Below are 712208 nucleotides of genomic sequence, written 5' to 3' on the forward strand. Positions count from 1 at the left end.
GACTATATACAATAAGAAAGGAGTTCGCCGAATGGCAGACAAAAGCATCGTTCTCCAAAAGCCCACTGATACTCCAAGTCCTGCGCACGGAGAGGGAAATCAGGCTACCGTATATAAAATTCTAATCGCCATCAGTTTCGTTCATTTGTTTAATGATTCGATTCAGTCCGTGATCCCTGCTATCTTTCCTATATTAAAGGATAACCTGCTGCTTACCTTTACGCAGATCGGTTGGATCTCCTTTGCCATTAATTTTACTTCATCCATTATTCAGCCGGTTATCGGGTATGCTGCGGATCGAAGGCCAACACCGATTCTGCTACCGATCGGTATGTGTTTCACGTTTGCAGGCGTATTCATTCTTGCATATGCACATACATATATCCTTGTTCTGTTCGCGGTCGTTCTGATCGGATTAGGCTCGGCGACCTTTCACCCTGAGGGAATGCGAGTTGCTCATATGGCTGCAGGTATGCGAAAAGGGTTATCCCAATCGATCTTTCAAGTAGGAGGCAATGCCGGGCAATCACTTGCTCCGCTCCTGACACGATACATCTTCGTACCGTTCGGACAGTTCGGCGCGATCGGTTTCACCTTCGTTGCCGCGGCTGGTATCCTCGTGCAATCCTATGTTGCCCATTGGTATCATGGCATGCTGAAAGCTGGCTACACGTTTAAAAAGAAAGCTGCCGGACGTACGCTTGATCCCGCCCGCCGCAAAAGCGTACGCCATGCAACGCTGGTTCTCGTCATTCTCGTATTTATCCGCTCCTGGTATGGCGCAGCCATTAGCAGCTATTATGCGTTCTACCTCATGGATACGTACAAGATCACGATTGATAACGCTCAGATTTATATTTTTCTATTTCTCGCATCCGGAGCTGTGGGTACCTTCTTCGGCGGTCCGCTGGCCGACCGCTTTGGCCGCCGCAACATGATCATGCTCTCCATGATCGGCACAGCACCCATTGCGTTGATTCTGCCGTTCGCCTCCCCGTTCTGGGCGGCTGTATTGCTCCTTATTGGGGGATTTGTTCTATTGTCCAGTTTTTCAGTTACCGTCGTCTATGCCCAAATGCTGCATCCGGGCAATATCGGTACGGTATCCGGGCTGATTACCGGGTTTGCTTTTGGCATGGGCGGGGTCGGTTCGCTTGTGCTCGGCAATCTCGGGGATGCTTGGGGAATCGGCAATGTTATGATCGCCATCGGCTTCTTGCCGCTGCTTGGTCTGCTTGCCCTGCTTCTTCCCGGTGATGATAAGCTGGACCAGTGGGCAAGAGATTAACAGTTTCCGCTAAGTCTCTGTAACCGTTCAGATTGCTTGCTTTAAATAACATAGTTATGGTCCTTATAAGACAGACGCCCAGATCATCCGCGCCGATACGGATCGACTGGGTGTCTGTCATTTATATTGACATAAAAAGGATATCTGTGCCTGTATCGCTAATCTTCCCTTCCTTTAGCGCTTTGTTTTTGATAATCCCAGTCAATAGACATGGTATACTAAACAAAATACAAGCCATAGTATGACCAGGCTAGACCAAAGGAATGTGCGATATGTTGAAAATCCCAGGATATACGATCATCGGCATCGTCTATGAGGATTCATATATAACGGTGGCGTATGCCCGTTCCGAGCGAACCCGGAGAACGATGCTCCTGAAAATTGTAAAAGAAGGTACCCGTACAACGATCGAGAACGCGAAGCTCATCCACGAATATCATTTCCTCAGTGACTTGGATGTGGACGGGCTGTTCAAGCCAGTATCCTACCTATCATTCAAGACAATGATCGTGTTGGAGTTTGAACCCATCCACGCTATTACCTTAAGGGAATATGTGCGAATTCACGGCTCCTCACCCTCAGTATTAATACCAATGCTTGAGCGTGCTGCCCGCAGGCTGCAGGAACTGCATATCCACGACGTTCTTCATTTAAACATCAGGCCAGATACGCTCCTTGTTCAAGAAAGTTCCCAGGACGTTTATTTAACAGGCTTCGGATACGCCGTTCGCAGGGATCAAATGAATATAGAGGGACATGGCAGTCTGGAAGCCAATCCAATCTATATGTCTCCGGAACAAACCGGGAGGATAGGCCATCGACTGGACAGCAGAGCCGATATCTACTCACTTGGCGTAACATTCTACGAGCTATTCGCTCATAGACTTCCCTTTACCGCGAACGGCGCGCTTCCTTGGGCTCACGCCCATCTTACCATAAGGCCTGAGCCCTTCCATGATATTCATCTGCCTCAATGGATATCCGAACTTATCCTGAACATGCTGGAAAAAGACCCAGCTAACCGCTACTTCGACATGCAGAGCATTACTGAGGAAATAGCCCAGCATCGATTAGCGGCTATAAAAGAGTCAGATTCGGATGCCAAGCGCTGCAAGCATGAAATCAGGCAGAATCCTTTCGCTTCCAATTCAATTCCGACTCAGCAGCATCATGAAGTACCCAATGCTAAGAACGAGGAGGATAAGTCCTTCCAAGAAACGATCCCCTCCATCTCGCTTTCAGGCCATATCGTCAACTATCCACAAGTGTTGGATTTGGCCGCCATCATGCAGGCATCACATATTTTTAACTCGGAGATCGTAACGGAACGAGTAGCTGAACGTTTCTTGCAGCTCCTGATTATGAACGCTGGTGCCCATCGCGGACTGATACTGACACTTCAGGAAGGCATGTGGTATGTAGAAGCTGAGGCAAAGCAAGACGGGAGACTTATGACGGCTTCTTCTCGGCGAACGCTCCTTGGGGATGCCCATAGAGTCAGTCGGCGTTTGCTCATTCAGACAGCGGAATCCAAAGCTGCCCTTTGCGGCTCGGCTGCCACATTAGGGATGGACGAGTTGAATTCCCCTTCTTCCGCTCATTCGGCAAAAGGTTCCGTGCTTTATTTTCCTGTCGTTGTACAGGATCAGTTGCTAGGAGTATTGTTTTTGCAAAATGATGTGATCACGAAAGCGTTTGCCCCCGAACGATTTCACGTGTTGAGTACCATTGCCTCCCAAGCTTTATTCGCCATTCATGCGAGAGTCCGCTCCCATGCCGAGCTGCAGCTTTCCGAACATGGCCTCCAAACAGTAAGAAAGCATACGGGAGAAGTGCATGATTTAACGGGACGGGAGAAGGAAGTGCTTCGCCTGATCTCAAAGGGGCTCTCGAATAAAGAAATCGCTGCGGCACTTACCATTACCCATGAGACAGTAAAGACCCACATCAAGAAAATCTTCGAAAAACTGAAGGTTGACCGAAGGGGAAAAGCCGCAGCCATCGCTAATACGCTCGGTTTGCTTCACGAAGACCATCAATCTCCTGAATAGCTCCTACCTTCTGAATGAACTAAACGCCAGTTATAAGCTGCTATCCCGTCGCCTCTGTTCTTCTGTTCCACGAATCAGTTATGCTGGGCAGCAAGGGAAAGCTCTTATAATAGATCTAAAAAGCTTACTTAAGGAAGAGTCCTTAAGTAAGCTTTTCTTTTATACGCTCTGTTCAATTGCTGTTATAAAACGGTGTATAACCGCTGTTACCTCTGCTCGTGTTGCTAAGCCACGAGGCAAAAAGCGTCCCCCGGGGTATCCGTTCATCAACTCGTTCTCGACCACGTTGGATACATGCTGCTTCGCCCAGATAGAAATAGAGCTTTGATCTTTGAAGGACAGCATATCTTTGCTGGATTCACCGGAGGAAAGACTCGCAAGCCGGCTTGACTTAGACAGCATAACAGCCATTTGCTCACGTGTGATCGGATCATCAGGGCCAAAAGCACGGCTGCTGTAACCACCAATAATCCCATGGGCTAGAGCCGTGCGAATCGCATCGCCAGCCCAGTGATTTTTAATATCCTCGAATGCAGCGCTGTATTGCCCTTCTAAACCCAGGCTCCGTACCAGCAGCGCGACAAATTCGGCCCGGGTCACCGGACGGTCTGGTTTGTAGCTTCCGTCAGGATAACCTTTTGCCAGCTTCAGATCATATAGTGCCTGGATTTCCGACTCCGCCCAGTGGCCGGAAATATCCGCAAAGGCAGGAGTTTGTTTGCTAGGGGGCGGCTGAGTAGCAGACGAGTCGCCGTCATTTCCCTGAGCTGGTGTTGTTGGGGGTGGTGCTGGGGTTGAAATCGATCCTGAAAGTCCTTCGTTCTGATCCCCCTTATCTACCGGAGCGGGATTCGGCTTACTCCCGCCGCTTCCCGGAGTAGGATCAGTCGGTCCTGTATCTCCACCACCCGGCCAAGGCGTAACGTTAACCGTTCGAACAACCTCTTCCGCCTCATTGCCGGCACGATCGGCTACCGAATAACGGAGCGTGTATTGTCCCGGTCTGGAAGTATCGACTTTACCTTCAACCTCGATGCGATCCGTTAGATCCCCGTCCAGATTGTCAATGGCCGTGGCCCCCGGGTCCGTATAGTCAGAACCTTGCATCAAAGAGATTCGAGAATCACCAAGCAGGGTAATCACCGGCTTCTCCCGATCGATATTCGTGATTTCGACCTGTTTTACCGACTCATTGCCTGCATGATCGCGGACATAATAAGTAATCCAGCCGTTCTCATGGACCTCCAGCTTATCGCTCCAAGGCTCACCACCTCCAACTCCGAAATAGGCAGCATCCTGTTGTCCGAAGACAAACTTGCGATCAACTAAAGGGCTCGGGGCATAGACCGAAGCGGTGACTGTTACTTCCTTTTTTGTTGGCACGGTTGGGGACACCGTAACCTGAATGACAGGCACGCTTTTAAAAATATTCGTAATTTCAATGGTCTCAATCCTCTTGTTGCCCGCGGCACTCTCGGCGTATACCGTGTACCATCCGTTCAGCTCCGCTTCGAAGGTTCCGTTAAAGTCGTTCCCTTCCGCGTCAAAATAGGACAACGGCTGGATTCCCGGCGCCCACTTCGTAACCATGATCGGACTTAACGTACCGTATACATCAGCCGTCACGGCCACGTTCTGGTTCGTCGGATCCTTGATAGAAGGCTGCAGGCGGATGATCGGTTCTTCTTTATCGATGTTGCTTACATGCAAGGACTTAACATTCCCGTTACCGGCAGCGTCTTTCGCATATACCGTGTATTCTCCGTTCGCGTCCACCATAAATACATTCTGGAACACGGTGCCCCATCCCTGCTCGAAGTAGGCTTCATCCTGCACACCGGCGCTCCATTTCATAAGTGAGATCACGCCGGAGTTGTCCATGCCGGATACCCATATTTCGACATCCTGACTCGTCCACGCTTCGGGCGTCAGCCTCAGCTCCGATATGATCGGTTTTTCGTTATCCATTCGGGTAACCTCAATGACGGCCACGGCCTCGTAACCAGCATTGTCTTTGATATAAACGGTATACATTCCATTGCTGTCAACGGCAAAGCTGTTACCGGTAAACGGAGTGCCTTCATTCATGAAATAATCGGGATCATGATGTCCGGCTGCCCATTTCTGCAATGCCATACCGCTGCCATTGTCCGTTACATCGAGCTGTATTCGTACGGAGCTGTTCGTCCAATTCGCGTTGTCGAGTGACAGACGAAGGCTTGGGCCGCTTTTATAAATATTAGTAATTTCTACAGTCTCGATCTGTTCATTCCCGGCCTTGTCCTTGGCATAGACCGTGTATAGACCATTCTCCGAAACCGTAAAGCCTGTCCCTCGCAAGGCGCTCCCCTCTCCCGCAAAATAGGAATACGGCTGCTTGCCCGCTGCCCATTTGACGATCTCGATGCCGCTTTCCTGATCAGAGGCGTCTACAGTAATAGCGATATCCGTCTGCGTCGGCTCCGTCGTGGATGGCGCCAACGAAATTACAGGAGGGATGGCGTCCAGATTGTCAATCGTGATCTGCTCTGTTACCGCATTCCCCGCTTGATCCTCTGCATAGACGGTGTAACCCCCGTTATCTGTCACTGTAAAAGAATCGCTGAACATGGTTCCGGCGCCATTCTTGAAAAATGCCAAAGGCTGGCTGCCGGCGGCCCACTTCGTGAGCTTAATCCCGCTGAGATCATCTGCGGTTGATGCGGTGATTTGGACAGACCCAACTGCCCACCCCGTCGGCGATGACGTCAGGCTAAGCGTAGGTGATGCTCGATCAATGTTCCCGATCTCAATGTACTGCACCGTCTCATTTCCCGCTCGATCGCTGGCGTACCAGGTATACCATCCGTTATTAAACGCGGTAAATGTGCCGCCTTGCGGCAAATGACCGTTATTATGGAAGAAGGACTCCGTTTGGCGGCCTTCCACCCATTTCTCAATCTGGACCCCGCTCCCCGTATCATAAGCTCGTCCGTTAACAATGACGTTGCCCTGTGTCCATTCTGACGTAGATTGCGTCAGAGATATCGACGGCGGGCTATTGTCGAAAAATACGGAGCTTCCATCCGTGGTTGCCGATACGGTCATTGGAATCCCTTCGTCTTGGTATGCAATGCTGAAATCTATTTGCCCTTCAGGATGGCTAGCGTCCAGCGTCACAGATGCCCTCCATTCGTTTAAGGCAGCGTTTGGTATAGCGGTTGCTTGTACTTGCTGTCCGGCTAGCATGACACTCGGAGATTGCAGTGCTGGAAGCGAAGTAAAGGACAGGGTAACGTTATCGCCTGCCAGTGCATATCCCGTATCTGCCCCATGGGACTCAATCGAAACACTCCGGATGAGGTCCGTCTTCAGGTTGTAACTTGCCTGGGAACGACTGTAGTTTAAGGCCTTGTTTTCGCCGCTCCAGGTGGTCGTATAATAACTTATTGTGGCCCATAGCGCGTTAGCCGGCACCTCAGGACCACTTAAAACATTGACGCCGTCCACACTGTACGTATACTGCTGATTATCGATGGGTTGATTCTCAAAGAACGATCCATCAAAGTTGCTTAATGTCAGCCACTTCACATCGGCAGGAATGTCGTTCAATTGTCCAGTGGTAAGCATTCTCTTCTCCGTTGTAATCCCATCCCGGCTATAATAAAGCTCCATGCCGTCAAAATTGATCGGCACAAACGTGGCCCACTTTGCGCTTGATGGGACTTCCGATAAATTGGTCGACCTGATGGTCGTCCCGTCGCTGTAAATATGAAGGACTCCGGCAAATCCCCTTGGATCATAAACGATGTCACCGAGCGTCTCGGCCTGTACCTGTAATGCAAAAGCTCGATCTCTCACCGGAATGGCCAGGCTGCCTAATAGAAGCGGTACGATCATGGCCATCACAATGAATGTTTGTGCTACACTGCGCTTAATGGCTCTAATCCTCCTTTTTTCGTTTTTTAAACATACAACCTTAGTGAAATAGGAATGTATACCTATATAAAATAGTAGCTTTTGCCTGGGTAGATATACATCCCCCGTATGAGGGATCTTTGGAGAAAATGAAAAAGACTCGGCTGCTGCCAGCCGAGTCTTTCATAGTTAAAAATCCGCCTCTGCCTATCCTAGATTAGATTTTGTTCAGATAATCCAGCAAACGGTACACAATCACGGATACCTGAGCCCGAGTGGAAGTCTCACCCGGTCCGAAGCGGTTGCCATTCACTCCCTTCACCAGACCTTCCTTCACTGCAAAAGCTACGGCCGCACGCGCATCCTCCGAAATCAGATTCGTATCATTAAATGACAAGGAGCCTGCTTCGGAATCAATCTTCAGCGCTTCCGCAATCATGACCACCATATCCTCACGGGTCAGCGGATTCTTCGCTCCCGCTTCTTTGCTGCGTGTTTCCCAATCGATGCCTGTTTCGAAAATACGATCAAGCAGTGTCGCAAATTCGGCACGGGTCACCGCATTGTTCGGAGAGAAGCGGCCTGCACCTGTACCGTTCGTGATATGCTGCGAGGCAGCAACCTCGATCTCATCCTTAGCCCAGTGGCTGACGATGTCGGTAAAGGTTACGTTATTCTCGGCAGCCATATATGAACCTGGACCGTTAACACGGAACGTGATCGATCCACGCTCAGCCGATTGCAGCAATCCAGCGGATTGCAGGTCCCCTTTTTCCGATTGCACGTAGGCACCTACCTTGCGCGCATCCTTCACTTTTGTTGGGTCATAGTTCAATGTCAACAGAAGCGGATGTTTGAACTTGTCTCCGTGTTTGATCGAAACGATCGGGGATACAGCGTTCAATGTGTTTTCGGATCCCGCTTTGCTTGCAGCTACGGAAACCGCTAAGCTGAATCCGCTGTTCGTAGTGAAATCATCCAAGGCATCGGCAGGCACCGTCAAGGTAAAACCGTTACCTGTAATAACAAGCGGCTTGCCGGATGCCTTCAGCTTATCCGCGGCAGCCTTACCGAGGGTAAGGGCTACATCGCTATATTTGCTGAAATCCAGCTTCGATACGTCCAGCTTCACTTCTTTGCCGTCTCCGGTAATTCCTGCCGCAACCGCTGCTTCAGATAGAGCGGCCGTTGCAGACTCGGTACCATCCGCATTTTTCTTCGTGGTTACTTTGGCATCCCCCGTTAATTCAGGTGCTGGAGTGGTTGGAGTTCCTGTGGAACCCCCACCGGAGGACGAGCCTCCACCGCCTCCTCCAGATCCGCCACCTGGGTTACCTGGATCCGGGTTGCCTGGTCCAGGCGCGCCCGTCAACTGCAAAGATACGGAAGCCGTTCCATGAAGTCCTTGACGGTCCTTGACGGAAAGCTCAACGGTATAGTTGCCTGAAGATAACCCGTCTAGGGCAATGTTAAATGCACCATCCTGTCCAACATCAAAGGTGCCTTGCTTGGCGACCGTTTTGTTAGCTCTTTTAATAACGTAATTGGCATCTAACCATTCGCTTACATCAAAATCAATTGCCCATTCATCCCACAGAGCCGGAACAGCCGTTACATAGAGGTCATCGATCGTACCGGTTAGTGCAGGATTACTCTTGCCGGATATTTTGACATCCAGCTCGGTTTGGATCGATGGTGCTGATCTCTTCACGAAGAAAGGAATCGTGGCATAATCGGAATAAACGATTCCATCCGTACCAAGGGATAAAAGCTCGATCGAATATAATCCGTCCTGAACCTCTACCTCTTTCTCGGTTTCATAATCGGCATACTTCCCGTTCCAGCCGATCGTAAACGAGGTGTTTGCATCAAAATAGGCTTCCCCTCCAAATATTTGGCCAATAATACCGTCGCCGTCAACACCCGCTCCTGGATTAAGACTGTCATACAAGTCCACAATGACGATCTGCATCGGATTGTAGAATTCAAAAGCCAGGTTGAGTTTGCCCAATTCACCAGTCTTGGTCAACGGAACATGCGGTAAATAGTTCTCTTTGTCACTGTAAGCTTTTGTATATTTCACGCCTGTGATCTCAAGGTTAAAGTACGCCACGTAAGGAACCGAATAGGTGCGGGTTCCATTCGTAAAGGTAATATACCCTTGTTGTTCCGATACGCCCTCTATCCCTTCCGGCACTTGAAGGGTTACTGTAACCTCTTCTTGACCGTTTAGGGCGAAGGTGCTTTTATCGGTTGTGACGCTTACCCCCGGCGTGACCTGCGTGTTATTGATTTCCACGTTAAAAGTCCCGCCCGCATTTCCAATACTCTCTACCTTTATTTTTTTCTGAACGGTCTTGGCAGCTTTACCGGTAAAATTACCGAAGTTGATGCTTCCCGTAATGTTATCCTGCTCTTTACTTGTTCCGTTCTCCTGATACGATGTCTTGTCTAGGACCTTCACCAGAGCCTCTGCCTGGATGGTATTGAGTGCTTGTACGCGTCCGGCTCCTTGATCCGTTACATCGTAGGATTCGGTATTCAGCACTTTGGCGTTATTCATCATTGCGACTTTGACGTCGAATGGAGTCCAGTCGTTGTGCTTCTCCAATATGAGAGCTGCAAGCCCTGCCACATGCGGGGATGCCATACTGGTGCCCGTGAAGCGATCATAGGATTGACTGTAATCTGCATCGGCAATGTCCCTACCGTACGCCGGAATGGATGACAATATGCTGGTTCCCGGTGCAACCACGTCAGGCTTGATGTCCAGCGTCTTTTTAGCCGGGCCGCGGGAGCTGGAATCATTGATTTCATCGCCTGCGGTTCGGTTCTTGATAAAATCCGTAAAATTCACTTTCATATTCGGGCTGGCATCGAGCAGCGATTTGATATAATCACCGTCTTCTTTGCTCATACTAAAGGTTGGAATGAAGGCAAAACTGTCCCCAAGCAACACACCGATAGGTCCAGGGTTCTGGTTGAACACAATAACACCCTTCGCGTCTGCCGCCTTAGCATTGGCAATTTTTTCGACGAAGGCAATTTCGCCGCGTTTAATCAATGCGATTTTGCCTGCAACATCTTTATCTGCGAAATCCTCTGGCTTACCCAGATCCGCATAAACCAGTTCGAAATCGCCATCCAGGGCAACTTCAGGATCTTCGGCCAGATTCCATGCCATTAATTCAAGCTTATACGTTGCATCTGTCACCGTGATCGGAGCGGCATCGTCTGCTAAAGGCAGTTCCTTGTCCTTGACAGGTTCAACAGTCTCTTCTTCCGTAACCGGCTCCTCTCCGGCTCCTTCAGTCGGTTGAGCCTGCTCTAGATCTTGCTCCGTATCGACGGAAGGCTCCGTCTCACCCATAGCAGCGGTGTCATCAGTCGATGTTGGCCCAGCGGCTTCATCTGCCTGCGCTCCTACATCCGTCTGCTCTTCAGGCGTAACGGGATGTGTCGGCTCAGCTCCAAGCTCCAACGGACCCTCATTGTTATCAATCGGCTCACCCGGCAATTCCGAATTCGTGAAAAAGTGCGCTGTTGCCGCAATTTCGTCACTTGGACCCGTTGAGTTTCCTACCGTAATCGGAAAAGCGGCCGCCCCCGGCGATCCAACCGTCCAGCGGTTAGGCCCCGAATTGCCGCTTGCAACGACTGGGGTGACACCAGCCAGCGCAGCATTGTTGAGTGCTACGGACGTCACATAGTCCGGATCATTTCGGGAGTTGCCAAGGGAGAGATTGATTATATCCATTCCGTCTTGAACGGAACGGTCAATACCACCCAGTACCCAGCTGGAATAGCCGCTTCCGTATGGCCCAAGAACACGGTAAGCATAGATATCCGCTTCCGGCGCAATGCCCACGACTCCATATTCGCCGGCATCACGGGCCCCGATGGTACCCGCTACATGCGTTCCGTGATCCGTCCAATACGTACTCCCCCTGTCATCGACCTGTGGGGGATTGGAAGGGTCATTCTCCCAGTCGAGCGGAGTCGTCTCATAGGGATCGTTATCATTGTCTACGAAATCATATCCACCCTTATAAGCATCCTTCAAAACAGGGTGTACATAATCAATACCCGTATCGATAACGCCTACTTTAATGCCTTTACCTGTATAACCGAGATCCCATACTTCCGGAGCACCGATGAACGGCCCCGTATCTTTCATGTATGGATTCACTTCGCCCTTCGGTCCAACCGTTACCTCCAGATCGGGATATACGCCTAGAACGCCAGGGAGATCAAGCAGCGCTTCAACCTTGCTGCCGTCGATCTCCATGGACACTCCGTTGAATGCGTAACTATATTGCTCCGAAATTTCGTGCGTTATATTCTTCGTGCTCAGGCTGCGTATAAAAGTCTGCTGCTCCAATTGCACTTGTGCCTCAACCTTCGCTTCTGCGGAAGAACTAAAGGATTGACCCTGAATAGAAGAAAGCCCTTTGGCTAAGGCCACTGGCTCAGTAGACAGCTCTACAATGACTCTTGTAGGACCCCCGGCAGATCTCTGCAGACTTTGATCAAGCACCGGAAACTCGGCAAGCTTAGCTCGCTGTTTCAGAATATCCTTTATCTGACCAGCTTCATCGGCACTGAGCTGATTGTCCAGCTCGATCTGCCGTTCTGACGGAGCGGCCCCAGCCGCTGGTGCAACGAGTGATAGCGTTAATACAAAAATTAGTAGTGCGGACCATAACTTTTTACTCAAGGCTTTGCCCCTCCCATAAGATAGATTTCCCAATCACATTAGGGTCTGGGATGTCATCAGCATATCTGCGCTGCCTAACGATGGTATCCACTCCTTTCCGCATAAGACTGACCCGTGGTAAATTATTCTAGAACTCAAAATTAGATTCCTTCATCCTTTTCTGTATGCTTTTGTTAAATTCAGTCGATTGTATAGGAGGTTTTGACGAATGATCAAAAATGTCAGAGATTCATAGAAAATATGGCTTACATTGCAAGTAAGGAAGAAGTCAGGGAATCGGGGAAAAAGAAAACCGAGGCTATCGATAGCCTCGGTTCACATGGAGTCGCAACTGATTCTGCAAGATATATTCCCGGTTGTATTATGATTCGTCTAGCAACCGTACGAACTCTTCTTCATCCTCCAGGATGTCGATGCCGAGCTGCTGGGCTTTGGCCAGTTTGCTGCCGGCTTTCTCGCCTGCAATGAGGAGATCGGTTTTCTTGGACACGCTGCCGGTGACTTTGGCGCCGAGCGCTTCCAAGCGTTCGGTTGCCTCTTCGCGGGTCAGCAGATGGAGGGTGCCTGTCAGCACGACCGTTTTACCGCTGAAGTAGGAATCGGTGCTGACCGGCTTCGGTGCTTCCGGAGCTTTTGCTTGGACACCCAGCGAGAGCATCTTCTGAATGCTTGCTTGGGCAAACGGGTCCGCAAAGTATCCAGCGATGCTTTCGGCCACGATGCTGCCAACGTCCGGCAGCTCGACCAATTCCTCTGCGGTCGCCGCCATCACGCGATGCAGATCGCGATAGTGATCGGCCAGCATTTTGGTTGTGGATTTGCCGGTATTCGGAATCCCCAGCGCAAAGAGGAAGGATGCAAGATCCCGCTCCTTACTCTTCTCGATGGCATCCAGCAGATTCTGGGCTTTTTTCTCGCCGAAGCGCTCCAGCTTCAGCAAGCTATCAAAAGATAACGTGTAAAGGTCAGCCGGTTCTCTTACACCCAGTTCGTCGTATAACTGGATCGCGGTTTTGTCGCTGAATGTTTCAATGTCCATGGCATCCCTGGAAGCAAAATGCGTGATCCGGGCCACGATTTGCGGTTTGCACCCCGTCTTGTTGTTGCAGAAGAGATGAGCGCCGCGCTGCTCCAGCGGGAATCCGCAGGATGGACACTGTTCCGGATACAGGATCTCTTCTCCGTCCTGCTCCTCCGTTACTTTGCCGAGGATCTCGGGAATAACGTCATTCGAACGGCGAATGAAGACTCGGGAGCCCAGTGCGAACTTGAGGTTCTTGCGCTCAATATCCCCGATATTGTTCAGCGTACAATTTTGCACCGTGACCCCAGCAAGCTCAACTGGCTCTACACGCGCTAACGGCGTGATTTTTCCGGTCCGCCCCACATTCCAGGTTACCGACTGCAGCACGGTCGTGGTTTCTTCCGCTTCGAATTTATAAGCGACTGCCCAGCGGGGGAACTTATCGGTATATCCGAGCGCCTCGCGGATGCGGAAATCGGTCACCTTCACCACCGCTCCGTCAATGAGATAATCGAGCTCGGAACGACGTTTCTCGATATCGGCCAATTGCTCCATTACATCGTCAAACTGCTCAAAATAGAAAATGTACGGATTGACCTTGAGCCGGTTCTCGCGCAGGAAATCCATCATTTCCTTGTGATCGGCAAAAGTGATTCCATCCGAATAACCTACATTATAGAAGTAAGCGTTCAGTTTACGCTCGGCCGTTACCTTCGGATTGAGATTGCGGAGCGCCCCTGCGGCGGCATTACGCGCGTTCTTGAGCGGCTCGGCCGCGGTTTGATTGTATTTGTCCAGCACGGACAGGTTCATGATGCCTTCGCCCTGTACTTCAATCGTACCTGCCGTGTACGGGATCGTCATCGGCACCGACTTGATGGTTTTCACCTGAGCCAAAATACCTTCGCCAACTGCACCGTTGCCCCGTGTCGACGCCTGAACCAGCTTACCGTTCTGATAGGTCAGATTCAGCGTGAGCCCGTCAAACTTCAGTTCCAGTGCATAACAAGGTGCCTTGAGAGGATTGCCGGGATTCTTCGTATTATAGTCATTGACCAGCCTGACCACGCGATCATGCCAGGTACGGAGCTGCTCGATGTTCTGAGCCTTATCGAGACTCCATAACGGAGCCAAATGGCGGTGCGGGGCAAAACCCTTCAGAATCTCCCCGCCCACCCGCTGGGTCGGAGAATCCGGAAGCGTCACTCCAGTCTCGGCCTCCAACGCTACCAGCTGGTCGTACAGGGCGTCATATTCCTTGTCGCTTACAAGCGGCTGATCCAGCGTGTAGTAATGGTAATTGTAATTGTTCAGCTCCGCAATGAGCTTCTCCATCTTTTCCTTGAAATCCATGCAGGGGCAATCCTCCTTCAATAATATAAGGCCATTATAGGTTACGTTGTGACTTATGTGGACTGTTGTTCAACCATTGTATTACATTGTTGTCCAAACATCCTGCTCTTAACATGCAGCAACCACCATCGTCCTCGGTTATTCCACCTTCGTAATCGGCGCGAAGCCGGCAAGCAGACGTTTCACGCCCACAGGCGCCGGGAATGCAATCTGCAATTCCATGTCGTTGCCACTGCCTTTTACCGCTACGATCGTACCGGTTCCCCATTTGCCATGTGCCACTTTGTCGCCGGCTTTAAATTCCCCACTGCCCGACGCAGCAGCCGGACGGGATGACCCACCGGTTGTCATCGTCACCCGGCCCTTCGGCGCGGCTTGCGCGGAAGCGGTCGATCCGCTGAGGGAGAGGTCCACGCTGCGACCGCCGCCAAAGTTGCTGCCTCCACCGCCTCCGAAGCCGCGTCCTGCGTAAGATCCGCCCACATTGCTACCGCCGCCGCGGCGGTATCGGTCATGCGCCATCTGGGTGTCTTCCTTCAATTCTTCCGGGATCTCCTCCAGGAATCGCGATGGCATGTTCGCCGTCGTGCGGCCAAATAAGGTGCGCATACGTGCACAGGATAAGAACAACTGCTTCTCGGCGCGCGTGATGCCTACATAAGCTAGTCGGCGTTCCTCTTCCAGCTCCTCGTTATCCATAAAGGCACGGCTATGCGGGAATACCCCCTCCTCCATGCCGATGATGAACACCACCGGGAACTCCAGGCCTTTGGCACTGTGCATCGTCATGAGCACGACAGCGTCGTCACGATCTTCTTCGTCATCGTTCATCGAATCGATGTCCGCGATCAGCGCAAGATCCGTGAGGAAGGAGATGAGCGATTTATCCTCGTTGTTCTTCTCGAACTCTTGCGTCACCGACAGGAACTCGTCAATGTTCTCGAGGCGGGATCTGGATTCGATCGTATTCTCGTTTTGCAGCTCGAGCCGGTACTCGGACATTTCCAGTATTTTTTCCGTAAGCTCGGTGACCGACAGAAATTCGACCATTCGGCTAAGCGCGGCAATCATGTCGTAGAAGCCCACCAGCGCATTGCGTGTTCGTCCGGCAAAGCCGAGATCGTCCACGATTTCCAGCACGCGGAAAATCGAGATGCCCCGCTCTGCGGCTGCAGCAGCCAGCTTCGCAACGGTTGTGTCGCCGATGCTTCTTTTTGGCACGTTAATGATCCGCGTTAAACTGATATCGTCGTCCGGGTTGGAGATCAGGCGTAGGTAGGCGAGCAGGTCCTTAATCTCTTTGCGATCGTAGAACTTGATGCCCCCGACGATCTGGTACGGAATATCCGACTTGATCAGAATTTCCTCGATCACCCGTGACTGCGCATTGGTCCGATACAGAATCGCATGATCCTGATAGCGTTTGCCGGCGGTAACGCTCTTACTGATTTCCGAGGTAACAAAATACCCCTCATCATGCTCCGTATCCCCGCGGAACACCTTGATCTTCGGTCCTTCACCTTGCTCGGTCCACAGATTCTTCGGTTTGCGGCCTGTGTTCAGGCCGATCACATTGTTGGCAGCATTCAAAATATTCGCTGTAGAACGGTAATTCTGCTCCAGCAGAATCGTCCGCGCCTCGGGATAATCCTGCTCAAAATTCAGGATGTTCGTGATATCCGCGCCACGCCAGCGGTAGATCGACTGATCGCTGTCCCCGACAACGCAGATGCGGTGATGGCTGTCTGCCAACATGCGGCAAAGCATGTACTGCGCCCGGTTGGTATCCTGATACTCATCCACGTGAATGTACTGGAACTTCCGCTGGTAGAAGTCGAGGACCTCCGGCACTTCCTTAAACAGCTGGATCGTGGTCATGATCAGATCGTCAAAATCGAGCGAGTTGTTGCTCTTTAAGCGCTTCTGATATTCCGTATATACCTTGGCAACAAGGGTTTCAAAATAGTCTCCGGCCTTCTGTTCATACTGCTGCGGGGAGATCAGCTCATTCTTAGCCGCGCTCATAGCTGCCTGAATTGCCTTCGGCTCGAATTTCTTCGGATCGATGTTGTGCTGCTTCATCACGTTCCGAATAACGGACAGCTGATCCGTCGAGTCTAGAATACTGAAATTCGATGTAAAGCCAATCCGTTCAATGTCTCTACGCAAAATCCGCACGCACATCGAGTGGAACGTCGATACCCAGATGTCCTGGCCTTCCCGGCCGACCAGCTTGGATACCCGCTCCTGCATCTCACGGGCTGCTTTATTCGTAAACGTAATCGCCAGGATGCTCCAAGGTGCAGCTTTGCGCGTGGCGATCAGGTACGCGATTCGGTGTGTCAGTACCCGCGTCTTACCGGAGCCGGCACCTGCCATAATGAGCAGCGGTCCGTCGGTTGCTTCAACGGCTTGGCGCTGCTGCGGATTCAGCCGTCTGACGGCGTCGTGTATATCAATGGAATGCATAGTATTGCCTCCTAATAAGTGTAGATTTGGTAAGGGAGAAACTTGGTTAAAGATGACAAGCGAAAAAAATGAAATAGGGTCTGGCAGATAGATAAAAAATTCAAAGTGAATGAATATGAATATAGAATACTGTCTGTCTAAGACACGGTGCGTTCTGCTAGCTTGGTTAAATGGATTATAAAATTAATTATTATATAAATGTATACTTAACCGTCACAAGGCGGATGGAGAAAACACATTATTATAGAGCCTGAACTGGCTTAACGCGCCTCTATATTTTTGGGCAGATCTTATTAATATCTTATAACAGAGACAAGTCAGCCCTTCACGGCCTTGACCGTTTCTAGCGCCTGCTCCAGATGATCATACACAACGTTGCCAACAACGATCGTATCAGCGATAGCAGCTGCCTCCGACGCTTGCTGGGCGCTCGTTATTCCGCCTCCGTAGAACAAACGGGCGTTATCCAGCGATCTGCGCACTGTACGAACAGTCTCCATATCCCCATATGCGCCGCTATATTCCAGGTACACGATCGGAAGATTCATCAGCTTGTCCGCAATCTGGGCATAAGCGGTGGCAGCGCCCGCTTCAATTGAAGTCTCAGCTCCAGTCAGCTTCGCCACCGCGGCATTCTCGTTCAACACGATATACCCCTCGGTCACAACCAGATCCCACGGGATCATGTACCCGTAGCGTTCGATTCCTTCGCGATGCCGGCCCATAATCCAGGTCGGATCCTGCGTATTCAAAACCATCGGGACCATATATAGATCAAATCCGGGTACAACGGCTTCCAGATCGGATACTTCCTGCACGCACGGCAGCTCGTAACGCCGAACTCGGGACAGCAGATCCACGGTATTTTCATAAGTGACTCCGGTTGAGCCTCCGACCATAATGGCATCGGTTCCTGACAAACATACCGCATCAAGGGTCTCGTCATCGATCTCCTTGTCGGGGTCCAGCTTAAACACATGCCTCCAGGATTGTATCATCTCTTTCAAGCGTCATTCCTCCACGTCCACGGGTTACTATTATACTAAAATAAGTCTATGCTAGCACGGTAAGCAAGTCAATTTATGTTCGCATAAAATACGAACATTTTTTTGGTAATTGCGGTTTATCGGTTTAGCCGATATACGAACCGAACCTCTGGAACGGGATTGGTGCTGATACTTCGCTAAGAAAAACGTCAATCGATGTACATTCCCAGACCGTATGACGCACGATCCCAGACATATAGATGGTGGTTTTTCTGTGATATCAAATAGGCCATGCTTCGAATTTATATCTTCTGATATCAAAAAATAGCCCGCGTCTCTTTGGGAGACAACGGACTTCGATGTTCGGCATCACTGTATATGAAATTAGCCTTTTCAATTGACGGGCGATACAACATGGGGGCAAACCATGAAAAGCACCCTCTATGCGAGTCACTTTTTAAAAGTATATCTCAAGCTATTCTGCTCCAGCTCCGGCTCTGTCAGCAGGTCCGAGTAAACGCCGTACACGCCCCATTTTTCATAATTGTTCACGGTCGTGGTGTCATTGATGGTGTGGACATAAGTCACAGCACCCGCTTCCTTCAGCTTCGCTACGAAATTCGGGCTGACCTTGTACTCCGGCATGGTAACCGCGTCAATGTGGTTCTCCTGTACGAAGGCGGTGATCTCAGCAGGTGAGTCCTGCGTGGCATACAGCGTATAGATAATCGATTGAAACGGGTAGATGTCCTGAACCATATCAAGCATCGGCTCATTGTAAATTTGGACGACAACCCGATCCAAAAGCTTCGGATTCCGTTCTTTAGCAGCGTTTACAATCTCCGCGAACAGGTGCTGTATATCCCGGTCCTTCTGCTCCTTCGTATCCGTCACGATGTAGATATCGGGATGACGCTCCATCATATCCATAATCCCCTCAATATCCATCGGCTGGTATTGTTCCAAAATCGGTGTATTAATGAATTCCTCATGGCTCAGGCGCGCTGCCTGCTTATCATCGGGGAGTTTCTCCTTCTGACCCAGCTGCTGTGTCATGCTCTCCGTCCACTCGTGCCTGGCCACAACTTTGCGATCCTCCGTCAGCATTAAATCAATCTCAAATACCCGGGTGCCTTTCTCGTAGTTAATGACCATGGCTTCATAGGCGTTCGTGTAGGACTTGTCCCCTATGCTCCCCATGGCATGGGCGATCAGCCGATAGGCCGTGAAGCCTTGCGGTGCTTCCTCTTCCAACTCCAGATGAGTCAGAAGCAGTATCATAATGGCGGAAAATAATAGAAGGACAGCTGCGATCCGTTTCATGGTATCCCCACCCTTTGTTTCGTTCATCGCTGTTGCTAGGTAAATACCCGGTTGAAGGGTCGGCCAAACAAAAAACGCCACTTGGCGGCTGCCAAATGACGTCTACATCCATTACAATCAGTATGCGTTCTTGAATCCGTTGCGGATCGTGCGCAGAATGATTTTGATATCAAAAAGAATGGACCAATTCTCGATGTAGAAAATATCGTGTTTGATCCGTTCCTCAATCGAAGTGTCTCCGCGCAGACCATTGCTCTGCGCCCATCCCGTGATGCCCGGGCGTACGTGGTGTTTCACCATGTACTTCGGAATCTCCTCTTTGAACTGTTCAACGTAATAAGGACGCTCCGGCCTAGGGCCAACCACGCTCATATGACCAAACAGGACATTGAAGAATTGTGGCAGCTCATCCAGACTGGTCTTCCGAAGAAACGAGCCGAACTTGGTGCGGCGCGGATCATTTTCCACGGTCCAGCCCGTATCCGGTGCCCCCTCCGGCAGCGGCTTCATGGAGCGGAATTTATACATATAAAAGTTCCTGCGGTTAAGCCCGACCCGCTCCTGCTTGAAAATGACGGGTCCCCGGGAAGTCAAACGAATACCCAGGTAAATCCCGATCATCACCGGCAGGGTGAGGATAATCGCCACTAACGAGAATACAATATCGAATGCTCGCTTAAACAGTCGGTTTGCCGCTAGATCCAGCGGGATATCGCGCACGTTGATCATCGGCATCCCCGCGAAGTTATCAAACACCGGCCGTGCTGGGAGGTAATCGAAAAAGTCCGGAATAATCAGCGTTCGAACACCAGCTTTTTCACACGCGGCAATGATCTCCGGGTATTTGTGGTGCGCATCTAGTGGAAGTGCTAGTACGACCTCATCGACAAGCTTTTCGTTTAGCACCTTACGCAGATCACTGACCGAACCCAGAATGGGTTTAAGTCGTCTCGCCTCGATGTCGTCCCACTGCTGGTAATCATCCAGAAAACCGATAACTTCATATCCCAGCTCCGGGTATTGCTTCAGATTTTTGAAGAAGCGCTTGCCCAGCGTACCAGCACCCACGATGAGCACGAATTGGCGGTTGTAGCCTTTTTCCCGAAAATGCTTGAGGGATTTCTTGAGGAAATAACGGTATAGGATAATGAATGCTACGTTAAGAATCATGTAGATGGCGAGATACCAACGGGAGATATTCACCTCTTTAACAAAAAACATAATACTGAGGAGGATGAACATCCCGATGAAATGCATCTGGAAGATTTTCAAAAATTCCTCGGCAAAGCGCTTTTTCCGCTTCGGCGAGTACAAGGTAATCATGATGCCGACAGCCACGGCAACCGCACCGTAGATCAAGCTCCACATTCCGTAAGATTCGATGGGCAGCGGTTTTTCGTACGGAAACCAACCGCTTTCGAATTTCATCCACCAAGCGAGCAGAAACGCCAACTGGATAAAGGCAAAATCGGTCAACATATACAATTTGGTCAGAAAGCCCTGATTCTGGCGGATCATGATTTCACCTCCATTCCACCTGAAGATTGCGTTATCGTTGCTGGACGAATAGGCTTAAGCCGGTTCATAAGCAAGGATAAGAGCAATTTTAAACCAACGCCTACATAGACGGCTCCATTAACGAATATGTTGTATTTCTGCCGGTAATGCTTCCGATGAAAAAGAATCATAGCCCGATGGAACTCATATATGATCTTGAATGGCCTACGTCGGGCGCTGCCGCCTTTATAATGGATAATCGTGGTCCGAGGATAATAGTGAATGCCCCATCCCGCCTGCTTGATGCGGTAACACCAGTCAATATCTTCCCCGTACATAAAAAACGTCTCATCCAGCCCGCCTACCTGCTCAATCGTCTCGCGACGTACCAGCATGAACGCACCAACCAAACAATCCACCGGATACTCGACGTCCGGATTCAAATACCCCAATTGATACTGGTTAAACTCCGGCTTGTTCGGGAACAGCTTGCTGAGCCCGAAGGCATAGTAAAAGGAAGCCGAAGGCGTCGGGAACCCTCTTTTGCAGGCCTTATCCAGCGAACCGTCCGGGAGGACGATTTTACATCCAGAGGCCCCAACGATCGGATTGTAGTCCATAAAAGCGACCATCGTCTGGATCGTATCCTGCTGGATAATCGTGTCGGAATTCAGCAGCAGCATATAGCGACCTTGCGCCATTTCCATCCCCTGATTGTTCGCTTTGGCAAAGCCGGTATTCTCCGTGTTCTCGATCAGCTTGACCTGCGGGAATAACTCTCGGATGGTCTGAACCGACTCGTCCTTCGAGTTGTTATCAATCAAAATGACTTCATATGTATATTCCGTCTCTGATGCAAACACGGATCGCAAACAGTCCACCGTCAGCTGACAGGTATTGTAGTTCACGATTAAAATGCTTAAATCCATTGCATAACGTCTCCTGACAAATATAGTAATCTATCGACATTATAGCATAGTTCGCGGGGAAATAAGGAATATCAAGGAATAAGTTTGCTCTGTCCTCTTCCATTCAACTCTCATATAAACCCGATCAAAATAAAAAACTTGAACAACAAACTCTCTGCCTTGGATTGTCTGTACAATTTGCTCTTGCGCGCATAATGTAATCTATCGATGAATTTTGTGCGAGATGCGAGAAATAACTCCAGCTGTTCTTTCAGTTCTCCAGTCAATCGCGATCCATAGATTCGATGAAACTCGCTCGCTTGTTTATGCAGCAAGTCTTTGCCTGTATGCCTCTTAAAACTGGCCCATTTGCTCTTCAACTTACCCACGATGGAGTTACTGCCTCCTACCACATTATTATTGTGCTGACGGTATAACATGGACGGCGTGTTATCGTAGATTACGGTTCCAAATGCGGATACGAGCAGGTAGAACCACCAATCGTGCATAAGAACCTTTTGGCTGTCCACCGATTTACTATTTATAAACAGGTTTCTTGTTGATCGATTCATCGTAATCGTTGCGCCAATGGCAATATTCTCGTATAACGCATTGAAGAAAGAAGGCTCCTGAGCAGGAGGTTTAGGCCATGCACCTTTCTGGTTTAACTCGTCATCCGCAAGGTAGGTCGATGTAAATACCATCGCCGGTACTTCTGTATATATAGATGAATTCAAACGTGCTATAGCATGCTCTACCTTATGATCAAGCCACACATCATCCTGGTCACAAAAACAGTAGTAATCAACTTCGGCGTCTGCAGCACGCAGCAATTCAAAGAAGCTGGACACAACGCCAACATTTGATCCTTTTATGAGCTTGATCTTATCGGGGTGTGTTGTCACCCAATGGTCGAGAAGCTCTATCGTTTTATCAGTCGATCCATCGTCTCTTATCAGGATGGAGACAGCACCATGCGACTGATTGAGAATACTCTGGATTTGCTCGGATATATATTGTTCGCCGTTATAGGCGGATAACAATACTTGCACTTTTTTCATACGGGAACCTCCGAAAAAAACACTTGATATCAATAATCTCGTAGACAAAATTCAACTGAGAGGTCTATAGAGAAGGGAGTTAGCTAAAAAGGCCAGATCATACAGATCAGGCCTTTCGAGTCGCTGTATTCATTTTAAGTATAGTTCAGGGTGCTGCTTCATATCCAGCATAAACTGCTTCAGTCCTTCGCGCCAGTGTGGCAAATCCTCAAATTGGTTTAGTCTGATAGCTAAATGATCCATGAACGAATTGGCCGGACGTGGAGCGGGTCTGGGAAACTCTTCAGTAGTACAAGGGTGCAATTCAGCGGTTATGGTAAGTCCCAATTGTGCACGAGCCTCTTCGAAAATGGCGCTAGTAAACTCATACCAAGTACAAGAACCACTGTTGGAGGCATGATATATCCCGTATTTTTCAGTGGAGATTAAGTTTATCAAGAACTGAGCCAGATTTACGGTGTAGGTAGGCGAACCTTTTTGGTCGTTAACCACTTTTAACAGCGGTTTTTCTTGTCCTAGACGAAGCATCGTTTTTACAAAGTTGTTGCCGTGAAGCCCGAAAACCCAAGATGTTCTTACGATAAACCACTTAGAGCAGAAATCCCGAATCATCTGCTCTCCCGCAAGCTTGCTTCTGCCGTAAACCGTTTGCGGATCGGTGTCGTCGTACTCAACATAAGCCGTCTCACTAGTCCCGTTAAAAACATAATCCGTGCTGATATAAACTACGGTGGCACCGATTTTTTCGGCGGATACTGCGATATTTCTCGTACCTATTGCATTCACAAGATACGCACCATCCGTATCACTTTCGGCCTCATCCACGGCCGTATAAGCTGCGCAATGGATGATAATATCCGGATTATCAGCAGAAATAATCTGTCCGCATTGCTCCATGCTCGTAATATCCAGCTCTGCTCTCCCGCAGCCGATAACCTCATGTCCAGCATCAGTTAGCACGCGCGACACATCTTGCCCTAACTGACCGTTTGCCCCGGTTACGAGTACCTTCATTCAACTTCACCTAACCGCTTGCCGTACTGCTGGGCCATATAGTTCCGATAAGCACCAGACTGGATACGTGTCCACCAATCCTTATGGTTCAAATACCATTGAATCGTTTCCTTAATGCCTGTCTCGAAGTTATGCTTTGGCTTCCAGCCCAGCTCATTCGCCATTTTCGCAGGATCAATGCCATAGCGGCGATCATGACCTGGTCGATCTGCTACATATGTGATCAAGGATTCCGGCTTCCCGAGCTCCTTCAAAATCGTTTGTACGATATGCAGATTGGTTCGCTCATTGTTGCCACCGATGTTATAGACATCACCTATTTTCCCCTGATGGATAACAAGATCGATCGCACTACAATGATCCTCAACATACAGCCAGTCCCTTATATTCAAACCATCCCCATATACAGGCAGGGATTCATCATTTAGAGCCCGAGAAATAATAAGGGGGATCAGCTTCTCAGGGAATTGGTATGGACCGTAGTTATTTGAGCAACGGGTAATGTTGACCGGCAGACCAAAGGTCTCATGATAAGCTCTTACTAACAAATCCCCACCTGCCTTGCTGGCTGAATAAGGACTGTTAGGAGCAAGTGGCGTCGTTTCAGAGAACAAACCGGTTTCGCCCAAGGACCCATATACTTCATCCGTGGATACTTGGACAAACTTAGTCACGCCATATTTTTGGGCTGCATCCAGAAGAACCTGTGTCCCCATGACATTGGTGTTCACAAAGATTTCCGGTTCCAGAATACTGCGATCCACGTGTGATTCTGCCGCAAAATTAACAACCACATCGATACCCTGTTGGAAAATCGCGTCCACTGCTGGTTTGTCAGCTATATCTGCTTGCACAAAAGAGTAGTTAGGGTGGTCTTGAACGGATTTTAAATTTTCAAGGTTGCCCGCATACGTAAGTGCATCCATGTTGATGATCTGGTAATCGGGATGCTGCTGAATCATATATAAAATAAAGTTACTACCGATAAAACCGGCACCGCCGGTAACAAGAAGTTTCATCCTCACTGCCCCCTACTCAAAATTCATCTCTGCGTCTTTCAGCAGCGGGTGCCGCTGGTCTTTATCCGATAATATCGGTTTCGACGTTGGCCAATCAATCCCCAAGGCCGGATCATTCCATAATATGCCCCGGTCATTCTCAGGGGAATAATATTCGTCCACTTTATAGAGGACCTGGGTATTGGGTACAAGCGTACAAAAACCATGAGCAAAGCCTTTAGGCACCAGCAGCTGACGATGATTATGTTCGCTCAAAATAACACCAACCCACTGACCAAAAGTAGGGGAGCTTTTTCTAATATCTACGATCACATCGTAAACAGCGCCTGTTAAGACACGTATGAGTTTGGTTTGAGCCTTAGGGTTGAGTTGATAATGAAGACCACGCAGAACCCCGGCTTCGACGGACAAAGATTGGTTGTCTTGGATGAAGTTATAGGTAATGCCATGCTGCTTAAAAAGTGAATCATTGTAACTCTCCATAAAAAAACCCCGGTGATCGCCGTGGACCACCGGTTCAAGTACAAAAGCGTCTGTGAGTTTTAAAGGAGTTACGTTCATCGTTCAATTCCTCCCTAACTACAGTTTAAGTTTTCCGAAATCATCACCGAATCGGACATCTCTAGCCAATTCATTGGCCCGAGCGAGCGACGTATGCGTACCAGCATCCGTCCACCATCCTTGAAGAACATCAAAGGTAAGCTTTCCTTGTTTAATATATGCATTGTTGACGTCTGTGATTTCCAATTCGCCACGAGCTGAAGGTTTCAATGTCTTAATGATATCAAAAACTGTGTGATCGTACATATATATTCCCGTTACGGCATAGCTGGACTTGGGATGCTCCGGTTTTTCTTCAATAGAAATGATCTGGCTGCCTTGTATTTCCGGAACACCAAAACGGTTTGGATCAGGAACTTCCTTGATTAGGATCTTGGCACCGGATCTTTGACTTTGGAAGTTGGCCACATAGGTGGAGATGTCATCCTCAAACACGTTATCGCCGAGGATGACAGCGATTGGTTCACCACCTGCAAATTGCTCTGCGAGGTTTAACGCTTGAGCAATGCCTCCTGCTTCATCCTGCACTTTGTAAGTGAAGGAAACCCCCATTTCACTACCACTGCCCAATAAGTTTACGACATCCCCCATGTGGTCCTTCCCCGTCACAATGAGTATGTCTGTAAGGCCAGCTTGACGGAGTTTATATACAGGGTGGAAGATCATCGGATATGCTCCCACTGGCAGCAGGTGTTTATTGGTGACTTTGGTTAAGGGGTAGAGACGTGAGCCTGTTCCGCCTGCTAAAATAATCGCTTTCATTCGGAGTGTCTCCTCATATTTCTTTCTTCATAACCGCCTAAATTAAGAAAATTCAGTATGCAAATGAACTTATCCTGTAGAATGATCCTCTGAACAATAAGATATTAGAACAGAGGATTGTTTTTTATTCATCAGGAATTCTCTTTCCCTCATTTTAAATTATCTAAAATGGAATTTATCTATGATTCATCACCAACAATTCAAGACATAAAACATTACTTAAGAAATCAAACATGAACTCAACTAGCAGACAATTTACACCCTCTGCTAGCCTACTAAGAAACAATAGTCGAAGTTTTACCTTACCCTAAAAAAGAGACAGCTAGAACTTCCTCAATTACAACTGTTTGTCTAACGAACTACTGTTAATAATCATATTTATAAGACATTACATACGAGCTGAAACAAGAGTGCGTTATCTACCGGTTGAATAACAATTCGACACAGATATAGCCTTTTTTAGCCTCAGTCCTTGTCTATGCGCTCATTAAGCCATCCCATTTTGAGCCGCCGGGAAGGCACTTTATCCATATTGCTTGTTAGTGGTACAGTGAATATGCAGATCTTTGGCTGTATTTCCAATAGTTGATTCTCCAGACATGATACGCAGTACAACGTGTACTATAAATGCATAATCATATTTCTTCTTCAGCCACATGTAAACCATACCTTTGTTTATTATAGAGATTTTTTCTACCTGTCCACCTATTCAAAACCATGAGCCTGTTAAATTACAAATCGTACAGTTAAAAGGATTCGCCGATACCTTTCGGCACTTAACAGAAACCTTTGGTTATCCGCCTTCCTTATTCTTTTCACCAAATGTCCATAGCTGATTCATAACAAAATTACTTATGGCAACAAAAATAGTGGAGATCCCCATACCATAGAAATAACTCCAATTAAATAAATTCACAGTCGAATATAGTATAATTAAATTAATTACTAGTCCAGTTAAAGAAACTATCAAGTATTTAAAAAAGTAAATTGTATTTTTTCCTTTTACTCGAAAAGTCCAACTCTTGTTCAGAAAAAAAGAAATAGCTAAAACTATTATAAATCCCAGAAAAGAGCCAATTATAGGTGACAAGTCCATTATTTCAACAAAAAAGATAGTCAATATTATGTGGACTATCGCCCCAATCAATCCTACAATACCATATTTGATTAATTTATAAAGGCTATTCTTATATAACAGCAGTGACTTTTTTATCTTCATCTTCGAATGATTCAACATTATGTTTTCTCTTTCCTATTACTTGAAGTTCTTCAGAAACAATATAGCGCGGCCTTTGTTTAACCTCATTATAAATTGCAGCAATGTATTCACCAATAATCCCTAAGCAAATCATAAGTATACTTCCAGTAAATAATATTAACAAAATTACAGTGGTAAATCCTGTTACTGAATTCCCAACTATTTTATTGTATAGCGTTTGTCCACCTAATACTAATGCTAATCCTAAAAAAAGCGCCCCGAAAACGGTTACCAATCTTAGAGGAATTGAGGAAAAGGAAACGATCGCGCTAATCGCCAGTTTTATTAGGGAAATAATCGACCACGTTGATTTTCCAGCAGCACGCTTTGGTACTTCAAAAGAAAGTGTAGTTTTTTTAAAGCCTAACCAGGATGTCATTCCTCTGAAAAATACATTTCTTTCTCTCATCTTTCCCCATTCATTTATCACTTTTCTATCCAAAAGTTTGAAATCAGAAGCCCCGTTTAGCTCATAACCTGCTAATTTGTCAATAATATTATAAAATACTTTTGCACCAAATTTATTAATAAAGGGCTCATTTCCACGATTTGTTTTAACACATTCAACAACTTCATAATCTTCATTAATCCATTTCTCAATCATTGTGTGGATGAGGTATGGAGGATGTTGCAGATCAGAATCCATTATTATTGCTGCATGACCTTTTGAGTTATCTAAGCCAGCACATAGGGCTGATTCTTTGCCAAAATTGCGACTAAATTTCAAAGCGCGGATCTGGGGGATCTGAGACTTCAGGTTATTTATTCTCAGCCAAGTATGATCTATTGAACCATCATCAATAATAATTATTTCATAATTAAATCCCGTCTTTAACATTTCTTGGTTAATATTACTAATACTTCTTTCGATATGTTCTTGCTCATTATAAACTGGTATAACGACTGATATTAATTTATCCATATTATAATCACCTATTTAATATTTTGGTTTCAATGATGGATTATCAAGCCCAATACAAAATCAAAGGCCTGATTCTGGCGAAAAGGCAAGCTGCTTTAGTCAAGTCATTAATTGTCAAAATGAAGCCAGTAATTCAAATTAGCGTTTACCTGTGTCTATTACAGCTGGAGACAAGGTACAACATTCAGAGATCTAGAAAATCGACTCTTTACTCTGTAATGTCTGTAATGTGCTCATATGTGGAATATCAGCGATCACTTTCGGCCCATGGTGAAGGGCATAACATCATAAGATGACTCCGCAGAAGTTAGCTAAGAGTTCTAAGGAAGTAGTGGCCGTAATTCTGTATTTAAATTCGTTCATTGCATCGGATCTTACCAGTGCTGGCCTGTCTCCAACACAGCCCTTAAGTGTCACCTTTACTTACACAATAGTCTAAAAATCAAGGCTCCCGAGTTATATGAATTTGAGCTCCTAGTTCCCTTGTATCTTGATTAATACCTAATTTAATAGGGCTAAAGGTTTTATCTATCCTAAATCTTAATATAGTTTCCCCCTTTTTAATCGGAAGACTATAATTATAAACGCCTTGATTATTTAGTTTTAAACTTTCTATAATCCTATTGTTAGAATCAATAAATTTTATTTCATTCGTAGTAACATAACCTGGATAGTTTACTACTATGTTTAGCACTCCATTTTCAGGAGATTCAACTTTATATACCGCCTCTTTCCCTATCCAACCGTCTGAGTATTTCCCCTCCCAGCTAGTTCTTTCTCCTATAGATTTCACTTGAAACAACTCATAACTCAGTTCCATCTTTCCGAACCCTAGTTTTTTGTTTTTATCAACATATAGTGATTTCGCTGAGAAGGCATCACTAGATTTTAAATTAAGTATCCAATTGGATTCTTCGAAATAGTTAGATTTATTCTCAAAAAAACCAAATCCTCTAACTTGCCAAATAGACTGAGTGTTACCTTTAAAAACTAATACATAATCATTTTCTTTAGGATAACTCTCAGTATCCTCAGAATTGTCATCTATTGAATACAAAGATTTAATTTCAGGTGTTATTTCAACAGAGGGATCAATAAGACTTCTTATGCCATTAACATTTAAGTTGCTTGATAGCTCCAGATTTTTGAGTAACAAATTCGTCTGATACACCGGCTCCTCATAGAAGTTCCAATTAGTAACAAATAAATTTTCGTTTGGTTTAGCTAGTTTTGTATATTCTTTAATAGCTTCACTATAATTTGATTCCATAGCTTTTTGTGTCATAGCTATATAAATCCCGTAATTAAGTGAGTGAGCTTTTGCTAAGACTAATACTATTACAATTGAAAAAACTAAAAACTTACTAGTACTTCTCTGCTTTGTTTTGGAATCTACAATATAAGAGTAAACGTATATTAGCAAGGAAGTATTTGTGAATGCAGAGACTACGTAAAGATAATATCCAAAAGGCCATCTCCAGATTAAAAGTCCCGACAAGTACCCAAAAGACATTACGACCAAAGAAAAAACAACTCCATTCTGTATAGAGAATTTTCCTTTGATCAGATCACAAATAACATAGTATAAAGAAAAAAATAAACACAGCCCAGTAATTATTATTGTCTCTGGAGTTTGGGCTAAATAATAGATGAGATTACTTTTGATTAAAGTAAAGTTAATATCATATTGGGAAGTATATGTACCACTATCTGATGAATTTATCACGCTATAAATCAACCTGTTACTAATTACACCAACAAATATAGATATTAATATAATTGTTACCCTGCTAAGCCTATTTTTCTTGATTTCCTGCTTATTTCTGAACCAAAACAATAATGAGTATATAAGCAAAGCAAACCCAAATGCTAATAATACAAGAGCTGTTTCCTTAACCCACATAGCTATCAAAGTGAGTGAAATAAGAAGAATAGAGAGTAAAGTAACCTTTAAAAAACTCGAAGCTTGAATTATGCTTAATATAATGTGTAAAATCAGGAGAATAAACAATAGTAATAAATGTTCTGATTTCCCAAGAGAATAAACATTCTCATAGAATGGAGAGCTTAGCAGAAAAAAAAGAACTGATAATAAACCTATGAGTTGCTTTTTAAGAAGCCGACATACCAGCAGATACATTAATAAAAGTGAGGTTAGTACAATAACACTCTGTGCAAAATAAAAACCAAAGGGGGAATCCCCGAAAATATAATTTATTATACCATAATAAAAGTACACAACAGGGAAATATCTCCCAGTCCCATCAGGGATCAACCAAGCTTTATCAATAAACACCTCTTTAGACATTTTGATAACAGTCGGTGTATCCAGATAAAACCAATTACTTTTATAGAATGAATAGCCCGTGAATATTGTCCAAAAGATTATTATCACTATGAAATAAAACAAGTGCCTTCTCTTTGAATTAATAAGCTTCATAAGTTTCCTTTCTTCTTTCTCATACTTACCTTGTGCAATTTTTATCAAACGAGTCAGCTTCAAGACTCTATCAAGCTATTAATTATAATTATTGAAGCGATATTTCAGGAATAATTTTAATGCAAAGAAATTGATTTGTATTTTCGACAATATCCCCTTTTCTCTTCCCTCTTTACTGAAAATCATGATTGCGTAACTTTTAACCCAGCCCCATGGCACATACCCCAAATACTTTTTTAATAGATTAAAGGCCTCACTAAAATGAAGTTCTTGATTGTTTCTAGTTTTAGTGTTTTTATGATCTCTTGAAAATGCAGTATACTTCCTAAGATATCCCAACTTACCCTGTTCTGATATCCTCCACCATAAATCATAGTCCATGCACATATGAAAAGAGGGATTCACCCCTTCTACTTTTTCCCAAACTTCTCTTCTAATTAGCGTGGCAGGCTGACAAATTATACAGTTATTTGATAGAGCTAAAATTGAAAAATCTTCTGTTGGATATGATTGTATAATAGTGTTGTTCATATCGGTTATATATGCTTGTGCATATACCATGACAAGATTTTTATGTTTCTCTAAGAATTGAACCATATCGCTCAGTCCATGTTCCATAAAAACATCATCTGCATTAAGCCAGCAGACATAATCTGTTTTTGGGAGATTGAATACACCTTCGTTTATAGCAGCAGCTTGGCCATCGTCCTGATGAGATCTCCAATAATGTATATACTTCTCGTATTTGTTGATAATACTTCTTGAGTTGTCACTTGAACCGGCATCTAATACTGCTAAATAAATATCTATCCCATCTTGAGATATAATACTAACTAATGCCTCTTCTAGATAACTTCCTTGATTTAGGTTTGGTACCACTACGGCAACAGTTGGTTTCGAATCAGTTAATCTTTCAACCATCGTTCAGTACTCATCACCTTTTCATATATTCCTATCATTTGTTCACTTGCACGTGTCCAAGAAAACTTATCAGCTTGAATTAATGATTTCTGAATTAATTCTTCACGAATTTCTTCATTATTCATCTTAATCATCGCTTCAACCAAACTATTGACGTCTCTAGAATCAATTGTAAAACCCGCCTTACCTACTACCTCAGGTAAACTTGAATTGTTACTTGTTATAACTGGAGCACCACAACTCATTGCCTCTAACACAGGAAGACCAAACCCCTCATAAAGAGATGGATAAATAAACGAGTGGCAATTAGTGTATAAAACAGATAACTCATCATCAGTTACATATCCCAAGAATTTTGTTTTATCAGCAATCCCTAACTTTTTGATTTTTTCCTGGATATCATTTTCAAGCCACCCTTTACCACCAGCAATATATAAAGGTCTCGTCTCATTATGATTCTTCACCATTTCTGAGTACGCCTCTAACAAAAAGCTATAATTTTTTCTTGGCTCAATGGTTCCAACACCAAGCCAAAATGAAGACTCTCCCAAACTAAACTTATTCTTAACTTTTTTTATGATCAATTCATCTTCTACTTTATTTAAGGTAGGACGGTTCCCTAAATATACAACTGATACTCTATCTTCCGGATAATGCGGAAAGAACTTAAGAAATGATTTTTTGGAAAACTCAGAAATTGTCACAATATGATCTGCATAAATGCTGGCTTCAAAGGCACCGTTTGAACAAACAATTCTGTTTTCCTCTGTTGTAAATTCAGGGCAATCCATGTATCCCATGTCGTAAATTGTCATTATTCTCTTGCAATTTAACTCTAGTGGAAAACTAAAGTTATTAGAATGCACTATATCAGGATAGTCGAGGAGCTCCATCTTATCTCTAGCACTATCCCATAATTTATTTACTTGACTCCATGATAGTTGTAAAAATAAACTTTTAACATTCTTATCATTGCTTGAATATGCATGTCTATAGTTAGGATGTCTATAACCATAAAAGACAGGATAGAGAACATATTCATTTTTTTTATCCTGCTCTAATATGTGAGATATCATTTGTTTCGAGAAAAATCCGCAACCGGCCATATCTTCTGCTGTTTGGCTAACATCAAAACCTATTTTCATCGAGCTTCCTCCGAGGCCATTCTTTTAGCATGCCTTAACCAAGACATCATTTCTTTAAACTGTCTAATAGGAATGTGTTTTTGATAAATAAAGAAAAGAAATGCTGACTTTTTAACCATTGTCCTTACAAACTTGTAATTTTCAGTGCCATTCGTACGAGTTAAACCTTCTTCTTCAGCTAGCACATGTGCTAAATTATAAATCCATCTCTCTGGAACTGTCTTGAATTTTTCTTTAATCATAGAAATTATTTCTTTATGAACCGCAACCCTATTTCCTAATGTTTTATTTTCTACATACAGTCTAGAACCTGCCAATTTTTGTTCCAAGTAGTAAAAAGGTTTGTCCTTTCCAATCCTAAGCCAAAACTCATAGTCCATACAGTAATTTAGATCCTTATTAAGTCCCCCGTATTGTTCAATAACACTTTTCCTAAAGAAAACAGCCGGTTGGCAGATATAGCACACTTCTTTAAGCCTTTCATAATCCCATTTTTCAGTATAATAGTCCTCCATGTATTTATCTGATTCATCGATATGGTCAGCCTTACCGTATATCACATCAACTTCAGGATATTTTTCAAACACTTCCAAAACAGAGTTTAAAGCGTTAGGATAATAAATATCATCTGAATTCAACCAACCTATAATTTCCCCACTGGCTCTCGTAAAACCCTTATTAACTGCATCCGATTGACCCTCATCTTTTTCTGAAGTATAAAACAGCTTATCGCCATAACTCTCTAAAATTTCAACCGAATCGTCCGTACTGCCACCATCAAATACAATTAACTCCAATCCTTCTACATTTTGCTCTATAATACTATCCAAAGTTCTTCTTAGAAAATGCCCCTGATTATAAGATGGAGTCACAATAGATATTTTAGTTTTCATATTCTCCAACCTTCTTTAATTTTAACTACTAATAATTCATATAAAGGATTTGATCACATGTCCGTCTTCATTCCCCTGGATATCCATTTTAGATATTAAAACCCCTAACTCCCGATCATCTGGGAGTCCAATTTCAGAAGGAATAAAGGTAGCACTTACTTCAAGCGAGATTTCCTTCGCTTCTTTTGATATACTTTCCTTTATTACAATATTTTCACCTGAAAAGATATTGATCTTTTTAATCTTATTATTATTCTTAATTATAAGTTTGACTTTTTTATTCGGGCTAAAGGGTGGTAAATTTACTTCTACATTCAAAACTCTACTTTTTTCGGTATTACTTTTTAAATATATATCGATCTTTTTACCTGACCATCCATCCGCGTATAAACCCTGGATAGTATACTTATTGTTAGACTTGCCATTGGCTGTCTTTTTTATTAAATTGTGATATTGTGTTATCATTTGAGTATTATCAAATTTCATCACTTGTAAAAGGCCCTTTTCTCTCATTCTGTTTTGCGTCTCTGCATCAGCCATTACTTCATAGATTCTCTCAGCAATTTCTTCAGGTTTCCTTGGATCGAAATAAAGAACAGCATCTCCACCGACTTCAGGTAAACTCGTTTTATTGCTACAAAGAACTGGAACACCCGAAGACATGGCTTCAGCTATTGGGATTCCAAACCCTTCAAATAAACTTGGGAACACTAGCGCACTGGAACCGGCCATTAAAGCAGCAACTTCTTTATCAGTAATATATCCACAATGATGTACACAATCTTTCAAGTTCATTTGCCTAAGAATATCTTCAAATTCCTCTTCCTTACCTAAAAGATTTCCTGTTAGACACAGGTGTAGCTCCAACTCTGGACGCTTATGCTTCAGAATTGCCATAGCCATTAACAAAATTCTATGGTTTTTATGCTGCCAAAAATTCGCAGGGTAATAGAGATATTTCCGTTCAGAAAATCCAAATTTATTTATAATTTCTTTAATTTCATTTTCATCTAAATTATTGGCACGATTTTGTATGCTGATATGAATTACCTCCGCCTTATCGGGAGGGAAATCCAACTTATCAACAAAAGAATTTTTAGTGAACTCAGAAATACACGCCACATAGTCAACTTTCTCTGCGATATCAATGTAAAATTGTTTTCGATGATTTAATTCTTCCGAACTAAAAAATTGAGGGTAATATTCATGCTGTAAATCATAAATCAAACTTAAAATGGGGATCCCTGGTTCAGAATAATTAATGGCACTCATAGGACAGAACAGAACATCGATAGACCGGGACTTAAGTATATAATTCTTATTATCAAAATAATTTATTTTTTTAAATAATTTAGAGGTTTTGCTTTTTATTTTGGACAACAATCTACTTTGGCTTTTCCGCCCATTATTAGGGGAACTACTAAGAAGTATGCGTTCAATTCCCATCTTTTCAAAAGGTTCAAAAAAGTCATGATTCCATTCAGCAGTAATTAAATAATATTTATCTGCTTCCTTAAGCATCGCTAACCCTTTTATTAATTCTACAACCGTCTGGAAAGCTCCACCCATTTCCCCTGTGTTTCTTATTGGAATTACATCAATGGCAATGTTCATCTTTTCCCCCAACCTAGTCCCTAATATATCTTTTAAATAATATTCTCCCAAGCCAATGTTCACTAACTGCATGCATTAGTTTATCGTATTTATTCTGAATCACTTCATTTTCTTGTTTTTTAGTCTCAAGTTCATTTTCAACAATTTTCAAATTTTCCTTTATCTTATAAATTTCTTTATTTCCCAATTCTATACTATTCTTCATTTGCATAGATAACTCTGAATTCAACGTCTCAAGAGTTCGTATTAAGCTCAATCTTTCATCTCTATCTTTTTCTGACTCCTGACATCGAACCTGAAGTTCATTAATTAAATTCAACCTATTCTTTCGATCAACTTCGGACTCAACGAGCTTCTTCTCTAACTCCACTATTGAGTCTAATCTGTCTTTCCTATCTTTTTCACTTTCCTGCAGCCAAGACTCTAATTTCTGAATTGATTGCAATCTTAAAACAGCCTGTTCCTCCATGGCCAATTGCTTATTGTACACTTCAATAAGTGCTAAAATGATTCTTCCTTCTCTTGAACCTTCTAATATCTCTTCAACTTTTTGATAATCATTTCTTACGATCGATTTTTTTGAGGCGACTAAAAACATATCGTACTCAAATAAAGGTTGTTCCATGTGAAAATACTCAAAACCAAATTTTCTCAATAGTGCTTTCAAACTACTTTCAGTATATAGATATAAATGCTCCTGATCGATCATCATTGATAAAAAAGGATCATTTTTAGAAACTAATTCATTCATGGAATAATCATTATTTCTGAAACATGGAGTCTGAATAAACAAGTATCCTTCATCTGTTATTAATTCACTGATATGCTGTATTGTAGATAAGGGATCCGGTAAATGTTCCATTACATCAAATAACATTATGGAATCAAATTTTTTAGGTTCCCCTTCATAATCATCAATACTACCTTGTTTAACATTAATCCTATAGATATTTTTAACATAGTCTACTAACCATTCACTTAACTCTAATCCCATACTCTTATATCCAAGAGTATCTAATAAAGCTATTAAGCCCCCAGATCCGAACCCTAATTCTAGTGTTACATCTTTTGGAGAAAGATAGTTCAACACACATTTAAGCCAGTGTATGCATCGCCCAGAAAGGTCTAATCGTGTTCTATCCATAACGGAGTGTAACCCTAGATCTTCTAGTTGATGTTCTAGCCAATATTTTTTCCCATAATAAGATTCTTCTTCATCGGTTACTTTAAAAAAACTATTATCGTACCTTGGACTATTGATTAATGTACTACATGATCTACACCGCACATATTCTGAAGAATAATACTCTAAGTCTGACGAGCCACACCAACAAGACATTACATCTATTTTATCCGCCATAGCTTTACTCCTCCATCGAGTTGCTCTCAATATAGAATTTCGAATTCATATACGCGACTCCATGAAATGTTCTCCATGCCGGCCTCATAATTTCTAAGGTGGTACATCCCTCAACCCAATCATAAATAATATTCCCAACCTCAGTTTGACAATCAGAGGCGCCAACCATTACAGTATATAAACCTTGGAATAGGTTCATTTCTATTTCAAACGAAGCCTTAATAATTTGACCTTTTATGGCTTTTAATTTTCTTTTATCTAACATGTAAGAGTTCTGTCCAAAAACCACTGTATTATGTCGATCGGAAAATTGAAATGTAAAAGTTAAATCCGAAATGTCTTTCATTACTTCAGCATATATATTTAGCGTGATTAAATCTCCTGTGTCCGCGGTTCTGATTTCATTATTATCTGTATCAACAATGTTAGCACCTAGTATTTTGACGTCCTGATTACCACGGCGGATTCCCATAGCATTCTCTATATTCACTCTACTTTGCAAAGGAATATGAATCTGTGGGGAATTAGTAGTTTCTATTTGGTACGAATAAGTATTGTCGGTGTTCTGAACAGTCTTTGATTTTTTATCCATTGTATAAAATAGATTTACCATGTCTAGAGGAGTTCCTTCATCAACTACTTCGCCGTCACTTAAAATAATAACTCTATCACAGAATTTTTTTACAGTCTGCATATCATGTGTGACCAGAAGTATAGCAGTTCCATCCTCTTTAAGTTTCCTCAAAAATTCAAAACATTTTTGTTGAAAAAAAATGTCACCTACAGAGAGTGCTTCATCCACTATATAAATATCTGGCTCCAAATTCGCGAAAAGTGAAAAAGCTAACCGAACATACATCCCCGATGAATACGATTTAACAGGTTGATGTATAAAATCGCCTAGCTCCGAAAATTCAATTATTGATTGCAGTTTCCCTTTTAAATAGTCCTCAGAAAAACCCAGTAACTTCCCACTGGTATAAATATTCTGCAATCCACTTAATTCAGGATGGAATCCTGTTCCCAACTCTAACAAAGACACCACATTTCCGTGAGTGACAATAGATCCACTAGTTGGCCAAAGAGATTTCGAAAGAACTTTAAGTATGGTGCTTTTTCCAGCACCATTGTGTCCTATTATACCTAGACACTCTCCTTTACTTACCGAAAAACTTACATCTTTTAGTGCCCAAAAGTCTTCGTGTTTTTTTATCGACCCTGCACTCATCCATTCTGCTAATCTGTGCATAGGATTAGAGTAGCGTTTATATTTTTTAGTGATATTTTTAACTTCTATAGCCTTTTCCATTACACAACATCCCTTATTTCAGAGCGTAATTTTTTTAGAGTCAATAACCCTATAATCATAGTAATACTTGAAAACAAACTCATTTGCATCCAAGAATAGACAGTTGGAAATTCAGAAAACACAATGATTTTATGCAAAGAATCTATATAAACATATAGAGGGTTATACACGACAAATTGAGAGAAGAATTCCGGAAGCATGTCCTTAACATAAACAATAGGAGTTAACCACATCCATAGTTGAATCAATGTATTTAGCAGCTGCCCAAAATCTTTAAAAAATACATTTATACATGCGAATGAAAAAGTTAATCCAAGCCCCATTAGTGCTAGTAAGATTAATACAATTGGAACAAGCAACCACAAATAAGTAATGGTCCCTCCCAAAAAAAATACAACTACAAATAAAATAGACATGGAAATAAACAATACTATAGTTGATGTTAAAGCAACTTTTAATAAAAATATAAATTCTGGAATATCCAACTTTTTAAGATACGTTGAGTTTTCAATAAAAGCATTACTACCACGCATAATAATTTCTGAAAACGAAAACCAAGGAATAAGTCCTGCACATAGATAGATTGTGAACGCAGTAGTTGACTCAGTACCTGGTAATTTGGCTGCCATAACTTGAGAAAAAACAAATGTATACACAAGTATCTGGAGCAGAGGTTGGATTATATTCCACAATGATCCTAGAGAAGAACCCGCATATCGATTACGTAGTTCCAGAATAGAATTATCCCATAAATATTTTCTGTATTTCCAGATACTCATGCTTGTTCCCACCTAATTATTTGATCTATACCAATCAATAGTTTTTCTTAACCCTTCATCGAAGCTAGTCTGAGCTTTGAAACCAAATTCGGTGTATGCTCTAGTCGTATCTAAACATCTTCTAGGTTGGCCATCGGGTTTAGTATCGTCCCAGATAATATTCCCTTTGAAACCAGTCATTTCAGCGATTTTCCCAACTAGTTCCATAATAGAAATTTCATGTCCAGCTCCTAAATTAACTGGCTGACTTCCATTGTATAACTCCGTTGCTTTCACAATACCTTCTGCCGCATCTTCAACATACAGAAACTCTCTAGTTGCTTGACCAGTTCCCCATACTGTTATAGTATTTTCACCACTATTAATGGCATCAACACACTTCTTAATCAATGCCGGAATTACATGTGAAGTACTAGGATCAAAATTATCTCTCGGGCCATACAAATTAACAGGAAGAAGATAGATCGAGTTGAGTCCATATTGCTCTCTATATGCTTGGGACTGAACTAACATCATTTTTTTTGCTAGCCCATAAGGAGCGTTTGTTTCTTCAGGATACCCCATCCAGAGATCATCCTCTTTAAATGGGACAGGTGTGAATTTCGGATATGCACATATTGTGCCTACACCTATAAATTTTTTAATATTATAGATCCTTGACTGTTCAATAAGCTGAGTGCCCATCATTAGATTATCGTAAAAATACTTTCCAGGATTCAGACGATTAGCACCAATTCCTCCAACTACAGCTGCTAAATGAATAATATAATCAGGTTTTAGATCTTCAAACATTTTTTTGATTCCACTTTCAGTAACTAAATCATACTCTTTACTACGAGTTATGAATATATTTTGACATCCCATCAGTTCCAACTTCTTTACAACATGGTAACCTAAGAAGCCTGCTCCTCCAGTGACAATAATGCGATCATTTTTCAATGTAACTGCTCCTTCCAATATCGGTACAAATCTTCGATCGTTTCATTGAGTACATATACGGGCTTCCATCCCGTGTGCTGAAATATCTTCGTTCTATCCCCAATTCTAATAGGCACATCATTACTTCTTACTTTTTGAGGGTCCGTAACTATTTCGTACTTTGTTATCCCAGCATGATTAAAGAGCATTGTTATTATCTCTCGTATCGAAGAAGCTCGACCCGAACTCACATTATATATTTCGCCGCTTTGGCCATAAGTCAGTAACTTATAATAGGCATCAACGACATCCCTCACGTCCATGAAATCTCTTTTTACTTCTATGTTTCCTGTGAATATTTTTTTCTCACTATTTTCAGTCATAGAGGCAATCTGATAAGCAAAATCCGAACATACAAAGTCAGGTGATTGATATGGACCGGTATGATTGAATGGACGTGCAATAACCACATCAATTCCATATGAATGAAAATATTGTTGGCACATTAATTCTGCACATGCTTTTGCAGAGGAATATGGATTAATAGGTTTACATGAGTCTAATTCAGACAATACCGGATTTAGCGAGTTACCATATACATCAGCAGAACTTACATAAAGTATTTTTGTATTTAATTCCAACTTCCTTACACACTCTAATAAATTTAGAGTACCAAGAAATACTAGGTCATAGGTTTGTTTAGGTAGTTTTAAAGAGGTTGGAATAAACGCAGGGGCAGCCAGATGTATTATATAATCTGGCTGAAATGATTGTAGTATGTTTTCTAATCCATCTGCATTCAGTATATCGCACCGATACTTGATATTCTTCTCTTTATTTAAGAAACCCTCTGATCTTGATATTCCTAAAACATCCAATCCCTTACCTATTAAGAATTCCGTTAAAAAACCACCAACAAATCCGCTCGCACCGGTTATTAATGCTTTCAGTATAATCACACCTTATATAATCACTATCAACTATTTATTAATTAGCACTTACAGCTTTGATTTTCGCAAGATCGCTATCCACCATCATTTTTACCAGTTCTTCAAAACCAACTTCCAACTTCCAACCAAGCTTTTTCTGAGCATTTGTACTATCTCCCAACAACAAATCAACCTCAGCTGGCCGAACAAATTTTTGATCAATTACGACATACTCTTCCCAATTCAGTCCTGCATGTCCAAATGCAATTTCAACAAGCTCCTGAACAGTATGTGTTTCGCCTGTTGAAATAACATAATCGTCCGGCTTATCTTGCTGTAACATCAGCCACATCGCTTTGACATAGTCACCTGCAAAGCCCCAGTCACGTTTAGCGTCTAGATTGCCCATTCGTAATTCGTTTTGGAGACCCATTTTAATTCTAGCTACTGCATCTGTTACTTTCCGAGTAACAAACTCAACACCACGACGAGGTGATTCATGATTAAACAAGATCCCTGAACATGCATACATGTCGTAGCTTTCCCGATAATTAACAGTAATCCAGTGACCATAAACCTTTGCAACTCCGTAAGGACTTCTTGGATAAAATGGAGTGCTTTCCTTTTGAGGGGTTTCAACAACTTTACCAAACATCTCACTACTTGAAGCTTGATAGAACCTTGCCTCAGGTTTTGTCAACCGAACTGCCTCTAACATATTAGTGACACCTATCGCTGTGGCTTGACCAGTCAAGACAGGTTGCTCCCAAGATGTAGCTACAAATGACTGCGCCGCGAGGTTATATACCTCATCTGGATTAGATTTACGAACGGCATTCATTAAGGAACCCTGATCCAACAAATCTCCTTCGATAAATTCTATTTCATTTTTGATATGCTCTATGTTTTCCATCATAGGTATACTGGTCCGACGACGTAATCCATAAACTTTGTACCCTTTATCAAGCAGAAGCTCAGCCAAGTAAGATCCGTCTTGCCCTGTAATTCCAGTAATCAATACGTTTTTAGTCATTATAGTTGAATCTCCTTATTAGTTAAAATAAATTATAAATATTGTTCTAATTTCTGCATTCTTAACTCTTTTAACAGCATCTTAACTTCCTGTGCCTTGTCTTTGGTGCATATAAGAGTAACGTCTTCTGTGTCCACTACGATTAGATCTTCAATACCTAATGTTGCAATCAATTTTCCATTACTTTCAATGATACATCTCTTTGTGTCCAAATTTAAAATATTGCCTTTAATAACATTTCCATTTTCATCCAAATCATTTATTCTTTCAAGCGCAGTCCAACTTCCGACATCATCCCATCCGAATACACACGGAATGACAAAAATATCATTCACTTTTTCCATGATACCATAGTCAATAGATTGGTCAGGCATCTTAACAAATTCACTTTCTATAATTTCAGTCCTATTAGTAAATTTAAATGCAGATCTCATTGTTTCTAATATATCATGAACATCTGGCATTAAAACTCTGAAATAGTTTCTAATTACTTTTGTTCTCCAAATAAATATCCCACTGTTCCAGTAAAAATTCCCTGATTCCAAATATCCTTGGGCTGTTTCAAAGTCAGGCTTCTCAACAAACTTATTTACTTTATAAACCTCAAGTCCATTAATTAATGCTTTTTTTTCAGTGCTCTCGATGTACCCATACCCTGTTTCGGGGTATGATGGTTTTATCCCTAAAGTCACTAAACTTTTATCATCCTGAGCTACCTCTATACCCGCCTTCAATATCTTTATAAATCCCTCTTCGTTTTCAATAATGTGATCGGAAGGCAGGACTATCATGGTACTTTCTAGGAATCTCTCCTCAATAATAATAGATGCTAATCCTATACACGGTGCAGTATTTCTACCCACAGGTTCAATAATTATATTATCATGCGGCAGGTGAGGAACTTGCGCCTTAATTAACTCAGCATAAAGTCCATTCGTAACAACAAACACCTGAGAGATATCAACTAGCCTTTCTAAACGTTCTATTGACTGCTGAATCATTGATTTATTACCTGAAATATTTAGAAATTGTTTAGGAAGATTAGTGCGGCTTTTTGGCCAAAACCTCTCACCTTTTCCACCAGCCATCAATACACAAGTAATTGTCATGTTACCCTCCGAATTTCCATTTATAAATATAGTCAAGACGTCTATTGATTAATTGTCCGACTTCTTCGGGAGAATAGTTGGTTCTTATATATTCTCTACCTTTTTCAGCAATATGATTGTAATAGCTAGTATCTGTAACAAGCTTCTTCATAAAAAAAGCTGCATGTGTTAGATCCGGATCTGCCCATGATTGATAAGCCTTATAAGGCCCATAATCCTTTCCTACCTGAACTATGTGATAATCAACTAGACACGAATTGCTGGTATTCATAAAATCAGTGTTTGAAGACCAATTGGTTCCAATTACCGGTTTGCCCAAAAACATTGCTTCAGCAAGTCCTAATCCAAATCCCTCGCTTCGATGAAGTGATATAAAACAATCTATAATTGAAATCAAAGCATTTATATCATTGCGGCTAATAGTATCCTTTATAAGATAAATATTTTGATAATTACTAATAAGTTCATCAAGCTCGTCTAGTTCAGTTTTGCTGCTATTATAAGAGTTCACCTTCAAAACCAATCCAACAGAGCTATCTTCAGGCTTAAACGCTTTTTTAAATGCTTCGATCGAGGCCTTGGGGTTCTTCCGTTCTTGATAACTCTTCACATCATACATAGATAAAAACAGAAAGACTCCATCGGGTAGACCAAAGAACTCCCTATTACGAACTTCATTTATGCTAACCTGAATGGAATGCGGTATTTTCACCACAGGAACAGGACTTTTCATGGCTATTGAATCTGCCACAAATGTAGAGGGAGCCCAGATTTCATCAACAAGATCAAAAGCCTCTAACCATTCATCTGGAAAATCCGGTAACTCCCAATGCCAAAAGCCGATATTATATCGATTTTGGAACAACGAATTTCCATATTGAGCGTAGACCTCCATCATTTGTTCAGCATTAATATGAAATAAGTTAATGTTGTATTTAGGTTCTCCAATTTCCTTCGACGACCATGTAAGGTCAGACATTCTAGCACTATTCGTGCCCTTGAAATTAATAATTCCAAAAGGGATACCCGCGGAATTCATACTATTAGCAGCTATTCGACATGATTCTCCAATCCCCATCTCCGCTCGTGAATAGCCCAGTAGATTAACACCCTTTTCCAGGTTATTGCTGTAACTTTGATCTTGACTCTTTTCTAGAGGATAAGCTTTCTTCAAAAGCGCCCTTTTCACCCTTTGCCTAAAGCCGGGAGATAACAAGCGAGTTATAAGAGGCTTTGTTAATACTGCTAACTTATATGTAAACTGATATATTACCTTTTTAATATACAACACCACCGGATAACAAATATACGTAGAACAGGAATCTAGCTCCATTCCTCTCATTATGCTAGAATATTGTCGTATCTACAAGAAAAGGAGCTAAATACGTTGTCGAATCCAGTATACGGTAAAAAAGCCGCCACGTCGAGAAAAGGTGAGACGAGATCGGTTTTGTTTTGGGTGTTAATATCAGGAATAATTCTGTTTCTAGCCTGGACGCCATTCCAGACGGCTCTATTTAACGGACAAATGTTAGTATTTGAGAAACCGATTTTCTGGGCTGCTATCTTGGCTTGTCTACTACTATTTCTCTGGATTGCTCATTCCTATAAAAGCATCCGATTCAAAGATCAAAAAGATTGGCTGGCCGTGGGTGTATTTTTACTCCCCCTAACTTACATACTCTCACTCATTAGCGCCGCCTCCCATGTTCTTGCCATGAATATGGTCATCATCAATTGTATCTACGCCATAATGTTTATCATCGGATTATATGTGTTACGCGAGAATTTGGGGAATCGAATGATTCAAATCACGATTATGACGGTTTCTTATCTGATCGTGGGATTCGGCTTACTCAACTGGTTTGGCCAAGGCAAGACAGCGGGCGCCATTGCGAAATGGTTTTCCAATACCGTTTTAAACGGCACGTATACCCACGCCGTCATGACTGACTCTAACGGTCTGCGTCTGACTTCGGTGTTCCAGTACGCGAATACTTATGCCGCTTTTCTCATGGCATTCCTTTTCGCAGCGGTCTTTTTCATTACGACATCTCGAAAATGGTACGGTCAAGCCTTTCATAGCTTCATGCTGGTACCCATCATTGTATCGCTGCTCTTGACGTTGTCCCGGGGCGGTCTGGTGATGTTACCTGTTGTGTTTGTTCTGTTACTCCTATTCCTGAAGCCAGCTAAACAATTATTGTGGATCCTGTACTGTGGTATAGCAGGGTTGACTTCACTGATCATTTCCAAACCGGTAACAGAGCTGGGGTTAAAGTTAAATGAGGCCTTTAGCAGCAGTGATGCCCTTAAGGGCTGGGGAATTTTGCTTGGTGCGTCCGCTATTGTAGGACTGCTTGGATGGGTTATACAAAGTTTTATTACTCCCAAACTTGAACGGTCTTTAGACAATTGGTCGGTTAAAAAAACCTCCACCTTATGGATTCCACTAGGTTCCGTTGCCATTGGAGGCTTGCTGATCTTCCTATTCATCGGTACCGGATTGAAAAATATACTACCGCAAAACATCAGCGTCCGACTCGAAAATATTAACTTTAATCAGCATAGTGTTCTGGAACGTTTTACATTCTATAAAGACGCCATGAAGGTGCTGTCTGACTATCCGATCATCGGAGCCGGAGGCGGAGCATGGGCTTCACTCTATGAGCAATATCAGAACAACCCATATACAAGCCGTCAAGCGCATAACTTCTTTTTGCAGTACTTGATCGAAGTTGGAATTGTCGGATTTGTGATATTCATGTCGTTTATCCTGTATATTTTCTACAAGTATATTCGAGGTTATATCAAAGGAAATGAAGACGAACGTAACAGTCACTTTCTTTATCTCATCATCGTCCTTTCCATTTTGATTCATAGTATTTTGGACTTTAACATGAGTTACGTGTTCATGGGAATCCTAGTATTTCTGGGACTTGGCGGAATGGCAGCCGTAATGGATAATAAGCCAGTGAAAAATTGGAGCCTCAAAGATTCAACGGCCAGAGGTGCATATAGTGCAATCGTTGGGCTTTGCGCTATTCTTGTTATGATTACATCTATCCGGTATGTACAAGCCGCCGACTCGGGAATGGAAGCAAGCAGAATCGTTCAGGTCAGCTCTTCATTTGAGGAAATTAAGGCTCCCCTTGATAAAGACCTGAGCATACGCCCGAGCCATCCCGATTCGGTACTGTTAACCGCATCACTCTATCAGACTATATATAAGCAAAATCAAGATGAAAATTTTTATAACGCATCTGTTGATTTACTTAATAAAGCGTTAAAATCTGAACCATATAACAAATCTATGCTTAGTCGATTAATTGAAAGTTACGAAATGAAACAGCAACCGGAGCAAGCTTATGAAGTACTTATCAATAATGCCTATAAATTTAAATGGGACATTAGCTGGTCCGAACAGATTATCAATAAAGGTTATGATCTAGGGATGAAGGCACTTGGGGCTGGAGACGCAGCAACGAAAGACAAGTACTTCAAGCAAGCAACTGAAACATTTGCCAAGGTTCAGACAGGTATTCAGCATTTGGCTACATTACCGGAAGGTCAATTGCAAGGGCGCTCATTTGAAAACACACCCGACATGATCCTCCATACAGGCAAAATGTACTACATGATGAATCAACCAGAGCAAGCATCAGAAACTCTTAAGCTTGGCATACAAGAAGATCTCTCACAGACAACCCAGCAGGAGATTGTACGTTGGTATCTGGCAGCATTACAAAAACAAAACTTGAGTGATGATGCCCTTATGGGGAAACTAACCCAAGTTGATCCGAATGCGAAGGAAAGTGTTCAGCAGCTTGCTGATCTTCAATTCTAATTAAAAAGGGGGCAGTTGTGGTAGAAATTCTCTACCCAACGGCCCCCCCTTTCTATTGTGTCAAATTTGCTTCTACCGAACTTTCGTCAAAACCCCACTTAAATATGCAATCAAATCTTCTCTCAAATCTTCCCGCTGCAATGCATAATGAATGCTGGTTTCAATAAATCCCAACTTTTCGCCGACATCATGACGTATTCCGTCAAAGTGATACGCATAGATCGGGCTGTGATGAGCTAAGGTGGAGAGCGCATCGGTCAGTTGTATCTCACCGTTCTTCCCTACCTCCTGATTCTCCAGCATGTCGAAAATATCCGGCGGCAAAATGTAACGGCCCATGATGGCCAGGTTGGATGGTGCCTCCGCACGAGACGGTTTCTCTACTAATCTCGATGTTTCATAGATTCGATCTGCTTTCTGAAGTCCATCTACGATCCCGTAACGATCGACTTCATTCCAATCGACGGGCTGAACGCCCACAATGGCAGATTGGTAAGTGTCGTAGACCTTCATCATCTGTTTTAGGCAGGGTACTTCCGACTCCACGATGTCGTCGCCGAGAAGCACCGCAAACGGCTCGTCCCCGATGAATTTGCGTGCGCACCAAATGGCATGACCTAGTCCCTTGGGCTCTTTTTGCCGAATATAGTGGATATCTGCCATGTTGGAGGGCTTGCGCACTTCTTCGAGGAGGTTCCATTTCCCTTTCTCAGCTAGGTTATGTTCCAGCTCAAATGAAGAATCAAAATGATCCTCAATCGCCCGCTTCCCCTTACCCGTCACAATAATAATGTCCTCAATGCCGGAAGCGACCGCTTCTTCGATGATGTATTGTATGGTCGGCTTGTCCACAATGGGTAGCATCTCTTTCGGCATCGCTTTCGTGGCTGGCAGGAACCGCGTACCAAGTCCAGCGGCGGGTATGATCGCTTTACGAATGTTCATCCTATCTTCTCCATTCCTGTAAGTCTCCCAATATATTGATGCCATTGTACCATGAGTACCAACCAACCTTCGATTAAAATCGGTTATTGTCAAAATCAGACGACTTATGAATCGTGACTTTCCGCCGGACATCGGCCGCTTGTGTCCTCCGAAATTCCTCTTCCACCTTAAGTCGTATTTCCAACAGCGTAGAATGACTTCCTCGGTCTTTTATCGGTTGTCAGCACTACTTTCACAAACTGAATCCGATAACCCAGATTATAAAATCCAGTTTTATCCATAGAAATGACCAAGCCCCCTCCGATATACTAGTACGAAACTTCGATGGACCAAAAAGCCAAAGGAGCTGGTTACCTGATGAAAGAGAGAGACGCCTATTTTGATAACCTCAAATTCATACTGATCCTGTTAGTGGTCGTGGGGCATCTCATCGAGCCGTTTAATGGCGAACCAACGATGGGAACGATCTATCAGTTCATTTACTCGTTTCATATGCCACTATTTATTTTCACCGCCGGTTATTTCGCCAAACGAGTTCAATCCCCCAAACAATACGTCGGCCTGCTGTCGGGACTGGTCGTACCGTATTTCATATTCGAGACGCTCTATACCCTGTTCGACTATTACATGCAAGGCTTGGATCGGCTCGATTTCACGTACTTTTACCCCAACTGGATCCTGTGGTTCCTGTTCAGCATGATGCTGTGGAAAATGCTTCTGCCGTACCTGCTGATGCTCAAATACCCGCTCGTCTTCTGTTTCGCGATGTCCATCATGCTCGGGTACTCGATTGATGTCGACTATTACGCGAGCATTTCACGCACGCTGTACTTCCTGCCTTTTTTTCTCATCGGATATGTTTTCAAAAGGGAATGGCTGGATGCCATCAAGATCCGGTCCTTCCAGCTGCTATCGATCATCCTGCTCGCCGCCGGATTTGTCTTGCTGTACGTCATATCGCCTATCCTGCCAACTAACTGGTTCTACGGGGCGATGCCTTACCTGGAGTTTGGCTTGGATTCGTGGTATGCAGGCTTCTACCGTATGATCACCTACGCCTTCACCGTCATCATGGGACTGTGCATCCTCTCCCTCATTCCGAAGTCGGATACTCCCTTCACCGACCGGGGGGTCAATACCATGTACGTCTTTTTGCTTCACGGGTTCATCGTCAAAACGATGCAGCATCTGAGCTGGTTTGAAGCATTCCGGTCTACCGGAGGCAAGCTGCTGCTAATCCTGTTCGGCACCCTCTTGACTTGGCTGCTATCCTCGTCTTGGATCAAACGCGGCTTCGGGTGGATCGTCGAGCCGAACGTTGGATTTCTATTCCATTATCGATCCAAGCACCGCCATGAACGAGCTGAAACGAAGCGTTCCGACGCAAAAAGGAGTGATGCCTAACTTGGCATCACTCCTTTTTATTCATATTAATTAGTGACATTTTCAACGTCATATTTAAGAATAGTGACATTCACTCATTACAACTGATAAAATGTTATAATATTATCAATTATAATGGAAGGATATACCTTATTTTATGAATAGAATAAACTCATTAGATGGCTTAAGAGGACTTGCAGCAATCGGAGTCGCTTTTTTTTGGCATTATCAGCATTTCAATCCTGAAACTTTTCCTTTTAGCCGTAAAGCATACTGGTTCTATCAATACGGTTATAGTTTAGTTGATCTTTTTTTCATTTTATCTGGATTCATTTTTTGTTACGTTTATAAGGCTAGATTAACAAGCAAATCACTTGGAATTAAAGAGTATAGTGTTCTCAGATTCAGCAGATTATATCCGTTACACCTACTAACATTATTATTAGTTGCATTAGTTCAATCAATAAGACAGTATTACATCGGAGATTATTTCGTCTATCAACACAATGATACATATCACTTCATTTTAAATTTATTCTTTATTCAAAATGGTTGGTTCGAGCACAATTTTTCATTTAATGCTCCAACGTGGTCGCTTTCTGTTGAGATTATTGCTTATCTCTTATTTTTTTAATTATTTTTTTCCTAGGAAGCAAAAAATACTACTTAGTGCTGTATATAGCCTTTGTAATTTTAGGAATAGTTATAAAGCTCACTGGTCTAAATACCTTTTTACTTAATCAAGAAACTAGTCGGGTATTTATGGGTTTTTTCGTAGGTTGCCTAGTATATGAATTATATAACTATATAAGGAAAATGAATACACGACATGTGTTTATTTCCATTTATAGTGCTGTATTTTTATTTCTCTCAATAAGCGCAATAACATTTGGTCATGGCGTGTTACGAGACTGGCAACTAGTATATACTCTTATAATTTTCCCACTCGGAATATTAATAATTCTTGAGATAAAATTATTTAATAAAATCTTATCAGTAAAGCCCCTTACATATCTCGGGGAAATATCCTTTTCAATCTATTTGCTCCATTACCCAATGCAACTCGTTTTAAAGACACTAAAAGATATTTATTCCTTTGAAATTAACTTCTCCTCAAGATTAACTTTTGTTACTTTCTGCATTTCAGTTATTTTTGTTTCGATTTTATCTCACGAATTTTTCGAGAAGCCATCTCAAAAGTATTTACGAAAAGTTCTATTGGACAGAAAGAATGTGCGAGACAAGCGAATCTTGTATAGTAAAAGCTGAAAATGTATTTGGAAGCTTTTATCCTGGGAACAATTCTAGGAATAATAAATAGAGCACGCCCCATTTTATTGCTAAGGCGTACTCTTCGATAATAATTTATTCGAGGCAAGTTAACTGGGAAGTTACCCTTCCCCTTACTTCACCAACTGCCCCCGCGTAACGCCAAGCTGGTTGGTCGCCTTCAGCTTCTTCCACACCTGGGTGCCGCTGATCTCACCGCGCAGGGCGCGGTTGTAGAGATCGATGACCTCGTGGACCTGCTCCGGTGTTTCCTCGAGGAACTCCACGCGGTAGCTGGATACGCCCAGCTCCATGAAGTTGGCCAAGTACTCGGCGCCGGATTGCTCGATGGCATTGTACACGGTGTTACGGCAGCCTTCGTCGACCCGTACCGGGTGGGACATGCCGATCCGGTCCTGCAGGGACACGCGACTCTCTTCGCACGGACGACCGCAGTTCGTGAAGTCTGTTCCTTCGCTGAGGAACGTACAGTACACGCAGTGCTCCGTATGGAACATCGGCAGATGCTGATGGATGACGATCTCCATCTTGGACGTGTCGGCCTTGCCAAGAAGATCCACCATCTGCTGGATGTTCAGATCATAGGAAGGCGTGACGGTGTCGCATCCGGCTTCGAGGAACAGGTCAACCGCCTTGTGGTTGGCAATGTTCAGGGAGAAGTCGCCGATCAACCGGGGATGCTTCGCCCCCGGGTTCTCCATCCGGTGGCGCAGGTAGAAATACAGCGCACCGGTGTTGCGCACCAGCACGGCGTCCGGCTGGAGGCGCAGGATGTTGTTGTGATAGCCGTTCTCGCCCGGCATATGAATGCGCGGCGTTGCCAGCGCAATCTGCTTGCCGGCTGCACGCACGGCTTCCACCGCTGCCGGGAACTGCTTGATGAACTCGAAGTCGGCGTAGATCATCTCGACGCCGGCCTCAAGCGCAGCCTCAACCTGCGGGAGGCTGCGGCACAGCGCGGTGAGCTTCGCCTCACCGCGGGCCACGGGCGCTGCGGGCACAGCCGCATCGCCATACACCGACACCGCCCGTTTCACGTACACAGGCGGCTTCGGCCGCTCGCCAGCGAGCAGCTCCACCGCACGGCGGCGGATGCTGTTGAGCTCGCGAATCGGCACGATGACGTCGCCGTACAGGTCGACGTCGAGTGCCTCGAGCTGGAACACCGTTCCGCCCAGGCGGCCAAGCTGCTCCTCCAGGATCTCCTGGCTGAGCGGCCGCTTCTGGGCTATCTCCAGTTCCAGCTCCGAATCCACCTGGACCGTCGTGCCCTTCTGCACATCGGTCCACCAGGTCGACAGCGGCTGTCCGGGACGTCCGCTGATACGCACATGTACCGGGAATACCCGGTACGGCTTCTCCGTCTCGTACGTCTGACGGAGGCGCTTATCCAGCGCCGGATCGTTCGTCTTCCAGATCCGGTCGCCCACATGCAGCTTGCGCAGGTCCACGTCGCTCCGGCCGGGAACGATATCGACGATCCAGCCTTCCTGCGCTTCGCCCTCCAGCTTGACGCCTTTGCGGCGCACGTCGTAGACGCGTCCGCCTTCTTCTTTTTTCGTTGGGTCGCCGGCATCGAACACAATACCATCTCCACGCTTCAGCGGCGCATCCAGCTTGCAGACGACACCGTCACGCAGAATTTGTTCCACCCGGCCGAGGTACACACCGCGGCTTTTCGGGAACGTACCCTCGACCAGCTTTTTATTGTTCGTTCCATCCAGGAAGCCATGCGTGAAGCCGCGGGAGAAGCTCTGCTGCAGCTCGCGCACCTCTTCCTTGCTCGGTCTCGCATCTTCGCCGTCAAAATACCGGTCGATCGCCTTCCGATACTTGCTCACAACGTTAGCCACGTACTCTGGAGTCTTCAACCGGCCCTCAATCTTGAACGAGGTCACGCCCGCTTCAATCAGCTCCGGCATCAGATCGATCGCAGCCAGATCTTTTGGTGAGAGCAAGTAGGCGACGTCACCCATCGGCTTCTGCTCGCCATCCACGATCAGATCGTACGGCAGACGACAGGCCTGCGCGCACTCTCCGCGGTTGGCGGAACGACCGCCCCACATTTCGGAAGTCAGGCATTGGCCCGAATAGGATACGCATAGCGCACCATGCACGAATACTTCCATTGGAAGCTTCGCCTGCTCCCCGATCTTCTGGATTTGCTTCAGATTGTTCTCGCGTCCCAGTACGACACGTTCCATATTGAACGGTTTCGTGAACTCAACGGCCTCCGGCGACGTAATCGTCATTTGCGTAGAACCATGGATCGGGAAGTCCGGGGAAATCTCGCGAATCATTTTTACCAGACCCAAATCCTGCACAATCACCGCATCCACGCCTGCATCTACGCACGCATCGATCAGTTCCTTGGCATCCTCCAGTTCGTTCTCGAACACCAGAATATTGAAGGTCAGGAACCCCTTAACCCCATAACTGTGCAAGAAGGCCATAATCTCGGACAGCTCGTCCATCCGGAAATTGTTCGCCCGTGCGCGCGCATTAAATTTCTCGACCCCAAAAAAGATCGCGTCCGCCCCATTCGCCACCGCGGCCCGCATGCAATCCCAATCCCCTGCCGGTGCCAGCAGCTCCACGTCTTCTCTTCGTAGTGCTTTCGTGTCCATCTATATCCTCCCAGGCCGGTTCAAGCCGGCGTGCTGTGTACTACTATTCTTTCATTGAAACCTGCAAGCCATACTCTATGTTCATAGAACAGGGCATCCGACATCTATATCAATTGATTTTGTAAATACTTTGAAAGCTTTTCAACTTATCTAGTTTACCAAAAGTCCGGCTTCTCTTCTACCTGCTAACTTGATTTCCACACTTTTGATAGTGTTGCCATAATCCGCATAGCACACTCGGTTTCGCTTGCCTGCGGTTCATTATCTAGTTTGGTGGGGACACGGACGTTAAAACTCCCTGTGATGATCTGACTCCCTGTTATCTTCATAGCCATAACATCTTTAAAAGAAAAATAAACAAGCCCTCCCATCGGAAGGCTTGCCTCACATCATCCGCAGCGACTGCTACTAAACAGATGATTATCCGTGCGGGGCTAGTGTTATCTCTTTTCTTTTACATATGGAGATTACTTCCCCCTACCTTTATCAGGGAGCTGGGATACAGCATGTTGATCTCCGTATCCGTCAGAACCTCCTTAACATCTCAGCGGTCGATAGCCATCCAAGCATGCCGCGAAGCACGCACCGTGCGCACGATGTACACAACGTTGGAACGGAATCGCCCCAACCGTCAACTGGTTCCTGGATTCCTTCATCACAGGTTTGCCAGTGCACGACCTGCCTTCAAGTTTGCCAGTACATCGTCCTGCACCATGCCCCCTACTCTTACTCCGCACCCTCCAGCACAAAATCCATGCTCGCCAACCGCTTGCCGTTCACAACAATATGAAGACGGTGATCACCGGAGTAGAAACGACGCGTGGAGATCGGTTTAAATGACTGCTTCTTCTCCACCTTCCAGGTTCCCGGCGCATAGATCTTGTCCGAGCATTTATAGCGTTTCGGCGCAAGCTTGCCGTTTGCCTTCATATAATCGATCTCATAATCGATGCGGAGCGCCATCGGATAGCCGGTTTCGTTGACCACCTGAAAAGCGAATTCCAGATCATTGCCCATTGCGATCACGGAACGTTTGATCCGCAGCTCGCGCACCTCAAGTCCCTCCAGCTCTTCAAGCTCCTCATATCCGAAAATGGCCAGTGCCCGGATATCCCCCTTCCGCAGCAGCGAACGCAGCGCATGCCGTACGATCCAATCCGTTAACGGATGTTTGCCATACCATTTAGCGGCGATCTCAAGCACAAGCTCCGGGTGATCCTTGGAGATATCGTTCAAGTGATTGGCAACGCTTTTTCTAACATATAAGGAAGGATCCTCTTTCAACTGCTCCAGGATCGGGAGCGCCGGACGCGGATCCTTAATCAGGGCCGGCAGCTGCGGTGCCCAAGGCAGGCGTGGTCTGCAGCCTTCACTCGCCAACCGGCGCAAATGCTCGTCATCGGACTGTGCCCATGTCATCATCTGAGCCAGCATCCGTTCCTGATCCTGGATGATAAAAGGCCGAACCGCAAACTCCGCCGTGGAAGAACGCGTGAATACCGCCAAAGCCTCCATCGAGGTCTCCAGATCCTCCATCCCGTTCACCTCGACATAGTCAGGGAAGAACACATATTCCACGCCTCTAAAATGCGGGGCTACTTGTTTTAGAATCTGAACAGCTTCCGGGTAAGAAGCAGGCAGCGTGTCCGTTAAGGCCAGCGTAATATGCCGGATGCGCTGCTTGAACTCCTCCTGTCCCCAGGCTTCATTATGAATCAGCTCCATGAACCGGTTCGAATCGAATGCCGGATAAACCTCCTTCAACCGATCGGTCACTTGCTGGAACAACGTATTTGAATATAGATCCTTCAGCGTTTCTCTCATATAAGATCTCCCTAAAAAAATAATTTTTACGATATTGCATCCACGTCTTATGGAATCCTGAAAGCCCTTTATTTATGCGATAAGCCGGCGGTTCCAACCCATCTCCAAAAGAGCCGTCAACCGCTCCAACCCCATTCCCCGCCTCTTCCCAATCCAAAACATGTGGTGTAGGATGAAGTTGCACGCCTTTCGCTTTAGCGCGGCAGTCTGGTTCATTCCAGTTTGCCAAATTAGTGGGGCGTTTTGCTTTATCCATATCCGGCCTCCCGCTGCTGGGATGTCACAATGTATATATGAACAACTTTCTTATCTCTCAAGAAAAACGTCTATCGACGTACCTTCACAGATGACAGACCGCATGTAGAGGAAGTTTTTCTTTCGAGATAAGCGCAGCGCCTTCTCCAGGACGGTAAACCTACGGATTCTCCTGCAGGAACTCCTGCAGCTTCTCGGCGAACAAGGACTCAAGTCTCGAAGTTCATACTTTTGCTATCTCTAAAAATGTAATACATACATCATTATCCCATTTCAAAAGACAGGAGGCGAAGCTCGAAGGATTACAACAAATCGCACACCAGGAGATGAAGAAGACATGGAAAGCTGGAAAAAGAATTTATGGATACTATGGTTCGGCTCATTTATCGTTTCATCAAGCTTCTCGATGGTCATACCATTTCTCCCGCTTTTTCTGATTGAGCTCGGCGTTACCAAGCATACGGAAATGTGGTCGGGACTGCTGTTCAGTTCCGCTTTTTTTGCGGGCGCCTTGTCCTCTCCCTTCTGGGGAGCCGTCGGGGATAAATATGGACGCAAACCGATGATTATCCGCGCGGGGCTGGTGCTCTTTGTCATCTATATTCTGATGGCGTTCGTCACGAATGAGTATCAGGTGCTGATTCTCCGCCTGCTCCAAGGCCTTCTCTCCGGCTTTATCCCGGGTGCAATCGCCATTGTAGGCACCAATACCCCCGAGAAAAAGGTCGGCTACGCACTCTCCATGATGTCCACCGCAACCGCAACCGGCGGCATCATGGGCCCGATGATCGGAGGCACCCTGGCCTCCCTGTTCAGCAACCGAATGGCATTCGGATTGGCAGGGATGCTGTGCTTCGCAGCCACGCTGCTTGTCATATTCTGGGTCAAGGAAGAGAAATTCGTACCCAGCAAAGAGCGCGTCTCCGTCATAAACACGTTTAAGGTCGCCGGACATAACAAGGCGCTGATGACCGTGCTCATGCTTACGGTGCTGACTCAGTTCTCCGTCATGACGATCGAGCCCGTACTGCCGCTGTATATCGCTCAAATCGGCGGCTCTTCATCACATACCTCGATGATTGCCGGCTTTGTGTTCTCCATCGTCGGGATCGCCAGCATCCTGTTTGCGGCCCGCTGGGGACGCTTATCCGACAAAATCGGATTCCAAAAGGTGCTGCTGATCGGTCTGCTTGCCGGCGGAATCGGATCGCTCGCCCAAATCCTGTTCAGCAACATTTGGGCATTCTCGGCCATCCGCTTTGCTTACGGCGCCTTCTTCTGTGCCGTATTCCCGGCACTCAACGGCCTTGTTGTCAAACATACGCCAAGCGAATTCCGCGGGCGGGCGTTCAGCCTCAACCAGACAGCCAACCAAATTGGCGGGATGGCCGGACCTCTCGCGGGCGGCATGATCAGCGGCATCTTTAACATTCATTCGGTATTCTTGATGACTGGTGTGTTAATGCTGATTACGACCGCCATTACTTATTGGACAATGCGGCCAACGCGACAGCAGCCTGTTGAAAAAGGATCGCTCTCTTCATAAAACCTCTTTACGATGCGCACGCGGGATGATTTCATATCTCGCGTGTGCATTTCATTACGGATTTAAATTGAATCATCGGGTGTGCTTATATAGTCCAACATCGTTAACATAATCGCTCGATTGTCTATATACTCCATTACATAATTAATGTCATTGATATTTAATCCTGCTAATAACGGCTTCGCTTACGCATGATTACCTTTCACAGCAGCATTCTGCCTCGCTACACATCATTCAATTCATTGCTGCACCATTCACTTGTCACGAGCAATATGAAATCGGCGAATATTCCACTAGCGCGCACATCTTGCCTGCACGCCTATTCTCCTTCGCCACTTTACACATGCATATGACGGTCCGCTTCATCCCACGGCACCGCATATCCGCTTCCCTTCGCACAAAATATCGAGGAGGAGCTGTATTCCGGGTCCGCATTTTTATCGTATCCTTTACGTTCAATGACCTCGGCCTCGTTATGGCACCGGCCATATCCGCCGTAAACCAAGGATATCGCACCTCTTCCCTTCGTGTAGGCGGCTAATTCCATGCTGTAATTCATCATGGTCGATACGGGAGCCGATCCTGTGACCGACACTTTGTTTCCCGCCGTTTCCGGCGGCTCGAAGCTTGCCTTCGCCTGGGTCAGATCCGACATCAACCGTCCGATATACTCGGCATCCACCTTTACCTTGAAGTGATAGTAAGGCTCCAGGAGCATATTGACTGCCTTCTCCAGGCCTTGGCGTAACGCACGGTAGGTGGCTTCCCTGAAATCCCCGCCGTGCGTATGCTTGTTGTGCGCCCGCCCCTTCAGCAGGGTAATCTTGATGTCCGTGACGGGTGAGCCTGTAAGCAGCCCGTGATGATCCCTCTCGCCGACATGCTGGGCGACCAGATGCTGATAATTGACCGGGAGCACATCGGGATGACAAGCATTGGCGAACACGATGCCGCTGTTCCGCTCCCCAGGCTCCAGCCGGAGGTGCACCTCCGCATAATGCTTCAACGGTTCAAAATGACCACAGCCCACAACCGGCTCCGTTATGGTCTCTTTATACAAAATCTCCGGTTCACCGAAGGTGATCCGGTAACCGAACCGCTCGAACACGATGCGTTCCAGCACTTCAAGCTGAATGATCCCCATCACATGGATATGGATCGCCTGAGCATGCTCATCCCACTGCACAGACAGGGAAGGATCCTCCGCATCGAGCAGACGGAATTCGCGCAGCATATCCTTGGGATGAATCGAGGGCTCGAATAGCACCTTCGACTTCAGTGTCGGTACAAGCTCATATACCGTCCGGCCACCCCCCAGAGTCCCAAGGCCATCCCCTGCCGCAGCTGAAGAAATACCCGTAACGACAAACAGATCACCCGCATGCACCTGATCGACATTCGTCACGCGACCCCCATTGATCAAACGGATATGCGTCACCTTCTCCGTGATCGTCTCCGTTCCGGAAAAATAAGTCATTTCGTCGCGCACCCGCAGCGTTCCGCCCGTGGCCTTGATATAGGTCAATCTTGCGCCCTGTTCGTCATGGCGAATCTTATATACTCTTCCGGTAAAATCAGCCCCGGGATCATAGTCCGTAACCGTTAGCAGATCCAGCTGCTGCAAGAAATGGGACACGCCCACGTTTTGCAGAGCTGATCCGCTGAAACAGGGGAATAGCTGCCCTTTCCTAATCATCGCGGTCATCGTATCCAGCCACCGTGAAACCTCATATCCCTGTTCCATATATTGCTCCAGCAGCTTCTCGTCTCGCTCCGCGATAGCCTCAATGACCGAGGACTTCATTACGCCTTCGTGCAGCACATCCTCCTCTGTGATCATACAGACGTCTTCGGTAAGCTCACTCCGAATCTCTGCAAACACACGCGCCACATCCGCGCCTTCCCGGTCGATTTTATTAATAAACAAGAACGTAGGGACGCCATGTTTGCGCAATAACTGCCATACCGTCTCCGTATGCCCTTCGACACCTTCCACGGCACTTATAACAACGACGGCGGCGTCCATGACTTGAATCGCCCGCTCCATCTCCGGCGAGAAGTCGACGTGACCCGGCGTATCGATTAAATAATAAGTGGATCCGTTAAAATGCATGGTGGCCTGATCGGCAAATACCGTGATGCCCCGTTCCCTTTCAATGTCATGTCGATCAAGAAAAGCACTCTGATGATCCACGCGGCCGCGCTCCTGAATCGTATCGGTCATATATAACAACTGCTCCGCCAACGTGGTTTTTCCTGCATCCACATGGGCGAACATGCCTATCGTTTTTTTCATCCGCTTATTCCCTCTTCTGTAAGCCGGTTTAATTACATATCCATTGCTCTCACAGATTTAATTTTACCATATCAGATCGCATGAACGGCACATATGTTCTATCATTTCGGATGAGAATCGCTCCTTTTCTCTATATGTGCGTGTTCAAAAGGTCGATTTTCAGCACCGAGAAGGTTTTGAACAACCTCTATAAACCAAAATAGCTGCCTGCGGCACCCCTATGGATGCAGCAGGACAGCTATCCGCGTTATCAAAAATATGATTGCTCACTAAAATGTGGTATGCGTTTTATATTCCATCCTTCGGACTACTTCACCAGCTCGAACGAGGACAGCGCACGCTCCAAAGCGGCTTGCTGCATGTCCGTCGCATTGGCATCATTCAACGTCGTCGTAATCGTGTACGCGATATTTCCGCTTTCAAAGACGATCTCCTGGGTGGTAAAGCCAACGCCGTTCTTCACCTGATGCACCTTGAACGACACGGCAGGCACACCGGCAAACGTGATGTTATCCACGCCAAGTAATTTCACCGTCGTCCCTGAAGCCGTGCTGGCTTCATTATAATAACGCTTCAGGTTGCTGACGATGAAGTCTGCGGATGTATCCTTCTGTGCATTAATTTCAAACCCGCCTCCGGCAAATCCATATTCGACCGTTCCCTGCTCGAACTGATCATTCAGCGGTTCCCAGTATTTTGGAATGTCGATATGATAGCGGTACGTTTCGGAGTTTTTGCTCCGCATCTTGGTTTTATCGGTCAGATAGCCCTCTTCGCCAATGCGGCCGAAGTTCTGCGGTACCACATCATAGTCAATCTCGATCGATTCCAGCACCTTCTTCCAGTAGGCAGCCGTCTTCTCTTGGCCATCCGGTACCGCATATTCCAGATAATAACGGTAGCCGTTCTTCTGGATCATCACTTCATATTCCGTCACCCATTTATCTCCGAAGTTGTACCGCACCTCTTGAATTTGCCCCTTAACGCCCGAGATCTCCACCGGCGTAAGTCCGACGTATTCGTATGAATCCTGGACGAAGGATTCCGACAGCCAGTCTTTAAGCCGCTGCCCCCAAGCTGCGAGCGTGCCCTCAACCCCTGTCGGCACGGATGTCACCGAGACGGACAGATAACCTTCCCCTTCGCTGCCGTACAACATATCCTTGTTGTTGATCTCCCAGCCTGCAGGAATGCCAAACCATATGCCGTATTCTTCATTTCCTGCTTCGCGGAGCCCACCTACGATGGAAGAGACGTCTTTTAATGATTTGTCCCCCGCCTGATAGGTCGTTCTGAAAGAACCCAGCAAGCTCGCGTGCTTGTCCATATCTTTATAGTGAACCGCTTCCGCATCGGCAAAATACAGCTCATAGACGCGGTCATTGGCATAATACTGCCGGCCTTCCCATAGGACGCCGTCGATATCGCGGGAAATGACTCTGGCATACGGCACAGCTCCGCTTGCGACCGTCTCTTGGTGAAGCACAACATCTCCGGAATCGCTCAGTTCATTCAGGAGCCGTTCTAACAGATCGTCAGGACTCAGCTTTACTTTCTGGGAGGAGGCATGAACCTCAAGATAATAGCGGCCCGTAGCATCGTTGAAAGCAGCACCGCTCTCGTCGTCCGTTCCTCTCCCAACGATCATCCAGGAAGGATAATTCATACTCCATTCATAATAGCTATTTCCGATTCGAGTCTTCCCGGTCGTATTGTTGATCTCGCCCTCGTCATGCTTCTCTTCCTTATCCGTGACCATGAGGCTGATGGATAGCTTGCCTTGGGAGGAGCTTACCTTGGCTCCAATCCCCGTGGCAACCGGACGCAGCGGTACCATCAGCGTTCCGGACACCATCGTCGGTTCTGCCGGCAGCTGGACCTTTTTCCCGTCAATCCAGGCAGTCTTGTTGTCGATAACGAGCACAACCGTATGCGGTCCTTGCAGCAGTCGAACCCGGTTCTCGCCCTCCAGCTTGATCTCGCTGCCAAACGCTTTTTTAAACACGCCCAGCGGCACCATCAATACGCCCTGCTTCAGCTGCGGCTTGGCTATCGTATAGGAGGTGCCATTGACCGAAGCTGTGCTGCTGCCGCTTTGCACGGTCAGGATACGCTTCTCCGGCACAACGTCATCTCCCCATACGGGAAGGGATAATGACGTGAATAGCATCAAAGCCGATAAGGTTCCAGCTGTCATCTGCCGCAAACGCCGGCTTGACTTCGTTCTTTCTCTCTTCACCATCACTCGGCCTCCCCAGCGCTTGACGAAGCAGCTCGATTATCATCCTGGCTGAGCGTCAGTTTTACATTTACAATATCTCCATCCCGCTGCATCAGCAGCTGGACCTGCTGGCCTGGAATGAAGGGCTTTAACCGTTCGTTGATATCAACGACGGAATAGATGCGCTTTCCGTTAATTGCATATAACACGTCATCTTCTTGGATTCCAGCTTTTCGGGCTTGCTCGGACAGCACCTTCGTAACGGTCAATGGATCGTCTGAAGGCAGACCCACAATGGCGGACCAGCTTTCTTCCAGTTCCAACCCTAGGCCGGCTCTTCGAACCTCTCCATATTCCAATAAGTGATCCACAATATAATGGACCGTTTCCGCAGGAATGGAAAAGCCCATATTCTCGATGCCAACAGCGGCAAACTTCTTGCTGTTGATGCCAATGACCTCGCCTTTCAGATTGACGAGCGGCCCTCCGCTGTTGCCCGGGTTAATGGCGGTATCGGTTTGAATCAGGCGATAAGAGCCGTCGACGCTCCGGTTCAGGCCGCTAACCACACCCACGGATGCCGAGTTTCGTAACGAGAAAGAGATTGGCGTACCTATGGCGACCACCGTTTCTCCAACCAGCGCATTTTGCGCGGATGCGGCAAATTTAGCCGGCTTCAGAGACTTGGCGTTTATTTTGACTAATGCAATATCACTCATAGGATCGCTGTATACGCCCTTGGCTTTATAGGATTTGCCGTCTGACGTCACGACCGTGATTCCGGTAAGCCCGTCCACTACATGAGCGTTGGTGACAATCCAGCCGTCTGACTTCCAGATCACCCCCGTACCGTGCGCCAGGTTGTATCTGTCATCCACTTCGCTGCTTCCTTGTGCGGCCTTTCCGATAATGCCAACAACCGATGGCGACATCCGGCTGATAACCTGAGGCACCGCATGTTGTTCATATGTATTCTTGGGTTTAGCGCTTGCTGCAGCCGCAATGTCTGTATGCATAACCGCATCGCCGCTTCCCGCCATAATGATGGCCCCCAGCAGTACAGCCGCCGATCGTTTTTGCCATTGTATATTCTTCAATTCGTTTGTTCCTCCCCCGGTTCCATCCTCTACCCAGCCAACCTGTACTCCTCAATTTATCATGTTTTTCCATTTGTAGCCATTGCTTCTAGACCTATTTCTTTTACGTTTTTCCTGCGGACCGTGTAACTTTTCCCCGAAGAAACAAAAAGACGCCTCCACACTGCGAACAGCGGACGGGCGTCTTGTTTGTATGTAACTCATTACATTCGTCATATGAAGCCGCTTTACATAAGGTGCCTAGGCCAACCTAATTGTTAAACCATCCTGTAATCATGGCATAGTCAGAGTACAAGAACACAAATAAGCTGACGAGACCGAAAGCGATTGCGAATTTATTTTTTTGGCGGGCCATCAACAAGCGAACCACACCAACAAAGATCAGAATCGTAAACAGGATCATGAAAATATCAAATGTCTTAAATGTCGCGCTCGCATCCGATGCTGCTGCAAGGATCATGAAACGTACCTCCTCGTGGGTTTCTTCTCGGGCAAATTTACATATCTTCTTCTATGTTATCCATGTGCCCGTCCAGATGCAAGCCCTCCGCCCCTAAAAATCAAAAAAAGTCATAGAATTTTCTCATTTTTAACCAAATTTTCAGATATTAGCATGACTTTCATCACGGCAGAGGTTAAATCAAGCTTGCGTTATGGATTCAGGCATAGGCTGCTTCGTATATCCAAGTGACTGCGGTCAGGATCGAGAAAACGTTCACTCCTGTGACTCATACTCCTCAGGAGTCGATTCCTGCTCTACTGCCTCTTCCTCCTCCAAGTCTTCACTTGGCAATGCCACGGAAGGATCTGTGATCGTAATCCGATCCTCTGGGTCCTTCTTGACCTCCAGCGCAACCTCATTGGACGGTTCACTGCTTACATTCAATTCGTTTACAGCAACGACATGGATCGCATACCGGCCGGACGGACCTACTAACATATTACGGTTCGGAATAAGATATGCACGGCTCACTAACGGTTCCTCATTCAAACGATACAGTACTCCGTCAGGTCCTATGTAGTATACATGATAGATTACGCCTTCCTGCACATCTGTCCAGGTTAAACCAATGGATTCATCTTCCTCATTTAGGATGGCCTGAAGACCGGATATTTTATTCGGACGGCTCGAAACTTCGTTAGAATAACCACTCTTGCCGAAACTGTTCACTGCCTCGACTACATAGTAGGCCGTCTCCTGAAAACGCACGTCGGATGTTGCGTAACTGCCTGACTTCACATTCGCTCCGTCTGACAATAATGTATAACCCGTCCCGGACTTCTCGCTGTAATAGATATTGTAGGTTTCCCCTTGTTTCGCTGTCCAGGTTAATTGAATCTGCCCCTTCTCATATCGGAATTTCAGATCCGTCGGAGCAGTTGGTGCCGTTGTCGGCAAATCCGGCTGAGATGCCAAGTTCTCTGTCCCCGTATGGGACTGTGCTGTTCCAGGAACGGAAGGAGTTGTGGATGTTGATCCCGATGATGAGGTTACGATACCATGGATGACCGGGTGAGGACTTTCTGGTGGTGTCTCTACCTCATCCTCCGAAGTATTGGAGACGATGTGCCCCACGGCTTTCAACCACTTCGCTGTAACCAAAGCTGCTTCTTCCTGGGTAACGATACCCTTGGGATTCCAAGCCTCGGCTGCGGATTCCTGAAAGAGACCTAACTCCATGGCCAGTTCGATAGCTTCCTTAGCATAAGGGCTGAAGGAGCCCTTATATAACTCCAGCTGCTTGGCTTCCCCGTCCGAGTTTTCTTTATCAGTAATCCCTTGCAGAGCTCTTTGATACAGCACAGCCATATCCTGACGTGTCAGCGATTGTCCAAGTCCAAACCTACCGTTCCCTACCCCTTTCACCAGCCCTGCATGAACCGCACCTTCGATTGCGGAGAAAGCATAGTGATCGTTCGGTACATCCTTGAAGGTAGCGACTTCCGGACGTTCAGCCGTGCTAAGGTTTAGAGCTTTGACAATCATTATGACAAAATCCTGCCGGGTGATGGCCGCGTTCGAATGGAGATCCCCACTACCGTCACCGGGATGGAGTCCTTCCTCGGTTAACCGGAGAGTGGCTTCCTGTGCATCGAAGCGCCCCCTATCTGAGACGGGTACGGGTACAACATCATCTGCTTGAACGCTATCGGATGAGTTTATGTATAAAGCACTTGCTGCCAGAGCTATCAGAACGGAACAGGTGATCCTCTTCATACAATCCCTCCAATTTGTCGCAATCATCAAGATCATACCATATCCTGGAATGCGAAGATATTGGAGGATGATATGAAAATAAAAAAAGAGCCCCCGTTAATAAAACCAGGGACTCTGTTATTACGCTAACCTTGTTCATCTGCTGAAATATGAAATGCAATAAGCTGTGTACCCACAGTTCACTCCAGCATGGAGCAGATTCGTTTAAGATACTGCCAATTCATCCGGTCTCCCTAGCAGAAGCGAGGGAGCAGCTGTTAACGTGCCGCTTCCACCTTGTTCAATTCCTTAGTTCGCTTCGTATCGCGTTCCAGGATTGGCTTCAGGTACTTCCCTGTATAAGACTCGGGTACCTTCACCAAATCCTCAGGCGTTCCGGTAGCGATGATAGTACCACCGCCGCTGCCGCCCTCTGGACCCAGGTCGATCAGATAGTCTGCTGTCTTGATGACATCGAGATTGTGCTCAATGACAAGGACGGATTCCCCGGATTCCACCAGACGATGAAGGACAACGAGCAGACGGTCGATATCGTCCACATGCAGGCCGGTGGTCGGTTCATCCAGAATATACATCGTTTTGCCCGTGCTGCGGCGGTACAGCTCGGAAGCCAGCTTCACGCGCTGGGCTTCACCACCGGACAACGTGGTGGCAGGCTGACCCAAAGTAATATAACCCAGACCGACATCCATCAGCGTCTGCATCTTCCGGTGTATCTTCGGAATGTTCTGGAAGAAATCCGTTGCATTCTCAACGGTCATCTCCAGTACCTCAGCGATGTTCTTGCCTTTATATTTAACTTCCAGCGTTTCGCGGTTGTAGCGTTTGCCCTTGCACACTTCGCAAGGCACGTAGATATCCGGCAGGAAGTGCATCTCAATCTTGATGATACCGTCCCCGCGGCAGGCCTCACAGCGTCCGCCCTTCACGTTGAAGCTGAAGCGGCCCTTCTTGTATCCGCGAATCTTCGCTTCATTCGTCTGGGAATAGATATCCCGGATATCGTCGAAGACGCCCGTGTAGGTCGCCGGATTGGAGCGAGGCGTACGGCCAATCGGTGACTGGTCGATGTCAATAACCTTCTCGATATGCTCCAGACCCTTCATCTCGCGGTATTGCCCCGGACGGACTTTGGCTCTGTTCAAGTCACGAGCGAGCGTCTTGTACAGGATCTCGTTGACCAATGTAGACTTGCCTGAACCGGACACGCCGGTTACCGCCGTGAAGACGCCAATCGGAATTTTCACGTTGATATTCTTCAGATTGTTCTCTTTCGCGCCTTTAATCTCGAGCCAGCGTCCATCGGTCTTACGGCGCTTGCTGCTGACCGGAATGAACTTGCGGCCGCTCAGGTACTGGCCCGTCAGAGAGTTAGGGTCGTTCATAATCTCCTTCGGCGTTCCCTCCGCGATGACCTGGCCGCCATGAATGCCTGCGCCCGGGCCGATGTCGATGATATAATCTGCGGCCATCATCGTGTCCTCGTCATGCTCGACCACAATGAGCGTATTGCCCAGATTCCGCATATGCTCCAGCGTTGAAATCAGGCGATCATTATCCCGTTGATGCAGCCCGATGCTGGGCTCGTCCAGAATGTACAGCACGCCCATCAGGCTGGAGCCGATCTGCGTAGCTAACCGGATCCGCTGCGCTTCCCCGCCCGACAGCGTTCCCGCCGAACGGCTGAGTGTCAGGTAATCCAAGCCCACATTGACAAGGAAGCCCAAACGGCTGTGAATCTCCTTCAGAATGAGATTGGCAATCTGTTTTTCTTTCTCGCTAAGCTCCAGGTGATCGAAGAACTTCAGGGATTCTCCGATCGACAGGCTGGTCACATAAGCCATGTTACGGTCATTGATCGTAACCGCCAGGCTTTCCTTCCGGAGACGATGACCTTTACAAACATCGCACGGCTTGCTGCTCATATAACCTTCGATGTATTCGCGAATACCCTCGGAATTGGTATCGCGGTAGCGACGTTCCAGGTTCGGAATGATGCCTTCGAAGGTCACATGCGCTTCCTTGCGCTGACCGAAGTCATTCTCATAACGGAAGTGAACCTTCTCATTGCCTGTACCGTACAACAGTTTATTCATCTGTTCCTGGCTAAAGGTACTGACCGGCTTGTCCAGCGGAATGCCGAAATGTGCGCAGACCGATTTCAGAAACTGCGGATAATAAGTCGACGTGCCCCCGCTCCATGCAGCGAAGGCGCCTTCCTCCACGCTTTTGCTCGTATCCGGTACAAGCAGCTCCGGATCCACGATCATCTCGACGCCAAGTCCGTCGCAATCCGGACAAGCTCCGAAAGGAGTATTGAAGGAGAACATCCTCGGCGTCAGTTCCTCCATGCTGAAACCGCAGATCGGGCAAGCAAAGTTGGAGCTGAACCGAAGCTCCTCCTGACCCATGATATCGACCAGAAGCTGGCCGCCTGACAGGTTCAGCGCGGTCTCGATCGAATCGGCCAGACGTGCCTCTATATCTTCCTTAACTACGATCCGGTCCACAACGACCTCAATCGTATGCTTTTTGTTCTTCTCCAGCTCGATGCTTTCCGACAGATCGCGCAGCTCTCCGTCGACGCGCACCCGAACGAAGCCCTGTTTCGCAATATCGGCAAACAGATTCTTATGCTCGCCCTTGCGCCCGGAAATGACAGGCGCGAGAATTTGCAGTCTCGTCTTCTCGGGATACTGCATAATGCGGTCTACCATTTGCTCGACCGTCTGGGAGGTAATCTCCACGCCATGCTCCGGACAGTGCGGATGTCCCACCCGGGCAAACAGCAGACGCAGATAATCATAGATTTCCGTTACGGTACCTACCGTAGAGCGCGGGTTGCGGCTCGTCGTTTTCTGGTCAATTGATATCGCCGGCGATAGGCCTTCAATGGAATCGACATCCGGTTTCTCCATCTGTCCGAGGAACTGGCGTGCATAAGCGGACAAGGATTCCACGTAACGTCGCTGACCCTCGGCATAAATCGTATCGAATGCGAGAGAGGATTTGCCCGAGCCGCTAAGCCCCGTAAGAACGACGAACTTGTCACGCGGTATCGTGACGTCGATATTTTTCAGATTGTGTGCACGTGCGCCTTTGATCACAATATTTTCACTTGCCAAACGATATCATCTCCTACTCCATATGGCATGCATGTTGGTGCTTATATTTTCACAAAGAGAACGACCGCATAGGCCGTCCCCCCTGTCATTCATCTCTCCAGATTTATTCGGCTTGTAGCTCCAGCAGCGCATCACGAAGCTCGGCCGCACGCTCGAATTGCAAATTCTTCGCTGCTTCCTTCATTTCGGCCTCGAGACGCTGGATCAGTTTCTGACGATCCTTCTTCGACATCTTCTGTCCTTCGCCCACCAGATAATCCGCCTTGCCCTCCGCAACCTTCGTTGCTTCGATGACATCGCGGATCTTCTTGCGGATCGTTTGCGGCGTTATGCCGTGCTTCTCGTTGTAGGCAACCTGGATGCTGCGGCGGCGCTCGGTTTCCTTGATCGCTCGATCCATCGAGTCGGTGATCTTATCGCCGTACATGATAACTTTACCTTCCGAGTTCCGGGCTGCCCGGCCGATCGTCTGAATGAGCGAGCGATCCGAACGGAGGAAGCCTTCCTTGTCGGCATCGAGAATCGCTACCAAGGAAACCTCCGGAAGGTCAAGCCCCTCCCGTAGAAGGTTAATACCCACCAGCACGTGGAATGTACCAAGCCGCAGATCCCGTAGAATCTGCATCCGTTCCAGCGTCTTGATATCGGAGTGCATGTAACGAACCTTGATGCCGATTTCCTTCAGGTAATCGGTCAGATCCTCGGCCATTTTCTTCGTGAGGGTCGTCACGAGCACACGCTCGTCACGATCCACGCGGTCATGGATCTCGCTAATCAGGTCATCGATCTGCCCTTCAGTCGGACGCACATCGATGATCGGATCGAGCAGGCCTGTCGGCCGGATGATCTGTTCAACCATCGTATCGCAGTGCTCCATCTCATACGGTCCCGGCGTGGCCGACACATAGATGATCTGGTTCACTTTCTCCTCGAATTCCTCAAACTTCAGCGGCCGGTTATCCAACGCGGACGGCAGGCGGAAGCCGTGATCGACCAGCACGGTTTTCCGTGCCCGGTCACCGTTGTACATCGCTCGGATTTGCGGGAGCGTAACATGCGATTCATCAATGACAAACAGCATATCGTCCGGGAAGTAGTCAAGGAGCGTATATGGCGTAGCCCCAGGCTCCCTGAAGGTCAGAGGGCCGGAATAGTTCTCGATGCCGGAGCAGAATCCGACTTCCTTCATCATCTCGATGTCATAACGGGTACGCTGCTCCAGGCGCTGCGCTTCCAGCAGCTTGCCTTCCGAGCGCAGCAGCTCAAGGCGCTCTTCCAATTCGCGTTCGATGTTCACGAGCGCCACCCGCATCGTCTCTTCACGGGTAACGAAGTGAGACGCCGGGAAGATAGCGATATGCTCGCGTTCTCCAACCAGCTCGCCCGTCAAGACGTCGATCTCCGTGATCCGCTCAATCTCGTCGCCGAACAGCTCGACGCGAACGGCATGCTCCCCCTTCGAGGCAGGGAAAATCTCGATAACATCCCCACGAACGCGGAAGGTACCGCGAACGAAGTTGATATCGTTGCGCTGATACTGGATATCAACCAGCCGCGACAGAATCTCATTCCGCGGCTTCTCCATCCCTACACGGAGCGACAGCAGCATTTCGCCGTATTCATGCGGCGAACCCAAGCCATATATGCAGGATACGCTCGCCACAATGATGACATCGCGCCGTTCAAACAGCGAACTCGTTGCAGAGTGGCGGAGCTTATCAATCTCTTCATTAATGCTGGAGTCCTTCTCGATATACGTATCGGAGGAAGGGATATAAGCTTCCGGCTGATAGTAATCGTAATAACTCACGAAATAATCCACGGAGTTGTTCGGGAAGAATTCCTTAAACTCGCTGGCCAGCTGTGCAGCCAGCGTCTTGTTATGCGCAATGACGAGTGTGGGACGGTTTACTTTGGCGATTGTCTGCGCGATCGTAAACGTCTTCCCCGTTCCTGTTGCACCTAGCAGCGTCTGATGTTTTTTCCCTTGGCGGAGTCCTTCGACCAACGCATCAATAGCCGTGGGCTGATCGCCCTGCGGCTGGAATTCAGACTGGATCTCAAAGGATTTGGTACTGACAACTAAATCGCTCATTGCCCTTCATCACCCTCATACTCTAAAATGAAATTCATGCTAAAAGATATGTCGAAACTTCCCGATGATATACTATGGGAAATTAGTGGTGTCTACATAAGGAATAAGAATATTTGTTCCCGTCTCATTATACCCTTTACGTTTTTTTGATGCAAACAGTTTAATTAAATTTTAATAAGTTCCAGCACGAATGTTCCAAGCCTCAGCTTCCTCCGGTTCGCTGCTCCGGAATCCATGTCGGACAAGCTTGAGGCGAACCGATGATTGTTAATTAACTTCCTTAAGGAGATGATACAGCGTTATGGATATTACGATTATTCTTGGCATTCTCGCCGGCTTGGCCGCGTTGATCGGAGGGTTTTTATGGGAAGGCGGGCATCTGAGCGGCCTGCTGCAAGGTGCGGCGGCGCTAATCGTATTCGGCGGCACCATCGCCGCCGTCATCGTCAGTTTCCCTGCTACCCGGCTCCGCACCATCCCGGCTGCGCTCAAGCTGGCCTTCGGCCGCAGCAACCGTTCGTCGGACGATCTGATTGACGCCATTGTCGATATGTCGGTTACAGCCAGAAGAGACGGGGTGCTGGCGCTGGAGCGAATCTCGGCCGATCACGAGGACCCGTTCCTGCGGGAAGGCATGCAGATGGTCGTGGACGGCAACGACCCGGAAGTGGTTCGTCAAATCCTGGAGCTCGATATCAATGCCGCCGAGCAGAAGCACGAAGGATATGCCAAAATCTTTGAGTCCGCCGGGGGATATGCTCCTACCATGGGGATCATCGGTACCGTCATGGGATTGATCCACGTGCTGGGCAGTCTGCAAGACCCAACCGGTCTCGGACCTTCGATCGCGGTCGCTTTTACCGCCACTTTATACGGCGTCGCGAGTGCCAATATTATCTTTTTGCCCATTGCGTCGAAGATTAAAGCACGTTCCGAAGAAGAAATTGCAAATATGGAGCTGCTGCTCGAAGGAATTATGGCTGTTCAGAACGGAGAGCACCCGCTATTGGTTCGTAAAAAGCTAGCCTCCTTCGCTTCCGCAGGCACCACGGACATTCCGTCCTCAAGGGGGATCGCGCATGAGACAGCCGAATAGACGGCGCCGTCATCGCAAGCAGGCGGAAGGCGACCAGCGCGAACGCTGGATGATCACCTATGCCGACCTGATTACGCTGCTCCTGATCTTTTTTGTGGTGATGTATGCCATGAGCCGGCTCGATACGGAAAAATACAAACTCGTCACCCAATCCCTGCAGGCCACCTTCCAGAGCGGAGACAGCATCCTGGAGATGGGCTCCGGCATTACCGGCACAGCCGATACGGAGAACCATAAGAATCCTCCGCCGAAGCCTGCTGCCGAAGATGAGGGCGGCCAAGAGAAAGATGCAGATACGGCGGCGGAGCCGCTAACCGAGCGGGAGCTCGCTTTCCGTGCCCAGGAGGAGGAGCTGGCGAACTTTATGGGGCTTATTCAGCAATACGTGAAGGACAACCAGCTCGAAGAGGATATCTTCATCGCGGACGAGCCGCAAGGGATTGCCATTACGCTAAGCGACCGCTTCCTGTTCGATGTCGGCAAAGCCGAGCTTAAACCCGGAGCCGCTCCGGTTCTGGGCAAATTAGCCAGCCTGTTCAGCGATTTAAACACCACGGTGAGCATCGAGGGGCATACGGACAATGTGCCGATCGGCCGCTACTCCAGCTACAAGGACAACTGGGAGCTCTCCGGTGCCCGGGCGATGTCGGTGCTGCGGTTCTTCCTCGATAACAGCAAGCTGGACCCGGAAGGCTTCCAATACGCAGGCTATGCCGATACAAGACCAGCCGCGGATAATGCGACTGCCGAAGGCAAGCAGAAGAATCGGCGGGTTGAAATTACCGTTCTACGACAGCTTAAGGAGTAGGAAGAGGCGTCATGCGGCTAAACCCGCTCCCCTGCCTTGCCTTAAGAAAACTTTTAACCCATCGTCACCTATAGTAAATAAGCGCCCGGCAGACTGAATGGACATGCATTCAGATCTGGTCGGGCGCTTTTGTTTTATCAAAAAATGATCGATCACTGACAACGTTCCTAAGAGCCACGAGATATCCAGCATACTCGTTTATGCGCCGTGCCCAACTCCGCTCTCGCTTGGCCGCAGGATAGCAGAACCGACGGCGAGCAGAATGACCGCCATCAAGCCGAGAACAGCCAGAGGCAGTGCGATATCGGATAGCGTACCACCGGTGGCCGCTATCTCAACCGCTTCAATGGCCCATTTTTGCGGGATGAAGTTGGCGATTTTCTGCATGAACTCCGGCATGATGGCAAGCGGCCAGAAGCACCCGCCCAGCATGCAGGTCGGAGTGACGATCATGGAATTGATCATGGCCGCATTCTGCCCGTTCCGGATCAACCCGGCGACCGTACTTGCCACGCCTAACGATACCAGCATAAAGGCCGTCAGAATAAGGAAATGCAGTAATAACGGCACTCCGTAATCGTAACGGAGCACATACCGGCTCAGCACAAGCACGATGATCACCTGCAGCGAGCCGACCACCAAGCTGCCCAGAAAATTGCCTATAGCGATCTGATAGGCACGCACTGGTGCCGTGTACATGCGGGACAGCGTTCGCTGCCTGCGGTCATCGATCATCATCGAGACCACGCTGGAGATGAGGGTCATCATGAACATCAGGGTAAAACCCGTTACGTTGGATAGGCCTGGCTTGGCGTACAGATTCATATCCGTGACCTCCGTATCCACCCGATTCATTGCGGACTGCTTGAGCACATCTTGCAGCATCAGCATTCGGTCAACATCCGGCTCCGAGGTTTCCCGGATCAAAGCAGCTGTGCCGCTCAGACGCGTGACCGCAGAGTCTGCCGTCATTCGTATCATCACCGAAGCCTCCGAGGTTGAGACCTCGTATATCTGAACCAGCGGCTGCTGTCCTTCAATCAACCCATCGCTGAAGCCCTCCGGTATATAAACGCCTACGGTACTTTTATTCTCCACCAAGTCTTCTCTCAGCGTATTCTCGGATTCGGACTCCTTGAGTACGTATTGGCCGCTGCGCTCCAGCTCATTCATCAGATACTGACCTGCCGGGCCTTCGTCTTCATTCACATATGAGACCAGGATGCTTGCAGCCGAGGTCTGCCCCAAGAGAAACACCGTCAAGGTAACGACCACGCAAGGAACCAGCAGGTAGACGATCCAGCCTCTTTTTCGCCCCAGCGTGCGCCGCACCATATGCCAGGCAATGGTTAGGCTATGCATGGTATCCCACCTTTCTGTACGTAATCATGGCTGCAGCTGACAGAGCTGCGGTAATCGCCGCCAGCATGCCGAGGCAGGTGACGATCAAATGCACGTCGCTGTTCAGCATCATACGCAGCATGCTCTGCATGGCCCAATGATTGACGGTGAAGGAAGCGATCTTTTGGAAAAATTCCACGGGAAGCGGCATGAATCCCCCGCTCACAAATGTCATGGCGATAATGATCGCCTGCATCAGCCCCCTGGCTCCTGCCGCCGTTGAGGAGACCAGGGTGATGAACGTGGCAATGGTCATGGACGATAATGTGATTAATACGCAGACCACGATAAGCAGCAGAGGGTGGGGCCCCCATTTCACGCCGTACAGCCACATGGAACCAAGTACGATGGCTGCTGCCTGTACAAGCGTGATCAGACTGCAGCCGATAATTTTACCGGCAAATACGGTTCCGGGGGTGACGGGTGCGCTTTGCAGGCGATACAGGGTCCGGCCTTCCCGCTCTCCCAGCAGACTGCTGCTTGCCATCAGACCCGAATACAAAAGAAACATAATCAGCATGGAGGCAGCGTAGTATTGGGCTGCTGAATACGTGGCTCCTTTCTCGCCCAGTTTCCCGATGGTTACGTTCGGTCCAGACGAGGTTTCCACAGGTGCTGCCGCTTGAGCCGCAAGAACTTGATCTCCGCCCATAACGATAACCTCAGCCTGTTTGTGATTGACATCTGCGATAAAGGTCTTAAAGATCGTGTCTGCCACCAGGTTGAGATTACGGTCTCTTCCGGGCAGCAATTCAAGCTTCACGTCCGCTCCCTGACCCATCCGTTCATCAAAGGAAGCGGGAACCACTACCGCGTAATCGACCTCGCCCCTGCGCAGCTTTCCTTCAACCTCTTCACGGCTGGCTGCCATCTCATGAACGAGAATTTCCTGGATCTCCGGCGAGCCGGTTAGAGCCTGAATACTCCCCGGCAGCTGGCCTCCATCTGCAGCATCCAACACAAACCCCACCCTGACCGATGACTGTTTAAATTCCTGATCATTGCCGAACCAGCCCGAGAGCGCGTTTCCCAATATAAAAATAAGGATGAGCGGCAGCAAAAACTGGTTGATCAGCACCGTTCGGCTGGTAGCCATCCGCTTCAGCTCAAACCAGGCGATAATCATCATATTCATCTTCGGTATTCCTCCTTCATGGATTCCTCTGCACGTGTCCCTTATGATCAATCGCGAAGCGTGCGCCCGGTCAGGCTGAGAAACAGCGTTTCAAGCCCCGGCTCCTCGCACTGCAGGGAACGAAGCGTCGTACGGTGTTTACTGCAGATGAACAAAATATCCTGCAGCTCATCCTGAGCTGACGGTACATAAACTTCGATCTCGTTATCATTCTGCGTGACGCTCCGAATGCGCGGGTGAATGGTCAGCTCCTCTACCAGTTCCGGTGTGATTCCATCAGCGGTAAGAATGATTTTTTCCTCATGCGCAACGCGTGCCCGAAGCTCCTGCTGCGTCCCGCAGGCGATAACATGACCTTGATCCATAATGGCCACCCGATCACTGATCGCAGCAACTTCCTCCATGTAATGACTAGTATAAATAACGGTAGAACCCATGCGGTTTAGCGTCTTCACGGATTCCAGGATATGATTCCGGGACTGCGGATCAATCCCTACCGTAGGCTCATCCATAATGATCAGCTTCGGACGGTGCGTGATCGAGCATGCAATATTCAATCTTCGTTTCATCCCCCCGGAGAAGGTGGACGGCTTTTCCTTCGCCCGATCCTGCAGGCCGACAAACTCCAGCGCCTCTTCCACTCGTTCCTTTAACAAAGGGCCGCGCAGTCCATATAATTTTGCAAAAAAAGCAACATTGTCCCAAGCCGACATCTCTTCGTACAGAGCCAGATCCTGCGGCACCAACCCGATTCTCCGCTTCACTTCCAGCGGCTGCTCTTCAATCGAGATGCCGTCCACCTTAATGCTGCCCTGATCCTTGGGAAGAAGTCCGCAGATCATATTGATGGACGTGCTTTTGCCCGCCCCGTTCGGTCCCAGAAGCCCAAAGATTTCCCCTTCGTTCACTTCCAGGTTCATATGATCCACCGACAGCTTGTTTCCATATCGTTTCACGACATCCTTCATCTGCAGAAAGACCGCCATCTTCACCATCTCCATTTCTCCAATCTCTCGTATCCATTTGTTGATTTTATTCTATCTGGAATCGCCGAATTTTTAAGGTAGAAGAAGTCACTTTATAGGGTGACGAAAGTCATCTCCTTACTGAAAACAACCATGTGATATAATGAAGCCAATGTTTTGAACGGTTTGATTTCACTAAGGAAAAGGGTTTGATCGCACGTGACATCCCCACTCACCTATCTAAGGTATGGCTTCATTCTCCTTCCGGCCGCCGCGGACATCTTTTTGCAGCAGCTCGATGATTACGGGGCATACATGGTGTACATATTGCTGTTTCTGGCGATTACGGTGCTAAGCCGCTTTTTGCCATCGCCTGCTTATCTGAAGGCAGCCGCTCTGCTGGAAATTCCACTATCTCTGTGGCTATGTCATCAATTCGGCTTCATGATGGTGTTCCTGTCCATCTCCACCCTATGTGTTTATTTGCCCTTGTTCGAGCGGCCAGGCAGGCTATGGGGGGCGTTCGGTCACCTTCTGCTGCTCAACATGGCTATTATCGATTACGATGCGCTGCTGCTGACGACCGCCAATCTACTGTTTCTGTTCATGGCGGTAACGTTCAACCACATCCATGAAATGAAGCAGAAGGAAGCGGATCATATTCAGTTATACGACGAGCTGAAAAGACTGCATTTCCAGCAGGACGAGGCCGGCAGACAATTGCTGCAATTCGCCCATCAGGTAGAGAGTGCGGCGCAGGCCGAGGAGCGCAACCGCATCTCCCGCCAGCTGCATGACGACATCGGCCACCGGCTGATTCGAGTTAAAATGATGATGGAAGCAGCCCTCCTCACCGTTCCGCATGATTCCGCGCGCGGCATGGATATGCTCCGTCAAATCCGTGACCAGCTGGGAGAGAGCATGGAGCAGATGCGAACGGCCGTGAAACAGATGAATCCGGCGCGGCGGATTACAGACGACTATTCCCTCGATCGGCTCCTGGAGGAGACAGGCAGACAGACCGGGATCGAGACAGAGCTAATATTGCAAGGAATTCCCTATCCGCTCTATCCCAGTCAACAGGTGGTGTTATACAAAAATGCCCGTGAAGCTATCACGAACGCCATCCGCCATGGCGAGGCTAAACGGGTCCAGATCATCCTGCATTACGGGGAACAGGACGTCCGGATGGAGGTTTCCAACGATGGTGCAGTCCATGAGCCGGCTGGCGGCGAAGCTTCATCAAACCGTCAAGGTATCGGAATGAGCGGCATGCTCGAACGAACCCAAGTGGTGGGCGGGACGCTGGAGGTACGGAGAACCGTGCCTTTTACCGTCATCACCCGGCTGCCTGTCTACCGGAAGCGTGAGATTATGTAATATAACAAGACGCAGTATCTTATTTTATCGAAAAGGTCGTGGACATCCATGATATCTGTTTTAATTGTAGATGATGATCCGTTCATTCGGGAAAGCTTGAAATTGCTGGTGGGGATGGATCCGGATATCGAAGTATCAGCTGTCGCAGAACACGGAGAGGAAGCGTTGGCTTTGTTGGAGGAGGGACTTCCTGTCGATGTCGTGCTCATGGACATTCGCATGCCGGTATGCGACGGCGTAGAGGGATCGCGGCGGATTCGTGAACGTCACTCGGATGTGCGAGTGCTTATGCTGACCACCTTCGATGATGATGAATATATTGTCGAAGCTCTGCGGAACGGGGCCAGCGGTTATCTGCTGAAGAACATTCCGCCGGACCGGATCATCCAGGGGATTAAAACCGTGCATGACGGAAACATGCTGATTCATCCCGATATCGCACGCAAGCTGTCCGGCATGCTTCGTCCAACGGCGCAGCCCGCCCCTAAATCCGCTGAGCTGGAACAATTCGGGCTGACCCCGACCGAGAAGAAGGTCGTCGTCCTTATTGCGGAGGGCCTGTCCAATAAGGAAATTGCCGGACAGCTTTATTTAAGTGAAGGTACCGTCAAAAACTATGTCACCGAAATCTTGGGAAAGCTCAATCTTCGGGACCGAACGCAAATCGCCATTTTTTATTTAAAAAAAGTGCAGGGCTAACTCCATATACAGCATTTTGCAACCAAAAAAGCGGGTCACTGTCCGATATAGGACAAAGGCCCGCTTTCCAGTATCATGATGAATGGAAACCTGTTTCTTCGGAGCCGCCGGTCGTTGCGCTGCCGGAAGAACCCCGCTTGCTGCGAATATGAAGTTTATTCGCCAGCAGCGTGATCAAGCTTACCGGCTTCAATCTCACCGCTATGCCATCTCTCGGATCAGGCGCCACGATAGCTCCCAGCTGATGATGATCCCCCGCGTAAATTGCACGCTGCAGGAACTTGCTCTCCCCTTGATGATTCTGAACCTCCAGCTTACAGAAGGCCGAATTCTGACGAAGGGCGCTATGCAGCTGTTCCTTGCTATGGATCAGTTTACCGTTCACCTTCAGAATCGTCTCTCCAGCCAGAATGCCTAGTTCGCTTGCCGGACTATTCGGAAGCACCGCGAGGACGCGTAGTCCACGAATCGGATGAACAAAGATCGGACTGCGCTGCTGCTCTTCATAACGGCTGTACCACACCAAGCCTTCGTGCAGCAATAATGCCGCTAATGCAGCCACGATAGTAAGCGGTGTCCACCACTCGGCAAGCAGGCTCAATGCCAGCACAATCGCTCCGTAGAATATGAGCCGCTTCGATGTGATTCCTGCCTTCTCCTGTGGAAGCATGCTCTGCGTCATTTCCCCGAAGCCGATTACGACCGGGAGCGCCATCATCGTAAAGCCTGCGCTCCAGGCATCACCGCCGAAAAATGGCGTCCAGGGCAGCACGCTGCCTCCGCTTACCGCCGGAACAAGCAGGAACAAGGGCAAGGGCCAGAAACTCTGCATATGATAGCCGCCAACGAGCTTGCCACGCTTCCCCTCAAGGAACAGCGGTGTAGCAAAACCCGAACCCTGTATCCTGACAAGCAAGGCTTCGGCAAAATGCAGGACGGCGGATAAAGCCAGCAGCGCGGGAATGTCCAATCCAACAATCGTTGTGGTTACTTGACTGATCCACCCATCCGGCTGCCAATTCGGAAACCAGCTTAATCCAAACTGAATGATCCCAAGAAGGCCGATGGAATAGGCAAAGCATAAGTACCGGATATGAAACAGCATCAGGATCAGGGATGTCACCCATATGCATATAATGGCTTCCAGGCTTAAGGATATCCCGAGGAAGGCCACAACGACGGACACGCCGATTCCTGCCAGCAGCCCGCCTAGAAACGTTCGCCATGTCTGCAACCCCCAGGAATGCAGCTTCACATGGAACAGCTTGCGCTCCACCAGCACCTGCCTTCGGTAAAACAGCATCACAAACAAAATCGAAATATAATAAAAGGGCTGCGTCAGCAGTTGTATGCCTGCATCTATCCCATACATAAGCAGTTGTTTCAATGTCTCCAACAGCTTGCCACGCTCCTTTCAGCTTCAAGACGCTTCAAAGCTTATACTTTCTGATATCTTAAAAGAAAAAAAAGAAGGCTAACGTTCAGCCTTCTTACTTGTTCGACGCCTGAGCGGCGATTTCCTTCCGAACCTCGGCAATTCCGCGATTCATTTGATTATCCTCTTTCGGATCCTGAATCTTCTCGATCAATGCGGCTTCCAACGCCTCGGCTGTGGCGCCGTTAAGAATACCGTCCGCTTTCAGCTTGTGCTTGCTCTGGAAGCTCTTGATCGCCTTCTCCGTGTTCCGGTCGAAATAGCCATCGGTACGCCCAGTCTTATAGCCAACGGCTTCAAGCATGATCTGCGCGTTCTTCACATCCGTGCTATTGGTGTCGTACGTATAGGTTTTCTTCTTATCGATCGGTGCAACGGTAAAGTATTCCGGCTGTGACACCTGAATATCCGGCTCAATTCCCTTCTCATGGATCCAGGTACCGTTTGGTGTCAACCATTTGGCAATCGTAACTTTGAGCAGGCTTCCATCGCCAAATTGCTTATCGAAGCTCGTTTGCACGGTTCCTTTACCGAAGGAATGCTCACCCATCAAGGTAGCTCCCGCCGACTGCTGCAGTGCGCCCGCCAAAATTTCGGAAGCGCTGGCGCTGCCCTTGTTCATCAGCACCGTAATCGGATAGGATTTCGCCTCACCGTTCGACGGATGCTTCTCCCGCTTCTTATTCTTATCCTCTACCTGAACGATCAACTCGCCTTTAGGTACGAACTGCTCTGCAATGTCAATGACAACGGACAGCACGCCGCCTGGATTGTTCCGGACGTCGATCAGCAGTCCCTTCATGCCCTGGCTTTCCAGTTTCTCGAGTTCTTCCTTAAAGCGTTCGCCTGTGTTCAGCGAGAATTGGGAGATCTCAATAACGCCGATTCCGCCCTTCTCCATCCGTGCCGATACGGTTTCCAGATCGACGTCATCACGAACGATAACATACTCGATCGGCTGTTCGGAGCCAGCACGCTTGATCTGAAGGACGGCCTTGGAGCCCTTCGGACCGCGAATCTTATTGACGGCCGCGTTCAGCTCAAGGCCCTGCAAGGATTCGCCATTGACTGAAAGGATGGTGTCCTTCGCCCGAATGCCGGCTTTATCCGCAGGAGATCCCTTGATCGGAGACACAACGACCACACTGCCATCTACAGAGGACACCTCCGCGCCAATCCCCGAGAAGGAGCCCTCGATGCTCTCTTCAAACTGGGCTGCCGTTTCTTTTCCCATATAGTTGGAATATGGATCTTCCAGCGCTTCCATCATCCCGTTGATGGCGCCGTCGATCAGTTTCGACCGATCGATATCCTTGTAATAATTGCTTTCGATGAGGTCAATTGCTGTCCCCAGTTTTTTCGCTTCAGACTGCTCCAGTCCATTCCTGTTCGCTATACTGGCCAGCAGCCCCTCACCGTCTCCAGTCTGGCTGGGAGCGGGCAGCTGGGTCAAAGCCATCGTTAACAGCACGCCGCATAGCATGGCAGCTATGACCAGAAAGACAGCCGTTCGTTTTTTCAGCAAGTACTTCACCGCCTTTGTACGTTTCAACTGCTACACACACGGGGAATCCCGTCCACCTAGTATATGATTGGCTTGCCGGGAATATTTATACAGCGGTCTGAAGGTTATATGGTATAAGTCATGAAATTCTGTTACAGATAAGGCGAAGGATTCACCGGCGATCCATTGACCCGAACCTCAAAATGAAGATGCGGTCCTGTGCTCTGACCCGTGGAGCCTACTTCGGCAATCTTCTGCCCTCTGGACACCTTATCGCCTTCGCTGACTTTAATGCCGCCGTTGCGGATATGTCCATACAATGTCCATACGCCGCCCCCATGATCAACAATAACACAGTTTCCGTAACCGCTCCACCATTCGGCCAAGATCACCGTGCCGCTCTCGGCTGCACGGATCTCCGTCCCTTGCGGAGCCGCAAAATCCTGGCCCGTATGCATCTTGCCAACCTCACCCGTTACCGGATGGACTCGCGGCCCATAACCGGAAGACAGTCTGGCTCCGGAGACCGGAAGGGCGAATGGTCCGCCGTTACCTGTATATCCGTCGCCGCCGCTACTACCGCCGAGGGTGGTCGCCTTGGCTCTTTTCGCCGCAGCCGCTCTTTTTGCCGCAGCCGCTTTGGCAGCCGCTGCTTTACGGGCAGCTTCCTCGGCCGCAAGCTTATTCTTTTCCTTCTGCAGATCCGAACGTTTGCTTGCCAGGGCAACCAGCATTCTATCCTGCTCTTCGGTCAAGATTTCCGCATCCTCAATTTCCTGATCATACTGGGCCAGTAGTACGCGCTTCTCCTGTTCCTTCTCGTTCAAGATGCTCTTACGGTCCTCCATTTGGCCATACAGGTCCTTGGCGGTTGCATACTGTCCTTCAAGTTCCTTCTTCTTGTCAATGACCAGCAGCTTGTCCTGCTTATGCTCCACCAGCAAATCCTGGTCCTGGTTAACGATCGTCTTCAAGGAATCCGCACGCTCAATAAAATCGCTGAAGCTGGTCGAGGAGAGCAGCACATCCAGATACGATACTTGCCCATCCATATAGATGAGGCGAATTCGGGATTCCAACAGCTTCTCACGGGAGGCGATACGCTCCTCCGCCGCTTCAAGTTCCTTGGTCGTTTTTCTTAGCAGATCCTCTGTCTCCTCGATCTTCATGGAGATTTTGGTCAATTCATTGCTGACGATGCTGATCTGCTCCATCACATATTTCAGATTCTTCGTTGTTTTCTTCTTGTAATGCTGAGCTTCTTGTTTATTTTCCGCTGCTTTGTTCTTCTGCGCCCGAGCTTTCTTGACCTGCTCCTGAAGCACTCTCAGCTCTCGATCTACATCGGCTGAAGTCTTCTTCTCGGCTTGTCCGACGGTCGGTTGGATCATAACAGTGGCCAGTAATAAGGCTGCTACTCCTGCGGCGATCTTCTTCAAGTTTCGCTCCCCATCCTTTACCTTGTTTTATACTTTCAAAAATTTACGTATCGACATGGTGCTTCCCCAGATGCCAATGACAATGCCCAGCCCAACAACAATGGTGCCGATCGGCAGCCACAAATCGCCTAGAGGGATTAAACTTTGGGCTAACGTCAAATCCGTTTGCGATGCGGCGTACAGGCGGTTGTAGCCTACAAACAATAGCGTGACCGTCACAATGGAGCCCATCAGGCCGATCATGGCGCCCTCCACGAAGAACGGCCAGCGAATGAAGTTGTTGGTCGCGCCGACAAGCTTCATAATGCCGATCTCGCGGCGACGGGCCAAAATCGTAACCCGAATGGTGTTCGAGATCAAGAACATGGACATCAAGCCGAGTCCCGCTACGAAAATAAAGCCGATATTCCGTACCGTCTTCGTAATCTTGAACAGGGTTTCTACCGTGCCTTCCCCATACTTGACACGCAGGATCGGCTCCTCCGTATACTTCTTGTTCAGGGCCGTAATCTTGTCGGCAACAAAACTGACCGTGGTCGGTTCAATAACGGAAACTTCGAATGCATCCGGTAGGGGATTCTGGTCCGCCTCGCTGAAGCCTTCCACCCATTCGGAGCCCAGGCTTTCCTCAAGCTCCTTCATGCCCTCTTCCTTGGACACGAACTTGATGGCGCTGACCTCCGGCATGGCCTCGAGTTCACCCTTAATGGTCTCGCGCAGCTTCTCATCCACGTTGAGATTTAAGTACGTATTGATTTGCACATTGCTATCTGCTTTATCGGCTAAAGCGTTCACATTCATGACTAACAGCATGAAAACGCCGAGTATAAACAAAGACACCACGATGGAAGTGACGGATGCGACCGACATCCATCCGTTCCGGAAAACGCTCTTCGCCCCTTCCCGCAAGTGCCGCAAGAAGGTTCTAAAATTCATACCCGTAATCTCCTCTCTGCTGGTCACGGACGATCTGTCCGTGCTCAATCGCAAGAACGCGTTTGCGCATGGTGTTCACGATATCCCTGTTGTGGGTAGCCATTACGATAGTGGTTCCCCTGAAATTGATCTCATCCAGCAGCTGCATGATGCCCCACGAGGTTTCCGGATCCAGATTACCTGTAGGCTCGTCCGCAATAATGACGGCGGGGTTGTTCACAATCGCTCTGGCGATTGCGATCCGCTGCTGCTCCCCGCCGGAGAGCTGGGAAGGTTCGCGGTTCGCCTTGGCTTTCAGACCCACAAGCTCCAGCACCTCCATGACCCGTCTCTTGATGAGACGCGGCGGCGCTTCAATAACCTCCATGGCAAAAGCTACATTTTCGTAAGCAGTCAGCTTGGGCAGCAGACGATAGTCTTGAAAAATAACCCCGATATTTCGGCGAACATAGGGGATTTTGCGCTGTTGCAGCTTCCCGATATTAAATCCGTTAACGGAAATTTGACCCTTGGTAGGAACTTCTTCTCTATAGATAAGTTTCATAAACGTCGATTTGCCCGCACCTGATGGTCCGACAACATAGACGAATTCATTTCGATTGATTTTGACGGAAACTCCCTGAAGCGCATGAGCGCCGTTCGGATAGGTCTTCCATACGTCCTGCATTTCGATCACTTCATCACTTCCCAATCCTTAATTAGCCATTATACTTTCGACAGTTTCCATCGAATTCCTTTAAAATCCATGAAAAATCCTCACGACATCGTCTATTGTAACAAATTTGTTACCTTTTGAGTACCCGAAAGTTTAAGCCCACCGTGACATATACATGAACAAGTGCATGAACTGCGGCCAATACGAAGTTAAGAAGGTGGTTTCGAATGAAAAAAATTCATCTTGGTCTCATCATTGTCATCAGTTTCGGTCTTCTCCTCTCCGTCGGCTTCGGTCTATTGACGATGTACGTGAACCAGAAGGAACTCCCGAAGGGGGTTGTTCTCTCCGGTTGGCAGGTAGGCGGTAAACCATCAGACGAGGTGCTGTCAGAGCTGGATCAACGGCTGCAGGCGATAACAGCGCTGAAGGTGGAGCTGCAATCGGACGCGCTTAAGGGACACACGGAAAGCTTCACTCTCCGAGAGGCCGGAGTTCAATTCAACGCAGCCGATTTTCAGGAGGCTATCGCCAGGTTGTCCGAAGGATCACTATGGGATCAAGTTCTATACCGGCGTAACTTTCAGCTGGAATGGCATATATCCACGGACTGGGATCGCGATGTGTTAAAAGAGAGGCTGAGCGAAGAGTGGCAAAAGGAACGCTTCGGGGAACCCGTCAATGCGGTACGGAGCATATCCGAAGATGATGTTGTCCGGTACACTCCGGAGAAAACGGCATACCGTATTGATTGGCCCGCATTCTATGAAGGGTTCAGCGCTGTGCTTCCGAATGAGTCTCACTTCACCGAGCCGAATCCCGATAAGATCATTACGGTTTCGCTGCCTCTCATCCGTCAAAAGCCCCCCGTTACCGTAAAATCGCTGCAGGATGAAGGGATTGAGCGCAAAATCGTTGAATTCTCCACCAGTCTCGGATCCAGCGGGCCTGGACGCGTTCATAACGTGACCGCTGCTGCCAAATCCGTAGACGGCATGATTCTGAAGCCCGGCGATGAATTCAATTATGCTCATATTATTGATACCGCGAAAAAGGAATACGGTTTTGAAGAAGCTCCTGTCATCGTGAACGGCAAGCTGGTCCCCGGCATCGGCGGCGGAATCTGCCAGGTATCCAGCACGGTGTATCGTGCCGCCCTACTGATCGGTCTGGAGATCACCGAAAGGCGGAATCATTCCCTTCCGGTCAGCTACCTGCCCAAGGGGCAGGATGCCACCTTCGCGGAAGGGGCGATCAATTTCCGTTTCCGAAACAACACAGGCAAGCATCTGCTTATTTTATCGGAAGTATCGCACGGTAATTTAACGTTGAAGATGTTTGGCACCTTCCCGGAAAACACGGAATATGAGCTTGTGTCCACCACCGTTGAAACCTTGCCGTCACCAGAGAAGGTCATTCACAATAACTCGCTGCCGCCAGGACTCAAGCAGGTGGTTCAGAACGGGAAGCCAGGCTATGTGGTTGAAACCTACCGAACCAAGAAAGTAAACGGCAAGGTTGTAGAGAAGGTTAAAATATCCAAGGATACCTATCGCCCCCAGAACAGCATCGTTGCCATCAATCCGACAAGCGAGGTCCAACTGCCGGAAGCGAATGACACACCGAAAGAGGAAGTGGTTGAGGACGGTATCAGCGCACCCTAAACCTGGAGATAGCATTGAAAACATCGACGTCTACTCTATCGGTTCCGTTCTGCGGCGAAAGCCCTTGAGGATTTCCCATTGGTCATACCGAACATAGTAGAAACATGGAACAGCCCGGATTCGCGAATAGAACCGCGAATCCGGGCTGTTTGCCTTGCCGCTATTTAGTGTAAGACATCGATTTTATAAAAGGTCCCGACTTCTGCCATGGCATCTGCGCTGAAGGCCTCGGTATATTCCACCTGTTCGGCCTAAGGCCTGAACGCGGGGATGGTTTCCACCCTTAAAACCGCCTGGACGCTCTGACCTCGGCTTCCGGATGCTGTGACAGTTCATCTCTGTACTCCACTTGCCGAATCTCGCAACCTTTGCCTAGGATCACCCGATTACCGCGGACGATATCAGCTTCGACATACTCGAGATCAAGGACGTCGCCTTCAATAATACGCGCCTCCAGGCGCGTTCCCCTTAAAGACAAGGACAGCATTTCCCAGAGCCGCTTCCCTTTTTTGCGAATCGTGATCCGGTCTCCAACGATTTCCTGTGCAAGGCAGCGACCCAATACTCGGATATCCGCTGTTCCAACATGCAGGCGGCCATCGATCTTAAAGCCTCCCTGGAACGTGGCGGATTCACTCCGCACATCACCATGGCTTCTCAAGTTTCCGGTAACCTCAAGCTTCTTCGATTCGGAATCTCCGTGAACGCTGCAATGCCCCCCGATGTAGATGGATCTGCTGCGCAATCCTTCTTTCAAGCTCAGGCTGCCGGCAACATTCAGCTCCTCAGACTCCACGGCCCCCTTAATGGTTCCCGAACCGTTCACGCGAATCGTACGCGCAGCGACGGCGCCATTGACGCTCATCGTTCCATTGCCTATCAATTCCCGGCACTCCAGATCTCCATTTATTTGCCCGGCACCGTCAATGCGTACCTTGTCGTATTGGCCGCCGCTTGAACTTCCGGTGCCCGTAATCTTCAGATCGGATAGCTTGTCGTCACGTGGTATCATGAGTATCCTCCATATCACAAAGTAATCACTATCTATATCTAAACTACTTCATCACAACAATTACCTTAAATAAAAGTCCATCCTCCACCAGGGTGGAGCCATAATCTCCCTCTAAGATACCACAACCCCGCTAATCATAGAACAGCCCGATGGCTGAACTTCGCTTCGGTCTCAAGACCGAGATGAAGTATGCAGCTTATCCTATCCATTTCGATTCCGGCCCAAGCCGCCTTTATATCCCCGAGGATTAGCTCGGTGGCCAAACGCAGCAGACTGTAAATCCGTTCATGCCCGCAGAAGCTGGTTCAGATTTGCTTGGAGGAAGGGAGATTGATTGTGATATGATTTAAATAGACTCGTCTTTTCGATCTCACATTTACAAAAGTGAAAGGGGATACATAACATGGCTCTTATGCAATGTCACTTCTACTCGGAGGTACTCGGTCTCAGCACGTCCATGACCGTTATTCTCCCTCAGCAAACCTCTTCGCAGATCGGTATGACCAATCATGCCAAAAAAGGGCTGCATCCGACGCTCTTCCTGCTGCACGGCCTGTCCGACGACGATTCCATCTGGCTGCGCAGAACCTCCATCGAACGCTATGTCGCCGAGATGGGCATTGCCGTCGTTATGCCGCAGGTACACCGCAGCTTCTATACGGACATGGAATACGGCGGCAAATACTGGACCTTCATCAGCCAGGAGCTGCCGGCCATTGCCCGTTCCTTCTTCCCGTTATCCCACGCGCGAGAAGATAACTTCGTCGCTGGCTTGTCCATGGGCGGGTACGGGGCATTCAAGCTGGCCCTTCGCTGTCCCGAAGCCTTTGCCGCAGCTGCCAGTTTGTCGGGCGCGCTCGATATGGCGGGTCATGTCCGGAGGAATGAGGCCTTGTTTGAACATCAATTAGTCTACGGAGATCAAGATATTACCGGCACCGACAACGACCTGCTGTGGCTGCTTCAGGAAGTCGATCGATCAGAGGGGCCTAAGCCGCTGCTGTATCAATGCTGCGGAACCGAAGACTTCCTCTATGAAGACAATCAAGCATTCCGCAAAGCCTGGGAAGAAACCTCCCTCGACCTCACCTATCTGGAAGGCCCAGGCGGTCATGATTGGGGATATTGGGATACTCACATTCAGGATGTGCTGAAGTGGCTTCCGTTGAAAGCCTGATGAATCCAAATATGCATGCCCATCCTACGGCCAGCAGTTGTCCCGCTGTTCGGTTTATCCGCATGCAATGGAGGACACCGCCCCTGTGATTCGTTCATACTTTTTTGATATCTTAAAAAAGGTGGATCGGCAAATGTAGCGTTTGCCGGTCCACCTCTATTTTTTCACGCTTGCGATTTCTGTATCGTTACTCTACATTCCCTTGACGGAGACCCAGCCATTCTTCCGTAACCTGAAGCGTCCGCACGCTGCGGTCAATGGCCGCCTTCACCTGCTCGGTTGCCGTGCCGCCGTAAACGTTACGCGCATTGACCACCGTCTCGGGTTGAAGCACGCCATAAATGGAGTCGTCGAACAACTCCGAGAACTGCTTGAACTCATCCAGCGTCAGGTCCAGCAGATACTTGTTGTTCTGGATGCAGTACAATACGGTCTTGCCGATCACTTCATGCGCTTGACGGAAAGGAAGCCCTTTGCCCACTAGGAAGTCCGCGATGTCGGTTGCGTTGGAGAAGTCGGTATTCACCGCTTCGCGCATGCGGCCTTTGTTGACCTTCATCGTGGCAATCATCGGTGCAAACAGCTGCAATGCGCCTTCCAGCGTAGCCACCGTATCGAACATGCCCTCTTTATCTTCCTGCATATCCTTGTTATAAGCAAGCGGCAGCGACTTCAGCACGGTGAGCAGACCCATCAGGTTGCCGTATACCCGTCCGGTTTTGCCGCGGACCAGCTCAGGTACATCCGGATTCTTCTTCTGCGGCATTATGCTGCTGCCCGTACAGAACGCATCATCCAGCTCGATGAAGTTGAACTCCGTGCTGCTCCAGAGCACCAGCTCCTCGCTCAAGCGGGACAAGTGCATCATGATGATGGAAGCATCCGAGAGGAATTCCAGAATGAAGTCGCGGTCGCTGACCGCATCCAGACTGTTCTCGTAAACGCCGTCAAACCCAAGCTGCTCCGCCACGAAATGGCGGTCGATCGGGAACGTCGTCCCCGCAAGCGCGCCTGCCCCGAGCGGCAACACATTAATGCGCTTATAGCTGTCGATCAGACGGTCGATATCCCGCTGGAACATGGACACGTAAGCCATCAGATGATGCGCAAACAGAATCGGCTGAGCACGCTGCAGATGCGTATACCCCGGAATAATTGTATCCAGATTATCCTTGGCTTGCCCGATTAATGCGGTTTGCAGCTCATGCAGCATGCCGGTCAGCGCCACCACGCGGTTACGCAAATACAGATGCATATCCGTAGCCACTTGATCGTTACGGCTGCGTCCTGTGTGGAGCTTGCCGCCGACAGGTCCGATTTCCTCGATCAGATTCTTCTCGATGTTCATATGGATATCCTCATCCGAAACGGAGAACTCGATGCTGCCCTCACGGATGCGCTCCAGCACCTTGTTCAAGCCAGCCTTGATCGTCTCCACGTCTTCGGCCGGCACGATGCCGCATTTGCCCAGCATGGACACATGCGCAAGGCTTCCCTGGATATCCTCCTCAGCCAGCTGCTTATCAAAACCGATGGATGCCGTATATTCCTCTACCAATGCGTTGGTCTGCTTCGTAAAGCGTCCGCCCCATAACTTGCTCACAACACTTGCCCCTCTCTGTTTAAGGCAGAGGGCCGCTTCCCGCTTAAGAAGTCCCATTGATCCCGGTTACGCGAGAATCAACGGAGCTCCCTTGCATGAAAACGGCCTTCAGCCTGTTCATTATTGTAAACTTATTGATTCTGGTTCACGCCGGTTGCCACTTTCAAACGCAGTGCGTTCAAGCGGATAAAGCCGGTCGCATCGCCCTGATCATAAGCTTGCGTTGGATCGGCTTCCATCGTAGCGATATCCGGGTTGTACAGACTAACCGGACTCTTTACGCCTGCGCCGATAATGTTGCCTTTATACAGCTTCACGCGCACCGTACCGGATACGTTCTTCTGGCTCTCGGTTACCAGGGCCTGCAGTGCCAGACGTTCCGGCGCAAACCAGAAACCGTTATAAACCAAGGTGCTGTAACGGGTAATCAGGCTGTCGCGCAGGTTCATCACTTCGCGGTCCATCGTGATGGATTCCATTTTGCGATGAGCGGTGAACAGGATCGTTCCACCCGGCGTCTCGTAGACACCGCGGCTCTTCATGCCTACGAAACGGTTCTCCACCATATCCACGCGACCGATGCCGTGCTTGCCGCCCAGCTCGTTCAGCTTCTCCATCACTTGCAGCGGGCTCATCGTTTCGCCGTTCAGCGCAACAACATTCCCTTGCTCAAACGTAAGCTCGAGGTATTCCGCCTCGTCCGGCGCATCCTCAGGCGATACGCTGAGCAGGTACATATCCTTGCTGTCCTCTGCGCTTGCATCGAACCAAGGATCCTCCAGCACGCCGCTCTCATAACTAATATGGAGCAGGTTGCGGTCCATGGAGTAGGATTTCGCCGCGGATGCCGTCACCGGAATGCCATGGGCTTCCGCGTAAGCGATCATCTCTGCGCGACCCGGGAAGGAGTTACGGAACTCCTCGATGCGCCAAGGCGCGATTACTTCAATGTCCGGTGCCAAGCCGGCTACGCCAAGCTCAAAACGGACCTGGTCGTTCCCTTTGCCCGTAGCGCCGTGCGCAATCGCCGTCGCGCCTTCGGCACGAGCGATATCCACCATGCGCTTGGCAATCAACGGACGCGCAATGCTGGTCCCGAGCAGGTACTGCCCTTCGTACATGGCACCCGCCTGGAACATCGGATAGATGAAATCTGTTGCAAATTCGTCGCGCAGATCATCGATGTATACTTTGGAGGCGCCGGTCGCCAGCGCTTTTTCCTCAAGTCCGTCCAGCTCTTCCTTCTGGCCGATATCGGCCGTGAAAGCAATGATCTCCGCATCGTAAGTTTCTTTCAGCCATTTCAGAATAACGGACGTATCCAGGCCACCGGAATACGCCAGCACGATTTTTTGTTTTGCCATCGTTAAACTCCCTCTCTTTGTTACTAACAACCCTGTCGTTCATTATACTAAAGATAACGTCCATTGACGCATTTTCATAGAGAATGTTCGCTGCAATCGAGTTGCACTAAGCCATCAAAGCAACCATCAAAGCCTTCTGGGCATGGAGACGGTTCTCGGCCTGATCAAAAATGACGGAGTTGGCACCGTCGATCACGCCTTCACTGACCTCTTCGCCCCGATGGGCCGGGAGGCAATGCAGGAACAAGTAATCCGGCTTCGCCGCCTTCACAAGCTCCTCATTCACCTGGTAGTCCGCAAACGCAGCCTCCCGCTGTGCCTGCTCCTCTTCAAAGCCCATGCTTGCCCATACATCCGTATAGATCACGTCCGCATCCTTCGCGGCTTCGATCGGGTCTTGCGTAATCGTAATTTTGCCACCCGTTTGCGCCGCGATTTCCTCGCTCAGCTTCACGATGCTGGCATCCGCCTCATAGCCCTTCGGACTGGCTACGGCCACATGCATGCCCATCTTAGCGCCGCCAATCAGGAGCGAATGCGCCATATTGTTGCCATCGCCGATAAAGGCCATTTTGAGACCTTTCAGCTTACCCTTGTGCTCCAGCACGGTCTGCAAATCGGCCAGCACCTGACATGGATGCGCCATGTCGCTCAGGCCGTTGATTACCGGAATGGAGGCATATTTCGCCAGGTTGACCACGTTGTCGTGCCCGAAGGTACGGATCATTAAGCCGTCCAAATAACGGGACATCACCTGAGCCGTATCGCTGATCGGCTCGCCGCGTCCGAGCTGAATATCGTTTTTACTTAAAAAGAGTGCATGTCCGCCCAGCTGGAACATCCCAGCCTCGAATGAAACCCGCGTCCGCGTGGACGACTTCTCAAAAATCAATCCGATCGTCTTGCCTTTCAGCGGCTGATAGACTTCGCCGTTCTTCTGCTTGCGTTTGATCTCAATTGCCGAATCAAGCAAGAACTGAATCTCTTCCGTCGAGTATTCGTCCAGCTCGATCATATCCCGCCCTTTCAGGCTTAATTCCTTCACTTGTCCGCTAGTGGCCATATTCTCCAGTCCTCCTTAACCATGCTGTTATTGTCCAAAATGTCACTGCACGATTCTTCTATGCTTGGCTAACCGCCGTATGCTCATGTATAAGTTCCGTAACAATCGATACCGCCTGGTCGATCTCTTGTGTAGTGACGTACAGATTCGGAAGCAGCCGGATCACATTCGGTCCTGCCGTTACGAACAGCAGCCCGCGGCTCTGCCCTTTCAGCACCAGCTCGCCAACCGGCTCAACGCATTCGATGCCGATCAGCAGACCTTTACCCCGGATCGCCTTCACAAAGGGATGACTACCGAGGCTCTCATTCAGCTTCGTCATCAAATATTCTCCGGCTTCGGCCGCACGCTGCGGCACATTGTCCTCCAGCATCGTTTCGATAGTGGCCTGGATAACGGCGCTCGCAATCGGTGTGCCGCCAAACGTTGTCGCATGGCTTCCTGCCGTGAAGGCTTCGCGCAAGTAAGCTTTACCCAGCATCGCGCCGACCGGGAACCCGGAGCCGAGCCCTTTGGCCACGGTAAAGATATCCGGCTCAATGCCGTAATGCTCATGCGCAAACAGCTTCCCGGTCCGGCCCATGCCCGTCTGCACCTCGTCCACGATCAGCAGCAGTCCATGCTTCTTGCACAGCTCGGTGACGGCTTGAAGGAACTCCGGCTCTACCGGATGCACACCGCCCTCCGCCTGCACCATTTCGATCATGATCGCAGCAGTGTTGTCGTTAACAGCCGCTTCCAGTGCCGGAAGGTCATGCAGCGGAACGCTTTTGAAGCCTGCCGGAAGCGGAAGGAACCCTTCCTTTACCTTATCCTGGCCTGTGGCCGTCAGCGTAGCCAGCGTCCGTCCATGGAAGGACTGCGTAAACGTAATGACCTCGTAGCGCCCCGTTCCCTTCACCTTCTGATGGTAGCGGCGCGCCAGCTTAATGGCCGCTTCGTTCGCTTCCGCCCCACTGTTGCAGAAGAAAACCGCATCCGCGCAGGTGTTCGCTGTCAGCAGCTCGGCTGCTTTTTCCTGACCCGGAATGTGGAACAGGTTCGAGACATGCCACAATTCATCCAGCTGGGACTTCAGCTTCTCTTTCACTTTTACCGGGGCATGGCCGAGATTCGTTACCGCCAGGCCCGCCATAAAATCAAGATATTTGTTGCCTTGAGCGTCCCATAACCAGCTTCCTTCCCCTTTGACCAGGGCGATTGGATATCTGGCGTACGTCTGGAACAACGAGCTTTCATTCGCTGCTTTAACACCGCCTGCTGCTGTTTCTTTTCCCATAACCTTCACACACTCCTTTGCATTTGGCATAGCTTCGTGTTTCACGTTTGAACCGTCGTACGATATGAACATCCATTAAGCTTAACCAGCACTGCGCATGTGGATTGTTCTTCCGATCGCTGTTGCCCCCAGATTGTTATTGAAATGATTGCAGCGGTTAAAATCCGGGGGCAAAGGCGACCGCGCTACTTCTCCAGAACAATTCCACCTTCTCCGTTGAAGCCGCTCTGTCTATAATCTCTAATCTCAATTTACATCCGCACGATGCGCGTACCCAGCACTTCTCCGCCAAGCACGCGGCTCAGTACATTCGGCTCGCTTCCGTCCACGATGACAACCTCGCTCACCTTGCCGTGAATGCAGCTGATGGCCGCTCTGACCTTCGGTATCATGCCGCCGTAGATTTCGCCTGTCCCGATCATATCCTCGATCTCCTGAACCGTCACGGTTGGAAGCACCCGCTTCTCGCCGCCCGATCCTTTCATAATTCCAGGTACGTCAGTGACAACGATCATCCGGTTTACGCCCAGATGAGAAGCCACGGCACCCGCCGCCGTATCGGCATTAATGTTGTAGCGCTGACCGGACAGATCCACCCCAATCGGCGCAACCACCGGCATGTAGCCCATCTCCAGCACGCCGCTCAGGATGGATGACTTCACAAACGTAACGTCGCCTACCCAGCCGACCTCCGCGTGGTTCGTCACCGGTTTGGCCACGATCAGCCCACCGTCCGAGCCGGATAAACCGATGGCAGAGCCGCCTACGCTTTGAATCCTTCGTACGATCTGCTTATTGATGGTGCCCGCAAGCACCATCTCCACAACGTCCAGCACATCCTCCGTCGTCTTGCGCAGCCCGTTCACGAACTCGGTCTCGATGCCAAGCTTCTCCAGATTGCCGGAGATCGCGGGTCCGCCACCATGAACGATAACGGGATTAACTCCCTTTTGCTGCAGATTCTTCAAATCCTCGAAGAAGCTGTCAGGAAGGGCCGCGAGCGTACTGCCGCCGCATTTCATCACGAACGTATCCGCACCTGATCTTTGAACCGGCAGCGTAACCTTTTGATCGATCGTGCTCTTCATATCCGTCTCCTCCGTCCTACTGAATGTTTATCTACGTACGATAAGCCGCATTAATGCGGACATAGTCATAAGTTAAATCACAACCCCAGGCCGTAGCCGAGCCATTTCCGATATGCAGCTTCACGTCAATATCCACGGTGTCTCCCTGAAGGTAAACCAGAGCCGCATCCTCGTCAAAAGCAACGGGTCTTGACTGCTCCAGCACCGAAATCGGGCCTATGGCAATATCGACCGTCTCCGGATTAACCGGGCGGCCCGCACGGCCGACAGCCGCAATAATGCGTCCCCAGTTGGCATCTGCGCCGAATACGGCGGATTTGACCAGGCTGGAGCCAATAATCGTCTTGGCAATCGCTTGCGCGTCATCATCGCTTTCAGCACCGTCCACGCGAACCTCGATCAGGCGGGAAGCTCCCTCTCCGTCACGCGCGATCGCCTTCGCCAGCTGCTGGCAAACATAATGGAAGCCAGCTGCGAATGCATCCCAATCCGGGTGCTCCGGCGAAAGCATGTCGTGCCCCGCCATGCCGCTAGCCATCGCGACAAGCATATCGTTGGTGCTCGTATCGCCATCCACCGTAATCATATTAAAGGTCAGATTGGTCGTTTCGCGCAGCAGCAGCTGCAACGCTTCCTGACCAATGACCGCATCTGTCGTCATAAATCCGAGCATGGTCGCCATGTTCGGATGAATCATCCCCGACCCCTTCGCTGTTCCGGCGATAGTCACCTTCGTACCGTTAACTTGAACGGTCACGCAGGCTTCTTTTTTCACGAGATCGGTTGTCAAAATCGCTTGGCTGAAGCTCTCAGCTCCTTCGCTTCCGCCGCTAAGTCGTGCAGGCAGGCCAGCAATCCCCGAGGAAACGCGGTCCATCTTCAGCAGTTCCCCGATGACTCCCGTTGAGGCGACGGCCACATCGATCTCGTCCAGGCCGAATTGCGCAGCCGTATTGGCACGCATCGTGTAAGCATCCTCTTCACCCTGCTTACCCGTACAGGCATTGGCATTCCCGCTGTTCACGACAATCGCGCGAAGCTTGCCGTCCTGCAGGCTTTCACGCGTTACCTTCAGCGGTGCCGCTTGAAACAGATTCGTCGTATATACAGCTGCCGCCACGGCAGGCACGTCACATACAATGACACCCAGATCGTTACGGTCGGTCTTCTTAAGTCCACAGTGGAGTCCGGCAGCCTTGAAGCCTTGCGGCGTTACGATGCTGCCCCCATCAATAATCGCAAACATATTCTCTCCCATGTCTGTATCCCCAGCCGCTTACGGATAAATCGGCGTAAACGTAAGTCCGAGGCTCTCCTCCCATCCCATCATCAAATTCAGGTTCTGGATTGCCTGACCGGCCGCACCCTTCACCACGTTGTCAATGACCGATATAATGGTCACTCTGTTCGTACGCGCATCTACCGCGAATCCGATGTCGCAGTAATTGGACCCGCTGACTTCTTTTGTCGCAGGCCATACGCCCAAGTCCCGGATTCTCACAAACTTGCGATCCTTGAAATACTGGCGATACAGTTCAATAAAATCCTCTTCCGTGTATGGACCATTCAGCGTGGCATACATGGTGGTCATGATTCCCCGCGTCATCGGCACCAAATGGGTGGTAAAGGTAACAGTAATGGGTTCGCCCGCTACCTGAGTCAATACCTGCTCAACCTCGGGAATATGCTGGTGCTTATTCACCTTATAGGCTTTGAAGTTCTCATTGATCTCGGCATAATGCGTCATCAAACTCGTTCCCCGGCCTGCACCGGATACGCCGGATTTGGCATCGATAATAAGGGAAGAGGCATCAATCCATCCCGCGCTGATGGCCGGAATCAGCCCGAGCAGCGTCGCTGTCGGATAGCAGCCCGGATTGGAGATGAAATCGACATCGCGGACCTCTTCGCCAAACACTTCGCATAGACCGTATACGGCTTTCTCCAATAGTTCCGCACTCGGAGCCGTATGCTTATACCACTGTTCATACACTGCCTCGTCTTTTAAGCGAAAATCTCCCGACAGATCAATGACCTTCAGGCCTGCATCCAGCAGCTCCGGCACCAGCTTGGCACTGACGCCCGAAGGCGTGGCCGCGAACACCAGGTCTGCCACCTCAGCGATTTCCGCCGGGTTAACGCCATCCAGGTTCTGGGTCATGATATTTGTCAAATGCGGAAAACCGTCCGATATCGGTACGCCTGCAGTTGAAGACGAGATTACCGATGTAATCTCAACGCGCGGGTGTGCTTGCAGCAGCCGGATCAGTTCCACGCCACCGTAGCCGGTAGATCCTACAATAGCTACTTTTACTATGTTTGTGTCTGTCATTTCTCCTCATCCCTCTCCCCAAGGAACAGCTGAAGGACCTTATGCAAGGTCCCATTCATCCATCCTTCATCTCTACGTCATACTCATCCGTTTCCTTCATCCGATCGATCACGCTGCCGCTGATGCTATCCTCATCATATGATGGGTTATCAAAAACCACGCGTGTCTACTGGTGCTTCTTGATATCATTTTTACTTCAAGAAGCAGTCAAGCTGGTAATGGTCTTCTTCGGAGTTTTTGTCTCCTGCGTTAGCACACGCTTTATTCCTAGGTATTCATTGACTTTATCCGTCTCATAAATATGTATTATTATACGACTGTATTCATATAAATACAATGGATTATTCAAATTTGATCCCATTGCACATGAATTCCAATCGCCTACAAATGCTAAAGAGTTTCATATTCATCTTTTAAAATGGAGTATAATTTGAGGTCCCAATGTCGCCCTTTGGCCTTTATCCCCTTCCTCAACGTCCCCTCATAGGACATGCCGATCTTCTCCATCACACGCTGAGAGCCGATATTCCCTTCTATGCAACGCGCTTGGATGCGCACAAGATCCATTTCACCAAAACCGAGTTTCAGTAGAGCAGAAGCAGCTTCCGTCATGAGACCTTGTCCCCAACAATCCCGCGCGAGTACATATCCAATCTCGGCACTCTGCTGTTCGGGCTTCCACCATACGAAATCCACCGTCCCGACCAGACGTTCGCTTTCCTTCAGCTCGATTCCCCAAGGGGCAATATCATGCTTGGCATACTGGACAAGTATAAACTGGATGAATTTCTTACTGTCGTTGATCGAGCGGTGAGTTTCCCATGTTACGTACTTGGCAACCTCATCATCAGAGGCATAGGCATACATCTGGTCCGCATCCTGCATCGATATTCTGCGAAGTCTCAGGCGTTCGGTTTCCAGCACCGGCAAATTAGCAAAGATCCGTTCGATTTCCATAATCTCCTACCCCCTGAACAATATTAGATACCATTATATGCTCTTTGCTAGAAAAATAAAGGAAAATTCAAGGCATATCGGCTTGGCTCCCACCGGACAGTAGATCCCAATCGGAAAAACGACTATCGACGCACTTCACAGAGGACAGACCACGTTTAGAGGAAGCTTTGCTTGCAACTCAACGAACGGTTCAGCTTCGCTGAAAACTTATACATTCTATAGTCCACAAAAAAAAGAGACGGTGATATACACCGCCTCTTCAAGTGCCGAGAACCTCTCGACACAGCTTTTATTGTTTTACGCCTTAATATTGCGGAAGCCCTCACCCAATACCTCATGGGCATTGCTAATGATGACAAACGCATTCGGATCCACTGATTGTACCACCGTCTTCAGACGTGGAATTTCACTCTGTCCGACCACAACCATCAGAACCGTCCGGTGTTCACCCGTATAGCCTCCCTCTGCGGTCAGCTTGGTTAATCCACGGTCGAGGTCCTCGAGGATGGCCTTGGTTATCGGCTCCGTATGATCGGATATAATGTAAGCCACCTTGGTGAAGCTAAAGCCCAGCTCAATCGCATCAATCACTTTGCCTGTCACGTACAGTCCAATGAGTGCGTACAACGCCTGCTCCAGCGACAGCACGAGGGCTGCCGAAGAGATCACAATCGCATCCAAGAGCACGACGCAAAGGGAGAAGCTGAGGCCGCTGTATTTTTGCAGGAGCTGAGCCACGATGGTCAATCCACCGGTTGAACCCCTGCCGCGATAGACCAGCCCCATGCCGATCCCGACGCCGATCCCGCCATAGATGGAAGCCAAGAGGGGATTGGAGGTTGGAATCGGCCAGTCCTTGGTCAAAAATACGAACAATGGCAAAACCACGCTTCCCAAAAGGGAACGAATGCCATAGTCACGTCCTAGCAGCCAGAAGCCGAGCACAAACAAGGGGATATTGAGCGCCCACTGCGTAAAGGCCGGTTCAATACCGAGCCAGGCTTGCGCGAGAACCGACAATCCGGACACACCGCCTGAGGCGATGTGGTTGGGCAAGAAAAACAGATTAAATGACAGCGCCATAATAAAGGAGCCGATGATGATAAAAACGGTGTCCACCGTCTGTCGAAGGGGACCGTTGATCGGAATCAGGGGTTCTCTTTTTCTTTTGTTAATCGATGGATTGCCAGCGGATTGCGCCATAGTTCTTCAAATCTCTCCTCAACGTCCTACTCGACTTCCTGCTTGATCTGGCTGCGCAAATATCCATCGATAAAAGCATCCAGATCCCCGTCCATGACGGCTCCTATATTTCCGGTCTCCACCTGTGTACGATGGTCTTTCACCATGCTGTACGGATGGAAAACATACGAGCGGATCTGGCTGCCCCATGCGATGTCGGACTGCTCGCCGCGGATTTCCGCCAATTCCTTCTGCTGCTCTTCAATCTTGCGCTCGTAGAGCTTGGAACGAAGCATGGTCATCGCACGCTCACGGTTCTTAATCTGGGACCGTTCATTCTGACAGGTTACGACCACACCCGTTGGCAAGTGAGTGATCCGTACGGCCGAGTCCGTCGTATTGATATGCTGACCACCGGCACCGCTCGCACGGTAAGTATCAATCTTCAGGTCCTCCGTGCGGATGTCCAGTTCAATCTCATCGTTAATCTCCGGAACGACGTCACAGGACACAAATGAGGTATGGCGACGGCCGGAAGAATCGAACGGGGAGATCCGAACCAGGCGATGCACGCCTTTTTCGGCCTTCAAATACCCATAAGCATTGTAGCCCTTAATGAGCAGCGTCACACTTTTGATTCCCGCTTCATCCCCAGGCAAATAATCCAGCGTCTCTACCTTGAAGCCGCGTTTTTCCGCCCAACGCGTATACATGCGATGCAGCATTTGGCCCCAGTCCTGCGACTCGGTACCCCCCGCGCCCGGATGCAGCTCAAGGATGGCATTCATTTTATCGTAAGGCTGGTTCAACAGCAGTTGGAGTTCAAACTCTTCTACACGCCCAACCAGGTCCTTGATCGTCTCTCCAATTTCTCCCGCAAGAGAGTCATCGCCTTCTTCATCCGCCAGCTCGATCATCACGACGGCATCGTCGTAATCCGCTTGCAGCTTCAGATATTGATCCACGGATGACTTCACGGCATTCATCTCGGCAATGAGCGCCTGAGCTTTCTCATTGTCGTCCCAGAAATCCGGGGCCGCCATCTTCTCTTCAAAGTTCTCAATCATCTCCTGCTTTAAATCTAAGTCAAAGAGACCCCCTAAGATTGGTTAGTTTCTTGCTAATTTCACGCAGGTCCTGCTTCACACTTGGATCGATCATGAGTCCTCGCCCTTTCTTATCTTCATGTAATAATTTCAGTATACCCTCTCCTGTATGAAAAACGTTCCATTTCAAGAGAAAATCCATGTCACATCGCTTCACAACAGGTTTCGCTGTTTATTCAGATAAACTCCCTTAAGCGCAACAGTGATTCCGGATCACGGTGGAATAGACCACAATCACCCGGTTCATCTGCCGCTCTTAAGGGAGTTGAAAAGTTCCCGCCCATATTCTGGACGGGCTTATAAGAATCACCGAATTCGTCGGTTTTAGCGAAACTGAACAAATTCGATCATCGCAAGAAAATGATCCTCTACACGCGATCCGACTGCTGTAAAAGCGCGTCGATGGATGCTTTTCTTATATTATATTCATCGCCAATAGGCCGTATCGCTTATGCGTTCTGTCCATGGCAGTGCTTATATTTCTTGCCGCTGCCGCAAGGGCATGCATCATTCCGGCCAATCTGTTCAGCCACTTGGACCGGACGCTTCTCGGCAGGTTCGCTGCTGCTGTTCGTGGAGACTTTGTTCTCGTCCACAACGGCTTGACGCTCCTGATTCGTCGCGATTTGGGCCTTCATGATGTACGTCGCCACTTCTTCCTGGATCGTCGCGATCATGGCATTAAACATTTCGAAGCCTTCGAATTGGTATTCGCGAAGCGGATCGGTACCGCCGTAAGCACGAAGGTGAATACCTTGACGCAATTGGTCCATTGCATCGATATGATCCATCCACTTACTGTCTACCGCACGCAGCACGATAACCTTCTCGAACTCGCGAACCATTTCTTCGCCGATGGCTTGCTCACGCTCTTCGTACTTCTTCATCACGCGATCGAAGATGTACTCGGTAAGCTCTTCTGCTTCTTTACCCCACAGATCTTCGCGGGTAACGGCACCCTCGTCCAGCAGCTTGCTGTTGACGTAGTCTGCCACTTCTTGCAGTTCCCAGTTCTCCGGAATGTCATCGCTGCAGTGAGCCTGAACGACACGATCAATGACCGGCTTAATCATCTCTACAACGATTTGCTTAATGTCTTGGGACTCCAAGATCTCGCGGCGCTGTTTGTAGATGATCTCACGCTGCTGGTTCATGACGTCATCATATTGGAGAACGACTTTACGCATGTCGAAGTTATTGCCTTCTACCCGCTTCTGCGCGGATTCAACCGCACGGGTAATCATTTTGCTCTCAATCGGCTGGTCTTCTTCGAAACCAAGACGCTCCATCATGTTCAGCACGTTGTCCGTACCAAAACGTTTCATCAGCTCATCGCCGAGGGACAGATAGAACTGAGTCGACCCCGGGTCACCCTGACGACCGGCACGACCACGCAGCTGGTTATCGATCCGGCGCGATTCGTGGCGTTCCGTACCGATAATGTGAAGCCCGCCAATATCCTGTACGCCTTCACCAAGCAAAATATCCGTACCGCGTCCCGCCATGTTCGTCGCGATCGTTACCGATCCCGGCTGACCGGCGCGGGAAATGATTTCCGCTTCCTCCGCATGGTACTTCGCATTCAGAACTTTATGCTGGACGCCTTTGCGCTTCAGCATTTCCGATAAACGCTCGGAGTTCTCGATGGAAACCGTACCCACCAGAATCGGCTGGTTCTTTTTGTGACGCTCCACGATCTCAGCTACAACCGCCTTAAACTTGCCCTCTTCGCTCTTGTAAACCACATCCGGCATGTCGATGCGCTGATTCGGTTTGTTCGTAGGAATTTGCAGCACTTCAAGACCATAAATCTTCTTGAATTCTTCTTCCTCGGTTTTCGCCGTACCGGTCATACCTGCCAGCTTGCGATACATCCGGAAGTAGTTCTGGAAGGTGATCGTTGCAAGGGTCATGCTCTCATTCTGAACCTCGATGCCTTCCTTCGCTTCAATCGCCTGGTGGAGTCCGTCGCTGTAGCGGCGTCCAGCCATCAGACGTCCCGTGAATTCATCAACGATAACCACTTCATCATCGGTAACAACGTAATCCACATCGCGGCGCATGATCACGTTCGCTTTCAGCGCTTGTACAATGTGGTGGTTCAAGGTTACGTGGTTATGGTCATACAGGTTGTCAATACCGAAGGAACGCTCCGCCAGCGCTACGCCTTTTTCCGTTAAGGCCACGGATTTGACTTTAATGTCTACCGTATAATCCTCTTCCGCCGTCAGACGCTTCACGAAACGGTCAGCGGCAAAATACAGCTCGGTCGATTTCTGAGCTTGACCCGAGATGATGAGCGGCGTACGCGCTTCGTCAACCAGGATGGAGTCCACTTCATCAATGATACAGAAATAGAGTGGACGCTGAACCATCTGCTCTTTGTAGAGGACCATGTTGTCCCGCAGATAGTCAAAGCCGAACTCATTGTTCGTACCGTACGTAATATCGCAAGCATAAGCCTGCTGTTTATCCGGGTGTTCCATGCCGCTCAGGTTAACCCCGACCGTCATTCCCAGGAAATTATATATTTGCGCCATCTCTTGGCTGTCACGCTGTGCCAGATAATCATTGACCGTTACAACGTGAACACCTTTGCCAAGCAGGGCATTTAAGTAAACCGGCAGCGTACCTACAAGGGTCTTACCTTCACCGGTCTTCATCTCTGCAATTCTGCCTTCGTGGAGGGCCATTCCTCCGATCAGCTGCACGTCATAGTGACGCTTGCCGAGTGTCCGTCTGGAAGCTTCACGAACTGTCGCAAACGCTTCAGGAAGCAATTCCTCCAGCGTCTCACCTTTCTCGATCCGCGCACGGAACTCTTCGGTTTTGGATTGCAGCTGCTCATCGGAGAGCTTCTCAAAATCCGGTTCCAGTTTGTTGATTACATCGACCGTCTTCATGAGACGTTTGACATCACGCTCGTTGGTGTCGCCGAATATCTTTTTGACAAGTCCTAGCATGGTTAACCCCTTTCGTGCAAAACAAGTGATAGAATCAACTTCATTAAATGCCAAAGGGTTAAATGATGAAATCGATTCATTGATTCCTTATGATGGTCCCATTTCATGCAGGCTAAAAAGCCCGTCCCATAAAATGAGGGTTTGCATAAATTGTAACAGTTTGTAAGGGATGCCGCAACAATATGTGCTATCACAAGAGATGTCTGTTACGTGAAGCCCTTACTCTATGAGACGCGGGAAGGCTCAAAAAAGTTGCGTGGAGCATTTACCCAGTCATAACCAATGGAAGTATATTCATTTCATAAATGAAACTCTACATCTAAGTGGGTGCCAAATATTCATCTCTCATTGTCCGAAAACAACAAAGACTCCGCCCTAGAACTATCGCTGAATCGTGGCTAACCGAACGTTAATCCTCTTATATAGGAAGTCCTTAAGACGTTGTACCTGAAGCTGTTAAAGAAACGGCCCCGAAGTCCCCTAAGAGCCACCTCATTGAAAAAAATGATTGCACTATTCAGCACACTCCGATGGGCTTACCATCATATGCCAGCGTCTTTACGATGCCTATCGCATCGAAAACGTATATATCCAAATAAAGAGCCCCACCCGCTTACACGGATGAAGGCTCATCTTACATTTCAATTTCATTTCAACGTTTAAAATTTAAAATTCGATCAGGTCCAACTGCCTCTGCATTCCGTTTGGAATACCGTTTAAAAACTTAGTCCCGCTCGATCAATCCGTACTTGCCGTCATCACGCTTGTAAACGACATTTACTTCTTGTGTGTCAATGTTGGAAAATACGAAGAAATTATGGCCTACCATGTTCATCTGCAGGATCGCTTCTTCCACGTCCATCGGCTTCATGGTAAAACGTTTCGTACGGACAACTTCGTAATTGTCCTCGTCATACTCGACTTGCTCTGCATCCATCTGACTGGTTGCCGCTGCTCCGTTCGCCGCAATAAGCGTCTTCAGTCCGCCCTCTTGCTTGATCTTACGGTTCAGCTTGGTTTTGTGCTTGCGAATCTGACGTTCCAACTTGTCCACAACAGCGTCAATGGAAGCGTACATATCATCGCTTCGGTCTTCCGCACGCAGTACCACGCCTGTGAGCGGAATGGTCACTTCCACTGTGTGCAATCCTCGAATGACATTCAGGGTGACATATCCTTCGGAGGTGGGGGGTGCATCAAAATACTTATCTAGCCTGCTGAGTTTCTTGTCAACATAGTCTTTCAAAGCATCGGTCACTTCAATTTGTTGACCTCGGATAGTGAATTGCATTGGGCACTCCTCCTTTGCACCTTCATTATAGCATTTTGTTAAGGCTATGTAAAAAGTCAGAATTATGAATTTTAGCACAATATTTTAAAGGGGTCGGCGCACAGAAAAAAGACTCCGGACGAACCGGAGTCTTGGGCTAGCGAATCTCGAACTGTTAATCATCTATACCGTTTATGTAGGTCGGCTGTGCCGGGATGATTATAATTTGATTACGTTAGCTGCTTGCGGGCCACGAGCGCCTTCAACGATCTCGAATTCTACGGATTGTCCTTCTTCCAGAGTCTTGAAGCCCTCGGATTGGATCGCGGAGAAATGTACGAATACGTCGCCGCCGTCCTCAGTCTCGATGAAGCCATAACCTTTCTCTGCGTTGAACCATTTCACTTTACCTTGCATGCACTAACATTCCCTTCATTGTCAAATAAAGTGTGACACTAATTGTCCACATTTCCGACTATAGCACCCGACTTATCCAGTGTCAATTACCAAGGAAAAGGTTTTCTTTTGCAAAAAAACCGGAAAAATGTCGACTTGGCTTCAGGCCTGAGTTGGCGGGCAAAAATAGTTTGCGGACAAAATAGGTTTATGGTTATTTACCCGGGGAGAGAGGGGGTGAAACAAGTGGCATATTTTTATTTGACGATGGATGTCACAGCTATATTGATATCATATTCTTTATAAAAGATTAAATAGTAACGGGTACTTTTCGATATAAAATATATGACTATTTACATGAGGAGACATCTATATGTGGCAAAGCGGTGAGGCAAATAATGAGACTATAATCTTTATTCACGGGGTAATTGGAAACCACGCAGCTTTCAAAAAAGAGTTTCAAATATTATCAAAGTCTTACAGAGTAATATCATTCGACTTAATAGGTTATGGACCTGGAGACGTTGGAAGAAGTATTCCTATTGATCTTAATTCATTTGTTAATCAACTGAATAATATATATGATCATTTCGGGATTGATTCAGCTCACTTATGTTCGTTAAGCTACGGTAGTTATATATCAAATTTATATACATCTATATATCCTGAAAAAGTGCTTTCTCTTTGTCATGTTGGAGGTTATTATAATAATCCATCTGAGCTGAGAAGTGTACTTCGGCAACTTTGGGAAGCTAGAAATGATGAATATTTAACATGGGCAAAACGGTATTCCGATAGTTTTAACCCAATTAGAAATAACGCTTCTTTTGAATTCATTAAGAGGGGCAGAAATCAGTGCTTTGATTTTGCCAGTAAACTACATCCCAGTGTTTTAATTAAGTCTGTAGATATACAATTAAACTTTGATATAAAGTCAATCATCCAAAATATTAAACACCCAATTCTATGGATTATGGGGGAGGATGACGTTCTCTTTAAAAGTCCCTTGTATGATTTATCATTTATCTTACCGAATGTTAAGTTTTTTGAGATAGAAAAAGCCGGACATGTAGCTCATAAGGAGAACCCTGAAAAGTTTATGAACTTATACCTAAACTTTTTAAGAGAGTTATAGTTATATATTATTCTTTAGGAGGTGAGTCGTGTGAAAATAAACGTATTAGTGTTTCCATGCGGGTCTCAAGCAGCCATCGAAATAAACAATTGTTTAAAAGAATCTTTACGTTTTGAAATATTCGGAGCTTCAAGTGTAGATGATCATGGAAAGCATATTTATAAAAACTATATAGGGGACTTGCCCAATATATCAGCTCACAATTTCATACAAAAACTCAACGAGGCTATCAATAATGACAATATAAAATATATTATTCCCACACATGACAGTGTAGCTCTTTATTTAATGGAGAATCGATTACACATTGGCGCGACTATCGTAGCATCTGACTTGGAAACTGCAAAAGTTTGCCGCTATAAGTCAATGTTATATGAGCGCTTTAAGAAGTATGATTTTAATCCAATCACTTATAATAATATTTATGATATTTTAACGTTTCCTATATTTTTGAAACCCGATAATGGGCAAGGGGGAAACGGGACTCATATTGCTTATAATAAAGACGAACTGCAATATATCATTACTAAATTTCCTAATTTATTATTGTGTGAGTACCTACCCGGGCAGGAACTCACAATTGATTGTTTTACCGATCGCAAAGGTAACCTTAGATTAGTAAGTCCGAGAACAAGAGAACGAACGTTAAGTGGAATAAGCGTAAAAAGCCGTTTATTAGAACCAAGTCAAGAAATAACAAATATAGCAGTTCAAATAAACAAAGAACTTAGCTTTCGGGGATACTGGTTTTTTCAACTCAAAGAAGATCATTCAGGGAAATTCAAGTTAATGGAGGTATCTACCAGGTTCGCTAGCTCTGCCTCTTTGACATTCAGTAAGGATATAAATTTGCCACTTTTAACTCTTCTAGATTTTGAAGATCTGGATATCGATATTTTACCGAACAACTATGATGTAGAAATGGATAGGTCATTCATAAATAGATATCATTTAGGGATCGACTATGAACGAGTCTATGTAGATTTAGATGATACTCTAATTCTTAGGAATGAGTATTGTAATGAACAACTACTAGCTTTTTTATATCAATGCCTTAGAAAAAAACGAGAAATGGTATTAATTACTAAGCATATCTCAAATGTAACCGACACGCTTAACAAGTTCAAAATACATCCAGGTCTCTTTACCGACGTTATACACATTAAGCCTGAGGAGCATAAACATCTATTTATTTCTGAAGACAAGAAATCTATTTTTATAGACAATTCATTCGCTGAAAGAAAAAAGGTAAAAGAAATAATCGGAATCCCAACTTTTGACCTAAGTAACGTAGAGTGTTTATTAGACTGGAGAGGATAATTACATGTTAACCATTGAAGATAAAAGATGTACCATATTGTCACAAAAAGCTGAAATATTCGAAATGCTTTTTAGTTCTCTCTACCCCATTTATATTTTTGGAATTAATCACGAAAGCAACCACCTATTAGACGTTTTACCAAGAAATAAAATTAACATTAATGGTATTATTGATGATTATACTGAGCATAAGATGTACAGAAATTATACTATCAAAAAATCAAATGAAATAGAAAAGTCAGCAATTGTCATTTCTTGCGTGATAGATGGAAAAATGATTACCGTTCTAGATAAACTAAAAAAACTTGGTGTCGAGCGCGTACTAACTTACTTTGACCTTCGCCTAAAGTTTCCCAACATTATTAAAGAAGTCAGATTTTGTAATAATAATGTAATTGATATTGAAACATCAAGAAAAGAATATGATTGGGTTTATTCCATACTAAATGATAATCTGTCTAGAGAAACCCTGCAACAATTAACTGATTTTAGATACAATTATAATACGGAAGCGATGCGATTCTTTCCCTTTAGGCTAGAACAACAGTATTTTGAGGATTTCATTAAATTTAATGCAAATGAGGTCTTTGTTGACTGTGGGGGGTTTGATGGAGTAACGACCCAGACATTTATCAAACGAGTGCCTAATTACAAAAAAATATTCTATTTTGAACCATCTATTAGACAAATGGAGCTTTCGTCAGAAAGATTACGCAGTTATGATAATATCTCTTTTTTCAATTTTGCCACCTTTAATAAAAATGCAACTTTGAAATTTGATGATAGCCAAGGGTCGTCAAGTTCAATTTCCGACAATGGTGATGTTATCGTTGAAGCCGTAACACTCGATAGGATCATTAATGAAGCAGTAACTTTTATGAAGCTCGATGTTGAAGGAGCTGAATATGAAACCCTTCAAGGAGCCGAGAATATAATTAGAACCTATAAACCCAAATTAGCAGTTTGTGTTTATCATAATCAGAGCGATTTTTGGAGAATCCCGAAGTTACTAAAACAATATAATCCAGACTATAAGATATACTTAAGACATTATACGGAAGGTTTATTAGAAACTGTTATGTTTTTTGTCTAACAAAAAGAGAGGTGTCCCCCTCTCTTTTTCATTTGTCAGCATTTTAGTTCGTATTGCTTCAAAAGTGAGACTGCATCTTCTCTAGAGTTAAACATTAAGACATCAATGATTGATAGAAAAGGCACAAAAGTTTCCCGCTTAAATTGTTGATATTGGATTTCTTTTGATTCTAAAAAGAAGAGTTCAATATTATTTTCACAAAATTTATCTTTCGAATACAATTCAATTCCACCAATTGGATTTATATATTCCCGACCTTCTAATCGTTTTACGATGTCAATTATTGCATCTTCCCCTCGAAGTGTCCGATCCCTATTTGTTTCTGAAGACAAAATAATTGAAGTATCAATTTCCAAGTAAGCGCAAATTTTTTTTAGCTGATTTGTTAAAAATTGTGCAATATTAAGGTTGTTATAACTAAATATTTCTTGGATTAAGCTGATGGTTTCCTCATAATACGGAGCTTTCGAATAAAAGTAACTTAAACTCTTCAAAAACTTCTCCTTTTCCTTTTCAAACTCACTTGAAAAACAACGTTCATTGATAGCTAATAACGAAGAATCTTTTCTCAAACTCATGGTAAACAAAAAAGGCTGCCCATTATTAAGGACTCTGTTCCGGTTTACCCAACCTCTATTAATATATTGGACATCATCATAGATTACAAAAACATCTGCATATTTCATCAATTGAAAATACCCGATATAAGGGAAAAGGTATGGTTGCATTATGGCTATTTTCATAAAAGTGCCTCTTTTACTGTTTGAATGATTCGCTTTTGATCGTTAACTTCTAAGGAGTCATACATAGGGAGACAGAGAATCCTGCTAGATATAGAATTAGATACGGGCATGAATTCAGAATCAATATAATTTAATTGGTCTAATGACGGATAAAAGTATCTTCGAGGCATAATATCCTCTCTACGTAATAATTCTCTAACTTTTAGCATGGATTCCTCATCTTCTAAGATGATGGGAAAATAACTGTAATTGTAACTGCATTTATTATTATGACTTTGCAAAATTATTCGTGCTTCTAACCTAAATGCATCTACGTATCGATTATAAATTTTTTGACGAGAAGATTGGATTTTTTCAATGTCATCTAATATGCATAATCCCATCGCGGCTTGGAACTCATTCATTTTTGCATTAATTCCGAGATAAGATATATGATCTGGGCCGTCAATTCCAAAGTCGATCACTTTCCTTGCTTTGTCATACAGTTTCTTATTGTTTATTATTAATGCGCCGCCTTCAATAGTATGAAATACTTTAGTTGCATGAAAGCTAAGGGTTGAAATATCTCCATAGTTTAGTATGCTTCTACCTTCATAACTAACACCGAATGCGTGGGCTGCATCATAGATAACCTTTAAGGCATAGGATTTTGCTAGCTTTTCAATTTCTTCAACATTACAACCATTACCAAAGACATGCACAGGGACAATTGCGCTTGTTGATTTAGTTATTTTCTTCTCAATTTCTCCAGTATCTATGTTTAATGTATTTTTATCTATATCTGCAAAAACCGGTTTTAAACCTCCCCACACCAAACTGCTTGTTGTTGCAACAAATGAAAAGGGAGTTGTTATTACTTCACCTGAAAGTTCTAACAGCTTATAAGCAACATTCAATGCAAGGGTCCCATTATTTACAAGAAGTACATTCTCTACATCTAAATATTTTGCTAATCTCCTCTCTAACTCTTGCAAAAGTTCACCATTATTGGTCAACCATTTTGATTTGAAGATATGAGAGACATAAGAATTATATTTTGCTTCATCAGGAAGATACGGTTTCGTCACATTTATCATTATAGGCTCTTCCTTTTCTATTTATTAAATAACTGTATACTTGCTGCAATTGAATTAAATACATTTTCATATTTTTCCGAAACTTCCAGCAAAATCTTCAAGGCATATTTCTTGTTTACTGACCACAGAACCGCCAATCTCCATCGCATATAACTTAATACCCTGATCTGCAGCCAAACATCCAATTTAGCTTTATTCAATTCCATAGCTGCAGCGAATGAATACAACCTTTCAAACTCCCTGATTGTTAACATCTCGTTACCTACTGGCATATTGCGAGTCAAACTTTTATCATGAACCCTGTATACTCCTACATGATCTTTGATAAAAGCTACATCACCAAGCAACATAAGTTTCAAATATAAAAAAGTGTCCTGGCTGTATACTTCTTCTAATAGACACCCCATTTTTATAGCGTCCCGACGTCGGTACACTGAGGATAGTGTACTTGGTATCGGTGGGTATTCCGATGTTTGATAATTATAAAAATACTCAATACCATTTATTGGATCCTTGATATCTAGATCGGTCCCCTTGCCCTCCTGCCCTGTCTGCATATTCTTATAATTTACATTAGCAAAAACTAATGTCACATTTGGATTAGCTTCAAGAATTGAAACAGCATTTCTTATATAGTCCGTTTGAATTAAATAATCATCATGGTTAATACCTAGCACATATTTTCCTTTTGCATGCTCATATAATAGTTTCCTTGAATTCTCGCTTGGACCTAAGTTCCTATCATTTCTTATATACCTAATCTTTTTATTATATTTATATTGTTCCATCAAAATATCAGTTCCATCCATGGACCCATCATCACCTATGACAACCTCTAAATCCTCAAAATCTTGTGCAAGAACACTATCGATAGTTTCCTTCAAATATTCTTTCATGTTATAGGTCGGAATCAGTATGCTCACTAGTGGCTCTCTTAAAGATTCGTTTTCTTCTGCGTTTATTTTGTATTGACCCTGGGCATTTAGTAAATTCTCTAATATATTATCAATTTGTTTTTTTAGTTCGGAATCAGCCTTACTCTTGGCTTCTTTGTAGCATTCAACAGCCTCGTCAGTTCGGCCTTTCAATTCATTTAAATAGCCAAAATTAAACCATATATCTGGATCCTCTTTGTTTAATACCAATCCCATTCGAATAACCTGTTCAGCACTAGTCAGATTTCCTGCCATAAGATCTACAACGGCTTCAATTGAAAAAAGTTCTTTGTCTGTTGGATTAATCAACCTGTACTGTTGAACCATTTCCTTTGCCTCATGTAAATGGCCGCTCTCAACAAGTCGTTGTATTTCTCCCTTTATTTTTCCACTCATTTCATTGTTACTAGACATTTATCCTCAATCCCTCTCCAGGTTTTTCAACATCCACTTTTCTGTTCATTGTAGTTAAAGTATATATCGGTAAAACAAGAGTATAAGTCAATAGATGTTTTTTGTTGGGAGAAGGAAAGTAACAAAAATATTGTACTCATTAAACAAAGGAACTAGCCCCTTAAAGAGCCAGTTCCTATTGAATACATTAACATAATGATGATGAATTGTAAGAATCAGTTTTATTTGGAGAAGTGATTACGCAATAATGGATTGTTATACTTTTCATTTAACAATTGCATTCTCTGGTACGCCTTCTGGGTTCCCCCGCTTTCGATAATACTATTAAGAATATCAAAGGCATCCTCATATTTAGAATGCAATATGAAAAGGTCAACTAATGAATAAAGTACTGTTTGACTTACTTTCTTGTTATTGGACAATTCAATCAATATATCCTGTGCAATCTCTGTAAAGCCAAATTCAACTAAAATAAGTGCAACTTCATACTTAGTATTAGAGCATGAATTAACATTCTTCAGAACTTTTTCAAATACTTCGTATTCTCTCAAAGATAATAATATAGTAACTGCTTGTTTAATAATCTTTTCTAAAAATGTGGATAATTTATCCGTTTTTAGAGGCAAGCCATCTACAAGGCTATGCATTATCTCCATTTCATTACGATTAAAGTACCCTTTAACAATTGGTAAATCTAGCAGTGTTTTATCTTCTAAAATCAAGGAAGTCGTAAAAAGATCCGCAAGATTATCTTCATCTAACTTTTTCAACTGCCTCCACTGACTACTTGCCAAAGTGTATTCCTTACGAAGCAATAAAGTAACTAAGCGTATATTATCAGGTAAAGATTCTTGATCAATATTCTCCAACACTTCTGCCAACAAAGTACTTCTTAACATATATAAAGATTTAACTAGCAAGAATATATCATTCTCATTCTCAGGTTTCCAAAATTGATAAAAGGTTTTGATCGTTTCATTCGGATTCGCTGAACGAATGCTTTTGAAGAATAAAGTTATTGCAGGAGAAAAACGCATATTAAATTGTAAAGAAGAAACAGCATGCTTAAGCGCTTGAGCAAAATCCAAGCGTTCAAGAGACAATTCACCCAGTTTATATGAGGCTAAATAAGTGCCTACACCTTCATTAGAGATATAATTAGATTTCTTTACTTCTCCCATGGATAACGCTTTATTATAATACAATTCTGCATCCTTAAAGGATCCAATAGATTTATAAATATTCCCTAACTCATAATAAAAATCTGTATAGAAGGGATGGACTTCGATTGCATCATTCAATACTTTTATGGCTTCATCATTTCGATTAAGAGCAACCAAACACTCGGCCATGCTTAATAACAACTTCGTTACGAAAGTGAAGTTTGTACTAATTGGATAGGCTTTCTTATAACTTTCTATAGCTTTATTGTATTTATGAACAGACTTATAGTGCGTCCCTAAATTAAAATAATTATAACCAGTCGGATTGTCTTTAATTTCTGTTATCAACAGTTCATAATTTCTTGAGTCTTTTTTCTTTTCACTTACAATTTTCTTTTGATATCCAGTATGACATATTAGAAATTCATCAAAAATTGGGGTAGTCGAATTCACCAGTACATCCAGATGTTCATGGATTCTTCCCTTATAGTTAAATTCACCGTTATTTTGAAAAAGCCTGATCGCTTGATGATTCACTATGCTGCCATCACCAATGTTTTGTATTTTTAATACATAAACTGGTTCTGTAAGATTCCACATAATTTCGTTTTTAATAGAAACATACTCATCGGCATCAAGAATTAAAATATATTCACCCGTTGCTTGACTAATAGAAAAATTACGAGCCGCTGCAAAGTTATTATCCCATTTATATTCAAATACCTTTGAATTAAATTTTTTTGCAATTTCAATCGTATTATCTGTAGAACCGGTATCAACAATTACAATTTCATCTACATACGATGAAACACTTTCCAAACACCGTGAAAGCAACTTCTCTTCATCTTTTACAATCATGCACAACGATATGGTGGCCATTATATCTCCTTACCGCCCGACATCAGATTAAGTCTATCACAAGCTTTAGGCTCATTTCCTGATGCGCAAGCATTTGAATAGTGTTTAATTGCATTAAATTTATCGCCTACTAGCTCGTAATATATCCCTAGATTATAATGGGCTTTAAAAGAGCCAACTCCGTAAACTGTTTCGTATTTCCCTGTATTTGGGTTGCCTAAATCCAGGCATTTCTCAAATAAACTTTTTACTTGTCCCAATTTAGAAATGTCTCCTTGATAAACTATACCCAGCCCTTTCAAAAAATATAAATCCGTATAATCAGGGTACATTTCGATAGCATACAACAGTAATTGTTCTAATAATCTGTAGTTTTTCGAATATAGCAAACTATATCCATATTGAAGATAGGCAGTTGAAAGGAAATCAAAATCATCCTTTCTTACTTTTGAGAAAAGCTTGCTAAACACTTCATTTGCTTTGGGATAATCCTTAGACACATAATATGTTCTAGCTAACTGATATAAGTAATACGGGTTTTCCCCGTTTATATCCAATTCCAATAAAAGCAAGTTAATATTCCGTTCTATCTTTTTTTTGCTATTCATGACATCAGTCAGGTATCCTCTGTGGTCTAGTGTAACTTTTGTGGAAATTGATTCTGGTACTTCCCCATTAATTCTTAGTTGTTCATGTATTCGACCAACATAATGATATCCATAATTATTTGGAAATAATCTTGTGATTTCGCTTACCGTATAATTCTCACCATTACCCGTTAGATTATGAACAAATATTCTTCCAGCCTGATAACTAGATAACGCACAGTATTCCTCAAGATCCCCTAATGAATCATTTATAAATAACTCATCTGCATCAATTACAAATATAAATTTTTGTGTAGCTTTTGCTATAGCAAAATTTCTGGCCTCACTAAAATTATCACTCCATTTATATTCTGCAACTACTGCGCCCAAGGAAGCAGCTATACTAGCTGTACTGTCATCAGAACAACAATCAACAACGATACACTCCTGAACATATGGAGAAATAGATTTTAAGCACATTTCTATGTTATTTTCTTCATTTCGCGCAATAATGCATGCACTTATTGGGAGTAAAGACATTTTGATCATCCTAACTCTTGTGTTAGTAGGGAGAAAGAGGATGTCATCAGACATCCTCTCAGTCAAGCAGATTTCCCTTATCTATATTCGTACAATACGGCATTGCTCTCTTTTCCGTCAGGATTGATGACTTTAATTTCAACATTCCCTGCAGTCCCACCTGGTGCCGGAGGGGTTCTGAATTCAACCCTTATTGATGAATAATACCTAGATGGGGATACTAATACACCACCAATTGAAATATTCATTCCTGGATTAAAGCCAGTTCCATCGATTGTAACATATTTCCCCCCGCTGACTGGCCCATTAGTCAAGCTAATTTTAGTAATTACAGGAGCTGGTGCTTCTGGAGGAGCATTGTAAGTATAAGTAGTCTGTGCTAAATGTCCTGATGGGTTGGTAACAACAACATCTACAGTACCTGCATTATTCGAAGCTGGCACTTTAAACTCGATTCGTCCACTATGAAAATAAGTGCTCAGTGGAACCACTTGACCATTTACCGTAATTATCAGATTTCGGTCAAAGTTAGTTCCATCTATAGTTACAAAACCTCCGCCGCTTAATGGTCCGTTATTAGGATTAATTTTAGTTATTGTAGGAATAGGTTCAGAATACGTATACCCTGATTGTACTAAAGTTGATTGGTCATCCGGATTTGTTAAAATAACATCAACTGGTCCCTCATATCCCGACGATGAAGGAACTTTTACAGTGATCTTTCTTGTATCAAAATATACTGTATCCGTGGCCAATACTCCTCCAAATGTTACTGTAGCACCCTGTTGAATATTTGTCCCGACAATAGTTACCACATTTCCGCCTGCTGGTACCCCTACATTAGGATTAATACTAGTTATACTCGGTGCCGGTGGAGGTGGCGGAGCAAGATATGTGTACGCTTGTGGTGCTACTGCCTCTTTCTCGTCAGGGTTTACAACTCTCAAATCTACCGCTCCATGCACATCTGCTGCAGGAATTCTGATTTCCATTCTGTACTCTGAATACAGCCTGTTGACCGTTGCCTCTTTTTCACCAAGATAAACTCTTGCCCCTGTTTGGAATCCTGTTCCATCAACAGCTGCGTAACCACCGCCACTCATAGGACCTTGGTTAGGGGATATTTTCGTTATAGTTGGTGCGGGCAAAGGCAGGGGTGCAAGGTAAGTATATGCTTGTGCCGCTGTCCCTGTTAATCCATCCGGATTTTCTACCGTAACATCAACTGTTCCATAATTCGATGCCGGTGGAACTCTAACTTCTATTCTCGTTGAAGAGTAAAATGAAGTTACGGTTCCTTCAGTATCACCAAAAAATATTTTTAATCCTTTAACAAAGTTCTTTCCATCAATTGAGACAAAGTTTCCTCCGGCCTGTGGACCAGAGTTACTAGAGAGTTTAATTATTTCTGGGTTCATCTTGGGAGGTTCATCATATGTGTACCCAGAAGGTATTAACAATTGAGTTCCATCTGGATTCTCCAGCAACAGATCAACCGGCCCAGCTTGAGAACCTGCTGGTGCATAAACATAAAAACTTGTCGGATTATCAAAGTTCACTGCTGCAGGTACGCCATTGAAACTTACTTTTATGCCTCTGATAAAGTAATTTCCGTTAAATGTAACTAAATCTCCGCCAATTAATGGACCATGGCTGGGTTTAATCTCATTTACGATTGGATCAGTTTTATATACAAACGGTGCGGATGCAGACTGGGCATCATCGTTTGTTACTACAACTGTTACTGGGCCCTGTGCACGAGCCGGTGTAACTACGGTTATTTCTTGTGGGCTGATTAATTGAACGTTAGTGGCTGGAGCACCCCCAAATTTCACACTAAGCCCTGGTCTAAACTTATCTCCTGTAATAGTGACTACTTCACCGCCTGCGGGATGACCGTAGTCTTTTTCAATGGATGTAATAATTGGAGCAGGATGTTTTACAGTTATATAAGGACTATAAATCACTTTACTTCTATTGGCTCCAGCATAATCCTTATATGTAACTGTTGAGCTGCTTGTTGAAACTGGTAAATTCCCCGTTTTTTGATTATTTACCGGTCTAATTTTATATGAAAAAACAAGCTCGCTGTTCTTCAGCTCCAAAAAACTCCAGATCAATTTATTTCCCTGAATTGTTGGCTTAGGAATGTTATGATCGTAAGAACCAGGAACAATTTCAAAGTCTGGGGATACTTCATCCGTAACCACAATATCATATGCGCTTGCTATACCTATCTCTTGAACAATTGCTGCATAAATCTGCTCAAGACCGTTTGAACCAAGTACAAAATGATGGTGACTCGATGTTGTAGCCATCTCTTTTAACAAAATATTTGGACCGCTGGTGGCAGGGTTATCACTTGCCTTTAAGAGAGCAATGGTATAGAAAACGATACCTGCATTCTTTGCTTCCTCTGCCTTATTTATTGCATATTGATATGCATCAGGGACCTGGTCACTACCAACTGTAGCGTCACCGTCAGTCATAATGACAATGACCGGCTGTGCATCTGTACGATGGTCTGCTAATAATTCGATTGCTTTATCAATAGAGTATCCAGTAGCAGTACTACCATTTGCCTGAATACCGTTAATGTAATTTTTAACAACAGTTGTGTCAGTTGTTAATGGCAGAGTTCCAGTCATTGATTCTGAACTGAAATCTACAATCCCTACTCTATGCTTCGACATATCCATAAGATCGACAAAACCTTTAGCTGCCTCCTTTGCAGCTTTCATCTTGTCTTCCCCGTTATTATTACCTGGAAGCATACTTCCTGACTTATCTATAATCAAAATTACATCATTGGGTTTTACAACATCTACAGGTGGGGTTCCTTGAATTCTCAGACTAACTTCTGCTTCTTCCTCGGTTGTGATTGTTGAAGGGTTAACAGTCTTAGTGACCTTGACATAATCAGCAGGTGCAGCATTTACTTGCCCCCCTAATATGGGCACCAATAAACTAAATATTAGAATTAAGGATAGTACTACTCTAAGCACTCGGCTTAATGACAACATATTCATCTCCTTACTTATAAATTTATTAAAGCTATCTCTTTTCATCAAAAAAAGCCGCATCTAAAACAGGGCTCGACGAGTATGCAGAAAGCCTTGCTACCGAAGAATTTACTCGCATCTTTTCCATCAATAATTCCATTTGTCCCTGAAACAATTCCTCGACCCTCGTATGCTGCTTATATACTTCTTCAAGCAACTTAAAAAGTTCAACATCCTCTTTCTCTGATAAATACACAATGAAGTTTTCAGAGTAAAGATACTCGAAGGATTGTTCTAATTCATCAGAGTGTTTTAGGTATAATTCTACATCCATGAGTGATAGTACAGCTGAGTAGATCCCTTCAATCCTTTGAATATGTTTCAGGCAATTGTCTCGATTATACACGGCTAACACCACTTTTTAAAATTGCTAAAGCTTGCTTCCACGTCTCCGTGATCTCACGCGCAAAGGTTATTACTTCTTCTAATATTAAAAGATCCTTTTTTAATAAAAAATCAGCCAATCGCCGGTTATGATAATGATACAGTTGATATAACTGGTGAGATATTTCATGCTCCATATCAAGAGTAATAATCAATTCATTAATTATGCGTTGAGCTTTGTAGATTGGCTCTCTCATTTCCTGATACTTCTCCCTACTGAATAAATCCTTAGCATTAAGTAAGCTCTTTATAATTTCCTGGTACAGCAAAAGAGTAAGTTCACCTGGACTTGCCGTCTCAACCTGCATTTTTTGGTATTGTTGTTGATAGTTTCTCTGTAGCATGTTTATCTCCTCAGTTACTCATTTTTATCAATTATCAACCTTGACCTAACTGTTGCGAGAGCCACGACCCCCGACTATTCATTTCTTGAATTGCTTTTTCCATTGCTGTGAATTGCTTGTAGTAACGATTTTCCACAGTTCTAATTTTATCATTGAGACGATCGATTTTAGAGTTATATTCTTTCATCTGCATCCCAATTAAACTTCCATCGACAGCCTCCGAGGATCCAATAGTAGCTGACCCTGCTTTTTTAGTAAGCTTACTTATTTGATTTTTCAGATCATCATATAATCGTTCCGCCAGCCCATACTCTTCCTTCTTTGTCACATCACTGGGAACGGCACTAAACAAATTGATTACACCTTCGGGATTTGTTGTAAGAGCTTCTTGAAGCTTAACTTCATCAATTTTTAGTTTTCCAAATTCTCTCCAGTCGCTCATAACGCTTATCCCGATATCAGATAAAGAATCAAATTCGCCCGCATTTAAGACACGCTTATTCATAGTATTTCTGAAAGTTCTAAGCGCTTCCGAAAGCAGATCATCACTAGAGAGCAGTCCAACTTTTGCTTTTGTTTCCCAAAGTTCAATTTGCTTTTCGCTCATTGATTCTTTTTGCTCTGCAGTTAATGGGCTGTAACTTCGATCAGGTCGTGCATTAATCTTTCCCATGAACGTATCAATAATCTCATTATATTTTGAAACGAAATCTTTAATGTTTTGCATAGCTGCATCTGTACTTCGTCCGACACTTACATTTACCATTGAGTCAGTAGCAGACTGTGTCGATTTAAAAGTAAATGTCACTCCGTTTAATGAGAAATTATTGGTACTAGATTCGAGACCTTGGGCGTCATTCAAATCAAATACAGCATTCGTACCAGTTTTTTTGAACACTCCCGAAGTTGGATCTTTTAGGCTGTTATCCAGATTAAAAAGATTATTCGAATCGCTAATCTCGATCGATGAATCTTTCCCCGATTTAGTGGATGTAAAAAACACTCGATTCGTAGCTGAATCAAAGTTAGCTCGCACACCCGTAACTGAACTTTTCGCATTGATTTCACTGATGATCGATTCTCTGCTAGATGTTCCGCTAATAACATTCACTTCAACAGATTCACCTGATGGCCCTTTTACTTTGATTGTATAATCGGCTACATTCAAAGTAGCTTTCATATCAATTTTTGTTGAATCTGGATTTACCATTGCTGAACTTGTAATACTTGGGGAGGTAGCAAGCGTATGGACTTTTACATTATAGCTACTTTCTGCAGCAGAAGAATTGACTTTTACATCAACCACTGAACTATTTGACGAAGTTGCCAATCTTGACTGGAAGCTAGATTCAAAGCGAAGGTTATTAATAGCACTCTGCAAGCTCAGTAATTGTTTATTAGCTTCACGGTACTCTTCCCTTTTCCAAATTAGAGATTGCTTTTGCTGCTGAACTTTCGTAAGAGGAGCTCGTTCTAGTTTCATTAAATCTTTAATTATTTGTTCAGTGTCCAAACCTGATGCTATCCCACTAAACCGTATTGGATTAATACTCACTATCAATTCACCTCCAAAGATTACTCTTTCCTATCAAACAGCAAACCCGCTGTCTCCACAATACTGCATAGAATATCCACTAGTTTTTCAGGTGGAATCTCACGAATTACCTCATTCGTATTAATATCAATTAACTTCACCAATACTTGATTGCTTTTCTCATGTACTGAATATTGCAGCCGCGTACTTGTTTCTTGTAACGCCTTATTACCCCGTTCAATTATATTGATAAGTTCACGCTCACCTAAACTTAATGTGTTGTCATTCTGGGTTGTTGGGTTAGGCAGACCAGTATCAGGAACTTTCCAGACCCTGGTTTCATAGGAACTAGAGTAAGGTAAATTACTACCGTCGACCCTCATATGCCCTTAATCCCCTTTTATTGTAATATAGAAAAAAAGCCAGCCGGATTAACCGGCCGGCTTACCAGCGATATATTAACGAAGAAGTTGAAGTACACCTTGTGGTTGCTGGTTTGCTTGAGCCAGCATTGCTGTAGCTGCTTGTTGAAGAATATTGTTTTTCGTGAAGGTCATCATTTCTTGTGCCATGTCTACATCACGGATACGGGATTCAGCTGCTTGCAGGTTCTCCGCAGTCGTTCCCAGATTGTTAATCGTATGTTCCAGACGATTTTGAACAGCACCAAGATTGGCACGAACTTCAGACACTGTATTAATAGCTGCTTGAACTGAAGAAAGGTTGTTGGTTGCATCTCCATTAATGTCTGCAGAGTTCGTCAAGTCTGTCAGGTTTTCGATACCGAGGTCTTGAGCTCTTGCAGCAGACAGATTCAACGTAATAGTTTCACCTTTGTTAGCACCAACTTGGAAGACGATATCACTGATTGAGTTATCGAGAAGCTTTTTAGTATTGAATTGGGTTTGATCGGCAATATTACCGATTTGCTCAACCAGCTGACTTACTTCAGCAGTAATTTTGGCAGTTTCAGAAGTAGTCAAAACTTCGTTCGATGCTTGAGTAAAGAGTTCAGCCATCCGTTGCAGCATTGCATGTGTTTCATTCAATGCACCCTCTGCAGTTTGAATCAAAGAAACGCCGTCCAATGCGTTCTTACTAGCTTGTTCCAACCCGCGAATTTGGTTGCGCATTTTTTCAGAAATAGCCAACCCAGCTGCATCATCCGCCGCGCGGTTGATACGGTATCCAGAGGATAATTTCTCCAATGATTTACCTTGTTGAGTGTTGTTAAAGCTTAATTGACGATGAGTGTTGTAAGCACTAATGTTGTGGTTAATACGCATAATAAATTTCCTCCTTGGAATGTATTGGTGATTCGCATCCTTGCTTCACCCATTTGTGATCACGACATAGCGTTCGGCCGTCACTGCCATGTATTTCGGCTCACACTATATTTATCGGCGGTTCTACCCTAATGTTTATAGCTGTTTTGATATTTTTATAGATTTTTAATTCTTTTTTTGATTGGCTACATGAGCAACATGATTCAAAATATACTGAATATCAGCGTTAAATTCGACGGCATGCTGATTCTGCTGTTTAATCGCCTCATAGATTTCTTCGCGGTAAATCGTAACATTCGAAGGGGCTTCAATGCCGATCCTAACCTGATCTCCGTTAATTTCAAGAACGGAGAAGATAATATTATCGTTGATCATAATCTTCTGCCCCTTATTTCTAGATAAGATCAGCATCAGAATCCTCCCCTTTCTTTCCTCCCAGCAACGGTTGTTTTGTAGCATAGTTTCCTTGATCCAAAACGATTTGGGATGCCAATTTTTTAACTCTGTTTAATACAATGGGTGCTCTTAGATTGCAGGTGATATCTTCAGCAGAACGGACCGTGACGATCATCAGCACCTGCAGATCCTCCTCGCCCTGCACGTCAAGAGCGTCAATCCAATGGGATCCCAATTCAAATTCATACTCCTTGAAAAAAGCAAACGGATCCGCCACGATAAACGTCAAATTTTCATCCTCTATGGATTGCAAAAACTCGAAAGATCCTTGATCGTCATCGGATTGAATGAATACATACTTTTGCAGCTCGCCAAAGCCTAGTATAGGCCCTATAAACGTGATAACTTGGTTTGGGTCGATTTCGATCGGCCCGAATCTTTTAGTATTTATAATCATGGCGGAAATTCCTCCCTTTCTAACAACAATAGCTATAATGGCACAAGTCATTATAGCTATTGTATACCTGTCGCTAGACAACTGCATCCAGTTGCTCTCCCGTTACAGATATAAATATATAGTTTTTTTGGATTAAATACGGATTCACCTTGCCGGGATAATAATCAACGACCGGCTTATGGGTTTCAGGGTTAAAGCTAACGCTGCCTGGCGTGTAATTCATATGCACTTGCCCTGGAATAAATGTGACTTCCACATTATCGTAATCCGGCTCTCCGGTCAACTCAACCCTTGGCCGGTCCTTAAACACATTATCTCGTGCGATTTCAGAGAATACGTTGCCGCCTTCTTGAAAAGCCATCATCCGATCCCCATTACGTGCGATCTCTGCAATGTTATGCATAGAGATCTGAAGGGATGACTGGGCAATCCGGTCGGTCATTTCCTCAAAACGAGCCTTACCAATAGCGGACCATGCTTTCCTTGAATCTATCTCGAGAACAGGCCTTGTCTGTTCCATCTCAAGTACACCGTACTGTTGTTTCATATTAAGTGAAGGTCTGGGTTGCTCTATGTTCTGCTGTTCTTTAGTTATTTCAAGACCCACTCGCGAATACCCTTGTTGAATCTGAATATGGGGTATATTCATTCACAGCCCCCCCTTATCTTAGAAAATCCAACAAGCTTGGCCGTATAATTCGGGCCATGGTGTCCAGTGAAGCCTGATAAACACTCTCAGAAGTTTTGAGATCAATAATCACTTTGGAAATATCCGCATCTTCGACCTTGGATTGCAAATCCATATAATTTAGATTTAGATCACCAAGCCTGCTAAGCGTAAATTCCAGACGATTTTGTTTACCACCCATCTCAGCCTGAGCGGTAATTGTTGTCTCGAGATTCTTCTGCAGTGAAGGTATGGCACTTTGGATACCTGCTGTATCGTCAGCAAGCAGTGCCTTCTTAAGATTGTCTACCACAGCAAATATGCCCGAAGTGTCTCCATATGCTCCAAACACTTGCTCTCCCAAGGTGTTCACAGACACCGTAATCCCAGCACCAACTTGGTATCTCACTTCGCCATCATCCAAAGCATATGCGGTTTGGGTTGGATCCTCAGGGAATGGCTTCTCATCGGTTCTCTCACCATTAAAAATATACTTCCCTTTAAATTGTGAGTTTCCTAAAGATACAAGCTGTTGGTACAGCTGATCTACTTCAGCTGCGATGTTTTCTCTGGCATCCTTCGGTACCGTGTCCGTTCCGCCCTGCACCGCCAGCTCCGATAGCTTTTGGATAATCTGTGTAACTTCGGTCATGACCGTATCCCCATACTTTAGCCACGCATCCGCATCATCCGCATTTTGCTCAAACTGCGTTGTAGCCGTGATTTGACCACGGTATTGGAGAGCACTGGCTACACCCACCGGATCGTCGGAAGGACGATTAATCCGGCGCTGGGTCATCATTTGCTCCTGATATTTATCCAGTCTGCGATAGTTGCCTTGCAAGCCGCTCATCATGGAGCTAGTCATCATGGATTGGGTTATGCGCATGACTTATTCCTCCTATCTGCCGACGACGCCGGTACCGTTAATTAATTTATCCAGCATCTCATCAATGGTAGTAACCACACGTGATGAGGCGCTGTAAGCATGCTGGAAGCGGATCAGATCCGACATTTCTTCATCAAGGGATACACTGCTAATCGACAGACGGAGTGTATCTGCATGTTCAACCAACAACGTGCCGTTCTCCACCATCTTGATGGCGTTGCTGCTGTCCGTACCTAATTTGGAGATAACAGACTGCAGGTATCCTTCAAAGTTCGTAATATCGCTTACCGCACCGTTGCTATTGTTCGGATTAAAACTAAACGTACGTTCTGACAGTTGCGCAATCAGAAGCGCCATGCCGCCATTACCTTTCAAAACGACCTCGGAGGTCGTACCATTCGGATCCGTCTTCATTTCGGTCCGCAGGGAAGCGCCGATGTTCTTCAGATCGGATTGGATCGTCTGGCTTAATCTCATATTCCCAGCGGTAATTGGCCCGCCGTTAGCAGATACAAAGAAGTCGCCACCGGTTGTGGCCGGTTCATTAAGGGTATAACCCAACTTATGTAATCCGTTAAGGCCATCAACCGTATGCTTCACATCCTCAGCAAGCTTGCGAGGATTATTCGCATCCATCACGGCATTCGGGATATTCACGCCTGGAGGTAAGATCGTTCCAGCTGGCAGGGTCACTTCCACTTTGCCTGTAGCCAGTGTGTTCGCCATAATGTTCAGCTGGGTGATATATCCTTGAACATGCACATCACGAGAGGTCACATAACCGGCAATCTCCCCGCCGGTCAATGCGCCGGCAATCGCATTCGTAATCGGGGTGAACGCCATATCGTCAACCACGACCTGGTTGCCAAACGTCACTTGATAAACGTCCCCGGTCTCCGTTACATTTACGTTCCCTAGCAATGATAACTGATCAACGAGCAAATCTCGCTTATCCCGCAGATCGTTTGCATTATCGCCAAGACCCTCGATCCGTTTAATACTCTGCGTCAATTCCGCCACTTGCTCGATATAGTTGTTAGCTTCCGCTACCTTGGTGTCGATGCGGGAAGTCAAGTTATTACTGAGGGTATCCAATTGGGAGTAAATATGGTTAAACGTCTCCGTCAAAGCGATCGCTTTCTGCTGAACCGCCATACGAGCGGACAAGTCGGTGTCACTAGGATTCTTGCTCAGCGTCTGCCAAGCCGTCCAGAACTCGGCAATGCTCGCGCTCAAGCTGCTGTCCGAAGGCTCGTTAAAAATCCCCTCAATATTCGAAAGCGTCTCTTGCTGAACACTCCATGTCGACAAATTCGTGTTCTGATTGCGGTATTCGATATCCAATAGAAAGTCCCGTACCCGCTGGATGCTCTCCGCTTCTACACCCATTCCAAGCTGACCTGCAGCTTGGGATCGCTGCATCCCTGGGAATGCAATCGGATTCGATGCAACCAGGCGGGTAGTCTGACGAGAGTAACCTGGCGTATTGGCGTTCGTAACGTTATGACCAGCTGTGTTAATTGCAGCTTGCTGGGCAATCAAGCCCCTCTTTCCGATTTCGAGCAAATGAAATGTGGATCTCATCTACATTTTCCTTTCTGCTTATGCCCTGGTATCAAACATGCTTCGGCCCTTGCCGGCAGGATTCTGATGCTTCGGATGCTGATAGAGCAAATCATCCTCCGGACGACTAACTAACAAATTCAAACTGTAATCAATGAACGCTAGGGATTGCTCAATGAGCTCTCGGTTAATCGCATTCAGCTCTTTGAGTTCCATGAGCCTGTCCATTAATTGCTGCTGCACATCCTGCAGCTCAGTTTTTTCCTCCGGGTTAAATACAAGACGAGTCATTTCAGTAACCGTCAGCTGAAGCTGGGAGCGGATGCCCTTCTCACGCAAAAAATCATCTACGGCACCTTGACGCAGCGCTTCCGTTTCCGCCACCTGCTTCAGCAGGCGGTTCTCCTTGGTCATGACCGCTGTAAGACGTTCCACATCATTATCCAGAATGGCTTGCCTTTTATCTTTCCCTGCCTCTATGAGCTGCTGATGCAGCTCATCCTGACGCTTCATATAATCGATTATGGACCTAGCACTCACTTGGACTCACCTGATTTATTGTAGGATTGAAAATACGGGAGCAATTTGTCTGCCAAACGATCAACTGGCACTTCATATGTGCCGTTGGTTACAGCTTCCTTCAAACGCTGAATTTTCTCCGCGCGTTCCGGATCCTGTACTTTACTCTGTGCACTCAGTTCCATCGCCTCCGGGGAGATTGATACTTCATCCTTACGGCGTTTCCTCTTATCGATATGCTGCATCTCCCGAGATTCAATATTCCGTTGATACGAATTGATGCCGTTCACACGTCCCGATTCGTTAATCTTCACGCCCTATTCACCTCACTTAAAATAAAAGACCGATAAGCTTTACTAAGTTTATCGGCCGGATATGAAACATTGTTAATAGTTCAAAAGTTAGTATTTGCGCAGTTTATCGACTGCACTGTAAGTCTCTCTGTCTTTGCGGGACCCAGGCTGATGTTCCTGGTCGCCAGCAGCCGCCTGTCTTAGCTCCCTCGTTAATCGCGTCCGGCAGGACTCGCACATATTGCTCTCGCGAATCAACGTTCCGCACACTTCGCAAGGATACGCCAGGTTCGGCGCGTTCGCAATCGAGATCCGGCCCTCCTTGATAAACTTCGTAATCTGCCGCACGGATACCTCCGTAGCCTCAGATACCTCATGGATGGTTGCGCCTTTTTGCTCACGCAGGAAGGTTGCGCATTTCTCGTATTCCTTCTCAATCACTTTCAAGCATTCAGGACACAATTCCCGAATATTCACCGTATATAACTTGCCGCACCGAGGGCAATTCCCCAGATTCATGCTCAACAACCTCCATGCCACATAGAACCTTTGATACCCCTAGATTACATTATCTTAGGCCATACGTCTATCATTCGGTAACAGAATCCACACATTTTTCCTATTTTAATCATTTACGAACGAGCCCAGGTTAAACTATAGATCTCGACGGGCATTTCCATAAGGGATTCGCATCTCCGCAAAACCTGCGCACAAGCATTAATCGTACTTCCGGTTGTATAGATATCATCAATCAAAAGTATACGGAATGGTCCTTTGAACAGAGATGCTCCCACTTGAGAACGAGTATGCTCTGCTGCCTGATTACTTATGGACAAAAGCATATCGGGTCCATCCTGCAATGCACCGAATACACCCTCCATATCCTTCAACCGATCCATCCGGTTTTTGAAGCTCTGTTTGTCCGTGTGACGTCTACGTTCCAACATCCGTACATAAGGCACCTTAATTCGAAGCGCAAGCCCCTGTGCAAGTACCTCCGCTTGATTGAAGCCCCTCTCCTGAAGCCTTTCCTCACTGACCGGAACCGAAGTGACAGCATGTACAGTCCATGGCATGTTACTAGATTTCCATGACCCCTTATTGCCCAAATGGATGTTTGCTTCCCGATGGAGCATTGCGTATGCCCGCAGCATCATCTCTATCAAAAGAGGAGCATAACGTTCATTCCCCCTATATTTGTACTGAGCCAACCACTCTCTCATCTGTGTATCGTAGGTTACCGCACTTCGGTTCAAAACAAAACTTCGATCGTTCATTCCTAAACGAGTACAGTCGGGGCAGCCGATTCCTCTCCCGCAACGCCAACATTTAGGTTTCATAATCCAGGGGATATTCCGATAACAGGCACGGCATATGCCCGGAAGTTCCCGAGTGAATGAACCTGTTTTTCCACAAGCGAGACAGGTTTCGTCAATCGGTTTGAGCAAACGATGCATATGCCCGATTAGATGGCTAAAGACGTTTGAAATCAATTATGCTCCTTCCTTTCTAAGAGAGCTAGAATAAAAACAAAATCACTGAACGGACAAAAAACTACAAAACAACAATGCGAATATATTGTCAACACTATTGCGGGACCGCCGATATCAGCTCAGTAGATTTTTTTCACTATAGAGTTGGAAACTTAAAGGACTCCCGATTCAATATTCACATCCACTACAAACTCATGTTCGACTCAATCCCCTAGTCATTCACCAGTTCCTGAACAGATCGTAAATACCCTCCCTTACGGGCAATTCTGTTCATCGCTTTGATTTGCCGGACTGCCGAGCTCTGACTCCGAGTCCATTGAGGCGCACCAAATACTACTCGTCCCGCCGGGTCATCCTTCGATCGGCCCGCGCGGCCAGCCATTTGAATCAATGCAGCTTCGTCAAAAAGCTCACTGTCCGCATCCAAAATGAACACGTCACTCTTCGGAACCGTTACCCCGCGCTCGAGTATGGTCGTTGTCACGAGCAAGCGAATCTCCCGGTTACGAAAGGCCATTACTTTGCTTGCCCGTTCCGGATCGATGGATGAAGTCCCTTCAATCGGCACGTTGGCGATCGCCTTGCGAAGCAGCTCCAGAATCGGAGCAATATGCTTGATCCGGGAAACGAACAGGAACACTTGAGCACCACGGGAAAGAGATGCGCTCAGACTGCGAATCAGGAGTGGGGGAAGCTTTTTTTCTTGTAGACAACGGTTCACCGCAAACATTTTCAGCTTCTGAGGAACGGGTAACGGATGACCATGGAAGCGTGCGGGAACTTTCGCGTGTGGCAATCTGCCTGCAGCCGCCTCACGCTGTAATGACGTTGGCGGAGTGGCTGATAGGTAGATATACTTCCCTCTTATTTTGCAAGCGCCTTTGGCAGCGTAATCCAGCATCGGATCATTATGATACGGGAAGGCATCAATCTCGTCGATCACCACCAGGTCAAAAGCCCTCTTGAAGCGCAGCAGTTGATGCGTCGTTGCCAGCGTGATGCTCCCCCTCTTCCAACGGTCCGGACTCCCACCATATAACGTGACCACCGTCTCCGAGGGAAAAGCCTTGGATAAACGTGGCGCCAACTCCAGCACCACGTCCCGTCTTGGCGCGGCAACCAGCACGCGTCCACCCGCATCCAGAATCGACTGCAGCAGCGGAAAGATCATCTCGGTCTTTCCGGCACCGGTCACCGCCCAGATGAGAAACCGGGCAGACCCCGCGGAGCCCCCTGCGGGCGGCTCCGCCAAAAATCGCAGCGCAGCGCCAGCGGCGGCGCTCTGCGCTGCGCTAAGCCCCCACCGGCCCAAGGCCACGGGGGGGAACCCCCGGCCGTGCCCCGCACGGCCGATCCCTGCTGCGCCATGCAGCAGCAGGGCACAGGCGCGGCTGCGCCCCATCGCGAGGCAGGCCTCGCAATAGGCGCAAGCCGCCGAGCCGCACGCGGCGCATGCCGTGCGGCTTCGGGCCTCGCTGCCGCATCGCCGGCAGCGGGGGCCGTGGCCCGGCGGCGCAGCCAGCCGGGCGCACCCTGCGGGGCCGGCTGTGCCAGCCCCGCTTCCAACCGTAGGCGGCCCAGCAGGATGCCGAGCTGGGCCGCGGAGCGCCAGTCTCCGGTGTCCCCGGAGACCTCCGCCAATAAGGCCTCAACCTCGCCGGCAAGCAAGGCTCGTCCCACCATACACTGAATCAGCAGCTCCGCCTGCTGCATCAACAATGTCCAATCCTCAACCACGTTCCTTTTTTTGATAGAGTAATTTACATACGATCCGTCCAACATTTGAATCTCCTTAAACAAAACACTCCATTGCGATCTGCTTCCTTCAGGCTCATGTAATAAGAACCAACTTAAGCTCTGGTACAAATATTTCTGCCAATCCGATTTCCCCCATTGATCCATGTCTTGGATGGATCGAAATCTCTCTTGAATGACAACGGCCCATCCTAATGGAACCTGTGTTGATAACAGTACTAATGAACAGGCGCTCTCCTTCTCATCCGTCGATCTTTTCACTCCATACCACCATTGAAGATCCACCTGCATATCCAGCGAGAGATGACACTCCCATTTCTCTGATGTTCGAATGGCATATACGACAATCTGCATGACATCAACTCCAATATCGAGACATATAAGCTGGTAAAAGGCCGAGTGCTGGTACGTTATTCAGAAGCGCGTACTTCAAGATTTCATATCTACAGCTACCAACTCCTATGCTGAGACCATTACATTATGAAACAGATCATTCTCACGATGCCCTATGTTGAAATCTGTCACCTCCTTCTTTTAGTTGCCTTATTCCCAATTCTCCAGGTCGGGTACACGTAGCGCTACGAGGGAAAGTCAATCACATAGAACCAAGATCGGAGTTGAGTGTAGGAGATTCAGTGAGGTTCAGCCATAGACAAAATAAGAACAAACACGCTTGGATATAGGAAAGCCGCTCCTCTCCCCAGAAAAACAAAAAACACACCCCTCGCTTACGCTAGGAGTGTGCTTCACGCCTTTAACAATATGAATGCGAACCTGGTAACCAAAACAACTTGCAGATGTTTATCCCTGTACATATGGAATTCGAACAGCCTCCATCGGGTTTCTTAGATCGATCCGTATCACTTCTTCTTCATTCGGATCGGCATCCACTTCCCGTGATGTCGAATCATCGGACCTCCAAGTCCCATATACCAGCTCAATTCCGGACAAATGAGTCAATCTCTGGACAATCTTCAGTGTATCATCGTACGACTGATCATCAAGGACGGTGACACGCACGCGCGTCCCGCTCAGCAGGGCATACCATGAAAGGGCTCTCAAATACCATTCCACCTGCCGCTCATGGTTGGACGTGATCAGCACATAATGCCTGCGCCGCCCCGTGCCTTCACCGGCTCTTCTGAGTTGACGGGCATGCATAATATGAATCAGAGCAACAGCAATCCCGTACACCGCGAGTATCCACAGCAATTGGGCAACCATGAGACTCACCTCCTTCTCTTATCAACAATATATGCTGATCAGGAGGGGACGGTGACAGTGATGTAAACCAGAGCCCACACAGAACTTAATGGGAACGGCTCAACACCATAAGAGAACAACTATCGAGGCGTACCTTCACAGAAGACAGATTGCCTTTTGAAATATGTCTAATTGCGATATCAAGAAGGTCCACTTCGGAGTTTATACACGCCTGATATCTAAGGAGAGCATCATCGATGTAAATTTACGAAAGACATACCGCATTTCTAATTCGATTTTCTTGCGATATCAAAAAGACCATACTTCGAAATTTACACTTTCTGATATTTTAGGATGAATAACTATGTAATGACCTTCACGGAAAGCTGACCTCGCTGAATAAGTACTTTCTTATCTTTATCAAGGTTTGTTCAGCTTCAGCGGAAACTTATGAACTCCATATCATAACAAAAAGGAACCGCCCTTGGCAGTTCCCTCCCTATGTAAGACGCGTCCGTGCATTCGGATCGGCGATTACAACGTCACCCAGCCATATTTGATCGAGTTGATAACCGCTTGCGTACGGTCGTCCACTTCCATCTTCTGCAAAATGCTGCTGACGTGGTTTTTTACAGTTTTCTCACTAATGAACAGGTACTCCCCTATCATCTTGTTGCTCTTGCCTTCAGCCATTAGTCTAAGCACTTCCGCTTCGCGCCTTGTCAATGGGTTATTCTCGCCTGCCACGAACTTGACTCCAGCTTCACGCGAACCGCTCTCAGCCATAGCGCCTGCTTCGTTTACATAAGTCATCCGGCGGAGCTGTTGAATAAGCTTGCCCGTAACCTTCGGATGGATAAATGCATATCCCTCATGTACCGAACGAATCGCATTAATCAGTGACTCGGCTTCCATATCCTTCAGGAGGTAACCGTTTGCTCCCTTACGGAGCGTTTCAAACACATAACTCTCGTCGTCATGAATCGACAGAATGATAACTTTGATCTCAGGAAACATTTCACGTAGTTTCTCAGTTGCTTGAACGCCATTTTCGGTAGGCATGTTGATATCCATCAGCACGATATCCGGCTTCACTTCATTACAGAACTCAAGTACTTGAATTCCATCGCCGCATTCTCCGATTACGTCAATGTCGTCCTCCATATTCAGTATACGCTTCAGACCCTCCCTAAATAGCTGGTGGTCATCCGCTAATAATACTTTTATAATCGTGTTCTCTTTTTCCAAATGTTCCATCCGATTACTCCTTTCTCTTTTCTACGTTCGTCGGGATATGAATCACGATCTTGGTTCCTTGATTCTCAGCTGAATCGATCTCCATTCTCCCTTCGAGCAGCTCAACCCTCTCCCGCATGCCAATTAACCCAAAGTGGTCCTTGCTTTTCTGCTCCAGCAAATCGACATTGAATCCCAGGCCATTGTCCTGTACAACGATTTTGACCAATTGCGCCTGGTACGTGATTTCAACAAGCACATAAGTCGGGTAAGCATGTTTTGCAGCATTCGAAAGTGCTTCCTGCACCAACCGGTAGATGGCAGCCTCCATCGCAGAAGAGAGACGATGCTCTTTTCCCCGTGTCTCGAAGATCGTGCGGATTTTCGATTTCTCTTCATAATCATGCACGTATTTACGCAGTGTGGGGATTAATCCTAGATCATCGAGTGCCATTGGACGCAGATTAAAAATGACTTTTCGCATTTCCTCCAAGCTCGATCGAACCTGGCCCTTCAAATCTACTATTTCGTCCTGCACCATCTTAAATTCCTGCTTTGCGAGCATTCTTTCTACAATTTCCGTCCTAAGAACCAGATTCGCCAGCAATTGTGCAGGTCCATCATGAATCTCTCTGGAGATGCGTTTCCGTTCCTCTTCCTGCGCCAAAATAATTTTGAGACCAATGACCTGTCTGTTTTTCGCAGATTCGATGATTCGGGATACCTGCCCCAGCTCCCCGGACAAGTATTCCAATACCACGCCCATCTGAGATCCGATCGATTCCGCACGCTCCACGGAGCTCTCGACATTACGAACCCGCTTCTGCAGCTCATCTCGTCTTGCCTTCAGATACATTTCCTTCTCCCGGTAGATCATGAGGTCAAGCTGAAGCTGCGTCGCTTTCTCATACGCCTGCTTGATGTCCTCTTCCTTGTACCGGACAAAATCCCGGCTGACCTCGGTCAGCCGGATCCGGGAACGGCGGTAGTTCAGCTCCAGCTGATCTACCTTCTCTAAGGTTTCCGTCGTTTCTTTTAATGTCCGCTGCAGTTCATGATTGAGAGACGCGAGCTCCTGCCGCGACGCCTCCAATATTTCGAACATTTGGTATTTGCTGTCCTCCATCACTTTGATGGCATTTTTTATGACACGGTCGATGGCATCGGCTTGATAATCCACGCACTCTACTCCATTTCTAACGTTTCATATACATATCATACCATATCACGATTCGATCGTAACGGTCTTCGTGTTCTTGTCCCATTTTACTTTAAGGCCTAATTGCTCGGAAACGAGACGAAGAGGGACCAAAGTCCTACCACCTTGAACCATAGGTGCTACAGCCGCCGAACTGCGCTTACCGTTTAGAATGAATTCCTTCTTGCCGACCGTCAGTTCCATGAGCATGCCGCCCCTCAGGACACCCACCCGCTGAGCGGATTGGTTCCAGGTTGCTTGCCCGCCGAACGCATCGAGCACATGCTTAATCGGAACGTAAGTCGTTCCATTCTTCAAGATTGGTGCCGAATCAATTGCCACTTTCGAACCATTCAGCATAAGCGATTTTTGCCCAATGGTCATGACCGCTTTGCCTGTTGGAAGACCTTCATTCCCGGATAGGGACGGCATCGTAAAGCGGATATCGTCAAAAGATACAGCTCCTGTCAATGCGCGCTCATCCTGGCCTTCTTCCACGTTCACCACATACAACCGCTTCATCTGTGCCGGGAATGCAATGTTATGTCCGCTGAGATCGATGCTCAGTGTTTTCCAGCCGCTCCAATCAATTGCTTTTGCCAAGTCGACGTACACGGTTTTCCCATTATTGTCCTTGAGCTCGGCGCGCAGCCAGTTCAGGCTGTTATCTCCCTCCACATCGATGGTCATGGCCGTTGCCTGTGCAGGGATCACTTTGCCAGTTGCGCCATTCAACTCGGCGTAAGCGTACATTTTTTGCCCTAATCCGCCTGTCATATCATAGGTCAAGTTCAAGACTTTAGATGATGCTTTTGCTCCGCTGCCATTTTTGATCGCTGCAGCCCCGGTAACTGCCGGTACATTGGTCGTGAACTTCACCGGGTAATTCACATTCTCGAAGTTCTCCCATGTGCTCTCGCCCGCTGCCGATAAAATAACGACCGTGCTAAAGCCGTCATAGCGTGCGATGGCATAACCGACTTTCGTATTGCTGTTCACGGAGGATACGGTCAGGCGGCCGTCTTTTACGCTGCCTTTAAATCCGATAAACTCCCATTTCAGCGCACTGCTTGGAACTTCCAAGCTTTGACCATTGCCTGTTACGGCCGTCACCGGCACGGAAACGCTCGTTCCAGCCTGCAGCGGTGCGCTTGATACGCCGGTAGTCAATGCAACAAGATCATCCGCGCCCAGCACTTTGACTTGCATCGCAGCTTTCGTGCTGCCGCTTACTGCCGTCAGTGTTGAGGTACCCGGCTTTGTCGCTTTTATACTTTGTCCGTTGACCGCTAAATTGCCGTTGCTGGACTTCCAAGTCGGTTTAATCGAACCTGCCTCAATTGGATTATAGTAAGTATCATAGCCCTTCAGTTCATACGTGCCGATCTGGCCGATCAGGAGCGTGTTGCTTCCGCTTACTTTTAAGCCCTTCAAGCTGCCCTGAGGTGCCGTTGAGAACACGCCAAGTGCGTTAACGATGCTGCGCTGCGTGGTGCCGTATTCCGTATTGAAGGTCAGCTGCGTGTTCATCTCGGCAAGTGGACGGTTTACCATCGTTGTCGATCCTCCGCCGTCCAGGTTCATTCCCTTCCATACTCCAACCTTCGTCATGAAATCCTGAAGCTGCTGCAGCGTCATGCCTTTGCTGTTATCGTTGCTCTCCGTAGCAATTAGGTAAGCGTAACGCCCGTCTTTGGAGTAACCTACGGCTGTTCGTGCCCTGCTTCCTCCAATCGAATTCACGTTTCGCGAGAATGAAGTGGCCTTGCCGTTATCCACCAGAATCGTATGGCCGCCAATCATCATTTGGAGTGTAGATGGGTCCAGTTCTTTACCTGATTTTTTGGAAACTAAAGCATAATCGGCTTTCAGTCTCTGTCCAACTGCCAGATTTTGTTTCACGAACTCTGCCGCAGCCCCATGGGTTCGCAAAATGTAGCTTCCCTCCGGTATCGCTGTTGGCAATCCTGCCATTACTGAAATATCGGTGATGACCCCATCCGTTACCATAACCTCCGTTGGCGTTGTCGAGCTGTTCTTAGGACGCTCAATAGCCTTCCATGCGCTGGTGTAGATATAAGCTGAATTCGCATGGCTATACGTTGATCCGGTGCCCTCAGGAGCATAAGAGGTTTTGTTCATCCCCGCGAGTGGGAATGAGGCGCCATTTTCAGCTGTAATACTCCCCGAGAATGCAAACTCATCCAGAATTGGCGTTCCATCGTTCGTTACTCCAAAAGCATACATGCCTTTCAGTTCCGACGGGGTTGACATCAACTGACCGTTTGATACTTGAGCACCCATCGGAGCCCCTTCGCTGCCGGTATTAAAAAAGTCACCGTTAATAGCAGCAACCGCTCCGTTCTCCTTAGCCATTCCGCCCGTGCTTTGTCTCGTTGTAAATTGATTCCCTTGGCCTGTCATGACATCCAGTTTCACATACTTGTTGTTTAAGTCCACCCGAATGACATTAGCCAGCGATTTTGCGCCAGTACTGTTGATATACTGATATTTCATTAAAACCGCACCGGAAGTAATGATTTCCTCACCAAGCTTCTTAGCCGATGTTGATGCCGCATAAGCTACCGAGGATGTTGATAGATTCCCTATCACTGGTATTCCGCTGCCCAACACAGGACCCACCCAGATGGCCCCTGCCAATGTAATAATCAACCATTTCTTGCCTACACCAGATGTTGTAGACTTCAGTGTTTTCCCCTGACTAACCATGTAATCGTAACTCTCCCATCTCTTGTTCAACACGGATGCCGAACATATAAAGTCTCTAATTAATAGACTTCATTTTTGCGGAAAAGTTACGAATTTGTTATAAAAAAACACTTTCGCGTATCGTACACCAAGTCTTGCTAGATTTGTACCGGAATTTTTTAGGAGTCCATGTAAATCAATCCTATGTTACTATATTATTATGTAAAAGTAACTAGTTTGTCATAAATTATATTCCTGTTTTTCCATTTATTTAATGAAAATGCTATAACCACGATAGTTCATTCGCTCTTTCAATTATTTCATTTTTGTCATATTATCTGGTTCAGCTGAGTTGAATCTCTATTCATAATTAGAAAAAGAAGCAGAAAAAAGGCATGCACCGATTTTTTTCAGAAGAAAAATTAAATCAGCACATGCCTAAATTTTATATCTGTTACATATCTTAAAATTACCTTAGTTTACGCCAGCTTGTTCTTTCAACGCTTCCGCTTTGTCTACGCGCTCCCAAGGAAGATCGAGATCCGTACGTCCAAAATGTCCGTAAGCAGCGGTTTGTTTGTAGATCGGACGACGAAGATCCAGCATACGGATGATTCCAGCCGGACGCAGGTCGAAGTTGTTACGCACAAGCTCAACCAGCTTCTCTTCGCTCACTTTACCTGTTCCGTAAGTATCTACACTAATCGACACTGGGTTAGCGACACCAATAGCGTAAGCCAATTGAATTTCGCACTTGTCCGCAAGTCCTGCAGCAACCAGGTTTTTAGCCACGTAGCGAGCCGCGTAAGCAGCGGAACGGTCAACCTTTGTAGGATCCTTACCGGAAAATGCACCGCCGCCATGACGAGCGTAGCCGCCATAGGTGTCCACGATGATTTTGCGGCCTGTCAGACCAGCGTCCCCTTGTGGTCCACCGATTACGAAACGGCCGGTTGGGTTAATGAAATATTTAGTTTCTGCGTCCAGCAATTCAGCCGGTACGACAGGAAGAATAACTTGTTCTTTAATATCCTTCTGGATTTGCTCCAGTGTTGCTTCTTCGGCATGTTGAGTCGAGACCACGATCGTATCCACGCGAACCGGGGTATTGCCGTCATACTCAACCGTTACCTGGGTTTTGCCATCCGGACGCAGGTATTCCAGCGTACCGTTTTTACGAACCTCGGACAAACGACGAGCGATACGGTGAGACAATGCAATCGGAAGAGGCATCAGTTCTGGGGTCTCGTTCGTTGCAAAACCAAACATCAGACCTTGGTCGCCAGCACCAATGTTCTCGGTTTCCTTGTCCACTTGGGAAGGATCACGATTCTCCAGTGCAGCGTTTACCCCCTGTGCAATATCGGCCGATTGCTCATTCAGCGATGTCAACACCGCACATGTATTGGAATCAAAACCGTATTTTGCACGGGTATACCCGATTTCCTTCACGGTATTGCGTACGATGGATGGAATATCCACGTATTCGGATTTAGTGCTAATTTCACCAATGACCAAAACAAGACCGGTCGCAACGGAAACTTCACAAGCTACGCGTGCGTTCGGATCGTTAGCCAAAAAAGCATCGAGTACCGCATCGGAAATCTGGTCACAGATTTTATCCGGATGTCCTTCAGTTACGGACTCAGATGTAAATAAACGTCGCCCTGTTAAAGACATGAGATCAACCTCCCATATGAATAGTATGTGATATATCAAGAGGTCCTACACAAAAAATGAACCTTTTCCGACAGGAAAAGGTTTGAAATGTACAATCCTCAACATGCATATTAACTTATTTGTTACCAGGTGTCAATCCAGTAAGTAAGCTGTTTTTCAAGGATTTTCTTGGGCTTTTCAATCATTTTAATCAAGAATAAGTTCCACTTGTAACTGAAAAACGACTACAGTCTACCGAAGAGACTTTGTTCAGCGTTTCGAACCAAACGTTTAGTGATCTCTCCACCAACGGATCCGTTCTCACGGGATGTTAGATGTCCCCATCCAGGACGACGGCTGGAAGATCCACCTCCGATGGTTCCTAACTCGGAACCAAATTCCGTATCGGCTCCATTGGAACCGCTACCATATCCCACAGGCAATCCAAACTCTGCTGCAATTTCGTATTTCATTTGCTTCAGCATTTCACGACTCTCAGGTACCACTTGACGGTTACGACTGCTGCGTGCCATGAAAATACACCTCCTGTATTGGTTTTTACAGAAGTATTATTTGTCGATTTCAAGGCACTCACACGTATAAAACGTTGTCACAACTGGCAATAATTATAAGAGGAATAAGCCGGGCAAAAGTCCTCGCCATACCACTCGAGGATGAGCGATATCAGCAGGTGTCTAACGCACTCTAGTTGCCAATCATTACTTAATGGTGTAGCCGCCGCGCACCATGACAATCAGATTGCTTGTCTGTCCTTCTTTCACTTGAATGCCGCGACCTTCACGCGGGAAGGAAAGCAGATGGTTCTTAGGCGCCACTTGACCATTCAACAGGTCTTTACCATCGGTCAGGTCTGCAACGCCGCTAGAGACTTCTGTGTAGATTACAGCACTACCTGAACGCACGATGAACTCCGTTCCTGCGTCAGCAATAAGGATCTTGCCTGGTTTCAACGCAACGTTCTTAACTTCGTCAGCTCCCTGGGATGGCTCAGTGGGATTTGTAGGATTTGTTGGGTTCGTAGACCCTCCACCACCGCCATTCAGCGCTTGCTGGATTTGTTGGTCTACGTAGCTCTTGGTGACGACCGGGTCGTCGGTGGTGCCGGGGGTGGTGCCGGCACCGGTTGCGGTGTTGCTGTATACTGCACCGATCCATATGCCTGAGCCAATGGCCAGGGCAGCAAGGGATAATTTCCAATATGATTTCATAAATTATTTGTACCTCCTCAGTTTCCTGCTTATTCTATTAATTCTATTGAAAATGCTAGGAAGATCAAGCTACAGCTCTTGTGGAACGCCCTTCTTAATGATGAAGGTTGGATTTAGTTAATCTTGAAAACAAAAACACACCGGAGAACATAATGTCCCCCGGTGTGTCAAAACCTATTAGGTTTTATTATTTCGCACTGTTAACATAAGTGTTAAGATTAGTTGTTGCATTGTTGTAGGTAACAGCTGCAGTCAAGTATTGACCTGCTACTTCGTTATCTTTACCAACATTAACTGTGAATGAGGATGTGTTAGTAGTGAAAGCAACTGGATAGTCGCTTCTGCCACCAATGGAAACATCAGCAACGTTAGCTACACTCTTATCCAAGGTAACAGTCACAAAACCTGTTTCCTTATTGTAGCTAGCACTGGTGATTGCCACTCCGTTTGGTGCTTGAGAAGAAGCTTCAACTCTATACTCATCCGATTTAGCAGCAGCAGTTTTTGTGTCACGAGCAACAATGTACTGAGCGTTCTCTTTCACTTTTACTGAAACTGGTACGTTCCGGTATTTAGAATCAAGAGTAACTTCAACTTTACCGTCTACGTTTTTAGTAGCGTACTCACCAACTGTAATGAGCTTATTTGTTGAAAGGTCTTTAATTTCGAGGTCATTTGCCATACCTGCTTCACTAAATTTCCATTCAACATAAGTTGAGAAGCTAACCGTAAACTTATCTACATCTCTTGCAGAAACACCTGTTACTCTTGGTGCTGCAGTAATGTTAAGAGTCATGTCAACATTGTTAGCATAGTTAGTCTTGTTGTTAGAGTATGTTTCAATCGAGTTGTTTGCAAACAAGGTAACACCGCCGCCTGTAATATCGGAGCTAGCTTTCAAAGTCACTTTGTTCTCATCATAAGTTACAGTGGCTGGGTAAGAACCGTTGATCAGGAAATCACCCGCGCTAGCACGTGCAATTACTTGGTTGAACTCAAGTTCAACTGTTCTAGCATCAGTTAATTTTGCTCCCAACAATCTCAATTCGTTTTGTGTTTTTTGTCCCAAACTTACAGGATCCCAGTTAACGACTTGGCCAGTTTTGGATGTGAGACCAAATGCAAACACTTTGGATACAGATCCATTTGGACCAAATGTAACTTTTGTTCCGTTAATGTACTCTGGGAACTGAAGAACTACAGATTTGCCATTATTAACTGCATCAACAATCACTTCGTTAGGCAGAGCGATTCTTTGAGTAGTTCCACCATTCTTAGTGAATTCGATATAGTAGTTACCTTTTTCTCTAACTTTCGAAAGATCCATTTCTCTTCCGAAATGCAAGGCAACCTTGCGATTTGCTTCGTTGTAATCAACTTTAGAAATACTTGGGTTGGTTACATCAACAGCTTCGAATGAACCGTTGTATTCGTCCATTACGTTTCTCAATGCAGTCATGTCTTCTACATCTTTAATCTTCAAGCTATAAGTACCAGCTTCAAGGTTGTTAAAGAAGTATACATGGAAGATTTTATTGGAAGAATCAGCAGGCACAACTTGTTTTACAGAAATTGTTTTGTCGCCTTTTTTAACTGTGTAGTACTTAATATCCGCGGCTTTAACAGCTTTGTCAAAACGTACTGTCAGTGCATCATTTCTTTCAACACCATAGGTAGCTTCAAGAACATGAGGACGAGTCAAGTCAACGCTTGCTGTAACTTTATGTTCTTTAACCGCGTTTGCGTTACCGGAGTAATCTTTAACTTCAACAAACAAGGAAGTTTCATATCCTGGCAAACGATTAGCAGTGAAATCTATTTCATATACGTTTGCTGCGATTTGAGTTGCTTTTCCTTTTTTCTTGCTGTCGCCAGACTTCCAGTAGAAGCTTTCTTCTTTAACGGAATCCGGATCGATTTCTTCATCAAAAGTTACAGTTACTTTTTCCAAAGTAGCGGAAATTTCAGTAACTTTCGGTCCTTCATTGTCTACTGCAACTGTGAATTCTTTAGTATCAGCCAAAGACTTCAGACCGGCATAGTCTTCAACCAGGGAAGCAGTCAGTTTGTGCGTACCAACAGAGAGTTCGCCTGTGTAGTTCTTCAAGATCACTTCTCTTTTGTTCTCACCTTGTGTTACGGAACCAACAAAAGCTTTATCATCCAATTGGAAGTTGCTGCTAGTTGGAGCGACAACAGGCTCAGAGAATGTTACCTTGATAACTTTAGTTCCAAGACCTTTCACTTCAGATACTGTTGGCAGCGTGTTGTCGGACGAAGAGAAGGACACTTCACCTTGTGGGATTGTAGAGCCTTGTTCGCCTTTAACATTCTTCACAACAATCTTGTATGTTGTTCCTTGTACGAATTTGCTGGATTCGTTCAACAGGATACGTGCAGTTTTGCCATCTTCCAATACAGTAATGGATTTGATTCCTTTAGAGTTGGAATCGATGACATAGTTGTTTTTGTCAGTAGCAGACGCTTTGTCAACTTTACCGTCGAATACAACGTCAACTTCTTTCAAGTTCGTGGAAGTTGCGGATTCAACTTTAGTTGCAGATGTTACTACCCAAGTTACACTTTCAGTGTACTCGTAGTTGTTATGTGTGAATTTCACTTCAGTTGCAGTGTTAGCTTTCAGAGGAGTTTCCAGTTCAACTTTCACGCTTTCGTTGTTAGCAAGTTTGAAAGTTACAACTTTACCGCTCTCAGTTACATCATAAGAAACCACTTTTGGTTTTTGTTGCGACAAGTAGATTGTGTAAGCAACTTCAACCAATTGGGAACGGGAAGCGTTAGCTTTAGGGTTTGTTTTAGCATCTACCAAACCAGCGTTGATTGCTGCTTGAACATAACCTTTAGCCCAGTCAGAAGCGTTGTTGTTCGTTTCTGTTGGAACTTCCAGCTTTTGAGCAGTAACGAGAACCTTCGCCATTTCTTGAACGGTAATTTTACCGTTGAAGTCGAAGATCATTTTCGTTGTGTTTTTACCTTCCATGATACCTGCAGCGTATACTGCTTCTACATAAGGAGCTGGCCATTTGTCAGCTTTGTAGTTTTTGTCTTTGAAAGACGCTTTGCCTTGGATTGGCTCAAGACCCATGATGCCTACCAAAACTTTCGCGAACTCAGCGCGAGTCATTTCTTTGTCAAGACCAGCAGTTCCATCTGGATAGCCAGTGAAGATACCTTTTTCTTTCAGTACATCAAATTTCTGTTGTGTGTTAAGCGCATCGTCACCGAATGCAACAGAAGCAAACATGGAGAATGCCATTGCTGTAGACAGTGCTACGGATAAAATTTTCTTCATAACCTTTTTTTCTCCTCCTTGAATCATCACTTGATTGTTTTCTTTAATTTGGTAGCTCTTATCACTCATTGTCCTGCACCTCCTTTCCCGAGTTGAGCATAAATCATAAATGATGTCTGTGACGATATCACAGAATCTTGTTAACGAGAGAACACTACAAACTAGAATAGATTCCTAATCCTACCTAGGTATTATACAACGAGTCCCATACTCCGTAAAGAACATTTTTCTAATTAATAGACAATCTTCTTGCATCGGATAATCTTGGGTTCCTCATTGGGTTCTACATTATAAACGTTTGATTTCTCGAAAAGTTGCGGTTGTTGCAAAGTTTTTTTAAAAATATTTTCGAAATCATTTTCGATTCGCATAACATTGGGTTCATTACATATTGCGACAACAAAAAAAGACGCCCTGTGGGCGCCCTTTGTAGAATCCTAGCGAATCTTCATAGCAAGCTGGATAATGCGTGCACGCATCTCCGGATTGCTATGCAGTGTTTCGTACATCAGATCAATTTCCGCTTTATTCGTACGATATGTTTTGTCATGTTTTATTGTTGTATGAGACCATTGGATCAACGCATTCTCAGCCGCTGTCATTTCGTTAAATGAATCATGAAAGCCTGTCTCAACAACGAGTCCCTCCATGACTTCCTGAGTTATCTCATCATGAGCGGCACGAGCCAGCTCAATCTTCTTCTCCATCACTTTGGCCTTTTCCTCGAACTTGGTCTTCGCCTTCATGTAGTCGAGCTGCGCTTTTGATAATATCGGCTTCATAAATTCATCTTCACCCTCTAAAAATAGTATGTGCTTCCGCTATTGTAGCGTATTCTACATGAAATTACAAAACAATAGATATTGGTAAACGGTTTCCTGGCCTCTGATAACACCCATAAGATCTTGCTAATTATGCCATAAATAACCTTATTCATTAAAAACCGCGCATTAAAAAACGAGAGCACTGCCAATAGAAATTGGGCATCTGCTCTCGTTCCTTTTTCCCTACAGTTTCTTCTTATTTATATAGCCTACAGCATTTTAAGTTTGCCCATCATGCGTTTCACGATCGTCGCCGTATCTGCACGATTCAGCACGGCATCCGGATTGAAGTTATACGTTGGTTTCTTCTCGCCTTCTTTCAAGCTATTCGCAACACCAGTGATGATACCGGCCTTACTTACAGCAAGAATGGCTGGGTAAGAATAATTCGATTTGATTTTGCCTACATCTTCGAACTGCTTCTGAAGTGCTGCTTTATCTTTTTCGATTTCGCCCATCTTCAGGTTCAGTGCGCGTGCAATCATGTTGGCCGCTTCTTCGCGAGTCAGTTCCATATTAGGAGCGAAGCTTCGAGGCGCTATGCCGCGAATGATCCCTTTTCTGGCCGCTGTCTCAATGTAACGGTAATCCCACTGCATGCTGTTGACTACACTTTCTTGATAGATGTCATCAAACGTCAGCTTGTTCTTATCGGTATCATAATCCAACGGAATATCGAGCAGCTTCACTATAATAGTAGCTAATTCACCGCGAGTCATTGGATCATACACGCCGAATGCATCCGTCTTGGATGCCTTCATATATCCTCTTGCCAGCATCAATTCAATATCGTTACGTGCCGTTTTATGCGAAATCGCATCGGAGTAGCTATAACGCAAGGATTTAACTGCGTAATACCCAAATCCCTTAAATGGTGCCGTAACAGTTTTCTTCTTGGCGTCTACTTTCCCGCCGATGTTGATCCAAGTTCCTTGGGACGGGTTATACCACCAAATACCCAGGTTGCTGGAAGCTGAGTTCACCAGTGCGGAATCATATTTCAAGGTTATCGTACCTTTTTGAGACAATTCCATCCAGTTCTGCGGAATCAAGCGTTGATGAAATTCGTTTCCTTTTGCGTAAGGATGAGCTGCTGCCTTTACGTTAAAGTCCTCAATGTTGCTGCTGTATGCATTAAGCGAACCCGCATCCAGCCAGTAAAGAGGCGATGAGTAGCCGTAATGGGCTGCCGGAGTGAAACGGAACGCATTGTTGTTATCCCCTGGAATCAGGGACAAGCGTCCATCCATTTCTACACCGTTCTCGATTTCACCAATTCGATTGTAAGCCTTAACGGTCCGTCCATCGATCTGATTGGCAATACCAAACAGAATGTCATGCTCACCAAGCAGATTGATTGTAGGCACTTCTGCATTCGGACTTGATTTTGCCTGTTGAAGCACCGTGCCTTTCGGCAAGGACAGGGACAAATCACCCTTGAATACTTTAACCTTACCTGACTTCGAAATATTCGTTTTAAACTGAGAGCCTTCGGTTGCATCATCCGTGTACGTTACAACGAATTGCCCGCTTGTCTTTTTAGTGCCTTGTTCGATCGTGAACTTGATGGTGTTTTTGCCATTTTTCAGGTTCTTAACTTCAAGACGGAATATGTCGCTGATCTCGGATTTCACCATTGGCGTTTTGCCAATCAGAATGGAGTCCGCGCCTTCAGCCTTGATGCTTACCTCTACAAAGTTCTGTTTCAGAACACCTTCGTTAGGAAGCCTAGGAGAAAGGACTTCGTAAGGCGCACGCTCACGCGTAATCTCAATGGTATCCGTTGTGGTAACCGACTGATAACGCGAACCGATGCTGATTGCCTGCAATCCTACCTCAGGAAGTGCTAGCTCTTTAAACACAACGCGGGCAGAGCTGGAGTTGGCTCCATTGACAATGGAATAGTACAGGCTGTGATCCGCTTGATTAATGGCATCCAATTGCGTCTTCAGTGCACCGCCAGAGAGCGTCCAAGTTCCTGTGTTGTCTTTGGTAAAGACTGCAAAGATAGATGGCGTAGGATGACTAAGGTTCACCGTAATCTCATCCGTGTATTCCACCTCAAAGCGAAGACCCAGAGCCTTTTCATATGTGTTATAGGCGTTCTCGGCCGTTTCTCTGAACAATCCATCTGGATCGGATTCTGTTGCGGAACCAACCGGGAATGGAATCATGTTTTTGATTACCGAGCGCGTATCGCTAAAATAGAGCAGAGTCAGCTTCGTCGAGATTTTCCCGCTCTTGTCAGCGACCACCAACGTATTCGGACCTGGAATCAGCTGCAGGAATGCAGCATCAGAAAAGCTAAACTCGCCGTTTCCGTTCACTGTCAAATCGCGAGTATTACCATTCAAGGAAATCGTAAGTCCTGATGTTCCCGTGTAGTTCACAATCCGACCCGTAACTTGATTGAAATCTGTACTATTCTTAAACACCTGATTGTTATACAAATGATAAATATCAATATAAGTGGAGGACAGGAACGTTACCGGGATCACCTTCGTATCGGAAACGCCCGATGCATTGCTGACCTTGATGATCAGGTTTTGTTGTCCTGAAGGCAAATTCGTAATTTTGAAAACCGTGTTGCCTCCATTATAGGTAAGTTTCTGGGCAATCGTGCCGCCGCCCTTGCTGGATTCAATCTCGACATTGCCTGCGTTCACTTGTTCGACCATCAAATAGATCGGAAGTTCATTCAGGACGGTGTCGTTACCGCTTGGAAAAATGGATTGGGAGGTAGCTGATACCGTTCCGCCACTCTCGGTTACACCGTATAGTTGATACACCTGCTTGATTGTAGGTGCATTGACATCACGATAAGTAAAAGGATTTTTCACATCGAAACCAGTGGTAGTGTCCTTAGTGTAAACAAAATACTCCCCGCTCTGTGTGATGCTAACCGAGCCAGTGGTTGTAAAAGGATACATCAAGCTGTTACCCAGGATGCTTGCTGCTCCTACGGTTGCCTGCGAGCTCATGATTGGCACCGTGGATCCTGTCGGAAATACGGATACTTCAAGAGTTGGCGGCACCGCTGGCGTACCAGCCGGAGGAGCATCCATGATAACATAACCGGAGATGACGCCGTTCACATTACCGGTTACAACGGTCTGCCCATCGATCTTAGTGTTACCGATCTGCAGTTGATTGACCGTCAGGGAGCCTGTCGGATGATAGACAACCTGTCTATTGATGGTCTGGGTTTTCGATTCCGAGTTCACGACGATCACCAGATCGTTGACACCCTTCTGCAATTGGATCCCTGCGGAGTAAAACGTATCGCCGCCGCCCGGATACATGGCCATGCCGTTAACCGTCACGCCTTTGGAGCCATTGGTTGCTTTTACCGAGATACTAACCGTCTGCGTGGTAACGACAACCGGCTTGGAAGCATTCTCTTCCAGCACACGTCCATCACTGAGTGCTACTTCATAAACAGCCGGTACATCGGAGAACTTGACATAAGCTGTGGCACTCATCTGCTGACCTTGCGTGCTCATACCCGACACGATGATTTTGTTAACGCCCTGATTCAATTGGACATTCAGGAATTGGAACGTATTCGCTGCTTCGTCCAGAATCGGCTTGACACCTGTTCCGCCCGTGGTTGTGTCATCGAAGCGTTTAATCTCATATGAGATGGTATTCGGATTAATGCCGTTATAGGTACCCGAAACCGTAATCGAGCTCCGGTTCTCCGGCGTTGGAGAATTCGGATCCGTACTTAGATTGGAAAAGTGAAAATACAAGGCTCCATTTGCAGCAGAAGCCGGTAATGCCGGAATTAGGGAAAAGAACATAGCAATGGCCAATAACAGGCTTGCTATTGTACGGAAATTTTTCTTCAACGGTTGTGCCTCCTTGATCATTCGGACGTTGGCGTCCGTTTTGGGTGTTACGTCGTTCACTGGGTCCCCTCGCTTTCACTGACAGATTGATTCTAGCGCATAGTTCATATATCGGAAGCGAGTGTCCTATTATTTAGCAAAAACCACAAAAAAGCCTCACCCTTTTTGGGTGAGGCTGGCATGTCCGATCCGGACACATCATGAAAAAGAATAAGTTCTACTTCGTGCGGCTTTCGGGATTTGCCTTCATTCGCATCCGATTGATCAGACCCAGAATCGGCCGTTTGGTCTTGCCGACCAGTCCGATAATTTCCGCACCGATCTGCATGAAACACATCATGACGCAGATCACGACGAAGGTGACCCAGTTGGCTTCATACATGGCAGCCGAAGATTGAATGACGGCCAGTACGCCGAAAAAGGCGGCAATCACGTAAATAATCAACACCGTTTGACGGTGACTGAATCCAAGCTCGCGCAGACAATGATGCAGATGTCCCTTGTCCGGAGCGAAGATCGGTTTCTTCTGGATTTTACGACGGATGATAGCGAAAAACGTATCAGACAACGGAACACCGATAATAATCAGCGGCGTAATGAAGGATACAATCGCAATCTGTTTAAATCCAAGCAAGGACAGCATGGCCAAACAAAATCCAAGGAATAACGAGCCCGTATCCCCCATGAAAATCTTGGCCGGATGGAAGTTGAAGAACAGGAACCCGATAATGCTGCCGAGCAGCAGCAGGCATAGCAAGGCAACGGTGGTGTTGCCCATCAAGACGGCCATGACCAGAATCGTGCCGATCGCAATGCCGGAAACACCGGCTGCAAGTCCATCCAGTCCGTCAATGAGATTAATCGCGTTGGTTACGCCGACAATCCAGAAGATGGTCAGTGGAATCGATACCCAGCTCTCCAGCATGGAGTACCGATCCTGGAACGGTATATTTACAAAGTCCACGGTAATATTAAATCCGAATACAACTACGCAAGCAGCTGCAATTTGAGCCAGAAACTTCACTTTGGCCGAAAGTTCAAATCGATCATCCAAGGCTCCGATCAATACGATCATGGAACCGCCGATCAGAAATGCCTTCATAAAGTTGGCATCCCGAGGCGACAGGCTATCCGGAAGAAAAGGAAGAACTGCAATCAGTCCAAGAATAAAAGCCAGATAAATGCCGAGTCCCCCGAGTCGGGGCATGATCCGGGTATGAACCTTGCGGGCATTAGGAACGTCAACGGCACCAATCTTAACCGCAAACTTCTTCACAAGCGGCGTTAAGAGCAGGGCGAGCGTCAGCGATACGATAAACCCGATGATGTATATCATTAACATGTAATCATTCGACCCCCAATAAAAGTCTACCGGTTGAATTATACTCCCTTCGGGTCCAAAAACCAATACCAATTTCCGGTGAAATCCCGGATTTCCCCCACAGAAATGAGCCGTTTAGCTCGATTTCGTTACGTTTTCTTTCTCGCGCAGCACTTTCACTACGAATTTCGGCAGCGCAAGCATTCTTTTGTAACGGGTGGGCTCCTTCAGAAGGCGGTAAAACCATTCGAGACGAAGCTTTTGGAATACTTTCGGCGCCCGCTTCAGTTTGCCGGAGATAATATCGAAAGATCCCCCGACTCCCATAACAACCGGAACTTGAAGCGCTTGTTTATGCTGCGCAATCCAAGGCTCTTGGTTGTCCGCACCACGGGCGACAAACAAAATATCCGGTGAAGCTGCCCGAATCTGATCAATGACGGCAGCATCTTCATCAGGTCCAAAAAAACCGTCCCGGTAGCCGCATATAATCGCAGCCGGATATTGCATTTGTAACCTTTCGGCTGCTTCCTGAATCACTTCGGCAGTGGTTCCCAGCAGAAAGAACTTCCATCTATAGGTTTCCCCGACCTTCAACAATTCATGTAACAGCTCAAAGCCGGTGACGCGCCCCTCCAGCGGTTCGCCGCCCACACTGGCGGCCCAGACGATCCCCGTCCCATCCGGAACGATGATTTCGGCACTTTGCATCATCTGTTTATATTCCGGTTGGTTGACGGCCGTCATCACCATGATCGGATTCGCCGTTATGACATGGTGGGGCTGCCTTGACTGAACAGCCTCGGTCAGGAATTTCACCGTATCTTTCATACTAAGCTTGGAAAAAGGAATCTCGAACACCGATACGGTAGGAAATGGATAGGTCTGTTTCATGTTTATCATCCTCTATGGCGTAAATATTGGGCAATGTGGCGTGCAGGCAGCGCAGCCTCTTGTTTCAATACGGATATCTGCTCGCCGTGCTCCGCCTTCCATGCCGCTGCATCGTCTAACAGCTTCAGCATCTGATCCTTTAACGCATCTGCGTCAAGTGATTCACTGCTTCCTGCAGGTTCGCTGCCCAGCCGCTTCAAAAAGTGATTGATTTTCGGATCATAGGAAATTCCGAGCAACGGCACACGCTGATTCGCTGCATAGATCAGGCTATGCAGACGCATGCCCAGTATCATATCACAACGACTAACCTCTCGCAGCATGTCCTGCGGCTGCTTCTCATCACGATAGAAACTGATAATCGAACCATTCTTGGAAATATCGCCAATGCCGCTAGCAATAAACTGCGAAGCCTCAAGATCATCCGGCTGATGAAAAGGGAGAAAGCGAAGATGTACCGGACGATGTGCGGCTAATGCCTTTAAACCTTCCGCAACAGCCTTCAGCTCTTTGCGTTCCGGATGCCAATATCGAACCGAAATACCGATAACCGGCAGAGATCCTTCCCCTTCCGTTTCGCGATTGGATAATGAGGACTGCACTAAAGGTTCTTCGAATGATTCACGATGTTCTTCTATAGAAGAAACTGATGCGGCATCGTTCTCTTCTAACCCCGATCCCGGGTTGAAATCAAGCTGAACATCCTCCCCCTCTGGCAGCGGCAAGCCCATCACCGGATCGGGTACGACGTGAATGGCTTCCCCTGATATTCCCATCGACTGAAGCAGTTCACCTGACTGAATGTCACGCACCGAGATGTAGGTGCATTTTCGGAAGATCGAGCGAATCATCGGATAAAACAGCTTACGGTTAACCGGACCTACGCCCTGCGCATAAATAAACGTCGGTTTACCAAGCCACTGCGCGATCTTGAGGACGCCCAGATAATACGGGATCGTCTTTGGGCTGGTAGCGTCCTGCAGCAAGCTTCCTCCACCGCTGATCAAACCGTCGCTGTCCTTGATTGCCTGTCGAACTTCTCCCAGCTTCATCCGGTGTATGGACTTTACCCCATAGGCAGCCGAAGTCCAATCCGGGTCAATGGAAAGTACCACGGGGTTGATATCAACTCCCGCAGCCTTTCCTTCCTGTTCCAGGGCGGTCAGGATGGATTTCAGGACCGCTTCGTCACCGCTATTGCTAAATCCGTAGTATCCGGAAATGACTATTGTCTTAGAAGTGGAGACCATCGTTTCCAGATCCTTTCTGCCACTTGCCATACCAATATCGCGATCAATCCGATAATCAAGCCGAGTCCAAGACCCAGTACAACGCGAATGGCCGAAATATAGAGTGGCGTGTGAATATGCGTGAATGTTCCGACCATCGACAGCTGCCCCATTACACCGATAATGAGCAGATAAACGGCATGACGGTATTTAAATGACAGGAACACGCCGAGTACCATCATTGGATGGGCAAGCAAGAACTCCTTATTACGCGGACGTACGCCAAACGTATTTTCCAGGAATGTACGGAATGCCATTTCGATCGACGACACAGAGCCTGCATTACCTGTACGAGTGAGATAGTACCAACCGACAATAGCCACAATACCGGCTGCGATAACCCATGTCAGCGAGATCGGTGCTTTAAGCAGTTTCAGAATAGAGCTATAAGTAGATCCCCCTCGGTACAGAACCACGTAGATTGCAATGAGTCCTATCGGCGCTGCAGCCAGCAAGCTCACGCCGCGGAACTGATCCAGAACGAGCATATAGGTCACATTATTCAATAACGCAACAACGATCGGTACGGCTGCAAGCGACAAGATCGTGGTCTTTATCAATAGTACGATCGAATGGGTGACTCTTCTGCCAGAACTCATGTCCGGTATGCTCTGCTGCGTTTCATTGACTTTGCGAATCGCCAGAATGACGGCAACCGTTGGAGCACTGATCGCCGCAAATAAAGCCAAGGCCTGTTCAAGCAAGGTCGGCTTCAGAACATACAATCCGGCACTGCCCAAAAGCCCGATCAGGAAAGCGGCAATCGTAAGGAACGGAATGTAATAGGAAATCATGAGCGAAATCAGAGCTATGGCTCCGACGACAGCCCCAAGCTTGAAGTAACGCTGCAAGGAAGAGTCGGTCACCTTAAACGGCTCTGCAGGACCCATGGTGAAGCCATTGTCCTCGATCTGCTTAATGGCCTGACCTGTACCTGTCAAACTGTCAATCAAATTATCCAGCGGGTGAGTAACGGATGCCTTGGTCATATCTCGGCTCGGCTCCGCGTTTAAATAGAACATTCGAATGTTACGATCTTTGGAAGCCAGAGCAAAACGGTCTCCAATAACCTCAGGCTCCAGATTAGCATCCCGCTCGCTTAAGGAATAAATACGGGTTACGTTGTAATCTGTTAAATAAGCAAGTTTCGTAAATCCTTTTTGAGGACGCTTGATATTCTCAATCGCCACGAGGCCGATGCCATGTTGGTTCAAAAGCTCGCCAAAGGAATCCAAGCTTTTCATGTCTGCATCATCATTGAAGCCTCTTGCGGAATCACCTTCAAACAAAATTCGTTTTACGCCGTTGTCCGCGAAGTACGCCATCAGCTTCTCCATATAGGCCTGGTCATACGGAAGACTGTCCGACAGACGCGGCACAATATTAAAGCCCTTCTCTCGCAGCATGCTTATGGTAATAGGGTCTGGAGACAGCGGCTTAATCACCGCGTTGGAACGCGGAGTTTCCAGCACCAACCCATCCACTCCACGATCGAACTGCCAGGATCTTACCGGAATACCCAATCTCGTGTAGGTTTCTTCGATAATGGGTTTAATTAAAGTCGCGCTTTCCTCGTTCAGGAATGAAACATACGTAAAATTCTCGTTCGGGGAGATCGTCGTACCTGTCAGATCAGCGACCTGCTGCCCGTCATATACCGATATTCGCCGCGATTTCACCAGCTCGTCCAGCGTGCTTTCATAAAGCGCCATACTGATTACGCCGGCTTCTTTCAGGCGATCCAGCTGCTCAGATACAAAATCCTGCGGCTTGGATTGATACGCCGCGACATCCAACAAATCCCGATAATCAAACACCAGCTCTACATTCTTTGATGTTGATTCTGTTTGCAGTCGGTCATAACCTACCGGCAGGGCCGCTGCAACGCCAAGAACAACCAGAATCCACAGCCACTTGCGGGCTGCTGTGTTCCAGCGTTTCCAATTCTGAACCACGAAAGTACCTCCTCATTGAACCTATGGAAATTTACGATGGAGGGCAACAGCTCTTAGGGGCCTTGCAGCAACCATCGTAAATTCCCTTCGTTCTCTTCTCTCATTCAATGTATTTATGTTTAAGCGTCTACCCGGGCCATGACTTGAGCCGAGAGCGATAGAATTTTGCGATTCGCATCGGCGAGGGATTCGCCGCGCACGGCAAAATACACTTTGATCTTCGGTTCGGTACCGGAAGGTCTCAGGCAGAACCAAGATCCGTCATCAAGCAGATACTTTAACACATTTTCCTTCGGCAACCCGTCCAGGCCTTCGGCATAATCAAGCACCTGCTTAACCGGCACGCCTCCGACTTCCCCTGGCGGATTATCGCGCCAATCGGACATCTTCGCTTGAATCTGGGCGACGCCATCCTTACCCTTGAGCGTCCGGGATTCCAGTGTCTCGAGGAAATAACCGAACTGCTCATACAGCTCCTGCAGGACATCGTACAGTGTCTTGCCTTGTCCTTTATAATAAGCGGCTGCTTCGCATATGAGCATCGAGGCCAATACGGCATCCTTGTCGCGGGCATAATTGCCAGCCAAATAGCCGTAACTCTCCTCATAACCAAACAGATACGTATGGCTGCCGGACTCCTCGAACTGGGTCATTTTCTCACCAATGTATTTGAAGCCTGTCAATGTATTAAAGACGGTGGCACCATAATACTCGGCAATCGCCGCCCCCATCTCACTCGTTACGATCGTCTTGATAACCGCACCATGATCAGGCAGCTTACCCGCTTCCTTCAATTGCCCCAGCAAATAGTGGATCATAATCGCGCCGGATTGATTGCCTGTCAGCACGACGTATTCGCCCTGGCTATTCTTCACGACAGCCCCCATACGATCCGCATCGGGATCCGTCCCGATCAAAATGTCAGCTCCCACTTTCTCGCCCAGCTTCATCGCGAGGGTAAAAGCTTCCCGCTCCTCCGGATTCGGGGATTTGACGGTGGAGAAGTTAGCATCCGGCTCGGCTTGCTCCGGAACAACATGAATATGCTTAAAGCCAATGCTCTTAAGCACGCGCTCTACGGGTGCTTGCCCTGTTCCATGTAACGGCGTGAATACGATATGGATATCTTCGCCCAGCTTGGATTTGATAAGATCCCGGTTCACGCTGACACTCGCCACCGTATCCGCAAAAGCCTGGTCCTCCGCTTCGCCCAGCCAAACCAGCAGGCCTTGAGCCTCTGCATCCGCTTGAGACAGCCTCTTAACCGCAGAGAAGGAATCCACCTCCTGTATCCGGGCAATCACGTTCTCTGCTTCGTCCGGTACCAGCTGGCCGCCTTCACGGTTGTACACCTTATAACCGTTGTATTCCGGCGGATTATGGCTTGCCGTGATGACAATCCCTCCGGTAGCACCCAAGTGACGCACGCTGAATGACAATTGCGGCGTTGATCGCAAGGATGGATACAGCTTCGCTACAATCCCGTTTCCGGCCAAAACCAAAGCAGCCTCTAACGCAAATTCCGGCGAGAAATGCCGGGAGTCATGGGCAATGACAACAGAAGGCTTGCCCTCCGCGGTGCCGTGAGCCTCCAATATATACTGTGCAAAGCCTTGCGTTGCGCGGCCTACCGTATATTTATTAATCCGGTTGCTGCCTGCACCGATAACACCGCGCAGACCGCCCGTGCCAAATTCCAGATCACGATAAAACCGTTCCTCCAGCTCTTTGGTGTCGTGCTCGAGTGAACGCAGTTCCTGTTTCGTCTCCTCATCTACATAAGGATCATTCAACCAACGTTGTACCGTATCGATTGTTCTCTGACTCATCTCTGACATGAAAAAAAGTCTCCCTTCCTCATCCAAACAAGAATAGTCTGATAATTACTCCTTATCCGCAAGAGCAAACATTATCTCTCCCTCGGCAACTACACGTCCATCCACTGTAGCGGTTGCTTTCCCTTTACCGATCATGCCCTTCAAACGAATGATCTCGACTTCCAGCCGCAGCGTATCACCCGGTACCACTTGCCCGCGGAAACGGAAACCGTCAATGCCCGCCAAAAAGCCCAGCTTTCCCCGGTTGCTCTCTACATTAAGAATCGCGACAGCACCGACCTGCGCCAAAGCTTCCACAATAAGGACTCCCGGCATAACAGCATATTCAGGGAAATGGCCGACAAAAAAAGGCTCATTGATCGTCACGTTCTTGATGCCGACCGCTCGTTTGCCGTCCTCAATCTCCACAATTTTATCGACCAGCAAAAACGGGGGGCGATGGGGAATAATTTCTTGAATCTGTTTGATGTTCAACATAGTATTAAAATCCTCCTTATGTACGTACCCGCCAAGCATAGCGTTTGAAAAGGGTTGTTCGTTCCATTTGCTGCCGCTGTGCCGCTTTCTCAAGCTGCGGGAGGTATTATTACGGCTGTATCATGCTTTCTCTTGAGGTTTTCTTAACGAATTTCAGATCATGTGCATAAAAAGAAGGATCTGCGGAAAAAATGATGGATATCCTTCACCGCTGCAGAAGTGAAGGTTTTAGATAAGGGGCTTTCTCCCATCGGACACTTGTGTACGAGGAGAGGGCCCTTTTACAAGTTTTTTGGGGTCCCCGCAAAGTATTTGGAATAAGCATCGCAGCATAGGCTCCACTTTGTGGGGTTATTTTATATACATCCGTCCATTGTCATGAAATGACAAAGTTAATACGCAAGTCCCATCCCATTATACCGTTTAACCCCAAAAAAAGAAAACTCCCTTAAAGGGAGTTTGGCATCTTATCTCAAGACATTGTGTTCACCTTGACCTCTCGTCACGGTGCAAAAATCAAATCAAAAACATGCTTCCATGTGCCCCATTCAAACACTTCACCGAGCTCCTGATCGCCGAGAACAACATATCCGAAGACCATGCCTCCGAATAATGCCAATACGAGCAATACAGGAATCATGATACGGACAGCGATTTTCCATCCGGATGTCTTGGATCGTTTTTTGGCGTTTGATTCACTCATGATGCCCACCTACCCTCGCATTGTGTTGGCAAGGTTCATCATGGTATCGCTTGAACTAAGCGCACGTGCCGTCAGCTGGTAGGCCCGCTGAACTTCCATCATTTTAGTCATTTCATCGGTCAAATTGACATTCGATTGTTCAATAAATCCGGAAAGCACCTTCGATTTCGGAGGCTCGCCCGGAGCCGACGGTGTTAAATCGAACACATCGCCTTCCGTCAATCCGCTTCCTACGACGAACAAGTTATCGCCAACAGCGACCAAGCCCTCCGGACGCTCAAGCTCAACCAGCTTCAAGGTTGCATAAGGAGCCGTTCGACCCGTTGGGGTCTCCACGATAATCTGCCCTTTCTGGTTAATGGCAACTTTCCCCTTGGCCGGAAGCGAGATTGGATTATTGTTCACGTCAAGTACAGGATAGCCTTGTGAATTGACCAGCAGCAGGTTGTTTGGGTTCCGGGCATCCGGAGATACATGAAATCCGCCTTCGCGGGTATATCCAATCGCGCCATCTCCCTGAACGGCAAACATAGCTTGTCCATCAATCATCAGATCGAGCGGATTACCGGTTTCCTTCATGGCCCCCTGCTCCATGTTCTGCACGACGGAAGATAGTCTCATGCCATACCCGAGTGTATAGCCAAGCGGTGTCGCGCGGCCCGTCCGGTCGAAATCCTTGTGATGCCGCTGAACCTGCGTCAGCACATCTTCAAAGGATCCCTCCTTTTTCTTATAACCAGCCGTATTGACGTTTGCTATATTGTCCGCAATGACATCCAATCGCTGCTGGAGGGCATTCATCGACACCATGGCGCTAATCATCGAGTTGTTCATCACTTACCTCCCGTGGGCTCACATTTTCATACAGCAGTTGTGCTGCCTGCCTACTTACAAACACAGCTTAGACTCGGCCGATCTCATTGACCGCCTTCTCCAGCGTTCTGTCGTAATACTGAACGATTTTTTGGTTTGTTTCATACGCGCGCAGCGCAGCTGTCAATTCAACCATCGATTGCGTCGGATCCACGTTGGACCCCTCGATGAATCCCTGGCGGATGACTCCGTTATCACCGGGTGCCATAAAACGCACTTCCCCGTCCGGATCGGCCATACGGAACACGCCATGACCTTCACGAATCAGTCCATGAGGCTCGCTCACGATGCTGACTCCGAGAATGATGCCTGTCCCATTGCCTTCTGCGTCCATGATTTCTCCTTGCTCATTCACTGTAAAGTTACTCGCCGAGCCTGTCAATACAATCGGTCTGTTATTGTTATCCAGTACCTGATAGCCGCTCTCGCTCAAGAGGCTGCCATTCGGGCTAACCCGGAAGCTGCCGTTACGGGTATAACGGGTATCCCCATTCTCATTCTGAACCGTAAAAAATCCTTCCGGCCGGTAGATCACCTCGCCGTTCTCATCCACGTATCTGCCGGAAGCATCAAATGGATAAGGTTGGCCCGTTGCCGGATTCTGTACTGTAAATGAGGATACCAACGCAAAGTCTGTTGACTTGCCCGTTTCACGGAGCGCGCCTTCCGTATAAAGCGATATGCTCTCCTCAGCGTAAACACCCGTGTTGAACTTACCCAGCTTCCGCCCCGCATTCGTCGAATCATTGCCGCCGATCATGGAGACAAGAACTTCAGGGAACGAACGCTGTACGCTGTTGGTTGCCTTGTAGCCTGTCGTGTTGACGTTAGCGATGTTCTGCGTCACCGTATTATGTCGCTGCTCCTGAGTCATCATCCCTGAAGCGGCTGTATATAGACCTCTTAACAATGAAGGCACTTCCCTTCCAAAATAGATGCGTGAATGGCCGCTGCGCTGACCGATTGTATCTCCAATCGCTGCTGTTCAGCATGACCATTGTATAAATTGCAGACCTATGTAGCTGCATCGTATGGATACAGATTGATAATCAATATCACGTTTCTATTATCTATATCGGAAGGTTAGAACTTTTTCTTTACGACCTTGTCCAAATTATCCAGCATAATTCCCGTTCCCTTAACCACACAATGCATCGGATCCTCCGCAACAAGCACCGGCACCCGCAGCTCGTCCGTTAACAGCTCGTCCAAACCATGAAGCAATGCGCCACCGCCGGTCAATATGACGCCGCGATCGATAATGTCCGCTGACAGCTCCGGCGGGGTCCGCTCCAAAACGGATTTGGCTGCGAGTACGATCGATGACACCGGATCCCACAGAGCTTCCTGCACCTCTGCCGAAGACACCGTTACGGTAAACGGCAGTCCCGATACCATATCGCGTCCGCGAATATCCATCTCAGCTTGTCTACCGCCTGGACGAACCGTTCCGATCGCTACCTTCAAATCTTCTGCCGTCCGTTCCCCGATCAGCAATTTATATTTATGCTTCACATACTTCGTGATCGCCTCGTCGAACTTGTCCCCCGCCATTTTAATCGAAGAAGCGGTGACCACATCGCCCATGGACAGGACGGCCACATCCGTGGTGCCGCCCCCGATGTCCACAACCATGTTACCGCTCGGCTGGAAAATATCCATCCCTGCGCCAATTGCCGCTGCCTTCGGTTCTTCTTCAAGGAACACATCCCTTGCGCCGCTGCGCTCAGCCGCTTCCCGGATCGCCTTCTGCTCTACCGAAGTAATGTTGGTCGGTGCACAGATGAGGATTCGGGGCCGGCTGTGCCAACTGCGCGCGCCCACGCGATCAATAAAGTACTTCAGCATCGCTTCCGTAATTTCGAAGTCGGCGATGACCCCGTCCCTCAGCGGGCGGATCGCCGTAATGTTGCCGGGAGTGCGCCCGACCATGCGCCGTGCTTCCTCACCGACGGCAAGGACTCGTTTGGTGTCGGTCTCAATAGTGACAACGGAAGGTTCGTCTAACACTACCCCCTTCCCCTTTACGTGAATGAGCACGTTCGCCGTTCCGAGATCGATTCCAATATCCTTGCTCAACATCATGAAAAGCCCCCAAAGTGTTATTTTATGGTAAAAGAGTCTGTTCGCTGTACCGAACCATCCTTCGACATAATCTAGCAATCGATGATGATCTTCGGCAAAACAGGTCCCATATTTCGATCCTATACCAGCTTTTAACATATCATACTTTAGGGGAGGGATTCAACGTCAATCTAGTGACCTAAGCCCTAAAAATCAGGATTTCGCCGTGGCCACCGGTTCGCGGTTACTGCCGGTTTTTTTGTACTTGATCTTGGTAGCTTCTCCGCCTCTCAGATGGCGGATGGATTTGTGGTATTCGAGAATGTGCTTCACCTGATCCGCCAGGTCCGGGTTGATCTCCGGCAGACGTTCGGTTAAGTCCTTATGCACCGTGCTCTTCGACACGCCAAATTCTTTGGCTATAGTTCGAACCGTATGCCTCGTTTCCACGATACAGCGTCCGATCTTAATGGTCCGCTCTTTGATGTAATCGTGCACGCTCCCGCCTCCCTACTGTGTGGATAGTTTGGTACATTATATGAGGGGCATGACGGGATATTCTCGGTTTCAAGGGGTGACAAGCTTACTTGGACCCATTTATTTTCTGGACATGCCCGTGACGGACAAGTCTAAAATGTCCAAAAAACAAGGCCCGGCAAGGGTTGGACTTGCCGTCCAAAACCGCAACAAAAAAAAGACAGGATCACAAGATCCTGCCCTCTTCAAGTGCGCGGTGGGCGCATGGCTACAAAGAAATGAAATTATTTTTGCGGAAGCACGCTTACAGGGTTGACCAGTTTCCCGCCCTCGTACACTTCGAAGTGCACATGGTTGCCGAGATCCTTCTCAAGCTCACTGCGCCCGGCAGTCGCGATGGAATCGCCCTGCTTCACTTCAGCGCCTTCCTTCACTTTCACTTCGTTCAAGCTTTGGTACACGGTTTTCGTGTCACCGGACGTAATTTCCACAACGTTGCCGTTAACCGGATGATTCTCGACCCGGGTCACTTTACCTGTCAGTGCGGCACGAACTTCAAACATCGTGTCATCCGCAGCAGCCAAGTCGATTCCCATATTCGGCGTAAAGGTGTCATTATACTGCACCATCGCCTCTTGATGCGAATCCGGGTTCGTCTCGTCAAAGTAAGGCTTGACGATACTTACCGCCACGTCGTCGGCTACAGGCCAGATCATCGATTGCGCGTTGGCCGTCACTTCTACAGCTTCTCCGTCATTGCCTTCGGTTGCAGCAGGCTTCTCCGAGCCTTGAACTGAATCCGATACGGTTGTTGCTTCCTCTTGTGGGTTCAGCATCTTTTGGCTGGCGTCCTGGTAGACCCACACGAGGGTTAGTATAATTGCCGCTGCTGCTAAGTATGCTGCCGGGAACACCCACCGTTTGGATAATGCTTTCTTCCACGAAGATGACGGTACCGCCGAATCTCCTTGCACAGTTTTAGGAGTTTCTTCGTGGGGTTTACTATTTTTGTTCTGTTCATTCATTTGCAATCACCTCAGTAACCATTGTTACCGGGGGCAACTCTTTTATACGTTATCTAACTATTATTTTTTTGAGAGGTTGTTCAAAAAGTCGTCTTTTGATCACGAAGTGAATCAAGAAGTAGTTCGGCATCGAATCTTGAATTCAGCCGGGCCTTCCAGTGCTCACGTACCCAAAACGTACGCTCCGCTCCTCAGGCCCTAGCTTCATTCACCCTTCTCGGTGCTGAAAATCCGACCTTTTGAATTTCCACTTAAAGAGAGAAGATTTGAAGTTTTGTCAAAAGAAATATTCGTATAGTAGTGCGCCAGAATCTCTTTCGCTTCATATCCTTCTCGGGCCATGCCCTCGGCCCCGTATTGGCTCATGCCCACGCCGTGACCGTTGCCGTAGGTCGTTATCTCAATCTCGCCGTCTTTCATATGAAGGGTGAATTGGCTCGAACGAAGCCCCAGCTTCTCTCTCACCTCGCGACCGGTGAACTTCTTGCCGCCGACCCGTACGCTCTCAATTCGATGACCTTGCGTATACGAGAGTACTTTCAAAAAAGAAGCTCCCCCATCCCCGCCTGCCGATACCGGTACGGCTCCATCCGCCAGACCAAGCTTTCCTATGAATTCCGAGCGGGGCATCGTGATCGTTGTCTTGTACTTCGGTGAAATCTGTTTATCCCATGGACTCTCCACACTGCGCAGGTAGGGAATCTCGTTCTTCCAATAATCCTCTGAATTTTCGGTATAACCGTTACTGGTGGAGAAAAAAGAAGCGGTAATCGGCTGACCCTCATACGTCATCACCACTCCTGCCGTTTCCTTTACCGCTCGCTGGAGCTTCGCCAGCTCGGCTTCCTTCCCGAGCCGCTGCCATTCCTTCGTCAGTTCGTCTTGGGCGATGTAAGCCTGGTGGCTGACCGTATCGGTCACCACGGCCTTGCCGTCCGGCACGCCGCTGCGGTCGCCGGAGGCCAGCCGCTGCACGATATAAGTCCGTGCCGCGATGGCCTGGGCCTTGAGTGCCTCCAGCTGGAACTCGGCCGGCATCTCGGCGGCCAGAACGCCGACGAGATATTGTTCCAGCGGCAGTTCCTCCACGGTATCCGTCTTGGTTACGTAGACGGATACCGTGGGCTCTTCCGCCGCCTGCGGCTCGGCGGAAGGCAGCGGGGCAGGCCCCGGCGGAAGCGGCTCTGGTGCGTTGTTGCCGGGGGCAACCACCAGCAGAGGCAGCGCCAGCGCCAAGGCCAGCAGCACCGCCACCGCCCAGACGGCAGGGTGCACCCGCACCCGCCGCCTTCCGGCGGCCGGGCGCCGCGAGGCAAAGCCGCGGCGCCCCCAGCGCGCAGGCCGCACACGGAACGTGCGGCCGCCGCGCGGCACGCGGCCCGCTGCCGCCGGCGCGAAGCGCTGCGGTTCGGCCGCGGAATGCGGGCCCTGCGGCATCGCCGCTGGCCCGCCGGGGGCTGGCGCGGCGCCGTGCGCAGGCGCGCCAGCGGGGCTTCCGGGCGGCGGCGTATGGGCCGCCCGCGTGCTGTGGCCGGACTGGCCGAAGGCGTCCGGCGCTCTCCCCGGGCCGCGGTGCCCGCGCGGCCCTTCCTGTATATCCTTTTTATCCGGATTGGAATCATGGCTATGTGCTTCAGTCGATCCGGCTTTCTTCTCAAGTTCTCCTGGAAAGTCCCACTTCAATACGGGAGCAGCCGATCCCTCGGATGGTACCCGGTATGATTGAGAATTTCCTTCCTTCAAATCGTCTCTTGAATCAATCGCTCTTTTTTTTCCTGCAGAATTCACATTCACCCGAACCTTTGAATCTTTCATTGCACTTCCCTCCTGTGCCTTTTCCCCTGGTATATACTCTTGTACATGTTCCTGCACGCTCTACTTATACTTATGAGACACGCGCATTTGATAGAACTATTCTAAGAGAAAGGACAAAGTCACATGGATGAAGAACCCAGTCACTGACTGCAAGCAAGCTGGCAAAGAGTCTCCCAGTCAACCGGAAACTCAACATAAGAGAATGAATGATAGCCTATGGTGATGCATTACAAAAAGAAGGAGCTTCGCCCTTATCGGCAAAGCTCCTTCTCCTATACTCTATTGTGGTCTATCCTGAGTCGCCAGATCCATCCTGTTGTTTACACCCAGGTAGGTTGAACTTTGAAAACTTTTGCGTCTTCTGTTTCGCCTGCCACTTTTTTCGAAACCTTCTCCGAGCTCTGGTCCTCCGTTGAAATACGCCAGATATCCGCGCCAAGTCCAGACAGCTTTTCCGCTAAATGAACATAACCGCGATCAATATGCTGTACGCCGCCAACTTCGGTAGTCCCTTCCGAGACGAGCCCGGCTAATATCAAGGCAGCCCCTGCACGCAGATCCGTTGCGGTTACTTTGGCTCCTTTAAGCTTAGCTCCGCCCGTAACGATCGCAGAACGTCCCTCAACCTTGATCTCCGCATTCATCAGCTGGAATTCATCCACATGCATAAAGCGGTTCTCAAATACCGTTTCCGTAACAACACTTGTACCCTCGGAAACCAGCAAAAGCGCCATCATCTGGGACTGCATATCCGTTGGGAAGCCAGGATAAGGCAAGGTTTTCACATCAACCGACTTTAATGGTTTGTCAGCGATAACACGAATTCCATTCTCGTCCGGTTCAATGGTAATCCCCATCTCTTCCATCTTGGAAATAACCGGTCCAAGGTGGTCCGCAATGGCTCCTTCCACATATACATCCCCGCCCGTGATCGCAGCTGCAGCCATGAAGGTGCCTGCTTCAATCCGGTCAGGAATCACGTTATGCTTGACGCCATGCATCTGCTCAACGCCCTCGATCCGAATCACACCCGTGCCCGCACCGCGAACTTTGGCACCCATCGCATTCAGGTAATTCGCTAAATCGACAATTTCCGGCTCTTTCGCCGCATTTTCGATTACCGTGATTCCTTCAGCCAATGTAGCAGCCATCATAATATTTTCAGTAGCACCTACGCTGGCAACGTCCAAATAGACCTTCGCCCCACGCAATCTGCCATTGCTTTTAGCTTCAATATATCCTTGTCCGAGGCTGATCTCTGCCCCGAGAGCTTCAAATCCCTTTAGGTGTTGGTCAATGGGTCTTGTGCCGATAGCACATCCCCCGGGAAGCGAAATCCGGGTTCGTCCACAACGTGCCAATAAAGGCCCCATGACCAGAAAAGACGCCCGCATCTTCCGCACCCATTCATAAGGCGCTTCACATGTCGTTATGTGCTCTGCATTCACACGTATCACTTCATCCTGATATGTAATGCCCGCACCAAGCGACTCCAATACTTTACTGATTGTAATTACATCGTCAAGAGGAGGCGCGTCAATAATAACACTTTCCCCAACTTCCCCTAGTAGAGAGGCAGCGATGATCGGAAGAACTGAATTTTTTGCTCCGCTGACTTTGACGCTTCCGGTCAGTCTTTTGCCACCGCGGACGATAAATTTGCTCATCATGGTTTCCCTCCGCGTCCATAATTTTCCTGATTGCGTGTGTTAGTGATTAGTTGTTGCTAATTCCCTAACTTTCATCTTAACATTAGAGATTTCCGCTAAACAAGCGATTTTCGAACTATTTATGACATCTGATTCGGTGTCCACATCAGGTTTCAGAAATCCATGATGCCACCTTATGAAGCATCTGTTATCCGCAGTATGGACCTACGAAAGGTACCATGACCGACCAGCACTTGTCAATGCATAACAATTACCGGGTGAACATCATAGTCCGGAAGTCATACCGTCCGCCCGATCAATTTCTTATTTTAAGTGTTAACATAATAAAATGCGTTTATTCGACATCTTCTCTCCAAGCAACCTAACAGAGATATAACCATTCATGCCGCAATTAAAACAGACGAGTAAAATATCGCCAAACACATAACCATCATGCAACAAATGTTTGATTACTAGCTGCAGCACCTCGTGTTATGTATGACGCTCATTCTCTGCGTTAAAACATATATCGGATCATTTGACTCCATGTAATATAGTCAATTAGGAATTCAGCCACGAATCGTCCAAGCACCACCGCCAGCAGCAAATGCAGCAGCTTTCCCTGCGGCCCTTTTGGATGACGGACAATCAAATCCAGCTTCAGTTGTTGTAATGCCCACCAAGCCAGTGCGATACAGATCAGCGAAATGACAATAGACAACAACCCGTTAACACCTACAGCACTGATTGAATTAGATAAATCCTGGTTCATACTCCCTCCTCCTTCATAAATTATCCTGCCCTTTCAGGACCGACTCTTCTATAATACTTGGCTGGAGGCTAAGAATCCAGCACTTTCTATACGACATTTCCTCGGAAATAATAAAGTTTATCGACAACTTCCCAAAACGATCATATATGCGCTATTAGATGAAGTCTAAATTTCCATTTATTACACTCGAAAAATACATCCAGTAGCCAGAATCATAGTATAGTTTTATATCTCGAACTTCTATTTATACCGATGATATAACAAAAAAATGCCCAGTCTTTGAAAATAATAATGTTCACAGACCAGGTATAGCTGAATAGGGGCACGAAAGATGAATATTTATGCATCAAATAAATCTATGCCTCTGGTCCTTTCTATGAGTAATCGATGCCTGTGGACCCAGTAATGCCACCAATCAAAGTTGTATATCATCAGCCCCATTGTCCCAATAGAATATCCACCCTATATGTGATTTAGGATGTGAGATAGACATATAAGATCCCCTCCTTCTCCTTTTAATGCCGGGTAATACACCTTAAATCGAGCACTTTCATAACAAATATGGGTTTTCAACTCCTAGAATAGAGCACAAAAAAAGACAGCTTGGCTGTATCATTACAGCAAGCTGTCTTCGTTCACCTTATTAGTTCCGCGTCACTTTAATCCGGTTCATCGCTCTTTGCAGAGCCATTTCGGCGCGACGATGGTCGACTTCATCTTGTCTTCCCTTCGCATTCAGGCGGGTCTCAGCCCTTTCCTTCGCGGCTTCCGCACGCTCCAAATCGATTTCTTCCGCTTTCTCTGCGCTTTCCGCCAGGATGACAATCTTATCTTTACGGACTTCGACGAAACCGCCTTGTACCGCAAACGGGGTTCTCTGGTTGCCAATCTTCACATAAACTGGCGCTATCTGAAGCGGCGTAACGAAGGAAATATGACCTGGCAAAATACCCAGCTCTCCCTCGACCCCACGCACCGTAACACTGTTCACCTGCTCAGAGTAGACCAGGCGGTCCGGCGTTACGATTTCCAACAAAATGGTGCTCACTTCCATCCCTCCTCACCGTTTTCCGCAGAAAACTCGCGCAGCAGACCTCACAGTCTCACTAGAAGCACTGTTCCGGTCTGCCGATCACGGAGCGTCAGCTTACAATGTTTTTGCTTTTTCAACTGCCTCTTCAATCGTACCTACGAACAGGAAAGCCGCTTCCGGAAGGTGGTCATGCTTGCCTTCCAAGATCTCTTTAAAGCTGCGTACAGTTTCTTTAACCGGTACATATTTACCCGGGATGCCGTTAAACTGCTCGGCAACGTGGAAAGCTTGGGAAAGGAAACGTTGAACACGACGAGCACGTCCAACAATCGCTTTATCTTCCTCGCTCAGCTCATCCATACCGAGAATCGCGATGATATCTTGAAGCTCGTTATAGCGAGCCAAAATTTTCTTAACGCCTTGAGCAACATTATAGTGCTCTTCGCCCACGATTTCCGGAGCCAAGATACGGGAACTGGATGCAAGCGGATCTACCGCAGGATAGATACCCATCTCGGAAATTTTACGCTCCAGATTTGTCGTTGCGTCCAAGTGAGCAAACGTTGTAGCCGGAGCCGGATCCGTATAGTCATCCGCCGGTACATAGATAGCCTGGATGGATGTAACGGAACCTTTTTTGGTAGAGGTAATCCGCTCCTGCAAGCGTCCCATTTCGGATGCCAGCGTTGGTTGGTAACCTACCGCGGAAGGCATACGACCCAGAAGGGCGGATACTTCGGAACCCGCTTGAGTAAAGCGGAAGATGTTATCGATAAAGAGAAGTACGTCTTTACCTTCTTGATCACGGAAATATTCCGCCATCGTCAAACCAGTCAATGCTACGCGAAGACGGGCACCCGGAGGCTCGTTCATTTGACCGAATACCATCGCGGTTTTGTTGATAACACCGGAATCACTCATCTCGTGGTAAAGGTCATTACCTTCACGAGTACGCTCACCTACGCCGGCAAATACGGAAATACCGCCGTGTTCTTGGGCGATGTTGTTGATCAATTCCTGGATCGCAACGGTTTTACCTACGCCGGCACCACCAAAGAGACCGATCTTACCGCCTTTTTGGTATGGAGCAAGCAAGTCGATGACTTTAATACCCGTTTCAAGCATTTCTGCTTGCGTAGAAAGCTCATCATAAGCAGGAGCTTCACGGTGGATCGGGTTATTAATTTCGGATACTACGGCACCTGCATTATCGATCGGCTCACCCAATACGTTAAATACACGGCCAAGTGTAGCGGAACCTACAGGGACCGTAATCGGTCTGCCCAAATCCACGGCTTCGATACCGCGAACGAGACCATCCGTGGATGACATCGCGATACAACGAACCAGATTATCACCCAAATGATTGGATACTTCCAAAGTCAAATCAACCGAGCGGCCGCCTTCCAGCGTAGCTTCAATCTTGACAGCATTAAAAATCTCGGGAAGATGACCGCGCTCAAATTCAATGTCAACTACAGCACCTGTAATGCTGACAACGCGTCCTTTTTTCATTGATTCGTTTTCCCTCCTACCCGCTCACCTCTAGCGGTGAACGATGATCGTAAAAGCGGCTTATTCATGACATGGCCGCATATCCGTTAAATACTAAGTTAAGAATTCGGACCGTGCATTATTGCTGAGCGTTTGCTCCGCCCACAATCTCGGAAATTTCCTGAGTAATGGCAGCCTGACGAGCACGGTTGTAAGTAAGGTTCAACTCGTTGATCATCTTGCTTGCATTCTTCGTTGCGGCTCCCATAGCAGTCATCTTCGCACCCAGCTCACTTGCCTTCGCATTCAGCATCGCACTGAAAATCAATGTTTCCGCATATTTCGGAAGCAGTACCTCAAGCACGCCTTCAGGGGACGGTTCATACTCATAACCCGTCAGGTTCTCAGCGCTGCCGATGTTCTCCATGGGCAGAAGCTTGGAGATCTCCTGGAGCTGAGTCAAAGCATTCACGAATTGGTTGTAACACACGTATAACTCATCAATCTGACCCAGCTCGTATTGATGAACCGCCGCGTTAGCGATGGTCTTAATGTCTGCATAGGTCGGACTATCGGATAAATCGGTGAGTTCCTCCACAACCGGAAGTTCACGACGGCGGAAGTAATCCCGTCCTTTACGTCCGATTACAAACAGGCAATACTCATCCTTGGACTGATGGCGTTCTGCGATGAAGTTCGATACTTTTCGCAAAATGTTGGAGTTTGATGCACCAGCAAGACCGCGGTCGGAAGTGATCACCAGATAACCGGTTTTTTTCACTTCACGCTTTTCCAGCATCGGATGGCTGATTCCCTTGGTTCCAGCAGCAATGCTACCAACCACTTCTTTCAGCTTCTCGGAGTATGGAAGTGCGGAGGTTGCCTTCTCCTGAGCTCTTCTCAGCTTGGCGGCAGCAACCATTTCCATCGCCTTGGTGATCTGCCTTGTGTTCTGAACACTCTTGATCTGCCGCTTAATATCACGTAATCCTCTTGCCATGTTTTCACCACCTTAAAGCTTTGGCGAAGCCAAAGCTAACTTCGTACGCGTAGACTAAGCTTTGGCTAGGACCAAAGCCGTACCTTTTGTAAAAAATCACTTTGGTCACAGCCAAAGCTACATTCCATATGATGAAAGAGGATGCCGGGCTTACCCCGGCTCCCCTCCTATTACTTACCTGAGGAGCTTAAACCGAAGCGGCAAAGCCCTTCTTAAATTGATCGATTGCCGCTTTCAATGCGTTTTCGTTATCGGACGTCAGATCCTTCGTATCCGTAATGGATTGAAGAATTTCCGGTTTATTGCTTCCAATAAACGCAAGGAATTCGCTCTCGAAACGACGAACATCAGCAACCTCGATATCATCGATATATCCTTTAACGGCTGCGTACAAGCTAACCACCTGTTGTTCAACGGACAACGGCTGGTTTACACCCTGTTTCAGGATTTCCATCAATCTTGCACCACGGTTCAAACGAGCCAAGGTTGATTTATCCAGATCGGATCCGAACTGGGAGAACGCCTGGAGCTCACGATATTGCGCAAGATCCAGCTTCATGCCGCCTGCAACCTTTTTCATCGCTTTGATCTGCGCGGAACCACCGACACGGGATACCGAAATACCTACGTTAATCGCTGGACGCTGACCGGAGTAGAACAACTCAGACTCCAGGAAGATCTGTCCATCCGTAATCGAAATTACGTTGGTTGGAATGTATGCAGATACGTCAGAAGCCTGTGTTTCAATAAATGGCAGCGCGGTTAATGAACCACCACCAAGCTCATCGTTGAGCTTCGCTGCACGTTCCAGCAAACGGGAGTGCAGGTAGAAAACGTCACCCGGATAAGCTTCCCGACCCGGAGGACGACGGAGGAGCAAGGACAACTCACGGTATGCTGCTGCTTGTTTCGACAAGTCATCATAGATGATAAGTGCATGCTCGCCCTTGTACATGAAGTACTCACCCATTGCGCAGCCTGCGTATGGAGCGATGTACTGCAGTGGAGCCGGCTCAGAAGCCGAAGCCGTAACAACAATCGTGTACTCCAGTGCGCCATGACGGCGAAGCGTTTCAACAACCTGTGCTACAGTGGATTGTTTTTGCCCAATGGCTACATAGATACATTTAACGCCGCTACCTTTTTGGTTCAGGATCGTATCGATCGCAACGGTGGTTTTACCCGTTTGGCGGTCACCGATGATCAGCTCGCGCTGTCCGCGGCCGATAGGTACCATCGCGTCGATCGCTTTAATACCTGTCTGCATAGGCTCATGTACGGATTTACGGTCGATAACGCCTGGTGCGCTGCTCTCAACTGGACGGTAGGCAGCCGCTTCGATCGGGCCTTTGCCGTCAAGCGGTTGACCCAGCGGATTGACAACGCGTCCTAGCAGAGCTTCACCTACAGGAACCTCCATAATACGTCCTGTGCGCTTAACCTGATCGCCTTCCTTGATTTCAGAGTAAGGTCCCAGGATAACGACACCGACATTGCTCTCTTCAAGGTTCAGCGCCAGACCGAACACGCCGTTCTGGAACTCCAAAAGTTCCCCGGACATCGCGTTCTCCAGGCCGTACACGCGAGCAATACCGTCACTTACTTGAATTACCGTACCTACTTCAGAGACAGTGATATCGGATTTATATTCTTCAATTTGACTTTTGATTAAAGTACTGATTTCTTCAGGTCTGATACTCAACGTTTTCACCCCTATCTACTATGCTCGTCTATTAAAAGACTTTTCAAGACGTTCCAGCTTCCCGGCAAGGCTTCCGTCATAAAGCTTATCACCAATGACAACTTTCAGGCCGCCGAGCAAACTCTCGTCCACAACATTGGTCACCCGGATATTCTGATGTGCTAACTGCCCGAATTCCGAAGCTACCTGTTCTTTTTCCTGATCGCTAAGCGGGTAGGTGGAGTACACAGTGGCGTCCGCCAATCCTAAGCTCGCACCTTGTATCTTCACATAACTGTTCAGCAGTTCAGCGAACATTTCTGTACGCCCTCTGTCGAGAAGCAATTCGATCGTGTTCAATACAGGCTGCGATACCTTCCCTGCCAACGCCTGGCTGATTACGTTCATCTTCACGGACTGGGGAATATTCGGCGTGGAGATGAATTTCTGAATGTCGGCATCGCCTTCAATGGCATGCACAACAGCGCGCAATTCCTCTTCCACTTCCAGACCCTTCTGCTGCTGAGCCGCCACTTCGAACAGCGCCCGCGCATACCGCTTGGCTGCTACTGTATTTTGGCTCATGGTCTGCCTCCTACCTCTTTAAGGTATTGATCCACCAGTTCTTCTTGAGCTTTGTCATTCTTCACTTCCCGTTCAATCAGCTTGGTAGCGATTTTCACGGAAACACTGCCGATTTCACTGCGAAGCTCGTCGACGGCTTTCGTCTTCTCACTCTCGATTTCACGTATGGCATCCACTTTGATGCGATCCGCTTCCTCTTTTGCCAGTTCCAAAATCTGTTCAGCCTGCTTGCTGCTCGTTTGCTTGGAACGTTCGATGATCTCGTGAGCTTCTTGACGCGCTTGGTTCAGTGCTTGCTTTTGCTCTTCAACATAGACATGTGCCTGCTCGCGAGTCTTGGAAGCTTCGTCGATCTGGCTCACGACCAATTCCCGACGCTGCTCCATGATTGCAAACAATTTACCGAAAGCATATTTATGAAGCAGAACATACAGAATAGCAAATGCAAGAATTGAGATTACAATATTCTCCCAAAGTACTTCCATGGATGAAGTCACTCCTTTCCGTTAATGCGAATTGCAGTTCTTAACAAAACGAAGGCGCGGATGGCATCGGCCCTCCCCGCCAAACCGTTGTATTCTTATTAAGAAAACATGATCAAGAAAGCAATAACGGTAGCTGCGAGTGGAACTACCTCGACGATACCAACACCGATAAACATTGTCGTTTGCAACGGACCACGAGCTTCCGGTTGACGAGCGATAGATTCTACTGTTCTACTTACGATCATACCGTTACCCAGACCTGCGCCCAATGCGCCCAAACCTACTGCAATAGCTGCTGCTAAAAATTCCATTGATAAATATCCTCCTTAAATTTGGTTCAAATTTAGTTAATATAATATATCTCTTTCGAAAATTGCCGATATGCCGGCATGTTTCGGCCGAGCTTATTAATGCGCTTCTTCTTCGTGAACCGTGGTTTGTGCAATATAAACCATGGTCAAGATTGTAAAGATGAAAGCCTGCAACGCCCCGATAAATATACTGAACCCTTGCCATACAGCCAGGAACGGTATTCCGAGGAATCCCATCTTCAGGATTACCGTGATGAGCACCTCACCCGCGAAGATATTGGCAAACAAACGGATCGCCAGTGCGACCGGCTTGGCCAAGTTCTCAATGATATTCAGCGGTAAAAACACCGGGAATGGTTCAATATAGTGCTTCAGATAATGTTTGCGGTTCAGCTTCAGACCCAGATAGTTCATCAGGAAGAATACAACGATTGCCAAACCTGCTGTAATGGATATGTCTGCTGTCGGTGATTTCCACCAGAGAACGTGAGCCATATGGCCATCATGCAAGCCTCTTGTAGCTTCAATCGTGTGTCCGAACACCTCAAAGTCAGCAGGCAAGTCTGTGATAACGGCAAACGGCAATCCGAGCAAGTTCGCTACGAAGATGAATATAATCAAGGTTAACCCTAGAGAAATATAGGGTTTGCCCTTTTTTAAATCCATAGCGCTGGCTACGATGCCTTGCACAAATTCTACGACCCACTCCATGAAGTTTTGCATTTTGGAAGGGTTTTCGACAGACAGATTACGAACGGCCAGCCGTGCCATTACAAAGACTATAATACAAGTTACTAGCAACATAATGACGGCTGATAAATCAAGTCGAAATCCACCTAAATCAATAATCGGTGAATCATGCATAAGATTGTTTTCACCCCTTTCCAATTAGCGCTGATCAATTCTTCATTCTCAAACTAACAATAATGCTGACAGGAATCATCAACAGTTGGGGAATAAACAGGCCAATGATCGTCGCGCCGAGCGATACTTGTTCGAGCTTGGCTGCCATCATCACGATTAAAAACGCGATGCAAAGTCTTGTAACAAATCCAAAGCTGAACCGTCTGCGCTCCTGGCTCACGGCCAAGTCCACAAGCTGCCTCACTTTAATGGAAAGAAAGCGAACGTTGAACAAACCGCCAACGATTCCCAATACCAAGCCTGATATATCAGGTCGATATTCCGGATACATTGCCCATCCCAAAAACAAAGCAGATAATAAGAGTACTGTTACTCTAGTTACACCGTTCACAATGGATGTTGTCAAATCATTCACTTTGCGCCCCCAAATACTTCTTAATGAGAAGAGCGATATTCAAAATCCCTGTAAAGAGCCCTAAAACTGTTCCAATCGCCAACCAGTATCTGGGCCCGTCCAGCCATTCAGCCAGCCATCTCCCAGCAAAAAAACCAGTTACGATATATACAGCTAGCAAACCACCGCCCCCGCTAATATACAGCGCTATCAGCCAAGGGTTATCTTGACTTTTCGGATTTTTCATATAAACCTCTAATCCCAACTCATTTTACTGAATATAACAAGAGTTTGTCAATGAATCGATTTGATGGATTTACCGTGTAAAATCGGCGTTTTGAGCAGTCTAAATAACGCAAAACGCCGCGGTAACCGTACAGTTCAACTGTATGCTGTCCCCTTGCCCATCAGAATACGGTAAACTATACCTTTGTGAACATTCTGTGAAATTCTTCTGGACGCTCTTTTCGGATGCCAAAATGGTGCAAAATCGCATTGACAATTCGCTGTGAAGCTTGTCCATCGCCATACGGATTAGCAGCCTTGCTCATCTTTTCGTAGAGCTCCTGATCGGTCAGAAGAACCTTAATGCGTTCATACACATTTTCCTCCTGGGTGCCTACCAGCTCCAGGGTACCGGCCTCAATGCCCTCCGGACGTTCGGTCGTATCCCGAAGCACCAGCGTCGGCACGCCGAATGACGGAGCTTCCTCCTGCATGCCGCCGGAATCCGTAATGATGAAATGCGTATGGGTGTAAATATTGTTCATATCCACGACATCCAGCGGATCAATTAGCTTGATGCGCGGGTGATCTCCCAGAATGCGATGAGCCGGCTCTTTAACAGCTGGGCTTGGATGTACAGGATATACGATGGCAATATCCTCAAATTCATCGGCAATGCGCTTTACGGCTTCAAATATTTGACGATGCGGCTCCCCTTGGGATTCGCGGCGGTGTGCCGTCATCAGGATCAAGCGTTTGCCCTTCGCCCAGTCCAGAACCGGATGGGTATAACCTTCGCGCACCGTGTACTGGAATACATCCGTAGCCGTGTTACCCGTTACATAAATGCGGGAATCCGGCTTGTTCTCCTTGCGGAGATTCTCGGCGGACCAGTCCGTCGGCGCAAAGTGAAGATCAGCAAGCACGCCGGTCAGCTGACGGTTCATCTCTTCCGGATAAGGATTCAGCTTGTTCCATGTGCGCAGACCCGCTTCCACATGGCCGACTTGAATCTGCTGCAGAAAGGCTGCATAGCTGGCCAGGAACGTTGTCAGCGTATCGCCGTGCACCAATACAATATCGGGCTTGGCTTCACGCAGAACAGGTTCAAGACCCTCCAGGACGCGCACGGTGATCTCGTTGAGCGTCTGACGGTCCTTCATGACATCCAAATCATAATCCGGAACAATCTTGAACACATCCAGCACCTGATCCAGCATTTGCCGATGCTGCGCAGTAACACAAACGACCGATTCGATATGCTCAGGGTGACGTTGAAGCTCTAGAATTAGCGGCGCCATCTTGATGGCTTCGGGGCGGACCCCAAATATCGTCATCACTTTCACTTTTGACATGTTTGAAAATACCCCTCTTTGCTTGTTTTCAAATATTCAAGACGTACGAGTGACTGGCTTGGCTCTTATTTCGTGCCGTACAGCCGATCCCCTGCATCACCAAGGCCCGGTACGATGTAACCATGGTCGTTAAGACCCTCATCGAGAGCAGCAACATAAATGTCCACGTCCGGGTGGGCATCATGGACAGCCTTCACACCTTCCGGTGCAGCCACGAGGTTCATCATCTTGATCTGGGTACAGCCGCGTTTCTTCAGCACGTCGATCGCAGCGATAGCGGATCCGCCCGTCGCGAGCATCGGATCAATGACGATCAATTCCCGTTCCGTCACATCGGTTGGAAGCTTCGTATAATATTCTACAGGCTGAAGCGTTTCGGGGTCACGGAACAATCCGACATGCCCTACCTTTGCCGCTGGAAGCAGCTTCACAACGCCGTCCAGCATGCCCAGACCGGCGCGCAGGATCGGAACCAAGCCGAGCATGCGGCCGGAAATGACTTTCCCTTGGGTTTCAGCTACCGGCGTCTGCACGGATATCGATTCAAGAGGAACCTCCCGCGTAATTTCATAAGCCATCAAAGTCGCGACTTCGTCTACCAATTCGCGAAAGTCTTTTGTGTTAGTCCGCATATCGCGGATAAATGTAAGTTTGTGTTGAATCAACGGGTGATCACAAATCACCAATTTTCCCATGTCTGGTCCCTCCGGTTTGAGTACAAATGTTATTTCAATATGGGCGTAAATATTTGTGAGCTCCATAAATCCTGTCTATTATATCATTCCCTCTAGTCAATTGACACCTGCACGAGTCATGTTTTATTCCATGAGTTTTTGACCTTATAACGGAATCGGATCTTCTTCTGCCCTGAACCTAGGTTTTCCATTCTCGCCTATATTGATGCTAACCGCGAAAGGACCTGACTGGGAAAATGAGAGCATAGCAATCTGGCCAGAATGTTCATAGCTCCTAAAAGGACCCCACCTGCATCAGGCGGGGTCCTTTTATCATAGGCTTCTTACGCGAAGGAAACTGTGATTAATATTTCATTTCAGCATAGAGAGGATATTGATCGGTAAGCTCAGCCACCAAACGGCCTGCTTTTTCGAGCGTTGCCTCGTCTTTCGGCTGCTTCAATGTCATGGCGATAATTTTCGCGATGTTCACCATCGCTTGCTCATCCATACCGCGGGAAGTAACCGCAGGGGTACCAATACGGATACCGCTCGTTACGAACGGGCTGGTCGGATCAAACGGGATGGCATTCTTGTTCACGGTAATCCCGATCGAGTCCAGAACCTTCTCCGCGTCTTTGCCGGTGATGTCCAGATTACGAGTATCCACTAGCATCAGGTGGTTATCGGTTCCGCCGGAAACGATGTTCAGGCCTTCCTCGATCAGGGTATCGGCCAGCACTTTCGCGTTCTTCACGACATTCTCTGCATACGTCTTGAAAGACGGATCCAAGGCTTCGCCAAGCGCAACGGCTTTGGAAGCAATCACATGCATGAGCGGGCCGCCTTGGGAGCCGGGGAATACCGCTTTATCGATCGCTTGCGCCCAAGCCTTTTTGCACAGAATCATACCGCCGCGAGGTCCGCGAAGCGTCTTATGCGTCGTGGTCGTTACAAAATGGGCATGCGGAACCGGATTCGGATGAAGACCTGCCGCAACGAGTCCTGCAATATGAGCCATGTCGACCATGAACAACGCGCCTACGTCATTGGCGATGGCAGCCAGCTTTTCAAAATCAATAATGCGAGGATAGGCACTTGCACCCGCCACGATCAGACGAGGGCGATGCTTGAATGCCGCTTTGCGGACTTCGTCGTAATCGATAAGGAACGTGTCTTCTTGCACGCCGTAGGCAACGAAATTGTACAGAAGGCCGGAAGCGTTAACCGGGCTTCCGTGAGTCAAATGGCCGCCATGGGCCAGGTTCATGCCGAGCACGGTATCTCCAGGCTTCAAAGCCGCCAAATATACCGCCATGTTCGCTTGGGCACCGGAGTGCGGCTGAACGTTGGCATGCTCGGCTCCGAACAATTCTTTGGCGCGGTCACGGGCGATATCTTCCACGATATCCACACGCTCACAGCCACCGTAATAGCGTTTGCCAGGGTAGCCTTCCGCATATTTATTCGTCAGCACCGTCCCCATTGCTTCCATAACCGCTTCGCTGACAATATTCTCAGAAGCAATCAACTCAATGTTGCTGCGTTGACGCTTCAGCTCCAAATCCATCGCTTCCAATACAGCCGGGTCACTCTTCCGCAAATGTTCCATCATGTTCATATCCTCCCATAATCCATCGTTATTTTTTCTTGCAAACTTAAAACTACAAGTTGTCATCATTAAAAAAGCGAGTTCTCATTCGAATCAATCGCACAGCGTGGAATCATCCCTCTGCTCGAGTCGGTACACCGCACGTTCTCCGCCGATCAGCTTGGGGCGGGTATAAGCCGCAGTTACGCGCGCCTCCCCGATATAACGCTCGGTCGGCCGGAATGGAACCGCCACTCTCCGCAAATGCATGCCGATCAGCGTCTCGCCGATATCGACACCCGCATGGGCTTCAATCGATTCCGCAAGGCAGGGCTCCTTCATGCTGCGGTAAGCTGCAGAAGCCATCGACCCGCCCGCACCCGGAATGGGAACTGCCGCCACTTCCGTCAAGCCCAGCCGCTCGAGCAGCTCGCGTTCCATGACAAGCGCACGGTTCAGATGCTCACAGCATTGATAGGCCACCGCGAAACCGAATTCCGCTTGAACCGCGGCAATGCCCTGGAGAAGCTGCTGCGCCGTTTCAAGAGCGCCGCCCGTACCGATTCGGCGTCCAACCACTTCACTGGTGCTGGCTCCGATGACCAGCACTTTACCCGGGCCTAAATCGGCCGCTTCGGCCAGTTCGCGGACAATACGCGCTGTCTGTTCGTTCAAGGAAACCTTGGAGATATCCGTCATGTCACAGTCCTCCCGATGATTTTTTCACAGAAGATGCTTCAATCCCATATCACGATAGCCGCAGCTGTATTACGCGTTCACTTATCGCGATTCATTCTTCAGGTAACGCTCCTCGATGGCCTTGATCTTGTTCACGCGGCCGACATGGCGCTCGCCATGACTGAAATCCGTCGTCAGCCATGCGCTGACGATTTCGGCAGCAAGTCCGGGACCGACGACACGCTCACCCAGCGCAATCACGTTGCTGTCGTTATGCTCGCGCGTCGCTTTAGCTGAGAACACATCATGTGTCAGCGCGCAGCGAATGCCCGGCACCTTGTTGGCCGCAATGCTCATGCCGATCCCCGTACCGCAGATCAGAATGCCGCGGTCCGCTTCACCCGAGACGACCTTCTCGCACACCGGAAGGGCATAATCGGGATAATCCACGGAGTCGGAACAGCCGCAGCCCAGATCCTCCACCTCGTGTCCAAGACCCCGAATGACTCCCACGATTTCCTCTTTCAGACGAATGCCGGCATGATCCGTACCCAATGCAATTTTCATCTATGAAAAACCCCCTCGTATGTTCGCTTTTGCGTTTTAGCTTGTTTCATTATAACCCAAATCGGGCGCAAAAGACGAAAAAAGAGCAGTCGGCGCACGTATAGTGCTCCAAATGCTCTTTGCCCAGGCGACCGGCCGTATATTCCGATGCTCCATCGTGGTTTCATCCACTTCGTCGCCAGTTACACCGGATCATTTGTTTTTCACCTTCATCTTAAAGCAATACCATGCGAAAGGCAAGTGGCTTTTTAGCCCAATGGCAGGCTTTATATCTCTAAAAGCTAGACTTAGTTATGCCGATCCGCTTCCAGCTTGTCCAAAAGACGGAACAACGCCGTCCGTATCTCTGCGGCCGTCGCTTCATATTCCTCCCGCGAGCCTCCAAAAGGGTCGGAGATATCGAAGCTCGGGATGCGCTGACGCAGCTCGATCAGACGCTCCCGGTCACGGTCGCTGACATCGTGGCCCAGAGATCTGGCCAGCTCAAGCGCTGCATACAGACTATCCTGCTCCCGCAGATCGTCCAGCACCCGGCGGTCATCCTCAACAAACTCTTTCAGCGTGTGCATCTTGTCAGCGGCGTGCGGGAACTGCCTTATAGCATACTGCTTATGCGACTGGGTCAGCGTCAGAATCAGATCCGCCCATTCCACCAGGTTCGCGGTCAACGGCTTGGACACCAAGCGTTCCTGGATATCCTGGTCTCGCAGGATGGATTCCGCATGATGGGACACCGGCATTCCGTCCACGGCCGAGACGCCGGCGGACTTCGTTTCCAGCGGAATGCCCCGTTGTTTGGCAAGCTTTCTCAGCATGCCTTCCGCCATTGGACTGCGGCAGGTATTTCCCGTGCAGACAAACAGTATATTTTTCACGGTCCGTTCCTCCCGTTCGTAGGTTCTTTGGGGCTATTGTAACAAATATTGCGTCAAAAAATAAACATGGTGCCAAAGATAACCAAAATCAGTCCGCCCAGCATTTCACCGTACTCCCCCAGCTTATTGCTTACCTGACGGCCAAGCAGCAAACCGAGAATGGACAGCAAACCGCCCACGACCCCGAAGGAAATTACGATTAACAGCACATCATCCACAAACATTCCGAGCGAAACGCCTACCGAGAAGGAGTCGATGCTGACGCTAAGCGAAAACAGCAGCATGCCTAAAAATGCGGTAGGATGTATTCGCTGCCCTTCTCCGCCCCGCAGGGCGTTATACATCATATGCCCGCCCAATAAAAGCAGCAGCCCGCCGGCAGCAAGCCCTGTGACGTGGCCCAGTAACATGCCAACGTAGCGGCCGGCAAATAAGCCCAGCAGCGGCATCAGCATGTGAAACAACGCGATCATGAAGCTGATGCCCAGCATATGGCCTAAGCGCATACCGCCTCTCATTCCAACTCCGATTCCAAGCGAAAATGCGTCTAGCCCGAGTGCAATTGCCATCAGCAGAATCGCCGCAAGCTGTCCCGATTGGACAGACGCCTCCAGCATGCCCATTCCCCCAAGTCCCATGGTCTTGTACACCATATGCGGACAAGGGGTAAATGATGCCAACAGCGTTCATGCGGCTGCTTTAATTCACGTCGATGATGTGGTGTCCCGCGGCCTTCAGCAGCCGGTTCATGACGGCTGCTCCGAGGCCCTGCTCCGGGCACGCTTCGGCCAGGATGAAGGTTGCGCCTTCGTCATCGAACCGGCGCAGGCCGGCGTACAGCCGGCGGGCCGCTTCCTCCGGCGCGGCCAGGCTGCCGAGCGAGACGGCAATGTCTGCGCGGTAGTGACCGATGTGCTCGTCGAACGACAGCACGCCGGTCACCTCCCCGCGCCGGGCAGCCGCCTCAAGCTCGGCCGCGATGCGTGCCGAAACGGCGTCGGCACGCGGGCCCTGCACCACGCACATCGCACCCTTCGGTGCGTAGTGCGTGTACTTCATGCCCGGCGAGCGCGGCGCCGGGCTCTCCGCCTCCCCGGCGGCGCGATGCAGCGCCGGGTCCATGCGCACGCTTGCCGCAACGGCGGCAAGCTGCTCGGCCGTGACGCCGCCCGGGCGGAGCACCGTGACGGCGCCGTCTTCGCCGACTTGCACCACCGTCGACTCGACGCCCACCCCGGCAGGGCCGCCGTCGAGGACGCCGTCGATCGCCCCGGCCAAATCCTCCAGGACATGGCTGGCCAGCGTCGGGCTTGGCCGACCGGAACGGTTCGCGCTCGGCGCAGCCAGCGGACGCCCGGCCGCGCTGATCAAGGCTAGCGCCACGTTGTGATCCGGCATCCGCACGGCAACGGTATCGAGCCCCGCCGTCACACGAGGGGATACGGCACCCGGTTTTACGGGCAGCACCAGCGATAGCGGCCCAGGCCAGAACCTTGCCATCAACGCCCTTTCTGTCTCATTCACACGACGGACCAAACCGTCAAGCTGAGTAAGCTCCGAAATATGCACGATCAATGGATTGTCAGACGGCCGGCCCTTCGCGGCAAAAACACGCTCGACTGCTTCCGTATTACCGGCGTCTGCACCAAGCCCGTAGACTGTTTCCGTCGGAAAGGCCACCGTTCCGCCCCGCTCGAGCACCTGCCCCGCTTCCTCCAGCGCCTGCTTCGCCTCCTTCTCCAAACTCAAGCTCTCCCTGGAAAGTGAGCTCGATACATGCCACACCTGGGTTGAATTTGCAGCAGCCTGGCGGAAGCCGTTATCCCGCTGCTGGCTAGGTTCCATGCCATTCCCGTTCTGTTCCATTCCTATCCCAAACTTTCTGTATATGAAATATATAAACTCCAACGCGTGTGTTGCCTACGCCCCAAAATAAAAAGCGCTTTTCGTTCTTCAGTCCCGTGCCGGTTCCCATTCAAACCAGTCGCGCCAAAGAGAAAGCACTCTTCTAGAGGTTGTTCAAAAAATCCGCTTTTGATAAGAAAACCAATCGAGGTCAATTCAGAGCTGAGCGACCGCGATTCGGAAGTAGGTTTTCTTGCGATATAGAATTCCATCAACTCCGTTGATAACTTATAAATCCTATATCTAACACGAAGCGAATCAGGAAGCAGCTCGGCATCGAATCTTGAATTCATCCGGGCCTAAGCAGATGCTTTCGATGGCGTTTGCTGAAAATCCGACTTTTTGAACTCGCACTTCTACTTCAAAGTTTATCATACCCGATCAGGATTGAAAATCAACTCGCTTATAATCCTAGAACAAGCTTACCACCCAGTTCCAAATGCCAAGGAACATATCCCACAAGAAGAAGCGGACCTCCGGTTCACTGTCGCCTGCATTCTTCGGAACTTCCTCTTGGGAAGCCTCGCCGGCCTCTGCTGAAACCGTTTGGATACCTGCGTCAACAGGCTGCGCCGCCGCATCCCCGCTGCCACCATCGATGAAACAAAGCGGCGGGAACAAGACGCACCACCAGTTCTGCCCTTGACCTTCGCCTAACGTAATCCGCAGCGCATCGTAATCGCCAGCCGGATAAACCGTGCCCCCGTATAACTTCGTCGGGAACGGCACAACACCAAGCTCTACGGTGTAACTGTACGTAATCCCTCTTTTCTTCAACTCTTCACTCACCAATTGGCGGATTTCCGGAAGATGCTGCCGGGTTAATTCTTTGGCGTCTTCCAGGCTTTGCGGGTTCTCCAGCTGCAGGACCCAGAGCTGCATTTGCTCAACGACCGAATCACGAATCTCTCTTTTGACCAGCTGATCGGACGGGCTATCGGAATTCGCCAGTATGCGAAGTCGTATCGATTCCTGAGGGATCGGACCGCCAACAACGGAAGCATCAATCTGCTGTCCTTCCCAAGCCATGATGACCATAAACATACAGGATAAGAGCACAACCATTTTCTTCACGATAATACGGAGGGTTTCACTAACATTTTTCATCTCGGACAACCGCCTCTCTATGAACGAAACTCTATGATGCTATCAGTATGTCCGCAGGCAAAAGATATAAACGTTGAATCTAGCAATTTCGATAAAAAATCATAGATTGGTGCAGCATGAACCAAAAAAAGATGCGATCCCCAGTCGGAATCGCATCTTCGTTAAGATCGGTTATTCAGTTCGTCTCCGTGATTATTGAGCTTCCCGCAAAGAAAAGTTTACGCCTGCTTAGAAGCGGCCGGACGATAGGCATGCGGATCCGGCATATCTTCCTCCACTTCCTGGCCATGCAGCTTGACGCTCATGGCTACTCCCAGACTGGCCATGCTGATCACAAGGGAAGTTCCCCCGTAACTGATAAAGGGCAGCGTAATCCCTGTCAGCGGCATTAAACCGATAAACATGCCGATGTTCTCGAAGATCTGATATAGGAACATGGCCACGATCCCTATAATGAGAAACGGCCCCGCACGCTCCCGGGATTCCAGGGAGATCAGGATCAGCCGATGGATCAAGATGAAATATAACAGAAGCAGAATGGAAGATCCGATAAACCCGAATTCCTCGGCAATCTGCACAAATATAGAATCAGAGTACGCATAAGGCACCCTGCCCGACTGGATCGACGAGCCTTGCATGTAACCCTCGCCGCTCATGCCGCCCGAAGCGATGGCAAGCTTCGCATTCGTTGTATGATAGCTGGCCTTGGCGGTCGCCTTCTCCGGATACAGCCACGGATCAATCCGTTCCACCCAGTGCGGCTTCAGTATTTTCGATTCCAGCAGTTCATCATGATAATGAATATAGGCCTGAGCGCCGCCGAAGGCCACGCCTGCCACAAGCGCAAGCCCGATGAGCGCATGGGAGAACTTGACGTTTCCGATCCAGAGCAGCCCCAGCAAAATAACGACATAACTGAGCGCGTTACCCAAATCATTCTGGGCCATGACGAGCACAAAAGGCACGAATGCCAAGAGTCCGATCGGAACAACGTCCTTCCAGAAGGACAGCAGCGGTTTGTTTTTGCGCACCAATACAAAAGAAAGGAAAATAATCAGGATCAGCTTGAACAATTCAGCAGGCTGTATACTTAAACTGCCAATGTAAATCCAGCCTTGGGCGCCGTTAATATCCTTACCGATAAACATAACGAGGACCAACACGGCCAATCCGCCCAGGTAAATATATTTAGCATATTTAATCAACAACCGGTAATCCAGCAGGCTTATGCCAAAAAAAGCAATAAAGCCGACAATGTAAAAGGCAACCATGCGGAGATGAGAGCCCTCAAATTTGGTGTCAACGGTTGTGCTGTATATCGACGTAATGCTGATACCCATCATCAAAACCAGTACGAAAACAATAACGTAATCCATCTTCTTAAATTTTTGAAGCATGCTTTATGGTCCCCCTGTGCCCGGAGCTGATCGCCCCCGGTTTGCCTATACAGGCATATAACGATTATTCGAAAAGAAAGTTTGACGCTGCTTATCATTGCTATAGATGATATCCGTTAAAAAAGCCTAAAGGCAGCCTGCAATGGAGCGCGTTTCAAGGAGTATGCCTGCTGCCCCTAATGAATTATTCTAAAAGATTTCCTCCTCTAATACAATTCACGGGCCCTGCCTGTAGTTACCAACAAAAAATACAAAAGAGATGCTGCTTTCAATAGCATCTCTCTGATTCTACATTCCAATAAATCGAATCAAGCCTGTTTGGGCGGAGCGGAACGGTACGTTTGAGGATTGGGCATATCCTCCTCCACTTCCTGCCCATGCAGCTTCACACTCATGACGACCCCGAGACACGCCATGTTAATGATGAGCGAGGTTCCGCCATAACTGATGAAGGGCAGCGTAATCCCGGTCAAAGGCATTAATCCAATAAACATGCCGATATTCTCAAAGATTTGATACAGCAGCATGGCAACGATACCGATGATTAAAAACGGGCCTGCTCTGTCCCGACTTTCCAATGATATCAAAATCATCCTGTGAATGAGTATGAAATATAACAACAACAAAACGGAAGAACCGATGAAGCCATATTCCTCTGCAATTTGCACAAAAATCGAATCCGAATACGTATAAGGCACACGTGAGGATTGTACGGAGCTCCCCTGCAAGTACCCTTCCCCGCTCATACCGCCGGAAGCAATGGCCAGCTTGGCGTTGTTCGTATGATAACTCGCTTTTGCGGTAGCTTTTTCGGGTACCAGCCATGGATCGATCCGTTCCATCCAATGACCGCGGCTCTCCATGATTTTCGATTCTTTAATTTCATCATGATAGTGGATGTAGGCCTGGGCTCCACCAAATGCAATCCCTGCTACAAGCAGCAGTCCGATAAGAGCGTGCGAGAACTTCACATTACCGATCCATAACAGCCCAAGCAAGATGACAATATAACTTAGTCCATTACCCAAGTCATTCTGCACCATGACAACGGCAAACGGAATAAACGTCAAAAGCCCAATCGGTACGATGTCCCGCCAAAAAGACAACTTCGCTTTGTTCTTACGGATAAGAAGATAGGTGATAAATATGATCAGCACCAGCTTAAACAACTCCGCAGGTTGAAAATCAACGATACCGAGATTAATCCAGCCCGTGGCATTATTTTTGGTCTGGCCGATGAAGGAAGGCAGCAAAAGGGTTAATAACCCTCCGATGTATATGTGCAGTGCGTATTTATTCCATAAACGATAATCAATCAAGCTGAGCCCGAAAAAGGCTGCGAATCCGAGGATATAAAATATCGCCATCTTGATATGGTGTTTTTCGAATCCGGTGGTGTCGAGCGTGGCACTATATATCGATGTAATACTGACAACCATTAGCATCAACAGTACAAAAACGATAACAAAATCAATCTTCTTGAATTTCTGAAGCATGCTTTGGTCCCCCTGTGCCCGGAGCTGTAAACACTGATTTGCCGATTGAGGCCATGTAACGATCTGAACGACAACACCCCATTTAATCGGCTCAGCCCATCATCTATTTTAAAAGATATTCATCCAGAACACAATTAACGGGAAATTCCCAAGACATGCCTGTCAATGCCCGCCAAATCCGGCACCGTGACGATTTCCTTCCAGTGCCCTGCACTCCGTAAAAGCTCTGCCACATCCCCGGCTTGGCCCATGCCCAGCTCAAAGGCAATCAGCCGCGGCGGCGCTGACAGCAAGGGCAGCTGCTCCATCATGATCCGGTACGGATTCAAACCGTCCGGCCCGCCATCCAGTGCCGTTCGCGGCTCATAGTCGCGGACTTCGGGCTGAAGCCCCTCAATATCCTCCGCCGGAATGTAAGGCGGGTTGGAGACGAGGATGTCCGGCGCCATGCCAACGAACGGCTCCAGCAGGTTCCCCTGCCGGAACTCGACATCGGCATTCAGATGCTTCGCATTACGCGCAGCAACCTCTAGCGCATCAGGCGAAATATCACTCGCCAGCAAATCCCACGCCGCCTCCTGTAATGCCAACGTAATGGCAATGGCCCCGCTGCCGGTACCGATGTCTATGGCCTTTAACCTTTTTGACCGCGGAGTGAGCTCCCGTCCATACTTCAGCACCGCTTCCACGAGCAGTTCCGTTTCCGGACGCGGAATGAGAACCGCCGGCGTAACTTCAAACGGCCGGCCGTAGAACTCCTGCTCGCCGATAATATACTGCGCAGGGACGCCCTGCGCCTTGCGATTAATGACGTCCTCCAAGGCGTGGCGGCGATCCGCCGGAAACGGCTCCGCGAGCGCCATATAATATGAGGTTCCCGACAATTCCAGCACATGCTCCAGCAGCAGCTGCGCATTCCGCTGCGGCTCCATTACCCGCATGGCGTCTAAAAAAGAAGAAGCCTCCACAAAGGCTTCTCTTATGCTGCGCTGCGGCGTCAATTCAAATCTCGTCCGCTTCAAAGCGTTATACTCCTTTTTCCATCGCTTCAGCCTGCTCCGCAAGGGTCAGCGCCGAAACGATCTCTTCAATCTCCCCGTTCATCACTTGATCCAGCTTGTGAACGGTAAGTCCGATCCGATGATCGGTTACACGGCTTTGCGGGAAGTTGTACGTACGGATCCGCTCACTGCGGTCACCTGTACCTACTTTGCTCTTCCGCTCACCGGCATACTTCGCTTCTTCCTCTTGGCGCATCATATCAAAGATACGGGCCCGAAGCACCTGCAGCGCCTTCTCCTTATTGGAGTTTTGCGATTTGCCGTCTTGGCACGTAGCCACGATCCCCGTCGGGATGTGCGTTACGCGTACCGCCGACTTGGTGGTGTTAACGGACTGACCGCCTGCACCACTGGAGCAGAAGGTATCTACGCGGATGTCCTTGTCATGGATTTCGATGTCCACTTCTTCCGCCTCCGGCATAACCGCCACGGTGGAGGTGGAGGTATGGATACGCCCGCCGGATTCCGTTGCCGGAATACGCTGAACACGGTGCGCACCGCTCTCGAATTTCATTTTGCTATATGCGCCGCGGCCATTGATCATGAAGATCACTTCCTTGAAGCCGCCCAGATCGTTCGTGTTGACGTCCATCAGTTCAACCTTCCAGCCTTGAGTATCCGCATAACGGGTATACATCCGGTACAGGTCGGAAGCAAACAGCGCCGCCTCGTCGCCGCCGGCAGCGCCGCGAATCTCGATGATCACGTTCTTGTCATCGTTCGGGTCCTTCGGCAGCAACAAGATCCGAATCTTCTCCGCCAGCTCTTGCTCGCGCTGGGTAAGCTCCTCGATCTCCATTTTCACCATTTCGCGCATTTCGTCATCCAACTTTTCGCCCTGCATGGTTTTGGCAGCTTCGAGCTCTTCAATTACATTTTTATATTCAACATAAGCCTCATAAGCAGGCTGTAAATCGGATTGTTCTTTGGAATAATCCCTGAGCTTCTTGGAGTCATTAGCGACATCGGGATCGCACAACAGCTCACTTAACTTCTCGTAACGGTCCGCAAGGGATTGTAATCGGTCCAACAAAGGAATTCACCTCTCTAAGATATATTCCTGAAGATATGCCTTTTTGCACTCCATTTCGCATCACAATGAAGTGTAAACGACTTTTTATTTTACCATGAAACGACGCATTTGACTAGCAGGCAGTTGACCGCACGGAAAGGTTCTCCCCTTCAAAAAAACCACGGTCCCATGCACAAAGTGACATGGAGCCATGGCCTTTGAATACTTCAATTCCTACACATTGAAACGGAAGTGCATCACATCGCCGTCATTCACAACGTACTCTTTGCCTTCCAGGCGAAGCTGTCCGCGTTCCTTCGCGCCGTTCATCGATCCGGCTGCAACGAGGTCATCGTAAGCTACAACCTCTGCACGAATGAAGCCGCGTTCGAAGTCGGTATGAATCACGCCTGCCGCTTGCGGAGCTTTCGTTCCTTTACGGATCGTCCAGGCACGCACTTCCTGCACGCCTGCCGTAAAGTAAGTGTACAATCCCAGCAGACTGTAAGCAGCCTTGATGAGACGGTTCAAACCGGATTCTTCCAGACCCAGCTCCTCAAGGAACATCGCTTTGTCCTCGCCTTCAAGCTCGGCAATTTCGGCTTCAACCTTCGCGCTGATCGGAACCACGATCGCGTTCTCCGCAGCCGCGAAATCACGAACCTGCTGTACATAAGGGTTGCTGTCGGCTTCCGCAACGCCGTCTTCGCTCAGGTTAGCCGCGTATAGCACCGGCTTCAATGTCAGCAAGTGCAAATCGCGAACAATCAGCTTCTCATCATCGCTCAGCTCCACGCTGCGTGCCGGTTGATCGTTATAAAGAGCTTCCTTCAGGCGCTCCAGCAGCTCTACTTCCTGAGCATACTGCTTGTTGCCGCCCTTCATGTTCTTCTTCGCGCGGTCAATCCGCTTCTCCACGCTGTCGAGATCCGCAAGGATCAGCTCCAAATTAATCGTCTGGATATCGCTGACCGGGTTCACTTTACCGTCAACGTGGGTAATGTTCTCGTCTTCAAAGCAGCGAACAACATGAACGATGGCATCCACTTCACGAATATGGGCAAGAAACTTGTTCCCAAGACCTTCCCCTTTGCTCGCCCCGCGGACCAAGCCCGCGATGTCCACGAATTCAAAAGCGGTTGGTACCGTTTTGTTCGGTTGAACCAGCTCGGTCAGCTTGTCGAGGCGCTCATCCGGCACTTCCACAACACCGACGTTTGGATCAATCGTACAGAACGGATAGTTGGCCGATTCGGCGCCCGCTTGCGTGATCGCATTAAACAATGTTGATTTGCCGACGTTTGGCAAACCGACGATTCCTGCTTTTAAAGCCATTTATGTGACAACTCCTTATCAGGTTTACTTCTATATTTGTAAGTATTACACAGCTTCGGTTCTTACCGCCGAAGCTACTAATCGTAAGCTAAACAATCTTATTAATTATAGCAGATACCCGATAGACTTCAACACGAATATACTGCCATCGCTTTATAGTAGATCCCGCCAATCACCCCGGCCATTCAAACGCGAATCAGCCGTTGGGTTGACTTCAGCGCATCGATATTCCCGGCGCCGATTCCGAACATCGCCGTCCGCAGCTCCAACTCCACCTGGGCAAGCCGCTGATCCAGCGCTTCCACCGATTCGACGGCCGATCCCAGGAGTCCACGCCCGAAGCCTGCCAGATCGGCGCCAAGCGAGAGCGCTTTAGCGGCATCAACACCGCTTTGCAGCCCGCCGCTGCCGATAAGCGCACAGGTTGGCGCAGCTTCACGCACCTCCACGATGCATTCCGCGGTAGGATTGCCCCACCCGGCGAAAGCTTCAGCCGCAGCGCGGCGAACCGGATCCGGGCTGCGGAATTTTTCAACCTGACTCCATGAGGTACCGCCCGCACCAGCCACATCGATGAAGGCCGCCCCGATATTCAGCAGGTTCCGCGCCGTTTCACCATCGATGCCCCATCCGACTTCTTTAATGCCGACCGGTACCGAAAGCGTACGGCACAGATCCTCAATTCGCTTAAGCAAACGGCCAAACCGTGTATTCCCTTCCGGCTGAAACACCTCTTGAAGTCCGTTTAAATGAAGAACCAGCATGTCCGCCCCCGCGATATCCACCGCCCGCTGACAATCGTCAAGGCCAAAGCCATAGTTCAGCTGCACCGCTCCAAGGTTGGCGATAACCGGCACGCTCGGCGCACTCTCCCGGACACGGAAAGTGGGAGCAAGCTCCTCCTTCTCCACCGCTGCCCGCACGGAGCCTACCCCAAGTGCCCAGCCGCGCCGCTGCGCGGCTTCAGCCAGACGTCTATTGATCTCTCCCGTGGCCTTGCTTCCCCCAGTCATGGAGCTGATCAGAAATGGGGTTCGTACGGAAAAACCAAGAAATGCAGTGTCCAGCTTAATATCTTCAAAGTCGATTTCCGGCAGTGCGGAGTGACGGAAACGGTAACGTTCAAAACCGGTGGTTACCCCTACGGAGCCAACTTCTTCATTCAGGCATAAGCGTACATGCTCTATTTTTCGTTCGCCCGTAGGCACTTCCGGCACCAGCCTGCCCTCGGGTCTTTCCAAACCTCTGCCTGAAATGGTTTCAGCTGGTTGACCCGCGGTCTCTTTATGTTCTGAATTCATCCCGTGCCTCCTTATCCACTTCGCTTATCCTTTAGATAAGCCATATATAAGCATATCATTGGCATCAGGTTATCCCGCCTGCATGATATGCACATCATCCATTAGCAAAAATATAAACGACTCGGTCTTGACCCATTCTACCGCATGTTTTGAAAAAACAAACCCGAATATCATTCTACCCCGGCTTCCTAGGATCAACTCCGTCTCCATATCTCACACTTGCTGAATTGCAGAAACGAAGAGTGCGTCAGAACGGGACTTTCATGTTAATTAACGGTATACAACAGCGATAGGAGGATGGGCTATCTTGGGTTTCCGCCATTTCATTCATAACCGCAATTCAGAAAATCTACCTACAACCGATCCAGGCACGCTGCTCGTGTCAGGGAAACCGAATACCAAAAGCTCCCGAACGCGAACAACGATTTTCATCTGCCTTGTCCTTCTTATTCTATGGCTCATCGGCGTGATGATCTATCAGACTCATAAGCCACTACCGAAAGGGATCTCCTATGAAAGCCCGCTGTACCAGAGCGACGTTAAAATGTGGACCGACCTGACCTACCCCGGACCGGATGGTCAACCGGTACATGATCGCGAAATCGGACCGCGCATCGGTCAAATTATCGACGAATCCCGAAAATTCCTGGTTATCGATATGTTTCTGTTCAACGGCTACGCTCATAAAGATCAGGATTTCCCCAAAGTTAGCAAAGAACTTGCCCATCGCCTTGTTGCCCATAAGAAGAAATATCCCGATATGGATATCTTCTTTATTTCCGATGAAGTGAATACCGGGTATGGCTCCTATTCGCTGCCGGAATTCGAGGTCATGAAGGCTGCCGGCATTCATGTAATCATGACCGATGTCGACCGGCTGCGAGACTCCACGCCCGCCTATTCTGCCGTATGGCGCACATTCTTCCAATGGTTTGGCCAGTCGGGCACGGGGACACTCCCCAATCTGATGGCCAACGAAGCACCCGATATTACGGTGCGCTCCTATCTAAAGCTGCTGAACGTGAAGGCCAATCACCGTAAAGTCGTCATCAGCGAGAACACCGCGCTGGTCACATCTGCCAACATCCATGACGCCAGCGCGTTCCACTCGAACATCGCCTTCGAAACGAGCGGGGACATCATCGGGGATATGCTTGCAGCCGAGCAAGCCGCCGTTAACCTTACAAGCCCGATCAAACTGCCGGAGTATGAGCCGGGCTCAAAGCCACCTCTGCAGCCTTCAGGTCAAGCTAACGATGTCGATGTTCGTTATTTGACGGAAGGGAAAATTTATAAATATGTTCTGGAGGCCATCGAGCAATCACAGCCCGGGGATACGCTCTGGATGGGGATGTTCTATCTGGCTGACAGCAAAGTCATGGACCAGCTTCTAAAAGCTTCGGACCGCGGTGTTGATATACGCCTCATCCTGGATCCGAACCAGAACGCCTTCGGCCGGGATAAGATCGGCATCCCCAACCGTCCGGCTGCGGCCGAGCTCATCAAGAAATCCAAAGGGAACATCTCCATCCGCTGGTACAACACCGGTACGGAGCAGTATCATACCAAGCTCATGTACATTGCCAAACCGACGGGAAAATCCGTCATTACCGGCGGGTCGACCAATTTTACCCAGCGGAATCTGGCCGATCTCAACCTGGAAAACAACTTGTGGATAGCCGCACCTAAAGGTCATCCGCTTACCCGGGATCTGGACCGTTACTTTCATCGAATATGGTTCAACGAAGGCGCAGCCTTTAGTCTCGAAGCCGAGGCTTACCAAGGAGAAACGACATGGATGAAGAACATCCTGTTTAAACTGCAAAAATGGCTGGGCTTCACAACCTTTTAACAATTCCTTCAATAGTATGTATGTACTCGTATGAAGGCGGTCTAGGCCTGAATGGCCAACCTCCGCTTGGCCTACAGCAGAGGTGACATCAGTCGGGCGGCCGACTCCAGCAGCCGGGTCATGATTCTTTTTTTACGGGTATGGTTGCGATCGTATAGGAGGGCGGATTCCAGATCCTGCTCGAAATCGGATACCAGCCTGCCAACACTTTCCGTATGAACGAGTAAAGCGTTAACCTCAAAATTAAGGTGGAAGCTCCGCATGTCCATGTTAGCCGTGCCAATGGTTGCAACCTCGCCGTCAACGATCAGCAGCTTTGAGTGCATGAACCCTTTTTCATATTCATATACCCTTACCCCGGCGTCCAGCAGATCCGGAAAATAGGAATGGGAAGCCAGAAAGGGCAGCCATTTGTCCGGCTTCGACGGAAACAGAATCCGTACATCAAGACCGGACAGGGCAGCAACCCTGAGCGCGGTGAATATGTCTTCATCCGGTATAAAATACGGCGTAGCCAGCCATACCGACTTGCGAGCCGACACAATCATGGAGAAGAAAATGTTCTTCAGGGCTCTTCGCTCATTGTCCGGTCCGCTTGCGATAATCTGAACGGCACCGGCACGACTCTCCAGTAAATCCGGTGAATAATAGATCGGCTCACTCGGCTGCTCTCCCGTCATGTACTGCCAATCCTGCAGAAAGACAACCTGGAGCGTTCTGACGGCCTCTCCGCGAACAAGCATATGGGTATCACGCCAGAAACCGAATGCCTTGCTGCGGCTTAAATACTCATCCCCTACATTCAATCCCCCAACGAATCCGACACTCCCGTCAATCACAACGATTTTGCGATGATTGCGGTAATTTACACGGCTCGTGAAGAAAATCGTCTTTGGACTGCCGAATACGGCGACCCGTACACCCGCATCCCTCATCTCCTGCAAAAAGGAAGGCGGCAGCTGCAAGCTGCCAACGGCGTCCACCATAAACCGCACGGCAACCCCCTCTCTCGCCTTCCGAATTAATATTTCCTGGATCTGCGTTCCGATCGCATCCGGACGGTAAATGTAATATTCCATATGAATGTGATGCGCCGCTTGCTCCAGCTCCGTTATCAAGGCTGCAAATGTCTCCTCCCCGTCGGTCAGCACCTTGGTATCGCTCGAGAAGGAAATCGGCGTGCGTGCCAGGCGGGTAGACAGCTGAAGGAGCTGCTGCACTTCGGGCTTAAAGCAGGAAATGTCCGGGGTGTTCTTGCGGAGCACTTCGCTGGTGTATACCAGAACGTCCTTACGTGCCTTTTTGTCGTATTTTCTTCGCTTGAAATAGTTCTGTCCAAACAAAAAATAAAACACAAGCCCCACGATAGGGACTAGCGCCAAGAGCAGAATCCAGGCCATCGTGCTGGTGGGATGACGGTTCTCCATAAAAATCATGAAACCGATGGATACTACGGTTAGCGTGGAGAATATCCCGATAATGGTCCCGGTCGTCTTCCCGAAATAATCCAGGCCAAAATAATAAAACGCGAACAAAAGCGCGGTAATCAATACAGCCTGTATTCCCTTTCTCATATCGTATACCCCTTGTTCTTCATCGTTAATGTCTCTATGTATGTACGATGCTGGTCACACCATATTCTACATGATCTCCCCCAGGAACTAAAGACTGTTCTCCGCGAGCTGACAAGGGACCGACGCCCCAAAATAAAATATTGACAATGGTAACGCCATTTGTTAAAAATATAACTAACGACCGTTAGTTAGGAGGAATGTTATGAGTGCCGCCGATATTAAGCAATCCGCCCTTGCCCACTTTGCCAAAAACGGTTACGAAGGGGCATCGCTAAAACATATTGCAGACGACTGCGGGATCAAAAAACCGTCGATTTACGCCCATTTTTCGAGCAAGAACGATTTGTTTCTGCAGGTGCTTCAGGACGTATTCCAGCGTCAAGAGGAGTCGATGGTGGCCTATTTTCTAAACCATGCCGATTGGCCGCTGGAGCAGCAGCTGCACGGATTTCTTGAAAGCCGTCTCCAAGCCTATCGTCTGGATGATGAAGTGCGGTTCTTCATGCGAATGGCCTTCTTTCCGCCAAGTACGCTGTATGACGAAGTGATGGCGATGGTGTATCCGCTGCTGGATCAACAGGAGCAGAACTTGTCGAGGCTGCTTGCCGCGGGCTGTCCGAAGCATGGACGTATCATCCGTCATCCGCGCAATGCGGCGATTGCCTTTATGACCTTGGTGGATGGAATCCATCTGGAAACCGTGTACGGCGGGGAAGAACGGGCCATGAGACGTCTTGCAGCTGCTTGGCCAGTGTATTGGTTAGGGGTAACAAAGCAACGATATAACCACAAGAGTTAATGTCTCCTAATTTACGCATAATAAAGAGACTTAAGGAGAATAGGAACAGGAATCGGTAACCGTGAGGGGTTACTGTTGTTTTCATAAAAGGAGTGAACCATCATAATGAATCGCAACTGGATTTTTGTGCTGCTTGGTGGATTGGTTGAAATCATATGGGTGATGGGTTTGAAGCATTCCTCAAACATCTGGGAATGGATTGGAACCATAGCCGCCATTGCAGTCAGCTTCTATCTTATTATCGAGGCAGCCAAACGGCTGCCGGTCGGAACGGTGTATGCCGTATTCACGGGAATCGGTACAGCCGGAACGGTCGCGTCGGAGATGCTGTTCTTCGGGGAACCGTTTAAACTGGTCAAGGTGCTTCTGATCTGTGTGCTGCTGGCAGGCGTCATTGGCCTTAAGCTGGTTACGGCTGATCATGCGGAACCGGAGGTGAGCAAGTAATGGCTTGGATTGCACTTGTGTTTGCAGGATTGTTCGAAATCGGCGGCGTCATCGGCATCAAAGGCGTGTCGGAGCGCAAGGGATGGCAATATGTACTGATTTTGGCCTTATCTTTTGCCGCCAGCTTCTCCCTCCTCTCCTACGCCATGACCGTACTGCCTATGGGTACCGCTTATGCCATCTGGACGGGAATCGGGACGGTGGGCGGCGCCATTACAGGGATGCTCCTGTTCGGTGAACCGAAGGAATGGCGGCGCGTGCTCTTTATCGCCATGATCCTGTGCTCGGCTGTCGGTCTAAAATTGATCAGTTAATTACTTTTGTAAAATTTCATAAGTTTTCAGAACCTAACGTAAAGGACGACCGTAGTAAAGTTGAAACGGTCGTTCTTTTTCATATATAATAATTCTTGACCCTATGGTCAATTCAAGAACCGCAAAGTTCTCAAGTGAGGTGAGCTATTGATTGGCTGATAAAACGGCAGAAAAACGACAGCAAATTCTCATCACTGCGATGCAGCTGTTTTCCGCGAAGGGCTCTTCGGTTACCTCCATGCAGGAAATCGCCGAAGTATGCGGGATGTCGAAAGGCAGCCTCTATCTTCATTTCAAGTCCAAAGAGGAACTGGAAAAGAGCATTTACGAGCATATCGCAAGCCGGATTAAAGATGAGATTCTCCGGGTCGACCACGATCCGCTTCTCGGACCCAAGGAGCAGCTGCGCAAGCAGACGGAAGTGCTTCTAATCCATTTTCTGGAGATCCGGGAATTTCTCCTGAAGCAGTTCCATGATCAGATGCCGGGGAAACCGCCTTTTGACAAGGAAAACATGCGACAGGAAATGCTGGGTGCATTGCAGTGGTTTAACAATAAGCTGAAATCCATTTATGGGCCCGAAGTAGAGCCATACACATTGGAAATCGGCATGTTTATGGGCAGTATGCTGGGTTCGTATATCCGCTTCCTGTTCATGCCCGGGTTCCATTTGAATGTGGGAATCACCGCTGATCACCAGATTCAGCTGCTCGATGATATTGTGGACAGTATTCTGCGCAGACGGCCCGAGCCCCTGATCCCGATGGAGGCGGTGGGGCAATTGGGCCAATTATGCCAAACCGACATTCGTACAACTCGTCACCCGCTCATCGTCATTAAGGCGATGAAGAATGAACTAAAGAAGATTCAGGTAGAGACGGATGTCCGGGAAGATGCAATGGAGTCGCTCCATATTATGGAGAAGGAACTGCTTGCCATCCAGCCCAGCCGAGCCGTTCTGAAAGGAATGCTTGCTAACTTGGAAGGGATCGAGGACCTTGAAGCATTGTATAAGGAGCTCAAGGGCACCATCGTTACTGTGCTGGAAAGCTATCTTACACCAGGTGGAATTATGCAGGAAAGTTAGTTTTAGTTAGAGACATAGAGTTTTGGAGAGGAGAGAGAATCGCCTAATGAAAGGAATTATCAATTTCTCGCTGCGCAACAAGTTTGCGATCTGGCTGCTGACCATCATCGTCAGCTTCGGTGGGTTATACAGCGGACTGACGATGAAACAAGAAACCATTCCGGATATTAACGTCCCGTTCTTAAGTGTCACCGCGATCTATCCGGGCGCCGCTCCTGAAGGGGTTGTGGAGGATGTTACCAAACCGCTCGAGACGAGACTTCGCAATATCGACGGCGTCAAGACCGTAACCTCCACTTCCATGGAGAATGCAGCCAATGTCATGGTTGAGTTTGATTATGGTAGTGATCTGGACAATGCTACGGCTGCTGTTCGTGAAGCCATTAACGAGGTAAAGCTGCCCGACGACGCTCAGAAACCTACCATATCCAAATTCAGCATGAGCTCCATGCCGGTTGTCTCCCTAAGTATTGCGAACAAAGACAACATGGCATTGGATGAATTGACACGCATCACAGAGAATGACATCGTTCCGGAGCTGGAGGATTTGGACGGCGTTGCTTCCATCCAGGTAGCCGGACAATTCGTGAACGAGGTACAGCTTAAGTTTAATCAGGACAAACTGAACGAGCTTGGCTTGACGGAGGATACCGTTAAAGGTATCGTGCAGGGTTCCGCGCTGTACGTTCCGCTCGGCATGTTCGAAATGGACAAATCCCAGAAGGCCGTGGCTATTGATGGCGGCATTATCGGCATTGACGATCTGAAAAATATCGCTATTCCGGTTGTTCCGGGCGGCGGCGGTGCAGCTGCCGGAGCCGGCGCTCCGAATGCCGGGGCAGGTCAACAACCATCGCAGCAGCCTTCCGGTGACGCAGCTGGGGCAGGCCAACAAGGCGCTCCTGGATCCGGTGCAGCTGCAGGCGGAACAAGCGGTGCTCCTGCCGTTCCAACCGGCATTCCAACCGTAAAACTCAGCGAGATTGCCAAAATTGAAGTTATTGGAACCTCGGAATCCATCTCCCGCACCAACGGGAAGGAATCGATCGGTATCCAAATCGTGAAAGCCAACGACGCCAATACGGTGGACGTTGTCAATCAGGTGAAAGACAAGGCAGAGGAATTGAGAGGCCTCTATCCTGGCATGGATCTGACGATCATGCTGGACCAAGGCAAGCCGATTGAAGACTCTGTTCATACGATGCTCTCCAAGGCATTATTCGGCGCATTGTTCGCCGTTCTGATCATAATGGTCTTCCTGCGCAACATCCGTTCGACAATTATATCGATTATTTCGATCCCATTGTCCTTGCTGATTGCTGTGCTCTGTCTGAGACAAATGGATATCACCCTGAATATGATGTCACTCGGTGCCATGACCGTTGCCATCGGCCGGGTTGTCGATGACTCGATCGTCGTTATCGAGAATATCTACCGGCGCATGTCCCTCTCGACCGAGAAATTAACGGGCCGTGAGCTCATCAGCGCCGCTACACGCGAAATGTTTGTTCCGATCATGTCCTCCACTATCGTAACCATCGCGGTATTCCTGCCGCTTACCCTGGTCAGCGGTATGGTCGGAGAGCTGTTCATGCCATTTGCATTGACGATGGTCTTCGCACTGCTCGCTTCCCTGGTCGTAGCGATCACGCTCGTGCCCGCTATGGCGCACAGCCTGTTCCGCAAAGGCTTGAAGAACAAACATGATCATGCGGAGAAACCGGGCGCAATGGCCCGCGGGTATCGTTCCATTCTGAAATGGACGCTGAATCACAAAGCCATTACATTCCTGGCAGCCATCGCGTTGTTGGCAGGAAGCTTGTTCCTGACGAAGTACCTTGGCGTTAGCTTCATTCCGGAACAGGAAGACAAATATGCCATGGTGACTTATTCTCCTGAGCCCGGCGTCATGCTGGAGGATGTGGAGGAACGCGCATTAAAAGCGGAGAAATTGATTCTGGATCAACCTGGAGTCGAAACGATGCAGTACTCCATCGGCGGAAGCAATCCGCTTGGTATGGGATCAGCGAATTCCGGATTGTTCTATATTATGTATGACCCGGACACGAAAAACTTCGAAGATGTTAAAAAGGCCCTTGTCGAGGATCTTGCCAAGGAAGTACCGGACGGTACTTGGTCCAATATGGACATGGCAGCCGGCGGCTTTGGCGGCGGCCAGTTAACGGTTAACGTCTTTGGCGATTCTCTGGAGCAGATCAAGCCGGTAGCTGATCAAATTGCAGAGCTTGCCAACAAGGATACAGCCACTTTCGAGAATGCAGAAACCAGCTTGTCCGAAGCGTTCGAGCAGTATACGCTGGTTGCTGACCAAGAGAAGCTGAGCTCCCTTGGCCTGACCGCAGGACAATTGGCAATGAAGCTGTCTCCCGTACGGGAACGTCCGGTCTTGACCGAAGTCAAAATTGAGGACAAGACTTACAATGTTTACATTGAAACGGACAGCAAGACCTATAAGAGCATCAAAGAAATCGAGAACGAAACCGTCACCTCTCCACTCGGTATCGAAGTGCCGATCAAGGACGTGGCCAAGGTGGAAAAAGGAACGACTCCTGACTCTATTATGCGCATCGACGGGAAAATGGTTGTGACCGTCACAGCCGATATCCTGTCCAGCGATGTTGGGTCGGCCTCCACCAACCTGGAGACTGAAGTGAACAAGCTTGAGCTTCCAGACGGCGTATCCGTCCAGTTCGGAGGCGTTACCGAGCAAATCAACGAAACCTTCGGACAGCTTGGACTCGCCATGCTGGCAGCCATTGCGATTGTATACTTTGTGCTTGTGGTTACATTCGGTGGCGGTCTCGCACCGTTCGCCATCCTGTTCTCGCTGCCGTTCATTGTCATCGGAGCCATTATCGGTTTGCTTGTTACAGGCGAGACACTGAACGTGTCTGCACTCATGGGCGTACTCATGCTGATCGGTATCGTCGTGACCAATGCGATTGTATTGATCGACCGCGTGATCCATATGGAACGCGAAGGCATGAGCACCCGCGAAGCCCTGCTTGAAGCCGGCGCTACCCGTCTTCGTCCAATTCTTATGACGGCACTCGCAACGATCGGCGCTCTCCTGCCACTCGTATTCGGTTGGGAGAACAGCGCAGGCATCATTTCGAAAGGACTCGGCATCACGGTTATCGGCGGTCTGATCAGCTCGACGCTGCTCACACTCGTGGTGGTACCTATCGTGTACGAGTTCCTGATGAAGTTCAGCAAAAAAAGAATCGAAGATTAATTAGAATATCAAAACCCCGGCTTCCTACATTAGGAAGCCGGGGCTTTTTTTGATGACTATGATATGGTCCTGGCTCGCTAATGTACCAGCACAGCTTCCCTGGAATGCTTCCACGTCTTCAACATGTTCAGATCCTGTGCGAGGAACTCCTCGAGCAGACTGAATACCGACTGATAAAGCGGGCTTTCCGTGGAGCTTTTTAGATCCTTGCAGAGGGATGGCACCCATGACAACAGATGCTCCTCCAGAAACTTCTCTTGAACCTCCATCAATTGCAGCATGCTATGTTCACAATACGTATTGTTCAGCATACGGTCATGAAGCAGTGTCATAAATTCCAGTTCAATGGCTATATGATCGTCCGCTTCCCCGTGCAGTTTATTAAAGGCAACACCGACGGATGCATAACAATCGGCTAAATCCTGAGCGCATCCATCCTTCGTGTAATGAGACTTTGCCGCTTGACGCTGTTTGGACTGCTGAAGCAATCGGCGGTATTCCGCCCCTTCGTATTCGCAAATCCGAACCAATTCCTCAGGTGAGCGTCCACATAAATAGGTCATCAGGTCCGTACCGGCCTTCGAACACTCCGCAGCCTTGCTTATTCCGCTTCCGCGGCTCCATTCCGCAATCATAGACAAACTGGGCCAATTGCCCAAAAAATCGATGAGCAGCTCGTAGACCGTACCCCGGTTTTCAAGCCATCTGTGACAGACGTCAGGCACCTCCAAAGTTTGAACAGGTGATATCGCCATATCGAACCTCCTATTGGTAACCTTTCTTGTTGGATGTGATATCCTTGACAGTATATCTTAGATGAACGTCTAATGAAAGCAGTTTGAAATGATTTCCGAAAATTTCGGAAAAATCAGGAAACTTTCGGAAATCTAGAATGTCACTACTCGCTTTCAAGGGGAGAAAGCTTTTGTCCACAGCTTCAATATACTGGATCCCGAAAGCGTTTTCTGTGATACTTCTCACAAATCCTTGAACTTATCCACGCAGCTTGTCCGGCTGACATGACCCTTACAATGCATTGACTCCCGTTCGGGGAATGGCTACAATGTGACCATGCATGCTATAAAGGGGGATTTCCATGATCGAACCGCTTAAAGATTCTTTCGGTCGGGTCCATGATTATATTCGTATCTCGGTGACAGATCGATGCAATCTTCGTTGTGTCTATTGTATGCCGGAAGAAGGGATGGAATTCCAACCTCCCGATCAGATTATGAGTTATGAAGAGATCGCAGCGATCATGCGCGTCCTTGCCCCAATGGGTGTCTCCAAAGTACGCCTTACCGGCGGCGAGCCGCTGGTACGCAAGGATCTGGAATCCTTGGTCCATATGATTGCTTCCATTGAAGGAATTCAAGATATATCCCTGACTACCAACGGGATCATGCTCCCCTCCAAAGCTCACCTGCTTAAGGAAGCCGGACTTACCCGAATCAACATCAGTCTGGATTCGCTTCATGAGGATCGCTACGCGCGCATTACGCGCGGCGGTCAAGTGCGTAAAGTGCTGGAAGGCATTGAAGCCGCTTATGAAGCCGGCCTGGATCCCATCAAACTAAACATGGTGTTAATGAAGGGCTTCAACGAAGACGAAATTCGCGACTTTATCGCGCTGACGCTCGATCGTCCCCTACATGTCCGCTTTATTGAATACATGCCGATCGGGCAAGCGTCCGATGCCTGGCGAGATTCGTATCTGCCGCTCAGCCGGGTATCCGAAGTGTGCCAGGAGGCGGGTTGGACCATTCAGGAAGAGCAGGGGCCATCCGGCAACGGACCTTCACGAAATATGAAGGTGGTTGGAGCTACAGGAACCTTCGGTCTGATCCATCCGGTCAGCGATCATTTCTGCGATTCCTGCAACCGCCTCAGACTGACGGCTGACGGCCACATCAAGGCTTGCCTGTACTGGTCCGACGAATTTAACGTGCGCCGCGTCGTCGATGATCCTTCCGCGGTGGCAAACCTGTTCCGCAAAGCGCTGGGTTCCAAACCGTTGAATCATGAAATGGCGCTCGCGCTCGAGAAAAAAATGCAAAGCCATACCCCAACCGTCCGGCGTATGTCACAGATCGGCGGATAAACCGTCGGCTGTGCGTATAATAGCCGAAGGCAGTCATATGGTTGATATTAAAATCCCCGCCAAGCATTTAGCTGGCGGGGTTTTTTTTTATGATGAATACCGTTTCGTCGTGCTTTTGCACACCTTTATTCAGCTATAGAAATCTACTATCTATCCTCAGGCAAGTCCGCATTCATCAGGCCGCCTGCTGCCTCGTATTCCCCAGGCGTGTTCATATTAAATAAAATTTTGCGCGGATCAAGACCCGTAATTGCCTCTAATTGCTCCTCGTGCACGAAGACGGCATTCAGCTCCTGCACCCACTCCACCATGCGAAGTTGTCCCTTGTTCAGCCTGCGTTCAAGGCCTTCTACGATTTCTTTGCGATATGCCGCCAGCAGCGGATGCACCCTGCCTTCTACAACAGGAATTACAGCATCGGCTGTGAGCTGCTGATTCGCCAGATACAGCAATCCCCGAAGGAAACGCTCATGGATATGGGGCATGTCGCAAGCAGCGACCATATTCCATGTGCTTTGGGATGACTTGAGCGCTGCATGAAGACCCGCCATCGGGCCTTGCCCGACATAAAGGTCGGGAACGCATTCCAATCCGAGAAATTGATAAGACTCGGGGGTATTGGTGGATAGGATGACGCGGCCGCTAACCCCGTCAAGCGCCTGGACCGTTCGCTCGATCAAACTCATTCCCTGCATGGGCAGAAGCGCCTTGTTTCTTCCCATTCTCCGGGAGGCCCCGCCTGCAAGTACGATACCCGTCACCTGATCCGGCGAAAAGCCGACATCTATGGGTTGACCGCTCATATGTTCTACCAGCCTTTCTTACACGTTGTAAAAAAACTTGATTCAGTTTATAGGTTAATAACCAGAATAATGGAAAATCATTTAAAAGATGGTTTGTATCCCTTTTCAATGCGTGATACATTGAAAGGGAAAGCGGCTTTTTTTCGATGCCGCGATTGTGGATTGTATTCGGTTTGAAAGGAATGACCTACTTGCGGAATATGGACAACGCCCAACCTTCGCTGATATCGCTCAAGCTGTTCAACTTCTTCATTTACGGAACCATGGTCATCTTCACCGGTTTCTTCCAGTTATATTTGCAAGACATCGGCATGAGCAAAATTGAAATCGGCAGCCTGATGGCGATCGCGCCATTTGTGTCCATCTTCGCCAATCCGTTCTGGGGATTCTGGGGTGATCGGGCGGCAAACATCAAGCGGATACTGCTGATCATGATGACCGGTACGCTGCTGCTGGTTCAGCTTGTATTTCAAGCGAATACCTATGCAATGATATACATGACAATGATTTTCTTTTATTTCTTCCAGACTCCGATGTTCTCGCAGACAAATTCGCTGATTCTAACCTATATTGAGGGGACGCAGCAAAAGTTCGGCTCCTTCCGGCTATGGGGCTCGCTCGGATGGGCGCTGACGGCCATCGCTGCAGGGCCTGTCATCGATCGGCTCGGGTCGGGGCGCATCGCCATCGTGTTCTCGATTATGCTGCTGGTGGCGGCCGTGTTCATGTTTACGCTGCCCTCTATCCAGAAGACGACAGCATCGGCATCGGTCAGCCTTAGAGGACTCGGTAGACTGTTTCTGAACTCCTATTTTGTCTGTTTTATCCTGTTAGGCATTATGGTATCCATCCCGAACACAGCTAATAACACTTTTATGTCCCTGTACATCCTGGAGCTTGGTGGTACCAAGCAGATGGTAGGCCTTGCGATCTTCTTCTCGTCGATATTCGAAGTGGTGATCTTCATTCTGTTTGACCGCTTCCTGAAACGAAAAATCAATGTCTTGGTCGGCTGCCTAACGATTGTCAGCCTGCTCTTCGCCCTCCGCTGGCTGCTGATGGCGGAAGCCAACAGCGCGCTGGAGGTGGCCTTCATCCAGCTCCTGCACTGCGTAACCTTCGGCGGCTATTTTTATGTCGGCGTGCAGCTGACGATGCTGTTTGTACCAACGCCGTATCGCGCTTCCGGACAAGCGATCTATACCTTAAGCTGGAGCGGCATATCCGGCGTCATCGGCGGTCTTGCCGGCGGCTGGATGTTCCAGAACTTCGGGGCGCAGATCATGTACTTCACCGGCACGATGCTTGCCATTGTGGGTGCCATCGGTTTTGGCTGGATGTGGTACAACCTTCGCAAGCACGGGTATCAGCCACTGCATCCGGACGATCTCGATAGCGACGAGATGGAGGAATACGCTGCGAGTTAGACCGTGGTCCTGTACCAAGCCGTTCACTAAGATGGTATTATCGTAAATATAACAAGACTCGAATGAATCCTGTAACGGAATCTTCGAGTCTTGTTTACGTTATAGAGCACAGGAGACTTCTTAAACGCGCCTATACCATTATCTTGATTTAGTTCTTCGGAAGCTGGAACGAGCTCTTCAGGGAGACCACGCGGTTAAATACCGGACGTCCTGGCTGCGAATACTTCGAGTCGACGTTGAAATATCCATGGCGGAAGAACTGGAACTTGTCCTGCGGCGCAGCATCCTTCATATTCGGTTCCACGAATCCCTGCACGATTTGCAGCGAGTTCGGGTTGATGTCGTCCAGGAAGGACTTCTCGGCAGTTGCTTCTTCCGCCTCGCCTGCAACCTCCTGCACCAATTCGGCTTCTTCCTCTTCGTCCTTGAACAGCGGTTCGAACAGGCGGAATTCAGCAGGTACGGCCTGCGTGGCTTCCACCCAGTGAATCGTTCCCTTCACCTTGCGTCCGGTAAAGCCGCTGCCGCTCTTCGTCTCCGGATCATACGTGCAGTGGATCTCGACGACCTTGCCGTTCTCGTCTTTAATGACGTCATTACACTTGATGAAGTACGCATGCTTCAAACGGACCTCGTTGCCGGGGAACAAGCGGAAATATTTGTTTGGAGGATCTTCCATGAAATCTTCCTGCTCAATATAAATCTCGCGCGAGAACGGAATCTGGCGAATCCCCATCTCCGGATTCTCCGTGTTGTTCTCGGCGTCCAGCCATTCGATCTGACCTTCAGGGTAATTCGTAATGACCACCTTCAGCGGGTCCAGCACAGCCATCGTACGCGGCGCCTTCAGCTTCAGGTCCTCACGGATAAAGTGTTCCATCACTTGACGGTCCACCGTTCCGTACGCCTTCGAAATTCCCGTCTCAAACACGAAGTTGCGAATGGCTTCAGGCGTATACCCCAAGCGGCGAAGTCCGGAGATCGTCGGCATGCGCGGATCATCCCAGCCGTCCACCACATTCTCGTCGACGAGCTGCTTCAGTTTACGCTTGCTCGTAACCGTCTGCGCCACGTTCAGACGTCCGAATTCGTACTGATGCGGCGTGCTGTCCATCTCGCATTCGGCCACAACCCAATCATAGAACGGTCGTTGATCCTCAAACTCCAGGGAGCACAGGGAATGCGTAACCCCTTCAATGGCATCCTCCAGCGGATGGGCAAAAGCGTACATCGGATAAATGCACCACTTGTCGCCTGTATTATGATGATGCGCGTGAGAGATCCGGTAGATGACCGGATCCCGCAGATTAATATTCGGCGAAGCCATGTCGATCTTGGCGCGCAGCACGCGTTCTCCGTTGGCGAATTCCCCTTTGCGCATCCGCTCGAACAGATCCAGATTCTCTTCCACGCTGCGATCCCGGTATGGACTATTATGCCCTGGCTCGGTCAGGGTTCCGCGCGTTTCGCGGATTTGGTCGGCGGATTGGTCATCCACATAAGCTTTCCCTTTCTTAATCAGCAGCACGGCACGATTGTACATCTCTTCAAAATAATCGGACGCGTACCGCAGCTCTTCCCAATCGAATCCGAGCCACTTCACGTCCTCCTTAATGGAGTTAACATACTCAATGTCTTCCTTCACCGGGTTCGTATCATCGAACCGCAAGTGCGTCCGTCCGCCGAATTCATCGGCCAGTGTGAAATTGATCCATATGGCCTTGGCATGTCCAATATGCAAGTAGCCGTTCGGCTCCGGCGGAAAGCGGGTAACGATTTCCTTGACTTTACCGGACTTCAGGTCTTCGGTAATAACATTTTTTATGAAATTGGAGGGGGTTCCCCGATGGTTCTCCACGTTGATCAACCTTTCGTCCTGTAATTTCTGTCTATCTCCTGTATAAACGTGTTTCCCTTAAATATACCTGTAATGCCGCGATTGTTCAAGGAATTCGGCACCTCCGTGCCGCAAGTCGCCAGCTTGCGATGAGGATTCGGCAAGCAGTCTGCTCCCAGCATCTTAACCCGCACACAGAAGATTCTCCCACAACCGAAAATGCCGGCGAAAATCGTTTTGACGGGGGCTGGTCAATAGGGTAGCATGGAGAGAAAAACAGCTATGAAGGAGGCCTGCAATCATCTTATGAAACCTACCAAATTCCCTAAAGAACAACGCGAACAGCTGATTGGACTGGTTCAGGAATACTTTGAGACCGAGCGCGGCGAAACCCTCGGCCATCTAGCCGCAGAGGGTGTTCTTGATTTTTTCACGGAGACCTTAGGGCCTCATCTATACAATCAAGCGCTCAGCGACTGCAGAACGGTTGTTAGTCAGCGTATGATTTCCCTTGAAGAGGATATTTACGCATTGGAGCAAAAAGTGAAGCGGACTCGTTAAAGTTACATACACTTCACGAGAGAACAAAGGAGATACCTTATGTTTGGATACACATTAGACGACCATGTTGAATTGCGCCCGCTTGCCATAGAGCATGCACGGGCGATGTTCGAGATTACCGATCGTTCCCGGGACCGCCTGCGCAAGTGGCTTCCGTGGGTGGATGCCGTCACCGAGGTCAACGATACCGTCAATTATATCAAAGGCGCCATGAAGCAAGCGGCCGAGAACGGCGGCTTCTCGGCCGGCATCTGGGTCCGCGAGGAGCTGGCAGGCACCATCTCGTTTCATGAGATCGATTGGAACAACCGCTCGGTCAGTATCGGATACTGGCTGGATCAGCATTTCACGGGGCAAGGCCTGATGACAAGCGCATGCCGCGCGTTCACGGATCACGCGCTGATGCGCATGGGCCTGAATCGGGTGGAGATCCGCTGTGCAACGGCTAACCATCGCAGCCGGGCCATTCCGGAACGGCTGGGGTTTGTGCTGGAGGGAGTCATAAGGGAAGCCGAGAAGCTGCCCCAAGGCTATGTTAACCACGCGGTCTACGGCATGATTCAGAGCGAATGGAAGCGGATGAGGTAACCTCTATATCCGGAACAAAACCGGCTTGAATCCTACGATAAGGACGCAAGCCGGTTTTGTTGTCTGTATGTGTTCTAGAATATAGGCTGACCTTGGCTTAGAAGCCTGGCAAGAACCATCGTCTCACTCCTGATTCTCCCGCAGGGTCTCCAGCCACTTGCCGAATTGCGACTTCAGGCTGGCTGACAGCACATCGATCTCCAGCATGCGGGACAATCCGCGTTCATCCTTCCGTCCATCCTTCATTATGCGAAGCACGTCCTGCACCGTTATGCCGGAAGCATGGGACTCAAGCTGAGTGACCGCGGAATCGGCACGGACATCCCCTTCCTCCAGGACTCGAAAGTAAAACCCGCTGTAGCCCGTATTCAATACTCTTGCCGGCATATCTTTCACGCCATGCTTTTGCGACAGCTTAAAGCAGGGATATCGGGGCTGGCTGACCTGTACCACCGCGTCGCCTATCCGGTATACATCCCCGATGCAGACCCGATCCTCCAGCATCCCCCGCAGCGTCAGGTTTTCGCCAAAGGCAGCATACGCCATCTGTTTGCCCAAGGAGTGTTCCCAATAAGGATAATGCTCGAAGGGGTACGCGCACACCGCCTTATCCACGCCGCCGTGATTGACGAGATCGGCCTGACCATCCCCCTCGAAATTCAATGAACTTAGGAACAAGGGACCCTCCACAGGCTGCTTATAGATTCCCGTGGACAGGTCCTTTCCCTGGTAATCAACCGTTACAGGCTTTCCCACATTCAGCGATACAATGCCCATAGTCATGGAAAATAACCTCCGCCTTCTTTTCTTTTCATCTACTATATGCAATAGCGTATGCCCTTGTCCAGAAGCCGTTTTAAGTGGCGGGCCAAATAACATAAGGCCAACCAGAAAACCCTGGTTGGCCTTAACATACGAAACAGCCCGGCAAGCTGCCGGACTGTTCAACCCTATGACCTTCATCTCTCTGCCGCTCGGTAAACGGCCTAGAGGGATATCATGATGTGATCCATCATGATAAGAAGCAGCACATTAAGATATCATCGACGTAACGTCCATCCACATAAAACTCCTGAATCAGCCTGCCCTCTTCCTGAAACCCGCAGTTCCTGTAAAAAGCGAATGCGCCAGGATTGCTGGACAGCACCCGCAGCCTCAGCTTCGAAATGCCCTCCGCACGCGCCATATCCTTCACAGCATCGATCAGCCGCTGCCCGATGCCCTGCCGTTGATAGGCAGGGTGAACCGCGATGTTCAGCTCCAGCACATGACGATTACTGTGAAGGCTTGTGGGCGACCGGAATCCGATGTAACCGCACAGTTCCCCCTCATGCAAGGCCACGAGCTGTGTGCCTGGCGGACAATGCAGAAGATAATGATCTCTTGAGTTCCACTCCAATGGGGCAGGGGCCGTATTGCGATCCCATACCAGTTCGTCGAGTTCCATGAGTGCAGCAGCATCCTTCATCTCGGAGAACCGGATGGTCAATGTCTCTTGACCGGTCTTCATCGCCATCCCTCGCTTTGATAACCATTCCCTCTATTATATCAGACCGGTTTGCTTCTTGCAGACGAGTTTCACGGGGTCAAGAATTATTGTTCATGAATAGAGGCGTAAATATCCACGACGCAATCGGTGCCACCCTCTCCGGCCAATCGTTTGAAATCCGCACCTGCAATACGAACGCCGCCTGTGCGATATCGGTTCCGGATCGCATCTGCTGCTACATCCTGCCCGTTAATCGTAATGCGGGTCCCCTCGGAACGATCCACGTGATAAATGAACGTTACCGCCATCCCCGCGTAGTTAAATTGGAACTCCAGGCCATCCAGTGTCTTCGGCAGGACAGGATCAATCACCATGTCTCCTCCCGCTTCGCGAATGCCAAGCGCATTAGATATCAATTGATTCATGTAGATCCCCGGACCACTGGAATAAATCCGCCATCCGCCTTTGACAGGTACGCTTCCGCTGCGCAGCGCATCAAACGATTCCTGCGCTTCATAGCGCGTGTTGAACTTTCCGTCCGAGCTGCTGAAATACGCGTTGCTCTGACGCAGCTCCGCATTCGGCACAACTTCGGCAATGCCGATCGGATTGATGCGCTCAAGCCCGCTCCACACCTCGCTGCTCTTGCCGAGCTTGGCCATCGCCTCTACATAACGGATGTGCGCATGCACATATTGAAGGCCAACCTCCCGGCCAAAATTCGCCGCCTGCTCCGCCCGCTTAAAGTGCGTGCTGACGCCGCCGGCATATACGGCTGGACGGTTCATCAATCTAACGCCGTCCGGACAGAACAGCTGCTCACGGATAATCTCATAATGGCTTGCTGCCTGCTCCGGCGTCAACAGCTCGCTGATCATGCTGCGCGTCATCGGAAGCAGCCGGTACTGGATTCCCGTTTCCTGATCGGACGGATGCAGCAGGAATTTGCTCTGCTCTTTGCTCTCCATATAGACAAAGCCGGGAATAACTTCAGAATTCAAAATATACGTATTGAAATCCCGCTGAATTCCTTCCGCGAGATCCCCCATGGCATCGGACATCGCTTGGTCCACAGACTCCATGACCTGGGAGAACTGTTTCAAGGTCTGATAGGTCAAAGCCACCGTCCAGCTGCTGACCATGAACTGCTTCAGCTGCGCGTTAGCCGGCTGAAGCGTATCATCCCAATCCCCGTCTCCATAAGAAGACAGATAGGTATCATGAAGGAAGTGATTTTGAATATAAGCCATTTGCTTCTTCACATGCTCAAGCACGGTGTACGTCTGCTCCGTGAAATCGAAGCTGTGCTTTCTCGTGTATGGAACGGCAGACTCCAGTATGCTGTAATCGTTAGTGACGGCCAAATAATCGCCCAGCACCTTAAGCGGCCATACGATAATGTCGCCGTGGCTCTCTTCCTGCTGGATATGGGCGTACTTATCAAACATGAACCACTGCGGCCAATTTCCGTCATCCTCATACTGGTGGGAGTACACTTCAAGCAGGATATCGCGCACCTGCTCGTATTTATGCGTAGCCATGAAATATTCGACAGGCCCTTGGCATACATCGCGTGTTCCCCACGCTGCGCCGCCGTATTGTTCCAGGCCGTGCGGAACCGAATAGTGAACGAGCATATTATGCGTATACCACCAGGCCAGCGCATTCACCTTGAACAAGCCGTCTTCCTGTCCATTCTTCAGGCTCAGATGGAATCCGTTCATGACAGACGCGTAGAACGAGCGATAGCTTGCAATCTCTTCATCGGCTACCCGCGCCGCAAGCGGAGCGTTCGCTGCATCAAGGCTGCCTTGTACCGTCATGGTCCATTCCACACTCTCACCAAGCTCAAGTACTGTCAAGGAGGCACTGCCAGGCGCGATGTTGCTTGCCAGACAAGTTTCGTCCGTCACCTGCATATCGGCTCCCGTCACCCCAAGGCGATAATGCAAATCCTTATACACGGAAGCGCTGAGCGAAGCCGAATCGGCACGGAACGTAATGATGCCGTCTTCCTGAACCCTATGATACGGGACTTCATATTCGTTCACATCCATCGTGACCTGCATGGTGACCAAATAACGGTACGCTCTTCCGCTCTCGGAACGGACTTGGAGCGTAACCTCCGGTGCCGCGGCAGACGTGAAGTTCGTAATGATCAGCATGTCGCTTTCGGTCTTATAGTACCACCGTACATAGTTAAAGCCGATCTCGAACACGGACGGCATCGTCAAGAGGCGATATTCCCCGTCCATCTCAACATAAATCCGCTGTCCGGATGTCTTAGGCACGTTTAGTGCATTCCGCGCATGACTCATCATTTTGTTAAAATTCGTGTTCCCCGTCACCAGCTGGGAATTAAACACGCCATACATGTAGGAGGTTGTCGTAATGACAGGGCTGCCCAGCTTCACATTGTTGCCGCTCATCAAGATATGACCGTGCGGACGCTCCACGCGAAGCTCCTTCTCCTTCAAAACGATATGCTCATAGGTATCCGTGAAGAACGAGAGCAGCTCCTCCCCGTCACGCTCTTCTTGGCGGCGTACAGGATACAAAGCGTTCAATTCGTCTGCCGTCAGCGGCAATGTGCGAAGAGGTTCCCCGAAGCGCTTGGATCGCTCCGACCGAGGCAGCTGTTGGCCCGTCTCCGTCAACCGGCTCGCTGCAAACTGTTGCCACGCAGCCTGAAGCTCATCCTGGAATTCAAGCGACGTAACTGCTTCCGGATGATCCTCTTTAAACAAGCCGTAAAATACGAACCGAGCCGTGCCATTCAGCGCAACGCGAGGGGACTGCAGAGCCGTATAGGCAAACTCATATTGATACACCTCATTCGGCAGACTCTCCTTGGATAAAGCCACCGCCTGATTCGTTTCTTTATAGGAAAGGCCGAAGAACTGAAAGCCATCCGTTGCATACCCGACAGCAGAAGTCATCGCCCCCTGTTGAAGATACGGGAATTTGCCTCCCTGCGGCTGATTTTGACGTGAGCACACGACATACCCCAGATCTTCCTGCCGGAACACAGCATGGTCGATGTACTGGGACAAATAGGCCTCATTGTTACGAACGGCACCAGGATGGGCGATGCCGATATCCTGTCCATACACGACGTCGGCTTGAATTCCTTCCCCCTGGAGCTCGACGTCCCAGAACCACGCGCCGGTATCCGTTGGGGTAAACAGAACCTTATAACCTACTCCCTTGACGCTGCCTTCCCACATCATCCGGTTATCCGCGTGAGTGACCACGCTGTTGGAGTGTACTCCGAGCATAGGAACGGCCTGAATGCCGCTCTCAGTATGGATTCTCAGAAACAAATTGTTAAGGGCGCCGTCAATCGAATTGGAGAGCAGCTGATTGATCATCGTCGTGCCGTAAGTGGCTTGATAAAGATCACCGCTAGGCAAAAAAGAAAACGTCAAATCTCCCGCCTGGAGTACAATCTTCGCATCGTTCATTACATGATTGGCTGTCACAAGTTTCACTTCCTATTCTGCATAAATGATGTTAGTCGAGTTATTTCCGAAGCCGAAAACGTCTTGTCTCCGTATCCCGGCTATTCTTTCCAACCATAATGTCGAACTCGCCCGCATCGCTGGTGAAAGACAGATCCGAGTGGTGATAGCGCAGCTGTTCTTCGGTCAGCGTAAACGTGATTTCCTGTCGTTCGCCCGGCTGCAGCAGCACCTTGCGGAAAGCCTTCAGCTCACTGACAGGCCTAACGACCTCTCCGGATCGGTCGCGGACGTACAGCTGAATCACTTCTTCACCGGCCATATCGCCGGCATTCGTCACCGAAACCGTAATTTCAAGCGGCTGGTCCGGGAACATTTCATCCGCCGACAGCGTCATCTTTCCGTATACAAATTCCGTATAACTGAGGCCGAATCCAAACGGAAACAGCGGCTCATTCGGAATGTCCAAATATTGCGATACATAGCGTTCCTGCGCATCGGGCGCATCCTTCGGACGGCCGGTGTTAAAATGGTTGTAGTATACCGGCACCTGTCCCACGGAATAAGGGAACGACATGCTGAGCCGGCCGGAAGGATTCACCTCGCCCGTCAGCAGTGCAGCTACAGCCGCCCCGCCTTCACTTCCCGGGAACCAGGCTTCCAGCACAGCCTCCGCTTCGTCCAGCACCCCATGCAGATCCAGCGGACGACCGTTGAACAATACGGCAACCATCGGCTTCTCCAGCGTTTTCAAATGCTGAATCAGCTCGAGCTGCGGTTGTGGCAGCGTTATAAACCCACGGCTGCCCGCTTCGCCGCTCATCTCGGAATCCTCGCCCAGCGCAAGCACAATCACGTCGGCTTCCTTTGCTGCCTTCATCGCCTCTTCCAGCTGCTGCCCGGTCATGGCGTTCACGCCGCAGCCTTCAGCCACCGTCAGCGCGCCGGAAGACAACTTGGAGCGCAGTCCCTGCTCCAGCGTTACCGCGTCTTCTTTGGAGCCTGTCCAGGACCAGGGGCCAAGAATATCGCCGCTGGCAGCGAACGGGCCGATCAAGGCAACGCGCTGCCCGCCGCGCAGCGGCAGCAGGGAATCGTTCTTCAGGAGCACGCAGGACTTCGCCGCAGCCTCCCGGGCCGCCTGACGATGTTCCTCGCAGAACACAATCTCCCGTTCCGCCTGCGGATCGGCTCCCCGCACAGGGCGCTCGAACAGTCCAAGCCGCTTTTTCAAAGACAGAATGCGCAGCACCGCTTCATCGATCAGGCTCTCGTCCACCCGGCCTTCACGTACCATTTCAGGTAAATGATGAACATAGCTGGAAGTCATCATCTCGATGTCCACGCCCGCTTCAATGGCTCTTAACGCTGCCTCTGCCTCATCCTCCGCTACCCCGTGTGGAATCAGCTCTTTGACCGCTCCCCAGTCGGAGATCAGCACGCCGTCAAAGCCCCATTCGCGGCGCAGCAAATCACGCATCAGCCGTTTATTGCCCGTAGCCGGTATGCCATCCACCGTATTAAAGGCGGTCATGACCATCTCGACACCTTCGTCCAGCGCAGCCTTGTACGCCGGCAAGTAATACTCCCGCAGCTGACGCTCGGACATGTCCACCGTGTTGTAATCGCGGCCGCCTTCGCCTGCTCCATATGCGGCAAAGTGCTTCACGCAAGCAGCCAGCCGGTTGAGATCGCCGCTCAGGTCCTCCCCTTGGAAACCTCTGACAAAGGCTCTGGCAAATTCACTGTTTAAGTAAGGATCCTCGCCTGTCGATTCCATCACGCGCCCCCAGCGGGGATCGCGCACCAGGTCCACCATCGGCGCAAATGTCACATGCAGGCCGGATACCGCGGCTTCGCGCGCAGCGATTTCCGCACTCCGCTCCGCTAGGCTGGGGTCCCAAGAGCTCCCCATGGCGAGCGGCACCGGAAAGATTGTTTTAAAGCCGTGTACGATATCAGCCATCATCAGCAGCGGAATCTTCAATCGATTCTTGCGCAAATGGGCTTCCTGGACGGCTATCACTTCCTCCGCACCTGCCAAACCCAGCACGGAGCCGGCATTACTTACGATGTCATCGGTGATGCCAAGCGACTCCATCGGTCCTGTAATCTGCCCCGATTCTTGGGTGCCTTCGAAAAAAGGGACGGCCAGTTGTATAAGCTGCGCAATTTTCTCCTCCAGCGTCATCTGCTCGACCAGAGAAAGTAGTTGTTGATCTGCCATTTCCCATCCTCCTTTGTCATTACCGTTCTCTTTTTCACTAATTCGAAACGTTATGATTCTCTCGATAACAATCAATAATTTCCTGTAACCATATATTTCATAAGCTTTCTACTTACAAATTAACAATCTGAAAATCGAAAAAATCAGCGCTAATCCGCATATAAAATCGAAACGTTTCAATACATGCGGACAAAAAATTCAGGGCAGGGGCAGCCAATCCAGCACCCGCTGAATTTTGCGATCCCAATATCCCCATTCATGACCACCGGGTTCTTCCTCATAGGTGATATGAAGCCCCAGGCTGTCCGCATAGTGTCTAAAGGTCTGATTATCGTTATACAAAAAATCCTCTGTCCCACAGCACTGATACAGCATCGGTTTGTCGCCACTGTATGCCGCGAATTCCGAGGCTAAGAACAGCAAATCGTCCCGGCTTCCTCGCAATCGATCAACGCTTCCAAACAGGGTACGAACTTCTGCCTCCTGGAAGCCCGGTCCTGCAGCGCGGCTGGCGAGATCCAGCCCACCCGACAGGCTTGCGCCTGCCGCGTAACGCTCCGGATAACGAAGCGCCAGCTTGAATGCCCCATACCCGCCCATGGAAATTCCGGCGACAAAGGTATCTTCCCTCCGCCCGGACACCGGAAAGAACGACTGAACGAGCTGTGGAAGCTCCTCGCTCAGGAAAGTAAAGTAAGGCAAGCCGTTTGCCATGTCCATATAATAGCTTCGTCCGACTCCCGGCATCACGAGCGCGATGCCTTTATTCTCGGCATATCGTTCGATGGACGACCTGCGCATCCATTCGGTCTGATCCGCTCCTCGTCCGTGAAGCAAATAAAGCACCGGCAGCTTCGAAGAAGAACCGTACGGCATCAAAGCGGCTTGCGGCAGAAAAACCTCTATGCCGGTAGACAGCTTCAGTATTTCGGAATAAAAATCACACGTGATCCATGCCAAGTTCCTCATCTCCAATCCGGTCCATTAATTCTCTACTTTGCTCTTCCCTGCAGATGCCCGCTCCATCATTTCGGTCGTCAGCATATAAGACTGCTTTACGGATTCACCGGCCAATATCTGAAACAGCAAATGGGCTGCAAGCGATCCCGCCTCGCTCTTGGGCTGCTTGATCGTGGTAAGCGGCGGATTCACGTATTCGGCTAATTGAATATCGTCATATCCGATGACGGATACATCATCCGGCACCGATATGCCGCTCTCCTCAAAAGCCTTCAATCCTCCGATGGCCATCTCGTCGTTGCCGTAGAACACCGCCGACGGGAGCGACCCCTGCATAATCATCATCTTGGTCGCATTGTAACCGCCCTCGCGCACGAAGTTGCCGCTGAGACGCCATTTCGACTGTTCCTCCAGCCCTGCCTCGGCAAGTGCCCGTAAATACCCCTGATAACGCAAATGGTTATCGTACGAATCTGAAGAACCGCTGATGTATGCCACATGCCGATGACCGTTCTCAAGCAGATACCGGGTAGCCGTGTATCCTCCTTGTTCCCCATCGACCAGCACATTGACCAGGTATTCGCTGCACAATGGACGATCCATCACGACAATCGGAAATTGGGGACCCGAGGTCTCGATCAGAACTTCATCCCGGATATTAGGTGCAAGTATGATGGCACCGTCCGCCCTTTTCTCTCTCAAAAATTTAACCGCCGTTGAATCTCTGCCACCCATCGAACTGCATGCGATCAGATCATATCCGTTGGTTAAAGCGACTTCCTGTACGCTTCGAATCAGCTCGGAATAATAAGGCCCGGATAGATCCGTCAGAATAAGAGCGATTGTCTTGGTGCGGCTCCGCTTCAAATCCATGGCAAATCCGTTCTTCCGATAATTCAACTGCCTTGCTGCCTCGAGCACCTTTGATCTTGTCTTGGAACTCACTCTGCTGTCGCCGCTTAACGCGTATGAAGCCGTTGACAAGGCGACTCCAGCGAGCTTTGCCACATCCTTAATCGTTGCCATTTCCTTACGCCCCTTCTACTACTTAAAAAACTCTATCTATTTTATTTCATGCCAGAGATCGTATATCCTTCAATAATATGTTTTTGGAAGAAAGAAAATACGATGATAATCGGAACCACCATAAATGCAGCGCCTGCCATCTGGAGGCCGAAATCAGATCCGTGCTGTCCTTTCAGAAGCTGCAGACCCACCGAAAGCGTATAAAGCTTTTGGTCATTTGCCATGATGAGAGGCCACAGGAAACTGTTCCAAGCGCCGATGAAGGCCAAAATCCCCTGTACCGCAAATACCGGCTTCGTGATCGGAACGATCAACTGGAAGAAAATCCGCAGCTCTCCCGCTCCATCCAGCCTGGATGCTTCAATTAGATCCGTAGGGATCGTGGACATGAACTGACGGAAGAGGAAAATACCGAATGCTCCGACCAGGCCAGGCAGCACAATACCCGCCATCGTGTTAGTCAATCCCATGGCATTAATCAGCAGGTAGACCGGAATCATGGTAACCTGTCCCGGAATCATCATCGTTGCCAGCACGAGATAAAACAGCTTCTTGTTGCCGGGGAACTCGTATTTAGCGAATGCATATCCTGCAAGCGCATTGAGGAACAGACCGACAAAAGACCAGAACACAATGATAAGCGTATTTTTCAGGTATACGATAAAGTCCAGCTTCGTAAATAAATCCACATAATTTTCAATTGTAAATTCTTTCGGCAATAGCGTCGGCGGAACTGCCGTAAATTCATTTTCCGGCTTGAATGAGGACGTGATCATCCAGATAAACGGAATCATCATCAGCAATCCTCCTGCAATGAGCAGCACCGTCATGACTGTTTTCTCAATTCTTTTAGCTGCCATACCCTGAGCCTCCTTCAGTTACGATACGAAAACATCGGTTGAACCTGAAACTTAATATTCGACATCTTTTCTCTTGACTGCGAATTGTACGACCGTTACAGCGATAATGATGATGAAGAGCACAAACGATCCTGCAGCCGCATAACCAAAATTGCTAAGCTGGAAGCCATTGTTATAAATAAAGAGGGCCATCGACATCGTGGAGTTCAGCGGTCCGCCCTTGGTCATAACCAGAGGCTCCTCGAAGAATTGAATCCAGCCGATCAGCGTCGTTATCGTGACAAAGAAGGTAGCAAAGCTAAGGAGCGGGACCGTGATGTACAACAGTTTCTTCCATTTGCTCGCACCATCGATCTCCGCCGCTTCATAATAGGAACGTGGAATGCCCTGCAGCGCAGCCAGAAAAATGATCATATTGAGGCCAATCGATTTCCATACAGCCAGAAGAATAAGAGATAACTTGGCAAGTGTAGGATCATTCAGCCATTGCTGTGCCGGAATACCAAACCAGGATAACATATGGTTAAAGAGGCCGTAATGGCTGTTATACAGGTATCCCCAAACAACCGCGACCGCCACAATATTCGTAATGGAAGGCATATAATAAACAACGCGGAATGTCTTAAACAACCATCCCGTGCCATAGTTAAGCAGCAATGCAGCACCCATGGCAAGCATAACGACAAACGGAACACCGATAATAACATAGAACATGGTGTTAAACATCGATTTCAGAAAAACCGGATCTTTAAATACATTCATAAAATTATCGAAGCCAACGCCTTCAATGTTTGAATAATTAGCGAGACCAGCGAGGTCAATATCCGTGAAGCTGATGACAAGCGCAATGATGATCGGAATGATTGAGAACGTCAGAAGTAGCACCAGTGCGGGCGCAATAAACATATAAGGATACTTATATTGGTTAAAGCGCTTGATAAAGTTCTGCAATGTCATTCACCTCCTGCAAGTGTGGGTTTCTCAATAAAAGAATAACGCTCTTTGGAAGCAGTCAGGCTTGTTTCATCCTTCGAAGAAACAAGCCGGGCTGCGTTAAGACGCACTCTTATTTTTTGTTTAGAATTTCAGTAGCTTTCTGATTCAAAAGATCCATTTCTGCTTTGATGTCAGCACCGCCAAGCGTAATTTTCTCAAATGCGGCAATGGCTTCTTGGGAGATAGCATCCCACTCCTTAATGAACGGAACAGGCTTAGCGCTTTCGAGCTGTTTTCCGAAGGTAGCAAAAATCGGATCTTCAAAGCGTTGATCTTCCCATGCACTCTTAACAGCAGGCAGGTTTTTAGCCACATCATAGTTGGTCAGCTGCGATTCTTGTTCACTCATGAAGGATATGAATTTAACGGCTTCATCTGCATTTTCGGTTGTGTTGAATACCGACATGTTAGCTCCGCCGAGGAACGATGCATTGTTTTCTTTAGCTGGAAGTGTCGTCGTAGCCCATTTGCCTTCAATCTCAGGCGCTTTGTCTTTAACGCCCTGAATCATCCAAGGACCGCTGATAAACATCGGGAATTGTCCGTCTTTAAATGCGGCAAACAGATCCAAATCACTGGCAAGCGGCGTCATACCCGTATCATAGAAGCTCTTCAGGTATTCCATGGCTCCCATGAATTCCGGCTCGTTAAAATGAGGCTTCCTGTTTTCGTCGATCATAGCGCTTCCATTCTGCCAAGCAAACATGGACAGATAGTTCATATCTTTAGCATCAATGGTGATTGCGTAATTGCCGTCTCCTCTAGCTGCCAGTTTCTTACCGGCATCCTTCATTTCATCCCAAGTCTTAGGACCTTCCGGATAGCCTACTTCAGCCAAAATGTCCGTACGGTAGAACAGCACGCGCGTTTCCACATACCATGGGATGCTGACAACTTTGTCATCATAACTCATGGTTTGCACAGCGCCGTCAAAATAATTTTCTTGCTTCAAGTTTGGATACTGCTCAAGATACGGCGTCAGATCGAGCAAAGCTCCAGCCTGAGCAAATTCCGGAATCCAGGTTGTTCCCATCTGCACGACGTCCGGGCCGCTTTTGGATGCAACCGCTGTAAGCAGCTTGTCATGGGCACTGCCCCAAGGAATTAATTGAACGCTTACCTTAACGCCTGGATTCTTCTCTTCATATTGCTTAATCAAGGTTTCGTCAGATGTGTCACCCATCAGCCAAACTTTCAGTTCCTTCTTGCCTCCACCGCCTTCGCTACCTCCATCTGCTTTCTCAGACCCGCCCGAGCATCCGGCTAATACGACGGAGAACACCAGCAATGCTGCCAACGTCCACAATATTGATTTTTTTCTCATTCTACATTCACCCCGTTTTTAATGTTTACCACCATGCGAAACGTAATGCAAAACCTAATTGAAACCACTTACTTCGAAACGTTTCGATTTTATTCGAAAAAATAAAGACGCCGGATAAAGGTTGCTTCTATAATCCTACTGTCTCTTCATTCCCCCTATAAAGCACCTTTTCATGGTTATCCTAGGGATAAACAAGCTGTTTCGTGTTCATAATAAAAATTTTCCTTGCTTAATTACTTTAAAAAACGCATTCTTTTTGAAACGTTTCGACAAGTTCATTATAGCTCCCCCTGAGAGCGATTTCAATATCCTTTTTATTTTTTTTGTAAGGCGTTTCTTTGACAAGTGGTGTAAGCCTTAAACCGTAGACAAAAAAAGCAGCACACCCCAAAGAAGGCCTGCTGCTTAATCTCTATCCTGAAATTATATCAACTATTAAAACTTGGGCTATGCATTAAGGTGACCTGCATTCTTGTCATGAGCGTCGTGATGCAGCGGGATGTCCTTACTAATCCGGGCATGCACGGCAAATGACAGGAATGACAACACGGCAACACCTACAGCCAACCATGCCACCGGCGTCAACCCGCCGCCGTCATACATCGTTCCCATCGCATAAGGCCCAATCACCCGGCCTGCGGCACCCATGCCGCCTGTCACGCCGATATAGAACGGAGCCGCTTGTCCTGCACGCTCCGAGATAAAAGCCGGGATCGCAGGTGAAATCAGCATTTCCCCCAATGTGGCCAGCACCATCGCAAGGATCATGCCCGGATAACTGTGCACTGTCACAATGACGACATAAGCTGCCAGATAGAACAAAGCGCTTGCCGTCATCTGACTGCTCTCCGTACGGGCCGCCCAACGCTTGATGGCATTCGTGAGCGGCTGCGCGGCAAAAATGAGGATCCCGTTCAGCGTCCATAAATAACCGTAGGCCGTCTTGGACATCCCCTCCGAGATGATGAACGGAGACACCCCTGTATTCCAGATGGAATTACCGAACCACAGAAACAGAGAACCCAATCCCATAAAGAGATAGATTCGGGTGTTCCCGAGCAATGCCCAAGCGCCGGGGCCCGCCGGCAGCGGACTCTTGGGCTGGGGATGATGGGACCCTTGCGATACGCCTGTTCCGCCCAGCTTCGTCAGATAGGACAGGAAGAAAATCGCAAATCCGAAGGACGTGACGCCGTTTAAGACAAAGCTTAAATGATACGATATCTCCGCCAGGAAACCGCTCATGGCCGTTCCTAAGGCTACGCCGATATTATTCGCAACATAAATGACATTAAACAATTCGCCCCGCCGATCGGCAAACCGGAAGCCGATAAATGCCTGTATGGCTGGCATCGATATCGCGTTACAGAATCCGATGAAACCCATCATCGCGATGAACAAGCCCCATAGTCCATTAATGAACGGAAGGGTGAACAGTCCGAGGGCATTCAGCAGCAGCGAGCCCACAATGAGCTTTTTCACCCCAACCCGGTGGTACAGCGCACCGCCAAGGAGTTGACCGGCAATTCCCCCCATGGATTGAATCAGTATGACAAAACCCGCATCCTTCATGCTTCGTCCCAGTTCATCGAATACATACATCGTTGTCAGCGGCCACATCAGGGACCCGCCTGCAGAGGCAACGAGACTTGCAACAAGAAAACCTTTTACTTCCTTAGGGTACTGCTCCAACCATTTCATGTTTATTATCTCCCAGCAGCCTCGCAGCAGTATATTTACGCATATAACCTAAAATAGCCCCACAAAGTGGAGCCTATGCTCCGATGCTTATTCCAAATCCTTTGCGGGGACCCCAAAAAACTTTATAAATTCTAATATGTTAAAAAAAAGCCCATGCGGGCTTTTTCTAATTATTCTTCAAAAAAGAGGCGAACGCCATCTTTTTGCTGTCCCTATAATCCTGTAAGAATGAACATTGCTTGTCACTTCTTATCGCCCAAATCCTAGTATCGCTTGAGAGATCCATTTTTAGCAAGCACATTCATTGACGCTTTACCATAACAGCGAACAGGACGCTAAACAGCGGATCCTCAATTGTTGAAGAATCCCTTGGTTCAGAGTCCCCGTCTACCCCGCCGCCTTCTTATCGGGGTTTGAATTTCTGGATCTTGCAGGTATGCGTATTTGAACCGAAGTCCCGATTCCGACTTTGCTGAAGATGGACACGCCGTATTCGCTCCCATAATGCAGCTTCACCCGCTGGTCAATGTTTCGAATCCCGCAGCCCGTGTGATTATGATCCTGGGGATCCAATATCTCTTGGATTCGTTCCTGCTTCATACCCAGGCCATCATCTATGATTCTGTACAGGATATCATCGCCTTCCTTTTGGACTGAAACCCGAATATGAATACGATCTCCACTCCAAGCATGCTTCAGCACATTTTCAATGAAGGGCTGTAAAATCAGTTTTATAGTCTCGTAAGGCCATATATTCGTGTCGATATCAAAAGTGACTTCCATGCGCTGACCATATTTTACTTTTTGAATATCCAGATACGCATTGGCCTGCTCAATCTCTAAAGCGATGGGTATCAATATTCTGCCTGAATTTAAGGTAAGCCGATAAAATTGTGCCAGCTGCACCACCATATCCTGAAGTTTCTCCGTTTCCCCGAATTTCGCAAGCTGATTAATGGAGGATAGCGTATTGTATAAGAAATGAGGATTAATCTGCGTTTGCAGCATTTCAAGCTCTGCTTCCTTCTTTTGTAGCTGGGTTAAATACACTTTTTTTATTAACGCTTCGATATCCTCGCCCATCGCATTCAAGGCATTCGCAATTTGAGGGAACTCCCCCTTGCCCCGATAAGCGATCCGTTTATGCAGATCCCCTTCCCGAAATGCATTGAGTACCCCTACAATCTTCAGGATTCGTTTAGAGAAAGATCGGGAAATAACATACCCCGTATATGTAAATAACACTACGCAGATGATACAAATGACTATCAAAACGGTTCGTACTCTCTTCGCTTCCTGTTCAATAATATTAAGCGGAACTTGCGCAACGATCTTCCAGTTCTTCTGTGGCAAATCTTCTTCGATGATCAAATAATGCTTCTGATCGTGTGCTGTTAACCCCGTAGGTTCATTTACTTTGACGAGGGTGTCGTTATTATCTTCAACAGATGGGCCAGAGGTAAACACCACATTCCCAAAGGGATCCAGTACCGATAACATACTTCCGTCCCCAAGTTTCGCGTAATCTACACTATCGAACAGCTGCGACAAGCGCACACTGAACCGCATGATTCCCACTTCTTTAATTTGCAGCGGATTGTTCATATCCACCATTCGTCGAATCATCGAAATCCGTCCATCCCGCTCATCCTCTTCCACCTGCCTCCAGATCATGGTTGCATTGTATTTCTCTCCCGGCAGTGTGAAATACCAAAACTCATTGGAAACCCGGGTCATATGGTAAATATCATAGGTTTGTTCGTTGAAATCTTGGTTGATTTCGTGATTCCAATTTTTATACTTCTCGTACACCGTTTGATTATGAAAATAGACGGATAGCCTTAAATTAAGGCCAACCGCCTTTGCAGCGCTCTCTAGCTTTGGGAGAATCACATTGTTCATACGGACATGATTCTCAGCACCCGATAAATCCCGGCGGATGCTCTGAATGAATGCAGGATCATCATACAATGTCGCCGATGTCTGGACGATATCATCCACCTTATAGGCAACGTTATCCCGAATCTGCTGAAGCGTCCCCTGGATGTTGACGCGGGTCTGTTCGCGCATAGTCTCATCATACATCGAATGCGAAATATAAAAGTTTACAGAAACCAATAGCAAAGTAAAGACCGTAAAAGTCAGCATGAGCTTATAACCGACGGGTATATACCCCAGCTTCTTGCCGTCTGTTCCGGATGATGAAATCCAGTGATTGTTCATCCCAATTCTCTCTTTCGATATTCCATGGGTGTCATGGCGAATTTTTCTTTGAACTGCCGGCTGAAATAAGGAAGATAGCGGTATCCTACCTGATCGGCGACTTCATAAACTTTAAGGCCAGGCTGTTTTAGCAATTCACACGCTTTTTCCATGCGCAGTTGTACAAGCAGTTCATTAAACGTATTTCCTGACCGCTCTTTAATCAAAAATCCGATATGACTCGGCGAAAAAGAAAAATGCTGGGCAATATCCTTTATCGTTATATTCTCACTCATTCGTTCTTTCATCGTTTGGATGACACTGCGGATGAATTTACTATCCTTGGAATTGGATTTCTCATATAATCTTTCGGAAATTTCGAATATACGCTGGATGAACCATGAACGAATATCGCTGACGGTTTCGAACTGCATCAAGATATCCAGATGATGAATATCCATGCCTAACAGGTCAAACAAGTCTTCATTGCGACTGCTTAAATATTGTTCGAGCTTCCATATAATATAATTCGACATATTATGCACGGTAAAACGGGAGCGCAGACTCCTTATAGAGCCGAATAATTTTTCCAGTTCATCACAGATTTGAACCAGCTCGTATTCCTCCATTGCCTTTAAGAGGACGTTCATGCGTTCATCAAGCATCCTTGCATCCAGCATTCCCGGCTCGGCACTGACGTCTTCGTACTTGATAATACTTCCCTTGCCCAGAAACATCTTGCCTTCCACCGCTTCAACAGCCTGCCTATACGACAGGTGAAGTTGATCCAATGTGCGTACGGGTTCACCAATGCCCGTTGTCATGGATGTCATCAAATGCTGCTGAACGCTATCCATCAGTGTGCTTATCGTTGGAGTAGCGTTACTGTCCTCCAGCAGTATCGCTACTCGTTGCGAAGACAGCTTACAGTAAGGAAGCATGCCGCTCCCACTATCCGTAATCGCCTCTTGAATACGTTGCAGGAATATTCTCGCCAATTCCCTCTGTGAGGAAAGGCTCCCCGCCTGACGCCATGAAACATTATCGAGCTCCATGACTGCGACGCGAACCGGCCATTTCAACTGGTCGAATTCATAAGAGATACTCATCTTTGTCAGTAATTCTTCTGATTCTTCCCGCTCAAGCAGACGTATAAGAAAATCGCTTTTGACAATGGGGATCATCTCCTGATAAGCCATCTCCACCTCGCGCTGCTTGTTTTCTTCATCTAGATCCCGCTTTACCTTGATTAAGGAAGCAACAAGCTCCCTATCGTTCATCGGCTTGAGAACATAACTGTAAGCCTTCAATAAGAGTGCTTGCTGTACATAGCTGAATTCCTGATATCCGCTGACGAATATGACTCGCATGTTAGGTTTATGTTCAAGCGCAATCCGTGCCAGCTCGAGTCCAGACATATAAGGCATATTGACGTCACTGACTAAAATATCAACATTTTCGCTCTTGATAATTTCACATGCCGACAATGCATTATTGACACTCCCCACTAACTCCATATGCAGATCGGACCAAGGAATGAATCTTCTCATGCCTTCGAGATCTAGTTCTTCATCATCCACAAGCAGCACCTTGTACATAGAACCCCCTCCAGACAATTATGTTCGCAAAACAGAGATATCCCAAAGAACCTTATGGATTCTTTGGGAAGTCCCCCCTAACATTACTGTGTTATTATTTTCCGTTCAATTTAGCTAAATTCTCCTGCCATTTGATCGTCCGCCATTCCAGAAGCTGACCATAGCCCAAATCCATCAAATCCTTGTTTCCTTGATCGAGAATTTTATCAACCTCTTCGTCGTTCTTCGCCATGACGGACTTAGCATAGATTTCGAGGAAAAGTTCATCGACAGATGCTTTGATAATGCCTTCATCCGAATCTGGAGCCGGATTGAGGTTAACAAATTCTGTAACGTTCAATTGAGTTGGCCAAGTAATCGTTTGTTGGTAACGTGTTCTCCAGTCCTGCTCTTCGAAGGGGAGATTCTCCATGTATTTATATTTGGCAGGGTCAATATAACTCGTATTACCTACGAACATAACAGGCTCATTCTTAGATTGAATTTCTGCTACTTCTGCCGGATCATAATTCTCGGTGAAATTCGGCTTACCATCTTCATCGAATCCGTCCCAGTTCTTTCCTTCCGGACCGAAGAATTGGACGTTCATCCCTTCCGGACCTGTGTACCAGTCGAGGAATGCGAATATCGCTTCAGGGTCCTCAGCAGCCGTTGTAATATAGGCAGCATTCCATCCAAAGCTTGTGTAGGTGCCTGGATAAATCTTATTCTTATCCAGACCCGGCTTATGAATAGGCCAAATCATGAAATACCCGCCATCCGGATCTTGTTTGATCAATTCAGGGTGCGCTTCGCCTGCCATCGTTGTGGGACTTGCTCCTGCAAATACTGCCACTCTGCCTGTCATGACTTTCTCCAAAATCTGATCTTCCGTTTGGTTAAAGGCATCTTGAGAGATGAGCTTCTCTCTGTACAGTTTAGCAATATATTTCTGAGCCTCTCGGAATACCGGATCTGTAAGTACTGACGTCAGTTTTCCGTCTTTTGGAACCGCAAGCAAGCTAGCATTCAGATTCGTGTAACTTGCTCCCTCTCCGAAGGCCGTGTATAACACGCCAAGTCCCTGTCTTTCCTGTGCACGGTGCGGCTCGAACGGAATGATGCTGCTGCCGTACTTATCTTTAACTTTCACCAGATAATCATATAGATCGTCCGTTGTTTCGAGCGGAGGCTCGCCCAGCTCTTTATAGATTTTCTTGTTAACTACGTAACCGGCGTTACCGTAAGGATTGGATGAATACCAGTTAGGGAACATATACAGTTTGCCATCATCTGAACGTAACATGTTCAGATCGCCCATCCATGTCTTCAGGTTGGGATACTTATCCAAATAATCATCATAGGCTACCAGTTTTCCTTCTTTGCGGAGTCTCTCCAAGTCTGGATGGTTCTTGTCTGTCCAGATCATATCCGGCAGGTCGTCTGAAGCCATCATCGCACTCAGCTTTTGCGTATGTGCTCCAGCAGCCGCAATCATGTTGATTTTCACTTGTTTTTCTTCACTTAAATATTTACCGACAGGCGTGCTCTCCCATTTAGGGAAGTCCGAGTTCTCATAGTGAGAATATGCTGAAAACTCCAGCGGCTTCTCACCAAGGACCCATTTGCCGTCACGATTCCCCTCTGCTGGCGGATCGGTTTTCTTCTCGCCATCATTGTTTGCTGCCGGTGGTGCTGGAGCAGGAGCTGCCGATTTTCCGCATCCCGCTAGAGCCGTAACCATTATCAATAGCAACGAGACCAATACGAGCAACGGCTTTTTCGTCTTTCTCATTCACTTAACCCCTCTCATTAACAAAAATATATATGTTCAAAGCTGTTCGCCTTAAACCGTTCGTCAACTACTCCTTCAGCGAGCCTACCAGTACGCCTTTGACAAAATACTTTTGCACAAAAGGATAGACAAGAATGATCGGTAAGGTCACCACGATCATCATCGCCATTGTGAGCGATTTTGAAGTGATTTGCCTTGCTTGATCCAGTAGGGCAACCGAAGCGCTATCGAGCACGGAGCTTGAACCCGATACAATATTGGCATTCAAGGTCTGCCGCAGAATCGTCTGAATGGGGAGTAAATAATCACTGGTGATGTAGATACTCGGCAGGAACCAGTCGTTCCAGTGTCCAACGGCAGTCAACAGAGCCAGCGTAGCGATAACCGGTCCGGACAATGGGAGAATAATCCGAAAGAATGTGCCCCAATTGCTGCAGCCGTCAATATGGGCTGACTCTTCCAGCCCTACGGGAAGACCTCGAAAGAAGGTCCGAAAAATGATCATGTTCCACACGCTGATTAAGGATGGAATAATAAATACCAGAAAGCTGTCCATCAGACCGAGTGAACGGATAAGGAGGTACGTTGGAATCAATCCTCCACCAAAGTAGAGGGTGAATATAAAGAACAATGTGTAATATTTTCGTCCGATCAGATAAGTTCGGGTCATCCCGAATGCGAGGAGCGCTGTCATGAATATGGAGGTTGCGGTGCCGATTATGGTACGACTTATGGATATGAAGAACCCGTTAAGCAGTCGGTCGTCCTGGAGTATGATTTTATAATTTTCGGTAGTGAATTCTCTTGGCCAGAAGGTGACTCCGCCCTTTGCGGTATCGACACCTACGTTGAAGGAAACAGCCACCGCATTCCAGAAAGGATAGAGCGCCGAGAAGGCTAATAAACTGAGGAACACGTATATCACGATAAGCATGACCTTATCACCAAAGCTAATTCTTTTTAACATGCCGTACCTCCTGAGGGCTGCTGATTGTTACCATAAGCTATTACCAGATCTTCGAGCCAGATAGTTCGCGATCGTAAGCAGTCCAACACTGATAATCGCCTTGAACAATCCGATAGCAACCGCATAAGAATAACGGTGTGACCCTAGGCCTACTCGATAGACATACGTATCAATAACATCGGATACCGGCCGCAGCACCGGATTGGATGCCAGGAGCAGGATGTCCTCAAAGCCTGCATTGAGCAAGTTGCCGATCGCAAGAATCATAAAGATAATGATGACCGGCATAATCGAAGGAAGCGTAATCAGGTAGATTTGCTTGGACTTACTTGCACCGTCGATGTCCGCAGCCTCATAGAGAGCAGGATCAATACTCGCCATCGCAGCCAGGAATACAATCGAGTTAAATCCGATCTCCTTCCATACGTTGGCCGAAATCAGGATCGACCAAAAATACTCCTTTAACGAAAGGAAATTGATCGGTTCATCAATGGCCCCTATGCTCTCCAGCAGAATGTTGATGCTTCCGTTCTCCGTTGATAGCAAGGCGGTGGTGAATCCTGCCACAATAACCCATGATAGGAAATGGGGCAGGTATGTGATCGTCTGGATGACTCTTTTGAATAACATATGGCGAACTTCATTCAATAAAAGTGCCAGTACGATCGGTGCTGGAAATCCGATAAAGAATTTCAATAGACTGATCACAATCGTGTTGCGCAAAATTCTTTCAAACTCGGGGGCGGCAAAAAAAGCTTCAAAATGTTTAAAACCAACCCACGGGTTATCCCAAATTCTTGAGCCGGTGAACAGGTTATAATCCATAAATCCGGTTATTACGCCGTACATAGGCAGATAGGCAAAAATGAAAACTAGAATGACGCCGGGTATCACCATAAGCTGAACATCCCATTGCTTCATGAATCGCCTAAGAAAACTTTTACTATGGACTTTTGGCTGCCGGGCAATGGGTGATGGTTGCTGTTCTGCAGTAGCTTGCGGCATATTTATCCTCCCGTTACGAAATGATGTAAAAGCACGCCGGGTCTCTGAATGTTTACCATTTTCGAAACCGCTTGCAATTGACTTAGTATCATTCTACCTATGGAAATATTTTGAATCTATATAATAAAACCCCGATTTTTTATACTTCTACCGGAATGTTTCACCCTTTCCAGCCAACAAAAAAACGTCTATCGACGTACTTACTCAGTAGACAGACGCATTTAACGGAAGTTTCTCTTGCGAGATAAGGGGATGCTAAGCCTCGGGTGTTTATACTTTCTTATCCCAAAAAAAGACTGCCTTGAGGTCATATAGACCAACAAGACAGTCAATGTATTCATCTTTATGCACCGGTTATTTTAGTCCTGACCTCGACCACCGTTGAGAAGAAGGTAGCCCCTTCACCCATATCCGACAGCCTGTCGGGTGTAAGGGCATTGGCGCGCTGCTTACGGCCCTCGCCTTCCCACCACAGGCCTTGGCTGACAACGGTGCCCGGCAGCATTTTATCCATTACCTTGGCCCGAACTTCATAGGTTCCGCGGTCGTTGTATACCGTAACCATGTCTCCGTCCTCTATACCGCGTTCCTCTGCATCCTCCGGATGGATCTGCAGGGCAGGCTCCTTCTCCAGCTTCTGATGCTTCTCCACATTCGCAAAGGTCGAATTCAGGAAGTTGTGGTTCGGCGGCGAAATGAACATGAGCGGGTATTTGTGCCCGCGGCCGCGCCTTACGCCGTCATAACCTTCCTTCAGCGGCACGTAGGTCGGAAGAGGCGGAAGACCTGCTTCCTCCAACTGTGCGGAGTAAAGCTCGATCCGACCCGAAGGCGTCGGCAAACGATCCAGATATGTTTCAAGCGGCGTCATATCAAGCTTCACATAGCGGTGATCCTTTAGCTTGTCCAGCGTGACGCCGTTCAGATAAGGGTTACCCGGGAAGTCGAGCGCTCTTGCCATCATCTCCTCTTCCGTCTCATGAAAGGCCGGGTCAGTGAACCCCATAGCCCGCCCCAGCATGGAGAACAGCTCTACATTGCTCTTGCTCTCCCCAAGCGCCGGGATGACCGGCTCCTGCAGCTGGATGTACTGATGCCAGTAGGAAGCGAACAGGTCGGTATTCTCGAACGAGGAGGTTGCCGGGAGCACGATATCTGCATACTTGGCCGTATCCGTCATAAACAGGTCATGCACAACCGTAAACAGATCCTCCCGTGCAAACCCTTCCCTTACCCGCTCGGAGTCGGGAGCGACAACCAGCGGATTGCTGCAATAGACAAAGACCGACTTAATCGGCTGTTCGGTCATGGCAAGCGCCTCGCCGATCCGGTTCATGTTAATCGTCCGCGCATCCGGATTCGGACGGAGATCGGGACGTTCGAGCGCATCGCTGTCCATGCTGTTGTAACCGCCGTTCGACTTGGCGGCCCCTCCGCCCCGCTTCAGCCATTGTCCGGTCAAGGCCGGAAGCGCCGCAATGCTGCGCACCGTCAAGCCCCCATTGTCATGATGCTGAAGACCGTTACCGATATGAATGTAGGAAGTATCTGCCCGGCCGTACAGCTCGGCCAGCTTCTCGATATCCTCAACTGGAATTCCGGTAATGGAGGATACATGCTCCGGTGTATAGTCTTTCACATGCTCACGCAAGGCTTCATGACCGATCGTATACTGCCGCAGGAATTCCTCGTTCACCATGCCGTCACGGAACAAGATGTGCATGAGGCCGACGGCCAGTGCCGCATCCGTGCCCGGAAACAGCGGAATGAACCAATCGGCCCATTGCCCCGTCTGGTTCTTATGCACGTCGATGACAACGACCTTGGCACCGGCCTTGCGCGCTTTCTCTGCCAACACCACCTGATGCATATTGGTGCTGACGATGTTGCCGCCCCAGACGATGATGACATCGGCATGAACGGTATCCTCCGGGACGGTGCCTCCATTAAACCCCATAACGGATTTCCAGCCCTCATTGCCTGCCGAATTACAGATCGACTGCTTCAGCCGGCTGGCGCCCAGCCTGTTGAAGAACCTTCGATCCATGCCGTCTACACTTAATATCCCCATGTTGCCGTAGAAGCTGTAAGGCAGAATGCTCTCAGAGCCATGCTCCTCGATCAGCTTCTCGTAGCGTTCGGCAATCTCCTGAACCGCTTCATCCCAGCTGATTCGCTCGAAAGCGCCCTGACCTTTGGGCCCTACCCTCCGCAGCGGATATAGCACGCGCTCCGGATGATACACCCGATGTGCCATATTACGGACTTTATTGCAGATAGCTCCCTGCGTAATCGGATGATCCGGATTACCGGTAACCTTCACGATTTTTCCGTTCTCTTTATGCAGCAGCAGGCCGCAAGTATCGGGACAATCCAACGGACAGACCGCCGGAAACACGCCGTTTTCCTGATGAATCATCGCTTGAGTCATTTCGTCTATTCCCCCTTGTACACGCTGAATCATATCCCTTTATCTTAAAAGAAAATCAGGGTTCCAGTAAAGTCTTACATTTTTTTCTGCATCGGTGATTCACTCTACTTCCTTCCGGGTATATTCCTATCAAGAGCAACGAAGAGGAACCCAGACCCTTTCTCTTCCTTGCCAAATCATGGACCACTCCCAAAAATTCGCCATGCCCATGTCTCCTCCCCCGAGACCGGCATGGCGAATTTGTTTTGTGTGGCATTATCGATACCGTACAGCGAAAGGCAAGCGAATCCGACGACCAGGTTACCATGGTCATCCCGCAGTTCATCCCCAATAAGGGCTGGCATAACTTCCTGCACAATCAATCCAGCTTGCTCATCCGTGCACATTTGCTGTATCGGAAAGATGTGATTATTACGACTATGCCTTACCATTTAAAAAATAGCGGGCTTGTTCCTTTTGCGACTTATGCAAAGAGTCCGCTCCGCCAACAACGACAAAAAAGCTGCGATCATCCGACCCTATCCCTTAGGGAGCGGTCGATCGCAGCTTTTTTCTCGCCTTTATTTACCAGGCTTCAGTATAATATTTCTACGCAGAATGAACCTGTTGAGCAGTGCCGGTAGCCGGAGCGGAAGGCAGCGCAGCTTCTTGTTCGCCGCGTGGAATGACCTCAACCTTATCATTCTTCTTCAAATATACGGTCCCGTAGGCAGCTCCCACAAACAGCGCGCCTCCGACGAAATTGCCAAGCCATACCGGAATGAAATTTATGAAATACTCACCCCAGCTGTAATACCCTTCAAATATCGCGGCCGGAATGAGGAACATGTTGGCCACCACGTGCTGAAAGCCGATGGCTACAAACGCCATCGTCGGAAACCAGATCCCGAGAATTTTGCCACTCATCTGGTCCGATCCGTAGGACAGCCACACGGCGAGCGCTACGAGCCAGTTGCAGCCGATGCCCGACAAGAAAGCCTGCAGGAAGCTGTCGTCCAGCTTGTGTCCCGCCATATCCACCAGCTTCTCCAGATAAACGCCGCTGCCTGTCAGACCGGTCACATGACCGAAGAAGTAAGCGACGAACAACGCCCCCGCCATATTGCTTACCGTGACGAGAGCTAAATTCCGTATCACCTCCTTCGTGGAAATCCGCTTCTTGAATCTGGCCAGGGACACGGCCATCATGTTGCCCGTCAGCAGCTCTCCGCCTGCGAGCAATACAAGGATCAGTCCGACAGGGAATATCGCCGCGCCTATAAAACCGGCAATGCCTCCCCAAGCCTCAGACGCCCCGGCAATCACGCGAATATCCAGCAAAAAGCCGAGCGCGATAAAAGCCCCCGCCAAAAATCCTAATATCATTACGTTCATGACGGAGTTATGTGCTTTTTTCACCCCGTTCTCCACGGTGATCTCCGCAATGCGATCCGGTTTGTAATAGGCCATGGCCGTTCCCCCATTTCTCCCGCATTCCGTCCTGAAAATCTCTCGGATGCAGCTTCTGATGTTTCTGTTACAGTTACCCATATTGTACCGCAGCCGCCAAAGCAAGAACGTGAATTATATCACGACCCAGTACGTCAGGATCGGACATCCTTGTGTCCTGGCTGCCCTTGATCACGTTTGAGATTGATCATTCGCTCGATCTGAGCCAGCGGTACATATAAAAAAATGCGGTGCCCGGAGATAATCCCGACACCGCTTGGTTGGTGCTTTTACCAGCCCTCTTGTTCTAAACCAGCTAACTTATGCCAGTTTACAAGCAACACGTTCTAAACCAGCAGCCTATGCCAATTTACCAGCAACAAGTTCTAACCACTATCCTATGCCTCGGCGGCAGTCTCTACTCTAACAGGCGTTTCCTTTTCCTGAGCCGGAACGTTCGAGATCGGAAGCTTCATGCTAATCAAGGACGACAGCAGGAAGAGCGCGCCTGCCGTAAAATACACGACCACAATGGAGGTTACCGACATATACCATCCCGTAAACCCGGAGCCGATGAGCAGCATGCCGGTAAACATCGGCGTCATCACGCCATTCAGCCGACCGATGAATTTCTCTTCCACCTGCTGCATCATCACGGCCATCAGAACCGTCTGCGCCATCGCCATCAGCACCCCGGTTGCGAAGCGCATCGTGCCGGTCAGGATCGGCCACTGGGACAGCACCTCGACAAAGGTCGAGAGGCCAAGGAAGGCAAGCCCGGCGAACAACAAGTAGTTGCCTTTCACTCTCCCCGCAATGACAGCAGCCAGCACGCCGCCAATTAACATGCCTAGGCCCTCTAGCGCGGTGAACCACTGAACGCTGGACATTGCCAGTTGTAAACGCTCCGTGATGACAAAGATATCAAGCGGCTGAACAAGTCCGCTGCCGAGCGCCAATAAAACATAGACCACCAGCAGCACCTTCAACAGCCGGCTGGACCCGATATAAGTGAAGCCCGCCTTCATGTCCTTCATAAAAGAACCGGTCGATTCCGAATTGTTAGAGGGTTCATCCACACTGGAAGGAAGACACATTAGCACGATCGCCGAAGCGCCGAATAGAACCAACAAGCTGATTAAAGACGCCTGCAATCCAAAAGCTTGATAAATCGTCGTACCGACCATCGGTCCCAAAATGATAAACAGCGACATCGAGGTCTGGGACAAAGCTGTGGCCGCGGGCACATGCTCATCCGGCAAGCAGCGCTTGATGAGCTTCATGGACGAAGGCTGCGAGAATTGAGATACAACAGCCGAGACCAGGGTCACCGCAAACACGGCCTGCCAATATCCCGCATACACAACGAACAGGATAAGCAATATGGATAAAAAGCTGAGAATGTCCCCCCAGATCATCGTTCGCTTGGGACGCCAACGGTCCGCCAGCACGCCGCCAATCATGGAGATCACAAAGATCGGAGCGTATTCAATTACGGTAAGCAGCGATACGGCGACCGGATCATGGTTGCTCTTCTCCATAATGAAGAACAACAATGCCATGTTGCGGATCCAGATCCCGATATTTTGCATGAAATCCGAAACCATCAGCAGCACAAACGCGCGGTTGCCAAACAAATGCCTCATGTTTTATCCCCCTATTTTAAACCGACTATTCGGTTTAAATATATTTATGCGGAAACGCCCGCCCCGCTTGCAAATCGAGAAGAAGCGTTTCCGATAAATCCTCCGGTTCACTACGATCCTCGGCTCGATAACACACCGTTTAAAAAGTAAGTGACTCCCTTGCGATACAGCTGCCTTGATTCCTCCTGGGTCCGTTCAAAATACCACACCGACATCCCATCAAGCAGCGATGCGAATATGATGGATATTTCCTCTACATCCTCTGCCGGTATTCGCCCTTCGCTTACTCCTTCCGCGAAAATCTCGCGGTAGAGCGTGCGCGGACCTTGCAGGATGGCCAGCATCTCGCCCACAATCGTCTTATTCTCCGGCTGATTGATAAAGAATTCCTCCGCAATCTTGGTCAGCGGATTCTGGAAGTCGTCGACCATATGATCGGCAATGCCGTACAGCTTCTCCTCGAAGCTGGCGTAACGGGCTTTTTGATCGTTCCAGGCTTCCATCCATTCCTGATTCTGCTTCGCCAGCAGCTTGACGAACAAATCTTCCTTGCTCTCAAAGTGATAGTAGATGCTTCCCTTACTGGCACCCGTATACTTGACCAGTTCATCCATGGATGTTGCCGCATACCCGCGCTGGATGAACAGTTCCTTCGCTTTATCCAGAATCATGTCGCGCTTTCGCTGCGCTTTTTCTGAAGACATCGATGTAAGCACTCCTTGCTTGGAAATAATAGTGCGGAATTCACGTACCAAAACCTGGTTCTCTTAATAAAAATGAATCTGTGAAGATGATGAACACCATTCACAGCAATAAAACCGACTGTACGGTTTAATCATACTGAAAACATTCCCGCATGTAAAGCAGCATCTTCACAATCACATAGAAAAAAGGACCTTGCCTAAGCAAAATCCTCTCATCATTCGTACATCCGAAACCAATATTATTTTTTTATTCCACTGCCCAAATGGCTCTTCCTTCTTTCATCGGATCGCCATAACTCAGCTGCAGTCCCTTAACCCCCTGCTTCACTTCGTACGGTATTTCACCTGTCAGCTCGCCGCCTGGGGCAACGGTGCCGTCCAGCATTTTCACGTCATCCGTAATGGGAACCGTATAGTTAAGATCGCTCGAATCCGTCAGGGAAAAAGACAGCGCCGAAGAGATGACCAGCGGCTCCTGGCCATTGTTCTTCACGGTAATGTCAACTACCTTAAACGTATGGCCGGGCTGGGGCTTCAAATATTCATCACCCTCGGATTCACGTACGCCGTTTAGCGTAATGACCGTGCCGTGATAATCCACCGTATCGCCCACTGCGGCAGGTTCGCCGATCGGCTTCACCTCTGCGTTGTCGGCCGGTTGGTCCTCACCTTGGGGTTCTGCAGGCGGCTGTTCTTCAGACGTCCCCGTCTGATCTGTCCCCCCACTGTCCACAACAGCCGGCGGAGTCTCTGCAGGCGGATCAGCCTGATCATTGGAACAAGCCGCCGTCAGCAGCATGGAGAACAATGCAGCTGTGGCCAGCATTACTTTTTTATTCATACTTTATCCTACCTCCTGAAAGTCGAAATCTACATGTCCGGATATTTTCCAATTCGCTGTCAAAATCCATAATCCTTCAAAAACAAGAAAAAGACCCCCAAATCAGGGAGTCTTCTTGGTGAATCGATTACTTATGAATGCACCGGTGTTTTCGTTTCGACCGCCGGCAATGCCTGCAGTCCAGCCGTGTTAAGGAAATTCCACGGTTTATTGTAATGCGGCTGGAAGAAGAAGTCGATGAAGGCCAATTGATCAATCGTCATCCGATTCTGTATGCATACCGACAGCGTGTTAATGGATTGCGTCATATCCACTTTGGAAATAACCTGTGCACCAAGCATCCGGCGGCTGTCTTGCTCATATACCACCTTCAGCGTAACCTCTTCAAAGGTAGGCATGAATTCCGGACGGTAATGATCCGTAATGGTGACCGTCTCCACCTTCAAGCCTTCGTCCTTGGCGGCTCCTTCGGTTAATCCCGTCGACGCAATGTTGTGTTCGTATATTTTCAATCCCGACGTACCTTGCGTTCCCATATATGGGGTTGTTGGCGACACAAGATTGCGTGCAACGAGCGTACCCATCCGGACTGCGTTCGTAGCCAGTGGAATGTACATCATTTTACCGGTCGGGTTATAGTGAACGGAGCAGCAATCGCCTGCTGCATATACATCCTGCTTGCTGCTTTGCATATATTGATCCACGACGATGGCGCCATTTTTCAGCATTTCCACCTGCCCCTTCACCAGCTCCGTATTCGGACGGAAGCCGATGCAGAGGATCACGAGATCCGTGTCGATCTCACCTTTGTCGGTGATGACCTTGTTCACCTTGCCATCCTTGCCTTGGAAAGAAGTCACGGTCTGGCCCAGAGCCATCTCAATCCCTTTTTCACGGAAGGATTCCTCGATCTTGCCGCTAAATTCAGGATCCAGATATTTGTTCAGAATGCGGTCGGCACTATCAATCAGGGTAACCTGCTTGCCGTTCTGTTGGAAGGCTTCGACCAGTTCTACGCCGATGTAACCGGCGCCGACAACCGTAATGTGTTTCGCTTCCTGCGCTTTTTCAATGATCGCATTGGAATGATTATAGTTTTTGCAGAGCAGAATATTATTCAGATCGATGCCTTCAAGCTTCGGTACAATTGGCCATGATCCGGTTGTGATAATCAGTTTGTCATAGGCATCATCAAAAATTTCTTCTGTAACCAGGTTCCGAACTTTCAAGCTTTTCTTATCCGTATCCACCGAAATGATCTCATGCTTCATCTTGGTTTCAACACCCAGCTCGTCGAGCTTCTGAGGCGAAGAGTAGAACAGACCGTCAGGGTCTTTTACAACGCCTCCGACGTAAAGCGCGATGCCGCAGGACAGGAATGAGATGTTATCATTGCGTTCATAAACGGTGATCTGTGCTTCCGGGTAAAGTTTGGCGGTATTCACGATGGCGGACGTTCCTGCATGGGTACAACCGATAACTGCTACTTTCATGGTTCTTCCTCCTCCAAGTATGAAGCTGTATATTTGATTAAGATGAGCACTTTTGCCTGGATTCATGCTTGGTAACGCTTGTTGAGCATGAATGTGGTGACGGGTAATATTATTTGTGAATGTTTTCACTTCATACTTTTATTATAATGTGATTAATTTCACAGTTCAATAGGCAATTGCGTTATTCACACATTGTTCACAATTTCACATAGTTAGAATGATAAAAGAGGTTGACCTAAAGAACATGATGTTCTCATCGCCAATACTCAAGATTAGATCAAGAATAAAGGTTCCCTATCAGGGTAAGCTATAAGGGTCCAGCCTCATGAAATTCAAGCGCGTTCACCCTATCCTATACGTTCTGCCTTGGAGGATCTTGCTTGGACTGGTCTAACGGAATGTGCCATGAAAATAAAAAAAAAGACTGTTCTCCCCAGCGGAATATCCCCGAAGAAAACAGCCCTGTTGATGTAATCGTTACTTTCTGCCACTAGCCAAGCAGAGATTCAATGGCGCCCTTCATCGATTCCGGCGTATCTCGCGGTTCGAATCGCTGAACCACCTTGCCCTCGCGGTCTACCAGAAACTTTGTGAAATTCCAAGCGATCTCTCCGCCTTCGTTCGGTCCTGGCTGCTCGGATTTCAAATATTGAAATAACGGATGCGTTTCTTCCCCGTTCACGTCAATCTTCGCAAAGATTGGGAAATTCACGCCATAATTCAATTGACAGAATGATTCGGCCTCTTCACTTGTACCCGGCTCCTGTCCGCCAAACTGATTGCACGGGAAACCAAGAACCTGCAGTCCTTGCTGGCTATATTGGTCATACAGCTGCTGAAGCTCTCCATATTGCGGCGTAAGTCCGCACTGACTTGCCGTATTTGCAATAATCAGAACCTTGCCCGCATACTGATCGAGCGAGACTTCCTGACCCTTGGTATTTGTTGCATGATATTCGTAAACTGACATCTTCGAATCCCTCCCGGCTTGTTTTGAATAGATGGCATGCTTCCAAGCTCTACAGCCTAGCCAATCTCCTTCCATCATATCGAATAAATCGCCTTAAACCAAATTTTAGTCCAACGCCTCTACCCCACAGCCCGGAAATCCATTATGATGAATGTATGTATAACCTCTTCAAACAAAATCTGCATAGGCTAATAACAGCTGTTTAATCAGCAAGTTAGCAGGGTAATGATTTAAGGTTTGGAGACATATTGCAATATTCCGTATTTCAACAATTGTAAGTGAGGAAAAGAAATGAAACTGTATCCCGAAATGTTTATATCCCCATGGCATCTCATTGTGATTGTGCTGGCACTGATTGCCTTCATCGGCTTAATCAAAGGGGGGTATGACCGAAAGACCGTGCTTCGCAGCACAGGGTTATCGACGCTGGCCTTCTATTTTATACTGACGATCCCCATTGGTCTTATCACCCAGGAATCGCTTTACAAAGAAGAAACGATGCTGACCGATTTGGATCAGAATTTTGAGGACAAGAAGGCGGGTTCCGAGCTCCAAAGCTTTAAAGACTACATCGTGGTCCATGCTGGCGCCTATAAAAACGAGGATGATGCGGACATTGAGATCTATGCCGGCAACTACCATGATAGCCAAACATTTCATGGTCACATCACCCTTTACGTGTACGATAAGAACGATGATGAAGTCTTTACCGAGATGTACAAGAACGTGACCCTCACCCCCGGCGAGAAGAAGAAGCTCGACACCGCCTTTACCAGCCAGCCTATGGAAACCTACAGATACCGATACGAAACGCACCCCCAAATGTGAAAGGTGCGTTTTCTCGTTTTCGTATTAAGTTGACAGATGGTCTCCGGGCTGGATCCCCGGCTTATCGTTTTCAGGAAGAGGCTGATACGCCCCCGGCATCGGCGGCAGATTCTTCGCATCCCGACCTTTGCGCACATGCCGGATGCCCAAATAGAAGAGACCGACCACAGGCAGTGACAGCATGGCTATAGCAAGGAGCATGCTGGACATTTGGTACGAGGGATCCGTTTCGATCTCGGAAAAATCCAAAAGCATAAACGATATAAAGGTAATCAACGAGAACATGATGATCTGGAGCCAGCGCATCCATTTCACCAGGAAGAAGAACAGGATCGCGGAGATTGCAACAAGTAAAATGGGAACTAACGGCTGTTCCGGGTCCGCGTTACCCAGCTCTGCCTGGCGCGTCAGCCAATAACCGATAGCGAACTGAACCGGAAAAATCAGCCAAGCCAGCAAACCGGTTCCACGGAAAGCCGATCTTCGCTTTTGCAGCGCCTCTTCGTACTCGAGGAGTTTCATCTCGTATTCCAGCTGATTAAGCTCCTCTTCCGTCAATTCCCGGTCTTCCTCCTCATTTTCCTGTACCAGACGGTCCAGGTAAGGCCGGAATTGCCGCTCCATATTGCCATCAAATTCTGCACGCTCTAAATCCTCGTCCTCGCGAAGCAAAGACGCAATCGATTCATCCCCAAGATCATGAATGATGATAGAAGTCAGATATAAAGGAATGTCCCTTCTGCCGATAACCTCCAGCCACCGGTTGGCCTCCATCGGATCCGTGAAAGGAATGGCCACCGCCCGTTCCGTCTGCCCTTCTCCCGCGACCAGGTACATAATCGGCATTAACTCCGCCATAGGCACGGATTCGGTCATTTTGCTCTTCTTATAAGCATAACTGAATTGAAAGATGTATCGCCCATAGTATATTTCCTTGATGTCACCGATCCTAAGGCTCCCCTTCAGGGAGTCTTTCGTTTCCGGGTCCCATCTCTCATATTCAATAAAATCTTCGTATAACAAATACTCGTCCAGATGCGTATTGTTCCAGATATGCCCTTTCAGGCTTCTGGACAGACGAATCATCATGAAGATACCGGCGGGTATGGCAACCAGACTCATCCAGGTCCAGACATTGGCCCAGAGGTACAGCAGCATCAAGGGACCCAGTGTCAGGGCCAGGCCAAGCAGTATTCCCAGCACGTGCATTTCAAATGTAATCACCCAATAAAAAGGCTGCATTTTGGGCTTTCTCTGCTCATGAATCACCAGAGACATTCAGGCAACTCCCTCCTACTATTCTTTCATTTGTTTCTATGGCTCACATGTAACGAGCATATTGGAGATCAAGATGGAGCAGTTCGCAGGATGTACCAAATAGTATGTTAGGCCAACGGTAGAGCGTGCGTCCGGCAGTGCGACAAAAGAGCTGTAATTGCAAGTCTTGCCGGGCGATGGATCAGCTTCCCGCGTTTACTCGCAGTCTAACCTAACGGACTCAGGCGACCTTATTTCGCAAAAAATGGGGTTTTAAGCGAATCGAACGGTCAGGAGATCCGTTATTCATCTGGAAAGCTCGGATATTTTGGCTGTTTTCAGCCCAAATAACGGCTCTGGTGTCCGCTATAACGATAAATGGACCTCATTACAGGAAAATAACGTATCTGATGTCCGTTAGCCTCGGCGTTCAGTGTTCTGGTCATCGTCATAGCGATTTCGTTGCACCTGAGTACCATTTCATTGCACCAAGATACCACATCGTTTCACCTAGATACCATATCATTGCACCTAGATACCATATCATTGCACTTAGATACCATATCGTAGCACCTAGGTACCTACCATATCGTTGCATCTAGATACCTACCATATCGTTTGCACCTAGATACCATAACATTGCCCCAGATACCATTTCATTGCACCTACCTAGATACGTCGCACCCAATACCACATCATTGCACCTAGATACCATAACGTTGCCCTAGATACCATATCGTTGGACTTAGATACCATATCGTTGCACCGCACCTCGATATGGTACCGAAGGCGGAGGCGAATCAGCACGTCTAGCTTGCATGCATATTATGTATTGAAGTTAATATCCACCCCTACATTCCTACTTCCCTACTTCCCTACATCCCTACATCCCTACATCCCTACCCCTACATCCTTATAAGTATGTTAATTACTACTCTTGAACCCAAAAATCCTTCCACGGCAAGTCAGCCGGGAAGGATTTCCATCTCACGCTTTGCCTTATTGGGCCGTTCGTTTCTGAGCCAGCTTCACAAGCAGATGAGCCAGCTGATGCTGCTCCGCTTGGGTCCCGACCTTCCATAACTCCTGAAGAAGCTTCTCTTCGGAATTACGGGGCTCCTCGTTTGCAGCCAGATAACCAGCCACCTTTTCTGCTGCCCGCGCCAGCTGCTCTTCATTCAACCCAATGCTCTCGGCAAGCTGAATTCGCTTGTTCAAATAGGATTGGAAGGCATCAAAATCGGCCAGGATTCTCTCCTTCTCCCCATCATCAATCCGGTCCATTGCGTCACTGACCTTACTCACATCCAGCTCACCTTGCTTGTTCACTACATGATTATGTTCAGACATGGTAACGCCTCCTTGTCATTGACTGGGTAACGCTCTCTACTTAAACGGGATCTTCCGGATTGAAACAGATGCTTCCTAAAATTCTCTGGACCTTCTAGCGGCTGCGTCCACCGCGCCGGCCACCACTCTGGCCTCTTGCAGCGCGGCCTTCAGAGGATCGGGTACCGCCCTGTCCGCCGCGACCGCCTTGATTTCCACGCCCCTCGGTTCTGGACGGTCCACGGCTGCTGCCGCCGCGTGTTCCGGCCTGTGATCCACGGCCTTCGCCTGCATTTCCGCCGTCACGACTGCCACTGCTGCGACCTCCAGCCGATAATGGTCCGCGGCCTTCGCCTGCACGCCCACCGTCACGACTAGCGCTGCTGCGGCCTCCAGCCGCAGATTGTCCGCGTCCCTCGGCTGCACGGCCGTCACGGCTTCCTGCCCGTCCGGATCCACGTTCATCTCTGCGTGACGATCCGGCCCTTCCTCTGCTCTGCTCGCTGCCGCGGCTCCGCCCGGAACCCGTACCGCGATCCGCCCGGCTTCTGCCTTGGCCGCGTTCTTGATCGGATTCAAGTGAAGAGATATTTCTAGCTTTTCCCGCTCTGCCCGTATCCCTGCCTGAGCCGCCGGTGCTTTCCCGAAGGCCTCCAGCACTGGAATCATAGCGGACTCGCTTCAAGCGCAGGGAAATTCCTTCCTCGATGCGCTGTAGATCGTTAAGATCCTTACCGGCAGCAAACGTGATAGCCATCCCGTTCCCACCGGCCCGTCCGGTCCGTCCGATACGATGGATGTAACTTTCAACATCATGAGGCATATCGTAGTTAAAGACATGCGTCACGCCCTCGACGTCAAGCCCTCTCGCAGCAACGTCCGTTGCCACCAGCAGCTGCAGCTTGGCTTCCCGGAATCGCTTCATGACCGCTTCCCGCTTCGCTTGGGACAGGTCGCCGTGCAGCTCGTCCGATTGATACCCATGAGCCAGCAGCGCCTCATTCAATGTTGTTGCTCTGCGCTTTGTCCGGCAGAAGATAATCGCGAGAAAAGGGTTATGCTCCTCAATCATCGCACGCAGGGCATCCTGCTTGGAACGGTCTGTACACTCGACCACAACCTGCTGGATCTGCTCCAGCGGAATCGGGGAAGCCCCCTTAATGACAATATCGACGGGGTCTTTCATATAGTTGCCGGCAAGCTGCTTCACGCCGGCAGGCATCGTGGCCGAGAAGAGCATCGTCTGGCGCCGATACGGAAGCGCGTGCATCAGTGCCTCCACCTCATCCAGAAAGCCCATGTGCAGCATCTGGTCGGCTTCGTCCAGTACCAGCTGTTTCACGCCGCCCAGCTCAAGCGTGCCCCGGCGTAAATGGTCCAGCAACCGGCCCGGTGTTCCGATGATCAAATGTCGGCCGCCTTCGAGCTTGCGCAGCTGTTTCTCCACGTCCTGACCGCCATAGACCGCCAGAATTTTGATCCCGTCCGGCTCGCCGGCCGTCAGCTTCTTGGCTTCTTCCGTAATCTGCAATGCCAATTCCCGTGTCGGCGCAATAATGAGCGCCTGCGGGTACGCCCGCTTAGGATCGAGTTGCTGCAGAATCGGCAGCATGAAAGCCAGCGTTTTACCTGTGCCGGTCTTTGCCCGGGCGATAACGTCCTTTCCTTGCAGCAGCAGCGGGATACTCTCTTGCTGTACCGGAGTCGGCACCCCAATCCCCTGCTCCTTCAGTTTCCGTACTCTTTGTTCGTCAATGCCCAGCTGTTGAAAGTTCGGCAAACGTTCCACCTCATTTAAATTATTTAGCATCTGTTGCGTCAAATCGATTGGATTTAGCAAACAAACATACTTACATATAAGTCCGACAAAATGTCGATCGAATTCGTTCTAAGAAAAACGAACGTTGTCGTTGTATTTCTTTTCAACTGACAAAAGACCCTGACTTTGGTAATGTCTATGATATAGAAATCCAGTTTACACCAGCTAAGGAGGTGTCCCCGATATGCATACCATGCAGATCATTCTGTCAGCACTCATCCTGATGATTCTGTTCGGCCTTATCAATCTGATGATGAATTATATTTCAAGACGCGACGGGGAGCCTACCGTACCCTTACGAAAGAAGCTGTGGCTTATCCCGCTGTTGTCGGCCTTTATTATTATACCGTTAGAACTCTTTGCGATGTTATATGCCCGGTGGTTCCCCATATCAGATCCATCCGGATCAGGTGAAATCCTGGCTTACGGCGGTCAAGGCGTATGGCTCGGATTCTCGCTCACCATCCTGATCGGGTTCCTGATCTTCGAAGGCATCCTTCATCCTTTGGTGATCACCCTGCTAAGACTGCTGCTTCGCAAGGATAGCTCCATCTATATCAAACAGGCGGTTACCGTTGTGACCGACACGGTTCTGCTGTACATAGCCTCTCTGATCGTGCCCGGCATTCCTGTCGGCGGCTGGCTGCAAGCGCTTCTCATTGCCCTATTCTTTCACCTCATAGAATGGATCCTCATCGGAGTCCAGACTTGGGTGCAGCAGCGCAAGCGGGCAAGAGCCGAATCTGCCTAGAACCTGCCGGATTTGAAAATGGCATATAACAGCCATGCAACCATGAGCAAGGCCACAATGAACCCGACTTCAATCACGGGGAAACTCCACAGCATCATCGGCTCTCGACTGAGCGACGAACCGATAATCAGACCCACCATGATGATGCTGAAAGCCAGAAGCACAATGCTGAAGGAGAGCCGGTTACTGATCTGATCCAGCTTGCGCATCAGGGTTTGCAGTTCGGGAACACTGATCTCCACCCGCAGTTTCCCCTTGCTGATCAGGGCCGACAGCTGCCTGGCCTGTCCGGGCAGATCAAGCAGGCTCTCGGCAAGTCCGCTTACCCCGTCCAGCACCTTCCTGCTGATCCGGCGGGTATTATACCGCTTCTTCAACAGCTTTCGGCCAAAAGGCTCCGCCATATCGATAATACTCAGACTCGGGTCCAGCATCTCGATGACCCCTTCGAGCGTCAGCAATGATTTGCCAAGCAGCGTCATATCCGGTGGCAGCATAATCCGGTGCCGCTGGGCAACGGCAAACAGATCCGTCAATGCCTTACCGATACGCACTTGAGCGAAAGGCACATCATAATACTCTCCCCGCAGCCGGTCCATGTCTGACCGGAGCGCATCCATGTCGCAGTCGTCCGGAATCAAACCCATTCTGGAAATCGCCCGGATCATCCCTTCCGAATTCCGCCGCATCAAGGCAATAATGAGTCCGGACAGATGGTCCTTCATATCTTCGCTGAGGTGACCCACCAGCCCAAAATCCAGAAAGACCAGCTTGCCGTCCTCTCTGACAAGTAAATTCCCCGGATGAGGGTCGGCATGAAAAAATCCCTCAATAAAAATCTGCTGCAGCATGCCATCGATCAAATGTTCAGCGATCGCCTTCAGATCATGTCCCTTGTCCACGATCTCCTGCCTCCGGCTTAAGGTGAGGCCATCGACATACTCCATCATCAGAACTTTAGATGACGTGTACTCCCAATAAATCCGCGGAATGCGGATAAATTCATGATCCGGCATCTGGGAGGCTATCTTCTCTGCGTTTCGGGCTTCATGGCTGTAATCCAGCTCGGCCATCATCGCTCTGGCAAATTCGTCAACGATCCGGTCCACACGGTACTGCTTCACCCATTCCCAGTGGCGCTCGGCAATCGAGATTAAATCCCGCAATATTTCCAAGTCACGACCGATCATTCGGGCTACCCCGGGCCGCTGAACCTTGATCGCTACATGCTCTCCGGATTTCAGCTTCCCGGCATGGACCTGCCCAATCGAGGCGGCTGCCAGCGGTTTGTCTTCAAACTCACTCAACACTTCATCGATCGGCATACCCCACTCTTGCTCAATCAGCTCCCTTGCGCTCGTAGAAGAAAATGGAGGCACCCGTTCCTGCAGCTTCACCAATTCCTGGATAATATGGTCAGGCAGCAGGTCCGATCTTGTACTCGCCAACTGTCCGAGCTTCACAAAGGCGGGGCCAAGATCCTCAAGCACTCGCCGGATGCGTTCCCCGAGCGTAATCGTCTCCGGCTGTTCCCTGGAACTCCAGCGGACAGGCAGCGACAGAACATGAAACAGTCCCATCTCCTCCACCATATAGCCAAAGCCATGACGCATGAGCGCCATGGCGATTTCCCGGTAACGTCCGGCATGTCGAATTCGGACCGCCATCTATTCCTGCCGCGATCCTTCCAGTTCTACAACCTTCTTCTCCAGAGTAGCAATGCGCTGTTCCAGGCTGGCGACATCACTCTCTTTGGGAACATCCAGATCGGACAATACACGCTGCACCTGTTCATAAATATAGTTCTTGATCTGCGACTGCTCCTCTTCGCCGCGTTCGACGAGACGGTTCACAAGCGCTTTGGACTCCGCAGGAGCAAGCTCCCCGCGTTTGACCAGATCATCCACGATTTTCTCTACTTTTTCCTTGCTGACCACGGTAAGGCCCAATCCTAACGAGATGGCTTTCTTAAAAAGATCACTCACGGTACATCCCTCCCGGTCGTTGTCTGGTTCCATTATAACCTTTAACGCTGGTAAAAACATCTATCCTTGGACTTGCTTTCATAAGTATAGAGAAGCTGCCTTATCAATTTCCCCTGATTTCACATGAAATATGAGGGCAATCCGGAATCGGATAACAAGAAATTGCATTCCAGCCATGCTTATTATGTAAAATACAATTAAAAAAGCGAACAGGCGGGAAAGTAAATGATCCCGCCTGTTCGCTTATGGTGTTATCTCTTCCAGTTGAAGAATGGCTTAGTCGTCATCCCCGTCATGATCGTCGCGATCATCATGATCCCAATCATCATGGTCATCATCATGGTCGTCATCGTTGTCGTCATGGTCGTCGTATTTCTCATACTCTGCCTTGATCACTTTACCGCTGATCGCATGGACTTCTACGTCGGATGATCCGTTTGCCGTCTTCACTTCGACGTCATACACCCATCTGCCGTCATCTTGGTCCAGATCCACTTCCACAGCCGTACCGCCCTTAGCGTGTTTAACAGCGATAGCGGATGCTTTGCCTGCACCAATCAGATTGCCTGGAAGGTTATCACGATCATCATCATCGTCATCCCGATCCACTCTTACACCGAGGGATTTGCCGGTATAGGCATCAATCCATACATCCACGTCCCGGTTATTCTGCTGGATTTCCACATCGTATACCAGCTTGCCCTTTTTCCGGTCTATATCAATGCTCTCCACTTTGCCGCTGGCAGCAGCCAGTGCCAATTGTTCCGCTTTTTCCATTCCGATCAGCTGCTTCTGTTGCTTCGCCGCTGTCTGAGTTCCCGCTGCAGTCGTCTGTCCTGATCCTGCCGCCTGTACAGCGTTATAACCGTATACTCCACTTGCCGCGATAGCTACGGACAGTGCGCCTGCCCACCATATTTTCTTCTTCATCATCTTACGCCTCCTCATTATTCTCTCCTGTTGATCTCTACAAACCCAATATACCCTCTCAACATGAGAGCTTTCGGAGAGAAAGATTAGAAAACGATGAGAAGACGCGGACATGACCTCTCATTATTCATCGTCGTCCTCATCATCCCAAGTCACCGTCATGATCTTACCGGTAATGGCATGGACTTGAATGGTCGCTTCACGCCCGTCCGCTCTCTCAATCTCCACCAGATAGTAACGGCTGCTCTTACTCTCGCGATATTCCACATCTTCCACCGTTCCCGGTACCTTCTCTAAAGAAAGCTTGATCGCGTATTCTTTGGTAATCATCGTTGCAGGCGGTTCCGAAGCGCCGCTTCCGTTTCCGCTTTCCCCGTCCCCAGCTCCCTCCGCTGCTCCCTTGTCACCGTTATCCGCTGGCTCGGAAGGAGGATTGTCAGGATCCGGTTCCGTTGGCTGATCCGGCTCCCTTGGCCCACCCGGTTCAGGATCTGGCTTCACAGCGGTCTTATCCCGCTGCTCTATGGACACGATATCACCTAGACGAGCATCCACCGTCATCTCATATGTTCCGGTAGCCGACTGAAGTTCTAATCGATACACCCTGCCGTCCAGCGCGGTCTTCGTTATTTCGCCGCCAGGATATTGGGAGAGCACCTTCTCCACCACTTCATCCATTGACATAGCGGAAGTAGAACGGCTAAAAGGACTCCATACCGCATTCACAATAATCATAACCGCTACCAGCATCACAATACCCAGCAGCAGACTGACTTTTTTACGCATCGAATCACCTCGGATACAATCTGTCTTTACCGTCAGTATAGCGCAGCATGGTTAGAATACGATGAGAAAAAGGAACGTTTTGAGCCTTTTATTTCGATTCTTGCAGCCGGATTGTGGCGGTTGTACCGACACCCGGCAGGCTATCCAGCTCTATCGAAGCAGAGATGGCCTCTGCGATATCCTTTGCCAAGGACAAACCAAGACCAGCTCCCCCGCCCCGGCGGGTACGAGCCTCGTCCACCCGGTAGAAACGGTCGAACACGTGCTCCAGCTCCTCCTTGGCAATGCCGATTCCGCGGTCGATGACCCGGATATAAATCTCTGATGGCTTCCTGCCAACCTGGATGACAATATGTTCGTCACTGTACTTTCGGGCATTATCCAGCAGAATGAACAAGAGCTGCTTCAGCCTGCGGCTGTCCGTCCAGCCGAGAACCTCGCCATCGGCTTCAACCTCCACCGTGCGATTATAGGCATCGCGAAAAGCACGCGCGGAAGACTCCGATAATGCCACGAGATCCACCTGCTCCATCTCGACCTGCCACTGATCCTGATTGCGGGCAAGCAGCAGCAGTTGCTCCGTCATCTCCTTCATCCGGATCGCTTCCGAATGGATCGCTTCCACGGACTCCATGAACAGCTCCGGCCGGTCCAGACCTCGCCGCTTTAACAGACTTGCGTAACTCTCAATGATGGTGAGCGGTGTCTTTAACTCATGGGAAGCGTTGGATACGAATTGCTCCTGCCTCGCATGATTGCTCTCCAGCAGCGTAATCATGTCGTTGAACGCAGCACCCATCTCCACCAATTCATCCTTCGACTTCTCCTCCAGCTCGATTCGCCGGAACCGCCCGCTTTGCCGGATCTCCCGCATCGTACGGATCAACGCCGTAATCGGCTGCACGATCAAACGTCCCAATATCCGCGTTGAAAGGATGACCGGAACCAAGGCAATCGCAGTTACGGCAACCAGTACGATTCGCAGCACTTGGAGCGTCTCCATCGTAGCGGCAAGACTGCGGGCCACTTGTATATTAACCACGACCCCGTCTCTCCAGATGATAGGCAGGGAAACCATCGTAAACCGGATATTATCATACTCGACGACCTTCACCTGCTTCTGCGTATCGTACGGCAGCTTAAGATCATCCATATCCTCCCCGGAGGAAGTGACGAAAGTGGACGGATAGCTTTCATCCGGCCCGAGCAATTGAATCTTTCCGTCCAGAGGGACATAGCTTCGTAGAAGATCGCTCGCCGGGATCGTATCCGCGGCTTTGGCCATTTCCCGCGAAATTCTGGAGTCCTCCGCTTCCGCTTGCTCCAGCTGGCTGTCCACCGTCATTTTGCTGAACACATAATACACGGATAAGTTCATGACTATCAGAATGGCCGCCATCAGCACCGACGAATAGAGGTGGATTTTGCTGCTCAGCTTCATGGGGTCTCTTTGAGCACGTAGCCGACGCCGCGGACGGTATGAATGAGCTCATATGCGCTGTCATGATCGATTTTCTTGCGGACATATCGTATATATACATCGACCACGTTGGTGTCGCCGTAATAATCGTATCCCCATACGGCAGCGAGAATCTGCTCGCGGTTCAGCACCTGCCGTTTGTTCTTCAGTAAATAAACGAGCAAGTCAAATTCACGCGGCGTCAGATCGATCCTTCTGCCATCGCGAATGACTTCCCGCGTACCTTCGTTCAATTTCAAATCCGCTGCCGTAAGCCACTCTCCTGCCGCCTGCTCTTCCGGATCCTGCTTACCCTGAAGCCGCAGCGCAGCACGAATCCGCGCCAGCAGCTCTTCGATCTGAAACGGCTTCGTTATATAATCATTGGCTCCTAGATCAAGCCCCGATACTTTATCCTCAACGGAGCTCTTGGCTGTCAGCAGCAGCACGGCTGTGTGCGAGTCATGGGCACGGATGCGCCGCAGCAGCTCAATCCCGCTCATTCCGGGGAGCATGACATCCAGCAGAATTAAATCCACGTCCTGACTGCGGTATGCCTCCAGCGCATCCAGCCCGTTGTCTGCCTTGGTCACCTGATATCCTTCACTCTCCAGCTCGATTTCAAGCAAACGGGATATTTTCGCTTCATCCTCAACAATTAATATCTTCCCGCTCAAGCGCGTCCCTCCTACCGATCCTATCGAAATGGCTTCTTAACCCGGAACGCGTGCAGCCCACTTGGCCGCTTGCGTAATCATTAAACGCAGCTGAGGCTGGAGAAAGGACGGCTCGTGGTGGCCCGGCATCAAGAAAACCACGCGTCCGATGCCATACGTATGGCACCAGGCGGCAGGCCACTGTTTCCCTTCATATTCATAATGCAGCAGCACGGTTTTTTCCGTAAACGGACTGAATATGAAGCGGTAAGGCTCCTCATCAAGTACAAAAGGCTCCACGCCTTCCGTAATATCGTGATCGGTCTCCCCTGGAACGAAATACAGCTTCTCCATGGGCGGGTGTCCGTCAAAACGGGCGCCGATCAGCTGCGCCAGCTCATAACGATTGGCCAGCGTAACGCCGTTATGAATCACGAGCAAGCCTCCGCCGCCGCTTACGTAAGACAACAGGCCTGCGGTCTGCCGGGGCGAGACGCGCTCATCCCATAGGTCGCTGTAGGCGATGCAGAGTTCGTAAGGGTAAAGATTGCTTTCATGCAGCATTTTATGATTTTCCGTGCACTGCACGGTGAACATGTCGTTCAGCAGGTGTGTCACTTGTTTATCGATGCCTTGGAGCGGATGAAACTTCGGGTGGGTGTAGCTGCCAAGCAGCAATGCTTTTCTCTTATCCATCGGTCATCCTCCTATTTACTACTCAATATTTCACATGATCCCTAGGAACATGCATGAAGAAGCTGGCATGGAATGAAATCTCCCCAACTTCATTACGTTATATCATGACATTATTCTTGGCTTTGAGCAAAGTAGCGGCCAAGCGCCACCATCATGCTGCCCATTCGCTCTTCCTCGGGAACCACCATGCGTTCAATGCCTTCCTCGCGAAGCCCCTGTGCCGTAACCTTACCGACGGCGGCGGCCAGGACCGGTCCGCGGAATGCTTCAAGCACAGCCTCCAGCTTGCCGTGGGCACGTGCATAATCCGCAATAAAACGGAACTGGGGCGCGCTTGTAAAAGCAACCGCATCAACCTTGCCGCCAACAATTTCGTCCACGAGCTGCGAAACATCCTCCTCCAGCGGCGGAATGTGCTTATACGGGAGGATCTGCTCTACTACCGCCCCGCGACTCTCCAGCCACTCCACCAGCTTAGGGGCAGATTCGCCGTGCAGCTGCAGAATGACGCGCTTGCCCGACAAGTCATGCGGCGCAAGTGACCGGATCAGCCCCGACGTACTGCCATCATCATCTCGGACGACCGGCGCCAGGCCGCGTTTTTTGAGCGCATTTGCCGTTTTGTACCCTCTTGCCGCAATCGAGGTGCGCTGCAGCGTTTCATTCAATGTATCCAAAAGGCCCATCTGTTCGGCCGTATCATAAATGGCCTCCAGGCCGATTCCCGTCGTAAATATCGCCCACGGTGCAGGCGCTTTGAGCCAGGCTTCGATCGAACGGCGCAATACTTCATCATCCAAAAATACGGTTCCCTGGGCCGGACGAAGCAGCGCAGTCCCTCCCATCTTCTCCACCAGCTTAGCCATGTCTGCCGCCTTGCGCGGACCAGCCAAAGCGACGATCCGATCTTTCATATGCTGTGCCATGTTATATGCCCCACTCTCATCATTTCTAGCTTGTGGATCCGTTAATCTTACGCTTCTAGCAGTTGACTCCAGTATAAAGGCCCTGCTCCTATAGATAAAGTCACTTTGGTCTTATTCTTCAAAAAGCCCCCCTTTCCTGCCACAAACCAAAAAGCAGCAAAGGAATATAAGTTCCCTTGCTGCTTCAACATGAAATAGTCGAGACATACTGCACGCCCCGGAAACTCTTAAATCTTGAAGCGTTTCACCATCTCCTGCAGTTCTTCGGCTAACCGGCTTAAATCTGCAGCAGACGCGCTCACCTCTTCCATGGAAGCAAGCTGTTCCTCAGAGGCAGCCGATATCGTCTGAGTCTGGCTGGACGTTTGCTCCGACACCCCGCGGATATCTTCAACGGACTTTTTCGTGGAGGCCGTATCTTGAGCCAATTCCTTAGCCGCTTTCGAAGTGGTTCTTACCTGGCCGGACACCGTATTCACGGCCTTTTTGATACGGGAGAAGGAGCGTCCGGTCAGATCCGCTGCGTCAACGCCGTCCGACACCTTCTGCCTGGCGGCTTCCGTCACCTCGATGGTTCGTTCCACTTCTGCAAGTATCCCTGCAATCAGCCCTGATATATAATCCGCTGAGCTTTCCGACCTTTGCGCAAGCTTACGGATTTCGGCGGCCACAACCGCAAATCCTTTGCCCTGCTCCCCGGCTCTCGCAGCCTCGATCGAGGCATTCAGCGACAGTAGGCTTGTCTCCTTGGCAATGTCGGTAATGGCCGAAGCGATACCGCCGATCTCCTCGGTCCGCTCAGACAGCTGATGGATAACCCCATTCAAATCGTTCATCGCATGATCGATATCCTGCATCGTCGCTGCTGCGGTAATCACCGTCTTGTTCCCTTCCTGAGCTAATTCCTCCGTCTGGTTCATGGCATCTGTAACCTTCTCCAACACTTCTGCAATCTCATCGGCATGCCTGGATACTTGAAGGATGCGCTTCAGAATCTCCTCCGCGGCGTTCAACTGGCGTTCGCTGCCGGCGGCAACCTCCTGAATGGAAGACGTGACATGCTCGACGGCGCTTGTATTTTGCAGGGCGCTTGCGGACAATTCCTCGGAAGATGCGGAAACATTCTCCGTCATCGCCTTAACCCCGTGAACCATGTCTCTGAGACTATCCACCATCTGCTGGAAGTGATCGGCCAATTCTCCAATCTCATCTCGCTTGAAGCCTTTCATGCGAAGCGTCAGATCCCCCCCGCTAATGACCTCGGTCGCTTGGCGCATACGGCGAATCGGCTTGATCACTGAGCTTACATTCCAAGTCACCAGAATTAAGGCGGTTAGCAGCGACACGGTCATGACCACAATCATCGTGTGGCGGATGCCATTAACGGCGTCGGCGACTTCCTGAACATACATGGTCCCGGCAATTTTCCAGCCGGTTCGTTCATTTGTAATGTAATTCAATTGTTTCTCCATGCCTTCATGAACATAGTGAAAATGACCGGTCGGCTGCTCATACATCTTGGAGATCCAGGTTTCCTCAGCCAACGCGTCCGTCCCTGCTTCATAATCGGGGTGAAACAAATATTTGTGGTTTTGATCCAGCACCATCGTGTAGCCTTCTTTACCTACCTGCACCTCGACCAGACTCTGGATGCTGCCGAGGTTGAGATCAATGCCCACGACGCCTTTGCCGTCAGGCAGCATCTGGGCGATCGTTACAACAATCAGTGAGCCTGCATTCGAAGCATAAGGGGCTGTAATAATCGGTTGGCCCGATGCATTCATTGCCTCCTGGTACCAGCCGGTTTGTCTAGGGTCATAGCCCGGCGGCAGCTTTTCACTCGATGCCTTGATAATTCCAGCCTGCGCCGTACCGATAAATACGTCTACCGTATCCGGATGAAGTCCCAAGTACTGCTTCAGTGCATGGATAGTTGAACCTGCTTGCACTTTAAGTTCCTTGTCGATTTCCGCGGACTTCATCGTGGTGCTTAAATAATTCAGGTCATCAAACTTGGATTGCAGCGTGTGGTTAATGATCTCATTCGCCGTATCAACACTCAGCGATGCACTGCGGAGAATTTCATCCTCGATCGTTCCCTTGGCGTCACGGTAGGTGATAAAACCGATGGCGCAGCTGGGCACAAGGAGCACGAGGAGAAATGTGAGGATCAGATTTCTTCGAATACGATTGGCACTTTTTTTCTTCATGGGTTTCTTTCCTTTCTAAACTGCAGTGAATCTCGCCTGTCTTCTATAAAAATACTCCCTTCAACTTATCGGCATCTCTTGGACCATTCATTATGCAGTGTGTATAGGTAATTAATTCCATGAAAAAGAGGGATACCCAGTTAAACGGGTACCCCTCTTGCCGGCAATCCTAGATTACCGTCTATATAAAGGCCATCCATCCTGCACTGCGGAAACCAAGATGGCTGGCTCTTATACGTTTAAACTACATTACTTCTGCTGATTGGAAGGTATGAATGCGCTTAGGTCTACACCAAGCCCGGCAGCCAGTCGTGCGCCGTATTCGGCGTCCGCACGGAAGAAATTGCATACGGCACGGAGCTGGATATCGGATTTGACCTGACTCAAGTCATCAACCAGATTACGGATCAGATGATCCTTCTCCTGCTCGGTAAACGAACGATACAACTCTCCGGCCTGTGTGAAATCATCCGTTTTCTCGATACGCTGGCGAACGACACGCCCGTTGAGCGGTGCCTCGCTTTCGCTTACAGACGGATCTTCCACAGGGCCTGTTGTATAACTGTTCGGCTCATAGTTTACCGGTGACGGATCTTGATTCACGTTCATCAAGCCATCGCGTTGATGATTACGCACAGGAGCATATGGGCAGTTAATCGGAATCTGCAAATAATTCGCACCCAGTCGATGACGCTGCGTATCCGGGTAAGAGAATAACCGGCCTTGCAGCAATTTATCCTCCGACGGCTCGATGCCAGGTACCAACGCACTTGGGGAGAAAGCGACCTGCTCCACTTCGGCAAAAAAGTTCTGCGGATTGCGATTCAAAGTCATGGTACCGACCGTTACGAACGGGAACCGATCCTCCGGCCAGGTCTTTGTAGGATCCAGCGGATCAAAGGACAATTCATCCATCTCTTCCGGGGACATCAGCTGCACCTGCAGGCGCCATTTCGGGAAATTCCCGTTTGAAATGTGCTCATGAAGATCACGGGTGGCGTGATTGAAGTCCTTGCCCTGGACTTCGACCACTTCGTCTGCATTCAGCGTATTCACGCCCTGTGCGGACTCCCACTTGTATTTAATGTAGGTCACTTTGCCTTCGCTATTCACCCACTTGAAGGCGTGAACACTGAAGCCATCCAACTCGCGATAGTTCGCCGGTGTGCCGTGATCGGAGAACACCCAGGTCATCATATGCGTGGATTCCGGGGACAGCGTCATGAAGTCCCAGTACCGGCCGGGCTCCTGGATATTGGTCTCCGGCGAAGGTTTCAAGGAATGCACCATATCGGGGAATTTGATTGCGTCCCGAATAAAGAAGACAGGGATATGGTTCCCTACAATGTCATAGTTGCCTTCCTCCGTATAGAACTTCACGGCAAATCCGCGCGGGTCGCGTGCCGTTTCGGGTGACCCCGTTCCATGAATAACCGTGGAGAAGCGAACGAACACAGGAGTTTCCTGACCGATTTCCTGCAGGAATGCCGCTTTCGTATAAGGCTTCATGTCATTCTCCACAACAAATGTGCCGTGCGCACCTGCTCCGCGGGCATGAACGACGCGCTCCGGTATCCGTTCACGGTCGAAGTGGGCGATTTTTTCGATCAGATGATAATCCTCAAGCAGCGTCGGTCCGCGGCGTCCTGCCGTTTTGGAGTTTTGGTTATCTCCGATCGGAGCCCCTTGATTGGTTGTCATTCTATCCATATATGAACCCTCCATCATTTCTATAATTGATTTTAGACTGAATCTAAATTTATGAATTGATTGTATCATTGGAGAATCCATCGGATCATGATTGTCGCATGAGTGTTATATGACCCTTTTATGATCGTAATATGAAGTTCGGATGAACCTTCTAGAGTGCGGTGAATGAACAAAAAAAAGGGAGGGGGATTAGTCCGCCAGGCGGTATCCCACTCCTCTAACCGTTGCAATATAGCGCGGGGCTCCCGCGTTGTCGCTCAGCTTTTTACGCAAGCTTTTGATATGGACGTCGACCACGTTGCTGCCGCCCATAAAATCCGTATCCCAAATTTTGCACATCAGGTCCTCACGCGTGCATACGGCTCCTTCGCTGTCCAGCAGGAGCATCAGCAAATGATACTCTGTCTTGGTCAAATGGATCGGAGTGCTGCCCCGGTGGATCGTCATTTTATCCCGATCAATGGACAAGTCTTTATAAACGAGGCCTCGCATGACCTCTTCTCCACCTGACAACCCGGCGGCGGGTGAGAACAATCGGATGGTTCGCTGCACCTGATACATCATCGTATCTTTGGAACGGGCAGGCCATACCATGAGCTCTTCGTTCAACAGGCTTGAGCCCGCATTGCTCATTAATTCTTCCCCTACAAGATACAGAATCGGAATAGAGGAATGCTCAGGCAGCAGGAGTTCCTTCTCCTTGTTGAACGCCGTCATATTCCGGCAGCCCGTCATATCGGCAATAATCAATCCTGTATTGAGTGCCGACTGAAGACGCGGTTCCCATTTGCGGAACATCATCACCTCGAAGCAGTTCTCGGTCAAGGTAATGAACATTTCATTCACCCGTCCGGGCGAACGGCTTAATAACGCAGCCCGCAGCGTTGTGGGACAAGCATCCCCTATCGCCATCGGCGTCGTCGGACGAACATACAGGTTGCCGGACTGGAAATCAGGAAACGAATAGACCGTTCCCAGTGCCGTCATTTCTTCCGTTTGGTTTGACATTCTGGACACACCCCCCCGAATACGACGTGAGCATGATGGATGACGTAATTGGTTTCACCGGCTACCGTAGCAGCCCAATCCTCTGGCACCTCCGTCATGACCTCGTCCACTTTACCGCATACTTCACAAATAATATGTTGATGATCGTCCGTACGGGCGTCGTACCGACTCGCGCTCTCGCCCAGCTTCAATTCTCGAATCAACTGCTTATCCGTCAAATAACGAAGGGAATTATAAACCGTCCCGTACGCCAAATTATATCCTTTCTCCACCAGCCGGTTCATGATGTCCGCAGCAGTCGGATGATCATGCGATTCCCGAAGGACATCGTACACCGCTTGGCGTTGTGTCGTCAGATTTAAAGATTTCAAGGTATTCACCCTTTTAATTTATTTTTAGATCAAGTATAAATCCTATTCTTCGCAAGGTCAACATCCATTGCCGAAATTGCCGCTGGTAATCTTTAAGATTTCTTTAGATTCAATTAAAAATTCCTTTAGCTTGTATGGTTAGAATTAGAACATACATAAACGATGAAACGTATAACCCGCCAAAGGAGGCGATCGACCGTCATGGAATCCATAGGCAAGTATCCCAATCAAGTACCGTCATCCCCCGAACGATCCCGTCAGCAAACCGGCACGATTCGAAGCAAACGAATGAAGCGGCGCAAGGGACGAGCACGTTTAAGTCTGCTCCTTCTGCTGTTTCTCGTCATTCTGTTGGTCGTGTTCATCGCGAAGATATTTATTCCGCCTCCCATCAAAGCGAGCTCGGCCATCCTGATTCATGCAGATACCGGCCGTGTGCTTTATGCGATGCATGCCGATCTCCCCCTTCCTCCCGCAAGCATGTCCAAAATGATGACGGAGCTGCTGGTGCTGGATGCCGTTCGTTCCGGGCAGCATGCTTGGGACGAGAACGTGCCGATTAGCCGATATGCCGCAGAGGTGCCCGGTTCGGCCATCGGCATGCATGAAGACGAACATTATACGCTGAGGCAGCTGTTCGAAGCGCTCATTATTCATTCGGCCAATGATGCTGCTGTAGCTATAGCAGAGCATCTCAGCGGGTCGGAAGCCCGCTTCGTGGAAAGCATGAATGCCCGGGCGAAGGAAATCGGCCTTTCTGATCGGACCGTATTCGCCAATGCATCTGGTTTGCCTGCCGCCGACCTGGTTCCTTTTGCCGAAGCGGCCTCCGAAGGGGATACCGTCATGACGGCCAGGGATTCGGCCATGCTGGCCAGATGGCTGGTGAACAAACATCCCGATCTGCTCGAGGTAACCAGCCAGCGCGATTTGCCTGTACCGCAGAAGAAGCTTTCCCTGCATACCACCAATCTCATGCTTCCTGGCGAGCCATTTTCTTACGAGGGTAATGACGGATTTAAGACCGGGTATACCCGCTCTGCCGGTTATTGCTTTACTGGAACGGCGTCGCGTGGTGGGAACCGACTGATATCCGTCGTGATGGGGACCGGGGATGCCGATCAGCGGTTTAAGGAAACACGGAAGCTGATGGATTACGGATTCGATCGTCAAGGCATTTTATCGAATCTCGTCGCCGGCCTTTTTAAACGATAATTGCACAAAAACTCGCTATTTTGAAGGCAAATCTGCACTTTATGCGGTTGATTTAGGGTACACTGTTCGTATGGAATCATCGTTTCCAATGGATGTTTTACTGGAGGATATACAATGAGAAGCGTATTAATCGTAGATGACGATAAAGAAATATCCGGGCTGATCTCCATTTATCTGGAGAATGAGGGTTACCGCGTAATCCAAGCCCATGACGGGGAGGAAGCACTGCTGGCGATGGCCACGCACGGTGGTACGGTGGATCTCGTGATTCTCGATGTCATGATGCCAAAGCTGAACGGGATTGACACCTGCCGCAGAATCCGGGAAACCTCGTCCATACCCATCCTGATGCTGAGCGCCAAGAGTGAGGACATGGATAAAATCCTGGGGCTGATGACCGGCGCGGATGACTATATGATCAAACCGTTCAATCCGCTGGAGCTGACGACTCGCGTCAAAACACTGCTGCGGCGCTCCACCCTGTACAATGCCGAACTGCTTCGGGAGGACAGCGACCGGATCCAGATCGACGGACTCGACATTAACCGGACAACGCATGAGGTAACGGCCAATGGCAAAGCGATCTCTTTGACGGCAAGAGAATTCGAGATTCTGTATTTACTTGCCCGCCAACCGGGGAGAATCTTCAGCGCCGAGGATATCTTCCAGCAGGTCTGGAAGGAGAAATATTACGTCTCTAATAATACGGTCATGGTGCACATCAGCAACCTGCGGGACAAGCTCGAGAAGGAGCTGGGTTATAAGCTCATTCAAACGGTATGGGGCGTCGGGTACAAAATCCATGCGTAAGCTGCAATGGAAAATCATCACGCTGTTTTTTGTCGGTGGAGCCCTGACCCTGTCCATACTGTTCCTCGCGCAGCAGATCATCCGATTGATCGGCCGGGAATACTGGAAGGAGCCCTGGGTAAACACCCTATTCAGAGTTGATCGTATTCTGGAGGATTTCTTCGGTTTTCCCATCATCCCGACGATCATCGGCATCGTGCTGTTTATCTGCATGGTATTGCTCCTGAGCCAGGGCACCATTCGTCAAATCAATCACTTAATGGAGGGTACAAAGCGTTTGGCAAAGGGCGAATTGGATCAAGAGATTATCGTCAGCTCGAATGACGAACTGGGCCAGATGGCAACGCAAATCAATCAAATGGCCAAGCAGCTGAAGCTATCGCTGGCAGAGGAGCGGATGGCGGTCCAGTCCAAGAACGAGCTGATCAGCAACGTATCGCATGATCTGCGTACCCCCCTCACCTCCATCATCGGGTACTTGCGGCTGGTCAATGAAGACCATTACAAGGATGAAGTCGAACTCCGGTATTATACCGATATCGCGTACGATAAGTCGCTGCGCCTGGGCGGACTCGTGAACGATTTGTTTGAATACACCCGGATGGGGTACTCCCCGATAAACCGGGTTGACATTAATTTGGTGGAGCTGCTCGCACAATTGGCCGTGGACTTTTCACTCACCGGGCAGCAGGAAGGAGTACAAGTCATCTTCACGCCTGAATCGGAGAAAATCATGATCTCCTCGGACGGGGATAAGCTGATGCGCACCTTCGAGAATCTGCTGTCCAATGCGGTACGGCACGGGCGAGAAGCCGGGATGGTGGATTTGAAGGTATCAAGTGATGCGAAGTTTGCCGTCGTACAGGTAATCAATTACGGTCCCCCGATCCCCCCATATGCAATCCCCTATCTGTTTGAGCGGTTCTACCGGGCGGATGAATCCCGTACCGATCAAACCGGCGGCTCCGGCCTTGGTTTGGCTATCGTCAAAACCATCGTGGATGCCCATCATGGCACGATTCAGGTGACCAGTAATACGGAACGAACGATGTTTGAAGTTCTCCTGCCTTTAGAGGCTCCTCAAAATTAACAAAATAAAGCATTTAATATTCGACATACAATTCCATTTTCCGATAAAATAGGGGGTGAATGTCTTCATCGCCTTGCCGACCTTGTGCAAGGTACATGAAAGGAATGATCCCCCATGACTAATATACTATTTACCAACTTTTGTATATTTGTGACTTTCTTATACTTATCCGGACTGCTGTCCAAAAAATATGTAACAGGCGTTGTGACACCGTCCATCAACGTTAAGATCAACGCCGGACTCCTCTTTGGCATTTACGGGATCATCTTGATGTATTATTCTTTTCCGATTGACCCCCGGTTTTTTGCGGATTTGCGGCATCTGGCCATTGTCGTGATCGCCAGCTACCTGGGCTGGCTTCCGTCCCTAATTGCCGGCGTGCTGATTGCGCTCGGGCGGCTGATCCTGTTCGGCATGTCCGCTTCCTCTGCCATTGCGGGAGCCGGCATGCTGTTGATCGGGATCATCTGCGGGACGCTTTCTCGTACCCATTGGAATCGTTTAAGCAAAATGCTGCTCATGAGCGTATTGAGCATGCTGGTGCTCCTATGTATTATGTGGATGAATATCCCGGACCACCACAAGGTGTATACCATTTTTACGCAGCACCTCATCATATCCATGCTCGCCACGGTGGTCATTTACATGCTGACCGAGTATATCAACACGTCCAATCAACTATTTCTGCAGTTGAAGAAAAATGCGGAGACGGATTATCTGACAAGCCTTCACAATTTGCGCCAGTTCGAGCAGTTGTTGTCGGAACGTTTTCTCGAAGCCCAGCATTTCAGCGAACGGCTGGGTGTTCTTGTCGTGGACATTGATCACTTCAAAAAAATAAACGACACCTACGGCCATGCGGCCGGAGATGCCGTTTTGCAGCAGCTCAGCAAAGTGATGAGGGAGCATTCCCGTTCTTTTGACGAAGTGTCCCGCAACGGCGGGGAAGAATTCTCAGTGCTGGTTCCAGAAGCGACCATCGACGAGACGGCCGCTATTGCGGAACGAATCCGGGCTGCCGTAGCGGACCATATCTTTGTCCTGGAAGACGGAACCAAGATTCGGATCACCGTGTCGATTGGAGTTGCTGTGCACCCCGATACGATTCGGTCAAAAAATGCCAAGGAGCTGCTTCAGCAAGCGGACCGCGAGCTGTACCGAGCAAAGGACAGCGGGCGCAACCGCGTATGCTCCGCCCCCGAAATCAATGATTTGATTCTTTCTTAATTCGAATCTGCCTTCAGTATTTCATCAATGGCAGTCAGCGTATCCGAAGACAGCTTCATACCGGAAGCCTTCACATTCTCTTCCACCTGTTCCGGACGGCTGGCGCCCACCAGCGCACTGGCTACGTTGTTCTGACGCAGAATCCAGGCCAAGGCCAATTGGCCGACGGTCATACCCAGCTCGCTTGCAACGAGATCCAGAGCCTGCACCTTCTGAATGCGGTCTTCACTCATTTTGAGCCGGTCTGCTCCAATCTTCGATGCGCGGCTGTTCTCCGGCACGGCTTGCTTGGAGGCGTACTTGCCAGTCAGAAGCCCTTGAGCTAGAGGAGAATAGACCACTTGTCCAATGCCCTTCTTCTCGCCTAAAGGAATGATCTCCTCCTCGATCTTGCGCTCGAACATGTTGTACAGCGGCTGATTCACCACGATGCGATCCAGCAAATAGCGGTCCGCAACCGCCAATGCCGCTTCCATCTGGGCAGCGGTCCACATACTGACGCCGATATAAAGCACCTTGCCTTGGCGGACAAGGTCATCCAGCGCCCGCAGCGTTTCCTCTAGCGGTGTTTCTTCATGATATCGATGGCAGTAATAGATGTCGACGTAATCGGTACCCAGCCGCTTCAGACTCGCATCGCACTGCTCTCTGATATGTTTGCGGGAAAGGCCCTGATCATTGGGTCCGTCCCCCATCTTGCCGAATACCTTCGTGGCCAGGACATAGGATTCTCGTGGGAAAGCTCTCAAGGTTTCCCCGACGACCACCTCAGCCGCCCCCTGCGCATACACATTCGCCGTATCAAAAAAATTAACGCCGAGCCCATACGCGGTCTGAATCGACTTCACGGCATTCTCCCGTTCCACATATCCCCCGTACGTCAGCCAGCTCCCGAGACTGATATCGCTAACCTTCAGTCCGCTTCCGCCCAATCTTCTAAATTCCATATGTGAAACCTCCTTCATACAAGATAGATGCTTATTCTTTATTGTAACATCTTCCTGTACGATAGACAGTTGTACCTTGTCTAACGTTTATAACCGGTCGACTTTATCCTTAACCTGACCGATACATTAAACTTGACATGGGGGTAAATGGCACGCCATTCCTCCATCTCCGTCTGATTGTTCCAGTGCGTGCCTCCATATCGGAGGCCGAAACCCAGCGGGTCCAGGCCTGTTTTTTGAATCTTCTCCAGCAGTTTTTTTACCGATTGGGATATTTCCTTGCTAAATTGCTCTTCGATCTTACGCAGATCCTTCGGATCCAGTTGTTCGGGATCCTCCTTCTCCTCCAGAATGGCCGTTATCCGAATCTTGTAGTCAATGGTTTCTTCCCCTGCTTTATCCGTTATGATCTTATATCTAGCCCGGGTCCTGTCCGTGTTCACTTCAAGCAATTGGCCCTCAACCCTCGTCCCGAAATTGGTGCTTAAGTTCCGGAGATCGAGCAGGTTATACAGCCTGGTTTCCTCCTGATTCAGAATCACCTTCACCTTGCTCTTATCCATCAAGGCTACCTTGTTGATATTCAGAACTTGGTCTTCGGTCGTTTCCACGACGGGCATAACCGGATCTTCTCCTTCCTCCGTCATTCGGCGGGTCAGATCGAAGGAGTATGTCTTGGTAATGAACGGGGATTCCGTCCCATCCTCACTGAGCGCCAGAAATATCGCATTTCCGGCGATCCGCTCGGTTGGGGGTTCAGCCTTTAATACGGCTTCCGCTGTAGGAACAGCAACTCCTGGATACATCAGCAGCTGCATGTCTCGCCTCCGAACGGTCCAGTCTTGAATTTTACCGATATTTTCCCGGGCATATGCTTCCCCATACATAACTCCCTTGCAATGTCCGAAGTCAAGCTCCTTATCTACTTTCGATTTAACCTCCCTGATCGCTTCAGCGATGCTTGTCGCTTCCTGCGTAATAAGCAATGACTTCTTATCCCCGGTCTTCGGGTCTCCCGAAGGAATCGCGATTTTGAAGCTGAATCGGTTCATGCCGGGATTTTCCTTCGAGACATCAATGCCAATGGACACAACAAAAAGTCTGAGATCGATATCTCTAAAATCACATCCCGACAGAAACAAAAAAGAGCAGCACATGAGCCAGACCAGCCATCGTTTCAGGTCTTTCATGCCTTCTTCCTCCTTTTCCTCCATACCGCATAGAATAACAGGGCAATGAGCAGGAATTCCCCCGCGAACCGAACATCCAGAAAGACAACCGCCATATCATTTAATATGTATTGATTCACGATAAACGATGTGCCGAAGGTAATCAGGGAAAAGAGGAGAATCACCCACCATTCGATTTTCCTCCTTTTTGTCATCGCTTTGCCCTTATCGACCTTTAATCCGAAGCTTCCCAGGATCAGTTCCTTACCTACATGCCAGTGGATGATAGAGTTCACGAGGGAGAGGCACATATACACCACGTAGAAGACATAAATCATCCGTTCAATGATGAAATAACGAATCCGAAGCGCATCCACCGTCGAGAAGGCAGGATATACGTGTTGTCCGGCGCCCGCAGCGCCCAATATGCCAATGGGTGCAAAGATCGAAACCAGAAGGGTAAGCATACTGACCACCACAATCGCCCAAACATGGCGTACTCGGAACCGGTGAAATATTCGGTTGAATACCACCATGTTCACGTAGCCCGTAAAAATAAAAGTTGCCGCCGCCACCGTTTCATAATTGGGCATATTCCATGCATAGGTTATGATTTGCCTTACGGAATCCCAGCTGAAATAGGGATTGCTGAAGACACGCCATGACATGTAGGCGATGATAGGCACACAGATGTACAGAATCATCTCCAGTGCATAAATAATGGACTCGGAATCCAGCCTCGCGCTAAGTCCAACCACCACCAGAAATCCCACCAGAACAATATAGGGAGACACATCCGGACTGATGTAGCGAGAGGTAATATCAACGAAACTGACCAAGGTAATCACGCTGGAGAAAAACCACGCGAGTCCGTATAAAAAAAGCAGGATGCCGGATACCCACTTGGACATAACCGAGTGAAAAATCTCCGGCAGCCCTTGCCCCGGAAATTTTTGAATCAGCTTTACGAAAGTAAACAATAACAATGTGCCGATTGGAATGGACACAAGAATCGACATCAGCGCACCGTCAAAGCGATCCGTAATCAAGATGCGGGGGACATAATTAATCAGGTTGATGGTTGCATTGAGCAGGAAGAGGTAATAAAAATATTTATTTCTAACCACTTCGCTGATCTCCTTTCTTGTTCCAGTCCACAGCAAACATCTTCAGGTATGGTTTGCCGAAGGACCTGAGGCTCGTAAGGTACATAATCATGGCCACCATCCCCAACACGATACCGACTAAGCCGAATAAGGTGGCCAGTACAATGAACAAATACTTCGTGACACGGATGCCTGAGCTCATCATCGTTATCGGGATCACAAAATTTGTTATCGCTACGGCGGAAACCAGGATGATCATGATGTTACTAACCAAGCCCGCCTCCGTGGCTGCGGTTCCCAGAATGAGACCCCCTACCGTGGTAGCGGTCTGACCAATCGCTTTGGGCAGCCGAACACTCGCCTCCGTCAGAAATTCCATCGCCAGCAGCATGAAAATCACTTCAAAGAAGGACGGATACGGCACCGTAGCCCGGCTTCCGGCAATAAGCAGCGTAACCTGCATCCTCAATATTTCAGGATTATAAGAGGTGAAGGCCACATAAAGGCTTGGCATCAGCACGGTGACAAACAAGGCGATATACCGGATTCCCTTGAGAAACCAGCCGATCGGGGGAAGCTGGATTTTGTCATCCATCGCCGTAAAGAAATCATTGAATATGGCCGGCAGGAGAAGCGCATACCCCGTTGAATCCATCAATACTGCAATCTTTCCTTGGGAGATATTCAGTACGGCCCGGTCAGGTCGTTCGGTTAGCATAAGCGTCGGATACAAACGAAATTTAGGATGCATCGTATGTCTCTCGATTTCGGACGCCGATTGCACAATATCCGCTTTGAGCTCGGACAATCGCTTTTTAAGCTCCTGTAACACCGTTTCCTCCACTTTGCAGGCATCGTACATAATGATGATTCGGGTCTGCGATAGTTTGCCGACGGTCATGAATTCCGTCTTTAAATTCGCGGTTTGGTAACGGTGGCGAATCAGGTTCAGGTTCACCTCGATATTTTCCGTAAACGAATCGTCGGGACCCTGAATGACATTCTCCGTACTGGCAGGCTGAATGGTGCCTGCATTAACCAATACGGCGTCAAACAGGAGCACGCTGTGCCGGAGAAATACGGCAACGCAGCCCCTTAGTATATTCCTGAGCAACTCCTGCTCATCTTTCGGCTCCACGGTTGAGGGAAAGGACCGGAGGAATTGGTCATATAGATCCAAGGATTTCAGTTCATAAAAACGGTTAATCAAATTTTCGTTGACCATGATGGGATCGCACATGCTCTTTAGATAAATCAATAACGTGTGCTCCCCTTCATTCTTCAGCTCGCGCTGCTCGATATCTGCGATATTACGTAGATGTTCTTGCAGACACTTCTTGGCATCCTCTGCCTTTAAATATGGTTCGCTGGTCATGTTACCACCCCTCATTTCACTAAATTCCGAATCTCACGCTCGTTTCCTTAGGTTCTGCACAAATGTCCCAAATTATTTACAATCATCCAGAAAACGCAAGAAAACAGCGAAACGAAATCAGCTCGTTTCTAATCATTCCCATGTGGTAATAATGAAGACAGAGGCTGAGTTTAAGGGCAAGACCCCTAGAAACTGAGGAGGAATCGTGAATGAACCCATCCAATTCATCGTACCAAGGACTGCCGCAATACCCGGTGTCGCTGTGGAGAGCCACTACCGAACTGCCCGACTTCCCACGCTTGGCCGAGGATATCGAAGCGGATGTGGCCATCGTCGGAGCCGGCATAACCGGAATCACCACAGCCTATCTGCTGGCGAAGGCAGGTAAAGATGTGGTCGTCGTCGATGCAGGCCGCATACTGAACGGAACAACAGGTTTTACAACCGCGAAGGTAACGGCACAGCATGGGCTGATTTATCATGAATTTATGAACCATTTTGGAGAGGAGAAGACAAGGCTCTACTACGAAGGAAATCGCGAAGCGATCGAATTCATTAGGGATATTATTGGCGGAGACGAAGGGAAATTCGGGCTGAAGCTGGAGGATGCCTATATCTACGCTCAACAGGAGGACAAGTATCTCACAAAGCTCGAGGATGAAATCAAAGCTTATGAGAAGCTCGGCATTCCGGGAGAATGGCAGGACAGTCTTCCTCTGCCTATGCCGATTCGGGGAGCCATTAAGATGCCCGGGCAGTATCGGTTCCATCCTCTGAAGTATTTGAAACATCTGACGGAACAATTTCTGAAACTCGGAGGGCGGATCTATGAGAACACGACCATGGATGAAAAGGCCGAAACCGATGGACCTATTACGCTGCTGACCAAACGTGGCGGACATCGGATCACGTGCAATCACGCCGTGTCGGCATCTCATTTTCCGTTCGTTGACGAGAAGGGATTGTTCTTTACGCGGCTGCATGTGGAGCGCTCGTACGCCATTGCTGTCAAACCCGAAACCGCCTATCCGGGAGGGATGTATCTAAGCGTGGATCAGCCAACCCGTTCCTTGCGGTCAGCTTCTTATGACGGTGAGGAGCTGGTTATCGTCGGAGGCGAGAATCACCCGACGGGCCGCAGCATCTGTACCCATCAGCATTACGAAAATCTGGAGCTTTTTGCAGGAAAGCTGCTGGGCGCTTCTTCCATTCCATATCGCTGGTCGACTCAGGACCTGATCACACTGGACAATATGCCTTATATCGGGCCGATCACGTCCAGTCAAGACCGGATCTTTGTTGCGACTGGCTTCCGGAAATGGGGAATGACGACAGGCACGCTAGCCGCGAAGATCATTAGCGATCAAATTCTGGAGAAAGAGAACCGTTACTCCGAGGTATACAGCCCGTCCCGCTTCAAAGCGGATCCGAGCATCAAAACATTCGTCGTTCAAAATGCCTTGGTTGCGAAGGATTTTGTGTCCGGCAAGGTGGAAATGTCCCACGCCGATATAACCGAGCTAAAAGCCGGCGAAGGCGCAGTCGTCCGCCATAACGGTCAGCGCGCCGGGGCTTACAAGGATGATCAGGGGAATCTCCATCTCGTGGATACGACCTGTACCCATCTCGGCTGCGAGGTGGAATGGAACGAGGGCGAACGCTCATGGGATTGCCCATGTCACGGATCACGCTATCGCTATAACGGCGAGGTGCTTGAAGGGCCGGCCATTGAGCCGTTGAAGCAGCTGGACCCGGAGAGCTGAACGGACGCCGCGATCCCTCTAGTGACGCCTTGTCTAAAAGAAGTGAAGCCCATGCGAGCTTCACTTCTTTTTTTATAACATGGGACTACATACCGGTTATGACCTAAATCCAACCAAAAATAACATATTTCTGGTATAATGAGCTTACACATCGTTTACGGGAGGGACAGCCCATGGTTCTAGGCCCTGAGTATTTGGATCGAATTAAAGAGGACGTCTCGGAGAAAAAAGCGCAGGAGAAGCTGCGCGGTATCCGGCAGCAAAGCCTGCTTAGTGATTTTTTAATGACCCTTGCCGCTGCAGGTGCCTTCATTGTGGTGGCTGCCATCTTTGGTTTTATCTTGTATAACATACGATATTAGAGACCCTTCAACGGTGCCTCCAAGGTAGTAAATCACTGAAGCTTATAGTTTCTTACCATTCCAAAAAGGCACCCTGACGGGTGCCTGTGTTATGTTATGACCTGGACCTGGATTACCTATGCAGGCCTAAGCGATTTCTGGTGCCGGTTCCTCGCGGTATGCCTCAAGCGAACGGTCCACGATGATCCGTATGAATTCCGGATCCATATCCTGAAGCCATGGCATGGCGTTATTCCAAGCATTTTCCTCGATTTGAAGCGCGATCTGCTTCTGCTCCCATTCATCCCCCGTTCGATCCATCCTGTCGCAGAGTTCTGTCAGCGTCAGGTCCATCGAATGGCCCAGCTCATGTGCAAATACCACCGCAAAATAGGCAGAAAACAGCTCAAGTGTGCCAAACAGCTGCAGACACTGCTGGCGTATGACTTCGGTATACATCGTCACGCTGTGCGAATTCATGACATATTTCCCGCCGATTAACCGGCCCCCTGGAAAATACGCCTCCATCTCCACGGTGACACTGCTGCCCGACCGACGTAGAAGCTCTTGCGTAATTCGGTTCAGTTCGGACTTATTCAATAATGATCATGGCTCCCTTTAAAGATATAAACATAAACATCATTATAAAAGAACCATATGAAAATGCAATAACAAATATGCCTGCCAGCTTGCTCTCAACCTACTGAAACCTATGATTAATAACCCCAAAAAAAGACCCACTCCGCACGCGGATGGGTCTCTTATTATTACATTCCTTGCCTCGCTATCCAGCTTCATGCTGGTCACTGAATTGACTGTTATACAGGTCCGCATAGAAGCCGCCTTGAGACAGCAGCTCCTCATGGGTTCCCTGCTCGATAATGCTGCCCTTGTTCATGACCAGAATCAGGTCCGCATCCCGGATCGTGGACAGTCGATGCGCGATGACAAAGCTGGTGCGGTCCTTCATCAGCTCATTCATCGCTTTCTGGATATAGAGCTCCGTTCGGGTATCCACGCTGCTGGTTGCCTCGTCGAGGATCAGAATCGATGGATTAGCCAGAATGGCACGCGCAATCGTAAGAAGCTGCTTCTGCCCCTGCGATATGTTAGAGGCCTCCTCGTTCAGAACGGTATCGTAGCCGTCCGGCAGCGTCCGGATGAAATGATCCGCGTGAGCCGCTTCCGCCGCTCGGATGATCTCTTGTTCCGTGGCGCCTTCGCGTCCATATCCGATATTATCCCGGATGGTCCCGTTAAAGAGCCATGTATCCTGCAGCACCATTCCAAACAGGCTGCGGAGTTCGCCGCGCCGAAGAGCGGTAATATCCGTGCCGTCTATCGTAATCGTGCCCTTATTCAGCTCATAGAACCGCATCAGCAGATTAATGAGCGTGGTTTTCCCGGCACCGGTCGGTCCGACGATGGCGACCGTCTGCCCGTGCTTCACGTCCACATTCATATCCTCGATCAGAAGCTGGTCTGCTTTATAGCCGAAACTCACGTTCTCGAAAGACACATCGCCAAGCGGCTTCTTGAGCGCTGCCGGAGCTGTATGCTCTGATACTTCTTCTTCCTCATCCAGCACTTCAAATACGCGCTCTGCCGATGCGACGGTGGATTGAATGACGTTCGCGATATTGGCAAGCTGGGTAATCGGCTGCGTGAATTGGCGTGAATATTGGATGAATGCCTGAATATCCCCGATCTCAATCGCTCTGCGGGTAACGAGCACGCCGCCGACGACACTGACGATCACATAACCGATATTTCCGACAAAACCCATCAGCGGCATAATGGTACCCGATATAAACTGGGCTCTCCACCCGGCATCATAGAGCTTGTCGTTGACCTCATCAAATTGCTCCATGGATTGTCGTTCCCGACCAAAGGCCTTCACGACCTTATGACCCGTGTACATTTCTTCCACATGTCCGTTCAACTCACCCAAATGCTTCTGCTGAGCCACAAAATGCTTCTGCGAACGCTTGGCAACCACAATGGTGACCACCACGCTAAGCGGCAAGGTCAGAATAACCACCAACGTCAGCAATGGACTGATCGTGAGCATCATGACGATGACGCCGACCAGCGTGACAACGGAGGTAATCATCTGCGTCAGGCTCTGCTGCAGCGTACTGCTGATATTGTCCATATCGTTGGTCACCCGGCTCAGCGTTTCCCCATGCGTCCGAGCGTCAAAATATTTCAGCGGCAAACGGCCGAGTTTGTTGTAAACATCCTTACGCAAATCATACACGGTCCGCTGGGCCACACCAGCCATAACATATTGCTGGATGTATGCAAATAGAGAGCTTAAGAGATATAAGCCTGCAAGCCAGAGCATGATCGTCCGAATAGCGTCAAAGTCGATCCCGGCCCCCGGCACGCCTTGCATCTTGGCCATGAAGCCCTTGAACAGGATCGTGGTCGCATCCCCCAATATTTTCGGGCTCACGATGCTGAATATCGTACTGAGAATAGCTGCAATCAAAACGATCAGCAGCTTGCCGGTATGCGGTTTAAGATATCGCGTTAACCGGCGAAACGTGCCTTTGAAATCCTTGGCTTTCTCCCCCGCCATTCCGGGCCCGTGCGGGCCGCCAAAGGGACCGCCAGGTCCCCGGGGATGTCCTCCCCGTTTCTTCTCACTCATGCGATCTCCTCCTCTGACAGCTGCGAGGTAACGATTTCGCGGTACACATCGCTGGAAGCCATGAGCTCCTCGTGCGTGCCGATGCCGGCAATGCGTCCCTCATCCAGCACGATAATCCGGTCAGCGTCCATGACGGTGCTTACCCGCTGAGCGACAATCAGAACGGTAGCTTCCGTCGTTTCCTCGCGGAGCGCTGCCCGAAGATTGGCATCCGTCTTGAAATCCAGCGCCGAGAAGCTGTCATCAAACACATAAATCTCGGGCCGTCGAACCAGCGCCCTTGCAATCGAGAGCCGCTGCTTCTGACCGCCGGATACGTTGCTGCCGCCTTGCGAAATCTCGGCATCGTATCCGCCCTCCATGGAAGAGATGAAATCGGCGGCCTGAGCAACCTTCGCTGCATGCCGGATCTCCTCGTCTGTTGCATCTTCTTTACCGTAGCGGATATTCTCCGCAATGGTACCGGTGAAGAGCAGCGCCTTCTGCGGCACGAATCCGATCCGGCCCCGCAGGTCCTCCTGCATCATGTCCCGGATATCCGTTCCATTGACGAGAATCCGGCCCGAGGAAACATCATAGAAGCGAGGGATCAAGCTGATCAGCGTCGATTTACCCGAGCCGGTTCCGCCGATGATCGCCGTGACTTCACCCGGCCCGGCATGGAAGGAAATATCCGAAATGGCGGGCTCCTCCGCACCCGGATAATAGAAGGTTACATCCTGAAATTCAATCGAGCCGTGCTCCACGCCGGCATCGCTCGGCTGTTTCGGATCATGGATCTCCGGCATCATGTTCAACACCTCATTGATCCGAACCGCCGATGCCTGTGCACGCGGAATCATGACAAACATAACGGATAACATGATGAGCGAGAACATGATCATCATCGCGTATTGGAGAAATGCCATAAGGTCGCCGACCTTCATATATTCGCCCTCTATGCGGTGGGCTCCGAACCAGACAATCGCCAGCGTGGCAAAGTTCATAACCAGCATCATGACAGGCATCATCGCCCCCATGATTTTATTGACTTTGATCGAGGTGGCCGTCAGGTCCTCGTTCGCGTCGTTAAAGCGGACGGTTTCATGGTCCATCCGGTTGAAGGAACGGATGACCCGGATTCCGGTCAGATTCTCCCGCAGCACGCGGCTCAGCGTATCAATCTTCACCTGGATCGCTTTGAAGAGCGGAATCCCTTTTTTCGCGATAAGAAAAATAGCCAGTGCCAGAATCGGCAGGACGATCAGAAGCACCGTCGTCAGTCCCGGGTCTCTCGACACGGCCATCACAATGCCCCCGATACACATCATCGGTGCTATCGCCATCATGCGAAGGATCATGATCGTGACCTGCTGTACCTGCGTAATATCGTTCGTTGTACGGGTAATCAAGGATGCCGTACCAATCTTGTCGAATTCCTGCAGCGTGAAATTTTCTACATGGGAAAAGACGCGTCCCCGAACAATCTTCCCGAATCCCGTAGCGGATTTGGATGCCAAATAACTCGCGGCAATAGAGCACAACATGCCCCCTGCTGCTACCAGAAGCATAAAGCCGCCCACACGCCAAATGTAAGGCACATCTCCCTCAACGATGCCATAATCCACAATGTCTGCCATCAAAGTCGGCAGGTACAGATCAGACAGACATTGGAAAAATGTGAACAGCAGGACAAAAATGACCGCGGTCCGGTACGGTTTCATGTAATGAAACAGTTTTAACAAATCCCCCACCCCTACTCGTTGTCTGATGTCGTTTCATTCGTTTTGCGTTTTTGCTCGTGAAAATGATACACCTTCGTTAACAGCTCCGTCAGTTTGACGCTGTCCTCTTCGCCTAGAAAATCCACCAGCTCGTTAAAATTGTTCTTGACGTTCTGATAGGTTTCCTGGACAACGCGGTGCCCTTCCTCGGTAAGCTGTACGCGAACCGCACGTCGATCCTGCACATCCATCACCCGCTCCACCAGACCCTTGCTCTCGAGAGCGTTAATAAATTGGGTGATCGTCGGTGACGTAACATTCATCATGCTGCTGATTTCGGACACTTTCATGCCAGGACCATCAGGCTCGATATGATGTTTGAGTCCCATCAGAACGCGGATCTCGCCGGGCGTATAGCCGGAAATCAAGTGCTGATCCCATTCCTGCTTGTGGAACATGCGAATGCTGTATAAGAGCCTGCCGGCGACGCTATCTTCTCGGCTGCCACCCTTCATGCACAGCCCTGCTCGCGATTCCTTTTCCTCTTTCCCGTTGTTCTCATGATGTAAATCTGGATGCTTATCCTCTGCCATGGTCCACCTCTTTTCTGCAACCGCTTCAATAAATAGATAGTCTGCCAATTTATTTGGTTACCTAACTATATACCCGAAAGAAGGCCGAAGTCAAATCGACTCCGGACCTCCCGTAACATCCATTATTCGTCATCGTACAGGAGCTGCTGGTACGTACCCTTGCGGTCTCTGTCGCTCTTCCGTGAGGTCTTGCCTGAACTCTTATTCTGACGGCGAGTGCTGACCCTCTCTTTACGGGCGATATGGGCGAGCTCCCGCTCCGTCTTCTTGTAATTCGCGTATCGTTTCGCATCCAGTGTTCCGTCCTGCAGTGCTTCCCGGACCGCACAGCCGGCCTCCGTCTCATGACGGCAATCATGGAACCGGCACTGCTGGGCGAGCGTGGCAATGTCCGCAAAGGTTGCCTCAAACCCTTCTTCCGAATCCCACAGCTGCAGCTCCCGCATGCCCGGCGTATCCACCATAATCGCGCCTCCCGGCAGCACAAAGAGCTCTCGATGCGTCGTCGTGTGCCGTCCCCTTGCGTCCTCCTCGCGTATCCCTTGAACCCGCTGCATTTCCTGACCGGACAGCCAGTTCAGCAGCGTCGATTTGCCGGCACCGGAGGTACCCGTAATGGCGATTGTTTTCCCTTGCACCAGATACTCCCCAAGCTGCTCCTTCCCTTGATCCATCAAGGAGCTCACCGCATGAACCGGCACGCCCGGTGCAACAGCCTCTACCTGCGCGACATAATCTTCCGGCGACTCACATAAATCCGCCTTGGTAAGGAGCACGACGGGTGCGGCTCCGCTCTCCCAGACCGCAATCAGATAGCGTTCAATCCGGCGGACATTAAAATCCTTGTTCAGCGCATTAATGATAAACACGGTATCCATGTTTGCGGCAATGATCTGCTCATCCGGGATGCTTCCCGCTTCCCTGCGCGTCACCGCGGACTTTCGGGGGAGCAGCTGATGAATGACGGCACGGGATTCTCCTTGCAGCGGCTCCACCATGACCCAATCGCCAACAGCGGGAAAATCGCTTTTGCTGGTCGCTTCGTATTCGTATTTGCCCGTGACTACCGCGGATTGCTCTCCATCTTGCGTAATAATGCGGTACTGCTTCGAGAATTGGGCTGTGATGCGTGCAGGTACCAGCGCTTTATCCTGCTGCGGGATCTGCCCGGCCATCAAACTCCAATGTTCATTCCATCCATAGGCTTGCAGCATGGTCATGTCTTGTTTAGTCAAATTCGTTATATCCCCTTATCGTTATTGGATTGGTTGTTATCAAACACAAAAAAACCGCAGATTTGTATCCGCGGCTAATCTGAATATATACAAGAAGAAGGCATCAAACCCCGTACGGCCAAGCCGATAAAGATCATACCAAGCCCTTGCATAGACACAAAAAACCCGCAGGATACCAAGCACGGTCTCCTGCGGGCTCTTTCCGTATGGAGTTAAAGACAAGTATAGCTACATGCCTTATACCCCTATACCATTAGAATTTCCCGTCCAAAGAGACCAACGTCAATGCTACCCATCCACTATGCATCATAACCATTTGACATCAGCCTCCTTCAGCTTAATTAATATATCCGTATTATAGGTGCCCAATTTCCAGTTGTCAACATCTCATGAAAAAATTAGATGCGCCTGTAATGCCTCCACTCCTCGGGCAGCAGCATCCCGTACTGTCGATTCAGAAAGCGGTCATCGACGAGCGTCAGCGTCCCGCTGTCCTGCTCCGATCGGATCAAGCGCCCTCCGGCCTGCAGCACTTTGTTCATGCCGGGGTACACGTAGGCGTAATCGTATCCCCGCTTGCCGGTACGATCAAAATAATCCTTGATGATATCATTCTCGAAAGATAGCTGCGGCAGTCCTACCCCGATGACCACGACGCTCGAGAGCCGTTCTCCCTTCAAATCGATGCCTTCGGAGAAAATTCCGCCCATCACGGCAAAGCCGATCAGCGGATCTTCCGCATCCGCCTGGAAGGCGTTCAGGAATGCCTCCCGCTCCTCCTCGCTCATCCCATGCCCCTGGAGCAAGGTACGGGCTCCCGGATTCATTCTGGCAAACGCCTCATGAATGTCCTGCATGTAGGGATAAGACGGCAGGAAGATCAAGGTGTTTACCGGCTTTTCCTGAACCAGCGCACTCAGCATCCGGACGATGGCCTCTCTGTTGCGCTCCCGATCCTTGAATCTCGTCGATAACGGCATAATCCGAACATCCAATTGCTCGGAGGAGAAGGGAGAGGGAATCGAGAGGCTGTAGTCCTCTTCCTCTGCTCCCAGCATGTCGCGGTAATATCCGAGCGGCATGAGTGTTGCCGAGAAAAATACGCTGGAGCGGTAGTTTTTTCCCGCCTGCTGAAGCAAATAAGAGGGGTCCAGGCAAAACAGCTTGAGAAACACCTCGCTCTGACTCATCTCCGCATACGTGACAAATCGGTCGTCATACAGCTTGGAGATGCGCAGATACCCCTGCACCGCAAAATAGCACTCCAGGAGCGCATCGGCCTCATCCCCGCTCTTGCCGGTCATCAGTTCTGCCTCCGCCTGGAGCGAGAAATCCTCAAGCAGCTCAACCATCATCTCCGGCTGCTGGGACCCGACAATCCGCTCTTCCTCCTCACTGACCTTACGCAGCACTTTAAAGCGGTTATTCACCCGCTTCGCCGCGTTGTAAAGCGCGGGATTGCTCTCTTTGTAAGCCCGTTGCAGTTCCAGAAAAGCCGATTTATTCAGCTCGGCCGAGAACATTCCCCGCGCACGGTCTACCAGATTATGCGCCTCGTCAATGAGCAGCACGCTGCGTTTCTTCACGTCCTCCGGCATCCGTTTAAAGGATACGCGCGGATCAAACACATAGTTGTAATCGCAGATGACGGCATCGGCTGCATACGCGGCATCCAGTGAGAACTCAAACGGGCACACCGTATGCTTCCGGGCGTACTCTTCAATAACGGGTCTCGTGATCAATGTTTCATTCGAGAGCAGGTCCAGTATGGCGCCGTTAATCCGGTCGTAGTAACCCTCCGAGAAGGCGCAGCCCATCTGACTGCAGCCTTCCGCTTCACGGAAACAAATCTTGTCCTTCGCCGTCAGCGTGACCGTGTGCATGCAGAGTCCTTGACGCTCCATACGCGCCATAGCTTCCTCCGCGGTGGTTCGGGTGATCGTCTTGGCCGTCAGATAAAAAATCCGCGACAACAGGCCCTCGCCGATCGCTTTAACCGAAGGAAACAGCGTGGATATGGTTTTTCCTATGCCCGTCGGCGCTTTGGCAAACAATCTTCGTCCTTCCCCGATGCTTTTATAAACGGCCCCGGCGAGCTTTCGCTGTCCCTCGCGGTAAGCGGGGAACGGAAACTTCAATTCGCGGATGCTCAGGTCCCTCCGCTCGCCATGCTCCCGCAGCAGGTTGGCATAAGGCGCATAAGCCGCCACGACCTCCAAGACAAAGGATTCCAGCTGATCCAAGCTCCATTCCTGTACAAACTGCTTCCGCTCTCCGCTCGGGACCTGGAAGTAGGTTAATCTCACCGCCATCTTCGGAATCTCATGCTGCTTGGCGTACATATAGGCGTACATTTGGGCCTGTGCCCAATGAATCGGGTACGTGTGCTCCGTAATCACGCCCAAATCGCCGGAAGTCGACTTGATCTCGTCAATCATGATCCGCTCTTCCTCATGAATCAGACCGTCGCAGCGACCTTCCACGACAAACAGAAGATCCTCGTAAGGAATCTCGACTTCAAGCTGAACTTCCTTCTGATCATTCTCACCATAGTCGCGCTGCACCTGTTGATGCGCCCGGGTTCCCTCGGTCAGGGATGTCGCCGTGCGAAAACCCGAGGTAATGCTGCCGCTGCGAAAGACGTATTCCACCAGCGGCCTGACGGATATTTGGATAGTATGAGGCATGATGGTCTCCTTCGTTCATGTTCTATGAAGGGTATTATACCAAACATTCGTTCCTGAAAGCGAAGCATCCGAATTCATTCGAAACAAAAAAACGTGCAGAAGGCATCCTGACAGGATGGCGTTCTGCACGCTGTATGCAACATATGCTTACGGGGCTTTCTTCTGCATCTGATCCAAACTCTTGAACTCGTACCCCCGATTCCTGGCTTCGTCAATGATCCGCCCAAGCGCCTCGGTGTTGTCCTTGGAGATCGAGTGCAGCAGGATCACGGCGCCCGGGTGGAGCTGCGCGGTTACCTTATCATAAGCATACTGCGCACCGCGCTGGGACTTCACGTCCCAATCCATATACGCGAGCGACCAGAAGACATTGGTGTAACCCAGCTGCTTGCTGGTCGCCAGCGACCGCTCATCGAAAATACCCCGCGGCGTACGCAAATATTTCATATCCGGCTGACCTGTTATGCGAATAACCTCCTTCTTCACCCGTTCCAACTCCTCGGTCAGCTTCTCTGCCGAGATCGTGGTCACATCCGGATGATTCCAGGAATGGTTGCCGATAATATGGCCTTCCGCCGTCATCCGCTTCAGCAGATCTTCCTGCGTCTTCACGTAGTGTCCGGTCACGAAAAAGGTGGCAGGCACCTTCTTCTCTTTGAGCGTATCCAGGATACGGGAAGTATATCCGTTCTCATATCCGTTATCAAACGTAAGATAGAGCTCCTTCTGCTCAGCATCGCCCATGAAGATCGCATCGTATTTTTTCAGGAGCTCCTTAAAACCCTCCTCGTTGATGGAGGGCAGCTGGCCATTGACGCTTTTTTTGAACCCAAAATGAAACGGACCGCTTCCGCCCGCCAAAGCCGCTCCGGCGATGGACAGCATCACCGCCAAGCTCATAAGAAGCATAAGGGCCGGACGAAGGATACCACGTTGCTTCATATCCGTTCTCTCTCCTTCATTGGTGTGATATGGATCGACTCCCCTGATGAAATACCTACCAAGGGTAGCATCACCTAATATCCCACAAATCGGAGCAAACTATGTGTTAGCCAACCAGGACTACAATACCGTGATCCAGCGGCATCTCACGTGATCTTGATCATTCGGCCCTTCTGATGACTCTGCAATGCATACTCGATCATGCGGATAACATTGCGGGCTTCTTCAGGCTGGACGGGTAACGGGCCATCCTTCTGAATCGCTTCGGCCAGTCCCTGATAAAAGGCCTGGTAGCGGCCGGGCAGCGTCTCAATCTCGCCCTGAACCGCAAGCCCGCTCAGCTCGGTAGCAAGCTCCCCGTACTGGTCCGGCTGGTCTTCGCCCCAGCCCGCATCCCCCGGGTGCATCCCCTGCTTCAGCTGTCCTTCCTGTGGGTCTGTTCCGTACTTCAGGAAGCTTCCCTTATCCCCATGCAGCTCGAATTTCGGGCCGGCTTGCCGGACCAGCGAACCGGAATGCAGAATAACGCGAAACGTTTTATAACCCAGCACCAGATGAAAATAATCATGGGTTTTGGACCCTTTGCGCTCCTTTCTCAAATCCGCCCACAGCGTCTCTGGCAGACCGAACAGGAACAGCGCCTGATCAAGCAGATGCGAACCTAAATCGTACAGAATGCCGGACCCGGGATTTCCCTGTTCCCTCCATCGCTCCGATTGCACCTCCGGACGGTAGCGGCTGAACTGTGCCTGATAAATGGAAAGCTTGCCGAGCGCCCCCGTCTCCAGCAGATTGCGGACGGTCAGAAAGTCATTGTCCCAGCGGCGGTTGTGATATACCGTCAGCAGGACTCCCTTCTGCTTGGCAAGATCAATCAGCTGATCCGCTTCGGCGGATGTTACGGTAAACGGCTTCTCGACGACCACGTGCTTACCAGCCTCGATGGCTAACCGGGTATATTCGTAATGCGTTGCATTCGGACTCGTAATGATGACAACATCAATATCCGGATTAGACAAAAGCTCATCCACGCTATCGACAACTGCCGTATCAGGCAAATCCTTATGAACCTTGTCCGGATCTGATGACACAACCGTGTGGACTTCGTAATCCGGCACGCTTCTCAGGATAGGTGCATGAAACACCGACCCGGACAGGCCGTAGCCGATGATTCCCGCTTGTATTGCCATAAAGCAAGCCTCCTCTTCCCATGGTTCTATGTTGATTCGATATGTATCGTTTTGATTCCTTGCAACATCTTAACATTCCGCAAATATTTTACAACCTCAAATGGTAAAGCCGCCTGCACATTAATCACTGTGCAGGCGGCTTTCTTTATTGCCATAGCAAATCATAACCTGGAGACCGCTCTCGGCCTAGCGAATTTTAGTAAGGATCCGCCTCATGGCCCATGCGGTTTGCATCCTCTACCGCCTGCTCCCGTACGTTCTCGTTCGAGCCCTTTCTGGCCTGCTCGAGTCCTTCCCGCACGCGGCGTCCATAATCCTCATCCGCATTCGTGAAATATTCCACCATCTTGTCTTGAATCCGAATATCGCATTGGATAAGCGCACCCACCAGGTTGCTAATCAATTCGTTTCGTTCCCAATCCTCAAAGGCTCTGTACGTATCCCCGGCCTGCTTGAAGTCCAGCGTGCGATCCAGCTTCTGCCGGACGAGGTTGGCATTATAATGGGGCTGATGAGGCTTCGCTGTCTGCGCGGCTTCCACCAGACCGTCGGTCATGGACGGCTCGTAATCCACATGCGGGCTTTGCCCTGGTGCCTTATCCACGTAATAAGACATCTGCCCGCCGCGCTGATTGGTAGCGACCCGCTTCTTCGGCGCATTGATCGGCAGCTGCAGATAGTTGGTGCCCACCCGATGCCGCTGGGTATCCGAGTAAGAAAATGTGCGACCTTGGAGCATCTTGTCGTCCGAGAAATCGAGACCATCCACCAGCACGCCCGTGCCGAAGGCCGCTTGCTCCACTTCGTTATAGTAGTTCTCCGGATTGCGGTTCAGCACCATTTTGCCTACCTTCAGGAACGGGAATTGATCTTCCGGCCACAGCTTGGTTGCATCAAGCGGATCGAATTCCAGCTCCGGATGCTCATCATCGCTCATAATCTGAACGCATAGCTCCCATTCCGGATAATCCCCGCGTTCAATGGCCTCATATAGATCCTGTGTCGCATGGCTGTCATTCATGGCCTGGATCTTGTTTGCTTCTTCCTGCGTAAGGTTCTTAATGCCTTGCTTAAGCGGCTCCCAGTGATATTTGATCAGCACACTGTTGCCCTCTGCATTGACCCATTTGTATGTATTCACACCAGAGCCCTGCATTTGGCGGTAGTTAGCCGGAATGCCCCATGGGGAGAAGACAAATGTGATCATATGCGTCGCTTCCGGGGAACGGGATACAAAGTCGAACATGCCGACTGGACCCGGAACGTTGGATACTGGATCCGGTTTGAACGCATGGACCATATCCGGAAATTTGAGCGGATCACGGATAAAAAATATTTTCAGGTTGTTGCCGACCAGATCCCAGTTGCCTTCTTCGGTGTAAAATTTCACGGCAAACCCGCGCGGATCCCGAAGCGTTTCCGGTGAGCCGGCACCGTGGATAACGGTGGAGAACCGGACAAACACCGGTGTGCGCTTGCCTTCAACCTGAAACAGCTTGGCCCGGGTATATTTCGAAACAGGCTCATCGCCCACTTTCCCGTAAGCTTCAAAGTAACCGTGAGCTCCAGCACCCCTTGCATGCACAACGCGCTCCGGAATACGTTCACGGTCAAAATGCGTGATTTTCTCCAGATAATGATAATTCTCCAGGGTCATCGGACCCCGATTCCCTACCGTTCTCACATTCTGATTATCCGAAATAGGATGTCCCTGGCGGTTCGTCAGCGTATCCTCCCGCTCCGTCTCGCCCCGATTCTCGGTGTATCCTGCCCGTTCTTGGTTTATTCCGTTATTAGCATCATGATCTTGGCCACTCACGAATGTCATTCCTCCTTGGATATAGGCTTGTAAAATGGGTTCTCTTACTATGGATATTATGTCCAAGGAGTGAAAATGTATGAAATGTCCTTTAATTTAAAACAAACTTAATCATGCTCACCCAACAGTGCGCGTGTAAAGCTGATCCATTCCCTGACGGCAAAGGACAGGTACCGGTCCTTCCTCCAGATCATCCCGAGCTGCCAGGGGATCGAGGGATTATCCAGCGGCAGTATCGTCACGCGCGAAGAGTCGATTTCCTTACAGATCGTCTCTGGCAGCAGTGCGATGCCCAGATTCGCGGCCACCATGCCGCTGATGAGATCCCACTGCGAGCTTTCATAGACCACCCTTGGCTCGAAGCCCGCGCTGACGCATTCGCGGATAATCCGGTCATGCAGCGTAAAGTCCTCTCGAAACAATACAAACGCCTCATCAGCAAGCTCATTCAGGTGCACATGATCTCTGTCTGCGAGCCGGTGAGAAGGATGGACGAGCAAATTCAGCTTCTCTTTGACAAAGGAATAATAATGGAATACATCCTCATTGACCGGCAGCACCGCAACGCCGATATCCGTCTGACCGCTTTCCACATCCGCTTCGACCTTCTTCGCCCCATCTTCAATCAGCTGAATGGTAATCTTCGGATATTCCCGGTGGAACTGCCCGATCACTTCCGGGAAAAAGCTTGAACCTACCATAGGCGGAAGCCCAATACGGAGATGTCCGCGCTTCAGGTTCATAAGATCCTCCAGCTCGGCCGATACCCGCTGAAAGGAATCCACCATTTGCTGCGCCTGCTGATACATGATATGACCCGCGTCCGTCAGCTCAATCCGCTTGCCCTGCCGATAAAACAAGGTTACGCCCCACTCGTCCTCCATGTTGCGAATCGTTTTGCTGATCGTTGGCTGCGTAATATACAGCTTCTCGGCAGCCTTGGTGAAGCTTTGGTTCCTCGCTACCTCAAGAAAATACTCCAGGTGCCGTATATCCATCCGATACTCCCTCCGGTTTCCTCTATGTATAGATAAATGGAATGCATATCATTCGATATATGCATTTTACCTATGAAAATTATCGTTGTAAAATTTCATTACCAATGAAAATAAAGGAGGCCGGTCATGATCAATATGCTGAAAGGAACGCTCCAAGTGGCCGGTTTCATGCTTCTTTCCTTAGGGATGGATCAACTGGCCGCTTGGCTGAATATAGGAATTCCGGGCAGCATTCTCGGAATCGTTGTAGTATTCATACTTCTCGAAATCAAAGTCCTCCGCCTAGAGTGGATCGAACTTGGCGCTAATTGGCTGCTCGCCGAATTGCTGCTGTTCTTTATTCCTGCTGCAGTTGGCATCATGAAATATTTCCCGATGCTGGAGGCCGAAGGGCTCCAGATTCTAGCCGTGGTTTTGTTTAGCACCGTCATTGTGATGGTCAGCTCAGGACTAACCGCCGGCTTCATCTCATCCAGAAAGGAGCGAAAAACACCATGAACATCCTGTTGACGGTAATTCTCGGCTTATTGTTAACGATCGGGATTTATGGGGGGGCCAAAAAACTGTATCGCCGCCTGCCAAAGGTCTATTTGTCACCGCTCCTCATTACTCCTGTACTAATTGTTGTGATATTGACACAAACAGGCGTATCCTATGAATCATACAATGAAGGGGCGCAGTGGATCAGCAAGCTGCTTGGACCGGCTACAATCGCTTTTGCCGTGCCTTTGTACAAAAACTTCCAAACCCTTAAAAAGCATGCGGCCGAGATTATGCTCAGCGTGCTGACCGGATCGGTACTTGCGATGATATCCTCCGCATTTCTCGCAAAATGGATGCACCTGAACAGCTCGCTCGCCACCAGTCTCGTGCCGCGCTCCATAACAACGCCGATTGCCATGAACGTCTCGGAGGTCATTGGAGGGGTGCCGAACATGACCGCCGTTTTTGTCATTATGACCGGGATTCTAGGCTCCATGATCGGACCGGCCGTCATGCGGATCTTCCGGATTCGGGGCGATATCGCAAGAGGTGTGCTGTTTGGAACCAGCGCCCATGGAACCGGCACCTCCAAGGCATTCGAATTCAGCTCCCTTTCGGGGACGATCTCCAGCATTTCGATGATCGTTGCCGCTCTCTTCACCCTCGGAACCGCACCACTGATTATGTCCTTTCTTTATTAATATTGCTGAGACCCTGACAAAACCGGCGATGGCCGGTTTTTTGGGCTGTCTATTTCATGTTGTTATAAGAAGCTTGGGGACTTACTTTAACTCTTTGACAACCTCCTCCGAAGAGGTCATAATAAGTTCTGTTCATTAGTTTTGTAAAATAAATGGTATACGGAATGTATATCAACAGTAAGAATAACGTCTATCGATTCTTAAATAACGAATGGCCGCTGGAGTTCTAGAATTAGGTATACCGCGGCATTGAAAGGAAGGCGATACAGGTGTTTTCCACCTCGCGGTTTCGGTTAACGATTACGAAGCCTTTTATATTTTTCTCTGTCATTATGCTGCTCAAAAGCTACCTGGCCTGGATGGTCATTTTTGATGATGTCATGCCATGGAAGCCGCTCATTACGGAAATTCCTTTTATTTGGCTTGCATTCAGCTTAATCGAATGGTTCGCTTCCAAGCGAAAGCTCGCCGCCTATATGAGTGTTAACTTATTGCTGACCGCCATATTCTTCGCAGCCATTATGTATTATAAATATTACGGTGTCATTGTTACGTATCACGCGCTGGAGCAGGTCAATCAGGTAACCGCGGTAAGCAATAGCGTATTCTCCTTGATGGACCCTTACTATCTGCTGATCTTCACGGATATCATCGGTATGTTTTTTCTATTATGGCGAAGTGACCGCGTCAAAAAATGGAAGATTCGGCATGCCAAGAAGGAAAAGCGCAAGATTATCCCTATTGTTTTCGTTGTCTCTTTAATGCTGTGCCTGTTCCAGATTATGCCGAACCGCGCAAGCATGAACGAAATCGTGAAGGCGCAGGAGATGGGCATTCTTAACTATGAGGCCTATACGATTTTCCAGCAGGAAAACAAAGAGCTTGTGGATGCCAAGACCATCACGCAGGCTAAAGTCAACGGATTGAAGGGCCTCAAGGCGGCTGATCAGGAAGCCCTGCTCTCAGGTGTCGCCAAAGGGAAGAACCTGATCATTATCCAGATGGAGTCCTTCCAGGAGTTCCTGGTCGACCTCAAGATTGACGGCAAGGAAATTACCCCTAACATCAACAAGCTGGCCCGCGAGAGCCAATACTTCCCGAACTTCTACCAGAATGTCGGCCAAGGTAATACCTCGGATGCCGAGTTTGTGGTGAATACATCCTTCTACATTCCACCGCGGGGAGCGGCAACGCAGCATTATGCCGACAGAGTTCTGCCAAGCCTGCCGAGATTGCTGCAAGGGGAAGGTTATGATACCGCCACTTTCCACACCAATGTGGTGGAATTCTGGAATCGTGGAGAGCTGTACAAGGCGCTCGGTTTCAACCGTTATTACGATAAAGCATTCTTCGGCGATGAAGATAAGCTGTTCTTCGGTGCCTCGGATGATGCCCTGTATTCCAAAACCGCAGCCGAGCTGAAGAAGATGAACGAATCCGATAAACCGTTCTATAGCCATGTCATTTCCATGTCGGCTCACCATCCGTTCACGATTCCTGAAGATAAATATCGGATGACGCTGCCGGAGCGTTATGAAGGCACCTTCGTCGGCGACTACATCCGTTCGCAGAATTACGCCGATGATGCGCTTGGTAAATTCATTGAGCAGCTGAAGAAAGACGGCGTGTGGGATAACAGCCTGATTGTTCTCTACGGAGACCACCTCGGACTGCCGATTTATTCCTTGGACAACAAGGATAAAGAGCTGATGCACGAAATTTATGGCCGTGATTATAACTCCGGCGATATGATCAATATCCCGCTTATGATCCATGGAAAAGGCCTTCAGCCGGAAGTCAAGGAGCAAGTCGGCGGGCAGATCGACCTCTTGCCAACGGTCGCTAACCTGCTCGGCGTATCGATGGACAATCAGCTTCATTTCGGCCAGGATCTGTTAAACAACACCGATAATAACTTGCTGCCGGAACGGTATTACCTTCCTTCCGGTACCTTTATTAACAATACGACCCTGTACATCCCGGGAATCGGCTTTGAGGATGGAACCAAGCATCCGCTTCCGAACGCGGACGAGAAGAGGACCCAGGCGACCAAGGAAGAATTCGAACGCGCGCTGCAGCTGCTCCATCTGTCGGACAGCTATATCAAACAGCTGCCATACCATAAATAGCCCGTTGCTTAATAGGACAACTCTTTCGATAAATCGAATGGGTTGTCCTTTTTTGTGTTTGGCAGAGAATCGCCGGCATCCCTTGATGCATAAGGTTTTTTAACCCGAGGGCGACGGTTATTTGACATAGTGGCTTACTTTTTCTTATGATTAATAAAATAGCCCCACAAAGTGGAGCCTATGCTTCGATGCTTATTCCAAATACTTTGCGGGGACCCCAAAACTATAAATGCGATTAAAGAGTTGCTTACGCTTCGCTGAAAACTATAAATTTTATAATCTTAGCAATATACCTTGTTTTGAAACCCGCATTCGTGGTGAAATTACGTACAACAACTTAAATGACTCATACTCATACGCTGACAATTAAGCCATATATTTTTTATGAACAAATCGATTATGAATTGTAGGAGTGACGATCCGACTTGGACCCCATACGAAGGATAAACAGAATTATATGTTCAACACTTGGCCTTCTTCTGATTGCTTCCTTTACGCATGTCCCCCTGGTGGACATTTCCGATTCCGCTGCTGCTACGCAGGGAATGGAAGCGTCTGAAGGGACTCTTCCATCGCCAACGCCGGTGCCCAAGAGCCCGGAACCCGTTCGGTTGATGCTGGAGTCAAAATTCCATGTGTCTCTGCTTTCCTTGCATAACGTTACATGCCGCACGGATACCGATATGTTTCTGCTCCTAAAGCACATGAAACTAGACCCTTTAAAATTCCGGTCGAATTATGTTGACAGCCATGCATAGTAAGTGATGGTTAATAAAAAACTAATTCGGATCAGATAAAAAAGGATGTGTTTTGTTTGGATGACAGTATAGGCTTAAATTTATTCTTAGTCGCTGTGCTTATCGCAGCTACCGCTTTTTTCGTTATGACGGAATTTGCTATCATAAGACTTCGCCCCAGCCGGGTAGACCAATTGGTAATGGAAGGGCGCAAAGGCGCGCTTGCCGTCAAAAAGGTAACTTCGAATCTGGATGGATATCTGTCCGCGTGTCAGCTGGGAATTACCATCACGGCGCTCGGTCTTGGTTGGCTCGGGGAACCGACCATCGAGAAAATTCTTCACCCGGTGTTTGATAGCTTTGCAATTCCTGCGGCCATCGGATCGCTAATCTCGTTTTTGCTTGCATTTATTATCATGACTTATATTCACGTCGTTATCGGTGAACTTGCGCCAAAGACGATTGCTATTAATAAAGCGGAAGCCGTGTCGTTCCTCTGTGCGACACCTATTATCTGGTTTAACCGGATCATGTACCCGTTCATCTGGTTGCTGAACGGATCCGCCAACAAAATCGTTCGTCTGTTCGGCATGCATCCCGCCAGTGAGCACGAGGAAGCTCACTCGGAAGAAGAACTCCGCATGATTCTGAGCGACAGTTATGAGAGCGGAAAGATCAACCAAGCTGAATACGGTTATGTAAGCCGAATTTTCGCTTTTGATGATATGCTTGCCAAAGAAATTATGGTACCCCGTACCGATATGATCTGCCTGTATGTCGATAAGCCGCTTGCCACTAATCTGCAGATCATCAAGCGCGAGCAGTACACCCGTTTTCCGGTTGTACGCGGTGACAAGGACCAGATCGTCGGCATGGTGAACACCAAGCAGTTCTTTCTGGAGTTTGATGACAATTCCAACATCGACTTGACCAAGCTGATTCATCCGGCCATGACGGTATCCGAAGCGATACCGATCAAGAAATTGCTTCGGAAAATGCAGCAGGAAGGCACGCATATGGCCATCCTGATCGATGAATACGGCGGCACCTCGGGGATGATCACGATCGAGGATATTCTCGAGGAGATCGTCGGCGAAATCCGCGACGAATTCGACGAGGATGAAGAACGCGAGTTGACCCAGCCTGAGCCGAACCGCATTATTGCCGACGGCAAGGTATCCATTAACCGGATCAACGATCTGCTTCACATCGACCTGAGCACCGATGACCTGGATACGATCGGCGGCTGGCTGTACGGACATAACTCCGAGCTTGCCAAAGGCGATACATGGACTTACGGTGAACTGACGTTTACCATCATCGAGAAGAAGACCCACCGCTACACGAAGCTGCAAATTGTTAAAGAAACAGCCGAAACAGCAGCGGAAGAAGCAGCTGCCGTCGCAGCTGCAAGCGAAAACAACGAATAGATAACAGATAGCCAAGCCGCCATGCAGCCCTTACAGGGTTATGCATGGCGGCTTTTCGTATACCGGAATGGCATTTTAACACTTTAACAAGTTATAACTCTGCTGTAATATAGAAATAATCGAATTTTATACATATGGGGGGCAGCAAGTCATGAATCGTCAAATCGCTATCATTGGGAGCAGCGGGGGCAATCTGTACAATCTCGGCGGCAAAGACCCGCGCAAGCTGCTGGATGAGATATTGATGCAGCTGGAGAGCGCAGGCCTGTCCTGCGGGGCGCTGCAGTTTATTGCTGCCCAGGTCTCCATGGATGCAGCCAAGGATACAACCCCTGCCGCGCTTTACAGCTGGAGCATTTCTCAAGGGGAGCCCATCGTTATTGCCGAGGGCACTCTTAAGCAGGTCAATCAGGCGGCTGAACGGCTGGACCGGGAGATTGCCGAGCAGATTGAACTCGGCGAGATTGACGGCATCATCGTTATGAGTGCCGACCCTGAGGGCAGCAACCGGCACGCCATTGAGGCTGCTGCCAAGTTCCGATTGCCAGTGACCGGTACTGGCGGAACTTCCATGGCCATCATCCAAACCAAAGGCGCTCATGTTATCGCCGCTTCGGGTACCACCGGAACCACCAACCGAACCCGCGCGGTCACCTTTGTTACTTCCCTCAGCAAGCATTGGCGACTAACGTATCGGCCGGTCATCGGAAATGCAGCCGCGAACCTTCACGGAGCGTCCGGAAGCTCGTCGCCATGGCGGCGCATCAATATTCGGGGCATTATGATGGCATCCCTCCCCGGGTTTATCGGCATGGCCCTGATTCTCGCAGTCAGCAAAATCCCGGGGTTATCCTCGCTGACCGAAGTGTTTGATCTATTGATTAAGGCGCTGCCGGTCATCGTTGCTGTGATCGCTGCCAAACAGGTATCCGAACTGGACGAGGTATCCATCGTGGCAGGCATCGTGGCAGGTGTCCTCTCCGTCGAGGGGGGCATTATCGGAGGCATCATTGGCGGAATTGGCGCAGGTATCATCGTCCATTACATATTCCGTCAGTGCGTGGAGTGGCGTTTCCCCGCAACCACGGTCAACATTGTTGCAGGCGGGATATCGGGACTGATTGCCGGTCTGCTGGTTTACTTCCTCATTGCACCGATTGCGCTGAGTGCAGGGCAAGGCATCCGCTTCCTGATCGAAACGCTTGTCTCCTGGAGCCCGGCTATAGCCGGATTGATTGCAGGCCTGCTGATCTGGCCCGCGATCATTGGCGGCGTTTATCATGCGGCCATCCTGCCAATTGTACTGCTGGAGATGGAGACAACAAGCAACAGCTTTCTCGGCGCGGTGGATATGGTCGGTCTGGTGATGGTGTCCGCAGGAATCACGCTGGCCAACATTATCGCCCCGCGGGATAAGGGAGAAGCGGCCGTAGCGGCTCCCGGGTTTGCTATCAATATGGGTTTTGGCACCTTCGTTGAAGCCGCCTATCCCTTCATGTTTTCGAACAAACTCGTGTTTGCTGGAGCGATTGCTTCCGCAGGTCTTGGCGGCATGCTCGTCGGTTTATTCGGCGTTCGGGGAACCGCCTATGTGCCTTCCTTTATCGGTCCCATCACATCGAATAACACCATTGGCTTCCTGATCTCCATGGCAGCCAGCATGCTCTGCTCGTTCCTGATTACGTTCTTCGTAAACAAACTGTCCGGTTATCGGGATGCGAAAAACACCGTGAGCATGTAGGATATGGTCAGCTCCAATAAGCAGGATTTTAACTAACCAAATGTCCTGAAAAAGGGTTTATATTATAGATAGGCCCCTAGATTTGGATGCCTATACCCATTCGAAAAACGGAAGGAGGTTATGATGATCGTGAAATTCAGAAGAATATCGCTGTTCGCGCTGACAAGTGTCCTGCTGGCCGCTTCGCTAATCTGGAACAGCGAACAAGCAGCCGCTAACGATGCAGAGAACTATTCCGTGAAGGCAGCAGGCACCTCCATGACTAACGTTCTTGTTCACAAAGGCAAAGCGTACGTTCCGCTCAAGTCCTTAGCCGATGCAATGGGATATGAAATTTCCTATACGCTGAAGGAGGAGTTGGACAACTTTCATCAATATGACGTGAAGGCAGCGAACAATCCCCCGGTATCGATATGGGGTAACGACAGATGGGGGTATACGATCGTTCGGCGGGCAACGCAAGAGATGAACGTGAACGATATCGACATTTATAAGCCGGCCAAGCTATGCCCCGAGGAATCGGACCATTGCAAGCTTGATGAGAGCAAGTATAACGGCCCTCTTTTCATCAAGAACACCCTCTACGTACCTGTCCGAGACATGGCCACAGCCTTAAATCTGAAGCTGACCATGAAGCAGACCCAGAAAGGGCGCATCATTCATCTGTCCCAGCGCTGAAGCTCCCATTTCCCCCTAACGAATACTTGAAAAAGCCAGGCAGAGTCACGAACTCCGCCTGGCTTTTAATCGGAATAAAGGCAATCCACTCCTTCAATTTTTCCATACCCCTCATTCCAGTCCTATGATTTCAATGTCATCCGTGGACGTGATTTTCGAAATATCAAACTCTCTGAAAATATGGGTGCTCGGTTTCCCATTCATATCAAAATCCCGCTCTAGCTTCTTCACACGGTCCGGCGTCTTCAAATCCGCCGCATAATATTCAATGTGAAGGTCCGTCTCCCCCGGTACCGCCACCGAAGGCAGCCGCCGAATCAGCTCCAGCACCCGTTCCTTCTCTTGCGCCAGATTGTCTGCCGTCAGATCCGCGAATACGATTAAACTGATATTCTGACTGATAGTCCCGTCGGAATTTGCGAGTCGGTTATAATCACGCTCGATGGTGTCGATATCGGAGTTAACATAAACATAAGCATTCGCAAACGCCTGGTCCGGATAAAGCTCAGCCAGCAGAGGTTTCAGCCGGTCTCTCAGCTGCTGTCCCCACAGCAGATTCAAATATGTATCATTCGATATGCTGGGAGGGCTGGCTTCATTGCTGCTAAGCGTGAATTCCAGCTCAGGCGACTGTACCGGATGGGCTCTCAGATTGTATGAGCCGATGGCCCAGGTATAGTCCACGTCCGTAACTTTAAAGGGTTCGTTGTACTTCTGTTCCAAATAGGACTCTGCCGCCTCCTGGACCTCTCGTTTCTCGGCGGCCGTCTTCATGAACGGAGCAGATCCCCAGGTATACCCCGAGTAGATGGACCCGGCGAACAGGGCAAGTCCAATCACCGTCCGCAAGACGATTTTCCAAGGAGAGGCGAGTTGGCGCTTCCGCTTCTCGTCGAACATCGGTTTCTTGGGTGATCGGTAGTTGAAATAAATAACCGGTATAATCAGACCTATAATATGTAGTCCAATAGCGAGCGGACCAATAATCAGGCCCAAAAATCCCAATGTCATGAAAAAAATAAACAAAGCCGCTCCCTGAAACGCCATAAGCAGCGTTCCGCCTATAATCATACCCGGTGTCCCGATATAAAACATCCCGAGCCCGGTGCATATCAGAGAGAGCAGCGTGGCAATCCATTGATGTTTCTTCAAGTTATCATCCGTCCTTCATGCAAATGGTTTATCAATCATGGTCAATATCCTGACACCCTATTATAACCGCTGCGGAGCTTGGGAAAAGAAAAAATCTAAAACCCAAAACCCATTTCACCGTGGTGAAATGGGTTTTGGGTCAACCGAGGCATGTTTTCCGATCAAGCTCCAAACATACGCCCTTACTCCTTCGGATGGATCATTTCTTCCGGACGAACGATCCGGTCAAAATCCTCTCCGCTTAACAGCCCGCTTGCCAGAGCCGCCTCGCGAAGCGTTGTCCCTTCTTTATGCGCTTTTTTTGCGATGGCCGCTGCATTCTCATATCCGATATGCGGATTCAGCGCTGTCACCAGCATCAGCGACCGCTCCATGTTCGTACGGAGAACGTCAAGGTTGGCTTCGATGCCGACCGCGCAATTCTGGTCGAATGAATCCATCGCATCCGACAGCAGGCGTACGGACTGCAAGAAGTTATAGATGATGACCGGTTTAAAGACGTTTAGCTCAAAATTACCCTGGCTTGCTGCAAAACCGATCGTGGCATCGTTGCCCATCACTTGGCAGACTACCATCGTCAGTGCCTCGCTCTGGGTTGGGTTCACTTTCCCCGGCATGATCGAGCTGCCCGGTTCGTTGGCAGGGATCGAGATCTCGCCAATCCCGGAACGGGGACCGCTTGCCAGCCAGCGAACGTCGTTGGCGATCTTCATCAGATCGGCAGCCAGCGCCTTCAGCGCCCCATGGGCAAATACAATCTCGTCATGACTGGTCAGCGAATGGAACTTGTTGCTGGCTGACGTGTAGCTTTTTCCAATTTGCATGCTGATTTCAGCTGCCGTCATTTCTCCGAATTTCGGATGTGCGTTAATGCCGGTGCCGACGGCAGTACCGCCAATAGCCAGCTCACGCAGCGGTTCTACGGCGGAAGCCAGCATCAATTCACACTTCTCGAGCATCCGGTGCCAGCCGCTGATTTCCTGTCCGAGGGTCAGCGGTGTGGCATCTTGAAGATGCGTGCGGCCGATTTTGATCAGGTCCTTATATTCATCGCTTTTCTTCTCTAGCGTTTTCTTCAAGCGGCGCAGCGCGGGCAGCACATGATCTTCCACGGCCACGACCGCGGCCATGTGCATTGCTGTCGGAAACGTATCGTTAGAGCTTTGGGATTTGTTGACGTCGTCGTTGGGATGAACGCGCAGGGCGCTGTCTTTTTGCTCAAGCAGCTGATTGGCCCGATTCGCAATGACTTCGTTCACGTTCATATTGGACTGCGTGCCGCTGCCGGTCTGCCAAACCACCAGCGGAAAGTGCTCATCCCACTTGCCGGCCACAATCTCATCGGCGGCGGTCGTAATGGCATCGACCTTGTCTGCTTCCAGCTTGCCGAGCTTGCCATTCACGATAGCCGCGCTTTTCTTCAATATCGCAAACGCCCGAATGATTTCCTTCGGCATCGTTTCGGTTCCAATCCGGAAATTCTCGGAACTGCGCTGTGTCTGCGCTGCCCATAGCTTATCCGCAGGCACTTTAACCTCACCCAGGGTATCCTTCTCAATACGATAATCCATCCCAACTTCCTCCTTTGGCTTCCTTGAATTTAAGCGCTTATTATTCCATCCCCCCTATTATGACATAGACTTGCCCAAGAAAAAAACAGACCGGATGAACAGCAGCGACTTCCATACGTACAGCCTTGATTCGGCTGATTTCCAGGCTCGCTTGCTCGCCGTCACCTCACACGGAACAATGGCAGGTACCACACGATTCGCTGTGCTTCTTCAATCAAGCTAACGGCACTATTCCCAATTCACAACAGCCACTGGAACCAGCGAGCATGCCCATCCGTTCGCGCGACCGTAAACTCGCTTCGCACGCCCCCAAGGATATAGTCCGCATGAAGATCGCCATCCTGCATATTGTTGTAGACATGCACGATATCGCGAACCCTTCCGATTTCATTTAAGTGATGCAGCAGCTTTTGCTTGGATGCCTCCGGGATCTGATTAGCCACATGCGTATGAAATACGCAAATGACGGCCTCCTCAGGGATGCCCTTCACGATATCGGGAAGCAGTTCGGTGCCGTCCCCTTCCCGGAACTGTATCCCGGACTGCTGCTTCAATACCTCCGCCGCATGCTCCAGCATGGATACCCTGTCGTGATTACCCGGCCAGATTAAAGACCGCAGCCACAAAAAGTGCTCCGGGTTCCGCACGTCATTCACATGCAGATCGATCCCCATCCGATAGACCACCGGGGGAATGGAAGCTGGCAGGAACGGCATCCGACCTCCCCTGATCTCCGATGTAATATGAACCTTCGACCCCGCTAGGCCGTAACGAATCGCGTCTCCATAGGAGTAGCTGTACTGATCCCACAGCAGCTGCAATCCGGCACTGGTTCCAAGCTCCACCAAGGCAAGCGGCTTACGGACCTTATCATAGATCGAGCAGAACACCGGGTACAAATACGCACAGCGGCGGACTTCGTTCGTCTGTACCCGTTTACTCTCCAGGATCCTGATAATGACTGCCTGATGCTTCAGCACAAATGAACGAAAATAGGGATAACAGGAGCTCATTTCCTTCGGATGCTCCACTAGACCCGGGTAATACGCCCTCAGATCCGGCCCCTCACCCTGCAGCAGCAAATATTGGACGGCGCCAAACAGCATATTGGGGACAGGCTGGCCTGCAGGAACATACGCAGCGACTTGCAGCAGCTCTTCATCATCGGCTATATGGCCAGCCAAGTACTCATAGAACACACTGGATCCCGGACATTCCCGTTCAGCAAAATGACGAAACACGTTCACCAACTGTTTCGAATCCACCCTACACCACACCCCTAACGTTGTAATTAACCCTTTATCCTGCTTAAGACTAATGTTACATCTTTCCAGAAGGCGCGTGGATTCTGATCTTTTATCGGGCTTATAAGAAAAAAAGAAGGCAACAAAAAGAAGAACCGCCCTCCTGAAAAGGCCGGTTCTTCTGCTGGCAAATCGCTATCGCTGTCTATATCGCCGGACGATCCAAACGGTACAGGTTCCGATACCGCGGATATCGCTGCATCAGCTCATCATGGGTACCCCGCATGACGATTTGACCGTCTTCCATGAAGAGGATCTCATCCATGCGCTCCACGCCGACCAGATGATGCGTCACCCAGATCAAGGTCCGGTCCTGCAGGCTGGCGAATATGGTGGACAGCAGTTCCCGCTCGGTTTTGGGATCCAGCCCGACCGTAGGCTCATCCAGAATGACAACGGGTGTTTTCTGCAGCAGGATTCGAGCCAAAGCCACGCGCTGGCGCTCTCCTCCGGAGAAACGCTGTCCGGCTTCCTGCATTCGGGTGCGAAGACCTTCCGGAAGGGAAGCCACCAACAGTTCTAGCCGTGCCAAAGCAACCGCGTCCCGTATTTCCGCTTCCGTGGCATCCGGCTGTCCGAGCCGGATGTTGTTTGCTAGCGTCGTATCGAACAAATGCGGACTCTGGTTCAACACCGAAATAACGGAAGATATCTCATCGCCAAACCGCACGGAATCCACTCCGCCTAAAGTCAGGCTGCCCCCTGAGGGTGCCAGCACACCCTGAATCAGCTGCAGCAGGGTGGATTTGCCAGCACCTGAACGCCCTATAATGGCTACCTTGGCCCCAGGAGGAATATCCAGGGATACATCCGTTAACGTAGCCCCTTCCCCATTCATACCGGATCGTTCCAGCCCGGATTTGCCGCCTGCCGCCTGATCATAACGGAAGCTGACGCCATCCGCCTTCACATGGACACCGCTGCTTATGACAGATTCGATCTCTCCCTTATTGAGCTGTTGACCCCGATTCCGTTTCCCTTCAGATGTTTCGGCGCTTTCTATCGCCTGAAGCCTTGCGACCGATTGGCCGTACTGCGGAATCCGCTCCACGGCTTCGGATACCGGCAGGAATGCGTCCATTAACGGGAACACAACCAGCACGCAAGCCGCGATCAGCGTAACATCGATCGAGCCGTCCGCATACTGCCTTCCTGACCAATACACCATCGATACCACCGTCACGGCAACCACGCATTGGCCGATAAAAGCCCGAAGACGCGACCAGCGCTTGAGAGAGCGATCGGTCCGGTCGACCTCCGCTTCATCCGCCTCATATCCGGTCAGGAATTCCGTCTGCCGGCCGCTGACATACCATTCATGAATGCCCAGTACCGCGTCGGTCAGCTTCTGGTAGAGGTTGCTTCGGGCCTGCTTCATTTCCCGGTTCTTCCGCTTGGTGAGCAGCAGGGAAACGAGCGGCAGTACCAGAATCAGCACGGCTGCATACAGCGCGAGCAGAAGGGCAAATGCCGGATCAACCAGGCCGACGGCCAGAATGACCCCGGCGTATAACACAAGCGCAACAATCGATGGAAAGACCGTACGAATATAGACGTCCTGCAAATACTCGATATCATCGGAGAGCACGCCCAGCAGATCCCCGGTGCGGTACCGGGAGGATAAACGGAGGGCTTGCGGTTCCAGAATGCGGTACAGCCGCAGGCGCATCTGGGACAGGATGCGAAGAATCGTGTCATGCCCCACCAGGCGCTCCACGTAATGGATGACCGCGCGTCCGATGCCGAAGGTCCGAACCGCTACGGTCGGCACGTATACCATCAGGATATTTTCCGGCCGTAGGGCGGACTTGGAGATCAAATACCCGGATGTGAACATCAGCATCCCGGCGAACAGGATCGTGAGCACACCAAGCAACACAATCAGCAGAAAGCGCCAGAAGTTTGCCGTTACATAGGGCCGAAACCACGATTCCTGCTTCATTGTACTCCCTCCATCTGCGATGTAATCAACCCATAATAGACGCCTTGCCGAGCGATAAGCTCCTCATGGGTTCCCGTTTCCGCCACCCGCCCCTGATGCAGAACGATGATGTAATCCATATCCTGCATCCAGTGCAGTCTGTGCGTCGCGAGGAATACCCACTTATCTTGAAAAAGGGAAAGCATCGTCTCCTTCAGCTCGTATTCCGTCTCGATATCCAAGTGGGCCGTCGGCTCATCCAGCAGCAGAACCCGCCGGTCGCCGAGCAGCGCTCTGGCCAAGGCCACGCGCTGTGCCTGACCGCCGCTTAAAGCGCGCCCGCCGCCGCCGATCATCTCTTCAAGTCCGCCAGGCAAGCTCTTCACCAGATCTGACAGTCCCGCCGCTTCTACCGCTGCTTCGACTTGCGCTGTAGACGCCTCCGGTGCATAGAAGCGCACATTATCCGCCAAGGTAGCACCGAATAAATACGGCTGCTGCGGCATATAGGTGACCTCGGTCCGCCAGGCCCGCCGGTTTCTGTCCTCCAGCTTCACGCCGTTTAGCTCCATCACGCCGGATGTATGCGCCATAAATCCACCCAGTAGCTCGATGAGCGTGGATTTGCCGGCCCCGCTCTCCCCGACGATGCCGATCTTGCGTTGACCCGGTATCCGGAAGCTGACATCCTCCAAGGAGGCCGGCCCCAACTCTTCGTGCCTGAGGCCGATTCCGGACAGCTCCAGCACGCTTTGGTGATCCCATTGGAATCGCGGCTGCGGTCTGAGGCTGGAATTAGAGAAATTATTTTGAATTTTAAATGTTAAGCCCGTTGAGGTCCGTTCCATCGTTCCTGCCGCCGGGGTTTCAAGCGCTTCAGTTGGCCTGAATGGACCCGCTCCATTGACCGAACCCTCCGCAGCAACAGAACCCGAGATTCCACCCAAATGCCCTTTCCGGGCCTCTTGAATCATGGATTGCATCGCTTCCCCTGCCTGCTTGCCGTCCAGCGTGGCATGAAAGTCCGCCCCGACCATGCGCACCGGTAGGAAATACTCCGGTGCCAGGATCAGGATGAGCAGCGCGGGCAGCAGCTCCAGGCTGCCGTTCATGAGGCGCAAGCCCAGGTTTACCGCAACAGATGCCACGGACAGCATCGTAAAGAAATCCAGTGCGAAGGACGACAGAAACGCCACGCGCAGCGTCCGCATGGTAGCTGCACGATATCCCTCGCTGACCTGCTGTATACTCTCGCTGTGCTTACGGCTCTGTCCCAAAAACTTCAGGGTAGTGAGCCCTCTCAGCGAATCCACAAAATGATTGGACAGCATTCGGTAGGAATCCAGCTGCTGCTCAGTTTGCTTTCTCGCGGCAAGCCCTACGAGGATGAGAAATACGATCAGAATCGGCATGGTCACCAGCAGAATAATGCCTGATATCCGGTCCGTCATGAACACGTACAGCCATACCAGCGCCGGGGTAATGCTCGCCCCCATCAAACGCGGTATGGTCAGCTCCGCATATTTGCGGAACTTGCCGATGCCCTCCAGCACAAGCGTAACCACATTGCCCGTTCCTTCCGACCGGACAAAGGACGGCCCATTCCGAAACAGCTCATCCAGCAGCTGCTTCCTCAGGCTCGTGCCCGTCTCCTCGGCAAAGCGCTGTGCGAATCCTTGCTGCACAGCCGAGATGCCGTGGCGTGCCAGAAATGCAAGCAGGAACAAGGCAATGGTCTCCCCCTGCTCCTGCAGCGTTGATCCCGCAAACAGGGCGGATACGGCTTCCGCCAGCCACTTGGCTTGCAGGAGGATGGCCATGCTCTGTGCCAGGGTACATACGGCGACAAGGAAGAATACCGTCTTGGCGCCTTTGTATCCCAGCAGATCTTTTCCCATCAGTACTCCAAATGCTCCTTCTCATGTACCCGTTTGTGGAAAACGAAGTAACTCCAAATTTGATAGCCCAATACGAAAGGCAGCAGCGTGACCGCCACAATCGTCATAATCTTGAGGGAATACGGTCCGGAGGCCGCATTATAAATAGTCAGGTCAAATGCGGAATGGATGGAACTGACCATCACGCGCGGGAACAAGCCCACGAACACGGACGTTACCAAGAGTGCGATAACCGCCCCGGTCATCCCGAAGGCCCAGCCGTCCCGTTTGATGTTCATGAAATATCCGCCCAGCAGGAATGCGAGCAAAGCCAGCACCAGCAGCACGGTTAACGCCACGCCACGCTTCTCGAAGATATCGGTCATGAAATACGTCATCACTCCGAATGCAACGAACAGGGCCGCTACGGGAAGCAGGAGTCTCCGGGCCATACGGCGCGCCCGTTCCTGAAGATCCCCCATCGTGCGCAGTGTTGTGAACATCAAGCCATGCAGCAGGCAGAGCATCACCATCGTCAGTCCGCCAACCACAGTATAGCCATTCACAACATCAAACAATCCGGCATGCAGCTGCATCTCCTCGTTAATGGGGAGCCCCTGAATCAGGCAGGCAAAAACAACGCCGAGCAGGAATGGCGGAAGCACGCTGCCGATGAAAATCGCACCGTCCCACACCCGTTTCCAGCGAACATCGCCCACCTTGCCGCGGAATTCAAAGGCCACCCCGCGTCCGATCAAGGCCAGCAGAAGAAAGACAAGCGGAATGTAGAAGCCGCTGAACAGCGTCGCATACCAGTTCGGGAAGGCGGCGAACATGGCGCCGCCCGCCGTCAACAGCCAGACCTCGTTGGCGTCCCAGAACGGGCCGATCGAGTTGATCAGCACCCGGCGCTGGGTATCATTTTTGGCCAGCAGCTGCGTGGACATCCCGACCCCGAAGTCGAAGCCCTCCAAGAAGAAGAACCCTATAAACAAGACGGCAACGAGCACAAACCACAGTTCGTTAAGAGACAGCATTGTAGCCCTCCTTATTAAACGGATCGCTTGCGTGGTGGTCCTCTTCCTCCGCCGCATACGGTCCTTTCTTAATGACTTTGATAAATAGATACGCCATAACGGCTGCCAGCACCGCATAAATGGCAGTAAACATGATCAGCGAGAACAGGATCGAGCCTGCGCTGACGTTCGGTGAAACACTGTTCTCCGTAGTGATCAGTCCGAATACCGTCCAAGGCTGGCGTCCGATCTCCGTCATGATCCATCCCGACGTATTGGCGATGAACGGCAGCGAAATGCCGAGCAGCATCAGTCTGAGGAACCATTTGCCGGCCTTCTCGACCTTTTTGCGCAGCATCAGCCACGCTCCGTACAATCCCAGCAGAATCATGACGCTGCCAGCGGCCACCATAATCCGGAAGCTCCAGAAGGTGGTACGAACCGGCGGAATATAGTCTCCAGGACCATATTGCTGTTCGTACTGCGCCTGCAGCTCCTTCATCCCGATGACTTCACCGGAAAACTTGCTGTAGGACAAAAAGCTGAGCAAATACGGGATTTTAAACTCCATCGTGTTCTCCTGCTTATCCGGATCGATGGCCGCAATGACCGTCCAAGGCGCAGGATCATCGCTCGTTTCCCACAGGCTCTCCGCAGCGGCCATCTTCATCGGCTGCGTATCCACCAAATACTGCGCCTGCTGGTGACCGAATACCGCAACCAGAATGGAGGTGATGAGGCCAATCACGATGGCGATGTGAAATGATTTCTTAAAGAAATCCAAATCTTGCTTCTTCATCAGCTTGTAGGCACTCACACCTGCAACGAGGAACGCCCCGGTTGCCAGTGCCCCGAAGATCGTGTGCGGGAACTCCACCAACAGCTGACCGTTCGTAATCAGTGCGAAGAAATCATTCATCTCCGCCCGCCCATTATTCATCTCGAATCCGACGGGACGCTGCATGAACGAATTCGCTGCCAGAATCCAGAATGCGGACATCAGGGTGCCGAAGGACACCAGCCAGATACTAAGCAGATGGACCTTCTTTGATAAACGGTCCCAACCGAATATCCACAGTCCAATAAACGTCGACTCTAGGAAAAACGCCAGCAATGCTTCAATGGCAAGCGGTGCGCCAAATACGTCCCCGACAAACCTTGAGTAATCCGACCAGTTCATGCCGAACTGGAATTCCTGCAGAATCCCTGTCACAACCCCGACCGCAAAGTTAATCAGGAACAGCTTTCCCCAGAACTTCGCCATTTTCTTGTAGACTTCCTGGCCTTTAACAACATACATCGTCTCCATGATGGCAATCAGAAACGCCAACCCGATGGACAACGGTACGAAAATAAAGTGAAAAATGGTTGTCGATGCGAATTGAATTCGCGCCAGCATAACCGGATCCATATCAGATACCCCTTCCTTTAGCTCACGTGATCACTTCAAATTTGATTCTTTTTGTATTGTCGCAGACCACGCCCTAAAGGATTGTGATAAACATCACAATATCAGGACTGAAACTGGAGCAAAAAGTTATAAATTTGTGACGAAAATCACTAAGTGAATTGCGATTTTGTGCACATCGAGGAAAATGGAAAGGACTCGCTGCCTCTGCTCGCGATTTAAAAGCCTGTATTTACAATATAAAAAGCAGGCTGACATGAAGGCCAGCCTGCTTCGGTGTATCTGCGCCCTTATTGAACCGCGCCAATCTCGGTCTCGATGAGCTTGAATTCCGTTACGTCCGCGATCCCGCGGTTGGTTATGCGGATTTCCGGAATCACCGGCAGCGCAATGAGCGAGAAGGTCATGAACGGGGCATGAATGTAGCATCCGAGCTCCTTCCAAGCTTCCTCCAAGGCAGCGACCTCCTCCGCTACGATCTCAACCGGACGGTCCGCCAGCAAACCGGCAATCGGCATCGCCACCTTCGCCAGCACCTTGCCGTCCCGTACTACGATCATGCCGCCACCGCACGCGGCCAGCTCATTCGCCGCGAGTGCCATATCTTCGGCATTCGTGCCCATCACCAGCAGATTGTGGCTGTCATGCGCTACTGTGGACGCAACTGCGCCGGATTTCAGTCCGAAGCCGCTCGCAAAACCGAGCGAGATTTGCCCCGTCGTGCCGTGGCGTTCAATGCATGCCAGCTGAACCACGTCCTGATCCAGGTCTGGCTGGATCACCCCTTGCTCCACGGAGAGCACCGCTGTCATTTTAGCGGTACGGGCGCTGTTCTCGATGACGCGCACCACGTTCACTTCCGTGCGCGCTGCATCGAATTTGCTGCGCAGCAGAAAGTCATCCGCAGTAAGCGAACGCTGCAGTTTGACCGAGTTAAAAGCTTTTTCCGGGTATTGATATACAGGGAACGCCTTCACGAGTCGGCCGTTCTCTGCAACCACTTCGCCATCCGTGATCACAACGGAAGGGACCATGCTCAACAGATCATCAATCAGCAATATATCCGCCGTTTTGCCAGGTGAAATGCTGCCAAGCTCCATGTCCATCCCGAAATAACGAGCCACGTTGATCGTTCCCAGCTGGATCGCCGTAACCGGGTCCACGCCCTCTTCCATAGCGCGGCGGACCACATGGTTCATATGTCCGAGTCTCAACAGCGTCTGCGGATACACATCATCCGTAACCAGAGAAATATTGTCTGTGCGCACCTTATCTTCCGTTATGACCTTAACAACTTCCTTCACATCCTGCCAAGCCGAACCCTCGCGGATCATCAGGTGCATGCCGAGGCGAACCTTCTCCAAAGCCTGCTCCCGGGTTACCGTCTCATGGTCGGAGCTTACGCCGGTTGCCATATATGCCTGCAGCATCCGGTCGTCCTCTGCCGGAAAATGCCCGGTCACCGTCTTGCCTGCACGCAGCGTGGCTTCGATCTCCCCGCTCATGGTCGGATCGCCATACACGACGCCCGGGAAATTCATCACTTCGCCAAGCCCGGCAACACCGGGCCATGTCAGCCCTTCCTCAATGTCGGCTACGCCCAGCTGCGCCCCGGCATCCTCCAGATCGAAGGTTGACGGCACACACGAAGGTATGGTGGTGAACACCTTCATCGGCAGCTGCTGCCCTTCCTCGTGCATCCAGCGCACGCCCTCCATGCCGAATACGTTGGCAATCTCATGGGGATCCATATATACCCCTGTCGTTCCGCTAACGATAGCCGCCTTGGCAAACTCGGTCACGGTGAGCATCGTGCTCTCCACATGCATATGGCCGTCGAGCAGGCCCGGCGAGATATAGCGGCCATTCGCTTCGATGACCCGAGTCCCCTCCCCGATCGTGTGATCCGCGTTGCCGATATAAGCAATGCGCCCGGAGGCCAAGGCCACGTCCACTCGCTCCTGAAGCTCGCCTGTAAACACATTTACCAGCGTGCCGCTCTTGATGACCAGATCGGCTGGCTCCTGTCCTAAGGCAACCTTCCCCAGCTGCCGGCTGACCTCGTATCGTTTCTGTCTCTGGATTGAACTCATGATGATTGCACGCTCCCCTTTTTTTAATGAACGGTAAGAATACAAAATCGATCCGCTGTATAACACGCCAAACACCCCGGGCAGCGTATCTGCCCGGGGTGCCTGTACTTATATCCATAGAGGAAGAGAAGTCCCGTGCATCAGCAATGGTATGCTATCTAGTCTGCACATCACCTCATCCGTTAAAACCTGCCGGATTCCAATCAAGATGATTTTCCAGCCCGGCTTCCATAATTGCGGAGCTTTAGCTGGGTGGTGGGATTCTCAACCTTCATGTAGTCAAGTCATTTACGGTAACCTGGTAGAAACGCCTGGGCCCTATTCCCCGGCATATACATCAAGATTTGATTTTGAAAAAACGTACCCTTCCATTCTTTTCGTTTCATTTGTTGTATGAATTATAATCCTCCTGCCCGAGAAGTCAAGCCATTGGAAGGAACTGTACATCACACACTCTGCCAGCTTTAGGCCAATTTCCGTCCCATTCTGTGTACACGCTCAAGCCATTGCTTTCTTGCCACTTCAGGCATTTTGCGAAGCTGCGTAATGTTCGTGGCACGCACACTGCCTACGCCGCAAAACTTCAGAATGGAATGTTTCATCATTTGATGCCCCGGCTGGCCGAGATAGAAACGGTAGTAGACGTACGGCGAATCCATCGTGACGATCAGACGGGCCGTCTTCCCTTTGAGCAGCTGCTCCGGCAAGGGCGAGTTCTTGCGGTATTTAAAGGCAAAGCCCGGCAGAAACACCCGGTCGATGAACCCTTTGAGCAGCGCCGGCATGCCGCCCCACCAATTCGGGTACACAAATACCAGGTGATCCGCCCAAGAGATCAGTTCCTGCGCTTTTTGCAGATCCGGCTCCAGCGGTTGTTTACCCTTATAGCCGCCGGAGAGATTCAGGTCAAACTCCAGCTCCGCAAGCACCAGCTCCCGCACCTCCGCCCCGGACTCGGCCGCCCCCCTCGCATAGACCTCGGCCAGCAGGCTGCCATAGCTGTTCGCAATGGGATTGCCTTGAATAATTAAAACCTTTTTCATATGTTTCTTCCCCCTCGTAATTTGGTTAACAAACACTAACCTAATGGTAAAAAGAAAAGGTCACGCCGGACCTTTTCCCAAACCTGTTAATGCCAATAAATGCGCCGTCACTTCAGATGCCAGCGGCGACAAAGGTTCCTCCAGCTCCCCTTGCATCGTTGCGATCGCCAGCTGGTTGAATGCACCGATGATTAGCACGGCGGTTAACCGCGTATTCTGCGGCGGAATATCCCGCTGCAAGACCGCTTGCTCAAGCAGATCATGCAAGGCGTCCAGCGGCTGGCGTCCTCTGCTCTTGAGCACCTCCGTAAACAGCTCGTGATGCTGGGACAAGAGCAGCAAGCCGTATTTATCCTCGTCATACGAAGCCAGCACCCGGGTGACGAGCGCCGACAGCCGCTCTGTAAACAAGCCGGGGCGGGACGCATAATCATCCACCAGACGCGTATAGCTGCTGCAGTATTCCTCGAACGCCTCCGCTGCCACGGCATCCTTATTCGTAAAATGCTTATAGATCGCCGCATCCGTTACGCCCGCCGCCGCGCCGATCTCCTTCACCGATACGCCGTCCACGCCCTTCTCCGCGAAGAGCTTCATGGCAGCCTGCAAAATATCCTTCTTCTTGCTATCGAAATGTGGTTTCTTTTTCATGCTCATATCATAAGTGAACGCTAACCAAATTGCAATAACCAACGCAAAAAAGAGGCTCCTCCTTGCCCGGAGTGCCTCTCCATTCATATTTCTTCGCTTTTCGCCGCTTAAAATGCACACCCAACCTTTTTTAACCATGAGCTCAATCTCATGCCTATCTTAAGCTCCGGCTTCAACAGGCGCCGCCTTTACCTTTTTGCCGTACAGCAGCATAAGCGGGATGCTGATCACGAATGCCCCGGCAACTAGCAAGAAGGGAATTCTCGGATCAACTCCATATGCCCAGCCGCCAATGATGCCGGATGGCGAAATGACAATGAGGATGAGCACCTGGAGCAGCGCGAATATTTTGGCGCGATTCTCATCGTCAATGGCGTTGGCCACCGCAGTCTCCAAGTATGGGTACGTCATCATGGTGCCGATTGCGGCAATGACGGTGCTCAAGCTCAGCACCAGCAGATCCCCTTGCGGCGCAAACACCAGTATGACATTGGACAATACCGATATAACGAACCCCCATACCATCGTCCGGTGCACATGCTGCTCTCCGATTCGGGGCATGATCCACCGCATGAATATGAGCATAATTACGGAGGAGAATGCCGGAAAGACGGAGATCAGGCCGCTCCCCAAATGCAAATATTCCACCATGAAAATGGAGACGTAGGTCGTCTTCACCGTCATCTGAAAATTAAATAATATATACACGCCGAAGATCATCAGCAGCAGCGGGTTTCCGAGCATGCTCTTCATCACCGAAGCATAGTCGGACATCCCCTCCCGCAGGCTCATTGCCTTCGTTTCTTTCATCTTGCGGTAACCGATATCCGTCTCCCTTGTCGCATAGTGGCGCCCGATGAACTGGATCGTCATCAGGATACAGGCCAACACGAACATGATGCGCACCCCGGGCACAAGCGTAAAATGATACACCAGCAGCCCGCCGATCGGTGCAAACAAGCCGCCGACGACGCTAATCAGCTGCAGCAGCGTAAAGACATAGGTCCTCTCCTTCGGCGCGGTGTCCTCCACCAGCAGACAGTAAAAGGCGGTATGCGGCACCTTCTGAAAGCCGTTAATGACCGCCGCGATCACAAAAAACCAGAAGTTCTGCGAAACCGCCCAGAGCAGCGTAGCCACGGTCCAGCTTAGTACGTCGAAGTACAGCAGCGCTTTTTTTCTGCCTAAACGGTCCGTTAAATACCCGCTGAGAAACGAAGAAAGCACCTGCACAAGCAAACCGATGGAGGTAATCCAGCCGATTCCCGTCTCGGTTACCCCAAGTTGGTACATGTAGATCGAGGTGTACGTCGTGAACATGCTGTAAGGAATAAGAAACAGCGGCTCGTAAACGAGACAGCCCCGCGCATTGCCAGTCAATTGCCGAAACGAAGTAGAACCCATAATATCCTCCGGACCTGAAGTGTAGTCGTTGCTTAGCCATTATAGCGCAACCGGGCCTGCAGCAGGATAGGAATGTTGAAGGATTTTTGAGGCGATTCGGGAAATGCCGATCCAATCAGCAAGGTTACTCCTTGCCGCGCTCAGCAGCCCCCTCACCTTCTTGTAAGCCAGCCTCAGGCAATAGCACGGTGATGGTGGTTCCTCGGCCCACTTCAGACCACACCTTTACCCGGCCCCGATGCGCTTCGACAATCGCCTTGGCGATACTCATCCCGAGTCCCGAGCCGTCCATGCTCTCTTCAGTATTCGTTCCCCGGTAGTAACGCTCGAACAGATTGCAGCGGGTCTCTTCGTCCATCCCCACGCCTTGATCCGCAACCACGATCGCCGCACCGCCCGGACGTCTCTCCACCCGGACCTCAACGTTTACCCCATCCGGATTATGCTTCACGGCATTCGTGATCAGGTTATCCATCAACCGCTGCAGCCACTTGGCATTGCCGTCGACGAGCAGCGCCTCTTCGCCGCCGATATAGTTGAAATTCGCATCCAGCGTAGCATCATTGACGTATTTCAGCACGCAGCGGCGCACCAGCTCATTCAGGTCAAGCCGGGTCAGCTCCTGCGGGCGGATCTCGCTTCTCAGACGGAAGACGAGCGAGAAATCATTGATCAGCTCCAGCATGTAGTCCCCTTTTTCCCGAATCACCGTTCCCATCTCCCGCAGTTCCTCCTGACTCCAATCCTGCGGTGCATTCTCAAGCATATAGCCGTAACCCTGGATGGAGGACAACGGAGTACGCAAATCATGCGATATCCCGGACATCCATTCTTCCCGGTTACGATCGAGCCGCTCCCGTTCCCTCTCGGTCTCGGCAAGCTGCTCCGCCATCTTGTAAAACGAATGAATCACTTCCTTGTACAGCTTGAAGCGCGTGCGCAGCTTTCCGTTCTTACGGAATACCCGCTTCCGGTCCTTCGGCGTCAGCACTTCCTCGTAAGCTCCGCTCCCCATCCGCTCAAACCACCCGGTAAACAGCAGCAGCGGCCGGCTGTACCGATATCCATGCCATATGGCGACCCCTAGCGACAGCACAAGCACGCAGACCATCGTCCATAACGCCACGCGGATCAGCTCGTTCATCATCGGTCTTTTTTCCAGCGCCCCGTCCTGCGGCGTATGATATACCCAGGTGTTGCCGCTGTCCGTATCGCGATAAACCGCGATATGCGTGGAATACGTGCCCGGCTGCTCCTGCATCGTAATGATCTCCAGCGGGTGGTAGCTTACCTTATTGTCTGAATCTGTTCCAATCGCTTGGACAACGCGGCCCTCCCGGTCAATGACATGCAAATAACCGCCTAGACCGGCTAATTCGCGTTCAAGCTCCGCTTCATCCTCCGGCCTCACCCTGCCGCCGTTCTGGTAATGGGCATACCATTCCCGAAGATGGTCCGAACCCTCATCGATACGTCCGATCAGATACAGCAGCGGTTCTTCATAGGTCAGATCCATCTGCCAATCCATCGTGTACTCGCCGAGACGGCGCTCCTCCTTGATCTCGAGCAAGGTGCTTACCGAGTACTCCGACGGAACATCCGGAGCCGTATTGGTGGAAAGAATCACGTTTCCGTCCATATCCACCACTTGCAGCCACATCTCCTTCTCTTGAAGCAGGAGCTTCCACTGTTCCTGCAGCAGGACCTCCCCATTCTCCGTCACCGTCTCGGTCACGATGCTGTTCAGGACACCTGTCGGAAAGTTCCGTTTGATCTCATCCTCGCTGATATGTTTGATCAGGAAGAATAAGAGCACGATCAGGAAGCAAAACATAAACGCCGAGAACGCAATCAATTGGTACGTAAAATGAAAGGCCAGCCTTCTGCGCAGTCTCATCGGGCTTTCTCCTTAACCAGCTTGTAGCCGAGCCCCCGGACCGTCAACAAATATTGCGGGTTGCTCGGATCCTCCTCGATGCGTTCACGGATGCGGCGGATATGTACCATGACGGTGTTGTCCTCGCCCATGCCGTCGATGCCCCACACGGCTTCGTACAGCTGAGACTTGGAGAATACGACCCCCGGATGCTTGCAAAAATAAAGCAGCAGCTGAAAGACCTGCGCCGGACAAGGCACAGGCTCTCCCAGCACCGTCAGCTCCCCGGCGGATTCATCGACCTTAAACCGGCCGAAATCCCATGCACGCTGTATCACCGGCTGCTCGGCCGACACGGTGGCCCCGATGCCGCCACGGCGCAGACGCGCCTTGATCCTTGCGGCAATCTCCAGCGGATTAAAGGGCTTGGTGACATAATCGTCCCCGCCCATCGCAAAACCGGTCAGCACATCCAGATCCGACGCTTTGGCCGTCAGAAACAGAATGTGCGGACTGCCATAGGAGCGAATCTGCGGACAGAGATCAAATCCCGTGCCGTCCGGCAGCATGACATCGAGCAGCACGATATCCGCTCCATGTGCAGCGATTTCGCTAAGCGCTTCCTTACAGCTGGAAGCCGTATATATGCGGTTAAAGCCTTCCTTGCGCAGCACCATCTGCAGCATTTTCACAATGGAAGGTTCGTCATCTACAATTAAAATTCGTGTTTGATCCATTTTATCCTCACCCGACATTTATGCTAGCACAACAACCTTAACAGGAGTTAAACAAATGCTAGAAGAGTTAAGAAAAAGTTAGGTTGCCGTTTCCGAGTTATTTCATTTCGAGCTTTATACTTGGTGTCAGAGGTGATTGACATGAATTCAAATAAACGTTCCACGGCCGTGGATGCGATTCGCGGCTTGAGCTTGCTCGGCATCCTGATGGCCAATATGCTTATTTTTCAATACGGCATGTTCGGCAAAGACGAGCTGCATTTCTTCCAGCCATCCACGCTGGATCTGATCAGCCATGACATGCTGAAAGTATTCGTAGAGGGCAGCTTCATGCCGATCTTCACGTTCCTGTTCGGTTACAGCATGATCAAGATGCGGGAAAGCCTGATCGGCAAAGGGCTCAAATACGGACGCAGCTTTTTCCGCAGGTCCGTGCTGCTGATCGTTCTCGGTTTGCTCCATTCGACATTCATCTGGGAAGGCGATATTCTGCTGTTTTACGGAGCGATCGGACTCTTCCTGGTGCTGTTTGTGAAACGGAAGGCCAAAACAATCCTGATCTGGGGGATCCTCTTACTGGCGCTGATGTCCCTCCTCGGATATGGCTCCATGGAGCCTACGGCAGGTGAAACCGAGCGTATGGAGAATTATGTGAAGCAGTCTATTGAGGTGTACGGCAATGGCACGTACCGCGAGATTCTGAACTTTCGTTCAACTGAGGAAATGCCCATCGACCTTCCGGATTGGTTGATGCTGCTGGTCATTCTGATTGCTCCGCTGATGAGCGCGCCAATGTTCCTGTTTGGTATGGTCGCCGCCAAACGCGGGCGCTTCCTTCATCCCTCCATGGAGATCAAGCTGTATCTAAGATGGTCTCTGCTCATACCGGTCGGGCTTGGACTAAAGACAGCAGGGGTTATGCTCGGATCCACCCACGGCTGGAGCGGCGTACTTACGATGCTTGGCGGACCTCTGCTCGCGCTGGGTTATATACATCTGTTCGCTTCCCTATATGCCTTCTCTTCTAAACAATCGGTCATCATCCGGGCGTTTGAAGCGGTTGGACGGATGTCGCTAACCAACTATCTAACGCAAAGCGTTGTGTGCGTACTGATATTCTACGGATTCGGGCTGGGTATGTTCGGCAAGCTCGGCGTGCTGCAAGGAGCGCTGCTGGCCGTCCTGATCTATGCTGTACTGGCAACGGGCAGCCTGCTCTGGTTGAAACGGTTCCGCAGCGGACCCGTTGAACGGCTGCTGCGCATCGGCACCTATTGGTCATGGAGCGGCAGGGCGAAACCCAAAGTCATGACGCCGGCTGCAGCCGTACCTGCGGCAGAGTTTCCGGCAGAAGGTCCTCCGGTGACTTAATTAATTATGCCGCAGCTTTGGCTTAAAGCCGGGGAGCCCCAGCTACGAGGCTCTTGTGGCTCTTGTGGCTCTTGTGGCTCCCTAGCTCCCAAGATGAAATCGGCCCTTCCGTTCAGGTATAATGGACATACAGGCAAGGGCTAGACATTTTTGGAATTTATCCGGTCATCATCGAAGGAGGAATCTTGCATGCTGGTTGTTACAAACTCGATTAAGGTTAAACCGGGCTTCGGACAAGAAATTGCGCAGCGATTCGCTGAAGCGAAGGGTGTCCAGGAGATTGAGGGATTCGTGCGGATGGAAGTATGGCACGAAGCCAAAGAAGGCGCAGAGGCAGAGGAACTGAAGGTCTCTACGGTATGGGAAGACGAGGAAGCGTTCAAACGCTGGACTTCCAGTGAATCGTTCAGGCAATCTCACGGTCAGGGCCGCAACGAGAATATTTTAGGCGCTTCCTTAAACAAATATGAGCTGTTGATCAGTCATAAGAAGTAATATGGAACGGGTCCCCACCCTAAATACCCCGCCCGGGCGTTTGCCTGTGGCAGGGTATTTTTTTGCCGTGGGATGATAATGCCTTCTCACTTCATTCCGTTCACGATCCCTGTGAAACCAATAGGGACATCCTCAAGGCCCCTGATCGTTTATCATGTACCCCGGCAGCAATTCAGGGTTGTGGGATCGACCCAGCTCGACCATGTACTTGTTCAGATCGTTCAACTCGGGACCCGCCAGCACATATAATTGTCCATCCACCTCGAACTCGTTCGCCACGCGAACCTCCTGCTCGCCCTGCACGACGTCCATAAAGAACAGAAATCCCGGTTTCTCGTTAGCCGTGATCCGCTTGGCTTGAAGATTGTCCACTCGCTCCATAACCGGTTCTATGTCCTGCTTCTGATCCAGCACCATCCGTGTGCCATCCCCATAAACCACATGAATGGCCTTCACCTTCGCTGCATCCAGCTTCATCAGTTTCTTGACGGAGTACAAGCTCTTGTCTGCAGACCCCGCATCCTCGTCAAATCCGCTGCAGCCGACCATGCTCAGAACAACGATAATTCCAACCATCATGATGAACGCGAGCTTACTGGACAACCCTTCATCCCCCCAAACGAAAATCTCACCATCTGTATCCACTCCAAAGTCACCAAATATGATCAGGGCGAAATGGTTATATTAAGCACGATCAGGCAAAGCCATACATTCTGAGCAAAAGGAGCTTACGTCATATGGAAAGCACGCACGATTTTGTGGAAAAAATGAACGAGAATGCGGAGAAGGCCCGTCGCAACAAGGAAAATCATGGCAAAGGAACGCCAAGCGACAAGCTGCCGACCAAGCAGCACGGCACCAAGAAGTAATGACGCATACCGCGATCCTCACAGGATCGCGGTATGATATCAGCAACGGTTCGAACACCGGTTATCCGTGCTTCCTACTACATATGATTTACAGTCCGTCGGATGCCTGCTTCAACAAGGATCCGAGCGCATCATAATCGACATGCTGCCCGGACGAAATTTTGATGGTCTTTCGCTCAGGCGGTCCTTCAAACGACGCTTCAGGCCAATCCAGGCGATCCGCATTGAAAATCGTAAAGCTTACGGCGCTCTTCGCGACGCTGATCACGGCTGCATATTTTCCGTTTTTCAGAAAATGGGGCTTTTTGTATTGAAGCCGTTCCGAAACGTCCGGGATCGTGCCGTGCACAAGCTCCCGAAGCCGCTCGCTGACCTCCACCTTCCAGGTATCACTAATGGCTGCAATGTAATCCGTAACTTCTTGATTCATCTTATTGGCTCCCTCTGTATCGTAGTATGGTATTTTTTCAACTCAGCCCTGATGAACCATCTGCCAAGTCATGCCGAACCGGTCCACCACTTCACCGTAGTAGGCTCCCCAAGGCTGCAGAGCAAAAGGATATTTCTCAGTACCCCCATCGCTGAGATGGCGATAGGCAGCCCGGGCGTCTTCCTCGTTATCGAACGTGATGGCCAGACCCATGCTCGTGCTCTTGCCAGTTTCCTGAAACGCATCGGTGAGGATCAGCTTGTTGCCGCAGGCCAGCGTTAACGACATGTGCATAACCTTATCCTGATGGACTTCCGGTATGCCCGGCATGTCCTTGAAGGTAGTCAGCAAATCGATCTCTCCACCCAGCGCTTGCATGTAAAAATTCGCCTGACCTCTTGCATCCTCCGAAATAATAAAAGGTACCATTTGTGCTTGCATGTTCATCTTCCTCTCGGTTTTTTTGTTTTATATCTAAATGACGAACGAGGTTTTATGTAATCGACACATCTTCATATTTTTTTAAAAAGTTTTTTTTAAAAGTTTCTTTAGTTTGTCTTAGGACTCCGCTGACAGGCATTCTGCCGCACGGTCAAGCAGCAAAGCACGTTCCCTCAGGTTATCCGTTAGCGATGCGGCCAGCTTGAACTCCGCGCAGGCTTCGTCCAGACGTCCCAGCTTGAAGAGCAGGTCTCCCCTTACGCTCGGGAGGAGATGGTATCCCTTCAAGGCCGGCTCGCCACGTAAAACATCCACGATCTCAAGCCCGATCTCCGGACCGAAAGCCATGGAGAGGGCCACGGCCCGGTTCAATTCCACGATGGGCGAAGGAGAAACCTGGGCCAAGGCCTCATATAACGCGGAGATGCGAATCCAATCGGTCTCTGCTGCAGTGGGCGCTCCGGCATGACAAGCGGAGATGGCAGCTTGTATAGCGTAAGGTCCCGTCATTCCACCCAACCGCTCGATCCGATCCAGAGCGGCAAAACCGCGCCGAATCAATAAATGATCCCACAAGGCCCGATTCTGATCCATGAGCAGGACAGGCTCCCCCTCCGCATTGACCCGGGACTTGAACCTAGAGGATTGAAATTCCATTAACGCAACCAATCCATGCACCTCGGCCTCCGTCGGCGCGATCTCTGCCAGCACCCGCCCGATCCGAAGCGCTTCCTGGCACAGCAGGGGACGAATCCACTGGCTGCCCGAAGACGCTGCATACCCCTCGTTAAACATGAGATAGATGACCTCAAGAACCGATGACAACCGCGGTTTAAGCTCGGCTCCCTGAGGAATCTCGAATGCCACCCGGGTCGCCGACAGCGTCCGTTTGGCACGAACGATTCGCTGCGCGATCGTCGGTTCAGGCACAAGATAGGCGTGAGCAATCTCCGCTGTCGTTAATCCGCCGAGCAAACGCAGCGTCAGAGCTACGCGCGCCTCAGGGGAAAGAACCGGATGGCAGGTCATGAAGATCAGCCGCAGCAGATCATCGTTCACTTCCCCCGCCTCCGGCACCTCCATATCCGAATCCATCCGGGAATCCATTTCGCGTCCGAGCAGCTCATACTTCTGATCGCGTACCTTATTCCGGCGCAGCAGATCCAGCGCTTTGCGCTTCGCAGCGGTCATGAGCCATCCACCGGGATTATCCGGTATTCCGTCCATCGGCCAGTGTTCCAGCGCAGCGATTAGCGCATCCTGAGCAAGATCCTCGGCGATCCCGACGTCACGAACCATTCGAGTCAGGTAGGCAATGATTTTGGAGGATTCGATTCTCCAGATGGCATCGATCGTACGATGGGTATCTTCAGCTGACATTATGGATTCTGCCTTTGAATGTGTTCACGCATTTCGTATTGTTTAGCCTGCGCCTCCGGATCCTGCGTCAACTCTGTCGGTTCAAAGACCTGGCGGAGCTCGATCTGGCCCGCACCGAAGCCGTGCGGATCCGGCATGCGTTTAGCCCATTCGATCGCCTCTTCCCTCGTCTTTACTTCGATCAAGGTATACCCCGCGATCAGTTCCTTCGCTTCCGTAAAGGGACCGTCGGTAATTTTCGGCTTGCCCCCCGGCTCTGGATAAGATATCCGAATGGCGCCCGAGCTTGGATGGAGCCCGTCGGCAGCAAGGAGCACGCCAGCTCTGGCCAGCTCCATGTTGTACCTCATCATGGCATCCAATTGCTCCGCGCTTGGCAGCACGCCTGCCTCGGAATCCTCGGTTGCCTTTACAATCATCATAAATCTCATTCTTATTCCCTCCTGGTTATCAAGATTAAACTTAAAATTTTCGTTCTATGCTTAACCAACGAATAGAGAATCCCCTAATCGACAAAGGCGTCAACATTTTTTAAAAAATAATAGGTTACAACCATTTCGTTGCTGGGCCGTGTATTCCTGTTAAAAAATTCGGCGCCATGAAAAAAAGACCAATCAAGGCAAAACGCTTGATTGGTCGATGGACTGATTCAAAACAGGTACCATGGCTGCGATTCATCCCATGGACTTACTTCGCTCCCGATATGTTTTATTCTTCGCCCGATTGCCGCAGGCTTTCATCGAGCACCATTTTCCCGTTCCCGGCCGCGAGCGGTCAACGAATACCCACTGACAATCGTCGGCCGTACACACTCTCAATCTGCCCCACATATTCTTTTCACGAAGCCGAAATACCATAATCAACAGCCGGGCCATCCCCCCTCTTCCTTGTGTATCCACTGGCTCCATGGCGTCTGCGGTTTCACCGAAACGGCAGAAGAACCGGTACTGACCGGCTACACGGTTTAACGCTTGGAAGCCAGCTCCCTGATGATCATGTATATTATTCGGAATGGCTGCTCGCAAGCCGCCCCGCAGCTCACGGGCCAAAACCAGGTCCTCTTCGGATACGGTGTCCTGCTCCAGAATAAAGCCGTTGCTTAACAGCCACATGCGCAGATCCTCCGCGGACTGAAGGAGCTCCACACCCGGATCCCCCTCATACCGCATGCGTTTATCATGGGTGTTGATAAAATCCGCGATGATTTCGAGTTGATCAAATTCATGTCCCACAACAAACAAACCTCCTATTGATTTCTCCATAACAAACCAGTAAAGTGTATTTATCGGTTAGCTAACCAGTTATATATTTTTAAAGGTCACTCGCAATATAGGAAAGCCCTAGCCCTATGGCTTCATTTACCTATCTACCGCAAGTTTGTTGTTATCAGTATACCAGACTCCCATTCTTTCCAAGAGGTGATGCGAATGAAGATCCAACCGTTTTCTTTTCAAATCGAGCCCGCTGCCATTGATGATTTATATCGGCGCCTGGACATGACCCGATGGCCTGACGAAATCCCCGGCGGACAATGGGATTATGGAATTCCCCTTGATTTCATGAAGGATATGGCCGCCTACTGGAGACATGAGTTCGATTGGGAAGCCTTCCAGCGTTCCATTCATGCCTTTCCGAATTATATCGCTGAAATTGATGGAGTCGACATTCACTTCATACATATTAAGGGCAGCGGCGAACACCCCATCCCGCTCCTCATCGCTCACGGTTGGCCCAGCTCCTTCTATGAAATGCTGGAACTTGTCCCTTTCCTTACGAATCCTGAGCAATTTGGCGGCCATGCGGAAACAGTCTTCGACATTGTCATCCCATCGATCCCGGGCCATGGATTCTCAGGTATCGAACTGCGTCCGGGCTTTGAAGATCGCCAGGCAGGGGAACTGCTCATGAAACTCATGACGGGGCTCGGTTACGAACGATTCGGCGCACACGGCTATGATATCGGAGCCAGCATTCTGGGGCTCATGTGTCTCGACCATCCCGACCGGTTCATCGGCTATCACACTACATCGCCAGGGAACCCCAGTCCCTATGTGGATTCAAACTCCACGCTTTCGGCCGAGGAGGCTGAGTTCCTCGACTATCAGAAGCAATGGGGGCGCGAGGAGGGCGCTTACGCCCATATACTGGGCACACGGCCGCAGACGACAGCCTATGGATTGCATGATTCACCCGTTGCGCTGGCCGCATTCATTCTGGAAAAATGGCACTACTGGACATCTCCCAAGGAGGGTGATGTGTTGCAGCATTTCAGCAAGGCGCAGCTCATGGCCAACGTCTCCATCTACTGGCTGACCCAGAGCATCAACGCCTCGAACCGCTATTATTTTGAAGGCAAGCATACGAGGTGGCCGGGGCCCGGAGAAGGTTCTCCTGTACCGCATGGTGTCACCTTAAACGCTCAACGGAACGAGCGTCCTCCCCGATCCTATGTGGAACGGATCTTCCCGAATGTGATCCACTGGAAGGATCTAAATGCAGGCGGACACTTCATTGCAGCGGAACAACCGGCCCAGATTGCCGAGCAAATCATGGCATTCTTCAAGCTGCTCCGCGATTCGCCGCAGGATGCTCTGGAATTTTACGAATAATAAGACAGGAGATCGCCGCATCGATACCGAAATGATGAACTACCATTTCTCATGAATGCGGTGATCTTCTATGAATATGAAAATTCCGAACCGGATTCATATAATCGGCTCCGTCGGAAGCGGTAAAACGACACTCGCCAGGACACTGTCCGCCCAACTGCACATTCCTTATTACGAGCTCGACAATGTGGTGTGGGAGCGAGCCGAGCCGAACGATATTCGGAGGAGTGAAGCAGACAGGGATGCGATGTTACTAAGTATCGTCAACAAGAAATGCTGGATCATCGAAGGCGCTCACCTCAAATGGGTCAGCCCCAGCTTCTGCCGTGCAGATCTTATCGTATTCCTGAACCCCTCTTATTCAACAATAACCTACCGAATCATCACAAGGTTCATCAAGCAGCGACTGCGACTTGAACAGGCCCACTACACCCCCACCTGGGACATGTTCAAAAAAATGTTCGCATGGAGCGCAGCTTATCAGCGGGAAGGCAGATATCAGATTCAGGATACGCTCGAAGATTATCCCGGCAAAGTCGTCGTCGTAAACGATCTCAAACAGCTTAAACAACGGCTCGAACATTGGAGGTCGCCCATAGAACAGCAAGAAAGGACCTCCGGTTAACCAGAGGTCCTTCTGACTTAGAAAATATCCATGCTCAAATACCGCTCTCCCGTATCCGGGGCAATGCAGACAACCCGCTTCCCTTCCCCCAGCCGCTTCGCTACGCGAAGAGCAGCGAATACCGATGCGCCGGAGGACGGCCCTACCAGAATGCCTTCCCTGCGAGCCAAGTCCCGCACCGTTTGCAACGCATCCTCGTCGGCGATCTGGATGATCTCATCATATACGCCCGTATTCAGAATCTTCGGTACAAAGCCCGGGCTCGTGCCCACCAGCTTGTGCGGTCCAGGCTGACCGCCGGAGAGCACGGGCGAGCCCTTCGGCTCGACTACCGCGATGTGCAGGTCCGGCAAGGACTTTCGCAGCTCTTCCCCGGTTCCGGTTACGGTACCGCCCGTTCCCGCCGTCGCCACGAAGGCGTCAAGCCGACCTTCCATCTGCTCCAATATTTCCGGCGCCGTAGTCACCCGGTGAATGTCCGGGTTGGCCGCATTCTCGAACTGCTGCGGAATGAAGCTTCCGGGAATCTGCTCCTTGAGCTCCAGCGCCTTGGAAATCGAACCCGGCATGCGTTCGCTGCTCGGTGTCAGCACGACCTCCGCACCGTACGCCTTCAATATATTGATCCGTTCCTTGGACATATTGTCCGGCATAATCAGGATAGCCCGGTAACCCTTGGCGGCCGCAATCATCGCCAGGCCAATGCCGGTATTCCCGCTTGTCGGCTCAATAATGGTACCGCCCGGCTGGAGGAGTCCTTGTTCCTCGGCGGTATGAATCAGGTTGTACGCCGCGCGGTCCTTCACGCTGCCGGAAGGATTGAATCTCTCAAGCTTTACATAGACATCCGCAGCTCCTGGAGGCACTAGGCGCTGAAGTTTCACCATGGGCGTCCGACCGATCATATCCACCACACTGTTATAAATCTCCATGATGTTGAAACTCTCCTTTATATATGAAGTGAAATCATTCTCCACCAATCCGAATTTCTATAAAGACAATAAGCTTACTCGGATTATAACAAAAACGTTCTCCGGCGTATATTCCCAGATGACAGACCGCGTTTAGAGGAAGTTTTTCTTGCGATATCAGGAAGCTACAAGCTTGAAAGTTTATGCTTTCTGATATCTTAACAAAAACGTCGATCGACGTACATTCCCAGAAGACAGACCGCGTTTAGAGGAAGTTTTTCTTGCGATATCAGGAAGCTACAAGCTTCGAAGTTATACTTTCTGGTATCTTAACAAAAACGTCGATCGACGTACATTCCCAGATGACGGACCGCGTTTAGTTGATGTATTTCTCGCCGGCCAGGCTCGCCGCTTCCGTATGAATTTATGGTATGCTATCCAAAGAAAATAACGATCGGGCCCCCCCTCGGAAGACAAATTTCTTCCATGGTCTTGTGCACGATCCGCATGTTAGAGGAGGCGCAAGAAAGCGTGAATATTCCGCTGTCACTACCTGAAGATCAACCCGTTCTGCTGCTCGACCGGACCCATGATTTAGCGCACCAGGACGTACTGTACCATTTTGCGCTGGACGAGCTCCTGTGCAGGCTGACCGAAGATGGCGGGCCTGCCATCTGTCATCTGTGGCGGCATCCGCGCGCCTTTGTGATGGGCGTGCGCGACAGCCGCCTCCCTTATGCGCCGCAAGGGGAAGCCATGCTTCGCTCTCTCGGCTATGACACCGCCGTCCGCCATTCGGGCGGTGCTGCCGTACCCTTGGACGCAGGCGTGGTGAACCTGTCCCTCATCCTCCCCTTTTCCTCTGCGGGACCGGCGCCTGACTTTCATCAGGACTTTGAAATCATGGTGGAGCTGATCCGGGAAGCCCTCCGCGGCACCGGGCAGAACGTAGATACCGGCGAAATTGCCGGTGCCTTCTGTCCGGGAACGTTCGATTTAAGCATAGGCGGCCTTAAATTCTGCGGTATTGCCCAGCGGCGGCAACGTAAAGCGTTCATTATCCAAGCTTTTATCATCGCCGAAGGGTCAGGCAGCGAGCGCGCCCGGCTGGTTCGTTCCTTCTATGATATTGCCGCTGCGGGAGCAGACCCCAAGCAGTATCCTCTGGTAGAAGCCAACAGCACCGCCAGTCTTGAAGAGCTTACGAGTATCGGCACCGGCCAGAACGCCGTGCACACGTTTATAGCCGCGGTAAAAGAGGTCATTCGCAGCTGGCAGTCAGGCAAGGAGCTGACAGAGGCCGCTTCCAGGTTTACGATGCCAGGCTCTGAGGAGATTCGTAATATGGCTGAGCAAATGCGGCAGCGGTATAACCTTAATTAAACAAAATAAAGAACCATATAGGCTGATTAATCAGTCTGTATGGTTCTTTATATTCTTTCATTTTGTAGTACTGACGGGAGCATGCAACAGTTCTTGCAGTGCTTGCTGTTCTTGCAGAATATCTAAGAGATGTATAAATTAACTAATGGACACTGGATCCGTTATTTCAAAAAAAACAGCAACTTTCCCCGTACTTCCGGACTCAGAATCCGCTATCTACTATAAATACCACAAATAACAGCCATATTCTATGTAATAGCGGATCTGGTGTCCTCATTTAACCCTCAACCCACCAATTCTGGCGTAATAGCGGAACCTCTGTCCTCAAATCATCGCAACTGTTAACACACTCATGCAGGGTCTGGTATTCCGCGGACCAATAAACCGCGCACTATCGATACCATCCGTTCATCGATACAATCCGTCCATCAATCCATTCGCGTCCTTCGATTCATTCTATCCGTCCGACACAGCAGGTTAATCGTAACGAATCGATCGGCCGTTCAGTCGATCCACACAATCTATCCATCAATTCAATCCAATCCAATCCAATCAATTCACCCTAGGACCCAAATAACTGAATCTGTTCATTATGGCACCATCATCTGGCAGTTAGGCCAAGCTATTAAAATTAGAACCGTGTATCATACCTGGATTACTTTATTTTTACAATTCCACCATTCACCGATGATATTCCCTTAACACTTCCCCTATAAACTTGTCCTGATGGCAATTTATACATTAGGGGTGGATAAGCTTGAATAAAACGATGGACCGCAAAACGTTTCTGTCTTATCTGGGTACGGGCGCAACCGCATTGGCAGCCGCTTCCGCAGGCTTAGGCGTACTGGAAGGAAAGGCCTCCGCCATGTCCGGAACCGCAAATCATCTGTTCGGATTCAAAACGAATCGGGTCAGCGGCTACTTCGAGCCAATCGAACCAACCAAAGCAGACCAGCTCGTCCTGCCTAAAAACTTTAAATATGATGTCATTGCGGCTTTCGATGACGTGATCAATCCGGCTGGCGAAAAATTCGGCTCCGGCTGCGATTACAACGCATTTTTCCCGATTAAGGGCTCCAATGTCCGCGGCCTCCTGGTCAACAATCACGAGTACTCCACCATCTTCTCGATCGGCCCTGTGAAGGATGGGAAGATGACGGCAGATCAAATCCATAAAAACCTGTATTACCAAGGCATGTCGGTCATTGAAGTATACCGTGACGAGAAGGGTGTATGGAAAATGGACACCACCTCCACCCATGCCCGCCGCATCAACGGCTTCAGCAAATTCGATATCACCGGCCCGGCCAAAGGCATCCCTGCCCTGAAAGGCGCCACGACGGCTACCGGTACGTTCGCCAACTGCTCCGGCGGCGTCACGCTGTGGAACACGGTCTTGTCCTGCGAAGAGAACTTCGAGGACACCGCGGCGGTTTCGAACCTGCCGGATACGCATTACGGCTGGGTCGTCGAAGTCGATCCATTCGATAAATCCTTCCTGAAGAAGCACACCGCCCTCGGTAGATTCAATCATGAGAATACCGCCATGGGACTTGCCGCAGACGGCCGGGTCGTTGTCTATATGGGCGACGACAAGAAGGATGCCTGCGTCTATAAATTCATCAGCAACAACAAGTATGACAAGAGCAAAGGCCGTGCCAATTCCGCGCTTCTGGAAGACGGAACCCTGTACGTTGCCAACCTGAAGTCAGGCAAATGGATGCCGGTCACCTTGGAAGCTGTAAACAAGGCCGCCGCAGAAGATAAAGAGGCCCAAGCTAAGTTCAAATCCCAAGGCGATGTAGTCACTTACTGTCAGGAAGCTGCGCGTCTTGTCGGCGGAACACCGACGGACCGTCCGGAGGACATCGAAATCTCGCCGTTTGATAACACGGTGTTTGTCTGCCATACGAACAACGACAATCATGGCAACATTCATGGCCATATTACACGCATTTTTGAAGCGGGCAACGATCTGGCCGCGATGGAGTTCGACTTTGAAATCTTTGCGGCCGGCGGACGCCAATCCGGCTTCAGCTCGCCGGACAACCTGGCGTTCGATTCAAACGGCGATTTGTGGGTCGTAACGGACATCTCCAGCAGCAGCCAGAACAAAGGTGTTCACAAATCCTTTATGAACAACGGACTGTTTGTAATTCCAACAAGCGGGCCGGATCAAGGAGTCGCGCTTCAATTCGCCTCCGGTCCGGTAGAGTCCGAGCTTACCGGCCCATTCTTCACCCCCGACGAGCAGACGCTCTTCCTGTCCGTTCAGCACCCGGGCGAGAATACAGAGGACCTCAGCAAACCAACCAGCACATGGCCACACCGCTCCGGCGAAAACATGGCGCGCTGCGCTGTCGTGGCAATTAGCGGCTTCAAACTGGAATAATACCAATCGAAAGGAGCGAGGATCATGCCGTTTGGCAATATCGGAATTGGCGGTTTAATTCTTATCTTGATTATCGCACTCATCATATTCGGTCCATCCAAGCTTCCTGAGCTCGGTCGCGCATTCGGGCGGACCTTAAGCGAATTCAAGGGCGCAACCCGTGGCTTGATGAACGGAGACGACGAGAATGGAAAAAAAGACGATGCTCCGCAACCTGCTGCAGCGGTCAATAAGCAGAACAGCTAATCCGAACGACCAGAGCGCGATCGAGCATCTGGAAGAAATGCGGAAGCGCCTGATCCGCACGCTGATTGCGTTTCTCGTCGCAATGGTGGCTGCCTTCATCTACGTCGAGAAGATCTATCACTGGCTGGTACGAGGTATGGACAAGCAGCTCGTTCTGCTCGGTCCCTCCGAAGTCATGTGGGTGTATATGATCATTGCGGGCGTTGTGGCCGTCACCGTCACACTTCCCATTGCCGCTTATCAAATATGGCGGTTCGTGCAGCCGGCGCTGCCGGATGGGACTCACCGCTCGGCCGTACTGCTCATTCCCGTGATCAGCGTGTTATTCATTGCCGGCATCTGCTTTGGATACTTCGTGCTGTTCCCGATGGTGCTGGAGTTCATGCAGCGTATGGCCGAAGGGGCATTCCAAACGATGTACACCGCGCAAAAATACTTCACGTTCATGATTCATATGACCGTTCCATTCGGATTCCTGTTCGAAATGCCCGCCATCGTCGTTTTTCTGACGAAGCTCGGCATCGTGAATCCGCATCGGCTGGCCAAGATGCGCAAATCAGCCTACTTCCTGCTCTGCATCGTGGCCGTCACTATTACGCCGCCGGATATCATGTCCGATTTGATCGTGATCGTCCCGCTGTTCCTGCTGTACGAAATCAGCGTTTCGATCTCCAGATTCATCTATCGCAAACAGCTGCAGCTCTCTCAAGCAGAGGGCAGCGCAACCTAATACACGTCCGTTTCCCCCGATGCAGGACGGAACCTTGAAGAACCCGTGACTGACAACCTAAGCAAGCAGGTTGTCAGTCACGGGTTCTCTTTTATATTCGTCACGTTAGATAATGTGACGCCAATTATGAGGTATCTAGTAAAAATGGATTGACACCTTGGATACATTGCTATAGTTTTACTTTATAGTAAAGAATTCATCTTATATATCACGACGATTATGTATTATATCCTAGGATATCTTCCATATTGAGTATAATTTGTCATATATATGTTATGAATAATTACATTCGAATCATCTACCGAAATCCCTTGGCTCCATCCTTTGCCTCTCCTATTCATCTGCATCCATGGGCTCGTTACATCAATCCCTGAGCTGAGACTTTTGGCATGATTCCACTTATTTTTAGAAATGATCCATTGATTTATTAGTCGAGTTCTCCTAGTATTTTTAGTAGACACATCTAACGGTTTGGCATTTGGGCCATCACTTCGCCGTCATTTATGATAGCGCTACCAGTTTCTACAAGAAAAAACGACTATCGACTTTCATTCTAGAGAAGACAGACCGCGTTTAGATGTTGTTTTTCTTGTGATATCAGGCAGGCCATGCTCTAAGTTTAAGACTTCTGATATCTTAAAGAAACACGTCTATTAACGGACTTTACACAATACAGACTGCGATTAGAGGAAGTTTTTCTTGCGATTATAGAATTTATTCAGTTTCAAATCTTATCATTCTATAATCTAAAAACGGGAGGTTGCAGATATGAAATGGAATCACTTCAAGTCCAAGCTTCTGCTTAAATACACACTGTCCTACATCTCCATTTTTCTGATACCTCTTGTTATATTAACTATTATTATTTATCACAATGCCGTGAATACACTCCGTTCCGAGATCGAGCAGACCAACGTCAATCAATTGACCCAGGCTAAAACGGTCATCGATGAGCGCATGAAAGAACTGCAGGACATTGCCTTTCGAATCGCCTACGATGAGCAGTTGACCCGTTATTGGACCCACCATCCCTATTACAGCCGCGAATCTATCGGGGCCTTGGTCAAATACAAAGCCACCAGCTCCATCATTGATGAGCTGTTCCTGTTCTTCCGCGGGGATAACAGCATTTATTCGTCACAGGGCTTTGAGAATCTGAACGTCTTCACCGACCGCTACAAATTCAACAGCTGGAACGAAACGGAGATGGTCCGCGATTTAAACTCCGTCCCGATTCCGACCATGCGTCCGGCGGAGCAAGTGGTTCAGGGAACCAAAATCCAAAATTCCATGCTGGCCTACCTTGTGCCGATCGCACCTAACAATACGCCCGCCCATGGAACCGTCATGTACCTGATTCATGAATCCAATCTGACCGGATTGATCGACTCCATCCTCAGCGACTACCATGGGATGACTTATATATTCGATAACTACGGACAAGTGCTGGCCGCCAACTACCAAGGCGAAACCATTACCGAGCAGGAAGTCAGCGCACTGTTCGCGCTTGAGCCCGGAACGCACAGCCTTTCCTTAAACCAAGAGCCGCATTCGGTTGTATCCGTCAAATCCGATGCGGGCTGGACTTATGTCACCGCGATGCCAAGCAACCAATTTTTCAGCCGCATCGTTCATATTCGTACCTTTGTAATTCTGGTATTCTCCTTCGTGGTGGTGATGGGCACCATTCTTGCTATTATGCTGGCCCGCAGACAATACCATCCGATTTCAGACTTAATGGAGTTCATCCGGTTGAAGAATGACCCGGAACCGTCCACATCCAGCAACGAACTGGAATGGATCAAGAAAACGCTGCACGACTACAGCCAGCGCGTCGATCTCCAAGAGCCCTATGCGCGGAATCATATTCTGCTCATGCTGCTGAAGCATGGCCATACCGGTGAATTCCCCTTCGAGTTCACCGAGAAGCTGGGCATTCGCTTCAGCCGGTCCCATTATTTTGTCGTGACCATGGGGTGGGAGTCGCACGCCCTTCCCATTGGCGACAATCCGGAGCGGCGGCCCGTGATGCAGTTAATGAACGATGTGGACCTGCCGGCCTTCTCCGCCTATGCCTTTGGAGTGGAGCTTCCACAGCCCGATCAGCTGGCCCTCATTGTCGGATTCGATGCGGAAACCGGGCATGAAGCGAGCCTTAACGCCCGTATGGAGCCGATCGCCCTTGCCCTGCAATCGATGGCGGCAGAGCACACAGGCGTCTCTCCTGCGATCGGGGTAGGCAACCGCTACAGTTATCCGGAGCAGCTGAATCAATCCTTCATTGAAGCCTCAACCGCTTTGGAGGCATCCATGCTGCACGGACAGGGCAGCAGCACCTTCTTTAACGCGCTTTCCGGTTCCGGCGCACAGGATTCATCCTTCTGGGTCCCTAAGGATGTGCTGCTGAAGCTGGTTCAGAGCTTGAAACAGGGCAGTTACGATGTGGCGGTTCAGATGGTATCCACCGCATTGAATAACCTGAAGACGGAAATGCCGTCCGTACCGCTGCTGCGCTGCATCTGCTTCGATATTCTGAATACGATGCTGAAAACGGCCTCGGAGCTGGGCATCCATCATGTGGTCAATCAGCTGCCGCGTGTCACTTCCTATGACTCGCTGGAGGATTTGGAGAAGAAGCTGGCAGGCCTTGCCGCTGAAATCTGCGCCCATGTCGAGGCGAAGAGCGAGACGGAAGAAAGCTCCCTGATGGACGAAATCGTCGCTTATATCGACGCCAATTTTACGGATTATGACCTCAGTCTGGGTACGATCTCGTCTAAATTCTCCATCTCTTCATCGTATTTCAGCCGTTCCTTCAAGGAGAAGATCGGCATGAACTTCACCCAGTACATCTGGCAGAAACGGATGGACGAGGTGATCCGACTGCTGCTGCACACCACCGATCCATTAAAAGATATCATCACCCGGGTCGGTTACCTGGACACGCCGAACTTCATCCGCAAATTCAAGAAAGAGACGGGATACACGCCCGGTCAATACCGCAAAATGCATAGCCCCGACAGCGCCGCCGTTTCCACGGATGACGACGACGAGGAGTACATCGGGTAAACCGATTTGGACGATTGGCCTGAAGGAGTATATCGGATAACGGTTTCGGACAATGGCTAAGAAGTGTGCATCCGGTAGCGGTTCCGCCGCATAAATAGAAACCTCCCCTGAGCGGCACTGTTCAGGGGAGGTTTTCGTATGTTTTAAACTCATATCCGAGTCATCAGATTCACAGGAACCCGTCACTATTCCTATTTACCGGCTAAATTGTCTTGAAGTCCTTGATGCATAGCACCCAACAGGCGATGGGTCGAATCACACCCGTATTCCCAGAACATGATCCCAGCCAAGCCTTGTTCCTTCACATAATCGCATTTGCACTGAATCGATTCCTCATCGTCATATGAAATCAGGCTGGAGCCATTAAAGAGGTACGGTGCACAGGCTTCCTCATCCCAATAACGAATGTAGCCGTTCTTGTTGATGTAATCCGCAGCCAGCTCGGCGAAGGCCGGCCCATAACCGCCCGTGCTGCCGGCCATTTGGTGAAGGCCGTGGTTTCGGTCCGGAACCTCGTTCCATACACGGGAATAGAATGCGGCACCGATGACGATCTTCTCCTTCGGAACACCGGCGCGAACAAACAGGTTCACGGAAGCATCCGTGCTGATTCGGAACAGATCACCGGTTGGCGTGTACAGATTCGTATGATGTCCGGTCAGAACCTGAAACCCGCCGCGCATATCATAGGTCATCAGCTGGATGAAATCGAGGTACTGCTGCACCTCAGCCATCTCTGTGCCGTCTACATAGTACTGGTCAGCCCCTGCCGCTATCGTGAGCAGATAATGACGGCCATCCCGGGAGCCCTTGGCATCCAGCGCCTCCCGGATCGTCTTCAGCAGCAGGGTGAAATTCCGTTTATCGTCAGGACTCGACCCTATGCCGGCCTCACCGTAACAAGGATACTCCCAGTCCAGATCGATCCCGTCAAAAGGATATTCCTCCAGCACCCGTACGGCGGATGCGGCCATTCGCGCCCTTCCGCCTTCGGTTGAGGCTGCTTCTGAGAAACCACCGGCGCTCCAGCCGCCAACCGACAGAAGCACCGTAAGATTCGGGTGATCCCGTTTGATGTTCCGGACAACTTCGCCGTTCTTCAAATGCTCGGTGGTGATCTCATCATTTTTTACATGACCGAAGGCTACGTTCAGATGCGTCAACTTCAGCAAATCCTCTTGCGTCATATCGGGAAGAACCGAATCGACGGCGTAACCCGCCACAATATACTTCGTCATTACTCTTCACTCCGATCCCTTCTAGGGTTGTAATATCGCGGTCGCAATCTGCAGGGCTTCCTTCCCGGTGCCGATCTTATATCCGGAAGCCGAATAACGGATTTGATCCTCACTGTCCAGGACGAACAGATGAGGATAACCGGCTTCATGGGCTGCTGGATTCGGGATGAAGCCCGACAAGGAAGCATAACTGGAATCCCGTACAAAAACGGTGCGTGCCGGCAGCTTCGGATAGCTTGCCGGATCAAAGGAAGCCGTCCACTCCGCATTCCCGATTATCAGCACAATCGGCAGGCCCAGCTTATCCAGCGGCTCGGCCAGCTCGCTGAGCTCGCGGAGAAGATGCTTGGTCGGCTCCCGCTCCGGTTCGATCCAGGCAGCAAGAGCACCCTCGGATCCCAGAAGATCTTTAAGATTGGCTCCCGTTCCGTCCAATCGGGTAAGCGTACTGCCCGGAGACAGTGTGCCCAGCACCGGAATGTCAACCGCCGTCTCACGATAGGTCAGCGCCACGCGCGCGGTGTCTCCGGCACGCACGGTAAAGTACGTGAAGCGCACTCTTACCGTTCCGTCCTTCAGCCGGATGCCCGACATTAGGCGGTACGAACCCGGTTCAACCTCATATGGCTCATCGTAAACATCGGTGCTGCCATAAGGATACACGAGCGTTTTGTACACGCCGTCTTCCAGGCGGGCGAAAGTAAAGTTCTCGGCATAGGATGCAGCCGGCGTGTCCTGCGAGCCTTTCGGATCCCTGAGGAGCTGCAGCATCCCCCAGCTTGAGCTCTCCTGATTCCGCGACGAGTTCAGACGGAAGATTGCATCTTCCCAGCCTCCAGCACATAAGTACTGCGGCTTCTGCTCGCTCGGATGCAGTCGGGCAGGAATCCCCAGACTGCGGCATACCGCCACAAACAGGATGTCCAGCGACTGCTCGTCTCCCTTCATGAGACTGTATGTGCCTGCCGGATTCCCCTTACCCTTCAGGTTAGGAAGGTCGTCTGCATATGCATAACCCTTCTCCAAACGTCCGGCAAGCGCAGAAGGATCCTTCCTGAATGCCGCTGCTTCTGCAGCCGTAAAGGCATCGCCGAATACGCGTCGATACGGAACCAGCATTTCATAAGAAACCCGCGGACACAGAATGTACTTCACGAAGGTATCCTCATCCCACTCTCCACGCTGAGCGAGCGCACCCATCAGATGATCATCCAGCGTCTGCCGGAAGGTATCAATCAAATCCTTTTCGTTCAGCGACTCCAGCAGCAGCAGCGGCCACTCGCCATAATCGCCGGTACGCTCCTCCAGGAATGCGGCGATTTCCCTGCTGTTGCCCCTGGCTTTTTGAAGAACGTCCCATACCCGCTCCGGAGGCAGTCCTAGTGACTGAGCCAGCGTGAATGCCTCTTCTTCGCTCAGGAATGTACCCTCATATTCGGTCCGGACCTTCGTCCCTTCCTCCAGACGACGGTTATGAGCCCGGATCCTCTCTTCCGGCAGCGCCGACGCGGCATCTCCTTCTCCCTCCGGCGGAGGAACCATATCGAAATCCACAATCCCTGACGGCTGTTCGGATGAATCAAGCACAAATTCGATATGTTCGCCGTCCTGAGTCTTGAACAGGATTTCACTCCATTTGCCGCCGCTGACCGCGCGAACCAAGAGGTCGCCATAACCGGTTTTAAAGGAAGCCTTCCCTTCCTCATCGGTCTTGATTTCGGCAATCGGGTAAAATTCGGCCATATTATACAGCTCAAATCGAACGCTTGCGCCGGATACGGGCTCTCCCTGCTTATCCTTCACGCTGACGTAAAGGGTGCGGGCCGGCGCATAGTTCTCCAGTAAATTAATCTCTGTAAATCCCTTTTCATTGAGGGTAATATCCTCCGGTCCGGGATAATCGGCAAATATTCGCGTATTGATCAGCATCGCCCTGCGTGCCGGCGGACTGAACCAGCCTTGATTCAGGCGGGCTTCCGGTTCGCATGCCCCAATGTAATACCACTGGCCGTCCGCCCATGCTTCCACCCAGGCATGGTTGCTGTCGCAATGTGCCCAGCGCGGCGTATAAACCTGACGCGCGGGGATCCCAATGCTTCGAAGCGCGGCCACCGCCAGCGTGGACTCCTCGCCGCAGCGTCCGCGTGCGTTCCGGATCATCGTCAGCGGCGAAATCGTCCGCAGATCGCTGCCGATATAGGTCGCCTTCTCATGACACCAATAATTGGTTTCCAGAATGGCATCCGCCATCGATAACTTCGCCGTCCGTTCGGCCAGTTCGTTGTAGAGAATACCGCGGAAATCCTCAATATTCTCCGTATTGACCCGGTAAGGAAGCACAAAGTGCAGGAACAAATGATCCGGCACACGCTCGCCCCAAGGCACGCGCTTACGGATGTCCAATGCTTGACGCACATGACTCAAGAACAATTGCCCATCATAGTCGGCCATGTCGTTCACCGGCATGTAGGCAAACAAATATTTCAGAGCCCAAGTTTCTTCTTCGGTCAGCTCCTGCTCAAAAACATGAAACAGCTGATCTTTGCGGGCTTCCGCAAAGACTACCTTCTCCCGGAACTTTTGCTCGATCCGCTCTTGTGTCTGCGAATCCAGCGAGAATACCGCGGTTTGGCTGGTCATCCTTAAGCTCACTCCTTCCATAGCTTTCCGTCTTCCCGAATGCAGATTAGAGCCGTGCCGTCCGACGAAGGGGCGCTAATCTGGAACAGGCTGCGGGTCGTTTCAATCACAGGCTGGATGCTCCATGAATCCTCGCCCATGAGCTGCTGTGCATCCTTCGTAAATTCACCCTGGGTTTCATAATAATTTCGCTGCCGGTAATAGAGTCTCCGCAGCTCCCACTTGATCCGTTCGTCTTCCGGAAGCGAGAACGGCTGGCGTTCCTCGCCATCGGCGAATACGACGTAACCCCACAGCTCCGGGTAATGCATATTGATGATGCCCATAGGCGACCATACCCAATTGTCCTCCGGATAAGGCTTGCCTGTCTCCGGATTCAGCACCTTGCGATATTCGCCGTCTTGTATCTCGGTCTGCCATTCCACGCGCGAGAAGTTGACGCGCCAGAACTCACCTGGTGCAGGACGGCGGCCGCCTTCGGCACATTCCTTGAGACTAGCCCAAGGAATTGCCACCTCCACGCTCCATTTCCGATTATCGGCGCCCGGTCGGTTCAGCTCCCCGTCGATAAACACCGCCGTCTTAAGACCGCTGATGTCCCAGCCGTTGACCGGAGGTCCGCCATCCCGGTACGGTTTCACGAGCAGCAAGTCCCACACCGTGTTCAAGGCATTAATCTCGAATTCATAATATTGATGGCTGTCTCCGTCCGGATCAATGAATATTTCAAAGTCATTATCATAGAAAATAACCGAATCGCGTTCCGTCAGCGTCGCCCATATCTGATCCTCGATCAGCTCCGCGGCAAAATAGAAATACTCGTCGTCCCACAGCATTTTGACCCGGGTCCGCTTGGCCGGCTTCGGCCTTAGGTCCCCCTCGATATCTACGAAATCATCGGTCCACTCCGCCGCATCCCAGAACGCCTTATCCACGCGACCGTCCAGCACGAGCGGCTGCCCCGCACGCTTGCATATATAATGCTTGGGAGCATACTCAATCCTTGGCTCCGGCACACCACTTCTGTTCATGTCATTCTCTCCGCTTCATGAGGGAGGCTTGGCACCTATTAAGCGCGTCCCTCCCCGTGATGGTTAGTTATGCGTGACAACGGCTCCCGTGCCGCCGTACATCTCCAGCTCTTCGTCAAACTCCAGCTTAAGAACCGTCACCTGCTCATGCGCGTCTTCAGGAGTCATCTTAATCCACGTCGTCCCCGGGATATTGAACCAAGGCACGCCCCCATGGATCTCGTGGGTAAGCTCCTTGCCCGAATGCAGCACGGTAATTTTCTTGATCGGGTTGCACAGCCCCTTGATGCACACATTTTCTTTCGGATCGTCATAGACAAACAGGTACAATGTCTTTGTGTCCTCGGAAATCGTGCTTCCCCCCAGATAATAGCGGGTCATAATGCCTTCGCCCGTTCCGAATACGGCCTCCTCATGGGTCCGGATCCACGCGCCCAGCCCAAGCAGAATGTCCTCCTGCCTTGGATCGATGGTGCCGTCCTCGCGCGGACCGATATCCAGCAGCATATTGCCGCCCATCGAGATGCAGTCGCAGAACATCCGAATGATCTGGTTCAATGATTTGTATTTATGATCGGTCGGCACATAACCCCACGAACTGTTGATCGTTGTGCAGAATTCCCAAGGCCCCTCCGGTCTCGTGATCGGAATGCCCTGCTCCGGCGTTTTGTAATCACCGTGGCCCTGAAGCCGTGAGTTGATGATGATATCCGGATTGAAGGATTGCAGGTACTGCTTGAACTCCGGCAGATTCCACTGCTCGGCACTCCGTTCCCAGTCGCCATCGAACCACAGCAGATCCACCTTCCCGTAATTCGTCAGGATCTCCCGCAGCTGGTTGTTATTAAACTCCAGGAATTTCTGCCACTTCTCCTGATCCTGAACACCGTCCACGGGACTGGTGTGCGGGTTGACGCTGCTGAGATCCTCCGGTACCCGGCCTCCTTCAAACACGCTTGGATAATCCGGATGCGACCAATCGATTAGAGAGAAGTACATGCCAAGGTGAATACCCTTCTCCCTGATCGCTTCCGCATACTCCCGCACGATATCCCGATTGGCCGGCGTCCGCTTGACCACGTTAAGATCGCTGTACTGCGTATCCCACAGCGCAACGCCATCATGGTGCTTCGTTGTCAGCACGGCATACCGGGCGCCGGATTTCTCGATCAAATCCGCCCATTTCTCCGCATTGAATTTCGATGCCGTAAAACCGTCCAGCTGCTTCATGTACTCGTCGTACGTGATCCTCCCGTTATAGAAGGACCAAGATTCCGAGACTCCGTCCACGGCATAGATGCCATAGTGAATGAAGATGCCCAGCTTGGCTTCTTCGAACCATTTCTGCATATCTGTCCACACCTCTTCTTAAGTCCTTGTACGTGAAAAACACGTTTATATAACCCGCCTCTTAACGAAACCGCAATACATGCGCGATCGGCGCCAGCCCCTGACGCTCCTGATCCGGAAGTCGGACCGCGACGCCATCGTCCGTGCGGCGATAATCCAGCGCCTCCTGACCCCCGACCAGATCTATGCGGCTGAACGCCGTCTGAATCGGAATGTGCAGCTCCTCAGGAACGGCTTCTTGCTCATTTCGATACAGATAAATGGCGTAGGTGGTATCGCCTTTTTGGGTAAACTGGACCGCGCCGGAGGAATACGGCTCACAGACACGGGTCCCATAGATGGCCTCCCCATAGACTTTCAGCCACTCTCCCATGCCCTTCATTCGTGAAATGGCCGTCTCGGGCAGCCTTCCGTCCGGCTGCGGGCCCACATTGAGCGCTAGATTTCCGCCTTTGGCCACGATCTCGGCCAGCAGGTGAATGAGCTGACGCACCGTTTTGTAACGATCCTCGTAGCGGAAGGAGAAGGAAGTTCCCATCGTGATGCAGCTCTCCCACGGCACATGAAGGGCACGCTCAGGAAGGGTCTGCTCCGGCGTGATCAGATTCTCGTAAGGCCCGCCGACCGTGCGGTCCGCCGAGAGAAGCCAAGGCTGAATCTCACGCGCCTTCTCTACCACTTCGCCCAATCGGATATTCTGATCCCGGTAATCGTTCACCCAGCCTGCATCCAGCCACAGCACATCGATACGGCCGTAACGGGTCATCAGCTCCATGATCTGCTCATGGGTAAACTGGACAAACTGTTCCCACAGCCAAGGATATTTCTTCGGATCGTAGCTAGGGCCGCGAGAAGTGAAGCTCCCCGCTTCCATTCCCGGCGCCCAGTAGTACGGGGTATGCCAATCAGCCTTGGAGAAATAGGCGGAGATGCCGAGCCCCTTGGCACGGAATGCATCGAACAGCTCCTTCGTAATATCGGCGTGTTTATGCCTATGGAACGGACATTCCGGTCCCGTAACACGGTAATCGGTCGTATGCGTATCCCACATGCAGAATCCGTCATGGTGCTTGGTAGTAAAGTTCAAATATTTGAAGCCGTTATCGGCTGCCAGGTCAGCCCACAGATCAGGCTGAAAGCGAAGCGGGTTGAAGGTCTTGTTCAGATCAAAATACTGCCGCTTAAGCTCCTCCGCATCGATGTCCCAGTCAATGCCGTCTCGCGACCAGTCCGCGTCTTTATCGCTCAGCGCCCAAGATTCAACAAGGCCCAACTGGGAATACGGCCCCCAGTGCATCATCAAGCCCAGCTTCTGGTCCTTGAACCATTCCAAGCGTTCCAGAAGCAGCGGATCCTCCGGCTTGACCCATTTGTCCTCACTGCTGAAATTGTGCACGCCCTGCTCCACTACCGCTTGCTCTTCCTCAACCAGCTTGTTCTCCGACATGGTGTACCTCCAATAGTCATTTGTTGATAACGATATTTTTGAAGATCATTGGAACGGGCTTCGCCTGCCCCTTAAAAACAATAGCCAACCCCCGGTCATGAAGCGACCGGGATACGTTGGCTCTTTGTTTTTCATATATGCATCTGATTATTGCTCGGCGTTCCAGCGATCATACGCGCCTTGGTAAAGCTCGACGAGACGGTCGCTGCCCATTTTCTTGACTTGTGCGACGTATTTATCCCAATTCTCAAGCGGCTCTTGGCCTGTTACGAATTTGGCTTCCATCTGTTTCACGTACGTTTCCAAATCGGACAACAGCGCAGTTGCCTCGCTCTGCTCTTCATTCGTCAAATAAACGTTAGGGAATGGCGATTTGCCGATCGGCACCAGCTTCTCTTGGTTCTGCTGATCGATCCACTCATCGAATTCGGTGCGAAGACCTTTCGCAACATCCGGATCATTGACGCCAGGTGTCAAAATACCGTAGTTCGGCGTGATTTTGCCGCGATACTCCTCACGATCACCGCCGCCTGGCACTGGGAGCCATTCTTTCACGCGGTTAGCCTCATCCTTGAATTTCCATAGGGTGCCTTCCGGTCCTTGGTTAAACAGCGTAGCGCCTTCATAGCTGTACAGGTAATCGATCCAGCGCATGGTCGCTTCCGGAGCCGGGTTGCTGCTCGAAATGGCGAATGTGCCTCTTGCCGACATACCAGGATGCATGCCATATACCGGAGAGTCGGCGATTTCACTCTTCACCGGCGTCATGAGCGGATGCTCGCTGCTAGGCTCGCCGCCAAGCGTGAAGTACGCATGGTAGTCGTTAAACAGAGCCAGCTGATTGTTTTCTCCCTTGGCTTTTTTCTGATCGCCTGTTTGCGAGAAGGTTTCATGATCCAGCAGTTCTTCCTTCCACAGACGGTTCATGAACGTCAGATAGCCTTTGTAGCCTTCTTCCTGGTAAGGGTAGTGTACTTTCCCATCCTTGTCGGAATAGATGCCTTCGTTGTACATGCCCCAGAAGCCGAAGAAGTACATGCGCAGGTCATCCAGCTTGACGGAAGTCAGCGGAATCTCGTCTTTCTTTCCGTTTCCGTTAGGATCTTCTTCCTTGACGCGTTTCAAGAATGTATATAATTCCTCAGTAGTCTTAGGCTCGGACACGTTGAGCGCTTTTAAGAATTTGCCGTTATACCACATCGGGCCTCTGTACCATACAGCAGCCTTGTCGACGAACGGCAGGGCATACATATGTCCGTCCGGGGTCGTGAAGGATTTGCGGACATCCGGGTTCTCATCCAATATCTTTTTGATGTTCGGTGCATAACCTTCGTCAATGTACTTCTCCAGCGGAATGAGGATGCCTTGGCTGCCGTAAGTTACCTGCTCAGCCGGCTTCAGATCCGCCGCATAGAACATATCGGGCAAATCGCCGCTCGCAAACACCAGATTTTTCTTTGTTTCAAAGCTGTCAATCGGAGAAAGCTGATATTCCAGCTTGATGCCTGACAATTTCTCCATCTCTTGTAGTACGGGCATCGTATTCCAATCGGCTACACCGGCATCCTGTGACATGACCGTCAGCGTGATCGGCTCATCCACAATCGGGAAACCTTCCTTCTTTACCCCTTCCGTGCTGGCTGTCCCGGACGGTGCTGTAGCAGCGCCATCTCCTTTAGGTGAACCACAGGCTGCAAGCATTGTTGCTGAGAGGGTGAGGCAGAGTAAAATAGATGATGCCTTGCGAAGCTTTTTCATGACAACAACTCCCCTTTTTTGGTGTGGATTGTATGGTTTAAGATCAGCCCTTAACGGAACCAATCATAACACCCTGCACAAAATAACGTTGAAGGAACGGATAAACAGCAATAACCGGAAGTGTCGCAACGATAATGACCGCATATTTGACCAGTGCGGCAATTTCCGCTTTGGAATTCATCGCTGCTGCGGATGAGGCGTCAATCGCCCCGCCGCCCTGTGCCGCCATCTCCTGAAGAACCAGGATTTGACGCAGGAAGAGCTGAAGCGGGTACTTCGCGGCATCATTCAGATAAATCATGGCACTGAAGTAACTGTTCCAATGTCCGACGCCGTAGAAAAGTGCCATGACGGCAATAATCGGCATCGAGAGCGGCAATACGATTTTGATGAATAACCGGAAGTTCGTACAGCCGTCGATATGGGCCGCTTCCTGAAGCTCCTTCGGAATGGTCGATTGGAAGAACGTCCGGGATACAATTATATTCCATATGGACGCAGCTCCCGGCAGAATAAGAGCCCACATGCTGTTGACCATGCCAAGATCTTTCACGAGCAGGTAACTCGGAATCAGTCCCCCGCCGAAAAACATCGTAACCAGGAACACCGCCATAAAAAATCCTCTGCCCACAAAATCTGAGCGGCTTAGCGCATAGGCTGCAGGCAGCGTGACAATCAGATTCACGATCGTACCTATCACTGTATAAATAATCGTGTTCTTGTAGCCAATCCAAATGTTGGCATTCTCAAACACCCGGGCATATCCATCAAAAGTTATCCCTTTCGGAATCAGCCACATTTCACCTGAACTTACGTACTTCGGATCACTGATAGAGGCGCTGACAATGTACAGCAGCGGGTACAGCACGATGATCAGTGCAATCGTCAGATAGATGTAGTTGCATAGCAGGAATAATTTATCCCCTTTGCTTTCCCTTACCGTGGATGACATATGTTATTCCCCCTTCTACCACAGGCTGTTTTCGCTGGTGCGACGAGCGATTTGGTTCACCGCAATCAGCAGAATCGCATTAATGACCGAATTGAACAATCCGACGGCGGTAGAGAAGCTGTACTGTGCGTCAACCAGACCGGAGCGATAAACAAAAGTCGAGATGACATCGGAAGAGCTCATATTCAGCGGGTTCTGCAAGAGCAGGATTTTCTCGAATCCGACGCCCAAAATGCTGCCCATGTTCAGGATCAACAGAATGGTGATCGTTGGTACAATCGCCGGAATGTTAATATGCAGGATGCGTTTGAATCGGCTCGCACCGTCCACAACGGCAGCCTCATGCAGCTGCGGATCGACACCCGACAAAGCGGCCAGATAGATAATGGTACCCCAGCCCGCGCTCTGCCAGACGCCCGACAGCACGTACACAGTCTTAAACCAAGCGGGATCTGTCAGGAACTGCGGCGGCTGAAAGCCCAGCATTTCCACAAAATTTACGATCATGCCGGACGAAGGCGACAAGAACGTAATGATCATACCGGACATAACAACGACTGAAATAAAATGTGGCGCATACGTGACGGTCTGTACCGTACGCTTAAAGAATGAATCCTTCACTTCATTGAAGGCCAATGCCAGAATGATGGGCAGCGGAAACCCGATGGCCAGCTCATACAAGCTGATGCTCAAGGTATTCCAGAGCAAGTCCCAGAAGTAATAAGAGTTAAAGAAGCGTTCGAAGTGGTCGAATCCGACCCACGGGCTTCCCGTTATTCCCAACGTCGGGATGAAGTTTTTGAAGGCGATTTGGATCCCGTACATCGGCCCATAATGGAAAATGACAAAATACAGAAATGCCGGAGCGATAAACAAATACAGCTCCCAGTTTCGAATCATCCTCCTCCATAATGTATTTTTCTTACGATTCGGCATCGTGTTAACCGATACGCTTTGTGTCAGGGCGGATTGACCATCTTGCTGCATAGGTTGCCCCCTCCTTTTCTAATGAAAATCCGGCCATGTTTTTTCGGAAAAGCACCCCTGTTCAATGTAAAAGAAAGAGCCTTCCTGACCACACATCCTTAGCGTGCGGCTTGCCCGCTTCAGAATTGTTAACGCTTACATCCCAAGTGTATGGACTGCCGCATGATCCGTAAATATGTCATTTCTATTGTCTGTTCAAAATAGCCTAATGTGCTGGTATGACGGGCTTTTCACGTCCCACCCACTTCTGTCATTGTCGTTTTCAAGCAGGAAAACATGTGGTTTTTGCCCCCTTCCCCTCCGATAAATTGTCATTCAGGCCAATGGGATGAGCCTTGACAGATGTCATATCTGACCGTAAGTTGGAAAAATAAACCGCAAAAGCAAAACTGACATATTCTAAAAGAAATGAGGGATTACGCATGCAGCCATCCTCCTGGATTTTAGCCGGCTACGCAGGGCGCAAGGTCTTATCCGAGATCACGACCGAAGATGCCAAGCGGCTCACTCACTTAAATATCGCTTTCGCCCATATCCGAGAAGACAAGATTACGTATACCGATACGAACACCATCCACGGGATCCATCGCCTGAAAGCCGTCAATCCCGAATTAATCGTCCTGCTGTCCGTTGGCGGCTGGGGCTCCGACGGATTCTCGAAAGCGGCAGCCACGTCCGAAGGAAGACAAAGCGTGTGCGAATCGGCGATCAAGCTGCTGCAAGAGTTTCCATTCGACGGCATTGATCTGGACTGGGAGTATCCATGCTACTCGATTGCAGGAACGACCGCATCGCCAAATGACAAGAAGAACTTCACGATGCTGCTGAAGGAGCTCCGGGAAACATTGGATCAGTACGGGCGGGACGAGACACACTATCTGCTCACGATCGCAGCCGGGGCCGATCAATATTATATAGATGGCACCGATATCCGTGACATCCACCCCTATCTCGACTTCATTCAGCTGATGACGTACGATATGCGCGGCGGATTCCAGACGCTGACCGGCCACCACACCAACCTGTACACCTCCACCGGCGATCTGTTCCGAATCAGCGTCGATGCATCCGTCCGTCTGTTTACCCAAGCCGGTGTGCCGCGCGAAAAAATCGTGATCGGGGCCGCGTTCTACTCCAGGAAGTGGAATGATGTGCCGGACGTAAACAACGGATACCTCCAGGTCGCTCCCTCCTCCGGAGGTTACGGCCCGACCTATACCCAGCTCGCTGCCGAGTATTTTAGCAATCCTTCCTATAAGCGGTACTGGGACGACGAAGCCAAAGCGCCTTATTTATTCGATGGCAGCAGCTTCATTACTTACGATGATGCTGAATCTCTGACTCATAAATGCAAATACGTACAGGATCAAGGCTTGGCTGGTATTATGTTCTGGGAATACAGCTGTGATGCGACACACAGCCTGCTGGATGCCATGTATAAGGCATTCCACTCATAAAACAGAGTGGGGACCGCCTAGTTGTAACAGTTTCACTCCCCTCCAGGTGTCTTTATGTCGCTATTCGTTCGGACTCTTTCCTAATGGTGAAGGAGTCCTTTTCATTTCATTGTTTACGCAACACGGAGGATGCCGACAGATATCACGTTATGTTTCCTATCATGCCATTAACTTCCGATTGCTGCGCTGCAATGGCTTGGCTTTATTCTATGAGTTCCTTCCAAATCCCGTAAATATGTCGTTTTTATCTTTAACTATAGAGCATGCAAAGCCTCATAAACACTGGAAATTTCATACTGTATATGTTGATCTTGCACCTGACATGAGGATTACAATTCACTGACAATCTTGGATTTCGGACAGAAAAAAAGCCATTCCTGAACACGGAAAGGCTTTTTTTATCTATGAGGATATGGATATTTCTCGAAAACTATGTCATTTTTATGTGATTAAATGTAACCTATCTGGCTGTATTTCGGTCGTCATTCGTAACATCACCAAAGAAGCGGATCGAGTACAATGCACACAGACCGACAATCGTATAGATGATGCGGGAGCCGATGGAGCTCTGTCCACCAAACAATGCAGCTACCAGGTCGTATTGAAACAGGCCGACCAGAAGCCAGTTAATGCCTCCAACAATCAATAACAGCAAAGCTATTGTATTAAATGTTCTCATCGTTTAACCCTCCTTACGTCCGATTTTCACATCATTCGTTACATGTTTGTTCATCTATGATTTTAGTATCTATTTTTAACCAATTATGGCGTATGTAATCATGTCCGAACAAAAAAACATCCCCTTAACGGGGATGCTCTTGCACCGGGTCATTCTCTTCCTTTAGACCCCCTTGGGGAAACCGCGTTTATGATGCAAAAGCTCGAGAAACACCTCTACGGCCTTGGTATGATAAGGTGTTTTTTGTGTAATCCATGAGAACTGCCGTGCCACCGGTCTGCCATTCGGTACCAGCATATGCAGCGTTCCGAGTTGCACCTCCTTGCGCACCGCCCATCGCGACAGCAGCGTGACGCCAAGGCCTGCCTCCACGGATTCCTTGATCAGCTGGGTGCTTCCGAACTCCACGATATGCTGAGGGCGAATATGATACCGTGAGAACATCCGCTCCGCTGCCTCGCGGGTGCCCGATCCGGCTTCCCTGACAATCCAGGTCTCATGCGCAAGCTCGGAGAGCGATAGCTCCTGCAGATGATCATACCGCCCGTCCCGGGGAACCATCACCAGCATCTCATCCTCGGCAAAGGCCTCGATATGCAGCTTATCATCCTGATAATCTCCCTCCACAATGCCGATATCCGCCTCATGGCGCAGTATCATCTCCGCCACTTCCGTGGTGTTCCCGATCATAATCGATGGGCGGATCAAGGGATAATGTTCCCTCATATAAGCGATCAAATGCGGCAGCATATATTCCCCGAAGGTATAGCTTGAGCCAATGGACAGATTGCCGCTCGCCCGATGCATCAAATCGTCCACAAGCGTGTTCATGCGGGTGTACAGGCCCAGAATGTCCTTCGCATGATGGTATACGATCTCTCCGGCTTTGGTTAGCCGGACATATTTATTGGTTCGCTCCAGCAGCTTGGTGCCCACAGACCGCTCGAGCGCTTGGATATATTGGCTTACCGCGGGCTGTGTCATCAGCAGCTCCTCCGCCGCACGGGTAAAATTCCCCTTCTCTACCACCGTAACGAATACCTCCAATGGTTGATCCACGCTTTTTGCCTCCTTCTTCGCAATGTCCACGAATGGTTATGAGTTATATTTACCATAACATATTACTTATGATGATCATTATAATGATTTATTTTTCTTATCCATTGGAATGGGATACGATGGGTTCAGACCAACCGAACGAATCGGAGGTTACATCTAATGACAGAGCCAGCCTATTCCAAATCACAAGAACACGTCCATCGTCTGGTTCGATGGACACAGCATACGCTGCCCGCCACAGCAGGCGGCATTGCCTTTACCTTTGTCATCGCTCTCATCGGTTACGTATTAGCAAGCATGCCGGGCCTTGGCTACCTTGGCCAGCTCGCCTGGGCGATTCTCATCGCCGCAGTATATCGACAGCTGCGAGGTTACCCGGAGAGACTGCGCATAGGAATCCAATTCACGGCCAAGCGGCTGCTGCGTCTAGCAATTATTCTATATGGCCTTAAGCTGAATATCGGCATCGTGTTCCAGCAAGGCCTGGGTTTAATGATGAGGGATGTGATCAGCGTCATATTTGCCATCGCGCTCACTCTGCTGATTGCCAAATGGCTGAAAGCCGATATGTCCTTGTCCCTTCTGCTTGGCATTGGAACCGGTGTATGCGGTGCGGCGGCCATCGCCGCCGTGTCCCCGATCCTCAAGGCGAAGGAGAAGGACACTGCGCTAGGTGCGGGGCTGATTGCCTTTCTTGGAACCATTGTTGCTATCGGTTATACCCTCGTCCAGCCGCTGCTTCCCTTAACAGACACCCAATACGGCGTGTGGTCGGGTGTCAGTCTTCATGAAATCGCCCATGTAGCATTGGCAGCTGCTCCAGCAGGTGAGGACGCCCTTGCGATTAGCCTGCTCGCGAAGCTGGGACGCGTATTCTTGCTCGTACCGCTCAGTATCGCGCTTATGGTCTGGATGAAGCGCACCGGACGTATGCAGAGTCATACACGGATGGAGTTTCCCTGGTTTCTGCTGGGCTTCATGGCAGCGAGTGTACTGGGAAGCTGGGAATTTACCGGACAACCGATCATTCCCCTGCCGATCAAAGATTCGATTTCTCAGGCAGCCTCCTTCATTCTTGCCATGGCGATGGTCGGACTTGGCCTGAATGTCCACTTGAAGGATGTGCGCGGCGCCTGGCGGCCGCTGCTGGCCATGTCCATCACCACCGTGCTGCTGATTCTGCTTACTTATGCCATGGCATAAGTAAGCGAAAGGCAGCCAAAGTGTACAAAACGGAAAACCATCCCTTGCGATAGATTCTCGGCAGGGGATGGTTTTTTTGTGGTGAATAGCTGGATCCAAGCTATATTAGGATGGCCGCAATACGACAACCCCCGTCTTTTTCTTTCCATTTTAGGGTAAAACTAAATGGAGGCGGTCCGCCCATTTCGGGTGGAAGGTTTAGCTCCCCTGCTTTCTTGGGTATTTGAGCTTAGTATGCAGTAAATATGCAGAGCTATCATGATAGAGGAGATGGAAGTATGCAACGAAATCATACGATTATGCAATTCTTCGAATGGCATGTTGCAGCCGATGGCTCGCACTGGAACCGACTCAAGAACGCAGCCCCGGAGCTGAGCAAGGCGGGAATCGATGCGGTATGGATTCCTCCGGTGACAAAAGCTACGTCCGCAGAGGACAATGGCTACGGCATATACGATCTCTATGATCTGGGAGAGTTCGATCAGAAAGGAACGGTTCGCACGAAATATGGAACCAAGCAGGAATTGATTGATGCCATCGCGGCCTGCCACAAGCACGGAATTGCCGTCTATGTCGATCTAGTCATGAACCATAAGGCGGGCGCAGATGAAACCGAGCGGTTTCGGGTGGTACAGGTCGACGAGATGGATCGGACCAAGGATATATCAAAGCCATTCGAGATTGAGGGTTGGACCAAATTCACATTCCCCGGCCGAGGGGATCAATACTCCTCGTTCCAGTGGAATTTCACTCATTTTAACGGTACCGATTACGACGAAATCAGCAAACGTTCCGGCATTTACCGGATCGTCGGCGAGAACAAATCATGGAGCGATAACGTTGACAATGAATTCGGCAATTACGACTACCTGATGTTTGCCAACCTTGATTACAGCCATCCGGATGTACGCAAGGAAATGCTCGCATGGGGCAAGTGGCTGGTGGATACGCTGCAGTGCAGCGGATTCCGGCTGGATGCGATCAAGCATATTAACCATGACTTCATTAAAGAATTTGCCACTGCCATGAAGAAAAAGCGCGGAGATGATTTTTACATCGTGGGCGAGTTTTGGAATCCCGAGCTTCAGGATTGCCGAGACTTTCTGGATACGGTGGATTACAGGATCGATCTGTTTGACGTGTCTCTTCATTATAAACTCCAGGCGGCTTCCAAAGCCGGCCGTTCCTTCGACCTGCGGACGATCTTTGACGATACGCTTGTCCAATCGCACCCGATGAATGCTGTCACGTTTGTGGACAATCACGACTCGCAGCCGCAGGAATCGCTGGAATCCTGGGTGGAGGATTGGTTCAAGCAGAGCGCTTATGCGTTGATCCTGCTGCGAAAGGACGGTTATCCTTCCGTCTTCTATGGCGATTATTACGGAATCGGCGGCGAGAAACCCATTCCCGGCAAAAAGGAAGCGATTGACCCGCTGCTGTATGCCAGAGCGAATCGGGCGTATGGCCAGCAGGACGATTATTTTGACCACCCGAATACGATCGGCTGGGTCCGCCGCGGCATCCCGGAAATCGAGTTTTCCGGCTGCGCGGTGGTCATCGCCAATGGCGAAGCCGGGGATAAGCGGATGTTTGTCGGCGAGCATCGAGCCGGGGAGATATGGATGGATCTGACCCGTACACGGCAGGATCGGATTACGATCGGCAAGGATGGGTTCGCTCTTTTTCCGGTGAACGGCGGCAGCGTGTCCGTCTGGGCTCACCCGGATATTCCTGTAGAAGCGTAAACAGCAGCATTTTACACAATCAAAAAAACCGGAAGGATCGGTTTCACCAGACACTGGCAGTCCTAATAAATAGGAAAGCACCTGGCGCAAACTCTCATCCTTCCGGTTATTCGCGTTAGCGGCCACGTACCGATCAGCCTTTAACCTGAAAACGACGGCGCAGGCCTTCGCCTAACAGGTTGAACGTGATGATTAACAGCATCATGGCAAATGCGGGATACACAACGAATTGAAACTTCCCTAACCATATGTCCGCTCGATGCTTGGACAGAATGGTCGCCCAGTTATACCCGGTCTCCACGAATTCCATGACATAATAATTAACTTCCTTCCATTCATGACCGAGGAAGATGTTCACGATGGCAAGCTGGCCGAGCAGGAGCATGACCTTCCCCATATCCAAGCAGAAGTTGACGATCACCTCGGGGAACAAGACCGGAATATAATAATTCTTTGTCAACGTTCTCGTCCGAAGTCCTAACGCGGTTCCGGCCTCCATGTAAGGCTCACTTGCCATTTTGTGGGCCTGCTGCTGTATCGTAATCGCAACCCGCCCGGCCTCAACGCCGGCCAGAATCAGAATGGCCCAGCCCATCCGCTGCTGGGAGAAGAGAAAGAATGGCAGCGCAAGCAGCAGAGCCGAAGCGAAGACCGGCGGCAAATAGGAGCACAGCTGGTTCCAGAAGGTAATGAACCGGTGGACGAAGCCTTTTTTCTTACGGGCGATCAATCCCAGGGGCACGCCTATCGCATATCGAACAGCCGTAATCCCCAGCACAAGCAGGATCGTATCCTTGGCGGTCACAACCAGCTTGCTCAGATTATCGACCCCCTTCTTATCCGATCCCAGCCAGTTCTTCGAAGAAGGCTTATAGGGCGGAAGCGTCAGCTTCTGCTTCCCGTCCTTCATCACCCATCTGGAGGTTTCCTGTTTCAAATCCTTGTCGATAAAGGGCATATACGGCCCCGCCAGCATAACAAAAACAAAGAAGGCAAGCAGCGTGCCGCCAATCCATAAAGGGACATTCTTCAAATCGACTCACCTCATTTCTGATCGGGGATCAAAGTACTTGCGTGCCGATTGACTGATCCATTGGACGATCATGAACAGCACCATGAAGGAAAATGCGATATAAATAATGACACCCGGTTCATAATTGCCGCCGGTGCCGCTGAACGTATTGAAATCCAGTGCCAGAAACAATCTCCACGCCGCCCCCGGATAGTTGCGGTAATATTCCACCACGAGCAGGTTGGACAAGATGAAGACGAGCAGGCCCGGAAGATGGGTCAGGATGGTCGCGATACCGTTGCGCAGCATATGTTTGTATACGACTTTTCGGTCACTCAGCCCTTTGGCTTTAGCCAGCAGTATGTATAACTTGCCTTCCTGCGCAAGCAGAGAAGCCGACGTGATTCGGGCAATGAAGAAAATCGGGTAAATCGACACGAGCAGCGAAGGCAGCACGAAGGCCTCCCAGCCGTCAACCGCAAAATAGCGGACAGCCGGTACATGCTTAATCAGCACCCACTGGGCGATCAGCATCAGGAAAAAATCCGGAACGGATTGGAACAGCCATGTGGTCCAATGCCCCAGCACACTGAATTTGGTCTTGGACAATTTATAGTCGAGGACTCCCTTCAGAATGCCGAACACAAATCCAAGGATTAAAGCGGATACAATAACCAGCAGGCTTTTGCCGACGGCCCCAAAAGCGGCCGCTTCCGAGGACTGACCGATATATCGCGTTTCTCCCAGCGTCCCGTTCTGAATGGCGGCAACAAAAAAATCGCGAATATACGTAACATACTCACCCAGATCAAAGGAATAATTCGTCACCCACAAATTGCTGTCCAGCGACAGATTCAAATCCCTCGGAACCAGAACAATGAGGACGATGAACATAAAAGCCAGCAGGCTGGTCACCGTCGTTTTGAGCATTTGTGTTTTTAATCTCATACCGTCCTCCCACACATGATTTCAGCAGTACCCCTTTTGGTTCATTCGATAAGCACTTATTCTACTACTATCATACATCTCCTAAATAAGTCCAGATGAAAATACAAAATTTTACTTTTTATACTTCCGCATCATGTATTACACTCCAGCTTTTGTCATACAAATAGCATATAATTGCCGCTGCCGTTTCTAGCAAATTGCAATCTACAGCGAAAGAATATACTCTGATTGTATATACATCTCATTGGAGGAGGTTCTACGGCGATGTCCATCTATGAATATGAAGTAAAAACGATACGCGGCGAGTCCCAAACGCTGGAGTCTTATAAAGGCGACGTCATGCTCATTGTCAATACAGCAACCAAATGCGGCTTTGCTCCTCAATTCGACGGCCTGGAGAAGCTGCACCAAGCCTACCGCGATCAAGGATTGGCCGTTCTCGGTTTCCCCAGCAGTCAGTTCATGAATCAAGAGCTGGAGGAGGACTCCGCGATCGAGGAGGCCTGCAAGCTCAATCATGGCGTCACCTTCCCCTTATTCTCCAAAATTGATGTGAACGGCACAAGTGCCCATCCGCTCTACAGGCATCTGACGAGTGAAGCGCCCGGCGCACTCGGCATTAAAGCGATTAAATGGAACTTCACCAAGTTTCTTGTGGACCGCAGCGGCAAGGTGGTCAAGCGCTTTGCGCCAACGGATACTCCGGAAAAAATAGAAGAGGATATCAAGAAGCTGTTATAAATGCAGGGAGCCATTCGGATAAAAAAAGGGCTTGCCCGAGGTCCATCGACCTTGGGCAAGCCCTTTATGTTATGTGGTTCGGCATCGTCCATGCTTTGCCGTTGCATCCTTTGTATGCTGGTTCCTCGGTCAACTCCCTTCGGGAGAGGCGGGCTGTAGGATCTTATACCGTGTGCGGCAGCTCGCGCACCCAGACGGTCATTTCATTCTCGCCGCGGTTGCCCCATAAATAGTACGGAATGGCCTTTAATGATGCGGGAAGCCTCTTTTTCGGAGAGGAACGATACAGTTCATCGCCCCAATCATCAGACTCTTCAAGCCATCCCTCCCCTTCAATGACAACGGCTCCGCCAAGAAGATCCGGATCGAATCGGGAATGAAGCTTCGGATCGCCTGCGAGCGACAGCGAGGATACCGGCGCTCCATGATCGACGCTCTCCAAGCAATATACCAGCGGCCCGCGCTGAATCGCGGCCTTGCCGGCATTCCCCCGTATGTTGGGATTGGCTCTTACTTGATGGATCTCCATGGAGAATGCCAATTCCACGGTATCTCTCGGTGCCCACACTCTCTTCACGTAGGCATAGCCGTCTTGGGTAATATCCTCCACGGTCACCTCTTGCCCGTTCACCCGCATAACGGCTTTGCCGCGCGACCAGTCCGGAATGCGAAGAGCGACGGTCCACTCGGCTGCCTGCTCAGGCTGAATCGTAAGCGTAACATTCCCATCCCATGGCAGCGCGCTGGTCTGGGTTACCTTCACTGGCACGTTCCCGAGACGGACCTCGGCTTCGCCTCCAATGTACAGATGGGTATACAGCGTATCGTCATTCATCGTATACACGTATTCACCCAGCGACGACAGCAGTCTCGCCACATTCGGCGGGCAGCAGGCGCATGCGAACCAGCCCGGCCGAACCGGCTTCACATGGAACTTGCCCGGATTATGACGGCAGGCCGTAGGCCATACCTCAAGCGGATTCACATAGAAGAAATGACGCCCGTCCTGAGCCATGCTGCCAATGACCGTGTTGAACAGCGCGCGCTCCATCACGTCCGCATACTCCGATTTGGGTGACAGCTGCAGCATGCGCTGGGCAAAAAAGATCAGCCCGATGGATGCGCAGGTCTCCGAGTATACGGTATCGTTCGGCAGGTCATAATCCGTGGTAAACGCCTCGCCGTGATGGGTGGAGCCGATCCCGCCGGTAATGTACATCTGTTTACGGACCATGTTATGCCACAGATTAACGCAAGCCTCAAGCAGAGCAGGGTCTTTCGTTCTGGCAGCTAAATCGGCCATCGCCGTATACATGTAAACCGCGCGGACCGAATGCCCGACCGCCTCCTTCTGTTCCCTGACCGGCAGGTGGCTCTGATGATAAGCCAAATGCGGCGGATGCAGTACAGAGCGGTAGAATGACTTCTGCCCTCGCTGTTCCCACTCCTGAAGAAAGAAGTGGGGTTCCGTCCCGCGCTCATCTATAAAATACTGACTCAGACTCAAATATCTCGGCTCCTGGGTTACCTCGTACAATTTGACCAGTGCCAGCTCAATCTCCTGATGGCCGTCGAACCCATGGATTTTGCCATCCTCGGGTCCAAAGACGGTATCGATGTAATCCGCCAAGCGGCATACCACGTCCAGCAGTTTCCGCTTGCCCGTCGCCCGGTAATGCGCAACTCCGGCTTCAATCATATGGCCGGCGCAGTACAGCTCATGGCAATCCGTCAGATTGGTCCAGCGCTTCTCCGGCTCCTTCACCGTAAAATATGTATTCAGATAGCCATCCGGCTGCTGGGCAGCGGCCACAAGATCGATCAGCTCATCGACCTGCTCCTCCAGCTTCGGATCCGGATGAATGGCAAGCGAATAAGCCGCAGCCTCAAGCCATTTGGCGACATCGCTGTCTTGAAATACCATACCGCCAAATTCCCCCTCCTCCCTGCCGGCAGCAATTCGAAAATTGGACACGCCATAACTCGGTTCCACGCCCGGAATTCGATCATGGAGGGCTTCATACTGGTATGGGATCACCACTTCCCTTACCAGCTCTATGTAACGGGACCAGAAAGGGTCCGTCAGTTTCACTTGCTTAAGGGGGACGGCAGCTGAACGCGAAGTAAGAGTTATCATCTTGGATATACACTCCTTTGGGATTCGAATGATAAAGCCTCGACACTTCCCATTCTACGTTCTATGATAGGATGAAAACGATAACAGAAATGACCTAATTTCTTATACGATTTCACACTTCCCTGGAGGGGTTACCATGACAGAACGGAGCGTTCTTTCCATTCCTTCACCGCCGCTCCCCTACTTCCTTGAATCCGGAAAAACGCATTATATGCCGGGCGAGTCTCATCCCAACCGGAGAAACCTTGGCGTCTACGATCTCATCCTGGTTCAATGCGGCTGCTTGTTCCTGGGCGAGGAAGATATGCAGTGGGCGCTTGGCGCAGGGGATTGCGTTGTATTATTACCGGATGCATACCATTACGCCGTACAGGGGGGCCAGGAGGAAACCTCCTTTTATTGGCTGCATTTTCAGACAGCAGCATCAAGCGCAGCCGGCGATGATTCGATCTCACACAACATAAAGCTGCCAAAGCATGGCCCTATCCCTTATCCGGAGCAAGCCTATCAGCTGTTCGATTCCCTGCACCTGCTGGCAACGGAACCGAGGTCCACGGCATTTTGGCGCGAACAGACGCTGTTTATCGAGCTGCTGGAGCTGCTGGACCCGTCGAGATCGGATCAGGAACAATCGCGGGTACGCAAAGTCGCGGAGCAGGTTGAGTCCTATATCAAAATGCATTATCGTGAGCCCATCAGCAACGCACGTTTATCGTCCGACTTGCATTTCCACTACAACTACCTGACGCGCTGCATGAAGGAATCGCACGGCGTAACGCCTACGGAATACCTGCTTCAATACCGCCTGGACCAGGCCAAGCGGCTGCTGCTGACCACCCAGTGGTCCATGGCTCGAATCGCGGAGCATGTGGGATTTCAATATCCGCCCTATTTCTCCCGCCGCTTCTCCGCACGTTTCGGCCTATCGCCGCTGCAATTCCGAAAGCAGTACACGGAGTAAGCCGCGGCATGGGATTTGGGGCTCCGCATTGTTATATTCTTCCGTTCGGGTGGCGGTGAGGGTGAGGGACAGCACGGCTCTTGATTGAGAGCATCGAGCTGGGCAATGCCTTCCTTGCGGCTCAGCGTAAAAAGGGACAGGCCCCTTCCGGGCCCGTCCCTATACCTGAATCACCTGCTCAAGACTACGCTTCGCTTGGCAGGTTAAGCTGCCAGGATACGCCGAACTTGTCCGCGATCCAGCCGAACTTTTGGCTGAATCCATAGTTGTCCAGCGGCATCATCGCACCTCCGCCATCGATTAGTGCTCCGTACACCTTCTCGATCTCGGCTTCGGATTCGCAAGTCAGATAGATGGAGAAGGAAGGCGTGAACGTAAACTCATGCTTCACGTTGCTGTCGATGCACATGAACGTTTGTCCCTTCAACGAAAAGGTGGCATGCATGACGCTTCCCTCGGCTCCCGGCTGATCGGGGCCATAACGGGTAATGCTGATGATTTCGGAATCCTCAATAATGGAAATGTAATGGTTCATGGCTTCTTCCGCGTTGCCCTGAAACATTAAAAACGGGGTCACACTCTTCATCGATACACACGCTCCCTTATTCATTGGTTTAGGATGGATAGTTTATCTTCCCTGTCTCTAACAGCTGCTTCAGCCCCTCAAACATATAACCCCAACCATGCTCGGTTTGGTCATGGTATTCGGTCAGCGCTTTCTCAATATCCTCTGCGGTCCAGTCTTCCTCATGAGGGACAACGATCTCCTGGGAGAACGTCATTTCGCATCCTGCGTCCACGGCTTTGAACTCCACCGTAATGCGGTCCACAGTGTCGCTGAACTGGGGCATCTTGAAGGTGAGCACCAGCTTGCGCGGCCGGTCTATGACCAGATACTCTCCAATGGCCCGGTACTCCTTGCCTTCCCGCACATCAACAATCTCCCAGGTTCCGCCCACGCGCGGATCGTTACGGGCGATTTTGTTCGTCGCTTCCAGCGTAAACAACCATTTACGCATCATGTCCGGGTTTAACCAGGCATCAAATACTCTTTCCGGTGCTACCTCAAATTGACGTTTCATGACCAGCGTGGTTGTAGAGGCATTCTCCAATGTCAATCATCCTTCTCTTATCAAAAGTGGTATTGCGTCTATTTCCCTACGTTACTCATCGTTGTCCAGGATGTTCAGCGGTATTCCTAAGGATTCTTCTAGTGCTCCTCCCTCTTCGCTTTGTTCAGCTCGCGTTCAAGCACATCAAATTGCCGGGTCCAGAATCGTTCGTAGAATTGCAGCCATTCCAGCGCCCTGGACATGACACTCGGGTTCAGACGGCAGGTATGCGTCCGTCCATGGATGGACCGTTCGAGCAGGCCGGAGCGCTCCAGCACCTTGATATGCTTGGAGGCTGCCGCAAGCGACATGTCAAACGGTTCAGCCAACTCAGATACCGTCCGTTCCTGCGATGCGATCATGCGCACCATCTCTCTTCGGGTCGGGTCAGCCAGTGCATGGAAAATGTGATCCAGTTGTTCTTCATTATTTTGTTCAACCATATGGTTAACTATAATGGAACCATTTTATAAAGTCAACCAATCGGTTGAATATAGTGCAAAAAAAATCAGGCCCTTCGTTTAAAGAGCCTGGCAATAGATTTTTCGAATAATGCGGCAGCATCCCGCTTCGGCAGCGGATCAGAGGGAACGCCCACCTTTTTATCCGATAACCTCATCCAGCAGCCGCTCCAGCTCGCCATAACTCGCCACGGTATGCTGCGGTTGATGCTCCGATTCCGGCCCAACGCTCCGGTGATTGAACCAAATCACATGCCAGCCTGCAGCCAATGCGCCAACCACATCATTGCGCCACGAATCGCCGATGTAATAGGAGCTCTTCGGCTCCGTGCCGGTCAGCCGGTTCACATGGTGGAATATCCGTGGATCAGGCTTGTCCCAGCCCACCGCACCGGATACGAACAACCGCTCCTCCGGTATGAGGTCACCCAGCTGCATAGCCGCGATTTTGTTCATCTGGTGTTCTGCCGGACCATTGGTGATCAAGCCAACGACATGCCCGGCATCCGTCAATTTCTTAAGAAGCTCCCGGGCGCCTTCAAACATCGTGATGTTATACTGCCGCTCCAGGTAGGCTTGCTGTACGGTTTCCGCCTCCTCAAGGGTCAGCCCTACGCCGAATTCAGCCAGCGCTAACTGGAACCGACGTCTGCGCATATCCTCAACCGCTTCCCCGTATGCCGCCGTGCCAGCCCCTCCGAGCTCTACAGACAGCTTGTCGCTGTAATAACGCATCCGGTGATAAGCGGCTTCATATGGAAACGTGCCATCAGGGCGGGCAACCTTCTGAACGGCATCGCGAAAAGGCGCCAGATGGTCATACAATGTATCATCCACATCGAAGAAGATTCCCTTCGGTGATATTGGTGTCTTCATACGCATCCCTCTTCCTCATTCGCTCTCTCTATTGTACCCGCATCGGCACTACCCGGGTCAAGCCTATCTGTTAATAAGTTCCTTTCCTATGATATGATGGAATTAGAGCGGCAGGGCACATCAACTGGAGCATGAATCCTGACTCGCAGCAGCCAAGACCTCCAATTGCAAGGCCCGATTTATGTACCCGGATAAGGAGATGAATAATGATGACCAAGGATATGACCGAAGTGTGGAGTAAGGATTTCGTTCCCGAGGGCAACCGTGCCAGCAACGTGGACCGTTTCACCGGCTTTGAGGATACCTATGACCAGCATCGCCCCGAAGCTCCCCAGGAGGTTGTCGCCCTGCTGACAGGCTATTTGGAGCGCAAGCCCTCTCTCGTTGTCGACTTGGGATGCGGAACGGGACTATCCTCGTTTGCATGGAAAGACGCAGCGGACCAGATCATCGGCGTTGAGCCGAATGACGATATGCGGGGCAAGGCCATGGCCAAACTGCAGTCGCTGCAGGAAGAGGCTGACGACAGCCACGGCGCGCAGCTTGCCGACATCAGGTTTGTCTCCGGCTATTCGAACCAATTGGCGCTCCCGGATCAGTCCGTGGACATCATCACCTGTTCCCAATCCTTTCACTGGATGGACCCGGCCAGCACGTTGAAGGAGGTTTCCCGCGTTCTGCGTGAGGAAGGGATATTCGCGGTATATGATTGTGATTGGCCGCCGAGCCTGACCTGGAAGGTCGAGCAATCCTACCATGAGCTGATTGAATGGGCAGAGGCCACCATCGACCGCAATGTGGAGGCACAGGAAAAGGCCTATAAAGGGAATAAGAACGAGCATCTGAAGCATATCCGGGAGAGCGGAGTGTTCCGGTTTTCCAAGGAGATCGTATTCCATCATATAGAGCCGTTCACCGCCGAACGATATACCGGCCTTGCCGTCAGTCAAGGCGGTATCCAGACCGTGTTCAAGCTGAAACAAACCGAATTGAACGATAAAATCGCACAGTTCCATGCGCTGGTCGAGGAGCACTTCCAAGGGCGGACACTTCCCGTTATGCTCAGCTACCGCATGCGGCTTGGCATTAAATAAAGCAAGAAGCATCGAAAGGGATAATCCCGAGGTATGAAGCGTCACCCCGGCTCGCGGGTACGAATCTCATCCGGGGCCACATGGGCAATGGCCTGCATCGTCTCGAATCGGCCGCTTGAGCCGACTTTGCCGGATAGCAGGGTGCCGAGAATACCGCCAGCGAAACCAATCGGAATGGACACGATACCCGGATGCTTGAGCGGGAAAATCGCTTCCGCCCGGATCCAGCCGGCCCCGGGATCCATCACGTTAGGCCCCACGGCCATGAGCAGCAAGGAGGATACCAATCCGGCCGCAATGCTCGACATGGCCCCATATGTATTAAATCTCCGCCAAAATAGCGTGAACAGCAGCACCGGCAGATTAGCCGAGGCCGCCACCGCGAACGCAAACGAAACAAGAAATGCCACATTCAGCTTCTGCGCGCCGAGGGCGAGCACAATCGAAGCAGTGCCAACCCCAATGGCCGAAAGCTTGGCCACTCTCATCTGCTGCGCCTCGGTCGCCCGTCCTCTGCGGAAAATGCTGCTATAGACGTCATGCGCAAATGCGGAGGATGCCGTCAGCACAAGCCCCGAGATCACGGCCAATATGGTTGCGAAAGCAACGGCCGATACAAAGGCCATTAAGAATTCACCACCCAATGCGCTTGCGAGAAGCGGCGCCGCCAGCTCAACCCGTTCCGACAAAACGGACCAATCGACGAAGGCAGCCGCCCCAAAACCAAGAAAAATGGTCATGGCATAAAAGATGCCGATCGTGAACGTTGCGGTTTTGACCGAAGAACGGACCGTACGCGGGTCTTTTACCGTGTAGAAGCGCGCAATAATATGCGGAAGTCCCGCTGTCCCTAACACCAGCGCCATATTAAACGACAGCATGTCGAGCGGGTGGTCGAACATATTACCCGCCATCAGAAACCGCTCCTGCAATGGGGTCGCCCGCTTCATGGATTCGAATAAACCAACCAGATCCCAATCGAACCTAGCCAACACGATGAGACTCACGATAAAGGTGCTGCTCACCAGCAATATGGACTTGACGATCTGCACCCAGGAAGTCGCAAGCATGCCGCCGAACGTGACGTAAATGGTCATTAGGCCTCCGACCAGCACGATGGCGAGCGACGTTTCCAGCCCGAACAGCAAATGCACGAGCCACCCGGCACCGACGAGCTGGGCAATCATGTAGAAGACCGTAATCATCATGTTGTTGACGGCTATACATCCGCGCAGCCGTTTCTCGCTGAACCGGACCGCCACCGCATCCGCCATCGTATACCTGCCCAGGTTATGAAGCGGCTCGGCTATGATGTACTGCACGATCACATAGGAGGCAAGAAAGCCGATCGAATAGAAAAAGCCGTCGAAGCCGTACACCGCAATGGAGCCCGCGATGCCAAGGAAGGACGCCGCGCTCATATAGTCACCGGAAATGGCCAAGCCGTTTTGCAGCCCGCTCAGACGATTGCCCGCTGCATAGAAATCATTCGTGCTCGTGGTCCGCCTGGCAGCATAATACGTAATCATTAACGTGCCGACCACAATCGCCAGAAAAAAAACGATGCCGGATATGTTCATTTGCATGCCTCCTTCCGCTTCAGCCTGAAAGTCATGTTATATCTTTATTTTACGATAAAATGACAAAAAAGGGCGATCCCCCTTGCTGCCAAGCAGCTGGATACACCCTTTTTGGTCAAAGAATCGAATCCGGATTACGCGCCCGTATTGGCCTTGACCAGCACTTCGGCATACTTCGCTTCATCCTTGGAAGAGGATAACAGCGTGCCGATATAAGCTGCCAGAAAGCCAAGCGGAATAGAGATGATGCCCGGGTTGCTCATCGGAAAGATCGGATCGCCAATCAAAATTGCCTTTCCGGCCGGATCCCATATATTCGGACTAAGCGCCACAAGAATCACCGTGCTGATCAGCCCGGTCAGCATCCCGGTCACTGCGCCTGTCGTATTAAACCTCTTCCAGAACACCGTGAACAGGATGACCGGTAAATTCGCGCTGGCCGCAACGGCGAAAGCGAGCGAGACAAGGAATGCTACGTTCATCTTCTGAGCGAACAGCGCGAGCAGAATGGAGACAATGGATACGCCAATCGATGCGTACCGTGCCATCTTCAGCTGCTCCTTCTCCGACGATTCACCGCGGCGCACGATTTGGCCGTAGAAATCATGGGCGAAGGCGGATGCCGCGGACAGCACAAGCCCCGTCACCACGGCGAGGATTGTCGCGAACGCAACCGCCGAGATGAGCGCGAACAGGAAATCGCCGCCAATCGCTTTGGCCAGGAGCGGGGCAGCCATGTTACCCGCTTTATCGACCTCGGTAATATCCGCCGCGCCTACAAAGGCGGCAGCCCCAAAACCGAGAAAGATCGTCATGACATAGAAGATGCCGATAATCCAGGTAGCGTATACCACGGAGCTGCGTGCCGTCTTGGCGTCCTTAACGGTAAAGAAACGGGTCAAAATATGCGGCAGACCTGCCGTGCCGAGTACGAGCGCAAGATTGAGCGACAGCGTCTCCAGCGGGATTTTGTATTTATTCCCCGGGTTCAGGAATGCCTCCTGCAGCGGCGTAGCCGTCTTCATATGATGGAACATCTGGGTCAGGCTGAAATCGAATTTGGCGAATACGATCAGCGAGATGATGAACGTGCCGGCCATGAGCAGCACGGCCTTCGAGATTTGAACCCAACTCGTGGCATGCATGCCGCCGAAGACAACATAGATCGTCATGAGCACGCCGACAATCAGCACGGACGTGACATAGTCCAGTCCCAACAAAAGCTTAATCAGTGCGCCTGCCCCAACCAGCTGCGCGATCATGTAGAAGATGGAGATGGAAATCGTATTCAGCGCTGCAACGCCGCGCACTTTCTTGTCGGAGAAACGAGCGGCAATCATATCCGCCACCGTATACTTCCCGAGGTTCCGAAGCGGCTCGGCGACAAGGTACAGCACCACCAGATAAGCTACAAGGAAACCGATGCTATAAAAGAATCCGTCAAAGCCGACTAACGCGATCGAGCCTGCGATGCCAAGGAAGGAGGCAGCAGACATATAGTCGCCGGCAATGGCTGTCCCATTCTGCCAGCCCTTGAGCCCTCCGCCTGCCGTATAGAAATCGCTGGTGTTGGTTGTTTTCTTGGCAGCGTAATACGTTATGATCAGCGTGAGCAATACAATTCCGCAAAACAACGCGATAGCCATAGTCGATTACGCCCCCATATCCTTTTTAATATCGTCTACCATACGATCGAACTGGGCCGCCTTGCGGGAGTACAGGATGCACAAGACCCATGTCATGACAAACTGCGCGAATGCAAATACCCATGCCCACGTGATCGGGCCGATCGCAGGGTGGTTCAACACGTCGGTGTACGAAGTGAGAATCGGCAGCGCAAAGTAAAACAGAAGAAAAAAGACGGTCATCGGAATAATGAACCGTTTCTTGCGGGAGAGCAGTGTTTTGAATTTTTCAGAATGCCATACTTCGGTATAGCCTTTTTCTTCCATTTCCTTTCCCTCCATTAACGATCAGGATTCTATGGCGTCTCCCATGAATGAAAGCGCTTTAGAATGATTATATACAGGAGGATTGCCCGCGACCACAGCTCCTGCGCGAAACGTCCGATAGGGTGTGCGAAAGGACGGATATGCCGCCTGAACCGGGAGACCATCACCGTCCTTCCGCGCTTCCCCCTATGCCTCCCTAAGCAACCGGAACAAATCCCGGGCGGCTTCCCGCGACAAGGGAATCATCGTCCGCTGCTCATCCTTTAGCACAATATTGTAAGCGCCGTTCTGCCAAGGGGACAGCTCTGCAATCCGGTTCACGTTAACCAGGTAACTGCGATGAGGACGAAAGAACGAGTAACCTGCCAGCTTCTCCTCCAGCTCCTGCAGCGTGCTCTTGCTCGTAATCCGCTGGCCTTCCGCCGTCCAGATGCGGATGACCCGCTCCTCGCGCACCGCGTACAGTATCGCCTCGGGATCGACGAGCACATGCTTGTCCCCATCATCGAACAGCAGCTTTCCGCGCATGCTGCGGGCAGCAGCCTCAGTGGAAGGATACGAGGCTGCCTGTGGGACGACATCATAAGCTTCCTGCTTTTGCGGGGTTTGCCCTTCATGAACCCTGCTGCGTATTCGCTGCAGGGTTTCCTTTAATCGCATATGGCTGTAAGGCTTCAACAGATAATCAATCGCATTCAGACCAAACGCCTCGACAGCATACTCGTCATAGGCTGTCGTAAATACAATGAAGGGCGAGATCGGGGAGGCTTTCAGCATTCGCGCAGCCTGCAACCCTTCAAGCTCCGGCATATGAACGTCGAGAAAGACGACATCAGGCTGCCGTAAGGGAACCAGCTCAAGCAGTTCCCGGCCGTTTGCGGCATGAGGAAGCAGCTCGATATCAGGCTCCTGTTCCAGCAGGTAAGCCAGCTCCTCCCTTGCCAATCGTTCGTCTTCGGCTATCATCGCTTTAATTCGCTTCACGGTACCGGCTCCCTTCCGATAGACTGCAGGGGATGCTGAAGGATATGCTGCATCCGCCCTCTGCAAGATTTTCTACGATGAGTCTGGCCTCCTTGCCAAACATGCTGATTAAACGCTGATTGATATTGTAAATGCCGTTTCCCGTACCCTCGCTGCCGATGATCGGCTGTTCGCCGAGACTGTCCAGCACCTCAGGCGAGATGCCTGCCCCGTTGTCCCGCAGTTGTACAACCGCCAGATCGCCCGCACGCTTTAGGGTCAGCTGGATGATGCCCCCGCTCGCCTTATCGCGCAAGCCGTGTTTAATGCTGTTCTCCACCAGCATTTGCAGCGTTGCAGGCGGAATCATAAGCTCGCCAAGCACCGGATCCAGCTGGCATTCAAACGTGAACTGATCTTCGAACCGGATTTGAATAATGTCCAGATAAGCATTCAACAGCTCCATTTCCTCACGAATGGTCGTTCTGCGGGAGGCCATGACCTTGACGTTCAAGCGCATGAACGCCCCCAGCTGCATCGTGGCATGCCTTGCCAGCAGCGGATCGCTCCGGATCAACGAATGGATCGCGTTGAGCGTATTGAACAGAAAATGCGGATTGATCTGCGCCTGCAGAAGCTTCAGCTCCGCCTCTTTCATTAAATGGCTCATCTTCTCGTGAGCCGTGGCCCCGAGCTGATAGGAAATGAGCTGTCCAAGCCCTTGGGCCATCACCAGCTCGACGCGCCGAATATCCTGGGGCCGCTTGAAATAGAACTGAATGACGCCTACGATCTCGTGACCCTCGATCATCGGGACAAGAATGGCGGCGCCGAGCGCCGGATGACGAGGCTGAATATCTTCCGCATTCTCTATGATCCGAAGCTCGCCGGTCGCAATGACATTCTTGGTCAAGTCGGATGTGATCTCTTCTCCGGGATCAATGGTACGGCTGGCGGCACCGGCATGGGCCAGGAACCGCTCCGTATCCGTAATGGCGACGGCCGTTGTTTTCAGCTCGCGCAGCAGCAAGGTGGCCACGGCCTGAGCCGTTCGGTACGTTAAGCCCTGCTTCAGATGGGGCAGCGCCGCTTCCGCGATATGGAATGCCTTCTCCGTCTCGTACGCGGCTGCCCGCTCCTCCTCGGTGAGCGCAACGCGCAGCATCGTCGTGAAGATCGCAATGGATATGCTGTTAGTCAGCACCATCGGCAGACCGATCAGGTTGACCAGCTCAACCGCGCGGTCCGGCTCATCCGCACAGATCAAAATAACTCCCATGTGCAGGATCGGGGCGAACATGCCGACGAATAACGCTTTTGCCGGCGAGATCACCCGCTCCTGCGAGAAGAATCGGGCTACGCCCCCGGCCAGGGCGCCCGTAAGCGGTACGGCGATCGCTCCTGCCAGCCCCGTGTAGCCCCCGATATACAGGAGATGGGCGCCTGCCAGAAGTCCGCCCCCGATGCCAACGCGGGGCCCGCCAATCAGCCCGCCAATCACAACGCCGACCAGGGCGGAATGGGCCAGAGCCTGCTCCTCCGTCAGCCGCATCAGCCAGAAGGAGGAGCTTGATTCGCCATTCTCCACGACAACGCCTGCATACACCCCGAGGATGCCGAAGAGGCCAAACAGACAAGAATAGATGAACATCCGCGTGCCGGACATCTCTTTGCGGTCCAGCAATTGGCGGAACAGAGGAATTCTCGTCAGTATAAACGTCAGGATGAGCAGCATGCCCATCCGTTCGAACAGATGCAGCGTCAACTCCTGCATGGACATCCCTCTTCTTTGATGGACTAGGAATCTTCATCTGACGGTCAGTGTACGATATCGATAGATTGAATAGAATTGAATGCGGTTTCATTTCATGCAGTAAAGATTATATAGCACAGCGAGGATTTGGACAATAAAAAGGAATAACATGAAACTTATGTAAAAATATTCACGCAGGGGACATATCCTTTAGTGCACACAAAAAAAACGTATCCCCCGCAGTTAAGCGAAAGATACGGCCAGTAAGCAGCTGCAAGCCAAACCATCCGAATCTGTTCAGCATCCTGATGTGTTAGTTAGGTCTCTCTAAATCGCAAGATCCTACGATGAGCCGGTCGAATTGGGTTTTCCGGCTCTTCTCCGGGTTATCGACCATTTCCGGATGACCTGATTGGTCACCTCCGATAGCAGCAAACCCAGCGCGATGGCGCCTGAAATCATGAACGCTTGCGCCCCCAGCTGGACGGCCTGGTCGAATTGATTCTGGGCTACATGGCGAAGGGCATTATAGGCAACACCGCCCGGTACAAGCGGAATAATCCCTGACACGCTGAACACGATAATGGGAGTCTTGTATTTTTTGGCGAAAAAATGGCTGATCATCGTCACGCAAAAAGCCGCAAATACGGTAGCCGTCACCGGCTCAACCATCATGTTCTGCAGCAGGATGTAGAGCAGCCAGCCCACCATGCCCGCAAACCCGCACTGCAGCAGTGCTTTTTTGGGTACGTTAAATAGGATCCCGAAGGCCGCCGAAGCAACGAAACTCGTGATGAGCTGCTGTATATAAAAGGTTGCCACCATCTTCACCTCCACTCACTCATCTCTTAGAATGACAACGTAAACGCAATACCTGCACCGATGGCAAAGGACGTAACAAATGCCTCCGCGCCTTTGGACAAGCCGGATATCAAATGCCCCGCCATCAGATCGCGGATAGCATTCGTGATCAGCAAGCCCGGTACCAGCGGCATCACGGAACTGATAATGATCGTATCCAGCTGATGGCCGAGTCCGTATCTGACCATCCATACGGAGGTTATGCCGATGACCAGCGCTCCCGAGAATTCGGCGAAGAATCGCACCGGTATGACCCGATGCATGAATACAAAGCAGGAGAAGCCAAGACCGCCCGCTATGGCCGCCGGTACGAAATCCGGCCAGATGCCGCGAAACATAATGAGAAAGCAGCCGCTTGCGATCGCGGACAGGAGAATCAACAGCCATGTCGGATAAATCGCCTGTTCATGCTCGATTTTCTCAAGCGCCTTGTGTGCCTCTTCAATCGTCAGCTCACCGAGGCTTATGCTCCGAGACACGCTGTTGACCTGATGGATCTTATCGAGATTGGTTGTCCGATCCGAAATACGAATGAGCCGCGTAATATGCTGAGGCTCCTCCACTGAGAAGATAATCCCGGTCGGAGTCATATAGCTGTGGCTGTTCCCTACGCCGAAAGCCGCAGCGATCCGCATCATCGTATCCTCGACCCGATAGGTTTCCGCACCGCTTTGCAACATAATTTTTCCTGCTAATAAGCAAACCTTGATGATGTCATGCTCCCGCTTCAACAAGTCATTCAAAACGGCAATCCTCCTGCTGAACACATTCCGATTCAGAATTCTTTGCCTATATTATAGTATCATTACCATGATCAAGCATAGGATATGCTTTAAAGCAGCACTGCGGCAGCTGCATTCGTTCTGTACAAAGCCCTCCTCCTACACAAAAAGCCCCCCGAATGATCGGGGAGCTTCTCTACGATTTACCTCGGATTTCGGCTTAATAGGCACCGCGGATGTGCATGGCTACCTGCTCCTGATAAAAAAGCGCAAGGCGCTCTTTCTCCTCCATACTGAACGAAGGCACGTCCAGCGTGCCCAGATTGTCTTCGATCTGGCGAACGTTGCGGAAGCCGGGAATCACGGCGGTGACCTCGGGACAGTCCAGAATCCATCGCATGGATGCACGGGCCATGTCGCCTCGGCCCTCGGCAATCCAAGCGAGCTCTCTGGCGAGCTCAACCCCTTTTTCGAACCGCAGGCCGGCAAAGGTCTCGCCCACGTTAAACTGCTCCCCGTTCGCATTGAAATTCCGGTGATCCCCTTCGCTGAAGGTGGTGGTCTCCGTAAATTTCCCGGTTAACAGACCGCTGGCAAGCGGCAAGCGCACCAAAATGCCGACGCCCGACGCTTTGGCTTTCGGGAGCAGCTGGGCCAGCGGTTTTTGGCGGAACAGGTTGAAGATAACCTGCAGCGACCTTACGCCAGGTACCCCCAGGCAAAACAAACCTTCCTCCACCGTCTCCACGCTGACGCCGTAATGCCGGATTTTCCCCTCGGCCTGCAGCTTGTCCAGCACTTCAAACACTCGCCCGTCCTTCAACACCGCGAAGGGAGGGCAGTGAACCTGATAGAGATCAATCCGTTCACGCCGCAGCCGCTTCAGGCTGTTCTCGCAATAACGACGGATCGACGCTTCGGAATAGGTCTGAAGATCGTGAATATCACCCGCTCGGCAAAACTTGGTGGCGACATGCACGGAATCTTCCCTCCCTTTGGTTGCGCGCGCGAGCAAATCCTCGGCATGCCCATCGCCATAAACGTCGGCGGTATCGAAGAAGTTCACGCCCTCGCCGATGGCGCGGTCCAATCCCTTCAAGGCTTCCTGATCATCGGTCTGCCCCCATGAGCCTCCGATCGCCCATGTGCCGAAGCTGACCTCGCTAATGTGAAGCTCCGTATTTCCCAATTGTCTGTAATTCATCGACGTTATAGCCTCCTCATCCAACTGCCATACTAGTTCACACTACTAGACTAAACGTTAAATCGCTTTCATTCAATCCATTTGGGACATTTACCTATTTTTCCGCAGGTTATTGACAATTCATTCCATCGACTCTATAATAACTATCAATATATATCCAACGTTGGATATCCAGTTATGAAGTTCTTCTTCACATACACATCCTAAGGAAGTGACCCAACATGACCAACCTCATCCTGCTCTCATTCCTGCGCCAGCGTCCGATGCACGGCTACGAAATTCAGCAGCTTATTCAGGCCAGCCGCATGGACATATGGACGAATATACTGTCCGGCTCCATCTATTATGCACTTAACAAGATGGAAAGCGACGGTCTGATTGCAGCCACTGCTGAAGAGCGGACCGGTGCGAGACTTCGCAAAATTTACAGTATTACGGATGAAGGCGAGAAGTTATTTCAGAAGATGATCCGTGAAACCTTGACGCTTCCTCCCCACACCGTCAAATCCGACTTCTCACTCGGTTTGGTCTGGATCGAGAGCGTTCCGAAGCAGGAAGCGGTTGAACTGCTGCAGCAGAACCTCAAGCAGGTGGAAGAATCGCTTGCACAGTGGCGTTCAGGTAAAGAAATCAAGGGGCAGTACGGCTTATCCAAAATCGCCCTGGCCACCTTCGACAATGCGATCTCGATCCTGGAACAAGACATCGCCTTTCTCAACAAGATCATAACACTCGTTCAAGAATAAGCCTCAGCATCAGCTGCGGCTTTCATTTCCGATCAATATCCAACATCGGATATATAATATTGGTTAATAAGGATCGTGAACACGAGATGATGTTACCTACTCTCATTCAAGCGAAAGGTTTAAGAAAAACTTATGGTCAGCGAACGGTCGTACATGATGTGGCTCTGGATATACGGGAAGGTGAAGTGCTTGCAATCATCGGTCCGAACGGCGCGGGGAAATCAACGACACTGGATTTGGTGCTGGGCTTGCGCCGACCCGATATCGGCACGGTCACCTACTGGACCAAGGATCCTGCCCCGCATATCGGGCTTCAGCTGCAATCCACTCCCTTCTTTCCGGGATTTACGGCCCTTGAGAATCTGCGAATGTTCGCTGCTTTCTATGGAAATCGGCTCAAGGATGCGGTGCTCATCGACCACCTTAGCAGCTGCGGGCTTGCGGATGCTGCCAAAACCGATGCGCTTCGTCTCTCGGGAGGCCAACAGAAACGACTCGCCATTGCCATTGCGCTAGTCCATACACCCAAGCTGCTGTTCCTTGATGAGCCCACCGCTGCACTGGATCCGCGGGCACGCCGGGATATCCGGGAGCTGATCCGTTCCCTGGCAGACAAGGGCACCTCGATCGTCTTCACTTCGCATGACATGGAGGAGGTTCATAAACTCGCTTCCCGGCTGGTGCTCATCTGTGATGGGCGGGTGAAAGCTTCCGGCACGCCGGATGAGCTCCTCAGCTATTACCAAACAGATAGCCTCGAACAACTGTATATCCAACTGACTGATGAACAGGAATAACGACCGATTGAATAAAAACCTTAGGAGGAATATCTATGCGAATCATAATGACCACCATGCTGCGGAGCATGTTCCGCGACACCCATACCCTGGTCTGGAACATCGTTTTTCCCATTGCCATGCTGATCGGATTGGGACTATATTTCAACGACGCCGCCTATTCTCACCGACTCCTCGCGGGCGTGCTGACAACCAACATTTTGTTTGGGGCCACGATGGTTACCGCGTTTAATGTCATGGCCCAGCGCAACCGCGGCATCTATAAGCTGCTGCGGGTGACACCTTTTCGTACCGTCTCGTTCATTACCGCAATGACGGGGGCGCGAACCGTGCTGGCACTGCTCGTCAGCGTGTGTGTCATTCTCATGAGTCTATTTAGGCTCGGAGTGAAGCTAAGCCTGACTGGGCTCACGCTGATGCTGCTTGTCCTTCTGATCGGCACCGTTTGTTTTACCGCACTCGGTTTTCTGGCAGCCAACCTGTCCAGGGATGAGGGCAATGTCAACATGATCTCGAACCTGATGAGTTTTCCCATGCTGCTGACAAGTGAAGCCTTCTATACTTTAGAACATGCGCCTGCATGGGTGGTCATCCTGGGGAAACTGCAGCCGTTCCACTACCTGGTCGATGCCATGTCCACTGCCGTTTCTCCGCAAGGCAATATCTCCGGCATCTGGATGCCCCTGCTGATCCTCGCAGGCTTCACGATCCTTATCCTCGGCGCAGCCGCATGGACCTTCCGCTGGGATGCGGAGCATCCTGCCGGATGGAAGCAGGGAAGTGCGAACAAAGCGGCCACGATGTAACAGAAGCACAAAAATCCGAAGAGCCCCTTGTATAAAAGACATCTCATGCGGTATACTGAACAACAATATCAACATCAGGCCGATGAAGAGCTTCCAACTCCGAGGCGTTCTCGTCAAGGGGATCCGATCCTTCAACCGATCAGCCATCCCCCTAAGTTAACCGGACCCGCCCGTTACCGCGGAATCAAAGTGGATTGAACACGGACCCGCCTGTTTCGTGATAAGGTTACGGTTCAATCAATTTGGGTGGCACCGCGAGCGCATAAGCGTCCCTCGTCCCATATGGACTAGGACGCTTTTTTATTTTTTTCAGAAAAAGGAGCGCGGTGATCATGCTAGATATGAAATGGATCCGGGAAAGCACAGAGAATCAGGAAGAACTGCAGCGAGTAGCTGACCAGAAAGGCATTGCCCTGTCGGTTGCCGAACTTGTCCGGCTGGATGACCAGCGTCGGACGCTGCTGCTGACCGTGGAGGGATTGCGGCAGCGGCGCAATGCCATCTCGCAGGAGATCAGCACGCTCGTGCGGCAAGGCAAACAGGAAGAAGCCGAGCGGACGAAACAGCAGGTCAAGGATATCAATATGGAGCTTGACAAGCAGGAAGCGTTGTACCGGAAGGTCGATGCGGATTACGCCCAGCTGCTCATCCTTGTGCCCAATATCGTTTCGCCGGATACGCCGGTCGGAGCTTCGGATGAGGACAATGTGGAGATCAGACGTGTTGGCGAGCCGCCCGTGTTTGATTATGAATACAGGGATCATGTCACGCTCGGCGAGCAACACCGGATGATCGACATCCCCCGCGGCGTCAAAACCGCCGGCACGCGCAGCTACTATCTGACCGGCATCGGCGCAATGCTGCATCGGGCCGTTCAGCAGCTTGCGGTGGATATGCTGGTCGCCAAGGGTTTCACCCTTATGGACGTACCGTTAACCGTAAGGACGGAGGCCATGGAGAATACCGCCTTTTTCCCGCTTGGTCAGGATCAGGCTTTTCAAATTACGGAGCAAGATAAGTGGCTCGTCGGTACCTCGGAGGTGCCGCTCGTATCGTTCTATAGCGGTGAAGTCGTCGATGTGGCACAGCCGATTCGCCTGGCGGCAGCATCGCTGTGTTTCCGAAGCGAGGTCGGCTCGGGCGGCCGGGACGTCCACGGCCTGTACCGGGTGCATCAGTTCGCCAAGGTGGAACAGGTCGTTCTCTGCGAAGCCTGCGAGGAAGCCTCGGAGCAGCTTCTACAAGAAATCACGGCCAATGCCGAGGAGCTGCTGCAAAAGCTCGAATTGCCTTACCGTGTCGTTGCCGTCTGTACCGGGGATATGTCGCAGAAAACGTACAAGCAATATGACATCGAGACGTGGATGCCAAGCCGCGGTGCTTATGGGGAGACCCACTCGTCGTCGAATCTGCTCGACTTTCAGGCGCGTCGCTCGAACATCCGCTACCGGGACGCGGAAGGCAAGCTGCGCTACTGCCACACCCTGAACAATACGGCCGTGGCTTCGCCGCGAATTCTTATCCCGCTGCTGGAGAACCACCAGCAGGCCGATGGCTCGATTCTCATACCGAAGGCGCTCCGACCTTACATGAACGGGATGGAGCGAATCGAGCCGCCAGCCGATGCAGTCATGGAGTAAAGAAAGCTGCAGTACGAATAGGGTGCGATCCTATAGGCTGTCATCCGAGACCATCCATTCGTAGCGACATATAAAGGCAGCCGGCGATCCGGCTGCCTTTCCTCTTGTTATTTTCTATGGTCTGTTATGCTGTCCTTGCCAAACATGGCCGCTGGACCGGAATATCCCTTCTATTCGAACGGCCCCTCACAAGTGAGGGTAATCTTTTTTACTTGAAAAGGCTTAGGAAGCATATAGTAAATGAAGATACGTCTGTCTTCTCTGAAGGTTCTTCGATGTATATTTTTCTTTAGATTATCGAAGCCCTATGTTTTCAGCGATGCTGAACCATTCGATAATCGCAAGAAAAATTTCCTCTTAATGCGGTCTGGCTTCTGTGGAGGTTCAGCGATGTATATTTTTCTTATGGATTAAGTAGGTATATAATGTTCGTTATATAGGGATACCAACTATCGATAAATAGGTTTCTTTTTTTCCGGCATCCACTTAGACGGTTGTCTTCTCCCTATATAACAACTTACCGTGCAGTGCACGAATAAGGAGGTCATTCAATATGACAGAACCCCATCTTGATCATACAGCGCCCAAAACGCTTCGCGATATCCCTATTTCCATTCTGGATCTCGCCCCGATTACAGCGGGCAGCACCGCTGCACAGTCGCTGCAAAATACGCTCGATCTGGCCCAGCATGCCGAGAAGTGGGGGTATAACCGCTACTGGCTTGCCGAACACCACAATATGCCGGGAATCGCCAGCTCGGCCACTTCGGTCGTCATTGGCCATGTCGCCGGGGGCACGAGCAAGATCCGCGTCGGAGCCGGCGGCATTATGCTGCCGAACCACGCTCCCTTGGTCATAGCCGAGCAGTTCGGCACCCTGGAATCGCTCTATCCCGGCCGGATCGATCTCGGCTTAGGTCGTGCGCCGGGATCGGATCAGCTCACATCTCGGGCGCTTCGCCGCGGTCCCGGCAGCGACGGGCAGGACTTCCCGGATCGCCTCGGCGAGCTGCGGAATTACTTCCAGCCCACCTCAGGCTCGTCCATGCGTATCCGGGCGATTCCCGGCGAAGGTTTGCATGTACCGATCTGGCTGCTCGGCTCCAGCGGTTTCAGTGCGCAGCTGGCAGGACAGCTGGGGCTTCCGTTCTCTTTTGCGAGCCACTTTGCCCCGGATTATCTGATGGCCGCGCTCGACCTGTACCGCACCAGCTTCCGTCCTTCATCCGAGCTGAGCAAGCCTTATGCCATGATCGGCGTGAACGTGATCTGTGCCGATACCGATGAGGAAGCACGGCGCCTGGCTACCTCGCCGTACCAGCAGTTCCTGAATATCATCCGCGGCCGCACCGGCCAGCTGAGTCCGCCGGTGGACAGCATGGATGATCTATGGAACCTGCAGGAGCAGGCCATCGTGAAGCGCCAGCTGAGCTTCTCTGCCATCGGCAGTCCCGCAACCGTCCGCGCGCAGCTGGAGCAGTTCCAGCAGTCAACGAATGCGGACGAAATCATTGTCGCGGCCGCCATCTATGATCATGAGGCGCGCCTGCGTTCTTATGAGCTGCTGGCGGATGTCGTCGGCATCAAATAAATGCTATACCAAAAAGACCAGTCAAACCCGGTATTCCGGTGCTTGACTGGTCTTTTTTTATATCTTACAGCGTCAATCCGCCATCAATCGTAACCAGCGAGCCTGTCATGTAGCTGGAGCCTGGGGAAGCCAGGAAAGCAACCACGTTCGCGATTTCATCCGCCTCAGCCGGGCGCCCCATCCGCATGTTGCCCACTTCCTCAGGCACGTAGCCCCCTTCCATGAAGGACTTGGCTACCGCTGCCGTAAGCGGCGTCTGAACGCCTCCCGGACAAATCGCGTTCACGCGAATGCCCTGCTTCACGTATTCCAGCGCTGCTCCCTTCGTCAAGCCCACCACCGCATGCTTGCTTGCCGAATAAGCGGCTGCACTGTGCTCGCTGCGGATACCTGCCGTGGAAGCGGTGTTCACGATATGTCCGCTGCCCTGCTCCTTCATGACTTTCAACACATACTTCATGCCGAGGAAAGCACCCTTAACGTTCACGGACATTTGACGGTCAAATTCGTCCTCGTCGATATCATCCAGCATCGAAAACTTCTGCACGATGCCTGCATTGTTGAAGAAGAAATCGATTCGGCCGTATGCTTCGACCGCCCTGTTCACGTAGTTCTGGACATCTTCAGTTTTCGTCACGTCCGCTTGCACGAAGATGCCCTCTCCGCCCTGCTCCTTGATCAAACGCAGCGTTTCTTCGCCGGCTTCCTTGTTGAAATCGACGAGTACTACCGCTGCACCGTTCTCTGCCAGTTTCAAGCTGCTGGCTCTGCCGATCCCGCTGGCTGCGCCGGTAATGACAGCGATCTGTTTGTTATCGGACATGAAACAACACTCCCCTTGACGAAAATATAAAATTAGTTCTAACCGAGTTTGTATCCCTATCGTTCTGTCGTCTATCGCTTATAAATACAGATCAATGGAAAGCATGATTTACTTCGCGAAATATCCCCCATCAATCGGCAGCTCAACGCCTGTAATATAGGAAGACTCATCCGAAGCAAGGAACAATACGCCGCGTGCGATATCTTCCGCTTTGCCCAGGCGCGGAAGCGGAGTCTGGGATTGGAACCACTGCATCATTTGCTCATCCTTGAACAGATCCACCGTCATTGGCGTTTCGATGTAGCCAGGGTGAACCGAATTGCAGCGGATGTTATGCTTCGCAAAGTCCACGGCCGTGGCTTTGGTCAGCATGCGTACCGCGCCTTTGCTTGCCGTGTAAGGACCGGCGCCGCTGCCCCCTGTCAGGCCGGCAATGGAGGAGATGTTGACGATGGAACCGCCGCCGGCTTCGATCATGTGCGGAATGACATATTTCTGACCGAGGAATATGCTCGTAACGTTAATCGACATCGTCTTCTCCCAGCCCTCTACCGTCAAATCCATGTACGGCGTTGCATTGGAGACACCCGCATTGTTGACCAGAATGTCGATCTTGCCGAATTTTTGAACGGTCTCGTCCACGACACGAACCCAGTCTTCCTCGGAAGCTACATTGTGCTTGAATCCGATCGCCTCGCCGCCAAGGGCTTCAATCTCGGCTACGACGTCTTTGATCTTGTCTTCCTGTAAGTCCGTAATCGCAACCTTGGCTCCCTCCTGCACAAACAAAAGAGCGTCAGCTTTACCCATCCCACCTGCTGCACCTGTAATGATGGCTACTTTATTGTCTAATCTCCCCATGGGAAACCCTCCTGAATATTAGTCGTTGGTTTGGCTATCTTCTGTGGACTGCCCGATCTTAAGCTGCAAATGTTCAATCATCTTCTCGTATGAAGCGATTAACACATCCATCTCCTGATCCGAGATATCCGACCATAATCCCTCATTTAATTCACGGTACTTCGCAATCATCCGGGCTTCAACTTCACGGCCCTGCTCCGTAATCTTAAGATAGACCTGACGCCTGTCCTCGCTTGACGCCACCCGTTCGATATAACCCTTGCTGACCAGCTTGTTGCTCAAGTTGGTCACAGCCGAAAGCGTAACATTCAAGGCATTGGCAAAATACGAGCTGGTCTGCTGCCCCTCATACGCCAAGGTCTGAAGCACGTAGTACTGCGGGCCGGTCAAATCATTGTCCAGAATCTTGGCATAGTTCGCCACAAGCGTCATCATCTGACGGGCAACCATGTTAGATAATTGTTCCCTCTTATCCAGTTTCATCACCTCGATGCACAACGAAGTCCTTACAAATATATTACAAATTTAAATAGTTAAAAGCTTTTAACAATCTAAATTGTATACCCTTTCACATCGATCGTCAACCACGATAAAATGCCCAATATGGTTGTTATTCCCACTGTCCTCATCCATAAAAAAGCTCCCGTGTCGCAATTAGAGAAGACAAAATGCGTTCAGAGTTGATCTCGCGAGATCGATCCAAGCAGGGATTCCAGTGGTTAGCGTGTTCTAATCTATATAGAAAAAAGAGCACCCTCAGGTGCTCTTGAAAGTATATCCATCCTCGTTTCGGCGTATCCTATTCACCCGAAAGGTGATGCCTGTTAAGCCTTACGTTTACCCTGCCGTATCTATCCGTGCATCCAGTGTGAGTTGACGCAGCTGCTCGAGCGTCATGCGATCCACGAAGCGGGAGAACTTCTCTTTCTTCTTGCCGTTCTCCTGATAGACGGCGATCAGCTTCTGGATGATCGGAGCCAGCTGATCCGGCGCTAAATCCGTGTGCAGCGGCTTCGCCAGAGCAGCCTTCAACCCTCTCGGCTCTCCACCAACATAGATATCATAGGTATTCCTCATCTTCATTACGGCAATATCTTTCAGCAGCGGTTCGCTGGTGCCAAGCGCGCATCCTGCGTAACCGATCTTTAGCGGATTGGGTACAGGATGATCGGCGATTGCTTCATCCAGCATCTTTGCAACATCCAGTCCCGAATCCTCCGCTCCCCGGCAAAAGTTGCAGGTGATCAGGCTCTTGGAGACAAAGCCGGCGGGATGAACCTGAAGTCCGGCAGCTTCCAGCTTCACCTTGGCTTCTTCCACCCGCTCTGCATCCATCTCCACGTAGAGCTGCTTAAAGGTAGTCATCTCAATACGGGCGTCATCGCCCACGATGGAGCCCAATACGGCCAGCTGATCCGGGCGGAACAGCGTTCCGCCCACTTCAAAGCCGGGTGTCACTGCAAATTTTTGCATGGCCAAATGTCTACACTCCCATCAAGTTACCCAAATATCGTTCTCTGGCTCGATTACCAATCATACTCTATATAAAAGGTCTGCCAGCTTTCGTTATACCTTCATCCGCTGCAGGCGAAGGGCATTCAGCACGACCGATACAGAGCTCAGTGCCATGGCGGCCCCGGCCACCCAAGGTGCCAGAAGCCCGATGGCGGCAACCGGAATGCCAAGCGAGTTATAGCCCAGCGCCCAGAACAGGTTCTGACGGATGTTGCTCATCGTCTTGCGGCTCATGTAGATGGCATCCGGAATGCTGTTCAGGTCGCCCTTCATCAGCGTCACGTCAGCGGCTTCCATTGCCACATCCGTACCTGTGCCGATGGCCATGCCGATATCGGCAACCGCAAGGGCCGGCGCATCGTTAATGCCGTCGCCCACCATGGCGACCTTCTTGCCCTGCTGCTGGAGCTTTTTCACTTCATCCGCTTTGCCTTCCGGCAGAACCTCGGCACGCACATGGTCGATGCCAACCTGCTTCGCGATGGCCTGTGCCGTGCGTTCATTGTCCCCGGTAATCATAATGACCTCAATGCCCATTTCTTTCAATCTCGCTACGGCAGCACGGGACGTCTCCTTGATCGTATCTGCCACAGCCACAAGACCTGCATATTGGCCGTCTACAGCCGTCAGCATAGCAGTCTTGCCCTCGGTTTCAAGCTCCGACATTCTGCCGAGGATCGAATCAATCGGCACGTTATGCTGTGCCATCAGCTTACGTGTGCCTACCAGCACCTCATGTCCTTCCACGCTGGCACGGATGCCGTAGCCTGGAATGGCTTCAAAATGCTCCGCAGCCGGAAGCCGCGTTCCTTTATCTTCAATCCCGGCCACAATCGCTTCGGCAAGCGGATGCTCGGAGCTCTTCTCAGCTGATCCGACCAGACGAAGGAACAGCTCTTGATCAAAGTTATGAACTTCCACATCGGTTAACTCAGGTTTCCCTTTTGTTACCGTTCCTGTTTTATCCAGAATAATCGTGTTGATTTTATGGGTAGACTCCAGATGCTCCCCGCCCTTGAACAGAACGCCCAGTTCTGCAGCGCGGCCCGACCCGGCCATGATCGAGGTCGGTGTAGCCAGACCCAACGCACACGGACAAGCAATAACCAGAATCGCGATGGCAATTTCTAACGATTGCGCGAAATTACCAGGCGTTACCCAGAAGTACCATACGAGGAAGGCAACAATCGCAATGCCCACCACGATCGGAACGAAGATGCCGGAGATGACATCAGCGACCCGCTGAATCGGAGCCTTGGAACCTTGGGCTTCCTCAACCACCTTGATAATTTGCGCTAGAGCGGTCTCTTTACCCACTTTCGTCGCTTCAAGCGTCAAGCGCCCGTTCTTGTTTATGGTGGCGCCGATGACGGCGTCGCCCGCTTTTTTCTCAACCGGAATGCTTTCACCTGTCAGCATCGACTCATCTACCGCCGACGTGCCCTCGACCACTTTACCGTCCACCGGGATTTTCTCACCCGGCTTCACCAATACAAGATCACCCACCAGGACCTGTTCCACCGGGATAGTCATCTCCTGACCGTCACGAACGACCAGCGCCGTTTTGGCTTGAAGCCCCATCAGGGTTTTGATAGCCTCCGAGGTACGGCCTTTGGCCAGGGATTCAAACAGTTTCCCCATAATGACCAGCGTGATCAGCACCGCACTCGTTTCATAGTACATTTCGGGCCCATGGTGTGCATTTGCTCCGGCAGCGGCCCAATCGATCGTTAAATACAGACTGTAGAAATAAGCTGCCGAGGTACCGAGCGCGACCAGAACGTCCATATTGGCGCTTTTGTTGCGGAGAGCCTTATAGGCTCCCACGTAGAACTGTTTTCCGATAAAAAACTGTACTGGCGTGGCCAGGATCAGCTGGAACCAAGGGTTCATGAACAGATCCGGCATCCAGATCCAGGAGGTGAAGGAGAAATGGCTCACCATGGCCCAGAGCAGCGGCAGCGACAGAATCGCCGACAGGAGCAGCTTCCGCTTTTGCTTGGTGATGGCCTCCTTGCGGTGACCTTCCTGATCAAGCGTCTCCTGTTTGGAAACCGCCTGATACCCGAGCTTCTCCACACGCTGTTGAATATCGCTAAGGCTTACCTCTGCGGGATTGAATTCCACCCGGGCCGTCTCCAGCGCAAAATTGACGTTGGCCTGATTAACACCTGGCATCTTGCTTACCACTTTCTCGATTTTCGTAGCACAGGCGGCGCAGTACATGCCAATCAGCTGCAGGTCCACGGTTTCCTTTGCCGTTCCGTAACCCAGCTTTTCAATTTTCTCTTCCATCTGCTGGACGGAAACCACATTCGGATCAAATGTAACCGACGCTTTTTCCAGCGCAAAATTCACATTCGCTTCCTGGACGCCCTCCATTTTACTTAGACCCTTCTCAATCCGATTCGCACAGGCGGCACATGTCATACCCGTTAACTGCAGCGACGTTTTCTTCTGTTCCATTGTTCCTGCTCCCATCTTCTCCTCACCCCTCTTCATCCTCGTGCCGTTTGATTAAACTACGTTATATCCTTGTTCCTCGATAATTTCTTTGATTTTATCCAAGTTGATTTTGCCTGCGTCATATTTCACGGAGACCGTGCCTGCCTTCAAATCCACATGTCCCTCGATGTTCTCATTCTTTAAAGCTCCCTCAATGGAATTCACGCAATGCATGCAAGACATACCTTCAACTTTTATTGTTACCTGTTCCATGTTCAATCTCTCCTTTGGGTTATGAATTATTTTGAGCAGCCCTTCTAAAAGCGTGCCCGGAATTAGTTTTGAACGGGTTGTTCTCGTTTCTTGATGTTAGTATACCCCCCTACCCTATATATAGTCAATGGGTTTTCTCATTTTTTTTGAAAAATAAGTCGTCGCTATGATTTAACCGCATAACCGTGCGGTATTGTTCACCCTGAATAAACACTTACTGCCACCTTTAGAAGGTGGCAGCTCCATGGAAAGTCATCATAACCAGACCGTCTCCAGTCAGAATTCCATTATTTCATTAACTTGTTCATGGTTGTTAACAACTCGGTTATAACCTCATCGTCGCCTTCCTGCAGGCGCTCCACCACACAGCTCTTCATATGATGCTCAAGCAGCAATTTGCTGACGCCGTTCAAGGCCGACTGAATCGAGGAGATCTGGTTTAATACATCGTCACAGTACGTATCCTTCTCAATTAAGCCTTTCACGCCGCGAATCTGTCCTTCAATTCGGTTCAACCGGCTGACGAGGTTGCTTTTTGTTTTATCGGAATGATGGCTCTTCCGTTCACTGGTTACTGCGCATGCATCATGTACATGTTTCTCGACTGTCATACCCATTCCCCCCTTGATCACTACTTCATCTTATTCTAACCCTATTCTCAGTATATCATATAGCCCCCCACCCTATAAAGCCCAGCTTCTGAAATGAAGTCCATCTCTTTAACAACATGCCGTTCTGTAGATCCTGGTTTTTGCACACAAAGATTATCGCCCTGTCCTGAATCACTTGCCAGAGGACGCGTAGTAACTATCAAGAAACAAAAGGGTGTCCGCGTACCCATCATGAAACATGGATGAAAAGATAAAAATATTCCGCGCCTCTTCTTCTGTTTCGGGCGCATTTTTCTCGAGGAACTTTCCTTTTTTATAGTCATAGAAGTAATCCAGGATATCATCGGACTGTGATGGCTCATATTGCTCCCCATATCGTTGTTTGATCTCGTCTATTTGCATTCCTATTTCAGCACCGCGCGTTGTTTGATAATGACCTTTCGATTCTTCCTCCATCCTGATCGCGACAACGGCATCATCTCTGTAGAACACCGCGATGCCGGAGTCGTAATCAAATACGCCCCTGGCATGCTCTTGGCCTTTCCCAAGCACTTCTTCAGCTTCCGCACGATTCATGCCGTAAAATACCTTCTGGCCATTGTCTAACCGCACGATTCCCATATCTTCTGCGGTAAACTTCTCTTTAGGCTTATCGCTTCCACTGCAGCCTCCGAAGACCAGGATCAACAATATCAACAAGCAGAAGTATCTAATCATGTACTCCTCCTCCTTTGGAGTTTTTTTACAAGATTTTACCGTATAAAACTTTGCACAGGGCATTATTTTTTACCTGGGAAGTATGTCATCAAAAGTGCATGCTCACAAAAGGTTCAGCATTCGAACAGTATTCAGCCAAGAAAAAAGATGCCCCATCAGTTCCGAAATCTGATGGGGCACCCCCCTATATTTTCGTATTCAGTTATAAAATGAACTTAATATATCGTCCGCCCCTGTTCATCCGGCACGCCGGATTTACGGAAGAAATACGTGTTGATCACATCCCGCCAATGCTTCGCATGCTGGGCTTGATCCGTGAGCCGCTCCTTCACTTGAACGAAGCGCTCCGGATCAACCTTTCCTTCCAATGAGGTCCACGCCTCAAGCAGTCCTGCCGCTGCTTCCGCCCCGCCAAAATGTGAGTCATAGATATGCTGAATCACCGTTTTGCCGGATTTCAGCACATGGGAATACGGCACATGATGGAAGAACAGCAGCAGCTCGTCAGGACAATCCGCCAGAGAATCATATCGGGCCTTATTCGGCCCGAAATACTGCGCGGTATAGCCTGTGCCCGATGTCACCGTGCGATCGACGCCCATCCCGTCCCGATCGGCGAAATGGTACGTGCCCCACCTTGAATATTCATAGCCGTCCACATCCGGACCGTAATGCGTATGCGGCGTAATCATCCAGCCCACCCCGAGCGGGGCGGTATAGCTTTCATAGATCGGCCACGATTGCATCAGCATGTCGCATACCGTATGGACCACCGTGTCGTCATTGCCGAAGGCCAGCCTCGTCCATTCATCCGCGATCCCCTCGGAGGACAATTCCGGATCCCAGACCAGACGTCCGAAGCCATACAGATTCGCCTGTGCCAAGGTGTGTCCCGTCCAGTTCTCATCATTTCCGATGTTGGAAACGGCGGCGATCCCGCTGTATTTCATGTCGTGCAGCGAACCGTTCACGATCTTCTTCACCTCGGACCCCGACCCATTCGCATAGGTATCGAAATCCAGCACCTCTTTCCACTGCGGCACCAAATAGCATACGTGGCGCTGCTGCCCCGTATATTCCTGGGCGACCTGAAACTCCAGCACTTGATTGGTCTCTTTCATGCTGCCGAACAGCGGCGACACCGGTTCCCGCACTTGAAAGTCCATGGGCCCGTTCTTAATCTGCAGCAGCACATTGTCCTTAAACCTGCCGTCCAGCGGGGTAAAATGATCATAGGCCGCCCGCGCTCGGTCTGTGCTGCGATCGCGCCAATCCTGCATGCAGTTGTATACGAAGCAGCGCCAGATGACGAGCCCGCCATGCGGCTCCAAGGCCTCAGCGAGCATATTGGCGCCATCGGCATGGTCCCTTCCATAGGCAAACGGGCCGGGGCGATGCTCCGAATCCGCCTTCACCAGGAAGCCGCCGAAGTCCGGGATATGATCATAAATCTCATCCGTCGTATCCTTCCACCACTGTCGAACCTCTTCGCTCAGCGGATCGGAGGTCGATACGCCGCCGATATGCAGCGGAGCCGCAAAGTTAATGCTCAAGTACAATGAAATGCCATATTCCCGGAAGATATCCGCGACCTTCGCAATCGTCGGCAAATATTCCGCGGTAATGAACTTCGTCTCGATCTCATGCACATTGACGTTATTAATGGAGATGGCATTCAATCCCACGGAAGCCAATAAGCGGGCGTAGTCTCTTACGCGATCCAGATTTTCGGTGAACCGTCCGTTTTCGTAAAAAATCGAGTGGCCCGAGTACCCGCGTTCCACCGAGCCGTCGGCATTGTCCCATTGATTGATCATCCGCAGTCCGTTCACTGGCTGCTCGGTCACCTTCAAACCGGTTAACGGTTGGTGGGAGGCCAGCAATCTCAATAAATGAAACACCCCATATAATACCCCTTTGCCCGATCCACCGGTCAGTACCAGCTTTTCCTGCTTCCCTTGGATTGAATGCTCCAACTGAAAGCCTTCTGCGCCTAGCTGGTCTGCCATCAGGCTCCTATCCTCACCTGAGCCGACCCCATCTAGTTCTCCCATGCCGGGTTCGGTTGATGTCGAGATGCGCACCTCGAAGTAAAATGAAGACGGGGCCTCGGACGTGATGACCGGGACAATACCCAGCATGGATTGGCACGCCCTCTTCAGTTCCTCCATGGCGGCGTTCGCAACCCGCGACTGCTGCAGGTCCGCTACAATCGTGCCGAGCAGTCTGCTGTATCCGGAGGCAAGCTCCCGGTCCTTGATGGGCGCATACTGCAGCCACGCTTTATATAAAGTGCTGTTCAATGTCAGTTCCTCCTTCTTTGGTCAAAAGTCAGTGCCATCTCTTCGGATTGCCGTTGTTATAAACCCCCGCTTCCCGTCAAGACCAAAATACAGATGCCGGCCACAAGGACCGGCAACATGACAAGCTGAAGGGAGCCTTAATCGCTTATATTGCTTTCTATTTGATTAGGATGAAGACTTGATCCGTCCAAGACGGATTACACCTTGACCATATGCTCCACCAAGCGATGAAACGCCGGTTTCGGCTGATGCCGCTCATCGAACAGGAAGGGCCAATTCTTCCGCCCCCGTACCGGGAAATTGTCCAGCCAAGTGTAATCGTCGGCAGCTCCCCAGAAGGTAACGGACGTAATATGATCCCGGTACTCCTTCAGAATGCCAAACATCGCCTCATACCGCTTGGCTTGAGCCTCCAGAAGTTCTTCCGGCGCTTCGGTCAGATCCTTCCGCTTGTCTTCAAACCGGAACATCGATACATCGAGCTCGGTGAGTTGAAGCTGCAGGCCGAGCGATGCATACTTCTCGATCGCGGAGCGGATATCATCAAGAGCCGGATCGTACAGATTCCAGTGCGCCTGCAATCCTATGCCATGGATCGGCGTTCCTTGATCCAGCAGCGACTTGACCAGCGTATGGATTTTGTCCCGCTTGTGCGGGTGGGACTCATTGTAATCGTTATAGAACAACAACGCCGCCGGGTCGGCTTCATGAGCATACTCGAATGCCTTGGAGATGAACTCCGGACCCGCAATGTCCAGCCACTTGGACGGACGGAGAAGTTCGGCGCCTTCATCCGCAATTACTTCGTTGACAACGTCCCAGGCGTAAATATCGCCCTTGTACCGCTTTACGACCGTGTCGGTATGCGACTTTAACCGTTGGTACAGCGTGGCTTTATCCACCAGGTTCCCGTTCTTGTCTTCGAACAGCCAATCGGTTGTTTGGTTATGCCATACCAGTGTATGGCCGCGCATCTTCATTCCATGCTTGCGGGCGAAAGCGGCAAGCCGGTCCGCATCCTCGAACGTATACGTATCCTCCGCCGGGTGCACGCTGACAAACTTCATTTCATTTTCCGCCGTGATGCTGTTGAAATGATAGGATAGCAATTCCTCCTGCGTTTCGATCGTCCGCGGGTTCACGGCTGCTCCAATGAGAAAGTCATCCGCGAACATTTCCTTCAGCCTGGGTTCACTTCGCTGCGTGTTAGACATACGCAATCCCTCCTTGAATTTAGAGATCATAGCAAGATTGATGGTTTATGATCATGATGCAACGACATCGGTTGGTCGATAGCAGCCATCCAAGCATGCTCCAGACCATGCACGGAGCCGTGCACACGATGTACTTATTTGGCGACTCCAGCAGGCTTACCCTTTCACCCCGCCAAGGGTCATCCCTTGCACGAAGTATTTTTGCAGGAACGGATACACCAGAATGATCGGCACGCTGGCCACAATGGTCATCGTAGCCCGTATAGAGGTCGGGGTGACCTGGTTCGCACCGCTTTCCGAGCTTGCAAACTGGCTTGCATAGTCGTTGCCCGAATTCAGCGAGGAGTTCGAATTCTGGAGTATTTTCATCAACTCATACTGCAGGGTGCTAAGCTCACTGTATGAAGAGTTATACAAGAATACGTCAAACCAGGAGTTCCACTGGGATACCGCCGTAAACAGCGATACCGTAGCAAGTACGGGCACGCATAGCGGAAGCACGATTTTCATGAAAGTCGTGAATTCACCGGCGCCGTCGATCCGGGCCGATTCCAGAATTCCCTCCGGCAGTCCTTCAATGAAGGAACGGATGACGATAACGTTAAACACGCCGATCAGACCCGGAATGATGTACACCGAGAAGGTCCCCAGCATGCCCAATTCGCGAATCAACAGGAAGTTCGGAATCAAACCGCCGCTGAAATACATCGTCAAGATGAAGGCAATCGATACGAATTTGCGCAGCACATATTCCGGACGGCTGATGGTATAGGCCACCATAGCACAGCAGAATACGGAAGTGATCGTACCGATCAACGTACGCAAAACCGAGATGAAGGTAGCGTGGAATATCGTGGCCTCGTTAAATACATATTTATAATTCTCCCACGTGAAATCCCGCGGCCATAAATAAATGCCGCCTTTTACCGAATCCGTCGCATGGTTGAAGGAAACCGCGAGCGTATTGATGAACGGGTACAACGTGACAATCATGAGACAGATCATGAACACAATGTTAAAGGTATCGAATAACCGGTCCGCGGGAGACTTGAACCGGGCGTGGGCCCGTGGTGAATCTGAAATCTTCGCCATATGAATCCTCCTGTACGTTTTCTGATAGAGAACGGTCCTCGCAAGCTTTCGCTTAGAACAATCGATCTTCGCCCAGTCTCTTCGCGATATGGTTGGCCGTGAACAAGAGTATGAAGCTGACGACCGTCTTGAACATGCCGGCTGCAATCGAGAGCGAGAAGTTGCCCATCTGAATACCGTATTTCAGCACGAAAATATCCAGGTTCTCGGAATAATCCACGTTCATGCCGTTACCAAGCAAATATTGCGGTTCAAAGCCGGATTCGAGCAGGTTGCCGATATTCATGATCAGCAGGATGATGAATACTGGCTTTAGACCCGGCAAGGTGATGTTCCAGATCCGTTGAAAGCGTCCGGCGCCATCGATTTCCGCCGCCTCGTACTGCGAGGGATCGATCATCGTCATGGCTGCCAAATATATAATGGTGTTCCAGCCGACATTCTTCCATACTTCCGAAACACCGAGTATTCCCCAGAAATATTCCCCTTCCCCAAGCCATAAGATCGGTTCCTTAATAATCCCGAACCACATGAGGAGTTCATTGATAATCCCGCCGTCTGCGGACAGAGCCGTCGAAATAATGCTCGCTGCCACAACCCAAGAGATGAAATGGGGCAAATAACTGATCGTCTGCACCACCCGTTTGAACATCAAATTACGCAGCTCATTGAGCAGGATCGCTAACACAATCGCCGTAACAAAACCTAAGACAAGGTTGATAAAACTCATGGCGAGCGTGTTGCGCATGACCCGGAGGAAGTGTTCGTCCTGAAACAGAAAGGTAAAATGCTGCAAGCCTACCCATTCCTGATCGAATATCTTCTTGGCCGGTTTAAAATCCTGAAACGCGATGGTCCAGCCCCATAGCGGCAGGTACTTAAAGACAAACAACCATATCAAAAAAGGGATCGACATGAAGACCAGCGCCTTCTGCTGCAGCAGCTTCTGGAAGAAGCTTTTTTCGCCTGATGGCGGTTTATCGTTCAAACCAGTATTGTTTTTCCGTTGTTTATTGAAGAAACCTTTCGATGCCGCCGGCGTTTCACGTAGCGCCGTCGTCTCTGCAGGTCCAATCGGGTTCGCCTTATCCACGGTTTCTTCTCCTTCCTATCCAGCCCGTACAATGGTTATAGAGGAGGAGGGGCGAATACAAACTTATCGAGTGGTCCGCCCCTGCTCTCCTCTTATCTATTATTGTCCTTGGGCATTTGCGATTTTCTTGGCTACTTCCTCAGTGATCAGATCCTCATATCCCTTCACGTCCAGCTTGCTGAACTCGCCCACGTATTCGTTCCATATGCCGTCAAACTCCGCAGGGTTGGCAAGAACCAGTTTCGGAAAGTATTTACGCTGCAAATCGCTTTTCTTCTGCGTGAAGATTTGGGCCGGTGACCCCTGATCGATCGGAATGCTCCAAGCCGGATACCATGGACGGTCGTCCGGTGCCGCAAACAGCTGCGAGAAGGAATCGATGTCGTATGCTTCAAGCAATTTCTTGTCCGGTTCGGAGTAAGACATTTTCGCAACCTCAGGCTGGCGTCCTGCACCCACGGAATTACCGTCAGAAAGCGTAGAACCGTTGCCGTAACGAGGCCAGTTGTATTCAAAGTACTTGAAGCCGAAGGACTCGCGGAAGGCTTCCGTATTGGTCTGTGCAATCTGCTCTTCCGTACGGTAGAAGCGGCCGTTCTCGTCTACGGAATACGTCTCGTCCTTGATGCCCCAGTTCGACAGAATTTGGTTCTCGTCCGTCAGCAGGTTGTTGAAATACTTCACGATGCGTTCCGGATCCTTCGCGCTGACAGAGATCCCTACGCCGCGGTTGTTCACAAAGGATGGCGGATCCAGATATTGATCCTTGGTATTCTCGTCGTATACGATCGGCAGCGCCATATATTCGAGATCGTCGTTACCCGATTTATTGGCTGTTTCGCGCAAGTTGTTCATCGCCTGGCCTACCTGCCATCTATAGTCGAAGAAGCCGAGCACCTTACCGGAAGTCAGCTTGGCAAGGTATTGATCATAATTGTCCACGAAAGAGGATTTATCGAACAGGCCTTCCGCATTCAGCTTGTTCAGCTCCTGCAGGTAACGCTTCGTAATGTCGTCGTCAGCGTAATCATTCGCTACGTGAGTCTCCATGTCGATGATGATGCCGCCATCGTTCGGATAACCGGCCAAGTGCATCGGGGCATTGGTCAGGGCAAAAAATTTATCCTGCGTCGTCAGTGCCAGATATCCGGTCAAGCCTTCCTCCGGATGCTTCTTCACGTAATCGCGAATCAGGTTCAGGTACTCGTCGAAGGTCTTGATTTTCGGGTAACCCGCTTCCTTCAGGACGCGGCGCTGAATCCAGAAGGCTCCTTGCTCGATATTGGGAGCCGACGTGTACTCTCCTACAACCGCACTTAACGGGAGGAAGTAAATGTTGCCGTCATCGGCTTTCATCAGATTGTAATACGGCTCGTACACACGCTTGATGTTAGGGCCGTACTTATCGATCAGGTCATTGAGCGGAATGAAGGCGCCCGCCCCGACCAGCTTATCGATCGAGCTCCCCGGCACAATTACATCGGGATAATCGTTGCTGGCAATGAATGTTCCCACCTTGGTGTTCTCGTCTCCTACCAAATGCTCCATTTTAAAATTCACGCCGGTTTGGTCTTCGAAAATTTTACCGATGGTGGTTTCGTTCGTATTTTTGTCTTTACCTGCTGCGGAGTTGAAATAGGTGAAGGTGACCTTCTCTTCTTTCTTCTCGCCTTCGCCGCCGGCAGCCGGTGCGTTATCCGCTGCCTCTTTACCGCCGCCGCAAGCCGCCAGAAGCGATACCATCATAACCATGGTCAGACAGCTTACCCAAAATTTCTTGTTCATGCTCTTGACCTACCCCTTTCGGTCTCGTTAATTTGTAAGCACTTTCATTATAAGAGAGCTCTGGAGCGATTTTCACCCGTCAATCTTTAGGTGATACTTTGAAAACTATAGAACCGTATCCCTGGTCGTGAAAAATGGCAGCTCTGCGGCCTTCGCCGCACCTCTCCTCCTGATTAACGAACAAATCCTGCTGTAGTCACTCCGAACCGGAGTGCCAAGCAGGATTTTCCCTGTTAGGTTTCGATGGGGATGGACAGTCTTATCCGGGTGCCTTGTCCAGGCGAGCTGGCGATTTCAAACTGGAACCGGCTTCCGTAATACAGCTTCAGCCGGTAAATCACGTTCTGAATGCCGATCCGCTCGCCCATCTCGTCCTCGGTATCCAGGTAGCGGTAGATAAGTTCCACCTGCTCAGCGGACATGCCTGCCCCGTTATCTTGAATGCTGCAGATAAGGCTTTGGCCCTCGCGCACAACCTGAACTTCAATGCGACCCCCGTGCTTGAGCGGCTCAATGCCATGAATGCTGGCATTCTCCACAAAAGTAACGATGGCCATCTTCGGTATTTGCAAATGTCCTTCCTCTGCAGGGGCGTGAACCGAGTAATCGATTTTGTCGCCAAACCGGTATTTCTGGATTTCAAGGAAACAGTGAATAAACTCCACCTCTTCCTTGAGTGTCACCATGTCTTTTTTCCAAACTAGGGAATTGCGGAAGATCTTAGCCATATTATGAATGATTTTTGCCGTCTCATCCTCATCCTTCATCAGACTGCGCATGCGGATGGTCTCCAAGGCGTTAAAGAGAAAGTGCGGATTAATCTGGCTCTGCAGAGCGTTCAATTGCGCATGCCGCCGCTGAAGCTCCAAATTCTTCTTCTGGATATCCGCCACGTACACGTCATTGATCAAGCTCTTAAGCTGCAGGGTCATCCGGTTGAATTCACCCGTCAGCTGACCGATCTCGTCATATGCCTCAGCCTCTTGGATCGTGTCGTAATTCTGGTTCTTGACCTTCTTCATATGCTTGAGTATCCGTACCAGACGCACGTTCAGGGAACGACTGATCCAGACAATCACCAAGGTCGGAAGCAGAAAGTTCAGGCAGGTCAGCACAATGACGAACCGCAAGGACTGATGCACGTCGCGCAACACCACATCCTCCGGCGTCACCGCCATGATCGTCCAGGTGTTTAGATTGTTGGTCGTGAACGTATCGGTGTGAAACTCCAGAAACCTGTCGCCATGCACGATGCTGCTGTACGGCACGGAACCCTGCATAATATCAACCTTAGGATCCGTGGTGTATTCGATATTTCCGGCACCGCTCAGCAGGTACACTTTGCCCTGCACATTCAGATTGCTCATGATCTGCCGAATCGAGGGCATCCGCATATCAATCTTGAGATACTTGGTATGATCATCCTGGGAACTGAAATAATTCATGCTTCGGATGATGCTGAAGCTGTCCAATTGGCCATTCTTGCCCGTACGCATCACAATCGGCTGGGTTACGTTTTTGCCCGCAATTGCCTTGTACCAGGCCTCTTCCTTCACCTGGTCGCTAATATAATTAATGCCGCCGGAATACAGCAGGGTCGGATTGTCCACATACACCGTAATCTCGCTGACCGAATTGTACACGGCGCTGCCCGAATTCAAAATGCGGCGGAGATAGGTATCATAAGCCTCGATATAATCGGCCGGATGATCGTACACCGTCTCCATGATCTCGTTCAACTGAATGTCCGTGTAGAAGACGGAGGAGATCTCCAGCGCATCCTCGACTTCACGACGGAACTCATTCTTCATCTGCTCAAGCGCCACCGTTATATCCTGGATCCGCTGCTCCCTCACGCTGCCGGATGTCACGTTGTAGAAGATGAGGTTGGTGACCAGGATTGGCAAGAATACGGCCAGAAAATACATCAGCAGCATCTTGTCCCGCAGACGGACATTATTCAAGCTTGGCTTCATCGATTCGCCCCTTCGGACGCGGCCTCCTTCATCAAGCGGCTCCGGTACTCGCTTGGCGTCATTCGCTCCAGCTTCTCGAATTGCGTGACGAAATAGTCCGGGTTGCCGAAGCCGACCCGTTCCGCCACCTCATAGATGCGCAGATCCGTCTGGCGCAGCAATCGCTTCGCTTCGTTTACGCGCAGCTGCAGCAGGAAGTCATTAAAGTAAATGCCATACGCCTTTTTGAAAAGCTGTCCCAAATACACCGGGTTCATATAGAACTTCCCTGCGATGCCCTTCAGGCTGATATTCTCATGATAATGGGCCTCGATATAAGCCCGGATCTTCTGGATTCCGCCCTTGTGCTGCTCCTTGCGAAGCTGCGCGATATAGTTCGCGCTCTCAATGGCGAATTCCGTGAACAACCGCTTCAGCCCCTGAAGCGACAAGTTGCGGTCATGCCATTCGGTCATCGGCTCCAAACTGGATAGCCGGCTCTGATCCCCGTCCATGCTGCCGAGCACCCGGACCACGCCCAGCACGCAGTGGTTGATTGCCGTCTTCACCGCTTCGGGAGCATACAACTTCTCCCGGAAAGATTCGAACAGCAGGCGAATCGTCACCTCCAACTTCTCGAAATGCAGCTCCTCGATCTGCTCCAGAAACTGCTCGTAAAGCCCCTCATCCAGCCCGATGTAGTGAAGGCCGTGCTGGGAGGCCTCCTCATGGATCACAACGCCGCTCTCATCATAGATATATTTGTACAGGAGTGATTCTTTGGCCGTTTCGTATGCCTCCTGAATGCGGGACAGCTGCAACACCGGTTGACCAAAATAAACAAAGATTCGTTCGTGGCCCGAATCGGCAAGCGATTGCTGAATGCGTCTGGCAAATCCCCGCTGACACCCCTGGAACGAGTGCAGGATGCTGCCCGGAACGATAATGCCGATTCGATTGCGATGCTCATGCAGGTAGAAGGGCTGTTCTCCATTCGAGATCGCAAGGAGAGCCGCCTCCACCCTGTCCTTGAATTCTGCTCTGCCATCGTCATTGCCGTTCGCCGCCGAAGCCTGCTGATAGTCATTCCGTTCGACAAAGACGTAGAACAGGCGACTCTCCGGCTGAAGCTCCAGGCGTTGCTCCCATTCCTGCAGCAGCGCCTCATCGGCTTCTCCTATAATGAGTGATTCCATCAGGGCCCCGGACAACAGCCTCTCTTCTCTCAAGCGAGCCTCGCGGTCTGATTTTAGCCGCTCGCTGAGCCGAACCAGCGCATGGCTGAATTCCGTCTCATCAATCGGTTTCAGAATGAAATCATGCACGCCATAACGGACGGCCTGCTGGGCATAATTGAAATCATCGTATCCGCTTACAATAATGAAATACGGCTTGATGATGTCCTTCGTGACGACATGCCTGATCAGCTCGAGTCCATCCAGCACCGGCATGCGGATATCGGTGATGACCACATCCGGTTGAAGCCGTTCAATCAGTTCCAGCGCATCTTCCCCGTTATCCGCCTCATCTACAATTTGAAAGCCGCAGGCTTCCCAATCAATCAGCTTCAGGAGCCCTTTGCGCGTAAACACCTCGTCATCCACCAATATCGCCCGGTTCCATTGCACGGTATGTCCCCCTCGCCTGTTCAAACACATCTGCTGTCACATATCTTCTACCTGACTATCAGCAAACGCTTTCATATAGTAAGTCTATTGTTCATGCTCCGCATGCAATTGTCAATGAATTTGAAAATAACGCTCGGCATTGTGGTAGCAAATATCCTGGATAATGGCACCGATATATTCATAATCCGCGGGCAGTTCCCCTTCCTTGATCCAATCGCCGAACAGGCGGCACAGCACTCTGCGGAAATATTCATGCCTCGGGAACGACATAAAACTCCTGGAATCGGTCAGCATGCCGACAAAGGTGCTGATCAGCCCCATGGAAGACAACGCGGTGAGCTGCTTCAGCATCCCTTCCTTTTGATCGTGGAACCACCAAGCGGAACCGAGCTGAAGCTTGCCCTCGACGCCAGCCGACTGGAAATTCCCGATCGTGGTAGCGATCATTTCGTAATGCGAGGAATACAGGCTGTACACAATGGTTTTCGGCAGCTGATCGTTCCTGTCGAGCCTGCTTAGAAAACCGTTCAGGCTTTCCGCCAGATGGAAATCGAGAATCGAGTCATACCCGCTGTCCTTGCCGATCTTCGAGAACATGCGCGCATTATTGTTCCGGATCGCCCCAATGTGCAGTTGCATGGTCCAGCCCTTGGCGTGATACATTTCTCCGAGCTTGAGCAGGGTATAGGTGCGATATTTCCGATCCTCAAGCGGTGTGAGGCTGCCCCCGCTGATCGATTTGCCGTAAATGTCCGCAACCTCTTGTTCATCGGCTTGTTCGAAAGGAAACGCGCCAAAGCCGTGATCCGACAGGCGACAGCCATGATCATGGAAATATTGAATCCGCTCCTGCAGGGCATCCAGCAATCCCTGATAGGTATCCACGGCTATACCGGCCGTTGTTCCCAGGTTCTGTGCATAGGTGGTGAAATCCGGGTTCGTGACATCCAGCACCCGATCCGGCCGGAATGCAGGGGCAACGATGGTCGATAATTCCCCATGATCCCGAATGGCCCGATGATACTCCAGCGAATCAACGGGATCATCTGTCGTGCAGGCCACTTTGACCTTGAATTTCTCCAGAATTCCGCCTGCCCGCAAGGCAGGGGCCTTCAGCTGCTCATTGCAAGCTTCCCAGATCTCCTTAGCATTATCAGCGGTCAACCGCTCTTGAATCCCGAAATAACGGGTCAACTCCAGATGGGTCCAGTGATAGAGCGGATTGCCCACCAAGCGCGGAACGCATTCCGCCCAGGCCATGAATTTGGCTTCGGCAGTGGCACTGCCTGTAATCAGCTCTTCGTCGACGCCAAGCCAGCGCATCGCCCTCCATTTATAATGGTCACCCTCCAGCCATAGCTCCGTCAGGTTATCGAATTGCCGGTTGGTGGCGATATCCTTCGGGTTTAAATGGTTGTGGTAATCGAATATCGGCATCCCTTCCGCATAATCATAAAAGAGTTTCTTTGCGCTGTTGCTGTTTAGGAGCAGGTTTTCCGTGTCCAAACGGCTCATGTGATCGCCCTCCGATTCTTATTTCGATTTTCAGTTCCATACTACCATACAAGTATGGTAGTATGGAATACATTAGGAGGTGATGCAGTGGTAGAATCTTTGCGATTACAGCCAGGATCGGCCGGAAATATCGTGTACTCCCGGCTTAAACAGCAAATTGTCAGTCTGGAGCTGCCGCCGGGAACGGCTTTATCCGAGAAGGAGGTTTCCCTATCCTTCGAGGTCAGCCGGACCCCGGTACGGGAAAGCTTTGTCCGTTTGGCCCAGGAGGACCTGGTTGTGGTGCTTCCCCAGCGCGGCACGCGCGTCTCGCTCATCGATTCGGAGTTGGTCGAGGAAGCGCGCTTCATGCGCGAGCAGCTGGAGAAAGCCGTGGTCCGGCTTGCCTGCGAAAGCTTTCCCGAGGATAAATTCGCCGAGCTGGAGCACAATCTGTCCGAGCAGCGCGAGAGCATCGAGAAGCATGACGGCAAGCATATGTTTGATCTGGATGAGGCCTTTCATCGTATTTTGTTCGAAGGCTGCCGTAAGGTCGGCACATGGAACGTGCTGCAGCAGATGAACGCTCATCTGAACCGGAGCCGGATGTTATGGTTGTCCGCCGATCCGAATTGGACCAACCTGTACGAGCAGCATCGGGAGATCGCGGACGCGATTTCACGTCATGACGCCGATCATGCCGAACGGGAAATGCAGGCGCATCTCAGCCTGATCATCTCCAATCTGGCCGTGCTGAAAGAGAAGCATCCCGATTATTTTAAATAAAGCAATCCAGGCGGATAAACTTATCCGTTCGCAGGCTTCCATCTTGGCGGTGCACTCGTAACTTGCAAAATTCCCAGCAGCTTTGCGTTAACTCCTTAAACTTGTAAAGGCGGTGAAGAAATGCGCATGGTATTCAGGTGGTTTGGCGAGGGCAACGATACGGTCTCGCTGGATCAGATTAGACAAATCCCCGGCGTGGAGGGCATCGTATGGGCACTTCACGATATTCCTGTCGGCGAGGAATGGCCGATGGAGCGAATTGAAGAAATCGCGGACCAGGCAAAAGCGTACGGCCTTCATATTGACGTCGTCGAAAGCGTCAATGTGCATGAGGATATCAAGCTTGGGTTGCCCTCGCGGGATCAGTACATAGCCAACTACATCCGGACGATTGAGAAATTGGGCCAGGTCGGCGTCAAGGTCATCTGCTACAATTTCATGCCGGTGTTTGACTGGGCTAGAACCGATCTCCATAAGCAGACTGCCGATGGATCGACGGCTCTCTTCTTTGAGAAGGCCAAGATCCACGGCATTGATCCGATGGAGCTGGTACAGACGATCAACCGAAACAGCACGCTTACGATGCCAGGCTGGGAACCGGAGCGCTTGGCGCATCTGACCTCCCTGTTCGAAGCATACCGCGGCGTTACCGAGGACGATCTGTGGCGCAACCTCGAATATTTCTTAAGCGCCGTCATCCCGGCTGCCGAGAAGAACGGCATCCGAATGGCTATTCACCCGGATGATCCGCCTTGGCCGATCTTCGGTCTGCCACGGGTCATTACCAGCCAGGAGAATCTGCGGAGATTCCTCAAGCTATACGATAGTCCGGCGAACAGCTTGACCCTGTGCAGCGGTTCGCTTGGCGCCAATCCGGATAATGACATCGTCTCCATGATCCATGAGTTCCATGACCGGATTCCATTTGCGCACATCCGGAATGTACGCGTCTTTGATAACGGCGACTTCATTGAAACGTCCCACCGTACCGAGGACGGTACCGTTGATATTTCCGGCATTGTGCAGGCCTATCATGACAACGGTTTCACCGGATATGTAAGACCCGATCACGGGCGGCATATATGGGGTGAGCAGTGCCGTCCGGGTTACGGTCTGTATGACCGCGCCCTCGGCATTATGTATCTCTGGGGGCTGTGGGACGCTTACAGCCGGGAGCGTGCGGGACGCGCAGCTCAGCTGAAGGAGGCCGTTCAATGAGTGAGGTAAATATCCATGCAACGGGTACATCTGAACCCGGACCAAGCGGAGTTTCTCATGAATCCACGCCGCAAGTGACGCCATCCCTTCCCATTCATCCGTCATTAAACGGGAAGACGGTTGTTATTACGGGCGGCTCCGGGGTGCTGTGCCGGGCAATGGCTTTGGAGCTGGGCCGGCAAGGTGCCAAGGTCGCCGTCTTGAATCGTACGGCCGAGAAAGGGCAGCAGGTGGCGGATGAAATTACGGCAGCCGGCGGTACAGCCATTGCCGTTTCCTGCGATGTAACGGATGTGGAAAGCGTCCGGCAAGCGGAAAAGGCTGTGCGCGAGTCTTTCGGACCTTGCGATATCCTCATTAACGGAGCCGGCGGTAACCGGAAAGACGCGAATACAACCAACGAAATTTTCCGTCCGGAGGATGTGGGGCAGCCGGATCTGACAACCTTTTTCGGGTTAAGCGTACCTGGCTTCCGCAGCGTATTCGATTTGAACTTCATCGGCACGCTGATACCGACGCAAGTCTTTGCGGAAGGGATGCTGGGACGTCCCGGGGCCGTCGTGCTGAATATCTCGTCCATGAGCGCACCCAGCCCGATGACCAAGGTCCCGGCTTACAGTGCAGCCAAAGCGGCCATCAACAACTTCACGCAGTGGCTGTCCGTGCACCTCGCGGAATCCGGCATTCGCGTGAACGCGATCGCGCCAGGCTTCTTCCTGACCGAGCAGAACCGCAATCTGCTGACCCATAGCGACGGTTCATTAACCGAGCGCTCTCATAAAATCATCTCCCATACCCCCATGAGACGGTTCGGCGTGCCGGAGGATCTGCTCGGCACCCTGCTCTGGCTTGTGGATGATCAGACCTCCGGATTCGTCACCGGAACGGTGATTCCCGTAGACGGCGGCTTCATGGCTTATTCCGGCGTATAACGGATTGTTATGCAGCAGGGCCGACTTAAGATCCTATGATCTTAAATCGGCCCTGTTTTTTTGCATCACGGCAACTGTATATGCCTGAGTTTATCCGGATTTGCCACGGTATAAATCGTTTCGATCCGATGGTTCTTAAAAGCAAAAGAATAAATGAATTGGACACCGTTATCCAACCGGATCCGCATTCCCGGCAGACCATTGACGGTAAGATAAGAGTACGCATATTGTCCTTCATACATTTTAAGCAGGTTCAGATGCAATTGGATCACTTTATGGACTCCAACCACAGGAATTTGCGCAGCTCTGACTTTACCGCCGCCGTCCGAGTAGAGAACGACATTTTCGCTTAACAGCTCCAGCAGCTTACTCGTATTCCCCTGTAAGAGGGAGTCCACAAAATCCTTGATCTGCGCCTCCGCCACCGAGATCGAGGGTCTCTGATCAGGATCAAAATGAATGCTGCTCTTAGCGCGGCGGAAGATTTGACGGCAATTGGCACTGCTTTTTCCCAGAATTTCAGCAATTTCGTCATAGGAATAATGAAAAATCTCGCGAAGAAGAAAAACAGCTCTTTCCACCGCGTTAAGCTGCTGAAGGAGCAGCAGGTATGCTGTAGAAATGGACTCTTGCTGCTCTACGATAAGCGAAGGGTCCGTCTCTGACGCCATATTCTCGATCAAGGGTTCCGGCAGCCAGGGACCGACGTACAGCTCGCGCTTTTTGGCAGAAGAGCGCAGCAAATCCAAGCAGCGATTCGTTACGATTTTGTACAGAAACGCTCTCTCATTGCGAATGTCCTGCGGATGGGGCAATTGGTTATAGCTGATGAAGGCCTCCTGTACGATATCTTCCGCATCCATTACACTTCCCAGCATCCGGTAAGCTAACGAGAACAGAGCGGATCGATAGCTTTTATACAATAACTCTGTGCTCATTCGGGGTCCTTTCCTCACTTTCAAGCGAGAGTATATGCTGTACAGCCCGCTTGGCGCTTGCAGTTGCAGCATCAACCAAGAGTTCGCCATGCGCTGCCCATTCTCCCGCTACATACAACCCGCCGATTTCAGGGACGGCTGGACCCGGGTTCTCCTGGCGTTTCACATGCATAAAATCGTGGCAGACCGTGATGTTAGGAAGGTATTGTTTCTCCACGAGCTCGTTGCGCCAACCGGGCTGCACCAAGTCTAAGGTTTCTTCTAATTCCTGCAGATCCCTTCTTGCATCCTTCTCCTTGCCCTGATACTTAAGCAAGGTTATGACTTGTGCGCCATCATCACTCAGGTAAGCCGCTCGGGATTGATTCGAGAGAAAGACGGTTTGATCGAGGCCGTACACAAACTGCTGCTTCGGTTCCGGAAGACGACGCAGGGCTACATCCAAGCAAGCCGCTGTCACTTCGACCGCCTGCTCCTTCCAAGTATGAAGGGCCGTTTCTTCTGCATGGGGCACCAGTTCGTGAGCGACAGCTGGCGGTGTGGTAAGAATAATATGGTTTGCTTCTATTTTCATGCCATCGCCGCAAAGGACGTGCCTTACCTTTCCCTCGTGATGCTCAACCGAAATGACTTTATTCTTCGTCACGATTTGAACTCCCTGCTCCAGAGCCTTTTGTTTTAATTCATCGACCATGGCCCCCCAGCCCCGATCCAGATACAACACTCCCTTAAGCGCATGCTTAAGCTGCTGCAGTACAGGACCGGCAGCCTGCAGGTCAGGGGCTACCACATAACTCGCTGTACGCAATAGCGAATAGAATAAATTTCGTACCATCGGATCCTGCACGTTATCTTCAATCCATTCGCGCAGACTCATGTTGTCGTACAGCTGCGTATCCAGTTTACCTAATTTCGCAAGCCAGGCGCCGAGCTCCATCTTGCCCTTCCAGGATAATAGAGGGGTGGTGAATAGGGATTTCACGCCCATGGGCAACGGACTTAGTTTCCCTTTCCAAATCCCGTACCCGTCAATCGAAGGTTGGCCTCCCGGCAATTGGAGCCCTAATTCGCGAAAGGTTGAAAGGGCATCTCCATGATATAAGGCATGCCCGCCCAGATTGAAATAGGCTCCCTTCTTCTTATGGGTCATGGCCCGACCACCTAAACGCTCCTGCTTTTCAACGAGTATCGTTTGCTTTCCGGCTCTTGCCGCATAGATTGCAGCTGTTAAACCGGCTACGCCTCCACCTACAACGGCTACGTCATATTTTAGCATCCGTCATCATCCCTTTCGGTTTTATACGGGTATGACGGGCGAGGGCATCGAGATGTGACAGGAATGAAGATCCAAACCGAAAATTCATGTTATTCATGATTTCAAGACTCCTGTAAAAAACCTCTATGGACGCACTTTCATATACTTTCTGATAACTTCAATAAAACCCCTCTTCAATTTCGAAGAGGGGTTTTGCATGGCTCTATATCAAAATCGCACCGTTTGGGTTTCATTCCGCCTTACAGCACAGCCTCCGGCTTAAAAAAAGCCGGCAAGTACTTTTTGTTCGCCTCCAGCATTTCACCCAGCAGCTGCTTCGCTACACTTACGGAAGGCACCAGCGGATGGTGAACCAGCGCTTGCAGCGCAATGCCGCGATCACCGGTAATGGCGGCTTCGATCGTCAATTGTTCGTATACCTTAACCGCATGCATTAGCCCTTTTACATGGGAAGGCACGTTCTGCGGTGCAAGCGGGATGGGACCCTGGCCTGTTACCACGCAATTGATCTCGATGCTGGCGTCCGCAGGCAGGAAATCATAGATATTGCCGTTTGCGACATTCAATGTCTGGATATCATGGCGGTCATTGTAGATGGACGTCATCAGATTGACTGCCGCTTCAGAGTAATAAGCACCGCCCCGCTGCTCCAGCTGCTTCGGTTTCACGGCCAAATTCTCATCCTTGTAAAGCTCAAACAGCTCCTGTTCAACGCGGCTGACCACGTCCGCTCGGGTTCCGTCCTTCTCCAGCGATGCCTTCATATCCGCAAACATCGTATCGGTCATGTAGAAATATTTAAGATAATACGTCGGGATCGCTCCAAGCGAGCGGATAAAGTCCGCATCCCAGCCGAAGGTCGGCACGTTTTTCGCCGTATACGATTTGCCGCCGTCCAGCAGCTCCGGCATCTTCTCTTCCCCGTTAACGATAGCGGACGTCACCCAATGCAGATGGTTGATCCCGACAAACTCGGCCAGAACGTCCTTCTCCGACACGCCATACTCCGCCGCCAGAAACTTCTGAAAGTTAATCGGCGAGTTGCACAGACCGACCGATTTCACCTTACTGTGCTTAGCAACCGCCTCCGTGACGATACCCGCCGGATTCGTGAAATTCAGCATCCACGCATTCGGTGCCAGCTCCTCGATATCGCGGCAAATGTCCAGAATCACCGGAACCGTGCGCAGCGCCTTCAGCATGCCGCCCGGGCCCGTCGTCTCCTGCCCGATGACGCCGTGTTTAATCGGAATATGCTCATCCTGTTTACGTGCCGCGAGCAGGCCGACACGCATCTGGGTCGTCACAAAATCGGCACCCGCAATCGCTTGTCTGCGATCCAGCGTCAGGTGAACCTCGATCGGCAGGCCCGACTCTTTCACCATGCGTTTAGCCAGATTGCCTACAATCTCCAGCTTATGCTTGCCTTCTTCAATGTCAACAAACCACAGTTCGCGAATCGGCATTTGCTCATAATTGCGAATGAAACCTTCAACAATTTCCGGGGTATAGGAGGAACCTCCCCCGATGACCGCTATCTTTAATCCTGCTGCCACGTTAATCGCCTCCAAGGTATGATATCAATCCGTATTTATCAGGTTCTTATCCAACGATAAATTGATCAGGCTGTGGTTGCCTGCTCAAACGTAAATGCTTTCAGTTTGGCCTCCGCCTGTACATCAATGGCATGACCATCAGCGTCCATCGCGCAAAGAAGCGCGCCGGAAACCGGATCGGATGTCAGTCTTACACAGGTTGCATGCGGTGCCCGGACCGCAACGATCCGCTCGATCGCATCCGTCAGGATCGAGCTGTTCGGCCTGTTCAGCACACTGCCGATATAGACAATGTCAAAGGCTTCATCCGTCATGTCCAGCCGCCGGATCAGCGTACATACCGCATTGGCCAGCTCTTCGCCTTCATTCTCAAGAATTCGGGTGGCTACCTCGTCACCTGCTTCAGCCGCCTGGAACAGGGTCTTCACGAGGCTTGGCGGAACCTTCGTCTTGCCGTAGAGGACATCCTCATACATCGGTTCTACAGACGTGTATCCCATTTGCTCCAGTACGAGCGATGTCAATAAAGTTGCCGGTCCCCGCTCATCCCAGGCCCGAATGACTGCCCGGAAAGCCAGCGTGGCAAATCCGGAACCGCCCGCGTAGCCGTCTCCATACAAGAAGCCAAAGCCTCCATACTGCAGCTCTTCTCCCGCACGATTTCGGGCCGCGCTGTTGAAGCCCGTACCGCAGATCAATGCAGCGCCATACGGACGGCTCGTTCCAGCCCTCATCCCGATCATGGTATCGCATGCGATATCATGCTTAGGATAACCGAGAGCCCCGATCATCGGACGCAGGATCTCATAATCGGCTTCCCGATCTGCTCCGGCCAAGCCGAAATAAGCATAACTGATATCTTCTTTGGCAGCTCCAGCCTCTTGAAGAGCCGCATTGCAGGCTTCCTCAATATTACGGGCCGCATGTTCACGGTGAATCTGGTGATTGCCGTTCCCAGACGCTCCCTTGCCAAGAATGTTCCCTTGTTCATCGCAGATCACGGCGTGTGTCTTACTACCGCCGGCATCTACACCCAGATACAAACTCATGCATTTCACTCCTACCCGCCATACAGCGGCGTCATGTGGTGGTATATATTTAAGATACCGCTTCCACTGGCATCCATCTACTGTTATACGATCAAGGAGTGATACTATCTTACTGTTTCTTGGTTTTTGAAGTGGAGGAGATTATAGGAGTGCCGGCATAAGCACGCTCCCGAATTTCGCTTGGCGATGCGCCGACATGCTGCTTGAACAGACGATTGAAATTAGACAGATTCCGAAACCCGCAGGATTCCGCAATCTCGATAATTTTCTGGTCCGTCGTCTCTAGCAAGTGCACGGCATGCGTCAAACGCAGCTGAATCAGATAATGGTGCGGTGAAGTGCCGACCGCCTGCTGGAACAGAGCGCTGAACCGGGAAGGGCTCAGATGCGTTAAGTCCGACAGCTCCTGCAGCGTCCAGCTGTAGTCCAGCTGAAGCTCCATCGTGCGCAGGACTTCTTTTAACGCATGCATTCCCCTGCCCTTGATCGGCCTGTTCGCTTGAGCCGGAATCGAGAGATGGCGGTTCGCCAAACTCAGGAAACGAATAAGATCCGAGCGGATCAGGCTCATATATGCGGTACCTCGGGCTTGATACTCCTCCATCATGCGCCCCAGCAGGTGAGCCAATTCATCGTGCACGGGGGATTGCCTCTCCATGTTTCCGAGCGAACGGAAGGGAGCCATCAGATCCGGATCGAACTTGAGGTCGATGGATAATAATGAGGGCTCGAACATAATGACATCCATCACCAGGTTCTCAGTCTCATACGCCCGGTGAAGATCATTGCTGTTGATGAAAATAATATCCCCTTGCTGAAACTGGAGCTTCATCCCGTTGATCAGAATAAATCCGGTCCCGCTCTGAATATAATTGAGCTCCAAAGCATGATGCCAATGCAGGCGCTGGGCTCCGGCAAATATGCCGTGCGTGGTCGACGCTGTAAAAGGAAAAGCAGCGTTCGTAAAATCTATAGCATCAGGAACGACACTCTGCGGACGATTCACTAAAAAAGCACCTCCATGCCTTCGGACATCAACGTATCAACAATTTACCCTTATCGTAACATGAGCGCTTATTATACTTAAAACGTTTATGGACGTATTTCTCAGAACACAGGCCGCACTCACCCGGATGTTCTCTTGCGAAAATAGGCAGGGTAAGTCACTTGAAGGGTATACTTCCTATTACTAAAAAAAGACCTGCCTCAGTAGACCTGAGACAGGATCTTTAAAGAAAGGATCATTAAGATAATGCAAGCTCCACCGTCCAGCCGAACGGATCCTCAACCGTTCCGAGCTGGATGCCCGTGATGGCGTCATATACGCGTTTGGAGAGTTCGCCCGTTGCTCCCTCACCAATCTTCAATTGCTCATCCTGCCATTCCAGGGAGCCAATCGGTGAAATGACCGCTGCCGTGCCGGTGCCAAAAGCTTCGGTCAACAATCCGCTGCGATGGGCCTCCACGATTTCATCAATGGAGATGGCCCGTTCTTCTACCGGGATGTTCCAATGCTGAAGCAGCTGGATGACGGAGTTCCGGGTAACTCCATCCAGGATGCTGCCATTCAGTGCCGGGGTTACGACCGTATCACCCAGCTTGAAGAACACGTTCATGCTGCCGACTTCCTCGATATATTTGCGATGTACGCCATCGAGCCACAGTACCTGCGAGTATCCCTTCAGCGTTGCTTCATCCTGTGCCTTCAAACCTGCCGCATAGTTGCCAGCTGTCTTGGCATTGCCCACGCCGCCGGCTACGGCACGCACGTATTTAGGCTCCACGTAAATGCTGACCGGATTGATGCCTTCCGCATAATACGAACCGACCACCGATAGGATAATCATGAACTTGTATTGCAGCGATGGCGCTACGCCAAGCACAGGCTCGGTGGCGATCACAAATGGACGGATATAGAGCGATGTGCCAGGCTCGGAAGGAATCCAGTCGCGATCCACGAGCACGAGCTGCTTGAGCGCTTCCATAACGAGCTCCTCGTCCAATGCCGGAATGCTCAATCGTTGGTTGGACAGGTTCAGCCGCTGAATATTTTTGTTCGGGCGGAACATGAGAATCCGCTCATCTTCCGTCAAGTAAGCCTTCAAGCCTTCAAATACGGTCTGTCCGTAGTGAAATACCTTGGCGGCAGGGTCCAGTTCGATCGGCTGATACGGAACGACGCGCGGATCGTGCCAGCCTTGACTTGCGTCATAATCGAGAATAAACATGTGGTCCGTAAATACCGTGCCGAAAGCCTGTTTATGGTGGCTCGGCTTTGTCTTCGGGGTCTTCGTTAATTCCACGGGTATCGTGTAAGTCATGTGCACACATCTCCTTATTCTGCAAACGTTATTAGTTGAATCATATCAATGGATACCCTATATTAAAAATATCTGATTTATAGGGATACCATACCTTAAAGGTATGGATAGGGGGTATGAACATGGATATTCGACAGCTGCGATATTTCCTGACGATTGCACAGGAAGGGCAGATCACGCGTGCAGCAAAACAGCTCAATATGGAGCAGCCTCCATTAAGCCGTCAGCTGAAACTAATGGAGGAAGAGCTCGGGGTTCTGCTGTTTGAACGCAGCGGCAAGCAGCTTCAGCTCACCCACGCAGGCGAGCTGCTTCAGAACAGAGCGGCGTCCCTGCTGAACCAGTTCAATGAAACGCTAACCGAGGTAAAGGAGATCCATGCGGGAATCCGCGGCATGCTCTCCATCGGTGCCGTCGTCTCCTGTATCTCGCTCCTGCCGCAGCGCATCCATATCTTTCGGCAGCAATATCCCGAGGTCACGTTCAAGATCCGGGAAGGCGATCACTCCCTGCTGGCGGATCAGCTCGACAAGCGCAATATCGAGCTCGCGGTGACCCGGCTCCCTTTCGAATCCAGCTTCGGGCCTGAGCGTTATGCCGTTCAGCCTTTGCCCTCCGACCCGTTCGTCGCGGTCCTTCCAAGCAGCTGGGAAAGTGTATCCTCCCATTCGGAAATCTCGATGCGCGAGCTCGCGGAATATCCGTTCTTGTCCTTAAAAACCGATCAGACGATCGGGATGCATGAGCGGGTAATACAAGAATTTAAGCGCGGCGAACTTGAACCGCGTGTCATATGCGAATGCTCCAGCGTTGCCATTATCGTTGCATTGGTAGCGGAAGGCATCGGCGCCACCATTTTACCCGAGTCGGTGATGTCCTCATTTACGATTCCCAACATTCGGACACTGTCCATTACGAGCGCTGATTTCCAGTCGGATGTGGGTATTGTCTGGCTCCGGGATCATGTACTATCCAATCGGGCTATGCATTTTTTAGCTACCTTTATAGAATAACATTTATTGATGCCCTTCGTCTTCCCCGGCTTTGTCCAAGCCGTGCCGCTTTAGCGGATTCATTATTCGTTATTCATTGTTAACAAACTTGAAGTCGCTAATCGTCCCGCACCGGCTAAACCCGATATGTTGATACAATCGATTGGAGACCGGGTTGGCTTGATCGGCATACAGCATGGGCACCAAACCGTCCTGCAGCAAGCGAAGTCCGAGTTCTGCAACCAGGGCGCCGGCATAGCCTTTTTTCCGTTCAGCCCTCGGCGTGTATACAGCGTTGATTCGACCGTGCCGTGGTGACCGGTGTGCAACATTGGCCATCGAGACCGCTTTGCCGCCGGCTATCCATAAATTTAACCCCCCCTGCTGAATGAGTCGCTGCGCTGTCTCGATCTGGCTTGCCGCATTCGCGCGGACCCCATAAGCATCCTCCGAGAATCCGACCAGAAACTGGGCCACCTGCTGCGTATCTTCAACAGCGGCCTGCCTGATGTCGCCCTCGACGAAGTGAGGGGGCTTCACGGCGGGGGCATGATAAGACTCCATCGTCATATGATGACGGTAGGTCTCACGACGTTCCTCTGCGTAACAGCTTGCAAACCGCTCTGCCACATCCGGCTCCCCGGTCACCCCAGGCAGGGTCACCTCCTTAAGCTCGCCAACCAGCGCTTGGAGCAGGTGCTGCCGCCTATCTCCGGAAACCTTCCGGGAAATCCATAACCATGCGTTCCCGCGAGGAGAATGCGCAAAGATCATGCGTCCATCCGGCGATTTCAGCCCCAAGTTCTGCGGCGACCCGGCAAGAAGATGAATCAGATTGTATGACACCTCATCCTGAATAAAATCTTCCTGGTACAGCACCTCGTCCTGAGGCATTAACTTCGCAAGCATTCGTACACTCCTCTCTTTTCCATGGTCCAAAGGAACACAAAAAAGCTCCGTCCCCTGTAGGGACGGAGCCTTGTCTCCGCGTTACCACCCTGATTCGCACCGGACAAGCCGATACGCACTCTCGTCATCATCCATCAATGATGCCCCATGATAACGGCAGGGAATACCCGGATACGCCTCAAGTTATAAACGATCGACGGATCTGCTCCGAGGTGATGGCCATGCATCGCCGCTGACTGCTTCGCACCACCCAGCAGTTCTCTGGCTCAGCTTCCATTTGCGATCCTGGCGTCCTCATCCTAGCATGTTCGAAAATTTAACTCAGTTTACTCCCGGCGGCATCCAGCTGTCAAGCCCGATTTCACCTATAAAGAAAGGCTGGAGACTCCATCTCATTTGTTATTAAAACGGAAGACCAGCATATCCCCCTTCTCCGGATGGACGCCATCATGCTCCGTATATCGTCCGCCCGTGTACGTGTTCAACGTTTTTCGCCAAAAAATCTGGGTACTCATATTGCGCTCGGTCGGATTCGTTTGCAGCTCCCATGCACCTTGGAAATGATCGAACACAAGCTCAGCCGCTCGTTGGGCTACACCTTGTCTTCGAAAAGTCCGAAGCACAAAAAAATCATTCAAGTAGTACTGGATATTCGGCGATGGGATGTATGGCGTGGTCGCCACCAGAGCCAGCCCTGCCGCAATACCATCTACGGAGATCAGATAAGGAAAAAGAACCGATGGCTGCTCCCACCACACATCGAGCTGCTTGCTCTGCTCGCTTAAGGTCGGCACATCCTCTTTTTCAAATACACCGAACCGGTTAGGACGGACCCCCCATATCTCAGCAATGTCATGCAAGTACAGCGGATATATGTTATGCAGAATAAATGACTGTTCCTTCGGGCATAAACGTACCTCAATATTCACGGTCAATCCCCTCCCTAATGAATGATGTATGTAAGTTTAGTATGTCTAGGATAACATATTTACACTACCAAGAGGTTTACAGGTATGTAAATTGCGTTACGAATGTAATAAAAATCCGTTAACCCTACTCCTTATTTCACCATGATTTTATTATATGTCCTACAGCTCATCCAAAATAATGTTGAATTCTGTTAATTTATATCATGCAAAGAGCCAACCGAATGTATGCATCGGTTGGCTCTTTGTTTTCTCAGCGCTGTATTCTGTGCCTTTGCAGTCTTATCAAACGGGAATACCCCCTTGCTGCATCCTCCTGCGAGGCTTACTCCGTCAAACCCAAGGCATTCCGCGCCATCGTCATATACTCTTCCTGACCTGTCAGGAGAGCGAACTGGGCGATCAGCACGGGATACGCGGCATGCTGTTCGACAATATGATCGAACATGCGCGGCCATACCTTCCCTCCGGCTTGTTCATACCGGTCCAACAGGACACGGAGATTATGCTCGCCATAAATAGCGTAGTATAACACGAAGTCTTTGGCGGGACTTGCTACCTCGGACTCCGTCCAATCCAAAAGTCCGGTCACCTGCACGCGCTCATCAATCAGGATATGCGGGGGGTGAAGATCGCCATGGATGAGGGCAGAATGCGTTGGCCAATAGGAATCCTCCTCCAGCCATTTTTGCCACCTCTCCCACAGCGCATCGGAAACACCCAGACGGCTCTTGATGTCTTCCATATTTCGCGCCGTCTCATCACGAACCTCTTGGGGACTCTTTACCTGCAGACCTGCTGCTCGGGCTGCATCGTGATCGACGCCATGCAAGGCAACCAGCGCCTCAGCCAGTGAGCGGATAAACCCCTCGCCCGGATTCTCATGATCCATATTCCATGCATATCCTTCCATGCTGACGGAAGCGGCAGGCTCCCCGCTTAGCAGCGGGTAGGCAATGAGTTCCGGCGTGTAAATCCGCCAATCCGGTACATCAACCGGAAGATGGGATTGAATCAGCTTCAGGACTCGAGCTTCGTTATCTGCTCTATCCAGCACATCCGATCGTCTCGGTTTACGCAGAATCCACCGTGCTCCAGTCCCTGCTTCCTCTACGAATCCAACAAGGAAATCCATGCCGGATTCATTCATCTCTATTCCCTCCGGAATCAAATTCACCCCGTGTTTTCCGGCAATCTCCAGCATCTCTTGGATCACTTGTGTATAATCATCATTTGGTTTTGCTATTGTCATAAGGAATCAATCCCCTTCCATTTTTCATTGCATCAAGGCCGTCATTACAACAAAAAAGCACAGGCAACGAGCTGCCTGTGCTGGGTAACCGGAACGGGTCTTAGCTGTCCACCGTTCCTGGAATGCCTACTCGAAATACACATTCAAATAAAACAGGAGGGTGAGAACACCGTTATCCCGCAAATGAAAAAACGTGTACTTCTATAGACATATCATAAAAATGGGTTACGTAAAAAAGACGGACCCATCCCGATTACCCTGCATCTGTGCAGGTCTCTTTAGCGCTATATCATTAGCCGCGAAAAGATCTCAATCGGGAATAATCCAACATACGTAACCCTCCGTTCGTTTATAAGTTGTGTATAACTTTACCAAAGTCATTCGTAGTTTGCAAGGACTATTTGGGCAATATTTCCCATTACTTTGGAATAAGATTCCATCCGTTTAGATTTGTACAGAAATGCCCAAGTCACTCCGGACTTGCCTGTTCTCATCTTCCGGCTCTATTTTACGCTTCCTGCAAATGCTCTTTGCAAAAAGTCATGAGTTCTTCCTCTTCCTCGGGCTCCATATCGAAGTCCAGGTACTGGTCGGTTGTCCGCTCATAGAAGTCGTATTTTACAATGCGCGAAGACTCCTCGTCATCCAGATAAATCACTCTCAGATAGACGCCATGCTCCGAATAGAGCTCGTCGTCCTCCGGCACGTCCAAATCGCATACAAACTCAAAGCGTTTGCCTGCCAGGATTCCAAAAGGATCCTTCACCAGTTCAACGCTATATTCTTTGATTGTCAGCATATTCCCATCCTTTCTATCACTCTGATTATTATACACAACAGTGAGTGTCTTCTTACACTCTTTCTATTCGCAAATGGTTGCCTATCAGCACTCAGGGCCCTTCCCCCATTTTCTATTCTATCAGCGCATACCTCTTACGAGCTGCATCGAATTCACTTACGATAAAATAAGACTCCATTGAAAAGAGGAGATGAAGCGCGTGTCCCAGAAGGAACATCTGACCATCACAGTAGAGAAGGGCAAGCAACGTTTCTCCGTAACATCGCCTCTTGGTGGGGTGGGGCGATTCGTCTTTGTGGTGAACGATCAATTCACCAATGCCCCCAATACCACTCAAATCGCCAGTGGCGCCAGTAAAAGCAGCGCAGCAGGCAACAATGCGGCCATTAAATCCCCGCACACGTACCAACAACAAAGCGTCGGAGCCGGGGGAATCGCTAAAAATCTCGGATTAAAAGACCCCAAGGACAAGGACCATTTCTCCAAACATCATCCGAAACATCACTCGAAACATAGCAAGCATAAAAAAAATCAAAAAGAAGTGGTATTCGTCATTAACAAGCAGGTCGTAAAGCTTCCGAAGGGAGGCCAAAACGCGTCTGCAACGCAGATCGCAAGCGGCGCCGGCAAATACAGCACAGGCGGCACCAACTCCGCAATCGAGAGCCGCGGCACCAGACAGCAGCACGCCGTAGGCGGCAGTGGCAGCAAAGCCATTAACAAAGACGCCAACCAGCGTAAGCGCAAATTAAAGCACCACAACTGGAAGTCCAAACACCATGACTGGAAATCCAGACATGACCACCGAACAAAGAAGAAGACGTATTAAGAACACAAAATGACCCTCGAAGGGTCATTTTTCTTTGATTCAGGCTGTAAATTTCACTAAAATCGATCTCCCGTATGCCTATCGAACTTGCAATTATTTATCGTCCTCTTGACCGGTCCGTTCCTTCCCCTTCGCGGTTGCTGCGAACGATCTGGTCATGGACTTGATCAACTCCACTTTACGGTAACGCAAGGCGGACCAATCCTCATCGATAGCGATTTGCCGAACGGGCTCATAGCCTTCGTCAGCAAGAATGCCCGTAATACTCTCCCGGCTGCAATCGGAATTCTTGTAGGTTTTGGACGACTTCTTGGGGTAACACAGCCACAGCAGGCCATTGTCAGTCACAGAGCTGGCTGCGATCTTGGCTAAGCGCTGCAATTCTTCATTGCTTGTCCCGAAGGCTTGCACAAAATCGTAAGGCACTTGCTTAGGCTCCGTATGAACTTCCCCTTGCAGGGAATTGATGACCTCTTGAAAGGCCTGTGGTGCGTTTAGCATCAGAACCGGTTGGCCGAGGTCCTTGAATTGCAGCTTTTTGACGGTTGGATGTGTCTCCAGCATGTTAAAGCATCCTTCCTCTCGATTCAATTTTTATATAACGCTTCGGATTTCATTAAGAAGAGCATACCCATATGAATGGATACGCCCTTACAGCTGGTCAATCCACATAGCGGTTAAATTCCCCTGGGATTGCGCGTTATTCTTGTTACTGCGCTTTCTTGATCTGCTTGCTTCGCAGCTGCCCGCAGGCTGCATCGATGTCGGTTCCATGCTCCAGACGAACGCTGCAGCTGATGCCTTGTTTTTTCAAAGTATCGTAAAAAGAGGTAATCGATTCTTTTGTGCTGCGCTGATATTGGCTGTGCTCATCCACCGGGTTGTACGGAATGAGGTTCACATTCGCCAGATTGCGTCGCTCGCCAACAAGCTCTGCCAGCTCAAGCGCGTGCTCCCGCTGATCGTTCACATCCTTCAGCAGAATGTACTCCAGCGTGATACGGCGATTCGTTTTTTCCAGATAATAATCAATCGCTGCCATCAGCTTCTCGATCGGAATCGCTTTGTTAATCTTCATAATGCGGGTCCGAATCTCATCATTCGGCGCATGAAGGGAGATGGCGAGATTCACGCCCAGATCGCTGTCCGCGAACTCGACGATTTTGTTAGCCAGCCCGCTGGTCGATACCGTAATATGACGGGGACCAATGGCAAGCCCCTTATGATCCTTGATCACGCGAATGAAATCCGACATGTTCTCATAATTATCAAACGGCTCCCCGATCCCCATCACCACGAGATGGCTGACCCGCTCGCTTTTGCCTTGTTGATCCAAGTGAAGCTGAACCTGCATGACCTGCTCCACAATTTCCGCTGCGGACAAATCGCGGCTCTTCTTCAGCAAACCGCTGGCGCAGAAGCTGCAGCCAATGTTACAGCCGACTTGAGTAGTCACACAGACCGACAAACCGAATTTATGCCGCATTAATACGGTCTCAATCAGATTGCCGTCCACCAGCTTGAACAGGAACTTAACCGTTCCGTCCAGAGACTCCTGCTTGGTGTGCTCCTCCAAGGTCAGTATCGTATAATGCTCCGCGAGCAGCTGCAAGCATTCCGGATGCACATCCGTCATATCGGAAAAAGCGGTGACCCGCTTCCGATACAGCCACTCCCATACCTGTGTTGCCCGAAACTTTTTATGTCCACGCTCGCCCAGCCAAGCCGTCAACTGATCTAATGTTAATCCATAAATGGATGGTTTGTTCATTGATTGGTCCTCTTTCTATTCATAGTCCACTCCTTATTGTCCCAAAATTCCGAAGCGAACACAAGGGGAGTTATAGGCAATTCGCGCTTCTTATACGTAAATCAGGATTGACATATCCAATAAATACCTTTATCTTATGATTGACTGACCTAATCAATCATAAATATAGAGAGAAAGGAGACATCGCTCCATTCGTTAAGGACGTTCACCGCTATTTGTCCTGCTTCTTTATCCAAATTTGAAATTCAGAGGATGTTTTTCGTTTATTATTGACTGACTAAATCAATCTATATTGGAGGTCTTCGAATGAAAACAAAAGGCAAAGCGCTCATTCTAGGTGGAGGCATAGCCGGACTATTCGCTGCAACCGTGTTATCCAAGCATTACGAAGAGGTAATCATCACGGATCGGGATGAGTTTCCAGCAGGACCGGAGACTCGGGCGGGTACGCCGCAGGCCTATCATCCGCACCGTTTCCTTGAGCGCGGCAAGATGATTGTTGAACGATGGTTCCCCGGCATAACCGAGGAGCTGGTTCAGCACGGGGCCCACCCCCGGGCGCATAAGTCCGTTAAAATGACCAACCGCTTCGGCACGCTGGAAATGCCCGATGAGCCCAATGCGGGATGCAGCCGATCCCTGCTGGAGTGGACGCTGCGCAGCAGAGTGGCCAAACTGCCCAACGTCACCCTCCTACCGAAACTGACGGCCCAACAATTGCTGTTTGACGCAGACAAGAATACCGTTACCGGTGTGGTGTTCCGGGACAGAAGCGTCGAAGAGCCGGCGCTCCTTCATATGAATGCGGATATCGTCGTGGATGCAAGCGGGCGCGGTTCCAAGCTATCGGATTGGCTCCAGAACCTCGGTTATGCGACACCCGAGGCCGAGAGGCTGCACATATCCCTTGGTTATAGCACGCGGCATTATAAGGTGCCAGAAGACATCCAAGCGGCGTGGAGCACCATTGTGAACGAAGGAGATCCCTCCCGTGGTATCGGCACGGCCGTATTCAATCCGATCGAGAACCAGATTGCGGAGGTTGTTCTGTACCGCGCGGGAGGAGACTCTTATCCGACAACCAACCATCAGCTGTACGACCAGGAGGCACAAAATCTGTTCGGCGCTGCCATCGGAGATTTGTTTCAGCAGCTTGAACCGGTCTCAAACCCGCGCGGCTACCGGATCGAGGAATGCCTTAGACAGCATTTCGAGCAGATGGAGGATTGGCCTTCCGGTCTGCTGGTGCTCGGTGATGCTTTCTGCAGTTTCGATCCGATATTCGGCCAGGGCATGACGGTGGCCGCCATCCAGGCAGATACGCTGGACCAATGCTTGCAATCGATGCAGAATGGAGTTCTGCTTGAGGAGGGATTCGAACGCTTCGCCCTCCTAAAGATTCAATCCGCCATTGAGCCTGCATGGTGGCTTAGCGCAGCCGCGGATCTCAGATGGCCGGGCGTGACATACGAGGGCCACCTGCCCGCCCAAGGCTTCTCTTTTGCCCAGAGGCTGTTCGATATATGCCAGGAGCTGGCTTATGATCATAACGATATGGCCGTATTCGAACAGTATATGATGGTAACGGGTCTCTTCGCCTCACCTCAGGATTTGTTTAATGCCGAATATATCACCGCACTCGTGAATGCAGACCTATCGGGTAAAGGTAAAGCTTGGCTTCATCAAGTATTACAGGAGACAAACTTGCCCCTGGAAGAACTACTCGCGCGGATCATCCCGGTCTTTAATAACGAATTTCTGCCCTTATCCATGGGATTGCCCGAATAAATCAAATGCGTTATTGTTGATATCAGCAAGAGAATTCCATGATGAGGGATGGACGCAATGGCCCCGTTAAACGAAGAACAATTGCATCAAATACGCGACGAACGAAAAGAACAAATCATGCGAGCTGCCATCAAAGTATTTTCCAGAAGAGGTATTTTCGGAACCAAGATGAGCATGATCGCCAGTGAAGCCGGGGTCAGCCACGGTCTTCTCTATCATTATTTTAAATCCAAAGACGAGTTGTTCATCACGCTCGTTCAATGGTCGATGGAGGAGGCACGGCTAGCGCTCTCCGAAATCTATAACGTGCCCGGTACCCCTCTTGAGAAAATTACATTGCTAACCTCCATGATTCTCCAAGAGGATGATAATACGCACTTTATGCTGATTCAGCAAGCACGTACCTCGGATGGCGTGCCCGAAGAGGCCAAGCAGATTATCGAGAGCTATTCCATCCATGCCTTTGTTGACCAGCTGATGCCGCTGTTCGAAGCAGGGCAGGATGCAGGGGAGATTGCGGCTGGCGATCTGAGAGAGCTCGTAGCCTGTTATTTATCCGTGCTATCGGGATTAATGACGCTGAAGTCCCAAGAGGACCCGAGCTATACGCCCCCTAAGGCGGAGCTGCTGCTGCGACTGCTTAGGAACGGATAAGGATAATAACGCAAACCAAACACACCTCCCATGAAACCACCGGATCTTTTCCGTACATTTCATAAGAGGTGTGTTTTTGACTATTGTCGTATATCAGAGGGGCGTCTCGGGTTCATGCTTCTCCTGTTCCCGAATCTGCGAGCCGTCGCTCAGCGTAATCCAAGTGTCGAACTGCCGCTGTCCTTCATGCAGGCGAATAACCCTCGCACCACGGAGCATGCCTTCCCGGCCATATGTACCATAACCGGTAGCTCTGCCGTAACAAAGACGGATGCCGTGCAGCTCCCCCCAGTAATCATTGATATGATCATGTCCGGCGAACGTGCCCATCACATCGCCCCGCTCCAACATGGCCGCGAACAGACCGGTATTCACCTCCGGACAGCATACCCTTTCAAACTTGCTGCCGTAACACGTCTTCCGCTCCCACACCTCACGATACTCCGGCAGAGGGATATGGAAAAAAGCCAATGACGGCAGCGGATTCCCTTGATGCTTGGCGCTGTAAGCCAAGGACGCCATCTCATACCAGCGGATCTGATCGCGCCGAATCCAATCGTACCCCGGAACTGCAGGATGTTCGGACTCTCTCCCTGAATCGAAGAAGTACAAGACGGCCGCTGTCTCTTCCCCATTGCTGCCGTATAAAGGAAGCGTATAATTCCCCACGCCATGAATTTCCGGCGAGCCGTGCTCTGCACAGTTGTAGGTGTGCTGCAGGGCTGCATCCATAAGCTCTTCACGTGTGATATCCCCCTCCGTATCATGATTCCCGAATACGAAGGCCCAGCGAATTCCGCGTGACTCCACCGTCTTGACAACATCCTTGAAGGCCTGCACTGGATCCTGGCACTTTTTCCAGCCGGGATCGGCTTCCCCCGAATAAATGAGATCGCCCGTAAATACCACCAGATCAGGCTGCTCCAGGTCCAAAACCGTTTCCATGCAGCGCCGGCTCATCTGATCCTCCGGCTCCCCATTCTTCCAATGAATATCTGTGAACTGCACAATCTTGAAGGTATGATCGTCTCCGAATCGAAGAGTTGGCTTCAACATAAACGTCTCCTTTACATGGACATGTGGTTTTTCAATGAAATTATGTGGTTTTATGTGTATATTAGTGGGGATAGCAATGAAAAGTCAATGATTTTTCGTTGACAAGACGGTTTAACCAGCCTAATATAAAATCAAATCCACATCTTCGGTCAACATCAGTCATATATAATATTGAGGTGAATGAATTTATGTCTGTAACCTATGAGGAACGCAGGGGGAAGATTTTAAATCAATTGGAGCTGGAGGGCAAGGTGAGAGTCCACGCCCTTGCGGAGCAGCTGGAGGTATCCGCGGAAACGATCCGCCGCGATTTGGACCGGTTAGAGAAAGAAGGCCAGCTGCGCAAAGTTTACGGCGGCGCCGTCAAATCTCGTTCCGGGCATATTGAACCGTCCTTCACCAGCCGTTCCCAGACATGCGCAGAGGAAAAGGCCGCGATCGGTAAACTCGCCGCCTCCCTAGTCAAGGAAGGGGAGACCATTCTGCTGGATAACGGAACAACCACGATTGAAGTCATCCGTTATCTTAAGGACCGGTCCGATGTGACGGTCATCACCCATTCGCTGCCTGTCCTGAATCTGGCTATGGAGATTTTTCAGGGAAAGATTATTTATATCGGCGGGGATATGGACCGGACCAAGCAGGCGGCAACAGGTCCTCTCACTGAAATGCTGCTGGAACAGTTCAAGGTCAATAAAGCATTTATATCGGTCGGCGGTATCTCCTTAACCGATGGCATTACCGATTACAATTTGGATGAAGCCTATATATCGCGAAAAATGCTGGAGCGTTCGGAGGAAGGCATCGTTCTTGCCGATCACACCAAGCTCGGGGTAACCACGTTCTCGAAGCTCGCCAAACTGGAGGACATCTCCATGGTTATCACGGATCCGGGCTGTTCGCAGGAATGGGTGGATAATCTGTCCGCCCGCAGCATTGAAGTCCTTATCGGACATTTCTGATGGAGCTGCTATCCCTGCTGTTGGTGCTGTCTTCCGGTCTTACCCATGCCCTCTGGAATCTGTTCACGAAGCGAAGCATTCATAAATCGGTGTTTCTGTGGTGCATCCATTCTGTCACCTTAATCCTCCTGATGCCTTCATTTCTCATGGAGATGTCAGGGCTAAAGCTGGAACCGCACATTTACGGACTTATGCTGCTGTCTATGACCATTCAGGGCTTCTATATTACGCTGCTCTCCAAAGCCTATACCCATGGCGATATGTCCCAGGTATACCCGTTTATGCGAGGGCTTGGGGCCATGCTGACCTCGCTGTGCAGCCTCGTGTTGTTCCATGAGCATCTAAGTGCAGCGGGTTATATGGGCCTTAGCATCATTATCTTTTCGTTGTTTGCTTTATCGGGTTTGAAATTCAGAGGCCCTTCCAGCCTGAACCCCAAGGCCTTAATCTATGCTTGCCTGGTTGGGCTATGCATTTCCGGATATACCCTGACCGACAAGGCTGTTCTGGACGCAGGGGTCTCTCCGATCGCCCTGATTCAATTATCCAATATCAGTTATTTCATCGCTCTCATCGTTCCCGTGATACTGTCCAGAGGGCTGAAACAGGAATGGACGGTGAACTGGCGCACGATTCTGTTGGGCTCCATCCTGGCACCGGGATCGTACTTGCTATTCCTGTTCGCCATGCGGCTTACTCCGCTTGCACACATCGCGCCGGTTCGTGAAATCAGCACGGTATTCGGCACTCTGCTCGGCATCATCGTTCTGCGTGAGCAGCAAGGCTGGCGGCGAATCATTACATCCGTGCTCATCACGCTGGGTATCATCACCATTGCATCATGGGGGTAGCAACAGTCATTGCTACAGCAATCCTGTACACATGATGCATATTGTTTTATTCAGCTTCTATGCATAAAGATCAAATGGTTCTTACCAAGGAGGTTTTATCGATGGCTAAACGCGTCATTATTCTTGGAATTGATGGAGCAGGCAGGTTCGTTCAAGAAGCGGATGCACCGCATCTTCACGCCCTGCTGCAAGCTGGAGCCTACTCGTACGATGCGCAGACCGTATTTCCCAGCATCAGTGCTGAATGTTGGGGCTCGTTGTTATATGGCGTAAGCCCGGCCCAACACGGTCTTGATAATGACCGGGCGATCCACGGGCAAATTCCGGATGACTTCCCCTATTCGTCACTATTCAAGCTGGCCCGCCAGCAATGGCCGGATGCTCCTCTGTCCGCGTTCAGCTGCTGGGAACCGATCAACACAGGAATCATTGAGAATACGATCAATGTTCATATGGAATCCAAACCCGATCCCGAGCTGACGGAAGCCATCGTCGATTATATTCATCAGCAGCCCGATTTCAAACTGATGTTCATTCAGTTGGATCACCCCGACGGCGCGGGCCACAAGTACGGATTCGGTACTGATAAGCAGCTGGAGCAGATTGCCGTTACGGATAAGTACGTAGACATGATAATCGAGGCACTGGATGATCAGCAACTGCTGGAAGATACGTGGATCATCACGGTTACGGACCATGGCGGCGGAGGCGCTCATCCTAATGACCATGGCAGTGACCATCCGATGGATATGACCATCACCTGGGGGATTACGGGTCCGGGCGTAAAACCCGGCCTTCTCGACGCTCCGATCAGCATCATGGACACGGCCGCCGTCATCGGTCATGTGCTGGGGCTGCACACACCGGATTGCTGGGAAGGCAAGGTGCCCGAAGGAATATTTTAACCAGAAAATCGAATTATGGCGGAAGCCCGTCCTTATAAAGGATCATCTATTCATTATATAAAAGCCGGCGATTACACGCCGGCTTCTTTCGTAATGAGGATTTCTTCTGTTGTCTTCACGTCGGCAAACCATCTCAGGGTAGCGTTCACATGATCTATGATCTGCTGCGCGGTTAACACCGAATTGTTCCAGGTGCTGTGTGCATCGGATACCAGCGTGACATCATAGCCCAAACTGGACGCTCTCCTGCACGTGGTGTCTACGCATAACTCACTCTGCATACCTGCAAGAATCACATGTTCTATGCCTTGCTGCTTCAGTTTCTCTTCAAGTGAGGTGTTATAGAATGAATCCGGTCTGGTCTTCTGAATGATCGTATCCGACATCGCAGGCGCAATCTCACGGTTAATCTTCCACGCCTCCGACCCTGCCATCAAACCTTCGTCATTATGTTGTATGTAGAGGATAGGAATGCCGCCGCTTCTGGCTTTTGCGATCAGCTGCTTGAGATTGTGGAGCAATCGATCCCCTTCAAACACCGGATCATTCACTTGAAACATCTCATTCTGTACATCAATGACCAAAAGCGCACTCTTCTTCAACTACAACACCCTCCTGTACGATTCATGTACTCATCGATTTCATTATAGAACGAACGTTCTTATGATGTATATAAAAATTTAGATCTCTCATTAAAAAATGAACTCATTTCGCACAAAAAAGGAATCCCTCTCTTAGGACTCCCCTGCGTCTTCTTTGGCTCCCTTCGTAAAGCCGATAACTAGCAGCCAAGGCAACCTTCAGCTACTCCTCCTCGACGATAACCCTCGGGTGTGCCGACTTTTTCTTTCCATTATGCTGATGAAGCTTCCTCATCGTCTTGTAAAGCTGCTGTAACTCCTGTTCATCCAGAACGTCGAACATAGAGGTTTGGAAATCCGACAGCAGCGGAATAATTTCTTCCAGCAGGGCCTGTCCCTTATCCGTTAGCGAGATATACTTTACCTTCCAATCCTGCTTGCGGACAATCAGATCCAGCTTCTCCAGCCGTTTTACCATATGGGAGACACCGCCGCCGCTAATGGAAAGATATTCGGCCAGCTCCTGCTGTGATAAAGGTTGGTGCGCGAAGACCTGGATCAAAACGTCGAATTGGGCAACCGTGATGCAGAACGGCTGTAAGAACTCATTCGAGAGGTGATTGCCGATCTGTTGAAAACGGGTGATCCGAATCCAGGACAGCATAGCTAATCGGTTCTCCTGATGAAATCCCAATTGTTTCATTGACTCCATTCACCTCCCTACCCTAATCACAGTCAATTTATCACTCAAGTGATAGGCTGTCAAATCAACGCCCGCAGGCAAGGCGATAACCAGTTATGAATATTTGATATAACAATTAACATCTTTATCCGTTTGTTATATATACCAATTTATTCTCTCCAATTTATTGGCGTTGGAAGCGTCTAATCTTGAAATATATCCATGGACACGATACTATGGACATAGAATCTTTAAACTATATGCACCCGAGTAGTGTATTCCTTTTGTGCATTCAAACATAACAACTGTAACTTTTTATTAAATGTATCATTAGACTTTGACATAAACGCCACAAAATGATATATCAAATTCAGGGAGTGGATCCGCTATGGAACAAATTCCACTATATCAACATATCGTAAATGCTTTAACGGCCAAGATTGAATCCGGAGAGCTCCAGGCTGGAGATCAGCTTCCAACCGAAGCCGAGATTTCGAAGGAATACAACGTCAGCCGGATCACCTCGAAGAGGGCGCTGACCGAGCTGGAGAATGCCAAGCTGATCTACCGGATCCAAGGTAAGGGAAGCTTCGTGAGCACAGACAAAGCCCCTCAAAGGCACCTGAGCAAGACGAATAAGGAGATCCTGCTGATTCTGCCATTCGCTCATAACCCGGGACTTGGTGATTACGAAAAAGGCATCAACGAATATCTCGCAACGACCGACTACACTTTGAACATTCAGTCCAATACGATTGTCGGACAGCGGAAGCTGCTGGAAGCCGCGCTTCAAAGCGCCAATTCGGGGCTGATTCTCTACCCGATAAGCAGCATCTCGGATCTTGGCATTCTGTATCAGTATCACCTGGCACAGTACCCGCTGGTGACGATGGATAAATGCATTGAAGGGATTCCGTTCCGTTCGGTTGTCTCCGACAACTTCGGTGGCGGGTATCAGGCCTCCAAACATCTGATCGAGAATAATCATAAGAAGATCGCCTTTATCTCCTCCTTGAAGGTAGAGAACTCTTCCTCGATCCGGGAGCGGTATTTCGGCTATTTGAAAGCTTTGTATGATTACAAACTGATCGATTACAGCGTCAATGACTTGACCGACCGGTACTTAACCCATGACAACGACAACGGCAGAGAATACTATATTCAGTTTATTCAAGCCGTTGTGACGCAAGGAATTACGGGTATTGTTGCCGAGAATGACCTCATCGCGATCGAGATCATTCAGATTGCCAAAGAGCTGGGCCTGTCGGTACCGGATGATTTCTCCATCGTGGGCTTTGACAACATTCATCTCGCGGGCTTCGTTGAACCCAAGCTGACCACCATATCCCAGGATTTCGGACAGATGGGGTATCAGGCTGCACAGTGCCTTATCACCCTGATCGAGAATCCCCAGGATCACCCGCATGAGAATACCGTGGTTCCCGTTCGTCTCATTGAACGACAGACCGTGAAGAAGCTGTAACACGCCTATTTCTAAAAACCAAAGGAGACTTTTACATGCTGAACTATATCGATACAAGGCAAGGCACCAACAACCAATACACCTATTCCAACGGGAATGCGCTTCCTTATACGGGTGTACCTTTCGGTATGAACCATTATGTCGTCCAGACCAAAAACGAAGGAAGCTGGTTCTTCAACCCTAATGACCGCGTCTTCCAAGGCATTCGCCTGACACACCAGCCAAGTCCATGGATGGGCGATTTCGCCCACTTCCTGATGACTCCGATTGCGGACGACAAAATCAGAGGGTCCGTCTTCACCTGTCAAAGCTCCTACCGGCCTGAAGAAGCGACATTCAAACCCCACTATCTCAGAGTGAAGCAGCAGCGTTATAACATCACCACGGAGCTGGTTCCCAGCACCTACGGTGCGGCAATGCGTATGAAGTACAATTCCGGGCAGCAGGCAGGCTTTGTCCTGAATGTTAATAACATAAGCGAGTTCCGACTGGATGCAGCCCAGCGCAAATTAACTGGCTATGTCAGCAACTTCGCAGGCTGTCACGATGACGGGTTCCGTATGTACGTAGCCATAAGCTTTAGCAAGGACATAGATCTTGCTACAACAGGTTATTACAACGAAGAAGGCAAGTTCTTCCCTGCGGTTGCTTTTGGCGGTGTCGACCAGCACGTCGTTATTCGTTTCATAGACTGTGAAAGAGACGTGCTGGATGTTAAACTGGCGACGTCGTTTATTAGCCTGGAGCAAGCAGAGCTTAACCTTGCGCGCGAGCTTGACATATCCCTGGATGAGCAGAAGGAACTGGCTGCACAAGCCTGGAATCATTACCTTAACAAAATCCGGGTCACTCACTCGAACGAAGAATATATGCGCACCTTCTATACTTGCCTGTACCGCATGTTCCTGTTCCCGCAGAAGTTTTATGAGCTGGATGCCAACATGGAGCCGGTACATTACGATACAACGGCCCGATCCGTCAAAAAGGGCATTCTCTATACCAATAACGGCTTCTGGGATACTTACAAAACCGTATATCCGCTCTATTCCATCATCGCGCCCAAGGAATATGAGGAAATGCTGGAAGGTTTCCTGAATTCCTACCGCGAGACCGGCTTCCTGCCAAAATGGCTGTCCCCGGATGAGCGCGGGCTGATGCCAGGCACGCTTATTGACGCCGTCATTGCGGATGCGGCGGCTAAGGGACTGGCTCAGCACCTGCTGCCGGAACTGCTGGAAGCCATGCTGACCGCAGCCACCACGCAGAGCGGACAGAATTGTTATGGACGGCAAGGAACGCTGGATTACATCAAGTACGGTTATGTTCCAAGCAGCTATCACGAGAGCGTGAACCACACGCTGGATTACGCATACAGCGACTACTGCATCAGCCGCGTGGCCGATGTCTTGGGCCGATCGGATGTTGCAAACCAATACAGACAAAGCGCGCTCAACTACAGAAATATTTTCGATGCAGAAACCGGGTTTATGCGGGCCAAGGATCAGGACGGCCAATTCCGTCCGGATTTCAACGATACGAGCTGGGGGCTTGATTATGCCGAGGGAAGCGCCTGGCAGACCAGCTTTGCCGTATTCCAGGATTTCCAAGGCTTGATCGAGGCGTATGGTTCGGAGAAACGTTTTTTCGATAAAATCACCGAATTGTGCAACAAAGCACCGGACTTCGACGTACGGGGCTACGGCTTTGAAATTCATGAGATGAGTGAGATGGCTGCCATCGACTATGGCCAGCTGGCGATATCCAATCAGCCAAGCTTCCATATTCCTTATCTGTTCAACTATGTCGGGCAGCCCGCATCATCCCAGGTCGTCCTCAAACAGCTGATGTCGAACCTGTTCAACAGCGGCTTTGACGGTTTCCCGGGAGACGAGGATAACGGCAGCATGTCCGGATGGTATGTGTTTAGCTCCATGGGCTTCTATCCGGTATGTCCGGGCAGTAATGAATATGTGCTCGGCATCCCGTTGTTCGACAGCGTGAGTATTGAGCTGCCAAACGGCAAACAGATGTCGATTCATACCGACAACAACAATCCGCAGTCCAACTTCGTGGCCAGCGTTCAATTGGAAGGACAGGATTACACCAAACTGTACATTACGCATGAGGATATTCTGGCAGGCAAGTCCCTCGATTTCCGTCTCGGGCTGGCTCCAAGCTACCGTGCTTACAGCTCTGATGAGCTCCCGTTCTCGATATCGAAGAAGTAGCGATCACAGCTTAGTTCATATATGTAAGGGGTATCCCCATCAGGACAGCGGCCTGGGGATGCCCCTTTTTGTTATCCCGTTTTTCAGCAATTGGTTATATAACTTCAACGGCGCAGGGTATTCTTCCTGATATTCAAATAACAGGAATTTTCAAGATCACCTCGGGTAACAATACACTTGATTCACACTATGATCTATTGCTAAAAAATTGCGGGGTGACTTTCATTGTGGTCAGTAATTGTATCCTATATTCCGAAGTGGACGATTTGGGTTCAAGCTTTACTACTCGTACTGGTACCCTTCCTCATGCTGGCGTTAACCCATTGGTTTCGCAAATCTATTAATTCGAGTTACGCCCTCAAACCGAACAAGCCCTCTCCCCCCGAGAGAGAGGATAGCGTTTCGCCACAGGCTCTCTTGACGGGGCTTTACGATGCGGATTTAACATCCGTCCGTAAAGCAATCGGTAACAACGGGGACGTGGAAATCAGAGAATTTACGATCCGGGGAACGGGAACGCGGGCAGCCATCGTTTTTGTCGACGGATTGATGAACAACGATCTTATGGACACCCATCTTATAAGGCCCCTCATGTTGGTGGGAATTCCAGAAGCGGAGCAGGAACAGTTCAATCGTTCAAGCGATACGATCAAATCCTATATCAGCAGCCAGATGCTCCCTGTAAGCGAAATTAAACATACCGCTAGATTACTGGAACTCGTACAATCTGTTCTTGTGGGCACAACCGGTTTATTGGTAGATGGAATGCAAGGCGCCTTCCTGGTTGGTTCTGCCAAGGGGAAGAGCCGAAATCTGGAGGAACCTCTATCCGAAGCACTTCTTCGAGGCCCGCGTGTCGGGTTTACCGAGAGATTGGCCGACAATACAGGATTACTGCGGCTTCACGGAAAAAACGAAAGCCTTCTGCTCACCCGATTTGAGGTTGGGAACCGCGTGAAAAAGGATCTGATCATTGCCTATATGAAGGATATTGCCGACCCGAAGCTAGTAGAGGAGGTCGTTACGCGAATTCAGAAACTCGAAATTGATGACCCTCTCGAGTCAGGATACATCGAGCAATTGATTGAGGAAAATGTCATGAGTCCTTTTCAGCAAGTGCAGAACACGGAAAGACCCGACAGGGTGATCGGGGCTTTACTGGAAGGGCGGGTAGCTATCCTGCTTGATGGCACGCCGTATGCGCTAATCGTCCCTGTCACGTTCAGCATGCTGCTGCAGTCGCCGGAGGATTACTACGAGAGATGGATCTCGGGATCCTTTGTCCGCTTATTGCGTTTTCTCTCCGCCCTGCTGGCACTTCTGGCTCCGGCACTCTACATTTCGTTTATTTCTTTTCATCCCGGGCTGATTCCAACCAAGCTGGCGCTAACGATCATTGAAACCAGGCAAGGCGTGCCCTTTCCCTCAATCATCGAAGCGCTCATCATGGAAATCGCCATTGAAATATTGCGGGAGGCCGGGATTCGGCTCCCGAAACCCATCGGGCCTGCGATGGGCATCGTAGGCGGTCTGATTATTGGCGATGCTGCCGTACAAGCCGGTATCGTCAGTCCGTTTCTCGTTATTGTCGTGGCCGTAACCGCCATCTCTTCCTTCACGATCCCAGTATACAGTGCCGGCATTACATTGCGCGTTCTTCGGTTTACCGCGATGTTCTTTGCGGCAGTGCTTGGACTGTATGGTGTCGTGATGTTCTTCCTTCTTCTCTGCAGTCATTTGGTCATACTGAAGAGCTTCGGCGTACCTTATGCAAGTCCAATGGTGCCTTACGGCATCAGTGACTTGAAGGACTTCCTCATTCGGTTCCCGCTGAAAGTGATGAAGAAACGACCTCGAATGTTAAAACCGAACGACCCTGACCGCAGAAATTAATCATCCTAAGCACGAAATGAGGCGAGGACCATGAGCAGCTCAAATAACACCCATGACCAGATCACCACGTCTCAAGCTGCCGTCATGATCATTAACTACATGCTGGGTGCCGGTATTCTGACACTTCCCAGAACGACGGTAGAGGCTGCCAAAACGCCGGATGTGTGGATCTCGATTCTCATCTCCGGTTTGATCATCCTGTTGGCAGGAATGATCGTTGTGTCGTTATGCCGAAGATTTCAAGGGAAAACATGGTTTCAATTTGTACCTGAGATCACCGGGAAATGGCTGGCTTTTGTTCTAGGCCTGCTGTTTATTGGTTATTTCATTATCATCGCCGCTTTTGAGATCCGGATTATGGCGGAGGTAACGGGGTTATATCTGCTGGAAGGCACACCCGTCTGGGCCATCGTGATGACCTTTATGTGGATCGGCCTGTATTTGACCACCGGGGGGATCAACAGCATCGCCAGAATCTGCGAGATCATTCTACCGATTACGCTGGTTTTTTTCCTCATAGCGATTCTGTTGAGCAGCAATATTTTTGATATCAAAAACTTAAGGCCGGTACTCGGCTCAGGGTTTATGCCCGTGATTCGGGGGTTAAAGCCATCTTTACTATCTTTTACGGGTTACGAGATCATGTTTGTTGCCATGGCGTTTATGAAGTCTCCCAAAAAAGGCACCAAAGCCATGCTCGTTGGCATTACGGTTCCCCTGGTTATCTATTTAATCACCGTCATTATGGTTATTGGCGGGCTGTCCATAAACGGAGTTGAAACAAGAACATGGCCGACACTGGACTTAATGCGGAGTTTTGAAATGCAGGGACTGATATTCGAACGTTTTGAGTCCCTGCTGCTTGTCATCTGGATCATGCAAATATTCTCGACCTTTGCGATAACGCATTACGCAGCCTCGTTAGGATGGTCCCAGCTGCTTAAGACGAAAATACGGCCCTTTCTCTTTATCCTGCTTCCTGTCATCTTCCTCATCGCGATGATTCCGAAGGACGTATCGGAAACATTCAAGCTGGGAGATGTGGTAGGCAATGCCTCTATCTACTTATTTGGCGCTTTACCATTACTCTTGCTTCTGATCAGCATTGCCCGTAAGAAAGGTGTGAAGCCGAAATGAACAGGTATTTACGATTTACGTCACTATGGACGGCCAGCATCCTGCTGTTTCTGACTACCGGCTGCTGGAGCAGCAACGAAATTGAGGATGTCAGCGTCTATGTTGGATTGGGACTCGATGCAGCGAATGAATCCAGATTCGAACGAGATATCAATAAACAAGGGGCATCCTATCCGAAGAAGAAAGTACTGACGGCAACGGTTCAGATCGTACCCCCAATTACGGGAAAGAACGAAAAGCAAGGAGGTTCCAGTTCTTCATCGCCAAGCAAGGCCTACCTGAACGAACAGCTGACGGGCGACTCCATCATTCAAATCTTTCGCCAATTTGCATTACGTAGAGACCGGCCGCTTATCGGCCACCATCTGAAGGTTATCGTCGTTTCTAGCGAATTAGCCAAAAGGTACAGCTTGGAACAGGTATTTGACTTTATTCTCCGCGATAATGACATCCGCCCCAGCTGCCTAGTGGTGGTCAGCCACCGAAGCGCGCTTGAAGCGTTAAGCTCCACTGAACCCGGGGAGATCCCTGCTTTTTACTTGATGGGACTCGTGGATAACCGTTATCGTTCCAACAAAATCATCCCGCCCGTGACACTCATTAAGCTTGACAGCGCCATGCAATCCGGGGAAAGCTTCCTGTTACAAAATGTCGTTACCGCTCAAAGCGAGCATAAATTCTCAGGAGCCGCCATTTTCAAAGGCAAGACCAAGAAATGGATCGGGGAATTAAGCCAATATGATCTGGAAGGCTTGTCTTGGATTACGGCAGACGTGATGGGAGGCGCGCTGAAGACGTATGCGCCGAAGACCGGCCATACCGTAACCTTTGAACCCAAGAAATCCCACAGCACCATCATACCAAAGGTTCAGGGAGACGACATTTCATTTCATATCAAGGTTAATGCAGAAGGCAGACTAATCGAGGATTGGAGCTTTCCGGAAATTCCCTCATCGGGTGGATACATCTCAGAGATGGAGCAGCAGTTTGAAGAAGAGGCCCGTAAACAGATCAAACAGGTCCTGAACAAAATGCAGCATGTCTATCATGTGGACGTTGGGGGTTTTGGCAATGAAATCCGCATCAAACATCCGAAAGTGTGGAAGAAGGTGCAGGAGAATTGGGATGAAACCTTCAGTCATATCCCCATTACGTATGAAGTAAACATGCGAATCACCGACTTCGGTTCCTCAACAGATTAAACGAGCGCTGACAATGACGGTCAGCGCTCTTTAAGTTCTCGCTGTTGATTACACCAGAAACATCGCTACGACTGTAGTAGCAGCCAGACCCAGCAGCACCGGCTTCAAATTTCGCCTTGCCAGCTCGAATGGGCTGACTCCGCAGATGGCTGCAGCCGGAATCAACGCCCACGGAATGAGCGTGCCGCCGCCTACCCAGATGGCGGCAACCTGCCCAAGCGCTGTCAGTGTAGCCGCACCTGAGCCGATAGCCGTAGCGAACAGCTGCGCGATCGATCCGGCTAACGAGATACCGGAGAAACCCGAACCGTCCAGACCCGTAATGGCACCGGTGATCGTCAACGTTACCGAACCTACCGCGCCGTTCAGCGGCACCGCATTCGCGAGGGCAACCCCCAGGTCGTTCACGATGCCATGGGATGCTTCCGGAAGCACTTTACCGAATAAATCGGTAAATGCCGCATCCCCCAAATAGAAGAACGCCGCGATAGGAATGACAGGACCGAATACCTTGAATCCAAACATGAATCCCTCGATCAAATAAGAGGTGACCTTCTCCAATCCCCGGTTACGATGAGCGACCAGGGCAATGACACTGAGGATCAGGACGGCTGTGCCGCCGACCAAGGCCGTTGCATCTCCGCCCTGCAGCTTTAGGATGAACATGACGACAACATCTGCTGCGAACAACAGCAGAATGACGATAGCCAACCATTTTTTCATAGCCGGGGATATGGCCGCAACAGCCTCATCCTCTTCGGTACGCGTGGTGAGCGTGTCTCCCGTGTTTTTAATGGTTACCAGTCCATCTCTCCAGCTGCCGTTCCGCTGATCTCTGCGCATCATCCAGAATGCCGCCACGGTTGTTACAAGTCCCATCACGATCACGAGCGGCACACTGGCAGCCATGACACTGGATACAGGCAATCCAGCCGCATCCGCGGTTAATTTGGGCGCCCCCTGGATAATATAGTCTCCCGATAACGCAATGCCGTGTCCGAACAGATTCATTGCCACCGCCGCACCGAGAGCCGGCAAACCCACACGGATAGCCACAGGGAGCAAGACCGCACCAATTAACGCAACTGCTGGTGACGGCCAGAAGAAAAAGGACGTTACCATCATAATGATTCCGATGCCCCAGTAAGCCATCGCGGGAGTACGCAGAAAGCGGGTTAACGGAGCCACCATCGTCTCGTTGATCCCCGTCTTGATCAAGACCCGGCTCATCGCCACGATGATGGATATAATCATGATGGTGCCCATCAGCTCTTTGGTCGCATAGATGAATGAATCAAACACACCGGAGACCGAGCCGCTCAGCGTTTCCGTTGCCAGAAGGCCAAGCGCAAATATTCCGGTAATACAAACAAGCGCCGTATCGCGCCGCCGAATCAACAGCGTCATGATCAGGACGATAAACGCCAGATACACCCAGTGAATCGCGGTTAAATGAATCCCCATATGAATCACGCCCTTTCCCAGGCAGCAGGTTTGATGTGACTACATCTTATGCATGGGCCTGGGCAAAGGTTAATTTGGGATCGTACAATTGGTTACCTTCCGTTCAGAAACATGAACCTCTGGATTTCCAACGCCCTCTCCAATTCGGTATAGTAAGTACATAATGTAGTTAGGAGTTCAAAGGAGCTGGAACCGTGTATACCATCCTGATTGTGGAAGACGATGAACGAATCGCGGATAAATTAAGATCGGCTATTTCCAAATATGATTTCAACGTACGGATCACCGAAGACTTCAGCCGCGTGATGGACATTTTTGCGGATACGAAGCCGGATCTTGTTCTGCTGGATGTCAATCTGCCGAAATTCGACGGATTCTATTGGTGCAGGCAAATCCGTACCCAATCGCACTGCCCAATCATCTTCATCTCGGCCCGAGACAGCGGCATGGATCAGATTATGGCCTTGGAAAACGGGGCGGACGATTATATTACGAAGCCGTTTGACATGGAGCTTGTTCTGGCGAAAATCCGCAGCCACCTGCGCCGTGCGGTCGGTGCCTATGCCTCCGGCCAGGAGGATGAGCATACCATCGAAAGCGCCGGTCTTATCATCTATCCCGAGCGATTCGTTGTGACCTATGGAGACGAATCAGCCGAGCTTACCCAAAAGGAAGCAGCCCTGCTGACGATGCTGATGGAAAAAGAGGGCCGTGTGGTCAGCCGCGAGCGGCTGCTGGACCTGATGTGGGAGGATCAGCACTTCATTGATGACAATACGTTAAATGTTTATATTACAAGGGTTCGTCGCAAGCTTCGTGAGCTGGGCGCCGGAGATCTTATCGAAACCGTCCGGGGAGCAGGCTACCGGTTCATGACGGGCAGGGAGACCCCATGAAACTTTTCTTGCGGGAGCATCTCCCGCTCATGCTGTTTTTTACCGTTCAAATGCTGCTTGTCCCCCTGCTGTACTGGCTTACCGGTGAAGGCAGGCCCTTTACTGTCGTACTATACGGTGTGCTGTTAAGCAGTGTCGTGCTGCTTCTCTATCTTGCTTACCGGTATCTTTCCCATCGCACGATGTATCGGGAGCTTTCTTCTGAGAAGCTTTCGGAGAAGGAATTCTTAAGCCCTCCCCTGGGCGAAGCGCCACTGCCGGAAGCGATACACGAACGGATCGGCCATTATGAGCGCTTATACCGCCAACAGCTGCATCGCCATCAAAGCCAAACCGACCAGCATCTCGCTTTCGTCAACCGCTGGGTACATCAGATGAAGACCCCGCTGTCGGTTATTCAGTTGACGCTCGATGAAGTCGAAGAGGCACCCGCCGAGCATATTCGGGGAGAGCTTGATCGTATTCGCAAAGGCCTCGAAATGGTGCTGTACACCGCGCGCCTGGACCGGTTCGAGCAGGATTTTGCTGTAGAAGCCATCGGGCTCCGTGCTGCGGTAAGCGAATCCGTGGTCGAGAACCGCAAGCTGTTCATTCGCAAGGGGATTACGCCTGTGTTCCAAATCGATGATCGGATCTCCGTCTATACGGATGCCAAATGGTTTCGTTTTATGCTGGGTCAGATATTGACGAACGCCGTGAACTACTCGGGCAGCCCCGGCAAGAAGATTCAATTAACCGCAGAAGCAGCGGGGAAACACATCAAACTCCATATCCGCGATGAGGGAATCGGCATAGCACCGGAGGACATCAACCGGGTGTTCCATCCCTACTTTACCGGAGAGCGCGGTCGGCAATATCATGAATCCACCGGCATGGGCCTGTATCTTGTCCGTGAAATCACTCATAAGCTGGATCACTCCGTTGAGTTGGAATCTAAGTTGGGCGAGGGAACCACCGTTACTTTGATGATGCGCAGAGCCGAAAACCAAGACACATCTGGAACTTAGGTGTGTCTTCTTTGTACTGGAGGAATGACCACAAACCTCACACCCATAACCTTTAGATACGAACAAAATATACGAACATAACCTTATGGTAGTTGTAAGCTCCGTTTCACCTAAATCCATAGCAGGGCCAGGTCAGTATACGATAGAGTTAGGCTACACTAATAAGGTATACAGAAAGGAGCTTCTGGGTTTATGGATATTCTTGAAGTAAAAGCATTAAACAAAGTATATGCGGGCAAAGTGGCGACACAAGCTCTTACCGATATTCATCTCACTATCAAAGAAGGAGAATTCGTCGGCATCATGGGCCCTTCAGGCAGCGGCAAAACCACCCTGCTGAACATGGTATCCACCATCGATCGTCCAAGCTCGGGCGAGGTCAAGATCGGGGGCAAAAATCCTTACACCATGAAAAAAAGCGAGCTTGCCCACTTCCGCCGCAGACAGCTCGGCTTTGTGTTTCAAGATTTCAACCTGCTCGATACGTTAACCGTTGCCGAGAACATCGTGCTTCCGCTTACGCTGGACCGCCGTCCGCTCAAGGACATGGAGTCGCTGCTGCAGCAAACCGCTTCACGGCTTGGCATCCGCGAAATTCTGAATAAACGCGTGTACGAGATTTCGGGAGGTCAACGACAGCGCACCGCGATTGCCAGGGCTATCATCAGCGCGCCGCTGTTACTGCTTGCGGATGAGCCTACAGGCGCACTCGATTCCAACTCCTCACGGATCGTGATGGAGTCGTTAGCCGAGATTAACGAGCGGGATCGCACCACATTAATGCTGGTTACGCATGATCCTCTCGCCGCAAGCTATTGCAACCGCATCGTTTTTATTAAAGACGGCAAGTTGGCCGCCGAAATTCACCGCGGAGAGAACCGGCAGGCCTTTTTCCAAAAAATCATCGATACGCTATCGTTCTGGGGAGGGAATACAAGTGAGCTTTCCTCAATTCGCGTTTAACAACGTCCGGCGTAACGCACGTCAATATTTCGCTTACCTGCTCAGCAGCTCGTTCATGGTCATGATCTTTTTTACGTATGCGGTATTCATCTATCATCCGGCCATTGAGAATTCGCCTATGGGCACGATGACGCGTACGGGAATGACAATCGCCACGGTCATCGTCTACGTGTTTGCGTTCTTATTCGTGCTGTATTCGATCAGCGTCTTTCTGAAGTCGCGGAACCGGGAGTTCGGCATTCTGACCATCCTCGGAGCTGAAGCCAAACAGATCAATTGGCTGATCTTCCTCGAGAACATTCTGATTGGCGCCATTGCCATCGTAACGGGCATAGCCAGCGGAATGCTGTTATCCAAAGTATTCCTGCTCATCAGCACCAAAGTCATCGATATGGACGAGCTGCCGTTCTATTGGCCGGTTAAAGCGATGCTGCTTACCGCCGGTGCGTTCGCTGCGCTGTTTCTCGTCATTTCGCTCTTCACCTTGTTATTTATCCGGAAGAATCAAGTCCTGGAGCTTCTCAAAGGCACCAGCAAACCAAAAACCGAACCGAGAGCCAATCTGTTCCTGGCCCTCTTGGGCGTGGTGCTGCTTACCATCGGCTTCACCGTCCTTCGCGTCAAAGAGTTAGATCCTGTGGCACTGATCATTGCCGCGGTAACCGGCATTATGGGCACGTATTTCTTCTACTCCCAGCTATCCGTGTGGATTGTCCGTATGCTGCAGCGAAATCGCAGGGCCACCTGGAAAGGAACAAACCTGCTATGGATTTCCGAAATGAGTTACAAGATTAAGGATAATGCCCGCATGCTGTTTCTGGTCACGGTTGTGGTTGCACTGGCTTCCATGAGCACCGGTTTCGTACTGGCTATGCAGCAATCGATCAAATCGGTGTATGTAGATAACCCGTATGCGCTTAGTTACAGCTACAGCTATATCGCCGACGAGACTAAAGTGCAGGATGAGTTGGCCCTGATTGAAAATCATCTGCAGACAGAAGGGCTGGAGTATAAACGGGCGGAGGTCGAAACCATCTATTATCGCTTGTCAGCGAATGGAGAGGACTCCTTACACATCATCCCGCAATCCCAATACGACCGTTTGGCTGCTTTGATAAATACCAAGCCGGCCGGGACATTCGGCGAGAATGAAGCCTTACTGGCGGAAACGCCGAATGCAGCGAAGAAGAGTAAAGGGAAGCTAACGGAAGCGGATATCGAATTATCCGGTCAACCCTACTCTTTCATCTTGAAGAACCGCACAGACCGGATTGCGGCTTTGGTATACAGCGGCAGATTGCTTGTCGTTACGGACACCATGTTTGAAGAACTAAGGGGCGGGAACAAAGCAGATGAAATCAGTGTGAGTTATACGTATCCGTTTATTCTTCCCGATTCGCAAGGGCTCCCTCAGAAGGATGATCCTGAAACCAAGCTCGGCCTTGAGTTGTCGGAATGGAACAGAAGTACAATCAGTGAAGGATTTATCGATTCCAGGGCGGAGAACTATTACGTCAATAAACAAGGATTTTCGTTATTCAGCTTTATCGGGGTGTTTGTCGCCTTAATCTTCTCGATCTCATCCGCCAGCTTCCTGTATTTCAAGCTGCATACGGAGCTTTCAGCTGACCAGGCGATGTACCGGTCCCTGTCCAAGATCGGACTCAGCGCCCGTGAGATGAACATCTCCGCGACGATTCAGATTGCTGTGCTGTTCTTTATCCCCATTCTGGTTGCAGCCCTGCAGTCCTTAGTCGTGCTCGGCCCGGTTCTTGCATACCTGGATTCTCCTTTCGTTAGTGGTCCTGTATTGGCGGCTTCATCGGCATTCTTGGCCGCTCAAATGATTTATTTCCTGATCGCCAGAGCCCGTTATATCAAGTCTGTAAATAGGATGATGGTGTAACTAATGGCTCCTGTAAAAAATGAGACCGTGATGAAACGCCAGCCTGCCACTGGAAAGGGGCGATTGCACTTTTTAGACCAGTTCAGGGGTTTTGCGCTGCTTGGTCTGCCGTTTGTTAACGTATTGGCGCTTTGGCTCATCGCCACGCCGGAAACTTCAGCGGATTTTTGGCTGCAGCGCGTGCTTACCTTTTTCGTGGAGGCCCGATTCTACACGATCTTCACGTTCCTGTTCGGGCTGGGGTTCTACATGTTCCTATCCCGAAGCGCTGTTGCGGGAGGAAAGCCAAGGCTTCGGCTGTATATCCGCCGGTTAGCGATCTTGGTGCTAATGGGGTTCATACATCAGCATTATCAATCGGGGGAGGCATTATTTCATTATGCGATTGTCGGCCTGCTAGCGCTTCCCCTCTATTGGGCGCCAAGGAGAGTTAATCTAGGTATTGGAGTAGTCGGGTTTACGGTTGCGGCCGTCATGGGAGTCAAGCTGCTTACCATTCCGTTTCTGATCCTGTTAGGGCTAGCCGCGGGCCAATACCGATTACACGAAGCAATCAGCAAGGGAATACGATGGAGTAAGCTGCACATGGTGTGGCTGCTGTCATTACTCGGAACCGTCATTGCGATTGGGGCCATGTGGTGGGCAGCACCTCCCGAGCCGATGCCCCCGTTTCTATTCATGATAGAAGGCGAATCGCCGTCATCGACCATGCAGGCAGCCTTAACTCTGGCACATATCGGGGTGGCAACGGGTCCTATCGTGTCTGCATTTTATCTGAGCTCGCTCTTATTGCTGGGGCGCACCCGTTTAGGCGCAAGGATACTGTATCCGTTACAGGCATACGGCCGGATGGCGCTTACCAACTACATCGGACAAACCGTCTTTCTGGTAGGTATTCAGCGCTTCATACTGAACACCACACCGACGACTTATGTCGTATCTACACTCGTTTCCCTTGGGATTGTGGTCTGTCAGATCATAGCCAGCAATCTGTGGATGCGTTGGTTCCAATACGGACCCCTCGAATGGTTGTGGAGATGCGGCACCTATTGGACGATCGTGCCGATTCGCAAAAAAGCAGGAAACCTATAGGTCTCCTCAGGCTGTCGAGAAAGTCTCGACAGCTATTTTTTGTGTATTTAGTTCAACACGACACCGCGTTAATATTATATAATATTAGTAAATAAACCGTTCGGAAGGGTGTTAAATATGTTGCGTTCTAACCGAGAAAAACAGCAGGCTTACGAGTTTGTTTCGATTGAAGAATTGGTTCCTCAAGATCATCTGCTCCGTAAAGTGGACAAGTATATCGATTTCTCTTTCATCGACGAAAAGGTCCGTCCGCTTTACTGTGCTGATAATGGGCGACCAGCCATCGATCCTGTCGTGTTATTTAAGATGATTTTCCTCGGTTATTTTTACGGCATTCGTTCAGAGCGTCAACTGGAACGCGAGATTCAGACGAATCTGGCATACCGTTGGTTTCTTGGTTTGGGATTGACAGACAAAGTTCCGGACCATACCACCATTAGCTGGAACCGACGGACTCGTTTCAAAGACACTAATATCTTTCAAGATATCTTCGATGAGATTGTGCTGCAGGCAATCGAGCATCGCATGGTCGGCGGACGAGTCCTGGTTTCGGATTCCACGCATGTGAAGGCCAATGCGAACAAACACCAGTACACCAAGCAGCAGGTTCTACAAAACACACGAGATTACATGGACGAACTCAATGGCGCAGTAGAAGCCGACCGGAAGGCGCATGGAAAAAAGCTTTAAAACCCAGAGAGGATGTGGTCGAGAAGAAAGAAATCAAGGTGAGCAAAACCGACCCGGATAGCGGTTATATGATTCGCGACGGGAAACCGGAAGGATTCTTTTATTTAGATCACCGGACCGTTGATTTGAAGTACAATCTGATTACCGATGTCCACGTCACGCCGGGAAACGTCCATGATTCTGTACCGTATTTGTCGCGTTTGGATCGCCAACGAGAGCGATTTGGTTTTGAAGTTGAAGCCGTTGCCCTGGATTCAGGCTATTTAACAACCCCCATCTGCAAAGGATTGCAGGAACGGGGGATCTTTGGAGTGATTGCTCACCGGAGATTTCATCCGACCCAAGGCTTATTTCCGAAGTGGAAGTTTACCTATGATGCCGAGCGTAACCGTTATATTTGTCCGCTCCAGCATGAATTGTTGTATCGCACCACGAATCGAGAAGGATACCGGCAATATGCCTCCGATCCGAAACACTGCAAGACTTGCCCGATGCTGGAGCAATGTACCCGTTCACGGAATCACCGCAAGGTCGTCACGCGCCATGTCTGGGAAGACAGCAAGGAATGGGTGCGAAACAACCGGCTCAGTCGATCCGGCAAGTATTTATACCGAAAACGAAAAGAAACGATTGAGCGAAGCTTCGCGGATGCCAAAGAGCTCCATGGGTTTCGCTATTGCCGGTTGCGCGGGTTGCAAAACGTCAGGGAACAAGCTCTGATGACAGCAACCGTGCAGAATATGAAGAAGATGGCGATCCACTTGGATCGCCTGGAAAACAGGGGGTAATCCCCCATTTCCCCTCTTGAATTGACCACTTAAAAAGGGAGAAACCCTGTACTTTGAAAAAAGTGCAGGGTTTCTCGACAATCTGAGGAAACCTATAGGTCTCCTGCTTTTTTTGTTTTTCGCCCTATTACCATGTAAACGCCAAATATCAGTGTCCACATAAACACCGGACCTGAGGTGATCGGATAGATGATAACGCTGAGTTTTGGAAGCAGCAGTGCTGCAGGTATGCCAATCGCTCCCCACAACCCTGCTGCTATGCCTATCCATGCCATGACCGGTTTCACAGTTTCTTCAGAGAGCAGTGCAATGCTAAGCAGGCTTATTCCGATCCAGGCTAGCATCATGGCAAAATCCCCGGCCATAATACCGAAAGCAAATAACCCGACACCCAAGGCGGCCGTCCCTGGGTCTTGCACCAAACCCCACTCCTTGGCCAGCACTGGGAGAACGGTTAATTCCATCGCGAGCACGAGCACCCATATCGTAATTGCCGCATTGAACAAGCGGGCAGCCATCATTGCAGCCGGGCGTCTACCGGCCATAGTCTCCCCGAGAGACAGTCCTCCAAGCCATAATAATACAGCCGCCAGCATCAGGCTGTGATCCCATTGCCAATAGGTTAGCATGTCCGGAATCATCGAAATCACATGATGACCCGTCCAGGGATCGGTCGCAGGAGGGTGCATAAGTGTAGCAATAACAAACAGCGCTCCGCCCAATAAAATGCTGATGCCTGCATAACGGCTAACTTGCGTACGTTCCTTCCATTTGCTCATGAGGGATTCCCACCTTCTGCTTCGTCGTCTACTTATCCTTATACTTCCCGTTCCGTAATGAAACTAGAAGTTTGAGATTGTCCGGCGACTTTGGTGAAGGGGCCCCTCCATAGCACTTCGTATCGCTCGCGCCCCCTTCCGTTATCTCATCCTCCGCTCCAGGTGCCTGATCTCCTGCTCGATGACCGTCAATCCCGCCTCAATTCGGGGTATCTCCACCCCGATCATACATAACCGGATCCTGTCATTTCGCTGATTCTCCGGCAGCAGATGCAAATCCACATTCGTAACCGAGACCCCTCTCTGCTTCAGGCGATCCTGCAGTACAGATGCCTTTACGTACTTCGGCAGGCGAAGGGTGATGAACACGCCAGAGGAAGGACAAGTATAGGGAATGCCGCTGCCGAAGACACGGGCACACGCCTCGGTGGCATAACGCATCTTCTCCCGATAATGGGCCCGGATTTTGGCAACATGGCGCCTGTACATTCCACTCTTTATGTAAATTTCAAGCGCGCCTTGGGAGAGGACCGGAGATGAAATATCCGCAGCGTTCTTGTACGTAATGAACAAATCGAGCAAGCGCTCAGGAAGAATAACGGCGCCCATCCGAATGCCCGGCAGAATCGTTTTCGAGAAGCTTTTGACATAGATGACATGGCTTGACGGATCCAGTGCGTACAAGGGGTCGGCCTTCGCATCCTCCTCCAGATCCGCCAGATAATCGTCTTCCACGATATAGACATCGTACTGCCGGGCAAGCTCGGCAATACGCATCTTCTGCTCCGGCGAATACGAGGTGCCTAGCGGGTTGAGAAACCTCGGCACCGTATAGAAGAATTTGATCTGCCCACTGCGAAAATAAGACTCTAACACCTCCAAATCGATACCCTGCTCATCGCGCTGGATTCCGATCACCGGACAGCCTGCCACGCGCGCCGCCGCCAAGAAACCGAAATACGTCGGCTGTTCTACCAGCACCGCCTGCCCCTTACCCGGAAAAGGCATGCGCGTCAGGATCGAGAAGGCCTGCTGCGCCCCAGTGACCACGGCGATTTGATCGGGTTTCGCAAAGATCTGCTGACCGTGGAAATACCTACTCAGCTCGTTCCTTAACGAGATGATCCCCTGTGGGTCGGTGTAACCAAACAGCTCCTCCTTGTACACGGAAATGGCCTTACGAAGGCAATGCTCCATCTCCTGAAACGGCAAAAAATCGCCCCGGGGTGTCGTTGAGGCGAAATCAATCGGCTCGCTGTCCGTTCGCGTCGAAGTCCGGTTCTTCCCTTCAACAAGGTAGTATCCGCTCTTGGCTACCGGGTAGATGACATCCTCGCGTTCCAAGGTCTGATATGCACGAACGACCGTGTTGGGACTGCAGGAGAACATTTTGGCCACGGCCCGGACCGAAGGCAGCTTATGGCCTGACCGGATATGCCCCCCTTCCACTTCCCGGATCATATACGCAACAATTTGCTCGTGCTTTGTATCCATCCCGCCATCCCCCTGTATTGATACAGTTGATATAAATTGTCCTTTAATTTTCCCACCCCGTGATTAAAATTAGCTTATTCCATGACATAGCTGAAGTAAAGACATACGAAGGAGCTGAAGATTGTAGGGATGAAAAAAGATCGGGGTTATGCGTGGATCATTCTGTGTTATCTATGGACACTTGGTTTTGCAGCGGCAATCAGCCGGTTTGTCATGTCTTATTACCAGCATGAAATGGCACGGGATTTGGACGTGGACCTAACCTTTATCAGCTTCACATGGTCCTTCAACATTGCCATCGCCGCTATCTGTTCTCCCCTCGGCGGATGGTTAACCGACAAATACGGCCCCCAAAAAATGATACTCCTGAACGCTCTGTTTGGCGTCTTGTCCATGCTGACCGTACTTACGCTGCATCATCCGGCGGGATTTTTCATGGGACTTGGGCTGCTCTCCGGCCTATCCGGGATGGCCGCCAGTACAGGTTATGTTGTGGTTACAAGCTGGTTCAGCCGGCATAAAGCGAAAGCACTAATGATCATGACCAGTGCAAGCTCCCTCGGACTGGCCATTCTGACGCCTCTATTTGTCAGCAATCGGGATTGGCTTGACTGGACAACGGCATTCACCATCACCTTATGGATTACGCTCATATCCATACCGCTCACTCTCCTTATCCTTAAAGAACGCCAATCGGGTCGGGGTAGAGAAAAATCCGCCGTTTCGGATTCATCTCCATCAACGGGACGGCCGCCGTTCCTCTCGATTGCCAGGGAGATGGTAACCAATCGTACGGTGCTCATGGTGGTCTTCGCCTTGTTCACTTGCGGCTTCAGCATGGGAACGGTTGAAATGCATCTGATGGCCATCCACCGGCACGATCAGGTTGGTTCGGTCATGTTCACATCCTCACTGAGCATTCTCGGCCTGCTTGAGTTGGCAGGCGGATTGCTGTTTGCCTTCCTCCTGGACAGGATGTCCAGAAGTTTGGCCCTGTCCTTGCTGTACGTGTTCCGAATCGCGGCCTTTACGGTGCTGTTCCTGCATTTCAGTATCTCTCCGATCGTCTTCTCGGTCATCTTCGGAGCCAGCTATTTAGGGGCCATCCCCGGTGGCATGTTGGTAGCTAGCGAAGGTATGGGTAATCGCTCCGTTGGATTGCAGACAGGAACGCTGCTTATTTTCCATCAAGCGGGAGCTGTTCTCGGTTCCTTCGCCGGCGGATTCCTGTTCGACCTCACGAACAGCTACCAATGGTTGATCGGCCTCAACCTGATGTTCAGCGCTTTGTCCGCTATAGGCTACTATCAAATTCATCGTGCATCGACTCGAAGACGCTCCGTCCCGGGTCACTCGGCGGCCGAGGTATAATAATAAAATCTCTATGGGCAGGTGTTCTTGATGAAAATGGCATTTATTTTGTTCCATGGGATGACATCCTTGGACCTTATCGGTTTCACCGAAGTGCTGACCAGGCTCTCCCGCATCCGCCAGGACCTGGAAGTCTCCTGGGATTACTGCGCGATGAGCCCGCAAATTACGGATGATCGCGGACTGAAGTATGTCATATCCAAGGTAAGACCGAATCTGTCGGAATATGACCTGGTCTTTGTGCCTGGCGGCTTCACCACGAGGGAGCTCAGATTCGACCCCGATGTACTGGCTTGGCTGCGGACAGGCCGGGAAGCAAAATATCTCATATCCGTGTGCACCGGGTCGCTGCTTCTTGGCGCGGCCGGGTTGCTGGAGAGCAAGCGGGCGACTTCCAATCGTTCGGCTTACGAGCTTTTGGCGCCCTACTGCAAGGAAGTCGTTCATGCTCGCATTGTACAAGATGACCGCCTCTTTACGGGCAGCGGGGTTTCTTCGTCCATCGATCTGGGCCTGTACGTACTGGAGAGGTTAACCGATGCCGCCACAGCGGAACAAGTGAAGTCGGATATGAGCTACCCATATTACCAGACGGGATCCTCATCCTCGGTCTATCATGCCAAGACGGATGTATAGGCTCCGGAGAAGGCTGGGAGTTGGCCCGCTTTCCCCGTTTCAAGGAGCCTGATAGGTTCTTAGAAGCCCTGATCTCCATCAAGCATATGCACGCAGCCGATCATCAATTAGACCCAGCAGCCATTCTCTTTCTCCAGGGACATCCTCTCTCAGCCTGGCTGCCGCTACGGGGAGCATCCACCGGTCGATATCCTCCAGCTTCGCACGGGATAAGCGGCAGTACTCGTTCAGATATACTTTATTCCACAGCATGCGGGCCATCCGGAGCGGAAGCAGCAGGATGCCCGGTTGATCGTCCGGGTTAAACGGCGATTGGAACATCAGCGATGTCCTGGCGACGTCGCATAGCGGGTTACCTACATGGGCATTGTTCCAGTCGATCGCCCGGCATCCGTTCTCGGTGACAATCACATTGTCCGGGTGAAAGTCGCCATGGCAGATCGAATCGCCTTCCGGAAATGAATCCAGTACCTTGCATATAGCCTGGGCCTTTCCTTGCAGGATGCCGCTTGCATCAAGAATTGCATGCTCCAGCCTTTCTTTTTGCGACGGCAGCAAGGTTGTTGTGCAGCCATGCATCGCATGCTGGAGCCGTGCCATCTCACGGGCGCACTTCAATAGCTGAAGCGGTGACGATTGAACCTGATGCAGCATCGACGGTCCTGTAACCCGTTCGTACACCAGCCCTGTTCGTCCCTCGATATCCACCATGTCAAAGACGGCAGGAGCAGGCACGCCCGCTTCGGCAACGATGCGGCCCATCTCCGCCTCATACGTCACCCATTCCGGCCGATACCCTTCATAATACAGCTTTAATGCCTGAGACTCTCCCCATTCATACACCTCTGCGCTCCTGCCTTTTCCAATCTGCGAACCCTTCTTCAAAGCAATCCTCCGCTTTCTCTACTTCAGCTGGATTTTGATTTCGAACGCATCACCAACCGCTGGATCCAACCTGGCTTCTGAATCCGGCTGTTATGAAATGCGGATATCTTCCATTCCCCGTTCACCTTGATCAGCACGTTGGTATTAATGGAAAAGCGGCCGGTGGGCGGCTTCTTATGATATCTAAGCTGCACCGCTCCCGTAGCCTGGGCTATCGCAAGCTCCGGGGTCAGGAACCGCAGCTGGGTCGAGGTTGGTCCCGCAACCAGCTTGGAGTCTCGCAGCACCCCATCCCACAGCTTCTGATGAACTTCATCGATCTCTTGGCGGCCTTTCAAGTGCTGTCCGCTAAACGTGACGTAATCCGCATCATCCGTAAAGCATTCCGCATAAGCCCGGCCATTCCCTTCTCCCCACGCCTTGGACAGCGAATCGAATAACGCTTGGATCGCCTGGCGATCCTCGTACGTTCCGTTCATCAGCCTCATCTCCTTTCCTTTCTTACTCTTTAAGCGGGATCACGAATCTTCTTTGAACATATTGTACGATAATTCGGCCGAACTGAATTCCCGCCCCGGGATGAAAACGGACTCGGTCTTGGGACCGAGTTGTTCCTTCAGATCCGGCGAACTGCGTTATTTACGTAAGCAGGAGCGCGAGATATGATATCGTTATCCATGAGAGACCGAATCGTAAAGGAGGTTGCAGCCGGCATGATGAAGATCAGCGCTTTTGCCAAGGTCAGCGGCATTTCCATCAAAACATTGCGATATTATGATGAGCTGGGCCTATTGAAGCCGGCCCATATTGATGAACAAAGCGGATACCGTTACTACTCCGAGGAGCAGCTTCTGACCGTCAAGCGGATTGCCGCTTACAAGGAGCAGGGGTTTACCTTGGAACAGCTCAAGCCTTTTTTGGAAGAGGATATAGGGAGCGATATCGTAAAAAACAAACTTGCGGATAAAATGACGGAGCTTCAGCATGCGATGCGGACCCTCCAGCTGCAGTTGGAAGAGGTCAACAGCAGGATAACACGCTTGGAACGATCCGAAGCAGGGAATCCAAGTGGTCCCATTATCCGGGAAGTCCCATCGCAGCGTGCCGCTTTCATTCGTGACCAAGTCCCCCGCAGCCAGCTATGTCTCTTGCTGGATGAGATTACGAAATACGCTGTCTCTAATGGAGAAGAGGAGGCCAGGCAGCTAACCATTCTTTGGCATGACCACGGCAGCGGGAATGCCGACATTGCCGACATCGAAGTCGCAGTTCCTATAACTAGGGACATACCTGCTAATGGGCGCATTCGCGTGGACTTTCTGCCGCAGCTGAAATCTGCCGCATCTCTTGTACATCGTTGTGATCCGTACACCTACACCTGCCCCGTCGTACCCGAGCTCAGGGCATGGATTTCGTCACAAGGCCTCGTTCAGGCGGAATCGGAGCCGATCCGCGAGATCTATCTCACCTCGGATAAAGATATCTACGGCAAGAAGCGCCCTGCGGAATTGCTTATCCCCTTGCAAGGTAACGGGGAGTAACTCTTCCTTCCCGTGATAGGCTGTCGAAACGAACCTCGACCCCGTCTCCACTCTTACTTGCAGAAGCAGTAACCCCGGATGTCCTTTTTGTTCATGAAAAACGCTAGAATAATTCTAAACCTCCCTCTTGACTCTCCCCTTAACAGGAGAGTGTACAGTAGCTTTAAATCGAACAAGAGGAGTGGGATTTCATGAAACGATTGGAAAACAAAATCGCATTAGTTACAGGCGCAAGCCGAGGCATCGGCAAAGGAATCGCGCTTCGGTTAGCGGAAGAAGGGGCTCTGGTCATTGTCCATTACGGAACCCGCCGGGATGCGGCGGATCAGGTTGTCCAGACCATACAAGATCAGGGTGGGCGAGCTATCGCTTTAGGTGCCAAACTTGAATCGGTAGACGGCGTAAAAGGGCTGATTCATTCGCTGAAGGAGGAACTTCTTCGCGTAACGGGGGACAACCGTTTCGATATTCTGGTGAATAACGCAGGCATCGGAACCTCCAAGACCTTTGAAGAGACGACCGAGGAAAGCTTCGATGAGCTGCTTGCCGTAAATGTAAAAGCACCGTTCTTCTTGGTGCAGCAGGCCCTGCCGCTCCTGCGTGACGACGGGCGCATCGTCAACATTTCCTCCGGCGTTACGCGGATCGCCTACCCGCATATTATGGCTTACAACATCACCAAGGGAGCCGTCAATACGTTCACCTTGCATCTCGCCAAGCTGCTCGGTCCACGCGGGATCACGGTGAATGCGGTTCTTCCTGGCATCGTGGATACGGATGTGAATGCTGCATGGCTGCATACGCCGGAAGGGCAGCAGCATGCCGCTGAGATGTCCGCGCTTGGCCGAATCGGTCAGCCGTCGGATATTGCGGATGTCGTAGCGTTTCTCGCATCAAGCGACGGGCGCTGGGTCACGGGGCAGATGGTCGATGCAACCGGCGGTTCTCATCTGTAACGATATCAGGCAGCAGATCCCCCGAGGTTTATCCTTTCTGATATGTTAAAAAGAAGCGATCCTTGTTGGGCATTAACGCCAGCAAGGATCGCTCTTATGTTTTATCTGCTGTTAATCTGATTCGCCAATCTGCTCAAGATCGCTTTTTTCCTATATCTACTGTTCAATCGGATTCAGCTATCCGCGCAACCGACTTCCGCTCCGGATCCCAGCGCCATGATGGAGCCTTGCCCCGCACATGCAGGCCTCCTACCCATTTATCGATCGTTCCGGAGCAGGCATAGTCGGTCTTCCCGGCTAATACCCCATGCCCCACACTCGTCACTTGCAGCACCCGGTCTTGGAAATGCGGGACGACCTGCTTGAAGTCCGGAAACGGTGCTGTACCATCGATAACCAGCAACGAATCCGGGCCCTCCGTCATCTTCGCCAGGTAATACCAGAACTCCAGATCTCCCATTCCGAGTGTATGGAGCTTATCACCTACCTTTCGGAACAACTCATACGGCTTATGGATTCCGCCCGCTACAGCCTCTAACGTCGTCTTCTCGATGATCCCGAGTCCATGGTTCACAGAGGGCAGCCGTGCCAGATGGGCTTCGAACGCATCTCTCGCATAAGGCAGTGCCGAGGAATCCACCTCCAGCATGCGCTGATGTCTTTCCGGCCCATCCGAGGTATAGCATTCCCACAACATGCTGCCCAGCCTAAGCTCTTCTTCTCCAATTGCATGCCATGTGCCCGATAAAGTCTCGAGCTGCTCCGTGCTAAGCTGCCCCAGCCCCCGAAAAAGCTCGACGCCCGGGTAGGCGCCAATGCACAGCAAACTCAGCTTCGTATTTCCCAGTGATTGTTCCTTAAACCAATGCAGCAAGTAGGCCAGCATGGTCTGGTCAAACAGATCATGCTCAAACCAGAGCACGATTTCATCATATTTTCGAAAATCCTGTAGCTTCCTCTCCTGCAACTCGCAGGTCTCGATATATTCCTTCTCCGGAATCCCGAGCGTTTGCTCCAAATACCGAGCTCTTGTTCTCCGATGATCCGGCTCGTCCATCTTCGTGAAGACCGGACCAAACGAATATAGCTCCCTCCACGCCAGGATATCTCCTTGAATGTTCCCTTGCTTCAGCTTATCCCCTACCGAATCCCCGTTAACGATATGCAGCATACGTTTTCCTCCCTCATACAGATCGGTGAACACCGATACAAAGTCGGCTACGTGCAGCGTGTTCTTCAGCTTCCGCCGGGCATCAAAGAGTCTCTTCTTCAAAGCCGGCAAGGATATATCCAAATATTGTGAGATCTCCCGCAGGCTGTAGCCTTGAAAATAATAGAGCTGGACCGCAATCCGCATGCCGGGCGGCAAATCCGCGATCGTGGCATGCAGCTGGCGAATCATCTCTCTCTTTTCCACGACAAACTCCAAGCTCCGCTGGTCGCCAGCCGGCAATTCCATCTCATGCAGCGGTAACGTCTGCAATTGCTTGCGGCGCCGGTCTCTGTAGCACTGCCGCTCCACGATCACTTTGAACCATCCGGGAAAGCGCCGGGGATCCTGCAGCTTGTGCAGATTCGCAAAGGCCTCCGTAAAGGCCTCCTGCACGGCATCTTCCGCCAAATAAGGATCCTGCAATTTATCGTAGGCTACGGCCAGCGCCATACCGGTAAAATGCCGGACCAAGCTTCCCTGGGCCTCCGCACTGCCCCGCCGGGCTTCCTCAATCCACTGGAACACGTTCACTAAAACCTCCCTTCATGGTGTCTCTATCCCTTAAGTGCCGATCTGAACGAAAAAGGTTACCTCTCTTCAGGAATTCTGCACCGGATGGATGATATATCGAAAATTCTCCATCGCCTTCGCCGGCGCCTCCCAGGCACGATTCAGACCACCCGATTCCTCTTGACATTCACTTAACACCTGTGTGATGATACTCTTCAAATCATCTTGTTCTCTCTTTACATCCGAAAAGAGCTGCGCAGATGAATTTAAGAACAACATACCACACGGCTATGAGAAGAAATAGTAGCTTATCTCTTGAGGTCCAAGCGAACCGGCGAATGGTGCGAGGCCCGGTACCCCGGAATGAGTGAATGGATCTTCTCGCTTCAACCCGAACCTTTCGGCTGTGCCGGAGCAGTAGGCCTTGACGGCTCTCCACCGTTACTTTGGGAGATATGGCAGGAATAATAATGGTGTTTTCCCCCATTTCCACGTCATGCTAAAGAGCGACAGTATAGTCGAATTCGGGTGGTACCGCGGAGTTACACTTCGTCCCATAGAGGGATGAGGTGTTTTTGTGTTGTTCGCAAACCATTAGGAGGTGTTTTTTATGCAACGATTATTGTCAGGCATCAAGCCGAGCGGGGATTTGAATATTGGCGGATATGGAGGTGCGCTCCGTCAATATGTGAAGCTGCAGCATGAGTATGAGTCCTATTTCTTCGTGCCGGATCTGCATGCGGTAACGGTCTATCAGGATCCCATGGAGCTGCACCAGCGCACGCGGGACATTGCCGCTCTGTACATTGCGTCAGGCATTGACCCCGATAAAGCGACGATCTTTCTGCAATCCCAGGTCCCCGCGCATGTAGAGCTCGGGTGGTTGCTGGAGACGCAGGCGCATTTTGGTGAATTAAAGCGGATGACCCAATTCAAGGAGAAATCGGAAGGTCAAGAAACGGTCAGCTCGGCGCTCTTCACGTATCCCGTCCTGATGGCTGCCGATGTGCTGCTCTATCAGGCAACGCATGTGCCTGTCGGCGACGACCAGAAGCAGCATTTGGAACTGACCCGCGATGTGGCCGAACGCTTCAACAACCGGTATGGCCGCACGTTTACGGTGCCTGAACCGATCATTCAGGATATTGGCTCCCGCATCATGGGTCTTGACGACCCGTCCAAGAAGATGAGCAAGAGCAATCCGAACAAAAACAGCTGTGTCCACATGATGGATACGCCGGAGGATATCCGCAAAAAGTTCTCGAAGGCCGTTACCGACTCAGACGGCGAGGTCCGGCATGACTGGGAGCAGAAGCCGGCGGTCAGCAATCTGATCGAGATTTATTCGGTATTCTCCGAGGAAGCCATCTCCGTCATCGAGAAACGGTATGAAGGCCAAGGATACGGCACGTTCAAGAAGGAATTGGCCGAAGTGGTCATCGAGAAACTTCAACCGATCCAGGAGAGGTTCCATCAAATCGTGAATTCCTCCGAGCTAGATCGCATTTTGATGGACGGAGCGAAGCGGGCTTCAGAAACCGCAGGCCCAACACTGCTTGCCGCCAAGAAAGCGATGGGATTGGTCACGTTCTGAAAGAACCGGGAGGGCGTCCCTTAATATCTGCATCCTGCTTCAGGAATCAGGTTAAGGGGCGCCCTGCTTATTTTTTATACATAGCTCTGCGTATCTCTATTTCTTCCAAACTTGTAGGTTGCAATCAGCGATAAGGCCAAGGCAAAAGCCAGTAGAATCGCCACATTCAACATAATGTCGGTCAACGCGCTTCCTTGCTGAAGCTTGCCGAACGTATCGAGCAGCCAATACTGCGGCAGGAAATCGGCGATTCGCTGAATCGCTTCGGGCATCACGGTAAGCGGGAATACACACCCCGCCAGCAGCGAAGTCGGCATGATCACCATCGTCTGGATTCCGTTCGCCATCATGGTGCTGTCCGAGAACGCGACAATGACCTGCGATAAACTGACCGCGACCAGAGCGAACAGCGACAGAATCAAGAACATCTGCCAGAGCGGAAGGCCAGGCTCGATATGAAAGAACCGGGTCATGACAAACAAGGTGGCCGCAATCTGGATCATCATCAGAACGATGTTCACGATGGCATTCGAGAAGACGTAACTGCGGGCCGTAATAGGCGACGATAAGAGTCTATAGTACGTACGGTTCTCTCGATCCCGGATCGTTAATGCTGATAGATTCACGGCGGAGAATAACATGAACACAACCAAGTAACCAATCGTCCGGTTGGTCATATCATGATTGACCGATTGATCCGCAACCGTAGTCGTGGACAATTGAAACGTTGAACTCCGATAACCGCTGTATAATTCGTTAAATGCGGCGGCATTGCCACCCGCCATAACCCCCATGGAGGAGATATTCCGGATGTACGCGTTCAGATACGATTTGACATACCCCGTAACCTGAGCTCCCTTAATCGACTCGATCCGGACCGGCTCGGGTGCCCCCTGAATTACGCTCTGCGCAAACCCCTCGGGGAAAATCAGCACTGCATCCAGTTCACCCGACACAACCAAGTCATCCGCTTCCGATTCCCTAATGACCGACGCCTCGGTATGCTCCAAATGAGCAACAAAATCGATCGTATCTTGCGTGACCTTCTGTTCGATATCGTGATTCACGATGCCAATGTTAACCGAAGTCTCTCCAGAACCCTTGTAGATTAAGGTGGATAGCAGAATGCCGACAATAGGAAGCGCGATAACGAGCAGCAGATTTTTATAATCCTTCAACGAGGTCAATATCGTCTTTCGAATGAGCCAGAGCATATCCTTCATCATTACAGCCCTTCCCTTCTTCGCATCAAAATCATGGCTACCGCCAATAGCAGGACGGAAAATCCCACGTTCAGCATCATCGCATGCACGGCTGCAGTCCCATCGCCTGAATAGATGATTTGCAGCAGAGCTTCATTGGACCAATGCAGGGGAGAATACGTTGCGGCCTCCCTCATGAATCCCGTTGTGCTTGCAACCGGCGTATACCCTCCGCCAAAGAACGCAGCCAGTTGAATAATGACCATGATGACAGCTCCGGCTGCATTTCCCTTCAGCACGTAGCTGATGCCGAGCCCGAGGCTGAGCGCAAACAGGATCTCGGTGAACAAAACCAGGAATACCATGATGGGGTTCTCCCCCCAATAGGCATTGAACATATATTTGCTGATCAGCACAACGATGATGACAAATACGGCATTGATTGCGAGCGTGCCCATTATTTTTCCGGCAAAAATCTCGGCTTTCGTCACCGGTGAGGCCAATAGGCGCTGCGCGGTGTTTCGCTTTCGCTCACTATCGATGAGTCCGCCTGCCGTCAAGGCGCTGTACAGGATGATCATCGTGGTGACCGCAATCGAAAAATAATCAAGCGAACCCGGCTGCCTCGCCCCCTGAATGGAAGACTCCAGCACATAGCTCCCTCCATCATCAACAAGCAGCTTGCTCTCATATCCCGGATCGATCTTCGCGGCTTCGGCTGACAGCCGGTACCGGTCGGTAAATGCGGACAGCATCCCCTGTACAATCCCGTTCTCCATACTGTTGCGGCTGTTTCCATCATAACGGATACCTTGACCGTCCATTTCCACGTAACCGGTGTACCGGTTGTTTTTCACTTCCTGCCCTCCGTCCATGCCTTCCTTGACTTGCTCAAAGACCATGCCCGATGAGCGCTCCGCCTCCTGCATGAAAACCTGCCATTGCTCCGTAAGCGCGGGTTCTGCACCGTCGTTATGGTATAACACCCGGATGTCTCCAATCGTGGTACTGCCGTTAAAAGCATTCGAAAGCGCTGTCCCTAGGATCAAAATGAGCAGCACCGGGGTTGCCAGCATAAACACCAGCATCCGCGGCTCCCGGACGATCTTCATCTCCTTCAGCGCGATTCTCAGTACGTTCATGTATTTCCACCTCCCTCTTCCATGGTCCGCTAATTCCGAAGGCTTCGGCCGGTCAACGTCAGGAACACCGTTTCCAAATTCGGCTCGGACGCTTGAACGGAACGAATTTCAATGCCTTGCGCCATGAATACCTGAATGATTTTATTCAGGTTATTGACCCCTGCGTCGGAGCTGATGTGCACGGTATTCTCCTTCACTTCAACCGATTTGACGCCCGCGATCTCTTTCAGCTTGCTCGCTTCAAGATGGGCGGCCGTTTGCACTTCGATCCCGATATCCTTCTGGTCCGTAATAATGGCCTTCAGTTGTGCCTTTGTGCCCTCCGCTATGATCTTGCCGTGGTCGATAATGGCAATCCGGGTGCAGAGCTCCTCCACTTCCTCCATATAATGGCTCGTGTACAGGATCGTGCTGCCCATCTCATTCAGCTTCCTGACCGAGTTCAGAATATAGTTCCTCGATTGGGGATCGATGCCGACGGTCGGCTCATCCATGATGATCAGCTTCGGTCTGTGGGCAATCGCGCAAGCGATATTCAGTCGTCTCTTCATGCCTCCGGAGAAGCTCTTCGGGTACATCTTATGTTTGTCACTAAGTCCGACGAAGGCAAGCGCCTCTTCGGCCCTGCTCCTAAGCTCCGATCCTCTCATTCCATACAATCCGGCAAAAAAATGAACATTCTCATAGGCGGTCAAATCCTCATATATCGCGACCTCTTGCGGAACCATGCCGATCTGCTGCTTCGCGAACTTTCTGTGGTTCATCAGATTCTTGCCCAGGACATGAACCTCTCCCTTGGTCATGGGCATGAGCGACGATATGATATTAATGGTTGTGCTCTTGCCTGCTCCGTTCGCGCCCAGGAAGCCGAAGATCTCGCCTTCCCGTATGTTCAACGACAACTGATCTACCGCTATGAAATCCCCAAACTTCTTCGTAAGACCTTTGATCTCCAGCACGTTCATACGTTTTTCGCCTCCATATTCCATCCACGCATCAACCGGTGGACTTGATCTGCATTTATCGTACGAAAAAAGGATGCCCTTGCGATAGTGCACAAGTTCATCCTTATCCATGAGAATCTTCATGTTGTTGACGATCCAAATCTTCACCTTTGTGGGGAATGTCATTTTGACCCGATATCTCTAATCCGCCAAATGCACTTACCGGTTTTAGCTATAAGGTATTAAAGTGGTCACCGAGAAGCCGTCGGAGCCATCCACGATCACGGTACCATTCACGACCGCGGCGCGCTCCTCCATGCCTATGATCCCAAGACCCTTGATGACCTTCTGCATGCCCTTGCCGTTGTCGCTGACCTTGGCCTTGATCATGGTGCCCAGAACTTCGATATGTAACGAGACTGCCGTTGCATTCGCATACTTCATCGTATTGGTTAACGCTTCCTGGGTGTTATCCTGAATGATTTTCCACTGAAGCGGTGTAATCACATCCATATTGCCCTCATGCGTTAATACGGTCTTGATCGGGTGCTGGGTGGAGAACTCCTCTAGGAATAAACGCATTCGGTTGATGCCGAGCTGCTCCGTAGGAGGCTTTACGTTCTTCAAAACCAGCCTGATGCTCTCAATGCCTTCTTTGGAGATGGATATGGCATTCTGCAGCAGCTCGGCGGACTTGTCCGGATTCGTTGTCATCAAGCGCTTGGCCGCCTCCATCTGAATCAATGCTCCCGTCATGGAATGCCCGATCTTGTCATGAATTTCCTGGGACAGCCGATTTCGCTCTTCCAGCTTGAACATATATTCAAACTGCCGGATGTACTCATTATTTTCGCTCAGCCGCTGGGTCAACCGATCCAGTTCACGATGCATCTGCTCGTTCTGCTCCTGATAGGATGTGACTCGGCTTATAAAAGCTCTCAGCATGGTGAGATAAATATAGGATAGAACGGATATAAAGAAATAGGTCAAGCCATGCTCGTAAGGCACTATAAACGCTGGAACCAGCAGGAGAATCAGGATCATCCAGCTCCTGCGAAGATATAAAGACAACAGCTCATACAGATTCGCGGGAAGCAGCATGAAGAACAGCGGATGAATGTAGAATGAGGACGCCACGACAACAAGAATAGCCAGTACCATGAAGTATGGCTGTGTATTGCGACTCTTGAAAATATAGACGGATACATTCACGGACAGGTAGAGAAGCATGACCAGTATATACCATGACGTTATCGCAAGATCAGAGGCATACGACTGGCTGATCACATACAGGAACAGCATGCTTTTGAAACCGATGACCCACAGTTCGGCATAATTTCGGCGTTCGCTCACTTATTCACTTCCCCCGTCAGATAAAAAATCGCAATCTGGGTTCGATGCTCAAGACCTGTCTTGCTGAGAACTGAAGTGATGTGATTGGCAATCGTGCCTTCGGAAATAAACAGCTTCTTCGAAATTTCCTTGTTGGCCAGCCCTTTGGCGATGAGCGCCATAATGTCCAGTTCCCTTTCGGTGAATAGACTCCGGTCGAACTTGTCTGCCTTATCTTCCTTTTCAGGCTTTCCGGGAGAGAGCCCGGATTTGATTTTATCCAGTACGACGTCCTGCAGCACATGATGGCCGTGGTACACCGTTTTGATTGCATCGCGAATCCGTTCCGGGTCGTTATTCTTTAGCAGATAACCCTTGGCGCCGTTCAGGATCGCATCGGTAATATATTCATCGTCGTCGAAGGTCGTTAAGATCAGCGTCTTGGTCTTGGTACGCTCCGTGAGCTGCTTCGCGGCCTCAACGCCGTTCAGATTCGGCATCCGGACGTCCATCAGCGCCACATCCACTTCATGCGCTTCGCAATAGGCCACCGCTTCCTGGCCGTCTTCAACGGTCGCCACGACGTCGAACTCATCAAACGTAGTCAGAATGATTTTCATACCTTCCCTGATAAACGAATTATCGTCCGCTATGATCACTTTAATCTTCAACTTACGCTCACACTCCCTTATTCAGGATTATACAGGCCGTCATCTTGAAGAACGATAGTATTTTTATTCACCTAATACAAGGGGGACCGTCACGATGCCAACGCACTGCTGCCATGTTCCCGGCTAACATGGACCAAGCTGCTTGAGCGTAGCAAAAAAAGCAGTGCGGGTAAACCCACACTGCCCATTCGCCAGCCTATTCTATTAGTGCGTGTTCAAAAAGTCGGATTTTCAGCACCGAGAAGGTTGGATGAAGTTAGGGACGTCAGGAGCGGAGCGTACGTTTTGGGTACGTGAGCACCGGAAGGCCCGACTGAATTCAAGATTCGATGCCGAGTTCCTTCTTGACTCCCTTCGTGTTAGATATAGGATTTATAAGTTATCAACGGAGTTGATGAAATTCTATATCGCAAGAAAACCTACTTCCGAATCGCGGTCGCTCAGCTCTGAATTTGCCTCGATTGGTTTTCTTATCAGAAGACTACATTTTGAACAACCTCTATTAAGAAGCGGTCATCGACTTTCTTTTGTCGGAAAGGCTCCCCTTCTTCAGCACCGAGGCAAGCAGCAGAACAAGGAAACCTCCGGCGATAGACCATAGTACGGCAGCATTCGCGGAAGATGCGGAAACGCCGTCAAAATACATCACATCTCTTAGAGCCGAAGCAGCAAAGCGGAGCGGCGTCCACGAGTACAGCCAATCCTGTGTTGCCTGCGGCAGAAACTCCGGCGCCATATTAAGAAGCGGCATCGAGAAGAACATCAGGAGCACCAGGATGCCCATAGCCGGGATTCCCATCCAGTTGAGCAGGGTCGACTGAAGGAGGAAAAAAGCGGTACCTGCCAGCCACAGCATCAGCCAAACGCGGCCCCCGTTAGTAAACTCCATGCCATACCAGGAGGATGCCATCCATACCAGGAAACCGGAAGCCAGACCCGCCAGCAGCAAACCGGCAGCGCCTTGCAGCACAATCGAGGTTCCCCTGCCGCTGCCATCAGCTACGGCTTTCTGCAGCGCCTGGAACATGAACACGCTAATGATCAGACATCCAATCCATAAAATCTGTACCAGCATGCCCGGCGCATTGCCGCTTGCGTGATTAATCCCGACAGGATGTACAACCTCCTCCTGAACCTCAAACGGGGTAAGGAGAGCCTGTGCGGTTGTTACAGGCAGCATATCCGTCTGCGTGCTGATCATCGTCAATGCCTGGTTGGAGAGCTGCCCTCCCGCCATCTTCATCGCTTGCCCGAGCATCTGTTTCACCGCTGTGGATGCCTGCGTGCTCATCCCCTCGTTCACCAGCACCTGCACCACAGCCGGCTTGGGATCAGGCGATTGCAGCGACAAGATGCTCGCGCTTAAGTCCTCAGGCAGCACAAGGGCTCCATAATACTTCTGGCTGTCGAGCCCTTCCCGTGCCTCCGCTTCCGAATTCACGATTCTCCACTGAATGGGCAGCTGTGAGTTGCCCTGCAGCATCCCCTTCATCATATCGCCAACAGCAAGGGGTTCGCCGTTCGGTAACTCCGCCGGCTGATCCAAGACGACCAATGCAACGGGCAGCGACTTCGGCTTCGCTCCCGCGATCGATCCCATCATGGCCACGCCGAAGACCGACAGGGCCAGAATGACAACCAATGCGCCGATCCACAGCATGTTTTGTTTTAAGAAACCCATATCTACCACTCCTCGTCATTAATGAACATACTGTTGATTAAAGATCACAGCGTTAATTATAATGAAGAGAGATTTTTGTTCAATCATCAGCTTTCGGCGGAGTGTTCATTACTCATCAGTGTTCAAGCATTCTGTTGATTAAGTGTTCAAAATTGTACTGGAGGGGAATTCCTTGATCAAAAAGACGGATCGCCGGCAAATTCGGACGAATCAGCTGTTGCGGCAGACCTTGTTTGAGCTCATGGACGAAAAAAGCATAAATGCGATTACCGTCACCGATATCGCCAATCGCGCCAATATCAACCGAGGTACCTTCTATCTGCATTATCGGGATGTGCCGGATATGCTGGATAAGCTCAAAGAAGAGGTGCTCCAGAAGATTAAGGACATCGTCGTTCATATTGACCCCAGGGATTCCAGAGACTATGCGGAAAAGGGCGAGCCTTATCCGGCGTCAGAACGAATATTTGAGGAGCTCATCCGTCATGCCGCCTTCTTCCGTGCCGTTGTCGGCCCGAATGGGGACATATCCTTCGTGCGGCAATTCAGGGAATTCATGAAGGAGCATATGTTTGCTAAGCATGCGTTCAGAAAGCCCGTAGCAGAGAATCAAATCATTCCGAGCGATTACCTGATTGCGTATATGACCTCCGCCAATATCGGCCTGGTCATACACTGGATCGAGTCCGGCATGAATAAGTCCGCAAGAGAAATGGCGATCATGATGACCCAGCTGATCAACTACGGCCCGTTGATTACTTCAGGGATCATCCCAAAACAGTAAGGTAATGCAAAAAAAGAGAAGCGGGGAATTCCCTCGCTTCTCTTCTATGCTTAATGGCATATAGGCGCTTTGCCTGCTTCGCTAATTGATCAATTGCTTTACTAATTCGCGGTTTCGCTCCTTGAATACCTCGTTATGCGAGGAGACCATCGCGTACTTTTTGGCATCCGGCTCAATGAACTGCTTCGCGCTGTTCACCGCGTTCGCGGCATCCTGGAAGGCGCCCGCAATCAGGTGCAGCTTCCCGTCAAAATGCAGGATGTCGCCCGCGGCATACAACCCCGGTATGGAAGAGTTGCAGCTTGCGTTGCCCGCGATATAGTAATCATCCACCCGATGAATATCGAGCTTGCTGTTCTCCAAGAGAGACATATCCCGTTCATAGCCATGGTTAATGATCACTTCGTCTACGGCCAGATAGGAAACTTCACCCGTCTCATTATTGGTCAATTCCACCCGCTCGATCACCTCATGATTATCCGAAGCAATAAGCTTCGTGATCGATGTATTGAGGTGGCAAGTGGCCTTGCTGTTCATCAACTGATCGACTTGGGCTTCATGGCCTGACAATTCGCCTTTTCGATAGGCCAGGTACACCTTCTTCGCCACAGGCTCCAGCTCGTTCGCCCAATCCACGGCCGAGTTTCCTCCGCCGGACACAATCACCGTTTTGCCCTTGAAATGCTGCAGGGACTTCACCGTGTAGTTCAGGTTCGACACCTCAAACCGCTCGGCTCCTTCAATATCCAGCTTCTGCGGATTCAGGATGCCTCCGCCGACCGCCACGATGACCGTTTTGGACAGATGCACGCCGGAATTCGCCGTATGTAATTCGAACAGCCCTTCCTCATTGCGGGCGATCGATTCAACCTTCTCGTTTAACAGCACTTCGGGATTAAACGTCAGGCCTTGCTGAACCATCTGCTCGATCAGCTTCGCGCCCGGAACGGGTGTCAGTCCGCCGACGTCCCATATCATTTTTTCCGGATAAACGTGAACCTTCCCGCCAAGCATGGGTTGATATTCTATAATCTTGGTTTTCATGCCGCGCAGTCCACTATAAAAAGCAGAATATAATCCTGCTGGTCCTCCACCAATAACCGTTACATCAAATATCTCTTTCCCACTCATGCATTTCACTCCCGGTCTATAGATTAAAAGGCTGTTTGCGATCACCTTGTAACGTAAATGATTATCATTATCAATTAGTATACGTTGCCTTTCACCGTTTTACAATCAATCATTTAGAAAAAATTCATATTGTCACAATTTCGCCTATATTTAGGTTTGTATCACTCTTCCAATCTATATATGGATATTATTCGGCTGAAACATGAATATTATTTAAAATTTCCATTAAGATATTTATTGACAACGACGCGGCCCCACATTATATTTATGGATGAAATTGAGAATCATTATCGTTTGAAAGCTAACTACTCTGGAGGTGAAATGATGATTCGCCTAAGTACAGATCGAATAAGCGTCGGTTACGGCGAGAATCTGATATTGAATCGTCTTAACGTAGATATTCCCGATAAAAGAATCACAACCATCATTGGGCCGAACGGCTGCGGCAAATCCACTCTTTTGAAGGCTGTTACCCGCATTATTCCTTACCAGTCCGGTGCTGCCATTCTGGATGGAGAGGAAATCGCCAAGATGAACACCAAGCTGCTGGCGAAAAAGCTGGCCATTCTGCCCCAAACTCCGGAAGGACCGGGCGGTTTAACGGTTGGCGAGCTTGTCTCCTATGGCCGATATCCTCATCAACGCGGTTTTGGCCGCTTGACCAAGCAGGATATGGAAGTGATCGACTGGGCGCTGGAGGTTACCGGGACCCAGGATTACAAATATCGCTCGGTGGATGCTCTATCCGGGGGACAAAGACAGCGGGTGTGGATTGCGATGGCCCTTGCTCAGGAGACCGAAATGATCTTCCTCGACGAACCGACAACGTATCTGGACATGGCGCATCAGCTTGAGATCCTGGAACTGCTGGAGAGACTTAACATCGAGCAGGAACGTACCATTGTTATGGTTCTGCATGATTTAAACCAAGCCGCCAGATTCGCTGATTACATTATCGCGATGAAGGATGGCGATATCATTCAGGCCGGAGATCCGGAAGCCGTCATTTCACACGACGTATTAAAGAAAGTATTCCATATCGACGCCGAGATCGGCCGCGATCCGCGCACGGCAAAACCGATCTGTATCACGTACAATTTATTAAAAGGGGAAAAAGAGGATGTACTCAAAACGGAGCAAAACGACAACTACGAAGAAACTACTCATCCCGTTTATAGCGCTGCTGCTCATTCTTAGCGCTTGCAGCAGTAAGCCTGCGGAGACAAGCAGCAATCATACAGGAACGACCGAAACACCGAAAACGGAACAAAGCGAAACTCCATCCGGGACCATTACATATGAGTCCGAGAACGGACCCGTCGAAGTACCTGCCAATCCGCAGCGCGTGGTTGTGCTGTCCTCCTACGTAGGCGACCTGCTTGCACTCGGCGTCAACATGGTGGGCGTTGATTCCTGGTCCAAGGCAAATCCCGCATTTGCGGACAAAATCAAGGATGCCGAAGAAGTCACGGATGAAAGCCTGGAGAAAATCATCGAGCTGGACCCCGACCTCATCATCGGCCTGTCCACTATCAAGAACGTGGATAAGCTGAAAGAGATTGCCCCAACCGTGACCTTCACCTACGGAAAAGTCGATTATTTGACGCAGCATCTTGAAATCGGCAAGCTTGTGAACAAAGAAAAAGAAGCCCAAGCCTGGATCGATGATTTCAAGCAACGGGCTCAAAAAGCCGGTGAGGACATCCGTGCCAAAATTGGAGAAGACGCCACCGTATCCGTTATCGAGAGCTTTGATAAGCAGCTTTATGTATACGGCGATAACTGGGGCCGCGGTACTGAAATCCTGTATCAGGAAATGAAGCTGAACATGCCGGAAAAAGTGAAAGAAATGGCACTCAAGGACGGTTACTATGCCCTTTCCGCGGAAGTGCTGCCGGAGTATGCCGGCGACTATGTTATTCTGAGCAAATTTGCCGATGCCGATACGTCCTTCCAGCAAACCGAGACGTATAAGCAAATCCCGGCGGTGAAGAATGGCCGCGTATACGAAGCAGACGGAAACCGGATTTATTTTAATGATGCCACCACGCTGGAGTACCAACTGGAGTTCATTACGGAACACTTTTTGGGCAACTAGCATATAGGCTGTACTTGCTCAGACTTATGTAGATTGAATATTCTAACTTTAAGATGAAAAGATGATTCCATGACAATGCCTACGAAACGATCCATTCCTATTTCCATCAAATTGATTGCAGGCATCATCGTATTTATAGGCATGTTTGTTGTTGCGATGGTGTTCGGCGCAGCTGAAACCAGCATCAAGGATGTATGGTTTGCCCTTACCACCTCGATGGAGGGCGAGAAATTATCCCTCCTTCGCGAAATCCGGCTGCCCCGTGAGGTTGCCGCCATTCTGGTCGGAGCCGCGCTTGCGGTCTCCGGCGCCATCATGCAGGGCATTACCCGCAATCCGCTGGCGGATCCCGGCCTGCTCGGTCTTACCAGCGGGGCGAATGCGGCGCTTGCCTTCACGCTGGCTTTCATGCCGGCTGCGAATTATTTTGGCATTATGGTGGCCTGCTTCATCGGAGCAGCGATCGGTGCCGTGATGGTCTTCGGTATCGGAGCCATGCGAAAAGGCGGCTTCTCTCCCTTGCAGATGGTGCTGGCTGGCTCAGCCGTATCCGCATTCCTGTACGCCATCGCTGAAGGAATCGGCATTTATTTTAAAATATCCAAGGATGTGTCCATGTGGACGGCAGGCGGTGTGATCGGCACATCATGGGGACAGCTGCAGACGATATTTCCGTTTATTCTCATTGGAATTATTATTGCCATCGTGTTATCAAGACAGCTGACCATCCTTAGCCTAAGTGAAGAGGTCGCCGTCGGTTTGGGACAGAACATTGCCGCTATCAAAGGCATCCTGTTTGTCGTGATTGTCCTCCTGGCTGGAACCTCTGTGGCCTTGGTGGGAAATCTGGCCTTCCTCGGCCTGATGATTCCCCATATCGTACGCGGGATCGTCGGAACCGACTACCGCCATGTCATTCCGATGTCCGCCCTTGTGGGAGCCATCTTCATGCTGTTTGCCGACACGGTTGGACGAACGCTGCATGCTCCTTACGAAACACCCATAGCTGCTCTGATCGCCATCATGGGATTGCCCTTCTTCCTGTTTATCGTACGCAAAGGAGGGCGGGGACTGTCATGATTCATCCATCGTTAATAAGAAAACAACGCATTACATTTCTGGTCTTGTTGATCCTTACAGTGGTTACTGTCCTCGTTGGTCTGGGTCTCGGTTATTCGTCCGTTAGCTATGACCGGATTATTCCAACCCTGCTGGGGCAAGGCAGCTTCAAGGAGAAATTCATTATTTTTGATGTGCGCCTGCCGCGCATGCTTATTACTTTGCTGGCTGGAATGGCGCTTGCCTTATCGGGTGCCATTCTGCAGAGCATTACCCGAAATGATCTTGCGGATCCCGGTATTATCGGCATTAACTCGGGGGCCGGGGTCGGCGTAGCCGTATTTTTCCTGTTCTTCCCGATCGAAGCCGGCTCCTTTATTTACATGCTGCCCTTGGCGGCATTTATCGGAGCTGTGCTAACGGCCGTGGGCATCTACCTGTTCTCTTTCCGAAAAGGCGAAGGCCTGCAGCCCGTTAAATTGGTGCTTACCGGTGTCGGGTTCTCCATGGCACTCTCGGGTGTCATGATTGTGCTCACGTCGTCTGCCGAGCGGACCAAGGTCGATTTTATCGCCAAGTGGCTGGCGGGTGGGATATGGGGAACCGATTGGCCCTTCATTGTGGCGCTGCTGCCTTGGCTGATCATCCTGATTCCGTTCACCCTATACAAAGCGCAGCGCATGAATCTGCTGGGATTAAGCGATCCCGTGGGCATCGGCGTCGGCGTATCTATTGAGAAGGAGCGCATCGTGCTGCTTCTGGCTGCCGTAGCGCTTGCAGCATCCGCGGTATCCGTTACGGGCGGGATTACATTCATTGGACTCATGGGCCCACACATTGCTAAAGCGCTGGTCGGCCCGCGGAATCAGATGTACATTCCGATTGCCGTATTGATCGGGGGCTGGCTGCTGCTGCTCGCGGACACGATCGGACGCAACATCGTGGATCCCGACGGCATCGCCGCAGGCATTATGGTCGCCATCATCGGCGCGCCGTATTTTGTATATTTGCTGCTGAAGAAGAAATAACCGTTATTCTTTTTTAACTGAATGCCTAAGCCCCTATTGCACTCTTTCAGGTGTAAAAGGGGCTTTTTTGTATACGGTGAATCGCTTTATTTCATACATAAAGTTCATGAAGTCCGGATCCTTCAAGAAACGAATCCTCCTTCAGTTCGACATATACCTCTTTGTGATCCTAACCATCCTATGTTTCAATTGGATTCACGGCTTATTCAGATCTCTTACATTGCCATCGTGGTATGCCTATTACCTGCACATATCTTTCCTATGCTTGTACTGGTTCGGCTATGGTTGCCGTCTTTTCCGAGCGTATCTCCTTACAAAATAAAGAGGGCACCGCATGGATGCCCTCTTTATCGAACAGGGAGTAAAAAAACCTCGTTCGGCTAAGCGTCAGCCCTTTACTTCTTCCCCCGGTTGGCCGCCTCCTCCAGACGGCGGAACCGTTTCAGATCAGCCTTCCGAATCGGAATCGGCTCGCGGCTCAGCAGCTTCACCACGGCAATGACCAACAGCAGCAGCAGCACCGTAAACGGCAATGCCGCAATCAATGAAGCCGTCTGTAAGGCTTCCAGCCCGCCCGCATACAGCAGTACACCTGCTATCGCTGCCATGAGCGTGCCCCACACGATTTTTGCAATGTGCGGAGGGTTCAGGCTGCCATAGGTGGTCATGCTGGATAAGATGTAAGTTGCTGAGTCCGCTGATGTTACCAGGAACGTCAGAATGAGTAAGATCGCCAGCACATTCATGACCATGGAGAAGGGTAATTGGTTAAAGAGCTGAAACAGAGCAGATGTCACATCTGCATTAACGGCAGCAGCAATCCCGGTGCTCTCGTGCAGATCAAACCAGATCGCCGTCCCGCCGAATACCGCGATCCATAGACAGGCAATGACCGGCGGCACAACCATCACACCTACAATGAATTCACGAATCGTTCTTCCCTTGGACACCCTCGCCACGAAAGCTCCCACATACGGAGACCAAGCAATTGCCCAGGCCCAGTAAAAGATCGTCCATTCCCGTACCCACGTGCCTTCAGCGTAGGGTTGAAGCCTCAGGCTGTACGAGACGAAATTCGTAATGTAATCGCCTAGCGCCAATGTAAAGGTCTCCAAGATGAAAACAGTGGGACCACTAACAAACACAAACAATAAAAAAATGAGCGCCAACGCGAGGTTCAGGTTGCTTAAGTATTTAATCCCTTTATCCAATCCCGTTGTGGATGAGATCATATAAGCGACAAAAATAAACCCCAGCATCATTAACTGCAACCCGACACCATTGTTCACTCCCATAATCGTGTTCAAACCACCGCTCATCTGCAGGACGCCAAGTCCAATGGAAGTCGCGATGCCCATGACCGTTGCAATCACCGCAAGGATATCAATTGTATTCTTCACTGCGGGCTTCGAGCCGGTGACAGGCTCCAGCGCTGTCGACACCAGCCCATCCTTCTGCTTACGGTACTGAAGAAACGCGATCACAAGTCCGACAAGGGCAAACACCGACCACTGACTAATCCCCCAATGAAAAAAAGAATAGCCCATAGCCACACGCGCCGCGTCCACACCTTGTGCTTCGACGCCTCCGAACGGCGTCTTAAAAAAATGGCTCATGGGTTCAGCCACGCCCCAAAACACCAGCCCTACACCAAACCCCGCAGAGAACAGCATTCCAATCCAGGTGAAGAACGGATACTCGGGCTTCTCCTTATCTCCGCCAAGGCGAATCGTTCCGTATTTACTGGCTGCCACCCAGATCAAAAAGATAATAATCACAAAGATCGAGAGCAGATAGAACCAGCCGAACGTATTCGTCGTAAATCTGTACAAATACCCTGCCACTTCACCAAATGCTCCAGGCATAGCAGCCCCTAGAATAGCAAGAATGGCAATGATAACGGCCGAAACCGTAAACACGATGTTCTTCAATAAACTCCCTTTCATATGCTCCACCTCAGGCTATTAAGTCATCCATTCCTATACAGTATTTGTATTTAAACCAGAATTGATGTACTTAATCGGTGAATGTGTGCAGTAATGGGTAGTACTTCGAAAGGAAGCGATCTTGAAGCCTATTCGTTAGGGACCTGTTTCGTATCGATATACTGTTGTCCCAGAATGACCATTTGCTCAAGCACCGCTTTGAAATGGATACCGAACTCCGTTATGGAGTATTCCACCTTGGGGGGTACCTCTTGATACACCGTCCGTTTCACGATGCCGTTCTCCTCTAATTCCCGCAATTGAACGGTAAGCACATGCCTTGATACTTCCGGTATTCTCCGATGCAGCTCACCAAAACGCAGCGTTTCCTGAAACAGTTCATACAGTACTCGAGGCTTCCACTTTCCACTAATCATGTGCAAGCCTACTTCAGCCGGGCACCCATACCGCTCATCCTGATATGGCATATGTATTGCTGAACCCCCTTTAAGTCATTGGTCATAAATAGATGACTAAGTCATAAAATTCTGCGTACTTATCACAGCTTTTATTTTCAGATAGGCTATTGCTATCATCATACAGAAAGAGGAGATTCAATGAAACCATCCATTCCCGCAAGCCGAGTCTGGAAGCCGGAGGAGATGAATGCCGCATTTGCTGATGCATATAACTCAGGGGACATCGATCAAGTGCTGGCGTTGTATGAACCGAACAGTATTCATGTCCACAGCAATGGAAGCTTGGAGATCGGAATTCATTCCTTCCGCCATACGCTGGAGGAACTGCTGCTGCTTCAAGGCAAGATGGTCTCCACCAATCTATACTGCATCCCTTTTGAAAATATCGCTATGCTGCGTGCCCATTTCATCTTGCATACCGTGAACCCGGATGGCCAACCTCTTGTGCTGCAAGGTTATACCTCCGAGGTCGTGAGACAGCAGCCTGATGGAAGCTGGTTGTACATTGTGGACCATCCGTTTGGTTCGGATGTTATGGAATGAAGGTAATTATACAGTTACCTTAGTAACCGGGCTGGTAATTCATCAAGGGATCACCAGCCATGTTATGCTATCTAGCTACAAACCAATTTTCTGGCTCAGGTGTTATGGTCACAAGCACTTGGCCAACTTGGCCTGGCTGCGGATCAACCGCAGGTTGTCCGGCAACAGGAGTTCCTCCCCCGTTACCACCGTTTCCGCCGTTGGCCCCACCTCCACCGCCAACGGTAACAATGCCTGTTACACCCATTGCATTCACTCCGCCCATACCACCATTCAGCTGGAGTGTCCCCGTAACTGTTGGAGAAACGGTTGATATAAGGTGGATAACACCACCACTTCCGCCTCCGCCGCCACCTTCGCCATCTCCGCCATTACCATCCCAACCGATAGCCCCGTTCCCTCCAGCCGCCGCAAGGGTTCCCGCAATGGTTATGCTATTCTTAGCAGCAATCAATATAAAGCCCCCAGCACCACCCCCGCTACCGACTATACCGCTACCCGCAGAGAGTGGGTTTACTCCATGATTTCCGTTAGCAGTAATCAGGGCCCCATTGGCAATTACGACTTGGCCCTGGGCAGCCAAAATCAAACTACCTCCGCCTTCTCCGCCACTGCCTAACAAAGTTCGGCTCCCAGCCCCACCGCCAGCTGCTGTTGGAATGACCTGTGCTGCTTGCAGTGATCCGAGTCCAATTCCGCCGTTATATGGTCCTGCAGCAGCAGCGGATATTCCCTCGTTTGGTGAGCCATTGCCAGAGTCTGCTGCACCGGGAAGAACCGTAACTACACCACTTATCACGAGATCCCCCGATGATTGGATCGTGATGCCGCTTGGAATGATAAGTGTCCCCGCAATTTCTACTCTGGAGAACTGCAGATTTGTTCCAGAAGGCAATGCTGCAAGAGAGCCTGGAACACTTAAATCCACAACCTGGCCACTGTTTATGAGCAATTCACCGGCTGAGCCATCCCCATAAACAGCAAGCGAACCATCTACCCCCTGCGGCCCAAGCGGCCCTTGTGGTCCTGCCGGACCAATCAAACCTACCGCTGCTTCCGATAAACCCTGAATCCCTTGAGGACCCTGAGGGCCAACAGGCCCTACGGGACCAATCGGTCCGACCGCTCCTGGCCTTCCCCGAAATCCCCGGAGACCACGTTGCCGGATTCCCCTTACCTTGGATTTCTTGCAGTGAAAATATCGTTTTGAATGATTACGGTTATGACTATATTTGCTTGGTAAGGGTGCACTTCTTGAATGAACAGGTTTAACTTTACATCTTAACAAGTGACCACTACCTCCCTCCGTCGTTCAACTCAGTGTATGCACTCAAGACCAGACAAGAGGTGGTCAGGTGACTAGCAAGCGGCCTATTTTACTTGTGGATGTTCTTCATGGAATCGGAGGGAATATCCCTTCTATAGCAATGCAGTAATTTAAAACAAGATAAGGCTGCATGTTATTATGCGGTTGATTTCCTCCAGTAGGAGCAATAGCGCCCGGGCTCATGAATGAATTAGTGACTTCGTGATACGTCAAGCTGTCAGAGAGCGCCCATGTTCGATCCACAGGTAACACACTATTAGCTGGATTGGCGCTTCCCATTGCTTGATGCGTATGGCTGGGAAGCTCCGCGTCCGTTAGGGTATGGAACTCCTCTCCACCATTCTCTCCTATCGGGAAGTCGGTGCCTCGATGAACAGCAACTCTCCCCCTTAAATCCGGGAGCGCAAAATGGGTCGTGCCGTTCCCCCCGTACGTTGTCCCCAGCAGAGAAAACAAGGCTGTATTCTGAGCAATCGGCAATAACTGCCCGTCACAAAACGCCCACCCATCGGGAGCAAAATTAAAAGCGAATAAGCGAATTTCACCTAAGAACGGATCTGCCATTATATGTTACCTCCTGTCCTCTCTGTCGAAGCGCTCCACTCCATGTGTACATAAACATCATCTCCCCCTCTTATCCGGAATCCTATGCGTTCATATAATGCTATAGCTGGATTTGAGCGGATAACATGGAGACGGATGGACTTCGAGTCTGTCCTGGCCATATCCTGTAAATGAACCAGGGCTGCCGTTCCTATACCCTGATTCCCGAATTCAGGCAAAATCGAGATGTCGACCAGGCGAATTTCGGCAGGTGTTTCATGTACAATGACTCGCCCAGCCTGTAGCTGGTTATTCATAAGAATCAGGTGCGATGCTTGAGGGAACTGCAGTGCATAGGAGCGCTGCTGGAGATCAAACTGCATGCGCAGAAACACCTCCATTTCCTGCTCTCCCCATCCCCAGGAGGAAACTTCTCTAAGGCGTGTGCTGCGGTACAGCTCATATAAAAACGCTGTATCTTCCTCGTTAGCATCAATCATATTGATCATGGGATTATACGATACCTGCCCCTGCCTAAAAGTCGATAACCCCTAGGTTATCGCCGTACTTCAGTTTATGCGGATAAAGAAAGTAAGGTACAATAATCCAGAATATGTCGTGCTTTGCCTGTCACACACCTTTACTACGGAACAAAAAAAGCAACCCAGCTGTGTCTTAAACAGCCGAATTGCTTCTTCAGATTCATTGCATTATTCCTTCACGAATTCCTTCGTGCTGCGCACGGTATCGATTGGACGAACCATACTCTCAATCTGTTCGCGCTTTGGCTCCAGGAATGGAGGCAGGGACAATTTCTCGCCAAGAGTTTCATATGGCTCATCACCCATGAAGCCTGGACCGTCGGTTGCAAACTCAAACAGAATTTGGGGTGCAACTCGCGCATACAAGGACTGGAAGAAATAGCGGTCTACAAAGCCCGACGTATGAAATTGGAAGTCGTCAAGACGCTTGATCCAATGTTCCAGCACCGAGCGGTCCTCTACACGGAAAGCCGCGTGGTGTACAGTGCCGAAGCCCTGCTGAGCTCTTGGAAGCACGGCGTTGTACTCGACAACCACCTGGGCGCCATTGCCACCTTCACCAACCTCAAACAGATGAAGCGAGCCTTCCTTGCCGATTTCTTTGAATTCGAGCACTTTCTCCATCATTTCCTTGAAATAATCGAAGTTGGACACCCGTACAAACACCGGGCCGAGTCCTGTAATCGCATGCTCCAACGGAATCGGTCCCTTCTGCCAAGGAGTTCCTGAAGCCACGCCCTCGTTGTTCTCATCGGAGATGAGCTGATACTGCTGATCGTCAAAATCAACAAAGGCGAGTGTTTTTTTGCCAAACAATTCTTGAATGCCTTGATGCTTTACATCCAGCCGGTCAAATCGCTTGATCCAATATTCGAGCGCTGCATCGTTAGGAACACGGAACGAGGTTTTGTAAATCTCGTCTGTACCGTGTCTGCCCTGCGGGATGCCCGGAAAGTCGAAGAATGTCATATCGGTGCCGGCATTGCCCTTGTCATCCGCGAAAAACAGGTGGTATGTCTGAATATCGTCCTGATTAACGGTTTTCTTCACAAGTCGCATACCGAGCACATAGGTGAAAAACTCGTAGTTCTTCTCGGCACTGCTTGTAATGGCTGTTACGTGGTGAATTCCTTTTAATCCGTTCATGGTTAAATTCCTCCGTCTCTTCTATTTAGAAAGTGTTTGCCCGACCTTCAAAAATTATTATTTCGATTTAAAACATCTTTAATTTGAGATAATATTATCACGAGAACTCTGTTCCGTCAACCTTCTAAATTCAATATCTTATTTTGGTCGTGAATGATGATATAAAAAAACGGTCGGACATAAAGACATCCGGCCGTTCTATTTCTATCCTTATAAGAGTCTCCTCATGTCCGTTATACGCCAGTATTGGATAATCCAATGACAGGAAACAGCTCGATGCGTTGATGGGTCTCCTCGTGATACAACCATCCATCCCGAACATGGTCCACAAATAATATGCCGTTCAGGTGATCAATCTCGTGCTGCATACATCTGGCCAGATAATCTTCACCTTCCAGGATCACCGTCTGGCCTTGACGATTTAGTGTCTTTACTTTAACCTTATTGGCCCTCTTCACATATCCGTAATACCCCGGATAAGACAGACAAGCTTCGGGGCCCATCTGTTCCCCGTCCATCTCTACGATTTCCGGATTAATCAGCTCGATCAACCCTTCTCCGCAGTCCATGACAATAAGCCTTCGTAATATACCGATTTGGGGTGCGGCAAGACCAGCGCGCCCTTCACTGTCATACAGTGTCTCTGCCATATCATCCAGAATCTTCAATGCTCTGGCGTTTACGGTATCGACTGGCCGGGCGATCTTTCGTAAGATCGGATCACCGAATGGCACAATAGCTTTAACCGTCATTCACTTAAGCCCCCTTAGTTCTAGAAGGAGGTGTATGCACCCATAAGTCACCTGGAGTACACTCTAAGGTTGTGCAAAGGGCATCTAACGTCTCTGCCTTCATCTGCCTGGGCTGGTTCGTCAGCAATGCACTAATGGAAGCAGCTGATAAGCTGTAATTCGCCTTCTCTTTCATCAGCCGCGCCAAAGCCGCTCCCGACCATATCCCTCTCTCCGCCATCACATTACGTAGCATCCATTCGAGCAAAGGGTCCCCCTCCCGTTCCATGAAAAATATTAGCTCATACCTTATTTTATTAGGTACTGCCTAATATCTCAAGCCTAATTTTTAGGAGCTAACGAAAGTCGTTCTCTCCAAGATCTTAATGATCCTTAAGAGACACTTAATCGGAAACGAGTTCAGCTTGAACAATCAAACGATGTGTAGCCTCGTAGAGAGGATCGCAAGTGATCAGTGTAATGATCTGCTCATCCGAATCTCCTTCCAGAACAGATACATCGGTCGGCTCCACGATGGAAATCTGGTTGACTCGGTAAATCAATTCACGGCCATCCGTCTTAATGATGATCTCATCCCCGTATGTGAGCTCATTCAATCGATTGAATAGACGTCCGGTCTTATGGGCCCGGTGGGCTGCAATGGCAGCATTACCGGCTTCTCCGAGTCTTGCCGTCCCCGTAACGCGAGCAGCTGCATTCTTCATATTCGATTGGGTTGCTCCCTCCAGAATAGGAAGCTCTAACTCTAGTTTGCTAATGGTGATAATGCCGATAGGTGAACCTTCTTCATAACCGGTTTGTTCCTCTTGTGTTGAGGCCGCTGCCTCTCCCTCGTCCAGGATACGGGACAGCTCCTTGTAATGAACAGCAACATTATCTCGAGCGGAACTCTGTTGAGCCTCAGCTTCAATTTGCGCTGCTTGCTTTAGTAAATCCCTCTGTTGGCGGTCTGCATTCCAATCGCGAAGGATCGGATATAAGAATATGAGAAGCCCAACAAGAATCAAGACAACCGAAAGCTTTCGCATGAAGAGCCCTCCTTCCCTATTACGATTGAAATTTAAATCCCCCTCTCCAGTTACACGCAGGGAGAAGGGGATGATATCATCAAATTATTGACGTTTGTTACGCAGACGGCGGCTTAAGATGAAGCCTGTAAGCATGAGTGCCAGTCCTCCGAGTTGGAACGGTACTGGATTGCTCTCTCCTGTTTTTGGGAGCATCGCAATCGGGCCGCTTTCCGGCTTAGTTTCTTGAACCGGATTCCGATTTGTATCATTCTCGGCGGATGGTGTAGAAGGATCTTGCGGATTCGCCGTCTCGTTCCCAACCAGGGTGTCATCTTCTTCCGGTACCTCTACAGGTATTGGTTCTGGATCAACTTCGCCCGGTACGACGGGATCAGTTTCTCCAGGTCGTACAATTTCCCCAGGAACGTTTGGCGTTTCTTTATCGTTATTACCACCTGGTGATTCGGTTCCACCCGGTGATGTACCTGGGTTTGGATCTGGATTGCCCGGATTTGGATCCGGGTTCCCTGGATTTGGATCCGGATTGCCCGGATTTGGATCCGGGTTCCCTGGATTTGGATCCGGATTGCCCGGATTTGGATCCGGGTTCCCTGGGTTTGGATCCGGATTACCCGGGTTTGGATCCGGGTTCCCTGGGTTTGGATCTGGATTGCTCGGATTTGGATCCGGGTTCCCTGGGTTTGGATCCGGATTACCCGGATCCGGTCCTGGCGTAACGCTATCCTTGCTGTTCGTTATGGTGATTCGCTTGACGTTGCCAGTCTGTTTAATGCTTGAATCGATCGTAATGGTTGTAGTTGCTTGATCAATTACATATCCTTGAGGAGCCGAAGTCTCCTTCAGAATGTAATCGCCGTAGAGCAGCTTCGTAAACAAAGCCTTCCCAGCTGCATCGGTTGTAAGCGTCACTTCAGGACGCTTGCCTTGCGTGTCTTGGAGAACAAACGTTGCTCCTTCCAATATAAGCGACGGATCAGCCCTGTCCACCTTCAAGACCTCCAGACTTCCTCGAACGCCCGAACCGCTGCCGGAGCCAGAAGACATGCGAACTTCGAATCTTTGTTTACTATCTGTAATTCCAGCCGTAATGCCTTTACCTTCAAAGCCAGCCGAGTTGCTGACAACTTCCCGGTCGGCAGCGTCGATCAGCGTCTCGTATTCCAGAATGTAAGGACGATCTATCGGGCTCAAGAATTCCAATACAAACTTCTCGGTATCGCCATAAATGAATTTCAGTTTATAATCCGAATGATTAACGAGTTTGTCCGTCTTCGTGACCGTTCCGTCCACCGCAACCTTGGTCTCGTACAAACGGAAGGAATCCTCCACCAAGATCAGGTTGCCCGACGGCTCGTCGCTGACTTTGGCTGCTTCCACGTAGGACTGACCCCGATTAATATGCAGCGTCCATTCAATCTTTTCGCCGTTTTGGACCCCGGTCTTCGCAACATACTCTCCGCCCTGCGGAACTCTAGCTGAACCATTCCAGTTGGAGACAGGCGTATTGTCGTCCATCAATATCGCTTCGTTGGCGATAGATTCCCGCTCTATGATTCGATCACCCAACGCGGTTTTAAACGTGATCAGGAACGGAGCGTCAATCTTGTCCTTAAAGGCAATTTGCAGCTCATTGCCGTTCGTCTCCGACGGCTCCGTTATCGAATACTGAGTGGATGGGATTACACCCCCTCTATTTGTTTTCCCTGAAGCGTCTACATTCAGATTATACACTTCTAATGACCCATCGACGTACTGCTGTGGTGAAACCAGCTTGTCCTTAACGACAGGTTTATCAACACTATTGAAATTGTAGTTCCCCTGGATGGTCCAGGTAATCTCCTTATAAACGGCATCATAAACTCCTGATTTATCCCCGTTTCCAACAGTCAACAGATTAGGCTTCAGGCTGGCATTTCTAGTCGCCGAGAACGGATTGCTGCCTTCCACCCAGGATAGATCGGCACGGTTCCAAAAGCTCTCGTTATCCTTATTTTGGCGGAGATCATAGTCAAACTTGGTTGTGTACGTGATAATGATCGCCTTGTCAACAGGCTTAAGGAATTCTACGGTAAAGCCCTGGTTAGGGGTGCTCGCATCCACCGTATAATCCAAACCCTCATCCCAAAGGGTACCGACAGCATCCTTTACAACGATGGGGCCAGTCAGCTCAAGCCCGCCATTCGTAAACATGTCCTTCAGTATCACGTTGTCCATGCTGTAAGTGTCCTGGTTGAGCGTGATTTGCCATTTGATCGTTTTATCCTTGTAATCGAAGCCATCGTTGCTTTTGATGAGCGCTTTACTCTGCATCAATTGCTTGGCTTCCCTTGTTACACCGTTTCCGTACACACTGTTCGTTACAGTTTCGTCCTTAATAACACGCCCACTTGCCTTGGTCTGGTAGGTAATCTCATGCTCAGTGGTAATGTCTTTTTCAAACTTCAGATCGAATCCGGTTTTCCCTCCGCTGTTAACCACCGGCGTAAGGACATAATCTGTTCCTTCCGTGAGAATCGCACCTGTCTGTGTATCCTTGACTTGGAGCGAACCGTTTACCAACTCTTGTGTTGAGTTAAAACGATCTTCAAGTCTAGCATCTACTTCCGGAATGGTGGTTTCGCGGGAATTGTACAAGATGGACCAGTCGATGGTCCGGTCGTTTTCATCATACAATACGACTTCTTTCGCAAGTAACTCCCCACGGTCAATCGTCTGTTTATTCTCGGCATAAGCCTTCTGCTGACCGTTATCGGACAAAGTTGCCGTATTGAGGAATTCCGTTGTATCGCCAGCGGCAATCGTCGTAGAGTACTCGATTTGATACGCCGAATTCATCGGCGAACTCTTGGTGACGACTAATTTTGGAGCATCGGAAGTGTCGATACTAAACTCTCCGACGGCCGCTTCGGCGCCAACCGCGGTGCTGCCATCCACATTAACGGTCAGGTTGTTGATCTTAACAGAGCCTGTTTCCAGCGTAAGCCCGGAAGGAATCAAATCCTCTATAACGGGCTTGTCTATCCGTTCCAAGACCGTATTGACTTGAAGCGTCCACAAGATCGTGGAAGGTTTGCCTCTGCCATCATTGACAACCTTGCCGTTCTTGCCCAGAAGATTGCCTTTTGCCGGCTTCACCGGGATAATGATCTGCTTCACGCCATCCCGAAGCTCAATCGGAATTTCAACGTCCGGAGTACCGCCGCCGATCCCCTCTTGGCTAAGCTCCGTCTGGAATTTCAGCTTTCCCCGGACTTCGGCATTATCCACCAGAGAGTTGAACGTCATCACAACATGACCGTCCACAGATACGGTGAAGGTTCCCACATCCCCGATGTCCGTCTCAAGAACCCCGTTGATGCTGTTGTACAGTTTGAATGCCTTGGGCAGATCGAACTCAAACGTTGAGCCATCCACATAGTTATGATTGTCCCCAAGCTCCCAATCGTAGAGCAGGATGGCGTCGGAGCCAAGCTCTACCCGACCCGCATCCGGATTGTAGACCGAGTCGATGACGGTCCCCTTCGAATCCTGGACAGTGACATTTGTCAGAATGCTCTGCCCTGCGGCTGAACCGTATACCGCGTTGGTAACGGATACTCCATTACCCGGATCCGATGCAGGATTACCCGCTCCAGCCGCACTGACTCTCTGGCCGTTAAACATACCAAGGCCCGTACCAAATATACCTTGGACCATCAAGATGACAATGAGAGCCAGCATGCTTCCTTTCTTTTTCATAGTTTAACTCCACCTCTAAGTATGATTTCATCTGTTTTTAGTAGAATATTATGACAAGTGGCAATGTGAACAGATGCTACAGCCTGTAATCATACATGGTGGAACTCGACAATTTCTCTACAACAAACAGATTAAGCTGGTTTCGACTTGTTCCGCCCAAGCGCTTTACGACTAGCGCTCTTGGATCTCCCGGCAAGGCTGGTCCCGATCACCCCGATAATGACGAGTGCTGCGCCGATGACATGATAATAAGCCAGCTCCTCATTCAAAAAGGCGACACCTCCGAAAATCGTGACCACGGTAGCCAGATTGTTAAAGATGCCCATGCGGGATGCCTCCATCTTGGATAAGGAATAATTCGACAGTAGCGATGTCCCGAGAGAAGACAGAATGCCAAGATACAAAACGGCCCATACGAAGGACGGATGCATGAACGGGTCAAAATAATGTACAAGCGTCCCCTGCGCAGCATGTTGAGCGGCCGACATCAGGTTAAACAGCACGAATCCGATCATCGACATGATGAACGTTATATCCAGTACCGGCTGCTTCTGCGTCAGCTTGCGGGCCATCACGCTGTAAATGGCGTTGGATAGCGCCGACAGCAGAATTAGCACAATCCCAAGTGTACTCGAGGCCTCGAAGGAAACCCCCTTCAACACGAAGATAGAGATGATCCCTGTCACCGACAACACGGTAAACAGCTTCTGTGCCCAGCTGGAGCGTTCCTTTAATAGCAGCGATGCCAAGAGCATCGTAAAGATCGGTACCGTAGCGTGAATGATTCCGGCCTCGGCCGAAGAGGTGTAGACCAAACCGAAGGTTTGCAGCGTAAAGAACAGGAACGGATAGAATATCGCCAGCGGCACGATGGTCAGCAGCCTTTTCAGATCCAGCGGGACCTTTCTACGGGCTATGAGTAACGCGAGCGATGCGGCAATGAACGAAATGGTGAATCGGTGTGCCAGCGTGTCCAGCGGGTTAGCATGGATCAGCGCCAGCTTTACAAACATAAACGAAAAACCAATGATGGCCGTATATCCTAACGCGGCGGCATAGGCACGGCTTGTATGCGGTATATTCATAATATGTGTTCTCCTTCATCTTCTCTTTTGCAGGACAACCAGAAGGTTGATGCATTTGCTACTTATCTTACGGCAGGGAGAACCCCATTACGATTTGAAATAACTGCAACTGTACCGGTACAGTTCATACGATGAAGGAAGGAATGACAAAAAGGCTGTTTCCCACCATTCCAAGATGATAGGAAACAGCCCCGCTATACTTTAACTTGTATACGTTTCATAACAGGCATACCCAGGCCAGCCCGTTATCCATAACAATCAGCGCTAATCACGTTTAATCGAAATCCAGCCATCACCCTCGAGGTGAAGCGTCGCACCGAGCGCTTCTGCCATAAACCGGAGCGGAACGAAGGTAGATCCGTTGGTATGAACGAATGGAGCTTCCTGCAGCGTCACGTTTTTACCGCCGACGCTGGCTGTTTTGGAGCCCACGGTCAATACGATTTCTTCCCCTGTCAGATCATTAATGACTGTAATTTTCTTGGAGCCTTTGCTCCACTTCACTTCGGCATCCAATTGGTCTGTCAAGTAACGAAGCGGAACGAAGCTCTGATTGTTCTTCTTGATTACACCATATCCATATTCATCGCTTACGGGACTAAGAAACATCGTTTTGTGCGTGATCTTCAGATCATCCTTCAACACATTATAGATAAGGGAGTCCTTTTCAAAGTTCCGCAGCACTTGACCCGGTGTCACCGAATCATTCAGAACGTCCAGCACGCCTTTGGACGTGTCCACCTGATTGGCCTTCACTGCGCCGCCGATATTCCAGACCTCACCTTCGGAATACACCTTGAATGCTTTCAATGGCAGGTCCTCGGAAGCCGGTAGCGCGACAGTCAGCTCCAGCGCATTCTTGCGTGTATTCAGCTGCTCATCGAAGTAGTAGTCCAGCTTGAGGACCGTATCCTTACCAAAGACGGTTTCGGATCCCGGTAGCTCCTCCAATAACTGTTCCTTCTGTTCATCATAGTTCTCCGTGAATTCGATCAGTGCGCCATGCACGATCTCGTAGAGCGATGCGACGACCTCCTCCTTGGATTCCTGTGGCAGGAGTTCTACGTCTTCGCCATAGGCCTCGCCGATGCTGGTTATCATCGGATAAATGGCATCATACGCATCGCCGATCACTTGCTTCAAGCCGGCTTCATCCTTAAGCAGACTTTCGGCGAAAGGCTTAACCATGTTCAAGATCTCTTCACCGGTCAGCTCCATGTGGAGATGCGTCAGGTTCAGGCTTTCCCCGTTCACCTTCTCCTGAGCGGACTTCACCGCAATTGTTGATGGATTTGGAAAATGCTTCAGCACAAGTCCTGCAGCCTTCTTCACGACATCCTGAATCGCCTGTTCGTATTGGCTGGTATCAGGCAATCCGGGAACGGTCGTATCCATCGATAAATAGAACGGCTGCTTGGCGCCTTCTAATTGAATCGCCATTCCTTTGGAATCCATGGACACATGAAGCGGAATCTTCTTGTCCGAATATTGGATACTGCCCTGAATGGACACCGTTTTGCTATCCTGCACGATGGCATGGTCCATATTCAGAGATAACGAATTAATGAGATCAATCGCTTCTTTATCTTCAGTCGATAGGGCCTTGTCCGATGGCACCACCTCGAATCGAATACTTGCCTTGGATTCGCTGGATTTAACATCGAGACTGGTAAGCAACGCCTTGTTGATATCCAGTCCCCCGACGGCCTGACATCCTGTCATAACAACCAGCACAGCTGCAATGAGTACAGTCAACCACTTGAACTTCTTATACATAACGATATTTGTCCCCTCCCAGGTCATAGGCTCATTTCTATTATGGGAAGGTAGGAAATGTTTGTAAATAGGTATTTAAGCCTCGTCATATACGCACACGCGGATGGGTCCCACAGATAGCACATATCGACATTTTGCTATACACTGGGAATGAAAACTGTAGTAATTTGCAAGCAATAGTCAGCTTTTTTAGCACCGGGAAAGCTTGCTGAAGGGCTTTGAACAACCTTATAAAGCGTGGTGAATCTCTTGTTTAAAATTATGTTAATCGAAGACGATGTGACCCTATTCCATGAAGTGCAGGAGCGACTGTCTCAATGGTCGTATAACGTTTATGGCGTACAGGATTTCAGCGCCGTACTTCAGGAGTTTACAGCGGTTCAACCCGATCTGGTCATCATCGACATCCAGCTGCCGAAGTTTGACGGGTTCCATTGGTGCCGAATGATTCGCTCCCACTCGAACGTGCCGATTATCTTCCTGTCTTCCCGCGATCATCCGACCGATATGGTGATGTCCATGCAGCTTGGAGCCGACGATTTCATTCAGAAGCCGTTCCACTTTGATGTCCTGATTGCCAAAATCCAGGCCACTCTGCGCCGGGTATACAATTACAATACCGAACGGACCGAGCTGAGAACTTGGCGCGGAGCCACCGTCGAATTCGGTAAAAATACCATTAGCAGCCCTCAGGGCACCGCTGAACTGACAAAGAATGAGATGTTCATTCTGAAAATCCTCATGGAGCGAAAAAATCAAATCGTCAGCCGTGAGGATCTGATCAAGAGTTTATGGGACAACGAGCATTTTGTCAGCGATAATACGTTAACGGTCAACGTCAACCGGCTGCGCAAGAAGCTGGAGCCCCTCGGACTTGATCCCTACATTGAAACCAAGGTGGGACAAGGGTATATCGCCACGGAAGAGGCCCATGCATGATGATCGCCTACATCCGGGAACGACTAAGCTGGATTCTGTTCTTCGTGTTTCTGCAGCTGCTGTTCCTGTTCATAGCCGCCGTGGACTCCCAGATCCCGTTCTTGCCCATCCTTTATATCGTGTTTCTGTCGGTGCTGTTCTTCCTGGTGTTCCTGTTCGTGAGGTACAACCGGGAAACCAAGTTCTACAAAAGCCTCCAGACGTGGGATGACACCTACGATTTAGCCGCCATCAGCGAGCCGGAGCACCCCTTTGAAGCGATTGCCATGGACATCCTCTCCCTTCAAACGGAGCGCTTCAAGAAGGAATCCTCCATGCGTCTAATGGAGATACAGGGGGAGAAGGACGATCTGCTATCCTGGATTCACGAAGTGAAAACGCCGCTCACCACGATGCAATTGATGATCGAGCGCATGGAAGATGAGACGTTAAAGGCTCAGCTCCAGTATGAGTGGCTTCGCATCCACCTGCTGCTTGACCAGCAGCTGCACCAGAAGCGCATCCCCTTTATCCGGAATGATCTGCTGATCGAGGAATTCGCGCTTGAGCCGATCATCTTCCAGGAAATACGTGCGCTCAAGTCCTGGTGCATGCAGAAAGGGATCGGATTTGACGTTTCCCTTGAGGTAACGGAAGTGCTCAGCGATGCCAAGTGGCTGGGCTTTATCATCCGCCAGCTGCTGACCAACGCGGTCAAATACAGCAACGCTTCGGACATCCTCATCGAGAGCGATCTCACGGATGACCATGTCAGACTTGCCATCCAGGATGCCGGACGCGGCATTGATCCGAAGGACATGCCCCGTATTTTCGACAAAGGCTTCACTTCGACCACCTCGCATCAGGACAGTGCCGCAACCGGCATGGGGCTCTATTTGACGCAAAAAGTAGCCGATGCCCTGCTGATTCGCATTCAGGTGGAATCAAGGCTCGGCATCGGCACCAACTTCACCTTGATCTTTCCGAAACGGAATGATTTCGTGAGCGTTACCGGCATGTGACAACAATGTCACATGCTTTTGCACTTTGTTCGGCGAATCGAAGGAAAAGGCGCTGCGACTCCTTTATGATAAGGACAGATAACGAAGGAGTGAGTGAAATTGGCAATTCTTGAAGCAAACCAAATTCATAAGAGCTACGGCAACAAATTCAATAAACAGGAAGTCCTGAAGGGTATCGATATCCGCGTGGATAAAGGCGAGTTCGTCAGCATCATGGGCGCATCAGGCTCAGGTAAAACCACGCTGCTGAACGTGCTCTCCTCGATCGATAAAGTGAGCCTCGGCAGCATCAAGATCGAGGGTAAGGAGTTTACGGGCCTCAAGGAGAAGGAACTGGCCGAGTTCCGCAAGCATCATCTCGGGTTTATTTTCCAGGAGTACAACCTGCTGGATACATTAACCGTCAAGGAAAACGTGCTGCTGCCGCTCTCCATTAAAAAGGTATCCAAAAAGGAAGCCGATCAGAAATTCCAACGCATAGCGACCGAGCTTGGCATCTACGAACTCAAGGATAAATATCCGAACCAAATCTCCGGGGGACAGAAGCAGCGGACCTCCGCGGCCCGTGCATTCATCCATGATCCCAGCATTATTTTTGCCGATGAGCCGACAGGGGCGCTGGACTCAAAGTCCGCTTCCGATCTGTTGAACAAGCTAAGCGAATTAAATCAGAAGATCGATTCCACGATCATCATGGTTACCCATGATCCCGTGGCCGCCAGTTATTGCACCCGGGTCGTCTTCATTAAGGATGGACAGATCTATACCCAGCTGAACAAGGGTGAGCAGTCCCGGCAGGCCTTCTTCAATGACATCATCAAAACTCAGGGCGTGCTAGGCGGTGTTCAGAATGAACATTAATTATCTGATCTACCGGAATTTGAAGAAGAATATCAAGAATTACTACCTGTACGTATTTGCGCTCATCTTCAGTGTGGGCCTGTATTTCTCGTTTGTCACACTGCAATATGACCCAGCCATGAATGAAGTGAAAGGATCGGTCAAGGGTGCAGCCGGGCTTGGAGCCGCCTCCGTGCTGCTCGTGGCGATCGTTGCCATCTTCCTGCTGTATGCCAACACGATTTTTATTAAACGGCGCAGTAAAGAGATCGGACTGTTTCAGCTCATCGGACTGACCAAAGGCAAAATATTCCGGATCCTCAGTGCGGAGAACCTGATTCTGTATTTCGGCTCCATGGTCATCGGCATCTTTGCCGGCTTCGCGGGTTCGCGCTTAATCCTGATGATTCTGTTCAAGGTCACCGGCGTTGATACCGAGGCGGCTCTATCCTTCTCCACGGAGGCGCTGATCCAGACCGTGATTGTGTTTGCCGCCATCTACGTTCTAATTATGATCATGAATTATACATTCATCAAAAGACAGAGCATTCTGTCCCTCTTCCGAGCCGTATCCACGACCGAGAACCAAATTAAGAAAATGTCCTTCGTCGAAATGTTATTCGGACTGCTCGGCATCGGACTCATACTTTTTGGTTATTATGTCTCGACCAAGCTGTTCAGCGGAGATTTCACCAACATGAACGAGCTGTTCATGGCCATGATCCTGATCCTGGGATCGGTTATCATCGGGACTTATCTGTTCTATAAAGGGTCGGTCAGCTTCCTATTCAACGCGATCCGGAAGAGCAAGGGCGGTTACTTGTCCCTGAACGATGTGCTGTCCCTCTCCTCCATCATGTTCCGCATGAAATCGAATGCGCTGCTGCTGACCATCATTACGACCGTATCCGCACTCGCGATCGGACTATTGTCACTCAGCTATATCTCGTACTATTCTGCGGAGAAATCGGCCGAGCAGAGCGTGCCCAACCATTTTGCGGTTGCGGACCAGAAGGATCTTGCGGCTTTCATTCAAGCGCTTACCGATGAAGACATCGAATTTAAGCAGACAAACCGCGACGTGATTCAAGTGAATGCCGATCTATCCAAGATTATCGGCGCCAGCCTGGAGATCTCTGGTCAAGTGGATTCCAGCTCCATGATCATCCCGGTAATCAGTGATGCCAGCGTCGAAGGCAAGGATGTTTCCCCCGAGGAGACGTTGTTCACGGGATACAGTGACGCGATCCAGCAATTTATGGCGATTCAGACCACAGGGGAAATTGAACTCATAAGCTCCAAACAAAGCTTTAAGCAGAAGCTAATCGGCTTGGACAAGGAAGCCTACGTATCCCATTATTTTGTAAACGGCGGGCTGCCGACGGCGATTGTGGACCAGACCGTATTTGATAAGCTGGTTCAGGATCTGGATCCGAAGATCCAGAAGAAGACCAATGTCTATCACGGCATTGATATTGTGGATCCAAACGCTGTGGATCAGGCCAATCAAATCTTTAAGAGCGTAGGCATTAACGAGGGAACAGGGAACCTCTCTCAGACGGAACTGGTCTTCAACCAGAAGAGCAATATGGGTTTAATCATGTTCATTGTGGCATTCCTGGGACTTACCTTCCTGATTACTTCAGGATGTATCCTGTACTTTAAGCAGATGGATGAAGGTGAAGAGGAGAAGCCGAATTATACCATTCTCCGGAAGCTGGGCTTCACGCAAGGAAACCTGCTGAAGGGGATTCAGATCAAGCAGCTGTTCAACTTCGGCATTCCGCTGGTCGTCGGATTGTCCCACAGTTACTTCGCCGTTAAGTCCGGCTGGTTCTTCTTCGGAAACGAGCTCTGGCTGCCCATGGTCATGGTTATGCTGCTGTATACGGCACTGTATTCCATATTCGGGTTGTTATCGGTCATGTTCTATAAACGGGTAATTAAAGAAGCGTTATAAACGAGGTGCATGGGTGGGCCCAGGAAGATTCGGGTACCATCCATGCATTTTTCGTGTGCAGGGAGATGTCATTAGCAACCTGGGAGCAACGAAGCTGTACGAGATTTCAACCGTGGAACACCTTCAAGGGTGACAAAAACCGCGGATTACCATTCTAAGGGGGTACAGCTCTTCTGCAGCTTGCGAATATACGCAATCTGACCGATATGATAGGCATTGTGCGTAGCAGCATTGCCCACAATCTCCCACCACTTGGCCGGTTCCGGAAATCCATCCACTTCCTGCTCTAGCTTGGCCGCTGACAACAGCTCCTGCCATTGCAGCAAAACCTCAAGCAATCGGTCTCTTAGCTCGGCGAAGGTTGCGTTATCCGGAATGATAAAGCTTTTATGGTTGTCTCCAATAGAAGGAACGGCATCGACCCGCGATTCGCGGTACCGCGTCTGCCACGTTTCATTCCAATACAGCAGATGCTGTATGATCTCGACAATGCTGTGACTATCGTTGGCAGGTGTCCAGAACGCTTCATCCTCGGTCAGATGTTTCACGGATTGCTGGAACGGGATATGCCAGCTGGGATCATTTGCGTTCGCTAACAGTTGATTCATTAGAACATCATTTGCATGCGCCATGGGTCATTCACTCCTTCATAGCCTGATAATGAGCAGCATCACAAACCATGACTAATTTTACTATAGGTTGAAGTCCTGTGATTCGCAGAAAATGATTAAAATCATTCTTTCTCGACTAGCCTGTCAGCAGAGGCGTCTACCTCATCGTTGTTCGCTCGTTGATCGATAGAATTCGGTTTACCGTTAAACCTATAAAATTGCTTTTTTTATTTTTTTGGAATCTCATATAACATTTCAGTGTGCTAATCCATCTAATCTTATAGAGGGCCCTCAAAAGGAGATGAAATCGTGCAAGATATGGAACTGGAAGTCAAGAGAGCACAGCGGGGAGATCGTGAAGCTTTTATCCGGCTCTTCCGGAGGCTGGAACCCGAGCTGTACCGCTTGGCAAAGTCCATTGTAAGACGCGATGAAGATATTGCGGACGCATTTCAAGAAACGACGCTGAAAGCTTATAGATCTTTGGCAACATTGCAAAAACCACAGTATTTCAAAACTTGGGTGATCCGGATCTTGATCAATGAATGCAATCAGCTGCTTCGGAATCAGGAAAAAACCGTGACCATGGCTGAAGTGCCTGAAGCGACAAGGTCCGCTGATTATTACGAAGATAGTCACAAGCTCGATCTTCATGAAGCGGTGGAGAGCTTGGACGAATCGCTTCGCATCGTGATCCATTTGTTTTATTTTCAAGATTTGCCCATCAAACAGATCTCAAGCGTGTTGGATATTTCTGAGGGAGCGGTTAGAGCACGCCTTCACAGAGCGCGCGGGATCCTAGCGGATCGGGTAAAGCATACTCGGGAGGGGAAGCTGTCTTATGAACCCAATTGATCTGAATAAAGAGCTACGGGAGGCCGGAAAACAATGGAACACCACGGTTCCGGAAATCATCCGACGCCGGCAGGATGAGGTCTATGCTTCCTTGGCTGAACTTCCCATGCAGACCGAGACCGATCAGAAACGCCGCTCCAAAAAGGTGCGCAGAATTGTAGGAGCCATAGCCGCGGCCGCCTTCATCGGGGTAATCAGCAGCGCTTATGTATCGCCGATCATGGCCGAGTCGCTCAAGAAAATACCGGTGATCGGCAGCATTTTCAAATTGACCGACGACCTGGGACTGCAAACGGCGGAAGAACGTGGCCTGGTAGCTATGACGGACGCCAAGGTCACCCATGAAGGAGTGACGCTTAGCATCCCTGAGGTCTCATATGACGGTATTCGTTTGTCCATGGCTGTCAAACGGGAAGGTGAAGGATTTGCTGGAGACATAGTGAATGCCGATAGCATAATGGATGACAAATCAGTCAGAGGCTCCATAAACGATGTTGAAGTGCTTATCAACGGCCAGTCTATTTATGACAAATCTTACCCCGGTAAGCTGGGTTTGAGCGGCAAACCGACATCAGATCCGAATGTGGTAATGTACGAACTGTTTGATTACTCCTACTTGACCGATGGAAAAGTTCCTATCCCCGATCAGTTTCAGTTAGAGGTCAGGATCTCGCTTGATGGTATTGAAGAACCATTTGCCATGAAGATTCCGGTCCACAAGAACAACGAGCAATTAGTAATCTCTTCAGGAGAGTCAAGGGAATGGGGTAGTCTCAGATTAACCCTTGAGCAGGTTAACTTTACGCCGATTACAACGGTAGTTCGAATAAATGTCGAGCAGACAGACTCAGCAAAAAGCCTCCGTAACAATATCCTGCTATACGAGGTTTCGGATGATCAAGGCCGGGTGCTCGGTGCGATAGGCGCTATGGGAACTTTCAACGATAACAGTCTCAAGCATCAGCGAGATGAGCTGCTGTTTGAACGCTTTGCAGACGCTCCAGCTTATATCACGCTAAAGCCGTTTCTACCCGAATACCAGGATCCTTCGGCGAAAAGCGGTCCATTTAAAATCGATAAGCATGGTGAGATTGTCAAAACCTACTTAAAGGACCTGGAGATCACGGTGCCTGTGGATCAGACCATTCTGAAAAAACTGTACGGCCAGCAGTGACCGCTGGAGTACATCACAAGCAATAGTAGAAAAAAATAAAACAACAATTTAAACAAGGAGATCATTATTATGAAAAAAGCATATAAAGTTCTATCTACCGCTGCACTTGCAGCCACCATGTTAGGCGGGGCTGCCTGGGGTAACGCTGAAGCAGCCGCAACCAAAACAGCAGTCACCAAAACGGCAGTTCAAAAAACGGAAAACAGCAAACAAGCTGTGATTGCTAGCGCGACTCAAGGGGAAATTACACTTAGCGCAACTAAGGCCATTCACGACGGCAACCACATTCAAATTATAATTGAACGGAGCGGAAAAGAGCTTTCCGGTGAAATAACTGGGAAATATGATCCTGAACTCGAAGACGTGATTTATGCCGAAGGCGCCATCAATAACTTGGACGTTCTAATTGACGGCAAGCCTCTCCATAGTCTTGGCAACGCCCTTGCGGACAGACCAGACTTGCGCTGGGGAACTGTGGGCAATGACGCCATCCAGATCTCGCTATCCGACGCTTCCTGGCTTGGAAAGAATATTAAGCCTCTGCCAGACAAGTTCAAGCTCACCGCTAACGTTTATCTGGAAGGAACCAAAAAACCTTTTAAATTGAACATTCCTATCCAAAAATCGGCGGAGAAACCAGTTGTGCTGCAGCCGAATGTAACCAAAACATCGGGTAAAATGACCATGACGCTCAAGAAGGCGGCACTTATGTCCACTTCTTCCCGAGTGCAGCTGATCTTAAAGGGATATGAGAAAAATCGCGAAGAGTATCAAAGCATCTCTTACGATTTTGTGGATGACCAAGGGAACAAGCTGGAGATGATAAGCGCAAGAGGCACGGACGAGAACAATAAGAATGACGACATGTATTACGACTTCATTCTGGAAAAATTGGATAAAGACGTAAAATCCATCACCTTGAAGCCTTACAAGCCTGAATTTATAGAAGGCAATTCCGGCCCATACAAACTAGACAGTGACGGCAATGTTATCAAACACTATATTGAAGATCTGGAGATGACGTTTTCCGTAAAGTAGTACCGTCATTTTAAGTTCTGCTGCTCATGCAAAAGAAGTACCCCGCAGGCTGACACAACCTGCGGGGTATTTTGATTAAGACTGTAGTCCAAAAAAGACCACAGAAGCTGAAAAAGTTTTAATTTAATGGTCTCACCTTGAGTGGTGTCAAAACCCTTGAGCCGCCTCTGCAGCTTGCCGCAATCCCTGCTCAATGATCTCCTCACTCCGGTCTCGGAATTGATTATGCCCTTCAATCACAAGGGTTGTCACATTCGTAATGCCGAATACGTTCAGGTGATTCTTAACGAAGCTTACCGCCATCTCCGACGTGTCTCCTTCCGCATATACGCCGCCTCTGGCATTCAATAAGGCCGCCTTTTTATCGGATAAGAGCCCCACCAACCCTTGCTCCGTGTACTGGAAGGTTTTGCGCGGATGGTGCATGTAGTCCAGGTACGAATGCAAAACAGCCGGGACGGTCAGGTTCCATAGCGGGAACGCAAACACAACCTTGTCTGCGGCTATGAACTGCTCCAGATGTTTGGTGACTATATCACTCATAGCCTTTTCTTCCGGTGTGAGTTCCATGCCCATAGCAGACTTAAAATTCCCGTTAATCATCACTTCATCCAGATAAGGAATATGCTCCTTATACAGATCCACTTCAATTACGGTATCCTTCGGATGGGCCACCCGATAGCTCTCCAGAAACGAGTCATATAGTCTTCCCGTTACAGACCCTTGGCGGTTATTGGCTTTGATAAATAAGGTTGTTGTCATATAAATCTCCTCCATAATGTATGATGATGTTGCATGAAATGCTTAATTTGGGCTTTCCAACACAATCCCCTTGGACTCTCTTTGACCGAACTGAACATAATAGAACAGCATGATGGCTATCAGCAGCACAGCCAAAGCTAGGTAGATATTGCTATAGAGGTTCCCCTCCGTGTAGAAGTGGGCCGGATTCCAGTGGATGCCGGACTGGATATCCAGCATCTTGCCGTACACGCCCGAGGCCATGCCTGCCGATATAAAATTCAGCATCTGCATCAGTCCCATCCCGACTCCCGCTTGTTCCTTGTGCAGGCTGAGCGAAACGGAATTGGACAATGCAATCATGACAAAGGTCTGTCCCACATGTCCGAGAATCAAGAAGACCGCGATCAGAACAGGCGATATACCAATGAAAGTAGACAGCAGCGCAAAGCATGCCAGCAATAATCCGACGGCCACAAGGAAGAGATACGTATTCCCCCTCCCATCCGCAAGCCTTCCGCCTGCTTTACCCAGCAAGGCCGACGCGATTGCTGCCGGTACCATGACAAAACCTACCCACCCCGGCGAGAGCCCCTGTACCTCCGACAGCAACAACGGGCTTAGAAAATGCAGGGAGAACCCGATGCCGCTAACGATGAACATCACGATTAATCGGAGGGTATAGTTTTTGTTCCGGAATAATCCCGGATCTACGAACGGTACGGCAGCCGTGCGAATACGCATGATAAGCAGCCCCATTGCCAGCAGCCCAAGAAGAGGCTGCCACCAGGATCCGTTCGTGACGCCGAGCAGGAGAAAGGTAACCGCCGCCGCTAACAGTCCGCCTCCCAGCCAATCGAATTGGCCGGAGGACTGAAGTTCTTCTTCCTTCAAGTATTTTCGATATAAAGGAATCGTGATTAAGATCAGCAGCGGAATAGAGAATAACCAGCGCCAATCTGCAATACTGGCTACAAGTGAAGACACGATGGGACCCAGCGCACTGCCGATGGACAATCCCACGAATGCCGTGGCCATAGCCGATCCCCTTCGCTCGGGTGCAATGTAGCGTATCGGAATTAACATCGCCGTTGCCGGAATCGCCGCGGCTCCGACGGCCTGCAGACATCTGCTGACCAGCACCATCCAGAACACTTGCGAGAACAGGCCGACCAGCGATCCGACCGCGAACAGGAGCAGTCCGATCGTAATCAGATTTCGAAGTTGAATCCGTTCCGTGAGCTTCCCATATAGGACCGTTCCGACGCCATAGATCAAGGAATATGAAGAACTGACCCAGCTGACTTGAGCCGTCGTCAGGCCGAATTCCTCCCGCATATCCGGCAGCACGAAGTTAAACATCAAGCCGCTCATCGCGGACAGACATAAGGTGAACATCACAACGCGCATTAATCTCTGTGTTTCCATCTCCTGAACCACCTCTCGTTGGGCTTCTTTCGTGAATTCGAAATACAACAGTTATGACCGTCAGTACTTACTGACATTCTGTTTAAAAAAATACTAGGGGGTTAATGCCCTAGCAAAAATCCGCACGCTTTCCTCGATAAAGGCATCAAGCGTCACGGAAGAGAAGGGTTCCTCCGAGTCCAGTTCATTCATAAACGCCCCGAAGTTCATCATCATGAACGAAATGGCCCGCAGCTCCGGATCGCCTGCGATCATTTTGCCCTTCTCGGTCATCACGGTAAAATACTTCGTCAATACATCCATGTATTGCTTGGGATGTTTGCTGGTAATCTCCCGCAGGCCCGGTAAGTTATCGTTCTCCTTCACGCTGATCGTGATCAGCTTCCGATTCCGAATCATCAGCTCATGGTACGTCCGGCTGATAAGAAGCAAGTCTTCGCTTAAATCTCCTATCAGCTTCTCTTCGAACAGCTTTGTCATTTCTTCACCATAATGATAGCGCTCAAAGGCTGTTTCCAAGAGGTTCTGCTTGCTCCCGAATTTACGAAACAAGGTTTTCTCGCTTAAGCCGGCAGCCGTAGCGATTTCCAGCGTGGTTACCCCGTTGTAGCCCTTTCGAGAGATGAGGTCGATCGCGGCCAGCAGCAGCTTATCATCCGTACTCAGGTTGTCACTATGCTCCATGAAGGCCTCCCTCTCCCCTTAGGAATGTCAGTACTTACTGTTATTTATTGAACCCATCATATTCCACTCGGGTATGCTCTGTCAAGCATTTAACAAAAAATAGGCCGATCCTATTTCCCGAAGGAGCTTACAGGACCTACACACTTGTTGCAGTATATTGACGCCCGAGCGCCTGCAGCCGTTCCGCAATCGCATGCTCGATATCGCGATCCAGCGGAAGGTGTTCCGAGGAATACGGTGCCAGCAGCGGATGATCACCGATCATTACTGCGTGCAGCGCATGCTGGAACATCGTAATATCGTTGGCATCGTTGCCGAAGGCAACATACTCGCCCTCCTTCACACCCAGCTGCTGAAGCCCGCTCCATTTATGTATCCCCTTAGGGCTGATATCCAGCACATTTTCCCCTCCATGCACGTGAACAACGACATCCAGTTGTCTCAGCCTCTCCTCGACTTCCGCCATATGGTCCGAGGTCAGCATCAATATTTTCACAACCGAATTCAGCTCCTGGAGCGCCACGTTCTTGGCCAGCTTGTGCGGGTCTAAATTCAGCAGAATCGGATGATCTGCCGGACCCGTATAGGCATAGTCCCATTCTCCATCGATCAAATAGCTCACGTTATACGTTGTTAACAGCTGAAGAAGGCTCGGAAGCACCTCGCTGTCAAAGCCCGCCGTGGAGACCCGCTTTCCCCCTGCCGACACCATCGAACCGTTGCCTCCGATCATCGGGTAGTGATGAACGCGCTCATGAAGGACGGGAAGTAAGTCGCGAATCGGCCGGGCGGAAGCAAAAATAACCTCATGCCCTTGGGCCACTAGCTCCTCCAATGCCTTCAACAACTCGTCCGAAACCGGCTGCCCTTTAAAACAGATCGTTCCGTCCAGATCGAATACAAATTTCATGCCCATGCCCTCCTGTATCTTCTCATTGCTCTTATCATAGCAGTTGATCGTATAATGAGAAGGACATTTGTCCAGGAGAGAAAGGAGCAACCCCAAGACCCATGAAACTACTTCATGACGCACCATTGATGAAAGCCAAGCTGGAACAATTTCAATTCGAGAACATGCTGGACCTGAGCAGGCCTGTGCCTTTTACATTGCAGCAATACGAGCCCGACGAGATCATCCTGCATGAAGGCTTCGCCATGAATTCCCTTCTGTTCCTTGTGCAAGGGAAGATTAAAGTGACCTCCAGCATCGAAACCGGCAAATCGCTTCTTCTGCGCTTTGGCCATCCTTTTTCCATCATCGGGGATATTGAATTGATTCGAAGCGTTCCGGTCCAATCGCAGATTGAAGCCGTTAACGAATGCCTCTTTATCGGGCTGTCCTTTGACTATATTAAGCAACATGAAATGACAAACGCCCGCTTTACATCCACCTTGCTGGATCACCTGAGCTACAAACTCCAGACGTGCACGACCGCTTCCCGCGTCAATTTGTTGGCATCGGTCGAGAACCGGTTTGCCAGCTATCTTATGTCCACCATGTCGCCGGGATCCAGCCCTTCCTTCGGAATGGAGCTGAAGACCGACCATATCGGGGAGATCGCCAGCTTGCTTGGTACCACACACCGGCATTTGAACAGGGTCATGCATGCTTTTGTACAAAAAGGGATCCTGGAGCGAAACGGACAGACCATCCGCATTCTGGACTGGAACGCGATGGAGACGGCATCGAATGGGATCCGCTATGAGTAGATCGCCCGGCCTAAACTTTTTCCTCAAGTTCTTGTAACGAATCGGCCCTGACCCGGTCATATAGGCAAGGAGGTGAATATGTGACGGATTTGCGCCAGGTCTATCATCAGCACTTTCAAGACGTGTATCGGTTCCTGCTGTCGCTTAGCAGAGATGAGCATGTTGCGGAAGAGCTCACACAGGAGACGTTTTTCAAAGCGCTGAAGCATATCGATTCGTTTCAAGGTACGTGCAAACTAAGCGTTTGGCTCTGCCAAATCGCTAAACATACATACTTCTCCTATCTTGAAAAACAAAAGCGGTATGAGCCGGCTTCGCAGGTCGAGCACAGCAGCGGTCTGGATATCGAATGGCAAACCGTCGATAAAGCAGAGGCTTTCCGAATCCACCAGATTCTGCACTTGATGGACGAGCCGTATAAAGAGGTGTTCACGCTGCGGGTGTTCGGAGAGTTGTCTTTTGGCGAAATCAGCCAGCTGTTCGAAAAAAACGAGAGCTGGGCAAGAGTCACCTTCTTTCGAGCCAAGCAAAAAATTCAAAGCCTGTACAAGGAGGAGAATCGACCGTGAGCCGAGTTTCATGTGATATTATTCAGGATTTGCTGCCCTTGTACTATGATCATGTGTGCAGCGCAGACACCAAGGCCCTGGTAGAAGAGCATTTGGCCGATTGCCCGGATTGCCGGGAAGTGCTAAGCCACATAAGCTCCCCTATGCCGCTGCCAGCTCAAACGATTGATCAAAACCATGATGAGGGAGCCGGATTGCGGCAAGTTGCCGCCCAATGGTCGCGCACCAAGTGGATCGCGTTTACCAAAGGTTTGTTGCTCACTTGTCTAGCCGTTGGACTCCTGTTCCTGGTATATGTAGGCCTGTTCAAATGGAACATTACCAACGTACCTACCCGCGTTATGCAAGTATCCGATATTAGCCAGCTGAAGGATGGACGCATTGTCTATCATGTGAAGATGACCGACGGTTTCAACGTCAATCAGGCTAGCGGTCACTCCGATGCTAACGGAAATTTGTACATCACACCCAAGCGCCCCATTATCAAGTCCAAAAAGTTCGCGGATCTGGGACTTTCTAACATGTACTATTTCAACGATATTAAAGAGCGGAATGCCTATGAGAAGAGCTTTGGCGATGGTGTTCAAATCAAGGCCCTCTACCTGGGAACGCCCGATGACCGAATTCTGATCTGGGAACAAGGCATGGAGCTGCCTCCGGCAAGCGAGTCCGTCGAGTTGCAGTTTAAAAGTGATGAGAATGAAAACAAGAGACCGCCAGGGCAGCCATCTGGGCCCTGAAGCGGTCTCTTGACCTTTAAACCGTCGTAACGGATCTACGCAATAATCTCCACTCGATCCATGCGTAGACCAAGCCGAACGTACCGAACAGAATAACGGCGGTACTGACATGGAGTTCATATTCCTGTATGAATCGAGCATCATAGCATTCGTAGAACAGGAACCCCCCACCCCGGCCCACATCACGGCATACAGCAGAGCATACAGGAGAAGTGAAGCTCTAACCCATCGCATGCTGCCGATTAGCCACGATAACGGAAGCACGATCACCGGATATACGAGCGATGACAGTAAGATCGGGATGATCACCAACACGAACCCCAAATTACGAAGGCCGTAATATTCCGTCGTTGCAATCTTATATCCTTCGATATACTCCATGCCTACGATCGCACCGGTAAATAGCAATATAAATACGAACCACAGCACAAAATATCTGGCAACCCGCAAGGTGTACACCGCCTTGTCCGTTTATGTCATAAACGATGCGGGCCGAAAAAAGTTCCGTGTAATTCCATTCCATATGAATCAAAGTGCTCCAGCTTACTCCGCAGGTTCACCCGCGGCTTCCCAGCGGTCGATTTCCTTGCGCACCCGAGGGGCGACTTCGGTTCCCAGCCGTTCAATGGCTCTCATGACTTCGTCGTGAGGCATTGTTCCCACGGGCACGTGAAGCATGAAGCGGGTAATGCCCACATGCTTGCGCAGATGAATGATTTTTTGGGCGACCGTCTCCGGGTCTCCGACATAGAGCGCACCTTCGAAGCTTCGAGCCGCATCGAATCTTGCGCGGTCATAGAATCCCCAGCCCCGCTCCCGTCCCAATACATTCATGCTGGCTTGGGTGGATGGGAAGAACTTGTCCGCTGCCATCTCCGTATCTTCCGCAATAAATCCATGGGAATGCGAGCCGATCGGCAGCTTTGATACATCATGTCCCGCGTGAGCGGCCGCTTCTTTATACAGCTTAACCAGCGGCGCGAACTGCAGGGGACTTCCGCCGATAATCGCCAGTACCAGCGGCAGACCGAGCAGGCCAGCGCGCACAACCGATTCCGAATTGCCTCCGCTGCCAATCCATACCGGCAGCGGATTCTGAACCGGGCGCGGATAGACGCCTAAGTTATGAATCGCAGGGCGATGCCCTCCCTGCCAGGTTACTTTTTCCGACTCGCGGATTTTGAGCAGCAGCTCCAGCTTCTCCTCGAACAGCTCATCATAATGGCTCAGATCGTAGCCGAATAACGGGAATGATTCGATGAATGAACCTCTGCCCGCCATAATCTCGGCACGCCCGTTTGAGATGGCATCCAAGGTGGCAAAATCCTGAAACACCCGCACCGGATCAGCGGAGGACAGCACCGTAACCGCACTCGTCAGCCGAATCCACTTCGTCTGGGACGCAGCCGCGGCGAGCACAACCGCAGGCGATGATGCCGCATAATCCTTACGATGATGCTCACCTACCCCATATACATCCAATCCCACCTGATCAGCCAGGACGATTTCCTCAACAACCTCACGCAGCCGCTGAGCGTGGCTTATCACTTCGCCTGTCTTCACATCCGGCCAAGTCTCTACGAACGAGCTAACCCCAATCTCCATCATAATTTCCTCCTATTATGCTTTGCCGCGAGGCAGAACCGTGGCAAAAAAGGTTGTCGTTGTTTCATGCCATCGGGCAGTCAACATCGTTATCTATCATTCAATTATCTTTATATTGAACTTTTAGCTCGGGTTTTTCAAGTTACAAGTTAACTGATAACTGGAATTCAGCGGATTCCATGCATAAATAACACAAAAATGACCGGGATCCACGCGGATTCCGGCCATTCATTCTACCTTGTAACATTGTAAGTGAGATTAACTTATTGTTTGGCTGCCAAGTATTCCTCTAGACGATCCCAGGTTTGCGTTACGCCCTCTTCCATCCCCATATCCAGCACGGTTTTAAGAGCCTCCGGAGAATCGTACACTGCCCGGTTGATCAGCTTGGTCTTCCCATCCTGCTCCACAAAGGTCATCGTAGAAATAGGAGCAGGCATTCCCTCTGCAATGGTACCTTCCGCATCGGAGAAATAATCGATAAGGACAATTTTCTCCGGCTCTTCGATCTCCTGGTACACCGATTTGCCCCAGGATTCCATTCCGTAGAAATCGCCCTGGTTCTTATCCAAACACTTCATGCAGTAATGCCACGAGCCGCCTGGACGGAAATCCATGTTGGATACGGTAACCTCCCATCCGCGAGGCCCCCACCATTGCTTCAGATGCTCTCCATCCGTAAATACCTTGTATACCAGTTCTCTTGGTGCATTAAATACACGTTCCAATACAAGTACTTGCCCTTCAACCCGCGTAATCATTTGGTTTGTCATTATAAATTCCTCCTCATATTAGGTGTTAATCCTGTTTCTTACCTGTTCCTTCCGATTGCAGTGTCTCCAAGTATTTATCCAAGTTGTCAAAGCGCTCGTTCCATATGCTCCGGTAATTATCAAGCCAATGGTCCAATTCCTGAAACGGCTCCGACCGCAGCTTGTAGCTCCGCCGGTTGGCCTCCGCCCTTACCTCTACCAAGCCGGCTTCCAGCAGCACCTTCAGATGCTTGGAGGCTTGTGGCTGCCGAATGTCAAGACGTTCAGCGATTTCTCCTACCGTTAAAGAACCCTTCAGCAGGAGACTCACAATACGAAAACGGTTCGGTTCGGCCAAAGCGTTAAATGTTGTTAGTTCCATCTTGTAGTGATGACGGGTACAGACCCGCTGCTATAGCGTGTACGGTGATTGTCAGTTCTCTCTGTCCACGTCACCATCATCACCTCTTTTTTTTGCTGATTTATTGGTGTGCCGTATTTCCTGATAACAATATACCACGATAGGAATATTCCTGTAAAGGAATATTTAAGTTATTTTTTGATTTTTTTTCACAACACAAAAAAAAGCAATAAACGCGGGTCTTTTACTCGACCACGTCTATTGCTTCTTGTCATTTATCCTTCCTTACTTAAAGAACACCTTGTCTATATTATATTTGGCCTTGAATTCATTAATGATATAGGTCTCATAGATCTCTCTGTGAACGGCGTCTTCAATGACGCAGACCTCGATTCTTGTAACCTCATCCCGATGCTCCTTGATCGGAGAGACGCTATCTTCGAAATGCTTCTTGATCCGCGGTCTGAGCTTTCTTGCTTTGCCAACGAACAGGAGTTCCTCCTTGCTGTTGTAGAACATGAAGATCCCGCCCCGATCTCTTGGAATCAGGTGAAAATCTGTAAATCCGTAAATGTGGCTCAACTCCGGAGCAGCCTGCTTGGTAATGGTAACGTCCACCTTGGGAATGGTTATATTGATCACGACTAACGCTCACTTCCTCAATCATATATTGATCTAAATCGTATCACTAATCTGCTAGTTTGCCCATGCGGGAAATTCAAAATCACCCTTCTCTGGGCATCCGCATAGGATGGAAACTAGGTATGACTAATAACGATGGGGGTCTTTTTTATATGAGCATTCAACATTCCGGACACCAGGAACAAACCTTATATCAAGCCGAACCCAACATGACGCACAACATCAAATCGGTTCGCGATCATATTCACCATCTATGCGGGCAGCATGCGAATCAGCTGGTTCGTGTCGAAACGCTCGACGGTGATGTTTTTGAAGGAACGATTATGCATTGCGAGAAGGGAGTTCTGTACTTGAGTCTGTCCGGGTACGAAAACCAGCGCGGCTTCGGTCCCGGTTACTATAATAATGTCATTCTCCCCTTAGTTCTCTTCGAATTGCTTGTCATTACGCTGCTGTATACCTAGAATTTGGGGACTGTATCCATGCTTGCCTTAGTTTGCAGCTTCAAGAGCAATTGCCAACCTATATAAACCCGATTAAGGAGTGAACCCAATATGGCATTTATGCCGCCGCAAGGACCTCAGGGACCACAGCAAGGGCCCTTATCCCCACCTCCAACCACGATCCCCCAACAACCTTTGGCCAGTGTCTTTGCTGTTGACCCGGGAGCGATCACAGGATGTTTGTTTCGCTTCACCTATATTTGGCCGAGATTTGGGCCTGGCTTCTGGTTTTTTCCGACCTTCGTCGGCCGCACCTCAGTCGCCGGTTTCCGATGGACGGGAAGAAGATGGGTCTTCTCGGGATTCGATTTAAGAAGGATCGAGTCGTTTACCTGTTACTAACCCTTATCATCATCAAGGGCTGAAGTCAGCAGGTACGATCAATGACCCCGGTGATCCACCCGTTCATCAAGAGAGTGCCCCTGCGGCGCTCTCGAGCTCTTGCATCATGGACAAGCTTCCCTTAACAGAGGCTTCCTCTTCAGGGTATCCATTTTCCCCAAAAAATAAAGTTCTTGATTATCCTCCGGCAACATTAAATAATATGTAACAGTCCCTCTTTAAAACCGATAATGGAGATTGGGATTATACTATTAACAAACTCAGCAGAAAGGTTGACTTGAACACCATGGAACTATCGCAGCACGCCTCTGGGAAAAAAGGCGCCAAAGAGCCCTTTCCCATCTCTATACTGTCTTTAACCGTTGGCGCTTTTGCCATTGGCATGACGGAATTTGTCATCATGGGAATACTCCCGAATGTTGCAGATGACCTGAATGTCAGCATTGCATCGGCCGGGCAGCTGATTACAATGTACGCCCTTGGGGTAGCCGTAGGAGCCCCTATTCTAACGGTTCTAACCCACCAAATACCGCAAAAAAAGCTGCTCCTGCTGCTCATGGGCCTATTTATTCTGGGTAACGGCATTTCGGTCTTTGCTCCAAGCTATGCCGTTCTTATGGGTGCCCGAATGCTGACCGCGCTGACGCACGGTACTTTCTTCGGCGTGGGAGCCGTCATTGCTTCGAACCTCGTGCGGCCGGACAAGCGTGCCGGGGCGGTATCCATCATGATGGCCGGATTAACGATAGCCAATATCATCGGAGTTCCGATCGGCACCTTCATCGGCCAGAAGATGGGCTGGCGCGCTTCATTCGCCGCAATTGCCGTTATGGGGGTATTGGCATTGATCGGCATCCTGATCTTCATTCCGAAGCTACGGCAGGAACAAACGTCAAGCATCACGCAGCAAATTACAGCCCTTATCAGACCACAACTCCTTCTCTTCCTGCTGATTGGGGCGCTTGGCAACGCCGGCCTGTTCGCCGTCTTCACTTATATCGCGCCGCTGCTGATTAAGATCACCGGCTTTGCCGAACCGAGCGTCACCTGGATTCTGATCCTGTTCGGTATCGGCGTAACCGTCGGTAATATCATCGGCGGCAGGCTGGCCGACTGGAAGCTGCTGCCCTCCATTCTGGGTGTTTATTTTGCGACAGCTGTCATTCTGACCATCCTCACCGTGACGATCCATAACCCGGTCACCGCCGTGCTGACCATCGTGTTGTGGGGAGCTGCCTCTTTCGCCGTTATGCCGGGAATGCAGGTGCGAGTCATGAGTCTGGCCCAGTCCGCTCCCGCTCTCGCCTCTACGGCAACCCACTCTGCAGGCAATCTCGGAAATGCAGCAGGGGCCTTTATCGGAGGGTTGGTCATTACCCATCTAAGCTTAACGGCCCTGCCTTGGGTGGGCGCTGGTTTGGTGGGACTCGCATTCATTCTGGGAGCAGCTTGTTATATGTATGAACGCAAGGCCGTAACGGTTAATGCTTAGTCTGTCCCGATAGATACAAAACTCTCGTTGCCACACGAGGCACGAACCATGTTGAAAAGGCGTAACCGGCCAATGCACCCCGGTTACGCCTTATATTTATATATTCGTTGATTCTTCTGCGATTACAGAGCTTTGATCTCCAGCAGCTCGTACTTAACGATACCCATCGGCGCATCCACGTTGACCTGATCGCCTACTGCTTTGCCCATTAGCGCTTTACCAAGTGGACTTTCATAGGAGACTTTATTGTTTAATACGTCGGCTTCTGCCGGTCCTACGACCTGATATTCAAGCTTCTCCGCAAACTCGATGTCGTTCAGAACGACATTCGAACCAACATTCACCGTTTTCGAGCTCACTTGATTGGCGTCGACAATCCGGGCGTTGTTGAGTGTTTTTTCCAGGATGATGATGCGCGTTTCCATAAACGCCTGGTCGTTCTTGGCCGAATGGTACTCGCTATTCTCCTTCAAGTCACCATAGCTGATCGCGAGCTTGATCCGTTCCGCTAACTCTTTGCGTTTCACATACTTGAGGTCATCAAGTTCTTCCTGGAGTTTATCATAGCCCTCCTGGGTCAAGATCAGTTCTTCTGCCATGTTCATCACATCCACTTTTTAATTTCTTACTTCTAGTGTACTCTTTATTTCGAAAATAAGCGAAAACTTTCTGAAAATCGATGGATGGAATATTTGGTAGTTAAAACCACTGGCGGGCCGCTACCCGAATTGAACCACTTGGACAGTTATATATGATGGATTATTTTGAACAAATCAAGATCGTTATATACCCTAAAGAGAACCATAATAGCCCCTGATTTCTCCGTAAGGAGAACCAGGGGCTATGCAAGGTAGATGGAATGCCGTAGCCTATCGGCACATGCATCCGTCGGCTATGATATTCACCGCCAATACCTTACGAACCCGCTTCGATATCAGCCTTCAACGCATCATACTGCTCCATCAGCTCACCCATGATCGGATGCTCACCGGCAATGCCGGTATATTGGGAAGCCGTGTCGCTTGCACCGATATCCCGGACGGATGCTTGCAGCTCCACACTCTCCGGATCTTCCGGAACATCGAACATTAGAGCCGCTGCCATGGATTTCGCCAAGCTCTTGTACGCAAGCCCGCTTTCGAAAGCCAGCATGGCTGGTGACACCAGGCGGTCGCCCGGGGACAGCTTCCGGATCGGGGAGCGGCCGACGCGGGACACCTCGTCGGTCAGCGCCGGATTGCGGAACCGCTCCAGAATGGTATCGATATAAGCTCCATGCTCGGAAGGATTGAAGCCGTGTTTATGCACGAGCGCAGCTCCCGTCTCCTCCAGTACCGCGCGGACATGACTCGCTACCTCTTCGTCCTTCATGGCGTCCTGGATCGTCTCGTAGCCCTTAAGAAAGCCCACGTACGCTGCTGAGCAGTGTCCGGTATTTACCGTGAACAGCTTCCGTTCAATATACGGTTCCAGGCGATCCACATAGTGAATGCCCTCCACAGGGATATAGTCCTTAAACATCTGCGAGCGGTCCACCGCCCACTCATAGAACGGCTCCACCACGACCTTCAGACGGTCCTCATGCTGCTGCAGCGGCACAATCCGGTCTACGGCCGCATCCGGAAAAGCAACCCGCTGATCAACCTTCTGCTTCGTCTCATCATCAAGCTTCCCATAGACGAGCTCTTTCAGCTGCGTGCTGCCGCCGATGGCATTCTCGCATGCAATAATATGAAGGGGGGCGGCCGACTCCGCTTGCAACCGGAGCTTCAGCCCCTCGGCAATGGTATCGGCGATGAACTTCAGAATGTTCACGCCTACCGCTGTTGTCACGAGATCCGCTTCCGCTACTGCACGTGCAGCAGCTTCCGGCTCCGAGGCGCTATGGAGTGCCGTGATGCCTTTAACGATCGTGGTCTCCTGTCCTTCGCTGGCCAAGGTTACGGGATACTCCCCGCGCGCTTTCAGCTCCGACACCAACTCTTCGTTCACGTCGATAAAACAAACCTCGTAACCGGCTTGTGACAGCAAGAGCCCTATAAAACCGCGTCCGATGTTCCCTGCTCCAAAATGGACTGCTTTCATGCGCCCATTCCTCCTTCGAAGATGGCCAGAATCTCCTCTTCGCTGGAAGCGTTCATCACCTTCTCAATGCTCTCGTCGTCCGTGAAGATCATGGCCACATTCGTCAGAATCTCCATGTGGTCACCACCGGCAGCCGCGATACCAATGACAATAAACGCCGGCTCATCTCCTCCGAAATCTACCCCTTCCGGGAAGCGAACGATGGACAGTCCCGTTGAGATTACCATGCCTTTAGCCTCTTTGGTGCCGTGGGGAATCGCGAGTCCTCCGCCCATATAAGTGGAGGCAATCTCTTCGCGTTCCAGCATTTTATCTACGTAATCTTCGGATACATGGCCTGCCTGCACTAGCAGATTCCCCGCCATGCGGATGGCTTCGCTCTTGCTATCAGCCTTTGCGTTCAGTACGACTTTATCTTTGGACAGTATGTTACTCATGTTGGTCTCCTTCTTTCTATGGTCTGTGATTGAAAAAATGCTGAAGCTCTTCTGCTAAATAGGATCGGATTTCTTCCTCGCTGCCCCGCTCCATCAGCTCAATCAGCTCGGAGTGAAGCAGCATGGCGCTAATTTCACTGAGCACCTCCAAGCTCTCCTTCGGAAGCTGCTTCGGTGCCAGCATCAGCAGTATGACACCCGCCTCCGCCCCGTCCTCCAGCGGCGCTCGATGCGTCAGCCGGAACAAGGTTAGCGACGGCCAGGTAATATGGCGGCTGCGCGTATGGAACAAGGCCAGCGTCGTATCCGGAATGAGCTGGGTGCCCATCCGTTCGCGCTCAAGCAAACGCTCCTTCACCTTCTCCGCATCACGAACAGCCCCGCGCTCAACCACCTTAGTCAAAGCTTCGCTCAAGGTGCCCTGCAAATCATCCTGCCGATTATCCAGGTGGTACACATGAAAGCCATCCAGTAGCGAAACAATCTCGTTCATCAGGGCTGCCTGCATGCGCAGACGCTCGAATGATGCAACCTTACGCTCTTCCTCGATGCGCTTACTGGCAGCCATGCCCGCAGCCGGTTTCAGGGATGTGCTCTGGATAAATTGCAGCAGCGCCTCTTTATCATCCGCCGTGAGCAGCGGACTTAATCTCACATACCGATCCTTCGGCAGCGGAAGATCAATAGTCGAAATAATAAGGTCATATTGCTCCTTCGGTATCCGGGCCGCTTCATACCACGAGACGTTGCCGAGCACCTCAATCTGCGGCATCTCCTTATTCAGCCGGGTCCCGAGAAGCCTAGAGGAGCTAAGACCGCTGGAACATACCAGGATGGCCTTCAGATGATGTCCCAGCTGGTTCAGCCGTTCGCTGGAAGCACCGAAATGCATAACCAGAAACCCGATTTCTTCATCCGGGACAATCATGTCCAGCTTCATGTCATCAACTGAACGACGGACGATTCCGAACAGCTCCTCATAATCCTTCCGAATCGGGCTCAGCAAGGGATTCCGGATCCGGGTCCCTTCCCGAATCCGTTTCATGGCAGCCCCGATGTGCTCCACCAGACCTGCCCGCAGCGTGCGGTCTTCCTGGAACGGAATGCCTGTGCGCCCCTGAACCCGTTCGATAAGACGCTGAGCGATTTCCACCATCTCTACATCCGTGTGAGCCAGTTCGCTGATCTCGGACATGTCCTTCGCTGATTCGAATAAATGAGCAATATATTTCATTTCAGGATCGTGAATATCTATCTTCAAGATTTGGCCTAGACGACTCGCAAAATCCTGTGCCTCCTCCACCGACGAGGAGGATTTACCATATGCCGTAATATCCGTTGTCTCAATGCTCCGCCCCTGCTTGATCCTGTTTACGGAAACCGATAACGCTATGATCATCGCGGTATATGCACCTTCGCTAAGCTCCTCCGTCCATTCCCAGTTCATATCCCATAAACATTTCTCTACATCCAGCAGCACTGGTTTATCAATCATGGAGAGCAGACGTGCGGTCACCGGCTCATTATGATCACGATATCCATCCCCGACAAGATCGGAGTAATCCAAATATTCCTCGACAAGCCGACAAATCGCCGACCGCCTTACGCCTTCCGATCCTTCAATCTCGATACCATAGCCTCTCCGGCGAATTAGGGTTAGGTTAAACCGCTTCATCCATGGCTCCAGCTCATCCAGGTCATTACTGATGGTCGGCACGGTGACCTTTAAACTATGGGCCAAAGCAAACAGTTTGACGGGCTCATTCGCCTCAAGCAGGGCGCAGAGCATGAGGATTTTGCGCTCCTCCACGGAATAATCGGCCGGCTTCCCTGTAAGCAGGCGTTTCCGCAGCTGAGCCATGTCCTCAGGCGTCTCCTCTTCCAGCCGGATGCCCGTGCCCGACTTTTTATGAAGCAGAACGCCTGTGCCCTGCAATTCCTTCTCAATCTCCTCCATTTCCCGGTGAACCGTCCTGACGCTGACCCCGACCTCAGCGGCTATTTCTGCAGCCGTCATGCCCTCGTTCCTGCTCATCAGGAGCAGAAGGATTTGTCGTTGGCGGGCAGTGATGTGTCTCAGACGCATGGCCCCCTTCTTCATGAAATGAAAGACAACGCCGGCGTTGCTACGCCAGCGTGTCATATGGTTTTAGGCTTATGTTAGTCTTTGAGTCGTTCCACCAGCTCATCATATCTCGGACTCTTCAAGAAGTTGTCGATGGAGATATGCTCCGCGTTCGGATTCTTCGCGATGGCCCGCTCGGTGAGTGTCTTCTGGGTAATGACGATATCCGCGTCATCCGGTATTTCACTTACCGCCGAGTTCACAACCGTAATATCGACGCCCGCCTGCTGCAATTTCTTTCTTAATACCGAAGCGCCCATCGCACTGGAGCCCATGCCGGCATCGCAAGCAAACACGATTTTGTTCACATTCTCTTTGTCCAGATTAGCTACAGCCGCCGAAGCAGGAGCGACCTGATCATTCATGCCGCCGGTTTTCATTTCTCTCATCTTGGCGGAAGCTTCTTCAAGATTCGGCTCTTCGTCGGTCTTTTTGCCTGTTTTGAGCAGTAATGCCGCTACAGCAAAGGAGACAATCGTTGCAACAAGAACACCGGCCAGGACCGATATCAAGCCGCCTTTAGGCGCCATGGCGAAGTAAGCAATGATGCTGCCCGGCGACGCTGGGCCCACCAAACCGGCTCCAAGAATCTGGAAGGTGAATGTTCCGGCAACGCCACCCGCGATGGCAGCCAAGATCAGAACCGGCTTCATCAGAATATACGGGAAGTAGATCTCATGAATACCGCCCAGGAAGTGAATGACAACTGCCCCCGGTGCGGAAGACTTGGCAGAGCCGCGTCCGAAGAACCAATAGGCGAGAAGAATGCCCAGTCCCGGGCCTGGATTCGACTCCAGCATATACAGGACCGATTGACCGATCCGCGCCGACTCCTCTGTGGCGATCGGACTGAAGATCCCGTGGTTGATCGCATTGTTAAGGAACAATACTTTTGCAGGCTCAACGATAATGTTGACCAGCGGCAGCAGATTCGCATTGACCAATACGTCAACACCGGCTGACAACGCTTGGGTAATCCCTTGTACAAGCGGCCCGATTCCGGTGTATGCAACCAATGTCAGCGCGCCGCCAATGATCCCGAGCGAGAAGTTATTGACCAACATTTCGAAGCCGGATTTGATTTTGCCTTCTATCAGCTTGTCGAACTGCTTTAATACCCATGCAGCCAGCGGACCGACGATCATCGCGCCGAGGAACATCGGAATCTCCGCCCCGACGATAACGCCGACCGTGGTAACCGCACCGATCACCGCACCGCGCTTGCCATGGATCATCTGCCCGCCCGTGTAACCGATCAAGAGCGGGAGCAGGTACTTGATCATCGGGTCAACCAGCGCTCCCAGATTCTCATTCGGGAACCAACCGGTCGGGATGAACAGAGCCGTAATCAGACCCCAAGCAATAAACGCACCGATATTCGGCATCACCATACCGCTAAGGAGACGGCCGAGCTGCTGTACCCTTACGCGAATGCCTTTGGAAGCGTTTGTATTTGTCTCGTTGGACATCGTATAGACCTCCTAGTCATATTTGAAAATAAAACGGAATGTAGTTGTCTGTCGCTTTCATCTGACATCTCTATGTTAAGTCAGCCTGGCAAAAGGCTCAACGAAAGGAAAAGCGGGTTTCGTCAAGAATATTGTTGACAACTTTTAAAAGGATCATGTCGTTTTTATGAAAATACCGCCGCACCGCGGTTTCATTCGTAGGGCAAGCCTGTCCATTGATCCTCAATATTCCAAACTTTCAAGCCGAAGCGTGGTAATTTCACGGGTCACGTACATCTCCGTCATAAGTTCACAACAATCCTTCGGTAAACTAAACCTCATAACGGATAACATCGTGAATCCGAAATTAAACGATGGAGGTTTTCCCACCAAATGAACACACAAGCAAGAAACCACATCGGACTATCGATGTTCACTATCATGCTGTTAGCTTTGCTCGGTGTACCCCGTGTCATTGCCCATGATTTACAATGGGTTGATCCCCACGGGTTCATCAATCGGCTGCTTGTCTTTATTCCCCCGATCGTCTGGATTCTTTATGTTCTTGGTAAGCGGCATAGCGTTAAACATCCTTTTGTTCCCTTAATGGTCATCGGCGCCGTCTATGGATTGCTCTTGGGCATTACCCATCAGCTCTTGTGGAATGTGACATTCGAAACGCCGCCCGCTCTGGGCGGCAATCTGGCGGATCTACCCGCAACAGCGGGCAGCTTTCTGACCAGAGCCTTCGCCTTCATCAGCAGCGTCGTGACGGGTACGGTGGTTGGCATCATCTCAGGCATTGTTGCCACGATGCTGCATCCGCTGGTGAAGGGGCGATCAAGACGCTAGCCATGAACGGCCGATACAAAAAAGAAACGTCGAGCATCTCTCGGCGCTTCTTTTGCTTCAGCATCCTTTATTCTTCTATACAAAATGAGATAACACGAACACAGCCGGCGAGTTCCAATAGATGGCCACCTCGTTGGTAGAATAGCTCTCCATCACATCGGCAAAAGATGCTGCGGGCGCCTTGCCTGCCAAGTGCTCACGCGCATAGTCATCGTGAAGCCCCTTGTTCGGTCCGCCGGAGACGAGGCCCGGCACCGGCTCCTCCACGCCATCGCCTTCGGAAGGACGATGATGGGGGTGCAGGATGGGCTTTGTCCCATACCCGGTCACATAACTCATCCCCGTGACGTTAGCCCCGAACACATAGTGGATATGCTCGTGAACATGCCGATCATAATCTTCGGAACCTGACAGTCTTCCCGCCACCAGCAGAAGCATCGCGTGATTCAATACCACCATATTGCTGCCCCAAATATATTGATCCGGCAGCAGCGAGATCCCATAACCGTCCCGATCACTGACAGCGGCAAGTTCATCCGCACGCTGAAGCAGACCCGCCATCAGTTCCCGTGCCAGTGCGGGCTCCTCTTCCCGCTCCGACATCAGATAGGCGAAGGTTCCATAGCCGCCCATGTCCGCCCAACCCAATTCGTATTTCCCGAATGAGTCCTGCCTGGCTAATGCTTGAAAAGCCTCATGGTACCGCGCCTCGCCCGTTGCGCGGTATAACTCTGCCGCGGCCCAGTACCGTTCATCCGCATCCTGGCCGTCGCCGTATTCACCTGTAGCGATATCTGGCGGATTGCGGAATCCCGGCATGTTGGGATGCGCCTCCAGCCATGTCCAAGCACGTTCTGCTGCCTGCAGACAGCTTGCGGCGAAGGCTTCATCATAGGGGGAATAGATCCGCGATGACATCGCCATGACTCCGGCAAAACAACCGGTTGCCGTTGCAGAGATCGGTGACAGATACAGCGGAGCAGTATCGTCCTCCGGCATAACATCTCCCGCCGGAAACCGCAGGGTCGTGAGTTTATGGAACACACCTCCCGATTCCTCCTCCTGCAAACGCTGCATCCATTCCAGCTCATACCGGCATTCATGAAGCACATCCGGCATGCGGCCGTCGCTTTCCGGCAGTGGCAGCTGCTGCGAGAACGCCTCTGGATAAAACTCAAAAGCCAGCAGCAGGTCGGCTACCGCTTTGGCACCGGGAACGACATACTTGCCATAGTCACCGGCATCATGCCATCCTCCCCAGACATCCACCTGCCGCGATTCGTCTCCATGGACGATGGCGGGCGTAAGATGACAGGCTCCGTGTTGCCAGGGTCCGGCATGCAGCTCATCCAGTTTCGTCCCGCAGCGGAAATAATAAAACGCTTTCAACAATGCGCGGTGCGCATCCTCGTATACCTCGTCAGCTATGACAAAAGGCATCGACGCTTGCCCATATTCCGTCTCAATTCGATACGTGCCGGGCACTGCCCATGCGGTGAAATCCCCCCGGCTTACCGTCTGCCCGCTGGCCACATCCTCGATGGCGGGTGATGTATGGCCCTGCCAAACCACCTCGCCATTCAACGCATGGACGATATGAAACCATCCACCCTGACCGGCAATGACGGCAACCTTGGCATCCTGGCTGCGATAGCCTAGCTGGTTGACCGCAATGCTGTTATGCTGTCCATGCTCATTGTTCATGCTCCCCTGTTCATCCCTTTCCGATTGTCGTTTCGAAACTTCCACGCTTTACAACTTCGATAACGATTGCCAATCCCCTCTCATCCGCTCTATAAAATGCAATGCACAATGAAGAAAGCCCTTCCTGCCCATGAGGAAGAGCTTGTCTGGTGTGTATTCATCTTTGTTTCATTTGAGCTCTCACAATCACGTTTAGCCATCGGCTTGCGTCTGCAAAATATAACCTTTTCCACGGATGCTCTCAATGTCCAGAACGTCTCTCGTCTTCTTACGGACCCGATAAATCAGTGCATTCAACTCCTCCGAGCTCACATCGGGCACTTCATCCGTTCCGTAGCTTCGCTCGGGCCAAACGTATGCCTTGAGCTGATCCTTGGACACAAACTGCCCTTGGTGGTTGATCAGCAGCTCCATGCATTTGTACTCTTTTTCCGAAAAAGCGTACACATCCTCGCCGTATACCAGCTCCTGCTTGAACGGATTCAACCTAAGCCCGCCTGAAGCCTCGACTGCAGCCAGCTGTTTGATAAGCGGTGTAATGTCCATCGTCTCATCCATGCTGAGGATGGAGAAGGACAACACGATCAGATCTCCAGCGAGTACAATGGTATCTCCATGCTGGAGGGGAATTTCGTCATGGGGAGCCAACAGTTCCTGATTGACGAAGGTACCATGCTTGCTGTTCAGATCCTTAATGCTGAACTTCCCGTTTCGATACAGCAGCGCTGCATGCCGCCGGGACACAAAGATATTATCAAACGCGATATCCGGATCAAAATGCTGGCCCTTGCGGCCAAGCACCGTTATGGGTTTGGTCAAAGCTATAACGTCCCCACGTTCGTAGGGATTCCCCCGCTCCACCATCAAAAAGGAGGATTTGTCCATCATGCTCCCTCCCGTTCTTATATGCTGCTCATTGTGTTTATCAGTTCGCTATTATGCAATTGTTATGATCCAGCTATTGAGTATGCGCCCAAAATCACTAAGATTTATGGAAGAAGGATTTAATATAGAGAACTTAGATAGAGATAAATATAAATCTACTACTGCATATTGTATACGATTTTGGGGGATTGGATCATGCGAAAACTAAAAAGATGGAAGAAAATCATACTGTTTTTTCTCGTGTTGTTTGTATTTCTGTTTGTTAATAATACATCCCTGTTCACCAAAGACCGTGACGCCGAGCCGCTGCTGCTGGCGCATCGGGGGCTTGGCCAAACCTTCTCGATGGAAGGCATTCAAGCTGACACTTGCACCGCCTCCCGCATCTATGTGCCGGAGCATGCTTACCTGGAGAACACCATCCCGTCCATGAAAGCCGCATTCGAAGCAGGCGCCGATATCGTCGAGCTGGATATCAAGCCAACCAAGGACGGACAGTTCGCCGTGTTCCACGACTGGACCCTGGAATGCCGCACCAACGTGGAGGGCTCGGTCAAGGATTATACCATGGAGCAGCTAAAAAACATAGACATCGGGTATGGTTACACCGCCGATCAGGGAGCCACATATCCTTTTCGGGGAAAAGGAATCGGGCTGATTCCGTCGTTAGACGAGGTATTGGAGGCATTTCCTGACGGTTCATTCCTGATCCATATCAAAAGCACCGACCCCGAAGAGGGAAAACTCCTGGCAGAGTATCTGTCCGGACTGCCGATGAAGCGTCTCAGCCAGCTGACCGTATATGGGGATGACGAACCGATCCAAGCATTAAAATCACAGCTCCCCTCCCTACGCGTCATGTCGATGGGCACGCTGAAGAGCTGTCTGGCATCCTACGCCGGAGCCGGCTGGAGCGGTTACCTCCCATCGGTCTGCCGCAACACCCAGCTGCATATCCCGGAGAAATACGCCCGTTACTTGTGGGGATGGCCGGATAAATTCCTGAACCGGATGGACAGCATCAATACACGGGTCATCCTCGTCGCCGGGGATGGCGGCTGGTCGGAAGGGTTCGACTCCGTATCGGATTTGGAGCGACTGCCGGAAGACTACAGCGGCGGCATTTGGACGAATCGGGTCGACGTTATCGCCCCGGAGCTGACCATCAAGAAGAATGAATAATCGAAGGGAAAGCCCCTCCGCCCCGCTGCGGGGCTTTTTTTATTTTCACGTGGTGTAGGGCAAAGTTTTTGGGACGTTTTTACCGATTATTATTAATAGGGGTCTTTTAGCCTAATTTCATACTAGAATCATTGAATATATAGGAGTTGATATTTTGGCCAGGGAAACAGAGAAAAAAGGAATGGCGTGGTTTAAGAGTGCCCGCTCGAACCAGAACCAGCCCGAGAAGAACAGTACCGAACAAGAGGATATTGCTGCAACGGCAGAAGAAGAGGCGGCTTATTCCGCGGAGCCAGAACTGCCCGCTGCAGAAGGAAACAAACCTCTATTCTCCAAGGATAATCAGGACAAGATCGGCCTTGATGTCATTGTTTCGATCGAGAACATGCTGAAGGAACGGCAGCTGCTGGCCTATAAGAATAGAGGCCTGGAGGATCAGCTCTTTACCGCGAACGAGACGATCAACCGGTATAAGCATGAGCAGATCAAAAGAGATCAGCTGGTTCAGGAGAAGAACAAGGAAATCCGCGAACTCGAGAACGTGCTGACGAACAAACAGATGGCCTACGATCAGCTGCTGGAGGATTACAAGGAATACCAGTTAACGTCGAACCTGGCGTATGAGAAGCTCTCCAATCAGCTCGAAACCGAGACCGCCAAGTACAACAAGCTCTATGAGGAGTCTAACAACACCCAATATCAGAACATGCTCAAGATCAACTCGCTTGAAGAGAAGGTCCGGGAGCTGGAGATTGCCAACCAGAAGTACGCGGAGCAATACCAGAATATCCTGGATGATAAAGCCAAGCTGATGCAGACCATCAATGATTTTACCGAGAAGATGTCCTTCTCCTTCTCACCGAAAACCACGGCTTCCAATACACCATCGGAATAATCTTACCCGCATGAACAGCTAGAGAAAGGGGGGCCATCATGTCAGAATCCTACGGCAGAATCATAGAGCTGCTGGCGATCGAGAGGGATACCGAAACATTCGGTCTACGAATCAAGCTATCCCTAATAGAATCGGCGGAGCCATTATGGTTAACCGATAACGAGACCATAGCGAATATAGCAGCCGTGACGGAGTTCGATGGGGTTCATAAACACCGAATATCCTTACATACCGCATGGGATGCAAACAAACAGCAATACATAGGTTCCATTACGCGTACATATCGTGAACATAGTGAGCGGTTTTCATTTGCCTGCTCCGTTCCGTTCAGGAACGAATTAGAGTCAATCAAGAAGATCCGGCATGCAGATGACTTGCATACGCTGCCTTTCCTCTCCACGCATCGATCCGAAGCGGATCAGCCCGAAGAGATGCCAGCCGCCGAAGGGGACCTGAAAACCAATCGTTTCGCAAGGAAACGGCGCCATCTTCCGCTTAAGCTGGTAAGCGCCATCATGATGAGCTTGATTTTTGTTGTATTATTAAGTTCATTTAATTACTCGTATCCCGGTGACATTAAGCCTTATTCTGCAGTAACGGCCACTGCGGAAGCAGAGACCGTTATCCAATTGCTTGCCGAGAACCGGAGCGCCATCATCGCGAAACCCGTGGCAGCCTCAAAGGAGGAAGCAGCGGAGAGCAGACCGAAGGAGAGTAAACCGAAGGATAACAAACCCTCTGCTTCCATTCCACAGCTGGAGCTGGAGGAGTTCATCTCGTTTAGCCTGCCCAAAGGGTATGTAGCCCTTACATTTGATGATGGGCCATCCAAGCACTCTATCGATATTATGAATGTCTTAAAAAAACACGAGGTTGGCGGAACGTTCTTCTTTGTTGGCACCAATGTAAAAAAACATCCCGACTATGTCAGGGCCATCCATGCGAACGGATACTCTGTCGGCAGCCATTCCATGACTCATAGCCAGCTGACAAGCCTTACCTATGAACAGCAGCAGGCAGAGTTGACCCGCGTGTCCGACCTCATCGAGCATATTACCGACGAGAAGCTGGTACTCTTCCGTCCGCCCTACGGTGCCTTTGACGATCGGACCGAGGCGTTAAGCCAACAGCAAGGCAGTAAGATGGTGCTCTGGAACCGGGATCCCGAGGATTGGCTGACCCGCGACGAGGATAAAATCCTCGGGTATGTCCAGCACATCGAAGCTTCCGGCTCCATCATCCTCCTGCATGAATCGCAGGCGGTTGTGGACGCCTTGCCGAAGATTATTAAGCACCTGCAGGATCAGGGACTCACGATCGTCAGTTTGCAATAGCGAACCTATCCTTTAAGAGAATGCCGTATCCGTTGTTCTGCAAACATCGGATACGGCATTTTTTATGGATAAACGAACGATGGGGCCTCAGAAGCTAAATTTATTCGTTCGGTCTTCTTAAAGGCTTTAGGAACGCAAGCGTAGAATAGTATGTTCGAGGTGAACCTATGATAACCCGGATTTCCCGCAAGAAGGCCATTCTTGCGATCATCGCCATTCTTGCTCTAATCGGCGTCGTCTTCATCGCCTACGCTATCATCCATAGCAAGGAGAACCCCGACGTGACAGCAGCGTTTATTGAAGAGCATATGACCAACGATAACGGTACCATTGCTACCTATCTCAAGCCCGCTTCTTCTCAGAACCCGGACATCGTTGCCGGTAGAGAAGCGTTATCCGAGTCGCTCGGACTTTGGATGCAGTATGCTGTCTTATCCGGCGATCGAGCCCGGTTCGATGATAGCGCCCAGCTTCTTGCAACCTACTTCCTCCATAAGGGTCAGGAAACTTATATCCGGTGGAAGCTCAGACCAGACGGTCAATCCGAGGTAACGACCAATGCCCTGGGCGATGATCTCCGAATCCTCGATGCCCTGCTGAAGGCGTACAAACTCTGGGACCGGGACGAATACCTTCAATTGGCGAAGGAGATCGGCTCATCATTGCAAGCACCTGCCCAAACCCAAGGATATTTCGTGGATTATCATGATTTTGAACGGAATGCATCGGCAGCCGTGTTAAGCCTGGTCTACGCTGACATATCGGCACTGCGCGAAATGCAGAATAACGGAATCCTGTCCCGTCAGGAGTATAAACAGTATCAGGACCTGCTCTCCCACATGCCTTCTGACGGCATCTTCTATCCCAAAACCTATCAAATTCGCTCCGGTCAATATGAGTATGACGCATCGGTCAATCTAATCGACCAGCTGATCGTTGGCATCCATCTGGCGGAGATGGATCATCCGCCGAAGGAGCTCATACAATTCTTGAAGGGAGAATTCCAGAAGAATCAGCAGCTGGCAGGGCGCTACAACCGGAAGACAAGAAAGCCTGACGCGGCATATGAGTCACCTGCCGTCTACGGACTGGCTATTATCCTGGCGTCAAAAACGAATGACCTCCCTTGGGCTCGGGAGCTGCATGATCGAATGATCCAATTCCGAGGCCAAGATCCCGCTTATCCGGGAGGGTATGTGTTTGATGGGAATACGCATGCTTTTGATAACCTGTTTCCTCTGCTCGCGGAGACGCTGCTAGAACCAACCGTGAAATAATCCGTCGTCGCTGCAATCTTTGATCTCTTTACAGACTCTCGATGAGCATATACACACCCGTAAAGATCAAAATGATATAGGTGAATATCTGGAATACTCTCTGGTTAATGACAATGAATAGTCGCTGTCCGATCAACAGCCCGACGAACACCAGGGGAAGCGCAATTCCGCTCGATACCCAGACGGTCTTGCTCGTTCCCGCCACGATCACCTGAATGATCAAACTCAGGGAATAGATGAACAAATAGAAGGCGAGTGTCGTCCCTCTGAGCTTTGCCTTCTGCGTGTCGGTGCCCGAGAAATATAACAGCAGGGGCGGACCCGGCATTCCAATGCTGGTCGTTAGAGAGCCTGAGAGCCCCCCTACCGCCAGATCCCTGCCATGGCTCTGACGGATTCTGAATTTTAGCATCAGCATGACGGTTAATGCCAATATGATCAGACTAACGCCTAACTTCAGATAACGAATATCGATAAAGAAAAAAATAACGATGCCGAGCGGGAGTCCTGCCGCACTTCCGATCACCAATCGCTTGAGGATGCCATAGTCGATGTCCTTGCGTATCCTCGCGATTAGGGCAGCCGAGATGACAAGAGAAAGAATTAAATTAATCTGAATAGCCTCGTTAGGCTGGAATAAGAGCAGCAGAAACGGCGTAGCCAGGATAGAGAACCCAAATCCGGTGCTGGTCTGAAGAATGGACGCCACGAAAATAATGACCGCAAACAGTATAATATCCACGCTGCACCTGCTTTCTTCACGTATTGCGGGAGACTCCTATTTGAGGCAACCCCATCCTACCATTGTAACATAATGGAATCATCGGCACGGGTAAGTCGGGGTACTTAATTTGTGCATGTTGTGCACCAAATGTAAGACGCGTGCCTTGGTTAGATGAGAACAACCCTCCAGGTTTGGAGGGTTGTTGTTACCATATATACACGATGATATTCGATATGCACATTATATCTTTTTAACAAATTCCGATTTCAATTTCATAGCTCCGAATCCGTCGATTTTGCAATCGATATCGTGATCGCCATCGACTAAACGTATATTTTTCACCTTTGTGCCGATTTTCAATACAGAGGAGTTGCCTTTTACTTTAAGATCTTTGATTACCGTTACAGAATCGCCGTCAGCCAGCACATTGCCGTTCGCGTCTTTGATGACCTTCGTATCTGCATCATGCTTTCCTTCGGACTCCAAGGTCCATTCATGAGCGCATTCCGGGCAAACCAGGAGGTTTCCATCCTCATATGTATATTCTGAATTACATTTCGGGCAATTCGGCAAAGTAGGCATCGTTTCGTATTCTCCATTCGTTTTATACTAACTATACCCTATATTAGAAACCTATGCTGGCCAATACCCATACTTCGGTTACCGAGGATTAAGCCTTTCCGCAGACACCGTAGAAGAACATATGAACCATTCCCTCCAGGAAGCCGTCCATATCATCACTTTGCTGGGCCATAGCCAGAATCGATTCAAGGGCACCCGGATCGGGTGCCCTCTCTTATATATTCCATTCGTCCTCTTCCAAAACCCACCTACCCCGTTATGATCGACTTCGCCTTCTCCAACGCAGAAACAACCTTGTCACACCACACATCAAACTCTTCATCTTCCCGTTGATGTTCTGGATGGGACAAGATATAGTTCACCGTTTGCCTGATTCCTTGATCCGCCCGGGTGGTTGCCACGAATTCAGGGACAAGCCGCTTGAGCTTGGCATTATCAAACACAACGGTATTCGCTTTGTCCCCCAACAATGAACCTCTAAAGTCCTGCGTGCTGGTTGCATCCAAGAATTCCGAAGACACGTGCACCGCATTCAGCTGTACGCCCAGGGCATCCGCAATGATTTGGTAGATCTGATTCCAGGTGAGCGACTCGTCAGAGGTAATATGCACCGACTCCCCGATGGCATGAATGTTGCCCATCAGACCGATGAATCCTTTTGCAAAATCGCTGTTGTGCGTCAACGTCCACAGAGACGTCCCATCCCCGTGAATAATGACCGGTTTATTCTCCAGCATCCGCTTCACAACCTGCCAGCTTCCTTGGCTGCCGTGCACGCCGAGTGGAATGGACCGCTCATCATACGTATGGCTAGGCCTTACGATAGTTACCGGGAAGCCATGTTCCCGATACTGCTTCATCAGATAATCTTCGCAAGCGATTTTATTTCTGGAATAGGCCCAGTATGGATTGGATAAAGGCGTACCTTCCGTAATGCGATAATCGGATAGTGGCGTCTGATAAGCGGAAGCGGAGCTGATGAATATAAACTGCTTGGTTTTTCCATTGAACAGACGATAATCTCTCTCCAGATGGGCCGGTTCGAAGGCTATAAAGTCGGCCACAATATCAAAATCGAGCGGCTCAATAAGTTTCGCCACTTGGTCTTCGTCATGAATATCGGCCTGCAAAATATGTGCGCCCTCGGGCAATGTGTCGTTTCGGTTCCCTCGGTTGAGCAGGTATAGCTCGCATCCCTGTTCCAGCAGCTGCTTCGTAATCGCCGAGCTGATCGTTCCGGTTCCTCCAATAAACAACGCTTTCATAAACTGCACCTCCGCTAGCAATAATGAGAAGACCTGCAACTTGACCTTCTAACCTTTACGATAGCATGGGCACGGTTGCCATTACAATTTCAGCATTCTGGATTCCAGAGAACAAGCTCTACGCTGCTTCTCTATTTGCGGTTCTAATGGTGGGAGCCATTCATGCCCATCTGGTAAGCCTCTTCCTCTTTCCCTATATGGCGATTCATTCTTTTATTTCACCCATTTATGCAGAAGTGGCCCTTCCTCTCCAAAGACAGGGTCCATATCCGGTACAGGCACGCTTCGGATTTCGTTGATCGCCTGCGCCCGATCCGTCGGGTTCCGCTCCCTCATATTCGGCGTATTCCCTTCGGGATAGGCACCAATCACTTCAAAATCAGGGGTGCTGGTGAGTTTCATATGTGCAGTGCCTGCCGGCAAGACAATCACATCGCCTGTGGCAAGCTCCAGCCGTTCTCCCGCATCGCCGCCCACCAGGACGGTCGCGCTTCCGGACCGCACACCCAGGACTTCGTGCGTGTTGCTGTGATAATGATGGTAATCGTATACGCCGCCTGCCCAGCTCCCGCTCCAATGATGCCGGTTAAAGGCAGCCTCCAAGCCGCTCGGGTCATCCGCGAATACTCCATTGTACACAATGACCGGCAGATCGGGATTATTGGGAACCTCTCCATCGTCCTTCACGAAAAATGATCTGACATGTACCTCCACGGTCATCCGCTCCTTTCTACTCATTGATGCACTCGTAGTACCAGTACCCGGGGCGAGCCGTTTTCAAACCGAGTTGTTCAACATTGCCTCCGCAATCATCAGAAAATCCTCTCGTTTGATCTCGAAATGCCCATAACGAAAGGCATTCCCCCAATTTCACATGCGATTCCGATACTACTCCAATCTAATAACGGGTCCGCTCTTTTAATTGCTCCAACACATCCTGATAGTCCACGACCTGACGTTCCATCATACACGCTGCTGCTCCAAGGCTTGTTTCAACCGCTCTAGCTGCCGGACATGATGCCGATAATGCATCTCGATGAGCAAAAACCACTCTAGGGCATGCAATCCTCCGAAACTCGGATGGGGAACGGTATGCTGCAGGGATGCCTCTCCAAGCATTGGCTCGGTTTGTCTCATTCGTTGGACGACAGTATCCAAACCTCGAATCAACTGCTCTTTCGTTGCAGGCTGCTCCGGGGTATATTGAGGAGACGGCGGAACCTGAATACGGATGGGAGGGAAACTGCCCTGTTCGAATATCGCCATACCTACTTCCGTTTTTCCCGCTGAAGAGACTGCTGCATCCTCAATCGGGTTTAAACATAACTCAATATTTCGCAGATGCATGGATAACGCGGATTGAATCAAGTGCTGATACATTTGCCCGATCGACCACTCGTCCTCTGCTTGTCTGTACTTTAATTCCTCCATGCTGAAACCATCCAGCTCCTGTAGATACACCTGCACCGTCTCTTCAAACCGCTGCAATGCTTCCGTTGTATTCATATCAACCACTCCCTTACATCGTCTTTGTACCGAATATACAAAAACGCTACTGACAACGTCATGTCAGTAGCGTTTTAACATCTTTTCCGCTTCATCGCGGATCCGGTCACGGAAGGATTCCGGCTCAAGGACGACGACATTCGATCCCCAGCCGAGCACCCACTGCAGGATCTCCTCCAGCCGGCGAACGCGGAAGCTCACAAGCAATCCGTCCTCGCATTCTTCTAATGTCTCCATGTAATAGTTGTCGGATTCTTTAACTCGATCCGCAATATCGGGATTTGCCAGAACTTGCACCCGCAGGTTACGGTCATCCGAAGGTCGATAGTCTTCCAAGTCAAAATTCGGCGGCATCTCAAAACGCTCCTCAAGGACCTTCAATTCCTTCATGCGGGACAGCCTAAAATGGCGGATTCCCTGCCGCAGGTCACACCATGCAATTAGTGTCCATGCGCCTTGGAGAAACGCTAGACCATAAGGAGCTGCCGAGCGAAAACTCTTCCTGTTGCCGTTAGAATCGGGCATTTTTTTCACATAATTGAATTCGACCTTACGCTCCTGCAGGATGGCTCGGCGAACGATTTCAACATAATCCTTCTCTTCTCCTAAACTTACCCTGTTGCCCGGTGAGAGCAGCCGCATGGTCTTCCGAACCCGCGAAGCATCTGCGCGGACAGGCTCCGGCAGAATGGACTCTATCTTCTTACTCGAAGTCCGAGCCTTCAGACCATATTCCGGGTCAAAGCGTTGTTCGACGAAATCCGTTCCAATGAGCAGAGTCACAGCCTCTTCCACCGTGAACATGACAGGCGGAAGGAAATATCCCTCCATTAATGAGTATCCTTGCCCGGGAGCTCCCATCACGGGTACGCCCGATTCGCTAAGGGCCTGAATATCCCGGTAGATGGTCCGGACACTCGTCTCGAATATAGATGCCAAATCTTCAGCCCGAACAACCTTTCGCTGCTGCAGCTCAAGCACGATAGCCAGCATCCGGTCTGTCTTGTTCATGCTGCTGTACCTCCCGTTCCATTATTAAAGCCGGTGCTCTATTATTCTGCAAACAGCGAAACCGAGCAAGAAGGACAGCTCACACCTCTCCCCAGTACACCTTTGTCTCATAATCAAAAAACACGCAGCCAGCCTGCTCATTCCGTTCAAATATCGCGCGCAGTTCGTTCATCATTGGATCGTGGTTCGGATGTCCCGGCAGCGGAGCGTAAGATGACGAGTGCAAGCGGCCGCACAATCCCTCGTAATCAAATGTCTGCCGATTGAAGAACTTCGCCTCCCTCATGTCCCCTCCCCGAAAAAAAGCAGCCAGCGTTTCACGCGAAATGTTCTTCTGATCCACTTCCTGATAATCGGTGCCATAGGTAAGGAGCAGCTGCTCATACGCTTCCAGGAACGGCGTTCCCTGCGTGAGCCTGGAATTCCATATCAGCGCAACCTTTCCGCCCGGTCTCAGGATCCGCCGGAACTCCGTTTGGGCGGCATCACGGTCAAACCAATGAAAGGCCTGGGCGCTCACGATATGATCCACTGATTGATCAGGCAGTCCCGTCACTTCGGCTGAACCCGAGACCATTCGAAAGCCGGGTTCGCCTTCAAGGTCCGACTCGGCAGCTTCCCGCATCGCCTGATTCGGCTCCACAGCGGTCACGCAACTTCCCCGCTTCAGCAGCAGCTTCGAGAAAATCCCCGTCCCGGCGCCAATATCGGCGATCTCGCCGTCCAATCCTACCGTATCAAACAAATAATCCATGACCTCTTGCGGATAACTCGGGCGATACTTCGTATACGAATCGACGCGACTCGAAAACCGTTCCTTGCTGTTCATCCTAACCACGCTCCCATCCAAGATCTAAGTGAAATCCAGACAATGACATTATTGTTCCACTAGATGAAACCTTATTTCATTTTTAATTCCATTTTATAGCAACACTCGCTTATTAGCCAGCATTTATTGTCTAACAGCCTAACCAGATGGGCGATACTCTCGTGCGAGCACTTGCAATACAGATAACCCCACATTCACCTGGGCAGGCAAACCGGGGTTCTCTGGGATTGCAGGACTGGAACGGACGTCTGTCAAGCTGAGTCGTAATTGTCGTTGCCGAACCTGCCGGCGCAGTTGTATCTAAGGCTCATACTCGCTCAGTTTCCCTTCATAGATCAGTTGCAGGCGCTCGCTTTGACGGAAATCGTCCGGCGTCACCAAGGCCGGCAGCTTATCCCATAGCCTGACTCCGGACCGCTGCAGAATCTCCGCCACGAATTGCGAACAAAAGTAGGAGTTGCTGAATTCGATCGGTTCCTTTAGCGCGATGCCCAGGACGCCCAATATATTATAAAAATACTTTTTGTCCTTTCGGATAAAAGCCTGCAGAACCCGCTTCATCTTCGCGATGTCGCGTTCCGATACCTGAAGCTCATAGATGACGCACGTCGTGTTGGGATATTTACTGAACGTTCCCGTCTTCAAATCCTCCTTCACGAACCCGCCGTTCAGAGGATTGTTCGGATTCTTTCTCCCGAAGCTATATAGCTCCGACAGCTCCCGATTAAAGGAGATCGAAGCATGGTTGTAAGGCGCCCTCGTGTAGCCCTGAATGACTTTCGTAAAGAGCGTTCCGGTATTGGTAAGCAATATAAAGACCGATTGATCCTCTACCATTTACGAAATTTCCCCTTATCCGTATTGAATTATTCCTTCATAATAACATATGATTCCTTTAGTAGAACAAGAATGATACCCGTGATAAGTTGGTGATGATAGGCATATGGACAGCTCGCTTTTAACCTTAATTCTAATATTCTCCGTCTTGTCGGTCATCCAGCTGCTCTATTATGTGATGAGCAAGACGCAGCCGAATATCGACTATACGGAAGTCGGATTTCGCATCAAAACCTGGTGGGGCATGCTGGTCATCTTCTGCTTGGCCACGCTTCTGAATCCTGTGGTTTCCCTGCTATCCCTTATGGTGTTAACCTTCTTTACGCTCAAAGAATATTTCTCGATGATCAAAACACGAAAAGCCGATCGTCGTTTGTTTCTATGGGCGTATTTAACCATACCCGTCCAATTCTATTGGATCTACATCGAATGGTACGGGATGTTTATCGTGTTTATTCCGATCTATGTATTCCTGGTGCTGCCGCTTCCGCGGTTGATTAACAAAGGCACCGTCGGCTTTATGCGTAGCGTCAGCTCCACCCAATGGGGTCTGATGCTCATGGTGTTCGGTCTCAGCCACCTGGCCTATTTCCAATTCGCCACGCCTCAGTATGGAGCAGGGCTGGTGCTGTTTCTCGTCGTCTTAACGCAGCTAAACGATGTGGTGCACACAATCGCTTCACTCTATTTTGGGAGAAGGAGAATCGTGCCCACCTCGAACCCGAATCTGACCTGGGAAGGCTTTGCCTGCGCGTTTATCGCAACCACCGCAAGCTCCTATCTCATCTATCCCTATCTGACGCCGCTTAGCCCGACGTTTGGCCTTCTGTCCGGTATGCTGATCAGCCTCGCCGGATTCTTCGGCAGCTTGACGGTTTCGGTGCTGAAGCGCGATTTGTTAATCGGGGATGACGGGCGGTTCGATGCCTTGAAGAAAAGCTATCTGAGCCGGGTCGACAGCCTGACCTATACCTCACCAATCTTTTTTCATTTCATCCGTTACTTTTACGACTTTATGTAGAAGTGCCAGACAACCCTCAGGTGCAGCACGGGGCGATACAACCTTTAGAAGCCATAACCACGCGAGCTAGGCTCAACTTGGTTATGGCTTTTTACAATGTTTGAAATCCTATTAGTGCGAATACCCCTGAATCCTTGTTCCAGAATCCATGGGCACCCCCTGCCAAATCGCTTTATCCGCCTAAAATATAGAAAGTGGAACCAAAACAGAGACTGCTCTCGAAAAGCATCTATGTATTCGTTTTCTTGCTCTATAGAGCGGTTTTACATTTAGGAGTCCATTACGATAGTTTATTACATAGAGTGTTATATGGGTTTATATGGAATGAAAGGTTTTAATTGGATTATATTATCCCTTAATACCTAGATTTTCCCCCTTGACATTGCTTGTTATAGAAAAAGCGCATACCTAATCTAAAGTCCAATAGAGTAGGCGCACCATACTGGTCTTCATCACAAAGAGAGACGAAGAAGAGAGGAGTGAGGAGTTTGCAGTACTTTTTTTATGGATTAGCCGGCGTATTTCTCGTGTTTCAAACCCTGTATACCTTCATCCCGCTGCTGTGCAGCAAGGTGAAGAAGCTAAATCCCGATCTCGCCGAAAAATCAATCTCTGTGCTCGTCCCCGCTTACAACGAGGAGCTGACGATTCGAAATTGCATAGATGCCATGGCGGGCTTGCGCTACATTAACTATGAGATCATGATCATCAACGACGGCTCCAAGGACGGAACCTTATCCGCCCTAGACGAGCTTCTGGATTTGGAGCCGAGTACCAGATCGGCCGACAGCAAGCTGAACTACAAGCCGATAAAAGGATTCTATCGCTCGAATCGATACCGCCATATTTACGTTATCGATAAGATGAATGGCGGAAAAGCGGATTCGCTGAATGCCGGAATTGATCATGCCGCCTCCGATATCGTCATCACCCTGGATGCGGACAGCATGCTGGAAGCCGACTCGCTCAAGTATGTGAATCAATATTTTCACGATGATGACATCATTGCGCTGGGCGGCACCGTCAAAATTGTACAGGGCGCCGTGCGGGACAAGAACGGGACCATCGTTGAGAAGTTTCGCGGAAGAGGGCTCATCAAGAGCCAGATCATCAATTATACGCACGGCTTCTACGTCCGCAAACTCACGCAATCGTATTTTAATTCCATCGTGGTGATTTCAGGCGCGTTCGGCGCCTTCTATAAAGACGTTCTCGTTCATGTTGACGGCTTCCGCAGCACGGTCGGGGAGGATATCGACATTACGCTGAAAATCCACGAGTACATCAAAGCCAATCAGTTGAAGAAAAAACTCGTCTACGCTCCCGAAGCGGTATGCTACACCGAATGTCCGGAGAATCTACCCAACTTCTATAAGCAGCGCATCCGCTGGCAAAAGGCCTTTATTGACTGCATCCTCATCTATTGGTCCAGGCTGTCCCGAAAATTCAGCGTCAGCGTGAGCCTGTTCTTTGCGATTGACGGATTTATGCTGGGGACACTCTCCGCGTTTACTACGATTTTTTATCTGGGGCAGACCCTGATCGTTGGCGGAAACCTCCTGCATGCCATCATCTTCCTGCTGATGAGCGTGCTGCTGAATGCGGCACAGATCATGATCGCCCTGTACTTATGCCGTAAATATGGCAGTACCTATACATTTTCCGATTATATGAAGATGTTCTTGTTCAGCCAAGCGGAGCTGTTAACCTACCGAAATTTGCTGCTGTACATTAACATTGCGGGGACATTCAAATATTTTGACAATGATGAAGGCTGGGGCTTCGTGGAGCGCAAAGGCGTGGCCGCCATCAGCCAGAACATCGCCGCAGGATCGAATTAACTTATGGTGAAGGAGGCTGCCTGAAACAGCATGGTTCCCAATAAAAGAATTATCTATGTCGATATCCTAAGAATTCTATCCATTGTTGCCGTCATCATCCTGCACTACACAGCGGAGGTACTGACCAGCACGAATGATTTCCATTCCTCCTCCTGGTGGATCAGCAACGGGTTCAACTCCATATCCCGCTTCGCCGTGCCGGTTTTCTTCATGATCAGCGGGGCGATGATCCTGCGCACGAAGATTACCTCCTACCGGGAGTTCTATGCAAAGCGCGTCGTACCGCTGCTCATTCCCCTTCTGACCTGGTCGCTCATCTATGGCTTGTACAATCAATACTATTTAATGCGAAGCAAGCTGAATGCTTATGAGTTCGTTGTTGACTTCGGGTATCGGCTGCTGACCGACCGGAATTATGTGCATCTGTGGTTCCTGTACGCCATTATTGCCATCTACATGACGGTGCCGCTGATGAACAAATTCATCAAATCCTGCAGCGAGAAGGATCTCCGGTATTATCTGCTCCTCTGGTTCATCGTCAGTATCGCCTATCGCTTCATCTCGGATGCCGTATTCCGTGCAACGGATCAATACATCAACATTCCGATCATGAACATCCCGTTCTTCATGGGCTTCCTCGGCTATTTTATCCTAGGGTACTATCTCTTCCACTTTGAGCTGCCGCTCAAAACCAAGAGCATTCTATACAATCTGGGCATCATCTCGTTTTTTATCACGCCGGTGGCCACCTATTTTGTCTCGCTGCGCAGCGGTGTCCTGGATGAGATGTTCTACGGCAACTATTCCGTCACCACCTTCTTCATGGCTGTCGGTTTGTTTATCTTCTTTAAGGAGAAGGAAGCCCGAATCAGCAATCAAGTGAACCATAAAATCCAGAAATTGATCAGCTCGGTCTCCCGGGCGAGCTTCAGCATCTATCTGATTCACCTGCTGGTCGAGATGATGTTATCCGGCCGAACCGAGGTCGAGGCCACGTTTCTGGAAGCCTCCCTCAGTCTGATCGTGAATATCTCCATCATCTTCGCCATCAGCTACATCACCGTCAAGGTGCTGAACCTAAGCAAGACGGCAACCTACATTCTATTCGGCGGGCGGGGTTAAAGGACGATGCGGATAACGATATATACGAAAATATTCATTGTGGTGCTGCTTGTCGGTATGGGTCTCTATTTCTATCAGATCTCCGCCGCGGAGGACCGGAAAATCACGGCAGTCTACGTGGAGGCCTGGCAGGATTACCGACACATCAAGTTATCGGAGAAAGGCGTGGACATCGCGTTTATCGCTTTTGCCAAGATTAAGGGAACGGATCTCTATTTCCATGAAGACAGCACAACCAACAACCAGATCAAAGAAAACATCAAACAGTTGAAAGCGGCGAATCCGAAGACCCAAATGGTTCTGGCCATAGGTGGTTACGGTGCAGACGGCTTCTCCGACGCTTCGCTGGACGGCAACCGGTACCTCTTCACCGAGAGCATCATCAATCTGGTCAAGGAGCTGGATCTGGACGGCGTGGATATCGACTGGGAGTATCCGGCGTTTCATGCCTGGAATACGCAGAAAGCGCGCCCGGAGGATACGAAGAATTTCACCAGTCTGATGAAGGAGCTGCGCGAGAAGCTGTACAGGCTGCCTCACAAGAACAAGAAATATCTGCTGACGTTTGCCTCCGGAACCCAGGACTGGTATTTCCAAAACGTCGAGGTCAAAAAAGTGGAGAAATACGTGGATTACATCAACGTCATGACCTACGACCTGACAGGCAAGTGGTCCGACACCACCGGCTTTAACTCCAATCTGTATGTGGACAGCCAGGGGAAATCCAAGCATTCCATTGATGGAATTATCTCGATGTACCTGGACCATGATATCGACAGCCAGAAGCTGCTGCTTGGCGTCCCTGCTTATTCGTACGGCTGGAAAAACGTGAAAGAAGCCAAGGGCACCAAAGACGGACTCTTCGCTCCCGGAACGCCCATCGACATCGACAAGGTGAACCTCAATTATAAGCAGATCGAGAAAGCCTACCTGAACAAAAACGGCTTCACGCGTTATTACGACAACAAAGCGAAGGCCGCCTACCTCTATGACGGCAATACCTTCATCAGTTACGAGGATCAAGAAGCCTTGAAGGAGAAGGTGGCCTACATCCAGAGTAAGAATCTCGGAGGAGCGATGGTCTGGCAGTACTCTCAGGACGCGGAGGATGGCATCGTGAAGTATCTGACGGAGCATTTGAATGAGAGACAGCAAGACGACAAGCGGTAACATTCAAAACCTTTTCTAAGCTATCCTGGACAGCATCCTTACTGGGGTATGCGCCTGGCGTCACCACACCCCTACCGCAAAAAGCCGACGATCATCGCAGTCGAATGCGGATCATCGGCTTTTTAATATTTTCTATCAGACTCCCTCGAGTGCCTAATACGGTCGTTTTAAGAGCTTGCCTGCCAATCATATTATCGTCTCTTCAGGATTCCCAGATACTCGATCCAAGGCCCCACGTCATTCCGGTAACGCTCGGCCAACACCCGCACGATTTGAGAGGTATGCGTTAAATCGTGCACCACCCACGTCGACAGCAGCTCTCTCAACTTCACCACACCGAATGCCGGGTGCAGGCCCGTCCGTTCGAGATTAGGCCCGGATTCCATTAGATCCTTTAGTTTAACCAGGTTTTGAGCACGGATAACCTTAAATGCATGCAGCTTTTGATCGATAGATCCCCCTCCAGGTTCGTTTAAGTGAGCGTAACGGTCAAAGGGCGGAAACGGCTTGCCCTCCCCTTCCTGCAGCATAAACTCCAGCCGCGGTATCCAATTGGTCCGCTCACCTTCGATTAGGTGCTCAATCACTTCCATGGCATTCCAGGTGCCATCCCCTTCATGGCTCCTAAGCCACCCATCCGATAAACCGGATAACATGTGCTCCAAGGTGACGGGGGTTCGCTCCAGAATCTCAACGGCTTCCTTGATATCAAAATTCATAACCCTCAGCTCCCATCCGTTCCGTATTCACCATGCCACTTCCTATAGAAACCGGAATCGTCTCGATTTAATAACGTAATCGACTTATTCTTAGTTCCACATGAATTCGTATCCTATTTTTACATTGATCACTTTTCACCCGTAATTCTAACAGCCTCTATGTGACTGTATCGATTAAAGTAAAGAGCTTTGTCCTTTTTGATCCATCTAATTACGATATGGCAGAAGATAAAGAACCATAACAGTCCTGTAAGGAAAGCCACTCCAATTGCAAAAAGGTTGGCTAGAAGATCTTCACCCATATGATTAGAAAATATCTCCGATAAAGCTGAACACAATAAAGGCAAATAGACAATGGCGTAACGTCGGCTCAAACTTCCTATCCAATTCCCCTTTTCCGGAAGTAATCTCATGCGAACGATCTTAGAACCCACCGTATTTCCTTTCCAAATCACAGGGATAACGACCATTAACACAAAGAAAACAATGGCAAAGATGATCTCGTCAACAAGTAATCCTGGACTCTTCAGCAACCCGAATATAAAGCCGGTTATCACTCTGGCAATCATAATATTTAGAAGAACCTCCATGAGCTGGGCACCAAAGGTTGCTTTTCTCTGGTTGTGAAAGAAGTGGCTTTGCTCACTAAGCGTTTCCCGCGATGGTATTAACACCAACAACATGGGGGCGAGTATAAAGCCAAGTAAAGTCCCAACCGTATTCGTCAACAAATCATCTACATCAAATATACGGTAGGGGCATTCATAAAAGCCAAACAAAGCGGTTCGTTGGGTTATTTCAAAGAAAAGCGAAACCCCAAAGCCAATAAGAGCAGCATGAAACCATTTCGCTTTCCCCTTAAAAAAATACCTCAGAAACACACCTAATGGAAACAAAAGCAAAACATTAAAAAACATTTGATAAAAGGCCCGCGTTGTTAACAAATGGATATAACTCGAAGGGGCCGTCCAATGAAATCCGCTTTCGCGTTGAATATCCCGTATAAATTGAAAAGGGCGATATTGAGTAAAAATCGTGCCGGGATCCATTGAAGCACAATTATTCCGAGCGCTGGGGAGTGGAAAAATCACTAAGAAGAAAGCACTTAATCCATAAAAGATAAAGCTTAAGACAAGTAATGTTCTCCAAAAGCTAAAGTACCCATGTTTACGATACTGATAAACCGCCCAAGGGAGCGTCAGAAAGGATGCTAATACAAAACAAATGGATAAAGCAATGAAAACAGGCATTACATAGGCTTGCATTTCATTCTCCCTTTCTAGAAGCAGCTAGTCTTTAGTGTTTATATAAGTATTTCCAAAAGATTGATCTGGAATAAAAATCGATATTGACTTGGTGTTAACACCAAGTTGTACGATAATAGGGCAAACCAAGCGCTGCTGCAGAAAGAGGTGCCAACATGGGAGACACATATTCCATCAAACAAGTATCTAAACGAACCGGCTTGACTGAGGATGCCATTCGCCATTACGAGAAGATCGGTCTCCTTCCTCCTCCCGCAAGGAAAGATAATGGCCATCGTGTATATCACATAGAGGATGCCGAAATGATGGAACTCATCACATGCCTGAAGAAGACAGGAATGTCACTGGAGGATATGAAGGCCTATGTGCATCTTCCCTTTAAGGAAAATATTCAATCCGTTCCGGAGCTGAACGCCATGCTCCAGAATTACCGTCAGAAAATTACCGAGCAAATTTCGGACCTGCAGCGCATTCTGCGGTTCATCGACGACAAGTTGATCCATAATCAGTCCCTGCTAAATCCCGATAGGGCGACCAGCGAAGAATCTTAAGTATAGGAGAATGACACATGACACATAAAAGAAATCATCGAGTCGCCTTGATCACGGGCGCAAGCTCCGGCATTGGCTTGGAGCTAACCAAGCGATTGTTATCCGAAGGCTGGCAAGTCCTCGCTTTGATCCGTTCTGCCTTTCCATCCGGTGATTCCCTTGTACAAGACTGCATTATGTCGCAGCAGCTGAGAATATACACGGCCGATTTGTCGGATTTCACGGATCTCCAAACCTCGCTGAATCAGATCAAGAAACACGAGGAGCATATTGACCTGCTGTTTAATAACGCAGGTGTTTCCTTTGGCGAATTATCCTACTCCAAACAAGGGCGCGAGATGCATTTTGAAATAAACTCCGTGGTGCCTTATATCATCTTGATGGAAATGAAAGAGCTCCTAGCGAGAGGCAGCTCCAAAACGGTAATCAATACGTCCTCCAATGCGCTGCTGTATCTCAAACGGTTCGATTACACTACGTTGGCTTCCCCTACCGTGTTCAAAAAGCTGGTTGGACCTTACGCTGCGAGTAAATTAGCGCTATCGTTGTGGACTCAGGAGATCGCCAATTCCATACAGAAGGATGGCATTATGATCCGGAGTGTCTGTCCGGGAGCAAATAAAACAACCATCACCAACAACGCCGGAATGCCAAAATTTATGATCCCGATCCGCCACCTGTTCTTCTCTCATCCCAGTGAGGGAGCTTCACGTCTGTATGAAGCAGCGATAGGCAGTTCCCCACAATCGACGGGAGTCTTTCTCAACAAGGGGAAAGTAACGCCTTTGAAATTCTCGAGCCAAAGTACGGAGGTGCTTGGCATGGTAGAGCGGATCTATAGGCAGGAGTTTACCGCCCTTTCTTAAACCCATGCAGCAGAGTTAATGGTGTTCAACCCATCTCATGAAGGCCCTGTTAACGGGTTTGCTGCCATTCCTCGATGAAACGGATCGTGTTGCGTGCGTGATAATCAGCCAAATTTGAAGCAAATGCCTGATCCGGGAATCCACGGTGAAGCAGCTTCAAGCCGCCCGAGGTTAATGAGATATAGTGATGCAGACGGTAAAACAACATCCGATTCAGATCAAGCCCGTTTTTTTGCAAATATCGGTAATGCTTCCCGAATCGCAGCTCAAGAAACGTATGCTCATGCTCGATGTCAAAGTATTGCGCACCTTCAATATCAATGAGACAGGGCTCTAAACGGTCTGTAACCAGAATATGGTCAGGGCCCAACTCGCCGTGGATAAAGCCATAACGCCGACGGGAATCGATCCTGGATTCAAGCTCATGCAATATAGCGAGCAGCCTGTCGTGATTGTTCCGGATACTCTCGTTATGAAGGATGATGTAGGACAGCTGTTCCCTAGCATTTTCCAACTGCACAAGATGGCATCGCTCCCGTTGATTCCAGCTTTGATCAGGCTTACCATAGTTCTGTCTTTGGTTTGCATGCATGCGTGCGATCATGTTGCCCACCCGATCAAAGACCTCATCCCGAACCCGATGATCCGGATGCTGAAAGTAGGCTTCCGCCTTCTGTCCCTCCATATATTCGACTAATGCATAGTCAAACGGGTATCGCTCCCGTTCCGTGTGAAGATCATATAGAGCAGGCGTCGAAATACCATGCTCCTTTAACCATCTGTTATTGATTTCGAACGAATGCCCGCCAAAGGATCGTTCATGTACACTTTCGTTCCCTATTTCTTCCTGAAAATAATTCTTCGTCAAGTCCCACACATACAACACGCAGGAGAATCCGTTTTGACACTGGATCTTATAGACAACCTTTTGCGCCCCGCCATGCATCCTCGTGACATCCGCCACAACATAACCGGTACCCAAAACCTTTCCGACATACTCCTGTACATCTGTTTCATCGAGGTGACAAGTCCAACTCATGAGACCACGCTCCATTTCATTTGGTTTTGCCGGCTTCCCCACTCTATGGCATTTCCGGGCAAAAATATAGACTGTTTCTTTCGGCTCTGCTATGATGTTGAATAAGGTCTCGAATAAAATACCCATACGATGAATAGCCCTTGGACACCGGTCCAAGGGCTTTTGTGATAGTACCCGATTCATGCTCGCTATTGGAACGTTCCGCTATCCTTACGTGCCGCAGAAGGTTCGGTAAGGACGCGACAGCTCAGGCACGATAGCATATTCCGCTTGTTCCGGCGAATGCGCATATGGATCGGACAGCGCATGAAGCAGCTGCTCCATCACGCTGTAGTCCCCCTCCTGCTCCGCTGCTTCCAGCGCTTCCTCCACCCGATGGTTCCGGGGAATGACCGCAGGATTGCTGCTGCGCATTAATTGATGGGATTGTTCCTTCGATTCCTGCTGGCTGCCAAGTCTCGCCTGCCAGCGCTCATACCAGGAAGCCAATTCGGGTGTGCCGTTTAGAGGCGTATCCTCCAGCTTGTCAAACGTTAACGCACGGAAGGTATTGGTATAATCCGCCTGGTGATTTTTCATCATCTTGAGGAGGTCTTCGATCAGGGATTCGTCATCCTCCTCTTCTTGGAAGATCCCCAGCTTGGCTCTCATGCCTGCAAGCCACTGCTCGTGATACAGATCGGTAAAACTCCCAATCGCACCCTCGGCCAGCTTGACGGCCTGTTCCTCTTCTTCATGCAGCAGTGGCAGCAGGGATTCGGCCAATCTTGCGAGATTCCAAGCCGCAATATACGGCTGGTTCACATAGGCATAGCGGCCTTGTGAATCGATGGAGCTGAATACCGTATTCGGATCAAAGTTATCCATGAAGGCACAAGGGCCATAATCAATCGTTTCGCCGCTGAGGGTCATATTATCGGTGTTCATCACCCCATGGATAAATCCGACGAGCTGCCACTTGGCGATTAGAGCGGCCTGACGCTTGATGACCTCCTGAAGCAGGACGAGATAACGGTTGGCACTCTCACCAACGTCAGCCTCCGGGTAATGCCGCTGCAGGGTGTAGTCTGCCAGAATCCGCAGATCCTCGGTTGTACCCGCTCCCCTTACGTATTGAAATGTGCCCACTCTCACATGACTCGAGGCCACGCGGGTCAGAATCGCACCCGGCAGCTCCCTCTCACGAGTGACAGGCTGGCCGGTGGACACCACCGCGAGGCTGCGGGTAGTCGGTATCCCCAGCGCATGCATGGCCTCGCTGATGATATATTCGCGCAGCATCGGACCCAGAGCCGCCCGACCATCTCCTCCACGGGAGTACGGGGTCCGGCCCGAGCCTTTAAGCTGAATATCCATACGCTCATCCTGCGGCGTGATTTGTTCACCCAACAGAATCGCACGGCCGTCGCCCAGCATCGTAAAATAACCGAATTGGTGCCCGGCATAAGCCTGTGCGAGCGGTGATGCCCCCTCGGGTATCTCGTTGCCTGCGAGCATCGCTGCACCCTCTGGGCTCTTCAGCCCCTCGGCGTTTAAACCCAGAGATGCCGCCAACGGCTCATTAAGGATTATCAGCTCCGGTGAGCGCACAGGCGTGGGATCTTGTTTTGTAAAAAAGGACTCCGGCAGCTTGGCATAACTGTTCTCAAAGTTCCAACCTATATCGATCATGGCTTTCTTATTGGTCATGGGATCTCCTTCTTTAAGCAGTATGATGATGACAGTATCTACTTATTATTTAAACACAAGTCGCTCTTTGTAGGGTTTACTGAAGGAAATTTATTATTCGACTGTTTCAAAGGCCATATCCTTTCTGATATCTTAAAAAAAATCGCTGTCGAGAATGCCCCGACAGCGATGTTGACCGTACCCATCCAGATATTAATCCCGATTCGCCAGCTTCGCCAGCAACCGGATAATTTCGATATACAACCACACGAGTGTAACCAACAAACCGAAAGAGCCGTACCATTCCATATATTTGGGTGCACCTTGCTGTGCTCCCTCTTCGATAAAGTTAAAATCGAGTATGAAATTCAGGGCTGCAATAATGATGATGACAACCGAAATTCCGATGCCGATCGGGGTGCTGTCATGCAGGTAAGGCACCGCCACACCGAACATGCCCAGAACGAAGCTAAACAGGTATACAAGTGCAACGCCGATGGTTGCTGCGATAATACCCTTTTTGAAGCCTGCGGTTGCCCGGATCAGACCTGTTTTATAAGCGAGCAGCATACCGAGGAATATGCACATTGTCAGTAAAGCCGCTTGTAATGTAATTCCATAATACAGATATTCATAATGAGCCGATAATGCACCGAGGAAAAACCCCTCCACGATCGCATAGATCGGTGCCAAGTAAGGGGCTGCCTTCGGCACAAAGCTGATGATCAGTGCCAGAACAAAGCCGCCTATCGCTCCCCCGATCATGAACGGGAATACATCATACCCGTTAAAATACATAGCCCATGAAATGACCGCTGCCCCGATCAGCAGCGCGAGCAGCATGAACGATTTGTTCACCGTTCCGCCAATCGTCATCGTTTCCTGGCCGTTGTAATACCCACTCTTCTCAAATGTTTCTTCGTTTAGTGTCGGATTTCCACTGCGCCCTATCAATTAAATGCCTCCCTAACTTTCTTTTTTGTATCCATTTTAGCATAGGTTGGAATATTTTAGGATACGAAAAATATTGCATCATCATCCAAAATCATCGGGAGTACTAATATAACCCCCATCTTTATATATACAAAGAAAAAGCATCTCCCGCGGTAGGAGATGCTTCATTCATTTTATGCTTATGTTATTGTTCCAAGCCGCCAACGAAAGCCTCGAAATTCGCAGCAAGGCGGGTTATTTTGTAATCATTAGCCTTGTCCACATGGATGACTTCAGGCTCCCCGTCATTTCCGGATGAACGGTAGTCTAGCATCACGACCTCGGACTGGGAAGGACAATCGCAAATGACCACACCAATCTCAGGATATCCGCCATGCTCTATCATATAGCGGCTGCCCAAGCTTCCGCACAATGATTTTTTCTTCTCTCGTCCAATGCCCAAAATACCTGTAATTTCAATATAATCCTGGGCTCCATCTCCGATAGGAAACTTCCGGTTGCGGGGAATCCCGCCATTATGTAATTTCATTGCTTGGATATAAGAGGCGGGAAGTTTGAAGACCAGTGCTTCCTCCACGGACTCAATCAATTCATCCGTAGGCGGAGCCGACACGTATTGGTCAACCTCAAGCGCGCCATCATCCCAGAAATTCAGCACATTGGTGTCCGTATAAGACACCGCATTGGGTTCCTTAGCAGGTTGCGGAGCGGTTTTGTTCCGAATCCACTCCAGAAACTCCAACGTATCCTCGTCGCCGGGATCCAGGTGATCAGCCACTTCAAATGCTTTGCGAGCATCTTCATACCGCTCCAAATAGTAATAAGCAAGGCCTATGCGGTAATGCCATAAGGGATCGTCCTTGCCCTCTTCTTGAATGGCCAGGAATTGCTCAACCGCCTCTTCATAACGTTCAAGATTATTCAACGCTCTGCCCAAGTGACTGATCAGCACATAATCGCGATCTTCCGCAGGAATCTCCGTAATCGCATCTACGATCTCTTCAAATTCATCCTCTTCATGCCACTCTTCCAGCTGCTCTATTAGCTCCTCACTCATCGTTTCACGCCTCCCACACTAATCATCCTTTCTGAGATTATACCATTCCGGCATGTCACTCTCCAGCATAGTGAAGCTAGCGGTGCATACTATGCCCTTGTACGTGACTATGCTCTATTTGGATCTGCTTTACGATCCCTTCTGGTTAGAATGTATAAATTTCAATATCAAAACCAGATTCACAGTATAATAAATGAGCATACTGTAGATGTACGGTGAGAGCCGGTATATATAGGTATTCGAATATAGCGTAGAAGAGGTTGAAGATGAGTAAGAAACACTTTACGGATTATCAATTAAGCGAATCGATTGTTAAAGCGCTGAATAGCTTGGGCTATGAGACACCGACGGAGGTACAACAGGAAGTCATTCCGGTTGCGCTTGAGAAAAGGGACCTGGTGGTCAAATCACAAACAGGTAGCGGCAAAACAGCTGCTTATGGGATCCCGCTCTGCGAGCTAGTGGATTGGAATGAGAATAAGCCGCAGGCATTAATCCTGACGCCAACCCGCGAACTGGCGTTACAGGTCAACGAAGATATCACGAATATTGGGCGTTTTAAGCGGATCAAAGCAACACCTCTTTTTGGGAAACATCCTTTTCACATACAAAAAGCCGAGTTAAAGCAAAGAACGCACATGGTTGTGGGTACGCCGGGACGTGTGCTGGACCATATGGAACGCGGATCGCTCTCACTGGAGCGGATTGCTTATCTCGTCATTGACGAAGCGGATGAGATGCTGAATATGGGCTTTATTGAGCAGGTTCAGTCGATTATTCAACGGCTGCCGCGTGATAGGGTCACCATGTTATTCTCCGCTACGTTTCCTGAGGATGTGGCCAATTTGGCCCACAAATATATGAACCATCCTGCCCACATTGAGATTCAAGCAAGCGGTATAACAACTGCCACGATAGAACACGAGCTTATTCAGGTGATGGAGACGAGGAAACTCGCCCTTCTTCAGGATCTGCTCATTGTTGAGAGTCCGGAGAGCTGTATCGTGTTCTGCCGTACGCAAGAGCATGTGGATAATCTATTCAGATCATTGGCTGATCTTGGCTACCCATGTGATCGTATTCACGGTGGAATGGAGCAGGAAGAGCGTTTCGAGGTCATGAATGCGTTCAGAAGAGGGCAATTCCGTTACTTGATAGCGACGGATGTAGCCGCCAGAGGTATCGATATCACGAATATCACTCATGTGATTAATTACGATATCCCGCTTGAGAAGGAAAGCTATGTTCATCGCACGGGACGTACGGGACGAGCAGGCAAAACCGGTAAAGCGATTACTTTCGTCACACCAAGGGACGATAGAAGATTAGCCGACATTGAAGAGTATATTGGGTTTCCCATACCAGTAGTGAAATCTCCCTCCAAAGACCGTGCTGAAGATTATTGTTGGTTGATCATTACCGATCCTTCCGTAAATTATCTGGATTTGGTTGAGGAAGCCTTATGTTTTGGCTGGATTGACAGCACACGTAAAAAAATGGATGCCACGCATACAGCACAACGATTCTCACCCAGGAAGAAAAACAGCAACTGGTCAGAGCTCAATAAAGAGCGTGTCCGACGGTTAGAGCGATTAGGCCTCATGACTGAAGCAGGAAAGAAAGTACTGCCTGATATGAGGACCGAAGCTTTTGTAATTCAAGAATCTATATTGATGGAGTTGCAGCAGGATGAAGGGCTGTATCACAACTTCAAAGCCCTGCCAGAGCTGTATGTTAGAGTCAGGATCGACAACATCCAGTCCGTGCAGAGCGACGCAGATTTGTATCATACACGATTGGATAAATTTATAGAACATACTCGTATGAATAAAATGTATGGAAAATGGAATGATGATGGTCGTCTTTTAGGGAAGTAAACCTCCTCAAAGCCGAAACTATGCTTCACCTTCTATGTTACTTAACGCTCCAGCCCCAAAAGGAGCAGCGTAAGCTGCTCCTCATTCATCATGACCTCCCATTGCATCCACTTTTACACCACATACTCCGCCATAATCTGCTCAATATCGAATGGAGTAACCCCATTTTCCACCGAAAAGATCGTTTCCGCTTGATCCGCTGTGTCTACCGACTCTCCTCTTGCCTTGGCATGCAGTTTGAAAAGATCATACAGGTCAGGTTTCCGTAGGGTTGTCATGGCTTTGCCCATCAAAACCATCCCCTTCTGATTCCCTTCTACGTTGTTGTAGTAATGTGGATGTCTCGTCAGGGACAGATCGGTCCAGATAACCATGCGTTCCACCAAATCCAAGATAACAGGAATAGCGATCTGCGTATCTGCCGCGACATCGATTTTATTGGCTACCGTCGATGGCTCGAATATTTCACCGGAACCGGGTTTCTTGCGCATCATCCAGCCCACGAAGCACTCCGGCAGGTTGCAGTACGGTTGATTCGTAAACGAATGAAGAGTCGCTACAATATAACGCCCCCCATATTGGACGATGGATGGAATATGCAAATCAATGAACTCGCATGCTCCTTGAGGAGCCGACACGATATCTCCGCTGTGCACAGCCTTGTAATTGGATGACCGCAGATTCGTATAAGAGATATGCTCGACGTACTGCCAATCTTGATCATACATGACGGCGGACAAGTCAATATCCACACGGCCCGTAGGCTCCCCGTCAACGTGTCCTTCCTTCCACCAGCTGAAGAAACGAATGGTATCCCCTTCCGTCATCGGCACGCGGCTTCCCCGAACCAACGTATGCAGGGCTTTGCTTGCCGATCTCTGGGAGAACGGCACGTGATAGTCCTTCAAGCGCTCGTCGACATAGGCCTTTCCTAAGGGCGGCAGTGCGGCAAACCGCTGGATCAACGCCTGCTCGCATACCTGCACGATGTTCCGGCATGCCGCTTCATCAATCTGCGGGAGCGTATGGGGTGCGGCAAAGGCTTTCGCCACATTTCCTTTTGGAAAAAAGACGCGCAGCTCTTGAGGCTCACGGCGGCGGGCAAAATGGTCCTTCACTTGCAGCAATACCGGCGTCGATACTTGTCTCGCGACTTCGCCAAAGGCCAGTGCAACATACTCCGTATGTTCGGTGGATCGCAATAACTGATCCAATCTGCGGGCAAATTCCCCCGGACGCTGCATCAACAGATCAATCAAATTCCAGACCTGGTTGTACTGAAAAGCAAGCTCCACACTCCCGTTATACGTGGTAAAGGGTTTACGATTACGTAAAATATCAAAAGCTTCCTCGCAGCGTATATACCGATGCTTATATTCGGATGGATGCAGAATTTCACCCAAACGAATCCAGCGGTCCTTAAATCTGAGCATATCCTCCGTTATCGGATGGCAGCGTTCCAGCAATCCCAGAAGAAGTCGCCTTTCACGCCGCTTAAATTTGCGAAACCGCGTGGCTTCCGCCAGACTGACATCTCCGTCTGACCACGCCACTGCCAGACGAAGGACATCGGTTGCGGTTTTGAAATAACGCCCGATCAGCTCGACATTCCCCTTGTCATGCTTCATTAATGAGGCTGCCACGAATCCCGCATTCTCCTTGAATGGAATCTCGGAAGGAAGAATGGCCTCCAGTTCATCGGGATTTGCATGCTCGATAACGGTCTCAATATCCTCTTTATCTGTTTGGGAGATGGAGCCTTTAGCCTGGATAAGCTGACGTATCGTGGCATAGAAGTCCGCTTTGCTCCCCAGGTCAATAACCTTCAGTTTGACTTCGTCCTGCAGCGGAGGTCTCTCCTCAAGCTCATACTCAGGCAAATCCCATGTAAGATAATGATAGATGGCATTCAGATAGAGCTCCGCATCTTCCTCATCCATCACCTGTTTCGGGAAAGCAGGATACATCGGCTCATATTTCACATGCGCACCTACCAGCACCCTTAAATCATTAATGAGTGGTTGATAAAGCGCCTCAAACTGCTCCTCGGATAAGGTACGGATCGCGTGTAATAGTGGATATGAGAACGCAAATCCAAGGTGTTCGATGTTTTTTATGGCCGTCGCCAAATAAGCTTTCGAGAGCCGACCCGGCCCTTGGCCTTCGCTTACAATCAATTTGTTCGCTCTTCGCAAATAAATGGTATTCATCATCATAAAAGAGTCCAGGAGAGCCATATCCCTAATGTCATTAAAGGATAATAGAAGGAAGGAATATGATAGCCTGGACGCCTCCTCTCTTGAATAAAACTCCTTCAGGAAAGCTGCGACCCTAGGTTCTCCAATTGAAATAGAAGGAAGGATCACAATAGCCTGAAGGCCAATGGTTCAAAGTCCAAGACCTCAAATCTTTGATGAACCCATCATCCCATACCCGATAGCCGGCCAACAGGGCGAAAGTATTACGACTTTGGAAAATGAGGAATGATTTCACTCTCATTCGTGATAAAAAAAGCGACGGCCGCAGGTCCCGGCAATCGCTTTTTGGGTAAATTGTTATTTATATTTATGAGAACTGCCAGAAGCCCGCTATCAGGTCCTGAACGTCATTCGTGGTGATTTTGGCGTAAATATACAGAGCTCCAAAACCAAAAGGATAACTGCTGTCCTCTCGGAGCAGCGTCTCGGGATAACCTTCCTCGTCTACCTGCAACAAAAAGGAGAACCCTTCCTCCCTCAGCCTCTCCGAATAATAATCTTCATCTTGAACCAGTCTCGGACTCCCGCCGAATTTGACCAGGAAAGACTGATCGATCGACTGGAAGTCGCTGCATGACTCTGGATGCGAAATAAGATGTTTGATTAGGCCCGGGTGCGCAAAATGATCGTTCAAGCTCTCGTCGGTCATCGGATGCTCCATCACCTTGATTGAGCAATCGGGGTATTGATTGTGCTCCACGTATTCCTCATAGTCATTAGGGATGAAAATGGAGATCATAGATGCTGGCTTGAACGGATGAACGAGACTTAAATAAAAGTAATAGTTCTGGTCGCCATCATGGATCGTATCCGCTTTGTCGTCGAAATAGGCCGGGGCATTGCCGCCGATCCAGCCCGCGGCATGTTCGGATGAACATGGGCTTGCGGAATAAAGTATACTTTCTGTTCTCTCTTCTAAAATGCTCCTGAAATGATTCATAGCCATTTTCCTGAATCCCTGACGTTTACGGATTCATCCCCTTTCTAAGTATTGCTGGATCTAAGCGTCACGAAACTAAATGGCAGGCTATCCACACAGTGGTAAGAACCGTCATCCCGATCGTAAATATCCCCGCCTTTCAAAAAAGCAACTTTATCGAAGTAAAGCATATGACGATAGACAATGAGTTTAAATTTGAGGTTGCAGGTGCCTCCGACTTTTCTCTCGATTATATCCGTCAGTGCAAAGAAGTCGATATACCCGATTTCATATTCATTCTGCGATAGCTCAAGCCGCAACTGGTCTCCTGTCAGAAAGCGAACGAGTTCATCGGTCAATTTATATTTTTTCAGCGCATACTTCTTGTTCTCTAAACTATGATATTCAGCCGGCTCCAGCGATTTCAAATAGTACGCCAAGGCGGTATCTTTATTACTCACAGCAATCGTATAAGGTCGTTCCCCGTCTTTTTCTGCTATCGTCACGTCCGCGTCTCGCTCAATTAAATGCTTAACCATGGCAAGATTCCCCATCCGCGCAGCAATCGTTAACGGAGTCGCTCGATAAGGATAGACCATATCGGGCTGATTATAATTGATGTCCACCCCATAATCGAGTAGATAATCGAGGGTCTTATAATCATGGTCCGACACGGCTTGGCGCAGTACAACGCTGCCATGCAGCTTGATATCCAACCCCAACTCATGAATGAGCGGATCTTATCCACTTCGGCGCCACGACAGCTACCTTGGTGCCGATACGATGTACATGATCACTCCTCCTGTTTTCTTCTATTATTCCACAATTTTTAAATCATGACGAGAGCCCCATCTCACACCACCCTTTCCCAACATTTATGACACGTGTCATACGGATCTCTTTACAGGTGTGAATGTTGCGCCGGTCGGATCGTTCCTACAATAGTGACAAGAGAACTTAGAAGAAAGAAGGAATGGGAGATGGAACAACGAAAGGACAGAATCCGCCTGCTGGATATTTTGCGGGGCTTCGCGATCCTGGGAACGCTCGGGACGAATATTTGGATTTTTGCGCATGCGGGGGACCTCAGCTACATTACCACCTTTGATCATTCCGGTTGGTGGGGAGCGAATGACTTACTTCGCATGATCGTCTTATTTCTGGTGAACGGGAAACTGCTCGGACTGCTGACTATCATGTTCGGCGTCGGTCTGGAAATGAAGTATCGGCAGGCCAAGCGCAAGGGAAAGCCGTGGCCTGGCGTTTATTTGTGGGCCGTCCTGTTTCTGGTCTTCGAAGGCCTGCTGCATTTTATATTGGTCATGGAGTATGACATCTTAATGAGCTATGGAGTAACCGCCATCATTGCAGCCTTCATCGTAAAGGGCGGCGACCGGCTCATCGCACGTACGATGAACGTAATCGGCAGCGTCTTAGCTATTGCGATTCTGGCCCTCGCGGGACTAATGCTGGCGAGCGGCGCAAGCGGATCGTTGGGCAGCTTTGACGATGTTGTTGCCCTTTATCAGGAAGGCACCTGGATGGAGCAAGTCCAATATCGGCTGGCGAACTTCCTTCCGCTGCGAATGGAAGCCATCCTGGTGATACCGACTAACGTGTTTCTGTTCCTGCTCGGGATTCGCTTCATGCGCTCAGGCGTATTCTCCCCGGACGAGAACGGCAAAAGCCTGCGGAAAAGGCTATTTAGGCTGGGGATATATGTGGGCGTACCGCTCAACCTGCTTATTTTTGTGCCTGGCGGCGCTTTCGATCTGCCGGTGCGCTATTTATTCGCCCCGCTGATGTCCATGGGGTATATAGCAATTTTGGCGAGAATGATACAATATACGAAGTTGGAATGGCTGTGGCGCCTTCTGGAGAATGCCGGAAAAATGTCGCTGAGCTGCTACGTGCTCCAAAATCTCATGGCATCCGCGGTATTCTACGGCTGGGGCTTGGGCCTTGCCGGCGAGCTGAATTCGACTGCCATTATCGCCGTCTGGCTGGTAATCTCCGCGTTTCAGCTGGGCATGGCATCCCTGTGGCTTCGCGGCTTCAAGCTGGGACCCATGGAAAGCGTCCGTAAACAGGCGGTAGGTTTCTTCGAATCAAGATAGCCGAATTGGAGGCTTAGATATGTTCTATAAGCTGTATCCGAGGGACCAGATTAAAAGTTATTTGCTCATCGATGTCGTACTGACCGTATTCTTATGCTACCAGGTGTTTCGTTCGGATACGGCGCTGGGACTGTGGGGCAGCCTCTTGCTGCTCCTGCTGTTCCTTGTTTCGTTCTATATCGCGCTGTGGCGCCGGGACGGCTGGCTGCTCGCTGCCGTGCTGACAGGCCTGTTCGCCATTGGCGTACTCGCGGTATATACGGGGCCGACCACCCTGATGTTCGGGATTATTTTTGCCGACTTGCTGGGCCGGTCCAAGTCCAAGGTGCATATCGCCATCGGCAGCGGGGCCATTGCCCTATCATTCCTGCTCGTGTTCGTTTTCCGAAAGGACCCCCTGCTTGAAACGTCCAATGCCATTTACCTTCCGATCATGATCATTCAATCGGTATATCCGATCGTCATCTACATTAAGGAGAAAGCGAAAAGCCTTCAGGGGGAGCTGGATGAAGCCAACGAGCAGATTGCAAAGTATATCCAGCAGGAGGAGCGGCAGCGTATCGCCAGGGATCTCCACGATACCTTGGGACAGACCCTCATGATGATCAAAATGAAGAGCGAGCTGGCAACGAAATGGGTGGATAAGGATGCTGCCCAAGCCAAGCGAGAGCTAAGCGAGATTCTCGATACCACCCGAACGGCCCTGAAGCAAGTAAGGGAGCTGGTATCCGATATGAAGTTCATCTCGCTGGCAAGCGAGCTGGAGCATTCGGCTAAACTGCTGCATACAGCAGGAATTTCGCTGAGCATCGAGAATCCGGAGAAACTCCCGCTGTTATCCAGCGTGGAGGAAACGATGCTTGCGCTCTGCGTCCGGGAAGCCATGACCAATATCATCAAGCATAGCCGTGCCAAGCGGTGCACGATCAGACTAGAAACGAAGGACCATGCCTTCGGAATCCAAATCGCGGATGACGGCGTAGGGCTGGCGGGGAACGGCGACGGAAACGGCATCCCGTCGATCATGGAGCGGATGAAGACGCTTGGCGGCTCTTTCGCCATCGCCCCATCGCCTGAGGGAGGCACCAGGGTATCCTTGAATCTCCCGCTTCGCCGGCATGAAAAGGAGGACGCTTCATGATTCGAATCGTTATTGCGGAAGATCAGAAAATGCTTCGCGGTGCATTCGCCTCATTGCTTCATTTCGAAGATGACATCGAGGTCGTTGCCGAGGTGCCCGACGGGCAGCGAGCCTGGGACGCGATCCGGCAGCATCAGCCTGACGTGTGCCTGCTCGACATCGAGATGCCTCATATCAGCGGCCTGGAATTGGCCGAATCCATACGACAAGCAGGTCTGCCCTGCAAAATCATGATCGTTACAACCTTTGCGCGCCCGGGTTATTTGCAAAAAGCAATGGATGCTCAAGTAGAGGGATATCTGTTAAAGGATGAGCCGATCGATTTCCTGATCGAATCCATTCGGCGGGTCATGAAGGGCGAGCGGATTGTGAGCACCGATCTGGCGGCCGCGCTCTTCATGAAGGAGGAGAATCCGCTCAGCGAACGGGAAATCGAAATGCTTCGCTTAACCAAGGAAGGCATGACCACCGGCGACATCAGCAAAGCCCTGTTCCTGACGAGAGGCACCGTTCGCAACTACCTCTCCTCCGCCATACAGAAGCTGGAGGCGGATTCCCGGCAGCAGGCCGTGGCGATCGCCGAGGAGAAAGGGTGGCTGTAAACATCCTCGGACACAGCTCAAATGGTACCGATAAGCATGCTCCCGCTATTGCAGCGCTGCTGTTTTTGCTTGAACCCCGTAGCGTTATGTAAGTCAGCGAAAAGCTCGAAAGGTAATAAAGTATACATTCTTTAGATAAAAAAACAACGCAGCCTCATTAGCTGCGTTCAGGCTGTCGAGAAAGTCTCGACAGCTATTTTTTTGTGTATTTAGTTCAACACGACACCGCGTTAATATTATATAATATTAGTAAATAAACCGTTCGGAAGGGTGTTAAATATGTTGCGTTCTAACCGAGAAAAACAGCAGGCTTACGAGTTTGTTTCGATTGAAGAATTGGTTCCTCAAGATCATCTGCTCCGTAAAGTGGACAAGTATATCGATTTCTCTTTCATCGACGAAAAGGTCCGTCCGCTTTACTGTGCTGATAATGGGCGACCAGCCATCGATCCTGTCGTGTTATTTAAGATGATTTTCCTCGGTTATTTTTACGGCATTCGTTCAGAGCGTCAACTGGAACGCGAGATTCAGACGAATCTGGCATACCGTTGGTTTCTTGGTTTGGGATTGACAGACAAAGTTCCGGACCATACCACCATTAGCTGGAACCGACGGACTCGTTTCAAAGACACTAATATCTTTCAAGATATCTTCGATGAGATTGTGCTGCAGGCAATCGAGCATCGCATGGTCGGCGGACGAGTCCTGGTTTCGGATTCCACGCATGTGAAGGCCAATGCGAACAAACACCAGTACACCAAGCAGCAGGTTCTACAAAACACACGAGATTACATGGACGAACTCAATGGCGCAGTAGAAGCCGACCGGAAGGCGCATGGAAAAAAGCTTTAAAACCCAGAGAGGATGTGGTCGAGAAGAAAGAAATCAAGGTGAGCAAAACCGACCCGGATAGCGGTTATATGATTCGCGACGGGAAACCGGAAGGATTCTTTTATTTAGATCACCGGACCGTTGATTTGAAGTACAATCTGATTACCGATGTCCACGTCACGCCGGGAAACGTCCATGATTCTGTACCGTATTTGTCGCGTTTGGATCGCCAACGAGAGCGATTTGGTTTTGAAGTTGAAGCCGTTGCCCTGGATTCAGGCTATTTAACAACCCCCATCTGCAAAGGATTGCAGGAACGGGGGATCTTTGGAGTGATTGCTCACCGGAGATTTCATCCGACCCAAGGCTTATTTCCGAAGTGGAAGTTTACCTATGATGCCGAGCGTAACCGTTATATTTGTCCGCTCCAGCATGAATTGTTGTATCGCACCACGAATCGAGAAGGATACCGGCAATATGCCTCCGATCCGAAACACTGCAAGACTTGCCCGATGCTGGAGCAATGTACCCGTTCACGGAATCACCGCAAGGTCGTCACGCGCCATGTCTGGGAAGACAGCAAGGAATGGGTGCGAAACAACCGGCTCAGTCGATCCGGCAAGTATTTATACCGAAAACGAAAAGAAACGATTGAGCGAAGCTTCGCGGATGCCAAAGAGCTCCATGGGTTTCGCTATTGCCGGTTGCGCGGGTTGCAAAACGTCAGGGAACAAGCTCTGATGACAGCAACCGTGCAGAATATGAAGAAGATGGCGATCCACTTGGATCGCCTGGAAAACAGGGGGTAATCCCCCATTTCCCCTCTTGAATTGACCACTTAAAAAGGGAGAAACCCTGTACTTTGAAAAAAGTGCAGGGTTTCTCGACAATCTGAACGCAGCCTCATTAGCTGCGTTGTTTTTTATTGAGTACACACTTACAAAAGCAATGCGAGTCTGTGTCCCAATCTATCCATCTTCCCCGACCGGGTAAGCATAGAAAATATAACGCTCCGGCGCATTTCCTACAAAGCGAAACGGATAGCAGGTCGAAATGACCAGCACCTCGGTTCCCATAGAACGAATCACCGATGTATCGTCTTTATCTACAATATCCGTACTTTTAATCTCATATTCAAAGGTACCGTAAGGTAGCTTTACGATAAAATGATCCCCTACCGACAACTTGTCGAAATCCCGAAAAACGGTGTCCCGGTGCCCAGACAGCAAAATCTGCTCGTTATCCATTGGAAAAGCGGTACCGCTGTAATGCCCGACGCCTCTCTCGAGCATCTCTTCATCCGTACCTTCGATGATCGGAAGTTCTGCTTCCAGCTTTGGGATTTGAAGCATTCCGATCACATCGTTCGGTTTTGGATCGAACTTGGATTTGTCGATCACTTGATCACGATAGGATATAGGATCCGCACGCCGTTCTTTCGAAGCATCTATTGTATTTGACTGGCGAATCAGTTCGTTTGCTTCCGCCATAGCTTCCTTCAAGTTTGCCTGGTGTTCGACATACTGAATGACAGCGAAAGTCACGATCCCCATACCTGCGAGCAGCAACAGCATACCTACTATTCTTCGCATGTTCTCTCCTTCCAGTCTGCATTAATATATCAATTGATGACTGCCGGATAGCCAATAAGAGTTTGATTATCCTCTATATTTTTACAATGTTATCTTACTGTTTCTTATCTATAAAATCCAGCTGAAGGCCATACTTCTGCTGCACAATAAGCCAAAAGTAATATGTCCCCCCTGCAGGATTTCCCCCTCTCTGTACTAAGGATTTGCTCCACCTGAATCTATATTAGGTTGGGGCTTCGTCCAATTGCTAACCTCCCACTGGAAACGCAATTCCAGCGTTATCTATTGAAGTCATACGGTGACCAACAGCCTAAACAAACTGCCTATTTAAGCACGGCAACATTGTAGTTTTTTGTCGAATCATGGTATGGGCCAAACGTCCATTTTTTGCTGGTTATATATGGTACCACGGGAATATTGTCGATAAATGGTTGCTAGCTTATACTTGACGGGAAATTGTATAAATTTGGAGGTGAAAAGGAGTGGTGCCGGAAACAGGAGATGAGCATATCGCACTAAAGCTCCGGTGATCCGAAAACATAACGATTGGAGGGAGACAAAATTGCATTCTACCCGCTCGGCAGGAAAAACCGTATTGAAACGGATTTTCATTCAATTTTCCATCTTATTAGTTATTCTTGGCGGGTTACAGCCTGTAATGACAGTACCTGTGGAGGCTGCAGGAGGAATAACCATTAATGGCACCGATTCCTATGCAACGGTTAGGGCTGCCGATGGCACCTCATGGTTGTACCAATTTGACGGCCAGTCGCTATCGGGAACCCCGATCGGGACAGTACCTCTGAACTCCGTTTTCGATGGGATTGGTTTAGATCGAAATCAAGGTGTTTTTTATGGACTTAGGTACAGTACCGGAGAGATCCATAAAATTATGCCGGATGGAACCAGTACCCTGGCGGCAACGAACTCCGGGTGGACGGTAGTCGGTGCCGGAGGGGTTAGCCCAGACGGTTCAACGTTCACCTATAATGTTCAAAGGGACGTCTCGGGGACCATTGAGCGCGAGATTCGGAATCTCGATTTGAGCTCTGGACAGATAACCACGCTTACAAGTTTAGATACGGATATACGGGATCTCGTATACGATCAGGAAGGAAATATCTATTATATTCAGACTGGTGACGAATCCTTTGTCAGACTTAATCCGAAAACACTGGATAAGCACGCGCTCGGTGAGTTTAGGCTTTCGGACGGAACGAATCCGATCACTTGGGGCAGCGGCATCAGTATTTTACCGGATGGGAAATTGCTGATTTCGGATGCATCAGGGGCCATGTATATTGGAAATCCTGAAAATAACCTTTTGACATTAATTGGGCAGGTTCCGGATATTAATTTGCTCTGGGATCTTACGTCAGGAGCTTATCCTACATATACACCGAAACTGACCGTTGAAAAATGGATTAACGGTACTGAAAAGAGCAATGAGATTTCACCCGGGCAAGAATATTCATACTCGCTGAGAGTAATAAACAGCGGAAATGTATCGGCGAGCGGAGCCGTTCTAAAAGATCAGCTGCCAGACGATACGGAATATGTAGCGGACAGCACGACTTTGAATGGCAAAGCAGTCGCTGATCTTAACGGAACAAGTCCTTTATTTGCAAATGAAGGCATGTCGGTTAAGTCGCCTAATCCGTCTGCCATGAACGGTTCCCTATTGGTTGGGGAAGACGGGGCTGCCGTTGTTACATTCCGCGTGAAAGCCAAGGACAATACAGCGGTTGGCACCAAGATCACAAATACAGCCACCGTGTCTTCAAATGAATCGGGAACCATTCAATCCGATGAAGTCGTTTCGACGGTTACGACCGGAACAACTCCTCCAGCCACGTGCCCAGCGCCGGTAGCGTTGATCAATGGCAGCTTTGAGGAGCCGGTGTATGCGGCTAACGATCCCAGATTCCCGGCCGGCCCAGGCTATTTTTCGGTCCAAGGTCAATACGTACCCGGCTGGAAGACAACCGATTCTACGGGATCCTTCGAAATATTTAACAAAGGTTTAATGGATCAAATCCAGCCTGGTTCTCCTAACGATCAACAAGGCCTTAAGAATGCTGTTCCCCATGGGAAACAAATGGCGGAATTGAATAGCAAAGAGCCTGCACAGCTATATCAGGATGTGAAGACGACTCCCGGGCAAACGATCTATTGGAGGATAGCGCATAAAGGAAGACTCGGCGTGGATACCATGGCTGTCAAAATAGGCTCGGCCAATGTGGATCCGAAGGTTCTTCCGATTGTCGACCAACTAACGACGGGTAAGGACGCTTGGAAATATTATACCGGTACCTACGTCGTTCCGACCGGCCAAACGATGACACGCTTTGGGTTCGAAGCCGTCTCATCCACGGGCGGCAACCCGGCAGCAGGTAACTTCATCGATGATATTTTCCTCGGAACAGAACCTTGCGTCATTGCAGATAAAACAGTATCTCCACAGGGAGAGGCATCTGCCGGTCAAGAATTAACGTATGATGTGACGGTTAAGAACAACGGCGGCGACGCCGCAGCAAATGTAATTTTTGAAGACAGCATTCCTGTTGGAACTGAATTTGTTCAAGGCTCTATTGTGGTGGATGGCCAACCGGTTAACGACTCCCACTATGATAGCAGCAGCGACATGATCGTGATCGATTTGGGTGAGGTGCCGAATGCCGCCCAATTGCCTCAAGGAAAAACCATTCAATTTAAGGTGAAGGTGTTATCCGGTTATGGGGGCATCATCACAAAGAATCAGGCCATTATCAAATATGAAAACCTTTTGACAAACAAATCAGAAGAGGTAGCTACAAATGAAGTGAGTACGTCAATAACCGGCGAAGCCAATGTGTGCCCGGCTCCGGTAGCGATGATTAACGGCAGTTTTGAGCAAGGCGCTGTCAAAGGATCTGCTGTTAATACGTCCGGGCTTTACTATTATGAATCCGAAGTACCTGGATGGAAGACCACGGACGATGCTAACGGTTATCCAGTCATTGAGCTATGGGACTGGGCACGAAATAATCCTTCGGTTGTAAAGAACTGGCCGGCTCCCCCTGATGGCGGGAAATGGGCAGAACTCAATGCTTTCGAAAACGGGATGCTGTATCAGGATGTGAAGACAACCCCTGGGCAAACCATATATTGGCGCCTATCCCATATGGGGCGGAATGGGGTTGACACGATGCAGCTTCGTATTGGGGCAGCAACGGCTAACCCTTACGATGCCGAAGTCCAACGACAAATGACGGATGATAAAACCGCGTGGGGTACCTATACGGGTACTTATAAAGTCCCTGCTGGGCAAAAGGTCACTCGCTTCGGCTTTGAGGCGGTGAGCACAGCAAGCGCGAGCATAGGTGCAGGCAACTTCATCGATGACATCTTCCTTGGCACGGCACCGTGTGTAACGGCCAACAAGACCGCATCTCCACAAGAAGTGAGTGCCGGCGATGAAGTAACCTACGCGATTCAGATCAAGAACGAAGGCGGAGACATCGCAGCCGATGCAAGTGTGACGGATCTGATTCCTGCAGGAACGGAATACGTCCCTGGTTCCATGAAATTGATCCAAGGCTCGACCACCAAGGACCTGACGGATGCGGACGATGCCGACGAAGGTCGCCTTGAAGGCAGCCAGGTCAGCATTAAGTTAGGCGATTTAGCGAATACGAGCCAATTGGCAGATGGCGTTACCGTGCAATTTAAAGTCAAGGTCTTAGCGAACGCTGCCAATCAGCAAATTAAAAACAAAGCGCTAATCAGCTACGACAACTTATTAACAGGCGACACGGAAGAGAAGGAAACGAACGAAACCACAACACCGGTCCGTCTCAATCCTCCTGTTCTGGAGTCCGACAAATCGGCAGTCCTTCAAACCAAGGCCGCTGGAAACACGGACCCTGACCATCCTGAACCAGGCGATACGCTGCGGTACACGATTCAGGCACGGAATACGGTCCTTAACAGCTTCGTCAGCAGTTTGGTCATCTCCGACGATCTGCCGGCTGGACTGCAATATGTACCGGGCAGCCTGAAGGTAGACGGCGTCTCCGTCACGGATGACGAGAGCGATCAAGACGGTGGTCTGTATAATGGCGACCAGGTAGTCGGCCTTTTCGGGGATATCACGGATACCGAGTGGCACACGCTTGAATTCGAAGCGGTCATTGCGACGGGCCAAGCCGGCAAGAATATTCGCAATACCGCCGTCGCCGGCGGCGAGAATGTAAGCACGCCGAGCAATGCCGAGGAAGTTGTTCAGGTCTATCCGCGCCATCCGGTTGTGGAATCGGAGAAGATCGCCGAAAACCTGGATACGGGTAAAACCCATTTTGAAGTCGGGGATACGGTGGTCTACACCATTCGGGCAAGAACGGTGACGGAAGATTCGTATATCTCGAATTTGAAGATTACGGATACGCTGCCGGAAGGACTGGAATACGTGCCGAACACCCTAACCGTGGACGGCAAAACCGCCACCGATGAGGAAGGCGACGATAACGGTCATTATGTCACCGGGGATGTATACGGTGTAACCGGCGCGGTGTATGGCGGATTCGGCGACATCTGGGATAAGGAGTGGCATGTGCTTCAATTCCATGCGACGATCCAAACCGGACAAGCCGGCAAGGATATTCGAAATATTGCCGACGTCAGCGGCGACAATTTCGACGAGCCAAGTAGGCCGGAAGAAGAAGTCAAGGTCTATCCGCGAGAGCCGATTGTCGTATCCGAGAAGTCCGCAACAAATCTTGAAGCGGGCAAGGATACGTTTGAAGTCGGAGATACGGTTACCTATGTGATCCGGACAAGAACGGTAATAGAGGACACGTACATGGCCAATCTGGCCATCACCGATACGCTGCCGGCTGGTCTGGAATATATTCCGGGCAGCTTGAAGGTCGACGGCGTTTCGGTAACCGATGACAAGGATAGCGACCAAGGCCACTATGCCTCAGGTCGGGTAGTCGGTAACGTCGGGGATGTATGGGATACGAAATGGCATACGCTCGAGTTCCGGGCGAAAATCGTAGCAAACGCAGGGGAATCGATCCGAAATACCGGAGAGATTACCGGAGACAACATCGATCAGCCAAGCCGTCCAACGGATGAGATTGTGGTTGAGGAAGGCGATACGCCGCCGGTGGACCCACCGGTTGATCCGCCAGTCGACCCACCAGTCAATCCGCCGGTAGATCCGGATCCACCAGTTACACCGCCTGTAACACCACCGACTCCGCCTTCCCCAGTCATCGAGTCACGGAAGACATCGCGGGATCTAAGTGGTGGCATCATCGGGGTTGGCGATAAGATGGAGTATACAATCTCCGCACGCAATACCGTTGCCGGCAGCTATGTATCGAACCTTGTGATTGCCGATATCCTGCCGGAAGGACTGGCATATGTAGCAGGCAGCCTGAAGGTGGACGGTATTTCCGTAACCGATAACTCTGATGGCGACAAAGGTCAATATGTTAACGGCAAAGTGAGCGGTAACTTTGGACGGATTGCTGATACCGAATGGCATACGATTACGTTCCAGGCAACCATCAAGGCGGGACAAGCCGGCAAATCGATCGTTAACATCGGTGAAGTCACAGGGGATAATGTGACAAGTCCGGAGAAGCCATCAAATGTCATCGAAGTGACAGACAACGAGAACAATGGTGGAAATACTACGAACCCGGGTGGAACGGGAGATTCCGATGAAGACTCGAATGGAGATTCGAACGAAGACCCGAATGGAAACTCGAACGAAGATTCCAACGGGAACCCGAATGAAGACTCGAATGGAGACTCCAACGGGGATTCGAATACAGGGGCACAAACACCGGAAGATCATGACGATTCAACATTAGGCGTATCGGATTCGACTCCACGAGATCCGGCTGAGTCCGGAGATCCGGCAACGAACGAGCCTAACGGAAATAAATTACCGAATACGGCTACGAATATGTACAGCTACATGTTAGCCGGAGCTATTATGCTTCTTGCAGGATTGCTTTTGTTAAGAAAAAGAAGAAAAGTATAAACTGCCAACAGCTGCCCCCCAAGTGAAGACGACTTGGGGGGCAGCTGTTATTTTGAGGCGATTTTCCTTAAATGAGCTGAAACGCCCATCCTCTACGCAAACGACTCTCCCATATTTAAACCATTTTTAAACGGAACTGCCCGTTCGTTTTAACCTTGATCCGTTACGATTAAAAGAAACTGGAGCAATAAGGGAGAGAACGTATGCGAGTATTGGAAATGTTGTTGATAACATCCAGCGTTTTGGTGCTGATGGTCTTACTATTTCGTAACACAATCAACCGGATGACAGGGGCTATAGCCGGCGTCGCTTGTGGCTCACTGTTAGCAGCGCAACTGCTGTTTGAGGGCTATAGGTGGCAGATGATTCCAGCCTATATCGCTGCTTTGCTCCTCACCTTCGTCTTATTTAGACGCAAAAAGGTAGGAAAACCGCTTCGTTATAGGATATTGGCTCTATCCGTTGTTTTGCTGGGCGTATCGGTTGCCTTATCGGTATTGCTGCCGGTCTTTCATTTACCCAAGCCTTCAGGCGAGTTCAGTGTGGGAACGGAAACGTTCCATTTTATCGATGCCGACCGGGAAGAAACGTTTACCGAGCAGCAGGGCGACAAGCGAGAGCTGGTCGTTCAGGTATGGTACCCTGCTGCGGAATCTGGACGGAGCGCCGAGAAAAATTCGGTGTTCCCTAAGGACAGAGGGCTCTTCCATGCCTATATGCAAGCTTATTCCGGATATCTGGGCCTTCCCGCTCCCGCCCTCGACTACTGGAAATACAGCAAGGCCAATACATCTATACATGCAGATTTGCATCCCGCGGACAATCCGTATCCAGTGGTACTGCTGTCACACGGCATGGGGGTCGGCAGAATTTTGCATACGTCGCAGGCTGAACATCTTGCCAGCCACGGCTATATCGTATTCGCAGTCGATCATACTTATAGTACCGTTATGACCGCATTTCCGGACGGACGCATGACCGGATTCCTTACGGAGCAGTCTCAAGAGCGATTATTTGAAGACAGCCGCGCCATTTTAGATGTGTGGAACAAGGATGCAGCATTTATTGTGGATCAGCTAGAGAAGCTGCACTCAGGGGCCGTCGCCAGCAAATTCGAAGGAATGCTGGATATGGACAACATCGGGATGCTGGGTCATTCCTTCGGTGGAGCAGCAGCTTTTGAAGCCGTTTATTCCAACCCGCGAATCAAGGCCGGCGTGAATATGGATGGCACGTTGTTCATAACGAAGAACCGTGACGACATGAAGAAACCGTTTATGTTCATGGAATCCGAAGATTTTAAGAATGTGAACGAGCAGCAGGCGAAGTACCGCAAAACACCGGCCACGGATGCTGAGCTCAAGGAGCTCCGGTTAACGAGAGAACAATTTGACACCATACTGGCGAATCGGGAAGCGGAACTGAAGCTGATGGACCGTTTATCGCAGCAAGGGTATGGACGAACCATTTATATTGAAGGAGCCGGACATTATAACTTCACCGATCTCCAGCTTTACTCTCCGCTTATCGGACTGACTGGCATGACCGGAAGCTTGAATGGAGTAAGGGGCGCAGAAATCGTCAATCGCTATCTTTTGGAGTTTTTCAACCAGCATTTACGCGGAATCGAGAGTAAGCTTCTAGCCGGTCCCACGGAGGAGTATCCGGAAGTGAAATATCCGAGCTCGGTTTTTCCAGGTGAATAGATTGAAAGAGAAACGCTCTTCGTATACCGAAGGGCGTTTCTTTATGGGTTTAGCTTTTAACAACCATCTTTCCCTCACATCATTCGTCTGGAATTTCATTAATATGAGCCATTCATGCAAAATACAACAGCCGATGTAGAGTTCTTGTAGAGATTTGCGTGATACAATTCCATCAAATTCAGACCTACCATATTGAGGAAAAATAACAACCGAATAAAGACGATTAATTCCTTTATTAGGTAAGAGATCAGAAAAGAGAGGATGGGAAATTTGATCAAGCTTTTTAAGAAAAAACAGGCAGCGATATTTCTGAGCAGTATCCTGGTCATTGGCGGTTTACCGGCAGGATTAGCTCCGAATGTAGTGAGTGCTGCTGAACCGCAGGGAGCTTTAATCACCACATCTAAAGGTAGTACCAGTTATGATCTGATTGACGGCACAACACCCAAGATTGTTGTAGATTCAGGGGTTACGGTTCAAGAGTCCGTCTATACGGAAAATTTGAATGCTGCCACGGTGGTTATCGAAAATTTCGTTGCCGGGGATAAATTGGAAGTTCCTGCAGCAAGCGGAATAACAGGAACTTATAATCCTGCTAATGGTATCCTGACATTAACCGGTGCTGCTTCGGTTGAAGACTATAAAAAGGTATTGTCTAGCGTTACCTTTTCGACAACCTCCAGCGTAACAACAGAAAGAACGATTCAGTTTACGCTCGGTGATGCTCTTCCTTATGAAGCTAACGGACATTTTTATAAATATGTTAATAAAAATACGTCAATTACTTGGGATGCTGCAAAAGCCGAAGCCGAAGGCAGCGAATATTTTGGACGGAAAGGGTATCTGGTTACTATAACCGATGATCAAGAAAATACCTTTGTAAAGGAAAAAACTTTAGGTATCGGTTGGCTTGGTGCAAAAGATATTGAACGGGATGCAAGCACACCTAAAAAAAATGGTGACTGGCGCTGGGTAACGGGGCCAGAGGGTCTGGAAAATAGCAAGCAAGGCACGAAATTCTACCAAGGTTATACAGGCAGCGGACAAAATATTTTGTATACCAACTGGGATGCTGGCGAGCCAAATGACTACGGTGGAACAGAATTTGTTGCTCATATTTTTGGACCCGGAGCTAAAGCTGGGAAATGGAATGATTACTCTCCAACAAATAATACGGTAACTGGATACATTGTTGAATACGGCGATATGCCTGGCGACAACAATGTTGTAATCAGCGCCGAACAGACCATTTCTTTTGTGAATGTTACCGAGCTAACAAAAGCAAAAACGGTAGCTGATCAACTAAAAGAAGAGGACTATGCTGCGACCGAATGGCTTGAATTTGAAAAGGCTTTGGAAGCTGCCAAAACGATTCTTGAAAATCGCAGTAAAACCCAAGGCGAAGTAGATGCAGCCCTGAAGGCGTTGAAAGAGGCACAAGAGCAGCTGAAGCCCCGGGTTACAATCACGGAGCCGAGCGGCGATACGGTATATGTGGCCCAGCCTGAATTTAAAGGGAAAACTCCTCAAGGTGCAACCGTCACCGCAGCTGTTTATGATAAAGACGGCAACCTTATCGGTACTCCTCAGGTCCAAGTGAATTCGGACGGTACATGGAGCTTTGCACCTGACCAAGAGCTGCCTGATGGCGACTATGTCGTTGAAGTGACTGCTGAAAAGGACGGCAAGACAAGCACGGAAAAGAAAAATGTGACGGTAGATACCACCAAACCGAATGTACAAATCACTGAACCAAGCGGTGAGAAAGTCAACGTGTCCAAACCGGAGTTCAAAGGCGTCGCTGACAAGGATGCAAAGGTCTTCGTTGAATTGACAGATGAGAGCGGTAAGGTAGTTGAGACCCGCGAAGTGGACGTAGACAGCAATGGAAATTGGAGCTTCACTCCGTCCGAGGACTTAAAGGACGGAAAATATACAGTCAATGTAACGGCAGAGAAAAATGGCAAGGTGTCCAAAGACTCTAAGGTCGTAACGGTAGACTCAACAGACGAATCACAACTATCGGGTCTCGAATTAAAACGTGGGGATGGAACACCGATTGCGATCTCTCCAGCCTTTAACGGAGGAGTGACCCATTACCAGGCTTCGGTGACCCAAGATGTTTACAATACAACCGTAACGCTGGCAACTTATGATCCGAATGCCACGATCGAAATCTCGCTTAATGGCGGGGCATGGCAAGGAATTCCTAACGGCTCTGAAAGTGATGAATTGCCGTTAGCATTCGGCACCAATACGATTGTTGTGAAGGTAACGGATTCCCAGGGTAATGTAACGGAGTATACATTAACCATCACCAGAGGCTCCAGTGACAATAATAACGGAGGTAATAACGGAGGCACCGGCGGGGGCAGCACTTCTCCTTCAACGCCGCCTACGACTACACCACCTCCAGTAGATTCTGGCGTGAATACATCCGTGAACGGTAACAACGGTGGGTTCGCCACAGGAAAGACAACCACTTCTGAAGGTAACAAGCAAACTTCTGTACAGGTAAACAGAGACAAGCTCGGAGACATATTATCAAGCGGAACAGGTCAGAAGCTGTCCATCCAATCTCCGAATGATGGAGATATGCAGGTTGATGGTTTAACGGCTGCGGACATTCGTTTGTTAGCTGATAAGGGAGCAAGTCTTGACATCGGGAATCCGTTAGCTATCTACCCGGTGCCTAGCAAGCAATTGGACTTGAATTCAGTGTCCGGGCAGCTGGGAAATGCGGCACTCAACGATATCGCTGTTCATATCGACATTAAGCGCTCCTCGGAGACTTTGAGAAACAATGCCAAGAACAAAGCAACATCGGCAGGATACCACCTGCTGGTTGATCCGGTCGACCTGGAAATGACTTTTAGCCAAAATGGTAAAACCGTAAAATCCGGACAATTGAACGGATACGCTCCTAAATATATCGCTCTTCCGGAAGGCATCGACCCGAATCGAATTACGACAGGCGTTGTGGTCAATCCGGATGGCTCGGTATATCATCTGCCAACTGTAGTTACTAAGATCGGGGATCGTTACTACGCGCAGATTCATGATTTGCGCAGCAGTGGTTCGTACTCGGTTATCTGGAATCCGCAAGATTTCGATGATGTGAGAACTCACTGGGCGCAAACGGAAGTGAACAATATCTCTGCTCGCCTTGACCTCCAAGGGAATGGTGGCAATACGTTCGCTCCAAATCGAAATGTGACTCGGGCTGAGTTTGCAGAAATCGTTGTATTGGGCCTTGGACTGATGCGTCAAGAAGAGCCAAAAACAACATTTGACGACGTTACAGCAACTGCCTGGTATCGCAATGCGATCTCGATTGCCAGTGAATTCGGCATCGTACTCGGTTATAACGACGGCGCATTCCGTGGTAACCAAACGATTACAAGAGAAGAAGGAATGGCGATGATCGCTCGAGGTTATCAATTGATCAAGCCAGGCCATGCAATTAGCGAAACAGAAATTGGCAAACTGCTCGCAGGGTACGAAGATGCGTCCCAAGTTGCAAAATGGGCTAAGCCTTCCGTAGCAACCCTGCTGTCTGTAGGAGTTGTCGAAGGAAGCGGGGATAAGGGACTGACTCCGAAATCCACGATGACGCGTGCCGAAACGGTAGCCTTGATGGAGCGTCTGCTGAAAGTTACCAATTTAATCGATTAAATCCATAAGTATGAGTCGATGACCCGCATAAGGCACTTTGGAAAAAGTGATCCCTTGCGGGTCATTTTTGTTCAAAAATCAGACATCCTCCCGCTCTATGTCCAGTTTTTGTCTATTTGCCTCATATATAATGAGAATCGATTTTTAATTATTAGGAGGTAGATTATGAACGCGTCATTCAAAAAGTACGCTGCCGAGTTCATTGGAACTTTGGTGCTTGTTCTGTTCGGCTGCGGCAGTGCCGCTACGGCGGGAGGAGAGCTCGGCCATTTGGGGATTGCATTGGCATTCGGGCTGTCTATCGTAGCGATGGCCTACGTCATCGGTCCGATTTCGGGCTGTCATATCAATCCGGCGGTTTCACTTGCCATGCTTATTAAACGTAAGCTAACCGGTACCGACTTCATCGGGTACGTTGTTTCGCAAATCGCCGGTGCCATTGCGGGCGCCGCTATTCTGTACGCCATCATCGTCTCCGCGGGTATGCCCACTACGGGGCTCGGTCAGAATGGTTTCGGCCCTGGGTATGGGATCGGGATTTCAACCACTATGGCATTCGTTGTCGAAATCATTTTAACCTTCGTATTTATTTATACGATCCTGGGCGTAACCTCTACGGAGAGCAACGGAAACGTAACCGGCCTTGTGATCGGACTGACACTCGCTTTCGTACATATTTTAGGCATAGCCTTAACGGGAACATCCGTTAACCCTGCAAGAAGCCTGGGACCCGCACTTCTGCTTGGCGGGCAGGCCTTATCCCAAGTGTGGGTGTTTCTTATCGCCCCGCTTGCCGGCTCAGCGCTGGCCGTTGCCGTATACCAGCTGCTGAATAGCAAACCTAAGGGGAAACAGTCGTGACTTGTTAACTATAAGGGACGCCTGCATGCGTTCCCAATTCCATGAATAGACGGCAATACGAAAAGAAGCCGACATGCGCACATAAATGGTGCGATGTCGGCTTTAAATTTAGCGTCCAAACTCCTTATCGAATATCTTATCGTGAGCCTCCGCAACTTTCGGAGCTACCGAGTTGATGGCTGTCACTAGAATGTGCTTCCCGCCAACAGGTCCGAAGGCTCTCGTCTCGAATCCGTAGGTGCCGCCGGCATGCCCCCAATAGGATTGCCCGTCCGATGTTTTCCCTTCATAAATCCCTAGTCCTACTTTACCTATAGGTGTATCTACAGCTGTGAGCATCTGGTCCATCATCTCTTGATTCAGAAGCTCTCCGCCCAACAGCGCACTGAAGAAGGTGGTCAAATCTTTGACTGTTGAAACCATGTCACCGGCAGCATTTGCCCAAGACTGATTCATTTCGGTCAAATCATACATATGGCCTGTTCTGTCCATGTTGTATCCTCTGGCATGTTTACCCGGAATATAGAAACTGTTTTCCATGACGAATGTCTCCGTTAGCCCGAGCGGCTCGATAAACCGTTTCCTGATCTGCTCCGCATACGTATCCCCGGTGACCTTCTTAATAATCTGACCGGCTAGCAATGTATTGGTGTTGGAGTAATTCCAGCCTTTCCCTGGCGCATATGCAGGCGGCTTTGCAAGGGCCAAGCGGATGAGTTCGTCTACGGCATAATAACGGAACGGATTGTTAGGCAGGGTCATATCGCGCATATCATGATCTGTATAGCTTGCAAGCCCGCTTGTGTGGTTCAATAACTGACGAATCGTAATTTGGTTGCCGTCATACCCGTTACCCTGTACAACCCCCGGCAGCCATTGTTCGACCGAATCATCCAGGCTTAATTGTTTCTCCTCAGCCAACTGCAATACAACGGCAGCAGTAAACGTTTTCGTAATGCTCCCAATCCGGAATGAAAAGTCCGGCTCAACGGGGCCTGGCACCTCGTAGCTGGCTGTACCGGTGGCATAAGACCAACGTTTCCCGTCTTTTAACCCGCCTCCCACGACACTCGGGACTTGTTTATTGGTTACCACCTGATCCATGACCTGTTTGACTTCTTCCCTTCGCTTGCTTTTCTTTTCCTCCTCCGTGAGTTCTTTTTTGGTTTCTACTGCGAATTCCGACGCTAAAATATCATTAATATATTTATCCGCATCGCCCAGTACATTGATATTGATCGAAATGGTATGCTGACCGCCTTCGGTTCCGCCTGCAAAGTTGGTAAATCCGGGAATGCCGCCGCCATGTCCCCATACAATGGTCCCATCCGGCAGCTTTGTTTGGTGTATGCCCAGTCCATACTTTCCAAGAAAGGAGTCGGCTGTGCTGGTCAACATCTCCTTCAGCATCTCCGGTGTCAGCAGCTTGCCGCCCAACAAGGCTCGGAAAAACGTGGTCATATCTTCCCCGGTCGAGATCATTTCTCCGGCGGCATTCGTAAACGATGGGTTCAGCGTCGTAATATCCACTAATTGATCCCCTGTGTTCAGGTAGCCACGAGCATTTTTTTTCGGAATATCCACCGAGCTGCCAGGGAGAAACGTTTCTTTTAGTTGAAGCGGTTCAATAATTCTTTTCTTAATCTGCTCATTATACGTTTCCCCGGTCACTTTCTGAATAATGAGCCCCATAATAACGGTATTCGTGTTTGAATATGACCAGCCTGTTACGGGCTTTTCCTTCAAGGCCAGGTCGATTAACTGTTTGGCTGTATAATTATCACCTGGATTTGCGAGTAATTGAGTCCTGAGATCGGGAGTTAAATAATCTGGAAGTCCGCTTGTATGATTCAACAATTGGCGAATCTTAATCTTACTTCCGTCATACCCATTGCCGCGCACAAGCCCCGGAAGCCATTTCTCCACCGTATCATCGAGGCTTAGCTTCTTTTCGCCGGCAAGCTGCAAGGCAACCGTAGCAACAAATGTCTTCGTTGTACTTCCGATCCGGAAAGCGGAGTCGGCGTCCACTTTATGGTTCCTTTCGATATTCGCTTCACCTGAGGCATATGACCAGCTCGCCGTTCCTTTCTTCACAGTAACAATAACGCCCGGAATATGGTCGGCATTGGCAGCCTTATCGATTGCTTGTTGGGTTGGCGTCTTAACTGCCGCATGTACAGCTCCATAGGCCGGGAATACCAGGGAACCCGCCAATATAGCTGTTAATGTAAGCACAGCTCCTTTGTGTGTGGTGAATGATTTCATCATGCATCGCTCCTATTATTTTGGAATGTTGTGTTGCTTCACTCCTTCACCCTACCCCCTAAGCTGTTAAATCGGACAGTGATAAAACCGCCAAGCTTGGGTATGACATCGTGTTTGGATCTGTCACATATTCTGTATGACAAAGTGTCAACTGTTCATGTGACGTGCTGGCTGCAGCCAAGTTCCAACAACCTCCTCCATTGCTTGACGGATCGAGAAGTTATGGTGCATGATAGGTCTGAATTATCTGGAAATTGGTTTGCAAATACATACAAGCAGGTGTGCATAATCCGTGTTCTCCATAATGAAAAAATGGTTCTGGTATGATGGGTTACTTGTGTCCCTACGAACGCTGTGGCTGGTTATTATCGTAAGCACTGCTTTTGTCAATCCGTCATTGATCGATGCGCCGGTTGGGGTTGTACTTTCGCTTGCTTTGGCCGTTTACCTCATTCCGCTAACGGTACGCTACAAAAAAGAAGAACGATATCTTGCAGTCGAAGTCGCAACAGCTGGCTTGTTCCATCTCTATTTAGCCTACGCTGCGCCGGAACTGTTATGGTCTTTCATTCTATTCGTGATGATTATCAGCTTAATCAGCAGTCGAAAAAGCTATGTGTGGACCGGAATCCTCTGTGGAATCATATTCCCGATCTTGAACGGTTGGATTGCGGATCGCCTTCCGTACGAGTTTATCGTTAACTGCAGCCTTGGATTTGCCATCGGCTTCGCGTTTAATATATTAATTCAGTCCCATAAGCAATCCCGAATTATTCAAGAGCAGAAGGTGCTGCTGGAGCAGCATATTAAGCGGATCGAGGAGCTTACGCTGATGGAGGAGCGCAGCCGCCTGTCACACGAGCTGCATGACACGATTGGTCATTCGCTTACCTCGCTCATCGTCGGCGTTGAATCACTGCGATCGTCCGTGCCGGATTCGCAAACCGAGAGGATCGATTCGCTCGTCGGTATCGCACAGCACAGTCTGGATGATATTCGAAAGCATCTGCACAAGCTCTCTCATACCACGTTAAGCCATACGTTAAGCGAATCGCTGTGGCAGTTAAGCGAAGAGTTTATGAAATCGACAGGTATAACCGTCCATTTCCGTGTGATCGGCAGTGAGACGCTCGTTATGCAAAAAATAAACTTTAGTCTATATCGATGTCTTCAGGAGTCTCTAACCAATGCCGTTCGGCACGGCCAAGCGAGCGTGATAACCGTTCAGCTGCATTTCGATAGTCAGCAGCTTCGGTTACAGATCGAAGATAACGGGATTGGAATGGAAAACATCCAATTCGGATTTGGGCTCCAAGGGATGAAGGAACGCCTTGAGCTATTTAACGGCACGCTGTCCGTCCATTCCGGTGCCGGGCAAGGCACTATCGTCATATGTAATATTCCGCTGCAGACTGCGCCAGTCCATGACACGATCCGCCTGCTGATCGTTGATGACCAGGCGATCATCACGGACAGCTTAAAGCATAATTTGGAACAGCATGCTGAGTTTATCGTCGTGGGTAAGGCTGGGGACGGGCGCGAAGCATTGGAGCATTGCGAGCGGTCCCAACCGGATATCGTGCTCATGGATGTTCGTATGCAGGGAATGGGCGGGCTTGAAGCTTTAAATGAAATGAAACATCGATGGCCTGAAATGAAGGTTGTGCTTATGACGACGTTCGAGGATTCCTTGCAGGCAGCAACTGCATTGGAGCGCGGGGCGGATGGCTACATGCTGAAGTCGATTCATCCGCGGGAAATGAAGGAAGCCTTGAAACTTATTTATAATGGGGGAACCTGGATCGACCAATCGGTTGCAACGCAAGTCTTCGAAGAGATGAAGCGTCAACGTGAGCAGCTGGAAAGAATCGGTTCAAATCAAGAAAACTACCCGTACGGCCTTACGAAACGCGAGATGGAGATTCTGGAGAATCTATCGAGCGGACTGCGTTACAAGTCGATCGCCGCCAAGCTATTTTTATCGGAGGGAACGATCCGCAATTACTGCTCGATTCTCTACTCCAAGCTTGGCGTTAACAATCGCGAAGAAGCCATACAAATGGCGCGATCCGAGAATATCGTATAGGCGCTATTTGCGCACCAGTGCAGAAATCCCGGCAACAAAGAAAGCCGGAGCTTCAATGCTCCGGCTTTCTTTGTATCGTATAAAATTACAATTACCTCGTTTCGCTGCGCACGTAAAAAGTTACCTCGGTTCCTTTACCCAACGTGCTTTTGATATGAAGTCCTGTGCCGAAGTGCCGCTTCAAGCGCTGATGCGTATTGATCAGGCCGACTCCTGAGCTGCGGTCTGTATTTCTTTCCAATACCCGTTGCAATTGAACTTCGTCCATGCCGATCCCATTGTCCTGAACCGTTATCTCTGTAAGCGTGTCATGGACAGAAATTCGAATATGTATTTCCCCTCCGCGAGTGCGCTTCATAATGCCATGTCTTATTGCATTTTCAACCAAAGGCTGGATCGAAAGGAAAGGAATTTGTAACTCTTCGCAATCATCTACCTCCCAAACGACCTGCAGCCGCTCTTCAAACCGGACCTTTTCGATATATAAGTATGAACGCACTAGACTTAATTCCTCTTTAATCGAAACAAGTCCATCCGTATCTTGGAACCTAAATTTATACCTCAAAAAATTGCTGAACTCATCAAGCAAATGGCGCATCTTATCCAAATTAATGTCACTCAAAGCGGTTACCGCGCTTAAAGCATTGAATAAGAAATGAGGTTGGATTTGCGCTTGCAGCCATGCCGCCTCCAATCGCAATTGTTCCCGAACCGTTTGTTTAATCGTCGTTAGCGCTTCAATCCGCGATCTGATTTCTAATGCTTCTACCGGCTTTGTCACATAATCGTTTGCTCCTGCTAAAAAACCGCTCTGGATATCCTTCGGCTGGCTTCTTGCGGTAAGGAGCAGCACCGGGAGGTCGGTAAGCGTGTACCGCTCTCGAATTCTTCGTGTCAGCTCATAGCCCGACATCTGCGGCATCATAATATCGGAGATGACCAGATCCCATTCCCTCGTGTCCAGTATAGCCAATGCTTCTTTACCGCTCGTTGCCATCGTGACATCATAATCATCAGGCGGTAGTATGGTTTCGAGCACTTGCAGATTAACAGGATCGTCATCCACAATTAATAAGAGCGGACGATCACAATTCATTGCAATAGAGGTTGTTGGTTTTGCCGCTGGCGGGATATCCTCTTTATCCAAGATGATGGGGGCAGTTTCCTGAGTCGGCGCTGGTTGTATTGTAAATGGTTTGAATGAGTTAGAAACAAGTTCCTCATCTTCCACATTCAATTCCGCAAGCTTTAACGAAAATGTAAATTTCGAGCCTTCTCCTAAAACAGAAGATACCTCTAACGTACCTCGATGAAGATCAATCAGTTGCTTGCTTATACTTAAGCCTAAGCCAAAGCCGCCTTCTATCATAGTTTCGCTGGCGCTGGCTTGCTCATACGGAAGGAATAAACGCTTTAGCATGTCCTCATCCATGCCGATCCCGGTATCAGCAATAACAATATACGCTCTTCCGCCTTCTGCCAAAGCTTGAATCGTAATGACCCCTTCATTCGTATACTTCACGGCATTATGAAGCAAATTGAAAACAATTTGAATCAACCGATTCTCATCCGCAATAACAGGTGGAAAATCCTCAGGAATCTGATTTGCGATGTTGACGGACTTCGCCTCTGCGTTAAATTGCAGCATATCAATGACTCCCGTTATGATCGGCTGAATCAATATGGCTTTTTCCTGTAAACGAGGATTGCCCTCCCGCAGACTCATCACATCAATCAAATCATTTAATATAAGTGTTAGCCGATGTCCTACAGATAGTACCGTTTCGAGCTCCTTGACACTTCGATCCTGTAACAAATGCCCTTCTCTGTTCAGCACGGACTGTGACATGTTAAGGATGCTATGAAGCGGATTTTTAAATTCATGAGACGTGTTCGCCAGGAATTGATCTTTATGGTCATTCACTCTTTGCAAGGTTGCGGCAATCTCCTTGGTATTAGCATGCATGATGAAATAAGCCTTAAACCATACAGAGGCCAAACACCCCATCGATATAATCAGGTCAAACGGATAATGGACAATGCTCAAACCGCTCTCCCGCCAGAATAAAGACCAAAGAAAATGGTGAACCAGCGCAAGCATAGAAAAGAGCAGTAACAGATGGCTTTTTATATCCTGGATTACTTTTTTTATAATGGCTATGATCGTGATTAAGGTTGCGATGCATCCCAATAGGTAATAAACCGGGAAGAGCATGATCACCTGATGCGGAGCTAAAAATAACGTAACCGCGGCAGTCCCCAGAGCCATTACGGTATAAACCGGATATACCCTGCACCAGTAAGGGAGCTCACGATGATCCGTACATTCCAGCAACGCATAGCACCCGATCATAAAAGCGGCATTGGATAGCCGAAAATCCCAATCACTGCCGATGTAAAATAATTGATGAAACAGCTTTTCATCGTTACTAAACAGGCTGGAAATGGTTACGCATAGTGTTAACAGGGAAAAATAGAGCAGCTTCTTCTCTTTATTTCCTAGTAAAAATAAAATAAGTGCATACACGGAATGCATAAGAAATATAATGGCTCCCAGCGTCTGCATGGAAACGGAGAATTTCATTTCCTGTGCGACGGCTTCTTCCGAACCGAATTTAATGGACCTGGCAATGCCGCCGCCTCGACTATCCACATAATTTGCCGCCTGAATCACTACATCGATGACGCCGTTTTTGTCTGCTGTAAAGCTTGTAGAGTAAGGCAGGTTCTTCGCCGTATATTCTTCCTTTGTTTTTGCCACCTGCCCGGATTTAGCAAGCAGTCGTCCATTTACATATAATTCGGATGACGTGCGTACGCTGGGTACACGAATACTATAATTAACGTTCTGTTTCGGGTTTACCTTAATACGCAGGCGGTAGGACGCATAACCATATGGAGTCGGCTCTTCACTATGCAAAGCTTCGTTCCATCCTCCCGGAACCGAAATCAGCTTTGGCTCGATCTCGGCTGACACACGCTGCCGACGACTACCATCCAGCAACCATAGTGAAGGATAAAACTCCCATTCCCCATCAAGTAAGAGCACGCCGCCATCATCTGCATTCCAATGACGCAAATCCAGCTGCCCGTTCGTACTGGACACCTGCTCTTGATGAGGCAACAATACCATCCACACCATGCGCAGGCTCGATAGAATGACTAACAATAACCCTATTAACAAGATCATATGACTCTTTTTCATTTGGTATATGGGTGAGTCGTTTGCCAAGAAGTATTCTCTCCTAATCCATTCTAATGTAGGCACTGCTCCATGCAAGAACAACCATTGACGACTTCCATGCCATCAATGGTTGTTTTAAGTTGCTTCATTATTTATTGCTCAATTTATCAATTTCAGCAGCTATGCAATTAATACTCTTACCGCTGCACGCGTCAATTGTTCAATATCCAAAAATTGTCCTACATTAGATTAACAACCCTATCTATACAAAATCTATACAGGGTGGCCTAGGGCATTGACAGCGATTCTATGACGGGACACAAACTATATAGACAACAAAAAAAGAGCGTCCCCCTTATGGGAAACGCCCTTTCTAGTTCTCCGAATTATTTCAAGCCCAGTACTTCAAAATCATAAATCCGCGTAGCCGTGTCCCCGCCTTGCGTCGCCTTCTCTATTTGAAGACGCACGTACTGTGCGGAGGTGAGTTCGATGGCATGGCTGCTGACCGCTTTCGTATTGTCTTTGACCGATACCGCGTCCTTCCATTCCTTGCCATCCGAGCTTACCTGAATGGTAAATGCCCGCGTATTGAACGCGGCCGGCTCGTCCCCGGCTTCCGCATGCTTGATCACGAATTCGCTGAGCTTATGCTCGGCTCCCAGGTCCACCGTCAGCCAGTGAGGCCCGTCTCCAACAGCACACCACTTGGTGGCGGCGTTACCGTCCACCGCAAATGCAGGTGCTTCCTTCTCATTCACGAAGCTGGATGCTGATGTTTCCTTGCCAAGAGCAAGGTTGCCCACGCCATTCTCCGCTTCCCGTGTAACCGTGATGAGTTTCTTCCGAACCAAGTCCTCGCCAACGCTATTTGTAGCGGTTAGCGTCACTTCGTACGTTCCTTCCTCCGGATAGGTCACTTTAGGATTCTGCTCCGTGCTGGATGCTGGCTGTCCGCCCGGGAAGCTCCAGCTCCAGGACTCCGTCACTTCCGAGGAAAGATCTGTGAATTGTACCGTTTCTCCCGGTGCGATCAGTGTTTTATCCGCTTTGAAGGCTGCAACCGGCTTCGGATATTCCGGCCAGTCAAAGCTTACCGACGATGCTTTTCCTTGTTCGTAATGTCGGTTTACCGGAATCACGGCCATCTTAGTTGCCTGCTCTTTCAGCATCCGCTTCATTTCCGGCACGTAATATACCGTATTCCCCGTCATGCCCATCAACTCGTAATTGCCGTCCGGATGAACCCGGTACACCTGGTAGTACATCACGTCCTCAGCCTGTTTCGGTGCCTTCCAAGACAATCGCGCATCTCCATATATTCCGTCGCGGAAATCATTATCGATGACCTGAAGATCGGTCACCTGGTGCGGTTTCTTCGCCTTATCGTTCACCTGAGTAACAGCCAGTTTTCCAATATTCGCCCGATAATCCGCTATATCCGCGGCTGATTCGAATTGCAGCGAGATTCCCACAATCGTGCGGCCTTTATACTTGTTCAGCTTAACGCTGCCCTGCTTCCAATCCTGATCGGCACCCGTGGCGGTCCACTTGCCAGGCTCGAAAAATTCATACCGATCCGGCGCATCGGAGAATGCCAACCCAATCTTCACCTTGGCGTCCTTCGCATTGTCCGCATAGACGAGCGATACTTCCGTCGTCGGTTCTACCGGGATATTCGCCTTATACAGCTTGACATGAGTAGAGGAGCCTTTGCTTACGGCACCCGCCACCTGAAGCGAGCTGCCTCCGTAGTAAGATTTGCTGAAGTCAAATCCAGGCTTGAGGGCTTCACCCTTGCCATTGGTTTCCGTGATCCAGCGCCAGGTCGGCAAAATATCCTGCAGGCTCCGATTGCTCCAGTCCCTGCTCCGCATCACTTTACCGTCCACCGCAAACATATGGCCGTTCCCGGTATTGAAATGGGTGACAAATTCGGAATCGGTGAGCACGGTTTTGGCCACCACATCATTCGCAATCCCTCTCCAGGCGAGCGGATCGGTCCCTTCAGGCTGCGAGGTATTAGCCGGATTCATGCCAGGTCCCGCCCAGAAGATCTGCTCCTTTTTCATATACTCCTCATGGGTTTCGGAGCTGTTGAACGCCCAATCGGGACGATAAATACCAAGTGAAGTCGTGGCTTTCTTCCCATCCGGGAACACAACCGGCCAATTGAACTTGCCTTCGTAGCCCTTCGCCTCCACGTCGATGCCGGCATATAAATCATACGGACTGCGGCCAAGCTCCGCCGCTTTGGCCGGAGAGTTCAAGAACGGAGTAATGTAATCGTATTGGCCGTTCTTCTCGTCTTTGAACTGCCAGCGGAAATCGATGAACATATTGTCGGAAACCCGCTGATTTCCCTCCTGGAAGAACATCTCGTTCTTGTCCGTCAAAGCCCCTTGCCACTTCACCGGTCCTTCCTTGATCATGGAATCGTACCAGATCACTTCCATGCCCGGCGCTTTTTTCTGCTGAAGATACGTTAAAAACTCAGCCATCTTGGCGGCATCCTCAGGCGTTCCGCCCTGAGTCTCCTGATTGATGAACCAGCCATCAAATCCGTAATACTTAGCAACCTCAATCAGTTTGTCTGCAACCGGGAAGGATCCATCCTCCCGCTGCTTTAACAGATCATGCATCCACTGGATTTTGCCTCCATGCTCGGTTTGCGGCAAGAAAACGGTTCCAAAAACAGGTACGCCATTCTTGTGAGCCGCATCGATCACGTCAGCGCTTGGCGGAACGATCAATCCTTCGCCTGCCGAGCCGCCCCACATCACCAGCTTGTCGATATACTGCCAATTGCTGAACGTATAGGTATGGAACTTCTCCGAGCCCTGGGAAGGAGCTCCGCTTGTGCTTGGATACATGGAAGCGATCGATAAAACCTTCACTTCCTCCTTGGCATTACTGTTTATCTTATGACCCTGGAGACGCTGATCCTCCAGCTTAACCGTTCCCCGATTAAACAGGGCATCCTTATCCGTGGACGGCGACCATTCCAGCAGCGTGTTCGGATACCAATATGACGAGTGAGGCTGTGCTGCTTCGACTTCTCCAGCAAAACCTGTCAGGGACGCGGCCAGCACTGCCGTGCTCATCCATACCGTCATTCTGCGTTTCCACTGGGCTTTCGTTAAATAATCCGGTTTGATTCGTTTCATGGGAAACCTCCTGTTTATGTAATGATTTCGTGGTAACAATGAATGCGTTTTCCATCTAAAAGAAGGAATGACAGAGAGAAACGGCCACCTCAGATCAGCCGTTTCTACCCCCTCATACACTTTTATGGATTACTTGTTTTGAGCCTTCCACTCATCAAACTGCTTTTGAGCTTCAGCGATAACTTTGTCAATTCCAGCATCCTGGAATTTTTGTTTTGCTTTTGGCAAGTATTCTTCAGGATCGATGGAGCCGGTGTACAGTGCAGGAATGAATTCTTTCGCTACGTTGGTGATGGCCGCAACCTCCGTTTTTACCGGAGCCGTGTCGAAGTTAAAGCCGAACGTAGGAGCTACCACAGCGGAGCTGTTAAATTTCTCGAATGCTTCCCATTTGTCTTCAGGCTCGCCTTCATGAAGATACGTCAGGAACATATTGCCGAGCGCAAATCCAGGCATGGCATAGCTTTCCTGCATAGCAGGCATATCTTCGATGTATGGTCCTTCAAGCTTCTTGTAATGCGTGCCTTCCAAACCGTATTGAATCATATTTCGCAGCTTCTCATCCGTGTTCAGCAGGTTCAAGAACATCATCGCCCGCTCCGGATTTTTGGAGTACGAAGAAATCGCCATCATCGAGCCCGCAGCCGAGCTGGTGTAAATGACTGGATCGTGCATCGGTCTTGTCACAATGTCATATCCCGCGTTTCTGGACCAGCCGAGCTCCGCGTATGGCTGTGTAATCTCGCGGTCCACGAGCCATTTGCCGGTTTTGATGTTATCAATGCCGTCGAGCGTCGCTACGTCCTCGCGTACATAACCCGCTTTATAATATTTGCGCATCGTGGTCAGAGCCGATTTCAGTTCAGGTGAATCCAGCAGATTCTCAAATTTAAAGTCTTTGGTGTCAAGGTACATACCGATTGGAATTTCATCGCCAAGCGGGAAGTCGACCGGTAAGTACGGCTTAAAGCCTTTCGGTACGGCAAGCGGTGTAATATCCGCAGGCTCGTTCTCTTTAATCGTTTTCAGAAGCGGCTCCAGATCCTCAAGTGTTGTCACCTTGGAAATGTCCAGGTTGTACTTATCCAGATACTTCTTATTGAAACGCCATACAAACTGCTGTGCCAATTCCTTGTTGGCCGGGATGCCATAGTTCACGCCGTTGACCTTCGTTCCTTCCAAGAAACGAGGATCCAGCGCTTCCTTAATGCCTTTTCCATATTGATCAAGCAGATCATTCAGCGGCTTAAATGCGCCCTTCGCTGCATTTGGAAGATAATCGAACGCCCATGAGCTAGTGAAGGCGATGTCGTAATTCTCGCCGGAGCTTGTAATAACCTGCATCCGCTGGCTGTAATCGCCCCAGTCGATCATACTGATCTCAAGCGTTGCATTGATTTTTTCCGTCAAATATTTATTGATTTCCTCTTGAACCACGGGAAGATCCTTCTGGTTAGGCCCGATCATGTACATTTTCAGTTTGACCGGATCCAGCTTGGAAACATCGACCGTGCCGTCGCTCTGAACGGCTGCCTCTTCCTTCGCAGGCTCGCCGGACTTAGCGCCTTCCTTGCTGCCGCAAGCCGACAATACAACCGTCAGCAGAAGCACAAGAGCAAGGGACAGTATAGAAACCTTTTTCTTAAACATGTGTTTTCCCCCTGTATCACTTAATGGTTAATGCTATATTGACACCGCTTACACACCTGAAACATCAAAGCCGGATTTCTCCGGCAGTGTGCGATGCGGGTACAACCATATGAAATTAGCCTTTGACCGAGCCTACCGTCAGGCCCTGGACAAAATATCGCTGGAAGAACGGATACGCCATAACAATCGGCAGTGTCGCCAATACGACCATCGCCATCCTTACCGTCTCTGTCGGCAGGCCGGCTGCTGCATCGAATGAACCGATATTCTGCGCATTCTGCGTCAGGAAATCCATGTTCTTCTCGATCTTCATCAGCATGAACTGCAGCGGTGGCGTTGCCTGTGGATTGTTATAATACAGCAAGGCATTAAACCAATCGTTCCAGTAACCCAAAGAGCTGAACAAACCAATCGTTGCAATCCCCGGCAGCGAGACCGGCAGCACGATCCGGATAAAGGTCAGAAACTCGCCGGCGCCGTCGATTTTGGCGGACTCGATAATTTCATCCGGAATCGTCGTTTGGAAAAAGGTCCTCATGACGATGATGGAGAACGCGCTCAAGGATAAAGGAAATATCAACGCCCAGATCGTGTTTTGCAGATGCAGGAACTGGGTCATCACGATATAACCAGGTACCATACCGCCCGAGAACAGCATGGTAAAGAATGCAAGGAAGCTGAAAAAGCCTCGAAATTCAAAGTTTCGGCGAGACAATGCATAGGCATAAGTCGTAACCAATGCCAGACTCACCAGCGTCCCCAGTACCGTAACCAGGAGCGTTAAGCTGAATGAGGATAGCAGCTCGCCTCCCGTTTCAAAAATATATTCGTACGCCGCCGTACTGAACTGACTCGGCAGCAGCCTGAAGCCTTCCAAGACCAGCGTCTGTTCGTCGGTCAAGGAAATAATAATAACAAATAGAAACGGAAAGATACAGGAGAACGAGAAGATGCCGATCACGATATTAAAAATCGTATTCCACAATGGGGAGATGGCGTTGTAGTCTCTCTTCTTTGAACGCTTTGCCGGCTGATTCGCGGTTTGCGTGGATAGCTGCGTCATGAACGGTACACCTCCCTCGGATTAGAAGATCGCATGATCTTTTTCAATTCGTCGAACGATATAGTTGGCGACTAGAATCAGAACCAGCCCTACAAGCGATTGATACAAGCCCGCTGCCGTACTCATTCCGATGTCCCCCATATTGATCAGTCCGCGGTAGACGAAGGTATCGATAACATTCGTTACCGGGTAGAGCGCGCCCGAGTCCTTCGGAAGCTGATAGAACAATCCGAAATCGGAACGGAAGATGCCCCCGATGGCCAGTATGGTCAGTATGATCATAAGCGGCTTCAAGAGCGGAATCGTAATGTACCGCGTTTGCTTCCACTTGTTGGCTCCATCGATAACAGCCGCTTCATAATAAGACTTGTCGATCCCTGTAATAGCTGCCAGGTAAATAACGCTGTTGTAGCCCACGCCTTTCCAGATGCCGACAAAAACGAGAATGAAGGGCCAATATTTAGCTTCGGCGTACCAGCTGATCGGCTCTCCCCCGAAATAAGTGATGATTTGATTCAACGTCCCTTTATCTACGCTCAAGAAGGTGAACGCAAAATAACTGATAATAACCCACGACAAAAAATGCGGCAGAAACATGCCGGTCTGATATACCTTGGCCGTCCGCTTGTTGACCAGCTCGCTTAGCATGATCGCAAAGCCCACCGCAATGATCAGGCCCAGGATAATAAAAGCCAGGTTGTACAGAATCGTATTCCTCGTAATGATATAGGCATCATTGGTTGTAAACAGATATTCGAAGTTTTTGAACCCTACCCATTCGCTGTTGAACACGCTGGCAAAAAATCCGTCCGGGCTTATACGGAAGTCCTTAAACGCGAGAACGGTGCCAAACATGGGCAAGTAAGCAAAGATAAGAAACCAGATGGTTCCGGGCAGTATCATCAGCAGCATAAACCGGTTGCGTATAACCTTTTTGATGAACCCCGACATGAGCACTCCTCCTCTTCCCCGTTAAATACAAGTGATGCGACTGTTCTAGAAGATCCCCCATGATCTATGTCAATGCGGCTATTCTATCACTCACCCTTAACTACTATCATTGTGCCAAGTAAGCGCTATCGCGCTCAAGTTGAAAAATACTAGAACGGGATGGATAAATTAAAGAATCCCCAGAAAATAACAAAAAACAGGCCAAAGCTTATCAGCCCTGAGCCTGTCACTAGACGGTTTACGGTTTATTTAGATCCGATACATGGACCTCATTTCAGTTGGAGACACGCCCGTATATTTTTTGAACTGCCTGTAAAAGTACGAGCTGTCCGTGTAACCTACGCTGAACGCAATATCCGCCGTCTTTTGATCGGTATGTAAGAGGAGCTGCGTGGCTTTCTCGATGCGGTACTGGTTCAAATAATCCGAGAAGCTTGCTCCGACCTCCTGCTGAAAAAGCTGCCCCAAATAATTCGGATGCATCTGCAGCCGCTGGCTCAGCGTCTTCAGGGAAAGCTCTTCCGGAAAATGGTGCTGGACCTGCTCTACAAGGAACGAGACGTGCAGGCTATAGCCCTGATCTGCTTCTTCCAGGCGCGCAAGGCTGCGCTCGACGATACGCCACACATGATTTCGGAGTCCCTGGAGCGTATTAATCCGGTGCATTGGCGTAAACACCTCGCTGTAATCGGGGTTCTTCTCCATATCCTTCGCCGCGATCATCAGCTGGACAGCCGCATTCAAGCAGCTTCCCCGGGGTACCGTCTGCTCCCCGCTGTCACCGTCGAGAACGGACTCGATATACGCCTGCAAGGAAGGGACGTCTCCCTCGATCAGCAGCTTCGCGAACGTGTCGGGGCGAGCGGACGGCGAAGCTGCCTGAACGGTCTCCGGTTCCGCATGCGGACTGTACAGCGTCATGTCATCTCCGGCAATCAGGCAGGCGTTGAAGTGGCTCTTCGCCTTCCTGTAGCTCTCCTGAATGTCTTTGAAATCATTGAATCCCGCATTTCCTTCTGAGCACCACATGCGCAAACCAGTCAGCTCTCTCAGCTTGACCATGGCATTTCTCATACCCTCCCGTGCGGCATCCTTCCGTTCAGTCATCGCGGCCGACATCACGACAATATCGTCATCCGCATCTGGGAAGCAGATCACCTCATGGTCTCCCCCAAGCTCTTCTGAGTAAACCCGGCAATATTCATCGGCTAGGCTGGTCAAACGATAGAGCTGGGATACCGGGCGTTCGTCAGATATTAGCCGCAATACGTAAACCTGGTAAGACACATAATTGAGCGGAATTCCGAGAAGTTCGGCTCTTTGTTTTAATTCCGAGCTTTTGATGTCGCCGTTGACCCATCGCTGCAAAATATTGCTGCGGAGGATCTTCCAATCCTCTTCGGAGCGAAACCGTTTCAATTCCTCGCGCTCCCAATCGCCTCGAATATGCTTAATGGTGGCTTCCAGCTCCTCAATGTTGATCGGCTTCAAAATGTAATTCTGAATGCCGAGCGTGATCCCCACCTTCACATATTCAAATTCTTCGTACCCGCTCAGCACAATGAATTTGGTGCGGGGATGTATTTCCTTTACCTTCTTGATCAGCTCGAGCCCGTTCATTCTGGGCATCATAATGTCCGTGATCAGCAGATCCACGGGCTCTTCCCTCAACCGCTCAAGCGCTTGCAGCCCATCGTTGGCCGAACCTGACACATGCAGGTCGTAATTCTGCCAATCCACAATGGTGGCCAAGCCCTGAGCGATCAAAGGCTCGTCATCAACAAAAAATACCTTCCTCATGTCGTCTCCCCCTTACGAAGCATCGGTATTTCCATGCGGACCTCGGTTCCCTGTCCTTCCGTACTGTCTATAGTCACTCCGTAATCATTCCCGTAGTTCAGCACGATTCGTTCATGCACGTTCATCAGCCCGATCGAACGGTGGCCCTTTTCGGGAGGCTGGAGAACCTTGTTCAGCGTGCCGCGGATTTGGGTCAGCTTTTCCTCCGGAATGCCCGTTCCATTGTCCGATACGATGATCACGACCCGGTCCCCTGCCCCATGAGCTCGGACTGAAATTTTATTGTTGTCTTCCAGCGGACGAAATCCGTGAACGATATAGTTTTCCACGATCGGCTGGACCAGCAGCTTGATAATGCTGGCACTTTGGACTTCCGGATCCACCTCGATCTCCGTCTCCAGCCGGCCGTCATAGCGAATGCGGAACAAATCGAGATAAACGGAACACATGTCCATTTCCTCTTCAACGGTGACCACCGTGCTTTTCTTTACCATGTTCTTGAACATAACCGACAAGCTGTATATCATCTGCCCCACTTCCTTTGCCCCCACAAAGTACGCCTTCATGCGAATGGATTCGAGCGTATTGTATAGAAAATGGGGGTTGATCTGGGATTGCAGCGCCACCAGCTCCGCGTTTTTTTGCTTGATTTCCGAGGTATACATTTTATCGATGTATTGCTCCAAACGGTCGCCCATGTCGTTAAACCGGCGGGAAATCTGCTGAAGCTCGTCTTCGCCGGACATTTGAATGCGCGTCGACAGATCCCCTTCACCGATCCGGTTCATCGAGCGGATGATCCGCTGCACTTTTTTGGAGAACTTGCGAACGATCGTAAACGTAATCGCAAAACTGGCCGCCATAAACACCAGGGTGACCAGAATCAGTCCGGTTCTGAGACTCTCCGTGCTCTCTTCGATCAAAGATTGCGACACAATCCCCACCACCGACAAGCCCGCATTGCCGACATTCAGTATGTTCACTTTGGAGGGTTCGTCCAACTGAACCCAGTCCCCGGCTTTTTCCTGCTCCAGGTGGTAGGGATAGGTTTGACCGTAGTATTCGTCCTCCGAATCGTAAATGACCGTTCCTTGTGCGTTCAACACCAGGATCCGGCCTTTGACCGAAGCGCGGCTCTCCAGCCAGGATGAAATTTGCCGGGCGTCGAACTCCACATTCATCATTCCCACCCGATTCAAGGTCCACGGGTCCTTCAGCTCTCTCGAATAGGAATACGACCTTGGACTGGAGCCTCCGGATGAACGCGAGGACTCGTTCTGCGGCATGGTATCCCAGCTGTGCTGCTCCCGGCGGGCGAACCAGGTCTCCCACTTGTTCTTGGAACCCGCTTCATTATTCAGCTGCTGGTTGGTCCGGCTGATATGCATGTAGAAATTGTTCGGATAGCTGTAGATCGACACGCTTCTGGCGCTTGATTCCTGCTCCAAGTAATTTTTCAGCAAGGTATTGAAAGAGCGCAAACGCTGTTCTCCCGTCCTGGTGTACAAATCCAGGCGGTATTTCAGGTAACTCTCATATTCGTGGTTCAAAAAATAGATCAGCTCATCGCTCAGCGTGGCATCTCCATATATCTGCTGAAATATATTCTGTATGCCCTCATACTGCCGGCTTAAATAAATATTCAGAACATGCGCGGATTTAAGATTCGCATCGGTCTGCTCGCGGAGTATGCGCTGCGTCTGGTATTGATAAACCAGGGTTGCCGCAATCGCAAATAGCACGATCATGACGGTCGAATACAGCACAACGATTTTGTTGAACATTTTTCGCTTCAGATGATTTAAATAGAATTGGCGCAGTCTGAAAATATGAAACACACCCTGTTCTATAATGGTCACTTCGGCACCCAGTGTACACCCTTTCCGTAAACCCGGCAATTGAAATTTGCATCTTTATGAAGTTCAATGAAATAAATCACGCGCTTTCCGCGGCCCACGAATGCGGCACTCCGCTTCATGCCACCGAACGAGGTATAAAACGTATTCTAGTATGGAATTGATGAATTGCGAAGGCAGCAAGGAATAGCATCCCGTTCGTTCTGACCGAACGCGAAATGGAAATGCTAATCGTTGCTACTCTTTTGAAATATTAATTTTGCGGGCAACAGGGGGGGCTTTTTCCTCCTCAATCGTGTCGATGACACTATCGATCACGGATCGCGATGCAAGCAGCCATTCCTTGACCGCGTTTTTTACATGCTCCTTGGTTTGATGTCGCTCCAGATTTTCCAACAAACGCTCCACTCGAAGCAGATTTTCCATCACTCGTTCCCTCCTAAGCTCTGCGCTTCTCATTGATCTTCAACCTCTCCTTGTGCAGTCAATTCCCGTTTGCCGAAACGGATGATAAGACGGTCCTTCGCATACCTTGCGCCTATAACTTCGCGGCCCATCAGCGTTCTTGGTAGGATGACCTTACGTTTGTAGGCGCCTGCGTCTACCGTTAATTCGTCACCTGTCTGCGTTAAATCAAGATCCGCCTTCTCGACAAAAGGAATGGAAAGCTCCAGCAGCATGTCTCCGTCATCCTCCCGGATCGTCTCCGTTCTGCCACGATATAACATGGCAGAAGGAACCTGCTCTCCATAAACGATATCCGCTAATTCCTCAAGAATAGGGAGTCCGATAACTTCCTTTTGCATCATAGGCGCCTTCAGAATCGGAAGCGGCTGAAAGTTCAATACGATTTCTTCCTCGTATTTCTTTTGAATGTCCCGCCAATGCGCGAAGAATCCTTTCCCTGCCTCATCCGGCAGCACCCGATTAACGATAATGGCATCCGTATTGAACCCGAACAGATTCAAATAGGTAAAGGAGCGCTTCGCTTCGGCAAGCACCATCTTCTCCGGATTCAGCACGATCCTGACCGACGTGATCTCCGGATCCAGAACGAGCCGCTGCATTTCCTCCAAGCCGCGTGCTAACCGCTCGATGCTGTCCAGCACGTCATCCGAAGGAAGATCGATATCCTTTACAATTTTGGCCACAGGCCGCACGATCTTGATCAATTTGCGTTCGGTCGGGAATATCTTCTCCAGCCACCAATTCAATACGTTTGGATAGCTAAGCAGCCGCAGCGTCTCTCCGGTCGGGGCGCAATCCACCACCAGTACGTCATATTGCCCGCTTTCAGCATGTTCCTTGATTTTCAGCAAACTGAAAAGCTCCTCCATGCCTGGGAACACGAGCATTTCTTCTGTAGTGACATCTTTAAGCTGCGCTTTGTCGAGTAATTTCGTGATCCAGCCCTGGACGGTTCCCCAATTGCGCTCCGTCTCGCGGATCGCGTTCACTTCCTGCCCCCACAAGTTGTCGCTGATTTGGACGGGATCCGGTCCGATCGGTACCGCCAGCGAATCTGCTAAGCTATGTGCCGCATCTGTACTGAGAATAAGGGTCCGTTTGCCTTGTTTGGCCATTTTCACTGCCGTCGCCGCCGCAATACTCGTCTTGCCGACGCCACCTTTGCCTGTGTAGATGATGATCCTCATGTCCATCCGCTCCTTTTAGTACGATTTCGTAGTAAATAGCCAGAGGAATCCGGTTTGAACCGGTTATTCCTCAATCTGAATCTTTACAGAGTGACGTTTCTTTTCTTGAAGCGTTACAGGTCCCCCATCCTGGAAGACTCTGGCTGCCTTGAACAGTAGTGTCGTGAATTGCTCCATTTCCTCAGGCGTAAATGCCGTCTCCAACCTGCTCAGCATCGCCATCATGATTTGCTCCCATTCCTTTGCCAGCTGCAGACCTTCCTGCGTCAGCGTGACGAGCTTAACCCGTTGATCTTGTGCAGACGTAGCCCGTGCAATCAAGCCTTTACGTTCAAGCCGTTTAGCTATGCTTGTCATCGAACTTAAAGGCGCCCCCATCTCGGAGGCCAGCTGCGACATCGTCAAATCTCCGCGGAGGAGCAAAATAAGCAGCGTTGACATATCGGAGCGAGTCACTTTTTGTTCAAGCTGAAGCGTATCGGTCATAAAAGCAAACGGACGCAGACCGGTCTTGAGGAAAAGGTCATATAGGTGTTGGATACCGGTCACTCCTTTTCGTACGATTTCGTAATATTACGTCTGGGCCTATTTTAATACGATTTCGTAATAATATCAATCACCAGCCGAATTTTTATACGATGTTTTTATTAGCAGGTAAAACCTACGATTGACAGCACTTCATGCTCAGTGTTACATTGATTTCCAGTCATTACTACGAAATCGTATTAATATGTTGCTGGAGGTGCATGGATATGGATTGGAGTAGTATGGTTTTGGCAACGGCCGGTGTCATCGGCGGCGGCACGGCAGTGGCACACGGCATTCTCATGAAACGGGTGATCATTAAGCCGATGGAGACGGTTTTTGAAGCGGATGGGCGAATATCTGCGCCGCTGCGAAGGCTTGGGACGCTGCTTTTACATTTCAGCACATTCAACTGGTTGCTCAGCGGGCTCTTTTTGATTGCAGCCGCGATCTGGTTCGGGCAGGAGGCAAGGCTCGTGACGGGCCTGCTAGCCGGCAGTTCTTTTCTGTACGGTGCAATCATCTCTTTTTGGGTAATGCGTCGCCTTCATCCCAGCTGGATCTTGATGACCGTTGCGCTCATTCTGACCGTCTTGGGACTAACGCTGCCATAGGCTCTAGTATATAGCCAGTATTATATATAAACCCGAAATTATGGGACCCAACCAAAAAAATGGTACCTATCCTTCTGATTATGAAATTCGATAGAATAAAGATATTCCTTCGGTGTAAGCGTTTTCCATTACGCGCATAGTCTGGGAGAATCCATATTTTTTTAAGGGAGGGTATTTATGAAGCGATCTCAAATTTCGGAAAGGCGGTATAGGCAAAAGGTATTGAGTTTGTTCTTGGCGGTCATGATACTGGCTGGCATCGGCTTATTGCCGACTTCGAAGGTTCAGGCAGCTGACGCTGCTGGAACCACCATCACCTCGATGTCTTATTTTTCAGCTGCGGACGGACCTGTCATCACAAAATCAGGAGTCGGGCAGGCCAGCTACGGTTTTGTCATGCCGATATTCAACGGAGGCTCTGCCACCTGGAATGATGTTGCCCAGGACCTGGGAGTAAAGGTGAAAGTAAATGGCAGCTGGGTCGATATCGACAGTGTCGGCAGCTTTGTCTATAACCAGAACTGGGGCCACTGGAACGACGGCGGCTTTACCGGCTATTGGTTCACGCTCTCCGCAACAACGGAGATTCAGCTGTACTCCAAAGCCAATGGGGTCACGCTTGAATATTCACTCGTCTTTGAAAACATCAACAAAACTACTATCACGGCGATGACCCCGACTCAAGGACCTCAAATTACGGCAGGTTTTACGGGCGGTGCCGGCTTTACCTATCCGATATTCAATCAGGATCCGGCCATAACCTATGCGGCCGTAGCGGATGATTTGAAAGTGTATGTAAAGCCCGTAAACAGCAGCCAATGGATCGATATTGACAACAACGCAGCCAGCGGCTGGATCTATGATCAGAACTTTGGTCAATTTACCGATGGAGGCGGCGGCTACTGGTTTAACGTAACGGAATCGATTAACGTCAAATTAGAATCGAAGACCTCTTCGGCTAACATCGTGTATACTATCACCTTTAATGAGCCCGTAAGAAACTCTTATGTCCTTACGCCTTATGAAGGAACGACCTTTACAGCTGATGCAAGCGGCGCTATCGGCATCCCGCTGCCTAAGATTGATGGAGGCGCCCCAATCGGTACAGAGCTTGGCAATTTCGTATACCAGATTAACATCAACGGGCAATGGGTGGATCTGGACAATTCAAGCCAGAGCGGATTTGTATACTCGGCAAACGGCTACAATAACATGTCCGATGCCAACCAGTGGGGATATTGGGCCGACCATATCTATGGCCTATGGTTCCAGCCGATCCAGGAGGATATGCAGATCCGTATCGGCTATCCGCTAAATGGGCAGGCAGGTGGAAGTGTGGGCAGCAATTTTGTCAACTATACCTTGATCGGCAACCCGGATGCTCCGCGCCCGGATGTAACCGATCAGGAGGATATTCCGATCGGAACGCCAAGCGACTCTGCCATCGAGGGCATGAATCTCATCTGGCAGGATGAGTTTAACGGGACGACGCTCGATAACAGCAAATGGAATTATGAAACAGGGTATTATCTCAATGATGATCCGAATACCTGGGGTTGGGGCAACTCGGAGCTGCAGCATTATACCAATAGTGCGCAGAATGTTTTTGTACAGGACGGAAAGCTAAATATTAGAGCCTTGAACGAGCCAAAATCCTTTCCGCAAGATCCAAATCGGTATGCACAATACTCCTCTGGCAAAATTAACACCAAAGATCATTTCTCCCTCACATACGGCCGAGTGGATTTCCGTGCCAAGCTGCCTACCGGTAACGGCATCTGGCCTGCGCTCTGGATGCTTCCGCAGGATCATGTGTACGGAACATGGGCAGCCTCCGGCGAAATCGATGTGATGGAAGCAAGAGGACGCTTGCCAGGTGCGACGAGCGGCGCCGTACACTTTGGGGGCCAATGGCCGACGAACCGGCATCTTTCCGGTGAGTATCACTTCCCTGAAGGCCAAACCTTTGCCAATGACTATCATGTCTATTCGGTCGTCTGGGAAGAGGACAATATTAAATGGTACGTGGATGGCAAGTTCTTCTTTAAGGTAACCCGCGATCAATGGTATTCCGCAGCCGCGCCGAACAATCCGAACGCCCCATTCGATCAGCCGTTCTACCTCATTATGAACCTGGCGATCGGCGGCACCTTTGACGGAGGCCGGACCCCGGATCCGTCCGATATCCCTGCAACGATGCAGGTGGACTATGTCCGTGTTTATAAAGAAGGGCAAGGCGGTGGCCAGAATCCAGGAACCGTGTCTGTTACCGGCGTAACGGTGAATCCGACCACGGCACAGGTGGATGTCGGGCAGCGTGTTCAACTAAACGCCAGCGTGGCACCGTCCAATGCAACGAATAAGCAGGTCACGTGGTCGGTTGCGAGCAGCGGCATCGCATCCGTGAGTGCAAGCGGTCTCGTGACCGGTCTCGCTCCGGGCACGACAACCGTCACGGCGACAACCGCTGACGGCAATAAAACTGCCAGCGCCGCGATTACCGTTGTACCGGCACCCTCCACCGTGATCGTCATCGGTGATGAGGCGAAGGGCCTGAAGAAGATCGGCGATGACCTGCTGTTCTATGTCAATGGCGCGACCTTTGCCGATTTACATTATAAGATCAATAATGGCGGGCAATTAAACGTAGCCATGGCCCCAACGGGGAACGGTAACTATACCTACCCTGTCAACAACCTGAAGCATGGTGATACCGTCGAGTACTTCTTTACCTATAACCCGGGGCAAGGAGCACTGGACACCCCTTGGCTGACGTATGTTCATGGGGTAACGCAAGGAACACCGGAGTAAACCGGGTAAGTCTTGACAGACATGTCGCTGCAGGTAAACAAGGTGCCTGCTCCGGGTTGCAATCGCGCAATGTCAAATTAATCTGGGCAAACAGAAGGCCGTCGACATCATCGACGGCCTTTCTTCAGTTGATCAGCTATGGTTGGTTAGCTGATTCACTTGTCTTCATATTTTTTGCATATAGCTCAATATTACGAATGTACACTCGCCTCTTCACTCACCTGTCTGGAATGCAAGACTTTCATGGCGTATCTTGCTATAGGCTGTGCGACCAACATTTCGCTGATCATTAGGTCATCAAGCGTTTTACGCCATCATGCGTTAAGTTTCTGATATACCGATTGATTAAAACCCCAAAGCCTATTACGATTACTTATGAAGATACTTGTCCAGAGGCATAGCTATCCTCCAAATAGAAAAAGCACATGGACTGTAAGCCGCGTGAAACGAGATGCCTTCTGAACGTTTTGTGCGGCTGTTTATAAATACGAACATTACGTCCCATACTTAGGTTTATCAACAGGTGAGATGAATGTCTCTAACTGACTCGTTAGTAAGGGGGAACGCAGACACATGGAAAAGGAATTCATACTGACGCACAAGCTGTTGACCCTGCTCGATTCCGAATATCGCTGGTTCACCCTTGCTGAGATTGAAGAGCAGATTGGCGTATCGGACAAAACCATCCGTAAAATTATCGATGAAGCCAAGCAGGAGCTTCCTCCTTCCATTCATTTTGAAATTTCACGTGGAAAAGGCGTCATTCTCCACTATGATAAACGAAATGTCGCGATTGGCGAGGTCATCTCCTCCATGTACAGACAGAGAACCTTCTACCAGCTGCTCGCTGTGCTTTTTGCCGAGGGAGGGCGTTACTCGCTGGAAGAGCTGGCAGACAAGCTGTATATGAGCTCTTCTTCGCTGAAAAAGCTGATCATCCGGCTGAACAACCATGAATTGAAGCCATACCATTTGCGCATTGCGTATTCCATGCCAGAGGTCAAAGGCAGTGAAATCAGTATTCGTTATTTTTACTGGAAAATGTTTTACGATGCCTATGAATTCTCCGGCTGGCCATTTACCGACATCGACCAAGCCCAGATCCATGAGTACATTACGGCGATCGAGTCGGAGAATGACATCGTGTATTTCCTTAACGCTAAGCGGAGCTTGTCGTTTCTGGCGGCAATCATGATTACCCGAGTGCTGCAGGGCAAATACGCGGATGTTCAGAGCGGGTCATATGACTGGGAGAATCGCATGCTTCACGCCTCTGTTGCCACACTGGCCAGAGCGCTGGAGCAGCGGTACGCCATTCATTTGCCGCTGGACGAAATCCGGTTTCTGCAGGCCATGTTCAGCTTGGGCCAATACAATTATTATGATGAAGCGAAAGTCAGCGCGATGTTATCGAGGGAGAAAGCGAATCTGATGCAAATCGAGGAGGAAAAATATCAAATCATCAATGATTTCCTCATGCTGGCGCTTGCCGCGTTCCCTGCGATCGATATGAACGACCGGTTCATCTTGGAAATAGGGGATTTCTTCGAGAAGCTCCGGCTGGAAAATGCGCTTCCCGATCTAATCGCCATCTCGGCAAGCAGCCTGACGGAATATGTCCAAAGGGATTGCCGCCCCATGTACCAGATCGTAAAGAGCTGCATGCAGGAATGGAGCCAGCGTTACCCCGGCATGCGGTATAACGACTATCATCTGACGAAGCTGACGCTGTTGATCAGCTCCAGCCTGCGCTATAACAGCAAAAAAGCTTTCCTGCTGATCGGCGAGGAATTCTCCATCCGCCATTACGTCGCCAAGCTCATCAAGAATGAAATCGGTGACGAGCTGATCATCAACACCTCCATTATGGAGGGGCTTACCGATGAAATGATTCAGAAGCACGGCATCGATTTCGTGGTCAGCACGTTTCCAGTTAAGCTGAATACAGTACCCGTGGTCATTATTTCAACGATACCGACCAAACGGGATTTGGAAAATATCCGCAAGGAATTAATGCAACCATGAGACCTCATGGTTGCATTTTTCCGTTAAGCTCCGTAACTTTCTGGTCTTGGTTATCCCTCCGATTCTGACTATGATGAAGGCAGATCAAAGAATAAAGCGCTTTCTTAAAAGGGAGGCCAGTAAGCAGGAGGAGCAAGATGAGCATACATTTGGGAGCACAACAGGGAGATATCGCAGAACGCGTGCTGCTGCCCGGCGATCCGCTGCGGGCGAAGTTTGTGGCTGAGCACTTTTTGGAGGAGGTATATTGTTACAACGAAGTAAGAGGCATGTACGGGTACACCGGCCTTTATAAAGGCGTTCCCGTTTCTGTCCAAGGTACGGGAATGGGCAACCCGACCATGAGCATATATGCGACGGAGCTGATTCAGGATTACGGGGTCAAAAAGCTGATCCGCATCGGTACTTGCGGCGCCATGCAAAAAGAACTTCAGGTCCGCGACATCGTACTGGCCCAAGCCGTATCCTCGGACAGCAATCTGATGGAAAAAATATTTCATGGCTGCAATTTCGCGCCAACCGCTGATTACGCCATGCTAAGCAAAGCGCATCAGCTGGCTCAGGAGAAGCAGGTGAATGTCTTTGTCGGCAACATCTATAATTCCGATGAATTCTATAGGGAAACATTGGACCGTCTTCATAAATTCATGGAGTTCGGCGTGCTCGCGGTCGAGATGGAAAGCGCCGCCCTGTACACGCTGGCTGCTAAGTACGGCGTCAGGGCCCTGTCCATATTGACGGTAGGCAGTCATCTGCTGACCAATGAGCGCTCGTCCCATCAAGACAGCGAGAAGTCCTTCCACGACATGGTCGAGGTCGCGCTCCATACCATTTTAGCGGACGAATAGTCTGCCGCAGGATTGCTTGCATAACAAAAACGTTCAGATATCTTAACAAACTTTGCTCTAGGGGGAAAAATCAATGGGAATCAAACGCGGATTTAAATATGATTTTTCGTTGTTGGCCATTTTGTTGATCCCGATCGGGATCGCCATCAACTTTGTCGGGGCGCAAATCATTCTGCTGCTCAAGCTGCCGATATACCTGAACACCATCGGGACAATTCTGACGGCCATGATCGCCGGTCCTTGGGTCGGTATGATTACGGGGGCCAGCACCAATCTTGTTGTCGGCATAACGAACCCGGTCTCGTTCGCATTTACGCCTGTACAAATGGCCGTCGGTCTGGTGGTCGGCCTGCTCTCGATGAGAGGCATGTATACGAAGCTGTGGAAAGTGATCTTGTCTTCATTCGCAGTCGTACTGACCGTTCTGATCGTGGCTTCTCCGATCCAGGTGCTGATGTTCGGCGGAGCGACCGGCAACTCTTCGGATGCCGTGGTTGCTACATTCCTGGCCTCCGGTCAACAGATTTGGACAGCGGTATTCTCAACCAAAATCCTGGTGGAAAGCGTCGACAAAATCATCAGCAACGTCATTGCCTTTGTCATCGTGATGAAGATGTCCCCAAGATACTTGTCCAAGCTCAATTACGGTGCAGCTTTTATCAAAAAGAAATGACGTATAGTCCGTAATGGATACGCTTTCATAAGGGAGGGGTTTTTGTGAATAACGAACGGTCCCTGTTAAGCCGTCTTTATCCAACAACCAAGTTTATGATTACCATCGCTTTATGTATGGCCGCATTTATCGTGCCCGGCTACGGGTTCAGCTACGCGATTCTGCCGATTTGTATGGTCCTCGCCTACTTTGCCGGCAGCTTTAAGGAGTTTTCCAATCTGGCGATCAAGGCACTGCTGATGATTGTTGTGTTCATCTTTATCCTGCAGAGCTTCTTCTACCCTGGCAACGACATTCTGTGGAGCTGGAGCATCTTCTCCATCAAGCGGGAGGGACTGGAGTTCGCCCTGTTCCTGACATCCAAAATCGTGGCGGTGGCCTCGGCCTTCATTCTGTTCTTCCGCATCACCAAGGTCAAGGATTTAGTCCATTCCCTGGAACAGATCGGCCTGCCGTCCAAAGTAACCTATGTCATCTTGTCCACCTTGCAGCTCATTCCGGAGATGAAAAAGCTGACCCACGTCATTATGGATGCCCAAAAAACACGAGGCGTTGAAACCGAAGGCAAGCTGCTTGTCCGCATGAAGGCCTTCCTGCCCACCCTTAGTCCACTCATCCTCGGATCCGTGGCCAGCACGGAGGAACGGGTACTGACGCTGGAGTCGAGAGCCTTCTCGGCCAATGTCAAAAAGAGCAGCATCTACAAACTGGAGAAAACAAAGCATGACCGGCTGGTTCGAATGCTGCTGGTCGTACTGCTTGCTATCTTAATCGTCTGGAGAGTTGCGCTATGAGTATCATTACGATCAAGAATCTATCCTACCAATATCCGATCAGCGAGTCCGATGCGCTCAAGAACGTGAATGTAACGATCGAAAGAGGCAAGCTGTATGCGCTGATCGGGGCCAACGGAGGCGGAAAAACGACCCTGTGCAACGTCATCCGCGGGTTTATCCCCCACTTCTATAAGGGAGATCTGCGCGGCGAGGTGCTGATCGAAGGCAAGGATATCCGCGAATGGGAAATGGGCGAGCTCTCCCAAAAAATCGGCTATGTGTTCCAGAATCCTTTTACACAGATCAGCGGCGTGAAGGATAACGTCTTTGAAGAGATTGCCTTCGGCTTGGAAAATTTAGGCATGGAGCCCGCACTGATCCGGGAGAAGGTGGATCAGGTCATCAAGATGCTGGAGATCGATTATTTGCGGGAGAAAAACCCGTTCGAGCTCTCCGGCGGCCAGAAGCAGCGGGTTGCGCTCGCTTCCATCATCGTCATGGAGCCGGATGTGCTCGTGATTGACGAGCCGACCTCGCAGCTTGATCCGAAGGGAACGGAAGAAGTGTTCAAGATTATCGAGCTGATGAAGAAGAAGGGGAAAACCATTATTCTCGTCGAGCACAAAATCGAGCTGATTGCCGAATATGCCGACGATGTCATCCTGCTGAATGGGGGTGAAGTGGCCATGCAAGGCAGCTCGCAGGAGATTCTCACCGATGAGCGCGCACTAGCATTCGGAGCTGCACTTCCCCAATATTCACTGTTCGGCCTGGACATGCGCCAACGGGGAATGGATCTTGGCAGCATCCCGTTAACTGAAAAAGAAGCCATGGATGCCGTCAAGACATGGATGAAGAAGGGGGTTAACGCATGAGCTTTCTGACTTTGACGAATGTTTCCTTTGCCTACCCAAACGGCTACAAAGCGGTGGACGGCGTCAATATGTCCTTCCGAAAGGGCGAATCCGTTGCCATCGTCGGCCAGAACGGGGCGGGTAAAACGACCACCGTCAAGATGATGAACGGGCTGCTCAAGCCCTCCGAGGGGGATGTCGTCATCGACGGCTGGAATACACGGGATTATACCACCGCCCAAATATCAAGAAAGGTCGGCTATGTGTTCCAGAACCCGGACGACCAAATTTTTCATAACGACGTGTACAGCGAGATTGAATTCGGTCCCCGCAAGCTGGGCCTATCGGAAGAACAGGTCAAAGCAAACGTCATGAAAGCGGCGGAGCTGGCAGGCGTCGTCCCGTTTCTTAAGGACAATCCGTACAACCTGCCCTACTCCATGCGTAAATTCGTAACGATTGCCTCCGTCATAGCGATGGATTCCAGCGTCATCATTCTGGATGAGCCGACGGCAGGCCAGGATCTTCCGGCTATGGCGCGTCTCGCCTATCTGATCGAGGCTTTAAACCAGGAAGGAAAAACCATCATCACCATCACACATGATATGGAATTTGTCGTGAACAACTTCCAGCGGGTCATCGTCATGGCGAACCGTCAGGTCATTGCGGATGACGACAAGCGGGCCATCTTCTGGAATCTGGATGTGCTGGAGCAGGCGATGCTGAAGCAGCCGCATATCAGCAGGCTCAGCCACTCCCTGGATATCGGCCATAACATCCTGGCAATACCAGAGCTTGCGGACGAGCTTGCCAAGCATAAGTGAGGGAATAGGGGAGTGACAACGATGGAGCAGGTTAAACACATCCTCTTGGATGTGGATACCGGCGTGGATGATGCCCTGGCGCTCATCTTTGCCGTCAAGTCCAATAAGCTGCATATAGAAGGCATTACAACGGTATTCGGCAACGTAGATGTGAAGCAGGCGACGGAGAATACGCTCCGAGTGCTGCAATTGGCGCAGCCCGGCTACGAAATTCCCGTTGCCATGGGAGCGGATGCCCCTTTATTTCGCCCTCGCCGGGAGAACGTCACCGCCATCCATGGAGCCAACGGCCTGGCCGGATATGTACTGCCAAAGGCACGCCAATCGCCGGTGAACGAGAGGGCATCCGATTTCATCGTGCGGAAGGTGCGGGAACAGGCGCATGACATTACGCTTGTCTTCACCGGCAGGTTAACCAATTTAGCGGTGGCGCTCGCCAAGGACCCGTCGATCGCTCAGAAAGCCAAGCTGGTACTGATGGGAGGCGCCATCAAGATGCCGGGCAATATAACACCCGTGTCCGAGGCCAACATCCACGGCGACCCCGAAGCGGCGCATCGGGTGTTCGAGTCCGGAATTCCGATTACGATGGTAGGCCTGGACGTGACCGGAAAGGCGAAGTTCGGCGAGGCTCATTATCAACAACTCATGAGCGGCTTCACGGAGGAACAGGCGGAGTTAAAAGCTTTCATGCATCACATCTTCACCTTCAGCTTTGAGGCAAGCGACCGCTTGAACGAAGGCAGATACCGGCTGATGCATGATCCGCTGGCGCTGGCTGTCGTCGAAGATGCCTCCCTCGTGGAGACGGAGGATTATTACGTCTATATCGAGACAAAAGGACAGATTTCCTCCGGTGCGACGCTGGTAGACTTCAGACGTCCGCAGTCACGGACCAATGCCTCTGTCTGCATGCAGGTTCGTGAAGAAGCATTCATGCAGCATTATATTCGAACGGTGCTGTCATAACCGTCAGAGGAAGGAGCATGCTTGATGCATCGAATTGTATTGGATGTGGATACGGGCGTTGACGACGCGTTAGCGATTGCCTATGCTGTCCGATCCTCGGCACTCAATATCCTTGGAATAACGACTTGTTTCGGAAACGTACCGGTGGAGCATGCGACACGAAATACGCTCCATGTATTGGAGCGGCTTGGCGCAGCCGGGATTCCGGTTGCCATGGGGGAAGCCGCCCCCTTGTTCCATGCCTCGATGAAGTCGTATCCCGTCCAGTTTCATGGCGAGAACGGACTCGGCAACTTGGCATTCCCCGATCCGGCAGCTAAGCCGGTCTCCACGTCTGCCGCTGCCTTTATGGTGGATCAGATCCGGCGGTATCCGAAGCAGGTAACGCTGATCTGCGTCGGCCCGTTGACCAATCTGGCCGCAGCCATTCTGCAGGCGCCGGAGATATCGTCGCTGGTCCGTCAGATTATCGTGATGGGCGGAGCCGTGGGCGTGGCGGGCAACCGCCGGATGCATGCGGAAGCGAATGTATACTCCGATCCGGAGGCGGCCCAGCTCGTCTTCCAATCGGGAGCTCCGATTACGCTGGTCGGACTGGATGTGACCATGCAGACCGAGCTCAGTCTGAAGGATATTCAGCGTTGGAGAGACCTGAATTCGGATCTGACCCGCTTCTTGGCCGACATGACTTCCTACTATATTGAAGGCTACCGGGAAGCCTATGGCGACCGGACCGGCTGTGCCCTGCATGATCCACTGGCGGTAGCCGTGGCGATCGACCCGAGCCTGATCGAGGTTCAGCCGATGGTGCTTCAGGTCGATCTGGAAGGCATCCACTCCTATGGCAGAACCGTTGCCGATCTGCGTCCGCGTTGTACCGACCAGCCGACTGTTAACGTATGTATCGGTGTCGACGCCAAGCGGTTTCAGGAGCATTTTATGGAGACCTTGATGAAATAAGCTGAGCATAAGGAGTGAACGCCGGGTGCGTTCGCTCCTCTTTATGTTTCCCTCTCTGCTCTCTCCTCCCACTTCGCCCTCAACCCTTTCAAGTCCTCGACAAAGAACCTTAGCAAGTTGGGCCTTCTTCTTACCGCCAGCGGATGATAGGTAAAGCTAATGGGGATGCCCTGGAACTCATTCCAGCTCCCCCGTAGCTCCTTGACGGTGGCGTTCTCCATCTCGGGGAATAATCCTTCGACTACGACATTCCCGAAGCCAAATAGTACGAACGGCTGCTTCTGAAGGAGCTGCGCCTGCAGATGCGGCAGGCATGCCGCTCGGGTTGCAGGCTTATCGTAAGCACGGGTTGGCCGGCGTTTCAGCAAATAGGTGACGTAAACCGAGTTTATATCCATGCCTGCTTCCCTCATGCCGAGTTGGAGGGTTTCCCGGGTCCCGCACAAGAACGGATTTCCTTCCCGGTCCTCCCTGGCTCCCGGGTTATCCAGGATCATCATCAGCGTGCCTTGCGGATTACCTTCCCCCCAAATGACGCGATTCCGCTGTTTGCACAATTCGCAGCGTTCACAATGCTGCATATCTTCGGGCGCTTGCTCTTCTGGCAAGATGACGCAGGGATGATTCATTTCCGTAGACATGTAATTCCTTCCTTTCTGTCGCACACAATGATTCCATTATGCCCACCTGTCACCTAATGTAAAAAATCCCCTCGCGTATATCCGATCAACCGTATTGTGTTAGTGCCACATTCCCCCATCTCACTTATTCCCTATCCGATGAATGGCCCTGTTATGACCCCTGTTCGCCTTCGTACGGGCATGCCCGCGTCCACTCTTTACACTTTCTTTATACTTTTCTGGTCCAAATATTTATACCTGCTGCTTATCCTAAACTCATCAACATCGAAAGGATGATCACGGATGTCGGATACAATTCTGAAAGCAGCAAACATATCCAAAATATACGGCAAACACAAAGCCCTTGATAAAGTATCAATCGAGATTAAGCGCGGGATGATCTACGGCTTGATCGGGGAGAATGGTGCGGGAAAATCAACGTTTATGCGCATCATCATGGGACTCATCACCATTAACGAGGGCAGCATCGAACTGTTTGGAGCAACAGGCAATCAGGGATTGCAGCGTGCACGAAGAAAAATGGGGCAATCCATTGAAACGCCGGCACTTTATCCGGAATTAACGGCTCGGGAGAATCTGCAAGTCCAAGCGGCAAACGGCGGCGTAAGCGAACGCGAAATCGACGATTTGCTTCGCTTGATGAACCTGGGGAATACCGGCAAGAAGAGAGCCAAGAACTTCTCCTTAGGCATGCGCCAACGGCTGGCGATTGCTTCCACCCTGATTACGAACCCCGAGTTCTTGATCCTGGACGAGCCGACGAACGGTCTCGATCCGTCAGGAATGGTTGAAATGCGCGAAATCATTCAGCGGTTGGTGACCGAACGCGGGATGACCGTCTTGCTATCCAGTCATTTGCTGGATGAGCTTTCACAGGTGGCTACGCATTACGGGATTTTGCATGACGGAAAACTTATCCGTGAATTTTCACGAGAGGAGCTGGCAAACGAAACTCGCCAATACATTGAACTGGAGACAACGGAAGTCCATTCCGCCGTCGTGGTGTTGGACGATCTAGGGATCCGGGACTATGAAGTCATCAACGGAACCGAAATTAATATCTACGAACGCCTCGATGACGTTGCCGCCATCAACCGCTCGCTGGTTTTGGCTGACGTGAACGTTTTGCGAATCGGTACAACCCGACAAAAACTCGAGGATTATTTCTTGCAATTAACAGGAGGTGCCCCCCATGCTTAATCTGCTAACCGCCGAAAAAATCAAATTGCGCCGAAGCAAAAAACTATGGATCGTCCTGGGCATTTTATCTTTGCTTCCGATCTTCCAGGTCGCAAATAGCCTGACGGCCGTGCATTATGGCAACGAGCTCGTCCAGCCCGTTGATACCGTCATTAATGGAGCGACAGGCATTCTGATGATCGAGAAGAATGGATTAACGATTTTACTCGTCATTGGCGCTTTTATCAGTTTCTTGATTGGGGAAGAATTTCAGAATGGGACGATTCGAAATGCGCTTTCTTTAGGACGCAGCCGCACGCATTATTATTTGTCAAAATTGGTGGTAGCCGCGCTCCTCTCGCTCGTTGGTGTCATCATATTGACCGCGCTTGGCATGGTCAGCTTTTCCATCGCGTTTGGTTTCGGCGAAGTTGCCGGGATTAACCATTACTTCAGCTATGCGATCCAAGCGTTTCTCACACTGTACGTATTAATTCTGTCTAACGTATCGATCTATATGATGATTAGCTTCTTAACCAAAAATAGCGGCATCTCGCTGATTTGGACTTTTATTTATACGATTGCGACTGGCTTTGGCGCACCCATCTTCCTGCAAACCGAGCATTTCAAGCAGCTCACCTACTGGTTTTCGTTATCCTTCTTGTTCTATTCCGATTTCGCCAAATCGGCGGATATCGGCAAGTTCCCTGAGATGATATTGGTCAGTCTCATCACGATCGTGTTATCATCAGCTATAGGAATTCTTCGGTTTACACGAACTGACATAAAGTAGGTCGATATGTATGCCAGCGATATTAATCATTGAAGACGATACAACCATTCATTCACTCATCAAGGAAGCCTTGGAGCTGCATGGTTTTCAAACGCAGAGCGCCTATTCCGGAACAGAAGGGAAGCTGCTGTTTGAGCACCATCAGGTTGATCTGGTTCTCCTGGATTTGATGCTGCCGGGGATGGATGGAGATGAACTTCTGGAGCACATTCGGCAAAATTCAAACACGCCCGTAATTGTGATCTCCGCAAAAAATGATCAGCATTCGAAATTGGAGCTTTTGACGCACGGGGCCGATGATTACATCACGAAGCCTTTTGATGTGAAGGAACTGCTTGCACGAATTCACATCCAATTGCGCCATGCAGCCAAAGCTTCAGCCGGCCCTATGGATGAAATCCGTTACAAGAATATCAGCGTAAACCTAGACACGCGTGAAGTGACAATCAATGAACAGGCGGTTCATCTTACTGGACGGGAGTACGCCATACTTCTGTTATTCTTAGAGCACCCGCAAAAAGTATTCAGCCGCGCCAATATCTACGAAAGTGTGTGGAACGAGCCATTTTGGGGCAGCGATAAAACGATTAACATGCATATCAGCAATTTAAGGAACAAGCTGAACCTGGATGACACGAATTACATTAAGACCGTATGGGGTATCGGCTTCAAATTCGATTCAGAGGAAGGGACGTGAATGGGATGTGGGGATGGATCTTTGTCTTCCTGGCCTTTGCGTTTCTTCTTTATATTTACTTCTTAAAGCGGGAACTGGGGAAATTAAAACATGCGGTCCAAGAGATTCCAACGAACGCCAGCTATGGCTCCAGACTTTATGTAGATTTTCGCCAAAAGGCAATCATGGAGCTGGTCGATGAATTGAATCAGATGATCGATGCATTTGAAGAAAAAAATCGTGAGGCTAAGCGGATGGAAGAGAATGTGAAGCTATCCATCGCAGGGCTCTCTCATGATTTACGGACGCCCCTCACATCCATCCACGGCTATGTTCAGCTTTTCCATGCAGCCACAGATGAGACAAAGAAGGCGCAATATCTTAAGATTATCGAACATTCTGTACGGCGTCTGATAGAAATGACCGACCACTTTTACGACCTGGCACGCATTGAAATGAATCAAAAGGAACTGGCATGGTCTTCCCTATCTCTCTCCAACCTGGCTGAAGAAATCTTCTTGTCCTTCTATGAACAATTTGAGGAAAAGCAGATTGATCTCCAATTTCCCGAACCAACCCATGACCGTCATATCATTGCAGACCCGTTATTGATGACGCGTGTCATCCAAAATATCGTTCAAAATATCCTTCGTTATGCCAACAGTCAAGCTGTGATCCGTTACCGGGATGAGGGCAACGATCTAATACTTAGCGTTAAAAACGATATCAAACCCGACAGCAAAGTTGCCATTGAGAAGGTATTTACGCGTTTCTATACCGAGGTCGCCAGCAGAACGAACACGGAATCCAGCGGGATCGGCCTTTATCTGTCTAAACAGTTAGTTGAGAAGATGAACGGGAAAATGGATGCCGCGTTGCAGGACGGCTGGTTTATCCTTAACATCCGTCTTCCCATCCATCGAAGTTAAATTTGATCTAAACCTTATTCATTGTATGGTCCAAGGGATGATTGTCCGAGAACAAATCCGGATTGTCCTTAAGCATGTCCGTAATGACATCCGCCACCGCGGCCGCATCGCATACCCGGACAACGGCATCGCCAAGATGCCCCTTATGCATCGCGCCCCGACTTTCCAGAACCTCATCGACCTTCCAGAAATGTTCCGACCACGATAACCCGCAATGTCTGCGGGAAGGCACCGGGATTTCCGTTCCATCCGGTAAAACCGTGTACAGCTTCTCATGATCATCCGTTAACCTGCCTGGAATGTCCACCCACTCTTCGACTCCATGAATAAAGGTGTTGCGCTTTAAATCGACCCCAACTAACAAGATGGTCGCCCTTCGGTCGAGCAGCTTCCCCCAGGCAGAACCTCTAGCGCATGGCGTGTCGAAACGATGATCGTCGTTTGTGAACGCTTTGGCATCCTGACCCAATGCCGCCACGGAATGAGTAGGGTGCAGCGAACGCACCACACCAGGCCGTTTGCGGAAAAGCTCGGGTAAGATCCCAACACAAGAAGGTGACTGATCCACGTAAAATTTCGGATTATCCGCATTGATATAAGACCACGTGTGGGTGGGCAGCACCAGCAGCCCTTCTTTCATATACGCTGTGAGTGCATCGAGAACCGTGTCCGCGCCACCCTCGACCGGCCCTATACTCTTCATCGAAGAGTGGACCAACAGCGTCCCTTTGCTGTCAATGCCCAGCTGCTCTAATTGCTTCATTAAGCTTTCCCATGTATACATGTTCTTCTCCTTCCACGCCAGGATATCAAAAACTGGCTGCCACTATTATTTTTCGATGATTTCCCAGTGCAGCTCGGCGGATGTATCGGTTAATAATTGCTGAAGCGATGCATGAGCATGCTCGACCGTGTGCGCCGCAGCTCCTTGCCGCTGTTCCTCATAAATGGTGAGCACCCATCAACTCTCCATTGGATAAACTTTTTACTTAAGATACGTCCATGATATAGAGGGGTGGGGATATTTTCAATGTTTCTATGAATATTGGTTCCAAAGTTGCCAGCTTCGCCTCTTTACGCCTAATCGGTTACAAATACTTTCTTCTATACATCAGGGTAATTTGATCCGCTATATATTCTGCGCTATGCTCGGTACCATCCTTAATCCACCACATAATAATCCCGAGAAGTGATGATGCCACAATATCAACGGAGGCAACTCGACTTGTGGAATGGATGTTTCTTGCGTCTCTGCGTTGTTTGATCGTATTTTTCAACAGGTTCGACAAGTGGGTTTTGAAGCCCGTATGCTCAACCAATACAGCGAAAATTTTCCGGTATTCATAAAAATAATTTAAAAATGCAATCAGCTGCTCCCGTTCGTTTCGGCTCTTCACTTGTAATAGCGGCTCGACTTTCATGGACAGGTCGTCAAAGATCTCATGCACGATCTGACGCAGCAAATCGTTAATATCCTCATAATGCAAATAAAACGTGGCACGATTTAGCTCTGCGCGAGTTGCAATTTTTCGGACGGTCAATTGAGAGATTTCCAGATTGTCGGCCAGTAATGAAAAAACGGCCTGCTTCAGCAGCTTTTTGGAGCGAATGGCTCGTGGATCCATCCTTTTATGTTCAGGCATGTCATCCCTCGATTATCGTTTATTTGTCACTTCATCGACCGATCTTCCCATTCTGTCGTTTAGTCGACAATTTCAGCAGAATTGCAAATAGGAATCACTCTTCGATGCTGATAAGATATATTTTATTGACACTATGTCGAAAAAGCAATGAAGAGAGGACAGCACCATGCAAGAAGACATAAAGAAAATAAATAAAGGGATATTACTAACCATCTTGATCCTTGGTTGTTTCTTATCCACGCTCAATCAGACGCTGTTAAATGTAGCCTTGAGCAATCTAATGGGTGTATTTGATGTCACGGCAGCCACCGTACAATGGATTTCAACGGGGTTTATGCTGGTTAACGGGATATTGATCCCGATTACGGCCTATTTAATGAAACGCTTTACTACGCGTCAATTATTTATAAGCGCCATGTTGTTTTTATTAATCGGTTCAATCATCTGCGCGGCGGCGCCAAGCTTTGTTGTGCTCATGTTAGGACGGATGATTCAAGCTGCCGGTGCGGGAATTGTCATGCCGCTCATGATGAGTGTTGTGCTCGCCATCTTTCCCGTGGAAAAACGCGGCAGCGCTATGGGACTGCTGGGACTGGCCATGATTTTCGCTCCGGCCATCGGCCCGACGCTCTCGGGATTTATTGTCGAATACCACTCTTGGCGGTGGTTATTTATCGGTCTCATCCCGCTTGTCATCATGGTCATCGCATTGGCATTCAAGTATTTGGTCAATGTCTCCGAAGCGGCCAAGTCGAAGCTTGATGTAGGCAGCGTTCTTCTATCAACCGTTGGATTCGGCTTTATTTTATACGGCTTCAGCAGTGCAGGCAGTAAAGGCTGGGACGATGCCATGGTCATCCTGTCCTTAGCCATCGGGATCGTGGTCACGGCCATATTCTGTATGCGGCAAGTCAGGTCCGATGATCCCCTGTTGAACCTGTCTGTCTTCAAAAACAAAATCTTTACGTTAACGTCTCTTATTAACGTATTAGTCACGATGTTGATGTACGCGGACATGATCTTACTGCCTATTTATCTGCAGGATGGTCGCGGTTTTACGGCATTCGATGCAGGACTGCTCTTATTGCCGGGTGCGGTTGTCAATGCGCTGATGTCACCGGTCACCGGCAGGTTATATGACCGTTTCGGTGCGAGGCCGCTGTTCATCATTGGTTTGCTGTTTATTATTCCATCGATGTGGGCGGTAACAGATTTATCTGAGTCAACCACGTATATGTATTTGATGATTCGTACCATTTGCTTGCGAATCGGATTAAGCTTCATTACCATGCCACTCAATACGGCCGGACTCAATGCGCTGCCCAAACACCTCGGTACGCACGGTACCGCGGTGAATAATACCGTTCGCCAAATTGCCGGCGCCATTGGTACTGCCGTCGTGATTACGATTTATACCGTGCAGGCAACAAGCCATGCAGCTGATGTGATGCAGAACAATCCTACAACGACTGCTGAGCTCCTTAAATCCCTTACATCCATCATAGGGGCAAGCGACGCCTATTCCTTCATGATGATTCTGGCCGTCATCGCATTTGTTATCACATTTTTTATGCCTATGAAAAACAAAACCAAGATCGAACAAAAGCAATCGTAGTTAGCAACAAGGTCCTTTGACGAACTATCCGTGCAGCAGGATATGAACAAAAAAAGCCATTCCTTAATAGGAGTGGCTTTTCCTATGATTTGACGCTAGGTTTAACCATGACATTTGAAATAGTGTAAATCCGAAATCGCTCGCCTTTTCAACCCTACGTTCGCCGATCCTCTTCCGAATCGGGATCGTTTCCCTTATCCAAATCGCTGCGTTTTGTACCACTTGGCTTTTCTCCCTGTTACTTTGTCTACAACAAACGAATAGAGCGCGCGCAGGGAAATGAGCAGAAATAGCTGAGCATACGTGAAATACGATAGGCAGGACAGAATGAAATTCTGGGTTGTGCTTTGCCCGACATCGGTTGCCAGCGCCAGATTAATCTGCAGCACAAATAGGTAATACATCAATCCCCAAGCCACCATCAGGTAGACGTATACATCATCGGCAAACTGGAACGGTGACACCACATCCGGATTGAACAGCGCAATCACCCAGTAGGCCAAGTTGACAACGATGATGATATCCGACACGATAATGGATAATAAAAACCAGAAATAACTCGCCGCGTAGTACAGCACTTGCAGCTTGATCCGCCAGCTTGACCGATTAAACAAATGATGGATGTTCTCGATCACGACCGAAAAATTCCCCTTGGCCCATCGTTCCCGCTGCTTCAAATACACGCTGAGCTGCTCCGGCTCCTGCTGATAAGCTTCCGCCTGAGGAGCCAGGGCGATCAGTTGTCCCCTTGTCATAATCTCGAACGAGATGGCCGTATCCTCTGTAATGGCCTCCGTATCCCAGCCGCCGATCTCGCGCATCAGCTCCGTTTTCACAATAAAATTCGTTCCCGGAATCGTCCCCAGCTTAAACAGCTCCCACAATCCGGTATGATAGATTCGCTGCGCGGTCACAAGCTCGAGATTAATGCATTTGGAGAGGAAATTCTGCCCGCGGTTTCTGGCCTTGTTCCGTCCAAATACCGCTCCGTAGGTTTCAGGGTCTTCCATTGCTTTCTCGATCAAGAAGTACAAGGCGTTCCGCTCCGGTGCCGCATCCGCGTCAAAGATACAAATCCACTCGTTCTTCGCATACTCCAGCGCATCATTAAGCGCTCCGGACTTGCCGCCCGTTCCTGTACGTTCAAAGATCATAAAGTCCCGATCTCGATACGCTTCCTTGCTTCTCAAAGCCTTCAATTTACCGGCAGTATCATCACTGCAGTTATCGGCAATGACAATGAGCTGCACCTTATCCTTCGGGTAATTAAGCCGCAAAATATTTTCCGCCGTTGCCGCGATCACCAATTCTTCATTGTGCGCAGGCACCATGACGGTTACCTTAGGGAAATGCTCCATCTCATCCACATCAGGAATGGTCCACTCCCTACGGCTCTGCCTGAAAATAAACCGGACCGCTCCCCCCATAATCAGGATCGACTCCAACACGGCAGCCCAAATGCTAACAATACAAAACATTAATAATAAGTCAGCCACGAATCTTCCTCCGGTCGTATTTTCGATGTACGCGAACTCGAAGGGCCATCGTTGCAATGAACAGCCCCAGTACCGCAAGGGTAAACATCAGGCTGATGATTTTGCAAAGCGGAATAAACCATTCGCTGTAAGACATTTCTTCCTCCTCCTGCCGCTTAACTAAATATATTGGCCATGATTTATATATACTCTCCGATCAAATCGGTCTCCGTATTGCGTTCGAGTGCGGCAATGACAGCATCCGCATCTTCATATTTACTGAACTGCTCCTTAGCAAACACCAGCGCTCCTGTACGGATTACCAGCTTCAGCTCCCCGCCTTTCCGGTCCTGGAACGGCATGTCCATCAGCGCGTGCTTGATCCGGTCCGTCAATGCCTTTAGATACTCCTGGTTCGTCATGGGGAGCAGCACGACAAATCGCCCCTCATCAAGGCCAAACTTGTAATCCTCGTAACGAATATGATTCCGTATCCCTTCTGATAAGGAAGCGAGCAGCTGAGCGTAGCCTTGAGAACCGAGGGATTCCCGCACCATCGGAAGAAATTCGATTTTAAACATGGCCAGGCAGAAGTTATACGTATCCGAATAACGATTGGCCAAGTTGGACTGCTTGATCAGCGTTTCTTTAAAGGCTCCCTTATTGCCCAGCGAGGTTGCCAAGTCCACTTCCGGGTTCCTTCGCTGCAGCTCCTCAAGCCGCTCCATCAGCCGTTTATTGCGAATCAGCCCGGATTTGATAAATGTGGCCGCGGCCACGTTGGCCGGCAGCAGCCATAGCCAGGAGATGGACAGCACATCGACCTCGGCATACGTCGTAAGCCATACAAAATAAGCAACGATATAAACAAAAATACTAACGACAGAGACCCCGGGAGGAACCAAGAAACCGAGCAGCAGAGCCGCAAGGCATCCGACACTGAATCCCAGTTCAAGCAGCGTAAAAGACGAGTCTCTAAAGACATTAATATAGAGCAACAGCTCCTGCAGGAGCGCTAAACCAATCAGCAGTACGTATCCCCAGACCATGCGCTGGATCAATTTTTTATTTTCCATGTCCACCTCGTTGAAAAGCATATTCGCCTAATAAAGGAAGCAAGTTATCAAAAATATGCGTATTTTTTCCGAATACATATCCTCCGGGATAACGTGCGTCCTTTCCCTTGAAGGTTTGCATCCGTTTGTACAGTTTTGCTGCAAATGGCCTGTCTCCCCTTTGAAGCGCAAAGTTGATCGCAAGGCCATACACCGACGGAGACTCGTAATTTACCGCAGCCTTTCGGTCGGCCCGTGTATACTGTCCCGCCAATTTCCCCGCCTGCTCGAACTCCTTCTTCAGAAATTGGTGCAGCGGCGCTTGGTCCCTTCCCGTTTCCCCGGCATACATCGTAATCAGCAGCTGATCGATTAAATTCACCTTAGCTTCATAGGTATACTCCCTGGTCACTACATTAAAGGACTTGGGATAGAACACACCGTCATCCGGCATGTTCCGAAGCAGGGAATGATATCGAATGTACGTTTCCTCTTCCAGTAGTCCTTCTTGCAGGAGCCCTTGTAGTGCCGGGAGATCCACATAGGGCAGACTCAGCGTATCGGGCATTTCCTGCCTGGAGAAATCGTAGAAATCCACCAGATATCCATTATTTTGGGACCTGTTTAGCAAGGTATCCGTAAGCTCCCTGGCCGTTTCCGTCCATTCGGAATGGCCCTTCCATATCCGGGCACCTTCCAGCAGAGCCCCGATAATCCGCAAATCGTCGCCAAGCGCGTTCGTGCTGACTTGGGCCTTTCCTTCGGGATTGAGTTTCCACGCAATATAATGGCGATCCGCGATAAAATAGCGGGTTAATATGTCATAACTCTTCTCAAACTCGGCAAGATCGCGGCTTTCCAGCGCTGCCTGCATCCAAAACCCAAGAGATTCGGAGAGCGCCTCTCGTCCTGCTGCCAAATCAGGATTGACCGACTGGGCTTCCTGTAAATAGGTGGCCAGCGTGCCATTCGGGTTGGTCATGTTCATCGTAATAAAACGTTTCGTTGAAATATCCCCCTTGGCCTGGATCAAATACCCCCCGATTCCCAAGGCGGCGCTTAACAATATAGCAAGCCCTATCCATAAGACTTTGTGTCCACTTCGCATGTTCAAACCGCATAACCTCCATTCACTCAGGAGTAAACCCATATGCCAAAAAGAGCATCTGCACCTAGAGTTCTAACCCCCTCGCGAATTGTATCATTCCATTCTGTACAAAAACTGTACAGGTTAGGAGCTTGTAGGAAAGCATTAAAAAGACCGAGCCTGGAGGCTCGGTCTTTTTAGCCATTTTCAGTTATTGAACATTGTCTTTGGGTACTGATACGAACAGATGAGTTAAGCAACAGGTATTTGAGGACCGGTAAAAGAAGCATCTCGACCAAGAAATCTAACTTAATGTGTTGATTGGAAATAATAAGGAAGGAGCATGCCTCGGCAGCTCCTTCCTTACTCATAACAGTCTATTTTCAACTAAGCCAAATTTCGGCAGTCTAATGATTTCCCGCTTAATTCAACTGATCGTCCAACATTGCGTCGATGACTTTCAATATCTTTTTTTGCTCATTTTCGCTTCTGCTTCGGAGCTTGTTCACAATTTCTGCAAGTGTAGACTTGCTCGCCTCTTCGCTAACAGGCTGGATATAATTAAAAAACTCCACCATCGAAAGATCGAGCGCATTCGCAATTTTATTCAGTACCACAATGGAACAAACTTTTTCGGAACGCTCCAGCTTACCAATATAAGTTTCGTGTACCTCAGCCTTACTTGCAAGCTCCTCCTGGCTTAGTCCACGTAGTTTTCGGAAGTGCCGAATGCCTTCCCCTACCATCTTCATCAAATCACTCACAGCGATCACCCTAAGCAAACCATAGACCAGCCATATCATTACTCCAAGATACTATAGTATTTAATTTTTAAAAAAATACCCTATAGGGATTTTAAATTGTTATAATAAGATTGCCCTTTTTCCAAAAAAATATAACTCAATGGCCCGAAATAAGGCTACATGGAGCTTTAAGAAAGGAATGAGTCCCATTAGAGTGCTATGTATATTCCCTGACAACTCAACGACGGATATTTACGTATCCGAAGTTGGAGAATTTCTTCGTATCACAAAATTAGTAAACGGAATAACGATGGAAGGTACCCATTACAGTGTGGCGCATACAGAACTTATTGTTGAAAAGGAAACTTTCTATATTTCAGTGCTATTAATGCATAGCCATGTGAAATAAGCCGTGATTCATAAAACCTTAGAGATATTATCGAGTTTTCAAAAAAATCCGCTCTATCAACCAAAAAAGTTCTTCGAAGCCCGCTTTTATGCGAGAATCGAAGAACTTTTTTAACGGCTTCTCAGGACATGCTCGATTCGCTTATCCGGCATGAACCAGATCACCGCAACGAGCACGAAAAAGAAACCGGATATCCAAACACTCACGTATGCGGTCAAGGCAGCAGTCAAGTAGAGTAAAGGAGATAGTTTCCCCTTCCAATCTTTACCCATCGCTGCGACGAATGAGGAATCACCGGAGTGCTGGTTCATAATCATACGCTGAAGCAGCCAGTATGATAACGCCGCTAGTAGTAGAATAATACCGTACAGCGCTGTCGGAGTAGGTGCAAAATGGCTTTCCCCCATCCAAGCCGTCGTGAACGGCACAAGGGATAGCCAGAAGAGAAGCAGCAAGTTAAGCCACATCAACCGCCCGTTCATTGTTCGAACCATATGCAGCAGATGATGATGATTGTTCCAGTAGATGCCGATATACACGAAACTGAAGATATAGCTGACAACTTTCGGGCCAAGCTCGATTAGCGCGTGCCAGTCATGGCCTTCCGGCACTTTGAATTCCAGCACCATGATCGTAATAATAATGGCCAGCACGCCATCGCTGAATGCTTCCATCCGGTTTGCTTTCAATGCGTCTCACCTATTCCCCTCGCTTCATGTTGTCCCAGTCCCCAGGGTTGCCTCCCACCTGGTTCGATGAGATCTATAATGTCCATTATAGAGATCGTTTGTCCTGAGTCTAGCTACTTTTCACCTGAATTTGGGGAAATGACCTTTGCACGGGTAAAAATGTGAACTTCTAGCCCTCACCTATGGTTGCGCAGGGTTATCTTGAAGGGTTTTCTGGATAAGGTGAGATTGTTATTCCCTTCATCTTCCTGGCCCGGTAATATAACCTGAAACGGCATACCATAACCGTTACATTCACAAGCGATAATACAACCAGCCATATGATCAGCGATGACATGGCAGTCCATAGTCCATACCAAGGCAATACTCGCCCGGCGCCAATAAATGTAGCTAACGGCGACAGAAACAAGAGAATCAAGACAGGCAGCAGTCCTCCGGCTAATGAGACCATCAAATTACCGGTTGTCATGGCCTTTTTGCTTCGATGGATCCGATAGAGCCTATATATCCCCCAAGCAATCGTCGCAAGCACCAGCAGAATCATAACCGCCTCCATGTTTTTGCTGTTGACAATCGTCGATTCGGTCTTTTCTCCCTTCATAATCTTTGCGATTCCGTCGACAAACGCCGAATAATCGACAAAGGCGTTTAAACCGGAGTCAAACATCATCGCAATGCCCAGCCGCTGATCCAAATAGATCGTCTCTTCCGCCTTATACGTCCATAAAATTCCGCTATGGGAAATCGTCCGGCCCCCTTGCTCATCCTCTTCCGCAAGCCACCCCATTCCATACGGGCCGTTCTGTCCGGCCGTATGGTACTGCTCCATCAGCTCTGGCGTAAGAAGCCTGCCATTATATTGGGCGAGCATCCACTTGGCCATATCTTCGGCTGTCGAAATCATACCGGCGGGCCCGTCAACGAACCAAGAAGGTTCAGACTGGCTTACAGGATGGCCGAGCAATATATAATGTCCCCGTGGAATGGCGGAGTTCTCATTGATCTGCCGCGTGTTGCTCGCATTAAAGGTATCTCTCATCCCCAGAGGCTCAAAGATATGATCCTCCAAGTAATCGGAGAAGTTCTGTCCGCTCATTGTTTCGACCAACAAAGCTAAGTATTGATAATTCGGATTGTGGTAGCTATAGGCTGCTCCAGGATCATTGGCTAGCTGAACCGTGTTCAACGACTCGTTAACCTGTCGCAGCGATTGATATGGGGACGAACGGGTCATGTCGGGATTCACCTTGTCATTCAGACCGCTTGTCTGGTTGAGCAAATCCCGAACGGTAATATCCCGAATGCGCTCGTCCTTAGGTGCAAGGTCGGGGAAATAAGATGCGTACGGCGCATCAAGCTCGATTAGTCCATTGTCCACCAGTTGAAGGACAGCCAGTGCTGTAAAAGATTTGCTTAACGAAGCAATAGGAAAGGGGGTGCGGTCGTTTATATCACGGCCCTCTGGCATAGCGCCGTATCCTTGCGTATAGAACACCTCTTCGTTATGAACGATGGCAAGGGCCGCACCCTGAATATGATTGGCGCTCATCGTTTTTTTGACGTACTGATCGATTTCCTGCTGGACTTCGGCTTTGCTTCGGACTTCAACGGCGGAAGCGGGTCTGGCCAGGATGCCCATCATTAGCAGGAAACAACTTAAGACTAGCCACATTTTCTTCTCTACGGTTCTCATACTAGCACTCCTTAATTCATGTTAAGGAAAATGCTAATCGATCTTTTTCAACTATTTATCAACTCCGTACAAAAAACTTGCCGTTACGTTCCCACCGCCATGGAGGCCGTTGGCTACCAGCAGACTACCCTCATGCTTTTCGCAAAGAACTTTGCAAATGTAAAGCCCCAGTCCGTGATGTTCATTCGCATCCCATACCTCTCCGCGATAAAAAGGAAGTACGGCCTTGCGGAGCGCCACTTCGGAAAAACCTGCACCGTCATCCGTGACGGTTATAGAAAAGAAGCCCTTGCCGACGTTATAATGAACGCTTACGTGACTTGAGGCATAACGCGCTGCATTTACGATCAAATTCTCAAAAACCTGCATCGCCAAATGGACATCGACCGTTATTTCGTTCGCTTCCGCGGCAATGGATGAACCGAAAGTCTTACCATTCCGTCCGGTAATTTGGCCCGCGCTGTCATTCAGCAAGGAGATGAGTTCATCCGTTTCAATCATACGGCTCTGCACCGGCATATCCTCCAGCTTCTGAATAGAATTCATCGCCTCCGTGTAGCTTTCAAGACGGACGATATGCGCCTGCATCGTTTGTATCGTGTCCAAGAGTTTCTCCTCGGATATTTTGCGCTCCGGCAAGTAAGCGATCAGAAATTCGGAGTACCCTTTCAGAACGGAAAGGGGCGTTCTCAGATCGTGAGCAAAAATAGCGTTAAGTTGTTTCCGTTCCTCAACCGATCGCCAGAGCGTTTGGTGGTTCTTCTCCAACTGACCGCGCATGTTCTCAAATACACGGCATAATTCCCCCATCTCATCCCGGCTGTCGTAAGAAATATGAAACCCCAAATCGTTCGCCGAAATTTTCTCTGATGCCTGCATCAAGATTTCAAGCGGTTTTTTCAGTTTCGACCGATAAAACAAGCTGCCCATCAGGACGATGCCGACGGCAACCGTTAACAGGACAACCGCAACGAGGGAAGGCAGCAACCAATCGTTCACGGAAGAATAGCCGGCAAACCGCAACCGTATACTTTCCGCCCATCTAAACTCCAATGTGATGACGACTAGAACGGCGATGAGCGTAAGGCAGCATAATAGAATGAACGATTGCAGCAAGGTTAACCGCTTCAGGCTCAGCCAGTTTATCATTTTCGCCATTTGTAACCCACTCCCCATACAGTTTCTATCCTGTCGCCGCTACCATGCTCTTTTAATTTGATACGAATTCGCCTGATATGCTCCGCTATTACGGCGCTGTCGCCTTCGCCGTCCAGTCCCCACACTTTTTCAAAAATGCGCTCTTTGTCAAACACCATTCCGGGATGCATGGACAATAGCTCTATAATATCGAACTCTTTTTTGGCCAAGGGAATTTGTACATCGTGGATGTAAAGCGCGCGAGCCGAATAATCTATGACCAAATCTTCGCTAAACCTTACGGACGTTTTCGTTTGGCTTCGCATCTCCCTGCGCAAATGTGCCTCTACCCTCGCACCCAGCTCATGAAGACTGAACGGTTTGGCTATATAGTCATCCCCTCCGGCCTGAAATCCCGATATTTTATCCGCATCCTCGCCGCGGGCGGTTAGAAACAGGATCGGACAGGACACAAAATGCCGGATTTTCCTGCATAATTCCAGACCATCAAGCTCCGGCATATTAATATCCAGCAGCACAAGATCCAGTTGATTCTCTATTTGCCGCAGCGCCTCGCTGCCATCCTTCGCCGTCATCACGAAATAACCGTTTATTTCAAAGTAATCCGTGAGCAGTTTGCGAAGATCGGCTTCATCATCTACGATCAGTATCTTTTTCATCTTGCCCTCTCCGCCTCCAATATCAACTTCTCTAGACCCAGCATAACAAAAATCGCCGTCCGATTCCCAGCAGGGATCGTGAACGGCGACATTTTAGAGAAATTACTTACGAAGCAGTCTTCTTGGGTAAATGCAGATATCACTTTACAAAGCTATCGACCAATTCCGCCAGCACCTTGCCAAGCCGGTCAAGCTGCTGTTCATTAGCTTCTATGCAGATGGGCTTCGCTTTTTCAAACTCCTCTTTTTTCTTGAAACGTTGACGGAAGGTGACCCTGGTCCGGCCATCGAAGTCCTCGAAGGTAGCCGTTACCCGAAATTCGTGAACGTTCAGATGATCAATCACGACCCGCTCCGTCGGCACGAACTCAACAAAGACATTATGGTTAGGATAATCCACGCCATCCGGTCCGTGCATGGTGAACTTCCACGTACCTCCCGTCCTCATATCGCACTCGTGAAACGTATTCTTGAAGCCTTTCGGTCCCCACCACTTGGCTAATAAATCCGGGGTTGTCCATGCCCGAAACACAAGCTCCTGTGGGACATCGTACTCGCGCGAAGCCATAAGTTCATTTTCACCTATTGTCATGTTCTTACCTCCCCTTCTACTATCTTGCCCAGTGTGTCCAACATGATGTTTGTACCGTGCTCTCGTATTTCCGGCGTATTATGTTCGTCAGAGAATGCACCTTGGCCTGTGGCCGGATTCCGTTTGTCCCGACGGAGTGAACCCCCGATTTGATCATAAAACCGCAAAGTTCGTACGGTAAGCCCCGTCAGCTTGGCAAGGCGCCCGACCTTCCAATGTCGCTTCTGAACCATCTCCACTCTTTGGCGCTAGCTATGTACCGGTAGCTCTATTGTAAAACGTTACGTTACGTAAGGTTCAAGTGAAATCGGGGTGCTCTGCCAGAATTTTTTTGCGCTCTAATTTTTGAACACAAGCTATCGGTCCAAGCTTATGGCAGCGACATGAAGTGCTACTACCAGGCTCGTGCGATCGTCATTCCCTTATTTGGACTCGATGTGCCCCAGCGGTATATTGCTCTCTTCTAGAGCCGCGCGAGCGGCTGGCCAGCTGGAATCGTCGAGGTCGAGCTCATTTCGAAGATAGGCCAACGTGATCTGCTGGATCAAGGCGACTCGTTCGGGGCTCTCGTCCGTCGTCTCCGCAGCGCTGTAACCGGGTATCCCGCCAAGCGAGTGCTCGGCTCCGAAGAGGGTGAGCAGGCTCTTGCTGCCCGGGCTCAGGAAGTACGGGTCGGTGAACCAGTCCGGTCCCCGAGTGGACAGTTGGGACTGGTCATGATCTCCCGCTACCACGAGGGTCGGCGTGCTCATCTCGGCGAAGCTTGGGTTCATGAAGGGGAAGTGCTCTGCCGCGAACGGGCTCAAGTCAGCACCACCCTTGCCAGTCGTGGCAAGCAGCACGCCCGCCTTGATTCGTGAGTCGGACATATCCTCTCCCGGCTCGCCGTGGGTATCGAGAACTCGCGCGCCGAGCAGCATGCTCACCGTCTGGCCCCCCCAGGAGTGTCCGGCTGCCGCAATACGGCTTCGATCGAGGCGTCCACTGAGACCGGGAACGGAAGCTTCAAGTTGATCAAGCTGGTCGAGGATGCGCTTCATGTCCTCGACTCGGAAACGCCAGATCCGTGGCGTACGGGGATCTTCAGGAGGAAGGTTCAGCGTCCTCGAATCGAGATGGGTAGGTTGAATGACCACGAAGCCGTGAGCAGCCCAGTAGTCGGCCAACGGGCCGTAGCCATCCAACGACCAGCCAAAGCCGTGCGAGAAAACGATAATAGGCAATTCACTCCCAGTCGCGGGCGCAGACACTCGCACTTGCAGATCCTCGCCACGGTCCGGCGCTGATAGGACTAGCGGCTTCACCGAAACGACTGGAGTAGGCACACTAACTTTAATTTTCATAATAAATGTTCCTTTCTTGAAAAAAGATTAGCCAAACCGTTACGGGGAGAAAGCGGTCAAGCTGGTTCCTGAAATAAACCGGCAGTTCCAGTTGACATGTCAACCTTCGTCAACTGTAGCATATTGTAGTTGACACGTCAACCATGCTATGATGTTCCTATGAACAAGAACGAGCTAAACCAAGAGGAAATGCGAATATGGCATATGTGGAAGGGCTCCTTTCAGAGCATCTTCGGTCGCGTAATAAAAGAGATGTCCGAGCAGACAGGACTGTCAGAGGGTGATTATGGGGTGTTGGATCGGTTAGTCCTTTTGGGGAACGGCAACCTTCGCCAACAGGAATTAGCCGACTCGATGGACTGGGACAAGAGTCGACTGTCACACCATTTGACGCGGATGGAAAAACGCGGACTTGTGATGAGGAAGCCGTTAGACACGGATCGCGGTGTTCAAGTCATCATCACTTCTATTGGAGAAGCGGCATTGGATGATGCCCGTCCCATAGTTTCCAAGGCAATACGCAAATATTTCCTTGATCATTTAACCGATCAAGACATTGAGTCGATTACCAGGCTTGCGGAGAGTACCAAAACGGGGTCTTCCGCGTCTGGTAAACCACCTACGCCGTGACCCCGTTTTTTGATGCCATTCCTTACAGTGGATAAGTCAATCGTACTCAATAAACAGAACTCTCCAGACTCGGGGGGTTCTTTCCTTTTTTATTAACAAACTTCGCCTTGGCGACAGTTAATCCATTATTCCCCATTATTTTTGCCGCACCTTCATCAACCACATCGGGAGTCTATATATAGTAAAATAATATCGTAATTCTAAAGCGATTATTTGTTATCAAATGAAGCTCAATACCAAACATTCAGGTGGTGATTGATCTATGACTGTTACTAACAGCAAAGCAAAGGCAATGGGAGCGTTTCTCAAATCACGCAGAGAACGACTTTCGCCGAAGGATGCGGGCCTGGAATTCGCCAACGGGCAACGGAAGACGCCCGGACTGCGGCGCGAGGAAGTCTCCTTACTAGCGGGCGTGAGCGTCACCTACTATACGTGGCTGGAGCAAGGGCGGGATTTAACCCCGTCCAAAGATGTGATCGACAGCATCGCCCAAGCACTCCGATTATCTCCAGCCGAGAAGAGTCATTTATACCAGCTCTGGAACCCGCATGCATTCGAGACGCCTTTTGCGGGCCCAGCCGTCGTAGATCCGCATATGCAGAAGATTATAGATCAATTGACGTACCCTTCTCACATCACCAATGAGAGAAGCGAAGTGCTCGCTTGGAACAAGGCAGCTCAGGAGACGTTCACCGACTTTGCTTCCATTCCTGTCCAAGAACGTTATTTCATGCGTTTGTTGTTCGAAGATACGGAAATGCGCAATCGCATCGTGAATATAGAAGAATTCTCGAGTTATTCGGTGGGCGTGTTCCGAACTTATTACGATAAACACCGGGATGACCCTTGGTTTGAGACGGCAGTAGAGCAGCTTACTCAGAACAGCCCTGAATTCGATCGAATGTGGGGACAATACGATGTTCAACTCAAAAAGGTCAACCGGATTGTTTTGCAGCCCCCCGGTATCCATCAACCTATTGCTTATGATATCCATTCGTTGGTGAATTTGTCTGACCGCCCGGATATCCACATCTGCATTTACACCCCGGCTACAGAGGATCCGGGTGCTGACCGTTAATATTTTTACTAGTAAAAACGTTGTGTGGTTGCCTTGGTAAGGATCGATTAGAATGGGCTCATATTCGAATAATCCTAACGTCAGAAATGAGGGGTACCTATGCTGCAGCAAAGAAAACTAGGAGAAGAAGGTCTTGAAGTGTCGGCCATCAGCCTTGGAACCATGATGATGCCTGACAACGACGAATCCGTGCGTACGATTCAGGGAGCATTGGATATGGGCGTGACGATGTTTGATACAGCCGACCTTTATGGGACGGAATACATGCTCGGGCGGTTCGGGGGAAATGAGAAGCTTGTCGGACGTGCGCTTAAAGCTCGGCGCGATGAGGCCGTTATCGCCACCAAATTCGGAATTACACACGGTCAAGGTCCGAAAGGGGATCCCGCTTACATCAAAAAATCCGTTGATGCCAGCCTTTATAGCCTGGGACTGGATTACATTGATCTCTATTACCAGCATCGCCCCGACCCCAATACCCCTATTGAGGAAACAGTCGGCACGATGTCTGACCTCGTAAAGCAAGGGAAGATTCGATACATCGGATTGTCGGAAGCGCCTGTCGATATTATTCGACGGGCTCATGCGGTACATCCCTTAACCGCAGTCGAAACCGAATATTCCCTATGGAGTAGGGAAGTAGAGGACGAAGTTCTCCCGGTTCTTAGGGAGCTGCGTATCGGTCTAGTCCCCTACAGCCCGCTTGGCCGCGGCTTCCTAACCGGCCAGATCAAAAAATTTGAGGATTTGCCGGAAGACGACTATCGGCGCTATTACCCGCGATTCCAAGGCGAGAACTTCGCCAAGAACGTTGAGGTCGTCTCCCTGATCGAGAAAATGGCCTCTCAAAAAGGCTGCACCCCCGCCCAATTGAGTCTAGCCTGGCTCCTGGCACAGGGCGAGCAAATCGTGCCGATTCCGGGAACGAAACGATTGGACCGCGTGCAAGAGAACCTTGGAGCGCTGCAAGTGACACTGTCAGCTGACGATCTGGCGGAGATTGAACGTATATCCCCCAAGGGCGTGGCCGCAGGCGGCCGATTCGGCGCCTTCTGACAAGTATCCGCCCTTTCTGCGACCTTCTAAGACAAGATTTAAGGCCATCCTATACGGGATGGCCTTTTTGGACCTTGCGTGACTCCGTGAGCTAAACGCCGGCAGCTCTGCCAGATCCAACTACCGACGTCCACCAGAACACGCAAGCAACGAGCTCCTCACCTTCGCAAGGAAGTGCGAGTCCGATCACCGCCGTTTGAAAAAGTACCTGCGGTAGATGAGGTTCAGCTTAACGGATCCATCGCCGAAAAATAAGAGTACCTAAACGGATGCCCCAAACTGGATCAAATAAAGCCTAAAAAAATCGCGTCCTCCAAAGGAGAACGCGATATAAAGCAGCTTCACTCTGATTTTCAACATCGTCATGAACGCTTTCGGGCGACCACCGCTAACCGGCCGTTTTCGGTCGAGTACTCGCAGGTGGACAGTACAATAAGTTTATCGCCATACCGGGCTGTTACGCCTGTGTCATAAAGAGCGAGTTTTTTGATGTTCTGAACATACGAATCGAACTCGGCCGACGTACTTACATTCTCAATCTGGTAGTATTTAAAAACATCGTCCGATTTGCGATAAACTTTTGACAGAATAACGGCTACAATCTCATACTCTTCCTTTTCGTAAAGCGTACTGAACTGGAACGTTGCATGCTCTCTATAAAAGCTTTCGTTCTTGTACTTCATTAAGTCTTTAAACATCCAGCCGCTTTTCATGTGATGCCCATGAATCAGCACAATGTCCGAACCGTTGGTCCGGCTATGCGCGTCCAAAAAAGGGAGGCCGCCTTTGTTTTCCTTTTTATCGAAATCATGATTGAGATAGTACTCCGCATCCTGTGGATTCTGCATGACCGGGTACTCAATTCGGGTGCCGTCCATCTTCAGCCAGCCGACGATGTCCGAGTTCCTCTCGTAAAGCTCTCGAAATTCGGGAAGCATGACTGGCTCATTCGCCTTATTGAACAAAACGGAGGGGGATGCAGCCCCTCCGCCTTTGTTCGATCCTTCCTCCCAAGCTGTTGCCAGCTCTTCGATTTTCTGTTTCTCAGCATAATCCCGCAGGGAAATTCTCGCAATATTGACGAGAGAAAATACCAACACAAGGAAGGAAACGGCGATAAGAATTTTTTTGATTTTGCTCATTTTCTTCTTACCGCCTTTCCGATCATTGGATGTGCTTTTTCTTCTTGTTACCGAGTAGACAGAACCCGATCGTCATCAAGGACATCAGCGCCAAAGCCATATAGAAGATTGGCGATACGCTGTTGTCTCCGGTTTCCGGAGCATCGTCCAGTTCGTTATTTCCATTGCCCGCACCCTTATCGGCTAAGTCGCTGACATCAGGCACGTTGTCGATGTTGTTATTCTCATTGTTGATGTTGCCAGGCTCGGAACCAGGTTGATCAGGAACAGGGCCTGGTTTCTCCGGCTCTGGTGCTGGGTTGACAGGACCTGGATTCTCCGGCTCTGGAGCTGGGCTGGCAGGACCTGGGTTCTCCGGCTCTGGTGCTGGGTTGACAGGACCTGGATTCTCCGGCTCTGGAGCTGGGCTGACAGGACCTGGGTTCTCCGGCTCTGGTGCTGGGTTAACAGGGCCTGGATTCTCCGGCTCTGGAGCTGGGTTGACAGGGCCTGGGTTCTCCGGCTCTGGAGTAGGGTTAACAGGGCCTGGATTTTCCGGTTCTGGAGTTGGATTAACAGGGCCTGGTCCGCCGCCGGTGTTGATCGGCTTCATCGGCACATCGTATTTCACAATGTCGAAATCGACAGAAATCGTATCACTTCTGTGCGTCTCGTATCCGTCCTTCGTTACGATCAGATAATAATCCGCTTCAGGAAACACCATGTACGCGTAGAAGCCATTTGCGTCGCTATCTTGCTCTGGGCTCTTGTTGTCGTGCGGCGCAAAATTCGGAACCGGAGGAAGCGTTACCTTCGTATCCGGAGTACGGCCTTTATCTCTGTTCCGCTGCGTATCCGCATAATACAATGTCACCGTGGCTCCTTCAATTTTCTTGCCAGTGATGGCATCTCCTGTCGTTTCATCATAAACCGTACCGTAAGGGTCGACCAATTCCTCGGAGATATTCAGCTCTCCGTTAGCCTTCACGTCCAGCTGCGTCACTTTGAGGAGCAGTTCCTCGCCCGTCTCGGCTTTATAGCGAACTTCCATGGTGTACTTCTGCTCGCTTAGCCCTTCCACGGAGAAAGTGCCATTGGAAGCCATTGGGAACGCCTTAGGACGACCGTTCTCCTGAATATAATTACCGTCCTTGTCTTTCAAATAAATATGCATCTGGCTGGTAAACGAATTGTTGAATAGTGCTGTTGTTCCATCCAGCTGCTTGAACAGAACAATCCCTACCGCCGTAATGTCCGCCGGAACGGTCTCGTCCGTCACGCTGCCGTCCACATTTGCTTTTTGCGTGAATTCGATAGGCACATCTTTTCCGCCTACCGTGTACACCTTCGTATACGTGATCGTATAGTCGGTATCCGCCTCGGCAGGGACGGAATATTCACCCTTCTCATTCGTCTGAATCGTCTGCTTCTCACCTGACTTCAGATTGGTCACCGTGATGGATGCATTCGGAATGACTTCTCCTGTGTTGTTGTCACGCAGTACGCCTTCCAGATACGGGCGGGTATTGACAAAGTGCGCTTCAGCCACCTTTTTCTCCGGAATGGTACCTGTGCGAACGAGACTTTCAGGATCCGTCACATAGCCGTCTTTCGTATAATCATTCTGGGTCACCTCATACTTGAGATACGTCGGAAGTCCTTCAATAACGAGCGTCTGGCCATCTGTAAGCTCGAAGGTGTCTCCGCTCGTGATCGTTCCCTTGCTGCCATCCGACTTCTCATAGGAGTAGGATTTGTTATCTCCCTTGCCTGTGAAGGTGACCGTGTACTTGAACAGCTTTTTCTTATCGTCGTCTTTACCTTTAACCGTGTTGCTGATTAGCAGGCCGCCCTTTATAACTCGCACGTTCGTGAAATGGGCGTTTTCGTCTGTGCCTTCCATGACTCCGGTATAATACCGTTCCTCAGGGGTGGTCACGTATTCGTCCGTTGTGTAGTCCTTCTGAGTCACCGTGTATTTCAGATTCTTAGGCAGCCCTACAATTTCCAGCGCCTCTCCATCCTTAAGTGTGAAGGATTCGCCAGATTTGATCTCCCCCGGTGTACTCGTCACGCCATCCGACTTCGTATACGTGTAGCTTCCATCCTTGCCTGCTTCTTCAAAGATGACGGTGTACTCGAACTCCTTCGTCTTGTCGCCGCCATTGCCCATGACCGTATTGCCGACGGTCAGCTTGCTGACGGTCCGTTTATTAACGAAATCTGCCTTGCGATCGGCACCCGCCATAACTCCCTCATCAGACAGTGTAGGGGTGGTCGCGTAGCCATCGTTTTTATAATCGTCCTGGGCGATCGTATACTTCAAATTCTCTGGTAGATCCTTAATTTTAAAGGTCTCGCCATCCTTGAGCGTGAAAGTATCGCCGGATTTGATCTTGCCTTTCGTGCCGTCTGAATGCTCATAATCGTAGGCATGATCTTTTCCTGCGCCGTCAAAGGTCACCGTGTACTTGAACGGCTTGTCCAGTTCTGCGCCGTCCCCGGTTACGGTATTGCTGACGGTCAGATTGCTAACGTTTCGATTGTTGACAAAATCTGCTTTGTGGTCGCCTTTATTCACGATTGAGCCAGACAGCTCTCTCTTCTCCGGTATGGTCGTATAACCATCAACGGTCGTATAATCGGCCTCAGTTACCGTATAGACCAGATCCGCAGGCAATGCGGGGAGCATCACAGTTTGCCCATTCTTGAGGGTAATCTTGTCTCCGCTCTTGATCTTGCCATACGTATTATCTGGCTTCTTATAGGTGTACTCTCCGTCCTTGCCTTCGCCGGTGAAGGTCACGGTGTATTCGAACTCTTTGTTCGGATCGCTGCCGTTGCCTTCCACCTTATTGGAAATGGTCAGCTTGCCTTGGGCCGGCGTAGGCACGATCAGCGGATTTTCAGAGGTTACTTTCACGCCATCTACCCAGATAGGCTTCCCTGGCGTGTTTCCTACATATACTTGATACACATGGGTGATCGGCAGCCAGGTATTCAGATCAATGTAAGTTTCCTTCAGCTCGTAATAACCCGGATCCGGGAACAACAGATTGAGTTTCCCTCCGCTATCGGTTGTTCCTTCTGCAACCTTCGTTCCATCGCTCTTCTTATACAGTGTAAACTGTACACCCTGCAGCAGCTTACCGTCAGGATCAACCTTTTTCAATGGTAATAGAGCATTGGAACTTGAACTGCCGGCTACATCTGAATTATCAAGAGTGCTTTCGCTCGTGGCGCTGACAGATTTTAGCTTGTCATCGCCCACCAGCTTAACCTCGTTGCCCATCTTGTCGCCAGCTTTTGCTTTGGTATTGTCCACCTCAGTCTGGTACACAAACTGGTAGAACTGGTTCGGGTCGTCCATCTTAAAGGTTAGGATCGTCTTGCCATCCGCACCCGGTTTAGCTTCCACCTGAACTTCAGCAATCGGATCGCTTAGGTCGAGTGCCGAGCCCTCTCTTTCCAGAGTACCACTGGCAGTCAGTTTAGCACGGTACACTGCCATACTAGGCGCGGTCAGCACAAGCTCTCCGTTTACGTCATAGCGCAGGTTCATGTTAGCACCTATCGTATCCTGCAACAACACGCCCTGCTCCATGTTGAATGGCGGGGTATAGTTCACCGTCCATTCCAGCACCCCTGGAACTGGCTTAGTTACCGACTTACCCAGTGTCTGAATAGGTACAATAACTTTGCGCTGTTCGGTGGCGACCTTTTCCACTCCGCCCCATGTCATATGAAGGTCGGCTTTGTTATACAACACCTGCTTGTCTGTTCCGTTGGTCGTGTATTCCTCCAAATATTTCTCCAGAGCCGCATTGGAGGGTCTTGCTTTCACCAGAATGACATAAGGGCTTTCCAGCTCAGAGAAGGTGAAGGTGCCTACGTTGCCGCTATGGGAGAAACTCACCACATGTGCAGGGTCGTTCGGCTCGATGATTGAAATAGCGTTGTTTCGAACCCCATAGCCGGTGCCGCTGCCATTGTCCGAATAACCTTTCCAAAGCTCAAAATCCTTCTCCTCGGAAAACGGAACGAACTCCCAACCCTCCGGTAAGGTGTCCACCAGCTTCACATTGGTGATAACCCGACTTCCGCCGGCTTCCGCCATTTTGACCGTGTTGTAGCCCGGCATATTGACCCCTAGGCGGAAGGTGACCGCCTTAGTTGTTCGGTCATAGCCAGCCAAGGTGTATTCGTCGCCGCTTGATGAGCTATCATAACCGATATAGCGGTTAACGTTGTTCGGAGTATACCATGTGTCAGCCGTCCCGTCCTTCTTCATAGGATAGGATGCGGTAAGCATATCCTTGTTCAGCATACGCAGGTGCAGATTAGTGCTGTTTTGCGCTTGTTTTACGGTTTCACCGTCAATGAGCAAAGCCCGATTTGAGCTTGTTTTCCCTGCGTTAATATCCTGCCTGAAGAGGATATCAGGGTTCGTCTCAAGTGCACGGAAGCTGAAGGATGCAGCTTTGTCGGTGTATCCGGTCACCTTGATCAAATCCGCCACCACATTACCGTCCACGGTTAAAGGAATAGCCTTCATGGCCAGGCCGGTTGCATTGGTCTTCAAGGTCTCATCATGGTACTGCTTCCAAAGCTGGTAGGAGGTAACATTTGCTTTGATTTTCGCAATTGTTTCCTTGCTCACCTCGCCGGTCTCATCCACAGCATTGTCCAAGACGTTCAAATCTCCGCCATGCACCAGCACATCATATACCGCCGCATTTGGCAGAGCATACTGTGGCGTTAGATTAACGGTCCATGTGATGCCGCCCAGGTTATAATCCTCCATCGAAATAGAGCCTGTTTTTGTAAACGTGTGCGCGCCGATGTTGACAATTGCCTCATCCGTCACTGCGTTAGGTCTTATACCGGTCGTGACATCGTTGTTCTGTATGCCATCTGGTGTATCCATGTTCCAGTTGGCACGAGGATCTATTCTGAAGCTGGAACCGCTTGTTACCTTGCTCTTAATCACTAATTCTACTTTACCGTTAATATCCCCAAGGGAATAAACGCCGTTCGAATCTGGTGTAATTGGTGTTTCTCCAGATGTAGCGCCATCCACCCATGTCTGCCATTCAGCTGATATAAAGTCCAGCCCAGCAGGTAATACATTGGTGATAGTAAAGTCCTTTAACCCTTTTTTGTTATATTGGTTAACAGTGACCTTCCATGTAATGGATTCATTTGGATGGTCATAAGAGCCCGATGCTTGAATCCAGTCGGGTGCAACCCACGTTTCCCGTGCTGCACTGGCTTTTACATCAGCACTCGTATCCCTCAGTTCAACTTTTGGGTCAAAACGCTGTCCGCCACCTCGACCGGGATCGATTGCCACGCCCCGATACTCTTTATAATACACATCCTTATTAAACCATGCTTGATACTCAACCTTTGGATCCACCCCCGTTCCTGGCGGGAAGATGTAGCTCAGACTGCCATCTACATCAATGGTTGGGTCTACCTTAGAGCCGTTTACCGTGAAGGATCCCGGTACATAGACCATACGGTAATCGGAAGGCTTCGTATAGAACGTCATCCCATCTAACGGCAGCTTCATTGTTGCATCAAGCACATCAAAAGAGGATGGCGTAGACTGGAAGGTCAAATAACCATCTTGATAAGCTGGGACGATCACATACCACCAAGTCCAGCTCCCATTCTTTGGCCAGTTGTTTCCTGTCAAATTGATGCTGTACGCCGGCGTAACATCCGGATTCTTTAGCTCATACGATCCCCCGAAAACCGAGATAGGCTTCGTATCGCCGTAATTCATGCCCGTTACATCTGAATTGGCAGTGGTTTCAAAGCCGAAGGTAACCGCTCGTCCAATACCATTGAAAAAACCATCGTCACCATCAAATACAATCCTGATGCTATTTGGAGTGAAATAAGCGGTACCAAGCTTTTTCATGCCTGAATCAGTCAGTGCATTCAGGGTTTTAGTAGCTGTCGGCAGCACCACTTCCTTGAAGTAGTCATCCCTTTTTAGTTCGATCCAGTCACCCTTTTGAATGTATTGGTTTGGATCCGCATTAGTCGGATCAGCGTCATCACCATTCACTGGCACCTTGAGACCTTCCGACTTGAGCGTGAATGGCTGTCGGCCCTGGATCGTACCGCCTGGAGCAATGTCAGTTCCCTGCGTCACCTTCAGCGGAAAGTTTGAATTAGCATCCATGAACACCACCGTTTTGTCCATCGGTGCTGCCATCATCACTATGGAATTGTTCGGCACATCGTACACCGCCTCAGTAACTGACGGCGGTTCGTCCTCGCTCGGCGAATTGGCTTCGTTAACGGCCACCACCCCGGAATCGCTTGGCGCGCTATCCGCATATCCAGTGACAGAGAACGCCACTGTCTGCAAGACAAGCATAATTGCCAGGCAGAAAGAGAGTATTGCTTTACCTATGCTGCGTTTTAGTTTCAAGACACATTTTTCCTCCATTCCCGAAACTGTTGAAATTTTAAGCGATAGTAAGATCATCGACCCGATAAATCTCAACCGAATAGACATCTTCTATTTGCTTGATCCCAGCAGCCCCTTGCATCATCGAAATCATGCGGAGTTCCCCTACTTTACACCTCCTACCTTAGCCCTAATTTCCACATTCTTTTTCATAGTTTAAAAACCTAATCTCTACAAAATCTCTACAACCTGAAGATTTACCTTCACTTTACAAATCTCAATAATAGATTGGGAGGGATTATCATGAGGGAGGGCTCGGCTCTTCAGCCCGAACTCTTCCCACTTCGCCGGATCGTTCGAACCTCCCAGCTTTACGAGCATTGGGATTAGCCATCCTTCGCATAGCATCAATCGCCATCCAGCGGGATACTGGATAAGATCAGTACTTAGGGACGACCTGAAAGTCCAATATGCATAATTAAAATAAATGAAAAAACAACCATTGACGACTCCATGTCATCAATGGTTGTTTACATTACTCCATTATTTATCGATCAGGTTGGTCACTTTCAGCATTCTTGCGATCAGTGCGGTTACCTCGGCACGTGTCATTTGCGCTTTCGGACTAAGAGCTTCCGGCCCGTTGCCTTGAATAATTCCCGCATAGATCAATTGGGTTACATCTGCCTTTGCCCAAGCCGCTACATTGGCCCCATCCGTATATTGTGCCAGCGTAGTAGCAATCTGCTCCTGATTTGGCACATCTTCGGATTCAATCAAACGATACGCACGAGCAATCATAGCAAAACCTTGCTCTCTCGTAATTTGCAGACCGCCTTTGAAGTTGCCGTCATTATAACCGCGAACGATATCAAATTCATTCGCAATGGATACAGCGTCCTTATACCATATTGAGGCCGGTACATCAGAGAAATTAGCCTGCGATGCATCCTGACGCATTAAGCCCAGGCCCAACACGACAATCTCAGCAAATTCCGAGCGTGTGACATAACGATTCGGCGAGAATGTATTATTACCGTTGCCTTTCAGACTCAGTCTTGCGGCAATGTTGTTGACATCCTGTTTGCCCCAATGGGATTTTACATCCTCGAAATCCTGAGGATTCCAGATGACCGAGTAAGTGCCGCTGCTGCGAAGATCATTGATGAGTGCGAAGTAACGGTTATTGACCTTTGTTACGACCGTCGGTACATGGAATACGCTGCCGTCCGGATTAACGATAACGCCTGTCGTAATCCGGTTCGGATCTACGCCTTCCGGAATTGCGATGTATTTTGGCGCATAGCCGTTCAATAATCCCGTTCTATCCGTTTTTCCGTCATGCATAAAGGCCAAATCGAGGTCGACCGGATGCACAAGCAGTTCATAACCGCCTTGAGCTGCCTTCTCGCGGGCAAGCTTAGCCAACTCATCGCCAGAACGTTTGATCTTGATGTTTGCCGCAATGTCGCTGATCGGAGCATTGCCGAACTGCTTGCTAATCGCGTTCACATCGAGTTGTCCTGCAGGAACCGGATAAATCGCCAGCACATCTTCAATATCCAAGCTGGAGCCGGTATCAGAAAGCTTCTTCAGATCTTCAACCGTCAATCCTCGAACTTCAACATCGCCGTTACCCGGTACGCTAATGCCGAGTTTATGTCCTTTACCGTCCGCAAGAATACCGGACAGTTTGTCCTTATCGATCGTAACCGTCGCTTGACCACCGTTTACCGTGCCCGAAGCGAACGATACATTCGAACCGTTAATGGTTATTACGATGTTCCCCGGTTTCACCGTGTTGTCCGATGTTGGTGGAGTTGTTGGATTAATTGTGTCCGAGTTACCGCCACCATTATTGCTACCACCATTGTTGCCACCGTCGGAGTTGTCATTACCGGACGCTTTCTCACGAACGATGATATAGGTATACTCGTTAATCAGCTTATTGGCTTTGTCATAGACGCCGACTGTGATCAAGTTCTCACCTTCGATAAGCGGAAGCTTATTCCACTTGTCGGCAGAATACTCTAGACCATTCACGATGATTTTAAACTGGGTATCGTCCGGATATTTTGCCACTGGATTCAGGCTGATGCCGTATACATCATTCGCAACAGTTCCGTAATAGTTTTTGTTCTGGTTCGGGTCGAACGGTGGAGTTAACTCGATTTCTCGATTGCCCCCATTTGTTAGACCAAGAAGGTTAAGATCATCCAGTTCCCCACCCAGCTTCACAAGGTCCTTCTCTGCTTGTTTTAGAGCTGCCAACGCTTTGTCGACTTCATCTTGCGTTGCTGTTGGATCGCCCAGTACATCTTTTGCCGCATTCATGGCTTCTTGAAGGGCCTTCCAGCTCGCTTCGGTATACTCGGTTTCTACCAGGTTTTCGGCTATAATCTCGTCAACCTTTTTTTGCAGTTCGGTTTTGTCGACTGTAACCACTGGCGTCAGCTCGTTTCTAGCTTTCTCCAGAGCTGCCAGTGCTGAGTTCACTTCGTCTTGCGTTGCTGCTGGATTGTCCAGCACTTCTTTTGCCTTCGTCATGGCATCGTCAAGTGCTTTCCAGCTTGCTTCGGTATAATCAGTCTCTACCAGAATCTCGGCTGTAATTTCATCGTACTTCCCTTGTAGTGCCGTTTTATCTACTGTTTTTTCAGTTAGATCTTGTCGAGCTTTCTCAAGCGCCGTCAGCGCTGCGTCGACTTCGTCTTGCGTTGCTGCCGGATTGTCCAGCACTTCTTTTGCCTTCGTCATGGCATCGTTAAGGGCTTTCCAGCTTGCTTCAGTATACTTAGCCTCTACCAGGTTTTCGGCTGTAATTTCATCGTACTTCCCTTGTAGTGCCGTTTTATCTACTGTTTTTTCAGTTAGATCTTGTCGAGCTTTCTCAAGCGCCGTCAGCGCTGCGTCGACTTCGTCTTGCGTTGCTGCCGGATTGTCCAGCACTTCTTTTGCCTTCGTCATGGCATCGTTAAGGGCTTTCCAGCTTGCTTCAGTATACTCGGTTTCGATTAAGTTCTCGGCTGTAATCTCGTCGTACTTCCCTTGCAGTGCCGTTTTATCTACTGTTTTTTCAGTTAGATCTTGTCGAGCTTTCTCAAGCGCCGTCAGCGCAGCATCGACTTCAGCTTGCGTTGCTGCTGGATTCTCCAGCACTTCTTTTGCCTTCGTCATGGCATCGTTAAGTGCTTTCCAGCTTGCTTCAGTATACTTAGCCTCTACCAGGTTTTCGGCTGTAATTTCATCGTACTTCCCTTGTAGTGCCGTTTTATCTACTGTTTTTTCAGTTAGATCTTGTCGAGCTTTCTCAAGCGCCGTCAGCGCTGCGTCGACTTCGTCTTGCGTTGCTGCCGGATTGTCCAGCACTTCTTTTGCCTTCGTCATGGCATCGTTAAGTGCTTTCCAGCTTGCTTCGGTATACTCGGTTTCGATTAAGTTCTCGGCTGTAATCTCGTCGTACTTCCCTTGCAGTGCCGTTTTGTCTACTGTTTTTTCAGTTAGATCTTGTCGAGCTTTCTCAAGCGCCGTCAGCGCAGCATCGACTTCAGCTTGCGTTGCTGCTGGATTCTCCAGCACTTCTTTTGCCTTCGTCATGGCATCGTTAAGTGCTTTCCAGCTTGCTTCAGTATACTCGGTTTCGATTAAGTTCTCGGCTGTAATCTCGTCGTACTTCCCTTGCAGTGCCGTTTTATCTACTGTTTTTTCAGTTAGATCTTGTCGAGCTTTCTCAAGCGCCGTCAGCGCAGCATCGACTTCAGCTTGCGTTGCTGCTGGATTCTCCAGCACTTCTTTTGCCTTCGTCATGGCATCGTTAAGGGCTTTCCAGCTTGCTTCAGTATACTTAGCCTCTACCAGGTTTTCGGCTGTAATTTCATCGTACTTCCCTTGTAGTGCCGTTTTATCTACTGTTTTTTCAGTTAGATCTTGTCGAGCTTTCTCAAGCGCCGTCAGCGCTGCGTCGACTTCGTCTTGCGTTGCTGCCGGATTGTCCAGCACTTCTTTTGCCTTCGTCATGGCATCGTTAAGGGCTTTCCAGCTTGCTTCAGTATACTCGGTTTCGATTAAGTTCTCGGCTATAATCTCGTCGTACTTCCCTTGCAGTGCCGTTTTATCTACTGTTTTTTCAGTTAGATCTTGTCGAGCTTTCTCAAGCGCCGTCAGCGCAGCATCGACTTCAGCTTGCGTTGCTGCTGGATTCTCCAGCACTTCTTTTGCCTTCGTCATGGCATCGTTAAGTGCTTTCCAGCTTGCTTCGGTATACTTAGCCTCTACCAGGTTTTCGGCTGTAATTTCATCGTACTTCCCTTGCAGTGCCGTTTTGTCTACTACTTCAAATTGTCTAGTCACAGTTTCCGACTGATTGTTATTTATACTAGCTGTAACATTGACCGTATATGCACCTGTATTCAGGGCTTTGTCAACTGGGAACTCCCAGTTTCCGTTCGCGTCAGCAGTCCTCTCCTCAGTGATGATAAATGTCGGGTCTGCTGCACTAACGATCTTAATCGTTACTTTCGCAAAAGGTTCTGTTACACCGCTCAATGTCGGATTCGTCCCTGTTTTCTCGCCATTGGTACTTGGTTGGCTTAATTCGTTCTTAAATGATTTCCATACCAAATCATTATTGCCTACACCATAACTTGCAAGAAGATGACCGTTATCGGAAAAAAGGTTCTCCAACCCCGTCAAACCGGCTCCGGCTGCCACTCCAAACTTACTTCCCACAGTCATGCGATTATGGGCTGTAATACCTGCTTCTCCGGTAAAATTATTGTCTAGAGCAAGGAACATATTGCCTAGCAAAACAAGGTTTCGCTCAGTTTGTGGGCTCGATCCTGTATTCCCCGAGATGTGTGCTGTACCGGAAAGAACGAATCGATTATCGTTGCTCGACGAGAGCTCAACCCCTCCGCCCCTATTGTCAGTGATTTTACCTCCGGTCATAATGAACTCTGCATTTTTAACAATTAAGACCGCACTCGAGCCTGAAGTCGTATGTTTATTACTTGTGATTTCTCCACCTTTCATTTCTATAACCGCTCTAGTTGTGCCTTTACCTTCGAAATAGATTGCGCTCCCTCCAAAATCGGAAGGACTGTTACGTAAAATAGCACCCTCTTCAATGATCAGTCTCCCCCCATAGACATTCATAATTCTGCCTTGGAAAGTACCTCCACCGAAGCTGGCGTCAATGATAATATTTCTTAGTGTAAGCTGGCCCTGCTCAAGATGAATAAGGGTGTCTCTATCTCCTCCCGGCTCACCGCTTGCAGCACCCTTTGCCGAGCCGCGCTGAATGACAGCGGCATTTACTGCATTAGGGTCTGTCGAAATCGTAACACTCTTGTTTTGGTGAAGATGAAGATACTTCTTGTCAGCATTGATTGACAAATCGATATTGTTCAGGACATATATCGTTCCCCCGTCAGGAACCTCTTGATAGGCTTTGTACAAAGTAGCATAAGGATTATTTTGGGATCCATCACCTGTGGTATCATCGCCTCCGCTAGATACATAAACTTCCGAAGAAGCAGCATAAATGACTGGCATTCCTGAGCTTACCCCAAGGCCCGTGAAGACAAGGGTAAAAATCAGAAACATAACTCCAATTTTCCGCAAATTAATGTTGTTGCTTAGCATTTAGATCCATTCCTTTCTTGGTGTGAAGTTTTCCATTTTCACCGTAGTGACGGCCCATTTCCACCTCTTTTTCACTACTTTTTCAACTGCTATGTCAGGGTCTTAAGAGCTGCGTATTCGACTCAGAAAAACCGATAGACTTACGGCTATTTCACAGCACTCGACTCCTTCAATAGAATAACTAAAAACCTCCATCCAAAAAGCAAATGCCAATAGACGGAGGTTTCCATCGTATTCGGCAACTGGCTGGCATAGGTCAATAGCACCATTAGCCCCTATAGCTTTGCGTCCCCGCTTTTCAACAGGTTTGCTCTTATCGTACGAGCTTTATATGTAATACTTGGTAGAAAAACTACTTAAATTTTGATTCTTTTTTCATAAAAATACAAGGTGCTCAGGTCTTATGTTTGTTGTATTTTATCAAATTATGTCTAATATAGTGCTTTGGTAGCTTCTTTTGACATTATATGTGGCAAATCTGAACATATCCTGAATAATAAGCTTGTTATAGATAGAGTCTTAAGTATGCAAAAAGTCTCTTCACCTGGGGGTTCTCTACCATCGCGAATTGTATCATTCACTTCTATACAAAAACTATACAAGCCAGGGACTTGAAAGATGAATACTAACAAAACAAAGTTGTAATGCCAGTAGATTACCCTTTTCAGTGATATAAAAGGGTTTGCTATTCCGATAAAATTTCTTTAAATGTCAACTGCTGTTTTGATCCTGCGCTTCATAACGAGGTCTATCAGCGAAAAAATACGAAGTTGGAACCGGAACCAGACATATAAAGAAAATGAGCCCGGCATAATTACCGGACTCATTTCATTAAACTGCCCAATACCTGGGGTTCCTTTAATCGGGTCTTTTATTTACCTTTCCCGGCATAATAAATGTCGTTCCGCTTAAGCAGTCTCATAGCTTCACCGCCATAAATGTTAGGAAGGTGGTCGTGATCCACCGCTCCCCCGTTCCGACAAAGACCGAAGATGTGAACGGAAGCGCGGCTTCTGCATCCACGCCTTGGGTGACCCCCTCCATATCGATTTGCTTCTGAGTCAAGGTTAGCTCATAGAATGAAGTCAAGCCCTCATACTCTGCCGTGATGAGTACGGTTCCTTCCGACTTCGCCGTCACTACACCGCTAGCGCTGATCTCCGCTATAGTTGGATCACTGCTTGTATAGATGACGTTTGCCTCCACCTTTTCACGGCTTCCATCGCTGTACACTGCGGTAGTCACCGTTTGGGCATTCTCTCCAACGACCAGTACAACCGGCCCCTCGAGCTCAATCTCAGTCAGTGTAACCGGTTCGTCATTGTCGCCTGCTGATACCGATTGTAAAAGAGGTCGTTTAGCCATATCGTCCCATCTCCAAATCGCGTTAAAGTCCCACCCTAGCCTATCTGTATAGGTGGATGGAGTCTCTATTTCACTTTCAGATAGGCCTAATCCTTTAAGGTTTGTCAAAGCTCCTTCAGCGACACCTTCTTTATTCACTATCATGCCGTCAAATGCATAATTATTTTCGAGCGTAGCGGTGTGCCCCGCAAGAACTCGTCCCATCACCCGGTTTGCCATCGTTGGCGCCGTAACCGAAGGGCCCAAGGCAATGACATTTCTGACGACCGTATCATTGTATCCGTATCCAGTCACTCCGCCCGCATTGCTCGTCATCGCTCGAACGGTTCCAGACGCATACACGTTTTCTGTTAGGCTGCCCGAGTTCGTAATTCCGATTAGGCCGCCGGCCTGACTTACCTGAGCGGTTACATCCGCGGTTGAATAGCTGTTTCTTACGATGCCATTGGAATAGCCTACTAGCCCCCCCACTGTGCTGGAGCCTGTAATGGAGCCGGTTGAGAGACTATTCTCTACCTCGCCATTGTTCGTATTGACGAGTATGCCTATTCTGCTTCCGCCAGTGACGCTGGCATCGATCATGGCTATATTTTTAATCACTCCGCCATTAAGATGGAATAAGCCGCCGCTCGAAGAATGAAAGTTAACTATTTTCTTCCCGTCGCCATCCAAAACACCGATGAACGAAACCACTTTAAAAAGCGATTCAGCCGGTTGTCCGGCGTAATCCAAATCATGGTCCAACATATACTTTTCCGCCGGGAAGTTTTCCATAACGTTCAAATCAGCAATGGATTTGATTCTGTAATAACCTGCTTCATTTCTTTCTAAAGGCACGACAGGCTCGCTTGCCTCTTCGGGATTACTGTTCAAAACCGGACGCTGTAAAGCATCATTCCACATCCAAACCGACTCAAAATCCCATTTCAATATATGGATATACGTATTGGAATCTTCAACCTGTTGCTGGGATAGCCCTAAACCTTTTCTGTTGTCAGCAGCGGCAATACTTTCGCCTTCTACATCCACAATCATGCCATCAAACGCATAATTATTCTCAAGCGTTGCGGTATGCCCCGCAAGCACTCGTCCCACCACACGGTTCGCCATCGTCGGCGTTACGACTGAAGGATTGAGAGCAATCACGTTTTTAACAACCGTATCATTATAGCCGTAGCCAGTCACTCCGCCTGCATTACTTCTAAGCGCCCGAACGGCTCCAGATGCATACACGTTTTCCGTTAAACTGCCTGAGTTTGTAATGCCGATCAAGCCGCCAGCCTGGTTCAACTGGGCCGTTACATCTGCTGTAGAATAGCTGTTTCGCACGATGCCATTGGAATAGCCCGCCAGACCGCCCACGGTGCTGGAGCCTTCGATTGAGCCCGTTACATAACTATTCTCTACCGTTCCGTTGTTCGTGTTAACGAGTATACCGATATTACTTCCGCCAGTAACGCGTGCATTAACCATGGCTATGTTTTTAATCGTTCCGCCATTGAGATGAAATAAGCCGCCATTTTCTGATTTGAAATTGGTTAAGGATTTATTATTTCCATCAAATATGCCAAGGAAAGGCGTCCCCTTAAATAAAGGATCAAAAAGCTGCCCTTCAAAATCAAGATCGTTTTCCAATATATAATTTTCATTTGGAAATTCTGAAATGGTCTTTAATTCACTAACCGAACGAATGATGTAGTACCCATCTTCATTCCGATCAAGCTTCGGCTTTGGAATATGGTTTTCGTTAATTTGTTCCAAATTACTTTGCAGTAATGGACGCTTGGCATCTTCATTCCAGATCCAGATCGAATCAAAGTCCCAACCAAGGGTCTCCATGAAAAAAGCTGGCTTCGTGAATGCTTCTGCACCCACCCCCTGTCCTTTTTCATTGTTTGGATCAGGGACCGTAACGTTCTCACTGCTAACAAACATATTTTCATCGGCGTAATTATTGACTAAAGTTGCCTTATCCCCAGCTAACACTCTGCCGACAATTCGATTCGATGCCGTACCTGTAACAATCGATGGATTTAATGCCATACTATTTTGAATGACCGTATTGTTATAACCGTATCCGCTGATGCCGCCAGCATTGGATTCTTCTGCTATGACGGCTCCCATGGCATAGACCTGTTCGGTTATACTCCCCCGATTCGTAATCCCGATCATGCCGCCGGCTTGCTTGCCCCGTGCATTAACTCGAGCTGTTGAATAACTGTTTCTAACGATACCGTTCGAGTAGCCCACAAGACCGCCAACTGTAGAATTGCCTCGAATAGCTCCGGTACTGTAGGCATATTCCACGATTCCATCATTCTGATCCACCAGGATTCCAACATTGCTCCGGCGAACATCAATGTCTGCATGGATGATTCCTACATTTCGAATAATTCCTTCATTAATGGCAAAGAGACCTGCGCCGCCTGAGGAGATCATAACGTCTGTAATCGTATGCCCTTGCCCATCAAACGTACCCGTAAATGGAGTGCCATTTGCGCCAATCGCTTCGAAAAACACGCCCTTCCCATCAATGTCCCGGTCTAAAATAAAATGTTTGTCCGGGAATTCATGCATTTTATAAAGTCCACTGGCACTTTTGATTTGATATGGATTGCCTTCCGAACCATCGCCCAGCATTCCTTCTTTCGCTATGAACGGGTCTGTTAACGGCTCTTGATCGATTGGATTATTAACCAATCTTACGACGATCGTATGTTCATCGCCAAATGCAAGAGGGTTATCAAATAAGATGATTTGTTCTCGTCCGAGATGTTCTAGCGTTGCTTCTTGAATAACTGTTTCCAACAGCTGTTCACCTGTATGATCCCGCTTTTCCCCGATCACGGTGACACGTTCACGCGAGCTCGGGTAATTCAAGACCCCAACGCCCTTCAAGACGTTATTTTCCACAATTGCGCTCGTTAATTCCAAATAATTGGCCGGTTGTTTAATCGTAAATGAATCAATCTCAACACCGTCGCTGTTGTAAGCTTTCAAGGTGAGCGATTGATCGTTTGATTCTAAAATAACACCCGTCTGCTTATTTTCATCATAAACGATATGATCCCAGTCAAATGATTTGTTATCAAAGAACATTGGACCTGATGAACCAACGGTCACAAAAGTTGTTCCTAAATTCATCGCTTCTTCCGATATATCCTTTACACCATCTCGTATGGTTGTCCGTTTATACACATGATCATGACCACCAATATACAAACTAACGCCAAGGCGTTCAAATGCTTGAGACAATTTCACTCTCATCATGTCCATACCGGTCTCATCGCCGGATTGACCGCCATAATAAGGATAATGCCCCATAACGATTTTCCACTTCTTGTCGGTTGCTCGCAAATCTTTTTCCAGCCATGACAGCTGCTTGTCAAAATCCAGCACAGAATTCAGAACAGCAATGTGCATATCGCCATAATCAAACGAATAATTCGTTTCCCGGTAACTGCCTTCACCGTTCTTCGGCAGGTTGAAAAACCCGGAGAACGGCACGAGCTTCCGCTCTGTCGCACGTTCACGGTCCCCGACAATGTGAGCAGAAACTAGCCCCATATCATGGTTGTAAATATGGTTAAACACATCATCCCAAGCATACATATTGCCGCCGTTCTCGACCAAGTCTCCGACTTGGATCACCGTCTGTCCGTTTGAATTTTTCTCCTGCAGAACGTCCAGCATATTTTTAAAGAGCTGGAAGCTTTCCGGATTTCGATCCGGAACTCCAAGATCTCCCATCACATACATAACGGCTTCCTCTGAAGCTGGCGCGGTCCTGAAGCTATAACTGCCGCTCCAAGGTCCAGTCGGTGACATTCCATACCGATAGTCATACTTAGTCCCTAAGTCGAGATCTGTTATATTCGCTTCATGAGCTGCAAGAACGCGATAGTTACTCTTGTCATACGTATCACCATAGGCGGCTTGAAAATAAGAGACTTCCGCTTGTACCACTTCAGCATCGTCCCATGTTGCCACTGACTCCGGTTTATACTGAACATACGACGTTTCTAACGCCTTATCCGTTACTAGATTTACTCCTACTTCACGTTCATTCTCACCAACATTAACAATGGGTTGGAATTCATTTAAAATGTTATCAGCGTCCAGATTTTGTTGATCAACAAGCAATCGAATAAGTTCAACACGCGTATTTCCTTGAGCGTCGGTCGCTACATACTTAATGAAATAGTCTCCATACATATCGACCTTGAAATGCTGATTTAGAGCGGCTACTTCTCCTTTATCATTTAAAACGATGGCTTCCACCGATAAAGATTGACCGCGATGATCCGTCGCCGAAGCGCCCAGCACTTCTATTTGATCTCCAAGCTTAATGGTGTCCGGATATTGCCCATGTACCGTAATTTCAGGCGCGTGCACCGTGCCCCTCGTTTCATCACCAATCCAAATTGGGGCACTTATCGCTTCTTCACCGTCTGCCTGAAAAGCTCTAACGATGAAATAATCCCCATCTTTGGTTGCTAAGGTTACTTCCTTTTCAAATTTATTACTGGCAATGCTGCGGTACTCCTTGAGAACTTCTCCGCTGTTTTTGTAAATAACGACTTTATCCAAAACATCGTTAGCATCAGGGTCATTCATGCGTACGAAAAGATTGATTTCTTTTGTATCGGCCGGAAGGATCGCCCCCATCATCTGACCTTTTGCGGAAACTGCCATTTCTAGGTTCCGATCAAATGATACATAGGTGCGATGGTTTCGCATCGCCTCGTAAAGACCTTCTCTTGTAAGGTTATCTCCCCACATACCGGTCACATGGGGCTGAACCATCCCCCAATTTCCTTTGTGCTCGTCTCCGCCAAACACAGGAGAAACATGCCAGCCTTGATCTAATGCCTTGGTATAGACTGCAAAATCATTGGAGGATTTGTATTCGATCATATTAAGGTTTCTGTCAACGTCTCGGTTATAATGTTTAAATTCATTGAAACTCCAATTGCCTGACAAACGTGGATGATTAAACTGAGCAATCGCATGAGGATCTTGGGCAAGTCTTGCGTAAAAGGTTGGCAAATCATATTTGATGTCGCTCCAGCCCCAAGTGCCATCCGCGCCTACTCCATGTGTTCTTGCAAACCATGGGGCATTAAATAGGTTGATATGACCCGATTCATCATACCAGGTCACCTCCGTACCAGGCAGCGTAATAAATTCGTTATCACGATTGTGAGCATCGGATTGCTCATGCAGCAGCTTGTATTCTTTTGAATAAGAGTCTTGAACATTCGTAATAAAATCACTGCCCGTACTGATGTCATAAGTCACGTCGTGTTCAGTCACTGCAAAAAAATCAAAGTCTGTATTAGCCTTCACAAAATCGTAAGCATCATTGGGCAACAATATCCCATCACTGAGAGATGTATGGGAATGCATGTGACCTTTGAAGAGTGAAGCTCCTGAGTACTTAGCCCTCTCTTTTTGAGAAACACCTTCTTCTTTATCTGAAGACGCGGATACATTAATGCCGTAACAAAGACTAATAACCCCCGCAATAAAACAAGCCATCACAATAAAAGGCAGACTTCTTCTTTGGGACTTCAATCAAAATCCTCTCCTTTTTCGGCTTAATGGTAATACAGGTGTCTGACTGATAGACAAACAGCCCCTAACCAAAAAATGCAGTCTGAAGGCTGTTCATAACATCTATCTTGTTCATCACAGTCGCAGCAATGGCTTAATGATAGGTGCAAGCGACTGTGCCATGCGCAAAAATCCGAGGTCCGTTGGATGTGTTCCATCTACCGTACAATCATTGACGAAATCATCGCCCAGCAGCTTCAAGCCGTCAACGAAATGAATATTACGGTCTCCTTCTGTCCGTCTCTGTTCCACATTTTCAATTTGGATCAGCCTGCGACGATCATTAAGCTCCCTCCTCTCCATATAGAACTGGTCTTCGGCAGTGCTAATCCTTGAGACTACTAGTATAGGAACTTGGGGATGCCGATCTCTTAAAATTTGGATGAAGGCAGGCAGCGTTCGTGCGATGTTTCCAGCCTCGCCCGTATTCCCTTCATAATCAAGAATGAATAACGCCGGATCATCGATTTCCGACATGATCTGCGCGAGCTCCGGCTCGCCCTTTCCACTCCCGGAAAAGCCTAGATTTACGAACTCCACCGGAATCATACGGCTAAGAATATTAGAATAAGCCATACCCGGCCGGGAGGCGCATCCTCCTTGCGTAATCGAAGTTCCATATATAATGACGGGTTTACTGCTTGCATAGGCAGGTGCATCGCTTATGACAGCATCCTTATCTACACCGATCCATACCTCTTCTACCCCTTGGTAGAGCGGCAAGTTTAAGGTGACGGCCACCTCTTTTTTTGTATCCCACTGATAAAGCTGGGATTCATATTCACTTTCCGTTGGTTTGAATCTAGCCGTGGTGATAAAGCTCTGCTCTCCCGGCTCTCCAAGATAGCAGTCAACCCCGCACTGCCCTGTAGGCGGCATATGATACATATTGGCCGGTCCGGCAAGACGCACCCTTATGACCAGCCTTGAAGAATTGGTGCGAAAGCGAATTTGCCCACCTGCCGTACAATAAGCAAGCGTATCAACCGGAGGCGGCAAGACAGCCCCTGAAGCCAAGGGCAGGCGTCTGTATATCCCATCCTGCGCAAGCCAAGGGAAGCCCGCGATGTGAAAGGGCGCTTCAAGCGGAGAATGCCATCTCAACTGCTCGCCATTGGTTGTCTTTGGGTATATCGCTCCGCCCAGTTGATCTAAGTTTATCTCTTTCGATTGAACGGTCATCTATTTCTACTCCCTCACATTTGGAATACATATTTCCGAATCGCCTGAGCAACGCCGTCCTCGTTGTTGGTAGCCGTCATAACGTCCGCTATCGATTTGATATGCTCTTCACCGTTGGCCATCGCCACACCGAGACCTGCCGCCTTCAGCAGCTTCGCGTCATTATCACTGTCTCCCATCGCAATGACATCGGACATCGAGAAGCCCAGCATCTGGCAAACCTCACGCACTCCACTTTCCTTGGTAGTTCCTTTAACTGATATCTCCATATTCGTAGGGGCCGAACGGGTAACTTCAAGCGTCCCCCATCGGAGCAGCTCCTCCTTAATTTCCGCGAGCTTCTGTTGATCATGGCTGCCGATCCCGAATTTCATCCAATCTCGCTCGAACATCTCAGGCGTCCAATCCTTGTCGCCCGTCAAGCTCTCCACGCTGTAGCCCCAGTACCATTCGGCCCGTTCGGCAGCAATGGCGTGCATATGGCGGACCGTATCCCGGGGGAGGAAGACTCGCTTCTTAAGCCTGCCCGGCCCCTCCCAAATTTCCGCGCCATTGAGCAGCACCATCGGGGAATCAAGCCCCAGCTCATCCCAGAAGACCTGTGCCGTTTGCAAGCCTCTTCCGGTGGAGAACATCACTTTAACGCCCTGACCTACGGCATATTGAAGCCACTTTTTGGTCTCTTCCGTAATGCACTTTTCATCCGTCAGAAGAGTCCCATCCAGATCCAAGGCAATCACCTTATATTTCGCCTTCACTTGCTGCACCGTATTCATCCCTTCACCGCTCCCATGGTCGCGCCTTCCATCAGAAGCTTTTGGAATAAGATATAAATAATAATGGACGGTACCATCGCAATGGTTACACCGGCAAACAAAGTTACCCAATCCGCAGTAAACTCCATTTGCTTATTCGCAGAATACATTTGCACCGCAATGGGATACTTCTTGGGATCGCTCAAATAGATAAACGGCGCTAAGAAATTGTTATAGAACCCTAGGAACTTGAATACGCCAACGGTTACAATTCCCGGTGTAGACAAAGGAACAATAACACGCCAAAACTTTTGGAATAATGTAGCGCCATCCATCGTTGCGCTCTCCTCAAGCTCCATCGGCAAAGAGCTCATAAACCCTCCGAGCAGCATAAGGTAGAACACGCTTTCCCCCAGACTGGACAGGAGAATTAATCCGGTCAAACTATTGGTTAAATTCAGTTCCCTCATCACTACATACTGGGGTACAAGCGCATTGATGCCAGGCAGGAACAGGGACAACATAATCAAGCCCCAAATCAATTTTCTACCTTTGAACTGCATTCGAGTAAGCGCATAGGCGTTAATTGTCGTAAAGAAAAGCCCAAGCACCAGACTTCCGCCAACATAATAAAGGGTATTTAAGAGTGATTGCCCAAAACCGTATTGATTCCAAGCCTTCGAATAATTCTGCCATCTTGGTTCCGAAGGCAGCGCCCATATATCTTTAAAAAACTCAGGATTGCTTTTTAACGATTCATAAATAACCCAGACTAAAGGAAATAATATGGTCAACGACCAAGCATAAAGCAGCACACGCCACACAACGTCCATAAACGTTCGTTTTTCCTTCAAACTTTATCCCTCCGAACTTCATATGGAAACTAATACTCGTAGCCTTTGTTCGGCACAAATTTATCGATTAACAGCTTTGCCGTTACTAATATGACGAACAGGATCATACCGACTGCGGAAGCGTAGCCGTAATTCCGATACTCTACGCCAAAAGCCAAGTTAAACATGTAGAGGCCGATGACATCCGTCGACCCGAATGGGCCCCCATTTGTCATAATGAGGATGATTTCAAAGCCCTTCATCGTGCCAACGATCAGGAACAAAGCGCTGACCCGAATAATTGGCGTAACAAGCGGCATTGTAATTTTAAACAAGCGCGACATATGTCCGGCCCCTTCAAGAATCGCCGCCTCGTACAATGACTTTGGAATCGCCAGCATCGCATTGGCAAAGATAATGACGTACAAGCCGACGCCGCCCCATACCCATGCCGGGATAATCGCTGCAAGCGCCGTGTTTTCATTGCCCAGCCAATAGAAATTACCGGTATCAATGCCAATGAACTTTAGAAGCCCATTCAGCAAACCGTACGATCCGTCATAAATAAAAGCCCAGAGGAGCGCGACTACGACCGTAGATAACACATTCGGAAAGAAAAACAATATCTTCAAAAACTTATTTTCTTTATACGATTTATTTGTAATTAAATAGGCAAGTATCAAAGAGATGATAATAACAAAGAAGGGCACCGTTATCATTAAAATCAAGTTGTGGGTAAGCGCGCGCCACACGTATTTATCTAGAAATGCGGTGACGAAATTGGACAGCCCCACAAACGTTGCATCCGTAAACCCGTCCCAATTGAGCAGCGCATAATAAACGGATAAAATGTTCGGAAACAACGTAAAAAGCAAATATCCGCCAAAGGGAGGCACGATGGCTATGAACAGAAATATCCACTTCTGCGTATTCGCTTTATCTAGACCCATACGCTTGCGCATAGGGGCTTTTGATGTCGTCACAACGGTTGAATCTGACACGAGAGGTCAACTCCTATCTTACTAGACGTTTATAAGAGGTTGTTCAAAAAATCGCCTTTTGATCACGAAGTGAGTCAAGAAGTAACTCGGCATCGAATCTTGAATTCAGCCGGGCCTTCCGGTGCTCACGTACCCAGAACGTACGCTCCGCTCCTCACTCCCTAGCTTCATCCAACCTTCTCGGTGCTGAAAATCCGACTTTTTGAACACGTACTATAAGTCATTTTCAGCGTGTAGCCTATAGGTCGCAGAAGTTAAAACGGAAGAGCGGAGATGAATCCTCCCCGCTCCATCACGTCTTATTTTTTCTTTTCAGCCTCTACTGCTTTCTTCAGCAGCTCTTCAGCTTGCTCCAGAATCGGTTTCGGATCCTGCATACCCATAGCAAATTTAACAATATTCTCATTTAATAATTTTTCCGCTTGAGCAAGATTCGGATCCGAAATACTGATAGACCGGCTTGCTTTATAAGTTTGAGCATTATTATCCGCAATGTATTTCAGAACAGATTGGGCGGAGCTGGAAAGATTAGCTGTTCTGGCAGGGTCTTCCGTCAAATCCTTGCGCATTGGCAAAGCGCCTGCTTTTTCAGCAGCGAATTGTTGATTTTCAAGCGTAACCATCCATGTGATCAATTCTTTGGCCCACTTTTTGTTAAGCTCCGGCTTAGCTGCCCAGATATAGTTGAAGTTTGAAGTGCCGCTTCGAATCCAAAGCGTTTGATTGGTGTCATCTCTGAAAGGAACAGCCATGAAGCCCCAATCGAAATCCTCGGGTGTTGCTTCCTTCATCTCATTCTCGACATGAGTCCCTGTCGATACCATCGCCGCTTGCCCCTGAATAACCTGCATTTGCGATTGCGTATGGTTCAATGCCGGAAGTCCTTCTGCAAAATATCCTTGTTGGCCAAGCTCGTAGATGCGCGTCCAGGTTTCAACCGTCTCCGGATTTGTGTATTGCGGCAGACCATAGGTTCTATAATTTTCGATAAATTCGTCGACATGGCCATTGATATCAGCCAGCTCAAAATTTTTGGCTGTTCCGAAAGCCCAGTTATGGTAGCTTGGATGAATACCCGGGAACGTTATGGGAGCAATGCCGTCCGCTTTAATATCTGCTAGAAGCGCTTTAAATTCATCCCATGTGTTCGGGTTTTGGTTCCAGCCATGCTCTTCGAATAGCTTTTTGTTAAAAAACAACCCGCCAAAGCTGCTCGCCGTCGTGAATTCATACCTTTTTCCATTGATCAGCTGCGTTGACTCGTACATACCCGGCATCATAAGATCCTTGACCTTTTTGTCCGGCACGTCTGGAAGAGGGTATTCCCAAATGTCATCCATTGGTTCAAGCTTGCCGGCTTCAGCAAGCCCCACGATACCTCCCGCTGGATCCGTATTAAATAGATCAAACATGTCATTATCATTGCCTGCAGAGATTTTTGTAGAAAGAATCGTCTTCATATCGGCTGAAGCCGTGATGTCTATTTTGACATTTGGATACTTGGCTGTGAACGATTCAACTGCATAATCGAACCACTCCCGGCCATATCCTCCTACAAAGAAGCCTACCTTTAGCGTTACTTCCTCATTCTTCGGCAATCCATTCTCGTAAGTCTCTACCTCTGCAGATACACCTGGCTTATCCGCCCCAGCAGGAGTTGTACTTGGGCTAGCCTCGTTCTTCCCGCTGTTTCCACCGCAACCAGCCAGCATAGCTAAAGATAATGCCGCTGCAACACCCGTGCTCATGAATCGTTTCATTTTTCCATTAAACATTATTTCGCCCCCGTTAATTAATAAATAAATTGGATTAACTATTTAAGCATAACTATGTTTTGTTAATTACCAATCAAGTCCGGGTAAATAATTTGTAAACAACTTTTGGCTTATAGCCACTTAAGCCTCACCTCCCATATATTCTGTAAACGCTTACATTCTAATCACTTGTCGACCAGTTGTCAACCACTTTGTCAATTGTTTTGATCATTGATTTCCCGCCTGATAATGGGGAGCGTTAATCGAAACGCCCGAATTTCTGAAAATGTTAATTTGAGCTGGAATCCCACAATGCTTCTAAGGCTTCGATTAGCGCTGAAACCGCCATTCATGCCAAGACGATGCATAATATACTTCGTGCGGCGGACATGAAATAAATTGGTTATGATCATAAAAGATTTTAGCTGGTACTGCTCCATCAATTGCTTGCTAAAGATTAAATTCTGAACGGTGTTGTGTGACTTGTCTTCTTTTAATACTCTTTTCGCCGGAACGCCCTTCTCAACCAGATACTTCTTCATGAGCTCTGCCTCCGAGCGACGTGAACCAACGGCTCCCCCCGATACAATGATGTATTTGTGCCCATACTGCTGAAAAAGTTTGTAAGCCTCATCCAGTCTTTCCTTAAGCAAAGGGTGTATTCGGCCGTCTTTAGATACATAGCCAAGTACAATAATCGCATCTGCTTTACCAGGTTGTAATATAACTGCATGCAGCCAGCATATGTAAGCCAGCACCGTCATCGCTGCGATTGCAATTATCCATCCGATCCATACCATTACTTACTCCTCTAGGCGTCATTTTCTGTATTTAATCAAATCAGTTTACAAATATAATATCTTTTTTTATAACAATGTCAATACAATCTGTTTCGTTTTTTAAGTATTTTTGGAATATAACTTCTCGCATTGATTGTATTCTGCTGCATAATACCGCCATCTATCGTCGTTTTTATGAAAATTTAAATGATATGCTCGTTGAATTAAACGAACTTGCAACTTTTATTCGCCTCGTATTAATGCTACACTTGAAGCAAAGTATGTTTCTAATTTGTCAAATGTTTTGAATCTATATTATATAAAACGTTGTTGGAAAGAGGATGCATATTGTGAGTGATTCGGTTAAACAAACCAGCCATATGTTATTAAAATCAATTAATCAGCAGAAGGTTCTTTTTCTCATTTATTCAGAGGGGCCGATCTCTCGCGTAGAGCTTGCGGAAAAGACTGGACTAAGCAGACAAACGGTAACCAATATCGTGAATCGCCTGTTGAAGGAAAAAATAATCGTGACAGGGGAGCTTATCGACTTGGAGGCAGGCAGCGGAAGGAAAAGAGTCGGCCTTCATATCAACAGCGGCCATTTTTATGCCATCGGGCTTGAGCTCGCCGGCAAATACATTCGCGGAAAAGTGTTCAACCTGCGTCAAGAAGCTGTCGCATCCGCAGAACGCACGAGCAACAAATATGGTTCTATCGATGTGCTGATGCAGCTGTTGCATGAAGTTATCGACGAGCTGCTCACCCAGGTACCCAACTCCTCCAAAGTAAAAGGGATCGGAATCAGTATGCAGGGCCTGGTAGATTCTCAGCATGGCATCGTTCTGCGAACACCCGGCATAGGCGTTCATCGCCTGCCGCTCAAGCAGCTGCTTGAAGACCAATATAACATCCCCGTGTATATTGAGAACGATGTCAATCTTCTCTCTGTCAACGAGAATATGAACGGCTGCTTGAAGGATTCTAATAACAATATCACCATCAAGTTTGATTACGGTACAGGCGGCGCGATCGTCCATGATAAACAAATTATAGCGGGATCAAGCTTTGTTGCAGGTGAATTCGGGCATTATAAAGGCTTCTATGGAGAAGATGCCTATCCATGCCATTGCGGCAGATCCGGATGCTTAACGACGCTGGCTTCCAGCAGCGGACTTAGTGTTTCCATCAAATGCACACTAGAGGAGTTCGCAGAAGGCATAAGAACAGGAGATCCTAAGTTCCTTAGCTTATACGAAAAAATTGTCGATGGCATCGCGATCGCCGTTACCAATATCATTACATTTATAAATCCAGACAGTCTGCTTATAACGGGCCGAGTCATTCATACCATCAGCCCCGAAATGTTCAACGAGATTAGAGCCAGGGTGATGCACCAGTTGCCTGTGACAGTTAATAACGTACAATTGATCTACCTTCATAACAAACCGGATGAAACCAAGCTTGCTGCCGGGTTAGTTATTAAACGCGCATTTGAAATACCGCTGGATACTTTATCTCTTTAATTGACCCCGTTTTTGGATGTCATTCCCAAAATGGATAAATCGATGTACGCAATAAACAGAACTCTCCATACTCGGAGAGTTCTTTCTTTGTAATCCATATCCTTCGCCCATATCGTCAGTACGCTGGTATACCCCTAGTAGACGCTATTGTGCGCTAGTGCGTCGATTCCGTTTGCGTATCAACTCGGCAAGTTAGATTAGCCAGTCGCCGTATCTCATCGCTTAACCTTCGATTGACCGGATACACTTCTTCTATGAAATTTAAAATGCGAAGTGCCGATTCGGGAACATGATCGTAACCCTGTATCATCTCTCCTATGATTTCCGCAAAACGGGGGTATCTCCGCTCTAAACGCCTCTCATTGCCGAATGGGTCGGGATAGTAGTCCACCTCTTGCTCCAGCAGATGGAGCACGGATAGAATCCTGTCGACTGCGTATCCTTGAACAAACCTCGTCGCGGATAGACGCTCTCCCCTAGCATAGCGACCAAGCCCCACGTACAGATTGGTTAAGGCTTCATTCAAAGGAAAGTCCAAGGAATCCACTTTTAGGCTGGGGATCGGGTTGGAAGGTTTAGCGATTGCCGTATTGGCATACATAGGGTCCTTCCAAATGACCCGACCTTCCGTATAGGTGGCGTTCGCCAGCTCCCATTCCTCGAATACAGCATATTCCCCGAAAATACCGTCCTCGAACAGGACTTTGTAACCAACACCCGAATTCTTAAATGAATAGGCAAGAGGGTGTACGTCCTCGAGCCAATCCAACCGGTCTATATATCTGTTTTTCTCCCCGGGCTTTACAATGACAAAGAAATCTAAATCCGAATATTCATCCAACCGGTCTGTCTCGACCCCAACGGAACCAACTCCCAATAATAAAAGAGCTCCCCCCTTGCGTTCGAGCGACTTGCCGATCTCGCCCAGCCGCTGTAACAGCGATTCTGATCTCAACATTACGAATCCTCCCTTGTTTTGGAATGCAAAAAGGGTCCAACCCACTTCTCAGCGAGGTTGAACCCGAAGGTTACATTGCCTTTATTATCCTACCGTGAAATTATCACGTATTCTTGTTGCTGTCAATCGAAAAACTTGCCGTCACTTATGATAAGATTCAGCTTAACGGGTCTATCGACGGAATATAAGAAGGAGCTTGTTGCGGCGCATACGATTACGCTGAAGTAGTACGATCCCTAACTCTGTGATCCTGCCAAAAAACTATCTCTGCTGCAGCTCGTCCCGCGCTTCGGTCAGCGCGAACCCCAGCAGGTTCTGGCCCCGCCATTTCACGGGATTCTCCGCATCCGGATTGGACTGGCCCATGCCGATCCCCCATATGCGGTCCCGCGGGCTGGCTTCGACGAGGATGCGGTTCTTCGTTGACTTGAGATAATCGCCGAGCTCCGGATTCTGCGAAAACTTGGCCAAGCTGGCTCTTTTCACAATGCCGTAGCATTCCTTGTCCCAAGTATCCTTGTCAAAGTTCCGGACCGCGCGCCCATAAGCCTTCATCTCCTTAGGATGCTTAGCTGTAAGGATCGACTCCAGCATTTCATGGTCGCCGAACAGTCTTGCCTTCTCGGCCATCATAAACTGCTCGGCACAGGAATACTCCGTCCCTTCTACCGTGAACGGGCACATCCACCACTGGCTGAAGCAGCTTTTGTCGACGCTCCCGTCCTTAGGCGGCGTATGGCCCCAAAAGAATACAAACTTGAACGTTCTCCCTTCGTTATATGCTTTTCTTAGCTCATCGAGATTGTAAATCATCGTTAGTCCTCCAGTTTTCTCCGATACAAGCGGGATGGCCTGTGTCCCGCATTTTCGGTGTAATGATCAGTCTCCGCCACGAGATCGGCCACCTTCCGCCGGAAGGCCGCCTTCAATAGCTCTTTATCCATAATGACCTCATAAACCTGCTGCAGCTCCGTCAATGTAAAAAGCTCTGGCATTAAGTGCAGCGCAATATCGGTATAGTTCACTTTTCCCCGCAGCCGCTCGATCGCGCACGCTATAATCTTCGCGTGGTCGAAGGCCAAACCGTTATTCGATACGATCTTATATTCCGTGCTGGTGGATGTCGTCTTCACGGTCAACGTCCTGGCCACGATCGCCGAAAGCTCCTCTTCACCACTTAGCTTGAGTTCATACTCCAGCGTCTTGACGTATCCGTCCTCCATCAGCTCTTTCTGCTCCCGCAGCAGCCGATAGGAGACCTTGAACCAAGCGGCGTCGGCCGCATCGTCTCCCGCCTGAAGCTCCAATTTATCGCTGTTGATCAGAGCCATGTAGCTGCAGCTCATCACCCAGGTTCGGGGATCTCGCCCGATATCACTGAACGTATACAACTGCTCCAAATAAACGTCGTCCACGCCGGTTTCCTCGCGCAGTTCCCTTGCCGCAGCCTGCTCAGTCGTCTCGCTCGGCTGGACAAAGCCGCCAGGCAGCGCCCATTTACCCAGGAAGGGGTGACCTCCCCGGCGAATGAGCAGGATGCGGAGCTCTTTTTCGGGTAACTTCCGATAGCTGTCAGCCGCCTCGTCCGTAACCGTGAAGATCACCATATCGGTTGCCACCGAAGGCCGCTCATAATCTCCTGCCCGGTACTTCTCCAAAAATTCGCGTTCCGTAAGTCCGTCCCGATCCAACAAGTCCAATGGGGGCGCCTCCTTGTTTTTTGATTCTAAATGGGTTGTGGTTATGGGTTCATTTTACTCCCTGTCTGCATCTAATTCTAACCGTTTTAGCTCCCCGAAATAGTTTCGATAGGGCTCGAACTTCGCCAGCACCTCGTCTACCTTGCGCATGCGCTCTTCCAAGCTTCCCCGAAGCATAATGTAGGGAATGCGCCGCTCCTTCAAATCCGCGATGATCTGTTTATGAAAAACATGCCGCTTCTGATTCCCGCTTCGATCCCACGTATCATCGTAAGGAATATCGTCGTCGCACAAGAAGAACAGATCGTAGCGCTGCGCGTTCTCCAGGGCAATCCGTGTTAATCGTTCTGGCGCCCGGCCATGGTAATCCATGGCGAACATATACGTCGTAATCGCATTGGTATCGACGAAGAGAAATCGGTTCGCCGCGAGCAAAGCCTGCTCTTCGCGCTCGATATGACCCACAGCGATTTCATCAAACGCCTCCAGGCCGATTCTGCGGTCCACCTGATGCTCGGTCCAATAATCGCGTCCGTATTCACTCGCGTAGGTCGTGTTATACCGCCGTGCCAGCGCTTCAGTGATGGTCGACTTGCCCGTCGACATCGCCCCAACAAATACCACCTTCGTGATTAAGTCCCGGTACACGATATCACTTATGAACTCCCTGTACTTATATGGGTCGGAACGGATCATCGTTGCAGAGATCGGAACCCGCTCGCGGGCTTCATCGACCCGCTGGTCGACCGAGCCCAAAGCAAGACTCATATGCCTGCCGTAAAACTCACTCGAGTAAAAATGCGTTACTTGCTCGCCGTTCAGTAAACGGAGGATATACTGTTCTTCCCGAATCTCGTGCTCTCTGTCATCCGAATACCCGTCAGGACCGTCCCAAGCTTCGATGACCCGGACTGCCGGGTACAGCCGTCGAATCCAATTCGCCCGGATATGAAGCGGGATCGGCGTGACCGTCGTCTCGTAAATGACCACGATTAACTCATCGACCTCCTGCAGCGCCGTTTCGATCATGAACTGATGCCCTTTATGCAGCGGGGCAAACTTCCCCAGCGTTAATCCGAGCGTTTTCATGCCGCCACCTCCTTGACCCCTTTGTTCCAATTGTAATAGCCGTATACCGCATTAACCAAATACGCGCTCCACATGACGATCATCAGCATGCCTTCGCTGCTGCCCTCCAGCAATCGAATCGCCCACAGCAGCACCGTAAACAAATTCAACACAATATAGACCAGCCATTGTTCCTTGAATCTGCGGACCATTAAAAAGGTGGCCACAACGGACAGCACCGTCGTAGTAGCGTCGATGTAAGGCGAGTTCTGTCCCGGGATGAACGAAAGCCCAAATCCCAGCAGCAAACAGCCTAAAATGCAGACTGTCCCAACGAGAAGCAGACCTTTAAGTTCCATTTGGCGCATGATCAGCTTGCCGTCTTGGCGGTGATTTTTCCACATGTAGAAGCCAATGACGTTCATCGGAACGAAGAATAACAGATTTAGCATGACCTCTCCAAACAACCCGTTAATATAGGCCAGATAAGCGTAACCGACTGTATTGTACATGCCGAAAACATAGCTCATTAGATTGCCCTTCGCCGCAAGCACCACGCATAGCACCCCAGTAATAAAAACGGTAAAACCGAATAAAGAGTCCTTAGAAATCACCGTAAACCCCACAGCAATCGAGGTGAACAGCACCAACCACGCGATTTCGAACAGGTTCCAGCCACTCGCAACCTTTTTCACAATTCATCCCCTCAGCTTTCTCCACTGATTTATAGAAGGAAAACACCCAACACACTTAGTATCGTTTTGTTAATAACACTTTGTTACTATCAAAAATAACAGAAAGTCCTGCGTAGGGCAAGTGAAATCTCCCCATTTGTCGCAGGCTTGATCTTTTACCTTCTGTTGTCCCTTCAACAATTAGCGAAAATCATAGGAGAGGACGAACACCACTTGTTACAACGCGGAATATACAAATGAATAGGCACTTATCCCAATCATGCTTATTCTGTAAACTTTGCGAATCGGAATAGGCACAAAGGAGGGTTTAGGTTGGTACTAACATCATCTCACTATTTTGCCCACGGCAACACTGCGCGCGGGGCTCATTTCTTGTATACATCCGCATTTGATGGGTTGAACAAGATATTTGTCCTTACGGGGCCCCAAGGCACGGGGAAATCGACGGTCATGCAAAGCTTGGTGGATCGCCTGCTGGATAAAGGCTTCCATGTGCAATGTTTCCACTCCCCTCTCCGTCCCGACGAACTGGATGGCATTATTTTTACGGAATTGAAGGTTGGTATTGTCGACGGGCGAGTCAGTAAGGGGATTTCGGATAGCGGGGCCGGTGACATCGTCTTTATCGATTTTGGGGAAGCGTTCGATAACAGCCTTATTTCACCGGGAGACTTCATCACGATAGAAGATCTTAGCGGCAAGCTTGAGAACGCCTATTCAAATGTGTATGAAACATTCGCAACGGCCCTACGGATTCATGACGAGTGGGAAAAATTTTATATCGATAACATGGATTTTGCGAAGGCCGACCAGATTGCGCTGGAATTGGTTCAAGAATTATACGCCGGTCATGAAAGCGATACGCCAACTGCTTCGCGTCACTTATTTTTCGGGGCTGCGACTCCAAGGGGAGCATTCGATTTTATTCAAAGCTTGACCGCTCAGCTGGAAAGACGGATTTTCATCAAAGGAAGGGCGGGATCCGGCAAATCGACGCTGCTGAAAAAGCTTGCCTCCGCTGCCGAACAGAAAGGAATCGACGTTCAAGTGTTTCATTGCGGCTTTGACCCGAACAGTCTGGATATGCTGATATTCCCGGAGCTTCAAACAGCGATCTTCGACAGTACCGCTCCGCATGAATACTTCCCCGATCGGGACGGGGATGAGATCCTAGATATGTACACACGGACGATAGCCCCTGGTACCGATGAAGCCTATGCTGACGAAATAGCCGGTATCAAGGCGCGCTATTCGGCAAAAATGAAAGAGGCTACCTCCCATCTGGCGGAAGCCGAAGCCATCGATTCTCAGATTAAGGCCTACTATGTTGCGGCCACCGATTTTTCGATCGTAGAGAAACTCCATTTGCAATTACAGTCCGAATTGAATGCACTGATGAGCTCCATTCAGCCTTCAAAATAAGATAACACCCAAAGGCGTTATATTTCAGGCGGGGCCCAGCAGTCTAATGCAAGCTGAGCTCCGTTTGAGATTGAATCTGCTTCCGCAAGTTATATAGGAGATTTCCACATTTAGAATCAGTTGATTAATATTTTTGGCTCCTCATTTGCAGGCCCTACGATTGTGTTTCCGCCGAAACTGAGATGCTGACCATACTTCTCTACGATAAAGCTGTTAAACGATCCATCTGCATCCACTGTAGCAGTGACTGTAGGAGCCCCTTTTTTGGTGAACGTCATTTGATCCTTATCCCATGCATTTGTTCCTCTTGCTCCCTTATATCCCTTCAAATCAAAATTTATCATCGCTTTCGCATCTTTCACTGCGTTCTTCGTTAATGCATCCAACGTCAGCTTCTTGAGCTTTGCATCTTTTGCTTTTTCTTTCTTCTGGAATTCTTTGTAATTGTCTACACCTTTACCATTGCTTTGGACACTTGCTTGGAGCAGTTCCAGCGTTTGATCCTCAATTGCAAAGCTCACATCGATCGTTTTTGATTTATACTTATATTGGTACACATTCGGTTTGCCATCAAGGACAAACACACGATCCAACTTTTCTCCTTTCTTGACCTTACCATTGGTAAGCTTGGATAATACCTGAGCAGCCTGCTTCTGCACGCTTGCCGGGGCATCGTCAGGTGCATAATTTACGCCATGTATACTTCCGTTATCCTCCATATAAACTTGTTTATTTTGTTTGGCATTCGATGAGATTGTACCCACACGGTAGATAGACTCGGAGATACTCACGTATTTTGGTTCTTCCCCTGGGAATAACGTTTCCCATGTTTCCTTCAGTTTGCTTTGATATTTCCCACCGTTTAAATCTTCATAATTGATGTTGATACCGATATCATTTAGCTTTCCATTCTTTTTATAAGAAATAGTATCATATTTGAAGTTCTCTCTTTTAAAATTCACAAAGTCTTTCATGGCAGTTCCCTGAATTAACTTATACGTATTTCCTGTTAGCTCTTTCAGTTTATCCTGAGCCTGCTGCATAAGCTTCTGATCCGCTTTAACATTCTGTGAAGCATTGATATTTACTTTGTTGGGCGAATCTGCCCGAACAGGAGTTTGGCATCCCAGCAAACTTCCTGATAATAAAGCTACCCCGAGTATAGGGAAAATTTTCTTTTTGTTCATGTCAATGAATTCCTTTCTTTTGCTACCTCATGGTTATACTGAAATATAAGTGCATCTCCAAGCTGCTTTTCAATACATATCAGTCAATTAACAATTTGAGTTCTTCATTTGGGGGACCTGCGATGGTCATTCCGGAAAAATCGATTGTCTGATTATATTTATCAATGGTAAAGCTGCTAAACGATCCGTCTTTATTAAATCTGGCAGTAACTGAAGGCGCCCCTTCTTTGGTGAACGTCATATGATCCTCATCCCATGCATTTGTACCTCTTGCTCCCTTATATCCTTTCAAATCCAGATCCAGCATATTTTTTGCGTCTTTCATTGCGTTCTTCATTAAAGTGTCTAACGTCAACTTCATCATCTTTGCACTTTTTTCTTTTTCTCGTTCCTGGAATTCTTCATAATTATCTACACTTTTACCATCCTTATGATATACATCAGCTTGGAGCAGCTCCAGCGTCTGTTCTTCAATGGAAAAGATTACATCCATCGTTATTGATTTATACTTATATTGATACACATTCGGTTTACCATCGCGGACATACATCCGATCCAACTCAGCACCTTGCTTGACTTTTCCATCAGTAAGCTTGGAGAATACCTGAGCAGCCTTCTTCTGTACGCTTGCCGGGGCTTCGTCAGGAGCATAATTCACGCCATAGATATTTCCATTCTCCTGCATATACATTTGTTTATTTTGCATAGCATTCGATGAGATTGTACCCTCATAGTAGATTGACTCTGAGATATTCACATATTTCGGTTCTTCCCCCGGGAATAAAGCTTCCCACGTTTCTTTCAGTTTGGTTTGATATTTGCCACCATTTAGATCTTCATAATTGATTTTAATACTGATCGTTTCGAGCTTTCCATTCGCGTTATAAGCAATAATATCGTCCTTGATTTTCTCTCTTTTAAAATGGATAGTATCTTTCGTAGTGGTTCCTTGAATTAACGTATACGTATTTCCTGTCAATTCTTTAAGCTTATCCTGAGCCTTTTGCATAGGGGTTTGCTCTGATTTAGCACCTTGTTCAATGTTTGAATTTACGTTGTTATACGCATTGGATTGATTCAGTGTATCAAATCCAAGCAAACTCCCTGATAATAAGGCTGCTCCGACGATAGGAAAAATTATTTTTTTGTTCATACGAATAAACTCCTTTATTTATTATTTACTTACCTACAGTTTGTAATGGAATGCTTCAGCCACGTTGAAATAAATCTATGAAATCAGAAGCCATCACCCCCTCTCATTGCATTGATTAGTCCATTCCTTTCTCAGATAACTGCTTTAGCTCAATTTTAATAGAATAGATCGTTCCTTTAGAGGTGAACAGCGCAGTCACGTCTGGAGAACCCGCTTTGGTGAACGTTAATGTATCGAACCGGTATTCAAGTTTGGATACGTTATAATCAGCCAAGTCCAGATTCATCCAAACTTTAGCTTGTTTCACGGCTTCCTCACGAATCTTGTGCAGCTCAATTGCTTTTGTTTTCTCAACCAAGTCACGATATTTATTTTTATCATCCACTTTATTGAGTTGATCCGACAACGGAAAGGCTACAACCCTTGTGATCTGATTCGTATTTTTTTGTACATCAATGAGGATAGAACCCTTGTCTGTGTTGTACACGAACTTATATACGGGGTTTTGATTGGGTCTTAGGATCATTCGACTCACTGACCGTTTACTTTGTTTAAAATCCCCAACTTTATTAAAAATTTGATCCGCTGCATCTTTTGCAGCATCTGGAACCTGATTCTCTCCAATCGGTTGTGTCGCATAATACCAGTTACCTTCGTCAAATTCGATGGATCTGTTTTCGTTTCGCGCCTCTATGTGAAATGTGTTTGGTTTATATTCGTACATAATTACTTCATTAATTGCTTCTCCCTGAGGGAAAATCTCATTCCAAACCCTTTGCAGCTGGCTTTTAAACTCTTGGTCCTCAATGTCATCAAAGCGAATCATCCCCGAATGAAATTTCTTATTCCCATCCGAGCCTTGTACATAAAGTGTATCCGCCGTCTCATTTGGATTTACTTTCATTTCTTTGGCAAACGGATTAATATATTCAAGTAATGATAGCCGCTCTATGGCTTGAGCCATGACAGGAGTTAGAGACACGCAAAGAGCAACCGATGCCGCTGCGATGACTCCCACTCTTCTTGTAAAGAATGGCTTTTGTCTTGACACGCTTTTGGATTCAAGCTTTTCTACAATCTGTTGACTCATGCTGTGCTCTGGCGTCTCCGTGTCCCGAATCATTTGCTCCACTTGGTGAATATTTACGGTTTTAGATGGATTAGGTGATCGACGCATTCACTGTCCCTCCTTCATTAACTTCCTTCGTCTGCAGTTTTTTGCGAAGGCGTTCATACTTTTTGCGCACGGTTGCTGGCTTCATATTCATGATTTCACTAATCTCGTTAAAGTTGTATCGCTGAATCGCACGGAGAACTAATATGTGTCTCTCTTCGGCAGTCAGTAAATTTAGAAAATCCTTCAGTGTAGCTTGACTGTCTATTTGCTGAGTTGAGGTTTCAGGCTGATCATATTTATAACGATCTATAAAACGAAACCACCTTTTTTTGCTCCTGATTTGATTCAGACTGTAATTGTAGGCAATTTTGTACAGCCATGCCGAGAAAATCATATTTGGACGATACTTATGTATCTGTTCATACACTTTGATAAATATTTCTTGTAGAGCATCCTCGGCTTCTTCCTTGTTTTTGAGCATATGATAACAATAGATATACATTGGTTTTTCAAAGTTTCTTATAATGGAAGCAAAAGCTTCCTTATCACCAAGCTTAGTCCTTTCAACCAGCATCTCGATTTCTTCCGAGTTTGATTTAGACTCTCCGTAATGTCTGTCCAAAAATCTTACCCCCTCCTGCCTACACTCTTAGAACACCAATGCAGCTCATTTTGTGACAGTTGCATCAAAAATAACTTGGAAATCATCGACCTTGAAATGATATAAAAGAAAAAGTATTTACTGGTATAAGGTATCTCTTAGGAATTATTTTTAAGTGAATTTAAACTACTTGCGATACGGTTCAGCTTACCGTCTTTATCGGCGAAAAATGCGAAAGGAGCATGCCGCAACATGCCCCTTTGTATTTTTTGATCATTTTATTTACTGAGGTTTCCCCCTTAGTTTTAAATTGAAGGAACCAAACAAAGCGGATTAGGGGAACCCTTGAAAGGTTGTCTCTAATCTTCCCATAATTTCATCCTGTATCTCTTAGTGTAGTTCCATATCTACCTCCGTCAGGGGGTTTCAGGAAAGCTGTTGAAGTCGCCCTTGCAGTGGATTCAATGTCTACCTCTAAACCGTTTAATCGCGTCCTCGGTCACCGGCTCGAAGAGGTTAAGAAGGTTGCCATCGGGATCGCGGAATAGCATAGAACGGTTCCCCCACGGCATCATGGTCGGTTCCTTTACCCAATGATCGACAAATGGCTTCAAGCGCACATATTCGGCTTCGACATCGTCGACGCGGAACTCAATAATGACCGTGCGATTATAGCCCCCCACTACGGAACCGACGCCGAATAGCTGCGCCGTCTGGGAGTGGCCGATTGCAAGGGTGCATGATGGCAAGGCAAGTTCGGCAAATACGGGCGCGGGTCGCTCCGCCGAAACCCCCATGACTTTCTCATAGAACTCGACGAGACGATCCACGTCGTCAGTAATAATGCGTACAGAAGCGAAATTCACAAGATACCATCCTTCCTAATAACAGGTTTGGCTGTGTCCCACAGCCGTTGTAAACATACATTTTCCTTATCTATCTCCTTTACATTTACCTGTCCAATTATAAAAAAACGCTACTGACAACCTTATGTCAGTAGCGTTTTAGAATTTTTGGGGTTTCCTCACGAATTTGATTTCGGAATCCATCTTGATGCTCTTTCATATCCTCTACGTAATGATAGTTCGATTCCTTCACCTTATCTGCGATGTCATGGTTAAATCGAAGGCATACTCGCAAGTGGCGAGTATCTATAGCTGTATACTCCCTTAGCTCCAGCATGATGGCCAACTAACGATCTGTTTTGTTCATTGAATGCTCCCTTGATACGTAATACGGTACAACAGAAACTTGCCGTTACTTTTAATCTTTCAAAGCGGCGATGTCGAGCCCGCTCAGGCGCACCTGATCGGCTGTCATGCCGATCTCAGTGATCTTGCCATCCACAACCGTGAATTCGAGAATGAATATCGGTTGTTCCAATTGTCCTGCGATGACACCTACCGATTCGTTCACAAGCACCAGCTCCATACTACGGGCACGAGTGGCGAATTGATTAGCCTGCTTGGCCACGGCAACTGAACCGCGAACAATCGGCACATTGGCGACTGGCGCGAACGCGGAGTCGTTTCGAAGTACGACATTCGGGTCCAATATCGAGAGCAGTTTCTCAAAGTCTCCGTTACGCGACGCTGCGAGGAATGCATCGACTAGCTCCCTTTTTCCCTGAAGCTCCGCAGTTTCCGAAGTTGATTCGGTCCCCTGGACTCGACGACGTGCACGGCTCGCAAGCTGTCTTGCTGCGGGCTCGTTACACCCGATAATGAAAGCGATCTCCGAGAAAGACACCGCGAATATATCGTGAAGTACGAACGCAATGCGTTCAGCGGGATTCAATTTCTCGAGGACAACGAGCATCGCAAGACCGACGGAATCAGCAATTACCGCTTCGTGCTCGGGATTGCTTCCGTCTTGATGACCTGTAACCGGTTCAGGTGCACCAGCCATCGCAAGCTCTTCCCGCCGCGACTTACGTGATCGAAGCATATCAAGACACACCCTCGAAATGATGGTTGTCAGCCATCCCCCCATATTCTCGACTTTGCTCGTATTTGAGCGGATAAGACGGATCCATGACTCCTGCACTGCGTCATCCGCTTCGCTCCGAGATCCGAGCATCCGGTAAGCCACCGCCTGCAAATGATTCCGATGCGCCTCAAATTGTTCGACAAGCCAGTTGTGGTCGTTCATGCGCCACAATCCCACCCTTCACTTCTTATTTACTTATTTGTCGATAGAAGCTCTGTAAATGTGACGGAGATGTGAGAAAAAAATTTCGATCAATCGGTCACGTTTTTTCGCACGCTTACGACATTGTTAGTGACAAGGGAAACCGGTCGTCAGGTGATGTGTTCATCGGTGCCCCGAGAAATCAAATTCTTAATTGGAGGAGTTAAAATGAAAACTGTAAACCCATTAGTAATCGTAGACCATTGTGAAGATGCATTAAAGTTCTATCATGAAGTATTGAATGGTGAAGTAAAGGTTCTCAACAAGAATGATGGTAAAGCGACATTCGCCCATTTTCTGTTAGATCATTCTATCATCCAAATTTCTGACTCCGCGGCAGTAGGTTATCCGGTAACCCCTGGCGGGAATCATCGAATCTACCTGCAGTTCGATAATGAAGAGGAAATCAAGACGGTATACGAAGCATTCAAGACAGGCGGAAAAGTTGATTCTGAATTGCAAAAGACCTTTTTTGGCGCACTTCTTGCCGTATTGACTGATAAGTTCGGAGTTAATTGGAACCTGGTTTACTTTTTTGCAAAGTAGAAGTTCGGAGTGATTACTGACTGCTGGTTGAAGAGTTATTTCATTTTTTTTAGTTTGTCATACTCGCAAAGTAAAATGAATGGGCGTCCAACTGGACGCCTTTTGTTCTTCTAGTTCTACTTTTCGCTGTTACTTAGTACGGTTCTTCCTTATCATCTAAAGGGCGAAATCAGGGCACCTAATAGTTGTCAACGGGTGCTGGCTGGAATGCGAGGTTCCAAGTTTATAGATTTCCTGTATGATGATGTTATGAATAGAATATTATCTTTTATGGATTGGGGTATATTCGCTCTTCGTTTATACCATTACATTTTGCTGTTGTCCCAGGCTCTGACGGTAAGTGAGTTTTCGATCCGAACGTTATTAGACGTGATCTGGCTGAGCATAGCCCTTGTCGTCCCTTTGCTGTTCTGGTTTCCTGGGCGCCGGACGACGAACAAATTCTGGTTTTGTATACTAGAGCTGTTACTAGGCGGTTCTTATTATGTGCATTCTGTGATTGATCCGGATCTGACTTCAAAAGCTGACTATTTGCTGCCGAGTCTTACAATGGGGTACTTATTGACTAAGCAAACCCTTTGGATCATCCCCGTCATTGTTTTTATTCCATTTTCCTTTCAATCTTACCTCAGATTATCTTGGGAGCAAGCCCTAAGTATCGGAACAGACAATCTGCTATTCTGCTTCATTGGCATGTGGGCAAGCTTCGTCGCCAAGGCGTATAATCAGAAGAATACACTGGTGGCCGAAGTGGAACGTCAAAATAAACTATTAACTCACTACTCGGCCGAGATCGAGAAAATGACTCTGCTTGAAGAGCGCAACCGCATGTCGAAGGAGCTTCATGATACACTGGGACATTCCTTTATCTCACTCATTCTGAGCCTTGATGCCTCTATTGCCCTTATGGATAGCAAGCCTGCCGAGGCCAAAGATCGATTAACTCGCTTAAGAACATTGGCTGAGAATAATTTGGACGAGATGAGAAACATCGTTCACGAGATGGGAGAAGAAGAGGAATCCAGTCTGATTCGACAGGTTGAATCCCTTGTGGCCCGTTTCCGGGAACACACGGGTACGGTCCTGACTTTGAGTCTGCCGGAGACAGAACGCTCCATACGTTTTGAAGTCCGGCAAGCGGTCCTTCGGGTCATCCAGGAATCCCTTACCAACGCATTAAAGCATGGAAAGGCATCTCAGCTTCATCTGGAGCTTACATTTTCCGAGAGCGATCTGCAATTGTCCGTTCGAAATAACGGGAACCCGATCGACAAGCTCAATTACGGCTTCGGCTTGACCACGATGAAACAGCGGGTTGAGCGGTTGGGTGGTCGCCTTCAGCTATTTTCTGTGAAGGGAACTCCAGCAATGACCGAAGTCCGATGTGAAATCCCGCTGAAAGGAATGATGCCGCATGGAGAAAATTAAGGTGCTGATTGCTGATGATCAAGAATTGATTCTCGAGAGTTTACATATCGTGTTGTCCATGGAAGAAGATTTGGAAATTGTCGGTTTGGCCAAGAATGGCGAAGAGGCACTGAAAGGCTGCGAGCAGTTTATGCCGGATATCGCGTTGATGGATATCAATATGCCAGTCATGGACGGCGTCGCCGCAACGACCCTGATTAAAGAACGAATACCTGCAACCAAAATCATCATGCTGACCTCCTATAAGGAAGTTGAATATGTATTAGCGGCGTTAAGCTGTGGAGCAGAAGGTTATCTGCTCAAAGCCCTTCATCCCAAAGAACTAGCTGCAGGCATACGGGTGGTTCAGGCGGGAGGGACTTTAATCTCGCAGGAAATGGCAAGTAAAATGATCAAGAGCATCAACAATACCAACCCTGCGAGAAATAATGAATTCGGGCTCACTGCCCGTGAAATCGAAGTGCTGCATAAGCTGGCTTCTGGCCTTCGTAATCAAGACATTGCCGAGGCGCTGTATCTTAGTGAAGGAACGGTCAAAAATTATATCTCCACGATTTATTCGAAGCTGAATGTGAAAGGAAGGCGGGAGGCCGCCCGTAAAGCCCGAGATTCGGGAATGCTGGATCATTCATAAGCCGATCCCCAAAAAGCTGGTGACTCATTAGAGTTACCGGCTTTTTTCGCATATAGCCATAGATTAAATGATGACAAAAGCGCACTGTCTCCTATGACTTTTTCAGCCTATACTCATAGCATCAACCAACCGAGGAGGCAATGTAAGACATGAAGAAAAAAGTGTCCGCAAATAAAGAGAGCCTGCAGAATGGCGGGAAATTAAGCGCTTGGAGTACATTTTGGCGTTTTCCAATCGTCTGGACGCTTGCGGGGGCTGTCGGTATTGTTGTCATAGATACGTTATTCCGGCAGTTGACAGAGCGAGTGGACGGGGTGATTTCCCTTGTCCTTACACTAGTGATGGGGTTGCTGGCCATCTTGATTTATAAGCTTACGCTGACATACCTGGCCCGGCGTGCCACTCCGGAGATAGCTGGTCAGCGCGCAGGGATCGAAACCTTGCTGGGCGTGCTAACCGGGACAATCTTTATCGCAGGGTCCGTCTTTATCATTATGGCTCTGGGAGGATACTCCTTTCAGTGGGCAAGTTCTGCGAATGCGGGTTCTGTTCTACTATCCACCATTGGAGCAGCTTTAGGAGCAGCCATTGTCGAGGAGCTTATCTTTCGCGGACTTATGTTACAAGCCATTGATAAACTGGGGGGAACACCGCTCGCGCTCGCTATAACCTCTCTATTCTTTGGAGTTGCCCATCTTGGCAATGCAGGGGCAACATTATGGAGCGGGTTCGCCATAGCCCTGGAAGCAGGCGTTCTGCTCGGAGCGGCCTTCCTGTGGCGGCGGAACTTGTGGTTTGCCATGGGACTGCATTTTTCGTGGAATGCCATTGAGGAGTTGCTAGGCATTCCTGTTTCCGGACACTCATCTGCCGGTCTATTTACTGTAGAGGTGAACGGTGCCGCACTTCTCACAGGTGGCCATTTTGGACTTGAAGGTTCCATTGTTCCGGTTGTGATCAGTCTTCTGATCTCCATTCCAATGCTAATTGGGGCTGCGCGGTATCGAAGGGTTGAGGCCCGGAACCTTCCTGTATCGAAGTAAACGGCAGACAAGTTTCTTCGAAGGCTATTCTATGCGGGATCCCTTGTCATGAAAAAGAAATTCATAATGCTTCCATTTACCTTGTACTCGACCTTACGTCAACGAGTATACTCAATGTAATATGCCCTGCCGAGCGATTTGTCCAAAGCAGGTGCCCCGCGCCAACTAGCCCAAACCATGGGCGATCTCGGCCTCGCGGTCGATATTCTCATCAACAACGTAGGCTTCGGCACATACTGCCGCTTTGAGGATATGGATCCGGAGCGAGAGCAGGAAGAGATTATGTTGAACACCGCTGCGCTTGTCGACCTGACGCATCACTTTCTGCCCGGCATGTTGGGGCGCAAGGATGGCATCGTCGTAAACGTGGCTTCAATGGCCGCGTTTGCGCCTTGCGCCTATTCAGCTGTTTACGGTGCTTCCAAAGCATTCGTGTTATCTTTCACCGAAGCGCTATGGGCGGAAACCCGCGGACGCGGTGTCCGTGTACTTGCCCTGTGCCCGGGTGCGACGGATACAGGTTTTTTCGAGGCTGTCGGCAGCCGGGGCATGGCGGCGGGCAGCGCGATGTCCACCCCGGAGAACGTTGTTCAAGCCGGATTTCTTGGAATCGATAGAGGCAGCAGTTATATCATCGACGGGCGCAACAATTATATGGCGGCACAGTTGGGTCGTTTTCTTCCCCGACGCAGAGTAGCTTTGATCATGGAACGCATGTTCAGCTTAACGGGCCTATCGGCGAAAAATACTAAAGGGGTTCCCTTCCGCTGTTCTTTATAAAAGATCATCAGCGGTTCGTACGGATGTACCTCCAATTCCGTTCCGTCAAAAAGTAGGCGGAGTAGCAACCGCTATTAGCAGCGTTTCGCCTTCCCAGATATTCTTATAACTATGGGGGATTCTGGCATCATAATAGATACTGTCCCCTTCTTCGAGCGTGTAACGTTCATTGCCCAGCATAAACTCCAAACGCCCGGAGTGGACAAATAGAAATTCCTCTCCATCGCTATGGCCGACACCAATGTCGCCGTAAGCCGCTCCTTCTTCCAACACTCCCCATATCGGTCCCATTCGGTTGCTGCTTCCTTGACTGAGCGCGTACCAGGTAATACGGGAACCTTCGGAATGCACCAAAGGTTTGCGCTCGTTTTTCCTAACGACAATGCTTCGTTTCTCCTCGCCAAACAAATCGGTAAAATTCACGTTTAATGCATTCGCTATGCGCTTCAGAACACTGATGGACGGATTCGCCTTATCGCGTTCAATTTCACTAAGAAAAGATAAGGATACAGAGGCTGTTTGAGCTACCTTCTTGAGCGTTAATTTATGTTTTTTTCGCGTGCTTCGAATGGCTTCGCCGATCGAATTCATATGCAACCCTCCTAAATTTTCGATGCAATTTCGCTGTCGGCGAAATTTATAACTTTATAATAGGCGTAAACATGAGCAATATCAAGCCCTTTCACTAGTGCGAAATTACGGTGTAAAAACGTTGATTCGGCGCCATTATTGGACTAACATTTAATCAAGGTTGGTGAACGAATCTTACCCGGGTATCTGAGCATCGTTCATTCCAACAGAATCATTTTCATTTACAGCGAAATTCTCATGGATAATAAGAAACGAATCACATTGATGCAACGGCTTCCTTGTTATTCGGTTCAAAGAGATATGCCCGAAGGACGAAAGGAGTTAAAAGAATGACCGCTAAAATTCCCAAGGTCTATCGAGTCGGTGATGTTACCGTGACGCGTGTCACGGAGATGATGCTTGACGGTATTCCGCCAGAAGTATATTTTCCGGGATCGTGGAACCCCCTGTTCCTGGAGGAGAATCGGAACTCTCTTCCAGCTGGCCTGATCGATGGCAATTCTCAGCTTATCGTCAGCATTGGAACGTGGGTGGTGAAAACCCCGAAGCATACGATCCTTATCGATACGGCTACAGGAAACGATAAAAACTTGCCTTTAAATCCCGATCTCGCCAATCTCCAGCTCCCCTATCTCGAGCGGCTGAAGCAGGCTGGGGTTACACCGGAGGAAGTGGACTACGTTCTGCTGACGCATCTGCATGTGGACCATGTTGGCTGGAATACAAAGCTTGTGGATGGAAAATGGGTACCGACCTTCCCCAATGCCAAATACGTATTTCCCCTCGCAGAGCAGCAATATTACTCCAGCGAGGCCAGCCACAACGAGGCAAACGAAGCAAACTTTAACGTTTACGAAGAAAGCGTATTGCCTGTTGTTGAAGCCGGCTTAACGCAGACCATTGGCCCTGAGGGCGGGGAATTCCTTGATCTATTCACATTCATTCCGACACCCGGCCACAGCATCGGCCAAATGTCTATCCGTCTTAAATCCGGCGAAGAAGAAGCTTTATTCGGCGCCGATGTGATGCATCATCCGTTTCAGGTCTATAATCCGGAATGGAATTCAATGTACTGCGAATTTTCCGATCAAGCGCGTGTTTCACGGCTCCGGGTGCTGGAGCTCATCGCGGATCGCCCGGTCATTTATTTCAGTACGCATTTCCCCGGAAGTGCGGCGGGGTACGTGACTCGCAGCGGGGGCAAGTATAAGTGGAACTTTATTTAATACAGCCTGATAACAAAATTCAATACGGAAGGCGCTGAGCTTATGACAACCCATGATTTTCTTAAAAATAACCCTATCGTGACCGAAGACCTGCATATCCCGAGCGATACGCCGGGAATCGAGCTTTATGTACGAAATAAACGTCCCGCTTCCATGAATACCTTCTCTAACGAAAAAACAATCGTAATGGTTCATGGCGCTACCTATTCAATTGGCAGTCTGTACGATGTGGAGCTGGACGGCTTCACTTTTCTGGACTACCTTGCCAGCCATGGCTATGACGTATACGCCGTGGACGTTCGCGGCTACGGCGGCTCGACAAGACCGCCTGAGATGGAGCAGCCTGCCGACCTTAATCCGCCGCTTGTCCGTACGGAGACAGGTGTCCGGGATTTTGGTACAGCCGTGGACTACGTTCTGAAACGCCGGAATTTGACGAAGGTCAACATACTGGGAATGTCTTGGGGGGGAACCGTTGCGGGAGCTTATACCAGCCAAAACAACGAGAAAGTAAACAAGCTTACGCTTGTTGCACCGCAATGGCTAAGCTCCAAACCGGTTCCGATCGATACCGGAGGCCCGCTCGGTTCGTATCGCCTTGTTGCTGCCGGCAACACGAAGGAACGCTGGCTTAGCGCGGCGCCAGAGCATAAACGCGGTGATCTGATTCCGGACGGCTGGTTTGAACAATGGGTCGAAGCCACTCTTGCTTCGGATCCGGGGAGCTTAACCGATCATCCCGAGCATATCCGGGCGACCAACGGCCCTATCCTGGATATCCGCGAATATTGGACGGTTGGCAAAGCTTTCTATGATCCTAAGGATATCACGGTTCCCGTCCTTCTTGTCCATGCCGAGTGGGATATCGATGTCCCTCTTGAATTGGCGCAGAGTTTCTTCACTTCCCTGACAGGAGCCGCCTACCGCCGCTGGGTGGAAATCGGTGAAGGGACGCACATGGTATTGCTGGAGAAAAACAGACTTCAGGCTTTTCAAGCCATTCGCGGTTTCTTGGATGAAGCATACGCGCCGGCGAAGTAAAGGTGCTCTGCACAGTCGGAATCTAAGTTTATATTGCTTGCCTAATGAGGGGCCCGGGCTGTCGCCTCGGGCCTTTTTTTCACCCATTTATCAAAGAGACGAAAGAGGAATTAAATACGATGAGCCATATCGCTATTACAACAACACAAGCACCCGCAGCTATCGGCCCTTATTCGCAGGCCATCGCTTTAGGAAATGCCGTCTATACGTCGGGCATGCTTCCGATTGATGCCGAAGGAAATCTGAAAGAAGGCATCGTTGACCAAACCCATCAAATAGTAAAGAACCTGCAAGCCGTTTTAGCTGAAGCTGGATTATCTTTAGCAGACGTTGTAAAAACATCCGTTTTCATGACGGATTTAGAGCATTTTCAGCAGATGAATGAAGTGTACAGCCAATATTTCAGCGATCATCACCCTGCCAGAACAACCGTAGAAGTGTCTAAACTTCCAAGAGACGCCAAGATTGAAATAGAGCTTATCGCAGTCAAACGCAATTAAATCCGCTCCATTATCCTTTATTTCTGTGAAAGAAGGCGCATCTGCTTGCGAACTTATTTGCTTCTCTTGTTTTGCGCAGCCCTTTACGGGAGCAACTTCGTCTTAGGCTCGCTGCTGCTGGAAGCATTCCCCGCTTTGCATCTGTCGGCATATCGGCTTCTGGTTTCATCGGCGTTCCTGCTTATTTATTTGGTTGCAACTCGTGGCTTGGCGAAGATTACGTTCCGCGACTTCGTTTATTTGGTCCCCTTCGTTCTAATCGGGATGCTGCTTCACCAAGTTTCTTTCTTTACAGGTCTCCGGACAACGGACGCAACCACAGCTTCGCTCATCTTATCGTTAGCTCCAATTTTTACGGCGCTATTTGCCCGCTTATTTTTGAAAGAGCCGTTAACGAAACGCATGGTTGCAGGCTCGATTGTCGCCCTCACCGGTGTCTTCTTCGTGGTTGGAACCGGCGGAAGGATGAGCACAGCCATTACCGAAGGCGTCTGGATCATGTTTATCTGTATGTTGGCATTGTCGGGATCTATGATCCTCATGAAAAAGCTGACGGAACGTATGGATGCGTTTGTCGCAACGGTGTATACCACCGTACTCGGCTGCATCTCGGTATACCCGGTGGCGGTCTGGAGCGAGCCTAACGTACAATTACAGCCTCACTTTTGGTGGTGGGTTCTCTTGGTCGGTTCGGCGCTGCTTATTCAGGGCTTATGCGCCGTAATCTGGAATGCGCAGATTCGCAAGGTAGGGGCGGCTAAAGCCTCCCTGTTTCTGAATTTACAACCGTTTGTCGCCATGATTTTAGGTTATATCACGCTCGGCACCCCGATTTCCTTAACGCAAGTGGCAGGATCTGTTCTCATTATTTCCGGCGTGGTTCTAGCCACTATGCAGGGACAGAGAACAAGGAAAACAGAAGGCGATACACTGAAAATATCTTCTGCCAAGAGGTAAAAAGCCTGCACTGTAATCGAGGCTCACAAGAAAAAGATGGAGGTCTTACGACAAGCCAAAGGGAGCGCTTTATATCATGGCTCCCTTTGGCTTTAGGTTTAGGGCCATCCTTTTGCGGGATGGCCCTTTCTTTGATTCGCTTGATCACGCCTTTTAGGTTCTTACTTAGATTCGATGCGACCTAATGGATTGGCACCCTCCTCCAGATCTTTCCGGGCTGCCAACCAGCTTGAATCGTCGAGATTGAGCGCATCGCGAAGGTAAGACCACGTGAGCTGCTGGAGCAAAGCATCTCGTTCGGGGTTCTCGTCCGTCGTCTCCGCGACGTTGTACCCGGAGATTCCGCCAAGTATATGTTCTGCACCGAAGAGGGTGAGCAGGCTTTTACTGCCCGGGCTCAGGAAGTAGGGGTCTGTGAACCAGTCCGGCCCCTTCCACCAAATAACGGAGGGGGATTTTGCTTCAGCAAGCAACAGTCCCCTCTAGGTACCCCATCGTTCTGTACTCCAAAAGCAAGCAGCTGCCCGTTTATACCGACTTTTCCTCCGAGTAAGATTCATCCCAAACTCATGCCTGGAAAATTGCCCTTCCAAGAACCCGGGTATCTCCGATAAACTTGCCCTTATTTATGATACGGTTCTGCGCTCACAACTTGCTGGTACACTTAAATCATCACCGATCCAAAGGGATATTCTCTCCAGCTTCTTTCTGTCTGTTGAAACATGGACGGACTTAATTACAGAACGAATCAATACTTTCTTTTCTTGATCGTCCGCTACCTCAAATAATGAGTCAAAGTCCTTTAGTATTTCAACAACCATTTGTGAATTGATCTGGCTTCCATAATCTAATCTGGCTAATTTCCGTTCGGTCCTTGCTAGAAGTTCATTTGCTTCGGCTAATTGACTTTGTGCCTTGGTTAAGAGCCGATTATAGTCATCGGAGTTTATCTCTCCGTTCAAATACCTTTCGTCTAACGAATCAATTTTTTTCGTTTGCTTTTCCACCTGTAACTTCAATTCATTGTAACGTATTTCTAATGGTAGCTTGTCCTGTGAAACATCTTCCTCAATCTTATTCAGCACTTCATCAACCAAATCCATGCTGTTTACAGATTCCCTTAACACATGCAAAACCTCTTGTTCAATCCAGTCAGCCCTGATTAAGTTGGAGGAACATTCTGACCTACCTTTTTGGTGGTATGCCTGGCACATATAGTATCTCCGGTAATCGTTCGTCCCTCGAATCTTATTCTTGTGCATTACCATGCCTGCTCCACATTTCGGACACCTAACGACACCAGCCAGAAAGTAATTCCCACTATGAGATTTGATTGCTGTAAAAGAGTTCTTATGCAAATCGTTTATTGCTTGGACTTTCTCCCATAATTCCATTGAAATAATTGCTGGATGCTTACCGTTTCTTTCAGGCATTTCTTCAAGTGTGCCCTTTCTTCGTTTGAGGTTCCAGTCCTCCTTTTTCCCCCAAGTATTCACTCCAACGTACTCTTTATTGTGTAAGATCAATCTAACGGCACAAATACCAAAGTTATTTCCTCTCTTGGTTTTATAACCATACGAATTAAGATTATTCACAATGGTTTTATAGCCCATGCCTTCAGCGCGCATCTCAAATATCCTTCTGACTGTTTCGCTTTCCTGCTCATTAACAACCAATTGTTTGTTGACTATATCGTAGCCTAGTATGGTACCTCCGTTAAAATCACCATTGCTGGCTCTCTTTTTCATTCCTGACTTCACCCTATTGATTGTTACATTCCGCTCATACTCGGCAAATGTCCCCTGCAAACTAATAAACATTTTGCCTTCTATAGTAGAAGAGTCAATGCCGCACGTACTGACTAACAGCCGCATATTCCTTGGTTGCAATTCATTATCTATCAATGTCAAAATGTCCTTGTTGTTTCTTGAAAGCCTATCTAGCCGCCATACAACGATAGCTTGAAACTTATTCTGTGCCATGTCAGAAAAAAGACGTTGAATATCAGGCCGGTTAAAGTCTTTACCCGAATATCCACCATCGCGATAAACATCGAAAACAGTAAGACCAATGGATGTAACATACCGATGAAGTTCTTCTTCTTGTGCTTCTAGTGAGCAGCCTGCGTTTTTCTGTTCTTCAGTACTGACCCTAATATAAATGGCTACCTTGTCGTTCCCCATATTTTACACCTCAGCATTTCTTTTATGAGAAAATAGGTAAGCGCTAAACAATCATGCGCCTACCCATTTTGGAATCATTATTATTTTGATTTCTGATAGGCATACTTTCTGATTAATTCAGCGAGAACTCTAACAACTTCCGTTCTCTTGACATTCTCTGCTGATGGCTTGATTATTTGAGTATCAACTTTAATCATGGTGCCACCTCTCAGCTAAAATGACGATCAAGAATGCAACGTCTAACATGGTACAGCTCTTGCTCAGCCTTTTCCTTATGTTCGTCTAACAAATTAACAACATCCGTCACATCACAGAGCTCTAGATTTACGCCGCCAATCTTTGGATTGAATCTCACTAAATGCCCAATTGCAGCGTCTAACGCTTGAATTCTTTGCTTCAAATACTCTTCCCTCACATAATGTCCTTTGATTTGCTTGTCTTTCATGACATTTGCCTCCCTTAAAATAATTGCTTTCAGGTAGACATATAATAAATCTCTGAGCTTTTTTAAGCTGAAAACAAAAAAAGTTGAAATTTTTTTTATAAGCTCTAACAGACAAAACTGACCTGATACCTTTAGCCCTTTTTCTCAACTCAAATAACCCAGTCGTTTCATGCTGGTTTAATCGTTGTTGTACTCCTGTTTCGTTGCGAAGTATACGATATTTTCCAATGTCTACACAACCTGCGTTTTTGCTGTCGTTTTCTTCTTGCGGTTCATCGTATACTGTATTTGTTACTGCCATTTGTAACTGTCGCTCTTGAACTTGTGGTTTCTGCTGCCCAAGCAATACCCCACATAGTTCTTCTAATAGCGGCTCCCATGCTTCCCTTGCTAACTCGTTGAAATCTATCTGATACGAGTGAGCAAGGGTTTCTTTTACCTTCTTTCGTATATAAGGCGTTACTTCCTCTATGTCTGCCCCGTCTCTTAACCTTCGTGCCTGTTCTGCACGCTTCTTCGGAAGGCTGCTCCAATCTGTAACCATTGCCGCAAAGTAGTGCTTGTTCTGTTCTGGTGGATGATGTAGCAATTCTGCTAATGGTACTCTATGTTCTGGCTTGTAAACGATCTCAATTCGGGTCATTTCGTGGCCAATCACTTTGCCCTGATTCTCTAACAACTCCAACTGCTTGTTATAGGTTTTACAATGACCGTTCGTTTTTCGCTGCCCCTTCTTTCCAAAGTAGCGTGTCCCTTTGTATTCGGTCATTTTTCGCCTGCCATCTTCGGGGATTACCAGCACATGTTCCATTGAAGTCCTCACATCATAGGCCACATCACAGCTAACAAAGCAAATGCTACTGGCGGCACGGCGTAAACTATCCAGCACTTCCTTGAATTGAAAATAATATTCCGGTCTCGTCTCTACCCGCAACCTGTATGACATTCCTTCCCGCTCACTCCAGTTTCTATAAAACACATGTAAATATGCACCGTTTCCCTTCCGTAGATGCAATTGATACCCGTACCCCTCATGATTGAATTTCTGTTTGAACAATTCACCGCTTTTAACAGCCTTGCTCACTAAAGCATAGTAAACGCTTCTCGGCACATCCGTATATTCAACTACGAATTTGTCAATAGATACCTTTGCTTTCATTGCTTGCTGCCCTCCCTTGCTCTTGCGCTTTTTAAGACTTGTGATTGTATTTTTTAAGACTTAATAGACTAATTAATAATTATCGGGTCTTACCTGTTTTCAGGGCTTTAAACGTAAAAAAACACTTGTCGCCCAATACAGGCAAAACAAGTGTTCTAAGAGTCAAAAGTTGGTTGCAAGTTTATCAAGTAGTAGTCAATTCTGACTAAAGCATTTTTAATCCATTTGGTGAGATTATTATGACACCCTGCCAAACAGGAGTCAATAGTCTTATAGAGGCTGACAACGAGAATCCACGCTCTCACCATTTGCTATCCTGCTGCGGTGTAATTTACGGTAATACCCACTGAAAACGTCATCTCGCCCGGTTCTCGTTGGTCTCTGACTTGTTCTTGCTATGCTAGTCGAGTACGCCTAATTCACGGCGTGCTTGGATTTCCAGTTCACGCAACCACTTTTGCTTTTTGACTAGTTCCTCAAACCATTCCTTGTCCTTCAAAGCTAAAGCCATGTCAATCATTTCGTCATAGTCCTCTGAACACATCATCATTGCTTCTTGAAATTTGCTCATTTGTCTAACCTCCCATTGTTAATCGACGATTAGCTAACCTTCCTTGCCTTGTTCCACAACTGGCGACTAATGATACGGGGGAAAACATCTTTCTGTCTGATGCCGTTTCTTTCTTTTTGCCCATTGTAGGTATTGAACCCTGTATACGTCTCATTGTTCAGAATGTTTTGCACCTGTACAACAGTCCAGTCTTTCCCTGTTTTGGTGCGGATGCCTGCTCGGTTCAATTGGCAAGCAATTTTGTATGGATTATTCCCCTCTACATAGAGTTGAAATATGTTCTTTACCGTTTGTGCTTGTTGCTCGTTTATGATTATCATACCATTTTGTACTTGATACCCATAGGCAGGTGCACCACCAGCATATTTATTCCCTTTGGCGGTGGCAATCCTTCCGCCTTTTGTCCGTTCGTTAATGGTCTTCCGTTCAAATTCTGAAAAAGAGCCTATCATTTGCAGAAACATCATTCCTGATGGTGTGGATGTATCAAAATTTTCCGACACGCTTATGAATGCTATCCTTTTTGGTTCAAGTTCATCCTCTATCAATAATATCAAATTCCTTAACCTTCTGTGTATACGGTCTGCCTTCACTACGACGATTCCTGTCACTTCGTTTTCAGCCTGCTGAACGTACTGCATCATGTCTCTGTATCCTTCACGTTCGGTCGTACTTCCACTTTCTCCTTCGTCTTTAAAGATTCCTGCCAATTCCCAGCCTTGACTGATACAGTACGCTTCAATCTTTTTCACTTGCTCCGCTATCGAAGTATTCTCTATCTGACTATCTGATGAAATTCGAGCGTAGCCAACCACTCTCTTCATTTTCACGTTACCCACGTCGAGTGCCTCCTTTTTTTGTAAACACTATACGACCTAGATTAAGGAAATTACAATTCCTTTTATCCTTCCTGCCGTTCTTTTACCGTGATCGTGGTAAAACAAATTTATTTTGAATTTTGCCATCCTACTGCTTCAATCACAAAAAAGGGAACGAACAAGCTTCATCACCTGTTTGTCCCCCCTCTGTTAGCGTTCATATTCCTTCCTTGCATGATCTTTCCTTGCACGCTCAAGTATTTCATTCAGCCGATCTAAAGACCCATCATTTTTACTTTTGTTTATTTCTAACAACCTGCTACTCTCTCTTACAAGGCTCACCAAGTTCACTTCAATTCTCGTAATCCCTTCCTCAATGACTCGGATGACAGCAGGGTTCGGCTTTTTCTTCTGTTGCTCTTGATTTATCCGGTTCATCATGCGCCGTATGCGTATCTCTGATAACTTAAACCTATTCTCAACTTGTGTTGTCGGGTCTGTTGATACCTGAGCGAACAGCTCCTGCTCTTCTTCCGTCAATGTATCTAGCCATATCGTTTCATACAGTCCATGCTTCAAGGCATTTTTGTTCCCTTTCAGTTTGTTAGGGTTTTTCGGTCCAGTGGATTTTCCTCCATGAAACCTGCAACGCCCATTTGCTAGAGCAGCTTTCTTACAAGGTTCGCCGCTTCTCGTTCTAGCTCCACACAGCTTTTTCTCCATCCTTTCACCGCCTAACCGTATATCATGGGGTTCGTTTCCTTTGCCCCGGGGGGATGAATCCACTTCCAGCCGTGCATAACCTCATGCTATATTTTCAAGTCTTGTTTCAACACTGTTGACATCTAACGACATTATTTCAGTTCCTCGTAGCCGCTTCTTGCTGTGCCTTTACTTTCCTGAATGTTTCAAACTCTTCACGCAGTCCTGCTGCATTGATGTAATCTATATAGTCGTCTAGCAGGTATGCGTTCAGTAACATCATGTCATTTGCTGCGCGTAGTTCTTCCCATAAGAACCTTTCGTACTCTGTCATTTCATCCATCTTTGTTATGCCCTCCTGTAACCATGTAGTTTGGTTTATATCGTGTTTCAGTGTTCGGGGGCTAGAATATACGGTGCAAGTTATATGCAACGCATCTTTGCCCCCGTCTCGTTAGTGCTCGTATTATTGTGTCTTTTCCTTTGCCTTACGTTCCCAATATTTACTTCTGTATTCCTTTTCCCTCTGTTTGTTTTCTGGCTTCTGACGCCATTTCCGCATGTATTCCCTGTCATATTGGCGACGAGCTTCTAATGCTTCAAGGCTGCTATGTTCCATATGCCTAAACCTCCACAATTTCAATTACTCCGTCATCCTCGTCTACAATTTCAATAAGTTCGCTGTCGGCATTTACGGAAAACACTCCGTGTTCAGTAAACATCTCCAGCCGCTTTCCTGTCCCCTTATACCGTTTCAGGAACGATTTCACGTCATTTTCATACTTTTTAGGTATACGGTTATTCATCTTAGTTCGCCTCCAATTCTGCCAACTTCGCCATCTCATAGGCTAAAAGCTGTTCTGTTTCCTGTACTCGTGCTTCTGCTCGCTGAACCATCGCCGCCGCTTCTTCCCTTGCTTCTTCCAGCTCTTTCTGCTGACGGGTTAATACAGCTTGATTGTGCTGTACAGTTCCCCTCAGTGCGGATGCTTCCCACTGTAAATCTTCAATGTAACGAAGCGCTTCCAGCCTTGGGTGTCCGTCCTTTTGGTCGGCTAGCAGTTCAAATTGTTCAGCCTGATCTAAGAGCTGTCGCATTTCAGCCCCTACTTGTGAATCCGTTCGCCCCGACCGTTTCAACTCTGCCGCTCGCTCCCGCAAGTCCTTAGCCTGCTGGCAATAGTCCCGAATCTCATCCATAAGGTTTTCATAGTCTGCTTGTGCCTGGGCAATCGAACGCACCGTTTCTTCTGTCACTTCGTCTACTACTTTCTTCACTACTTGTTCACGTTTTGCCATGATCTGTTCATCTCCTTAATGTTTTCTGCATGCAAAAAAAGGCTTACTCCGTCTTTAACAAGTGGGAGAAGCCTTCTAAGTGTTTGGTCAAGTTTATATATTCAAGTGGTTAAGTGTGCGGTACTACTTACTGTTTACAGTTTACGACCTACGTAATAAAAAGTAAACCCGATCTTCTATGATAATATGCCTAAACAATACATGCCCTTTCCCGAATTTTCCCAAAGTGATAAAATCAATTTAATACAATATTTCATCACTGGAGGAGCTACTTTGTTTAATCAATATAGAGAACAAATGTATAATACGTATAACACAGCACGTAATCATTTTATAAATAACCCCTCTGAATTAATTGAGATTGAAAAATTTATATTCGAAAGTGTATGCGATTCGGTAAGAAACAATATTGACGAGATTGTTGCTGATTATAATGAGGCGAGCTTTCTTCACCCATTTTGGGGAGACTACCCGCCCGAAAATCGTGGTAGAAGTCCAATAGGAGATCAAATACCTTGGTTAGAGGTAGGAGAACATGTCGTTGGTCACAAGATTGGTAGGTTTCTTAGGGACTCCTTCTTAATTCGAGAGGTTGGCATGCCCACCGGACCGGATGACAGATATGCAATGCAAAGTGCAAGTATTGCCTCAAAAAATTCAATTACAAATGCTGCCATGCTGTTTTTGGACACTAAATCGGTTGGTCCACGCGATGATAAAGATGAAGTCGTTGTCTCTCCGAATCAAGTTTCTGGCGACGGGGTATGGGTTGACCCTAAACTGAACGTAGTTAATACTAAAATGATCGCTAAGAAGTCAGCTAGCCATGATTTCTATCCTGCCGCTCCACCTTTGTTTATTTTTAGCAATAATGTAATTGCTCCTGTGGTTCATATTTACATAAAGCCCATATATAAAATGCTCCATTTAGATAACCCTTTGTTGCGAGGACAACCATTAGCAAAGATTCGCATCACTTGTGTCCCTAATGGACTACTATTAACTAAAAATCCGAATTATTTGCTTACCTACCCAGGTCTACTTTATCCCGGGAAAGATGATAAATCAAAAGATCCTCGTAAACTTCGGTGCCGTGTTGATCTGCGCTTGTTAAAATCGTTTGCTCCATGGAGATACTCAGAGATTATCATTCCATAATAAAAGGCAAACCAACTTACCATTATCAGAAGTTGGTTTGCCCTTTTTTAGAATTCAAATTGTTGTTGATTTAATTGCATTAAAGCTATTTCGATATTTTTATTAGCAAGTTCAACGTACTTTTGCTCTTTATCAATCCCAATGTAATTTCTATTTGTTTCCAGAGCCGCAACTGCAGTAGTTCCGCTGCCCATGAAACAATCTAACACTATATCATTCTTCTCTGTGAGAAGTTTGATTAGACGTTTAGGGAGTTCTACTGGAAATTTCGCTACATGATCATCATTCTTTCTAACAGAAGGAATGTACCACACACCCCTACTCCCCCAAGTTGACCATTCTTCTTTATTTAATCTGTTCCTATCAATCACTGTTTCTCCTGGTTTCCAAAAAAAGTACAAGTGTTCAAATTCCGAAACAGACCTATAGGAACTTGAATGCCACTGTGAATTAGCCCAAGCTGGATCTTTTACCCATACTCTTCTGTCATATAAATAAAGGCCTGCTTCATATGCCATTGATTCAATCATACCGCCGACTAATTTTACCCTTGTCTGAGCAGAATATTTTCCGCCTCGAATGTTATTTCCATTTAAACGTCTATCAATAGTCTGCTCACTGCAATTTAAAAGAGCAGCCAATTGACGCCGATTAAAACCGGGATTCTCCTTCAATGCCTCTAGTACCTGTTCCCTTGTAACCGGAGAACGATGCTTAGAAGTATTCGGCGCTTGTATTCTTGGCATACTTGGATCAGGGAAAGCTAAGATATCGTCAATATTAATAACAAGAAAAGCCCCTGGCTTTAGGATACTGTAATGATGTCTAATTACTTCTCTCAATAATTGAACCCATTCATCATAGCTCTGGTTAGCTTCATACTCTTTACCAACATGATACGGAGGTGACCATACACTCAAGGCAATCGAGTTAGGCTCAATCTCCTGTAAAAGCAAAGAAGAATCGCCACAATAGATATGGTTAGTAGCCAAATGAGTTTTTTCAATCTTGTCAACTTTTGTTTTCATAAACCTTACCTTTCTGCAGAACTGCAATAATTTAATAATATCATCACCTTAACATTCGTGAAACCCGCTAATAATGGTTATTAAGATTATACGAGAACAAACGTTCCATAACAACTATAACGCACCCTCTAGTACCAACTACATACCTTTTATCTAAACAACGATACCACCCCTTATCTAGGAGTGGTATTTACCTTGCTTTCCTTTACTTTTGAAATGTAATCCCTGTCGAGTACAATTTCTTTCCTAATGGAGATCGTGTGTACCATCACTTGTGGTACGGTTCCCCCCGGTTAATCTTCACCGCCCGGTAAATCTGCTCCACCAACACCAGCCGCATCAGTTGGTGCGGCAGGGTCATCCGCCCGAAGCTGAGCTTCGTCTGGGCGCGCTTCAGGACGTCCTCGGAGAGGCCGTTAGAGCCGCCGATGACAAAAGCCACGTTGCTGGTCCCGTACGTGCCCAGCTTGTCCATATGGGCCGCCAGGTCCTCGCTGGACCACAGCTGGCCGCCGATCGCCAGGGCGATGACATGGGTGTCTGGCTTGATATGGCTGAGAATGCCCACACCCTCCTTCTCCTGCACTTGGCGCATTTCCGCTTCGCTCATGTTCTCTGGCGCTTTCTCATCCGGCACCTCGTGCACGGACAGGCGCACGTAAGGCGCAAGACGCTTACTGTATTCGGCAATGCCCTGCACCAGGTACTTCTCCTTCAACTTTCCTACGCATATGATCTGTATATTCATGGCGTATTTTCGCTCCTTAAACTCTGCTGTTATGTCGTTCATTCTAACATTGTACCGCCACCAATTAAAGGACATACACAGACCCCGACCCGCCTTCCTACAGCAAGCTCCCACATTTCCTTTTCAATACAAAATCAATCCAGCAGAGCATTAGAGTTTTGAGAATCGCCAACTCATTTACTTCTAAGCTTGCTCGACCGAGTTTGACCAACTTACATCGATTATTGAAAAAAGCCACTCTCCCTAAGAGTGGCTCTTCTCTTCCTATCTATTTTAAAATGATCGGCAGCTCTTTCAGCGCGAACATCATCGTGCTATCCATCCGTGCCAGTTCTACCGAGCGATCACGACGAAATTCGGGATAACGGTCCAGCAAAGTCTGAAGGGCAATCCGGGACTCCATACGGGCCAGCTGGGAGCCCATACAGTAATGAATGCCGCTTCCCAAGCCCAGATGCGGGTTCGGGTTGCGGTGGATGTTGAATACATCCGGCTGATCGAACACATCCTCGTCATGGTTGGCCGAGGCCATCCAGATATAAACGTACTGCCCTTGCTTCAGCTCCTGCCCCCGCAGCACCGTGTCCTGCTTCACGCTGCGGAACATCACTTGAACAGGCGAGAAGTAACGGAAAACTTCTTCGATTGCCCCTGGAAGCAGTGCTGAGTCTCCAAGCACCTCTGCACGGACCTCAGGCAGACTGTCGAAGGCTAGCGCGGCCGATGAGATCAGATTGGTTGTCGTTTCATTACCCGCTACGAGGAGGAGAATACAGAACCCGATAATCTCCAGTTCGGTTAGGTGTTCATTGTCGATACGCGCCTCCACCAGCTTCGTGATTAGATCCTCCTGCGGATGGCGACGGCGGTCCTCGGCGATCTCCGAGAAGTATTCGCTCATCTCCCGCTGACACTGATAATAAGCCTCCCCATTGTCACCCACCAGCGCGTCCGACCAGGCCTTGAACCGTTCCCGATCTTCCATCGATACGCCGAGCATCTCCGCGATCACCGTGATCGGCAGCGGGCTTGCGAGATCGGCCACGATATCCATCTTCCCCTTCTTCTCCGCTTCGTCCAGCAGGGATGACGTAATCTCCTGAATCTTGGGGGCAAGCGATTCGATCATGCGAGGCGTAAAAGCATGGGATACCAGCTTACGCAGCTGACGGTGCTTCGGAGGGTCCTGCCGAAGAACACTGGATTCAATGGGATCATCGGAAGAAGAGCCCCCTTGGGAAGAGAACACTTCGTAATTCGTAAAGACGGCTTTGACATCCTCGTATTTAAAAACATTCCAGGCCCCATGACCATCCATTGTCGTTACCGGAGATTCCGTTCTCATCTGGCGGAACCATTCCAGCGGGAGTAAACCGTTCTTATTCCATTCCATGCTTAACACCTTCGCTTTCCATCGCAAAATTTGAACTGACTGGTCAGTTATAAATAATTAAAAAAGAAGGCCTTGCTTATTCAAGCGATATAAACAGGCCTTGGGTAATCATCGTAAAGGCAAACCGCTCCAGATCCTCTCGCGAATACCGATCTTGATGATTCAGGTAATAATTGCAGGTACTCTCCAGCGTACCGACAATGCTGGCAGCGGCCAAGTCGGGATCAAAGGCACGGCACAAGTTCTCCTCACACTGACCTTCCTCAATCATCCTTGCGAGAAAGTTTAAATAATTCCTTTTTAGCTCCTTTAACTCATCCAGGACATCCTGCTCGATGCCGTTCGAGATCTCATTAAACACGATGTGCGAGAAATGGCGGGATTCGAGAAACAGATCCAGATGATGGCGAATGGTGCGCTCCATCTTCTCCTTCATCGGCAGGGAGGAATTCAGATCTGCCTCCGTCCGCTGCATGATATCTTCGAAGCCCTGTTTCACCACCGTCTTGAAGAGCTGGGATTTACCCGGGAAGTTATAGTACAGAGTCCCTTTCGCGACCTGTGCGCGGGCGGCAATCTCGTCCATGCTTGCGCGGTGATATCCGTTCTCGGAGAATACTTCAATGGCTGCTTGAATAATTTTATCTTTGCTCACAATTGGATCGGCCCTTTCACATCTATATTTCAGTTCATCGTACATGTTCTGACTGGTCAGTTCAAAAATAAGATACCACGCTGGGAATAATTAGTCAACCGAGGGACATGCCTATACCATTACCGGAATTCTTGCTCATATATTTCGATTCTTATGCTGATTTCCGTGGTATCCTATACATATGGCCCAATACAGTGTATATTTCAACAGTGCTGGTAAACAATCAGCATATAGGGACAAGAATATACCGTAACGGAGTGATTGATTGAGTAAATCCAAGGGCAAGGGCGGAACAGGCAGAGGCACGGGCAAGAAGGGCTGGAGCCGCTGGGATGCAAGTGCGAGAAGAGCGAAGAGTAAACCCAAACCTTATACCAGTAAAGGGGCCAAGCAGGCAGACGGTACATCGGATGCCGAGAATCATAAAGGTACCCCATAATGAACATATGGTACAGATCGACCTGATACATCATATTGAAGGAGATGAACGGATTGGACAATCAAGAATTGATAACGGATATGCCCGAGAATTATGAGGAGCTCAAAAGCTCCGCCAACCGGAACGCCAATTGGAGAGAACGGTTAGATGCGGTGGAAGCGTTGGGAAATTGGAAAAATCAGAAATCCATTGATATTTTGCTGCATAGACTGAATACGGATGCGGTTTATCAGGTGCGAGAGGCAGCCTATCGTAAACTCCTGGCCTTTGGTGAGGACGTGCAGATGCCGGAAAGACCCAAAGGCGAGCTGATGAAGGACGTTTCAAAGGTGCTGCTGCGCATCAAAAAAAGCCTTCCTCGTGACCACACGTATGAAGACTTCAAAGAGAAATTAAAAAAGATGAGGGTCGACATCTACGATACGTACGAAGGTGACAAAGGCGCTGACTTTGATCACTGGCTGGAACAAACCTGGTCTTCATTATTAAGACGATAACAGCGCGTCAAGCCTTCCGGAGCTGACTATGTATATGAGAAATCCGGTTATGTTATACTGAACACAAATATTAGTTATAGGAGTGGTACTCTGAGAAAGCAAAAGCCCATGTCGTTTGATGATCTGTTGAAGGAATTACAAGGCCAAAAATCGGTACAGGAGGATCCGGATAACATCTCTCTGGAAAAGCTGTTCAATGAATCGTTTATGCGTAAACATTCATCCCACAGCAGTTTTGGGGATTTTGTCGTAAAAGGTAACTTCCAAGTGGAAACGCACGAAGATATCGATAACATTCCGGATGAACTGTTTGACCGTCATGTTTCAAGAGAAACCGATTTCCCGGATTGGAAATCGATGCTGGAGCAGGCAAAAGCCGATTACGCGGCTGCCATTAAGTAAATCATGATAAAGTCGCTGCAATAACGCAGCTATGATCAGGGGCCCAAAGGCCCCTTTTTCTATTCCATCCGCCATCCGTGCTGGCATATGACATGACTCCCTACGCTCACTCGGACTTGGATTCCGATTCCGTCTCCGCCTTATCCCTAAACTTCTTATAGAGCTTCGTAATATTCGCCGTATTGATCTCGATGTTGTGCTCGTAAGCATATTTCACTGCATATCCCAGCGCCAAGGTGGTGGCACCCGCCACCGTCGCTCCGGCGACCGATCCCGCTCCCGGGAACACCTTCACGATCTGCCGGAAAATGCTCTTGCCGATATTGCCGAATATCGTAGCGATGACCAGTTCCTTTGCCGTCTCCTTGCTGATCGGCCTATTGTACAACACCGCAAGTCTGGTAAGCAGGCTCACCTGAATGCCGGTAATCGGAATAATATCCGATCCCGGAATAGGTGATGCGCCTACCGCTCCTGCCGAGATCGAGGCTCCGATAATCCATCCATTGGCAGTCGCCGACTTTTCCTTGATGCTTTTGGCAAAGAGAATGTCTTTAGACTTTTTTTTAAGCATCTCCAGAATGCTGCTCCGCAGCTGGTCGATATTCTCACCCGTCCGCGAGGATACCGGCGCAACCTCATAGCGCCCCCCGGTCTCCTTCTTGATCCGCGCCACCAGACGGTCGATTTCATCTGCGGCATCAATTTTATTCAGCACGATCAAGATGTTCGTGTTCACGGCCTGAATCATCTCGAAGGACTTCTTCTCCGCCTCGGAGAAGACAGTACCCGCAGCGTTCAGGAAGAATAGAACGATATCCGCTTGTTTATAGTATTTCAAGGTTATCTCCGAGTTCGCGGTGTTCACATCATTCAACCCGGGTGTATCCATGAAGTAAATATGCTCCTTGTACTTATGCGGTTTAATTTCCGTCGTTTCTCCAGGCTCTGCCCCGACGCCAGCAACCTCTTCACCCACGATCCGGTTCATGGTGGAGGACTTGCCTGTGTTCACATCACCAATCAGAACGATGAGAATTTCCTGCTTCAACTGACGGTTGATTTCATCCATTTCCTTCTCATAGGCCGCATCAGCTGCCCGGCTGATCTCGTCTTCCCATGATCTACTGTAGTCACCCATTACTGATCGTCTCCATTCACGATAGGTTATCGCGCCTCGTTGTAATCTATACATCCATCATACACTATGAAGGTCTGTACAACGAAGCCGGTTGCTCATTCCAGAGACAATGATCGGAATGTTTGGCCGTACTTATTATTTACCTCTTCGCCCATTCCATGAAAAGGCTGTTGATGAACGAAGCCGCGACTCAAGAAAGTCTAAACAAAAAAAGCGTGAAATCATCACGCTTTCTCATTCGCATTATTTATTTAATTAACATGTTCACGTTACACAACTAAAAACTCAGCATGCTTCTCGCACTCCGCGCACTTCACCGGTGGGTCCCAGTCCGAAAACTCGGTCTCCTTCAGATCAACAATATCCGGGGCATCCTCATATTCATCCACGAAATTTTCGATCGCTAGTTCCACATGTTCCTTGCATACGACGTACATTCTATGCATCCTTTCTATCTTTCGCCTCATGTTGTGTTTATCTTCAAACCAGTATAGCCACTCTTCTGTTCTACCACACTCTACGAGAAAAAGAAATGTTTTTAACCCATTTGCTCACCCCGGCCGGTTTTCTATCCATAAAAGCTTCCTGTCTATCCATGGATTTCACATCAAAAGTCCTTATGACCCACCATCATTTCTATGCGGACAGCAAAAAAAGAGCGTAGTCCACGCTCTTCTTCGCGGCCGTTTCACGGCTCTTATCTAACCTTTTTCAAATCTCTCTATATTGGATACTATTCAACGCTAACCATTATATATACCCATGAAATGCTGCACGAAACAATGGACAAGCACGTTCACTCTAAAAAATCCGCAGTGATTCAGCCAACCACGTCAGCCGATCCAGCCTGCCTTATTCTCCAGGCTTTTCTTCCAGCTTCACCTTCAGCGACTGCAGCTTGCCGTCACGATAGAAGGTCACGTCCATGTCTTTGCCTACCTTCGTGTTATAGTAAAGGTGCTTGCGCAGCTCCAGCGTCGTCGTAATCGGCTTGCCATCCAGCTTGACAATCACGTCATTCAGCTGCAGACCCGCATCCAGCGCAGGTCCAAGCGCATCCAGCACGACCACGCCTTCGGTTACCGTCTTCGGCAGCTTGAGGTCCTCTTTCTCTTTCTTGCTCAGCGGAGCATACGGATTACCTAGATCTACGGTATATACGCCGAGATAAGGGCGTGCAATATGCCCCTTCAGCATCAGCTCGGTTACAATCTCCGTAATTTCATTGACCGGAATCGCAAACCCAAGCCCTTCTACGCCGGTGTCCGCGATTTTCATCGTGTTGATGCCGATAACTTTACCGTTCAAATCCACTAGAGCGCCCCCGCTATTCCCCTCGTTAATGGCGGCGTCGGTCTGAATGACCTCCTGCTCCCAATCATAGATGCCATCCTGGTTCAGGGATACCGGTATTACGCGGTTCGTGTAGCTGACAATCCCGGATGTGAGCGTGTCGCCCAGGCCCAGCGGGTTACCGATGGCGATGACGGTTTCGCCGAGGCGAAGCTTGGAGGAATCCCCAAACTCTGCAACCTCTCCGATGCCCTTACTATCAATCGACAGAACGGCAATATCACTAACTTTGTCTGTGCCGACCAAGGTCGCCTTCTTCTTCTCGCCGCCTACCAGCACAACTTCTAGGGAAACGGCACCATCAACGACATGGTTATTCGTAATCACAAAGGCTTTGCCCTCGAGTTTCTTAAAGATAACGCCAGAGCCCAAGGTGTCTTCCTGTGAGCCGCCGAAATCATTTCCAAAATCAAAATCCTCACCGAAGTCGAATCCCTCCGGAAGCTCAAAATCCCCTTCTTCCTCTGGCAGGGTACCGAAATCCTCTTCCAACCCTTCTCCCTCAAGGCCTTCCTCTTCTGGCATCGCGGTCTCTTTATGTGTCAGCACACTGACAACAACCGGTCGCACCTTCTGAGCAACGCTAACAATCCGTTCATAGGGATCCCCATCGGACTTGGACAGCTGATGGCTGCCATTAATCAAGGTAACCGGTGAAGAGGTCGCAGGATGGCCTGTTATGAAGCTAAACAGCATCACCGCAATCAGAGCACTGCACACAGAACTGATCGCGGAAATCTGGAATGTGGATAAACCCTTTTTACGGCGGGTCGTCCGCCACTTCGTTCGCTCAGGTCGGTCCTCGCTGGTATTTTTGCTCCGTCTGGAAATTTTAGTTGAATAGAAATCATCGTCAAATAATCCCATTGCGATCCCTCTCTCCCCTTGGTTGCTACGCGTCAAGATACTTTAAGCTTCAGACCCTCCGCCATTACCGACTGACCTATGAAATCATCTTGTCGTCATAACAACCTGCCCTGTACCCAGTGTATCTAGCTTCCTATGAAATCGGCAGCGTGCCACCTGTTATATATCTCTCTACTGTAAAGACTATTCAGCGGCCCAAAAAGTTGCATTTTTGAGCATTCTAATTAAACTTTTATCGAAAATTCGCTCTACCACGAATATTTCAATCCATTGCCTGAAATTTGGTCCCATAAAAGGTATGTATTCCCACCCGACAGTTCAAAAAAAACCCTGTATTCTTCTATTACCACAAACAGGGCGACTTAAGCGCGAAACATCTGTTTTTTCTAAAAAAAGATGGGAAAACTTGGGCCATCCGTATTTTAAAATACAAAATGCCTAGTGCCTTGTTCGATGCAAGTGCTTAACAGAAGCATTCAGACCTTCTAATGTCCCTATTGTACCACACGAACAGAGGTTCACGTCAGCTTTATTTGATAAAAACAAATGCCAAATTGAAGGCCATTTTAAGGGTCGGTACAATGACAGATTCTTCTATCCATAACAACGAATAACCCGGATGAACATATTAACCTTGTATACGTAACAGACGACCAAACGGTTCCATTATGAAGGGATTTTCTTCAATGGTCCAACTTCTTCTCTTCCGGCATATCTGCTATCCCTAACCGCCTGCTACCCTCGTTCGCGCATTCCCCCTTAACATACTACCGGACAATTGTGTAAAGAAAATGGCAAAACCGTCGGTCTTTCATGACGAAGTCGATCCCGTTTGAACCGCAACGTTTAAGGGATCTCCGGCAACCCACACATCATTCCTATTTGGATTCCCCGCAACTTATTCTTCCTACACCATCCATTGAAAAAATACTTCCAGCCTCCTTGCGATTCGCTCCTACAGACAAGATCGGCCTATCCCGTCTCGACTACTCGAATGCCTCGGTTCCATTCTCTTCAACTCTCCCTCATATTGAACTGGTTAGGTTATCCATTCATCTGTCGGTGCCCCGCAGGGAATGTTACGAAGGGGAAACCATTGCAAGGAGGGTTATGGGATGGCAAGAAGATCAAGACGGCGCCGGAGTCCCGAAATGCAGCAGTTCATGACCGACGTCATGCGGAACGAAGGCTATCAAGTGGATCCGCAGAGACAGCAGGACGTCAAATATGAGGTGGCCAAGTCACTCGGCGTCCCCCTTAAACCGGGCGACAACAGAGACCTGACCACCGAGCAGGCCGGTAAAGTCGGCGGTGCGATTGGCGGTTCCATGGTTCGGGAGATGGTGCGCATGGCACAAGAGAGTCTCAGCAAGCGTTAGAACGAGCCTCGTCTCTCGGAACTCAGTATCCCTTAAACAGCAAAACAGCCTCACGTCATAGTTCCCTATGATCGTGGGGCTGTTTTAGTTATGCCTATATATTGATAACTAATATAAAATTGCTCAAGAAGGAATACTTCATTGGTAAAAATGTCGTTATCTAAACTCCCTGTGCGTACGGTGTATGTCCGGGGCATGCCTTGGATGGCTGTCGACCCTATGTCTATTCGCCGACCTTATCCCAAGGGGTCGGGCGGTCATAATACGTATCACACAATTTAAACTCGCTATCCTTGAAGAAGCAGCCGCGGTCCTCCATCGTATCGCGGACGGTCATTCTCGCCAGCTCCATCATGTTGTGATCCAGGCTGAGATGGGCCAGATACGTTCGTTTGGTATCCCCCGTCAGCAGCTCGCTTAAGGCATCGCCTGCCGAATTATTCGACAAATGTCCCATATCGCCGAGAATCCGACGTTTGGTATTCCACGGATAGCGTCCCATCCGAAGCATCTCGATATCGTGATTGGCTTCCAGCACCAGGACATCCGATCCATCCAGCGCTTTCTTCACCTTATCGCTGACATAACCGAGGTCCGTCGCGACGCCCAGCTTCTCGTCGCCGTCATAGAAGCAATAACCGACCGGTGCCGCAGCGTCATGGGATATTTCAAAAGGCTCCACCCGCAGTGTGCCAAAATCCTTGACCTCATGACTCTCCAGCACAATCCGGTTCTCTTCCGCAATTTTGCCCAGCGACTTGCTCATCGCTTCCCATGTTTTCTCATTCGCGTAGATCGGCAGATTGTATTTGCGCGCCACCGCGCCAAGCCCCCGGATATGATCCGAATGCTCATGCGTGACCAGGATCCCGTCGATTTCTTCCCCCATCATTTCGCGTTCCTTCAACAACTCATCGATCCGCCGTGCACTTAAGCCCGCATCAATCAACAGTGTCGTATCCTCATTGCGGACAATGGTCGCATTGCCCGTTGAGCCGCTCGACAGCACGGAAAATGAAATCCCCATAGTCTTGTTACTCCTTTGTCGTATCGCTTTTTGGCGTCAGCACGTCCCCGCTGATGCCTTGTACATAGATCATCTCGCCATGATCCAATGTAAACCGCCAGGTTGGCGCTGCTAACTGATCCTCCGTATTAAACAACTGTCCATAATAGCCCAGCTGAATGTCCCTTACCGCCGAATCAGGCGGGATGAAGTTACGTTCAATGAGCGTTTCCAAAGCCTTGGATGCGGGCAGAACCTTTTGTTCCTCCATATCGTCGGTTGGCATAATCTCAAACACCGGCTCCCGGTACGCATGGATCTTCTGGGATTCGTAAATGAACTCCAGCTCCACATTGAACAGCGGCCATTCCTTCTGCACTAGCGGCCGGAAGACGATGATATTCTCTTTATCCGACTGCGGATCGTGGCGATAATTCCCGAGATCCTTGATCTTGCCCTCCAGCGCATTCCGCAATTCCTTCTCATCGGCATAAATCAGCTCCGTGTCAATGGGCTGCTCCAGCCCTACCGGCCCTCCCTGCGCTTCCGCGCTGTAGATATAATTAATCTTGGGAAGCTGCGGCGTTTCCGTCGGAATCGGACTCAGCAATTGAATCCTATTCTCCTCAATCACCTGCTGCGTGCTCTCGGAAAGCGAGGTGAAATCCAGATTGGAGCCGACCTGCTCGCGGTAATCCATCCAGAGCTGATAGCCCAGCACCAGATTCAGCAGCAAAAACGCGTAAATCAATACATTTTTGGCACGGCCCCAATCCATGATGTTCCCTCCTTATGATTCAATAACGATCTCTATCATTATTCGAGTGTGATAACTGACCCGTTCTGGAGCTCCAAGGCCCATACTGGCTTTAGCAGCAGTCCTTCTCCCGTTAGGACCGGTAAATAGGCGGGATCCAGACCTATAACCATATTCTTTCCCTCCATATAAGGCTTCAGCTTCGCTTCCAGGGCCTCGCCCCCTGTCAGTTTCACCATCTGTTTCTTCAAGGCAGCAGACTCAAGATATAACAGCGAGCGCTCATACGAGGTTACCGTTCCCTGCTGTAGATCCAATTCCATGACGCCATACTGGAAGCCCGGTGTATCCAGGATCGGGAATCCGCCATAGTACTGCTGGAATTTCACCAGCGTACGATCCTCGGATTCCCCCGCCTTAGCCAGCCTGTACGTGCCATTCCAGCCCCCGTGCTGATTCACGAAATCGATGGCCGACAGCACATCCTTACCGGGGCTGCTCTCACCGGATGGCGGCGCAGCCGGATCGGTATAACTGATCCATTTTTGCCCCTGATCCACCTGCAGGCTCCGCTTACTGTCCGTATAAATCTCGGAGCCATCTTTTTCCCGGATATTGCGCGTGATGCTAGGGTCAAAGAACAGGCTGCGCTGCATCTGATCTACCGTATATTCGCCAATGGGCAGTTCAATGCTGACCATATTCAGTTCCTTCGCCGGGGTATAATACCGGCCATCCACCATCTTATACGGCGTCCAGCTCAGCCCGAAGTCCACCAGCTGATCCACATCCTGGACGGTCAAATCCGCCTGGGCGGCTTCATAGACCACATCGCCCTCCATGCTGAAAAACATGACATGGATCTTCGCTTCGCCTTCCACGCTGTACAGCCATATTTTATTGATGCTTTCCCCTTCAAACAGGGTGTCCGGGACGATCTGCATCACTCTTTGGAGCAGCGTAACCGGAATGCCCGAATCAAAGCTCAGCTCAATGCCCCGATTCTCCGAGCGAACCTTGGCCCAGTCGATATTGCTGACCATCCGCCGCTGGAAATTATCAAAGGTCCGTCCTTTAAGCCTGTTATATACGAGATTGTAGAATGTATCGTTCGGATAGAACACCGTATGTTGGTCTTCGCCCAGATGAATGATCATCTTGTCGGGGAAGAGCAGATTCTCGGCCTTTTCCTCCGGGCCCATTTCCTCGGTTCGGATATAGGCGTTCTTGGATTGCACAACCGAATCACTGCCCGGAAAGCGGAAAATCAAAACGTAACTCTGCAGCAAACTGCCCACGACCAGCACAACCAACAGAATGGTCTTTAATCGCTCCTTCACGTTAATGCCCTCCCCTCGTTATCCAGGGGCAAGGTGAAGGTCACCGTGGTGCCTTTCTCCAGCTCGGATTGAAGCGTAATAAAGCCTCCATGTGCCCTGACAATTTCCCGGGCAATGGATAATCCGAGGCCTGTCCCGCCTAAATTGCGCGTTCGGGCCTTATCCACCCGGTAGAAGCGCTCGAAGATCCGATCCAGATCCTTCTTCGGAATGCCGATCCCGGTATCCTTTACCGATAAGGACAGCATGCCATCCTCCGTTATGCTTGCATCCATGGTGATAGTGCCTCCGTCTGGCGTATATTTAAGGGCATTGGATATCAGGTTATCGAGAACCTGATCAATGCCATCCCGGTCCAGCATAGCTGTCGATACGCCCGGTTTCACCTCAATAATGGTACGGATACGCTTTTGCTTCATTTGAAAAGAGAACCGATCCTCAACGTCCTCCAGCATCTCCACAATGTCCGTTGGTTCCTTATGCAGGGCAGCCTCCTTGGAATCAAGCCGTGACAGATGCAGCAGGTCCGTTACCAGCCGGATCATCCGGCCGGTCTCATTCTGGATGACGCCGACAAATCGCGGCCCCATCTGTTTATCCTCCAACGCCCCATCTTCCAGCGCTTCGGTATAACTCTTGATGGTGGTCAGCGGCGTGCGCAGCTCATGGGATACATTCGCCACGAACTCTCGCCGTGATGCTTCCAGCTTTTCCTGCTCGGTAACGTCTTGCAGCACTGCAATCGTACCAGTGATGCCGATTTCCCGCCGATGAATCGGAGTAAAGGTCACACGCATCATGAACGGTTCGCTGCCCTCGCGCGGCACAATCTCCAGCAGCTTGGAATCATGCCCTTCGCTGCGCGCCAGCGCCTCCGATTCGGACTCCTCAAGACCCAGCAGGGAAACGATATCGTGTCCTGCCAGCTCTTCTCCCTCCACGCCCAGCATTTCCCCGGCGCGCCGATTCATCAGAATGACGCGTCCCGCTTCATCGGTTGCGATAACGCCGTCACTCATATTGGTTAGAATCGATGCCAGCTTCTCTTTCTCTTCTTCGTTCTGCGAGAGGGCTTCGCGCAAACGGCTGGTCATATAGTTGAACGCCTGGCTGAGCTGGCCGATCTCATCGCTGCCGAACACCGGCGTTTTCTCGGTAAACCGGCCGTCCGCGACGGCCCGGGCATGCTTGGTCAGCTCCTTGATCGGGTTGGTGATCGTATGCGACAGGATGACGCCAAGCACCGCCGTCAAGCCAAGGGCCAAGAGAATGCCCGATATAAAAATATTGTTGATCCGCTGCATCGTGCTGTACAGCTCACTCATGCTGGCTACGATATAAATGGCGCCGACGATTTTCTCGTTGTACATGACGGGCTTGGCCACCACTTTTTTGCGGATGTTATCATCATCGATAATATACTCTTCATTATCCTGTATACCCTGCAATGCCCGGCTGACAACCGTCTGCGTGTTCTTCGTGTTCACGTAATCGGCATGGGAGGGCAGCGAGGTTGTCAGTACCCGTCCGGTGGAATCCAGTACCTGAATCTCGGCTCCGTTCAGATTGAACAGATTGTTCACCATGACGCGCAGGCTCTCATACGGGTCCTCCTCCGTAACATTCTCGCCGCCAAGGGTCTTGGCCGCCAGAACCGACATCAGCTCTGCGCGTTCCTGCAAGTCCTTCGTGAAATTGCTGGTCAGCGAGTTCTTCATCGCACTGACAAAATACACCCCGATCAGCTGCATCGCGATCAGTATGAGAAGGACATATATAATGATGACCTTCGCCTGAATGGTGCGGAAGAAGGACAGCCACTTCATTACAGGCCTCCGTTTTTAGCGCTGCGCATCAGGTAGCCCAGTCCGCGCCGAGTCAGGATATATTCCGGCTTGCTCGGATTCTCTTCAATCTTCTCGCGAAGTCGGCGAATCGTAACATCCACGGTCCGCACATCGCCAAAGTATTCAAAACCCCATACCGCCTGCAGCAAATGTTCACGAGTCATCACTTTACCGGCATTACGGGCCAAATAATACACCAATTCGTATTCGCGGTGCGTCAGATCGAGCGCTTCCCCGCTTTTATATACCATGTACATATCGGTATCAATGAACAGCTCAAACAGCCGCAGGCCTTGTCCGCCTGCACTTGTGCCGCCTGTGTTATCCGCTGAGTTGTCCGGCTTTTGCTGACGGCGCAGATGCGCCTTCACGCGTGCCAATATTTCTCTGGTGCTGAACGGCTTCGTCACGTAATCATCCGCGCCAAGCTCAAGTCCAAGCACCTTGTCAATCTCCCCGTCCTTTGCCGTCAGCATGATGATCGGGATCTGCAGGTTCGCGGCACGTACCTCGCGGCACACATCCATTCCGTCTTTTCCGGGCAGCATCAAATCAAGCAGCATTAAATCCGGCCGCTTCGTAAGCGCAATCTCCACCGCGCTAATGCCATCAAAAGCGCAGATGACCTCATAGCCCTCTTTTTCCAAGTTAAACTTTAAAATATCGGCGATGGGTTGTTCGTCATCCACCACCAGAATGGTTCCCTGCATTGTCCTGTTCACCTCATACCTTCACATAAAGAGGATGTTCAAAAAGTCCCCCTTCGAACTCACACATAAACGGTCTTCTTCCCATTTTACCACACCTGCCGCCGCTACACACCCATCGCTCCTGACAGCTGACCTGATTCGGGGGATGGTTTTCAACGGTTGAAATTTATAACTCCCCTGGATTATGATGGAATATAACTTTCGAAGGAGGTTCATTCATCTTATTGAAGTTAAGATTGAGAGCTCAATCTATAAGTACAGGGAGGGGTTGTTTGGATGGAAAGTACAAATATAGTTACTCATTTTAGACCCATATATATTCTGTTTATCCTCATTCTGATCATCACATTGTTCATCATGATTTTTCGGAATCGCCATAAAGTAATCAATGGTTTTACAATCGCAATAATTACCCTTATTAGTTTGGCAGTATCCGCTCATCTGACCTATCAAATAGGTTACCTTGCAGATGAATTGGGAACCAGTGGCGACGCTGTATCCTTTATTATGTTTATTGCAGTAGTGATACTATCATTGGTTAATCTCCTAGTCTACGCCTACAAAAGAGAATAGTTTTTATTAATGTTTCCCACCCACACCGCCTCCCAACGGCCTACCCGATTCAGGGGGCGGCCTACCCGCTTCCGCAGCGGAAGGCACGGGGATGGATTCGACAGATAAGGGAAAACCTTCGGCTGCAGCGAGCGGTGTCATTCGGAGAGCGGCAGCGATCGCCTTTGAATTCGGAAAATCTCAGCTTACGCAACATTCTTATTTTCCGAATTCAACAGCGACGGAGGAGGATACCGCTTGCGCCCCCACTGCAGCTATTTCCCGTTCTGTCCTACCCAAACCGCCCCCCAACGGCCGCCTCGATTTAGGGGGCGGCCACCCGCTTCCGCAGCGGAAGGCACGGGGATGGATTCGACAGATAAGGGAAAATATCTTGGAAGACGCCTTTGGGAGTCCTTTGTTCCCTCATAAAATTTAAATTCCGACAAAGGGCGGACAACAGCGGCTGGAAAGATATTTCCCGTTCTGTCCCACATCCCCATCCCAACAACTTCTGGCAAGACGCAAAGATAGCCGCCCCCGTTAAGGAGCGGCCATCTTCACTATTATGATATATGAACCAATAATGGCTTATGTCGCATTGGTTTATCAAGTATAACACAGAACTACAGATAATTCATCGGATTTTGAGCAACTCCATTTTTTTGCACTTCGAAATGGAGATGAGTTCCAGTAGAACGGCCCGTATTGCCCATGACGCCCAGCTTGGAGCCTTGTCCAACCGATTGTCCGTTGCTTACGGAAATCCTGCTCATATGTCCATACAGGGTGCGGTATCCATTGCCGTGATCGACAATGACGACATTGCCGTAACCGCTCTGCTGACCGGCGAAGACCACTCTGCCCGAAGCGGCTGCCATAATCGTGCTCCCGCCAACCATATCGACACCTTCGTGGCTTCTTCCCCAACGATGACCGTAGGAGCTCGTAATACGCGCCCCGCTGACCGGCCATGCGAACATGCTGCCGCTGGATTTCTGGGTCACCGTTGCCGCTTTTTTCTTCGGCGCTACCTTGGTGCCTTTATACACCACTTCCGGCAGGGATTCCTGAACCACCTGTTGGCCTGTCCATTGCTTAGAGATGACCTTGCCGTTCTCTTTGGTTACGATGTAGTCCACGGTTTTCACGCCATCCCGCCCGGGACGAACGACCTTTCGTTTCCCCAGTGGAAGCTCGCTGCTCTTGCGGACAATCGTTTCCGGCTTGCTTGGCTGCTTCTCCGACACCGCCTCCACCGTTCTTACCGTCAACGGTGCTTCCGGTTTCGTTACCTGCAGCTCGGCCCCGATCTGCACGTATTTCTCCTCCAGCCCGGGATTCAGCGCCATGACGTCAGCAGACTTCATGCCAAAATGCTGCGCAATTGAGGAGATCGTATCTCCCTCTTTCACCGTGTATACCACCGGCTTGTCCTTCGTGCCCGTAAGCACTTTAACCGCTTCTTCTACGTCTAGCACCTTGTTCGGGTCAGCCTTTGTGTTGGCAAGCGAGATCTTCTCCTTAATATCCACGGACTGGAGCCCGCTTCCGTCATCGCTCTTCTTGCTCGATGCCGATGCCGACGTCTTCGTGAAAGCGACCCTCTGGGTCTTCTCCTCCTGGGCAGCTGCCGGAGCGAACTTCAGCTTGGCCGCTTCGACGGCAGCTTTGGCCGCCTGCTGATCCTTCACGATGGCAACTGTCTTGCCGTTCACCTTCAGCTCCACGCCGCGGGCATATGCCTTCAGCATGTTATCCAGCTTTTGGAGAGTCTCCTCGCTGTTCACCTCTGGTTTAAAGGAACGATCAGCCTTCGTTGTAATGCCGTCGGTGTGAAGCACCATAAGTACGTCAGGGTGCTCCTGCTGATACTCCTTTTGCTTCTCTTTGAGCAGCTGGTCAAGCTGGGCATCATCTTGAATGGTACCGATCGCTTTTCCATCTACGTACACATGATAGAACGGAACCGTATTCGCGTTCACATACGCTTTTCCGCCCGTATATATCGATCCTGCTATGAGCAATGCCCCTGCCGATATCCAAATCCACCTGCGCGGTGAAGTCCATCCCCGTTTTTGTGGATTCGACGGCTCCGAGGGCTCTCGATTCGAGTTGTTGTTGTGGGCAGAATGATCGGCTGCTTGCTTGCGCAAGAGGCTGTCCATCCACCGTTTCCCCTTAGAACCTTTCATGTCTCTCTCCTTTAAGCCTTGTTCATATGTAAGAATCTGTTCATTTGAACTCGCTGACTTAGTATTGATTATGACACAACCTGTCAAAAGGTATCAAAATTTTAACCTTTTCGATCTTCGTATACTTTAACATAGCCATTACAATCATTTCAAGTTTACGAAAACAGCGAAAAACCCGCGCTGGGCGCGGGTTTCCTGATTTTCCCTAATATATAACCACCGCAAGTCAGTGACAAAACAGTGACAGAACGGGCCTGATAACCGTTATACCGTTATTCTTTAAGCATAGTGATCAGTTTATCGAATTCCTCGGCATTCAAATATTTGGATATGCCCTGCTCGATGTCCGCAAGTTCCGCTGCAGTCAGCCCGTCCTCCATCGCCGCAGAAATCTTCTGCATTTCCGATTGGGGTAGTTTATTCATCAGCAGGGTAAAAATCTCTTCCTTCTCTTCTGTTGGCAAACTGTCCTTCCGATCCACAATTTCCCCCGGCGTCATCACAATCTCCTGATCTTCCAGCGAGGAATCGTCAGGCTGCTCTGTCGTGTTCGTACCCATTACTGGCAAGGAATTATCAGGTGCCTCTTCATCAGCTGGCGGCTCACCCGTCGTTCCCGCCGGGTTCGATTTCGCCTCGTCATCCTCTTGTGCCTCTCCATTACGATCCAAGCCGCTCCCTGGCGTTGGTTCATCGGACGTAGCATTCTTATCTTTTGCCCTATTGTTATCCCCCGCGGGGTTGGCACTGCCGACATCCGGCTTGGTGCCGGAGCCCATACCGAGCATCGACTTCATGATACCTCCAATCCCCATCGGCTCCGTCTCCAACTGAATGTTAAAACTGGACAACACCGATTGAATATAGGCATTGACCACGATGCCTGTTGTCACAATCGTGAGCGTGCTCACCAGGATGGCGGTCAAGCTAACTTTCAGCAGCCATTTCGTCCACTTCATCCGTATTCCTCCTTCCTCCTACATGCTCTGAAATGACATGGCGATGATTGCTTTCTTTTTCCAGTATTGACGGCTCGGAATCGCTTCAATCCTCTTTCCCTCATTTTTTCTACCTCCATTTGATATATTTCATGATTCCGTTAGTTTTAGGCCCATTCCAAAATGAAAAAACCGGAACCATCCCTAGCAACCTAGTAGATGAATCCGGTTTTTATTATGCTGGATCGTGTGCCTTGTCCAGCTCTCAAGAAGGCCACACGCCTCATTGACTTCGTATGGCTTCTGTCCCCCCTACATTGATTTGACTGCATATACCCGCTGCCTTTAGCCCCAATTCCAAATTATCAGCGTGCTGTCCTCTATGTCTCTCTCCATTATAGGGTGGATGGACAACTGGCTAAGGGATAATATTCTTCAAATGAAGGGACAAATTCTTCCACATTTAGGCATCAATGTTATCGCAGAATGCGTTCTGGTTTCCACCTTCTTTGCCAAAAAGAAAAACCCGCCGATACTATCATCGGCAGGTTTATAGACCTATCTTAATCGTTGAAGTTGAACTTCTAGTCTCTCTACTCTTGATCCAACGCTAGATTATTTCTCGTAAATCGGAAGCACTTGATTCGTCTGCTCCCGGTTGCGGCCCACAGAGAAGATGGCAATCGGAATGCCGGTCAGTTCGGATACGCGCTCTACGTAGCGGCGGGTGTTCTCCGGCAGATCCTCCAGCGTTTTGGCGCCGGTAATGTCTTCACTCCAGCCTGGCAGCTCTTCATAGATCGCTTCGCACTCGGCAAGCATTTTCAGGCTTGCTGGGTAATGCGTAATCTCTTCGCCGCGGAATTTATATGCGGTACAGATCTTAACGGTCTCAAGACCGCTCAGCACATCCAGCGAGTTCAGGGACAAGCCGGTAATTCCGCTCACGCGGCGGGCATGGCGCACAACTACGCTATCGAACCAGCCTACACGGCGAGCGCGTCCGGTTACCGTGCCGTATTCATGTCCTTTTTCCCGAATATACGCCCCAATTTCATTGTCCAGCTCCGTTGGGAAAGGTCCATCCCCTACACGGGTCGTATAGGATTTAGCCACACCGATCACCTGCTGAATCTTCGATGGTCCCACACCGGAGCCGATACATACACCGCCTGCAGAAGGATTCGAAGACGTAACGAACGGGTACGTGCCTTGGTCGATGTCCAGCATGACGCCCTGCGCGCCTTCGAACAATACTTTTTGATTCTCATCGATCGCATCATTCAGGATGACGGAAGTGTCACGCACATATTTACGAATGATTTCGGCGTATTCCAGGTATTGCGTTAAAATTTCTTCAACATCGAGTGCTTCCCCGCCATACACCTGGGTAATGACTTGATTCTTCTCCTTCACCAGATGGCGAAGCCTCAGTTCGAACTCTTCAGCATCCATCAGATCTGCGATCCGGATGCCGTTACGTGCAGCTTTATCCATATAGCAAGGGCCGATCCCCTTGCGGGTTGTACCGATTTTGTTCGGACCTTTCCGGTCCTCTTCCAGAGCATCCAATACCATATGATAAGGCATGATAACATGAGCACGATCACTGATTACCAGATTATCCGTGCTGAACCCGTTATCATGAATATAATTAATCTCTTCAATAAGTGCAGCCGGGTTAACGACCATACCGTTTCCGATCACACAGGTTTTATCTTTATAGAATACTCCGGATGGAATCAAGCTAAGCTTGAATTTTTTACCGTCAATCAGAATGGTGTGGCCGGCATTGTTGCCGCCTTGGTAACGGGCTACCACGTCAGCGCTTTCAGCTAAATAATCCGTGATTTTCCCTTTCCCTTCATCTCCCCATTGTGTTCCCACAACGACTACCGTTGACATATTCATTCCTCCGCTCGGGCTGTTACACCCTTAATATTTCGCGAAACACTGTGAAATAACCTTTACAAACTGATTAAATTTCAACCTCACTGCACTAAAGCAGCAATACCAGTGTAACAGTCCCCATTTTTAAAGTCAAATACAAAAACGAACAATCGCACATCAGTGTGTACGATTGTTCGGAATTAGGACAAGATTATCGAATGATTGCAGCATTATTCGGGGAACCGCCATAAGAAAAACGACCGTCGACGTACTTTCTCAGAAGACAGACCGCGGTTAGAGGAAGCTTTTCTTGCGATATCAGGAAGGCCCAAGCTTCGAAGATTATACTTGATATCTTAAGAAATGCCCTTTACTTACAACCAGCGGCAGATGTCTGCCTATAGGGTTAACCTGTAACGCGTCATCCGGCAGCAAAGGCATCGGCATGCGTTCGTTCGTAATTGACGAATTTATTAAAGTTCTTCAGGAAGACCAGTTCCACCGTACCTACAGGACCGTTACGCTGTTTAGCAATGATGATCTCGATGATGTTCTTCTTCTCGGTTTCCTGATTGTAATAATCATCCCGGTACAAGAACGCAACGATATCGGCATCCTGCTCGATCGAACCGGATTCCCGAAGGTCACTCATCATCGGACGCTTGTCCTGACGCTGCTCCACGCCCCGGCTGAGCTGTGACAGCGCGATAACCGGCACTTCAAGCTCACGGGCAATTTGTTTAAGCGTACGCGAGATCTCGGATACCTCCTGCTGCCGGTTCTCCCCGGCCTTGCCGCGTCCATGAATGAGCTGGAGGTAATCGATCAGGATCATGCCAAGACCCTTCTCTTTCTTCAGACGACGGCACTTCGCACGAATATCGGCAACCGTAACACCCGGTGTATCATCAATGTAAATCTCGGCTTCCGACAGGGCTGCGATGCCCATCGTAAGCTTGGACCAATCCTCATCACCTTTGAAATCACCGTTACGCATGACCCCTGCATCCAGGTTAGCCTCCGCACAGATCATACGCTGTACGAGCTGCGGCGCTGACATCTCCAGACTGAAGATCGCCACGGTTTCTTTGGCACGAATGGCCACGTTCTGAGCAATATTCAATGCAAACGCGGTTTTACCTACGGAAGGACGGGCAGCTACGATGATCAAGTCGTTGCGCTGGAATCCACTTGTCATTTTGTCCAAGTCCACAAAACCGGATGGAATTCCCGTTGTATTCCCCCGGTTCTGATGGAGAACCTCCACCTTCTCGAATACTTCCATCAGCACGTCGCGGATCGCAATAAATCCGCTGCCCGTGCGTCGATTGGAAATTTCGAGAATGCGCCGCTCCGCCTCGCTGAGCATACCGGATACATCTTCTCCTCCGGTATATCCTTCACTGACAATCTGTGTTGCGGTGCGAATCAACCGCCGCAGCATCGATTTCTCTTCGATGATCTGGGCGTAATAATCCACGTTCGCAGCCGTCGGAACCGCATGGGCCAGCTTTGCTAAATAGCTGACACCACCGACCTCTTCCAGCTGCCCTTTATCTTGCAGGAGAGATGTAAGGGTCACCAGATCGATCGGTTGATTGCCTTCCCCGAGCTGCACCATAACTTCATAGATCATCTGATGCGTTTTGTCGTAGAAGTCCTCGGCCTGCACCCGCTCCATCGCTGTAATCAGCGCTTCACTTTGCAGCAGAATGGCACCCAGCACCGCCTGCTCTGCCTCAAGGTTCTGCGGGGGGACCCGATCGAAATAGAGTTCTCCTCCCATATTACTCCTCCGTAATTTGAACCTTGAGCGTCGCCTTGACGTCAGGGTGCAGCTTCACCGGAATCTGGGTAACACCCAGACTGCGGATCGGATCGCTAAGTTCAATTTTGCGTTTGTCGATTTTGATCTTCTGTCCTGCCAGCGCTTCAGCAATTTGTTTGCTGGTAATGGCGCCGAACAGACGGCCGCCTTCTCCAGCCTTAGCTTTCAGGACAACCGTCATCTCTTCCAGCTTTTTGCCGAGCGCCTGTGCTTCTTCCTTCTCCTGAGCCTTGCGCTTCTCCTCGGAAGCCTGCTGCTGCTCCAGTGTTTTCATGTTGCCGTCGGTTGCCGGACGAGCGACCCCACGCGGAATCAGGAAGTTTATTGCATATCCTTCCGAAACTTCCTTCACTTCACCTTTCTTGCCTTGACCCTTCATATCTTTTATGAAAATGACTTTCATTCAAATAACCCCTCTTTCGCTTCGATGTCCTTCAGTACTTCCATCAACTTCTCCTCGGCTTTCTCAGGCGTCGTATCCAGTTGTACTGCGGCGTTCGTTAAATGTCCGCCTCCCCCGAGACGTTCCATAATCATCTGAACATTCATCTTGCCCATGGAGCGGGCGCTAATGCCAATCTTGCCGTCTGTGCGTTCGCTTATGACAAACGATGCCTGCACATCCGTCATATTCAGCAGCATATCCGCCACTTGAGCGATCAATAGCTGCGGCATGGGCTCCCCGCTCTTCGAAACCGCAATGGCGATATGGTCATATACCATTCTAGCATGTTTCACGATTTCTGCCTTCGCTATAAATTCTGTCAGATCTTCCTTGAGTACCCGCTGAATCATCATTGTATCGGCTCCGTGACGACGCAGGAAACCGGCAGCCTCGAACGTTCTCGATCCCGTGTGGAGGGCAAAATGCTTCGTATCCACCGTGATCCCCGCCAATAAGGCCGTTGCCTCAACCGGCGTAAGGGATACCCGTTCGTGAATATACTGCAGCACCTCCGTAACCAGCTCGCAGGTTGATGAGGCATACGGTTCAAGATAGATCAGCACCGCATCGTTAATAAACTCTTCTCCGCGCCGGTGATGATCCATTACAACGACCCGGCTTGCGCGATGAACCAGCCGCGGCTCCATCGTCATGGAGGCTTTATGCGTATCAACCACAACGAGCAATGTGTGCTCTGTCATGATCTGCATCGCTTGTTCGGTGGAGATGAATCGGTTCATCAAGGCTTCGTCCTTCCGGACCTCTTCCATCAGCCTCGATATGGACGGATTCATGCCCTCCATCACGATATAAGCCTCCACTTTATACATCTGAGCTGCTTTCAACACGCCGATTGCAGCGCCGACCACGTCCATATCCGGCAGCTTATGACCCATGATGATCACTTTGTCGCTCTCCTGCATCAAATCGCGCAGCGCATGGGAGATAACGCGTGCTCTTACGCGCGTCCGTTTCTCCACTGCATTGGATTTACCGCCATAGAAGGAGAGCCTCTGGCCCGCTTTGACAGCTGCCTGATCTCCGCCGCGGCCCAGTGCCATATCCAAACTGGATTGTGCCAACTGCCCAAGCTCCGTGATGTCGTCTGAACCGAAAGCAAGACCAACGCTTAGCGTCAGCGGTACCTTCAGATCGGCGGTCATCTCCCGGACTTCATCCAAGATGAGAAAGCGGCTGTTCTCCAGCGCATCAAGCGACCTGTGGTTGAGCATCATCAAATAACGGTCCGAGGAAAGTCTCCGCAAATAGACGTTAAATTCACGCGCCCAATCGGTAATCTCGCTGGTTACCTTCGCAATCAGTGCCGTCCGCTGTTGATCATCCATCCCTTGCGAGGCTTCATCGATGTTATCCATCATGATAATGCCCAAGGCCAATCGCTCATCCTCATACCGCTGCCTTAGCACGGCCAGCTCGGTAATCTCATCCAGATAGATTAATTGCTCATCCGGAATGACCGTTGCTCCATAGAACTTATCCTCGTGGGAGATCTCCAGACGAATTTCTTTCGGCAGCTTCTCCTTGTTATCCTTCTTCTCTTGAGCTTCCTTTATCGCGACAACCAGCTGGGGAAACAGGTCCTCTAAGGATGCGCCGACCAACGACTGCTGCGGAAACATATTGACCACGAATTGGTTATGCCACTCCACGGTCTTGTCCTCGCTGTACAGGACAATGCCAAATGGCAGCACGCTGACCGCTTCGCCTTCGACCCGCTGAATCCGAAATGACAGATCCCCAATATAATCGACCAGCTCGCGGCGGAATTTCATCTCCGTCTTTAGCATGGCATAGCCGCCTGCCACCGCAAGCAGCAGACCGACCAGCCCCAGAATGGTATTGTAGAACGACAGAAATATAACAAGCAGAAGCACCAGCGCAAACGCCCAGACGGTATGATAGCCGTGCCAGCGCTTCTGCAGAAATTTAGGCATGACTCATCACCCTATCTTTTGGTTTTACTAAACGCCTGACGAAGTGGAAATGCCAGGTCCAGGATTCCGATGATCATAGCCGGCGGGAACAGCACAATCGGTATAGCCGTCAAAAGCGGTACAATCGGATGCCACTTCCGTTCGTGAGTGAGATAGTAGAAGAACCCTAGCGCTTGAATCATGAAGCAGATCTGCAGCAAAGGCGTAGCGTTTGCCACGATCATCTTCATGAAGGTATTGTCCGAATTAACGGTTGCTATGTTGATGAAGAAGATGAGCAAGTAGTACCAGATCAGGGAACGCGGCAGCATCCATTCTCTAGCCGGCTTCAGGCGCGGCACGGTCAAGCCCATACTGCCCAATGTAGGACGAGCCAAAGCATGGGTTACCACCGTCATGAGGAATGAGCTGATAATCATCGCAAATGGAACCAAGCGCATCGTTTGATCTTTTATTAACTGTGTATCGAGTTCGGTGCCAAGGAACTGTCCTCCCAGGCCTCCTTCTACACCCATCTCAGTGAGCGGAGCCGTCGTCATCTTCACAATCTCATCCACATACTCCGACAGATTTAACTGGAAGAAGGCGGTACTGATCATGAGCAGAAGAAGCATTTCCACCAGCATGACTGCCATGCCATACTTCAATACCTGCATAGCTGCCTTCCGCTTCCGGTACAAATACCCCATGACAATCCCCGGAATGGCAAAATAGATCGCAAATAACACATAAATAGGGTGAATCAGAAGCGCGATCAGCCACACTGGCACCACATGCATGATAAATAATTTTGTATTCAAGGCCGTAAACAGAATCGCAACCGGTAGAACTAACAAGAAAGCCGTTACGATCGAAAAGGGTGTGAGTAATGATAGCAGCAGAAGCAAATAAATAACGCTCCATACCGCCGTAGTCCAGCGCAGTTTCAATATGTTCACCTCTTACGCAAATGTTCTTCGAGCGCGGAAATATCCTGGTACCAATCTTCCAGCTGATGTCCTTCCTGCTTATGCTTTTTCAATTTCTCTAACAAGAGATCGTCCAAATCCCGATAGGTCAAGCCGAGCCTTCGGCCCAGTATGTATGAGCTCATCATCAGGCTTACCAAACTGTCTCCAACCTTTGTAGTGCTGCCTTCCCATAGAGCTTTGAATAAGCGGGATACATTGTCAATTACTTCGGTTTTGAGCCATTCAATCACTTTGGCACGTTTAGCTACATCCAAGTCCTTCGGCATATTTGGCATATCCATCTCTCCCTGAAAACAGCTTTATTCTCCATTATAGCATAAAAAAAAGCCGCCCACACAAAGGCCCATGCCCCCCCGTCCTTCCTTAGTCCCAGTTCGCACTCGGTAACCCACCTTCTCTTTGTGCTCCAATCGGGCCCCGGTTATTCCTCCCCGCTTTTTCGCTGCAGCTCGTTTCGATAAAAATAGGGCGTGTTACCCAGATTGTCATCGTGGTCCCACGCCCTTGTTTATTTTCAAGCCTGCTTGATTATGATGCCCCGTGGGACTCCATCGTCTCCTTGGAGACAATTCGTTCACAGTACTCTATGATGAGGCTTCTGCGTACAATTCCGATAAAGCGGTTCATATCATCCACGACAGGTACAAAGTTCTGCACCTTGGCCAGATTAATCAGATCCTCCATCCGGGCGTCAATCGACACCGGCTTGATATCCATACGAAAAGGAACATCCTTCAACAAAAATTTCGAAGCGTTCTCAAAAGTGATTTTGCCTTCCGAATTCTTCATATGCCATAACAGGTCACCTTCCGTTACAGTCCCTGCGTACTGACCGTTCTTATCCAGTACGGGCACGGCTGTATATCGGTGAAACTCCATCCGTTCCAGCGTCTGCCTGAGCGTAGAATCCAGTGTTAAACAGATCACTTCCTGCTTCGGTAACAGAAAAAAAGCGATATTCATAATGAATTATCCTCCTTATGACTCCAACCTCTGAAGTCATGTTAAGTAACCTTCCTGATTTAAAGCCTAGGTATGCAGGTTACTCCTTCCCCTATCCATACTCATACATACGTTAACTTCGCCATTCTGATTCCTTATATAGGGCACAAAATCAGCAGCCATCCGACTGCTGATTGAGATGAAGCAACGTACTATGACATCATCCGGGTGTACCGGTGTTTATTTATTTCAACTTTTGCTTCTCAGCATCTTTGGGCTGCAGCAGTTGATCAGCCGGCGTATCGGGGTTCATCCAGTTGTCAATTAGATCCCGGGCTTCCTGCACGTCTTCCATGTCGGGCTCGTTATAGTAGACGCCGCCAATTTTCATGCCTTCCCCCATGATCGTATAGCTGGTCATATCCACTTTGCCACCGGTCAGCATCTGTTTCGCCAGGTCAATAATGAACTTAGGCTGCATATCGGTCTGGAAATTATCACCCATGATCTCAATCAATTCAGGCACCTTGCCGATCTGATCAAGCTTCATCACCCGCTTGGCCGCTACGTCCAAAAACACTTGCTGTCTCTTCGCACGATTAAAGTCGCTATCTTCCCGATAACGGACATAATTCAAAGCTTCTTCACCGTTATAAATCGGTTTGTTGGCTTCAATCGTGAATTTCTCATGGTCTCTGCCTTTATTAACGATATCCTTGCCGATCGGCAGCTCCACGCCCCCAATGGCATCAACAACATCCTTCAAGCCCTGAAAATTAATGGAAGCATAATAATCAAGTTCTTCTTCGAAAAATGCCTCCATCGTATCTTTGGCCATTTGATGACCGCCAAATGCAAACGCGTGGTTAATCTTATCTTTCTTGTCCTTACCGATAATATCGACATACGTGTCCCTTGGAACCGAAATTAAGAGCACTTTGGACTCCATGGGACGCACAACCGCATAGATCAACGTGTCCGAACGCGCAGGTTCATCCTCACGCTGGTCACTCCCGAGCAGCATAACCGAGAACGGCTCGCTCTGAAGTACGACAGGTTCAGGTGTCTTGTCGCTCTGGAGCGGTTTATACGATTTTTGTAATGATTCCTCTACATCCTTTGCCATAAACAGATCAAATGCAACAACCGCTAGCTGCGTTCTGAACAAAAATGCGGTTGAGCCAAGCAGTATGACCAAAGCAAGAGTAATATATATTGATTTCCTCTTCATGAGTTCAATTCCTTCTTTATTATAAAATAAATGAATAGATAAGTCAGATCGTTAAAGGTCCTTGCTTGCACCCCAAGCTACTTGGCTCCCCCTCCTCTCCTTATTAAACGGGAACTCCTCCCGTTGACTCACTTCATATCAGTAGGCCAGTTTCACACATCATCTATTGTAAACCAGATTATTGTCAAATGTGAACCCTTCACGGGCAGTTCTATAAATCTACCAAATCTTCAGCGATCTGCTAAACAGGTCTCTTATCATGCGTAAGAGCGGCTGAGATCCCCGAATATTGAAACCAGTCATCCAGCCGCTCTCTCCATGTTAACGTTTTGGCGAATCCGTAGTCAAATAGCTTTCGCGTCTCTTCAAATCTTGCTTCTTTGGACTCGGTACCCATGACAACGGCAACAAGCCGACTGCCTTGTTTCTCCGCAGTACCCGTGAAGCAGTATCCTGCGTTCGCTGTATACCCTGTCTTTAATCCGTCAGTGCCTTCATAGGAATAAGGACCTCCTACCGATGGCAGCATCCAATTGGTATTGCTTAAATATAAATTCCGTCCGCTGATCTTGGTTTGGGTCTTGCTGGAGGTGCTAAGAATATCCGGGTGGCTTCGAATCAAATGTGCTGCCAGCTTGGCCGTATCCTCTGCGGTCATCGCCGTTTCTCCATCCGATGACCAGGCTTGATCGTTGTCTGTGTTTCGCTCGACTCCCGACGCATTCACGAATCGTGTCGCGCTGGATAAGCCAATCTCTTTTGCCTTGGCATTCATTTTTCGGACAAACGCTTCCTCGGAGCCTGCAAAATGCTCGGCAAGCGCTACGGCCGCATCATTGGCCGAATAAACCGTTATGCTCTGGAACAATTCGCGTACCGTCACGATTTCGCCGGATTTCAAGGCGATTTTAACGCCGCTTACGTCACTAGCGGTATCGCTTATCTTGACTTCATCGTCCCAGGATCGGTTCCCGGTTTTAATATCATCCAGAATAACCAACTCGGTCATCAGCTTGGACATGCTTGCAGGCGGTAAGGGTATATCGCCATTTTCGCTGAGCAAAATACGCCCGGTGTTTAAATCCATCAAGACAACCGCTCGCGCGTCCACCTTCGGTTTAAATCCCGCTCGTTCTATATTTCCTATGACAACCGCCCCAATCGGGACGATTATTAACAATATCATGACCAGCCAAAGCCACCGTTTTTTCATAGAATTAGCCCTCCATAATAATAGACGGATAAAAAGGGCTTTTGGTCTGCTTTTTTTCGAAAATTTTATTTAGGAATTTTTGTAAAATGGTCCGTTGGTCTTCTGAAATGAAAAAGACCCCCACCCGTCCGCAGACGGAGGAAGTCCCCCTAGAAATTTTTATCTAATAATCGCTCTGGTTGTTGTCAGAAACTTTAGATATGAAGAGTCATATTAAGCGTAGTGGCAAGCAACGAAGTGATTGTTACCCATATCGCGATACTCTGGAATCTCCTGCTTGCACAGGTCTGAAGCCAGCGGACAGCGAGTATGGAACTTGCAGCCGGAAGGCGGGTTCGCCGGGCTTGGGATGTCTCCCTGCAGTACGATCCGATCGCGCTTCAGCGTTGGATCCGGTACTGGCACAGCCGATAGCAAGGCTTTTGTATAGGGATGCAGCGGGTTGCGGAACAATTCTTCCTTGCTGGCCATTTCCACCATCGATCCCAGATACATTACCCCAATTCGGTTGCACAAATGCTCTACAACACTGAGATCATGTGAAATGAACAAGTAAGTCAACTGTTTATCGCGCTGCAAATCACTAAGCAAGTTGATGATTTGCGCTTGAATCGATACATCCAGCGCGGAAACCGGCTCATCCGCTACAATAAAGTCTGGATTCAGAATCAATGCGCGGGCAATCCCGATCCGTTGACGCTGTCCACCGGAGAATTCATGCGGGTAACGATCATAATGATAGGCAGCAAGGCCGCAAATCTCAAGTGTTTCAATCACGCGATCCTTAAGATCCCTACGGTTAACTAAGCCATGGTCAATGAGTGCTTCGCCGATCGCTTCGCCAACCTTGATTCTTGGGTTCAGGGAGCTGAAAGGATCTTGGAACACGATCTGCATCTTCGGACGCAGTGCACGCATTTTCTCTTTGGACAAGGTATGGATATCCTGACCATTAAAGATAACCTTACCTTCCGTTTTCTCCAGCAGACGGAGAATGGTTCGGCCAATGGTGCTCTTGCCGCAGCCGGATTCACCTACAAGCCCGAAGGATTCACCTTTGTTAATGGAAAAGCTGACTCCGTCAACTGCTCTTACATTACCCACCGTCCGCTGCAATATGCCGCCGGTGATGGGAAAGTATTTCTTCAAACCATCGATTTCGATCAGTGCTTGACTCATTACGCTTTCCCCTCCTCTTCATACAACCAGCAAGCGACCTTATGGCCGTTAGGATCCGTACCGAGCGGAGGCGTCTTCTCTCTACAAATCTGCATGCATGATTCACAGCGATCATGGAAATGACAGTTGTCTCCAAGATCTACCGGATTGGGTACCTGACCCGGAATCGAATACAGACGTTCCTGGGTCTGATTAATGATGGGCTTAGCTTTCAAAAGCCCCTTGGTATATGGATGCTTCGGCTGCTTGAAGAGCTCAATGACCGGGGCTTCCTCAATAACTTTTCCTGCATACATAACAACAACATAGTCCGCCATCTCCGCTACGACACCCAGGTCATGCGTTATCAGCATAATGGATGTATTCAACTTCCCCTTGATGTCGCGCATCAGATCCAAAATCTGGGCCTGAATCGTAACATCAAGCGCTGTTGTTGGCTCGTCAGCAATCAGAAGCTTGGGATTACAGCTAAGCGCAATCGCGATCATAATCCGTTGGCGCATACCGCCGCTGAGCTCATGCGGATAGGAGTCGAAAATCTTCTCCGCACGCGGTATTCCTACCAGATTGATGAGGTCGATGGCACGTTGCTTAGCTTCTTTGCGGTTTACGAGCTGATGCAACAGAATCGGCTCTACAATCTGTTCCCCGATCGTTAATACCGGGTTCAGTGAGGTCATCGGTTCCTGGAAGATCATGGCGATATCGTTGCCGCGAATCAAACTCATTTCGCGCTTGCTCATCTTCAACAGGTCCTTGCCTTCATATAGAATCTCTCCTCCTACTGGAGGTGTATCAATTAAACGCATAAGAGACATGGCTGTTACGCTTTTACCACAGCCCGACTCACCAACCACGCACAGTGTTTCACCCTCACGGATTTTGAAGCTTACATCGTCGACGGCTTTCACGGTGCCTGCGGAGGTTTGAAAATGCGTTTTTAAATTGCGGAATTCAACTAATTCTTTTGCCATATTCGCATCTCCTACTTCTTCATTTTCGGGTCAAGTGCGTCGCGAAGCCCGTCACCGATCAAGTTGATTGCAACTACGGTAACCAGAATACACATACCTGGCGGAATCCATAGCCATGGTCTCTTCCGGAAATCAATCAAATTGTTTGCCGCAGAAATCATATTTCCCCAGGATGGTGTTGGTGGAACAACCCCAATCCCTAGGAAACTCAGCGCAGATTCATACAGAATAGCCCCTGCTACCCCTAAGGTTGCTGATACGATAATAATCGGAATCGTGTTAGGAAGCAGGTGACGGAAGATTTTGCGGCGATCCTTGAGCCCTAAAGCTTCGGTCGCTTGCATAAACTCCTGCTCGCGGAGCCCCAAAATTTGACCGCGAACGAGACGGGAGATACTGCTCCAGCCAAGTACCCCGATAATTAACATCAGGAAATAGATACGATCTGACGGTTCTACCTTCAAGTCTGACAAAATAGCGCCCAAGATAATGAGGATTGGGAGCGTAGGCAATGCCATAAAGATGTCGGCCATACGCATAATCAGCGTATCTACCCATCTACGATAAAATCCTGCCAAAGCGCCAAGGGTAGCACCGATAATAATGGAAATACCTGTGGCTACAAGTCCAACAGTAAGAGAAATTCTACCTGCGAGCATCATGCGCAGGAGAATGTCACGCCCCAGTTTATCGGTTCCTAACCAGTACTTCGAGCTTGGAGGCAAATTCTTGTCAAGTACACTGTAATCATATAAGGAATAAGGCGAAAAGAAAGGGCCAAAAAAGCACAGCAAAAACATAAATACAATTATGAAAAGTCCGATGACAGCGAGACGGTTTCTGGAAAAACGACGAATAGCAATTCGCCACGGGGAATCCGGCCGCTTCTTCGTAACTGGTAGATTCGTTTTTAATGGTGCAGTCTCTGCGGACAAATGAATCTCCTCCTACTTTAAGCGAATTCTTGGATCTGCAGCTCCATATAGAACGTCAGACAACAGGTTGCCCAGAAGTGTCAGTACCGATATGAATACTGTGAACCCAAGCATGAACGGATAGTCCCGCATACTGATCGATTCCAAATAAACTTGACCGACCCCGGGCCAGATGAAGATTTTCTCCATGATGATGGCTCCACCAAACAAGGATGGAAGCTCAAAACCCATGAGAGTAATAGCAGGAAGCATCGCATTGCGCAGCGCATGCTTAAATATTACCGTGCGCTCCTTCAATCCCTTTGCACGGGCTGTGCGGATGTAATCCTGACGGATAACCTCCAGCATGCTTGTACGGAAATACCGCGTCAAACTACCTGTGCTCAGCATCGTAAGTACGGTAACTGGTAAAAACATATGCCATGCAATATCGATGAGTTGATCCCATGTGCTTCCGTTCAGTCCTGAAGTCTTCATTCCGCCAACAGGAAACCACCCTAAATCCAAGGCAAACAACTTGATAAGTAAGAGTCCGATAAAGAAAGACGGCAGTGACATACACAAGAAGACTAATAAAGTTACGATCTTGTCAAACAATGAATACTGAAATTTCGCTGAGAACACGCCAGCAAAAGCAGCTATAATCCAACTCAATATTAAACTGAAAATCGCAACAAAAAAGGAATTCCATACGTAATTATTCATTACGGTTGTGACAGGTTGTTTGTGCACAAGGGAATCTCCGAGATTACCCTTTAACATATTGCCGACCCATGTAAGATAACGCTCAACAGGCGGCTTATCCAAACCATAAATTTCCCGAAGCTGAGCTGCTTTCTCAGCAGTCATCGTCGGGTTGTTCACTGCAGTGATATAATCACCTGGTACCAAAGATGATATAGCAAATATGAGAATCGAAATCCCGATCATGGTCGGGATGATCTGCAGCAGCCTCCGGATAATGTACTGCTTCATAATATTCCTCCCGGCTTATAAGTGCATATGCCCAGCTCTTGCGAGCTGAGCATATGTTTCTTGATGCTATTGTTGAATTTCTGCTTTGTACAGGTCAACTACGAAGTTTTTGTAAGGTGTGATGTCAATGCCGTTCAATCTGGAGTTGATTGCCCACATATCACGTCTTTGGTAGATCGGAAGATCTGGAACGTCCTTGTTCAGAATTTGGTATGCTTCCGCATAAGCCGCTTTACGCTCTTCCAAATCAAAGGCATTCAGACCTTTCTTCATAGCTGCATCATAGTCAGGATTGGAATATCCGAGGTCATTTTGCTGTCCATCTGTGATATACACCGTGGAGTCTGGGTCTGGAGTCAAGCCCCAAGCAGCAAAGAACATATCGAACTCGCCTTTATCCTTCTTATCCATGATTGCATTAAAGTCCAAAGTTTCAGCTGTCAACTTGATGCCCAGCTCTTGGTAGTTCGTTGTCATAATCGGAATCAAAGCATCAATTACCGGGTTGTCAGCAGTTGCCGAGAAATGAATTTCGAATTTCTCGCCGTCTTTCTCGCGGATTCCGTCAGCACCTGGAGCCCAGCCTGCTTCATCAAGAAGCTGCTTCGCTTTCTCCATATCAAACTCGTACGGCTCAATACCTTCATTCGTGTAAGCCCATGATTCGCTGGATTGTGGAATATTAATTACGTTCGCATATTTACCATAGATGATTTCAACAGCTTCAGCACGATTCAAACCGTACATCAAAGCCTGACGAACTTTAGGATCTTGGAATTTAGGATTTTTATGGTTCAGTGCAACATAGCCGTAACCATTGTATGGGAACATGTTATAGTCCAAGAAGCCCATTTCTTTAACAGCTTCTACGTTATCTTCGCTCACCGAAATCATATCCATATCGATTTCACCGGATTGGAACATAGCCAATTTGGTTTCGTCGGTTGTAGTCTTGTAGATGACGTTCTTAATTTTTGGTGCGCCCAAGAAATAGTTAGGATTAGCTTCCAATACTACTTCTTGTCCAGGAGAGAAACTTTTCAGTACATATTGACCACTGCCGACTGGTTTGGCATGCAGGTCTTTCATGTACTCCAGGTTTCCTTGCTTGTAATCTTTGCCATAAACGGATTCTGGAACAAAATATACAGTACCCAGATTATCCTTGGTCATGGCATTTGCTTCTGTAACTTCGATTTCAACGGTATTGTCATCGATGATTTTAATACCGGAAATCTCGTCAGCTTTACCATCGTAATAATCTTTTCCGCCTTTAATGTTAACAGACAGAATGTCGGATTGTCCGTCATAGCTTTTGTCATGTAAAACTTTCATGGCGAAAGCATAGTCTTTTACAGTAACCGGATCGCCATTGGAGTATGTCACACCCGGCTTCAATTTGAACGTGTATTTTAATTTGTCTTCCGACACTTCAACGCTCTCAGCCAGGCGATTACTGTAAGTTCCATCCCCATTCAGAGCGAAAAAAGAATCGAAAATTGCGTCTACAACATAACGGTCGTACGCTGTTTGCCAGTAGAATGGGCTAAATACCCCTTTAGGTGCTGTCATACCAACAACGAGTGTGTCTTTACGTGCCAACGCAGTCGCGGGATTAGCAGATGGATCTGTTGCCTCGAAATAACCCTGGCTGTCGTCTCCAGTTTCAGCCGGCGGTTCTGTAGTATCTTTGTCGCCTTCAGCTGGTGGTGTTTGCTCTGTTTGCTCCCCTTGACTTGGCTGTTCTGCTGTTCCTCCGCTCGAACATGCTGCCAGTACCGTGATGGCCAAAAGCATGATTGCAAGCAGGAGTGACATTCTTTTCTTCATGCGAATCCTCCTCTTAAAAAATGATGTTGCATTATAAATTATCAGGACGAATATTGAAATCATCCTTAAATAATTTCGGTATAGAAGTTCTCCAGGATGTCATTGCATGATGTGAAAAAGATTGAAAGTTTTACAGAAAATATACCATTGGTCAATTAGTGCCAAAGTCTCTAGCAAAATCTTCTTGCCTATAAAATTAATGTTATGATACGTGTAAATTTAGGTAACGTCAATTACTTTTTTTCATATTTCTCAAAAACCATGTTTTTATCGTCGTTTTTGAGGTTAATAATTAAGTTTATCTCCGTTGTATATCCTTAGTTTACTGAAAATGTATGTAATATCAAGATTTATTTACAATTTATAACTATAATCACTTGTGGTTTAATAGTTTACATGTGATATTTTATTACGCAAACTATAAAATTACAACATCACCTACTCTGATCGAGCTTATCGCGTTAGGTACAAGTTAAATTATTTAACGTATATAGAGGTCGTCTTCCTTGATTACAACTAGAAACTATTTTTATGTTATATATTGTCCTTACGATATGCTTCAATTCGGTATTAGATGACGTGTATTTATGCTTCTGCTTTCTCATAGTTTAGCTTCCTACAGCGTTAACGCTTAAAAAAAGCAATCCAGGACTGTGGTCCGGATTGCTTTTATGTTGAATTCCATGTCAGATAAATCAACCTTGCTCTTTCATACTTGCGAACTACAGATTCTTCACCCAAGCGAGCTTTAAATCCATCTCTTCAATGCACTGCTGGTGATCATGCGTATCGTCAGCCACTAAAGGCGTCACCGGATACATTCGCATCTGCCCGCGATACGTATGAAGCAGCGGATGCACCGCATGTCTCCCTTGGATCTCCGGATCCAGCCACTTTTCCATGTTTTCCTCTGACAGAATCGCCGGCATTCGTGTTTCGAACTCTCGAATCGCTTCATTGGCCTCTGTCATTAGAACCGTGCATGTTCTCATTTCATTTCCCCTGGCATCGCGCCATGTCTCGTATAAACCAGCCATACCGAATATTTCATGATCCCCGATTACGGTCCGTACCGCATAACTCCGTTTACCAACCGTTCGCCAGTAATATAAACCGTTACAAGGGATCACACAGCGTCTTGTGTCAATCGCTTTACGGTAAGTGGGATTTTGATCAACGGTTGTAATATCAGCATTGACTGCGTCTTTACCCCAATAGGGCACTAACCCCCATCGATACTCATCAAGCACTCGTTCTCCCTGTTCTTGTATAATGACCGGCATGGTTTGGGTAGGGCTAATGTTGTACCGGCTCTTGTAGTAATACATTACCCGATTAATGCCAAAACGTTGATTCACTTCATCGATCCCTGCGGACAGCGAGAATCGTCTACACATATAACTACCTCCTTTTTCCTTTATCGTTTGGATAATGGAGGCGGAATATGCATAATAAGACTAACAACATGGAGCTTCCACTGCTTGTACGCTTGTATCCCTGGAGTGGACATCATAAAATTGAAAGGTTTCTGCAACTTTTATGTAATCACAATATTAAATTTTCTGTGCCACTCTGTCGTGGCAATGTTCTTCTATCATGTTTGTATACGATAGACATCATTCTCAATTATGTAAGCATGGGGTCTACTTAAATCGTTCTCTTTTTTTAGGCATCTTTTCGAGGGTATATTACTTTCAAAGTGGAGATCGTCCCAGCGCTCATTTGATGAGCTGATACATACCTATATATAATAGAAGGAATTTTTTCAGGTTGCTTCTTTTTCACCTTCATAACCGGTTTTTTATTTCTTACATGGAGTACTCCGTTATGTATAAAAATGTATTGCTTACAATAGACACTGTCCGTTTAAAGAAGACATCATTTCAGGGCTTTAAAACTGGAAAGCTTTACACCAGGCTTGTATTTGTCGGCAGCTATTTTTCTTCTTTAGTGTACACTCTGAGGAGACACGATTCTTCCGTGGAGACATTGTGCGTCCCAACATTTGGATAACTCCTTTTAACGCCGAAATGAATATTGCTTCAAAGCCCTGAGCTTTCATACTTGTGAGGTACGCTTGGTTTTACTTATATGGCCCTCATCTCTAACAATTCTCATCACATCTCTCATTAAGCCAACCCTGGGCTCTTCCATAATAAAAAAGCGAACCAGCCTATGATTAGGCTGGTCCGCTTTGACACAAATGATTACTCAGTTGTGTATGGAAGCAATGCGATTTGACGGGAGCGTTTGATCGCAATCGTCAGAGCACGCTGATATTTAGCGCTAGTACCTGTTACACGACGAGGCAAGATTTTTCCGCGCTCGCTGATGAATTTCTTGAGCAGGTCTGTATCTTTATAGTCAATGTGAGTAATTTTGTTCACAGTGAAGAAACATACTTTACGACGCTTGTTGCGGCCGCCGCGGCGTGCCGGTCTTTTGTCGTTGTCTCCGCCTTCTCTTTGTTTAAAAGCCATGTGTTGTCAGTCCTTTCCGTATTAAAATGGCAAATCATCATCCGAAATATCGATCGGTTTTCCTTCATCGGAAAAAGGATCCTGATTGTTGTTTCGCGAGTAGTTATTGTTCCCGCGGTTTCCGCCACTGCTATTGCTGTTGCTTCCTCCGCTAAACGATGATTCCTCACGATTTCCTCCGCCACCGCTTGTTTCACGGTTTGACTCCAAGAAGCGAACATTATCGGCAATGACTTCGGTGACGTATACACGCTTACCTTCGTTATTCTCGTAATTCCGCACTTGAATGCGCCCTTCTACAGCCGTCAGACGGCCTTTACGCAGATAGTTTGCACAAGTCTCCGCAAGCTGTCTCCAGGTCACGACCGGAATGAAATCCGCTTCGCGCTCCCCGCCTTGTCCGGTAAACGGACGATCGACAGCAAGTGTAAATTGCGTTACAGCAACACCTGAAGGAGTATATCGCAGCTCGGGATCCTTAGTCAGTCGGCCAATCAAAATGACACGGTTCAACAATCCAATCCCCTCCTTAGAACGAAATCAATTACAAAGTTTATTTACGTATTAAGCAACGTCGTTCGTGATGAGATAACGAATAACTTCGTCAGAAATCTTCATGAGACGCTCAAGCTCAGCTACAACTTCAGGTGTTGCGTTGAAGTTTACCAGAACGTAGACGCCATCACGGAATTTCTTGATCTCATACGCAAGACGGCGTTTACCCATTACGTCATGCTTTGTAATTTCTCCGCCGTTGGAGATGATGCCTTGGAATTTATCGACTGCAGCTTGAACAGCTTCTTGTTCAATGTCAGGACGAATAATGTACATCACTTCATATTTGCGCATATGTTTCACCTCCTTATGGACTTCGGCCCTCAATCTCTGTTGAGAGCAAGGAGCGAGTCTAACTCGCACCATAATACTATATCAGAACGGGTGATCGGATGCAAGTTTCTTTTCGGTGCTGAATCTGTGCCCTTCCCTTTATTCCCGCGCCTTTCTCACTTTCCCTGCAATGATTTAGGGTCCAATGGCGCATGATAATACATGCAGTCCATCCATCATAATGAGGAGGAATTCCACAATGGGAGAACAGTCCGAATTTCGTGCGGGTGATAAAGCTCCAAACAACGGTATTTATATGGAAGTGGGTGTCAGAGACCACATCATGGGGATCGAAAACCCTCGTCAAATTAAAATGAGCAAAGGCGATACCTTTCCCGAAACCCAAAATGATGATCGTGTATGGTTAAACAAGCGCCGAGTGCAGCCTAAGTAATCAAATCGCCTGAATGGATCAACAGCCTAGAAGAGCTTTGCACATGTGCCTACAGCATCTTGTGTACAGGGAGATGTCAGAACATTGCTTGAAAACTGTCAGCTAATCCATGAAAACTAAACATTTAATGTTGGGATTTTCATCCAGTGAAATTCGCATGTATACAAACCGACCTTTATGCGCACATTATAATCAGGCGGTGCATGAGAGAGGTGTGGTTCCGTTGAACGTTGCAGCAGAACGACGCATGAGGTTTCTGATCGTCACACGGATTGCAAGCTGAGGAAATGAGCCGAATGCTTGACCGCTTGGACAAGTGAAGCTATTGACAAGGTTCGCAGAAGTGCTGATAAAATGATTCCAATTCACAAGCACCGCCTACCCAGAAAGAAGGGCCCAATCGGGCCCTTCTTTTTTCGTTCAAAGCTCGGGACCTTTGCTCATGCTTGTAGCAACGAAAAACACCCCCACAGATCGTCTGCATGAGGGTGTTTTATTCAAGGGCGCTTTACAGCTTAACGCCTAACTTATGTATCAAACATCGTTTATATCCATAACAGCGGAACTTTCAACGATTGGTGGCGGAAAGGGTGGGATTCGAACCCACGCACGCCTTGCGACGCCTAGCTGATTTCGAGTCAGCCCCCTTGGGCCTCTTGGGTACCTTTCCACAGCAGAATTGATTATATCATGGAAACGTTATCTGGTCAATAGCTTGTCGATCTCACTGTTCCTTGGATTTCAATGACCGCTTGGAACGCTTAGGAGAGGAGATATTACGGTGTATCTCCCGCCCCTTCCGTCTCCTGAGCCGAACGCAAAACCTTCTTCATATTCTTCTCAAACTTTACACGGGGAATCAACACGCTATGCTGACACTTGGTACATTTGATCCGAATATCCATCCCCATGCGAATAATCTCCATCTCATTATTTCCACAGGGATGAGGCTTCTTCATCTGAACGATATCCCCTAACTGAAATACCTTGCGCTCCATGGCTATCGCTCCCTTTTACTTCTCTATTACTTCTTCTATCTATTATATATCATTGGATAACCGGTTAGATCAAGCCTGAACGCGTTCTTGTCCCATATCCCGTGCTTCAATAGCCTGTTTGATATCCGTAAATATCTGGCGCTCCACATACTCTCTTGCATTGGGATTGCATTCCGCCACTATACGAACAACATATTCAGAAGTATTCAATGACTGGATTCCTAATACATCCGGTGTCCGCTGGACCTCTGGGCGTCGGTCCATGATTCCCGTAAGAGCCGACTGAATTAGCGTAATCGTATCCTTCACCTGCTGGTCGTTCTTTACGGGCAAATCTACAATGGCTAATGAATTGGAAAGGGAGTAATTCGTGACGCTGGTAATCATTCCGTTCGGAATAATATAGGTCTCTCCATTCAATCCTTTAACTCGCGATGTGCGAAGTCCGATCATTTCAACAGTTCCCCGGTACTCACCACTCTTGATTACGTCGCCTACTGCAAACTGATCCTCGAATATAATGAAGAATCCGGTAATAACATCCTTCACTAAACTCTGTGCACCAAAACCTATGGCAAGGCCAAGTACCCCGGCACCGGCTAACAGTGGCCCTAACTCGAAGTTGAACTCTGAGAGAATGATCAAAATCATAACAAAGTTGCACACAACAGAGGTTACATTTTTTAGCAACTCCCCTACCGTGACAAACCGTCTTGAGTTCACTTGAATTCGGCTCTTCTCCTGCCTAAGGATAAACTGATCAATCATCTTATACACAACTCGTATCACGAGACGCGTCAGAATAAAAATGATAATGACCCGAATGCCGGATGACAGGATATTCATCCACATCTCTTCATTCGTTAACCATCTCCATATCTGATCCTTCAAACCCTCAGCCTCCTCAGCCAATGTCTCTAAATTCACATCCCCAGATAAGTAACTAAAGCCCCTCATCCCTGATGTCCTCCCCTTACTCTTCGATGTTGATATACTTCTCGTTGTTATCCAACGCAAAGATACCCCGGATCTCCACATGCTCCTGTCGGATGATCGCTTGAACATCATTTAACGCATCAGGCGGGAATTGAATCGATAATGCACAGCCAGCCGTAATCTCTTTTGGTGTAGGAAAAAGATCAATTTCGATATCCGCGTACTCCAGCAGCATTTCTGCACGCAGCGCCTGCTGGGTGGAATCAAATGCGATCAACATCGCGCCTTCCACTGCCCCGTCCCCCTCCATCATAGCTATCATTTTCTCTAATTTCTTCTCATCATCATTCCCAATGATTAAGAGTTTTATATAAACCTTTTCATAGATCAAGTATATTCATATACCTCATTCTGCCCAGGCACATTCCTTATCCTGAGAACATTCTTCTGTCCGAGTTGAATTTAAATCACATTTTAAGCGAATCCCAAAGTATAAAAACAGTCTTTCATCCATATACTGATACTACCAAATGCAGACGAAAGGAAGATTCTATGAACCGTCTATCTAAAATCACGTCTCGCCCGGAGGCTTCCAGCTTAAAAATACCACACACGGACCCTAATATCCATTCTGCTATTATACATCGCTTGCTCTTCCATCTATCTGACGCCCGTATTCAGCATCGTCCGCTTGTCATTGTCTGCATCGGTACCGACCGTTCTACCGGCGATTGTCTGGGACCCCTTGTCGGCACCTCGCTTGCACGCTACAACAGTCCCCTGTTTCATCTCTATGGCACGCTGGACGAGCCTGTCCACGCCATGAATCTGAAGGATACACTAACGGCGATATATGAAAAATTCGACAACCCTTTTGTGATCGGCATTGATGCGTGTCTGGGGCAATCATCAAGTGTAGGCTCTATTCAGATATCCGATGGCCCTCTAAAGCCCGGAGCTGGCGTACATAAAGAATTACCGCCGGTCGGCGATATCCACGTAACGGGCATCGTCAATGTCGGCGGCTTTATGGAATACTTCGTATTGCAGAACACTCGCTTAAGCTTGGTCATGCGGTTGTCCGATATTATTGCAACCTGCCTATTTGCAGGCATTAAAGAGTGGAACCGTTCTACCCTTCTTGCAGCGCAAGAGTGACGGCCTCTTTTTCTTCCGGAGACAATGGATATTTGGACTGCCCATCCTTCAGTGGTTTAGCGTACACATAGGAGCTCTCCCGGTTATGCAGACCGGTCAGCACGATCCCTTCCTCTTGTTCACTGAGAATAGCCAGGGAGAAGCTCATTTCGTTCCCCCGCTCGCCAAACGCATTGTATCGTACGATACCAACCTTGGACTTCATTCCTTTCAAACTGCCGCTGATCGTATCCAGCATTTTTTGATGATGGGCATGGCCCTCTTCAATCTCATCCATTTGGATTTTCAGTTGGACCAACAGCGATTCGATATCTTCTACCCCACTGCCTGCCATCATCGCATCATAACGACGCTTCATTTTACGCAGTTTTGTCCCTTGAACAATTAAAGTTATCCATAAGATCAAGATGATCATGACCATTCCGACGACAAACCAATGAAGCTGCTCCATGATCAATTCATTTAATTCAGACATGCTTTCTTCCTTCCTCTTCTCCATCTTGATCTATTTGATTATCTATGAATTTCCACAATCGCCTTTCGCATGAGCTCTACTTCGTCACGGCTAGTAGATATCCCCACACTCGCTCTGACTGCACCTGTCTGTTCCGTGCCTGATGCCATATGAGCAAGCGGTGTGCAATGAAAACCAGCACGCACGGCAATCCCATATTCCCGGTCCAGTCGAAAAGCTAACTCGGACGCGCTGTATCGCTCTGACACAAAAGCTACGATACCTGTCCTCGCTTGACCAAGTGCAGGACCTAATATTCGAAGGCCTCCTACCTCTTGCAGACCCTCAATCATATATTGGGTTAGCTCCCATTCGTGTTGGTAAATATGCTGCGGTGTCCATTCAAGCACCTTCTTCACACCCGCTTTCAGTCCCGCATGTCCAATCGTGTTAGGCGTCCCTGCCTCATATCGATCCGGACGTACCGTCGGCTGTTCAATAGCCTCTGATTGACTCCCTGTGCCTCCGTGCAGTAATGGTTCCAGATCAATATCAGGCGAGATATACAACCCGCCTGTTCCTTGCGGCCCCAGAAGCCCTTTATGCCCCGGAAAAGCCAACATGCCTACATGCATCGCCTCCACATGAAGATCCAGCATACCGGCACTCTGGGCAGCATCTACGAGCAGTACAGCCCCTTTTCTCTTCACCAGTTCACCGATTTCAACGAGAGGAATGATGGAACCAAGAAGGTTGGAGCTGTGACTACACACAACAAGCCTAGTATTAGAACGAAAAGCCCCCTCTATTAGTTGCAGGTCAAGCTGACCTTCCTCATCGACAGGAATATAGTCTACTTGTACCCCTCGGGTGCGTTTCAAATACTCTAACGGTCTGCGCACTGAATTATGTTCAATCATGGTCGCAATCACATGATCGCCCTCACGCAAATACCCTTTGATCGCTAAGTTCAACGCTTCAGTTGTATTCGATGTCAGCGCAATATCATTAGGATTCTTCACCCCAAACAAGTCTGCGAGCGTCCTCCTTGTTCCATAGAGCACACGGGAAGCTTTCACCGCCATCCGGTGACTCCCACGTCCCGGGTTTGCAGCCGCCTCTTCCATCGCCTTTCTCATCGCCTCAAATACTTCGGGCGGCTTTGGCCACGAAGTGGCTGCATGATCCAGATAAACGATCGGGTCCATGATATTTCACCTTCATCTTTGCCGTATTGGTGTCTCTTAACAGAATATATCCAAATATCTTCAAGTTCGGAGTATCAAGGCCGTGGCTTCATGTTTAGTTAAATAAAGACATATCTCATTCCCCTTACAGGAACGTCGACATGTCTTTGGTTTTTAATCGCACTCATTTGCTGTTCAACCATTTGTGACTCAACCCATTACGCATGATAGTTTCTTCTTCAACAGCACCACGGCTCTTTATTGAAGAAGTTCCAACAATCGCTCCAGGTCCTGTTTACTATAGTAATTAAGCTCAATCTTCCCTTTATCCTTATTGTGCTTAATTTTTACCGTAGTTTTAAAACGTTCTCTTAGATCCTCTTCCAGATGATCGATATAAGGATCTCTATTCTTAACCTTAGGCTTTGCTTTATCCGTTGGTTTGCGATCCAGATTCTTAACCGCTTCCTCTAATTCACGGACACTCCACTCTTGCTCCACACACTGTTTTGCCAACTGTTTAACAAGAATGGGATCCTTAATTCCAACGATCGCCCGGGCATGTCCCATAGATAATGTTCCACGTGAAACATTGTCCTTCACTTCTTCAGGTAGAGAAAGCAATCGCAAAAAGTTAGCGATGTGTGAACGAGACTTCCCCACCTTCAATGACAGCTCTTCTTGCGTTAAGGAAAATTGTTCCATCAAGCCTTGGTAAGCTACAGCAATCTCCATGGCGTTCAGGTTCTCCCGCTGCAGGTTCTCGATCAGCGCAATTTCCATGACTTGTTGATCGCTAAATGATCGAACCACTGCCGGTATCGTTGCTTTGCCGCAATATTGGGACGCCCGGAATCTGCGCTCCCCGGCAATAATCTCATACCCTTTCAGCACACTGCGGACGATAATCGGTTGGATAACTCCATGCTGGCGGATCGATTCCGCCAATTCCTGGATAGCCTCATCGTTAAATGTCTTGCGCGGCTGATACGGATTCGCTCGCAATTGACTAAGCGGAATTTCCACTACCTTGTCATCATCATGAATAGACAAAGATGGAATAAGCGCATCCAGCCCTTTTCCCAATCGTTTACTCATACGAGATCACTTCCTTTGCCAGCTCCAAGTATACTTCCGCTCCCTTAGATCGAGGATCATAAGTAATGATCGACTGTCCATGAGATGGTGCTTCACTCAAACGAATATTTCTAGGAATAATCGTTCTGTACACTTTTTCCTGAAAATACTTTTTCACTTCTTCAATCACCTGAATGCCCAAGTTCGTGCGCGCATCCAGCATCGTCAACAATACACCTTCAATCTTAAGCGATGTATTCAGATGTTTCTGAACAAGGCGAACCGTATTCAGCAGCTGACTCAGACCCTCGAGTGCGTAGTATTCACATTGAATCGGGATGATCACGGAATCGGCTGCGGTCAATGAATTAATCGTTAAAATGCCAAGCGATGGAGGACAATCAATCAAAATATAATCATACTGGGGTTTGACTAATTGAAGTGATTTCTTCAATCGTACTTCACGAGATATCGTAGGAACAAGCTCAATCTCAGCACCAGCCAATTGAATGGTTGCCGGAATGATGTCCAGGCCTTCGATGTTAGTCCCACAGATGGCGTCCTTCGGGTGTACTTCATTGATGATAATATCGTAAATGCAATTTGCAACATCGGCTTTATTAATGCCAACCCCACTCGTCGTGTTACCTTGGGGGTCAATATCCACCAAAAGCACCCGTTTGCCAAGCGAAGCCAATCCAGCTCCCAGATTGACGGAAGTCGTCGTTTTGCCGACACCGCCCTTTTGATTTGCTATGGCAATTATCTTTGACACTCATTTCACCTCAATGTAGGAAGACTCTTCTAAGTAGTCGCAATAGATGATATACAGCATAGGCTGTATATGTAATAAGCGAGCGATCCCGATGATCTCGGGATGCCCAGGATATAGCGGCGATGAAAATGAGTAATAATAAATTACATGTTTCTCATCTGCAACATCAAACCAAAACCTTTCGTTAAGCAACATAGACCGCTGCAGAGCATTATCTCTTGGTCAACAGAAAAAGCGGTACGATGCATACCGCTTCACACCATATCTTAACGTTTAGGTATTTTTATAACGATTTCATAGTGATCTTCATGATCATTCTCTGTTGTTTTAATAGCCATCCCAGAGCCTGAGACCATATCGATCGATTGGCGGATCGTGTTCAGAGCCAGGCGAACATCCTTGCTGTACGATATACGCTTCGCCTTCTTCATTGTTGTTACTTCTTTATAAAAGGCAATTCGTGCCTCTGTCTGCTTCACATTCAGTTCCTTGGTAATGATCTCGTCCAGCACTTTAAGCTGGGTTTCTTCATTATCCAATGAGAGCAGCGCACGCGCATGGCGTTCCGTCACCTTGCGTTCCATCAATGCCAACTTGACTGCTTCCGGCAGCTGCAGCAAACGAATCTTGTTTGCAATTGTGGACTGGCTTTTGCCTAGCCGCTGTGCCAAGCTCTCTTGTGTCAATTGATGAAGATCAATCAACTTCTGATAAGCCACTGCCTCTTCAATCGAAGTAAGGCCTTCACGCTGCAGATTCTCGATTAACGCAATGGAGGCAGCTTGTGAATCGTTGAACTCCCGAACAATGGCCGGAATCGTGTCCAGACCCAGCTTCTTAACCGCACGCCAGCGGCGTTCCCCTGCAATGATCTCATACATGCCATTTCGGACACGAACGACAATAGGTTGAATGACTCCATGGGTTTTAATTGTCTGAAGTAATTCATCAATCTTCTCGTCATCAAAAATCGTCCGTGGCTGGTATGGGCTGCTGACAACCTCGTTTACCGGGATTTGTTTCACTTCATCCCCTTGGTTCCGCTCTGCCGCTAAGCCAAACAATCTCGAAAATTGTTCTTTCATTCCGTATATTACCACCTAATTTCATGATAGCACGGATAAGCCTCCGAATATCCCGGAATCGGTTATACGATTGGATAACCACAACATGGAGTCATACACGGATAGTCCAACCATCCATTGGCGCTAGAATCCACTGTGGTGCCAGGCATTTCCCTGCAAAAACAGATTTCATGCTGATCGGAGAAAGACGCCTATGGTGATCATTGCCGTATTTCTCTGATCAAACCGCTGCATGAAGCGGTTGCTTCTTGAGAGATATAACAGGAGGTTTTATCATGATGCTTACGATCGATCGATATCTCACAAGTGGTATATATGTTTTTCTATTTCGCTTAAGGCCATGATCCCATGGGATGGCATGGTACCTTCCAAAAAACAGCAGCCACAACGATCAAAGTTGTTGACTGCACGAAGCAAGGATGGAAAAGTGACCAAACCAGGATTTATACTCTTTCATCCTATTAAAGAACGGGCAAACCGGCCCTTCTGTCCAAATGGATACTACGATTCTATTCTACCACTTTTTGTCCTATAACTCTATTCTCCAATATCACCTTTTTTCCTTCATTTCTCGTTTGCTTTATACATGATTTGTGCACAGTTCCAAAGTTTTGGCGTCGAAATCATGTTATTGAGCCACATCATCTACCCAGCAGCCTTTCTTGTGATTCTAGATTCAGAATAATTGTAGGATTTGCCAATAGATTAAATCTGTTGAACAACCATTATCATCAAAGTCTAAGTAGAACGAATCTATATTAGTAGTAGATTCACTCGATTGATGCACATCATGGTTCACTGCTCCCTGCAAGTTCCCCTGTCCAGTGCATGAATACGATGGATAGTTGCTGACAAACTTTTTTTGAGATTTCCATCTTCATTATTCAAATTAAATAACATAGTTGATGTTGAAATTAATTTGTCAAAGAGTTTAATGCTTCCATATAGATGCCTAGCTTATAACTCACAGCAAACTTTGAATGTTTCACGTGAAACATTCAAAGTTTATGAGATACATTCACAGTGTGGATGTCCATCCTTATTTAAAAGCTCAGCTTTAATCACCCTGCTCCCTTTAGAGGTAACCTCCGTTCCACTTGATAAAAAAACGTAAAAGTGAGCGTGCCATTGAGTCGTAAAAAACTTCTTATGAGATCCTTAAGGGCTTCCTCTCAGTCGGTTATCTGTGATGTATGTTTTCTTGTTTCACCTCTCTAATTATAATGACAACCGATAAGAGTAGGGCTTAATCAACGAAAATACAACAAATCAATTTCTATATACTTCATATGTAAATAAAACTAATATTAACGACCTCCCTTCCCTCTCAAGGCAAATCTACAAAGTCAATAAAAAAGAGAAGGACTCCATAGAGTCCTTCTCTCGAATGGTTTGCATGTCTTCTAGCAAAGGTTGCCTCTGCAAGGGAGACCCGCGTGATTGACAGTATCTAGATCGATGGCAAAATGCTTACACGATCGGCGTTTTACTGGCCGTACCCACCTTACGGGGGTACTTGGAAGGCGTGGCTCCCTTTTTATCGATCACCACGATATGCCGACCTGATTGCTCTACGGGTAAGGAGAATGAGTGAACCTTGTTCAAAGCCCCTCTCAGCTCTTTCAAGCTGCGAGCAGCCTCCTTCACCTCTTCCGTAGGGTCACTGCCCTTCATCGCTGCGAATCGCCCCCCTACCTTCGTAAAAGGTAGGCAGAACTCGTTCAACACAGCCATGCGAGCTACCGCTCTCGCTGTGACCAGATCGAACCCATCACGGTATCCCTGCTTGCGAGCAACCTCTTCCGCACGCCCGTGGATCAGTTCAACCCCCGTCAGGCCAATCGTATCCACGACATGCTTCAGAAAGTTAATCCGTTTGTTAAGTGAATCCACAATCGTCAGATGCACATGCGGGAAACATATTTTCAGAGGAATACCCGGGAAGCCAGCACCTGATCCGATATCCGCCAGATTGCCGATTTGGGTCATATCCACATAAAAGGCGAGCGTAATCGAGTCGTAAAAATGCTTCGTATAGACTTGCTCCCGTTCCGTAATTCCAGTTAAATTCATTCTCTCGTTCCACTCCACCAGTATTTCGTAATACATCTCGAACTGCTGGAGCTGTTTCTCATCAATCGTGATCCCGTGCTCTCCGAGCCGGTCAACAAAAGCCTTCTGAATGTCGTCCATTCCTTATCCTTTCGCTGCGGTTACCCGGTTATAATGCTCCAGGTAAACGAGAAGTATCGAAATATCCGCCGGTGTTACGCCGGCAATGCGCGATGCCTGGCCAATGGAGATCGGACGGATCTTGTTCAGCTTCTGCCGAGCTTCCATGGCCAGTCCGTTGATCTCGTCATAAACGATATCCTCCGGAATGCGTTTCTTCTCCATCTTCTGCAGCTTTTCCACATGTCCCAGCTGTTTCTCAATATAACCCGCATATTTGATTTGAATTTCGACTTGCTCTTTCATTTCCTCATCCAGCTCGTATGGAGACGGGGAGAGCGACTCAATCATCGCATACGTAATTTCCGGACGGCGCAGAATCGTCAGCATATTGCTTCCGTCCACGATTGGTGCTGATCCGGCTGCTTCCAGCATCGCATTTACGTCAACCGGCTTCACCTTCGTTTGGCGAAGACGCTCGATCTCCTGCTCAACGAGCTGCTTCTTCAGCACGAATTTGGCATAACGCTCTTCCGAGATCAGTCCGATATCATGGCCGATTTCGGTAAGACGCAGATCGGCATTATCATGGCGAAGCAGCAGACGGTATTCTGCACGGGAGGTGAGCAAACGATAAGGCTCATTTGTCCCTTTGGTCACCAGGTCATCAATCAGCACTCCAATATAACCCTGGGAGCGATCCAATATAACAGGCTCTTTGCCCTGCACTTTACGTGCCGCATTGATACCCGCCATAATGCCTTGACCTGCTGCCTCTTCATATCCCGAGGTTCCATTGATCTGTCCAGCCGTGAACAGACCCGGCAGTTTTTTCGTTTCCAGAGACGGCCACAGCTGCGTTGGCACCATCGCATCATACTCGATAGCATACCCGTTACGCATCATTTCTACCTTCTCCATTCCGGGAATGGAGCGAAGAACCGCAAGCTGAACATCCTCAGGCATGCTGGTGGATAGCCCTTGCACGTAGTATTCTTTCGTATTTTTACCTTCAGGCTCAAGGAAAATCTGATGCTTCGGCTTGTCGGCAAAACGAACGATTTTGTCTTCGATAGACGGGCAGTAACGTGGTCCAGTACCTTCAATAACACCAGAGAACATCGGTGCGCGGTGAAGGTTGTCATTGATAATCTGGTGCGTATCCACCGACGTATACGTCAACCAGCAAGGAAGCTGCTCATTGTCGGAGGATTTTGTTTCATAAGAGAAGAACTTAGGCTTCTCATCCCCAGGCTGAATTTCGGTCTTGGAGAAATCAATCGTATCCTTATGCACCCGCGGTGGTGTACCTGTCTTGAATCGAACAAGGTCGAAGCCAAGCTCGCGCAGGTTATGCGCAAGTTTTACGGACGGCTGTTGATTGTTCGGACCGCTCTCATACATCAATTCACCCATAATGACTTTACCGCGCAAATACGTACCGGTTGTCAGCACAACCGCTTTCGCACGATATTCCGTACCCGTCTGCGTCACGATCCCAACGCATACGCCATCTTCTACGATGAGCTGATCCACCATACCCTGACGAAGGGTAAGCTTCTCTTCCTTCTCCATCGTCTCTTTCATGGTATGCTGATAAGAAAACTTATCCGCTTGAGCACGCAGTGCGTGGACAGCCGGACCTTTACCTGTATTCAACATTCTCATTTGAATGAAGGTTTTATCGATATTGCGTCCCATTTCTCCGCCCAGTGCGTCGATTTCGCGAACGACATGGCCTTTTGCAGGTCCTCCAATGGACGGGTTACATGGCATAAAAGCAACCATATCCAGGTTAATTGTAACCATCAACGTTTCAGCACCCATTCGTGCAGATGCAAGTGCAGCCTCACAGCCGGCATGTCCTGCACCGACTACAATCACGTCATAAGTGCCACCCATATAACTCATAGCTCACCCTCCTGTTCTAATTGTGTTATATACGTAATCAAAGGGATTCCACCTCGGATTTCCCTGAAAATGTTGAGCTGTTCCTACTATATATAGTAAGGCTTGAAGCTTATTTACCCAAGCAAAACTGTGAAAAAATCTGATCAATGAGCGAATCGCCAACCGCTTCACCCAATATCTCACTTAACTGCTCCCAGGCCATTCTCACATCGATTTGGATCATATCGATCGGAATGAGCTGTTCAGCCGCATCATAAGCATCCTGCAGCGACTGCCTGGATTTCTTCAGCAAAGCAATATGTCGCACATTGCTCACATACGTCAGATCTCCGCCTTCAATCTGGCCGCTGAAGAACAAGTTGGATATGGCCTCTTCCAGACGGTCAATACCCTCTTGCGCCTTCACCGACATCGGAACAATCAATTCATCGGGATAGTATCGATGGAGAATGTCCAGATCGAGATTAGACGGTAAGTCCATTTTATTCATAATGATAATACATTGTCTACCGCGTATTTGTTCCATCAATTCCAATTCGTCCTGATGCAGCGGTTCATTGGCATTCAGCACGAGCAGAATGAGATCCGCTTCGTTAACCGCATGCTTGGATCGTTCAACGCCGATCTGCTCGACCACATCCATCGTTTCCCGGATACCCGCGGTATCAAGCAGCTTCAACGGAATGTTGTTAATGGTGACAAATTCCTCAATCACATCGCGAGTCGTGCCGGGTATATCCGTGACAATCGCGCGATTATCCTGGGCCAGTGTGTTCAGAAGCGAAGATTTGCCCACATTGGGGCGACCGATAATAGCTGTCGTAATCCCTTCACGCAGGATTTTCCCTTCTTGTGCGGTCTTCAGCAGCTTATCAATTTCACCCATGACAAGCTGGCTTTTCTCTTTAATGAACTCTGAAGTAAGCGACTCCACATCATGCTCAGGGTAATCGATATTCACTTCGATATGGGCCAGCGTTTCGACCAGGGTATGCCGCAGCTCGTTGATCTTACGGGATAACGTTCCTTCGACCTGCTTGAGCGCAACGGAGAAGGCGCGATCGGATTTCGAGCGAATCAGGTCCATAACGGCTTCCGCCTGGGACAGATCGATCCGGCCGTTTAAGAAAGCCCGCTTCGTAAATTCACCGGGTTCCGCCAAACGGATGTTTAATTGAAGCAACAGATCCATGACGCGTTTTACGGAGATGACCCCGCCATGCGCGCTGATCTCGACGACATCCTCGGTCGTGAATGATCGTGGAGCACGCATCACAGTTACAAGGACCTCTTCGAGGTTTTCTCCCGTTTTTGGATCCACAATATGACCGTAATGAACGGTATGGGAATCCACTTGTGTTAACTTGTTTTTACTTTTGAATATACGCTCCACTTCCGGAACGGAGTCCGGACCGCTGACGCGAATAATCGCAATGCCGCCTTCACCGACAGCTGTTGAAATAGCTGCGATCGTATCACTAAACATCGCTTCCTTCACCTCTTTCTTTGTAAAAAACATCGGAATTACAGCCATACCATGTACAATCCGGCTTCTTCATCTATCAACTTGAAAGAAAAACCTCCAACGGGATCTTCCTCTATAGGTCTCTTTAAAAAACAATGACTCCCTCTTGAAGCTTAAGGAGTCATTGTTTATATATACTCTTCAACTCATTTAGGACGACTTGGGTGTAATGACAACCCGCCGGTTCGGCTCTTCGCCCTTGCTGTACGTCTTCACGGCTCCATGCGACTGGAGTTTAGCGTGAATCACCTTCCGTTCAGCAGCAGGCATAGGCTCAAGCACAATCTCTTTACGGGTCTTCAGTACCCGTCCCGCTAACCGATCCGCCAGATCCTCCAGCGTCTTCTTGCGACGGTCTCGGAAGTTCTCCGCATCCAGTACGATGCGAAGATAGCTGTTGGAATAACGGTTAGCTACGATATTTGCCAGATACTGAAGGGCATCCAGAGTCTGACCTCTACGCCCGATCATCAATCCGAGTCCGGCGCCAGAAATTTGAAGCGTGGTAAAGTCTTTCCCCTTCTCAATCTCAACCGAAATATCTAGCCCCATGGCTTGTCCGGTATCCTTAAGAAAGGTGATGGCTTCCTGATAAGGATCCTTGCCTTCAAACGAAGCTGTGGCAGGGTTCTCTATATCACTGCTGACAGCAGGAGGTTCCTGCGTCATAACAGAGGTATTGGAGACCTGAACCACTTTGGCCGGAACGGCTTGCGCGTTTGTAGGAGGTACTTCCTTCACAGATGAATCGCCGCCGGCACCGTCAGGCAGGAGCGTTAGTTCGACTTTCGCTTCCTTGACCCCAAACAGGCCCAGGAATCCTCTTGATGGCTGACTCAATACTTGAACCGATACACGGTCTTGACTTACACCCCATCGGGCCAGCCCTTGTGCGACAGCATCTTCAATGGTTTTTCCTGTTGCGACGATTTTAGTCATCTCGACTTCTTGGCTCCCTTCGAACCTTTTTTCCCGCCTTTGCTGCCACTCTTTTTCCCGCCCTTGTTACCGCTCTTACTCTTCTGACCGTCGGTTGCGCTGGCAACACTTGCCACGACAGCAGCCTTGTCATTGTTGCGGTACAAGAAGTAATTCTGCACGATGGTGTAGAGGTTACTGTAGAACCAGTACAACGGAAGTGCTGAAGGGAACTGGAAGGACATTACAAAGATCAGAATCGGATAAACGAACAGCATGAACTGCATCATCCCCATTTGTGGAGACGGGTTCATCTTCATCATCATTTTCGTTTGGAAATAAGTCGTTGCAGCGGCAAGCACCGGCAAAATAAACAGCTTGTCCGGTTGACCTAATTGCAGCCACAGGAATTCGTGATCACGAAGGAGATTGTTATAGTAAATCGAATGATAGAGTGCGATAAATATCGGCATTTGTACGATCAGCGGCAAACATCCCGCCATCGGATTAACCTTATTCTCCTGGAAGAGCTTCATCGTTTCCATTTGAACTTTTTCAGGTTGATCTTTATATTTCTCGCGAATTTTCTGAATTTCAGGCTGAATGGCCTGCATTGCCTTCGAGCTTCTGACCTGTTTCAGAGTCAGCGGTAAAATCAAGGTACGGACGATAAGCACCATCACGAGTACGGACAATCCGTATTCACCGTTAAACCATGTAGCAAACGTATCAAGTGCCCATGTAAAGTAATAAACAACGTTGCTCTGCCAAAAGCCTCCATTTTTCAAGTCTTCAATGGTACGCGTTTGGTCAGCTCCAGGCGCACAACCTGATATAACGGCCACTGCAAGTATTACAGCGGTGAGGAGGAACCATTTTCCTCGTCTTGTCTTCATGAACGACACTTCAAAACCCCTCTCTTCGCCATTCCATTCCACGGTAAATCATAACATATTTATATGGACAAATAAACACATGGTTCAGCCCCTCTTCGCTTTCAGAAGGGACGATTTCCTCAATACATGAAGCACGCTTTTCTCCAGCTCCTGATAAGACTTATCGAGGGCTCCCTTTCGAACGATAAAGATCAGGTCGATATGCTCGATAATCTGATGCTGATGGTGCCTGACAATCTCTTTAACCAGCCGTCTCATCCGGTTGCGGACAACCGCATTGCCGATCTTTTTGCTGCATGAAACGCCAACGCGAAACTGCTCTACCTCTTTTTTGCGTGACCAGTATACAACAAATTGATGATTGGCGAAGGACTTTCCGTGTCGATATACCCGGCTGAAATCAGCGCGGTTCCGTAAACGAAGTTTTCTATGCACAAGTTTCTCCCGCCCTGCCGTTAATCAAGTTCAATAATCTTAAGCCTCTTTGGCATCTCTTCTATTATAATAGTATAGTCATGCCAAAACCGCGATAAACACTCCAATTGGAATACTTTAAGCCTACTTTAGCTTATATTCTGCCGGTTTCATAAGGAAACTCCTCACACTGCAGGAGATATTACGAAAAAAAGACCACCTCGGTGGTCTTCGTGGCACAATATTACGCGCTCAGTACTTTTCTGCCTTTTTGACGGCGATTAGCCAATACTTTGCGTCCGTTCTTCGTGCTCATTCTTTTACGGAAGCCATGTACCTTTTTACGTTTGCTTACATTCGGTTTGAAAGTCGGTCTCATGAATTAATGCACCCCCTTACAGGAATATGTCTTACCCATATTTTAAGATCATAACGTCAATCGACGCACTTTCACGGAAGAATAGACCGCGATTTGTTGAACCGACGTCTATGGACGTATCTCTTGTAAACAGACCGCTAAATGGTAGCGGATAATGTTCTCATCTTCACAGAAAATGCCTTTATACATTTAATCACGTTCAGGCCCAAAAGTCAAACCTTACTTGACCTCGGCAAGCACTTAAGTTTTCCACAAGTAGTCATTATTGCTAGTTTTGAATTATCCACATGGGGATAACCTATTTTAAAACATTGTGGATGTCATTTTTCGATCCATGTAAGTCCTTTCATCGCTCGCATGCCCCCTTATTTACACAAGAGGTATAAAGGAGTAGTATAAATAATTGAATTTAAGTTGTATACAAGTATACACCTAAGAAGGAGCTGCATTGTTTTATGAAAATAGGCATGATCGGTCTGGGGAAAATGGGCCTCAATCTGGTTCAGAATCTGATTCATCATCAGCATCAGGTCGTAGCTTACGACTTAAATACGGAATTGGTCGATCAAGCTGCCCAATGTGGTGCCGAAGCCGCAGCATCAACTGAATTGCTCGTTGCGAAACTGGATAAACCCCGCATCGTATGGATGATGGTGCCTGCCGGAAATATTGTGGATTCCGTCATTGATTCTCTCACTCCGCTCCTCGAGTCCGGTGATATTCTGATTGACGGCGGCAACTCGCATTATAAAGATTCCAAATCCCGTGCAGCACGTCTAGCAGACCAAGGCTTACATTATTTTGATGCCGGCACTTCCGGAGGCATGGAAGGCGCACATCATGGTGGCTGCTTTATGATTGGGGGCAATCGCGACATATTCACCAGCATTGAGCCCCTGTTTAAGGATATGGCTGTCGAGAACGGTTACTTGTATGCCGGTGAAAGCGGCAGCGGCCATTTTCTGAAGATGGTCCATAACGGAATCGAATACGGTATGATGCAATCCATTGCGGAAGGCTTTGAAGTATTGGAAAAAAGCGCATTCGACTTCAACTATGAGGATGTCGCCCGGGTATGGTCCAATGGATCCGTCATTCGCAGCTGGCTCATGGAGCTGACGCAAAACGCATTTTCCAAGGATCCGAAGCTGGATGGCATCAAAGGCGTGATGAAATCGTCCGGCGAAGGAAAGTGGACCGTAGAAACGGCGCTTGAGGTACAAGCCAGCGCACCGGTTATCGCCATGTCGCTGTTTATGCGCTATCGTTCCCTTGACCAAGATACGTTCCACGGCAAAGTCGTTGCAGCGCTGCGTAATGAATTCGGCGGCCATGCAGTTGAGAAGTCGGAATAACGTTGATTCTCTTCTATAACCTGCTGCTTCTTAAGGGCATCATGTCATAGCCTCATCATGGTCCCTTCTCCTTTCGATGTGGTATCATTACCACTAGAGAAAATTAGAATCAGTACGGATTGGAGAATTATGCTATGAAATTTCCCTCAACATGGCTTCAGGGGGCCTCTCTAGGAGAGGCCATCGCCAGTGAACTGAGATTGCAGATTATTAGCGGCATCATCAAGCGCGGAGAAATCCTGTCGGAGAATCGGATTGCAGGTGAATTCGGCACCAGCCGATCTCCTGTGCGGGAAGCAATGAAAACGCTGTCCAGCGAAGGATTGATCCAATTGGAGCGCATGGGCGCCGTTGTCATGGGCTTATCGCTTAAAGAAGTAGAGGAATTATACGATGTTCGTTTCCTTATCGAGAGCTTTGTTCAAGGCCAGGTGTTTGCGAATCCCCAGCCGGAATTAATCCAGCATTTAAAACAAATCGTCGATCGGATGGAGCTTGCAGCCAAACATCAGGACCCGGTTGAATTCTCCTATCAGGATTTGGCTTTTCATGAACGGATCATTACGGAAGCGAACCATAAACGGATTCTTCATCTGTGGAAGAGCATTCGCCCTATCGTAATCACAGTCATGTTAATTACGACCCGTCAGGTGTTTGGTGGCGGAGGCACCAAGATTCGGTATGTCATGGACAAGCATCTTCAGCTAATTGCAGAGATGGAATCCCTGGATCCGGCACGGATCCAAACGGCGGTTCAGCATTACTTCGATGATTCCCGTCAGACGCTTCATCTTAGTTTTCCGGAGGGTTAGCCTTAATCCTCCCTTCCTCCGTCTTACGAAACACTGTGCACGCTCTAAGTTGTCGACAAGTATACAATAGAATTCGCCTATGTTTTGGGTATACTACCGCAGAACAGCTCGATATTAACCATTTCCCAATTCAAAATGGGTAATCTATAGGAGGAAGCAAGATATGAATTCACTATTCGGTCTCAGTCATAATGCTACCTTAATGATCTGGACACTGCTGACGATCGTCTTCCTGATCGTGCTGATTTCCAAATATAAATGGAATCCTTTCGTAACTTTATTGATCTCCGCACTGATTCTTGGTCTATTGACGGGCATGCAGCCTGCGGATGTGATTACTTCGATAACCGGCGGTCTTGGCGGAACGCTAGGAACGATTGCAATCGTTATCGCCCTAGGGACCATGCTCGGAAAAATGATGGCCGAATCCGGCGGCGCTGAACAAATCGCCACCACCCTCGTGGACCGCTTCGGCGAGAAGCGCGTACACTGGGCCATGATGATTGTCGGCTTTATTGTCGGCATTCCCGTATTTTTCGAGGTTGGGGTCATCCTGTTGATTCCCATTGTCTTCACAGTTGCACGCAAAACGAAAATGTCCCTGCTGCACATCGGCATTCCGATTTTGGCCGGATTGTCCACCGTTCACGGTTTGGTACCACCGCATCCTGCTCCAATGATTGCTATTGAAGCATATGATGCCGACCTTGGCATGACGATTCTCTACTCGTTCCTGGTCGGGATCCCGGCAGCGATTCTGGCTGGCCCGGTGTTCGGCAAATTCATCGGCAAACGGATCCGTACTGAACCGCCCGAGGAGCTTGCTGAGCAGTTTTCGAGCAAAGCGGAGCGCGGTTTGCCCGGCTTTGGTATCACGTTGTTTACCATTTTGCTGCCGGTCATTCTGATGCTTATCGGTTCCGCAGCTGATATTATCGATCCGGAATCTACCAGCTTCATTTCCGTGTTCTGCAAATTTATCGGCCATGAAATCATTGCGCTGCTCATTGCTGCGGTCTTCTCCTTCTTCTCGCTTGGATTCGCCCGCGGCTTTAACAAACACGATCTGTCCCGCTTCACCAGCGAATGTCTCGCTCCAATCGCTACGATCATTCTGATCATCGGCGCAGGCGGCGCTTTCAAGCAGGTTCTGATCAACAGCGGCGTCGGCAATGCCATCGCCGAAATTGCAACCGGTGCAAATATCAACGTAATCCTGTTTGCGTGGCTTGTCGCGGCACTCATTCGGATCGCAACAGGTTCTGCAACCGTAGCCATGACAACCGCCGCAGGAATCGTTGCTCCTGTGCTCGCGATGACCCCCGGGGCCAACGTTGAGCTAGTGGTGCTCGCTACCGGAGCAGGCTCCATCGTACTGTCCCACGTGAACGATGCCGGCTTCTGGATGGTAAAAGAATTCTTTAACATGACGGTAGCCCAGACGCTGAAGTCCTGGACCGTGATGGAGACGATCCTGTCCCTGACCGGACTCGTGTTGGCTCTCGTTCTCAATGTAATTGTATAATGTAGCAATAAGACACATGGGGGCTCCTTGGAATGCTGATATGTTAAGCATCGAACCGGGTGCCCTTACGTAGAAAGAAGGTATGTCTCATGAGTACTCAGAACTATATGATCGGTGTCGATATCGGAACAACCAGCACCAAGGCCGTCCTTTTCAAAGAGAATGGTGAGGTTGTAGCCAAAGCCGGCGGTGAATATCCGCTGCTCACCCCTACTCCCTCTACGGCGGAGCAAGATCCGGAGCAAATTTTTCAGACCGTCATTTCCTCTGTTCAAGGGATCATGACACAGAGCGGGATAGATCCTGCTCAAGTTCTATTCGTTTCTTTCAGCGCGGCCATGCACAGCGTCATCGCCGTAGATAGCCAAGGCACTCCGTTGACTCGCTGCATTACATGGGCAGACAACCGCAGTGCAGCCTGGTCCGCGAAGCTCAAAAAGGAACTCGGCGGCATGGAGCTGTACCTTAGAACCGGAACTCCGATCCATCCGATGTCACCTGTGACCAAGCTGATGTGGATGCGCCATGAGCTGCCCTCCCTCTTTAACCAAGCAGCTAAATTCATTTCGATTAAAGAATATGTTTATTTCAAACTATTCGGCCAATATATTGTAGACCACTCCATTGCCTCCAGTACCGGGATGATGAACCTCGAGGAACTGGCATGGGATCAGCAGGCGCTGGAGCTCGCTGGCATCACGGAGGACCATTTATCTACGATAGTACCAACTTCGCATATCATGGAAGGCCTGAAAAGCGAGTATGCCGCAGCCATGGGGCTCTCCACTTCCACACCTTTCGTGCTTGGAGCTGCCGACGGTGTCCTGTCGAATCTCGGCGTGAATGCCATCAAGCCGGGAGTCGTTGCCGCTACCATTGGTACGAGCGGTGCGATCCGTACGGTTGTCGACAAGCCGATGACTGATCCGAAAGGTCGTATTTTCTGCTACGCATTGACGGAGAAGCACTGGGTAATCGGCGGCGCGGTTAACAACGGCGGCATGATTTTCCGCTGGGTTCGCGATGAATTTGCCGCCTCCGAGGTCGAAACCGCCAAGCGGCTCGGCATCAATTCTTATGATGTACTGACCAAAATCGCGGACCGTATTCCGCCAGGCTCGAACGGACTGCTATTCCACCCGTACCTAACCGGAGAACGCGCACCGTTATGGGATCCGAATGCCCGTGGATCGTTCTTTGGCTTAACCCTGAATCATAAAAAAGAGCATATGATCCGCTCCGTGCTGGAGGGCGTGATCTTTAATATGTATACCGTTCTGCTGGCGATGGAGGAACAAATCGGCCGACCGGCCAAAATTCACGCCACCGGCGGTTTCGCCCGTTCACCGATCTGGCGGCAGATGATGGCGGATATTTTTGACCAGCAGGTGATCGTGCCGGAGAGCTACGAGAGCTCTTGTCTTGGCGCCGTAGTCCTCGGTCTGTACGCTACAGGAAGAGCGGATTCACTCGACATTGTAGAGACGATGGTCGGCGGTACGCATGAACACCAGCCTGTGAAGGAAAGTTCTGATGTTTATAAGGCTCTGCTGCCGATCTTTATCCGCATTTCGCGGAAGCTGGAAGAAGATTATGAAGCCATTACCGAGTTCCAGCGCCGATTCGAGCAGTCGTAAAATTACTATAGAAGGAAAACCTCGATTCGACGAATATTCTTAGAAGAAGACAGACCTCGTGAAGATATTGTTTTTCTTGCGATATCAGGTAGATCATGCTTCAAAGTTGATACTTTCTAAAATCTATTAAAAAAGCCCGTTTTCGATGGAGCCGATCCATGGCGAAAACGGGTTTTTTTTGTCATAATGCCTGAGAAAAAAATATCCACAGTGAGAATCCATACCGAAAATTCCCGCTGCCTTACGCATAAAAAAGTAGAAATCGCTGGGCTCCGGATTATCAATCATCAGGTTCGAGGGAGACATATGAAACATAAAGCGTTGAAAAGCCTCATAACGGAAACCGCACCAGGCATAGATCAGCATCACGAGCGCCAATACGAAGAAACCTACTTTAGTCCCTCCATATGAAACACTTTTCTTCGAATAATAGCCCTGGGCCCACACGATAATAAGAACCAATGTGGCGGTCAGAGCGAGTAGTACACCTATTCTTCTCCCATTCATCGACTTCCCTTCCGTCCGCATCCGTGGCTCCCCCGTTCCGAAAAAAAGTCCTCAATTGGGAATCTATCGATTCCAATTGAAGACTATCCACAGCCATTTTTCACCTTTGGTTGATTTATTGGCTGCTAGAACATTCAACCATAAGTTATGAACAGATGGTGGGAGAAGAAAATTCTGCTTGCGAATCGGACAACCTGTGAATAATTTTTTGCGCTTTGAGGCCAATGATGTCGAAGGCTAAACAAATTATAAACAATATATAGTGGTGTGAATAAAAATTATGCACAACGTATTGAATTTGTGGATAAATTAGCGACATACATTGAAAACAAGGCCTTCTTTTGCTATGATGATATTACTTTTGGTTGTGAATATGTGAATGAAGCTATAATATTATCAACAGGCTGTGGATAAAGTTGTGAACAATTTCAATTTATCCATATTTTTTTGTTTCCACAGGAGTTAGTTCTGGGGATAATTAGACATCATTCATTTTCTTTCGACAATTCCACACATGGCTCTAGCCACATTTGGAAGATTTAAAGGAGTGACAGTT

Annotated in this window: 593 protein-coding genes, 1 tRNA gene, 5 pseudogenes and 3 riboswitches; of the genes and pseudogenes, 166 read left to right on the forward strand and 433 right to left on the reverse strand. The window is 49.3% G+C overall.

From position 1 onward, the window contains the following. Positions 1–31: 31 nt before the first annotated feature. Both MKX98_RS31080 and MKX98_RS31085 read left to right on the forward strand, forming a co-directional pair. A complete protein-coding gene (locus tag MKX98_RS31080; RefSeq protein WP_339220190.1) occupies positions 32–1288 on the forward strand; it encodes an MFS transporter in 1257 nt (418 codons plus the stop codon). 272 nt (positions 1289–1560) lie between these two features. Further along, positions 1561–3339, forward strand: coding sequence for a LuxR C-terminal-related transcriptional regulator (locus MKX98_RS31085; RefSeq protein ID WP_339220192.1), 1779 nt, complete (start codon positions 1561–1563; stop codon positions 3337–3339). Positions 3340–3498: 159 nt separating this feature from the next. On the opposite strand, the gene MKX98_RS31090 is transcribed toward MKX98_RS31085, so the two are convergent. The 27 genes from MKX98_RS31090 to MKX98_RS31220 form a co-directional block, all read right to left on the reverse strand. Beyond that, positions 3499–7224: an S-layer homology domain-containing protein gene (locus MKX98_RS31090; RefSeq protein WP_339224619.1), complete on the reverse strand. Its 3726-nt coding sequence runs from the start codon at positions 7222–7224 to the stop codon at positions 3499–3501. 229 nt (positions 7225–7453) lie between these two features. Beyond that, positions 7454–11953, reverse strand: coding sequence for a S8 family serine peptidase (locus MKX98_RS31095; RefSeq protein WP_339220194.1), 4500 nt, complete (start codon positions 11951–11953; stop codon positions 7454–7456). A gap of 361 nt (positions 11954–12314) precedes the next feature. After that, positions 12315–14330: an NAD-dependent DNA ligase LigA gene (gene ligA / locus MKX98_RS31100; RefSeq protein ID WP_339220196.1), complete on the reverse strand. Its 2016-nt coding sequence runs from the start codon at positions 14328–14330 to the stop codon at positions 12315–12317. Between the two features lie 138 nt (positions 14331–14468). Further along, positions 14469–16799 (reverse strand): DNA helicase PcrA, encoded by a 2331-nt coding sequence (pcrA, locus tag MKX98_RS31105; RefSeq protein WP_339220198.1) that lies wholly within the window; start codon positions 16797–16799, stop codon positions 14469–14471. Positions 16800–17116: 317 nt separating this feature from the next. Beyond that, on the reverse strand, positions 17117–17806 hold the full coding sequence (locus tag MKX98_RS31110) for a heptaprenylglyceryl phosphate synthase (RefSeq protein WP_339220200.1): 690 nt from the start codon (positions 17804–17806) through the stop codon (positions 17117–17119). 429 nt (positions 17807–18235) lie between these two features. Next, positions 18236–19108 (reverse strand): phosphatidylinositol-specific phospholipase C/glycerophosphodiester phosphodiesterase family protein, encoded by an 873-nt coding sequence (locus tag MKX98_RS31115; protein ID WP_339220202.1) that lies wholly within the window; start codon positions 19106–19108, stop codon positions 18236–18238. Positions 19109–19225: 117 nt separating this feature from the next. Continuing rightward, positions 19226–20626: an undecaprenyl-phosphate glucose phosphotransferase gene (locus tag MKX98_RS31120; protein WP_339220204.1), complete on the reverse strand. Its 1401-nt coding sequence runs from the start codon at positions 20624–20626 to the stop codon at positions 19226–19228. Then, positions 20623–21534 (reverse strand): glycosyltransferase family 2 protein, encoded by a 912-nt coding sequence (locus MKX98_RS31125; RefSeq protein ID WP_339220206.1) that lies wholly within the window; start codon positions 21532–21534, stop codon positions 20623–20625. Before MKX98_RS31125 ends, MKX98_RS31120 begins: the two co-directional genes overlap by 4 nt. A 110-nt stretch (positions 21535–21644) precedes the next feature. Then, a complete protein-coding gene (locus tag MKX98_RS31130) occupies positions 21645–22574 on the reverse strand; it encodes a glycosyltransferase family 2 protein (RefSeq protein ID WP_339220208.1) in 930 nt (309 codons plus the stop codon). Between the two features lie 129 nt (positions 22575–22703). Beyond that, entirely contained in the window at positions 22704–23588 is an 885-nt protein-coding gene (rfbD, locus tag MKX98_RS31135; protein ID WP_339220210.1) for a dTDP-4-dehydrorhamnose reductase, read from the reverse strand. Next, the gene (gene rfbB / locus MKX98_RS31140; RefSeq protein WP_339220212.1) at positions 23585–24607 is read right to left on the reverse strand and encodes a dTDP-glucose 4,6-dehydratase; all 1023 of its coding nucleotides are present in this window, start codon (positions 24605–24607) and stop codon (positions 23585–23587) included. Before rfbB ends, rfbD begins: the two co-directional genes overlap by 4 nt. 12 nt (positions 24608–24619) lie before the next feature. Then, positions 24620–25168, reverse strand: a complete 549-nt coding sequence (gene rfbC / locus MKX98_RS31145) for a dTDP-4-dehydrorhamnose 3,5-epimerase (protein ID WP_339220214.1) — start codon at positions 25166–25168, stop codon at positions 24620–24622. An 18-nt stretch (positions 25169–25186) separates the two neighbouring features. Next, complete coding sequence (locus MKX98_RS31150) at positions 25187–25930, reverse strand: sugar phosphate nucleotidyltransferase (RefSeq protein ID WP_339220216.1); 744 nt, start codon at positions 25928–25930, stop codon at positions 25187–25189. A gap of 1187 nt (positions 25931–27117) precedes the next feature. After that, positions 27118–28110, reverse strand: coding sequence for a glycosyltransferase family 2 protein (locus MKX98_RS31155; RefSeq protein ID WP_339220217.1), 993 nt, complete (start codon positions 28108–28110; stop codon positions 27118–27120). 442 nt (positions 28111–28552) lie between these two features. After that, positions 28553–30598, reverse strand: a complete 2046-nt coding sequence (locus tag MKX98_RS31160; protein WP_339220218.1) for a hypothetical protein — start codon at positions 30596–30598, stop codon at positions 28553–28555. A gap of 30 nt (positions 30599–30628) precedes the next feature. Beyond that, the gene (locus MKX98_RS31165; RefSeq protein WP_339220220.1) at positions 30629–31471 is read right to left on the reverse strand and encodes a glycosyltransferase; all 843 of its coding nucleotides are present in this window, start codon (positions 31469–31471) and stop codon (positions 30629–30631) included. Continuing rightward, positions 31456–32616 carry a glycosyltransferase family 1 protein gene (locus MKX98_RS31170; protein ID WP_339220221.1) on the reverse strand — a complete coding sequence of 387 codons (1161 nt, stop codon included), beginning with the start codon at positions 32614–32616 and terminating at the stop codon, positions 31456–31458. Before MKX98_RS31170 ends, MKX98_RS31165 begins: the two co-directional genes overlap by 16 nt. Beyond that, a complete protein-coding gene (locus tag MKX98_RS31175; RefSeq protein ID WP_339220222.1) occupies positions 32613–33509 on the reverse strand; it encodes a glycosyltransferase family 2 protein in 897 nt (298 codons plus the stop codon). Before MKX98_RS31175 ends, MKX98_RS31170 begins: the two co-directional genes overlap by 4 nt. 36 nt (positions 33510–33545) lie before the next feature. Continuing rightward, complete coding sequence (locus MKX98_RS31180) at positions 33546–35195, reverse strand: glycosyltransferase family 1 protein (protein ID WP_339220223.1); 1650 nt, start codon at positions 35193–35195, stop codon at positions 33546–33548. Continuing rightward, on the reverse strand, positions 35137–36483 hold the full coding sequence (locus MKX98_RS31185) for a methyltransferase domain-containing protein (protein WP_339220225.1): 1347 nt from the start codon (positions 36481–36483) through the stop codon (positions 35137–35139). Before MKX98_RS31185 ends, MKX98_RS31180 begins: the two co-directional genes overlap by 59 nt. A 4-nt stretch (positions 36484–36487) precedes the next feature. Then, positions 36488–37792, reverse strand: a complete 1305-nt coding sequence (locus MKX98_RS31190) for an ABC transporter ATP-binding protein (RefSeq protein ID WP_339220227.1) — start codon at positions 37790–37792, stop codon at positions 36488–36490. Then, complete coding sequence (locus tag MKX98_RS31195) at positions 37792–38571, reverse strand: ABC transporter permease (protein ID WP_339220229.1); 780 nt, start codon at positions 38569–38571, stop codon at positions 37792–37794. The genes MKX98_RS31190 and MKX98_RS31195 overlap by 1 nt, the downstream gene beginning before the upstream one ends. A gap of 12 nt (positions 38572–38583) precedes the next feature. Continuing rightward, positions 38584–39510, reverse strand: coding sequence for a GDP-L-fucose synthase (locus MKX98_RS31200; RefSeq protein WP_339220231.1), 927 nt, complete (start codon positions 39508–39510; stop codon positions 38584–38586). Further along, a complete protein-coding gene (locus MKX98_RS31205) occupies positions 39507–40448 on the reverse strand; it encodes a GDP-mannose 4,6-dehydratase (RefSeq protein ID WP_213580619.1) in 942 nt (313 codons plus the stop codon). The genes MKX98_RS31200 and MKX98_RS31205 overlap by 4 nt, the downstream gene beginning before the upstream one ends. Positions 40449–40476: 28 nt before the next feature. After that, positions 40477–41451 (reverse strand): GDP-mannose 4,6-dehydratase, encoded by a 975-nt coding sequence (gene gmd, locus MKX98_RS31210; RefSeq protein WP_339220234.1) that lies wholly within the window; start codon positions 41449–41451, stop codon positions 40477–40479. Between the two features lie 32 nt (positions 41452–41483). Next, entirely contained in the window at positions 41484–42560 is a 1077-nt protein-coding gene (locus MKX98_RS31215; protein WP_339220236.1) for a mannose-1-phosphate guanylyltransferase, read from the reverse strand. A gap of 1 nt (position 42561) precedes the next feature. After that, positions 42562–43893 carry a glycosyltransferase family 4 protein gene (locus MKX98_RS31220; protein WP_339224621.1) on the reverse strand — a complete coding sequence of 444 codons (1332 nt, stop codon included), beginning with the start codon at positions 43891–43893 and terminating at the stop codon, positions 42562–42564. A gap of 54 nt (positions 43894–43947) precedes the next feature. On the opposite strand from MKX98_RS31220, the gene MKX98_RS31225 reads away from it, so the two are divergent. Continuing rightward, positions 43948–46407, forward strand: a complete 2460-nt coding sequence (locus MKX98_RS31225) for an O-antigen ligase family protein (protein WP_339220238.1) — start codon at positions 43948–43950, stop codon at positions 46405–46407. A gap of 72 nt (positions 46408–46479) precedes the next feature. Here the strand turns inward: MKX98_RS31225 and galU are convergent, their stop codons facing one another. Then, the gene (gene galU / locus MKX98_RS31230) at positions 46480–47352 is read right to left on the reverse strand and encodes a UTP--glucose-1-phosphate uridylyltransferase GalU (RefSeq protein WP_339220240.1); all 873 of its coding nucleotides are present in this window, start codon (positions 47350–47352) and stop codon (positions 46480–46482) included. 357 nt (positions 47353–47709) lie between these two features. On the opposite strand from galU, the gene MKX98_RS31235 reads away from it, so the two are divergent. Beyond that, the gene (locus MKX98_RS31235; protein WP_339220242.1) at positions 47710–48756 is read left to right on the forward strand and encodes an acyltransferase family protein; all 1047 of its coding nucleotides are present in this window, start codon (positions 47710–47712) and stop codon (positions 48754–48756) included. Between the two features lie 1382 nt (positions 48757–50138). On the opposite strand, the gene MKX98_RS31240 is transcribed toward MKX98_RS31235, so the two are convergent. The 3 genes from MKX98_RS31240 to MKX98_RS31250 all read right to left on the reverse strand — a co-directional run bounded on the left by MKX98_RS31240 (position 50139) and on the right by MKX98_RS31250 (position 54732). Then, positions 50139–52652: a U32 family peptidase gene (locus MKX98_RS31240; RefSeq protein ID WP_194539877.1), complete on the reverse strand. Its 2514-nt coding sequence runs from the start codon at positions 52650–52652 to the stop codon at positions 50139–50141. A gap of 726 nt (positions 52653–53378) precedes the next feature. Then, positions 53379–54476 carry a DNA alkylation repair protein gene (locus MKX98_RS31245; RefSeq protein WP_339220247.1) on the reverse strand — a complete coding sequence of 366 codons (1098 nt, stop codon included), beginning with the start codon at positions 54474–54476 and terminating at the stop codon, positions 53379–53381. Then, the gene (locus tag MKX98_RS31250) at positions 54361–54732 is read right to left on the reverse strand and encodes a hypothetical protein (RefSeq protein ID WP_194539879.1); all 372 of its coding nucleotides are present in this window, start codon (positions 54730–54732) and stop codon (positions 54361–54363) included. The genes MKX98_RS31245 and MKX98_RS31250 overlap by 116 nt, the downstream gene beginning before the upstream one ends. 336 nt (positions 54733–55068) lie before the next feature. Between MKX98_RS31250 and MKX98_RS31255 the strand changes: the two genes are divergently transcribed. After that, a complete protein-coding gene (locus MKX98_RS31255; RefSeq protein WP_194539880.1) occupies positions 55069–56277 on the forward strand; it encodes an MFS transporter in 1209 nt (402 codons plus the stop codon). A gap of 337 nt (positions 56278–56614) precedes the next feature. Here MKX98_RS31255 and MKX98_RS31260 read toward each other — a convergent pair whose 3' ends face one another. The 7 genes from MKX98_RS31260 to uvrB form a co-directional block, all read right to left on the reverse strand. Next, positions 56615–58573 (reverse strand): translation factor GTPase family protein, encoded by a 1959-nt coding sequence (locus MKX98_RS31260; protein ID WP_339220251.1) that lies wholly within the window; start codon positions 58571–58573, stop codon positions 56615–56617. A 307-nt stretch (positions 58574–58880) separates the two neighbouring features. Continuing rightward, positions 58881–60815, reverse strand: a complete 1935-nt coding sequence (locus MKX98_RS31265; RefSeq protein WP_339220253.1) for a copper amine oxidase N-terminal domain-containing protein — start codon at positions 60813–60815, stop codon at positions 58881–58883. Next, the gene (locus MKX98_RS31270; RefSeq protein ID WP_220683723.1) at positions 60815–61891 is read right to left on the reverse strand and encodes a trypsin-like peptidase domain-containing protein; all 1077 of its coding nucleotides are present in this window, start codon (positions 61889–61891) and stop codon (positions 60815–60817) included. The genes MKX98_RS31265 and MKX98_RS31270 overlap by 1 nt, the downstream gene beginning before the upstream one ends. A 250-nt stretch (positions 61892–62141) precedes the next feature. After that, positions 62142–62351: a hypothetical protein gene (locus MKX98_RS31275; protein ID WP_071219760.1), complete on the reverse strand. Its 210-nt coding sequence runs from the start codon at positions 62349–62351 to the stop codon at positions 62142–62144. Positions 62352–62606: 255 nt separating this feature from the next. Next, positions 62607–64109, reverse strand: coding sequence for an S-layer homology domain-containing protein (locus MKX98_RS31280; RefSeq protein WP_339220255.1), 1503 nt, complete (start codon positions 64107–64109; stop codon positions 62607–62609). A gap of 257 nt (positions 64110–64366) precedes the next feature. Next, positions 64367–67234: an excinuclease ABC subunit UvrA gene (uvrA, locus tag MKX98_RS31285; RefSeq protein ID WP_194539885.1), complete on the reverse strand. Its 2868-nt coding sequence runs from the start codon at positions 67232–67234 to the stop codon at positions 64367–64369. 103 nt (positions 67235–67337) lie between these two features. Further along, entirely contained in the window at positions 67338–69329 is a 1992-nt protein-coding gene (gene uvrB, locus MKX98_RS31290; protein WP_220683721.1) for an excinuclease ABC subunit UvrB, read from the reverse strand. A 301-nt stretch (positions 69330–69630) separates the two neighbouring features. Here uvrB and MKX98_RS31295 point away from each other — a divergent pair, with 301 nt between their 5' ends. Further along, on the forward strand, positions 69631–70425 hold the full coding sequence (locus tag MKX98_RS31295; RefSeq protein WP_339220258.1) for a flagellar motor protein: 795 nt from the start codon (positions 69631–69633) through the stop codon (positions 70423–70425). Next, positions 70409–71233 (forward strand): flagellar motor protein MotB, encoded by an 825-nt coding sequence (locus tag MKX98_RS31300; protein WP_339220260.1) that lies wholly within the window; start codon positions 70409–70411, stop codon positions 71231–71233. Before MKX98_RS31295 ends, MKX98_RS31300 begins: the two co-directional genes overlap by 17 nt. A 198-nt stretch (positions 71234–71431) precedes the next feature. Here MKX98_RS31300 and MKX98_RS31305 read toward each other — a convergent pair whose 3' ends face one another. From MKX98_RS31305 to MKX98_RS31315, 3 genes are read right to left on the reverse strand one after another with little or no spacing between them, the layout of a single operon-like run. Next, positions 71432–72595 (reverse strand): ABC transporter permease, encoded by a 1164-nt coding sequence (locus MKX98_RS31305; RefSeq protein ID WP_339220262.1) that lies wholly within the window; start codon positions 72593–72595, stop codon positions 71432–71434. Beyond that, complete coding sequence (locus MKX98_RS31310; protein ID WP_339220264.1) at positions 72588–73769, reverse strand: ABC transporter permease; 1182 nt, start codon at positions 73767–73769, stop codon at positions 72588–72590. Before MKX98_RS31310 ends, MKX98_RS31305 begins: the two co-directional genes overlap by 8 nt. A 47-nt stretch (positions 73770–73816) precedes the next feature. Beyond that, positions 73817–74764, reverse strand: coding sequence for an ABC transporter ATP-binding protein (locus MKX98_RS31315; RefSeq protein ID WP_339224623.1), 948 nt, complete (start codon positions 74762–74764; stop codon positions 73817–73819). 189 nt (positions 74765–74953) lie between these two features. On the opposite strand from MKX98_RS31315, the gene MKX98_RS31320 reads away from it, so the two are divergent. Then, positions 74954–76114, forward strand: a complete 1161-nt coding sequence (locus MKX98_RS31320) for a histidine kinase (protein WP_339220266.1) — start codon at positions 74954–74956, stop codon at positions 76112–76114. Between the two features lie 48 nt (positions 76115–76162). Beyond that, complete coding sequence (locus MKX98_RS31325) at positions 76163–76813, forward strand: response regulator transcription factor (RefSeq protein WP_220683718.1); 651 nt, start codon at positions 76163–76165, stop codon at positions 76811–76813. 73 nt (positions 76814–76886) lie between these two features. Here MKX98_RS31325 and MKX98_RS31330 read toward each other — a convergent pair whose 3' ends face one another. From MKX98_RS31330 to ftsE, 5 genes are all read right to left on the reverse strand, one after another. Next, entirely contained in the window at positions 76887–78209 is a 1323-nt protein-coding gene (locus MKX98_RS31330) for a PDZ domain-containing protein (RefSeq protein ID WP_220683717.1), read from the reverse strand. A 94-nt stretch (positions 78210–78303) separates the two neighbouring features. Beyond that, positions 78304–79773, reverse strand: a complete 1470-nt coding sequence (locus MKX98_RS31335) for a S41 family peptidase (protein ID WP_071219771.1) — start codon at positions 79771–79773, stop codon at positions 78304–78306. A 131-nt stretch (positions 79774–79904) separates the two neighbouring features. Continuing rightward, positions 79905–81191: a M23 family metallopeptidase gene (locus MKX98_RS31340; protein WP_220683716.1), complete on the reverse strand. Its 1287-nt coding sequence runs from the start codon at positions 81189–81191 to the stop codon at positions 79905–79907. 27 nt (positions 81192–81218) lie between these two features. Beyond that, positions 81219–82127 carry a permease-like cell division protein FtsX gene (gene ftsX, locus MKX98_RS31345; RefSeq protein ID WP_339220268.1) on the reverse strand — a complete coding sequence of 303 codons (909 nt, stop codon included), beginning with the start codon at positions 82125–82127 and terminating at the stop codon, positions 81219–81221. Further along, entirely contained in the window at positions 82117–82803 is a 687-nt protein-coding gene (gene ftsE, locus MKX98_RS31350; protein ID WP_113059704.1) for a cell division ATP-binding protein FtsE, read from the reverse strand. Before ftsE ends, ftsX begins: the two co-directional genes overlap by 11 nt. Positions 82804–83009: 206 nt before the next feature. Here ftsE and MKX98_RS31355 point away from each other — a divergent pair, with 206 nt between their 5' ends. After that, the gene (locus MKX98_RS31355) at positions 83010–84446 is read left to right on the forward strand and encodes a VanW family protein (protein ID WP_339220270.1); all 1437 of its coding nucleotides are present in this window, start codon (positions 83010–83012) and stop codon (positions 84444–84446) included. Positions 84447–84729: 283 nt separating this feature from the next. Here MKX98_RS31355 and MKX98_RS31360 read toward each other — a convergent pair whose 3' ends face one another. Further along, positions 84730–85458 carry a polymer-forming cytoskeletal protein gene (locus MKX98_RS31360; RefSeq protein ID WP_339220272.1) on the reverse strand — a complete coding sequence of 243 codons (729 nt, stop codon included), beginning with the start codon at positions 85456–85458 and terminating at the stop codon, positions 84730–84732. Positions 85459–85861: 403 nt separating this feature from the next. Here MKX98_RS31360 and MKX98_RS31365 point away from each other — a divergent pair, with 403 nt between their 5' ends. Then, positions 85862–86635 carry an alpha/beta hydrolase family protein gene (locus MKX98_RS31365; protein WP_339220274.1) on the forward strand — a complete coding sequence of 258 codons (774 nt, stop codon included), beginning with the start codon at positions 85862–85864 and terminating at the stop codon, positions 86633–86635. A 187-nt stretch (positions 86636–86822) separates the two neighbouring features. Here the strand turns inward: MKX98_RS31365 and argH are convergent, their stop codons facing one another. The 13 genes from argH to MKX98_RS31430 all read right to left on the reverse strand — a co-directional run bounded on the left by argH (position 86823) and on the right by MKX98_RS31430 (position 103259). Further along, positions 86823–88238: an argininosuccinate lyase gene (gene argH / locus MKX98_RS31370; protein ID WP_220683713.1), complete on the reverse strand. Its 1416-nt coding sequence runs from the start codon at positions 88236–88238 to the stop codon at positions 86823–86825. A 131-nt stretch (positions 88239–88369) separates the two neighbouring features. Then, positions 88370–89602, reverse strand: a complete 1233-nt coding sequence (locus MKX98_RS31375; RefSeq protein ID WP_194539897.1) for an argininosuccinate synthase — start codon at positions 89600–89602, stop codon at positions 88370–88372. A 106-nt stretch (positions 89603–89708) separates the two neighbouring features. After that, positions 89709–90665, reverse strand: a complete 957-nt coding sequence (gene argF / locus MKX98_RS31380; RefSeq protein WP_194539898.1) for an ornithine carbamoyltransferase — start codon at positions 90663–90665, stop codon at positions 89709–89711. Between the two features lie 58 nt (positions 90666–90723). Further along, positions 90724–91944, reverse strand: coding sequence for an acetylornithine transaminase (locus MKX98_RS31385; protein ID WP_339220275.1), 1221 nt, complete (start codon positions 91942–91944; stop codon positions 90724–90726). Positions 91945–92195: 251 nt separating this feature from the next. Continuing rightward, positions 92196–93032, reverse strand: coding sequence for an acetylglutamate kinase (gene argB / locus MKX98_RS31390; RefSeq protein WP_339220277.1), 837 nt, complete (start codon positions 93030–93032; stop codon positions 92196–92198). Positions 93033–93063: 31 nt separating this feature from the next. Continuing rightward, the gene (argJ, locus tag MKX98_RS31395; protein ID WP_220683710.1) at positions 93064–94290 is read right to left on the reverse strand and encodes a bifunctional glutamate N-acetyltransferase/amino-acid acetyltransferase ArgJ; all 1227 of its coding nucleotides are present in this window, start codon (positions 94288–94290) and stop codon (positions 93064–93066) included. Positions 94291–94308: 18 nt separating this feature from the next. Beyond that, positions 94309–95364, reverse strand: coding sequence for an N-acetyl-gamma-glutamyl-phosphate reductase (argC, locus tag MKX98_RS31400; protein ID WP_220683709.1), 1056 nt, complete (start codon positions 95362–95364; stop codon positions 94309–94311). A 390-nt stretch (positions 95365–95754) separates the two neighbouring features. Next, the gene (locus tag MKX98_RS31405; protein ID WP_339220278.1) at positions 95755–96321 is read right to left on the reverse strand and encodes a GNAT family protein; all 567 of its coding nucleotides are present in this window, start codon (positions 96319–96321) and stop codon (positions 95755–95757) included. Between the two features lie 297 nt (positions 96322–96618). Next, positions 96619–97524, reverse strand: a complete 906-nt coding sequence (locus tag MKX98_RS31410; RefSeq protein WP_071219787.1) for a YitT family protein — start codon at positions 97522–97524, stop codon at positions 96619–96621. 26 nt (positions 97525–97550) lie between these two features. Continuing rightward, positions 97551–98664 (reverse strand): peptide chain release factor 2 gene (gene prfB, locus MKX98_RS31415; protein WP_113059739.1). Its coding sequence is split into 2 segments (ribosomal slippage): positions 97551–98591 and positions 98593–98664, totalling 1113 coding nucleotides; the frame shifts between segments, so codons are not numbered across the junction. 394 nt (positions 98665–99058) lie between these two features. Then, positions 99059–101572 carry a preprotein translocase subunit SecA gene (gene secA / locus MKX98_RS31420; protein WP_071219788.1) on the reverse strand — a complete coding sequence of 838 codons (2514 nt, stop codon included), beginning with the start codon at positions 101570–101572 and terminating at the stop codon, positions 99059–99061. A gap of 724 nt (positions 101573–102296) precedes the next feature. Next, complete coding sequence (gene raiA, locus MKX98_RS31425; protein ID WP_113059715.1) at positions 102297–102863, reverse strand: ribosome-associated translation inhibitor RaiA; 567 nt, start codon at positions 102861–102863, stop codon at positions 102297–102299. Between the two features lie 198 nt (positions 102864–103061). After that, complete coding sequence (locus tag MKX98_RS31430; protein WP_009594275.1) at positions 103062–103259, reverse strand: cold shock domain-containing protein; 198 nt, start codon at positions 103257–103259, stop codon at positions 103062–103064. A 352-nt stretch (positions 103260–103611) separates the two neighbouring features. Here MKX98_RS31430 and MKX98_RS31435 point away from each other — a divergent pair, with 352 nt between their 5' ends. Genes MKX98_RS31435 through MKX98_RS31445 form a run of 3 tightly spaced genes read left to right on the forward strand, consistent with a single transcriptional unit; the run spans position 103612 to position 106786 of the window. Next, positions 103612–104373: an alpha/beta hydrolase gene (locus MKX98_RS31435; protein WP_339220281.1), complete on the forward strand. Its 762-nt coding sequence runs from the start codon at positions 103612–103614 to the stop codon at positions 104371–104373. Between the two features lie 30 nt (positions 104374–104403). Continuing rightward, positions 104404–105693, forward strand: a complete 1290-nt coding sequence (locus MKX98_RS31440; protein WP_339220283.1) for an ATP-grasp domain-containing protein — start codon at positions 104404–104406, stop codon at positions 105691–105693. 4 nt (positions 105694–105697) lie between these two features. Then, positions 105698–106786 (forward strand): FkbM family methyltransferase, encoded by a 1089-nt coding sequence (locus tag MKX98_RS31445; RefSeq protein ID WP_339220284.1) that lies wholly within the window; start codon positions 105698–105700, stop codon positions 106784–106786. A gap of 35 nt (positions 106787–106821) precedes the next feature. Here the strand turns inward: MKX98_RS31445 and MKX98_RS31450 are convergent, their stop codons facing one another. The 72 genes from MKX98_RS31450 to fni form a co-directional block, all read right to left on the reverse strand. Further along, positions 106822–107529: a WbqC family protein gene (locus MKX98_RS31450; RefSeq protein ID WP_339220285.1), complete on the reverse strand. Its 708-nt coding sequence runs from the start codon at positions 107527–107529 to the stop codon at positions 106822–106824. After that, positions 107526–108605, reverse strand: a complete 1080-nt coding sequence (locus MKX98_RS31455; protein WP_339220287.1) for a DegT/DnrJ/EryC1/StrS family aminotransferase — start codon at positions 108603–108605, stop codon at positions 107526–107528. The genes MKX98_RS31450 and MKX98_RS31455 overlap by 4 nt, the downstream gene beginning before the upstream one ends. A 17-nt stretch (positions 108606–108622) precedes the next feature. Continuing rightward, on the reverse strand, positions 108623–109936 hold the full coding sequence (locus MKX98_RS31460) for a glycosyltransferase (RefSeq protein WP_339220289.1): 1314 nt from the start codon (positions 109934–109936) through the stop codon (positions 108623–108625). Between the two features lie 239 nt (positions 109937–110175). Beyond that, entirely contained in the window at positions 110176–111975 is a 1800-nt protein-coding gene (locus MKX98_RS31465) for a glycosyltransferase (protein WP_339220291.1), read from the reverse strand. A gap of 20 nt (positions 111976–111995) precedes the next feature. Then, positions 111996–113111, reverse strand: coding sequence for a glycosyltransferase family 2 protein (locus MKX98_RS31470; RefSeq protein WP_339220293.1), 1116 nt, complete (start codon positions 113109–113111; stop codon positions 111996–111998). A gap of 68 nt (positions 113112–113179) precedes the next feature. After that, complete coding sequence (locus tag MKX98_RS31475) at positions 113180–116170, reverse strand: IPT/TIG domain-containing protein (RefSeq protein ID WP_339220295.1); 2991 nt, start codon at positions 116168–116170, stop codon at positions 113180–113182. After that, positions 116157–116438, reverse strand: a complete 282-nt coding sequence (locus MKX98_RS31480; RefSeq protein WP_339220296.1) for a hypothetical protein — start codon at positions 116436–116438, stop codon at positions 116157–116159. Before MKX98_RS31480 ends, MKX98_RS31475 begins: the two co-directional genes overlap by 14 nt. A gap of 64 nt (positions 116439–116502) precedes the next feature. After that, positions 116503–116892, reverse strand: a complete 390-nt coding sequence (fliS, locus tag MKX98_RS31485; RefSeq protein WP_339220297.1) for a flagellar export chaperone FliS — start codon at positions 116890–116892, stop codon at positions 116503–116505. 34 nt (positions 116893–116926) lie between these two features. After that, positions 116927–118447, reverse strand: a complete 1521-nt coding sequence (gene fliD, locus MKX98_RS31490; RefSeq protein ID WP_339220299.1) for a flagellar filament capping protein FliD — start codon at positions 118445–118447, stop codon at positions 116927–116929. Positions 118448–118467: 20 nt separating this feature from the next. Then, positions 118468–118809, reverse strand: a complete 342-nt coding sequence (locus tag MKX98_RS31495) for a flagellar protein FlaG (RefSeq protein ID WP_339220301.1) — start codon at positions 118807–118809, stop codon at positions 118468–118470. A 75-nt stretch (positions 118810–118884) separates the two neighbouring features. Then, on the reverse strand, positions 118885–119712 hold the full coding sequence (locus MKX98_RS31500; RefSeq protein ID WP_339220303.1) for a flagellin: 828 nt from the start codon (positions 119710–119712) through the stop codon (positions 118885–118887). A gap of 165 nt (positions 119713–119877) precedes the next feature. After that, entirely contained in the window at positions 119878–120123 is a 246-nt protein-coding gene (gene csrA / locus MKX98_RS31505; protein WP_339220305.1) for a carbon storage regulator CsrA, read from the reverse strand. After that, positions 120107–120652, reverse strand: coding sequence for a flagellar assembly protein FliW (locus tag MKX98_RS31510; protein WP_339220307.1), 546 nt, complete (start codon positions 120650–120652; stop codon positions 120107–120109). The genes csrA and MKX98_RS31510 overlap by 17 nt, the downstream gene beginning before the upstream one ends. After that, entirely contained in the window at positions 120639–121214 is a 576-nt protein-coding gene (locus MKX98_RS31515) for a DUF6470 family protein (protein WP_339220309.1), read from the reverse strand. The genes MKX98_RS31510 and MKX98_RS31515 overlap by 14 nt, the downstream gene beginning before the upstream one ends. Positions 121215–121227: 13 nt before the next feature. Further along, positions 121228–122121, reverse strand: coding sequence for a flagellar hook-associated protein FlgL (gene flgL, locus MKX98_RS31520; RefSeq protein ID WP_339220311.1), 894 nt, complete (start codon positions 122119–122121; stop codon positions 121228–121230). Positions 122122–122133: 12 nt separating this feature from the next. Then, positions 122134–123705 carry a flagellar hook-associated protein FlgK gene (gene flgK / locus MKX98_RS31525; RefSeq protein ID WP_339220313.1) on the reverse strand — a complete coding sequence of 524 codons (1572 nt, stop codon included), beginning with the start codon at positions 123703–123705 and terminating at the stop codon, positions 122134–122136. A gap of 18 nt (positions 123706–123723) precedes the next feature. Continuing rightward, a complete protein-coding gene (locus MKX98_RS31530) occupies positions 123724–124197 on the reverse strand; it encodes a flagellar protein FlgN (protein ID WP_339220315.1) in 474 nt (157 codons plus the stop codon). Positions 124198–124220: 23 nt separating this feature from the next. Then, complete coding sequence (gene flgM / locus MKX98_RS31535) at positions 124221–124517, reverse strand: flagellar biosynthesis anti-sigma factor FlgM (protein ID WP_326120435.1); 297 nt, start codon at positions 124515–124517, stop codon at positions 124221–124223. Between the two features lie 87 nt (positions 124518–124604). Next, a complete protein-coding gene (locus MKX98_RS31540) occupies positions 124605–125015 on the reverse strand; it encodes a TIGR03826 family flagellar region protein (RefSeq protein ID WP_339220319.1) in 411 nt (136 codons plus the stop codon). 113 nt (positions 125016–125128) lie between these two features. Beyond that, entirely contained in the window at positions 125129–125572 is a 444-nt protein-coding gene (locus tag MKX98_RS31545; RefSeq protein WP_339220320.1) for a ComF family protein, read from the reverse strand. A 628-nt stretch (positions 125573–126200) separates the two neighbouring features. Further along, positions 126201–127184: a helicase-related protein gene (locus MKX98_RS31550; protein WP_339224626.1), complete on the reverse strand. Its 984-nt coding sequence runs from the start codon at positions 127182–127184 to the stop codon at positions 126201–126203. Continuing rightward, positions 127181–128098 (reverse strand): hypothetical protein, encoded by a 918-nt coding sequence (locus MKX98_RS31555; protein ID WP_339220322.1) that lies wholly within the window; start codon positions 128096–128098, stop codon positions 127181–127183. The genes MKX98_RS31550 and MKX98_RS31555 overlap by 4 nt, the downstream gene beginning before the upstream one ends. A 447-nt stretch (positions 128099–128545) precedes the next feature. Next, positions 128546–128968 carry a hypothetical protein gene (locus MKX98_RS31560; RefSeq protein WP_220683693.1) on the reverse strand — a complete coding sequence of 141 codons (423 nt, stop codon included), beginning with the start codon at positions 128966–128968 and terminating at the stop codon, positions 128546–128548. A 513-nt stretch (positions 128969–129481) separates the two neighbouring features. Continuing rightward, positions 129482–130204 (reverse strand): response regulator transcription factor, encoded by a 723-nt coding sequence (locus MKX98_RS31565; protein WP_071219809.1) that lies wholly within the window; start codon positions 130202–130204, stop codon positions 129482–129484. A gap of 4 nt (positions 130205–130208) precedes the next feature. Further along, the gene (locus MKX98_RS31570; RefSeq protein WP_113061599.1) at positions 130209–131363 is read right to left on the reverse strand and encodes a sensor histidine kinase; all 1155 of its coding nucleotides are present in this window, start codon (positions 131361–131363) and stop codon (positions 130209–130211) included. 45 nt (positions 131364–131408) lie between these two features. Beyond that, positions 131409–134111, reverse strand: a complete 2703-nt coding sequence (locus tag MKX98_RS31575) for a stalk domain-containing protein (protein ID WP_339224628.1) — start codon at positions 134109–134111, stop codon at positions 131409–131411. A gap of 453 nt (positions 134112–134564) precedes the next feature. After that, on the reverse strand, positions 134565–135770 hold the full coding sequence (gene metK, locus MKX98_RS31580) for a methionine adenosyltransferase (protein ID WP_194539927.1): 1206 nt from the start codon (positions 135768–135770) through the stop codon (positions 134565–134567). A gap of 224 nt (positions 135771–135994) precedes the next feature. Further along, the gene (locus MKX98_RS31585) at positions 135995–136282 is read right to left on the reverse strand and encodes an alpha/beta-type small acid-soluble spore protein (protein WP_100540939.1); all 288 of its coding nucleotides are present in this window, start codon (positions 136280–136282) and stop codon (positions 135995–135997) included. 186 nt (positions 136283–136468) lie between these two features. After that, entirely contained in the window at positions 136469–136978 is a 510-nt protein-coding gene (locus MKX98_RS31590; RefSeq protein WP_339220325.1) for a hypothetical protein, read from the reverse strand. A gap of 187 nt (positions 136979–137165) precedes the next feature. After that, positions 137166–140360 (reverse strand): S-layer homology domain-containing protein, encoded by a 3195-nt coding sequence (locus MKX98_RS31595; protein WP_339220327.1) that lies wholly within the window; start codon positions 140358–140360, stop codon positions 137166–137168. 368 nt (positions 140361–140728) lie between these two features. Continuing rightward, a complete protein-coding gene (locus MKX98_RS31600; protein ID WP_071219815.1) occupies positions 140729–141073 on the reverse strand; it encodes a hypothetical protein in 345 nt (114 codons plus the stop codon). Positions 141074–141324: 251 nt separating this feature from the next. Further along, the gene (locus MKX98_RS31605; RefSeq protein ID WP_339220329.1) at positions 141325–144966 is read right to left on the reverse strand and encodes an S-layer homology domain-containing protein; all 3642 of its coding nucleotides are present in this window, start codon (positions 144964–144966) and stop codon (positions 141325–141327) included. Between the two features lie 217 nt (positions 144967–145183). Then, complete coding sequence (locus tag MKX98_RS31610; RefSeq protein ID WP_071219817.1) at positions 145184–146308, reverse strand: MraY family glycosyltransferase; 1125 nt, start codon at positions 146306–146308, stop codon at positions 145184–145186. A 114-nt stretch (positions 146309–146422) separates the two neighbouring features. Next, positions 146423–147181, reverse strand: coding sequence for a WecB/TagA/CpsF family glycosyltransferase (locus tag MKX98_RS31615; RefSeq protein WP_339220331.1), 759 nt, complete (start codon positions 147179–147181; stop codon positions 146423–146425). 5 nt (positions 147182–147186) lie between these two features. Then, complete coding sequence (gene csaB, locus MKX98_RS31620) at positions 147187–148431, reverse strand: polysaccharide pyruvyl transferase CsaB (RefSeq protein ID WP_339224630.1); 1245 nt, start codon at positions 148429–148431, stop codon at positions 147187–147189. After that, positions 148407–150425, reverse strand: a complete 2019-nt coding sequence (locus tag MKX98_RS31625; protein ID WP_339220332.1) for a DUF5693 family protein — start codon at positions 150423–150425, stop codon at positions 148407–148409. The genes csaB and MKX98_RS31625 overlap by 25 nt, the downstream gene beginning before the upstream one ends. A 119-nt stretch (positions 150426–150544) precedes the next feature. Continuing rightward, entirely contained in the window at positions 150545–152263 is a 1719-nt protein-coding gene (locus tag MKX98_RS31630) for a phospho-sugar mutase (protein WP_339220334.1), read from the reverse strand. Positions 152264–152308: 45 nt separating this feature from the next. After that, the gene (gene fabZ, locus MKX98_RS31635; RefSeq protein ID WP_007133270.1) at positions 152309–152740 is read right to left on the reverse strand and encodes a 3-hydroxyacyl-ACP dehydratase FabZ; all 432 of its coding nucleotides are present in this window, start codon (positions 152738–152740) and stop codon (positions 152309–152311) included. Positions 152741–153242: 502 nt separating this feature from the next. Continuing rightward, the gene (locus MKX98_RS31640) at positions 153243–153443 is read right to left on the reverse strand and encodes a DNA-directed RNA polymerase subunit beta (protein WP_119846156.1); all 201 of its coding nucleotides are present in this window, start codon (positions 153441–153443) and stop codon (positions 153243–153245) included. 9 nt (positions 153444–153452) lie between these two features. Then, positions 153453–154277, reverse strand: coding sequence for a flagellar hook-basal body protein (locus tag MKX98_RS31645; protein ID WP_194539934.1), 825 nt, complete (start codon positions 154275–154277; stop codon positions 153453–153455). 67 nt (positions 154278–154344) lie between these two features. Continuing rightward, complete coding sequence (locus MKX98_RS31650) at positions 154345–155226, reverse strand: flagellar hook-basal body protein (protein ID WP_194539935.1); 882 nt, start codon at positions 155224–155226, stop codon at positions 154345–154347. 173 nt (positions 155227–155399) lie between these two features. After that, the gene (locus MKX98_RS31655) at positions 155400–156398 is read right to left on the reverse strand and encodes a rod shape-determining protein (protein WP_063479709.1); all 999 of its coding nucleotides are present in this window, start codon (positions 156396–156398) and stop codon (positions 155400–155402) included. A gap of 195 nt (positions 156399–156593) precedes the next feature. Further along, positions 156594–156878 (reverse strand): sporulation transcriptional regulator SpoIIID, encoded by a 285-nt coding sequence (spoIIID, locus tag MKX98_RS31660; RefSeq protein ID WP_009594246.1) that lies wholly within the window; start codon positions 156876–156878, stop codon positions 156594–156596. A gap of 263 nt (positions 156879–157141) precedes the next feature. Beyond that, positions 157142–157882: a M23 family metallopeptidase gene (locus MKX98_RS31665; protein WP_339220337.1), complete on the reverse strand. Its 741-nt coding sequence runs from the start codon at positions 157880–157882 to the stop codon at positions 157142–157144. A gap of 204 nt (positions 157883–158086) precedes the next feature. Then, positions 158087–159697 carry a stage II sporulation protein D gene (gene spoIID / locus MKX98_RS31670; RefSeq protein ID WP_339220338.1) on the reverse strand — a complete coding sequence of 537 codons (1611 nt, stop codon included), beginning with the start codon at positions 159695–159697 and terminating at the stop codon, positions 158087–158089. A 320-nt stretch (positions 159698–160017) separates the two neighbouring features. Further along, a complete protein-coding gene (murA, locus tag MKX98_RS31675; protein ID WP_181469847.1) occupies positions 160018–161364 on the reverse strand; it encodes a UDP-N-acetylglucosamine 1-carboxyvinyltransferase in 1347 nt (448 codons plus the stop codon). A gap of 499 nt (positions 161365–161863) precedes the next feature. Continuing rightward, a complete protein-coding gene (locus MKX98_RS31680; protein ID WP_194539936.1) occupies positions 161864–162118 on the reverse strand; it encodes a DUF1146 family protein in 255 nt (84 codons plus the stop codon). A gap of 643 nt (positions 162119–162761) precedes the next feature. Next, positions 162762–163166, reverse strand: a complete 405-nt coding sequence (locus tag MKX98_RS31685; RefSeq protein ID WP_100540954.1) for a F0F1 ATP synthase subunit epsilon — start codon at positions 163164–163166, stop codon at positions 162762–162764. Between the two features lie 99 nt (positions 163167–163265). Next, positions 163266–164666, reverse strand: coding sequence for a F0F1 ATP synthase subunit beta (gene atpD, locus MKX98_RS31690; protein WP_076323983.1), 1401 nt, complete (start codon positions 164664–164666; stop codon positions 163266–163268). A gap of 118 nt (positions 164667–164784) precedes the next feature. After that, positions 164785–165645 (reverse strand): ATP synthase F1 subunit gamma, encoded by an 861-nt coding sequence (atpG, locus tag MKX98_RS31695; protein WP_194539938.1) that lies wholly within the window; start codon positions 165643–165645, stop codon positions 164785–164787. 187 nt (positions 165646–165832) lie between these two features. After that, entirely contained in the window at positions 165833–167347 is a 1515-nt protein-coding gene (gene atpA / locus MKX98_RS31700) for a F0F1 ATP synthase subunit alpha (protein ID WP_071218871.1), read from the reverse strand. Between the two features lie 18 nt (positions 167348–167365). Then, positions 167366–167911, reverse strand: coding sequence for a F0F1 ATP synthase subunit delta (locus MKX98_RS31705; protein ID WP_071218870.1), 546 nt, complete (start codon positions 167909–167911; stop codon positions 167366–167368). Continuing rightward, complete coding sequence (atpF, locus tag MKX98_RS31710; protein ID WP_071218869.1) at positions 167908–168396, reverse strand: F0F1 ATP synthase subunit B; 489 nt, start codon at positions 168394–168396, stop codon at positions 167908–167910. The genes MKX98_RS31705 and atpF overlap by 4 nt, the downstream gene beginning before the upstream one ends. A 98-nt stretch (positions 168397–168494) precedes the next feature. Then, positions 168495–168707, reverse strand: a complete 213-nt coding sequence (gene atpE / locus MKX98_RS31715) for a F0F1 ATP synthase subunit C (RefSeq protein ID WP_006213098.1) — start codon at positions 168705–168707, stop codon at positions 168495–168497. 96 nt (positions 168708–168803) lie between these two features. After that, positions 168804–169571 carry a F0F1 ATP synthase subunit A gene (gene atpB / locus MKX98_RS31720; protein WP_339220343.1) on the reverse strand — a complete coding sequence of 256 codons (768 nt, stop codon included), beginning with the start codon at positions 169569–169571 and terminating at the stop codon, positions 168804–168806. 34 nt (positions 169572–169605) lie between these two features. Beyond that, a complete protein-coding gene (locus tag MKX98_RS31725) occupies positions 169606–169986 on the reverse strand; it encodes an ATP synthase subunit I (protein WP_339220344.1) in 381 nt (126 codons plus the stop codon). Beyond that, a complete protein-coding gene (locus MKX98_RS31730) occupies positions 169979–170212 on the reverse strand; it encodes an AtpZ/AtpI family protein (RefSeq protein ID WP_339220345.1) in 234 nt (77 codons plus the stop codon). The genes MKX98_RS31725 and MKX98_RS31730 overlap by 8 nt, the downstream gene beginning before the upstream one ends. 175 nt (positions 170213–170387) lie before the next feature. Then, a complete protein-coding gene (gene wecB, locus MKX98_RS31735) occupies positions 170388–171545 on the reverse strand; it encodes a UDP-N-acetylglucosamine 2-epimerase (non-hydrolyzing) (protein WP_113059552.1) in 1158 nt (385 codons plus the stop codon). A gap of 65 nt (positions 171546–171610) precedes the next feature. Beyond that, complete coding sequence (gene upp, locus MKX98_RS31740; RefSeq protein ID WP_006213103.1) at positions 171611–172240, reverse strand: uracil phosphoribosyltransferase; 630 nt, start codon at positions 172238–172240, stop codon at positions 171611–171613. Positions 172241–172583: 343 nt separating this feature from the next. After that, the gene (gene glyA, locus MKX98_RS31745) at positions 172584–173834 is read right to left on the reverse strand and encodes a serine hydroxymethyltransferase (protein WP_269468903.1); all 1251 of its coding nucleotides are present in this window, start codon (positions 173832–173834) and stop codon (positions 172584–172586) included. 90 nt (positions 173835–173924) lie between these two features. Beyond that, complete coding sequence (locus tag MKX98_RS31750) at positions 173925–174509, reverse strand: TIGR01440 family protein (protein ID WP_339220347.1); 585 nt, start codon at positions 174507–174509, stop codon at positions 173925–173927. An 81-nt stretch (positions 174510–174590) separates the two neighbouring features. Further along, on the reverse strand, positions 174591–175055 hold the full coding sequence (rpiB, locus tag MKX98_RS31755) for a ribose 5-phosphate isomerase B (RefSeq protein WP_194539941.1): 465 nt from the start codon (positions 175053–175055) through the stop codon (positions 174591–174593). A 114-nt stretch (positions 175056–175169) separates the two neighbouring features. Then, positions 175170–175251, reverse strand: a riboswitch (ZMP/ZTP riboswitch). 91 nt (positions 175252–175342) lie between these two features. Next, positions 175343–175930, reverse strand: coding sequence for a low molecular weight protein arginine phosphatase (locus tag MKX98_RS31760; RefSeq protein WP_071218861.1), 588 nt, complete (start codon positions 175928–175930; stop codon positions 175343–175345). Between the two features lie 53 nt (positions 175931–175983). Further along, complete coding sequence (locus MKX98_RS31765) at positions 175984–176547, reverse strand: manganese efflux pump (RefSeq protein ID WP_339224632.1); 564 nt, start codon at positions 176545–176547, stop codon at positions 175984–175986. A gap of 82 nt (positions 176548–176629) precedes the next feature. Further along, on the reverse strand, positions 176630–177796 hold the full coding sequence (locus MKX98_RS31770) for an L-threonylcarbamoyladenylate synthase (protein ID WP_339220350.1): 1167 nt from the start codon (positions 177794–177796) through the stop codon (positions 176630–176632). Positions 177797–178246: 450 nt separating this feature from the next. Beyond that, entirely contained in the window at positions 178247–178942 is a 696-nt protein-coding gene (gene spoIIR / locus MKX98_RS31775) for a stage II sporulation protein R (protein WP_194539943.1), read from the reverse strand. A 218-nt stretch (positions 178943–179160) separates the two neighbouring features. Beyond that, entirely contained in the window at positions 179161–180339 is a 1179-nt protein-coding gene (locus tag MKX98_RS31780; RefSeq protein ID WP_194539944.1) for an FtsW/RodA/SpoVE family cell cycle protein, read from the reverse strand. A gap of 308 nt (positions 180340–180647) precedes the next feature. Then, positions 180648–181835: an FtsW/RodA/SpoVE family cell cycle protein gene (locus MKX98_RS31785; protein ID WP_194539945.1), complete on the reverse strand. Its 1188-nt coding sequence runs from the start codon at positions 181833–181835 to the stop codon at positions 180648–180650. A 134-nt stretch (positions 181836–181969) separates the two neighbouring features. After that, the gene (gene prmC, locus MKX98_RS31790) at positions 181970–182857 is read right to left on the reverse strand and encodes a peptide chain release factor N(5)-glutamine methyltransferase (protein WP_339220354.1); all 888 of its coding nucleotides are present in this window, start codon (positions 182855–182857) and stop codon (positions 181970–181972) included. A gap of 4 nt (positions 182858–182861) precedes the next feature. Further along, on the reverse strand, positions 182862–183929 hold the full coding sequence (gene prfA, locus MKX98_RS31795; protein WP_071218854.1) for a peptide chain release factor 1: 1068 nt from the start codon (positions 183927–183929) through the stop codon (positions 182862–182864). A gap of 213 nt (positions 183930–184142) precedes the next feature. Continuing rightward, a complete protein-coding gene (ychF, locus tag MKX98_RS31800; protein ID WP_015737759.1) occupies positions 184143–185243 on the reverse strand; it encodes a redox-regulated ATPase YchF in 1101 nt (366 codons plus the stop codon). Between the two features lie 185 nt (positions 185244–185428). Continuing rightward, complete coding sequence (gene fni / locus MKX98_RS31805) at positions 185429–186544, reverse strand: type 2 isopentenyl-diphosphate Delta-isomerase (RefSeq protein WP_194539947.1); 1116 nt, start codon at positions 186542–186544, stop codon at positions 185429–185431. Positions 186545–186851: 307 nt separating this feature from the next. Here fni and MKX98_RS31810 point away from each other — a divergent pair, with 307 nt between their 5' ends. Beyond that, a complete protein-coding gene (locus MKX98_RS31810; protein ID WP_339220358.1) occupies positions 186852–188396 on the forward strand; it encodes a phospholipase D family protein in 1545 nt (514 codons plus the stop codon). 71 nt (positions 188397–188467) lie between these two features. Here MKX98_RS31810 and cls read toward each other — a convergent pair whose 3' ends face one another. Then, positions 188468–189970, reverse strand: a complete 1503-nt coding sequence (gene cls, locus MKX98_RS31815; protein WP_339220360.1) for a cardiolipin synthase — start codon at positions 189968–189970, stop codon at positions 188468–188470. Between the two features lie 202 nt (positions 189971–190172). Here cls and MKX98_RS31820 point away from each other — a divergent pair, with 202 nt between their 5' ends. The 5 genes from MKX98_RS31820 to MKX98_RS31840 all read left to right on the forward strand — a co-directional run bounded on the left by MKX98_RS31820 (position 190173) and on the right by MKX98_RS31840 (position 195873). After that, on the forward strand, positions 190173–190769 hold the full coding sequence (locus MKX98_RS31820; protein ID WP_339220362.1) for a TetR/AcrR family transcriptional regulator: 597 nt from the start codon (positions 190173–190175) through the stop codon (positions 190767–190769). Positions 190770–190874: 105 nt separating this feature from the next. Further along, positions 190875–191216 (forward strand): multidrug efflux SMR transporter, encoded by a 342-nt coding sequence (locus tag MKX98_RS31825; RefSeq protein WP_194539951.1) that lies wholly within the window; start codon positions 190875–190877, stop codon positions 191214–191216. After that, positions 191216–191530, forward strand: a complete 315-nt coding sequence (locus MKX98_RS31830; protein ID WP_194539952.1) for a multidrug efflux SMR transporter — start codon at positions 191216–191218, stop codon at positions 191528–191530. Before MKX98_RS31825 ends, MKX98_RS31830 begins: the two co-directional genes overlap by 1 nt. A 151-nt stretch (positions 191531–191681) precedes the next feature. Next, positions 191682–192617 (forward strand): TetR/AcrR family transcriptional regulator, encoded by a 936-nt coding sequence (locus MKX98_RS31835; protein ID WP_339220363.1) that lies wholly within the window; start codon positions 191682–191684, stop codon positions 192615–192617. A gap of 46 nt (positions 192618–192663) precedes the next feature. Then, on the forward strand, positions 192664–195873 hold the full coding sequence (locus MKX98_RS31840; protein WP_194539954.1) for an efflux RND transporter permease subunit: 3210 nt from the start codon (positions 192664–192666) through the stop codon (positions 195871–195873). Between the two features lie 77 nt (positions 195874–195950). Here MKX98_RS31840 and MKX98_RS31845 read toward each other — a convergent pair whose 3' ends face one another. Beyond that, entirely contained in the window at positions 195951–196628 is a 678-nt protein-coding gene (locus MKX98_RS31845) for a molecular chaperone TorD family protein (RefSeq protein WP_339220366.1), read from the reverse strand. A gap of 341 nt (positions 196629–196969) precedes the next feature. On the opposite strand from MKX98_RS31845, the gene moaA reads away from it, so the two are divergent. Beyond that, positions 196970–197974 (forward strand): GTP 3',8-cyclase MoaA, encoded by a 1005-nt coding sequence (gene moaA, locus MKX98_RS31850; RefSeq protein ID WP_194539956.1) that lies wholly within the window; start codon positions 196970–196972, stop codon positions 197972–197974. Between the two features lie 146 nt (positions 197975–198120). Here moaA and MKX98_RS31855 read toward each other — a convergent pair whose 3' ends face one another. Continuing rightward, entirely contained in the window at positions 198121–198777 is a 657-nt protein-coding gene (locus tag MKX98_RS31855) for a molybdenum cofactor guanylyltransferase (protein ID WP_339220368.1), read from the reverse strand. A 182-nt stretch (positions 198778–198959) separates the two neighbouring features. Between MKX98_RS31855 and MKX98_RS31860 the strand changes: the two genes are divergently transcribed. Beyond that, positions 198960–200204: an MFS transporter gene (locus tag MKX98_RS31860; RefSeq protein ID WP_194544971.1), complete on the forward strand. Its 1245-nt coding sequence runs from the start codon at positions 198960–198962 to the stop codon at positions 200202–200204. Between the two features lie 148 nt (positions 200205–200352). Here MKX98_RS31860 and MKX98_RS31865 read toward each other — a convergent pair whose 3' ends face one another. Together MKX98_RS31865 and MKX98_RS31870 are read right to left on the reverse strand one after the other, a co-directional pair. Next, on the reverse strand, positions 200353–202071 hold the full coding sequence (locus MKX98_RS31865; RefSeq protein ID WP_194539957.1) for a glutamine--tRNA ligase/YqeY domain fusion protein: 1719 nt from the start codon (positions 202069–202071) through the stop codon (positions 200353–200355). After that, positions 202068–202235, reverse strand: a complete 168-nt coding sequence (locus tag MKX98_RS31870; protein WP_194539958.1) for a hypothetical protein — start codon at positions 202233–202235, stop codon at positions 202068–202070. The genes MKX98_RS31865 and MKX98_RS31870 overlap by 4 nt, the downstream gene beginning before the upstream one ends. A 112-nt stretch (positions 202236–202347) precedes the next feature. On the opposite strand from MKX98_RS31870, the gene MKX98_RS31875 reads away from it, so the two are divergent. Next, the gene (locus MKX98_RS31875) at positions 202348–202602 is read left to right on the forward strand and encodes a DUF2164 domain-containing protein (protein WP_071218900.1); all 255 of its coding nucleotides are present in this window, start codon (positions 202348–202350) and stop codon (positions 202600–202602) included. Positions 202603–202641: 39 nt separating this feature from the next. Beyond that, entirely contained in the window at positions 202642–203190 is a 549-nt protein-coding gene (locus tag MKX98_RS31880) for a GNAT family protein (RefSeq protein WP_113059576.1), read from the forward strand. Between the two features lie 123 nt (positions 203191–203313). Here the strand turns inward: MKX98_RS31880 and MKX98_RS31885 are convergent, their stop codons facing one another. From MKX98_RS31885 to MKX98_RS31960, 16 genes are all read right to left on the reverse strand, one after another. Beyond that, the gene (locus tag MKX98_RS31885) at positions 203314–203973 is read right to left on the reverse strand and encodes an MOSC domain-containing protein (RefSeq protein WP_194539959.1); all 660 of its coding nucleotides are present in this window, start codon (positions 203971–203973) and stop codon (positions 203314–203316) included. A 229-nt stretch (positions 203974–204202) separates the two neighbouring features. After that, on the reverse strand, positions 204203–204700 hold the full coding sequence (locus tag MKX98_RS31890) for a GNAT family N-acetyltransferase (protein WP_194539960.1): 498 nt from the start codon (positions 204698–204700) through the stop codon (positions 204203–204205). An 83-nt stretch (positions 204701–204783) separates the two neighbouring features. Further along, the gene (locus tag MKX98_RS31895; RefSeq protein WP_339220373.1) at positions 204784–208161 is read right to left on the reverse strand and encodes a cellobiose phosphorylase; all 3378 of its coding nucleotides are present in this window, start codon (positions 208159–208161) and stop codon (positions 204784–204786) included. 40 nt (positions 208162–208201) lie between these two features. After that, complete coding sequence (locus MKX98_RS31900; protein ID WP_220687282.1) at positions 208202–210367, reverse strand: glycoside hydrolase family 3 N-terminal domain-containing protein; 2166 nt, start codon at positions 210365–210367, stop codon at positions 208202–208204. Positions 210368–210565: 198 nt separating this feature from the next. Next, positions 210566–211327, reverse strand: coding sequence for an alpha/beta hydrolase family protein (locus MKX98_RS31905; protein ID WP_220687281.1), 762 nt, complete (start codon positions 211325–211327; stop codon positions 210566–210568). A gap of 24 nt (positions 211328–211351) precedes the next feature. Continuing rightward, on the reverse strand, positions 211352–212353 hold the full coding sequence (locus MKX98_RS31910; protein ID WP_194539963.1) for a LacI family DNA-binding transcriptional regulator: 1002 nt from the start codon (positions 212351–212353) through the stop codon (positions 211352–211354). 41 nt (positions 212354–212394) lie between these two features. Next, a complete protein-coding gene (locus tag MKX98_RS31915) occupies positions 212395–213213 on the reverse strand; it encodes a carbohydrate ABC transporter permease (RefSeq protein WP_100540992.1) in 819 nt (272 codons plus the stop codon). 51 nt (positions 213214–213264) lie between these two features. Next, on the reverse strand, positions 213265–214170 hold the full coding sequence (locus tag MKX98_RS31920) for a sugar ABC transporter permease (protein ID WP_339220378.1): 906 nt from the start codon (positions 214168–214170) through the stop codon (positions 213265–213267). Between the two features lie 109 nt (positions 214171–214279). Then, complete coding sequence (locus MKX98_RS31925; protein WP_194539965.1) at positions 214280–215533, reverse strand: sugar ABC transporter substrate-binding protein; 1254 nt, start codon at positions 215531–215533, stop codon at positions 214280–214282. A gap of 447 nt (positions 215534–215980) precedes the next feature. Next, positions 215981–217234 (reverse strand): MFS transporter, encoded by a 1254-nt coding sequence (locus tag MKX98_RS31930; protein ID WP_194539966.1) that lies wholly within the window; start codon positions 217232–217234, stop codon positions 215981–215983. A gap of 387 nt (positions 217235–217621) precedes the next feature. Next, positions 217622–219457: a sensor histidine kinase gene (locus tag MKX98_RS31935; RefSeq protein ID WP_339220380.1), complete on the reverse strand. Its 1836-nt coding sequence runs from the start codon at positions 219455–219457 to the stop codon at positions 217622–217624. Next, a complete protein-coding gene (locus MKX98_RS31940; RefSeq protein WP_339220382.1) occupies positions 219454–221034 on the reverse strand; it encodes a response regulator in 1581 nt (526 codons plus the stop codon). Before MKX98_RS31940 ends, MKX98_RS31935 begins: the two co-directional genes overlap by 4 nt. Before the next feature lie 94 nt (positions 221035–221128). Next, on the reverse strand, positions 221129–222808 hold the full coding sequence (locus MKX98_RS31945) for an extracellular solute-binding protein (protein ID WP_339220384.1): 1680 nt from the start codon (positions 222806–222808) through the stop codon (positions 221129–221131). Between the two features lie 67 nt (positions 222809–222875). Beyond that, positions 222876–223775 carry a carbohydrate ABC transporter permease gene (locus tag MKX98_RS31950; RefSeq protein WP_339220386.1) on the reverse strand — a complete coding sequence of 300 codons (900 nt, stop codon included), beginning with the start codon at positions 223773–223775 and terminating at the stop codon, positions 222876–222878. A 27-nt stretch (positions 223776–223802) separates the two neighbouring features. Continuing rightward, positions 223803–224780, reverse strand: coding sequence for an ABC transporter permease subunit (locus tag MKX98_RS31955; protein ID WP_339220388.1), 978 nt, complete (start codon positions 224778–224780; stop codon positions 223803–223805). A gap of 343 nt (positions 224781–225123) precedes the next feature. Then, the gene (locus MKX98_RS31960; RefSeq protein ID WP_339220390.1) at positions 225124–227211 is read right to left on the reverse strand and encodes a molybdopterin oxidoreductase family protein; all 2088 of its coding nucleotides are present in this window, start codon (positions 227209–227211) and stop codon (positions 225124–225126) included. Between the two features lie 257 nt (positions 227212–227468). Between MKX98_RS31960 and MKX98_RS31965 the strand changes: the two are divergent. Beyond that, positions 227469–227648 (forward strand): annotated as a pseudogene (locus MKX98_RS31965) (hypothetical protein); the annotation flags it as partial. A 151-nt stretch (positions 227649–227799) separates the two neighbouring features. Here MKX98_RS31965 and MKX98_RS31970 read toward each other — a convergent pair. The 6 genes from MKX98_RS31970 to MKX98_RS31995 all read right to left on the reverse strand — a co-directional run bounded on the left by MKX98_RS31970 (position 227800) and on the right by MKX98_RS31995 (position 234293). Then, positions 227800–228660: a formate/nitrite transporter family protein gene (locus MKX98_RS31970; RefSeq protein WP_339220392.1), complete on the reverse strand. Its 861-nt coding sequence runs from the start codon at positions 228658–228660 to the stop codon at positions 227800–227802. 377 nt (positions 228661–229037) lie between these two features. After that, the gene (locus tag MKX98_RS31975; protein WP_194539973.1) at positions 229038–230285 is read right to left on the reverse strand and encodes an MFS transporter; all 1248 of its coding nucleotides are present in this window, start codon (positions 230283–230285) and stop codon (positions 229038–229040) included. 110 nt (positions 230286–230395) lie between these two features. Beyond that, on the reverse strand, positions 230396–230989 hold the full coding sequence (locus MKX98_RS31980) for a TetR/AcrR family transcriptional regulator (protein ID WP_194539974.1): 594 nt from the start codon (positions 230987–230989) through the stop codon (positions 230396–230398). 247 nt (positions 230990–231236) lie between these two features. Continuing rightward, the gene (locus tag MKX98_RS31985) at positions 231237–231830 is read right to left on the reverse strand and encodes a DUF4352 domain-containing protein (RefSeq protein WP_194539975.1); all 594 of its coding nucleotides are present in this window, start codon (positions 231828–231830) and stop codon (positions 231237–231239) included. A gap of 131 nt (positions 231831–231961) precedes the next feature. Next, positions 231962–233323, reverse strand: a complete 1362-nt coding sequence (locus MKX98_RS31990; protein ID WP_071218829.1) for an FAD-dependent oxidoreductase — start codon at positions 233321–233323, stop codon at positions 231962–231964. A gap of 490 nt (positions 233324–233813) precedes the next feature. Further along, positions 233814–234293: a glutathione peroxidase gene (locus tag MKX98_RS31995; protein WP_194539976.1), complete on the reverse strand. Its 480-nt coding sequence runs from the start codon at positions 234291–234293 to the stop codon at positions 233814–233816. A 291-nt stretch (positions 234294–234584) separates the two neighbouring features. On the opposite strand from MKX98_RS31995, the gene MKX98_RS32000 reads away from it, so the two are divergent. Further along, positions 234585–235121, forward strand: coding sequence for a hypothetical protein (locus MKX98_RS32000; RefSeq protein ID WP_339220396.1), 537 nt, complete (start codon positions 234585–234587; stop codon positions 235119–235121). 24 nt (positions 235122–235145) lie between these two features. Here MKX98_RS32000 and MKX98_RS32005 read toward each other — a convergent pair whose 3' ends face one another. The 3 genes from MKX98_RS32005 to MKX98_RS32015 all read right to left on the reverse strand — a co-directional run bounded on the left by MKX98_RS32005 (position 235146) and on the right by MKX98_RS32015 (position 239517). Next, positions 235146–236399: a hypothetical protein gene (locus MKX98_RS32005; protein ID WP_339220398.1), complete on the reverse strand. Its 1254-nt coding sequence runs from the start codon at positions 236397–236399 to the stop codon at positions 235146–235148. Between the two features lie 978 nt (positions 236400–237377). Beyond that, positions 237378–237728, reverse strand: coding sequence for a DUF3243 domain-containing protein (locus MKX98_RS32010; RefSeq protein WP_220687271.1), 351 nt, complete (start codon positions 237726–237728; stop codon positions 237378–237380). A gap of 94 nt (positions 237729–237822) precedes the next feature. Beyond that, a complete protein-coding gene (locus MKX98_RS32015) occupies positions 237823–239517 on the reverse strand; it encodes a DEAD/DEAH box helicase (protein ID WP_339220400.1) in 1695 nt (564 codons plus the stop codon). A gap of 193 nt (positions 239518–239710) precedes the next feature. Between MKX98_RS32015 and MKX98_RS32020 the strand changes: the two genes are divergently transcribed. Further along, positions 239711–240277 carry a hypothetical protein gene (locus MKX98_RS32020; protein ID WP_220687270.1) on the forward strand — a complete coding sequence of 189 codons (567 nt, stop codon included), beginning with the start codon at positions 239711–239713 and terminating at the stop codon, positions 240275–240277. Here MKX98_RS32020 and MKX98_RS32025 read toward each other — a convergent pair. From MKX98_RS32025 to MKX98_RS32080, 12 genes are all read right to left on the reverse strand, one after another. Further along, the gene (locus MKX98_RS32025; RefSeq protein WP_220687269.1) at positions 240274–241944 is read right to left on the reverse strand and encodes an AarF/ABC1/UbiB kinase family protein; all 1671 of its coding nucleotides are present in this window, start codon (positions 241942–241944) and stop codon (positions 240274–240276) included. The two genes, MKX98_RS32020 and MKX98_RS32025, sit on opposite strands and share 4 nt — an antisense overlap. After that, positions 241945–242262 carry a phasin family protein gene (locus MKX98_RS32030; protein WP_071218823.1) on the reverse strand — a complete coding sequence of 106 codons (318 nt, stop codon included), beginning with the start codon at positions 242260–242262 and terminating at the stop codon, positions 241945–241947. A 276-nt stretch (positions 242263–242538) separates the two neighbouring features. Continuing rightward, complete coding sequence (locus MKX98_RS32035; RefSeq protein WP_339220404.1) at positions 242539–243195, reverse strand: PepSY domain-containing protein; 657 nt, start codon at positions 243193–243195, stop codon at positions 242539–242541. A gap of 120 nt (positions 243196–243315) precedes the next feature. Further along, a complete protein-coding gene (locus tag MKX98_RS32040; RefSeq protein WP_339220406.1) occupies positions 243316–243978 on the reverse strand; it encodes a PepSY domain-containing protein in 663 nt (220 codons plus the stop codon). Between the two features lie 88 nt (positions 243979–244066). Further along, positions 244067–245419 carry a HAMP domain-containing sensor histidine kinase gene (locus MKX98_RS32045; RefSeq protein ID WP_339220408.1) on the reverse strand — a complete coding sequence of 451 codons (1353 nt, stop codon included), beginning with the start codon at positions 245417–245419 and terminating at the stop codon, positions 244067–244069. Beyond that, positions 245416–246114: a response regulator transcription factor gene (locus tag MKX98_RS32050; protein ID WP_194539985.1), complete on the reverse strand. Its 699-nt coding sequence runs from the start codon at positions 246112–246114 to the stop codon at positions 245416–245418. Before MKX98_RS32050 ends, MKX98_RS32045 begins: the two co-directional genes overlap by 4 nt. Positions 246115–246150: 36 nt before the next feature. After that, the gene (locus MKX98_RS32055; protein WP_071218819.1) at positions 246151–246789 is read right to left on the reverse strand and encodes a ThuA domain-containing protein; all 639 of its coding nucleotides are present in this window, start codon (positions 246787–246789) and stop codon (positions 246151–246153) included. A gap of 110 nt (positions 246790–246899) precedes the next feature. Then, the gene (locus MKX98_RS32060; protein WP_339220411.1) at positions 246900–247715 is read right to left on the reverse strand and encodes a uroporphyrinogen-III synthase; all 816 of its coding nucleotides are present in this window, start codon (positions 247713–247715) and stop codon (positions 246900–246902) included. Positions 247716–247942: 227 nt separating this feature from the next. Further along, positions 247943–249925: a methyl-accepting chemotaxis protein gene (locus MKX98_RS32065; protein ID WP_339220413.1), complete on the reverse strand. Its 1983-nt coding sequence runs from the start codon at positions 249923–249925 to the stop codon at positions 247943–247945. Positions 249926–250174: 249 nt separating this feature from the next. Further along, positions 250175–251635 (reverse strand): catalase, encoded by a 1461-nt coding sequence (locus tag MKX98_RS32070; RefSeq protein WP_339220414.1) that lies wholly within the window; start codon positions 251633–251635, stop codon positions 250175–250177. A 189-nt stretch (positions 251636–251824) separates the two neighbouring features. Then, a complete protein-coding gene (locus MKX98_RS32075) occupies positions 251825–252643 on the reverse strand; it encodes a winged helix family transcriptional regulator (RefSeq protein ID WP_194539989.1) in 819 nt (272 codons plus the stop codon). Then, positions 252619–253014 (reverse strand): transcriptional repressor, encoded by a 396-nt coding sequence (locus MKX98_RS32080; RefSeq protein ID WP_071218814.1) that lies wholly within the window; start codon positions 253012–253014, stop codon positions 252619–252621. Before MKX98_RS32080 ends, MKX98_RS32075 begins: the two co-directional genes overlap by 25 nt. A gap of 201 nt (positions 253015–253215) precedes the next feature. On the opposite strand from MKX98_RS32080, the gene MKX98_RS32085 reads away from it, so the two are divergent. From MKX98_RS32085 to MKX98_RS32100, 4 genes are all read left to right on the forward strand, one after another. After that, a complete protein-coding gene (locus MKX98_RS32085; protein ID WP_194539990.1) occupies positions 253216–254229 on the forward strand; it encodes a D-alanyl-D-alanine carboxypeptidase family protein in 1014 nt (337 codons plus the stop codon). Positions 254230–254343: 114 nt separating this feature from the next. Continuing rightward, positions 254344–255039 carry a response regulator transcription factor gene (locus tag MKX98_RS32090; RefSeq protein WP_071218812.1) on the forward strand — a complete coding sequence of 232 codons (696 nt, stop codon included), beginning with the start codon at positions 254344–254346 and terminating at the stop codon, positions 255037–255039. Then, positions 255032–256129, forward strand: a complete 1098-nt coding sequence (locus MKX98_RS32095; protein ID WP_339220417.1) for a HAMP domain-containing sensor histidine kinase — start codon at positions 255032–255034, stop codon at positions 256127–256129. Before MKX98_RS32090 ends, MKX98_RS32095 begins: the two co-directional genes overlap by 8 nt. A 114-nt stretch (positions 256130–256243) precedes the next feature. Continuing rightward, positions 256244–257356: a diguanylate cyclase gene (locus tag MKX98_RS32100; protein WP_194539992.1), complete on the forward strand. Its 1113-nt coding sequence runs from the start codon at positions 256244–256246 to the stop codon at positions 257354–257356. On the opposite strand, the gene MKX98_RS32105 is transcribed toward MKX98_RS32100, so the two are convergent. The 4 genes from MKX98_RS32105 to MKX98_RS32120 all read right to left on the reverse strand — a co-directional run bounded on the left by MKX98_RS32105 (position 257353) and on the right by MKX98_RS32120 (position 261953). Further along, positions 257353–258303 (reverse strand): aldo/keto reductase family protein, encoded by a 951-nt coding sequence (locus MKX98_RS32105; protein ID WP_194539993.1) that lies wholly within the window; start codon positions 258301–258303, stop codon positions 257353–257355. The two genes, MKX98_RS32100 and MKX98_RS32105, sit on opposite strands and share 4 nt — an antisense overlap. 80 nt (positions 258304–258383) lie before the next feature. Then, entirely contained in the window at positions 258384–259493 is a 1110-nt protein-coding gene (locus MKX98_RS32110; protein WP_339220419.1) for a Ger(x)C family spore germination protein, read from the reverse strand. Beyond that, positions 259490–260599, reverse strand: a complete 1110-nt coding sequence (locus MKX98_RS32115; protein WP_194539994.1) for a GerAB/ArcD/ProY family transporter — start codon at positions 260597–260599, stop codon at positions 259490–259492. Before MKX98_RS32115 ends, MKX98_RS32110 begins: the two co-directional genes overlap by 4 nt. Beyond that, positions 260592–261953, reverse strand: coding sequence for a spore germination protein (locus MKX98_RS32120; protein WP_339220421.1), 1362 nt, complete (start codon positions 261951–261953; stop codon positions 260592–260594). The genes MKX98_RS32115 and MKX98_RS32120 overlap by 8 nt, the downstream gene beginning before the upstream one ends. 209 nt (positions 261954–262162) lie before the next feature. Here MKX98_RS32120 and MKX98_RS32125 point away from each other — a divergent pair, with 209 nt between their 5' ends. Together MKX98_RS32125 and MKX98_RS32130 are read left to right on the forward strand one after the other, a co-directional pair. Further along, complete coding sequence (locus MKX98_RS32125) at positions 262163–263716, forward strand: FAD-dependent oxidoreductase (protein ID WP_194539996.1); 1554 nt, start codon at positions 262163–262165, stop codon at positions 263714–263716. 173 nt (positions 263717–263889) lie between these two features. After that, a complete protein-coding gene (locus tag MKX98_RS32130; protein WP_071218804.1) occupies positions 263890–264078 on the forward strand; it encodes a hypothetical protein in 189 nt (62 codons plus the stop codon). A 126-nt stretch (positions 264079–264204) separates the two neighbouring features. Here the strand turns inward: MKX98_RS32130 and MKX98_RS32135 are convergent, their stop codons facing one another. The 10 genes from MKX98_RS32135 to MKX98_RS32180 form a co-directional block, all read right to left on the reverse strand. After that, positions 264205–264657 (reverse strand): hypothetical protein, encoded by a 453-nt coding sequence (locus MKX98_RS32135; protein ID WP_194539997.1) that lies wholly within the window; start codon positions 264655–264657, stop codon positions 264205–264207. 184 nt (positions 264658–264841) lie between these two features. After that, on the reverse strand, positions 264842–266713 hold the full coding sequence (locus tag MKX98_RS32140) for an ABC transporter ATP-binding protein (protein WP_339220423.1): 1872 nt from the start codon (positions 266711–266713) through the stop codon (positions 264842–264844). Then, a complete protein-coding gene (locus MKX98_RS32145; RefSeq protein ID WP_220687256.1) occupies positions 266710–268437 on the reverse strand; it encodes an ABC transporter ATP-binding protein in 1728 nt (575 codons plus the stop codon). Before MKX98_RS32145 ends, MKX98_RS32140 begins: the two co-directional genes overlap by 4 nt. 11 nt (positions 268438–268448) lie before the next feature. After that, positions 268449–269009, reverse strand: a complete 561-nt coding sequence (locus tag MKX98_RS32150) for a MarR family transcriptional regulator (RefSeq protein ID WP_071218800.1) — start codon at positions 269007–269009, stop codon at positions 268449–268451. 122 nt (positions 269010–269131) lie between these two features. Beyond that, complete coding sequence (gene rsgA / locus MKX98_RS32155) at positions 269132–270244, reverse strand: ribosome small subunit-dependent GTPase A (protein ID WP_339220425.1); 1113 nt, start codon at positions 270242–270244, stop codon at positions 269132–269134. Positions 270245–270642: 398 nt separating this feature from the next. After that, positions 270643–272931 (reverse strand): ATP-dependent DNA helicase, encoded by a 2289-nt coding sequence (locus MKX98_RS32160; protein WP_339220427.1) that lies wholly within the window; start codon positions 272929–272931, stop codon positions 270643–270645. Positions 272932–273078: 147 nt separating this feature from the next. Continuing rightward, a complete protein-coding gene (gene pdaA, locus MKX98_RS32165) occupies positions 273079–273873 on the reverse strand; it encodes a delta-lactam-biosynthetic de-N-acetylase (protein WP_194540002.1) in 795 nt (264 codons plus the stop codon). Positions 273874–274019: 146 nt separating this feature from the next. Continuing rightward, positions 274020–275063, reverse strand: a complete 1044-nt coding sequence (locus MKX98_RS32170; protein ID WP_339220430.1) for an oxidoreductase — start codon at positions 275061–275063, stop codon at positions 274020–274022. Between the two features lie 196 nt (positions 275064–275259). After that, on the reverse strand, positions 275260–276849 hold the full coding sequence (locus tag MKX98_RS32175) for a catalase (protein WP_339224634.1): 1590 nt from the start codon (positions 276847–276849) through the stop codon (positions 275260–275262). Positions 276850–276989: 140 nt separating this feature from the next. Then, a complete protein-coding gene (locus tag MKX98_RS32180; RefSeq protein ID WP_071218794.1) occupies positions 276990–277880 on the reverse strand; it encodes a LysR family transcriptional regulator in 891 nt (296 codons plus the stop codon). Between the two features lie 126 nt (positions 277881–278006). Here MKX98_RS32180 and MKX98_RS32185 point away from each other — a divergent pair, with 126 nt between their 5' ends. The 6 genes from MKX98_RS32185 (at position 278007) to MKX98_RS32210 (ending at position 285779) form a co-directional block, all read left to right on the forward strand. Continuing rightward, positions 278007–278378: a CidA/LrgA family holin-like protein gene (locus MKX98_RS32185; protein WP_339220431.1), complete on the forward strand. Its 372-nt coding sequence runs from the start codon at positions 278007–278009 to the stop codon at positions 278376–278378. Beyond that, positions 278375–279064 (forward strand): CidB/LrgB family autolysis modulator, encoded by a 690-nt coding sequence (locus tag MKX98_RS32190; RefSeq protein ID WP_071218792.1) that lies wholly within the window; start codon positions 278375–278377, stop codon positions 279062–279064. Before MKX98_RS32185 ends, MKX98_RS32190 begins: the two co-directional genes overlap by 4 nt. 269 nt (positions 279065–279333) lie before the next feature. After that, on the forward strand, positions 279334–281193 hold the full coding sequence (locus MKX98_RS32195) for an LTA synthase family protein (protein ID WP_339220433.1): 1860 nt from the start codon (positions 279334–279336) through the stop codon (positions 281191–281193). Positions 281194–282007: 814 nt separating this feature from the next. Further along, a complete protein-coding gene (locus MKX98_RS32200) occupies positions 282008–283360 on the forward strand; it encodes a hemolysin family protein (protein ID WP_194540006.1) in 1353 nt (450 codons plus the stop codon). 151 nt (positions 283361–283511) lie between these two features. Continuing rightward, positions 283512–285101 (forward strand): PTS sugar transporter, encoded by a 1590-nt coding sequence (locus MKX98_RS32205; protein WP_220687252.1) that lies wholly within the window; start codon positions 283512–283514, stop codon positions 285099–285101. A gap of 123 nt (positions 285102–285224) precedes the next feature. Then, positions 285225–285779 (forward strand): hypothetical protein, encoded by a 555-nt coding sequence (locus tag MKX98_RS32210; protein WP_339224636.1) that lies wholly within the window; start codon positions 285225–285227, stop codon positions 285777–285779. Positions 285780–285890: 111 nt separating this feature from the next. Here the strand turns inward: MKX98_RS32210 and MKX98_RS32215 are convergent, their stop codons facing one another. The 13 genes from MKX98_RS32215 to MKX98_RS32275 all read right to left on the reverse strand — a co-directional run bounded on the left by MKX98_RS32215 (position 285891) and on the right by MKX98_RS32275 (position 303832). Further along, complete coding sequence (locus MKX98_RS32215; protein ID WP_339220436.1) at positions 285891–286931, reverse strand: hypothetical protein; 1041 nt, start codon at positions 286929–286931, stop codon at positions 285891–285893. A gap of 182 nt (positions 286932–287113) precedes the next feature. Further along, positions 287114–288502: a class II fumarate hydratase gene (gene fumC / locus MKX98_RS32220; protein WP_194540010.1), complete on the reverse strand. Its 1389-nt coding sequence runs from the start codon at positions 288500–288502 to the stop codon at positions 287114–287116. Between the two features lie 239 nt (positions 288503–288741). Next, positions 288742–289767, reverse strand: a complete 1026-nt coding sequence (locus MKX98_RS32225; protein ID WP_220687250.1) for a DUF2332 domain-containing protein — start codon at positions 289765–289767, stop codon at positions 288742–288744. Positions 289768–289951: 184 nt separating this feature from the next. Next, complete coding sequence (cydC, locus tag MKX98_RS32230) at positions 289952–291748, reverse strand: thiol reductant ABC exporter subunit CydC (RefSeq protein ID WP_339220439.1); 1797 nt, start codon at positions 291746–291748, stop codon at positions 289952–289954. Then, entirely contained in the window at positions 291745–293625 is a 1881-nt protein-coding gene (cydD, locus tag MKX98_RS32235; protein ID WP_339220441.1) for a thiol reductant ABC exporter subunit CydD, read from the reverse strand. Before cydD ends, cydC begins: the two co-directional genes overlap by 4 nt. Next, entirely contained in the window at positions 293625–294641 is a 1017-nt protein-coding gene (gene cydB / locus MKX98_RS32240; protein ID WP_339220443.1) for a cytochrome d ubiquinol oxidase subunit II, read from the reverse strand. The genes cydD and cydB overlap by 1 nt, the downstream gene beginning before the upstream one ends. Continuing rightward, the gene (locus tag MKX98_RS32245; RefSeq protein WP_071218780.1) at positions 294628–296031 is read right to left on the reverse strand and encodes a cytochrome ubiquinol oxidase subunit I; all 1404 of its coding nucleotides are present in this window, start codon (positions 296029–296031) and stop codon (positions 294628–294630) included. Before MKX98_RS32245 ends, cydB begins: the two co-directional genes overlap by 14 nt. Positions 296032–296318: 287 nt before the next feature. Further along, positions 296319–298121 carry an adenine deaminase gene (gene ade, locus MKX98_RS32250; protein WP_220687246.1) on the reverse strand — a complete coding sequence of 601 codons (1803 nt, stop codon included), beginning with the start codon at positions 298119–298121 and terminating at the stop codon, positions 296319–296321. 256 nt (positions 298122–298377) lie between these two features. After that, positions 298378–298479, reverse strand: a riboswitch (purine riboswitch). Positions 298480–298585: 106 nt separating this feature from the next. Further along, the gene (locus MKX98_RS32255; RefSeq protein ID WP_220687245.1) at positions 298586–299164 is read right to left on the reverse strand and encodes an NAD(P)H-dependent oxidoreductase; all 579 of its coding nucleotides are present in this window, start codon (positions 299162–299164) and stop codon (positions 298586–298588) included. Positions 299165–299224: 60 nt separating this feature from the next. Next, the gene (locus MKX98_RS32260) at positions 299225–299815 is read right to left on the reverse strand and encodes a TetR/AcrR family transcriptional regulator (protein WP_220687244.1); all 591 of its coding nucleotides are present in this window, start codon (positions 299813–299815) and stop codon (positions 299225–299227) included. A gap of 159 nt (positions 299816–299974) precedes the next feature. Further along, the gene (locus MKX98_RS32265; protein ID WP_194540018.1) at positions 299975–301219 is read right to left on the reverse strand and encodes an MFS transporter; all 1245 of its coding nucleotides are present in this window, start codon (positions 301217–301219) and stop codon (positions 299975–299977) included. Positions 301220–301343: 124 nt separating this feature from the next. Then, on the reverse strand, positions 301344–303116 hold the full coding sequence (locus MKX98_RS32270) for a HAMP domain-containing sensor histidine kinase (protein ID WP_220687243.1): 1773 nt from the start codon (positions 303114–303116) through the stop codon (positions 301344–301346). Further along, entirely contained in the window at positions 303113–303832 is a 720-nt protein-coding gene (locus tag MKX98_RS32275) for a response regulator transcription factor (protein ID WP_194540020.1), read from the reverse strand. Before MKX98_RS32275 ends, MKX98_RS32270 begins: the two co-directional genes overlap by 4 nt. Positions 303833–303973: 141 nt before the next feature. Here MKX98_RS32275 and MKX98_RS32280 point away from each other — a divergent pair, with 141 nt between their 5' ends. Together MKX98_RS32280 and MKX98_RS32285 are read left to right on the forward strand one after the other, a co-directional pair. Next, positions 303974–305203 (forward strand): DUF418 domain-containing protein, encoded by a 1230-nt coding sequence (locus tag MKX98_RS32280; RefSeq protein WP_220687242.1) that lies wholly within the window; start codon positions 303974–303976, stop codon positions 305201–305203. 189 nt (positions 305204–305392) lie between these two features. Further along, a complete protein-coding gene (locus MKX98_RS32285) occupies positions 305393–305698 on the forward strand; it encodes an antibiotic biosynthesis monooxygenase (RefSeq protein WP_009590367.1) in 306 nt (101 codons plus the stop codon). A gap of 132 nt (positions 305699–305830) precedes the next feature. On the opposite strand, the gene MKX98_RS32290 is transcribed toward MKX98_RS32285, so the two are convergent. Next, entirely contained in the window at positions 305831–306301 is a 471-nt protein-coding gene (locus MKX98_RS32290) for a hypothetical protein (RefSeq protein WP_194540023.1), read from the reverse strand. A 134-nt stretch (positions 306302–306435) separates the two neighbouring features. On the opposite strand from MKX98_RS32290, the gene MKX98_RS32295 reads away from it, so the two are divergent. Continuing rightward, positions 306436–306567, forward strand: a complete 132-nt coding sequence (locus MKX98_RS32295) for a DUF4023 domain-containing protein (protein ID WP_009590359.1) — start codon at positions 306436–306438, stop codon at positions 306565–306567. An 88-nt stretch (positions 306568–306655) separates the two neighbouring features. On the opposite strand, the gene MKX98_RS32300 is transcribed toward MKX98_RS32295, so the two are convergent. The 5 genes from MKX98_RS32300 to MKX98_RS32320 form a co-directional block, all read right to left on the reverse strand. After that, positions 306656–306997, reverse strand: a complete 342-nt coding sequence (locus MKX98_RS32300) for a DUF1801 domain-containing protein (protein ID WP_339220451.1) — start codon at positions 306995–306997, stop codon at positions 306656–306658. Between the two features lie 42 nt (positions 306998–307039). Next, positions 307040–307438: a VOC family protein gene (locus MKX98_RS32305; protein ID WP_194540025.1), complete on the reverse strand. Its 399-nt coding sequence runs from the start codon at positions 307436–307438 to the stop codon at positions 307040–307042. 117 nt (positions 307439–307555) lie between these two features. Next, entirely contained in the window at positions 307556–308818 is a 1263-nt protein-coding gene (locus MKX98_RS32310) for an RNA polymerase sigma factor (RefSeq protein WP_194540026.1), read from the reverse strand. Further along, positions 308818–309249, reverse strand: coding sequence for a YciI family protein (locus MKX98_RS32315; protein ID WP_009590355.1), 432 nt, complete (start codon positions 309247–309249; stop codon positions 308818–308820). The genes MKX98_RS32310 and MKX98_RS32315 overlap by 1 nt, the downstream gene beginning before the upstream one ends. A 243-nt stretch (positions 309250–309492) precedes the next feature. Continuing rightward, positions 309493–310050 (reverse strand): CGNR zinc finger domain-containing protein, encoded by a 558-nt coding sequence (locus MKX98_RS32320; protein WP_194540027.1) that lies wholly within the window; start codon positions 310048–310050, stop codon positions 309493–309495. Between the two features lie 195 nt (positions 310051–310245). Here MKX98_RS32320 and MKX98_RS32325 point away from each other — a divergent pair, with 195 nt between their 5' ends. Further along, positions 310246–311427 carry an epoxide hydrolase gene (locus tag MKX98_RS32325; protein ID WP_339220456.1) on the forward strand — a complete coding sequence of 394 codons (1182 nt, stop codon included), beginning with the start codon at positions 310246–310248 and terminating at the stop codon, positions 311425–311427. Positions 311428–311497: 70 nt separating this feature from the next. Then, the gene (locus tag MKX98_RS32330) at positions 311498–312052 is read left to right on the forward strand and encodes a DNA topology modulation protein FlaR (RefSeq protein ID WP_220687236.1); all 555 of its coding nucleotides are present in this window, start codon (positions 311498–311500) and stop codon (positions 312050–312052) included. Positions 312053–312069: 17 nt separating this feature from the next. Here MKX98_RS32330 and cysK read toward each other — a convergent pair whose 3' ends face one another. Then, on the reverse strand, positions 312070–312984 hold the full coding sequence (gene cysK / locus MKX98_RS32335; protein WP_194540030.1) for a cysteine synthase A: 915 nt from the start codon (positions 312982–312984) through the stop codon (positions 312070–312072). Between the two features lie 510 nt (positions 312985–313494). Here cysK and MKX98_RS32340 point away from each other — a divergent pair. From MKX98_RS32340 to MKX98_RS32360, 5 genes are all read left to right on the forward strand, one after another. Further along, positions 313495–314346, forward strand: a complete 852-nt coding sequence (locus tag MKX98_RS32340; protein ID WP_339224638.1) for a lipoate--protein ligase family protein — start codon at positions 313495–313497, stop codon at positions 314344–314346. A gap of 769 nt (positions 314347–315115) precedes the next feature. Beyond that, entirely contained in the window at positions 315116–316741 is a 1626-nt protein-coding gene (locus tag MKX98_RS32345; RefSeq protein ID WP_194544977.1) for an alkaline phosphatase PhoX, read from the forward strand. Between the two features lie 24 nt (positions 316742–316765). Then, positions 316766–316987 (forward strand): twin-arginine translocase TatA/TatE family subunit, encoded by a 222-nt coding sequence (gene tatA / locus MKX98_RS32350; protein ID WP_071218765.1) that lies wholly within the window; start codon positions 316766–316768, stop codon positions 316985–316987. Beyond that, complete coding sequence (gene tatC, locus MKX98_RS32355; RefSeq protein WP_194544978.1) at positions 316944–317717, forward strand: twin-arginine translocase subunit TatC; 774 nt, start codon at positions 316944–316946, stop codon at positions 317715–317717. The genes tatA and tatC overlap by 44 nt, the downstream gene beginning before the upstream one ends. A 768-nt stretch (positions 317718–318485) precedes the next feature. Further along, positions 318486–320786 (forward strand): helix-turn-helix domain-containing protein, encoded by a 2301-nt coding sequence (locus MKX98_RS32360; RefSeq protein ID WP_194540032.1) that lies wholly within the window; start codon positions 318486–318488, stop codon positions 320784–320786. 191 nt (positions 320787–320977) lie between these two features. Here the strand turns inward: MKX98_RS32360 and MKX98_RS32365 are convergent, their stop codons facing one another. The 8 genes from MKX98_RS32365 to MKX98_RS32400 form a co-directional block, all read right to left on the reverse strand. Next, a complete protein-coding gene (locus MKX98_RS32365) occupies positions 320978–322024 on the reverse strand; it encodes a glycoside hydrolase family 18 protein (protein ID WP_194540033.1) in 1047 nt (348 codons plus the stop codon). Positions 322025–322045: 21 nt separating this feature from the next. After that, complete coding sequence (locus tag MKX98_RS32370; protein WP_339220461.1) at positions 322046–324664, reverse strand: transglutaminase domain-containing protein; 2619 nt, start codon at positions 324662–324664, stop codon at positions 322046–322048. An 8-nt stretch (positions 324665–324672) separates the two neighbouring features. Beyond that, positions 324673–325695, reverse strand: coding sequence for a carbohydrate-binding family 9-like protein (locus MKX98_RS32375; protein ID WP_339220463.1), 1023 nt, complete (start codon positions 325693–325695; stop codon positions 324673–324675). Between the two features lie 63 nt (positions 325696–325758). After that, on the reverse strand, positions 325759–327045 hold the full coding sequence (locus tag MKX98_RS32380; RefSeq protein ID WP_339220465.1) for an alpha-L-fucosidase: 1287 nt from the start codon (positions 327043–327045) through the stop codon (positions 325759–325761). A gap of 61 nt (positions 327046–327106) precedes the next feature. Continuing rightward, on the reverse strand, positions 327107–328492 hold the full coding sequence (locus MKX98_RS32385; RefSeq protein WP_194540037.1) for an alpha-L-fucosidase: 1386 nt from the start codon (positions 328490–328492) through the stop codon (positions 327107–327109). 147 nt (positions 328493–328639) lie between these two features. Continuing rightward, positions 328640–330250 carry an extracellular solute-binding protein gene (locus MKX98_RS32390; protein ID WP_071218757.1) on the reverse strand — a complete coding sequence of 537 codons (1611 nt, stop codon included), beginning with the start codon at positions 330248–330250 and terminating at the stop codon, positions 328640–328642. Positions 330251–330293: 43 nt separating this feature from the next. Then, positions 330294–331202 carry a carbohydrate ABC transporter permease gene (locus MKX98_RS32395; protein WP_071218756.1) on the reverse strand — a complete coding sequence of 303 codons (909 nt, stop codon included), beginning with the start codon at positions 331200–331202 and terminating at the stop codon, positions 330294–330296. Positions 331203–331217: 15 nt separating this feature from the next. Beyond that, a complete protein-coding gene (locus MKX98_RS32400) occupies positions 331218–332189 on the reverse strand; it encodes an ABC transporter permease subunit (protein WP_113057797.1) in 972 nt (323 codons plus the stop codon). A 422-nt stretch (positions 332190–332611) separates the two neighbouring features. Here MKX98_RS32400 and MKX98_RS32405 point away from each other — a divergent pair, with 422 nt between their 5' ends. After that, positions 332612–333646, forward strand: a complete 1035-nt coding sequence (locus MKX98_RS32405; RefSeq protein WP_339220469.1) for a glycoside hydrolase family 18 protein — start codon at positions 332612–332614, stop codon at positions 333644–333646. A 460-nt stretch (positions 333647–334106) separates the two neighbouring features. Here MKX98_RS32405 and MKX98_RS32410 read toward each other — a convergent pair whose 3' ends face one another. Together MKX98_RS32410 and MKX98_RS32415 are read right to left on the reverse strand one after the other, a co-directional pair. Next, positions 334107–334325: a DUF378 domain-containing protein gene (locus tag MKX98_RS32410; RefSeq protein WP_071218753.1), complete on the reverse strand. Its 219-nt coding sequence runs from the start codon at positions 334323–334325 to the stop codon at positions 334107–334109. 162 nt (positions 334326–334487) lie between these two features. Next, positions 334488–335384, reverse strand: a complete 897-nt coding sequence (locus MKX98_RS32415; protein WP_339220471.1) for a LysR family transcriptional regulator — start codon at positions 335382–335384, stop codon at positions 334488–334490. A 159-nt stretch (positions 335385–335543) separates the two neighbouring features. Between MKX98_RS32415 and MKX98_RS32420 the strand changes: the two genes are divergently transcribed. Both MKX98_RS32420 and MKX98_RS32425 read left to right on the forward strand, forming a co-directional pair. Further along, complete coding sequence (locus tag MKX98_RS32420; RefSeq protein ID WP_194540041.1) at positions 335544–336587, forward strand: putative sulfate exporter family transporter; 1044 nt, start codon at positions 335544–335546, stop codon at positions 336585–336587. Between the two features lie 278 nt (positions 336588–336865). Then, a complete protein-coding gene (locus tag MKX98_RS32425; protein ID WP_194540042.1) occupies positions 336866–338335 on the forward strand; it encodes an alpha-amylase in 1470 nt (489 codons plus the stop codon). Between the two features lie 133 nt (positions 338336–338468). Here the strand turns inward: MKX98_RS32425 and MKX98_RS32430 are convergent, their stop codons facing one another. Further along, positions 338469–339368 carry an ABC transporter permease subunit gene (locus MKX98_RS32430; protein ID WP_339220473.1) on the reverse strand — a complete coding sequence of 300 codons (900 nt, stop codon included), beginning with the start codon at positions 339366–339368 and terminating at the stop codon, positions 338469–338471. Between the two features lie 6 nt (positions 339369–339374). Next, complete coding sequence (locus tag MKX98_RS32435; protein ID WP_339220474.1) at positions 339375–340295, reverse strand: ABC transporter permease subunit; 921 nt, start codon at positions 340293–340295, stop codon at positions 339375–339377. A gap of 264 nt (positions 340296–340559) precedes the next feature. Here MKX98_RS32435 and MKX98_RS32440 point away from each other — a divergent pair, with 264 nt between their 5' ends. After that, a complete protein-coding gene (locus MKX98_RS32440; protein WP_339220476.1) occupies positions 340560–341036 on the forward strand; it encodes a glutathione peroxidase in 477 nt (158 codons plus the stop codon). 163 nt (positions 341037–341199) lie between these two features. Here the strand turns inward: MKX98_RS32440 and MKX98_RS32445 are convergent, their stop codons facing one another. Beyond that, the gene (locus MKX98_RS32445; protein WP_339220478.1) at positions 341200–343173 is read right to left on the reverse strand and encodes a beta-L-arabinofuranosidase domain-containing protein; all 1974 of its coding nucleotides are present in this window, start codon (positions 343171–343173) and stop codon (positions 341200–341202) included. A 136-nt stretch (positions 343174–343309) separates the two neighbouring features. Between MKX98_RS32445 and MKX98_RS32450 the strand changes: the two genes are divergently transcribed. After that, a complete protein-coding gene (locus MKX98_RS32450; protein ID WP_339220480.1) occupies positions 343310–344134 on the forward strand; it encodes an AraC family transcriptional regulator in 825 nt (274 codons plus the stop codon). A gap of 184 nt (positions 344135–344318) precedes the next feature. On the opposite strand, the gene MKX98_RS32455 is transcribed toward MKX98_RS32450, so the two are convergent. The 4 genes from MKX98_RS32455 to MKX98_RS32470 all read right to left on the reverse strand — a co-directional run bounded on the left by MKX98_RS32455 (position 344319) and on the right by MKX98_RS32470 (position 346589). After that, positions 344319–344720, reverse strand: coding sequence for a VOC family protein (locus MKX98_RS32455; RefSeq protein WP_194540048.1), 402 nt, complete (start codon positions 344718–344720; stop codon positions 344319–344321). A gap of 28 nt (positions 344721–344748) precedes the next feature. Further along, positions 344749–345246, reverse strand: a complete 498-nt coding sequence (locus tag MKX98_RS32460) for an SRPBCC domain-containing protein (RefSeq protein WP_220687565.1) — start codon at positions 345244–345246, stop codon at positions 344749–344751. A gap of 98 nt (positions 345247–345344) precedes the next feature. Then, positions 345345–345689 (reverse strand): metalloregulator ArsR/SmtB family transcription factor, encoded by a 345-nt coding sequence (locus MKX98_RS32465; protein ID WP_220687222.1) that lies wholly within the window; start codon positions 345687–345689, stop codon positions 345345–345347. 159 nt (positions 345690–345848) lie between these two features. Beyond that, entirely contained in the window at positions 345849–346589 is a 741-nt protein-coding gene (locus MKX98_RS32470; protein ID WP_194540050.1) for an HAD family hydrolase, read from the reverse strand. A 203-nt stretch (positions 346590–346792) separates the two neighbouring features. On the opposite strand from MKX98_RS32470, the gene MKX98_RS32475 reads away from it, so the two are divergent. Continuing rightward, positions 346793–347677, forward strand: coding sequence for a methyltransferase domain-containing protein (locus tag MKX98_RS32475; RefSeq protein WP_339224640.1), 885 nt, complete (start codon positions 346793–346795; stop codon positions 347675–347677). A 41-nt stretch (positions 347678–347718) separates the two neighbouring features. Here MKX98_RS32475 and MKX98_RS32480 read toward each other — a convergent pair whose 3' ends face one another. From MKX98_RS32480 to MKX98_RS32515, 8 genes are all read right to left on the reverse strand, one after another. Further along, positions 347719–349257, reverse strand: a complete 1539-nt coding sequence (locus MKX98_RS32480; RefSeq protein WP_339220482.1) for a cation acetate symporter — start codon at positions 349255–349257, stop codon at positions 347719–347721. A gap of 134 nt (positions 349258–349391) precedes the next feature. Next, positions 349392–350903 (reverse strand): cation acetate symporter, encoded by a 1512-nt coding sequence (locus MKX98_RS32485; protein ID WP_071218739.1) that lies wholly within the window; start codon positions 350901–350903, stop codon positions 349392–349394. A gap of 6 nt (positions 350904–350909) precedes the next feature. Continuing rightward, positions 350910–351209, reverse strand: coding sequence for a DUF485 domain-containing protein (locus tag MKX98_RS32490; RefSeq protein WP_339220484.1), 300 nt, complete (start codon positions 351207–351209; stop codon positions 350910–350912). 186 nt (positions 351210–351395) lie between these two features. Next, entirely contained in the window at positions 351396–352193 is a 798-nt protein-coding gene (locus tag MKX98_RS32495; protein ID WP_339220486.1) for a LytTR family DNA-binding domain-containing protein, read from the reverse strand. Next, entirely contained in the window at positions 352180–353946 is a 1767-nt protein-coding gene (locus MKX98_RS32500) for a LytS/YhcK type 5TM receptor domain-containing protein (RefSeq protein WP_071218737.1), read from the reverse strand. Before MKX98_RS32500 ends, MKX98_RS32495 begins: the two co-directional genes overlap by 14 nt. 321 nt (positions 353947–354267) lie before the next feature. Then, a complete protein-coding gene (locus MKX98_RS32505) occupies positions 354268–354750 on the reverse strand; it encodes a threonine/serine exporter family protein (RefSeq protein ID WP_071218736.1) in 483 nt (160 codons plus the stop codon). Between the two features lie 23 nt (positions 354751–354773). Further along, a complete protein-coding gene (locus MKX98_RS32510) occupies positions 354774–355529 on the reverse strand; it encodes a threonine/serine exporter family protein (protein WP_339220488.1) in 756 nt (251 codons plus the stop codon). A gap of 199 nt (positions 355530–355728) precedes the next feature. Continuing rightward, positions 355729–356712 (reverse strand): aldo/keto reductase, encoded by a 984-nt coding sequence (locus MKX98_RS32515; RefSeq protein ID WP_339220490.1) that lies wholly within the window; start codon positions 356710–356712, stop codon positions 355729–355731. A gap of 221 nt (positions 356713–356933) precedes the next feature. Here MKX98_RS32515 and MKX98_RS32520 point away from each other — a divergent pair, with 221 nt between their 5' ends. The 5 genes from MKX98_RS32520 (at position 356934) to MKX98_RS32540 (ending at position 362292) form a co-directional block, all read left to right on the forward strand. Continuing rightward, positions 356934–357458, forward strand: a complete 525-nt coding sequence (locus MKX98_RS32520) for a PadR family transcriptional regulator (protein WP_194540056.1) — start codon at positions 356934–356936, stop codon at positions 357456–357458. Between the two features lie 86 nt (positions 357459–357544). Beyond that, a complete protein-coding gene (locus MKX98_RS32525; RefSeq protein ID WP_220687215.1) occupies positions 357545–358255 on the forward strand; it encodes an ABC transporter ATP-binding protein in 711 nt (236 codons plus the stop codon). A 35-nt stretch (positions 358256–358290) separates the two neighbouring features. Further along, complete coding sequence (locus tag MKX98_RS32530) at positions 358291–359061, forward strand: ABC transporter permease (RefSeq protein ID WP_194540058.1); 771 nt, start codon at positions 358291–358293, stop codon at positions 359059–359061. Positions 359062–359393: 332 nt separating this feature from the next. Next, positions 359394–360701 (forward strand): serine--tRNA ligase, encoded by a 1308-nt coding sequence (gene serS / locus MKX98_RS32535; RefSeq protein ID WP_194540059.1) that lies wholly within the window; start codon positions 359394–359396, stop codon positions 360699–360701. 553 nt (positions 360702–361254) lie between these two features. Further along, positions 361255–362292, forward strand: coding sequence for an LLM class flavin-dependent oxidoreductase (locus tag MKX98_RS32540; protein ID WP_339220493.1), 1038 nt, complete (start codon positions 361255–361257; stop codon positions 362290–362292). A 64-nt stretch (positions 362293–362356) separates the two neighbouring features. Here MKX98_RS32540 and MKX98_RS32545 read toward each other — a convergent pair whose 3' ends face one another. The 16 genes from MKX98_RS32545 to uxaC form a co-directional block, all read right to left on the reverse strand. Next, the gene (locus MKX98_RS32545; RefSeq protein WP_071218728.1) at positions 362357–363115 is read right to left on the reverse strand and encodes an SDR family oxidoreductase; all 759 of its coding nucleotides are present in this window, start codon (positions 363113–363115) and stop codon (positions 362357–362359) included. 108 nt (positions 363116–363223) lie between these two features. Continuing rightward, positions 363224–363976 carry a glucose 1-dehydrogenase gene (locus MKX98_RS32550; RefSeq protein WP_339220495.1) on the reverse strand — a complete coding sequence of 251 codons (753 nt, stop codon included), beginning with the start codon at positions 363974–363976 and terminating at the stop codon, positions 363224–363226. A gap of 18 nt (positions 363977–363994) precedes the next feature. Further along, positions 363995–364459, reverse strand: a complete 465-nt coding sequence (locus MKX98_RS32555; RefSeq protein WP_339220497.1) for a MarR family transcriptional regulator — start codon at positions 364457–364459, stop codon at positions 363995–363997. Between the two features lie 354 nt (positions 364460–364813). Beyond that, complete coding sequence (locus MKX98_RS32560; protein WP_339220499.1) at positions 364814–365455, reverse strand: nitrite reductase; 642 nt, start codon at positions 365453–365455, stop codon at positions 364814–364816. A gap of 87 nt (positions 365456–365542) precedes the next feature. Continuing rightward, positions 365543–367972, reverse strand: a complete 2430-nt coding sequence (locus MKX98_RS32565) for a heavy metal translocating P-type ATPase (protein ID WP_339220501.1) — start codon at positions 367970–367972, stop codon at positions 365543–365545. 36 nt (positions 367973–368008) lie between these two features. Further along, the gene (locus MKX98_RS32570) at positions 368009–368209 is read right to left on the reverse strand and encodes a cation transporter (RefSeq protein ID WP_194540064.1); all 201 of its coding nucleotides are present in this window, start codon (positions 368207–368209) and stop codon (positions 368009–368011) included. A gap of 287 nt (positions 368210–368496) precedes the next feature. Continuing rightward, a complete protein-coding gene (locus MKX98_RS32575) occupies positions 368497–368820 on the reverse strand; it encodes a metal-sensitive transcriptional regulator (RefSeq protein WP_071218722.1) in 324 nt (107 codons plus the stop codon). A gap of 171 nt (positions 368821–368991) precedes the next feature. Beyond that, on the reverse strand, positions 368992–369537 hold the full coding sequence (locus tag MKX98_RS32580) for a hypothetical protein (protein WP_339220505.1): 546 nt from the start codon (positions 369535–369537) through the stop codon (positions 368992–368994). A 215-nt stretch (positions 369538–369752) separates the two neighbouring features. Next, on the reverse strand, positions 369753–371840 hold the full coding sequence (locus MKX98_RS32585) for an alpha-glucuronidase family glycosyl hydrolase (protein ID WP_339220507.1): 2088 nt from the start codon (positions 371838–371840) through the stop codon (positions 369753–369755). A gap of 197 nt (positions 371841–372037) precedes the next feature. Next, on the reverse strand, positions 372038–373054 hold the full coding sequence (locus MKX98_RS32590; RefSeq protein ID WP_194540067.1) for an endo-1,4-beta-xylanase: 1017 nt from the start codon (positions 373052–373054) through the stop codon (positions 372038–372040). Positions 373055–373210: 156 nt separating this feature from the next. After that, entirely contained in the window at positions 373211–374146 is a 936-nt protein-coding gene (locus tag MKX98_RS32595; RefSeq protein ID WP_113057829.1) for a carbohydrate ABC transporter permease, read from the reverse strand. A gap of 52 nt (positions 374147–374198) precedes the next feature. Further along, on the reverse strand, positions 374199–375062 hold the full coding sequence (locus MKX98_RS32600; RefSeq protein ID WP_233355146.1) for an ABC transporter permease subunit: 864 nt from the start codon (positions 375060–375062) through the stop codon (positions 374199–374201). A 276-nt stretch (positions 375063–375338) separates the two neighbouring features. Next, positions 375339–377024 (reverse strand): ABC transporter substrate-binding protein, encoded by a 1686-nt coding sequence (locus tag MKX98_RS32605; protein ID WP_220687205.1) that lies wholly within the window; start codon positions 377022–377024, stop codon positions 375339–375341. 233 nt (positions 377025–377257) lie between these two features. Further along, complete coding sequence (locus MKX98_RS32610; protein WP_339220510.1) at positions 377258–379000, reverse strand: sensor histidine kinase; 1743 nt, start codon at positions 378998–379000, stop codon at positions 377258–377260. Further along, the gene (locus MKX98_RS32615; protein WP_339220511.1) at positions 378997–380607 is read right to left on the reverse strand and encodes a response regulator transcription factor; all 1611 of its coding nucleotides are present in this window, start codon (positions 380605–380607) and stop codon (positions 378997–378999) included. The genes MKX98_RS32610 and MKX98_RS32615 overlap by 4 nt, the downstream gene beginning before the upstream one ends. Before the next feature lie 111 nt (positions 380608–380718). Then, the gene (uxaC, locus tag MKX98_RS32620) at positions 380719–382122 is read right to left on the reverse strand and encodes a glucuronate isomerase (protein ID WP_339220513.1); all 1404 of its coding nucleotides are present in this window, start codon (positions 382120–382122) and stop codon (positions 380719–380721) included. Between the two features lie 87 nt (positions 382123–382209). Here uxaC and MKX98_RS32625 point away from each other — a divergent pair, with 87 nt between their 5' ends. From MKX98_RS32625 to MKX98_RS32635, 3 genes are all read left to right on the forward strand, one after another. After that, on the forward strand, positions 382210–382887 hold the full coding sequence (locus MKX98_RS32625; RefSeq protein WP_339220515.1) for a GntR family transcriptional regulator: 678 nt from the start codon (positions 382210–382212) through the stop codon (positions 382885–382887). Positions 382888–383007: 120 nt separating this feature from the next. Further along, entirely contained in the window at positions 383008–384105 is a 1098-nt protein-coding gene (gene uxuA, locus MKX98_RS32630) for a mannonate dehydratase (RefSeq protein WP_194540074.1), read from the forward strand. Beyond that, positions 384102–385037 carry an SDR family oxidoreductase gene (locus MKX98_RS32635; protein WP_339220516.1) on the forward strand — a complete coding sequence of 312 codons (936 nt, stop codon included), beginning with the start codon at positions 384102–384104 and terminating at the stop codon, positions 385035–385037. The genes uxuA and MKX98_RS32635 overlap by 4 nt, the downstream gene beginning before the upstream one ends. Before the next feature lie 65 nt (positions 385038–385102). On the opposite strand, the gene MKX98_RS32640 is transcribed toward MKX98_RS32635, so the two are convergent. From MKX98_RS32640 to MKX98_RS32665, 6 genes are all read right to left on the reverse strand, one after another. Continuing rightward, entirely contained in the window at positions 385103–385975 is an 873-nt protein-coding gene (locus MKX98_RS32640; RefSeq protein ID WP_339220518.1) for an RNA polymerase sigma-70 factor, read from the reverse strand. Then, the gene (locus MKX98_RS32645) at positions 385953–387251 is read right to left on the reverse strand and encodes an NAD(P)/FAD-dependent oxidoreductase (protein ID WP_339220520.1); all 1299 of its coding nucleotides are present in this window, start codon (positions 387249–387251) and stop codon (positions 385953–385955) included. Before MKX98_RS32645 ends, MKX98_RS32640 begins: the two co-directional genes overlap by 23 nt. Positions 387252–387490: 239 nt before the next feature. Beyond that, positions 387491–388807, reverse strand: coding sequence for a 6-phospho-beta-glucosidase (locus tag MKX98_RS32650; RefSeq protein ID WP_339220522.1), 1317 nt, complete (start codon positions 388805–388807; stop codon positions 387491–387493). 65 nt (positions 388808–388872) lie between these two features. Beyond that, a complete protein-coding gene (locus MKX98_RS32655; RefSeq protein WP_339220524.1) occupies positions 388873–389856 on the reverse strand; it encodes a BadF/BadG/BcrA/BcrD ATPase family protein in 984 nt (327 codons plus the stop codon). 109 nt (positions 389857–389965) lie between these two features. Then, the gene (locus MKX98_RS32660; protein ID WP_339220526.1) at positions 389966–390862 is read right to left on the reverse strand and encodes an AraC family transcriptional regulator; all 897 of its coding nucleotides are present in this window, start codon (positions 390860–390862) and stop codon (positions 389966–389968) included. A 238-nt stretch (positions 390863–391100) separates the two neighbouring features. Then, positions 391101–392177, reverse strand: coding sequence for a branched-chain amino acid aminotransferase (locus MKX98_RS32665; protein WP_339220528.1), 1077 nt, complete (start codon positions 392175–392177; stop codon positions 391101–391103). A 122-nt stretch (positions 392178–392299) separates the two neighbouring features. On the opposite strand from MKX98_RS32665, the gene MKX98_RS32670 reads away from it, so the two are divergent. Continuing rightward, the gene (locus tag MKX98_RS32670) at positions 392300–393190 is read left to right on the forward strand and encodes a LysR family transcriptional regulator (RefSeq protein ID WP_113057843.1); all 891 of its coding nucleotides are present in this window, start codon (positions 392300–392302) and stop codon (positions 393188–393190) included. 69 nt (positions 393191–393259) lie between these two features. On the opposite strand, the gene MKX98_RS32675 is transcribed toward MKX98_RS32670, so the two are convergent. The 4 genes from MKX98_RS32675 to MKX98_RS32690 form a co-directional block, all read right to left on the reverse strand. Next, positions 393260–394078, reverse strand: coding sequence for a GNAT family N-acetyltransferase (locus MKX98_RS32675; protein WP_339220532.1), 819 nt, complete (start codon positions 394076–394078; stop codon positions 393260–393262). A 392-nt stretch (positions 394079–394470) separates the two neighbouring features. Further along, positions 394471–395007, reverse strand: a complete 537-nt coding sequence (locus tag MKX98_RS32680) for a GNAT family N-acetyltransferase (RefSeq protein ID WP_071218703.1) — start codon at positions 395005–395007, stop codon at positions 394471–394473. Between the two features lie 322 nt (positions 395008–395329). Then, positions 395330–396256, reverse strand: coding sequence for a macrolide 2'-phosphotransferase MphI (mphI, locus tag MKX98_RS32685; protein ID WP_339220534.1), 927 nt, complete (start codon positions 396254–396256; stop codon positions 395330–395332). Between the two features lie 508 nt (positions 396257–396764). Continuing rightward, positions 396765–397055, reverse strand: a complete 291-nt coding sequence (locus MKX98_RS32690; RefSeq protein ID WP_339220535.1) for a DUF6509 family protein — start codon at positions 397053–397055, stop codon at positions 396765–396767. Positions 397056–397254: 199 nt separating this feature from the next. Here MKX98_RS32690 and MKX98_RS32695 point away from each other — a divergent pair, with 199 nt between their 5' ends. After that, positions 397255–397884, forward strand: coding sequence for a hypothetical protein (locus MKX98_RS32695; RefSeq protein ID WP_339220537.1), 630 nt, complete (start codon positions 397255–397257; stop codon positions 397882–397884). Positions 397885–397977: 93 nt separating this feature from the next. Here MKX98_RS32695 and MKX98_RS32700 read toward each other — a convergent pair whose 3' ends face one another. Together MKX98_RS32700 and rlmN are read right to left on the reverse strand one after the other, a co-directional pair. Beyond that, on the reverse strand, positions 397978–398448 hold the full coding sequence (locus MKX98_RS32700; protein WP_194540084.1) for a DUF3052 domain-containing protein: 471 nt from the start codon (positions 398446–398448) through the stop codon (positions 397978–397980). A gap of 145 nt (positions 398449–398593) precedes the next feature. Then, positions 398594–399655, reverse strand: coding sequence for a 23S rRNA (adenine(2503)-C(2))-methyltransferase RlmN (gene rlmN / locus MKX98_RS32705; protein ID WP_194540085.1), 1062 nt, complete (start codon positions 399653–399655; stop codon positions 398594–398596). Positions 399656–399961: 306 nt separating this feature from the next. On the opposite strand from rlmN, the gene MKX98_RS32710 reads away from it, so the two are divergent. Next, the gene (locus tag MKX98_RS32710; protein WP_339220540.1) at positions 399962–401443 is read left to right on the forward strand and encodes an FAD-dependent oxidoreductase; all 1482 of its coding nucleotides are present in this window, start codon (positions 399962–399964) and stop codon (positions 401441–401443) included. 57 nt (positions 401444–401500) lie between these two features. Further along, positions 401501–402097, forward strand: coding sequence for a TetR/AcrR family transcriptional regulator (locus tag MKX98_RS32715; protein WP_339220542.1), 597 nt, complete (start codon positions 401501–401503; stop codon positions 402095–402097). Positions 402098–402190: 93 nt separating this feature from the next. Here the strand turns inward: MKX98_RS32715 and MKX98_RS32720 are convergent, their stop codons facing one another. Continuing rightward, positions 402191–403150 carry a metallophosphoesterase family protein gene (locus tag MKX98_RS32720; RefSeq protein WP_220687564.1) on the reverse strand — a complete coding sequence of 320 codons (960 nt, stop codon included), beginning with the start codon at positions 403148–403150 and terminating at the stop codon, positions 402191–402193. A gap of 191 nt (positions 403151–403341) precedes the next feature. On the opposite strand from MKX98_RS32720, the gene MKX98_RS32725 reads away from it, so the two are divergent. From MKX98_RS32725 to MKX98_RS32735, 3 genes are all read left to right on the forward strand, one after another. Further along, complete coding sequence (locus MKX98_RS32725; protein ID WP_194540087.1) at positions 403342–404115, forward strand: DeoR/GlpR family DNA-binding transcription regulator; 774 nt, start codon at positions 403342–403344, stop codon at positions 404113–404115. Then, positions 404115–404966, forward strand: coding sequence for a DMT family transporter (locus MKX98_RS32730; protein WP_216533600.1), 852 nt, complete (start codon positions 404115–404117; stop codon positions 404964–404966). Before MKX98_RS32725 ends, MKX98_RS32730 begins: the two co-directional genes overlap by 1 nt. Positions 404967–405067: 101 nt before the next feature. Next, on the forward strand, positions 405068–405871 hold the full coding sequence (locus tag MKX98_RS32735) for an alkaline phosphatase family protein (protein ID WP_194540089.1): 804 nt from the start codon (positions 405068–405070) through the stop codon (positions 405869–405871). A 71-nt stretch (positions 405872–405942) separates the two neighbouring features. On the opposite strand, the gene MKX98_RS32740 is transcribed toward MKX98_RS32735, so the two are convergent. Together MKX98_RS32740 and MKX98_RS32745 are read right to left on the reverse strand one after the other, a co-directional pair. After that, complete coding sequence (locus MKX98_RS32740) at positions 405943–406431, reverse strand: cysteine hydrolase family protein (RefSeq protein ID WP_233355147.1); 489 nt, start codon at positions 406429–406431, stop codon at positions 405943–405945. A 244-nt stretch (positions 406432–406675) separates the two neighbouring features. Beyond that, positions 406676–407155: a MarR family transcriptional regulator gene (locus MKX98_RS32745; protein WP_194540091.1), complete on the reverse strand. Its 480-nt coding sequence runs from the start codon at positions 407153–407155 to the stop codon at positions 406676–406678. Between the two features lie 367 nt (positions 407156–407522). Here MKX98_RS32745 and MKX98_RS32750 point away from each other — a divergent pair, with 367 nt between their 5' ends. The 5 genes from MKX98_RS32750 to MKX98_RS32770 all read left to right on the forward strand — a co-directional run bounded on the left by MKX98_RS32750 (position 407523) and on the right by MKX98_RS32770 (position 415077). Further along, on the forward strand, positions 407523–408617 hold the full coding sequence (locus tag MKX98_RS32750; RefSeq protein WP_194540092.1) for a GntR family transcriptional regulator: 1095 nt from the start codon (positions 407523–407525) through the stop codon (positions 408615–408617). Positions 408618–408652: 35 nt separating this feature from the next. Further along, positions 408653–410845 carry a GH92 family glycosyl hydrolase gene (locus tag MKX98_RS32755; RefSeq protein ID WP_339220545.1) on the forward strand — a complete coding sequence of 731 codons (2193 nt, stop codon included), beginning with the start codon at positions 408653–408655 and terminating at the stop codon, positions 410843–410845. Between the two features lie 225 nt (positions 410846–411070). Then, positions 411071–412738, forward strand: a complete 1668-nt coding sequence (locus MKX98_RS32760; RefSeq protein ID WP_339220547.1) for a spore germination protein — start codon at positions 411071–411073, stop codon at positions 412736–412738. A gap of 30 nt (positions 412739–412768) precedes the next feature. Next, the gene (locus tag MKX98_RS32765) at positions 412769–413875 is read left to right on the forward strand and encodes a spore germination protein (RefSeq protein ID WP_194540095.1); all 1107 of its coding nucleotides are present in this window, start codon (positions 412769–412771) and stop codon (positions 413873–413875) included. Continuing rightward, a complete protein-coding gene (locus MKX98_RS32770) occupies positions 413872–415077 on the forward strand; it encodes a Ger(x)C family spore germination protein (RefSeq protein ID WP_194540096.1) in 1206 nt (401 codons plus the stop codon). Before MKX98_RS32765 ends, MKX98_RS32770 begins: the two co-directional genes overlap by 4 nt. A 48-nt stretch (positions 415078–415125) precedes the next feature. On the opposite strand, the gene MKX98_RS32775 is transcribed toward MKX98_RS32770, so the two are convergent. Next, positions 415126–416541, reverse strand: coding sequence for a hypothetical protein (locus tag MKX98_RS32775; RefSeq protein WP_194540097.1), 1416 nt, complete (start codon positions 416539–416541; stop codon positions 415126–415128). A gap of 194 nt (positions 416542–416735) precedes the next feature. On the opposite strand from MKX98_RS32775, the gene MKX98_RS32780 reads away from it, so the two are divergent. From MKX98_RS32780 to MKX98_RS32805, 6 genes are all read left to right on the forward strand, one after another. Continuing rightward, the gene (locus MKX98_RS32780; RefSeq protein ID WP_220687187.1) at positions 416736–417437 is read left to right on the forward strand and encodes a response regulator transcription factor; all 702 of its coding nucleotides are present in this window, start codon (positions 416736–416738) and stop codon (positions 417435–417437) included. Next, complete coding sequence (locus MKX98_RS32785; protein WP_339220550.1) at positions 417434–418444, forward strand: sensor histidine kinase; 1011 nt, start codon at positions 417434–417436, stop codon at positions 418442–418444. The genes MKX98_RS32780 and MKX98_RS32785 overlap by 4 nt, the downstream gene beginning before the upstream one ends. A gap of 192 nt (positions 418445–418636) precedes the next feature. After that, on the forward strand, positions 418637–419407 hold the full coding sequence (locus MKX98_RS32790) for an ABC transporter ATP-binding protein (RefSeq protein ID WP_071220513.1): 771 nt from the start codon (positions 418637–418639) through the stop codon (positions 419405–419407). Beyond that, on the forward strand, positions 419382–421313 hold the full coding sequence (locus MKX98_RS32795; RefSeq protein WP_339220553.1) for an ABC transporter permease: 1932 nt from the start codon (positions 419382–419384) through the stop codon (positions 421311–421313). Before MKX98_RS32790 ends, MKX98_RS32795 begins: the two co-directional genes overlap by 26 nt. Before the next feature lie 3 nt (positions 421314–421316). Beyond that, a complete protein-coding gene (locus MKX98_RS32800; protein ID WP_339220554.1) occupies positions 421317–422405 on the forward strand; it encodes a DUF418 domain-containing protein in 1089 nt (362 codons plus the stop codon). 117 nt (positions 422406–422522) lie between these two features. Further along, positions 422523–423883, forward strand: a protein-coding gene (locus tag MKX98_RS32805; protein WP_339219424.1) for an IS1182 family transposase whose coding sequence is annotated in 2 segments (ribosomal slippage) — positions 422523–423090 and positions 423090–423883 — 1362 coding nt in all. Because the reading frame shifts where the segments join, the coding sequence is not laid out codon by codon here. Positions 423884–423975: 92 nt separating this feature from the next. Here MKX98_RS32805 and MKX98_RS32810 read toward each other — a convergent pair. Together MKX98_RS32810 and MKX98_RS32815 are read right to left on the reverse strand one after the other, a co-directional pair. Next, positions 423976–424662, reverse strand: coding sequence for a hypothetical protein (locus MKX98_RS32810; RefSeq protein WP_339220555.1), 687 nt, complete (start codon positions 424660–424662; stop codon positions 423976–423978). Between the two features lie 141 nt (positions 424663–424803). Beyond that, complete coding sequence (locus MKX98_RS32815) at positions 424804–426156, reverse strand: PLP-dependent aminotransferase family protein (protein ID WP_339220556.1); 1353 nt, start codon at positions 426154–426156, stop codon at positions 424804–424806. 129 nt (positions 426157–426285) lie between these two features. Between MKX98_RS32815 and MKX98_RS32820 the strand changes: the two genes are divergently transcribed. Both MKX98_RS32820 and MKX98_RS32825 read left to right on the forward strand, forming a co-directional pair. After that, entirely contained in the window at positions 426286–427527 is a 1242-nt protein-coding gene (locus MKX98_RS32820; protein ID WP_339220557.1) for an MFS transporter, read from the forward strand. Positions 427528–427557: 30 nt separating this feature from the next. After that, a complete protein-coding gene (locus MKX98_RS32825; protein ID WP_339220559.1) occupies positions 427558–428163 on the forward strand; it encodes a DJ-1/PfpI family protein in 606 nt (201 codons plus the stop codon). Positions 428164–428241: 78 nt separating this feature from the next. Here MKX98_RS32825 and MKX98_RS32830 read toward each other — a convergent pair whose 3' ends face one another. Both MKX98_RS32830 and MKX98_RS32835 read right to left on the reverse strand, forming a co-directional pair. Further along, a complete protein-coding gene (locus tag MKX98_RS32830; RefSeq protein ID WP_339220560.1) occupies positions 428242–429048 on the reverse strand; it encodes an aminoglycoside phosphotransferase family protein in 807 nt (268 codons plus the stop codon). Between the two features lie 23 nt (positions 429049–429071). Then, the gene (locus MKX98_RS32835; protein ID WP_339220561.1) at positions 429072–429527 is read right to left on the reverse strand and encodes an SgcJ/EcaC family oxidoreductase; all 456 of its coding nucleotides are present in this window, start codon (positions 429525–429527) and stop codon (positions 429072–429074) included. Positions 429528–429710: 183 nt separating this feature from the next. Here MKX98_RS32835 and MKX98_RS32840 point away from each other — a divergent pair, with 183 nt between their 5' ends. Continuing rightward, a complete protein-coding gene (locus MKX98_RS32840) occupies positions 429711–430589 on the forward strand; it encodes a MerR family transcriptional regulator (RefSeq protein WP_339220562.1) in 879 nt (292 codons plus the stop codon). A gap of 191 nt (positions 430590–430780) precedes the next feature. Continuing rightward, on the forward strand, positions 430781–431545 hold the full coding sequence (locus MKX98_RS32845) for an SDR family oxidoreductase (protein WP_194540105.1): 765 nt from the start codon (positions 430781–430783) through the stop codon (positions 431543–431545). Positions 431546–431708: 163 nt separating this feature from the next. Here the strand turns inward: MKX98_RS32845 and MKX98_RS32850 are convergent, their stop codons facing one another. Next, positions 431709–433283, reverse strand: coding sequence for a sigma-70 family RNA polymerase sigma factor (locus MKX98_RS32850; RefSeq protein ID WP_339220563.1), 1575 nt, complete (start codon positions 433281–433283; stop codon positions 431709–431711). 595 nt (positions 433284–433878) lie between these two features. Here MKX98_RS32850 and trpS point away from each other — a divergent pair. Next, positions 433879–434862 (forward strand): tryptophan--tRNA ligase, encoded by a 984-nt coding sequence (trpS, locus tag MKX98_RS32855; RefSeq protein ID WP_339220564.1) that lies wholly within the window; start codon positions 433879–433881, stop codon positions 434860–434862. Positions 434863–434936: 74 nt separating this feature from the next. On the opposite strand, the gene MKX98_RS32860 is transcribed toward trpS, so the two are convergent. From MKX98_RS32860 to MKX98_RS32885, 6 genes are all read right to left on the reverse strand, one after another. Beyond that, positions 434937–436088, reverse strand: coding sequence for an ABC transporter permease (locus tag MKX98_RS32860; RefSeq protein WP_220687176.1), 1152 nt, complete (start codon positions 436086–436088; stop codon positions 434937–434939). Next, the gene (locus MKX98_RS32865) at positions 436088–437206 is read right to left on the reverse strand and encodes an ABC transporter permease (protein ID WP_339220566.1); all 1119 of its coding nucleotides are present in this window, start codon (positions 437204–437206) and stop codon (positions 436088–436090) included. Before MKX98_RS32865 ends, MKX98_RS32860 begins: the two co-directional genes overlap by 1 nt. A 29-nt stretch (positions 437207–437235) precedes the next feature. Beyond that, positions 437236–438171, reverse strand: a complete 936-nt coding sequence (locus MKX98_RS32870; protein ID WP_339224643.1) for an ABC transporter ATP-binding protein — start codon at positions 438169–438171, stop codon at positions 437236–437238. A gap of 207 nt (positions 438172–438378) precedes the next feature. Next, a complete protein-coding gene (locus MKX98_RS32875) occupies positions 438379–439452 on the reverse strand; it encodes a histidine kinase (RefSeq protein WP_220687561.1) in 1074 nt (357 codons plus the stop codon). 47 nt (positions 439453–439499) lie between these two features. Beyond that, positions 439500–440153 (reverse strand): response regulator transcription factor, encoded by a 654-nt coding sequence (locus MKX98_RS32880; RefSeq protein ID WP_071220520.1) that lies wholly within the window; start codon positions 440151–440153, stop codon positions 439500–439502. 502 nt (positions 440154–440655) lie between these two features. After that, complete coding sequence (locus tag MKX98_RS32885; RefSeq protein ID WP_220687173.1) at positions 440656–441834, reverse strand: DUF3533 domain-containing protein; 1179 nt, start codon at positions 441832–441834, stop codon at positions 440656–440658. Positions 441835–442006: 172 nt separating this feature from the next. Between MKX98_RS32885 and MKX98_RS32890 the strand changes: the two genes are divergently transcribed. Then, positions 442007–442618: a TetR/AcrR family transcriptional regulator C-terminal domain-containing protein gene (locus tag MKX98_RS32890; protein WP_339220568.1), complete on the forward strand. Its 612-nt coding sequence runs from the start codon at positions 442007–442009 to the stop codon at positions 442616–442618. Between the two features lie 81 nt (positions 442619–442699). Here the strand turns inward: MKX98_RS32890 and MKX98_RS32895 are convergent, their stop codons facing one another. Then, complete coding sequence (locus tag MKX98_RS32895) at positions 442700–443749, reverse strand: NAD(P)/FAD-dependent oxidoreductase (protein WP_071220523.1); 1050 nt, start codon at positions 443747–443749, stop codon at positions 442700–442702. 324 nt (positions 443750–444073) lie between these two features. On the opposite strand from MKX98_RS32895, the gene MKX98_RS32900 reads away from it, so the two are divergent. From MKX98_RS32900 to MKX98_RS32915, 4 genes are all read left to right on the forward strand, one after another. After that, on the forward strand, positions 444074–444946 hold the full coding sequence (locus MKX98_RS32900) for an ABC transporter ATP-binding protein (protein WP_071220524.1): 873 nt from the start codon (positions 444074–444076) through the stop codon (positions 444944–444946). Further along, positions 444870–445847, forward strand: coding sequence for an iron-hydroxamate ABC transporter substrate-binding protein (locus MKX98_RS32905; RefSeq protein ID WP_194540113.1), 978 nt, complete (start codon positions 444870–444872; stop codon positions 445845–445847). Before MKX98_RS32900 ends, MKX98_RS32905 begins: the two co-directional genes overlap by 77 nt. Positions 445848–445916: 69 nt before the next feature. Next, positions 445917–446927, forward strand: a complete 1011-nt coding sequence (locus tag MKX98_RS32910; RefSeq protein WP_339220569.1) for an iron ABC transporter permease — start codon at positions 445917–445919, stop codon at positions 446925–446927. After that, complete coding sequence (locus MKX98_RS32915) at positions 446924–447934, forward strand: iron ABC transporter permease (protein ID WP_339220571.1); 1011 nt, start codon at positions 446924–446926, stop codon at positions 447932–447934. The genes MKX98_RS32910 and MKX98_RS32915 overlap by 4 nt, the downstream gene beginning before the upstream one ends. Before the next feature lie 395 nt (positions 447935–448329). Here MKX98_RS32915 and MKX98_RS32920 read toward each other — a convergent pair whose 3' ends face one another. Both MKX98_RS32920 and MKX98_RS32925 read right to left on the reverse strand, forming a co-directional pair. Further along, the gene (locus MKX98_RS32920) at positions 448330–449880 is read right to left on the reverse strand and encodes a BCCT family transporter (protein ID WP_220687168.1); all 1551 of its coding nucleotides are present in this window, start codon (positions 449878–449880) and stop codon (positions 448330–448332) included. Between the two features lie 128 nt (positions 449881–450008). After that, positions 450009–450347, reverse strand: a complete 339-nt coding sequence (locus tag MKX98_RS32925; RefSeq protein WP_339220572.1) for a helix-turn-helix domain-containing protein — start codon at positions 450345–450347, stop codon at positions 450009–450011. A gap of 129 nt (positions 450348–450476) precedes the next feature. Here MKX98_RS32925 and MKX98_RS32930 point away from each other — a divergent pair, with 129 nt between their 5' ends. Next, positions 450477–450881: a DUF4440 domain-containing protein gene (locus tag MKX98_RS32930; protein WP_220687167.1), complete on the forward strand. Its 405-nt coding sequence runs from the start codon at positions 450477–450479 to the stop codon at positions 450879–450881. Positions 450882–450948: 67 nt separating this feature from the next. On the opposite strand, the gene MKX98_RS32935 is transcribed toward MKX98_RS32930, so the two are convergent. The 10 genes from MKX98_RS32935 to MKX98_RS32980 form a co-directional block, all read right to left on the reverse strand. Beyond that, the gene (locus MKX98_RS32935; RefSeq protein WP_194540118.1) at positions 450949–451923 is read right to left on the reverse strand and encodes a hypothetical protein; all 975 of its coding nucleotides are present in this window, start codon (positions 451921–451923) and stop codon (positions 450949–450951) included. Positions 451924–452274: 351 nt separating this feature from the next. After that, entirely contained in the window at positions 452275–452772 is a 498-nt protein-coding gene (locus MKX98_RS32940) for a tail fiber protein (RefSeq protein WP_220687166.1), read from the reverse strand. After that, positions 452772–453251 carry a GNAT family N-acetyltransferase gene (locus tag MKX98_RS32945; protein ID WP_220687165.1) on the reverse strand — a complete coding sequence of 160 codons (480 nt, stop codon included), beginning with the start codon at positions 453249–453251 and terminating at the stop codon, positions 452772–452774. The genes MKX98_RS32940 and MKX98_RS32945 overlap by 1 nt, the downstream gene beginning before the upstream one ends. 210 nt (positions 453252–453461) lie before the next feature. Further along, complete coding sequence (locus tag MKX98_RS32950; protein WP_194540121.1) at positions 453462–454439, reverse strand: ring-cleaving dioxygenase; 978 nt, start codon at positions 454437–454439, stop codon at positions 453462–453464. Between the two features lie 233 nt (positions 454440–454672). Next, on the reverse strand, positions 454673–455191 hold the full coding sequence (gene def / locus MKX98_RS32955; protein WP_194540122.1) for a peptide deformylase: 519 nt from the start codon (positions 455189–455191) through the stop codon (positions 454673–454675). A gap of 4 nt (positions 455192–455195) precedes the next feature. Further along, a complete protein-coding gene (locus MKX98_RS32960) occupies positions 455196–455438 on the reverse strand; it encodes a helix-turn-helix transcriptional regulator (protein WP_071220536.1) in 243 nt (80 codons plus the stop codon). A 136-nt stretch (positions 455439–455574) separates the two neighbouring features. Further along, complete coding sequence (locus MKX98_RS32965) at positions 455575–456219, reverse strand: class D sortase (RefSeq protein ID WP_339220574.1); 645 nt, start codon at positions 456217–456219, stop codon at positions 455575–455577. Between the two features lie 84 nt (positions 456220–456303). Further along, positions 456304–459960, reverse strand: coding sequence for a collagen binding domain-containing protein (locus MKX98_RS32970; RefSeq protein ID WP_220687162.1), 3657 nt, complete (start codon positions 459958–459960; stop codon positions 456304–456306). Between the two features lie 131 nt (positions 459961–460091). Beyond that, positions 460092–461045: a DMT family transporter gene (locus MKX98_RS32975; RefSeq protein WP_194540125.1), complete on the reverse strand. Its 954-nt coding sequence runs from the start codon at positions 461043–461045 to the stop codon at positions 460092–460094. A 264-nt stretch (positions 461046–461309) separates the two neighbouring features. Continuing rightward, positions 461310–462821: a copper amine oxidase N-terminal domain-containing protein gene (locus MKX98_RS32980; RefSeq protein ID WP_233354689.1), complete on the reverse strand. Its 1512-nt coding sequence runs from the start codon at positions 462819–462821 to the stop codon at positions 461310–461312. A gap of 249 nt (positions 462822–463070) precedes the next feature. Here MKX98_RS32980 and MKX98_RS32985 point away from each other — a divergent pair, with 249 nt between their 5' ends. The 4 genes from MKX98_RS32985 (at position 463071) to MKX98_RS33000 (ending at position 467561) form a co-directional block, all read left to right on the forward strand. Continuing rightward, on the forward strand, positions 463071–463760 hold the full coding sequence (locus MKX98_RS32985; protein ID WP_194544985.1) for a response regulator transcription factor: 690 nt from the start codon (positions 463071–463073) through the stop codon (positions 463758–463760). Further along, complete coding sequence (locus MKX98_RS32990; RefSeq protein WP_339220578.1) at positions 463757–464761, forward strand: sensor histidine kinase; 1005 nt, start codon at positions 463757–463759, stop codon at positions 464759–464761. Before MKX98_RS32985 ends, MKX98_RS32990 begins: the two co-directional genes overlap by 4 nt. Positions 464762–464860: 99 nt before the next feature. Beyond that, the gene (locus tag MKX98_RS32995; protein ID WP_009591195.1) at positions 464861–465622 is read left to right on the forward strand and encodes an ABC transporter ATP-binding protein; all 762 of its coding nucleotides are present in this window, start codon (positions 464861–464863) and stop codon (positions 465620–465622) included. After that, positions 465612–467561: an ABC transporter permease gene (locus MKX98_RS33000; protein WP_339220579.1), complete on the forward strand. Its 1950-nt coding sequence runs from the start codon at positions 465612–465614 to the stop codon at positions 467559–467561. Before MKX98_RS32995 ends, MKX98_RS33000 begins: the two co-directional genes overlap by 11 nt. A gap of 146 nt (positions 467562–467707) precedes the next feature. Here MKX98_RS33000 and MKX98_RS33005 read toward each other — a convergent pair whose 3' ends face one another. Then, positions 467708–468193, reverse strand: a complete 486-nt coding sequence (locus tag MKX98_RS33005) for a DinB family protein (protein ID WP_220687158.1) — start codon at positions 468191–468193, stop codon at positions 467708–467710. A gap of 297 nt (positions 468194–468490) precedes the next feature. On the opposite strand from MKX98_RS33005, the gene MKX98_RS33010 reads away from it, so the two are divergent. From MKX98_RS33010 to MKX98_RS33020, 3 genes are all read left to right on the forward strand, one after another. Further along, positions 468491–469027 (forward strand): sigma-70 family RNA polymerase sigma factor, encoded by a 537-nt coding sequence (locus tag MKX98_RS33010; RefSeq protein WP_233355148.1) that lies wholly within the window; start codon positions 468491–468493, stop codon positions 469025–469027. Further along, on the forward strand, positions 469014–470201 hold the full coding sequence (locus MKX98_RS33015) for a DUF4179 domain-containing protein (protein ID WP_339220581.1): 1188 nt from the start codon (positions 469014–469016) through the stop codon (positions 470199–470201). The genes MKX98_RS33010 and MKX98_RS33015 overlap by 14 nt, the downstream gene beginning before the upstream one ends. Positions 470202–470270: 69 nt before the next feature. Continuing rightward, positions 470271–471239, forward strand: a complete 969-nt coding sequence (locus MKX98_RS33020; protein ID WP_194540132.1) for a DUF5643 domain-containing protein — start codon at positions 470271–470273, stop codon at positions 471237–471239. A gap of 147 nt (positions 471240–471386) precedes the next feature. On the opposite strand, the gene MKX98_RS33025 is transcribed toward MKX98_RS33020, so the two are convergent. From MKX98_RS33025 to MKX98_RS33040, 4 genes are all read right to left on the reverse strand, one after another. Further along, the gene (locus MKX98_RS33025) at positions 471387–472001 is read right to left on the reverse strand and encodes an FMN-dependent NADH-azoreductase (RefSeq protein ID WP_220687156.1); all 615 of its coding nucleotides are present in this window, start codon (positions 471999–472001) and stop codon (positions 471387–471389) included. Between the two features lie 42 nt (positions 472002–472043). Further along, positions 472044–473408 (reverse strand): MFS transporter, encoded by a 1365-nt coding sequence (locus tag MKX98_RS33030; protein WP_220687155.1) that lies wholly within the window; start codon positions 473406–473408, stop codon positions 472044–472046. A gap of 93 nt (positions 473409–473501) precedes the next feature. Next, complete coding sequence (locus MKX98_RS33035) at positions 473502–474092, reverse strand: TetR/AcrR family transcriptional regulator (protein ID WP_339220583.1); 591 nt, start codon at positions 474090–474092, stop codon at positions 473502–473504. Between the two features lie 136 nt (positions 474093–474228). Further along, a complete protein-coding gene (locus MKX98_RS33040) occupies positions 474229–475002 on the reverse strand; it encodes an HAD family hydrolase (protein WP_339220585.1) in 774 nt (257 codons plus the stop codon). Positions 475003–475103: 101 nt separating this feature from the next. Between MKX98_RS33040 and MKX98_RS33045 the strand changes: the two genes are divergently transcribed. The 4 genes from MKX98_RS33045 to MKX98_RS33060 all read left to right on the forward strand — a co-directional run bounded on the left by MKX98_RS33045 (position 475104) and on the right by MKX98_RS33060 (position 477451). Further along, positions 475104–475802, forward strand: coding sequence for a cyclic nucleotide-binding domain-containing protein (locus MKX98_RS33045; RefSeq protein ID WP_220687152.1), 699 nt, complete (start codon positions 475104–475106; stop codon positions 475800–475802). Positions 475803–475882: 80 nt separating this feature from the next. Continuing rightward, the gene (locus MKX98_RS33050) at positions 475883–476371 is read left to right on the forward strand and encodes an RNA polymerase sigma factor (RefSeq protein WP_194540137.1); all 489 of its coding nucleotides are present in this window, start codon (positions 475883–475885) and stop codon (positions 476369–476371) included. Then, the gene (locus tag MKX98_RS33055; protein ID WP_220687151.1) at positions 476368–477111 is read left to right on the forward strand and encodes a zf-HC2 domain-containing protein; all 744 of its coding nucleotides are present in this window, start codon (positions 476368–476370) and stop codon (positions 477109–477111) included. Before MKX98_RS33050 ends, MKX98_RS33055 begins: the two co-directional genes overlap by 4 nt. Positions 477112–477220: 109 nt before the next feature. Further along, positions 477221–477451 carry a hypothetical protein gene (locus MKX98_RS33060; RefSeq protein ID WP_220687150.1) on the forward strand — a complete coding sequence of 77 codons (231 nt, stop codon included), beginning with the start codon at positions 477221–477223 and terminating at the stop codon, positions 477449–477451. 203 nt (positions 477452–477654) lie between these two features. Here MKX98_RS33060 and MKX98_RS33065 read toward each other — a convergent pair whose 3' ends face one another. From MKX98_RS33065 to MKX98_RS33080, 4 genes are all read right to left on the reverse strand, one after another. Then, complete coding sequence (locus MKX98_RS33065) at positions 477655–478716, reverse strand: LLM class flavin-dependent oxidoreductase (RefSeq protein WP_339224646.1); 1062 nt, start codon at positions 478714–478716, stop codon at positions 477655–477657. 263 nt (positions 478717–478979) lie between these two features. Continuing rightward, positions 478980–479489 carry an SRPBCC domain-containing protein gene (locus tag MKX98_RS33070; RefSeq protein WP_194540139.1) on the reverse strand — a complete coding sequence of 170 codons (510 nt, stop codon included), beginning with the start codon at positions 479487–479489 and terminating at the stop codon, positions 478980–478982. Positions 479490–479514: 25 nt separating this feature from the next. Then, positions 479515–479850 carry a metalloregulator ArsR/SmtB family transcription factor gene (locus MKX98_RS33075; protein ID WP_194540140.1) on the reverse strand — a complete coding sequence of 112 codons (336 nt, stop codon included), beginning with the start codon at positions 479848–479850 and terminating at the stop codon, positions 479515–479517. A gap of 264 nt (positions 479851–480114) precedes the next feature. After that, positions 480115–480471, reverse strand: a complete 357-nt coding sequence (locus tag MKX98_RS33080) for a nucleotide excision repair endonuclease (RefSeq protein ID WP_194540141.1) — start codon at positions 480469–480471, stop codon at positions 480115–480117. A 152-nt stretch (positions 480472–480623) separates the two neighbouring features. Between MKX98_RS33080 and MKX98_RS33085 the strand changes: the two genes are divergently transcribed. Beyond that, positions 480624–480935, forward strand: a complete 312-nt coding sequence (locus MKX98_RS33085; protein ID WP_194540142.1) for a hypothetical protein — start codon at positions 480624–480626, stop codon at positions 480933–480935. A gap of 667 nt (positions 480936–481602) precedes the next feature. Further along, entirely contained in the window at positions 481603–482808 is a 1206-nt protein-coding gene (locus MKX98_RS33090) for an MFS transporter (RefSeq protein WP_339220590.1), read from the forward strand. Positions 482809–482930: 122 nt separating this feature from the next. On the opposite strand, the gene greA is transcribed toward MKX98_RS33090, so the two are convergent. The 5 genes from greA to MKX98_RS33115 form a co-directional block, all read right to left on the reverse strand. After that, positions 482931–483407 carry a transcription elongation factor GreA gene (greA, locus tag MKX98_RS33095; RefSeq protein WP_071220557.1) on the reverse strand — a complete coding sequence of 159 codons (477 nt, stop codon included), beginning with the start codon at positions 483405–483407 and terminating at the stop codon, positions 482931–482933. Positions 483408–483723: 316 nt separating this feature from the next. Beyond that, a complete protein-coding gene (locus MKX98_RS33100) occupies positions 483724–484893 on the reverse strand; it encodes a mannitol-1-phosphate 5-dehydrogenase (protein ID WP_339220593.1) in 1170 nt (389 codons plus the stop codon). After that, positions 484890–485330, reverse strand: a complete 441-nt coding sequence (locus MKX98_RS33105) for a PTS sugar transporter subunit IIA (protein WP_071220559.1) — start codon at positions 485328–485330, stop codon at positions 484890–484892. Before MKX98_RS33105 ends, MKX98_RS33100 begins: the two co-directional genes overlap by 4 nt. 16 nt (positions 485331–485346) lie before the next feature. Beyond that, the gene (locus MKX98_RS33110; RefSeq protein WP_339224648.1) at positions 485347–487416 is read right to left on the reverse strand and encodes a BglG family transcription antiterminator; all 2070 of its coding nucleotides are present in this window, start codon (positions 487414–487416) and stop codon (positions 485347–485349) included. Positions 487417–487490: 74 nt separating this feature from the next. Further along, positions 487491–488924 carry a PTS mannitol transporter subunit IICB gene (locus tag MKX98_RS33115; protein WP_339220595.1) on the reverse strand — a complete coding sequence of 478 codons (1434 nt, stop codon included), beginning with the start codon at positions 488922–488924 and terminating at the stop codon, positions 487491–487493. 372 nt (positions 488925–489296) lie between these two features. Here MKX98_RS33115 and MKX98_RS33120 point away from each other — a divergent pair, with 372 nt between their 5' ends. Then, positions 489297–489755: a hypothetical protein gene (locus MKX98_RS33120; protein WP_194540145.1), complete on the forward strand. Its 459-nt coding sequence runs from the start codon at positions 489297–489299 to the stop codon at positions 489753–489755. 75 nt (positions 489756–489830) lie between these two features. On the opposite strand, the gene MKX98_RS33125 is transcribed toward MKX98_RS33120, so the two are convergent. After that, a complete protein-coding gene (locus tag MKX98_RS33125) occupies positions 489831–491504 on the reverse strand; it encodes a glycoside hydrolase family 9 protein (RefSeq protein WP_339220597.1) in 1674 nt (557 codons plus the stop codon). A gap of 147 nt (positions 491505–491651) precedes the next feature. Beyond that, entirely contained in the window at positions 491652–492347 is a 696-nt protein-coding gene (locus MKX98_RS33130) for an FHA domain-containing protein (RefSeq protein WP_339220599.1), read from the reverse strand. Positions 492348–492539: 192 nt separating this feature from the next. Between MKX98_RS33130 and MKX98_RS33135 the strand changes: the two genes are divergently transcribed. The 4 genes from MKX98_RS33135 to MKX98_RS33150 all read left to right on the forward strand — a co-directional run bounded on the left by MKX98_RS33135 (position 492540) and on the right by MKX98_RS33150 (position 497032). Continuing rightward, complete coding sequence (locus tag MKX98_RS33135) at positions 492540–493526, forward strand: glycerophosphodiester phosphodiesterase family protein (protein ID WP_220687145.1); 987 nt, start codon at positions 492540–492542, stop codon at positions 493524–493526. A gap of 154 nt (positions 493527–493680) precedes the next feature. After that, positions 493681–494421, forward strand: a complete 741-nt coding sequence (locus tag MKX98_RS33140; RefSeq protein ID WP_194540147.1) for a hypothetical protein — start codon at positions 493681–493683, stop codon at positions 494419–494421. 38 nt (positions 494422–494459) lie between these two features. Further along, positions 494460–495755, forward strand: coding sequence for a polysaccharide deacetylase family protein (locus MKX98_RS33145; RefSeq protein WP_339220602.1), 1296 nt, complete (start codon positions 494460–494462; stop codon positions 495753–495755). 167 nt (positions 495756–495922) lie between these two features. After that, positions 495923–497032: a glycosyl hydrolase family 8 gene (locus tag MKX98_RS33150; protein ID WP_339220604.1), complete on the forward strand. Its 1110-nt coding sequence runs from the start codon at positions 495923–495925 to the stop codon at positions 497030–497032. Positions 497033–497060: 28 nt separating this feature from the next. On the opposite strand, the gene MKX98_RS33155 is transcribed toward MKX98_RS33150, so the two are convergent. From MKX98_RS33155 to MKX98_RS33190, 8 genes are all read right to left on the reverse strand, one after another. Then, positions 497061–497774 (reverse strand): sulfite exporter TauE/SafE family protein, encoded by a 714-nt coding sequence (locus MKX98_RS33155; RefSeq protein WP_339220605.1) that lies wholly within the window; start codon positions 497772–497774, stop codon positions 497061–497063. A 222-nt stretch (positions 497775–497996) separates the two neighbouring features. Then, entirely contained in the window at positions 497997–498338 is a 342-nt protein-coding gene (locus MKX98_RS33160) for a zinc ribbon domain-containing protein YjdM (RefSeq protein WP_339220607.1), read from the reverse strand. A gap of 248 nt (positions 498339–498586) precedes the next feature. After that, positions 498587–499603 carry an SDR family oxidoreductase gene (locus MKX98_RS33165; RefSeq protein WP_194540154.1) on the reverse strand — a complete coding sequence of 339 codons (1017 nt, stop codon included), beginning with the start codon at positions 499601–499603 and terminating at the stop codon, positions 498587–498589. A 213-nt stretch (positions 499604–499816) separates the two neighbouring features. Beyond that, positions 499817–500317 (reverse strand): cupin domain-containing protein, encoded by a 501-nt coding sequence (locus MKX98_RS33170; protein ID WP_083397623.1) that lies wholly within the window; start codon positions 500315–500317, stop codon positions 499817–499819. 249 nt (positions 500318–500566) lie between these two features. After that, complete coding sequence (locus MKX98_RS33175; RefSeq protein WP_339220610.1) at positions 500567–501109, reverse strand: DinB family protein; 543 nt, start codon at positions 501107–501109, stop codon at positions 500567–500569. A 63-nt stretch (positions 501110–501172) separates the two neighbouring features. Further along, positions 501173–502120: a YafY family protein gene (locus MKX98_RS33180; RefSeq protein ID WP_194540159.1), complete on the reverse strand. Its 948-nt coding sequence runs from the start codon at positions 502118–502120 to the stop codon at positions 501173–501175. A gap of 79 nt (positions 502121–502199) precedes the next feature. Further along, positions 502200–502949, reverse strand: a complete 750-nt coding sequence (locus MKX98_RS33185) for a class I SAM-dependent methyltransferase (RefSeq protein WP_220687138.1) — start codon at positions 502947–502949, stop codon at positions 502200–502202. Between the two features lie 300 nt (positions 502950–503249). After that, positions 503250–503786, reverse strand: a complete 537-nt coding sequence (locus MKX98_RS33190; RefSeq protein WP_071220582.1) for a hypothetical protein — start codon at positions 503784–503786, stop codon at positions 503250–503252. A 106-nt stretch (positions 503787–503892) separates the two neighbouring features. Between MKX98_RS33190 and MKX98_RS33195 the strand changes: the two genes are divergently transcribed. From MKX98_RS33195 to MKX98_RS33210, 4 genes are all read left to right on the forward strand, one after another. Beyond that, on the forward strand, positions 503893–504807 hold the full coding sequence (locus MKX98_RS33195) for a phosphatidate cytidylyltransferase (protein WP_194540161.1): 915 nt from the start codon (positions 503893–503895) through the stop codon (positions 504805–504807). Positions 504808–505295: 488 nt separating this feature from the next. Continuing rightward, positions 505296–506648 (forward strand): glycosyltransferase, encoded by a 1353-nt coding sequence (locus MKX98_RS33200; protein WP_339220614.1) that lies wholly within the window; start codon positions 505296–505298, stop codon positions 506646–506648. Positions 506649–506678: 30 nt separating this feature from the next. After that, positions 506679–507770: an acyltransferase family protein gene (locus MKX98_RS33205; RefSeq protein ID WP_339220616.1), complete on the forward strand. Its 1092-nt coding sequence runs from the start codon at positions 506679–506681 to the stop codon at positions 507768–507770. 6 nt (positions 507771–507776) lie between these two features. Further along, entirely contained in the window at positions 507777–508940 is a 1164-nt protein-coding gene (locus MKX98_RS33210) for a glycosyl hydrolase family 18 protein (protein WP_339220618.1), read from the forward strand. A gap of 191 nt (positions 508941–509131) precedes the next feature. Here MKX98_RS33210 and MKX98_RS33215 read toward each other — a convergent pair whose 3' ends face one another. After that, the gene (locus MKX98_RS33215) at positions 509132–509659 is read right to left on the reverse strand and encodes a DinB family protein (protein WP_339220620.1); all 528 of its coding nucleotides are present in this window, start codon (positions 509657–509659) and stop codon (positions 509132–509134) included. Between the two features lie 128 nt (positions 509660–509787). Further along, the gene (locus MKX98_RS33220; RefSeq protein ID WP_339220622.1) at positions 509788–510924 is read right to left on the reverse strand and encodes a VanZ family protein; all 1137 of its coding nucleotides are present in this window, start codon (positions 510922–510924) and stop codon (positions 509788–509790) included. A 155-nt stretch (positions 510925–511079) separates the two neighbouring features. Here MKX98_RS33220 and MKX98_RS33225 point away from each other — a divergent pair, with 155 nt between their 5' ends. Together MKX98_RS33225 and MKX98_RS33230 are read left to right on the forward strand one after the other, a co-directional pair. Further along, a complete protein-coding gene (locus MKX98_RS33225; RefSeq protein WP_220687133.1) occupies positions 511080–511475 on the forward strand; it encodes a MerR family transcriptional regulator in 396 nt (131 codons plus the stop codon). A 17-nt stretch (positions 511476–511492) separates the two neighbouring features. After that, positions 511493–512341 (forward strand): SDR family NAD(P)-dependent oxidoreductase, encoded by an 849-nt coding sequence (locus MKX98_RS33230; protein ID WP_339220625.1) that lies wholly within the window; start codon positions 511493–511495, stop codon positions 512339–512341. 49 nt (positions 512342–512390) lie between these two features. Here the strand turns inward: MKX98_RS33230 and MKX98_RS33235 are convergent, their stop codons facing one another. The 4 genes from MKX98_RS33235 to MKX98_RS33250 all read right to left on the reverse strand — a co-directional run bounded on the left by MKX98_RS33235 (position 512391) and on the right by MKX98_RS33250 (position 517059). Then, positions 512391–513380 carry an aminoglycoside phosphotransferase family protein gene (locus MKX98_RS33235; RefSeq protein WP_339220627.1) on the reverse strand — a complete coding sequence of 330 codons (990 nt, stop codon included), beginning with the start codon at positions 513378–513380 and terminating at the stop codon, positions 512391–512393. A 210-nt stretch (positions 513381–513590) separates the two neighbouring features. After that, on the reverse strand, positions 513591–515069 hold the full coding sequence (locus MKX98_RS33240; RefSeq protein ID WP_339220629.1) for a YdiU family protein: 1479 nt from the start codon (positions 515067–515069) through the stop codon (positions 513591–513593). 192 nt (positions 515070–515261) lie between these two features. After that, the gene (locus MKX98_RS33245) at positions 515262–516002 is read right to left on the reverse strand and encodes a Bax inhibitor-1/YccA family protein (RefSeq protein ID WP_194540171.1); all 741 of its coding nucleotides are present in this window, start codon (positions 516000–516002) and stop codon (positions 515262–515264) included. A gap of 184 nt (positions 516003–516186) precedes the next feature. Then, positions 516187–517059, reverse strand: a complete 873-nt coding sequence (locus MKX98_RS33250) for an SMI1/KNR4 family protein (protein ID WP_339220631.1) — start codon at positions 517057–517059, stop codon at positions 516187–516189. A 266-nt stretch (positions 517060–517325) separates the two neighbouring features. Here MKX98_RS33250 and MKX98_RS33255 point away from each other — a divergent pair. After that, positions 517326–518447, forward strand: a pseudogene (locus MKX98_RS33255) (DEAD/DEAH box helicase); the annotation flags it as partial. Positions 518448–519049: 602 nt separating this feature from the next. On the opposite strand, the gene MKX98_RS33260 reads toward MKX98_RS33255, so the two are convergent. From MKX98_RS33260 to MKX98_RS33270, 3 genes and pseudogenes are all read right to left on the reverse strand, one after another. Then, on the reverse strand, positions 519050–521152 hold the full coding sequence (locus tag MKX98_RS33260; RefSeq protein ID WP_339220633.1) for a TerD family protein: 2103 nt from the start codon (positions 521150–521152) through the stop codon (positions 519050–519052). A gap of 349 nt (positions 521153–521501) precedes the next feature. Beyond that, positions 521502–522134 (reverse strand): hypothetical protein, encoded by a 633-nt coding sequence (locus tag MKX98_RS33265; protein WP_259445612.1) that lies wholly within the window; start codon positions 522132–522134, stop codon positions 521502–521504. Between the two features lie 212 nt (positions 522135–522346). Further along, a pseudogene (locus MKX98_RS33270) lies at positions 522347–522850 on the reverse strand (ankyrin repeat domain-containing protein); the annotation flags it as partial. 243 nt (positions 522851–523093) lie between these two features. Here MKX98_RS33270 and MKX98_RS33275 point away from each other — a divergent pair. From MKX98_RS33275 to MKX98_RS33290, 4 genes are all read left to right on the forward strand, one after another. After that, on the forward strand, positions 523094–524230 hold the full coding sequence (locus tag MKX98_RS33275; RefSeq protein WP_339220636.1) for a DUF418 domain-containing protein: 1137 nt from the start codon (positions 523094–523096) through the stop codon (positions 524228–524230). Positions 524231–524249: 19 nt separating this feature from the next. After that, positions 524250–525371, forward strand: coding sequence for a sensor histidine kinase (locus tag MKX98_RS33280; RefSeq protein ID WP_339220638.1), 1122 nt, complete (start codon positions 524250–524252; stop codon positions 525369–525371). After that, positions 525368–525973: a response regulator transcription factor gene (locus tag MKX98_RS33285; RefSeq protein WP_339220640.1), complete on the forward strand. Its 606-nt coding sequence runs from the start codon at positions 525368–525370 to the stop codon at positions 525971–525973. Before MKX98_RS33280 ends, MKX98_RS33285 begins: the two co-directional genes overlap by 4 nt. Positions 525974–526252: 279 nt before the next feature. Further along, a protein-coding gene (locus tag MKX98_RS33290; RefSeq protein ID WP_339219424.1) for an IS1182 family transposase occupies positions 526253–527613 on the forward strand; the annotation gives its coding sequence in 2 pieces (ribosomal slippage) (positions 526253–526820 and positions 526820–527613; 1362 coding nt in all). A gap of 159 nt (positions 527614–527772) precedes the next feature. On the opposite strand, the gene MKX98_RS33295 is transcribed toward MKX98_RS33290, so the two are convergent. After that, on the reverse strand, positions 527773–528396 hold the full coding sequence (locus MKX98_RS33295; RefSeq protein ID WP_220687122.1) for a class D sortase: 624 nt from the start codon (positions 528394–528396) through the stop codon (positions 527773–527775). Positions 528397–528922: 526 nt separating this feature from the next. Between MKX98_RS33295 and MKX98_RS33300 the strand changes: the two genes are divergently transcribed. The 4 genes from MKX98_RS33300 (at position 528923) to MKX98_RS33315 (ending at position 540675) form a co-directional block, all read left to right on the forward strand. Then, complete coding sequence (locus MKX98_RS33300; protein ID WP_339220642.1) at positions 528923–534433, forward strand: isopeptide-forming domain-containing fimbrial protein; 5511 nt, start codon at positions 528923–528925, stop codon at positions 534431–534433. 203 nt (positions 534434–534636) lie between these two features. Beyond that, the gene (locus MKX98_RS33305; protein WP_339220644.1) at positions 534637–536139 is read left to right on the forward strand and encodes a dienelactone hydrolase family protein; all 1503 of its coding nucleotides are present in this window, start codon (positions 534637–534639) and stop codon (positions 536137–536139) included. A gap of 261 nt (positions 536140–536400) precedes the next feature. Next, the gene (locus MKX98_RS33310) at positions 536401–539814 is read left to right on the forward strand and encodes an S-layer homology domain-containing protein (RefSeq protein ID WP_339220646.1); all 3414 of its coding nucleotides are present in this window, start codon (positions 536401–536403) and stop codon (positions 539812–539814) included. A gap of 165 nt (positions 539815–539979) precedes the next feature. Then, positions 539980–540675, forward strand: coding sequence for an MIP family channel protein (locus MKX98_RS33315; protein ID WP_339220648.1), 696 nt, complete (start codon positions 539980–539982; stop codon positions 540673–540675). Positions 540676–540783: 108 nt separating this feature from the next. Here the strand turns inward: MKX98_RS33315 and MKX98_RS33320 are convergent, their stop codons facing one another. Then, entirely contained in the window at positions 540784–542943 is a 2160-nt protein-coding gene (locus MKX98_RS33320) for a serine hydrolase domain-containing protein (protein WP_339224650.1), read from the reverse strand. A 292-nt stretch (positions 542944–543235) separates the two neighbouring features. On the opposite strand from MKX98_RS33320, the gene MKX98_RS33325 reads away from it, so the two are divergent. Next, positions 543236–545029 carry a hybrid sensor histidine kinase/response regulator transcription factor gene (locus MKX98_RS33325; RefSeq protein WP_339220650.1) on the forward strand — a complete coding sequence of 598 codons (1794 nt, stop codon included), beginning with the start codon at positions 543236–543238 and terminating at the stop codon, positions 545027–545029. A gap of 91 nt (positions 545030–545120) precedes the next feature. Here the strand turns inward: MKX98_RS33325 and MKX98_RS33330 are convergent, their stop codons facing one another. From MKX98_RS33330 to MKX98_RS33375, 10 genes are all read right to left on the reverse strand, one after another. Beyond that, on the reverse strand, positions 545121–548234 hold the full coding sequence (locus MKX98_RS33330; RefSeq protein WP_339220652.1) for an ATP-binding protein: 3114 nt from the start codon (positions 548232–548234) through the stop codon (positions 545121–545123). A 365-nt stretch (positions 548235–548599) separates the two neighbouring features. Then, positions 548600–551380 carry a discoidin domain-containing protein gene (locus MKX98_RS33335; protein ID WP_339220654.1) on the reverse strand — a complete coding sequence of 927 codons (2781 nt, stop codon included), beginning with the start codon at positions 551378–551380 and terminating at the stop codon, positions 548600–548602. Positions 551381–551509: 129 nt separating this feature from the next. After that, on the reverse strand, positions 551510–553030 hold the full coding sequence (locus tag MKX98_RS33340) for an ABC transporter substrate-binding protein (RefSeq protein ID WP_194540186.1): 1521 nt from the start codon (positions 553028–553030) through the stop codon (positions 551510–551512). A gap of 115 nt (positions 553031–553145) precedes the next feature. Beyond that, positions 553146–554093 (reverse strand): carbohydrate ABC transporter permease, encoded by a 948-nt coding sequence (locus MKX98_RS33345; RefSeq protein WP_194540187.1) that lies wholly within the window; start codon positions 554091–554093, stop codon positions 553146–553148. Positions 554094–554114: 21 nt separating this feature from the next. Then, positions 554115–555044, reverse strand: a complete 930-nt coding sequence (locus MKX98_RS33350) for a sugar ABC transporter permease (RefSeq protein WP_071219420.1) — start codon at positions 555042–555044, stop codon at positions 554115–554117. 249 nt (positions 555045–555293) lie between these two features. After that, on the reverse strand, positions 555294–556844 hold the full coding sequence (locus tag MKX98_RS33355; RefSeq protein WP_339220658.1) for a response regulator transcription factor: 1551 nt from the start codon (positions 556842–556844) through the stop codon (positions 555294–555296). Beyond that, complete coding sequence (locus MKX98_RS33360) at positions 556841–558703, reverse strand: sensor histidine kinase (protein WP_339220660.1); 1863 nt, start codon at positions 558701–558703, stop codon at positions 556841–556843. Before MKX98_RS33360 ends, MKX98_RS33355 begins: the two co-directional genes overlap by 4 nt. Before the next feature lie 234 nt (positions 558704–558937). Further along, entirely contained in the window at positions 558938–559126 is a 189-nt protein-coding gene (locus tag MKX98_RS33365; protein ID WP_194540189.1) for a hypothetical protein, read from the reverse strand. 29 nt (positions 559127–559155) lie between these two features. Next, a complete protein-coding gene (locus MKX98_RS33370; protein WP_194540190.1) occupies positions 559156–560355 on the reverse strand; it encodes an ArsA family ATPase in 1200 nt (399 codons plus the stop codon). Positions 560356–560418: 63 nt separating this feature from the next. Continuing rightward, positions 560419–560841, reverse strand: coding sequence for a MarR family transcriptional regulator (locus MKX98_RS33375; protein WP_259445605.1), 423 nt, complete (start codon positions 560839–560841; stop codon positions 560419–560421). Between the two features lie 266 nt (positions 560842–561107). Between MKX98_RS33375 and MKX98_RS33380 the strand changes: the two genes are divergently transcribed. From MKX98_RS33380 to MKX98_RS33425, 10 genes are all read left to right on the forward strand, one after another. Then, on the forward strand, positions 561108–561494 hold the full coding sequence (locus MKX98_RS33380) for a hypothetical protein (protein ID WP_339220664.1): 387 nt from the start codon (positions 561108–561110) through the stop codon (positions 561492–561494). A gap of 177 nt (positions 561495–561671) precedes the next feature. Next, the gene (locus tag MKX98_RS33385; RefSeq protein ID WP_339220666.1) at positions 561672–564305 is read left to right on the forward strand and encodes a family 16 glycosylhydrolase; all 2634 of its coding nucleotides are present in this window, start codon (positions 561672–561674) and stop codon (positions 564303–564305) included. A gap of 573 nt (positions 564306–564878) precedes the next feature. Further along, positions 564879–566330 carry a helix-turn-helix domain-containing protein gene (locus MKX98_RS33390; protein WP_339220668.1) on the forward strand — a complete coding sequence of 484 codons (1452 nt, stop codon included), beginning with the start codon at positions 564879–564881 and terminating at the stop codon, positions 566328–566330. Between the two features lie 137 nt (positions 566331–566467). After that, on the forward strand, positions 566468–567178 hold the full coding sequence (gene deoD, locus MKX98_RS33395) for a purine-nucleoside phosphorylase (protein WP_220687110.1): 711 nt from the start codon (positions 566468–566470) through the stop codon (positions 567176–567178). Between the two features lie 73 nt (positions 567179–567251). Beyond that, the gene (locus tag MKX98_RS33400; RefSeq protein ID WP_015738050.1) at positions 567252–567851 is read left to right on the forward strand and encodes an ECF transporter S component; all 600 of its coding nucleotides are present in this window, start codon (positions 567252–567254) and stop codon (positions 567849–567851) included. Between the two features lie 44 nt (positions 567852–567895). Continuing rightward, positions 567896–568645 carry an energy-coupling factor transporter transmembrane component T gene (locus tag MKX98_RS33405; RefSeq protein ID WP_339220671.1) on the forward strand — a complete coding sequence of 250 codons (750 nt, stop codon included), beginning with the start codon at positions 567896–567898 and terminating at the stop codon, positions 568643–568645. Then, complete coding sequence (locus tag MKX98_RS33410) at positions 568642–569502, forward strand: ABC transporter ATP-binding protein (RefSeq protein ID WP_194540196.1); 861 nt, start codon at positions 568642–568644, stop codon at positions 569500–569502. The genes MKX98_RS33405 and MKX98_RS33410 overlap by 4 nt, the downstream gene beginning before the upstream one ends. Then, positions 569499–570305 (forward strand): ABC transporter ATP-binding protein, encoded by an 807-nt coding sequence (locus MKX98_RS33415; protein ID WP_339220673.1) that lies wholly within the window; start codon positions 569499–569501, stop codon positions 570303–570305. The genes MKX98_RS33410 and MKX98_RS33415 overlap by 4 nt, the downstream gene beginning before the upstream one ends. Before the next feature lie 21 nt (positions 570306–570326). Continuing rightward, positions 570327–571274, forward strand: coding sequence for a nucleoside hydrolase (locus MKX98_RS33420; protein WP_194540198.1), 948 nt, complete (start codon positions 570327–570329; stop codon positions 571272–571274). A 24-nt stretch (positions 571275–571298) separates the two neighbouring features. Beyond that, positions 571299–572234, forward strand: a complete 936-nt coding sequence (locus MKX98_RS33425; RefSeq protein ID WP_339220674.1) for a nucleoside hydrolase — start codon at positions 571299–571301, stop codon at positions 572232–572234. A gap of 41 nt (positions 572235–572275) precedes the next feature. Here MKX98_RS33425 and MKX98_RS33430 read toward each other — a convergent pair whose 3' ends face one another. After that, on the reverse strand, positions 572276–572875 hold the full coding sequence (locus MKX98_RS33430) for a uracil-DNA glycosylase (protein WP_220687105.1): 600 nt from the start codon (positions 572873–572875) through the stop codon (positions 572276–572278). A gap of 282 nt (positions 572876–573157) precedes the next feature. Between MKX98_RS33430 and MKX98_RS33435 the strand changes: the two genes are divergently transcribed. From MKX98_RS33435 to MKX98_RS33450, 4 genes are read left to right on the forward strand one after another with little or no spacing between them, the layout of a single operon-like run. Beyond that, positions 573158–574075 carry an ATP-binding cassette domain-containing protein gene (locus tag MKX98_RS33435; RefSeq protein ID WP_113057970.1) on the forward strand — a complete coding sequence of 306 codons (918 nt, stop codon included), beginning with the start codon at positions 573158–573160 and terminating at the stop codon, positions 574073–574075. Continuing rightward, positions 574068–574847: an ABC transporter permease gene (locus tag MKX98_RS33440; RefSeq protein ID WP_194540201.1), complete on the forward strand. Its 780-nt coding sequence runs from the start codon at positions 574068–574070 to the stop codon at positions 574845–574847. Before MKX98_RS33435 ends, MKX98_RS33440 begins: the two co-directional genes overlap by 8 nt. A gap of 10 nt (positions 574848–574857) precedes the next feature. Next, on the forward strand, positions 574858–575544 hold the full coding sequence (locus MKX98_RS33445) for a response regulator transcription factor (protein WP_339220678.1): 687 nt from the start codon (positions 574858–574860) through the stop codon (positions 575542–575544). Positions 575545–575549: 5 nt separating this feature from the next. Then, a complete protein-coding gene (locus MKX98_RS33450) occupies positions 575550–576452 on the forward strand; it encodes a HAMP domain-containing sensor histidine kinase (RefSeq protein ID WP_194540203.1) in 903 nt (300 codons plus the stop codon). Between the two features lie 7 nt (positions 576453–576459). On the opposite strand, the gene MKX98_RS33455 is transcribed toward MKX98_RS33450, so the two are convergent. The 3 genes from MKX98_RS33455 to MKX98_RS33465 all read right to left on the reverse strand — a co-directional run bounded on the left by MKX98_RS33455 (position 576460) and on the right by MKX98_RS33465 (position 578077). Next, a complete protein-coding gene (locus MKX98_RS33455) occupies positions 576460–577236 on the reverse strand; it encodes an AAC(3) family N-acetyltransferase (RefSeq protein WP_339220681.1) in 777 nt (258 codons plus the stop codon). Positions 577237–577281: 45 nt separating this feature from the next. Further along, a complete protein-coding gene (locus tag MKX98_RS33460; RefSeq protein WP_339220683.1) occupies positions 577282–577410 on the reverse strand; it encodes a hypothetical protein in 129 nt (42 codons plus the stop codon). A gap of 130 nt (positions 577411–577540) precedes the next feature. Next, positions 577541–578077, reverse strand: a complete 537-nt coding sequence (locus MKX98_RS33465) for a TetR-like C-terminal domain-containing protein (protein WP_339220685.1) — start codon at positions 578075–578077, stop codon at positions 577541–577543. A gap of 184 nt (positions 578078–578261) precedes the next feature. Between MKX98_RS33465 and MKX98_RS33470 the strand changes: the two genes are divergently transcribed. After that, on the forward strand, positions 578262–579710 hold the full coding sequence (locus tag MKX98_RS33470; RefSeq protein ID WP_220687100.1) for a DHA2 family efflux MFS transporter permease subunit: 1449 nt from the start codon (positions 578262–578264) through the stop codon (positions 579708–579710). A 194-nt stretch (positions 579711–579904) separates the two neighbouring features. On the opposite strand, the gene MKX98_RS33475 is transcribed toward MKX98_RS33470, so the two are convergent. The 13 genes and pseudogenes from MKX98_RS33475 to MKX98_RS33535 all read right to left on the reverse strand — a co-directional run bounded on the left by MKX98_RS33475 (position 579905) and on the right by MKX98_RS33535 (position 590613). After that, positions 579905–581206, reverse strand: coding sequence for a glycosyltransferase family 2 protein (locus tag MKX98_RS33475; RefSeq protein ID WP_220687099.1), 1302 nt, complete (start codon positions 581204–581206; stop codon positions 579905–579907). Further along, positions 581199–581342 (reverse strand): hypothetical protein, encoded by a 144-nt coding sequence (locus tag MKX98_RS33480; protein ID WP_220687098.1) that lies wholly within the window; start codon positions 581340–581342, stop codon positions 581199–581201. Before MKX98_RS33480 ends, MKX98_RS33475 begins: the two co-directional genes overlap by 8 nt. A 43-nt stretch (positions 581343–581385) precedes the next feature. After that, positions 581386–582261, reverse strand: a complete 876-nt coding sequence (locus MKX98_RS33485) for a diguanylate cyclase (RefSeq protein WP_339220689.1) — start codon at positions 582259–582261, stop codon at positions 581386–581388. Continuing rightward, positions 582251–583348 carry a glycosyl hydrolase gene (locus tag MKX98_RS33490; protein ID WP_339224651.1) on the reverse strand — a complete coding sequence of 366 codons (1098 nt, stop codon included), beginning with the start codon at positions 583346–583348 and terminating at the stop codon, positions 582251–582253. The genes MKX98_RS33485 and MKX98_RS33490 overlap by 11 nt, the downstream gene beginning before the upstream one ends. Before the next feature lie 401 nt (positions 583349–583749). Beyond that, entirely contained in the window at positions 583750–584091 is a 342-nt protein-coding gene (locus MKX98_RS33495; RefSeq protein WP_194540210.1) for a helix-turn-helix transcriptional regulator, read from the reverse strand. A gap of 498 nt (positions 584092–584589) precedes the next feature. Beyond that, positions 584590–585168, reverse strand: a complete 579-nt coding sequence (locus MKX98_RS33500) for a TMEM175 family protein (protein ID WP_194540211.1) — start codon at positions 585166–585168, stop codon at positions 584590–584592. Between the two features lie 196 nt (positions 585169–585364). After that, the gene (locus MKX98_RS33505; RefSeq protein ID WP_339220692.1) at positions 585365–586861 is read right to left on the reverse strand and encodes a serine hydrolase domain-containing protein; all 1497 of its coding nucleotides are present in this window, start codon (positions 586859–586861) and stop codon (positions 585365–585367) included. A gap of 51 nt (positions 586862–586912) precedes the next feature. Further along, entirely contained in the window at positions 586913–588019 is a 1107-nt protein-coding gene (locus MKX98_RS33510; RefSeq protein WP_220687094.1) for a HAMP domain-containing sensor histidine kinase, read from the reverse strand. Next, entirely contained in the window at positions 588007–588678 is a 672-nt protein-coding gene (locus MKX98_RS33515) for a response regulator transcription factor (protein ID WP_220687093.1), read from the reverse strand. Before MKX98_RS33515 ends, MKX98_RS33510 begins: the two co-directional genes overlap by 13 nt. A 139-nt stretch (positions 588679–588817) precedes the next feature. Further along, positions 588818–589270: an SRPBCC domain-containing protein gene (locus MKX98_RS33520; protein ID WP_339220695.1), complete on the reverse strand. Its 453-nt coding sequence runs from the start codon at positions 589268–589270 to the stop codon at positions 588818–588820. After that, positions 589267–589380: pseudogene (locus MKX98_RS33525) on the reverse strand (polyketide cyclase); the annotation flags it as partial. The gene MKX98_RS33520 and the pseudogene MKX98_RS33525, both read right to left, overlap by 4 nt. Before the next feature lie 27 nt (positions 589381–589407). Further along, positions 589408–589503: pseudogene (locus MKX98_RS33530) on the reverse strand (MerR family DNA-binding transcriptional regulator); the annotation flags it as partial. Positions 589504–589692: 189 nt separating this feature from the next. Then, entirely contained in the window at positions 589693–590613 is a 921-nt protein-coding gene (locus tag MKX98_RS33535; protein ID WP_220687091.1) for an alpha/beta fold hydrolase, read from the reverse strand. Positions 590614–590772: 159 nt separating this feature from the next. Here MKX98_RS33535 and MKX98_RS33540 point away from each other — a divergent pair, with 159 nt between their 5' ends. From MKX98_RS33540 to MKX98_RS33550, 3 genes are all read left to right on the forward strand, one after another. Next, positions 590773–591243 carry a MarR family transcriptional regulator gene (locus tag MKX98_RS33540; protein WP_339220698.1) on the forward strand — a complete coding sequence of 157 codons (471 nt, stop codon included), beginning with the start codon at positions 590773–590775 and terminating at the stop codon, positions 591241–591243. 262 nt (positions 591244–591505) lie between these two features. Next, the gene (locus tag MKX98_RS33545) at positions 591506–592324 is read left to right on the forward strand and encodes a helix-turn-helix transcriptional regulator (protein WP_339220700.1); all 819 of its coding nucleotides are present in this window, start codon (positions 591506–591508) and stop codon (positions 592322–592324) included. 102 nt (positions 592325–592426) lie between these two features. Continuing rightward, on the forward strand, positions 592427–593380 hold the full coding sequence (locus MKX98_RS33550) for an aldo/keto reductase (protein ID WP_339224653.1): 954 nt from the start codon (positions 592427–592429) through the stop codon (positions 593378–593380). A 362-nt stretch (positions 593381–593742) separates the two neighbouring features. Here MKX98_RS33550 and srtB read toward each other — a convergent pair whose 3' ends face one another. The 11 genes from srtB to MKX98_RS33605 all read right to left on the reverse strand — a co-directional run bounded on the left by srtB (position 593743) and on the right by MKX98_RS33605 (position 619841). Further along, positions 593743–594522 (reverse strand): class B sortase, encoded by a 780-nt coding sequence (gene srtB, locus MKX98_RS33555; protein ID WP_339220702.1) that lies wholly within the window; start codon positions 594520–594522, stop codon positions 593743–593745. 22 nt (positions 594523–594544) lie between these two features. After that, positions 594545–600949, reverse strand: a complete 6405-nt coding sequence (locus MKX98_RS33560) for a carboxypeptidase regulatory-like domain-containing protein (RefSeq protein ID WP_339220704.1) — start codon at positions 600947–600949, stop codon at positions 594545–594547. Between the two features lie 210 nt (positions 600950–601159). Then, positions 601160–601309, reverse strand: a complete 150-nt coding sequence (locus MKX98_RS33565; RefSeq protein WP_339220706.1) for a hypothetical protein — start codon at positions 601307–601309, stop codon at positions 601160–601162. A gap of 162 nt (positions 601310–601471) precedes the next feature. Beyond that, a complete protein-coding gene (locus MKX98_RS33570; RefSeq protein ID WP_339220708.1) occupies positions 601472–606571 on the reverse strand; it encodes an S-layer homology domain-containing protein in 5100 nt (1699 codons plus the stop codon). Between the two features lie 234 nt (positions 606572–606805). Continuing rightward, positions 606806–606893, reverse strand: a riboswitch (cyclic di-GMP riboswitch). A 596-nt stretch (positions 606894–607489) separates the two neighbouring features. Next, on the reverse strand, positions 607490–613513 hold the full coding sequence (locus MKX98_RS33575; RefSeq protein WP_339220709.1) for a CehA/McbA family metallohydrolase: 6024 nt from the start codon (positions 613511–613513) through the stop codon (positions 607490–607492). A gap of 114 nt (positions 613514–613627) precedes the next feature. Further along, entirely contained in the window at positions 613628–614734 is a 1107-nt protein-coding gene (locus MKX98_RS33580) for an SGNH/GDSL hydrolase family protein (RefSeq protein ID WP_339220711.1), read from the reverse strand. Positions 614735–614748: 14 nt separating this feature from the next. Next, a complete protein-coding gene (locus MKX98_RS33585) occupies positions 614749–615510 on the reverse strand; it encodes a Cof-type HAD-IIB family hydrolase (RefSeq protein ID WP_339220713.1) in 762 nt (253 codons plus the stop codon). Next, on the reverse strand, positions 615507–616343 hold the full coding sequence (locus MKX98_RS33590; protein WP_071219381.1) for a carbohydrate ABC transporter permease: 837 nt from the start codon (positions 616341–616343) through the stop codon (positions 615507–615509). The genes MKX98_RS33585 and MKX98_RS33590 overlap by 4 nt, the downstream gene beginning before the upstream one ends. A gap of 29 nt (positions 616344–616372) precedes the next feature. Then, on the reverse strand, positions 616373–617323 hold the full coding sequence (locus MKX98_RS33595; protein ID WP_339220715.1) for a sugar ABC transporter permease: 951 nt from the start codon (positions 617321–617323) through the stop codon (positions 616373–616375). A gap of 299 nt (positions 617324–617622) precedes the next feature. Further along, positions 617623–619098 (reverse strand): extracellular solute-binding protein, encoded by a 1476-nt coding sequence (locus MKX98_RS33600; RefSeq protein WP_220687086.1) that lies wholly within the window; start codon positions 619096–619098, stop codon positions 617623–617625. A gap of 194 nt (positions 619099–619292) precedes the next feature. After that, the gene (locus MKX98_RS33605) at positions 619293–619841 is read right to left on the reverse strand and encodes a YdcF family protein (protein WP_339220717.1); all 549 of its coding nucleotides are present in this window, start codon (positions 619839–619841) and stop codon (positions 619293–619295) included. A gap of 395 nt (positions 619842–620236) precedes the next feature. Between MKX98_RS33605 and MKX98_RS33610 the strand changes: the two genes are divergently transcribed. Then, positions 620237–621382, forward strand: coding sequence for an ROK family transcriptional regulator (locus MKX98_RS33610; RefSeq protein WP_233354698.1), 1146 nt, complete (start codon positions 620237–620239; stop codon positions 621380–621382). 154 nt (positions 621383–621536) lie between these two features. On the opposite strand, the gene MKX98_RS33615 is transcribed toward MKX98_RS33610, so the two are convergent. The 5 genes from MKX98_RS33615 to pnuC all read right to left on the reverse strand — a co-directional run bounded on the left by MKX98_RS33615 (position 621537) and on the right by pnuC (position 625803). Beyond that, complete coding sequence (locus MKX98_RS33615) at positions 621537–622340, reverse strand: hypothetical protein (protein WP_339220720.1); 804 nt, start codon at positions 622338–622340, stop codon at positions 621537–621539. A gap of 261 nt (positions 622341–622601) precedes the next feature. After that, positions 622602–623153, reverse strand: a complete 552-nt coding sequence (locus tag MKX98_RS33620; protein WP_339220722.1) for an NADAR family protein — start codon at positions 623151–623153, stop codon at positions 622602–622604. A 2-nt stretch (positions 623154–623155) separates the two neighbouring features. Then, positions 623156–624040, reverse strand: coding sequence for an NUDIX domain-containing protein (locus MKX98_RS33625; RefSeq protein WP_339220724.1), 885 nt, complete (start codon positions 624038–624040; stop codon positions 623156–623158). Between the two features lie 54 nt (positions 624041–624094). Then, entirely contained in the window at positions 624095–625129 is a 1035-nt protein-coding gene (locus MKX98_RS33630) for an AAA family ATPase (RefSeq protein ID WP_339220725.1), read from the reverse strand. After that, the gene (gene pnuC, locus MKX98_RS33635) at positions 625126–625803 is read right to left on the reverse strand and encodes a nicotinamide riboside transporter PnuC (RefSeq protein WP_339220728.1); all 678 of its coding nucleotides are present in this window, start codon (positions 625801–625803) and stop codon (positions 625126–625128) included. Before pnuC ends, MKX98_RS33630 begins: the two co-directional genes overlap by 4 nt. Before the next feature lie 312 nt (positions 625804–626115). Between pnuC and MKX98_RS33640 the strand changes: the two genes are divergently transcribed. Beyond that, positions 626116–627225, forward strand: a complete 1110-nt coding sequence (locus tag MKX98_RS33640; protein ID WP_339220730.1) for a PRK06851 family protein — start codon at positions 626116–626118, stop codon at positions 627223–627225. Between the two features lie 116 nt (positions 627226–627341). Here the strand turns inward: MKX98_RS33640 and MKX98_RS33645 are convergent, their stop codons facing one another. From MKX98_RS33645 to MKX98_RS33670, 6 genes are all read right to left on the reverse strand, one after another. Further along, on the reverse strand, positions 627342–628412 hold the full coding sequence (locus tag MKX98_RS33645) for a hypothetical protein (protein WP_339220732.1): 1071 nt from the start codon (positions 628410–628412) through the stop codon (positions 627342–627344). A gap of 79 nt (positions 628413–628491) precedes the next feature. Next, complete coding sequence (locus tag MKX98_RS33650; RefSeq protein ID WP_339220734.1) at positions 628492–629565, reverse strand: hypothetical protein; 1074 nt, start codon at positions 629563–629565, stop codon at positions 628492–628494. Positions 629566–629680: 115 nt separating this feature from the next. Beyond that, positions 629681–630742: a hypothetical protein gene (locus MKX98_RS33655; RefSeq protein WP_194540242.1), complete on the reverse strand. Its 1062-nt coding sequence runs from the start codon at positions 630740–630742 to the stop codon at positions 629681–629683. Beyond that, positions 630726–631304 carry a sigma-70 family RNA polymerase sigma factor gene (locus MKX98_RS33660; RefSeq protein ID WP_194540243.1) on the reverse strand — a complete coding sequence of 193 codons (579 nt, stop codon included), beginning with the start codon at positions 631302–631304 and terminating at the stop codon, positions 630726–630728. Before MKX98_RS33660 ends, MKX98_RS33655 begins: the two co-directional genes overlap by 17 nt. 440 nt (positions 631305–631744) lie before the next feature. Next, the gene (locus MKX98_RS33665; RefSeq protein ID WP_194540244.1) at positions 631745–632149 is read right to left on the reverse strand and encodes a VOC family protein; all 405 of its coding nucleotides are present in this window, start codon (positions 632147–632149) and stop codon (positions 631745–631747) included. A gap of 397 nt (positions 632150–632546) precedes the next feature. Continuing rightward, complete coding sequence (locus MKX98_RS33670; RefSeq protein ID WP_339220737.1) at positions 632547–633434, reverse strand: sigma-70 family RNA polymerase sigma factor; 888 nt, start codon at positions 633432–633434, stop codon at positions 632547–632549. Positions 633435–633641: 207 nt separating this feature from the next. On the opposite strand from MKX98_RS33670, the gene MKX98_RS33675 reads away from it, so the two are divergent. The 5 genes from MKX98_RS33675 to MKX98_RS33695 all read left to right on the forward strand — a co-directional run bounded on the left by MKX98_RS33675 (position 633642) and on the right by MKX98_RS33695 (position 637904). Beyond that, entirely contained in the window at positions 633642–634019 is a 378-nt protein-coding gene (locus MKX98_RS33675) for a VOC family protein (protein ID WP_194540246.1), read from the forward strand. Between the two features lie 249 nt (positions 634020–634268). Then, positions 634269–635447, forward strand: a complete 1179-nt coding sequence (locus tag MKX98_RS33680; RefSeq protein WP_339220739.1) for a sensor histidine kinase — start codon at positions 634269–634271, stop codon at positions 635445–635447. Then, on the forward strand, positions 635434–636081 hold the full coding sequence (locus MKX98_RS33685) for a response regulator transcription factor (protein ID WP_220687074.1): 648 nt from the start codon (positions 635434–635436) through the stop codon (positions 636079–636081). The genes MKX98_RS33680 and MKX98_RS33685 overlap by 14 nt, the downstream gene beginning before the upstream one ends. Positions 636082–636230: 149 nt before the next feature. Beyond that, positions 636231–637124 carry a type II CAAX endopeptidase family protein gene (locus MKX98_RS33690; RefSeq protein ID WP_339220741.1) on the forward strand — a complete coding sequence of 298 codons (894 nt, stop codon included), beginning with the start codon at positions 636231–636233 and terminating at the stop codon, positions 637122–637124. 138 nt (positions 637125–637262) lie between these two features. Beyond that, a complete protein-coding gene (locus MKX98_RS33695; protein WP_339220743.1) occupies positions 637263–637904 on the forward strand; it encodes an SDR family NAD(P)-dependent oxidoreductase in 642 nt (213 codons plus the stop codon). A 45-nt stretch (positions 637905–637949) separates the two neighbouring features. Here the strand turns inward: MKX98_RS33695 and MKX98_RS33700 are convergent, their stop codons facing one another. Next, positions 637950–638495, reverse strand: coding sequence for an XRE family transcriptional regulator (locus tag MKX98_RS33700; RefSeq protein WP_339220745.1), 546 nt, complete (start codon positions 638493–638495; stop codon positions 637950–637952). A 329-nt stretch (positions 638496–638824) separates the two neighbouring features. Between MKX98_RS33700 and MKX98_RS33705 the strand changes: the two genes are divergently transcribed. The 4 genes from MKX98_RS33705 (at position 638825) to MKX98_RS33720 (ending at position 642219) form a co-directional block, all read left to right on the forward strand. Then, on the forward strand, positions 638825–639721 hold the full coding sequence (locus tag MKX98_RS33705) for an MBL fold metallo-hydrolase (RefSeq protein WP_194540251.1): 897 nt from the start codon (positions 638825–638827) through the stop codon (positions 639719–639721). A 42-nt stretch (positions 639722–639763) separates the two neighbouring features. Next, complete coding sequence (locus MKX98_RS33710) at positions 639764–640762, forward strand: alpha/beta hydrolase (RefSeq protein WP_339220746.1); 999 nt, start codon at positions 639764–639766, stop codon at positions 640760–640762. 119 nt (positions 640763–640881) lie between these two features. Beyond that, positions 640882–641262 carry a RidA family protein gene (locus MKX98_RS33715; RefSeq protein WP_036618341.1) on the forward strand — a complete coding sequence of 127 codons (381 nt, stop codon included), beginning with the start codon at positions 640882–640884 and terminating at the stop codon, positions 641260–641262. Between the two features lie 45 nt (positions 641263–641307). Continuing rightward, on the forward strand, positions 641308–642219 hold the full coding sequence (locus MKX98_RS33720) for a DMT family transporter (protein ID WP_194540253.1): 912 nt from the start codon (positions 641308–641310) through the stop codon (positions 642217–642219). 161 nt (positions 642220–642380) lie between these two features. On the opposite strand, the gene MKX98_RS33725 is transcribed toward MKX98_RS33720, so the two are convergent. From MKX98_RS33725 to MKX98_RS33770, 10 genes are all read right to left on the reverse strand, one after another. Beyond that, on the reverse strand, positions 642381–642692 hold the full coding sequence (locus tag MKX98_RS33725; RefSeq protein ID WP_233354700.1) for a hypothetical protein: 312 nt from the start codon (positions 642690–642692) through the stop codon (positions 642381–642383). 153 nt (positions 642693–642845) lie between these two features. Next, positions 642846–644402 (reverse strand): recombinase family protein, encoded by a 1557-nt coding sequence (locus MKX98_RS33730; RefSeq protein WP_339220750.1) that lies wholly within the window; start codon positions 644400–644402, stop codon positions 642846–642848. A gap of 308 nt (positions 644403–644710) precedes the next feature. Further along, positions 644711–646006 carry a hypothetical protein gene (locus MKX98_RS33735; protein ID WP_339220752.1) on the reverse strand — a complete coding sequence of 432 codons (1296 nt, stop codon included), beginning with the start codon at positions 646004–646006 and terminating at the stop codon, positions 644711–644713. Between the two features lie 400 nt (positions 646007–646406). Further along, positions 646407–646577 carry an IDEAL domain-containing protein gene (locus MKX98_RS33740; RefSeq protein ID WP_157696755.1) on the reverse strand — a complete coding sequence of 57 codons (171 nt, stop codon included), beginning with the start codon at positions 646575–646577 and terminating at the stop codon, positions 646407–646409. A gap of 29 nt (positions 646578–646606) precedes the next feature. Then, positions 646607–647416: a recombinase family protein gene (locus tag MKX98_RS33745; RefSeq protein ID WP_339220755.1), complete on the reverse strand. Its 810-nt coding sequence runs from the start codon at positions 647414–647416 to the stop codon at positions 646607–646609. Positions 647417–647605: 189 nt separating this feature from the next. Beyond that, entirely contained in the window at positions 647606–648118 is a 513-nt protein-coding gene (locus MKX98_RS33750) for an HGGxSTG domain-containing protein (RefSeq protein ID WP_339220757.1), read from the reverse strand. Positions 648119–648254: 136 nt separating this feature from the next. Next, entirely contained in the window at positions 648255–648440 is a 186-nt protein-coding gene (locus MKX98_RS33755) for a hypothetical protein (RefSeq protein ID WP_339220759.1), read from the reverse strand. A gap of 123 nt (positions 648441–648563) precedes the next feature. After that, a complete protein-coding gene (locus MKX98_RS33760) occupies positions 648564–648716 on the reverse strand; it encodes a hypothetical protein (RefSeq protein ID WP_281869517.1) in 153 nt (50 codons plus the stop codon). A 4-nt stretch (positions 648717–648720) separates the two neighbouring features. Then, positions 648721–648903 (reverse strand): hypothetical protein, encoded by a 183-nt coding sequence (locus MKX98_RS33765; RefSeq protein ID WP_232773726.1) that lies wholly within the window; start codon positions 648901–648903, stop codon positions 648721–648723. A gap of 1 nt (position 648904) precedes the next feature. Continuing rightward, positions 648905–649396: a hypothetical protein gene (locus MKX98_RS33770; RefSeq protein ID WP_281869518.1), complete on the reverse strand. Its 492-nt coding sequence runs from the start codon at positions 649394–649396 to the stop codon at positions 648905–648907. 186 nt (positions 649397–649582) lie between these two features. On the opposite strand from MKX98_RS33770, the gene MKX98_RS33775 reads away from it, so the two are divergent. Then, positions 649583–650554 (forward strand): BglI family type II restriction endonuclease, encoded by a 972-nt coding sequence (locus MKX98_RS33775; protein WP_339220762.1) that lies wholly within the window; start codon positions 649583–649585, stop codon positions 650552–650554. Between the two features lie 47 nt (positions 650555–650601). Here the strand turns inward: MKX98_RS33775 and MKX98_RS33780 are convergent, their stop codons facing one another. The 4 genes from MKX98_RS33780 to MKX98_RS33795 all read right to left on the reverse strand — a co-directional run bounded on the left by MKX98_RS33780 (position 650602) and on the right by MKX98_RS33795 (position 654378). Then, entirely contained in the window at positions 650602–651582 is a 981-nt protein-coding gene (locus MKX98_RS33780; protein WP_281869520.1) for a site-specific DNA-methyltransferase, read from the reverse strand. 268 nt (positions 651583–651850) lie between these two features. Beyond that, a complete protein-coding gene (rlmH, locus tag MKX98_RS33785; RefSeq protein WP_339224655.1) occupies positions 651851–652330 on the reverse strand; it encodes a 23S rRNA (pseudouridine(1915)-N(3))-methyltransferase RlmH in 480 nt (159 codons plus the stop codon). Between the two features lie 268 nt (positions 652331–652598). Continuing rightward, entirely contained in the window at positions 652599–653723 is a 1125-nt protein-coding gene (locus tag MKX98_RS33790) for a cytochrome P450 (protein WP_259445571.1), read from the reverse strand. A gap of 76 nt (positions 653724–653799) precedes the next feature. Beyond that, positions 653800–654378: a TetR/AcrR family transcriptional regulator gene (locus tag MKX98_RS33795; protein ID WP_220687065.1), complete on the reverse strand. Its 579-nt coding sequence runs from the start codon at positions 654376–654378 to the stop codon at positions 653800–653802. A gap of 265 nt (positions 654379–654643) precedes the next feature. Here MKX98_RS33795 and MKX98_RS33800 point away from each other — a divergent pair, with 265 nt between their 5' ends. The 3 genes from MKX98_RS33800 to MKX98_RS33810 all read left to right on the forward strand — a co-directional run bounded on the left by MKX98_RS33800 (position 654644) and on the right by MKX98_RS33810 (position 655716). Beyond that, a complete protein-coding gene (locus MKX98_RS33800; protein WP_220687064.1) occupies positions 654644–654817 on the forward strand; it encodes a DUF3934 family protein in 174 nt (57 codons plus the stop codon). 44 nt (positions 654818–654861) lie between these two features. Next, positions 654862–655314, forward strand: a complete 453-nt coding sequence (locus tag MKX98_RS33805) for a HEAT repeat domain-containing protein (RefSeq protein WP_220687552.1) — start codon at positions 654862–654864, stop codon at positions 655312–655314. A 108-nt stretch (positions 655315–655422) separates the two neighbouring features. Then, positions 655423–655716 (forward strand): hypothetical protein, encoded by a 294-nt coding sequence (locus tag MKX98_RS33810; RefSeq protein WP_071219362.1) that lies wholly within the window; start codon positions 655423–655425, stop codon positions 655714–655716. 106 nt (positions 655717–655822) lie between these two features. Here MKX98_RS33810 and MKX98_RS33815 read toward each other — a convergent pair whose 3' ends face one another. The 3 genes from MKX98_RS33815 to MKX98_RS33825 all read right to left on the reverse strand — a co-directional run bounded on the left by MKX98_RS33815 (position 655823) and on the right by MKX98_RS33825 (position 659077). Further along, complete coding sequence (locus MKX98_RS33815) at positions 655823–656857, reverse strand: GTPase (protein ID WP_339220765.1); 1035 nt, start codon at positions 656855–656857, stop codon at positions 655823–655825. 269 nt (positions 656858–657126) lie between these two features. Further along, a complete protein-coding gene (locus tag MKX98_RS33820) occupies positions 657127–657294 on the reverse strand; it encodes a CxxH/CxxC protein (RefSeq protein WP_006207301.1) in 168 nt (55 codons plus the stop codon). Positions 657295–657709: 415 nt separating this feature from the next. Beyond that, on the reverse strand, positions 657710–659077 hold the full coding sequence (locus tag MKX98_RS33825) for a trypsin-like peptidase domain-containing protein (RefSeq protein WP_220687063.1): 1368 nt from the start codon (positions 659075–659077) through the stop codon (positions 657710–657712). A gap of 1115 nt (positions 659078–660192) precedes the next feature. Here MKX98_RS33825 and MKX98_RS33830 point away from each other — a divergent pair. Then, a complete protein-coding gene (locus tag MKX98_RS33830; RefSeq protein WP_194540257.1) occupies positions 660193–660456 on the forward strand; it encodes an alpha/beta-type small acid-soluble spore protein in 264 nt (87 codons plus the stop codon). 223 nt (positions 660457–660679) lie between these two features. Here the strand turns inward: MKX98_RS33830 and MKX98_RS33835 are convergent, their stop codons facing one another. The 25 genes from MKX98_RS33835 to rpsF form a co-directional block, all read right to left on the reverse strand. Next, positions 660680–661483 (reverse strand): MBL fold metallo-hydrolase, encoded by an 804-nt coding sequence (locus MKX98_RS33835; RefSeq protein ID WP_071219359.1) that lies wholly within the window; start codon positions 661481–661483, stop codon positions 660680–660682. Positions 661484–661490: 7 nt separating this feature from the next. Further along, positions 661491–662240, reverse strand: a complete 750-nt coding sequence (gene yycI, locus MKX98_RS33840; RefSeq protein WP_071219358.1) for a two-component system regulatory protein YycI — start codon at positions 662238–662240, stop codon at positions 661491–661493. Between the two features lie 38 nt (positions 662241–662278). Beyond that, positions 662279–663559: a two-component system activity regulator YycH gene (yycH, locus tag MKX98_RS33845; protein WP_220687061.1), complete on the reverse strand. Its 1281-nt coding sequence runs from the start codon at positions 663557–663559 to the stop codon at positions 662279–662281. Further along, on the reverse strand, positions 663556–665385 hold the full coding sequence (gene walK, locus MKX98_RS33850; RefSeq protein WP_194540259.1) for a cell wall metabolism sensor histidine kinase WalK: 1830 nt from the start codon (positions 665383–665385) through the stop codon (positions 663556–663558). Before walK ends, yycH begins: the two co-directional genes overlap by 4 nt. Further along, a complete protein-coding gene (yycF, locus tag MKX98_RS33855) occupies positions 665385–666116 on the reverse strand; it encodes a response regulator YycF (RefSeq protein WP_071219355.1) in 732 nt (243 codons plus the stop codon). Before yycF ends, walK begins: the two co-directional genes overlap by 1 nt. A 1178-nt stretch (positions 666117–667294) precedes the next feature. Next, on the reverse strand, positions 667295–668863 hold the full coding sequence (locus MKX98_RS33860) for a M23 family metallopeptidase (RefSeq protein ID WP_339220766.1): 1569 nt from the start codon (positions 668861–668863) through the stop codon (positions 667295–667297). Between the two features lie 272 nt (positions 668864–669135). Further along, complete coding sequence (locus MKX98_RS33865) at positions 669136–669822, reverse strand: hypothetical protein (RefSeq protein ID WP_339220767.1); 687 nt, start codon at positions 669820–669822, stop codon at positions 669136–669138. A 594-nt stretch (positions 669823–670416) separates the two neighbouring features. Further along, positions 670417–671706, reverse strand: coding sequence for an adenylosuccinate synthase (locus MKX98_RS33870; RefSeq protein ID WP_260064478.1), 1290 nt, complete (start codon positions 671704–671706; stop codon positions 670417–670419). Positions 671707–672112: 406 nt separating this feature from the next. Then, a complete protein-coding gene (gene dnaB, locus MKX98_RS33875) occupies positions 672113–673477 on the reverse strand; it encodes a replicative DNA helicase (protein ID WP_071219350.1) in 1365 nt (454 codons plus the stop codon). 1 nt (position 673478) lies between these two features. Beyond that, positions 673479–673922, reverse strand: a complete 444-nt coding sequence (gene rplI, locus MKX98_RS33880; RefSeq protein WP_339220770.1) for a 50S ribosomal protein L9 — start codon at positions 673920–673922, stop codon at positions 673479–673481. Next, the gene (locus MKX98_RS33885) at positions 673919–675919 is read right to left on the reverse strand and encodes a DHH family phosphoesterase (RefSeq protein ID WP_339220772.1); all 2001 of its coding nucleotides are present in this window, start codon (positions 675917–675919) and stop codon (positions 673919–673921) included. The genes rplI and MKX98_RS33885 overlap by 4 nt, the downstream gene beginning before the upstream one ends. An 11-nt stretch (positions 675920–675930) precedes the next feature. Continuing rightward, complete coding sequence (locus tag MKX98_RS33890) at positions 675931–676848, reverse strand: DUF2232 domain-containing protein (RefSeq protein ID WP_339220774.1); 918 nt, start codon at positions 676846–676848, stop codon at positions 675931–675933. A gap of 5 nt (positions 676849–676853) precedes the next feature. After that, on the reverse strand, positions 676854–677156 hold the full coding sequence (locus MKX98_RS33895; protein ID WP_174819218.1) for a MazG-like family protein: 303 nt from the start codon (positions 677154–677156) through the stop codon (positions 676854–676856). Between the two features lie 262 nt (positions 677157–677418). Then, positions 677419–677853 (reverse strand): CBS domain-containing protein, encoded by a 435-nt coding sequence (locus MKX98_RS33900; RefSeq protein WP_071219346.1) that lies wholly within the window; start codon positions 677851–677853, stop codon positions 677419–677421. Between the two features lie 223 nt (positions 677854–678076). Further along, a complete protein-coding gene (locus tag MKX98_RS33905; RefSeq protein ID WP_071219345.1) occupies positions 678077–679063 on the reverse strand; it encodes an LCP family protein in 987 nt (328 codons plus the stop codon). Positions 679064–679304: 241 nt separating this feature from the next. Continuing rightward, the gene (locus tag MKX98_RS33910) at positions 679305–680276 is read right to left on the reverse strand and encodes a D-alanyl-D-alanine carboxypeptidase family protein (protein WP_220687055.1); all 972 of its coding nucleotides are present in this window, start codon (positions 680274–680276) and stop codon (positions 679305–679307) included. A gap of 213 nt (positions 680277–680489) precedes the next feature. After that, positions 680490–681455 carry a dipeptide ABC transporter ATP-binding protein gene (locus MKX98_RS33915; RefSeq protein ID WP_220687054.1) on the reverse strand — a complete coding sequence of 322 codons (966 nt, stop codon included), beginning with the start codon at positions 681453–681455 and terminating at the stop codon, positions 680490–680492. Beyond that, positions 681455–682429, reverse strand: coding sequence for an ABC transporter ATP-binding protein (locus tag MKX98_RS33920; protein ID WP_071219342.1), 975 nt, complete (start codon positions 682427–682429; stop codon positions 681455–681457). The genes MKX98_RS33915 and MKX98_RS33920 overlap by 1 nt, the downstream gene beginning before the upstream one ends. An 11-nt stretch (positions 682430–682440) precedes the next feature. Next, on the reverse strand, positions 682441–683364 hold the full coding sequence (gene opp4C / locus MKX98_RS33925; protein WP_220687053.1) for an oligopeptide ABC transporter permease: 924 nt from the start codon (positions 683362–683364) through the stop codon (positions 682441–682443). 12 nt (positions 683365–683376) lie between these two features. After that, positions 683377–684339: an ABC transporter permease gene (locus MKX98_RS33930; RefSeq protein WP_220687052.1), complete on the reverse strand. Its 963-nt coding sequence runs from the start codon at positions 684337–684339 to the stop codon at positions 683377–683379. A 66-nt stretch (positions 684340–684405) separates the two neighbouring features. Continuing rightward, positions 684406–686169: an ABC transporter substrate-binding protein gene (locus MKX98_RS33935; RefSeq protein WP_260064475.1), complete on the reverse strand. Its 1764-nt coding sequence runs from the start codon at positions 686167–686169 to the stop codon at positions 684406–684408. A 722-nt stretch (positions 686170–686891) separates the two neighbouring features. Continuing rightward, positions 686892–687566, reverse strand: coding sequence for an SOS response-associated peptidase (locus tag MKX98_RS33940; RefSeq protein ID WP_216534859.1), 675 nt, complete (start codon positions 687564–687566; stop codon positions 686892–686894). Between the two features lie 810 nt (positions 687567–688376). Next, complete coding sequence (gene rpsR / locus MKX98_RS33945; protein ID WP_006207333.1) at positions 688377–688649, reverse strand: 30S ribosomal protein S18; 273 nt, start codon at positions 688647–688649, stop codon at positions 688377–688379. Positions 688650–688670: 21 nt separating this feature from the next. Beyond that, on the reverse strand, positions 688671–689165 hold the full coding sequence (gene ssb / locus MKX98_RS33950) for a single-stranded DNA-binding protein (protein WP_071219337.1): 495 nt from the start codon (positions 689163–689165) through the stop codon (positions 688671–688673). A gap of 48 nt (positions 689166–689213) precedes the next feature. Next, positions 689214–689498 (reverse strand): 30S ribosomal protein S6, encoded by a 285-nt coding sequence (gene rpsF, locus MKX98_RS33955; RefSeq protein WP_009591503.1) that lies wholly within the window; start codon positions 689496–689498, stop codon positions 689214–689216. Positions 689499–689736: 238 nt separating this feature from the next. Here rpsF and MKX98_RS33960 point away from each other — a divergent pair, with 238 nt between their 5' ends. Beyond that, positions 689737–689931, forward strand: coding sequence for a YjzC family protein (locus MKX98_RS33960; RefSeq protein WP_071219336.1), 195 nt, complete (start codon positions 689737–689739; stop codon positions 689929–689931). 579 nt (positions 689932–690510) lie between these two features. Here MKX98_RS33960 and MKX98_RS33965 read toward each other — a convergent pair. From MKX98_RS33965 to MKX98_RS33980, 4 genes are all read right to left on the reverse strand, one after another. Beyond that, positions 690511–690601, reverse strand: a tRNA-Ser gene (locus tag MKX98_RS33965). Positions 690602–690707: 106 nt separating this feature from the next. Continuing rightward, entirely contained in the window at positions 690708–690929 is a 222-nt protein-coding gene (locus MKX98_RS33970) for a DUF951 domain-containing protein (protein ID WP_071219319.1), read from the reverse strand. Positions 690930–690998: 69 nt separating this feature from the next. Beyond that, on the reverse strand, positions 690999–691886 hold the full coding sequence (locus MKX98_RS33975; RefSeq protein ID WP_220687050.1) for a mechanosensitive ion channel domain-containing protein: 888 nt from the start codon (positions 691884–691886) through the stop codon (positions 690999–691001). Between the two features lie 16 nt (positions 691887–691902). Then, positions 691903–692157: a DUF3343 domain-containing protein gene (locus tag MKX98_RS33980; protein ID WP_194545000.1), complete on the reverse strand. Its 255-nt coding sequence runs from the start codon at positions 692155–692157 to the stop codon at positions 691903–691905. Positions 692158–692417: 260 nt separating this feature from the next. Between MKX98_RS33980 and yyaC the strand changes: the two genes are divergently transcribed. Continuing rightward, positions 692418–693023, forward strand: coding sequence for a spore protease YyaC (yyaC, locus tag MKX98_RS33985; protein ID WP_194540271.1), 606 nt, complete (start codon positions 692418–692420; stop codon positions 693021–693023). Here yyaC and MKX98_RS33990 read toward each other — a convergent pair. The 12 genes from MKX98_RS33990 to rpmH all read right to left on the reverse strand — a co-directional run bounded on the left by MKX98_RS33990 (position 692998) and on the right by rpmH (position 705816). After that, a complete protein-coding gene (locus tag MKX98_RS33990; RefSeq protein WP_194540272.1) occupies positions 692998–693498 on the reverse strand; it encodes a DUF4446 family protein in 501 nt (166 codons plus the stop codon). The genes yyaC and MKX98_RS33990 overlap by 26 nt on opposite strands. A gap of 38 nt (positions 693499–693536) precedes the next feature. Then, the gene (locus MKX98_RS33995) at positions 693537–694685 is read right to left on the reverse strand and encodes an aminotransferase class V-fold PLP-dependent enzyme (protein WP_339220782.1); all 1149 of its coding nucleotides are present in this window, start codon (positions 694683–694685) and stop codon (positions 693537–693539) included. A gap of 237 nt (positions 694686–694922) precedes the next feature. Then, positions 694923–695762 carry a ParB/RepB/Spo0J family partition protein gene (locus MKX98_RS34000; RefSeq protein ID WP_113058531.1) on the reverse strand — a complete coding sequence of 280 codons (840 nt, stop codon included), beginning with the start codon at positions 695760–695762 and terminating at the stop codon, positions 694923–694925. Beyond that, the gene (locus tag MKX98_RS34005) at positions 695755–696516 is read right to left on the reverse strand and encodes an AAA family ATPase (protein ID WP_071219313.1); all 762 of its coding nucleotides are present in this window, start codon (positions 696514–696516) and stop codon (positions 695755–695757) included. The genes MKX98_RS34000 and MKX98_RS34005 overlap by 8 nt, the downstream gene beginning before the upstream one ends. A 266-nt stretch (positions 696517–696782) precedes the next feature. After that, positions 696783–697601 (reverse strand): nucleoid occlusion protein, encoded by an 819-nt coding sequence (noc, locus tag MKX98_RS34010; RefSeq protein WP_194540273.1) that lies wholly within the window; start codon positions 697599–697601, stop codon positions 696783–696785. 1470 nt (positions 697602–699071) lie between these two features. Continuing rightward, a complete protein-coding gene (rsmG, locus tag MKX98_RS34015; RefSeq protein ID WP_339220785.1) occupies positions 699072–699794 on the reverse strand; it encodes a 16S rRNA (guanine(527)-N(7))-methyltransferase RsmG in 723 nt (240 codons plus the stop codon). 3 nt (positions 699795–699797) lie between these two features. Further along, entirely contained in the window at positions 699798–701684 is a 1887-nt protein-coding gene (gene mnmG, locus MKX98_RS34020; RefSeq protein WP_339220787.1) for a tRNA uridine-5-carboxymethylaminomethyl(34) synthesis enzyme MnmG, read from the reverse strand. A 109-nt stretch (positions 701685–701793) separates the two neighbouring features. Continuing rightward, on the reverse strand, positions 701794–703170 hold the full coding sequence (gene mnmE / locus MKX98_RS34025) for a tRNA uridine-5-carboxymethylaminomethyl(34) synthesis GTPase MnmE (protein WP_339224659.1): 1377 nt from the start codon (positions 703168–703170) through the stop codon (positions 701794–701796). Positions 703171–703359: 189 nt separating this feature from the next. Next, positions 703360–704148: an RNA-binding cell elongation regulator Jag/EloR gene (gene jag, locus MKX98_RS34030; protein WP_194540276.1), complete on the reverse strand. Its 789-nt coding sequence runs from the start codon at positions 704146–704148 to the stop codon at positions 703360–703362. Next, complete coding sequence (locus MKX98_RS34035; RefSeq protein WP_071219308.1) at positions 704145–705032, reverse strand: YidC/Oxa1 family membrane protein insertase; 888 nt, start codon at positions 705030–705032, stop codon at positions 704145–704147. The genes jag and MKX98_RS34035 overlap by 4 nt, the downstream gene beginning before the upstream one ends. 75 nt (positions 705033–705107) lie before the next feature. Continuing rightward, positions 705108–705458: a ribonuclease P protein component gene (gene rnpA / locus MKX98_RS34040; protein WP_009591465.1), complete on the reverse strand. Its 351-nt coding sequence runs from the start codon at positions 705456–705458 to the stop codon at positions 705108–705110. Between the two features lie 223 nt (positions 705459–705681). Beyond that, positions 705682–705816, reverse strand: a complete 135-nt coding sequence (gene rpmH, locus MKX98_RS34045; RefSeq protein ID WP_006207379.1) for a 50S ribosomal protein L34 — start codon at positions 705814–705816, stop codon at positions 705682–705684. A gap of 455 nt (positions 705817–706271) precedes the next feature. On the opposite strand from rpmH, the gene gnd reads away from it, so the two are divergent. From gnd to gntK, 4 genes are all read left to right on the forward strand, one after another. Further along, entirely contained in the window at positions 706272–707171 is a 900-nt protein-coding gene (gene gnd / locus MKX98_RS34050) for a phosphogluconate dehydrogenase (NAD(+)-dependent, decarboxylating) (protein WP_339220789.1), read from the forward strand. Between the two features lie 134 nt (positions 707172–707305). Beyond that, positions 707306–707983, forward strand: a complete 678-nt coding sequence (locus tag MKX98_RS34055) for a GntR family transcriptional regulator (RefSeq protein ID WP_194540278.1) — start codon at positions 707306–707308, stop codon at positions 707981–707983. Positions 707984–708146: 163 nt separating this feature from the next. Beyond that, the gene (locus MKX98_RS34060; protein WP_071219305.1) at positions 708147–709508 is read left to right on the forward strand and encodes a GntP family permease; all 1362 of its coding nucleotides are present in this window, start codon (positions 708147–708149) and stop codon (positions 709506–709508) included. Between the two features lie 89 nt (positions 709509–709597). Then, complete coding sequence (gene gntK / locus MKX98_RS34065) at positions 709598–711145, forward strand: gluconokinase (RefSeq protein WP_339220792.1); 1548 nt, start codon at positions 709598–709600, stop codon at positions 711143–711145. Positions 711146–711271: 126 nt separating this feature from the next. On the opposite strand, the gene MKX98_RS34070 is transcribed toward gntK, so the two are convergent. Beyond that, the gene (locus MKX98_RS34070; RefSeq protein WP_339220793.1) at positions 711272–711652 is read right to left on the reverse strand and encodes a hypothetical protein; all 381 of its coding nucleotides are present in this window, start codon (positions 711650–711652) and stop codon (positions 711272–711274) included. Positions 711653–712208 lie beyond the last annotated feature (556 nt).

The sequence above is a fragment of the Paenibacillus sp. FSL W7-1332 genome, assembly GCF_037969785.1.
In the GTDB taxonomy this organism is placed as follows: domain Bacteria; phylum Bacillota; class Bacilli; order Paenibacillales; family Paenibacillaceae; genus Paenibacillus_AQ.

Excerpts from the sequence above, each read along its gene's own strand:
- MKX98_RS33345 (WP_194540187.1), bottom strand. The coding sequence starts at position 554,093 with ATGACGCAGCTATCCACGCAAACCGCGAATCAGCCGGCAAAGCGTTCA.
- gntK (WP_339220792.1), top strand. The coding sequence starts at position 709,598 with ATGAGTACTCAGAACTATATGATCGGTGTCGATATCGGAACAACCAGC.
- MKX98_RS31640 (WP_119846156.1), bottom strand. The coding sequence starts at position 153,443 with ATGAGTGAATCAAACGCCAAAAAACGATCCAAGACATCCGGATGGAAA.
- MKX98_RS32565 (WP_339220501.1), bottom strand. The coding sequence starts at position 367,972 with ATGGGAGCAGGAACAATGGAACAGAAGAAAACGTCGCTGCAGTTAACG.
- MKX98_RS33230 (WP_339220625.1), top strand. The coding sequence starts at position 511,493 with ATGACACATAAAAGAAATCATCGAGTCGCCTTGATCACGGGCGCAAGC.
- MKX98_RS33455 (WP_339220681.1), bottom strand. The coding sequence starts at position 577,236 with ATGTATACATGGGAAAGCTTAATGAAGCAATTAGAGCAGCTGGGCATT.
- MKX98_RS31825 (WP_194539951.1), top strand. The coding sequence starts at position 190,875 with ATGAATCGCAACTGGATTTTTGTGCTGCTTGGTGGATTGGTTGAAATC.
- MKX98_RS32515 (WP_339220490.1), bottom strand. The coding sequence starts at position 356,712 with ATGAATTACAGACAATTGGGAAATACGGAGCTTCACATTAGCGAGGTC.
- fabZ (WP_007133270.1), bottom strand. The coding sequence starts at position 152,740 with ATGTTGAACATCAAACAGATTCAAGAAATTATTCCCCATCGCCCCCCG.
- ychF (WP_015737759.1), bottom strand. The coding sequence starts at position 185,243 with ATGGCTTTAAAAGCAGGAATCGTCGGTTTGCCAAACGTCGGCAAATCA.
- MKX98_RS31450 (WP_339220285.1), bottom strand. The coding sequence starts at position 107,529 with ATGAAAATAGCCATAATGCAACCATACCTTTTCCCTTATATCGGGTAT.
- MKX98_RS33260 (WP_339220633.1), bottom strand. The coding sequence starts at position 521,152 with ATGATGATGAATACCATTTATTTGCGAAGAGCGAACAAATTGATTGTA.
- def (WP_194540122.1), bottom strand. The coding sequence starts at position 455,191 with ATGACGGTTAAAGCTATTGTGCCATTCGGTGATCCGATCTTACGAAAG.
- MKX98_RS33000 (WP_339220579.1), top strand. The coding sequence starts at position 465,612 with ATGAACATTAATTATCTGATCTACCGGAATTTGAAGAAGAATATCAAG.
- MKX98_RS32425 (WP_194540042.1), top strand. The coding sequence starts at position 336,866 with ATGCAACGAAATCATACGATTATGCAATTCTTCGAATGGCATGTTGCA.
- MKX98_RS32965 (WP_339220574.1), bottom strand. The coding sequence starts at position 456,219 with ATGCGAAAGCTTTCGGTTGTCTTGATTCTTGTTGGGCTTCTCATATTC.
- MKX98_RS31220 (WP_339224621.1), bottom strand. The coding sequence starts at position 43,893 with ATGGAGCTAGATTCCTGTTCTACGTATATTTGTTATCCGGTGGTGTTG.
- MKX98_RS32020 (WP_220687270.1), top strand. The coding sequence starts at position 239,711 with ATGCATACCATGCAGATCATTCTGTCAGCACTCATCCTGATGATTCTG.
- MKX98_RS31540 (WP_339220319.1), bottom strand. The coding sequence starts at position 125,015 with ATGAATCTGGGGAATTGCCCTCGGTGCGGCAAGTTATATACGGTGAAT.
- MKX98_RS33740 (WP_157696755.1), bottom strand. The coding sequence starts at position 646,577 with ATGAGCAAATTTCAAGAAGCAATGATGATGTGTTCAGAGGACTATGAC.
- MKX98_RS33305 (WP_339220644.1), top strand. The coding sequence starts at position 534,637 with ATGCGAGTATTGGAAATGTTGTTGATAACATCCAGCGTTTTGGTGCTG.
- MKX98_RS31935 (WP_339220380.1), bottom strand. The coding sequence starts at position 219,457 with ATGAACAATCACTGGATTTCATCATCCGGAACAGACGGCAAGAAGCTG.
- MKX98_RS33765 (WP_232773726.1), bottom strand. The coding sequence starts at position 648,903 with ATGAATAACCGTATACCTAAAAAGTATGAAAATGACGTGAAATCGTTC.
- MKX98_RS32070 (WP_339220414.1), bottom strand. The coding sequence starts at position 251,635 with ATGGATAGAATGACAACCAATCAAGGGGCTCCGATCGGAGATAACCAA.
- MKX98_RS32525 (WP_220687215.1), top strand. The coding sequence starts at position 357,545 with ATGATGTTACCTACTCTCATTCAAGCGAAAGGTTTAAGAAAAACTTAT.
- MKX98_RS32530 (WP_194540058.1), top strand. The coding sequence starts at position 358,291 with ATGCGAATCATAATGACCACCATGCTGCGGAGCATGTTCCGCGACACC.
- MKX98_RS33135 (WP_220687145.1), top strand. The coding sequence starts at position 492,540 with ATGCGAAAACTAAAAAGATGGAAGAAAATCATACTGTTTTTTCTCGTG.
- gmd (WP_339220234.1), bottom strand. The coding sequence starts at position 41,451 with ATGACTAAAAACGTATTGATTACTGGAATTACAGGGCAAGACGGATCT.
- MKX98_RS33350 (WP_071219420.1), bottom strand. The coding sequence starts at position 555,044 with ATGTCGGGGTTCATCAAAAAGGTTATACGCAACCGGTTTATGCTGCTG.
- MKX98_RS31910 (WP_194539963.1), bottom strand. The coding sequence starts at position 212,353 with ATGGCAACGATTAAGGATGTGGCAAAGCTCGCTGGAGTCGCCTTGTCA.
- MKX98_RS31970 (WP_339220392.1), bottom strand. The coding sequence starts at position 228,660 with ATGGCCTATTACAAACCGGATCGCATTGCGGAGATCACCGTGGAGAAC.
- MKX98_RS32555 (WP_339220497.1), bottom strand. The coding sequence starts at position 364,459 with ATGAAACTGGATAAGAGGGAACAATTATCTAACATGGTTGCCCGTCAG.
- MKX98_RS32305 (WP_194540025.1), bottom strand. The coding sequence starts at position 307,438 with ATGCAAGCACAAATGGTACCTTTTATTATTTCGGAGGATGCAAGAGGT.
- MKX98_RS31890 (WP_194539960.1), bottom strand. The coding sequence starts at position 204,700 with ATGAAGACCGGTCAAGAGACATTGACCATCCGGTTCTCCGAGATGAAG.
- MKX98_RS33470 (WP_220687100.1), top strand. The coding sequence starts at position 578,262 with ATGCAAGAAGACATAAAGAAAATAAATAAAGGGATATTACTAACCATC.
- MKX98_RS31995 (WP_194539976.1), bottom strand. The coding sequence starts at position 234,293 with ATGTCAGTTTACGAATATCATGCAACAAATACCAAGGGTCAGGAAGTC.
- MKX98_RS33895 (WP_174819218.1), bottom strand. The coding sequence starts at position 677,156 with ATGCCGAAGGACTTGGATGTAGCTAAACGTGCCAAAGTGATTGAATGG.
- MKX98_RS33770 (WP_281869518.1), bottom strand. The coding sequence starts at position 649,396 with ATGGCAAAACGTGAACAAGTAGTGAAGAAAGTAGTAGACGAAGTGACA.
- rsmG (WP_339220785.1), bottom strand. The coding sequence starts at position 699,794 with ATGGACGACATTCAGAAGGCTTTTGTTGACCGGCTCGGAGAGCACGGG.
- MKX98_RS32540 (WP_339220493.1), top strand. The coding sequence starts at position 361,255 with ATGACAGAACCCCATCTTGATCATACAGCGCCCAAAACGCTTCGCGAT.
- MKX98_RS32775 (WP_194540097.1), bottom strand. The coding sequence starts at position 416,541 with ATGGGGATTCATTTAACCGCGATTCACTGGGTGTATCTGGCGTTTATC.
- MKX98_RS33295 (WP_220687122.1), bottom strand. The coding sequence starts at position 528,396 with ATGCGAAGAATAGTAGGTATGCTGTTGCTGCTCGCAGGTATGGGGATC.
- MKX98_RS32700 (WP_194540084.1), bottom strand. The coding sequence starts at position 398,448 with ATGCTGGAGACACATCCAACCGTCAAAAAGCTGCAATTCAAGGACCTC.
- MKX98_RS33510 (WP_220687094.1), bottom strand. The coding sequence starts at position 588,019 with ATGGCGAAAATGATAAACTGGCTGAGCCTGAAGCGGTTAACCTTGCTG.
- MKX98_RS32035 (WP_339220404.1), bottom strand. The coding sequence starts at position 243,195 with ATGATGAAGAAGAAAATATGGTGGGCAGGCGCACTGTCCGTAGCTATC.
- MKX98_RS33505 (WP_339220692.1), bottom strand. The coding sequence starts at position 586,861 with ATGAGAACCGTAGAGAAGAAAATGTGGCTAGTCTTAAGTTGTTTCCTG.
- MKX98_RS33750 (WP_339220757.1), bottom strand. The coding sequence starts at position 648,118 with ATGGAGAAAAAGCTGTGTGGAGCTAGAACGAGAAGCGGCGAACCTTGT.
- MKX98_RS31175 (WP_339220222.1), bottom strand. The coding sequence starts at position 33,509 with ATGAAAACTAAAATATCTATTGTGACTCCATCTTATAATCAGGGGCAT.
- MKX98_RS31435 (WP_339220281.1), top strand. The coding sequence starts at position 103,612 with ATGTGGCAAAGCGGTGAGGCAAATAATGAGACTATAATCTTTATTCAC.
- MKX98_RS32190 (WP_071218792.1), top strand. The coding sequence starts at position 278,375 with ATGAACATCCTGTTGACGGTAATTCTCGGCTTATTGTTAACGATCGGG.
- MKX98_RS33480 (WP_220687098.1), bottom strand. The coding sequence starts at position 581,342 with ATGTCTTACAGCGAATGGTTTATTCCGCTTTGCAAAATCATCAGCCTG.
- MKX98_RS31780 (WP_194539944.1), bottom strand. The coding sequence starts at position 180,339 with ATGCTTCAAAAATTTAAGAAGATGGATTACGTTATTGTTTTCGTACTG.
- MKX98_RS33085 (WP_194540142.1), top strand. The coding sequence starts at position 480,624 with ATGAGCATTCAACATTCCGGACACCAGGAACAAACCTTATATCAAGCC.
- atpD (WP_076323983.1), bottom strand. The coding sequence starts at position 164,666 with ATGAAAAAAGGACGCGTTGTCAGCATTACAGGTGCTGTAGTTGACATT.
- MKX98_RS32640 (WP_339220518.1), bottom strand. The coding sequence starts at position 385,975 with ATGAGCACAGAGTTATTGTATAAAAGCTATCGATCCGCTCTGTTCTCG.
- murA (WP_181469847.1), bottom strand. The coding sequence starts at position 161,364 with ATGAGCAAATTTATCGTCCGCGGTGGCAAAAGACTGACCGGAAGCGTC.
- atpG (WP_194539938.1), bottom strand. The coding sequence starts at position 165,645 with ATGGCAAGAGGATTACGTGATATTAAGCGGCAGATCAAGAGTGTTCAG.
- MKX98_RS32610 (WP_339220510.1), bottom strand. The coding sequence starts at position 379,000 with ATGAAGCCAAGCTTGAATAATGTCCGTCTGCGGGACAAGATGCTGCTG.
- MKX98_RS31255 (WP_194539880.1), top strand. The coding sequence starts at position 55,069 with ATGGAAAGCTGGAAAAAGAATTTATGGATACTATGGTTCGGCTCATTT.
- glyA (WP_269468903.1), bottom strand. The coding sequence starts at position 173,834 with ATGATGGAACATTTGCGGAAGAGTGACCCGGCTGTATTGGAAGCGATG.
- fni (WP_194539947.1), bottom strand. The coding sequence starts at position 186,544 with ATGAATTCAGAACATAAAGAGACCGCGGGTCAACCAGCTGAAACCATT.
- MKX98_RS32015 (WP_339220400.1), bottom strand. The coding sequence starts at position 239,517 with ATGCTAAATAATTTAAATGAGGTGGAACGTTTGCCGAACTTTCAACAG.
- atpF (WP_071218869.1), bottom strand. The coding sequence starts at position 168,396 with ATGGAAGTACTTTGGGAGAATATTGTAATCTCAATTCTTGCATTTGCT.
- MKX98_RS33180 (WP_194540159.1), bottom strand. The coding sequence starts at position 502,120 with ATGAACAAGACAGACCGGATGCTGGCTATCGTGCTTGAGCTGCAGCAG.
- MKX98_RS32280 (WP_220687242.1), top strand. The coding sequence starts at position 303,974 with ATGAATTCAAATAAACGTTCCACGGCCGTGGATGCGATTCGCGGCTTG.
- MKX98_RS31150 (WP_339220216.1), bottom strand. The coding sequence starts at position 25,930 with ATGAAAGCGATTATTTTAGCAGGCGGAACAGGCTCACGTCTCTACCCC.
- MKX98_RS32330 (WP_220687236.1), top strand. The coding sequence starts at position 311,498 with ATGAATATGAAAATTCCGAACCGGATTCATATAATCGGCTCCGTCGGA.
- MKX98_RS32915 (WP_339220571.1), top strand. The coding sequence starts at position 446,924 with ATGATTCATCCATCGTTAATAAGAAAACAACGCATTACATTTCTGGTC.
- MKX98_RS32875 (WP_220687561.1), bottom strand. The coding sequence starts at position 439,452 with ATGCTGTTCCTGTATGTGATCAGCCAGTCGTATGCCTCTGATCTTGCG.
- MKX98_RS31165 (WP_339220220.1), bottom strand. The coding sequence starts at position 31,471 with ATGGTTGAAAGATTAACTGATTCGAAACCAACTGTTGCCGTAGTGGTA.
- MKX98_RS31765 (WP_339224632.1), bottom strand. The coding sequence starts at position 176,547 with ATGCTGGAGGCGTCTGTCCAATCGGGACAGCTTGCGGCGATTCTGCTG.
- MKX98_RS32905 (WP_194540113.1), top strand. The coding sequence starts at position 444,870 with ATGTACTCAAAACGGAGCAAAACGACAACTACGAAGAAACTACTCATC.
- MKX98_RS31915 (WP_100540992.1), bottom strand. The coding sequence starts at position 213,213 with ATGGCAGCTAAAAGAATTGAGAAAACAGTCATGACGGTGCTGCTCATT.
- MKX98_RS31655 (WP_063479709.1), bottom strand. The coding sequence starts at position 156,398 with ATGTTGAGCAAGGATATTGGAATCGATCTCGGAACGGCGAACGTGCTC.
- MKX98_RS33420 (WP_194540198.1), top strand. The coding sequence starts at position 570,327 with ATGGAGCAGGTTAAACACATCCTCTTGGATGTGGATACCGGCGTGGAT.
- MKX98_RS31195 (WP_339220229.1), bottom strand. The coding sequence starts at position 38,571 with ATGAGTATCTGGAAATACAGAAAATATTTATGGGATAATTCTATTCTG.
- MKX98_RS32910 (WP_339220569.1), top strand. The coding sequence starts at position 445,917 with ATGACAATGCCTACGAAACGATCCATTCCTATTTCCATCAAATTGATT.
- MKX98_RS33380 (WP_339220664.1), top strand. The coding sequence starts at position 561,108 with ATGGATTGGAGTAGTATGGTTTTGGCAACGGCCGGTGTCATCGGCGGC.
- MKX98_RS32665 (WP_339220528.1), bottom strand. The coding sequence starts at position 392,177 with ATGACTTACACGATACCCGTGGAATTAACGAAGACCCCGAAGACAAAG.
- mnmG (WP_339220787.1), bottom strand. The coding sequence starts at position 701,684 with ATGAGTTATATGGGTGGCACTTATGACGTGATTGTAGTCGGTGCAGGA.
- yycI (WP_071219358.1), bottom strand. The coding sequence starts at position 662,240 with ATGGATTGGGGCCGTGCCAAAAATGTATTGATTTACGCGTTTTTGCTG.
- MKX98_RS31630 (WP_339220334.1), bottom strand. The coding sequence starts at position 152,263 with ATGTCAGAGATGAGTCAGAGAACAATCGATACGGTACAACGTTGGTTG.
- MKX98_RS32095 (WP_339220417.1), top strand. The coding sequence starts at position 255,032 with ATGCGTAAGCTGCAATGGAAAATCATCACGCTGTTTTTTGTCGGTGGA.
- MKX98_RS32090 (WP_071218812.1), top strand. The coding sequence starts at position 254,344 with ATGAGAAGCGTATTAATCGTAGATGACGATAAAGAAATATCCGGGCTG.
- MKX98_RS31680 (WP_194539936.1), bottom strand. The coding sequence starts at position 162,118 with ATGAACCAGGATTTATCTAATTCAATCAGTGCTGTAGGTGTTAACGGG.
- MKX98_RS32465 (WP_220687222.1), bottom strand. The coding sequence starts at position 345,689 with ATGGTTGAACAAAATAATGAAGAACAACTGGATCACATTTTCCATGCA.
- MKX98_RS33975 (WP_220687050.1), bottom strand. The coding sequence starts at position 691,886 with ATGAGGGGCTTTAGTTACTTATCTGGGGATGTGAATTTAGAGACATTG.
- MKX98_RS32055 (WP_071218819.1), bottom strand. The coding sequence starts at position 246,789 with ATGGATAAGAGAAAAGCATTGCTGCTTGGCAGCTACACCCACCCGAAG.
- MKX98_RS33805 (WP_220687552.1), top strand. The coding sequence starts at position 654,862 with ATGAACGGATTGGACAATCAAGAATTGATAACGGATATGCCCGAGAAT.
- MKX98_RS32045 (WP_339220408.1), bottom strand. The coding sequence starts at position 245,419 with ATGAAGCTGAGCAGCAAAATCCACCTCTATTCGTCGGTGCTGATGGCG.
- MKX98_RS33760 (WP_281869517.1), bottom strand. The coding sequence starts at position 648,716 with ATGGAACATAGCAGCCTTGAAGCATTAGAAGCTCGTCGCCAATATGAC.
- rfbB (WP_339220212.1), bottom strand. The coding sequence starts at position 24,607 with ATGAAACTTCTTGTTACCGGCGGTGCCGGTTTTATCGGTAGTAACTTT.
- MKX98_RS33320 (WP_339224650.1), bottom strand. The coding sequence starts at position 542,943 with ATGAAATCATTCACCACACACAAAGGAGCTGTGCTTACATTAACAGCT.
- cysK (WP_194540030.1), bottom strand. The coding sequence starts at position 312,984 with ATGGAGATTTATAACAGTGTGGTGGATATGATCGGTCGGACGCCCATG.
- MKX98_RS31940 (WP_339220382.1), bottom strand. The coding sequence starts at position 221,034 with ATGTACAAGGTGCTGCTTGTGGATGATGAAGAACTAGATCTCGAAGGC.
- atpE (WP_006213098.1), bottom strand. The coding sequence starts at position 168,707 with ATGGAATTTTTAGCAGCAGCTATTGCAGTAGGTTTGGGCGCATTGGGC.
- MKX98_RS32580 (WP_339220505.1), bottom strand. The coding sequence starts at position 369,537 with ATGATTAGATACTTCTGCTTGTTGATATTGTTGATCCTGGTCTTCGGA.
- argB (WP_339220277.1), bottom strand. The coding sequence starts at position 93,032 with ATGAAGAGCACGATCGATCAAAAGGTTACGCTGCCGGTTCAAAGATCA.
- MKX98_RS33020 (WP_194540132.1), top strand. The coding sequence starts at position 470,271 with ATGAAAAAAGCATATAAAGTTCTATCTACCGCTGCACTTGCAGCCACC.
- MKX98_RS32645 (WP_339220520.1), bottom strand. The coding sequence starts at position 387,251 with ATGCTAAAATATGACGTAGCCGTTGTAGGTGGAGGCGTAGCCGGTTTA.
- MKX98_RS33900 (WP_071219346.1), bottom strand. The coding sequence starts at position 677,853 with ATGAATATCGCTTTTTTTCTGTTACCGAAGCAGGAAGTGATCTGTTTA.
- cydB (WP_339220443.1), bottom strand. The coding sequence starts at position 294,641 with ATGCTGTCTCTTAACGAACTGTGGTTTGTGCTCGTTGCCGTCTTGTTT.
- MKX98_RS33775 (WP_339220762.1), top strand. The coding sequence starts at position 649,583 with ATGCCTAAACAATACATGCCCTTTCCCGAATTTTCCCAAAGTGATAAA.
- MKX98_RS31265 (WP_339220253.1), bottom strand. The coding sequence starts at position 60,815 with ATGGTGAAGAGAGAAAGAACGAAGTCAAGCCGGCGTTTGCGGCAGATG.
- MKX98_RS33995 (WP_339220782.1), bottom strand. The coding sequence starts at position 694,685 with ATGGACCCGATCGTTTATCTGGATCATGCAGCCACTTCGTGGCCAAAG.
- MKX98_RS33100 (WP_339220593.1), bottom strand. The coding sequence starts at position 484,893 with ATGAAAGCAGTCCATTTTGGAGCAGGGAACATCGGACGCGGTTTTATA.
- rpsR (WP_006207333.1), bottom strand. The coding sequence starts at position 688,649 with ATGGCTTTTAAACAAAGAGAAGGCGGAGACAACGACAAAAGACCGGCA.
- MKX98_RS32860 (WP_220687176.1), bottom strand. The coding sequence starts at position 436,088 with ATGATGAAGGATATGCTCTGGCTCATTCGAAAGACGATATTGACCTCG.
- rpmH (WP_006207379.1), bottom strand. The coding sequence starts at position 705,816 with ATGAGACCGACTTTCAAACCGAATGTAAGCAAACGTAAAAAGGTACAT.
- MKX98_RS31325 (WP_220683718.1), top strand. The coding sequence starts at position 76,163 with ATGATATCTGTTTTAATTGTAGATGATGATCCGTTCATTCGGGAAAGC.
- MKX98_RS31785 (WP_194539945.1), bottom strand. The coding sequence starts at position 181,835 with ATGCTTCAGAAATTCAAGAAGATTGATTTTGTTATCGTTTTTGTACTG.
- MKX98_RS31185 (WP_339220225.1), bottom strand. The coding sequence starts at position 36,483 with ATGGCGGATAAAATAGATGTAATGTCTTGTTGGTGTGGCTCGTCAGAC.
- MKX98_RS31190 (WP_339220227.1), bottom strand. The coding sequence starts at position 37,792 with ATGGAAAAGGCTATAGAAGTTAAAAATATCACTAAAAAATATAAACGC.
- MKX98_RS32140 (WP_339220423.1), bottom strand. The coding sequence starts at position 266,713 with ATGAGTGAGAAGAAACGGGGAGGACATCCCCGGGGACCTGGCGGTCCC.
- rlmH (WP_339224655.1), bottom strand. The coding sequence starts at position 652,330 with ATGAATATACAGATCATATGCGTAGGAAAGTTGAAGGAGAAGTACCTG.
- MKX98_RS31365 (WP_339220274.1), top strand. The coding sequence starts at position 85,862 with ATGGCTCTTATGCAATGTCACTTCTACTCGGAGGTACTCGGTCTCAGC.
- MKX98_RS33865 (WP_339220767.1), bottom strand. The coding sequence starts at position 669,822 with ATGAAGTGGACGAAATGGCTGCTGAAAGTTAGCTTGACCGCCATCCTG.
- MKX98_RS32710 (WP_339220540.1), top strand. The coding sequence starts at position 399,962 with ATGAAAACAAAAGGCAAAGCGCTCATTCTAGGTGGAGGCATAGCCGGA.
- MKX98_RS31830 (WP_194539952.1), top strand. The coding sequence starts at position 191,216 with ATGGCTTGGATTGCACTTGTGTTTGCAGGATTGTTCGAAATCGGCGGC.
- MKX98_RS33715 (WP_036618341.1), top strand. The coding sequence starts at position 640,882 with ATGAGCCATATCGCTATTACAACAACACAAGCACCCGCAGCTATCGGC.
- MKX98_RS33585 (WP_339220713.1), bottom strand. The coding sequence starts at position 615,510 with ATGAATACGGTGCAGCAAGTGAAGGCGAAATATAAGGTGATTGCCTTG.
- MKX98_RS32065 (WP_339220413.1), bottom strand. The coding sequence starts at position 249,925 with ATGAAGAAAAAAAGTGCCAATCGTATTCGAAGAAATCTGATCCTCACA.
- MKX98_RS32405 (WP_339220469.1), top strand. The coding sequence starts at position 332,612 with ATGCAGCCATCCTCCTGGATTTTAGCCGGCTACGCAGGGCGCAAGGTC.
- MKX98_RS31170 (WP_339220221.1), bottom strand. The coding sequence starts at position 32,616 with ATGAAAATAGGTTTTGATGTTAGCCAAACAGCAGAAGATATGGCCGGT.
- wecB (WP_113059552.1), bottom strand. The coding sequence starts at position 171,545 with ATGTCAAAAGTGAAAGTGATGACGATATTTGGGGTCCGCCCCGAAGCC.
- MKX98_RS33605 (WP_339220717.1), bottom strand. The coding sequence starts at position 619,841 with ATGACGGTGCTGGCTTACATATGCTGGCTGCATGCAGTTATATTACAA.
- MKX98_RS31705 (WP_071218870.1), bottom strand. The coding sequence starts at position 167,911 with ATGAGCCAAAATACAGTAGCAGCCAAGCGGTATGCGCGGGCGCTGTTC.
- MKX98_RS33265 (WP_259445612.1), bottom strand. The coding sequence starts at position 522,134 with ATGAATCATTTCAGGAGCATTTTAGAAGAGAGAACAGAAAGTATACTT.
- MKX98_RS33680 (WP_339220739.1), top strand. The coding sequence starts at position 634,269 with ATGAATAGAATATTATCTTTTATGGATTGGGGTATATTCGCTCTTCGT.
- MKX98_RS31875 (WP_071218900.1), top strand. The coding sequence starts at position 202,348 with ATGAAACCTACCAAATTCCCTAAAGAACAACGCGAACAGCTGATTGGA.
- MKX98_RS32390 (WP_071218757.1), bottom strand. The coding sequence starts at position 330,250 with ATGAAAAAGCTTCGCAAGGCATCATCTATTTTACTCTGCCTCACCCTC.
- MKX98_RS33195 (WP_194540161.1), top strand. The coding sequence starts at position 503,893 with ATGGACAGCTCGCTTTTAACCTTAATTCTAATATTCTCCGTCTTGTCG.
- MKX98_RS32745 (WP_194540091.1), bottom strand. The coding sequence starts at position 407,155 with ATGAAACAATTGGGATTTCATCAGGAGAACCGATTAGCTATGCTGTCC.
- MKX98_RS32420 (WP_194540041.1), top strand. The coding sequence starts at position 335,544 with ATGACAGAGCCAGCCTATTCCAAATCACAAGAACACGTCCATCGTCTG.
- flgL (WP_339220311.1), bottom strand. The coding sequence starts at position 122,121 with ATGCGCATAACCCAATCCATGATGACTAGCTCCATGATGAGCGGCTTG.
- MKX98_RS32040 (WP_339220406.1), bottom strand. The coding sequence starts at position 243,978 with ATGCGTAAAAAAGTCAGTCTGCTGCTGGGTATTGTGATGCTGGTAGCG.
- MKX98_RS31300 (WP_339220260.1), top strand. The coding sequence starts at position 70,409 with ATGAGACAGCCGAATAGACGGCGCCGTCATCGCAAGCAGGCGGAAGGC.
- MKX98_RS33370 (WP_194540190.1), bottom strand. The coding sequence starts at position 560,355 with ATGAGGATCATCATCTACACAGGCAAAGGTGGCGTCGGCAAGACGAGT.
- MKX98_RS32725 (WP_194540087.1), top strand. The coding sequence starts at position 403,342 with ATGTCTGTAACCTATGAGGAACGCAGGGGGAAGATTTTAAATCAATTG.
- MKX98_RS32180 (WP_071218794.1), bottom strand. The coding sequence starts at position 277,880 with ATGGATATACGGCACCTGGAGTATTTTCTTGAGGTAGCGAGGAACCAA.
- MKX98_RS33210 (WP_339220618.1), top strand. The coding sequence starts at position 507,777 with ATGCGGATAACGATATATACGAAAATATTCATTGTGGTGCTGCTTGTC.
- MKX98_RS31245 (WP_339220247.1), bottom strand. The coding sequence starts at position 54,476 with ATGAGAGAAACGCTGAAGGATCTATATTCAAATACGTTGTTCCAGCAA.
- MKX98_RS31375 (WP_194539897.1), bottom strand. The coding sequence starts at position 89,602 with ATGGCAAAACAAAAAATCGTGCTGGCGTATTCCGGTGGCCTGGATACG.
- MKX98_RS31445 (WP_339220284.1), top strand. The coding sequence starts at position 105,698 with ATGTTAACCATTGAAGATAAAAGATGTACCATATTGTCACAAAAAGCT.
- MKX98_RS33645 (WP_339220732.1), bottom strand. The coding sequence starts at position 628,412 with ATGAACAAAAAGAAAATTTTCCCTATACTCGGGGTAGCTTTATTATCA.
- csaB (WP_339224630.1), bottom strand. The coding sequence starts at position 148,431 with ATGGTCTCCACTTCTAAGACAATAGTCATTTCCGGATACTACGGATTT.
- gnd (WP_339220789.1), top strand. The coding sequence starts at position 706,272 with ATGAAAATAGGCATGATCGGTCTGGGGAAAATGGGCCTCAATCTGGTT.
- secA (WP_071219788.1), bottom strand. The coding sequence starts at position 101,572 with ATGCTAGGACTTGTCAAAAAGATATTCGGCGACACCAACGAGCGTGAT.
- MKX98_RS32205 (WP_220687252.1), top strand. The coding sequence starts at position 283,512 with ATGAATCGTCAAATCGCTATCATTGGGAGCAGCGGGGGCAATCTGTAC.
- MKX98_RS33885 (WP_339220772.1), bottom strand. The coding sequence starts at position 675,919 with ATGCCTAAATTTCTGCAGAAGCGCTGGCACGGCTATCATACCGTCTGG.
- MKX98_RS33910 (WP_220687055.1), bottom strand. The coding sequence starts at position 680,276 with ATGAAAAAACGGTGGCTTTGGCTGGTCATGATATTGTTAATAATCGTC.
- MKX98_RS32370 (WP_339220461.1), bottom strand. The coding sequence starts at position 324,664 with ATGACCAGCCAAACCGCGGTATTCTCGCTGGATTCGCAGACACAAGAG.
- MKX98_RS32110 (WP_339220419.1), bottom strand. The coding sequence starts at position 259,493 with ATGAAAGACCTGAAACGATGGCTGGTCTGGCTCATGTGCTGCTCTTTT.
- MKX98_RS33450 (WP_194540203.1), top strand. The coding sequence starts at position 575,550 with ATGTGGGGATGGATCTTTGTCTTCCTGGCCTTTGCGTTTCTTCTTTAT.
- MKX98_RS31990 (WP_071218829.1), bottom strand. The coding sequence starts at position 233,323 with ATGAAAGTAGCAGTTATCGGTTGTACCCATGCAGGAACGTCCGCCATC.
- MKX98_RS33225 (WP_220687133.1), top strand. The coding sequence starts at position 511,080 with ATGGGAGACACATATTCCATCAAACAAGTATCTAAACGAACCGGCTTG.
- MKX98_RS33410 (WP_194540196.1), top strand. The coding sequence starts at position 568,642 with ATGAGTATCATTACGATCAAGAATCTATCCTACCAATATCCGATCAGC.
- MKX98_RS31730 (WP_339220345.1), bottom strand. The coding sequence starts at position 170,212 with ATGAAAAATCCGAAAAGTCAAGATAACCCTTGGCTGATAGCGCTGTAT.
- MKX98_RS33755 (WP_339220759.1), bottom strand. The coding sequence starts at position 648,440 with ATGGATGAAATGACAGAGTACGAAAGGTTCTTATGGGAAGAACTACGC.
- MKX98_RS33120 (WP_194540145.1), top strand. The coding sequence starts at position 489,297 with ATGAACACACAAGCAAGAAACCACATCGGACTATCGATGTTCACTATC.
- MKX98_RS31925 (WP_194539965.1), bottom strand. The coding sequence starts at position 215,533 with ATGAGAAAAAAATCAATATTGTGGACGTTGGCAGCATTGCTGGTGTTC.
- MKX98_RS31770 (WP_339220350.1), bottom strand. The coding sequence starts at position 177,796 with ATGGAACAGAACGGGAATGGCATGGAACCTAGCCAGCAGCGGGATAAC.
- MKX98_RS32005 (WP_339220398.1), bottom strand. The coding sequence starts at position 236,399 with ATGTCTCTGGTGATTCATGAGCAGAGAAAGCCCAAAATGCAGCCTTTT.
- MKX98_RS33215 (WP_339220620.1), bottom strand. The coding sequence starts at position 509,659 with ATGAATTTTGATATCAAGGAAGCCGTTGAGATTCTGGAGCGAACCCCC.
- MKX98_RS33520 (WP_339220695.1), bottom strand. The coding sequence starts at position 589,270 with ATGACAATAGGTGAAAATGAACTTATGGCTTCGCGCGAGTACGATGTC.
- MKX98_RS33465 (WP_339220685.1), bottom strand. The coding sequence starts at position 578,077 with ATGGATCCACGAGCCATTCGCTCCAAAAAGCTGCTGAAGCAGGCCGTT.
- MKX98_RS33820 (WP_006207301.1), bottom strand. The coding sequence starts at position 657,294 with ATGTACGTCGTATGCAAGGAACATGTGGAACTAGCGATCGAAAATTTC.
- MKX98_RS32975 (WP_194540125.1), bottom strand. The coding sequence starts at position 461,045 with ATGAATATACCGCATACAAGCCGTGCCTATGCCGCCGCGTTAGGATAT.
- MKX98_RS33685 (WP_220687074.1), top strand. The coding sequence starts at position 635,434 with ATGGAGAAAATTAAGGTGCTGATTGCTGATGATCAAGAATTGATTCTC.
- MKX98_RS33235 (WP_339220627.1), bottom strand. The coding sequence starts at position 513,380 with ATGAGTTGGACTTGTCACCTCGATGAAACAGATGTACAGGAGTATGTC.
- MKX98_RS32120 (WP_339220421.1), bottom strand. The coding sequence starts at position 261,953 with ATGACCAGCGAACCATATTTAAAGGCAGAGGATGCCAAGAAGTGTCTG.
- MKX98_RS33935 (WP_260064475.1), bottom strand. The coding sequence starts at position 686,169 with ATGAAGAAAAGAATGTCACTCCTGCTTGCAATCATGCTTTTGGCCATC.
- rplI (WP_339220770.1), bottom strand. The coding sequence starts at position 673,922 with ATGAAAGTCATTTTCATAAAAGATATGAAGGGTCAAGGCAAGAAAGGT.
- MKX98_RS33790 (WP_259445571.1), bottom strand. The coding sequence starts at position 653,723 with ATGGAATGGAATAAGAACGGTTTACTCCCGCTGGAATGGTTCCGCCAG.
- MKX98_RS32570 (WP_194540064.1), bottom strand. The coding sequence starts at position 368,209 with ATGGAACAGGTAACAATAAAAGTTGAAGGTATGTCTTGCATGCATTGC.
- MKX98_RS32595 (WP_113057829.1), bottom strand. The coding sequence starts at position 374,146 with ATGGCGAAGATTTCAGATTCACCACGGGCCCACGCCCGGTTCAAGTCT.
- MKX98_RS32835 (WP_339220561.1), bottom strand. The coding sequence starts at position 429,527 with ATGAACGGAACGTACGAGGATCGCCAGGCGATCCAAGCGTTATTCGAT.
- MKX98_RS33175 (WP_339220610.1), bottom strand. The coding sequence starts at position 501,109 with ATGAATACAACGGAAGCATTGCAGCGGTTTGAAGAGACGGTGCAGGTG.
- MKX98_RS33090 (WP_339220590.1), top strand. The coding sequence starts at position 481,603 with ATGGAACTATCGCAGCACGCCTCTGGGAAAAAAGGCGCCAAAGAGCCC.
- MKX98_RS33070 (WP_194540139.1), bottom strand. The coding sequence starts at position 479,489 with ATGACAAACCAAATGATTACGCGGGTTGAAGGGCAAGTACTTGTATTG.
- MKX98_RS32025 (WP_220687269.1), bottom strand. The coding sequence starts at position 241,944 with ATGGCGGTCCGAATTCGACATGCCGGACGTTACCGGGAAATCGCCATG.
- rpiB (WP_194539941.1), bottom strand. The coding sequence starts at position 175,055 with ATGAAAATTGCATTGGGTACGGATCATGCCGGCATTCGTCTGAAAGAG.
- MKX98_RS33835 (WP_071219359.1), bottom strand. The coding sequence starts at position 661,483 with ATGGGGATTTCATTTTCCGTGCTGTCGAGCGGCTCAACGGGCAATGCG.
- MKX98_RS32605 (WP_220687205.1), bottom strand. The coding sequence starts at position 377,024 with ATGAACAAGAAATTTTGGGTAAGCTGTCTGACCATGGTTATGATGGTA.
- ligA (WP_339220196.1), bottom strand. The coding sequence starts at position 14,330 with ATGGATTTCAAGGAAAAGATGGAGAAGCTCATTGCGGAGCTGAACAAT.
- MKX98_RS33340 (WP_194540186.1), bottom strand. The coding sequence starts at position 553,030 with ATGTTTAAGAAAAAGGTTTCTATACTGTCCCTTGCTCTTGTGCTTCTG.
- MKX98_RS32490 (WP_339220484.1), bottom strand. The coding sequence starts at position 351,209 with ATGGAAGAAAAAGGCTATACCGAAGTATGGCATTCTGAAAAATTCAAA.
- MKX98_RS31215 (WP_339220236.1), bottom strand. The coding sequence starts at position 42,560 with ATGACAATTACTTGTGTATTGATGGCTGGTGGAAAAGGTGAGAGGTTT.
- MKX98_RS31455 (WP_339220287.1), bottom strand. The coding sequence starts at position 108,605 with ATGATAAATGTGACGAAACCGTATCTTCCTGATGAAGCAAAATATAAT.
- MKX98_RS31585 (WP_100540939.1), bottom strand. The coding sequence starts at position 136,282 with ATGGCACGCAGCAGTCGTAACCGTCAAGTGGTACCTGAGAGTCGTGAA.
- cls (WP_339220360.1), bottom strand. The coding sequence starts at position 189,970 with ATGAGAAAGGGAATACAGGCTGTATTGATTACCGCGCTTTTGTTCGCG.
- MKX98_RS33045 (WP_220687152.1), top strand. The coding sequence starts at position 475,104 with ATGAAACTACTTCATGACGCACCATTGATGAAAGCCAAGCTGGAACAA.
- MKX98_RS32925 (WP_339220572.1), bottom strand. The coding sequence starts at position 450,347 with ATGCCATATCAGGATGAGCGGTATGGGTGCCCGGCTGAAGTAGGCTTG.
- MKX98_RS32010 (WP_220687271.1), bottom strand. The coding sequence starts at position 237,728 with ATGTCTGAACATAATCATGTAGTGAACAAGCAAGGTGAGCTGGATGTG.
- MKX98_RS31085 (WP_339220192.1), top strand. The coding sequence starts at position 1,561 with ATGTTGAAAATCCCAGGATATACGATCATCGGCATCGTCTATGAGGAT.
- MKX98_RS33905 (WP_071219345.1), bottom strand. The coding sequence starts at position 679,063 with ATGAAGAGGAAATCAATATATATTACTCTTGCTTTGGTCATACTGCTT.
- MKX98_RS32365 (WP_194540033.1), bottom strand. The coding sequence starts at position 322,024 with ATGACGAAGTATATTGTGGCGGGTTACGCCGTCGATTCGGTTCTTCCC.
- MKX98_RS31515 (WP_339220309.1), bottom strand. The coding sequence starts at position 121,214 with ATGAATATACCCCATATTCAGATTCAACAAGGGTATTCGCGAGTGGGT.
- MKX98_RS33065 (WP_339224646.1), bottom strand. The coding sequence starts at position 478,716 with ATGGAGATTGGGGTTAGCTCGTTCGTAGAGACTTGGCCGGATGTGAAG.
- MKX98_RS31495 (WP_339220301.1), bottom strand. The coding sequence starts at position 118,809 with ATGAGGGTCGACGGTAGTAATTTACCTTACTCTAGTTCCTATGAAACC.
- MKX98_RS33160 (WP_339220607.1), bottom strand. The coding sequence starts at position 498,338 with ATGCCTACTTTGCCGAATTGCCCGAAATGTAATTCAGAATATACATAT.
- MKX98_RS32060 (WP_339220411.1), bottom strand. The coding sequence starts at position 247,715 with ATGGCACAGCATATGAAAGATCGGATCGTCGCTTTGGCTGGTCCGCGC.
- MKX98_RS33250 (WP_339220631.1), bottom strand. The coding sequence starts at position 517,059 with ATGAGTGAGGAGCTAATAGAGCAGCTGGAAGAGTGGCATGAAGAGGAT.
- MKX98_RS33015 (WP_339220581.1), top strand. The coding sequence starts at position 469,014 with ATGAACCCAATTGATCTGAATAAAGAGCTACGGGAGGCCGGAAAACAA.
- MKX98_RS31130 (WP_339220208.1), bottom strand. The coding sequence starts at position 22,574 with ATGAAAAAAGTGCAAGTATTGTTATCCGCCTATAACGGCGAACAATAT.
- MKX98_RS32810 (WP_339220555.1), bottom strand. The coding sequence starts at position 424,662 with ATGAGCAAATGGAAGGAACGTACGCAAGTTAGCCGTTATGCAGGCATC.
- MKX98_RS33310 (WP_339220646.1), top strand. The coding sequence starts at position 536,401 with ATGGGAAATTTGATCAAGCTTTTTAAGAAAAAACAGGCAGCGATATTT.
- MKX98_RS32670 (WP_113057843.1), top strand. The coding sequence starts at position 392,300 with ATGGATATTCGACAGCTGCGATATTTCCTGACGATTGCACAGGAAGGG.
- MKX98_RS31665 (WP_339220337.1), bottom strand. The coding sequence starts at position 157,882 with ATGAATGAACAGAACAAAAATAGTAAACCCCACGAAGAAACTCCTAAA.
- MKX98_RS32930 (WP_220687167.1), top strand. The coding sequence starts at position 450,477 with ATGAAACCATCCATTCCCGCAAGCCGAGTCTGGAAGCCGGAGGAGATG.
- pcrA (WP_339220198.1), bottom strand. The coding sequence starts at position 16,799 with ATGCATTCCATTGATATACACGACGCCGTCAGACGGCTGAATCCGCAG.
- MKX98_RS33145 (WP_339220602.1), top strand. The coding sequence starts at position 494,460 with ATGTCAGAATCCTACGGCAGAATCATAGAGCTGCTGGCGATCGAGAGG.
- MKX98_RS32990 (WP_339220578.1), top strand. The coding sequence starts at position 463,757 with ATGATGATCGCCTACATCCGGGAACGACTAAGCTGGATTCTGTTCTTC.
- MKX98_RS32300 (WP_339220451.1), bottom strand. The coding sequence starts at position 306,997 with ATGAATCAAGAAGTTACGGATTACATTGCAGCCATTAGTGATACCTGG.
- MKX98_RS32690 (WP_339220535.1), bottom strand. The coding sequence starts at position 397,055 with ATGCTGACAATCAAAGAATATAGCGTTGAACTGGTGAAGGATCCTTTT.
- noc (WP_194540273.1), bottom strand. The coding sequence starts at position 697,601 with ATGAAAGAACAATTTTCGAGATTGTTTGGCTTAGCGGCAGAGCGGAAC.
- MKX98_RS33600 (WP_220687086.1), bottom strand. The coding sequence starts at position 619,098 with ATGTTTAATGGAAAAATGAAACGATTCATGAGCACGGGTGTTGCAGCG.
- metK (WP_194539927.1), bottom strand. The coding sequence starts at position 135,770 with ATGTCTTTAACAGGGCGACGTTTATTTACATCTGAGTCCGTAACTGAA.
- MKX98_RS33425 (WP_339220674.1), top strand. The coding sequence starts at position 571,299 with ATGCATCGAATTGTATTGGATGTGGATACGGGCGTTGACGACGCGTTA.
- MKX98_RS32380 (WP_339220465.1), bottom strand. The coding sequence starts at position 327,045 with ATGCAGAAATGGTTCGAAGAAGCCAAGCTGGGCATCTTCATTCACTAT.
- MKX98_RS33060 (WP_220687150.1), top strand. The coding sequence starts at position 477,221 with ATGGAGTTCATATTCCTGTATGAATCGAGCATCATAGCATTCGTAGAA.
- yyaC (WP_194540271.1), top strand. The coding sequence starts at position 692,418 with ATGAACCGTCTATCTAAAATCACGTCTCGCCCGGAGGCTTCCAGCTTA.
- MKX98_RS33330 (WP_339220652.1), bottom strand. The coding sequence starts at position 548,234 with ATGAAAAAGAGTCATATGATCTTGTTAATAGGGTTATTGTTAGTCATT.
- MKX98_RS32815 (WP_339220556.1), bottom strand. The coding sequence starts at position 426,156 with ATGGATACAAAGCACGAGCAAATTGTTGCGTATATGATCCGGGAAGTG.
- MKX98_RS33430 (WP_220687105.1), bottom strand. The coding sequence starts at position 572,875 with ATGTCTACGGAAATGAATCATCCCTGCGTCATCTTGCCAGAAGAGCAA.
- MKX98_RS31975 (WP_194539973.1), bottom strand. The coding sequence starts at position 230,285 with ATGAGGCATTTGTTTGGCAACCGCGCGTTTGTGCTGCTGATGGTTTCG.
- MKX98_RS32950 (WP_194540121.1), bottom strand. The coding sequence starts at position 454,439 with ATGAACGGATTAAAAGGAATTCACCACGTAACAGCCATTACAAGCAGT.
- MKX98_RS31360 (WP_339220272.1), bottom strand. The coding sequence starts at position 85,458 with ATGATACCACGTGACGACAAGCTATCCGATCTGAAGATTACGGGCACC.
- MKX98_RS33275 (WP_339220636.1), top strand. The coding sequence starts at position 523,094 with ATGGAACAACGAAAGGACAGAATCCGCCTGCTGGATATTTTGCGGGGC.
- MKX98_RS31465 (WP_339220291.1), bottom strand. The coding sequence starts at position 111,975 with ATGATTGTAAAAGATGAAGAGAAGTTGCTTTCACGGTGTTTGGAAAGT.
- MKX98_RS33030 (WP_220687155.1), bottom strand. The coding sequence starts at position 473,408 with ATGGAAACACAGAGATTAATGCGCGTTGTGATGTTCACCTTATGTCTG.
- MKX98_RS31460 (WP_339220289.1), bottom strand. The coding sequence starts at position 109,936 with ATGAGTGGAAAAATAAAGGGAGAAATACAACGACTTGTTGAGAGCGGC.
- MKX98_RS32870 (WP_339224643.1), bottom strand. The coding sequence starts at position 438,171 with ATGAACGTGCTGGAGATCAAAGGTCTTACGAAGAAGTTTGGGGATTTC.
- MKX98_RS33165 (WP_194540154.1), bottom strand. The coding sequence starts at position 499,603 with ATGAAAGCGTTGTTTATTGGAGGAACCGGAACGATCAGCTCGGCGATT.
- MKX98_RS31880 (WP_113059576.1), top strand. The coding sequence starts at position 202,642 with ATGTTTGGATACACATTAGACGACCATGTTGAATTGCGCCCGCTTGCC.
- MKX98_RS33670 (WP_339220737.1), bottom strand. The coding sequence starts at position 633,434 with ATGAACGACCACAACTGGCTTGTCGAACAATTTGAGGCGCATCGGAAT.
- MKX98_RS33390 (WP_339220668.1), top strand. The coding sequence starts at position 564,879 with ATGGAAAAGGAATTCATACTGACGCACAAGCTGTTGACCCTGCTCGAT.
- trpS (WP_339220564.1), top strand. The coding sequence starts at position 433,879 with ATGCAACGATTATTGTCAGGCATCAAGCCGAGCGGGGATTTGAATATT.
- MKX98_RS33075 (WP_194540140.1), bottom strand. The coding sequence starts at position 479,850 with ATGGAACTAACAACATTTAACGCTTTGGCCGAACCGAACCGTTTTCGT.
- MKX98_RS31500 (WP_339220303.1), bottom strand. The coding sequence starts at position 119,712 with ATGCGTATTAACCACAACATTAGTGCTTACAACACTCATCGTCAATTA.
- MKX98_RS33355 (WP_339220658.1), bottom strand. The coding sequence starts at position 556,844 with ATGAGGAAGGTATTTTTTGTTGATGACGAGCCTTTGATCGCTCAGGGC.
- MKX98_RS32550 (WP_339220495.1), bottom strand. The coding sequence starts at position 363,976 with ATGGGGAGATTAGACAATAAAGTAGCCATCATTACAGGTGCAGCAGGT.
- MKX98_RS32480 (WP_339220482.1), bottom strand. The coding sequence starts at position 349,257 with ATGAACATATCCGGCATCGTTTTTTTTCTGGCGATTGTGGTCGGCACG.
- MKX98_RS31555 (WP_339220322.1), bottom strand. The coding sequence starts at position 128,098 with ATGCAGATTGTCGTATATGCCATTCGAACATCAGAGAAATGGGAGTGT.
- MKX98_RS31260 (WP_339220251.1), bottom strand. The coding sequence starts at position 58,573 with ATGAAAAAAACGATAGGCATGTTCGCCCATGTGGATGCAGGAAAAACC.
- ade (WP_220687246.1), bottom strand. The coding sequence starts at position 298,121 with ATGAGTTCAATCCAGAGACAGAAACGATACGAGGTCAGCCGGCAGCTG.
- argJ (WP_220683710.1), bottom strand. The coding sequence starts at position 94,290 with ATGGGAGAGAATATGTTTGCGATTATTGATGGGGGCAGCATCGTAACG.
- MKX98_RS33220 (WP_339220622.1), bottom strand. The coding sequence starts at position 510,924 with ATGCAAGCCTATGTAATGCCTGTTTTCATTGCTTTATCCATTTGTTTT.
- MKX98_RS31315 (WP_339224623.1), bottom strand. The coding sequence starts at position 74,764 with ATGGTGAAGATGGCGGTCTTTCTGCAGATGAAGGATGTCGTGAAACGA.
- MKX98_RS31430 (WP_009594275.1), bottom strand. The coding sequence starts at position 103,259 with ATGCAAGGTAAAGTGAAATGGTTCAACGCAGAGAAAGGTTATGGCTTC.
- MKX98_RS31480 (WP_339220296.1), bottom strand. The coding sequence starts at position 116,438 with ATGGATGTAGAATTATACCTAAAACACTCTGATGAATTAGAACAATCC.
- MKX98_RS31240 (WP_194539877.1), bottom strand. The coding sequence starts at position 52,652 with ATGGACACGAAAGCACTACGAAGAGAAGACGTGGAGCTGCTGGCACCG.
- fumC (WP_194540010.1), bottom strand. The coding sequence starts at position 288,502 with ATGGATTATCGTATTGAGAAGGATACCCTGGGTGAGGTTAAAGTGCCT.
- MKX98_RS32310 (WP_194540026.1), bottom strand. The coding sequence starts at position 308,818 with ATGTCAGCTGAAGATACCCATCGTACGATCGATGCCATCTGGAGAATC.
- MKX98_RS33650 (WP_339220734.1), bottom strand. The coding sequence starts at position 629,565 with ATGAACAAAAAAATAATTTTTCCTATCGTCGGAGCAGCCTTATTATCA.
- MKX98_RS32715 (WP_339220542.1), top strand. The coding sequence starts at position 401,501 with ATGGCCCCGTTAAACGAAGAACAATTGCATCAAATACGCGACGAACGA.
- rfbD (WP_339220210.1), bottom strand. The coding sequence starts at position 23,588 with ATGAAGGTACTCGTAACCGGGGCAAACGGTCAGTTAGGGCAAGATGTG.
- MKX98_RS33385 (WP_339220666.1), top strand. The coding sequence starts at position 561,672 with ATGAAGCGATCTCAAATTTCGGAAAGGCGGTATAGGCAAAAGGTATTG.
- MKX98_RS32755 (WP_339220545.1), top strand. The coding sequence starts at position 408,653 with ATGCTGAACTATATCGATACAAGGCAAGGCACCAACAACCAATACACC.
- MKX98_RS32245 (WP_071218780.1), bottom strand. The coding sequence starts at position 296,031 with ATGGATCCGGTTATGCTGGCGCGAATTCAATTCGCATCGACAACCATT.
- MKX98_RS33630 (WP_339220725.1), bottom strand. The coding sequence starts at position 625,129 with ATGAAAACGCTCGGATTAACGCTGGGGAAGTTTGCCCCGCTGCATAAA.
- MKX98_RS32130 (WP_071218804.1), top strand. The coding sequence starts at position 263,890 with ATGGTTCTAGGCCCTGAGTATTTGGATCGAATTAAAGAGGACGTCTCG.
- MKX98_RS31900 (WP_220687282.1), bottom strand. The coding sequence starts at position 210,367 with ATGGCAGATCAACAACTACTTTCTCTGGTCGAGCAGATGACGCTGGAG.
- MKX98_RS33915 (WP_220687054.1), bottom strand. The coding sequence starts at position 681,455 with ATGAGTCAAGCACTGATCGAAATCGATGGTTTGAAGAAATACTTTCCC.
- MKX98_RS32865 (WP_339220566.1), bottom strand. The coding sequence starts at position 437,206 with ATGAACGTACTGAGAATCGCGCTGAAGGAGATGAAGATCGTCCGGGAG.
- MKX98_RS33825 (WP_220687063.1), bottom strand. The coding sequence starts at position 659,077 with ATGGGATTATTTGACGATGATTTCTATTCAACTAAAATTTCCAGACGG.
- MKX98_RS33535 (WP_220687091.1), bottom strand. The coding sequence starts at position 590,613 with ATGAAAATTAAAGTTAGTGTGCCTACTCCAGTCGTTTCGGTGAAGCCG.
- MKX98_RS32545 (WP_071218728.1), bottom strand. The coding sequence starts at position 363,115 with ATGTCCGATAACAAACAGATCGCTGTCATTACCGGCGCAGCCAGCGGG.
- MKX98_RS33780 (WP_281869520.1), bottom strand. The coding sequence starts at position 651,582 with ATGAAAACAAAAGTTGACAAGATTGAAAAAACTCATTTGGCTACTAAC.
- MKX98_RS32440 (WP_339220476.1), top strand. The coding sequence starts at position 340,560 with ATGTCCATCTATGAATATGAAGTAAAAACGATACGCGGCGAGTCCCAA.
- MKX98_RS32485 (WP_071218739.1), bottom strand. The coding sequence starts at position 350,903 with ATGGCTATCGCGTTGTTTTGCGGAATTGTATTGCTCACGCTGATCATA.
- MKX98_RS32500 (WP_071218737.1), bottom strand. The coding sequence starts at position 353,946 with ATGCAGGAGTTGACGCTGCATCTGTTCGAACGGATGGGCATGCTGCTC.
- MKX98_RS32895 (WP_071220523.1), bottom strand. The coding sequence starts at position 443,749 with ATGAGTGGGAAAGAGATATTTGATGTAACGGTTATTGGTGGAGGACCA.
- MKX98_RS31475 (WP_339220295.1), bottom strand. The coding sequence starts at position 116,170 with ATGAAAAGAGATAGCTTTAATAAATTTATAAGTAAGGAGATGAATATG.
- MKX98_RS31950 (WP_339220386.1), bottom strand. The coding sequence starts at position 223,775 with ATGTTAAAAAGAATTAGCTTTGGTGATAAGGTCATGCTTATCGTGATA.
- MKX98_RS32360 (WP_194540032.1), top strand. The coding sequence starts at position 318,486 with ATGAAATGGAATCACTTCAAGTCCAAGCTTCTGCTTAAATACACACTG.
- MKX98_RS33655 (WP_194540242.1), bottom strand. The coding sequence starts at position 630,742 with ATGCGTCGATCACCTAATCCATCTAAAACCGTAAATATTCACCAAGTG.
- MKX98_RS31575 (WP_339224628.1), bottom strand. The coding sequence starts at position 134,111 with ATGGTTAGTCAGGGGAAAACACTGAAGTCTACAACATCTGGTGTAGGC.
- MKX98_RS33105 (WP_071220559.1), bottom strand. The coding sequence starts at position 485,330 with ATGAGTAACATACTGTCCAAAGATAAAGTCGTACTGAACGCAAAGGCT.
- MKX98_RS31595 (WP_339220327.1), bottom strand. The coding sequence starts at position 140,360 with ATGAGTGATAAGAGCTACCAAATTAAAGAAAACAATCAAGTGATGATT.
- srtB (WP_339220702.1), bottom strand. The coding sequence starts at position 594,522 with ATGAGCAAAATCAAAAAAATTCTTATCGCCGTTTCCTTCCTTGTGTTG.
- MKX98_RS32940 (WP_220687166.1), bottom strand. The coding sequence starts at position 452,772 with ATGGCAGATCCGTTCTTAGGTGAAATTCGCTTATTCGCTTTTAATTTT.
- MKX98_RS33115 (WP_339220595.1), bottom strand. The coding sequence starts at position 488,924 with ATGTCCAACGAGACAAATACAAACGCTTCCAAAGGCATTCGCGTAAGG.
- MKX98_RS33970 (WP_071219319.1), bottom strand. The coding sequence starts at position 690,929 with ATGGAGCGCAAGGTATTTCAGTTAGGGGATATCGTTCAGATGAAGAAG.
- MKX98_RS31565 (WP_071219809.1), bottom strand. The coding sequence starts at position 130,204 with ATGGAACATTTGGAAAAAGAGAACACGATTATAAAAGTATTATTAGCG.
- MKX98_RS33445 (WP_339220678.1), top strand. The coding sequence starts at position 574,858 with ATGCCAGCGATATTAATCATTGAAGACGATACAACCATTCATTCACTC.
- MKX98_RS32255 (WP_220687245.1), bottom strand. The coding sequence starts at position 299,164 with ATGAAAAAGGTTTTAATTATTCAAGGCAATCCCATTGCGAACAGCTAT.
- MKX98_RS31885 (WP_194539959.1), bottom strand. The coding sequence starts at position 203,973 with ATGACTATGGGCATTGTATCGCTGAATGTGGGAAAGCCTGTAACGGTT.
- spoIIR (WP_194539943.1), bottom strand. The coding sequence starts at position 178,942 with ATGAAAAATGTTAGTGAAACCCTCCGTATTATCGTGAAGAAAATGGTT.
- MKX98_RS31855 (WP_339220368.1), bottom strand. The coding sequence starts at position 198,777 with ATGAGCGGTCAACCCATAGATGTCGGCTTTTCGCCGGATCAGGTGACG.
- argC (WP_220683709.1), bottom strand. The coding sequence starts at position 95,364 with ATGACAGACACAAACATAGTAAAAGTAGCTATTGTAGGATCTACCGGC.
- MKX98_RS33485 (WP_339220689.1), bottom strand. The coding sequence starts at position 582,261 with ATGGAAAATAAAAAATTGATCCAGCGCATGGTCTGGGGATACGTACTG.
- MKX98_RS31590 (WP_339220325.1), bottom strand. The coding sequence starts at position 136,978 with ATGAAATCATATTGGAAATTATCCCTTGCTGCCCTGGCCATTGGCTCA.
- MKX98_RS31930 (WP_194539966.1), bottom strand. The coding sequence starts at position 217,234 with ATGAAATGGTTGGAGCAGTACCCTAAGGAAGTAAAAGGTTTTCTTGTT.
- MKX98_RS31275 (WP_071219760.1), bottom strand. The coding sequence starts at position 62,351 with ATGATCCTTGCAGCAGCATCGGATGCGAGCGCGACATTTAAGACATTT.
- MKX98_RS32345 (WP_194544977.1), top strand. The coding sequence starts at position 315,116 with ATGGACCGCAAAACGTTTCTGTCTTATCTGGGTACGGGCGCAACCGCA.
- MKX98_RS32105 (WP_194539993.1), bottom strand. The coding sequence starts at position 258,303 with ATGGAATTTAGAAGATTGGGCGGAAGCGGACTGAAGGTTAGCGATATC.
- MKX98_RS33025 (WP_220687156.1), bottom strand. The coding sequence starts at position 472,001 with ATGACAACAACCTTATTTATCAAAGCCAATAACCGCCAAGGGTCTGTA.
- galU (WP_339220240.1), bottom strand. The coding sequence starts at position 47,352 with ATGAACATTCGTAAAGCGATCATACCCGCCGCTGGACTTGGTACGCGG.
- MKX98_RS33580 (WP_339220711.1), bottom strand. The coding sequence starts at position 614,734 with ATGACCGTTCAATCGAAAGAGATAAACTTAGATCAACTGGGCGGAGCG.
- MKX98_RS33335 (WP_339220654.1), bottom strand. The coding sequence starts at position 551,380 with ATGAAACGAATCAAACCGGATTATTTAACGAAAGCCCAGTGGAAACGC.
- MKX98_RS32520 (WP_194540056.1), top strand. The coding sequence starts at position 356,934 with ATGACCAACCTCATCCTGCTCTCATTCCTGCGCCAGCGTCCGATGCAC.
- MKX98_RS32150 (WP_071218800.1), bottom strand. The coding sequence starts at position 269,009 with ATGGCAGAGGATAAGCATCCAGATTTACATCATGAGAACAACGGGAAA.
- MKX98_RS33185 (WP_220687138.1), bottom strand. The coding sequence starts at position 502,949 with ATGAACAGCAAGGAACGGTTTTCGAGTCGCGTCGATTCGTATACGAAG.
- MKX98_RS32765 (WP_194540095.1), top strand. The coding sequence starts at position 412,769 with ATGAGCAGCTCAAATAACACCCATGACCAGATCACCACGTCTCAAGCT.
- argF (WP_194539898.1), bottom strand. The coding sequence starts at position 90,665 with ATGGCCACTAGCGGACAAGTGAAGGAATTAAGCCTGAAAGGGCGGGAT.
- MKX98_RS33285 (WP_339220640.1), top strand. The coding sequence starts at position 525,368 with ATGATTCGAATCGTTATTGCGGAAGATCAGAAAATGCTTCGCGGTGCA.
- raiA (WP_113059715.1), bottom strand. The coding sequence starts at position 102,863 with ATGCAATTCACTATCCGAGGTCAACAAATTGAAGTGACCGATGCTTTG.
- MKX98_RS33040 (WP_339220585.1), bottom strand. The coding sequence starts at position 475,002 with ATGAAATTTGTATTCGATCTGGACGGAACGATCTGTTTTAAAGGGCAG.
- MKX98_RS32770 (WP_194540096.1), top strand. The coding sequence starts at position 413,872 with ATGAACAGGTATTTACGATTTACGTCACTATGGACGGCCAGCATCCTG.
- MKX98_RS31080 (WP_339220190.1), top strand. The coding sequence starts at position 32 with ATGGCAGACAAAAGCATCGTTCTCCAAAAGCCCACTGATACTCCAAGT.
- MKX98_RS32400 (WP_113057797.1), bottom strand. The coding sequence starts at position 332,189 with ATGCAGCAAGATGGTCAATCCGCCCTGACACAAAGCGTATCGGTTAAC.
- mphI (WP_339220534.1), bottom strand. The coding sequence starts at position 396,256 with ATGACAATAGCAAAACCAAATGATGATTATACACAAGTGATCCAAGAG.
- MKX98_RS32410 (WP_071218753.1), bottom strand. The coding sequence starts at position 334,325 with ATGAGAACATTTAATACAATAGCTTTGCTGTTATTGATTGTTGGAGGC.
- MKX98_RS32655 (WP_339220524.1), bottom strand. The coding sequence starts at position 389,856 with ATGAGTTTGTATCTGGGTGTAGATGCCGGCGGTAGTAAGACACACGCC.
- MKX98_RS33440 (WP_194540201.1), top strand. The coding sequence starts at position 574,068 with ATGCTTAATCTGCTAACCGCCGAAAAAATCAAATTGCGCCGAAGCAAA.
- MKX98_RS32750 (WP_194540092.1), top strand. The coding sequence starts at position 407,523 with ATGGAACAAATTCCACTATATCAACATATCGTAAATGCTTTAACGGCC.
- upp (WP_006213103.1), bottom strand. The coding sequence starts at position 172,240 with ATGGGAAAATTGGTGATTTGTGATCACCCGTTGATTCAACACAAACTT.
- MKX98_RS33735 (WP_339220752.1), bottom strand. The coding sequence starts at position 646,006 with ATGAAAGCAAAGGTATCTATTGACAAATTCGTAGTTGAATATACGGAT.
- MKX98_RS32275 (WP_194540020.1), bottom strand. The coding sequence starts at position 303,832 with ATGGATCAAACACGAATTTTAATTGTAGATGACGAACCTTCCATTGTG.
- MKX98_RS31645 (WP_194539934.1), bottom strand. The coding sequence starts at position 154,277 with ATGAACAACTCGATGATTAGCGCCATGGTGTCGATGAATGCCCTCCAG.
- MKX98_RS32170 (WP_339220430.1), bottom strand. The coding sequence starts at position 275,063 with ATGGCAATACAAGCGGGAATCATCGGCTACGGCCTGTCCGGGTCGGTG.
- jag (WP_194540276.1), bottom strand. The coding sequence starts at position 704,148 with ATGACTAAAATCGTCGCAACAGGAAAAACCATTGAAGATGCTGTCGCA.
- MKX98_RS31530 (WP_339220315.1), bottom strand. The coding sequence starts at position 124,197 with ATGAAGCGTCAGGATGAGCTGCATCAGCAGCTCATAGAGGCAGGGAAA.
- MKX98_RS33940 (WP_216534859.1), bottom strand. The coding sequence starts at position 687,566 with ATGTGTAGACGATTCTCGCTGTCCGCAGGGATCGATGAAGTGAATCAA.
- atpB (WP_339220343.1), bottom strand. The coding sequence starts at position 169,571 with ATGCATGATTCACCGATTATTGATTTAGGTGGATTTCGACTTGATTTA.
- MKX98_RS33830 (WP_194540257.1), top strand. The coding sequence starts at position 660,193 with ATGGCAAGAAGATCAAGACGGCGCCGGAGTCCCGAAATGCAGCAGTTC.
- MKX98_RS31945 (WP_339220384.1), bottom strand. The coding sequence starts at position 222,808 with ATGAGAAAGACGAAAAAGCCGTTGCTCGTATTGGTCTCGTTGCTATTG.
- MKX98_RS33365 (WP_194540189.1), bottom strand. The coding sequence starts at position 559,126 with ATGGAAAATCTGCTTCGAGTGGAGCGTTTGTTGGAAAATCTGGAGCGA.
- uvrB (WP_220683721.1), bottom strand. The coding sequence starts at position 69,329 with ATGAGCGATTTAGTTGTCAGTACCAAATCCTTTGAGATCCAGTCTGAA.
- MKX98_RS31955 (WP_339220388.1), bottom strand. The coding sequence starts at position 224,780 with ATGCCGCAAGCTACTGCAGAACAGCAACCATCACCCATTGCCCGGCAG.
- MKX98_RS34055 (WP_194540278.1), top strand. The coding sequence starts at position 707,306 with ATGAAATTTCCCTCAACATGGCTTCAGGGGGCCTCTCTAGGAGAGGCC.
- MKX98_RS33130 (WP_339220599.1), bottom strand. The coding sequence starts at position 492,347 with ATGATGGACAAATCCTCCTTTTTGATGGTGGAGCGGGGGAATCCCTAC.
- MKX98_RS32970 (WP_220687162.1), bottom strand. The coding sequence starts at position 459,960 with ATGAAAAAGAAAGGAAGCATGCTGGCTCTCATTGTCATCTTGATGGTC.
- MKX98_RS32000 (WP_339220396.1), top strand. The coding sequence starts at position 234,585 with ATGAAACTGTATCCCGAAATGTTTATATCCCCATGGCATCTCATTGTG.
- MKX98_RS33280 (WP_339220638.1), top strand. The coding sequence starts at position 524,250 with ATGTTCTATAAGCTGTATCCGAGGGACCAGATTAAAAGTTATTTGCTC.
- MKX98_RS32790 (WP_071220513.1), top strand. The coding sequence starts at position 418,637 with ATGGATATTCTTGAAGTAAAAGCATTAAACAAAGTATATGCGGGCAAA.
- MKX98_RS31280 (WP_339220255.1), bottom strand. The coding sequence starts at position 64,109 with ATGAAGAGGATCACCTGTTCCGTTCTGATAGCTCTGGCAGCAAGTGCT.
- MKX98_RS33565 (WP_339220706.1), bottom strand. The coding sequence starts at position 601,309 with ATGCTCGTAAAGCTGGGAGGTTCGAACGATCCGGCGAAGTGGGAAGAG.
- MKX98_RS33700 (WP_339220745.1), bottom strand. The coding sequence starts at position 638,495 with ATGAATTCGATCGGCGAAGCCATTCGAAGCACGCGAAAAAAACATAAA.
- MKX98_RS33205 (WP_339220616.1), top strand. The coding sequence starts at position 506,679 with ATGGTTCCCAATAAAAGAATTATCTATGTCGATATCCTAAGAATTCTA.
- MKX98_RS34070 (WP_339220793.1), bottom strand. The coding sequence starts at position 711,652 with ATGAATGGGAGAAGAATAGGTGTACTACTCGCTCTGACCGCCACATTG.
- MKX98_RS33730 (WP_339220750.1), bottom strand. The coding sequence starts at position 644,402 with ATGGGGAACGACAAGGTAGCCATTTATATTAGGGTCAGTACTGAAGAA.
- MKX98_RS31305 (WP_339220262.1), bottom strand. The coding sequence starts at position 72,595 with ATGCATAGCCTAACCATTGCCTGGCATATGGTGCGGCGCACGCTGGGG.
- MKX98_RS31405 (WP_339220278.1), bottom strand. The coding sequence starts at position 96,321 with ATGGAAATCGAACGGATCTTTGCTAATTTGCCGGTGCTGGAAACCGAA.
- moaA (WP_194539956.1), top strand. The coding sequence starts at position 196,970 with ATGATCGAACCGCTTAAAGATTCTTTCGGTCGGGTCCATGATTATATT.
- MKX98_RS32270 (WP_220687243.1), bottom strand. The coding sequence starts at position 303,116 with ATGAGACTGCGCAGAAGGCTGGCCTTTCATTTTACGTACCAATTGATT.
- MKX98_RS32945 (WP_220687165.1), bottom strand. The coding sequence starts at position 453,251 with ATGATTGATGCTAACGAGGAAGATACAGCGTTTTTATATGAGCTGTAC.
- MKX98_RS31510 (WP_339220307.1), bottom strand. The coding sequence starts at position 120,652 with ATGCAGTTGTCTAGCGACAGGTATACAATAGCTATAATGACTTGTGCC.
- MKX98_RS32185 (WP_339220431.1), top strand. The coding sequence starts at position 278,007 with ATGATCAATATGCTGAAAGGAACGCTCCAAGTGGCCGGTTTCATGCTT.
- MKX98_RS32100 (WP_194539992.1), top strand. The coding sequence starts at position 256,244 with ATGACTAATATACTATTTACCAACTTTTGTATATTTGTGACTTTCTTA.
- fliS (WP_339220297.1), bottom strand. The coding sequence starts at position 116,892 with ATGCTACAGAGAAACTATCAACAACAATACCAAAAAATGCAGGTTGAG.
- MKX98_RS32450 (WP_339220480.1), top strand. The coding sequence starts at position 343,310 with ATGACAGAACGGAGCGTTCTTTCCATTCCTTCACCGCCGCTCCCCTAC.
- MKX98_RS33490 (WP_339224651.1), bottom strand. The coding sequence starts at position 583,348 with ATGCGAAGTGGACACAAAGTCTTATGGATAGGGCTTGCTATATTGTTA.
- MKX98_RS32315 (WP_009590355.1), bottom strand. The coding sequence starts at position 309,249 with ATGAGATTTATGATGATTGTAAAGGCAACCGAGGATTCCGAGGCAGGC.
- MKX98_RS32295 (WP_009590359.1), top strand. The coding sequence starts at position 306,436 with ATGGAAAGCACGCACGATTTTGTGGAAAAAATGAACGAGAATGCGGAG.
- MKX98_RS33035 (WP_339220583.1), bottom strand. The coding sequence starts at position 474,092 with ATGGAGCATAGTGACAACCTGAGTACGGATGATAAGCTGCTGCTGGCC.
- MKX98_RS32735 (WP_194540089.1), top strand. The coding sequence starts at position 405,068 with ATGGCTAAACGCGTCATTATTCTTGGAATTGATGGAGCAGGCAGGTTC.
- MKX98_RS31610 (WP_071219817.1), bottom strand. The coding sequence starts at position 146,308 with ATGTTAATGATATACATCATCGGGTTTATCGTATCGCTGACGCTCGCC.
- MKX98_RS33240 (WP_339220629.1), bottom strand. The coding sequence starts at position 515,069 with ATGACCAATAAGAAAGCCATGATCGATATAGGTTGGAACTTTGAGAAC.
- MKX98_RS33150 (WP_339220604.1), top strand. The coding sequence starts at position 495,923 with ATGATAACCCGGATTTCCCGCAAGAAGGCCATTCTTGCGATCATCGCC.
- MKX98_RS32260 (WP_220687244.1), bottom strand. The coding sequence starts at position 299,815 with ATGAAAAAGAAACCACATTTCGATAGCAAGAAGAAGGATATTTTGCAG.
- MKX98_RS32160 (WP_339220427.1), bottom strand. The coding sequence starts at position 272,931 with ATGCCTCATACTATCCAAATATCCGTCAGGCCGCTGGTGGAATACGTC.
- dnaB (WP_071219350.1), bottom strand. The coding sequence starts at position 673,477 with ATGGGAGGAGAACTCTATTTCGATCGGGTCCCCCCGCAGAACCTTGAG.
- MKX98_RS32590 (WP_194540067.1), bottom strand. The coding sequence starts at position 373,054 with ATGTCTAACACGCAGCGAAGTGAACCCAGGCTGAAGGAAATGTTCGCG.
- MKX98_RS31985 (WP_194539975.1), bottom strand. The coding sequence starts at position 231,830 with ATGAATAAAAAAGTAATGCTGGCCACAGCTGCATTGTTCTCCATGCTG.
- MKX98_RS32445 (WP_339220478.1), bottom strand. The coding sequence starts at position 343,173 with ATGATAACTCTTACTTCGCGTTCAGCTGCCGTCCCCCTTAAGCAAGTG.
- MKX98_RS31750 (WP_339220347.1), bottom strand. The coding sequence starts at position 174,509 with ATGACGGATATCTCCAAGGTTTCCTTGAACGAACAGACAGCGCGTATT.
- MKX98_RS33570 (WP_339220708.1), bottom strand. The coding sequence starts at position 606,571 with ATGCTAAGCAACAACATTAATTTGCGGAAAATTGGAGTTATGTTTCTG.
- mnmE (WP_339224659.1), bottom strand. The coding sequence starts at position 703,170 with ATGTTTAGTGATACGATCGCAGCTATTTCAACAGCTGTCGGTGAAGGC.
- MKX98_RS32285 (WP_009590367.1), top strand. The coding sequence starts at position 305,393 with ATGCTGGTTGTTACAAACTCGATTAAGGTTAAACCGGGCTTCGGACAA.
- MKX98_RS33005 (WP_220687158.1), bottom strand. The coding sequence starts at position 468,193 with ATGGCGCATGCAAATGATGTTCTAATGAATCAACTGTTAGCGAACGCA.
- MKX98_RS33710 (WP_339220746.1), top strand. The coding sequence starts at position 639,764 with ATGACAACCCATGATTTTCTTAAAAATAACCCTATCGTGACCGAAGAC.
- MKX98_RS33515 (WP_220687093.1), bottom strand. The coding sequence starts at position 588,678 with ATGAAAAAGATACTGATCGTAGATGATGAAGCCGATCTTCGCAAACTG.
- MKX98_RS32385 (WP_194540037.1), bottom strand. The coding sequence starts at position 328,492 with ATGTCGGAGAACAAGCTGGTTGAGGAAGAGCAAGCGGTAGTGGAGCAG.
- MKX98_RS31545 (WP_339220320.1), bottom strand. The coding sequence starts at position 125,572 with ATGCCATGGACTGTACATGCTGTCACTTCGGTTCCGGTCAGTGAGGAA.
- MKX98_RS31980 (WP_194539974.1), bottom strand. The coding sequence starts at position 230,989 with ATGTCTTCAGAAAAAGCGCAGCGAAAGCGCGACATGATTCTGGATAAA.
- MKX98_RS32125 (WP_194539996.1), top strand. The coding sequence starts at position 262,163 with ATGAACCCATCCAATTCATCGTACCAAGGACTGCCGCAATACCCGGTG.
- greA (WP_071220557.1), bottom strand. The coding sequence starts at position 483,407 with ATGGCAGAAGAACTGATCTTGACCCAGGAGGGCTATGATAAACTCCAG.
- MKX98_RS32470 (WP_194540050.1), bottom strand. The coding sequence starts at position 346,589 with ATGCGTATGAAGACACCAATATCACCGAAGGGAATCTTCTTCGATGTG.
- MKX98_RS32900 (WP_071220524.1), top strand. The coding sequence starts at position 444,074 with ATGATTCGCCTAAGTACAGATCGAATAAGCGTCGGTTACGGCGAGAAT.
- MKX98_RS31410 (WP_071219787.1), bottom strand. The coding sequence starts at position 97,524 with ATGGCGCAATCCGCTGGCAATCCATCGATTAACAAAAGAAAAAGAGAA.
- MKX98_RS33615 (WP_339220720.1), bottom strand. The coding sequence starts at position 622,340 with ATGTTGAGATCAGAATCGCTGTTACAGCGGCTGGGCGAGATCGGCAAG.
- MKX98_RS31600 (WP_071219815.1), bottom strand. The coding sequence starts at position 141,073 with ATGAAGCCGATATTATCAAAAGCGCAGCTCGACTACATGAAGGCGAAG.
- MKX98_RS31310 (WP_339220264.1), bottom strand. The coding sequence starts at position 73,769 with ATGAATATGATGATTATCGCCTGGTTTGAGCTGAAGCGGATGGCTACC.
- MKX98_RS31470 (WP_339220293.1), bottom strand. The coding sequence starts at position 113,111 with ATGATCAAAATGTCTTTACTCCCAATAAGTGCATGCATTATTGCGCGA.
- MKX98_RS33960 (WP_071219336.1), top strand. The coding sequence starts at position 689,737 with ATGGGAGAACAGTCCGAATTTCGTGCGGGTGATAAAGCTCCAAACAAC.
- cydC (WP_339220439.1), bottom strand. The coding sequence starts at position 291,748 with ATGAAGCAGGAATCGTGGTTTCGGCCCTATGTAACGGCAAACTTCTGG.
- MKX98_RS34000 (WP_113058531.1), bottom strand. The coding sequence starts at position 695,762 with ATGAGTAAACGATTGGGAAAAGGGCTGGATGCGCTTATTCCATCTTTG.
- cydD (WP_339220441.1), bottom strand. The coding sequence starts at position 293,625 with ATGGGAAAAGATCTGCTGGGATACAAAGGCGCCAAGACGGTATTCTTC.
- MKX98_RS32575 (WP_071218722.1), bottom strand. The coding sequence starts at position 368,820 with ATGACAGTCGAGAAACATGTACATGATGCATGCGCAGTAACCAGTGAA.
- MKX98_RS33920 (WP_071219342.1), bottom strand. The coding sequence starts at position 682,429 with ATGGCAAAAGAATTAGTTGAATTCCGCAATTTAAAAACGCATTTTCAA.
- MKX98_RS31820 (WP_339220362.1), top strand. The coding sequence starts at position 190,173 with ATGAGTGCCGCCGATATTAAGCAATCCGCCCTTGCCCACTTTGCCAAA.
- yycF (WP_071219355.1), bottom strand. The coding sequence starts at position 666,116 with ATGCAGGGAACCATTCTGGTGGTGGATGACGAACAACCCATCGCCGAT.
- ftsX (WP_339220268.1), bottom strand. The coding sequence starts at position 82,127 with ATGAATTTTAGAACCTTCTTGCGGCACTTGCGGGAAGGGGCGAAGAGC.
- tatA (WP_071218765.1), top strand. The coding sequence starts at position 316,766 with ATGCCGTTTGGCAATATCGGAATTGGCGGTTTAATTCTTATCTTGATT.
- MKX98_RS32730 (WP_216533600.1), top strand. The coding sequence starts at position 404,115 with ATGGAGCTGCTATCCCTGCTGTTGGTGCTGTCTTCCGGTCTTACCCAT.
- MKX98_RS32395 (WP_071218756.1), bottom strand. The coding sequence starts at position 331,202 with ATGTCATCCACGGTAAGGGAAAGCAAAGGGGATAAATTATTCCTGCTA.
- MKX98_RS31840 (WP_194539954.1), top strand. The coding sequence starts at position 192,664 with ATGAAAGGAATTATCAATTTCTCGCTGCGCAACAAGTTTGCGATCTGG.
- MKX98_RS33415 (WP_339220673.1), top strand. The coding sequence starts at position 569,499 with ATGAGCTTTCTGACTTTGACGAATGTTTCCTTTGCCTACCCAAACGGC.
- MKX98_RS31250 (WP_194539879.1), bottom strand. The coding sequence starts at position 54,732 with ATGGATAAAGCAAAACGCCCCACTAATTTGGCAAACTGGAATGAACCA.
- MKX98_RS31155 (WP_339220217.1), bottom strand. The coding sequence starts at position 28,110 with ATGGATAAATTAATATCAGTCGTTATACCAGTTTATAATGAGCAAGAA.
- MKX98_RS32085 (WP_194539990.1), top strand. The coding sequence starts at position 253,216 with ATGGAATCCATAGGCAAGTATCCCAATCAAGTACCGTCATCCCCCGAA.
- MKX98_RS33435 (WP_113057970.1), top strand. The coding sequence starts at position 573,158 with ATGTCGGATACAATTCTGAAAGCAGCAAACATATCCAAAATATACGGC.
- csrA (WP_339220305.1), bottom strand. The coding sequence starts at position 120,123 with ATGCTGATCTTATCTAGAAATAAGGGGCAGAAGATTATGATCAACGAT.
- MKX98_RS33990 (WP_194540272.1), bottom strand. The coding sequence starts at position 693,498 with ATGTCTGAATTAAATGAATTGATCATGGAGCAGCTTCATTGGTTTGTC.
- rfbC (WP_339220214.1), bottom strand. The coding sequence starts at position 25,168 with ATGAACGTAACTCCTTTAAAACTCACAGACGCTTTTGTACTTGAACCG.
- flgK (WP_339220313.1), bottom strand. The coding sequence starts at position 123,705 with ATGAGATCCACATTTCATTTGCTCGAAATCGGAAAGAGGGGCTTGATT.
- MKX98_RS32840 (WP_339220562.1), top strand. The coding sequence starts at position 429,711 with ATGATATCGTTATCCATGAGAGACCGAATCGTAAAGGAGGTTGCAGCC.
- MKX98_RS31295 (WP_339220258.1), top strand. The coding sequence starts at position 69,631 with ATGGATATTACGATTATTCTTGGCATTCTCGCCGGCTTGGCCGCGTTG.
- MKX98_RS32845 (WP_194540105.1), top strand. The coding sequence starts at position 430,781 with ATGAAACGATTGGAAAACAAAATCGCATTAGTTACAGGCGCAAGCCGA.
- MKX98_RS32800 (WP_339220554.1), top strand. The coding sequence starts at position 421,317 with ATGGCTCCTGTAAAAAATGAGACCGTGATGAAACGCCAGCCTGCCACT.
- MKX98_RS32920 (WP_220687168.1), bottom strand. The coding sequence starts at position 449,880 with ATGAAAGGGAGTTTATTGAAGAACATCGTGTTTACGGTTTCGGCCGTT.
- MKX98_RS31560 (WP_220683693.1), bottom strand. The coding sequence starts at position 128,968 with ATGGTTGCCCAATTGCTGTGGATACTCGCGGTGTACGGGATTGCTGTT.
- MKX98_RS31960 (WP_339220390.1), bottom strand. The coding sequence starts at position 227,211 with ATGACTCAAGCGATGATTCATCAGGAAAACGGCGTGTTTCCGGCGGTC.
- MKX98_RS33375 (WP_259445605.1), bottom strand. The coding sequence starts at position 560,841 with ATGACCGATACGCTTCAGCTTGAACAAAAAGTGACTCGCTCCGATATG.
- MKX98_RS32210 (WP_339224636.1), top strand. The coding sequence starts at position 285,225 with ATGATCGTGAAATTCAGAAGAATATCGCTGTTCGCGCTGACAAGTGTC.
- MKX98_RS31845 (WP_339220366.1), bottom strand. The coding sequence starts at position 196,628 with ATGGCGATATCACCTGTTCAAACTTTGGAGGTGCCTGACGTCTGTCAC.
- MKX98_RS33860 (WP_339220766.1), bottom strand. The coding sequence starts at position 668,863 with ATGAAAGGTTCTAAGGGGAAACGGTGGATGGACAGCCTCTTGCGCAAG.
- MKX98_RS33810 (WP_071219362.1), top strand. The coding sequence starts at position 655,423 with ATGTCGTTTGATGATCTGTTGAAGGAATTACAAGGCCAAAAATCGGTA.
- uxuA (WP_194540074.1), top strand. The coding sequence starts at position 383,008 with ATGCGCATGGTATTCAGGTGGTTTGGCGAGGGCAACGATACGGTCTCG.
- MKX98_RS33815 (WP_339220765.1), bottom strand. The coding sequence starts at position 656,857 with ATGGGTGACTACAGTAGATCATGGGAAGACGAGATCAGCCGGGCAGCT.
- MKX98_RS32455 (WP_194540048.1), bottom strand. The coding sequence starts at position 344,720 with ATGAAGAGTGTGACCCCGTTTTTAATGTTTCAGGGCAACGCGGAAGAA.
- MKX98_RS33110 (WP_339224648.1), bottom strand. The coding sequence starts at position 487,416 with ATGCGTCTGAGACACATCACTGCCCGCCAACGACAAATCCTTCTGCTC.
- walK (WP_194540259.1), bottom strand. The coding sequence starts at position 665,385 with ATGAAGTGGCTGTCCTTCTTCCGCACCATTCAGGCGAAGGTCATCATT.
- rlmN (WP_194540085.1), bottom strand. The coding sequence starts at position 399,655 with ATGAACAAACCATCCATTTATGGATTAACATTAGATCAGTTGACGGCT.
- MKX98_RS32325 (WP_339220456.1), top strand. The coding sequence starts at position 310,246 with ATGAAGATCCAACCGTTTTCTTTTCAAATCGAGCCCGCTGCCATTGAT.
- MKX98_RS32635 (WP_339220516.1), top strand. The coding sequence starts at position 384,102 with ATGAGTGAGGTAAATATCCATGCAACGGGTACATCTGAACCCGGACCA.
- MKX98_RS33190 (WP_071220582.1), bottom strand. The coding sequence starts at position 503,786 with ATGGTAGAGGATCAATCGGTCTTTATATTGCTTACCAATACCGGAACG.
- MKX98_RS33620 (WP_339220722.1), bottom strand. The coding sequence starts at position 623,153 with ATGATTTACAATCTCGATGAGCTAAGAAAAGCATATAACGAAGGGAGA.
- MKX98_RS31385 (WP_339220275.1), bottom strand. The coding sequence starts at position 91,944 with ATGGGAAAAGAAACAGCAGCAGGCGGTGTTAAAGCAGCGAATGAAAGC.
- tatC (WP_194544978.1), top strand. The coding sequence starts at position 316,944 with ATGCTCCGCAACCTGCTGCAGCGGTCAATAAGCAGAACAGCTAATCCG.
- MKX98_RS32785 (WP_339220550.1), top strand. The coding sequence starts at position 417,434 with ATGAAACTTTTCTTGCGGGAGCATCTCCCGCTCATGCTGTTTTTTACC.
- MKX98_RS32675 (WP_339220532.1), bottom strand. The coding sequence starts at position 394,078 with ATGCTTGCGAAGTTAATGCCTCAGGACGAGGTGCTGTACCAGGAAGAT.
- MKX98_RS31125 (WP_339220206.1), bottom strand. The coding sequence starts at position 21,534 with ATGGATTTAAGCATTTTAATCGTGAACTACAATACCTGTCAGCTGACG.
- uxaC (WP_339220513.1), bottom strand. The coding sequence starts at position 382,122 with ATGAGCCGTTTGGACACGGAAAACCTGCTCCTAAACAGCAACAGCGCA.
- MKX98_RS32075 (WP_194539989.1), bottom strand. The coding sequence starts at position 252,643 with ATGTCAAACCAAACGGAAGAAATGACGGCACTGGGAACGGTCTATTCG.
- MKX98_RS32825 (WP_339220559.1), top strand. The coding sequence starts at position 427,558 with ATGAAAATGGCATTTATTTTGTTCCATGGGATGACATCCTTGGACCTT.
- MKX98_RS32265 (WP_194540018.1), bottom strand. The coding sequence starts at position 301,219 with ATGGGTTCTACTTCGTTTCGGCAATTGACTGGCAATGCGCGGGGCTGT.
- MKX98_RS33610 (WP_233354698.1), top strand. The coding sequence starts at position 620,237 with ATGTTATTAAAATCAATTAATCAGCAGAAGGTTCTTTTTCTCATTTAT.
- spoIID (WP_339220338.1), bottom strand. The coding sequence starts at position 159,697 with ATGAAAGATTCAAAGGTTCGGGTGAATGTGAATTCTGCAGGAAAAAAA.
- MKX98_RS32600 (WP_233355146.1), bottom strand. The coding sequence starts at position 375,062 with ATGTCGATCCCTTTTTTGATATGGTTGTTTGTCTTTAAGTACCTGCCG.
- serS (WP_194540059.1), top strand. The coding sequence starts at position 359,394 with ATGCTAGATATGAAATGGATCCGGGAAAGCACAGAGAATCAGGAAGAA.
- MKX98_RS32475 (WP_339224640.1), top strand. The coding sequence starts at position 346,793 with ATGACCAAGGATATGACCGAAGTGTGGAGTAAGGATTTCGTTCCCGAG.
- MKX98_RS31180 (WP_339220223.1), bottom strand. The coding sequence starts at position 35,195 with ATGCAGTTAGTGAACATTGGCTTGGGAGAATATTATTTAAAAGATATA.
- MKX98_RS33315 (WP_339220648.1), top strand. The coding sequence starts at position 539,980 with ATGAACGCGTCATTCAAAAAGTACGCTGCCGAGTTCATTGGAACTTTG.
- MKX98_RS31860 (WP_194544971.1), top strand. The coding sequence starts at position 198,960 with ATGACCTACTTGCGGAATATGGACAACGCCCAACCTTCGCTGATATCG.
- rpsF (WP_009591503.1), bottom strand. The coding sequence starts at position 689,498 with ATGCGCAAATATGAAGTGATGTACATTATTCGTCCTGACATTGAACAA.
- MKX98_RS33675 (WP_194540246.1), top strand. The coding sequence starts at position 633,642 with ATGAAAACTGTAAACCCATTAGTAATCGTAGACCATTGTGAAGATGCA.
- MKX98_RS32375 (WP_339220463.1), bottom strand. The coding sequence starts at position 325,695 with ATGAACAGAAGTGGTGTGCCGGAGCCAAGGATTGAGTATGCTCCCAAG.
- MKX98_RS33690 (WP_339220741.1), top strand. The coding sequence starts at position 636,231 with ATGAAGAAAAAAGTGTCCGCAAATAAAGAGAGCCTGCAGAATGGCGGG.
- pdaA (WP_194540002.1), bottom strand. The coding sequence starts at position 273,873 with ATGAAGCAACGTGGTATCCTTCGTCCGGCCCTTATGCTTCTTATGAGC.
- MKX98_RS31615 (WP_339220331.1), bottom strand. The coding sequence starts at position 147,181 with ATGAAACAGACCTATCCATTTCCTACCGTATCGGTGTTCGAGATTCCT.
- MKX98_RS33400 (WP_015738050.1), top strand. The coding sequence starts at position 567,252 with ATGGGAATCAAACGCGGATTTAAATATGATTTTTCGTTGTTGGCCATT.
- MKX98_RS31355 (WP_339220270.1), top strand. The coding sequence starts at position 83,010 with ATGAAAAAAATTCATCTTGGTCTCATCATTGTCATCAGTTTCGGTCTT.
- MKX98_RS33870 (WP_260064478.1), bottom strand. The coding sequence starts at position 671,706 with ATGTCAACGGTAGTCGTTGTGGGAACACAATGGGGAGATGAAGGGAAA.
- MKX98_RS31120 (WP_339220204.1), bottom strand. The coding sequence starts at position 20,626 with ATGATCCGCCAGAATCAGGGCTTTCTGACCAAATTGTATATGTTGACC.
- MKX98_RS34060 (WP_071219305.1), top strand. The coding sequence starts at position 708,147 with ATGAATTCACTATTCGGTCTCAGTCATAATGCTACCTTAATGATCTGG.
- MKX98_RS33545 (WP_339220700.1), top strand. The coding sequence starts at position 591,506 with ATGACTGTTACTAACAGCAAAGCAAAGGCAATGGGAGCGTTTCTCAAA.
- MKX98_RS32740 (WP_233355147.1), bottom strand. The coding sequence starts at position 406,431 with ATGTTTCAAGTGAATGATCCGGTGTTTGAAGGGGATCGATTGCTCCAC.
- MKX98_RS32980 (WP_233354689.1), bottom strand. The coding sequence starts at position 462,821 with ATGTATAAGAAGTTCAAGTGGTTGACTGTACTCATTGCAGCTGTGCTG.
- MKX98_RS31235 (WP_339220242.1), top strand. The coding sequence starts at position 47,710 with ATGAAAGAGAGAGACGCCTATTTTGATAACCTCAAATTCATACTGATC.
- MKX98_RS33705 (WP_194540251.1), top strand. The coding sequence starts at position 638,825 with ATGACCGCTAAAATTCCCAAGGTCTATCGAGTCGGTGATGTTACCGTG.
- MKX98_RS32435 (WP_339220474.1), bottom strand. The coding sequence starts at position 340,295 with ATGAGATTAAAAACACAAATGCTCAAAACGACGGTGACCAGCCTGCTG.
- MKX98_RS31115 (WP_339220202.1), bottom strand. The coding sequence starts at position 19,108 with ATGAAACGGATCGCAGCTGTCCTTCTATTATTTTCCGCCATTATGATA.
- deoD (WP_220687110.1), top strand. The coding sequence starts at position 566,468 with ATGAGCATACATTTGGGAGCACAACAGGGAGATATCGCAGAACGCGTG.
- MKX98_RS33540 (WP_339220698.1), top strand. The coding sequence starts at position 590,773 with ATGAACAAGAACGAGCTAAACCAAGAGGAAATGCGAATATGGCATATG.
- MKX98_RS33930 (WP_220687052.1), bottom strand. The coding sequence starts at position 684,339 with ATGAAGCAGTACATTATCCGGAGGCTGCTGCAGATCATCCCGACCATG.
- MKX98_RS32820 (WP_339220557.1), top strand. The coding sequence starts at position 426,286 with ATGAAAAAAGATCGGGGTTATGCGTGGATCATTCTGTGTTATCTATGG.
- MKX98_RS31920 (WP_339220378.1), bottom strand. The coding sequence starts at position 214,170 with ATGACATTGCAGAACTTTATCAAGCGCTTTAACCAATATAAGTATCCT.
- MKX98_RS32885 (WP_220687173.1), bottom strand. The coding sequence starts at position 441,834 with ATGGGTTTCTTAAAACAAAACATGCTGTGGATCGGCGCATTGGTTGTC.
- MKX98_RS31090 (WP_339224619.1), bottom strand. The coding sequence starts at position 7,224 with ATGGCCATGATCGTACCGCTTCTATTAGGCAGCCTGGCCATTCCGGTG.
- MKX98_RS33010 (WP_233355148.1), top strand. The coding sequence starts at position 468,491 with ATGGAACTGGAAGTCAAGAGAGCACAGCGGGGAGATCGTGAAGCTTTT.
- MKX98_RS32505 (WP_071218736.1), bottom strand. The coding sequence starts at position 354,750 with ATGGTGGCAACCTTTTATATACAGCAGCTCATCACGAGTTTCGTTGCT.